Below are 901,641 nucleotides of genomic sequence, written 5' to 3' on the forward strand. Positions count from 1 at the left end.
CCAGCCGCTCTACATGCTGCTCTACGGCGCACTTATCGCATTCTTCGCCTTCTTCTATACGGCTATCGTCTTCAATCCGAAGGACACGGCCGACAATCTCAAGAAGCATGGCGGCTTCATTCCGGGCATCCGCCCGGGTGAGCGTACCGCCGAATATATCGATTACGTCCTGACCCGAATCACGGTCATCGGCGCAATCTACCTCGTGTTCGTCTGCATCCTGCCTGAGATCCTGGTGTCGCAAACCGGCATCCCATTATCCCTTGGTGGGACTTCGCTTTTGATCGTGGTTAGCGTAACTCTTGATACGGTTGCGCAGATTCAGGGCCACCTGATTGCACAGCAGTACGAAGGTCTGATCAAGAAATCGAAGTTGCGTGGAGGAAAGAGGGGGCGATGAGACTCATACTTTTGGGGCCGCCGGGCGCGGGTAAGGGGACCCAGGCCCAGCGGATCGTGGAGAAGCACGGCATTCCGCAGCTCTCCACCGGTGACATGCTCCGTGCAGCCGTTCAGGCCGGCACGGAGGTGGGCAAGCGGGCAAAGGCCGTCATGGACGCCGGCAAGCTTGTTTCTGACGAGATCGTCAATGCCATCGTCTCCGAGCGTCTCGATGCCCCGGATTGCGCCAATGGCTTCATTCTCGACGGTTTCCCGCGCACGCTCGTGCAGGCGGATGCCACCGAGGTGATGCTGAAGGGCAAGGGCATAGAGCTTTCGGCCGTCATCGAGATCGAAGTCGACGACAAGATTCTCGCTGATCGCGTCTCCGGCCGTTATACCTGCGCCAACTGCGGCGCCGGCTATCACGACACCAACGTCAAGCCGAAGGTGGAAGGGGTCTGCGATCGCTGCGGTTCGACCCACTTCAAGCGCCGCCCCGACGATAACCGCGAGACCGTGGTGACCCGTCTGGCCGCTTACTACAAGGAAACCTCGCCACTGATCGGCTATTACCATGCCAAGGGTAAGCTGAAAGTGGTCGATGGAATGGCCGACATCGATCATGTCACGGCAGAGATCGATGCTATCCTTTCGAAGCTCTGAGCCTCGAAAATAAACTTGGCGGGAACGGTTGCCTTTCAGCACTGATTCCGCTAAACACCGCGCCAACTCGCGATATTTGATGCGATCGGCGCGGACTTCCATCTGAAGTTCCGGGTTCGATCGTTTTGACTTGTTGAGAACCTGAATTTGTAATTGCGGCCTCGCTGGGCCGTGTAACGAGACACCACTTGCCGGATGGCAACTGGAACGCAAGGAGAATAGGCGTGGCACGTATCGCTGGCGTCAACATCCCGACTGCAAAGCGCGTTGTTATCGCGCTGACCTACATTCACGGGATCGGTCCGAAATTCGCACAGGAAATCATGGAGAAGGTCGGTCTTCCGGCTGACAAGCGCGTCCATCAGCTGACGGACTCCGAAGTGCTCCAGATCCGCGAAACCATCGACCGCGATTACCAGGTCGAAGGTGATCTTCGTCGCGACACCGCGATGAACATCAAGCGCCTTATGGACCTCGGCTGCTATCGCGGCCTGCGTCATCGCCGCGGCCTGCCGGTTCGCGGTCAGCGCACGCACACCAATGCCCGCACCCGCAAGGGCCCGGCAAAGGCGATCGCTGGTAAGAAGAAGTAATTTCCGGGAAACCGGGAAGGGGAGGCTGGCGGTCCGCCGGCCTCTTTTGAGTTTGGAGCATTGCCTCAATGCATTGCTCCGGTGGAGCCGCTGGTATTACGGCGGTGACGATATCCAAGAAAGGGATAAGAATGGCCAAGGAAGCCGTACGCGTTCGCCGTCGCGAACGTAAAAACATCTCGTCGGGCGTGGCGCACGTCAACTCGACCTTCAACAACACGATGATCACCATCACCGACGCACAGGGCAACGCCATTGCCTGGTCGTCCGCTGGTGCCAAGGGCTTCAAGGGTTCGCGCAAGTCGACCCCGTTCGCTGCCCAGATCGCTGCTGAAGACTGCGCCAAGAAGGCTCAGGAACATGGCATGAAGTCGCTGGAAGTCGAAGTTTGCGGCCCGGGCTCCGGCCGTGAATCCGCTCTGCGCGCGCTCCAGGCTGCTGGTTTCATGATCACGTCCATCCGCGACGTGACGCCGATCCCGCACAATGGCTGCCGCCCGCGCAAGAAGCGCCGCGTCTGATCATCGCCACTCACAACACCGGTGAGCGCCAGCGCGCTCCCGGTGTTTCTCAAGCTCGGTTACCACGATTGGATGGTGGTAACGAACGGAAGGCAAAGACATGATTCAGAAGAACTGGCAGGAACTGATCAAGCCGAACAAGGTCGAGTTCTCTTCGAGCTCGCGCACCAAGGCGACGCTCGTAGCGGAGCCGCTGGAGCGCGGTTTCGGCCTCACCCTCGGCAACGCGCTTCGCCGCGTTCTGCTGTCGTCGCTGCGCGGTGCCGCTGTTACGGCCGTGCAGATCGATGGCGTGCTGCATGAATTCTCCTCGATCCCGGGCGTCCGCGAAGACGTTACGGACATCGTGCTCAACATCAAGGAAATCGCCATCAAGATGGATGGCGACGACGCAAAGCGCATGGTCGTGCGTAAGCAGGGCCCGGGCGTTGTAACGGCTGGCGACATCCAGACGGTCGGCGATATCGAAATCCTCAACCCCGAGCATGTCATTTGCACGCTCGACGAGGGCGCCGAAATCCGTATGGAATTCACCGTCAACAACGGCAAGGGCTACGTTCCGGCCGAGCGCAATCGTGCGGAAGACGCTCCGATCGGTCTCATCCCGGTCGACAGCCTTTATTCGCCGGTCAAGAAGGTGTCCTACAAGGTAGAAAATACCCGCGAAGGACAGGTTCTCGACTACGACAAGCTGAACATGACCATCGAAACCGATGGCTCGATCTCCGGTGAAGATGCCGTCGCTTTCGCGGCTCGCATTCTCCAGGATCAGCTTGGCGTGTTCGTCAACTTCGACGAGCCGCAGAAGGAAACCGAGGAAGAAGCCGTCACCGAACTGGCCTTCAACCCGGCGCTCCTGAAGAAGGTGGACGAACTCGAACTGTCTGTTCGCTCGGCAAACTGCCTGAAGAACGACAACATCGTCTACATCGGCGACCTCATTCAGAAGACCGAAGCAGAAATGCTCCGCACCCCGAACTTTGGTCGCAAGTCGCTGAACGAAATCAAGGAAGTTCTCGCTTCCATGGGCCTGCACCTCGGCATGGAAGTGCCGGCATGGCCGCCCGAGAACATCGAAGATCTCGCCAAGCGTTACGAAGACCAGTATTAAGAACCAAAAAGGCAGGCTCTGAGGCTGCCTTTCCCAGTCAAACAGCAGGCAGATCGCCTGTATGTGCCAGGAAACGGCAGGCCCGCTAGAAGCGAAGAGCCCTGCATCAAAGGAGAATAGCAATGCGCCACGCAAAAGCCGGCCGCAAGCTGAACAGAACTGCCAGCCACCGCAAGGCAATGTTTGCCAACATGGCGGCTTCGCTCATCACCCATGAGCAGATCGTGACCACCCTGCCGAAGGCAAAGGAAATCCGTCCGATCGTTGAAAAGCTCGTAACCCTCGGCAAGCGCGGCGACCTGCACGCTCGCCGTCAGGCGATCTCGCAGATCCGCGACGCCGCTGTCGTTGCCAAGCTCTTCGACGCCATCGCTTCGCGCTACGCAACCCGCAACGGCGGCTACCTGCGTATCATGAAGGCTGGCTTCCGCCAGGGCGACAACGCTGCTCTCGCAGTCGTCGAGTTCGTCGACCGCGACGTCAACGCCAAGGGCGCAGCCGACAAGGCCCGCGTCGAAGCAGAAGCCGCTGCGGCCGAAGCTGCTTAATTCTTTCCGGTTCTCCGGAAGCAAAACAGCCGGGCTGCAAAGCCCGGCTGTTTTCGTTTGTGGTGGTGAGCACTTCTCACTCGGGCACGTGGATCCGTTCCTTGAAGTGCTTGAGATTGGCGACGATCGTGAAGGTCATTACGACGACCAGTGACCATGAACTCCAGATGCCGATATGGACGACTGACCAGCCGCCGATCTGGTTCGGATATTGCCAGAGGCCGAGGAAGCTGTGGACGTTTTCGGCAAGCCAGATGAAGAAGCCGATCAGCACGAAGGCGATGAGCAGCGGCATGCGCCTGTCGCGGTCATAGGGCCGGAAGATGACGGTCGTGCGGGCATAGAGGCCAAGGGTGCAGGCCGCGATATACCAGCGATAGTCGCCGATATAATGGTGGGTGTAGAAATTCGCATAGATCGCTGTGGCGGCCAGCGTCGCCATCCAGTAAGGCGGGTGGTGGCGCACTCGGAGGTCCAGCACGCGCCAGGCCTGGATCACGTAGCTGCCGATCGCTGCATACATGAAGCCTGAAAACAGTGGCACGCCAAAGAGCTTGGTATAGCCGAAATCGGGATAGGACCAGGACTGGATGCTGCTGGAGGTCTTGAAGACCTCGAGAGCAAAGCCGATCAGGTGAAACAGCGTGATCGCCTTCAGTTCGTCCAGCGTCTCGAGCTTGGTGAGCACCATCGCGGCCTGGATCGCCAGCGCGATCACCAAGAGCAGGTCATAGCGCGCGAGACCGAATAGACCGGCGCGGGGGACGGCAAAGACCGCGAGAAAGAACAACCCCGCAAACAGCGAAGCCCGCGCCTCCTTGATCCCGAAATAGAGGAATTCGACGGCGAAGCGTCTGATGCCTCGCAATCCCTGCGCCTCGGGTATGGCGGTCAGGTGCTCGTCGAGAGCCGGCAGGAGCATGCGGAGAGCAAGAGGCTTTGACATCGGAGGACCGGGGGAGCAGGAGTGGGCAAGCTGATCCGGACGGACTCGAACCAAACCGCCGGATCGACCTGCAGCTAGTATCGAGGAAGTGGCTAAGATTGTGACCGAGCCTGTGATGTTCAAAAATGGTCTCGGCTCGAGGGCAGGATATGCCGTCGCTACGCTCTTGGTCATCGCGGCGGGACTGTTATTGCGCCGGTTCGGCTATCCCGTCGGCTTGCCGTTTATCATCGTCAATTATGGCGCAGCGGCCCTCTGGGGCGGGATGGTGTTTCTCATCCTGAGCCTGCTGTTCGCTCCGCGCGTCCGGCCCCTGAACCTTGCAGTTCTCGCCGTCGTTCTTTCGGCCGCGGTCGAGTTCTTCCGGCTTTATCACACGCCCTGGCTCGACGCCTTCAGGCTGACGCTGACAGGAGCGCTGCTGATCGGCCGGATCTTCTCGATCTGGAACATCGTCTCCTACACGCTCGGCATAGCGGTGGCTTGCTTCATCGATGTGAAGCTGGCGAAGGCCGCCCGCTAGGAGACTGTCGCCGCAGCCCGCCCGCGCTGGCGCCCCTGTGCCGCGCGCTTGCGGCTTTTCGCGATCGGGCGCCAGGAACGGTAGAGGATCATCAGGATGATCAGGCCGACATAGATATATTGCTCAAGGTCGAGGATCTTCGTCGACAGCGCGAAATGCAGGGCACCGGCGGCGGCGATGATGTAGATCAGCTTGTGCAGCCAGATCCATTTCATGCCCATCTTGCGGATCGAGAAATTGTTCGATGTGACGGCGAGCTGGACGAGCAGGGCGAGGCCCGCCATGCCGAACATGATGAAGGGCCGCTTCAGGACGTCGTCGACGACGGCGGAAAGGTCCATCGCCTGATCGAGCACCATGTAAACGGTGAAATGCATCAGCGCGTAATAGAAGGTCAGCAGGCCGAGCGCCCGGCGATAGCGCAGGTAGTTCCAACCCAGCAGATCGCGGGCAGGGGAGACGGCAAGCGTCAGGATCAGGAAGCGGATCGTCCAGAGGCCGAGAAACAGCTCGAAGGTCTTGACCGGATCGGCGCCGAGCTGGTCGGTGGCGCCGAGATAGAAGGTCCAGACCGCCGGCAGCAGACCGACGGCGTAGAGTGCCCAGACCGAAGCCGGCTGCCAGCGCTTCGGCAGGCTGAACGAGAAACCCGCCATCAGAAATTCGCCCTGAGATCCATGCCAGAATAGAGGCTCGCCACGTCATCGGCATAGCCGTTGAAGGGAAGCGTCGGGTGACGGCTGGCGCCGAAGAAGCCGCTCTCGCCGATCCGGCGTTCGGTGGCCTGGCTCCAGCGCGGATGATCGACCGCCGGGTTCACATTGGCATAGAAGCCGTATTCCTGCGGATTGGTGACCTGCCAGGTGTTCTTCGGCTCCTTGTCGGTCAGCGAGATGCGGACGATCGACTTGATGCCCTTGAAGCCATATTTCCACGGCACGACGAGGCGGATCGGTGCGCCGTTCTGGTTCGGCAGCGTCTGGCCGTAGAGACCGACGGCAAGCAGCGTCAGCGGATGCATGGCCTCATCGAGCCGCAGACCTTCGACATAGGGCCATTCCAGCGACTGGAAGATGCCCTTCTGGCCGGGCATCTCCTCGGGACGAACGACCGTCTCGAAGGCCACGTACTTGGCGCTTCCTTGCGGCTCGACCTTGTTCAGTAGTGCGGCGAGCGGAAAGCCATCCCAAGGGATGACCATCGACCATGCCTCGACGCAACGCATCCGGTAGGTGCGGCTCTCGACCGGGAATTCCTTCATCAGCGCATCGAGATCGAAAGTGCCGGGCTTGTTGACCATGCCGTCAACCTTGATCGTCCAGGGCAGGGGCTTGAAGTCGCCCGAAAGCGCTGCTGGGTCACCCTTGTCGAGGCCGAATTCGTAGAAATTGTTGTAGGTGGTGACGTCCTTCAGCGGCGTCGTCTTTTCATCGACGGTATATTTGCTGTCGACGGCGTTGAGGGCGGCAGCGCTTGCCTTTCCGGCGCCATAGAGCGCCATGGCTCCAAGCGTTGCAGCGCCGAGAAATTCGCGGCGGCGCAGATAGACCTGATGCGGCGTGATCTCCGACGAGCGGATCTTCGGGGGGCGGTAGGTCGGCATTTCAAACCTCCTGGGCTGGGGGCGGCCCAAATATCTCTTTAAACGCATGATCGGCGTTTTCAGATTAGTGTCTAGGCCTTGAACCGGCCTGACGGAAAGCCAATTTTTTGTGTTCGGATGTGAAGAAATAGCCTGTAACAAAAGGCTCCTCCGCTCCGTATATGCCCGATGGACGCCGCGCGCGCCGTACCGGATTTGCCCTTGCCGGTAGTGACAGCCCCTGCCGATTGGATTAGGACAATTCAAAAATACGGCGATCGCCGGCCAGCAAACAGCTTCGCCGCCCTATATCGCAGATAAATCCGGCACTTTGAGGAAGACACCGATGCCAGCCTATCGTTCGAGAACCACGACCCACGGCCGCAACATGGCGGGTGCGCGCGGCCTTTGGCGCGCCACGGGCATGAAGGACAGCGATTTCGGCAAGCCGATCATTGCGGTGGTGAACTCGTTCACGCAGTTCGTGCCCGGCCACGTCCACCTGAAGGATCTCGGCCAGCTCGTCGCCCGCGAAATCGAAGCGGCCGGCGGCGTCGCCAAGGAATTCAACACGATCGCCGTCGATGACGGCATCGCCATGGGCCATGACGGCATGCTCTATTCGCTGCCCTCGCGCGAGCTGATCGCCGACAGCGTCGAATACATGGTCAACGCCCATTGCGCCGACGCCATGGTCTGCATCTCCAACTGCGACAAGATCACCCCCGGCATGCTGATGGCCTCGCTGCGCCTCAATATCCCGACGATCTTCGTCTCCGGCGGTCCGATGGAGGCCGGCAAGGTCGTGCTCAACGGCAAGACCCACGCCCTCGACCTCGTCGATGCCATGGTTGCGGCTGCCGACGACAAGGTTTCGGACGAAGACGTCAAGGTCATCGAGCGCTCGGCCTGTCCGACCTGCGGTTCATGCTCCGGCATGTTCACCGCCAACTCGATGAACTGCCTGACCGAGGCGCTCGGCCTGTCGCTGCCCGGCAACGGCTCGACGCTCGCCACGCATTCCGACCGCAAGGAACTCTTCCTCGAGGCCGGCCGCCGCGTCGTGGCACTCGCCAAGCGCTATTACGAGCAGGACGATGCAACGGCACTGCCGCGCACCATCGCCAGCAAGGGCGCCTTCGAAAACGCCATGGCGCTCGATATCGCCATGGGTGGATCGACCAACACCGTTCTTCACATTCTGGCAGCCGCCCATGAGGGCGAAATCGACTTCACCATGGAAGACATCGACCGCCTGTCGCGCCGCGTCCCGTGCCTGTCGAAGGTCGCACCGGCGAAGTCCGACGTCCACATGGAAGATGTCCACCGCGCCGGCGGCATCATGGCGATCCTCGGTGAGCTGAACCGCGCCGGACTGATCAACGCCGGCCTGCCGACCGTCCATTCGCCGACGCTTGGCGACGCACTGGCGCAGTGGGATATCTCGGTCACCGACAATCCCGTCGCCCTGAAGCTCTTCAGCGCAGCGCCCGGCGGCGTACCGACACAGGTTGCCTTCAGCCAGAGCGCCCGCTGGGACGAGCTCGATCTCGACCGCGAAAACGGCGTCATCCGCGATGCCCAGCATCCGTTCTCGAAGGATGGCGGTCTCGCTGTTCTGAAGGGCAATCTGGCGCTCGACGGCTGCATCGTGAAGACCGCAGGCGTCGATGAATCGATCCTGAAATTCTCCGGTCCGGCCAAGGTCTATGAAAGCCAGGACGCCGCCGTGAAGGCCATTCTCGGCAACGAAGTCGTCGCCGGCGATGTTGTCGTCATCCGCTACGAAGGCCCCAAGGGCGGCCCGGGCATGCAGGAAATGCTCTATCCGACCAGCTATCTGAAGTCGAAGGGCCTCGGCAAGGCCTGCGCCCTGATCACCGACGGCCGCTTCTCGGGCGGTACCTCGGGTCTGTCAATCGGCCACGCTTCGCCGGAAGCCGCAAACGGCGGCACGATCGGCCTCGTCCAGCCGGGCGACATGATCGACATCGACATCCCGAACCGCACCATTAGCCTGCGTGTCAGCGACGCCGAATTGGCGACACGCCGCGCCGAACAGGAAGCCAAGGGCTGGCGCCCGGCCGAAGTCCGCAAGCGCAACGTCACGACCGCGCTGAAGGCCTACGCGGCCTTCGCCACCAGTGCCGATCGCGGCGCAGTGCGCATCCTGCCGGAATAAGCTGGGAAAGCTTCGATATGATCAGAAGACCCGCTGTCTCCTAGGCAGCGGGTCTTTTCGTTTTCAGAGATGTCTTGTCTCGGCGCGGTTTGCTTATCCGCCGTTGTCATCGGTAAGGAATTTCCTTACATTCCATTCCGAGGTGAGACATGATCACAAGCAAGATGACCAGCAAGGCTCAGACGACGATCCCGCAGGCCGTGCGCTCCGCGTTGCATCTGAAGGAAGGGGATTCCATCGTCTATACGCTGGAGGCTGACAATCGCGTGGTGATATCGCGGGCTGCCGAACCGATGTCCGACGATCCTTTTGCGACCTTCTCGGAATGGGATAGCGAAGCCGATCGGAAAGCCTATGCCGACCTTTGAGCAGGGTGACATCATACGGGTGCCCTTTCCCTATACCGATCGCGATACGCGCCAGCGGCGTCCGGCGCTCGTTGTTTCCGCCGGTTCGCTCGGCGAGAATGATGCTCTCGTCTGGGCCGTCATGATAACCTCGGCCGAAAATCGGCCATGGCTCGGAGATGTCGAAATCCCTGACCATCAGGCGGCAGGCCTGCCGGCGCCTTCGGTCGTTCGACCGGCGAAGATCGCCACCGTCGAGACATCGCAGATCGACCGGATCGGACGGCTACCGGATGCCGCGCTTGCGGTGGTGATATCGGCAATCCGAGCTCAACTTGGCGGCTAAACGCTAAAGCGGCCGGTTGATATTCTTATACGTCTCGTCGAGCTGCTTCATCCGCTCGTCATAGGCGGCCCTGATACAGGCGGCATCTGCCTGGCAATCCTGCCGTTTCTTCAGCCAGGCTGTCTGCTCGTCCTGCAGGGTGCCGCGCGTGCCCATGGCGAGCAGGCCGGAGAGCAGGTCGAAGGTGGTGACCATCTTCACGTCGGCGTCGTTGAGTGCCCGGTTGTCGCAGATCGCCTTTTCGTCGGGCTTCAGCTCCTTGGCATCGCAGTCGAAGCTCGCGGCATGTGCGAGCGGGGCGAGCAGTGAGACGGTCGAGAAGGCGAGGGCGGCGATGGCTGCTTTCATGCGGGCTATGATCCTGTTTCCTGGCAGGCGCTTATAGGAACGCCCGGACCAGAAAGATGATGCAGCAGGCCCATACGGCAAGGATGAAAATCAATCCGGCCCGGCTGACAGGCCGCCCCGCGCGCTCTGCAGCCCGCTGGCGCAGCTCCGCCATGACTGGCTGCGGGATGAGCCTGATCGCCAGCATGATGCCGAGCGGTACGATGATCAGATCGTCGAGATAGCCGAGCACCGGGATGAAATCCGGAATGAGGTCGACGGGCGACAGCGCATAGGCGGCGACGGCCGCGGCGACCGCTTTCGCATACCATGGCACCCTGGGATCGCGGGCCGCGAGCCACAGCGCCGTGACGTCACGCTTCAGTGACTTCGCCCAGGATTTTGCCTTTCCGATCAATTCCATATGCGCATTTCCTGAATCAAGATCGCAGGTCGGCCGTCGCCTTCAGCCATGCCCCGATCGGAATATGAAGGATTCGCTAAATGCAATATATCCGATTTGTTCACCAATATATGGGATGCATCGCTATATCGGTCGGTTGAGGAGCAATGCGGCAATGGTCGTTGCACGTGCATTCGGTAAGTCTTCCGCAGACGCACGGAAGCGGGAAATGGAGCGTCTTGCGGCGCTGGAGCAGCTCGATCTTCTCGACGCGCCGAGAGACGAGGGCTTCGATCGCATCGTCCGGCTGATCAAGCAGATCTTTGCGATCGATATCGGCCTCGTCTCGCTCATCGATGCGCATCGGCAATGGTATCAGGCCTGCTCCGGCCTCACCGCCGATGAAGTGCCGCGGGAAGATACGTTCTGCCGCTATGTCGTCGATTACGAAGAGCCCGTCATCGTCCAGGATGCCACCAAGGATCCACGCTTCGCGCAGCATCCGGCAGTCACCGGCGAAAGCCATATCCGCTTCTATGCCGGCGTTCCGCTGACGACCAAGGCCGGGCATATCATCGGAACGGTCTGCGCCATCGATCGCCGGCCGCGATCCTTCGGCGCCCGCGACCTCGCCATCCTGGAAGAGCTCGCGGGTGCGGCGATGGACCGTATCGAGCTGCTGCAATCGGCGGCGACCGACAGCCTGACGGAAGCCTTGACCCGGCGCGCCTTCAAGCAGGAGGCCGACCAGCTGATCTCGCTGGCGATCCGCCATCAGCACAATCTCTCCACCATCGTGCTGGATATCGACCGCTTCAAGAGCGTCAACGATACCCACGGCCATGCCGCAGGTGATCAGGTGCTGCGCGCGGTGGCCGCGACCTGCAAGGCCAATCCCAGGGCCGGCGATCTGTTCGGTCGCCTCGGCGGCGAGGAATTCTGCATCGTGCTGCCGCATATCGACCGCGAGGGTGCCGCAGCCGTCGCCGAAAAGATGCGTGCGGCAATCTCGGCCCAGCCGATCCAGGGCGACTTTGGCGCGCTGACGGTAACCGCGAGCTTCGGCATCTCCTCCATGTCGATCGTCACCAAGGATATCGAAACGCTGCTCGCCCAGGCCGATGCCGCGATGTACCACGCCAAGAACAGCGGGCGCGATCGCTGCGTCTCGTGGAACTCCATCCAGTCCGAAGGTTCGGCTGGCGCGCGCCGCCGCGTCCTGAAGGCAGGCTCTATCCTGTTCAACGACCGCCGCTCGACCATCGACTGCACCATCAAGTCGCTCGGCGCCGATAGCGCCGGCCTCTCGGTTTCGAACTCGGCCGGGATCCCGCCGGAATTCATTCTGGCGATCAAGGGCGAGGGCTTCGAGACCACCTGCCGGGTCATCGCCCAGGACCGCCAGAACCTCGAGGTTGCCTTCTAGCATCTCTCTTCGAGACGGCTGTCACACAGCGGTGACCAGGTGAGGTCTTTTGCCTTGCCGATCAATTCCATATCCTGCTTTGCTGAATCAAACTCGCAGGCCGGAAGCATCATCAGGCGGGCGGAAGCTTCCATGCTTCCGCCCTCTTTCCTTTCTAGCGTCCGGCGCTACAACACTGATCCGGAAGCATTTCAGAAGGGATTCCAATGCAAGGCCTGTTGAAACGTTCGTTTGTCCCGCTTTTTGCGCTCGCGGTTCTCCTGCCGCTTGGCGCGCATGCCGAGGACGCGAAAACCGTACCGCAGAGCCAGATGCAAATGCAGCTGTCCTTCGCCCCGCTGGTCAAGCAGACCTCGGGCGCGGTCGTGAACGTCTATGCCGAAAAGACCGTGCAGCGGCAGTCGCCCTTTGCCGGCGACCCCTTCTTCGAGCAGTTCTTCGGCCAGCAGATGCCGAACCGGTCGGAGAAGCAGTCGTCGCTCGGCTCCGGCGTCATTGTCGAGGCGAACGGCACCGTGGTCACCAACAACCACGTCATCGAAGGCGCCGACGATATCAAGGTGGCGCTCTCCGACGGCCGCGAGTTTCCCTGCAAGGTCGTGCTGCGTGACGATCGCCTCGATCTCGCAGTGCTGAAGATCGATACCAAGGCCAATTTCCCGACGCTGCCGATCGGCAATTCAGATGCCGTCGAGGTCGGCGATCTCGTTCTCGCCATCGGCAACCCCTTCGGCGTCGGCCAGACGGTGACCTCGGGCATCGTTTCCGCGCTCGCCCGAAACCAGGTCGTCAAGAACGAGTTCGGCTTCTTCATCCAGACCGATGCCTCGATCAACCCCGGCAATTCCGGCGGCGCGCTGATGAATATGAAGGGTGAGCTGATCGGCATCAACACGGCGATCTTTTCGCGTGGCGGCGGCTCGAACGGTATCGGCTTTGCGATCCCTGCCAATCTGGTGAAGGTCTTCCTCACCTCGGCCGATGCCGGCGTGAAGTCCTTCGAGCGTCCCTATGTTGGCGCCACCTTCGATGCGGTGACCTCGGAGGTTGCCGAGGCGCTCGGCCTCGACAAGGCCCGTGGCGCGCTGATCGTCAAGGTGACCGACGGTAGCCCGGCGCAGAAGGCTGGCCTGAAGGCCGGCGAGATCGTCACCTCGGTCAACGGCATCCCGGTCGAGCATCCGGATGCGCTCCTCTATCGTCTGACGACGGCCGGCCTCGGCAATACGGTCAAGCTCGGCGTCGTCGAGAATGGCGGCGAACAGCAGGTTGCGCTGAAGCTCGATCGCGCCCCCGAAACCTCGCCGCGCGACCAGCGCACCATCGGCGGCCGCACGCCCTTCACGGGCACCGTCGTCGAAAACCTCTCGCCGCGCGTTGCCGACGAGCTGCGCATGCCGACGGAATCGACCGGCGTCGTCGTTGCCGAGGTCAAGGATGACTCTCCGGCCGCGCGCCTCGGCTTCGAACCGAAGGATATCATCGTCGCGATCAACGGAACGCCGGTGCAGACCACCGAGCAGCTGTCGCAGATCGCATCCGACGATGCAGGTCTCTGGCGCGTCGAAATCGAGCGCGACGGCCAGAGGATCAGGCAGTTCTTCCGATGAGTGATGATCTCTTCGCACCGCGCATTCCAGATGAGGTCGCCAGCCGGCGGCCTCTTGCCGATCGGTTGAGGCCGCAGACGCTGTCTGAAGTCGCCGGGCAGGGCCACCTGACCGGCGAGGATGGCGTCCTCCGGCGGATGATCGAGAGCGGATCGCTCGGTTCGATGATCTTCTGGGGACCGCCCGGAACCGGCAAGACGACGGTGGCGCGCCTGCTTTCGGGCGAGGCGGGCCTCGCCTTCGAGCAGATTTCCGCGATCTTCTCCGGTGTTGCCGATCTGAAAAAGGTGTTCGAGGCCGCCCGGCTACGCCGCATGGATGGCCGCCAGACGCTGCTCTTCGTCGACGAGATCCATCGCTTCAACCGCGCCCAGCAGGATAGCTTCCTGCCGGTGATGGAGGACGGCACCGTCATCCTCGTCGGCGCCACCACCGAGAACCCGTCCTTCGAGCTCAACGCCGCTCTCCTGTCGCGCGCCCGCGTGCTGACCTTCAAGTCGCATGACGAGGAAAGCCTCAGCGAATTGCTGAAGCGCGCCGAGGAGGTCGAGCAGAAGCCGCTGCCGCTGACGGAGGACGCCCGCGCCAGCCTGCTGCGCATGGCCGATGGCGATGGCCGCGCCGTGCTGACGCTCGCCGAAGAGGTCTGGCGCGCCGCGCGCCCCGGAGAAATTTTCGACACCGAGGGCCTGACGCGCATCGTTCAACGCCGGGCCCCTGTCTACGACAAGGCGCAGGACGGTCACTACAATCTGATTTCGGCGCTTCACAAATCGGTCCGCGGTTCGGATCCGGATGCGGCGCTCTACTATCTGGCGCGCATGTTCGATGCCGGAGAAGACCCGCTCTATCTCGGCCGCCGTCTGGTGCGGATGGCCGTCGAGGATATCGGCCTTGCCGATCCGCAGGCGCTCGTCATCTGCAACGCCGCCAAGGACGCTTACGACTATCTCGGCTCACCCGAAGGCGAGCTGGCGCTGGCGCAGGCCTGCGTCTATCTGGCGACGGCGCCGAAATCCAACGCGGTCTATACGGCCTTCAAGGCGGCGACCATGGCCGCCAAGCAGAACGGCTCGCTGCTGCCGCCCAAGCACATCCTCAATGCGCCGACCAAGCTGATGAAGGATGAAGGCTATAACGAGGGCTATCGTTACGATCACGATGAGCCCGATGCCTTTTCAGGCCAGGATTATTTCCCGGAGAAGATGGGCCGCAAGACCTTCTACGATCCGCCGGAGCGTGGTTTCGAGCGCGAAATCCGCAAGCGGCTGGAATGGTGGTCGAAGCTCAGGAAAGAGCGCAATCCGCGCTGATGTCGCCTTAGGCGATCTCAGGAAGCCTTCTTCTGGGCGCCCGGTGCCGCGATCACCTTGACGGCGGATTCCGCCAGCCCGTGATGGCCTTCCATGTCGACGATCAGGTGCCAGTGGCCGCTGTCGGGGATGACCATCTTGACCGGCGATTTCTTGGCGACGCCGCCGATATATTTGAAATCGAGAACCTCAGTGAAGCGCTGGAACTGCGGTGCCGTCATCAGGCGGACGTTGTTCACCGCATTGAGCGCCACCTCGACGATGGTGCCGGCGCGCTGCTCATGAAGGTCGTAATGCTTGAAGCGGAAATTCGGCTTGCTCATCGGTCCCGAAAACTGGCTGCTATTTGACCGGTGATCTTAAGGCTGCGCGGTTAAGGAAAAGTTTGGCAGCCTGGCGGCGAAGGCTCCCGGTTTGGCACAACGGGAGCCTGTAGCGCCTAGTGCAGCCGCATGCCGCTGCCGTCGGAGACGCCGAATTCTATCAGCATGCCGTCTGCTGCGCGGCAGATATCGGCCGGGTTGTGATTGCACTCCGCAGCGGCGAAATGCAGGGCGGCGGCCTCGTTGATGAAGAGGCCGCCGACCAGTCCGTCGCGGTCGGCAACGATCCACTGTCCGCGCCTGTTCCTGCCGATGGTGAAGCGGGCGGGCGCGTTGTTGCGTTGAAGCGGATCGGCGGACGCGCCGGAAGAAAGTCGTGACATCGATATGTCCTTTCGAAGTTTTCCCGCATCTGCCTTTGGGCGTTGCGGGCTAGCACTGGAAATCTATGGTAAGTGCGGTTGGCGTTCCATTCGCGGCCATGGCTGAAACTATAAAAATCTCATAGGGATAGCGCATGGCGCACCGGGGAGGTGCAGCTCTGCAGGGCCGCGCAGATCGCCTCCTGCACGGTTTGCTCAACAGGAACCAGCGGCAGGCGCACATCAGCGGGGATGCCGGGGAAGGCACCGAGCGCGAATTTGATATTGGCAGGCTCGCCATCGCCGATCGCTGTGGCAAGCGGCGCAAGGCGGTCGGCAAGCACGAGCGCTGCCGGAAGGTTGCCGCAGGCAGACGCATGCTGCAGCGAGGTGACGAGCTTCGGCAGCACATTGGCGGCGGGCGCGATGATGCCGTCTCCGCCGCAAGCTATGAAGGCCGGTGCCGCCACCGCGTTGCCGGTGAACAGGTGGAACCGGTCGCGGTAAGGCGCCAGTGTGCCGATGTCGCCGCCGGCATCGAGCAGGCCGAAGATCGTGCCGGTCTGTGACAGTTCATCGAGGGTCGATGGCGGCAACGGCGAGGCGGTGCGGCCGGGATCGCTTGAAATGATCAAGGGCAGGCTGCATGCCGAGGCAAGCTCGCTGAAATGCCGCAGAATGCCCTTCTGTCCCGGCTTCGAATAATAGGGAACGGTGACGAGGGCTGCGCTGGCGCCGAGCGCTTCGGCGCGTCTGGTCAGCGCGATCGTGCTCGCCGTGCCGTTCGTACCCGTCGCGGCAATGACGGGCACACGATCATCGGCAGCGCGCAGCACTGTCGAGAGAACATGGTCGCGCTCCGTATCGGAGAGAGCAGGGCCTTCACCGGTGACGGTTAAGACCGCTAGGCCGCCGATGCCGCTGGCGATCTGCCATTCGGTCAACCGCTCCAAGCTGGCGATATCGACAGTGCCGTGACGGAAAGGCGTGACGAGCGGGGTGATCGCGCCGGAAAGGCGCGGCCAAACATTGCGTCGCATCGGGGCCTCACATCCAGCCGAGGATGACGTAGAGCTCGACGCAGGCAAGGATAATGCCGAACACCGTCAGCACCTGCGCCGTGCGGCGTTCGCGCATCACGCGCGGAGTAGCGCCGCGGCGCGGGCGGTGCGGAAGGGGATTGGCAGGCATGACGTCTCGCATGGGATTACCTCTGCATTCTCGGCAAAGGCTAATTCCGCAGGCCGTAGGAAATCCATTCCGGGCCGTCACGCGCCATATATGAAAAGTATAAAGGGCGGGCGCTAGGCGCCGCGGCGGTTCTCGATGTCGAGTTGCGAGACGAGCGCCAGCACCGTCTCGGATACGGGCGTCGGCACCGAGGCAAGGCGGCCGAGCGCCACGACCATGCCGCTCAGAGGCACGATCTCCAGTGCTTTGCCGGCCAGAAGATCCTGCAGCATCGATGTTCTGACAGCGCCGATATGGCGGGATTGCTCGAGGCGCTCCTCGATGGTGATCGAAAATTTCGCGCCGAGCGCCGTGCCGACGGCGCGCACCTCGTTCATGATCTTGCCGACCATGTCGTAGAGCGCCGGGTCGGCCATGATGTCGGTCATCAGGGCTCGTGTCAGCGCGCTGAGCGGATTGAAGGCGGCGTTGCCGGTCAGCTTGTTCCAGATCTCGTCGCGGATGCGCGGCGTCGTCGAAACGTTGAGGCCGGCAGCCGTCAGCAGCGCCTTGATCCCTTCGAGATCATCGCTCATCTCGCCCGAGGGCTCGCCGAGGATATAGCGGCCGTTGTTGGAAAGTTGGATCTCGCCGGGATTGACGACTTCGGCGCCCTGCATCGCAACACAGCCGATCACGCGCTCCGGTCCGATCAGCCGCCACAGGCGTCCCGCCGGATCGAGCTCTTCGAACTGCAGTTCGGCATGCGGGCTCTGGCTGTCGCGGTGGAAATACCACCAGGGAATGCCATTCAGGATCATCATCACCCGCGTGCCTTCCTTCAGGAGCGCAGCAATGCCCTCGGCCGCATCGCCAAGCTGGTGACCCTTGAGACCGGTGATGATCAGGTCCTGTTTCGGCAGGCTGTAGGGATCGTCGGTCGCGGTGATCTCCACCTTGATCGGCTTTTCGGCGCCGGCTTCGTAAAGCTTCAGGCCGTTTTCGCGGATGCTCTTGAGATGGGCACCGCGGGCGACGGCGGAAATGGTGACGCCGTTACCGGCGGCGGCAAGCTTTGCCGCGATGGCGCCACCGAGCGCACCGGCGCCGTAAACGCAGATCGATTTGAAGGACATGGGGAGGCTCCGCGAACATGAAGTGTCGCGCTAGACTTAGGTCATTCACGCGCGATGGCGAATGACAATTTTTCGCGGGCCATCAAATTAATGCGTGGCCGGAGGGTCGACGAGTTCGTTGCGGCGCAGCTCGTCGATGGCGGCCACCGCGTCTTCGGCTGACCAGCCGGCGCGAAGGGCTGCGGCCACCATCTTGACCTCGACTTCCTGTTCGAGCGCCAGGAACAGCGGCTCGAGCGCCTCCTGGACTGTCAGAACGTGATCATGCGGCGGGGCGACGGTCTGGCGTGCGGCAATGCTAGGCATTTCAGCTTTTCTCCTCTCCGTTAGATGGTGACATGAATCCGTCACAATGCACGACAGTGGAAAAGGTTCCGTATTTTATTTCGGATGGTCTCCATCTTGTTCTTTCGCCCTGCCTCTGCCTTCTTGCAGCCATAACCTGACGCTCGATTCGCTGTTCCGCAACGAGGGCGGGGCATACACTTTGCATCAAAGGAGAATGGGATGACGGACGCCAAGAGCGGCATTTCGGGACTGCGGCCGCGTATTACGGTAATCGGCGTCGGCGGCGGCGGCGGCAATGCGATCAACAACATGATCGCAGAAAATCTTGAGGGCGTCGATTTCATCGCCGCCAATACCGATGCCCAGGTGCTCGCCACCTCCAAGGCCTCGCGCCGCATCCAGCTCGGTGCGCATGTCACCGAAGGTCTCGGCGCCGGTTCGCTCCCGGAAGTCGGTCATGCGGCCGCCGAGGAATCGATCGACGAGATCATGGATCACCTGGCCGGTTCGCACATGTGCTTCGTCACCGCCGGCATGGGCGGCGGCACCGGAACGGGTGCAGCGCCGGTCATCGCCCACGCGGCGCGCCAGGCCGGCATCCTGACCGTCGGCGTCGTCACCAAGCCCTTCACCTTCGAGGGCAACCGCCGCATGAAGATGGCCGAGATCGGCATCGAGGCCCTGCGTCAGGCCGCCGATACCGTGATCGTCATCCCGAACCAGAACCTGTTCCGCATCGCCGACGCGAAGACCACCTTCGCCGATGCCTTCATGACTGCCGACCGCGTTCTCTACGCCGGTGTCGGCTGCATCACCGATCTCATCGTCAAGGAAGGCCTGATCAACCTCGATTTCGCCGACGTCAAATCCGTCATGCGCGGCATGGGCAGGGCGATGATGGGCACGGGCGAGGCGGCCGGTGAGAGCCGTGCGATGAAGGCGGCCGAAGCGGCAATCGCTAACCCGCTGCTCGACGATATCTCGATGAAGGGCGCCAAGGGCGTGCTGATTTCGATCTCCGGCGGTTCCGATATGACGCTGTTCGAAGTCGACGAAGCCGCAAGCCGCATCCGCGACGAGGTTCAGGACGATGCCGACATCGTCGTCGGCGCGATCTTCGACCGCAACCTCGATGGCAAATTCCGCGTCTCCGTCGTGGCGACCGGCCTCGATGGCAACGGCGTTCCCGCTGCTGCTCCGGGCGTTGCCGCGCAGGCGATCCCGACCCGCACGCTGCAGTAAGTCACCGACCAGTGATCAGCCGGCCGGAGTGAGCCGGCTGATCACCACATCCATGAATGCCCGCAGCCGCGGCAGCCGCTTTAGATCGCGGTGATAGCCGAGGAACGTATCGCGCCCGGGCGGTGCTTCGGGCACTTCGACGCGCTCCAATCCTGCAAAATGATCGCCGAGCGGCCGCGGCAGAACGGCCATTCCCGCACCGCGGGCGCAAAGTGCCGCCTGCACATCGCGATTGTTGCTGCGCATGGTGATCGTCGCCTTCGGGAAGGTCCGCGTCACCCAATGCACATCGGGCATTTCGGCAAAGGCCTCGTCCATGGTGACGATGGTAAAACCGCTGCCGTCGCCTGCCGTGGGGTGATGCGTGCCTTTCGCAACGTAAAGCCCGTAGCCGATATGCATCAGCTTGCGTGAGATCACCTCCGGCTCGGTGAACGGCCGGATGCGGAACACCAGATCGGCCTCGCGCCGCGAGAGGTTGAGGAGCCGCGCATCGGTGAGCAACTCGACCGAGACCTTCGGATGAGCCTGCGAGAATTCCGCCAGAACCGGCGTCAGCATGTGAAGGCCGAACCAGTCAGAACACGAAATCCGCAGCATGCCCTCGAGCGATCGCGTGCTGCCCTGCAGTTGCCGCTCCAGCGCAACGGCCTCTTCCTCCATCCGCAATGCATGCTGCAGAACGATGCTGCCCTCGTCGGTCAGCACGAAGCCATCGGCCGTTCGCTGAAACAGCATGTGGCCGGTCGCCGCCTCCAGCGCCTTCAGCCGCCGCCCCATGGTCGGCTGCGTCTGGCCGAGCTTGCGCGCGGCAGCGCCGAGCGTGCCTTCGCGGGCAATCGCGAGAAAGATCCTGACATCGCTCCATTCCATGATCGCCTCATTCAATAATGAATGGAGATCATGCGATATCTTTGATTTTCATTCAATCGTGTTGGGGAGATCATCCGGCCATCGAAACCGGAGTGACCGACATGAGCACGATGAAAGCCCTGATCCTTGAAAACCACAATGCACCGTTCCGGCTGGCCGAGATCGCCCGCCCGAAGCCTGCTGCCGGCGAAGTTCTCGTTCGCATCAAGGCGAGCGGCGTCAACCCGCTCGACACCAAGATCCGCGCCGGTGCCGCAGAGCATGCCCGCCAGCCGCTGCCTGCCATTCTCGGCATCGACATGGCCGGTGTCGTCGAAGAGGTCGGCCAGGGTGTCTCTGGCTTCCGCCCCGGCGATGAAGTCTACGGCATGACCGGCGGCGTCGGCGGCGTGCAGGGCTCGCTGGCGGAATTCGCCGCTGTCGATGCCCGCCTGCTGGCGATCAAGCCCGCGAACCTGACGATGCGCGAGGCGGCAGCCCTGCCGCTGGTCTTCATCACCGCCTGGGAAGGCCTTGTCGATCGCGCTGTCGTGAAATCCGGTCAGACGGTTCTGGTCCTCGGCGGCGCCGGTGGCGTCGGCCATGTCGCGGTTCAGATTGCCAGGGCATTCGGCGCGGACGTCTACGCTGCCGATGGCGCCTCGAAGGCCGATTACATCCGCAGCCTCGGCGCGACACCGATCGACCATGCCGCCGAAAGCGTCGAGGACTATGTCGACCGATATACCGGCGGCAAGGGCTTCGATCTCGTCTATGACACGGTCGGCGGGGCAGGGCTCGATGCCGCCTTCAAGGCCGTCAGGCGTTTCGGCCATGTGGTGACCAGCCTTGGCTGGGGCACGCATGCGCTGGCGCCGCTCTCCTTCAAGGCTGCGAGCTATTCCGGCGTCTTCACGCTGCTGCCGCTCCTCACCGGCGAGGGCCGCGAGCACCACGGCGAAATCATGCAGGAAGCAACCAGGCTTGCGGAAGCCGGGAAGCTTGTCCCGCGCCTCGATGCCCGCCGCTTCACGCTCGAGGAAACCGCCGAGGCGCACCGCCTGATCGAGGAACGCCAGGCCAAAGGCAAGCTGGTGGTCGATATCGCCTGAGACACCGAAACGCCGCCCGCAATCCACGGGCGGCGTTTTGGCGATCAGATGTGACTCAGGCGGCGAAGTCGGTCGAGACCGCAAGCGCCCGCCAGGTCGAAAGTTCCTGCTCGACGAAGGCATTCTTCTCACCGAGTTTGGCAACCGTATCGCTGCCGAACGGCATGCGCAGCGGCGGGTTCGCGGCATTGGCCAGCGTCACGATGCCGGCCGCAAACTTTGCCGGATCGCCGGGCTGCGCATGATGGGCGCTGGCGGCAAAGTCCCGCATGTCGCCGGCCGGCGTCCCCGCATAGTCGGGGATCGAGGCGGGGCTGATCGACAGCGAGTTGTCGGCCAGGAAGTCGGTCCGGAAGAAGCCGGGCTCGACGATCGTCACCTTGATGCCGAACGGCGCGACCTCGGTCGCCAGCGATTCCGACAGACCCTCCACCGCAAACTTCGTCGAGCCATAGACGCCCCAGCCGGGATAGCCGGCATAGCCGCCGATCGAGGAGAAGTTCAGGATGTGACCCGAGCGCTGGCGGCGCATATGGGGGAGCACGGCGCGGGTGACCTTCAGCAGACCGAAGACATTGGTCGCATAGATCTTCTCGATCTCCTCGGCCGTGGCCTCCTCGACGGCGCCGAGCAGCCCGTAGCCGGCATTGTTGACCAGAATGTCGATGCGCCCGAAGCGCTGGACGGCCGCGGCCGCAGCTTCCTGCGCCTGTCGCTCATCGGTGACATCGAGTGCTGCCGCAAGCAGATTGGGATGCTCGCCGATGGCATTGATGACGGTCTTCGGATTGCGGGCGGTGGCAACGACGGCATCGCCTGCGGCCAGGGCTTCCTTGGTCATCAGCGCGCCGAAGCCGCGGGATGCACCAGTGATGAACCAGACTTTCATGACACGTTCCTTTCAGATCTCTCTTCGTTGTGTGCCGGTCTCTCTGTGCCGGTGAGGGGAATTTGACCTGAAAGCCGCTCCTGCATAAGATTCGTTATTTTCCGAATTATACTGAGTGAGATTCATCAATGCGCGCGACCGATCTCTCCGAAATGGCGGCCTTCGCCGCCGTCGCCCGGCATCTCAGTTTTCGCAAGGCAGGTGAGGAGCGGGGTGTGACGGCTTCGGCGATCAGCCATGCCGTGCTCAATCTCGAGGAACGGATCGGCATCCGACTGCTCAACCGCACCACCCGCAGCGTATCGTTGACCCAGGCGGGCGAACTCCTGAAATCCCACCTCGATCCCGCCTTCGGTGAGATCAGCTCGGCGCTCGATGCGCTCAACCAGTTCCGCGACACGCCCTTCGGCAAGGTGCGCCTCAACGTCGCCAATTCGATTGCCCCCTTCGTCATCGGCCATGTCATCGGGCCGTTGCTGTCGAAGAACCCCCATCTGCAGCTGGAAATCAGCGCCACGGACCGGCTGGTCGATATCGTCGAGGAGGGCTTCGATGCCGGGATCCGCTTCGGCGAGCGCGTCACCGAGGGGATGATTGCGCTACGCATCCGGCCGCGCCTGCGCCTCGTCGTCGTCGGCTCGCCCGCCTATTTCGAGCATCGCCCGAAGCCGCTGACGCCGCATGATCTGAAGCGCCATCTCTGTATCCAGAACATGTATCCATCGGGCGTGCGCTATCCCTGGGACTTCGAGCGCGACGGCCAGCCGGTTACCTTCCATCCGAACGGGCCGCTGTCGCTCGACGACCACGAACTGATGACCCAGGCTGCGCTGGGCGGCGTCGCGCTCGCCTATGTCTGGGAAAGCCGCGTCGCCGAGCATGTCGCCGCCGGCAGGTTGATCAAGGTGCTGGACGACTGGTGCCAGCCCGAGGAGCCGCTCTACCTTTATTATCCGAGCCGCCGCCACATGTCGGCTGGCTTCCGGGCGCTGATCGAGGCGATCCGGGCGGAGTAGGCTGGTCTGGAAATCCGGCCGTTTCGCCCTACATCAGTCTTGTTACCTTTCGCCTCCCAGAGGCACTCCCCAAAGATCAGGAAAATACCATGTCCCAAGACAACGCCCCCGTCTGGTTCATCACCGGCTGCTCGACAGGCTTCGGCCGCGAGCTTGCCAAGCTCACCATTGCCCGCGGCTGGCCGACCATCGTCACTGCCCGCGACAAGGCCCGCGTCGCCGATCTCGCCGAAGGTCATGACAATGCGCTGGCCATCGCGCTCGATGTCACCGAAAAGGGACAGATCGCCTCGGCCGTCAAGGACGCCGAGGAGCGCTTCGGCCGCATCGACGTTCTCGTCAACAATGCCGGCTACGGCTACCAGTCCTCGATCGAGGAGGGCGACGATCAGGAAATCCGCGATCAGTTCGAAGCCAATGTCTTCGGCCTCTTTGCCATGACCCGCGCCGTACTGCCCGGCATGCGTACCCGCCGCCGCGGCCATGTGATCAACATCACCTCCGTTGCCGGTTTCATTGGCTTCCCGGCATCCGGCTATTATTCGGCCAGCAAGCACGCCGTCGAAGGTTTCTCGGATTCGCTGGCAGCCGAGACGGCTGCCCTCGGCATCCAGGTCACCTGCGTCGAGCCCGGCCCATTCCGCACCGATTGGGCCGGCCGCTCGCTGCGCCAGACGGAGAGCAAGATCGCCGATTATGCCGAGACCGCTGCCGGGCGCATGAAGCAGACGTCGGGTTATAGCGGCCAGCAGCCGGGCGATCCCGTGCGTGCTGCCGAGGCGATGATCAAGATCACCGAGGTCGAGAAGGCGCCCCGCCATCTCGTGCTCGGCGCCTTCGGCTATGAGGCGGTGACCAAGAAGCTTGCCGAGCGTCTGGCGCTGGTCGAAGCCTGGAAGGACACCAGCATCGGCGCCGACTTCCCGAAAAGCTGAGGGCAATCCCGAGCAACCCTTTGACTTCTGCGGCTGTCCTGTCCGATGATCGGGCAGGGCGGCCGCGGTTTTCGGAGGGTTGGATGCGTGACCGGTTAATATCTCAGGCGAGGGCGATGAGGACGGCCGTTCTGGCGCTTGCGCTCCTGCCTGCTTTGGCCGGGCTCGCGATCGCCGCCGATGTGCCGCCGCAGAGCGCCAAGTCGAAGACCGAGGTCGAGACGCTGAGCTCCCGCTGGACCAAGCATTTCGCCGAGGCCGCGACGCCGGAAAAGCGGGCCGCCGCCTTCCGCAGCTTCATGGCCGACAACCCCGAACCGACCCGTGTGCAGATCCGCCATATGGATGCGGATGGCGTCGAGGCCGATCTCATCTGGCCGGCCCGCCTTCACCATCCGCTCGGCCGCCGCGGCATTCTCTATGTCCATGGCGGCGGTTTTCACGGTGGCTCGCCGCGCACGCACCGGCTGCTGGCCGGATCGCTCGCCAAGGCAGCCTCCTCGGATGTGCTGCTGATCGACTACCGTCTCGTACCAGAGGGGCGTTATCCGGCGCAGATCGACGACATCAGGACCGCCTATCGCTGGATGCTCGAAAACGGCTACGAGAGCGGCAATATCGTCGTCGCCGGTGATGGCACCGGCGCCAATCTGGCGCTCGAAGCGGTGTTGCGGCAGAAGGCGGCAGGACGCCAGCTACCGGCAGCCTTCGTCGCCATCAGCCCGGTTTCCGATCTGTCCGCCAGCGGCGCCTCGATGCAGGCCAATGCCGCAACCGATCCGGTGATCAGCAAGGCGGTGATCGATGCGCTCGCCAAGCCCTATCTCGGCACCACCGCGCCGCAGGATCCGGCGGTTTCGCCGCTTTTCGCCGATCTTTCCGGTCTGCCGCCGATGCTGCTGCAGGTATCCGGCAGCGAAGCGCTGCTCGACGACAGCCTGCGCCTTGCCGACAAGGCGCGCCAGGCCGGTGTCGACGTGACGCTCGAAGTCTGGCCCGGCCTGATCCACGGCTGGCAGCTCTTCCCGCATCTGCTCGAGGATGCCGACAAATCCAACCAGCGCATCGCCGAATTCGCCATGCGCCATTTCGCCGACAGCCCGCAGCAATAACGCGGGCAGGAGACCGCCAATGACCAAGGCCGCCTATGTGCTCGGAATACTCTTGATCCTCGTCGGCCTCGTCTGGATGGGGCAGGGCAGCGGCTACTTCCCCTATCCCGCCGAGAGCTTCATGATCGACCAGACGCCCTGGATCTATTGGGGCGCGCTGGCCGCCATCGTCGGCGTCGTGGTGATCGCCCTCGCCAGACGGCGGGCCTGAAACCGCCGCCTCCCTCATTCCAGTGCTCGTCACAGGAATCCATTCACCGCGCGTCGGTGCCGTAAATTACTCATGCAATTACAACAGCTTCCGCTAGAGCAGACGTCTCATACCGGATTGCAGGTCATCCCACTACGCCGCGCGTTGGCGATGCAATCGCTCTTGTTGACGTAGGATTCCGTAGATGCCGCAACGATCTTGCCGTTGGAGGCTGTTCGCCGCCAACGCCATCCGTCGCTCTGATAGATATCCCAGGTATCGCCGTTCGCTTCTTTGCAGCTTGCCATCATTTCCTCCCGTCAGCGTTGAGTGATCCGAGGAACCTAAGCGAGAAAAGCCGCATGCTCCACGAACCAGCCACAGCCGGAAGGTGGTGGACGGCGAGAGGTCGATTGCATTGTCAGACGAGCCCGTCGATCGGCCGGCCGATGGCGAGCGATTTGCGCAGATTGGGATCGAGCCGTTCGGCATAGGCATGGTCCGGTGCAGCGCCGAGACCATCGAGCATCTTCGAGAAGAAGCAGCGAACGGCGGCCGCCGCCGTGATGTCGAAAATCTCCGCATCCGAGAGCCCATGCTTCTTCAGCGCATCGACATCCTGCTGGGTGACGCTGGTGGCGTCGCGCACCACCTTGGCGGCAAACGCCATGATCGCCCGCTCGCCCGCATCGACAGGCGCCTTCTCGCCGCCATCGGCGGTTGCCGCCAGCCCATCATTGGTAAAGCCTTCGCGCAGCAGCACGGAACCGTGCGCCAGCATGCAATAGGAGGATTTCAGCTCCTTGGCGGCGGCCAGCGTCACCAGCTCGTAGCGCCTGAGCGTCATGTGGCTGCGGATGCTCGACAGCAGAGCGCCCCAGTGCTCCATCACCTCCGGCCGGTGCCCAAAGGCGCGGTACATGTTCGGCAGATAACCGTAACTCGCCTCCGCCGCGGCATACATCGATGCCGTCTTGTCATTTGCGGATGCATCGGGAGTGTGAATGAAGGCCATGGCGCGATCCTCCGTTTCTGGTCCGCTCAGGATATTCCAGAATGGCCTTTTCGCCTATGCGCTTCGCGCACCGCCGATCACGGCAAGCGCTCAATCATGCGTATTCTTGGAGATCTGCCATTCGCCGTTTTCATCGACTTCGACGCGCTTGTTGCCGCGATAGAAGATCGGCCGCTTGGTCTTCTTGTCCATCGAGAACCGGCTCGGCGTAAACTTCTGGTCCTCACGGCCCTCATTCGCCAGCGCCAGCGCTTCCTTGAACTGCCCGTTTTTGCAAAGCGCGAGGAATTGTTTTTCGTCCATGATCCTATCCAACTGAGCCGGCTATTGGGGCGCTTGCTTCACGAGGAGGGTAGCGCTGTGTGCATATCGCATGACAGTCGGTGTTTTTTCTAGGCAAAACCATACGGGTGAAGCCAATAGCATCAGTTCAAGCGTATCAAGCTTAGATTTCTGGGTAAGCTAATGGAGAAGGCTCTCGTGACTCCGTCACCGCTGTAACGATACGCCCAATAGCCAATCTGGCTTCCAACAGTTTCAAGTTCAGGCCACGGCAACGCAATCGAGCCACGGATTGGCTCAAACTCGAGGCTCTCATCGACGTGGAATTGCAACCGACAATTTTGTAACAGGTGACATTCGCCAAAATGGTATGCTGGGAGCTCCATTATTTGCGAAATCAGTTTGTCGAGTATAGTTGTGCCAACTTCCGTTGGTTTCTCTGCTATTTCAATGATTGCCGTCGCAGCCATCGCCAGCACCGATGAACTTTCGATTAGGAAATGAAAAATTGTCCAAATCAAAGTGGAAAGCGAAACCACAGGTAGGCCGTTACCATGAAATAGTGGATTTGGACGAATTGCATTCCCGTCAGAACTTTCCAAAAAGAAGCCAGGAAAAACGACTGAACGCGTTGCGAATATTAGCTCGGATTCGAATATTCGTACCCGATTGTGAGAATGTTTCATGTAATTAGCATAAGAGGCGATTGTCTTTCTGATCGGCCTCATCGCTTCTTTTAAGCGCCTGACATTAGCGTTTTTCGCACAGAGGGTATCAGTGGGAAATAGAGTTCTGCATATCGTATCGAGATCATCGCAGTGCTCCGCAGCCGAATATATTACTAGTTCGATCCTATCCACTAAGTCTTCGAGGATCTCGTCGTCAGTGGGGACTCCCTTAGGTGCGGTACGCGTTTCTAGGAATCTTTTTGTAGTCCTCGCTAAGAGAGACAGCTGACGTGCCACGCGCCCAACAGACACATTGTATATGCCCAGCGGATGACGAGACGGAATCCGCTCATGGTAGCATCTAGCGGCGGGTATCATTGCAAGAACACCGCAGGAGGCTAGCTCCTGCGGTGTTCCATTTAACAGCAAACTAACGCCTTGAGGCATCCTATCAGCTGCAGCCGCTTGTCGCGCCGCACGTGTCGCACTTCTCGCAGGTGCCGTTGCGGACCATCGTGAAGTTCTGGCACTCGGAGCACATGTTGCCCGTGTAGCCCTGCATGATGGAGCGGGCGCGGCGTTCGGCTTCGACCTTCTTGGCTTCCGTCTTGGCGGTCGCAGCATCGGCGGCGGCCTTGTCGGAGAAGAGGGCGGTGGCCTGCTGCTGGGCTTCGGAAGCCAGCTCTTCGTTCACTTCCTCGGCGATCTCTTCGGCCAGTTCCTTGGCGCGTTCCTCGTAGTCGCGCTTGAAGGCGACGATTTCGGAGGTGGCGACGGCGGTTGCCGGTTCGAGCTTGCGGGCGGCAGAGCCAGCAAAGGCGGTGACCGTGCCGGCCGAGGAGGCGCGGACAGGCGTTGCTGCCGATGCACCCTTCGGTTCGCCGACCAGGCGGTCGCCAGTGCCGGGAACGAGCGTCGGCTTGTAGCCGCGGGTCCAGCCGGTCGAGACGAGGTTGGTCTTGCCTTCCTGGATGCCCTTGCCGAGTGCCGTGTTCGAGAAGTCCGACGTATCGACATGCGCCAGGTCATGGCGGCCGAGATAGGAGACGGCGAGTTCGCGGAACACGTAGTCGAGGATCGACGTGGCATTCTTGATCGCGTCGTTGCCGATGACCATGCCGGCCGGCTCGAACTTGGTGAAGGTGAAGGCTTCGACATATTCCTCGAGCGGCACGCCGTACTGCAGGCCGAGCGAGATGGCGATCGCGAAGTTGTTCATCATCGCACGGAAAGCAGCGCCTTCCTTGTGCATGTCGATGAAGATTTCGCCGAGGCGGCCGTCACCGAATTCGCCGGTGCGCAGATAAACCTTGTGTCCGCCGACAGCTGCCTTCTGGGTGTAGCCCTGGCGGCGGTTCGGCAGCTTCTCGCGTTCGCGGGTCACGCGTTCGATAACACGCTCGATGATCTTCTCGGTGACCGTGACGGCCTGGGCCGCGACCGGCTGCTGCAGCAGCTCTTCGAGTGCATCCTCATCGGCTTCGTCTTCGATCAGCGAAGCGTTCAGCGGCTGCGACAGCTTGGAGCCGTCGCGGTAGAGGGCGTTTGCCTTCAGGCCGAGCTTCCAGGAGAGCATGTAGGCGCTCTTGCAATCCTCAACGGTGGCATCATTCGGCATGTTGATCGTCTTGGAGATCGCACCCGAGATGAACGGCTGGGCAGCCGCCATCATGCGGATGTGGCTTTCGACCGAGAGATAACGCTTGCCGATCTTGCCGCAGGGATTGGCGCAATCGAAGACCGGCAGGTGCTCGTTCTTCAGGAACGGTGCGCCTTCCAGGGTCATCGCGCCGCAGACGTGAACGTTGGCGGCCTCGATGTCCTTCTTCGAAAAGCCCATGTGGTCGAGCAGGTTGAAGCTCATGTCGGCGAGCTGCTCGTCGGAAACCTTCAGGGTGTCCTTGAGGAAGTCGGTGCCGAGCGTCCACTGGTTGAAGACGAATTTGATGTCGAAGGCGTTCTTCAGCGCGGCGTTGACGGCTTCCACCTTCTCGTCGGTGAAGCCCTTGGTCTTCAGGGTCGAGGGATTGACGCCGGGCGCCTGGTTCAGGTTGCCGTGGCCGACAGCGTAGGCCTCGATCTCGGCGATCTGCGCTTCGGAATAGCCGAGCGAACGCAGCGCATCCGGAACGGCGCGGTTGATGATCTTGAAGTAGCCGCCGCCGGCGAGCTTCTTGAACTTGACGAGCGCGAAGTCAGGCTCGATGCCCGTCGTATCGCAGTCCATGACGAGGCCGATCGTGCCGGTCGGGGCGATGACCGAGACCTGGGCGTTGCGGTAGCCATGCTTTTCGCCGAGTTCGATCGCCTTGTCCCAGGCGCTCTTGGCGTGAGCGGCGAGATCCTGATCCGGGTTCTCGGAATGGATCAGTGCGACCGGGTTGACCGACAAGGCCTCATAGCCCGAGGTCTCGCCGTAAGCGGCGCGGCGATGGTTGCGCATGACGCGCAGCATGCTCTCGCGGTTTGGCGCAAAATTCGGGAACGGGCCGAGCTCGGAGGCCATTTCAGCCGAGGTTGCGTAGCAGATGCCGGTCATGATCGCGGTCAGCGAGCCGGCAATGGCGCGGCCTTCTGCCGAGTCATAGGGGATGCCGGAAGACATCAGCAGGCCGCCGATATTGGCGTAGCCGAGGCCGAGCGTGCGGTATTCGTAGGAGAGTTCGGCGATCCGCTTCGACGGGAACTGCGCCATCATGACGGAGACTTCGAGAACGACGGTCCAGAGGCGGACGGCATGTTCGTAGTCGGCGATGTCGATGCGCTTCGTTGCCTTGTCCTTGAACTGCAAGAGGTTCAGCGAAGCAAGATTGCAGGCGGTGTCGTCGAGGAACATGTATTCCGAGCACGGGTTCGAGCCGCGGATCTGGCCGCCGGCCGGCGAGGTGTGCCAGTCGTTCATCGTCGTGTTGAAGTGCAGGCCCGGATCGGCCGATGCCCAGGCGGCGTAGGAGATCGACTCCCAGAGGTCGCGGGCCTTCAGCGTCTTCATGACCTTGCCGTCCTTGCGGGCGGTCAGGTGCCAGTCGCCATCGTTTTCGACGGCGCGCAGGAAGTCGTCCTTGATGGAGACGGAGTTGTTGGAGTTCTGGCCCGAAACGGTCAGGTAGGCTTCGCTATCCCAGTCCGTGTCGTAGGTCTTGAATTCCATGTCCGTGTAGCCCTGGCGGGCGAACTGGATGACACGGCCGATATAGTTTTCCGGAACCTGGTCCTTCTTGGCAGCGCGGATTTCGCGCTTCAGGGCCGGGTTCTTGGCCGGGTCGAAGCACTCGCCGTCATCGCCGCCGTCGCAGTTGACGCAAGCCTTCATGATCGCCTTCAGATGCTTGGCGACGACCTTCGAGCCGGTGACGAGAGCGGCAACCTTCTGCTCTTCCTTGACCTTCCAGTTGATGTATTCCTCGATATCCGGATGGTCGATGTCTACCACGACCATCTTGGCCGCACGGCGGGTCGTGCCGCCCGACTTGATGGCGCCGGCAGCGCGGTCGCCGATCTTCAGGAAGCTCATCAGGCCGGAGGAGCGGCCGCCGCCGGAAAGCCTTTCGCCTTCGCCGCGCAGCATGGAGAAGTTGGAGCCGGTGCCGGAGCCGTACTTGAAGAGGCGCGCTTCGCGCACCCAGAGGTCCATGATGCCGCCTTCGTTGACGAGGTCGTCTTCAACCGACTGGATGAAGCAGGCGTGCGGCTGCGGATGTTCGTAGGCGGACTTCGACTTCGTCAGCTTGCCGGTGAACGGATCGACGTAATAGTGGCCCTGGCCCGGGCCGTCGATGCCGTATGCCCAATGCATGCCGGTGTTGAACCACTGCGGCGAGTTCGGGGCAACGCGCTGCGTGGCGAGCATGTAGGCGAGCTCGTCCTTGAAGGCCGACGCATCTTCTTCCGAAGAGAAGTAACCACCCTTCCAGCCCCAGTAGGTCCAGGTGCCGGCCAGGCGGTCGAAAACCTGACGGGCGTCGGTCTCCGAGCCGTACTGCTGATCCTTCGGCAGATCCTTCAGCGCTGCTTCATCGGCAACCGAGCGCCACAGGAACGACGGAACGTCGTTTTCCTCGACCTTCTTCAGGCGGGCGGGAACGCCGGCCTTGCGGAAATACTTCTGCGCCAGGATGTCGGCGGCGACCTGCGAAAACTGCGCGGGAACGTCGATGTTCTCGAGGCGGAAGACGATCGAACCGTCGGGGTTCTTGATCTCGCTGGTCGCCTTGCGGAATTCGATTTCCCCATAGGCACCTTGTTCCGCTTTCGTGAAACGCCGTTCAATGCGCATGTCGCCAACCTCTAATCTGCGCGCCCGTCCCCGATGACCAAGGCGCAAGTTTCCTCATCCGGCAGCGCGCCAGGAAGGGCGCAGCCAGTTCTCGTATCCGTATTGTGACAGGGGTGTCATCCGGAGATGTCCTTCCTGTATATTGTGGTGATGATGGCTGCTAGCACTAAATATAGTATTAACAGCTATTTTTCGCCAGCCCCAATGTCACTGCCGGGCGGTCAAAAATTTGCGCAGGGAATGCCACGCAGCGGTCATCCGTCATAGATGCAACGCCCTGATTCCACGCTTGAATTTTGAAGAGAACCGGCCTCGTTAATTCCGGTCCAGTTGCCGCCGCAACATCGGATCCCATTAAGTTTGAAACACGCGATTCCGTCAAGGGGTGGTTTTTAACGAAGCGTTCACCACAACATATTGTGGATGGGGCTGTGGACACTGGGGAAAAGCCTGGAGGCCTTGTTTTTCAAGGGCTTGGCGCGGTCAAGCCGGGAAATGATACCGATGTCATCAAAAAAACACGAAATTTTAAATCTAGCGATGGTGTTTCGTCGGCAAATCGGTCTAGCGATTCGAAACGCGAAGAAGCTTCAGATTGCGTCCAGCGCGATCGTCACGGTGGCGATGCCGATGGCCTTGCCGGTCTCGTCCCGGATCGTGAAACTCGCTTGTGTTTCAAGGATTTGCGTCACGTCATCGCGCTCGGCGCGGTCGATGAAGGTCTCATCCGAATCACGCGCGAAGGTTCGGAGATATTTGTTCTCGTCGCCCTGCCAGTAATCCATCGTCGTGCGGCTCTCGCCGACATTCAATCCGTTCTTGTCGGTGACGAAGAACTCGATGATGACGCCCTGGGAATTGTCCTGCTTCGATTTCAGATAGCGGGAGACCGGGTTCATCATCAGCTTCGAGATCATCTGGAACTGGCCGGTCTCGACCTCGGAGCGGTAGGTGCCGTCCAGAACCTGGATATCGGTCTTGCTGACATCGCCGAAGCGGACGTTCTGGTCCTTGATGGCTTTCAGCACGACGGGATTGTTGACCATCGGCCGGACCACGGTATCCACATATTCGCGCACGACGGAGATATAGGCAGGTTCGGCATGGGACGGCGCGGGCAGCGCAAATGGCGAGATCGAAAGCCCTGAAGCTACGACCGCAATGACCCAACCCCCGTAGCGCATTGCCCTTCCTTGCTGCGCGCCTGACGGCACGCGGTTGCCCATATAGTCTATGCAGCGGGGGCATGTTTTCCGGCGCGCCCTGATGCCGGTAAACTGTGGATGCCCTTGCCGAGCACCCACTATACATTCGCAATATTACTAAGATAACAATCAATACCCGCAGCGGCTGCTGCTTCGGATATTATCATCTTTAGGTTTATTTCGGGCCTTTTGCAATCGGCTCCTGATAGGTGAAGCCCATATCCCACGGGAAATAGATCCACGTATCCTGGCTGACTTCCGTGACAAAGGTATCAACGGTCGGCACGCCCTGGGGCTTGGCGTAGACGCAGGCGAAATGCGCCTTCGGCAGCATGCCGCGCACCTGGGCCGCCGTCTTGCCGGTGTCGGTCAGGTCGTCGATGACGAGAATGCCTTCTCCGCCATTTTCCTGCAGCTCGGGGGCGATGCCCTTCAGGACGACCATGTCACCCTGGTTCACATAGTCGTGGTAGGAGGCGACGCAAACCGTCTCGATCAGGCGGATGTTGAGCTCGCGGCAGATGATCGCTGCGGGAACCAGACCGCCGCGGGTGATGCAGACGATGCCTGTGAATTCCTTGTTCAATCCTGCGATCCGCCAGGCGAGCGCGCGCGCATCGCGGTGAAACTGGTCCCAGGAAACGGGAAAGGCTTTATCGGGAAGGGACATGGGACTGCTCCGCGGCATGATGGAAACCGCCGGCGACCTCAGGGCGACCACAAACGCAAATCGCGCAGCCGGAGCTGCGCGAATGATTGCCGGGGCCCGTCACCGGTCGCCTGAAATAGCGGCATTTGCGGCCGGAACGCAAGTCCCGGCACGCAATCATCAACGGGATAGCAGCGTCAGCGCCGTCATCGATTGCAAGAGAGACTTGGTCGTGCCGCCAAAGATCGTCTGCCAGAGCCACGAATGCGTATAGGCGCCCATGACGAGAAGATCGATGCTGTTGTCGGAAAGCCGGTTCTCTATGACCGAAGACGCGCTCTTGCTGGCGCTCTCGGCAGTCGCAAGCGTCGCGTTGACGCCATGGCGGGCGAGGGTGGCGGCGATATCTGCGCCGGCGAGACCGGCACTCTGCGTTGCGCTATCGACAGGATCGACGGAGAAGATCTCCACCGCATCGGCGCCCTTGAGGATCGGCAGCGCGTCGAATGTGGCGCGGGCCGCTTCCTTCGAGCCGTTCCAGGCGATCAGCACCCGCTTGATCGGCTTCGGCTTGCGGATGATGTAGGGGATCATCAGCACCGGGCGGCCGCTTTCAAACAGGAAGTTGTCGACATCGACATGGCTGTCGGAGGGCCGCGCCGGATCGGCCTGCGAGGCGATCAGCAGATCGGCGCTGCGGGCGGTTTCGATCAGCGGCGCCGAGCCGTAGCCGGTCGAGGTGGCGAAGCTGCGCCACTCGAAGGAGACGCCGCTCGCCGCCGCCTTCTGTTTAAATATCCGCTCGACCTCTATGGTTTCGGAATGCGCCATGTCCTGCAGCGCCTGCACCGCGACGGGATCGGGAATCTCCATCGGCGCCACCAGCGGCACGGCCGAGATCGTCTCGGCATGCAGCCCGATCACATGCGCGCCGTGGGCAGCAGCAAGCGTCATCGCAAAATCGGCGACGGCACCGCTGTTATCGGCAGTATCGAGAATGGCGAGTATGGTTTTGTAGGACATATCAAATTCTCCTTGGGCGGCTGAAATGAACTTCCGCATGAAAAGAATGCGTTGGCCTGCGTTGCGGTTCCTTGACTGAGATCAATGGTTTGAGAGGAGAGGGGCGGAGGCTTACGCTTCCGCCGAATGGTTCTCGGCAATTTCCTTGGCCTTGCGGATATCCTCGATCATCGCCTCGACGTCCTTACCGGCGGCCTCGATGACATCCTGCGAGCGGCCGCGCACGACGATCTCGGTCGAGAATTTCTGGCCGACATAGCGCGGATAGGAGCCGATGCTGGTGTCCGGATGCGCCTTCTGGATCGCCGCGAGCGGCGTGCCGATATCGCCTTCGCCGTAAGGGCAGGCGATCGCCAGCGACAGAACCTTGGCGCCGGTCTTCAGCGTCGGCAGCACATTGCCGATCATCGCCTGGAACACCTGCGGCACGCCTGCCATCACATAGACATTGCCGATGATGAAGCCCGGTGCCGTCGAGACCGGGTTCTCGATATGGGCGGCACCGCGCGGCATGCGCGCCATGCGCTGGCGCGCCTCCGTGAATTCCAGTTCGCGGCGCTTGTACATGTCTCCGAGCAGGGACATCGCTTTCGCGTCATGCTCGCAGGGCAGGCCGAAAGCCTTTGAAACCGCGTCCGCGGTGATATCGTCATGGGTCGGGCCGATGCCGCCGGAGGTGAAGACATATTCGTAGCGGGCGCGCAGCGCATTCAGCGCCTCGACGATGGCATCCTCCTCGTCGGCAACGATGCGGACTTCCTTGAGGTCGATGCCCGACAGCGTCAGCAGATCGGCGAGGTAGCCGACATTCTTGTCCTTGGTGCGGCCCGAAAGCAGTTCGTCGCCGATGGCGAGCATGGCGGCTGTAACGATGGTCTGATTGGTCATGGAAAACGTCCGGAATGAAATGGGTCCGCTATAGGTAGCGCCGATTTCTCCGCTTGCAAATGCGGCTGAACGGTAAAGCAATATCACAAAAATAAGACAGCAAGCACTTTCGCGTCTCCGCTGAGTGAACAGTGAGTTCTTGCCGGAAGGGATGCGCCATCACCGCCGCGCTGATAGAACCATCGCCGGTTTAAATGCACATCAACCCAGACGGAGCTTGAAAATGGCAAAAGTCCTCGTTCTCTACTATTCGGCTTACGGCCACATCGAAACCATGGCCTATGCCGTTGCAGAAGGCGCGAAGTCGGCTGGTGCCGACGTAACCGTCAAGCGCGTCCCGGAACTCGTGTCGGAAGAAGTCGCCAAGGCTTCCTACTACAAGCTCGACCAGAAGGCTCCGATCGCAACGGTAGACGAACTCACAGAATATGACGCGATCATCGTCGGCGCCGGCACCCGCTTCGGCACTGTTGCCTCGCAGATGCGCAATTTCTGGGATCAGACCGGCGGTCTGTGGTTTGGCGGCAAGCTCGTCGGCAAGGTCGGCTCGATGTTCACCTCGTCCGCTACGCAGCACGGTGGCCAGGAATCGACGATCCTCGGCTTCGTGCCGACCTTCCTGCATCACGGCATGGCCTATGTCGGCCTTCCCTACGCTTTCCAGGGCCAGATGGGCACCGAAGAAGTCAAGGGTGGCTCGCCCTACGGCGCGTCGACGATCACCAACGGTGACGGCTCGCGCCAGCCTTCCGAGATCGAACTCGAAGGTGCACGCTTCCAGGGCGCCCACGTCGCCAAGATCGCTGCGAAGCTCGCCTAAGCTTCATACGGCCTGAAAAATTGAAAACGGCGCGGCCCGAGGCTGCGCCGTTTTCACGTCTTCGTGCGGGCGGCGTTTTGGCGCATTCCATGCGTATATGATAAAATCATAAGGAGACGCGTAAGGAGGCCCTGATGGACCGCTATATGATGAAACTGCTGGCTTGCGTGATCGCCGGGCTGGTGTGCCTTTCGGTGATCCTTCTCGCGCTCACCATCGATTTCGACGGTAAGGACGACGAAAGCGCCAAGCTGAAGACGGGTTCACCCGCCGAGATTGTGAAGTTGCGAAGCTAACGCGAAGAACGAAACCGCGACAACCGCCGTTGCAAACAGGCAGGCCATCGTCGTCTTATAGAATTTCAAACGCTTCGTTCTGACGCCATCCCAATCGTAAACCACCGTCTTACTCCCACAAGACTAGCTTTACCCATACGCCGCATCGTCATTCTTGCATGCTGAACCCGGCTTTCAACCGCCCGGGCCTCGTTTTCCCCGGTATACAAGCACATTCGAACAGCATGATAAAGCCTTCGGCAAATCACCCGCTTGCTCAAAAATGGGGCAATCGCCGCTGACACCCTGCACGAAGCTCCTATATGGCTGAATGAAAAGGAGATTCGCCGATGCGCGCCATTGTCTCGCTGATGCTTTTGCTGGCTCTTGCGAGCTGCAACACCACCATGCCGCCGCCCGAACCGATGCGTGGCAGCCTGACTTACGGCGGCCGGGTGGTCTATTATGGGGCGGCGCCCGGCCATGTCGTCGATCACGAATTCCCCGATAAATTCGGCTACCGCGTCTTCGAGAAATATGTCGTCCAGCCCGATGGCACGCTGCAACTGATCTCGCGCCGCACCGGTTCCGACTACTGGAAGATCCGCCACTGGTGACATCGGCGGTTTGACTTCACCGCCATCCGCGCCAGCTTTCGGGCAGATCCCGCCCACGGAGTTTCGCGCCATGGTGACAAGAATTGCCAAATGCACCTGCGGCCAGCTGCAGATCACGGTCGAGGGCGAGCCTCTCGGCGTCGGCGTCTGCCACTGCTTCGCCTGCCAGAGCCGCACCGGCAGCGTCTTCGCCGCCCTCGCAGCTTTCGGCCCTGGCTACAAGGTAACCGGCCGCGCCACCGATTATGTCCGCACCGGCGACCAGGGCGCCAAATTCCGCTTCCGCTTTTGCCCGGTTTGCGGCACCAATCTCTATCATACGGAAGAAGGCGAGGATAACCGCTCGGTCGGCGTCGCCGTCGGCGCCTTCGCCGACCCCGATTTCCCGCCGCCCCGGGATTCCGTTTACGACTGCCGCAGGCACCGCTGGGTGCAACTGCCCGAAGGCATCACCGTCTACGACAAGGATCCGGAATGAACGCTTGGTGCGGGCGGCGGGGATCGAACCCGCATAGCCTAAGGCCGAGGGATTTTAAGTCCCTTGCGTCTACCAGTTTCGCCACGCCCGCAGCGCGCGCTACTCAATCAACGACATCGGCGATTCAGTCAAGGGCGGCGCTGGAGGAGGCTGGTTCCGTGGGCGTTTTGGGCGCGGCCTTGCGGGCGCGGATTTTCAGGAGGGCGTGGGCGGCCATGGCGCCGATTGCAGCACCCATGCCCTTGATGATGCCATCATGCAGGCGGGCGTGGCGGGTCGGCGAGAAATATTGCAGCGCCTCGATGACGATCGCGCCGAAGGCGAGCAGCAGCACGATCAGCTTCCACTGCTTGGGATAGCCGAGCACGAAGATGAAGCCGGTCACGGCATAGGCGAGCGCCCGGTCGAAATCGACGGTGGTCACGGTGTGCGGGCGCAGGCCAATCGGGGAGATCGTGACGAAGATGATGCCGGCCAGCACCAGCCAGGCCAGCGGCCTCATGAATTTCGGTGTTATCATCCTGTCATATTAGCAGGGCGCGCCGCGTGGTGCACTGCAAAAAGCCGTGTCCACCGCGTGTTCGGCGGCTGAGCTTAAGAAATGCTTTCGCGAAGGGCGAACCGGCTTGCCCGGTTTGAGGCTTTCTTTCGGGCGCCGCTCTGTGCCATAGCGGGCGGGCGAAATGAGGAATGGACCGATGACCGTCAACCGTCAGGATGTTGAAAACGCCGAGGAAGCGCTGCGCAGCCTTTTCCCGGCTACGCCGCTACAGCTCAATGACCATCTTTCGGCACGCTATGGCGCCGATATCTGGCTGAAGCGCGAAGACCTTTCTCCGGTTCGTTCCTACAAGATTCGCGGCGCCTTCAATTTCTTCCGCAAGGCGATCGCCGAAGGCGGCGAGGGCCGCACCTTCGTCTGCGCCTCGGCCGGCAATCACGCCCAGGGCTTCGCCTTCGTCTGCCGCCATTTCGGCGTGCCGGGCGTCGTCTTCATGCCGGTGACCACGCCGCAGCAGAAGATCGACAAGACCCGCATGTTCGGCGCCGAATTCATCACCATCAAGCTCTACGGCGACTTCTTCGACCAGTGCTACCAGGCAGCGCGCGATCATGCGGAGCAGGCGGGTGGTGTCATGGTGCCGCCTTTTGATCATGAGGATATCATCGAGGGGCAGGCGACGGTTGCCGCCGAGATCATGCAGCAGTTGCCCGAGGGCAAGGTGCCTGACATGATCGTCATGCCTGTCGGCGGCGGCGGTCTGGCAGCCGGCATTACCGGCTATCTCGACGGCATCGTCGCAAAATCAGGCTTCGTCTTCACCGAGCCCGCGGGTGCCGCGAGCCTGAAGCGCAGCATCGAGGCCGGCGAACCGGTGACGCTCGCCAAGGTCGACAATTTCGTCGATGGCGCCGCCGTTGCCCGCATCGGCGATCTGAACTTCGCGGCGCTCAAGGATTTTCGGGCGGATCAGGTGATGCTGATGCCGGAGAACGCGATCTGCGTGACGATCTCCGAGATGCTGAATGTCGAGGGCGTCGTGCTCGAGCCGGCCGGCGCCCTGTCGCTGACGGCGCTGGCGTCGATGAACCCGGAAGACATCCGCGGCAAGACGGTCGTGGCCGTCGTCTCCGGCGGCAATTTCGACTTCGAGCGCCTGCCTGACGTCAAGGAGCGCGCCATGCGCTATGCGGGGCTGAAGAAATATTTCATCCTGCGGCTTGCCCAGCGTCCCGGCGCGCTGCGCGATTTCCTCAATCTGCTCGGCCCCGACGACGATATCGCCCGCTTCGAATATCTGAAGAAGACGGCGCGCAATTTCGGCTCGATCCTGATCGGCATCGAAACAAAGGCGCCCGAGAATTTCGCCACACTGGTCGAAAATTTCGAGAAGTCGGGCATGGGCTTCGAGGACATCACCGAAAACGAGATCCTGGCAAACCTCATCATTTGACTTTGCGGCAGCAAGTCCCGCGTGTTAAAGGCGAAACATGGCTTCGATATTCTCCAGCATTGTCTCGATATTCTCAGGTGGCGCAAAGCCCAGCGAAGGCGGCGGCGGCAGCGCCAAGTCGGCAGAGCCGCAGCTCTATGGCGACTGCGCGATCTATGCCGAACCGCAGAAGGAAGGCGGCCAGTACCGCCTGGCGGGCCGCATCGAAAAGACATCCGGCGATGAGGTGCTGGTGCGGACCTTCATCCGCGCCGACATGTTCTCCTCGCTCGACGATGCCAACGAATGCACCGTGCGCAAGGCCCAGCAAATCATCGATCAGCACGGCGCCTCGCTCTTCGGCGATGGTGTCAAGCAGCGTCAGGTCTGAATCCACAAGCGGCTGCTTTGTCACTTAATTTTAAGTGATTGCCGTCAAAGGTGCTGCGAAAGGAATCGCAGGATCATTTCGTGGTTGTTGCAGCCCGTCCCAAGACCGGAATGAAGCGCCGCTGGCAGTTCTGCCAGGGCAGGGTTTCCGGCGCATGATAGAGGCCACCAATCTCGGTCTCTTCGTTCTTGAAGCCATCGGCTACTTCGGGCTGATGGTGACACTCCTGCATTTCCGCAATCGCCTCGGCCTCGGTGTGTTCGTCACCGCGCTCGGCGTCATGCATTTCATGGAAACCTATCTGGCGGCGGTCTTCTACGTGAACCTGCCGTTCGGCGTCGCGTCGCCCGGTTCATCAGTGTTCTTCGCTGGCAAGCTGATGATGATCCTGATGCTCTATCTGCAGGAGGATGCCTCGACAGTCCGCCAGCCGATCTACGGTCTGTTCATCGGCAACCTGCTGACGGTGGCGATCGCCTGGATCCTGCAGCTGCATCACACGATCGAGATGTCGCCGGGGAACGAAGCGGATTTCGGTTTCCTCAAGGAAATGGGATGGCTGATGATCTGGGGTACCGCCATCCTCTATCTCGATTCCATCGGCATCATCCTGCTCTACGAGCGGCTTGGCCGTTACATCAAGCGCAAGGTCATCCTGCGCTTCATGGTCTGCGGCTTCGTGCTGCTGACGTTTGACCAGGTAGGCTTCTTCGGCGGCCTGCATTATTTCCTGGGCGTGCCGCTGTCGGCCTTCTGGGATGGCTGGAAGGCGAAGATGTTCGCCGTCTGCGTCTACACGGTTCTCTTCGCGCTCTACGAGATCTACGTCCGCCGCGACGGCGTGCCGGCTGCCGCCCGCTCGATCAGCGACGTCTTCGGCGACCTGACCTTCCGCGAGCGCTACAACGATCTCCTCGACCGCACCGGCCGCGATATCCTGACCGGCGTCTATGACCGCAGCCGCATGGAGTTGGAAGCGCCGGTAATGATCCGCGAGGCGCAGCGCCAGGGTCTCTACGGCACCGTGATCATCATCGATGCCGACCACTTCAAGGATGTGAACGACAATTTCGGCCACCTGCAGGGCGACGAGGTGCTCAAAGCGATCGCCGGGCGGCTCGGCACCATCCTGCGTTCAGCCGACCGCGTCTTCCGCTTCGGCGGCGAGGAATTCGTCGCCGTCTGCCCGGGAACGGATCACGAGGAAGGCCTGATCGTCGCAGAGCGGTTGCGCTGGACGATCGCGACGAGCGTCAAGACCCCGGATGGCAAGCCCGTCACCGTCAGCATCGGCGTCGCCACCGCCGACGAGGACGGCGTCAGCTTCACCACCGTTCTCGCTGCCGCCGACGACCGGCTCTACCAGGCAAAGAAAAGCGGCCGCAACTGCGTTGTCGGCCGCTCCGGTCTCGTCAAGGTCGGCTGATATCAGCCTTCACGGAACAGTTTCGCGCCTGAAGGCGCATTGGTCATGCCGCCATCGACGGTGATCTCGATCGCCGTGACATTCGCCGCATCGTCAGACGCCAGATAGAGCGCCGCCTTGGCGATCTCCTCGGCTTCGCTCATCCGGCCGAGCGCGCTGAGGCTGCCGAGCTTTTCTTCGAGAGCAGCACTCGCATCCGCCGTCGGCGCAAAGGGCGACCAGATCGGCGTCTTCGTGCCGCCGGGTGTCACCTGGTTGACGCGGATGCCGCGCGGGGCGAGCTCCGAGGCCATGGTGCGCGTCATGGCGCGGGTCGCGCCCTTTGTGGCTGCATAGGCCGTCCAGCCCGGAGCGCCGAGCACGGCGTGAACCGAGCCGTTGAGAATGATCGAAGCGCCGTCATTGAGATGCGGCAGGGCGGATTGAACCGTGAAGAACACCGAGGTCAGGTTGGTGCTGACGAAGCGCTCGAACTGTTCGAGCGACGTCTGGCCGAGCGGCGTGACGCCGCCGATGCCGGCATTGGCGAAGACGATATCGAACTTGCCGAACTTGGCGGCGGCTTCCTCGAAAGCCTTGTCGATCGCGGCAACATCGGTGAGCTCGAGCGAAATGGCGAGCACGCCATCGCCGAGCGTCTTGACGGCGGCGGCGAGCGTATCGGGGTTGCGGCCGGTGATGATCACCTTGGCGCCTTCGGCGAGAAAGACCTTGGCCGTTGCAAGGCCGATGCCGCTATTGCCGCCGGTGATCAGGGCGACCTTGTTCTTGAGACGCATGGGAGCACTCCTCTTGGAATTGGCTGCGTTCTGGATTATGATTGAAATCCACAAATAGGATTATGAGTGTAATCCAGAATTGTCAAGCAGCATTGCGGGAGCGTCGCGTGGGTCATTCGCAGGTCGAAAAACAGAAGACGCACGAGAAGATCGTCGAGATCGCTTCGCGCCGTCTTCGGGAAAAGGGCCTTGAGGGCATCGGCGTCGCCGACCTGATGAAGGAAGCGGGGCTGACGGTCGGCGGCTTCTACAAGCACTTCGAATCACGCGACCAGCTGGTTCGTGAGGCGATGCAGCTGGCCTTCGGCTCCTGGGAAGCGAAGGTTCGGGCCGAAGGCGTCGACCCGGCCGATATTCCCGTCAGCGCTTATGCGGCAACCTATCTCGGCGGGGATCATCGCGAGGGTGTTGGCGAAGGATGCCCGTTTGCGGCGCTGACGGCCGATCTCGCGCGCTCCGGCGACGAATGCCGGACGCTGGCGACCGATCAGTTGAAGACCAATGTCGGACGGATGACGGCGCGCATTTCCGGCGGTGACGAGGGGGATGCCGAGGCACGCCGCAAGGCAATCATCCTCAGCGCGCTGATGACCGGCGCGGTCGGCCTGGCGCGGGTCGCCAATGACGAGGCATTCGCCGCCGAGATCTTGAAAACCGCCGAAAGCTTCGTCAACGACTTCGCCGGGAAATGAAAAACGGCCGGTAATGAACCGGCCGTTTTCCTCGAATATGCGTTGCGCCGATTAGGCTGCGAGCGCGATCTCTTCGGCGCGGGCCTTGGCCGCACCGATTGCCTTTTCGGCAGCTTCCGGACCGAAGGCCAGGCCTTCGACATAGATGGTCTCGACATCGGCGATGCCCAGGAAGCCGAGAACCGACTTCAGGTACGGGACGGCGTGGTTCATGCCGGCGGCCGGACCCTGCGAATAGACGCCGCCCGAAGCGAGAACGACATAGACCTTCTTGCCGGTAGCGAGGCCGACCGGGCCGCTTTCCGTGTACTTGAAGGTACGGCCGGCGCGGGCGACGTTGTCGATCCAGGTCTTCAGCGACGAGTAGATATTGAAGTTGATGAGGCCGGTGCCGATGACGACGGTGTCGGCGGCGAGCAGTTCGTCAACCAGAGCGTCGGAAGTCTTGACCGCTTCGGCTTCCTGCGCGGTGCGCTGGTCTGCGGGCTTGCGGATCGCGGCGGTGAAGAGGTCGTCGATATGCGGCAGCGGGTTGGCGGCGAGGTCGCGGCGAACGACGACGCTACCTGCGTTCTGGGCGGCGATCTTGTTGGCGAGATCGGCGGCGATCGTGGTCGACAGCGATTCAGCACGCGGGCTGGAGGTCAGAAGAAGGATGGAAGACATGGCAGGCTCCTCATTTCGAATTGGGTTTGCCGTGGCTGTCAGGGAGGTTCGCCGCGGCTTCGAGGAGAGAAATAGGACTGGCCTGCTATCGAAAAAACTGGGATAATATAGATCGAAACTATCGATGGATTAGATATGCTCCCGAACCCGACGCTGGACCAGTTGCAGGTGTTTCTGACCGTTGCCGATAGCGGCAGCTTCTCCGCCGCCTCGCGCCTTCTGAACCGCGCGCAGTCAGTCATCAGCTACACGATCGCCAATCTCGAGGCGCAGCTGGAGGTCGAGCTTTTCGAGCGTTCCGGCGCCCGCCAGCCGAAGCTGACCAAGGCCGGCCATGCGATGCTGGCCGATGCCCGCCGGCTTGTCGCCGATCTCGAAGTCATGCGTGCCCGCGTGAAAAACCTGAAAGAGGGGCTGGAAGCCGAACTCTCGATCGCCATTAGCGTCATGGTGCCGTCGCAGGCCGTCGTGATGGTGCTGCGCGAGTTCCGCACCAAATTCCCGTCGGTGACTGTCAACCTGATGGTCGGCGAGCTCGGCGAAGTCATGAACATGGTGGCAACCGGGGAAGCGACCGTCGGCATCGGCGGCGCGCTGATGAAGCAGGACGATACGCTGGTTGCCGAGCGCATCGGCCATTCCTTCATGATTCCCGTCGCTGCACCCTTTCACCCGCTTGCCAAGCTCCGGAGGCCGCTGACGCTTTCGGATGTGCGCGAAGAGGTTCAGATGGTGGTGCGCGATACCTCGGGCATCACCAACGGGCGCGATTTCAACGTGCTTTCCTACCGGACCTGGCGGGTCAGCGACATCGCTATCAAGCACCAGCTGATTGCAGGCGGCCTCGGCTGGGGTGGTCTGCCGGCTTCGGTCTCACGCGACGACCTGAATTCCGGCAAACTGGTGCAGCTCGATCTTCCTGCCTACGAGCAGGGCGAATATCCGATCTACAGCCTGCACAAGATAGCCAATCCCCCGGGACCGGCGACGGCCTGGCTGATCGACCGCTTCCGCAATCTCCTGTCCATGTGCCCGAGCCACAGTGAATTCCAGGAGCAGCTTGCCGCGCTGACCTCGATGCAGGAAGCGGCGGAATAGGCCGGCGTCGCCGCCGGCCCCGTTGTCGATCAAATCTCAGAGCACCAGCCGGAACTTGGCAAAGCCTTCAGCAGCGTCGCCGGCTTCCTCGATCTTGGCGCCCTTGACGTCGGCCATGAACTGTTTGGCCTTCGGTCCGCTTTCGAAGACGGCCGTGGTGCCGGGCAGGGGCTTGAAGGTCCAGTTACCGTCGGCAGACGGGTTGATCGTGCCCTGGTCGTGGATGAAGCGGACAATGACGTCGCGGTTCGTATCCGGCGCCTGGAACACCACCTTGTCGGCAGCGATGTCAGGGAAATGACCGCCACCGCCGGCGCGATAGTTGTTGGTCACCACCACGAATTTCTGCTTCGGATCGATCGGCTTGCCCTCGAATTGCAGGTTCTGGATGCGGTTCGACGCCTCGTTCACCGCCTTGCCGTCATTGTCGTATTTGCGCGGCTGCGACAGGTCGATCTGGTAGGTGACGCCATCGATGACATCGAAATTGTAGGACGGGAATTCGTTGTTCAGCAGCGGAGCGTCCTTGGAGCCCGGCTTCACCTCGTTGAACATCCCGGCCGACATTTCGAGCCAGTTCTTCACCTGCTCGCCATTGATGACGACGGCCTGCACGGTGTTCGGATAGAGATAGAGGTCGGCGACATTCTTGATCGCCACGTCGCCCGCGGGAACGTCAGTGTAATAGTCCGCACCGCCGCGGCCGCCGGCTTTGAACGGGGCTGCCGCCGAAAGAACCGGCAGATCCTTGAACTCGGTATCGGCGAGCATCTGCTTGATGTACCAGGTCTGCGCCTGGCTAACGATCTGCACAGAGGGGTCGTCGGCGACGAGTGAGAAGTAGGAATAGAGCGGCGCCGATGTCTTGCCGACGGGCGTGCGGACATAGGCGAGCGTTGCCTCATGCTCGGCCTTGGCCGCTTCGACGACTTCCTTCTTGTCGGGAACGTCGGCGATCACCTTCTTCTTGTCGTCGCGGTGATAGATCGGCCGCGCCTCGGCGGTGAAATCGACGATCTTCCAGCTCTTGCCGTCTTTCTCCAGCAACAGGTCGATCAGGCCGAGATGCGAGCCCCAGAAGCCGGCCATCACAGTCGGCTTGCCATGCAGCGTACCCTTGACCGGATCGGCATTCGCAATCCCGTCCCAGGTCTTGGGGCCGGGGAAGACCAGATGCTGGTGGCCGGTAAAGATCGCATCGATGCCGTCGATCCCCGCGAGATAGAGCGAGGCGTTTTCCATCTTCTCTGATGGTGCCGCGCCGTCGATGCCGGAATGGGAGAGGGCGATGACGATATCCGCGCCTTCTTCCTTCATGGCGGGTACCCAGGCCTTGGCAGCCTCGACGATATCGCGCGTCTGCGCCTTGCCTTCGAGGTTCTTGATGTCCCAGAGCATGATCTGCGGCGGCACGAAGCCGATGAAGCCGATCTTGACCGGGCTCTCGTTGCCGGCGCCGTCCTTGATCTGCTTTTCGACGATCATGTAGGGCTTGAAGAACAGGTCGTCCTTCTTGGGATCGGCGGCAAGCTGCCCCTTCGTCAGGTTGGCGCAGACGAACGGGAAGTTTGCGCCGCCGAGCACCTTGAACATGAAATCGAGGCCGTAGTTGAACTCGTGATTCCCGAGCGTGCCGACCGTGTAACCGAGCGTGTTCATCGCCTTGATAACAGGGTGGACGTCGCCATCCTTCATACCGTGCTGATAGGCCATGTAGTCGCCCATCGGGTTGCCCTGCAGCACGTCGCCATTATCGATCAGCAGCGAATTGGCGGCTTCGGCGCGGATCGAATCGATGATCGTCGCGGTGCGCGAGAGGCCCATCGTGTCGTTCGGCTTGTCGGCGTAATAGTCGTAGGGAAAGACGTTGACGTGGATATCGGTCGTTTCCATCAGCCGGAGATGCGCCTGGTTGGCGGCAGCGCGGGCGGTGAAGGGATGAAGCAGGACGAGGGCCGAGGTGGCAGCGATTCCGCTCAGCAGAGACCTGCGGCTGATCGGGTGCAAATCGAGAATGGAAGACATCAAAACACTCCTTCAAAAATCACGCAACGCCCAGCCCGGGGTCGAACGTAGAATGATTTGCACGGGAGTGCATCCGTAAAATGACAGTGGGCGCGCCCGTTCTGTCGAGCGCGCCCACGGCCGTTCAACTCTCTGTGTCGTCTAGCGCGCCAGCACCGGCTTCACGTCTCTGTGGAAGAAACGGAAGTAGGAGGCGACCTGGGCGCGGGCGTTGGAATTCGGGTCGAAGTGGATGCCGAGGCGGCCGTTGTGGCTCCAGCGGATGATGCCTTCGAGCGAACCGAGATCCTCGGCTTCGATGCGCACGCGGCTGCCGGATGCGGCGGCAACCGGTGTCCTGAGATCGACGGCGATGCCTGTCGTCGACAGGTTGACGATACGGGCGTCGATCTCCTGGTTCAGGTAACGCAGCTTGCCGAAGAGTCGGCAATACTTGCGCTCCGACTTGCGGGTGATGATGTTGAGATTGCGTTGCATGCAGGGTCTCCGAAAATATACTGCAGAGACCGTAGCAACGAAAAATTGAAATCCGTTTAGACTGTTCGATAAAATTGCGCCAAATCTAATGCGCCATTGTCGCCTGCCGAGAGACGACATGCTCGCGCCAGATGGTGAAAATCCCGGCCGCCACGACGATGACGGAGCCGATCACCGTATTGAGGCTGAGGCTCTCGCCGAAGATGGTGACGCCGAGGATCGAGGCATAGACGAGCTGCAGGTAGGTGAGCGGCTGAACGGCTGCTGCATCCAGCATGTCATAGGCGCGGATCAGGCAATAATGGCTGGAGATGCTGGTCATGCAAACCAGCGCCATCCAGCCCCAGTCGCCGGGCGACATCCATGTCCAGTAGAACGGGCCGATCAGCGTCATGGTGATGCCGCCGACGACGCCGGTATAGAAGAAGCTGGTCATAGATGAATCGTCGCGGGAGACGAGGCGCGTGGCGATCACATAGAATGCGAAGATGAAGCAGGAGACGATGGCGAGCAGCAGCTTCAGATCGAAGAATTCGCCCTCCGGCTTCAGGATCAGCAGCACGCCGAAAAGCCCGGCGCCGATCGCTGTCCAGCGCCGCCATCCCACACGCTCGCCGAGGATCGGCATCGACAGCAGCGCAATGACGATCGGCGTTGCCGCAAAGATCGCCTGTGAATGCGCGAGCCCGATGACCGCGAAACAGGTGATGGCGAGCACCACCTGAACGGCGAGCAGGATGCCGCGCGTCACCTGCAGAAGCGGCCGCTTGGTTTTCGCCGTCTGCCGGATGCCGCCGCGCATCTTCGACGCGAGAAGAATGGTGAACAGAGCGAAGGCCCAGTAGCGGATCATCGTCACGAAGATCGGCGGATAGAGGCCGCCGAGATGCTTGGAGATCGCATCCTGCGTCGAGAAGATCGTCAGCGCCAGAAGGACGAAGATATAGCCTTGCGTCTTGGATTTCATGTCTTGCCGTCAGGCGGAGGGAGCATCCGCATCGTCAAAGCTTGGTCAGGATTCCCGGTCCTTTGCAAGGTCTCAGAAGCCGACATTCGGCCGATCGAAGATTTCGCGCAGCGCAAAGCTGGAATTGATCTTCACCACATGCGGCAGCGCCGAAAGCCAGTCGCGATGGATCCGCTCGTAGTCTTCGAGATCGCGCGCCGCGACCCGCAGGATATAGTCGTATTCGCCCGACATCAGGTAGCAGACCAGCACGTTCGGGCAGCGCTTCACCGCCGCCTCGAATTCCGACAGCGTCTTGGCGAATTGCCCTGAAAGCGAGATGTGGACGATGGCGATCATCTTGTATTCGAGCACTTTGTTGGAAAGGCGCGCGTGATAGCCGGCAATTGCGCCGTTCTTCTCCAGGATGTCGAGACGCCGCGAGCAGGCTGAAGCCGAGAGGCCGACCTTGTTGGCAAGCTCGGCGTTGGTGATCCGGGCGTTTGCTTGAAGTGCTCTCAGAATCGCAAGATCGATACCGTCGAGTTCAGACATTCGAAGAACCTTCGATTTGGTTTGATCAAACCGCACAATCTTCGAAAAATAGCTTTCAGGCAATGCCTCTTTGCAAGGACATTTCGTGGCGGCGGTGGTTGGATTTGTCCATTGAAAACGTCCCGCGCCAAGTGGGCATATATGAGAGGAACGCAGTATGCGTGTCGGTTGCCCGAAGGAAATCAAGAACCATGAATATCGTGTCGGTCTGACACCCGCTTCGGTTCGTGAATATGTCGCCCATGGCCACGAGGTCTGGGTCGAAACCAAGGCAGGCGCCGGCATTGGTGCCGATGACGCCGCCTATATCGCCGCTGGCGCAAAGATTGCCGCCTCCGCCAAGGATATCTTCGAGAAGTGCGATATGATCGTGAAGGTCAAGGAGCCGCAGCCCTCCGAATGGGCGCAGCTTCGCGATGGCCAGCTTCTCTACACCTATCTCCACCTCGCTCCGGATCCGGAACAGACCAAGGGCCTGCTCGCCTCCGGCGTCACCGCGATCGCCTATGAAACCGTAACCGACGAGCGCGGCGGCCTGCCGCTGTTGGCACCGATGTCGGAAGTTGCCGGCCGCCTGTCGATCCAGGCCGGTGCAACTGCGCTGCAGAAGGCCAATGGCGGCCTCGGCATCCTGCTCGGTGGCGTCCCCGGCGTTCTGCCGGCCAAGGTCGCGATCATCGGCGGTGGCGTCGTCGGTCTTCATGCCGCCAAAATGGCTGCCGGTCTCGGCGCCGATGTCAGCATCCTCGATCGCTCGCTGCCGCGTCTGCGCCAGCTCGACGATATCTTCGGCGGCCGGGTCCACACCCGCTATTCCAGCATCCAGGCGCTGGAAGAAGAAGTTTTCACTGCCGATCTCGTCATCGGCGCCGTGCTGATCCCGGGCGCTGCTGCGCCGAAGCTCGTCACCCGCGAAATGCTCTCGGGCATGAAGAAGGGCGCCGTCATCGTCGACGTCGCGATCGACCAGGGCGGCTGCTTCGAGACCTCGCATGCGACGACGCATTCCGAGCCGACCTACGAAGTCGACGGCATCGTCCACTATTGCGTCGCCAACATGCCGGGCGCCGTTCCGGTCACCTCGGCCCATGCGCTGAATAACGCCACGCTCGTCCACGGCCTGGCGCTCGCCGACCGCGGCCTGCGCGCCATTGCCGAAGACAAGCACCTGCGCAACGGCCTGAACGTCCACAAGGGCCGCGTTACCTACAAGCCGGTCGCTGAAGCGCTGGGCTATGAAGCCTACGCACCGGAAAGTGTACTTAACGTGGCGTAATTCCCATCGCGTTACGTTAGATGAAGGCGCCGGATTCCTTGTAATCCGGCGCCTTTTCTATGCGGCACTGGAAGCAGTTGTTGCGTGCCGAGCGAACATGCACATAGGCAATGTCGCCCCTTGCGAGCAGGCCACCGGCGTAAGCGGCAATCTCCGGCGTCGGCGTGACGGCGCCGGTGCCGTAGACGATGCGGTTGTTCTCGCCATAGCCGCGCACGATGTAATCGGAACTGCTCAGCGCAGGCGGCGCAATTTCTTCGGCTGCATAGCGCGCGCAGCGCTGCTTGTGCAGGAAGATCGGCCCGGTCTCGGCATAGGGCTGCATCTCCGGGAAGGGACGATAGGCAAAGACCAGCAGCTCTTCGCCCGCATCGATATTCCCAAGGCAGTGACGGCAGGGATGACCCGGCCCATCGGAAACCATCGTCTCCGGCAGGAAGCCATAGGAATCGCTGCCGCCATTCCAGAGATGGTCGGCGTCGGCAGTCGGCATTGCTGAAAAACGGATATCGGTCATGGCGGTCTCCTCTTGGGTTCCGCCATGAAATGCGCCGATCGGGCGGCCGAAACCACCCGATTCCTGCGGGCTCAGCTCTTGCGCGCGATCTCCAGCAATTCCTTGTCGCTCAGCGGCCGGACGATGCCGGCACCGGTCGAAACCGGCGAGAAGCCGAACATCTGGTAGAGCTGCAGGGCGCGCGGATGGTCGAGATTGTTGGTGGTGGTCAGCACGCGCTTCGGGTTCAGCGTCCAGATCGCGTAGAGCGCCTGCAGCAGGAACCATTTGCCGATGCCGAGGCCGAGGGCGTGCTCGATCAGGCCGAAATGCGACAGCTCGATCGTGTCCTCGTCCTGACAGAAATATTCGTAGAAGCCGGCCGGCGCGCCGTTGACATAGAGCACGCTGATATTGTTGCGCTTGTCGTGCAGCGCCGCTGTCAGTTCCTCGTCGCTCATCCGCAGGCGGTCGACCCATTGCCAGCGTGCGCCCACCTGCCGGTAGAGATGGCGGTAGAAGGGCAGCGGGATCTCGCTGGTGCGCATGATCGCCGTCTGGATGTTGACCGGCATCGGCAGGCTGCTCTTAGGCGGCGCCGTCATTTCGAGGCGGGTGATGTGGGCCGTCAGCGACGCGGGAGATTTCGCCATGCCGCTCAAACCTTGATCGGATCGGCAGGGCCGGTGACGACAGGCGTGTCGTCTCGGCTGCCCCACTCGCTCCACGAGCCGTCATAGAGCTTGTTGTCGCTGTGCCCGAGTGACTCGAGCGCCAGCGTGATGATGGCGGCGGTGATGCCGGAGCCGCAGGAGGTGACGACGGGCTTCGAAAGGTCGATGCCCGCATCCTCGATCGTCTGCTTCAGCTCAGGCAGCGATTTGAAACGGCCCTGCGTGGCGAAGGAGCCCGACGGCAGGCTGCGGGCGCCCGGCATATGGCCGGAGCGCATGCCGGCGCGGGGCTCGGGCTCGGTTGCCGCGAAACGGCCGGCACTGCGGGCATCGGCGATCTGCAGCGCGCCGCTCGAAACGATGTCGCGCATCCGCTCGAGTGTCACCACGCGGGCTTCGTCATAATTCGTCTTGAAGGTCGCGGCCGCGTAGGCGGGCGTTGCCGTTTCCAGCGCACGGCCCTCGGCCTTCCAGCCATCCAGGCCGCCGTCGAGCACGAAGACGTTCTTGGCACCCATCACCCGGAACAGCCACCAGACCCGCGGCGAGGCGAACATGCCGATGCCGTCATAGACGACGATCCGTTCGTTTTCGCTGATGCCGAGCTTGCCCACTTCGGCGGCGAATTGATCGGGCGAGGGAATAGTGTGCGGCAGGTTGGTGGAGTGGTCGGCGATCTTGTCCTGATCGAAACGGATTGCGCCCGGGATATGCCCCGCGGCATATTCGGCGTCCGCATCGCGCTTCTGCGCCGGGAGATAGAAGGAGGCGTCGAGGACGCGCAGATCCGGCTTTCCGAGTTCGCCCTGCAGCCAGTCGGCCGAAACCACGAAGCGGCTTTTCTCGTCACTCATTCCAATCTCCCTAGAATACACGGTCGCAGTCACGGGGACTGCCTTATGCCTCGTCGCCGGGAGCGCCGAAGCGAATGCGGAAGCGGCGGTTTTCCTTGCCCTTCTTCTCGATTTTGGCGATGTGAATCTCACCGACTTCCTGCGTTTCGGACACATGTGTCCCGCCGCAGGGTTGGCTGTCAATTGAAGAGTTCTCGCCGATGCAGACGAGGCTGACGCGCCCGAGGCCCATCGGCGGGCGGACGTTCTTCGACTTGACGATGCCGGGGTTGGCCGCAAGCTCTTCGTCCGTGATCCATTGCAGGTAGACGGGATGGTTCTGGCTCACCAGTTCCATCATCTTCGCCGTCACTTCGTCCTTGTCGATCGTCTCGCTCATGTCGAAATCGACCCGGCTCTCGTCCTCGCCGACGGCGGCACCGGTGATCGGGTAGGAGCAGACGACGGAGAGCAGGTGGCAGGCGGTGTGCATGCGCATCAGCTTGTAACGGCGCGGCCAGTCGACATGCAGCACCAGTTTCTCGCCGACATCGGGACGCGGCTCGCCCTCGAGCGGCACATGGATGACGATATCCTTGGTGGCGCCGTGCTTGGTCTGCCCCAGCGCTATCTTCGAGCCATCGGCGCGTTCCAGGAAGCCGGTATCGCCCGGCTGCCCGCCTGATGTTGCATAGAAGCAGGTCTGATCCAGCTCGATGCCCCCGTCTTCGTGAACGGCGGTGACGACCGCCTCGCATGTCGAAAGGTAGAAGTCGTCACGATAGAGGGCATTGACTGGCATCGGGTCTCACGCTGCAGGTTCGTAGGGTATCTTGAGGTCGCTGGACGACTTGATGAAGGAGGGGACCGGCAGGCCCTTGGACTTCAGGAAATCGGCATTGAAAAGCTTCGACTGGTAGCGGTTGCCATAGTCGCAGAGGATCGTCACCACGGTGTGACCCGGGCCGAGATCTTTCGCGAGATGCACCGCGCCGGCAATGTTGATGGCGCTGGAGCCGCCGAGGCAGAGGCCTTCGTGCTCGACCATGTCGAAGACGTAGGGCAGGGCTTCCGCATCGCTGATCTGATAGGCGAAGTCGGGCGCAAAGCCCTCGAGATTGGCGGTGATGCGGCCCTGGCCGATGCCTTCGGTGATCGAGTTGCCGGAGGATTTCAGTTCGCCGTTCTTGTAGAATTCGTAGAGGGCCGCACCTTCGGGATCGGCAAGCCCGATCTTGATGTCCTTGCTGAAGCCCTTGAGGCCGGCCGCCACACCGGCGAGCGTCCCGCCGGAGCCGACGGCGCAGATGAAGCCGTCGATCTTGCCGTCGGTATCGCGCCAGATTTCCTTGGCGGTGGTCTCGATATGCGCCTGGCGGTTGGCGACATTGTCGAACTGGTTGGCCCAGATCGCGCCGTTCGGCTCGCTCTTCGCCAGCTGTTCGGCCAGACGCCCGGAGACCTTGATGTAATTGTTCGGGTTCTTGTAGGGAACGGCAGGCACTTCGACGAGCTCGGCGCCGAGCAGCCTCAGCGCGTCCTTCTTTTCCTGGCTCTGCGTCTCAGGAATGACGATGACGGTGCGGTAGCCGAGCGCCTTGGCGACTACGGTGAGGCCGATGCCGGTATTGCCGGCGGTGCCTTCGACGATGACGCCGCCCGGTTTCAGCAGGCCCTTCTTTTCCGCATCGCGGATGATGTAGAGCGCGGCGCGATCCTTCACCGACTGGCCGGGATTGAGGAATTCCGCCTTGCCGAGAATGGTGCAGCCGGTCGCTTCGGAAGCGCCCTTGAGCTTGATGAGCGGGGTGTTGCCGATCGCCTCGATCACGGAGGGGTAGAAGGTCATGGAATCTGCCTCTTTGGAGCTCTTACTGTAAGAACGGTCTTTTCCCTTCACAAGGCAGGGTTGGCAAGAAATGCTATTCCACGCCTTTGCCCGCGCCGGTAAAATTAGTCTTCGTCTTGAGGAAGTCCCGCAGTCCGCCCAAAAGTGGCAGGTGATCCGAAGATTGACTTTCGGCGTATGCACGACGACAAAGCAAACGCGGAACGCAGGAAAAAGGCGTGGCCGAATCCGACATGGTTCACGAGCATATCGACACGGTCGATGCATTGATGGCGCATTATGTCGCCGGTTCTTTACCTGAACCGGCGCGGGTTCTCGTGCAATCTCATCTTGAAATTAAGCCGGATAACCGTGCCCTGGTCCAGGATCTGGAACTGCTGGCAGGTGAAGCGCTCGAGGATACGGCGGGCACGCCGATAACCGGCCGCGACGAACGCCTCGCCGCGATCTTCGCTTCGAGCGCGCCGGCAGGCGCGACAAAGGATAAGCAACAAGGCGTCTTTCCGCGCCCGATTCGCGATCTCGTCGGCTTCGACGCCGATACGGTGCCGTGGAAGACGAAGCTGCCGGGCTTCAAGGAATATTCGGTCGATATCGACGGCTGCGAGGTCAGCCTGATGTGGATCCGGCCGGGCCGTGCGTTGCCGGCACATACCCACAAGGGCATGGAGCTGATTCTGATCCTCGACGGCGCCTTCGTAGACGAGCGCGGCCGTTTCGGCCCGGGTGACATTTCCGTCGCCGACGAGACCCTCAACCACCGGCCGGTCGCCGAAAAGGACCGTCCCTGCATCGCTTTCTCGGTGCTTGATGCGCCGATCAAGCTCACCGGTTCCTTCCGCCAGCTGATCGGCGACCTGATCGGCTGAAAGCAGCCACATTAGCGTGATAGAGGCTTGAATCCGGGAGGCAGTGAGGAACTTCCGGACATGGTTTCGTGTTGAATCTGAAGTCCCGGAGGATTGCATCATGCGCGATTTCATTGCTCGCCCCGAACACGGCATCGTCTGGATTACCGGTGCAAGCTCGGGAATCGGGCGCGCGCTGGCGCTGAAGCTCGCAGGCGAGGGCTACAAGGTCGCCGTGACCGCGCGGGATCATGAAAAACTCGCCGACCTCCAGGCCGAGGCGAACGGTCTTTCCGGCAGCATCATCGTGCTCGACGGCGATGTGACCGACCCCGAAGACATGGAACATGCCTTTGCCTCGATCGAATACGAGCACGGCGCTCTCGCCATGGCGATTTTCAATGCCGGCGTCTACCTGCCCGTCCATGCCGAAGATCTCAATCGCGACGATTTCGAGAAGACCTTTGCCGTCAACCTGTCTGGCGTCGTCAACTGTCTGGTCCCCGCCGTCCGCCACATGAAGGCTAAGGGGCAGGGACAGATCGCCATCGTCTCCTCCGTCACCGGATATGGTGGCCTGCCGACGAGTGCAGCCTACGGTGCCAGCAAGGCGGCGCTCATCAACATGGCCGAGAGCCTGAAATTCGATCTCGACAAGATGGGCATCCGCATCCAGGTCATCTGCCCCGGCTTCGTCGATACGCCGGCGACACAGAAGAACGAATTCCCGATGCCGTCGCTGATTTCGGTCGATGAAGCCGCCAGCGAAATCGCGGCCGGACTCAAGTCGCAATCCTTTGAGATCAGCTTCCCGAAGCGCTTCACCTATCAGCTGAAGCTGCTGCGTATGCTGCCCTACAGCCTGTATTTCTGGCTGCTGAACCGCTCGACGGGATGGCGCGAACGGCCGCTCGTCAAGCATGGTCACCATCCGGCGACACCGCATCCCGCGGAGTGATCAGCGGCTCTCGATGCGCAGGCGCAGTTCCCGGTGCTTCGCCTCGTTGAGCGGGAAATTCCACATCAGGGCGACGGCCGCGAGTTTCAGCGCAATCGGTAGCCAGGCGTAGATGACCGCAAGTGCCGTCAGCGCTTCGGGCGCGTTGCCGGTGCCTTTCGCGGCATCGAAGCCGAAGGCGGCGAGAACAGGAAAGACCAGCCCGACCCCGGCCGCAAGCGACGCCTTGGTCGCCAGCCCCCAGGCCGCGAAATAGAGCCCGCTGCGCTGCTCACCAGAATTGGCGGTATCCTCATCGATGACATCGGCCTGCATTGCCGGCGGCAGCGACAGGTCGAAACCGAGCATCAATCCTGTGAGCACGCAGATAGAGGCGAAGGCATAGATCGCGCCGGGCTGCAGAAGCGGTGCAGCGGCAAAGACCGCGCAAGCCGCGATCATTGCCAGGCACCATGCGCGATGCTTGCCAAGGCGCTTTGCGGTCAGCGCCGCGAGCGGCACGCCGGCGATACCGGAGAGGAAATAAAGAAACAGCAGCGGTCCGCGAGCCTCCGGCATGCCAAGCCTGTCGGAGACGAAATAGAGAAACAGCGTTGCCGGTATGCCGTTGGCAAAACCATTCAGGAAATAGGCGGCGAGCAGGCGGACGAACGGCCGGTTCGCCGCGAGATAGCCAAGCCCTTTGCGTAGTCCGACGATCGCGGCCGTATGCTCCGCCGGTTCAGGTACCTTGGCGACCGCTAGTGCGCCCGTGAGCGGCAGGGCAATGGCAACGATGACGCCGAGCACGGCAAGGCCCGAAAGCCCGCCCGCCGGATCAAGCCCGATCGCGAAGGGCACGACGATGGCGATCAGCGTGCCCACCAGCGTCGTTCCCTCCCGAAGTGCTGCCAGCGAGGTGCGCCCGGCATAGTCGCTGACGAGCTCTGCACCCCAGGCGGAATAGGGAACGGTCGCCAGCGTGAAGCCGAGGGAGAGAACACAGCCCCAGAGCCCAAGCCAGAGCACGCCCGCGCCCGCAGGCGGCGCGTAGAGCGCCAGCGCCGATATAGCGGCCACCGGCAATGCCAGTGCAAAGAAGAAGCGTCTGCGCCCCATTTTCGGCCTGTACCGATCGGCAATCACCCCGATTGCTGGATCGCAGACGGCATCGAAAATCCTGACCAGCAGCAGCGTCAATCCGACAGCCGCCAGCGGCAGGCCGAGCGTCTCGGTGTAATAGGTGGGAACGACGGCATAGAGCGGCAGGCCGAGGGCTGCGAGCGGGGCGGCGGGAAGAGCGTAGGCGAGGCGGGTGCCTGGTGTCACATTCTCGCTCTGCCGCGGCTTTCCCATCCGCTACCGTCAGCTGCGCGAGAAGACGACCTGGCGGACGTCGATATTCTTCGCCCGGAAACCCGCCTCGCAATAGAAGAGATAGAATTCCCACAGCCGCTTGAAGCGATCGTCGAAGCCGAGCGGCCGCACGCGCTCCCAGACGTTCCAGAAGCGCTCGCGCCATTCGGCGAGTGTACGGGCATAATCGAGCCCGAAGCCGAAATCCTTGACTATCGACAGTTCGACCTTGCGCCCGAGCTCGGCGAGATGATCCGGCGTCGGCAGCATGCCGCCGGGGAAGACATATTTCTGGATGAAGTCAGGATTGCTGCGATACTGGTCGAAGGCCTCGGGCTTGATGGTGATGATCTGCAGCCCGGCCTTGCCGCCCGGCTTCAGGCATTCGCGCAGCTTGGAGAAATAGGCCGGCCAGTATTTCTCGCCGACCGCCTCGAACATCTCGATCGAGACGATCCGGTCGTACAGGCCCTTCTCGTCGCGGTAATCCTGAAAGCGCAGATCGACGCGGTCGGAAAGACCGGCCTTTCGGATGCGCTCCTGCGCGAAGGCCAGCTGCTCGCGGCTGATCGTCAGCCCGGTCACCTTGCAGCGCATTTCGCTCGCCGCAAATTCGGCGAACCCGCCCCAGCCACAGCCGATCTCCAGCACATGGTCGCCCGGCCGGATGCCGGTCGCTTCGGCGAGCGCCCGGTATTTGGCATTCTGCGCCGACTGCAGATCGTTTGCGCCGGTGGAATAGAGCGCCGACGAATAGGTCATCGTCGGGTCCAGCCACTGCTTGTAGAAATCGTTGCCGAGATCGTAGTGCGCCGAGATATTGCGCTTCGAGCCCTTGCGGGTATTGGCATTCATCCAGTGGCGGACGCGCTCGACGACGCGCATGATGCCCTGCTTGCCGTTGAAATGCCTGTCCGCCGATTCACTGTTGATCAGGAAAAGCTCGAGGAAAGCCGTGATATCGGGGCTCTGCCAGTCGCCATCCATATAGGTTTCGGCAACGCCGATCGTTCCGCTGTTCATCGCCCGGCTGGCGAGGTTCCAGTTGTTAAGCCTCACGGCCGCCTGCGGTCCCTCGACGCTGCCCTTGATCAGGGCCTTGCGTCCATCGGGAAGTTCAATCGCCAGCGCGCCATGCTGCATCTGCAGAAGACCGCGGAGCGCCAGCTTCGCCTTGAGCGGCAACCCCTTCGTGAAGCGCCCGACATTCTCGGCCGTCAGCGCCACCGCGCCGCGGGCAAAGGAATTCCAGTCTTCTGCAGTCATGATCGGCTCCTCCAGCCTCTTAGCCGGTTAAGGACAGCGATTGCATGAGCCAGCCCCCCGGCATTTGTAGAGAACGCTAATGTCATTCAGCAGCTTCTGCAATATGCCGCGGACGGCGCACACTCACCGGTGGCGGGGGAGCCGGGCGGGAGATGTATTTGGCACCCTTGATCCAGAGCTTCAGCGCCTCCCAATGGATGCCGGCGACGATCTTGAAGGTCAGGAACGGGATGCGCGCCGTCAGCCGCGCCAGCGCCCGGCTCGTGACCGGCATCTGCGCCCCCGAGAAGGTTGCGGCAAGAAGCGGCCCGTCTGCATCCGTCTCCAGAATGCGCCAGCGGATCTCGTTGCCGGGCGGCAGCATGCGGAAGTGATAATCCATGTCCATGCCGATGAAGGGCGAGACATGGAAAAGCTTGCCGCAGCTCTGGCGCAGGCCGCTGTCCGTCAGTTCGCCTGGTTCCACCGGGCAGACATAGGTGTGCCGCTCGCCGAAGGTATTGCGCACTTCGTAGATGAGAGCGATCAGATCATCGGCTCCGTCATAGGCGTAATAGACGGAGAGCGGGTTGAAGACGTGGCCGAGGATGCGCGGATAGCAGACGAGCAGGATGCGCGCCGCGCGTTTCGCAAGCCCGGCATCCACGAGAAGCCCGTCGGCGTAGGCACGCAACGCGACAGCAGCATCGCCGGTGTGATCGGCCTCCTGAAAGGAGATCAGGTTGCGGCCATTGACCGAGAACAGCGGCGAGAGACCGTCAGCCTCATCGAGACGATCGAGATCTACCATCACCGAGTAGACGCTGTAGCGGAACCGGTGGCCGAACGGCTTCATCCGCTGGTGCATGACATGGCCGCAATAGAGCACGGCAGGCGCGTCGGGTGGCGGACCGTTCCGCTCCATGCTGGCACCAGAACTCTGCGGCCGCATCGTCACGCAACGGCCTCCAGAAGAGGGGCGCGGGAGGAGGCTCCGGTAGTCCGCCAGGGAATGACCCCGCCCAGAGCCTCTGCCGCCGCCAGGCCGGATACGAGCCCATCCTCATGGAACCCGTAGCCGGTCCAGGCGCCCGCAAAATAGCAATTGTTCTTGCCCTGGATTGCCGCGATCTCCTGCTGCGCCTTCATGCCATCGGCGGAGAATTGCGGGTGCTCGTAGCTGAACTCGGCAAAGACCTTGGAAGGATCGGGCTCGCGGTCCGGGTTGAGCGTCACGAACAGCGGCAGTTTTTGGTCGATCCCTTGTAGACGGTTCATCCAGTAGCTGACGGCGACACCGGCCCGGCCATCCTCCTGGCTGGAGCGCAGGTAGTTCCAGGAGGCCCAGACCTTCTGCCGCTTCGGCATCAATGCCGTGTCGCGATGCAGCACGACACGGTTCGGCTGGTAGGGAACCGCGGCGAGCAGCCGCTTTTCCCGGTCGCTGGCATCGACGAGCATCCGCGCCGTCTGGTCGCTATGCGAGGCGAAGATCACCTTGTCGAAATGCTGCTCGTTGCCGCTCTCGTCGATGACGGTCGCGCCATTGGCATGCCGCATCACCCCGCGCACGCCGCAGGAGAGCTTCAGGCGGCTTCCGAGCGGCGCCAGCAGCTTTTCGAGATAGTTGCGGCTGCCGCCGGTCACCGTGCGCCACTGATGCTGCTTGCTGTAGATCAGGCGGTGATTGTCGAAGAAATTGACGAAATGCTCTGCCGGGAATTGCAGCATCCGCTGCGACGGCGTCGACCAGATCGCTGCCGCCATCGGCACCAGATAATTGTTGGTGAACCCCGGCGAGAAACCGCGCCAGTCGAGATAGTCGCCGATCGAGCGCGAGGCGAGGTGGCCGGCCGCCCGGTCTTCGAGGCAGGTCCGGTTGAAGCGCAGGATCTCGCGGATCATCAGCAGGAAGGAGGGACGCAGCAGGTTGCGCTTCTGGGCAAAGAGCGAGGAGAGCCCGCAGCCGCTCCATTCCAGCCGCCCCTGATCGAGCGACAGTGAGAAGCTCATGTCGCTCGCGTGGGTCGCGACATCGAGTTCGGCAAACAGCGCCGTCAGGTTCGGATAGCAATGTTCGTTGTAGACAATGAAGCCCGTGTCGACCGGGACACGCTGTCCGTCATAGTCGATATCGACCGTCGCCGTGTGCCCGCCGGGCAGGCTGCTCTTTTCGAACAGCGTGACGTCATGCACCGGGTTCAGCGCCCAGGCAGCCGATGCCCCCGATATTCCCGAGCCGATGACGGCGATCTTCAAGCGGCTTTCGGGCGGCCGGGCGAGATGAAAATGCGCGTTCATGCAGCGTCCTTTATGGCGTTGTAGGCCTTCAGCGCCCGGTCGCGGGCCTTGGCGTGATCGACGATCGGTTTCGGGTAGGTCTCGCCGAGCACGATGCCGGCCTTTTCAAGCACGGCCGCCGGCGCCTCGAAGGGGCGGTGGATATATTTGTTGTCGAGCTTTGCGAGCTCCGGGACGAACTCCCGCACATAATCTCCGTCGCAGTCGAACTTCTCGCCCTGGAGGATCGGGTTGAAGATCCGGAAGAAGGGCGAGGCATCGGCGCCCGATCCCGCCACCCATTGCCAGTTGGCGGCATTGCTTGCCGGATCGGCATCGACGAGCGTGTCGCGGAACCATTTCTCGCCGCGGCGCCAGTCGATCATCAGGTCCTTGATCAGGAACGAGCCGGTGATCATTCTGACACGATTGTGCATGATCCCGTGACGCCAGAGCTGGCGCATGCCGGCATCGACGATCGGGTAGCCGGTCAGGCCACGCGTCCAGGCTTTGAAATGTCCCTTGTCATTATGCCATTCGAAGCCGTCGAAACGGTCGTTCCAGTTGGCATAGGGAAGCTTCGGGAAATGGAAGAGCAGGTGGTAGCAGAACTCGCGCCAGGCAAGCTCCTTGCGGAAATGCACGAGATCGTCTGACGGCACCCGCTTGGAGAGACCGCGCGTCGCCTCCCATATCCGTGCCGGCGAGATTTCGCCGAGTGCCAGATGCGGCGAGAGCATCGAGGTCGCGGCAACCGACGGGAAATCGCGATCCTTCTTGTAGCCGTTCAGCCGCTCGTCCACGAAATCCTGCAGTTTCTCCAGCGCCGCATCTTCGCCCGGCGTCCAGATATCGCTGAATTCCGATGCCCAGTCGGGCTTGACCGGCAGCAGCTTCCAGGAGGCGAGGGGCTCCGAATGCGGCCAGTGGCTGGGGAAGGAGAATTTCTTCGGTGCATCGAGCGGATGCGGCGGCTCGCCCGAGCCTTCGAGTGCCCGCCAGAACGGCGTGTAGACGCGATAGGGCGTACCGCCGCCGGTCTTCAGCTTCGACGGCTCATGCAGCAACTGTCCCGCAAAGCTGCGCGCCTCGACCGCCTGCCGCTCCAGTTCGTGCTTGATCCTCATATCGACGGCAATGCCCGGCGGATCGTAGCGCCGGTTCCAGAGCACGGTCTCCGCGCCGCTGGATTTGACCAGCGCCTGGAGCACCTCCAGCGCATTTCCTGTGATCAGCACCAACTTGCCGTGGTGCTTGTGCAGCGAGGTCTCCAACGCCTCAAGCGAATGGTGCAGCCACCATGCCTGGGCCGAACCCAAAGGCCCGTTGCCCGACGTTTCAGGCTCGCGGATATAAAGGGGGATAATCGGGCGGCCGGAGGCGCAGGCTTCGTGCAGCGCGTGATTGTCGTCGAGACGCAAATCCTTGCGAAACCAGAGAATAACCGGTTTTTCCGCTGCCTTCGCCAATGCTTTCGTTCCCTGTCCCGTTCTTTTGGTCTGCTACGTATCTACGGTAGGCTTGGATCAAAAGTTTCAGTTGGGAAGACAGTTTTATTCGCCTTGCCGCGCACATGAAAAAGGCCGGTGAGAACCGGCCTTTTCGCTTGGCTGATCCGGAGATCAGTTGTCGTATTCGCGGCAGCGCTCGCTGATCGAAGCGCCGCCCTGGCCGGCGCGACTATCCACACCCTGGCCCTGACGCGGCATGTTCGGGCATTCCAGAACGCCGCGGGGCTCCGCAATGCTCTGTGTCGTTGTCGGATCGACGCGCTCGATGCGGACAGGATGGGAGCCGTTGCTGTCGTTGCTCGCGTCGGAAGAATAGAGCGGCGCATCGGGAGCCGTGGTGTCGTAAGCCGGTGCCGACTGGGCGAAGGCCGGAGCGGCAAGGCCGAGGGCGAGCAGCGAGGCTGCTGCAAATGTCTTACGCATGGAGAAACTCCTCCTTGATCTGCTTTTTCTCTAGGGGTGACAGAAACGGAACCCGCGGGCCGCGTCATTGTTCCGAACTTTCCCGCAGAGGTTTCAGGCGCCTGTAGGGCAGCGTGGTTACGCGTAAACCTTAACAGGCAAAGCCGCTGGCAGATGCGTCGGGGCGCCGCTAGGAAGCCCTCAGCCGCATAATGCGGCGCCGGGGTCTCCAATGGTCATTTCCTTTTTCGAAGCAGCGGATATGTCGTTCAAGGCAGCCCTGTCGGTCGCCGTGACGATCGGCGGCATGATGGCCGCGACCGCGATGCTGAAAACCGAGGCGACGGAAACCACCCGCCTCGACCTCTCCCGGCCGGCCCTCTGGCCGTCCGAGCCGACACGGGTGCCCGCACCGTTCCGCTTCGCCGCCAATGATCCGGCGCAGGTTGCCGCCGATGCCGGAGCCGTCTGCGTCAGTAATATCGGCCTCAGAATCGATTGCGACCTGATCGGCGCCTCGGCGCTCTGATCACAGGCTTCCACCATCCTTGTAATAGCTTGGGTATTGCACGAATTCAGGATCACGGCCATCCGTGCTCTCTTGCGTGCCGTCAGCCTCGTCTGCGGGCTTCGTATAGCCGTGGCTGATCAGCCAGTCCTTGACGATGCGGCGCATCGCCCTGTCGCGGTCGGTGATACCGAACTCCCGCATGAAGGCCTGAAGCGCCTGCTCGCAACGTTCTGAAAAATCATCTGCCATAAAGCGGTAAGGGGCGAGGCGGATGATTGTTCCGAGCTTCGATGCCGTGAAAAAGAAGAGCCGGTTCGTGGTCGAACCGGCTCATTCAATCTGTCAGCTTATCGCTGATGAAACTGGCTCCCCGGGCCGGATAATTTTTAGTATCCATATTGATCCAAGACGACAACACACCATGAAATAAGCAATTGTTTTCGTTGTGATACCTTGTCCATTCTGTCCATTGCGCTTATCTATAGCACGACACCCAATAGCGGGGAAAAAGTGGGGAAGACGCATGGGGAGCCATACTCAAAACGCTCTAACGGTGAAGGCCATCGCGGCGAGCAAATCGCCTAAGCTCAGAGACGGTGGCGGGTTGTGGCTGATCACCAAGGGCAGTGGCCGCTATTGGATATTCAGTTACACCTATGCTGGCCTTCGTCGAGAGATGGGCCTTGGTCCGCTTCATACCGTGGGGCTGGCGGACGCTAGGGAAAAAGCGGAAGAGGCTCGCAAGCTTGTGCGCCAAGGCATCGACCCGCTGGCGGCCCGCAAGGAAGAGCAAGCCGACAAGCCCAAGCTGATGACCTTTGGCGAGTATGCTGACGGCTTCATTGATTCCGCGGTAAAGGCTGGCCGTTGGCGAGGCGCCAAGACCGAGGCACGGTGGCGAAATCTTCTGGAGAACCACGCGAAGCCGATCCGCGCGAAGACTCTGGCCAGCATCAAGATTAAAGAGATCATTGCCGTCCTCAATCCGCTATGGGGCGATAAGCAAGAGACGGCCGAAAAGCTGCGCGAGGCGATCGAGCGCGTGCTCGATGCAGCCAAGGTTGAGGGCCATCGGGCAGGGGACAATCCGGCCGCCTGGCGGGGCAACCTCGAACTCGTGATGCACAAGCCCAACGAATTGACCAGCACTGATCACCATGCCGCACTGCCACATAGCGAGGCTCCGGCCTTCATGAAGGCCTTGGCGGGCGTTGCCGGCGTTTCAGCCCGTGCCCTAGAGCTGTGCATCCTGACGGCATGCCGGTCCGGTGAAGTTCGCTGGGCAGTCTGGCCGGAATTCGATCTGCAGGCGAAGGTATGGACCATACCGGCCGTCCGGATGAAGAGCGGCAAGGAGCATCGCGTGGCGCTTTCTGATAAGGCCGTCGAGATCCTGAAAGCGATGCAGGCGCAGCGCGTCAATGAACTTGTGTTTCCAGGCATCCGAGACAAGAAGCCTCTCTCTGATGCCAGCCTCTCCAAAGCAATGAAGTCGGCGGGCGGCAAGGGTATCACCGTGCACGGATTTCGCAGCACGTTCCGCGACTGGTCGACAGAAATCGCGCATGCTCCGCGCGAAATCGCGGAAGCCGCATTGGCGCATGCCGTCGGCGACAGGGTCGAGCGGTCTTACGCCCGGTCCGATGCCCTTGAGCGGCGGCGCCAGCTGATGGGCGAGTGGGCGAAATATCTTAGTTAGGCATTCCAACCATATTGCGTAATGGCAATGTTTACACCAGCGTTCCTTTCAATCGAAACCACGAAAGGACCGTTATGACCACTGCAGCAAATGATAACATTGCCATCCTAGTAAGCTTGAACGACGCTTGTCGAATGACATCGTTGAGCAGGACCATGTTGAACCGGTACCGGGCCGAAGGCCGGTTCCCTTCCGCTGTCGAGCTCGGCGATCGTCGCATCGCTTTCGTCCGCCAAGAGGTCACCGACTGGGTAGCTGCCAAGATCGCTTCGAGGGCTGCAGCGTGACACCTCACCGGATTACTATGCGCTTGCGCGACAATCTTCCCCGCATGAATACATACGACCGGCGTCTTGCCGCGATTCACGAGGCCGGTCATATCCTCGTGGCGATACAACTCGGGTACACTGCAACAGGGTGGATACATCCCAATGATGCGCACGACCCGCTGAGCGAGAAACTCTGGCTTGGACACACCTCCATCAGAAATCTGCGCGATGACGACCATAGGCGGCTTATCGCAGTGGCCGGTATGGTTGCGGAGCGCTTATGGAAGCATGGTCACGATGAAGAGCTCTCCGAGTCATACGCTTGGGAAAATGATCTTCTCGACGATAACTCGATGTCTGAAAGCGACTGGAGGATGGCCGGTTGCGAGCCCGCATATCCGGATGATGACATGTTCAGTGTTGTCCCTGAGGTCGCGCGCTTCTTTATGACCGATGCCTGGTCGAACCTGACCGGCATATCGCGAACCCTGATGAGTGCGCCGGAAGATGTGCACACTTTTAGATATGCATCCCAAGAGCACGCACTAGCGGCTTAATCACCAACCAGTGACAACCAGCCTGCCGGCAACCGTCGGCGGGCAAAACCCTCACCTACGGGAGGAACCATGAACGTGTTAGCCATCCGGCCTTCGGTCGGCGGGCGCGATGTAGCTATGTTCGATATTGAGATCGGACCGCACTTGCGCCTTTTCAATCTGATCCTGCGGGAGTCGTCCGACGGGAGGCTCCGCACCTACTCACCTAGAGCCTTCGGAAAACATGCCGCCAGCTTTCACCCGGAACTGGCACAACAGATGACCGATGCGGCGATAGCCGCCCTCAAGGAGCACGCAGCTAATGGTAACTCTTCCTGCCGCCGCGCAGCCTAAGACTTTCAGCATCTCGGAAGCCTTCGCCGCTGGCGATTTCGACGGCATCGCTTCGGTCTACTATGGCCTTTACGACCGTATCACCGATTGGGGACATGGCCTCGCGAACGTGGTTGTGGCGCCTGCAACGGAAAGTGGTTGCCCTGATTGGGAAAGGGCCGATCCAACCAACCTAGAAAAGCCGTCGAGCGACAGCGGTCCGACCGATATGGCCGAGGTGCGCCGCTGGTCCATCCTGATTGATGACATCAGCGGCTGTGACGACAAGACCTCAATGCTGCTTTGGGTGGATGAAACGACCTGCCAACCAAATATCGTCCAGATTTCCGGCCCGCAGGCCGATGCCGAAATTGCCATGCGGATCATCGGACGAGACATTGGCGCAGTTCCGCCCTTGAAAGACTACAAGCCGGGTCCACTACCGGATATTCATGCGAGCCGGGCGCGAGCTGCTGCAAACGATAACAACCCGGCTTCCGACGTCACCGAGCGACTAAAGCGGCTACAGCGCGAGCATGGCGGCAGCATCGCAGGGCAATCCTTGTTTGGCGCTACCATAGAAAAGCAGGCCGGCCGCATCACGATCGACGCTGACGGCGGTGCCATCTTCCATACGACTCGGGGCTCATTCCACATCACCGAGACGCCTAGGATAGCGGCCACTTCGTTTGTTCTCGGCGACCCTTCTGCCATCCCAGAACGTGAATGGCTCTTTGGTAGGCACTTCATCAGGAAATACGCGACGGCATCGGTCGGGCCAGGCGGTGGCGGCAAGACCGCGCATTCTATCTCGGAGACGCTGGCGATGGTCACCGGCCGCCCGCTGCTCGATCCAGATGGGCCACTCACCAAGCCGTTGCGCGTCTGGTGGATTAACGCCGAAGACCCGCAAGACGAGATCAACCGTCGTTTTCATGGTGCGGCGAAGCATTTCGGCGTCACCAATGATCAGATCGGCGGTCGTCTCTTCACCGACTCGGGCCGCGACCAGGAATTCGTGATCGCGCGACAGGAAGGCAAGGATCTGAAGATCGTTGAGCCGTTCGTTGCGGATATGATCGATGAGATCCGCCGGCGCGAGATCGACGTTGTGATCATCGATCCGTTCGTCTCGACCCACGAAGCCCAAGAAAACGATAACGGAGCCATGCAGCGCGTCACCGCGGCTTGGGTGCGTGTCGCCGACGAAGCGAATTGCGGCGTCGAGCTCGTCCATCACGTCGCAAAGAACCAGGGCGAAGTCACGGCGGACAGCGCGCGCGGGGGCGGCGCTTTCAAAGACAAGGTCCGGTCTATGCGTGTTTTCAACGTCATGACACCGGCCGAGTCCGAAAAGGCAGGCGTAGAAGACCACCGATCCTACTTCCGTGTCGACATGGGCAAGGTCAACATGGTGGCTTCAGGCCAGAGCCAGTGGCGCCGGTTTGCTTCGGTCAGCCTGATGAACGGGCGCGGCCTGATCAAGAACGGTGACGACATCGGCGTCGTCGAGGCTTGGAAGTGGCCATCACCCGACGATCTGGCCGAGCGAGCAGCTTCCGCACGCGCAGCTGTAGTTGCTGAGGTACCGGCCGAGACACTGGCCGGGATCAAAGTCAGGCTCGGCGCATCAGCCTATAAGGCGCACGAGCAGGCAACGAACTGGGCAGGCACGTTGATCGCTGAGATACTTCGCCTCGACGTCAAGGCGGATAAGCAGCGAATTAAGGACATGCTAGCAGCATGGATCGATGCCGGTGAACTCGAAATCGTCGATCTACAAGACGCTCATCGGCACATGAAACCGCACATCAAACCGGTTGCGGCACCATAGAAAAGCGGTGCCGCAAGGGGGTGCCGCAGGTGCCGCAAAACACTGCGGCGCGGCACCCCTTTCCCTTGTGGGAAGGGTGCCGCACGCATGCTGTGTAGTTAAAATCAGAGGTGCCGCAAAGCGCAGGTGCCGCACTATGAACTTAAGGAGGGTCGCATGAACATACCTACCAATCTCCGAACGCCCGCTGCGAGAAAAGAAGCCGAGAGTTGGGCCGATAAGTATATCGCGGATAACGACAACCCGAAGCCGAAGGACGGAACGCCGGTCTATCGGGGCGGGAGGCCGGCTTTCAACTGGGCCGCAAAGCAAGACAAGGTCGGCGCGGCGTGCCTCTGGATGATCGCGCGCCAACGCCTTCCCGATTCCGTCGTGGTTGCGGCCAATGATAACGAACCTCAAGAAGGCGGGCTTGAGACGCGCAAGAATGGGGTCGCCCGCGGTAAGGCGAAACCCAAATCCAGCCTGGGTGTGCACCTTGATCTGCCTGCCTGCCTACCGCGGCTCGGTGACGCCGAGCCAGAGCCATCATCGACATGCGGCTACACGCGGCAGGCCATCCTTCCGCAGAACGACGTCGACGAGCTGTCGGACGATTTCCTCTCCTATGGCGCATGTGGTGATGCAGTTGCGCCGGGCGCTTCATTCATCGGAGCGGAAAGCGGGCTCGGGACGCCGCGGCCAGGAAAGTCCAAGGGGTCGCCTCTGCGAGCTGAAGAGCCTAATTTCGACGAGCCGCCGCCGGAGATCGATTACACAATCGAGCTTCTCATGGCGCGAACGAACGTTGCCGGCATAGGTGAGGCCTTTGGCGCCACCGGGCGATATCAAGATAAGAAGGGCGCCGCCATGATCACCAAGGCGATGAATTGGGCAAGGGCACAGATCGAGGAAAGCAATTATCGTGCCAGTATTACAAATCGCGTAGCTTCATGAAGCTATATGCAACAGCATGACGATGGCGCCGAAAGGCGCCATTGCTTTGTCTGGTCGGGTGGCATCCTCAGCGCCCGGTGACAATTCGCTGCTGCCGCAGCGATAGCCGTCCACTGGTTCTCCAACGGTGAAAGCACCGCTCATCAGACGGCGGTGCCCGACGGCGCCCATACGTCGCGATACCGGATGTACGTACGCGACACCTATCCGCCCCGGAAGGTTTACTCCCTTTTCCTCTTGGGCGTTGATCGAGCGGCTCGATGCACCTTTGGTGGGTATGCATCGAGCCGCTTTCGATTTGTCATTTCTCAATTCTAACACTTGTCGGAGGCCGTCATGGCTGAATGGACTGACCGCGCCTTTACGGTTGCGGAAGCCGCCGCCATGAGCGGCTTGAACCGCGCGCATCTCGACGTGATCGTCAGCCGGGCGAGATCCTGCGATGTGCTCTTCTCTGAGCGGCGCAATGGTCGCCGGTGGTTTTCCCCGAAGGATATCACCGTTTTAAGGCTGGCGCATGAGATCGAGCGCGCCGGGCAGACATGGCTAACCGCTTTGGCGAGGGCCTTTCATCATCTGGATCAACCGCCGCCCATTGATGCCGTGCTGATGTTCTCCACGAAGTCGGTTTCGTATCGAAGCGGGCGAGTGATCAGCGGGCTGCACGGCCAGGCGCCATCTGGATCGATGGCGGTCATTCCGATCGGGCTCATGGCAGCCGAGATCCTCCATTACGTTGAACAGGAAGCCGCATGAATATCCTTAAACGCATCGGTGAAACGGTGCGCAAATCGCTGTCCGCGCCAACGCCGCTTGAAGCCAAGCTGATGGGCCTGAGGCAGGCAACCGCTGGCATTGCCGTGACGCCCGCCATCGCGATGCAATCAACCGTCGTACGCGCCTGCGTCGAGGTCATAGCCGAGACGATCGGGCAGCTGCCTGTTCTGGTCTACAAGCGCGACAAGGACGGCAAGAAAGAACGCGAGACCGATAGCCCGCTCTATGACGTGCTGCATGACCAGGCGACGGAATGGCTATCGGCCACCGAGTTCCGCGAACTGATCACGCGTGACGCCCTCATGCATGGCAACGGCTACGGCCTGATCGAGCGCGACGGTGATGACCCTTCGGCTTTGATCCGGCTAGATCCATGCAAGATGAAGATCGAGGCAGCCGAAGACGGTGAGCCGGTCTATGAGTACACCGACGGCGCCGAAAAGCGCGTCTATGCCTTCACCGAGATCCTGCATATCCGGGCGCCGTCATTCGATGGCTATTGCGGTGTGTCTCCGATCTGGCTTGCTCGCGAGGCCATCGCCCTGGCGATCGTCCTTGAAAGGCACGGCGCCACCCTTTTCAAGAACAATGCGCAGCCGGGCGGCGTCATCGAGCACCCGCAGACGCTTGGCGACGAGACCGTCAAGCGCATGGAGCAGTCCTGGAATGAGGCCCACGGCGGAGAAAACGCCGGCGGCGTGGCTATCCTCGAAGAAGGCGCGACCTACAAGGCCGTGACCATGACGAGCGAAGATGCGCAGTATCTCGAAATGCGGCGCTTCGCCGTCGAAGAGATCTGCCGTGCCTTCCGTGTACCCCCGATTTTCGTGGGCGACTACGGTAGAGCAACTTGGGGTAACTCAGACGCTCAAGGCATGCAACTTGTAACTTATTGCTTGATGCCCTGGCTGAAGCGGTGGGAAGGCGAGATCCGCCTCAAGCTCATTCCAGCCGACAAGCGGAAAGAACTGCTCGCAGAGTTCCTCGTCGACGACCTTCTGCGCGCAGACACGGCCGCGCGATACGAGGCTTATAGCAAGGCCATTGCCTCCAAGTTCATGAACCCGAATGAGGCCCGCGCCCGTGAGAACCTGCCGTCGTACACCGGTGGCGATCGGTTCGAAAACCCCAACACATCAACGCCAACTCCGGCCGCGCCGGAAAAGGTAGCAGCGTGATCGAACGCATCTTTGGCGATGGGAAATACAAGTTCCACATCGGCTATGACGAAGCCGTTGAATGGGAGCGAAAGCGCCGCAAGGGTCTATACCCGACGATGGTGGCTTTGCTCGCAGGCGACTGGCAGGTGGCCGATGTTACCGAAGTCGTTCGCGTCGCCATGATCGGTGGCGGCAGCGATCCGGTTGAGGCCTTCGAGATCTCGGACCGTTATGTCCGACAGCGACCGCTAATTGAATCGATGCAGCTCGCGATCGACGTCCTCGAACTGGCTTACTTCGGAACGAGCGAGGGCGACGCCACCTGATGACCAGGCTTGTCGTCAAAGCAAATAGCGTCAGCATCGGAAGTGCTGGCGAGGTCATCGGCATCGCATGGCCTTTTGGATCGCCGGACAGCACCGGCGATGTCATTCGCAAAGGCGCGATCTCCTTTGCTTCCAATGTCCCCATGGTCATGGACCATTACCAGGATCAGGTCGTGGGGATTTGGCAGGACTTCGAAGAGACCGATGACGGCCTGATCGTCAAAGGCCAGCTCTTTATCGAAGGTATCAGCCCGGCGCGTGATGCTCACCGCCAACTGAAATCCCGGCGCATCACCGGGCTTTCCATCTCGTGGATCGGTGGCGACTTCATCCCCCGCCCAGGCGGCGGCCGCGAGTACACCTCCATCACCATCAACGAAATCAGCCTATGCCGCGACCCGGTTCACCCCGGCGCCCGCGTCATTGAAGTGAAATCCGCCCAGGGCGGGAAAGGTACTACATTGTCCAACAAGACGAACGTTCGCCGCACCAATGTTGCAGCCGCCAAGAAGGTCAACAAGGCCGAAGTGATCGAAGGCGAGAATGACAACAACGAACAGGTCGACGGCGACGAAGCTAACATCGAGGCTGTCGACGAACGCGTCACCGCGCTAGAGGCCGAAGTAGCCGAGATCAAGCAGCTGGTCGAAGGCACTGGCGAGACGGTCGACGAGATCAGCAAGTCCGTTCGCACGCTCGTCACCAAGTCGGGCCGTCCGGCACCGGCTATTATCCGCAAGTCGGAAAGCCCGGAAGATGTCGAGCGCAAAGCGTTCAAGTCCTATCTCCGTCATGGCGCCGCGGCCCCGGAAACCAAGTCTCTCCGTTCCGACAGCGATCCGAAGGGCGGCTATCTCGCCCCGCCCGATATGGTCAAGGAGATGCTTGCCGAGCTCGTCGAGTTTAGCCCGGTCCGCTCGGTCGCCAAGGTCGGCAGCACCGGCAGCAACCAGGTCATCATCCCCGGATCCACTGGTCAGGGCAATGCAGGCTGGGTCGGCGAGCTTGAGGATAGCCCCGAGAGCGATTTCGGCTTCTCGGAAGCACAGATCGATATCTTCGAACTGGCAACCTTCATCGAAGTGCCGAACGCGACGCTCGCTGATGCCGCCTTCGATCTCGAAGGGCACATCAAGACCCGCTTCGCTGAAGACTTCGGCAAGAAGGAAAGCCTTGCCTTCGTATCCGGCAACGGCATCAAAAAGCCGGAAGGCTTCCTGACCCGCACCGACATTCCGGAAACGGTATCCGGTGGCGCAGCTGACATCACCGCGGACGCATTCATTACCCTCATGTATGCAATGCCGGCCGTCTACCGCGCGCAGGGCTCTTGGGCGTTGAATGGCACCACGCTCGGCAAGGTGCGCAAGCTGAAGGATGGTCAGGGGAATTATCTCTGGCAGCCTGCTTTCCAGGCGGGCCAGCCGGAAACCATTCTCGGCCGCCCCGTCGTCGAGATGATTGACATGCCGGATATTGCTGCTGGCGCCTACCCTGTCATCTTCGGCGATTGGTCCGGCTATCGGATCTACGATCGCGAAGAGATGTCGGTCCTGGTCGATCCTTTCTCTGCATCGAAGAAGCGCCTGACGACTTTCCACGCATCGCGCCGAACTGGCGGTTCGCTCGTCGAGCCGAAGAAGTTCCGCAAGCTGAAGGTCTCGGTCTAATCAACCCCAGGGCGCCCATCGTGGCGCCCTTTCCATTTCCAGAAAGGCACAACATGCACGATCTCGTATCGAATATCGGACCGAAGCAGGTTCTCGCACCGGCTGTACAGGCTGCATCTATTGATGGCGCCGTCATCGATCGCAAGGGCTTCGAGTCCGTAACCTACATCCTCAATTCCGGTGCCATCGTCGGTGCTGGTCTCTTCGGCGCAAAGCTACAGTCCAGCGATGACGGCACTACTTGGACCGATGTTCCGGCTGTCTATCTCATCGGCACGCTGCCCGCTGCGATCGAAGCGAACAAGGTCTACAAGGCTGGTTATATCGGCCATAAGCAGTTCACAAAGCTGGTCGTCACCAAGACGAGCGGCACGTCGGTTGCCCTCAGCGCTGAAGCCGTGCTCGGCCACGCTCATGCTCGCCCGGTAGCGTAAGGAGCGACCCATGCCTCAGAAGAAGGGTCGAACCCTACTTATCCAGATCGGCAACGGTGCGGATCCTGAAGTCTTCGCCGCACTGTGCGGCCTGACCACTCGATCGTTCAACCTGTCGACCAACAGCGTGGACACGACGATCCCGGATTGCAACAACCCGGACGCGACGCCCCAGCGCACCACCGAGCCAGGCATCAACAGCCGCACCTTCTCTGGTAGCGGTGCCTTTGTGTCGAGCGCCAACACCACGGCTTTCATGACGCATGTCATCGAGTCCACCACCTTCAATGCGAAGGTGATTGTTCCCGGCCTTGGCACCTTCACCGGCACGTTCTTCGTCACCGACTTCGAACTGTCCGGCGAGACGGAAGGCAACATGCAGTTCTCTGCCACCTTCGAGGCGGCAAGCGTGCTGGCATTCGAGGCCGAAGACTAAAGCACAGATGGGCGGGCTTCGGCTCGCCCTTCACCATTGAGGCGCACATGACCATAGCACCACCACGCGTATGCAGCTGCGGCCAAGTCGTGCCGTACGGCGAGCAATGCGAATGCGCTATCGAGCGCAAGCGGCAAGCCGACAAGGCTAGGCCAAGCCCATCAGCTCGCGGCTACGATGCGATCTGGCGAAAGGTGCGCAAGGCATTCGTGATCGCCTTCCCGAAGTGCTCGACGGAAGGATGCGGCAAGCCGACTACTGATGTCGACCACATCAAAAGCATCAGAGAAGCACCGCATTTAAGGCTGGAATGGTCGAATTTGCGGCCGTTCTGCCACGAATGTCACAGCCGACACACTGCCAGGACGCAGGGCTTTGCGCAGCGCACCCCCGCCCGGTCATGAACTTTCGAGCATGCCCTGGGTACCGTGGGGGGTCCACAATTCGTGAAAGAACCTAATTGGAGTTTTAGATGACGGTAATTTTGGCCGACGTCAAAGCAGAACTGCGCATCTTGCACGCTCATGAGGACGGGCTCATTCAGCGGAAGCTATCAGCGGCTATTGACTATGTCGAGTCCGCGATCGGCAAGAAGCTGGCCGATATCGAGGGCGGCGCACCCGCTTCACTCGATGAAGCGATCATCGCGCTGGCCTGCCACCTCTATGAGCATCGCGGCGTTGCTACCGAGAGCGCCCTTTCGGCAATTCCTTCCGGCTTTCAGGACATGATCCGGACTTCCCGCTATGGCAGGTTCGCCGATGCCGACACATAGCGCCACGCATCGTGCGCTTCGTCGACTTGAGCGGATACCGATCGAGGTTCGCAAGCAGGTCATGGCGGCTACCCTCAAGGAAGCCGAGACCCTTGCGAAGGGAATTCGCGCTCTTGCACCGCGAGACACCGGCAACCTCGCCGACAGTATTGCCGTAACGCCTGGCGGGCAATCGACGCCCTCCCATTCGCAACCCGGCGGATCGTACACCGTTCCGGAAAATCAGGTCGTGATCACGGCCGGCGATGACCAAGCGCGATATGCGCACCTCGTCGAGTGGGGCACGAGCGACACAGAGGCGCAGCCCTTCTTTTTTCCGGTTCTCCGAAGCGGCCGCAAGCGGGCCGAACAACGAATTCGTGCCGCCATGAAGCGAGCACTGAAAGGCAAGGCATGACGGCAGGACAGCGCAACAATCTCGTGTATGTCGAAAAGCAGTTACCGGGCGAGGACGACGGCTTCGGCAATGTGACGCCCGGCGGATGGGGACCGATCGAGACGACATGGGCGCGCATCCTGCCGCTGAAGGGGTCGGAGACGGTCATCGCGGCCCGCCGCACTGGTATCCAGCCAGTTATCATCACAATCCCAATCACGCCCGACAATGCCGCCATCACCCGAGAGTGGCGCGTACGGCATGCCGATACAGGCCGGCTCTATGACATCAGCAGTGTCGCTAACATGGACGAGCACGGCGCCGAATGGGAGCTGCTCGCGGAGTATCAAACGTGATCGAACCGTCTCTGGCGCTGCAAGGCGCGATCCTCACAGCAGTTAAAGGGCAGACCGACGCGGGCGATAACGTCTTCGATCGGATCGAGCCTCTTGTCTTTCCGCGCGTCCAGATCGGCGGTGGTCAGACGATCCTCAATGAGCCCGACTGTATTGAGGCCGGCGCCGAGATCTACTTCCAGATCGATGTGTTCTCGAAGGCTGCCGGATATCCAGAAGTCAAGACTATCGCGTGGCAGATCCGCTACCAGGTGCACAAGAAGGCACTCCCGCTCGACGGGTGGTCGCTGATCGATCTTCAGCTGAATGATGCCGTCTATAGCCGCGAGGCCGACGGTGAGATCAGTCGGGCGCGCATGACATTACGCGGCTATGTGGAGGCACCATGAAGGGCAGACAGGCCGGTATTCAACAGCCCGACGACGCTGTGCAGCTCGTTCCGCCGCCGCCCTCAATCCTCGACAAGGACGCTAAGCGGATCTGGAGGGAAATCCTGCCTGACTTGGTGCAGCGCCGCATCCTGGCGCCTGCCGACATGGTCGGGCTTCGAAATTTTTGCATCGCGGCCGGGAAGGTCGAAAAGCTTGAGCGGGCCATCAAGGCAATGGGCGACTCGTTCGATCCCCAGCTCTATAGAGCGCAAGACAAGGCAATGACAACGGCGCGCCAGATCGGCGATCTGTACGGCCTTTCTCCGACTTCCCGATCGCGTCCAGCCATAAGGGACGCCGACAACGATGGTGATGAGGCCCTCCTGGATTGATGACGGGTCGGAGATAGAGGACACTTTTGGCTATGCCGAGCGCGATATTGCTTGGCTTCGTCGCCTGAAGCATCCGAAGAACAAGTCAAAGGGCAACCCGTTCAATATCGATCCTTGGCAGGAGCGGGTTCTGCGGAAGATCCTCGGCCCGCGCAATCCGGACGGCAGCTTGAAGGCACAGACGGTTTTCATGCTCCTGCCGCGAGGCAACCGGAAAACTGCCCTTGCCGCTGCATTGGTGGCACTATTCCTTTTCGGTCCAGAGAAGACGGACGGCACCCTCATTCAGTCGGCCGGATCTGCCCGCAAGCAGGCCCGCGAGTGCTACGAAGAGCTTGCCTCTATCGTCACATTCGACAGCCGCCTTCGGGGCAAGGTCCGCCTACAGGATTATAAAAGCAGGATCGTCTATCCGGACCACCGAACGCGCTACGAGGCCGTCTCGGCAGATGCGGGCGTCCTCCATGGTGGCACGCCGCGGATGATCCTGGTTGATGAGTTGCACGTTTGGAAGAAACGCGACCTGTGGGATGCTCTTTCGTCATCGGACACCAAAACCGATGATGCCTTCATGGTCATTGCTACGACAGCCGGTCGCGGCCAAGAGAACCTTGCGTTCGAAAAATATGAGCATGCCTGCAAGGTCCAGCGCGGCGAGATCATCGATGATTCTTTCTTGCCGATCATCTTTGCTGCCGAGCGCACCGACGACTGGCGGGACGAGAACGTGTGGCGAGCGGTCAATCCGGGCTTATCGTGCGAACAGCCGTACCCTTCCATCAGGAAGATGAGGATCAAGGCAAAGCGCGCCGAGCACTCGCCCGGCGATCTCGACGAGCTTCTGCAACTGCACCTCAATGTCTGGCTCGACAATTCGACTAGTTCGTTCGTCGACATGCACGTGTACGACAAGGGCAAGGAGCCATTCGACATCGAGCGCTTCGCTGGCAAACCGTGCTGGATCGGGGTCGACATGTCGACAGTATCGGACCTGACGGCCGTTGTGGCATGCTTCCGAGAGGATGATGGTACAGCCTTCGTCTATCCGCACTTCTTCTGCCCGCAGGATGGCATCACCCGTAAATCGGTGGCCGACGGCGTGCCTTATCAGCATTGGGCGGACAGCGGCTTTATAACCGCGACCCCTGGCCCGGTGATCGATCAGGAAGCGGTAGAGCGATACATCCGGGAACTGGCCGAACGCTTCAAGGTTCGCGAGATCGCCTTCGACAAGGCCTACGCGCAGCTGCTCATGCAATCACTGCTCAAAAGTCACCATCCGGTGATAACGATGCAGCAAGGATGGGTGACGCAGTCGCCGGCCCTCAATCGCCTCGAAGCTGCGATCGTTTCCGGCAAGTTCCGCCACGGCGGGCACCCAGTGCTGCGCTGGAACTTCGACAATGCCGTCGTTCATACCGACAGCAACGGGAACCGGATATTGCACAAAGGCAAGAGCACCGATCGCATTGACGGTTGCTTTGCCACCTGGATGGCCTTCGACCGCATGAGCGCGAACAGCAACCAGGCTTCGATCTACACAGACACCACCGCACGCCCGAAAGGCCTGCGCATCATGGGAGGGCGGCGCTGATGGCGCGTTCCGAAGAAGAAAAGCTCGTCTTTACGCTCGAGGCGAAGGTCAACGCCTTTGAGAAGGCCCTGGCGAGGCAGAAGAAGGTCGTCAACGATACGTCGAACGTGATCGAAGGCCGGTTCAAGAAGCTATCGAACAACATCTCGACGAGCGTATCAGGTGCGGTAGAGCGGGCAAACAACGTGCTCGGCAAGCTCGGGGTCGGCGCAATCGGCATTACCAGCCTTGCCGCGGTTGCGAAGGAAGCCGTAGGCGCAGTCCTGGACATGGGCAAGGCGGCGCGTACGGCCGGCGTCGACTTCAAGACGTTTCAAGAGCTGACATTCGCGGCCAGTCAATCGCGTGTCGAAGTCGATGCGCTAACCGACGGCCTGAAGGAATTGCAGCTGCGTGGCGACGAGTTCGCCAAGACCGGTCAAGGCTCGGCAGCGGAAGCTTTCAAGCGGATCGGCATGAACGCGTCATCGGTCGCGGTTGCCTTGAAGGATCCGGCGCAAATGCTGGAAACCGTCATCGAGAAGATCAAGCAGCTAGACCGCGCGGCGCAGCTTCGCGTTCTTGACGAGATGTTTGGCGGCCAGGCTGCCGAGCAATTTGTCGGCTTCCTCGACAAAGGCGCGTCCAAGATTTCCGATCTGCGCAGCGAGGCACGTTCACTCGGTGCCGTTCTCGACGAGGAAGCGCTGAAGAAGGCCGAAGAGCTGAACCGCGAGTGGGACAAGATGGCAACCCTAGTCGGTTCGCGTGTCAAGACCGCTGCGCTCGGCGTTGCCGAAGTTGTCGCCGGCATGGTCACGAAGCTTGAGTCCTTCAGCAAGACGCTCGGCGATCTCGGCAATTCTTCCGTCTTCACGACCTTCGGCAACATGCTGGGCGTCGACATGTCGAAGAAATACAAGCTTGTGCCGGGGCAAGGCATCGTCGAAGACACCGGCGGCGGCCCGACCACTCCGAAAAGCTCGCGTAGTCCTACCGGTGGCCGCCTTCCGAGTGCCACTGACATCATGAAGGGCGCGCTGATCGATCAGCGCATCAACAATGCGTTCGACACAAGCGGCGGATCGTACTCCCCGAAGGATGCCGGCAGCACCAGCAAGCAGGCTTCGGCCTACAAGCAGCTGACCGATAACGTCAATGAGCACGTGAAGGTTCTAAAGGCGCAGTACGAAGCGCAGGCTGGCCTCAATCCTCTTGTCGACGACTTCGGCTTCGCTGCCGAGAAAGCGGCGATGAAGCAGCAGCTCCTGGCCGCTGCGCAGGAATCGGGCGTGAAGGTCACGCCGCAGCTGGAAGACGAGATCGATAAGCTCGCGACGTCCTACGCGAATGCGAGTGCTGCCGGGGAGATCCTGCAGCAGTCCCAGGATAAGATCCGGGAACGCGCTGAGGAAATGGTCGAGCTTCAGAAGGACGTGACCCGCGGCATCATTGACGGGTTCACGTCGGGAGCCAAGGCGGCCGACATATTCGCGGACGCGCTCAAGAAGGTCGGCGATCGCCTGATCAATGACGTTCTCGACTCGGTCTTCAAGGTCAACGGCGCGGCTGGCGGTGGCGGCGGGTTCCTGTCCGGCCTTCTGAGCTTCTTCGGTGGCGGGCAGATGGGTATCGCCAAATCGGGGGGTATCGGCCTCTATTCGAGCGGCGGCTATACCGGTCCGGGCGGCAAGAACCAGGCGGCGGGCGTCGTCCACAAAGGCGAGGTTGTCTTCAGCCAGGACGACGTACGCCGCGCCGGCGGCGTCGGCGCTGTGGAAGCGATGCGGCGCGGGCTGAGGGGTTACGCGAAAGGCGGGCCTGTCAGCATGCCTTCGCTGCCTAGCAGGGCGTCAGGAGCGGTCGCAGGGCCGTCGGTGACCTATGCACCGGTGATTGATGCCCGCGGCGCTGACACGGCAGCTGTGGCCCGCCTTGAGCAAGCTATGGCGAAAGACCGCGCCGAGTTCCGGGCGAAGGTTGTGGAAACTGTGAACTGGGCGAACAAGCGGAGGTTCACGCAGTGATTATCACGCACGACCTGGCCGGCGCGCCGCGCGCGTTCCGCATGACGATCGGCGCTTACTTCGAGATCGACAGGCAGGCGGAAGGAGGCGTTGCTGCCGCCTTCGCTCGTTTCGATGATCGGTCCTTTACTGTGCATGATCTGAGCGTGTCGGTCGCGGCGCTGATGGTTGGCGCGGGCATGCCTGCGGAGCAAGCGAGATCGATCCGGCTTCGTCTTTCGGAATCGGAGCTGGCCGCAGCTATATGCCTAGCGGCGATCGATGCGGCAGCGTCGCAGGAAGAGGATGACGAGCCCGCCGGCAAGGGCGAGCCGCTGACGCAGGCAGGCCTCTATGCAAACGCCTTCGCGCTAGGCATCAGGCCGGCAGATGTCGACAAGATGACCTTCGCCGAGTTCGAATGCTGCGTTAAGGGATGGGCGAGAATGAATGGCCAGGAAGACGAGATAGAAGCGCCAAGCGCTGGCGAGCTAGACGATCTGGTTGCCCGCTACGGCTGATTAATCGCGATGGAGCCGTTCCAATCGGTCGACGATGGCAGCGGTCCCGAGCGAAAGCACACCGAAGCCGAACAGCACCGCGCCGAATGTCTGATGGATCACGGTCGGCCCGAGAAGCGCGACCGCAAGGCCAGCGAGGATTTGGAGCACACCGACGATGGTGAGGAAGTGAAACATGATATCTCCCAAGTTGCGGAGAATGTTTCACTGCCGCGAGTCGGAAGTCAATCGGGATGCATCCCAATATCTGGGGATGCGCAAAGGGGTTCCCCAGTGAGGGGGATGCTTGCTTCAACGTGCAAATCGTGTGAAATTGTTCGCGTAGCCTAGAAACTACCGTGACGGGCCCTTGCCGGGGCTTGCGTCACAATCGCGATAGGAAGGTGCTGACCTTGCCGGGTTGGCGCCTTCTGAACCGAACGTGCTCGGCATAGCTGCTGAGCGCGACCGGCATATCTATGCCGGGAGTGCATGCGCGCGTCAAGGGGTGACTCTTGAACTCAATATCGAAGGCGTATGCGCTAGTTTCGCGACTAGTTTCTAGGCTCCCGGCGCCAGCCCGTCCGCTGGTGTTTTTTGGCGGAGATCCGCCCTGGACCTAGAAATCCAGTTATCGCGAGCAAAACACCCATGATCCACGTACAGGCGATTGAAATACCCGAAGTGGTCCGTCCTAATATGGATGACCTCACGCTCGATCTAACGTCGAGAACGAACATTCTGCTGATGCTCACCGATAAAATGTTCGAAAACATAAAGGCTTTGGAACAGATCCACCAAATCCAGATTTTTCGCGCTAGCGGATTTAACGAGCTTTGCTACATGGCACACGAGCTTCTCGATTCCGTCCTTGCTCTTCAAAAGAGCCATGAGGAACTAGGCTGGAAACTGGCTAAGTGATTTGCCGGTGCCGGTGCTCGCGGGTACCGGCAAACATGGGCCGCTCTAGTCCGACGGGGTTAGGGCGGCTTTGTTTTGAATGGGCTACCAAAGCGGGGAGGGAAAGTGGGAAAAGTGCCTGCTCTTGGAATTACTCAACAAAAACAGGCACTTATCACGTAATCTGGCTCCCCGGGCCGGATTCGAACCGGCGACCTGTCGATTAACAGTCGAATGCTCTACCGCTGAGCTACCAGGGATCACCGCTTGCCGCGGTGTGAGTGGGCTAATACAAATGCTTGTTCGATTTGCCAAGCGGTTTTTTCAAAAAAATGACATCTCCTTGCAATTATTGGACTTATCCCCATCTCCTGTGGATGACTGACGGGAAAAACAACACGGATAAAAAGCGCGAAAAGCGTTTCGGCATCGATCACGCGACCGGAGAACTCATTCTTGGGTCATGGCGCATACCGCTGCCGCGCTCGCGCATCGCACGCATGGCCATCGGCCTGTTGCTGATCATCTGCGGTTTGCTGGGATTTTTGCCCATCCTCGGCTTCTGGATGCTGCCGCTGGGCTTCATCGTGTTGTCGCACGACCTGCCGATCGCCCGGCGCTGGCGCCGCAGGCTGTCGGTCTGGTGGCACCGGCGGGGCAAGCCCGCCGGTAACTGAGGCCTCACATCAGGCGAAGAGGCTGGCGGCCCAATAGAACAGCGCCGAGATCAGCGCTGCCGCGGGCAGGGTGACGACCCAGGCAACCACGATATTGCCGGCAAGCCCCCAGCGGACGGCCGAGACGCGCTTGGCAGCACCGACACCGATGATCGCGCCGGTGATCGTGTGCGTCGTCGAGACCGGAATGCCGAGCCAGGTGGCGCCGAACAGCGTCAGCGCGCCGCCGGTCTCAGCGCAGAAGCCCTGCATCGGATTGAGCTTGGTGATCTTCGAACCCATCGTATGGACGATTCGCCAGCCGCCGAAGAGCGTGCCCAGCGCCATCGCCGCCTGACAGGACAGCACCACCCATAGCGGCACATGGAAGCTGCCGCCGAGATAGCCCTGCGAATAGAGCAGCACGGCGATGATGCCCATCGTCTTCTGCGCATCATTGCCGCCGTGGCCGAGCGAATAGAGCGAGGCCGAGACGAATTGCAGGATGCGGAAGGTGCTGTCGACGGCAAAGGGCGTCTGGCGCACGAAGATCCAGGACACCGCGAGCACCAGGAACAGCGCCAGCAGGAAGCCGATCATCGGCGACAGCACGATGGCGCCGGCCGTCTTCAACAGGCCGCCCCAGACGATCGAGCTGAAACCGACCTTGGCAAGCCCCGCGCCGACGAGGCCGCCGACCAGCGCATGCGAGGAGCTCGACGGTATGCCGAAGACCCAGGTGACGATATTCCAGATGATCGCGCCCATCAGTGCCGCAAAGATCACCATCGGACTGACGATCTCAGGATTGATGATGCCGGTGCCGAGGGTCTCGGCGACATGCAGGCCGAAGAACAGGAAGGCGATGAAATTGAAGAACGCCGCCCACATCACCGCATATTGCGGCCTGAGAACGCGTGTCGAGACGATCGTGGCGATCGAGTTCGCCGCGTCATGCAGTCCGTTCAGGAAGTCGAAGAATAGCGCGACGGCGATCAGCCCGGCAAGCAGCGGAAAGGCGAGGGTGGCATCCATCAGACGTTCTCGATCACGATGCCGCTGATTTCATTGGCGACGTCCTCGAAACGGTCGACGACCTTCTCGAGCTCGGCATAGATCTCGCTGCCGATGATATAGGCCATCGGGTTCGAGGCGCCGTGGCGGCGGAAGAGATCCTTGAGGCCGAGGTCGTAGAGCTCGTCAGACCGGCCTTCGACGCGCGTCACCTCTTCGGCGATCGCCGTCAGCCGCGGCGCGTTGGCGCCCATCCGGTCGAGCAGCGGTACGGCCTCGGCGATCAGATGCGCCGCCTTGACGATTTCCTTGCCCATCTCCTGCATGCCCGGATCGAAGCTCTTCTGCTCGAACAGGCGGATGGTCTTGACCGTCTTGTGCATCATGTCGATCGCATCGTCGAGCGACTGGATCAGATCCTTGATGTCGCCGCGGTCGAAGGGCGTGATGAAGCTGCGGCGGACCGCGAGCAGAACGTCGCGGGTAATATCGTCCGCCTCGTTTTCGAGCGCGACGATGCGCTCGCAATGGCGCTCTGGATCGTTCCCGGCCAGAAGTTCGTTCAGCGCTTCTGCGGCGCCGACGACGGTGCGGGAATGCTGAGCGAAGAGATCGAAGAATCGGTCTTCGCGCGGAAGAAGTTTGCGAAACCAGCTTAACATGGTGACCCCGTGGATGCTTGAGTTGTCACGCAACTGTCACAAATGGGGTCCTGTTGCAATAAAAGCTGGCCGGGAAGGGCTGCAGCCTCGGGCTTTTCCACGCGTTTGCGGCTGAGATCACACAGGCGGCCGCAGCTGTCACAGTCTCAGTGAAGATCGAGCGTCAGCTGCCTGTTCTTGATCTGTGGCAGCGGCAGGCCGATCTCGATCTTGCCGAAAACCCGCCTGCGGCGTTCCTCGTCCTTTTCCCGTTCCGCCCGGCTGGCGGCGACGGTCGCGAGGGCATTTGCGATAACCTGCTCGGCATGCGTCATAGGAACCTCCGTCGTTTGTTTCTATTTTGTTCTCATGAATGCAAATGTCAAGAGCTTCACTCACCGAAGTAGAAAACCGGATCGCGCGTCAATTCGCCATTGCCGAGATGGCCGTACAAATCCCTGCCGAGAATCCAGTAGGTGATCTTCTGCGTCGCAAGAGAAAAGACATAGTCGCCATCCACCCAATGTTCGGCCTTGCTGCCGCCGATCGGAAAGAGAAACTTGCCGGCTTGATAGAGAACGGCCTTTTCGGATCGATGATCGAAAATATATCGTGTTTTCGCCATGTGTTATCCTGCCGCTATACGCAAGATACAACGTCACATGGGATTTTAGATCTGTCTATATTATCAGAAGTTGAGGATTGGCCTATTCACAAATAAGATAAGCCTAAAACAGCATTATCCCAAAAATGGGCAATACGATCCCGCGCGATGAAATCATCGCGATTATATTCGGAATCATTCAAGCGGGGATTGTTTGAAGTTGGAGGCCTCGCCCGGAATTGAACCGGGGTACAAGGATTTGCAGTCCTCTGCGTCACCACTCCGCCACGAGGCCATCCGTGAACGACTTGTTCAGTGGTGGCGCGGATTTAGAATGATCCAAAGGAAACCGCAAGAGGTGTTTTCCGAAAAAAATCGAGCCGTCATCAGGCCGTCGCATTCAATGCGCTTGATCATTCGGCGAATCCGCTCATTATCCTTATATGAGGAATATCTCAAAACCCTTTGTCACCAGGGATGATCCGGACCGGCACATACGCTGTCAGGATGCGCTACAATATGCGTTCCGCGATCTGATCGAGGCCGCGGTTGAGGCCGGGTGGAGCGAGCAGGAAGCAGTGGATGCCGTCGGCGAACTGGTCGAGGGACATATTCAGGACCTTATGGCGCGCGCCGATTCCGCTGCCCTCAGGGCGCTTTTGAAGACGATGCGCTGATTCTGCCGACCGCCCGCCGGTCGGCGAGGGCAGGCTCTCAATTCACGCTTCTGAGCGAGGGAAGGGGCGAAATGCCGCCGGTGATGACACCGGGCGCACTCGACGCAATCAGCGGAATGCAGAGAATGATGACGATGAGCCCGCCGATGAAGCAGGCGCCGAGCATCAGGGATTTGTTCATGCGGGCTCCGTCTCTGCCTTTGTTTTTTAGCTTATGCTGTACAAAGCTGACGGATTCCTGAAGGCTGCAATCAGCGCTTCGGGCCGGATTTCAGGTAGAGATAGCTGCCGGCGGCGAAAAAGATCAGCGTAAAGCCCGGCCAGGCCACGAACACGGTCGTGTAGCCGCAAGCGCCCTCGAAGCAATCTCCGAGCGTTCCCGCCACGGATAGCCGCAAGGACAGCACGCCCGCGAGGATGACGCTCGCGGCGGCGATCAGCAGCAGAATGAAAATCGTAAAACCCGTGCTTCGCATTCAAACCTAAAGAGCGGGCCGTCTGATTCCTGCCTGCTGCGATGTGTTTATCTTCAACTCGTCCGGCTGTTGACGAGCCCGCAGCAAAGTACGCCGACGAGCGCCACAGCGATGAAAAGGTCGAAGAACGTCAAATGTACGAAAAAGGCAGACATGGCCTGCTCCTCCTCATTTCCTCCGGTTGCAATAATACCACAGGGGAAAGCTTTGTTCCACTTCGGAGTTCAGAAAGCGCTCCTGCACCGCTTAGGCGGCCGATATGCCGCAAGGATTCTTGCCGCAGGCGCGAACGGAGCCTTGAAAGCATCCGAACCCGGGATTAAGAGACGGAACACATGGCCGCGGTAGCCGGGCGAGAGGATACGATGGATTTCGAAGCAGCACGCGTAAAGATGGTCGACAACCAGATCCGTACGACGGACGTGACGTCCCATTCCGTGTTGAGCGCGTTCCTCACGGTTCCGCGCGAGGCGTTCGTTCCCGAGAAGGCCAAGGTTCTGGCCTATATCGATAACGATGTCGAAATCTGTCCCGGCCGCTTCCTGATGGAAGCTTCGCCGCTCGCCAAGCTGCTGCAGCTTGCCGCGATCACCAAGGAAGACACGGTTCTCGAAGTCGGCTGCGGCACGGGTTATACCTCGGCGCTGCTGTCGCTGACCGCAGGCTCCGTCGTCGCGCTCGAATCCGACGCGTCGCTTGCCGAGCAGGCCAAGGCCAATCTCTCCGGCTATGCGAATGTCTCGGTCGTTGCAGGCGATCTCGCCAAGGGCCACACGGCCGGCGCCCCCTATGATCTGATCTTCGTCAACGGTTCTGTCGAGGAAGTTCCGGCTTCGCTTCTCGGCCAGCTCGCCGAAGGCGGCCGTCTCGTCACCGTCGAAGGCTACGGCAATGCGGCCCGCGCCAAGGTCTTCGTTTCGGAGCGCGGTGCTGTTTCCGAAAACGTCTTCTTCAACGCTTCGGTTAAGCCGCTTCCGGGCTTTGCCAAGCTTCGCGAATTCGTATTCTGAGCCTTTCCTAAAGGGCTTTTTCGATGCGGGCGCCACGGGCGCCCGTTTCTGTTTTCAGCCCTCATTTGCTGCCCGCCAGTTCATCCAACAAAACTGTGCATGGACGCATTCATTTGATTCGCGATGATTTTTTTCGCGTCTGGGGTATTCTACTGTCTGGGTGATTCGGATGCCCACTCCATGCAATCCGATCGTTGCTTTAAGCTTAACGGGGATAGATATGGCTCAGCCAAGTGTAGCGCGTGAACCGTCCATGGAAGAGATTCTGGCGTCGATCCGCCAGATCATCGAGAGCAATGAGCCGGGCGCCGGCAAGGCCATTTCCCCGTCTCTGCCTCCGGTTTACGGTGACGATGCCGAGGATGAAGGCCACGATTCCAACATCCACCTGACGGTCGATGACACCTACGCCAATGTCGAATTCCCCGAGCCGGTGCTGACACAGGATCCGCGCTTCGTTGCCGCCAATTCGGCTGGCACCCGCGAGGCCGAGCAGCCGGCGCGCGCCATGTCGCTTGCCGATGTCGCCGCCCGCGTCCGCGCCGCTTCCGAGCGCCTGCCGGCCCAGCCGCCGCGCGAATTGCCGCCGGTTTTCCGTCAGCCGGAACCCGTCGCTGCGCCCGTTACCGCACCTGTTGCCGAGGAAATCCGCCGTCCGGTCGAGCCGGTCGCCGCTGCACCGGTTGTCGCGCCGCTGCCGGCGCCGAAGCCTGCTCCGGTTGTTGCCGAAGTTCTGCCTGTCGAGCCCGAACCTCAGCCGCTGCCGCAGGCAGTCGCACCCGAGATCGAGCCGGTTGCCGAACCGCAGGCGACGATCGCGCCTGAGGCCCCGGTTGCTCCGGTGCTCGCTGCGCCTGCACCGGCTCCGTCTTTCCTGCCGCAGGTTCTCGAAGAAGCCCAGGCGCTGATCTCGCAGGATGCCAGCCTTCAGGTTGCCCGCTCCTTCGAAGAGCTGGCGCTGGCGATCGACGGTGCCGAGCGCCGCTCGCTCGACGAAATCGCCGAGGACATGCTGCGCCCGATGCTGCGCGAGTGGCTGGACGACAATCTGCCGACGCTGGTCGAGCGGCTGGTGCGCGAGGAAATCGAGCGCGTGGCGCGCGGTCCGCGCCGCTAACCGGAAACGCTTTTTGCCGAACAAGCCGCTCCGGTCTCCGGGGCGGCTTTTTTATTGACTTGCCCGCAGCCATCCTATTTACAAACCCGCATCCTAAAACCCCGAAGTTTGGTCATAAAATGCTCGACAAGACCTATGATTCCGCCGCAGTCGAACCGAAAATCGCTGCGAAATGGGACGAAGCCGATGCCTTCCGTGCCGGTGCCAACAAGAAGCCCGGCGCCGAAACGTTCACGATCGTGATCCCGCCGCCGAACGTGACGGGCTCCCTGCACATGGGCCACGCGCTCAACAACACGCTGCAGGACGTCATGATCCGCTTCGAGCGCATGCGCGGCAAGGACGTGCTCTGGCAGCCGGGCATGGACCATGCCGGCATCGCGACGCAGATGGTCGTCGAGCGCAAGCTGATGGAACAGCAGCTTCCCGGCCGCCGCGAAATGGGCCGCGATGCCTTCATCGACAAGGTCTGGGAGTGGAAGGCTGAATCGGGCGGCCTGATCTTCAACCAGCTGAAGCGCCTTGGCGCCTCCTGCGACTGGTCGCGCGAGCGATTTACGATGGACGAGGGCCTCTCGGCAGCCGTTCTTGAAGTCTTCGTAACGCTTTACAAGGAAGGCCTGATCTACAAGGATAAGCGCCTGGTCAACTGGGATCCGAAGCTTCTGACGGCGATTTCCGACATGGAAGTCGAGCAGATCGAAGTGAAGGGCAATCTCTGGCACCTGCGCTATCCGCTGGAAGAGGGCGTCACCTACCAGCATCCGGTTGCTTTCGATGAAGAGGGCAAGCCGACCGAATTCGAAACGCGCGACTATCTCGTCGTCGCCACGACGCGCCCGGAAACCATGCTCGGCGATACCGGCGTTGCGGTGAACCCCGATGACGATCGCTACAAGTCGATCGTCGGCAAGCATGTCATCCTGCCGATCGTCGGCCGCAAGATCCGAATCGTCGCCGACAGCTACGCCGATCCGACGGCAGGGACCGGCGCCGTCAAGCTGACGCCGGCGCATGACTTCAACGACTTCGACGTTGCCAAGCGCACCGGCCTGCGCGCCATCAACGTGCTCAACATCGACGGATCGGTCACCATCAAGGAAAACGAGGACTTCCTCGAAGGTCTCGACAATCCGGCGGCACTTCATGGCGCCTGGGATCGTCTCGAGGGCCAGGACCGTTTCGCGGCACGCAAGATCATCGTTGAGATTTTCGAGGAAGCCGGCCTGCTCGACAAGATCGAGCCGCACAAGCACATGGTTCCGCACGGCGACCGCGGCGGCGTGCCGATCGAGCCGCGCCTGACGGAGCAGTGGTGGGTCGACAACAAGACGCTCGCCAAGCCGGCGATCGCCTCGGTTCGCGAGGGCCGCACCAAGTTCGTTCCGAAGAACTGGGAAAACACCTATTTCCAGTGGATGGAAAATATTCAGCCCTGGTGCATCTCGCGCCAGCTCTGGTGGGGTCACCAGATTCCGGCCTGGTACGGCCCCGATGGTCAGGTCTTCGTCGAGAAGACCGAGGAAGAGGCGCTGCAGGCGGCCATCCAGCATTACCTGTCGCATGAAGGCCCGATGAAGGCCTATGTCGAGGACCTGCTCGAAAACTTCAAGCCGGGCGAAATCCTGACGCGCGACGAAGACGTTCTCGACACCTGGTTCTCGTCGGCGCTCTGGCCTTTCTCGACGCTCGGCTGGCCGGAAAAGACGCCGGAACTGGCACGCTATTACCCGACCAACGTGCTGGTCACCGGCTTCGACATCATCCCGTTCTGGGTGGTGCGCATGATGCAGATGGGCCTGCACTTCATGAAGGACGAGGACGGCAATCCCGTCGAGCCCTTCCACACGGTCTATATTCACGCGCTGGTCCGCGACAAGAATGGCCAGAAGATGTCGAAGTCGAAGGGCAACGTCATCGATCCCCTGGAACTGATCGACGAATACGGCGCCGACGCGCTGCGCTTCACGCTCGCCATCATGGCGGCGCAGGGCCGCGACGTGAAGCTCGATCCCGCGCGTATCGCCGGCTATCGCAATTTTGGCACCAAGCTCTGGAACGCCACGCGCTTCGCCGAGATGAACGGCGCCAAGAGCGATCCGAACTTTGCGCCCGACAGCGTCAAGCTGACCATCAACCGCTGGATCCTGACAGAACTTGCCCGTGCGGAACGTGACGTTACGGAAGCCATCGAGGCCTACCGCTTCAACGATGCGGCCGGAGCGCTCTATCGCTTCGTCTGGAACCAGGTCTGCGACTGGTATCTCGAACTGCTGAAGCCGGTATTCAGCGGCGAGGACGAAGCCGCCAAGCAGGAAGCCCAGGCCTGCAGCGCCTACATCCTGGAAGAGATCTACAAGCTGCTGCATCCGTTCATGCCCTTCATGACCGAAGAGCTCTGGGCGCATACGGCGGGCGAGGGCATCGAGCGCGATACGCTGGTCTGCCATGCTGAATGGCCGTCGCCGTCCTTCTCCGACGATGCGGCTGCCGACGAAATCAACTGGCTGATCGACCTGGTATCGGGCATCCGCTCGGTACGCGCCGAAATGAACGTTCCGCCGTCGGCAACTGCGCCGCTGGTCTTCGTCAACGCCAATGCGCTGACCAGGGATCGCCTGTCGCGCCACGATGCGGCAATCAAGCGCCTGGCACGCGTTGAGGCGGTTTCGCTCGCCGACGCCGCGCCGAAGGGGGCCGCTCAGATCGTTGTCGGCGAAGCCACCGCCTGCCTGCCGCTCGGCAGCCTGATCGACCTTTCGGCGGAAAAATCCCGTCTCGAAAAGGCGATCGGCAAGACCGAAGGCGAAATGGCCCGCATCAACGGCAAGCTGTCGAACGAGAAATTCGTCGCCAATGCCAACCCCGAGGTCGTGGAAGCCGAGCGTGAGCGCCTGGCCGAACTGGAGGGGCAGATGGAGAGCCTGAAAGTTGCGCTTGCAAGGGTGATCGAAGCCTGATCCACTTTTGGTAGCAAACTATTCCAAAACGGCGTCCTGATATCTCGGGACGCCGTTTTGATTTGCAGACACCGCGAGTCGAGGCGTGGTGCGTATATGTGCTGTTGCTGATGCGAAAATGGGCATTTTTTCGAATTATTCGGTGGGTAAGGCCGAAAAAACTGACTGTTGTCAGATTGATACAGGAGTGGGATCGGTTGGAAGGATAATCCAAAAATAACCCGAAATGATTAGTTTGTTGGGATAAAATTTTACCATAGTCAAATTTTTGACGTGCCCGTCAATTTCTTACGTCAATTTAACTTCTTGCATGCATTGTGGCGGCATGAAGGCGCGCATTGTCATCCGCGCCATTCCTTTGCAAGGTGCAGCCATCTGCATTGCTTGAGTGGGGGAGACACAATGGCATCTCGTATGTTTTCCAAGGGCGTAGCATCGCTCGTTATCCTTTCGTCCTTCGCATCGCCGTCATTTGCCGGCGGCCTGGAACGCGGCGGCTACAATATCGACCAGCTCTTTGATACGGGGCCATTTTCGTTCAGCAGTGGTGTGACTTACGTCATGCCGCAGCGCAAGCTGAAGAATGTCAACGATATTGATCCTTCAGACGGCAGCCTGAACTCCCGTCCCAGGACCGCTGATGAGACGGAAAACTATGCAATACCTTACGTCGGCATGAAAGGTGGAATTGGACCGGTCGATTGCTTGATCGACTATTCCGAACCATTCGGCGCGTATAGCAATCCTGGCGCTAATTGGGCTGGTGCTAACAGCAATATCAAGACGAAGGTCACCAGCCATAACTACGGCGCGACGTGTTCCTACAAGTTTGATGCGGGTCCAGGGCAGTTTCGCTTGATTGGCGGCGCCTTCTATCAAGAGATTGAAGGCTTCAAGTCTCGCTTGGTTGCGCCGCCGAATGTCGTCGGTAGTCTTGAAATGAGCGATCAGTCGTGGGGCTGGCGCGCCGGTGTGGCGTACGAAATCCCCGAATACGCGATGAGAGCTAGCCTGGTCTATAACAGCAGGGTGGATTATGACCACCTAGATGGCACAGTGGATTTAACAGCTGCTGGTCTCGGCATCATCCCTGTGACGGGTGCGGCCCAAGCCCCAGATTCGCTTGAACTCAAGGTTCAGACCGGTATCGCACCCGACTGGCTGGCGTTCGGCAATGTAAAGTGGACGAACTGGAGTCTTCTCCAGTCCATTGAATTCTGCCCGACTTCCGGTTTGTGTCCCGCTGGAGGCCTGACGTCTCTGGACCTAGCCTACCGTGATGGCTGGACGATCGGTGGTGGTATCGGCCACAAATTCAACGATCAGTGGGCGGGCGCTGTCAGCCTGACCTGGGACCGCGGCACCAGCGACGGCTACGGTTCGCAGACCGATACCTGGATGCTCGGCCTCGGCGCTGCCTACACCCCGACCGAAAACATCGAATGGCGTTTTGCTGGTGCCATCGGCCTTATGACCAGTGGCGAATCCGGGACCTTTACCCGCGATGGCGTGACTTACGGCAACGACGTGACGTATTCGTTCGGCAACGATCTGGTCACGGCACTTTCGACCAGCATCAAGATCAAGTTCTGAAGCTGATCACTTGAATCAAAAGCCCGGCCCAGTGCCGGGCTTTTCTTTGCTTGATGCCATATTAATCATGCCTTTTGGACATCCCATTTTGTGACGAATCCGCAACAGTTTTTTACGACAGTTGGCGTAAGCTATCTCCAGGGCGAATTTGTCCATTTCCCGCCACAAACAGGGCGCAGCGGTATTTGCGGGCAAGGGAATGGCAGGCGTAGGGTGCGTTTGAAAAGTAAGATGGGTCGAGTTTTTTCAGGGACAGGCGAGAGCCGATCGGAGACCGGATTTCATTCCGCTCCATTTGCGATTCAGCTTTTCCCGCAAGGCGATTCCGCCGGAAAATTTCGCTCTCAAGTCGTGTCTTCCATCTGTCCATTCTCCGATGTTTCCGCGTCCATGACGGGCGCTGACGAGCACCGCGATCACGCCGATACCGGTTTGGTCACATTTGGTGTTTACGGATATTGGGAAGGCGGAAAGACAGACGTTTCTTCCGCGAAAATGACGCCGCAGGCATTGCAGGCGGGCCAGGCCGGAACCCGGGTGGTCTATCGCGATGCGCAGGAAATTCAGGCCCTCGAAGAAGGGCGGAAGGCTGGATGCGACGCGGGCAAAGGAGCCAGAGAGCTCGCCGCGGGATCGCTCGCCTGGAGGAGATACGCCGGGACGCGTGGCAGCGGAGTTTTTGCTGCCGGGCTGGTCTGCGATGGAAGCGAAAGAAACTGAGTGAAATGCTGACATCCGAGTTCAGACTTTTCAGATTTGCTCTCATGGGGCTGTCGATCGCGCTTTCCGCAGCGGTTGCCTCCCCAGCCGCCGCTTTTGATATCAATGCCGGCGTCACCAAGGAATCCGGTCCCTTCGATCTCTTCAAGTTCGGCTTCAAGGCTTACAAGAGCGGCCAGAAGGAAGAAGCTGTCGAAGCTTACAAATACGCCGCGGAAAAGGGCCATACCGGCTCGCGCTGGGCGCTGGCCAACATGTATGCCGACGGCGACGGCGTGACCCAGGACGATTTCGAAGCCTTCAAGATCTATAGCGAGATTGCCCAGCAGGGCGTGGAGCCGGGTTCCGAAGATACCGGCTTCTTCATCAATGCGCTGCTGTCGCTCGCGAGCTATTACAAGCACGGCATTGCCGGTAGTCCGGTGAAGGTTGATCTCAACCAGGCCCGCCAACTCTATTTCCAGGTCGCCTCGACCTTCGGCGTGCCGGAAGCGCAGTTCCAGCTGGCGCAGATGATGCTTTCGGGCGAGGGCGGCAGCCCCAATCCGCTGCAGGCGAAGAAGTGGCTGAATCAGGCCCGCAAGAGCGGCCATCCGGGCGCTATGTCCGTCTTCGGCAACATCCTCTTCCAGGAAGGCCAGTCGGCCCGTGGTCTGGCGATGATGACGGCGGCGCTCGACCGCTGCAAGCCGAAGGACTGTGGCTGGATGGAATCGCTGCAGGAGCAGGCTTTCTCGGTCGCGACCGAAGGAGACCGCCGTGCAGCGGTCTCGCTCTCCCACAATATCGCCACGAGCGGCGATTGATCGTAGCTTAAGCCGCGAAGTCGAAATAGGCGACGACGGGAACGTGGTCGGACGGTTTTTCCCAGGCGCGGACGTGCTTTTCGATCGCCGTCGAGGTCATGCGGTCTGCGGCTTCAGGCGACAGCATCAGATGGTCGATGCGAATGCCGTTGTTCTTCGGCCAGGCGCCGGCCTGATAATCCCAGAATGAATAGAGCTGAACCGCATCCGTCGTGGCGCGCACAGCATCGGTGAAGCCGAGGCTTTCGAGCCTGCGGAAGGCTTCACGGGTCTGCGTCAGGAAGAGCGCGTCATTCGCCCAGACCTTCGGGTCGAAGCAATCATGCGGCTCGGGAATGACGTTATAGTCGCCAGCCAGAATGAGCGGCTCCTCATAGCTCAGCCGCTGCGCCGCAAATTGCTGCAGGCGCTCCATCCAGGCGAGCTTGTAGCTGTATTTCTCGGTTTCGACGGGATTGCCGTTCGGCAGATAGAGGCAGCAGACGCGCAGCGCCTTGTTGCCGGGCAGCGAGAACACCGCCTCGATGAAGCGTGCCTGCTCGTCCAGCGGATCGCCGGGCAGCCCGCGGCTCACTTCGTCCGGCTTGCTCTTGGAGAGGATCGCGACGCCGTTGAAACCCTTCTGGCCATGCGTCTCGACATGATAGCCCATCGCCTCGATCTCAAGGCGCGGAAAGCCTTCGTCGACCGTCTTGATTTCCTGCAGGCAGACGATGTCGGGATTGGAATCCTTGAGCCACTGCGTCAGGTTGTCGATACGCGCCTTGACGCCGTTGATGTTCCAGGTCGCGATCTTCATCCATCACCTCTTGCTTCGTGCCGATCTTGTATCGTGATGGGTAGCAACCGGACAAGACGATAAACCGGCCGGAAGAGATTTCTTCGGCCGGTCGGGTCTGAGATCGGTGGAAAGCTTAGATCGAAAAGCTCGTTCCGCAGCCGCAGCTGGCAACCGCGTTCGGATTCTTGATCTGGAAGGACTGGCCGAGCAGGTTGTCGACGAAGTCGATCTCGGAGCCGGCCATATAGACCAGCGAGAGGCTGTCGATCAGCACCTTGGCGTCGTTCTTCTCGACGATCACGTCATCGTCCTGAACGCCGTCGGCAAGGTCGAACTTGTAGGAAAAACCCGAACAGCCGCCGCCTTCGACGGAAACGCGCAGCGCGCTCTTTCCGGCCTCGGCACCGACGATCGCGGCGATTCGCTTTGCGGCCGCATCGGAGAGGGTTACTGAAGTCTCTGTCATGCTTCCTCCTGCCGGGGTCAAGATCCGGAGAGAATTGATAAAAGCCGCAGAGCGTTCAAACGGCTGATATCAAAAGAATTTATCACGGGCGCTCACGGAGCGCATTATTGCGGAAAGCGGTTAAGAAAGCGCCGCTTTGCCTGATATACTGACTATAGGTATGAAGAGCGTGAAGCGGCGTCAATGGGGCGATCCGGCCGCGCGGTTCGAATGACGGTGAAGAATGACGATTGACAGGCGTGCATTGGGTTTCGGCAACAGCGAACGGGCAGTCTATGCGGCTGATCCCTGGACGACCCGCGGGCGGCTCTATCAGGAGAGCTCCAGCCCGACGCGATCCGACTTCCAGCGCGACCGCGACCGCATCGTCCACACCACCGCCTTCCGCCGCCTGAAGCACAAGACGCAGGTCTTTATCGCCCAGGATGGCGATCACTACCGCACGCGCCTGACCCACACGATCGAGGTGGCGCAGATCGCCCGTGCTTTGGCGCGCGCCCTGAAGCTCGACGAGGATCTTGCCGAGGGCGTGGCGCTGGTCCACGATTTCGGCCACACCCCGTTCGGGCACACCGGCGAGGATGCGCTGCATGAGGTGCTGCTGCCCTATGGCGGCTTCGATCACAATGCCCAGTCGCTGCGCATCGTCACGAAGCTGGAACGCCGCTATGCCGAATTCGACGGCATCAACCTGACCTGGGAGAGCCTCGAAGGCCTCGTCAAGCACAATGGCCCGTTGCTGACGCCGGACGGGCAGGGCACGCGCGGCCCGGTTCCCCAGCCCATCCTCGACTATTGCGAGCTCCACGACCTCCAGCTCGCGACCTATGCCAGCTTGGAGGCGCAGGTGGCGGCGATCGCCGACGATATCGCCTACAACACCCACGACATCGACGACGGCCTGCGCTCCGGCTACCTGACCTTCGACATGCTGGAGGAGATTCCCTTCCTCGCCGGGCTTATGGCGGAAGTTCGCGACCGCTATCCGAACCTCGAAGCTAGCCGCTTCACCCATGAGATCATGCGCCGGCAGATCACTCGCATGGTCGAGGATGTGATCTCGGTTGCGCAGGAGCGTCTCGCCCAGATCAATCCGAAGAGCGCCGACGATATTCGCCACGCCGATCGCGTCATCGCCACCTTCTCGCCGGCGATGGCCGAAACCGACAGGCTGATCAAGCAGATGCTCTTCAAGCGCATCTACCGCCACCCGGAGATCATGCGCATCCGCGCCGGTGCCGCACAGATCGTCACCGACCTCTTCGGCGCTTATATGGCGAACCCCAAGGAGATGCAGAGCCACTACTGGGTGGATCACATCGCGGGCCTTGCCGATGCCCCGAAGGCCCGCCATGTCGGCGACTATCTGGCCGGGATGACGGACACCTATGCCATCAGCGCTCACAGGCGATTGTTTGACCACACTCCCGATTTGCGATAGGCAGCACGCGCCCGGCGAGAGCGCCGGTCGATGCCTTGTGGCACAGCCTATGCATGGAAGAGTGCGATGAACCTTTTTACCGATTTCGAAGCCAGGATTAAAACCGCCCTTGAACAGATCGATCTGGTCAAGGAAAAGCGATCCGAGCTCGATTTCGGCCGCATCGCCGTCGAGCCGCCGCGCGATGTGACGCATGGCGACGTCGCGACCAATGCTGCGATGGTGCTCGCCAAGCCGCTCGGCACCAATCCGCGCGCCTTCGCCGAAATCATTCTCGGCAAGCTGAAGGAAGACCCTGATGTCGCCGAGGTTTCGGTGGCCGGTCCGGGCTTCATCAACATCAAGCTGTCCGTCGGGTACTGGCAGCGGCTGCTCGGCTCGATGATCGAAGCCGGTACCGACTACGGTCGCTCGACGCTCGGCGCCGGCCGTAAGGTCAATGTCGAATATGTCTCGGCAAACCCGACCGGCCCGATGCATGTCGGCCATTGCCGCGGCGCCGTTGTCGGCGACGCGCTCGCAAACCTTCTGGCCTTCGCCGGCTATGCCGTCGAGAAGGAATATTACATCAACGATGCCGGCTCGCAGATCGACGTGCTGGCACGCTCGGTCTTCCTGCGTTACCGCGAAGCCCTCGGCGAGAAGATCGGCGAGATCCCGGCCGGCCTCTATCCAGGTGATTACCTCGTTCCGGTCGGCCAGTCACTGGCCGGTGAATACGGTGTGCGGCTGCACAACATGCCGGAAGAGCAGTGGATGCCGATCGTAAAGGACAAGGCGATCACGGCAATGATGGCGATGATCCGCGAGGATCTCGCAGCGCTGAACGTCCATCACGACGTTTTCTTCTCCGAGCGCACGCTGCACGATGGTGGCGCTGCTGCCATTCGCACTGCGATCAACGACCTGACCTTCAAGGGCTTTGTCTACAAGGGCTCCCTGCCGCCGCCGAAGGGTCAGCTGCCCGAGGATTGGGAAGATCGCGAGCAGACGCTGTTCCGCTCGACCGAAGTCGGCGACGATGTCGATCGCCCGCTGATCAAGTCCGACGGGTCCTATACTTACTTCGCGGCCGACGTTGCTTACTTCAAGAACAAGTTCGATCGCGGCTTCAACGAGATGATCTACGTGCTCGGCGCCGACCATGGCGGCTACGTCAAGCGCCTGGAAGCGGTCGCCCGTGCCGTCTCAGAGGGCAACTCGAAGCTGACCGTGCTGCTCTGCCAGCTCGTAAAATTGTTCCGCAACGGCGAGCCGGTGAAGATGTCGAAGCGCTCCGGCGACTTCGTGACGCTGCGCGACGTGGTCGAGGAAGTCGGCCGCGATTCGGTGCGTTTCATGATGCTTTACCGGAAGAGTTCCGAGCCGCTCGACTTCGATTTCGCTAAAGTAACGGAACAGTCGAAAGATAATCCGGTCTTTTACGTGCAATATGCGCATGCCCGTTGCATGTCGGTTTTCCGGCAGGCGAAGGAGGCTTTTCCGGACCTCAATGTCAGCCCTGCAGACCTCGCAAAAGCGGTCTCTGGAATCTCGGATCCCGCGGAATTGCAGCTGATTGCGAAGGCTGCGGAGTTCCCGCGCGTCGTCGAATCTGCAGCCCAGGCGCAGGAGCCTCACAGGGTCGCTTTCTATCTCTACGACCTCGCCAGTTCGTTCCATGCACACTGGAACAAAGGTAAAGACCAGACTGAATTACGATTTGTTAACGATAAGAGCCGAGAATCGAGTATTGCCAGACTAGGGCTGGTGTACGCTGTCGCTTCGGTTTTGAAGTCGGGTCTTGCCATTACTGGTACCGCCGCACCGGATGAAATGCGATAAACGTCACCAAATCCCCACATTGCGCTGGCATTGACCGCGTTGGCTTTTGAGTGGGATGGGTATGGCAGACAAACAACTTGCGTATGACGCGCGACAGAAGACGGAGCTGTTCGATGAAAACGATCCGCTCGCGGAACTCGCGCGCATCGTTGGCTTCGAGCCGCGTGTAGCGGCCAATACTGTCTCAGAGCCAGTCCGGCAGGAGCCGGCCTTCGATCTCGAAGACGAATTGCTGCGGGAATTCGAGCGCTACGACGCGCCGCGCCCGCTGGGTGCGCTCGATCATCCGGCCGAGCAGCCCGTTGAGGAAGCCGCAAGCTATGAGCCCGTTGCCTACGAGCACGCTGCCGCTCCGCAGGAGCCCGTTGAGGCTCCGGTCTATGCCGAGCCGGAAGCCCACGAGGCTGAGCCGGGTGCGGCGGCCTATGAGCCCGAGGAAACGCAGGCCTGGACCGGTGGTCAGGTTGCTGCCGCCGAATGGGCGGTCCAGCCCTCCGAGCCAGTCTCCAACGGCGGCGCCCGCGATCTGATCGAAGAACTCGAAATGTCGATCGGTGCCGCATCGGTTGCCCAGCCGGTTGCTCCGGTTGCCAAGGCGCCGCAGTGGTCTGCCGCCAGCATCAAGCTGCCGCTCGCCAACTTCAATACGGCCCGCCGCGAAGAGCCGGCCCGTCCGGTTGCGGTCGAGCCCGAGCCTGTCGTTGCCGCTGCGCCTGCGCCGCAGCCGGTTGCCGAAGTGGCATCCGCAGAAACCCTGCAGGAACTTGCTGCACTTGACGTTGCCGAGGACTTCGCTCCCGTCGCTTCCGGCTTCCCGGCCGAAATCGATCGCCACGAAGAGCCCGAAGTCGTCGAGCAGGCGCCGGTCGCCGAAGCTGTCTATGCCGAGCCGGTATCGCACGAGGCCTTCGATCTCGCCGCTGCCGCCAAGGATGGCATCGTTGCTTCCGACGCAGCGCTGACCGAGGCGCTGCCCCAGGATGAAGCAACCGCCTTCGATATCGACAACCTTCTGGCTGACGTTTCCCGTTACCCGGTGCCGCAGCGCGCTCCGGAGCCGGTTCGCGAAGAACCCGTACAGTTCCATCAGCCGGAACCGGTAAAGCCGGTAGCACCCGTCGTGGCCGCCAAGCCCGCTCCGGCCGAAGAGGAAGACCCCTTCGCAGGTCATGACTTCGAACTCGATCTCGAAGGCATCGAACTGGAACTCGCCGATCTCGATTTCGCAGAGCCCGTCAAGGAAGAGCCGGTCGCAGTGGCTCCTGCTCCTGTTCGCGCTCAGCCCGCACCTGTTGCCGTCGCTCCGGCACCGGTTGTCGCTCCGCGCCCGATCGCGCCTGCGCCTGTCGTTGCAGAAGCGCCGCGTCCGGTTCAGCCGGCCTATACGCCTGCACCGGTTTCCTATTCGCAGGCAGCCGTTTTCACGCCTGCCCCGCAGCCTGCGGTTCCTGTCCGTGCAGCTGTTGTCGAACCCGTCGAAGAACTTCCCTTCGATCCGTCGATGATCACCGACGCCGACGGTCATCCGGAAGCAGTTGGCGAAATGCACGTTCCGGCGCTGCCGCCGGTCGAGCAGCACAAGCCTGCCGCTCCGGTCAACGATTTCGATTTCGACGTCGATGCCGAGATCGCCAGCCTGTTCGATCCGATCAAGTCCAAGGAAGCCGTTCCGGCTGCTGCGCCCGCCTGGGCATCGCAGGCCTCCGCTCCCGCGGCTCAGAAGTCTGCAGCACCCGCCGTTGCCGGTCTCGATGATCTCGAGCGCGCTCTGGAAGAAGATCTGCGCCGCAGCATGCGCGAACCGGTCCAGCGGACCGAGCAGCTTGCCGAGGTTCACATCCAGTCTGCCGGCGCTGCCGAAGACATGCATCGCGCCCGCTCGATGAAACGCATGCTCGCTGCCGCTGCCATGGTCGTCGTCTTCGCAGGCGGCGCTTATGGCCTCTATACCGTCGTTGCCGATACTGGCATTGCCGGTGGTTCCGGCGAGCCGCGCATCATCGCCGCTGACAAGGAGCCGGTGAAAGTCGTTCCGGATAATCCGGGTGGCAAGACCGTTCCGAACCAGGACAAGGCCGTCTATGACCGCGTTGCCGGCGCCACCGAGACGCCGAAGCAGACTGCGCTGGTGTCGTCCGACGAACAGCCCGTCGACGTCGTTCAGCGCACGCTGACGCCTGAGGTCGCACCTGAGGATAACGACGGAGACATCACCGATCAGGCCGTCAGCACGCCGGTCAGCGATACCGAGGATCCGCGCCTGCTGCCAGGCCAGGAGCAGCAGGACGCCGCTGCCAACAACGATGCAGACCGCGTTCCGGCCGTTTCGCCGCGCAAGGTCCGCACGATGATCGTCAAGCCTGATGGCACGCTGGTTGCCCGTGAAGACGAGGCACCCGTTGACGCGCCTGCCGTGAACCAGGTCAAGACCACGACCATCAAGCCGAACGGCTCTGCTGCGAACTTCCCGGCAAGCACGGAAGTGGCCTCTGCCGATATCCGCTCGACCCCGGTCGAGAATACGCCGGCTCAGCCTGCCGCTTCGGAATCGGTCCTTGCCAAGGTTGCCGCGAGCAACCCGGCCAATGTCGAGCCTCCGGTCCGTCAGGTCCAGTCGACACCGGTTCAGCCGCAGGCCGCCGCAAAGCCGGCCGACGCGGCGCCGGTCCCGGCTGCCCGCCCGGCCGCAAAGCCTGCTGCCGCAGCCGCTGCACCAGAACAGCCGAAGCCGACCGAGGTCGCCTCCGTCGCCCCGGCTGCCACCCAGCCGCAGGCCGCTGCACCGTCGGGTGCCTATGGCGTCCAGATCGCATCGCTGCCATCGGAAGCTGAAGCCAACAAGTCCTACGCAAGCCTCTCCAAGAAGTTTGCCAGCGTTCTTTCCGGCCGCAGCTACGAGATCCGTAAGGCCGACATCGCAGGCAAGGGCACCTTCTACCGCGTCCGTATCCCGGCATCCTCGAAGGATGAAGCCGCTGCGATCTGCGAGAAGTATCGCGCCGCTGGTGGTAGCTGCCTGATCTCGAAGTAATCGGCTTCACACTGCATCGAAACGGCGGGCTCAGGCCCGCCGTTTTCGTTTTTACACTGCCTTTCCTGTGAATGCCGCTTGACCGGCCTATCGCAATTCGGGCGCACACCTCTATGATTCGGGTATGACCGAATCAAAAGCGATGATCCTGGGCTGTAGCGGCCTGTCCCTGACCCCGGAAGAAAAGGCCTTCTACAAGGCGGAACGCCCCTGGGGCTTCATTCTTTTCGGACGCAACATTTCCGAGCCGCAGCAGATCGCCGATCTCGTCGCCGAAATGCGCGAGAGCGTCGGCTGGCATGCGCCGGTCCTGATCGATCAGGAAGGCGGACGCGTCCAGCGCATCCGTCCGCCGATCCTCCAGCACTATCCGTCCGGTCAGGCGCTCGGCGATATCTATCGCCAGGAACGCGAGCAGGGGCTTCGCGCCGCCTGGCTGATGTCGCGCCTGCACGCTTTCGACCTTCTGAAATTTGGCATCAATGTCGATTGCCTCCCGGTTCTCGACGTGCCGGTCGAAGGCAGCAGCAATGTCATCGGCAATCGCGCCTATGGCGGCGATCCGAAGACGGTGACCGAGATGGGCCGTGCGGCGAGTGAAGGCCTGAAGGCTGGCGGCGTTCTGCCGGTGATGAAGCACATGCCGGGCCATGGCCGCGGTTTTGCCGATTCCCACCACGAACTACCGGTCGTCACCGTTTCGCGCGCGGAGCTCGAAGCGCATGATTTCCCGCCCTTCATCGCCATGAAAGACGAACTGGCCGCCATGACCTGCCATGTCGTCTTCACGGCGATCGACGACAGCAATCCGGCGACCACGTCCCGCAAGGTGATCGACGGCGTCATCCGCCAGCATATCGGCTTCAACGGCCTGTTGCTTTCGGATGATACATCGATGAACGCGCTGGCCGGGACGATCGGCGAGCGCTCCGCGAATATCATTGCAGGCGGATGCGATATCGTGCTGCATTGCAATGGCCATATGGACGAGATGCAGCAGGTGGTCGCCAATGTGCCGGTGCTCGCGGGCGCGTCTCTCGAGCGCGCCAACGCGGTTCTGGCCGGCATGCCAAAGGCCGATCAGTCGGACGAGGCCGCGATCCGCAGCGAATTCGACGCGATGTTTGCAGCCGTCTGAGAAACGGAAGAGAGGCAGAGTTGAACATAGTCAAGACTCCGGAGCGGTCGCAGGCGGCAACGCCGATGGACAAGCTTTGGCAGGACAGCGGCACCGAGCGTGGTTCACATGAACCGGCGCTGGTCATCGATGTCGCCGGCTTCGAAGGCCCGCTTGACCTGTTGCTCTATCTCGCCCGCAATCAGAAGGTTGACCTCTCGCGCATTTCGGTCCTGGCGCTGGCCGAGCAATATCTGCAGTTCGTCGAGAGCGCCCGCCGTATCCGCATCGAGCTCGCGGCCGACTACCTCGTCATGGCGGCCTGGCTTGCCTACCTGAAATCGCGCCTGCTGATCCCGCAGCAGATCAAGGATGACGGCCCCTCCGGCGAGGAGATGGCGGCAACGCTCGCCTTCCGCCTGAAGCGCCTGGAAGCGATGCGCGAGGCCGCGAGCGGCCTCGTCAACCGCAACCGCCTCGGCCGCGATATCTTCGCGCGTGGCGCACCGGAACATATCCCCGATCGCCACCAGTCCGCCTATGAAGCCAGCCTCTACGATCTGCTGACCGCCTATGCGACGCTGCGCCAGCGCCAGGCCGTCACCCAGGTGACGATCGCCCGGCGCACCGTCTGGTCGCTCACCGAGGCGCGCGAGCTGCTGACCCGGATGATCGGCGATGTCTCCGACTGGACGGCGTTGGAGCACTATCTGCTGCGCTACATGACTTCGCCCGAAGAACGCGTCACGGCGATCGCCAGCGCCTTTGCCGCCTCGCTTGAGCTGGTGCGCGAGGGCAAGCTCGAAATCCGCCAGGACGGCGCCTTCGAGCCGCTCTACATGCGCCGCGGGCCGAAGCATGCCACGCTGCAGGTCATCGAGCAGGAGACGCCGCTATGATCGATCCTGAGGACGATATCGGCGCGGAGCAAGGCGAGGGCGCCGAAAGCCAGGACTTCCAGGCGGAGCTCGAGGCCGAACGCATCGCCGAGGCACTGGTCTTCGCCTCGGCGCAGCCGGTCTCCGAAGCCTTCATTGCCGATCGCATCGCCAAGCATTTCAATGTCCACACGATCATGCTGCGCTTGAAGGAGCAATATGCGCCGCGCGGCGTCAATCTGGTGCAGGTGGACGATGCCTGGGCCTTCCGCACGGCCGCCGATCTCTCATTTGTGATCCGCCGTGATGAGAATGAAACGAAGAAGCTTTCGCGCGCTGCTCTCGAAGTGCTGGCGATCATCGCCTATCACCAGCCGGTGACGCGCGCCGAGATCGAAGACATCAGAGGCGTGCAGACCTCGCGCGGCACACTCGACGTGCTCATGGAAGCCGGATGGGTCCGTTTCCGCGGCCGCCGCCGCACGCCCGGCCGCCCCGTAACACTCGGCACCACCCGCGATTTTCTCGACCATTTCGGCCTTGAGGAACTGCGCGATCTGCCTGGTATTGAAGAGCTCAAGGGGGCAGGGCTGCTCTCCGGCCGCATCCCTGCAAATTTCAACATCCCGTCGCCGTCGATGAATGACGAGCTGACCGAGGACGAAGATCCGATCACCCAGATGGATCTTGAGGAATTGGGGCTTCTTGCGCCGGGTGGCGCATCGGAAGATTAGCACCGGCTTGTCTTTGTTTTGCCACTGAGGGCGAAAACAATACTCATCACCACAATTCGATAGCGCAGTGGCTTGTCACAAAGGTCAAAGCCGTGACATTAAGCGTCAATATAAGGGGAATTTTGATGTTGGAAACGATGTCGGAAACTCTTACATCGAAGAGACATCGCAACAGGGAGTATGCGTAATGGGTTCTTTTAGCATGTGGCACTGGCTGATCGTCCTGGTCATCGTGCTGTTGTTGTTCGGCCGCGGAAAGATTCCGGAGCTGATGGGCGACGTTGCCAAGGGCATCAAGAGCTTCAAGAAGGGCATGAACGACGAAGATGCGCCGGAAACGGCGTCGAAGACCGTCGATCACAAGGCCGACGAAACGAAGTAATCAGTCCGGGGACGGGTGGCTTGCCCCGCTTCCCCTCCAGGAGCCTTGAATGTTCGATATTGGCTGGACCGAGCTGCTTGTCATCGCGGTCGTGTTGATTGTGGTGGTAGGTCCGAAGGATCTGCCGCCGATGTTGCGTGCGTTCGGTAAGATGACGCAGCGCGCCAAGAAGGTTGCCGGTGAATTCCGTGCGCAATTCGACGAGGCGCTGCGTGAGGCCGATCTCGACGAGGTGCGCCAGACGCTCGCCGACGCCCAGCGTCTCAACCCCGCCAATACGCTGCGCGACGCGATGAACCCGCTGCGCCAGATGGGCAACGACATCAAGGCCGACCTTCAGAACGCAACGAAGGTCGACAACAAGACCGAGGTGCCGGTCAGTGTGCCGGCTCCCTCGATGAGCCTGCCGGAGACGCCTCCGGTCGTAACACCGGCACCCGCAGCCGAACCGGTTGCTGCGCCTGTCGTTGCTGAAAAGCCGAAGGCCGTGCGCAAGCCGCGCGCTGCCGCTGAGGCAAAGGCCGAGCCTGTGGCTGCCGCTCCCGCGGCCAAGGCAAAGCGTGCGCCCGCAGCAAAGGCCGTAGCGGCTGCGCCTGCAGCCAAGGCTGCTCCGTTTAAGGCACCGGCTAAGACGGCAGCAGCCAAGACGGCTGCACCCGCAAAGAAGGTCGCAGCTGCCCCGAAGAAGGCAGCAGCAAAGAAAAAGGATGAGGCATGAGCGGTGATATTGAAGACAAGCCGCAGCCGTTGATCGAGCACCTGATGGAGCTGCGCAGGCGGCTGATGTGGTCGATCGGCGCGTTCTTCATCGCCTTCATCGTCTGCTTCTTCTTTGCCAAGCATCTCTTCAACTACCTCGTCTACCCCTACAAGCTCGCGGTCACCTGGGCGGGGATGGATGTCGACAAGGCGCAGCTGATCTACACCGCCCCGCAGGAGTTCTTCTTCACGCAGGTGAAGGTGGCGATGTTCGGCGGCGTGGTGATCGCTTTCCCGATCATCGCGGCACAGATCTACAAGTTCGTGGCTCCTGGCCTCTACAAGAACGAACGCGCGGCCTTCCTGCCGTTCCTGATCGCTTCGCCGATCCTCTTCCTGCTCGGCGCGGCTCTCGTCTATTTCTTCTTCACGCCGATGGTCATGTGGTTCTTCCTGGCCATGCAGCAGACGCCGGGTCATGGCGATGTCGCCATCTCGCTGCTGCCGAAGGTCTCGGAATATCTGAGCCTGATCATGACGCTGGTGCTGTCCTTTGGCCTGGTCTTCCAGCTTCCCGTCATCACCACGCTGCTCGCCCGTGTCGGCCTGCTGACGTCCGCATGGCTTGCCGAGAAGCGCAAGTTCGCGATCGTCATGGCCTTCATCGTCGCAGCCGTGCTGACGCCGCCTGATCCGATGTCCCAGATCGGTCTTGCACTGCCGACGATCCTTCTCTACGAGATTGCCATCCACGCGGCTCGACTCGTCGAGCGCCAGCGTGCGCGGCAGGCGGTCGAAGAGGCGGAACGATCCGCGGACGTTGCCAACACGGACAGCGTCTGAGCGGCTTCGCAATCTCTTCCCATACGCTTCCGTATCTTCCGGCCGCAGCCAGGTCAGGCTTCGGCCGGTTCCTGTTTTGCAACGACCCGGAACGACAATGCTCGATATCAAATGGATCCGTGAGAACCCCGAGGCGCTCGACGCCGCGCTCGCAAAGCGTGGTGCGGAGGCTTTGGCCCAGTCCCTCGTAGCCCTCGATGAGAAGCGCCGCTCCGCCGTGCAGAAGGCGCAGGACCTGCTGTCGCGCCGTAACGCCGCCTCCAAGGAGATCGGTGCGGCGATGGCGCAGAAGAACAGCGAGCTCGCCGAAAAGCTGAAGGCCGAAGTCGCCGACATCAAGGTGACGCTGCCCGCCGCCGAAGAGGAAGAGCGCCTGCTGAACGCGCAGCTCAACGACGCCCTGTCGCGCATCCCGAACATCCCGTTCGACGACGTTCCCGTCGGCGCCGACGAGAGCGGCAATGTCGTCACCCGCACGATCGGCGAAAAGCCGCGCTGGAACCACGCGCCGAAAGAACATTTCGAAATCGGCGAATCCCTCGGCTACATGGATTTCGACCGTGCCACCAAGCTGTCGGGTTCGCGCTTTACCGTGCTGACCGGTCCGCTCGCCCGTCTCGAACGTGCCCTTGGCCAGTTCATGATCGACCTGCACACTGGCGAGCACGGCTATACCGAAGTCTCGTCGCCGCTGATGGTGCGCGACGAGGCGATGTTCGGCACCGGCCAGCTGCCGAAATTCGCCGACGACCTCTTCAAGACGACGGATGGCCGCTGGCTGATCCCGACGGCCGAAGTGACGCTGACCAATCTGGTTTCGGCCGAAATCCTCGAGCAGGAAAAGCTGCCGCTGCGCTTCACCGCGCTGACCCCGTCCTTCCGCTCGGAAGCCGGTTCTGCCGGCCGCGATACCCGCGGCATGCTGCGCCAGCACCAGTTCTGGAAGTGCGAGCTCGTCTCGATCACCGACGCCGAAAGCGCGGTCGCCGAGCATGAGCGCATGACGGCCTGCGCCGAAGAAGTTCTGAAGCGCCTCGGCCTGCATTTCCGCACCATGACGCTCTGCACCGGCGACATGGGCTTCGGCGCCCGCAAGACCTACGACCTGGAAGTCTGGCTTCCCGGCCAGAACACGTTCCGCGAAATCTCGTCCTGCTCGGTCTGCGGCGATTTCCAGGGCCGCCGCATGGATGCACGCTACCGCGCCAAGGGCGAGAAGGGCACGAAGTTCGTTCATACGCTGAACGGCTCGGGCACCGCCGTCGGCCGCTGCCTGATCGCTGTTCTGGAGAACTACCTGAACGAAGACGGCTCGGTGACTATTCCGGACGTGCTGCTGCCCTATATGGGCGGTTTGAAGAAGATCGAACGGGCGGCTTGAAGAGATGCGCATTCTGCTCACTAATGACGATGGCATTCATGCCGAAGGCCTCGCAGCACTTGAGCGGATTGCGCGCACTCTGTCCGAAGACGTCTGGATCGTTGCACCCGAAACGGACCAGAGCGGCCTGGCGCATTCGCTGAGCCTCTCCGAGCCGCTCAGGCTGCGCAAGGTCTCCGACAAGCATTTCGCCCTGCGCGGCACCCCGACCGATTGCGTCATCATGGGCGTCAAGCAGGTCATGGACATCAAGCCGGACCTGATCCTGTCAGGCGTCAATTCCGGCTCGAATGTCGCCGACGATGTGACCTATTCGGGCACGATCGCCGGCGCCATCGAAGGCACGATGCAGGGCGTGCGCTCCTTCGCGCTGAGCCAGGCCTATGTCTATGCCGATGGCGCGCGGATCGTGCCCTGGGAAGTCTGCGAGGCGCATGCGCCGGCACTTCTCGAAAAACTGATGAAGGTCGATTTGCCCGAAGGCACGTTCCTCAACCTCAACTTCCCGAACTGCCGTCCGGATGAAGTCGATGGCGTCGAGGTCACGGCGCAGGGCAAGCTCGCCTTTAACCTGCAGGTCGATGCCCGCTCTGATGGCCGCGGCTTTCCCTATTACTGGCTGAAGTTCGGCGAGCGCGCCGGCGCCTTTGCCGCAGGCACCGATATCCACGCTTTGAAGCATAATAAGATTTCGGTAACACCTTTGAAACTGGATTTGACCGATTATTCCGTGAAGGACCGCGTGGAGCGGGCGCTTTCAGGTACGGAGTAATCAGGCATTGTCAGCACGGCTGGTCGAAAAGGAAGGTTTTGCGGCCCTCGTATTGCGGCTGCGCGCCGAAGGCATTTCCGACATCGATCTGCTGACCGCAGTCGAGCAGACGCCGCGCTCGCTCTTCGTACCGCCGCAATTTGCCGAGGATGCCTATTCGACGCGGACGATCCCGATCGAATGCGGTTCGTTCGTTGAAGGTGTCGATACAGCCGTCCGCATCCTGCATCATCTGAAGGTCAAGCCGGGCCAGCGCGTGCTCGAAGTTGGTACGGGCAGCGGCTTCATGGCCGCCGTCATGGGCCGCATGGCCGAGCGCGTTCTGACGATCGATCGCTACAAGACGCTGGTCGTCAACGCGCAGAAGCGCATGGACCAGCTCAGCCTGCGCAACATTATCGTCCGCCAAGCCGATGGCAGCAACGGCCTGCAGGGCGAGGGCACCTTCGACCGTATTCTCGTCACCGCCGCTTTCGCCTCGATGCCGCGATTCTACACCGACCAGCTGGTCTCCGGCGGCTCCATGATCGCGCCGCTGATGATCTCGGATGACGAGTGCCGGATGGTGCGTCTGACGAAGACCGGCAGCCGCTTCGAGCGCGAAGAGCTCTTCACCGTTCCCTACCTGCCGATCGTTCCGCGGCTCGCTTCGCAGCTCTGATCTCAGGCGCCACGCGCCGGTCCCTGCGGGCTGCGATTTCTCACCCGCAAAACTATGGTTATCAATTCCTCTAAAAAAACGCTCCAATTCCAGCGCTTTAACCGCGTGGTAATACTAACGCGCTTTAATACTCCCACAAATGGTTGCGTTGTGAGTGGGTCGTGTCATGAGTTTTTGTGTTTCGCCAAAGTTCGGAAAGTCGGCCTTCAATCTTCTGGCCGTCGCCTTGCTGGCGAGTGCGGCGACAGGCTGCAGTTCCGATGTGTCGCGCTTCAGCGGCGGTCTTTTTAGTTCCGGTCAGGATCAGATGACGACGGGTTCGGTCCCGCGCCGCAGCATGAGCGGCCCGCAGGGCGATCCGGTTCCGCAGGCTGACATGCAGGGTGGCGGCGCAATGCAGCCTTCCTACGGCAATAACAATCAGGCCTATAACAACCAATCCTACAATCAGCCTTACCCGGCTTCGACCGGTGCGATCCGCTCCAATGCCCGCATGGCGTCGGCTCCCGTCACCGTTCAGCGCTCCGAGCTCTCGGCTCCGACGGGCGCTGCACCGTCCGCTTCCCGCGAACGTCAGGAAGCGCTTGCTCAGCCGTTCCCGGCATCGCCCTCGGCTTCCGCTCCGCGCAAGATGCAGGCTGCACCGAAGCTCGCGGCTCCGGACAATCTGACGACCGGCTCCACGCCGAAGGCAAGCGGCTGGTCTTCCTCCAACGCTCCGTCGGTCACGGTTCGTCCGGGCGAAAGCCTCGCCGTTCTCGCCCGCCGCTACGGCGTTCCGGAGAAGGAAATCCTCCGCGTCAACAACATGAAGTCTGCCTCGGCCATCCAGCCCGGTCAGACGATCCTGATCCCGACCTTCAACGGCGGCAGCAATGCCGCGAAGTCAGCGGCGCAGACGGCAGACCTTTCCAAGCAGGGCAAGGCTCCCGAGCCCTACAAGGCGCCGGAACAGAACGTTGCCGTTCTGCCGGGCGCCAACACGGTCCGCGACAAGTCGCAGGTCACCGCCGACGGTGCTCTGGGCAAGGTCGCGGCAGCTGGTGGCAAGGCTCCGGCCGGCAGCGGCAGCTACACGGTCAAGCAGGGTGACTCGCTTGCCAAGATCGCCAAGTCGACCGGCGCCAGCGTCGACGCCATCAAGTCTGCAAACAACCTGCAGGCAAGCTCGATCCGCATCGGTCAGACGCTGACCATTCCGGGCGGCTCTGCCGGTACCGACCAGATGAAGACGGCTTCGATCCCGGCCAAGGCCGCCGAGCCGAAGGCTGCTGCTCCGGCGGCAACCGAAACCGCATCGAACCAGCCTGCCGCCTACAAGGCACCGGCTGCGACGCAGACCGTCGACGAAGTCGAGAAGAAGTCCGATGTCGCCTCCGCTGCTCCTGAAGCAACGGGTATCGGCAAGTATCGCTGGCCGGTTCGCGGTGCGGTCATCGCCGCCTACGGCGCCAACGTCAACGGCAGCCGCAACGACGGTATCGACATCTCGGTTCCGCAGGGCACGCCGATCAAGGCCGCCGAAAACGGCGTCGTCATCTATGCCGGCAACGGCCTGAAGGAACTCGGCAACACGGTTCTCGTCCGCCACGACGACGGCACCGTCACCGTCTACGGCAATGCCGATACGCTGAGCGTCACCCGCGGTCAGAAGATCCAGCGCGGCCAGACCGTCGCGGTCTCCGGCATGAGCGGCAACGTCAAGCAGCCGCAGGTCCACTTCGAAGTCCGCAAGGATGCTTCGCCGGTCAATCCGATCACGTTCCTCGAATAGTTAGCGCGTACGGGGAAATGCGAAAGCCCGGCATCGAGCCGGGCTTTTTGCGTTCTCACGATTTGTCTTGTCTCAGTCGCGGGCGAGGGCGATGCGCATGCGTCCGGCGAGGTCCTGGATATATTGCCAGGCAACGCGGCCGGAGCGGGCACCGCGGGTCGTTGCCCATTCCAGCGCCTCGGCATGCAGCTTCTCGCGCCCGAGCGGCAGCTTGAAGTGATCGGCATAGCCGTCGATCATCGTCAGGTAATCTTCCTGGCTGCACTTGTGGAAGCCGAGCCATAGGCCGAAGCGATCCGAAAGCGACACCTTCTCCTCGACCGCCTCTGACGGGTTGATCGCCGTAGACTGCTCGTTCTCCATCATGTGGCGCGGCAGCAGATGACGGCGGTTCGACGTTGCGTAGAACAGCACGTTGTCCGGGCGCCCCTCGACGCCGCCATCGAGCGCTGCCTTCAGCGACTTGTAGGCGGTGTCGTCATGATCGAAGGAGAGGTCGTCGCAGAACACGATGATCCGGTGCGGCACATCCTTCATCAGGTCGAGCAGGGCGGGCAGGCTGGCAATATCTTCGCGGTGAACCTCGACGAGCTTCAGCGACACACCGCTTTCACGGCGGACATCTTCATGGACCGCCTTGACGAGCGACGACTTGCCCATGCCCCGCGCGCCCCAGAGAAGCACGTTATTGGCGGGGAAACCGTCGGCGAAGCGCACGGTGTTCTCGTGCAGGATGTCGCGGACATGATCGACGCCACGGATCAGCTTCAGCGCCACGCGGTTCGGCCGCGCGACGGGTTGCAGATGCTGGCGGGCGGGCGACCAGACGAAACAGTCTGCCGCCGTCCAGTCATTGACCGCCGGTGGCGGACCGGCCAGCCGTTCGACCGCCGCCGTCAGCTTCTTGAGCTCCTGCAGAATGACGCTGTTGATCTCGTCAGTCATGCGATGTCCTCCTGAATTTCGTGCGGCCGGAGACCGCCTGTCGTCCTTCGTGGCGGGGTAGCATGGCCTTTCCACAGCCGAAAGGTTATCAGGCAGCGGATTCGGTACGCCTCACGGCTGTTTTTGTTGCATTCGTTCTTACCGCAACTATAGTCCGGCCACTGAAAAGAGAGGCGGAATTTCGCCGCCCGCAGCTGAGGAGTTTATCAATGTTCATCACCCCGGCATTTGCCCAGGCCGCAACGGATACTGCCGCGTCGCCATTCGGCTCCGGCTTCGAAATGATCATCCTGTTCGTGCCGCTGATGGTCGTCTGGTATTTCCTGCTGATCCGTCCGCAGCGCGCCCAGGCCAAGAAGCGCGCCGACACGCTTTCCGCAATCCGCCGCGGTGACCAGGTCGTTACCGCCGGTGGTCTCGTCGGCAAGGTCACGAAGGTCGTTGACGACAAGGAAGTTGAAGTGGAAATTGCTGAGGGCGTACGCGTTCGCGTCGTCCGCAGCGGTATCGCCGATGTTCGCGTCAAGGGCGAGCCGGTCAAGGCCGACGCTGCATAACATTGCTTTCGGCAGCCAGATCGGAAAGGCAGAATGCGTCAATTTTCCCTTTGGAAAACTCTTCTGATCTGGTTTGCCATCGTCGCGGCGGCACTGGCCGCCGCGCCAAATCTTTTCTCCCCCAATACACTTGCTTCCCTGCCGCAATGGCTGCCGCACAAGGCACTGACGCCAGGCCTCGATCTCAGGGGCGGCGCCTATCTCGTCGTCAAGATCGACCGCGCCGATATCGTCCAGAGCCGGCTTGAGAGCACCGTTGCCAGCGTCCGCATGCGCCTGCGCGATGCCAATATCCGCTATACCGGACTTGCCGGAAACGCCCAGACCGTCCAGGTCCGCATTACCGACGCCGCCCAGATCGATCGCGCGCTGTCTCTGCTCGCACCGCTCGCCGTACCGGCCGGCGGCGTTCCCGATGCCGATATCGCGATCACCAAGGCGAATGACGGCCAGATCAACCTGCAGATCAGCGACAAGGCGATCGATCGTACGCTCGCCTCGGCGCTGGAGCGCTCGGTCGCGATCGTTGCCCACCGCGCCATCGAAGCCGGCGGCATCGATCCCATCATCACGCCCGCGGGCCGCGACCGGCTGGTCGTCCAGATCCCGGGCCTCGGCGATCCGCAGCGTTTCAAGGACCTACTGAGCCAGCCGGGCAAGCTGACCTTCCGCCTCGTCGATTCGAGCGTCAGCGCACAGGATGCGATGGCCGGCACCGTGCCGCCCGGATCCGAGATCGTCTATTCGCAGGATGATCCGCCGATCGCCTATCTCGTCGAGCGCGCCGAAGTGCTGCATGCCTCCGATCTCGGCGATTTCGCCATCGAACCAGGCCCGACGCAGGATACGTCCGTCCTGACCTTCAATTTCAATCTCGACGGCTCCCGTCGCTTTACCGATCTGGTCGAGAGGAATGCCGGGCGCACGCTGGCGATCCTGCTCGACGATCAGGTGCTGACCGCACCCGAGCTCAGCAAGCTGCCGGTCGGTGACAGCAGCCGCATTCCGCTGAACTATTCGCCCGACGAAAGCGAAGACCTCGCCGCCATGCTGCGCTCCGGCCCTCTGCCTGCGGCGCTCACCATCGTCGAGGAGCGGACGATCGATCCGGGCCTCAGCGGTGATGCGATCCATGCCGGCCTGATTGCCGGCATCATCGGCGCCGTGCTGGTGGCCGGGCTGATGATCGGCCTCTACGGCATGCTCGGCGTCATCGCGAGCGTTGCCCTGCTGGTCAACCTTTTGATGGTCGTCGCCGTGCTCACCGTCTTCGGGGCGCCGCTGACGCTGCCCGGCCTTGCCGGCATGGTGCTGATGATCGGCATCGCCGTCGATGCCTGCGTGCTGATCTATGAGCGTATCCGCGAGGAGCTGAAGGCCGGCCTGCATCTGGATCAGGCCATTTCCGCCGGCTATTCGCGCGCCTTCATGACCGTGGTCGATGCCAGCATCACCATGCTGGTGGCCGCCGCCATCCTCTTCTATCTCGGCAGCGACGCGATCCGCGGCTTTGCCGTGACGCTGGCGGCCGGGATCATCACCACGGCTTTCACCGCATTCCTTTTCACCCGTCCACTGGTCGAGGCATGGGTGCGCCGCCGCCGCTTGAGGCATCTGCCGAAGAGCGTCCATACCGACGTCTTCGACGGCACCGCAGTCCGGTTCATCGGCATCCGCCGCTACACTTTCACGGCACTCGCAGCCCTCTCGCTCGTCTGCATGCTGGGTGTCGCGACCGCAGGCATGCATCTCGGCGTCGACTTCACCGGCGGCTCGCTGATCGAGGCCCGCTCGAAGGACGGTACTGCCGATGCTGACGATATCCGCTCTCGTCTCAGCGAGCTCAATCTCGGCGATGTCGAGGTCAAGCGGCTGCGCGATCCGGCCAGTGCCATGATCCGCCTGCAGTCGCAGGGCGGCGGTGACAATGCCGAACAGTCGGCGATCTCGCTGGTGCGCAGCGAATTGCAGGACGAGTATGATTTCCGCCGTTTGGAAGTGGTTGGCCCGGCCGTGTCGGGCGAGCTTGCCCGCACCGCGACGCTCGGCGTTCTCGCGTCGCTGCTGGCAATCCTGATCTATATCTGGATCCGCTTCGAGTGGCAGTTCGCAATCGGCGCGATCATTGCCACGCTGCACGACGTCATCCTGACGCTGGGCTTCTTCGTGGTGACCGGCATCGAGTTCAATCTGACCAGCATCGCGGCGCTGCTCGTCATTGTCGGCTATTCGCTGAATGATACCGTCGTCGTATACGACCGCATGCGCGAAAACCTGAAACGCTATACGCGCATGCCGTTGCCGATCCTGATCGACGCCTCGATCAACCAGACGCTGTCGCGCACCATCCTGACGGCCGCAACGACGCTGCTCGCGCTGCTGGCGCTGACGCTGTTCGGCGGCGAGGTGATCCGGCCCTTCGCGCTGGTGATGCTCTTTGGCGTTGCCGTCGGCACCTTCTCCTCCATCTATATTGCTGCGCCGGTCCTGATTCTCTTCAGGCTTCGCCCGAAATCCTACGACGACGAGGATGAGAACGAGACGGCCGGCGGCACACCTGGAAAGGCCACAGTCTAAAATCATGGCAAGAGGCATCGAAATCCGCGAGGCCCATTTCCCGGGCCGCGCGCCCATCGACACCTATGGCAATGGCGGCTTCCGCTTCGCCGACATGTCGCATCGCGGCTCCATCCTGTGCCTGCCCTCGGGCATCCACGGTTGGGATATGGATATGACCAAGCCGCTGTCGGTCGAGAATTTCACGAAGGTTCTCGATGAAGCCGGAGATATCGAGGTGTTGCTGGTCGGTACCGGCACCGAGCTACGCCGCCTGCCGCCGGAACTGAAGCAGGCACTGAAGGCGCGGGGCATCTCGTCGGATCCGATGAGCACCGGCGCTGCTGTTCGCACCTACAACATCATGCTTGCCGAATCCCGCGCGGTCGCAGCGGCATTGATCGCGGTCTGACCATGTCCGAGACGAAGCCTGGAAACCAGGAGATCTGCCTGGCGATGCTGCGCGACAATGATCGCGACCGCTATCTCGCGAGCCTGCTGTCGCCGGACGACAAGCGCGCCGCACTCGTTGCCCTCTATGCCTTCAATGCCGAACTCGCCAAGGTCCGCGATCTCGTCCATGAGCCGCTGCCGGGCGAGGTGCGCATGCAATATTGGCGCGACCTCCTGGAAGGCAGCGCCCATGGCTCGACCGAAGCCAATCCCGTTGCCGCCGAACTGCTGACCGCCATCGAGGCGCACCGACTGCCGCGCCAGACGCTGATCAACATGATCGAGGCGCGCATCTTCGATCTCTATGACGATCCGATGGAGAGCCGCAGTGCGCTGGAAGGCTATGCAGGCGAAACCGCCTCGGCGCTGATCCAGCTCGCAAGCCTCGTTCTGTCGCCCGAGGATGCCGCGAAGTCCGCCGATGCGGCGGGCCATGCAGGTGTCGCGCAGGCGATCGCCGGCATGCTGCTGTTGATGCCGCTGCACCGCCACCGCGGGCAGGTCTATATCCCGCTTGAAATCCTGAGCGCGACCGGCCTCGACCGCGACAGCTTCCTGGCGGGCGAGGACAAGGCAAGGATTTCTGCGGCCATCGAGGCCTTCGCCGGTCTTGGCCGCGATCATCTGGCTAAGGCACGGGCGGCAACGCTTCCGGCAAGCGTCTTACCGGCCTTCCTGCCGGCGACGATCGCCGAGCCGGTGCTGAAGAAGGCGCAGAAGGCAGGGGCAGGGCTCTTCGACCAGCCGCTTCAATCCGCCCAGTGGCGCCGTCAATTCGCCATGACCATGGCGATGATGCGCAAGAAAATCTGAGCCGAGTTCAAACTCGCGCAAGGCTCAGGCATTATAAGGCGGAAACCGCAAGTCCTTTTGGAGAACGGCGTTGAGCATTATCGTCTGGATCGTCATTTTCGCAGCCCTATTCCTGCTCGCCTTCGTGGCGACGCGGATGGCATCGCAAAACCGCGATGAAGAGGGTTTGCGCGACATGGGTCTGGCGATCATGGAGTTCAATCGCGCCTTCCCGCACGAGGCGATCCGCCAGCTGCAGGCAACGGCCGATGGCCAGGTGGTCTTCGTGCGTCTGCATGACAACAAGGCCGGTTTCATGCGCAGCATGCACCGCCACTTCTCCTGCCACGTGCTTCAGCCGGGCAGGGTGCGGGTCGCAAGCTCGGAAACGGGCAAGGGACTGGTGATCGACTTCCTCGACCATCCGCATCAGAACGGCACCTTCGAATTCGTCTCTGCCAAGGAGGCGTCCGAAGTCTCGCTCTGGCTACTCGGCAATTATGTCGCCGATGCCGATCTGGTGCTGCCGCCGGCCGAAAAGCCGGCAGCCAACAATCATTGATCTCTGATTAGGCGCTTTCGGCGAGCGGTACGTTCTGGCCGAGCCACGCGGCGCAATCTGCAAGCGCCCGCTTGGCGATCAGTTGACGCTTCATGATCGTCTTGTCCTTGCCGCGGAAGCGCTTGACGCCCTCCGGCTTGACGATCGAACCCGGCTGCAGCTCCGGGAACAGTCCGAAATTGATGTTCATCGGCTGGAAGGAGCGCTTGCCCGGTTCCTCGTCGGTCACCAGATGGCCACCGGTGATATGGCCGAGCAGCGAGCCGAGCGCCGTGGTGACGGGCGGCAGCGATACCGCTTCGCCCTTGCGCTCCGCAGCCGCGAAGCGTCCGGCCAGAAGACCGACGCTGGCGCTTTCGACATAGCCTTCGCAGCCGGTGATCTGACCGGCAAAACGCAGACCGGGGCGCGACTTCAGCGTCAGCGAGTGGTCGAGCAGCGTCGGCGAATTGATATAGGTGTTGCGGTGCAGGCCGCCGAGGCGGGCGAATTCCGCATTTTCGAGACCGGGGATCATCCGGAATATATCCGCCTGCGCGCCGTATTTCAGCTTCGTCTGGAAGCCGACCATGTTGTAGAGCGTGCCGAGCGCATTGTCCTGGCGCAGCTGCACGACGGCATAGGCCTTTACGGTCGGGTTATGGGCGTTGGTGAGGCCCATCGGCTTCATCGGCCCATGACGCAGCGTTTCGCGACCGCGCTCGGCCATGATCTCGATCGGCAGGCAGCCGTCGAAATAGGGCGTGCCTTCCCATTCCTTGAAGCCGACGGTGTCGCCGGCGATCAGCGCGTCGACGAAGGCATTGTACTGCTCTTCGGTCATCGGGCAGTTGATGTAGTCCTTGCCGGTGCCGCCGGGGCCGACCTTGTCGTAGCGCGACTGATACCAGCAGATATCCATGTCGATGCTCTCGCGATAGACGATCGGCGCGATGGCATCGAAGAAGGCGAGCGCATCGGCGCCGGTCTCGGCCTGGATGGCTTCGGCAAGCGACGGCGCCGTCAGCGGGCCGGTGGCGATGATCGCCTGATCCCATTCCTTCGGCGGCAGGCCGGCGACTTCTTCGCGCACGACGGTGACGAGCGGATGCTCCTCGATCGCCTTGGTCACGGCTTCCGCGAAACCGTCGCGGTCGACGGCAAGCGCGCCGCCTGCGGGAACCTGATGCTTGTCGGCGCAGGCCATGATCAGCGAACCGGCCATGCGCATTTCCGCATGGATGACGCCAACGGCATTGCTGGTCGCATCGTCGGAGCGGAAGGAGTTGGAGCAGACGAGCTCGGCAAGGCTATCCGTCTTGTGCGCATCGGTGCCGCGAACGCCGCGCATCTCGTGCAGGACAACGGGAACGCCGGCATTGGCGATCTGCCAGGCAGCTTCGGAGCCTGCGAGGCCGCCGCCGATGACATGGATGGGGGAGTGGGAAGAGGTCTTGGTCATGGGCGGCTGATTATCACGCCTCGTCAGCGCAGGAAACTCCCGCGTTCAAAAAGGCAGGGCTTCGCACCACGATCAGGAGAAGGCCGGCTCCCGCTCGAATTTCGGCCGTGACGGTAGCGGCAGCACCCGCTTTGCCTGCTTGGCTTTCTTCGCCCGTACCTTCGGCTCCGGCACCTGCTCGGTGACGATCCGGCGCAGGGCATCGCGCGCCTTCTCTGCATAGGCTTGCTGCTTCGGGTCGTCGTAGTTGAATTGCTCGATCATCGAGAAGGAGCGGGCGGCCTCGTCCTTCCGCCCGGCGCCGGCCAGCGCCACGCCCTGCTTGTAATAGGCCTGTGCATCATAGGGCGCGATCTGGATGATCTTGCCGAAGGTCTTGGCGGCCTGATCATAGGTGCCGAGCGCCAGCTGTGTCTCGCCGAGCTTCAGATAGACGGGGGCGGGGTCCTTGACGCGGCCGATCAGCCCCGCAAAGGCCGCTTCGGCCTCCGGCAGCATGCCGCGGTCGAAGGTCAGGCTCGCGAGGCCGAACTCGGCGCCGATATGGCCGGGCACTGTGGCGAGCAGCTGCTTGAAGGCGGCCTCCGCATAGGCCTTGTCGCCGCGCCGGTACATGTCGAGCGCCCGCTCATAGATGAAATCGACGCTGCGCCCGTTGATGACCTCGCCGAGATTGCGGCCGGTGCGGCTGCGGAATATGGTGCAGGAGAGCTGCCGCTCCTGTGGCCCGAACATATACTTGTAGGGCTCGGTTCCACGCAGGAAGTCGTAGGTCTTGAAACCCTCGGCGATCGCCTTGCGGATGCAGTGGGCGTGCAGGATGAGACCGGGAGAGGGCGTCTTCCACTCCTCGTCTCGGCCCGTGATATAGAATAGGACCGACTTCTTCTGCCTGTCGATCATGTTGGCCAGCACGCCGAGCGGCCGGTCGCCATGCCAGAGAACCGGGACATCGAGATTGCCGGTCGCAAAGCTGTCCATCAGCAGGGTCCGCGTCCCGGCGATCAGCCGGTCGGTCCGTTCCTCGCCCTTCTTCGCCAGCCACTTGATCCGCCAGAACCTGAAGAGAATGTCGAGATCGCGCTCGATCGTCTCCGGCGTCGCCATGGTGATCCGGTAGTTCTCGTCAGCCTCGACCTTGCGCATGAAGCGGCGCAGCTTCTGCCGCGTCTGGCTGCTCATGCTGGTGTCGAGATAGGCGTCGAAACTGTCGGGCAGATGGACGACCGGGCAGATGCAATTGTCGATATTCTCGGCATTCTTCGGCGAGCTGTCGCGAAACATCACGTCAGGCCCTTCCAGCGCCCGCAGGAAGGCGTCGCGGCGCTCCTGCGGCCCGTAGAAGAACTCGACCTTCAGATGCGTCCAGTTCTGCTGCTTGAGATATTGAGAGAAGCCTTCGATGGCGTTCTGCTCATAGGCAGGCTCAGCGAGGAAGCCGGTATAATCGGCCGAGCAGTTGCCGGCCATGATGATCTCGTCGATGAACTGGCCGGTCTTCTCGTCGTGCTGTGTGACCACCCGTAACGGGAAGAAGGCGACGTAAGGGGAGCCTTCCGGCTTTTCGCGCAGCGCCAGCACGAACCAGCGGTTTCGCCGCGCGAGATAGGGCTTCAGCCAGATCCAGGAGAGGAAGTGCTGGGCGTAGGGATCGTTTCCATAGACCCGCTCCCACTGTTCGCGGAGCCCGTCGAAACCGGCCTCCGTGTCGATCACGTCAATGCGCATCATCCCCCTCCCAACACCCCTTACACAGTTCGGGAACCTGCATTCTATGGGGAAACGGCAGGCATCAAATATGCCGTTCGGATAAAAACCGGCATCAAATCGGGCTAGCCTTGCGGGTTAGGGAATGGCTGCTCAGCTAGGCGCAATCACCTGGGTATCCGGCCAGGCAATCCGCCGGCCATCGGCGGCGCGGAGTTCCAGCCGGGCAACCGGCGCGCCGCTCTCGGTATCGACGAGAACCGAGCGGCGCTCCTCACGTTTGTAACGATGCGCCTCGCCCCATTGGCGCAGGGCGACGATGACATGGAAGAGGTCGCGCCCGGCTGCGCTCAGCACATATTCCTGATAGGCGCTGCCATCGGAGGCTGGCACAAGGTCGAGAACACCGGCTTCCACCAGGTCGCGAAGCCGGGTTGCCAGCATGCCCTTCGCAATCCCGAGATTCTGCTGGAAGGCGCTGAAGCGGGTGATGCCGTCGAAAGCGTCGCGAATGATCAGCAGCGACCACCAGTCGCCAATCGCATCGAGGCTACGTGCAACCGGGCACTCGGCCTCGCGAAAACTCTTCCGCTTCATTATCAGTCCTCCATTCTGGTTCTAAAATAGAACTGGAATGCCTGCACCTCAAGTGGTCTCATCATTGAACCAGAGTCAATTGGGATCACGCTTATGGACGTCATCAAAGACACCCGGTCGTCCTCCGGGGTAAAATCGAAACTCGGCCCGTGGACGCTGCTTCTCTTCGCGGTGACCTGCGGCGCAAGCGTCGCCAATGTCTATTCTGCCCAACCGCTGCTCGGCTCGATGGCCTCGGATTTCGGCCTCGAGACCGCCGATATCGGCATCGTCGTGACGCTGACGCAGATTGGCTATGCCGCGGGTCTGCTGCTGATCGTGCCGCTCGCCGATATCGCCAACCGACGCCGGCTGGTGATTACACAGACGATGCTGCTTTCGGCCGCCGCCGCTGCCGTTGGCCTGGCGCCATCAACATTCATGCTGTTAGTCGCGATGATTGCTCTCGGGCTGCTGTCCGTCGTCGTTCAGGTGGTGGTCGCACTGACCGCGTCGCTGACAGGACCCGAGGAGCGGGGCCGGGCCGTGGGGCTGGTGACGAGTGGTGTCGTTATCGGCATCCTCGCCGCACGCCTCTGGGCCGGGCTGCTCGCCGATCTCGGAGGATGGCGGACCGTCTATCTGGCATCGGCAATGCTGATGCTGATCATGAGCATGCTCCTGGCCAAGACCTTGCCGCGTGAAAAGCCATCCGGTTCGAAGGAAGGCTATGTCGCGATCCTCCGATCCGTCCCGCAGCTCTTCCTGCGCGATCCTCTGTTACGCGCAAGGGCAGTGCTGGCGTTCCTGATCTTCGCAAGCTTCAGCACGCTCTGGACGGCAATGGTCCTGCCGTTGAGCACTTCGCCCTTTCTCATGTCGCATACGGCTATCGGCCTGTTTGGCTTGGCGGGCGTTGCCGGTGCCCTGGCGGCAAGCGGCGCCGGTCGGCTTGCGGATCGAGGCCTAGCGCAACCCGTCACCGGCGCTTCGCTGGCACTGCTGGCAATCTCCTGGGCGGCAATCCTCTGCCTGGCAGCTTCTTTGCCGGTCTTCCTGCTTGGCGTCGTCGCGCTCGATTTCGCCGTTCAGGCCGTGCATGTCACCAACCAGACGCTGATCTTCGCCGCCCGCCCGGAAGCACGAAGCCGCCTGGTCGGCGGCTATATGGTCTTCTATTCCGCGGGCAGCGCACTGGGCGCCATCACCTCGACGATGATCTACGCACATGCCGGTTGGCCGGGCGTCTGTGGGCTCGGCTGTTCATTCAGTGCGATGGCGCTGGTTTTCTGGTGGATCACGCGGCCGGTGTCGAGGGCCTAGATATGCGCCGAGGCATGCTCGCTGGCATGGATGAACTCCCAAAGCGAATTGCTGATCGCCACGATCTCGCCGATCGAGCGCTCAAGTGCATCGAGCTCCCGCTGGTCGAGTTGCTCCACCTTGCCGTAGCGGATTTCCTTGTCGTCCTCTACGAGCCGCATCAGCTGCGTGGAGGAGATCTGTCCCTTGTCGTCGAAAGAATAGATGCAGTGATTGTATTTGTTGCGCATCTTCGATTCCTTCTTCAGCCGCATCATCATGTGAAGGATGGTCTTGCGGTCGGAAGCGGGGGTTGAGTGCAGCTTGGCAAGGCGCTCGACAAGGTCGATACGCGCCCGCGTGGTGTTCAGCGTCAGGAAAACCACGATCGCCGCATCCTTCTCCACCCTGAGAAGATGGGCGATGACATAGATCAGCAGGCTCTCGGTATTGGTCCAGACATAATTCAGCCGCCCAACCCGCAAGAGCACGTCAGACATGGCCGCCATAGAAGCCTCCACCAACCGATCCTGCGAGCGAGAATACTGCAGATCCGCGGCGGAAGCTCCTAGTCTCTTTGTATTATAAATCTCAGCGCTCCTTGAAGGCACGCGACATACTGTCGGTGATCGGCTTGGTGATATATTCGAAGAAGGTGCGCTCCGAGGTCTGGATCAAGACGTCGGCCGGCATGCCGGGGACCGGGTGGAAATTATGCACCTTGGCGATCTCCGAATCCGGGATTTCGACGCGCACGATATAGACGTCCTTGGTCTGCAGCCCGGCATTCTCTTCGATCGAGTCTGCCGACACATAGAAGACCTTGCCATTGAGTACCGGCGTCGTACGCCGGTTCAGCGCCGAAAGACGAATCGCCGCCGTCTGACCTTCATGTAGCTGGTCGATAGAGGTGCGCAGCACCTGCGCTTCGATGATCAGCGGCACATGGGCCGGCAGGATTTCCATGATCGGCTTGCCGGTGGTGATAACGCCGCCGGCGGTGTGGTAATAGGCGCGCACGACCGTGCCGTTGACCGGCGAGCGGATGACGGTTCGCTCGAGCACGCCCTGTGCCTCGCGCACCTGCTCGCGCACGCTGTCGAGATCCGATTCAGCGGTTTCCAGCGCATCGAGCGCCGCCTGCTTGTTGGAGTTGACGGCAATGATCGCTTCCTGGCGGAACTTGGCGATCTCAGCCTCGCTTTCGTTGAGCTCGCCCTGCAGGCGCGAAATATCCCCCATTGCATCCGCCATGGCGCGCTCGATCGCCAGGAGATCGGTCCTGCGCATATAGCCGACCTTGACGAGGCGGGCCTTTGAATCGCGCTCTTCGGTCAAAAGCGCCAGTTGCCGGTCGAAGGAATCCTTCTGGCCGCTATATCCCTTGTAGCGGTATTCGAGCGAAGCGATGTTCTTCTCGATCAGGTTCAGCTGCTCCTCGAGCTTCACCTGCTTGCTGTGAAAGACGATGTTCTGGCTCTGGATGATCGAGCCGATGTCGGGGTCGCTGGCTTCGGCCATGACGATGTCGGGGATCTTGAAGTCCCGGTCACCGGCGGCCTCGGCATGCAGGCGTGCGACGACGGCTTCCAGCCGCAGGCGCCGCAGTTTCAGCATGCGGTCGTTGGAGAGCGCTGCGGTCGGATCGAGCGTCAGCAGCACGTCGCCTTCCTTGACGACGTCACCTTCGCTGACGCGCATGTCCTTGATGATGCCGCCTTCGAGATGCTGGACGATCTTGTTGTTGCCGGTCGCGACGAAGCTGCCCTGGGCGATGATCGCAGAGGCAAGCGGCGCGGTGCCAGCCCAAAAGCCGAAGCTGCCGAAGGATATGATCAGCACGGCAAGCCCGATCATCGTGTGATAGCGGATCGAGCGCGGAACCTCGCTATACCATTCGACCGGATTGTTGACCGTCTGTAGACTGGTATGAGCCATTTCGATTACCCTTCGATACGCGGCTGAGGACGATTGTTGCCGTTGCCCTGCAGCGCCTGCAGAACTTCCATGCGCTCGCCGAACATGCCGACCGAGCCGTCTTTCAGAAGCAGGATCTTGTCGACGCATTGCAAAAGGGCAGGGCGCTGGGTGATGGTCACCGTGGTGATGCCCTGCTTCTTGGCATGGATCAGTGCCCGGGCGAGTGCAGCCTCGCCCTGCGTATCGAGGTTGGAATTCGGCTCGTCGAGGACGACAAATTTCGGATTGCCGAAGAAGGCGCGGGCAAGCGCGATGCGCTGCTTCTGGCCGCCGGAAAGCGGCGCGCCATCGGCCGCGACGATCGTCTCGTAGCCCTGCGGGAAGCTGGCGATCAGCTCGTGCACGTCGGCCAGAACCGCAGCCTCGTAGATCTGGTGATCGTCGATGTCGTCGCGCATGCGCGAAATATTCGCCTTGATCGTGCCGGGGAAGAGCTGCACGTCCTGCGGCAGATAGCCGATGCTTTCGCCGAACTGCCGCTGATCCCAGTTGCGCAGGTCCATCAGGTCGAGACGCACATTGCCCGATGTCGGCAGGATCGAACCGACCAGCATCTTGCCGAGCGTCGTCTTGCCGGAACCGGAATTGCCGATGACGGCAAGGGATTCGCCCTTCCTCAGCGAGAAGGAGATGCCGTTGAGGATGACCTTCTTCTGCGGCGGCGGCACGAACAGGATGCGCTCAACGTCGAGACGGCCTTCCGGATTGGGCAGGCGCAGCCGCGGGAAGTTGAGCGGCGAGTTGATCAGCAGCTGCTTGATGCGGCCATAGGCGGCGGCCGAGCGGTTGAACTGATGCCAGCCTTCAATCGCGCCCTCGATCGGCGCCAGCGCGCGTCCCGAGACGATGGAGGCGGCGATGACCATGCCGCCGGTCAATTCACCGGAAAGTGACAAATGCGCGCCCCAGCCGAGCAGCGCGACCTGCGTGATCATCCGGCAGGCCTTGGAGATGCCGGAGAAGATGATGTTGCGGTCCTGGGCGGCCACATGGCTCTTCAGCGATCCGGCCGTCTCCCTGCCCCACATCTTCACCGCTTCCGGGATCATGGCGAGCGCATTGATGATCTGCGAGTTGCGCGCCATGGAATCGAGGTGGAAGTTGGCGCGGCTGAGATAGGTGTTTGCGTCGGCGAACTGCCGCGCCGTGAACTTCTGGTTCAGATAGGCGATGAAGAACAGCACCGCGCAGCAGGCCATGATGATCAGGCCGAGATGGGGATGCACGAGATAGACCACGACGATGAACAGCGGCATCAGCGGCGCGTCGAGGAAGGCGATCAGCGTCCCTGACGTCAGGAAGCCGCGCAGCTGCTGCAGGTCCTGAAGGATCTGGTAATCCTTGCCGGTGCCATGAAGCGAGGCGCGGGCGGCGGCGCTGAGGATCGGCGCCCCCAGCTGCACTTCGAGCTCGACGGCGGTGCGCATCAGGATGAAGCGGCGGATCGAATCGAGGAAGGCTTGGATCAGCACGGCGCCGAGCACGGCGATCGTCAGCATGACCAGCGTATCGATCGAGCGGCTGGTCAGCACGCGATCGGAAATCTGGAAGAGATAGAGCGGGATCGCCAGCAGCAGAATGTTGATGGCGATGGTGAAGGCCATGACGATCACCATGTTGCGGCGGACCGCAGCAATGCCCTTGGCGAGGCTGGCCGCGAAATTCACCGGCTCGCTGCGCTTGTGGAAGTTCGCGCCGTTGCCGCCGCCACCGCCGCCGCCACCACCGGAATCCGGATCCTTGCCATTGCCGCCGCCGCCGGTCTTCAGCCGCCGGTCGTTTTCCTGCAGCGGGCCGGTATTGCCCTCGATCGTCTTGCCGAACGGGATCGTCGGGCTCTGCTTCAGCTCCGAAGGCTCCTGCGGAATGGCTTCGGGCATTTCCGGCGTCTGCGGTGTGCGGCGAGCGACTGTCTCTTCGGCTTCGGCCGCTGCCGGAGCGCTTACGGGTTCTGCCTGCACGGCCGGAGGCTCGACCACCGCTGTCGCGATTTCGATCGGTGCGGGAGGCGGTTCTACCTCTAACGCCTTGGGTCCTTCCAGAACCTCGGCATGTTGAGCGGTTGCGATTTCCGCCGTTGCTTCGATTACTGTCGGAGCCGCGACCTCCACTTCCGCCTGCGTCTCTGTTTCTTCATGCTCAACCGGTGCCGGCTCTTCGGCCTGGATTTCCGGTTCAGCCGAAGCGGCAGCTTCGGGCGCAGCGGCAATCTCGATCGCAGCAACCTCTTCCTCAGCCTCGACGGCTTCCGGCGCCTCAGCCGTCCGTGCAAGATCCTCGGCGGCAGCGGCCCGGAAGGCAGCAGCTTCGGCGGCGCGCGCTGCGGCGCGCTTCTCGGTCAGCAGGCGAAGATTGGCGACAGCGTCGTCGATCGCCGACATGCAGGCATCGGTCATATCCTCGTCGAACGCGCTGCCGCGCCGGCCGAGTCCCAAAGTGCGGCTTCCGGTGAAGGTGTTCTTTGGAATGTGATTCATGGGAGCGCTTCCCTCTACTCAAAACTATGCGGTGACGCCTTGCATCACATCCGGGTGGGTCAGGTGCCATGCGTAGTCGTGGCCGCCATTGATCGTCACGTCGTCGGAGCCGCTGGCATGCTGGTCGCTGTCGTTGCCGAGGAAGGCGATGGCTTCATTGGCAAGCGGTGCCTGCTGCGGCTGCGTCGTGTCGTGTTCGACAAGGCCACTCTGGATCAGAATCGCATCGGAATAGAGCTGGCCATTCAGGTAGGTCGTATGGCCAATCGTATCGTAATCCATGATCTGGGCGATGTTGACGACGGCATTGCTGCCAGTATCGACATGGATCGTGGCGTTCTGATTGTTCTGGGCGATCGACGAGATGACATGGGTGACGTCGTCGGAATCGCCGAGAATGCTCACCTGCTTGATGACGTTGACGTCATAGAGGTTGCCGGTGATGTAGAGGACGTTCAGCCCCGCATAGCCGGCAAAGTTGGCGTCATGGGCAAGTCCTTCCGGCATCGAGGGATCGCGTTCCTCGATCGCTTTCTGGGTGGCGGCCATGTAGTCGGGCATCGCCTGGAAGCGGTCGTTGGCGCCGACATTGTGGATTTCGGCAAGGTTCCAGATCAGGTTGTTGCCGCCCTGGATCGTGGCGCCGGGGGCACCGTCCTGGCCGCGGGCCCAATCATTGTCGTAGAGCACCGAAATCTGCGAGATGACGTTCATGTCGAGAACGTTGCCGCCGACGATCACCAGATCGTACTGCATGCCGATGCCGAACATCGACGCGAAATTGACGGCCGAGTTGCCACCCGTCAGCACGGTCGCATCCGTGCCGGTGGCGGTGATCGTCATCGTGTCGTTGTCGTTGATGAAGTGATACTGCTCGATCCAGTTGACGAAGGACACGTCGCCATTGACGACGCTGACGCGCCAGGCGGTCGGGAAGGTCGGATCGTGCCCGTCGTCGGTGGAGGCAGAATGCTGCGAGCCACCGTCATCATAGACGCTGCGCTGGAAGCTGGCGATATTGTTGGCGACGGTCGCAGCGCTTTGCGACTTGTCGAAGACACCGCCGAAATCGTCGTGGTCGCTATAGATGTAGCTCTGGGTGATCGCGTCGATCTGATGGTAGTTGCCCATCACGGCGGTCACAGAGGAGATCACCGAGGTATCGGTGATCTGCACGATATTGGCGAGCACATTGGCGCCGGCCGCGATCTCGAGCGTGTTGCTCGGGCCGCCGTGCTCTTCCTGCGGCGTATCGCTCTTGCTGTCTTCAAGGTCGGCCGGCGGCTTGGCGATGCCGCGGTCCGGCATCATGTCGTCGAGCACCGGTGCCGTCGTGGTGGCGACGCCGTTGACGATATAGGACGGACTGCTGAGATCGTCGCCGGCGCTCTTGTAGAGATAGGTCGGGCTGTCGGCATCGCCGTCGGTCACAAAGGTCGGCTGCGGCTGTCCATCCGGCGTCTCGTCGGACGCCTCCGGCATCGAGCGGATATAGTCGTGCATGCTGTCGGCGATTTTGGTCAGCGCCTCGGCATTGTCGGTCCGGTGGATCTCCTGGAACGGCGACAGCGCCTCGGCCTTCTCCTCATACTCGATCAGCTTCATCGTCACGAAACTGGTGTCGCGAGGATCGACCTGCTGATCCGACAGGTTCAGGAAGTCGTCGTCATAGAGGATGTTGATCTGCGAGACATGCGCGATCATCGAGCCCGGACCGGCATAGATCGGCAGCAGCGGATCTTCGCCCGGAACGGTGATCTGCGGGGTGAAATGCAGCCCCGTCAGGTCGCGATGCGCCAGCTCGTTCAGCTTGGCGATACTTTCCTCGAAGGCATGGCCGAGGAAGCGCGGATGCGCGAAATTGATGTCATAGGCGAGTGACCGGTAAGGCGCGCTCGGATCGTAGTCTTTCAGTTCGAGATCCGAGGCAAATTTCTGCGCGGCCGCTTCTTCGTCCTGCGGCAGCGCGCTGTCTTCGGTCGGCCGAGAACCCTCGGCATAGGCATTGCGCATTTTCGCTTCTTCGGTCGCCGTATCGAATAGGCCGATGAAGTGCGCAATGATTTCTGAAAGCTTCTCTGTATGCATGGTGGCCCCTCCCGTTTGCCACGGTGCCCGGCCTCTCAACAGCATACCCGCCCGTCACGGATACTCTCGTGTGCTGCATCAAGCCGCCAAACTGCACCGGCGGGACCGCCGGTGCAGGATGTCTTGGACAGTCCTGGAGGTTATGCGCCGTCGTGCGAGTCCTGGCCCACGGTATTGGAGTCGTGGCCGATCGCGTCGAACGTATTGCTGAGCATGTTCGCGCCTTGCACGAGTTCCATGTGGATACCCGAATTTGCAAGGATCGAGGACGCATCCGCAACGCTCGAGCCGTTGACGTCGTCACCGGCACCGCCGGTCCAGCCGCCATGGTGGCCGAGATCGATACCTTCCGCACCGGTCGCGGTGTTGCCCGCGGTGGAGACGGAGTTGCTGGCGTGGGCGGCATCCATCTTCATGCTCCAGACCGAATCCTGGTCCGCAAGATGGTTCGCCTGGATGGCATTGAAGGCATTGCCGCCACCGAGGCTGCCGTTCAGGATGTTGTCGACATCCAGGGTGAAGGAGAAGTTGTCACCGAGGTTGAAGTTCACGTCACCGCCGGCGATGCCGAGGTTGTCGAAGTCCTTGACGTCATGAACCGTCGCGAAGTCGTCATCCGACTTGTTGAAGCTGTCCGCCGTATTCGTGGTGTCGTTGTCGGTCTTGTTGAAGCTGTCAGCCGTATTGAAGCTGTCGCTCGTCGTGGTCGTCTTGACGTCGGTATCGGTGACCGTCTTGATGTCGGTGTCGGTCTTCGTGTTGATATCGTTGTCGCTGTACGACTTGCTGTCGTAGCTCCAGTCATAGTCCGACTTCACATCCGTATCGGTGATGGTGGTCGTCTTGGTGTCCGCATCATTGATATTGGTGTTGGTCGTCTTGCTGTCGTAGTCCCAATCGTAGCTGTTGTCGCGATTGTTGCCGTTCAGCAGATCGAGCGTAGCGTCGACAGTGATATCCGAACTGTTGTCGCTGTTATCGCTGTTGTTGCTATTGTCGCTGTTATCACTGTTGTCGGTATTCGTGGTGTTGTCGCGGTTGTCGCCATTGGCAAGGCCGCCGATATAGGCTGTCGAACCGTTCGAGGTGTCCGGATCATTGATTGCGGTATTGCCCAGGAAACCGTCGGCAAGCGCACCGATGTTGTTGGTTTCGGTGTCGCCACCGGGCTGATAATTAGACATTTCGCTTCCTCCAAAGGAATTCGGAGCAGTGTGCGAAATCCCTCTCATCTCAAATGGGATTTACTCGCGCTTACTCCGATACTGTTACTGGTATGCAGATGTATGCATTACCTAATCATCTGCGGTTCAATTCTCGGTTTGTTGGCCAAACCTGACGTATTGGATTGCGCGTAACTCAGTACAAGGACGCACAGATCTAGTTCCGCAATCATGTGATTGAAGACTTCATGCTTTCAGTTGTTTGAGTTGCCCCAATAGAAAAGCAGATATCGCAGTCGTGAGGGGATATTCCGCGTTTCGGGTGCCGCCAGTCAGCGACCCTAGAACTTTGGGGGAGAAATACTGAACTTCCTAGATACCAATTCGGGCTAGCGCTTCGGAGCCTTGTGCTCTTCGCCCGGACTGATCAAGCGCGCCCTCCGATCATCCCCAAGGTTGAACTGGAACGCGCCGGAGGTCGCCCCCATTTGCGGGCGATCGCGCTGCTTCGCTTTGGCTCAAGTCTACGTCAAAAGACTTGCACAAGTAACATTCCGGTTAATTGGCGCTGGCCGAAAGAGTGAAAAAGACCGCCTGTCTATTATTGATGCGAAAATACCATCGAACCCAAAAAATAATCGGCAATATACCCCATAAGTTATCTAGTAAGGGTGCAATACAACCGCTGCAATAGGAAATGTCATTGTATATTTACAAAAACTAACCCGTTTGGGCCATTTCCTTCAATGCAACTTCGTATTACCATAATTAAGAAATGGCTAACTAATGAAGACGGGAATTATCAGGGGCGCCCGTCCGGGCGGCCCGAAGTATCACTCAAAGCATTTGTAACGTGTAACGCTATGGGGAGGCGTAAATGTTCATGACTGCGTCGAAGACTGGTGATGCCGAGCAGGGCCGAAAGTTCGGTCCGGCCGGGGACACGATACTTGTAATTGCCAATGCAGACTTGTTCTCCGAATGCCTCGTCGAGGCTCTCGCGAAAAAGTTTCCTACCTGTGAGGTCATCAGCAAGGGCTACTCCAAGGCCATGCTGGAAAACGATGCGAATGATGCCACGCTCGTTCTCTTCTACCACATAACCGGAGCCGAGCTCAGCGAGGCGCTGGCGGCCGTCAGGGAAAACCATCCCGCGACGTCGATTGCGCTCGTGGTCGAAGCGATCGATATGATGGAGCCCTATGTCAACCGTCTGGTCGAGGCACGGGTGATCGACGGCGTCCTGCCGCTCAATCTGCGGCTCGACGTGTTCATGGCGGCGGTCGATCTCTTGATGAAGGGCGGCGAACACTTCCCGTCCGCATTGCTGAACCGGCTGACGAACCAGGCGGTGCAGCCTGAACGGTCGCTCTACGAGACCCGTTCGGTCGCAGCTGCCGGGGCAGGGGCGCTGCGTCTGCGCCAGGGGGACATGTCCGCCCTGACCACCCGCGAAGTCCAGATCCTTGATCTCATCTGCAAGGGCACGCAGAACAAGATCATCGCCGACGAGCTCCATCTCTCGGAGAACACGGTGAAGGTTCACGTTCGCAACATCTACAAGAAGATGAATGTCCGCAATCGCACCGAGGCGGCATCCCGCTTCTTCAGCAGCGAAGCGAACTCTTCGGGAAGATGGCGGAACTGATCGTTTCCCGACCACCTGAAACAGCAGGCCGCGCCCGGAGCGCGGCTTCTGCCTTTCTGGCGTAAAGCCAACGGCGCACGGCAAGCGCAGTCAAACGCCACATCTCTCAGGACAATCGGAACTCAGTCACGGGCATCGCCTGGCATCATGCCGTGCCGGCTATCGATGGCACGCGCCCTGGCGGCGCTGACGGATGCCCAAAAACGAAAACGGCGCCTAACGGCGCCGTTTTGGATGTATCGCATTCGCCGCTGATTAGCGGAACGAACGCGATGCAATGTTGCGGATCTCGTAACGGTTGATACCGATATCGGAGAGGGTCTGGTTGGACAGGTTGCCGAGTTCGTTGAGAGTGCGGCGGTAGCTAATCCAGCTCTTTGCAATGCGGATCGGGTTCATTTCTATCATCCTTGAAGGTGTCTCGCGGCCGGCGTCATCGCCGTCTCTGCGCTTGCACATTCATATAGTGGATCGCTGTCATATTGTGCAGTGCAAAGAAAAGGCATCTGCTATGCGTTTGTGCAATGATTTGCCCGCTAAATACGCAGGTGTGAATTTTTGAGCGGTAAAAGTGAGCTCTTTTTGCCTGCAACTCCTACGAAAGTGTAAACTCCAGGCAAAAGAAAACGCCCGTTGCGTGAGCACCGGGCGTTTTGGGGAGGAGATCAGCTTGGGAGGACGCTGATCGCCTGGATTAGCGGGCAGCTGCCTCGCGAGCGACGCGATGGATGTCCGAACGGTCGATGCCGAGGTCATGCAATTCGCGGTTGGTCATGCGGCCAAGTTCAGAAACCGTCTGACGGTACTTGCGCCAGTTGTTGAAAGAGCGGCTGAAGTTCATGTTGGTCCCCTTTCCTAGGGCTTGCGATCTGCCAGCTGCAGCCTTTCCGCGCTGGCCTCTATTTGATGAGCTGAATATATGTTGCGCCGCGAAGAACTAACAGAGACAAGAATTCAAGCCACCCATGCATGAAATGCAGATCTCGGGCGGTGAATTACAAGTTTTCGCCGCTTTGTGGTCAACGAATAGGCAGAATGATTTTCTCTTGGTCAGTTCATCCGCCAAGATGCCGCCATTTGCCGCCGGAAGATCAAAACCCAGTCGAGGGACGGCAGAGAGAGCCTTTCCAGGCGCGATTCAGGTGAAGGGTAGGCTCGTCTGCTCGCGGCGCTCGACTTGGCGCTCCGGCATGCATTCTGCATGGGCGCGGGCGCCTGCGGACGCTTTGCGGCTTTATCCGGATTTGCTGATGTTTAATCGTTTAACCTGCCGTTAAACAAAACGCCCACCGGGGGAGGATCCGGCGGGCGTCATGTAGGTGACTGACAACTGGGAGGAGGAGTGTTGTCAGTCTATCGGAGGGCGCTGGGAGGAGGAGTGCGCTGCTCCGAATTCTTTTTACGAACATCATGTTCGCAGGCGTCCGGTAAACCGGGCCGGGCTGCCATGCCCGTGCTTCTTGATCATTTAAATAGTATGACTTTTGATTATTTTGCAGTGCAATATTTTCATGGTGGCTATGCAGCTCATGCATGCCTTGCTGCAATATGCACATATTAGCAATGCCTCGTTAATTGGCGGTTAATAAGTGCCCCAACTTCGCACAGTGAGATTCCTGCATTGCAGCCCGGGATTGCCTAACGGCTTGGCCGCCTATAACGCTAGGCAATGCCATCACCGGGGCGGAGGCTGGAATGTATCGAGGCAGGCTGGAGCGCGACCTTTCTATCTGGGTCGACAAGGGGCTGATCACGGAGGTCGCTGCCGAGCAGATGCTCGGCGAATACGACGCCCGTCCCGCAAGCTTCAGCCTTGGCCGGGTGCTGATGGTACTCGCTGCCGTCCTGCTCGGCGCCGCGGTCCTGCTGCTGATCGCCTCCAACTGGGAGGCCATTCCGAGGCTCGTGCGTGTCGGCGCCATCCTGATCGTCATCTGGGCGGCCTATCTTGGTGCCGCGGCTCTGTTCGCCCGCGGGGCGCAGGCGGCCGGCAATGGGCTGCTGGTCATCGCCGTGCTCGGCTTCGGCGGCGCCATCTCGCTGATCGGCCAGATGTACCATCTTTCGGGCGACGAGCAGGTGGTGATGTATCTGTGGTTTGCGATCGCCGTCATTTCCGCCGCGCTCTTTCGTTCCGCGCCGGCCGTCGCGATTGCCGGCTTCCTCTCCTGGGCATCGTTTGCAGTCTATCTCAACAATAATGACGGCCGCTGGATCGGCATCGGCGCCTGGCTGCCGATCGTCATGAGCGCGGTGACGGTGGCTCTGGTGCGCTACACCGATGCGGGCAGGGTGCGTCATCTCGCCTATCTGCTCGCCGTCGCCTGGCTTGCCTGGATCTATACGCTGAACGAGGATCTGTGGCTCGCGATGGTCTATGTCGTCTGTGGCATGGCCGTCTTCCTTGCCGTCAGCCTGCCGCCGTTGCGCGTCACAGAGTTCATCCTGACCGCCGGCGCTGCTCCCGCCTTCTACGCCTTCCTGGTCGCCGCCGTCGGCCTGCTTCTTCTCAATATACAATTAGAGCAGGGCGGAGCGCTGGTCCTGCTCAGCCTGGCGACGCTCGGCGTCTCCGTGCTGGCGATCGCGCTGCAGGGCAGGGACAACGGCGCGGTGCGCTATCTCGCCTATCTGATGTTTGCCGGAGAGATCCTTTATCTGGCGTCCGAGACCGTCGGTTCGATCTTGGGCACTTCAGGTCTCTTCCTATTGTCGGGTCTCTTCGTCGCTGTCGTCGCCTGGCTGGTGATCCGCCTGGAGAGACGCTTCGGCGGTAAGCGCCAGGAGGTCGCCCGATGAGTGCCGTCCTCTCGAGCCCGCGTTCCGGCCGCCGCTATGTGGTTGCCGCCATCATCGCAGCCGTGCTGCAGACGGCGATCCTCGGCTATATAATAGAGAGCCGCGCTGCGATCCTGCGCAGCGGCGCCGACGTCGTCTTGAAGACCGCGCCGGTCGATCCGCGCGATTTCCTGCGCGGCGACTATGTCATCCTGAATTACGACATCTCCTCGGTGCCGGTCAGCACCGTCAAGGGCGGCCTTCCCAAGGATGCGGGCGAGCAGGTGCTGTGGGTGCGGCTCAGGCCGCAGCCGGACGGCTTCTGGGCGATCGCCGAATCGTCCTTCACGGCGCTGATGCCCGAGACCGGCAGCGTCGTCGTGAAAAGCCAGCCGTTCTATAGCTACGGCGCGTCGAGCGGTGACATGATCCGCGTCGAATATGGCATCGAGCGCTATTATGTTCCGGAAGGCGAGGGCAAGCCGCTGGAGGAGGCCCGCCAGGATGGAAACGTCTCCATTGCCGTGCGTGTTTCGGCCGATGGAACGGCACAGATCCGCAGCCTGCTGGTCGATGGAAAGCCCGCCTATGAGGAGCCGGTTTACTGAGGCGCCGATTGCCCTGTGGATTGCCACCCGCCGGGTGAAAACTCCCTGTCATCCGGTCTTCATTTTTCCTTTGCCTCTACCAAATCGGGTGATATAGAGACGCCGCGCTCCGGAAGGCCTCATGCGCAGGCATATGCATGCGGTTTTGCGAACGCGGGTATGGTGAAATTGGTAGACACGCCAGATTTAGGTTCTGGTGCCGCAAGGCGTGGGAGTTCAAGTCTCTCTACCCGCACCAAAGCTGGCTTGCAGGCGGGAGATCCCGATTACCCGGCAGGATGGCGCCGTCCCCCTTAACGGCGGGATGCATTGGAATTTGAACAACAAGCCACGCGCGGCCAAGTTTGTCCGGCGTCGTGCTCATCGAAACGAAGGCGTCTGGGCACGGCCGCCAACGAAATGAAGGTAGGAAGACATGCAGGTTATCGAAACGCTCGCTGAAGGGCTGAAGCGCGAAATCAAGGTCGTTATCCCGGCCAAGGACATGGAAAGCAAGCTGAACGAGCGTCTTGCCGACGTGAAGGACAAGGTCCGCATCAACGGCTTCCGTCCGGGCAAGGTACCGCCGGCTCATCTGAAGAAGGTCTACGGCAAGTCCATCATGGCCGACCTCGTCAACGAGATCGTTCGCGAACAGCCGACCCAGATCCTTTCCAGCCGTGGCGAAAAGTCCGCCACCCAGCCGGAAGTCGCCATGACCGAGGACAAGGACGAGGCCGAACAGATCCTTTCCGCTGAGAAGGACTTCGAATTCACGCTGTCCTACGAAGTTCTGCCGCCGATCGAACTGAAGTCCACCAAGGGCATCAAGATCACCCGCGAAGTCGTCGACATCTCCGATGACGAAGTCAACGAGCAGGTCCTCAAGGTCGCTGAAAGCGCCCGTTCCTACGAAACCAAGAAGGGCAAGGCTGCCGACGGCGACCGCGTCACGATGGATTACGTCGGTAAGGTTGACGGCGTTGCCTTCGACGGCGGCACCGATCAGGGCGCTGAACTCGTTCTCGGCTCCGGCCGTTTCATCCCGGGCTTCGAAGACCAGCTGGTCGGCGTCAAGGCTGGCGACGAAAAGACCATCACCGTGACGTTCCCGGCCGATTACCCGGCCAAGAACCTCGCTGGCGCTGAAGCCACCTTCGACGTCACCGTCAAGGACGTTGCTGCTCCGGGCGAAACCGAGATCAACGACGAACTCGCAAAGAAGCTCGGCCTGGAATCGGCTGACCGCCTGCGCGAAATCGTCCGCGGCCAGATCGAATCGCAGTACGGCTCGCTGACCCGCCAGAAGGTGAAGCGTCAGATCCTCGACCAGCTCGACGAGATGTACAAGTTCGAGACCCCGAAGTCGCTGGTTGACGCCGAGTACAACGGCATCTGGAGCCAGGTGAACAACGATCTCGCCCAGTCGGGCCGCACCTTCGAAGACGAAGGCACGACCGAAGACAAGGCACAGGAAGAGTACAAGACGCTCGCTGAACGCCGCGTCCGCCTCGGCCTCGTTCTCTCCGAAATCGGCGAAAAGGCCGGTGTCGAAGTGTCCGAAGACGAAATGCAGCGCGCTATCTATGAGCAGCTGCGCCAGTACCCGGGCCAGGAGAAGCAGATTCTCGACTTCTTCCGCAGCCAGCCGGGTGCCGCCGCTTCGATCCGTGCTCCGATCTTCGAAGAGAAGGTCATCGACCATCTGCTGACCGAGATCGACGTCACAGACAAGAAGGTCACCAAGGAAGAGCTGCTCGCCGACGAAGAAGGCGAAGGCTCGGACAAGGACGCCAAGAAGGCCCCGAAGAAGAAGGCAGCTGCCAAGGCTGAAGCTTCTGAAGGCGAAGAAGCAGCTCCGAAGAAGAAGGCTGCTCCGAAGAAGAAGGCTTCCGAAGGCGACGCCGAATAATCGGCTGATCCGATCAGGATTTCGAAAGGCCTCGCCTCGCGGCGGGGCCTTTTTCTTTGTCGGCAAGCGTACTGACTTACAGGCTGTGAAGAAGTTTCATATTTGCTAATCAGTGTCTTGCGGTGTGAGGCCTATCCTCTACACTTCAGGATTGCGTCGATATGCAGAGGGGAAAATCGTGGCCTTCCAGAACAGCGCCATCGAAGGCGAGGCCGATAGCGGCCTGGCTGCAGAATCCGGTTTCTTCACCTGGGATATAGCCTCCAACCTGCTTTATGCAGATGGCGCGGTGGCCGATCTCTTCGGGCTCGACTATCACACCGCCGAGCGTGGGCTGCCGCTCGAGAACTACATCGAGCGCATTCACCCGGAAGACCGCCCGGGCGTCGCCGCCACGATCCACCAGACGATCACCACCGGCGAGCCCGAGCAGCAGAGCTACCGGACACGCCAGGTCGATGGCACCTATTCCTATGTCATGGTGTTCGGTCGCTGCTTCCGCGACCGCAGCGGCGTTCCGCATCTCTATGCCGGGATCGTCTGTCCGGTGTCGGAAGAGCCGATGCTGACAAGGCCCTTGGTGAAATATTGCCTGACCGCCTATGATATCGCGGTGCGCGAGGGCAACAAGGCCGTCGCACAGCATCTCTTGGCGGCTCTGGGCGAGCTCGACTGGATGAAACCCGACAATATGCTGGCGAACTGAGCCGGCTCAGAGTTCCGACTTGATGTCGCCCATGCGATTCCAGGCGTCGAGGCCGGCAATCTTGTAGGCTTCGGCGAGCGTCGGATAGTTGAAGGTATTCTCGACGAAATATTCGACGGTACCCTTCAGGTTCAGTACGGCCTGGCCGATATGCACGAGCTCGGTTGCGCCTTCGCCGACGATATGGACGCCGAGCAGGCGGCGCGTCTTCAGCGAGAAGATCAGCTTCAGAAGGCCGGTATCGAGACCCATGATGTGGCCGCGCGACGTCTCGCGGAAACGGGCAATACCGCATTCATAGGGAATGCCGCGTTCCTTCATTTCCTCTTCGGTCAGGCCGCAGGTGGAAATTTCAGGCACTGCGTAGATGCCGTAGGGGAAGTATTTCGGCGGCTCCTTGGCGACGGCGCCGACGGCAACGCGCGCTGCAATGCGGCCCTGTTCCATCGAGGTGGAGGCCAGGCTCGGGAAGCCGACGACGTCACCGGCCGCATAGATGCCGGGAACGGAGGTCTCGAAGGTTTCCGGATTGACCTTCAGGCGGCCGCGATTGTCGGCCTCGAGGCCGATCGCCGGCAGGTTCAGCGTGTCGGTGGCGCCCATGCGGCCGGCAGCGAAAAGCACCATGTCGGTCGTCAGGTGGCGGCCGTTGTCGAGCGTCAGCTGCACCTTACCGTTATCGAGCTTCTCCACCTTGTCGGCCTTCTGGCCGAGCAGCAGCTTCATGTTGCGGTCGCGCAGCTGGTAGGTGAAGTCCTCGACGATCTCCTTGTCGATGAAATCGAGCATCGTGGACTTCGGATCGAGCAGGGTGACGGCGGTGTCGAGCGCGCTGAAGATCGTCGCATATTCGATGCCGATAACGCCGGCGCCGATGACGACCATCGAGCGCGGCAGTTCCTCGATGTCGAGCAGCTCGTCGCTGTCGATGATGGTCTTGCCGTCGAAGGGCATATAATCAGGGCGGAATGGCTTGGTGCCGACAGCCAGAAGAACGCTGATGGCGCCAACCTGAATGGTCTCGCCGTCGTCCTTGACTACCTGCAGCGTCGTGGCGTCGATGAAGCTCGCCTTGCCGCGCATGTGCTGCACCCGGTTACGGGCGAACTGGTGTTCGAGAACCTCGACTTCGTGGTCGAGGGTAATCAGCAGGCGGCGGCGCAGGTCTTCAGCGCTGATCTCATCCTTGACGCGGTAGGCGCGGCCGTAGAAGCCGCGTTCGCGCCAGCCGGAGAGATTGAGCGCCGTTTCGCGCAGCGTCTTCGAGGGGATGGTACCGGTGTGGACCGAGACGCCGCCGACGCGTTTGCCCTGTTCGATGACCAGAACCTTCTTGCCGAGTTTGGCAGCCTGAATGGCGCCGCGGCGGCCTGCGGGGCCGCTGCCCACAACAACGAGATCGTACTGGAACATGGCTCAGCCCCGGCTTGGAAGAGGAATCAGATATTGCGCCGCAAAATGTCGCGCATTCACCGGTATCTGGTCAATGTTACAGATGCTTTAAGGGGCAGGTATCAGGAATCACCGAAGCCAAGCAGGGGTTCCATTTTCTCGAATGTTATGTCCATCGGAAAAGCATGCGAGAAAGAGTAGGGGATGTGGCCGTAGCGCAGCGACAGCTGACCCTCGGCAACCTTCTCGCTCTTGCGGGCGATGGCGGCGAGATAGAGCGCCGAGGCAAGGCCCGTCCGGTCGGCGCCAGCCTGGCAATGGATCAGCAGCGGCTTCGGCGCATCGCGCATGATGGCGATCAGCTGCATCGCCTGATCGGGCGTCAACTCCGTCGACGAGTTCATCCGGAAATCGATATGCTTGATGCCGAGCGCGTTCGACTGGGCGACCTCGCTGTCGTACCAGCCGTGCTTTTCGTTCTCGCCGCGCAGGTTGAGGATCGTTTTGATCCCGTACTTGCCTTCGAAACGAGCGATCGCTGAGGCTGACGGCTGCGAGGAGCGGTAGACCTCACCGGCAACGACGGCATGGAAATTGTCGGTCGCCAGCAGATAGAGATAGTAGCCGCCGATCAGGACGGCGAGCAGGCCGAAGACGTTGAGGATGCGCTTGGTGATCGGAGAAACGGTCAGACGCGGAAATGCCAGTGCCATTGAAATCTCTAGCTCGAGTCGCGCTGCGGAATATGCAGCACGCACTCTCTGCGAGCCGAAACTGACACTTACCTGAAAGGGATCAGATCAGGCGCAAGCCCTTGAGGCTGGCATGCCCGTCCTTGCCGATGATGATGTGATCGTGAACGGTGATGCCGAGCGGCTTTGCCGTATCGATGATCATCTTCGTCATGTCGATATCGGCGCGCGAGGGCGTCGGATCGCCGGAGGGGTGATTGTGCACGAGGATCAGCGCAGTGGCGGAGAGCTCCAGGGCCCGCTTCACCACCTCGCGCGGATAGACCGGCGTGTGATCGACCGTGCCGCGCCCCTGCACCTCGTCGGCGATCAGCGCGTTGCGCTTGTCGAGAAAGAGAATGCGGAACTGCTCGCGCGCCTCATGCGCCATCGCCGCATGGCAATACTGGATCACCGAAGACCAGGAGCCGAGCACCTGCTTGTTGCGCAGCTCGCTCTTCAGCGTGCGCTGCGCCACGGCGGAGACGAGCTTCAGATCGAGCGCCACCGCTTCGCCGACACCCTTGACCTCCTGCAAGAGCGCGGCCGGCGCGCCAAAGACGGCGGCAAGCGTCCCGAAGCGGTCGAGAAGCGCCTTGGCGATCGGCTTGGTGTCGCGGCGCGGGATCAGCCGGAAGAGCAGCAGCTCGAGGATTTCATAGTCGGCCAGCGCGCCGTCGCCATTTTCGCGGAAGCGGTTGCGTAATCTCTCGCGATGACCGTGGTAATGCTGCTCGCCACCGATCGATGGCGGCGCGGTCTTTGCGACCGGCGCCGGCTTGGCAGGCTGTTCTGCGAAGAAGAGGCGTTCGTCGACGGGAAGATCGTCGAAAGGCAGTTCATCATCGGAATTCAGAACGGGGCCTTTCGCCATCTTTGTCTCACCCGTTGAGCGGCGCCAGGCCGGGGCGGTCGAGACCGCCGGGCGACAGCGTGAAGATCTCGCAGCCGGTGGCCGTTACGCCGACCGTATGCTCGTACTGCGCCGAGAGCGACCGGTCGCGCGTTACCGCTGTCCAGCCGTCGGCCAGCACCTTCACATGCGGCCGTCCGAGATTGATCATCGGCTCGATGGTGAAGATCATGCCTTCGCGCAGCTCAGGGCCTTCGTTGGCCCGGCCGTAATGCAGGATATTCGGCGAATCGTGGAAAAGGCGGCCGACGCCATGTCCGCAAAAGTCGCGCACGACGGAGCAGCGCTCGGCTTCCGCATAGGTCTGGATCGCCTCGCCGATCGCGCCGGTGCGCGCACCCGGGCGTACGGCAGCGATACCGCGCATCAGCGATTCATGCGTCACTTCGAGAAGGCGCTCCGCGGCGCGCTTGATCTGCCCGACCGGATACATGCGGCTTGAATCGCCGTGCCAGCCATCGACGACGAAGGTGACGTCGATATTGACGATATCGCCCTCACGCAGCGGCTTGGCATCCGGAATACCATGACAGACGACATGGTTGATCGAGGTGCAGGTCGATTTCGTATAGCCGCGATAATTCAGCGTCGCTGGATGGGCGCCGTTGTCCATGCCGTATTCGAACACGAAACGGTCGATCGCATCCGTCGGCAGGCCGGGCTTGACGATGGATGCCAGCTCGTCGAGGCAGCGTGCCGTCAGCTGACAGGCCTTGCGCATGCCTTCGAAAGCGTCGGGGCCATAGAGCCTGATTGCGCCGGTATTTTTCGGCGGCGCCGTGGCGGCTTCGATATAATTCACCATTGCAGGGCCTTAGCGGAAATTGTCCTTGTCGTACATAATGCAGCTATGCCGGGTTCGTCCATCGCGATCAATGGGCGCGTCGGCGATTTGTGTCATCTCAACGCAGAAGAGGCGGCCGGTGGCGCGGCCGCCTCTTCTGTCTTGCATCGAAATTGCGATCAGGAGCGGCGCGAGAAGAGCGACGCCAGCGTCGACTTCGGCGAACCGGCAGAGGTGCCGCTATATTTCGGAACGACGACCAGCTGCTTGATCTCACCGCGCTTGAAGGCGGCCAGGAAGCGCTTGTAATCCTTGAAGGAAACGCAACCGTTGGAATCGCCGCGCTTGCCGAGCATGTAGGTGTGGGCAAGCAGGCCGACGCGATTGTGGATGGCGCCGGCGCCGCCGACCGGATGCAGGCGGATCGCCTCGACGCCATGGAACAGCGCTTCGCGCATCTGAAGGTTATAGGTATGCGGCGGCGTCGGGCCGCGCATCTTCTGATCGACGAAGCGCGGGTTGTCGCGCATGTTGCCGAGGCCCGAATGCGCCTCCAGCCGATCGCCGTTCGGCATGTAAACGGTACCGGCCGAAATGTCGTAGACGGCAACACCAGCGCGGGCGATCGGCGTCAGCGTCGGCTTGCCGACCTTCGGCATGTCGTCTTCGATGTCTTCGTCGTCGACCTTGGCATAGGCAAGCGCCGTCTCCGGTGCATTGGCTGCCGTCTTCGGACGGTTCGGGCGGGCCATCGGCAGCGGTACTTCGCCGCCGTCGGAGAGAACGAGGCCGAAAGGTTCGTCGGAGGCGGCGACACCATCGGCGAGCGCGGTCTCGATCGGGGACGCGGCGGGCGTCGGGCGCGGCTGCGGCATTGCTTCAGCGGCAGCCATGGTCGTTGCGGGCTCAGGCGCCTTGACGGTTGCGACCTGAACCTGAACAGGAGCGGGCAGGGCGGACGGCGTCGTCACGGCCGGGATCGGCGCGGCGCTGGCGAGTGTCTCTGCCTGCTGCTTCAGTGCCGAAGCGATCTCGCTGCCATTGTTGCGCATGGCAAGCAGCGAAAGCCCGCGGCGCTGCATTAGCGCTACCATGTCCTTGGAGGATTTCGCGGGCACATCTGCCGTCATGCGGTCGGAAACGGTCGTCTGGCCGGGAAGCCGGGAAAACTTGCTGACGTGAACGAGGGCTTGCGCGACGCCGGCATTGTGATGCGCATGCGCCTTCGGAGCGATGGCGATATCGGCAAACAGGCTCTTGTCTTCGTTGGCAGGCATTGCCGACGAATGCATCGTGGCAACCGATGCCAGTGTCCAGGTCGATACAGCGGCCCCCAGGCCGATGGCAGCAATAACCGGAAGAGCCCGGAAAAGCTTGGCAGAGCCGAAAATTGCCCAGCCGAAAGGGTTAGCGCTTTCACGCGCCTCGACAGCAAACGCCATATTACTCGGTTTCCCAACGCGTCACTAATACCGGCAGCTTACGCAGGACGCTTTAGCCGGAGCCGATAATGAAGCAACAGGGCCTAAATGAGGCACAGCGCAACTAATCCGCTGTTAGTAACTATGGGCGATTATGGTTTCCAATTCCTTTATGCGGCAAAGGAAATGGACGGCGCCGTTTCAAAAAAAGCCTAGGCCCGTTCCATCACGTAGCTGCCTGGTGCTTCCTCGATGGCATTGAGCGATGCGCCGCCGGGCTTGCGGGCGGGAACACGCTTGCCGTCCTTGGCCTCGATCCAGGCATGCCAATGCGGCCACCAGGAGCCCGGTGCTTCCTCGGCCTTGGTCAGCCAGACATCGTAATCGCCCTTGGCCGGGCCGCCTGTCCAGTACTGGTATTTCTTCTTGTCGGGCGGATTGACGACGCCGGCGATATGGCCGGAGCCGGCAAGCACGAAATCGACCTTGCCCCCGAAGAACTGGCTGCCGAGGAACACCGACTTCGCCGGCGCGATATGATCCTCGCGGGTGGCGAGATTGTAGATCGGGATCTTCACGTCCTTCAGCGACAGGGTCTTGCCGTCGAGCACCATCTCGTCTGCCGTCAGCGCATTGCGGAGATAGCAGTTGCGCAGATAGAAGGCGTGATTGGCTGCGGCCATGCGGGTCGAATCGGCATTCCAGAACAACAGGTCGAAGGGCATCGGCATTTCGCCCTTCAGGTAGTTGTTGACGAAATAGGGCCAGATCAGCTCGGAGGCGCGCAGCATGTTGAAGGCAGTCGCCATCTTCGAGCCGTCGAGATAACCAACCGCCTGCATATGCGCTTCAAGCGCCTGCAACTGCTCCTCGTCGACGAAGACCTTCAGGTCTCCTGCATGGGTGAAATCCACCTGGGTCGTGAACAGCGTCGCCGAGCGGATGCGCTTGTTCTTTTCCTTGGCATGCAGGGCAAGCGTCGCCGCAAGCAGGGTGCCGCCGACACAATAGCCGATGGCGTTCACATCGGTCTCGCCGGTCGCCTTCTCGATGGTCTCCAGCGCGAAATCGACGCCTTCGCGGGCATAGGCGGTCCAGTCCTTCTGCGCATGGCGCGAATCGGGGTTGACCCAGGAGATCACGAAAACCGTATGGCCCTGGTCGACGCACCACTTGATGAAGGACTTCTGCGGGTTGAGGTCGAGGATGTAGAACTTGTTGATCCATGGCGGGCAGATCAGGAGAGGGCGCTTCAGCACCGTCTCTGTCGTCGCCTCATACTGGATGATCTGGCAGATGTCGTTCTGGGCGATTACCTTGCCCGGCGTCAGCGCCATGTCGCGGCCGACGGCGAATTTCGTCATGTCGGTATGGCGAAGCTTCAGGTCGCCATGGCCCGCCACGATATCCTCGGCCAGCATCTTCATGCCGCGCACCAGGTTCTCCCCGCTGCTGGCGATGGTCTCTCGGTAGAGCTGCGGGTTGGTGGCGACGAAATTGGTCGGCGAGAGCGCAGCGGTGATCTGCTTCACATAGAAGCCGGCCTTGTGCTTGGTGTGCTCGTCCAGCCCCTCGGTCTGCGTCACCATCTTCTCCGCCCAGTCGGCGGTGATGAAATAAACCTGCCGCAGGAAGTCGAAGAACGGGTTCTTCTCCCAGTCCTGATCCGAAAAGCGCTTGTCCTTGCGGTCGGGCTCCGGTTCGGCGGCCTCCCCCTGCATGCGCTGCATCGAGCGCATCCAGACGCCGAAATAGCTGCTCATCAGCTGCGTCTGCGCCTCGAAGGTCCGGCGCGGATCGGACATCCAGTATTCGGTGATCTTCGACAGCGTCTTGACCATGTCGGTCATCGGCTCGGCGATCTTGTCGTTGACATCGCCGCGTTCGCGCGGTGCCAGCCATGCAGAAGCGGCCTTGCCGAGATTTTCGAGCGCGCGGGCGAAGTTCACCGCCATCGCCTCGGGATCCTTCATCATATAGGGATCGAGGTTGGTCGCATCGAAGCCTTGCGGCTTGTCCGTCTCGCCTTTCTTGCTGTCGGTCACGCATGTCCTCCGGCGGCAGCAATCATCTGAAATCAATTTGTACATCGTGCCGGAACGAGAAAACAAGTTCAACACAACGCCGCTCATGCTATTGCTTTGTTGCTGCGACAAATTTAACAGTCGCAGTGGCTTCAGGATTTGGAAGATCTGGCATGACGAAGAACGGCAACTCTGGCATCGCAATCGCAACCCGCATGGCATTCATTGCCGCGGCCGCGGCGATGACGCTTGCCGGTTGCTCGTCGACGCCGGAAGAGAAGGCAGCACTCGCCGCCAAGCGAGCGGCCCCCACGGCGGTTGTGATGACCGCCACCAAGGGTGAAGCGCCGGCCGAAAGCGGACTTTCGCATTCGCCGGACGGCTATCCGTCCTTCGGCGCTCCGCTGACGGCCGCCAACGTTCAGATGAACGACGACGAAGCCAAGAGCCTGCAGGCAAAGCTGACCGCGCTCGGCGCGCAGCGCAAGGCGGGTACGATTTCCGAGGCCGAGTATCAGCGCCGCGTTGCGGAATACCGCAAGCTCGCCGCCGATCACGGCACCGACACACTCTCGGAAATCACCAAGTAGGCCTTGCCTTTCAGGCAATTTGCACGCAAAGCCTTCCGCACTGGCGGGAGACATGAATTTTCCCGATAATGCTTCGCAGCTGCGGCATCCGTCAAAGAATCGCCGCCTGCAGACAGTCTGATGAATACGGCGCATGCGATTCTGAAGTTCGTATCGCAAGCAGCCGGGAACAGGACGAACTTCGAGCGCGGCCACGGTGGCCGCATTTCCATGGGGAATGAAATGGAAGAGTTTCACAAAGTCCGGCGTTTGCCGCCTTATGTTTTCGAACAGGTCAACCGTTTGAAAGCAAGCGCGCGAGCGGGCGGCGCCGATATCATCGATCTCGGCATGGGAAACCCTGACCTGCCGACCCCGAAAGCGATCGTCGACAAGCTCTGCGAAGTGGTCCAGGACCCGCGCACGCATCGCTATTCGTCCTCCAAGGGCATTCCCGGCCTTCGCCGCGCGCAGGCCGCCTATTACGCCCGCCGCTTCGGCGTGAAGCTCAATCCGGATACGCAGGTCGTTGCGACCCTCGGCTCCAAGGAAGGCTTCGCCAACATGGCGCAGGCGATCACGGCGCCGGGCGATGTCATCCTCTGCCCGAACCCGACCTATCCGATCCATGCCTTCGGCTTCCTGATGGCAGGCGGCGTGATCCGTTCGATCCCGGTCGAGCCGGACGAGAACTTCTTCGCTCCGCTCGAGCGCGCCGTGCGCCACTCGATCCCGAAGCCGCTGGCGCTGATCCTGAACTACCCGTCGAACCCGACGGCCTTCGTCGCAACGCTTGATTTCTACAAGGACGTCATCGCCTTCGCGAAGAAGCACGACATCATCGTCCTCTCGGATCTGGCCTATTCGGAAATCTATTTCGACGGCGAGCCGCCGCCCTCGGTTCTTCAGGTTCCGGGTGCAATCGACGTCACCGTCGAGTTCACCTCGATGTCTAAGACCTTCTCGATGCCCGGCTGGCGCATGGGCTTTGCCGTCGGCAACGAGCGCCTGATCGCCGCGTTGACGCGCGTCAAGTCCTACCTCGATTACGGCGCCTTCACGCCGATCCAGGTGGCGGCGACCCACGCGCTGAACGGCGACGGATCCGACATCGCCGAGGTGCGCAACGTCTACAAGCGCCGCCGTGACGTCATGGTCGAAAGCTTCGGCAAGGCAGGCTTCGAAGTGCCGCCGCCGGCAGCGACGATGTTTGCCTGGGCGAAGATCCCGGAAAAGTTCCGCCATCTCGGCTCGCTCGAATTCTCCAAGCTGCTCGTCGAAAAGGCCGATGTGGCCGTGGCGCCGGGCATTGGCTTCGGCGAAATGGGCGATGATTACGTTCGCCTCGCACTCGTCGAGAACGAACACCGCATCCGCCAGGCTGCGCGCAGCATCAAGAAATTCCTGTCGACGGCCGACGAGACGATGCACAACGTCATCTCGCTCAACGCACACCGCTGATAGAAACCTCCCAATCGGCAGCCGCGCCCTGCGGCTGCCACTCATGAACATTCAGGATCGCTTCATGGCAGACGCCCTCAAAATCGGCATTGCGGGTCTCGGTACCGTCGGTGCCTCGCTCGTCCGTATCATCCAGCAGAAGAGCAACGAGCTTGCCGCAACGTGCGGGCGTCCGATCCACATTACGGCAGTCACGGCCCGCGACAAGAACAAGGACCGCGGCATCAATCTCGGCGGCATCGCCTGGTTCGATACGCCGGAAGAGCTGGCTTCCAAGGCCGATATCGACGTTTTCGTCGAGCTCGTCGGCGGCTCCGAAGGTGCGGCCAAGGCTTCTGTCAGGGCAGCGCTCGACCGTGGTCTCCATGTGGTGACGGCCAACAAGGCACTGCTTGCCTATTACGGCGTCGAATTCGCCAAGATCGCTGAGGAGAAGGGCTCGCTGCTCAACTTCGAAGCGGCTGTCGCAGGCGGCATCCCTGTCATTAAGGCGCTGCGTGAATCGCTGACCGGCAATTCGATCTCCCGCATCTACGGGATCATGAACGGCACCTGCAATTACATCCTCACCAAGATGGAGAAGGAAGGCCTGTCCTTCGCCGATTGCCTGGCTGAAGCCCAGCGCCTCGGCTATGCCGAAGCCGACCCGGCTTTCGACATCGAAGGCAATGACACCGCACACAAGCTGTCGATCCTGACGACGCTCGCCTTCGGCAACCAGATCGCGGCCGACGACATCTATCTCGAAGGCATCACCAATATCTCCATCGAGGATATCCGTGCGGCCTCGGATCTCGGCTACCGCATCAAGCTCCTCGGCGTCGCGCAGCGCACCGATACCGGCATCGAGCAGCGTGTTCACCCGACGATGGTTCCGGTCGATTCCGTCATTGCCCAGGTCGATGGCGTCACCAATGCCGTGGCGATCGAATCCGACATTCTCGGCGAACTGCTGATGGTTGGCCCCGGGGCCGGTGGCAACGCAACGGCGTCGTCTGTTCTCGGTGACATCGCCGATATCGCCAAGAGCCAGCCAGGCGCCCAGCGTGTGCCGGTTCTCGGCCACCCGGCCAAGTCGCTTGAGCCTTACCGCAAGGCGCAGATGCAGAGCCACGAAGGCGGCTATTTCATCCGCCTGACGGTTCTCGACCGCACCGGCGTCTTCGCCAGCGTCGCGACCCGCATGGCCGAAAACCAGATCTCGCTGGAATCGATTGTGCAGCGCTCGCAGCAGCATCTTTCGCCTTCGCATCACCAGACGATCATCCTTGTCACCCATGCGACGACCGAGGATTCTGTCCGCAAGGCCGTCGCCGCCATCAAGGGCGAGGGTTACCTCGTCGGTGAACCGCAGGTCATCCGCATCGAGCGCCCCAAGGAAGACTGAGGGTAACGGCAACCCGGGCGTTGCCAGCCGCTTCCAGCCTGCATAAATGTGCTCGTAGAATTATTGCCGCCCCGTCACGGGACGGTGACATGATGGGGCACAGGCAGAATGGTGGATATCCCCGCCGATCCGATACAGCGCGCATTCCTCGGGGTGGAGAAATCGATCCTTGACAATCGCTGGATTTCACGGCTCGATCAGGCCGGGCAGAACCGTGCGCTCGCCATGTCGCAGGTCCACGGCCTGCCGGATTTGATTGCCCGCGTGCTCGCCGGACGCGGCGTTGCCGTCGATGAAGCCGTCGAGTTCCTCGATCCGACGATCCGCAGCCTGATGCCGGATCCCTACACGCTGACCGATTGCGAGAAGGGGGCCAGGCGCCTCGCCGAAGCGATCCGCCGTGGCGAGAACGTCGCGATCTTCGGCGACTACGATGTCGATGGCGCGGCGTCCTCGGCGCTGATGTACCGCTTCCTGGCGCATTTCGGCGTCAAGGCCGAGATCTATATCCCCGACCGCATCTTCGAAGGCTACGGCCCCAACGCGGGTGCCATCAACCAGCTGATCGACAATGGTGCGCAACTGATCGTCACCGTCGACTGCGGATCGACCAGCCATGAGGCGCTGGATGCGGCCAAGGCGCGCAATATCGACGTCGTCGTCATCGATCACCATCAGGTGACACACGCGCTGCCGCACTGCCACGCCCTGGTCAATCCCAATCGCGAGGATGATCTCTCAGGGCAGGGCCATCTCTGCGCCGCCGGCGTCGTCTTCCTTGTGCTGGTCGCGACGCTAAGGCTGCTGCGCGAGGCCGGCGACAAGCGCATTCTGGCGATCGACCTCTTGCAATGGCTGGATATCGTGGCGCTCGCGACCGTCTGTGACGTCGTGCCGCTCAAGGGGCTGAACCGCGCCTATGTGGTCAAGGGTCTCGTCGCCGCGCGCCATCAGGGCAATGCGGGCCTTGCGGCGCTGTTTCGCAAGGCCGGTCTCTCCGGCCCGGTCACGCCCTATCATTTCGGCTTTCTCGTCGGCCCCCGCATCAATGCCGGCGGACGTATCGGCGATGCGGCGCTCGGCAGCCGCCTCTTGACGCTGGACGACGCCGGTGAGGCTGAAACGATCGCCCAGAAACTCGACGAGTTGAACCGTGACCGCCAGGCGATGGAAGCGGCCATGCTGCAGGAAGCGGAGGCAGAGGCTTTTGCCGAATACGGCGACGGGCAGGGAGCGTCGGTCATCGTCACGGCGCGCGACAAATGGCATCCGGGCATCGTCGGCTTGCTGGCGGCGCGGTTGAAGGAAAAGTTCAAGCGTCCGGCCTTCGCCATCGCCTTCGATCCGTCCGGACGCGGTACCGGCTCCGGCCGCTCGATCAACGGTTTCGATATGGGCCGGATGGTCCGCGCGGCTGTCGATGAGGGCCTCCTCGTCAAGGGTGGCGGACACGCGATGGCCGCCGGCCTGACTGTCGAGCGCGAGAAGCTTGGCGCGCTGCGCAGCTTCTTCACCGAACGCGCCGAGAAGACGGTCGCCAATCTGGTGGCCAACGAAACCCTGAAGATCGACGGCGCCATCGGCGCCAGCGGCGCGACGCTCGACCTGATCGACCGGCTGGAGACGGCAGGACCCTACGGCTCCGGCCATTCGCAGCCGGTCTTCGCAATCCCCGCCCATCGCCTGCGCGATGTCAGGACTGTCGGGGAAAAGCACGTGAAGGTGACGCTGGAAGCCATGGACGGCGCCCGACTGGACGGCATCGCCTTCCGGGCTGCGGACACCGCACTCGGAAATCTCCTGCTCAATTCGCGCGGCGCCAACCTGCATGTCGCGGGCTCGATCGGTGCGGACCATTATCAGGGCTCGCGCCGCATCCAGCTGCGTGTCTCCGACGCTGCCCCCGCGAAGTGATTTACCAGTCAGCCGAAAGCTTGATCAGATATTGCCCATAGGCGCTCTTGCCGAGCGCCTCGGCAAGCTTGGCGAGCTGGTCCTGATCGATATAGCCCATGCGCCATGCCACTTCCTCGGGGCAGGCAATCTTGAAGCCCTGGCGCTTTTCCAGCGTGCTGACAAAGGCCGCCGCGTCGAGCAGGCTGTCCGGCGTTCCCGTATCGAGCCACGCGTAACCGCGGCCCATCAGCTCGACATAGAGCTCGCCGCGCTCCAGATAGGTGCGGTTGACGTCGGTGATTTCCAATTCACCGCGCGGTGACGGCTTCAGGTTGGCGGCGATATCGACCACCTGCTGGTCGTAGAAATAGAGACCGGTCACCGCCCATTGCGACTTCGGCTGCTTCGGCTTTTCCTCGATCGACAGCGCATTCATCTTGCCGTCGAACTCGACGACGCCGTAACGCTCGGGATCGGTGACGTGATAGGCGAAGACCGTGGCGCCTTTGGTGCGCGCCGTCCCCGATTTCAGGATCTCGGGCAGGCCGTGGCCGAAATAGATGTTGTCGCCGAGGACCAGCGCCGAGTTCTGGCCGTTGATGAAATCGGCACCGATGATGAACGCCTGTGCCAGACCATCCGGGCTCGGCTGTACAGCATAGGTCAGCGAAATGCCCCATTGCGAGCCGTCGCCGAGCAGGCGCTTAAAGGCCTCGACGTCATGCGGCGTGGTGATGATCAGGATGTCGTTGATCCCCGCGAGCATCAGCGTCGTCAGCGGGTAATAGATCATCGGCTTGTCGTAGACGGGCATCAGCTGCTTCGACACGGCCTGCGTGATCGGATGAAGCCTGGTGCCGGTGCCGCCCGCAAGAATGATCCCCTTCATGCCAGTCTCCTCAAATCGCATTCTTCAAAATGGCTTGCATCACAACTTCGGTCGAGCGCTTCCAGTCCGGCAGGCGGATGCCATAGGTCTTCGCGAGCTTGTCACCCGACAGACGGGAATTAGCCGGGCGTCTCGCCGGCGTCGGATATTCCGCCGTGGTGATCGGCACAACATTGGCAGATTTGCCGCCGAGCGCCTTCGACCGCGCAAAAATCTCCCGCGCGAATTCCGCCCAGGTTGCTTCGCCGCTGCCGGTCAGGTGAAAGGTGCCGCGCAGGGCAGGGTCAGCATCCGCGGAGAGCCGCGTCGCGATCGCAATCACCGCCTCGGCAATATCGAGCGCCGACGTCGGGCAGCCGCGCTGGTCGGCGACCACGCGCAGTTCGTCACGGCTTTCGGCAAGCCGGAGCATCGTCTTGACGAAATTCGCGCCGAACGGCGAATAGACCCAGGCCGTGCGCAGAATGACGTGATTGGCGTTGGCCGCAGCGACGCGCAATTCGCCCTCGAGCTTGGTATTGCCGTAGACCGAGATCGGCCCAGTCGAATCCGTCTCGACATAGGGCGACGGCTTACCGCCGCTGAAGACATAGTCGGTCGAAAGATGGATCACCGGAACGCCAAGTGCCGAGGCGGCCTCGGCAACGGCGCGCGCACCAATGGCATTGACCGCATGAGCAAGCTCGGCCTCGCTCTCGGCCTTGTCCACCGCCGTGTAGGCTGCCGCCGACACGATCACGTCAGGCTGCGCTGCCGCTAGAGCCGGCAGCACGCTGGCGGGATCGGTAAGGTCGAGGTCCGGTCGACCGATGGCGATGAGCTCGACCCCGTGGGCCGGAGCCATTGCCAGAAGCGACTGGACGACTTGTCCCTGTTTGCCCGTGACTGCAATGCGCATCGTCATCGCCCCTTGAAAGTGCCAAGGCGTTCGCCGGAATAGACATTGTCGCGCAGCGGCCGCCACCACCATTCATTGTCGAGATACCAGCGGACGGTCTTTTCGATGCCGCTGTCGAAATTCTCTTCCGCCTTCCAGCCGAGCTCGGTCTCGAGCTTGGTGGCATCGATGGCATAGCGCGCGTCGTGCCCCGGCCGGTCGGTGACATTGGTGATCAGCCGCGAATGCGCCTCCTTGCCCGGAAATACGCCATCGAGAATCGCGCAGATGCGGTTGACCACCTCGATGTTGCGCCGCTCGTTGCGGCCTCCGACATTGTACTTCTCGCCGGGTCGGCCGCGTGAGGCAATGGTGAACAGCGCCCGTGCATGATCCTCGACATAGAGCCAGTCGCGGATATTTGCACCGTTGCCGTAAACCGGCAGCGGCTTGCCCTCCAGCGCATTGAGGATCATCAGCGGGATCAGCTTTTCCGGGAAGTGGAACGGGCCGTAATTGTTGGAGCAGTTCGACACCACGACCGGCAGCCCATAGGTCCGGTGCCAGGCAATCGCCAGATGGTCGCTCGCCGCCTTCGAGGCCGAGTAGGGCGAAGATGGATCGTAAGCCGTCACTTCCTCGAAGAGCCCGTCATCGCCGAGCGAACCGTAGACTTCATCGGTCGAGACATGCAGAAAGCGGAAAGCGCTTTTGGCCTCGACCTCAAGACCATCCCAGTAGCCGCGCGCCGCATCGAGCAGGCTGAAGGTGCCGACGATATTGGTCTGGATGAAATCGCCCGCACCCGAAATCGAGCGGTCGACATGGCTCTCGGCGGCGAGATGCATGACGATCTCGGGCCGGAAGGAGTCAAACGCCTCCTGCATCGCGGCGCGGTCGCAGATATCGGCGCGCAGGAACCGGTAGTTGGCGGCGTTGTCGACCGAAGACAGCGAGGCCAGATTGCCGGCATAGGTCAGCTTGTCGATATTGAGAACGTCAGCTCCCACCGTGTCCACCAGATGGCGCACCAGCGCCGAACCGATGAAACCCGCTCCCCCCGTTACCATCACCCGCATTGCCGAAACGTCCTTTTCAATCACTGCGCAGAATATTCGAAATAGGCCGGAATATCGGCAAGCTTTGGTAGCTTCCTGTCCTTGTCCGAAAGCACTGCGTCTGCCTCCGCAACTGGCCAGGCAATGCCGATATCTGGATCGCTCCACAAAATGCCGCTGTCATTCGCCGGGCTATAAGGTGCGGTCACCTTATAGCTGATGACGGTATCAGAATCCAAGGTCGCAAAGCCATGCGCAAAGCCTGCCGGGACCCATAGCTGAACGCCGTTCTCAGGCGTCAGTTCTTCGCCGAGCCATTGCCCGAACGTCGGAGATCCGGCGCGGATATCCACCGCGACGTCGAAGATCCGGCCCCGCAGGCAGCGTACGAGCTTGCCCTGTGCGAAAGGTGCTGTTTGGAAGTGCAGCCCGCGCAAAGTGCCAACCTGCGCCGAAAGCGATTCGTTATCCTGAACGAAGGACACATCGGCGACGTTCTCACGGAACCAGCCGTCCTTGAACACCTCGGAGAAATAGCCGCGGTGATCGCCATGGCGCGCCGGGATGATCTTCAGCACGCCGTCAATTTTCGTGGTCTCGATGCGCATCGTCAGTCTCTATTCCCTACCTGCATCACGCTCATCAGCATAGCCGCCTGGGAGCGTGCCCGCATGGCATTATAGCCGTTCTCGGCGATCTGTTCGCGTTCCGCATGGTCGGCGAGCAATTCCTTGCAGCGCTCGACGAGATCGTCATAGGGCTCGACGGCGAGCCCGCCGATGAAGGGATCGAGATCCGGATCCTCGATATCGCCCTCGGTCAACACGCAGACGCGGTTGGCGAGCAGATAGGAGATGCGGACGATCTCGAAAACGCCGCTGGCATAGTGATGGATATTGATGACGATCTTGGCGCGCGCGATCGCCGCATCGCGTTCGGCACCATAGACGTTGAAGAGATGCACGACCTTCAGGCCTGCCTCATGCAGCGAAATGAGAATTTCGCGGCGGCGATCGTTCATCGAGCCATAGAACAGGACGTCGATATCCTTCACCGGCGCATGCCGGATCTGCGACAGGCACTCGCTGTAGCCGATCTCCAGCACGCCGGCATGCTCGATGCCCTTGGCCGCAAGGTTGCGCCGGTTGCGCGGGCTGTAATCCAGCACCGGGAAAGCCTTGAGAACGGCGCTGTAGCGCTCGTTCATCCAGGTGCTCTCGTCCGAGACCTGTTCGAGATTGATGACGACGCTGTCTTTCGGCAGTTTCTGGATAATCTCGAGAGACAGCAGGTTGCCGCCGTAGATGATCGGCGAGCGCCCGGCGAACTCGTGCATCTCGCGAACGATCGGAGCCGAACCACCGAGCTCCTGGAAGGCGCCCTGCAGCGCGAGCGCCACCTCGTCGAATGCGTGGCTGTGATTGTAGCCTCGCGGCGTGACGATCCAGATGCAGTGCTTGTCCTTGTGGGCCTCCCAGCCGCCCTCGAAGGCCTGCAGCATCTTCGCGGCCGGTGCCGCAGCCGACAGCGGCGCAAGCGGCTGCGTCAGGGCTGCGAGTGCGGCCGGATTGACTGGCGGCAGCGACGTGTCGTTGACGCTGGAGGCGCGGGGCGCAAGTTCGCTCTTCGGGAAGGTGCCGCGCGGCACCCAGGCCGGCGGATCGTCGGCGTTCCAGATCAGATGCGGCTCCTTGGCGACAGGCATGCGGCCCTCCTGCCAGGCTTCCAGCCTGGACGGCTCACGGGTCTGCAGGAAGGCTTCCTTGCGCTCGAAGAGATCGTGAAGCAGGCGCCCGGTGCGGGCGCCGAACTTCCATTCGAAATCCGCAGCCGACGGCGAGAAAGCCGAAACCTTCATGCCGCTCGCGACCGCATGCGGAATGTAGAGGCCAAGAAGCCGCTCGATGACGAAGGGCCGCATGGCGGCGTTGCCATCGCGGCTGTAGTTCGCGGTGCCGCTATAGGCGCGTCCGGCAGCAGTGCCACGCAAGGCTTCCTGTTCGAGTGCGTTCAGCACATGTTCGCAGAAGGCGAAATAGCCGGACCAGAATTTCCGGTTACCGGCGAAATAGTTGCAGAAGAAGAAGGTCGTCTGCCCCTGCGGAAGCGCGATCGCAAAGCCGCTATCCCTCAGGAAGGTGAAGATCGGTTCCATGCCCGGATGTCCGCCCATCAGGGCATGTTCCCAGACATTGCTGTAGATCGCCGCGTGGCCGATCAAGGGATTGTAGAGATAGGCATCGGCGCCATCGGCGCACGCCTTCGTCGCTTCGGAAATGAAGGACTGCAGGCTGGAGACCGATTTCGTCTCGAACTTGCTGGACAGCAGCCCCCAGAACATGTCGTCCGGCAGGCCCGCCTGCAGATGATGCTCGTGAAGTATCCGGAACAGCTCGTATTCGCGGGTCGTCGATTGCGTATTGAAGGAAATGTCGAAGGGCAGCGCTGCCGGATCGAGCTGGGCGAGCTGCCCGGCGTGGAGGTATGGCTGGTAGACGATCACCGATCCGGATTGCGCCGCCTTGCCCCTCAGGCTTTCCAGGCTCGGCAGGCCGGCGGGCAGGGTGGTTGGAATTGGCTGGTTGATCGTCAAAGTCCGGTCCTTCGAATGCCGTCCGCCGCGGAAAGGGAAGTCCCGCAAGCCCAATCCGGCGTTATCGGCCGGACTATCGGCATCGAAGCTTGCGCCACCCTGTTGGAAGAATGGCCTGCCAAGGCCGGGATTCCCGCTGTCATCTCGCCATAGCAAACCGGTGCGAATCTCCTGTACAAGAGTCGCTGCCGCCCGCCGCCGCGGCTTCATTCAACCCTATTTGCTATCTGGGCACATATTTCAGGCCCTGGCTGTTCCGACGAAAGAGGTCCCTCATGACCGACAATAATACCGAGAACGTTTTCGCCTCGCGTGAGGACGATCTCCGCCGCTGGTTGGAAACCATGGTTTCCCGGAACCGGAAGGAGATCGAGGCCCGCGCCGTGTTGCTGCAATATGCTGTGCCTGAAAGGCTGACCTATCACCAGACGCAGCCACGCCCGGTGCCGGCCTCGTTCGAGGGCCCGGTCTGGCTATATTGGGCGCAGGGCCGCGACAATGCTCCGCCAATCGTCCAGAGCTGCCTGAGATCGGTCGAACGCCATCTTCCGGAACGTGAGATCATCATTCTCGATGACAATGCGATCGGCCGCTATATCAAGCCGCATCCCGTTGCATCCGAGCGGGTCAAGGCAAAATCGAAGACGCATTTTTCAGATATGCTGCGCGTCGAGCTGCTGCACAAATACGGCGGCACCTGGATGGATGCGACGGTGTTTCTGACCGACGCGCCGCGGCCTGATATGATGAACTCCGAATTCTTCGCTTTCACGCGCGACGCCGATCCATATCTGCTGTCCAACTGGTTCATGACCGCGCGGCCCGAACATCCGCTCGTCAGCGCCCTGAGGGAAATGCTGATCAGCTACTGGCTCGAAAACGACCAGCTGATCAACTACTTCATCTTCCATCACCTGTTCGAATGCGCGGTGACCATCAACGCGGATTTGAACGCCGAATGGCAGAAGGCGCCGCGCTATAGCTCCTACCACGCCCACGAGATGCAGCACCGGCTGATGTATCCGTTCGACGAATCGACCTTCAAGGCGATCGAGAACCTGATGCCGGTGCACAAGCTGACCTACAAGGTGAGCCCACCGGCGGCCGGCTCGTTCTTCGACATGATCGCCCGCGAAGACCCGGTGATTTTCCGATAGGGGGACGCTCCCCGCCGCAGGACATCACGTCTTGCGGCGGCACCGCATCAACTGACGCAACCAGTCCAGAACGCCGCGAGGCGAAGCGGAATTATTCAGGAATAACAATTTCTGGAAGATCCAGAAGTGGCACGCCCTAGGGGAGTCGAACCCCTCTTCCCAGAATGAAAATCTGGTGTCCTAACCGATAGACGAAGGGCGCTTCCTTCGTGGTGGCGCCCTTATAGTCAGCACCTTTCTGACCCGCAAGCGGTAAAATGCGAAATTCCGTAGATTTTTTCACGGCTTGTGGAAATGCCCCCGAGAAAGCGCTGAAGCCCCTGGAGAGCAGGGGATCGCGCCATGCGCTCTTTCCTCGATCTGCCGCGTCTACGCGTTGTCGCCCGGAAAAGTTTGAAACGAATCTGGCCGTCACCGGTTGTTCAGATGTCACCACCTCAACAATGGAGACACTTATGAGCAAGACTGACGTCAAGGAAATCCAGAAGCGCGCCGAGCGCCAGGTCGAGCACACCAGCGGTGGCGGCCATCTCGGCGGGACCTATTTCGGGCAGCAGCCCGATGGCAAGACCGCCTCGGTCACCTCCAAGGAAGGACCGAAGGCAAGAGCCAACGACGGATAGTGGAGAAGGGCCTCGCTTCGGCGGGGCCTTTTTCTGGCACGCCCTAGGGGAATCGAACCCCTCTTTGCAGAATGAGAATCTGCCGTCCTGACCGATAGACGAAGGGCGCCGGCGATGAGGAATAAATGGGGAGAGAGTGCCTGCTGTACAAGCGTCAAAACAGCGATGTTTTGAAGAGAGAAGTGGCACGCCCTAGGGGAGTCGAACCCCTCTTCCCAGAATGAAAATCTGGTGTCCTAACCGATAGACGAAGGGCGCTTCCTTCGTGGTGGCGCCCTTATAGTCAGGGTCTTGGAATCCCGCAAGCGGGAAAATCGCAATTCTATCAAAAAAATGACAAGGCTATGTTTGTGCAGGGAGATTCAAATTTACCCTGCTAAATCAATGCCCTGTGAATGGGTGTTTGATGAGGGCCGCGCGGTTGACGTTAAGGCACGGCAACCGCGCTCTTCGTTCAGATCGCGCGAGCGCTTGGCGGGCTGCCGCGCCGGGCGCCGCAGCCCCAGTTCCAGTCGCGGTTGTTGCCGGTGTCGAGATGGACGGAGTCGGTATGGCAATAGGTGCCGACGCCGCCGCGGCCCGGCAGCGAGCGGATGTAGCTCGCGATATCCCATTTCGAGACGCCGTCGATCTTGATGTCGGCGGCATCGCAGCTCTTGTGCATCGATTCCTCGGCGCCGCCGACCATGCGGTTGTGCTCGGGATCGCGGTAGCCCGAGGTGACGACGACGGGTTTGCCGAAATGCGTCTCGACGGTCTTGATGACGTTCAGCAGATTCGGTTTGAAACAGCTGACTTCGACGCTGGCATTCTGTACATGCACGCCGTTCGGCGCGACACGGGTCATGCCAGGCAGGGAGGCCTTCTGCAGGAGGCCGGAGAGGCTGCCCATCAGGTTCTGCTTCGGCGCGGCATAGAGCGCATTGCTGGAGCCTCCAGGCAGGCTGCCGGTTGCAAGCGATGCGGTCTGGTAGGACGGCGCGATCTGCGTGCTGGTATTCTGCGACGATTGTTGCGGCGGCAAGATTTCGCCCTGCGCATTCGGCTGCACCTGCTGGCCGGGCTGCGTGCCGAACACGCCGGCGCGCGAGCCCGTCAGCCCGCCCTGAACCGGCGCATAGGCATTGGCATCGGCCGGCTGGATGATCGTCGACGTCCGGTTGTTCTGCGGCATCACCGGCTGCGACGAGAAGATGCTCATCGAATTGGCGTTGATGCGGGTCGACTGCATCGCCATGCCGCCGATATTGGCGGGCTGCATCTGAGTCGAGCCCGGTGCCATGTTTGCCGTGGCATTGGGATCGGCCGCCGTTGTCTGCTGCTGGCCGACATTGCTGACCATCGGGTCGCGATAGCCAGGTGTCTTCTGGGTTTGCTGGCCGGGTGCGCCCGGCGCCATGGCGGTCTGCTGCTGCGCGGCGGCGGCCGCCGGAGCAGGCGTCGCCTCGGCAGAATCAAGCGCCTTCTGGCTGGAGACGCAGCCGGTCAGCGCCAGGGCCGAAACGGCGGTCAGAAAGAGGAACGGTCGCGTTCGAAGATGGGGCAAGCGAAAGCTCTCCGGACAAATACGGGAGCAGCCACGGATGGGCCGGGCTGCCTGATTTGGCCGGAGGGTGCATGCGGGCCGTGGCTGCGGCAAGAGCGAAGACGTGGCCGGAGCCCGAAATCGCCAAAGCCGCAAGCCTCGCTAAAGCCCCGGCTTACCAGGCGCCGGTATTGCCCATGGAAAGCCACGGTTCGGCCGCCGGCAGGCTGCCGTTTTTCTGCAGAATCTCGATCGAGATTCCATCCGGCGAGCGCACGAAGGCCATGCGCCCGTCACGCGGCGGACGGTTGATGGTGATTCCCTGGTCCATCAGCTGCTGGCAGGTCTGATAAATATCGTCGACCTCATAAGCGAGGTGGCCGAAGTTGCGTCCGCCCGTATAATCCTCGCTATCCCAATTGTAGGTGAGCTCGAGGCAGGGGGCGCCCTTCTGCTGTGCTTCGGCGATATCATCCGTGGCAGCAAGGAAAACGAGTGTGAAACGGCCTTTTTCATTCTCGGAACGGCGGATTTCCTTCAGTCCGAACAATGTGCAGTAGAAATGCAACGAGGCGTCGAGGTCCTTCACGCGAACCATGGTATGAAGATAACGCATTCTATTTCCTTTCGAATGTTGGAGCCTAGCCCGGATAGGTGACGCATGGTCAGCTTCGGGCAAGACATGCCGCTAAAATCAGCAACTGGGAATAACCAAAAACAGGACTTGCGCTTATCCGTTACCAAGATGTTAATCTTGATTTCAAGAATCAGTTAACCGTAACAGTGTGACGCGTAATGAGGGGCTGGCGACATGGCTGATAGGATTTCATCGAAGGAGTTCAGTGATCTCGACGAGCTATCGGGGGATGCCGTCGATCTCATTGAAATCACCGGTGTCGTCAAATGGTTTGATGTTGCCAAGGGTTTCGGTTTCATCGTTCCAGACAACGGCATGCAGGACGTCCTTCTTCACGTCACATGCCTGCGCCGCGATGGCTACCAGACGATCCTCGAAGGCACCCGCATCGTCGCGCTGATCCAGCGCCGCGAACGTGGCTATCAGGCCTTCAAGATCCTCTCCATGGACCAGTCCACAGCGGTTCATCCCTCGCAACTGCCGCCGGTTCGTACCCACGTCCAGGTGACCGCCACGAGCGGCCTTGAGCGTGCGCTGGTCAAGTGGTTCAACCGCACCAAGGGCTTCGGCTTCCTGACGCGCGGCGAGGGCACCGAGGATATCTTCGTTCACATGGAAACGCTGCGCCGTTTCGGCCTGACCGAGCTGCGCCCGGGTCAGGTTGTGCTGGTGCGCTTCGGGCCCGGTGACAAGGGTCTGATGGCTGCCGAGATCCACCCGGATATGCCGAGCCCGGCAAGCCGCGCCCACTGATGTTCAGGATGAGGACAATGCATAGAATCAAAGGCGCCTTCTTGGCGCTTTTTTTCATTGTGGCGACGGCAGCCCCCATGCCCGGCTTCGCGCAACAGGAACAGCAGATGGTCTTTGCCAGGGAGCCGCTGGTCGTCCAGACGGCATCCGGCAAGCTGCTGAACTTCACCGTCGAGATCGCCTCGACCAACGAGCAGCGGCAATACGGCCTGATGTACCGCAAGGAAATGGCCGAGAATGGCGGCATGCTGTTCGATTTCGGCCAGTCGCGCCGAGTGACGATGTGGATGGAAAACACCATCCTGCCGCTCGACATGCTGTTCATCGACAGCACCGGCGTCATCCGCCACATCAAGGAAAATGCCGTTCCCTATTCGGAAGACATCATCGATTCGATGGGATCGGTGAAATATGTCGTCGAGCTCAACGCCGGCATCGTCAAGAAGCTCGGCATCAAGGTCGGCGACAAGGCCGCCAGCCCGACGATCACCAAATAGAAGAGAAGAAGAAGCCTACTGCTTCTTGCGGGCAGCCTGCGCCTGGGCGACGGCTTCCTGGCGCACGCGTTCCATGAACCGCGCCATCTTCGCCTTCACCGAGCCATAGGTCCCCAGCTCGAAATTGCAGCTGTAGCAGGTGATGATGTCGTCATCGAGCGGCTGCGGACGCGGGAAGTTCATTCGTGTCTTGCCGCATTTGGGGCAGGGGATTTCGACTTGCATGATCGGCTCCTGCTCGGGCGGGTCACCGCCTGCGGAAGATAGAGATTTAAGGGAAATGGTCGGAGTGGAGAGATTCGAACTCCCGACCCTCTGGTCCCAAACCAGATGCGCTACCAGACTGCGCTACACTCCGAATGAAGGGGGCAATACACGCTTCACCGTGACCCCGCAATATCAAAAACGCGCTTGTCCCGTGCTTCGTTGCGGCTTTTGCGTTCAGGATAGTGTCAGGAAGCACCGCCATGGTCGCCCCGATTTTGAGATTGCGGTGCTGGCGCGAGTCGTAAAGTGCCGCTGCGCCGGAGCGAACCTGATAGCATGGCAACAGAACAGAAGACGGCGTCGTGGCGCCCGGCGATCGGCAGCATCACGCTCGCCGTCATCGTTTCCCTCTACATCCTCATCGTCGCCAATTACACGTTCTGGAGCCGGGCCTATGTCTATTTCGACGGCCACCGGCCGGCCTTCGTCGGCTTCGTCGCCGGAATGATCGCGCTGACGGTGGCGATCGCCGTCACGTTTTCGGTGAAATATCTGATGAAGCCGGTGCTGATCGTGCTGTTGCTCGCGGCTGTCGCTGCCGCATGGTTCACCGATCGATTCGGCACGATCATCGACCGCGAGATGATCCGTAACGCCGCGGTGACCACCTCGTCGGAAGCCGGGCACCTGATCACCGGCAAATTCATGCTCTACATGCTGCTGTTGGGCGTCGTGCCGTCGCTGCTGATTGCCGCCGTGCGCATCGTCCACCGGCCGTTCCCGAGCAAGTTCCTGCACAACATGGCGGTCATCATCCCTTGCATCGCACTGATCGCGATCGTCGGCATGGGCTTCTATCCGACCTATGCCGCCGTCGGGCGCATTCACCGCGACATGATGATGACGATCAATCCGCATTTCCCGATCGGCAGCGCGATCTATTACACGGCCACCTACGGCGATAACCTGAACCTCGTGCGCCAGCCGATCGGCACCGATGCGCATCAGCTGCCGCCTGCCGCACCCGGCAAGCCGCGCGTGCTGGTGATCGTTGCCGGCGAAACGGCGCGCGGCAAGGAATTCTCGCTGGCCGGCTACGGCCGCGACACCAATCCCGAGATGAAGGCCCGTGGCGTCACCTTCTTCCCGGACGTGACGAGCTGCGGCACGGAGACGGCCGTCTCCATCCCCTGCATGTTCTCGGTCTATCCACGCGGCGTCTATAATTACCGCAAGGGCCTGACGACCGACAATCTGACCGACGTGCTCGGCCACGCCAAGATCGATGTCGAATGGTGGGACAACGATACCGGCACCTATGGCGTCGCCGACCGCATCAAGTACAAGTATCTGCCCGACACCCGCGATCCGCGCTTCTGCAAGGATGGCGAATGCCTGGACACGATCTTGCTCGACAAGCTGGACGACTGGCTCGCCAACGTGAAGGGCGATAGCGTGCTGGTGCTGCACCAGCTCGGCAGCCACGGCCCGGCCTATTACCTGCGCTATCCCGATTCGGCCCGCCGCTTCACGCCGGATTGCCGCGCCGCCGATTTCGCCACCTGCAAGCCCGAGGAAATCACGAACGCCTATGACAACACGATCGTCATGACCGACCAGGTGATCGCTGCCGTCATCGACAAGCTGAAGGCCCATCAGGACCAGCTCGCCGGCTCCATGCTCTATCTCTCGGATCACGGCGAATCGCTCGGTGAAAACGGCATCTATCTGCATGGTGCTCCCTATTTCATCGCGCCCGCTGAGCAGACGCATGTGCCGATGGCGCTGTGGCTGTCGGATGAATTCGCCAGCGAGACGCGGCTCGACACCGCCTGCATCGCCGAGCGCGCCAAGCACCCGGCCTCGCACGACAACATGTTCCACAGCGTGCTCGGATTGATGGAAGTCGAGACCAGCGTTCGCGACGCTTCGCTCGACCTCGTTTCGCCCTGCCGCAAGCCAGCGGACAAGCTTGCCTCCAATTGAACTGCGGCAGTTGGCTTTGCCTCGGCTTTTTTCTTGAAACCCGGCGGATTCGCGGATAAGCAAAATTCATCTCTTTGCGCTATCACTGGCGCAGAGAACCGTGCCGCATCAGGCGCGGAAGGTTGAAATATCCGCGGGTGAAACCGCTTATCCGGAGGCGAATGCCGCGATGTCTGCCAAGATCTACCGTCCAGCCAAGACCGCCATGCAGTCCGGCAAGGCCAAGACGCATCTCTGGGTGCTCGAATTCGATCAGGAGCAGCCGCGCAAGATCGATCCGGTCATGGGCTACACCTCGTCCGGAGACATGCGCCAGCAGGTCAAGCTGACCTTCGAGACGCAGGAACTGGCCGAAGCCTATGCCAAGCGCAACGGCATCGAATACCGCGTACTGCAGCCGAAGGACCCGATCCGCCAGACTGTCGCCTATCCGGATAATTTCCGCTATACCCGCACGCAGCCCTGGACGCACTGATTTCAGGCATACCGCGTTAGCCGCCATTCATGGCGGCCGGCCGGCCCCTTAGCTCAACTGGATAGAGCAGCTGCCTTCTAAGCAGCAGGTCGCAGGTTCGAGTCCTGCAGGGGTCGCCATTTGATTTCAGGTGCCACTCCGGGCCCCATACAGCGCTTCAAACATATCAGTTCTTCGCAAAGTCAGTGCCTAGCCAGTCTGTAGCTGTGGGACCAGTTAAGCAGAGCTCGTGCTCGCCGGTAGTTGATAGCATCTTGCGGAAGAATGGTGCCCCTGCCGAGGAGTTGAACCTGGATCGGCTGCTGACAACGCAGCTGCTCTAGCGGTTGAGCTACAAGGGGCGTGAGGCATTCGATAGACCCGGCCGGGCGGGCGGGCAATGCGTTCTTTTCATCAGGGTTAGCGGGTAAGCTTAACGGGCTTGCGCCGCATCAAGGAAGAAGGCCCGGTGCGAACACCGGGCCTTCGATCAGATTACTGCTGCGTGGCGCCACCACCGGGTGCGGGCGGGGTTGCCGGGGCAGGGGCGGCATTGTTGTCGGCCGGGGCCATCGGCGTTGCCGGCGCGGGAACCGGAGCTGCCGGTTCGCTCTTGGTCGAAGCCGTCGTCTGCGGGTCGGTATCGGGCGTGCCGTTCCATTCCATATAGGCGAAGGCGGCAACGGCGATCACCGCGATGGCTGCGACCCAGCCCACCCAGGAGCTGGATTTACGGGCGCCGACGGGTGTGGTGCGGAAGTCCGGACCGTTCGTCGGGTTGAGCGGGCGATTCGGATCATTCAGGTTGTTCGGATCGTATGTCATTGTCTCTACTCCTCTTCTCGTGGAAAGGAGAATGGCTTTCACGCTTATTTGTTCCAGCAGGGCATCTAGGGCGCGCGGTGCGCCTGCCGGTTGACCGCCAACATGGCGTAGCCGAGCAGCAGCAGGCCGGCACCCATCGCCAGCGCGTGGAGGAGCACGCCGCCCCAGCCGATGCTGTGGATATCGAGGAAGGGGTAGGCATAGATCCCCTCGATCCGCCCGCGGATCATCGCATAGGGAAAATAGACGAGCGGCGGCAGTGTCCAGAGCAGCGGGGCGGTGGAGGGCAGGGCGTGCTTGCGCACCACAATCAGCCAATAGACGGTCATCAGCAGCGGTGTGACGCGGTGATTGAGGGCATCGGCCACGGCCGCCCCGCCGCTGAGCTCCACCATGCCGCGCAGCAGCAGCGCAAACACCACGCCGACGAGGATGATGCTCGTCGTGACGCCGCCGAGAACGAGCGGCGTGGCGATCCGTTTGAGGTCGAAGGCTGCCGCCGTCATGACAAGCGCGACGGCGAGATTGGTGAGGATCGTGAAGTAGCGCACCATTACCCATATGGCTTCAGGTGCCGAACCGGACATCGCGATACTGGCATCGAGCTGGATGGCAAGGCCAGTCCAGGCGGTCAGAGCAATGATGGCAGCCGCGAGCCTCTCCATGTGTGCGGATCAATCGTTCCAGCGGAAGATCGGCCGGTAAACGCGGTTGGCGATCATCAGGCTGCGATCCGGGCGGATGATATAGGTTTCCTCCACCTCGCGGCCGCGGGCATCCACGAATGTATGCGGGAAATAGGAGCCGATCGGCGACTTCGTCAGCTTCGTGCGCGGCTGGCCGTTATAGGTGATGCTCCCCGGGATCGGCGCCAGGCCGGGGCCGGAGATATCGCCGCCCGCGGTATTGCATCCGGAGAGCAGCGCTGCAGCGATCAGAACTGAGGCAAGGGTAAGTTTCATCGGAGTGCTCCATCAGCGGCAAGGCTGCATCTTAGAACTAGGATTTCGCAGTCTTTTTTCTATGGCCCGGAAGCGCGCCGATTCGCAAACGGCCCGCTGATGACGAGAAAGTGTCCCGTATCGGAGCGGCCGGCTTCGATCTTTTCTTCGCGCTAACCTAGAGGTTTGGTTGCGTGAAACAATTCTAATATTCTTACGTTCGCTGTCCATGGGCTTGGCTGCAATGGCCGGGTCCACTCGATCGATGGTTCGCGCGTTCCCTCGATTTTCGGCTGCCGGTCAAATCCGGCATTTGGAAAACGGAGGAGTACAATGACTTACGCTTATTCCAGGACCCGGCTTGCCGTTCTCGCAACCGCCTGCTCGATTTTTGTCATGCCGCTCGGCGCTGCTCACGCGCTTGATATCTCGATCGGCGGCAGCAATGGTGTGAATGCCAGCGTCGGCGTGTCGTCAGGCAGCTCCGGCGGCCTCGGTGCCAATGTCGGAGCATCCGTCGGCGGTTCGAAGGGCATCAACGCCAATACGAATGCCACGGTCGGCGGCTCGAAAGGCCTCGTCGATGCCGATGTCGACGCAACGGTCGGCGGCAGCGACGGCGTCAAGGCCAAGGTCGGCGCCAATGCGCTGAGCAGCAGCAAGCTCGCCGACATCAATGCAGATGTCTCTGCCGGCGGCAGCAACGGCGTCAACGCTAAGGTGGGTGCAACGGCAGGCGGCAGCCAGCTGCTCGATGCCGATGTCACTGCTTCCGTCGGTGGGCGCAGCGGCATCAACGCCAATGTCGGCGCCGACGTCGGCAACAGCGTCGGCGCCACCCTCGGTCTCGGGATCGGCGGCAGCGCGACCGGCAGCAACGGCAATGGTGCCAATATCACGCCCGGTGCCGTGGCGCGCGAGTTCAGCAGGATGGATCCGAGCGACCAGAAGAAGATGCTGGTGCGCTGCCGCGACGTGGCAGCGGGCGGTTATGACTCGGGTCTCGCCGGTCTCTGCAAGATGCTGCGCACGCTGGCATCCCGCTGACGGATATCCCGCCCAAACGAAAAAGCCGCCGGATCGCTCCGGCGGCTTTTTTGGGAACGGGTGAGCCTCAATGGAGGATCTGGCTGAGGAAGAGCTTGGTGCGCTCGTGCTGGGGATTATCGAAGAACTCGGCGGGCGAGTTCTGTTCGACGATCTGGCCCTGGTCCATGAAGATGACGCGGTTGGCGACCTGGCGGGCAAAGCCCATTTCGTGGGTGACGCAGAGCATCGTCATGCCTTCTTCGGCGAGACCGACCATGGTGTCGAGCACTTCCTTGATCATTTCAGGGTCGAGAGCCGAGGTCGGCTCATCGAACAGCATGATCTTGGGGTTCATGCACAGCGAGCGGGCAATTGCCACGCGCTGCTGCTGACCGCCGGAGAGCTGGCCCGGATACTTGTTGGCCTGTTCCGGGATCTTGACGCGCTTGAGGAAGTGCATGGCGACTTCCTCGGCCTGCTTCTTCGGCATCTTGCGCACCCAGATCGGTGCCAGCGTGCAGTTTTCCAGGATCGTCAGATGCGGGAAGAGGTTGAAGTGCTGGAACACCATGCCGACTTCGCGGCGCACTTCGTCGATCTTCTTCAGGTCGTTGGTGAGCTCGGTGCCATCGACGACGATCTGGCCCTTCTGGTGCTCTTCCAGACGGTTGATGCAGCGGATCATCGTCGACTTACCAGAGCCCGACGGGCCGGCGATGACGATGCGCTCGCCCTTCATGACCTTCAGATTGATGTCACGCAGAACGTGGAAGTCGCCGTACCACTTGTTCATATTGGTGATTTCGACGGCGACCTCGGTCGCGGAGACGGTGAGCTTTTTAGCTTCAGCCATAGTTGTTACCCTCAATTCTTATCGTTTGTGGCCGGTGTCGAGATGGCGTTCCACGAACACCGAATAGCGCGACATGCCGAAGCAGAAAATCCAGAAGACGAAGCCAGCAAAGATCAATCCTGTCAATGGTGTGACTGCAGAGGCCCAGTTGCCGTCAGAGAAGTTCAGGCGAACGATGCCGAGCAGGTCGAACATGCTGATGATCGACACCAGCGAGGTATCCTTGAACATACCAATGAACGTGTTGACGATGCCAGGGATGACGAGCTTGATCGCCTGCGGCAAAATGATCAGCCGCATCTTCTGCCAATAGCCGAGGCCGAGCGAAGCGGCGCCCTCATATTGACCCTTCGGAATGGCCTGCAGGCCGCCGCGGATGACTTCGGCCATATAAGCGGACGCGAAGATCGATACGCCGATGACGGCGCGGATCAGCTTGTCGACATTCCAGCCCTGCGGCAGGAACAGCGGTAGCATGACGCTCGCCATGAACAGGACGGTGATCAGCGGAATGCCGCGGATCACCTCGATGAAGATGACGCAGACCATCTTCACGACCGGCATCTGCGAGCGACGTCCGAGCGCCAGGATGATGCCGAAGGGCAGCGACACGGCGATACCGACGAAGGAGACCACGAGCGTCACCAAGAGGCCGCCCCAGAGCGGCGTCTCGACGATCTCGAGACCGAAGCCGCCGTAAAGCAGCCAGATCGACACGAGCGGCAAGGCAACGAACAGCAGCAGCGCGTTCAGGCCCTTGCGCGGCATCGACGGGATCAGCATCGGCGTCAGCAGCGCTGCGAACATGATGAACACCAGCGTCGGGCGCCAGCGCTCATCGAGCGTATAGCGGCCATAGACGAACTGATCGAGCTTGGCGTTGACGAAGGCCCAGCAGGCGCCGCTCCATCCATCAGGCTGCGTGCCGCCCTGGACGGTCGTGGCGCAGAAGGTGCGGTCGGTGCCGGTCCAGACGGCCTGGATGAACAGCCAGTTGATCATGTGCGGCAGCACCCAGGCGAGTGCCGCGATCGCAATCACCGTCAGCACGATGTCCTTCGGTGTTGCGAGCAGGTTGCGCCTGATCCAGGCGATTGCGCCGCGCTGGCTTGCCGGAGCCGGTTCTGGCTCCAGCATGGCATTGCGGACGAAAGAAATGTTCGAGCCGGACATCTTATCTCTCCACCAGTGCCATCTTGGCGTTGAACCAGTTCATGAACAGCGAGGTGAGCACGCTGAGCCCGAGATAGACGACGATCCAGACGACGACGACCTCGATCGACTGGCCGGTCTGGTTGAGCGTCGTACCCCCGACGGCAACGAGATCCGAGAAGCCGACGGCGATTGCCAGCGACGAATTCTTGGTCAGGTTCAGATACTGGCTGGTGAGCGGCGGAATGATGATGCGGAAGGCCTGCGGCACGACGACGAGGCGGGTAACCGAGGACGGATACAGGCCGAGTGCACCGGCCGCCTCCGACTGGCCCTTCGGCACACCGCGGATACCGGCACGCACGATCTCGGCGATGAAGGCTGCGGTGTAGAAGGACAATGCCAAAAACAGCGACATGAATTCCGGGCCGACGACGGAACCGCCGGTCAGGTTGAACTTGCCGGCCACCGGCACGTCGAAGGAGATAGGCAGGCCGGTCACCAGGAAGGCGAGGATCGGCAGGCCGGCGATCAGCGCGATCGATACCCAGATCGTGTGAAACTGCTTGCCGGTCGCGGCCTGACGCTTGTGCGCCCAGCGTGCCGTGATCACGGTCGCGATGATGCCGATGACGAGGGCGGCGAGCACCACCCACATGCCCGCCTCGAACATCGGCTTCGGGAAGGCGAGGCCGCGGTTGTTCAGGAACATGCTGAAGGGCAGGTGCAGGGATTCGCGCGGTTGCGGCAGCACGGCGAGAACGCCCGAATACCAGAAGAAGATGACGAGCAGCGGCGGGATGTTGCGGAACACCTCGACATAGACGGTGCAGAGCTTGGCGATCAGCCAGTTATGCGACAGGCGTCCGATGCCGACGATGAAGCCGATGATCGTCGCAGTGATGATGCCGGTGATGGCAACGAGAATGGTGTTCAGGATGCCGACGACGAGCGCCCGGCCGTAGGTCGAATCGCTCGAATAGGAGATCAGCGACTGGCCGATTTCGAAGCCTGCGCGCCCATTGAGAAATGCGAAGCCAGATGCCGTGTTGCTGCGTTGCAGGTTGATCGCCGTATTGTGAGCGACCCACGCTATGAAACCAACGAGCAGAACTACGGTCAGAACCTGGAAAAAGATGCCCCTTAACTTGGGGTCGTAAAGTGCCGACTGGAGCGTCCAGCGGCTCTCCGGCAAAGGTGTCGTGTGCACAGCCTCTTGCGTCATGCCGAGCCTAATCCCCTATGTGCCCGTTTTTGGGCTTTTTTCTTGGAAGATGGAAAGGCGGTTTCCCGCCTTTCCGGCATTCATGTCAAAAGCTTAGCGAACCGGCGGTGCGTACTGGATGCCGCCCTTGTTCCACAGAGCGTTGAGGCCACGCGCGATCTTCAGCGGGCTGCCCTGACCGACGTTGCGCTCGAAGACTTCGCTGTAGTTGCCGACGCCCTTGATGACGTTGTAGGCCCACTCGTTGGTCAGGCCGAGGTCGGTACCGATCTTGGTATCGGCCTCGGTGCCGAGGAAGCGCTTGATATCCGGGTTCGGCGAGTTCTTCATCTCGTCGACGTTGGCCTGGGTGATGCCGAACTCTTCAGCATTCACGAGCGCGTAAGCAGTCCAGGAAACGATGTCGAACCACTGGTCGTCACCCTGGCGAACTGCCGGGCCGAGCGGCTCCTTGGAGATGATCTCCGGAAGGATCATGTGCTCGTCGGGGTTCTTCAGCGTCAGACGCAGCGAGTAGAGGCCCGACTGGTCGGTCGTGTAGACGTCGCAACGGCCGGAGTCGTAAGCAGCGTTGACTTCTTCGAGCTTTTCGAAAACGACCGGGTTGTACTGAAGGTTGTTGGCCTTGAAGTAGTCGGCGAGGTTCAGCTCGGTGGTCGTGCCGGACTGTACGCAGACAGCAGCGCCGGAGAGTTCGAGAGCCGACTTCACGTTCAGGCTCTTGCGAACCATGAAGCCCTGACCGTCGTAGTAGGTGACCGGACGGAAGTTGAAGCCGAGAGCGGTGTCGCGGTTGATCGTCCAGGTGGTGTTACGCGAGAGAACGTCGACTTCGCCCGACTGCAGGGCCGGGAAGCGGTCCTTGGCGGAGAGGGGCGTGTACTTGACCTTGGTCGGGTCGCCGAAGACGGCGGAAGCGACGGCCTTGCAGAAATCAACGTCGAAGCCGGCCCAGTTGCCGGAAGCGTCAGGCTGCGCGAAGCCGAGCAGGCCCGAGTTGACGCCGCACTGAACGAAACCCTTTGCCTTCACGTCTTCAAGAGTGGTTGCCGAGGCCGCATGGGCGCCAAGAGCGAAAACTGCTGCGCCGACGGCGGCGGACAGGAGCTTAATCTTCATTTTTCCCAACCTTTTATCTGTTGTCTTATGTTCTTTGTGGAGGAGACGGCCGAAGAAAACCTTCCCCCCAATTCTCGACACCCTCCCGGCGCGAGTGGTTCTATCACAGTCGCAAATGCCAAGACGGTCAAGTGTCGCAGACAATAAATGCGGCAAAATTCGGCATTTTGGCAAAATGCGCCGTTCTCATAGGCAGTTGGATAGTATTTGGGCAGTGTTTTGCGGAAAAATACCGCGCAATTCACTGATATATCTGCGAAAGTAACGATGCGGGTAATTTTCGGGCAGTTCCGGCTACGGGGTTGACCCGCCTTTTCCCGAGGTCCAAAACTCGCCCATTGCATCCCTCGCCAAAGGCTATTTCAGACTATGAAAGACAAAGACGGTCTCCTGCAAAATGCAGGCATCAACACCCGCCTCTCGCATCTCGGCAACGATCCCTCGGAATATCACGGCTTCGTCAATCCGCCTGTCGTGCATGCATCGACCGTGCTGTTCCCCAATGCCAAGGCGATGGAAACGCGGGCGCAGAAATACACCTATGGAACCCGCGGCACGCCGACCACCGATGCGCTCTGCGAGGCGATCGACGAGCTCGAGGGGTCGGCCGGTACGATCCTGGTGCCGTCGGGCCTGGCGGCGGTCACGGTGCCGTTCCTTGCCTTCCTCTCGGCAGGCGATCATGCGCTGATCGTCGATTCCGTCTACACGCCGACCCGCCATTTCTGCGATACGATGCTGACGCGCCTCGGCGTCGAGGTGGAGTACTACGACCCGGCGATCGGCGCCGGCATCGAGCAGTTGTTCAAGCCGAATACCAAGCTGGTGCACACCGAGGCGCCGGGCTCGAACACGTTCGAGATGCAGGACATCCCGGCCATCGCCGCAATCGCCCACAAGCACGGCGCCGTCGTTGCCATGGACAATACCTGGGCGACCCCGGTCTATTTCCGCCCGCTCGATTTCGGCGTCGATATCTCGATCCACGCCGCGACCAAGTATCCGGCCGGCCATTCCGATATCCTGATGGGCACCGTTTCGGCCAATGCCAAGCATTGGGAGCAGCTGAAGGAAGCCAACATCACGCTCGGTATCTGCGGCGCGCCCGACGACGCTTACCAGGTATTGCGCGGGTTGCGCACCATGGGCATCCGCCTGGAGCGCCACAACGAAAGCGCGCTTGCCGTTGCAAAATGGCTTGAGGGCCGGGAGGAAGTGGCCAAGGTGCTGCATCCGGCCCTGCCGAGCTTCAAGGGGCACGACATCTGGAAGCGTGACTTCAAGGGCGCCAGCGGCATTTTCTCCTTCGTGCTCAAGGCCGATTCCGCCGAGCAGTTCAAGCCGAAGGCGCATGCCTTCCTCGATGCGCTCAGCATCTTTGGCCTCGGCTGGTCCTGGGGTGGTTTCGAGTGCCTCGCGGTTCACGTCAACCTGAACGACCGCCGTATCGCCAAGGCGCCGGAAGGCGGCCCGCTGATCCGCCTGCAGATCGGTCTCGAAGATGTTGCCGACATCAAGGCCGACATCGAGCGCGGCTTTGCCGCATCGAACGCCGTCTGATCAGGCCTGCGGCCGGTAGCCGTAGATCCAGTCGAGATCCGCCGCGAGACTTTGCGGCGGCTTCATCGACAAGACGATATCACGCCCGATCCTGATGGGACCGCGGGCGTGATAGGCAAAGCGGTTGAACGCACCGCGCTTGCGGATCCTGGCAATCCGCGCCGTTCTCAGCGCCTCGAAGCGGGGCAGGGCCTGTTCCGCTTCTTTCCTGGACAGCATCGCCCCAAGCTCGAAAGCATCTTCGATCGCCATCGCCGCGCCCTGCGCCGCAAAGGGCATCATCGCATGGGCGGCATCGCCGATCAGCACGTGGTCGCGTCCGTTCTGCCAGCGGCCCCCGGTCGCCTCGTAGAGCGGCCAGAAGGTTGGTGCGATGTCGCCAAAGAGTGACTTGATGCCCGGGTGCCAGCCCTTGAAGCGCGATCGCAATATCTCCAGCTGGTGACGTTCCGCTCCGCCGTCCCAGAGGTGCCGGTCATCCGTGCCGCCGGTGATCGCCACTAGATTGAAGCTCGCGGTCTCTTTCAGCGGATAGCAGACGAGATGTGCGGCCGGGCCGAGATAGGCCGCGACATTGTCGCGATCGAGAAAATCAGGCGCCGACGCCTGAGAAATCGTGAAGCGATAGGCGATATTGCCGGAGAACCGCGGCGAGGGCGCACCGGGAATATGCTGGCGCATCTTCGACCAGACGCCATCGGCGCCGATCACCAACCCGGCAGGCAGGCTAGCGGATTCGAACGGTGTTCCAAGATGCAGGCGGCAGAGCGGGTTGCTGCGCACGGCTTCGAGCAGAACCCGTTGCAAGGTCGCACGATGCAGCACGCCATACGGCGCGTCCCACCGGTCGCGCGCAAAACGTCCGGCCGGAACGGCGGCGAGAGGCCGCAGCGTATCGCCGGCGACGAGCCGGATCATCTCGGGCTCAAGCCAGTGCTTCTCGATCTCGGAGAGAACGCCGAGTTCACGCAGGATTCGCGATGCATTGGGGGAGAGCTGCAGTCCGGCGCCGACTTCGGCAAGCGCGCTCGCCTGCTCGAAGATGTCGGAGCCGATACCGTGCCTGGCAAGCGCCAGCGCGGCCGTCAGCCCCGCAATTCCAGCGCCCGCAATGGCGGCATGGTCGACCGGCATCTGTTATCCGATCCAGGAAGAAACGATCAGGCGGCCTTGACGTGGAAAACGCAGCCGGCCGGGTTCGTCTGGTTGGACTTCAGCGCGCCGTTGAAGCGGTAGAGCGTCGAGCAGTAGGAGCAGACCTTCTCGTTGTCGTCGCCCATGTCGATGAAGATATGCGGATGGTCGAACGGCACGGATGCGCCGGTGCACATGAATTCCTTCACGCCGACTTCGATCACGCGGTGTCCGCCGTCGTTCTGGAAGTGAGGAATGCTGTGGCCGGCCATGTCTGTCTCCGAATGCTTTGAAATTTGGCCGGACATTATCTTTCTTCGCCGCAAATGTGTAGAGCCAAAGCGCCGCAAGCGGCATGGTTTTTTGCCCACCGGGGTTCACCTCGCGGCAGCGATAAAATATGGTCCGCCGCAAACAGGAACCTGCCTTTATGAACTTGAATACGCCCGCATTCTCCAGCTTCACGCATGATGGCCTCAACCTCGCCTATTTCGATGAAGGCGATCCGAATGGCGCACCGGTTCTGCTGATCCACGGATTTGCCTCGACCGCCCATGTGAACTGGGTGCATCCGGGCTGGCTGAAGACGCTGGGCGATGCCGGTTACCGCGTCATTGCCATGGACAACCGCGGTCACGGCGCAAGCGACAAGCCGCATGATGCCGAGGCCTACCGCCCCTGGATCATGGCGGCTGACTCCATGGCGCTTCTCGACCATCTCGGCATTCCGGAAGCCAATGTCATGGGCTACTCGATGGGTGCCCGCATCTCCGTCTTCGCAGCACTTGCCAATCCCCACCGCGTCCGCTCGCTGGTGCTCGGCGGTCTCGGCATCGGCATGACCGATGGCGTCGGCGACTGGGACCCGATCGCCGATGCACTGCTGGCGCCCTCGGTCGATACCGTCACGCATGATCGCGGCCGCATGTTCCGCATGTTTGCCGAGCAGACCAGGAGCGATCGCCAGGCGCTTGCCATGTGCATCCGCGGATCGCGCGATCTCGTCGCACGGGCCGACATGGGAAAGATCGAGGCACCGACGCTGATCGGCGTCGGAACAAAGGACGACATCGCGGGTTCGCCTCAGGAGCTTGCCGCCCTGATGCCGAATGCCGAAGCGCTGGATATCCCGGGCCGCGACCACATGCTGGCGGTCGGCGACAGGGTGTTCAAGAAGGCCGTTCTGGAGTTTTACGAGAAAGTCGCCTGACGGTGACATGCCGCTTTTGAGCGGATCTTCACGGAAAAATCATCCTAAAAAGGTCTGGCGGCTGCACCCATTTATGTTACAGCCGTTTTGCTTTATACAATGACCTTCCCAAGGGAAATGAGGAGACCGGTAATGGTCGCGAAGACAGACATTCGTCCTCTTGAAGCTGCAAGCTCGCTCAAGGTGATGGATCCGATCTGGGACAGCCTGCGCGAAGAAGCGCGCGTTGCTGCCGAGAAGGATCCGGTCCTGGCGGCTTTCCTTTATTCGACGGTGATCAATCACCGCTCGCTGGAAGAATGCGTCATCCACCGTATCTGCGAACGCCTCGACCATCCCGATATGCAGGCGACGCTGCTGCGTCAGGCTTTTGACGAGATGCTGTCCGACTGGCCGGAATGGAGCGACATCCTGCGTGTCGACATCCAGGCGATCTACGACCGCGATCCCGCATGCCTGCGCTTCATGGAAGCCGTGCTCTATTTCAAGGGTTTTCACGCGCTGCAGACCCATCGTCTGGCTCATTGGCTGCTCAACCGTGGACGCCGCGATCTGGCGCTCTATCTGCAGAGCCGTTCGTCCAGCGTATTTCAGACGGATATCAATCCGGCGGCGCGGATCGGCAAGGGCATCTTCCTCGATCACGCAACCGGTCTGGTGGTCGGCGAAACGGCTGTGATCGGTGACAACGTCTCGATCCTGCACGGAGTAACGCTCGGCGGTACCGGCAAGGAAGGCGCAGACCGCCATCCGAAGATCGGTAGCGGCGTGCTGATCGGCGCGGGTGCCAAGATCCTCGGCAATATCGAGATCGGCTATTGCTCCCGTGTCGCCGCAGGCTCGGTGGTGTTGAAGGCCGTTCCCCCGAAGACGACCGTTGCCGGCGTGCCGGCGAAGGTGGTCGGAGAAGCCGGGTGTTCGGAGCCGTCGCGGATAATGGACCAGGTGATCGGCGCCGATATCTGAGCCGCTCATATCAGAAACGGCTGAAAAAGCGGGCGACAAACGCAAGGGGAAAGCCGGTGCACTTGCATGCCGGCAGCCTTTACAGCGCCGCTTTTCCTGTGCAAGAAGCGGCCAACTGAGACCGCTAGGAGATCAAGTGTGAAGCCTGAAGAACTCAAGAAGCTCGACGCCTATTTCAAGAAAACGCTCAATCCGGAAATCGTCGTGAAGGCGCGTCCGCGCAAGAACGACTCGGCTGAAGTTTACCTCGGCGAGGAGTTCCTGGGTGTCGTCTATATCGATGACGAAGACGGCGACCGCTCCTATAACTTCTCGATGGCGATCCTCGACGTCGATCTCTGATCAGCGCCGCCATTCGCTGAATATCACGGGCCGCTCTGCGGCCCGTTCGTTTTTGCCGAAACAATCCGGGCGGAATCGCTGGATGAACCCGCCCTCTGCTCCATTTTAGGGATTGCGAATGCGATGAACCAAGATGGAGGCTGAGGACATGGGTATTTTCGACAAGATCAAGCATGCGATCTTCGGTGAGGCCAAGGCGGCACCGGTAACGGCCGCTGCGCCGCCGAAGGCCGAGCCTGCTGTGGCGGCTCCCGCTTCGCCGTCAGCCGCCCCTGCGGCTGCGGCGCCCGCAGTATCTCCGGCGCCCTCTGCACCCGCGCCGAGCACCGCAGCTCCCGTCGATATCGTACCCATCCTCGATGCTGCCGTGAAGAAGAGCGGCCAGAAACTCGACTGGCGCCGCTCGATCGTCGATCTGATGAAGGCGGTCGGCATGGATGCCAGCCTTGCCGAGCGCAAGGAGCTGGCAGCCGAGCTTGGTTATTCCGGTGATACCGGCGACTCCGCCAAGATGAACATGTTCCTCCACAAGGCGCTGATGAAGCGGCTGTCGGAGAATGGCGGCAAGGTGCCGGCCGATCTGCTCGACTAGGAGGCAAACGCAAATGTGTTTCGAGGCTTCGCTGGCTAATGGCGAAGCCTCAGGTTGCGACTTGCTGATATATGTCTGCAAAATCAACGATGGATGTACGTCCCTCTTTTTTGCTTGAGAATTCGCGGTTGCGAATGCACGCATGAGTCGTTTTGCATCGCACAAAATCGCTTGACTCCTGAAGCTTTGCAGCTACCTTTTTTGCTGCAGAGCCGAAGAGGAGGATGTGCATGTTCAACTTTGACGAGACGAACCGCAAGAGCAAGGAAGCCATGGACACGGTGCTCAAGAGCTATTCGGATAGCGCCAAGGGCTTCCAGGCGATCGCCACCGAAGCTGTGGAATATTCCAAGAAATCCTTTGAAGACGCAGTCAAGCATTTCGAGGCGCTGACGGGCGTTCGCAGCATCGAAGCTGCCTTCGACCTTCAGAGCAGTTATGTGAAATCGTCCTACGAAAGCTTCGTTGCCGAAGCCACCAAGATGGGCGACATGTATTCCGACCTCGCCAAGGGCGCCTACAAGCCCTACGAGGCACAGGTTCCGGCGCCGATCGTGAAGGCCGCCAAGGCTGCAGCGCAGGCGACGCCCGCCGCGGCCTGATTTCATGCGCCTGATGGGCGCACCCCTTGAAAAACGAAGACCGGCTACGCACTTGCGGCCGGTCTTTTTTGTTTTCTGCCGCGTTCAAGAAATAGTCCGGGACTTTTTTCGCGTTTGCGTCAAGTCCTGCGGAATTGTGATTGCAGTCGGGAACAAGGGGCTTAAAATCGCAGCATTATGAACTAAGTTAGTGTTTCAGATATTCGGTGGGTAAAGCATCCTCCCATGCACCATCGGACTGATCGAGGAATGAATGAAAATGATCGCAAAGCCGATCCGGATGCAAAACGATGGCGAAAGGAACGGGGACAACGGAAATCGCGGAACCTCGGTCATTACACGTACCAAGCCGAAGACCAAGAAGCCTAATCTCTACCGCGTGCTCATCCTGAATGACGACTACACCCCCATGGAATTCGTCATCCACATCCTGGAGCGGTTTTTCCAGAAAGATCGCGAAAGTGCCACCCGCATCATGCTGCATGTCCATAACCACGGCGTCGGCGAGTGCGGGATATTTACATACGAGGTAGCGGAGACCAAGGTGAGCCAGGTGATGGACTTTGCCCGGCAGCATCAGCATCCGCTGCAATGCGTCATGGAAAAGAAGTGAGGATCACAACGTGCCAACATTTTCGCCTAGCTTAGAAAAGGCGCTCCATCAGGCACTCACCTTTGCCAACGAGCGGCATCACGAATATGCCACGCTCGAGCATCTGCTGCTCGCCCTTGTAGACGACTCCGATGCGGCCGCGGTCATGGGTGCCTGCAACGTCGATCTCGACGCGCTCCGCAAGACACTGATCGAGTACATCGACAACGAACTCTCCAACCTGGTCACCGGATATGACGAGGACTCGAAGCCGACCTCCGGCTTCCAGCGCGTCATCCAGCGTGCCGTTATCCATGTCCAGTCCTCCGGCCGCGAGGAAGTGACCGGCGCCAATGTGCTCGTCGCCATCTTCGCCGAGCGCGAAAGCCATGCCGCATACTTCCTGCAGGAACAGGAAATGACCCGCTACGACGCGGTCAACTACATCTCGCACGGGATCGGCAAGCGGCCGGGCTCGTCGGAAAGCCGCACCCCGCGCGGTGCCGAGGACGAATCCGAAAGCAAGCCGAGCGCATCGCGCGGCGGCGAGGACGATGCAGCCGGCAAGAAGCAGCAGGATGCGCTGAAGGCTTACTGCGTCAATCTCAACGAGAAGGCCAAGACCGGCAAGATCGACCCGCTGATCGGCCGCCACGCCGAAGTCAGCCGCACGATCCAGGTCCTGTGCCGCCGTTCCAAGAACAATCCGCTCTATGTCGGTGATCCCGGCGTCGGCAAGACGGCGATCGCCGAAGGCCTCGCCAAGCGCATCGTCGAAGGCAAGGTTCCGGAAGCGCTCGCTGACGCTACCATCTTTTCGCTCGACATGGGCACGCTGCTCGCCGGCACCCGCTACCGCGGTGACTTCGAAGAGCGCCTGAAGCAGGTCGTCAAGGAGCTCGAAGAGTATCCGGGCGCCGTTCTGTTCATCGACGAGATACATACGGTCATCGGCGCCGGCGCCACCTCGGGTGGCGCGATGGATGCATCGAACCTCCTGAAGCCTGCTCTGTCTTCGGGTGCGATCCGTTGCATCGGTTCGACCACCTACAAGGAATACCGCCAGTTCTTCGAAAAGGACCGGGCTCTGGTTCGCCGTTTCCAGAAGATCGACGTCAACGAGCCGTCGATCGACGATGCGATCGAAATCATGAAGGGCCTGAAGCCTTACTTCGAAGAGTATCACCACCTGCGTTACTCGAACGACGCCATCAAGTCGGCTGTCGAGCTGTCGGCCCGCTATATCTCGGACCGCAAGCTGCCGGATAAGGCGATCGATGTCATCGACGAAACCGGTGCGGCACAGATGCTGTTGCCGCCGTCGCGCCGTCGCAAGCTGATCACCGAAAAGGAGATCGAAGCGACGATCGCGACCATGGCCCGCATTCCGCCGAAGACCGTGTCGAAGGATGACGAAGCCGTTCTTGCCAATCTCGAGCAGGAATTGCGCTCGGTGGTCTACGGCCAGGATACGGCGATCGAAGCCCTGTCGACGGCGATCAAGCTGGCCCGTGCCGGTCTGCGCGAACCGAACAAGCCGATCGGCTCCTACGTCTTCTCCGGCCCGACGGGCGTCGGCAAGACGGAAGTCGCCAAGCAGCTTGCTTCCTCGCTCGGCGTCGAGATGCTGCGCTTCGACATGTCCGAGTACATGGAGCGTCACACGGTTTCCCGTCTGCTCGGCGCACCTCCCGGCTATGTCGGCTTCGACCAGGGCGGTCTCCTGACCGATGGTGTCGATCAGCATCCGCATTGCGTCGTTCTGCTCGACGAAATCGAGAAGGCGCATCCTGACATCTACAACATCCTGTTGCAGGTGATGGACCACGGCACGCTGACCGACCATAACGGCAAGAAGATCGACTTTCGCAACGTCATCCTGATCATGACGACCAATGCGGGCGCGTCCGAAATGGCCAAGGCCGCCTTCGGCTTCGGTTCGTCGAAGCGCAGCGGTGAGGATGAAGAGGCGCTGAACCGCCTGTTCACGCCAGAGTTCCGCAACCGTCTCGATGCGATCATTCCATTCGCCTCGCTGCCGACCGCCGTCATCCACAAGGTCGTCCAGAAGTTCATCATGCAGCTGGAAGCACAGCTTTCCGAACGCAACGTGACCTTCGACCTGCACGAGGATGCGATCGCCTGGCTGGCCGAAAAGGGTTACGACGAGAAGATGGGTGCCCGCCCGCTCGCTCGCGTCATCCAGGATGTCATCAAGAAGCCGCTGGCCAACGAAATCCTCTTCGGCAAGCTGAAGAAGGGTGGCGTCGTCACCGTCAGCGTCGGTCCGAAGGAAGACGGCAAACCCGGCATCGTGCTCAATTCCGTTTCGGAACTGGCGCCGATCAAGCCGAAGCCCGAAGCCGAGGCCATCCATCCGGAAGCCGATCATGACGACGATGGCGAGCTGAAGACCAAGGCCAAGAAGGTCACGGCGAAGAAGGCGAAAGCCTCGGCCGAGCCCGAAGTCAAATCCGCGCCCAAGAAGGGCAGTGCCGTACCGAAAGTGCCGCGCAAGAACTGAATGTCACCGGCAGGTGAATAACGAAAAGGCCGCAGCGATGCGGCCTTTTTGCTTTAGGTGATCGCCGGCCTCAGAGTGGCTGGTAGTCGATTTCGAGGAAATCCTCGACCTCGGGCACCCACCGGTCGCGAACGAAGGCGACATGGGCGGGATGCACATTATAGGCGTCGTAGCCGGCCTGGTTTTCGAACTCCATGGAAAAGCCGAACGCGAAGGCGTTCTTCGGGCTGGTCTGACGGAGTTGCTCGAAGTTGCGTACGCTCGGAATCTGCGCCAGATCGAGTGCGGCGCTGAGAAACGCCTTCTCTTCAGGCGAACCGGCGGAATGCTTGAGGCGGAACGCCACGGTATGACGGATCATCGATAGTTCTCCCGACGATTGCTGGCTCAGCCGAGCTCGGCCTTGATCTTCTCGGCATTGGCGGCAAGCACGGCACCGTCCTCCATCTTGCCGGAATGCGGCTTCAGCGCCACGCCCTCGTGGCGCGGGATGACGTGAAAGTGCAGGTGGAACACCGTCTGGCCGGCTGCCGGTTCGTTGAACTGGCAGACGAAGACGCCGTCGGCGTCGAAGGCATCCTGCACGGCATTGGCGATTTTCTGGACGACGGTGATCGAATGCGAAAGCACTGCCGGATCGGCATCGAGGATGTTGCGCGACGGCGCCTTGGGAACGACCAGCACATGGCCCGGCGCCTGCGGCATCACATCCATGAAGGCAACGGTCTGCTCGTCCTCGTAGACGCGATGGGAGGGGATTTCGTCGCGCAGGATCTTGGCGAAGATGTTGTTGTCGTCATAGGCGGCGCTGGTCATCGAAATCTCCTCATGTGTGCTGATCGGGTAGCGCGGCGGAGGCGAGGGCGTCAATCCTCCTGCTGCCGTTCGCCTTTGCGAAAGGGGCTGTGGTCGGTGAGGATCTCGTTCATATGCTCGACATCCTCCCGCTCGCGTTCGAGATAATCCGAAATCGCCCGGCGAAGCCCCGCGTGAGCGACGTAATGCGCCGAATGCGTCGTGACCGGCAGGTAGCCGCGGGCAAGCTTGTGCTCGCCCTGTGCGCCCGCCTCGACCCGCTTCAGGCCCTTGGCAAGCGCAAAGTCGATCGCCTGATGATAGCAGACCTCGAAATGCAGGTAGGGGTGGTCCTCGATACAGCCCCAGTGGCGGCCGTAAAGCGTATCGCCGCCGATGAAATTGATGGCGCCCGCCACATAGCGCCCGTCGCGCTTGGCCATGACCAGCAGGATATCGTCAGGCATGCGTTGGCCGATCAGCGAATAGAAGTCTCGCGTGAGATAGGGCCGGCCCCATTTGCGGCTGCCGGTATCCATGTAGAAAGAAAAGAACTGGTCCCAGATCCGCTCGGTCAGATCGGCGCCGGTCAGCCAGTCGATGCTGATGCCGTTCTCGAGCGCCGCCCGCCGCTCCTTCTTCAGCGCCTTACGCTTGCGCGATGCCAGCGTCTCCAGGAAGGCGTCGTGATCGGCATAGCCGTCATTGATGAAATGGAACTGCTGGTCGGTGCGATGCAGATAGCCGTCCGTCTCGAAGACCGAAATCTCGTCTTCAGGAACGAAGGTCACATGCGCCGAGGAAACGCCGAGGCGGCGCACGACTTCCTTGAGGCTTTCGGCAATCGCACTCTGGATCGGCCGCCGATCGAAACCTTCGGCGACGAGCAGGCGCGGCCCCGTCGCTGGCGTAAAGGGGATCGAGCACTGGAGTTTCGGATAATAGCGCCCGCCGGCGCGCTCGAAGGCGTCGGCCCAGCCGTGATCGAAGACATATTCGCCTTGGCTGTGGTTCTTGAGATAGCCGGGCAGGGCGCCGATCAGCTCTCCCTTGTCTGTCTCCAGCAGCAGGTGATGCCCGAGCCAGCCGGTATCGGCCGTCGCCGAGCCTGATTCTTCAAGAGAAGACAGGAAGGCGTGGGAGAGGAATGGATTGTAGGGAACGGTGTCCGCCGCTTTCGATGTTCCGGAGAGCCGTGACCAGCTCTCCGGGGAAATGGCGGTAAAAGACCGTTCGACGCGGATCGAGATTTCATCAGTCATGGAGCAAAAGACGAAGCCTTCGGGGGGAGGAGTGTGGCTCCCTTTCAGTCTGCGCACGATCTTGTCCAAAAAGCGAGCATCAAACCGAAACGCGCGGATCAAATCCCTCGAAGGTCATCTGATCGGCGTTTTCGAACGTATGCTTGCGGGCCTTCTCGTCGCGGACCGTCCAGGTGATCACCGGAATGCCCTTGGCGCGCTGGCCCGAGATGAACGGGTTCGGCAGGTCGGCGAAGAAATAGGAAATGAAGTCGAGGCCGAGTGCCATCGCCTTCTCATGCACCTCGAATTCCTCCGGCTTGTTGCCGCCAGCGGTCAGGCCGACCGGGTAGGGCGCGTTCAGCGCCTTCAGGTCGCGCAGCAGCCAATGGTCGAAGCTCATCAGCGCCACCTTGCCCTGGTATCCTTCGAGCACCTCGAGCACTGTTTCGGCAAAGCCTTCGTCATCGGCCTCGCGGCCCTTGAGTTCGAGCACCAGCGGCACCTTGCCCCGGACGAGATCGAGCAGCTGCTTCAGCGTCGGGATCTTGTCGGCAGTGCCACCGACCGAAAGCAGGCCGAGTTCCTGCGAGGTCCGGGCGCGGATATCGCCCGGCATGTTGCAGAGGCGCTCGAGGTTCTCGTCGTGGAAGATGATCGGCACGCCATCGGAGGCGTAGTGCAGGTCGCATTCGATCGCAAAACCGGCTTCGACAGCGCGCGAAAACGCGCTCAGTGTGTTTTCCCAGACGAGCTTGTTGGTGTCGTGGTAGCCGCGGTGGGCGACCGGGAGTTCCTTAATCCAGGCTGCGGAGGTCATGTTATGCGATTTCCATGATGGCATCGATTTCGACGGCGGCGTTGAACGGCAGGGCGGCCATGCCGACGGCGGCGCGCGCATGCTTGCCGGCTTCGCCGAGAACGTTGGCGATCAGGTTGGACGCGCCGTTGATGACGAGGTGCTGCTCGACGAATTCAGGAGCGGAGGCAACGAAGCCGTTCAGCTTGATGACGCGCCTGATGCGGCCGAGATTGCCGCCGAGCGCGGCATTGGCCTGCGCCAGGATGTTGATGGCACAGAGTTCGGCGGCGCGCTGGCCGGCAGCAACGTCGACATTCTTGCCGAGATGGCCGCTGACGGCGACCTTGCCGCCTTCGAGCGGCAGCTGGCCGGAGATGTAGAGAAGTCCGCCGCTGATCACATAGGGAACATAGTTCGCCGCAGGAGCAGCCGCTTCCGGCAGAGTTATCCCCATTTCCTTGAGTTTTGCGGCAATCTGGTCGGACATTTTCGCCTCCACTTTCATTGTCAATGCTTCAAAAATTATGCATCAAGACTAGAATATTGCGTATGACAGCTTCCAGCCTCGATTTGGCCGAAAGCGTTCTTATAACATCGCGGCCGAGTCCAACAGGAGATAATGGATGTTCCGATCGAGTCTTGCCGCTCTGCTGCTTGCAAGCGTTTCCGCAAATGCATGGGCTGCGGCGCCCGCTGCCGGAGCGGCGATCGCGTCTGGCCTTGTCGCGCATCGGGCAATTTACGATCTGGAGCTCAAGGACGCCTCGGAACGCTCGGGCATTGCCGGCATGTCGGGCCGCATGGTCTACGAATTCAACGGCAATTACTGTGAAGGCTTCACAACCAATTTCCGTTTCGTGACGCAGATCGATACCGGCGACAACACCCGCGTCAGCGACCAGCAGACCAAGACCTTCGAGAATATCAAGGACCGCAAATTCACCTTCGAGACGAAGTCCTTCACGGACGATCAACTCGACAAGGAAGTGAATGGCGAAGCGAGCGACAAGGCCGATGGCGTCACCGTCGATCTGACGAGCCCGCAGGCAAAGGAGCTGCAGCTCGCCGAGAGCCGTTTCCCGACCGAGCACATGCTCGACGTGATCGAGAACGCCAAGTCGGGCAAGCGCTTCTTCGAAGCCCGCGTCTTCGACGGTTCCGACGATGGCGACAAGGCCCTGGCGACCACGACCGTTGTCGGCAAGCTCGTCAGCCCCAAGGCCGGCGACGAGGCTGATGCCGGTAATGCCGGCGCATTCGCCAAGACCGCTTTCTGGCCGGTGACGATTTCCTACTTCAACGAGAACAGCAAGACCGACGCCTTGCCAGTCTACCGCATGTCGTTCAAGCTCTATGAGAACGGCATCACCCGTGACCTGACGATGGACTATGGCGACTTCGTTCTGACGGGAAAGCTCGCCAAGCTTGAAATGCTCGACAAGAAGCCCGAGACCTGCAAGTAACCTCTTGAAGCCGCATCGAATCGGCAGGTCTTCTTCCGGGAGGTTGGCATGGCACACATGCCGGTAAAATTGCTTGCGACATCCTTGATCGCGCTCGGCGCCGTCTGCGCCGCCGCGCTGCCCGCGCTGGCGGCCGATTGCAGTGATACGCCCTATTCCGGCGTCGACTGGAGCAATTGCAACAAGAAGAACCTGATGCTGGAGTCGAGCGACTTCGAGGGCGCCAATCTCTCGGATGCCGACCTGTCGCAGACCAGCCTGAAAGGCGCCAATCTCACTTCGGCGAATTTCGAGAAGGCGACGCTGGTGCGCGCCTGGCTCGAGGGTGCCAAGGCTGACGGCGCCAAGTTCGACAAGATCGAAGCCTACCGCTCGGTTTTCCAGAATGCCTCGGCGCAGAAGGCCTCCTTCGTTGCTGCTGAGCTGCAGCGCGCCGACTTCACCGGCGCACAGCTTTCGGGCTCAAGCTTCGAGAAGGCCGAGCTCGGCCGTACCAATTTCAGCAAGGCGACGCTCAGCGAATCCAAGTTTTCGCTCGCGAACCTGTCGCGCGCCAACATGGTCGGCGCGACTTTCGGGGGGCAGGTCAGATTCGACCGTGCCTTCATGTATCTGACGCGCATCGAAGGCGTCGATCTGTCTTCGGCGCAGGGGCTGGAGCAGACGCAGATCGAGCTTGCCTGCGGCGACGCCTCGACGAAGCTGCCGTCGGGCCTCAAGGCGCCGGCCGGTTGGCCATGCCCGGCTGAAACCGACAATTGACGCCGGCAGCGCCCGCGGATTCTTGCAATCAGGCAGTTTTTTTCCGCGCGAGCCTTGCATTTGCAGTGAATCGACTGTAAGGGCACCCGCATTCCACACGCAAGGCATGGGATGGTCCGGGAGAAATCCGGATTGTTCCGCCCGGTGGCATCCCGAAAGGATGCTGTTCGTCTTGCGGGGGTTCAACCGGAAAAGGATGACTAGGCATGGCATTGCCCGATTTTTCTATGCGCCAGCTTCTTGAAGCAGGCGTCCACTTCGGCCACCAGACGCACCGCTGGAACCCGAAGATGAAGCCGTACATTTTCGGCGATCGTAACAACATTCACATCATCGACCTCGCTCAGACGGTTCCGATGCTGTCGCGCGCCCTCCAGGTCGTTTCCGACACCGTCGCCCGTGGCGGCCGCGTTCTGTTCGTTGGCACCAAGCGTCAGGCTTCCGAGCTCATTGCTGACTCGGCTAAGCGTTCCGCTCAGTACTACGTCAACTCCCGTTGGCTCGGCGGCATGATGACCAACTGGAAGACGATCTCCAACTCGATCCAGCGCCTGCGCAAGCTCGACGAGATCCTCAGCTCGGAAGGCTCCGGCTACTCCAAGAAGGAACGCCTGAACCTCGAGCGCGAGCGCGAAAAGCTCGACAAGGCCCTCGGTGGTATCAAGGACATGGGCGGCACGCCGGACCTGATGTTCATCATCGACACCAACAAGGAAAAGATCGCGATCGACGAAGCCAAGCGCCTCGGCATTCCGGTCGTTGCCATCATCGACTCGAACTGCGATCCGGACCTGATCGACTATCCGATCCCGGGTAACGACGACGCTTCGCGCGCCATCGCTCTTTACTGCGACCTGATCGCACGCGCTGCCATCGACGGCATCGCTCGTCAGCAGGGCGCATCGGGCCGCGATCTCGGCGCAGCGATCGATGCACCGGTTGAGCCGGCGCTCGACGAAACCGGCGCCTGATAAAGAAGCAGGCGGGCAGTATCGCCCGTCATGCTTTCCAGAGATTGGGAAAGGCCGCTCGCGACTCTCAGAAGTTCGGCGGCCTTGACCATTTCAGGCGAGGGCGATCTGCCCCTTGCCGCCACAGTTTCGATATGACGCGTCATTCATCACGCTGTCATACATACAGGTACATTTCGTGCCTCAATCCGGTGCAGCACCGCGTTTCGCGGGCCACCGTTTGAACCGACAAAGAGGAAGCTTATGACCGAGATTACGGCTGCACTGGTAAAGGAACTGCGCGAGAAGTCCGGCGCAGGCATGATGGACTGCAAGAAGGCGCTGCTGGAAACCAACGGCGACATCGAAGCAGCGATCGACTGGCTCCGTGCCAAGGGCATCTCGAAGGCCGACAAGAAGGCTGGCCGCGCTGCTGCCGAAGGTCTGGTTGCCATCGCTGGCGCCGGCCATAAGGCTGTTGTCGTCGAGCTGAACTCCGAAACCGACTTCGTCGCCCGTAACGACGCCTTCCAGGACCTCGTCCGCGGCATCGCCAACGTTGCTCTCGGCACCGATGGTTCGGTTGAAGCCATCGCTGCTGCGACCTACCCGGCATCCGGCAAGCCGGTCGCCGACACCATCAAGGACGCGATCGCAACCATCGGCGAAAACATGACGCTCCGTCGCGCTGCCAAGCTCGAAGTCGAGCACGGCGTTGTTGCGACCTACATCCACAACGCTGCCGGCGACGGCATCGGCAAGCTCGGCGTTCTCGTCGCTCTGAAGTCGGAAGGCGACAAGGCTGTCCTGACCTCGATCGGCCGCCAGGTTGCCATGCACATCGCTGCGACCAACCCGCTCGCGATCCGCGCCGAAGAAGTCGACGCTGCCGTTGCCGAGCGCGAACGCAACGTCTTCATCGAGCAGGCCCGCGAATCCGGCAAGCCGGAAGCCATCATCGAAAAGATGGTCGAAGGCCGTATGCGCAAGTTCTTCGAAGAAGTCGCTCTGCTCTCGCAGGCTTTCGTCATCAACCCCGACCTGACGGTCGGCGCTGCTGTCAAGGAAGCTGAAAAGGAAGCCGGCGCGAAGATCGAAGTCGTCGGCATGGCACGCCTCCTCCTCGGCGAAGGCGTCGAGAAGGAAGAGAGCGACTTCGCTGCTGAAGTTGCTGCTGTCGCCAAGGGCTGATAGCGCCTCATACATGTGAAAACGCAAGGGCATCGCGTGACAACGCGGTGCCCTTCGTGTATCCGGCAGTCAGCGGTGAATAACGAGGAGCCAAGATGTCGCGAGAGCCTGTCTACAAACGTGTTCTACTCAAGGCTTCCGGCGAAGCCCTCATGGGCAGCCAGGGCTTCGGTATCGACGTAGCGGTAGCGGACCGCATTGCGTCCGATATCGCTGAAGCCCGCCAGATGGGCGTCGAAGTCGGCGTCGTCGTCGGCGGCGGCAACATTTTCCGCGGCGTTGCGGTCGCCTCCAAGGGCGGCGATCGGGTGACCGGCGACCACATGGGGATGCTCGCGACCGTCATCAACGCGCTGGCGCTCGCAACCTCGCTGCGCAAGCTGAATATCGATACGGTCGTCCTGTCGGCCATCGCCATGCCGGAGATCTGTGAGAGCTTCTCCCAGCGCGCGACGCTCTACCACCTGTCGCTCGGCCGCGTGGTGATCTTCGCCGGCGGTACCGGCAATCCCTTCTTCACGACCGACTCCGCTGCAGCGCTGCGCGCCGCCGAAATGGGCGCCGAAGCGATCTTCAAGGGCACGCAGGTCGACGGCATCTATTCGGCCGATCCGAAGAAGGTTCCGGACGCGACGCGCTTCGACCGGCTGACGCACAAGGAAGTGCTCGACAAGGGCCTCGCGGTCATGGACGTCGCAGCCGTTGCGCTTGCCCGCGAAAACTCCATTCCGATCATCGTCTTCTCGATCCACGAGAAGGGTGGTTTTGCTGAAATCTTGACGGGCGGTGGCCTCAAGACCATCGTATCCGACAACTGACGATAGACTGCGCCGCGTGAGACGGCGCGATTGCGACTGAGACGGGAGCATTGCTATGAGTGAAGGCATCGACATCAAGGAAATCAAGCGCCGCATGGATGGCGCGGTTTCCGCATTCAAGAGCGATATCGCATCGCTGCGCACCGGCCGTGCCTCGGCCAACATCCTGGATCCGGTGACGGTCGAAGCCTACGGTTCGCGCGTGCCGCTCAACCAGGTCGCCAACATCACCGTGCCGGAGCCTCGCATGTTGTCGGTATCGGTCTGGGACAAGTCGATGGTTTCCGCCACCGAGCGCGCCATCCGCGAATCGAGCCTCGGCCTGAACCCGATCGTCGACGGCCAGAATCTGCGCATTCCGCTGCCGGAGCTCAACGAAGAGCGCCGCAAGTCGCTGGTCAAGGTTGCCCACGATTACGCCGAAAAGAGCAAGGTGGCGATTCGCCATGTTCGCCGTGACGGCATGGACGGCCTTAAGAAAGCCGAAAAGGACGGTGTCATTGGCCAGGATGAAAGCCGCGCCCAGTCCGATCGTGTGCAGAAGATGACGGATGAGACGATTTCCGAAATCGATCGCTTGCTTGCGGATAAGGAAAAGGAAATCATGCAGGTCTAAGGCTTTCGCCTGCGCCCCCAAGAAACCGGACGGGAAATGTCGAAACCAGCATTCGCAAGCATGCCAGAACACGTTGCCATCATCATGGATGGCAACGGCCGTTGGGCCAAGCAGCGTGGCCTGCCGCGCGCCATGGGCCACCGCAAGGGTGTCGAAGCCGTACGCAAAACCGTGCGCGCTGCCGGCGACGCTGGCGTCAAGTATCTGACGCTGTTCGCATTCTCTTCGGAGAACTGGCGCCGACCCGAAGCCGAAGTGTCGGATCTGATGGGCCTGCTCAAGGCCTTCATCCGCCGCGATCTTGCCGAACTGCATTCCGAAAATGTCCGCATCCGGATCATCGGCGATCGCTACACGCTGCGCAGCGATATTCTCGATTTGCTGCTGGAAGCCGAAGAGACGACGCGCAACAACACGGCGCTGACGCTCGTCATCGCCTTCAACTATGGCTCGCGCGACGAGATCGCCCGGGCCATGGTGAGCCTGGCCGAGGACGTCGAGGCCGGCGTGCTGCGGGCGCAGGACGTGACGCCGGCGCTGATCAATGCCCGGCTGGATACGGCTGGCATTCCCGACCCCGACCTCATCATCCGCACCAGCGGCGAGGAGCGGCTGTCGAACTTCCTGCTCTGGCAGGCCGCCTATTCCGAATTCATCTTCGTGCCGGAATACTGGCCGGACTTCGGGCGCGAACTCTTCTATTCCGCCCTCGAAAAATTCGCCGCCCGCGATCGCCGTTTCGGTGGCTTGTCGTCGCAGGCCGCAGCAGTGGGTACTTGATGCAGCAGGAACTGAAGCTCCGTATCATCTCAGGAATCATTCTGGCCGCGATCGTGCTCGCGGCGACCTGGTACGGAGGTCTGGCGTTCCGCGCGCTGTCGTCGCTGATCGGGCTGCTAATCTATTATGAATGGTCGGCGATCACAGGCCTGCAGCGCGAGCAGCCGGCGGCCAATGTCGTCGGTTGGGCCGGGCAGGGCGCCATCGCCCTTGCAATCCTGCTGGAGCGTTTCGACTGGGCGCTCGGGGCTCTCCTGGCACTCTTTCTGGTCGCGATCGGTTTCGTCGTCCTGCGCGGCGTCAGCCGCTGGTTTCCGGCAGGCGTCGTCTATGCCGGGCTGACAGGGATCGCGCTCGCCGAAATCCGCGGCGCCGACCTTTCCGGCCTGCATGCCATGCTCTTCGTCTTCGCCGTCGTCTGGGCGACCGATATTCTCGCCTATTTCGTCGGCCGCGCCATCGGTGGCCCGAAGCTGGCGCCGAAGATCTCTCCCGGAAAGACACAATCGGGCGCCATGGGCGGTGCCGTCTCGGCGGTGATTGCCGGTAGCCTGATCGCCTACATCTTCGTGCCGGGCGCCGATTGGGTCGTCGCCGCGGCGGTCGCCTTCATCCTGTCGGTCTGCAGCCAGGCGGGCGATCTCTTCGAATCCTTCATCAAGCGCCGTTTCGGCGTCAAGGATTCGAGCCATCTGATTCCCGGACATGGCGGGGTCATGGACCGCGTTGACGGTCTGATTTTTGCCTGCTTTGCGGCTTTCTTGCTTGCGACAGGTTTTTCCTTGATAAAGGGCGGAGCAGCAGCGCCGCTCGGTGCGGCACTGTTCGGACTTTGAAAGCGGCGAAAGGCGGCGGAAGAAACTTATGGAAGGCTTGACCGGTATATTCGGCTTCCTGACGGGATATATTATCCCCTTTGTATTGGTGCTCTCCCTGCTCGTTTTCGTGCATGAGATGGGCCACTATCTCGTTGGCCGCTGGAGCGGCATCCGCATCCTGGCCTTTTCCGTCGGCTTCGGTCCCGAAATCATCGGCTTCAGCGACCGCCACGGCACGCGCTGGAAGATTTCCGCCATCCCGCTCGGCGGCTATGTGCGATTCTTCGGTGACGAGGATGCATCGAGCAAGCCGGATACCAGTGTTCTCGACGCAATGTCCGACGAGGACCGGGCGCGCTCGTTTGCCGGCGCCAAGCTCTGGAAGCGTGCTGCGACGGTAGCGGCCGGTCCGATTGCCAATTTCATTCTGGCGATCGCCATCTTCACGGTGCTCTTCTCGATCTACGGCCGCTCTGTCGCTGATCCTGTCGTTGCCGAGGTCAAGCCTGAGAGCGCTGCCGCAGAAGCAGGCATTCTCCCCGGAGACCTGCTGATCGCGATTGACGGCGGAAAGGTCGAGACCTTCGACGATGTCCGCCGCTATGTCAGCATTCGTCCCGAGCAGAAGATTGTCGTCAGCATCGAACGCAATGGCGAGAAGATGGATCTGCCGATGGTGCCGAAGCGCACCGACATGACCGACCAGTTCGGCAACAAGATCGAGATCGGCTTGATCGGCATCGTTACCAACCAGGAAGTCGGTCACTTCCGGATTCAGACCTACACGCCGGTCCAGGCGCTCCAGGAAGGCACGGTTCAGACCTGGCATATCGTCACTGGCACCTTCAAATATATCGGCAATCTCTTTGCCGGATACATGAAGCCCGACCAGCTCGGCGGACCGATCCGCGTTGCGCAGGCATCCGGCCAAATGGCGACGCTTGGTGTTGCCGCGGTGCTGCAACTGGCGGCGGTATTGTCGGTCTCTATTGGATTGCTTAACCTCATGCCCGTCCCGGTACTTGATGGCGGGCATCTGATGTTCTATGCGATTGAAGCCGTGAGGGGAAAACCTTTGGGGTCATCGGCTCAGGAAATTGCATTTCGCATTGGTCTGGCTATGGTGCTCTCGCTAATGGTTTTTGCTACTTGGAATGACATAAGCGCGCTCATTGGATAAGGGCGTCTGGCGAGGGAAAATTACCGTTTATTTACGATGTTTCAAAGCTGTAGTGGCGAATGGGTCACGCTTCGAAATGAAGTAAACAGAAATTAACTTGCTACCTTGCTTGTATGTCAAAAGCGGGTAAAACGACACACGTGGCCGGAATCGGGGTTATCCCGGCGACGGGGACGAGAAAAAAGGTAATGGGTGAAATGAAGGCTGGTTCAAGATTTTTGAACGCAGTATCGGCGGTTGCGCTGTCTGCAAGTGTTGTGGCTTCGGGCGCAGGTGTCATTACAATCGTCTCTGCGAGTGCGGCTGAAGCCGCAGTCATTCAGCGTATCGATGTACGCGGGGCAAGCCGCGTCGGTGCGGAGGCTGTGCGTTCCAACCTCACCATTCAGCCGGGCAAGAGCTTCTCCAACACCGATATCGATGACTCGGTGAAGCAGCTCTACGGCACCGGTTACTTCTCCGATGTGAAGATCTCCGTCTCCGGCGGTACGCTCGTCGTGCAGGTCCAGGAAGCGCAGCTGGTCAACCAGGTCGTCTTCAACGGCAACCGCAAGGTCAAGGACGACAAGCTGGCGTCCGTCGTTGGTACGCACGCCTCTGGCCCGTACAACGATGCGCAGATCCAGGCCGACATCGCCGCCATCAAGGAAGCCTACGCCGCCACCGGCCGTAGCGAAGTCAATGTCACGACGCAGGTCGTTCCGCTCGGCGAAGGCCGCGTGAACCTTGCCTTCGTGATCGACGAAGGCGATCGCACCAAGATTGCCGCCATCAATTTCGTAGGCAACAATGCCTACAGCGCCGGCCGCCTCGCTGCCGTCATTCAGACGAAGCGCTCGAACTTCCTGTCGTTCCTGACGCGCAAGGACGTTTACAACGAAGACAAGCTGCGCGCCGACGAAGAAGCGCTGCGCCAGTTCTACTTCAACCGCGGCTATGCCGACTTCAAGATCGTCTCGTCCGACGCCCAGTTCGACGAAACCACGAACAAGTACACGCTGACCTTCAATATCGAAGAAGGCCCGCGCTACAACTTCGGAGCGGTCACCGTTCAGTCGACCGTCGATGGTGTCAGCGGCGAGCAGCTGCAGGGCCTCGTCAAGACGCATGAAGGTGAAGTCTACAGCGCCAAGAGCGTTCAGCAGTCGATGGAAGCGATCTCCGATCAGGTTGCTTCGGCAGGCTATCCGTTCGCCCGTGTCACGCCGCGCGGCAACCGCGACCTCGGCAACAACACGATCGGTGTCGAATATCTCGTCGACCAGGGCGAGCGCGCTTACATCGAGCGCATCGAAATTCGTGGCAACAGCCGCACCCGCGACTACGTCATCCGCCGCGAATTCGACGTCTCCGAAGGCGACGCATTCAATCAGCAGATGATCACCAAGGCGAAGCGCCGCCTCGAAGCTCTCGGCTTCTTCTCGTCGGTCAACATCAGCACGCAGCCGGGCAGCGCTCCGGATCGCGTCGTCGTTGTCGTCGACGTCCAGGATCAGTCGACCGGTTCGTTCGGTATCGGCGCCGGCTACGCTGCTGGTGGCGACGGCCTCATCCTCGAAGCCTCGATCGAAGAAAAGAACTTCCTCGGCCGCGGCCAGTACATCAAAGTTTCGGCCGGTGGTGGTCTCGAAGGTTCGCAGAGCTACGGCCTGAGCTTTACCGAGCCCTACTTCCTCGGCTATCGCCTGGCGACCGGTTTCGACCTGAACCACAGCGAAACCTCGAGCAACGACAACTACGACTACACGGAAGACAGCCTGGTTCTGCGCGCAACGGCGCCGATCACCGAAGATCTGGCTTCGACCTTCCGTTATAACTTCAAGCGTATGGACTATGACTCCAGCGGTAGTGATCTGAGCGATCTGTCGACGCCGTATCAGGATCTCGTCAACAACGGTCCGTGGATCAAGTCGTCTGTCTCGCAGACCTTCACCTACAACACGCTCGACGACATGACGTTGCCGCGTGAAGGTATCTACGCCACCCTGACCAACGAAATCGCAGGCCTCGGCGGCGACTCGCAGTTCTACAAGGTCTTCGGTAAGGCCCGCTACTATCACCTGCTCGCTGACGACGCCGACATCATCGGCTCGCTCTCTGCCGGTGCTGGTTATGTCGTCGGCCTCGGCAAGGACCTGAACATCTTCGACCAGTTCACGCTGGGCAACAGCGATATCCGTGGCTTCGAAAACAAGGGTATCGGCCCGCGCGTCGGCAATGGTCCGGATGATCCGCTCGGTGGCACGACCTACTTCACGGTTTCGGCTGAAGCATCCTTCCCGATGCCTGGCTTCCCGCGTGACTTCGGTCTGCGTGGTGCCGTCTTCGCCGATGCAGGCACGCTGTTCGGCAACGACGTGAAGGTCACCAGCCCTGAAACGGTCAATGGTGAAGATGCTGCGCTCCGTGCGTCGGTCGGTCTTGGCTTGATCTGGCAGTCTCCGTTCGGCGCTCTCCGTGTCGACTACGCGATGCCGGTACTCAAGAAGGACTACGACAAGACGCAGTACTTCAAGTTTGGCATCAACAACCAATTCTGATATCGGCAGTCCGGAACCATACTGGAATTCCGTTCTGGAGCATTGCCGATGGAGCAAAATTCGTTCTTCAAGCCTCGGGATGGGGTGACGCTCTCTGAGCTCGCCCAATATCTCGGGGCAGAACTTCCCGATGCATCAAAGGCAGATGTGATCATTCGCTCTGTGGCTCCGGTTAACCGGGCACAGGCGGGTGACCTTTGCTATGTGATCTCGCGGAAGAGCAAAGCTGAGCTTGAGACCTGCGAGGCATCCGCCGTGCTGTGCGATCCCGCGCTGCTGTCGGCGATCCCGCCGCATATCCCGGCTCTCGTATCGAAAAACCCCCATGCGGCTTTTGCCATGGCGGGTGGCTATCTTCACCCGTCGGCCCTGCAGCCGCTTCCGGCCATGTCGGACGATGCGATGGTCGGCACCGGCGCCGTCATCGATCCGACTGCCAAGCTGGAAGCCGGCGTCGTCGTTGAGCCTCTCGCGATCATTGGTGCCAATGTCGAGATCGGCGCTGGCACGCGCATCGGCGCAGGCGCGATCATCGGGCAGGGCGTCAAGATCGGCCGGAACTGCTCGATTGCGAGCGGCGCCAGCGTTCTCTGTGCCTTCCTCGGCAATCACGTGATCATCCATAATGGTGCCCGTATCGGCCAGGATGGCTTCGGCTATGCGCCGGGACCGCGCGGCATGATCAAGATCGTTCAGATCGGCCGCGTCATCATCCAGGACAATGTCGAGATCGGCGCCAACGCGACGATCGATCGCGGCACCATGGACGATACGGTGATCGGCGAAGGCACCAAGATCGATAACCAGGTGCAGATCGGCCATAACGTCAAGATCGGCCGCCATTGCGCCATCGTCTCGCAGGTCGGCATTGCAGGCAGTACCGTGATCGGGGACGGCGTGCAGATCGGTGGTCAGGCGGGCCTCAACGGCCATATTACCATTGGCAGCGGCGTGCAGATCGCCGCCAAGAGTGGCGTCGTGCAGAGCATCCCTGCAGGCGAGCGCTATGGCGGGATCCCGGCGCGTCCGATCAAGGATTTCCTGCGCGAGTCCGCGGAAATAATGATACGCTCCGGTGCGCGGGCGAGTAAAACGGGAGACAAGGAATGACTGAAGAAGCAAAGGCTTCTCTTTCGTCGGCTGACATCATCGAGATCATGAAGCTCCTGCCGCATCGCTATCCATTCCTGATGGTCGACAAGATCATCGAGATCGACGGCGACGATTCTGCGATCGGTATCAAGAACGTCACCGCCAACGAGCCGCAGTTCACCGGCCATTTCCCGGAATCGCCGATCATGCCTGGCGTGCTCCTGATCGAGGGCATGGCGCAGACGGCTGGTGCGATCTGCGCCCGCAAGGACGGCTCGAACGGCAACCTCGTCTACTTCATGACGATCGACAATGCCCGTTTCCGCAAGCCGGTTATCCCGGGCGACCGCGTTGAATTCCACGTCAAGAAGCTGAAGCAGCGCGGCAATATCTGGAAGTTCCATTGCGACGCCAAGGTTGATGGCAACCTTGCGGCGGAAGCCGATATCGGCGCGATGATCCTGCGTAAGGACCAGGCATGAGCACGGTTGCTGCCAGCGCACGTATTCACCCGATGGCCGTCGTCGAAGACGGCGCCGTCATCGGCGAGAACGTGACGATCGGCCCCTTCGCCTATGTCGGGCCGAAGGTGACGCTTCATGATGACGTGCATCTGCATCCGCATTCGATCGTGACGGGCCGCACCGAGCTCGGCAAGGGTTCGAAGGTCTTCCCGATGGCCGTGATCGGCGGCGATCCGCAGAGCATCCATCACGCCGGCGAGGAGACGACCTTGACCATCGGCGAAAACTGCACGATGCGCGAAGGAGTGACGATCAACACCGGCACGTCGGATTTCGGCGGCAAGACGATCGTCGGCAACAACAATCTCTTCCTCGCCAATTCGCATGTGGCGCATGATTGCCGCGTCGGCAACAACGTCATCATGTCGAACAATGTCATGCTCGCCGGCCACGTCACGATCGAGGATCGCGTCATTCTCGGCGGCGGCTGTGCCGTCCATCAGTTCACCCGCGTCGGCCGACAGGCTTTCGTCGGTGGTCTCTCCGCAGTGAGCTACGATGTGATTCCCTACGGCATGCTGAACGGCAATCCGGGCCTTCTCGGCGGCCTCAACGTTGTCGGCATGACCCGTGCAGGCATCGACCGCGCCGTCATCCACATCGTTCGCCGTGCCTACAAGGCGATCTTTGAAGGCGCTAATTCGGTGCGCGACAATGCTGCTGCAATCCGCGCCGAATATGCCGATTGCCCGCAGGTGGTCGAGATCCTCGATTTCATCGCGGCTGAAAGCGACCGGGCGCTGTCTTCGCCGACGCGGGGACAGAAAGGCTGAGCGTGCCTCTGGCTGGTGACACTGCAAAGGGCCGTCTGGCGATCATCGCCGGCAACGGCCTTTTGCCGGCTTATGTCGCCGAGGCCGCCCGCGCCGCCGGCGATGAACCTTTCATCATTTCCCTAAAGGGCGAGCTCGACCGCTCCTGGCAGGACTACGACCACGCCGTCATCGGCGTCGCCGATTTCGCAGCGTTGGAGAGTATCTTCAGTAGACACGACATTCGCCGCGTCGTCATGTCCGGTGGCGTTCGCCGCCGCCCGGAATGGCGTGAGATACGACCCAGCTGGAAGACGATCGGCAAGGTACCCTCGGTCATACGGACGCTGCTCTCTGGCGGCGATGATACGGTGCTGCAAATGGTCATCAAGCTTATCGAAACTGATGGCCGCCGCGTCATCGGCGCCCAGGAGATCGCACCTGATCTGCTGGCTTCGGTGGGGCCGGTCGGTGTGGTCGCACCAGGCAAGGACGATATCGCCGATATCCTGAAGGCGGCCGAGGCAGCAAATGCATTGGGGCTACTCGATGTCGGACAGGGCGCCGTTTCCGTCGGCGGCCGCGTTGTTGCGCTGGAAGGCCCTGAGGGTACCGACGGCATGCTGGAGCGTGTTGCTTCCTTGCGCACAGCCGGGCGCATTTCAGCCCGCCGCAAGGGCGTCCTCGTCAAGCTCTGCAAGCCGCAGCAGGATCTGCGCGCCGATCTGCCCTCGATCGGGCCGTCAACTGTCGAAAATGCCAGGAAGGCCGGTTTGGCGGGGATAGCCGTCGAGGCGGGCAGGGCACTGGTGCTGGAACGCGAAGCGCTGATCGCTGCTGCCAATGCCTCCGGCCTCTTTGTCACTGGACTGGATCGCGGCCTGCCGTCCTGGGGGCTCGCATGAGCCGCCATTTGAAGATCGGCATCATCGCCGGCGAAGTATCCGGCGATCTGCTGGGCGGCGATCTGATCGCTGCCCTGAAGCGCATCCATGACGGCCCCGTCGAGCTCGTCGGCGTTGGCGGCGAGGCGCTCGAAGCGCAGGGACTCAAATCGCTGTTCGACTATTCCGAACTGTCGATCATGGGCATCAGTCAGGTGCTCGCCAAGCTTCCAACGCTCTACAGGCTGATCCGCCAGACGACGGCGGCGCTGATTGCCGCCAAGCCCGACATCGTGATCATCATAGACAGCCCCGATTTCACTCATCGCGTTGCCAAGCGCGTGCGCACGGCGCTGCCTGACCTGCCGGTCGTCAATTACGTCTGTCCGAGCGTCTGGGCCTGGAAGGAATACCGTGCTCAGCGCATGCTCGGCTACGTCGATCATGTGCTCGCCGTTCTGCCCTTCGAGCCTGAAGTCATGCAGCGCCTTGGCGGCCCGGCGACCACCTATGTCGGACACAGGCTGACTGCGGACGCAAATCTGCTGGCTGCGCGAAGCAGCCGCGCTGCCCGAGCCATCTCGCCGGAGCGAGGCAAGACGATCATGCTGCTGCCGGGCTCGCGCTCGACCGAGATATCGAAGCTGATGCCCTTTTTCGAGGACGCGGCAAATGATCTCCTGACGCGCAATGGCGACATCCGCTTCGTCATGCCCACGGTGAGCCGCCGCGAGGCGCTGGTGCGCGAGTTGGTATCGCAGTGGAAAGTGCAGCCCGAAATCCTGATCGGCAGCGATGCCAAGTGGCGGGCCTTCGGCGAGGCCGATGCGGCGCTTGCTGCCTCCGGAACGGTGATCCTCGAGCTGGCGCTCGCCGGCGTGCCGACGGTCTCGACCTACAAGACCGACTGGATCATCTCGCTGATGACCTCGCGCATCAAGACCTGGACGGCGGCGATCCCGAACCTGATTGCCGATTACGCCGTGGTGCCCGAATATTTCAACGACAGCGTCCGTGGCGGAGCGCTTGCCCGCTGGATGGAGCGGCTGTCCGGCGACACCGCGCAGCGGCGCACCATGTTGGAAGGCTACGATCTCGTCTGGCAGCGAATGCAGACGGAAAAGCCGCCCGGAGAGAAGGCGGCGGAAATCGTTCTCGACATTCTGGACAAGAAAAAACCCGGTCATCGCTGACCGGGTTTTTTGTTTTCGGATTGTCCGGGCGCTTAGCGCTTGGAAACCGGAACGTAATCGCGCTGTGCTTCACCGATATAGAGCTGGCGCGGGCGGCCGATGCGCTGCTGCGGATCCTCGATCATTTCGTTCCACTGAGCGATCCAGCCGACGGTGCGGGCGAGAGCGAAGAGAACGGTGAACATGGTCGTGGGGAAGCCGAGAGCCTTCAGCGTGATACCCGAGTAGAAGTCGATGTTCGGGTAGAGCTTCTTCTCGATGAAATACTCGTCGGTGAGCGCGATGCGCTCAAGTTCCATCGCCACTTCGAGAAGCGGATCGTCCTTGATGCCGAGTTCGCCGAGAACTTCATGCGTCGTCTTCTGCATGATCTTGGCGCGCGGATCGTAGTTCTTGTAGACGCGGTGGCCAAAGCCCATCAGGCGGAACGGATCGTTCTTGTCCTTGGCGCGTGCGACATATTCGGGGATACGATCGACGGAGCCGATCTCCGACAGCATGTTGAGCGCTGCTTCGTTGGCGCCGCCGTGAGCAGGGCCCCAGAGGCAGGCAATGCCGGCCGCGATGCAGGCGAACGGGTTTGCACCCGAAGAGCCGGCGAGACGAACGGTCGAGGTCGAAGCGTTCTGCTCGTGGTCCGCATGCAGGATGAAGATACGGTCCATGGCGCGGGAGAGAACCGGGTTGACCGTGTACTCTTCGCAGGGAACGGCAAAGCACATGCGCAGGAAGTTCGACGCGTAATCGAGGTCGTTCTTCGGGTAAACGAAGGGCTGGCCGATGTGATACTTGTAGGCCATCGCAGCGAGCGTCGGCATCTTGGCGATCATGCGCAGCGAAGCGACCATGCGCTGGTGCGGATCGGTGATGTCGGTCGAGTCGTGGTAGAAGGCCGACAGGGCGCCGACACAGCCGCACATGACGGCCATCGGATGCGCATCACGGCGGAAGCCGGTGAAGAAGCGGCTCATCTGTTCGTGCACCATCGTGTGATGCGTCACGCGGTGGTCGAAGTCCTTCTTCTGAGCTGCCGTCGGCAGTTCGCCGTAAAGCAGGAGATAGCAGACTTCCAGGAAGTCGCCGTGCTCGGCCAACTGCTCGATCGGATAGCCGCGGTGCAAGAGAACGCCCTCATCGCCATCGATGTAGGTGATCTTCGATTCACAGGATGCGGTCGAGGTGAAACCAGGATCGTACGTGAAGGAGCCGGTGTTTTTGTAGAGTGCGCCGATATCGATGACATCTGGCCCGATCGTTCCGCTCTTTACGGAAAGATTGGCGGACTTGTCGCCGATTTTGATTGTTGCGCTTTGATCCGTCATTCTGATCCTCCAAATTGGCGGCGGCGCCATAAAAGCGCCATAGGGTTAAGCGTCCGCTCAGATTGCTATATGATAGCGCGCCTAATGCCAAGTTACCGTGACGCCATTTTGTGCATCGCAGTATCAACTTTTAGGCACTCCTGCGATGCTGTAAACGCATAGCGGAAGCCGATGATTTATTTAGGCTTTTTGCACTCACGATTTTTTGCGTTTTTTCAATCGATTATTGTTGCTGAAACGCGCGCAGGGTTGCATCTTGGTTGTATTTTAATGGGTCGCAAGGCTCTTTACATGCCGGGGTTGAAAAGCAGCGAGATCAGCCTGGAACTTTCGGGGGATGCGGCCAAATTGCCGCATCTTGAGCCAGCGCGCGCCTATTCTGGCCTCTCGCCCGTGCCGATGCGGCACTCACCGGCCACGCTCAGCGCTTATCGACTCCGATCATCCATCAGGCGCGCGATAGGCGCCATCCCGAAATGCGCCGACGAAGAGCTCGCCTACGGTGCGCGCATGCTCTTCGCGCCAGTTGCGCTCGGCTTTGGTGCCGTGGCGTGGTTTGCGGCCGGCAATGGCGTTTCGCCAATTATACCGCTCTTCTTCATCGCGGTGCTGTTCACTCTCATGATCGTGACCGATCGGGCGCGGGAGGGGATGCGCGTCGTGATCGCCGCATTGACGTTGGTCGCGGCAGGCGTCGCGACTGCGCAATTCGAAACGTGGAGAGCCGAGACCATCCTCCTTGATTCCGCCGTGACGACGACGCTCACTGGGCGGGTCGAGCGCCGGGAAAGCGACGGCCGCGGCGGCTGGCGCTATCTGCTGTCATTGCGCGCAACCGAAAACCCAGTGGTGAAACGCCCGCCCGCCCGGGTGACTGTCATCGCCCGCGGCGCCAAGTCCGAGTTCGAGACGGGAACCTGGGTGAAGGGCAGGGCGCGGCTGACGCCACCCTCCGGTCCGGCACTCCCCGGTCTCAACGACTTCTCGTTCTCATCCTATTTCGATCGCGTTGGCGCCAATGGGTTTTTCTATGGGGCGCCAACGACGGTGACGCCGGGAGCCGCAGACGAGCATCCGCTGACCGACAGCGCCTTCGAGTGGCTCTACCGGCTGAGAAGCGGCATCGGTGATCGCATCAGGGGCATTTTGCCCGGCGATACCGGCGCTTTCGCCGCCGCGCTCGTCACCGACGAGCGGCGGGCGATTTCGGCAGAAACTACGGAGGCACTCCGGCAATCAGGCCTCGCGCATATCATCGCCATATCGGGCCTCAACATGGCGCTGTCTGCCGGCATCTTCTTCGTTGGGTTCCGCACGCTGCTCAGCCTGTTTCCGTCTGTCGCCCAGGCCTATCCGGTCAAGAAGATCGCGGCCGCCGGAGCGCTCGCGGCCGTCACCGCTTATTTCCTGATTTCCGGCTTCGCAGTTTCCGCCGAACGGGCCTTCATCATGATGGCGATCATGCTGACGGCGGTGTTCTTCGACCGGCCGTCGATCAGTTTGCGCAATGTGGCGCTTTCGGCACTGATCATCATCGCCATCTCGCCCTCGGAAATCATGGGGCCGAGCTTTCAGATGTCCTTTGCCGCGACGCTGGCGCTGGTCGCCGGCTATGCGCTCTGGAAGGAGCGGCCGGCGCGCGACAAGCCATTTGCGAAATTGCGGGCGGTCAGGCTCATGTCATCGGCGGCCGGCTTCTTCGGCGGCATCCTGCTCACCTCCGTCATCGGCGGTTTCTCGACGGCGCTGTTTTCGATCGAGCATTTTCACCGGCTGACGGCCTATGGCTTGCCTGCCAATCTCGCAGCCATGCCCGTCATCTCCTTCGTCATCATGCCGGCGGGGCTGCTTGCAATGCTGTTGATGCCGTTTGGGCTGGATGCCTGGGCCTGGCAGGTGGTTGGCTTCGGTCTCGATCTGGTGATCGCGATCGCCAAGACCGTCTCGTCCTGGGGAGGTGATATCGGCGTCGGCCGATTGCCTGCCTGGTATTTCCCGGCCGCGGTCGCGGGCTTCCTGCTATTGACCCTGCTGCGCACGCGGCTGAGGCATATCGGCACGGCAATCATGGCCCTGTCGACGCTCACTGTCGTCATGCTTCCCGAGAAGCCGCCGCCGAAGATCGTCATTGCTGAGGACGGCAGCATGGCGGGGATCGTCGGTTCCAACGCAATCGCTACCAATCGCGAGCGCCCGCCGGGTTTCATCTTCGATCAGTGGAAACGGGCACTGGTGCTGGACAGCCATCGTGAGCCGATCTTCATCACATCGGCATCGGTCCCGACCGCGCCGCCGGGCGAAAGATTAAGGCTGACACCAGCGCAACAGCAGGAAGCGCAGAGCGCCATTGCGGCCAATGCCAGGGAAGAGCGGTTTTCCTGCGTAAAGAAAGCCTGGTGCACGGCAAAGCTTGGAAACGGCTCGGTGCTGACGGTCATCGACAATGCCGCTTACCTCGGCCCCGCCTGCGATGCATCCGATATCGTCGTTACGCCGGTGCGCCTGAGGCTCGAAAGCTGCCGCTCTGGCACGCTGCTCTTCACCGGCGTTTCCTTAAGAAAGACAGGCTCTGTCGAACTGCGCTTCGATGGAGGTGCTGCAGCGGTCACCGCATCCTTCGAGGATCTCGACCGCCCCTGGACCCGCCACCGCGCCTATGATTGGCGCAGCGGCACTTTTGACGGTGATGAAATCACTGTTAGTGATAGCGGCGGATAAGACCGACAAGCTTGCCCTGAACCTTGACGCGGTCAGGCCCGAAGATACGGGTCTCGTAGGCCGGATTGGCAGCTTCGAGCGCGATCGATGCGCCCTTGCGGCGGAAGCGCTTCAGCGTTGCTTCTTCATCGTCGACGAGGGCGACGACGATATCACCGGCATTGGCGGTATTGGTGTTGCGGATGATGACGGTGTCGCCGTCGAAGATGCCGGCCTCGATCATCGAGTCGCCCTTGACCTCAAGCGCATAGTGCTCACCGTTTCCGAGCATATCGGCGGGAACGGTGATGTCGTGGGTGTTCTGCTGGATCGCAGAAATCGGCACACCGGCGGCGATGCGGCCCATGACCGGAACCGAGATCGAGCTGCTATTGTCTTCGTTCGCCGGCTTCGGCGGCGCGACGGGCTGCGGCTTGCCGAGGCTGCCTTCGATGACGCTTGGCGAGAAGCCGCGGCGCGGCTGGATGCTGGGGCTGTAGGCCTCGGGCAGCTTGATGACTTCCAGTGCGCGGGCGCGGTTCGGTAGGCGGCGAATGAAGCCGCGCTCTTCGAGCGCCGTGATCAGGCGGTGAATGCCCGATTTGGAGGCGAGGTCGAGCGCATCCTTCATTTCGTCGAAGGACGGCGGTACGCCGGACTCCTTCATCCGCTCGTGAATGAAGAGGAGAAGCTCCTGTTGTTTGCGCGTCAGCATCGAAGTCTTTCCCCAGATTCGTGAAACAAAGCCAGAACGGACACTATATGTTCCATATGTGTTCCGCAAGTGCCTAAATATTGGTAAAACTTCCCATCATTTTTCGTCATTTTTGAAAGTTTCTTTGCGGGATTGGTTATCCGCGCTTGCGCTTTGCCCGGCGCGGCGTGCAAATCTCTGCCGGCTTCACCGGAGGGAACCGCCATGACGCATCCGCTCGATCATCTGGTACTGCCCGTTACCCATATCGATGTCGCCCGCGAGCGACTCGGCCGTCTCGGTTTCACCGTCGCCGCCAATGGCCGTCATCCGTTCGGAACGGAGAATGCCTGCGTCTTCCTCGCCGACAAGACCTATCTGGAGCCGCTCGGCATCGCGAGCCAGGCGGAGTGCGATGCGGCCGCCGCCAAGGGCAACAGCTTTGTCGCCCGCGACCAGGCCTTCCGCTTCCGCTGCGGCGATGATGGCTTCTCGGCAGTCGTCTTCGGCACTGACGATGCCGATGCGGACAAGGCCGCCTATGATGGCGCGCAGCTGAGCGGCGGTGACATGGTGGAGTTCTCGCGCCCTATCGTCATGCCCGATGGAACGCAGGCGACCGGCGCCTTCAAGCTCGCCTTTGCCGCCGATCTGAGGGCGCCCGATGTCTTCTTCTTCGCCTGCCAGCGGATCAACGCCTTTCCGGCCGATCGCAAGGCGCTGGAGACTCATGCCAACGGCGTTCTCGGCATCGTCGAGATTGCAATGAGCGCAGACGAACCCGATGCCTTCGCGTCGCTGTTGCAGACGGCAAGCGGCGGTGTGGCGCCCAGTGAGGCCGCCTTCGGCCTTTCCTTCGCCCTCAGTAATGTCCGGATCGCCATCTATTCCGAAGAAGGGATGGAGGCCTATTTCGATGTCGAGCCGCTCGGCACCGATAACGGCCTGCGGGCGCGGGCAATCGTCTTTGCGGTCGCTGATCTGGCCGTGACAGCGGCGCATTTGGCTGCTAACGGGATCACCTACGTGAATATGAACAATCGTCTATTGGTGAAGCCGGCGCCGGGACAAGGCGCGATCTTCGCCTTCGAGGAGACCCAATGAGCAACACCAATGCAGAAGTCGCCGTCGGCGAAGGCGCTGGCCGCGTTACCTTTTCCAATGCCGGCAAGCTGTCGATCATCGCTGGCCCCTGTCAGATGGAAAGCCGCGAACATGCCTTCATGATCGCCGGTGTTCTGAGCGAACTCTGCAAGAAGCTCGGCATCGGCCTCGTCTACAAGTCTTCCTTCGACAAGGCCAACCGCACTTCGCTTTCGGCGCAGCGCGGCATCGGCCTCGACAAGTCGCTCGAAGTCTTCTCTGATCTGAAGAAGGAATTTGGCTTCCCGGTTCTGACCGATATCCATACCGAGGAGCAGTGTGCAGAGGTCGCAACCGTCGTCGACATCCTGCAGATCCCGGCTTTCCTCTCGCGCCAGACCGACCTTCTCGTTGCTGCGGCCAAGACCGGCCGCGCCGTCAACGTCAAGAAGGGCCAGTTCTTGGCTCCGTGGGATATGAAGAACGTTCTTGCCAAGCTGAATGAGACGGGCAACCCGAACATCCTGCTCTGCGAGCGCGGTGCTTCCTTTGGTTACAACACGCTGGTCTCCGACATGCGCTCGCTGCCGATCATGGCGGCCATGGGCGCGCCTGTGATCTTCGACGCCACGCATTCGGTGCAGCAGCCGGGCGGGCAGGGCGGATCGAGCGGCGGTCAGCGCGAATTCGTCGAGACGCTGGCGCGTGCGGCCGTCGCCGTCGGCGTCGCCGGCGTCTTCGTCGAGACGCATGAAGATCCTGACAATGCGCCGTCGGATGGCCCGAACATGGTCTATCTGAAGGATATGCCGCGGCTGCTCGAAAAGCTTCTGGCGTTCGATGCGATCGCAAAGTCGGCCTGACGTTCAAAAGGCTGACATGATCTTGTAATAGGCCACGCAGGTGGCCTGAAATGAAGGCATGTTAGGCGGCTCAAAAACGGCTGTGAAAACGCCATTGCAATCTGCGTGCCTTCGATTAAGACGATTTCAAACGATTTATCCACCCACCGAGCAGGAAGAAACCCATGACTGCAATTACCGATATCATCGCCCGCGAGATCCTCGATAGCCGTGGCAACCCCACCGTCGAAGTCGACGTCTATCTCGAAGATGGCAGCATGGGCCGTGCGGCTGTTCCGTCGGGCGCTTCGACCGGCGCGCATGAAGCCGTTGAAGTTCGCGATGGCGGCAAGCGCTATCTCGGCAAGGGTGTCGAAAAGGCTGTCGAAGCCGCCAACACCGAGATCTTCGATGCCATCGGCGGCATCGATGCCGAAAACCAGATCCAGATCGACAACATCATGATCGAGCTGGATGGCACGCCGAACAAGTCGCGTCTCGGCGCCAACGCCATCCTCGGCGTTTCGCTCGCTGTCGCCAAGGCTGCCGCTCAGGCTGCCGGCCTGCCGCTTTACCGCTACGTCGGTGGCGCTTCCGCTCACCTGCTGCCGGTTCCGATGATGAACATCATCAACGGTGGCGCACATGCAGACAACCCGATCGACTTCCAGGAATTCATGATCCTGCCGGTTGGCGCCGACTCGATCCGCGAAGCCGTCCGCATGGGCTCGGAAGTCTTCCACGTCCTCAAGAAGGAACTGTCGGCTCAGGGCCACAACACCAACGTCGGTGACGAAGGCGGTTTCGCACCGGGCCTGAAGAGCGCCCCTGAGGCCCTCGACTTCATCATGAAGTCGATCGAAAAGGCTGGCTACAAGCCGGGCGAAGACATCTATCTCGGCCTCGACTGCGCAGCGACCGAATTCTTCAAGGACGGCAAGTACGTTCTCGAAGGCGAGGGACGCACGCTGGAATCGGGCGCCATGGCCGAATACCTCGCACAGCTCGCCGCCCAGTACCCGATCATCTCGATCGAAGACGGCATGGCTGAAGACGATTGGGACGGCTGGAAGGCCCTGACCGATCTGGCCGGCAAGAAGGTTCAGCTGGTCGGCGACGATCTGTTCGTCACCAACTCGGCCCGCCTGCGCGACGGCATCAAGATGGGCGTTGCAAACTCGATCCTCGTCAAGGTCAACCAGATCGGCTCGCTGACCGAGACGCTCGACGCCGTCAACACCGCGCACAAGGCAGCCTATACCGCCGTCATGTCGCACCGTTCGGGCGAAACCGAAGACTCCACGATCGCCGATCTCGCAGTTGCCACCAACTGCGGTCAGATCAAGACCGGCTCGCTGTCGCGCTCGGATCGTCTGGCAAAATACAACCAGCTGATCCGCATCGAAGAGGGCCTCGGCCCGCAGGCCCGCTATGCCGGCCGTTCGATCATCCGCGGCTGATAGCCCTTAAAGCTCAATGCCTTGAAACCCGCGCTTCACCGGCGCGGGTTTTTTCTTGCCCGCAAGAATTCATAGTCAACGGACGGTTAATCTCTGAGCGCTACTGTCTTCGCATAGGTAATGCGTTTTAGAGCATGTGTGCGTATGTGGACAAAGCATCATAAGAAAAAGAAGATCGGCCGGTTCGTGGTTCCGGCCATGACGGTCGCCTTTCTCTCCTATTTCGGCTATCATTGCATCCATGGCGATTACGGCCTGCGTGCCACCGAAGTCTTCGAGCAGCGGCGCATTGCCCGCGAGAAGGAATTGGCGACGCTGAAGGCCAAGCGCGAGCATATCGAGCAGCAGGTCGCGCTGCTGAGTGATGGCTCTCTCGATAAGGATATGCTGGACGAAAAAGCCCGTTACCAGCTGAATATGTCTCGCGCCGACGAGGTCGTCATATTCAATTCATATTCCAATTAACCGAATACTGGTTAATCGATAATTCGATAGAATTATCAGTGGCTTAATCCTGAATACGTGCCATGCATTTATGGCATTGCTGTGGCCATCTTTCTTCCCTATGGTACGCGCCACTCGAAGAACGACAAACCCATAGGGAGGGTTGTATGGCGCCTCGCAAGAACGCGACCGTTTCCAGCCGCAAAACCAGCACGAAATCCGCAGCCAAGGCCTCCAATGGTGGTCCGGTTGCCGATTTTACGCGCGATGAGGAGCTTAAGGCCTATCGCGAGATGCTTCTGATCCGCCGCTTCGAAGAGAAGGCCGGTCAGCTTTACGGCATGGGCTTCATCGGTGGTTTCTGTCACCTTTATATCGGCCAGGAAGCTGTCGTTGTCGGCATGCAGATGGCGCAGAAGGAAGGCGATCAGGTCATCACGGCTTACCGTGACCACGGGCACATGCTGGCAACCGGCATGAGCGCCCGCGGCGTCATGGCTGAGCTCACCGGACGCAAGGGCGGCTATTCCCACGGGAAGGGCGGCTCCATGCACATGTTCTCCAAGGAAAAGCACTTCTACGGCGGCCACGGCATCGTCGGTGCTCAGGTGTCGCTCGGCACCGGCCTCGCTTTCGCCAACCGCTACCGCGGCAACGACTCGGTCAGCGTCGCCTATTTCGGTGACGGCGCTGCCAACCAGGGCCAGGTCTACGAAAGCTTCAACATGGCGGCGCTCTGGAAGCTGCCGATCATCTACATCGTCGAAAACAACCGCTACGCCATGGGCACCTCGACCGCCCGTGCAACGGCGCAGTCGAACTACTCGCTGCGCGGTTCGGGCTTCGGTATTCCGGGCGTCCAGGTGGACGGCATGGATGTGCGCGCCGTGAAGGCTGCCGCCGACGAAGCGCTCGAGCACTGCCGCTCCGGCAAGGGCCCGATCATCCTGGAAATGCTGACCTATCGCTATCGCGGCCACTCGATGTCCGACCCGGCGAAGTATCGCACCAAGGAAGAAGTGCAGAAGATGCGCTCCGAGCAGGATCCGATCGAGCAGGTTAAGGCTCGCCTCGTCGAAAAGGGCTGGGCTTCCGAAGACGATCTGAAGACGATCGACAAGGATGTCCGCGACATCGTCGCCGATAGCGCCGATTTCGCCCAGAACGATCCGGAGCCGGATGCATCCGAGCTCTACACCGACATTCTGCTCTAATCGGGGAGGGAACCAATGCCTATCGATATCCTCATGCCCGCCCTCTCTCCGACGATGGAAGAAGGCACGCTGTCCAAGTGGCTCAAGAATGAAGGCGACAAGGTCACCTCGGGTGACGTGATTGCCGAAATCGAAACCGACAAGGCGACGATGGAAGTCGAAGCCGTCGATGAAGGCGTGATCGGCAAGCTGCTGGTCCCGGCCGGCACCGAAAACGTTAAGGTCAACGCCAAGATCGCGATCCTGCTGCAGGACGGCGAATCGGCTGCCGATATTTCGTCGGCTGCCCCTGCTGCTGAGCCGGCTCCGGCCGCTGCTGCTCCGGCGCCTGCCGCAACCGAACAGAAGTCGGCTGCCGCTCCGGTCCCGGCCGAGCCCAAGGCATCCGTGCCGAACGATCCGGAAATCCCGGCCGGCACCGAAATGGTCTCCATGACCGTTCGCGAAGCCCTGCGTGACGCGATGGCCGAAGAAATGCGCGCTGACGACAGCGTCTTCGTCATGGGCGAAGAAGTTGCCGAATATCAGGGCGCCTACAAGGTCACCCAGGGTCTCCTGCAGGAGTTCGGCGCACGCCGCGTCATCGACACCCCGATCACCGAACACGGCTTTGCCGGCGTCGGCGTCGGCGCTGCCATGGCCGGCCTGAAGCCGATCGTCGAGTTCATGACCTTCAACTTCGCCATGCAGGCGATCGACCAGATCATTAACTCCGCTGCCAAGACGCTTTACATGTCGGGCGGCCAGATGGGCGCTCCGATCGTCTTCCGCGGCCCGAACGGCGCTGCAGCCCGCGTCGGCGCGCAGCACAGCCAAGATTATGCTTCCTGGTACAGCCAGATCCCCGGCCTCAAGGTCGTCATGCCCTACACGGCAGCTGACGCCAAGGGCCTGCTCAAGGCTGCGATCCGTGATCCGAACCCGGTCGTCTTCCTCGAAAACGAAATTCTCTACGGTCAGCACTTCGACGTGCCGAAGCTCGACAATTTCGTTCTGCCGATCGGCAAGGCGCGCATCCACCGCCAGGGCAAGGACGTCACCATCGTATCCTTCGGCATCGGCATGACCTATGCGGTCAAGGCTGTGGCCGAGCTCGAGAAGATCGGCATCGACGCCGAACTGATCGACCTGCGTACGCTGCGTCCAATGGACCTCCCGACGGTCATCGAATCCGTCAAGAAGACCGGCCGCCTCGTTACCGTCGAGGAAGGCTACCCGCAGAACTCGGTCGGCACCGAAATCGCCACCCGCGTCATGCAGCAGGCCTTCGATTATCTCGATGCACCGGTTCTGACGATCGCCGGCAAGGACGTTCCGATGCCCTACGCCGCAAACCTCGAGAAGCTGGCGCTGCCGAATGTCGACGAAGTCGTCCAGGCAGTGAAAACCGTCTGCTACAAGTAAGGGGAGGCTGTTCCGATGCCTATCAACATCACGATGCCTGCCCTGTCTCCGACCATGGAAGAGGGCAACCTGGCCAAGTGGCTCGTCAAGGAAGGCGACACGGTCAAGTCGGGTGACGTCATCGCCGAGATCGAGACCGACAAGGCGACGATGGAAGTCGAAGCCGTCGACGAAGGCACTGTTGCCAAGATCGTCGTTCCCGCCGGTACCGAAGGCGTCAAGGTCAACGCGCTGATCGCGGTGCTGGCTGCCGAAGGCGAAGACGTGAAGGCTGCCGCAAGCGGTGCAGGCTCTGCACCGAAGGCCGAAGCCGCACCGGCGCCGAAGGCGGAAGCCGCACCTGCTGCCGCTCAGCCGGCGCCGGCCGCTGCTGCTCCGGCTCCGGCCGCAGCGCCCGCTGCCGCAGCCTCGTCCGGCAACCGCACCTTCTCGTCGCCGCTCGCCCGCCGCCTTGCCAAGGAAGCCGGTATCGACCTTTCTGCCGTTTCCGGTTCCGGTCCGCATGGCCGCGTCGTCAAGAGCGACATCGAAGCTGCCGTCGCTGGCGGTGGTGCCAAGGCTCCGGCCGCTGCCGCGCCGCAGGCCGCCGCACCGGCACCTGCCGCAGCCCCGAAGGGCGCTTCCGACGAAGCCGTCCTCAAGCTGTTCGAAGCCGGTTCCTACGAACTCGTGCCGCATGACGGCATGCGCAAAGTCATTGCCAAGCGTCTGGTCGAATCCAAGCAGACCGTTCCGCACTTCTACGTCACAGTCGATTGCGAGCTCGATGCGCTTCTGGCGCTCCGTGCCCAGCTCAACGATGCCGCACCGAAGTCCAAGGACGGCGTTCCCGCCTACAAGCTGTCGGTCAACGACATGGTCATCAAGGCGATGGCGCTTGCTCTCCGCGACGTTCCGGATGCAAACGTCTCCTGGACCGAGAATGCGATGGTCAAGCACAAGAACGCCGATGTCGGCGTTGCTGTCTCCATCCCGGGCGGCCTGATCACCCCGATCGTCCGCAAGGCGGAGCTGAAGACGCTTTCGGCCATCTCCAACGAGATGAAGGACCTTGGCAAGCGCGCCAAGGACCGCAAGCTGAAACCCGAGGAATACCAGGGCGGTACCACGTCGGTGTCGAACATGGGCATGATGGGCGTCAAGCAGTTTGCCGCCGTCATCAACCCGCCGCATGCAACGATCCTCGCGGTCGGCGCAGGCGAGCAGCGCGTCATCGTCAAGAAGGGCGAAATGGCGATCGCTACCGTGATGAGCGTCACGCTCTCGACCGACCACCGTTGCGTAGACGGCGCGCTCGGAGCCGAGGTGCTGCAGGCGTTCAAGGGCTACATCGAAAACCCGATGGGCATGCTGGTCTGATCAAAGGGCGGAGGCGGAAATGACGAAGACCGTTCTTTGCTATGGCGACTCGCTGACCTGGGGCTACAGCGCCGAGACGATCGGCCGCCACGCCTATGAAGATCGCTGGCCGAGCGCCCTGCAAGCCGCTCTCGGCAGCGATGTCCGCGTCATCGCCGAAGGTCTGAACGGCCGGACCACCGCCTTCGACGACCATCTTGCCGATTGCGACCGCAACGGCGCACGCATTCTGCCGACCATTTTGCAGACGCATGCGCCGCTCGATCTCATCATCATCCTGCTCGGCACCAACGACATGAAGCCTGTCGTGGCGGGTTCGGCTTTTGCCGCCTGCCAGGGCATTGCCCGGCTGGTGCGGCTGATCCGCAATCACGCCTGGCCCTTCGAGTTCGACGGTCCGGATATCCTGATCGTGGCTCCCCCGGCGATCTGCGCGACGGGCAACGTGCCCTTCGCCGCATCGTTCCCCGGCGGTATCGAAGAGTCCGCGAAGCTCGCAACGCTCTACCGCGATCTCGCCGACGAACTCGGCTGCGGCTTCTTCGACGGCAATTCCGTCGCCAAGACGACGCCGCTCGATGGCATCCATCTCGATGCCGAAAATACCCGTGCTCTCGGGCGCGGCATGGAATCGATCGTCCGGATGATGCTGGGGCTGTGACCATGGGCGGCGCTTTCGCAGCGCTTAGAGCGGCGGAACGGAAGGATGCGGCCGAGCTCGCGATCCTTGTCGATATCGGCTCGCATGGCTTTGCCTCCTGGCTGTGGTTTTCGGAAGTTGCCAACGGCAAGACCGATACGCCCCTCGAGCAGGGCCGGCTGAAGATGAGCCGGGACGGCGAATGGGGCAGCTGGCAGAATGCGGTGGTTGCGGAAGCCTATGGCGAGATCGCCGGTGCTGCTGTCGGCTACGAGCTGGGCGAGGGGATCCACGCCCTCAAGACGGACCGTCCGGCGCTGGCGCCCGTCATCGCCATGCAGAAGACGGTCGCTGGTGGCTGGTTCATCGGCACGCTGGCAGTCTACCGCCATCTGCGCGGTATCGGCATTGGAATGAAGCTGCTCGGTGACCAGATCGACAGGGCAAACGGATTGCCGGTCAGCCTGATCACTGCAAGCGACAATGACGCAGCGCTCGCGCTGTACAAGAAGAATGGATTTTCGGAAGCGGCGCGCGCTGACGCCGTACCGCTTTTCGAAAGCAGCAAGAAACACGAGTGGGTGCTTTTGACCCGCCTCGCCGGATAAAAAGGCAGGAAACATGGCTGAGAATTACGACGTCATCATCATCGGTTCTGGACCTGGCGGCTATGTCGCGGCAGTGCGTGCCGGCCAGCTCGGCCTGAAGGTCGCGATCGTCGAGCGCGAGCACCTGGGCGGCATCTGCCTCAACTGGGGCTGCATCCCGACCAAGGCGCTGCTGCGCTCCGCCGAAATTCTCGATCATTCGAACCACCTGAAGGATTACGGCCTCGTTCTCGAGGGTTCGGTCAAGGCCGACACCAAGGCCGTCGTCGCCCGCTCGCGCGCCGTCTCCGGCCGCCTGAATGCCGGCGTCGGCTTCCTGATGAAGAAGAACAAGGTCGATGTCATCTGGGGCGAGGCGAAGATCACCAAGCCCGGCGAAATCACGGTCTCGAAGTCCTCGAAGCCCGTCGTCGAGCCGCAGCATCCGCTGCCGAAGAACATCAAGAGCGAAGCCGGCACCTATACCGCCAAGCACATCATCATCGCCACCGGCGCCCGTCCGCGCGCTCTGCCGGGCATCGAGCCGGACGGCAAGCTGATCTGGACCTATTTCGAAGCGCTGAAGCCGGATGTCCTGCCGAAGTCGCTGATCGTCATGGGCTCGGGCGCCATCGGCATCGAATTCGCGAGCTTCTACCGCTCGATGGGCGTCGACGTTACCGTCGTCGAAGTCATGCCGACGATCATGCCGGTCGAAGACGCTGAGATCACCGCGATCGCCCGCAAGCAGCTCGAAAAGCGTGGGCTGAAGATCTTCACCAGCGCCAAGATCACCAAGGTCGAAAAGGGCGCAGACAGCGTCACCGCGACCGTCGAGACTGCTGATGGCAAGTCGCAGCAGATCACCGCTGACCGGATGATCTCGGCTGTCGGCGTTCAGGGCAATATCGAAAACCTCGGCCTCGAGGCGCTCGGTGTGAAGACCGACCGCGGCTGCGTCGTCATCGACGGTTACGGCAAGACGAACGTCCCTGGCATCTACGCAATCGGCGACGTTGCCGGTCCGCCGATGCTCGCCCACAAGGCCGAGCATGAAGGCGTCGTCTGCATTGAGAAGATCGCTGGCCTGCCGAACGTCCATCCGACCGACAAGAGCAAGGTCCCGGGCTGCACCTACTGCAATCCGCAGGTCGCCTCCGTCGGCCTCACCGAAGCCAAGGCCAAGGAAGCCGGCCGCGATATCCGCGTCGGCCGCTTCTCCTTCGTCGCCAACGGCAAGGCGATCGCGCTCGGCGAAGATCAGGGCATGGTCAAGGTCATCTTCGACAAGAAGACCGGAGAACTGCTGGGCGCCCACATGGTCGGCGCCGAAGTCACCGAGCTCATCCAGGGCTTCGTCGTCGCCATGAACCTGGAAACGACCGAAGAAGAACTGATGCACACGATCTTCCCGCATCCGACCGTTTCGGAATCGATGAAGGAAGCCGTGCTCGACGCATACGGGCGCGTGCTGAACGCTTGATAATTTCCGTTTCCGCCCTCTCTATCAGGATGGTGTGAACTGTCCTGACGGGGCGGAAAAACGAAAGGAAATCATCATGTCAATGGGTACGCAGGCACTGCTCATCTTCCTGCTGATCGGGCTCGTTGCCGGCTTTCTGGCAAGCCTTGTGGTCGGCGGCGGCGGTTTGATCCGGTGCTTGCTGAGCGGCATCATCGGCGCCTTCGTCGGTGGCTTTCTGTTCAATGCGCTGGGCATCTCGCTCGGCATTGAAAATGCATTGGTGGTGCAGATCATTCACGCCACCGTCGGCGCGATCATCGTGGTGCTGATCGCCAGAGCGATAGCGTAGGGCAGACCTGGAAACGGAAGGACGGATATGGAAGGCGTAGGCTGGCTGGCGGCAATCATCATCGGCGGTTTTGCGGGCTGGCTCGCGGGCAAGCTGATGGATGCGCGATACGGCATTCTGCTGAATATCGTGCTCGGTATCGTCGGCTCGGTCGTCGCGACCGCCATCCTGGCGCAGTTCCATATCGAAGTGGCCGGCGGGCGGCTTGGCTACTTCGTCACCGGATTCTTGGGCGCTTGCCTGCTGATATTCTTCGCCCGGCTCGTCCGGCGATGATGCACATGACCGGCCGATTGTAACGGACGGCTAAAAGACTTATGTGCAGACTGATGAAGCCGCATTGGGGCGGCGGAAAGTTGACACGGTAATGGTAACCATTCTCGACACGATCAATCCCGACGTAAAGCGCGTGCGCCATCCGGAAAAGGCCCACCGGCCGGACCAGGAAGTTCTGCGCAAGCCGGAATGGATCCGTGTAAAGGCGCCGACCTCCAAGGGCTATGCCGAAACCCGCTCGATCGTGAAGGAGCACAAGCTCGTCACCGTCTGCGAGGAAGCCGGCTGCCCGAATATCGGCGAGTGCTGGGACAAGAAGCACGCCACCTTCATGATCATGGGCGAGATCTGTACCCGCGCCTGCGCTTTCTGCAACGTCTCGACCGGCAAGCCGAATGCGCTGGATATGGCGGAGCCCGAGAACGTCGCCAAGGCCGTCAAGCAGATGGGCCTCAGCCACGTCGTCATTACCTCGGTTGACCGCGACGATCTGGAAGATGGTGGCGCCGAGCATTTCGAGAAGGTCATCTGGGCGATCCGTGAAGCGTCGCCGATGACCACGATCGAAATCCTGACCCCCGACTTCCTGAAGAAGCCGGGTGCGCTGGAGCGTGTCGTCGCTGCCAAGCCCGACGTCTTCAACCACAATATGGAAACCGTCGCCGGCAATTACCTGACCGTCCGTCCGGGCGCCCGCTATTTCCACTCCATCCGCCTGCTGCAGCGCGTGAAGGAACTGGATCCGACCATGTTCACCAAGTCGGGCATCATGGTCGGCCTCGGCGAAGAGCGCAACGAAGTGCTGCAGCTGATGGACGACCTGCGCACCGCCGACGTCGACTTCCTGACGATCGGCCAGTACCTGCAGCCGACCCGCAAGCACCACAAGGTCGAAAGCTTCGTGACGCCGGAGGAATTCAAGTCCTACGAGACCGTTGCTTACACCAAGGGCTTCCTGATGGTTGCTTCGAGCCCGCTGACGCGCTCCTCGCATCACGCCGGCGACGACTTCGCCCGTTTGAAAGCGGCGCGCGAAAAGAAGCTGCTGATCGCCGCAGAATAAAATCCCTGCTTGCATTTTCGAGAAGCCGCGGCGATTTTTCGCCGCGGCTTTTTGTTTGCCGAGAATGCGGAGCGATGCAATGCCGGCCTATATCGACGACCTCGACCAAGCCGTCGGCCTGATCCGCGGCTCAGGGCGCATCATGGTCGTCGGCTGCTCCGGCGGGGGCAAGAGCACGCTGTCGCGAAAGCTCTCCGGCCTTCTCGGCCTCCGGCATGTCTCGATGGACAGGGAGTTCTTCTGGCTGCCCGGCTGGGTCAAGCGGGCGAAGGCCGAGGAGCGTGCCTTGATCAGTGAGGTGGTCAACGGCGAAGGCTGGCTGATGGACGGCACCGGCCCCTCGACCTTCGATATCCGCGTACCGCGCACGCATTTCATCATCTGGGTGCGCATGCCGCGCTGGATCTGCCTCTGGGGCATCTGCAAGCGCGCGTTCTTCCACCTCGGCAAGACACGGCCGGACATGGCGCCCGGCTGTCGGGAGCAGCTGCCGGACCGCGAATTCCTCACCTATATCTGGACTTTCGAGCAGCGGTTCGCGCCGCTCGTGATTGCTGGTATCGACCGTTACGGCCCTGATATCCCGGTTTTGCAGCTGAAAAGCCGACGAGACGTGAGCCGCCTTCTTGATCTTCTTGGCGCGCCCGCTTAACTGCGCTTCATGCCGCAATTCGAAACGCATCGTCCCGTTCCCCATACAGCCGAGCAGATGTTCGACCTCGTCGCCGACGTCGAGCGCTATCCGGAATTCCTGCCGCTCTGCGAGGCGCTGACGATCCGCAGCCGCAAGGAACGCGACGGCAAGATCCTGCTCGTCGCCGATATGACGGTTGGCTACAAGGCGATCCGCGAGACATTCACGACGCAGGTGTTGCTCAACAAGGCAGAGCGCGTCATTGACGTGAAATATATCGACGGCCCGTTCAAGTATCTCGACAATCGCTGGAGCTTCACCGAAGCCACGCCGGGCTCGATGGTCAATTTCTTCATCGATTACGAGTTCAAGAGCCGCATTCTCGGCGCGCTCATGGGCACGATGTTCGACAGGGCCTTCCGCATGTTCACGGAAGCCTTCGAAAAGCGCGCATCGGCGATCTACGGCGGCTGACGCCTACCTGTCCAGGAAGTGGTCGAAGACCTGGTTCGCCGGATAGGCGTAGTAGCCCCGATCCACGAAACTGCGTCGGTAGAGGCAGTTCCGCAGAGCCACGTTGTAGATCATGCTGTGCGTATCCGGCGAGCCGCGATGAGACATCGCTTCCGGCTGACAATAGGACAGCGCTCGATCGTAGCGGGCGAGCAGCACCGGGTCGGAATCGACACGAATGCCTGAATAGGTCTGATAGTTGGACGGTGCTTCCGCGGCAGAAATGCAGCCGAGGCTCAATGCAACGCCGATGGCAGCCAAATATCTCATGGGAACATCCTTCAAAGCCGGCGGCGGCCGGCAACGCGGCAGAAACGGTGGCAGAAGACTTTTGTTCCCGGATGCTACTTCAGCGCCAGCAGCATTTCCAGCGCCGTCTTGACGGTCGCAAGCCGCACCTTGTCGCGGCCGATATCGCCATAGAGCATCTTGTGATGAATGAGTGCGCCCTGGCGTGATTTTGCCGCGAGATGGACGAGCCCGACAGGCTTTTCCACCGAGCCGCCGCCGGGGCCGGCAATGCCGGTCACCGCCACGGCAAAAGCAGCGCGCGAGCGGAAGAGGGCGCCATGCACCATCTGCCGCGCGGTTTCCTCGGATACGGCGCCGAAGCGCGCAAGCGTCTGCTCCTGAACGCCGAGCATCTCCATCTTCGCCGTGTTCGTATAGGTGACGAAGCCGCGGTCGACGACGGCGGAGGATCCCGAGATCTCCGTCAGCGCACCAGCGATCAGTCCGCCGGTGCAGCTTTCGGCGGTCGAGACCATTAGCCCTTCAGCCGAGAAATCCCGGATGATCTTTTCAGCAAGCGCCAAGATCTCGGCCGTGAACATCATCAATCCCTCGCGCCGCGGAAGACGACGGTCGCCGTGGCGATGGCGGCAATGCCCTCGCGGCGGCCGACGAAGCCGATCGTCTCGTTGGTCGTTGCCTTTACCGAACAGCGGCCGATGGAAATGCCGAGGAACTCGGCAAGATTGGCGCGCATCTCGTCGCGATGCGGCCCGACCTTCGGTGCTTCTGCGATCAGCGAGACGTCGGCATTCATGATCGTCCCGCCGCAATCGCGCACGATCTTGGCGGCATGCTCGAGGAAGATCCGCGATGCCGCTCCCTTCCACTGCGGGTCGGACGGCGGAAAATGGTCGCCGATATCGCCGGCGCCGCAGGTGGCGAGCAGCGCATCGGTCAGCGCGTGCAGCGCCACGTCGGCATCCGAATGTCCCTTCAGCTTCTGATCGTGCGGAATGAACAGGCCGCAGAGCGTCACGCCGTCGCCGGGCTCAAGCTGGTGGACGTCATAGCCGTTGCCGGTACGCACGTCGGGCAGGGCCGATGATGACAAGCGGTTGTCGGCAAGGGCGATATCGCGCTTCACGGTCAGCTTCATGTTGTCGGCAGCTCCTTCAACGATGGTCACGGGAATGCCCGCCCATTCGGCAATCGAGGCATCGTCGGTGAAATCACTCCGGCCGGATTGATGCGCATCTTCATGCGCGGCCAGAATGGTGTCGAAAGCGAAGGATTGCGGCGTCTGCGCCGCAAAGAGATGTTCGCGCGACACGGTCTCCAGCACGGTTCCCGTCTTGTCAGCGCGTTTCAGTGTGTCGGCGACCGGCGTGGCCGGAAGGACTGCAGGCGCTCCGGCAATCAGCGCATCGGCGACACGGTCGAGCAGCACATGATCGAAGAACGGCCGCACGGCATCGTGAATGAGAACGTGGCTGATGCCCTTGTCCTTGAGATGACGCAGGCCGGCCAGCACCGATTGCTGGCGCGTCGCGCCGCCATGCACCGCCTCGATCGGCGTCGCCGAAAGGATATGGCGCAGCGCCTTGTCGAACAGCGCCTCGTCGTCGGGGTGGATGACCACGACGATATGGGCGGCGTGCTCCCATGTCATGAAGTTTTCAAGCGTATGGGCAATAACCGGCTTGCCGCCGACCATGCGATACTGCTTCGGCCCTTCGACGGAGGCACCAGCACGCTCGCCGCGCCCCGCGGCGACGACGACGATCCCGGCCGATAGTGGTTGCTTCGAATGCATTTGCGGCATAAATCCCTAAAATATGCAGAAAGCGACGTAAGTGCTCTATAGCCTTGGTCACCGGCTTTCCAGCATCTGCCCAAAAAATATCGATTCCAACCAAAGCCTCTTGGCAAGCCATTCGTCTATGGCTAAAAATAGTGCAGCAATATTGTGTGCCTGAAAGATAATCAATTGCATCCAGTGAACCTAGCAGCGCCATTGCAGATCGGAAACGTCTCCGTGCGCAACCGTGTCGCGCTCGCGCCGATGTCCGGCGTCACGGATATGCCGTTCCGGCAGCTGGCCTGGCGTTATGGCGCTGGCCTCGTCGTCACTGAAATGGTGGCGAGCCGCGAGCTGGTCAATAACACCGCCGAATCCTGGTCGCGCCTGAAGGCTGCCGGCTTCAAACCGCATATGGTGCAGCTTGCCGGGCGCGAAGCCTATTGGATGGGCGAGGCGGCCAAGGTCGCCGCCGATGCCGGAGCCGATATCATCGACATCAACATGGGCTGCCCGGCCAAGAAGGTGATCGGCGGCTATTCCGGCTCGGCGCTGATGCGCGATCCCGATCACGCCTTGACGCTGATCGAGGCCACAGTAAAGGCCGTCGATATCCCTGTCACGCTGAAGATGCGTCTCGGCTGGGATGAGAACTCGCTGACCGCCCCTGATATCGCCAAGCGTGCCGAAGATGCAGGCGTCCAGCTGATCACCATCCACGGCCGCACCCGCATGCAGTTCTACGAGGGCAAGGCGGATTGGGACGCGATCCGCGCCGTCCGCGATGTCGTCTCGGTGCCGCTGATCGCCAACGGCGATGTCAACACGCCCGAAGATGCCCAGGAGATTCTCCGCCGCTCGGGCGCCGATGCGGTGATGATCGGCCGCGGCTGCCAGGGCCGTCCGTGGCATGCCGGCGTTCTTGCCGGTGCCGCCGGTCCGGAAAGCGCGGAGATCGCCAATATTGCCGTCGAGCACTACTGGATGATGCTGGAATTCTACGGTGAGCATGTCGCCATCCGCCATTCCCGCAAGCATCTCGGCTGGTATCTCGAACGATACGCCCCCGGCCTTTCCGGGGAAGACAGGGCGGCGATCATGACTTCGAACCAGCCGCTGGAGGTGGAGCGGCGGCTTCACGATGCGCTTTCTGCTGGTGCAGAGGCAGTTCAAAGCCGGGAGGCGGCATGACGGACAAGACGCAGGCCGATCAGACGAGTGGCGTAGCGATGGCGGTGCTGAACGCCATCCAGAACCCCGTCATCATGGTGGACGAGCAGGGCCTCGTCGCCTTCGCCAATTGGGAGGCCGAGGCCTTCTTCGGAGCCAGTGCCTCGCATCTGGCGCGCTACAGGATCTCGACCTTCATTCCTTTCGGCAGCCCGCTGCTGGCGCTGATCGATCAGGTCCGGGAGCGCCGCGCTCCGGTCAACGAGTATCGCGTCGATCTGAGCTCGCCCCGCCTTGGCCAGGACAAGCTGGTCGACCTGTACGTCGCGCCCGTCATCAGCGCGCCGGGCTCCGTCGTAGTGGTCTTCCAGGAACGTTCGATGGCCGACAAGATCGACCGTCAGCTGACCCATCGCGCCGCGGCGCGCTCCGTCACCGGGCTGGCCTCGATGCTGGCGCATGAAATCAAGAACCCACTCTCCGGCATCCGTGGCGCGGCACAGCTGCTGGAACAATCGGCCGTCGATGAGGACCGGGCGCTGACCCGGCTCATCTGCGATGAGACCGACCGCATCGTCTCGCTTGTCGACCGTATGGAAGTCTTCTCCGATGAGCGCCCCGTCGATCGCGTTCCGGTCAACATCCATTCGGTCCTCGATCATGTGAAGGCCGTGGCCAAGGCAGGATTTGCCCGCCAGATCCGCATCACCGAGAATTACGACCCGTCGCTGCCGGCCGTTTATGCCAATCGCGACCAGCTGGTGCAGGTCTTCCTCAATCTGGTGAAGAATGCCGCCGAAGCCGTCGGCGAACGGCAGGACGGCGAGATCCTGCTGACGACCGCCTATCGTCCCGGCATCCGCCTCTCCGTCGCCGGCACCCGCGAAAAAATCTCGCTGCCGCTGGAATTCTGCGTGCAGGACAATGGTCCGGGCGTTCCCTCCGACCTGCTGCCGCATCTCTTCGATCCCTTCATCACCACCAAGACCAATGGCAGCGGCCTTGGTCTTGCGCTTGTCGCCAAGATCATCGGTGACCATGGCGGCATCATCGAATGCGACAGCCAGAACAACAAGACCACCTTCCGTGTCCTGATGCCGGCATCCAAGGATGCCTCTTCCGATGACGCGGCAATTGCAAACCCCACAGGAACTTCTCGATGACAGCAACGATTCTCGTCGCAGATGACGATGCGGCAATTCGTACGGTGCTCAATCAGGCGCTCAGCCGCGCAGGCTACGATGTCCGCATCACCTCGAACGCCGCCACGCTCTGGCGCTGGGTTTCGGCGGGCGAGGGCGATCTTGTGGTGACCGACGTCATCATGCCCGATGAGAACGCCTTCGATCTGCTGCCGCGCATCAAGAAGGCAAGGCCGGATCTGCCGGTGCTGGTCATGAGCGCGCAGAACACCTTCATGACGGCGATCAAGGCCTCCGAGAAGGGCGCCTACGATTACCTGCCGAAGCCCTTCGACCTGACGGAGCTGATCGGCATCATCGGCCGGGCGCTGGCCGAGCCGAAAAAGAAGCCCGCCAAGCTCGACGAGGACATGCAGGACGGCATGCCGCTGGTCGGCCGCTCCGCCGCGATGCAGGAAATCTACCGCGTCCTGGCGCGCCTGATGCAGACCGACCTGACGCTGATGATCACCGGTGAGTCCGGTACCGGCAAGGAGCTCGTCGCCCGCGCGCTGCACGACTACGGCAAGCGCCGCAACGGTCCCTTCGTCGCCATCAACATGGCCGCCATCCCGCGCGATCTGATCGAGTCCGAGCTCTTCGGCCACGAGAAGGGCGCCTTCACCGGCGCGCAGAACCGCTCGACCGGCCGTTTCGAACAGGCCGAGGGCGGCACGCTCTTCCTCGACGAAATCGGCGACATGCCGATGGATGCGCAGACGCGTCTTCTTCGCGTCCTACAGCAGGGCGAATACACCACCGTCGGCGGTCGCACGCCGATCCGCACCGACGTGCGCATCGTCGCCGCCACCAACAAGGATTTGAAGCAGGCGATCAATCAGGGTCTCTTCCGCGAAGACCTCTACTACCGCCTCAACGTCGTGCCGCTGCGCCTGCCACCGCTGCGCGACCGCGCCGAGGATATCCCCGACCTCGTCCGTCACTTCATCCAGCAGGCGGAAAAGGAAGGTCTCGGCACCAAGCGATTCGACCAGGAAGCTCTGGAGCTGATGAAGGCCTATGCCTGGCCGGGTAACGTTCGCGAGCTCGAGAACCTGATCCGCCGCCTGATGGCACTTTATCCACAGGATGTGATCACCCGCGAAATCATCGAGAGCGAGCTGCGCTCCGACGTGCCTGATAGCCCGATCGACAAGGGCCCGATCCGCTCGGGTTCGATGACCATCGCCCAGGCGGTCGAAGAGAATATGCGCACCTATTTCGCCAGCTTCGGCGAGAATCTGCCGCCGCCCGGCCTCTATGACCGTGTTCTGACGGAATTGGAGTATCCGCTGATCCTAGCAGCGCTGACAGCGACCCGCGGCAACCAGATCAAGGCGGCCGATCTCCTCGGTCTGAACCGCAATACACTGCGCAAGAAGATCCGTGAGCTCGGCGTTTCGGTCTACCGGAGCTCCCGCACAGCTTGACAATGTGGCGGGATGCGTTGCATTTTCGCCACAATGCGTTGCTTAAAGGTCACGCATGGGGTTTGGACAATCGTAACCATAACAGATGGTCTGTGCCGCTGATCTCTTCATTCAGGGATTGAGCGAACGCTTTCGATTTCCGGTCCGTTGGTTGCAGATGTGGCGTGGCGGCGATTTGCCGCCAGGAGAATGACCTGATGAAGCAGGATGCGGCATCGCCTGCGGCGGGTGAAGAGGGAGTTGCGATCGTCACCGATCGTCGCGCGCTTTTCGCATTGCCAGGCCTCATGCTGGCGGGTGGTGCGCTGCTCTGCGCCACCGCAACGCTCTTCGTGCTGCTCGGCTTCACGCCGATCGAGCCGACCTCGCGCGTCGTCATTACCTCCGTCGTCGTCAATTCCTTCTTCGTCCTTGGCCTGATGGCGCTGATCGGCCGTGAGGTTGCGCGGCTGATGAAGGCACGAACCCGCGGAAGGGCCGCAGCGCGGCTTCACATCCGCATCGTCGTGCTTTTCTCACTGGTGGCGATCACCCCGGCGATTCTTGTCGCCCTCTTTGCCAGTATCACGCTGAACGCTGGTCTCGACCGGTGGTTCTCGCTGCGCACCCAGTCGATCGTCAGCTCGTCCCGCAATGTCGGGCAAGCCTACATGATGGAGAATGCCAGCTATCTCCAGGGCCAGACGGTCTCGATGGCGAACGACCTGGAGCGCAACCGCACGCTCTACAATCTCGACCGTACCGGCTTTGCCGACCTGATGACCCGTCAGGCGCGCGGACGCGGCCTGCTCGGCGCCTTCCTGGTCGAAAGCAACGGCGCGGTGATCACGCAGGCGGATATCAAGACCGAGAAGCCGCTGCCGGCCATTCCGCAGGATGCGCTGACCAAGGCCGCCGCCGGACAGCCGACGCTGATTCCTCCGGGTGTCACCAACCTCGTCGGCGCCATCATCAAGCTCGAATCCATTCCTGACGCATTCCTCTACACGGTGCGTGCCGTCGATCCGAAGGTCATGGGCGCGATGCGCCTGATGCAGGAAAATGCCAGCGAATATCAGTCGATGGAGGCGGGGCGCGTCTCACTGCAGATCGCCTTTGCGGTTCTCTATATCGGTTTCGCGCTGATCGTTCTGCTCGCCGCCATCTGGACCGCGATTGCCGTTGCCGACCGTATCGTCCGCCCGATCCGGCTGCTGATCACGGCTGCCGATAGCGTTGCATCCGGCAATATGGATATCGTCGTCCCAGTTCACGCCGTCGATGGCGACGTCGCCAACCTGTCGCGCACCTTCAATAAGATGATCTCGGAAATCCGCACCCAGCGTGACGAAATCCTCGAGGCGAAGGACGAGGTGGACGACCGCCGCCGTTTCATCGAGGCCGTGCTGTCGGGCGTTACCGCTGCCGTCATCGGCGTCGAGAGCGACCGCCGCATCACCATCGTCAACAGCTCGGCCGAGACGCTGATGGCGCTCGAAGCGCCCGATATGCTTGGCAAGCAGCTTTCCGATATCGCCCCCGAGGTCGATCAGGTCCTCACCGAGGCCGCACAGCGCTACCGCGGCGATTTCCGCAAGCAGATCGCTCTGGTGCGCGGCGGCACGGTCCGTACGCTCAGCGTCCAGGTGACGCGTGAAGAGGTGAGGGAGAGTGGCGAATCCTACGTCATCACCCTCGACGACATCACCGATCTCGTCATTGCCCAGCGTTCGACCGCCTGGGGCGACGTTGCCCGCCGCATCGCCCACGAGATCAAGAACCCGCTGACGCCGATCCAGCTGTCGGCCGAGCGCATCCAGCGCCGCTACGGCAAGCAGATCAATCAGGACGACAAGACCGTCTTCGACCAGTGCACGGACACGATCATCCGTCAGGTCGGCGATATCGGCCGCATGGTGGACGAATTCTCGGCTTTCGCCCGCATGCCGAAGCCGACCAAGGAACCGAGCGATCTGCGCGACATCCTGCGCGACGCAATGTTCCTGCGCGAGATGGGCAACACCCATGTCAGCTTCCTGCAGGAGCTCGGCGAACGGCCGCTTGAAGGCATGTTCGACAGCCGCATGCTGGGTCAGGCCTTCGGCAACCTGATCAAGAACGCCGTCGAGGCGATCGAAGCCGTACCGAGCGAAGAACGCGACGAGCGTAAGGTGCTGGTGCGGGCAGCGATGGACGAGGGCCGTGACCGCTTCACCGTCGATGTCATCGATAACGGCCGCGGTCTGCCGGTGGAAAACCGGCACAGCATTCTAGAGCCCTACATGACGATGCGGGAGAAGGGCACAGGCCTGGGCCTCGCCATCGTCAAGAAAATCATTGAAGAGCATGGCGGGCAGCTTGAGCTGCATGATGCGCCCGCAGAATTTGACCAGGGAAGAGGAGCCATGATCCGCGTGCATCTGCCGCGTCTCGAGCCGGCATCTTCCACCCCTGCTGAAAGCGACAAGGAAAGCGTTTATGGCCTCTGATATTCTCGTCGTCGACGATGAGCATGACATTCGCGAGATCGTGTCCGGGATACTGTCCGACGAGGGCCACGAAACGCGGACCGCTCACGATAGCGACAGCGCGCTGGCAGCGATTTCCGATCGCGCCCCGCGGCTGATCTTCCTCGATATCTGGATGCAGGGCAGCAAGCTCGACGGGTTGTCCCTGCTCGACGAGATCAAGACGCGCCATCCCGATATTCCGGTCGTGATGATCTCGGGTCATGGCAATATCGAAACGGCCGTTTCCGCCATCAAGCGCGGTGCTTTCGATTTCATCGAGAAGCCCTTCAAGGCCGACCGCCTGATCCTGATTGCCGAGCGCGCGCTGGAAAACTCCAAGCTGAAGCGCGAAGTCTCCGAGCTCAAGAAGCGGGCAGGCGATGCCGTCGAGCTGATCGGCACGTCCGTCGCCGTCTCGCAGCTGCGCCAGACGATCGAGAAGGTCTCGCCCACCAACAGCCGTATCATGATCTTCGGCGCATCCGGTTCCGGCAAGGAACTTGTGGCGCGCATGATCCACAAGAAGTCGACGCGCGCCAACGGCCCGTTCGTGGCGCTCAACGCCGCCAACATCACCCCCGACCGGATGGAAATCGCGCTCTTCGGCACCGAGGGATCGCCCGGCCAGGCCCGCAAGATCGGCGCGCTGGAAGAGGCCCATCGCGGCATTCTCTATCTCGACGAAGTCGGCGAAATGCCGCGCGAGACGCAGAACAAGATCCTGCGCGTACTCGTCGACCAGCAGTTCGAGCGCGTCGGCGGCTCCAAGCGGGTGAAGGTCGATGTCCGCATCATCTCCTCGACCGCCTACAATCTCGAAAGCCGCATTGCCGAAGGCTGGTTCCGCGAAGACCTTTATCATCGTCTGGCCGTCGTGCCGGTCCGGGTTCCGGCACTGGCCGAGCGCCGCGAGGACATTCCGTTCCTCGTTGACCAGCTGATGCGCCAGATTTCCGAGCAGGCCGGCATTCGCCAGCGCCGCATCGGTGATGACGCGATGGCCGTTCTGCAGGCCCATGACTGGCCGGGCAATATCCGCCAGCTGCGCAACAATATCGAGCGGCTGATGATCCTTGCCCGTTCCGACGGCCCGGACGCGCCGATCACCGCCGACATGCTGCCGACCGATCTCGGCGACATGCTGCCGAAGGTCTCGGCCAAGAACGACTATCACATTATGACGCTGCCGCTGCGCGAGGCGCGCGAGATGTTCGAGAAGGACTATCTCATCGCCCAGATCAACCGCTTCGGCGGCAATATCTCGCGCACCGCCGAGTTCGTCGGCATGGAGCGCTCGGCGCTTCACCGCAAGCTGAAGTCGCTCGGCGTCTAAGGTTTTGCCGGCGCAGATCCTGCGCCGGTTCATGTCATTGCCCCAGCACCAGGTTCCCATGCCCAGAATTTCCTACGTCAACGGCCAGTACGTCACGCATTCTGAAGCAGCCGTTCATATCGAGGACCGTGGCTATCAGTTCGCCGATGGCGTCTATGAAGTCTGCGAAATCCGCCACAGCTACATCGTCGATATCACCCGCCACCTCGACCGCTTGCACCGCTCGCTGAGCGAGCTGCGCATCGCTGCGCCGATGAGTCGTGCCGCGATGGTGCATGTGATTCGCGAGACCGTTCGCCGCAACAAGGTGAAGAACGGCCTGTTTTACATGCAGGTCACCCGCGGCGTCGCCCGCCGTGACCACGTTTTCCCGGCCGAAGGCACCAAGCCGTCGATCGTCATCACCGCGAAAAGCACCGATGCATCGGTTATCGCCAAGAAGAATGCCAATGGCATCAAGGCCGTGACCGTGTCCGACAATCGCTGGGACCGCGTCGATATCAAGACCGTCGGTTTGCTGCCGAACGTCATGGCCCGCCAGCAGGCGAAGGAAGCCGGTGCCCAGGAAGCGATCTATGTCGATCGCGACGGCTTCGTTACCGAGGGTGCCGCAACCAACGTCTGGTTCGTCGATGCCGACGGCACGCTCGTCACCCGTCCGGCAGAGCATGGCATCCTCAAAGGGATTACGCGCACCACCTTGCTGGATGTCGGCGCCAAACTGGGCCTCAAGGTCGCGGAACGTAAGTTCACCGTTGCCGAAATGCTGGCTGCACGCGAGGTTTTCATCACGGCGGCTACAAGCATTTGTTTTCCCGTGGTTTCCATCGATGGACAGACGATCGCCAATGGCCATCCCGGAAGCGTGTCGCAGAATATTCGGGAAGCCTTTTTCGACGTTGCGGAAAAGATTGCGATTTGATACCAAGATTTGCTGGACGCAGGGGTGAGGGTTACCTGCCGACGGCCTGGAGAGGTTGATTAGTATTCTACCGGCTGAAACACGCCGGCAATAAAGAAAGAAGCGGCGCGATGGCGGAACGTTCTCAGAATCTGCAGGACTTATTTCTCAATACTGTTCGCAAGCAAAAGATTTCCCTTACAATTTTTCTGATTAACGGCGTTAAGCTCACGGGCGTTGTCACGTCTTTCGACAATTTCTGCGTTCTTCTTCGCCGTGACGGTCATTCGCAACTCGTGTATAAGCACGCGATCTCGACGATCATGCCGGGCCAGCCCATGCAGATGTTCGAGAGCGAAGAAGCCGCTTCCTGATAGGATCAGAAGTCATTTCGACACGCGATACGAAGAACGATTCCATCATCCCGGAAGCCGAAAAGCTCCGGGACGATATGCGCGCGACCGTCGTCGTGCCCGTGCTCAAGCAGGGCCGGGGACGTGGCGCCGCTTCCGATGGTGCAATCTCCACGACACGTTCGCCGGAAAGCCGGCTTGAAGAAGCAAGCGGTCTCGCCGAAGCGATCGACCTCGATGTCGTCTATGGCGCGGTCGTCCCGATCAATGATCCCAGGCCCGCAACGCTGCTCGGCACCGGCAAGATCGAAGAGATCAAGGCCAAGCTCGACGAGCATGATTCGGGTCTTGTCATCGTCGATCACCCGCTGACCCCGGTTCAGCAGCGCAATCTCGAGAAGGCATGGAACGTCAAGGTCATCGACCGCACGGGCCTTATCCTCGAAATCTTCGGCCGCCGCGCCTCCACCAAGGAAGGCACGCTGCAGGTCGATCTCGCGCACCTGAATTACCAGAAGGGCCGCCTGGTCCGCAGCTGGACCCACCTTGAGCGCCAGCGCGGCGGTGGTGGCTTCATGGGTGGTCCGGGTGAAACCCAGATCGAAGCCGACCGGCGCATGCTGCAGGATCGCATCATCAAGCTGGAGCGCGAGCTGGAGCAGGTCGTGCGGACCCGCCAGCTGCACCGCGCCAAGCGCAAGAAGGTGCCGCATCCGATCGTCGCCCTGGTCGGCTACACCAATGCCGGCAAGTCGACGCTGTTCAACCGCATCACCGGCGCCGGCGTTCTCGCCGAAGACATGCTGTTTGCGACGCTCGATCCGACGCTGCGCCGCATGAAACTGCCGCATGGCCGCACCGTCATCCTTTCCGATACCGTCGGTTTCATCTCCGACCTGCCGACCCATCTGGTGGCCGCTTTCCGCGCAACCCTGGAAGAGGTGCTCGAAGCCGATCTCATCCTGCATGTCCGCGACATGGCTGATGACGACAATCCGGCCCAGAGTGCCGACGTGCTGCGCATCCTGAACGATCTCGGCATCGATGAAGCCGAGGGCCAGAAGCGTATCATCGAGGTCTGGAACAAGATCGACCGGCTAGAGCCGGAGACCCACGACGCCATCGTCCAGAAGGCATCCGGCGCCGAGAATGTCGTCGCCGTATCGGCCGTCAGTGGCGAGGGCGTCGACCGGCTGATGGACGAAATCAGCCGCCGCCTTTCCGGCGTCATGACGGAGACCTCGATCACCGTGCCGGTTTCGAAACTGACGCTGCTGTCGTGGATCTATGAGCACGCCATCGTCGATGCCCGCGAGGACAACGAGGACGGCTCGGTGACGCTCGATGTGCGCATGGCCGAGGCTGAAGCGTCGGCACTCGAAGGCCGGCTCGGCACGCAGAAGACTGCGAAGGAAGATTGGGAGCGCTGAGCGCTCGCATTCCCGCGTTGCATCAGATCATTGGAGGGGACGGCATGGCTGGTATCAAGGCTCGGGCAGGCGGTCTTTTGCTGATCGCTATCGGATGCGCGCTTGCCTGGTTTTTCCTGCTGCAGCCGCTGAAGGAAGCGCAGGCCGGTGTTCCCGAGGTCCATTATCAGCTGAGAGCCTTCCTCGCCGTGCCCGCCTGCCTGGTCTTCGGCCTGGGCTTTCTGTTCGCCGGCGCAGGCCTGAACTATCGCAATGCCGCCGAAAAGAAGCTGACGGTCACCGGCTGGGTACTCTTCGCGATCGTCGCATTGCTGACGTTGGCGGGCTACTGGTGGTTCCAGCAGCAGTTCTCGGCACTCGGCTATACCAGCGCCGTCTGATCGCTTCCGGCCGGTTCGCTATCGGAAGCAAGCCACTCCAGACCAATCCGCCCGACAGGATCGAGCAGCTCGCCGGTCACCAGCGTCGTGATCAGGCTGCGCAGAAACGGCAGTTTCGTCGCTGGGCCGATCATCAGGTCGCGGCTCATCGGCAGGATCTTGCTATCCGACTGATAGAACGGCGTCAGCACGCGGCTCAGCAGCTGGTAGACGCGGATATGGATCTGGCGCTGGCGCAGATGCCGTGAAATGGCATTGCCGACCGTGGCTTCACGGATCATCGCCGTACAGAGCGAGGCGGCATCCAGCAATGCCATATTGGCACCCTGGCCGAGTTGCGGGCTCGTCGCATGCCAGGCGTCGCCGATCTTCACGACATTCTGCCCGGCGAGCGGGACGCGCGTATGATGCCGGTAGCGTGCATGAACGGGCTCGGCCGATGCGGCGAAATGGGCAGCCTCCGGCCAGAAGCGATGCACGGCATCGATCCACGCCTCGCGCCCGGCATCGCGCCAGGCCGCCACATCCTTGTTGCGGATGCTCCAGAAGAAGGTCGCCATCGGCGCCGCGCCATCCTTCGCCGTACCGACAGGCAGCACGCCCGCCATCTGGCTTGCCCGGTGATAGCGCTGCTCCAGTTCGTCGGAATGGAAGACGTCCGATGCATCCCAGGGAACGGTGGCCCAGAGCGCGCCGTAATCGAGCTCGGTCGAAGACTTGTAGCCGATCGGCGAGCTGGCCCCCATCGCATCGATGACGAGATCGGAAGCGGCGGACGCCTTGCCATTGCCGAGCTTCAACCGCGGCCTTGCGCCCGGTTCGAACGCCGTCACCCGCGAAGCCGTTTCGAAACTGACGCCGGCTGCGACAGCGGCATCGAGCAGCAGATCGAAAAGTGCCACCCGCTGGATGGCGATGCCCGATGCACCATTGCGGTAACCGACGTCGAGCACGGTGCGGCCCGTCGTCGAGAGTTTTCCGTGCATCCGCCGGATCCGCGCGCCGCGTTGTTCCACCTGGTCAAGCAGCCCCATCGCCGCGAGCACCGCGGATCCCGTCGGCTGCAACACGAAGCCGGATCCGACCGGCTGGGGTGCTGCCATCTGGTCGTAGATGGTGACGTTTGCGCCATGGCGCGCCAAGAGCGCGGCGAGCGACAATCCACCGATACCGGCACCTGCAATCGCGATCTCAAGGCCGGAGAGCTTCATGGCGGATCAGCCGAGTTGCCGTTCGATGGCTTTCGCCGCCTGCCAGATTTCTTCCATCCGCTCCAGGCTTGCGGCTTCCAATGTTTCGCCTTCTTTCTCAAGAACAACTTCTATATGATTGAAACGGCGTCGAAACTTCGTGTTCGTTCCGCGAAGAGATTGCTCCGGATCGGCATCGACATGGCGGCCGATATTGACGACGGCGAAGATGAGATCGCCGAGCTCGTCGCTGACCTTGGCCCGGTCGCCATGCGCCAAAGCCTCGCGCAGTTCGCCGATCTCTTCCTCGATCTTGTCGAGGATCGGCTCGGGCGCCGACCAGTCGAAGCCGACCTTCGCCGCACGCTCCTGCAGCTTCAGCGCCTCCGTCAGCGCCGGAAAGCTGCGCTGCACGGAGCCTAGAAACCCCGCCGTGGAATCCTCGGTCGCCCCGCGCCTGGCGCGCCGCTCGGCACGCTCGCGCTTCTCCGCCTGCTTGATCTCGTCCCACTGCTTCTTCACGCGATCCGGCGTATCCGCATCGGAGCGCGCAAAGACATGCGGGTGGCGGCGGATCATCTTGCGGGTGATGGCCTCGACGACATCGCCGAAGGCGAACTCACCGGCTTCCTCCGCCATCCGCGCGTGAAAGACCACCTGCAGCAGGAGATCGCCAAGCTCGTCGCAGAGATCGTCCATATCGTTGCGCTCGATCGCATCGGAAACCTCATAGGCCTCCTCGATCGTATAGGGCTTGATGGTCTCGAAGGTTTGGACGATGTCCCAGGGGCATCCCGTTTCCGGGTTGCGCAGCGCTGCCATGATCTCGATGAGGCGCGAAATGTCTTTGGAGGCTTCCATGATCGCTCAATTCAGGGGGATGTCGTTATCGCTCTTGGAGGCCTGATAGGCGCCGGAGAGAGCGTCGTAGCGGGACTTGATGCGGGCAGTCTGCGCCTTCAGCTCGCTCTTTAGCGCATCCGCCTCGGTCTCGACCAGATCAGCGATCGCAAAGCTGTTCCAGAAAGCGTTGCTGCGGCGGTAGCCGCCGGGCTCCAGGCCGAAGACCTCTTTGAGGATTTTCAGATCGTGCGGAATGGCGAAGCTGTCTCGGGAATCTTCGTGGCTGAAGAAATAATAGAAGTTATCGAAACCCGCCCAGGTGATTGCCGACATGCACATGGTGCAGGGTTCGTGAGTCGACAGGAAGATCAGGTCCTTGGTCGCCGGTTTCTCGCCGAGTTCGTAGAAGCGTTTCAGCGTGTGCACTTCGCCATGCCAGAGCGGATTTTCGAGCTCGTTATTGGTCTCTGCGACCACCAGCGAGAGATCGGACTTGCGCAGGATTGCCGCGCCGAACACCTTGTTGCCGGCAGAAACGCCGCGCTCGGTCATCGGCAGGATATCGCGCTCCATCACCTCGAGCAGGCGTGGAGCAATCGTCTTTGAAGCCATGACTTTCTCCTTGTCGCAGCAAGTCTATCCCGCCCGGGCAAGAAGAAAAATGCCGAATTGCCCGATGGACGTTTTTGATCACAGGCTTTACATTGCACTGCAGCGACAACGGCGTCGCTCGGGCGACTTTTCTCAAATCAGTGGCATGCAGGCAAAAGATTACGCGGACCGCGTAGGCTTTCGAATTTCTGTTTCTTCAACGCCTTGCCGGTTAAAGGCATATTGGCGCAACTTCGAAGTGGAATGATAATGCCTTCCAAGAGCGAACAGCTATCGGTTTTCCCCGCCTTCTTCCGTGTGGAAGGGCGGATCGCAGCCGTCTTCGGCAACGGAGACGAGGCCTATGCGAAGGTGCGCCTGCTGCTGAATACGCAAGCGCGGGTCATTGCCTATACCGATCATCCGGAAGCCAGCTACCACGCCTTCCTGATCGCCAATCGCATCGAGACCGTCCGGGCGGCATTCTCTGCCGAACAAGTCGAGGGCGCAGCCCTTGTGTTCGCAGCTACTGGAGAAGCGGCCGCCGACCGCGCCATCGTCGATGCAGCGCGCGCCGCAAAAATCCCGGCCAATGCCGTCGACCAGCCCGATTATTGCGATTTCTTCACGCCGGCGCTTGTCAATCGCGCGCCCGTCGCCGTCGCGATCGGAACGGAGGGCGCCGGTCCGGTCCTGGCCCAGATGATCCGCGCACAGATCGACCAGCTGCTTTCGCCTTCGCTTGGGCGCCTCGCGACCTTGGCGACCAGCTACCGCAAGACGGTCGAGCACCTCATTCCGCGCGGCGTTTCCCGCCGTGTCTTCTGGCGCGGCTTCTTCTCCGGTCCCGTCGCCGATGCCGTCGCCAATGGCAATCTGCCGGAAGCCGAGCGCGCCGCACATGCGCTGCTGCAGGAAACCGGCAAGGCGAAGGGTAGTATCTGGCTCGTCGGCGCCGGCCCCGGTGCCGAAGACCTGCTGACGCTGCGCGCCCAGCGTGTCATGATGGAAGCCGATGTGCTCGTCTTCGACGCACTCGTGCCGCAGGCGATCGTCGACATGGGCCGCCGCGATGCTGAACGCATTTCGGTAGGCAAGCGCAAGGGCTGCCATTCCAAGTCTCAGGAAGAGATCAACGATCTGCTCGTCCAGCTTGGCCGCGAAGGCAAGCGCGTCGTGCGCCTGAAATCCGGCGATCCGCTCGTTTATGGCCGGGCAGGGGAAGAGATGGCTGCCCTGCGCGCCGCCGGTGTCGCCTATGAAGTGGTGCCCGGCATCACCTCCGCCTTCGCCGCCGCTGCCGATTTCGAACTGCCGCTGACGCTTCGCGGCGTCGCCTCGTCGCTGGTCTTCACCACCGGTCATGATCTGACCGGCGACGTGCTGCCGGATTGGGCGAGCCTCGCCGTCTCGGGTGCCACCATCGCCGTCTATATGGGCCGCACCGTTGCCGCCTCCGTCGCCGAGCGCCTGATGGCTGCCGGCATACCCGCCGAGACGACGGTTGCCGTCATCGAGAATGCCAGCCGCGCCGAGCGCCGTCTCATGCATGGCATTCTGCGCGATCTTCCCGACCTGCAGCATCGTGACGAATTGACGGGACCTGTCATGGTCATTATCGGCGATGCAGTGGCAGGCGCCAATTTCGAACTGTCCGAGCCGCTGGTTCGCCGGGAGGCGAGCGTGCCGGAACTTGCAAGGAGCTGACTATGGTAGACAAGGTACTGACCGCCAATCGGTTGACGGACGGCATTGCCGTCTGGCTCGACGCCAATGGCGCGTGGGTCACCTCGTTGCAGGATGCGCTGGTCGCCCGCCATGCGGAAGCGGTCGCCGCGCTCGAGGACATCGGCAAGAAAGCCTATGCCGACAACAAGGTCGTTGACGTCAATGTCATCGAGGTTCAGGAAACCAACGGCGTATTGTGGCCGCTGCGCCTGCGTGAGCGCATTCGCGCGCAAGGCCCGACCATGGAATATGCTCCGGGATATGCGATTGCCGATCCCAAGTTCATTGATGTCTGAGGAAGCTGATGTACCGTTACGACGAATTTGACCACGCCTTTGTCGCCGAGCGCGTTGCGCAGTTCAGCGACCAGGTCCAGCGCCGTCTCGCCGGCGAGCTTTCCGAAGATGCCTTCAAGCCGCTGCGCCTGATGAACGGCGTTTACCTGCAGCTGCATGCCTATATGCTGCGCATTGCCATTCCCTATGGCACGCTGAGCTCAAGACAGATGCGCATGCTGGCCCACGTTGCCCGCACCTATGACCGCGGCTATGGCCACTTCACCACCCGCCAGAACCTGCAGTTCAACTGGCCGAAGCTCTCGGACATGCCGGCTGTTCTTTCCGAACTGGCAACCGTTGAGATGCACGCGCTGCAGACATCCGGTAACTGCATCCGCAACGTCACGGCCGACCATTTCGCCGGCGCCGCCGCCGATGAAGTCGCTGATCCCAGGCCCTATGCGGAAATCCTGCGCCAGTGGTCGTCGGTCCATCCGGAATTCTCCTTCCTGCCGCGCAAGTTCAAGATCGCCGTCACCGGTGCCGAGCGTGACCGCGCCGCAATCCAGGTCCATGATATCGGCCTGCATCTGAAGAAGAACGACAAGGGCGAGATCGGCTTTGCCGTTTACGTCGGCGGTGGCCAGGGCCGCACGCCGATGGTCGCCAAGCTGATCCGCGACTTCCTGCCGGAAGAGGACCTCTTGTCCTACACGACCGCCGTCATGCGCGTGTACAATCTGCACGGCCGCCGCGACAATAAGTACAAGGCCCGCATCAAGATCCTCGTTCATGAGACCGGCGCCGAAGAGCTCGCCCGTCAGGTCGAGGTCGAGTTCGCGCAGCTGAAGGACACCGAGCTGAAGCTGCCGGAACAGGACGTCGAGGCGATCACCGCCTATTTCGCGCCGCCGGCCCTGCCGCAGCGCGCCGAAGGCTGGGAAAACCTTGCCCGCTGGAAGAAGGCCGATCCGGCTTTCGCCCGCTGGGTCCAGCAGAACGTGCAGCCGCACAAGAACCCCGATTACGGCATGGTGACGATCTCCTTGAAGCCGATCGGCGGCATTCCGGGTGACGCCTCCGACAGCCAGATGGATGCGATCGCCGATATCGCCGAAGAATATGCTTTCGACGAAATCCGCGTCAGCCACGAACAGAACCTGATCCTGCCGCATGTCGCGCTGGCCGATCTCGAATCTGTCTATCGCGGCCTCGTGGCGATCGATCTCGCCGAAGCCAATGCCGGGCTGATCACCGATATCATCGCCTGTCCGGGCCTGGACTACTGTGCTCTCGCCAACGCGCGCTCGATCCCGGTGGCCCAGGAAATCTCCCGTCGCTTCGGCAATCCCGAGCGCCAGGCCGAAATCGGCGAGCTGAAGATCAAGATCTCCGGCTGCATCAATGCCTGCGGCCATCACCATGTCGGCCATATCGGTCTGCTCGGTGTCGAGAAGAAGGGTGCCGAGCTCTATCAGATCACGCTCGGTGGCTCCGGCGACGAGCACACCTCGATCGGCGAAATCATCGGCCGCGGCTTCGAGCCCGAGAAGGTGACGGACGCCATCGAGACGATCGTCGATACCTATCTGAAGATCCGCAAGGACCAGTCGGAAATCTTCCTCGAAGCCTATCGCCGTGTCGGACCGCAGCCGTTCAAGGACGCGCTCTACGGCTCTGCCGCCGAAGCTGCATAAGGAGGGGATGATGACGAAGATCTGGAGAGAGACCGGTTTTGTCGAAAACGATCCCTGGGTCATCGAGACCGAGGAAGTCAAGGCAACCGAAAATCAGAAGCCGCTGCTTGGCCTCGACGAGCTCATCGCCAAGGCGGACGAAAGCAACGATGTCGGCCTCGGTGTGCTGGTCAAGCCGGCCGACGATGTCCGCAAGCTCGAGCCCTATCTCGACCGCCTGGCGATCATTGCCGTTGCCTTCCCGGCATTCAACGATGGCCGCGCCTTCAGCCACGCCTCGCTGCTGCGCGATCGCCTCGACTACAAGAGCGAATTGCGCGCCGTCGGCGACGTGCTGATCGACCAGGTGCCGCTGATGCTGCGCGTCGGCATCGACAGCTTCGCCGTGACCAACGAGACGGCGCTCAAGCGTCTCTCGGAAAATCGTCTGCCGGGAATTCAGCATCATTATCAGCCGGCTGTGCGTGACGCGGACAGCGGCAAGGGCTATAGTTGGCGCCGTCAGGCGAAGCCGGCGGCATAAGGCCGGCTCGCCGTCATCTGATGACGGAAGCAATGCGATGAAAAATTTCGAAGTGGCGGTGATCGGTGGCGGTCTCGCCGGCATGGTTGCCGCGGTAGCGATTGCCCGCGGCGGCCGCAACGTGGCGCTGATCGCGCCGCCTGCAGCCAAGGAAGACCGCCGCACCACGGCGCTGATGGATCAGTCGATCCGCTTCCTCGATCGCCTGACCCTCTGGGACAAGCTGAAGCCGTCGACCGCGCCGCTCACCAGCATGCGCATCATCGACGGCACGAATCGCCTGCTACGGGCACCGGCAACGACCTTCCGTGCCGCCGAAGTCGGCCTCGATGCCTTCGGCTACAATTTCCCGAACAAAGCGCTGACCGATGTGCTTGAAACCGCTATCGCAGGCGAGGGCAATATCACCCGCTTCGACGCCTTCGCCGAGACGATCGAAATCGGCGCCGAGAGCGTGACGCTGACACTTGCTGGCGGCGAGCAGCTGACGGCCGATTTCGCCGTCGGCGCTGACGGGCGCAAATCGAAGCTCCGCGAAACGGCCGGCATAGACGTCCGCAACTGGTCCTACCCGCAATCGGCCATGGTGCTGAATTTCAGCCATTCGGTGCCACACCAGAACATCTCCACCGAATTCCACACTGAGCATGGCCCTTTCACCCAGGTCCCGCTGTCAGGAAGCCGCTCAAGCCTCGTTTGGGTCCAGAACCCGGCGGAAGCCGCTCAGAATGTGGAACTCTCCCTTGAGGATTTGAGCCGTCTTGTCGAAGAGCGTATGCAGTCGATGCTCGGCAAAGTCACTGTCGAGCAGGGCGTCCAGGTCTGGCCACTGTCCGGCATGATGGCGCATCGCTTCGGCAAGGGCCGGATCGCGCTTATCGGCGAGGCAGCCCACGTCTTCCCGCCGATCGGGGCTCAGGGCCTGAACCTCAGCCTGCGCGATATCATGGCGCTGACCGACATTCTCTGCACACGCGCCGAATTGCCGGTCGCGGCCGATGCAGGCGACCAGTTCGACCGCAAGCGCCGCGCCGATATCATGACGCGCACCGCAAGCGTCGACCTTCTGAATCGTTCGCTTCTGTCGGATTTCCTGCCGGTGCAGATGCTGCGCGCCGCCGGCCTGCACATCCTCTCGGCCATCCCGCCGCTGCGCAATGTCGTGATGCGCGAGGGCATCGAGCCCGGCCGCGGTCTCCGGGGCATTCCGGATGCTCTGAAGGAAAGGCTAAGCCGGAAGAAAGCCTGATTTGATCGCGATCAGGAACATCGACACGGTGACGACAGACAGCGCGGTGGTGATCAGGATGGTCGCCGACGCGCGCTCCTGCCACACGTGATAGAGCTGGCCGAGGACGAAGACATTCGTCGCGGTCGGTAGTGCCGCGAGCAGCACCGCGGCATAAACCCAGACCGGCTCGAAGCCACCGACCAGCGTCAGCGCCGCATAGACGACGAGCGGATGGACGATCAGCTTGGCCGGAACGATGTAGCTGATTTCAACAGGCACCCGCTTGAGCGGCCGCAGCGCCAGCGTCACGCCCATCGCAAACAGGGCGCAGGGCGCGGCCGCCTGGGCAAGATAGTCGATGAACTGCCTGAGCGCCGATGGCTGCTCCAACTGCAGCCCCGCGGCAAGAAAGCCGGCCGCCGTCGACAGGATGAACGGATGCAACGCGACCTTGCGGACGATATCGGCGGCAATCTGTCCCCGTGAGCGCTTGTCATCGCCGGCAGCCGCCATCATCGCCGGCGCCACGATGAAATGCAGCGCGTTCTCCAGGCAGACGATCAGCGCGACCGGAACCGCGGCCCTGTCACCGAAGGCGATCAGCGCCAGCCCGGGACCCATGTAGCCGATATTGCCATAGGCACCGGCAAAGGCCTGGATCGTCGATTCGTCCATCCGGCTCTTGCGGATGAAACGGCCGATAACGAAAATCGCGATAAAGATCGAATAGGTGGCGGCCAGATCGGTGACGATGAAATCGATCCGCGCCAGATCCTCGACCGGCGTGCGCGATACGAGCTTGAAAAACAGCGCGGGCAGGGCGGCATAGACGATGAACGTATTCAGCCAGCCGAGCGCCTCGGCCGGCTGTTTCGTCACTTTCGCGGCGATATAGCCGATCAGGATCAGGCCGAAGAAGGGCAGGAGCAGGCTGATGATGTCGGCCACTGGACCGTCCGGGGCAAGTTGCAGAGCGGGCGAATGCTTCCCGCTTAGCCGATCTGCATCAGGATTGGAAAGGTCTGCTGGAACCAGATCGCGGCTTGACTGATAAAGCCGAACATGAAGGCGAGGCCGGTCAGCACCAGAAGCCCGCCGAGAACCTTCTCGACGGTGCCGAGATGGCGACGAAAGCGCACCAGGAACCGCATGAAGGCGCCCGAGAAACCGGCTGCGATCCAGAAGGGAATGGCAAGGCCCAGCGAATAGATGGCAAGCAGCCCGGCGCCGGAACCGACCGTCTCGCGCGACGCGGCGATGCCGAGGATCGCGCCGAGCACCGGACCGATGCAGGGCGTCCAGCCGAAGGCGAAGGCAAGACCCATGACATAGGCGCCGGTCAGCGTCGCCGGCTTGCCGCCATTCTGAAAGCGGGCCTCGCGCGCCAGCAATCCGATTCGGAACACGCCGAGGAAGTTGAGGCCCATGATGATGATGATCAGGCCGCCGATCTTCGAGAGGATGTCGAGATGCTGGCGGAGAGCCATGCCGATGCTGGAGGCACCCGCACCCAGCGCCACGAATACGGTCGCGAATCCGAACGTGAAGAACAGCGCCGAAAAGAACACGCCGCGGCGCACATCGGGAGCCACGGCAACAGCCGTCCCGCCACGGAACTGATCGACGGATATCCCGGCCATATAGCAGAGATAGGGCGGAACGAGCGGCAGAACGCAGGGGGAGAGGAAGGACAGAGCACCGGCAATCAGGGCGCTCCACAGGGAAATATCGGCAATCGACACGCATCTTCTCCGGCTGCAATCAGGCCGTTCTCTAGCGCTGCGGCCACGCGATTGCCAATCACCTTTTTGCGCTCCGGCAAGAAATGTGCCGAACGCCTGTGAAAGGCATGATTTTTCGGTTGACCGCAATGGGTCGCCTGCATATGTTCCGCGCACTTCCAGCCGGGGCGGCAAATCGCTGCCCAAGGCACCGTGGGAGAGCGTAGCTCAGCCGGTAGAGCAACTGACTTTTAATCAGTAGGTCTCGGGTTCGAACCCCGACGCTCTCACCACTTTCTCCCAGTGATTTTCCGATTTGAGCAACCGGCAAAGACTGTTCGCGTTGCCTCTCTCTGCCAACCCGAATCGGCATTCTCCCGCCTTTTCCAAGGCTTAGCGCTCGCCGCATTCCGTCTTTTGCGGAACAATCACATTTCCCCCGCGTTAGCTGGCATCGACTGAATGATGTCATACCCGGATCAGTATCCGGCTCAATATGCGGAGAATATAGTGAAGAAGCTTCTTGTTGCCTGTTTCATCGGTCTCGCCTCGATCACCGCGAGTGCCACGCCCTCCATGGCCGACAGTGTCACGGTGACGATCGGGGATAGCCATCATGGGGATCGCTGGAATCGCAGTCACCATAACGACTGGCGCCGCCATCACTACCGCTCGCGCCATCACGCGCGCCGCCACTGCAGTGTGAGGACCGTGCGCTACCATCGCCATGGCCGTGTGGTCTTCGCCAAGAAGCGCGTCTGCAGCTATTCACGCTGGTAGTCGCCCGTGACTGAGGAAGAGCCCCGGTTCGCGCCGGGGCTTTGTCATGTCTGTGGGACGGCGTCGTTAATGCGGGATTAATCGCAATGATGCCATTGTTTCGATGTTTGAGTGCCACAGCGCGAAGCGCGGAAGCTCGACTGGAGAGACGATGAAGAAGATAACGAGTTCGATCTTGGCGGCGGTGATTGGTGCGAGCTGCCTGATTGCAGTGACGGACAACGCAGCCGCGGACGACTGGCGCCATCGGCGCCACTATGATCGCCACTATCACGACAATACCGGCGCAGCCATCGCCGGTGGCCTGGCTGCCGGCGTCATCGGTGGCATGATCGGCGGAGCCCTTGTCAATAACGGCCCACGTTATGTCGAGCCGCCGCCCCCGCCGCCGCGTTGCTGGTTCGAGGACCGCCAGGTGGCCAACGCCTATGATGGCGGCTGGCATATGGAAAGTGTTCGCGTCTGCCGCTAAGGCCGGACGAAAGCGGAAATGAAAAAGCGCGCCGTTGAGCGCGCTTTTTGTTTGCCGTCGATTATCGCGGTTCAGCGCCGCGGAAAGTCGTTCCAGTTGGATGCCCGTGCCTTGGCGACAACGGTCTGGGCCTCGCGGCCAAGGAACAATACGCTGAAGATTGCGACGATGGTGATGATATCCCACATGGCCTGACCCCTCGTTGGACGGGCCGTTCATCGGCTGCCGTCATGTTCCGGGTGCGACCGCCATCGCACTTGCGGATGGCCTTAATATGATCGAAGCCTAAGCTATCGCATATCGCGAGATTTGGGGATGCCCCGCCGCTAGCTTCGGCGAGGCACCGGCTCCTGGTCCGCCATCAACCCTTGAGCTTGGCATTGCAGAGGCTGTAATAGCCGCCGCCCTTCTGGATCCACTTCAGGCCGCCAAGCGAATTTTTGGCCTTGTCTTCGTTGTATGCATCGACGCAGGTATGCATGCGGGCCTTGCCGGGCTTTTCGCTGGCATATTTCGTCGAGATTGCGGTCGGGAATTTCACGCCCGAGGGAGCAGCCACTGTCGGCTTTTCGGGCTCTTCATTGGTGTTGAGAGAAACGTCGGGCTCGGCGGTTGCGTCAGCGCCGCATTGAGCCTTGCGGAAGTCGTTCCACTTCACGCCTTTTGCCGAGCCGTCCGCCTGCGCGGACTTATACTTGGCGCTGCATTCTTTCATTGTCAGCGCCGAGGCCGGTGTTGCCATAAAGGCCGTGGCGCCGAGAAAAGCAAGCGATGTAAGCAGAAGTGCACGATTGAGCATTGGTCCATCCTCCGATTGTACCGTGTGCCCGTAAACTATCGGACCGGATGAAATTCTCAGTCAACGCGGCAATTTATCTCACCAACTATAAGTATAGTTCCACGATTACTTTCAGGTTGCATTCTGTTTCACGTTTTTCCGCTGGCCTTTCCATGATCGGCCGCCGCCCTAGATTGTAAATGCAGCGCGCAGGAGGGCTCTTTCGATGACCGGACATACGACTGACAGCAAGATCTCATCCCACAAGGTGATCCGTGGACGGCCCTACAGCATCAGCGAATTCGCGCGCAAATACCGCCTCGATGATGACGAGGCGAAGCGGCTGTTCGACAAGTTCGGTCCCTCAGCTACGGAGCTCGACCTGCTGATGGCGGCAAAGCGCAGGCCGCCGCACCCGACGCCCGGCCTCGGCATGTGAGCGCGCTGCGCAGCGGCGGCTGTCTCTGCGGCGCCGTCCGCTACGAGATCCGGGGGGAGCCTTTGACATCCGGTCTTTGCCATTGTGCCGATTGCCGCAAGGAAAGCGGCTCGCTGTTCTCCGCCTATGCGATATGGCCGCGCGCCGCCCTGACTTATGCCGGTACCGTCTCCGTCTTTGCCGGGCGCAGCTTCTGTCCGCATTGCTGGTCGCTTATTTTGCCTGACGGATGAGAAAGCCGAGCTGCGTCTCGGCTCGCTCGATGGTCCTCCTGTTGGTATCGAGCCGGCACAGGAGGTCTGGATCATCAGGCGCGAGCGCTGGCTGCATCCCGTCGCCGGCGCGGCGCAGTTTCCGAGAGATCCGGTTTGAAAAGCGGAGTTTTATTACCAAGATTTAATTGCGCAATGCCCGCTTTCCGTGCCAATGCGGCGCTATCGCTAATCTCCGGTTCATCTACCCTGTGACTATCTAGGGATGAACGGAGCAGGTGCTCCCATATCTCTGTTTGAGGATTTTATGAGCGATTCCGAAACTGGAACCGGCCCGCAGACATCGCCCACCAAGCATGCCGAAAACGATCTCGCGGCCGTTCTCGCCGCATCCGGCAAGCGCCGCAAATCCGGCCGCTGGCGGGGGAGACTGCTTGCAGCCGCGGCGATCGTCATCATCGGTGGCGGTGCGGCCTATTACTATTCCGGCCGCGGCGGCAACGAATACAGCTATACGACCCAGCCGGTGAAGCGCGGCGACCTGACGGTTCTCGTCACCGCCACCGGTTCGGTGCAGCCGACGGAGCAGGTCGATATTTCGAGCGAGCTCTCCGGCACGGTGCGCGACGTCAATGTCGACTATAACAGCACCGTCAAGGCGGGCGACGTGCTTGCCGTCCTCGACACCAACAAGCTGGAAGCCGACGTCAAGAGCTCGCGCGCCAAGCTCGCTTCCGCGAAAGCCAATGTCACCAAGGCCGGTGCCGATCTCGAATCGGCGCGCACCTCGCTGGATCGCGTCAAAAACCTCGTGCAGAGCAACGTCACGACGCGCCAGAGCCTCGACGACGCGAGCTACAAGTTCGATTCCGCCGTCGCCACCAAAGAGATCAACGAAGCCGACGTGCTGTCGTCGGAAGCCGATCTACAGCTGGCGGAAGTCAACCTCGCCAAGGCGAAGATCGTCTCGCCGATCGATGGCGTCATCCTGACACGCTCGGTCGATCCGGGTGCGACAGTAGCTGCGTCGCTCTCCGCACCGGTTCTCTTCGTCATCGGCGGCGACTTGAAGAAGATGGAGCTGCAGGTCGATGTCGATGAGGCCGATGTCGGCCAGATCGCCGTCGGCCAGAAGGCGACCTTCACCGTCGACGCCTATCCGGAGCGCACGTTCCCCGCCGAGATCGAGCAGATCCGCTTTGCCTCGGAGACGACCAACAACGTCGTTACCTACAAGGCCGTCCTTTCTGTCGATAACGCCGACCTGCTGCTGCGCCCGGGCATGACGGCGACAGCCGACGTCACCGTCGAAGCCGTCAAGGACACGCTGATGGTGCCGAATGCCGCGCTGCGCTATGCGCCGCCGGAAACGGGCGCCGGCCGCAACCGCGGCATTTTCGGTCTCTTCCGTCCGCCCCGCATGGGACCGCGATCGGGCACCGGTGGCGAAGCACTGGCCGGCAACAAGCGCCGTGTCTGGGTACTGCGCGGCGAACGCCAGATTCCACTCGTCATCCAGGTGGGCTCGTCGGATGGCCAGTTCACGCAGGTGACCTCGGGTGAGATCAAGGACGGCGATGCGCTCGTGACCGACGCCACCGCCAGGACACGATAGGCGGGCGGATGATGAGCACTCCGCCGCTTCTGGAATTCCGGCAGGTGTCGAAGATCTACGGCGAGGGCGAAGCCGCGATCCGCGCCCTCGATCACGTCGATATGGCGATTGCCACGCATGAATTCGTCGCGATCATGGGTCCCTCGGGTTCCGGCAAGTCGACGGCGATGAACATTCTCGGCTGCCTCGATGTGCCGACTTCGGGCGACTATGTCTTCCAGGGCATCTCGACGACCGGGTTCGATCGCAGCCAGCTGACGCTGCTGCGCCGCCACATGCTGGGCTTCGTCTTCCAGGGCTTCAATCTTCTGTCGCGCACCTCGGCGCTCGAAAATGTCGAGCTGCCGCTGATCTATCGCGGCATGCATGCCGCGGAGCGTCACAAGCGCGCCTGCGAAGCATTGAAGCTCGTCGGCCTCTCGGGCCGCGAACATCACAAGACGCAGGAGCTCTCCGGTGGCCAGCAGCAGCGCGTCGCAATCGCCCGCGCCATCGTCACCGAACCGGCACTGTTGCTCGCTGACGAACCGACGGGCAATCTCGATACCAAGACCAGCATCGAGATCATGGATCTGATGACGCGCCTGAACCGCGAGCAGGGGATCACCATCGTCATGGTCACCCACGAGCCCGATATCGCCGCCTACGCCCAGCGCCTGCTGCGCTTCGTCGATGGCAAGCTGGAAGCCGAAGTGGCGCATCAGCAGGAGGCCAGCCATGTTTCTTGAGACGCTGAAGCTCGCGCTGCGCGCCATCACCCGCAACATGCTGCGCTCGTTCCTGACTGTGCTCGGCGTCGTCATCGGCGTTGCCGCCGTCATCGCGCTGGTGACGATCGGTAACGGCACGACGGCGCAGGTATCGGCCGAGCTCTCCCGGCTCGGCACCAACATGCTTTTTGCCCGGCCCGGCCAGTTCGGCCCCGGACGCGCCAGTACGGAGGCCCGGCGTTTCACGGTCAAGGATGTCGATGCGATCCGCGATCAGGTGAGTGGCCTGCGCGCTGTCGCGCCGCTCAACCAGACGACTGCGACGGTCATCTATGGCGGCCAGAGCCATTCGACGAGCGTCATGGGTACGACCAACGACTATTTCATCGCCCAGGACTGGGACATGGCGCTCGGCCGCACCTTCGATGCCGCCGAGGAACGGGGCAGGGCGCGTTGTATCCTCGGCGAGACCGTGCGCTCCCAGCTCTTCGGCGCAGCCGATCCCACCGGCCAGCAGATCCGCGTCGGCAAGGTTTCCTGCAGCGTCATCGGCGTTCTCGCCAAGCGCGGTCAGTCGGGCATGGGTAATGACCAGGACGACGTGGTGATCATGCCGGTGAAGGTCTACCAGCGCCGTATCGGCGGCAAGGCCAATGCGAATGTGCAGATGATCGTCATCTCGGCGCGCGATGGTGTCGAGACCTCCAAGATCCAGGACGAGACCGAAAACCTGCTGCGCGAGCGCCGCAAGATCATTCCAGGCCGCGAGGACGATTTCAACGTCAACGACATGACACAGATCGCCGAAGCGATGACCGGAACGACGACGCTGCTGACCGGCCTGCTCGGCGCCGTCGCCGCCATCAGTCTGCTGGTCGGCGGCATAGGCATCATGAACATCATGCTGGTATCGGTGACGGAGCGAACCCGCGAGATCGGCATACGTCTCGCGATCGGCGCGCTGGAGACGCAGGTCCTCATGCAGTTCCTCGTCGAGGCGGTGGCGCTGTCCTTGTTCGGCGGCATTACCGGTATCGTGCTCGGCATGGGGATCGGCTTCGTTTCGGTGACGCTGCTAAAGGTGCCATTCGTCGTCAGCCCGCTGATGATCGGCGTCGCCTTCGCCTTCTCGGCGGCGATCGGGATGATCTTCGGCTATTTTCCGGCCCGGCGCGCCGCCCAGCTGAACCCGATCGAGGCACTCCGTCACGAGTGACGTGAAGTCACCGCTCTTTGATATGTCATCCCCACACCCAACCTTGCCATTGCGCAGGATGCGTGTAAGGGATGATATATCAGTAAGTTGCGGCGGATCACCGAATGCAGAACTCGCAAAGTCACCAATCCTACCTGGCGCTTGAACATGCGATCGTGACGCTCGCTGTGAAGCCCGGTGCCATGGTGACGGAGCGCCAGCTTATCGACATGACCGGGCACGGCCGCACGCCGGTGCGCGAGGCGATCCAAAAGCTCGCGTGGCAGGGCCTGATCATCGTGCGCCCACGCGTCGGCCTGCAGATTGCCGAGATCGGCCCTGGCGACCACGCCAGCGTCATGCAGGTGCGCCGCGAGCTGGAGCCGATTGCCGCGGCCCTCGTTGCCGAGCACGCGAACGAGGATCAGCGCGAGGCGCTGGCCGGCTGCGAGAACGCCATGCGGGCCTGCGCCGACAGCGGCGATCTCGCCGCCTTCTTCGCCGCCGACAAGGCGTTCGACGAAGTGCTGGAAGAGGCTTGTCCGAACCAGTTCATCACCGCGGCGCTCGGCCCGGTGCAGACCCATTCGCGCCGCATCTGGTACTCGACCGCCAACCCGTCCCGCATGGAGCGCTCGATCGCGTTGCATGTCGCAACGATCGAGGCGATCCGCGAAGGACGCACTGACGCCGCCCGTGACACGATGACCGTACTCATCGACTATCTCAGCCAGAAATGAAAACGGCCCCGTTTCCGGAGCCGTTTGCAATCAGATTGTCTGGAGCGATCAGCCGACGAAGGCGCGTTCGATGACGAACTCGGCTGGCTTGCTGTTGGCGCCTTCTTCCAGGCCCGCCTTTTCGAGCAGTTCCTTGGTGTCCTTCAGCATGGCCGAGGAGCCGCAGATCATGCCGCGGTCGATCGCCGGATCGATCGGCGGGATTCCGAGATCGCTGAACAGCTTGCCGGACTCGATGAGGTCAGTAATGCGGCCGGTGCGCTCGAAATCCTCGCGGGTCACGGTCGCATAGTGGCGCAGCTTGTCGCCGACGATTTCGGCGAGCAGCTCGTCGTTGCGGATTTCGTCAACGAGGTCGAAGCCGTATTTCAGTTCGGCAACGTCGCGCGTCGTATGCGTGAGGATGACTTCCTCGAACTTCTCATAGGTCTCCGGATCGCGGATCAGGCTTGCGAAGGGTGCAATGCCGGTGCCGGTCGAGAACATGTAGAGGCGCTTGCCGGGGGTGAGCGCGTCGAGAACGAGCGTGCCCGTCGGCTTCTTGCGCATCAGCACCTGGTCGCCCGGCTTGATGCCCTGCAGATGTGAGGTCAGCGGGCCATCCGGAACCTTGATCGAGAAGAATTCGAGCTCTTCGGCCCAGGCCGGGCTGGCGATCGAATAGGCGCGGAATACCGGCTTGCCCTCGACCATCAGGCCGATCATCGCGAACTCGCCCGAGCGGAAACGGAAGCCCTGCGGCCGGGTCATCGTGAAGCGGAAGAGCCGGTCGGTATAATGGGTCACGCTCAGCACCGTTTCGGCATAGACGTTTGCCGGAATGGAGGAGGCGAAATCTTCGGTCTTTGCAGGGGCGTTCATTTCGGTATCGGATCCCGTATTCATCGCACGAAAGTTCTATTGCGAGGCTGATATTACAAAACCACCGCAAATTAAAGGCAATCCATTCTCTGCCGCGTGCCAGCTGCGAAATATGCATGTCATTCTCATGATTCAATGCTCTGTGGGCTCTTTTCGCTTTTGATCTGGCGGAGCGGGGCAAAGGATGCATATTAGGGCCAAAACGCGCCCGGGAGTATCAGGGGGCGGCAGGCGCTACGGGGAAACATGAAGATTTTCAATTACAAGCGCGTACCCTACGCGGAGATGCGCGCCTTTTCCGTCCATATTCTGACAGCTTCCGGCTCCTTCCTGGCCTTCCTCGGCGTTGTGGCCGCCGCCGAGCATCGTTTCATCGACATGTTCTGGTGGCTGGGCCTGGCGCTCCTCGTCGATGGCATCGACGGCCCGATCGCCCGCAAGGTGCGGGTCAAGGAAGTGCTGCCGAACTGGTCGGGCGACACGCTCGACAACATCATCGACTATGTCACCTACGTGCTGCTACCAGCCTTCGCGCTCTATCAGAGTGGCATGATCGGCGAGCCCTGGTCTTTTGCCGCCGCCGGCATGATCGTCGTCTCGAGCGCCATCTACTATGCCGATATGGGCATGAAGACCGAGGAATACTTCTTCTCGGGCTTCCCCGTCGTTTGGAACATGATCGTCTTCACGCTCTTCGTCATGGATGCGAGCGCCATGACCGCGATGATCGTCGTCACGGTCTCGGTATTCCTGACGTTCCTGCCGATCAATTTCCTGCATCCGGTCCGCGTCAAGCGCCTGCGGCCGCTCAATCTCGGCGTCTTCTTCCTCTGGTCGGCGCTCGGCATCTATTCGCTGCTGATGCATTTCGACATGCCGCATTGGGCGGTTGTCCTCTTCATCATCAGCGGTATCTACCTCTATTGCATCGGCGCCGTGCTGCAGTTCTTCCCGGCGCTTGGAAAGAGCGAATAGGACAGGCGCAATGGCAAAGACGCAGGCAGTCGCATTCACCCGCAATGGCGGCCCGGAGGTTCTTGACTATGTGGATGTCGATCTGCCGCCGCCCGGCGCCGGCGAGGTGCAGCTGAAACATGCTGCGATCGGCCTGAACTTCATCGACGTCTATTTCCGCGACGGCACCTACAAGGCGCCGCATCTGCCCTTCGTCACCGGAAAGGAAGCCTCCGGCACCATCACCGCTGTCGGCCCGGGCGTGACCGGCTTTGCCGTCGGCGACCGAATTGCCTACGCGAGCGCTGACGGTGCCTATAGCGTCGAGCGCAACATCGACACCAAACATCTGGTCAAGGTACCCGACGGCATCAGTCTCGAAACCGCGGCCGCGATGATGCTCAAGGGCATGACGGCCGAGTATCTGCTGAACCGCACCTTCAAGGTCGGGCCGGAAACGGTTCTGCTGTTCCACGCCGCTGCCGGCGGCGTCGGCCTGATTGCCGGCCAGTGGGCGAGGGCGCTCGGCGCTACCGTCATCGGTACGGCGGGATCGGACGACAAGGTCAAGCTGGCGCTCGAGCACGGTTACGATCACGTCATCAACTACAGGACCGAAAACTTCGTCGAAAGGGTGAAGGAAATCACCGGCGGCAAGGGCGTCGATGTCGTCTATGACTCCATCGGCCGCGACACCTTCCCGCACTCGCTCGACTGCCTGAAGCCGCGCGGTCTCTTCGCCTCCTTCGGTCAATCCTCTGGCGGCATTGAGAATTTCACGCTTGCCGCACTCGCCCAGCGCGGCTCGCTCTTCGCCACCCGGCCGACGCTCTTCAGCTATATTGCGACACCGCAAGAGCTTAAGGATTGTGCAAACGCGCTATTTGCTGTTGTGCTGAGCAACAAAGTGCGTATCAATATCAATCAAACATATCCGCTACGTGAGGTGGGACGGGCTCACACGGATCTGGAAGCAAGAAAAACGACTGGAACTACGCTGCTGATCCCATAGAGATTCCGTGAAAAAGGACGGATCGGCAGAGAGAAATGAGGGGAACGTGTCGTCATCCAATGCGCCGTCGTCGGGTGCGTTACTGTCGGTCCAGAAGCTGACCAAGCATTTCGGCAGCTTTGCTGCCTGCAATGAAATCGACCTCGATATAGCCCCCGGCGAAATCCACGCTCTGCTTGGAGAAAACGGTGCGGGAAAATCGACCCTGGTGAAAATGCTGTTCGGCGTGCTGGAGCCGACGGCTGGTCACATCCTCTGGGAAGGCAAGCCCGTCACCATCGGCTCCCCCGGCGAGGCCCGCAATCTCGGCGTCGGCATGGTCTTCCAGCACTTCTCGCTGTTCGAAGCGCTGACCGTCGCCGAAAATATCGCTCTCTCGCTCGCTGACACCATTCCGATCGGCAAGATCGCCGAAGAGGCACGCACGCTGTCGCGCGCCTACGGCCTGCCGCTCGATCCGCATGCGCATGTGGCTGACCTCTCGGTCGGCGAACGCCAGCGTATCGAGATCGTACGCGCGCTGCTGCAAAACCCGAAGCTGATCATCCTCGACGAGCCGACCTCGGTGCTGACGCCGCAGGAAGCCGACAAGCTGTTCGAGACACTGTTCAAGCTGAAGGCCGAGGGGCGCTCCGTTCTCTATATCAGCCACCGTCTCGAGGAAGTGCAGCGCATCTGCGATCGTGCCACCGTTCTTCGCCACGGCAAGGTGACCGGCGCCTGCGATCCGAGGCAGGAAACGCCGGCGTCGCTGGCTCGCATGATGGTCGGCAGCGATGTCGCGGCCGTCACCCATCCCGACCGCGGCAACAAGGGTGAAGTCCAGCTCGCCGTGACCGGCCTTTCGGTCTCTGCGCGTACGCCTTTCGCAATGCCGCTCAAGGATGTCTCTTTGGCTGTCCGCTCAGGCGAAATCCTGGCGATCGCCGGTGTCGCCGGCAATGGCCAGAGCGAACTCTTCGATGCGCTCTCCGGCGAATATCCCGTTGCCGAGCCGAACGCGGTGATGATCCGCGCCAAGCCGGTCGGCACGCTCGGCATCACCGCCCGCCGTCTTCTCGGCGCCGGTTTCGTTCCGGAAGAGCGCCATGGCCATGCCGCCGTCTCGGCCATGAAGCTCTCTGACAATCTCGTGCTGGCGCGCAGTCAGTCGGACCGCAAGTCCTTCCTTGGCGGCGGCTTCCTCGGTGTCATCAAGCACGGCGCGGTCAAGGCCGCCGCGCGACGCATCTCCGAAGCCATGGATGTCCGCAAGAGCGGAGACGATCCGGCGGCCGGGTCGCTGTCGGGCGGTAACCTGCAGAAATTCATCGTCGGCCGTGAGCTCGACCGCCAGCCGGCCGTCCTCGTCGTCAATCAGCCGACCTGGGGCGTTGATGCCGGTGCGGCAAGCCGCATCCGTCAGGCGCTCGTCGATCTGGCCCGCGCCGGTTCTGCCGTCGTCGTCATCAGCCAGGATCTCGACGAGATCTTCGAAGTCGCGACCGAGATCGCCGTCATCTCCGAAGGGCGTCTGTCGCCGCCATTCCCGTCGGGCGAGCTGACCCGCGAAAAGATCGGCCTGCTCATGGGCGGCCTGCATGAAAGCAAGCCCGCTGCGGAGGCCGGACATGCGCATTGAACTCGAAAAGCGTCCGCAGGTCTCGAAGCTCTATGCCTTCGTCTCGCCGTTGCTCGCGCTGGCCCTGACGCTGATTGCCGGCGCCATCATGTTCGCCATTCTCGGCAAGGACCCGATCGAGGCGCTCGACGCCTTCTTCATCGAGCCGCTGCTCGAAGTCTGGTCGCTGCATGAGCTGGCGATCAAGGCCGCACCGCTGATCCTGATCGCCGTCGGCCTGTCGGTCTGTTACCGCTCCAACAACTGGAACATCGGCGCCGAAGGCCAGTTCACGGTCGGCGCCATCACAGGCTCGATCCTGCCGATCGTCTTCACCGAATGGCATTCGCCGATGGTGCTGCCGCTGATGCTGATCATGGGCGCGATCGGCGGAGCGCTGTTTGCGGCAATCCCGGCGCTGCTCAAGGCGCATTTCAACACCAACGAGATCCTGACGTCGCTGATGCTGGTCTATATCGCCCAGCTTTTCCTCGACTGGCTGATCCGCGGCCGCTGGCGCAATCCGCAGGGCTTCAACTTCCCTGAAAGCGTCGGCTTTCCGCCTGAGGCGACGCTTCCGGCGATCTGGGAGGAGTCCGGCCGCGCGCATTGGGCCTTCATCTTCGCGATCGTTGCCGCGATCCTCGTCTGGTTCATGATGAAATACACGCTGAAGGGCTTCGAGATCGTCGTCCTCGGGCAGTCGGAGCGGGCAGGGCGTTTTGCAGGCTTTTCCTCGAAGCGGATGATCTGGTTCGGCTTCCTGTTCTCAGGCGCTCTGGCCGGTCTCGCAGGCATTTCCGAAGTCTCCGGTTCGATCGGCCACCTGCAGCCGGCAATCTCGCCGGGTTACGGCTTTACCGCGATCATCGTCGCCTTCCTCGGCCGCCTCAATCCGCTCGGCATCATTCTCTCCGGCCTGGTGCTGGCGCTGACCTATCTCGGCGGCGAGGCAGCGCAGCTGTCGATCGGCGTCTCCGACAAGGTTACGCGCGTGTTCCAGGGCTTGCTGCTGTTCTTCGTGCTCTCGTGCGACACGCTCATCTACTACAAGATCCGCATCATCTGGTCGCGGGTTCGGGGAGGCGCGGCATGAGCATCTTCGAAGCAATCCTGCTGACGGTCATCACCGCCTCCACGCCGCTGGTCATCGCCGCACTCGGCGAACTCGTGGCCGAGCGGTCTGGCGTCCTCAATCTCGGTGTCGAGGGCATGATGATCATGGGCGCTGTCGCTGCCTTCGCCGGTGCGCAGATGAGCGGCTCGCCCTACATCGGCCTGATCTGCGGCATCGCCGCCGGCGCTCTGTTTTCGCTGCTCTTCGGCTTCCTGACGCTGACGCTGGTGGCAAACCAGGTGGCGACGGGTCTGGCGCTCACCATTCTCGGCCTCGGCGTGTCAGGCATGCTCGGCGAATCCTTCGTCAGCGTTCCCGGCATCCGGCTGAGCCCGATCGTCTTCCCGTTCCTGTCGGATATTCCGGTGATCGGCTCGGTGCTGTTCCGCCAGGACCTGACCTTCTACCTGTCGATCGCGCTCCTGGTCGGCGTCAGCTGGTTCCTGTTCCGCAGCCGCGCCGGGCTCAAGCTGCGCGCCATCGGCGACAATCACGCTTCGGCCCATGCGCTCGGCATCAATGTCATCCGCACCCGCTATCTCGCCGTGATCTTCGGCGGCGCCTGCGCTGGTCTTGCCGGCGCGCAGCTGTCGCTCGTCTATACGCCGCAATGGGTGGAGAACATGTCGTCGGGCCGCGGCTGGATCACGCTCGCACTCGTCGTCTTTGCCTCCTGGCGTCCGCTGCGTGTCTTCGCCGGCGGCTATCTGTTCGGCGCCGTCACCATTCTGCAGCTGCATGCCCAGGCCTTCGGCATCGGCATTCCGGCACAGTTCCTGTCGATGCTGCCCTATGCGGCCACTATTGTGGTTCTCATCATCATTTCTCATAATCGGCGCACGACGTTGATCAACACGCCCGCGTCGCTTGGAAAAGCCTTCGTACCGGAGCGATAGAAGAAAAAATCAGACGGGTTTCCGGAAATCTCTTCAAAACCAACAGGGGTCACCATGAAGAAAATAGCACTCGCACTCGCCGCATCGGCTGCCGCGCTGATAAGCGTCGGTTCCGCTCAGGCGGCGGACAAGACCAAGATCTGCTTCGTCTATGTCGGTTCGCACACCGACGGCGGCTACTCGCAGGCACACGATCTCGGCCGCCAGCAGATCCAGAAGGAATTCGGCGACAAGATCGAAACGCCTTACCTCGAAAACGTGCCGGAAGGCCCGGACGCCGAGCGCGCCATCGAGCGTCTCGCCCGCTCCGGCTGCAAGCTGATCTTCACCACCTCCTTCGGCTTCATGGATGCGACCGTCAAGGTTGCCGCCAAGTTCCCGAACGTGAAGTTCGAGCATGGCACCGGCTACAAGACCGGCCCGAATCTCGCGACCTACAACTCGCGCTTCTATGAAGGCCGCTACATCCTCGGCCAGATCGCTGCCAAGACCTCGAAGAACCACGGCGCTGCCTACATCGCCTCCTTCCCGATTCCTGAAGTCGTGATGGGCATCAACTCCTTCGAGCAGGGCGCCAAGTCCGTCGACCCGAGCTTCAAGCTGAAGGTCATCTGGGTCAACACCTGGTTCGACCCGGGCAAGGAAGCCGATGCCGCCAAGGCGATGATCGACCAGGGCGTCGACGTCCTGACGCAGCACACCGACACGACCGCGCCGATGCAGGTTGCCGAGGAGCGCGGCATCCACGCTTTCGGTCAGGCCTCCGACATGATCGCAGCCGGCCCGAAGGCACAGCTGACGGCGATCGTCGACACCTGGGGCAACTACTACTCTAAGCGCGTTCACGCGCTGCTCGACGGCACCTGGAAGTCCGAGCAGAGCTGGGATGGCCTGAAGGACGGCATCTTGAAGATGGCCGACTACACCAACATGCCTGACGACGTGAAGAAGATGGCGCAGGATACCGAAGCCAAGATCAAGTCCGGCGAACTGCATCCCTTCACCGGCCCGATCAACAAGCAGGACGGTACGCCCTGGCTGAAGGCCGGCGAGAAGGCTGATGACGGCACGCTGCTCGGCATGAACTTCTACGTCGAAGGCGTCGACGACAAGCTGCCGCAATAATATCCGGCCGCAACTTTTGCGATTGCGAAAGGCGCTCCGAAGGGGCGCCTTTTTTTTGCTGCACTGCATGCTAGAATTACGATTTACAAAAGTAATACTATATGATTTTTTGACTCTCGTGCCGCGAGGAGGCGGCCTTTTGGGAGAGACAATCATGAAACTGAAAACTGCACTCTTGAGTGCCACGATTCTGGCTGCCTGCATGTTCGGTTCGGCCCAGGCCGCCGGTCTCGTTGTCGGCTTTTCGCAGATCGGCTCGGAATCGGGCTGGCGCGCTGCCGAAACGACCGTGACCAAGCAGCAGGCCGAGAAGCGCGGCATCGATCTCAAGTTCTCCGATGCTCAGCAGAAGCAGGAAAACCAGATCAAGGCGATCCGCTCCTTCATCGCCCAGGGCGTCAATGCCATCCTGCTCGCACCTGTTGTCGAAACCGGCTGGGATGCCGTCCTGAAGGAAGCCAAGGAAGCCGATATCCCGGTCATCCTGCTCGACCGCACGATCAAGGCGCCGGAGGATCTCTATCTCACAGCCGTGACCTCGGATCAGGTCCATGAAGGCAAGGTTGCCGGCGACTGGCTGGTCAAGACCGTGGGCGACAAGAAGTGCAACATCGTTGAGCTTCAGGGCACGACCGGTTCCTCGCCGGCGATCGCCCGCAAGAAGGGCTTCGAAGAAGCCATCAAGGGTCATGACAACCTGAAGATCGTCCGCAGCCAGACCGGCGACTTCACCCGCGCCAAGGGCAAGGAAGTCATGGAAAGCTTCCTGAAGGCGGAGAACGGCGGCAAGGATATCTGCGCCCTCTACGCCCATAACGACGACATGGCCGTCGGCGCCATCCAGGCGATCAAGGAAGCCGGCCTGAAGCCGGGCAAGGACATCCTGACGATCTCGATCGACTCCGTTCCGGATCTCTTCAAGGCGATGGCTGACGGCGAGGCGAACGCCACGGTCGAGCTGACGCCGAACATGGCGGGTCCGGCCTTCGATGCGCTCGATGCGTATCTGAAGGACAAGAAGGCACCGCCGAAGTGGATCCAGACGGAATCCAAGCTCTACACGCAGGCCGACGATCCGATGAAGGTCTACGAGGAGAAGAAGGGGCAGGGCTACTGATTTGACGCTGGAACCGCACCGGCCCATCATGGACCGGTGCGGGACTGCCTCTGCGTGCGGGACGTCATGTCCCGCATTTGCAACGGCATGACGGGGTGCATATCAGGAAACGGCCGGACCATGATTCACGATTTCGAGAACGTCCTCGTCGCATCAGGCATATCGAAATTCTTCCCCGGCGCAGTCGCGCTGGACAAGGTGGATTTCACCCTGCGCAAGGGCGAAGTGCATGCGCTGCTCGGCGAAAACGGAGCAGGCAAATCGACACTCATCAAATGCATGACGGGCGCCTATCGCCGTGACGGCGGCGGTCTGACGCTCGATGGCGGTGACATCGATCCGAACGATACGCTCGCCGCCCAGCGGCTTGGCATCGGCACCGTCTACCAGGAGGTCAACCTCCTTCCCAATCTCAGCGTTGCCGAGAACCTGTTCCTCGGCCGCCAGCCGCGGCGCTTCGGCATGGTCGACATCCGCACCATGAACCGGCAGGCACGCGAGCTGCTCGCTCAATATGGGCTGACGATAGACGTGACCGCACAGCTCGACCGCTTCTCGGTCGCCGTGCAGCAGGTCATCGCCATCGCCCGCGCCGTCGATCTCTCCGGCAAGGTCCTGATCCTCGACGAGCCCACCGCCAGCCTCGATACGCAGGAAGTGGCGATGCTCTTCGGCATCATCAGAAACTTGAAGGAGAGGGGGCTAGGTATTGTTTTCATTACGCACTTCCTTGAGCAGGTCTATGAGATCAGCGACCGCATAACGGTGCTTCGCAATGGCCGCCTTGTCGGCACGCGCGATACCGCCGAGCTGCCGCGCCAGGGCCTGATCGCCATGATGCTCGGCCGCGAACTCGCCCATGCCGAGGAAGCGGCCAAGGAACGCAGCACTGAGGCCGGCGCGGTGAAGTATCGCTTCGAAGGCTATGGCAAGCGCGGCAAGGTGAAGCCCTTCGATCTCGACGTCCGCGTCGGCGAAGTCGTCGGCGTCGCCGGCCTCCTTGGTTCCGGACGCACGGAGACGGCCGAACTGCTCTTCGGCATCGAGAATGCCGATAGCGGCAAGGCGGAGATCGATGGCAAGCCCGCTGCGCTCAACAGCCCGCGGGCGGCGATCCGGCAGGGCTTCGGCTTCTGCCCGGAGGACCGCAAGACGGATGGCATCATCGGCGATCTCTCAATCCGCGAGAATATCGCCCTGGCCCTGCAGGCCCGCCGCGGCTGGGCAAGGCCGCTCTCCCGCAGCGAACAGAACGCCCTGGCCGACCAGTACATCAAGGCGCTGGATATCCGCACCACTGACCGCGAGAAGCCGATCCGGCTCTTATCGGGCGGCAATCAGCAGAAGGCCATCCTGGCCCGCTGGCTCGCCACCAATCCAGACTTCCTGATCCTCGACGAACCGACCCGCGGCATCGATGTCGGGGCGCATGCCGAGATCATTCGGCTGATCGAGGAGCTCTGTGCCAAGGGCATGTCGCTGGTGGTGATTTCGTCGGAATTAGAAGAGCTTGTCGCCTATAGTTCACGTGTCATCGTACTTCGTGACCGCGAGCATATCGCTGAGCTTTCAGGCAATAGCATTACCGCCTCGGGCATCGTCGATGCCATCGCCGCGGCCGAGAAGAAGACGGAGGATGCATGAGTTCCTCACTTAAGGCGCTCGCCATCCGCCTGGCGCCGCAATTGATTGCGCTTGTTGTCATTCTTTCCTTGAATTTCATCATGTTCCCGCAATTCTTTAATGTCGTTGTTCAAAATGACCGGCTCTACGGCAGTCTCATCGACGTGCTGAACCGCGGCGCGCCCGTGGCGCTGCTGGCGATCGGCATGACGCTCGTCATCGCCACGAAGGGCATCGACCTCTCGGTCGGCGCCGTCATCGCTATCTGCGGCGCGGTCGCGGCCTCGTCGATCGTTTCGGGCAATTCGCTGGCCTATACGCTCGTCGTCACGCTTGCGGTCGGTTTGCTCTGTGGTGTCTGGAACGGCTTCCTCGTCGCCATCCTCAACATCCAGCCGATCATCGCCACGCTGGTGCTGATGGTCGCGGGCCGCGGCATCGCGCAGCTGATCACCGAGGGCGTGATCATGACCTTCAACGATCCAGGCCTGATCTTCTTCGGCAGCGGCTCCTTCGCCTATCTGCCGATGCCGGTCGTCATCTGGCTGCTCGTCGGCGCGATCGTCATCCTGCTGGTGCGCCGAACCGCGCTCGGCATGCTGGTCGAGGCCGTCGGCATCAACAGACGCGCCAGCACGCTCTCGGGGGTTCGTACCCCTGTTCTGTTGATGGCCGTCTATATGCTGAGCGCGCTCTGCGCCGCCATCGCCGGCATCATCGTCGCCGCCGACATCAAGGGCGCCGATGCCAACAATGCCGGTCTGTGGCTGGAACTCGACGCCATCCTGGCGGTGGTCGTCGGCGGCAATTCGCTGCTTGGCGGCCGCTTCAGCATCCTGGGGTCGTTGATCGGCGCGATGATCATTCAGGCGGTCAATACAGGCATCCTGCTCTCCGGCTTTCCGCCGGAGTTCAACCTGATCATCAAGGCGATCATCATCCTCGTCATTCTCATCATCCAGTCGCCGGCGCTGCAATCGGCAGCCGCCTTCTTCAGCCGCAAGCCGGCGGAGAGTGCGGGCGTGCGCGTGGAGCAGCCGAAATGAATTCCCGTTACCTGCCTCTGCTCGCCACGATCGTCATCTTCATCCTGTCCTATGCGGCCTGCGCGCTGCAATATCCGAACATGCTGTCGACCCGCGTCGCCGGTAATCTTCTGACAGACAACGCCTTCCTCGGCATTGCCGCCGTCGGCATGACTTTCGTCATCATCTCGGGCGGCATCGATCTGTCGATCGGGTCCGTGATCGCCTTCACCGGCGTCTTCCTCGCCGTCGTCCTGCGTGACACGACCGTTCATCCGCTCGTTGCCTTCGCCATGGTGCTCGTCATCACCACCGCCTTCGGCGGCCTGATGGGCGCGGTCATCCATTACCTGAAGATGCCGCCCTTCATCGTCACGCTCGCCGGCATGTTCCTGGCGCGCGGCATGTCCTATGTGCTGTCGATCGACAGCATCCCGATCGAGCATGATTATTACACGACATTGACCGGCATCTATTACCGCTTGCCGGGCGGCGGGCGCCTGACGCTGATCGGCGCCATCATGCTGATCGTCTTTGCGGCTGGCATCTTCCTCGCCCACCGCACCCGCTTCGGTACCAACGTCTACGCGCTCGGCGGCGGGGTTCAAACGGCAGAGTTGATGGGCGTTCCGGTGGCCAAGACCACCATCCAGATCTACGCGCTTTCGGGCTTTTTGGCGGGCCTATCCGGAATCGTTTTTTCTCTCTATACGTCGGCCGGTTATTCCCTTGCAGCGGTGGGCGTCGAGCTCGACGCCATCGCAGCGGTCGTCATCGGAGGGACGCTGCTGACTGGGGGTGCAGGATTCGTAGCGGGAACCTTTATCGGTCTCCTGATACAGGGGCTCATTCAGACATACATCACCTTCGACGGAACCCTGTCGAGCTGGTGGACGAAGATCTTGATCGGGCTTCTGCTCTTCGCATTCATCTTGATGCAGAAGGCCATTCTGTTCCTTTCCAGCCTGAACAAGAGGTATGCCTGACGGAGGACGTGTTGCTTGCGCAGCAGAATGCTTGATACCCGCAAGGCGGGACGGAAAACGCGGACGAGCCACGCGCAGGTCGTGGACGAGCTTGGCAGGGCCATGGTCGCCGGAACATATCCGGTCGGCTCCATTCTGCCCGGCGACGCGGAGCTCGCCCAGCGGTTCAAGGTATCGCGCACCGTTCTTCGCGAAACGATGAAGACGCTGGCCGCCAAGGGCATGGTCGTCGCCAAGGCCCGCGTCGGTACGCGTGTGACGGAGAAGAACCTCTGGAACATGTTCGACAGCGAGATCATCGCCTGGCATTTCGACAATGGCGTCACCGAAGAGTTCCTTCTGCAGCTCTACGATATCCGCCTGGCCTTCGAGCCCTTTGCCGCAGGCCTGGTGGCCGAGCGCGCCACCGGCGACGATATCGCCCACCTGCGTGAACTGGCGCTTGTCATGGCCGAGCCCGGACACACGACCGAAAGCCTGGCGCTCGCCGACCTTCGCTTTCACCTGGCCGTCTCCGATGCCTCGCACAATCCGTTCATGCGCACGCTCGGCAGCCTGATCGAGGCCGCACTCGTCGGCATGTTCCGCATCAGTACGCCGCCATCTCAGAACGGCTTTTCCAATATTGCCGACACCCATATGCGCATCGTCGATATGATCGCCGCCGGTGATGTCGCCGCGACCCGCAAGGCGATGGAGGACGTGATCATCGACGGGCGCGATCACGTCCATGAAGCTTTCCTGACGATCAGCCGCGTCTCGGCCTAGCGGCGTAAGCCGATTTTTCATCTTTGTCGCCGCTTCGCCTTGCTGCTATGTCACAGCAAAGCGTCGAATAATGGATTCCCGGAGCCTGCACATGGAACGCACCTGCCTTGCCGTCATTCTCGCCGCCGGCGACAGCACCCGCATGAAGTCTTCGAAGTCGAAGGTTCTGCATCCGGTCGCCAACCGGCCGATGATCGCGCATGTAGTCGATGCGGTCTCGAAGGCAGGCATTTCCTCGGTTGCGCTCGTCGTCGGCCGTGATGCCGATGAGGTTGCGAAGGCGGCCGCGATTGGTGGCGTTGCTGTCGAGACGCATCTGCAGAAGGAGCGGCTTGGCACCGGCCATGCGGTGCTCGCCGCCCGCGAGGCGATCGCCCGCGGCTATGACGACATCCTGGTTACCTATGGTGACGTACCGCTGCAGACCGACGGACCGCTGAAGGCGGCCCGCCAGGGGTTGGCCGACGGCAGCGACATCGTCGTCATCGGCTTCCATACCGAAAAGCCGACCGGCTACGGCCGTCTGCTCGTCAAGGACGGCGAGCTGATCGCCATCCGCGAGGAGAACGATGCGACGGATGCCGAGCGCGCCGTCAAATGGTGCAACAGCGGACTGATGGCGATCAACGGCCGCAAGGCGCTCGATCTGCTTGCCCGCATCGGCAACAGCAATGCCAAGGGCGAATATTATCTGACCGATCTCGTCGAGATCGCCCGCTCGCTCGGTGGGCGTGTCACGGCGGTCGATGCTCCGGAAGTCGAGATGACCGGCTGCAACAATCGCGCCGAACTCGCCAATATCGAGCGCCTCTGGCAGGAGCGCCGCCGCCACGAGCTGATGATCTCTGGCGTTTCGATGGTCGCGCCGGAAACCGTGTTCCTGTCGCATGACACCGTCATCGGCCAGGATGCGCTGATTGAGCCGAATGTCGTCTTCGGCCCCGGCGTGACGATCGACGGCGGCGCCGTCATCCATGCCTTCTCGCATATCGAGGGCGCCCATGTCAGCGCCGGCGCCACCGTCGGCCCGTTCGCCCGCCTGCGCCCCGGCGCCGATCTCGGCGAGGGATCGAAGGTCGGCAATTTCTGCGAGGTGAAGAACGGCAAGATCGCGGAGGGCGCCAAGGTCAACCATCTGACCTATATCGGCGACGCCGTGGTCGGTGCGCACACCAATATCGGGGCAGGGACGATCACCTGCAATTACGACGGGGTGAACAAGCACGAGACCAGAATCGGTGCCAACGCCTTCATTGGGTCGAACAGCTCGCTGGTCGCACCTGTCCAGATTGGGGATGGCGCATACATTGCGTCCGGCAGCGTCATCACCGATGATGTTCCCGGCGATGCCCTCGCATTCGGCCGCGCCCGTCAGGAAATAAAGCCTGAGCGCGCCAAGCTGCTGCGCGAGCGCGCCCTGGCAATCAAGGCTCAGAAGAAGGCCAAGGGCTGAGTTACGGCCCGAAATCCAAAGTGACCGCCTGACCGATTGAGAAATAAGAATAAATTGCTAGGAGTGGCGTCACTATTTCGAAGCGGTTGGGGATTATTTCATGTGTGGTATCGTTGGGATCGTCGGTAGCAAGCCGGTTGCCGGGCGTTTGGTCGATGCGCTGAAGCGCCTGGAATACCGGGGTTACGATTCCGCCGGTGTCGCGACAGTCCATGACGGCCTCATGGATCGCCGCCGCGCCGAGGGGAAGCTCTTCAATCTGGAAAAGCGCCTTGATTCGGAGCCGCTGCCGGGCACGACCGGTATCGCCCACACCCGCTGGGCAACGCATGGCGTTCCGAACGAAACCAACGCCCACCCGCATTTCGTCGAAGGCGTCGCCGTCGTCCACAACGGCATCATCGAAAACTTCTCGGAAATCCGCGATCACTTGACCGCCGAAGGCTCGGTCTTCGAGAGCCAGACCGATACCGAAGTCATCGCCCACCTGATGGCGAAGTATCTGCGCGAAGGTCTGCAGCCGCAGGCGGCGATGCTGAAGATGCTGAACCGCGTCACCGGCGCCTATGCGCTGGCGGTGATGCTGAAGGATCATCCGGGCACGATCATGGCCGCGCGCTCCGGCCCGCCTCTCGCCATCGGCTACGGCAAACACGAGATGTTCCTCGGCTCGGATGCCATTGCGCTCTCGCCCTTCACCAACGAAATCACCTATCTCGTCGATGGCGACTGCGCGATCATCACCCGCGAAGGCGCGACGATCGTCGATTTCAACGGCAATGTCGTGAAGCGCCAGAAGCAGATTTCCCAGGCGACGGCCTATGTCGTCGACAAGGGCAATCACCGCCACTTCATGGAAAAGGAAATCTACGAGCAGCCGGAGGTCATCTCCCACGCGCTCAGCCACTATGTGAACTTCGCCGAGAACACCATCGGCGCCAATGCCGCCGGGATCGATTTCAAGTCGGTCAGCAGCCTGGCGATCTCCGCCTGCGGCACGGCCTATCTTGCCGGTCTCGTCGGCAAGTACTGGTTCGAGCGTTATGCGCGCCTGCCTGTCGAGATCGACGTCGCCTCCGAGTTCCGCTACCGCGAAATGCCGCTGCAGCCAACGCAGGCCGCGCTCTTCATCTCTCAATCAGGCGAAACCGCCGACACGCTCGCCTCGCTGCGCTACTGCAAGGACAATGGCCTGAAGATCGGCGCAGTCGTCAATGTGCGCGAGTCGACCATCGCCCGCGAATCCGATGCCGTTTTCCCGATCATGGCCGGTCCCGAGATCGGCGTTGCTTCCACCAAGGCCTTCACCTGCCAGCTCGCCGTGCTCGCCTCGCTGGCGCTCGGCGCCGCCAAGGCCCGCGGCGTGCTGAGCGCCAAGGATGAGAAGGTTCTGGTCAAGCATCTCTCGGAAATGCCGCGCATCATGAGCCGCGTGCTGAACCTCATCCAGCCGCAGATGGAAAGCCTGTCGCGCGAGCTGTCCAAGTGCCGCGATGTCCTCTATCTCGGCCGCGGCACCAGTTTCCCGCTCGCCATGGAAGGCGCGCTGAAGCTCAAGGAAATCTCCTATATCCACGCCGAAGGCTATGCTGCCGGTGAGCTCAAGCACGGCCCGATCGCGCTGATCGACGAGAACATGCCGGTCATCGTCATCGCGCCCTATGACCGCTTCTTCGAAAAGACCGTCTCCAACATGCAGGAAGTCGCGGCCCGTGGCGGCCGCATCATCTTCATCACCGATGAAGCGGGTGCGGGCGCCTCCAAGCTGCCGACCATGGCGACGATCACGCTGCCGAATGTCGATGAAATCATCGCCCCGATGATCTTCTCGCTGCCGATCCAGCTGCTCGCCTATCACACGGCCGTCTTCATGGGCACGGACGTCGACCAGCCGCGCAATCTCGCCAAGTCGGTCACGGTGGAGTGAAGCCTGAAATCCCCGGACGAGGCTTGTCCGGGGAACCGAATTCTGGCAGCTTCGTTACGAAGGTACGGGGGAGCGCCTGATCACGAAAGCTGATAGACTCAAGGGAGTTCATCGCGAGCGATGACCAACAAGCTTCCCCGCCTGCCGATTGCCACGCGCATCAGAAACAACTTCCTTGCGGGCCTCATCATCTGCGCCCCGATCGCCATTACGCTCTGGCTGACATGGTCCGTCGTGCGCTGGGCCGATAGCTGGGTGAAGCCCTATATCCCTGCGCGCTACGATCCCGACAGTTACCTGAATTTCGCCGTGCCCGGCTCCGGCCTGCTGATCGCGATGATCTTCATCACCATCATTGGCTTCCTCGGCAAGAACCTTATCGGTCAGACGATAGTGCAGTTCAGCGAGTCGCTGGTGCGCAGGGTTCCGCTGGTGCGCAGCATCTACAAGAGCCTGAAGCAGATCTTCGAGACGGTGCTCAAGGAGCGCAGCGATTCCTTCAAGAAGGTCGGTCTGATCGAATATCCGAGCGCCGGCCTTTGGTCGCTGGTCTTCATCGCCACGGACGCCAAGGGCGAGATCGCCTCGAAGTTCAATGCGATGGGCAAGGACATGGTCAGCGTTTTCCTGCCGCCGACGCCGGTGCCGACGGCAGGCTTCCTGATTTTCGTGCCGCGCGAAAAGATCGTCGTGCTGGATATGACCGCAGAGGATGGCGCCAAGCTTCTGGTTTCAGGCGGTCTCGTCACTCCGGAATATCTGCCGCTCGTGCCGGGCGCCGAACCTGCGCCGCTGAAGCCGAAGGCCTCAGCCCGCATGAAGAAAGCGGATCGCCTCATCGCGCCGGAATAGGTAGAGCAGGGTGCGCACCGCTTGTCCGCGCTCGCTCGTCAGATCGGGATCGCGCTCGATCAGATAGGCGGCATCCTTGCGGGCGATCTCTAGGAGATCGGCATGATCCTCAAGGCTGGCGATCCTGAAACCTGGCGTGCCCGATTGGCGGGTGCCCAGAAGCTCGCCTTCGCCGCGCAGCTTCAGGTCCTCTTCCGCAATCCGGAAACCGTCTTCGGTCTCGCGCATGATCGATAGCCGCGCATGACCGGTTTCGCCGAGTGGTCCCTTGTAGAGCAGGATGCAGGTCGAGGCCTCGTCGCCACGGCCGACGCGGCCGCGGAGCTGATGGAGCTGCGCCAGGCCGAAACGCTCCGCATGCTCGATCACCATGATCGTCGCGTCCGGTACGTCGACACCGACTTCGACCACGGTCGTCGCGACCAGCAACCGGATCTCGCCGTTCTTGAAGGCGAGCATCACTGCGTCTTTCTCCGGTCCGCTCATGCGGCCGTGGATCAGGCCTATGCCGGGCCCGAGCGCGGAGGTCAGCGTGGCGTGGCGCTCCTCCGCCGACATCAGGTCGCTCTCTTCGGACTCTTCGACCAGCGGGCAGATCCAATAGGCCTTCTTGCCTTCGGCAAGCGCGCCCTTCAGCCGCTGGACGATCTCGCCGGTGCGCTCGTTCGGGATGGTGATCGTCTGGATCGGCTTGCGCCCTGCGGGCTTTTCGGTGAGCTTGGAGACGTCCATGTCGCCGAAAGCGGCGAGAACCAGCGTGCGCGGGATCGGTGTCGCGGTCATGACCAGCATATGCGGCGAGATGCCCTTCGCTGTCAGCCGCAGGCGCTGGTGAACGCCGAAGCGATGCTGCTCGTCGACGACCGCGATCATCAGGTTCTTGTAGCTGACGCTGTCCTGAAAGAGGGCGTGCGTGCCGATGATGATCTGTGCCTGGCCCGAGGCGATGCGTTCGAGGATATCCTCGCGCTCCCGGCCCTTGGTCCGCCCGGTCAGCACCTCGATCCCCAACCCGGCGGATGCCGCGAATTTCGAGATCGTCGCATAGTGCTGGCGCGCCAGAATTTCGGTCGGCGCCATCAGCACCGCCTGGCCGCCGCTCTCGATGACCGCAGCCATGGTCATCAGCGCCACCAGCGTCTTGCCGGAGCCGACATCGCCCTGCAGGAGCCGTAGCATCCGATCTTCGCCCGCCATGTCGGCAAGCGCCTCGCGGATCGCTTCCGTCTGGCTGTTGGTTGGCGAAAAGGGAAGGGATTGCAATATTTTGGAGCTGATTTCTCCAGTAGCATGTACGGGCTGACCAGCGACCTTGCGCAGCCTCTGACGCACAAGGCTGAGCGACAGTTGACCGGCCAGAAACTCATCATAGGCAAGGCGGCGGCGCGCCGGCGTCTGCGGATCGATATCTTCAGGGTCGCGCGGCTCGTGCAGCATCATGAAGCTGTCGCGGATCGACGGCAGGCCTTGCTTCTGGACCACCGGGAAGTCGATCCACTCAGGCAGCTCGGGCATCCGCGGCAGTGCCGCGTCGATGATCTTGCGCAGCGTCTTCGGCGAGAGGCCGGCCGTCAACGGATAGATCGGCTCCACCAGCGGCAGGTTCTCCGCCTCGCTGGCCTTCACGATGTAATCGGGATGCACCATCGTCGCACGGCCGTTGAACCAGTCGACCTTGCCACTGACGGTGACTTCCTCGTCGAGCGGCAGCTGCTTTTCCAGCCAGGCCGCCTGGCCGCGGAAGAACACGAGGCTGAGCTCGCCGGTCTCGTCATGCAGGAAGACGCGGTAGGGAATGTTGCTCTTGCCGCGGGGCGGCGCCTGATGCCGGTCGACGCGTGCGGTGATCGTCACGATCGCGCCCTGCGGCGCCCGCGCGATCCCCGGCTGGTTGCGGCGGTCCACTAACGAATGAGGCGCGTGAAAGAGGAGGTCTATGATGCGGGTGTCGTCGGGCGTCTCGCGGTCGAGCAGCTTGACGAGCAACTCCGCGATCTTCGGGCCGACGCCTGCGAGGGCCGAAACGGGGGAAAACAGCGGATCGAGAATGGTCGGGCGCATGGCCGCAAAATGCGATGAAGAATGGGGCCTTGGCAAGGCTGACAAGCCGCTTTCCAGGGTCTATAGAGGCGCATCAACAGGAAGGTATTGCCATGACAGGTGTAACGCTCTCGAGTGCCGGGCTGGACCCGCGCCGCCGCCGGATCTTGTTCCGTTGCTGGCACCGGGGCCTGCGCGAGATGGATCTGGTTTTCGGCCAGTTTGCCGAATCCGAGCTTCCGACTCTTTCAGACGCCGAACTCGACGAGCTCGAAACCATCATGAACGAAGAGGACAACGATCTTCTGCGCTGGGTGATGGGAACATGGCCGGTGCCGGAGCGTTTTCAGACGCCGATGTTCGAACGGATCGTGTCTTTCAGGCCAGACTTTCCCTATCCGGCCGATGATCTTCCCAGGAAACCGGAATGATTTCAGGATTTGATGCAAAGAAGCTCGCAGCCGCTTCCGAGCCGCTGACGATCGGCAACGTGCCCGCGGGCATGGAGCCGCTGCTGCTCGCCGAACTGGCGCGCGCTGGAAAGCCGGTCGCCTATATTCTCTCCGACGGCCAGCGCATGGCCGACCTAGAGCAGATGCTTACTTTCGTTGCACCCGAAATCCCGGTCCTGACGCTGCCCGCCTGGGACTGTCTGCCCTATGACCGCGTCTCGCCGAGCGCCGATACCTCGGCACGCCGTCTGGCGGCGCTGAGCGGCCTGATCGCCCACCATAAGAAACCGCATGCGGCGATCGTTCTCGTGACCGTCAATGCCATGCTGCAGAAAGTGGCGCCGCAGGAGGTCATCGAAAGTCTGGCCTTCTCCGCCCGCCCGGGCAATCAGGTGCGCATGGACGACATTGCCAGCCGCCTGGAGCGCAACGGCTTCGACCGCGTCGCAACGGTGCGCGAAGTCGGTGAATATGCCGTGCGCGGCGGCATTCTCGATGTTTTTGTGCCGGGCTCGGAGGAGCCGGTGCGCCTCGATTTCTTCGGCGACACGCTGGAAAGCATCCGCAGCTTCGATCCGGCCAGCCAGCGGACTACGGGGCAGGTCCGCTCGCTCGATCTGAACCCGATGAGCGAAGTGACGCTGACGCCGGATACGATCAGCCGCTTCCGCAAGAACTATCTCTCGGCCTTCGGCGCGGCGACCCGCGACGATGCGCTCTATCTCGCCGTTTCCGAGGGCCGCCGCTATGCCGGCATGGAACACTGGCTGCCACTCTTCTACGAGCGGCTGGAAACGGTCTTCGACTATCTCAAGGGCTTCCAGCTTGTCACCGATCACACGGTCCGCGAAGCCGCCGAGGAGCGCTCCAAGCTGGTCCTCGACTATTATGACGCTCGCCTGAGCTCCGGCCAGCCCACCAAGGGCCAGATGGCGCAGGGCACGCCCTACAAGCCGGTGACACCGGGCCAGCTCTATCTCGACAGCAAGACCTTCGCCAGTACGCTGGATGCCTTCAACGCCATCCGCATGACGCCGTTCAACGAGCACGAGGGCGAGGCGCGCCGCGTCGTCAATATCGATGCCCGCCAGGGCGAGCGCTGGGCGCGGTCGAATGCCGAAGGCGGCGGCAATGCCGAGCGCGTCAACGTCTTCGACGCCGTCGTCAAGTTCATCGCCGACAAGCGGGCAGGCGGCTCCAAGGTGCTGATCACCGCTTGGACCGAAGGCTCGCTCGACCGCCTGCTGCAGGTCTTGAACGAACACGGCCTCGAGCGCGTCAAGCCGATCGAGGCTCTGAAGGACGTCGTGTCGCTCGCAAAGGGCGAGGCGGCATCGGCCGTCTTCAGCCTCGAATCCGGTTTCGAAACCGGCGACCTCATCGTCATCGGCGAGCAGGATATCCTCGGCGACCGCATGGTGCGCCGCTCGAAGCGGCGCAAGCGCGCCGCCGACTTCATCTCGGAAGTGGCAGGCCTCGACGAGGGTTCGATCGTCGTTCACGCCGAACACGGTATCGGCCGCTTCATCGGTCTCAGAACGATCGAGGCGGCGGGCGCCCCGCATGCCTGTCTCGAACTGCAATATGCCGACGAGGCCAAGCTCTTCCTGCCGGTCGAAAACATCGATCTGCTCTCGCGCTATGGCGGCGAGGGCACCGAGGCCATGCTCGACAAGCTGGGCGGCGGCGCATGGCAGATGCGCAAGGCCAAGCTCAAGAAGCGTCTGCTCGACATGGCCGATGCGCTGATCCGCATCGCCGCCGAGCGCCTGACGCGTCACGCGCCAGTGCTGACGACGCCTGAAGGCCTCTACGATGAATTCGCCGCCCGCTTCCCCTATGACGAGACCGAGGATCAGGATACGGCCATCGAGGCTGTCCGCGGCGATCTGGCCGCCGGCCGTCCGATGGATCGCCTCGTTTGCGGCGACGTCGGCTTCGGCAAGACCGAGGTGGCGCTCCGCGCAGCCTTCGTTGCGGCCATGAACGGTGTCCAGGTTGCCGTCGTCGTTCCGACGACCCTCTTGTCACGCCAGCATTTCAAGACTTTTTCCGAGCGTTTCCGCGGCCTGCCGGTACGCGTCCAGCAGGCCTCGCGTCTCGTCGGCTCCAAGGATCTGGCGCTGACCAAGAAGGAAGTCGCCGACGGCAAGACCGACATCGTTGTCGGCACGCATGCGCTGCTCGGCGCTGGCATCAATTTCGCCAATCTCGGCCTGCTGATCATCGACGAAGAGCAGCATTTCGGCGTCAAGCACAAGGAACGCCTGAAGGAGCTGAAGAGCGACGTCCACGTCCTGACGCTCTCGGCAACGCCGATCCCGCGCACGCTGCAGCTGGCGATGACCGGTGTGCGCGAGCTGTCGCTGATCACCACGCCGCCCGTTGACCGCATGGCGGTGCGCACCTTCATCTCGCCCTTCGACAGCCTGGTCATCCGCGAGACGCTGATGCGCGAGCATTATCGCGGCGGCCAGAGCTTCTATGTCTGCCCGCGTCTCGCCGATCTCGAAGACGTTCACGCCTTCCTGCAGTCCGACGTGCCTGAGCTGAAGGTCGCGGTCGCCCACGGCCAGATGCCGGCGGGCGAGCTCGAAGACATCATGAACGCCTTCTATGAAGGCCGCTACGATGTGCTGCTCTCGACGACCATCGTCGAATCCGGTCTGGACGTGCCGACCGCCAACACCCTGATCGTCCACCGCGCTGATATGTTCGGTCTCGCCCAGCTCTACCAGCTGCGCGGCCGCGTCGGCCGTTCGAAGGTGCGCGCCTTCGCGCTCTTCACGCTGCCGGTCAACAAGGTACTGACGGCAACCGCCGAGCGCCGCCTGAAAGTGCTGCAGTCGCTGGATACGCTGGGCGCCGGCTTCCAGCTCGCCAGCCACGACCTCGACATCCGAGGCGCCGGCAATCTTCTCGGCGAGGAACAGTCAGGCCATATCAAGGAAGTTGGTTTCGAGCTCTATCAGCAGATGCTTGAGGAAGCCGTTGCCGAAGTGAAGGGCGTCGACGAGATCGCCGATACCGGCTGGTCGCCGCAGATTTCTGTCGGCACGCCGGTGATGATCCCCGACAATTACGTGCCGGACCTGCACCTGCGCATGGCGCTCTACCGCCGCCTCGGCGAAATCACCGAGCTGAAGGAGATCGACGGTTTCGGCGCCGAGATGATCGACCGCTTCGGCCCGATGCCGATCGAGGTTCAGCATCTGCTGAAGATCGTCTACGTGAAATCGCTCTGCCGCATCGCCAATGTCGAGAAGCTGGACGCCGGCCCGAAGGGCATCGTCGTGCAGTTCCGGAACAAGGAGTTCCCGAACCCGGCAAATCTCGTCGGCTATATCGGCAAGCAGGGCTCGATGGCGAAGATCCGCCCCGATCACAGCCTGTTCCTGACCCGCGATCTCCCCACGCCGGAAAAACGGCTGCAGGGCGCAGCCGTTATCATGACGCAATTGGCGGAACTGGCGAAGGGTTGATGTCGACCTCAGAAGCTAAGCCGATATTATTGACGCGATTAGCTTCGATCGTTGTCTCTGCCCTCTGCTATTTGACGCTATGCGACGCCACCATCGCAGCAGATGGTTTCACGATGTCTACGCGCGGCGGGCCTGTCGTTGTCGAGGGGAGGAAAGAAACGGGCACACCTAGGCCGGCTGTCGTCGTATTGAGCGGTAGCGCCGGTTTTCGGTCCCCGGCCTACGACGAGATCGCCGAAGCTCTTCAGTCGGCGGGCCTCGACGTCTATTTAGTTCATATACTTTCGCCGACCGATCTGAAGCGCATCGCCGATGCTGGCGGCGCGAAGGAGAGGCTCGCCTACTACGCGACTCGTGAGACCGATTGGATCGCGGCGGTGAAAGATGTTGTCGCCTATCTTCGCACGACGCCAGGCCCTGCCAGGAAGGTCGGAGCACTCGGCATTTCTCTAGGGGCGCAAATCGCCGCTGCAGCGACGGTCAATAACGCCAACGTGGCAGCATTGGTGCTTGTCGATGGCGGCTTGCCTAACGGCTATTCGGAGATAGTGAGGTCGCTGCCGCCACTACTTTTGATCTGGGGACGAGCAGACCAGACCTTCCCGCTATCAACCGGACGGAAGCTACAAAAATTGGCAGATGATCTCGGCGGGCCCGCAGATCTCGATATCTACGAAGGCCCGCATGACTTCTTCCTGAAGTCGAAGACGCAAGAGAGCAGAGCAGCCCACGACAGTGCGGTTAAATTCCTTCGCTCACAATTGTCGAAGTAGTTAGCCGTTTGAATCAAGCGCGAGCTGTCGCCGGGATCAGTTCATCCCGGCGCGGGCTTCGGCCTTCGCTTTGGCGATATCGCGCAGCGCGCCGGCCAGCACATCCGGCGTCTGTGCGCCGCTGACGGCATATTGCTGGTCGAAGATGAAGAACGGCACGCCGTTGACGCCCATCTTCTGCGCCGATTCGATTTCTTCGACGACGAGAACCTTGTCGGCATCCGAAGCCAGCAGCGAAGCGGTCACGGCGCGGTCGAGACCGGCCTTCTCGGCGACATCGAGCAGGACGGCGTGATCGCCGACATTGCGGCCTTCTTCGAAATTCGCCTTGAACAGGCCGTTGACGACCTTGTCGGCCTTCTCACGGTCCTCGATCATCGCCCAGTGGATCAGCCGGTGCGCATCGAGCGTGTTCGGTCCGATCTTGATCGCCTCGAAATTGAAGTTGATGCCGACTTCCTTGCCGAAATCGGTAAGCATCTTGTGGGCCTGAGCCACACGCTCGGCGCCGCCGAGCTTTTCTTCCAGGCTCTTCTTCTGATCGACGCCTTCAGGCGGATAGTCGGGGTTCAGCCGGTAGGGGCGCCAGTTGATGTCGACGCCGACCTCGTCCTGCACTTCGGCAATGGCGAGCTCCAGCCGCGCCTTGCCGAGATAGCACCACGGGCAGACGACATCCGAGACGACGTCGATGGTAATGCGTTCCATGGTGTTTTCCTTTTCTGGCTTCGGTGCTTCACGCCATCTATGCGCTCACGCCGCCGACTTCAACCAGGCAGGAAAAAGGAACCGCCTACTGGGCGCTTTGGTCCCACCAGGCCGGCAGCTGGTATCCGTAGAGCGGCACCTTGTCCGGATGACCGATGCGCTTGCTTCGGGCGATCCATTGCTGGTCGATGTGATAGAGCGGTAGCACATAATGGCCCGACAACAGCAGCCGGTCGTGAGAGCGCACGGCCGCGGTGAAATCCTCGTCGGAGCGGGCCGTTAGCAGATGCTTGATCGCCGTATCGACATCGGGATCGGCAACGCCGGCAAAATTAGAGCTGCCCTCGCGGTCGCGGCTTGCCGATGCCCAATAGGAGAGCTGCTCGTTTCCGGGTGAGAGCGACGAGACATAGGATTTGACGATGACGTCATAGTCGAAGCTGTTGGTCCGGCTCTGATACTGCGAATCGTCCACGGTGCGGATCGATGTGGTAATGCCGAGCGTCTGCAGTGAGCGCTGATAGGCGATCGCCAGTTTTTCCTGATCGGCATTCTGCGTCATGATCTCGAAGGCGAGCGCCTTGCCCTTGGCATCGGTCATCTTGCCGTTCTTGATCGAATAACCGGCTTCCTTGAGGACATCGACGGCCTGCTTCAGCACCTTGCGGTCACGGCCAGACCCGTCGGTAACCGGCAGCTTGTAGGTGCCGTCGAGGATTTCAGGATCGATCTTGTCCTTCAGCGGCCCGAGCATCGCAAGCTCGTGCGCATCGGCCGGGACGCCGAAGCTTGAGAGCTCGGAATTCTGCCAAAAGCTTTCCGTGCGCTTGTACGCACCCGAGAACAGGTTCTTGTTCGCCCATTCGAAATCGAAGACCAGCGACAGCCCCTCGCGCAGCTTGACGTTCTGGAACATCGGCCGGCGGGTATTGAAGACGAAGCCGAACATGCCGCTCGGCAGCTGCGGCTGGAACGTGTCCTTGATGACGGCGCCGGAACTGACCGCCGGGAAATTATAGGCGGTCGCCCAATGACCGGGGCTTCCATCCGGATAGACGTCGACATCGCCCTTCTTGAAGGCTTCGAACAGCGTCGTGTCCTGCAGGAAATACTGAACGGTGATCCGGTCGTAGTTGTCCATCCCGACCTTGGAGGGGATATCCTTGCCCCAGTAATTCGGGTCGCGCTCGAAGGTGATGCTCTCGCCGGGCTTCACCGTGGCGATCTTGTACGGCCCGGAACCGACCAGCGCCGTCAGCGACGTGCGGTCGAAGGTCTCAGGGTCGATGAGATGCTTCGGCAGCACCGGCATCAGCCCGAAGATCATCGGCGTCTCGCGATCGGCCTTTTCGTTGAAGGTAAAGCGGACGCTGCGCTCGCCGACTTTCTCCATCTTCGAGACCAGGTTGAGCCGTGTCGAGAAGGGCACCCGGCCCTTGTCGCGCAAGAGCTCGAAGGTGAACATCACGTCTTCGGCCGTCACCGGCTGGCCATCAGCCCATTTCGCCTTCGGATTGAGGTTGAACTGGATGAAGGTCCGGTTGTCGTCCCACTCGACGCTTTCGGCGAGCAAACCATAGAGCGTGAAGGGCTCGTCGCGCGAACGCTGCAGCAGCGATTCGTAGACGAGATTGCCGTAATCAGGGTCCCACATGCCGCGCGCCGTCGTGCGCATGCTCTTCAAGATGAACGGATTGAGATTGTCGAAGGTGCCGACCACGCCATAGGTGATATGGCCGCCTTTCTTCACATCCGGATTGACGTAAGGGAAGCTCTTGTAATCAGCAGGCAGCGCCGGCTGGCCATGCATTGCAATGCCGTGAAGCGGCTCGGCGGCAGCGGCGGTGCAGATGAGGGCGAAGACGGCGGGCAGGGCGATCCGGAGCATCTCTGAATTTCCTTTCCGGCAGGGCTCGATTCGCGCGAAGACTATCACGGAGCGCGAAAAATCGAACATTCACGCCCTCAAATCTTTACGAGCATCCAGAAATTGCCAAAGAAATACTGGATATCTGGAGCGCCTCAATGTAACAGGTGTTCCCGAAGTTCGGGGTCATGCATTTGCCTCATTGTTTTATGAGGTGGAGTGCCGAATGACCCGGTTGGAGAGGGCTGCAGGTCGCGGTCCCGAATGGGTATCAGGAGACGGAATCCGTTATGATCTTCAAGTCTGAAAAGAAAATGCGGGCAGCCCTGTCCGTTCTCGCAATTGCCTTCGGCGCCGCCTCGGCACCGGTGTCCTCCTTCGCTCAGGACGCCGCCAATGCCCCGCAGCAGGCTGCCGGCGCACCGCGGCTCGGCTGGTACAAGACCTGCAGCAAGCAGGAAGACAACGACATCTGCGTCGTTCAGAACCTGATCCTCGCCAATGGCGGCCAGCTGGTCACGGCTGTCGGCCTCATCAGCGTTTCCGGCAAGGTCAACCGCAAGATCCTCCAGGTCTCGGTCCCGACCGCCCGCCTGATCCCGCCCGGCATCATGATGCAGATCGACAACAACAAGGGCCAGAAGCTCGACTACGCAGTCTGCCTGCCCGACAAGTGCACGGCTGAACTGCCGCTGACCGACGCGATGATCGCCAGCCTCAAGAAGGGCAGCGACGTGATCTTCACCTCGATCAACTTCCGCCGCGCTCCGAACCCGATCAAGATCTCGCTCGAAGGATTCACCGGCGCTTATGATGGCGAAGCAGTTTCCGAATCGAAGCTTGCCGAAAGCCAGAAGAGCCTGCAGGACAGCATGCAGAAGAAGGCTGAAGAAGCTCGCAAGAAGCTGGAAGACGCGCAGAACGCTGCAAAGACCGCTCAGTAAGCGTCTGACCATATCGCATCGGAAAACCCGGCCATCGCGCCGGGTTTTTTTGTTGCCGCAGACAAAGAAAAAGCCCGCCAAAGAAAAACCCCGCCGGAGCGGGGTTTCCTTAGATTGGTATTTGATGCGCTTAGTTGGCCAGGCTCATCTTGGGCTTGAACTGGCCGGTCGGCGCCATGTCGAAGATCTGGTAGACCTGCTCATTGCGCAGCGGCACGCCGCTTTCGTCATTTACCAGGTTCTGCTCCGAGACGTAGGCGACGTATTCGTTCTCGTCATTTTCGGCGAGCAGATGATAGAACGGCTGGTCCTTGCTGGGGCGAACTTCGGCGGGAATGGAGTTCCACCACTCCTCCGTATTCGCGAATTCCGGATCGACGTCGAAGATCACGCCGCGAAACGGAAATACCTTGTGCCGGACCACTTCACCGATACCGAACTTTGCAACTCTTTCTTTCATGGTACGACTTCCTTTCATCACCAGATTTGGTGATTGGGCCTGCTCAAATCAAGATTTGTGCAGGATTTCGTCACATGAGTGTCATGTCGCCATCAGCCTCAGTGACATCGAGAAAAGCCCCGGCTTTCGCCAGGGCTTTCCGGTATTCGCTTATGCCGAGTAGTACATGTCGTATTCGACAGGATGCGGCGTCATTTCGAAGCGCATCACTTCGGCCATCTTCAGCTCGATGAACGAGTCGATCTGGTCGTCGTCGAAAACGCCGCCGGCGGTCAGGAACTTGCGGTCCTTGTCGAGGCTTTCGAGCGCTTCGCGCAGCGAGCCGCAGACCGTCGGGATCTTCTTCAGTTCCTTCGGCGGCAGGTCGTACAGATCCTTGTCCATGGCCTTGCCCGGATGGATCTTGTTCTTGATGCCGTCGAGGCCGGCCATCAGCATCGCTGCGAAGGCGAGGTAGGGGTTCGCCATCGGGTCCGGGAAGCGGACTTCGACGCGCTTTGCCTTCGGGTTGCTGCCGAACGGAATGCGGCAGGAGGCCGAGCGGTTGCGGGCCGAGTAGGCCAGCAGAACCGGTGCTTCATAACCCGGGACGAGACGCTTGTAGGAGTTCGTCGACGGGTTGGTGAAGGCGTTCAGCGCCTTGGCATGCTTGATGATGCCGCCGATGAAGTAGAGGCAGGATTCGGAAAGGCCTGCATATTCGTCGCCTGCGAAGCCCGGCTTGCCGCCCTTCCAGATCGACAGGTGGACGTGCATGCCCGAGCCGTTGTCGCCGAAGATCGGCTTCGGCATGAAGGTCGCCGTCTTGCCGTAGGCATTGGCGACCTGGTGCACGACGTATTTGTAGATCTGCATCTTGTCGGCGTTGCGAACCAGCGTGTCGAACTTGATGCCGAGCTCGTGCTGGGCGGCAGCCACTTCGTGGTGGTGCTTTTCGACGACGACGCCCATTTCGCTCAGAACCGTCAGCATCTCGGAACGCATGTCCTGGGCGCTGTCGATCGGCGGAACCGGGAAGTAGCCGCCCTTGACGCGCGGACGGTGGCCGAGGTTGCCGGTTTCATATTCGGTGTCGTCGTTGGACGGCAGTTCGGTCGAGTCGAGCTTGAAGCCGGTGTTGTACGGGTCGGCCTTGTACTTGACGTCGTCGAAGACGAAGAATTCGGCTTCCGGGCCGACGAATACGGTGTCGCCGATGCCGGATGCCTTCAGATAGGCTTCGGCCTTCTTGGCGGTGCCGCGCGGGTCGCGGTTATAGGCTTCGCCCGAGACCGGATCGAGAATGTCGCAGATGATGACCATCGTCGACTGCGCGAAGAACGGGTCCATGTGAACCGTGTCGGTATCCGGCATGAGAACCATGTCGGACTCGTTGATGGCCTTCCAGCCGCCGATCGAGGAACCGTCGAACATGACGCCGTCGGCAAACATGTCTTCGTCCACACAGACGACGTCCATCGTCACATGCTGCAGCTTGCCCTTGGGGTCGGTGAAGCGCAGATCCACGAACTTGACGTCGTTCTCCTTGATCTGCTTCAGAATTTCGCTTGCACTCGCCATGAAACACTCCCTTTGATTTGCTATGACGACTTGGCTTTGCCTCTTGGGGGCAAGGCCTGCTTAAATAGCGTCGATACCGGTTTCGCCAGTACGAATGCGGATGACTTCCTCGACATTCGACACGAAAATCTTGCCATCGCCGATGCGGCCGGTCTGGGCGGCCTTGCGGATCGCGTCGATGACGGCTTCGGCGTTCTCGTCGGCGAGAACCACTTCGACCTTCACCTTCGGCAGGAAATCGACAACATATTCGGCGCCACGGTAAAGCTCCGTGTGGCCCTTCTGGCGACCGAAGCCCTTTGCTTCCGTAACCGTAATGCCCTGCAGGCCGACTTCCTGAAGGGCTTCCTTCACTTCGTCGAGCTTGAAAGGCTTAATGATCGCTTCGATCTTTTTCATGAGAAAATGACTCTCCGCTTCTCCCGTTAAAGCGTGCGTATGCCGCTCGCGAAACATGATGCAGGTATCATGCCAGTTCGCAACGGGCCAGATCGAAAAAATGCGGCAAATGCACCCAAAACCGCGCCAAGGCTCCTGTTTAGCTGCGATTTTTCGTAAAAAGATGACAATTTCGATCGGAAAAAATCGAAAACACCGCGGAAATCGCAGATTTTTCTGTGGAGACGAGTTTCGGTTTACCGAGTGCGTATGGGCTAAAAATAGGCAATTGCACAAATAATGATCTCGTCTGTATCGCCCGAAACCGGTTGTTTTTTAGGCGTTTTTTGACTTCAATGGGGTCATGACCGATCGATTGAGTGAATTGCTCCTGACGCCCGCCGAAATGGCGGCTGTCGACAAGGCCGCGGCCGAAAGCGGCATCGACAGCTTTGCGCTGATGAGCAGCGCAGGCGCGGCTGTGGCTGCGGCCGCGATGCGGCTTTATCCCGGCGCACTTCGCTTCGCCGTCCTCTGCGGACCCGGCAACAATGGCGGCGACGGCTATGTGGCAGCCCGCTTCCTGGCCGAGAGCGGCGCAGCGGTCGCTCTCTTCCAGCTCGGCGATCCCGAACGGCTGAAGGGCGACGCCGGGCGGGCCCATTCCGAATGGACCGGCGATGTCGAGCCGCTTGAAGAATACCAGCCACAAGACGGCGACGTCGTCATCGATGCGCTGTTCGGCGCCGGACTGAGCCGCGATGTGTCCGGCGAGGTCGAGGACGTCATCTCGGCCGTGCGCTGGGCGGATTTGCCCGTGATCGCCGTCGATCTGCCATCGGGCATCGACGGTGCGACGGGCGAGGTGCTCGGCGCAGCCTTTTCAGCGACGCAGACGATCACTTTCATGACCCGCAAGCCGGGCCATCTCTTGATGCCGGGCAGGGAGCTTTGCGGGGCGCTCGATGTGATCGATATCGGCATTCCCGCCCGGATCGTCCGCGCACATGCTGGCTCTGATATCGCCGAAAACACCCCGGCCCAATGGGCGCATCTGACGCCGTCGGCGCGGCTGGAGACCCACAAATACAAGCGCGGCCATCTGGTTGTCTTCTCCGGTTCGGCAGGAAAGACCGGCGCGGCGCGGATGTCGGCGATATCGGGCCTGAAGGCCGGTGCAGGTCTGGTGACGATCGCAGCGCCGGCGGAAGCGCTTGCGGAAAACAGCGCGCATCTGACGGCTGTCATGCTGCGCGAGATCGGCGATACGGAACAGCTGGAAGAATGGCTGGAGGATGACCGGCTGCAGACTTTCGTGCTCGGGCCGGGCTTCGGGATCGGCGAGCAGGCGAGGGACTATGCGGCAGCGCTGAGCGATCGCCGCCTGGTGCTCGATGCCGACGGCATAACCTCGTTCCGCCAGGAGCCTAAGCGCCTGTTCGACCTGTTCGCCGGTGGCGACCCGCGTCTGGTCCTGACGCCGCATGACGGCGAGTTCGCCCGTCTCTTCCCCGATATCGCCGCCGATACCGGGCTCGGCAAGACCGCCAAGGCACAGATGGCGGCAAAGCGCGCCAATGCGGCGATCGTCTTCAAGGGTGCCGATACCGTTATTGCCGCACCCGATGGCCGCGCGCTGATCAACACCAATGCGCCGGTCTGGCTGGCGACAGCAGGGTCCGGCGACGTGCTTGCCGGCATCATCGGCGCCTATCTGGCGCAGGGCCTTCCGGCCTTCGAGGCGGCGGCGATCGGCGTCTACCTGCACAGCCTCGCCGGACAGCGCGCCGGCAAGGGGCTGACGGCGGAAGATCTCGCCGCCCACGTCCTGCCGTTCTGACCGCCGGAGATTACTTGCCGACCTCTTCCTGCAGCGCGATGGCGCCGAAGGGGGCGTTCACCTTGCCCTCATGGATCATGAAGGCGAAGACGTCGCGCGGCTCGGCCTTCACCTTGCGATCCGCGTCGATGACAGGCAGATCGTCGGGCACCTTGCCTTCGGCCCAGGTCTCCAGCCGCTTTGCCCAGGCCTTTAGGTCCTTGGGAGGGTAGCAGGTCCTGATCTCGTCCGAGCCCTTCTGCAGCCGCGCATAGACGAAATCCGCAGTGACGTCCGCTATCATCGGATAGTCGAAATGCTCGGCGACAACGGGCGCCACGCCGTACTTGGCGAGCAGCGCCACGAAATCCGGCGCCTTGAAACTGTCGTGGCGGACCTCGACGACATGGCGCAAGGGCAGGCCATCCTGCTTGTCGGGCAGCAGCTTCAAGAACGCTTCGAAATCGTCGGGCTCGAACTTCTTGGTCGGCGCGAACTGCCAGAGGATCGGCCCGAGACGGTCGCCGAGCTCCGTCAGTCCCTGTGTCAGGAACCGCTGCATGGATTCGCCGGCCTCGCCCAAAACCTTGCGGTTGGTAACGAAGCGGCTGGCCTTCAGCGAGAAGATGAAACCATCGGGCACATCCGCGCCCCATTTTGCGAAGGTCTCAGGCTTCTGCGAGCTGTAATAGGTGCCGTTGACCTCGATGACCTTCAGCTGGCGGCTGGCATAATTGAGCTCGTCCTTCTGCTTCAGGTCGGAGGGGAAGAAATGATTGCGCCAAGGCTCGAATGTCCAGCCGCCGATACCGACGCGGATAGTGCCGGATTTGCTCATTCTCTTCCTCCCTTTGCCCGTTCAGGCGATTTGCTTTGCCATGTCGACGATCACCCATCCTGGCCGGTAGGGGTTCGGCCGTCGACCCGTTTCCTGAAAGCCGAAGGCGCGGTAGATCGCGATATTCCTCTCCATCCGCGCATTGGTGTAGAGCCTGACTTCCGGCAGCTCCCATTCGCGCGTCTTGTCTTCCACCCAGCCGAGGATCGTACGGCCGATCCCGCGGCTATGATGATCAGGCGACACGGCGATACTGAACAGCATCGTGTGATCCGCGTGGCGTTCAAGAACGGCGAGCCCGCCAGGCTCGCCATCGATATCGAGCAGCCACACCTCGCCATTGGCGATCCGCGGCGCGTAATCCTCGCGCATCGGTAGCGGCTCGCCGTCGAACTCCGTGACATAGGGGCCGTAAGCCGCCATGGTCAGGCGGCGCACGGTCTCAAGATCGTCAGCGGCCGCCTGTCTCAGCATCTCACTCGGCCGCCGCGACCGTCTTCTTCACCGGGCGACGCTCCAGTAGCTCCTTCAGGAAGTGGCCGGTATAGGAGCGCTTCTCCTTGACGATCGCCTCAGGCGTGCCGGTCGCAACGATCTCGCCGCCGCCATCGCCGCCTTCGGGGCCGAAATCGAGTACCCAGTCGGCTGTCTTGATGACTTCGAGATTGTGCTCGATGACGACGACGGAGTTGCCCTGGTTGACCAGCTCGTGCAGCATTTCCAGCAGCTTGGCGACGTCGTGGAAGTGCAGGCCGGTCGTCGGCTCGTCGAGAATGTAGAGCGTGCGGCCGGTCGAGCGCTTCGACAGTTCCTTGGCGAGCTTGACGCGCTGCGCCTCGCCGCCCGACAGCGTGTTCGCCTGCTGGCCGACTTTGATATAGCCAAGGCCGACATCGAACAGCGACTGCAGCTTGTCGCGCACCGCGGGAACGGCAGCGAAGAACTCGACGCCTTCCTCGACCGTCATGTCGAGCACGTCGGAGATCGACTTGCCCTTGAAGGTGACGTCGAGCGTCTCGCGATTGTAGCGCTTGCCGTGGCAGACGTCGCAGGTGACGTAGACATCCGGCAGGAAGTGCATCTCGATCTTGATGACGCCGTCGCCCTGGCAGGCCTCGCAGCGGCCGCCTTTGACGTTGAACGAGAAGCGGCCCGGCTGATAGCCGCGCGCCTTGGCTTCCGGCAGGCCGGCGAACCAATCGCGGATCGGCGTGAAGGCGCCGGTATAGGTCGCCGGGTTCGAGCGCGGCGTGCGCCCGATCGGCGATTGGTCGATATCGATCACCTTGTCGATATGCTCGAAGCCGTCGATGCGGTCGTGATCGGCCGGGATTTCGCGCGCGCCCATGACGCGGCGCGCTGCCGACTTGTAGAGCGTCTCGATCAGGAAGGTGGACTTGCCGCCGCCGGAAACACCCGTCACCGCTGTGAAGACGCCGAGCGGGATCGAGGCGGTGACGTTCTTCAGGTTGTTGCCCCGGGCGCCGACGACCTTGATCTCCTTGCCCTTCTTCGGCTTGCGCCGCTCATCGGGCACGGGAACGCCGAGTTCGCCGGAAAGATACTTGCCGGTCAGCGACTTCGGGTTCGCCATGATGTCCTGAGGCGTGCCGTGGGCGATGACCTGACCGCCGTGAATGCCGGCGGCCGGGCCGATATCGACGACATCGTCTGCGGTCAGGATCGCGTCCTCGTCATGCTCGACGACGATGACGGTATTGCCGATATCGCGCAGGTGCTTCAGCGTATCGAGCAGGCGGGCATTGTCGCGCTGGTGCAGGCCGATCGATGGTTCGTCTAGAACGTAGAGCACGCCCGTCAGGCCCGAGCCGATCTGCGACGCCAGGCGAATACGCTGGCTTTCGCCACCCGATAGCGTGCCCGAATTGCGTGACAGGCTGAGATATTCGAGGCCGACATCGTTCAGGAAGCGCAGGCGGTCGCGGATTTCCTTGAGGATGCGCACGGCGATCTCGTTCTGCTTCGCCGTGAAATGCGACGGCAGCACTTCGAACCAGTCGCGGGCGACGCGGATCGACATCTGCGTGACCTCGCCGATATGCAGCTTGTCAATCTTGACGGCGAGCGCTTCCGGTTTCAGGCGGTAACCGGCGCAGGACGGGCAGGGGGCGGCAGACATGAAACGCTCGATCTCCTCGCGCGCCCAGGCGGAATCCGTCTCCTTCCAGCGGCGCTCGAGATTGGTGATGATGCCTTCGAAGGTCTTGTGCGTCGTGTAGGAGCGCGCGCCATCGGCATAGTGGAATTCGATCTTCTCTTCCGTGCCGTTCAGGATCACATCCTGCGCCTTGGCGGAGAGATCGCTCCAGCGGTTGCCGAGCTTAAAGCCGAAATGCTTGCCGAGCGCTTCCAGCGTCTGATTGTAATAGGGAGACGAGGACTTGGCCCAAGGTGCAATCGCGCCGTCGCGCAGCGTCCGCTCCGGTTCCGGGATGATCAGGTTGGCGTCGATCTTCTGCTGCGCGCCGAGACCGTCGCAGGTCGGGCAGGCGCCGGCGGGGTTGTTGAACGAGAAGAGACGCGGCTCGATCTCCGGAATGGTGAAGCCGGAAACCGGGCAGGCGAATTTTTCAGAAAAGAGCACGCGCTCATGCGTCTCGTTCAGCGACTTGTTGGCCGAGCCGCCGGCAGCGGTTTCCTCCGGCGGCAGAGGCTTGTCGGCGAATTCGGCGACCGCCAGGCCATCGGCGAGCTTCAGCGAGGTCTCCAGGCTGTCCGCCAGGCGCGAGGACATGTCGGCACGCACGACGATACGGTCGACGACGACGTCGATGTCATGCTTGTACTTCTTGTCGAGGGCCGGAACGTCGGCGATCTCGTAGAACTGGCCGTCCACCTTGACGCGCTGGAAGCCCTTCTTCATGAGCTCAGCGAGTTCCTTCTTGTACTCGCCCTTACGGCCACGCACGAGCGGCGCCAGAATATAGAGACGCGTGCCCTCGTCGAAGGCGAGCACGCGGTCGACCATCTGGCTGACCGTCTGGCTCTCGATCGGCAGGCCGGTGGCCGGCGAATAGGGAACGCCGACGCGCGCAAACAGCAGACGCATATAGTCGTAGATCTCGGTGACCGTGCCCACCGTCGAGCGCGGATTGCGCGACGTCGTCTTCTGCTCGATCGAGATGGCAGGTGAGAGGCCGTCGATCTGGTCGACGTCAGGCTTCTGCATCATTTCCAGGAACTGGCGCGCATAGGCCGACAGGCTTTCGACATAGCGCCGCTGCCCTTCGGCATAGATCGTGTCGAATGCCAGTGAGGATTTGCCGGACCCTGAAAGGCCCGTCATCACGATAAGCTTGTTGCGCGGCAGATCGAGGTCGATGCCCTTCAAATTATGCTCACGCGCGCCGCGGATGGAAATCGTCTTCAGTTCGCTCATCGTCTTCTGCTTTGGTCTCTTGGATGAAGCCCCTTATTTAGTGATGCTCGCGGGCGAGTCGAGGCTCAAATCCGGGGTAGGAGAAGGTTTTCGATTCTGTTGACAGGATCATAGTGAATAATTAGAACAAAGAAAGAACAAAATTCCTTGTGGATGACGGCCCGATGGACGCGCCTCGCAAGGGCTCTATAGTTTAAGGTACACCGATTGTTTCAAGCGCCGCCGGGCAGGGCGGCAGGTAAGGTGAAAAGCATGGCTGGTAGCGTAAACAAGGTAATTCTGATCGGAAACGTGGGCGCCGACCCCGAAATCCGCAGGACCCAGGACGGCCGTCCGATCGCCAACCTGCGTATCGCGACCTCAGAGCAGTGGCGCGACCGCAATTCCGGCGAACGCCGCGAAAAGACCGAATGGCACACCGTCGTCGTCTTCAACGAAGGCCTCTGCAAGGTTGTCGAGCAATACGTCAAGAAGGGCGCCAAGCTCTATATCGAAGGCGCGCTGCAGACCCGCAAGTGGCAGGACCAGCAGGGTCAGGACCGCTACTCGACGGAAGTCGTGCTGCAGGGCTTCAACTCGACGCTGACGATGCTCGATGGCCGTGGCGACGGCGGCGGCGCAAGCTCCGGCTTCGGCGGTGGCGGCGGCCGTGGCAACAACAACGATTATGGTGGCGGCGGTGGCGGCTACGGCGACGATTACGGCGCGCCCTCACAGTCCTCCGGCGGCGGCCGTGGCGGCAGCAGCAGTGGCGGCGGTGGAGGCGGCAACTTCTCGCGAGATCTCGACGACGACATCCCATTCTGAGAACCGGACGGATCAAATGAAAACGGCGCCCCTTGAGGCGCCGTTTTTGTTAGGCCGGTGTGGCGCTGATCAGATTGAGCGCCGCCTTGGCGCCATCGACCACGAACTGCACCGCCAGGGCCGCCAGGATGACGCCGAGAAGCCGCGTCAGGATCGCCCGGCCGGTGGCGCCGAGGAAACGGTCGAGCCTGTCGGCGACCAGCAGTGCGCCCAGCGTGATCAGCAGGTTGGCGGCGATGACGATGATCAACTGCGCCCGCTCGATCGACGAGGCGAAGGCACCAGAGAGCAGGATCGTCGCCGAGATCGCGCCCGGACCGGCAACCAGCGGGATCGCCAGCGGGAAGACGGCGATATTCTGGATGTGGTCCTTGGTGATCGCGACTTCGCTGGTCTTCTCCTTGCGGTCCTGGCGCTTCTCGAAGACCATCTCGAAGGCGATCCAGAAGAGCAGCAGGCCGCCCGCGAGGCGAAACGCCCCCATCGAGATGCCGAGCACGCCGAGGACGCCGGCACCAAACAGCGCGAAGACCGCGAGGATGATGAAGGCGATCATCGAGCCGCGCAGCGCCACCTGCTTACGCTGGGGCCGGCTCATGCCAGCGGTCAGCCCCAGAAAGATTGGCGCCAGCCCCGGTGGATCGATGGTCACGAGCAGGGTGGTGAAGGCATTGATCAGTTGGTCGGTGCTTGCCATTCGGTCTCCAAAACACCATATGAGGCGAGGTTTTCGCGATTGTGGAGCGACTGCCCGCGTTTGGCAAACCGCCTGTTTTCACGTAGGCCTCCTCCCGGCGCAAAAACGCCAGAATTGCCGCCTTTCCGCCGTAAAAGCCTGTTCAAAACTCCCGCTCAAATTGGCGCGGGACGGGGCTTTCCGCTATAAATCTTTCAGTGATTCTACAAAGAGATCGTGATCTGTTTTGACTGAACAAACACCCCCAGGCGGCGGGAAGCTCCCGCCAGGTATCGAGCCCATCTCCATCATGGAGGAAATGCAGCGGTCGTATCTCGATTACGCGATGAGCGTTATCGTCAGCCGCGCGCTTCCTGACGTGCGCGACGGCCTGAAGCCCGTCCACCGGCGCATCCTTTACGGCATGTCCGAGCTCGGCATCGACTGGAACAAGAAATACGTCAAATGCGCCCGCGTCACCGGTGACGTGATGGGTAAATACCATCCGCACGGCAACTCGGCGATCTACGATGCGCTCGCCCGTATGGCGCAGGACTGGTCTCTTCGCCTGCCGCTGATCGACGGCCAGGGCAATTTCGGCTCTGTCGACGGTGACCCGCCGGCGGCCGAACGCTACACCGAATGCCGCCTGGAAAAGGCCGCGCATTCGCTGCTCGACGATCTCGACAAGGAAACGGTCGATTTTCGCGACAACTACGACGGCACGCTTTCCGAGCCGTCGGTGGTTCCGGCGAAATTCCCGAACCTGCTGGTCAACGGCGCAGGCGGCATCGCCGTCGGTATGGCGACCAACATCCCGCCGCACAATCTCGTCGAAGTCATCGACGGCTGTATCGCGCTGATCGACAATCCGGCGATCGAACTGCCGGATCTGATGCAGATCATCCCGGGTCCGGACTTCCCGACCGGCGCAAAGATCCTCGGCCGTTCCGGCATCCGCTCGGCCTATGAGACGGGCCGCGGTTCCGTGGTCATGCGCGGCGTTGCCACGATCGAGCCGATGCGCGGCGATCGCGAACAGATCATCATCACCGAAATCCCCTATCAGGTGAACAAGGCGACGATGATCGAGAAGATGGCCGAGCTGGTGCGCGAAAAGCGCATCGAGGGCATCTCCGACCTGCGCGACGAATCCGACCGCCAGGGCTACCGCGTCGTCGTCGAGCTGAAGCGCGACGCCAATGCCGACGTCATCCTGAACCAGCTCTACCGCTATACGCCGCTGCAGACCTCCTTCGGCTGCAATATGGTGGCGCTGAACGGCGGCAAGCCGGAACAGCTCAACCTGCTCGACATGCTCCGCGCCTTCGTCGCCTTTCGCGAAGAAGTCGTTAGCCGGAGAACGAAATTCCTTCTCCGCAAGGCGCGTGAGCGCGCCCACGTCTTGGTCGGTCTGGCGATCTCGGTTGCCAATATCGACGAAGTCATCCGCGTCATCCGCCAGGCGCCGGATCCTGCGACCGCACGCGAACAGCTGATGACGCGCCGCTGGCCGGCAGCGGATGTCGAAAGCCTGATCCGTTTGATCGACGATCCGCGTCACCGGATCAACGAGGACATGACGTATAACCTCTCGGAAGAGCAGGCCCGCGCCATCCTCGAACTGCGTCTCGCCCGCCTGACGGCGCTTGGCCGCGATGAAATCGGCGACGAGCTCAACAAGATTGGCGAAGAAATCAAGGATTACCTCGATATTCTCTCGTCGCGCATTCGCATCATGACCATCGTCAAGGAAGAGTTGGGCGCCGTTCGCGACGAGTTCGGCACACCGCGCCGCACCGAGATCATCGATGGCGGTCTCGAAATGGACGATGAAGACCTCATCGCCCGCGAAGACATGGTCGTGACCGTCTCGCATCTCGGTTATATCAAGCGCGTGCCGCTGACCACCTACCGTGCGCAGCGCCGCGGCGGCAAGGGCCGCTCCGGCATGACCACCCGTGACGAAGATTTCGTTAGCCGGCTATTCGTGGTCAACACGCATACGCCCGTTCTGTTCTTCTCGTCGCGCGGTATCGTCTACAAGGAAAAGGTCTGGCGCCTGCCGATCGGTACGCCGACCTCGCGCGGCAAGGCGCTCATCAACATGCTGCCGCTCGCACCCGGCGAACGCATCACCACGATCCTGCCGCTGCCCGAGGATGAGGACAGCTGGGAAAGCCTCGACGTGATGTTCTCGACGACGCGCGGCACCGTTCGCCGCAACAAGTTGTCGGATTTCGTCCAGGTGAACCGCAACGGCAAGATCGCCATGAAGCTGGAAGAGGAGGGCGATGAAATCCTCTCCGTCGAGACCTGCACGGAGCACGACGACGTGCTTCTGACCACGGCGCTCGGCCAGTGCATCCGCTTCCCAGTCGATGACGTCCGTGTCTTTGCCGGCCGCAACTCGATCGGTGTTCGCGGTATCAACCTCGGCGATGGCGACAGCATCATCTCGATGACCATCGTCGGCCATGTCGATGCCGAGCCGTGGGAACGTGCTGCCTATCTGAAGCGTTCCGCTGCAGAGCGTCGCGCAACCGGCGTCGATGAGGAGGATATCGCTCTTGTCGGCGAGGAAGTCACCGAAGAGGGACAGCTTAACGACGAGCGCTATGAAGAGCTGAAGGCACGCGAGCAGTTCGTGCTGACGGTCTCCGAAAAGGGTTACGGCAAGCGTTCCTCGTCTTACGACTTCCGCATCTCCGGCCGCGGCGGCAAGGGTATCCGTGCCACCGACACGTCGAAGACGGGCGAAATCGGCGCACTCGTCGCTGCCTTCCCGGTTGATGACGGCGACCAGATCATGCTCGTCTCAGATGGTGGCCAGCTGATTCGCGTTCCGGTCGGCGGCATCCGCATCGCCAGCCGCGCGACGAAGGGCGTCACGATCTTCTCGACCGCAAAGGATGAGAAGGTGGTTTCGGTCGAGCGCATCAGCGAACCGGAAGACGATAGCGAAGACGTTGGTGAGATCACCAACGAAACGCCGATCGAAGCCGGCGCAGTGCCTCCGGCAACCGAAGGCGACGAACCTTCATCTTCCACGGAAGAATAATTTAACCGGCTTTGGCTGGAAAACCGGGCGGCCCCTGCCGCCCGGTTTTTTTATGCGCTAAAGAGATTCCTGCTAGTCTGAGTTGATTTTAGGGTGAGGGAATCATGGGGAATTGGACGCGGCGCGGCGTTCTCGTTGCGGGCTCGGCGATCGCCGGCGCCGTTGCAGGGCAGTATCTTCTGACGCCGGTGAGCGATCCTGGTCCGGCTTTCCCGCCAGAAGACGATGTTTCCTCAAGCGCCACCATTCTCAATGACGCAGGCGAGCTATCGCCGACCCCGGTCGCCCAGCATCTGACCTTTAGCGAGCCGCCGCAGGACGCGTTGATTGGCAAGCTCCGTGCCGCACTTGTCGACGCCCGCAGCAACGGTCAGTCGTTCGCCGCCAGCGCCGCGCGCCATTCTATGGGCGGCCATAGCCTGCCGCTGAACGGAACGGCACTGACCCTCGATCAGGATTGGCTGGAGGCCGACACCTCGGCCAAGACCTATCGCGTCGCAGCCGGTGCCCGCTGGTCGACGATCATCCGCAAGCTCGATGCGATCGGCTTTTCGCCCGCCGTCATGCAGTCGAACAACGATTTCGGCGTCGCCAGCACCTTTTCCGTCAATGCCCACGGCTGGCCGGTACCCTTTAGCGGCTGCGGTAGCACCGTGCGCTCGATGAAGATGATGACGGCTGATGGCAATCTGCTGACCTGCTCGCGCACTGAAAATACCGAGCTCTTCAATCACGCGATGGGCGGCTACGGCCTGTTCGGCGTCATTACGGAACTTGAGCTCGACATGGTGCCGAATACCTTGCTGGACCCGAGTTTCGAGCATCTGGCCGGCGAGGATATCGGCCGCCGCTTTGCCGAGGTCCTGGCGTCCGATCCCACAATCCAGATGGCCTATGGCCGCATGGATATCTCGCTCGACCGCTTCTTCGAGGATGCGCTGCTGATCACCTATCGCCCCTCGGCCGATCAGTCGAACATTCCGGCAGCGACCGGCTCCGGCCTGATCAGCCACGTCTCGCGCGAAATCTTCCGCCGCCAGCTCGGCTCGGACGGCGTCAAGCATATGCGCTGGTGGACGGAGGCGGTGCTGAACCCGCAGATCGCTGCCGCATCGACCCGCAACAGCCTGATGAACGAACCCGTCATCACCCTCGACGACCGCGATCCGACACGCACCGATATCCTGCACGAATATTTCGTCTCGCCATCGCGCTTTGCCGATTTTGTCACGGCCTGCCAGGAGGTTATCCCGGCCTCTTATCAGCAGTTGCTGAATATCACGCTACGTTATGTGAATACCGATAACGATAGCGTTCTGGCCTACGCGACGGAGCCGCGCATTGCCGCGGTCATGCTGTTTTCGCAGGAAAAGACCGTGCGCGGTGAAGCCGATATGGCGCGAATGACCGAGGCGCTGATCGAACGCGTCATCGCCATCGGCGGCAGCTATTATCTGCCGTATCGGCCGCATGCACGCCTCGACCAGTTGCAGCGCGCCTATGTCCGGTCGGGTGATTTCGCTGCGGTGAAACGCAAGGCCGATCCCGGCCTGCTGTTCCGCAACCGCTTCTGGGATAATTATCTGGGCAAGATCTGAGGGGGAATGATGAGCAAGCTTCGACTGATTGCCGGGCTTTATACTGTGGCGCTGCTGTTTGCCGCGGCGCTGAATTACATTCCCGGCCTGACGGACGCCGAGGGCAGGGCCTTCGGCATCTTCGCGCTCGACATCTATGATGACAGCCTGCATCTGGCTTCGGCGCTCTGGGCTGCGATCGCTGCCTATCTCTCGGTGCGAGCCTCGCGCTTCTTCCTCTTCTATTTCGGCCTGCTCTATTTCACCGATGGCCTGCTCGGCCTGATCACCGGCTCCGGCTATCTCGATCTCGGCATCGTCAATTACGGCATCCAGGATCTGCCGTTCGGCTTCAAGGTCCTCGCAAACCTGCCGCATCTCTTCCTCGGCGGCGCAGCGATCGCATCGAGCTACATCTTCCGCAGCGAGGCGCGCTGATGCGCCGGGCTTTCAAGATCCTCGCATTGTTCGTCGCCGCCGTCGTCGTGGTTGTGCTCCTCCTTCTGAGTCCTGCCGCCTATGTGGAGACCTTCTGCCATGCCGATCCGCAGGCAGATAGCTACAGCCCGCTGATCCGCGATCCGGCGATGCGCCGCGAGGAGGCCAATACCTTCCTGACCTATCCCGAATGGCATATCGTCTATGCCTATGACGGTCTCGCCGAGGTCTTGAAGACGGGCGACGAATACCGCTTCGACTATCTCGCCAGCGTCAAGGATTTCTGGAAGGCCGATTGTGCACTGACGGCGATCGCCGACCGCCACGGCGGCGCCGACACGCAGACGCGCATGATGGTCGCGACGATCGGCGTCAGTTTCACCCTCGAAATGGGCCTGAAGGCCGCCTACGAAGAAACGCTGGGACGGCTGACCGCCTATTGGCGTGGCGATCAGAAGACCCCGCAGGATAGTGTCGCCCGCGACATGGCGATCGATTACGCCGCCTTCCTGCGCCAGACGCCCTGGTACAAATATCCCTTCCAGCCACAGATCGACAAGCTCTGGGCGGCACCCGTCGATGAGCCCCTGCGCGGTTGGGAACGTCGCCTGGCGCTCGGCGGTGAATGGAAGGCGAAGATCGCCTATGCCGGAATGATCGCCGATGCGGTGGCAGCCACCGGCGAGGCCAAGCTGACGATCTTCTCCGTTGTTTCCGGTATGCCGGCCGAGGCACTGTCAACAATGCCCGATGTCCGCGTCATCTCCGAGAGTGCCAATGGCATCCTCATCGAAACACCGCGCTACGACCGTTTCACCCATATTCTCTCCGACATCGCCAAGGCGGGCGGAAATGTCCGGGAGATTGCCGGAAATGACCAGATCATGGTGTCGCTGACCGCACCGGCGAGCGATCAGGCGCCGCCGCCCGGTGAACTGATCGCCCGCTTCCCGCGTGCCGGTTTCGACAGCGACCGCCTGCTGGTTCTGGTCAGGATCACCGATCTGGCGCAGCTGCTGCGCGACCGGCCGATTGCCGATCCCGGCATCGAGCATATATTCGACTTCTGAAAGGGAGTGCGGTGATGGTATTTGCGCGGCGGATCGCAAGAACGGGCGTGACGGCTCTCATCATCCTCTGCGCCGTCTTCATGCTGTTTGCCGGCATTTTCGCCGCAACTGGGGAGGCGCCTGCCGCCATGGTCTTCCGCCCGCCCGGCAGCCCGGCGAGCCTTCCTGACGGCGTCAAGCTGCTGCGCTGGGGATCGGTCTTTGCTGTGGTGCGTGGTGAAAGCCCCGATTACGTCCGCAAGCTCTATGCATCGGGAGCAATCCTCGTACTGCCCTATCGCAAGAGCGGCTGCCTCGCCTATCGCCCGGCATAAGGACAAAGAAAAAGCCGGACGCGGGGAGGGCGTCCGGCTTTTTGAATTGCCCGAGCGCGGAGGGGAATGCGCTCAGGGCAGGGGAACTGGCTTTAGAAAGTGATGCGCTTTTCGTTGTAAGCCTTCACCTCTTCGCTTTCACGGCGAAGAGCGGAAATCGTTGACGCCACGGACACGATGAACATTACGCTGATGAGGGCGGTCAGAACGGTCAAAATCGTGAACATGGGCAATCCTTTCCGAAGTTGCGTTCACGTTCCTCAGTACTGGCTTACGATTGCCGTGCGGGCAGCGGCGTAAGGGCCATATACCTTGGACGTATCAGGCTTCTGGTCATAGAGTGCGACAGTTGCAGTAAGCATTCCCGTAATCATTGCCATCCAGAAAACGTTAATGACGGTAATCTTATCAGGCATCTTCTTTTCCTTCTTGCGCGTATCGCATCTACGCTTCGGTGTTTAAATGCATCCGCCTGGAAATGGTTCCGTGGGATGTTGACGTGTCGTTTACTAAGCTTGGTCTGAAGCGACCTTGAATGCCTCGTTCATCTGGCGTTCAGATTCGAGGCCCGTTTTCACCGCAGCCGGCCGAGCTGGCGCATCAGTGCATCGTGCTCGCTGACCTCCGGGCGCACCCAGCGTACCTCGTACTTCTCCTTGAGAAGCCCATAGGCCACTTCGCCGATAAGGGAGATGATGACGGCAAGGGCGATCAGGAGCATGAGCATCGAAGTGACTTCCGGGGAGAGCCGGATGCCGGAATGGCATCGGCTGCGTTGATGATTTTGATTATGCAGATCGCACCTGAAACGGCCTTGAACGACCCATTCATCAGCCGTTCACGCACCCGGCATCGGCATGCCAAATGACTTGCGGTAAAGGGGCATCCATGACAAAAGGCAACGAACGAAACGGCCGGGTCCCATGACGCTTGCTTTTTATCCGGGGTCCTTCGACCCGATCACCAACGGACATATGGATGTGCTTATTCAGGCGCTGAACGTCGCCGAAAAAGTCATCGTTGCGATCGGTATTCATCCGGGCAAGGCGCCGCTGTTTTCCTTCGAGGAGCGCGCCGATCTCATCCGCCAGTCGCTCGCCGAAATCCTGCCGCAGAAGGCTGCCGGCATCGAGGTCGTGTCTTTCGACAATCTCGTCGTCGATGCGGCGCGCAAGCATAAGGCCTCGCTGCTGATCCGCGGCCTGCGCGACGGCACCGATCTCGACTATGAAATGCAGATGGCCGGCATGAACCGGCAGATGGCGCCGGATATCCAGACCATCTTTCTGCCGGCCGGAACGGCCTCGCGGCCCATAACCGCCACATTGGTCCGTCAAATCGCCGCCATGGGTGGAGATGTCAGCGCCTTCGTACCGGCCGCAGTTCTTAAAGCCCTTCAATCCAAGCGCAAATCTTGAGGCGGTTTTCCGCCGCACCGGAGCTACAATGAAACTCTTTTATGTTGCCTTTGCCGCCGTGCTCTATGTCGCGTCCTTCGTTGGCGACGCCCTTGCAGCCGACACGCTGACCATCCAGCTGAAGGACGGCCCCGTCGTCATCCAGCTCGCTCCCGACGTTGCGCCGAAGCACGTTGCCCAGATCGAAGCGCTCGCCAAGAAGGGCGCCTATGACAACGTGGCCTTCCACCGCGTCATCGACGGTTTCATGGCCCAGACCGGCGACGTCCAGTACGGCAACATGTCGAAGGGCTTCGATCCGAGCCTCGCAGGCACCGGCGGTTCCGATCTTCCGAACATCCCCGCCGAGTTCTCCAAGACACCTTTCGTGCGCGGCACGGTCGGCATGGCGCGCTCGCAGGATCCGGATTCGGCCAATTCGCAGTTTTTCATCATGTTCGCTGACGGCTCCTTCCTGAATGGCCAGTATACCGTCGTCGGCAAGGTCGTTTCCGGTATGGAATTCGTCGACAAGATCAAGAAGGGCGAAGGCCAGAACGGCGAAGTCAGCAATCCTGACCGCATGGTCAAGGTCACCGTCGCCAAGTAACCAGAAGCAAGCAGTTCAAGAACAACGAGGAGAATAAGAATGGCCGAGATCAAGGATCCCGAAAACACCATCATCCTGGAAACCACCAAGGGCAAGGTTGTCATCCAGCTTCTGCCGCAGGTGGCACCTGAGCACGTCGCCCGCATCAAGGAGCTCGCCCGCGAGAATGCCTATGACGGCGTCGTCTTCCACCGCGTCATCAACGACTTCATGGCCCAGACCGGCGACGTCAAGTTCGGCAAGAAGGGCAGCGAGAGCTTCAACCCGGGCCGTGCAGGCATGGGCGGCTCCGAGAAGCCGGACCTGAAGGCAGAATTCTCCGCCACTCCGCATATTCGCGGCGTTTGCTCCATGGCCCGCTCGCAGAACCCGAACTCGGCCAACAGCCAGTTCTTCATCTGCCTTGCGGATTCTCCGTGGCTGAACAAGCAGTATTCCGTCTGGGGCCAGGTCATCGAAGGCATGGACAACGTCGACAAGATCAAGAAGGGCGAGCCGGTCGTAGACCCGGATTCGATCGTCTCGATGCGGGTTGCCGCCGACGTCTGATTGTGATTTCTGACGGAACCCGCCCTTGCGTGAGAACGTGGGGCGGGTTTCGCTTTGCCTGAAAGTACCCCGATGCGCGTAGACCTTTTCGATTTCGACCTGCCGGATGAGCGGATTGCCCTGAGGCCCGCCGAGCCGCGCGACAGCGCGCGCCTACTGGTCGTCGATGCGTCCGCCGGCGAGGTGCTGAGCGACCATATTGTTCGCGATCTCCCGAATTTCCTGAAGCCCGGCGATGCGCTGGTTTTCAACGACACCAAGGTCATTCCCGCGCAGCTCGAGGGCATTCGCCATCGCGAAGGGGCGGGCGGCCAGCAGGTTTCGGCGACGCTGCACATGCGTGTCGGCGCCAACCGCTGGAAGGCCTTCGCAAAGCCCGGCAAGCGCATCAAGGAAGGCGATCGCATCGCCTTTGGCCATAGCGGCGAGAGCTGCTCTCTCGGCCAGCTCGATTGCACCGTCGTCGAGAAGGGGGATGCCGGCGAGGTGACGCTCGCATTCGATCTCTCCGGTCCGGCGCTCGACGAAGCGATCGCGTCGGTCGGCCATATCCCGCTGCCGCCCTACATCGCTGCCAAACGCCCGGAAGATGACCGCGACCGCGCCGACTACCAGACGATCTACGCCCGCGAAGAAGGCGCTGTCGCCGCACCAACGGCCGGCCTACATTTCACGCCGGAGCTCTTTGCCGCTCTCGACAAGGCCGGCATCGAACGCCATTTCGTGACGCTGCATGTCGGCGCCGGAACCTTTCTGCCGGTGAAGGCCGATGACACCGACGATCACAAGATGCATCTCGAAAGCGGTTATGTGACCGAGGAGATTGCGGCCAAGCTCAACGCCGTCAGGGCGAGGGGCGGGCGCATCGTCTGCGTCGGCACCACATCGCTGCGGCTGATCGAGAGTGCGGCGGCCGACAGCGGCGAAATCCTGCCTTGGGCCGGTGCCACCGGCATCTTCATCACGCCGGGCTACCGCTTCAAGGCGGTCGATATGCTGATGACCAATTTCCACCTGCCGCGTTCGACGCTGTTCATGCTTGTCTCCGCCTTTGCCGGTTTCGAGACCATGCACGCTGCTTACGAACACGCCATTTCGACAGGCTACCGCTTCTATTCCTACGGCGACTCGAGCCTTCTTTTCCGGAACGACAGATGACCGAGAACTTCCAGTTCACCCTCAAGAAGACCGATGGCGGCGCCCGCCTTGGTGAAATCTCCATGCCGCGCGGCACGATCCGCACGCCGGCCTTCATGCCCGTCGGTACCGTCGGCACCGTCAAGGCGATGTATCTCGACCAGGTGCGTGACACCGGCGCCGATATCATTCTCGGCAATACCTATCATCTGATGCTGCGCCCTGGCGCCGAGCGCGTTGCCCGCCTTGGCGGTCTGCACAAGCTGATCCGCTGGGAACACCCGATCCTGACGGACTCCGGTGGTTTCCAGGTCATGTCGCTTTCCGGTCTGCGCAAGCTCGACGAACAGGGCGTGACCTTCAAGTCGCATGTCGACGGCAGCCTGCACCACATGTCGCCGGAGCGCTCGATCGAGATCCAGGGCCTGCTCGGTTCCGATATCCAGATGCAGCTCGACGAATGCGTGGCGCTTCCCGCCGAACCGCGCGAGATCGAGCGCGCCATGGAGCTCTCGCTGCGCTGGGCCGAGCGCTGCAAGGTCGCCTTCGGCAACCAGCCGGGCAAGGCGATGTTCGGCATCGTCCAGGGCGGCGACCAGCCGAACCTGCGTATCCGCTCTGCCGAAGCGCTGGCCCAGCTCGACCTCAAGGGCTATGCCGTTGGTGGCCTCGCCGTCGGCGAGCCGCAAGACGTCATGCTGCGCATGCTGGACACGACGCTTCCCGTTCTGCCGACCGAAAAGCCGCGCTATCTGATGGGTGTCGGCACGCCTGATGACATGCTGAAATCGGTCGCCCGCGGCATCGACATGTTCGACTGCGTGATGCCGACCCGCTCCGGCCGTCATGGTCTCGCCTTCACCCGCCGCGGCAAGGTCAATATCCGCAATGCCCGTCATGCCGAGGACATGCGCCCGCTCGACGACCAGTCGAACTGCCCGGCGACGCGCGATTACTCCCGCGCCTACCTGCACCACCTCGTCCGCGCCAACGAGGCGCTCGGCGGCATGCTGCTCTCCTGGCATAACCTGAACTACTATCAGGAACTGATGCAGGGCATCCGCAAGGCGATCGCCGAAGACCGCTTCGCCGATTTCATGGCCGAGACGATGGACGAATGGGCGAGGGGCGATCTCGATCCCGTTTGAGATCAGATACCCTTGCTGTCGGTGTTCGGAACGATCTGGACGCCGTTGATCTTGTATTGCCCGTCAGGCTGGCGCGCCATCTGGTAGATGGCCGTCCAGTCCTTGCCGTCGCGGCCAGAAATCAGCACTTCCTGATAGATCATCGCGCCGTCATCGACCGACTTGCTGCGGCCGAAGGCGTAATTGCCGGGATGATAGACCGGCTCATAGCTCTTCTTCACCATCGCGAAGAACACGTTCTTGTCCGGAAACAGCGCCTTGATGCCAGGCGCGGCATAGGAATAGGCCGTATCCGGATCATCCTTCAGGAAGGCACTGATCTGCCGCTCGATAACCTGCTGCGTCGTTTCCAACGGGTCTTCCGCTCGCGCCGGCAGAGAAGCGGCGATGAATGCGGCACACAGGACGAGAATTGCGGATAGAGCACGCATGCGGGAGCCTCCAGCCATATAGACAGGAGTGTAGGGCATCTGCGGGGATTTGAAAGTGGCGGGCTCAGCGCCCGCCATCGCGTTTAATGCCAGCAGCGGAAGAGGGCGCTCGCATTGACGCCGCCAAAGCCGAAGCCGTTGCTGATCGCGTATTCCATCTCGACCTTGCGCGCCGTTTTGCCGACGATATCGAGGCCTTCTGCCACCGGATCGGCTTCCTCAAGATTGCGCGTCGGCGGCACGATCTGATCGCGCAGCGCCAGGATCGTGAAGATCGCCTCCAGCCCGCCTGCCGCACCCAGCAGATGGCCGGTCGCCGATTTCGTCGAGCTGATGGCGATCTCGCGATTGCGGCCGAAAACCGTTGCGATCGCCGCCATCTCGCCGCGGTCGCCGACCGGGGTGGAGGTCGCGTGAGCGTTGAGATGCTTGATCTCGGAGGGAGCGATCTTCGCCTGACGGATGGCGGCTTCCATCGCCCGTCGCGCACCGTCGCCATCCTCTGGTCCGGCCGTCATATGATAGGCGTCGGCCGCCGTGCCATAGCCGACGAGTTCGGCGAGCGGTGTCGCACCGCGCGCCAGCGCATGTTCGAGCGTCTCGATAACCAGAATGCCCGCACCTTCGCCCATGACGAAACCGTCGCGCTGGGTATCGAACGGCCGCGAAGCAAGTTCCGGTGTATCGTTGAACCCCGTCGACAGCGCTCGCGCCGCCGCAAAGCCGCCGAGGCTGACGCGGTCGATACAGGCTTCCGCGCCGCCGCAGATTGCCACGTCGGCCTCACCGGAGCGGATCAGCCGCGCTGCGTCGCCGATTGCCTGGACGCTGGCGGCACAGGCCGTGACCGGCGCGCCGAGCGGCCCCTTGAAGCCGTATTTGATGCTGACCTGACCGGCTGCCAGATTGACCAGGAAGGAGGGGACGATGAAGGGCGACAGACGCCGCGGCCCGCGCGTCTCGACCGTCCGCACGGCATCGGTGATGGCAGGAAAGCCGCCGACGCCCGAGGCGATGATCGTTGCCGTGCGCTCCCGCGAAGCTGTGTCCTCAGGCATCCATCCAGCCTGGCGGACGGCCTCATCGGCAGCCCCCATCGCGAAATGGATGAAGCGGTCCATCTTCTTCTGGTCTTTCGGCACGATGTAGCGGTCGGGATCGAAGCCGCCTTCGGCATCCTCGGCAATGTCAGGCACGACGCCGCCGACCTTGGCCAGCAGATCGCCGACGACATCCTCGCCAAGCACGCGCAGCCCCGAGCCGCCCGCAAGCAGGCGCTTCCAGGCAGTCTCGACGCCCGTTCCAAGCGGCGAGACGAGGCCCATGCCGGTAACGACGATCCGATCCATATTCTTGTCCTTTCTAGGCATCAAAGCCGAGATACCAGGCCTTCATCCGCGCAATGCGCTCATGCGCGGCCTCATCGGCCGCAGGGCCGGGCAGCAGGCAGGTATTCCGGGGGGTGAGTTCTTCGCCGTTCCGGGCATCGACCAGCTTGGCATCAAGCGCTTCGCCGGATGCATTGCCGAGAAGATAGGCGAGATCTTCCTGCGGGGCGTGGCGTCCGCCCCATGTCGACAGCGCCATCAGCACCGGGAAGAAATCCTGCCCCTTCGCCGTCAGCACATATTCGTAGCGGGCAGGGCGCTCGCTATAGAGCCGCTTCTCGAAAATGCCCTCCTCGACCAGATGGGCGAGCCGCCGCGTCAGGATGTTCGGCGCGATCCCAAGGCTCTTCTGGAAGTCGTCGAAGCGCGTCAGCCCCTGAAAGGCGTCGCGCAGGATCATGATGCTCCAGGAATCGCCGACGCTGTTCAGCGCGCGGGCGGCAGGGCATGGAAAGATGGCAAAGCTGGTCCGTTGCATGAAGCAAGTCACTATCGCAGTCACTTGCTTTTAGCAAGTCACTCTTCAGCGCGCGTCGGAACTGAAGATCCGGGCGAGAATGACGCCCATCACCAGCATGCCCGCAGCAACGAAGATCGTGTCACCCGGCGTGCCGATATAAAGCGGCCCGATATTGGCGAAGAGCAGAAAGGCGATGAGGAAATTCAGCCAGCCCCAGATGACGTTGACCTCGGGCGAGCTCAGCTTGCTGCCGCTCATCCTCACGAAAGGCGTCCTGAAAGCGCGCCCGCTGACGCCGTTGACGAAATGCGGAATGCCGTTGGTCAGAAACGCGGCGGCGATGAAATGAACGATATAGGCAATCCAGGGCAAGGGAACCTCCAGCTGAAACAGGATCCCCTGTGAGATTGGCATCATCGGCGGGAAAGCAAGGGCAGGCGCTGCCCTCCAGCACAGTTCGGTCTCCCGAAATTTGCTCCCATTATCAGCAGATTAGCATATAATCGTTTATATCCTGGACGAAGGCCCGTACGAGGATTGACCTTCCGGCCCGATTGCAATTTCTATGCGCGCGAGGTGGAGTGACGGGTGGATAATGCGAGTTTTCTCTGACATCGGCGAACTGCGCGCAGCGCTCGAGGCCTTGCGTCGGCAATCGCGCACCATCGGCCTGGTTCCGACCATGGGCTATCTGCATGCCGGCCATATGGAGCTGGTATCGCGGGCGAGGGTGGAGAACGACATCGTCGTCGCCTCGATCTTCGTCAATCCGCTGCAGTTCGGCGCCAACGAAGACCTCAGCAAATATCCCCGCGATCTCGACCGCGACACGGTTATGCTCCGCCAGGGCGGCGTCAACATCCTGTTCGCGCCCGGTGTCGCCGACATGTATCCGAAGCCGATGATGACGGTTGTCGATGTGCCCGAGATCGGCCGCGAACTCGAAGGCGCGGTGAGGCCCGGGCATTTCGCCGGCGTCGCCACCGTCGTCTGCAAGCTCTTCAATATCGTCCAGCCGCAGCGCGCCTATTTCGGCGAGAAGGATTACCAGCAGGTCGTCGTCATCAGGCGCATGGTCGATGATCTCGCGCTGCCGGTGCGCATCGTACCCGTGCCGACAGTGCGTGATCACGACGGCCTCGCGCTGTCGTCGCGCAATGTCTATCTGAGCGCCGGCGAGCGCAAGGCAGCAGTCATCGTGCCGCAGACGCTCGCCGAGGCTGAGCGGCTGGTCGCCGCCGGCCTGACCGATCCCGCCGAGCTCGAACATCTGCTGAAAGCATTCCTTGGCCGGGAGCCGCTCGCCAATCCCGAAGTCGTCGCCGTGCGCGACGCCGAGACGCTGAAGCCGGTCGAGGTCATCAGCGATCCCGTTGTCGTCGCGCTCTTCGTCAGGATCGGCACGACGCGGCTGCTGGATAACAGGGTTATCGGCGGGCAGGGCGTGGCGAGGATAGGAGCCGTGCGATGAGTGCATCCGGAACAAGCAAGCGCCTGACCCCATCCCGCATCACCGCGATGAAGGGCGGCACGCCGATCGTCTGCCTGACAGCCTATACCACGCCGATGGCGCGTCTCCTCGATGCCCATTGCGATCTTCTCCTCGTCGGGGATTCGCTCGGCATGGTGCTCTACGGCATGGAGACCACGACGGCCGTGACGCTCGACATGATGGTCGCCCATGGCAAGGCGGTGATGCGCGGCGTCGAGAAGGCCTGCGTCGTCGTCGACATGCCGTTCGGCACCTACCAGGAATCAAAGGAAGTGGCCTTCCGCAACGCCGTCCGCATCCTGCAGGAAACCGGCTGCGACGCCGTCAAGCTCGAGGGCGGCGAGGAGATGGTGGAGACGATCGCGTTCCTGACGGCGCGCGGCATCCCGGTTCTCGGCCATATCGGCCTGATGCCGCAACTCGTCCATACCGCCGGCGGCTACCGCTCGGTCGGTCATAAAGAACACGAGACATCGAAGATCCGCCGCGACGCTCACGCGATCGGCGGCTCCGGCGCCTTTGCCGTCGTCGTCGAAGGCACCGTCGAGCCGCTGGCCCGCGAGGTCACATCGGCGATCCATATCCCGACAATCGGCATCGGCGCATCCTCGGCCTGCGACGGCCAGATCCTGGTCTCCGACGACATGCTCGGTCTCTTCAACGATTTCACGCCACGCTTCGTCAAACGCTACGACGAACTCGGCAAGCGCGCCGCGGCCGCTGCAGAGGAATATGCGAAGGACGTCCGCTCACGAGCGTTTCCGGCAGTGGAGCACACATTCAAGCGCAGGACGTGACCGCAGCCAATCAGGGAAGCGGGCGGCTTTATCAGACCCTCGGAAACGCCTATGCAATGTGGCGGGAGAGTTGGAATGTCCGGCGGTTTGCAAGGTAGAAATGTCCGCGTGGTCATCACACGGCACAACGGTCAGCCCCGATCTGAGCGGCTGATCCCGGTTGCAAGATCAGATCGGGGCGGGTGGTAAATACACCTCTTCGGCTTTAGCTTTGACACGCCTCACTCCGCAGCCTGCTGTCGCGACAGTGCTTTCTGGCGCCGTGCGATCACTGCCGGATCGTTCATGAAATCCTTCCGCCGGCCAGGTCCGCGAGCCCGTTTGACGTAGCCATTCTTGTCACTGCTGCTCTTCACCTTCGGCTTGTCCTGCTGCTCCTGGCGCTCCTTGATATAGGCCAGAACATCACCCAACCGCTTGTTCTCGGTGATCGCGGCATGCGTCACCCGCTGGTCCTTGTCGAACACCGTGTAGGGCAGGGAGTAGCCTTTCCACCGCACATCCAGACGACCGTCGGCATAGGCATAGGTCTCGACATAGCGCCCCACCAGCCCACGCGTCACATCGGTCTCCTCCAGCATGATCCGCTGGCGCTCGAACGAAAACGTCAGCTGCGATCCAACATAGCGCTGCTCGCGTTTGCACAGGATCTCCGTCAACCGATCTGGCGCCAGATTCAGCGGCCGATGCAGATCATCAGACCGGGCAGGGGTAACCGCAAAACGCGCATTGTAGTCCTCCATGAAGTCCGGCAAAAACGCGTTGCCGGCCTCCATGCTGTCGATGCCGCAAAGCCTGAGCTCCTTGACCAGGCGGTCCTGCAGCGTCCGGTTCATGCGTTCGACACGACCCTTGGCCTGGCTCGAATTTGCGCATAGAATCTCGATGTTTAACTCGCAAAGTGCACGCCCGAACTGGGTCATGCCCTGGCCACCTTTGGCATCCTTCTTCGCCACCCGGAACACCGAATGCTTGTCCGAATAAAAGGCAATCGGCGCGCCGTGACGGTGGAGATAGAGTTCCAGCGCCTCGAAGTAGGTGAAGGCACTTTCCGAGCGCACGAAACGCAGCTGCATCAGCCTGCCGGTCGCATCGTCGACAAACACCAGCAGCGAGCAAGGCGGCCCGCGATCCTCGAACCAGCGATGCTCCGATCCGTCGATCTGCACCAACTCGCCATAAGCCTCGCGTCGAAGCCGCGGCTGGTGAAACGTCCGGCGCTGCTTGCGCGACAGCCACAGTCCGGCCCCGGACATCCAACCGCGCACCGTCTCGCGTGACACCCGCAAGCCATCGCGCTCAGCCAACTTCTCCGTCGCCAACGTCGGGCCGAAATCCGCATAACGTTCGCGAATCAGCGTCACCGCATAATCGCGAACCCCGTCGCTGATCCGATTGTTCGATGGTCGGCCGATCGCCTTGTGTCGGATCGACGCCGCGCCGCCAGTTCGCATCCGCTCCAAAAGCCGACGCACCTGGCGCTCACTCACGGCAAGAACGTGTGCCGCTGACACCGTAGTCATCCGGCCAGCGGCCACCTTCGATAAAATCTCAATCCGCTGCAGATCGCGCTCGCTCATCGCTATCAATCCCATCTGCAATCTCCCACGCATCCTTCAGACCCGGGGAGTGTGACATTCCAACTTTGCAGAAACAGGACATTCTAACTTTGCGGCTACATGCAAATATCGCATAAGATAGATTATGGAACTAATTGATATGCCCAGGTTACCTGAGAACCCCGGAAAACCGGCATTCTGGCGCGCTTAGCGCTCTTCCAGCTCGCTGAGTTCGATCTCGAACTGCATCTGGTCGTAAGCCGGTTCGACGTGGTCAGGCGTCTCGCCCATCACCGTGTCGTAGTCCAGCGGCGTATGCATATGCGTCAGGATCGCGCGCTTCGGCTGCAGTCTTGCGATCCAGTCCAATGACTGTTCCAGCGACAGATGGCTCGGATGATAGCGGTACTGCAGCGCGTCGATGATCAGCACGTCCAGATTTTCAAGCCTCACTGCAGTTTCCGGCGGAAAGTCGCTGATATCGCTGCAATAAGCGACATTGCCGATGCGGAAGCCGAGCGAGATGATATCGCCGTGCTGCTGCTCGTGCGGCAGAAACGAAATGGTGCCGCCGGCGCCGGATATGCGGATTGGCGCGTCGAGCGTCTCGATCAGCCTGGGCTCGACGATCGGCGGATAATTGCTGCCTGGCGGCGTTTCGATGCAATAGCCGAAACCCTGGCGGATACGCTCCATCGTGAAAGCATTGGCGTAGATCGGCACGCGCTGTTGGGCATTGTGATAGTAGCCGCGCAGATCGTCGATGCCGTGGATGTGGTCGGCATGCGGATGCGTGTAAAGCACGGCATCGATATGACCGACCTTGGCGGCGATCATCTGCTCGCGAAAATCGGATCCGGTATCGACGACGACGGTGGTGACGCCGCCATTGCCGTCGAACTGCTGCACCATGAAGGACGCGCGCGTGCGCCGGTTCTTCGGATTGTCCGGGTTGCAGGCGCCCCAGTCACCGGTGATGCGCGGCACGCCTGGCGACGACGAACAGCCGAGAATGGTGAAACGCCGCCGGTAACCCACGCCGCTAGATCCTCGGCATCTTGGTGAACAGCCGGAAGGCGTTGTCTGTGGTGATGCGCGCCATGTCGGCGTAGCTGAGATCAAGCGTCTCGGCGAGCACCTCGGCGGTGTTCACGACGTAGGACGGCTCGTTTCGCTTGCCGCGCCAGCGCTTGGGCGCCAGATACGGCGCGTCGGTTTCGACGAGCAGCCGGTCATGCGGGATCGTCTTGGCGATCGCCCGCAGTTCTTCCGACTTGGGGAAGGTCAGGATGCCCGAGAACGAGATATAACCGCCAAGCTCGACGCCGGTCTTCGCAAGCTCGGGGCCGGCGGAGAAGCAGTGCAGGATGAAAGGGAAGGCCCCCTTCCCTGTTTCCTCGGTCAGGATCGCCGCCATGTCCTCGTCGGCGCTGCGGCTGTGAATGACCAGCGGCAGCTGCGTTTCGCGCGCGGCTGCGATGTGGCGGCGAAAGCCGGTCTGCTGGTCCTCGGGCGTCTGCGTGTCATAGAAATAGTCGAGACCGGCTTCGCCGATCGCAACGATCTTCTCATGGGCGTTCGCCAGACGGACGAGATCTTCCGTCTGGATATCGAGTTCCTCGTTGGCGCTGTTCGGATGCGTGCCGACCGAGCAGAAGACCGACGGGTAGCGCTCGGTGATCGTCAGCAGCCCGTCGAGCTTCCTGACGCGCGTCGAGATCGTCACCATCTGCTTGACGCCGGACTGGTGCGCCCGCGCGACGATCTCGTCGCGCTCGGCGTCGAAATCGGCAAAGTCCAGATGGCAATGCGTATCGATCAGCATCGGCAGTCCTTACGCCTCGGGCGCGACGTAACGCGGGAAGACCGGTGCCGGTGCCTCAAGCTGCGTGCCCGGCACCAGACGGCCGGCCCCGCCGAGCGCTGCGAAATCGCGCTTGTCCGCAGGAGCGGCAACGAGATCGAGCAGCTTTCCGGCCGATTCAGGAACGATCGGCTGCAGCAGGATGGCGATCTGGCGCACGACTTCGGCCGTAACGTAAAGCACGGTCGCCATACGATCCGGATCGGTCTTCTTCAGCGCCCACGGCGCCTGACCGGCGAAATAGCGATCGGTCTCGGAGACCACAGCGATGATCGAGGCAACGGCCTTGTGGATCATCTGCTTGCCCATGTCTTCGCGGTTGGAATCCAGCAGTGCATCGGCAGCAGCCAGCATCGCCTTGTCCTCATCCGTCAGCGGACCGGGTTCCGGGATCTTGCCGTCGCAGTTCTTGACGATCATCGACAGCGAGCGGCTGGCAAGGTTGCCGATACCGTTTGCAAGGTCAGCGTTGATGCGTTGGCCGATCGCCTCTTCGCTATAGCTGCCGTCCTGGCCGAAGGAGACTTCGCGCAGGAAGAAGTAGCGCACCTGGTCGAGACCGAAGTGATTGACGAGGTTGACGGGGTCGACGACGTTGCCGAGCGACTTCGACATCTTCTCGCCCTTGTTGAGCAGGAAGCCGTGGGCAAAGACGCGCTTCGGCAGCGGCAGGCCAGCCGACATCAGGAAGGCCGGCCAGTAGACGGCGTGGAAGCGGATGATGTCCTTGCCGATGATATGCACATCGGCCGGCCAGTATTTCGCCCGCGGGCCATTGCGGTCTTCGATATAGCCGGTCGCGGTGATGTAGTTGGTCAGCGCGTCGACCCAGACATACATGACATGCTCGGGATCGTTCGGAACCTTGATGCCCCAGTCGAAGGTCGTGCGCGAGACCGAGAGGTCCTTCAGGCCGGACTTGACGAAGGAAATGACCTCGTTTCGGCGCTCGGACGGGCCGATGAAATCCGGGTTCTCTTCGTAGTGCTTCAGGAGCTTGTCCTGGTATTCGGACAGCTTGAAGAAGTAGCTGGCTTCCTCGACCCATTCGACCGGCGTGCCCTGGGGGCCATAGCGGACGCCGTCGGCGCGCACTTCGGTCTCGTCTTCCTGGTAATAGGCTTCGTCACGAACCGAGTACCAGCCGGCATAGGAATCCTTGTAGATGTCGCCGTTGTCGGCCATCAGGTTCCAGATGTTGCGCGAAGTCTCGTGGTGGCGCTCCTGCGTCGTGCGGATGAAGTCGTCGTTCGACGCATTCAACAGCTTCGCCATCGCCTGGAATTCACCGGAATTGCGGTCGGCAAGTTCCTGGGCCGTGATGCCCTCGTTGCGCGCCGTCTGCTGCATCTTCTGGCCGTGCTCGTCGGTACCCGTCAGGAAGAACACATCACGGCCGTCGAGGCGCTGGAAGCGCGCCATGGCGTCGGTGGCGATCAGTTCGTAGGCATGGCCGATATGCGGCTTGCCGTTCGGATAGGAAATCGCGGTGGTGATGTAGAAGGGCTTCTTGTCTGTCATGGCGGCCATCTTGTCCGGCTTACTCTATAAAAATTGTCAGCCGCTCTTAGCGCATGTCATGGCGAAGAGAAACACTAAGTTTCGAAAGCGGCAGCCTTTTGGCCGTCTGCGCGGCAAGCTGAGCTTGACTCGTTTTTGCCCGCATCCTACCCCTTTGCCATCATCAGGGGCGAGGCAGAGTAGACCGTGAAAATTGAGCTGATCGCCGCACGCGCATCGGGGAATGCCGCTTGAGCCTTCCCGAAACCTTCCAGCCGCTCTATTCGCTCTCCGGCTTCTTTGTCGGCATGCTCGTCGGCATTACAGGCGTCGGCGGCGGCTCGCTGATGACGCCGCTGCTGGTGCTGCTCTTCGGCGTCCATCCGGCAACTGCCGTCGGCACCGACCTTCTCTATGCCGCGATCACCAAATCAGCGGGTACCGCGGTCCACGGCATACATGGCCGCATCAACTGGCGCATCGTCGGCTCGCTCGCCGCCGGAAGCGTCCCGGCCGCCCTGCTAATGCTCTGGCTGATGTCCGGCGTCGACCGCAAGAGCGTCGAGGTCGCCCATACGATCACCATCGCGCTTGGCTGGCTACTGGTCATGACCGCCTTCATGCTGATTTTCCGCTCCCAAGTGCTCGCCTTTGCCAAGAGCGCCATCGGCGAGCGCTCGCCGCCGAAGCCCGCGACGATCGCCATCTTCACCGTCATCCTCGGGCTGGCGCTCGGCGTTCTCGTCACGCTGACCTCGGTCGGCGCTGGTGCGCTTGGCGTCACCATTCTCCTGGTTCTGTATCCGAACCTCGATGTGCGCGAGATCGTCGGTTCCGATATCGTCCACGCAGTGCCGCTGACGCTGATCGGCGGCATGGGCTACTGGTTCATCGGCGAGATCGACTGGCTGATGCTGGTTGCCTTGCTCATCGGTTCGATCCCGGGGATCATCGCAGGTAGCCTCCTGGCGCCGAAGCTGCACGAGCGCACCATCCGCATCGTGCTGGCGCTGACGCTTGCCGTCGTCGCCTGGAAGCTGCTGACGGCTTGATTACGGCCCGGGTTGCTTGATATCGGCGAGAATGCCGAGGATCGTCTGCTTGCGGTCGAGATTATAGGCGCCCGACACCGTCAGCCGCTCGTTCACATCCGATTGCAGCCGCGCCATCCGCTCGGCACCGGCGATATCCCCTGCCCGCGCCGCCTGACGCGCCCGGTCCATCAGGTCTTCGCCGACATGGCTCACGAAGAACTCGAAGATCGTATCGCTTTCCTTGCCGGAGAGAGCATCGGCCAGCCGGTGCATCGCGCGCCGCGCCGCCGGTCCCTGTGCCGAAAGCACGTCCTGATAGGCATTGATGATCTCGCCGCCACCATAGTTCATCAGCTTCAGTGCCTCGCCGACGCTGCCCTTAGCGGCCGCAAGCAGCGACGCGTCGTCGGCCGCGGCGCCAAGATTGCCGAGCGCCGCCGCGAGGTCGCCTTCGCCAAGCGGCGAAAGCTTCAGCGGCAGGCATCGCGAGCGGATGGTCGGCAGCAGCTTTCCCGGCGCATGCGAGAGAACCAGGAACAGCGCCCGCTTCGGTGGCTCCTCGAGGATCTTCAGGATCGCATTGGCGGCATTCCGGTTCATGTCGTCGGCCGGATCGATGATGACGATGCGCCAGTTGCCGGTCCCTGATGTCTGCGAGAAGAATTTCCCGGCGCGCCGCACCTCGTCGACGGTGATCGCCGACTTGACCTTGCCGGTCTTCTCGTCGACCGGCCGCGCCAGATGCAGGAGATTGTGCGAGGCACCCGATGAGATCTGCCGGCTGACGGGAGAATTCGGATCCGGATCGGGAATGATTTCAGGCGCGGTCCCGGGATCGGGGTGCGAAAGCACGTAATTGGCAAAGCGGAAGGCCAGCGTCGCCTTGCCGATACCTTCCGGTCCCTCGATCAGGACCGCATGATGTCCCTTGCCGGAGCGATAGGACTGCGAGAGGAAAGCCTCCGCATCCTCGTGACCAAAGAGCTTGGGATTCTCCGCCGGCCAGATCGCCCCATCCAGCAGGCCGGGCCGGTCCTCACTCATGAACGGCTTCCGGCGTCTTTTCGGCCGCGTCAGTGCTCGTCAGCTGCGTGATGATCTCGAGGATTTCGGCGGCGATAGCGGCCTCGTCCTGCATGGCGTTGACGACGTGGCAGCGTTCCGGTTCGCGGGCGGCGATATCGAGATAGGCCTCGCGGCGCTTCTCGTGCGTTTCCAGCTCTTCTTTCTCGAAGCGATCGGGACCATCCGCATTGCGCTTCTGGACCCGGGCAAGACCGGCGCTTGCGGGAATATCGAGGATGACGGTGCAATCCGGCACCACGCCATTGACGGCGATGCGCTGCAGCGTCTCGATGAAATCGGGCTCCAGATTGCCGGTTACGCCCTGATAGACGCGCGAGGAATCCATGAAACGGTCGCAGAGGACGATCTTGCCCTGCAGCAGCGCCGGCCGGATGATTTCCTCGACGTGATCGTTACGCGCCGCGGCAAACAGGATCGCTTCCATCCGCGTGCCGAAAGCTTCGGCCGCGCCTGACAGCAGCACATGGCGAACGGCTTCCGCACCTGGCGAACCGCCGGGCTCGCGCGTCAGCAGCACCTGATGTCCGCGCTCGCGCAAAGCTTCGGCAAGGCGGCGGATCTGGGTCGATTTGCCAGCCCCCTCACCGCCTTCGAATGTAACGAACAATCCCGTACCGGACGACACGCGCACTTTCCCGTCTTCTCGCCATCCTGCGAAAGAATTGACGCAGGGCTCCTGACCTATCTAGCCGAAGACGCCGCCAAGTGAAACCTTGCACTGAGCCGGGCAAGCGCCCTTCCCCGCCAATTTCAAGTGCCGGCCCGGTCGTCAGGCGCCTTCGGCCTTGTCCCAAAGCCAGGAGAAGAACACGGATTCGCCGAGTTCGAGCAGCGCATCGACCGCCCGGCTGGTCAGCGAGCCCTCGGCCACGCTCTGCGCGGTAAAGAGCGGCACTTCGCGCAACACGCGCCCGCCGGAGGAAATCACCAGCGTCCCCGCCTCCGCATCCGCCGCTACCGGCGCTGTCAGCGGCCAGCGATAGATGATTCGCGCCGCCAGCCGATCGGGATTGCTGACCGGGATATAGACGCTGACCGGCGTCTTGGCGACGAGGTTGACGCTGCCCGACTGCCCGCCATAGACGCTCGCCGACCCGACAACTTCCTTCTCGGCAAAGATCTGCCGCGTTTCGAAGGAGGTCAGCCCCCATTCGAGAATGCGCTTGGCCTCGTCTGTGCGCTCCTTGTCGGAGGCGGTGCCGCCGAGTGCCAGGAACAGCCGCTTGCCGTCACGCTGCACCGAGGCAACGATCGAATAGCCCTCGCCTTCGGCAAAGCCGGTCGCAAGGCCATCGGCGCCTAGACCCAGACCGAGCAGCGGATTGCGATTGCGCTGGAAGATCTTGTTCCACTCGAAATCGGCCTGCGCGAAATAGGGATAATAGGCCGGATAGGTCTGCTGCAGATCGGCGGCCAGCGTCACCATATCCCGCGCCGTCGTCTTGCTCTTGCCGCCGTCGGGCAGGCCCGTCGAATTGCCGAAGATGCTCTTGGTCATCCCGAGCGTCTGGGCACGGCGCGTCATGGCTGCGGCGAAATTCTCCTCGGTGCCGCTCATGCCTTCGGCAAGAATGATGCAGCTGTCATTGGCGCCCTGGATAGCAACGCCCTTGACCAGATCTTCGACGCGCACCCGGCTCTTCAGCGAAGCAAACATCGTTGCCGTCCGTGACGGTGCGCCGCCGGTGCGCCAGGCGAATTCGGAGACCGGATAATCGGTATCAAGGGTGATCTCGCCGCCCTTCAGCGAGGCAAAGACGATATCCATCGTCATCAGCTTGGCGAGCGAGGCCGGCGAAAACGACTGGTCCTCGTTCTTCGCCAGAAGAACCGTGCCGGTCGAAGCCTCGATCATATAGGCCTGCGCCGCCTTGGTGACGAAACCGGCAGGTGCCGGATCAGCTGCCGCTGCCGCCGAAGCGGCAGAAAGCAGGCAAACGCAATAACCGATGAGACGCTTCAGCATCGCAAGTCCCCAAGCACGAAATTCGATTCTGGAGGTTAGTGAACCTGGTGCGCGCCTGCAATCGGCGTCTTAGCGCACCGGCTGCTTTGCCTGCTGGCGCTTGTAGGAGGCGAGGATCGATTCCTGTGTCAGGCCGTCGTTGCGGACCATGACGGCGTCGAAGGCGATCGGAACCGTGACCGTTTCGGTTTCCTGATAGCCCATGGCCAGCGAGCTGCCCCAGCCATACGGACGCTCATACGGGATCGGTCCGATCTCCGGCAGAACCACCATCTCGCCAAATCCCTGCGGCGCACCCATCGTGCCGAAAGGCTGCGCCGGTGCGGGCGTTGGGACCGGAGCGGCATTATAGCGGGCGCTCGGCGTCGAACCGCCGTAAGCCGTCGCCGACATCGGAACCGGAACCTTGGAGGTCTGCGGCACGGTCAGCGTGCCCAGGCTGCGCAGCTGGTCGCTGGTGATGCGGCGATCGTTGGAAGCGACCATCACGCCGCTTGCAATCTGCCCGCCCGGATCTACGGCCGGGATGCGGCTGCCCTTCGGCGTGTAGGAGGCCATCAGATACGGCATGTCATGCCCATCCATGCGCGCCTTGCCGACATACTGAACGCGAACGCGGCCGGTGCCGCTGTGCTTCATGTCGAGGAGATCGGCGGTCTTGTTGGACAGGTCGATGATTCGACCCTCGTGATAAGGGCCGCGATCGTTGACGCGGACGATGATCGACGAGCCGTTCTCGACATTGGTGACGCGCGCATAGCTCGGCAGCGGGAATGTCGGATGCGCCGCCGAGATCGACAGCTGGTCATAGACCTCGCCGTTCGCCGTCAGGCGGCCATGGAAGGCCGAGCCGTACCAGGAGGCGATGCCGACCTTGCTATAGGAGAAGTCTTCCTGCGGATAATACCACTTGCCCTTCACCTGGTAGGGATTGCCGACGATATAGCGGCCGCCGCCCTTCGGGATCGGTCCGCCCTCGACGACACGGGGGCTGGCTTTGACGCCATATTCTTTTTCGGAAAAGTATTCTTTGCCGTGAGCGCGCTTCTTCGGCGCCTGAGATGTTGTACCGCACGCCGTGACCGCAGCGCACATCGCCGCCAATGCCAGCCACCGCACACCCGTTGCGAAAGACGCCGCCCCGTATTCCAACTTCATTTGTCCCACGCCGCCAAAGATCGTTATGGTTAAGCAAGTGCCCTAAATCGGACCAACCCTGCCTACGCCCCTGCACCTAACGAGACTTTAATTGTGTGGCCAATGTGCCGAATTTGCGAACAATATCGCAGCGATAGCCGCAATTTTAATGGTTATGGTTTATGAATGGTTAAATTAAAGGTGTTTCACGCCGTGAAACAGGTGGCGGAAGAGGTGGGATTCGAACCCACGGTACGGTTTCCCGCACGCCGGTTTTCAAGACCGGTTCCTTAAACCACTCGGACACTCTTCCGTTCCGCGCCTTATGACGCAAAGCCGCGCGTCAATGCAAGGGCTGGACCCAAAAAACTCTGCAGCGGCGCGATCGCCCGTACCGGAAAAATGGGAACATAGGACGCGGCAGGCGGTTGGGTCTTCTTCAACGCTGATGAAGGAGGAAATCATGTTTGTGAAAATAGCTGCCGGATCCCTGCTGTCTCTCGGGCTGGCAACATCCGCCCTCGCCCAGTCGTCCAGCGGCGGTTCTTCGGGTGGTAGTGCAGCGGGAAGCGGATCGGGGACCGGGACGATGTCAGGGGCCGGCAGCATGAGCGGCAATGGAAGCGGCGGCACGAACGGGACGACCAACAGCAATCCCGGGATCGTCGATCCGAACACGACGAACAGCACGATCAATAGCGGGAATTCCGGCTCGAATGGTGATTCAAACGACTGCCGCCGTGAGCCGCAGGCAAATGCAAGCGGCAATACCGGTCCATCCGGCAATGTCGTGAGCCCGGATAATTCGGCCGCGTGCGCACAATAAGGCCGTTACGCGCGTCTGGGTGCCTGTCGCGTGACTGCAGCTAGTATCCAAGCCGCTCTCGGCTGTGGCCCGCTATGGTTGTCGTACAACGCAGGGCCGAGGCGCCGTCATAGTCCGAAACGGAGCGAAAACCGCCCTAACGATGTGCCATGGCGGCCAATTTTCCGATTGGCCGTCAGAATGTCGCGCGTTGGGGGCTAAGTGCCGTCTGAGCTTCAGGCGGCGACGGCTTCCTTGGGCTTTACGCCCTTATCCTGCTTGCGCACAGCCTCTTTCGCCATCTTGATCAGGTAGGCGACGAACAGTTCGTTGTCGGCCTCGGCGATTTTGCGGGCTGCTTCCAGGTGTTCCATAAGGTGTGAATGACGCATCTGAGTCTCCCGACGGTTGCTGTGTATCGATGATCACTAATATGCTTTAATGGCACGTTAATTTTGCAACCTGGAATAATTTACGTGGCGAAGTAAAAACTGGTTTCTTCTCAGCCGTTTCATTCAAATTTTATGCTTAACCATCCGTTAATATTTGGCTTGCCGCGCTTACCCGATGATTTATTCTCGAACGTCAAATGGGAGAGAGTAAAAATGTCCGGTAAGAGTTTGATCATGCCGCTGGGTTTTGCAGCACTTGCCCTGTCGGGCCTGCTGTTTCAGCTGGTCAGCCATGCGATGCATATGCCGGTGACATTGCTTCAGCCCTGAGAATCGGGGAACCTTTCTGCAGTTTCCGCGTTCATTTCGTTGTTTTTCTCGGAGGGAAATCACTATGGAAGATCAGGGCGTAGGCTGGATTGCGGCAATCATCATCGGCGGCTTTGCCGGCTGGCTGGCCGAAAAATTCATGAGCAGCAACATGGGCGTGTTCATGAACATCATTCTCGGCATTGTCGGCGCTATCGTCGCCAACTTCATTCTGGGGCTTCTGCATGTGCAGCCGCTGTCGGGCTGGCTCGGCTATCTCATCACCGGTTTCGTCGGCGCCTGCCTGCTGATCGCCATCGGCCGGATGGTCCGGCGCTGATCCCAAGAAAAATGCGCATGAAAAAAGCCGGGATTTCACTCCCGGCTTTTTTGTTGGATGGCGGCAATCAGCGGCGGCTCATCAGCCCGAAGACATAGGCGATGCCGGCCGTGACGGCGAGAGCGAAGATCGGCTCCTCGCGCACCTTGTCGCGCACCTTTTCCGTCATCACAGAAGCTTCGTCGGCAACGGCGGTCTTCGCACCCTGCCCCAGCGCCACGACGCTTTCGGAAAGGCGGGCCAGATCCTCGCGCAGCGCAGCGACCTGTGCGGACAGGTCATCGGCGGCGACTTCCGCCTTGACGCGCGCAGCTGTGGATTGGGCGGAGGCGGTTTTCAGTTCGGCCATTGTCTGCTCCTATTTTTCCGGATGCCGCAACAACGGATGGAGGCGGCGAAAGGTTCCCGGCAATGCGCGCTTTTGTTGCCTGGGGCGGCCTCGCGAAATCCATTCCGGACACTGTCATGTTTTCGTCCGATAACGCTTCAATTCCGCCGTGCTTTGCTCTAAGGAACGTCGAAAGCTTTGCCCGTGAATGGGCGGAATATAATGCGAGGTTTGCGTTTCGATGTTCCATATCCTGAGAAGAGCTGCCCAGACGTGGGTCGCCAAGCTCCTCATGCTTCTTCTGGTCGCCTCCTTCGGCATCTGGGGCATATCCCGCGAGCTGATCAGCGGCGGTTCCAGCACGACGGTCGTCACCGTTGGTGATCAGAAGGTGGACGTCAACGAGTTCCGCCTCGCCTACCAGCGCCAGGTGGCAAGCCTCAGCCAGCAGTTCGGCATGCGCCTGACGCCGGATCAGGCCAAGGCCTTCGGTGTCGAGCAGCAGACGATTGCCCAGCTCGTTGCCGGCGCTTCGCTCGATCAGCTCGCCGAAGACATGAATCTCGGCCTCTCCGAAGATCGCCTCGCCCAGCTGATCGGTGACGATCCGGCGTTCAAGGATGTCAGCGGCAAGTTCGACCGCACGCTCTTCACGTCGCGCCTGCGCAATGCCGGTATCCGCGAGGCCGATTATATCAATGAGCGCAGCAAGGTCGCTGTCCGCAGCCAGATCGTCGATGCCGTCTCGAATGGCTTCACCGCCCCGAAGACGCTGGTCGATGCGCTCAAGGTCTATCGCCAGGAAAGCCGCGACATCGATTACCTGCTGCTCACCAACGCCAATATCGAGCCGATCAAGGCGCCTGCCGACGACGTGCTCTCCAAGTGGTTCGATGGCGTAAAGACCCGCTACCGCGCGCCGGAATACCGCAAGGTCGCCTATCTCAAGCTCGAGTCTGCCGACATTGCCGACGTCTCGACGGTCACCGACGAGCAGATCCGCGAAGATTTCGACAAGCGCAAGGAAACCTTCCGCACGCCCGAGACCCGCACGATCGAACAGCTGACCTTCGCCAACAAGGATCTGGCCGCGGCGGCCCTCGCCGCCCTGAAGACGGGCACGACGTTCGATCAGCTGGTCACCGACCAGGGCAAGACGGCGACCGACGTACTGCTCGGCGATTTCACCAAGGACAAGGTTCCGGATCAGTCCGTCGCCGATGCAGCCTTTGCCGTTGCCAAGAGCGGCGGCACGACGCCTGTCGTCGACGGCGCCTTCGGTCCGGTCATCCTGCGCATCACCAATATCAAGCCGGAAACGACGAAGACGCTCGACGAGGTCAAGGAAGACATCCGCAAGCAGCTTGCGCTGGTCAACGCTTCGCAGGAAGTCATCAATGTCCACGATCATATCGAGGATATGCGCAGCGCCGGCCAGTCGCTCGAAGACATTGCCAAGGAGCTGAAGCTCAAGGCCGTCGTCATCGACGCGATCGACGCCACGGGCGCTGACAAGGATGGCAACGAGGTCAAGGATATCCCGGCCAAGCAGCAGCTGCTCGGCGAAGCTTTCAAGACCGAAGTCGGCACCCAGCCGGTTGCCGTTTCGCTCGGCAATGACGGCTATGTCTGGTTCGATGTTCGCGAAGTGACGCCGGAGCGCGAGCGCCCGCTCGCCGAAGTGCGCGACAAGGCCGTTGCCGACTGGACGGCAGAGCAGCAGAAGCTCGAGCTTGCCAAGAAGGCCGACGAGCTGAAGCAGGAAGCACAGAAGGGCAAGTCGCTGGCCGATATCGCTGCCCCGCTCGGCATCGCCGTCGAAAGCAAGGCCGGCGTGACCCGCAGCACCGACGATGCTGTCCTCGGCCGCGCCGTCAATGCTGCCTTCAGCGGTCCGGCTGACACCGTCGCCAGTGCCGTCGGCGCCGATCCGAGCACGCAGATCCTGCTCAAGGTCACCAATGTCAATGACGACCCGACGACCGATGCGCTGACCAACCAGGATGCGCAGATCGCCGCCGTCGCCAATGCCGCCGGTGACGATATCCTCGACCAGATGGTGACCCTGCTGCAGACGCAGTACGGTGCCTCGATCAACCAGACGCTCGCCGATCAGGCAGCCGTTCGCTAGCAGGAGCTTGAGCTGATGACCGATCTGAAGCCGCTTCTGGCCAAGGCCGCGAGCCGCGAGCCTCTGACGCGTGAGGAGGCCCAGGCGGCCTTCGACATCCTGATGTCGGGCCAGGCGACGCCTTCGCAGATCGGCGGCTTCCTGATGGCCCTCAGGGTGCGTGGCGAAACCGTCGACGAAATCGTCGGCGCCGCCACCACGATGCGCTCCAAGATGTTGCGCGTCGTCGCCCCCGATGATGCGATCGACATCGTCGGCACCGGCGGTGACGGCAGCGGCACCTACAATATCTCGACGCTGGCGGCGCTGATCGTCGCCGGTGCCGGTGTTCCGGTCGCCAAGCACGGCAACCGCGCCCTGAGCTCGAAATCCGGAGCGTCGGACAGCCTCTCGGCACTCGGCGTCAAGCTGGAGATCAGCCCCGAGGTGATCAGCCGCTGCATCGCGGAAGCCGGCGTCGGCTTCATGTTCGCGCAGCAGCATCACTCGGCGATGCGCCATGTCGGCCCATCGCGCGTCGAACTCGGTACGCGCACGATCTTCAATCTGCTGGGACCGCTGACCAACCCCGCCGGCGTCCGCCGCCAGCTGCTCGGTGTCTTCGCACCGCAATGGGTGGTGCCGCTCGCCGAAGTCATGCGCGATCTCGGCTCCGAAAGCGTCTGGGTCGTCCACGGCGATGGCCTGGACGAAATCACGACGACCGGCAAGACCAGCGTCGCAGCACTTGAGAACGGCAAGATCCGCACCTTCGAGCTGTCGCCGGCCGATTTCGGCGTGTCGCCCTGCACGCTCTCGGCCCTGAAGGGCGGAGATGGCGTCGTCAACGCGGCGGCACTGCGCGAAGTGCTAGGCGGCGCCAAGAATGCCTATCGCGACGTCGCGCTCGCCAATGCCGCAGCCGCGCTGGTCGTTGCCGGCAAGGCCGAGACTATCGCCAAGGGCATGACGCTCGCCACGGAGTCGCTGGATAGCGGCGCGACGGCGGCAGCCCTCGACAAACTCATCGCCGTTTCCAACGATATCGACTAGGATTGCCCGATGACCGATATCCTGAAGAAAATCGAAACCTACAAGCGCGAAGAGATCGCCGCCGCCAAGGCCAAGGTGTCGCTTGCCGACCTGAAAGCGATGCAGGCCGGTCAATCGGCACCGCGCGGCTTTCACCAAGCGCTCGCTGCCAAGCGGGATGCCGGTGAGTTCGGCCTGATTGCCGAAATCAAGAAGGCGAGCCCGTCCAAGGGCCTGATCCGCCCGGATTTCGATCCGCCGGCGCTTGCCAAGGCCTACGAGAACGGCAGCGCCGCCTGTCTTTCGGTTCTGACCGATACGCCGAGCTTCCAGGGCGCGCCGGAATTCCTGACCGCTGCCCGCGCCGCCTGCTCGCTGCCGGCGCTGCGCAAGGATTTCATGTTCGAGACCTACCAGGTCCACGAAGCCCGCGCATGGGGCGCAGACTGCATCCTGCTGATCATGGCATCGCTGAGCGACAGCGACGCCGAGCGCCTGCAGGATGAAGCTTTCGGGCTCGGCATGGACGTTCTGGTCGAAGTTCACGATGCCGAGGAAATGGAGCGGGCGCTGAAACTCTCCTCCCCGCTCGTCGGCATCAACAATCGCAATCTTCGCACCTTCGAAGTCAGCCTGACGGTCAGCGAACAGCTATCGGCCATGGTGCCCGACGATCGTCTGCTCGTCGGCGAAAGCGGCATCTTCACCAATGCCGATTGCAAGCGCCTGCAGGCGTTCGGCATCAATACCTTCCTCGTCGGCGAGAGCCTGATGCGCAAGGACGATGTCGCAGCCGCCACCCGCGCGCTGCTGTTCGGCGAAGCCGCAATCGCGGCTGAATGAGATGAGCGGCGACGAGCCCCGCCTGACCCATATAGGCGCCTCCGGTGAGGCGAACATGGTCGATGTCGGCGACAAGGCCGAAACGACGCGCATCGCCACGGCCGAAGGTCACGTGCGGATGGTGCCCGAAACCCTGGCGCTGATCCGTAACGGTAATGCCAAGAAGGGCGATGTCATCGGCACTGCCCGCCTGGCCGGCATCATGGCCGCAAAGCAGACCTCCAGTCTCATTCCGCTCTGCCATCCGCTGATGCTGACCAAGGTCAGCGTCGAGATCGAAGAAGACACCGCCCTGCCCGGCCTGCGGGTGACTGCGACGGCCAAACTCACCGGCAAGACCGGCGTCGAGATGGAAGCGTTGACCGCGGTCTCCGTCGCCTGCCTGACGATCTACGACATGGCGAAGGCAGCCGACAAGGCGATGGAAATCGGCGGCATCCGCCTGCTGGAGAAGTCCGGCGGCAAGTCCGACGACTTCCGTCATCCGGAGGCCGGCCGATGAGCAGCCTGTTGCCGGTCGCCGAAGCCCAGACCCGCCTGCTCGGCAGTGCATCGCCCGTTTCGGAGCATGAGACCGTGGCACTGGCTGAGGCCGATGGCCGCGTCCTGGCAGCCGATCTCGTTGCCCGGCTGACCCAGCCTCCCTTCAATGCTTCCGCCATGGATGGTTACGCGCTGCGACGTGACGATGCGCCGGAGCCCGGCGCAGAGCTTCGCGTCATCGGTACCTCTTCCGCCGGTCACGCCTTCGAGGGCACGGTCGGCAAGGGCGAAGCCGTCCGCATCTTCACCGGCGCACCGGTGCCTGAGGGTGCCGACAGCGTGCTTCTGCAGGAGGATGCCGAAAAGATCGATGGCGGCGTCCGCACCAAATTCCCGGTGCGCCAGGGCCAGCATATCCGCCCGCGCGGCCAGGATTTTCTGGAAGGCGAACCGGTGCTGCTTGCCGGCACGGTGATGGATTTCAGCAGGCTGACGGTCGCTGCCGGGATGAACCAGCCGGACATACCAGTCCTGCGCAAGCCGCGCGTCGCCATTTTGGCCACCGGAGACGAGCTGGTCACTCCCGGAAGCAAACCCGGCCCATCGCAGATCATCGCGTCGAGCACCTTTGGCGTTTCCGCTCTCGTGCGCAATGCCGGCGGTGAGGTGCTCGATCTCGGTATCGTCCCGGATGACAAGGCGGCCATCACCGCCGCGATCCGCAAGGCCGAAGGCGCAGGCGCCGATGTCATCGTCACGCTCGGCGGCGCATCCGTCGGCGACCACGATCTCGTTCAGTCGACCCTGGTTGCCGCAGGCATGACGCTCGATTTCTGGCGGATCGCCATGCGGCCCGGAAAGCCGCTGATGGTCGGCAGCCTCGGCAAGATCCACGTTCTCGGCCTGCCAGGAAACCCTGTCTCGACGCTGGTCTGCGCGCTGCTCTTCCTCGAGCCGCTGGTCCGCAAGCTCGCCTCGCTGCCGCCGGTCAAGCGCGAGATCGTTGCGGAAGCGGCCGTCGAACTGGCAGCAAACGACCAGCGTCAGGATTATGTCCGCGCCACACTCGTAAAATCGCCATCCGGCGCATGGCAGGCAAAGCCGTTCGGCAAGCAGGATTCATCGATGATGAAGATCTTCGCGGCCGCCGATTGCCTGATCGTCCGTCCGCCGCATGCGCCGGCACTTGCCGCTGGCGCGCCCTGCCCTGTCATGCTGCTGCGCCCCGGCCTGCTGCCGTAGCGTCGCTCGCCTTCACGCCGATCCAGAAGCAGCTCTGCGCCAGAATGCTGGCGCCGACGAGAACGCTGGCCGCCGCCAGGCCCGGATCGCCGCCGATGCCTGCCAGCGCCGTGCAGACGGCTCCAACAGCCATCTGCGTTGCGCCATAGAGCCCGGAAGCCGAGCCGGTGACCTTCGGATTGACACTGACGGCAAGGGTCAGTGCATTCGGCGAAGCCACGCCCGCTCCGATCGTATAGACCATGATCGCCCCCATCATCGGCAGCAGCTGGAGTTCGCCGCTCGCTGCCAGCGCCAGGAACGCGAGTGCAGCACCGATGCTGACGAGGTTGGAGATCACCATCAGCCGCTTCATCGCAAAGCGCCCGATCAGCCTTGTGGCGATCATGCTGCCGATCCAGTAGCCGAAGATCAGCAAAGCAAGGCAGATGCCCACCTCGGTTGCCGGCCGGTGCAGCTCGTTCATGACGATGAAGGGTGCAGAGGCCGTAAAGGCATACATCGACGTCGTCGCGCATCCCCCGCCGATCGCGTAGCCGACGAAAGCCGGTGAGCGCAGCAGGCCGAGATAGTCGCGGCTCAGCGACTTGACCGAGGTCTCGGCATTGCGCCGTCCGGTCTCCGGCACCAGCTTCCAGGTCATCAGCATGTTGAGAATGCCGAGCGCACAGAGCGCCACGAAGATCGAGCGCCAGCCAAGCGTTGCCGCAAGCGCCCCGCCCGCGATCGGCGCAAGACCGGGGCCGACCGTTACCATCAGGTTCATGACCGCAAGCCGCTTGGCTGTATCGTCAGCCGTCGAGGTGTCGCGGACAATGGCTCTTGCGATGACGAGGCCAGCGCAGCCGCCGAGCGCCTGAAAAAGCCGCGCGGCGATCAGCGCATGGACGCTCGGCGAAACGAGTGCCGCGAGCCCCGCAAGCGTATAGAGCACCAGCCCGCTCATCAGCACCGGACGGCGGCCGTAGCGGTCCGAGAGTGGGCCATAGACCAGCTGCCCGACGGCAAGGCCGAAAATATAGAGGCTGACCGTCATCTGCATTTCGCCGATGCTGGCCCCGAGATCGGTTGCGGCCGACGGCAGAGCCGGCACGAAGATGTGCATGGCAAGCGTGCCGCTGAAGGTCACGAGCGCCAGCAGCCAGACCGGAACGTTTTTCGGCGGTGTCAGCGGCGCGGCACCGGCCAACCGGCCAGGATGGGAATTCACGATACTTGCTCCTCGCTTGGGCGGGAAAAGGCGGCTGAGATATGTTCGAGCACGCGGAAGGCCGTCTCGACATCTTCGCGCGGCAATTCAGCGAGCGCCTCTTCGCGCACGCTCTGCGCCACACGCTCGACCTCAATGACGGTGCGACGTCCTGCCTCGGTGAGCACGATCGCCTTGGCGCGCCGGTCCTCCCCTTCCTGCCGTTCGACGAGACCCGCTGCCTCCAGATTGTCGATCAGCCGCACGACCGAGGAATTATCGAGCGACAGCGAGGCCGCCAGCGCCTTCTGGTGCATCGGTGTCGCCGACCGGGAGATGCGCAGCAAGGGCAGCCAGGTGGCTTCGGTGAGACCAAACGGCTGCAGCTTCTGATCGGCGGCGCGGCGCCAGAGGCGCCCGGCCTGACCGACAAGCGTGCCGAAGGTGGCGAGAATTCTATCGTGCTCGGGAGGCATGAGGCATATCCGTTGACATCACAATAAGTGACATATCATCTAAATTGGCGCAAGGACGCGCCGACATGAAATATTCTCGTCCTGCGATGGAGAAATGCGCCGCCGCCGGCCTGAAATGCCGCCGCCCTAAAAGGCTCCCGACGTGACATAGAAGACCGCTGCCCAGGCGAGGATCGCCAGTATTCCCAATCCGATAATCAGTAGGCGCATGAAACATTCCCGTGTTTGCGGCACGAACTACGCAGAGTGGAATGTTTCGGATCAGTCGCAGGCAAGTAAAACACGTTGATTCGCGCAAAGGTCGTGTCACGGCGACGTCACGCGACACCAACGGCGTCTTATGGTTACCTGATCGTGAGGCGTCCGACCCGCCTCCGAACCTCCAATTCAATGCCCGTTGCACTTCGGCGGGCGGCCTGATGCAAGTCGGCGGACCTGCGAGGGCAATAGGGCTCGCCTGTGTTTCGCGTGGCGAGCCCATTTTTTTTCTTTCGTCATCCGTGGTCTCAAGGGATTTCAGAGTAAAGCCATGCGTTCGATCAAAGATTCAGACCCCGATCTTGCCGTGTTCCTGAAGCTTCGCATGCAGGAGATCTTCCTGCGGCTGAAGAGCCAGGGATGGAGCGATGCCGATATCGGCGTGGCGCTCGACGAACTCATCGTCCGCTTCGAGCGGAACCGGGAGCCGGAGGATATGCGCCTTCGCCTCGCGATGTAGCCGGCCACGTTTACCGCTCTCGCCTTCCCGGCACCGGAATGATATCACGGCACCCGTTATTTGGACGCGGCGCCGGGTTCCGGCGCGCATAGGCAATGGAGGCGAGTATGGCGGTTGAAAAGGTAGCATTGGTCACGGCAGGCGGCAGCGGCATGGGTGCTGCTGCGGCGAAACGTCTGGCAGCCGACGGCTACAAGGTCGCGATCCTGTCCTCTTCGGGCAAGGGCGAAGAACTCGCCAAGGAACTCGGCGGCTTCGGCGTCACCGGCTCCAATCAGTCGAACGACGACCTGCGCAAGCTGACCGATCGTGCCCTTTCCGAATGGGGCCGCATCGACGTGCTCGTCAATAGCGCCGGTCATGGCCCGCGCGCGCCGATCCTCGAGATCACCGACGAAGACTGGCATCGCGGCATGGACGTCTACCTGATGAACGTCATCCGCCCGACCCGCCTTGTCACGCCGCAGATGCAGAAGCAGAAATCCGGCGTCATCATCAACATTTCCACCGCCTGGGCCTTCGAGCCGAGCGCCATGTTCCCGACCTCGGCGGTGTTCCGCGCCGGTCTGGCATCCTTCACCAAGGTTTTCGCCGAGACCTATGCGGGTGACAATATCCGCATGAACAACGTGCTCCCCGGCTGGATCGACAGCCTGCCAGCCACCGAGGAGCGCCGCGACAGCGTGCCGATGAAGCGCTACGGTACCAGCGAGGAAATCGCCGCCACCATCGCCTTCCTGGCGTCCGATGGCGCCGGTTACATCACTGGCCAGAACCTGCGCGTCGATGGCGGCCTGACCCGCTCCGTCTGACAAATGCTGGCGCCCGTTCGCATTGTGCGGCGGGCGTCACCTCAAGCGAGCGTATAGACGCCGCTTTCCGTTTCCCCTTCACCGAAATCTGCGACGGCGTAACTCGCCAGCAACTTCAGCTTGGCGCGCGGCAGCGGCTTGCGCCCGGGATCGCCGATGAGCACCTCGATGCCGGAATCCCGGCAGCGTCGAAGGAATGCGAGGCTGCGCTTGGCGAGCGTCCGGTTATAGAAGAGATCGCCGGCAAGAATGACATCGGCCGCAGGCGGCGGACCATCGAGCAGATCGGATTGCAGCACCGCCAGCGTCACGCCATTGGCGGCCGCGTTGAGACGCGTTGCCGCGATCGCATAGGCATTCGTGTCGATCGCCGTAACACGCGCCCCACCCATGGCCGCAGCCATTGCGACGATGCCGGAACCGCAGCCGAGATCGATGACGTCGCGGTCAAGGACGCATTCGGGATGAGAAAGTAGATGGCGCGCCAGCGCGCTGCCGCCGGCCCAGTGATAGGCCCAGTAAGGCGGCTCGCCGCCTCCACCGGGGAGACGGCCAAGCCGGCTTGCGGAATGCGCCGCATAAAGCCTGATCTCCGGCACCGATGGTGCCGGACGAAGCTCGAGATTTCTGATGATGAAGGCTTCGGCGTCTTCAGGGGTGACCGGCATCAACGCCTCACACTGGCAATGTGCCGGTTACCACTGTTGTCAGCCCTGCTTCTTCTTGGGGAACTTGCCCTTCGGCGCAAAGCCACCCTTGCCCTCGGGCTTGCCCTTGCCCTCGAATTTCGGCTTGCTTTCAAACTTCGGCTTGTCGCCGAACTTGGGCTTGTCGCCGAATTTCGCCTGGCCCTCGAACTTGCCCTTGCCGGGCTTCTTGCTCCAGGGCTTGTCGCTGCGCTCGGGCGCACCTTCGGCCTGGAAATCCTTCTTGAACTTGGCCTTCGGCCGGTCCTCGCGGAAATCGTCGTCGCGGCGTGCCTCATAGGCCTTCTTGCCCTGCGGCTTGCCGGCGGCCGGCTTGCTGAAATCGGGCGTGCCGGTCAGGCGATTGACGCGGATGCCACGTTCCATCGTCTTGTTCGGACCAAGCGCCTTCAGGAAGGCTTCGGCATTGTCGGCTGCGATCTCCACGAAAGTCTCTTCCGGCTGCATCTTGATCGCGCCGATTTCGCGCTTCGTCAGATTGCCGTTGCGGCAGATCATCGGAATCAGCCAGCGCGGCTCTGCGTTCTGCTTGCGGCCGACCGAAAGCGAGAACCAGACGCTCGGGCCGAAATCGTCGCGGGGACCCTTCTGGCTCGGTTCGCGCGGACCATCGGCATTGTCGCGGCGCTTGCGTGCACCGCCGTCGAGCGACACTTCGGTAATGTCCTCGGGTGCCGACTGGTTGGAGCGGTAGAGCCGCACGAAGGCTGCTGCGAGCTTCTCGGGGCCATAGTTGGCGATCAGCTGGTTGACGAGGATTTCGTCGTCCTGCACGTCTGCATCGCTAAGGATCGGATCGGCCAGCAGCCGCTCGTCGTCGCGGCGCATGACCTCCTCGGCAGACGGCGGGCGCGCCCAGGTCGGCGAAATGCCGGCGCCGTCGAGAATACGCTCGGCCTTGCGGCGGGCATTGAGCGGCACGATCAGCGCGCTGACGCCCTTGCGCCCTGCACGGCCGGTACGGCCACTGCGGTGAAGCAGGGTTTCCGGGTTGGTTGGCAGGTCGGCATGGATGACGAGGTCGAGGCCCGGAAGGTCGATGCCGCGGGCGGCGACGTCGGTCGCGATGCAGACCCGCGCCCGGCCGTCGCGCATCGCCTGCAGCGCATGCGTACGTTCATTCTGGGTGAGTTCGCCGGAGAGTGCGACGACGGAGAAATTGCGGTTGTTGAACCGCGCCGTCAGGTGATTGACGGCCGCGCGCGTCGAGCAGAACACAATGGCGTTCTTCGCATCGTAGTAGCGCAACACGTTGATGATGGCGTTTTCGCGGTCCGAAGGTGCCACGGCCAGCGCGCGATATTCGATATCGACATGCTGCTTTTCTTCCGACTGCGTCGAAATGCGCACCGCGTCGCGCTGGTAGCTCTTGGCGAGCTTGGCGATCGCCGCCGGTACCGTCGCCGAGAACATCAGCGTGCGGCGGTCGTCGGGAGCAGCTTCGAGAATGAATTCGAGATCTTCACGGAAGCCGAGATCAAGCATCTCGTCGGCTTCGTCGAGCACGACGGCCTTCAGCGCCGACATGTCGAGCGCCTTGCGGCGGATATGATCGCAGAGACGGCCAGGCGTGCCGACGACGATATGGGCGCCGCGCTCCAGAGCCCGGCGCTCGCTGCGGATATCCATGCCGCCGACGCAGCTGACGATCAGCGCACCGGTCATTTCATAAAGCCATTCCAGCTCGCGCTTCACCTGCAGGGCAAGTTCGCGGGTCGGCGCGATGACAAGCGCCAGCGGCTCGGCGGCCGGCTCGAAGCGGTCATTGTCTTCAAGCAGCGTCGGAGCGAGCGCCAGGCCGAAGGCAACGGTCTTGCCGGAGCCGGTCTGGGCGGAAACAAGCGCGTCGGAAGCGGCCAGCGCCGGGTCGAGCATCGCCTGCTGAACCGGGGTCAACGTCGTATAGCCGCGCTTCGACAACGCCTTGGCGATCGCCGGAACGACGCCGTTAATCTCTGTCATGTGATCTGTCTTTCGGAATTTTCAGGCGCACCTGCGCCTTGGCCGGGATCAGCCCGGCCGGACGGTTGCGCGTTCCTATCTCTTCGCGCGCAAAAAGTCAAAGTGCGAGATCATGCCGCCTGCTGGCGCCGCAACCAGACCTCGATGCCCCCGGCCCGGCCGCGGATCCGCGTCTCGAACGGTCCCTCCAGCACACCGCCCGCCGGTGGCGTTCCACCGGCAGAAGCTGCGTGAACAAGTGCCGCGCTGAAGGCGATCTCCGAGCCGCGGCTCGCAGCCACTTCCATCAGCCTGCTCGCGACGTTGACGGTATCGCCGGTCGCCGTGATCTGCTGGCGGCTGCCGGTGCCGAGACGTGAGGCAACGACCGGCCCGCAATGCACACCGATCTTGAAGCCGATCTTGCGGCCGTCAGGAATGGCGGGATTGGCCGCGAGCCAGCTGCGGGTGCGCTCGGCAAGCGCCAGCGCGCAGGCAGCCGCCCGCGTCGCGTCATCCGCCTGCGGCTCGGGCAATCCGAACAGGATCATCGCGCCATCGCCCATGAAGCTGGTGATCGCCCCGCCATGTGCACGCGCTTCCTCATCGACGAGCTCGAAGAAGCCGCTCAGGATTTCGCGCACGGCAACCGCGCCAACGGCTTCGCTCATGCCGGTAAAGCCCGAGAGGTCGATGAAGATCACGGCCGCGTTCTGCCGGACGGGTTGAGAGAGGAACGAGGGATCGCGCGCCAGCCATTCGCCAAGACCGGGCGCTTCGATCCGCTGCAACAGCTCGCTCTGCGCCGCAAAATGCCGTGCACGGCTACGATCGGCGAAAAGCTGTACCGCACCGAAGATCAGCGCCGGAGGCAGCGCCGCAGCAATCGGCAGCGCTGCGCTCAGCCAGTATCCCTGCCGGAAGGCTGCGACATTGATCATCGCCCAGGTGACAAACAAGAGCGCAATCAGCACGAAGCCGATCAGGCTGCGGCGCCAGGCCAGCAAACCGATGACCGCCAGCGGCAGCAGCACGGCGATGGTCGCATCGAGCCGCCGGATATTGTGGTCGCGGATGATGCTGTCGCCAGCCACAAGATGAGTGATCGCCGTCGACATCACCTCGACACCCGGTAGAACCGGATCGAACGGCGTCGGGAAGACATCGCCGCCGCCGGTGACCGTCGCGCCGATCACCACCACCTTGTCGGTGATCTCCTGCCCGCTGAGCTTGCCGTCCAGCGCATCGGCGATGCTGACCGTCGGGATCGTGCCTCGCGGGCCGTAGAAGGTCAGCGGCAGGCGCTGGCCTGTATCGGTCGGGATCCGGGTTTCGGTGAAGGAAATGGCGCCCGGCTGGAACGCCGGGTCGTGACCGACGGCCAGGGATGCAGTCCTGAGCGGGAAGGATGCATCGACCCGCCCCTCGCCGCGCGACAGCAGCGGAATGAAACGTGGTACGCCGGTCTGGTCGGTCGCGACGTTGACGATCCATGTCGCCGCCACATCCGCAAAGCGCTTCTGCGGCAGGAGCAGGCTTTGGGCCGCCGGGATCGCCGCCAACGGATCATTGGCCTCGCTGACGACGGTCTGGGCACTCTGCGGAAAGACCGCGGCGCCGGCAATGACCGAGGGTACCAGACGCAGCGCCGTGGTCAGCGCGCTGTCGCCTGCCTCACTGCCGGGATCGACGAACAGCAGATCGAGCGCGATGACCTTCGGCTTCAGCGCCGCGATCTCGGTCACGGCCTGCGCCAGCGTCGCCCGGTCAAGCGGATAGCCGTGCTCGGCGGCGGTCCGGTCGTCGATGGCCGCGATCGTTGCGACCGGCGGCGGCTTTCGTGCCCCGATCAGCGTGCTCTTCAGATCGGTGAGGGTCGCTTCGGGGCGATCGAGAAACGAGGCGCCGCCGGAAAGCTGCAGCGACCCGAGGAACGCTCCCCAGAGTGCCGCGGCAAGCAATGCGGCCGTGACGATAACAGACTGGCGCGGCATCGGTTGCTACTGACCGAGGCGGGCAAGGAGTGCTGCAGCGCGAGGACCCGGCCAGCGGCGCACCTCAAGCGGCGCCGAGCCGCTGCGGACATCGACGCCCTCGCCCGGCCGCAGCACCACGGGATCACCCTGCGGGCGGCGCACGCCGACAGCGCCGCGAACGACGAGCACCGAAGTCTGCCCACCGCCGACATCGACCGCCCATTGCGTGCCGCGCACGGCGGCGATCGCCTGCGGTGTCACCACCTGGAAACCACCGCTATGCCGGCTGCTGTCGACATCGACGAGAATGGCCTTGCGGCGGAGTGATGCGCTGTCAGGGCTGCCGTCGCCATTGCGGTCGTGGAGCGTGAAGCTGGCACCGGCCTCTGCCGTCACGGTAACGCCGCCCGGGCAGCGCAGGATGCGGCGGCCGCCATCACCATTCTGCAGCGCGCAGCCACTGGTCTGCGCCATCACCGCCCCGGGCAGAGCAAGCAGGATGCACGCCGCGGCGGAACCGCGAAGGATTGCTGAAACCACGCCCATGATCCGTCCCCACATCGCTGAGACCTGCCGCCGCTGCGCCATACAGAGGCGTCGTGCGGCCAGTCCGTTTCCCGGTTCGCTATCATAAAACAAAAGCTTGATCCCGTATGCAGAAAAGCGGCCGCCCTGGCAAGCGTCAGCCGATGACGGCAAGCGGCGGGCCACAATAACGCGCCCGGGGGCGGATGAGATGGCCGCCCTCGACCTGCTCCATCGCATGCGCAAGCCAGCCGCAGGTGCGCGCCAGCGCAAAGATCACCATCGGCGCATCCTGCGGCAGACCGAAGCTCGCCGCCATTGCCGTCAGCGCGAAGTCGACATTGGCCTGCTCGCCGGTCATCGCCTCACCGGCCTGGCGCAATTCCCGGAACACCGGCGGCAGTTCGAAATGCGCAAAGAGCTCGGAAGCCCTGATGTCACCGTCCGGGTACAGCGGATGCCCGAAGGCAGGAAGCGGATGCCCCTGAGACAAGGTTCGGCGCACGGCCGCCTCGGCGCCGATGGTCTCTGCCAGCGCCGCAAGCCCGGCGACACCCTGCCAGGCGCCGCCATGCAGCGGACCCGTCAGTGCCGAAAGACCTGAGAGAACAGCTGCTGACAGCGCGGCACCCGATGAGGCCGCGACACGGGCGGCAAAGGTGGAAGCGTTCAACTCGTGATCGGCAAGCAGCACCATGGCGCGCCGCAGGCAATCTGCGGCCTCCGGATTGCCCCAGGCGTCGGCAAGTTTCTCGTGGGTGAAATCGCCCCTGCCTGGCGCGAGCGCGGCGCTGATCGTTGCGAAGACCGAGATCGCCTCATTGCGCAGCACCATCCGCGACCGGCCAAGGCTCGGCAGATCGCGCGTCACCCGTGCGGCAAGCCCGCCGAATGCATCGCCGATCGAGGGCGTCCCGGCAATGGCAGCTGTCGCCGGGAGCGTCACGCCCGGCATGTCCCAAAGAAGTGCCGCGGCCGTTTCCAGTGTCGCCGACGCTGAAAGTGCCGCGGCATCGCGGCCGCGATAGTAGAGCCTGCCGTCGGCAATAGTCGAGACCGCCGAGGGCAGAACCGGGTCGCCCCACTGGATCGCCTCGGCTGCCACCGCCTCGCTCTTGCGCCGGCCGGCATGCCGCTCGGCAAGCCGGGTAACATCGGCGGTATGATAGAGGCTGCGGCGCGGATCGACGGGATCCGGCTTGGCGCGGATGCGGCCACGGCTGACATTGGCGTAAAGCGTCTGCGGCTTGGTGCCGAGACGCGCCAGCGCCTCATCGGCGGAGAGCCAGGACATGGAGGCCTCACATTGATCAATTGCGTCAAGATTGACGTCAACTAATCTAGGCTCGATCTTTACTCCGGTAAAGGAGAAACACCGATGAAGAATGGTCTTGAAGACGTCATTGCCGCCGAAACCCAGCTGTCGGATGTCGATGGCGAAGCCGGCCGGCTGATCATCCGCGGCGTATCGCTGGATGACCTCGTGGCGAACAGCACCTATGAGAGCACGGCGACGCTGCTGCTCGATGGCATGATGCCGGAGGCGCTCACCGAAGAAGAGCTGCGTCCGCGCCTTGGTCTGGCCCGCAGTGAGGTTTTCGCGCATGTCGCCACCGCTGACAGCCAGATTCTCGCCCTGCCGCCTGTTGACGCCGTGAGAGCCCTCCTCGCCCGCCTGCAGGATGGCGATGGCGTCGATACCGCCGTCCGCCTGATGGCCGCCCCCGCCGTCTTCCTGCCTGCCGTATTGCGGCTCCAGCAGGGAAATCGTCCGATCGAGCCTGACGCCACCCTGTCGCAGTCGGCAGACATCCTGAAGATGCTGACGGGACGCCAGCCGAGCCGCGAGCAGACAGCGGCTCTCGACGCCTATCTCGTGACGATTTCCGATCACGGCCTGAATGCCTCGACCTTCGCAGCCCGCGTCATCGCCTCCACCCAGGCCGGACTGACGTCATCAGTGCTGGCCGCAGTCAGCGCCCTCAAGGGCCCGCTGCATGGCGGCGCGCCCGGCCCGGTACTCGACATGCTGGATGCGATCGGTACGCCCGCCAAGGCTGAGACATGGCTTGGCGACGCGCTCGATCGCGGCGAGCGCCTGATGGGCTTCGGCCACCGCATCTACCGCGTCCGCGATCCGCGCGCCGACGCCTTGAAGGGCGCCCTGAAGCCGCTGACGGCGACCGGTCAGGTGGATGCCGACCGTGTGGCGCTTGCCGAGGCCGTCGAGGCTGCGGCGATCTCGATCCTGAAGGAGCGCAAGCCCGACCGGCCGCTCGACGTGAATGTCGAGTTCTACACGGCGCTGCTGTTGGAAACGCTGGGCTTCCCGCGCGAAGCCTTCACCGGCGTTTTCGCCATCGGCCGCACCGTCGGCTGGATCGCCCATGCCCGCGAACAGGCGCTGCGCGGCCGGCTGATCCGCCCGCGCTCGGTCTATGTCGGCCCACTGCCGAAAGCTGCCTGACGCATAAGCCCGGCGCTCCGGCGCTGGGCCTTTTCTCAATCTCCGGAATCGACCCCGAGAAAGCCGCCGGACTGGCGCGACCAGAGCCGATGATAGATGCCGCCTCGCGCCAGCAGTTCCTGGTGACGGCCCTCCTCGGCAATCCTGCCCCTATCGAGGACGACGATCCGGTCCATGCGGGCGATCGTCGATAGCCGGTGCGCGATGGCGATCACCGTCTTGCCGTCCATGAAGTCGTAGAGCGTGTCCTGGATTGCCGCCTCGACCTCGGAATCGAGCGCCGAAGTCGCTTCGTCCAGTATAAGGATCGGAGCATTCTTCAGAATGGCGCGGGCGAGCGCGATGCGCTGGCGCTGGCCGCCCGAAAGTTTCACCCCACGCTCGCCGACATGGGCATCATAGCCGCTGCGGCCCTGCTGATCGCGCAGGCCGGGAATGAAACCGTCGGCATGCGCCTTTGCTGCCGCCGCCTCGATCATTGCCTGCGGCAGGTCCTCGCGTCCGTAAGCGATGTTGTCGCGCACCGAACGGTGCAGCAGCGCCGCATTCTGCGCCACCATGCTGAAGCACCCGCGCAGGCTCTCCTGTGTCACCGAGCGGATATCCTGGCCATCGACGGTGATCAGCCCGCTCTCGGCCTCGAAGAAGCGCAGTGCCAGATTGACGAGCGTCGATTTTCCCGCACCCGAGCGGCCGACAAGCCCAACCTTCTCTCTGGCGGCGACATGCAGGCTGACGTGGTCGAGACCGCCCTGCCCCTTGCCATAGTGATGGCTGACGGTTTCGAAGCGCAGCGTCCCTCCGTCCAGCCGCAATTCCTTTGCATCAGGTGCGTCCGGAATATCGACAGGCTGGGCGATGGTGCTGAGCTGGTCGCGCGCCGCACCCATGTGGTTGAACAACGAAGCAACAGCATCCAGCAGCCATTCGGCCATGGCCGTGATACGGAAGCCGAGAGCAATGGCCGCCGCGACCATCCCGAGCGGCGCGCTTCCTGCCTGCCACAGCAGGATCGAATAGCCGATCAGGCTGACCATCAGGAGGCTGCTCAGAAACACCATGCTGCTGTTGACGGTGACCTCGAGCACCTGCGACCGGATGAAGGCACGCCGGGTCGTATCGAGATGACGCCTGCTGTCCCGATCCTCGTCCTGATCTCGCGAAAAGTGCTTGATCGTGTCGATATTAGAGAACGTGTCGACCAGCATGCCCGACAGCGCCGAATCGGCCTCCTGGAAGCGCTGCGACGCCTCCCTGACGCGTGGGATGACATAGGCCATCAGCGCGAAGTAGAGCGCGACCCAGATGAGCATCGGGATGACTAGCCTGATATCGACCGACGCCATCAGCAGTAAGGAGCCGGCGATATAGATCGCGACATAGGTGATGGTGTGAATGACGGAGTAGGCCACGCCCGTGGCGCTATTCCCTAGTTCCTGAACGCGCCAGGCGATGCGCCCGGAGAAATCGTTCTGGGACCATCCGACCGACTGGCGTTTGACATGCCGGAGCGCATGCCAGCGGATCATCGCCACCGCGTTCGGCCGGAAGACGATATCGTCGAGCCCCTCGTTGAGCACTGCCGTGCCCGGGCGGACCACGAGCAGCAGAAAGGCGGCGAACATCAGTTCGCTGCCATGGCGCTCCCAGAGTTCGTCTGGGCGGATGGCCGCTAACGTATCGACCAGACGGCCGGAATAGCCGATCAGCCAGACTTCGAGGACGGCGCCAATTGCGGTCAGCGCCAGGCTTGCGGCAACGGTGCCGCGGAGCGGCTTCAGTGTGGAAAAGATGAACGGCCAGACGCGGCGGGGCGGCGTTTCATCGGCATGCGATTGGAAAGGATCGGTCAGCTCTTCGAAGCGACGAAACATGAAGGCCCTCCATGGGGCAGGATGATGTCATTTGATGATGGACCGAACAGGCAGCCCAAACGGCAACGCTGTTCAGCGGTTGTTTCCGGTGCCGTTGGTTTTCATCAAACGATCTCCCCATGGGTCGCTTCATGCCGGGAAAGCCCGGCGGATACTCAAGTTTCTACCATCTCCGGCTGCGCCTGTGAACCCCTATACGCCCGCAGGCGGGAATCCTCCCGTCAGCCGCCGAGATAGTTGGCGAGCTGCTGCAGCGTTTCCCGGCAGCCCATCTCGTTGTCTTCGAGACGGATACCCGGTGGAATGTTCTCCGTCACCATCGTCACTTCCGTGCCATCACTGACGGCGAGTAAGTGCGTGCTGACGATCATCTCACCAGAAAAATCGGCATCGGCACTGTCGAAGGTCGTCGCCCACACGACGAGCGTATCCGGAATGAGCTTGGCGAACCGACCGGAGAAACGGTCCGTCTTCTCCGACGTCTTGCCGGTCATCTCGCTCTCATCGTCGGCATAGATCAGCGACATGCTGAACGCCCCGCCTTCCCGTCCCTCGAAGGCATGGACGACGCCACGCATGTCACCGGGAGGCAACCAGGCCGCGACGGCATCAGCGTCGAGAAACGCCGCATAGATCGCGGCCGGCGGAGCTTTGATGACGCGGGAGACGGTGGTGGTGCGGGGAGAACTCATGCCGCCCAAGATAGTGGCGGCCACCCTATTTTAAAGGCCGCCTCGAATGAACGAGGCGGCCTTTGCAAAATCAGACCAGGCGGCTCTGCTCGGTTGCCGCCTCGATGAAGCTGGCGAAGAGCGGATGCGGGTCGAGCGGGCGGGACTTCAGTTCCGGGTGGTACTGAACGCCGATGAACCAGGGATGGTCAGGATATTCGATCGTCTCGGGCAGCACGCCATCAGGCGACATGCCGGAGAAGACGAGGCCGCAGTTCTCCAGCCGGTCCTTGTAGTCGATATTGACTTCGTAGCGGTGGCGGTGGCGCTCGGAAATATCGGTCGAGCCGTAGATATCAGCGATCTTGGTGCCCTTTTTCAGGGCCGCCTTGTAGGCGCCGAGACGCATCGTGCCGCCGAGGTCGCCCGAAGCGTTGCGCTTCTGCAGCTCATTGCCCTTGACCCATTCGGTCATCAGGCCGACGACCGGTTCCTTGGCAGGGCCGAATTCGGTCGAGGACGCATCTTCGACGCCGGCAAGGCTGCGGGCCGCTTCGATGACGGCCATCTGCATGCCGAAGCAGATGCCGAAATACGGCACCTTGCGCTCGCGGGCAAAGCGCGCCGCCAGGATCTTGCCCTCGGAGCCGCGTTCGCCGAAGCCGCCGGGAACGAGAATGCCGTGGACCTTCTCGAGATACGGCGCCGGATCTTCCTTTTCGAAGACTTCGGATTCGATCCACTCGAGCTTGACCTTGACGCGGTTGGCGATGCCGCCGTGATGCAGTGCCTCGATCAGCGACTTGTAGGCGTCCTTGAGACCCGTGTACTTGCCGACGATCGCGATCGTCACCTCGCCCTCAGGCGTGCGGATACGGTTGCAGACTTCTTCCCACTGGTCGAGACGCGGCTTCGGAGCCGGTTCGATGCCGAAGGCGGCGAGCACTTCGTTGTCGAGACCTTCCTTGTGGTAGGCCATCGGCACGTCGTAGATATTGGCGACGTCGAGCGCCTGGATAACGGCCGACGGGCGGACGTTGCAGAACAGCGAGAGCTTGCGGCGTTCCGCTTCCGGGATTTCCCGGTCGGCGCGAACAAGCAGGATATCGGGGTGAATGCCGAGCGCCTGCAGTTCCTTGACGGAATGCTGCGTCGGCTTGGTCTTCAGTTCGCCCGCTGCCGGAATATACGGCATCAGCGTCAGATGCAGGTAGATCGCCGTGCCGCGCGGCAGGTCGTTGCCGAGCTGGCGGATCGCTTCCATGAACGGCATCGCCTCGATGTCGCCGACCGTGCCGCCGATTTCGCAGATGACGAAGTCGTAGTCGTTATTGCCTTCGATGACGAAATCCTTGATCTCGTTGGTGACGTGCGGAATGACCTGGACGGTGGCGCCGAGATAGTCGCCGCGGCGTTCCTTGTCGATGATGTTCTTGTAGATGCGGCCGGTGGTGATGTTGTCGGTCTTGGTCGCCGAACGCCCGGTGAAGCGCTCGTAGTGGCCGAGATCGAGATCGGTTTCCGCGCCGTCGTCAGTGACGAAGACTTCGCCGTGCTGGGTCGGGCTCATAGTGCCCGGGTCCACGTTCAGATAGGGGTCGAGCTTGCGAAGCCGCACCCGATAACCACGGGCCTGCAGCAACGCTCCGAGAGCCGCGGCCGCAATTCCTTTACCGAGAGAGGAAACCACGCCGCCAGTGATGAATACGTATCGCGCCATGGGAGTCACCGGATACCTTCTCAAAAACGATTCCACCAGCCCAAAAATTCTTTTCCAGAACTTTTGGTGCCAGCGTGAAATCTGAACAAAAGAAAACCGGCAGACCCTTGGGCCTGCCGGCGGTTTATTTCGCTGACCGGTTTATTGTCCGGTCGGTACGCCACCCGGCTGGGCCGGAGCGGCAGGAGTAGCGGGCGTTGCCGGGGCCGGCGTTGCGGCCGGAGCGTCTGCGGCCGGAGCCGATGCAGCCGGTGCCTGAGCGGCCGGTGCAGGTGCTGCAGGAGCCGGAGCAGCTGCGCCGCTGTTCGGAACGCCGTTATTGGCCGGCTGATTTGCCGGAGGCTTTGCGCCGCCGCCCAGCGAATCGAGAATGCCGTTGCCCTGACCGCTCGTTGCCGGAATACGGTTCAGAATGTCGGTCGGGTTGCCCTGGTAGCGCGTCAGAATGCCGAGGCCGAGCGACGTCAGGAAGAACAGGGTCGCCAGGATCGCCGTCGTGCGGGTCAGGGCATTGGCCGTGCCGCGCGCCGACATGAAGCCGGAACCGCCGCCGATGCCGAGGCCGCCGCCTTCCGAACGCTGGATGAGCACCACGCCGACAAGCGCCAGCACGATCATGAGGTGGATGACAATCAATACGGTCTGCATGGGTCCAGTCCTGCCCGCAAACGGCGGGCATCGAATAAAAATCTGGCGCTCTTTACATGAGGCGTTCGCCTATTCCAAGCCCTTAGCTCAGATTTAGGCAGTGAGTTCCTTGTATGCGCCGTAGATGGCGAGGAAGTCGGCCGCTTTCAAGCTCGCGCCGCCGATCAATGCGCCGTCAACATTGGCAACGCCCATCAGCTCCTTCGCGTTCGAAGGCTTGACAGAGCCGCCATAGAGAATGCGGACCTTCTTGCCTTCGGCTCCGAAGCGGGCCGTCAGCTCGGCGCGCATGAAGGCATGCGCCTTCTCGACGTCATCGGCCGTTGGCGTCAGGCCGGTGCCGATCGCCCAGACCGGCTCGTAGGCGATCACGGTGTTTTCCGCCGTCGCCCCTTCGGGAACGGAAGCCGAAAGCTGGCGCTTGATGATGTCGAGCGTCTGCCCGGCCTTGCGCTCGTCTGCCGTCTCGCCGATGCAGATGATCGCTGTCAGATCGGCCGCAAAGGCGGCTTCAGCCTTGGCGCGCACCAGATGGTCGGTCTCGGCATGGTCGGTGCGGCGCTCGGAATGGCCGACGATGACGTAGGTGCCGAAGCAATCGGCAATCATCTCGGCGGAAATATCGCCTGTATGGGCGCCCGACGGCTTCTGGTGGCAATCCTGCGCGCCGATCGCCAGCGGGCTGTCGGTGCAGAGCGCCGTCGCCACGTAGAGCAGCGTCGCCGGCGGGCAGATCAGCGCTTCGACCTTCGACGAGAGCGGGCCTTTGACACCTTCTGCGATCGCCTTGATCTGATCGAGGGAGTCGCGGGTACCGTTCATTTTCCAGTTCCCCGCCACGAGCGGACGCACGTCAGGTGTCATGCCAAGCCTTCCACATTTTTCCGGTATGCTGCGGCCTTAGCAAAAGCAGCAGCGAATGAAAAGCTTTCCGCCCCTTACGTAAGGGAAAAAGACGGTTTCGCGTGCAGAATGCTTAAAATCGGCTCGCCGATTTGCCTAAGAAGCCAGAATCCAGTTCAGCACCTTGCGCCAGTCGATCATCCGGATCGGCGTTCCGTGGTTGCCGGTATCGAACAGCGTGAAGCGCGTCGGGTACTTGGACTTGTAGAGCGCCTCGAACAGTCCCTGCTGGTCGGTCGCTGCATAGACCGGGTCGCGGCTGCCATGGGCGAAATACATCGGCAGCTTGGCTTTGTAGAACGCGCTCTTGGTGAAATCGGGATCGGTCACGCCGCTCATGATCAGCATGCCCTTCAGCCGCTTGACGCTCGCCGCATCGCGGGTGACGCCCCAGCAGATCTGGCTGCCCATCGAGGCGCAGGAGAGGATGACCGGCCGCCCGCCCGATTTCTCGCTGGCATAGCGGATCAGTTCGACGATGTTGGCAACGCCGTCGCTGTCGAAAGTCCTGACCGTCGGCGAATAGTAGGTGCCGCCATTTCCGGCGACGAGGTTCTTCACCCGGTTGAAGTTGCCGCCGAAGGTGAAGTCGTTGGCGCCGAGCCTGCGCGTGCCGTCGCGACCGTGAATGAAGATCACGGTGAAGGCTGCATTGTCAGTCGGTCCCACCCTGGTGACATCCAGCCTGTGGCCGTTGAGCGACAAGGTTTCGTCCTGCTGCAGCTTGCGGATGCCGAGCGACACATATTTCTGCTGGACCCGCTGCTCCGGGACCTGGTCGCGGCCGTTGATATCGCGCATTTCGTCGTAATTGATGGTTTCGAAGGCGCCGTTATCTGACGTCTGCATCACAGTCTGCGCCGAAAACAGCTCGTCCTTGTAGGGCGGCAGCGCGTCCGCCGAAGCACTGCTTATGGTGCCGGACAGCAAAAAGGCCGCAATTGCGGTGATAATCATGCAATGACTTGTGGACATTTTCATGCGAGCGGTTTCCTCAGAGATAAGTCCGCTTGCCATTCCGCGCCCGGCAACGCAAACCAATTCTAGAGAATTCCGCCAAATCGGGCGGCGTCGCGTAACGAGGCGCTTTCTGGCAAAATCTGCCTGATTCGCAAACGTGACATCAAATGCGGTGATTTTGGGTCACGCCCCGGCGGACGTGCCGCCCGAACAGGATTGAAGATCTGAACGACTCCATGGAAGACAGCAACGACCTCTTCTCCGGAATGCCTCTCGCGCCCAAGCAGGAAGAGGCACCCAAGCCAGCTCCCGCCCCTGCCGCGGCCCCCGCGGCAACGGCACGCCCTGCCCCGGCAACATCGAATGGCGACGATTACGGCGCCTCGTCGATCCGCGTCCTCGAGGGCCTTGAACCGGTGCGCATGCGCCCCGGCATGTATATCGGCGGCACCGACGAGAAGGCGCTGCACCACCTCTTCGCCGAAGTCATCGACAACGCGATGGATGAAGCGGTTGCTGGTCACGCCAATTTCATCGAGGTTCATCTCGATCTCCAGGGCTACCTGACCGTCACGGATAACGGCCGCGGCATCCCGGTCGAGAACCATCCGCAGGTTCCCGGCAAGTCGACGCTCGAAGTCATCATGACCAAGCTCCATGCCGGCGGTAAGTTCGACGGCAAGGCCTATGAGACGTCGGGCGGTCTGCACGGCGTCGGCGTTTCGGTCGTCAACGCGTTGTCTGATGATCTGGAAGTCGAGGTTGCCCGCAATCGCAAACTCTACCGCCAGCGCTTCTCGCGCGGCCTGCCGCAGGGCGGGCTCGAGGATCTCGGCGATGTTCACAACCGCCGCGGCACCCGCGTCCGCTTCCATCCCGATCCGCAGATCTTCGGCGATCATGCCAAGTTCGATGGCGCCCGCGTCTTTCGTATGGCGCGCTCGAAGGCCTATCTCTTCGGCGGTGTCGAAATCCGCTGGAGCTGTGACGACGGCGTTCTGCCCGAGGGTTCTGATGTTCCGAACAAGGCGGTCTTCCATTTCCCCGGTGGCCTGAAGGACTATCTCCAGGCGACGATGGGCAAGGAATTCACCGTCACCCGCGAGATCTTCGCCGGCAAGTCGGAGAAGGCAAGCGGCCATGGTTCGCTCGAATGGGCGATCACCTGGTACGGCGGCGACCCGCAGGTCCATTCCTACTGTAACACCATCCCGACGCCCGAAGGCGGCACGCATGAGGCGGGTCTTCGTATCGCGCTCACCAAGGGCCTCAAGGCCTATGCCGACCTGACACAGAACAAGCGCGCCGCGCAGATCACCACCGATGACGTGATGATCTCGGCCGTCGGCATGCTCTCGGTCTTCATCCGCGAGCCGGAATTCGTCGGCCAGACAAAGGACAAGCTGGCGACCGTCGAGGCCCAGCGCATCGTCGAAAATGCGCTTCGCGACCCCTTCGACCACTATCTCGCCGATAACCCGAACGAGGCGGCCAAGCTGCTCGACTGGGTCATCGAGCGCGCCGAAGAGCGCCTTCGCCGCCGCAAGGAAAAGGAAGTCAACCGCAAGACCGCCGTGCGCAAGCTGCGCCTGCCCGGCAAGCTTGCCGACTGCTCGCAGAACACCGCCCAGGGCGCCGAGCTCTTCATCGTCGAGGGTGACTCGGCAGGTGGCTCCGCCAAGCAGGCGCGCAACCGCGCCAATCAGGCGATCCTGCCGCTGCGCGGCAAGATCCTCAACGTCGCCAGCGCCGGCCGTGAAAAGCTCGGCGCCAACCAGCAGCTCTCGGACCTCGTCCAGGCGCTCGGCTGCGGCACCCGCTCGAAATACCGTGAGGAAGATCTCCGCTACGAGCGCGTCATCGTCATGACCGATGCCGACGTCGATGGCGCGCATATCGCTTCGCTGCTGATCACCTTCTTCTACCAGGAAATGCCGGAGCTCGTGCGCGGCGGTCACCTGTTCCTCGCCGTTCCGCCGCTCTACAAGATCAGCCAGGGCGCCAAGTCGGCCTATGCTCGCGACGACGCCCATCGCGCCGAACTGATCGCCACAGAGTTCAAGGGCAAGAAGGTCGAGATCAGCCGCTTCAAAGGTCTCGGCGAAATGCTGCCGGCACAGCTCAAGGAAACGACGATGGATCCGAGCAAGCGCACGATGCTGCGCGTGCTGATCGACGAAGTCGATTTCGAGGGTACACGCACGGCCGTCGACGATCTCATGGGTACGAAGCCGGAAGCCCGCTTCCGCTTCATCCAGGATCGCGCCGCCTTCGCCGATAATCTCGACATCTGAGACATAGCCTTCAGGGCTCTCGAAACGGCGCGACGGTTCTGTCCGTCGCGCTGTTTTCGTTTGGCGTTTCCATGCCGTTGCGATTTCTCGTTGCATGGCCTGCATGATCTTTTGTCCGGCGATCAACACTCTGGCAGGAAATTGCCGTCACACTGCCTTCAGCACGAAGCGCTATGCCAACCGCGGCATGGTCCTTGGCGCGACCGGACCAACGGGTATTTCCTGGCCGAAATGCTTGCGTCCGGTGGCACGATGGCCCATATCCGTGGTTGAGAAGAAAAGCAGGGAACGACGTGAGCCTCTCGAATAAAAACAAACTGCCAGGCGAGCCGCGGTGGCTTGGTCCGTCCGCGCCTGCCCGCACGCCTCTCATTCCCTCGATTTCGGCTGCCCGCTGGCTTCTGATTCTGATCGTCGCGGCCGGCGTCTATTTCTTCTACGGCTTCGTCGTCCCGGTTCTCGCCGCGCTGGTCATCGGCTTTGCCAGCTGGCCGCTCTATCGCAAGCTGCTGGCGCGCGTCGGCGGCAATACCACTGTTGCGGCGACGGTGGCGATCATCCTGATCGTCACGTTCCTGGTCATCCCGATCGTCTTTGCCGTCACCTATACGACCGGCGAAGTGCGCGAATGGGTCGCCTGGGCGATCCGCGCCAACCGTATGGGCGCCCCGACCCCGCAATGGATCCTCGCCCTGCCCTTCGCCGGTCCCTACATCGACGAGCTCTGGACGAAATATATCGGCAGCCCCGGCTCCATGGGTGAAGTCATCCAGGCCGTCAGCGGCGCTAATATCGGCAATATCTACCGCGCGGTCCTCGCCGCGGGCGGCGCCTCGTTCCACCTGCTGCTGACGCTGCTCTTCATGCTGATCGCGCTGTTCTTCGTATATCGCGATGGCGCGTCCTTCTCGAAACAGATCGACATGCTCGGCGAGCGCATTCTGCCGAACCGCTGGGAGCGCATTTCCCGCGTCGTGCCGGCGACGATCAGCTCGACCGTCATGGGCATGACGCTGATCGCCATCGGCGAAGGCATCGTGCTTGGCATCGCCTATTGGATCGCCGGCGTCCCCTCGCCCGTCACGCTCGGCGTTCTCACCGGCATCATGGCGCTGATCCCGGGCGGCGCGCCGCTCTCCTTCACGCTCGTTTCGATCTATCTGGTCGCCAGTGGCTCGCATGTCGCCGGCGCCGGGCTCTTTATCTGGGGCAGTGTCGAACTCTTCATCGTCGACAAGACACTCCGCCCCAAGCTTGTCGGCGGTCCGATCAAGCTGCCGTTCCTGCCAACCTTCTTCGGCCTGGTCGGTGGCGTGAAAACTATGGGCTTCCTCGGGCTCTTCATCGGCCCGGTGCTGATGGCGCTTCTGGTCGCCATCTGGCGTGAATGGATGCACGAGGTCCGCACCTCGGATCAGAGCGGCACCGGCCCCGAAATCATCATCGACGAACAGGCGCCGCCTTCGCAGCGGGCTGCCGACGGCTGATCAGCCGAGCCGCTTTTCCATGAAAAGGCTGAGCGGGTCCGGCTGGTAGGACCCGAACGGTTCGATCTCGACATAGCCATACTTGCGGTAAAGGCCGATCGCTTCGGGCTGGCGGATGCCGGTCTCGAGCCGGATTGCGCCGAGCCCGCGCCTCCTTGCCTGTGTCTCGAGTTCATCCATCAGCCGGCTCGCCACGCGCAGCCCGCGCGCTTGCGGATCGACGAACATTCGCTTGATCTCGGCGGTGCCGTCACCCGCCTCGACGAGCGCCACGCAGCCGACGACAGCGCCGTCATGGCGCGCCACGAAGAAGCTCACCGAAGGCTTCTCCAGCGTCGAGAGATCGACGAGATGGTTGCTCTCTGCCGGATAAAGCGAGGCCGCATAGGCATCCGAAAGGTCGAGCAGGCGCACGACCTCAGGCTGGCGCGGCGATTCGAGGGCGATGCTAACGGTCATGCTGCTCCTGCTTTCCCGGCTGGCTTGCATGACGAAATGGTAATGCAGCCGCCTTTATTCCGTTGGAATTGGAACGTCTAAGATCATCAGTTTCAATAGCCAGGGATCCCGGATATGCAAGCCGTCCTCATCGCCATGACCATCTTCGGGTGCAACGATTCCGTCACCCAATGCAATTACGTGGCGACGGTCGACAAGCACTGGCAGACGGTGGCGATGTGCGATGCCGAATCGGAAAAGCAGCTGAAGGGCTTCACTAACGCCAAGTATCCGACGGTTATCGCCGTCTGCGAGGAACCCAAGCCCGTAACCGCTCCCGAGACGGCGAAGCTTGAAGCGCAGGCAACGGCCGCGGCCCCAGCCGCCGAACAGCCGCAGCCAACCGGCCTTCGCGCCTACGCTATAAGGGTTGCCGAGCGCGTCCGCGCCGGCCTGCCGACAGGAGAAGGCATCAAGGCGACACTCGCCAAGCCCGTTCATTTCGTTTCGAATGGATATTCCTGGGTCGCCCAGCGGCTTACCAACTAGGCGGCGACGAGCGCTGCTTGCGAGGCATAGGCGCGCGCCGACTGACGCTGCTCGGCGATGTGCAGCTTCTCGACCATGTCGAGTAGCTCCTTGACGGCGTCATGGGCGCCGTGATGGCGGAAGCGTTCGAGCAGCCGTCCGCAGATCGTAGAAAGCATCGTGCCCGAAGCCTTGCGCGACGCCTCGCGCCAGAGCAGCGTCGCCTCGACGAAAATGGTGCTGATCTCGCGGGTTAGCCCCGCGGTCTCGTAGAGAGCCCGGACCGCATGCATACGGCCGGTCGCCAGGATCGAGCGGACCCGCTTTTCACTGCAGCCCGTCAGGTTGACGACGGCGCTTGCGAAGAAATCGACCTTCCCAGAGCATAGCGCATGCATCAGGAAGGACGGTGTCAGATGGCCGTGGACGCGCAGATGCTCCACAAGGTCGTCAATCTCACGCGGCTGGATCTCTCCGGCGATCGACACGACGGCAGACTGCGTCGCCTCGCGGCTGATACGCTGCAGGCGGTTGATGCCGATGGCGGCCTGCGCGAGCGGCAGCGCCACAAGCGCATTGCTGACATGCTGCGTCAGAAGCTGGCGGGCATCGGCCGGCAAGCTGTCGCGATCGAGCAGCAGATTGCGGATATCGCAGCAGTCGCCGAGCCGTTCGGCAATACGCTTCAGGGAAAGCGGCGCGATCGCAGCGCCCTCGTTTTCCAGAAGGCAGAGAACGTCCTCCTCCCCACCGACTTCGGCAAGGGCGGCGCAGACGGCCCGCGATACCGCGCTGCGTGCAGCGATCAGCATACGCGTCACGTCGCTGCCGCGGCCGGCCAGGTCGACCAGATCGGCATCGGTCAGGAGCGGCGAGCAGGTAACGGCATGGCAGGCAATTTCAGGCTGGTCTTCGGCAAGTGCCAGGATCAGCGACCGCGGCGCCTCGCCGGACCAGGCGATGGCTTCGGCAAGGGCAAGGCGAACTTTCGGCGAGGGATCGTCGAGCAGGAAGGTCATCGCCATCTCGGCGGCCTTACGCTCTTCAGGCTGCATCTCGGACTGGAGATAGGCCCGGCCAAGGGCGCTGGCCGCTCGTGCCCGGTCTCCGGACTTGGCGGTTTCGACCCAGCGAAGGAATGCCTCTACAATCACCATTACGCCCCAGTCTGCTGAACGTGATTCCTTCACGTCCCTCTTGTTCTGAGAACGCTACCGGCAAATGGTTTATGATTGGTTCACCATATTCATTAACCCTTGCGCGGGCCGCGTCAGGGCGTCTTGGGGCGGATAAGTTCGAAGACGTCGCTGCCTTCGGCGTAGTCCATATAGCCCATGCGCGCCACCGGCCGGGCGATCGCCATGTCGAGACGGCCCTCGCGGATGATCGTCTCATCGATGTGGATGCCGACGACTTCGCCAATCACCATGACATTCTCGGAGGGTTCGCCGGACAAGCCCCTCGGCTCGATGATCTCGGTGACCTTGCACTCCAGGACGGCAAATGCCTCGGCGACGTAGGGCGCGTCGACGATCTCCCCCTGCTTGGCCGTCAGCCCGGAGAATTCGAACTCGTTGACGCCATAAGGTACGGTCGCGGACGACAGGTTCATCTGGTCGACGAGATTGCGGCTGACGAAGCTGCAGGTGAAGACGCCGGTCTCGCGGGCATTCTGCTGGCTGTGCTTGCGCCCGCTGGATGAAAACATCACCAGCTTCGGGCGATCCGAAATCGCGTTGAAGAACGAATATGGGCCGAGGTTCAGCGAGCCATCGGTCCCTTTGGTGCCGATCCAGCCGATCGGCCGCGGGGCGACGATCGCCTTGAAGGGATCGTGCGCCAGCCCATGCTTGTTGGTATCGGTCGGGTAGAACATCACGTGTCTCCGCCGACCCAGGTGACGGTCTCGGTCAGTTCCGGACGCGGCCGCTCGACCGGCGGAAACTCGGACGAGCCCATATGAATGAAGCCGGCGACCTTCTCGCCCGGCTGGACGCCGAGCAGCGGATAGGCGCGCTCGTCGAAGGCGAACCATTCCGTCAGCCAGTTCGCCACCCAGCCATGCGCATTGGCGGCGAAGATGACGTTGAGGCAAAGCGCGCCTGCCGACATCACCTGTTCCCATTCAGGGATCTTGAAATGCGGGCCTGCCTTGCTGACGATCGCGACGACAACAGGAGCGCGCGTGAAGCGCGTCCGCTCGACCTGGATCATTTCGTCGGAGAGATCAGGCTTGGCTTCGAGCGCGAGCTTCAGAAGCTCCTCGCCGATCCGCACGCGCTCTTCGCCGCGATAGACGATGAAGCGCCAGGGGGCGAGCTTGCCGTGATCGGGAACGCGCGACGACAGGCGGAGGATTTCCTCGATCTCGGCCTTCTCCGGACCCGGCTCGCACATCTGGAACGCGGGGATGGAGCGGCGCACGTTGAGGTAATCGATCAGCTTGATATCGGATTTCATGCGGGAGAAACTTTCAATTTCGGGACAGCGAGGGGGATGGGTCTTGAATTTGCCATCGGGTTGGTCTTGAAGTGGCCCCTGTGATTTCTAAAGTCAATCTGTCCAGGAAACACATGACCGGCATTTTGCCCTTCGCGCGGCTCGCCCTTGCGCTCGCACTGGTGATCGCCTCGCCGTTTTCGGCAGGCGCGCAGGAGGCGTTCAAGGACTTCAAGCAGCTCGACACGACGTCCAAGATGCCGAAGCTCAACGCCTTCATCGCGCCGGGCACGACACCTCCGGGCGCGCTGCTGCATGAAGTGCCGATGGAGGCCAAGCTGACCGCCGACGGCCAGCCGGTCGAGGACGGTCTTTCCTGGTATGTCTTTAGCCCGATTGCCGGCGCCGATGGCAAGTTGCCGCTGATCGCCAGCGCCAAGGGCGGCTCGGCCGCCTTCCAGCTCGCGCCCGGCGACTATTTCGTCAACGTCTCCTTCGGCCGCGCCGGCGTCACCAAGAAGGTCAACGTTCCCGATAGCGGCGCAGTCGACAAGCAGGTCATGGTGCTCGATGCCGGTGGTCTGCTGCTCAACGCCGTCTCCGGTTCCGATGTTCGCATCCGCCCGGAGCAATTGAGCTTCTCGATCTATTCCTCGGAAGTACGCGACGACGGTGAGCGCGGCCTCGTCATGGCCGACGTTTCGCCGAACACCGTCGTGCGCCTCAATGCCGGCACCTATCACGTCGTCTCCGAATATGGCGACGTCAACGCCGTCATCCGCGCCGACATCCAGGTCGAAGCCGGCAAACTGACGGAAGCGACGATCCAGCACCGCGCGGCGCAGATCACCTTCAAGCTCGTCTCTGAAGCCGGTGGCGAAGCGATCGCCGATACGGCCTGGTCGATCCTGACGGCGGCCGGCGACAGCGTCGGCGAAAGCGTCAGCGCCTTCCCGACGATGGTTCTGGCCGAGGGCGAATATTCCGCCGTCGCCCGCAACAAGGACAAGATCTACCAGCGCGACTTCAAGGTCGCAGCCGGCAAGAACACCGATGTGGAAGTCCTCATGAAGGATGTTCAGCCGCAGGAGCCCGATAGCGCTGCGACCACCGTCCAGCCCGAGCCGCAGCCGGCGGCTGCGGGCGAACCGCCGCAGAATTCCGCCCAGGCACCGCTCCCGTCCTACGACCAGCTCGTTCCGAGCAGCGGATCGGACGGCGCAGACGCCGATTGACCGGCCGTTCACCTCGTCTGAACGGAGCATTCCCCTCGCCCATCCCGATGATCAGCGCATAGCCCGCGCCCCGCGTCGCCGCATCCGATTAGGCGAATAGAAGCCTGTATCCGGACATGCGATGGTTGCGCGTACGGAGGGGTTCCGTATCGAGAAGTCATGCCGAACGAAGGAGGTGTCCCATGCGGACCATCTGCGCGGCATTGACGATGTGTATCGCGCTCGCGCTCTGTGCGCCGAGTGTCAAGTACGTCAGTTTGCCCGGATATGCCTTCAAGACCGACCCGAAATGCATGCGGACGGTATCGAAGGCCAAGTTTGACCGCAAATGCGATTGGCCGAAGTTGGGGATCAAGGATTTCACGCCGCCAAGCGTCACCGTTCTCGGAATATGAAAATCAAAGGGGCGGCCCTCTCGCGAGCGCCGCCCCTTTTTCATCTGTTTGCTTCAACCGGAAGCGATCAGGCAGCCTTGGCCTTCTTCGCTTCGATCTTGCGGCGCACATCCGGCGGCGTCGCTTCCCAGGTCAGGCTCTCGATCGCCGCATCGAGCGTCATCGAGGTCTGTTCCTGGCTGCCGAGACGGCGGATGTTGACGGTGCGCTCTTCCGCTTCCTTCTTGCCGCAGACGATGATCACCGGAACCTTCGTAACGGAATGTTCGCGGACCTTGTAGTTGATCTTTTCGTTACGGAAGTCGGTCGACACGTTCAGACCGGCGTCACGCAGCGCATCGGCAACTTCCTGACCGTAGCCGTCGGCTTCCGAGGTGATCGTCGCAACGACGATCTGCTGCGGCGCGATCCAGAGCGGCATATGACCGGCGAAGTTCTCGATCAGGATGCCGAGGAAGCGCTCCATCGAGCCGCAGATGGCGCGATGGATCATGACCGGCTGGGTCTTCTCCGAATTGCTGTCGATGTAGAAGGCACCGAAGCGTTCCGGCAGGTTGAAGTCGACCTGCGTTGTGCCGCACTGCCATTCACGGCCGATGGCGTCCTTCAGGGTATATTCGAACTTCGGACCGTAGAAGGCGCCCTCGCCCGGCAGGATGCCGGTCTTGATGCGGCCCTCGGACTGCGCCTCGATCGTCTTCAGCACGTCCATCATCACGCTTTCGGCGCGATCCCAGAGGGCATCGGTGCCGACGCGCTTTTCCGGGCGGGTGGAGAGCTTGACGACAATCTCCTTGAAACCGAAGTCCTCGTAGACCGAGAGGATCAGGTCGTTGATGCGCAGGCATTCCGCCGCCATCTGCTCGTCGGTGCAGAACACATGCGCGTCGTCCTGCGTGAAGCCGCGCACGCGCATCAGGCCATGCAGAGCGCCCGAGGCCTCGTAGCGGTGCACGTTGCCGAACTCGGCAAGGCGGATCGGCAGCTCGCGGTAGGACTTCAGGCCGTGCTTGAAGATCTGCACGTGACCCGGGCAGTTCATCGGCTTCAGCGCGAAGATGCGGTTATCCGCTTCCTTGTCCTCGGGATGCGTGAAGGCATAGGCCGACTTCACCGCAAACATGTTCTCCTGGTACCAACCCCAGTGACCGGAGGTCTCCCAGAGCGAGGCGTCGAGAACCTGCGGCGCGTTGACCTCTTCATAGGTGCCGGCCAGGCGGCGGCGCATATAGGCGGTCAGCGACTGGAACATCCGCCAGCCCTTGCCATGCCAGAAAACCACGCCTGGACCCTCTTCCTGGAAATGGAACAGGTCCATTTCGCGGCCGAGCTTGCGGTGGTCGCGCTTCTCGGCTTCGGCGAGGATATGCAGGTAGTTGTCGAGTTCCGACTGCTCGGCGAAAGCCGTGCCGTAGATGCGCGACAGCATGGCGTTGTTGCTGTCACCACGCCAGTATGCACCGGCAACCTTCATCAGCTTGAAGGCCGTGCCGATCTGACCGGTCGACGCCATATGCGGGCCGCGGCAGAGGTCGAACCAGTCGCCCTGATAGTAGATCTTCAGGTCCTGTCCTTCAGGAATCGCATCGACGAGCTCGACCTTGTACTGCTCGCCCTTGGCGGCAAATACTTCCTTGGCCTTTTCACGCGACCAGACCTGCTTGGTGAAGGGCGCGTTCCGGGCGATGATCTCCTTCATCTTCTTTTCGATCTTCGGCAGATCGTCAGGCGTGAAGGGCTCGTTCTTGGCGAAGTCGTAATAGAAGCCGTTCTCGATCACCGGACCGATGGTCACCTGCGTGCCGGGCCAGAGCTCCTGCACGGCTTCGGCCATGACGTGGGCGGCATCGTGACGGATCAGCTCCAGCGCGCGCTCATCGCTGCGCGTGATGATCTCGATCTTGCCGTTGACGACGGGATCGGACAGGTCGCGCACAACGCCGTCGATCGCGATCGCGACGGACTTCTTGGCCAGCGACTTGGAAATGGATTCGGCAACGTCCTTGCCGGTCGTACCGGCCGCGAACTCGCGCACATTGCCATCAGGGAAAGTCAGGGAAACGGATTGGGACATATCGATATTCTCCTTGTCCAGTCCCGCCAACGAATGCGGGTGGTTGCAAATGAAGCGGCTGCGTCCGTACGCAAGCGCTGCCGCGTGATAGTCGGATTTGCTCTTTTAGTAAAGGATGAGCGGGCTGCTAGATGAGATCGGCAATGCCCCGAACGGTGTTCCAGTTGCGCAGCGTACCCACGCCCATCCGCCTGGTCGTCAGCGCCGACAACAGCTTCCATTCGCTCGGCTTGCCGGCAAAATCGATCCAGAGATCGCCATCGACAAGCGCCAACCGCTGGCTCGGATCGGCATAGGGCTTCAACTTCTCGAAAACAGGCCGTTCAAGTGCCCTGCGCATCACCCGGATGATCACCTGACTGCCCTCGCCATCAGGAAACGGGTTCGATCGCGCCAGCCGCTGCCAGCTTGTGCCGGTCCGCGCTATGATATCGACCGGTTTGCCGTACCTTTCGCGAAATGCGGCCTCAAGCTTGGTTTCAATTTCACCGATCGGTGACTCCGGCGTTTCGAAGATGATATTGCCGGTCGAAACCAGCGTGCGTGGATTGCGGTAGCCGAGCGAGGATGCCATGTCGCGCAAATCCGCCATCACCACCCGCTTGCCGGGCGCAATGACGATGCTGTGCAGCAGCGCGACATAAGTCGTCATGCGGCCTTCCGGCCAAACGCCAGGTAGCGCCACGGCGTCCACCAATGGAACCGCTTTTCGAGCGCCTCGGGCACCGGGTCGAGCCCGCTCGTGCCGCCCGGGCCGCAACGCCCGACGCGAAACAGCGTCATCCAGCCCCCGGCCCACAGGCCATGCCGGGCGACAGCCTCGTAGCCATATTCGGAGCAGGTTGGAATATGCCGGCAGGAATTGCCGATGAAGCCTGAAAGCGTCAGCTGGTAGAGGCGGATGAAACCCATGCCGAACAGCCGGCCGGGCGTCTTCGAAAAGCGGCCCGAATAGTTTCGCGAAAAGCGCTTGGCCTTCGGCGGGGGAGCCGCGGCACCCCCTTCATCTTCATCATCATGCTTAAGGGCGCAGAATTCGCACATCGGCTCAGGCGTCCGCCATCTCGGCGCGTTTTGCCTCGATCTGGCCGATCGCATCGACGACGGCATCGAAGGTGAGCATGGTGGAGGCGTGGCGGGCCTTGTAATCCTTGACGGGACGCAGGTAGCGCATCTCCTCGAAACGGCCCTCCGGTCCCTCGCCATCAGCCTTCAACATGGCGAGCATGTCCTCGCGCGCCTTGCGCAACTCGGCGGCCGTGGCGCCGACCACGTGGCGCGCCATCACCGATGAGGATGCCTGGCCGAGGGCGCAGGCTTTGACGTCATGGGCGAAGTCGCTGACGGTATTGCCGTCCATCTTCAGCCAGATCTTCACCTTGGAGCCGCAGAGCTTCGAATGCGCCTGAGCGCTGGCATCGGCGTCATCGAGACTGCCGATGCGCGGAATATTGCCTGCGAATTCGAGGATTTTGCTGTTGTAGATCTCGTCCATGATCAATTCCGCTCCAGAGTTCCGCGGACCGGCTCGCTTGGTGGCCATTGTATCTTAAACAAAAAACACACCGTGTCGTGTTAGGATACTTACATGAAGACGCTGTCTTCCTATATGTATGTCGTTCGAGGGCCACGAAAATGCAATGGCCCCCGGTAAGTTTGATTGGGAAACCGTGCCGGAAGGGCCATCGCCCCGAAAGCCCCGGAGCCTGCCAAAGGTGCAAAAATTCCTGAAGGGAATACCAGTGGCGAGTCCGAAGACGGGTCCGCATGACAGCGGATCAGGAGACTTGAACAGTATGGACGCCATCGTAAAGAATTTTCCGAACAACAGCCGCGATTCCAACCGCCCCACCCAAAAGGAAGCCGAAGAGGCCGTCCGCACCCTGCTCCGCTGGGCGGGCGACGATCCGGCGCGCGAAGGCCTGCTCGACACGCCGTCCCGCGTCGCCAAGGCCTATCGTGAACTCTTCGCCGGCTATGACATGGACGCCGAAGACGTTCTCGGACGCACCTTCGAAGAGGTTGCCGGCTATGACGACATGGTGCTGGTGAAGGACATTCCGTTCTTCTCGCATTGCGAACATCACATGGTGCCGATCATCGGCAAGGCGCATGTGGCCTACCTACCGGACGGCAAGGTGCTCGGTCTCTCGAAGATCGCCCGCACCGTCGAGATCTTCGGCCGCCGCCTGCAGACCCAGGAAACCATGACGGCGCAGATATCGAAAGCGATCGACGAAACGCTCCGTCCGCGCGGTGTCGCAGTCATGATCGAAGCCGAACATATGTGCATGGCGATGCGCGGTGTGCAGAAGCAGGGTTCGACCACATTGACGACAACCTTTACTGGGACCTTCAAGTCCGAGCCCGCCGAACAGGCGCGATTCATGTCCATGGTACGGGGCCGCTGATCCGGCTCCATAGAGAGAGCCGATCGATGACGCCCTTCGCCTTCAACGCGCCTTCAGACGACAAATCCGAGCTCGAGGACGCGGGGGACTTCACCCCGCGCTTCGACGATCGCGGCCTGATCACCGCCATCGTCACGGACATCAACGACGGCGAGCTGCTGATGGTGGCGCATATGAACGCCCAGGCGCTGGCGCTGACCATCCAGACCGGCAAGGCCCACTATTTCAGCCGCTCGCGCGGCAAGCTCTGGCTGAAGGGTGAAACGTCGGGCAATGTCCAGACGGTCAGGGAGATCCGTACCGATTGCGATCAGGATGCCATCTGGCTGAAAGTAGAGGTCGCCGGTCACGAAGCGACATGCCATACTGGCCGCCGTTCCTGTTTTTACCGCACCGTATCGCTGCAGGATGGAAAGCCGATGCTCGACATCGTCGATGACGAGCGCCATTTCGACCCGGCTGACGTCTACAAGAAATAGCGCAAAACTGGGGCATTTTGCCTCTTATTGGGTCAGTTTCGCCCGCTATATACGATTTGGAAAGGGAAGAGGGACACAGTTAGAAGACCACAGTGTTCTGCCGGGAGGAGGCACGCCATGCTGAACTGGAGTTTGCACCGTCAAGGCTCTGAGGCTGGCACATCCGACTCCGGTGCATCTTCCACATTGCCCGACATGACCGTTCCGCCTATCTCGCCCCTGCCCCAGAAGAAAGCCAAGATCGCTCTCGCGCTCGGCGGCGGTGCTGCGCGCGGCTGGGCCCATATCGGCGTGCTGCGCGCGCTCGATGAAGCCGGGATCGAAATCGGCATGATCGCCGGGACCTCGATCGGCGCCCTTGTCGGCGGCTGCTATCTGGCCGGCAAGCTCGACGAGCTGGAGGAATTCGCCCGCTCTCTGACCATGCGCCGCATCGCCAGTCTTCTCGACCTCACCATCGGCGGCAGCGGCCTGTTCGGCGGCATGCGGCTGACGAAGCGCATGGCCGAGCATCTGGAAGGATTGAATATCGAGGATCTCGACCGTCCCTTCGTCGCCGTCGCGGCAGAGGTCAATACCGGTCACGAGGTCTGGATTTCGAACGGCTCGCTGATCACCGCGCTGCGCGCTTCCTACGCCCTCCCCGGCATCTTTGAGCCGATCCGCAGCAACAACCGTACGCTGGTCGATGGTGCGCTCGTCAATCCTGTCCCGGTCTCCGTCTGCCGCAGCTACGAGCAGCCGCTGGTCTGCGCCGTGAACCTGAATTACGACCTCTTCGGCCGCTCGGCCGTCGTCAAGCACAATGCCGGGCTGACGGCACAGGAAGTGCAGAAGCGCGAGGAAACGCCCTATACGCGCCTCGGCATGACCGGCGTCATGGTCCAGGCTTTCAACATCATCCAGGACAGGATTTCGCGCGCCCGCCTCGCCGGCGATCCGCCGGACATTTCGCTTCATCCGCGGCTCAGCGATATCGGGCTGTCCGAGTTCCATCGCGCCGGCGAAGCAATCGAGCGCGGCTACGAGGAAGCCTCTATCAGGCTTCCTGAACTCAAGAGAATGCAGGAAGTGTTCGCCGGCCACGGCTGATGGCGGCCGGCAACCTCTTTACCCTGCAATATAGGCTTTGATTTCTTCGGCCTCGCGCTCGACTTCCGCAATGCGGGTCTTCACCACGTCACCGATCGAAATGATCCCGGCAAGCTTGCCGTTGGTTTCGACGGGAACATGGCGGAAGCGCTTGCTGGTCATCAGTTCCATCAGTTCGTTGACCGTCGATTCTTCATGGCAGCGGAAAACCTTCGATGTCATCAGCGAAGCCACCGGCTGATCGAGACAGTCCTTGCCGGACTTGGCAATCGCATTGACGACGTCACGTTCGGTGAAGATGCCGGAAATCTTTCCCTGCACCCCGACCACGACGATCGCGCCGATTTTCTTCTGGCTGAGCACCTTGGCAGCCTCCGCGACGGTCGTGTTTGGACCGGCCGTGACGACGTCGCGGCCCTTCAGATCGAGGATGGCCTTTACGGTATTGGACATTCACAACCTCCTATGTCGTAAGTGGAAACACTATACTGTTCACAGGCATCCGCGGCGGTCTCTCCTCCCAGCGCGGATCAGTTGGAATGGTGCACTTCAACGCTCAAGATTGCAATACGGCCGGTTCCTCGGGCTCCTCGTCCGAAGGCGGTAGAGCCCGGTCGAAAAGCGGAAACAGGAAGAATCCGAAGACGAAGCCGCCGATATGCGCATCCCAGGCGATCGCCTGGCTGCCGTCACCGATCAGCGGCACGCCGACGGCGATCAGCGCATTGCCGAACAGCCAGAACAGCGTGAAGACGATGACGGTACGGCTGCGGAAAGTCTCGGCGATCGACAGCCGCGGATTGAGATGCGCCGGCACGCCGGCCCGCGCCTGAGCCGGGAAGGCAAAGCGGCAGGCCGCGCCCATCAGGCCGGAAATCACCCCCGAAGCGCCGATCAGCAAGGTCGGATCGCCCCAGTTCAGCGCGGCATGAAGTGCAGCCGAGGCGATCGACGACAGAACCCAGAAAGCCAGATAGCGGGCGACACCGATTCGCCGGATCACCGGCGCACCGAAGGCCATCAGCCACAGGCCGTTGAAGAGGATATGTTCGATGCTGCCGTGGAGCAGCGAATAGGTCACCGGGCTCCAGAGCCACTCCAGCCCCTGCTCCGTAAGCGGCATGACATAGCGGGCGGGGATGAAGCCGAAGGTGACGAGCAGCCATTCGACAGCCTGATCGGAAAGAACCAGCGTCTGGACGGCATAGATGATGGCGAGCAGCGCGAGCGTCGCGACGAGAATGCCCGGCAGATTGAAGATCGGCTCTCGCTTTGGAATCCGTTCTTCCTCGTTGACCTGCCGTCCCGCCGATTGATCGTCCATCTTTGCCCTCGCCGTTGATGGCCAAAGCATTACAGGAGCGCCGGGCAAAAAAAAAGCCGTCCGGAAGAACCGGACGGCGGCCGAGCGTCCCCCGGGGATGACCCCGTGCCCGATGAGCTTGTGTGCTGAACTTCGTTGCCGAAGTGATGAGCGACAGTCCCATGAAGCCTGCGCCAGCACAACCGAAACCCTTCTTTAACCTTAACGGCTCCGAACTGGCATGAAACCCGCAGGGTAACCCTCAGATGGGCCATGAAGGCCCGTTTCTGGACTGTAATGAAACAGATTGGGTGTCCCGTGCGTCATCAGACCGTCATCGATGTTTACGACTACTGGAACCGCTTGCGCGGCGCCGGCGAAGCGCCGTTGAAGTCGCAGATCGAGCCGTCCAGTTTGGGTCACTTCCTGCCAAGCCTTTTCATCCTCGAAAAGAGCGGCGACGACATCATCACTTTCCGCCTCGCGGGAGCCAAGATCTCGGACCTGTTCGGCCGCGATCTGCGCGACGAAAGCTTCTCGGATCTCTTCGGCGATGGCTATAGCGCGACGATCGAAGCCACCATTGCCGGCGCCATGCGCCACACAATGCCTGCCCTCATCAATGCCACCGGTTATAGCACCGCCGGCCATCGCGCCGCTTTCGAGATCGCGCTCATGCCGCTGCGCTCGGAAGATGGTCACTGCGAGCGGATGCTTGGCGTCATCGCCGCGATGACTGTCGCGACCTGGCTCGAAGTCGTGCCGCTTGACTTCCTGGTTCTCGATCGTTGCCGGGCACTGCGCAGCTTCCAGGGCGCACCCGACGGTGTCTGGCCCGCCGCTCCGCGCACGCCGCGCCAGCAGGGCTTGGCGGGAATTCTCGGCCGCGTCGTCTCTTCGTTCCGTCCTGGTTCAAGCGCCCGCTGACTGTCCCGGAACGATACAACCGGAACCCATTCCGGAAGCTGTAATCAGGGGCAGTCAGACAACCTTCTGTTAATGTGTTGCGGGTAATGATCCCAGCATATCATTTTATAAAGAAGCGCTTTCATGCACTCGTTCCAGCAAGCCCAGACGCAGAGAGCGCCGCGCCCTGAACAGGGTGTTTTTCAGCGCGTGCCCATCAATATGCAGGGCCGCCTGATGCTTGCGAATTACGAAGAGTACGAATGCATGGTCATCGACATGTCGCCGGGCGATATGTACGTCACCTGCATCGGCCGCCCTCGCTCCAATGAACGCGTCGTCGCCTATATCGATCATCTCGGCCGTGTGGAAGGCCATGTGATGACGGTCGATGCCCGCGGCTTCACGATGTCCATCAATGCGACTGAGCGCAAGCGCGAAAAGCTTGCCGCGCAGCTGACCTGGCTTGCCAACAAGCACGAGCTCGGCCTTCCCGAAGATCGCCGCCACGACCGTCTGACGCCGCGCGAGACCAAGAGCGAACTGACGCTCGAAGACGGCACGCGTTATGTCTGCCGCATCATGGACCTTTCGCTGTCCGGCGCTGCCGTCGATGTTGAGGCTCGTCCGCCGCTCGGCTCTGCCGTCCGCCTCGGCAATATGCGCGGCCGCGTGGTTCGTCACTTCTCCGAAGGCGTGGCGCTGGAATTCCTGTCGCTCCAGTCCCGTGAGACGCTGCGCGAATTTCTCTAAGACGTCATCGTCCCGTCACCGTCGTCGACGAATACAGTCGCCTTGCAAAAGGCGGCTTTTTTGATGGCTGAGCTATTTCCCGACATCGAGCCCTATGGCCACGGCATGCTGGATACCGGCGACGGCAACCGGCTCTATTGGGAATGCTGCGGCAATCCGGACGGCATTCCTGCTCTGGTTCTCCACGGCGGACCCGGATCCGGGTGCTCGACGGGAGCGCGCCGCTATTTTGATCCATCGGCCTACCGCATCATTCTCTTCGATCAGCGCAACTGCGGCCGCAGCCTCCCGAATGCGGCTGATCAGGATTGCGACCTCTCCGGCAACACGACCTGGCATCTGGTCGCCGACATCGAGCGGCTGCGTGCCTATCTCGGCGTCGACCGATTCGTGCTGTTCGGAAATTCCTGGGGCACGACGCTCGCGCTTGCCTATGCGGAGTCGCATCCCGGTCATGTAGCCGCCATGGTGCTTGCCGGTATCACAACCACCCGCCGCTCCGAGATCGACTGGCTCTGCACCGGAATGGCGCGGTTCTTCCCACACGAATACGCCGATTTCACGCAGTCGATCCCGGGCGATCTCGCCCCTCTCGCCTATTACCACGGCCTGCTCAATAGCACCGATCCGGCCGAACGGCAGGCTGCCGCCGTCGCGTGGCATCGTTGGGAGGCGGCCTCGATCCTGCTTGCCGATCCGAACGGCTTGCCGCGCCGCTGGGCGGATGCCCGCTACCTGCTGACCCGTGCGCGGATCGTCACACATTATTTCCACCACGATGCATGGCTTTCCGACCGGCAGCTGCTGCAGGGTGCCGCAGCGCTTGCCGGCATACCGGGAATCCTGATCCAGGGGCGCTTCGATCTCGAGGCACCACTGGTTACGGCTTGGGAATTGCACCAATCCTGGCCAGGCAGCGAGCTTGTCATCGTCGAAAATGCCGCCCATTCGACTGACGACGCTGGCATTTCCGCCGAAATCGTCGCGGCCACCGCAAAAATTCTGCATTTTCTCAAAAAATAATTTTGGCGCCGCAACGTCTGAAATCGCTGTTTTCAGCCGTTTTCACCGCTCTACCTGAGCGATTCCGCATCTTTGGACACCTCAGCAAGCACCTCCCGAAACAACTCAATTCGTAACGAAATCGTAAATCCGGCCCGTGTCGCGTTAAGACTTTCGCCGGAATAGCGCCATTTCGGCACAGAAGACCTATCCCGGAATGGAACAATTTTACTCAAATTCGCCTCGAATTTTCTGCGTCTTTTATGCGCATTCGAGTCAAATATTCTTCAAGTTTTCCGCGCTTTTGAATCAACTAAGCATTTAATTTTACTGCGTAATTTTGCGTGAGATAAAATCGTGCGTGTCATTGTCCTCCCAACAAACGGGGAGACTACAACGACAATGTTCAACGCAATCAAGGGCGCCTTTATCGCCACTGTAATGATGATCACGATGACGGGCCCAGGACAGGCGGCGCCCGGCAGCATGACACTCGCAGGCAATGCCAGCCCGCCGATCGGCGCCTACCAGTTCTGCAAGGAAAACCCGGCAGACTGCAGCAATCCCGCCGGCGACGCCGGTCCGCTGCTTCTGACCGAAGATCGCTGGAAGCAGGTCCTCAAGATCAACTACCAGGTCAATTCCTCGATCCAGCCGATGACCGACATGGAAATCTACGGCGTCGAAGAGCGCTGGGCCTATCCGCGCACCGTCGGCGACTGTGAGGACTATGCGCTGCTGAAGCGCAAGCTGCTGATCGATGCCGGCGTATCGCCCTCCGACCTGCTGATGACCGTCGTGCTTCAGCCGAATGGCGAAGGCCACGCCGTGCTCACCGTCCGCACCGACCATGGCGACTTCATTCTCGATAACATGCGCAACAAGGTCATGCTCTGGGCCGATACCGAATACACCTACCTCAAGCGTCAGTCTTCGGATGATCCGAATCGCTGGATGAAGCTTCAGGATGGCCGTGCGGTCGCCGTCGGTAGCGTTCGCTAACACCTGAAATACCCCGCCGGCCAGTCCGGCGGCCCAAGGCTAGGCACCGGTCAGTCCCCCGCATCCCCGTCCCCGACCGGCGCCCCAGAGCCGCTCCCGCTGTCCCGGGAGCGGCTCGCCTCTTTTGTAGGGCAGAGCCGCCCTTTGGTTAATGCGATATTAACCACCCTCGCCCGATCCTACCGGTAGATTCATCACTGACACCGGCGGCTCACGTTTCTCTTGCGGCGGTCAACGACTGAAGATCCGCCATGAGCCATCCCGCTTCCAATGTTGCCGCGGAAGAGACGCCGCTTCTCTCCAATGGTTTTCTGATCAAGCTCACAGCTGTCGTCGCCGTCCTGGCGCTGCTGACGGTGGCGATCAGCTTTGGCGGACGCTGGTTCGGCCGCCACATCACGCTTGCCGGCAATAGCGACAGCACCGCAGCTGTCAGCATCACCATCGGCCGCGACACCCTGAACCTTTCCGAGAATACCCTCCGATTCCCGAGCCAGCGTCACGGCGGCGTCGCCGAGCGCGCCGACCTCTATCTCACCTGGCCGGAAATGCAGGGCTACACCAAGGAACAGCGCGCCCGCTTCGATGACGTCGCGCAATCCTCTGGCCTGATCTTCCTGCAGATCGCCCAGAGCACTATGTCGCGCGACATGTCGGGGCGCATCGAGCCGATCTATACGCATCTGATGGATGGCGCGGCCGCTCCCTATGCCGATGGCCTGACTTTGCACCGTCTGCGCGCCGATGCTGGCTATAGCGGCGAGGTGTTGCTGACGGCAGCGCGTGAGAACGCCCCCGACTACGCTGTCCGCTGCGTCCTGCCCGACTCACCCGAGGCTGCCACCAGCGGCGACTGCCAGCGCGATATCAAGGTCGGCAAGGATCTGAGCGTGCTCTACCGATTCTCCAGCCGTCATTTGAACGATTGGGACCATATTGATGCCGCTATTCGCACCTTTGTGGAGGCGCGCCTTGCGACCCGTTCTGCAACAAGCCGCTAAAATGCAGCTTGGTGGCGAAAGAAACGATTAATCATAAACGGATTGGTAACTCAGCCCCGGTAACTTCCGAAGACAACGGTCGGCGCGGAGGGGCGCGCGATCCGGTTCAAAACTGTCAGAAATGCAAGCGAAGAGTGAAATAGTGTCAAGGTCAGCCTCCTCCGTTGTTCCGTCCCGGTCCGGCCATTTTCTGGTGAAGATGATTACGGCGCTCGCAATCGCCACTGCGGCCTTCCTGGCCGAGTCGGTCACTGCCGAAGCCGAGGCTGCCAATCCGAAATATGCCGGCATCGTCGTCGACGCCAAGACCGGCAACGTCCTCTACAGCGAGAATGCCGATCGTCTTCAATATCCGGCATCGCTCACGAAGATGATGACGCTCTATATGACGTTCGAGGCGCTCGAACAGGGCCGCATCGCGCTCGATACCCGCGTCCCCTTCTCCCCGCATGCGTCGGCCCAGGCCCCGACCAAGCTCGGCGTTCGCGCCGGCGGCTCGATCACCGTCGAGCAGGGCATTCTCGGCCTCGTGACGCTCTCCGCCAACGATGCGGCAACCGCGCTCGGCGAGCTTCTCGGCGGCGGCAGTGAAGACCGCTTCGCCCAGATGATGACCGCAAAGGCTCATGCGCTCGGCATGACGCGCACTACCTATCGCAACGCCAACGGCCTGCCGAATACTGCGCAGATGACGACGGCCCGCGACCAGGCCCGCCTCGGCATCGCGCTTCGCCAGCACTTCCCGCAATATTACGGCTATTTCGCCACGCAGAGCTTCAAGTTCGGTACCCGCACCATCCGCAGCCACAACCGCCTTATCGGCTCTGTCCGCGGCGTCGATGGCATCAAGACCGGCTATACCCGCGCTGCAGGCTTCAATCTCGTCAGCTCCGTGCAGGACGAAGGCCGCTCGATCGTCGGCGTCGTCATGGGTGGTGCTTCGACCCCTGCCCGCGACAACCAGATGCGCAAGCTGATCGCTGCCTACCTGCCGAAGGCCTCGACTCGTGGCGGATCCAAGCTGATCGCCGAGCCGGCTCCGACCCGCGCTCCTGAGATCCCGGTCGCAGCAGCCTCCGAGATTGATCTGCCGCACACCGCTCCGGAACCGGCCGCCCGTTACGAAGTCGCCGCCGCGCAGACCGCCTACACCGATACACCTGCCGTAAAGTCCGAGAACCCGCTGGTCGCAGCACAGCCGGCAGAGATGCCGCAGCCGACCAAGGTCAAGACCGTCGCGATCAAGGGCAATGTCGCGGTTCCGACGCCTGCTCCCGCCTATATGCCGGAACAGCCTGAAGAGAATTCCGTTGATCAGCTGACGACCGCTTCGGTTCCCGCTGCCAAGGCCGCTGCAACGCCTGCTGCCGTCACCGAGAAGGGTCCGGCTGGCTGGGTTGTCCAGATCGGCGTTTCCTCCAGCAAGGATGCCGCGATGGACCTTCTGGAAAATGCCAAGACCAAGGGCGGCAAGGCTCTGCGTTCGGCCAAGCCCTTCGCCGTCGCCTATGCCAATGACGGCGAACAGATTTACCGCGCCCGATTCGGTGGTTTCGACGACCAGCGTGACGCGGTCAATGCCTGCAAGGCGCTGAAGCGCGCAGGCGTCAAATGCTGGGCTGCTGCCCAATGATCTCTTCGGTGCCGGCAGTTCTGTTTCTGACGGCACCGTTCACGGCAGGGCCAGTGTGTGCGGCTCCCGCCGAAATTCGTGACCTCGATTGTTAGTGCGTACGGGGAATATTATGGCGATCAATGGAAATGTACCGGGCTTTCCGCCCGAAGCACGCGCAGCAGGAAAGCCTGCCCGCACCGGCCTGCATCCGCTTCACGAGGCCGCTCTGCGCCTCGCCGAAATCGGCCTGCAGAAGCCGCGCGCCAAGTCTGCCAAGACCAAGGATCTGATCAATCTGCTGCTCTGCCATGGCGCGCGCGCCTGGCGCTATTCGCAGCCGGAAGCCCGCATCCATTTGCATGTGACATGCCCGGGCGGCAAATCGCCTGTGATGCTGCGCCTGCGCTGACCGCTTAAAGCAGTCCAAGCTCCGAAAGCTCGCGGCGCAAGTCCGCGGGCATCTCTGCGACACCGGCGCCAAGGCTCATCATGTCGCGCGGGATATCCTCTTCCGGATAGTAACGCCATCCCTGGAAGGCCCGCTTCGGCTGAACGGCGGTTTCGATCACCTCCGGGCCGAGAACGAGATGGCAGCGGCCGATCCCCTCGCCATCCGTGAATGTCTCGATCCCCAGCAGCTTCTGCCGCGCCTGAACCTGACCCTTGATCACCCAATAGAGCGAGCCGCCGTCGAGCAGTTCATCGACGCGCTTCGGGACCATGCGGGTGGTGTGGACGGAATGCGGTTCGAGGCCCGCGGCGATCGCCCGGAGCGAACGCTCGGCGACCCATTCGCGCAGATCCTCGATCGAGTCTGCGCCGACGCATAATTTGATGAGATGCAATGCCATGCTGGTGTTGAAATCCTTTTGACCGGCAGCGTCAAGCGCTACCGGCCGCAAGTCCACAAACTCAGCATTCCACGACGTTGACGGCCAAACCTCCGGTGGAGGTTTCCTTGTACTTCTCGCTCATGTCGTATCCGGTCTGGCGCATTGTCTCGATGCAGGCATCGAGCGGCACGAAATGCTGGCCGTCACCCTTGATCGCCAGCGACGCCGCCGTGACCGCCTTGACGGCGCCGAGCGCGTTGCGCTCGATGCAGGGAACCTGCACGAGACCGGCGACTGGATCGCAGGTCATGCCGAGGTGGTGTTCTAGCGCGATTTCAGCAGCATTCTCGATCTGGGCGGGCGTCGCCCCCATGACCGCGGCAAGCCCCGCAGCCGCCATCGCAGCCGCCGAACCCACCTCGCCCTGACAGCCGACTTCGGCGCCGGAGATCGAGGCATTGTGCTTGATGATGCCGCCGACGGCGGCCGCCGTCAGCAGATAGTCGCGGATGCCGTTCTGGTCCCAGTCGTCATGGAAATGCTCGTAGTAGCGGATCGTCGCCGGGATGACACCGGCTGCACCATTGGTCGGCGCGGTCACGACGCGGCCACCGGCGGCATTCTCTTCGTTGACGGCCATCGCATAGACGCTCAGCCAGTCGTTGGCGAGCAGCGGATTGATACGGTTGCTGCGCCACTCCTCCTGCAGCTTGTCATGGATCTGCCGTGCACGGCGGCGAACCTTCAGGCCGCCCGGCATGATACCGTCGACCTTCAGCCCGCGCTCGATGCAGGAGCGCATTGCTTCCCAGATCTTGTCGAGACCGGCGTCGAGCTCTTCGCGGCTGCGCTGGCTTTCCTCGTTGGCACGCTTCATCTGCGCGATGGTAAGGCCGGAGCGATCCGCCATCTCGAGCATCTGCGCTGCCGTCGCGAAGGGATAGGGAACCTTGGTGGCACCGGCGACCGCCTTCTTCTTCGCGCGCATCTGCTCGAGCTCGGTATCGGTGACGACGAAGCCGCCGCCGACCGAATAGTAGATCCGCTTCAGCAGCAGGCGCTCGTCCTTGTCGAAAGCTGAGAAGATCATGCCGTTGGCATGACCGGGCAGCGTCTGCTTCTTGTCGAAGACCAGGTCGTTCTTCGGCAGGAAGAAATAGGCGGGATGGCCGGGCGGCGTGATGCGGCCGGAGCGCTCCACCTGGTCGATGATACCATCCATCTTGTCGGGATCGACGCTATCGGGCGCCTCGCCCGTCAGGCCGAGGATAACCGCCCTGCCCGTTCCGTGGCCGATACCGGTATAGGCGAGCGAGCCGTGCAGGCTGGCCTTGATCGAAGCAACCTGCGCGCCCGACGACGGCCGCGGCCATTCGTTCGACAGGATGAGATCGAGGAAGCGGTTGGCCGCCGACATCGGCCCCATCGTGTGCGAGCTCGAAGGCCCGACGCCGATCTTGAATACATCGAATACCGAAAGGAACATGCCTGCTTCCCAATAATGAAATTCTGCCGAGACTAACCCCGGTCACGATCTGCCGCATGCGGCGGACCGACATCGCGTTTGACCGGCGCGACACCACCGATCACATGGATTTAATGCCTGCGGCCCGCTTGCGAAAGCCCGTCCATGCGGAAATCGCCGCCAAGCAACCGTTGTGGCGATTGCAGCACCCTGAAGCATCTGTAGAGTGGCGCCGCAGATCAGGGACTGAATCACCGATGCTCACCACCGCCGACTACATCTCGCTCGCCTTCTTTGCCGTCTCTTGGCTCGGCTATTCCTGGCTGCTGCGCGGCCGCACCTTCTTCGGCCGCACCAGCCTGACCCATGCGATGGGTGAGCGCCGCCGCGAGTGGATCTACAATTCGCTCCGTCGTGACCTCAAGATGATCGACACACAGATCATGGCCGGCCTGCAGAACGGCACCGCCTTCTTCGCCTCCACATCGATCTTCGCGATCGGCAGCTGCTTCGCGCTTCTCGGAGCGACGGACAAGGTCAGCGCCATCTTTGCCGATCTGCCCTATGTCTTCGGCGGCAGCCATGCGAGCTTCGAGATCAAGGTCGGTGGCCTCGCCGCGCTCTTTGCCTATTCTTTCTTCAAGTTCGGCTGGTCCTACCGGCTCTTCAATTACTGCACCATCCTGTTCGGCTCGATCCCGATGATGCGCGACACGGAGGCCGACATCTATGCCGCCGAGCGCGCCGCCGAACGCGTCATCCGCATGAACATCATCGCCGGCAGCCACTTCAACGAAGGCCTCAGGGCAATCTTCCTGTCGATCGGCTATCTCGGCTGGTTCGTGAACCCTTACGTTTTCATGGCAACGACGGCGACCGTCGTCTTCGTCCTCACCCGTCGACAGTTCTTCTCCGAGGCGCGCCTGGCGATCCTGGATGGCGGCCCGCCATCAAATCTCCACCTTTCTCCTATTCCCCGCGATCCCAAGCCTGATGGCGATGGTGATTTGTCCGGGAGACTGTGAATGACTGTTTTGGCGACTGATAGCGGCGTGGTCGCGCGTCCTCCGCGTATTGGCCTGCTGGACACGGTGCGTGGCGCCGCGCTCATTGCCATGGCCACCTACCATTTCAGCTGGGACCTGGAGTTCATGGGCTACCTGACGCCCGGGACCGCGGAGACCGGCTGGCTGAAGCTCTACGCCCGCGCCATCGCCACGACTTTCCTGTTCATCGCCGGCATCAGCATGGCGCTGTCGAGCCAGGGTGGCATTCGCTGGCGTCCGTTCTGGAAGCGCTTCGCGATGATCGCTGGTGCTGCGCTGCTGATCTCGGTCGCAACACGCATCGCCATGCCCGGCGAATGGATCTTTTTCGGCATTCTCCACTGCATGGCGGCGATGACGCTGATCGGCGTCGTCTTCGTCCGCCTGCCGCTTCCGGTGACACTCGTTGTCACGGTCGCACTGGTCGGCGCCTGGATCGCCGACACTTTCGTCGCGCCAGGCATCCTCAGGTCCGCGATCTTCAATCATCCGCTACTCTGGTGGATCGGCCTGACCGACATGCCGCCGCGCTCAAACGACTATGTGCCGCTATTCCCCTGGGCCGCCGCCTATATGTCCGGCCTGTCGCTGTCTCTGATCGCACTGCGCACCGGCCTGCCGCAGAAGCTTGCCGCGATCGGCACCGGCAGCTCACTGCTTGCTCGCGCCGGCAAGCACAGCCTTGCCTTCTATCTGATCCATCAGCCGGTGCTGATCGCCATCGCTTACGGAATGACCTTCGTCATGCCGCCGGCGAAGCCCGATCTCGCCGAAATCCACATGCGCCAGTGCAATCCCGGCTGGTGCCAGGGCATGGACCCCAAGTCATGCCAGATTTATTGCGAATGCACGCTGACCGAAATGCAGGACCAGAAGCTGCTCGAGCCCTTCCACACGGGTGTCGTCAAGGCTGATGACGACCGCGTGCAGGCGATCGCCAATCAGTGCAGCATCAAGGCGCTTCCGCCAGAGCAGCAGTGATCCCTCAGGTGCCGACGCCGATTTCGGCCAGACGGCCGAGGCAGGCTTCCTCGATATTGTCTAGTTCCGTCAGGGTGTCGTCGATATCCTTGCGCTTCTGTCGCAGGTCTTCGCGCTTCTCGTCGACACGCTTCATCAACAGCTTCAGCTGCCCGAGCTCGCCCGGCGGCTCCTTGTAGACGGTGATGATTTCGCGGATCTCGGCGATCGTGAAACCGATACGCCTGCCGCGCAGGATTTCCTGGATGAGCCTGCGGTCTGCCGGGCGGAACAGACGCGTACGGCCACGGCGTTCCGGATGGATCAAACCTTCGTCTTCGTAGAAGCGAAGCGTCCGCGTCGAAACACCAAATTCGCGCGTCAGCTCCGTTATGCTATAGTATTTGTTCACAGGCATCGGATTCCCACTCTCTCCCGGCAATAATATTGACTTTTACGTAATAGTCAATTTGAGCGGGTTGGCGTGGTTAAATACCGAACCACCAGGTGGCAATACCGAGAAACGCGAAGAACCCCGTACAGTCGGTCACCGTCGTCACGAAGACCGACGATGCGATGGCCGGATCGGCACCGACCTTGTCCAGCAACAGCGGCAGCAGGATGCCGGCAAGCGCTGCCGCGATCAGGTTGATGATCATCGCCGCGCCGATCACCATGCCGAGCTGGTAGTCGTGGAACCAGGTTCCGGCAATCGCCCCCATGATCATGGCGAAGATGACGCCGTTCATGATGCCGACGCTCGCCTCCCTGCGGATGATGCGCCCGGCATTGTAGATATCGAGATCGCGGGTCGCGAGCGCCCGCACGGTGACCGTCATCGTCTGAGTCCCGGCATTGCCGCCCATAGAGGCGACGATTGGCATCAGCACCGCAAGCGCAATCATCTTCTCGATCGATCCGTCAAACAGCCCGATGACGCTCGCCGACAGCATCGCCGTGCCGAGATTGATCAGCAGCCATAAAAAGCGCGAGCGTACCGTCGAAATAACATTGTCCGACAGTTCTTCGTCACCGACACCGCCGAGGCGCTTGATGTCCTCATCGGCTTCTTCGTGAATGACGTCGACGACGTCATCGATGGTCAGCACGCCGACCAGCCGTTCGTTCTCGTCGACGACCGCGGCCGAGAGAAGGTCGTACTGCTCGAAAAGCTGCGCCGCCTCTTCCTGGTCCATCTCCGCGGGGATCGGATGATTCATCTCCCGCATGATCTGTTCGATCTTCGTCTGCCGCTTGGTGCGCAGGATCTTGTCGAGATCGACGGCGCCCAAGAGCTTGAAGGTCGGATCGATGACGAAGATCTGCGTGAAGGAGTAAGGTAGATCCTCCTCCTCGCGCATGTAGTCGATCGTCTGCCCGACGGTCCAGAACGGCGGCACGGCGACGAACTCCGTCTGCATGCGGCGGCCTGCCGAGCTTTCGGGATAGTCGAGCGCCCGGCGCAGGCGAACCCGCTCGGTAAACGGCAGTTGCGCCAGAATCTCTTCGCGGTCTTCCTGGTCGAGGTCTTCGAGAATGTAGACGGCATCATCCGAATCGAGGTCGCCGATCGCCGCGGCAATCTGCTCGTTCGGCATCTGATCGACGATTTCGCGGCGGATCGCCTCATCGACCTCCGTCAGCGCCGTCATGTCGAAGTCGTCGCCGAGCAGGCGCACCAGCGCCAGACGCTGTTCCGGCTGGATCGCCTCCAAGAGGTCGCCGATTTCCGATTCGTGCAGGCGCGCCACGTTCTGGCGCAGGAATATCGTATCACGATCGGCAATGGCGGCGCCGACAAGCGTCAGGAAGTCGCTGCGGACGTTGCCGTCCTCGTCATAGATATCGGCGTCTTCGTCGTCTGGACGCTTGCGGATGCGTTCGTCTTCTTCGCTTGCCGTCATCTGCGCCCTCGCATCCAATTTCATAACAGTTACGGCTTTCCTGCCGCGTTCGAGAATGGCGGCGGAAAAGGTATTGTCAACAAGCGGATAAACGAATCCCGGCCGCCCGGGCAGCGGCAGGAACTCAAGCCCCTGCTAACTGAAACGCCCTCTCCCGTCTAGCGTCAAAAACCCTCTCTGGAGATGACAATGCGCGGGCCGGAGGATAGTTTCCCGGCAATTGATCAGGAGCCTAAGCCCGCATGACGATCCGCCCCATCCTCCGCTATCCGCATCCCGGCCTGAAGACAGTCTGCACTCCCGTGACCGCCTTCGACGACGATCTGAAAACGCTCGCCGGCGACCTGCTGGAGACCATGCGGGCAGCCCCCGGCGTCGGCATCACGGCCGCTCATATCGGCGTCTTCAAGCGCCTGTTCGTTCTCGAACTCAGCAAGGCTGATGGCGTCAGAAACTACGTCAACCCCGAGATCATCTCCTCGTCGCCCACCCTGGTGCGCCAGACGGAAGGAAGCGTCTCGATGCCGGGCGCGACAGAGGATGTGGAGCGGCCCGCCTCCATCAGGCTCGGCTATCAGACCTTGTCTGGCGAGATGAAGGAAGAGGATGCGGACGGTTTCCTCGCGATCTGCATCCAGCACGAGATCGACTAGCTCGATGGCATCTTCTGGCTCCAGCGCCTGTCGAAGCTGAAGCGCGACCGGCTGATCCGCAAATGGGAGAAGGCCGGCCGGTAATTTCATAATCCGGCGCCGAACCATTCCGGTCTGCAGGCGTTGTTCGAGCATGAGCCTTCAAGGAGGAAGACCATGCCGAAGACCGACGACAAGAAGACGCTGTCGCGCGAAGACGATTACCGCGACTACGAGGAACGTAACCTCGACGATGGCTGGCCCTACTCCGATGCCTCAGGGGCATCGGATGGAAAGCCCGGAAACGGCGCCTATGGAGAGACAGCAGCCAATTTCGACCGCGACCGCAACAGCGGCTTCCGCATCGACGGGACCGACGAGGACGGCAACGAGAACCGGCTCAGGGACACGCTACGGGCCGACAGCATCAATCGTGACGACAGCGACGACCTTGAGGTGCGCGTCTTCGAAAACCTGGAGAACATCGAAGGCCTCGACCCCGACAGCATCGACATCCATGTCGACGGCCACACGGTGACGCTTGAAGGCTCGGTGGAGACGATCGGCATGGCGCGCAAGGTCGAACTCGGCGCCCTCGCGGTCGATGGCGTGCGCCACATTCGCAATCGCCTGGAAACGACAGGCGTCGACTCCCATATCCCGAATGAAGATTAGGTGGCTAAAATTGTAGCGCTTATTAATAATTCCAAGGGTTGTATTTATACTGGCGCCCGGCTTTGCGAAAGGCCGGGCAAAATGCTTTTGATAGCACACTAACGTTCGTCACGGATTGGTGAGAAAAGCCCACGATTTCGTGAATTACATGGACAATTCGTAACCCAATCCGCCTGCAACCTCCCGCAATTTCGCCCCAATTGGGGAGCGAACTCGTAGTTGCCGAGGGTTATCGTTTCGTTGTTGATTGCAACAACTGATTGAGGAGATATAACCATGAGCATCAAGCTCGCCGCAACCGCCTCCCTCTTCGCCATCAGCATGGCGTCGTCCGTCTTCGCCGCTCCGATGTATGATGACAGCTATGTCAAGCCGGTCCTGATCAGCCCGCCGAAGGCAGTGCACTACACGCAGCATGCAGCGCCCGCCTATTCCAGCGACTACACCAATGACAGCGATGGCTGGTACCAGTCGAAGATGCCGGCACCGAGCAAGATCAACTACAACAAGCTCGAAGCCAAACTGCAGGCTGAGCATCTTCCGCCTTGCCAGACGCCGGATGAGCTGAAGGGTCCGCAGACGAGGGCCGGTGACGGTGGCGCAACCCACACCGACGCTTGCCGCGACATGGGCGTTCACTGACCACTTGCTGATCTGAAAATGAGCCGGGGCCGCGTTTGCGGCCCTTCTCTTGTTTAAGGCCTTACCGTCAGAAACTCGACCGGCCCACCTGGCACTTCGTCATCGAACACCGCGCAAGCAAGCCTGCCGCCGAACACACAGGCGCCGTCGACATTGGTCCGGTTGCCCCAAATACGCGGATTGGAGGCCGAGGGGGTGTGGCCGTGCACCAGATGCTTGCCCCAATATTCCCCGGAGACGCCATCCGCAAAGCGGATCCACATCAGATCATGCGGCGTCTGCTCCTCGAGATAGCACCCCTCCCTCACCCCGGCGTGAACGAAAATGCGGTGCTGATCGGTATGAATGAAGGGCAGCGATTCCATCCAGCGCAGATGTTCGGGCGGCAGAGCGCCGCCATAAGACGCCAAGGTCTCCATCCCGCCATTTTCCAGCCACCACGATTCGGCATGCCGGCCGTCATGGGCGCCGGTCAGCATGTCCTCGTGATTGCCCTTCAGCGTGATCCACTGCCAGTCCGGTGAACTCGGTCCGGCGATTAGCCTCTCGATCACGGAGCGGCTATCCGGACCGCGATCGACATAATCCCCGAGAAACACGATCTTGCCTGCCGGAGCGTAAGCTTCCACCCGCTCGATCATCCGCATCATCGGATCGATGCAGCCATGTATGTCGCCGATTGCGAAGGTCAGGCTCAATGCTGCGGCTCCTTATCTGCCTTGAAAGCTAGAGCACGAAGCGGCCGTATCGATAGCCGGCCGCCGGAACGGTCTTGAGATACGAGATAAAGAAAACAACGTAATGAACTGTAGAAAAACAAAAAACCCGGCCTAAGCCGGGTTCTTGGTGCGGTCGAGAAGACTCGAACTTCCACGGGTTGCCCCACAGCGACCTCAACGCTGCGCGTCTACCAATTCCGCCACGACCGCATCGTGGTAGGGCCGATTTGCGTCGGCGAGGCAGCATGTAGCAAAAGCATTTTGGGCGCACAAGAGCGATATGACAGTTTTTTTCAAAACAAATCACAGCATTTGAATTGGGCATCAAACGGGGCCATATAGCGCTCTGCCGCTTCCCCTGTGCGGCAAGGGAAAAGTCCATGCTGCGCACCGATTTGCAATTCTCCATGTTTCCTCGCGAAGGCAATAATCCCGTCCGCTGGCGGATCGCCGATAGCCTGGTGCCCTATGAGCAGGCTGTGGAAACAATGGAACGAGAGGTCGCGGCGATTGCCGATGGCGGCGACGAACTCGTCTGGCTCGTCGAACATCCACCGCTTTATACGGCCGGCACCAGCGCCGATGCCAAGGATCTGGTGCAGCCGGACCGATTCCCTGTCTTCGCCACCGGCCGCGGCGGCGAATATACCTATCACGGACCCGGCCAGCGCGTTGCCTATGTGATGCTCGACCTCAAGCGGCGCCGCCAGGACGTCCGCGCTTTCGTTGCCGCCCTCGAAGACGTCGTCATCCGCACGCTCGATTCGATGAATGTCCGCGGCGAACGGCGCGAGGACCGGGTTGGCGTCTGGGTGCGCCGTCCCGAAAAGCCGCTGCTGCCGGATGGTTCGGTCAGCGAAGACAAGATCGCCGCCCTCGGCATCCGCCTGCGCCGCTGGGTCACCTTCCATGGGCTCTCTCTGAACGTCGAGCCGGACCTCGATCATTTCACCGGCATCGTTCCCTGCGGCATCTCTGCCTATGGCGTCACCAGCCTCGTCGATCTCGGCCTGCCGGTGATGATGGCCGATGTCGACATGCGCCTGCGCGAATCCTTCGAAGCCGTCTTCGGAGAGACCGTCAACGAGGCTTGAGGCGCGCCTTGCCTGCGGGCCGGTCCTGTGGTTGATGGTCATGTTTCCGGAAGCCGAGCATGTCCCAGCCACAATCCCAGCAGAATCCCCTCCAGGGCATGGCCATCATGGCCGGTGCCATGATCGTCCTTCCCGCCATGGATGCGATCGCCAAATATATGGCGACCTTCGAATCGATGTCGCCGGGCCAGGTGACCTTCTACCGGTTCTTCTTCCAGCTGGTCTGCACGCTGCCGCTGCTGTTCGTGCTCTTCCGCTGGAAGGCGCTGCACGCCAAGCGCCCCTGGATGAACCTGTTGCGCGGTGTCCTCCATGGCGCGGCAAGCCTGCTGTTCTTCGTCGCCGTCAAATACATGCCGCTCGCCGATGTCTTCGCCATCTATTTCGTCGAGCCCTTCATGCTGACGGCGATGTCGGCGCTCTTCCTAGGAGACAAGGTCGGCTGGCGGCGCTGGACGGCGATCGTTGTCGGCTTCGGCGGCGCCATGATCGTCATCCAGCCGAGCTACGAAATCTTCGGTCTCAAGGCGCTGCTCCCGGTCTTCTGCGCTTTCCTCTATTCGCTCTACCTGTTCCTCAACCGCGCGATCGGCGAAGCCGATTCGCCGCTGACGATGCAGACCATGGCCGGAATCGGTGGAACGCTGTTCATGGCCGTTGCGCTCTTCGGCGGAAATGCCGTCGGTATCGCGGATTTCGAGATCTCCCTGCCCTCGTCTCTCCTCGGTCTGGTGCTGCTGCTGATTCTCGGCTCGCTCTCCGGCTATGCGCATTTGCTCGTCGTTCGGGCTTTTCGCCTGGCGCCGCTCTCGCTGCTTGCCCCATTTCAGTACTTCGAGATCATCTCGGCCACGGTTCTCGGCTACGCGCTGTTCAATGATTTCCCCACTGTTTCCAAGTGGATAGGAATCGCCGTCATCGTCGCGTCCGGGCTTTTCATCATCTGGCGCGAACGGCTGCAGTCGAAGTCCGTCAATTCGGCCTGAATGAAACGGCAATTCGTTAACTGTCGTTGTTGAGGGATCTTCAATCCGCGCGCGATAGAAGCGTCTCCGGCCTCATGATGAGGTTCTGGAGATAAAAAATGAGCGAATTCCGACTCGCTTTCCCGGCATGCGTCATCGCCGGAAAGCACCGGTTGGCCGCCGACGACATCGGCCTTCTGCGCAAGCATAGCTTCCCGGACGGCGTCCGGACCGCCGACGACGTGGTCGTCATGCTCGCACTCAACAATTCCTGCCCCGAAAAATGCCCGGAATGGAACGCTTTCTTCGTCGAAAGCCTCGCCGGTTTCATCGTCAATTACAGCTATCCGCAGGGATCGCTCGACGAGATCAACGCCGCCTGGATCATGCGCATGTTCGCGACCGATGGCGTCGTGAACTCGGCGCTCGAGCTGGAGCTGGTGCTGCACATCATGGAAATCTCGTCCTATGTGCCGGATGAGCTGCGCGCCTTCGCCCTCGACCAGCTCCGCCTTGCGATCACCGACAATGTCGGCGGCTACAAGCTGACGCGCGCCGTCGAGCGCAAGGGAATCACCCGCCAGGACGTCGATTACGTCATGCGCGTGCTGCGCAATGTCTGCGAAGGCGGCGTCATCCCCGTTTCGCCGGTTACCCACGGCGTCCTTCGCCGCATCGAGATGGAAACACTTCCCGCCGCCAACCATCCCCGATGGACCGAAATCATGCGGGCGCTCGAGCTACGCGATTATCACCAGCCGCGCACCAGCCGCTGGCTGAGGATCGTCGACGACGAGCAGGCCGTGGCCTGATCCCTGCGCCGTAAAGCTGAATAGCTGCAAGGCTTTCGTACGATTGTGCGTCCTGAAGTTTCTGCGTAGAACTTCAGGACGCATTTCTCGGGTGGAGTCTTCATGTTCAAGAAAATCCTGATCGCGAATCGCGGCGAAATCGCTTGCCGCGTGATCAAGACTGCGCGGCGCATGGGTATTTTGACCGTCGCGGTCTATTCCGACGCGGATCGGGACGCGCTGCATGTCGAAATGGCCGATGAGGCCGTTCATATCGGCGCAGCGCCTGCTGCAGACAGCTATCTCGTCGCCGAGAAAATCATTGCAGCCTGCAAGGAAACAGGCGCCGAAGCCGTCCACCCCGGCTACGGCTTCCTCTCCGAGCGCGCCTCTTTCTGCGAGGCGCTGGAGAAGGAAGGTATCGTCTTTATCGGACCGAAGCCCAAGGCGATCCTTGCAATGGGCGACAAGATCGAATCGAAGAAATTCGCCAACGCCGCCAAGGTCTCGACCGTGCCGGGCTATCTCGGTGTCATCGAGGACGTGGCGCAGGCGGAAAAGATCGCCGGCGAGATCGGCTATCCGGTCATGATCAAGGCCTCGGCCGGCGGTGGTGGCAAGGGCATGCGTATCGCCTGGAACGAGGCGGAAGTGCGCGACGGCTTCGATCGCGCCCGTTCGGAGGCGAAGAGCTCCTTCGGCGACGACCGCGTCTTCATCGAGAAATATGTCGTCGATCCCCGTCATATCGAGATTCAGGTGCTTGCTGACGGGCATGGCAATGCGGTCTATCTCGGCGAGCGCGAATGCTCGATCCAGCGCCGGAACCAGAAGGTTGCCGAAGAGGCGCCCTCGCCCTTTCTCGACGAGAAGACCCGCAAGGCGATGGGCGAGCAGTCCATCGCGCTTGCCAAGGCCGTCGACTATCAAAGCGCCGGCACAGTCGAGTTCATCGTTGATCGCGACCGCAATTTCTATTTCCTGGAAATGAACACCCGCCTGCAGGTCGAGCATCCCGTGACCGAACTCGTCACCGGCATCGATCTCGTCGAGCAGATGATCCGCGTTGCGGCCGGAGAGAAGCTGCCCTTCGCGCAGAAGGACATCAAGCTGAACGGCTGGGCGATCGAAAGCCGCCTCTACGCCGAAGACCCCTACCGCAACTTCCTGCCGTCGATCGGTCGCCTGACCCGCTACCGCCCGCCCGCTGAGGGCAGGCATGGCGATATCATCGTCCGCAACGACACCGGCGTTTATGAAGGCGCCGAAATCTCGATGTATTACGATCCGATGATCGCCAAGCTCTGCACCTGGGCGCCGGACCGGCTGACCGCAATAGATGCGATGGCCGAGGCGCTCGATGCCTTCGTGGTCGACGGGATCGAACACAATGTTCCGTTCCTCTCGGCTCTGATGAAACATCCCCGTTGGCGCGAAGGTCGGCTTTCGACGGGTTTCATCGCCGAGGAATATCCCGATGGTTTCGCACCGGTAGAACCCGATGCGTCGCAGAAGGCCGCGCTGGCGGCAATCGCCCTCTCGGCCTCGCTGATCGAGACCAACCGCCGCGAACGCCATGGCGACCGCCTCCGTGCAGCGACGGGCGATCTGCGCAGCGACTGGGTGGTGAAGGTCGGTGGCGACTACGTCGCTGCGAGCCTCCTCGAAGGCCATGTCACCATCCCCTTCGAGATGGGAATGAAGGCCGATGGCCGCGAGCTGCACGTTGTCACCAATTGGAGACCTGGCGAGCCAGTCTGGTCCGGCACCATCGATGGCGTCAAGGTCATCGCCCAGATCCGGCCTGTTCTGAACGGTCTGCGCATCGACTGGCAGGGTCTCTCCGTTCGCGCCAAGGTCTTCACGCCGCGCCATGCCGAGCTCGACCGCCTGATGCCGGTCAAGCTCCCGCCGGATACGTCGAAACTCCTGCTCTGCCCGATGCCCGGTCTCGTCGTGTCGATTGCGGTTGCCGAGGGCCAGGAGGTCAAGGCCGGTGAGACGCTTGCCGTCGTCGAGGCCATGAAGATGGAAAACGTGCTGCGCGCCGAGCGCGACCTCGTTGTCGGCAAAGTGAAGGCAAAGCCGGGCGAAAGCCTCGCCGTCGATGCCGTCATCATGGAGTTCGCCTGACCCGTTCCGGCACAGCGGCGAGATACTCACCCATCGGTGACAAGGGCATTTGTTAATGCGGCTCGCGCTATGATGAGCCGTTTTCGCCCTGTGGCTGGGGCCGGAGTCCTCTATGTCGGCGCTTCAATCGGCGGCCATCCTGCTGTTCATCAATCTCGGTCTGCTCTGGCTTCTGATGCGCATTCCGCTCGGTCTGCGCACGATCAGCGTGACCAGAGCCTTCCGCTGTCCGCCCGAAACCCTCTGGAAGGCGATCAATCCAGTAGGCGAATCTGCCGATTGGCATCATGCCGTCATCAGCAGCAGGGCCATCGCCCATCGGCCGGGTTTCGTCGAGCAGGTCTACAGCCATCTCGACCGCAATGGAGAGCCGCTGCGCCGTGTCCTGGCGCTCGATCCGCTTCCTGCCGGCGGCGCGCATGCCTTCCGGTCGCGGATCGCCGACGACAGCACGCTCGATCCGGCCTTCTGGCAGCATTACAGCGAAAGCCGCATCATCAGGTCCACGCCACAGGGCTCTGCGCTGGAGATAAGCCAGACCGACCACTATCGCGGCCTCGCCTTCCTCATCTTCCGCTATTTCGTGCTCCAGCGCGAAATCCGCTCCTTGCAGGGATGGCTGGAAACCGGCATTTCCAGGCCGCAAGGCCATTTCGAAAGGCCTCTGGTTCAAACCTTCCTGGCCGTGCTTTCCACTCTGCTGCTCTGGCCGTTCTTCGGGCTCACTGCCAGCGGCCTGATGATCTCGACCTTTCTGACCATGGTCATCGCCCTTCACGAGCTCGGCCACATGGCGGCCTACCGCGCCTTCGGGCACAGATCGGTGCGGATGATCTTCATCCCGCTGCTCGGCGGTATCGCGATTGGCGGGCGCCCCTACAAGACTCTTTTCGAGGTTGCCGCCTGCGCTCTGATGGGCGCAGGAATGTCGGCATTCGTCGTGCCGATCATCATCGCTGCCATCCAGGGCATCGGCCACGGCGTCGTGCCGGCTAGCGTCGGCCGGCCGCTGCTCGTCCTGCTGCTGATCCTCGGCGCCTTCAATCTTCTCAACCTGCTGCCGATGCACCGTTTCGACGGCGGTCAGGTGCTGCGCCAGATCTTCCGCACCCGGCACTCGCTGATCGTCGCCAGCTTCACCGTCACCGCCTGCATTGTCGGCGTCGGTTGGGCGATCGGCCTGTCGAACAATCTGCTGATCGCCGGGCTGGCCGTCTTCATCCTGATGAGCATGATCGGCTCCGGCTCGGTCAACCCGCGTCAGAAGCTTGATGAGATGAATGATGGTGAAAGGATGCTCGTTGCATTCGGCTTCTACGCGGCGATCGCCATGCACGGCTATGCCATTATTTTCGCGAGCGAAAAGCTTTTCTGACGTTGGTGGCAAACTGGCTGCCGCATCCCGGACAAAGTGTCTTTTGATCAAGCTTTTCGCTTGAGCGCCCCTCTGCCGCCGTGCGATTGTCCGCCCAGCAAATCAGATAGGGAGATCAGACGATGGACGTTCGCGCTGCAGTCGCCGTTCAGGCAGGCAAGCCTTTGGAAGTCATGACAGTTCAGCTCGACGGGCCGAGGGCCGGCGAAGTGCTGATCGAGGTGAAGGCAACAGGTATCTGCCATACCGACGACTTCACCCTCTCGGGCGCCGATCCGGAAGGCTTGTTTCCGGCCATACTCGGCCACGAAGGCGCAGGTATCGTCGTCGATGTCGGCCCGGGCGTCACCTCGGTGAAGAAGGGCGACCATGTCATTCCGCTTTACACGCCTGAATGCCGCGAGTGCTATTCCTGCCTGTCGCGCAAGACCAATCTCTGCACGGCGATCCGCTCGACGCAGGGCCAGGGCCTGATGCCCGACGGCACCTCGCGCTTCTCGATCGGCAAGGACAAGATCCATCATTACATGGGCTGCTCGACCTTCGCCAATTTCACGGTTCTGCCCGAGATTGCCGTTGCCAAGGTCAACCCGGACGCCCCCTTCGACAAGATCTGCTACATCGGCTGCGGCGTCACGACAGGCATCGGCGCCGTCATCAACACCGCCAAGGTGGAAATCGGCTCGACGGCGATCGTCTTCGGTCTCGGCGGCATCGGCCTCAACGTTCTCCAGGGCCTGCGCCTTGCCGGCGCCGACATGATCATCGGCGTCGACATCAACAACGACCGCAAGGAATGGGGCGAGAAATTCGGCATGACGCATTTCGTCAACCCGAAGGATGTTGGCGACGATATCGTGCCCTACCTCGTCAACCTGACGAAGCGCAACGGCGACCTGATCGGCGGTGCCGATTACACCTTCGACTGCACCGGCAACACCAAGGTGATGCGCCAGGCGCTCGAATCCTCGCATCGCGGCTGGGGCAAGTCCGTCATCATCGGCGTTGCCGGCGCCGGCCAGGAAATCTCCACCCGTCCGTTCCAGCTGGTCACCGGCCGCAACTGGATGGGCACGGCCTTCGGCGGCGCCCGCGGCCGCACCGACGTCCCGAAAATCGTCGACTGGTACATGCAGGGCAAAATCCAGATCGACCCGATGATCACCCACACGATGCCCCTCGAAGACATCAACAAGGGCTTCGACATGATGCACAAGGGTGAAAGCATCCGCGGCGTGGTGGTATACTAAGCAGAGCGGCCTGCATTTCCATCGATCTGGAAATGCGGGCCTCGCCTTGTTAGACTGATGGAATAGCAAACCGATGGGAGCCAGTGTGGCGCAATCGTCCTCGATATCTCTTACGTCAGAGCAGCAGGCTCTTGTCGATGAGCTGGTGCGGACGGGACGCTTCGCGGGAGCGAACGACGTGGTTGCCACTGGGCTGCGCCTGCTCGAAGATCGTGAGAACCAGGCTGCCGCGTTTGTCAGCGCTCTGGAAGATGAAGTCGAGCTCGGCCTGCGTAGCGGCGAGGCTGCGCCCATGGAGCCCGCAAGTAAGCTTCTCGCATCCTTCCGGGCGCGGACCTGACTAGGTGGCCGTTATCCTTCGCAGACCGCAATTCGTCGAGGATCTCTACGGTATCTGGCGCTTCATCGCCCGCGACAGCGAAGCCCGGGCGGATGATTTCATTCTGGAACTGGAGATGCGCTACGAGATACTGGCGAATAACCCGTTGCTTGGTGTTCAGCGGTTCCGCCGCTATCCCAGGCTTCGGATGTTCCCATACCGCAGCTACATCATCATCTACGATCCGATCCCTGACGGCAGTGGCATTGAATTGATCCGCATCCTCAACGCCGCACGTGATTACCACCGCTATTTCGACGAATAGAAACAAAAGACCATGCCGCAAATCTACGTCGACGCCGACGCCTGTCCGGTCAAGCCGGAAATCCTGAAGGTCGCCGAAAGGCTCGGGATGGAGGTGACGTTCGTCGCCAATTCCGGGCTGCGGCCGTCGCGCGATCCGATGGTGCGCAACGTCATCGTCTCGAACGCCTTCGATGCCGCCGACAACTGGATTGCCGAGCATGCGGCAATAGCCGATGTCGTCGTCACCGCAGACGTGCCACTCGCCGTGCGCTGTGTGGCTGCCGGTGCATTGGTGTGCGGCCCCACAGGCCGTGTCTTCGACGACACCAATATCGGCATGGCGAGCGCCATGCGCGATCTAGGCGCGCATCTGCGCGAGACTGGCGAGAGCAAGGGCTACAACGCCGCTTTCGGCCCGAAGGATCGCTCGCGTTTCCTCGAAACCTTCGACCGGCTCTGCCGCCGCGCCAAGAACATTTCCGAACAGACTGGAGACTGACATGAAGATCATTTCGCAGGCGACCGCATTCGGCGGCATGCAGGGCGTATTCAGCCACGAATCCGAGGCTTGCAAATGCGAGATGACCTTTGCCGTCTTCGTGCCGCCGAAAGCCATCAAGGAGCCCTGCCCGGTGCTCTGGTATCTCTCCGGCCTGACCTGCACCCATGCCAACGTCATGGAAAAGGGCGAATACCGCCGCCTCGCCGCCGAGCTCGGCATGATCATTGTCTGCCCCGACACCAGCCCGCGCGGCAACGACGTCGCCGATGAGCTGACCAACTGGCAGATGGGCAAGGGCGCAGGCTTTTATCTCGACGCGACCGAGGCGCCCTGGGCCGAACACTTCCAGATGTACACCTACATCACCGAAGAGCTCCCTGCCCTGATCGCCGAACAGTTTCGTGCCGACATGAGCCGTCAGGGCATCTTCGGCCACTCGATGGGCGGTCATGGAGCCATGACGATCGCGCTGAAGAACCCCGGCCGTTTCAAGAGCTGTTCGGCTTTCGCACCGATCGTCGAACCCTCGACCGCGGACTGGTCCGCCCCGGCGCTCGAAAAATATCTCGGCGCCGATCGCAAGGCCTGGCGGCAATATGATGCCTGTGCTCTGTTAAGCGACGGCGCACGTTTCCCGGAATTCCTGATCGACCAGGGCAAGGCCGATGGTTTCCTCGAAACCGGCCTGCGCCCCTGGCTTTTCGAGGATGCGATCAAGGGCACGGACATCCAGCTGACGCTGCGCATGCACGAGCGCTACGATCACTCCTACTACTTCATCTCCACCTTCATGGACGACCACTTGCGCTGGCACGCCGAACGCCTCGGCTGAGCACAGGAAACGGGTGGCATGGCAGCTATGCCAAATCCTAGCTTGAACTTCGCCGCCCCGCGTCGCATATGACTGACAACGCAGACGACTGCGGCGCCCGAGCCTTCGGGCGCAAAAGTCGCGGGGACGGCCTCGCTCTTAACGAGGAGAGTAAGATGGCCTGGTTCCTGCTGTTTCTCGCAGGTCTTTTCGAATGTGGTTGGGCGATCGGTCTGAAATATACCGATGGCTTCACACGCCCCATGCCGACCGTTCTGACGGTCGTCTCGATGGTGATCAGCGTGGTTCTCTTGGGGCTGGCGGTCAAGACGCTGCCGATTGGCACGGCTTACGCGATCTGGACCGGTATCGGCACAGTTGGCACCGTGCTGCTCGGCATCTGGCTGCTCGGTGACCCCGCAAACGCTGCGCGCCTCGCCTGCATCGGCCTGATCGTTGCCGGCATCGCCGGACTGAAACTCACCGCATAAAGTGGAAATGCCGCGGATCAAACCGCGGCATTTCTCATTTCAGACCGTCTTGCGGCTATCGACCGAAAGCGCGCCGGCGCCGGCAAAGACCAGGAACAGGAAGATGAAGCAGAACAGGATTGCTTCACCGCCGCCATTGACCGCCGGATAGAAGCCGCGCGGGAAATGCGCCATGAAATAGGCGATCGCCATTTCGCCGGACAGCAGGAAAGCAACCGGACGCGTCAGGAAGCCGACGAGAACAAGCAGGCCGCCGATAACTTCCAGCAATGCGGCGACGAGGAACAGCGGCGGCAGCGAGCCACCGTCACCCTGCGGGATCGGGAAGGCGAAAAGTTTCATCGTGCCGTGTTCGATGAACAGCAGAGCGGCAAAAATTCTGAGCGCAGCCAGTGCATAGGGCTGATAGGCGCTCAAACGATCAAAAGCAGACATAAAGACTCTCCTTCTAGGGGCAGGAAGAGCGTTAGCCTGTCCGCGATGCCGAGAAAAATCACGGAATCACGGATGGCGTTCACATCTTCGACAGTGCCTAAACACCGGAAAGCACAGTTTTATTCGGTCAGAGCGGAATGTTGTCATGCTTCTTCCAGGGATTGGAGAGATCCTTGTTGCGCAGCATCTTCAATCCCCGCGCCAGACGGCGGCGCGTCGAATGCGGCATGATCACCTCGTCGATATAGCCACGCTCGGCGGCGACGAAGGGTGACAGGAACCGGTCCTCGTACATTTTCGTATGCGCGGCGATCTTTTCGGGATCGGCGATATCCTTGCGGAAGATGATCTCGACGGCGCCCTTGGCGCCCATCACGGCGATCTGCGCTGTCGGCCAGGCATAGTTCAAGTCGCCGCGCAGGTGCTTCGACGCCATGACGTCATAGGCGCCGCCGAAGGCCTTGCGGGTAATGACCGTCAGCTTTGGAACCGTCGCCTCGGCATAGGCAAACAGCAGCTTGGCGCCATGCTTGATCAGACCGCCATATTCCTGCGCCGTCCCCGGCAGAAATCCCGGCACGTCGACGAAGGTGACAAGAGGAATGTTGAAGCAGTCGCAGAAGCGCACGAAGCGCGCCGCCTTGCGCGAGGCGTCACTGTCGAGCACGCCGGCAAGCACCATCGGCTGGTTGGCGACGAAACCCACCGTCGAGCCCTCGATCCGCCCGAAGCCGCAGACGATGTTCTTGGCAAAGCTCGCCTGGATCTCGAAGAAATCGCCCTCGTCGGCGACTTTCAGGATCAGTTCCTTGATGTCGTAGGGCTTGTTCGCATTGGCCGGAACCAGCGTATCCAGCGACTCGTCGGACTCTGTCACCGGCTGGTAACATTCGATTTCGGGGATCGGCGAAGTGTTGGACTGCGGCAGAAAATCGATCAGGCGGCGCACCTGCAGCAGCGTATCGACATCATTGTCATAGGCGCCGTCGGCAATCGAAGATCGCGTCGTATGGACCGAGGCGCCGCCGAGCTCTTCTGCCGTCACCGTCTCGTTGGTCACGGTCTTCACCACATCGGGGCCGGTGACGAACATATAGGACGTGTCGCGGACCATGAAGATGAAATCGGTCATGGCAGGGGAATAGACGTCACCGCCGGCGCAGGGACCCATGATGACGGAGATCTGCGGGATGACGCCCGAGGCGAGCACATTGCGCTGGAACACCTCGGCATAGCCGCCGAGTGCCGCGACACCTTCCTGGATGCGGGCGCCGCCGGCGTCATAGATGCCGATGATGGGCGCGCGGTTCTTCAGCGCCATATCCTGCACCTTCATGATCTTCTCGGCATGCGCTTCCGAAAGCGAGCCGCCGAAGACGGTAAAATCCTTGGCAAAGACGAAGACCGTACGGCCATTGACCGTTCCCCAGCCGGTGACAACGCCGTCGCCGGCGATCCGGCTCTTCTCCATGCCGAAATCGGTCGAACGATGCTCGACGAACATGTCGAATTCTTCGAAGGAATCCTCATCGAGGATGAGGTCGATGCGCTCGCGCGCCGTCAACTTGCCGCGTTTGTGCTGCGCTTCGATGCGCGCCTCGCCGCCGCCGAGACGGGCCGCATCGCGCCGGCGCTCAAGCTCTTCGAGAATTTCCTTCATGAAATCTCCTCCCGCCGCGCGAGCGGCTCGTCGTCAGCCGCGCCCGGCCGTCAGCTGGAACGCCGAGCGGATGCGCGCGGCAATATCCTCTGCAAGAATCTGGTCGGCCATAGCCGGATCGTTGGCGAAGCTCGAAACGTCGAAGGCCGAGACACCGATGACCGAGCCGTCGTCGACCGAGGCCGCGTCGGCCGTGATTTTGGCGACGTTGCGGTTCTTGTCGAACCCCTGCCCCTTGGTGACGGAAACGATGCGGATCGTCAGAACGACGCGCGGATAGACGTCGGTGCGGACCGTGGCGTTGATAGCCGCATTGACGCGGTCGCTGATCCCCGACAATACCGCCGGCGGAACGCCGACGCCACCGAGAACGACCGCGCTGCGGACGTCATAGATCGGCGCAGGCGGCTCCTTCGAGCCCATGCTGCAGGCGCTCAAGGCCACGCAAATCACCGCCAATTGGCAAAAACATAACCGCAGCAACTTCATTGCAAAACCTGCACCTATCCCCCGTCAGGAGTCGCAGATTTCGCCATTCTGGCTGTCAAAGCAATATGTTTCAGGCCCTTAGCGCCAAAAAAACATCCGCGGCGGCCTTGAAGTCTTCGAAGCGCTTGGCGCGGCGCGCCTCGGCTTCCTCGTCGCTGCCCCAATGCTCGATCGTCCAGTCTTCATCGAGATGCGCGAGCGACCAAACCTCGTCCATAGTCAGGTGCCGCTCGGCAAAAGCGAGCGCCAGGATCGCCGAACCTGTCAGCGTCGTGATCGTATGCAAGGCGGCGAGCGTCAGCGCATCGTCGTGGCGGCGCAGCGTCACACCGAAGGCGGCGATCGCGTCACGCGGCTGCTCGTGGTGAATGACACCCTCGATCAGGATGAAGCGCGCGCCAAGATCGTCGGCCGCCCAGTCGAGCACCGGATCCCAGCGATCGGCCTGCCGCTTCACCAGCATTTCCGGGCCGTCGGCGCGGTAGCAGAGAAGATCGCTGGACGAAAAGCGCAAGAGATCCTCGATGACCGCCTGCGTATCGCTGGCAACGCCATCGAGTGCCGTATTGGCCAGACGGGTCACCGGCATGGTCGACGGATCGATCATCTCGGCCTGCGCATCCCATTCGGCAGCAAGCAGATCGCCAAGCGCCTTGGCGGGAACGGCCAGAATCTGCTTGGCAGGTGTGCGAACCGCCTTGCCGTCGAGCAGGATGGCGAAGCCGCCGTCTTCCTGTTCGGCAACGGTCACATCCTTGTAGAAGCGCTTCGGCAGCGGCTTCTTCATCTGGATCTGCGCGCGGCGGATCGGATCGGGATGGCTGAGACCTTCGGAAAGGTCGTTCAACAGGTCGCGCATGGCGTCACCTCAAAAATGCTCGAGCAGGTCTTTCGGATGGCGGACGATGGCATCGGCCCCGGCGGCAACAAGGTCTTCGACACTTGCATAACCCCAGGATACGCCGATCGCCTTGGCGCCGGCCGCCTTTGCCATCTGCATATCGTAAATCGCATCGCCGATGACAATGGCGTCGGCCGGATTCATGCCGGTTTCGTCACAGCATTCGGTAACCATCGCCGGATGCGGCTTCGACGGGCAGTCGTCGGCGGTGCGCGAGACGATGAAATCCGGCGCAAAGCCGTGCGTTTCGAGAACGTTCACAAGGCCGCGCCGCGATTTGCCGGTGACGGCGCCGATCAGGATGTCGTCACGCGCGGCAAGCGCTGCAATCACCGGCTTGATGCCGTCGAACAGTGGCACGTCCATGCCCGGCTCGCTGCGCACGTCCATGTAGATCTTCTTATAATGCGCGGTCATCTCCACCGCCTCGTCATCGACATGCGGCTTGCCCTGCATCCGGGCAATGGCGATATCGAGCGTCAGGCCGATGATCGACTTGGTTGCCGAGATATCCGGCCGCGGATGGCCGAAATCCACGAAGGTGCGCGCCATGACCTCGTGGATCAGCGCAGCACTATCGACGAGCGTGCCGTCGCAATCGAAAAGCGCCAGTTTCATTCCTCGTCGTCCCTTTCGGCACCGGCGAGATCGAGGCCAAGCAGGTTCCAGGTCTGGACCATATGCGGCGGCAGCGGCGCGGTCACCTTAAGGCGGCCGCCGTCCGGATGCGGAATATCGATCTTGCGGGCATGCAGATGCAGCCGCTTTTGGATGCCGCCCGGGAATGCCCAGTTCGGATCCTCGATGAAATATTTGGGATCGCCGATGATCGGGTGTCCGATGTGGAGGGCGTGGACGCGCAGCTGGTGTGTACGTCCTGTATAAGGCTCCATCTCAAGCCAGGCGAGGTTCTGAGCGGCAGTCTCAAGGACGCGGTAGTAGGAAATGGCGTGGTCGGCGCCGTCCTCGCCATGCTTGGCGATCCGCATGCGATCGCCGTCCTCGGTCGCTTCCTTCACCAGCCAAGTCGAAATCTTGTCTTCGTGCTTGCGCGGCACGCCGCGTACCAGCGACCAGTAGGTCTTCTTCGTATCGCGCTCACGGAAGGCGGCCGTCAGCTTCTGCGCCGCGCCGCGGGTGCGGGCGATGACCAAAACCCCCGACGTGTCGCGGTCGAGGCGGTGGACGAGCCGCGGTTTCTCGCCCTTCTTGTTGGTCCAGGCTTCCAGCATCTTGTCGATGTTGCGGGTGACGCCCGATCCGCCCTGCACGGCAAGGGCGGCAGGCTTGTTGAGCACGATCACCTTGTCGTCTTCGTGCAGTACCATGCGCTGCAGGAGATCGTAATCGTCACCGTGCTTCAGGTCATGAGAGGCTATCGGCCCGGTCTTCTTGGCATCGACGTCAAGCGGCGGCACGCGGACGACCTGTCCCGGCTGGATGCGCGCATCGGTCTTCACCCGGCCGCCATCGACACGGACCTGGCCGGAGCGCAGCAGTTTCTGCAAGGGGCCGAAACCGAGCCCCGGATAATGGATCTTGAACCAGCGATCGAGGCGCATGCCCGCTTCGTCGGCTTCAACAGTGATATGTTCGATACCGGCCATTGTTCTTGTCTTTCCGGAAATGATTGCCTGCGCCTGGCGCGGCGGTTGCCGCTGGCTTTAGAGCATTTTTGCTCGCGCGGGAACCGCCTTTCAGAGCAAAGCGCGCATCAGGGCGAGACCAGCGATGACGGCGGCCATCGAGAGACCGACGCTGGCAGCAATATAGACGCCGCCCATCACCGCCTCGCCGCGCTCGAAGAGCGAGATAGCATCGAGCGAAAAGGCCGAAAACGTCGTGAAGCCTCCGAGAAAGCCGGTGATCAGCAGCAGCCGGAGATCTGCCGACGCATTGAAGCGGCGCGCGATCATCTCGGCAAACACGCCGATGATGAAGCAGCCGACGATATTGACGATCAGCGTACCCCACGGAAAGTTCGGCCCCCATAATCTGAGGGACCACTGACCGACGAAATAGCGCAGCACAGACCCGGCAGCACCGCCGCCGGCAACGAGAAGAGCTTGAAACATGGGCGTTGTGTAGCGCAGCAGCCCGCCGATTCCAACAGTTTCCGGCCCATCGCTAAAATGCGAGCGATTTCCTTAGCGGGGCAAGAACACGGACTGTCTATCCTGAAGCGGATGACACAGGTCGTAACCATATCCGCGAGCACCGCGGCCGCCGCTTTCGAGTCGCTGAGGATCGCTCAGCGCGTGCCGCCGAACATGGCCGCCAAGGAAACGCGCCGGATGGCCGAACGCCAGCTGCGCGGCGTGGCAGCCGCCGACGAGCTCGAAGATTCGCCCAACATCATCCAATCGACCGAGGTGGCCCTCGACCTGATGACCAAGGGCAACAAGCAACCGCAGGCCGGCCTGCAGCAGGCGCTCAGGTCTTACGAGGAAGTCTGATTCACCCCCAGGAAGCGAAAAGGCCCGCGGTGAAAGCCGCGGGCCTTTTGCTGTTTACTTGCCCTGGGCGGACAGGACCTTCAGCGTCACATCCACCTTGCCGGCCTTCTCGAAGGTCAGCGTTACTGGAACGCTGTCGCCCTGCTTGAACGGCGCCGTCACCTTCTGGAACATCAGATGCAGGGCGCCTGGCTCCAGCTTGACGGTCTCGCCGGCCGGAACCTTGATGCCGCCCTTGAGCTCACGCATCTTCATCACGTTGTTCTCGGTCTTCATCTCGTGCATCTGCACTTCGCCGGCCTTCGGCGAGGACACCGAAATCAGCGTATCGTCGGTCTTGCCGCCGTTCTTGATCGTCAGGAAGCCGCCACCGACCGGCTGGCCCGGCAGCATCGCCTTGGCAAAGGCGCCGGAGATTTCGAGATCGCCGAGCTTGGCTTCATCGCCAGCGGGTGCAGCCATCGCCATTCCGGCCATGCCGCTCATGTCCATGCCCGCCATGTCGTCATGACCGTGGCCGTGATCGCTGCCCGCGACAACAGTCAGCACCGGCGCCGGGCTCTTCAGCTTGTGCGGATCGCTGCCTTCGGCGGCAACCTGGTCCCAGGCCTCGACGGTATCGCCGCAGAGCTGCGTGACCGGGAAAGCCAGCGACGTCCCGGCATCGACGCCGGAGACCTTACCCTGGATGACGAAGGTGTCGTAGAAATCGTCGGAGAGATTGCCGCCCTTCCAGCGGATCTCGATCGCGCCCGACTTCACGGGCGTGCCGTGATTGTCGTAGCTCTTCTTGTAGTCGCCTTTGATGACCTCGAGCTGCCAGCCGGCCTTCGGCTGCGGCTTAGCGAAAACGAAACCTTCCGGCAGCTTCACCTGCACTTCATTGGTCGGCTTGCCATCGCAGCCATGCGGCACCTGCAGGGTCGCGAGAATCGTCGCTTCCTGCGGCGCCTCGGCGTCGAGGAAGGTCACATGGGCGCTGGCGGCCGTTGCGGCAAAGGAAAGAGCGGCGGCAAGGCCAAGGGTCTGAACGGTTTTCATCTGGTGTCTCCTCGCCGGCATCCGCATCGTCTTGGCGGGCTCCGGCATCATGTTGCATTTCGGTTCGGGCTGGAGATCAGGCCAGAACCGGCGGCCCCCGGGATTTTGGCTGCGCGACCGCGCGCACCGCTAGGGCGGCGATATCGCTGGTCAGGGTATTCTCGAAAGAAGCAAAGTCGAGCTTCAGCCATGCGGCCGCATCCGGCGCAGGCAGGATGATCAAGGCAGCGAGACGGCAGACCTCGCAATTCGGCCCCATCGGCAGGTGCTTGCCGTCATCGTCCTTGACAGTCACGCAAAGCGAGGCGAAGGAGCCGTCAGGCAGGGCATATTCGGCGCTGCTATAGAGGGGTTCGGCGGCAAGCTGCGGCGCCTGATGCGCAAGGCCGAGCACAAGCAGGCCCAGCGCGCAGATCATGCGCGTCAGCATCCCAGCTTTCCGGCCTGTGTTCGCCATCAAATCCCCTTCCGCGGCTGTCGCGATTAATCACTTTATTGGCGAAAAGCAAAAGCCGATTTGACGCAGATCACAATTTGCGCCGTGATGCCGCGACAAAAATTTGTTCGGCGGCGACATTCCCCCTTGCCAACAACCCGTTCCGCCCGATAATTGCCGCGACCTTGTTGGGAGAAGCCGGTTCGCAAGTGCCGGTGCCGAAGGAGCAACCGCCCCGGAAACTCTCAGGCAAAAGGACCACAAGGGGCAGACGGAACTCTGGAGAGAGGCGTTCTCGAAACGCTCGCCGAAGGGATAACAATCTCAGGCGCAAGGACAGAGGGGGCTCGATAACGAGGCGCAGCCGCGCCTTCATTTGAGCCCGCGCATGGAATTCCACGCGCAACGACCGGAGGCGTCATTGGACGATACTGCTGCCCTCAAGAAAACCCCGCTTCATGCGCTGCATCTGTCGCTCGGCGCCCGCATGGTTCCCTTCGCGGGATACGACATGCCGGTGCAATATCCGGCCGGCGTCATGAAGGAACACCTGCAGACCCGCCAGGCGGCCGGCGTCTTCGACGTGTCCCACATGGGCCAGGTCATCGTGAAGGCGAAGTCGGGCAAGTATGAAGATGCCGCACTTGCGCTCGAAAGCCTCGTGCCCGTCGATATTCTCGGCCTCGCCGAAGGACGCCAGCGCTACGGTTTTTTCACCGATGACAACGGTGGCATTCTCGACGACCTGATGATCACCCATCTCGACGATCATCTCTTCGTCGTCGTCAACGCCGCCTGCAAGGAAGAAGACGTCGCGCATATGCGCAAGCACATCGGCGATCGCTGCGACATCACCCTGCTCGACCGCGCGCTCATCGCGCTTCAGGGACCGCGCGCCGTCGATGTGCTCGCCGAACTCTGGGCCGACGTCGCCGCCATGAAGTTCATGGATGTGCGCCACTGCCGCCTGCATGACGTTTCCTGTCTGGTTTCCCGCTCCGGCTATTCCGGCGAAGACGGCTTCGAAATCTCCATTCCCGCCGACAAGGCCGAGGATGTCACCAAGCGGTTGCTTGAGCATCCGGATGTTGAGGCGATCGGCCTCGGTGCCCGCGATTCGCTGCGCCTCGAAGCCGGCCTCTGCCTCTATGGAAACGATATCGACACGACGACGACGCCGGTCGAAGCTGCCCTTGAATGGGGCATGCAGAAGGCCCGCAAGACGGGCGGCGTCCGCGCCGGCGGTTTCCCGGGTGCCGGCCGCATCCTCTCCGAGCTCGACAATGGCGCCACGCGCCGCCGCGTCGGCCTGAAGCCGGACGGCAAGGCGCCGGTGCGCGGCCGTGCCAAGCTCTATGCCGATGCCGAAGGCAAGACCGAGCTCGGCGAAGTCACGTCCGGCGGCTTCGGCCCGAGCGTCGAGGGTCCCGTCGCCATGGGTTACGTGCCGTTGTCGCATGCGGCTGCCGGAACGGTCATTTTCGCTGAAGTGCGCGGCAAGTACCTGCCCGTCACCGTCAGCGCCCTACCCTTTATTACGCCGACCTACAAACGCTGAAACTTTTCCCAGAGAGGACAAACAATGCTCAAGTTTACCGAAGAACATGAATGGCTGAAGATCGAAGGCGGCGTTGCAACGGTCGGAATCACCAATTACGCCGTTGATCAGCTCGGCGACCTCGTATTCGTCGAACTGCCGGAGATCGGCGCGACCTTCGCCAAGAACGACAATGCTTCCACCGTCGAATCCGTCAAGGCGGCCTCCGACGTTTATTGTCCGCTGGATGGCGAGATCACCGAAGTCAACGAAGCCATCGTTGCCGACCCGTCGCTGGTCAATTCCGATCCGCAGGGCGCCGGCTGGTTCTTCAAGCTGAAGCTTGCAAATGCGGCTGATGCCGATGGCCTGCTCGATGAAGCGGCCTACAAGGAGCTCACCGCGTAATGACGACGCCGACCGAATTCCAGTTCACCGACTACCAGCCCTACGACTTTGCCAATCGCCGCCATATCGGTCCGTCTCCGGCCGAAATGACCGATATGCTCAAGGTCATCGGCTATAACAGCCTCGACGGGCTGATCGACGCGACCGTCCCGCCCTCCATCCGCCAGAAGGCGCCGCTCCTCTGGGGCGCGCCGATGACGGAGCGCGAAGCGCTCGACAAGCTGCGCGAGACCGCCAACAAGAACAAGGTTCTGACCTCGCTGATCGGCCAGGGCTATTACGGCACGATCACGCCGCCGGTCATCCAGCGCAACATTCTCGAAAACCCCGCCTGGTACACGGCCTACACGCCCTACCAGCCGGAAATTTCGCAGGGACGCCTCGAAGCGCTCCTGAACTACCAGACGATGATCTGCGACCTCACGGGTCTCGACGTCGCCAACGCCTCGCTTCTTGACGAAGCAACGGCTGCCGCCGAAGGCATGGCGATGGCCGAGCGCGTCTCGAAGTCGAAGGCCAAGGCCTTCTTCGTCGACGCCGCCTGCCATCCGCAGACGATCGAGCTGATCAAGACCCGCGCCGAGCCGCTCGGCTGGTCGGTCATCGTGGGCAATCCCTTCACCGATCTCGATCCCGTCGATGTCTTCGGCGCGATCTTCCAGTATCCGGGCACGCATGGCCACATCCACGACTTCACCGGCCTTATCTCCCGCCTGCACCAGACGGGCGCGATCGCCATCGTCGCTGCCGACATCCTGGCTCTGACGCTGCTGAAGTCGCCGGGCGAAATGGGCGCCGATATCGCCATCGGTTCGTCGCAGCGATTTGGCGTTCCTGTCGGTTATGGCGGTCCGCATGCGGCCTACATGTCGGTCAAGGACGCGCACAAGCGCTCGATGCCGGGCCGTCTCGTCGGCGTCTCCGTCGATGCCCGCGGTAACCGCGCCTACCGCCTGTCGCTGCAGACCCGCGAACAGCATATCCGCCGCGAAAAGGCGACGTCGAACATCTGCACCGCGCAGGTCCTGCTCGCCGTCATGGCCTCCATGTACACCGTCTTCCATGGTCCGAAGGGCATCAAGGCGATCGCCCAGCAGGTCCACCAGAAGGCCGTGCTGATGGCCAAGGGCCTCGAAAAGCTTGGCTACAGGGCCGAGCCGGAAACCTTCTTCGACACGATCACCGTCGATGTCGGCCACATGCAGGGTCTGATCTTGCGCGCAGCCGTCGCCGAAGGCGTCAACCTGCGCAAGGTCGGCGGCACCAAGATCGGCATGAGCCTTGACGAGCGTACCCGCCCGGCAACGCTGGAAGCCGTCTGGCGCGCATTCGGCGGCAATTTCGCCGTCGGCGATTTCGAGCCGTCCTATCGCCTGCCGAAGGATCTGCTGCGCACCAGCGAATACCTGACGCATCCGATCTTCCACATGAACCGCGCCGAAAGCGAAATGACCCGCTACATCCGCCGGCTCTCCGACCGCGATCTGGCGCTCGACCGCTCGATGATCCCGCTCGGCTCCTGCACGATGAAGCTGAACGCCACGGCTGAAATGTTGCCGATCACCTGGCCCGAATTCTCGGATATCCATCCGTTCGTTCCGGCCGACCAGGCGCTCGGCTATCGCGAGATGATCGACGACCTGACGGAAAAGCTCTGCGCCGTCACCGGTTACGATGCCTTCTCCATGCAGCCGAACTCCGGCGCACAGGGCGAATATGCGGGCCTGCTGACGATCCGCAACTACCATATTGCCAATGGCAATGGTCACCGCGACGTCTGCCTGATCCCGACCTCCGCGCACGGCACCAACCCGGCCTCTGCCCAGATGGTCGGCATGAAGGTCGTGGTGGTAAAGGTCCGCGAAAACGGCGACATCGACCTCGACGATTTCCGCGCCAAGGCCGAGCAGTATTCGGAGAACCTCTCCTGCTGCATGATCACCTACCCCTCGACGCATGGCGTGTTCGAGGAAACGGTGAAGGAAATCTGCGAACTCGTGCACAAGCACGGCGGCCAGGTCTATCTCGACGGTGCCAACATGAACGCCATGGTCGGCCTGTCCCGCCCTGGTGACATCGGCTCCGACGTCAGCCACCTCAACCTGCACAAGACCTTCTGCATTCCGCATGGCGGCGGCGGTCCGGGCATGGGCCCGATCGGCGTCAAGTCGCATCTGGCACCGCACCTGCCCGGTCACTCGGAAACCGACGGCCGCCCCGGCGCCGTCTCGGCTGCGGCCTTCGGTTCGGCATCGATCCTGCCGATCTCCTGGAGCTACTGCCTGATGATGGGCGGCGAAGGCCTGACGCAGGCTACCAAGGTGGCGATCCTCAACGCCAACTATATCGCTGCCCGCCTCAAGGGTGCCTATGACGTGCTCTACAAGTCCGAAGCTGGCCGCGTGGCGCATGAATGCATCATCGACACCCGCCCGCTGGTCGACAGCTGCGGTGTGACGGTCGATGACGTCGCCAAGCGCCTGATCGACTGCGGCTTCCACGCACCGACCATGAGCTGGCCGGTTGCCGGCACGCTGATGATCGAGCCGACGGAATCCGAAACCAAGGCCGAACTCGACCGCTTCTGCGAAGCCATGCTGGCGATCCGGCAGGAAGCCCGCGACATCGAGGAAGGCCGGTCGGACAAGCAGAATAACCCGCTGAAGAACGCCCCGCACACGGTCGAAGACCTGGTCGGCGAGTGGGATCGCCCCTATTCGCGCGAACAGGCCTGCTTCCCGCCCGGCGCCTTCCGTGTCGACAAGTACTGGTCGCCGGTCAACCGCGTCGACAACGTCTATGGCGACCGCAACCTGATCTGCACCTGCCCGCCGCTGGAAGACTACGCCGAAGCGGCCGAGTAAGCGCTGAACAACGAAACGCCCGGCTTTGCCCGGGCGTTTTCATTTCTCGAAGATCGTGACCTGACGATGGCTGACCTGCAGGGCTTCCACTACATCGCCTTAGCAGGCGATCGCCGCTTACCGCCACTGCTGCTGATGCATGGCAGCAGCATGGACGAGACGGAACTTCTGCCGCTCGCCGCGGAGGCTGCACCGGATCACCCGGTCATATCACTGCGCGGTGGCATTGCCTGGGAAGGCGGCTATGCCTTCTTCCGGCGCAATAGCGACCGGACGCTGGATAACGCAGATCTTGCGGTTCAGACCGGACGAATCCATTTGTTCCTCGCCACAGCCATCGAAACCCAACTCATATCAGCACCACCCATCCTGCTTGGCTTCTCGAACGGCGCGATTATGGCCGCATCGCTGCTCATGCACGATCCGGCCTGCGCGCTCGGCGCAGTCCTCATCCGTCCGCTATCTCCCGCACCTGACGCAGCCCTGCCACCGATGGCGGCAAAGCCGATCCTGATCCTCGGCGGTGAATACGATGATCGCCGCCAGCCCGAAGATGCCGCGAAATCCGCGCAGCAACTCCAGGCCGCCGGCGCGAAAGTCGAATTTCAGATTTCGCCAACGGGCCATGGCCTCCACGAGAACGAACCCGGCATCATCAAGCGATGGCTGGAGACCGAGACCTTTTCCCTTGTCGCAGAAGACCTGCACCGCTAAGGACATCGGACTTTCGATAAAGGCAGGTTCCCCCATGGCAAAATCCGACAACGATCTCACTCAGGTGCCCTGGGCAAACCCCGTGCTGCTGGCGCTCGAAGAGCCCGGCCAATATGTGACGATCGGCACCACGCAGGCCGCCTCCTGGGCGATGATCGAGGACTGGCCGACCGAGGATGGCCCGGCGCTCGACAAGGCGCTGCTGATCTGCGCCGACGTCATCAAGGGCAAGGCCAGCAACGAACAAGCCCGCAACGCCTTCATCGCCGCGGCTGTCGAAGCCGGTATCGACATCAAGAAATAAGCCGCCTCAGGGCACGCGGCCCCGGCAGGCCCATGCGACATTGGCAAAGGATCGCGGACCGTCGGGCCGCCCGGCTTCGTAGGCATCGCGTACCGCAGCATCGACCTGCGCCCTCTCCGCGCCGTCGAGCTTGCCCACAAATGCGCCGAGCGGCCCTTCCCCCGCTGCAACCGGCCCCCAGTAGTCGTCGAAATTTTCGTAATTCATGCGGATCATGAGCTGCGTCTCCTCGACATCGAGGAGCCCGCCTTCGATGAAAGCCCGCTTCATCTCGCCCGGCTGCATCATCGGCTGGAAGCAATAGCGGTTGCGAAGCTGGCGTCCGGCCTCGCTGAGCGCCGCGACCGTATCGATCATCATCCGCATGCCCGCCATGCCGCCGAGATGATCCCAGACGACGGCCGCAACGGTACCGCCGGGCCGCGTGACCCGGCGCATTTCGCCGATCGCCTTCTTTGCCTCGGGAATGAAATGCAGGACGAGCAAAGCCAGCGCGCGATCGAAGCTCGCGGCCTCGAAAGGCAATGCGCAGGCATCGGCCTGCCGTATGGTGATCCGCGGATCATTGTTCCGCCGCAGCGCCTCCTCGACGAAGACGGATGAGAAATCGATCGCCTCGATCGCCTGGATACGCCGGGAATGGGCAAGCGCGAAGGTCAAACTGCCGGTGCCGCAGCCGACATCGACAATGCGATCACCATGCTCAACACCGGCAAAATCGATGAATGGCAGCGCGAGCTTCTGGCTCCAGCGTCCCATCAGCTGTTCGTATCCGGATGCCTTGTGGACATTGAAACTCGAGGACATCGGCGCCTCCGTCAACTGCCAGCATGGTAATCCCCGGCCTCGCCCTTGCCAAGCACGGACCACGCCGCCCGACTTCACGAAGCTGCACCAGTTCGAAACAGATCGTGCTTTCGAGCGCCAATGCCGTTAACGAAACCCGTTCAGCATTCGCTAAGCGCCGGCTGCTATAGCAAGTCTACGGAAGTGTGGGGAATACCGGCTGATGAACATCTCGAGCATCATGAATACCGCGTCGTCGGGCATGCGCGCGCAGACCAACCGTTTCGCCGCCACCGCCAACAATGTCGCCAATCTTAACACGCCGGGCTACAGCCGTATCGATCCCTCGACGATGACGACGGATGAAGGTCAGCCGGCCGATCTCGCCACCGAGATGACGGACATGATGCAGTCGGCACAGGGCTACAAGGCGAATGCGATCGTCTTCGAAACCGGCGCCGATCTCTGGCAACTGCTCGCCACCATCAAGCGCGACTGATTTCAGCCGAACAGATTGACCGCGGCATAGCCGAGAATGGCGCCGCCGAAGCCGATGATCAGCCATCCGGATATGCGGCGGATCAGCAGCGTCACGTCGCGCGAGATCCGGTCCCGCGCCAGATTGACGACGGCGCTGAGCAGCGTCCACCACACCATCGCACCCGCAAAGACGCCAACGACGATCGCCGCCGTTTCCATCGGCGTATTGCCGTCCACAAGCCCGAGACCGGCAAACAAACCGCCGAAAGAGAGCAGCGCGCCGGGATTTGAAATTGCCAGCAGGAAGGTCGAGGCGATCGTGCGGATCCCTGCCCCCATTTCGCGCGCAGCCGCCGGCGGCGTCACGAGGTCGCGAATGCCGAGAAAGATCAGGAGCAGCCCGCCAACCGCCGCGATCGGTAGCGAATAGGCATCGACGACATTGGACACCATCGCCAGACCCGCCGCAGCGACCAGCGCGTAGACGGAATCGCCGAGCGCCGCGCCGATGCCTATCGCCGCACCCGAGGCGAAACCGCGGTTCAGGCTGCGGTCGATGCAAAGCGTCGCAATCGGCCCCGGCGGTATCGTGATGACGAGACCGAGCAGAGCGCCTTTGGCAAACAGCAGAAGCAGCGTTTCGATGATCATGCCTGAGAGATGTTACGCCGCCGCGATCGGACAACCGCAAAAAGAAAAAGCCGCCATCGCTGGCGGCCTGTTGGTGGCCATGAGACCGCGCATCAATGCGAAGCGGTCACCACGGGATTGCCCTGCGCAGCAAGTGCCGCGAGATCGGCTGGCTTCAGTTCGACGGATTCCCCGCAGCCGCAGGCCGATGTCTGGTTCGGGTTGGTGAAGGTGAAGCCGGAGCGCAGCGTCGTCTGCTCGAAGCCGAGCTGGGTGCCGAGCAGATAGAGCACGGCCGACGGCTCGATCCAGACGCTCGCACCATCGCGCTCGATCAGGTCGTCCTTCGGGTTGGGCTCGGTCACCATGTCGATGGTATATTCCATCCCGGCGCAGCCGCCCTTCTTGATGCCGACGCGAATGCCCTTGGCATCCGGTCCTGCACCGCCGACGATCGCCTTCACGCGATCGGCCGCTTCCTGCGTCATGCTCATCACTGCAAAGCCCATCGGCTCATTCTCCTTACGCACACGGATTGAAGGTCCGGTGTTTCATGAATCAAATGTAGTGCCAGTGGCTTAACCGATCAATACCAGCCGCCAATTAGTACCAGCCGACGGCGACCTGCGCCTCTTCCGACATGCGGTCCGGCGTCCACGGCGGATCGAAGGTCATCTCGACCTCGACGCCCGACACGCCTTCGACGGCGCCGACGGCATTCTCGACCCAGCCGGGCATCTCGCCGGCCACGGGGCAACCGGGCGCGGTCAGCGTCATCATGATCTTGACCATGCGGTCGTCTTCGATGTCGATCTTGTAGATCAGACCGAGTTCGAAGATATCGGCCGGAATTTCCGGGTCGTAGACCGTCTTCAGTGCGCCGATCACGTCGTCGCTGAGACGCGCCAGCTCTTCCGCCGGAATGCTCGAATGCACGATACCCTCGCGCACGTCGGTCTTCTGTTCGCTGTCATCAAGGCTCATTACGGTATCCTCAAGCAAAGAACTTGCGCGCATATTCCAGCGCATCGGCCAAGGCATCGACCTCGGCGCGGGTATTATACATCGCGAATGACGCACGGCATGTGGAGGTCACGCCGAAGCGTTTCAAGAGCGGCATGGCGCAATGCGTGCCGGCGCGAACCGCAACACCACGCCGATCGATAACCGTCGAGACGTCATGGGCATGCAGGCCTGCAAGCTCGAAGGAGAAAATGCCGCCCTTGCCCGGCGCATTGCCGATGACCCGCAGCGAATTGACCTCGCGCAGCCGCTCGGTCGCATAGGCCGTCAGATCCGCCTCATGGCGCGCGATCGCCTCGCGGCCGATCTTGTCCATGTAATCCAGCGCATAGCCGAGACCGATCGCCTGAACGATCGGCGGCGTGCCGGCCTCGAAACGATGCGGCGGCTCGTTATAGGTGACGTTGTCTTCGGTGACCTCGAAGATCATTTCGCCGCCGCCCTGGAACGGGCGCATCTCGCGAAGGCGATCCTTCTTGCCGTAGAGCACGCCGATCCCCGACGGACCGTAGAGCTTGTGGCCAGTCATCACATACCAGTCGCAGTCGATATCCTGCACATCAACAGGCATATGGACAGCACTCTGCGAACCGTCGAGCAGCACCGGAATACCGCGCTCATGAGCGATGCGGCAGATCTCCTTGACCGGAACGACTGTGCCGAGCGCATTCGACATATGGGTGATGGCAACGAGCTTGGTGCGCTCCGTCAGGCTCTTCTCGAAAGCCTCGATATGGAAGGCGCCGTCGTCATCGACATCAACCCAGACCAGCTTGGCGCCCTGGCGCTCGCGGATGAAGTGCCAGGGAACGATGTTGGAGTGATGCTCCATGATCGACACGACGATCTCGTCGCCCTCGCCGATCTTCGGCATGCCCCAGCCGTAGGCGACCGTATTGATCGCCTCGGTGGACGACTTGGTGAAGACGATATCATCGACCGACGGCGCATTGAGGAAGCGCCGCACCTTTTCGCGCGCAGCTTCATAGGCCTCGGTTGCGGCATTCGACAGGAAATGCAGGCCGCGATGCACATTGGCATATTCGTTCGAATAGGCATGCGTCACCGCGTCGATGACGGCCTGCGGCTTCTGGGCCGACGCGCCGTTGTCGAGATAGACCAGCGGCTTGCCATACACTTCCTTCGCCAGGATCGGGAAATCCCTGCGAATGGCTTCGACGTCATACGTGGTTACGGGCGTTGTCTGGTCCATTTTCAGACCCTTTCATGTCGCTCCTTAGAGGAGCTACCGCAGAAGGTTTTGGTTTCGCAGCCGTTACCGCCTGCGCTACGTCATCCTCGGGCCTGTCCCGAGGATCTATCCACGTCTACGTTTCTGAACCGGCTTAGATCCTCGGGACAAGCCCGAGGATGACGGAGGAGAGATTGCCCCTCCGCCGTAACTCAAGCGTGCTTTTCAAGCCAGGCGGAGATGATGCCTTCCAGGGCATCCACCAGAGCCTCGTCTTCAAGCTCCTCGACGATCTCGGCGACGAAGGCGTTGACGAGCATCGCCCGCGCCTTGTTCTCCGGAATGCCGCGAGCCATCAGGTAGTAGAGGTGGTTGCTGTCGATATCGGCAACCGTCGCACCGTGGCCGCACTGCACGTCGTCGGCGAAGATCTCGAGCTCCGGCTTGACGGAGAACTCGGCATCATCGGACATCAGCAGCGTGTTGCAGGCCATCTTGGCGTCGGTCTTCTGGGCATCCGGGGCAACCCGGATCATGCCCTGGAACACGCCCTTGGCGCGATCGAAGACGACGTTGCGGATGATTTCCGTCGAACCGGTATTCGGCACGTTATGGCCGAGAACCATGGTGACGTCGGTATGGGTTTCGCCGCCGAGCAGGTTGATGCCGCGCAGGGTCAGGTCGGAACCCTCGCCCGTCGCCTTGATATGCAGCTCCTGGCGCACCAGCTTGCCGCCGGCATTGATGACGAAGAGCTTCAGCTTCGCATCGGCGCCGAGATCGATGCGGATCTGGCCGAGATGCGTGTCGTCACCACCCTGCTGCTGCAGGATGATCCAGGTGAGGTCCGAGCCGTCGCCGATCGTGATGTCACTGACATGGGACACGAGCGCCGCATCCGCGGTCACCGACAGGTGACGCTCGATGACCGTGCCCTTGACGCCGGCGCCGAAGGTGACCGGAAGACGCGTATGGATCTGGCCGCCGGCATGGACGATATCGATCTCGAGCGGCTGCTCGAGTTCGGTCTCGGCCGGAATGTCGATCACATAGCCGTCGCGCACGAAGCTGCCGTTGATCCGGCCAACCGCATCGTCGGCGCCAAGCGCACCGAGAGAGGTCGCAGCCGAACCATCGAGCAGGCCTTGGGCATAGCTCGAAATCTCGATACCGCCGACCGAAGCCTTGGCATCGACATGGCCCTGGACAATCGAAAGCACCGAAGAGCCCTCGACGAGCGGCTTCACCGTCTTCGAGGCAGCGTCACCGGCAACGGCCGGGATGGCGCGCAGCAGGTTCTTGAGGTCGGTATAGTGCCAGGCCTCGACGCGGCGCGTCGGCAGGCCGGACTTCTTGATGTCGTCGAGCAGGCGGTCGCGCGTCGCGGTGACCGCGCCGTCGCCCGGCAGCTCGCCGAACTGATTGTTGAAAGCCTCGATGAGCGCAGCTTCCGCGGCGGTCAGGCGGCTCGTGGTCTGCATGTTCATGGACACATCCTTTCCGCCCTGATCAGGCTGCCGCTCCGATGATGTCGGCATAACCGTTGGCTTCCAGCTCATGTGCCAGCGTCTTGTCGCCCGACTTGATCACCTGGCCCTTGTAGAGAACATGAACGGTGTCGGGAACGATGTAGTCGAGCAGGCGCTGATAGTGGGTGATGACGATCACGGCGCGATCGGGCGAACGCAGCGCGTTGACGCCATCGGCAACGATCTTCAGGGCGTCGATGTCGAGACCGGAGTCGGTTTCGTCGAGCACGCAGAGCTGCGGCTGCAGCAGCGCCATCTGCAGAATCTCGGCGCGCTTCTTTTCGCCGCCGGAGAAGCCGACGTTCAGCGGGCGCTTCAGCATATCGGGGTTGATCTGCAGCTTGGCGGCAGCGTCCTTGACGAGGCGCATGAAGTCAGGCGTCTTCAGCTCTTCTTCGCCGCGAGCCTTGCGCTGCTCGTTCATCGCCACCTTGAGGAACTGCATCGTGGCAACGCCCGGAATTTCGACCGGATACTGGAAGGCCAGGAAAATGCCCTTGGAAGCGCGCTCAGCCGCGTCGAGCTCGAGAATGCTCTCGCCGTTATAGAGGATATCGCCCTCGGTGACTTCGTAGTCTTCGCGGCCCGACAGGATGTAGGAGAGCGTCGACTTGCCCGAGCCGTTCGGCCCCATGATCGCGGCAATCTCGCCAGCCTTCACCGTCAGGTTCAAACCACGGATGATCTCGGTGCCGTCTTCGGCGATACGGGCGTGCAGGTTTCTGATTTCAAGCATGTTCTTGTTCCATAAAAGCGTTCGGAAACGGGCGCGCCCAACCGCGCCCTCGAATAATCAATGCAGAGACGGCGTCAGCCGACAGACCCCTCAAGCGAGATGCTGATCAGCTTTTGCGCTTCGACGGCGAATTCCATCGGCAGTTCCTGCAGGACTTCCTTGACGAAGCCGTTGACGATCAGGGCGATCGCCGCTTCGGTTGGGATGCCGCGCTGCAGGCAGTAGAAGAGCTGGTCTTCGGAGATCTTCGAGGTGGTCGCCTCGTGCTCGAACTGCGCGGTCGAGTTCTTCGCCTCGATATAAGGCACCGTATGGGCGCCGCACTTGTCGCCGATCAGGAGCGAGTCGCACTGCGTGAAGTTGCGGGCGTTCGAAGCCTTGCGGTGGGCCGAGACCTGGCCGCGATAGGTGTTCTGCGAAACGCCGGCGGCAATACCCTTCGAGACGATGCGGCTCGACGTGTTCTTGCCGAGATGGATCATCTTGGTGCCGGAATCGATCTGCTGATGACCGTTGGAAACGGCGATCGAGTAGAATTCGCCTCTAGAGTCATCGCCGCGCAGGATGCACGAAGGATACTTCCAGGTGATCGCCGAACCGGTTTCGACCTGCGTCCACGAAATCTTCGAACGGTCGCCGCGGCAATCGCCACGCTTGGTCACGAAGTTGTAGATGCCGCCCTTGCCCTGGGCGTCGCCCGGGTACCAGTTCTGAACGGTCGAATACTTGATTTCGGCATCATCGAGAGCAACGAGCTCGACGACGGCAGCATGCAGCTGGTTTTCGTCGCGCTGCGGCGCCGTGCAGCCTTCGAGGTAAGACACGTAGGCGCCTTCCTCGGCGATGATCAGCGTGCGCTCGAACTGGCCGGTATTCTTCTCGTTGATGCGGAAGTAGGTCGACAGTTCCATCGGGCAGCGAACGCCCTTCGGCACGAAGACAAACGAACCGTCGGTGAAGACGGCCGAGTTCAGCGTCGCATAGTAGTTGTCGGAGGTCGGAACGACCGAGCCCAGATATTTCTGAACCAGTTCCGGATGCTCGCGGATCGCTTCGGAGATCGACATGAAGATCACGCCGGCCTTCTTCAGCTCTTCCTTGAAGGTGGTGACGACGGAGACGCTGTCGAAGACGGCATCGACGGCGATCCGCGGCTTCTCGACACCGGCCAGGATTTCCTGTTCCTTCAGGGGAATGCCGAGCTTCTCGTAGACCTTGAGGATTTCAGGGTCGACTTCATCAAGCGACTTCGGACCCGGCGTGCTCTTCGGCGCGGCGTAATAGTGAATGTCGTTGAAATCGATCTTCGGGTAATCGACGCGCGCCCAGTTCGGCTCTTCCATCGTCAGCCAGCGCTTGTAGGCTTCCAGGCGCCATTCGAGCATCCATTCCGGCTCCTGCTTCTTGGCGGAGATGAAGCGGATGATATCTTCGGACAGGCCCTTGGGTGCCTTGTCCATTTCGATGATGGTCTCGAAACCGTATTTGTACTGATCGACGTCGATCTCGCGGACGCGATCAACCGTTTCTTGTACGGCTGGCATGTCGTTCTCCAATCTCGCCGGCTAAAGGTCCGGCAGGCTGTCGTGCGGGCAATTTTCTGATTGCCCCTTATGTAGTGGGCCAAAAGGGCCTTTTCAGCCCTGATGGCAAGCGGAAATTTCCGTTTCCGCAATTTTGTGAGACGGTCAGGCCGCCTCCCCGGCCGGCCTGCGCCGTCCGGCAATTTTTCCGAACGCGGCAAGCGCCCGGTCGATATCCTCGTCGCTGGTCGCAAAGCCGAGCGAAATGCGCAGCGCGCCGAGCTTCGGGTCATGGCCCATGGCAACGAGAACATGGCTCTCGCCGACCTTGCCGGACGAACAGGCAGAGCCCGCCGAAAGCGCCACACCTTCGAGATCGAAGGCGATCTGGCCGGTCTCGGCCTTCAGGCCCGGCAGCGTGAAGAACGTCGTGTTCGAGACACGCGCGCGATCGGCGCCGTAGATCACCACATCGGGTGCCGCTGCCCGCATGCCGCTTTCAAGCCGCGCCTGCAAGGCCGCGATCCGGTCGTTCCGTTCGCTGAAATCCGATCGCGCCTGTGCGGCAGCCGCACCGAAGCCGATGACGGCAAGCGAATTCTCTGTCCCCGACCGGTGACCCTTTTCCTGCCCGCCGCCATGGATCAGCGGCTTCGGCATCAGGATCTCGCCGCGCGACACCAGAGCGCCGGCGCCCTTGGGCCCGCCGAGCTTGTGCGACGACAGGATCAGAAAGTCGGCGCCGAGCGCATTGATATCGATCTCAATCCGTCCCGCGGCCTGCACGGCATCGACGACGAGAAGGCCGCGATGCGCCTTGACGATCTCGGCTGCCTCGCGAACCGGCTGGACGATCCCAGTCTCGTTATTGACGAGCATGATCGCCACCATCGGCAGACCGGATGAGGCATCGTGACCGGCAAGCAGGCCCTGAAGCGCCGCAAGATCGACGGTACCATCCGACGTCACCGGAATCTCGGTGGTCTTGTCCTTCGGGAAGCGCCCACCCTCGCGAACAGCGGGATGCTCGACGGCGCTGTAATAGAGATGACCGACCGCGAGCGGCGTGCGCCCCATGCGGAATTCCGGCGTCAGCACCATATTGGCGGCTTCGGTCGCACCGCTCGTCAGAATGACATGCGCGGGCTCGGCCCCGACAAGGGAGGCAACCTCGCGACGCGCGCCTTCGATTGCGGCGCGAACGGCACGTCCCTCGCCATGCACGGAATTGGGGTTGCCGAACAGATCCATGGCGCGCAAAACTGCTTCGCGCACTGCGGGATGCAGCGGCGATGTCGCGTTCCAGTCAAGATAAAGGCGGGGCGGCGCCATGATCTCAAGTCCTGCGCTTGGTTTCTGCTTCGGTGGTCCGGCTCATTTTTCTTGAAATTTCCGCCGGGCTTGCCTTATGACACTTTCACACTGCGTGGCGTGCCATGCAAAGTTTCGAATTGTTCTAAACTGCGTTTTAGAAAAGCTGACAACGTCCGTCAAGTCTGCGCAGTCCGAACGCGAAAATAAAACCCGGAGTACCGATGCCCGAAGTCATTTTCAACGGCCCTGCCGGCCGTCTTGAAGGCCGCTACCAGCCCTCCAAGGAAAAAAGCGCACCGATTGCCCTCATCCTGCACCCGCACCCGCAGTTCGGCGGCACGATGAACAACCAGATCGTCTACCAGCTCTTCTACATGTTCCAGAAGCGCGGGTTCACGACACTGCGCTTCAATTTCCGCGGAATCGGCCGCAGCCAGGGTGAATTCGACCACGGCGCCGGCGAGCTCTCGGATGCCGCCTCGGCACTCGACTGGGTGCAGAGCCTGCATCCCGATTCGAAGACCTGCTGGGTCGCCGGCTACTCCTTCGGTTCGTGGATCGGCATGCAGCTCCTGATGCGCCGCCCGGAGATCGAAGGCTTCATGTCGATCGCCCCGCAGCCGAACACCTACGACTTCTCGTTCCTGGCGCCCTGCCCGTCCTCCGGCCTGATCATCAACGGCGAGCAGGACAAGGTCGCCCCGGAAAAGGACGTCAACGGCCTCGTCGAAAAGCTGAAGACCCAGAAGGGTATTCTGATCACCCACCGCACCGTTCCGGGTGCCAACCACTTCTTCAACGGCCAGGTCGAGCCACTGATGGCCGAGTGCGAGGATTACCTCGACCGCCGCCTGAACGGCGAACTGGTGCCGGAACCGGCTGCCAAGCGCATTCGCTAAGCCTTGATCTCGCTGGCGCCGATCTCGAAGGTCGGCGCCACGAAGCCATCGATCAGCCTCGGCTCGATCTCCCGCATGCCGGCTTTGCGCAGCACGTGCTGGGAAGCAAAATTCTCCGGATGCGTGAAGGCGATCAAGCGGTCGCTGAAGCCCTTGCCGAGGAACCAGGCGATCAGTCCCCGCGCCGCCTCCGTCGCATAGCCCTTTCCCCACTCGTCCTCATGGAATGCGTAGCCGAGCTCAAACTCGCGCGCCTCCTCGTCATGCAGGGAGATCCCGGCACGGCCGACAAAGCGCCCGTCGCTCTTGGCCACGACCTTGTATTTCGTCGTGCCATCATCGTCCTGCTCGTCGATCCACTGCTCGATGCGCGACTGGCAGCGTTCCATCGTCCAAGGCAGGCCACCCGACATGAAGCGGCTCGTCGCCAGCGTCGAATGCAGGGCATGAACCAACGGTGCCTCGTCCGGCTGCCACATCACGAACTGCAGCCGCTCCGTCTCAAGAATTGTTTGCACCGATAGCCTCCGTCAGCACACCACCGCTGACCGCTTCCCGGACACCCGTCGTGCCCGGATAGGTCAACGGCAGCCCCTCGAGCGAGCGCACGGCCAGATAAGCCCAAGCCTCCGCCTCCATCGCGTCGCCGTTGAAACCGGCTTCTTCCGCCGAGATCACCGTCGCCTGATGCTCTGCAGCCAGCTGCGCAAGATCGCGCATGATCACCCTGTTCAGCCGTCCGCCACCGCAGATCACATAGAGCGCCGGCGTCACCGGCAGGTGACCGGCCGATTTGATGATCGATGCCGCCGCTACATAGGCAAGCGTGCGTGCGCCATCGGCAAGCTCCGCCTCCCGTCCCTGTGGCGGCAGGAAATCATTGCGATCGAGCGATCGCCGTTTTGCCGCGGTAAAGAACGGGCTCGCGAGATAGCGCTCGGCCAATTCGCTGACGACATGGCCCTCTGAGGCGATCATGCCGCCCTGGTCGAATGGGACCCCGGCATGGGCCTCCACCCACTGATCGATCAGCGTGTTGCCGGGGCCACTGTCATAGGCGATCACCGTACCATCGGCGCCGACATAGGTCAGGTTGGAGATACCGCCGATATTGACGAAACAGACCGGCATCTTGGCATTGCTGATATTGGCGGCCAGCGCAGCGTGATAGGCAGGCACGAGCGGCGCGCCCTGGCCGCCATGCACCATATCGTTCGCCCGCATGTCGTAAACCGTCGCAATACCGGTCTCGCGGGCGAGAAGCGCGCCGTCGCCAATCTGAACGGTCAAGGCCTCGTCCGGCCGGTGCAGGACGGTCTGGCCGTGAAAGCCGAGAACGTCGATAGCGCCGGCCTCCATTGCATTCTGTTGCAAAAACTCCCTAACGGCAGCTGCGTGACGCTGCGTAAGCTCCCGTTCGATGGCCGCGAGATCGCCCGGCCGTTCCTGCCGGTTCTTGATCGCCTTCGCCTGCTCGAGTGCCGTTTTCAGCCGTTCGCGAAAAGCCGGATCATAGGAAACGCCGAGAAACGGACCGCGCTCGACGAAGCCGTCGCCATCGGTCCGCAGCAACGCCACATCGATCCCATCCATCGACGTGCCGCTCATCAGGCCGATCGCGGTTCTCACTCCGGGCATGCTTCCTCCAAAAACTGTGCCGCCGAATAGTGCACTTTCGGCAAAACAGTGCTAAACGCGCCGCGGCGCTTCAACAAGTGCCGATCTCAATTCCCTCCGAAGCCTCAAGAGACGAAGTCATGTCCGAGTTCAAATCCGATTTCCTGCGCACCCTGAAAGAGCGCGGCTTCATTCATCAGGTCTCCGATGAATCCGGCCTCGACGATCTGCTCGCCAAGGAAACCGTGACGGCCTATATCGGCTTCGATCCGACGGCGCCGAGCCTTCATGCCGGCTCGCTGATCCAGATCATGATGCTGCACTGGTTCCAGGCAACCGGCCACCGCGCCATCTCGCTGATGGGCGGCGGTACCGGCATGGTCGGCGATCCCTCCTTCAAGGAAGAGTCGCGCCAGCTGATGACGGTCGACACGATCGAGAGCAACATCGCCTCCATCAAGCGCGTGTTCTCGAACTACCTCACCTACGGTGAAGGCGCGAAGGACGCCCTGATGATCAACAATGCCGAATGGCTGCGTTCGATCAACTACCTCGAATTCCTGCGCGATGTCGGCCGCCATTTCTCGGTCAACCGCATGCTCTCCTTCGATAGCGTCAAGACGCGCCTGGATCGCGAGCAGTCGCTCTCTTTCCTCGAATTCAACTACATGATCCTGCAGGCCTACGATTTCGTCGAGCTGGCCGAGCGTTATGATTGCCGTCTGCAGATGGGTGGTTCGGATCAGTGGGGCAACATCATCAACGGTATCGACCTCGGTCACCGCATGGGGACGCAGCAGCTTTACGCGCTGACCTCGCCGCTGCTGACGACCGCATCCGGCGCCAAGATGGGCAAGTCGGCGACCGGCGCTGTCTGGCTGAACGCCGACATGCTCTCGGCCTACGATTTCTGGCAGTATTGGCGCAACACCGAGGACGCTGACGTATCGCGCTTCCTCAAGCTCTACACGACGCTGCCGATGGACGAGATCGCCCGCCTCTCGGCGCTGGCAGGTTCGGAGATCAACGAGGTCAAGAAGATCCTCGCGACGGAAGTCACCGCCATCCTGCACGGCCGTGCCGCCGCAGAACAGGCGGCTGAAACCGCCCGCAAGACCTTCGAAGAAGGCGCTCTCTCGGACAACCTTCCGTCGGTGGAAATTCCGGCCGCCGAACTCGATGCCGGTCTCGGCCTGCTGTCGCTCATCGTCCGCGCCGGCCTCGCCGCATCGAATGGCGAAGCACGCCGCCATGTCCAGGGCGGTGCCGTGCGCATCAACGATCAGGCGATCAGCGACGAACGCACGGTGATCGGCAGTGCCGAGATCACCGCTGATGGCGTGATCAAGCTGTCGCTTGGTAAGAAGAAGCACATCCTGATCCGCCCCGCTGCCTGAGCAGTCCGGATAATCTGATTGAAAAGAAGCCGGCCACGCGCCGGCTTTTTTATTGAAACTCGAAGATGTTGCGGAAGACGCCAGGGGCGATGATCGACAGCGGGTTGATCTGCAGGTTCGGCTTGTCGAACTTGCCGGTCAGCTTGAAGGTGATGCCGATCAGGCCGCGGTCGGTACCGTTGCCGAGAATGATGCCGATGACCGGCAGTTCGGCGAATAGCCGGTTCAGACCGTAGGCCGGCATGAAGGTGCCGGTCATGTCCATGTTACCCTTGGTATCGCGGATCACGCCCTGGAAGGTCGCGCCGATCTGCTCGCCGCGCACCACGCCGTTCTCGATGGTGACGGTACCGCCCTGCGAGACGATACGGGCAAAGCCGCGCTGGAAGCGCTGCGCCGACGTATCGATCTCACGCTTCACGGCGGCATTCAGGCTTCGCTGATCCTTGCCGACGGGGGTTGCCACGATCGACCGCAGCCGGTCTTCGTTGACGATCTGGAAGCGGCGCACATCCGCCGAGCCGTCCCAGCCGCGCGGGCCGAAACGTACGGTCATGTTGAGCAGACCGCCGCGCATATGCTTGTAGAAATCGGCAAAGCGCGACACCGATCCCGCGTCACCGGTGGTGATGTTGAGCACGCGCCCGTCCTTCATCTGCGTCACGACGGCCTCGCCGCTGTCGGTGACACCGGAGAGGTTCAGCACCTGCAATTCGCCGTCGCGCATCATGTAGAGCGCATCGAGGCCGCGCACGCGTTCGTCGTTGAAGCCGACGATCTGGCCGAGCTTGGCGCGCACGGTGATATCACCGCCCTTGCTGTCGCCGCCGCCATCGTCGCCGCTGCCGTTCTGGCCGTTTTTCAGACGCGCCAGGATTGGCCGCGCATCGGCGGTATCACCGGAGACAGAAACGTCGAAAACGCCCTTGCTGCGGCGGATCGAGATGGCGAAATCGTCGAGCGACGAGAGTTTGACGCTGTCGAAATCGGCAGATGTCAGCCCGCCCTTCGCGACGTTCAGCGATCCGCTGGCACCAAAGCCGTCGCCCTTGAGCTTGAAATTCTTGACCTGCGTGTTCTCTGCAGGGCCGGAGACCTCGAACGTCGCCTCTGCTGGAATGCCGCTGCCCTTCGCCCAGCCGACCCACGGCAATTGCAGGGCGGCGCGCGACAGGTCGAGATCGACGGACTGCCGCTCTTCGTCGATCCGCGTCAGCTCGACCTTGATGCTGCCGTCGATGATATCCGACAGGCCCGGCAGCAGCTTCTCGCGCTGGTCGTTTGTCAGCGTCGCCGCGATGACGCGCTGCGGGGTGATGCCCGAATTCTTCTCGACCGGTTCCAGCAGCGAAATCTCCGCCGGCACGCCATCGATCTGCCCCTTGCCGTCGAGCGTCACCTGCTTCGGATCGCCATTCAGCGTCCCGTCCAGATTGGTGATTTTGCGCCCGGAGATCGGCTTGCCGACATCGACGCCAGAAAGCTGCATCGAAGCCTTCCAGTCCGGCGGCGGTGGATTCTGTGCGCTGACCAGGCCGAAGCGAGCCTGCACGGTGGCATTGATCTTGCCGTTCAGGTCTTGTGGCGCGAGACCGGCGCGCTGCAGCACCTGGATCGGCTTGTAGGTGAGAAGCTCACCCACGGCATCAGCTGAGCCCGATATGCCAAGCTGCATCTCCGCCATCAGCGGCTTGTCATAGGTCGACGGCAGCACGAAGCTGCCAGCACCAAGATTGACCGAACGCCCGGAGGCAAAGAAAGACGTGCCGCTCTTGATCGAGATCGTCGCCCGCGGCCCCTTCAGGTCGAAATGCGCCGAAGTATCGCGGATCGGCGGAATTTCGCCGGCGACATTCATCCGGGCATTGGCGATATCGAAAGCGATCTTGATCTGGTTCTCATCGAGCTTCAGCCCCTTGCCGACGGCCTCGTCGAGGCGCCCGAAGGGGATGAAAACGGAAATCGAGGCGTCGGAGACCGTGCCGCCGAACAGGTTCTTCAGCACCCAGTCACGGGCCTTCGGCGCCATCCAGAACGGCCAGAGCTGCTTGATCGCCGCCGTCTGCAATTGCTGCGACTGGCCGACGAAGCTGATCTCCGGCGAAACGTCACCGAATTTCGCATGCAGCGAGCCATAGAGCTGTCCGAGCGGTGTCGATACCGTGATGCCGGGGAACTGCAGCTCCTTGGTCGCGACCATGAAGCGGCCGCTCGTCTGGATATCGAACGGCACCGGCTGCTCGCCGGATCCGACAGGAGAAGCGCTGCCACCACTGACCAAGAGATCGATGCCGAAGCCCTTGCCGGCTGTCGGATCCAGCCGGTCGAGGTCGATCAGGCCGCCGTTGAAGGGAACGGTTGTCGCGCCGAATTGCCCCTGCGACCGGGCTATCTCGATCGTTTCCTTCTTGAAATCGTAGTTCAGATTGATCTGGCCGCCACTCAGCTGCTGCTGGTCGCCATCGACATAGATCAGCCCCGGCGCCAGCGTCACGCCGGTCGTCAACGACGGATCGGTGCCCTCGCCGTCCCTGACAGCCGAAATGTTGATGTCGGCGAAAGCGTTGATGCCCTGGCGGATCTCACCCAGCACGTTTCGCTTGATGGCAAACGGCGTCAGGTCGGCATGGCTGAGCTTGGCGGTGAAGCGCTGGGTCTTGTCGCCCAGCCTTTCCGCCTGAACGTCGAGCGTCGCCGGCTGGCCGTTGATGGCGATTTCGCCGGTCAGCTGCAGCGAATGATCGGTCGGCCGGGCAAAGACGAGATCGTCGATCACAAGCGACACCGGTCCGTTCGCCGTATCGGCCAGCTTGACGTTGATTCCCGATATGCGGACGCTGTCCGTGCCGCCGCGCTGGGCGAAACTGTCGAATAGGTCGAGATGCGAGAATGCCGATTCGAGCGCTTGGGGCACTTCGTCGACGCGAAGATTGTCGAGCTTGATGGGATTACCGGCAGGCAGCAGCGCCGTATCGAGCGCGATATCCTCCGCCTCGACATCGGTGATGGCGATCCGCCCGCGAAACAGCGCCAGTGGATCGAGCGCCATGCGCATCGCTTCGACGGTCGACAGATGTTCGCCGCTCTGCTGATCGATCAGGTTGACGTTGCGGGCCTCCAGCGCCAGCCGCAGGCCGGAGGTGAAGCGCACCACCGTCGAGCCCACCTCGGCCTTGTAGCGCGGCCCCATCGCGTTGTTCAGCGCCATCTGCGCCTGCTTCGACAGCGCCGTATCGATCATGCCGCTTTCGATCACGCCGACGATCGCGGCAATGATGATGAAGAGGAGAGCAAAGCAGGCACCGGTCCAGCCGGCGGTGCGCCGCAGCCGGGAGCGCGGCGGCGGGCAATGCACGATCATCGGATCCTCGGCTTGCGCCGAGGGGAGTTCATGCAAAGCGACGATGTCTTTCTTGCGAAACGTAACCTTTTCGCCGCGGATGGCCGACATACGCCTTGGGTAACTCCTTGAATTCTTATTTTCCGGTCTAGCTCGCCGGATACTCGCCCAATATATATCGGCCAGGTTCAGTGTCACTCATAAACCCGGCAAAAGAAAGGTTTCCACATGGCGGATATCGGTATCGGCGCCGAAGCCCCGGACTTCAACCTCCCGCGTGATGGCGGCGGCCGCGTATCGCTGACGGAATTCAAAGGCAAGCCTCTGGTTCTGTTCTTCTATCCCAAGGATGACACGGCAGGCTGCACGGCCGAATCGATCGGCTTCACCGAACTCGCCGCCGAGTTTGAAAAGGCAGGTGCGGCGCTCGTCGGCATGTCGCCTGATTCGGTCAAATGCCACGACCGTTTCATCAAGAAGCATAACCTTGCCGTCGCACTCGCATCGGATGAGGAAAAGACCGTGCTGCAGGCCTATGGCGTCTGGAAGCAGAAGAGCATGTACGGCCGCACCTATATGGGCGTCGAGCGCACGACCTTCCTGATCCGCGCCGACGGCACGATCGCCACCATCTGGCAGAAGGTCAAGGTTCCAGGCCACGCCGAAGCCGTTCTGAAGGCCGTGCTGGACCTCGCGGCATGACCGCTTTGCAGATGACATCGCTGAGAGGTGGCGCGATCGACGCCATCCGCTCAGCCGATCTCGATCGCAAGACGGCGCTCGCCCAGGAAGCCGCCACCCGCTGGTTCGCCCGCAAGATATCGCTGCGCTCGCCGCTCGATGCCGCACTTCCGGAGCGGCCCGGCCGCCCCGAAAAACCGGCGCTCGTGCCGCCGACTCAAGTTCAGAAGCGCTCGCTGCATACCGTCCACGGCCGCATCGCGCTGCTGCATGCAATCGCCCATATCGAGCTCAATGCCGTCGATCTCGCGCTCGACATCGTCGCCCGCTTCGCCACAGAGCCGGTACCGAACTCCTTCTTCGACGGCTGGATGCAGGTGGCTTTCGAGGAGGCCAAGCATTTCCGCATGGTGCGCGACCGCCTGCGCGATCTCGGCGCCGATTATGGCGACATGCCCGCCCATGACGGTCTCTGGCAGGCCGCCCACTCGACCCGCAACGATCTGACGGCGCGGCTCGCCGTCGTCCCGCTCATCCTCGAGGCCCGCGGACTTGACGTGACGCCATCGCTGCAGGCGAAGATGCGCGAGACCGGCGATCTCGACAGCGCTGCCGTGCTTGACGTGATCTACAATGACGAGAAAGGCCATGTGGCGATCGGCGCCAAATGGTTCCGCTTTCTCTGCGCCCGCGAGCGCCGCGATCCCGCCCAGACCTTCAGGGAACTGGTGCGCGCCAATTTTCGCGGACCGCTGAAACCGCCCTTCAATGACCTGGCGCGCGCCGAAGCCGGCCTCACGCCATCCTTCTACCGGTCATTGACATCGACAAGCAATGCGTAACCATTGCGTGCATTCACATTAACGAAAGAAGCAATTTATTAACCTTAACGGTGTGTAATCAACCCAATCGAGGCACGGGCGCATCAATTGGGAGATTCTCCGTGACGCATGCACAGCACCAGCGCGTATTCGGCAAGCGTTCACAGGAACATATCCTCATTCTCGCCAGTGGCGACAAGGTCCGTCACATGACGGTCAAGCCCTGGATGGCGGCCCTCGCCTTCTGCTTCGTCGGCGTCTTCGCCATCGGCTATCTTCTCGCCACTTCCTATCTCGTGCTCCGCGACGATCTGATCGGCGCCACCATGGCCCGTCAGGCCCGCATGCAGCATGATTATGAAGACCGCATTGCCGCGCTCCGCGCCCAGGTCGACCGCGTCACCTCCCGTCAGCTGCTCGACCAGCAGGTCGTCGAGGACAAGGTCGACAAGCTGATGGAACAGCAGATGGCGCTGACCTCGCGCCACGGCAAGCTCGGCTCGCTGCTCGACCGCGCCGAAAGCTCCGGCCTGACAGGCAAGGAAGAACCGGCGCCTGCCGCGCAATCCTTCGCTCCCGATGCCAAGGACAAGCGGGCCTCGCTCTCCGGCGGCGCGGAAGCTATCAACAAGCTGCTGACCGGCAATAGCGAACCGGCCGATGCGACGCCCGACAATACCACGCTCGCCTATGTTCCCGCGCCTGAAACCGTCGGCGATCGGGCCGACCGTCTGTTTTCCAAGGTGACGCTGTCGCTGAAAGGCGTCGAAGAAGACCAGCGTTCGCGGGTCGATCAGCTGACGGCAGATGCAGGCGACGCCGCCGATGCCATTTCCACCGTCCTGAACCGCTTCAGCATTCAGGTGCCGCAGCAGACGGCAAAGGCCGACGACGACAGCGCAGTCGGCGGTCCCTATGTCGAGCCCGAGAGCGACGACGATTTCAACAATTCGCTGGCACAGCTCGATACGGCGCTGACGCGCCTCGAGGCCGTGCGCAATACCGCCGAATCCCTGCCCTTCCGCAATCCCGGCATCGGCAAGGACATTACCAGCCCTTTCGGCAACCGCCGTGACCCGTTCCTGGGCCGGCTTGCCCTGCATTCCGGCATCGATTTCCGCTTCGCCCCCGGCGAAAAGGTTCGCCCGACCGCACCCGGCAAGGTCATCAATGCCGGCTGGACCGGCGGCTACGGCAACATGGTCGAGGTCGATCACGGCAACGGCATTTCGACCCGCTACGGTCACATGTCGCAAATTCTGGTCAAGGTTGGCGATACCGTCGATCGCGGCGATGTCATCGGTCTTGCCGGCAGCACGGGCCGCTCGACGGGCACGCATCTGCACTACGAAGTACGCCAGAACGGCCGGGCCGTTGATCCGATGTATTTCATGAATGCAGGGTTGAAACTCGCGACCTATATAAAATAACCAAACGCAGTAACCACAGCTTTACCTGTGCAAGGGCTGCAAGGCCCGTATTCCTTGACTTGCAAGCCGTTTGGGAATATGTCGCGCTGCATTGCGGCATGCAATCCCGCCGACTCAGCCAGAGTTCGGCCGAACCTGAACGGAAATAGTTTTCCCTTTGACGACATTTGCTGATCTTGGCCTGAGCCAAAAAGTGCTTTCCGCCGTTACCGACGCCGGCTACACGACCCCAACCCCTATTCAGGCGGGCGCGATCCCGTTTGCCCTGCAGCGCCGCGATATTTGCGGCATCGCGCAGACGGGTACGGGCAAGACGGCGTCCTTCGTTCTGCCAATGTTGTCGCTGCTGGAAAAAGGCCGCGCCCGCGCTCGCATGCCCCGTACGCTGATCCTGGAGCCGACGCGAGAACTCGCGGCCCAGGTTGCAGAAAACTTCGAAAAGTACGGCAAGAACCACCGCCTCAACGTGGCCCTGCTGATCGGCGGCGTGTCCTTCGAAGACCAGGACCGCAAGCTTGAGCGTGGCGCAGACGTTCTGATCTGCACGCCCGGCCGCCTGCTCGACCATTTCGAGCGTGGAAAGCTCCTGATGTCCGCAGTCGAGATCTTCGTCATCGACGAAGCCGACCGCATGCTCGACATGGGCTTCATCCCGGATATCGAGCGCATCGCCAAGCTGATCCCGTTCACGCGGCAGACGCTGTTCTTCTCGGCAACGATGCCGCCAGAAATCCAGAAGCTCGCGGACCGCTTCCTGCAGAACCCGGAACGTGTCGAAGTCGCAAAGCCGGCATCGGCTTCCAAGACCATTACCCAGCGCTTCGTTGCCACCCATGGCAAGGACTACGAAAAGCGCGCTACCCTGCGTGATCTCATCCGCGCCCAGGAAGACCTGAAAAACGCGATCATCTTCTGCAACCGCAAGAAGGATGTCGCTGATCTCTTCCGTTCGCTGGAACGCCACGGCTTTTCCGTCGGCGCCCTGCACGGCGACATGGACCAGCGTTCGCGCACGACAATGCTGCAGAATTTCCGCGACGGCCAGCTCCAGCTCCTGGTAGCCTCCGACGTGGCTGCTCGTGGCCTCGACATTCCTGATGTGAGCCACGTTTTCAACTTCGACGTACCGATCCATTCGGAAGACTATGTCCACCGCATCGGCCGTACCGGCCGTGCGGGCCGCACCGGTGCCGCGTTCACGCTGGTCACCAAGCGCGACACGAAGTTTTCCGATGCGATCGAAAAGCTGATCGGCGAGAAAGTCGAGTGGCTGAACGGCGATCTCAACGCCCTGCCTCCCGCTGAGGAAAGCAAGGAAAGCGATCGTCCTCGCCGCAACGGCCGTGATCGCGACAGGGACCGTGGCCGCGGCAAGGATCGCCGTGGTCATAAATCTGATATCGCCGCGGAAGATAATGCCGCCGAAGTCGTTGAAGCAGCAGCACCAGCAAAGGTCGAAAGCGTGAAGCAAGAGCGCAAAGCAGAAAACAAGCAGCAGAACAACACGCGCCACGCTCGCCCTTACCCGGCAAACGACGACTCCCGCGATCGCCGCCGCTATCGCGATCACGATGACGGCCCGACTCCGGTCGGTTTCGGTGACGACATCCCGGCGTTCATGCTGATTGCAGCCGGCGCCAAGGCCTGATCCCTTATGGGGAAGCCGGGCATCGACTTCCCAGGCCTCGGTGTAGGCCTGGTGATTGTGCGTGACGGAAAAATTCTGCTCTACAAGCGCGTCAAGCCGCCGGAACCGGGCCACTGGAGCATTCCGGGCGGCAAGGTCGATTTGATGGAGCGGGCGGCAGACGCCGCACGCCGTGAGGCGGAAGAAGAAACCGGCCTTGCGATCGGCAAGGTCAGGCTTCTCGGACCATCGGAAGTCCTGAGCGCCGCCGACAAGCAGCACTGGATCTCACTCCTCTATCTGGCAGAAAGCTTCGAGGGCGAACCTCAGCTGACCGAGCCGGACAAGCTCACCGATTTCGGCTGGTTTGACCTTAGCGAACTGCCGCAGCCTTTGTCGGAATTTGCCGCAGCCGCAATCGCGCTGCTTCCCGACACAGCGCTCTCCTGATCATTCCGCCCGCAGCGCTGCCTCATAGGCAAGCCTGACCCATTTCGCCATCTCATCCGGATCGTCATAGGCATTCTCGGGGATCGACCAGTAGGGCATCTTCACCGGATTGCCCTTCTTGCCCTCGTAGGACCATTGGATGGCGCCGGCATCTGCAAATTCCGGTGCGCTTTTCTCGTCGGCCTTCAGGAGCATTTCATCGCGCAGCTCGATCGCGACGATCCGGCCGAGGTGATAGATCCCCTTGCCGCCGAACATCCGCTTTATGGTGACAGGGCCGAGCCCCTGAAACATTTCCTCGATCGCCGCCGTATCCATTCTATCCCCTCAAAATGCCACCGGCCGCCAGAACGGCCTCAGGCGTATCCACGTCCAGGTGCGCAGCATCGCCGATATCGACATCGATCACCGGCAGCCCCGATGTCTCGATGATATGCCGCGCCCCGACATCGCCTTCAAGCCGCATCACGGCATCGCCGAGCGATCGCGGAAGAATGACCGGGTTGCCGCGCTTGCCGCGAGAGACGGCACGGACGATCGCACGCCCGGAAGCCGCACGGAAGGCCGCGATCAGCGCGTCGAGATCGGCGGACGTCACGCCTGGCATATCGGCGAGCATGACGAGAACGCCATCCGCATCACGCGCAGACGAGGCCGAAAATCCGGAGATCAACGAGCTTGCCATGCCAGATGCATAATCCGGGTTCTCGACGGCCGTGACATCCAATCCGGAGAGCGCAGCCTCGATCTCGCTCCGCCGGTGACCGGTCACGACGATGACCGATGCCGCGTCGGCAGAGAGCGCAGTCTCCGTAGCGCGGCGCACCAGCGGCTCGCCATCGAATTCGGCCAGCAGCTTGTGCGCGCCGCCCTCGCCCATCCGGCTGGCTTTGCCGGCAGCCAGGATGACGGCTGCAACCGTCACCGGCCGGTGATGCTCCTCGGCGCTGTCGCGTGGCCGCGGCCGTGTCTCGATTTCCATCAGAAGCCCTCCCACACCCATGCCCGTCAGATCGCGCGCATCGGGATTCTCGCCCGCCAGGATGCGATCCAGGACCCAATCGAAGCCATTCTCCTTCGGGCTCCGCGCGCAGCCCGGCGCCCCCACGACATAGGTCTCGCCGATCCGCCCGAGCACCATCAGGTTGCCGGGATCGACCGGCATGCCGACGCTGAGGATCTCGCCGCCCGCCTGCCGGATCGCCGCCGGGATCACATCGTCCTCATCGATCACCGCCGAGGCCCCAAAGACGATCACAAGCTTCGGCAAGCGATCAGTGGCGCTCATGGCCTCACTGATTGCAAGGGCAACGGCATCCCTCCGGTGCGCCACGCGCTGCTCGCGGACCAGCCGATTGCCGGATGCCGCAAGCCGATGCGCCAGAATGCGCGCCGTCTTGTCCATCACCGCAGGCTTCAGCGATGGCAGTTCGGTGGCGACAAGCGATACCGCGTAGTCGGCAAAGGGCTTGACCTCGAAGGCAACGGCCGCCCTCAAAGCCTCGCACGCTGCCTCCACCTTGCGGCCCGGCACAGCCAGCGGAATGATCTTGAACGTCGCCACCATGTCGCCCGCCCTCACGCGTGCATGGTCGGCGAGGCAGGCAAGCGTGATCGCCGGATCGATCCGGTTGACGCGATCGACGACATCGCGGTCGGCGACGAAGAGGCCGTCGGCCGCCGCATAGACATTCACCCGCCCCGTTGCAGCCTCGGAGAAGCGCAGATGATCCGGCGCAATCGCTGCGGCGAGCTGGCGAGCAGCCTCGTCTTCGCTAAGATCCCCGTCTTCGATCCGCGCTGCGGTGACGCTGGCGATACCGGCGCTGTTGAGCGCCTCGATATCCGCCGGCGACACGCGGTGCCCCTTGTGCAAGGTCCGCTCCGGCAATTTCACCGCATGTGCGAGCATCAGCCCTTCAGCACCGGCCACCGGAAATTCGCCGAACTTCATCGCATGTCACCCTTCGGCGACACGACATCGCGCGAGCGCAACGCCTCGATGATCTGCGCCAGAATTGCAACGGCGATTTCCGCGGGACTGGCGGCGCCGATATGGAGCCCGATCGGTCCGTTGATGCGTGCTAGCGCCTCATCTGGAAAGCCCTCGGCCTTCAGCCGCTCGATACGCGACGCATGGGTCTTCCGGCTACCGAGCGCCCCGACATAGAAACAGCCTCGGCGCAGCGCCTCTGCAATCGGGAAGTCGTCGATCTTCGGATCGTGCGTCACCGCGACCAGCGCCGTATAGGCGTCGAGCGGCTTGTCCTTCAAGACGTCGATGGGCCAATCGGCCGTGAGATCGATCCCGGCGAAACGCTCCGGCGTCGCGAAGGCCGTCCTGGGATCGATGATCCTGACGTCAAAGCCTGCAAGCGCCGCCATCTGCGCAAGCACCTGGCTGATATGGACCGCACCGATGATGACGATGGCGGCCGGTGGCAGATGGACATTGAGGAAGTAGCGCCCGCCATCAGCCTCGATCACACCGGAGCGCCCGGAGCGAAAGGCCGTAGCCACCGCCTCGCCAAGCGCCCCATCGATCTGATCACCTTCCGCAACGACGCTCGCCCGGCCACCACCGAGATCGGTGACCAGGACGGCCGCGATCCGCGCCTGCCGGCAGGCATTCAGCCTCTCGAGCGTCGCAAGCTCCATCAGCCGAGCCTTTCCACATAGACGCGGATACGCCCGCCGCAGGAAAGCCCGACACGCCAGGCCGTCTCGTCGGCAACGCCGAATTCCAGCATCTTCGCCTCGCCGCTGCCGATGACGTCGAGCGCTTCAGTGATGACCGCGCCTTCGACGCAGCCGCCGGAAACCGAGCCTTCGAAATTCCCGTCGGCATCGATCACCAGATGACTGCCGGCCGGGCGCGGCGCAGACCCCCATGTCTCGATGACGGTCGCGATCGCCACATCGCGGCCGCTCTTCCTCCAGGCTTCCGCCGTCACCAGCGGATCGAGGCCGATAGACGTTTCGCTCATGCCGGGCCTCTCAATCGCTCCAGATAGCGCCGCGGTTCGTAGGTACCGGCGCGTCCGAAACCGAGCGCCGCAGCAAGGTCGCTCAAGGAAGATAGATTGTGAACCGGTCGGAATTCGTCAACATGCGGCAGCATGGCGCGAACGCCGCGCGCCCGCGGCTCGAATCCGTCGAAGCGCAGCAGCGGGTTGAGCCAGATCAGCCGCCGGCAGGAGCGGTGCAATCGGTCCATTTCGGCCGAAAGTTGCTCGACGCCTTCGCGCTCCAGCCCATCGGTAATCAGCAGCACCACGGCGCCCTGACCCAGGACGCGGCGCCCCCAGAGCCGGTTGAACTCGTGCAGCGTTTCGCCGATCCGCGTTCCGCCCGACCAGTCGTTGACGGCAGCCGCGCATTCGTCCAGCGCCTGATCCGGATCCTTGTTGCGCATCTGCCGCGTCACGTTGGTGAGCCGCGTCCCGAACAGAAAGGTGCTGACGCGGCGCCGCCGCTCCGTCAGCACATGCAGGAAATGCAGGAAGATCCGCGTGTACTGGCTCATGGAGCCCGAGATATCCGCAAGCACCACCAAGGGCGGCTGTATCTCCTTGCGCTCGCGGTAGCGCGGCAGGATCAGCGACCCGCCGGTGCGAAGTGCGGCGCGCATCGTTGCACGGGGATCGACCGTCGCGTGGCGATGCGACGGCTTGAATCTCCTGGTGGTGACACGATCGAGCGGCAGCTGTAGCCGCGACAGCTCCTTCTTGGCGAGCGCCATCTCTGCCGCCGACATCTGCGCGAAATCCATGCGCCGGATGATCTCGTTGCCCGAAGTCGTGAAACGCGCGTCGATCTCGATATCGGGCTCTTCACGCGGCGGTTTATCGGGGCGGCGGTCGCCGAGCAGCGCATCGCTGGCGCGCGTCTCGCCGGGCTTCTGCTTTTCCTTCTCCCGCGTATCCGGCGCCTGCGGCGACATCATCGCGATCATCTTCTCGACGAGATTTCGGGAGCGCCAAAAGAGCCGGAATGCCTCGTCGAAGACGGCAGCATCCTCGTGCCGCTTGACGAAGACGGCCGAAAGCGCCGCATGAAACTCGTCGCGCGATCCCATGCCGATGGCTTCCACCGCCTCGATGGCGTCGGCAATCGCCGCGGGGCCAACCTTCAGTCCTGCCTTGCGCAGCGTCCGTCCGAAGAAAACGATATTATCGGCAAACCGGCCGTCACCCAGCGGAAGCGGCGGAACGACGATACCATCTTCAGCCTTTCCGCCCTGCATCGCCTATCCCGCTGCCCGCAATTCGTCCTGCACGTCTTTCAGCACCCGCGCACCCTCCCCGCCCTGGATACGGGCGATGTCGTCCTGATATTTCAGGAGCGTGCCAATCGTGTCGGAAATGGTCTCGGGATCGAGTGCCAGCCGGTCGAGCTCGGTCAGCGCCGTCGCCCAATCGATCGTCTCGGCTACACCGGGATTCTTGAAGAGATCAAGCGTCCTCAGGCGCTGCACATAAGCAACGATTTCGCGCGACAACGTTTCGTTGCAGTGAGGCACCTTGCGGCGGATGATCTCCAGCTCCTGCTGCGCCTGCGGATAATCGACCCAATGGTATAGGCACCGCCGCTTCAGCGCGTCATGCACCTCGCGCGTCCGGTTGGTGGTGATGATGACGATAGGCGGCTCGGCGGCCTTGATCGTCCCGAGCTCAGGAATAGTCACCTGAAAATCCGAGAGCACTTCAAGGAGGAACGCTTCGAAGGCCTCGTCGGTACGGTCGAGCTCATCGATCAGGAAAACCGGGGCACGGCCATTTTCGGAGAACAGTGCCTGCAGTACCGGACGCCGGATCAGATAGCGCTCGGAAAAGATATCGGATTCGATCCGTCCGCGGTCCGTCAGACCCGATGCTTCCGCCAGCCGGATTTCCAGCATCTGTGCCGGGTAGTTCCACTCGTAGACGGCGGAGGCGACATCCAGCCCCTCGTAACATTGCAGCCGGATCAGCGGGCGCCCGAGCGCCTTTGACAGAACCTTGGCGATCTCGGTCTTGCCGACGCCCGCCTCACCCTCGAGAAACAGGGGCCGCTTCATCTTCAATGCCAGGAAAAGCACGGTGCCGAGCGCCCGGCCCGCAAGATAGTCCTGCCCGCCGAGCAGCGCGATCGTCTCGTCGATCGACTGCGGCAGAATCGGCGCGGTCTGATCAGCCATGTCTCCTCCCTTTTGGGGAAGTTATAGCGTGTGATAGTCCCGGTTCATATAGAGGAGAGCCGGTTTTGTTTCGTCGAAGCGGACGCCGACGACCTCGCCGAAGATGACGTGATGGGTCGACATCTCCTTGATTTCCATGACGCGGCAATCAAAGGAGGCCAAGCTGTCGGAAAGCACCGGCGCACCGGTTACCAGCTTCTCGAACTTGCCGGTCGCGAACCGCTCTTCGTTGCTGAGCTGCGTGCGGCCGGAAAACGCATCGGCCAGCCCCTGATGATGGGCGCCCAGCGTATTCAGAGCGAAGATGCCGCTGCGGAAGAAGATCTCGTTCTTCGGGTTGGAATTATTGAGGCAGACGAGCACGCAGGCCGGACTGTCGGAGACCGAACAGGCGGCGGTGATCGTCACGCCGCGCACCTGATCGCCAAGCGCCGTCGTCACGAGCTGCACGTGGCCGCCGAAACGGCTCATGGCATCACGATAAAGCTTGGGATCGATCGGCTGTCTGCTCAACAAAAGGTGTCTCCCGCGGCCTCGCCGCTTGTTGTTCTTCCGCTAATATGGCGGTCATCGGTTACCTTTTCTACAATGAACGCGACGAAATGCTGCCTATTCCGCTGTTTTTCTTTGACGATTACCAATCGCCGGATAAAAGGGCATGAAGAAGGTCAGGAGCCGGCGACTTTTATGAATATTCTGCGTGGCATAGCTGCTGTTTCGATGCTGCTGGTGGCGGCGTCGGCGGGCCATGCAGCCGGCGTGACGATCGGCGTCGTCGCCCCACAGGGCGGCAGCCTGCAGCAGCTCGGCACCCAGGTCTTCGCCGGCGCCAATTTTCAGATCACCAGGGACGGCAATACCTTCGTCGCGATCAACGAGAGCTGCGAGGAAAACAGCGGCGGAGCGCTCGCCGACCAGCTCATCAGTGCCAAGGTCCAGATCGCCATCGGCTTCCTCTGCAGCGAGACGCTCGAAGGCGCCCTGCCGAAGCTGAAGGACGCCAATATCCCGGCAATCACCGTCTCTGTCCGCTCGCGCATCCTGATGGAGGATTCGCTGAAGAACGGATGGCCGCTCTTCCGCCTTGGCCCGCCTGATGGCGCCGAGGCCGCCAAGATCATCGAGGTCATCCTCCGCGACTGGGCAGCAGCCCCGATCGCGCTCATCGAGGACGGCACCATCCATGGCCGCGAACTGACCGAAGCCGTCCGCAACGCGCTGGAGCAGAACGGGCTAAAGCCTGCCTTCACCGACACCTACCGGCCGGGCCAGGAACAGCAGATCGCCCTTGTTCGCCGGCTGAAGCGCGCCGGCGCCACCAAGGTCTTCGTGGGCGGCGACCGCTCCGACGTCGCGATCATCGCCCGCGATGCGGCAGCAGAAAAGATCCCGCTCGATATTCTCGGCGGCGATGCGATGCGCGCCGCCAATCAGCCGCTGGCACTGGCAGATGGCGTGCGTGCCGTCGCAATCGCGGAATATGCGAACCAGCCGGAAGCCCGCGATACCGTGCAGGCAATGCGCGCTGAAGGCATCGAGCCGGAAGGCTACGTGCTTCCCGCCGCCGCAGCCGCGGCGATCGCCCAACAGGCGGTAACGGCAGCAAACGGCAAGCCGCTTGCCGATGTCCTGACCGGCACGAATTTCATGACCCCGATCGGCCCCGTCACCTTCGGCGCCAATCACGAACTGACGGACAACCCCTACCGCCTGCAGGAATGGCGCAACGGCGCCTTCCAGATCCTCGGCGCCGCCTCGGAGTGAGGCTGCGTCATCGCGCTGCGATCAGTTGCCCGTTGCGCCGCGCACTGCTAAATCCGCGGCGAGCATCTTAACGAGAGAGAGTTCCACATGACGCTGCCGATCCGCATCGCCCCCTCCGTCCTCGCCGCCGACTTCGCCAAGCTCGGCCAGGAAGTTCGAGACGTGACCGCGGCCGGTGCCGACTGGATCCATCTCGACGTCATGGACGGCCATTTCGTCCCGAACATCTCCTTCGGCCCCGATGTCATCAAGTCGGTCCGCTCCTACACGGATGCGACCTTCGACTGCCACTTGATGATCTCGCCTGTCGATGCCTATCTCGAAGCCTTCGCCAAGGCCGGCTGCGACCGCATCACCGTTCATGCGGAGTCCGGCCCGCACCTGCACCGTTCGCTGCAGACCGTCCGCAATCTCGGCAAGAAGGTCGGCGTCACCCTTAACCCGGCAACGCCGCTCTCCGTCATCGAGAACGTGCTGGATGATATCGACCTCATCCTCATCATGTCGGTCAATCCCGGTTTCGGCGGCCAGAAATTCATTCCCGCCATGGCCGGCAAGATCGCCGCCGCCAAGTCGCTGATCGGCGACAGGCCGATCGAACTGCAGGTCGATGGTGGCGTGACGCTCGAAACCGCCCCGATCGTCGGCAAAGTCGGCGCCAACGTCCTCGTCGCGGGATCGGCGATCTTCAAGGCGGGATCGCTGGAAGGCTACCGCGCCGAGATCGACGGCCTGCGCCGCGCTGCCGAAGCCGGCCGCGCATGATGCATGCCGTCCCGGGTTCGCTCTGACGATGGAACGCTTGCGCGCCGCCAAACCGCCCGCCGCCGATTTCTTCGCAGGCGCCCTCCTCTGGGCACTGATGATGACGGCGTCGGCAATGGCGGCGCTCTATGCCCGAAACCGCTTCGAAACCAGCCACCTGGCTGAACTCGCGCTGCTCTATTTCTTCGGCGGCCTGTTCGCCTGGCCCTTCATGTTGCCGCTTGCCCGCTTCTTCGCCTGGCAGCGCCCGGTCGAAACGCGCTTTGCCGCCTTCTTCGCCTGCTTGACGGCCGGTACCATCCTGATGACGGCCTTCCTGTTCTCGATGGACTACCGTATCTTCTATTCGCGCTGGCACGCGCCATTCGGCAGCGTCATCTGGATTTTCGAGTTCATCTTCACTGGCGCCAATGCCGTCTACCAGTTTGCGGTGCTCGGCGTTCGCCTGTTTCTGCCCTTCGGCCTTGCCTGCCTGCTGCTGACCAGTTTCACCCTTGCGAAACGCATGCGTTGAGATTGCCGCCCGTCTTTGCTACAGGGGCGCCAGCAAGTTTTACCTCCCAACGAAAGCAGTGAGCCATGATCCCGCGTTACTCCCGCCCAGAGATGGTCGCCATCTGGTCGCCCGAAACCAAGTTCCGCATCTGGTTCGAAATCGAAGCCTATGCCTGCGATGCGCTGGCCGAGCTCGGCGTCATCCCGAAGGAAGCTGCAAAGACCATCTGGGAAAAGGGCAGTGCCGCGAACTTCGACGTCGCCCGCATCGACGAGATCGAAGCCGTCACCAAGCATGACGTCATCGCCTTCCTGACCCACCTCGCCGAATTCGTCGGCCCCGACAGCCGCTTCGTGCACCAGGGCATGACCTCGTCAGACGTTCTCGACACGACGCTCAACGTGCAGCTGGTGCGCGCTGCCGATATCCTGCTTGCCGGCGTCGATCGCGTTCTCGCAGCGCTGAAGACCCGCGCTTTCGAGCACAAGGACACCGTCCGCATCGGCCGCAGCCACGGCATCCATGCCGAGCCGACGACGATGGGCCTGACGCTTGCCCGCTTCTATGCCGAGATGGACCGCAACCGCGCCCGCCTCGTCGCTGCCCGCGCCGAAATCGCAACGGGCGCGATCTCCGGTGCCGTCGGCACCTTCGCCAATATCGATCCGCGCGTCGAAGAACATGTCTGCGTCAAGCTCGGCCTCACCCCGGAGCCGGTCTCCACGCAGGTCATCCCGCGTGACCGCCACGCCATGTTCTTCGCCACGCTCGGCGTCATCGCCTCGTCGATCGAGAACGTCGCCATCGAATTCCGCCACATGCAGCGCACCGAAGTGCTGGAAGCCGAAGAATTCTTCTCGCCGGGCCAGAAGGGCTCGTCGGCCATGCCGCACAAGCGCAACCCGGTCCTGACCGAAAACCTGACTGGCCTGTCGCGCCTCGTGCGCATGTCGGTTGTCCCGGCCATGGAAAATGTCGCCCTCTGGCATGAGCGCGATATCAGCCATTCGAGCGTCGAGCGCGCCATCGGCCCGGATACGACGATCACCCTCGACTTCGCGCTGAACCGTCTCGCCGGCGTCATCGAGAAGCTGGTCGTCTATCCCGAGAACATGGAAAAGAACCTCAACAAGTTCCGCGGTCTCGTCCACTCCCAGCGCGTCCTCCTGGCACTGACGCAGGCCGGCGTGTCCCGCGAAGACGCTTATCGTCTCGTGCAGCGTAACGCCATGAAGGTCTGGGAACAGGGCAAGGACTTCCTCGAAGAGCTGCTGGCCGACCAGGAAGTGCGCGCCGCGCTCTCCGAAGCCGATATCCGCGAGAAGTTCGACCTTGGCTACCACACCAAGCATGTCGACACGATCTTCAAGCGCGTCTTCGGCTGATTGCCGGTCACAGGACAATGAAACGGCGCCTCAGGGCGCCGTTTTTGTTTTCTGCTTGCGCGGCTTGGGTTTCGCGGCTGTCGCCTTCTGCGGAGTGGCCTTACGCGGTGCCGCAGGCTTGTCGGCCGCCTGGCTGATCTTCAGCTCGGCGGCCGCCCGGGCGCGTTTGTTGCCCTTCTGCTTCCTCGGCTCGTCCGCCAGCGCCACGTCGCCATTGGTCTGATTTGTCCGCCCCTTCGCTGCCTTGGCAACCAGCCGGTCCAGATGCTTCAGATCGTCTTCATCTAGGTTCTCGATGCCGATGAAGCGGTTTTCGGCATGGCTGGTCAGGATGATTTCATCGAGCTTCGCCTGAATGGCGCGGGTGTCGCGGGTCTGCGCGTTCTGCAGCACGAAAACCATCAGGAATGTAACGATCGTCGTGCCGGTATTGATCACCAGCTGCCACGTCTCCGAATAATCGAAGACTGGCCCGAGTGAAGCCCATATCAGGACGGAAATGACGGCGAGAACGAAGGTGACCGGCGCACCTGCCAGCTCCGACACCTTCGTTGCGAAATGCGCGAAAAGCTTCTTCGCACCTTCCATGAGTTGCCTCCCTCAAAGACATGACAAAACAACTCTGAGAGAGGCAGCAAAGTTCCGGTACGCTTGCTGACAGGCTTATGCCGGTCCGATCAGCTTGCGATAGAGGTGCCAGGTCGCATGGCCGAGGATCGGCATCGCGAGCGCCAGACCGGCAAAGAGCGGGATGCTACCGATCACCAGCAGCGCGGCGATGATGAAGCCCCAGACCAGTACCGGAATGGGATTAGTCAGCGTAGCGCGGATCGAGGCGCTCATTGCCGCGACAAGCCCGACATCCCGGTCAAGCAGCATCGGGAACGTCACCAGCGTCGTCGCCAGCACGATCACTGCGAAAGCGAGGCCGAGCAGATTGCCCCACATCATCAGCTGCATGCCCTCAGGCGTGCCGAAGATCTGCGCGGTGAACGTATCGATCGACCGCGGGAAGACGTCGCCGAAGAGGTTGGTATAGAGCGTCTGAGCTGCCACCAGCCAGACAACGAAGAAGGCGAACAGCAGTAGGCCGCCGGCAATGATCGACGGCAGCGCCGGCGAATGGCGTACGTCGAACGCATGCCGCCAGGACGTGTCCTCGCCCATCTCGCGTCGCTTGCTGATCTCGTAGAGACCGATCGCTGCGACCGGCCCTATCAGCGCGAAGCCCGAGATCAACGGAAAGATCATAGGAAGCAGATTGGCGCTCGATGTCGCGACAGCCAGGAACACACCGGCGATCGGATACATCAGACATAGGAAGACATAGTGAGACGGCTTCTCGCGAAAATCGTCCAGGCCGCGCCGCAGCGCGTCGAACACATCGTCAATGCTGATCTTGTTGATGGCGGGATGCGCGTAGGCTTCGCCTGCTCCCGTCATGACATGAAATGCCGTCATGGCTTTCTCCTCCGTGAGCCGTTCATCCGGCGGCGGAAAAAGCATCGGCTTTGAACTGGCCGACACGAAAACCGCAACCGGCAATGGCCAAGAATAACAAATTTGACCGCCTTTGTCCTGCTTTCCCTTGACAGAACGTTCAAGCCTTCTCACATCGGCGGCATCATGAAAGCCTCAGACGCAGATATTCTTATCATCCCCGGCTACACCAATTCCGGTCCCGATCACTGGCAGACCCGCTGGGAAGCCAAGCTGAGCACGGCGCGCCGTGTCGAGCAGGCCGAATGGTCGAAGCCGGTCCGCGACGATTGGATCGCCCGCATCGCCGAGGAGGTCAACGCCTCGACGCGCCCGGTCGTGTTGGTCGCCCACTCGCTCGGCATTCCCTCGACGATCCACGCGATCCCGCATTTCAAGAACAAGGTTGCCGGCGCCTTCCTCGTGGCACCGCCCGATGTCGCAAATCCGGATATCCGCCCGAAGCATCTGATGACCTTCGGCCCTTACCCGCGCGATCCGCTGCCCTTCCCGGCGATCACCGTCGCCAGCCGCAACGATCCCTTCGGCACTTACGAACATGCCGATGACATCGCCGCAAGCTGGGGTTCGCTGCTGATCGACGCAGGCGAATCCGGCCATATCAATTCGGAGTCCGGCCACGGTCCCTGGCCCGAAGGCACGATGGTCTTTGCCCAGTTTCTCTCGAAGCTGAAGCCGTAACGCCCTGCCTCCCCTCTAAAATTTGGGGTTTAATAGTTATTTTAGCGAAGACACGGATAATGCGCGCAATCAGCAGATCGAGTGCGCGCATTGAAGCAATCCAGCAAAGACCCTAAGGCGAAGACCGCGGCACAGCAGGCCAGGCCCGACGAGAAACGACGGCTGGAAATCCACGACACGCCTGATCTTGCAGAGCGCGAGAGCCGCTGGAACTACGCGCTGATCGGCTCGGGTCTCGGCGTCTGGGATCACAATCACCGCGCCGGCACCAAATACTATTCCGAAACCTGGAAAGAAATCCGCGGCATGGGCCCGGATGAGAGCGCCGACGGCGACTACGAAGAATGGCTGGCGCTTCTCCACCCTGACGATCGCGATTTCGTCATCGAGGCGATCGACAAGCAGATCGCCGGCGACCCGGATTTTCAGGTCTTCGAATATCGCGAACGCCATAAGGACGGCCACTGGGTCTGGATCGAATGCCGCGGCGCCTGTGTCGAATGGGACGAGAACGGCAACCCCGCCCGCATCGTCGGCACTGACACCGATATCACCGCCCGAAAGCGCGCCGAGGAAATGCTGGAGCATCTCTCGCGCCGCCTCGATCTGGCGCTCGACATCACCCGCATCGGCGTCTTCGAGGCCGATCTGGAGGCCGATGCCGTCGAATGGGACGACCGTCTGCTGGCCATGTACGGGCTCGAAGGCACGTCGCGCGTCAAACCCGGCGAAGCCTGGGAAAAGATGCTGCACCCTGATGACCGCGCCCGCGCGCTCTCACGCCTCGACGAGAGCCTCGACAAGGACCAGGGTCTGCTGCACGAGTTCCGCATCATCCGGGCCGATGGCATCGAGCGCGTCATCCGCGCCCGCTCGGCCTTTTTCGTCGATGCCGAAGGCAAGCGCAAACTGATCGGTGCCAACTGGGATGTCACCGAAGAGGTCAAGCTCCGCAACGACCTGCAGAATGCCAAGAACCTCGCCGAGGCGCGCAACCAGGAACTGGAGGCCGCCAAGGAAAGCATCGAGCACCTCGCGCTTCACGACTACCTGACCGGCCTGCCGAACCGCCGCTATCTCGACCGCACCCTGGAAGAGCGCGCCGAGGAATGCCGCAACGGCAGCCTGACGCTCGCCGTCCTGCATATCGATCTCGACCGCTTCAAGCAGATCAACGACACGCTCGGCCACCGCGCCGGCGATGCGATGCTGAAACATGCCGCGAAGGTGCTGAAGGACTGCGTCCGCTCGACCGATTTCGTCGCTCGTATCGGCGGCGATGAATTCGTCGTCCTCTGTGCCATCGACAGCGGCACGAAGAAGCTGTCGAACATGGCCGCCCGCATCATCCGTGAACTCTCCAAGCCAATCCGCTACGAGGGACACGAATGCCGCTTCGGCGCCAGCATCGGCATTGCCGCCGATAGCGGCGCCGATCTCGATGCCAAGCAACTGCTGCTGAACGCCGATATCGCGCTCTACCGCGCCAAGGGTGCCGGCCGTAACCGGCATGAATTCTTCTCCAAGGATGCCCGCCGCAGCATCATTGCTGCCAAGCGCCTTGCCGACGAAATCCTGCAGGGCCTGGAACGCCACGAATTCGTCCCCGTCTACCAGCTGCAGTTCAACGCCCGCACCCTCGAAGTCGCAGGCGTCGAAACGCTTGCCCGTTGGCAGCATCCTGAACACGGCCTGATGGCGCCGGATCGCTTCCTGAAGATCGCCGAGGACCTCGACGTCGTCTCGACGATCGACGGCCTCATCCTCGAGCACGCCCTTGCCGACCGCGCCGCCTGGGCCAAGCAGGGTTTTCGGACACCGAAGATCTCCGTCAACGTTTCCTCCGGCCGCCTCAACGACCCGACGCTCGGCAAAAAGCTGAAGGCGCTGAAGGTCGAGCCTGGCACCCTCTCCTTCGAGCTCCTGGAATCGATCTCGCTCGACGACTGCGACGACGCCGTCACAGCCAATCTCCGGCAGATCCGCCGTCTTGGCATCGACATAGAGATCGATGACTTCGGCACCGGCCACGCCTCGATCGTCAGCCTGCTGAAGCTCAGCCCGCGCACCCTGAAGATCGACCGCGAGCTCATTCGCATGCTGCCGCAATCGGCAGAACAGCGAAAACTGGTGCGCTCAATCATCGATATCGGCCGCTCGCTGAGCATTCTGGTGACCGCCGAGGGCGTCGAGACCATGGATCACGTCCGCATCCTCGCCGATCTCGGCTGCGACGTCCTCCAGGGCTATGCGCTGGCACGTCCGATGCCCGCGGCGCAGATCCCGGCCTATGTCCAGGCCGCCAGCTGGCGTCATCCGGAAGGTGGAGCACGTGCGCTGCAAAGCGGTCTCAGCCGCGACATCAAGCGCAACGGGACCAAATAAGCCTGCATAACCGGCCTGCCACGCGGCTTTGATTTCCAACAGTCACCAAAACTCTGTAGGCTGATATCCGCAATATCTTCGATTCTCTCAGGCGGCATCCCTATATCTTGGGAATCCGGGGAAGGAGCTACTGGCGCATTGTGAAAGTCACTCTTTTCCTTTATGGGGACGCCACGAGATCGATCCACTGCGCTATCCCAAGAGCGCCAAGACAGAGAAAAGCTTAAAATGAACCGTCGCCGCCGTATCTACGAGGGCAAGGCCAAGATTCTATATGAGGGACCGGAACCGGGTACGTTGATCCAGTTCTTCAAGGATGATGCCACCGCCTTCAACAAGAAGAAACACGAAGTTATCGACGGCAAGGGCGTTCTGAACAACCGCATTTGCGAGTTCATCTTCAACCATCTGAACAAGATCGGCATCCCGACGCATTTCATCCGCCGCCTCAACATGCGCGAGCAGTTGATCCGCGAAGTCGAGATGATCCCGCTCGAGATCGTCGTGCGCAACGTCGCCGCCGGCTCGCTCGCCAAGCGCCTCGGCATCGAGGAAGGCGTGGTCCTGCCACGCTCGATCATCGAATTCTATTACAAGTCGGACTCGCTCGACGATCCGATGGTCTCCGAAGAACACATCACGGCATTCGGCTGGGCCAACCCTGCCGAGCTCGATGACATCATGGCGCTCGCCATCCGCGTCAACGACTTCATGACCGGCCTCTTCCTCGGCGTCGGCATCCAGCTCGTCGATTTCAAGATCGAATGCGGCCGCCTCTTCGAAGGCGACATGATGCGCATCATCCTCGCCGACGAAATCTCCCCGGACAGCTGCCGTCTGTGGGACATCGAGACCCGCGAAAAGATGGACAAGGACCGCTTCCGCCGCGATATGGGCGGATTGCTGGAAGCCTATTCCGAAGTCGCGCGGCGCCTCGGCATCATCAATGAAAACGAGCCCGTGCGCGGCACCGGGCCTGTATTGGTCAAGTAAGTCAGGGAAATCGGCAAGTGATCAAAGCTCGTGTAACCGTCACGCTCAAGAATGGCGTTCTCGACCCGCAGGGCAAGGCAATCGAAGGCGCCCTCGGCGGCCTCGGCTTTTCCGGCATCGGCCAGGTCCGCCAGGGCAAGGTCTTCGACCTGCAGCTCGAAGGCGCAGACAAGGCCAAGGCCGAATCCGACCTCAAGGCCATGTGCGAGAAACTCCTCGCCAACACGGTGATCGAGAACTATACTATTTCTCTCGACTGAAGGTTGCGGAGAATGCGCGATGGCTGATGTAACTCAGGAATTCATGTATGAGCTTCTGAAGAAGATGCATCAGCGCTTCGACAAGATTGACATTTCGCTGGCAGAAATTCGCAGCGAAATGCAAAGCATGCGCGGCACGATGATTTCGGTCCATCAGGATCTCCATAATATTTACGGTATTCTGGATCGTCACGAGCAGCGTCTTGATCGCATTGAAAACCGTCTCGAACTCCGAGAACTGGCAGAAGCACAAGCAAGGTTTGAACCGCACCCATGAAGTCCGCCGTCGTTCAGCTCCCTGGTCTCAACCGCGATCGTGACATGATCGCTGCACTCACCAAGATTTCCGGTCACGCACCGGTGACGGTGTGGCAGACAGAAACGCAGATTCCGGATGTCGACCTGATCGTCATCCCCGGCGGCTTCTCCTACGGCGACTATCTGCGCTGCGGCGCGATTGCTGCCCGCATGCCGGTCATGCAGGCGATCATCGAGAAGGCCAAGCAGGGAACCAAGGTTCTCGGCGTCTGCAACGGCTTCCAGATCCTCGTCGAGGCGGGCCTCCTCCCCGGTGCGCTGATGCGCAATTCGTCGCTGAAGTTCGTCTGCCGCGAAGTCAAGCTCGAGGTCGTTAACGCCGATACAGACTTCAGCCGCGCCTATGCCAAGGGCCAGATCATCCGTTCGCCGGTCGCCCACCACGACGGCAACTTCTTCGCCGATGCCGAGACGCTGGCAAAGATCGAAGGCAACGGCCAGGTCGTCTTCCGCTATGCCGAAGGCACCAACCCGAACGGTTCCATCAATGATATCGCCGGCGTGATGAACGAGAGCGGCAATGTTCTCGGCATGATGCCGCATCCGGAAAACCTGATCGAGGCTGCCCATGGCGGCTCCGACGGCCGCGGTCTCTTCGCTTCGGCGCTGGATGTAATCGCCGCTTAATCTTCGCCGGATATCAGGTGGATCTAAACCACCGCTGGAGACCACCGATGCGCTTTGCGACCACCCTCACGGCTGCCGCCGCTCTTGCTGTCATCGGAATGCTGGCCGCGTCCTGCCAGTCCAAGGCGCCGCCCGTCAGCGCCAACCGCGACGCGCTCTCCACCATGGAGCGCGTTGCCGTCGGCGCCAATAATTGCTGGTTCAAGTCGGGCGACGCGGCCTTCGCGACCTACCGTCTGGCGCCGGAGCTCAATTCCTTCTCCGGCCGCCCGCGCATTCTCGTCGTTCACAAGAACAGCCCTGCCGGACTGCCGCATCTCGTCGTCCAGGCGGAAGGTAATCCGGCCCGCCTGCAGGCCTTCGGCCCGCTGATGTCCCAGCCGGTCTCCGCCCGCATCGCAGCCGACGTGAACCGCTGGTCCGCGGGCAGCAAAGCCTGCAGCTGATCAATCCCAGAAGAACGATTTGCCGACTTCGCGGGCCGCATCGGACTGCGACATGCCGATATCCTTGAGCTGATCAGCCGTCAGCTCGCGCAGCGCCCGGCGTCCCTCGCGCTTGCTGTGCCATTCGATAAATCCATTCCAGAGACGCTCAAGCCATGTCCCGCCGGTCGTTGTGACGCGGGGCGCAATGGCGCGCGGATCGCTTACCGATGCAATGGGTACAATTTCACCCTTTAGCTGAGGCATTATCGACATCGCCATCCTCCTATCGTTCGGCCGGCGTAAATGTCTCATATTCTTGACAGCGCAAGGGTGACAATCTATTCATTGTAACCATGACAAATTGGCTCCCAGATCTCTCGCGCGGTTCCGGCCCGGTCTATATGCGGCTGGCCGACAGCATCGAATCCGCCATCGCCAGCGGCGCGCTGCCCGCCGGCAGCAAGCTGCCGCCGCAGCGAAATCTCGCTTATGATATCGGGGTGACAATCGGAACGATCGGCCGGGCCTATGCGCTCGTTCACGAACGGGGCCTCGTTGCCGGCGAAGTCGGCCGCGGCACCTATGTGATCGACCGCAATCAGGCCTCGCCAAGCGAACAGGTCGACCCGCTAACGATTTCGCTCGGCGGCACCCGCGCCATCGACGCACCGCCGAACAAGATCCGCTTCGACACGACCGCGGCACCCGATCTCGGCCAAGGCAGGATTGTCGGGCGCATCCTCGGCGAAATCGGCGAGCAGCACATGTCGGAGGTCTCATCCTACTCGCGAACCTTCCCGCAGAACTGGTTCACCGCCGGACGGACATGGCTGTCGCGCAATGGCTGGGCGCCGGATGCCGCCAATATCGTCCCGACCTCTGGCGTCCACGCCGCAGCAATCGCCATCATCTCCGCTGTGTCCTCCCCCGGTGACAAGATCGTTTTCGAGAACCTCACCTATACGCAGGTCAGTCGCAGCGCCCGCATCCTTGGCCGCCGCACGATCATCGTCGATTCCGACGAACACGGCGTCATCCCCGAGGATTTCGAGCGTGTCTGCCACCAGCAGCATCCGAAGCTCGCCTTCCTGATGCCGACCGCCCACAATCCGACGCTCGCGACCATGCCGCTCGACAGGCGCCAGGCAATCGCCGAGATCGCGCGGCGCCACGGCGTCTGGCTGATCGAAGACGATCTTTATGGCGGCATGACCGGTGATACGACGCCGCTGCTCGCCTCGCTCGCGCCGGAGCGAACGTTCCTGATCAATGGCCTGTCGAAATCCGTCGCCGCCGGTGTTCGCGGCGGCTGGGCCGCCTGCCCGCCGCACTTTGCTCAGCGCATCAAGGTGACGCACAAGATGATCACCGGCGGCCTGCCCTTCATTCTGGCAGAGACAGCCGCACGGCTCGTCGAGTCGGGCGAGGCCCACAGCGTCCGCGCCGCAAGCGTCAAGGAACTCGCGTGCCGCGAGGCGATCGTGCGCGAACATCTCGCCGGTTTCGATTTCGTCTCCCATCCGCACGCGCCCTTCCTGTGGTTGAAGGTTCCCGACCCCTGGCATTCCGGCACCTTCAAGAATGCTGCCTATCAGGAAGGCGTGCTGATCGACGACGAAGACGAGTTCAAGTCGGCGCGCTCTGAGCGCGTCTATCACCGCGTCCGCGTTTCATTCTCTTCGCCGGCCGATGTCACCGAGCTCTCCCGCGGACTGACGACCCTGCGGCGCCTGCTCGAAAGCGGTGTCTCCTCCTACGACAGCGAAGTCTGATCCTGTTGCATTTCAGACTCAGCACGTCGCCAAAAACTGTCATATTTTAGGGGCGGCTTTACCTTTGCCCCTCGCTGGGTACCAATCGATCAGCAGCGCATGCTGCGATTCGATCAGCGCGAGGGAAACCGATGAACGCTTGTATCCGCAAAGTGGTCCTGCGTTTCCTGTCTGCATCCACCGTCGCGGTTCTCGCCGCCGGTGCATCGAGCCTGCCCGCGCATGCGCAGGATCAGATATTCGACGAACTGCGCTTCGGCGCCTCAGCGTCCATCCAGGGCGGCAGCGAACATGAAGACGGCGTCTTTCCCGAAGTAACCCTCTTCTTCGATCCATTCGGCCATGACGAAGCCGCCGGCCTGCAGAAGCTTGCGCGGCCGCGCATCCACTTGGGCACCTCGATCGGCACCTCGGGCTCCGCCACGCAGGTCTTCACCGGCTTCTCCTGGACTGCTGACTTTTCCGAGAAGCTCTTCGCCGAGGCGGGTTTCGGCGGCGTCATTCATACCGGCGAGCTCGACCACAATGACGACGGCCCTGCGCTCGGCTGCCGCGTGCTGTTCCACGAATACATCGGTGCCGGCTATCGCTTCGACAATCACTGGAATGTCATGGCTCAGGTCGCCCATTCCTCGCACGCCAATCTCTGCGACGGCCCGAACAACGGCATGACCCGCGCTGGCCTGCAGCTCGGCTATAAATTCTAGGCATCTGCCACTTCGAAAGGCGCCTCCGAGCCTCATTGTTGACGGCGGCCATTTTCCTGTCGCGCGCGCGGCCAACTTGGGTTAAAGACACCGCAAAACGCGCAACGGCAGGGACTTTCGAGAGCTCATGACCATATCCAATACCCGCCCGATCACCCCCGAACTCATCGCCAGCCACGGCCTGAAGCCGGATGAATATCAGCGGATCCTGGATCTGATCGGCCGCGAGCCGACCTTTACCGAGCTCGGCATCTTCTCGGCCATGTGGAACGAGCACTGCTCCTACAAGTCCTCCAAGAAGTGGCTGCGCACGCTGCCGACCAAGGGACCGCGCGTCATACAGGGGCCGGGCGAAAATGCCGGTGTCGTCGATATCGATGACGGCGACTGCGTCGTCTTCAAGATGGAAAGCCATAACCACCCGTCCTACATCGAGCCCTATCAGGGCGCTGCGACCGGCGTCGGCGGCATTCTGCGCGACGTCTTCACCATGGGCGCCCGCCCGATCGCCGCGATGAACGCGCTGCGCTTCGGCGAGCCGAGCCACCCGAAGACCCGTCACCTCGTTTCCGGCGTCGTCGCCGGTGTCGGCGGCTACGGCAATTCCTTCGGCGTCCCGACCGTTGGCGGCGAAGTCGAATTCGATGCCCGCTATAACGGCAACATTCTCGTCAACGCCTTTGCCGCTGGCCTCGCCAAGTCGAACGCCATCTTCCTCTCGGAAGCCAAGGGCGTCGGCCTGCCCGTCGTCTATCTCGGCGCCAAGACCGGCCGTGACGGCGTCGGTGGTGCGACCATGGCATCGGCCGAGTTCGACGAGTCGATCGAAGAGAAGCGTCCGACCGTGCAGGTCGGTGACCCCTTCACCGAAAAGTGCCTGCTGGAAGCCTGCCTTGAGCTGATGAAGACCGGCGCCGTCATCGCCATCCAGGACATGGGTGCCGCCGGCCTCACCTGCTCGGCTGTCGAAATGGGCGCCAAGGGCGATCTCGGCATTTTGCTCGACCTCGACACGGTTCCCGTCCGCGAAGAGCAGATGACCGCCTATGAAATGATGCTGTCGGAAAGCCAGGAGCGCATGCTCATGGTTCTCGAGCCATCGAAGGAAGAGGTCGCCAAGGCGATCTTCGTCAAGTGGGGCCTCGATTTCGCGATCGTCGGCAAGACCACCGATGACCTGCGCTTCCGCTGCGTCCACCAGGGTGAGGAAGTCGCGAACCTGCCGATCAAGGATCTCGGCGACCAGGCTCCGGAATATGATCGCCCGTGGCGCGAATCCGGCAAGCGCGCGCCACTGCCGGCCGAACTCGTCGCTGCCCCCGAAGACTACAACAAGGCCTTGCTCGATCTCGTTGGCTCCGCCAACCAGTCCAGCCGCCGCTGGGTCTACGAACAGTACGACACTCTGATCCAGGGTAACTCGCTGCAGCTGCCCGGCGGCGACGCCGGTGTCGTCCGCGTCGAAGGCCACCCGACCAAGGCGCTCGCCTTCTCCTCCGACGTCACGCCGCGCTATGTCGAGGCCGACCCGTTCGAAGGTGGCAAGCAGGCCGTTGCCGAATGCTGGCGCAACATCACCGCAACCGGCGCCGAGCCGCTGGCTGCGACCGACAACCTGAACTTCGGCAACCCCGAAAAGCCCGAAATCATGGGCCAGCTGGTTGAATCCATCAAGGGCATCGGCGAAGCCTGCCACGCCCTCGATTTCCCGATCGTCTCGGGCAACGTCTCGCTCTATAACGAGACCAACGGCGTCGCCATACTGCCGACCCCGACCATCGCCGGCGTCGGGCTGCTGCCCGACTGGAAGTCGATGGCCCGTATCGGCAGCGCCGCCGAAGGCGACCAGCTGATCCTGATCGGCACCGACGGCAGCCATCTCGGCTCGTCGATCTACTTGCGCGACATCATCGGCAGCACCGATGGCCCGGCGCCGGAGGTCGATCTCTTCGCCGAACGCCGCAACGGCGACTTCGTCCGCTCCGCGATCCGCAACGGCCAGATCAGCGCCTGCCACGACATTTCGTCGGGCGGCCTGGCGTTGGCGCTGGCTGAAATGGCGATGTCCTCGGGCAAGGGTCTCGATGTTAGCCTCTCGGACAGCAAGGGCGCGCCGCATGCGCTGCTCTTCGGCGAAGACCAGGCCCGTTACGTCGTCGCCGTGAAGGCCGATGTCGCCGACTTCCTCTGCGCCAATGCAGAAGGCGCCGGCGTTCCCTTCCGCCGCCTCGGCACCGTTGCCGGTGACAAACTGGTTGTCGATGATCTGATCGCACTGCCCATTCAGCAATTGCGCAACGCCCATGAATCGTGGTTCCCTGAATTCATGGATGGCCGCGGCGCACTCGCCGCTGCGGAATGATGCGCAAGGAGTAATCGATCATGCCCATGAAACCCGGCGATATCGAAGACATGATCAAGGCCGGGATCCCCGGTGCCAAGGTGACAATCCGCGATCTGGCAGGAGACGGCGACCACTACGCCGCCGAAGTCGTCGCCGAAGCCTTCCGCGGCAAGAGCCGCGTGCAGCAGCACCAGATGGTCTACGAAGCGCTGAAAGGCAACATGGGCGGCATATTGCACGCCCTGGCGCTGCAGACATCAGCACCTGAGTGAAATGCAAAATGCCCGGCACTGCCGGGCATTTTTGTTTAGGCCGCTTCGAACTCCATCAGCTCTCCAAGCTTGCTCTCAGCGACGATTGCGCCAGCTAGCGGCCCCGCCGTCAGCAAGGTGAAATCGAACGGCGCCTGGAGGTCCGGTCCGAGCACGTACTGGCGGTGGACGCGCAGGAAGTCGAGCTTGATCTTCTTGTAATGCTCCGGCGTCAGCATCTGCTTGACGCGGATGAACAGCATCTTGGCGGGCGGCGCGTCGGGGTGGCCGGTGACGGCGGCGACCGGGACCTTGTAGAAGTGGATGGCGTCGGTCAGGCACTGGACGTCGAGCCAGAAGATCGCGGGATTTCGGGCGATGGCGCCGACGCGGGATCTCAGGACACTGGCGGGCTTCAGAAGCGCGCATTGCAGCACGGCGGAGCCGAGCGAAGCGAAGACGACGCGCTTTCCGGCAAGCAGATTTGGTTCCCGCTCCAGGAGCATGCCTAGCACATGAGCGGCAACGCTGGAGCCCATGCTGTGCGAGGAGATCACGTATTCATCTGCCTCTTCCGCAAGGGCAGCGCGTGCAGCCACGGCGCAACGTTCGAGAAACGCGCTGAATTCGGGGCGGTTCATCCGTCCGAGCGCGACTGCCATTTCCCAATCGGCGAAGAGATGCAGCGTGTGGAACCGCTCTGTGAACGGCAGGAAGACGAAGGCGAAGAATGCGGCAGCGAGCGGCAGGCTCCAGATCAGGTTCCATGCCGGCAGGTCGAAGCCGAGGGGTGCAAGGGCGATCGTTGCCGTCAGCAGCATACCCAGCGTCATCAGCAGAAACGGAAAGATGAAAAACAGGCCGAAGCGCCAGGCGTGGCGGAAATAGGCGGCCATGGCCCCGTCGCCGATAATCCTGGCGGCTGCCGTGAAGCCGTCGATCATCCGCCGGGCAAGAGGCTTGTTGCGCAGGGACTGCACGAGTTCGTCGTGGTCGAGGATATGGATGCGGTTCTGCGTCTGCCAGGCCGCACTCTTGGCGTCGACCGTGAAGGAGACGGGATAGCCGGCATTCTCGACTTCACCGATCTCAGTCTCGAAGCCCCATACCTTGCCGCTCTGCTTTGCCGAACGCTCGTAGCGCGCGCGCTGCGCGCGGCCATCCAGCGGCTCAAAGCCCGGGAAGTGCAGCACGACCCGCTTCCTGATCAATTCCATCACGGTCTTTCCGGCAAGCCCCCATGGCACCATCGGCGCCGCCTTGCACGCCAAATAAGGCGGAAAAAACACGGACGGGCGCGAACAGCGCTTGCTAACGCAAAACATCCGGAATTCAATAGCCGGAAAATCAGTTTCTATCGCAGAAGGTGAATGATGGCCGATCTCATGAAGGAAATCGTCAACGGCGTGGTCGAAAGCGTCCTCAAGGAGATCCTGAAGAAGACGAGCGGCCGCTCGACGACGAAGCGCACCAAGCGGCAGACCCGCTCGGCAACGACGGGCCGGTTCAAGAAGGCCGCCGCCCCGCGCAAGACCGCCAAGAAGCAGGTCAGCAAACGCCGCACCGCCGCCGTTCGCAGCAAGCAGCGCAGCCGCTGACACCGCAGGCGTAACGAAAGCGCAACAGCATTACCTAGCATGCTTACGATTGGTCTTTTTTTGGCATTGACTGCTGGAATTTGAACCGGCGCATGCTATCTAAAGCTAACGATTGAAACGGTGGGCCTTTAACCCGCCTGTTGAAAGGATTAGGTCCCATGAGCGGCATCAACGAATTCATCGACAACGAAATCAAGAGCAACGACGTCGTCCTTTTCATGAAGGGCACGCCGCAGTTTCCCCAGTGTGGTTTCTCCGGTCAGGTCGTGCAGATTCTCGATTACATCGGCGTCGATTATAAGGGCATCAACGTGCTCGCCGATTCGGAAATCCGCCAGGGCATCAAGGATTACTCCAACTGGCCGACGATCCCCCAGCTTTACGTGAAGGGTGAATTCATCGGCGGCTGCGACATCGTCCGGGAAATGTTCCAGGCTGGCGAGTTGCAGCAGCATCTGCAGGAAAACGGCGTCGCGGTTCGCGCCGCCTCCTGACCGGGCACCGGGCGTCCGCCCGGTTTCCAAACCTGATTTGATTTGAGTCCGAGGCGCTGTGCTGAACAGCGCCTTGGCCTGTTTATGGGAATTTCTAAAGTGACGGACACCTCTCCCACCGTTACCGCGGGTCGAACACCTATGGGCAAGCGAGAGTTCATCTTTCTGGCTGCCTTCATGATGGCGGTCAATTCTCTCGCCATCGACGTCATGCTTCCTGCCCTCCAGCAGATCGGCGCCAATCTGGGGGTCGAAAGCGAGAACCACCGCCAGTTCGTCGTCTCGGCCTATCTCTTCGGCTTCGGCCTCGCGCAGCTGTTCTTCGGCCCGATCTCGGACCGGTTCGGCCGCCGCAAGCCGCTGTTTATCGGCCTCGTCATTTATATCTGTTCCGCCTTCGGCATTGCGCTCATCCCGTCCTTCGGCGGCCTTCTCGTCCTGCGTTTCATCCAGGGCATCGGCGCTGCGGCCACCCGCGTCATCACCATATCGATCGTCCGCGACATCTATGGCGGCCGGCAGATGGCCGAAGTCATGTCACTGATCTCGATGACGTTCATGATCGTGCCGGTCATCGCGCCGGGCACCGGTCAGCTCGTCATGCTGTTTTCGACCTGGCACATGATCTTCGTCTTCATTGGGGTGATGGCGACACTGATCCTGCTCTGGGCCTATAACCGCCTGCCGGAAACGCTGGCGCCCGCCAATGTCCGTCCGTTCACGGCCAAGTCCGTCATCGGCGGCTTCAAGGTGGTTCTGACCAACCGCAGCGCGCTTTGCTACACGCTGGCAACCACCGTCGTCTTCGGCGCGCTGTTCGGCTTCATCAACTCGGCACAGCAGATCTATGTCGGCATCTACGGGCTCGGGGTCTATTTTCCCTTCGCCTTTGCAGGTGTGGCGATCTTCATGTCCTTCTCGTCGTTCCTGAATGCGCGCCTTGTCGGCCGCTTCGGCATGCGGCGCCTGTCGCATGCCTCGCTGGTCGGCTTCATCGTCGTCAACACGATCTGGCTGCTCGTCCAGCTCTATGGGCCGCAGCCGACGCCGTTCCCGGTCTTCATCTGCCTGTTCGGTCTGGCGATGTTCCAGTTCGGCTGGATCGGCTCGAACTTCAATTCGCTCGCCATGGAGCCGCTCGGTCATGTCGCCGGCACCGCTTCATCGGTGCTCGGCTTCACCAGCACGATCGGCGGCGCAGCGATTGGCGCAGCCATCGGCCAGGCATTCGACGGCACGGCGCTGCCGATGGTCATCGGTTATTTCACCGTCGCCTTTATCGGCCTTGCCTTCGTGCTCGTTGCCGAAAAGGGACGGCTGTTCCAGCCACATAATCCGGCGGTCTGATCCGCCGGACGCATTCTTTCTTGGGGGTAATTCATCATGGCGCCGGATCACACGCCGCACGTCGAAAACCAGGGCTCGCGCCGCATCGGCATGGGCTTTGCGGAATTCGTCATCACCATCGCGATCATGACAGCCAGCATCGCCATGGCGATCGACAGCATGCTGCCTGCCCTGCCCGCCATCGGGCACTCGCTCAATGTCACCAACACCAATGATGCCCAGCTCGTCATCGCCGTGTTCTTCTTCGGCTTCGGCGTCTCGCAGATCCTGTTCGGCAGCCTCTGCGATGCCTTCGGCCGCCGCAACATCCTGCTCGGCGGTCTCGCCGTCTACGTGCTCGCCATGTTCGGCGCGGCCGCCACCTCAAGCTTCGAAATGCTGCTCGTCATGCGTTTCGTCCAGGGCATCGGCGGAGCTGCCGTGCGCATCACCAGCATGGCGATCGTGCGTGACTGCTTCGGCGGCCGCGAGATGGCGCGCGTCATGTCCTTCGTCATGATCGTCTTCATGATCGTGCCGATCGTCGCGCCGTCGGTCGGCCAGCTGATTATCAGCTATGCCAACTGGCACTGGATCTTCATCCTGCTCGGTCTCGTCGGCTCGATCCTGTTCATCTGGGCCGCAAGCCGCCTGAAGGAATCCCTGCCGCGTGAGGAGCGCATCCCGCTCTCCGTCCGCGCCGTCACCGACGGTTTCAAGACCGTGCTGACCAACCGCATCACCTGCGGCTACATGATCGGCCTGACGATGTTCACCGGCGTCATCAGCGCCTATGTCATCTCCGTCCAGCAGGTCTTCGGCGAGGTCTACGGCCTCGGCGACTGGCTGCCGATCGCCTTTGCGGCGACGGCCGGCGGTATTGCCGTTGCTAATTTCGCCAACGGCTTCTTCGTGCGCACCTTCGGCATGCGCCGCATTTCGCATGCAGCGGTTATCCTCTTCACGCTGGTCTCGGCTTTCGGCTACGTGATGGCGCTCGGCGGCGCGGTCAATTTCGTGCTCGACTACGCGCTCTTCACCGTGCTGCTGATGATGTTTGCCGTCATCGCCACCAACTTCACGGCGATCAGCCTCGAGCCGATGGGCAATCTTGCGGGCACCGCCACTGCCATCACCGGCTTCGTCTCGACGACCTTCGGTGCCGTGCTCGGCGGCGCCGTCGGCCAGATGTTCAACGGCACGGTCCAGCCGCTCTTCGCCGGCTTTGCGATCTTCGGCGCCGTCAGCGTTGCCGCCACACTCTGGGCAGAGAAGGGCAAGCTCTTCACCCATCCCGGCGACAGCCCGCAGCTGGATGCGGGTGCCGCACATTTCTAAAAAACGAAGGCCCGCTCTCGAGCGGGCCTTTTGCTGTCAGTCCATATAGGGCAGATGCGCCTCGTTGACGGCGGCAATGAACTTCTTGCGCGCCTCCCTGGCGCCGACCGCGCCATTGAAGACATCGAGGCAGGTCACCTCGGCGCGATAGAGCGCCGGCCCATCGGCAACCGGCCATTCGGTGACCATCATCCGGTAGGCATCGTGCACCGAACGGACGACGCGGTTGCGGCCGCGCAGCTTCAGCCTGACGGGATCGAATTTCCGGATGTCAGTCTTTTCCATGACGCAATACCTCACGCAAAACACGCGACTCAACGAATCACCGCGCGACTCGTTCCTTCCTTTCCGGGGTTAACCGCAACCATTCATGGTGCAGGAACCACACAGCGCCTACCAAAAGGCCGCATTGCGATGACATTCCGTTCATCTGGCGTTCATATTCCTTGTTGCCATCGCTCTTTAGGGTTAGTTTTAGCAGGCAACGATGGAGCAAGACATGATCAAGACCACCATCGCGGCTTCTGTGTTTGCCGCTTATGCTTTCGCGATGTTCGCCATCGCCTCCCTCCCCCAGAGCAACCCGATTGTTCCGGTCGATCAGCTGGTGACCAGCTCGACGAACTGAGCCGTCGCGCAAACGAAAAACCCCGCTCGATGAGCGGGGCCGGTTCGTGATCAAAATGCTTGGGAGGAAATATGCGTTTCCTCCTATCTATCCGGGCTGGACCGAAGCTTGCGCCCCCACCAACTTAGACGGTGAAGACCTCTTTCCGCAGCAACTCCCACGACGCCTTGTCCGGTGCGATCAGCAGTCCGCCGTCGACATGGTGCGGCAGATAGGGCGAGCCGTCGAAACGGGCAGCATAGGCGCCGGCTTCCTGCGAGATCAATGTCCCCGCCAGGTGATCCCATGGCATCAGCTTGTTGTACGAGAGATAGTGCACATGACCTGACGCGAAGGCGCGGTATTCATGCGCCGCGCAGCGATAGTTGGCGAGGAAGCGCACCTTGGCGAGATTGGCGAGGATTTCAGCGCGCTTCTCCTTGGCGAAGAAGCCGGTCGAGGCCATGCCGACCATCTGGCCGAGCTCGACGGGCTCGGCAACCTTCAGCCGCTCCGTCTCGCCATCCGGCCGCTTCAGCCAGGCACCGCCGCCCTTCTCCGCCAGCACCCAGTCGTCGCCCATCGGATCGTAGATGATCCCGGCCACGGTCTCGCCCTTTGAGACGACGGCGGCCATGACGCCGAAGGCCGGAATGCCCGACGCGAAATTGAACGTGCCATCGACGGGATCGACGATGATCGCGAGATCGGCGCCTTCGAGGCGGTCGAGCAATGCCGGATCCGCCGCGACCGATTCCTCGCCGATGAACAGCGCGTCCGGCCAAAGCTTGGCGGCCTCGGCCTTGATCATCCGCTCGGCCTGTTCGTCAGCCTCCGTCACCAGATCGGTCGCCTCCGACTTGGCGCGGACGTCGCCGCTGCCGAGGCGGCGGAAGCGCGGCAATATCTCGGCCTTCGCCGCCCGCCGGAGGAGATCGGAGAGCGTCGTTACATCAACTTTCGAGGTCATGGCATGTTCCTGTTTCGGGCGTCTGCCCAGTTACTCGCTCTTCGATGACGGTTCGGTGACCATCAGGGACGAAAAATCGAAAAGCTTGGGATCGAGAAGATGCGACGGGTTCACGTGGGCGAGTGCCCTGAGCATCGTATCCTTACGGCCGGGCATGCGCCGCTCGATATCGGCGAGCATATCCTTCATCGCATTGCGCTGCAGGCCGTCCTGCGAACCGCAGAGATCGCAGGGAATGATCGGAAACTGCATGGCAGAAGCGAACTTCGCCATGTCGTCTTCGGCGCAATAGGCCAGCGGTCGCAGAACCATGAGGTTGCCCTCATCGTTGAGCAGCTTCGCCGGCATGGAGGCAAGGCGCCCGCCATGGAAGAAATTCATGAAGAAAGTTTCGAGGATGTCCTCTCGGTGATGGCCGAGCACCAGCGCATCGCAGCCCTCCTCCTTGGCGATCCGGTAGAGATTGCCGCGGCGGAGACGCGAACAGAGCGAGCAATAGGTCGCCCCCTCCGGCACCTTCTCCTTCACGATCGAATAGGTGTCGCGATACTCGATCCGGTGCTTCACGCCGATACCGCTCAGGTATTCCGGCAGGATATGCTTCGGGAAGTTCGGCTGGCCCTGGTCGAGATTGCAGGCGACCAGCTCCACCGGCAGCAGGCCGCGCCACTGCAGATCGAGCAAGAGAGCGAGCAGGCCATAGGAGTCCTTGCCGCCGGAAACGCCGATCAGCCAGCGCTTCTGGCCCTTCAGCATATCGAAATCGTCGAATGCCTGACGCACATTGCGAAGCAGACGCTTGCGCAGCTTGTTGAACGAGACCGAACGCGGCGCATCGGCAAACAGCGCGTGAGCGATACCACCGTCTTCGGTGGTTTCATCGAGGGCGTCGGCAATGTTGGCAGCGATATTCATCGTCTCTTCCGGATCGTCAGTTGATCTGCCTTAGCAGAAAGCAACGGCAGCACACAGCATCAATCGCCGAAAACCGACCAGCCGGTGCGCGCCGCCAGCATTTCCAGCGCCACGGCGCCGAGCTGCGAATTCCCGACCTTGTTGAGGCCTGGCGACCAGACCGCGATCGAGGCGATGCCGGGCGCCACGGCAAAGATGCCGCCGCCGACGCCGCTCTTGCCGGGCAGGCCGACATGATAGGCGAAGTCGCCCGATCCGTCGTAATGGCCGCACATCAGCATCATCGCATTGATGCGCCGCGCCCGCTTCGGCGAAACAACAGAATGACCGGTGACCGGATTGCTGCCGCGAGCCGCCAGGAACAGCCCGGCGCGGGCCAGTTGCTCGCAGGTCATCGACAGCGCGCATTGATGGAAATAGACGCCGAGCACATGCTCGACCGGATGATCGATATTCTTGTAGGCGCGCATGAAATTCGCGAGCGCGAAATTGCGGTAGCCCGTCTGTGTTTCCGAGCGCGCCACTTTCTCGTCGATGGTCACGGATTCGTCGTCTGCCAGATAGCGCACGAAACGCAGCAGCTCACCGATCGCTTCACGCGGCGCATGGCCGGCCATCACGACATCGGTGACGGCAATGGCGCCGGCATTGATGAAGGGATTGCGGGGGATGCCGCTCTCATGTTCCAGCTGGACGATGGAATTGAAGGCCGAGCCCGATGGCTCGCGGCCGACGCGCTTCCACAGACTCTCACCCACCTTGCCGAGCGCCAGCGTCAGCATGAAGACCTTGGAAATGCTCTGGATGGAGAAAGCTACGGCAGCGTCGCCGACGCTGTAGATCTTGCCGTCCGTAGTGGCGATCGTCATCCCGAACTGGTTGGGATCGATCTTGGCGAGCTCGGGAATGTAATCCGCAACCTTGCCCTCGCCGATCCGCGGCGTCAGTTCCTTGTAGATGCTGTCGAGGACTGCCTGCAAATCCACCATGACTTCTCTCCAGAGAACAAAAAAGCCGCCCTGTGAGGCGGCTTTTCCGTATGCGAAAACGCCTCGCGATTAACGCGAATAGAATTCGACCACCAGATGCGGCTCCATGACGACCGGGTACGGAACGTCGGAGAGCGAAGGAACGCGCGCGAAGGTCGCAACCATCTTGTTGTGATCAACTTCGATGTAGTCAGGAACATCACGCTCAGCGAGAGAGATGGATTCCAGAACCGTTACGAGCTGCTTCGACTTCTGGCGAACTTCGATGACGTCGCCGGCCTTGCAGCGGTAAGAACCGATGTTGACGCGGACGCCGTTCACGGTCACGTGGCCGTGGTTCACGAACTGGCGGGCTGCGAAAACGGTCGGGACGAACTTGGCGCGATAAACGATCGCGTCGAGACGGGACTCCAGAAGACCGATCAGGTTTTCGGAAGTGTCACCCTTGCGGCGGTTGGCTTCATCGAAGATCGCACGGAACTGCTTTTCGCGCAGGTCACCGTAGTAGCCCTTCAGCTTCTGCTTGGCGCGCAGCTGCACACCGAAGTCAGAGAGCTTGCCCTTGCGGCGCTGACCATGCTGGCCCGGGCCGTATTCGCGGCGGTTCACCGGGGACTTAGGACGGCCCCAGATGTTTTCGCCCATACGGCGGTCAATCTTGTACTTGGACGATTCGCGCTTGCTCATCGTATTTCCTTTCAGAGTGTTAGAACGGTCTGTTGCCAAACCGCGCGAAGGAAACACGCCCTCCTTTAGCTTTCTCTCGAAAGCCCGACAGGACCAAACCATTACGCGAACGGGATGAATCCACGGGACATGTCAAATGAAACACCGGACATTGCTGCCCGGTGCTGGCGCGGTGTTTATGGATAAGTCACGGGATTGTCAAACGGAATCTGCCGCTGATGCCTCGCCCTCGGCCGGTTCGAGCGAACCCGCAAGCTTGCGCAACAGACCGGACAACGCCCGGCGCTCCCCCTCATCGAGCGCATCGAGGAGACCGAGCTCCCGGCCCATGTCCTCGCGAAAAGCAGCCTCGGCGCGGCGGATACCCTCTGCGGTCAGGACCACGACGAAACTGCGCTTGTCCTGATCGGAGCGCTCGCGCGTGACCAGCCCAGCCTCCTCCAGCCGGTCGAGCCTGTGCGTCAACCCGCCGGAGGAAATCATCAGGTGACGGTAAAGCTCCGTCGGGATCATCCGGTAAGGCGGCCCGGACCGGCGGATCGTCGCGATCACGTCGAACTCGCCGCGATCGAGATGGAATTCCGCAAAGGTCGCCTCGATCGACGGCCGCACAAGATTGGACAGCCGGTAGATGCGGCCGAGAATGCTCATCGGCGTCGTATCGAGATCCGGCAGTTCCCGGGCCCAGAGAGCACGCAAGCGGTCGACATGGTCTTCAGTCGTCATGGTCAAATCCGATTTGTCTTGACGAGAAGATAAATCGGATTATCTTCTCGCTAAGATAAATTGATAGCGAAATCCGGTTCAGGTTCCAAGGGAGGAAATCATGTTCCACGTCATCAGCCGCGAAAATCAGCAGCAGTCCCCGAACCGAACCATTCTCTTTGAAGGCGGCGCGTTCGGCGCACCCGTCTCGATCTTCCTCATAGACAACGAGCCGGGCCAAGGCCCTGCCCTGCATGTCCATCCCTATACCGAAATGTGGATCGTCCGCTCGGGACAGGCGCGCTTCACCGTCGGCGAAGAGACCCTAGACCCCAACCCCGGCGACATCGTCGTCGTCAACGCCGAGACACCCCACTGCTTCAAGAATGTCGGCACGACACGGCTGGAACTGACCTGCATCCACGCCAGCCCGGAAATTATCCAGAGTTGGGTTTGAGCTACATCCGTTGAGAAATATGGCGTTCACCGCTATATTTCATTCTGGGCAATTGGAGATTTCGGATGAAGGCCGTTCTGGCAATCGATGACGACGTCCTGGAAGCTGCGAAGGCCATGGCCGAAGAGCAGCATAAGACGGTCGACGAAATCATTTCCGAACTCGCGCGTCGCTCCATCGAGGAGAACCGTCCGCGGGAGACGCGCAACAATATCCCCCTGCTGCCGCAGCACGCGCAGGGAAAGCCCGTCACCATGAAGATCGTCAACTCTCTCCGAGATGAGAATTCGTGAGCTATCTGCTCGACGTCAATGTGCTGATCGCGCTCGTCGACAGCAATCACGAACATCACGATCCCGCCCATCGATGGTTCGAGAAAAACCGGGATGGATGGGCGACATGCGCGATCACCGAGAACGGCCTGATCAGAATTGTCTCCAACCCGCGCTATCCGAACAGTACGAACTCGCCTGTCGTCGTCGCCGAAATGCTCGCCGCGCTCAAAGCGCTTCCCGGCTATGAATTCTGGCCGGAAGCAATAAGCATTCTGGAAGGCAGTGTCTTCAGGCCGAACCAGCTGCGCTCATACCAGCAGATTACCGACACCTATCTGCTCGGTTTGGCGGTGCGAAATCGCGGCCATCTCGCCACCTTTGACCGGCACATCAGCACCAATGCCGTCATCGGTGGCAGCAGCGCGCTCTATCAGATCGAAATCTAGTTCGCAGCCTTACTCGGCAGCGCTCTTCAGCGCGTCGTCGTCAGGCGCATCTGCTGAACCCGGCGCTGTCTCGGCCTGCAGATCGGGGAACGCGACGATGCGCTTGCCGGTGAAATCCGTGTGGACGACGATCAGGCCCTGTTCTTCGAAATAGCCGAGCAGACGGCGGGCGCGGCGGGCCGAATGGGTGCCGTAGGCGCGGGCGATGCGGGCGTCAGACGGGCATGGTTCGCCGCCGAGCGCTGCCTTCGCCATCATCAGGAACACGCCCTGCAGATCGTCGGTCACGCCATTCGACAGCGAGAGCGCCGTGGCCCAGCCTTCGCTGGCGGCCATTTCGGGATCGACGCCCGAGCGCGATACGGCCACGCGGCGGCGGAAGTCCTGCAGCGACAGCGGCGGACCGGGAACGCGGCGCATGCGCAGACGCACCAGGAATTCCTGATAGAGTACCGAATCCGTGCGGAAGCCCGATGAGGGATCGTCGAGGATTTCGGAGAGAACGCCGGACAGACGTTCCTCGCGCTCTTCGGCGGACAGTTCCGGCTGGCTGGAGCGCGGCTCGGAAGGCGCCGGGACTGCGGCGGGCGCCGAGCGCGATAGCTCGGCAAGGATATCAGTCGTCGGGCGTGGCGCCGGCGCCGCGCGGCGCACGATCGGCCTCTGAAACTCTTCCGGATCCGGAGTGAAGATCAGGTCCTCGACATCCTGCGGCGCATCTGGCAGTGGCATCAGCTTCGGGCTCGACGAACGCGCCGAGGTCTCGACATTGCCGATCTGGATCGGCAGCGGACGGCGAGACAGCGCCGGACCGAGAGCAACGAAATTGCCACGCTTGAGGTCGCGGAACATTTCCGCCTGGCGCCGGTCCATGCCGAGCAGGTCGGCAGCGCGCGCCATGTCGATATCGAGGAAGGTGCGGCCCATCAGGAAGTTCGAGGCTTCGGCCGCGACGTTCTTCGCAAGCTTCGCCAGACGCTGCGTCGCGATGACGCCCGCCAGACCGCGCTTACGGCCGCGGCACATCAGGTTGGTCATCGCGCCGAGCGACATCTTGCGCGCGTCTTCCGAGACATCGCCGCCAACGGAGGGCGCAAACATCTGCGCTTCGTCGACGACGACGAGAACCGGATACCAATATTCGCGGTCGGCATCGAACATGCCGTTGAGAAAGGCGGCCGCAGCACGCATCTGCTGCTCGATATCAAGGCCTTCAAGCGTCAGCACGCAGGAAACGCGGTGCTGGCGGATGCGGTTGGCGATACCGGCAAGCTCTGCCTCGGTGCGCTCGCCATCGACGACGATATGGCCGAATCGGTCGCTCAGCGTCACGAAGTCGCCTTCGGGATCGATGATCACCTGCTGAACCCATTGGGCGGATTGCTCAAGCAGGCGTCGCAGAAGATGCGATTTGCCGGAGCCGGAATTGCCCTGGACGAGCAGGCGCGTTGCCAGCAGCTCCTCGATATCGAGTGTCGCCGGGCTGCTGCCGGACGCCGTTCCCATATCGATGCCAACCTGCAAGTCTGATTCCCCTTAAGATTTCACCGGCGTGTCTAGCATATTCGCCGCCGCGATTGTTACCCGTTTGGCGCAAAAACCCACAGAAAGACGCGAGCGTTCAGACGGCCTCGCGCTCGACCAGCCGGCCGCTATTCTCGGTAGCGCGCGGCGTCAGCATATGCGTGAAGATCAGGCTGACGAACAGCGGCACCATCAGCACCGCAAGCCCGATCCGCAAGCCCCAATATTCACCGATGAAACCGATGATCGGCGGCCCGACGAGAAAGCCGAGCAGCGCCACGAAGGACAGGATCGCCAGGCTCGCAGCCGCCGGGCGGTCGGTCAGCGCCGCCGACGCCGTCACAGCGAGCGGAAAACCAACGGAGACGCCGACGCCGATCGCCGCAAAGCCGAGGAGCGCAAAAGCCGGCGCAGGCGCCACCAGGATGATCAGCATCCCGGCAAGCGAGGCAATCCCGCATCCGCGCGCAATCGCCACAGGCCCGAACCGGCCCTTCATGTAATCGCCGCTGAAACGGCCCGCCGCCACCATGAAGGCGAAGACGGAATAGCCCAGCCCCATCTGCGCACCCTCGGAACCGAAGACATCACGGAGATAAACCGCCGACCAGTCTGCAATCGCGCCCTCGGTCATCGTCACGCCAAAGACGAAGGCGCAGATGCCGATAAGCGCCAGACCGGGCAGCTTGAAGCGGTAAGTCGCGGCGGTCTCCGCATGGTGACTTTCCGGCAGTTTCGGCAGCCGGGTGCTGACGAAGAGCGCAATCGGCAGCACGACGACAGCAATGGCGAGGATCGACCAATGCGGCGGCGCGCCGATGACAATCGCACCGGCGCCGAGCAGGCTGCCGAACATGATGCCGAGGCTCCAGAAGCCGTGCGAGCGGCTCATGATGATCAGCCCGGTCACCTTCTCGGTCAGGTCAGCCTCGACATTCATGCCGAGTTCGACGGTCGAGAGTGCCACACCGAGGATCATCAGCGAGAAGAACAGAAGCGTCACAGTCGGCGCGAAGGCCGGAAGCGAAACGACGGCAAGAAAGAAGACGAAGCCATAGATGATCGCCGCCCGTCCGCCGATGCGCGAGACGACGCGGCCGGCGAAAGACAGGGTCAGCAGCGTACCGATCGGCAGGCCGAGAAGCGCGATCGCGAGATCCGCGGTGCCGAGGTTCAGCTTCGCCTGCACGTCCGGGATACGCGGCAGCCATGCCCCGAAAGCAATCGGCTGCAGGAAGAAAATCAGCATGACAAGTCTTTGAAGCGGCACGGCGCGCATCCCTTCATTCTCAGAGGCGGAAGGCGCCGCTTCTGATTCCCCATCGACAAATCTGCGTCATTGCCGCGCCTAAGGAAAGCGCGGATCACCTATCGCGTGCTGAGGCCGAAACCCTGCATCAGCCGCGCCGTCGCGAAATCGGGATTGCCCGACGTGAAGACGGCGAAGTCGAAATTGTCAGGGTGAACGGCGCCGGCCACCTGCGGGACGAGGCTGCGGGCGCGGCGCGCAATCGCCTCGGCCGGATCGAGCCAGTCGACGGGCCAGGGCGCCAGCCTGCGGAAAAGATTGGCCATGAACGGATAATGCGTGCAGGCGAGCACGACGATATCGGTCTTGTGCCCATCCTTCTCGACGAAGCACTGCTCGATCTCCGCCGTCACGGCCTCATCCGAAACCGTCTCGCCGCGAATATAGGCCTCCGCCATCCGCGCAAGGTTCTCCGAACCGACGAGACGAACGTGGCATTGCTGCGCGAAGGACTGGATCAGATCGCGCGTATAGGCGCGCTTGACAGTGCCGGGCGTCGCCAGCACGGAGACCAGACCGGACCGCGTGCGCTCCGCCGCGGGCTTGATCGCCGGCACGGTGCCGACAAAGGTCATCTGCGGAAAGGCCGCCCTGAGATCGGCGCCGACGAGCGTGAAGGCCGTGTTGCAGGCGATGATGCACACTTCAGGGTCATAGTCGTTCAGCAGTCTGCCGAAGAGCGCGATGACGCGCTCTTTCAAGGCCTGCTCTTCCCAGCCGCCATAGGGAAACCCAGCATCGTCGGCGACATAGATGAAGCCGCGTTCCGGCATCAGCACGCGCGCCTCGCGCAGCACGGTCAGGCCCCCGATACCGGAATCGAAGACCAGGACCGGTTTCAGCTCATTCGCCGCTGACGTCATCTTTCGGCTGTTCCTTGGCAACTGCGGGAGACCGGCTTCCGCGCGGATATTGCCGCGAGAAACGGTCGAGGGAGGAGATTACGCCGCGCAGCACGCTGATTTCCTGTTCAGTGAAAGCGCGGCGGGAAAGGACTGCCCGGAGGTTGTCCACCATTTTGGGCTTTTTCGCGGGCGGATGGAAATAATTACGCGCTTCCAGCGCCTCCTCGAGCTGGTCGAAGAAACCGAAGAGCTGCTCCTTGGTCGACTGTGTCTGCTCCATAGCCTGGAACGGCACGTCGGAGAGGTCCTCCATGCCCGACTTCATCCACTCATAAGACATCAGCAGCACCGCCTGGGCGATGTTCAGCGAGGCAAAGGCGGGATTGACCGGGAAGGTGACGATCTCGTCGGCCAGCGCCACTTCCTCATTGGTGAGGCCCCAGCGCTCGCGGCCGAAGAGGATACCTGTGCCCTCGCCTGCCCGAAATTTCGTCCGCAACGTCTCCGCCGCAACGACCGGAGAGCGTACCGGCTTGAAACCGTCGCGTTCGCGCGCCGTCGTCGCATAGACGAAATTGAGGTCGACAATAGCCTCTTCCAGCGTGTCGTAAACCTTGGTCGCCTCGATGACGTGATCGGCCTTGGACGCCGTCGCCTGCGCCCGCTCGTTCGGCCAGCCGTCGCGCGGATTGACGAGCCGGAGCTCCGAAAGGCCGAAATTCGCCATGGCGCGCGCCACCATGCCGATATTCTCGCCCATCTGCGGTTCGACCAGAATGATCGCCGGTCCCTCGGTCAGAAGTTGCCGCTCGCTGTTTGTGCCTGCCATATGCGCCGTCCTTCCTTTCGAGCCGGAATAGCCCCGCTGGCGGCAAACGGCAAGGCTTATGCCGCCGGATAGAGCCGATCGAGCACGCCGCCGATCATCTCGACGCCCAGCCGCGAACCCTGAGCCGAGATCGGCAGATTGCGTGCCGCGGATGACGGCGACTGCCGCTCGATGAAGAAGCACTCGGACGCACGCGGCGCGATCTCGGCGATCCGCGCTCGCGCCTGTCTCAGCGCAACAACGATCTGCTCGTGGTCGTCGGCACCCGTGTTGCCGCCGTACGAACTCGCGACGATCCGCGCCCAATAGGTCCCCGACAGGAAGATCGCCAGCGTCTGGCGAATAGGTCCCGGCCGCGTCACGACAGACCACGTGGAGCCGAGTGGCCGCGCCGCAACCGTCACATCCCGATAGGCCGCATCGAGAGTCTGCGACAGACCGATCAGCTCATAGCGCGGCTTCCCGTCTATGGTAGCGGCAAGCAGCGCGTCGAGTGCATCGAACCATTTCCGGAGGGCCGCATCGAGCGCGCCGCGGGTGCGCGCCGGGAAGACGAGAAAGGCAACCGCCGTCCCGGCAATCGCGCCGATCAGCGTCTCCTCGAAGCGCAGCGCCAGCAGATCGACGGTCAGCGCCCCGGTCATCCCGTAGACAAGGCAGAGCACGATCGAGATGAAGAAGGTCATCGTCGCATAGGAAATCTGCAGGAAGTAGAAAGCGAGGAAGATACAGACGATGGCGACCGGGATACCGACTGCATCCTCGCTGCCGATCAGCGTCGCCAGACCAAGACCGATCGCAATGCCGAACAGCGTACCGAGCGACCGCTGCAACGCCTTCATCGCGGTGTCGCCGCGCGAATTGGTATTGGTGAACACCAGGAACGAGGCCAGCACGGCCCAGAACCACCGCTCGCGCGACAGGAGCAGACCGAAGCTCATCGCCAGCGCCGCCGCGAGCGTGATCTGCAGCGTCGACCTGATCTGCGGGCTTTTAAGCGAGAAGTCGATCCCGGTGGCGGTAGCCTGGTCCTCCACGGGCAGTATCCCGGCAAAGTTGGTCAGCCGCGCCTCGGCTATTGTCTCCCCTAGGTGACATTTGGTTTCACCGAGCCAGAAAAGCGCCCGTCGCGTCTCCGCTGCAGCATCGGGCGATGCGTCCCTGTCCTCATCGAGCCCCCTGTGCCGGCCCTCGATAATGGCGTGAACGAGGGTGAAATCCGGAACGCTCTGCAGGCTGAGAACGATGGCGCTCTCGGCGGCAAGGTGCAGATCAAAGAGCCGGATCGCCAGTTCCGCTGCCGGGTCGCCGCCCTTGTCGAACACGCCGCCGGCCGGGCGCGGAATGAAGCTTTCGGCCATCAGCACGACTTCCTTCAGCCGCTCCTCCAGCACCCGCAGTTCGCGGCGATCATGCTCGCCGACTTTCCCTTCGGATGCGAGGGCCGCGAGCTTGAACAGGATCTGGTTCACCCTGCCCTGCACGCTTTCCAGCGATCGCAGAAGGTCGCGGCGCCAATCCTCGGGCATGACCATGACGCGCATGACATGCCCCGTCAGCGCCGCAACGACGGGACCGACCGCCACCAGCGGCAGTTCCGCAATGTCGGGCTGGAAATAGGCGCCCATGAAATAGGAGGTGAAGGCGAACATGCCGATCGCAAAGCCGCGCGCCCCAAAGACGCGGGCGGACGCCGCCAGGAAGATCACCACGAGAAAGGCAAGGTCCGAGAGAACCCGGTGGCCCTCCAGCGCCGCCGCGACCCCGACCACCACCAGACTGGCGACACAGCCAAGCAGCCGGGTGACCAGCTGCTGCGCATTGCCCTTGTCGCGCACGGCAACCCCACCCTCGATCGAGAGCAGGATACCGAGACCGTAGGACGCCGTCGGCAGCGGCACGGCGAAGAGGTGGATGGCAAACAGGATGGCGAAGGAGATGACGATTGTCAGCGTCACGCGCGATGCGATCCGCAAGCGCGACAGCGCCGGATCGTTGGCAAGCAACCAGTCGCGAAGATCGAAACCCGAAAACAACAGATAAGCCCTCACGCACCGGAATCTCGAAAGATGCGCTACCCGGACATACCGCCGCAAAGGCCAAAATCAAACGGCTGACGGCGCCTACTGTTTGGCGATCTCGTCCATCGTCGATTTCAGTGAGCTCGTCTCCTTAGTCTCGTCATCCTGCAGCATGATGTCGTCGACGACAGGCTTGCCGTCCTCGGTCACCATCTCGAAACGCACGGTCGAGACCGCCTTCGCCTCGTCGCCATCGGCGCAGCCCATCTTGCGGAAGGAGACGACGACCTCGTCCTCTCCCTCGGCCGTCTTCTGCGGCGTCAGCTTCAGATCCTCGAGCGGGCAAGCGTCCTGACCGTTGATGATCACATCGTAATCGAAGGGCGAAATGCCGTCGTCGACGGCTGGATGTTTGGCCGCTTCACGATACTTGGCGGCGAAATCCTTGCTGTAGAGCTTGTCGAGTTTTGCCGCATCGAAAATGTCGACCCATTCGATGTCGTCGCCCGACCAGTTGTTGACCGTCGCGTCCATGATTTCCTGAACCGGCGCCGGAATATCGGCGGCAGTTGCGAGCGTCGGCAGGCCGGCCAAACCGGCGATCAGCAAGGCAATCGTCTTCATGATGAAATGTCCGTTAACGAAGCAATTGCCGCGGACACTAGCCGAATTCGCGCGCTTGGCAATGGGGCCCAAAATCCGCTTTCGGGGGCGCTTGCGGCTTTGCGTTCCGGGCACACAATGCTATAGCCCTCGGGATTTTAGAAATCACCCGCCACGGGACCCAGTCCCCATCAAGCTTACGAGGCAGATACATGAAAAAGATCAAGGTCGCTAACCCCGTCGCCGATCTCGACGGCGATGAAATGACGCGCATCATCTGGCAGCTTATCAAGGACAAGCTGATCCATCCGTATCTCGACCTCGAAATCGACTATTTCGACCTCTCGGTCGAAAACCGCGACGCCACCAACGACCAGGTCACCGTTGAGGCCGCCAACGCCATCAAGAAGCACGGCGTCGGCATCAAGTGCGCTACGATCACGCCGGACGAAGACCGCGTCAAGGAATTCAACCTCAAGCAGATGTGGAAGAGCCCGAACGGCACGATCCGCAACATCCTCGGCGGCGTCATCTTCCGCGAGCCGATCATCTGCCAGAACGTTCCGCGCCTCGTTCCGGGCTGGACCAAGCCGATCGTCGTCGGCCGTCACGCTTTCGGCGACCAGTACCGCGCCACCGACTTCAAATTCCCGGGCAAGGGCAAGCTGACCATCAAGTTCGTCGGCGAAGACGGCACTGTCATCGAGAAGGACGTCTTCGACGCCCCCGGTTCCGGCGTTGCCATGGCGATGTACAACCTCGACGAGTCGATCCGCGAATTCGCCCGCGCCTCGATGATGTACGGCCTTATGCGCAAGTGGCCGGTCTACCTGTCGACCAAGAACACCATCCTGAAGGCCTATGACGGCCGCTTCAAGGACATCTTCCAGGAAGTCTACGAAGCTGAATTCCAGGATCAGTTCAAGGAACTCGGCATCACCTACGAACACCGCCTGATCGACGACATGGTCGCTTCGGCTCTGAAGTGGTCCGGCGGCTACGTCTGGGCGTGCAAGAACTACGACGGCGACGTCCAGTCCGACACGGTTGCGCAGGGCTTCGGTTCGCTCGGCCTGATGACCTCGGTTCTGCTCACGCCGGATGGCAAGACGGTCGAAGCCGAAGCCGCTCACGGCACGGTTACCCGCCACTACCGCCAGCACCAGAAGGGTCAGGAAACCTCGACGAACTCGATCGCCTCGATCTTCGCCTGGACCCGCGGCCTCGCACACCGCGCCAAGCTCGACGACAATGCCGAACTCGCAAAGTTCGCAGCGACCCTCGAAAAGGTCTGCGTCGACACCGTCGAAGCCGGCTTCATGACCAAGGACCTGGCGCTGCTCATCGGCCCGGACCAGCCCTGGCTCTCCACCACCGCCTTCCTCGACAAGATCGACGAGAACCTGCAGAAGGCCATGGGCGCCTGAGGCGGCCAGCAATAGCAAACAGCAGAACGGCGGGTCTTCCCGCCGTTTTTTGTTTCATCAACAAGGGAACAGAACATGACGACGATCCGCCTGCTCACGCCTTCCGACCGCGCTGCATGGGAGCCGCTGTGGAAGGGCTATCAGAGTTTCTACGAAGTCGTCATTCCGCCTGAGACCACCGATCTCACCTGGGCGCGCTTCCACGCCGCAAACGAGCCGATGCATGCCTTCGGCGCCTTTGACGATGACGGCACGCTGAAGGGTATCGTCCACGCGATCTTCCATCGCTCGACATGGCTGCCGAAATGGACCTGCTATCTGCAGGATCTCTATGTCGAGGCAGACCAGCGCGGGCTTGGCACCGGCGCCGCACTGATCGAGCGTGTCGCCGATCTGGCGCGCGAGAATGGCGCCGGCCGGCTCTACTGGATGACGCACGAGAGCAACGAGCGGGCACGCCGCCTCTACGACCAGATCGCCGAGCGCTCCGGCTTCATCCAATACCGCAAGCAGCTCTGACTGCTGACAGAATCTGGCAGCAGCCTCCTCTAGACATTGCCGCATCGCTGGCCTGCGCCAGATATCGACAATGGAGAAGGAGAGGTCATGACAGAAGAGCTGGTATTCTACACGAACCCGATGTCGCGCGGGCGCATTGCCCGCTGGATGCTGGAGGAAACCGGTGTTCCCTACCGCACGGAAATCCTGACCTTCGGCGGCACAATGAAGGGCGAGGACTATCTCTCGGTCAACCCCATGGGCAAGGTGCCGGCGATCCGCCATAACGGCACTGTCGTCACCGAATGCGCCGCGATCTGCGCTTACCTCGCCGATACCTTCCCTGAGAATGAACTGGCGCCGCGCCCGCAAGAGCGCGGCTCCTATTATCGCTGGATGTTCTTTGCCGCCGGCCCGCTGGAATCGGTCGTCACCATCCGCATGCTCGGCGTCGTCACCCCCGCCGACAAGGCCCGCAGCGTCGGATATGGCAGCTTCGGCGATGTCATGGACACGCTCGAAAAAGCAGTGACCGGGACGCCCTATATCGCCGGCGACCGCTTCACCGCCGCCGATGTCTATGTCGGCTCGCATGTCAGTTGGGGTTTGAATTTCGGCTCCATCGAAAAGCGGCCGGCCTTTGCCGATTATCTCGGCCGCGTCACGAGCCGAGAGGCTTACAAACGCGCCGCCGCAATCGACGACGAGGCGTTGAAGGGCATGCCGCAGGCCGCCTCATACTAGCGGCATATAGATATCCGTCAGCAATCCGGTCGGCGCTGTATCGCGCGGATTGTTGAGATAGTCCTCGAACATCAAGGCATCGCGCAGCTGCCGGCCGGAAACCGGCAGCCACTCGCCATAGAGCCACTGATAAGCCTTGTGCATATCGGCATAGGGTCCCTTGTGGCGCAGAACCGCATATTCGCCGCCATCGATCCGCCGGCGCTCGAACGGCGGATCGGCTGCGATATCCGCGCCGCCGGTAACGCAGGCGATCGAACGCAGCTCCTCGGCCGGAACGATATCGGGATCGTCGAAATAGACGCCGATCATCCGCATGTCGGGTTTCGCCAGCCCCCGGGCATGCAGCGTTCCTAACAGCGTCTCGAACGCCTTGCCGATCTGCATGTAATGTCCGCGATGCGGCACGCCGATCAGATCGATCGGCTCGATGGTCTTCAAGGTCACGTCAAACATGGCTGTTGCCTTTCCTGGCAGCGGAGGTTGGAAGACTGTGTGGCTTCCCTCTTTCCGGTAGCGCGCCGGCGGCATGCCATAGACGGATTTGAAGATCCGGTTGAAAGACTGGAGATTGGGATAGCCGGATCGTTTCGCAATCTCGCTGATATCAAGATCGGTGCGGACGATATCGCCCGCCGCGCGATGCAGCCGCAGCCGCTTGACGGTGGCCGCCAGCGTCTCGCCATGAACCGCGCGATAGATCCTGTGCCAGTGATAGCTCGACATGCAGGCAATCTCGGCCAGCCGCGCCATATCCAGCTCCTCGTCGAGGTGGTCGTAGATATAGGCCGAAACCCGCTGGAGGCGGTTTTCATAGAGAGACCAAGCCGTTTGCCCGTTCATGTCAAACCTCATGCAAATCGATCGGCTGCAGGAAAGCACAGCCCGATTTGACAAATCCTGCGGACTTGCGCGGCCCGCGAATCTTGATAGACCGGAATTCCGGCTCGAACCCAAGAGGATTTCACAATGCCGGATTTTTCAACACTCATGCTCTTTGCCGCTGCAGCCCTGGTGCTGACCGCGACGCCCGGACCCGACATGCTGCTGATCGCCTCGCGCAGCATCAGCCAGGGCCGCGCCGCAGGCTTTCTCACCTACGCCGGAATTGCCGCCGGCACCTATTGCCACGCGCTCGCCGCCGCCTTCGGCCTGTCGCAGCTCTTCGTCACCGTCCCCGCCGCCTATGAGGCCGTCCGCTGGGCCGGCTGCGCCTACCTGCTCTACCTCGCCTACAAGACGATCCGCTCGCAGACGACCGCCTTCGAGCCCACGTCAACGGCGCAGAGGATATCCAGCATCCGCATCTTCACGACGGGCCTGGCGACGAACCTGCTCAATCCGAAGATGGCGCTCTTCGTGCTCGCCCTCTTTCCGCAGTTCATCCAGCCGAATGCCGGTTCGATGGCAAGCCAGATGCTCGTACTGGCAAGCATCCTCAACATCATTGGTTTCGCGGTGAATGGTGCGGTGATCCTGCTCGGAAGCCAGATACGCAATCGCCTCAGGGCGATGCGCCGGTTTCCACGGATGCCGCAATATGCGCTGGCGGCGGTCTTCACCGGGCTCGCCTGCCGGCTTGCTCTGCAGTCGAGGAACTGAGCCGATTGCGGCGCGCTCAGCTCTGGCGCGCCGCCTCCGCCCGCTGCTGGATCAGCGAAAAGATCTCCTCGACGGAACGGTCAAGGCCGCTTGTCGAGAGCGTCAAATAGTCGTTGGATTTTCCAAGCGCGCGATTGTTCAGCCGCACCATGCGCGAAAGCGTCAAAGCGGCGGACGCCTGCGGCGTAACCTGAAGTTCGATGAAACGCTGCTTGTGAAGCTGGAAGACCCGCACCGCCAGTAGATCGCGCCAGGCAATGCGTTCCGGTGCAACTTCCGTTGCCAGCAGGCCCTCGTCGGAAAAATCCAGAACGGGCCGCCGGTCGAAGGCCTTCCATGCGATGGCGATGAAGGCGAGCAGGAAGAAAAGCCCGCCGATAATACCGATGAAAACCGGAAAACCGCCCGCGCCTTCCTTCTGATAGCCGGTGAACCCGACAAAAAGCGCAAGCGCTGTCATGAGCAGCGAAAGAAAGGCGAGACCGATCATCTTGGCCGGAGAGCGGTGGACCTTCATCGAGAACCTCCTGCCCTCCGGGCCTTTATCGATCAGCCGGCGAGCGCAGCCGCAACAGCCTCGATCGCCTCGTCGGCCTTCGATCCATCCGGACCGCCGGCCTGCGCCATGTCAGGGCGACCGCCGCCGCCCTTGCCGCCGAGCGCGGCAGAGGCGATGCGCACGAGATCGACGGCGCTGAAGCGGCCGACCAGATCTTCGGTAACGGCGACGACGGCGCTCGCCTTGCCGTCTTCGGAGACGCCGATCAGCGTCACGACGCCGGAGCCGAGGCTAGCCTTGCCGTCGTCGGCCAGACCCTTGAGGTCCTTCGGATCGATACCCGAAATTGCCTTGCCGAGGAACTTGACGCCGGCCACGTCGCGAACGGCGTCTTCCGAGCCGCCCTGCCCGCCGCCCATGGCAAGTTTGCGCTTGGCATCGGCCAGTTCTTTCTCCAGCTTGCGGCGCTCATCCATCAGCGCTTCGACACGCGACAGCACCTCGCCCGGCTGCACCTTGAGCGCACCGGCCAGAGCCTTGACCCGGTCGTCCTGCTCGGCGAGATAGGCGCGAGCCGCTTCACCGGTAACCGCCTCGAGACGGCGCACGCCCGAGCTGACGGCACTGTCGCCGAGAATGCGCACCAGCCCGATATCACCGGTCGCAGACACATGCGTGCCGCCGCAGAGCTCGATTGAATAAGGCTTGCCGGTCTTGGCGCCATGCAGGCCTTGGCCCATGGCCACGACACGCACTTCCTCGCCGTACTTCTCGCCGAACAGCGCCATAGCGCCCTCGGCACGGGCATCGTCGACGCTCATCAGACGCGTCGTGACCGGTGAATTCTGCAGAATGATCTCGTTGGCCATATCCTCGACCACCTTGAGCTCGTCCGCTGACATCGGCTTCGGATGCGACACGTCGAAGCGCAGGCGGTCGGGCGTGACCAGCGAACCCTTCTGGGCTACGTGGGTACCCAACACCTCGCGCAGCGCCTCATGCAACAGATGCGTTGCCGAATGGTTGGCGCGGATCTGCGAGCGACGGGCATGATCGACCGTCAAGGCCACGGCATCGCCGGCCTTGATCGTGCCTTCGACGACCGTGCCGATATGCACGAACAGACCCTCGCCGCGCTTCTGCGTATCGGTGATCTCGATCTTGGCATGATCGGACGAAATGATGCCGGCATCGCCGACCTGGCCGCCGGACTCGCCGTAGAACGGCGTCTGGTTGACGACGATCTGAACCTTGTCGCCGCTGGCAGCCTGAGCAACGGCAGCACCGTCCTTGACGATCGCCTGGACGACGCCTTCGGCGCTCTCCGTGGCATAGCCGAGAAACTCGCTTGCGCCATGCTTTTCGCGCAGCTCGAACCAGATGGTCTCGGTCGCCTTATCGCCTGAGCCGGCCCAATGCGAACGCGCTTCGGCCTTCTGGCGCTCCATGGCATCGGTGAATCCGCTGAGATCGACGCTGATTTCGCGGGCGCGCAACGCGTCCTGCGTCAGGTCGAGCGGGTTGCAGCCTGCAGGCCAGCGGCTGTTCGCCGTCGAGCGGCGCCTGGCCTCGGCGAGCGCTGCCGAGCCGATCTGCGCGCGAGCAGGCCGGTGCTCAGGGCAGCAACCTGTTCTCCTGCAGCCCAGGTCCTCCAGGACATGCCTGCGCCGCCTGGCCTGGAGGAGGCCCGGCTCGACTACGACCAGGCGCCGCAGCAGTTTCCTGCTGTTCGCCGGCCTGGTGGCCGAGATGGCCTGAAGGACATGGCGCGGCAGGCGATGCAGCAGAGCGATAGCCGCACCTTCCTCGGCGACGGCAGATGCCCGCGATCGCGGCGGCAGAGGAGCGCAGATGGATTTATGACATCCAAGGGCTGTTTGTCGTTTTGCGCCTTGAGCTGTCGTGTTCTCTGGAGGCCTTGACTGTTTCCTTGAACAGCAGCCTGATTGCACAGCCAAGAAATGGCAGTGCCGTGGCTGAGCTGTTGGCTCAGTGCCGGCTGATCGATAAGTGTGCTCTCCATGTCTTCCTGCCACCCTGCCTGTCAGGTACAGCATGAGGTTCAGATCCTGACAGTCCGTCGCTGCTCCTCCCAAGGGTCCAGAGGCTGCCCAGAGCACACTCTGCTGCAGCCAGAAACCTGCTGACTACAGTGTGGGCTCAGACTGCCCATGGCTCCAACACAGTGACAATGTGATGATCCAGCCTGCTGCATGCACTGGCTGATCCCTTCCCATGCAGCTATGCCTGCTGCTGGTGTGAGATGGCCACAGCAGTGCTGGGTATCGATGTCATTCCTGTGATCTGAATCCAGTGCCTGATCTGCTGCCCTTAGGCCAACGTTGAAGGACAGGCTGCTTGAGGACCTGGAGTGTCACAGGAGTGGCGGTGTTTATTAATGTCTGAGGCCTGCTGGCTGCCATGCATGGCCCTCTGTCGCCTGGCTGCTCGCCAAGAAATGCATCCAGAAGATGCTCTTGAACTGCACCATGCTGGCATTGGGCAACACTGCTGCCTGCTGCCAGCAGCAGCATGAGGCTGCTGGCCTGCACATCTGCACGCAATCTGAACAGTCGAAGAGGCACACTGGAGGCCTCACCCACGCCCATGGTTCTTCAGCCATGCTCCTGGCGGTGCCTGTGCCCAACGAGGAGCACGTCTGTGGCTGGCCCATTGCCCAAAGGAAGGCACAAGCTGATAGCCTAGGGCGGCCAGGCATCCAGAAGATGTCCTACCAGAGCCTGGTCTGAATGTGCTCAAGGCCTGTTCCAGCCCTGTCAGAGCGTTTGTTCAGGGTCTGCTGTCACTGTCGCTGCTGCCAAGGCTGTTCCTGTCTGCAGAACAGGCCATGATCAGGCTGGCCCCAGGCACGTCTGATCTTGCAGAAGATCTGATTGCCTGCAGCAGTGACTTTGGTGTTCCATGGTTCCTTGCCAGAGCGTTGGCCAGCAGAGAGAACGAAGTCTGACTTGACGATGCTGGCCTGAGCTGAGATCGATGAGCCTGCTGGACCTCTGGGTGTTCGCCGCTGCGTTGGCGGACAGCTGCTGGAATTCACCCGGGCTGCAGGCGAGCATCTTGTCGGATGACCTGACGTGGTCTGTTGCTTGATCACCCCTTCGCGCTCGATCTGTTGAGGCTGGCGGGATGCCGAGGGCATCCGAGGTGCAGGGACGGGCACACGTCGGTGCCGTCGTCTCAGGCGAACCGAACATGACGCCGATCTTCATGCGGATCTGGTTGATGAAGATCACCATGCAGTTCGACTTCGAGATCGAGGCCGTCAGCTTGCGCAGCGCCTGGCTCATCAGGCGGGCCTGGAGACCCGGTAGGCTGTCGCCCATTTCGCCTTCGATTTCGGCACGCGGCGTCAGCGCTGCGACCGAGTCGACGACGAGAACGTCGACGGCGCCGGAGCGAACCAGCGTGTCGGTGATTTCGAGAGCCTGCTCACCGGTATCGGGCTGCGAGATCAAGAGGTTCTGCAGATCGACGCCGAGCTTGCGGGCATAGACCGGGTCCAGCGCGTGTTCGGCGTCGACGAAGGCGCAGATGCCGCCCTTCTTCTGTGCTTCCGCGATTGTCTGCAGCGCCAGCGTCGTCTTACCGGAGCTTTCCGGTCCGTAAATTTCGATGATACGACCCTTCGGGAGACCGCCGATGCCGAGCGCGATATCGAGGCTGAGAGAACCCGTCGATACGGTTTCGACCTCGATGACGCTGTCCTTCGCGCCGAGTTTCATGATCGAGCCCTTGCCGAACGACCGCTCGATCTGAGAGAGTGCCGCTTCAAGTGCCTTGCTTTTGTCCACCGATTTGTCCTCTACAAGCCGCAATGTATTCTGTGACATTCGATCCACCTTTAGGTTATTGAAGCCGCTCTAGCAATGTCGCCGCCGATGTCGATTTTGTACGTGATTTGTTCTCATTTCGCAAGAGGCGCTCAAGCGGTTGAAAGAAAAAGGTAAATAAGTACGTGTTCTACTTTTGTTTTATCGATGTGAAGCAAGGGCTTAGAGCGCCCGGGCGTCGGCAGCCGGAGAATTTCCCGCAGGCACGATTCGCTAAAACAAGAGCGGCTGGAGCATGACGGTGAAGCGCAAGATTCTCGTTCTCGGCGGCGCTCATGTCGATCGCCGCGGCCGCATTTCCGGCGAGACCGCGCCGGGCTCCAGCAATCCCGGCAGCTGGTTCGAGGAAGCCGGCGGCGGCGGCTTCAATGCCGCTCGCAACCTCGCCCGCCTCGGCTTCGACGTCACGATGATCTCGCCGCGCGGCGGCGACCCGACCGGCGAAATGGTCACCGAGGCGGCCTATGCCGCCGGGATCAACGACCGCCCCTTCGTGTTCCTCGACCGCAAGACGCCGAGCTATACCGCGATCCTCGAGCGCGACGGCAATCTCGTCATTGCACTCGCCGACATGGATCTCTACCGCCTCTTCGTTCCCCGCCGCCTGGCGATCCGCTGGCTGCGCGATGCCTTTGCGGCGACGGATCTGATCCTCTTCGACGCCAACCTGCCTGAGGACACGATCACCGCGATCGTCGCCCGCGCCAACAGCCTCGGCAAGCCAGTTGCCGCGATCGCCATCTCGCCGGCCAAGGTCGTCAAGCTGAAGCCATCGGCTGGCGGCATCGATTATCTGTTCCTCAACGAGGCGGAAGCTGCCGCCCTTGCCGGACAGCGGCCCGAGAATGCCGCCGAATGGGCGTCTCTGCTCGGTGACATCGGGCTGAAGGGCGGCATCGTCACCCGCGGTCAGCGCGAGCTGATCGCCTTTACAGGCGGCGGCGCGATTGCCCTGCAGCCGCCGTCGATAGAGACGGTGGCCGATGTCACGGGCGCGGGAGATTCCCTTGCAGCCGGCGTGCTTTCCGCCATCATGCAGGGATTGCCGCTGGAAGAGGCCGTGCGCCATGGTGCCGCCGCCGCCGCTGTCACCGTGCAGTCACCGCTTGCTGTCAGTGAAAATCTGACGCCGGAACTGCTCCGCGACACGCTGGCACTTGTTCCAGCCGCCAGAATTCTGCATTGAAGCGCGCTTATCGATGAACTGGAAAAGACAATGACGAAACCGATCTCCCCTCAGCTGCCGATTGCCTATTCGAAGGAAGTCGCCGCCGCCAGGCAGCGCGGCGCCCCGCTGGTAGCGCTGGAATCGACCATCATCACCCATGGCATGCCCTACCCCGGCAATATCGAGATGGCCCGCAGCGTCGAGGCGATCATCCGCGAACAGGGCGCTATCCCTGCCACGATCGCGGTCATGCACGGTGTGCTGCATATCGGCCTGGAGCCGGAGGAGCTTGAAAGGCTCGCCAAGGAAAAGGACGTGATGAAGGTGTCGCGCGCCGACCTCGCCTTCTCGATCGCCGAGCGCCGCACCGGTGCGACGACGGTTGCCGCAACGATGATTGCCGCGGCGCGTGCCGGCATCAAGGTCTTTGCGACAGGCGGCATCGGCGGCGTTCACCGCGGCGCTGAGGAAAGCTTCGATATTTCGGCCGACCTGCAGGAACTCGCCCGCACCGGCGTCATTGTCGTCTGCGCCGGCGCCAAGGCGATCCTTGATATTCCGAAGACGTTGGAAGTGCTGGAAACCTCGGGCGTCCCGGTGGTCACCTACGAGAGCGAAGAATTCCCGGCTTTCTGGTCGCGTGCATCGGGCCTGAAGAGCCCGCTGACGCTGAACAGCCCGGCCGCGATCGCCAATTTCCAGGCGACCCGCGAACAGCTCGGCATCGACGGCGGCATGCTGATCGCCAATCCGGTTCCGGAAGCCGACGAAATCCCGCGCGAGGAGATGGAAATCTATATCGAGCGCGCCCTCGACAGCGCCGAGCGTGACGAAATCAGCGGCAAGGCCGTCACGCCCTACCTGCTCAGCACGATCTTCGACCTGACCGATGGCCAGAGCCTGAAGACCAATATCGCGCTGGTCGAAAACAACGCGCGGCTCGCGGCAGAGATCGCCGTGGCGCTGGAAGCCTGATTAGAAAAAAATCTTGCGGGAGGCGGCAACGCCTCCCCGTTCAGTTCTGGTCGAGCGTTTCCTTGACGACGACGGCCAGCTGCTTCAGCGAGAACGGCTTCGGCAGGAAGCCGAACTTCGAGCCCTCCGGCAAGTTGCGGGCGAAGGCATCCTCGGCATAGCCGGACACGAAGATGAACTTCATATCCGGATATTTCTTGCGCAGCTCACGCAGCAGGCTCGGTCCATCCATTTCCGGCATGACGACGTCGGAGACGACGATATCGACCTTGCCTTCCAGCTCGTCCAGAATATCGAGCGCTTCGATGCCAGATCCGGCCTCGTGCACGGTATAGCCGCGCGTCTCCAGCATTCGCTTGCCGCCGCGCCGCACCGCTTCTTCGTCCTCGACGAGCAGGATCACGGCACTGCCGGTCAGATCCTCCGGCTGCTCCGGCTGGGCGGCAACCGGCATCGGCACGACATTGCTGGTTTCGCCCGCCTCGACAGCCTCGGCTTCCGCTGCAATCGCCGGCTCGACGATATGGCGCGGCAGGAATACCCGGAACGTCGTTCCCTTGCCGACTTCGGATTCCGGCTGGATATAGCCGCCCGACTGCTTGACGATGCCATAGACCATGGCAAGGCCAAGACCGGTGCCCTTGCCGACTTCCTTGGTGGTGAAGAACGGCTCGAAGATCTTGTCCATGATCTCGGGCGCGATGCCGGTGCCGGTATCGGCCACCTCGACCAGCACCATATCCTCGGCCGGCATATAGGAATAATTGAAGGCCGCGACTTCCTGGGCCGTCACATTGCGCGTACGCACCGTCAGCTTGCCACCCTCGGGCATGGCATCGCGGGCATTGACGCAGAGATTGATCAGCACCTGTTCGAATTGTGACAGGTCGGTTTTCACCGGCCAGAGATCGCGGCCATATTCGACGTCAAGCTTCACATGCGTACCAGACAGCAGCCGGTCGACGAGCATGCGCAGGTCGCCGACGACATCGGTCAGGTTGAGCACACTCGGGCGCATCGTCTGCTTGCGCGAGAAGGCCAGCAACTGGCGCACCAGCACGGCTGCGCGGTTGGCGTTGCGCTTGATTTCCATCAGATCCGCAAAGCTCGCATCCGAAGAGCGCGCCTGCAGCAACAGATGGTCGGACGAGAGCAGGATCGCCGTCAGCACGTTGTTGAAGTCGTGGGCGATACCGCCGGCCAGCGTGCCGACAGCATTCATCTTCTGCGTCTGCGCCATCTGCGCCTCGAGCGCCTTCTGCTCGGTCACCTCGACGGCATAGACGATCGCAGCCTCCTCCGGCGCCTCGTCGCTCTGGTCGATGACGGCGTTGACGTAGAAGCGGAAGTGCCGCGCCTCGTCGTTGGGTGTGCGGGAATCGATCGGCGGGATATCGCCCTGCCGGTCCTTCGCCGCAGCAAGCGCGGATTGCAGGCGCTCGCGGTCGCTTTCCTGGACGATGGTTTCGAGCAGCGCGCCGTTATCGACGTCGTCGCGCGAGACGATGCCGGAGAACAGCTTCAGGAACGGCGCGTTTGTCCGCAGGATGCGGCCGGTGCCATCGACCGAGGCGATCGCCATCGGCGTATTGTTGAAGAAGCGGGTAAAGCGCATCGCTGCGGCCGAGGCCGACTGCTCGCTCTCCGTTCCGGCCTGGCGGCGTAGCACGATCGTCCGGCTCTCGCCCGGCGCACCGTCACGCATCGAGGTGACGCTGTGAACGATCTGCACCGGCAGGCTCTGACCGTTGGATTTCTTCAGGTCGAGATCGAGCGTATCGGTCTTCTTCAGGCCCGGCTCGGCCTGCACCGACTGGATCAGCGCCAGCCCCTCGCCCGCCACCAGATCGCCGATCGCCATCGAGCCCGGAATGAACTTGGTGAGATCGAGCCCCAGCCACTCGGCAAGCGTCGCATTGAGATAGAAGATCTCGCCCTTGCGGCCCGCCGAGAAGAAGCCGGCAGGCGCATGATCGAGATAGTCAATGGCGTTCTGCAATTCCTTGAAGAAGCGCTCCTGGTCGTCGCGCTCCGAGGTAATGTCGCTGATCTGCCAGATATGCAGCGGCTTGCTGCCGCTTTCCTCGGTCTTCAGCGTGCGCGCCTTCAGCCGGTACCAATGCGCACCGGAGCCATTCGGCGACGGTCCGAGTGCGCGCAGCAGGCGGAACTCTTCCTGGCCCTCGCGTCCCTCGCGCAACCCGTTGGAAAGGCGGTAGAGCGCCTCGTTGGATTCGCGATGGCGCGAGAGAAGCGCTTCCAGCGTCTGCACCTCGGTCGCCTTGCGGGCGCCCGTCAGCTTTCCGTAGGCGCCGTTGGCATAGATGATCCGGCCCTTGTCGTCGGTGATCAGCGAACCGTCAGGGTGGCTGTTGAGGAACGAGCGGGCGAGACTGTCCGACTGACGCTGCGGCATGACTTCGATGAAGCCGATGACCGAGGAGACCAGGAAGAAGATGCCCACCATGGCGAGAACGCCGAGAACACCGAGCACCATCTCGTTATCGAGCGAATTCTTGAACACCACAAAGGCGGCCGCGGCGGCGATCAGCACCAGCGCCAGCAGGATGATGCGAATGGCCGTACCTGAACGTCCTCCGCGATCCACGATCGGGGCATTGTAGTCGTCGGCCTCACGCGGTGTCGTCATCTAGTCCTCGCATGCGCCGATCCGGCATTTCGCTTTGTATCCGGAAGACAAAGCAGGAATCAGGCGTTCGTTCCTTCTTAGCAATTTGCAGGCCTTGCAAAAACAGTGCCGCGCCGCAAGAGCGCTTGAATTCACAAGGAACAGCGCCAGTTTCGCATGCCATCGGGCCTTTGTTGCAATCTTCTCGCAGGGGCGTGACTGGACAAGCACGCGCCCTATTGCCTAAGGAGCTGAAAAGCCTTCATGATGCGGCCTGCGTAAAGAGGAGTAAGAGATCATGTTAGACAGCGTAATGACCGACTATGGCAGCCGTTTCCTCTATGCTGCCGGCGGCGTTGGCCTTGCTCTCCTCGTGCTGGTCGGCGTCCTCTGGCTGATGCGCACCCGCGCACCGTCGCCTTTCGTGCGTGGCGGCAAGAACCGCCAGCCGCGCCTGCAGGTGCTGGACGCCGCCGCCGTCGATGCCCGCCGCCGCCTGGTGCTGGTGCGCCGCGACAATGTCGAGCACCTGATCATGATCGGCGGCCCGAGCGACGTCGTCATCGAAAGCCGGATCCTGCCGGAAAGCGCCGAAGAGCCGAAGCCTGTTGCCGCTCAGCGTCCTGCTGCCCCGGTAGCACCGGCCGCTCCCGTTGCCGAGTTCCGGCCGCAGCCGGTTGCCGAGCGCCCGCAGCTGCGCGCCGTTCCCGACCCCAGGCCTGAGCCGCGTCCGGAACCGAAAATTGAGCCGAAAGCGGAACAGAAGCCCGAGCCGGTCGCAATCTTCGAAGAGGAAGAGGCTGAACCCGAGCCTTACGTTCCGGCACCCGCACCGGTGATCGAGCCGCGCCGCCCGCAGCCGATAGCACCCGTTGCCGTCGCGCCGGCAGCAACGCCTGCTCCCGCAGCCGAGCCCGCCCCGGCCCCGGCAATCATCGTCCCGCCGGTCATTCCGGCCCCTGAAACCCGCGTCCAGCCGCCGATTTCGATCCGCCCGGCTGAACGCGCCGAGATGACGCCCGCCCCGGAAACCGCGAGCAATGCCGCCGATATTCTCGACGCCGCCCGCGCCCGTGTGCTGCCGCAGCAGGTCCGCATCGAGCCGCAGGTTTCGACACCGGCCGCCCAGAGCCTGCCGACCGTTTCCGAGGGGACGCCCGTCGTGACCGCCGATGCCGGCGCGCCGCCGCAGCAGCCGAAGGGTGATTTCCAGCGGATTCTCGAAGAGGAAATGAACACCAATTTCACCGCCGAACGCGTCGTTCAGCCGGTGCCGACGATCCTGCCGGCGCAGAGCATGCCGGTCCGTCCCGTTATCCCGCCGCAGCCGGCCAATCTGCCGCGCCGCGATCCGGAGATGGCGCCGGTGACGGGCGCCGATGCCGAACTGCAGAAGGAAGTGGCCCGTATCTTCGGCGAAATGAGCGTCAATCGCGACAAATAGCTCTGAAACACAGGCCCCAAACGAAAAAGGCACCGCCGTAAAGCGGTGCCTTTATTTTTTGCTCTGCCGTGAGGCGCTTATTCGTCGCGGTAGACTTTTTCGCGGCGCTCGTGGCGTTCCTGTGCCTCGATCGACAGCGTGGCGATCGGGCGGGCGTCGAGACGCTTGAGGCCGATCGGCTCGCCGGTTTCTTCGCAGTAACCGTAGGTGCCGTCATCGATACGCTGCAGCGCGGCGTCGATCTTGGAGATCAGTTTTCTCTGACGGTCGCGGGCGCGAAGTTCGATGGCCCGGTCTGTTTCGGAAGATGCCCGGTCCGCGAGGTCGGGATGGTTGGCGCTTTCTTCAGCGAGATGATCTAGGGTCTCGCGCGCTTCTCTAAGGATGTCGTTTTTCCATGCGACCAGCTTTGCCCGGAAATATGCTCGCTGGTTTACGTTCATGAACTCCTCGTCTTCCGAGGGAACGTAATTGCTAAGATCGATCTTCTCACTCAACGCGATTCTCCTGAAGAACATCTCATGTGGCGGGGTGTATATCCCATGCGCTAATATCGATTCAAGCCAAATACGACATGTAAACAGATTTTTAAATCTGTCACATTTTTGAGCTAACAGTCTATTTTCTCATCATTATTCCGATTCCGCCTTTTCACCCCGCCTTCAACAAGCCGTGTTGGTGGAGCGCTTTTGCACCGCTCCGGCACGTCACCGGTTGACGCCGGCAATACCCGGCAGCTACTGAAAAGGCTCCTTCGCACGTGGATTTTTCTATGGCCGCAACCTTGCCTTCGCCTTCACGAATCTACCTGCTTCGGCACGCTGAAGCCGTCTGGCCGCAGCCCGGTCAGGGCGATTTCGACCGCGACCTGAGCGAGAAGGGATATGGCGATGCCGAGATCGTCGCCGACCACGCCGCCGACAAGGGTTACCGGCCCGACATCATCCTGAGTTCGACCGCGCGGCGCTGCCGCGAGACGGCCGATGCCGTCCATCGCGCCATGGGCCTCTCGGTCGACCTGCGCTATGTCGACGAGCTCTACAACACGACGCCTGACGTCTATCTCGAAATCCTGCGCACGCAGACGGCAACCGCCGTCATGCTGGTCGGCCATAATCCGACGATCGAGCAGACGCTCGAAACGCTGATCGGCCACGATGCCCTGCTACGTACGCTGCCGAACGGCTTTCCCGCCGGCGGTCTTGCCGTCCTCGATTTCGATGCCGCCGCGGCGGCCTGGAAACTGCGCGAGTTTCTCGTCGCCTAACGCCAATCCTTTTTCCGGCGGCCAAGCGATCCTATATGGGTGAGCAATGACACCAGGGAACCCGCCTTGCCGCCAAGCCTGACCTCCTTCGCCGACGATGCCCGCATCGCCTTCGACAATCTGACCGACCGCGCCAGCGGTCTGGTTCACCCGACGATCCGTCTCGGCGTGACAGGCCTTTCCCGTTCCGGCAAGACCGTCTTCATTTCCTCGCTGGTCCACAATCTGCTGCATGGCGGCCGCCTGCCGCTGTTCGAGCCGGTGCAATCCGGCCGCGTCTCGGCGGTGCGTCTCGAGGAACAGCCCGATGACGGCGTGCCGCGTTTTCAATACGAGGATCACATCCGGGCGCTGGTGAAGGACCGCGTCTGGCCGGATTCGACCCGCGCCATCTCCGAATTGCGCGTCACCATCGACTATCAGAGCGCCAGCGGCTGGAGCCGGATGTTCTCGCCCGGCCGCCTCTCGATCGATATCGTCGACTACCCCGGCGAATGGCTGCTCGACCTGCCGCTGCTCGCCAAGGACTTTCGTACCTTCAGCGAGGATACGCTGGCATTGGCCCGCACCGGCATCCGCGCCGAACTCTCCCGCACCTGGCTGGAACTCACCGACCAGACCGATATCCACGCCGCAACCGACGAGATGACGGCGCGCGATCTCGCCTCCTCCTTCGCCGCCTACCTGAAGGCCTGCAAGGCCGACGAGCGGTCGCTCTCGACCCTGCCACCCGGCCGTTTCCTGCTGCCCGGCGATCTCGACGGTTCACCCGCCCTCACCTTCGCACCACTGCACCTGCCCGCCGATGGCAAGCCGGGAAAAGGTTCGCTCTGGGCAATGATGGAGCGCCGCTACGAGGCCTATAAGTCCGTTGTCGTCAAACCCTTCTTCCGCGAGCATTTCGCCCGCCTCGACCGCCAGATCGTCCTCGTCGACGCGCTGCAGGCGATCAATCGCGGCCCGGAAGCCGTCCAGGATCTGGAACGGGCGCTGAGCGACGTTCTCGCCTGCTTCCGTCCCGGCACCAATTCGCTGCTCTCCTCGCTGCTCGGCCGCCGCATCGACCGCGTGCTCGTCGCCGCCACCAAGGCCGATCACCTGCATCATGAAAGCCACGACCGGCTGGATGCCCTGACGCGCCGCCTCGTCGAGCGCGCCATCCACCGCATCGGCATGGCCGGCGCCGGGATCGACGTGATGGCGCTCGCCTCGGTGCGCGCCACCCGCGAAGCGACGGTCAAGCGCGACGGCCACGATCTGCCCGTCATCGTCGGCACGCCGATCGAGGGTGAAACCATCGGCGGCGAGCGTTTCGACGGGTTGCGCAAGACGGCGATCTTCCCGGGCGATCTCCCCACCGATCCCGAAAGCCTGTTTGCTGGCATTGAATCGGGAGACCGCGATATCCAATTGCCTGACGTGAACGTCGTGCGCTTCCGCCCGCCGCAGCTCGAGGAGACCGGTGGAGGCATCAAGCTCTCGGTGCCGCATATCCGGCTCGACCGCGCCATGCAGTTCCTGTTTGGAGACCGTCTCGCATGAGCAAGTCCGCTCCAGAAGATCCCGGCCGCAAGACCCGCGCCCCCGCCGCCTTCGTCTATGAGGACGATCCGCGTCCGGTCGAGACATCGCTGCCGCCTGAGCGCCGCAAACCCTCGGCCTTCGAAGCTGATGTCATCCTGACGCCGGATGAAGACGATCCCTTCCTCAATCCGGAAAAGGACAGCGCCCCGCTTCCGGTCGCCCTGCCGCGCAAGCGCCGCCTCTCCTTCGCCAAGATCGCCGGCGGCGGCTTCGGCATCCTGCTGTCGCTCGCATTCGGTCTCTGGACCGATAGCCTGATCCGCGACTTGTTCTCCCGCGCCGATTGGCTCGGCTACGCCGGCCTCACAGCGCTTGCCGTCGGCATCTTCGCCGTCATCGGCATCGTCATCCGCGAGACTGCCGGAATGATGCGGCTGACGGCAGTGCAGACGATCAAGGCTGAGGCCGAAGCCGCAATCCTCGAAACCAGGCCCGCCAAGGCGCGCACGCTGGTCAACCGGCTCGCCTCCATGCTCTCGGCCAAGCCCGAGACCGCCAAGGGCCGCGCCACGCTGAAAGCCTCCGAAAACGACATCATCGACGCGCCGCATCTCGTCGCCCTTGCAGAACGCGAATTGCTCGGCCCGCTCGACCGCCAGGCCCGGGCGCTGATCGTCAATTCGTCGAAGCGCGTCTCGATCGTCACGGCCGTCAGCCCCCGTGCCATCGTCGATCTTCTCTACGTCCTCTACGAGGCCTCTCGGCTGATCCGCGCCATGGCCGAGCTCTATGGCGGCCGTCCCGGCACGCTCGGCATGATCCGGCTGATGCGCGATGTGCTTGCTCACCTCGCGGTGACAGGCTCGATCGCCGTCGGCGACAGTCTCGTCCAGCAGGTGCTCGGCCACGGCCTTGCCTCGAAGCTCTCTGCCCGGCTCGGCGAAGGCGTTATCAACGGCCTGATGACGGCGCGCATCGGAATCGCGGCGATGGATCTCTGCCGTCCGCTTGCCTTCCGCGCACTCAAACGCCCGGGAATCGGCGACTTCATCGGCGATCTCACACCGTCCATGACCGGCCGCGACCAGCCGAAGTGACAGCAAAGCGCTTTTTCTCAGCTTGTGAGCCTGACGTAACGGAAGCGGCCTGGAAACGCATAGTTTTCATGCCTGTAGCGGCATGAAATCAACATGCGAGCAGCGACGGAAATCCCGATTTTCCAGTGCATTTCGGCAGGCCGGAAACCAACCATTAACCATTATTCGGCAAAACTCCGAGGCAGTAACGGGTAGGTGTGCCAAGGAAATTCCATGTATTCGCGCAAGCTTCTTATCGTCTGCGGCCTCGCCGCCGTGGCCCTGTCGCCGATCGCCGAAATCACGCCGGCAGCAACCGCCGCAACACGCGACAAAGCCTTCTTCGAGTCGGTCGCCGGCTCCTGGAGAGGCCCGGGTGAAATCGTCGCCGGCAAATACAAGGGCACGAAGTTCACCTGCAATCTCGTCGGCTCTTCGGTCACCGACGGTACGGGCATCAAGCTCGACGGCTCCTGCCGCGTCGGCGTCTTCAAGCAGCCGATGACCGCGACGATTACGCAATCGGGCAACAGCTACAAGGGCCAGTTCCTGGATGGCGCAGCCGGCAAGGGCCTTGACGTCATTTCGGGCACGGTGACGCCCGATACCGTCGTCGTTGGCCTCAACCGCTCCAAGCTCAACGGCGCCATGATCGCCCGCATCCGTGACGACAAGACGATGAACGTCACGGTTTCGGTCAAGGTGGAAGACCGGATGATCCCGGTCATCGGCCTGACGCTGACCCGCCAGCTCGACGAAATGACGGTCGGCTCGGTTCAGTAGGCTTTAGCCGATCACGCAGACACACCAGGCGGCGGATTTTCCGCCGCTTTGCGTTTCAGGACTTTGTCCACCAGTCGCGGGAAGCGTCGGCAATCTCGATGCCCTGCACATCGGCATCCTTCAGCCATTCCCCTACGCTGCGGCCTTTAACAACGAGATCGGCGGCAAAATCCGCGAGCGGCATCAGCACGAAACCGCGCTCCGTCATCCGCGGATGCGGCAGCTCCAGCCGCGGCGCCGCCTGCTCGACATTGTCGAAAGTCAGCACGTCGATATCGAGCGTGCGCGGTCCCCAGCGCTCAATCCGCTCGCGCTTCATCTCCCGCTCGATATCGAGGCAGACATCGAGAAGCGCCTCTGGCGTCAGCTGCGTCTCGACAGCGGCGCAGGCGTTGAAGAAGAAGGACTGATCCGTCTTGCCCCATGGCGGCGTGCGGTAGAGCCGCGACACCGCGGTCACGCGCGTATCGGCGCGCGCATCGAGCGCCTGCAAGGCGGCCGCCATCGAGGCGACGGGCTCGCCGACATTGCCGCCGAGCCCGAGCGTCGCCGGTCTGAAATGATCACTGGACAAAATGTTCGACGCTCACCTGAACGAAATCCAGCACGCCCGGAACCGGCGCACTCGGCTTGCGCACCGTGATCTTGGCGCGGGTGATCTGATGGAAGCGCTCGCAGAGCCCCTTGGCGATATCGAGTGCCAGCGCCTCGATGAGATAGCGCCGCTTGCCGACGACGATCTCCTCGATGACAGTGAAGGCAATACCGTAATTGACGGTGTCCTCGATCGAGTCGCTTTCCAGCGCCTTGCCGGCGATCACATCGAGCTCCGCGTCGACGAAGAAGCGCTGGCCGAGGAACTCCTCCTCATCATGGACGCCATGACGGGCGAAGAACGCACAGTTCTGCATCAGGATGGTATATTTCGTGCTCATTGGCCCCGGCGTCCTTCGTAATTACGGCGTGCCGCCAGCATAGCATCGGCAACGCACAGCGCATCCCTGTTGATTGCGACATTGTGGACGCGGAAAACCGCAGCGCCCGCCAATCTCAGCAGCGCGCTGCTCGCCGCCGTCGCGACGTCACGGTCAGCCGCATCGCGACCGGTGACCGCGCCGATAAACCGCTTGCGCGAGGTTCCGGCCAGCAGCGGCAGCCCGAAACGCTCAAGCTCGGCAAACCGCGCCATCAGCTCGAAATTCTCTTCCGCCGTCTCCTTGGCAAAACCGAAGCCCGGATCGAGCACGATCCGCTCGCTGTCGATCCCCGCCTGCCGCGCAAGCTCGAGCGACTGATCGAGGAACAGCGCCTGATCCGCAATCATATCGGCAAGCTTCTCGCGCTCCCGCCCCGTATGCATGATGCAGACGCCGGCCTTTGCGCTCGCTATCACGCCGGCGATCTCCGGCTCCTTCTGCAGCCCGAAGACGTCGTTGACGATATGAGCGCCCACTTCGAGCGCCAGCCGCGCCGTCTCGGCCCGGTAGGTATCGATGGAAATCAGTGCGTCTGACCTGTCGCGAAGCGCCTCGATGACAGGCAGCACCCGCTGCTGCTCTTCCGCCGCATCGACCTTCGCAGCACCCGGCCGCGTAGACTCGCCGCCAATGTCGATAATCTCGGCGCCATGGGCGATCGCCGCCAACGCATGTTCGACCGCCGCTTCCGTGCTGTCATAGCGTCCGCCGTCGGAAAAGGAATCCGGCGTCACGTTGATGATCGCCATGATGACGCTCTTGCCGCCGAGCTCCAATTCGCGGCCATGCGCGAGGCGCCAGCGACTGCTCCGAAGCTCGTCCATGAGCGTTTATCCCATTGAAAACAAAAATTCCGGCGCGCTCTATTGCGCTCGCGGTGGCTATGCCCCAAGCTCCGCCAACTTTCAACACGGGTTATCGTCTAGAATGCCTTCCGCATCGCGTAATATGCGTCTCTTCCTTGCTTTTTCCATGACGATTGCCCTTTGCACTTCCGCCCAGGCGGCCGTGGTCGCGACGAAAAGCTATTCCTATTTCGATATCCGCGGCAAAACCGCAGACGAGCTCGATCAGCAGCTCAGCACCCGCGGTCCCACTGCCAACGGCTCATCCGCCCGCCATCCCGGCGCCACCAAGATCCGCTTCGGCGGCGAAGCGACCTATGTCCAGCATGACGGCCGCTGCCGCGTCGGCAGCGCCAAGGTGACCGTGCATACGCAGATCATCCTGCCGCGCTGGCGCAGCCGCAAGGGCGCATCGAAGGAGCTGTCGATGATCTGGGATGCACTCTCGAGCGACATCAAGCGCCACGAGGAGCGCCACGCCGAAATCGCCCGCAATCAGGCCCGCGTCATGGAGCGCCAGATCCTGGCCCTGCCCGCCCAGCGCAGCTGCGAGACCATGCAGGAGTTGGTATCGGATGTATCAGCTCGCGGTATAGATGAGCACGACCGGCTTCAGGCGCGTTTCGACAAGGTCGAGGCGGTCAACTTTCAAAACCGGATGCTACGTTTGTTGAACAACCGAATCGGTGCATCGGGCGGCAAAAACTAGCGCATTTCCAGGCGAAAGACGATGTTTGATCGTTAGCTGCACAACGAAACCTGTGCGAAACTTGCGCCCTCCCCAGCCTCTCAATGGTAAAAATTTGCGATAGGCGACTCAACTGAGGCGCGCTAATATGAACACATTCGAAAGTTCAGGTGTGAACGACCTGATCTTTTGTCTCTGGGTTCTCCTGGCGCGTTCCAAGCCGCGGACGGTCCTCCCTCGTCCGATGGTTATGCGCCCGCCTCGCCTCGCTCGTCATCCGGCGCGCGAGGCTTTTTTTGGAGCGCACTTCCTCTCTCAGAAAGCTTTCGGAAGACCGGCCTGTTTCAAGGTCTCGTTTGCCGTATGTCGGGACTTGGTTCCGTGATCGACGGTGAAATGCCGCTTGGAAACCGGACTATACCAGATTTCGTGATCGCCCTTGCCCGGCCGCACATAGTCGCAGCCAGCCTTGCGCAATAGCTCCTTCAGTTCCCGAAGGTAGCCAACCATCGTCAGAAATTCGGATTGGGAACGCGAGCGAGTTGCTCAGCCATGATGTGGACCGGGATTTCGGCGAGATCAGACGAGATGCCGTTAAGTTCCAGGAGATCGGAGATCGCCGCGAGAACCCTCGGGCTCAGCGCCTCAAGCGTCTCGGCCTCGACTGCAAGGCCGTCGATATCGTTGCTGGTCGCAACCCATACGCCGGCCTCGTCATCCCAATCGGCGCGCACGAAAATGGATACATGCTTCATGCCGTCACTTCTCCCGCCCGGCAAACGCCCGGGCTGATCCTGCCTATGCTACGTTCCCGCAGCCTGCAGACGCCGTGCCCGGCACGGCGCCTATTGTGCACATATATAGCCGAATGGAAGTGAATTTTCAGTAGTGGCGTCGATTACGCCTGGCGTTCCGGAACGTGCACCGTCAGGCCGTCGAGTACAGCCTTCATGCGGATCTGACAGGAAAGGCGCGAATTCGGGCGGACGTCGAAGGCGAAGTCGAGCATGTCTTCTTCCATCGCTTCCGGCGGGCCGACGCGCTCTACCCACTCTTCGTCGACATAGACATGACAGGTCGCGCAGGCGCAGGCGCCGCCGCATTCGGCTTCGATGCCCGGGACGGAATTGCGCACGGCATTTTCCATGACGGTGGAACCCTGATCGACGTCGAGGTCAAAGCGCGTGCCGTCAAAGGCGACAATGGTCAGTTTGGGCATTTTGATTTCCGGTAACTTAATGAGGGAGGATCAGAATTTTTCTTCCAACAAATCTGCGAGCCAGTCAACATCGGCCGTCTCGCGCTCTTCATCCCATACTTAAAAGCGACAGGCTTTCTTGATTGCGTCATGCCGCTGGTCACAAAAAGACCCGCTGTGCCCTAAAACAGACTTGCTGTTCACGCGAACAGACTTGCTGTTTCGGAATGGCGCAGCGGGTCCAGCTTTGTAGACCGATGCTCTGCTCTTAGCGGCTGAGCTTCAGGATGAAATTTTCCGCCTCGACGACGGCGGCGCCGACGGCGGCCATCGATGCCGCATCGCCGGCATTCTCTTCGAGCATTTCAGCCGTCTCGGAGACCCGGAACGCGCCGACGGCGCTTGCCGCGCCCTTCAGCCGGTGGGCGGCTGCGACGATCTTCTTCGCCTCGCCGGAGGCGATTTCTCCGAGACACGCGCGCGCCTGGCGCGCAAACATCTGAAGCACTTCGATTTCGAGGGCCTTGTCGCCCATCGTCTGCTTCGCAAGATGCACCAAGTCGATCGGACGGACCTTGGAGGGGCACGGCCCCTTCGAATTATCCGGCGCTTCGAACGCGATACTGACTGCTGCCATGTGCCAAACTCCCGTCTTTATCCCCGCGGTTGAACTCAATAGTGCGGTTGGAGCGTGGCGATCGCGTTAAATTCCGGCACACTGAGGGCGGGATTCTCCCGCTATGGTTAATATCCGTTAAACATCGCTAAATTATTGGTTTTTCAACAGGCTCTGCCGTTAAATCATGTTAACAACCCTTTAACGGCGGGTGATTAGCAAGCCTTCGTTAATTGTCTCCGAAGCCCGGATGTGTCACTACGATACTGGTACAGTGGGTTTGTGCTACGCGCCTTTGCGGGCCAAGTGGATAATGGTAATGTTTTGATACCGTCCGTCTGAAAAAGCGGCTATCCACTCTGAAATGACATGCTTATCCGTCCGTCGTCTCGGATGGTAAGGTCAGAGCAAAAGGTTGACGTCCGGGCGCGGCGATGCCCGGATCAGCGGCTGAACCGGCTGAGATGTAACGAGGCGTAACGGAATGGCGAACAACAAGTACAACGAGTCGATCGAGGACAAGGCGTTCAAGGCATTGGACGAGGCGCTCCAGATCGACTTCAGCCAGCAGAAAGCGCCGTCTCGCAGCGGCAAAACGCCCGACGCCCCGGAGGCCAATGTGTCTGAGAACCCATCTGCGCGTAATCAGCAGGAACAGGACGACAGCCAGCGCCGCCGCGGCCGCGCAAAGGCTGCAGAACAGCCCGCCCCCCGCGCCCCGGCCTTCGCGCCGGCCAACGACGCCAATCGCAATACTCCCGCAACGCTTCTGAAGTCGCTCGATGGTGGCTCGACGCGCACGGCCATTCGCAACGCCACGCTCTTCTCGCTCCTGTGGATCGTCGGCGGCATCGGCCTGATGTCCCTGCTCTATTCGCCGCAGATCTGGCAGATCCGCTCGATCGCCGATCTGGTGGCGCTTCCCGGCGTGATCGCCGGCATCATCGGCATCATCGTGCCGGTCCTGCTCTTCTACGCTTTCGCAATCATGATTTCCCGTGCGCAGGACATGCGCAACGCTGCCCGCTCGATGGCCGAAGTCGCACTGCGCCTTGCCGAGCCGGAAACCATTGCCTCCGAACGCATCATGACGGTCGGCCAAGCCGTGCGCCGTGAAGTCTCAGCAATGAATGAAGGCATCGAGCGCACCATCGCGCGCGCCTCCGAGCTGGAAACGCTGGTTCATTCCGAAGTCAATGCGCTCGAGCGCAGCTATGCCGATAACGAACTGCGCGTGCGCGGCCTCGTGCACGAGCTCGGCTCCGAACGCGAAGCGATCGTCAATCACGCCGAGCGTATCCGCAGCTCGATCGTCGGCGTTCACGACCAGCTGAAGGAAGACCTGTCGCTGGCGACCGAAGAAATCGCCGTCCGCCTCTCGACCTCTGGCGAAGCCTTCGCCTCGATGATCGACACGCGCGCTGCGACGCTGACGGAAAAGTCGGAAGCCGCCATCCAGTCGCTTGGCACGTTGCTCGCTGCCAAGACGGATTCGCTGCTGCAGACGCTGACCTCCTCCGGTTTTGCGCTGGCGCATGAATTCGACACCCGCCTGGATACGCTGACTTCCAGCCTCAGCGAACGCGGCGAGCACCTGCTCAGCCAGTTCGAGACGCGCGCCTCCACCATGGACAGCAGCGCCGAAAAGCTGAACGCTGCCCTTAACGACCGCGCCCGCCAGCTGAACGAAATCCTGATCGCCCGTACCCGCGAGATCAACGAGACGCTGACCGGCAGCGAACGCGAGATCACCGGCTCGCTCGATGGCGTTCTCGCCAAGCTCAACAGCGCGCTCGACGAGCGTGGCGCGAGCTTCCGCCAGAGCCTGCAGTCCAGCGCCGACGACGCGATCATGGATCTCGACCTGCGCTCCGGCTTCTTCGAAGAGCGCCTGCAGAGCACTGTCGCGCAGATGTCGACGGCCTTCGACGAGCGCGTCGCCGAATTCGCGACCGCCTTCGACAAGCGCGCTGGCTCGCTCGATACCAAGCTCATGGAAAGCCTCGCCCGCATCAACGAAACGCTGGCAGGCGGTTCGGAATCGATCGACGGCATCCTGAACTCCAGCATCGAGCGGCTGGGCGCCTCGATGACCGACCAGTCCTTCGCGCTGGCAACCGCACTTGGCACCGGCCAGGAAGTGCTGGAAAGCTCGCTCGGCAGCAAGGTCGAGGAAATTTCCGAGGCCCTCGCCGCCCGCACCAAGGAAATCAACCAGACCCTCAAGTCCGCTTCCAGCGACGTCAACGACGCCCTGGCCGCCGGCATGGCCGATTTCCACGGCAACCTCACGGGGCGCACCAGCGAATTCACCACCACGCTGCAGAACGCCACGGGCGAGATCTCGCAGGCGCTGGCAGCCGGCACATCCGGTCTCCAGGCCGGTCTTGCCGAGCACACCGCAAACCTCTCCTCGGCCCTGCACAGCGCCACCGGCGAAATCTCGCTGGCGCTCGCTGCCGGCACGTCCGAGCTGCATAACAATCTCTCGGCTCGCTCGACCGAATTCCGCGACACGCTGCTGACGACGACCTCGGAACTGACGGCTGCCGTTTCCGCCGGTGCCGACCAGATCAGCTCCGCCTTCGGCCGCGCCGACGATCTCAACACCGTCATTTCCGAGCGCGCCGCCGCGATCACCACGGCACTCGACTCCGCGCATGAGCGCATCGACAGCGCCATGTCCGAGCGCAGCAATGCTCTCGCAAGCACGCTATCGAGCCACCACGACCGCGTTGCCGACGCGCTCGACGAACGCACCATGGCGCTCGCCATCTCGCTCGACGCCGCCCAGGAACGCCTCGAAGGCACCATGTCCGACCGCGCCAATGCGCTTAACGATGCGCTTTCGGCAAACCACGCCCGCCTGTCCGATACGCTCTCCGCCAATCACGATCGTCTTTCCGACGCTCTCGACGAGAAGACCATGGCGCTCGCCATTTCGCTCGACGACAGCCAGAGCCGCTTCGACAGCGCACTGGAAGCCCGCGCCAATGCGATGCTCGACACCGTTGCCGGTGCCGAGGCCCGCGTTGCTGGCGCCTTCGCCGACAAGTCGGAAGCGATCCGCAGCGCCTATATCGACAGCCAGGATCGCCTGGAGCGCTCGCTGAACGAACATGCAGCCGCTCTGCACTCCTCGCTCTCGAGCAACAGCGACCGCATCGAAGCCGTGACCGGCGACGCAGCGGCACGCTTCCAGTCGCTGACCGGTGAAGCTGCAGACCGTATCGAGGCAGTAACCGGCGATGCCGCAAGCCGCCTGCAGACGCTGACCGGTGCCGCAGCCGATCGCATCGAAGCCGTCACCGGTGGTGCAGCGACCCGCATGCAGTCGCTCGCAGGCGAAGCCGCCGACCGCATCGAAGCGGCAACCGGCGACGCAGCAGCACGCTTCCAGACCCTGACGGGCGACGCTGCGGAACGCATCGAAGGCGGCCTCGCCTCGGCGCATGACCGCATCCGCTCGACACTGGAAGACCGTACCAACGCCATCAGCCTGGCCCTCGGTGAAGCCCATGCGCAGATCAGCGACACGCTCTCCGAACAGGCAACGACGATCAGCGCTTCGGTCGCCGCCAGCACTAGCATGCTCGAAATGTCGCTCGAAGATCACGAGGCATCGCTGCGCCAGACGATCGATAACAGCTCCCGTGCCCTCGACGAGCGCCTCCGCGAAGGTGCCGGCCAGATCGCCGAACGCTTCCAGGGTGCTGCAGCCGAAATCTCCCGCACGGCCGAGACCTTCTCGACCCATCTCGACCATTCCGTCAGCGGCATGACCGAGCGCTTCGCCGAAACCGGCTCGCGCGTCGAGGCCGGCCTGACGACGCTTGAAAACCGCATCCGCGATGGTGTCGGTGGCGTTGCCGAGCAGGTCGATGCAGCCGGCGCGCGTCTTTCCGAAACGCTCTCCGACAGCATCAACCAGCTGCGCGAGCTCGGCGATGATGCCGCCTTCCGCGTCACCACCGTTCTCGAAAGCACCAGCGACACGCTGACCGGCGCAATCGACGATCGCACAGCAAGCCTGGCTTCGACGCTCGAAGAACGCGCCCGCAGCCTGTCGTCCTCGATCGATGCACAGGCCTCCAGCCTCGCAGCCAGCCTCGACGTCCGCGCTTCGCAGATGAACGCCTCGCTCGAAGCGAGCTCGGCAAACCTGACCACTGCACTGGATGAGCGCACCACGCATCTCTCCTCCGCGCTCGATGACCGCACCGCCCGTCTCTCCTCGTCGCTCGACGACCGCACGGCGCGCCTGACGTCTTCGCTCGATGAGCGTACCGCTACGCTCTCGTCGTCGATCGACGAGCGCACCTCCAATCTCGGCGACACCATGGATCGCGGCGGCGAGCGTCTCGGCGAGCGCCTCTCCACCATGGACCGCGCGCTCACCATGGGCCTGGAAGCCGTCAACCAGACGATCGAAGGCAAGGCCGCCGGTCTCGCCTCGACGCTGCGCAATGCCGTTGCCGACGCGGCCCAGCGCATGGACGCCGAAGCACAGCGCACCGCCGACCTGATGGGCCGCACCGGCCAGCAGTTCACCGAAACGCTGGATGCCAAGAGCGGCGAATTCGCCCGTTCGATGGACGAGCGCTCCGAACAGATTGTCGGCCGCGTCTCCGAGGCACAGAACCGCCTCGCCGGCCAGGCTGCCGCCGTCGCCCAGACCTTCTCGGAAGCCGGCAATGCCATCGTCAACAAGGTCGCCGAAGCCGAAACGCTGGTCAGCGGCCAGGTCAGCGCCATCTCGCAGGCTCTGTCCGACGCCCAGTCGTCGCTGGAGACCCGTGGTGACGCGATCCGCACGACGATCGCCACCGCCAGCGAGACAATCGCCAGCACCATGTCCGATGTCGATCGCACGCTCGAAGCACGCGGCACCGCAATCCGCACCGGCCTCGAAGACCGTGCCCGCGAACTGGACGCCTCGCTCACCGATGTCGACAAGGCTCTCGAAGCTCGCGGCAGCTCGATCCGCGCAACGCTGGACGAACGCACCCGCGAGCTCAACTCGATGCTGGCCGGCCGCTCTTCGGAACTGTCGCGCCTGATCGACGAGACCGCCCGCCCGATGATCGAGCGCTACGCCGAAACAGGCCAGGAAGCTGCGGCCCGCATCGCGGCCGCCGCCGAGCAGAGCGCCGACCGCCTGCGTGCCGAAAACGCTGCGCTTGCCAACGCAATCGCTGCCCGCACGGAAAGCGCCTCGACGGCCGTTAACGCCATCGAGACCAGCCTGCTTGCCAACGTCAACTCGCTGATCGAGCGCCTCTCCGACAACAGCGCCTCGATGGCGCTGATGATGAACCGCGCCGCTCAGGACCTGACCGATGTCGACGGCCGCCTCGGCGACACGACCTCGCGCTTCACGGACTCTGCCGCCAAGGCCGCCGAAATGGTCTCCGCCTCGACCCGCCTGCTCGAAGGCAAGGTCGATCGTCTCTCGGATATCTCCGGCCAGACGCTCGCCCAGGTCGGCTCGATCATCGGCCGCTTCGACGAACATTCGAAGGTGCTGACGCAGGCCTCTGGTCTGCTCGCCGCCGCCCAGTCGAACCTGGTATCGACGCTGGAAGAACGCGAAGGCGCGCTGCAGAACCTGTCGCTCGGCCTCGTGCAGCGCTCGGAAGAAATCGAAAAGACGATGCGCTCGCTCGGCAGCATGGTCGAAGGCGCCTTCGAGCGTGCCGAACAGCGGTCCAACCAGGTCAGCGGCAATCTGCGCCAGAGCGTGCAGACGTCGTTTGCCGATATCGGCCGCGTTCTCTCGGATACCGAGAAGCGCGCCGAGGAAGCTGCCGAAGCAATGCGCAGCTCGATCGTCAAGGCCGGCGAAGAAGCCAATGCCACGATCGACGGCACCTTCGGCAATGCCGAGCGCCGCTCGAGCGAGCTTGCCAACCGCCTGCGCGGTGGCCTGACGGCGTCGCTGTCAGATGTCGAGCGCATGCTCGGCGAAGCCGGCCGCGCCTCCGACGGCGCTGCCCAGCAGCTGCGTGAATCGCTCCGCGAAGCAGTCGAGGAAGCGGTCGCCCGCTTCTCGGGTGCGACGGAAGAGATCCGCCGCTCCGCTGGCGATATCCGCAAGGAACTCGACATGACCCGCAGCGAGCTGAAGCGCGGTGCCTTCGACCTTCCCGAGGAAGCCAAGGAAAGCGCTGCCGCCATGCGCCGCGCCGTTGCCGAACAGATCAAGGCGCTGCAGGATATCTCGCATATCGTCGGCCGCTCGGTTCAGCAGTTCGAAGTGTCCGAACCGGCTCCGCGCGCAGCACAGCCTGCCCCGGCTCCTGCGCCCCGCCAGGCTCCGCCGGCACCGGCTCCGGTCGCAGCGCCTGTTGTGGCCGCCCAGCCGGCCCCGCAGCCCGCTCCGGCCCCGGCACCCCGCCCGCAGATCGAGGATGGCTTCGCGCTTCGCGGCACCATCGCTCCGCCTCAGGCTGCAGCGCCGCAACGCGCCGCTCCGGTCGCCCCGGCTCCTGCAGCCGCAACACCGGCCCGCCAGGAATCCGGCGGCTGGATCAGCGATCTGCTGCGCGGCGCCTCGCGTGACGAAGATGCCGAAGAGGCTCCTGCCCGTCCGGCAGCACCACGCGCCGAAGCAGCCGCACCGGCACAGCAGCGCGCCGCCGACAGCCGCAATCCGCGCCATGTGGTGGAATCGCTGAACTCGCTTTCCGTCGATATCGCCCGCGCCATCGATCACGATGCCTCGGTCGATCTGTGGCGCCGTTACCAGCGCGGCGAGCGCGACGTCTTCACGCGCCGCCTCTACACGCTGAAGGGCCAGCAGACCTTCGACGAGATCAAGCGCAAGTATGACCGCGAGCCGGAATTCCGCACCGCTGTCGACCGCTACATCGCCGACTTCGAAAAGCTGCTCGCCGACGTTGCCCGCAGCGACCGCGACCGGACGATCACCCAGTCCTACCTGACGTCGGATACTGGCAAGGTCTACACCATGCTGGCCCACGCCGCGGGCCGCCTGACGTAACGGAAGCGAAATCGCAGTTAAGTACAAGAAAAGGGCCGCTTCATCCGCGGCCCTTTTCCGTTTCAGCAGTGCGGTACCGAAAGCGCCTCACGGCAAAGTGAGACAAACGGCCGCCGTAAATCCGGGCTTATCAGCAAGACACGCTTGTCATAATGCCGTAGATTTGCTCAACCCGGCGGGCCAGACAACGTCACTCCGTCACGACCCTATGCAGGTTGCCAGCGTGCTGCCGCCGTTTTGAAGAGATCACATTCGATGCCAAAGACCATGCCGCTGCTTCTCTCCGCAGCGTTCTCCGCTTCCCTGTTCCTCGGGCTGGCCTCCACATCCTCGGCCGGACAGGCAAGCTTCCTGATGGACGCGCAGACGGGCCAGGTCCTGGCGAGCGCCAATCAGGACGATCTCAACTACCCGGCATCGCTGACCAAGATGATGACGCTCTACCTGGCATTCGAGGCCATGCATGCCGGCCGTCTCAGCTGGGATCAGAAGCTCACCATGTCCGAGAATGCCGAGAGCAAGGAGCCCTTCAAGCTCGCCGTCGGCGCCGGCCGCAAGGTCACCGTGCGCGAAGCGGTCGAAGGCATCATCGTTCTCTCGGCCAATGACGCCGCTGTGGCGATCGCCGAACAGCTCGGCGGCTCCGAAGATGCCTTCGGCAAGCTGATGACGGCAAAAGCCCATCAGCTTGGCATGACCAACACCGTCTTCAAGAACCCGTCGGGTCTTCCCGACCCCGAGCAGGTGACGACGGCGCGCGACATGGCGACCCTTGGGGCATCGCTGATCCGCGACTATCCTGAGGAGTTCAAGATGTTCTCCATGCGCGGCTTCCAGTTCCGCGGCATGAAACTGCGCGGCCACAACAATGTCATGTACCGCTATCAGGGCGCCGATGGCATCAAGACCGGCTACACGGATGCATCCGGCTATAACGTCGTAACCTCGGTCAACAAGGACGGCCGCCATGTCGTCGGCGTCGTCATGGGCGAGAAGACCGCGGCGATCCGCGACGACAAGATGGCCGCCATGCTGGACGCCGCACTGACCGGTGCTCCGGCCGCCGCAACGGCTGCCGCCGACCCGTCGGCCGCCACCGCCGCCGTTCCCGCAAACTGATCGCTACGCCGGCTGCTTCACATCGGCGGCCGCGAAATGTGCCAGCTGGTCCGCATGGGCCTTCGCGAAAGCCGGCCGTGCCGTCGCCCGCTTCACATAGGCGCGGCAGGCCGGAAAGGCGGCCAATCCATCGAAGCGGTCGACCAGGCGCAGCACGTCCGCCATCAGGATATCGGCGACGGAGAACCGTCCGGCCAGCCACTCGCGCGCTGCAAGCACCGGCTCCATATGCTTCAGCCTCGCCTTCAGGAAGGAATCCAGGCTCTTCCAGGCCGGTGTATCGCCATCCTGCCCGGAAAAGATCATGATCGTCCACGGCAGGCTTGCCGCCTCGACCGAATTCCGCGATGCAAACAGCCATTCCAGCGCCTCGCTGCGGCCCTTGTCGTCGCCCGGCATCAGCGCCTCGCTCTTGTTGCCGAGATGGAGCAGGATCGCGCCGCTTTCGAAGATCGAGAGTTCGCCGTCCGTCAGCCACGGCACCTGGCCGAACGGCTGGTGCGCGAAATGCTGCGCGTCACGCTTGGCAAAGGGTATGCCCGCGACACGGTAGGGCAATCCTGCCTCCTCCAGCGCCCAGCGCACGCGGATGTCGCGAACATAGCCGCGCGGCAGATCGGGAACCCAGTCGAAGGTGGTGAGGACGAGCTTGTTCATACTGCATCTCCTTGCTCTAGCTAAGCAAAGGACGCGCGAACACGTCGTGTTCCGACATCGGCAGCCAATTTTTCTCGTTCGCCGCCGATATCCCGTATCAGATGGACTGCAGCGTCCAGTCGACGATCTGCGTCGTGACCGCCGAGAACGACCGGTCGAGCGCCTTGACCATGCCATCGGCCGCTCCGCCGCCAGCCGGCACCGCGGCGCGGAATACCTTCTGCGCACGCACCGTGCCGTTGCGGTCGTTGATGATCTTCGCAGAGATCTCGACGACGGCCTGGCTACCCTTGCTGCTGTCGATCTCGAAGGCGCGGATATCGGTCACGACCTGATAGTCGATCGCCAGCCCCTGCCCGGGCTTGCCGACGCCGCCGAGCTTGCCGGAATTCTCATAGGCTTCGACCAGCTTCGACTGCACCATGCGGGGCAGCTTGTCGCTCCACTGCGAGCGGGCCAGATACTGGATTTCGGACGGAGAAACGCGCACCACGATCTGTTCGCTGTTCAGCGCCTGCAGCGCCGTCGGCTCCGGCACCAGGATCTGGCTGCGCTTGGCGGCCGGGCCGGCTCCATCGGCCATCGCAGCCGAGAGATCGTAGGTGTCGTTCTTGGCGCCCGTGCCGCAGCCGGCAAGGGTCAGCGCCACCAGCGGCAGCGTGAACGCTGCTCTCGCCAGCAATGAACGGCGCGCCAACAGATGCGATACGGCCATATTACGCTTCCCCTGCTTTCCCCAGATCAACGGCGTGTCCGGCCGTCATATTGCTTCACCGTATCGCCACCGAAGATCAGGCGCTGCGGGTTCTTGTCGAAATTGCTGATCGCGTCGTTGAGGTTCTGCACCGTGCTGCGCGTATCGTTGACCAGCGACTGCACATCGCGCAGGCCGCCGCTCGAGAACTTCTGCAGATTGTCAGCGATCGGCCCAATGCGGGCATTCAGGTTGTCGGCGACCTTTTTGAAGGATTCCAGCGTGTCGCGCGCCTCGGCAAACAGCGACTGCGAATTGTCGGTGCCGAGCAGCGCATCGAGCTTGATCAGGATGCCGTCGACACGCGTCGAAGCCGAGTTCAGCTTGTTCGCCATCTGCGAGACGTCCTGGATCGTCTGGTTGATGTCCTTCTGATGCGACGAAACCGTATTGGCAACGTCGCGGATCGATGCGACGGCAACGCGCGCATCCTTGGTCGCCTGCGAGATGTCGTCGACCGTGCCCTTCAGCTTCTGCGGATCGATCTGCGCAATCAGCGTATCGACGCGATCGAGCGCCGTCTGCGCCTTCTTGCCGACATCGTTGAAGGTCGTCGCCGTTTGGTCGAACTTGTCGATCGCGCCCTTCAGGCCGCCGGATGCATCGGCAACGTCCTTGCTGACCTTCTCCGCGTTGGCGAGGATCGTATCGATCTTCTTGGCATCGACGGCCTTCACCAGCGCCTCGACGGCGGCAAGCGTCGAATCCACCTTGCCGGAGACGTTGCGGACGGTCTCGGAAAGCTGGCCGACACTCTGCAGGAAGCTGTCGATATTACCGGAATTCTTGGCGAGCGCATCCGAGAAGGTCTCCGCATTCTGCAGCGTCTTGGTCAGCGGTCCGCGCGCATCCTGCACGAAGCCCTGCACCTGCCCGACCGCATCGTTGGCGCGATCGAGGATCTTGTCGGCGGTCGCCAGAAGGTTCGTCACGCTCGACTGGTCGGCGACGATGACGGCGCGCTTGCCGCTATCGATCGACTTCTGCAGGATGTTCTCCTCGCCGACCTTGCCGCCCGACATTTCGATATAGGCAGCACCCGTCAGGCCCTGGATTTCAAGGATCGCCTTGGTCGAGGGATAGATCGGCGCATCGACGCGCACTTCGGTGAAGGCCAGCGAATATTGCGGATCGTCCGCATCGATCGACAGCGACTTGACGGAGCCGACCTGGATGCCGTTGAAGCGGACCGGCGAACCGACGCTGAGGCCGTTTGCCGATCCCGGAATGCGCACGACGAGCTCGGCCATCGGGCCGCTTCGGCCGTATTCCGCCATCCAGTAGACGAAGCCGAACGCCGCTGCGATCACCAGAACGGTGAAAATGCCGACAATCGTGTAGTTCGCTTTGGTTTCCATCGTCTCCGGTCACTTCCCGCGGCTGTCGTGACTGCCCGCGCGCCCGGCGCCGGCAGTCTCTTCCTGCGGCACGATCGAGCGTGCGCGCTTGCCCTTGAAATAGGACTGAACCCACGGATCGTCGTAGGCCAGCATGTCGTCGATCGTCCCTTCCACCATTACCCGCTTCTTTCCGAGCACGGCAATACGGTCACAGACGGAAAACAGGCTGTCGAGATCGTGGGTCACCATGTAGACGGTGAGGCCCAGCGTATCGCGCAGCCTGGCAATGAGGTCGTCGAATTCGGCCGCACCGATCGGGTCGAGGCCCGATGTCGGCTCGTCCAGGAAGACGAGATCGGGATCGAGCGCCAGGGCGCGGGCAAGTGCAGCGCGCTTGATCATGCCGCCCGAAAGCTCCGAGGGATATTTGTCGGCCGCATCGGCCGCGAGGCCGACGAGCTTGATCTTCAGATGTGCGAGCTCGTCCATCAGCGATTTCGGCAGATCCAGATATTCGCGCATCGGCACCTGGATGTTTTCCTTCACCGTCAGCGAGGAAAACAGTGCGCCCTGCTGGAACAGAACGCCGAGGCGCATGTCGAGCGAGTTGCGCTCGCTCTCGTTCAGTTCGTCGAAATTCTGGCCGAGGATTTCGATGGTGCCCGACTGGCGCGGCAACAGGCGCAGGATCGTGCGCATCAGCACCGACTTGCCCGTACCGGAGGCACCTACGAAACCGAGGATCTCGCCGCGGTAGATATCGAGATTGAGATTGTCGAGCACGATCTTCGAGCCGAAGCCGACGGTGACGTCGCGCGCCGAAAGCACGATGTCCCGCTCCTTCTCACTGCCCGTTTCGTTTTCCTGACCGTTCACGCTCAAACCCTAGAAATTGATGGCCGCATAGAAGATGGCAAACATGCCGTCCATGAGGATGACAACGAAGATCGCCTTCACGACTGCGGCCGTCACGTGCTGGCCGAGCGATTCGGCACTACCGCCGACCTTAAGCCCTTCCACGGCGGCGACAATCCCGATGACGAGAGCCATGAACGGCGCCTTGATCATGCCGGCAAGCACGGTAGACAGCGTCACCGCCTCATGCAGGCGCGACAGGAAGGTCGCGAAGGTGATCCCGGAATAGGCCCAGGCAACGGTTGCGGCGCCCAGCAGCGAAGCGAAATTGGCAAGTACAGTCAGAAGCGGCAGCGCCACAGTCAGCGCCACCAGCCGCGGAAAGATCAGCACGCCGACCGGGTTCAGCCCCATGACCTTCAGCGCGTCCACTTCCTCGCGCATCTTCATCGAGCCGATTTCGGCGGTAATGGCGCTGCCCGAACGGCCGGCGATCATGATCGCGGTCAGCAGCACGCCGATTTCACGAAGCTGCAGAATGCCGACGAGGTCGACGACGAAGACTTCCGCGCCGAAATAGCGAAGCTGGAACGCGCCCTGCTGCGCGATGATCGCGCCAATCAGGAAGGACATCAGCAGGATGATCGGCGTCGCGCGGACGCCCATGTGATCGATCTGGTTGACGATAGACGCCGGCGACACACCGGAACCGCGGCCAAACTTCATCTGCGCACCGCGCACGGCAGAGCCCAGGATGTACATGGCAGCGGAAAAATTATCCCAGAGATCGAAGGTCATCTTGCCGACGGGCGCAAAGACGCGCTCCAGCAACGGCTTCTGCTTCGGCGTCTCGGTCTCCTGCTTGTCCGGCTTGCGGGAGAATTCTTCGATCATCTCGTCGATATGCTGATTGGTGCACTCGAAATGCACCTGCCGCCCGGCCGCTTCCTCTTGCATCTTCAGGCGCACCAGCAGCCAGACACCCGCCGTATCGATATCGGTGACATCGGAAAGGTCGAGCGTCAGGTCGCCGTCATTCTGCGGCAGCTTGTCGAAATCCTTGATGACGGTATGAATATTGGCGCTGCGCCAATTGCCTTCCAGACGGACCATCCGCCCGTTGCCATTGGCTTGGTCGTCCACGTGGAGTGAGGCGGCTTTGCTGGGCTCGGGCTTCAAAATGCTTGTGTCTTTCAGGGCTTGCGGCGACATTGCCGACTCGCGAAGCATCGCTCACGCCCGGCGGGTTAATATACCCAAGACCCACAGAATTTCCATGCTTGCAGGATTGCAAATATGCCACGGTCCCTCGAAATCCAAATGAATTCATTCCCGATCGCGGGCACCTTCACCATCTCGCGCGGTGCAAAAACCTCCGCCGAGGTGATCTCGGTGACATTGCGCGAAAATGGCGGGCAAGGATGGGGTGAATGCGTGCCCTACCGCCGCTACGGCGAGACGATGGAAAGTGTCCAGGCACAGATCGAAGCCGCCCGGCCGCTGATCGAATCAGGAATTTCTCGCGAAGACCTGCTCTCGGCGATGGCCCCAGGTGCCGCCCGCAACGCCGTGGATTGCGCGCTCTGGGATCTCGAATCGAAACTCTCGGGCACCAGCGTCGCAAGCCGCATCGGCCTGACGGCGCCGAAACCCCTCACCACTGCCTATACGATCTCGCTCGGCGAGCCCGACGTGATGGCAGCGCAGGCCGGCGAACATGCCGGACGCGCACTGCTGAAGGTCAAGGTCGGCACCGGCGACGATGAAAGCCGCATCCGCGCCGTGCGTGCAGCAGCCCCGAATGCGGCGATCATCCTCGACGCCAACGAAGGCTGGCCGGAAGCGGCACTCGAGCATCACCTGAAAATCTCAGCCGAAATGAACATCGCCCTCGTCGAGCAGCCGCTGCCGGCAGGCAAGGACGAGATGCTGGCCGTGATCAATCGCCCGGTCATCGTCTGCGCCGACGAAAGCGTCCACCACACCGGCGATCTCGCCAGCCTGCGCGACCGCTACGACGCGATCAACATCAAGCTCGACAAGACCGGTGGCCTGACGGAGGCGCTGGCGATGAAGCGCGAGGCGCAACGGCTGGGCTTCCAGATCATGCTCGGCTGCATGGTCGGCACCTCCCTGGCGATGGCACCCGCCGTGCTGCTGGCGCAGGATGTCGAATTCGTCGATCTCGACGGCCCGCTCCTGCTCGCCAGAGACCGGGAACCCGGCCTGCGTTACGAAGCTTCCCTTGTCTTCCCGCCGGAAAGAGAACTCTGGGGCTGAAGGTAATAGGCAACGAAGACCAGCGTCATGCCAATAGCGGCGACCAGCGCCATGACGTAGTAGCTGGCAAGACCGAGCCAGGCATAGAGATAGCCTGATGCCAGCGTCATCAGGCCCATGAACATGCCGTTATAGAAGAAATAGGCGCCCTGCGCCGAGGATTCCTGCGTTGCTTGCACCGAGGCAACGATCCGCCGCTGCACGCCGGTATGGACGAAGGCATAGGTGCAGGAATGGAAGCACTGCAGGAAGAAGAAGCCTGCGAAACTCCAATGCATCGGAAACAGCACCCAGCGGCAGATGCACATGGCGCAGCCGATGCGGATCAGCGTCCACGCATTGAAGCGGCGGTTCAGGTGCTTTGAGATGAAGAACACCATCACCTCGGAGGCAACGCCGGCACTCCAGAGAATGCCGACCTGCGTCCCCGAAAAGCCGAGCTGGTGCCAGTATATCGAGGCGAAGGCATAAAGCAGCGCGTGGCTGGACTGCTGGATCGCCACGCCCCAGAGCAGCACGAGAAGATGCGGCTGGCGGAGCGAACTCCCCGTCGCCTGCTGCAGATCGACGGGCACGTTGCGCCGCCGCGTCGGGCCGATGCGAGGACAATAGATCGCCATCGCCATTGTCGTCGCAAAGCCGAAGATCATCACGGGCAGCACCATGTTGCCGCCCCAGACACCGATCATCTCGCCGCCGATCATCGTCGAGACGATGAAGGCGATCGAGCCCCAGACGCGCATCGAGCCGTAATCCAGGCCCCAGCGGCGCACGCCGGAAATAACGATCGATTCGACGATCGGCACATAGGGCGCGAAGGTGGCGCCCTGGATGCTGTAGACGATCAGGACCGGCCAGAAGGTCGTCGTCCAGTAGAGCGCAATCGCGGTAAGCAGCGACAGCCCGCCCGACCACAGGAGAACGTCGGCGCGCTCCTCCATCCGGTCGGCGTACATGGCAACGATGGGCGCCACGAGCACGCGCACCACCATCGGCACGGCAAGGATGACGCCGATCTCGTGATCGGTGAATTTGTGAACCGCAAGCCAGACGGGGAAGAACGGAAGAGCCACACCGTTGACGATCAGCGGGGCGCAGTAAGACAGGGCGCTGAGCAGCCGGAAACGCGGCGGAGCCCCCTCATCGGCAGAGGCATTATGGGCGGGAATCATGGTGGACCTGCAGGAAACTGTGCGTTGCCTAACACATCAACCTAGGGGCGACTATGGCGAGAAATAGCCCATTTGAAACGTTTTAAAAAATAAATAGGGCCGTTGCCCGGAGGCAACGGCTAAAGGTCTTGCAATATGGCGGGTTGAAAATCAGGCAGCCTGCGGAGCGCGCTCGGGCTGGTGCGTCAGCTTCAGCGTGACGGGCTCGGTGCTGGCAATGGCATTCCAGGTGATCAGCTCGAAAGTACCGTCTTCATGCTCGGCAATCGCCGTGCAGCTCTCGACCCAGTCGCCGGTATTGATGTAGCGCACGCCGTCCATCTCTTCGATGACGGCATGGTGGATATGGCCGCAGATGACGCCATCGGCGCCGCACTTGCGGGCCTCGTCGGCGACGACACGCTGGAACTCGCCGATGAAATTGACGGCGTGCTTGACCTGCAGCTTGGCCCAGGCCGAGAACGACCAGTAGGGCATGCCCATGCGGCGGCGAATGGCGGCGAGCACGATGTTGATGCGGATCGCCATGTCGTAGGCCCAGTCGCCGAGATAGGCGAGCAGACGGGCGTTACGCACGACGACGTCGAATTCGTCGCCGTGCAGCACCAGATATTTCTTGCCGTCCGCGCCTTCATGCATGATCCGCTCGGCGACTTCGATGCCGCCGAAATGCATGCCGGGGAAGTCGCGCAAGAACTCGTCGTGATTGCCGGGGATGTAGACGACGCGGGTACCCTTGCGCGCCTGGCGCAGCAGCTTCTGGACCACATCATTGCAGACCTGCGGCCAGTACCAGCTGCGCTTCAGCCGCCAGCCATCAACGATATCGCCGACGAGCACGATCGTATCGGCCTCGTGGTAACGCAGAAAATCGATCAGAAAATCGGCCTTGGCAGCCTTCGAACCAAGATGCACATCGGAAATGAAGAGCGTACGGAAGTGGCGCGTATCCATAATATCCTTCACAGGCTTCCTGCCCATGCCCCATCGTTCATCTGGCCTTCCAAAACCAGACTCGTGTTTCAGGAAGATGACAGCGCGGTTGTTTGACGCATGGCGCGGGCATAAGAGTTTTCCGCTTTTGAGCTCAAATTCTCACTGTCCAGCCACGCCGATTGTTGTATGGAGAAGTCTTCAAACGACATGACTGCGGCATTGGAGAAGGCAATGGATAATCAGGACAAATCCAAGACGGAGAAGAACCTGACAGGCGGAACTCTCGACGAACAGGCGCTGTTCTTCCACCGCTATCCCCGCCCCGGCAAGCTCGAAATCCAGGCAACCAAGCCGCTCGGCAACCAGCGCGACCTGGCGCTCGCCTATTCGCCGGGCGTCGCCGCCCCCTGCCTGGCAATCCGCGACGATCCGGAAACCGCTGCCGACTATACGTCGCGCGCCAATCTGGTCGCCGTCATCTCCAACGGCACCGCCGTCCTTGGCCTCGGCAATATCGGCCCGCTCGCGTCCAAGCCGGTCATGGAAGGCAAGGCCGTTCTCTTTAAGAAGTTCGCCAATATCGACGTCTTCGATATCGAGGTCGATGCCTCGACCGTCGAGCAGATGGTCTCGACCGTCGCCTCACTGGAGCCGACCTTCGGCGGCATCAACCTCGAAGACATCAAGGCGCCCGAATGTTTCGAGATCGAGCAGCAGCTGCGCGCGAAGATGCGCATCCCTGTCTTTCATGACGACCAGCACGGCACCGCGATCATCGTCGCCGCTGCAATCCTGAACGGCCTGGAACTGGCCGGCAAATCGATCAGCAACGTCAAGATCGTCACGTCAGGCGCCGGTGCTGCCGCCCTCGCCTGTCTCAATCTCCTGGTCGAACTCGGCGCCAAGCGCGAAAACATCTGGGTCCACGACATCGAAGGCCTCGTCTACGAGGACCGCAACGTCTTGATGGACCAGTGGAAGGCCGTCTATGCGCAGAAGAGCGACACCCGCACGCTCGCCGAAAACATCGGCGGCGCCGATGTCTTCCTGGGCCTCTCCGCCGCCGGCGTCCTGAAGCCGGAACTGCTGGAGCAGATGGCAGAAAAGCCGCTGATCATGGCGCTCGCCAACCCGACGCCGGAGATCATGCCGGAACTCGCCCGCGCCGCCCGCCCGGATGCGATGATCTGCACCGGACGTTCGGACTTCCCGAACCAGGTCAACAACGTTCTCTGCTTCCCCTTCATCTTCCGCGGCGCGCTGGATTGCGGCGCCGAGGAGATCAACGAAGCCATGAAGATGGCAGCCGTCCGCGCCATCGCCGGTCTCGCCCGCGAAGAGCCTTCGGATGTCGCCGCCCGCGCCTATTCCGGCGAAACGCCGGTCTTCGGGCCGAACTACCTGATCCCGTCGCCCTTCGACCCGCGCCTCATCCTGCGCATCGCGCCGGCCGTCGCCAAGGCTGCGGCCGAAAGTGGCGTCGCGCGCCGTCCGATCACCGATTTCGACGCCTATCTCGACCAGCTGAACCGCTTCGTCTTCCGGTCCGGCTTCGTCATGAAGCCGATTTTCACCGCCGCCAAGGCTGCCGAGAAAAAGCGGGTCATCTTCTCTGAAGGTGAAGACGAGCGCGTGCTGCGCGCCGCCCAGGTGCTGATCGAAGAAGGCATTGCCGAGCCGATCCTGATCGGCCGTCCGCAGGTCATCGAGACCCGCCTGCAGCGCTACGGCCTGCGTATCCGTCCGCTCGCCGATTTCGCCGTCATCAATCCCGAGGACGATCCGCGCTTCCGCGAATATGTCGATCTCTATCTGTCGCTGGTCGGCCGCCGCGGCGTCATCCCGGAAGCGGCGCGCACCATCGTGCGTACCAACACCACGGTCATCGGTGCGCTGGCGCTTCGCCGCGGCGAAGCCGACGCGCTGATTTGCGGCCTTGAGGGACGTTACGAGAAGCATCTGCGCGACGTTCGCCAGATCATCGGCAAGCGCAAGGATGTCCGTGATTTCTCGGCGCTCAGCCTGCTGATCTCGCAGCGCGGCGCGACCTTCTTCACCGACACCTACGTCACCTTCAATCCGAGCGCCGAAGAAGTGGCGGAATCGGCGGTTCTTGCCGCCGAGGAAATCAAGCGCTTCGGCATCACGCCGCGCGCCGCCCTCGTCTCGCATTCCAACTTCGGCTCGCGCGAAAGCGAGAGCGCCACGAAGATGCGCGGCGCCCTGCAGCTGATCCGCGATGCAGCGCCTGATCTCGAAGTCGATGGCGAAATGCATGGCGAAAGCGCGATTGCCGATGAGATCCGCAAGCGCGTCATGCCATCCACGACATTGCACGGCGAAGCCAATCTTCTGGTCTTCCCGAACCTCGATGCGGCCAACATCACACTCGGCGTCGTCAAGTCGATGACCGACGGCCTACATGTCGGCCCGATCCTGCTCGGCACGGCGCTCCCGGCTCATATCCTGGCGCCTTCGGTCACCTCGCGCGGCGTCGTCAACATGGCGGCTCTGGCCGTCGTCGAGGCACAGCAGCCGGCGTGAATTTGCGGTCGATCGGAAAAATGCGTTAGAATTCCTTCGTTAGCTTGTTAACGGAAGGCAGCTAGACAGGATGGATGCGGCAAATGCCCTGCCGCTTCCGGTTTGACTATGCTGCGGGATGATACCGTGAAACGCCGAAGCCTGACCCTTGCCCTTTTCCTTGCGGCTGCCGCGCCCGCGGCGGCCCAAACGAGTGCGATCTGCGAGGATCTGCGCGGCCGTCTTGCCGACCTGCCGCAGGTGATCGGCAACGGCCCGGAAATCCGCCAATATGCAAGCGCCATAGCCGAGCAGAACCTTGAGCTTCGCAAGCTGCGCAACGACCTGCGCAGCAACGGCTGCACCGTCGACAGCATGGTCGTCATCGGCGGCGAGAATGCCGGCTACTGCAGCGACCTGCAGGAATCCGAAGCACGGATGATCGACAACATCCACTACCTCCAGGACCGCCGCAACCAGCTGCGCGAATCCGGCGGCAGCGATATCAACGAACGCCGCCAGCTGATGGCCGCCCTTGACGACAACGGCTGCAACGACGATCCGGGCTATCAACCGGACGAGCGCGCCTATCAACCAGCGCCAAGCACTGAAGAACAGGCGATGCGCGGCGATACGTTCATCCCGCTCGGCAATGGCGAGGAAGGCAACACGCAATATGGCGTGCCGCGCGGCGAGATGATGTCGCATGTCAGCACCATGTGCGTGCGCACCTGCGACGGCGGCTTCTTCCCGATCAGCACCAACGCCACCTCGATCGATTTCAGCCGCGATGCCTCGACCTGTTCGAAAATGTGCCCCGGCATCGAGACCGAGCTCTTCTATCAGGACGTTTCGAACACCGACGCCGCCAACATGGTCTCGGCCGCAACGGGCGCCCGTTACAGCGCGATGCCGAACGCCTTCGCCTACAAGAACCGCGCTCCCGGCGAAAAGTCGTCCTGCACCTGCAATCTGACCGCCTATTACGAGCAGATGCGAAAGAACCAGACCGCCAGCGCGCCGCCGCCGAAGGGCTCGATCACGACGATCACCACCAAGCCGCCGGCAACGGCGGCTCCGGCGCCCGCAGCACCACAGGTGCAGGTCCCAGACAGGCCCTACGATCCGCAGAACAGCAAGGTCCGCCAGATCGGCCCGCAATTTCTCGCTGGCGACCAGGGCAGCATCGATCTGAAGAACCCGGCAACCTCAGGCCCGCAGCCGCAGCAGCAACAGCAGAACTAAGACCAGCCGGCATACACTGAACGTCTGCCGTTCCTAGCGGCGGCCCCAGCCATCGCGGAAGACCAGCTCCTCGAGCGGCAGCCGTTGCCGCCAGCCTTTGACGGCGAGTTCCGGCTCCCGGTAGAGCTCGTCGACATAGCCGACGCAAAGCCAGGCCACGATCTCGATATGCGTGGGCACGCCGAGGATCTCCTTGAGCTCGTTCTCACGGAAGATGCTGACCCAGCCGACACCAACGCCTTCGGCCCGCGCTGCGAGCCACAGGTTCTGCACGGCACAAACGGTCGAATAGCTGTCCATCCGCGGATTGTGCGAACGCCCCAGGACCACCTCGCCGCTACGCGAGGGATCGCAGGTGATGCAGACGCCGAGCGGTGCCTTGAGGATGCCTTCGAGCTTCAGCGACCGGTAGGTCGCCTGCCGCTCGCCATCGAACATCCCGGCCGCCTCATGGTTGGCGCGATCAAACGCCTCCCATACCCGCCGGCGCACGGCCGCATCATCGACGACGATAAAATTCCACGGCTGCATGAAGCCGACCGACGGCGCATGATGGGCGGCCGCAAGCAGCCGCATCAGCACATCCTCGGGTACCGGATCCGGCAAAAACTGGTCGCGCACGTCGCGCCTGGTCATGATCGCCCGGTAGACGGCATCGCGCTCGTCACCGGAAAAAGCGGATGCGCGCTGCAGCGCATCCCCGCTCAAGGGTCGCATCGTCAAATCCCCAACAACGCAACCGACCCGCCGTCCGCGCGGGATCAGTCTATGATGCCAGGCCGGTCTTCTGACTTGGCGTCATCCGCCCGCCGCAGCCTTCCCGGTGTCAACCAGTGGCACGATGCGGCAGGCGTCAGCCTTACAGCGTTGGGCACGTTCCGGTCTTCCACCGGATTCCCGATTCTCCCGCCGTGGCGGGCACCTGACGAGAACCTCTTGCCCGTTTTACCGGCGCGCTTCAAGTGGCCGGGAATTAGCGCACATAGGCAAACTCATCACCATCCGGTGACCAGCAGGGAACATTGATCGTGCCCTGCCCGCCGAAAAGCTCGAAAAGCGTCGTCAGATTGCCGCCGTCCATGTTCATCAGCCGCAGCCTGACATGCAGGTCGCGCGGGTGGTCGAAAACATCAGGATCGTAGGAGAGGATCAGCACCCGGTCGTTGGTTGGCGACGGATGGGCAAACCAGTTGCCGTAATTGTCATGCGTGACCTGCTCCAGCCCGGTTCCATCGGGGTGAACGCGCCAGATCTGCATCAGCCCGGTCCGGCTGGAATTGAAATAGATCCACTGCCCGTCGAAGGAATAATCCGGCCCGTCATTGCGCCCCTCGCCATGCGTCAGCCGCCGCTCGGCGCCGCCATCGACCGCTATCGTGTAGATGTCGAAGACGTCGTCGCGGATACCGCAATAGGCCAATTCCTTGCCGTCGGGCGACCAGCCGTGCCAGTAGGACGGCAAGTTCGTGGTCACCTGCTTCGGCGCCCCACCTTCCGCCGAAAGCGTGTAGATGCAGGATTTGCCATATTCCGTCTTGTCGGAAATCACATACCGCTTTCCATCGGGCGAAATGCCGTGATCGTTGTTGCAGGCGGCGGCAAAGCCGGTATCGACCTGCTTCAGCCCGCCCTCACCATCCGGTGACAAGCGGAAGAGCAGCCCGTCGCCGTTCAGCAGCAGATAGCGCCCGTCGGGCGAAAAGTTCGGTGCCTCGATCAGCTGCTCCGTCTGGAAAACCACCCGGCTCTGGCCGGTGCGGATATTGTAGATCTCGACCGAACTGCGCATGCATGCCTCCCGCATTGTGCGGCGGTCCGGCTATTTGCCGTTCCGCTTCATTCTGATTTGCATGCGGTTTGTGCCATGCATCTGTGTCTCGATAAAGTCGCATCGCTTCAAAAGCGAACTGAGGTTCGGAGCGCCGAAATGCTGCGCCTTGAAGTCGGGATAGACCTGCCGCAGCAGGGTGCCGAGCTCGGCGATATCGAGCCAGCCTTCCTCCCTCAGCTTCGCCGTCTGCAGCGCCTGCGCGATATAGGGCCGGATGCTGGGTGATGGCTGCAGCGCAACGACCTTGGCCAGAGCCGGAAGGATCGTCGGCGCCTCTAGCAGACGCAGCTCGAAGAAATCGTCAAACGACTCGCGCAGCAGCCTCGAAGCATTCGGCGCACCAAGGCCGATCGCCTGCTTGCCGCGCATCCGGATACGCGCCGCCAGATGGCCGAGGTCACGATCACTGCTGGCAATGCAGAAGAGATCGATCGTCGAGGCTCCGAGATATTCCATCGCATCGACGGCAAGCAGGATATCCGCACCATTCTTGCCGGATTGCGAACTGACCGCCGTCTGCAGGCTGAGCGCATGCTTTCCGGCAGCCGCGACCCACGGCTGGGCAGCCTCCCGTGTAAAGTCGCCATAGGCGCGCCGCTCGACAAGGCGTCCGTAACCCGAGGCGATGTCGATGATCTCGGCCGCCGAGCGCGCCGGCAGGTTTTCGGTATCGATGAAGACGGCGACTTTCGTATCACGCACGATCAGGACCTCCCGCATTTCTGACGATAGAAACGCGGGAAGATGCGGAAGTCAGCAGCTTTCGGTTGATCGGGTTAACGATCGCTAACTGCGATCTCTAAACCGGTTGGTAATCGGATAGCGGCGATCACGCCCGAAATTCTTCTTGGTGATCTTCACGCCCGGCGCCGACTGGCGGCGCTTGTATTCGGCGAGATAGAGCAGATGCTCGACGCGGTGGACGGTCGCGACGTCATGTCCGCGCGCCACAATCTCGTCGACGCCCATCTCCTTCTCGACCAGGCACTCGAGAATGTCGTCGAGAACAGGATAAGGCGGCAGCGAATCCTGGTCCTTCTGGTCCGGGCGAAGCTCGGCGGACGGTGCCTTGTCGATGATATTCTGCGGGATGACGACGCCCGACGGACCAAGCGCATCCGGCGGCACATGTTCGTTGCGCCAGCGCGAGATCGCATAGACCTGCATCTTGTAGAGGTCCTTGATCGGATTGAAGCCGCCGTTCATGTCGCCGTAGAGCGTCGCATAGCCGACCGACATTTCCGACTTGTTGCCCGTCGTGACGACCATCGAGCCGAACTTGTTGGAAATCGCCATCAGGATCACGCCGCGGGCGCGGCTCTGCAGGTTCTCCTCGGTGATGCCGCTGTCGGTGCCCTCGAAGAGATCCGAAAGCGCCGAGGTGAAGCCCTTCACCGGCTCCTCGATCGGGACGATATCGTAGCGGCAGCCGAGTGCCCTGGCGCAATCGGCGGCATCCTTCAGCGAATCCTCCGACGTGTAGCGATAGGGCAGCATGACGGTGCGCACCCGCTCCTCGCCCAACGCATCGACGGCGATCGCCGCGCAGATCGCCGAGTCGATGCCGCCCGAAAGGCCGAGCACGACATTCTTGAAGCCGTTCTTGTTGACGTAGTCGCGGAAGCCGAGGAGGCAAGCGCGGTAATCGGCCTCCTCCTTCTCCGGAACATGCGACATCGGCCCTTCGCTGCAGCGCCAGCCATTCTCGCCACGCTTCCAGGTCGTGACCGCAAGCGCCGGCTCGAACTGGCTCATCTGGAAGGCCAGCGACTTGTCGCCGTTGAAGGCGAAGCTCGCGCCATCGAAGACCAGTTCGTCCTGGCCGCCGAGCTGGTTTGCGAAGATCAGCGGTAGGCCGGTCTCGATGACCTGGCGCAGCGCCACCTGATGGCGCACGTCCACCTTGCCGCGATAATAGGGAGAGCCGTTCGGCACCAGCAGGATTTCGGCGCCGCTCTCGGCCAGCGTCTCGCAGACGCCGAGATCGTTCCAGATTTCCTCGCAGATCGGCACGCCGATCCTGACGCCGCGAAAATTCACCGGCCCCGGCATCGAGCCTTCGTCGAAAACGCGCTTCTCGTCAAACTCGCCGTAATTCGGCAGGTCGATCTTGTCGCGCAGCACCAGGATCTTGCCGCCGTCGATGACCGCAACCGAATTGTGCCGCCCGGTTTCGCCCTGGCGGGGGAAGCCGACGATGACGCCCGGGCCGCCATCGGCCGTATCGGCAGCGAGATCGTCGACCGCCTTCTGGCAGGCTTTCAGGAAGGCCGGTTTCAGCACCAGGTCTTCTGGCGGATAGCCCGAAATGAAGAGCTCCGTCAAAAGCAGAAGGTCCGCGCCCTGGCGTGCCGCATCGGCGCGTGCCTCGCGGGCTTTCGCAAGATTTCCTGCAACATCGCCCACTGTGGGGTTCAGCTGCGCGACGGCGATACGGAGCGTGTTCAAGGGAGCGTTTTCCTGTGTCATGTCATTTATTTAGCGCGCGCGTCCTCGCCCCGCAACGTGCTCCGCCATGAAAAGCGGCGGTGTCTGATACGCGGAAAATTCAAATCCCAGGGAAAAGCAAGGAAACATTAATGGTTCATCTAGCGTTCATGGCGGGCATGTGACAGTTCGATGAAGTTTTTATGACGCCGCGAAATCGGCGGGAATGACATTGGAGTCCGCCCTTGATCGCATCGGTCATGAAGTCCGCGCAGGCCAGAAGAATGGCGTTGCTTTCCACTGGTCTCGGCTCCAATGTCCGCTCTCCGGCTGCCCGCAGTGTCCTCAGCGTCGCGCTGACCTTGTCGATCGCGCTGCTCAGCGTCATCGCCGTCGAATGGATCGCCCGCAGCACGCTTGCCGATGTCGGCGATTTCCTGACCTCGACGGCCCGCCCCGGCATGACCACGGTGGCGATGCTGACCATCCTGATGCTGACGTTGGACGCCGCATTCGGCCGCCGCCACCAGTCCGCGCTGATCGTCGTGCCACTGGTGCTGATCCCGGCTTTCGTCTCGAACCAGAAGCAGCACTATCTCTCCGACCCGTTCTATCCGTCGGATATCCTGTTTGCCCGCCAGATCATGGAGCTTCTGCCGGTGATGGTCCGCGACCGGCCCTTCACCGCGGTCGCCCTGGTCATCGGTATCGCGCTTCTCGCCGCCGGCATCGTCTTCGGCTGGCGCTATGCCTGGCGCACCTTCCCGAAGCTCTCGGGCCAGGCGCGTCTGCGCCGCCTCTGCCTCGGCCTGCCCGTTATCGCCGCCTTCGGCTCGCTGATGGATTATTCGCAATATTCCTATATCCGCGACCGCCTGCAGGTCGTGCCGATGATGTGGGATCAGAAGGAAAACTACCGCAGCAACGGTTTCATCCTGGCCTTCATCTTCAACGTGCCGATGGCCGACGTCGCGGCTCCGGCCGGGCTGAATACCGAAGCGCTGGATGCGATCCCCGCCCGCAATTACGGCTATCTCGCAGGCCCGCGCGAAAAGCCTGACGTGATCATGCTGATGAGCGAATCCTTCTGGGATCCGACGCGGCTGAAGAACCTCAATTTCAGCGCCGACCCGATGCCGACGATCCGCGCTTCGCAATCCGGCTACGTCTTCTCGCCGGAATTCGGCGGCATGACCGCGAATGTCGAGTTCGAGGCGCTGACTGGCTTCTCGAATGCCTTCCTGCCCTATGGCAGCATTCCCTATCAGCAGTATATACGCCGCGATATTCCCTCGCTCGCCACCTTTTTCCGCGGCGAAGGCTATGCGGCGCGCGCGCTGCATCCGTTCAGCGGCTGGTTCTGGAACCGCAACGAGGTCTACAAGGATTTCGGCTTCGAGGAATTCCGCACCGAGGAAACCCTTCCGCCGATGGAAAAGCGCGGCATCTTCGCCTCCGATGACTCGCTGATGAAGGAGATCATGCGCGAGGGCGACGGCCTCGACAAACCCTTCTTCTTCTTCGCTGTCACCCTGCAGGGACATGGCCCCTACGAGGCCAATCGCTACGCGCATAACTCGATCGACATCCAGGGCAATATCCCGGAAGCCGACCGCGCCACGCTCGCCACCTATACGCAGGGAGTCAAGGAAGCCGACGACAGCCTGAAGATGCTGATGGACTGGGCTTCGCACCGCGATCGCGAAACGATCATCGTGCTCTGGGGCGACCACCTGCCGCCGCTCGGCAATGTCTACATGAGTGCCGGCTACATGCCGGACCAGGTGGCCACCCGCAAGGCGCCGCTCGACGTCATGAAGCAGCAGCACGAGACGCCGCTGGTCATCTGGTCGAGCAAGAAGGGCGTGAAGCAGGATGTCGGCACCATCAGCCCGTCGCTGATCTCCTATAACCTGCTGAAATTCGCCGGCTTCGAGCATCCCTATTACACGGGCTTCCTCGGCCGCGTTCAGAAGAAATACGACATCATCGACCGCTACCAGCTGGCGACGCGCAAGAACGAAGTCACGCCGGATTGGGTTCTCGACCCGAAGAAGCTCGACCCGCTGGTGCGCGATTACCGTTATCTCCAGCATGACGTGATGTTCGGCAAGGCGCAGACGCTCGACCGCTTCTTCCCGCAGCACGTGATGGTCAACGAAGCCAGCTACTGAGCCTAAGACTTTAATTTGCATTGCATTCCGCCGGTCGGCGGGAATACTGGCTCCGACGCGATAACGCTTCGGAGCCAGGCATGTATAATCTTCCCAATTTCATCCACACGCATTTCGGCAAGAGCGCCGACGAACTCGGCGATATCGAGAAGCGCGTCCTCGCGAAGGCTCACGAGCGCAGAATCATCTCGACCGACGTCAACGCTGCACTCTCGGCGGAATCCTCCTTCGGCCAGCGGGTTGCCGACGGCATTGCACGCGTCGGCGGCTCCTGGTCCTTCATCATCGCTTTCCTCGCCTTCCTGGCCATCTGGACCGTGGTCAATACCATCATCCTCGCCACCGGTGCCTTCGACCCCTACCCCTTTGTCTTCCTCAACCTGATCCTGTCGATGCTGGCCGCCATCCAGGCGCCGATCATCATGATGTCGCAGAACCGCCAGGCCGAACGCGACCGCTTCGAGGCAGCCAAGGACTATGAGGTCAATCTGAAGTCGGAGCTTGAGGTCCTGTCGCTGCACCAGAAGATCGATATGCGGGTGCTGACCGAACTGACCGCGCTTCGCGAGGATGTCGCCCGCCTCAGCGCCGCCCTGGAAGCCAAGAAGATCTAGCCAGCGCCCGGATATTGCGGCAGTCCGTCGTTGATCTCGTAGAAATCACCCTTGTCGGCGCAATAGATGTGATAGCCGATGGCAAGATCGCTCGGCTTGTCGAAGGCACCGGCGAGGATCGACACCGCATCCGAGCCGATCCGCTGCCAGAACAGCGCGGAGCCGCAGTTGCGGCAGAAGCCGCGCTCGGCCGCCTCGCTCGACTGGTACCAGTGCAGGGTTTCGCGGCCGTCGATCACCAGCCCGTCGAGCGGTACATCGGCTGAGGTGAAATAGAGGCCGGTCTGGCGCCGGCACTGCGAGCAATGGCAGGCAACCACCGGCCCGGGCTTATTCCTGCTCCGAAACCGGACGGCACCGCAGGCGCAGCCTCCCGTATATTCCCTGTCCATCGTCCGATCCTCCGCCGTCATCTGCAGGGGAAATTGGCTGCAGCCGCGCGCCCGGTCAAATCCAATCTCTTGATGGAAAAGGTCAGCATTATTGATGACTTGCGCCCGCCCCACGCCGGGACAGGGTCGCGCACAAACCAGCAAAAGTTGCAGGCGAATACTGACCGCCGGTCGCGAGTTTCCCGAAATGGGGCAGGCTCGAAAAGCTGAGACACACGCATCACGTTCATTAGCTAATCTAAAATTAAGAGATGCGGCCTTATATAAGACGAAGCTCAACCGAGCTGACATGAGGTCCAACATGATCGTATTCAACCGTTTCCGGTCGAATGAAAGAGGCGCCGCCGCCATCGAATTTGCGATTGTCGCGCCCATCTTCCTCCTCGTCATCCTGACGCTCATCGCCTACGCCATTTATTTGACCGCCGCCCATTCCGTTCAGCAGATCACCGCAGACGCGGCCCGCACCGCTGTCGCCGGCCTATCGGCGAAGGAGCGCGAAACGCTGGTCGATAATTTCATCACCTCGTCGACGCTCAATCATCCCCTGCTCCAGAAAGACAAGATCCACATCACCGTCACCACCGATCCCAGCAACGTCAACCAGTTCACGGTGACGACGGAGTATGACGCCAACAATCTACCGATCTGGAATCTCTACACTTTTCCTCTCCCCGAACACATGATCCGGCGCTTCGCGACCATCCGGATGGGAGGCATCTGAATGCCGTTCAATGCCCTGCGCTTTTGCCGTGATACCCGCGGCAACATCGCCATCAGCGCTGCCATCTGCGCGCCCCTGATCGTCTACTCCCTCGGCATGGGTATCGACTACGGCATGCTGACGCTGCAGCAGCGCCGCCTGCAGCAGTTGAGCGATATCGGCGCCATTGCCGCGGCCTCCGACATCAACCATGCGCCGGAACAGCTGCTCGCCAATTTCAAGCACAACGGCATCGACGCCGCCGTCACGATCGAGAACGGCTACCTGACCGGTAAAGGAACGCTCCCGAAGGGCGCCGACCTGTCACAATTCCAGGCTGTGGTCAGCTATGCGCCCGGCGCTTACCTCGCCGATCTCGCCATTGCGCCCGATCAGCGCTTCGTCGCCGGCAGGCAGCCATACGATGCCGTAAAAGTTGCAGTGTCGCAGAAGGGCGAGCTCGCCTTCGCCAATATCTTCGCCAGCGCCCCGACCCTCAGCGCCGCCGGCACCGCATCGGCGGCCAAGGTCGCCGCCTTCTCCGTCGGCTCGCGCCTTGCCAGCATCAACGACGGCGTTCTCAATGCGCTGCTCGGCGCCCTGCTTGGCACGAGCATCAGCCTGAAGGCCGTCGACTACGAAAGCCTCGCATCGACAGATATCAACCTGCTCTCCTTCCTCGATCTGCTGGCGACCAACATCAATGCCAGCGCCGCCACCTATGACGAGCTCCTGGCCACCGACATTTCCTATCCGCGCCTGCTGAACACGCTCGGCAAGACGCCGGGCCTGCCCGCTACTGTCGACAAGACGCTGAGCTCGCTGGAAAAGACACTCGGAACGTCGCAGATCAAGGTGAAGCTCGAGGATATCCTCAATCTCGGCAGTACCGGCGAGCGGGCAATCGGCAGCGGATCGAACCTGCAGGTCGATGCAACAGTCATGGAGCTCCTCTCCGCAACGGCGCTCGCGGCCAATCAGAAGAAGCAGGTCGCCGCCAACGTCAACAGCGCCATTCCCGGCCTGCTGAATGTCAAGCTTACACTTGCGGTCGGCGAGAAGCCCGTCGGCTATGCCGCAAATGCGGTCGGCACATCGGGATCGGCGGTGCGCACCCCGCAGATCCGCCTGGCGATCGAAACCAGCGTCCCCGGTATCGGCATCATCGGCGGCATGAAACTGCGCGTCCCGCTCTATGTCGAGGTCGCCTATGCGGAAGCCAGGCTCTCCAGCATCTCGTGTCTCGGCGGCGGAGCGAAGAACGTCAATGTCGGCGTCGAGGCCGTTCCCGGCGTTGCCGAGATCGCGCTCGGCGATGTCGATACCAGCGCCTTCGCCAATTTCGGCAGCAAGCCGCGCGTCAACAAGGCAACGCTTCTCGATATCCTCGGCCTCCTGAAGGCAAGCGCCATCGCCGACGTCAACGTCAGCAATCTCGACAAGAGCAAACTGACCTTCCAGCCCTCCGATATCGCCGCCAAGGCGATCAAGAACATCTCGACCAAGGACACGCTGACCTCGACGGTCCAGAGCCTGCTCGGCAATACCGAAGTCGACGTCCAGCTGCTGACCCTGACGCTCGGCACGCCGAAGGCGGTGACCGCAGCGGTATCGCAGACGCTGACCGGGCTGACCAAGCCCTTAGATGAGCTGCTCTACAACACGCTGTCGATGCTCGGCATCAAGATCGGCGAAGCCGATATCCGCGTCACCGACGCCCGCTGCCAGCAATCGGTGCTGGTGCAATAAAAAAGCCCGGCGCGAAGCCGGGCTTTTCATCATTCACGATATCGCCGGATCAGGCGCTGGCGGCCATGCGCTTCTCGTCGCGGCCACCCTTCATGCGCTCGGCCAGCAGGAATGCCAGTTCGAGAGCCTGGTCGGCATTGAGACGCGGGTCGCAATGCGTGTGGTAGCGGTCGGACAGCGAATCTGCCGTCACGGCGCGGGCGCCGCCGGTGCATTCGGTGACGTCCTTACCGGTCATCTCGATATGGATGCCGCCCGGATGCGTGCCTTCGGCGCGGTGGATCTGGAAGAAGCTTTCGACTTCCGACAGGATCCGCTCGAACGGACGCGTCTTGTAGTGGTTGAGCGTGATCGTGTTGCCATGCATCGGGTCGCAGGACCAGACAACCTTACGGCCTTCCTTCTCGACGGCGCGGATCAGCTTCGGCAGGTTGTCGGCAACCTTGTCGTGGCCAAAACGGCAGATCAGCGTCAGACGGCCGGCTTCGTTGGCCGGGTTCAGCGCATCGATCAGCTCGATCAGGTTGTCAGGCGTCAGCGACGGACCGCACTTCAGGCCGATCGGGTTCTTGATGCCGCGGAAATACTCGACATGCGCATGGTCAAGCTGACGCGTGCGGTCGCCGATCCAGATCATGTGGCCGGAGGTCGCGTACCAGTCGCCCGAGGTGGAATCGACGCGGGTCAGCGCTTCTTCATAGCCAAGCAGCAGCGCTTCGTGGCTGGTGAAGAAATCCGTTTCGCGCAGGCTCGGCTGGTTTTCCGCGGTGATACCGATGGCCTTCATGAAGTCCATGGTTTCGGAAATGCGGTCAGCGAGCTTGCGGTAGCGGTCTGCCTGCGGGCTGTCCTTGATGAAGCCGAGCATCCACTGGTGAACGTTTTCGAGATTGGCGTAGCCGCCCATCGCGAAGGCGCGCAGCAGGTTCAGCGTCGCCGCCGACTGGCGGTAGGCGTCGAGCTGGCGTTCCGGGTTCGGAATGCGGGCTTCCTCGGTGAATTCGATGCCGTTGATGACGTCGCCGCGGTAGCTCGGCAGCGACACGCCGTTCATCGTTTCGATGTTCGACGAACGCGGCTTGGCGAACTGACCGGCGATACGGCCGACCTTGACGACAGGCAGCTGCGCGCCATAGGTCAGCACGACGGCCATCTGCAGGAAGGCGCGGAAGAAGTCGCGGATGTTGTCGGCGCCGTGTTCGGCGAAGCTCTCGGCGCAATCGCCGCCCTGCAGCAGGAACGCATCACCATTGGCAACGCTTGCGAGCTGCTTCTTGAGGCGGCGGGCCTCACCGGCAAAAACCAGCGGCGGATAGGTGGCAAGCTGGGCTTCCGTTGCCGCCAACGCGGCTGCGTCCGGATATTCCGGAACCTGCTGGATCGGTTTTTGCCGCCAACTGCTCGGGGTCCAAGTCTGTGCCATCTTACTCACCTTTATTGCGCCGGACACCATCCGGCGTCTTTGTCCCTAGAGAATAACGGCGGCTTATAAACCTTTAGGTCCGACTTGCCTAGCGGCGTTTCAGACAGTTTCAGGCGCAAAGAACGACGTTTTGCAGCATATAAAGGAATGCCGCAGCCACTCTTCAATCCCGGCCGTTAAGACAAACTATACCACATCATTTTGCGAGCAATTTAGCTTTCCCTGTTACAACGCCCCTCAATATCCAGGGACCGGCGCGGTGCCGGCCCTCAACGCGCCTATAGAGGGATGCTGCGCCCCATGTTTACCCGCCGTTTGCTCGCTGATCGCTCTGGCAATTTCGGGATGTTGACGGCGCTGCTCATGGTGCCGCTGATCGGCTCGGCCGGCATGGCGATCGACTACGGCCACGCGATGAGCCTGCGCACGCAGCTCTACGCCGCTGCAGACGCCGCCGCCGTCGGCGCTATCTCACAGAAATCCAATGCCGTGACCCAGGCGATGACCATGAGCGGCGACGGCGCGCTCACGGTCGGCCAGACCGACGCCCGCAGCATCTTCATGTCGCAGATGCAGGGCGAACTGACGGCCAGCAATGTCAATGTCGACATCCAGGTCAACAAGGTCTCCAACCAGCTGAACTCGCAGGTGACCTTCAGCGCCTCGGTCCCGACGACCTTCATGCAGATCTTCGGCCGCAACACCATCGACATCAGCGGCACGGCGAATGCGGTCTTCCAGACCGCCGCCTTCATGAATTTCTACATCCTGCTCGACAACACCCCCTCGATGGGCGTCGGCGCCACGCCGACCGATGTCGCGACGATGGAAAAGAAGACGCCCGATACCTGCGCCTTCGCCTGCCATGTCGTCTCCGATGCCGGCGTCGAGGACCCCAACAGCTATTACAATCTCGCCAAGAAGAACAATGTGACGCTGCGCATCGACGTCGTGCGCCAGGCAACGCAGCAGCTGACCCAGACCGCCAAGACCCAGCGCGTCAGCGACAATCAGTTTTCCATGGGTGTCTATACGTTCGGCCAGCGCGCCCAGGACGCCAACCTGACGACGATCTCCAGCCCGATCACCGATCTCGACAAGGTGGCGAACTACACCAATGCGGTCGACCTGATGTCGATCCCCTACCAGGGCTACAACAACGACCAGCAGACCAGCTTCGACAACGCGCTGACGCAGATGAAGACGATCATCGGCGATCAGGGCGATGGTAACACGCAGACCCAGCCGCAGAAGATCCTGTTTTTCGTCTCCGATGGCGTCGGCGACAGCTACAAGCCAAGCACCTGCACAAAGGCGACGACGGGCGGCCGCTGCCAGGAGCCGATCGACACTTCCTTCTGCAAGCCGCTGAAGGACAAGGGCATCAAGATCGCCGTGCTCTACACCACCTACCTGCCCCTGCCGAACAACAGCTGGTACAACAGCTGGATCAAGCCCTTCCAGAGCCAGATCCCGACCAAGATGGCAGAGTGCGCCTCGCCCGGCCTCTATTTCGAGGTGACCCCAACCGATGGTATCGCCCAGGCGATGAACGCGCTTTTCCTGAAGGTGATCCGCATGCCGCGGATCACCAGCTGACCGTCAGACCTTCTGGCCGTCGACGATGCGGTAGCTCGGCGCATACATGGTGACGAGCTCTTCCGCCGCAGTCGGATGAACCGCCATGGTGCGGTCGAAATCGTCCTTGGTGCATCCAGCCTTCAGCGTGATACCGAGGATCTGCGCCATTTCGCCAGCGTCGTGACCGAGGATATGCGCACCGATCACCTTGCGGCTCGCCGCATCGACGATCAGCTTCATCAGCATCTTCTCGCCGCGGCCTGACAGCGTCGCCTTCAGCGGCCGGAACTGCGCGCGGTAGACCTCGATTTCCTTGTAGGCCTTGGCCGCCGCCTCTTCCGTCAGGCCGACGGTGCCGATTTCGGGCTGCGAGAAGACGGCGGTCGCGATCGTCTCGTGATCCGGCTTGGTCGGGTTGTTCTTGTATTCGGTCTCGATGAAGCACATCGCCTCGTGGATCGCCACCGGCGTCAGCTGTACCCGGTCGGTGACATCGCCGAGCGCGTAGATGTTATCGACGCTGGTGCGCGAATATTCGTCGACGACAACAGCGCCCCGCGCATCGGTCTTCACGCCGGCCGCCTCGAGGCCGAGGCCTTCGGTATTCGGATCGCGGCCGAGCGCCAGCATCACCACGCCGGCATTCAGCGTACCGTTATTCTTCGTCTCGACGACAAGGCCATCGGCGCCCTTCGAGACCTTCTCGATCACGTCATGGCAGAGAATGCGGATCCCCTTGGCGACCATCGCCTCATGCAGGCCGCGGCGCAGGTCATGGTCGAAGCGCGACAGGATTTCAGCACCACGATAGATCAGCGTCGTCTCGACGCCGAGGCCATGGAAGACATTGGCGAATTCGACGGCGATATAGCCGCCGCCGGCAATGACGATCGACTTCGGCAGCTCGTCGAGATGGAAGGCCTCGTTGGAGGAGATGCAAAGTTCGTAGCCGGGAAGCGCCCTGTGCTCATTCGGGCGACCACCGGTCGCAATCACGATCGTCTTCGCCGTCACCGTCTGCCCGGTCTTGACCAGGCGCACCGTATGGCGATCGATCAGTTCGGCGCGCGTTTCGAGGATTTCTGCGTTCGCATTGGAGAGCCCCTTCTTGTAGAGACCTTCAAGCCGGGCGATCTCGACGTCCTTGGCGGCGCTCAGCTTCTTCCAGTCGAAGCTGCTCTCGCCGACGGTCCAGCCAAAACCGGCCGCGTCCTCGAAATGCTCATGATACTGCGAGGCATAGACGAACAGCTTCTTCGGCACGCAGCCGCGGATGACGCAGGTGCCGCCGTAGCGATATTCCTCGGCGATCGCCACCTTCTTGCCGAGCGAGGCGGCGACGCGCGCGCCTCTTACGCCTCCCGAACCGCCACCAATGACGAAGAGGTCGTAATCATATGAGGACATGGGGGAATGCTCCGTTTGGGAATCGGGAGGGACAATGACCCTGCATATAGTATCGGTCGCCGCCAAAACAAAAGCCCGGCGAGAGCCGGGCTTTTGTCATGCGGATTGTGAAGATGCTTATTGCGGGGTCTGCAGGTTCAGGGCCGGTGCCGGAGCCTTTGCAGGAGCCTTGGCCGGAGCCTTTGCAGGCGCCTGGGCGGCCGGGGCATCGGCCGGTGCTGCAGCCGGCGTATCGAGCTGTACCGGCTCGACCTTGATGACCTTGCTCAGCTCGTCGCTGGCGTTCTTCTGCAGGTCGCGGGCAATGCCCTGTGCCCAGATGTCGGCAGCGCGGTTGGTTTCGCGCGAAGCGATCGGGCCGTCCTTGAGCAGCTTCTTGCCGACGTCGGAGCTGTAGAAATCGGCAATCGCCTTCAGCTCTTCGACCGTGAAGGCCTTGGCGTAGTTGGTTGCGGCTTCCTTCTCGAGATCGGCGCGGCGCGGCGCCAGAGCAAGCGCCGTCGCATCGACCGTCTGCGAGATCTGGTCTTCGTAGTTCGGCGAATCCTGGATCAGGCCGGCCTTCAGGCGTTCGGCGAGGCCCGGCAGGATGTTGTCGAACTGAGCGGTGGCGCCGATCGCAGCGATTGCCGCGCGCGCTGCCTTCAGCTGCTCGTCCGTAACTTCCTGAGCCTTGACGGCGGTACCGAAAGCGAAGCTGGAGAGAATAACGGTCGCAGCGGCGATACGGCCAAGACCTGCAAATTTCTTCATGAGTTTCAGTGCTCCTGTTATCTGTTCGCCTGCAGCGTGCGTGCACCGGAAGGACCAGCAATGATCGCAAGTGCCGCCATATTGAGAAAAAGCCCGTGCTCAACGACACCGGGTATCGAGTTCAGCTCGCTCGAGAGCGCCTCTGCATCAGGAATACGGCCAAATGATGCATCGATGATGTGATGGCCGCCATCCGTCATGAAATCGCCGTCGCCGGAACGGCGCAGCGAAAGTCCGCCCGTCAGCCCGAGCTTGCTTGCCACTTTTTCGATCGCCATGCGCGTCGAAACGAGGCCGAAAGGATTGACTTCGATCGGCAGCGGGAAGCGGCCGAGCGTCTCGACCAGCTTGCTCTCGTCGGCAATGACGACCATACGCCCGGACGCGGCAGCGACGATCTTTTCGCGCAGCAGCGCACCGCCGCCGCCCTTGATCAGCCGCAAGGCACCATCGACCTCGTCGGCGCCATCGATCGTCAGATCGAGCTCCGGCAGTTCGTCGAGCGATTTCAGGGGAACGCCGAGTTCGACGCAGAGCCGCGCCGTGCGTTCGGATGTCGGAACGCCTTCGACCTTGAAGCCCCCGGCGACCTTTTCCGCCAGCAGCCGGACGAATTCCTCCGCAGTGCTCCCCGTACCGATTCCGAGGCGCATGCCGCTTTCCACATGGGTCAGCGCCACCTCGGCGGCCTTGATCTTCATTTCGCGGGCATCCATGCGCCGCTTACTCCGATTGTTTCGTTGGATGTGCTGTTTACACGGCTCGTTTGCCAAACGAAAGCCAAAATAACCGTAGCAAACTGAAAAGCGGAAGCATCCGCGCCCACCCGCCAAAAGCTAGTCTTGGCGTTGCTTTTCCGGCCTCCTTACCCTACTCCGGACCATCAGCATTTCATGAAGAGGCAATAGACTTTGACCCCTGCCCTTGTCGTATTCGATCTCGACGGCACGCTGCTCGACACGCATGCCGATCTCATTGACAGCCTGAACCACACGATTGCCTCGATCGGCCTTGCGCCGGTCAGCTATGACGACCTCACCCATCTCGTCGGCCACGGCGCCAAGGTGATGATCGAGCGCGCCTGCAAGCTGCACGGCCATCCGCTGACCGAAGACGAGTCCGGGCCGCTGCTGCAGCGCTTCATCGCGCATTACAGCTCGACCATGCCCGGCCACACCAAGCCCTATCCGGGCCTGATCGCCGCGATGGACAATCTTAAGGCAAACGGCTTCACGCTCGCCGTCTGCACCAACAAGCTGGAATCACTGGCGCGCACGCTGATCGACGCGCTCGGCCTCACGCATTATTTCGCAGCGATCACCGGCGGCGATACCTTCCCGGTCCGCAAGCCCGACGCCCGCCACCTGCTCGGGACGATCGAAAAGGCCGGCGGCACGCCCGAGCGCAGCATCATGGTCGGTGACAGCTTCAACGACATCGCCGTTGCCAAGAACGCCGCCGTCGCCTCGATCGGCGTCCCCTTCGGTTATTCGGATGTGCCGATCGAAAGCCTGGAGCCCACCCGGATCATCCAGCACTTCGATGACCTGACGCCCGACTTCGCCAACGCGTTGATCCGCGATTACGCGGCAAGCAACAAGACCGCGCAGGCCGTCTAAGCCGGCGATCAGAGCAAACAAAAAAGGCGGCCACCGGCCGCCTTTTTCATGAATACCTGACGGCTCAGATCTGAGCGCCACGCGCCTTGCTGGTGATGTCGAAGGCCTTCATCGTGTAGGTATCGCGATCATAGACGTCGTTGAAATATTCAACATTGCCGTCCTTGTTCGGCCAGGCTGTGAAGTAGGCGATGTAGATCGGGATCCGCTGCGGCACGGACACGGCTTTGTTCTGGCCGCCGGCGATCTGCTTGGCGACATCGTCGACCGTCGTGTTCAGCACGGCGGCCGCCATCGCACGCGGATCGGCAAGACGAACGCAGCCGTGGCTGAGCGCGCGCATGTCACGCTTGAAGAAGCTGCGCTGCGGCGTGTCATGCATGTAGATCGCATGGACGTTCGGGAACAGGATCTTCAGTTCGCCGAGAGCATTGTCACCGCTCGGTGGCTGGCGCACCGAAACATTGGACGTCGAGCCGTACCAGTCGACGCTGGACGACGGAACGGCGCGGCCGTTGACGGCGACTTCATAGCCCATGCGGTCGAGATAGTTCGGGTCGGCGCGCAGCTTCGGCAGCATCTCGTTGATGATGATCGACTGCGGAACGCCCCAGAACGGGTTGAACTCGACCGTCTGGATCTGGTCTTCGAAGAAGAACGTCTGGTGCGACGGCTGGCCGACCACCACCCGCATCGACAGCTGTTCCTTGTTGTCGTTGTGGTAATAGACCATGAAGGCCGGCTGATTGATCATCACGTAGCGGGGACCGAGATCTTCCGGCAGCCAGCGGGCCTGTTCCATGGCCACGACGAGCTTGTTGATCTTTGCCGTATTGCTGTCGCCGCCGGTCATGACGCGGACGGTCGCCTGGCCGATGACGCCGTCAGGCTTCAGGCCATGCTCCTTCTGGAAGTCTTCGACCAGCGACACAACGTCGGGCGAATATTCGGGAGCGCCGGTGTAAGCGGCAAGCATCGCCGCATGCTGGGTCTTCAGCGCTTCCGAACCATGCTTGCCGACGGCCTTGACGATGTTGGCAACTTCAGGCGAGCTGTCGCCCGGGCGCAGCAGACCGCTGAGCGAGATGGTGATCTGCTCCTGGTCGCCGCCTTCAGCCTTCAGCTTGGCAAGTTCCTTCTTCAGGATGTCGAACTCGCGTCCATCCGGGCTGCGGCTGGCGAGATAGGCGCCGACATCCGGGCTCATGCGGGCAAGCTTCAGTACCGGATCGAGATTGACGACCTTGCGCTTGAAATCGTGATAGCCGGACAGCTTGTTGGGATCGATGCGGCCGCGCACCGTGTCCTGGACATAGGCCAGAACCTTCGACGAGAGCTCGAGCTCGAACTGCGTCAGCGCGTGATCGCGAACCGTCGGGTCCGGATTGGCCGGATCGGCAGCCGGAAGGTTGACGGCATAATCGGCGGGGTCGAGGCCGACGGTGCCGGCGTTTGCCAGGAAGCCCATCGCCGCCTTGGCGCGATCGTTGACTTCGGTGCCGGTCACCCAGACAAGCGGGTTCTTGGTATCGCCGTAATAAGTTTCCAGCGACTTCGCGACATTGGCGTCAGCGCGAACCTTGGCATCGGCGAGATAGCGTCGCTGAACGCCCAACTGGTCGCCCGACGTTGCGGACGCATCGACGACGGCACCGGTTACAACCGGATCCGCAAACTTCGCGGTGTTCACCAGACGCATCGGGTCCGGCTTATAGGTATAATAGGTCGGTGCGGTCACCTTCGGCAGCGGCGCGTTGACCGGCGGCTGCATCGTCGGCATCTGCGCCGGATTGGAAGGATCGATGATCGTGCTCTGGGTGCGCTGCCGGTCGCCACGGATCATGTCCATCAGCGTATAGGCATGCGCGGGTGCAGCGAGAGCCGCAAAGCCGCAGGAAAGTGCCAGTGCGGAGACCGCACCCTTGAAAAACGATGTCATGCTTTTTCCAGTCCCAGTGTCATGCTGTCTTGGCGGGGCAAAGCCCATTCAAATTCGTACCGCCTGGCTATCTGCTCATTGGCAGAATCCGGCCTGCGCCGCCAGCGCCGGACGACTCAACTTTGCGTGACGTAACCCGAAGCAGCGACGCCAGGCAGTTCACACAAAATTATGAAATTATTAGTTAATTTTTTACTCAATTTCGCACCGGCGCCAAAGTCCGTTTTTCCCGCCGTTTGGTATAAAATTCCGGCCGTGTCCCAAATGCCACGTCACAAAGGCGCCAAAACATGAAAAACACCTTCATGTTTTAGGGCCGCAACCGGTTTTCTTGCGCCGTTGGCAGGCATATAAGACGCGTATCCTTAAGTCAGCGAGAGGAAGGCGACAGCCATGAGCGCGACCCGTACCGAAACAGACACCTTTGGCCCGATCGAAGTGGCGAGCGACCGTTACTGGGGCGCGCAGGCGCAGCGCTCGCTCGGAAACTTCAAGATCGGCTGGGAAAAGCAGCCGCTGTCGATCGTCCGGGCGCTCGGCATCGTCAAGCAGGCGGCCGCCCGCGTCAATGTCGAGCTCGGCCAGCTAGACCCCGCGATCGGCAAGGCGATCACCGATGCGGCGCACGAAGTTATCGACGGCAAGCTCAACGACCACTTCCCGCTCGTCGTCTGGCAGACCGGTTCGGGCACGCAATCCAATATGAATGCCAATGAAGTGATCTCCAACCGGGCAATCGAAATGCTCGGCGGCGAGATGGGCTCGAAGAAGCCCGTCCATCCGAACGATCACGTCAATATGAGTCAGTCGTCGAACGACACCTATCCAACGGCAATGCACATCGCATGCGCCGAGCAGATCGCCCACCATCTGCTGCCCTCGCTGAAGCACCTTCATGCGGCGCTCGACATGAAGGTCGTCGAGTTCAATCATATCATCAAGATTGGCCGTACCCATACACAGGACGCGACCCCGCTGACGCTCGGCCAGGAATTTTCGGGTTACGCGGCGCAGGTAGGATCGGCGATCAAGCGTATCGAGATGACCCTTCCCGGCCTCTGCGAACTCGCCCAGGGCGGCACCGCCGTCGGCACCGGCCTTAACGCGCCGGTTGGCTTCGCCGAAAAGGTGGCCGAGGAAATTGCAGGAATCACCCACCTGCCCTTCGTGACCGCCCCGAACAAGTTCGAAGCGCTGGCCTCGCATGACAGCATGGTCTTCAGCCATGGCGCCATCAACGCCGCTGCCGCCGCACTCTTCAAGATCGCCAACGACATCCGCCTGCTCGGTTCCGGCCCGCGCGCCGGTCTCGGCGAACTGGCGCTGCCGGAAAACGAACCGGGTTCGTCGATCATGCCGGGCAAGGTCAACCCTACCCAGTGCGAAGCGCTGACCCAGGTCTGCATCCACGTCTTCGGCAATCACGCGGCACTGACCTTCGCCGACAGCCAGGGCCATTTCGAGCTCAACGTCTACAATCCGATGATGGCCTATAATTTCCTGCAGTCGGTTCAGCTGCTCGGTGACGCCGCGGTCTCCTTCACCGACAATTGCGTCGTCGGCATCGAGGCGCGCGAAGACAATATCAAGGCCGGACTGGAACGCTCGCTGATGCTGGTGACCGCACTCGCCCCGACCATCGGCTACGACAACGCCGCCAAGATCGCCAAGACCGCCCACAAGAACGGCACGACGCTAAAGGAAGAGGCTCTCGCCAGCGGCCTGGTCACCGCCGAGCAATACGATGCCGTCGTCCGCCCCGAACAGATGATCGGCCCGAAATAAGCGCAGGCGCGATTCGCTGACGCAGCAACACGGCCGAACGCCCAGACAAGAAAGGCTCGCGGAGGTCACTTCGCGAGCCTTTCGCCGTTTTTCCCGGCATAAACGGGCCTTGGGTTTGCCCGGCAGCGTGTCTAACGCGACACCATGACGTATGTATAAAACCGCGCGGACTTTAAAAAATAAGATTAAGATTCGCATACTCGCGCAGTATAGCAATATATAACGAAATACAAACTCAACATAAGGATTCATTATAAACTTATAATATATCACCTATAGTTAAGTATATTACTGTACGTTGACGTTTATATATATAAACGCGTGATAAATACGCAACATCGATACTTTACAACGCCTTGTGACAAACTTGTAATTTTGACGTTTGGTTTGCCCTGTACCCACCGCCTCGAAGTCGGGGGCATGCCACCTTCTTCTCAAAAACAAGGTCCGGGAGAGGGAATGCCGTTGGCAAAAAATCCCGGTCCAATCGAAACTTTGAATTGGAGGTTATCCATGAACATCAAGAGCCTTCTCCTTGGCTCCGCTGCGGCTCTCGCAGCAGTTTCCGGCGCTCACGCCGCAGACGCCATCGTCGCCGCTGAACCGGAAGCCGTCGAATACGTTCGCGTCTGCGACGCTTACGGCACCGGCTACTTCTACATCCCGGGCACCGAAACCTGCCTGAAAATCAACGGCTACATCCGTTTCGACGTCAACTACGGCTTCGGCGAAGGCTTCGAAAACGGCGGCCTCGAAGACTGGAACGTCCGCACCCGCGCACAGGTTCAGTTCACCTCCAAGAGTGACACTGAATACGGCCCGCTTACCGGCGTCATCGTCTATCAGTACAACTTCCGCCCGAACGCGATGAAGGGTATCGATACCGCCAGCCTCGGTGGTGCGTCGAATGAGATGTCGCTCGATCAGGCCTACATCGACATCGCAGGTCTGCGCGTCGGTAAGATGCTCAACTGGTGGGATAACGACTTCTCGGGCGAGTTCGACGTGACCAACTCCGGCACGACGAGCTTCAACACCATCCGTTACCAGTATGAAGCAGGCAGCTTCTACGCCGGTATTGCGGTTGAAGAAGTTGGCGGCGTAAGCGACTTTGCTGCCTGGCAGCATGGTGGCAACGACATCGGTATCGACGCTGCCGTTGGCGGCAAGGTCGGCGACTTCACCTACGAGTTGCTCGGCGGTTATGACGTTGACGCAGAAGACGGCGCAGTCCGCGCTAAGCTCGGCGTTGCCGTCGGCCCGGGCACGCTTGGCCTCGCTGCAATCTGGTCCAGCGGCCCGAGTGCTTACTTCACCAAGGGTGAATGGTCCGTGGCTGCTCAGTACGCTGTCAAGGCAACTGACAAGTTCACGATCACGCCTGGCGTCCAGTACACGGACAACATCGATCAAGTCGATGGCGAATATGACTCGGGCAACGAACTGCGTGTTGGCGTTACGCTCGACTACCAGATCGTCGACAACCTCTCGTCCAAGTTCACCGCAACCTACGTCAAGCGTGACCACGATGCAGCTGAAGACACGGACTTCGTCCAGGGCTTCTTCCGCCTGCAGCGTGCATTCTAATCTGATCTGACTCCTTCGGATCGAGGCCCGTCCGGCTCTGCCGGGCGGGCTTTTTGCCGCGGCCGAACGTCTGCGCGTCCGCATTGCATTGCATTTCCCCGCGCCCGGATTTAGATCGCTTCCAAACTAGCCCATTTGAAAGGTCTCCGATGGCTAACGATCTCTTTCCGCTCGGCAAAGACACCACGCAATACCGCAAGATCAGCAGCGACCATGTCTCTGTCGACAGCTTCAAGGGTCAGGACATCCTGACGGTCGAGCCGGAGGGCATCCGGCTGCTGGCAGAGACCGCCTTTGCCGATATCAACCATTTGCTGCGCCCGGGCCACCTGAAGCAGCTGGCTTCCATCCTCGATGACCCTGAGGCGACCGACAACGACCGCTTCGTCGCCTATGACCTCCTGAAGAACGCCAATATCGCTGCGGGCGGCGTCCTGCCGATGTGCCAGGATACCGGCACCGCGATCATCATGGGCAAGAAGGGCCGCCGCGTCTGGACGGAAGGCGGTGACACCGCAGCACTCTCAAGGGGTGTTCTCGACGCCTATGAGAAGAAGAACCTGCGCTATTCGCAGCTGGCGCCGATCAAGATGTTCGAGGAAAAGAACACCAAGAACAATCTCCCGGCCCAGATCGACATCTACGAGGAAGGCACAGATAGCTACGACTTCCTGTTCGTCGCCAAGGGCGGCGGCTCGGCCAACAAGACCTTCCTTTACCAGGGCACGCCGTCGCTCCTGACGCATGATCGGATGATCGACTTCCTTAAGGAGAAGATCCTCACGCTCGGTACGGCAGCCTGTCCCCCCTATCATCTTGCGATCGTCATCGGCGGCACTTCCGCCGAGATGAATCTCAAGACGGTGAAGCTCGCTTCCACCCGCTATCTCGACGACCTGCCGACCGAAGGCTCCGAAAGCGGCCATGCCTTCCGCGACATCGAGATGGAAAAGGAAATCCACAAGCTGACGCAGCAGATGGGCGTCGGCGCCCAGTTCGGCGGCAAGTATTTCTGCCACGACGTCCGCGTCATCCGCCTGCCCCGCCACGGCGCCTCGCTGCCGATCGGCCTCGGCGTCTCCTGTTCCGCCGACCGCCAGGCGAAGGGCAAGATCACCCGCGACGGCATCTTCGTCGAGCAGCTCGAAACCGATCCGTCGAAATACATGCCTGAGATCGACGAATCCAAGCTGTCGGAATCGATGGTCCGCATCGACCTGAACCAGCCGATGGCCGATATTCTCGCCGAGCTTTCCAAGCACCCGGTCAAGACCCGGCTGTCGCTGACCGGCACGATCATCGTCGCCCGCGACCTCGCGCATTCGAAGATCCGTGAGCGTCTGGAAAATGGCGAAGGCATGCCGGACTACATGAAGAACCACCCGGTCTATTACGCCGGCCCGGCAAAGACCCCGGCAGGCTATGCCTCCGGCTCCTTCGGCCCGACCACCGCCGGCCGCATGGACTCCTACGTCGATCAGTTCCAGTCCTTCGGCGGCTCGATGGTGATGCTCGCCAAGGGCAACCGCTCGCGCGCCGTCCGCGAAGCCTGCAAGAAGCACAACGGCTTCTATCTCGGCTCGATCGGCGGCCCGGCCGCCCGTCTGGCGCAGGATTGCATCAAGAAGGTCGAAGTGCTCGAATATCCGGAGCTCGGCATGGAAGCCGTCTGGAAGATCGAGGTCGAAGACTTCCCCGCCTTCATCGTCATCGACGACAAGGGCAACGACTTCTTCCAGGAACTCAATCTGGGTTAAGACAATGCCAATGATCGGCTCCCGAAGCGCCTTCGGAAGCCGATGGCTGCTGATCGCTGAAGCTTTAGGCATAAACGTGTTCACAGAAGCGCGGCCATTTCGATGGCCGCCGTCAATGAAATAAGAACACGGTTATGCAAATTTTTTCAGAGATTTTCCGGGAAAATTTCAACCGCCGCCACGCGAAAGACACCCATGGGTGTGAATATTCCTCAGATTTTCTAGCATTTTCAATGCCATAGTATTTCCGGAATATACAACCAGAATAATCACATGTAATCGTTGGTATATATCGTCTTAATTGTTTCCCAACGAATTTAAGCTAGCCAATAGAAGATTGCTTTTCTAATTCCTTGAGGAGTATGCCGGATGAATACGGCTGCAGCGCAGAAAGCGCAGATCCCGGATGTCGCAGGCCAGATCACTTTTGCCATGCGTTCGATGGGCGTCGCGCCAATCCCGCGCAATTACGAACTCTTCTACGAAGCCTATATCGGCTCCAATCCCGCCCTCACCCGCGACCTCGCAGCACTCGGCAATCAGGCGACGCAGGAAGAACTGGATGAGCTCGGCGCACAATATTTCTGCCACTCCCCGGCGCGCGTCTTCGATGATGTCCACACCCGCATCGCCGCCGAACTCGAGGGCCTGCTGAGGGTTCTCCGCCAGGAGCAGACCTCTCTCGAAAGCTACAACAAGCTGCTCGGCGAAACCTACCGCCGCATCAACACCAAGAACACGACCAGCGTCGACCTCCTCGAAAACGCCATCAACCTCTTGACCCAAGCAACCGGCGACACGATGGCCCACGGCGAACGCACCGTCGAAAATGTCGCCCAGCGCTCGCAGGAAATGGATCAGGTCCGCAAGGAGCTCGACGAGTACAAGCGCATCGCCAACACCGACTCGCTGACCCGCCTTTCCAACCGCCGCGCCTTCGACGACCGGCTCGCCGCCGTTTTCGACAATGCAGCGCTGAAGCCGGTGACTGCCCTGGTGCTTGCCGACATCGATAATTTCAAGAAGATCAACGACACCTACGGCCATCCGGTCGGCGATAAGATCCTGGCGACCGTTGCATCGGTCATCCGCGCCAATGTCCGCCGCGATGTCTTCGTCGCGCGCACCGGCGGCGAGGAATTCGCGCTGATCATCGACGGAAATACCCAGGAAGAGGTCGTCGCCATGTCCGAGCGCATCCGCCGGACGCTGGAAGCAACCCCCTTCAAGAACTCCCGCACGCGGGTCAATTATGGCCCGGTCACGGTGTCGATGGGCGTCTGCATGGCGTCTCACGCCGAGGATGCCGGCGAGCTCTATTATAAGACCGACATCGCCCTCTACGGCGCCAAGCATGCCGGCCGCAACTGCAGCGTCGTCTACGAGGATGGCATGCAGAAGGACTTCACCAAGAGCTGGCTGATCTACAAGGCCTGACGCGTCACCATCTGGTGACGCTCATCACCACATCGTCTTCGCCGCACGTCCCGCCCATTCGCGGTCGTATGTCTCGTGGTCGAAATCTTCCGTCGCCACCTTCAGCATCATGCCGGGTGTCGGCAGGCTGGCCGGATCGATGAAATTCTCCGGGTTCCACAGCTGCGAGCGCATCAGCGCCCGCGCACACTGGAAATAGACCTCATCGATGGTGATGACGACGACGGTGCGCGGATGCTTGCCGTCCATCTCGAAGCTCGAAAGCAGGCTCTCGTCGTTGGACACCACGCCATGCCCGTTGATCCGCATCGTCGTATTCGATCCCGGCACCAGGAACATCAGCGCCAGCCGCGGATCGCGCACGATATTCAAGAGGGAATCGACGCGGTTGTTGCCGCGCCAGTCGGGCAGATGGATCGTCTTGTCGTCAATGATCCGGACAACGCCGCCGATGTCACCGCGCGGAGAGCAATCGAGCCCTTCGGGGCCGACGGTGGCGAGCGCCATGAACGGCGAGGCCTCGATCATCTGGCGATAAAGCGGCGTCAGCGCCTTGGTCACCTTCGCGACGGAAGCCTGCGACAGGCCACCGGCGTAGATTTCGCTGAGCTCTTCCGCCGTGCTGATGATTTTCATGATCGTCCCGCCATCTCTACCGGACGGCAATTAGCCACCTAAGATGACGCTACAATGACGCGCGCCGGACAGGAAGCTCGACAAAGGAAACAATCTCGGCGCCCTCGCCCTGTCGATCGCCGAGGAAAGCCTCGATCTCGTCAAGCACCGGCTTGGCGCCGATGATGCGCCGGTGGCCGAAACCGTTGGCCCAGAAGACCCGGACCGCGTCCCCGGCCGCCTGATAGCGCCGTGCATGATGCGCTCCAACTTCCTTGTCATCTTCCGCATGGATCGTCAGCACCTGCGCTCTCAACCGTCCCGCCGGTTTCGCGACATCGAAATCCGCAAGCTGCCGCCCGGTGATCCTGCCGACCTTGCCTTCCAGTGCCGCCTGAGCCGCCTTGCCGAGCCCGATCATCCTGCCGAAATCGGTGAAGAGCCACGCCATTTCGCTCGGCGAACCGATCGTGACGATCTTCTCCACCTCGATCGGCCGCATATGCGGCAGGATGCCGGTCGCCGAGACCATCAGTGCCGCGCCGCCGAAGGAATGGCCGACCGCCGCGTCGAAAGCGCCAAAGCGCTCCTGCGCAGCCGCGATCGCCTCGACGGCGAGCCCCATATGCAGGAATCGTCCGCCGGAGAGACCGTGTCCCGGGAAGTCGAGGCCGATGACCTCGGCCCCATCCTTCGCGAGATGCGCAATCAGATCGGTCATGTAGGCCATGCCGGATCCCCAGCCATGGGTCACGAGGTAACGCTTGCGCTTGCCGAGAGCGCCGCCATTGATCCGGAAGGCCGCCGCACGCCTGCCGCTCGCAAGCGGCAGTTCGATCCGTTCGGCATTCTTCAGCCAGTCCATACCCGCCGCATGCGCCGCCTTCGCCTTGGCACCCTGCGGGCGCTGAGGCGGCGTCCTGCAGAAAAGGCGGAATGCCACCTCGCCTGCAAGACGGGGTGAAATTGCCTGCAGCGCGGTAAATCCGAGGCGGGTGACGCCAAGCGCAAACTTTGCCATAGTGGGAATCCGATAATGTTCAACACTGAACAATAAAGTACAACGATGAACAAAAATCAATCCCTACCCTGGGATCATCCGCGTTTTCGCAGCTGGATCGCCGTTGCCCGCGCCTGTCAGCTGATGCAGCAATCGCTCGGCCGCTCGCTTGCGGAGCTCGACATCAAGACGCCGCATCTCGATATCCTGATCAATCTCTACCGCTTCGAAGGCCTGACGCAGCAGGATCTGGCCCGCAAGCTGCTGGTCGGCCGCTCCAACATGAGCATGCTGCTGCCGCAGATGGAAAAGCGCGGGCTGATCGAACGCCGCGGCGACGAGCGCGACAAGCGCGTGCTGCGGCTCTATCTGACCGCCGAGGGCCGCGTGCTGACCGAAAAGGCCATGGTGATCCAGACCGGCCTCATCGACCGCATGCTGACGGACGAGCCGCTGGAGCAATGCATGGCGATGGCCGATTCGATGGAGCGCATCATCGCGCTCCTGCAGAATGACCTGAAGGACGAGGACTGACCGGCGCTAATGCAGCGTCGGTGCCGGTGCCGCCGAACCGAGCGACCGGTATTCCCAGGCCGCGACGATGACGAGAACCAGCGCCGCCAGGATACCCAAGACATAGATCTCCACAGCCGGCACCAGGAAGGTCAGCAGGATCAGAAGCACGATGCCTGCGAGATGCGAGAGCGGTGCCTTGCCGCTCGTGGCGCCCTTGAACCAGAGATTGCCCGCCAGGAACAGGCCGGATCCGCCGAGGATGACAGCGGCAATGCCGAGATCGCCGACCTCATGCGGATGCGAGAAGATGAACTCGACGGCAACGGCATCGACGATGATACCGGCCAGGATCGGGATATGCGCGTAAGTGAAGGCCTGCCGCGCCATACTGCCCGGCTTCGCCTCGTGCTCGATGCGGTGAGCGGCGCGCTCATGGCCGAAGCGGAAATAGAGCCACCACATCGCCACCGTCGACGCGAAGCTGGTGACGAGCACCAGCCCGGTCATCGGCGAGAACGGCATTTCCGAGAAGGTCCGGCCGGACACCAGCACCGCCTCCCCGAGGCAGATGATGATGAACAGCGCACAACGCTCGGCCATATGGGCGCCCGAGACGTCCCAGTCGGCGGTCGACGACTTACCGAGCCCCGGCACGAAGAAGCCCGAGGCCGGACCGGCATATTCGATCGCCAGCGCAATCACCCAGGCAATCAGCCGCGCCTCATGCTCCAGCAGACCACCGGCGATCCACAACACACCGGCTACGGCGAGCCATATGCTGATGCGGGTGAAGTTGAGATAGTTCGAATGGCTCGAATGGCGGACGGCATAGGCGGTGAAGACCGACCGGCCTACCTGCATCAGAACGTAAGCGCCGGCAAACAGCAGCCCCTTGTCGCCGAAGGCTTCGGGGATCGAGGACGACAGGACCAGGCCGAGCAGCATCAGCACGATCAGCATGGCGCGAACCGGCATCTTTTCAGGATCGAGCCAGTTGGTCACCCAGGCGGTAAATATCCACACCCACCAGACGGCAAAGGTCATCAGCGCCGCTTCCGCCGCGCCGAGCAGCGAATAGTGAGCGGCGAGCGCATGGGAAAGCTGCGAGATCGAGAAGACGAAGACAAGGTCGAAGAACAGCTCGAGGAAGGTCACCTTGCTGCTGCCCGGGCTGCCTTTTGCCCGCAGCCAGTTTCTCACCGTCGTCCCTGCCATCAATGCCCCCTATGGCTGTTGTTCAATCAGCGCGGCTGCGCCGAGACGTCCCTGCTCATGCCCTTCTCGGCCAGTTCCTTTTCGTAATCGGCAAACAGCTCGCCCCCCCGCTCGCCGAGTTCCCGCAGATAGGTCCAGGTGAAGATGCCGGTATCATGCATATCGTCGAAACCGATGCGCACGGCATAGTTTCCGGTCGGCGTCATCGAGATGATCGCGACGTTGCGCTTGCCTGGCACGGTAACCTTCTGCCCCGGCCCATGCCCCTGCACTTCTGCTGAAGGCGAGAGCACGCGCAGCATTTCTGCAGATAGATCGAAGCTCTGACCGTCGTTAAAAGTCACGGCAAGCCGCTGCCGGTCTTTGGAAACCCTGAGTTCGGTGGGCCAGATGTCGCTCATTGATGCTCTCCGTTCGCCTTTGTTGAGTAGGCAAAGCCGCATTTTCTGGCAAGCTCAATTTGCCGTGCATCTGTGCCGTTTACCTTGACGGCACAGTCACATATGACCACATTAGCATGACTGCGGAGGTATTCGTGAACAGCAATGTCGGTACGATAGGAAGCGCTGCACCGCTCGTGGCGGATGCAAGCCCGATGATCGACCCGTTCGGACGGGCCGTCTCCTATCTGCGCGTCTCCGTGACCGATCGCTGCGATTTCCGCTGCACTTATTGCATGGCCGAAAACATGACCTTTCTGCCGAAGAAGGACCTGTTGACGCTGGAAGAGCTGAACCGGCTCTGTTCCGCCTTCATTGCCAAGGGCGTGCGCAAGATCCGCCTGACCGGTGGCGAGCCGCTGGTGCGCAAGAACATCATGTTCCTGATCCGCGAGCTTGGTCGCCAGGTTGGCACCGGTCTTGAGGAGCTGACGCTGACCACCAACGGCTCGCAGCTCGCCCGCCATGCCGAAGAACTCTATGACTGCGGCGTACGCCGCATCAACGTCTCGCTCGATACGCTCGACCCCGACAAGTTCCGCAAGGTGACGCGCTGGGGTGAGCTTTCAAAGGTCATGGAAGGCATCGATGCCGCGCAGAAGGCGGGGCTGAAGATCAAGCTGAATGCGGTGGCACTGAAAGGCTTCAACGAGGACGAGATTCCCGGCATGCTGCGCTTCGCCCACGGCCGCGGCATGGACCTGACCGTCATCGAGACGATGCCGATGGGCGAGATCGATGAAGACCGCACCGATCAGTATCTGCCCCTTTCGGAGCTTCGCGCCTCGCTCGAAAAGCAGTTCACGCTTGAGGATATCGGCTACAAGACCGGCGGCCCGGCGCGCTATGTCGAAGTCGCCGAGACCGGCGGCCGCCTCGGCTTCATCAGCCCGATGACGCATAATTTCTGCGAGAGCTGCAACCGCGTCCGCCTCACCTGCACCGGCACGCTCTACATGTGCCTCGGCCAGAATGACGCCGCAGACCTCCGCTCGGCCTTGCGTGCCACCGAAGACGACGGCCTCCTCTATGCGGCAATCGACGAAGCCATCACCCGCAAGCCCAAGGGCCACGACTTCATCATCGACCGCACGCACAAGAAACCCGCCGTGGCTCGGCATATGAGCGTCACCGGCGGGTGACTTTCGTTTCCGATTAGATCAACTTTCGTTTCCGATTAGATCAACTGTCAGGCCGCACCGGCCGGATCGCCGATCGGCAATAGCGCCGGATCGGGCGGTGTCGGGTCGTTGGGGTTCTTGTTGTCTGCAGGGTCCTGAGCCGGCGTCAGCGGCGGCTTTTCCTGCACGCGATCGGGAACACCAGGTGCCGGTGTCGGGCCGCGGGGCGTTTCGGCGGGATTGGGAATTTCTGTCGGCATAGGGATTTCCCTTCGGGTTCACCAGCCGCGCACGGCGCAGCTTCCTTACTGTGGTGAACGCCACGCGATCGCGTTTGTTCAAAAGATCCGTCCGGCAACGCCCATCTGTTCGTTCTCGAACAGTTTGAAATGGCTGCCGCTAATTTGTGCGCTGCGCAATCGATTTATGCAGACTGTGGCTTGCAATCGATTTCATTCCCGCCGGTTCCCTTCTACAAGGGCCTCAGAACTATCGGGAATCTCTTCGCATGCCGCGGTCTCGCAATACCCAGGGCGCAATCTACATGAGCATGGCCATGGCCGGTTTTTCGGCCAGCGACGCGCTCTCGAAATCCGTCATCGGCGATATGAACGCTGGCGAGATCATGTTCATCCGCGGCCTGTTCACCAGCATCCTGATCTACCTGATTGCCCGCAAGATGGGCGCGCTCCGCTCCTGGACGATCATCTTGAAGCCGATCATCATCCTGCGCGTCCTCTGCGAGATGCTCGCTGCCGTCACCTACATCACCGCGCTCGGCATGATGCCGATCGCCAATGCCTCGGCGATCCTGCAGTCGCTGCCGCTGGTGGTCACCTTCGGTGCGGCCCTGTTCTTCCGTGAGCCGGTCGGCTGGCGCCGCTGGTCCGCGATCCTCGTCGGCCTGATCGGCGTGATGATCATCATCCGCCCCGGTCCGGAAGGCTTCACCCCGGCCGCCCTCCTCTGCGTCGCCAGCGTGTTGACGACAGCCGGCCGTGACCTCGCCACCCGCTCGATCGATCCGGAAATCCCCTCGCTGATGGTGACTGTCGTCACCGCCATCACCGTCGCCTTCTTCGGCGCCCTGCTGATGCCGGCGCTCGGTGGATGGCATACGCCGTCGCTGACGGCGCTGTCGCACCTGCTGATGGCATCGGTCCTCGTGCTGATCGGCTACCAGTCCGTCATCACCGCCATGCGCACCGGCGAAGTCTCCTTCGTCGCGCCCTTCCGCTATACGAGCCTGATCTTCTCGGGCCTGCTCGGCTTCATCTTCTTCGCCGAGGTCCCCGACGCCTGGACGCTGGCGGGTGCGGGGATCGTCATAGCTTCCGGCCTCTATACCTTCTATCGTGAGGCCAAGCGCCGCGTCGCCCCCTTGGCCCAGGAATCCGAGCCGAGAAGCCCCGTCTGAGATAAGCAATGGCAGATTTTTCACTCGCAAATACCGCAATCCCGGGCGTCATCCTGGCCGGTGGCCGCTCCTCGCGCATGGGGACGGACAAGGCTGCGGCAATGCTCGGCGGCCGCCCGCTTCTCGACCACGCGATCGCAAGGCTTTCCCCGCAGGTCTCCACCGTCGCCGTCAATGCCGGCAGCGAGCCGCAATGCGGCCTCGCCTTCATCCCGGATATCATTCCCGGCAAGGCCGGGCCGATGGCGGGCATCCATGCCGCGATGGCCTATGCAGCCAGGCTCGATGGTGTCAGCCATGTCGTGACGGTCTCGATCGACAGTCCCTTCTTCCCGGCGGAGCTGGTATCCGACTTCATCGCCGCCGCCGACCATCCGGAAAAGATCGCGATCGCCGCGTCCGAGGGCCGCAGCCACCCGGTCTTCGGCCTCTGGCCCGTGGCGCTCGCTGCAGACCTCGAAGCCTGGATTGCCACTGACGAAAAGCGCCGCGTCCGCGACTTCCTGTTACGGCATGACGTCGCGGAAGTTCAGTTTCCGCTGCATCCGACACGGGCCGCCCTTCTCGACCCGTTCTTCAACATCAACACGCCCGACGACCTGATCGAGGCCGAACGCTGGCTGCGGGCGCTTTCGCCATGAGCACGCCACGCGTCTTCGGCATTGCCGGCTGGAAGAATTCGGGCAAGACAGGCCTTGCCGTGCGCCTCGTCGAGGAATTCACCCGCCGCGGCTACCGCATCTCGACGATCAAGCACGCGCACCACGATTTCGACATCGACAAGGTCGGCGCCGACAGCTACCGCCACCGGCAGGCCGGCGCCCATGAGGTGACGATCGTCTCCGGCACCCGCTTTGCCATCATGCACGAACTGCGCGGCGAACCCGAACCTGCCTTCGAGGACATCCTCTCCCGCCTCGCTCCCTGCGATCTCGTCCTGATCGAGGGTTACAAGCGCGAGCCTATCCCGAAGATCGAGGCCCGCCGCCTGGAGGCCGCCAAGCGCGAACCGCTGGCGCCGACCGACCCGCATATCTGCGCCATCGCCGCCGACCATCCGGTGACAGAGAATAACCTGCCGGTCTTCGATCTCGACGACACGATGGCGATCGCCGATTTCATCGCGGCGAAGCTCGGTCTTCCCGCCATCACGGCATAGAAAAAGCCGCCGGTCGCCCGGCGGCTTTCTTGTTCTCAGATTTACCTGCCTCAGTTGTTGGAGGCGACCGGACGCACGAGCGGCGTCACACGGCGGATGGTAACGCGGCGGTTCTCCTGGTTCGGACCAGCCGTGTTGACCTTCAGGTAGCGCTCGCCATAGCCCTGCGTCGCCATGTTTTCCGGCGGGATGCCGTAGACATCGGAGAGCACGTTGGCGACCGATTCCGCGCGCTGGTCCGAGAGAACCAGATTGCTCTGGTCGGAGCCGACAGCATCCGTATGGCCCTCGATCAGGAAGGTCTCGCTCGGATCCTTCTGCAGCACCTCGTTCAAGGCATCCGCGACCTTGCGCAGGCTGCGCGCCTGGCTCATCGGGATTTCGGCACTGCCGGTGGCGAAGGTGATCGTATCGAGGTCGATACGGCGCACCTTGTCGCGGATACGGGCCGAATACTTGACTTCGTTCAGCGAGTAGACGCGCTCGACAGGCTCGACCGGCGGCTCGCGCAGGAAGTCGTAATAGTCACGATCCGGATCGCTGCTGGTGTCGATGATGTAGTCGCGAACCGGGATCTGCAGACGCATCGGCGGCAGATCGGCACCCGGATCCTCGAAGTAATCCTGGTCCGGATTATCGTAGAGCTCCGGCGAGTAGTAGAGCACATACTCGCGGCCGCGGCTGTCGACGCGCGAACGCTGGATGATGTCACCATAGCGGTTGCGGATCGTCACGATGCGGTAGCCATCCGGGCGGTCGATCGTTTCGCGGTAACGGTCGCGCGGCAGCTGCTCGTAGATCGGCCGTTCGCCATCGCGGATGAAGCGGCGGTCGTCGTCGCTGCGCACCACGATATTGTTGTTGATCTGCAGCAGAACGCGGTTGTCATCGCCAACACGTCCTTCGACCTGCGCACCGTCAGGACGCTGGAACTGCGGACGGCGGTCGAGCCGGCGGCCTTCCTCGGCCGTGACGGCTTCGATCTTGACCGGCGGACGTGCTTCGCCACCGGCTGCGCGCTGCGCATCGGCATCCGATTTCGGCACGAAGATCTCCTGCTGCGTCTCGGCCGCACGCTGGCGGTCGCGCTGGCGCCGGCCATCGCGGCCACCGGAGCGGTCGGCATCCTTGTCGCTGTCGAGCACGGCCGCGCCGTTTTCGACCGGCAGGACGACGGTTTCCGTGCTCTTGCTCGGATCGGCGGCGATCTGCTTGCGGCGCTCCAGCTCCTGCGGCGTTACCTTCTCAGGTGCCGGGATCGCCTGCTCGACGACAGGCTGCTGACCGTTGGCTGCAGGCTGCTCGGCAGTGTTGGCGCCAGGCTGCAGGCCGGGCTTGAGCTGTTGCTCGCCCTGCTGCTGCTGGCCATCAGGTGCAGGCTTCTGTGCCTGATCGGGTTCTGCCGGAACCGGCGGCTTTGCGGGTGCCGGAGATTCGGCCGGGACAGGCGCCTGATCGGGAGCCGGCGATTCCGACGGAACCGGCGTCTTGCCTTCGGCGGGCTGCTCACCCTGCTGCTGGGCATTCTTCCGGCCGGGCTTGGCGGCAGGTTCCTGCTGCTGTTCGCCTTCGGTTGCCTGCTGCTGCTTTTTGTCGCCCTTGCGCGGACGCTGCTGCTCGGGCTGTGCCTCTTCGGTCTGGGGCTTGGCCTGCTCCACCTGAGGAGCGGCCTGCTCACCCTGCGGCTGGGCCTCGTTCTGCGCCGGCGCAGCCTCCTGCTGGGTAGGCTGCTGGTCGCGCTTGCGGCGAGGCTTTTCGGCCGGCTGCTCGGCAGGTTCGGCCTGCGGGGCTGCCTGCTGCTGCTCCTGCTGTTGCGGCTCAGGGGCGGCTTCGCGCTTCTTGCGGCGCGGCTGTTCCTGGTTTTCGGCCGGCTGTGCCTGCTCCACCTGCGGAGCGGCCTGCTCCGGCTCGGGGGCTGCCTCACGCTTCTTGCGGCGCGGCTGCTGTTCTTCGGAAGGCTGAGCCTGCTCGGCCTGCGGAGCAGGCTCTTCTGCCTGCGGCTGCGCCTCGCGCTGCTTGCGGCGCGGCTGTTCCTGCTGCTGCTCCGCCTGCGGCTGCGCTTCCTGCTGCTGTTGCTCTTCGGCCTGCGGCTGCTTGTGGCGCTTCTTCAGGATCTCTTCATCCGACGGTGCATCCTGCGCGACCTCATACGAACCGCTGACCACCTGGGGCGACGATGCCGCGCTCGTTCCTCCGAGTGCCGACGCATGCACCGGCGTAACGGCCAGTGTCAGCGACAGCAGCGGAAAAGCAGCGCTGGCAAACAATCTCGATTTCATGCCCATTGGGTTTCCTCGTTCCTATTGGCTATTGGGGGTGTTCAGTTTTGACACCCCGCATGTTGGGTCGGGACCGAAATTTCCGAGGCCCGGATTTGTTCCATGCATTTTTTAGAAACGCCTGGATTAACCCGCTATGAACGTCCCGGTCCGCCTTCGTTCATCTTGGTCATAGTTTGCGACGCAACAATGGCGCGCGATTCCAGTTGCAATTTGCAAAAAAAAGGTTTGATTATCGCGCCAAGGCGGTGCTGATGCCCGCCGCATTATGGCCGCTGCCGAATAAGAAAAAGACGCAGCGGTCACCAACAGAGAGGATCCTCATGCGTATCTCCAACCTCCTCGCCGCAGCTTCGCTTGCAGCGCTGTCCCTCTTCGCCGGTTCGGCAATGGCCGATGGCGAAAAGTATGTGATCGGCACCGACTCGACCTACCCGCCCTTCGAATTCGTCGATGCCAGCGGCGAAATCAAGGGCTTCGACATCGACATCGCCAAGGCACTCTGCGCCGAGATGAAGGCTGAATGCTCCTTCGTCAGCAACGACTGGGATGGCATCATTCCGGCTCTCCAGGCCAAGAAGTTCGACATGATCGTTTCGTCCATGTCGATCACGCCGGAGCGCTCGAAGCTCGTCGACTTCACCAACAAGTACTACAACACCCCGCCGGCAATCGCCGTGCCGAAGGACTCGACGATCACCGACGTCGCCGGCCTGAAGGGCAAGACGATCGGCGCCCAGACGTCGACCACCCACGCCAACTATGCTGAAAAGCACCTTGCCGACACCGAGCTGAAGCTCTACCCGACTGCCGACGAGTACAAGCTCGACGTTTCGAACGGCCGTATCGACGCCGTTATCGATGACGTCGTCGTTCTCTCACAGTGGGTCAAGTCGGACGCCGGCGCTTGCTGCAAGATCCTCACGACCCTGCCGGTCGACAAGGAAATCAACGGCGTTGGCGCCGGTATCGCCGTCCGCCAGGGCGACCCGCTGAAGGACAAGCTGAACACCGCGATCGCTGCGATCCGCGCCAACGGCAAGTACAAGGAAATTCAGGACAAGTACTTCGATTTCAACGTTTACGGCGATTGAGAAAAACTGTAACTGACCTGTAAAGATGATGGCGGAAGGCTTGCTCTTCCGCCATTTTTGTCTGACAACATGCTAAAGATCAAAACGGCATAAGCCGTGAGGGGAAAGTTGGATGGGCGGATTATTTTCCGCGCTGGGCTCGCTCTGGGCCTGGATAGGGTATGTTTTCGATCCGCTATGCGGACCTGCCGGTCTTTTCACCTGGTTCGGCCAGTCGACTATCCTCGCCTGCGGCGATACCGGCTGGGGCGATGAAATCGCCGTCGGCCTGAAAACCACCGTCGCCGTCGCGCTGCTGACCTTGCCGGTCGGCCTGATCATCGGCTTCCTCGTGGCGCTCGGCCAGCAATCCGAAGAAAAGTCGGTGCGGCTCGCCGCCGGCATCTACACCACGATCTTCCGCGGCCTGCCCGAGCTTCTGACGCTGTTCATCATCTATTACGGCATGCAGATCCTCATCCAGTCGGCGCTCGCCTCCTTCGGCTATGACGAGCGGATCGAGATCAACGCCTTCGTGGCCGGCATGATCGCCCTTGCCGTCGTCTTCTCCGCCTATTGTTCGGAAGTGCTGCTCTCGGCATTTCGCGCCATTCCGAAGGGCCAGTACGAGGCCGGAGACGCGCTCGGCTTTCACCGCGGCCGCACGCTCCGCCTCATCATCCTGCCGCAGCTGGTGCGCATCGCCCTGCCCGGCCTCACCAATCTCTGGATGATCCTCCTGAAGGATACGTCCTACGTCTCGATCATCGGCCTCGCCGACATCCTGCGCCAGACCGCCGTCGCCGTACGCGTCACCAAGCAGGCCTTCTTCTTCTATCTACTCGCCTGCATCATCTATCTGGTGCTCGCAGTCATCTCTTCCTACGGCCTCAGCTATATCGAACGCTGGGCCAAGCGCTCGGAGGTCCGCCGGTGAGCGTTGCAGAAACCCTTATCCCGCCGCAGCCGGCGCCGAAGCATATCGCCAAGCCCCTCTCGGTGGCGCGCGTCACCGGCTCGATCCTCGTCCTGATCTGGCTCGCTCTTGCCGCAACGCTGATCTACATGGTCGTCGCCGGCTGGGATCCCGAAAAGTTCACCCGTTACGGACCGCGCTATCTGCACGGCCTGATGACGACGATCATACTGGTGACGATTTCGGTCATCTGCGGCGCCGTCCTGTCCCTGCCGCTGGCATTCGCCAGAATGTCGACGAACAGGTTCCTCAGCGGCTTTGCCTATTGCTACGTCTACGTCTTCCGCGGCACGCCGCTTCTGGCGCAGCTCTTCCTCGTCTATTACGGCCTCGGCGGCTTCCGCCCGCAGCTGGAATCCGTCGGCCTCTGGTGGTTCTTCCGCGACGCCTGGTATTGCGGCCTGTTCTCGATGACCATCAACACCGCCGCCTACCAGGCCGAAATCCTGCGCGGCGCCATCGAGAGTGTGCCGAAGGGCCAGCATGAGGCCGCGGACTCGCTCGGCGTTTCCAAGACCGTCGCCTTCCGCAAGATCATCCTGCCGCAGGCGCTGATCGTGGCGCTGCGTCCCTACGGCAACGAGATCATCCTGCTGATCAAGGGCTCGGCCGTCGTCGCCATCATCACCGTCTTCGACCTGATGGGCGAAACCCGATACGCCTTCTCGCGCACTTTCGATTACCAGACCTATCTCTGGGCTGCGATCTTCTACCTGACGATGGTTGAAGCGCTCCGCCATTTCTGGAACTGGATCGAGCGCCGTCTGACGCGCCACCTGCAGCGCTGACCGGTTTGGCAGCACTCCCTGTGGGATGCTGCCAAACTATTGAAATCAAACAAAAATGAATGGTTCTTTTGCCCGCTGCATGTCAAGCTTCGGTTAACCGCGCCGTGTTTCCATTTTATCTGCCGCTAATAAGCGGCAGTGGGAACGAAAGCGAGATGCACATGAACAAGGACCTGGAAAAGCAGCTGCAGGGCTATGGACTGACGACGGCGCAGATCCTCTATCGCATGCCGGATCATCCCGCGATCCTGCAGACCTACATCTGGCAGGAATACGACCTCGCTCCCGATTTCCCCGAAATGCGCGGCTTCCTGAAATTCTGGCAGGAAAAGCTCGACGGCCCGCTGCACTCCGTCCGCTACATCCACCGCAAGCTGATCTCGGCAACGGAATGGCGCGCGCTGCGCGGCGAATTCGTCATTCACTGAAAGGCCGGCCGGCAACGCCCGCCATTGCCAAAGCGGCCTCACCGCCTTAGAGGCTTGCGTGACAACGAAAAAGGTGGACGGGCATGGCAAAGAAGATCGACGAAGAGGCATTGGCCGAGGCCTATAACCGCGCGCTTGCGCTGGAAAAGTCTGGCGACGTCGACGCGGCCGTGAAGGCCTATGAGGAAGTGCTGGCGATCGACCCCGAGGATCACGGCGGCGCCGCCGTCCGCATCGCCTCGATGGGCCGCGGCGAGACGCCAGTGCGCGCCCCCGACGCCTATGTCGAAACCCTCTTCGATCAGCATGCAGAGGTCTTCGAGGACGTGCTCGTCGAGCAGCTCGGCTACCACGTACCGATGATGGTGCGCCAGCGCCTGCAGGAGCTGAAGCTCGGCCCGTTCAAGCGCATGCTCGACCTCGGCTGCGGCACCGGCCTCACCGGCGGCACGCTGCGCGATCTCTGCGAAGACATGACCGGCATCGACATCTCCGAGAACATGGTCGAGATCGCCCATGAGAAGGACGTTTACGAGACGCTGTTCGTCGCCGAAGTCGAGGACTTTCTCGATGACAACGACGAGGATGCCTTCGACCTGATCACCGCCACCGACGTCCTGCCCTATCTCGGCGCCCTCGAGCCGCTGTTCTTCGGCGCCGCCGAAAACCTGGCGCCCGGCGGCCTGTTCATCTTCTCCTCCGAAACCCTGCCGCAAGCCGACACCCGCCCCTACGCCGTCGGCCCCCACCAGCGTTTCCTCCACGCAGAAAGCTACATCCGCGAACGCCTGACCGCGACCGGCTTCGAGCTCGTGGAAATGACCGGCATCAACGTGCGCATGCAGGAAGGCGAACCGAGCCCCGGGCATCTGGTGATTGCGAAGCTGGCGGGGTAGTCGTCAAAGCCAATAACAACTTATGCGTTTATGTCGTTGGTGGACGTCGCGCATGAAAGGGTGAAAGCTTCCTCGCAAGGGGGAGCGCCCATGTTTGCCGAATTATATGCAGTCTGGGAGAAGGCCGGCATTCTCGGCCTTTTTGATGCGATAGGCACCTTGATCGCGCCGATGAGCTGGGCAGCGCTCCTTCAGGCGCTGTTCGTTCCGGTCCTGCTGATCTATTGCCGGAATGAGATAAGAGTCCGCAGGCTGCGTCTCATAGCCGACTTCGTTCTTTCCTATCCGACCACGCGAGACAAACGTTCGTCCACATCCGCGCCAGGGCTCGAACCCGCAAGCAATCCATCACTTGAACTGGTCACCGCCAAATACCTCGCCGACCTTGGCGAACCCGACTACAAACTCTCTCGTTCGAACTCGGTCGAGCTTGTCGAGGAGATAGAGCGCCGCATCCGCTCCTCACGAGTTTTCGGGAATCTCGGCGACTACAGGCTCCTCGCCGCCTCTGCCGGTTTTGCCGCGCTATGCTATTTTGGCTTCCTTAATCTCTTCCGTGTCATCGCAAACGGCTTCGAGATACTGGCGGCGTCGGGCGCGCGGGTCTGCGCCATAGCCGGCGCTGCCGCGGCCTGTTGTCCAGAAGGCAGCGTCAACGGCCAATTGCAGATTGTAGGATCACTCGCATTTGCCGGCGCCTTCATTGCGGCATCGCGCCAATTCGTTCGAAGTCTCGCAGTCTTCGATCTTTCCGCCTACACCTTCCTCTGGCAGACGGTCGAAATCTTTGCTTCCGTCATCATCGTGATCTTCCTCTACGAGGCATTCGAAGACCCATCGAAGGCTTTGGAGGCTCTGATCGCTGGCGGTGATTCTACCGTGCGTCAGTGTGGCGATGTGCCGTGGATCTGGATGGCTCTCGCGCCGCTTCTCGGGCTTTTGCCGCAGAGCGCAACCAAGTTTCTGGCGCTGAAGATGCAGTCGCTCATAGCCTGGATCAAGATGGACGACGACCGCTTCAATGCGGTTACGCGCCTGACGCCGCTGGATATCATCGATGGCATCGACTATTCGACGCGCTTTCGCCTCGAAGAATGCGGCATCTACGATGTCCAGAATTTGGCGACCTACAATCCCATCATGCTGCACGTCGAATCACCCTATGGAATCTATCAGACCATCGATTGGGTTGGGCAGGCTCAGCTTTGCAACATCCTAGGTGTCGACAAGTTTCTGCTGCTGAAGCAGATGAACATTAGAACCGTTTTCGATCTGGAAAGATCGTTGGATTTCCGGAGCTTCGACGAGCGCAAATGGCGAGTAAGCGAGGGACCGGACGAGTTCGACAAGATCTATGCCGGTGTGCTCTTTGCTGCCACAAACACCATGCGGAAGATTGGCGAAATCAGCGGTATCCAGCCGCTGGTCAATAAGCAGACACAAGCAGACGCCGCTCCCCAGATTGAAGCCGTTGGCGTCGACGCCTATTGCGTCTGGGCCTGCGCCACAATCACCGCCGATCCTCCAACAACCAAGCGCTGTATGGAACATCTGATGGGCTGGATCGCAGATGACCTCCATGTGAGACGCCTTCGCCGGATCTGGCAGGAAATGTCCGATGACCTCGGAGACCGCTCGAAGCGCATGGACACCTCGTTCATCCTTCGACCTCCGGCACCGGAACAAGAAACAGAGCCAGCCCAATAGTTACCCATTCAGCAAACTATCCCTTGCCACAACTGCCACACCCTGATACTTAGCCTTTCAGCAAAGTTTCCAACAGCTGAAAGGCCATGCCCCATGCCGCTCGTGCTTTACGGACATCCGCTCGCCTCCTTCTGCCACAAGGTTCTGATCGCGCTTTATGAGAACGGCACGCCGTTCGAGGACCGGCTGGTCGATCTCTCGGATGAGAGTTCGCGGGCCGAGCTGTTCCGCTACTGGCCGGTCGGCAAGATGCCTATCCTGCGGGATGAGGCGCGTGACAGCACCATTCCGGAAACCAGCATCATCATCGAATATCTGGACCGGCATTATCCGGGCGAAGCGCATCTGCTGCCACTCGATGCGGACCGTGCCCTTCAGGTGCGCCTCTGGGACCGCTTCTTCGATCTCTATATCCAGACGCCGATGCAGAAGATCGTTGCCGACAAGATGCACGCAGCCGACGCCAAGGATCCGCAGGGCGAGAGCGAAGCACGCGCCACGCTCGCCATGGCCTACGACATGATCGAGCGGCAGCTGGCAAACGCCCTCTGGATCACCGGCGACAGTTTTACCATGGCCGATTGCGCCGCAGCCCCCGCCTTGTTCTACAGCGAAACGCTCGTTCCCTTCGGCGCGGAGCGGCCGAAGCTGTCGGCCTATTACGAGCGGCTCGTGCACCGCCCCTCCTTTGCCCGCGTGCTGAAGGAAGCACTGCCCTATTTCAAGTTCTATCCCTACAAGCACCAGCTGCCTGAGGCGATCCGCAAGGCGATGCCTGCCGAATGACGATCGATGCCATCTCTCTCGACCGGATGTTCCACGCGCTGTCGGATAGCAGCCGCCGCGGCATGATCGACCGTCTCGGCCTCGGTCCCGCCTCGGTGATGGAGCTTGCCGCCCCGTTCCCGATGGCGCTGCCGACGGTGATGAAACATCTGAACGTGCTTGAGACGAGCGGCCTTGTGCAATCCGCCAAGGCCGGCCGTGTGCGCACCTATCAGCTGCGCCAGGAGCGGCTCGCCGAGCTCGAGCGATGGATCGGTGAGCGCAAGGCCGGCTGGAACTCCGCCTTCGACCGTCTCGACCTGCTTCTTGCCGAAGAGGAACCCAAGCCTTGACCGTGACACCAGCAAGCCCCGGCTCCGCCGTCCACACGACCTTCACCATCGAGCGGCAGCTTAAGGCCGACCCGAAGCGCGCCTTCCGCGCCTGGGCCGATCCGGCCTCGAAGCAAAAATGGTTTGCCTGCCACGGCGACTGGACGACGCTGGAATACCGCCTGGACTTCCGCGCCGGCGGCAGCGAGCGCAATTACACGGCCGATGGCGACGGCCTGCTGCATGCCTATGACGCCCACTATCTCGATGTCGTCGAGGACATCAGGATCGTCTACGCCTACGAGATGCGGCTCGGCGAAACCAGGATTTCCGTGTCGCTGGCCACCGTCACCTTCGAGCCGTCAGCGGCAGGCACCCGCATGCTCTTCACCGAGCAGGTCGTCTTCCTCGATGGCTACCCCGATGACGGAATGCGCCGCCAAGGCACCGAGCTTGGCCTCGACAGTTTCGAGGCATTCCTTGAGCGCGAGGCCGGCGGCGTCCACTGAGACGCTCAGCGTCCGGCGCCGAGAATGGCACCGAGCAGCCGGCCCTCGAGCTCGGCAAGTTCCGGATTGCCATGCCGGCGCGGATGCGGCTGGGGAATGTCGAGATCAAGCGCGATCCGCCCTTCTTCCAGCACGATCACCCGGTCCGCCAGATGCACCGCTTCGCTGACGTCGTGGGTGACGAGAACCGTCGTGAAACCGAGCTCGCGCCAGACGCGGTTGATCAGTTCCTGCATGCTGATCCGCGTCAGCGCATCGAGCGCGCCGAGCGGCTCGTCAAGCGCGAGAACGCCGGGCTTGCTGACCAGCGCGCGGGCCAGCGCCACACGCTGCCGCTGCCCGCCTGAAAGCCGCGACGGCCACTCCTTCGCCTTCTCCACCAGCTGCACTTCGGAAAGCACGGCTGCTGCCTCTGCAAGCGCCAGACGCTTGTCGATCCCGTCGCCGAGACCGACCGCGACATTCTCCGCCACGCTGAGCCAGGGCAAAAGCCGCGGCTCCTGAAAGACGATGCGCGCATTCGGCCGCTCGCCGCCGCTATCCCCGGTCTCGAAGCGGATGCTGCCCGCGCTCGGCTGATCGAGGCCCATCAGTACCCGCAGCAGCGTGCTCTTGCCGCAGCCGCTCTTGCCGATGACGGCGACGAACTGACCGGCCGGAATATGCAGATTGATGCCGCGCAGCACCCGGTTGCCGCCAAAGCTCTTCTCCAGTCCGGTCAGGGTGATGGATGCCGCCCCGGCTGGCGGTGTCGCAGGCTTTTCGCCGTGCGCCACATAATCCGGCTCGATGGAGCCGTGGAAACGTTCATGGGTGATCACGCTCATCGCCAGCTCCTACTTCTGATAGATCGGGTTCCAGGTGAGCGCCCGCCGCTCCAGCGCCCGGGCAACGACATCGGCGAGCTTGCCGAGCACCGCATAGATCACCAGCGCGAGCACCACGACATCGGTCATCATGAATTCACGCGCATTGTTGGCCATGTGGCCGATGCCGGAGGAGGCGGCAATCGACTCGGAGACGATCAGCGTCAGCCACATGATCCCCAGCGCATAGCGCAGCCCGACGAAGATCGACGGCAGCGCGCCTGGAAAGATCACCTTCCGGAACAACGTCCAGCTGCCCATGCCATAGACGCGGCCCATCTCGATAAGGTCGCGATCGACATTGCGCACGCCGTGATAGGTGTTGAGATAGACGGGGAAGAGCACGCCGAGCGAGGTCAGAAACAGTTTCGATTCCTCGCCGATCCCGAACCACAGGATGACCAGCGGGATCATCGCCAGATGCGGAATGGTGCGCAGCATCTGCAGCGTCGTATCCGTCAGCTGCTCCGAGACCTTCGAAACGCCGTTGGCGATGCCGAGCAGGAAGCCGATTGCGCCGCCGACCAGCAGGCCCGCAAAGGCGCGCCCGGCACTGACCAAGACGTCATGCGGCAGCTGGCCGGAAATCGTCGTCGACCAGAAGGCGACGGCGACATCGGCTGGAGACGGCATGATGCGCGAGGAGATGAACCCGGCCGACGAGGCGATCTGCCAGCAGATGACGATCGTCACCGGCAGGAGATAGGGCAGCAGCGCCGCACCACTGGGGAAGGCGGGCAGCGCCCGGCCCTTCCGGCGCCCCGCCCCTGCCGCAACCCGCGAAAACGGCGTTTCGAATACCGACATGCTCTTCTCCTCGCTTGGTTTGGTCAGGAGCCCGACACGACCTTCAGGTTACCGCCATGGCTGCCGCCGGCGAATACCTGCTTCGAACCGAAATCGTTGCGCAGACCATGGCGCTGCTCCGGCTGGCCGAGCCCGAGCTCGGGGAACAGCAGTTCGGCAACGCGATAGGCCTCTTCCAGATGCGGGTAGCCGGAGCCGATCACCGTCTCGATGCCGAGCTCCTGATATTCGCGCAGCCGCGCCGCGACCGTCTTGGGTGAACCCACGAGAGCCGTGCCGGCGCCGGCGCGCACCAGGCCGACACCGGCCCAGAGGTTCGGAGAAACCTCGAGCTTGTCGCGGCGGCCGCCATGAAGCGCGGCCATGCGCGCCTGACCGACGGAGTCGGATTCCTTGGCAAAGCGAAGCTGCGCTTCCTCGATCGTCGCATCGTCGAGCTTCGAGATCAGCCGGTCGGCGGCCGCCCATGCCTCTTCGTCCGTCTCGCGGACGATGAAATGCAGGCGGATGCCGAAGCTGACTTCGCGGCCCTTCTTGGCGGCCGCGGCGCGTACGCGCTCGATCTTTTCGCCGACCTGCGCCGGAGGCTCGCCCCAGGTCAAATACTTGTCGACGCGGCCGACGGCGAAGTCGATGCCGGCATCGGAGGAGCCGCCGAAATAGAGCGGCGGGCGCGGGTTCTGGTAGGACGGGAAGCCGAGGCGTGCATTGGTCGCCTTGACATGCTTGCCGTCGATGCTGGCGACGCCCTTTTCCAGCAGCTCTTCCCAGACATCGAAGAACTCGTTGGCATGGTCGTAGCGCTCGTCATGCGGCAGGAAGATGCCGTCGCCGGCAAGTTCGGCCGGGCTGCCGCCAACGACGATATTCAGGAGAACGCGGCCGTTCGAGACCCGGTCGAGGGTCGTCGCCAGACGCGCGTAATAGGCGGGAGACGCCGTGCCGGGACGGATCGCCACCAGGAACTTGAGCTTCTCCGTATGTTGCGAAAGTGCGGCCGCCGTGACGAAGGATTCCTCGCAGGCAACACCCGTCGGCAACAGCACGCCGGAAAAGCCGAGGCGATCGGCTGCCTGGGCGATCTGCGTCATGTAGCCGATCTCAGGAGCGCGCGTCTGGTCGGACGAACCGAGATAGGCGCCGTCGCCGGAGGTCGGGATGAACCAGAGAAAATCGATTGGTTTGGAACTCATCAAATTGTCCTTTCGTGAAATACGGCTCAGCTGGCCTTCGGGCGCCAGACGATATCGCCGGTCGTCAATTTCTTCGGCACGATACCAAGCGCGTAGAACTCGTCGGCCAAGGCCTGCTGGTAGGCGGCTGCGTCATCGGTGATCGTCGTCACCGCACCGAGATCGGCGCCCGGGCGGCTGAGGGTGATGCGCGTCACATCGGCGGGAACACCGGTGATCTCGGAAAGCTCCTTGACCGTCTCGTCGAGCTTCCCCTGCGCCGACTTGCCCACTTTGGCGAGCTCGTCGATCACATCGACGATCACTTGGCCGTTGTTGTCGGTGAAGTCCTGATTGGCGAGGAAGAAGCTGTAGGAATCGACGAGCCCTTCGGCGGTCGTCAGCACCCGGGTATCTGGATCGGCTTGGGCGATGGCGAGGTAGGGATCCCAGATCGACCAGGCATCGATGCTGCCGGTCTTGAAGGCGGCAGCGGCATCCGGCGGCGCCAGATCGAGCGCCTGCACATCGTCGATAGTCAACCCACCCTTGCGCAGCGCCTTGACGGCGACGTTATGGGCACTGGAGCCGCGCTTGAAGGCTAGCTTGGCGCCCTTCAGATCCTCAAGCTTCTGGATCGGCGAATCCTTGTGCACCAGGATCGCCGACGCCGCCGGGCTGCCGCGGTATGTCCCGACATAATAGAGGTGGCCGCCTGCAGCCTGCGCGAAGAGTGGCGGCACGTCGCCTGTCGCGCCGAAATCGAGCGCGCCGGCGCCGAGCGCTTCGAGCAGCGGCGGCCCGGAGGTGAATTCCGACCAGCTGACGGAAATGCCCTTGTCGGCAAGCCGCGCTTCAAGAGCGCCGCGCCGCTTGGCAAGCGCCAGCACGCCGTTCTTCTGCCAGCCGATGCGGAACTCGGTGGCCGAAGCCGCCCGCGCCGGCTTGATGGACGGCAGGACGGCGGCAGCTGCTGCGGCCCCGAAGAGACCAAGGGTCTGACGGCGTGAGATCATGGCTTTCCCCTTTATCGGCGATACGAAGCGCATCACCGCTGCGTTGCGATGACCTGATAATGAGAAACTCTATAAATTAGATCGACAATTATATCTGTGAGTTTTGGCGCGGCGGAAATTTTCCTGACCGGATTGCCGGGCTCCCGCAGAATTTTATTCTCCGGCTCCCGCATTGGCGTACCGCCGCCAGCCGGCGGTGCCTTTCCAGCCTTGGCACTTTCCGCTAATCATGCCGCAGCATCAGGAGAAGGATCTGGCATATGGCAAAAGTCGCTTTTATCGGTCTCGGCGTCATGGGTTTCCCGATGGCGGGTCACTTGAAGACGAAGGGCGGCCATGACGTCACGGTCTATAACCGCACCACCGCCAAGGCCGCCGACTGGGCGGCAAAGTTCGGCGGCAAATCCGCCCCGACCCCGGCAGAAGCTGCCGCAGACGCCGATTTCGTCTTCACCTGCGTCGGCAATGACGACGATCTCCGCTCGGTGACAACGGGCAAAGGCGGCGTTTTCGAAGGCATGAAGAAGGGTGCCGTCCTGATCGACAACACCACGGCCAGCGCCGAAGTCGCCCGCGAGCTCTATGAAGCCGCCAAGGCCAAGGGCTGCGACTTCATCGACGCGCCGGTGTCCGGCGGCCAGGCGGGCGCCGAGAACGGCGTACTGACCGTCATGTGCGGCGGCGATGAAGCCGTGTTCGAAAAGGCAAAGCCCGTGATCGACGCCTATGCACGCATGGTCGGCCTGATGGGAGCGGCCGGTGCCGGCCAGCTCACCAAGATGATCAACCAGATCTGCATCGCCGGTCTTGTCCAGGGCCTCGCCGAAGGCATCCATTTCGGCAAGCGCGCCGGTCTGGATATAGAGAAGGTCGTCGACGTCATATCCAAGGGCGCCGCGGGCTCCTGGCAGATGGAAAACCGCCACAAGACGATGAACCAGGGCAAGTACGATTTCGGCTTCGCCATCGACTGGATGCGCAAGGACCTCGACATCGTCCTGACCGAAGCCCGCCGCAACGGCGCCAAGCTCCCCGTCACCGCCCTCGTTGACCAGTTCTATGGCGACGTCCAGGCCATGGGCGGCAATCGCTGGGATACGTCCTCGCTCCTCGCCCGCCTGGAAAAATGATCGGCCCGTCCTCGAGCGCAGCAGACCTGATCGCGCATCTGCAGACGCTGCGCTCCGAAGACGGCATTGCCGGCATGGCCCGCTTCGGGATCGTCACCGGCAGCGCGCTTGGCATTTCCAACCCGCAACTGCGGAGCGTCGCCCGGCTCGCCAGGAAGGATCATCCGCGCGCCCTGGCGCTCTGGCAAAGCGGCATCAGGGAAGCACGACTGCTCGCCCTTATGACCGCAGAACCGAAGCGGCTGACTGCGGATGAAGCCAAGGCCTTCGCTGAAGACTTCAATTCCTGGGAAATCGTCGATACCGCCGCCGACCTCTTCGTCGAGGCACGGCTGGACGCTCTCATTGAAGACTTTGCTGCCGATGAGCGGGAATTCGTGCGGCGCACGGCCTTCGCAATGATCGCCGCTATGGCTGTGCATCGCAAGAAGGATCCCGACGAGACAATTCTCGTTTGGCTGCCGCTGATCGAAGCCTATTCAGAGGATGAACGAAACTTCGTCCGCAAGGCCGTCAACTGGGCGCTGCACAATATCGGCAAGCACAACAAGGCGTGCCATGCGCCTGCCCTGAAACTCGCTCGCCGCCTTGCGGAGAGTTCCGGCAAGACGGCAAGATGGATCGGCAAGGATGCGGTGCGCGAGCTGACCGGCGATGCCATCATCGCCCGGCTGAAATAGCTCAGTCCTCGTTGGACTTCGCGCTATCGAGCAGCATGTAGTCGAGCGGCAACTGCGTCGAATACTTGATCTGCTCCATAGCGAAGGCCGAGGAGACGTCGCGGATTTCGATCTTCGCGATCATCCGCTTGTAGAAGGCGTCATAGGCCGCGATATCGGGCACGACGACGCGAAGCAAGTAATCGACATCGCCACTCATGCGGTAGAACTCGACCACTTCGGGGAATTCGACGACCACTTCCGAGAAGCGCTTCAGCCACTCGATCGAATGTGTCGCCGTGCGGATCGAGACGAAAACCGTGACCTTGGTATTGACCTTCTCGGGGTCAAGGATGGCAACGCGGCGCTTGATGACACCGTCTTCTTCCATCTTCTGGATACGGCGCCAGCAAGGAGTTGTCGAAAGGCCGACCTTCTTGGCGAGATCGGCGACCGCAAGGGTCGAATCTTCTTGAAGCAGGCGCAGTATCTTACGGTCGAGACGGTCCATATGCGAAAGCCCTTTCGAATTATATTCTCTGTATACCGCGATTCCGGCGCGCGAAAAGAATTTTGTTTCAGTTTATAAGCAGTTTTATTCTGCTTCTAAGCACCGGCAGCAGCTCTTCCTCGAACCATGGATTGCGTTTCAGCCAGCCGCTGTTGCGCCAGCTCGGATGCGGCAGTGGCAGGACGGCGGGCGAGCGGTTTGCAAACAGCGTCTCGCGCCATGCCTTGACCGTGTCGGTCATATTGCCCTTCGCCGCCGCCCCCATATGCCAGCTCTGCGCATATTGGCCGACGGTCAGGATCAGTTCGATCTGCGGCATCACCGCCACGGCCCTCTCCCGCCAGATCGGCGCGCATTCCCGGCGCGGCGGCAGATCGCTGCCCTTCTCGTCATATCCCGGAAAACAGAAGCCCATCGGCACGATCGCCAGACGGCTTGCATCGTAGAAGGTCTCGCGATCGACCTGCAGCCAGTCGCGCAGTCGGTCTCCCGAAGCGTCGTTGAACGGAATGCCGCTCTCATGCACCCTCAGCCCCGGCGCCTGCCCGGCAATCAGCACCCGCGCCGTGCGCGACAGGACAACCACCGGACGCGGCTCGTGTGGCAAAGGCTTTGCCGGATCAAGCGGCGCATCCCGGCAGATGCGGCAGGCGGCAATCTCTTCCTGCAAGGTTTCGAGCGTCAGTTCCATCCGACCGCCTGCCCGATCAGCCGCATCACGCCACCGGAATGCAGCCGCTCGTCATCGCGAAAATCCCGCGGCCGCTCGAACGTTCCAGCCCACAGACCCGAGCGCGCACCTCTCGCCTCGTCCTCCTCGCTGCGGTAGTTGCCATAAGACAGGGCATAACCCGTTCTCACCATCTCGCCATTAATATCGAGCGTGCCACTGCGGCAGGTCACCAGCAGCCGCTGATATTGATCGCGCTCCGTACCGCTGCATTGAGTTCCAGCATTTGAGACCAGCCGCTGCAGCGCATCCCGCGCCTCTCGCCCACAGGCCCATGGCTTGCCGCCTCGCTGACAGCTCTGCACCAGCTCCGGCGCGTCGATGCCCTTCAGCCGCATCCGCTCGCCGCCGATCGCCAGGCTGTCGCCGTCAGCAGCATGGAAGGCGCCGCTATGCACGGTCTCCGCATCGCTGTTGAGCTTTACCGCGATCAGCCAGATCAGCGCCAGCATCGCAAAGGCGGTCACGCCGTCGCGAATCGTCCTGAAACCGCGCGTCACGCTTCCGCCTCCTTCAAAAACAAACCGTTGAGAGAAATGGCAAACACCTTCTTAAGATTTGCCGGTTAGGGTGAAACCATCCGCGGATCAAGTATCAAGTGCAGATGAGTAACGGCGTAAGCACATCGACAGATAAGATTATCGTCGACAAGTCCCGCAGTCACCGCAACAAGCCTGTCTCCAAGGCTGTTCGGCAGACACGCGAGCGCTTGCAGTCGGGCCATTCCTCGACGGCCGCTTTCGATCGCGACGTCCTTCGCATGTATATGACGGCATTCACGCAGGGCGCAGCCCTGATGCCGCTTTTCGTCATCATCATTTCCGCCCTCGGCATCTATTTCACCGGCGACACCGAGATTTTCTTCTGGGCGGTCGCGACGCTGGTTGCCTATGCCGCCAACGTCTATCTTGTCCGCCGCGCCCGCAAGCAAGAAATGACGGCGGAATCCGCCCGCAAGTGGCGCCGCGCCCTGTTGATCGGCCAACTGCTGATCGGCCTCAGCTGGGCCTTCTTCGCGCTTCAGGGCTGCGCCACCTGCGAGCCCTCCCGCTTCATCCTCTATAAGGGTGCGACGCTGCTCATTGCCCTGTCGGTCACGGCAATGTCGAATTTCATGCTGACGCCGTCGGTGCTCATCACCTTCAGCCCCGCCGTGCTGGCGCTGGCCGTCAAGGCCGGCATTTCCCGCGACGTGCTCGAAGTCAGCCTCACGGCGCTCTTCACCACGACCGTCATCTTCTTCGGCTATATCAGCGACCGCCTGTTCCGCCAGAACCTGCGCATCCTGTCCTTCCAGTCGGAAAAGGACGACCTGATCGCCGAGCTCGAAGTCGCAAAATCTATGTCCGACGAGGCGCGGCGCCGCGCCGAGGAGGCAAACCTTGCCAAGTCGCGTTTCCTCGCCTCCATGTCGCATGAGTTGCGCACGCCGCTGAATGCCATCCTCGGCTTCTCCGAAGTGATGTCGGCCGAGGTCATGGGGCCGCTGAACAACCCGACCTACAAGGAATATACCGGCGATATCCATCGCTCCGGCCAGCACCTCCTCAACCTAATCAACGAGATCCTCGACCTCTCCCGCATCGAGGCCGGCAAGTATGAGCTCGCTGAAGAGGCGATTTCGCTGCTCGATATTTCCGAGGATTGCATCGGCATGGTGCAGCTGCGCGCCAGCGGCAAGAACATCACCATCAGCCAGCAGTTCGAGCCTGAGCTTCCCTCGGTCTGGGCAGACGAGAAGTCGATGCGCCAGGTCGTCCTGAACCTGCTCTCCAACGCCGTTAAATTCACGCCCCAGGGCGGCGAAATCCACGTCAAGGTCGGCTGGACGGCGGGCGGCGGCCAATACATCTCGATCAAGGACAACGGCCCCGGCATTCCCGAAGAGGAAATCCCGATCGTGCTCTCGGCCTTCGGCCAGGGCTCCATCGCCATCAAGAGCGCCGAACAGGGTACCGGCCTCGGCCTGCCGATCGTCCAGGCGATCCTTGCCAAGCATGACGGCCAGTTCGTACTGAAATCCAAGCTGCGCGAAGGCACCGAAGTCATCGCCATCCTGCCGGGCAAGCGCGTGCTCCAAAGCCTCCCCGCAGTCGAGGAAGCGCATGCAGTCTCACGCAAGCGGAAGAGCTTCGCCTAAGGTCAGGCGGATACAATCGCGATCAGATGCTTGCCGATCGTGAACAGCAGGAAAAGCCCGCAGGCGCCGAGCATGCAGAGCACTGCAAAGGAGCCGAGATCCTTGGCGTGCTTGCCGACCATCGAGATCTCCGGTGAGATGCGGTCGATGACTTCCTCGATCGCCGTGTTCAGTGCCTCGACGGCAAACAGCGCCAGGAACAGGATGACGGCGATCACCAATTCGGCAAGCGTCGCGCCGACCGCGATCAGCAGGATCAGCGACACGGCGGCAAACAGCAACTCCTGCCGGAAGGCGGATTCCTTGATCAGGCGCTGGAATCCCGCCCAGGAATAGCTCGCAGCGGCGAAGAAATGGCTGACGCCTGTCAGCTTACGAACGGCAGGTTTCTCCAAGGCGTCCTCGTCTTGCGGTCGCGGACGGCGTCTTGCCGCCGTCCATCAGTGAAAATGCGAATACCGTTTCCCGGTCCGCGCCGCAAGCGTCTGTCATCAACCTGTCACAAAGCTGAACGCGACGCGTGCGCTCAATGCTTGTTGGTGACGCCGGCCTGCGCGAAGGTCGCCATGCCCGAATGGCAGGCGGCCGCGGCCTTGACGATACCGGCGGCGAGTGCGGCACCCGTACCCTCGCCGAGACGCATGCCAAGCGCCAGAAGCGGCGTCTTGCCGAGCATCTCGATGGCGCGCAGATGGCCGGGCTCGCCGGAGACGTGACCGATCAGGCAGTGATCGAGCGCCGACGGATTGGCAGCCTGCAGGATAGCACCCGCGGCGGTCGCCACATAGCCATCGATCAGAACGGGAATCTTCTCGACGCGGGCTGCAAGGATCGCTCCCGCCATCGCCGCAATCTCACGTCCGCCAAGACGGCGCATGATTTCCAGCGGATCGTTGAGGTGATCGCGATGCAGCTCGACGGCGCGCTCGACGGCGGCCACCTTGCGCTCCAGCATCTCGCCTTCCGAGCCCGTGCCGGGGCCGACCCAGTCGCGTGCCGAACCGCCGTAAAGCGCGTAGTTGATCGCCGCCGCAATCGTCGTGTTGCCGATGCCCATCTCGCCGATGCAGAGCAGGTCCGTACCACCGGCAATCGCTTCCATGCCGAAGGCCATGGTGGCGGCGCAGTCACGCTCGGAAAGCGCCGCTTCCTGGGTGATGTCACCGGTCGGGTAATCGAGCGCCAGATCGAAGACCTTGAGGCCGAGATCGTAGGCGACGCAGATCTGGTTGATCGCCGCACCACCGGCCGCGAAATTCTCGACCATCTGCTGCGTCACGGACGGCGGGAAGGGCGTGATGCCCTGGCGCGCAACGCCGTGATTACCGGCAAAGATCGCCACCAGCGGCCGGTTGACGGCGGGCGCCCTCCCCGTCCATGCCGCCAGCCAGAAGGCGATTTCCTCGAGGCGGCCAAGCGCGCCCGGCGGCTTGGTCAGCTGCGCGTCGCGCTCGCGCGCCGCAACCAGCGCCCGGGCATCCGGACCCGGCAGCTCGCGCAGCAGCGCGCGGAAATCGTCGAACGGCAGACCTGAAACGCTCATGAAGGGACTTCCTTGTATTCTGTTTTCTCCCGGCTTGCCGGGGCCAACTTGTCTTTTCGCAGCAAATCGGCTTCTTTCGTCGCGACTCTCTTAAAGCCAGCGGCAGAGGCGAACAACTCCAAAAGCGCCGCAGCTTCCATGCATGAAGTGGGGGACATGATCATCAAGGCCTATGCGCTCGACACCGCCCGCGCCGTCGCGTTCCTGAGCCGCATCCCCATGCCCTCTTTCGTCTTCGCAGGCGATGACGGCAAGCTCAGCCGTACGGCGCGCGCCTTCCCGCTGGCCGGCCTGCTGATCGGCATCGTCCCCGCCGCAATCTTTCTGCTGCTGCTCGGCCTGCGCGCCGACCGCCTGATGGCAGCGCTCGTGGCAATCGCCGTGCTCGCTATCATCAGCGGCGCGCTCCACGAGGATGGACTGGCGGACACCGCCGATGGTGTTGGTGGCGGGCGCGACCGGGATCATGCCCTTCTGATCATGAAGGACAGCCGGATCGGCAGCTACGGTGCCCTCGCCCTGATCCTCTCCGTAGCAATCCGCGCCGCCGCACTTGCCGCCATCGCCCGCGAAGTCCCGTCTATGGAAGCCGCACTCGCGATCCCGGTCGCCGCCTGCCTTGGGCGATCCGCCCTCGTCTGGCATTGGCACCGCCTGCCCCCGGCGAAGGCGGACGGGCTCGCCGCATCTTCAGGCAAACCCGGCGAAAGCGCCATGCATATCGCCGTCGTCTCCGGCTGCCTGTTCGCAGCGCTGATCGTCTGGCCGGTCATGGGCCTGCTGCCGCTCGTCTGCAGCCTGCTGGCGGCCGGCATTTCGGTTCTCGTCTTCACCCTCTACATCCGCCGCAAACTGAACGGCCACACCGGCGATACGCTCGGCGCCGCCGAACAGATTTCCGAGATCGCCGCCTTCTGCGCCCTTGCCATGGCCTTGTGAAACAACGATATATCGCTCATGCAAACACCCTGCATCAACGTATGCTCGATGGACCCCGCAACCGGCTTTTGCATGGGCTGCGGCCGCACGATTCAGGAAATCGGCGGTTGGATGAGCTATTCCGATGCGGAGCGCGCGCGGCTCATGGCAATCCTCCCCGCTCGCCTCTTCGAGGGCGTTGCGCAGAATGATAGCCGGCAAAATACCAGCACGAGGCACTCTGCATGACCCGGCTGACGGTCTTCCTGCTGATCATCGGCATCGGTCTTGCAATCCTTCTCTTCAACAACGGCAATGACCGGATCATGGGCATGGAAGCCGATGATTTCGGCCGCATGATCTATCTGCTGCCGATCGCGCTCATGCTCTCCGCCGGCGTCTGGGCAAGCCGGCGCAATATCGGCGAAACGATGCGCAACCTGATGATCTGGCTGGTCATCATCCTGGCGCTCGCCACCGTCTATCTCTACCGGCAGGATCTGCAGGGCGTCGGCAACCGGTTGCTCGCCGGCCTCGTGCCCGGCCGCGCCGTCGTCGTCACCACCAGCGAGGGCGGCAGCGAGGTCATCCTCCACAAGCTGCTGAACGGCCATTTCGAAGCCGACGTCGCCGTCAACGGCCAGACGATCCAGATGCTGGTCGATACCGGCGCCAGCATGGTGGCGCTCTCACATGCCGACGCCGAACGCATCGGCATCATCCCCGAGAATCTCGAATACTCGATGACCGTTATGACCGCCAACGGCCGCACCCGCGCCGCCCCCGTCACCCTAGACCGCGTCTCCATCGGCCCGATCACCCGCACCGGCGTCGCCGCCAGCGTCGCCGAAGACGGCAAGCTCGACCAGAGCCTCCTCGGCATGAGCTTCCTGGAGACGCTGGGCTCGATGCAGATGCAGACCGACGAACTGCGCCTGCGGGATTGAGCCCCGCCTTTATCGGCATATCCATGGAACTTGCACGCTCCAACAGGGTTCAAACCTTGAAAGGAGGCCGTCATGGACAACCAGACCAAGGACATTGCCGACGAATATATGCGTCTCGGTGGGCATCGCCGGGCGGTGGTGGACGATAACATCGTGTCCACCCGCAGCTGGGAAGCCGACACCCCCGAGGCGGCTGCTTTCTGGAAGGCGCGCGTCGAAACGCTCGACACGGATAGCCGCAGGCAGGTCGAACTCTTTCTGCCGACCATCAACGCCAAGTGAGCGGCTGCCAGCGCGAAGAATAGGAGATCACCATGTCGAATACCGTCAGAACCGGCGGCAAGGATGCCTTCAATGGCGTCAGCCGCACCCATTTCGGACAATCCGTCGAAAGCCAGGCGCAGATGGAAGATGCCGCCCGAGAGCACGGGCATGCAACAGGCGACGAGGAGCTGAACGTCTATCGGCTGGTGCCGATCGCAGCCGCCACCGACACCAACTGGCAGAACGCGCCGTCACAAGGCGAAGTGATCGTCGCGGCCCGCACGGCAGGCGATGCGCGGATCGTGGCGGCAAGCCGGGAGCTCGATTTCATGGAGATCGATTCCGCGCCCGCCGAGGATGTCACGACGATCAATGCCAGCGCCTTCCGCAACGACAAGCTCTACAGCGTCATCGAGATCGAGCATGGCCGCAGCGATCTGCAGCGTGGCGTGCTCGAAGGCGAAATCGGCGTCGGCAATATCCGCCCGACGCAGAACTGAGTTTTGTTGGCTATATCAGGCAGCCGGTGAGGACAGCGACATGCGGGGATACGGCAGTTTCATCATCGGCTGCGCTGCGGGTCTTGCGGCGGCTTTCCTGCTGAACTGGCTTGTCGTATCGAAGGCACACTGCAGCTTCTGATCTTCGGATTGCTGCCGGCCTTCGGTGGCGCGATCCTTGAGAGATATGCACGTTAAAAGGCGGCAGGCATCAGCTTGAGGCCGAGAGCCAGAGGAAGCCGGTGCTTCCCGTGTGGCTGTCGCTCACCTTCGAATGGTTGTAGCTGACAGCAAAGGCCAGCGAGCACATCGCGACCATGAACGCGACAGCGAACAAAATTTGCAGTCTGATCATTCTCGGCGTCCGTATTCTAGTGGCGGTAGAATCTTCACCGCCGTCCGAAGACAGAAGTGAAGGAGACGCTAGCGATCCCCTCGCTTCGCAAAGCTAATTAAGCACACTAACGATAAGGTTGTCGCGTGACGGAAGCGTGACAAGGCAAGATTTCCACACGTAAACGCGAAATCACGCCACCATAGGTAAAATCTTCCTTGAGATTTCAGCTATTGCACAGCCATGCATTGCACATTTGCATCACGGCGATACGTGTCGATGTACGAATTCAACACCTGCGTGCAATTGCACCTCAGTTGCGAAGCCGATAACCGGTCTTGAACATCCACCCAAGCGTGCCCAAGCAGATCGCCAGGAACAGCGTGATCATCGACAGGCTGATCAGCGGATTGACGTCGGCGATCCCGTAGAAACTCCAGCGAAAGCCGCTGACGAGATAGAGCACCGGATTGAAATGGCTGACCGCCTGCCAGAAGGGCGGCAGCATGTTGATCGAGTAGAAGCTGCCGCCGAGGAAGGTCAGCGGCGGCACGACCAGCATCGGGATCAGGTTCAGCTGTTCGAAATTACCGGCCCAGATGCCGATCATGAAGCCGAACAGGCTGAAGGTGATGGCGGTGAGCAGGAAGAACAGGATCATCATGAAGGGATGCTCGATGCGCACCTCCACGAAGGCATTAGCCGTCAGCAGAATGATCAGCCCGATCAGCAATCCCTTGGTCGCAGCAGCCCCTACATAGCCGAGCAGGATCTCGGTCATCGCCACGGGCGCCGACAGCACTTCGTAGATCGTCCCGGTGAATTTCGGAAAGTAGATGCCGAAGGAGCCGTTGCTGATGCACTGGCCGAGCAGCGTCAGCATGATCAGGCCGGGCGTGATGAAAGCGCCGTAGGAGACGCCCTCCACCGTCTGGATCCGCGAGCCGACGGCTGCGCCGAAGACGATGAAATAGAGCGAAGTGGAGATGACGGGCGAGACGACGCTCTGCAGCAGCGTGCGGCGCGTACGGGCCATCTCGAAGAAATAGATGGACTTGATGGCTTCGATGTTCACTTGGCGCCTCCCACGAGTGCCACGAAGATATCCTCGAGCGAGCTCTGCCGCGTCGAGAGATCCTTGAAATGGATGTTGTCGGCCGAAAGCCGGGTCAGGAGTGCCGCGATGCTTTCCTGTTCGTTATGCGCGTCGAAGTTATAGACCAGCCGCGCACCGCCCTGCTCCAGCGACAGGCCGTTTCCGGCAAAATGCTCCGGCAGTTTGTCGAGCGGCTCGGCGAGTTCGAGGATCAGCTGCTTGCGGCCGAGCTTGGCCATCAGCGCCGCCTTCTCTTCGACGAGCAGCAGCTTGCCGCCATTGATGACGCCGACGCGATCGGCGATCTCCTCGGCCTCTTCGATGTAATGCGTCGTCAGGATGATCGTCACGCCGGATTCGCGCAGCTGCTCGACGACGCGCCACATATCCTTGCGCAACGTCACGTCGACACCGGCGGTCGGCTCGTCGAGGAACAGGATTTCCGGCTCGTGGCTCAGCGCCTTGGCGATCAGCACGCGCCGCTTCATGCCGCCCGAAAGCTGGCGCAGCGTATTATCCTTCTTGTCCCAGAGGGAGAGCTCGCGCAGCACTTTCTCGATATGCGCCGGGTTCGGCTTCTTGCCGTGCAGCCCGCGCGAGAAGCTGACGGTGTTCCAGACCGTCTCGAACTGGTCCGTCGTCAGCTCCTGCGGCACAAGGCCGATCATCGTGCGGGTCGCACGGAAATCCTTCACGACGTCATGACCGCCGACGAGCACTTCGCCGCCGCTCGGATTGACGATGCCACAGACGATCGAGATCATCGTCGTCTTGCCGGCGCCGTTCGGGCCGAGCAGTGCCAGGATCTCGCCCTTCTCCACATCGAGATCGATGCCCTTCAGGGCCTCGAAGCCGTTGGCGTAGTGCTTGGTGAGATTGCGGATAGAAATGATGGGAGCCATGCGATTTTTTGGACGTTTCCTCTTATTGTGCCGCTATATAGTCCCTTTATGACACTTTGACATCCCGCAGCCCGTGAACACACTATTCAGAGGGCTGCCCATAGTGGCGCCAAGCAAAGCGGCTCATCGAAAATCGTCTTTCCACCGCCTTTGTCATCAACCGGTGATCTTTGCGGGGGATAACCGCCACAGAGGCAAGCAACGGTTCCCGCGCCGCCGCCCATCCCTTTGCGGAACCGTCATCGGGCGCTCGTTACGCCCCTTATTTCCGCTGTCTCTATTTGTATCGAAATGCCGCTGTAAGCACGAACACTTTGAATATCCGGTCGATCTCCCCTGAAGGCCGGTCAGTCTGAGCCGGCGTTTCGCCGGCTTTCTTTTTGTCCGCTCACCACTGTCCGTTCACGCCGCAGCCGAAGGGCGGCAGCGTCTTGCCCTCGAAACGGCTCTTCAGCATGCCGCAGCCGATGTCGCGGATCGGCGCCGGCATCATCGTGTTGAGGCTGATGCCGACCTCATCGAACGGGTCGCTCGCATAGGCGACATAGGCATACCAACGCCCGCCGAACACGGCGGCGGCAGCAATGACAACGACAAGAATGAGAATGATGAAATTCGGGCGCTTGCGTTCGGCCATCCGGGCTCTCCTCTCAGGAAGAGCCCGTCAGATCAGATTCCCCTGTCGAGGCCAAGCCATCAGCCTAGCTGCAATAGACCCGACCGCTCTTGCGCTCTCTGAGATCGAAATGGAAATGATTCCAGTGCTCCGGATTGCTGCCCGGGCCAAGCACGGTATTGAAATAGCGGCAGCTATCGCTGCGCACCGCCTTCAGCAGGCGCCCCTCCCGGAAGGAGAAAAGACCCTTCTTGCGGATATCGATCTCGTGGCCGTTCTTCAGCACGAACTTGCCGACATCGATCGCGTTGCCATGTGCATGCTCGGACATCGGATTGTATTTCTGGCGGCTGTTGTTCATGCGCCGGCAGGAATAGCCACCGAGTGGCTCGATGGTCTGAATGCCCGACCAGTAGCGGAAGCGCGCCGAGGGCGCGAGCTCGTTCTTCACCCACTTGGCAAAGGCAAGCGTCACCTGGCAGTTCAGCGTCACCGCCGGCTTCACGCCGATATTGCCGGAAAGGCCCTGCAGCGAGATCGGATACGGCACCTGGCAGGCCGGACCGTTGGAGATCGCCGGCTTGTCGGAATAGATCACGCCGAGACGCTTCAGCTCCTGGCGGCAGGCGCGCTCGGAGGCTGGCATCATGCCGGGATCGGCGGGCATTGCCGGTGTGCTCATCATCGGGTTCGAGGGCCGCAGCATCGCCACTTCCTGGCTCTCGTCCTCTTCGGGAACGCGCTGCGGCGCGACAACGGCGCTGCCATCGTTCCAGACGCGGGCCTGGCTCATCTGCGCCTGTGCGGCGGGTCGCGGTATGGCGTTGCGTTGCGTCGGCGCATCGGTGCCGATGCCATCGACGACGGGCTCGGCGGTCTCGCCCTCGGCGATCTGCTGTTGCTGCTCCTGCGCCAGCCCGACCACCGGTTCGGCGCCGAGCTCGGAATCCATGTTGACGCCGCCGTCGGGCACCGAAAGCTGCTGTGTTCCGCCCCAGTTGCCGGCTGCGTTCTGTGAGCGCGGCACCTGCTGCTGGGCGAGCGCCTCGTCACTATCGATCATCGGCAGCCTGCGGCCGGACGCCGGAGCGGCATCGCCTGCAGCATGGCCCTCGCCTGCAAGGTTCGGCGTATCGAGATAATCGACCGACCCGCCGGCGCGAGAGACGGGCGCGGATGCAGGATAGGACTGCGCCGTTTCCATCGGCGCCATGCGCATGGCCGACTGTCTTGGCGGAGAAATGGAGCTGACTTTCGTGCCGGTATCGACACTTGCAGGCGGCACGAGGCCGTCACTGACGGAACAGGTCGTGAGCGCCGTGGAAACCAGCGTGGTCAGCACGATACGCCGCAAAAGAGAGACAGACACAATACCCTCCATCGCCCCGCAGCCCTGCTTGCAACCTGAAGAATTCCACTCAAATTTAAATAAAACTGGTGAAGGAAAGCTTACCCGTGACGGAGAAGGCGGTTTCCCGCCCTCTCCTGATATTCTCAAGCCGCCCGGTTATAGGAGCGCTGAGCCGTCGCCTGGGCCTGGCCCTGGCCGAGGCGGAAGTTGGAAAGCAGCGTGCGCAGTTGGTTGCTCTCGGTGGCGAGCGTCTGGCTGGCGGCCGTCGTCTCTTCCACCATCGCCGCGTTCTGCTGCGTCATCTGGTCCATGTGATTGACCGAGGTATTGATCTCCTGCAGTCCGGTCGCCTGTTCGCGGGCAGCCGTCGCGATGGAATTCACGTGGTCGTTGACCTTGTTGACCAGAGCCTCGATCTCGACCAGCGCATCGCCGGTCGAGCGAACCAGCGACACGCCGGTTTCGACTTCGGCCGCCGAATTGCTGATCAGCGTCTTGATTTCCTTCGCGGCATTCGCCGAACGCTGCGCCAGCTCGCGCACCTCCTGCGCAACGACGGCGAAACCACGTCCCGCCTCACCCGCACGCGCCGCTTCGACACCGGCGTTCAGCGCCAGAAGATTGGTCTGGAAGGCGATTTCGTCGATGACGCCGATGATCTGACCGATCCGGCTCGAGGAATCCTCGATCCGGCTCATTGCCGCCACAGCGTTGCGGACGATTTCGCCGGACTTGCCGGCACTGGTTTTCGTCTCTGACACCATCTCACGCGCTTCCGTTGCCCGCTCGGAGGCGGTGCGAACGGTTGCGGTGATCTCATCGAGAGCCGCCGCCGTCTCTTCCAGAGCCGCAGCCTGCTGCTCCGTCCGCTTCGACAGGTTGCTGGTCGCTTCGCTGATATCGGAGGCGCTGTCATTGACGACATGGCTCGATTCCGAGATCGCCTGGATAACGCTGGCAAGCGCACCTGCAGCAGCGTTGAAGTCGGAGCGCAGCTTGGAATATTCCTCGCCGAGATCGCCGACCGTGACGGTGAGATCACCGGCGGCAAGCCGTTCCAGCCCCTGGCCGAGCGTCATCATCGCGTGGTTCTGGCGTTCGGCAGAGCTGCGCATCCGCTGCTCGCTGCTGCGGCGCTCGCCATCCAGCTCGCGCTGGCGGGAATCTTCGCGCGAACGCATCTCGCTGCGTTCGACCATCGAGTCACGCAGGACAAGCAGAGCCTTCGCCATGTGACCGATTTCGTCGCGGCGCTCGCTGTCGACCACGGCGGCAGCGGAGTCGTCGGTGGCAATCGCATGCATGGCAGCACCGATCCGCGCCACCGGACCGGTGACGCTGCGGACGATCGCATAGGCGATGAGCAGGGTGATGATCGCGCCCAGGCCGCAGAGCAGCGCCGCCCACAGCGCGTTCTGCCGGTAAAGTGCGGCAAGGTCGTCACCATAGACGCCGGTACCGACAACCCAGCCCCAGGGCTCGAAGCCGGCAACATGCGAGTATTTCAGAACCGGCTGCTCGGCACCCGGCTTCGGCCAGTAGTAATCGACGAAGCCCTGGCCATGCGCCTTGACGGTATTGACGAACTCGACGAACAGGAACTTGCCGTTCGGATCCTTGTTCTGTGTGAGGTCGGTACCGTTGAGCTCCGGCTTGATCGGGTGCATCACCATGTTGGGATGCATGTCGTTGATCCAGAAATAGCCGCTGTCGCCGTAGCGCATGGAGGCGATGACGTCCTTGACCGCCGTCTGCGCCTGTTCGCGCGTCAGCGTGCCGTCCTGCTCCATCTTGTAGTATTTCTTCATGATGTTGATGGCCGTCGCATCCATCTGCGCCAGCCCGGCTTTCCGCTCCGCCTCAAGCTCCGAGTAGGAATAGTTCAGGAAGAAAGCCATCACGCCGACGAAAATCGCCAGCGTCAGCCCGACAAGCCCGTAGAGACGGGTCGAAATCTTTGTATTGCGCACGAAGTCCCCTCGCATTCACGCAGTCATGATCGGCGCAAATTCTGCAGCGCATGTCTTACTGGCCGGTGAAGCATTATTAGTTCGGCATCACATAACGTAACGAAAGGAACCTCTTGCAACGGCATCCCATTGGCCAAGCATATGAATTCTATTATATTTAAGCTCAGCGATTTTTTTGCGGTCTGGTAAGCATAATAATCTGTGACCGGGCACGAGAGGCACGTCGAGCCCTGCTCCAGCATCCCTATCCCAAGATCTTATGATACCGCGCCTCCCCCATTTTGAGTATTTCGCTCGCCATCCTAACGCGTCTTGGCGGACACGAAAGGATTGGGGCTCGCGTCTGGGGTCGCGAGCCCCCTTTTTAACCCACGAGGAGAAGCTCCATGACGGAACGCGCGATCGGTTTTCTGGTGGCAGCCGAGTTGTCGGCTCTCTTCTGGGCAGCTCTGTTCTTCACGCTCGGCCGTCTCTGAGAGATCGCCGACGGCCATCCCTGCATAACCGGGTCATTGCCCTTGCCATCCAGCCGTCAAGCCTGCCATCTTCACGCTTCGTGAAATGACAAGGACTTGACGATGAACGACAGCCCGAAGCCGAAAGGTGAACTGACCCTCCGCACGCTCGCCATGCCCGGCGACGCCAATCCGGCGGGGGATATTTTCGGCGGCTGGGTCATGGCGCAGATGGACTTGGCAAGCGGCATCCGCGCCGCCGAACGCGCCCGCGGCCGCGTCGTCACCGCCGCCGTCAAGGAAATGGCCTTCGAACTGCCGGTCAAGATCGGCGACACGCTCTCGGTTTATACCGATATCGACCGCGTCGGCCGCACCTCGATCACCCTGATCGTCGAGGCCTGGGCCCACCGCTCCCGCTACAACAAGATGGAAAAAGTCACCGCCGGCACCTTCATCATGGTGGCGCTCGACGAGGACGGCGCGCCGAAGCCTGTCCCCGCAGAGTGACATCCGGGATCGAAGTCAAGCGCGCAAGAATTGCGATGACTTGTCGAAGCTCAGCCCCGGGAAAATCTTCGCGGTCAGGTCGTCAGGGCTGACGTCGAATTGCCGGTAAAGCATCGCAGCGGCGATCTCGCGGACATCGGCTGTCGGCATCAGGTCGCGGTCCTCCAGCAGCTGGGCATCGCCGATGCCTGGCCATTTGCCGAGGATGCGCCCGCCATTGATCGCCCCGCCTGCAAGCAGCGCGCAGCCACCCGTGCCGTGATCCGTTCCCCCGGAGCCATTCTGGCGGACGGTGCGGCCGAACTCAGTCATGGCGAGCACGACCGTCTTCGACCAGATATCCGGGCCAAGCGCCGTCTTCAGCGTCGTGATCGCCTGTGCCAGGTCCTGAACCGGCCGCTTGAACTGGGCGGCCTGCCCGACATGCGTATCCCAGCCGGTGATCGAGAAGCTGGCGATGCGATAATCACCCTTCAGCATATTGCCGGCGAGCGCCGCGACATCGGCGATCTTCTCGCCCCGCTTGCCATCGGGTTCGGCAATCATCGCCGCGCCATTGGCCCGCGTCGCCTCCTCCATGGCCTTGGCGAAAGCCGGATCGCCGGCATAGAGCCGCATCAGGAACTGCATCTCGTCCTTCGCCGTGCCGAGATTGGAATCGGATGCCCAGACATCGACATTGTTCGGGCCGGAGAGGATGAGCTCCGTGGACGTATTGACGTCGATCGCCTTGCGCGCATCCGAGCGCGGGATGACGGCGAGCGCCCGGTTGAGCCAGCCGGTCTTTTCTTCGGCCACATGCTCGCCGCCGGATTCCAGCATGTCCTGCCCATCGAAATGGCTACGCTGATCGCGGTAGGGCGTCGACACCGCATGAACGAAGGCCAGCTCCTTCGACTTCCACAGCGGCAGCAGATCGGCGCCGGCCGGATTGAGGCCGAAATGACCGTCGAGATCGATAAGCCCCTTATCGGGCGTCAGCGCCAGTGTCGGCCGCAAACCCGCGAAACCCGCGTCACCATAGGGCTGCACCAGATCGAGCCCGTCCATGGCGCCGCGCAGCACGATGGTGACGAACCTGTTATCCCCCGGCATGGCCGCAAAGGTCACCGGCGTGAAAACAGGTGCTGCGGCAAGGCAGCAGGCGGAAGCAAGAAAACCGCGGCGCGAAAGCACAATCTCTGTCATCGCGAGGCTCCTTATCGGCGGTTGAATTCGGGGGATGCGAGCACCAGCGTCAGGCCGCTGATCTTGTTCGGCGCCTGCGACACGACACGGATCGTCTCGTCGCGGGCAGCATCCGCCAGCGTGGCCTTCAGAAACTCGCGCGGATCCTGATCCTTGCCGAACTGCGCCGAGGCACGGCGCGCCCAGGCAAGCCGCTCGGCGAGCTGGCTGGCGGTGATCCAGGCGTCGAATGTCTCCTCGAAACCGGCCGGGCTCGGCGGCAGCCAGATTGGCTGGCCCATGCGCCGCAAGGCGCCCTGCCCGAGCGCCCGCGCCGTCTGAAACGCCTTGCGCCGCTTGAACTTGTCCTCATCGGCAGAGCCGGGCGGCGCCATGGCATTCATGCCGTTGCCGCTGTCCGCATCTTTGGCGGGTGCCGCCATCATCGCATCGGCATCATCGTCGTTGTCCTGATTGGCCTCCATGAAGCTTCCGGCATTCAGCGCCCTCAGCCCCGCCACCACGAAATCGAAGGGCTGCCGCGCCTTGGCACCCTCGTCGCGCCAGGCGGCGGGATGATCGAGCATGGCGCCATAGACGGCAGTCAGATCCCCATCCGTCCGTTTCCAGACATCGGTCATCGCGGAGATCATCTCGGGCGCCGGCTGGTCGGCGATGAAATGAATACAGAGCTTGCGGCAGATATGCTCGGCCGTCTTCGGATGCGCGGCGAGATCGTCGAGCATCGCGAGATAGTCCTTGCGCGTGCGCCGGTCGCCGCCATAGCTGACACCGAGGACGGTATGCTGGCCGGGCTCGGAAATTCGCGGACGGAACGCCACATCCATATCGTCGCGATCGATCGTCAGCCCGGTGAGAACCATGGCCGCCGAGCGGACATCGGCCTGCGTATAACCGCTGCCGGCGCCGAGGGTGTGCAGCTCCAGCAGCTCGCGGCCCAGATTCTCGTTCAGCCCCTTCTTCTGGCGCATGCCGCCCGGCGAATCCGGCCCTTGCGACTGCGCCTGGTCGAGATAGATCAGCATTGCCGGATGCTCGGTCGCCGCCCGAAGCAGATCGCGGAACGGGCCGCCGATATTCGGGCGGATCGCCTCTGCCTCATAGAGCGGCACGATCAGCCGCATCGGCAGGCTCTTGTTGGCGCTGGTCGAGAAATGGTTGGTCCAGAAGGTCGCGAGGCGCTCGTAAAAGCCGTTGGGCGACAGCACTGCCTGCATCAGCCGCTGATTGGCATCGCGCTGAAATCCACGCTGAACCTGCCGCTGTAGCTGACGGCGCCGGTTGCGCCGCTGCTCATCGTCATCCCCGGCCTCCTGGCGGATTTCCTTCAGCTGATCCTGCAGGTCGCCAATATGCTTGCGGCAGGCCTCGGCGCCACCATCGGGAAAGGCAGGCGTAGCCTCCACCCCCAATTTGAGTTGAGCCAACAGGGCCTGCTTGTCCTCGGGCTGCGCCTCGCCCGGCCTGAAGCCATAGCCGAAACGGATTGCCGCCATTGTCTGGAAGGAGACGCTCATGACCGATCACCTCGTCATCACCGGATAGTGACAGGGTCTCAGCCAAATGCGACCGCAATCGGGCGGCGGACGGACATGGACTATTTGTAATTATTGGGATTTTCGCTCCGTCGCGGTCACCACCGGATGCCGTTCCAGCTCCTCGAGCGGGATATAGACATCGGTCTCGCCCGGCTTGTGATCCGGATGCGAAACCTTGGCTTCGATCTCATCGGGCAGCGCCAGCGCCTGTTCGGTATTCATGATCCCGAGCGGCACCTTGCCTTTGCTGGTGGATACGACGACTTCGACGAGCGGCTTGTTCTTCTGCATCTGTGATCTCCAGTTCATGGAAATCCAACGCGCGCCGTCCTCACCCGTTCCCCATTCGCCGGTCACTCCATGTTACCGAGCGTTAAGAGCAATGCTATCAGCCGTTGAAAAACTGGGGCCGTTTTGATGTCGCGGGCGGCAGAGCCGCGATATGGGCTGGCATGTGAAACCACGTGCCCAAAAGCCTGCCATGCCTGATCCTGATCCGCTCCGCGAATATATGCGCATCGTGCGCACCCTCAATCTCTACAAGCTCCAGCTGCTCGCCATCGAATCCAAGCTCCGCAAGGGCGGCACCGCCGCGCGCAAGCAGCTCTTGGAGCAGCGCCATGAAGATATTGCTGCGGAGATGGAGGCGCTCAAGGCCGAAGGCGACGGATGGCTCTGCAAGCTGCGCCGCGCCAGTATGGCGCTCTGATCACTCGCCGGTGAGCCGGAGCCGCAACGTGGCGAGCGCCCGTTCAGTTGCGTCGATCTCCCGGTGCACCAGCGCTTCGCGCCGGTGGTCGATCCCGCCACCGGCAAGCACCGCATCGACGACCTCCAATATGCCCGTCGCGTTGACCACCACACGCGTCGCGCTGCGCTGCAGGTCGACAGGCGCGCCGTCTATATCAGCCGTCTCAGGCGACGGCCGGTCGGCGGCAATAAAACTTGTCTCCCTCAGTAGGTAGTTGACCAGCCGCACATCCGGCACCGCCCGCACCAGGGCGTTGATCTCGTCGGCGGAAAAGCAGGTGCGGTTTATCAGCCGCGAGTGCAGCACCGCATAGGTCATGCCGAGGGTAGCCGCCACGGTCTCGACCCCGGGCTTCTTTTCGACGACGAGGACAGTATAGGCGATATCTGCAAACTCGCGGCCGCGCTCTGCCATGGTCCACTCCCCCTATCCGTGCAGTTTCCATGCAGGCAGGGAGAATGGCAAGTGGCAACGCACCGTTGAAAAGACGGCGCCGATTTGATGGAGCGCCGCCAGTCGATCCGCTACGGACCCGCCTGCCCTGGGATCAGCCACCCCTATCGCAGGGCCGGCCGCCTGTCGCTTTTGCCCTAAGGCAGGCGGCCACTCCTCAGCCGCGGAAGATGAAAGATGCGCCGATCGCGATCAGCGCAAAGCCGATGGCGTGGTTCCAGGTGAGGTTTTCGCCGAGCCAGAAGATCGAAAATCCGGCGAAGACGATCAGCGTGATCACTTCCTGCATCGTCTTCAGCTGCGCCGTTGTATAGACCGCCGAGCCGATACGGTTGGCCGGAACCGCCAGGCAATATTCGAAGAAGGCGATGCCCCAGCTGGCGATGATCGCCAAGAAGATGGCGCTGCTCTTGTGCTTCAGATGCCCGTACCAGGCGAAGGTCATGAAGATATTCGAGGCAAAAAGCATGATGACCGGCCAGACGGCGGCGGGGCTCAGCGAAAACGGCATGGGAGAATCCTTGAGGCGTGACTGCTGGCGCCACCATGTATCCCGAAATCCACGCTCTTCAAGGCCTCTCTGGCGGCGCAACGGATTTTCACAGCAATAGCCGCTCACGCCGCAAAACCGGGGAACTTTCGATCGGGTCCACCGTTCATGGCGAGCGCCGGAAGCGGCCCGCACAAAAGCGGATCCACCTTCAGGACAAAGCATAGTCCCGAAGGAAGCCCCGTGACCGCCTCGCACCCATCCCGCCTCTCCGGCCGCTCGCTCGCCGCCCTCGCAACCCTGAATTTCTTCCTCGCGGATGCCCGCGACGGATTAGGCCCGTTTCTCGACGGCTTCCTCGCGACGCATGGATGGACGCCGATGACGCTCGGCGTGGTCGCCACCCTCGGCGGCATTCTCGGGCTGATCGCCACGCCGCTCTTCGGCGCTCTCGTCGATACCTCACCTCACAAGCGGCTGCTGATTATCGTGCCGGTGGTCCTGGTGACAGCAGCCGCACTCTGGACGCTCGCCAGCCCCGACAACGCCTCGGTCTTCGGCGGTCAATCGATGACGGCGATCGTCGGCGCCGTGATCGGCCCCGCGCTGATGGGCCTGACACTCGGCCTCGTCGGCGAAGCGGCCTTTCCGGATCAGGTGGCGCGCAACGAATTCTGGAACCATGCCGGCAATGTCGTCTCGCTGGCAGGCGTCTATCTCGCCACCTCGCTGTTCGGCCTCAACGGCGTCATCGGCCTGATGATCCTCACCGCCCTCGCCACCATCGCCGCGACGCTGGCGATCGATCCCCGCCACATCGACAACAAGGTCGCCCGTGGCCTTGCCCATGACGACGGCAGCCCGGGACCGTCAGGCTATTCCGTCATCGCGGGTTCGCGCGGCCTCATCCTGCTTGCCGTGACGCTGCTGATCTTCCATTTCGGCAATGCGCCGATGAGCCGGCTGATCGCCCAGGATTTCTCGATCCAGCTCGGCACGCCCTTCCGCACGACGGCGATCGTCACCGGCGTCTCGCAGCTGTCGATGATTGGCATGGCCCTCGCCGCTCCCTACCTGATCCACCGCTTCGGCCTCGCCTCGATCTTCATCATCGCCCTCTGCGCCCTGCCACTGCGCGGCGCCATCGCCGGCAGCTTCGAAAGCTTCGCGGCGATCTATCCGGTCCAGTTCCTCGATGGCGCCGGTGCCGGCCTTATCGGCATCGCAACACCGCTCGCTGCCGAACGCATCCTCTCCGGCACCGGCCGCTTCAACGCCGGCCTCGCCGCCGTCATGACCGTCCAGGGCATCGGCGCTTCGCTAAGCAATATCGTCGCGGGATGGCTGACCAAGGAAGGCGGATACGGGCTTGCCTACTGGGTGCATGGCCTCGCCGCGCTTGCGGCAATTGCGGTGTTTGTCTACGGGCGGCGGGAAATTGTGCCGGAGCGGCGGGCTACTACCGCAACCGAATAGACAACCACCCCTGATTGCAGGCAATTCGTTTCAAATCATCCCGTGATGTGACTTGATACAGCGCGATCTCGCCATCGGCCATGACCGGCCGAGGCGCTCAGACCGGTATCTCAACACATTTCGAACGGCACGCGCCCGAAGGGCCGTACGGCGCAAGCGCATGTCCGCTTCGCAACGGGAGGAATGCCATGACAGCCATTACTCTTTCACCAGGCCTGACCCAGGAATACGACCTGATCTTCGCTTCGGCGAAAATTCGCAGCGAATATCTGTCCGCGGTGCGAGCCGTTGCCGAGCGGATCATCTCGCCCGCCAACTGGGCTCGCTATCAGGATGTCGGCGGCAAGACCGGCATTCCACCTTATGTAATCGGCATCATTCACAGCCTCGAAGCCAACGGCCGGTTCGACCGCCATCTCCACAATGGCGACCCGCTCACCGCACGCACGGTTCAGGTGCCCGCGGGCCGACCGAAAAGCGGCAAGCCGCCATTCACCTGGGAGGAAAGCGCAGTCGATGCGCTGGCCGACGTCAAATCCAAGGGCTGGTCTGTCGCCGAGATCGCCTTTGTGTTCGAAGAGTATAATGGCTGGGGCTACCGCCGCTTCCACCCGCAGGTCAAAAGCCCTTATCTCTGGAGCTTCACGACGGCCTACACGAGCGGCAAATATGTTGCGGATGGCAAATGGTCCGATAGCGCCGTCAGCCGGCAATGCGGCGCCATGGCGATCCTGCGCTATCTGGTCGAACATAGCCTCATATCGCTAACCGCTCCCGCTGCACCAGCTGCGGACGAGCCACCGGTGCAGCCCTTCGCGAACATCACCGTCGTCAAGGCGCCGGCCTATCCCGGCCAGATGCTCCGCCGTGGTGGCAGCGGCGGCGAAGTCCGCCGGATACAGGAAAAGCTCATCCTTCTCGGTATCGGCGAAGCAGGCGGTGTCGACGGTGATTTCGGTGAGAAGACCGAATGGGCGGTAAAGCTGTTTCAGGCCCGGCATGAAGATGGCGGCGGCGAACCGCTCGATATCGATGGGGTCGTCGGCCCGAAGACCTGGGGTTCGCTGTTCGACGAAGATCAGACAACCTCCACCACTCCTGCCGCCTCCAAAGCACCAAGCGGCTTGCTGGACGCCGTCCTCGATGTCGCGCGCTCACAGCTCGACGTCCGTGAAATTCCCCGCGGCAGCAACCGTGGTCCGGAGGTGGATGCCTATCTCAGCAGCGTCTCGGCATCGCTTCTCGGGCAACCCTGGTGCATGGCCTTTGTCTACTGGTGCTTCGCCAAGGCATCCGCCAATATCGGCGTCTCCAACCCGGCGCCCAAGACGGCTAGCGTTTGGCGCTCCTGGGAAATGGTACATGAAGCACGCACGGCAAACATTGTCAGCGCAGCCGAGGCCCGCGCCGATCCCGACAGGCTTATTCCCGGCATGGTCTTCTATATCGATACCGGCGGCCGAAGCGGGCACACGGGGTTCGTGACCGGTCTCGCCGACGGCAAGCTCGTGACGCTCGAAGGCAACACCAACAATGATGGCAGCCGCGAGGGATATGGTGTCTTCACGCGCAACAGGCGCCGTGTAGAATCAATCAATCTGGGATTTGTGGATTTCAGCTAGCACCACGCCAGCCAGATCAAGCTGCAGTGGAACGCAATACCTGACCACCGCAAAACAAACATTAGAAGACGCTGGTTAAGAAATAGCTACAGCCGGAAACGGGCGAAGGGCGGGTGGAGTGACCCGCCCCTCGCGCTCAGGCGCGATACGCGCCGCTTGGCGCCTCGGCCTCCTCCGTGCCGAAGCGCACATTCTTCTTCTCGTAGCCGAAGCCGGCCAACAGGGCGACGACCGCCGCGACCACGGCGGCGACGACGAGCAGCGCCGTCGCATAGTCGCCGTTCCAGTGGGCGGCGAGACCGGCCTGCATCGTCGCATTGCCCGAGGCCAGCAGATTGCCGAGCTGATAGGCAAAGCCCGGGAATGTGCCGCGAACCTCGTCCGGCGACAGCTCGTTGAGGTGCACCGGCACGATGCCCCAGGCACCCTGGACGAAGAACTGCATCAGGAAGGCGCCGATGGCGAGCAGAACCGGACCGGGCGCGTACACCCAGAGCGGCGCGACCGGGATCGCAAGCAGCGAGGCAATGACGATCGCCTTCTTGCGGCCGATGCGCTGCGACAGCGCCCCGAAGAACAGGCCGCCGCACATTGCGCCGATATTATAGACGATGGCGATCGCGCCGGTCGTGTAGCTGTCGTAGCCGCGCTGGGTTTCCATGAAGGTCGGATAGATATCCTGCGTGCCGTGACTGAGGAAATTGAAAGCCGTCATCAAGAGCACCGACCAGATGAACAACGGGATGTTTTCGCGCAGGATCGTCAGGAACGGCCTGCGCCCCTTCCGCTGCCTCTCGATGAACGCCGGGCTCTCCTCCACATTGCGGCGGATATAGAGCACCAGTAGCGCCGGCAGCGCGCCGACGAAGAACATGCCGCGCCAGCCGATGACCGGGAACAGCAGGAAGAAGACGATCGAGGCCAGCAGATAGCCGGAGGGATAACCCGCCTGCAGGATGCCTGAAACGATGCCGCGGGATTCCTCCGGCACGGTCTCCATGACAAGCGAGGCACCGACGCCCCACTCGCCACCCATGGCAATCCCATAGAGCGCGCGGAGGATCAGGAACATCGTCAGCCCGGTCGAGAATCCGGTCAGGAACTCAAAGATCGAATAGAGCAGCACGTCGGCCATCAGCGTCACGCGCCGCCCGAAGCGGTCGGCGGCAAGGCCGAAGATCAGCGCGCCGACGGCACGCATCGCAAGCGTCAGGAAGATCGCTGCCGAGACGGCCGGAACATCCGTGTGAAATTCTTCGGCGATATGTTTGAGAACGAAGACGAGAATGAAGAAATCGAAGGCATCAAGGGTCCAGCCGAGATAGCTGGCAACAAGGGTATTACGCTGCTGCGGGGAGAGCGCACGCAGGCTTGCCAATGCGGACATGTCTGTTCCTCCGTCCGAAAGCGGCGGCGAGGCGGGGCAATTCCGGATGCCGTCGGAGAGAGCGCCCAGAAACGGGCGGAAGTGCCACCGGGAGGTGACACTTCAGAACGTCAGCGATCCTGACATTGTTCCACCGCCAGACTGCGGCATTTTGGCAGGCGGCGTCAGCGGCCTGCCGGACGCGAGGCGACAAGCGTCGGCCGCGGCGGCTTCGAGGGCGTAGAGTCGATTGCCTGAACCGGCGCCGGCCGGCCGAGATGGTAGCCCTGGGCATAGTCGATACGCAGTTGCCGAAGCAGGGTGAGCTGCTCGGCGGTCTCGACACCCTCGACCAGGATCTTCGGCCCTCGATTTCGGATCAGCCCGACGATATCCTCGAGCATCGCCTTGCCGCGCGGCGTGGCGCTGCCATGCAGGAAGGAGCGGTCGATCTTGACCGTATCGAAGTCGATCAGGCGCAGCCAGGACAGGCCCGCAAAGCCGGTGCCGAAATCGTCGAGCCAGATGCGGATGCCAAGCGTCTTCAGGTCGCTGATGCACTTCAGCACGTCGGCATGCATCTCCATCTCCTGCCCTTCGGTGATCTCGAAGGCCAGGCGATTGCCGGAGACGCCAGTCTCGTAAAGGATCGCAGCGACGCTGGCGGCGAAGCCGGGCATGCGCAGCTGGATCGGCGAAACGTTGACGCTGGCGATCTGCGCCAGGTTCGGCAGCAGCACGTCGCGGCAAGCGGTCTGAATGACCCAGCGGCCGAGTTCCAGGATCATCCCGGTGCGCTCGGCGATCGGAATGAACAGGCTCGGCGGGATCGAGCTGCCGTCCAGCGTCTTCAGGCGCATCAGCGCCTCGACAGCATCGCGGCCGCCGGTGCGGATATCCTCGATCGGCTGATAGACCAGCGACAACAGATCCTGCGCCACGGCGATGCGCAGCAGTGCGGCGATATTCTCGCTCTCGTCGCTGCTGAACGGATCGTTCGGATCGAACAGGCGCGCGCAGTTGCGACCGCTTGCCTTGGCACTGTAGAGCGCCCGGTCGGCCTCGTGGATGATCTTTTCAAGCTTGCCGCTCTGGTCGCGCGTATAGGCCGCGCCGATGCTGACCGTGACGATCGAGGTGCCGTCGCGGCGCTCCTCGTGGATCAGGCCCATCTGCTCGACGGTCGCGCGGATGCATTCGGCGAGCTCGGCAACACGCTCGCGCTCGGCAAATTGCGCCAGCACGATGAACTCTTCGCCGCCGTAACGGCCGATCGATGCGCCGTAGACTTCGATCGCGTCCTTGATGGTGCGCGCCACATGGATGAGGCAGCGGTCACCTTCCTGGTGGCCATAGCCGTCATTATATTTTTTGAAGAAGTCGACATCGACGAGGATGGCGGTGAAGCCGACGCCCTTGCGCTGCCATTCCTTCCAGTGATCACGCAGACGCTGGTCGACGGCGCGGCGATTTTCGAGGCCGGTCAGGTAATCGGTATTAGACATGCGCAGCAGCGCTTCGCCGCGCTCCGTCGCTTCCTTCTGCTGCATCCGGGCTTCCAGCGCGTTGAGAAACACATGGTAGCGCTCGTGATTGAGCTTCCAGTTCACATAGGAGGTAAAGACGAAGCACGACACGTAGAACATGCCGAAGGCCATCGCGTAGATGCTGGTCGGCCAGAAGAAGAACAGCGAGCCCAGGAAGGTCGTCAGCACGGCGCTGGAGGCCAGTACCGACAGGCCGAAGCGGAAATTGAAGAACTGGTTGGCGCCCATCATGAAGATGGCGCCGAAGATCATGTAATAGGACAGGCTGTCGGCATGCACGGTGCGCACCGCCGGAAAGCACCAGACGGCAAAGCCGAGCACCAGCGCCGTGGCACTGGTCCGGTCGAGCCACTGGATGCTCTTGCCGAAATAGACCTCGGCCTCCAGCATCAGCAGCGCCAGCGTGCCGACGGTGACGCGGGCCAGGATCGTATAGGTGGCGACGTCGGGGATCAGCAGCAGGTCGGTAGCGGAAAATAGGATATAGACGATAACCGCGATCCACAGCCCCTGCCGTGTCGCCGTCTTTCGCTCAGTCTCCCCTTCCATGCGATAGAGATCCCGCAGTTCGCCCGGCGTTGGCCGCAGCAACTTGGGTTCAAGATCAATCTCTGCCGCATAAGCAATCGCGTGCTTCATGCACTCTTCCACCGCTCCGTACTATCTCCGCCGGAGTTTTCCGCTGTTGATCCAGACGGAATTGACCGACGCATTCGTGCGGTTCGCTTAGCCCCTTCAGGTGATGAGACACGGCAATACCGGCAATCCGACCCCACCAAAATAGAGGGGCTGCATTAAAGCTTGCTAAATTCCAGCGAAACCGGCGCCGTTAATCATGTTTATGGATTTCAATGGTTAATGAAGAGTTTCTCGCTAATATACAATTCAAGGTATCGCCGAAAACGGTACAGGTGTGCCCCGGTAATTTAACCCCAATTGATTAGAGGACGTATCGCGTGACCCAGCCTAAGATGGATTTCGACGGCCATAGCCTTATTACGCCCAAAGCCATAGCCAACGAGCTCGAAGCGCCCAAAAGCGACCGATTCGAAGAGCATCTGGCCATCAGCAAAGGTGAAGTCGCCCTCATGCTGGAGCTTGCGCGCCAGCAGTTCGTGAAATCCGAAGACCCGACGAAGATCATCGACAATGTCACCGTGCAGCTGCATGAAATGCGCGCCCGCATTCACCCGCGCGTCTGGCAGGAACTGGTTCCGCTGATCCAGAACCACGCCGTCACCAGCTATTTCCTTGAGGATCCTTTGACCAAGTGGTCGTGGGACAAGCCGCGCGGCTATTCCGGCGATGCCACCCTGCTGGACTTCATCTACCGCCATGAAAGCGTGATGGATAAGGTCAACGCCGCCTCCGATCTCGGCAAGGCGCTGTTCGAATATACCAGCACCGCCCCCTCCTCGCAGGCCAACTGGGACCGCCGCGACATCCTCGCCCGCCAGGTCGACGAAGTTGCCGCCGAACGCGGCCCGGGCACGGAAGTCCTCAGCGTCGCCGCCGGCCATCTGCGCGAAGCCGCCTATTCCGAAGCGATGAAGCAGAAGGCGCTGAAGCGCTGGGTCGCCCTCGATCAGGACCCGATGAGCATCGGCACCATCGCCCGCGATTTCCAGGGCACGGCGGTCGAGGCGATCGACGGCTCGGTGCGCGAACTGCTGATGCGCCGCTCCAACCCGGGCACCTTCGACCTCGTCTATGCCTCCGGCCTCTACGACTACCTGGTCGATCGCGTCGCCGTCAAGCTGACGCAGCGTTGCCTGGAAATGGTCAAGCCCGGCGGTACCTTCCTGTTCGCCAACTATTCCTACCCGATCCTCGTCGACGGCTACATCGAGACCTTCATGAACTGGGCGCTGCTGCTCCGTTCGGAAGCCGACATGTGGAAGATCATCCACGAGGCGACAGCCGGCCAGGACTACGAATCCAAGGTCTTCTTCGGCAAGAACCGCAACATCGTCTACGGCGTCATCAAGAAGAACGGCTGAGACCTACTCAGCGCCTGATGAACCGGCCGGGGCAACCCGGCCGGTTTTCTGTTTCGGCCCGACTATTGGCGAAATCCGAACGATTCATTCGTTTCCCTTTTGTACTCTTTGCCTCTTCCATTTCGCGCTGACTCTCTCCATATTCCGGCCATGGCCAAAACTCCGAAGAAATCTCCCGCCCCGAATGGCTTCGAGGAAGCTCCCCAGTCGTCTTTCGAAGGCGCCCCGCTCGAAGGGTCCGTCGCCGACTGGGTGAAGCAGCTGGAGCGCGATGCCGAGGCCGCGGGCGTCGAAAGCCAGCGCGAGATCGCCTCCAAGGCGGGCAAGCACCGCAAGAAGGTCGAGAACGAGGCGCGCAAGCACAGCGAAGCCGTCAGCGTCAACAAGAAGGCGACGGTCTCCAAGACGGCGCGTGGCGTCTCGATCGGCGGCTCGACCGATCCGAAGACCCGTGCCGCCGCCGGCCTCAATCCGGTCTCCGGCCTCGATGTCGGCCTCGAAGAAGCGTCGTCGCTCTCGGCTGGCACCGCGGTCACCGCCACGGTCGATGCGCTTGCCAAGCTGATCGAGAGCGGCAACCCGCTGCACAAGAACGGCAAGATCTGGACGCCGCACCGCCCGGCCCGCCCCGACAAGTCCGAAGGCGGCATCACCATCCGCATGGACAGCGAATACAAGCCCGCCGGCGACCAGCCGACGGCGATCCGCGATCTCGTCGAGGGCCTGGAGAATGGCGACCGCAGCCAGGTGCTGCTCGGCGTCACCGGCTCGGGCAAGACATTCACCATGGCCAAGGTGATCGAGGAAACCCAGCGCCCGGCGCTGATCCTGGCGCCGAACAAGACGCTGGCCGCCCAGCTCTATTCCGAATTCAAGAACTTCTTCCCCGACAACGCCGTCGAGTATTTCGTTTCCTATTACGACTATTACCAGCCGGAAGCCTACGTTCCGCGCTCCGACACCTATATCGAGAAGGAAAGCTCGATCAACGAGCAGATCGACCGCATGCGCCACTCGGCGACGCGCTCGCTGCTGGAGCGCGACGACTGCATCATCGTCGCCTCGGTCTCCTGCATCTACGGTATCGGCTCGGTCGAGACCTATACGGCGATGACCTTCCAGATGAATGTCGGCGATCGCCTCGACCAGCGCCAGCTCTTGGCCGACCTCGTGGCCCAGCAATACAAGCGCCGCGACATGGATTTTACCCGCGGTTCCTTCCGCGTCCGTGGCGACACGATCGAAATCTTCCCGGCCCACCTGGAAGACGCGGCCTGGCGCATCTCGATGTTCGGCGACGAGATCGACGCTATCACCGAATTCGACCCGCTGACGGGCGCCAAGACCGGCGACCTGAAATCGGTGAAGATCTACGCCAACTCGCACTATGTGACGCCGCGCCCGACGCTGAACGGCGCCATCAAGTCGATCAAGGAAGAGCTGAAGCTCCGCCTCGTCGAGCTCGAAAAGGCCGGCCGCCTGCTGGAGGCCCAGCGCCTGGAGCAGCGCACCCGCTACGATGTCGAGATGCTGGAAGCCACCGGCTCCTGCCAGGGCATCGAGAACTATTCGCGCTACCTGACCGGCCGCGACCCCGGCGATCCGCCGCCGACGCTATTCGAATATGTCCCTGACAACGCCATCGTCTTCATCGACGAAAGCCATGTCACCGTGCCGCAGATCGGCGGCATGTACCGGGGCGACTTCAGGCGCAAGGCGACGCTCGCCGAATACGGCTTCCGCCTGCCCTCCTGCATGGACAACCGCCCGCTCCGCTTCGAGGAATGGGATGCGATGCGCCCGGATACGATCGCGGTATCGGCGACCCCCGGCGGCTGGGAAATGGAACAATCAGGCGGCGTCTTCGCCGAACAGGTCATCCGCCCGACCGGCCTCATCGATCCGCCGGTCGAAGTCCGCTCCGCCCGCAGCCAGGTGGACGACGTGCTCGGCGAAATCCGCGAGACGGCCGCCAGGGGCTACCGCACCCTCTGCACCGTGCTGACCAAGCGCATGGCCGAGGACCTGACCGAATACCTGCATGAACAGGGCGTGCGCGTCCGCTACATGCACTCGGATATCGACACGCTCGAGCGCATCGAGATCATCCGCGACCTGCGTCTAGGCGCCTTCGACGTCCTCGTCGGCATCAACCTGCTGCGCGAAGGCCTCGACATTCCCGAATGCGGCTTCGTCGCCATTCTCGATGCCGACAAGGAAGGTTTCCTGCGCTCCGAGACATCGCTGGTGCAGACGATCGGCCGCGCCGCGCGTAACGTCGACGGCAAGGTCATCCTCTATGCCGACAACATCACCGGCTCGATGCAGCGCGCCATGGACGAGACCGCGCGGCGCCGCGAAAAGCAGATGGCCTACAATAGCGAACACGGCATCACGCCCGAAAGCGTCAAGGCCCGCATCTCCGACATCCTCGACTCGGTCTACGAGCGCGACCACGTCCGCGCCGACATCTCGGGCGTCAACGGCAAGGGCTTTGCAGACGGCGGCAACCTCGTCGGCAATAACCTGCAGACCCATCTCAACGCGCTGGAGAAGAGCATGCGCGACGCCGCCGCCGACCTCGACTTCGAAAAGGCCGCCCGCCTGCGCGACGAAATCAAACGCCTCAAGGCCGCCGAACTCGCCGTCATGGACGACCCGATGGCGCGCGAGGAAGCCAAATCGATGGAAGCCGGCAAGCGGGATGCTTCGAGGCTGCGGTCTACGGCGTCAACGCCTCAGTCTGAGGGCGGCAAGAAGGATGCGAGGCTCCGGGCTTCGCCCTCCGCACCTCAGCATGAGGGTGAGGCAGGCAGCACACGCGATGGCAACGGCAGAGCCACAGGCGCAGACGGTAGCCCTCATGGTGAGGAGGCCCAAAGGGCCGTCTCGAACCACGAGGGCGGAAGTGCGACTTCCTACTTCTCCCGCCCCAATCTCGACGAGATGGGCCGCGACATCCAGCAACCGGCAGGCAAATCCCTCTTCCGCCGCAACGACCTCGACGAAATGACCGTCGGCCGCACCGAAAAACCGGTCAGCGGCAAGCTGCCCGAAAAGCCGCAGGCATCAATGAGCACCAAGCGCTTCTCGCCCCTGCTCGAGGGCCAGCCGGAGCGTGATGACCCGCGCCCGCTGGTGCGCGGGAAGACGGGTGTCGGGAGTTATGAGGATCCGGGCGAGCAGAAGCGCAAGAGCCGGACGAAGGGGAAGACTGGGCGGCCGGGGCGGTGAACCGTGGCTCAAAACGCAAAGCTTGATGGGCAATTCAGAATCGGAAATACTATTTGAACGCGCATTAGACGGTCATAGATATGTTATTCCCGATTGAGCAGATAGAAAAAACACTCCCCGAAGAGCTGAGAATCAAGTTTCGATCCGATAACGTTATGGCGGCAAAAGCCATAGTAGCGATAAACAGATTTAGCGAATGGTTTCAGCATAGCAATGCACCATTCTTTCGGAATTATACCAACCACTCTGAAAAACATAGTTTAGATGTATTTTCGTCATCGATCGAGTTCATGCATGAAGATGCGTTTGATATAATTTCAGCATATGATTTGTCAGTACTTATTTGCGCATGTTTTTGTCATGACGCAGGAATGCATCTCACAGAAACGCAGTTTATCCAGCTAATTTCAGAGGAAAACACGGTTCTATTCACGAATCTAGATTCCAAGTCCTGGAGTGAAGAATGGTCCGATTTCATTCACGAAGCCCGGCGGTTCAACGAAGATACTCTAGTCGCAATATTCGGAGACAATAAACCGGTACCAGAAATACCGGATTGTGAGTTCGATTTTACAGATCGACATAGGCTCTTGATCGGCGAATTCATACGGAGGAAGCACCCTCGCCTGGCCCATGATATTGCTAATGGCTTAGACACCAAGCTGGGCCTCCCGTCGCTACTTGAAGGTTTCGACGAGAGAATGCGCGACATCATCGGCTTAATTGCGCGAAGCCACGGCGAAGATCTTAGGTATAGATTCTCTTACCTAGAGAACGAATACAACCTAAGAGATTACAACGGAATTCATGTGGTCTATCTTATGGGGCTAATCCGCTTGGCTGATTATGCCCAGATACAGGCGTCAAGGGCTCCTATATTGAAAGCTGCCATTCATCGGATCAGAAGCCCCGTGTCGCAGCGTGAGTGGCGTGTGCACCAAAGCATCATCAACATTACACGCACTCACGATGACCCGGAAGCCATATTCGTTGACAGCCGACCAACCTGCGTCAGCGATTTTCTACGTGTCAAAAGCTGGCTAGTTGATCTCCAATTAGAGCTCGATAAAACCTGGGCAACATTGGGCGAGCTTTACGGCCGACAATCACTGACCGGACTTGACCGGCTACAACTGTCTATTCGCCGTATTCGCAGCAAAATAATTGAGGGCTTTGCAACCGAACAGTTCGTGCCCGAGAGCATTGCATTCCGAGTTGCAGAAACAGAGATGCTTTCTCTCCTACTTGCACCTCTCTATGGTGACCATCCTGGATACGGCGTGCGAGAGCTGCTGCAGAATGCGCGTGACGCTGTCCTTGAGGCGCAGGCTGCTGACGCGCCGCACCTGGTCGCCGAGCAAGCGCACGTTTCTGTTGTTCTAGAAAAACAAGAAGGTGGGGCAAAGGTAAGCGTCATAGACAACGGCGCGGGTATGACTGTCGATATCCTCAAGAATTACTTCCTCAATGCTGGGGTATCATATCGGTCTTCGAAGGTCTGGCAATCTGACAATCTAGACAATCATGGAAAGTCGCGGGTCGCGAGGTCAGGACGCTTTGGTGTCGGTGCTTTAGCGGCTTTTCTCATAGGACGTGTTATCAAGTTAACTACTCGTCACTGGAAATCGAACCGCGGAATTACCTTTGAAGCTGCGTTACACGATAAAGAAATAAATGTTTCCTATGTCGACTGCGCAGTTGGCACCCTGATAGAAATAGATTGCGATAAGAAAACAGAGGAATCTCTAAAGAGTTACTTCCGGGACGCCAATAATTATTATGAGTTCGACGAAAGCGTCAAAGTCACATTTCAAATAAAGGGTTACGGAACCGCAGACAAAATGGTTTCTGCCAATAGATCTGAAGCTGCCAAAGCAATTGACACGTTCTCAACAGAGCAATATCCGGCGGTAACATGGGGAATGAGCGAAAATATTACAAAGAATTATGTAAATGGCATCGCCATTGCCGCAATTGAACGATCTGAGAAGCCGCGTACTCGCAATCCTATATATCAGAAAAGATCTCTATTTGAGATGCCGGCTTTTGCCAAACGTTACCATAATTCGAATGATTTTTTCGCTCGCAAACGAGATGTATGGGTAGATATCAGAGATGGAAACGCCCTAGCACCAATTAATCTCGCTAGAGATAAGTTTTTAGCGTTTGACAGCGACATATCTGACGCGATCGACACGACAATTTTTAGATCCGCGGTTCGCTTTATTGACAGCAAAGCTGATGAAGTGTCAAAGCTAAGATACTTTAGCTCGAACTCAGATAAAGATTGCCTATTGTCGTTTGACAGATCGAGCTTTCTGTTTCGAGGAAAAATTGCATTCCCTAACGACGTGGATCTTTATAAACATTATGGCGTAAATTCGGTTTTTTGCGTGCCAGTTCCTCATGACAACGCAGAACTTCTGAACGATAAATTTCCAGATTCGCATTTCATGCCCATCAACCATCGCGGGTATACAGCAAGCGATCTAGTTTATCTTCTACGTAAGCCCACGGTGAAGGCCGTCTTGCGATGACGGCCTGCTGACTGCCAGTCCTAGTGGTAACACTAGGAGTAGTCATATGACGAAGCATCCAATTGAGGTGATCACGTCTGTGGAGCGCCGTCGGCGTTGGTCACGCGAAGATAAAGAGCGGCTCGTCGCTGCGTGCTTTGAGCCAGACGCGGTCATCTCCGAGATTGCCCGCGCGGCCGGCATCCATGTCAGCCAGTTGTTCCGTTGGCGCAAAGAGCTTTGTCGGATCGAGGAGCCAAGATCTGACACTGCGGCTTTGGTGCCGGTGATCGTGTCCGAGGCCGCTTCGACAGTCTCCCCCGCTCAGCCGGAACCACCCACCAAATTCCATCCTCGTCGGAAGCGCAGTGATGTAACAATCGAACTTGGTCGGGGCCGACGCGTCCGCGTGGATAGCGACATCGACACGGAAGCGCTTGGCCGGATACTCGATTGCGTGCTGGGGCTGCGATGATCCCGGTTCCGAGTGGAGTGAAGGTCTGGTTGGCGACGGGCCACACCGATATGCGCAAAGGCTTCCCCGGTCTGTCGTTGATGGTGCAGGAGGCGCTAAAGCGCGACCCGATGTGCGGTCACCTGTTCGTATTCCGCGGCCGAGGCGGTGGCTTGATCAAGGTGATCTGGCATGACGGCCAGGGAGCTTGCCTGTTCACGAAGAAGCTCGAGCGAGGACGCTTCATCTGGCCTTCAGCGGCCGATGGCACGGTAGTGATCACGCCTGCGCAGCTCGGTTATCTGCTGGAGGGCATCGACTGGCGGATGCCGCAAAAGACCTGGCGGCCAACGTCGGCCGGATAAGCAAAAACACTGGAATGATGGGGTCGAATATGATTCCATCCTGTCATGAGCAATGCGACCGAAGAGCTTCCGGACGACCTTGCCAGTGCCCTCGCACTGCTGGCCCAGGAACGTGCGCGCCGTGTCGCAGCCGAAGCAGAAGCGGCGGCCGCCAAGGCAGAAGCCGCCAGCGCCAAGGCACTCGTATCGCATTCCGAGGCGCTGATCGCACGGCTGAAGCTGGAGATCGACAAGGTTCGACGTGAACTCTACGGCAGCCGATCCGAGCGTAAGGCGCGGCTCCTTGAGCAGATGGAACTGCAGCTCGAGGAGCTCGAAGCGGATGCCGGTGAAGATGAATTGGTCGCGGAAATCGCCGCCAAAGCTTCAACCGTCAAAGCCTTCGAGCGCAGGCGTCCGTCACGTAAGTCATTCCCCGAACACCTGCCACGCGAACGCGTCGTTATCGCCGCTCCCGCCAATTGCGCCTGCTGCGGATCGGCTAAGTTGTCGAAGCTTGGCGAGGACATCACCGAGACCCTGGAGGTCGTACCGCGTCAGTGGAAGGTCATCCAGACGGTGCGGGAGAAGTTTACCTGCCGCGAGTGTGAGAAGATCACGCAGCCGCCGGCACCATTCCACGTAACGCCCCGCGGTTTTGCAGGGCCGAACCTGCTGGCGATGATCCTGTTCGAGAAGTTCGCCCAGCACCAGCCACTCAATCGCCAGAGCGAACGCTATGCCCGCGAGGGCGTCGACCTCAGCTTGTCGACGCTGGCCGATCAGGTTGGAGCATGTGCAGCGGCGCTGAAGCCCATCCACTCCCTGATCGAGACGCATGTCCTTGCCGCCGAGCGACTGCATGGCGACGACACGACCGTCCCGATCCTCGCAAAGGGAAAGACCGATACGGGCCGCATCTGGACTTATGTCCGGGATGATCGGCCGTTCGGAGGCCTCTCACCGCCGGCAGCCCTTTACTATGCCTCGCGCGATCGGCGGCAGGAACATCCGGAGCGCCACCTGAAGACCTTCACCGGTATTCTGCAGGCGGACGCCTATGGTGGCTACAATCCGCTGTTCAAGGATGATCGCGATCCAAATCCGCTAAGTCAGGCGTTTTGCTGGGCGCACTCGCGGCGCAAGTTCTTCGTGCTCGCCGACATTGCCGCAAACGCCAAGCGTGGAAAGAACGCCACGCCAATCTCGCCTATGGCGCTTGAGGCCGTCAAACGGATCGACAGCCTGTTCGATATCGAGCGCGAGATCAACGGGCTCACCGCCGATCAACGCCTGGAGAGTCGCCACAAGGAAAGCCTGCCGCTCGTCAATGATCTGCAGGCTTGGCTTCAAACCGAGCGGTTAAAGCTGTCACGCAGTTCTCCGGTCGCGGAGGCCATTGATTATATGCTCAAGCGATGGGACGGCTTCACGTCATTCCTGGAGGATGGCCGGATTTGCCTCACGAACAACGCCGCGGAGCGAGCCCTGCGAGGCTTCGCACTCGGTAGGAAGTCCTGGCTCTTCGCCGGATCAGACCGCGGCGCGGATCGTGCAGCCTTCATGGCAACGTTGATCATGACGGCAAAGCTCAACGACATCGATCCGCAGGCGTGGCTGGCCGACGTTCTTGCCCGCATAGCTGACACGCCGATTATCAGGCTGGAGCAGTTGCTTCCGTGGAATTGGACGCCGCCGACCGTCAACGCTCAAGCTGCCTGACCTGTGGCCTTCACCGGAGGCTTACTCTTCTACGCGGGAGAAATAATCTGATATCTAGCAACGCTATAAGCTATATCGCATTTCCAATGAAGCAAGAGGCGGTGAACAGCGTTCTATCTCTTGCGAACGTTAGCAACTGGATTCACGCTCTATTTCAACGCGCCGAGAAGATCGGAGAAAATGGAATTCTCATCGAGATGGGCCGGAGAAATTCACAAGCATACTCTACGTTAAAATCACTATTCTCCATCTGCGATAAAAGATACTCGATGTGCTTATATCATAGCGAAACGGGTGAATTCCAAACTAAGTCCTTCCAACCATCCATCCCAAGCGTTCTTGTCTCGCACTGGCTTTCTATGGTCAAGAGCACGTGAGTATTTACTCCGCAGCCTCCCCCCGCCTCACCTCAACCTCACTCTCCCGCTCCGCGACCATCACCAGCGCCTCCAGCTCATAGCTATACCCCTCGAGCATCTGATACGCATGCTCGATCGCCTCGATCTGCCCCTGCGCCTTCTGGATCGCGTCGGTGATCGACTGGCTCCGCGCCCGCAGCATGGAGCCGAGGACGTCGGTTTCGGGGCGGCGGCCCAGGCGGTCGATATGCTGGCGGACGCGGTTGCGGTGGCGCTCCAGTTCGAGGATGTGGAAGCGGTTCTTGACGATGTCGTCGGAGAGCTTGCGGCGGATGGCGGCAACGGGGTCGAAGCTGCCGGGCTCGCGCTCGTCGAGGATGATGTCGTTGACGAGCTTTTCCAGCATCAGCACGCCCTCGATATCCTTGGGGTCGGCGAGCTGCGGATCGTAGCCGGTATCGTCATAGACGCGGCGGCGCACCGGGTCCTTCAGGAGATCATAGGCGGCCTGCAGCTTGCCGAAATGCTCGGCATCGCCACCGGCATCGGGATGCGAGGTCTTGGCGGCCTTGCGCCAGGCGCTGCGGATCGCCTGCTCCCCGGCATCGCGGTCAATTCCGAGCATCACATAGGGATCGATCAAACCGCCCACCTCTTCCGCATTTCGCATTCCCGCAGCGCGCCCATTCCCGGCCATGTCTCCGGCCGGTGACGCCCTGCAGCATCCTTGCTTCAAGACCTACGCGCTTGCCCCGGATGCATCAAGCCCCGGCCGCGCCGGCCCACATTATTCCGCCGGTCGGGACGAAATTGTGAACTCGCCGCCATTTTCATGGGGAAAGCGCGGCGGCCGGCCGCTGTCGCGCCCGGATTTTGCCGCTCGCTTTCGTGCGGTTTGTTCTGTATAGCACCCTCGTTCCCGGCGGTTGCGCTTCGCGCCCCGCCTTCCCATCTCTGATGGGCCAGATTGTGGCGGGACGGCAGCGAAACAGGATCGAGACGGCATGGCGGCGCAAGGCGGCGGGATATCTTTGGCTGAGGGCAAGGCGCATTATTCCAATGGGCCGGTCTTTGCCGTGGCCCCGATGATCGACTGGACCGACCGTCATTGCCGCTATTTCCACCGCCAGATCAGCCACAACGCCCTGCTCTATACCGAGATGGTCGTGGCTGACGCGATCATTCACGGGCCGCGCGAGCGGCTGCTCTCCTTCGATGCTGCCGAACATCCGATCGCGCTGCAGCTTGGCGGCTCCGATCCGGCAAAGCTCGCCGAAGCCGTCAGGATCGCTGCGCCCTATGGCTATGACGAAATCAATCTCAATGTCGGCTGTCCCTCCGACCGCGTGCAATCCGGCACGTTCGGCGCCTGCCTGATGCTGACGCCGGAGGTGGTGGCGGACTGCGTGCGCGCCATGAAGGCGGTGTCTTCGGTGCCGGTCACCGTCAAGTGCCGCATCGGCGTCGACGAGCAGGATCCGGAGGCCGCCCTGCCCGATCTCGTCACACGCGTGCTCGATGCCGGCGCCGACGCCATCTGGATCCATGCCCGCAAGGCCTGGCTGAAGGGCCTGAGCCCGAAGGAAAACCGCGAGATCCCGCCGCTCGACTATTCGATGGTCTATCGCATGAAGGAACGCTGGCCGAATGTCTTCATCGGCATCAATGGCGGCATCCATACGCTGGATGAGGCAGAAAGCCATCTGCAGCATGTCGATGGCGTCATGCTCGGCCGCGCCGCCTATCAGAATGCCGCAATCCTCGCCGAAGTCGATGAGCGCTTCTACGGAGCGCCTGCGCGCGAGATGGATTGGGACGCATTGCGCGACCGGATGATGGCCTATGCCGCCGCCCATATCGACAATGGCGGCCGCCTGCAGCATATCGCCCGCCACATGGTCGGCCTGTTCACCGGCCTGCCGGGTGCGCGCCGCTACCGCCAGATCCTCTCGACCGATGCGACGAAGCCCGGCGCCGGCCCCGATGTCATCGCCGCCGCCTTCGCCGCGGTCGATGTTTCGCCGTCGCCGGCGGAAGCCCTCAGCGCCTGATTTTGGCCACGGCCCAAACGAAAAACGGCGCCCCTGAGGGCGCCGTTCTCATTCCTGCCGGAAGGCAGAAATCGAATTAGTTAGCCGAGATGTTGACGGCCTTCGGGCCCTTGCCCATGCGATCCGGCTCGGTGTCGAACGTGACCTGCTGGCCTTCGCGCAGCGACTGGATGCCGGAAGCCTGGAGAGCGGAGATGTGGACGAATACGTCCTTAGCGCCGCCTTCCGGAGTGATGAAACCAAAACCCTTGTCCTGGTTGAAGAATTTTACGGTGCCCTTGGTGGCCATGTGGGATAGTCCTTTTCCCTTAGTCTTGTCTTAGTATCCGCCCCCTCGAGAGGAAGCGGACGGCTTTAGCTTTCGTCCCGAAACCGGGCGCGAAGGGTCAGTCGGAGAAGTCACGTACGGGGAAAGAACGTCTACGAAGCGGTTTCTAGCCGCTCTGCCACCCTTGCGGGAGGGCTACCACATCTGTCCAGTCACCGGCATGCTAATGCCCGAGTACTGCATGACGTGACAGCATTCGGGAAAAAAAGCAAGCGGCAATATTGTGACATGCTCATGAGCAAGGCCGGAAATGCCAAAGATTCAGATACTTGACCAATGGTAACGCTCCACAGCCACTGCTGTTTCAAAACGGGATTCCGTGCCGGAAAAGGACCGGTCGTTACCCGGCGACCAGAAGCAGCACATAAGCGATGACGGTTACCATCAATCCGCGAAACGCGAGTGTGACGCAACGGTACTTGCCGCGCGCGATGGTGGAGAGAATATCGGCATTGTCGAGATATTCGGCGAAGAGATAGCGCTCGTCGCGCCGCGCCGCCGCGTCCCAGAAGAGCTGCCGGTGCTCGCCCCAGGTGCCCCAGAATAGCGAGGTGGACTTGGTGAGATGGCGCGGCAGCACCACCAGGATCGCCGACAGGATCGAGAAGACGGACGCCGCTGCAAGCAGACCGGAGAACAGAATGTGCTGCAGGTTTCCGTCGGCATAGCGCGTCCATGTAAAGACCGCGCGTACCTCGCTTGAGCTGACGAGAAAGGCAAGCATGAAGGTGAAGATGTAAGCCGCCTTCTGATCGGATATCTTGATCTGATCGTAGAAGATATCGTTTATCTTCTTGATATGGTCGAAATATTCCGATCCGATATCCTCTGTCGAAGGATCGCTCATCATCAGTTCAGTCGCACTTTCGAAATCCGCCACGCACTTACCTCCGCCGCAAAGTGTTTCCCTGATATTACACTTCACAACCAAAGCAAGAGCATAAGTAGAACTCTGCTTGACTTTTGGCGACGCCAAAGACAAACGCTTTTCTATGAGGGGTAGATTTACGAATTCCATGTCCGCCGTGATGGCGTTGACTGTGGCGGCGTCTTTTGTTGCGCGGCCGGCAGCGGCCGACCCTGTTTTGCGCGCTGAACCGGCAGCCGGTTCCGTCATCGACCGCAAGATGGGCGAGGAAGTGCGCTTCGTCGATCTGTCGAACTGGCAGAATGTCGACCTGCACCAGGATCTGCTCGGCGGCGACGTGCTGCGCACCAATGCATCCGGCCAGCTCGCCATCCTCTTTGCCGACCGCACCCAGGTTCGCCTCGGCCGCAATTCGGCGCTGCAGGTCAAGAAGATGGCGCGCGACGGCGACACGATCCTCAACCTGCAATCCGGCACCATGTGGGCCCGCGCCCAGCGCGGCGGCACGGGGCTGACGGTCGAGACCCCGGCAGCGGCCGCCGCCATCCGCGGCACGGACTGGACGCTGACCGTCAAGGGCGACCAGACCTCGCTGATCGTGCTTGAGGGACAGGTCGAGCTGAAGAACGAGTATGGCAGCGTCCAGGTGGCGGAGGGCGAAGGCGCCGTCGCCACCATCGGCCAGGCGCCGCGCAAGCTCGTCATCGTCACGCCGGATGATCGCGAGCAGATGCTCTTCTATCTGACGCTGCGCAGCGGCTTCACCTTCATGCCCGCCTCGCCGCTTCCGGTGCAGAAGATGCGCAGCGAGCGCAGCCGCATCGAAGCCAAGGCGCCCGGCGCCCGCAGCGCCGAGGATTGGCTGACGCTTGCCGAAGTGCAGCTCTCGCTCGATGGCCGCAGGAAAGCGCTGGAATCCCTGGCGCAGGCCCGCGCCTCTCGCCTCTCCGCCTCCCAGCGCGCCCGCGCCGATCTCATCGAGGCGCTGATCGCCGGCGCCGAGAAGCGCTATGACGATGCGGCCAAACTCTTTGCCAGCGCCGAACGCTCCCTCGATCCGCTGCGCCGCGGCATCGCCGCCTACGGCGGCTATTACGCCCGGTCGCTGCGCGATCCCTCCCGCAACGAGAAGCCGCCGGCGAGCGTCACCGGCCCCTACGCCGCGGTGATGAAGGCCTATACGGCAGGCTTCCTCGAAGACATCCCGGCAGCGATCGCCACGATGAAGCAAGCCGAGGCGCACTACCCCGAGGACTCGACGCTTCCGGCGCTGCGCGCCCAGCTCGCGCTGCTGATCAACGACCGCGTCCAGATGCAGGATGCAATCGCCCGCTCGCTGGCGATCGACCCGCAGGACCCGAACGCCCTGCAGGCCCGCGCCCGCATGCGCGCAGATTATCAGGGCGATCTCGAAGGCGCCCTCGCCGACTTGAACGCAGCGATCGAAGTGGCGCCCGGCTCATCCATGGCCTGGAACGACCTCGGTCTGCTGCAGGATGCCCGCGGCGCCTCGCGCGAAGCCGAAGCCGCCCTCAAGAAGGCGATCGAGCTCGATCCCGACGATCCGATCGGCCACGCCAATCTGGCAATTCTCTATCTCGATCAGTCACGGATGAAGGAAGCCAAGCGCGAAATCGACCTCGCGCTCGCCGCCGACCCGGCCTTCGACATCGCGCTGCTCGCCCGGGGCCGCTACTATCTGCAGATGGGCGAGATGGACAAGGCGATCGACGATCTCCTGGCATCCTCGACCGCCAATCCGGCGCATTCGCAGGCGCAGCTGATGCTCGCCGCCGGCCACTACGAAAAGGGCGACCGCGTCCTCTCGGAACAGGCGCTGGATAATGCCGACCGGCTGGACAAGAATGATCCGGTGATCTCGTCATTCCGCACCGCCGTCGCGATCGATGATTACGATCCGGATGGCGCGCTTGAGAATGCCCAGGAATTCCTGCGCCGCTCCAAGGCCCGCGGCGGCCACTACGGCTCGCTCGGCGCCAATCAGGATGCCGGCTCGACGCTGAACAATGCCTTCCGCCTGCGCGGCCTCAACGCCTGGGGCCGCTATTACGGCGATGCGGTCTTCGACCCCTTCGCCGGCAGCGGCTATGTCGACCAGTCGATCCGCGGCAACATCCGCCCCTTCGCCAATACCGAAATCTTCGACGACGAGATCGATCTCTACAAGCTGAACTCGAACAGCTTCTCAGCGCTCTTGCAGGGTCTGCTGCTCGATCCGCACATGCTGTCCGGCCGCTCACGCTCCGCCAACCTCCTGCGCCGCCCGTTTCTGGAGGGGTCGCTTGGCGCGGGCTTTATCAATTCGGCTGGCGAGACGAAACCGACGGGTGAAGCGGAGCTCCAGGGTTTTGCCAATGCCCCGTTCCCGGTGAGCGGGTATCTGAATTTGACGTGGGTGCAGACGCCGTATGGCGGCGATTATGGTCAATCTCTAGTCGGTTTGCTCGGGCCTGGAACCAACAATGGCGATATCAAAAACTGGTCCGGTAATGCGTATTTGACCGCAACGCCAAATCCCGACGATCGCTTCGTCCTCTACGCCAATCATAGCGATAGCCGGATCGATCAAACGATCGATTTCCCCTTCGCACCGGGCGGTGTGCCGTACAACGAAAGCGACAGGGTCAACTCAAGGGAGACTGCGGCCGGGATTGGTTGGAGCCATACCTTCGGGTATCGCAACGTTGTAAATTCAGCTTTCTTCTATACCGATAGTGAACAGCGCATTACCCAAGGTTTTGGCATACCACCAGTTACAGGGCGCTTTGCTACAAGTTCTCAACAGAACTATATAGTTGCGATCAACCACCTCTACGGAAGTGATGATTTGACTTGGCGGTACGGCCTGGAAGGCGGTGTCATCCATGCAGAGGCGTCGGATTCATTTCCTTTCGCGGCCGGAACTGATGAAGCAATCGGTCTTGGCCGTGCCTATATCGACCTGCTTCATGAAATCACTCCCACGCTGAAAGCCGAGTATGCAATCTTCGGAACGTTAGTGGATGGCGAGACAACAGACACGGCTAGGATTGAGCCTCGCCTTGGTGTCGCTTGGACACCTTCCGACGGCCAGTGGTTACGTGTTGCCTACATGCGCCAGAGCTTCGACCTTGGCAGCCCGACGCTGTCGCCGATTGGCGTTCTGGGCCTGCAATCAAACCAGCTATACTCAGGCAACGACGGATACACCGACACCATTGCGGTACAATGGGACGCGCAGTGGACCGATAGCTTCTTCACGAGTGTCGAATACCAGCATCAGCAGATCAAGGATCTGAACCTGGGTTACCCGATCACCAGCCCCTTTGTTCCCTATCTTCCAGGGGGCATCAGCATCAGTGATGGTAGACTTGATCGGCTAAGTGCCACAGCCAACGTTGCTCTCTCCTACGGCTTTGGTATCTCTGCAACGGTTGCCTATGCGCACTCCAAAAACGAGGATGCGAGCAACATTGGCTTCGGTGAGGCTTTGCCTTATGTGCCGGAACGCAGTGCCCAGCTTGCTGTCACTTGGGTCAACGAAGCCAATGTCAAAGCAACACTCGCGGCCAACTACATAGGCACACGCGAGGGGCAACTCGGTCCCTTCACGACCGTTAAACTTGACGACTACTGGACCCTCGACGCCAACATGATCTGGGAGCCGCTCGACAAGCGGTTCGCCCTCGAAGCCTCTGCCTTTAACCTTCTCGACGAGGATTTCGAGGTTGCGCCCGGCGTGCCGGGCTGGGGGCGTGCGGTCAAGGGCAGCCTGAAGATCCGCTTCTGATGCGCTCCAATCCCCGCCAGTCCACCCGCGCTCCCGGCTGGCCGTTCAGCAGCCGGCCGGTCAGGCTTGCCGTGCTGGTGCTGGCGACGCTGGTGGCAATTTCGTTTCTGTCGCGGCTGCCCGCCTGGTCGCTGCTCGAGCTCCGGAGCTTCGACTATCTCTCGACGGTCGATGATCCCCTTCCGCCCGAGGATGCGCCCGTCATCGTCGCGATCGACGAACCGGCGCTGGCGCAGATCAACGCCCAATGGCCCTGGCCGCGCCGCCTGCACGCCGACCTGATCAAGGCGCTGCGGGCCGCCGGCGCCAAGGCGATCGGTCTCGACATCATCATGGCCGAGCCGTCGTCTCCCGAGAATGACGCGGCAATCACCGCAGCCTCCGCACCCGATCTGGTGCTCGCCGGTGATGAAACGCTGATCCAGGCGCCGCAGGCCGATCAGCTGATCCGCACCACGCCGATGCCGCAGTTCACGGCCGCCGGTGCCAGAACCGGCATCGCCTCAATCGAGCTTGGCGGCGACGGCACCTTCCGCACCATTCCCGCCTATCGCGACGGCTTTGCCGTGATGCTGGCGGCCGCCGCGGGAAAGGCGGCCGCGATGCCGCCCGCGGGCGCGATGATCCAGTCCTTCGGCCCGGCCCGCAGCTATCCGACGGTCTCCTATTATCAGGCGCTCGATCCGCCGACTTTCCTGCCCCCTGATTTCTTCAGGAACCGCGTTGTGCTCGTCGGCCTCAGCCTGCAGAACGCACCCGAGATCGACAAGGGCGGCGCCGATACCTTTGCGACGCCCTATACCGTCCACACCGGCAAGCTGGTGGCTGGCGTCGAGATCCAGGCAACGATCTACGACAATATCGTCCACCGCTTCTATATCGCCAGGGGCGCGCTGCCGCTGGTGGCGCTGGCGATCCTCGTCGCGGCGATCCTCGCGGCGGCAACGGTCTGGCGCTCCACCAGCTGGCTGACACTCGCAGCCGCGATTGCCGCGATCGGCGTCTTCGCTGCCGCAAGCTTTGCCGGCATCCGCTTCGGCCATGTCTTCGTCTCGCCGCTCGGCCCGTCGATCGCCTATATCGCCGTCGCCTTCGGCCAGGCTGCCTTCGACTTCGCCGAGGAGCGTCGCAACAAGCAGCAGATCACCCGCGCCTTCTCGCAATATATCTCGCCGGAACTCGTCAAGCGGCTGACGGAAGACCCCTCGCAGCTGAAGCTCGGTGGCGAGCGGCGCACGCTCTCGGTGCTGTTTTCGGATGTGCGCGGCTTCACGACCATCGCCGAGACGATGAAGGACGATCCGGAGCAGCTGACGACGCTGATCAACCGGCTGCTGACGCCGCTGTCCGAAGTGGTGATGAACCATGGCGGCACGATCGACAAATATATGGGCGATTGCATCATGGCCTTCTGGAACGCCCCACTCGACGATCCCGATCATGCCATGCATGCCGTCACCGCGTCGCTGGCGATGCAGGAGGAGATCACCAAGCTCAATCACGAGCTGGAAGCCGAAGCCAGGGCCTTTGGTACGCCGCTGCATGTGCTGAAGATGGGCGTCGGCATCAATACCGGCGAATGCGTCGTCGGCAATATGGGCTCCACCCGCCGCTTCGACTACTCTTGCCTCGGCGACAGCGTCAACCTCGCCTCACGGCTGGAGGGCGCCTCGAAGAATTATGGCGTCGCGCTTCTGCTCGGCGAGACCACGGCATTCCTGGTCAGCGGCAAATATACAATCGCCGAGCTCGACCGCGTCATCGTCAAGGGCAAGACCGTCCCTGCCCCTGTCTTCACTATTCTGCACCGGGCCAATGACGATGCGCTCGCCGCCCACGCGCTGTTCCTGCAGGCGAAATATGCCGGCGAACTGGTCGAGGACGATCCCCGCTTCGACGTGATGGCGGCGATGATCCCGGAACTTTCGGGCTATTACGCAGTCATGCGCCACGACGCGGCACAGGACCGATAATCGCGCCAGCGTCCTTTCCCTGCGTCACCTTTTACGTCTAAGATCGCCGCACCGATAACAGCAAGAGCATGCCATGTCCGCCGATCTCAAGACCGTCATCCCCGTTCCGCAGCCCGTTTTGCTTCCCATCGAAGGCAGCGCCGATTTCTTCCCCGTGCGCCGCGTCTATTGCGTTGGCCGCAACTATGCCGACCATGCGATCGAGATGGGCCATGACCCGAGCCGCGAGCTGCCTTTCTTCTTCCAGAAGAACCCGGACAATCTGCTGCCCGCCGGAAAACCCTTCCCCTATCCGCCGCTCTCCGAAGATGTGCATTACGAAGCCGAATGCGTGATCTTCCTGAAGGAAGGCGGCGAGAACATTCCGGTCGAGACGGCGCTTGAATGCATCTATGGTTACGCGATCGGCATCGATTTCACCCGCCGCGACCTGCAGGCCGTCGCCAAGAAGATGGGCCGCCCTTGGGAGGTCGCGAAAGCCTTCGAATTCTCCGCCCCGGTCTCGCCAATCGTCCCCGCGGATGAGCTCGGCCACCCCGCAAGCGGCCGCATCTGGCTCGATCACAATGGCAAGCGCGTCCAGGAAGGCGATCTCAACCAGATGATCTGGAAGGTGCCGGAGATCATCGCCGAACTTTCGAAGCTGTTCATCCTGGCGCCTGGCGACGTGATCATGACCGGCACGCCCGCGGGCGTCGGCGCCGTCATCAAGGGCGATATCGTCGAATGCGGTATCGATGGCATTGCCACCCTCACCGTCACCGTCAGCTGAGGAATTGCCATGCCGGTGTATGCGCTCGGAGGACTGACGCCACGCCTTCCCGCAAGCGGTCTTTACTGGATCGCTCCGGATGCGCATGTGATCGGCGACGTCGAGCTCGGTGAAGGCGCCGGCATCTGGTTCGGCGCGGTGCTGCGTGGCGACAACGAGCCGATCTTCGTCGGCCGCAACACCAACATCCAAGAAGGCGCGATGCTGCATACCGATCCAGGCGCGCCCGTGACGATCGGCGAAGGCTGCACCATCGGCCACCACGCCATCGTCCACGGCTGCACCATCGGCGACAACGCGCTGATCGGCATGGGCGCGACGGTGCTCAACGGCGCCAGGATCGGCAACAATTGCCTGGTCGGCGCCAACGCGCTGGTCACCGAGGGCAAGGAATTCCCCGACGGCTCGCTGATCGTCGGCTCCCCCGCCCGCGCCATCCGCACACTGGATGATAAGGCGATAGAAGGGCTGAAGCGCTCGGCGGAGAAATACGTGTCGAACTGGCAAAGGTTCGCGCGCGATCTCAGGCGACTAGACTAAGGGATTACGGCCAGAAATCCCCTCCAGGTTGAAAGGCACCCCGTCGATATCTACAATAGGATTGTCTGGGGGTAGGATCGGATGGCCATTTACATCATTTCATTCGCTTTGAGTTTTGCCGTCATCATAGGCCTGAACTTCGCCTTCTCCGCTGAGGGCAACTGGAGCATTTGGCTCTACATGTTCGCCATCGTCGTAGGCTTCCAGCTGATCATGCGCTTCGTTGCGCCGAAGATCATCCGCAAGTACGGCAAGAAGAGAGAGCAATAGCCTCCGCGGCCTGAATCGCGCGAAAGCCTAAGCCGCGCAGCTCTCGCAAACGCCGCGGATCTCGATCGTCGTCTTCTCGGCCTTGAACTTCTTAGCGCGCATCCGGTCCATCAGCCTGTGATCCACCTCGTGGTCGTGAAATTCGATGACCTGGCCGCAGCTTTCGCAGATGGCGAAGGCGACGGTGCCGTGGTTGTGGCAGTTCTCGTCCGGATGGGCGCAGACGACGAAAGAGTTGATGCTTTCGAGCCGGTGGACGACGCCATATTCGAGCAGCTTGTCGAGCGCCCGGTAGACCTGCAGCGGCGCGCGAAAACCGTGATCCCTGAGCTTGTCGAGGATCGTGTAAGCGCTGAGCGGCCCTTCGGATTTTTCCAGGACGTCATAGACCAGAGCCTGGTTCTTGGTCAGTTGCGGCGTGTTCATGTGCCTTGTCCTTGCGCTTGTCTGCGTCCCAGCCGCGGCAGCAGGCTGAGGATGAAGAGGATGAGTGCAGCCACCACGATCGACGGGCCGGATGGCGTATCATAGGTCAGCGAGCCGAACAGCCCGCCGACCACGGCGACGGCGCCGATCAGCGATGCGAGCACCGCCATGATCTCAGGCGTCGGCGAAAAGCGGCGGGCGGCCGCAGCCGGAATGATCAGCAGCGAGGTGATCAGCATGATCCCGACGATCTTCATGGCGATGGCGATGACGACGGCCATCAGGAGCATGAAAAACAGCCGCGCCCTCTCGGGCTGCATGCCCTCGGCTTCGGCCAGCTCCGGATTGACGGTTGAGGCCAGCAACGGCCGCCACAGCCAGATGATCGCAGCAACGACGAAGAGACCGCCGATCCAGATGACCGCGATATCGCTCTTGGAGACGGCCAGGATATCGCCGAACAGGAAGGCGATGAGATCGATGCGCACCCAGCTCATGAACGCGACCATGACGAGACCGATCGCCAGCGTTGCATGCGAGAGAATGCCGAGCAGCGCATCAGCCGACAGTGCCTGACGCTTCTGCAGGAGAAGCAGCAGGATCGACACCGTCGCGGCGACGCCGAAGACGGCGAGCGTCAGGTTGAACTGGAAGAGCAGCGACAACGCCACGCCGAGCAGCGCCGAATGGGCGATCGTGTCGCCGAAATAGGCCATCCGCCGCCAGATGATGAAGCAGCCGAGCGGCCCGGTGGTCAGCGCCAGACCGACACCGGCGAGGATCGCGCGGACGAAGAAATCGTCAAGCATGGCGCTCTCCCGCATGGTGATGATGGTGATCGTGCCCGTCGTGGTCATGGTCATGACCATGCGCGTGATCATGATCGTGGTGATGACCATCCTCCGGATGGCAGTGATCGGTCACCGTTCCATCGGCATGCTGGACGCGGCCGTCGGGCAAATGCGTGTGGTCGTGATGGTGGCTGTAGACGGCAAGCGTCTGCGCCGCGCGGCTGCCGAACAGGCGCACATATTCCGGGCTCTGGCTGACCGTCTGCGGCGTGCCGCGGCAGCAGACATGGCCGTTGAGGCAGATGACGGTATCCGTCTCGGCCATGACGACATGGAGGTCGTGCGAGATCAGCAGGATGCCGCAGCCGGTATTGTTTCGGATCTGCTTGATCAGGTCGTAGAGGGCGATCTCGCCGGAGAAATCTACGCCCTGCACCGGTTCGTCGAGCACAAGCAGATCGGGCTTGCGGGCAATGGCGCGGGCCATCAGGGCGCGCTGGAATTCGCCGCCGGAGAGGTGTTGAACCTCGGCATCGAGCATATGCGCCATGCCGGCCGCCTCAAGCGCCGCCATCATTTCCTTGTCGGCGAGCGGCCCCGTAAGCGTCATCAGCCGGCGCACGGTGAGCGGCAGCGTCCAGTCGACCGCAAACTTCTGCGGCACATAGCCGACCTTCAGGCCGGACAGGCGCTCGACCGTGCCCTCATCCGGCTTCAAAACACCGATGACCGCCTTGGCGCTCGTCGATTTGCCGGAGCCGTTCGGGCCGATCAGCGTCACGATCTCGCCCGGCGAAACCGAGAAATCGACGCCGCGGACCAGCCAGCGCCCGTTGCGCCTGATGCCGACATTGTTGAGGGAAACCAGCGGCTTCGCCCCTGTATTGGCGGGAGATAACATAATTTTCCTGATGTGCTGTTGCGTCATGCTATCGCACACGTTATAGCATTACGCAATTGATGTAATAACATAACAAACGCTATTCAAGCGGAGCGCGCACATGAAACTGGCCGCCGGCCTCTCCCTCGCCCTTCCGGCCCTGCTTCTGGCGGGCGCAACCCAGGCCGCCGATGCGCCTGTCGTCGTCACCTCGATCAAGCCTGTCCATTCGCTGGTCGCCTCAATCATGCAGGGCGTCGGCACGCCGGAGCTGATCGTCGATGGCGCCGCCTCCCCGCATACCTACAGCATGAAGCCCTCGAATGCGCGCACGCTGCAGGACGCCAAGGTGGTCTTCTGGGTCGGCCCCGGCCTCGAGGCCTTTCTGCAAAAGCCGCTGGAATCGCTCGGCTCCGATGCCAGCATTGCCGAGCTCGACGATGCGCCCGGCCTCACCAAGCTGAAGTTCCGTGAAGGCGGCGCCTTCGAGCCGCATGACGATGGCGACGAGGCCGAAGCGCACGACCACGACCATGCGGAAGCCGCCGGTCACGATGACCACGGGCATGATCATGACCACGATCACGGCGAATTCGATACCCATCTCTGGCTCGATCCCGCCAATGCCAAGGCGATGGCCGCCGAAATCACCACGACGCTGGTTGCCGCCGATCCGGCCAACGCGCTGACCTATCAGGCCAATGCAAAGACGCTCGATGACAAGCTGGATGCCCTCGACAAGGAGCTGGCGGCCACCGTCGCGCCCGTCAAGGACAAGCCCTTCATCGTCTTCCACGATGCCTACCAGTATTTCGAGCACCGCTACGGCATCAAGGTCGCTGGCTCGATCACCGTCAGCCCGGAAACCATCCCCGGCGCCGAGCGCGTTTCCGAGATTCACAAGAAGGTCGCCGAACTTGGCGCCACCTGCGTCTTCGCCGAGCCGCAATTCGAACCCCGCCTCGTCGACGTCGTCATCGAAGGCACCAAGGCGAAGTCGGGCGTCCTCGATCCGGAAGCCGCCACGCTTGAAGCCGGTCCCGATCTCTACTTCACCCTGATGCGCGGCATTGCAGCCAGCATGAAGGATTGCCTCAGCCGCGAGAGCTGAGCTTTCGAATACCGATGAGAGAGGCGAGCCCTTCCGCTTGCCTTTTTCAGATCAGAATATGTAATGATATAACATTAACACGGAGACATCCATGGATAACAGGCTCCCGGTCACCGTCCTGTCCGGCTTCCTCGGCGCAGGCAAGACGACGCTGCTCAATCACGTCCTTTCCAATCGACAGGGCATGCGCGTCGCCGTCATCGTCAACGACATGAGCGAGGTGAATATCGATGCTGCGCTGGTGAGGGATGGCGGCGCCAACCTGTCGCGCACCGAGGAACAGCTGGTCGAGATGACCAACGGCTGCATCTGCTGCACGCTTCGCGACGACCTGCTGACCGAGGTCCGCCAGCTCGCCGAACAGGGCCGGTTCGATTACCTGCTGATCGAATCGACAGGTATTGCCGAGCCCCTGCCCGTCGCCACCACATTCGAGTTCCGCGATGAGGCCGGCGAAAGCCTCTCCGATCTCGCCCGGCTCGACACCATGGTCACCGTCGTCGATGCCGCCAATCTGCTGGCGGACTACGCCTCTACCGATTTCCTCGCCGATCGCGGCGAGACTGCAGGCGATGGCGACAACAGGACGATCGTCGATCTCCTGGTCGAGCAGATCGAATTCGCCGATGTCGTCATCCTCAACAAGGCCGGCACGGCGACGCCGGAGCAGCGCGACGCCGCCCGCATCATCATCACCGGGCTGAACCCGGATGCGAAGCTGATCGAGACGGATTTCGGCCGCGTCGAACTCGCAGACGTCCTGGGCACCGGCCGCTTCGATATCGACAAGGCCGAGACCCACCCGCTCTGGTACAAGGAGCTGCACGGCTTCCGGGATCATGTGCCGGAGACCGAGGAATATGGCATCCGCTCCTTTGTCTATCGCGAGAAGCGGCCCTTCCACCCCGGAAAGCTGCAGGCCTTCCTCGATCGCCCCTGGCCGGGCGTCGTCCGTTCGAAAGGCTTCTTCTGGCTGGCAACCCGCCCACATTATGTCGGCGAGATCAGCCAGGCCGGCGCCATCGTCCGCACCGGCAAGATGGGTCTGTGGTGGACGGCGGTGCCGAAGGAGCAGTGGCCGCGCGACCCTGGCTTCGAAAACAACATTGCGCCCTATCTCGACCCTGTCTGGGGCGATCGCCGCCAAGAGATCGTCTTCATCGGCGCCGAGCCGATGGACGAGGCCGAGATTCGCGCCGGGTTGGATGCATGTCTCGTCGATGCCGCGGATTTCACGCCCGAGAAATGGCGCGATCTTCCAGATCCCTTCGCCAGCTGGGCATTGCGCGCCGCATGAGCGAAAGAGCAAAGGCTTTCCGCTGCGTCTGCGAGGAATGCGAACCGCTGCCGCCGATCCCCGGCCTCAGCATTCCCGAGCCGCAGCCGACCAAAGCCAGGGCGCTGGCAGCAGCATTGCTCAAGGCAGCCATCGGACACAAACCGGCTGCCGGTCAGGACGAATGAAAAAGGGCGGCATCGCTGCCGCCCTTTCTGTTTCATTCCCGCAACCGCTTAGCGGCCGGCAATGATGCTGGTGATGATGCCGGTGGCGACGCCGACCAGCAGGAAGTCGTTGTCGACCTTTACCCAGTGATAGCCGCGCGGCGGAGCCGACAGGCGGTAGCGGCGGTAATCGCGAACGTCAGCCATGCGGCGACGCTCGGCGGCGGTGACGCGATGACCCTTGGTCCAGCGGTACTTCTTGACGATGACCTGCTTGTGAACGTTCTTCTCGACGACCACAGGGCGGCGGTAATCGTTGGCGCTGGCTTCCGAAGCAACGATCGGCGACAGCAGGAAGGAGGCGGAGAGAAGAGCGGCGAAGAACTTTTTCATTGGGGTTTCCTCGTGTTGAACACGCCCCGAAATTACGTCCATAAAGATGAACCGAATCTGAAATTTTAATTAAACTTCTGTAATCCAGACAAAGGCTTATGCCGGATATCTAATGTAGCGTTCGCAGCGTCAGCGGCGCACGATTGCCATTGAGATGACGTCGAGATAACGCCCGTCGATGCAGACGAAGTCCTTGCCGATCCCCTCCCGAACGAAGCCGACGCGCTCGTAAAGCCGGATGGCGCGGGCGTTATCGGCATGGACGTTGAGCTCGATGCGCACCAGCCCCTTCGACTGGGCATCCTCAATCGTTTTCCTGATCAGCCGCTCGCCAAGTCCCTTGCTGCGAAACGCCGACAGGATGCCCATGCCGAGCGCCCCGCCATGGGCATGGATCGGTTGCGCGTGGCGGCGGATATCGCACCAGCCGGCCACCGCGCCGTCGGCGATCGCCACGAATTGCGAATGGCCGTTGGCAATCATATCCCGTACGAAGGCCCGCGTGCTCTCGAGCGGCGGCGCCTCCAGGAAGGTCAAGTAGCGCCGCTCGCGGGCGACGGTATCGAGCGCTTGATGAAAGCCGTCGATATGCTGCTCTGCGATCGGGACGATGTCTATATCGCTCATTGTTCCCTTACAGCTCCTCGTAATTGAACCAGTCGAAATCGGCCGTCTTCGCCCTGCCCGACGTATCGAAGGCAAAGACGCCGGCAAAGGCGCCGGTAAACGAGCCATGCTCGCCGCGCCCGCCCTCGTCGGAAACGACGCCGGCATCGAGCTCGGGGCCTACAGGTTGCCAGGCGCCCATGCCCTCGGTCTGCCAGAAGAACTGCAGCCCGTTCTCGCGGATTTCCATCGACAACTGGACGCGGCCCTCGGCCGGCACGCCGGCACCACTGCCTGCCGGGAAGCTCAGCCGCCCATTCGGATAATCGCCATCGCAGGAGAGCACCGTCACACAGCGCCCGAGCTTCTCATGCAGCGTCACTGCGACGGCATGGAACTTGTGGCGGTTATAGTAATGCGTCAGGCCCGCCACCTGCTGGTAGGTATCCGGCTGGAACTCGACGACCGTCTCGGCGCGGAAGCTGTGATGCTCCTGGCGGCGCGCCACCAGCGACTGCTCGAACCAGGAACCGATGCTTTCGCGGGCGATCAGGCGCAGATGACCGGGCCGTTCCGTCAGGTTGAAGATGCGCTGCGGCTCCGGCGTACGCAGCCACTGGAAATCGGCTGGCAGCTTGCCGCCGTCGAAACTGTACTCGGTGCGAACCGGCTTTTCGGCAAGCGTCGCGCCATTCAGGCCGGGCACCTCGACATCGGGCACGGCGGTGCCGTTTTCGAGATAGAGCCAGCCATCCTCCTTCCAGACGCATTTCTGCAGCGCCGTCTCGCGCCCCAGCGTGCAGCGCCGCTTCGGCGGCATCGGCCGCCCGCAGAGATGGGTGTGATAGACCTGCCCATCCGGCGTCTCGACATATTGCCCATGCCCTGCCCGCTGCAGCACGGCGCCCGGCTGGTCCTTGGAGGTGATCAGATGCATGTTCGGATGCATCTCATAGGGACCATCGATGCTGCGCGAGCGCGCCATCGTCACCGCATGGTCGTATCCGGTGCCGCCTTCGGCTGTCGTCAGATAATAGTAGCCGTTCTTCCTGAAGATATGCGGCCCCTCGACGAGCCCCAGGGGGCTGCCGGCAAAGATGTTCTTGATCGGCCCGACGAGCGAACGCGTCTCGGCATCCCATTCCTGCAGCAGGATGCCGTCGAAAGCCGGTGACTTCGGCGCGCCGCCGTAGCTCTCGGTGCGGTGGTTCCACTGCATGTTGACGAACCACTTGCGGCCGTCCTCATCATGAAACAGCGACGGGTCGAAGCCGGAAGAATTCACGTAGATCGGCTCCGACCACTCGCCGTCGATCGACGGCGATGTGACGATGTAATTATGCGCATCCTTGAAATTGCCATCGAAGCGCTTGACGTCGGTGTAGACGAGCCAGAACAAACCATCTGCATAGGAAAGACAGGGCGCCCAGACGCCGCAGCTGTCAGGATTGCCGCGCATGTCGAGCTGCGACTTGCGCTCCAGCGGACGCTTCACCAGCGTCCAGTTCACCAGATCGCGCGAATGATGGATTTGCACACCCGGATACCACTCGAAGGTCGACGTCGCGATATAGTAATCCTCGCCGACACGGCAGATCGACGGGTCCGGATTGAAACCGGGCAGAATGGGATTGCGGATCATGGCGGCTCCTCCAGAATTTGCGGTACGTACATCAGAACGACAGAGACTCCGGTATCAGCCCCGCGCGCTCCCTCATCTCTGTGCTCGTCACAGAGATCTAGCCAGCCCAAGTCCTTGGGCTGGAAAGCCTCTCTTCGCCGCGCAGACGCGCGGCGGCTGGATTCCTGTGACGAGCACAGGAATGAGGGAGTGTGAAGACACGTCGCCCGTCACCCCCCTCAGCACCCAGCTTGCCGGATGATTAGTCCAGCTCAGCCGACTTAGCCCACAGATTGATATCCGCTTCCTTGGCATAGACATCGATCTGCTTCAGCTCGTCCGCGGTGAACTCGAGATTGTCGAGTGCCTTGACGCAATCGACGATCTGCGAGGAGCGGCTGGCGCCGATCAGTGCCGAGGTCACGCGGTCCCCGCGCAGCACCCAGGCGATTGCCATCTGCGCCAGCGTCTGGCCGCGCTTCTCGGCGATCTCGTTGAGCTTCTTGATGTTGTCGATGATCGAAGGACGGATGAAGTCCTTCTTCAGGAAGTGGTTCTGCGCCGCGCGGCTGTCCTGCGGGATACCGCCGAGATACTTGGTGGTCAGCATGCCCTGCGCCAGCGGCGAGAAGACGATCGAGCCCATGCCCGTTTCATCGAGTGTGTCGAGCAGCTTGTCGTCCTCGACCCAGCGATTGAGCATCGAATAGCTCGGCTGATGGATCAGGCATGGCGTACCGAGTTCCCTAAGGATCGCGGCCGCTTCGCGGGTGCGCTGCGAATTGTAGGACGAGATGCCGACATAGAGCGCGCGGCCGGAGCGGACGATATGATCAAGCGCGCCGCAGGTCTCTTCCAGCGGGGTCTCCGGGTCGAAGCGGTGCGAATAGAAGATATCGACATAGTCGAGGCCCATGCGCTTCAGGCTCTGGTCGCAGGACGCGATCAGATACTTGCGGCTGCCCCACTCGCCGTAAGGACCCGGCCACATGTCGTAACCGGCCTTGGACGAAATGATCAGCTCATCGCGCAGGCCTGCGAAATCGGTACGCAGGATCTCGCCGAACGCGGTCTCGGCGCTGCCGGGAGGCGGGCCGTAATTGTTGGCGAGGTCGAAATGGGTGATACCGAGATCGAAGGCCGTGCGGCACATGTCGACCTTGCGGTCATGTGGCGTGTCGCCGCCGAAATTGTGCCAGAGGCCGAGAGAGACGGCAGGCAGCTTCAGGCCCGAACGGCCCGTGCGGTTGTATTTCATCTTCGAATAACGGTCGGAAGCCGGTTGCCAGCTCATAAAATTCTCCTTGATAAAATATCGGGTCTCGATGACCCGCTAGTGCCGCACTTATACGCCTTAGGCAACCTCAGCGCAGACCTAAATTTCGTCATCCTCGGGCTTGTCCCGAGGATCTGCCGCGCCATCACTAGATCCTCGGGACAAGCCCGAGGATGACGGCTGCGGGAAGGCTCGCGCATGGCGAACCTTCCCGTCCCTTGTTCAGCGAAGCAGCGCCTGCGCCTCTTCGATGCCGAGGGCAGCCGGCTGCGTGCAGGTCGTCGTCAGTTCGATGAAGCGGCCTTCTTCGCCAGACTTCAGGATCGACGTCATGACGTCGACGCCGTGCAGCGTGCGGTCGAGCGAGCAGCGCGCATCACGCCCCTCGATGATCGCCATCGCCATGTCGGCGAGACCGGCCGTGCGGTAGTTGGCGCGCGGTCCCTGCGGGCTCTCCTGGTTGAAGATGCCGAAGGGATGATCCCAGCCCTCGACCGGCTTAATGTCCTTGTCCTTGCCGCTCGCCTCGACGACGCCGCCGAAGAAGTTCGGATCCGGCACATAGAGCGAGCCTTCGGTGCCGTAGAGCTCCATATTGGCATGGCGGTGAGACCACACGTCCCAGCTTGCCGTCAACGTCACCGTTGCGCCGCTGACGAATTCGAGGATCGCCTGGATCGTCGTCGGCGTCTTCACCGGGATCACTTCGCCGTTGCGCGGCGCGCTGGTGATCGTGCGGGTTTCCGATGCCATCGAGGTCATGGCGCCCACGCGCTTCACCGGACCGATCAGGTTGATCAGATTGGCGATGTAGTAAGGACCGAGATCGAGGATCGGGCCGCCGCCCGGCAGGAAGAAGAAGTCCGGGTTCGGATGCCACATTTCCATGCCCGGGCTCATGACGTAGCAGGCGCCCGAGGTGATCCGGCCGACGCCGCCTTCATCGATGAATTTGCGGGCGAGCTGATGCGCGCCCCCGAGGAAGGTGTCGGGCGCGCAGCCGACGGAGAGGTTCTTTTCCTTGGCGATGCGGCGAAGTTCCTCGCCCTGCTCCAGCGTCAGAACCAGCGGCTTTTCCGAATAGACGTGCTTGCCCGCCTCGAGGATCGACTTCGAGACCGGGAAATGCGCGTCCGGGATCGTCAGGTTGACGACGACGTCGATCTCATCGTTCTTGAGGAGCTCCTCGATCGTCTGCGCCTTGACGCCGTATTCGGCGGCACGCGCTTCGGCCGCCTGCATGTTGATGTCAGCGCAGGCCAGGACCTTCAGGCCCTTGAACAGCGGCGACAGGGAGAAATAGGTGGTGGAGATGTTGCCGCATCCGATGATGCCGACGCCAAGTTCCTTGGTCATGATATGCCTCAATAGGTCTTGAAGGATGCGATCGAGCGGGTGATCAGGCGATCGACATCGGCCGGATTGTCATGCTCGACGACGAAATGCTTGGCCTTGGTGCCCTTCAGCGCGGCGATCAGCTTTGCCCAGGGCAGCGTGCCATGGCCGACATCGGCCCAGCCGTCCTCGTTCTTGTTCTCGCCGGCGGACGCAATGTCCTTGACGTGGACCGACGTGATGCGCGAACCGAGCTTCTCGATCCAGGCGAAGGGATCGGCGCCGCCACGGACGACCCAGGCGATATCGGCTTCCCAGGAAATATCCGGCGCGCCTTCGAAGATGCGCTCGATCGGCAGAGAACCGTCGGCGAGCTTCACGAATTCGAAGTCGTGATTGTGCCAGCCGAACTCGTAGCCGGCATCCTTGAAGGGCTTTGCCATCTCATGCAGGCGCTTGCCGAATGCCAGCCAGCCGGCGCCGTCGGTCGGGCGCTGATCGGCGGCCAGATGCGGCGCATAGATCGAATCCATGCCGAGAAGCTTGGCGATGTTGAGCGACTTCTTGACTTCGCCATCCAGGAAATCCGGGCTGAAATGGCCGCTCGCCATCGTCAGGCCGTTCTTGTCCAGTTCGCCGCGCAGGCTGTTCAATCCGGCATCGTCGAGATCGGCATAGATACCGCCGAAGCCTTCGACTTCGCCGTAACCGGCCTTGCCGAGCTTTTCGAAGATCGCCGAATAGGGCTGGAAGTTGCGCGCGCTATAGAGCTGAAAGCTGAGTTTCGTCATCATTTCCTCCTCGGGCCTCGTGCCCATCTTTCAAATTCATTCTGCCGACTGGCAGGAATGCAGGTCGTAGAAACGGAAGTCCGGCAGCTTGCCCTTTTTGAGCGCCTTGGCCGGGGTGAAGGTGATGCGGCGGGTTTCACCGGCCGCGAGATCGAAGGCGTTGTCGGAATATTTCCCGTCCTCGTCCGTCTCGATCATCACGAAGAGCGCCAGTCCCCTGGCGGTGACATTGAGGCAGACCGAGCCGTCCTCCTCGACATATTCATGCGTCACCTGCAGATCAGCGGGTTCGAGCTCCAGCGCCTTGTAGGTGCCGTGGACATGATGCCCCTCGCCCCCCATGCCGTTCGAGGCCGTGAAGCGCCAGGCAAGCAGCGTTCCCTCGGGGATATCCGAGATATCGATCGAGGCAGCCGTCACCGCCGCGTCCGGCGAGCAGACCGCCTGAACATCCCGCAGGTGCTTGCGCTCACCCTTCATCGTCAGGATCGAGATCGAGAGATCGACGCTGACTTCATCCAGCGTATCGTTGACCAGCGAGAAGCGGATCGACTTGCCGTCATCGGCCGGAATGGCGGCGACGGCTACTGGCTGGAAGAAGCGCTTGACCAGATAGTGCATCGCCTTCCAGCGGCCGCCGTAATCGAGGCTCGACCACGAGGCGACCGGCCAGGTGTCGTTGAGCTGCCAGTAGATCGTTCCCATGCAATGCGGCTTCAGCGACCGCCAGTATTCCACCGCCGTCTTGATCGCCAGGCCCTGCTGGATCTGGCTGAGATAGACGAAATTAGGGAAATCCTTGGGGAAACGGAAATAGCGGAACATCGTGCCGGCGATACGCTCGTTGCCGCCGGCATTCTTCTGGTGCAGCTCCATGACCGGCGACGCGACGTTCATGTCCTTGGCGTCCGCATAGGTCTTGATGACAGGCAGCGACGTATAGGACTGGAAGCCGAATTCGGAGCAGAAACGCGGCCGCACCGTGCGGTAATTGTCGAACGACTTGTTCTCGTGCCAGACCGACCAGTAATGCATGTCGCCGGAACCATCGGCATGCCAGGCATCGCCGAAATCGAGATAGCCGGAAGCCGGGCTCGACGGCCACCAGATGGCGCCCGGCGCCGCCTTCTTCATCGCCAGCTCGATCACCCGGTTCAGGCGGTCGTAGGAAACGAGATAGCGATCGCGATCCTTGCGCGACTCCTCGAACCAGGTGAGCGCCCCGACCAGCTCGTTGTCGCCGCACCAGATGGCGATCGACGGATGCGAGGAGAGCCGCTTGACCTGATAGTCCACCTCGAGCGCAACGCTATCGAGGAAGTCATCGGTCGAGGGATAGAGGTTGCAGGCGAACATAAAGTCCTGCCAGACCATCAGGCCCAGCCGGTCGCAGAGATCGTAGAAATAATCCTGCTCGTAGAACCCGCCGCCCCAGACGCGGATCATGTTCATGTTGGCGGCCTTCGCCGACTGCAGCAGGTCCTCGGTCTTCTCCGGCGACGACAGCGAATAGAGCGCGTCGGCCGGGATCCAGTTGGCGCCGCGGCAGAAGATTTCGCGGCCATTGACCTTGAAGGCGAAACGGCTGCCGGCGGCATCGGGCGTGGTGATCAGCTCAACGGTCCTCAGACCGATCTGCTTGGTGACGCTATCGGCGGGAAGCTCGACCTTCAACGTGTAGAGCGCCTGCTCGCCGCTGCCCGACGGCCACCAGAGCTTCGGCTTGTCGATCTGGAAGAACTGATTGATGACGGTCTCGCCGCCATTGACGCCGACATCAAGGCGCACCCGCTCGCCGTCGAGCTCGAAATGCACAGGCACGATGCCCGGGTTCTTCGAATAGAGCGTCGCGGTCACCTGCAATTCGACGCTGCCGTCGAGATTATGCGTCTGGCGCGTCGTCACATGCTCGATGCGGGCGGTTTCCAGTTTCTTCAGCGCGACCGTTCCGTAGAGACCGAGCGGCGCGAGAGCGATATTCCAGTCCCAGCCAAAATGGCACTGCGGCTTGCGCAGCATGTTGCCGTTCGGGATCGGCGAATTGCCGGTCGAATAGGGAATGTAGAAAGGCTGCTTACCCTGCCGGTCGGCGCCTTCCGCGATGCTCGACTTGAAGACGATACGCACCGTGTTATCGCCGGCCTTCAGCATCGACGTCACGTCAGGACGGTAACGGCGGAAGGCGTTATCGGCCGAAAGCGCCAGGAAGCCGTTCACATAGACCGAGGCGACCGTATCGAGGTAGTCGATATCGAGATACCAGTCGCCCTCGGTTTCCTTAAGCTTGAAGCTGCGCTCGATCGTCCATTCCTGATGCGCGACCCACTGGATCTTCTCTTCGTTCCGGCCGAAATAAGGATCGGGAATGAGATTGGCGGCATGCAGCGCGGTGTGCACATCGCCCGGAATATTGATCGTGGTTTTGACCTCGCCATCGGCGGAGGCAAGGTGCCAGCTGCCCGAGAGGTCGATGGGGGAACCGTTCTTCGGCAAGGACGTCATGGTATGTTTCCGATCAGGCCGCCTTGGGAAGACCGATACCGGTCCGCGGCCAAACTTGGACGGCCTTTCGGCCGCTATTGAGGATAAGGCGGAGCTTACGCCCCGCCCCTATTGCGTTTGTCAGATCCGGTCCTCGGTCTCGGCATCGAAAACCGACGCGAGCGAGGTGTCGAAGCCGAGCTTGACCGGCGTGCCGGGGCTGAAGCGGCGCGCGCCGTTGATGCGTACCGACATCGTATGTCCGGCATGTTTCAGCCAGAGCAGATTGTCGGCGCCCATCGGCTCCTCGACGTCGACCGTCGCTTCATGAACTTCGGCACCGAGCTCTTCGTTGACCTTGATATGCTCGGGACGGACGCCGAGCACCACCTTTCGGCCGGGCTGCAGCGGCTCGGAAGCCTGGTATCCCTCCAGCGAGAAGGTCACGCCGTTTGCCACAAAGGCAGGCTTGCCGTTCGCAGTTGCCAGTTCGCCGCGCAGGAAGTTCATCGACGGCGAGCCGATGAAACCGGCGACGAAGAGATTGCGCGGCTTGTTGTAGATCGTCGTCGGATCGGCGAGCTGCTGGATGATGCCGCTCTTCATGATGGCGATACGATCGGCCAGCGTCAGTGCCTCGATCTGGTCGTGCGTGACATAGATCATCGTGTTCTTCAGCGACTGGTGCAGACGCTTGATCTCGACGCGCAGCTCCGAGCGCAGCTTGGCGTCGAGGTTCGACAGCGGCTCGTCGAAGAGGAACACGTCGACATCGCGCACCAGGGCGCGGCCGATGGCGACACGCTGGCGCTGGCCGCCCGAAAGCTCGGCCGGCTTGCGCTTCAGGAGCGGCTGGATTTGCAGGATCTCGGCAGCCCGGGCGACGCGCTTGTCGATCTCCGCCTGAGGAACCTTGGCGACCTGCAGGCCGAAGGACAGGTTCTTCTCGACCGTCATCTGCGGATAGAGCGCGTAGGACTGGAACACCATGCCGATGCCGCGGTCCTTGGGCTCTTCCCAGGTGACGTTCTTGCCCTTGATGTAGATCTGCCCTTCCGACGCATCGAGGAGGCCGGCAATACAGTTTAAGAGCGTGGACTTGCCGCAGCCGGACGAGCCGAGCAGAACCAGGAATTCGCCGTCGTTGATATCGAGGTTCAGGTCCTTGAGAACGCTGACAGCGCCGAAATTCAACGACAGATCTTTGATGGAAACGCTTGTGTTCATGATCAACCTTTCACTGCGCCGGCGGCGATACCGCGGACGAAGAGACGTCCGGACACGAAGTAGACGATAAGCGGCACCAGACCCGTGAGGATCGTTGCGGCCATGTTGACGTTGTATTCCTTCACACCCTGGACGGAATTGACGATGTTGTTGAGCTGAACCGTCATCGGATAGGTATCCGGGCGGGTGAAGACGACGCCGAATAGGAAGTCGTTCCAGATGCCGGTGACCTGCAGGATCATCGCAACGACGAAGATCGGCAGCGACATCGGCACCATGATGCGCAGGAAGATCTGCCAGAATCCCGCGCCATCGACACGCGCCGCCTTGAAGAGCTCCTGCGGCAGCGACACGAAGTAGTTGCGGAACAGAAGCGTCAGGATCGGCATGCCGAAGATCGAGTGGACGATGACGAGGCCGGTCAGGCTGCCATAGAGGCCGATCTCGCGCAGCACGATGACGATCGGATAGATCATCACCTGGTAGGGAATGAAGGCGCCGATGATCAGGATCGAGAAGAACAGTTCCGATCCCTTGAAGCGCCAGTTGGCGAGCGCGTAACCGTTGACCGATGCAATGGCGATCGAGATCACCACCGACGGAACGGTGATCCGCACCGAGTTCCAGAAGCCGCGGGAAAGACCGTCACAGTTGAGACCGGTGCAGGCCTCGGCCCAGGCCTTCACCCAGGGCTCGAAGGTGATTTCCATCGGCGGCGAGAAGATGTTGCCCATGCGGATTTCGGGCATGCCCTTCAGCGACGTGACGACCATCACGTAGAGCGGCAGCAGGTAATAGAGGGCTGCGACGAACAGCGTGCCATAGAGCATGATGTTGCGGGCCGACAGCGCCGGCTTCGGCCGCGGGCCGCTTGGCCCGGCACCGATCTTCGTCGAGACGGCGTCGAAGCCGGCGGCCGTGGTGTTGAGGGTTCCGATATTAGCCACGCTTGCGCCCTCCTCCGAATTCCAGATAAGCCCAGGGCACGATGATGATCGCAACCGTGATCAGCATCATCGTCGATGCGGCAAAGCCCTGACCGAGGTTCTGCGCCTGGAACATGTAGTCGTAGACATACTTCGCCGGTACTTCCGATGAGATGCCCGGACCGCCCGAGGTCTGCGCCACGACGAGGTCGTAGACCTTGACGATGCCGGAGGCGATGATGACCAGCGTGGTGATGAAGACCGGGCGCATCATCGGGATGACGATGAACAGATAGGTCTTCCACATCGGGATACCGTCGACGCGCGCGGCCTTCCAGATGTCCTCGTCGATGCCGCGCAGGCCGGCGAGCATCAGGCACATCACGAGCCCGGTCCCCTGCCACAGCGCAGCGATCAGGATGCCGTAGATGACGATCTCGGGCGTATAGAGCGGATTGAAGGTGAAGCTCGTCCATCCCATCGAGCGCACGACGGACTGCAGGCCGAAATCGGGGTTCAGGACCCACTGCCAGACCAGGCCCGTGACGATGAACGACAGCGCGAAAGGATAGAGAAAAATGGTGCGGAAGGTGTTTTCGAAGCGGATCTTCTGATCCATCAGCGCCGCCAGCACGAAGCCGATGACAAGGGAAAAGATCAGCGAGAGAATGCCGTAGACGGCAAGGTTCTCGATCGCCGTCACCCAGCGCGGCGCGGCCCACAGCCGCTCATACTGATCGAAGCCGACGAAGCTCATCCGCGGCAGAAGCTTCGAATTGGTGAAGGAATAAAATACCGTCCAGACCGTGCCGCCGAGGAAGATAACCACCGCCGTCAGGATCATGGGAATGGATGCAATCTTCGCATTGAGATTGCGCAGTAATTGATTTGGCCGGCCTGCTCTCGCTTGACCCGTCATTGTGACCTCCTGAATCGCAATCGCGTTTCGTGATCCGGAATGGAAGCCCGCCTTGCGGCAGGTCTCCCAATCGCTCCCATCTCAGCACGGCGGTTCAAGCCCACCTGAGAATGACTGCCGCCTGCCGGGTCTAAACGAAGTCCGGGCAGCCGGCCCTGGAGAACCAGGGCCGGACCGTAGCAGCAGGTGAACGGGATCAGTCGGCAGAGCCGATGATGTCGGCGAAGCGCTTCTGGGCGTCAGCCACGCTCATCGAGGTCGAGAAGAACTCGGAGAACAGGTCTTCCTTCTGCTTCTGGCTGTCGGCCGAAAGCAGCTGGTCGGTCCACTCGACGACATTGCCCTTGGCAAGGATGTCGAGACCCTTCTTCATGCAGTCGTTGGCAGCGCCGAGGTCGACGTCACCACGAACCGGCAGCGAGCCCTTCTTCAGGTTGAAGGCAACCTGGGTCTTGGGGTCGAGCAGTGTCTTGGCGAGAACGGCCTGCGCCTTGGACTTCTCTTCATCCTTCAGCAGCGGGAAGTAGAAGGCGTCGCCACCTGTTGCGATTATGTCGGTCACGCCAAGGCCCGGAAGGCAGGTGTAGTCCACACCGGCCTTCTGGCCGGCGAGCTGGAACTCGCCCTGCGCCCAGTCACCCATGATCTGGCCGCCAGCCTTGCCGGTGATGACCATGTTGGTTGCCTGGTTCCAATCCTGCACGTTGGTGCCCTTGGACATCTTGCGGGCGTCGTCGGCAGCCTTGAAGACCTTGGCGATCTCGGGGCCGGCAGCGGTTTCCGCGTCCTTGTCCTTGTAGACCTTGTAGAAGGTGTCCTTGCCGGCAAGCGCCAGCAGCAGAACGTCGAAGGCGCCTGCGGACTGCCATGCCTGACCACCGACGGCGAGCGGCACGATGCCGGCCTTTTCGAGAGCCGGAGCAGCGGCGACGAATTCATCCCAGTTCTTCGGCACTTCGACGCCGGCCTTCTTGAAGGCAGCGTTCGAGAGCCACAGCCACTGCCAGGAATGGATGTTCACGGGAGCGCAATAGATCTTGCCGTCGATCGTGCAGGAATCGAGCAGGTTCGACGGGCGGACAATGTCCTTCCAGTGTTCTGCGGTCGCGACATCGGTCAGGTCACGCATCAGGCCGGCCTGGACGAGTTCTTCAGCCTGGCGGCCGTGGTTGAACTGCGTGGCGCCCATCGGGTCGCCGCCGGTGATGCGGCTGATCATGATCGGACGCGCGGTACCGCCGGAACCGGCGATGGCGCCGTCGACCCACTTGTTGCCGGTGGCGTCGAATGCTTTGGCGAGTTCTGCGACAGCCGCAGCTTCACCGCCCGAGGTCCACCAATGGGTGACTTCGAGATCGGTTGCCTGGGCTGCGCCAAGCGGAATGATGACGGAAGCGGCGAGCATTGCCGCGAACGAACGGATATTCATGAGTTCTCCTCCCTCACTGAAACGTTGCCGGAAAAACTTAGTGCAATCGATTTTTTGGCGCAACAGCCTGCTCGTAAAATTTTCTTTCAGTCACCCCTTTGCTACCAATGCCTGTCCATAATTCACAAATCGGACAGGGATGGCGCAATTCTGTGCGGCCAATGCCGCAATGCACTTCTGAGACTAAAACTCTGTTTTAACATCGTAATTCTCAAGACATGTCGAAAATTCCAACGAAACACGCTTCGCAGGCGCAAAAAAACTGTGCGATTTTAGACGATTCAACCTATGCGTCTATTGCTGCGGCGCAAACATCAAAAAGTGCTCGACTTTTCTACTGTATCGTTACAGATTTTATTTCTCAGGGAGGAGACGCTTTTGGATGCTGCGGCGCTTACGGCGTTTCGAAAAAGCATCTATAAGCAGACGCAATTCGCGTGAGGGTACCTTAGGCCTATGGAAAGCAAGGGAAATTTCGGGGGAACGGCGGCGGCCGTCCAACGTGAGCGTCCGACGCTCAAGACGATCGCTTTCATGACCGGTCTCGGCATTACCACCGTTTCACGCGCCTTGAAGGACGCGCCGGATATCGGCGCCGAAACCAAGGAGCGGGTGCGCATGGTGGCGCGCCAGCTGGGCTACCAGCCGAACCGTGCCGGCGTGCGCCTGCGCACCGGCAAGACCAATGTCATCGCCCTCGTCCTGTCGATCGACGAAGAGATCATGGGCTTTTCGAGCCAGATGGTGTTCGGCATATCTGAAGTGCTGACGGGTACGCCCTACCATATCGTCGTCACCCCGCATTCGCACAGCAAGGACCCGATGATGCCGGTCCGCTATATCCTCGACACGGGATCGGCCGACGGCGTCATCATCTCGCGCATCGAGCCTGACGATCCGCGCGTGCGGCTGCTTGCCGAGCAGAACATCCCCTTCGCCACCCACGGCCGCACCGATGCCGGGCTGGTGCATCCCTATCACGACTTCGACAACGAGGCGTTCGCCCACCAGGCGGTGCAGCGTCTCGTCGATCGCGGACGCCGGCATATCGCCCTGCTCCAGCCGCCGAGCAAGCTCACCTACTACGCCCATACCCGCATCGGCTTCCAGACCGGCCTGCATGACTACGGCGCCGAGGAAGTGCCGCTGCGCGTCAACATCGATGCGCCGCTCGACGAGATCAGGAATACCATTGAGGCGATGATGCGCTCGCCGAATGCTCCCGATGGCATCGTCTGTTCCGCCGGCAGCGCCGCCATTGCCGTCAACGCCGGGATCGAGGCTGCCGGCAAGCACCTCGGCAAGGACGTCGACATGGTCTCGAAGGAATCCGCCCCGATCCTCAACTGGATCCGCCCGGAAATCATCACCGCCTACGAAGACGTCCGCCACGCCGGCCGCGAAATGGCCAAAGCCGTCATCGCCCGCATCGACGGCATCGAACCGGAGCTGCTGCAGAGCGTCAGCAAGCCGGTCTGGGCGGATGGGCGGGGCTGAGAGCGCTTCAGGGCGGCGCGCAGCATGCCTCCCTCCCTCATTCCTGTGCTTGTCACAGGAATCCAGCGACCGCGCGTCTGCGCGGTCAATGACTCATTTCTAAGAAAGAATTCTCCCGCGCCCCAAGACTGGGGCGCACTGGATTCCTGTGACAAGCACAGGAATGAGGGAGTAGAGGTAGCGACTGGAACAAAAAAGCCCGGTCGAAACCGGGCTTTTCTTATTCCTGGAAGCAACCTCAGAAGGTCGCCGCACCGCTGCCCCAGGGGCCGTGGTGGAAGTCCTTGCCGTCGAGGCGGTCGAAGCCGTGGGCGCCGAAGAAGTCGCGCTGCGCCTGGATCAGGTTGGCAGTGCCACGGCCCTGGCGATAGGCGTCGAAATAGGTCAGCGCCGAAGTCAGCGCCGGAACCGGCAGGCCGGCCTGCAGGGCGGCAGTGACGACGCGGCGCAGCGCCGGGATCGATTCCTTGACCATCTCCGAGAAGGCAGGCGTGACGATCAGGTTCGCTGCGTCTGGCGCCTTGGTGAAGGCCGAGGTGATCTCGTCGAGGAACTGCGAGCGGATGATGCAGCCGTCGCGCCAGATCTTGGCAATCGTCGGCATCGGCAGCGACCAGTTGAACTCGCGGGATGCTTCGGCCATGACGGCGAAGCCCTGCGCATAGGCGCCGATCTTGGCGGCGAACAGCGCCAGTTCCAGATCCTTGTCGAGCTCGGGACCGTAAGCGATCGGGAACTTGTAATCCGGCTTGCCGAAGATCTTTTCGGCAGCTTCGCGCTGATCCTTCATCGAGGAGATCGAGCGGGCAGCAACGGCGGCTTCGATGGCGGTCGCCGGGATCCCCATGTTCTGCGCTTCGATCGCCGACCACTTGCCGGTGCCCTTCTGGCCAGCCTTGTCGAGGATCATGTCGACCATCGAGCCCTTGGAGATCGGGTCGGTGGCGGCCAGCACCTTCTCGGAGATCTCGATCAGGTAGGAGTTCAGGCGACCCTTGTTCCACTGGCCGAAGATCTTGCTGATCTCCTGCGAGTTCTTGCCGAGACCATCGCGGAAGATGCCGTAGATTTCTGCGATCATCTGCATGTCGGCATATTCGATGCCGTTATGGATCGTCTTGACGAAGTGACCGGCGCCGTCATTGCCGAGCCATGCGACGCAGGGATCGCCCTTGTACTTGGCGGCGATCGAGGTCAGCACCTTCTCGACGCGCTTCCAGCTGTCTTCCGTGCCGCCGACCATGATCGACGGGCCGTGACGCGCACCTTCTTCGCCGCCGGAAACGCCCATGCCGATGAAGGTCAGGTCGGTATTCTTCAGGCGGTCGAAACGGGCGATCGTATCGCGGAAATTGGCATTGCCTGCGTCGATCATGATGTCGCCCTTGGAGAGGTACGGACGCAGCAGTTCCATCTGCTGGTCGACAGCCTCACCTGCCTTGATCATGATGATGATCGGGCGCGGCGGGCGGATCGCCTCGACGAATTCCTCGATCGTCTTGCACGGAATGATCTGCTTCTTCAGATCGCCGGCGCTTTCGTAGAATTCATCCGTTTTCTCAGGCGTACGGTTGAAAACCGCAATCTTGTTGCCCTTTTCGGCAATGTTCAGCGCCAGGTTGGAACCCATGACGGCAAGGCCGATCAGTCCGATTTCTGCCTTTTCCACGACAATCCTCCGATGAGTCAAATTCGACCGGTGTTTTGGCACTCCCAGCCCGAAACGGCAAGACGGGAAGCGGCCTAAATGGTTCTCCGGAATCGACGTCAGAGCACTGGCGCGATATTGATCGATGGCGCGACGGCCCCATCTGAGGAGATGCGGGGCCGCACTTTGCGCCCATGGGAGGCCATGATGACGACGATGACCGCGAAGATCGTGCATTGTTCGATCGACCGCGACTGGCAGGATATCTACCACTTCGCCGGAAAGCCCGAGAACATGCCGCTTTGGGCATCTGGCCTGGCAACCGGCCTCGACCGGGATGGCGACGATTGGGTCGCTCGCGGCGTCCTCGGCACTGTCAGGGTCAGTTTCGTGCCGGAAAATCCCTTCGGCATCATCGATCATACCGTGACCATCGAGAGCGGCCTTCGCGTCTACAATGCGCTGCGCATCGTGCCGAACGGCGATGGCTGCGAGGTCATGTTCACGCTATTGAAGCAGCCCGGCATGACCGACGCGCAATTTGCCGCCGACGCTGCCCATGTCGAGAAAGACCTGCACGCGCTCAAGGCATTGATGGAGAAATAGATGGCTGGAAATCCGACGACCCTGCGTATCGACTATATCGAGTTCAAGGTTGCCGATATCGCCGCCTCCAAGGCATTCTACGGCGCCGCTTTCGGCTGGAGCTTCACCGACTACGGGACGGAATATTGCGAATTCGGCGACGGCCGCCTGACCGGCGGCTTCACGACGATGGGCAAGCCGCAGCCGGGTGGCCCGTTGGTCATTCTCTACGCGGACGATCTCGAAGCCTCGTTCACAGCTGTCGAGCGCGCCGGCGGCAAGATCGTCAAGCCGATCACCGCCTTCCCCGGCGGCCGCCGCTTTCATTTCGGCGACCCCGACGGCTACGAGCTTGCGGTCTGGAGCAAGGATTGAGCATGCCTCAAACAGTGACGAACCCCAAGGTAGACGCCTATTTCAGCCGCCGAGACAGCTGGCAGGAGGAATTCACGCGCCTGCGCAGCATCCTCCTCGATACCGGGCTGAGCGAAGACCTGAAATGGGGCGAGCCCTGCTATACGCTCAATGGCGCCAATATCGTACTGATCCACGGCTTCAAGGACTATTGCGCCCCGCTGTTCTTCAAGGGCGCACTTATGACCGATACGGCCGGCGTACTGATCCAGCAGACCAAGAACGTCCAGGCCGCCCGGCAGATCCGCTTCACCAATGCCGCCGAGATTTCAGGCATGGAGAATGTGCTGAAAGCCTATGTCGCCGAGGCCGCAGAGATCGAACGCTCCGGCGCCAAGGTGGATTTCAAGGGCACGGATGAATTTGCCGTGCCCGAGGAATTCCAGGCAAAGATCGACAGCACGCCTTCGCTGAAGACGGCATTCGAAGCGCTAACACCCGGCCGGCAGCGCGCCTATCTCCTGCACTTCGCCCAGCCGAAACAGGCCAAGACGCGGGAATCCAGGATCGAGAAGGCGACGCCGCAGATCCTCGCCGGCAAGGGCCTCAACGATTGACGCGAGGCTTCAGGCCTTCACCGCCTCAGGCGCGCTGACATTCTCCATCATCACCAGCGCGCCGATCACCCGCCCGCCACTGTCGCGCAGCGGCGACATCCGGCAGCGGATCAGCTTCATGCCTTCGGCCGAAGCACGCTGGTAGTTATACTCGCGCCGCTCGCCGGCAAAGCAGGCGTCGAAATTCGCCTTGGTCTCGGCAAAGCGCTCCGGCCCGATGAACTCGGCGACGTGGCGGCCGATCATGTCGATCGGCTTGCGGCCGAGATAGGTACAGTTCGCCGGGTTCGAATAGAGATAGCGGTAATCGCGCGTCAGCACCGCGACACGATCCGGCAGTGTCTCGAGGATCGCCGAATTCAGGAAATTGCCGTTGTCCATATTGGGCAGGTAGCCCTCCGGCTCTGGCATGCGTTCGGCCGCCTGCGGCAGGCGGCGTTTCACCGGATTGCCGAAATAGCGGTCGAGAAGATGCGACAGCGTCGCCGCGTGATTGGTCACCGTTGCGCAGTCGTCGGCATTCTGCTCCAGCAGATAGACCACGAACTGAAGTTGCATGTAGATCTCGAGTACATTCGTAGCTTGATACTTAACTATTGCGTCGATGAGATCATCGACGCTGCTATCAAGGGTTGAGACTCGATGATCGTCGCCAGCGCGGATCGCGGCATCGATCTGCGCACAACGGGATGAGAATGCCTGCAGCAGTTCCAGCAATATGCCCCCCAATCCCCTGATACATAGGGGAAACCAGCATATGTCAGTTTTCACCGCCAGCCCGTCGATTCTCGATCTGTGCCAACCGGCTACTCGCCTTGGTAGCGAGCATTAACATGAACACCGTTCACATTCAACGAAAACGGCGGTCATATTCTTACATATGAATTTTGGGGGTGAAGAGCGCTAGTTGAGCACTTTTTGTTTGATTTTCCACCTGTCGTGGTACCAGAGCCACTGCTCCGGATACTGCCGGACCCAGGATTCGACCTTGTCGTTCAGCATCTGGGCCATGGCTGTCAGGTCGAGATTGCCCTTTGAGTCGCGCGGGATTTCGAACTTCGGCTCGATCTCCAGACGGTAGCGATTACCTGGCAAGCGGATGCAGCGGGCCGGATAGACCTCGCAATCGAACTGGCGCACGAGCTTCGGCACCAGCGGATTGGTGGTGACGTCGATTCCGAAGAACTTGGTCTTCAGCCCTTTCCGGAACTTCTGGTCGACGAGGACGCCAACGCCCTGCCCTGCCTCGAGCTGACGCGCCAGCGTGAAGGAGGAGCCGGCATGCGACGGCACCAGCTTGCCCATGCGCGCGCTGCGGAAATCGAAGACCTTCTGCGCCACGTAGGGGTTGTTCGGCGGACGGAACAGCACGGTCACGTGCAGACCGAAGGCCGCGCCTGCGACCGGAAGCAGCTCGAAATTGCCCGTATGACCGGTAAAGACGATGAACGGGCGCGGATTGTCGCGTAGATCGAGGAATAGCGGGATCCCCGACACCTCGACGCGGCCCGGCTCGCTGCGCTCCGGATCGAAGTCGAACAGCCGGTCGAGGAAGACGTACTCGGCCGCCAGCCGGCCCATATTGCCCCAACTGCCGAGCGCAATCTCTTCGATCTCGGCATCGCTCTTTTCCGGAAAGGCGTTGCGCAGATTGACGAGCATCAGCTTGTGTCGCGGCATGCGCGGGCCGATCTTGCGCACCAGCCAGTCTGCAAAGCGGATCGCGCCGTCAGCCGGAAAGATCTTCAGGAAGTTCAGAAACCCGAACATCAGCTGGGCGATTAGCCACTGGCGGAAATGCTCGAGCTTCAGAACGATCCGGGTGATGAAAAGCTTCACAAGATCAGTCCATCTTCAGGATGATCTTGCCGAAGATCTGGCGCGATTCCATGCGCTCCAGCGCCCGGTCGATATCGTCGAAGCCGACTTCGGTATCGATGACCGGATGCACAAGACCGCGGCCCATCTTTTGCATGGCGTCGGCCATGTTTTCCATGCGGCAACCGAACGAGCCGAGCAGCTTCAGCTGCTGCTGGAACAGCATCATCAGGTTCATGTCAGTGGAGACGCCGGAGGTCGAGCCGCAGGTGACGAGACGGCCGCCGCGCTTCATGCAGAGCATCGAGCCAGCCCAGGTATCCTTGCCCACATGTTCGAAGACGACGTCGACGCCCTTCTTCTTGGTGAGCTTGCGCACGACGCCCTCGAAGCGGTCGGTGCGGTAGTTGATGACGTGATCGGCACCGAGGGCCTTCGCCTTCTCGATCTTGTCGTCAGAGCCGACCGTCGTAATGACAGTGCAGCCGATCTTCTTGGCAAGCTGGATTGCCGCCGTGCCGATGCCGGAACCGCCGGCATGGACGAGGATCGTCTCGCCCGGTTCAAGCTTGGCATTGTCGAACAGCATATGCTCGACAGTACCGAACGTCACAGGAGCAAGAGCTGCGCCGACAGCATCGACACCGGGAGGTGCCGGAACCAGCAGACGGGCCGGAAGGTTGACCTTCTCCTGAGCGAAGCCATCGAGATGGAAGCCATGAACGCCGGAGACATGTTCGCAGAGATTGTCACGGCCTTCGCGGCACGGGCGGCAGAGGCCGCAGGTGCGCGCGCCATAGATCGATACCAGCTGACCCGGCAGCACATTGGCAACACCTGGGCCGATCGTTTCGACCACACCAGACGCTTCCGCACCGATGACCAGCGGCATCTTGCGCTTGGCGAAGGCCATGCCGCGCCAGCCCCAGACGTCGATATGGTTGAGAGCCACGGCTTTCACGCGCAGCGTTACCTCACCGGCACCGGGAGCCTCCGGTTCCGGAAGGTCCACGGTTTCCAGTTTGCGGTCGTCGATCAATTGCAATGCGCGCATGGCAAAACCTCTCGCCTTTCAGGCGTTCTTATCTCTGAATTTTGTCGGAACCGATTAAGCCGGTTCGAGCGCCATGACAAGGCTGGCGTTCTGTCCGCCGAAACCGAAGGAGTTCGACAGCACGGCCGAAACCTGCTGATCGCGCTTCTTGTTCGGCACGACATCGAGAACGATGGCCGGATCCGGGTTGTTGTAGTTGATGGTCGGCGGCAGCGTGCCCGTCAGCATCGTCTGGAACGAGAAGACGGCCTCGACTGCACCGGCAGCCGTCAGCGTATGGCCGATCATCGACTTGTTGGACGACAGCGGAATCGAGGCCATGCGTTCGCCGAAGACTGCAAGCATCGAGCCATATTCCATCTTGTCGTTCTCGGGCGTCGACGTGCCATGGGCATTGATGTAGCCGATGGCGCTTTCGTCGAGACCGGCATCGGCGAGAGCCGCGCGGATCGTTGCGATCGCCGGGCCGCCGTCAGGCGACGAACGGGTGCGGTGGAAGCTGTCGGCCTTCTCGCCGGCACCCTTCATGATGCCGAGGATCTTGGCGCCGCGGGCGATCGCCGATTCCAGCGATTCCAGCACGAGCGTCGCAGCCCCTTCGGCGATGACGAAGCCGTCGCGGTCCTTGCTGAACGGCTTGGAAGCCTTGGTCGGCGGATCGTTCTGGGTCGAGAGAGCCGAAAGCAGCGAGAAACGGATCAGCGCTTCGGCGCTGAGCGAGCCGTCGGTCGCAACGGCAAGCGCACGGTCGGTGCGACCCTGACGGATCGCTTCGATGCCGAGCTGGATGGCGGTCGCGCCAGAGGCACAGGCCGTCGACAGCGTCACCGGCAGGCCGCGCGTGCCGAAACGGTCGGCAAGGCGCTCGGAGATCGCGCCGAAAAGGGCCGCCTCATGGAAGGAAGCATCGGTCCGCTGGCGCATTGCCGCCAGAAAGCGCTCATAGGCATCGCCCGGATGATCGGATGGCGGGGCACGGTCGGCAAGCTCGAAGCGGGCGCTCCATTCCGGCTCGATCGGCGGCGCGGCGAGGAACAGCGGACCGTTGAAATCGCCGGAAATAGCGGCGTCGGCGAGAGCCTCGATCGTCGTTTCGCGCGCGAAGGCAAAAGAGCGCTCGACGGCGTTCGGCACCGGGATATCGATGAAATCGACGGTTCCGGCGATCCGGGTCGAAAGCCCCTCGGTCGGGAAACGGGTGATGTTGTGGATACCAGACGTGCCTGAAGTCAGCGCCGACCAGTTATCCTTCAGGCCCTGCCCCAGCGAGGTGATGATGCCCATGCCGGTGACCGCAACGATCGGGCGGCCGAGGTGATCCTTGTAAGCAGCTTCTGTCATGTGAAAACTCCTCACGCTTCCGCGGAAAGAACGGCGACGCCCTCGCCGCGCTGATGACCGACCGTGGTGACGACGGCAGCCTTGGCGGCCGCATTCATCGGCTTTTCATGCGCCGCATCGAATGCCGGCACCTTGGCCTTGGCGCCGATGGCCAGAGCTGCGAAAGCCAGGCCGAGACCGAATTGGGCTTCGAGCGTGACGCCGGAAACACCGGAATAGCCGCGAATGGCAGCACTGGGCAGCTTGTTCTCAAGAACGGCCTTTTCGCGGGCCGTGATCTCATGCATGCCGGTCGCGCCGGAGAACACCACGGTGCCCTCGGCAGGAAGCTTCGAGGCCGGCTCCAGCAGACGCTCGAGACGCTTCTCGAAATTGCCGGCAGCGCGATTGCCGCGGTCGCCTTCGATGGAATCGATGGTCGCATAGATATGCGCGCCGCGCGCTTCCGCATGCTTGCGGGATTCGAGCACCAGGAAAGCGCCGCCCGATCCAAAGATCAGACCGCCGCCAGCGCCGTCTTCACGCGACCAGAGGGGCGCCCATTCGCCCTGCGCATTGGCGCCGATCGCTTCGGTCAGAAGCAGCATGTCCTCGCGCTCGGCAGCAAAGCCGCCGCCGACGAGCGCATGCGTGGATTCGCCGGACTTGATGCGCCAGAAGGCGGTCTCCACGGCGGAGATGCCCGAGGCCTCTTCGCCCATGAAGGTCCGCGACGAACCGGTGACCTTGTGGACGATCGAGATATTGCCTGCCATTAGGTTCGACAGCTGCGCCAGGAACAGCGTCGGGCGCAGTTCCGTCGTCAGCTTCTCGTTCAACAGCAGCTCGCGGTCGTTGCGCTTCATGCCCTCGTCGACGATCAGCGTATCGACATTGATGTCGCGCTCGCCGCCGCCGGCCGCGACGATCATGTCCATCGTGCCGCAGGCTTCCGCATCATCCTTGAAACCGGCATCGTCGAGCGCCAGGCCCGCGGTGAAAACGCCGATGCGCTGCCAGTTTTCCATCTGGCGCTGGTCGCCACGCTTGGCGATCTGTTGCGACCAGTCGATCTCCGGCAGCGGATGCACCGGATAGGGCTTGAACTTTTCCGTCTCGACGATGACGGGCGGCGCGCCATTGCCGGTCAGCAACGCGACATGCGCGTCCTTGCCGACGCCCTGACAGGTCAGGATACCGACGCCGGTGATGACGACATCATTCTGAGCCTTGCTCATTCCTTCACTCCCTGCGCTGCGATCGCGTCCATCAGGCCGACTTCGCCAGCACGTTTCTTCACGATATCGCCGAGCGGAACTTCGCTGAAAGGCATGGTGCGCAACTTCAATTGCGCATCGCAGACCTTCTTGCCGCCGCTGGTAATCTTTGCCTTGGTGACAGCAAATCCGGACCCGTCATGTTCCAGGAACGCCTCGATGTCGAGCACCGCTTCCGGCTCGACAAAGGTGCGCATCTTGGCGCCGTCGACGGACATCAGGAACGGCATGGCGGCGAAATCGGTCGCGGCCAGCACCAGCATGCCCGAGGCCTGCGCCATGGTTTCGATGAGAAGCACGCCCGGAACGAGCGGCATACCCGGGAAATGACCTTCGAAGACGGGGCTCTTTGCAGGCACCACGGAACGCGCCTTGAGCACGCCCTTCTGAAGGTCGACCGCTTCGATGCGGTCAATCATCTGGAAATATTCCAGCAGCATCGGATCCTCCGGCCCGTCGCGAAAAGCCGCGCCGGTTACGCCTAGTTAGGAACAAAACCGCCCGGCCGCTACGGTTTGCAGTGGCAGGGCGGATAAAAAAGACGGCGGTGTTGCTTCAAGCCTTGGCGGCGCGCAGCTCGTCGATCTTTGCACAGAGGTTCTTCAGCACGAAGTATTCTTCGGTGGAAACCTTGCCTTCGTTCACTTCCTGGGTCCACTTTTCGAGCGGAATCTTGATGCCGAATTCCTTGTCGATCGCGAAGACGATGTCGAGGAAATCGAGGCTGTCGATACCGAGGTCGTCGATCGTATGGCTCTCCGGCGTAATCGTCTCGCGGTCGATCTCGCTGGTTTCTGCAATGATGTCGGCAACTTTATCGAATGTAGCGGTCACGCGCTTACCTCTTTGAACAACGAATTTATCCCCCTCATAGGCAAATCCATTTCAAAAGCCAATGCTTTCGCTCAAGCACGTTTCAAATTTGCATGGCAACTGTTGCCGAAACAGCAATGCGCGCAAGGCCCGGAAACACCTTCCCGGACCTCGATAGCAGATGATCGCTGCAACAGCTATTGCGTGATGACGACGCGGGTATTGGAAAGCCCCGCCTGCTTTGCCATGGAGAAGAACTGCGCCGCATTGTCGGGATGCAACCGCACGCAGCCATGCGAGGCCGGGCGGCCCAGCCGCTTGAGGTCAAATGTCGCATGAACGGCATAGCCGCCGTTGAAGAACACGGCATAGGGCATCGGCGCATTGTCGTATTTGCGCGAGCGGTGATTGAGCGACAGCCACTTGGCGGACCACGACCCCGTCGGGGTCACATAGCCGCGCCGCGCGGTCGATACTTTCCAGCGGTATTTGACGAAACCGTTCTGCGTCACCGTCATCGTCTGCGATCCCAGGCTGACCTTGGCAACGAGATTGGCGGCACTCGCGGTTGCAGGAGTAAACTGCAGTAAAAGGCACGCGGCAGCAGCCGCCATAAACGTCTTCATGACTTCCCCTCTTCGGCAGGACACTGGCGATCCGGACCGGTGAGAAGAAGCTTATAAAGATACTGATTATTTTGACTTAAGGCGCTTGGTAATCGGAAAGATAACGCAGCATTGCAAGAAACTGTACTTTGAGACGACAGGTAACGCCGTCAGAGGAAGAACAGGAAGGCCAAGAAGACAGTGATCGCCAGGATCATGCAGCTGCCGTTGAACACCAGAACGCCATCCTCGACGTCGCGGATCGTCGCCGTGTCGCGTCCGGCGCCGTTGATCATCGGCTCGCTGACGACGATGCCGGAATAGACGCGCGGGCCGGCGAGCTGCACATCGAGCGCGCCTGCCATCGCCGCCTCCGGCCGCCCGGAATTCGGCGAACGGTGCAGCCCGCCATCGCGGATCGCCACTTGGACGGCTTCCTTGCAGGCATGGGCGCCGCGGCGCAGCCAGGCACCGGCAGCGATCAGCAAGATCGAAAGCCGCGCGGCGGGCCAGTTGGCGATATCGTCGAGCCGCGCCGAAGCCCAGCCGAAGTCGATATAGCGGTCGGATTTGTGACCGATCATCGAGTCCGCCGTATTCAGCATCTTATAGATGAAGAGGCCCGGCAGGCCGAGCACCGCATACCAGAGCGCCGGCGCAACGACGCCGTCGGAGAAGTTTTCGGCGAGACTCTCGATCGCCGCGCGACAAACACCCGGCTCGTCCAGCGTCTCCGGGTCGCGGCCAACGATGCGCGACACGGCGCGGCGCCCACCGGCAATCCCTTCCGAGCGAAGCGCGTCCGCAACATCGGAGACGTGATCGGCAAGGCTCTTCTGCGCCAGGAAGACCGCGACGCAGATCACTTCCAGAACGATGCCGATGACGCCGAAGAGATTGAAGAACCAGTGCAGCACCAATCCGGCGATCGCGCTGCCGAACAGCAGGCCGGCAATCGACGCCGTTCCGTTCAGCCGCCGCTCGGGCCGCGTCAGCGTCTCGCCATTATAGGTGCGGTCGAAATAGGAAATCGCCTTGCCGAACAACACGACCGGATGCGGCACCCGCGACCAGAGCCACTCGGGATCGCCGGCGATCCGGTCAAGAAGCAGGGCCAGAAGAAGTACGAGCAGATGTTCGTCGATCGTCATGCGTCAAAGCTTTCCAGTGCGGCCGCCAGCCTGCGGTCCGCAGATCGGTCTGGCCCGAGGCCGAAGCGCAGCCAATGAGGCGCGTAGTCGAACCTGCGAACCAGAATGTGATGCCGGCAGAGATGCCTATAGAGATCGCCGGCGCGTTTGTCTTCGACAAGCGTGAACAAGGCTGCGTTACCGGTGACCGCCAGGCCTGCAGCCTCGAGCACCGCGACAAGCCCCGCATTCCGCTCGGCAATCCCGGCAACGATCGGCGCGGGGTCGCTCAGCAGCAATGCAGTAGCGATCGACAGAGCCGGGCCGGAGACAGCCCAGGGACCAAGCCAATCCTCGAACTTCGCCCGCAGGCTGTCTTGAGCGATGACGAAGCCGAGGCGCAGACCCGCAAGGCCGAAGAACTTCCCGAAAGACCGGAAGATGATCAGGTTGGAGAGCTCGGCCGCCGATGGCACAAGACTTTCCCCGCGCGCGATGTCGCCGAAGGCCTCATCGACAATGAGATAACCGCCCCTCGCCTTCAGCGTATCATGCAGATGGATCAGGCTGTCGCGATCATGCAGCCTGGCGGTCGGATTGTTCGGATTGACCGCGACCGCCAGCATCGTGCCGTCACCAATCTCATCAAGGCTGGAAACGGTATCCACCTCGCATCCGGCGCTGCGAAAGGCCTTCTCGTATTCACCGTAGGTGGGCGATACCACCGCCACGCGGCTTCCCGGCACAACGAGGCGCGGCAGCAGTTGGATGACCGACTGCGTGCCGGGCACCGGCAACGGCGAGAGCGGCCCGCTACGATAATAGTCGCGCGCCGCTTCGACGGCGGAATTCAGCAAATGCCGGTCGGGCAGCCGGTGCCATGCGGATTGCGGTATTTCGGGCAACTTCACCGGACAGGGATTGATACCCGTAGACAAGTCGAGCCAGTCCTCCGGCCTGCCACCGAATTCGGCGGCGGCAGCGGTGATCCCGCCGCCATGCACGATCGGACCGCTCATGCCGTTTCCCCGGAGAGATCGATCATATGCATATAGGACCCGGCCACCTGCCCGCGCCGCAACCCGGCCTGACCGAGATCGGTGCCGAGCGCATCGGTCACCGAAAACAGCCGGTCGGCATCGCCTTCCGAGACGACGGTCGAATAGTGAAACTCATGCCCGGTCATCGGCGCTTCAAAGAAGCCGCTATCGACGGGCCGGACACGACGATAGCCGAGATGGCGGCTGCGCTTTTCATAGCTCGTCACCAGCGGCAGCAGGCCGAGCATTTCGTGCCTGACACCTTCAGCATCGACAAGCCCCTCGCCCAGCGTCATGTATCCACCGCACTCGCCGTAAATCCGTGTCCCGCTCTTCGCGGCATCCAGCATCCCGCGCCGGAAATTCGCGGCAGACGCGATCTCTCCGGCATGCAGTTCGGGATAACCGCCCGGCAGATAGATCGCATCGGCATCGGCCGCTGGCGCCTCGTCGGCGAGCGGCGAGAAGAAGGAGATCTCCGCCCCGCGGCGGCGCCAGCCGAGCAGCATATGCTCGTAGCAGAAGGCAAAGGCGATATCGCGCGCAACGGCAATCTTCTTGCCTAGGGGCGGCAGACGCCTGATGTTAGCGGTCGAGGCGATGTTCAGCCCCTGCCGGGCGATCCGCAGCAGGAATTCGAAATTGCACTCGTCCGAGACTGCCTCGGCAGCATGATCGATGAAGGCTTCGAGGCCGGCATGCTCCCCGGCCTGAACGAGGCCGAGATGCCGCTCCGGCAGCGCCAGCGTCTTGTCGCTGCGGATGACGGCGACGACAGGCATGCGGATCGCGTCGAGCGCGGTGCGCAGCATCATCTCGTGACGCTCGCTGCCCACCTTGTTGAGGATCACGCCGGCAATCCGCACATCGGCGCGGAAGCTCGCGAAGCCGCTGACCAGCGGCGCGACCGACTGCGACATTCGCGAGGCATCGACGACGAGTACGACGGAGAGCCCGAGCATCGCCGCAAGATCGGCCGCGGTGCCCTTGCCGTCGGCGGCGCCATCGAAGAGACCCATCATCGCCTCGATGACGAGAATGCGGTCGCCCTGGCGATGGATCGCCGCATTGGCCGAAATCAGCTCGCGGCGCATCGCCCAGGGGTCGAAGTTGAGGCAGGGCGCCCCGCTCGCAGCCGCATGAAAGGCCGGATCGATATAATCGGGCCCCGCCTTGCCGGGCGCCACCGCCACGCCGCGATTGCGCAGCGCGCGCAGAAGCCCGAGCGTGATCGTCGTCTTGCCCGAGCCGGAGGACGGTGCCGCGATCAGGAGGCCGCTCATGCCGTCTCCTTTCCGCTCTGCCGGAAGGGATCGGGCTGAAGGCGGCGTCCGCCGAGGGCGCCGAGCCAGTCGAGCGACGAACGCAGCCGCACCACCTCGCCGACGACGACGATCGCCGGCGGCTCCAGTCCGGAGGCTTCGACCGCAGCAGCGGCTTCGCCAAGCGTGGTTTCCAGCACCTGCTGCCCGCTGGTGGCCGCATTGCAGACGAAGGCGACGGGTTCGTCAGCCTTGCGCCCGGCAGCCATCAGCGACGAACTGATCTGCGCGATATGCTTCATCGCCATATACATGACGATAACGGGCGAGCCCCGCCCGATGGCATCCCAGTTGATCGCATCGGGAACGATCCCCGAAGAATCATGCCCGGTGAGGAACGTCACGGCATGATTGATATCCCGGTGCGTCACCGGAATGCCGGCATAGGCGAGCCCGCCGATCCCCGCGGTAATGCCGGGCACGATGCGGAACGGAACATTGTGCTCGACGAGCGTCAGCGCCTCCTCACCGCCTCGGCCGAAGACGAAGGGATCGCCGCCCTTCAGCCGCAACACGCGCTTGCCGGAGCGCGCCAATTCCACCAGCCGCAGCGAGATGTCGCGCTGCTTGGCCGACGGCTTGCCGCCGCGCTTTCCGGCATATTCGAGGATGGCATCCGGCCTTGCCAGTTTCAGGCATTCCTCGTTGACCAGCGCATCGTGAACGACGACATCGGCCTCCGAAAGCCCCTTGGCAGCCAGCAGCGTCAACAGCCCGGGATCGCCCGGCCCTGCACCGACGAGCCAGACGGTTCCCGGCTCCAGTGCCGGCAGATGGGCGAACGCATTCTCGATCATAGAGGTGGTCTATGCCCGCCATTCCGCGAGGTCAACGGCAACGGCGTCATGGCAATCGCCAATTGCCGTCTGACAGCCGACTCAATTTACGAAGAAGCCGACTCAAAATCTGAGCAGACGGCCGGATGAATTTGATTGGACTCGACAAAACGGGGCCGGACGCAAAACGCCCGACCCTCTTGGGGCGTCAGGCCCGGAGAAGCGTATCGCGGATGAGATCGATGACCTCTTCCGACTTGATGCCGGTGCAGACGGTCTGGCTCGGCAGGTTGTCCCAATCGCCCGGCGGGAAACGGCGCCCGTCCGGCTTGACGATCGTCTGGCCATCAGCAATGCCGCCGCAGACGACGCGCACGGCGCCCGTAACAGTGGTGAACAGCTCCGGCGCCACGACGTAGACGCAGGCGCAGCTGTCATGCACCATCATGCCGTCTTCGACGGCGTGCTTGTAGAAGTCGATATAGAACTGCGAAAGGTCGTTCAGCAGCTTCACCGCCGCATCGCCCTTGTCGGCCGCCGCCTTCAGGTAGCTGCGGCTCATCGTCGTGATCGCGGTGACATCGAGACCGATGATCGCCACCTTCCACGGCGCCGTCATCACGGCATCGGCGGCTTCCGGATCACCATGAATATTGGCTTCGGCGACCGGCGAGACATTGCCCGGCACATAGAAATTGCCGCCCATGATGACGACCTGCTTCACCAGCTTGGCGATCTCAGGATCTTCCTTCAGCGCCAGCGCCAGATTGGTCATGCGGCCGACGGCAACCAGCGTCACCTCGCCCGGATTGGCGCGAACGGTTTCGATGATGAAGCGGTGCGCCGGGCGCGGATCGGTGGGAAGGTCGATGGTCGCGGGGACACCGATATTGCCGAGACCGTCATCGCCATGCACGAAGGTCGGCCAGCCGATCTCCTTGCGCGACGGATCGAAGGTGACGTTGGCGCCCTTGGCAACCGGGGCGGCAATGTTCCATTCGCGCTTAAGGAACAGCGCATTGCGCGTCGTCGTTTCGATCGAGGCATTACCGAAGATCGTGGTGATGCCGATCAGATCGATTTCCGGATGACGGTGCAGGAAGAGGAGCGCCATGGCGTCATCGACGCCCGGGTCCGTGTCATAAATGACCTTATGCATGAAATATTCCTTCTCATTCTCGTCGCAGATGCCCTGGGGCGCTCCGCGAGCTGGCAGCCACCATAACGCCCGCTATTCTTTCTGCAACAGCATGCGCGCGACAGCCGCCGTCGCATGCGCCGATTTGATCTTGGGTACCACGAGCTCCGCGTCTGCCCCCGCCGCAGCAAGTGCAGCCGATTCCGCCACGCCATGGCAGCCGACACGGGCAAAGACGATGGCTGAGGGATTCCTGATCCGCGGCGTCTCTTCTTCCAGCCGCGCAGCGGTGAAGAAGGAGACGGCAACGCCGAGCTCATCGGCCACAGCGAGGATCGCCAGCTCCTCCCTGCGGCTGTCGATCGAAGCGATGGCTGCGACATCATCCGCACCGATCGCCGCAGCCTCCAGCGCCTGCCGCGCCAGCGCCGCAACCTCGGCAGCATCCGCTCCCCGGTCGCAGCCGAGGCCGAGAACGTAGAGCCTTGCCCTGTCTGTGCTGGAGCCGGTCATCTGCGGAATCCGAAAGGAGAAAACTGTGTCCCCGCAGCCATTGCAGCCCGGGGCCGGAAATGCAACATGGCGCCGATTTCCATCACGCCTGCATTCAGAGTCCTTCCTTGTCCGATATTGCCCCCCATCTTCTCGCCCTTCTCTGCCTCGCTGCCTTCTGTGCCGGTTTCGTCGATTCCATCGCCGGCGGTGGCGGCCTGATCACCGTTCCCGCCATGCTGATCGCCGGCATTCCGCCGCTGCAGACGCTCGGGACCAACAAGGTGCAGTCGATGTTCGGCGCCGCGTCCGCGACACTCGCCTATTCGCGCAAGGGCCATGTGAACCTGCGCGAGCAGCTGCCGATGGCAATGATGGCGCTGATGGGCGGCGCACTCGGCGCCGCGCTGGCAACGATCGTCCCAGGCGACGTCCTACGCGCCATCATGCCGGTGCTGCTGGTGGCCATCGCCCTCTACTTCGCCTTCAAGCCGAACCTGAACGACCTCGACACCCATCGCCGCATTACGCCCTATCTCTTCGGCATGACCTTCGTGCCGCTGATCGGCTTCTATGACGGCGTCTTCGGACCCGGCACCGGCTCCTTCCTGATGCTCTCCTTCGTCACGCTTGCCGGTTTCGGCATGCTGAAGGCGACGGCCCATACCAAGCTTCTGAACCTCGGCTCGAATGTCGGCGCGCTGATCGTCTTCGCTTCCTTCGGCGCGACTCTCTGGACCGTCGGTCTGATGATGGGCGTCTGCCAGTTCATCGGCGCGCAGGTCGGCTCGCGGCTTGCGATGCGCACCGGCGCCAGGCTGATCAAGCCGCTGCTCGTCGTCGTCTGCATCGCCTTCGCGATCAAGCTGATCGCCGATCCGGCCAATCCGCTGCGCGTCTGGCTCGGCGTCTAGGGTTTTTTCCTAGCCCGCCTTGCCGAACTTGATCGCATCGATCTTCGTCAGCTTGGTCTTGGCGGAAACGCCGGGCGCATTGGCGAAATGCCAGGTGACATACTGCTCGGCATAGGGATCGGTGGACGACATGCCATCGACGGGCAGCACCACATCCATGCCCTTCAGCGCCGCATAGGCGGCCGTGTTCAGCACCGCACCTTCGGACGCCGTGCCGGTGACGATCACCGTCTTGATATGCCGGTCGGCGAGGATCTTTTCCAAGTCGGTATTGATGAACTTGTTGGCGCCCGACTTCACGATCGGATCGCCACCCTTCGGCGCCAGCACCGTCGCGATATCTTCCGGCGCCGCGTTGGAGGTGATGCTGTAGACCACGGGCGTCCCGCTATCGCGCGCCTCCTTCATCAGCTTCGCCACATGCGGCAGCTCGGCGATGCAGCGCGGCTTGACCTTGGTGTTGCACGGCCCCTTCTCCGGGTTCTGCGCCCCGTTGAAATCGAGAAGCAGCAGCGCCGTCGTCGAGGGATCGACCGTCACCTCGCCGAGCTTGGGTGCCGCCGGCGCCTTGATCTTCTTCCACTCGTCGACAATGGTCGCCGCATGCGCCGCCGATATACCCGCGACGGAAACGATGATCGCGATACCCGCGCTACGCATCACTGATGGAAAACCCATGACATCCTCCTTCTCGAAATCCTGACGGAAATCTTCTGACCGCGACACGCACTGTCAAATCACCAAGCCGCGAGCATGATTACCTCTCGCGTAATTGATGAGCGGCCACCCTTTGCCGATGATCGCCCTGCCTGGACGAACCGGGCGATCACAAGGAGACAGAGAATGACCGACGCGACCAACAAGGCCGAACGCTACATCGCCATCTGGAACGAGGAAGATGCCGGCCGCCGCAAGGCGCTGATCGCCGAAGGCTGGACCGAGAACGCCGTCTATATCGACCCGCTGATGCGCGGCGAAGGCCATGAGCAGATCAACGCCCTCGTCGAAGCCGTTCAGACCCGCTTTCCCGGCTTCCGCTTCAATCTGATCGGTGCAGTCGACGGCCACGGCGACAACCTGCGCTTTTCCTGGGGTCTCGGGCCCGATGGCGGCGAGGCTGTCATCAAGGGAACCGACTTCGCCCTGCTCGAAGACGGCCGCCTGAAAGCCGTACACGGGTTCCTCGATCTCGTTCCGGAAGCCGCATAATGATCCCGTCAGCCCGCTCTCTTGGTGACCACCTCCGCGAATGGCGCAAGCTTCGCCGCATGAGCCAGCTCGATCTGGCGCTCGAAGCCGAGATTTCGCAGAGACACCTGAGTTTCATCGAGAGCGGGCGCTCGACGCCCAGCCGCGACATGCTGCTGCATCTGGCAGAACGGCTCGGCGTGCCGCTTCGCGACCGCAACCCGATGCTGCTCTCTGCCGGCTATGCCCCGCTCTTTGCTGAACGCTCCCTCGACGATCCGGCGCTGAAGCCAGCCCGCCAGGCGATCGACATGGTGCTGAAAGCGCATGAGCCATTCCCGGCGCTCGCCATCGATCGTCACTGGACGCTGATATCAGCCAATGCAGCGATCGCGCCGCTCCTGCGCAATGTCAGGGACGCAAGCCTGCTCGAAGGCCCGGTCAACGTGCTCCGCCTCAGCCTGCATCCCGAGGGACTGGCGCCCGATATCGTCAATCTCGCGGAATGGCGCGCCCACCTGCTGGAACGGCTTCGCCAGCAGATCGACATGACTGCCGACCCGATCCTCGGCGGCTTGCTCAAGGAACTGCAACAGCTCTCGCCCGGCGGTGAACCCGCCGATGAGGCCAGACACGACTATGCGGGAATTGCCGTTCCTCTGAAACTGCGCACGACCGGGGGAACGCTATCGCTGATCTCGACGACGACGGTGTTCGGCACGCCCGTCGATGTCACGCTCTCGGAACTGGCAATCGAATCCTTCTTCCCCGCCGACGAGGAAACGGCTGCGCTTCTCAGGGGAATGATAGACTAGAACAGCGCCAGCAGCAGCGCGCCGCCAGCAATCATCGCCACTCCGAGCCAGTTCACCAGCCCGAGCTTCTCGCCGAGAAAGACGACGCCGAACACGGCGACGAGAACGATGGAGAGCTTGTCGATCGGCGCGACGCGGGCCGCATCGCCAAGCTTCAGCGCCCGGAAATAGGCGAGCCACGACGCGCCCGTCGCCGCGCCCGAAAGCGCCAGGAACAGCCACGTCTTGCCTGATATGCTGGAGATCGGCTGCCACTGGCCGGTCGCAGCGACGATCGCCGTGATGATCAGGATGATGACGACGGTGCGGATCAGCGTCGCCAGATCCGAATTGACGCCGGCCACCCCGATCTTGGCGAAAATTGCCGTCAGCGCCGCAAAGGCCGCCGAAAGCACCGCCCAGAATAGCCAGCTTTGCGTCATCAGAACTCCACGCCGGGCTGCCCCTTGATGCCGGAACGGAACGGATGCTTGATCAACTCCATCTCGGTCACGAGATCGGCAAGCTCGATCAGCTCGTCCTTGGCATTGCGGCCGGTCAGCACGACATGAGTCATATAGGGCTTTTCATCCCGCAGGAATGCGACCACTTCGTTCACGTCGAGGTAGTCGTAGCGCAGCGCGATATTGATCTCGTCGAGCAGCACCATCGAATTGCGCTCGTCGCGGATCAGCTCCTTCGCCTTCTCCCAGGCGGCGGCGGCGGCGGCCACGTCACGGGCGCGGTCCTGCGTCTCCCAGGTAAAGCCCTCGCCCATCGTGTGGAACTGGCAGATATCGGAGAAATGCTTCTCGATCAGATCGCGCTCGCCGGTCCACATCGCCCCCTTGATGAACTGCACCACGGCCGACGGCTTTCCATGGGCGATATGGCGGAAGATCATCCCGAAGGCCGAGGACGACTTGCCCTTGCCCTTGCCGGTGTGGACGATGATCAGGCCCTTCTCATCGATCTTGGTGGCCATGATCTTGTCACGGGCAGCCTTCTTCTTCGCCATCTTTTCGTTATGGCGGGCATCGTCTTTCTCGCCGGTTCCTACAGTCTCTTCGCTCATCGTCATGTCCAGTCTTATGCTGTTTCAGTATGGATATGGGGCGCTAAGTCGAAGCGCGCCGAATTGCTGCGCGGCGTCCAGAGGCGCCTGTCGATCGCCTCCATCAGCCGCTCCTTCATCTCTTCAAGTGCGGCCGGGTTCTTCTCGGCCATGAAATCGCGCACCTTGGGATCGGCGACGAAGGCCTGATAGACCGCCTCGAAATGATGATTTCCGACGGCACCCGTCGTTGCCGCGAAGGCGAAGAGATAATCGACGGTTGCCGCGATCTCGAAGGCGCCCTTGTAGCCGTGGCGCATGACGCCATCGATCCATTTCGGATTGACGACGCGCCCGCGCACGACTCGGCCGATCTCCTCCTCGAGCGAGCGGATCACCGGCTTTTCCGGCCGCGAATGGTCGTTGTGATAGATCGATGGTCTGACGCCGCCGACATGCTCGGCCGCCGCCGCCATCCCGCCTTCGAACTGGTAGTAATCGTCGCTGTCGAGCAGGTCGTGCTCGCGGTTGTCCTGGTTCTGCACCACCGCCTGGATCGACCGCAACCGCTCCTCGAAAATGCCACGCTCGGCCCGGCCTTCCTCGGCCGCACCATAGGCGTAGCTGCCCCAGACCAGATAAGCCTCGGCCAGATCGGCGCGCCGCTCCCAGCCCTTCTCGTCGATCAGCGCCTGCAGCCCGGCTCCGTAAGCGCCGGGTTTCGAACCGAAGACGCGATAACCGGCCCGCTTCATCGCGGAAGCTTCGTCCAGACCAGACGCCGCAAGCCGCATGGCTTCGCCGCGCATGCGCGCCGCAATCGGATTGTCGTCAGCATCCTCATCGAGAGCGCCGACCGCCCTGACAGCCTTGTCGAACAGCGCGATCTGTTCCGGAAAGGCGTCGCGGAAGAAGCCGGAAATGCGCAGCGTCACATCCACCCGCGGACGGCGCAGCATCGCAGGTGGAATGATTTCATAGCCGGTGACGCGGCGCGAGGTCATGTCCCAGACCGGCTTGACGCCGATCAGCGCCAACGCCTGGGCGATATCGTCCCCGCCCGTGCGCATGTTCGACGTACCCCAGGCCGTCAGCCCGAAGGACACCGGCCACTCGCCATGATCCTGTACATAGCGGCGCACCAGAAGCTCGGCGGATTTTTTGCCGAGCTCATAGGCGGCCGGCGTCGGGACGGCGCGGCTATCCACCGAATAGAAATTCCGCCCCGTCGGGAGAACGTCGGGACGCCCGCGTGTCGGGGCGCCGGAGGGGCCGGGAGGCACGAAACGGCCGTCGAGACCGGTGAGGAGCGCCGAGATTTCGGCGTGGCCGCAGGCGAGAATCGAAGGTTTCAGGTGGGATTCGATGGTGGTGAGCACCTGCCGGGTTTGCGGCCAGGTGGAAGGGCACTGTGTTTCGCCGGAGACCAACTTGGCGGCGAGCAGCTCGATGCGCTCGACGGTGTCGCCATGGGTGCGCCAGGGGCTGTCGAGGATGTCGGCGAGGATCGCCGGTCTGGGGCCAGTCCAAGGGGCGGCCATGTTGCAGTCGAGGGGATCGAAAGGCGTATGAGGAGGGGCACCCCCCTCTGCCTTGCCAGGCATCTCCCCCACAAGGGGGGAGATTGGCTGGGCGGACCCGTTCGCCTCAACCTTCATTGTTTGGGGAGAAGCGTCCCGCGAGTCGATCTCCCCCCTTGTGGGGGAGATGTCCGGCAGGACAGAGGGGGGTAGAGCCGCACCCGCAACACCCAATCCCAAATCCAAAGCAATCGCCCGCTGCAAACTCTGATCGCCACCCTCGGCGAGCCCACGCGGCACCCGCGCCAGCGCCACGGTCAGGTCGGTCAGCAACCGCCCCTTGGGCGACACGCCGAACACATGCAACCCATCACGGATCTGCATTTCCTTGAGATCGCAGAGATAGGCGTCGAGCTTCTTCAGCGCCTCGTCCTCAGCCTCACCCTTGGCAATCCCGGCATCGCTGTCGAGACCGATATCGGCGACAAGATCGAGGATCTGTTTCGACAGCAGCCGGATGCGACGCGGATCGCCGCCGGAGGCCTCGTAATATTCGTCGACCAGCGCCTCCAGATCCTTCAGCGGTCCGTAGCTTTCAGCCCGCGTCAGCGGCGGCGTCAGGTGGTCGATGATCACGGCGGCGGTGCGGCGCTTGGCCTGCGTGCCCTCGCCGGGATCGTTGACGATAAAGGGATAGAGATGCGGCAGCGGCCCGAGGATCACTTCGGGATAGCATTCCTCCGACAGCGCCAGCGCCTTGCCCGGCAGCCATTCGAGATTGCCGTGCTTGCCCATATGGATGACGGCATCGGCGCCGAATTCCTGGCGCAGGAAAGCGTAGAAAGCGAGATAGCCATGTGGCGGCACCAGATCCGGCGAATGGTAGCTTTCCTTCGGATCGATATTGTAGCCCCGCGCCGGCTGGATGCCGATCAGCACGTTGCCAAGCCGCGAAAACGGCAGGGCAAAGCCGCCATCGACGAAATAGGGATCCGCCTCCGGACTGCCCCACCGCGCCGTCACCTCGTCTTGAATCTTTTTCGGAAGACTTTTGAAGAAAGTCTTGTACCGACTCGAGGAAAGCCGCTCACGGATCACGCGCCCATCGCGCCCGGAATTGGTCGGCCCGTCCATCAGATGCCGCATCAGCGCATCGCCGTCAGCCGGGTACGCATCGACGCCGTAACCCGCCTCGCGCAACGCCTTCAGCACCTCGACAGTCCCGGCGGGCGTATCGAGCCCGACCCCGTTGCCGAGCCGTCCGTCGCGGTTCGGATAGTTGGCCATCACCAGCGCCACCCGGCGCTCCGCTACTGTCTTGCGCCGCAGCCTCGCCCAATGGGCGGCAAGTTTGGCCGTGTAGCGCATCCGCCCGGCATCCGGCTCGCTGCCGACGATATTGGCCTCGACATTGGCATCGTAGCGCGCCGCCGCCTTGAACGACACGGCGCGCGACAGCACCCGGCCATCGACTTCGGGAAGCGCGACATTCATGCCGAGATCGCGGGCTGACAGGCCCTGTGAGGACCCGCTCCATGCCTCCTTCGAGGAGGCTGAAAAGATCGCCTGCAGCACGACGGCGCCGGTGGCTTCGAGGACAGTCGGCTGCCGGTCGGCGCCGGGGGCGGAGATGGCAAATCCTGTTGTGTTCACGACGACATCGGGTGCGGCCTCGGCGAAGACGCTCTGGATGATGCCCGTGGAGATGGGATCCTTGAGGCTGTAGGCAAAGACCGGCAGCGGCCGCAGGCCTTCCGCTGCCAGTGCCTCGATCATCGCTTCGATCGGCTTGGTTTCGCCGCTCTGGACGAGGGCTCGGTAGAAGCTGATGGCTGCGATGGGGGCTTCGGTGGAGGATAGGTCGCCCCCCTCTGTCCTGCCGGACATCTCCCCCACAAGGGGGGAGATCGACTCGTGGGACGCTTCTCCCCAAACAATCGAGGTCGAAACGAGCGGGTCCGCCCAGCCAATCTCCCCCCTTGTGGGGGAGATGCCCGGCAAGGCAGAGGGGGGTACCGCAACCCGCAGCATCTCCGCCGAAAGCGTCCGCCACTCCTCGACCCCGACAACACCCCGCCCCGGCCACCAGATCCCCGCCTTCATCAGCGGCGCAGCCGCACCCGGCTTCTCTCCACCGGCAATCATCGCCGCCGCATAATCCAGAAACCGGCGCGAATTCTCGTCGCCGCCCTCGATCAGGTAGGACCAGAGCGCATTGAGATCATCGAGATCGACATTGGAAAACGGCGTCAGCCCCGCATCCGGCTTGGAATCGCCAGGCAGCACCGCAATCCGAGCGCCACTGCGGGCCGCGCAGGCATGCAGCGCCTCCAGAGCATAGTGAAAATAGCTGGCACCACCGAGCGCCCGGACGACGATCAGCTTCGCGTGCCGCGCCGTCCGCTCGACATAGGCATCGACGGACATCGGGTGTTTCAGGCTCATCAGGCTGGCGACGCGCAGCGTCAGCGGTGAACCGCCGCCCTGACTGTAGGCGGCGGCGATCGCCGAAAGCTCCGTATCCGCCGCAGAAAGGAACAGGATATCGCCGGGTGACTGGCCGAGATCGATCGCCTCGTCACCATCGCTGATCGTTCCTTTCTGGGCGAGGAGCAGATGCATGGATCAGACCAGCGCCTCGATCGCCTTGCGCACGGCGGCTTCGCCCATGTCGTGCAGGCCGATGACGACGAGGCGCGTGCCACGCGTTTCACCCGGCGCCCAGGCCCGGTCGAAATACTGGTCGATACGGCTGCCAACAGCCTGGATCTGCAGGCGCATCGGCTTGCCGGAGACGTCGGCAAAGCCCTTCAGGCGCAGCACATCATGCTCTGAAATTACGCCCTTCAGCTTCTCGATGAAACCGGCAGGGTCGGCAAGCGTGCCGAGCTCGACGACGAAGCTGTCGAACTCGTCGTGGTCGTGCGGCGTGCCATCCTCATGCTCCAGTTCGTGATGGGACTTGCGGTTGGCGATATCCTCTTCCGTGCCGATGCCGAGGCCGAGCAGAACGCTGGCCGGGACATCGCCGTTCTTCGCTTCGATCAGCGCGGGCTTGCGGGCGATGCGCGACGCAACCTCATCCCGGACGCGGATGATGCCGGCCGCATCGAGCAGATCGGTCTTATTGAGGACGATGAGATCGGCGCAGGTCAGCTGATCCTCGAACAGCTCCTCGATCGGGCTTTCGTGATCGAGGGATTCGTCCTCGACACGGCGCGCCTCGACGGCGTCGTGGTCATCGGCAAAGCGCCCGGCAGCGACTGCGGCGCTATCGACCACGGTGATGACGCCATCGACGGTGACTTCGCTGCGGATATCCGGCCAGTTGAAGGCAGCGACCAGTGGCTGCGGCAAAGCCAGACCCGAGGTCTCGATGACGATATGGTCGGGGCGCTGGTCGCGCTCCAGAAGCTTGGTCATCGTCGGAATGAAATCGTCGGCGACGGTGCAGCAGATGCAGCCATTGGTGAGCTCGATGATGTCGTCCTCGGTGCAATTTTCAGCACCGCAGCCCTTCAGCACATCGCCATCGACGCCGAGATCGCCGAATTCGTTGATGATCAGCGCGATCTTCTTGCCACCGGTGTTGGAAAGCAGGTTGCGGATCATCGTCGTCTTGCCGGCCCCAAGGAAGCCGGTGATCACGGTTGCGGGGATTTTCTGCTGGTTCATTCGTTCAACCCTTCATCTTCAGCGGCAGGCCTGCCGCGATAAAATACACGTCCGCGGCGCAGCCCGCGATCATCTGGTGGAGCCGCCCCGCATGGTCGCGAAAATCCCGCGCCATCCGGTTTTCGGGAACGATCCCGAGGCCGACTTCATTGGAAACAAGAACAAGCCGCGCCTTCGCCTTCGGCAGCCAGGCCGCGAGCGCGGCACTTTCCGCCGCCACATCGCGCTCGTCCGTCATCAGATTGGTGACCCACAGCGTCAGGCAATCAACCAGGATCGCCCGCCCCTCGCCGTCGATCGCCGCCAGCCGTTCGGCAAGCTGCAGCGGCTCCTCATGCGTCTGCCACGACGGCCCGCGATCGGCCCGATGCTGATCGATCCGCGCCCGCATCTCCTCATCCCATGCCCGTCCCGTCGCCACATAGTGACGTTCGAGACCGGTATCGGTGATGAGATTTTCAGCGAAGCGGGATTTGCCGGACCGGGCGCCGCCGAGGATGAAAGTCGCACTGCTCATGCGAAGGCCGCCGTCTCTGCGCGGCTATCCCATACGCCTCCCTCATTCCTGTGCTTGGCACAGGAATCCAGCGTGCCCAAGTCCTTGGGCACAGAAGACTCTTTTCCGTGGTTCGATTCATTCACGGCGCGGACGCGCCGCTGCTGGATTCCTGTGACATCCAGTGGGCGCAGTCCTAAGACCACAGGAGTGAGGGAAACCCTCTGAGGCGCCGCACATAGCGGCATGAAAATTCTCGTTTCAGCCATGACAACCTCCGTGCTGGCAGCGGGCGGGAATGCCCAAGGGGCTCTTCGCCCGGCACAGATGGCAGGTCTCCTGGCTCGCGGTTGTCGGCCCCGACAGGGACGGCCGAAAGGCCATCCCTGATCGTGCCAGCGGATCTTCCTCGCCTTCCCGGCTGCATTTTCGTGAAAAGGCGGACGATTCGTAGAATAAGAGGCGTCCTGCCCCGGCTGATCACGATGCATTTCCAGTGGCTTTTCCGGTGTCCATCAGTCATTGCCCTGCTGCGGAATGCAGCGATGAGGCAGTGGTGCCGGTGCACCGGATGGAAGACCCTGACCGCTCTACAGTCGCGGGGTCGGCTGTGATGAAGGCGCCCGGTTTGGGTCCGCCCCGTCACATTCCCTTTTCATCCCGGGCAGCAACCGCTGCCCCGGAACCATCCGTAATTGAACGCATCGTTAGGCGTGCGGCCACGCGAAGTCAATCGATGCCAGGACGATCCAAACAGCCCGCTCTTAACCCGACTGAGTCTACCAAACAGATAGTCTATTAAATTCATTGACTTAAGTCGAAATTTCACTTGCGGCCGCCTCTCTTTTGCTGCAATTGCTCGCGAAATCATGCGGCGCAAAAAGCGCGCTTCCTTGATCCTGCATTCCATCGCCTAGTTCTCTCACCATGCTCACGAAAACCGACATCGGCCGCCTGGCGCGGCGCCATCTCAAATTCGATATGGCGCGGCTGCGCGCGCTGGCGCGCCAGAATGAAATGGGCATGGTTTTCGCGGGCGGCGCTGTCGGCATCATCGCCGGTTGCGCGGTGACCGGCATGAGTCTGATCTCGCGCGAAATGCACAGCCTGATCTTCGGCATCAGCGATGTAGATCGTCTCAGCTCGTCGGAGATCGACAACAAGCTGCTCCTGCTCTTGGCGCCGATCTGCGGCGGTCTGCTTCTCGGTCTGCTGCTGTTCATCCTCAGCAGAACGCGCAAGAAGCCGATGGTCGACCCGATCGAGGCGAACGCGCTGCATGGCGGCCGGCTGTCGCTGACCGATAGCGTGATCGTCGCCATCCAGAACCTGATTTCAAACGGCTTCGGCGCCTCCGTCGGCCTCGAGGCCGGCTATACGCAGCTTGCGGCCGGTCTTGCCTCCAAGCTCGGCCTGAAGCTGCAGTTGCGCCGCGCCGATCTGCGCGTCCTCGTCGGCTGCGGCGCGGCCGGTGCCATCGCCGCCGCCTTCAACGCGCCACTGACGGGCGCCTTCTACGCTTTCGAGCTGATCATCGGCACCTACACGATCGTCTCGCTGACCCCCGTGGTCGTCTCCGCACTGCTCTCGACGCTGATCGCCCGCCTGCTGGCCGGCAGCGACTTTACCATCGATGTCGGCCAATTCGGCAGCGTCGTTCCGGCCGACTACGTTCCGGCGATCCTGCTCGGCGGTTGCTGCGCCGGTGCCGGCATCCTGATCATGCAGGGCGTCTCCTTCATCGAGGAACTGGCGCGAAAGAGCTCGGTGCCGACCTATGCCCGCCCAGCGCTCGGCGGCATCGTCGTCGGCCTGCTGGCGATGATTTCGCCGCAAGTGCTCTCGGCAGGCCATGGCGCCCTGCATCTCAACCTGTCGCACCAGGTGGCGATCCCGGCGCTGATCGGCATTCTGCTGTTGAAATCCTTCGCCTCCGCCGTATCGATCGGCTCCGGCTTCAGAGGCGGCCTGTTTTTCGCCTCGCTGTTCATGGGCGCCCTGCTCGGCAAGCTCTTCGCCTATTCGGCGCCGTTCTTCGCGCATGCGTCACTGACACCGGAGGTCTATGCCGTCGTCGGCATGAGTTCGCTCGCCGTCGCCATCATCGGCGGACCGTTGACGATGACCTTCCTGGCGCTCGAGATCACCGGCGACTTCCCGATCACCGCCCTGGTGCTCGCCGCTGTCATCACATCCTCGCTCGTCGTGCGCACCACCTTCGGCTACTCCTTCGCCACATGGCGCTTCCATCTGCGTGGCGAAAGCATTCGCAGCGCCCATGATGTCGGCTGGATCCGCAACCTGACGGTCGGCAAGCTGATGCGCGCCGACGTGAAGACCGCCAATGTCGCGACCTCCGTCGAGGAATTCAAAAAGACCTTCCCGGCCGGTTCGACGCAGCGCGTCATCCTCGTCGATGACACCGGCAAATATGCCGGCCTCGTGCTCGTTCCCGAAATCCATTCCAATCCGATCGATACGGATGACGAGGGCAAGGGCCTGGAGAGCTTCATCCGCTACAAGAACGACTTCCTGCAGCCGCAGATGAACGCCAAGCAGGCCGCCGCGATCTTCGACAAGACCGAGAGCGAAGCGCTGGCCGTGCTCAACAATCTGATCGAGCGAAAGGTCGTCGGCCAGCTCAGCGAAAGCCATACGCTGCGCCGTTATACGGAAGAACTGGACCGCCGCCGCCGCGAGGTTTCTGGCGAAATCTAGCCCAGCAGCCGCTGCAGCCAGTCGCGGTCGAGATGGCGCTCCAGCTCGGCCGCCACGTCATCCAGCGCCCTGTCGACGCTTTCGGCATAGCTCTTCCGTTCGCCTGCGAGACCAAAACTTTCGAGCAGTCGCGCGCGGTAGGAGTCGCTCGAAAACAGCCCGTGCAGATAGGTGCCCATCACCCGGCCATCGGTGGAGATCGCACCGTCAGGCAAGCCGTCGATTTGGGCCGACGGGCGGTCGCAATCCGCGCCTTCCGTCACGCCCAGATGGATCTGATAGCCGGAAAGCGGCGTGCCATATTCGGCGGAGACCGCGCGGCTGTTGCGCACGACCTTTTCCGGCGCCATTACCGTCTCGACGTCGAGAAGGCTAAGCCCGTCCGTCTCAGCCGCACTGCCCTCGATGCCGAGTGGATCGTGAACCTTGCGCCCAAGCATCTGGTAGCCGCCGCAAATGCCGATCACCCGCCCGCCACGCCGCATATGGGCCGCGAGATCGCGGTCCCAGCCGGCTGCGCGGAAATCCGCGAGATCGCTGATCGTCGACTTCGAGCCCGGCAGAACGACGAGAGCGGCATCATCAGGAAGACTGTCGCCGGCCTTTACGAAGACAAGCTCGACATCCTCTTCCGCGCGGAGCGGATCGAGATCATCGAAATTGGCAATCCGCGGCAGCACGGGTACGGCGACCTTCAGCGCCGCCGGTCTTCCGCGCGCCAGCTTTTCGAGAACGACGGAATCTTCGGCCGGAAGACCGCCGGCAGCCTTCAGCCACGGCACCACGCCGAAACACGGCCAGCCCGTATAGCGCCCGATCGCGGAGATCCCGTCATCGAAGAGCGAAACGTCGCCGCGGAACTTGTTGATGATATAGCCGGAGATCATGCCGCGATCCCGCTCATCGAGGATCGCATGCGTTCCGACCAGCGAGGCGATGACGCCGCCGCGGTCGATATCGCCGACCAGCACGACCGGCACGCCCGCCCGCGTGGCAAAGCCCATATTGGCGATATCGCCCGGCCGCAGATTGATCTCCGCCGGAGATCCCGCGCCCTCGACGATGACGAGATCGGCGCCTTCAGAAACCGTCGCGAAACTGGAGAGAACATACTCGAGCAGCTGCGGTTTCAGGCGCTGATAGTCGCGCCCTTTCGCCTGCCCCCAGACCTTGCCCTGAACCACGATCTGGCTGCCATTCTCCGATTGCGGCTTCAGCAGGATCGGGTTCATGTGAACGGAGGACGGCGTGCGCGCGGCAAGCGACTGCAGCCACTGCGCCCGGCCGATCTCGCCGCCGTCATCGGCGACGGCAGCATTGTTCGACATGTTCTGCGGCTTGAAGGGACGAACGGTCAGCCCGCGATTGGCCGCCAGCCGGCAGAGCCCGGCGACGAGCACCGTCTTGCCGACATCCGATCCTGTTCCCTGAAGCATGATGGCTCTGGTCATGGATGACGCCTACAACGCGTTGCCGCGCGCGGTCAACGGCAGGTCCCAAAACGCGAAAACCGCGCCAGCCGGGAGCCGCGCGGTTTGCCGTAAAACTCTGGCGTATCGCCCATACACGGCGAAACTCGTGCTCTCCGGGACGCAGAACCTGATCCGGAGAACCGGCGGTTTGTCCCCCGCCGTGGTTACACTGATAGCGCGACATTCTTACCGGAGAGTTATTGAGCTCTTAAGCAAAGATGAATTTCGACCTTTTTTGAACTTTTATTGACCGCGACGCGAAACCGACTCCTGCACTCACCTAACGGAAAGTTGCGCGAACCCGTAATATTAGCCGATACAAATCAAAGATTTAGCCCAGAAAAATTCAACCTGAGAAAGTTGATCTCAACCTTTTCGGCATTACCATCGGCAAAATAAAAAATCACAAGTGGAACAAAGGAAGCGCAGATGAAGGCCGCATTGAGAATGCTGTTCCTGTCAGCCATGGCCTGGGCCTGCGCTTCAGCTGCCGTAGCGGCAGGTTGCGGCGCGGTGACGATCGCCGAGATGAAGTGGGGGTCGGCTGCGATCGCTGCCAATTTCGACAAGATCATCCTGGAGGCCGGCTACGGCTGCAGCGTCGAGATCGTCCCCGGCGATACCATGCCGACTTTCGCATCCATGGATGGCAAGGGCACGCCCGATATCGCGCCCGAGCTTTGGGTCAAGGGCGTCGAGATCGAGCTCTCCAAGGCGATTGCCGCCGGGCGGCTGGTCGAGGGCGCCGAGATCCTCGCCGACGGCGCGGTCGAGGGCTGGTGGATCCCGAAATTCGTTGCCGATGCCAATCCGTCGATCAAGACGATCGAGGATGCGCTCGCAAGGCCCGATCTGTTCCCCGATGAGAACGACCCCGCAAAAGGCGCGGTCTTCAACTGCCCGACGGGTTGGAGCTGCAAGATCACCACGCAGAACCTGTTCAAGGCCTACTATGCCGAAGCCAAGGGCTTCAACCTGATCAGCGCCGATACGCCGAAAGACCTGGACGCCTCGATCGCCGATGCCTTCGAGCGCAAGCGCGGCTGGCTCGGCTACTACTGGGCGCCGACCGCCCTCATCGGAAAATACGACATGATCCGCCTCGGCATGGGCGTTCCCTATAGCGAGATGGAGTGGAACACCTGCACGGCGGTCTCCGGCTGCGCCCGCCCGCGGCGCAATGCATACCCGACCTCGCAGGGCGTCACCGTCACCACGAAGGCCTTTGCCGATCGCGCCGGCCCGGCAATGGACTACCTGCGCAAGCGCAGCTGGGATAACGGCACGATCAATGAGGTATTGGCCTGGCAGGACGAGAACAGCGAAAGCAGCCGGAACGCCGCCGTCTATTTCCTGGAGAACTATCCGCAGCTTTGGACCACCTGGGTTCCCGAAGAGATCGCCGCACGGGTCAAGCGCGCGCTCTAAAGCGCTGCAAGCTTCGCGAAGGCCAGAGCGGGCAAAAGGAAGAACCGATAACGACCGCGCCTCTGTTGCGCGCCAAAACGATTTTCTTGAGGTACCCGATGACCCCAGCCGCTTCCTTCCCCGATCGCGAAACCGTTGCCCAGAAGTTTGCCGGCGCCAGTGACGCCGACAAGTCCTATATCGAATTGCTGATGGAAAACGTCGCGCAGGACGACAATCTGGTCGATGGCCTGCACCGCTATCTCGATCTCTCCGCGGAGAGCCGCTTCCTGAATTCGCTGAAGCTTGAGACGACGGGGACATGGATCGGCACGGCTGCACCTGCCCGTCTTCAGATCCGGTTGATGGAGGCCGCCAAGTCGAGCCAGCATCCGGCCTATCAGGCCTTCCGCAATGGTCTCTCCCGCTCCGGCGGCCTCGAAAAGGCTTATCCGGCAGCCAAGATCTGATCGTTAATGGCGCGCCGCGCGGTCAACCGAGCGGCCGGCATCCTGCGTGGCGTTGACGGCGTTGGCCGTATCGCGGCCCATGCCGCGGATCGTGTTGCCGCAGGAAGACAGGGCGAGCAGAAGCAGGAAGGCAGCACCGATTTTGGCTGTCGTCGTCATTTTGGAAATCCTTTGCAAATATGACCTCTCCAAAGCGGCGGGCGCCGCTCCGGGCGATTAACGCGCCAAAGCCAAAAAGGTTCACGCCAATAATGGCTTAGGCGGCGACGGCCTTGGCTTTTTCGGCAAAGGCATGGCGAATGCTGTCGGCCACCGCCTGCATCGGCCCGGAAAGCTGCGATGCCGTCAGCAGCCGGATTTCGAAGGAGCCGAGTTCCGGCAAACCTTCCTGAGCGCCGAGGATCACCATGTCTTCGCTGACATAGGAGCGCGGCAGCGGCGCGATCGCCAGATCGGACACCACGGCAGCGCGCTGCGCCATCGTGTGACCGCTGAGATAGGCGACGCGATAAGGCCGCTTGTTGCGCTCGAGCTGCGCCAACGCTTCCTGGCGCCAGATGCAGCCCTCTTCCCATATCGAGATCGGCAGCGGCTCCTTGCGATGCGCCGTGCCGCACTTGGCACCGGCCCAGACGAGCTTCTCGCGATAGACGATCTCGCCGCCGGTCGGGAAAGGCCTGGTCGCGAAATTGACGAGCGCCAGATCGAGGCGCTGCTCTTCCATCCGCTTCTTCAGGCCGATGCTCATGTCGATCGTCACATCGACCATGATGCCGGGATAGCTCTCGGCAAAACTCTTCAGAATGCTCGGCAGCAGCCGCTCGCCGATATCTTCAGGTGCGCCGAGACGGACGACGCCGCTAAGTTCGGGCATGATGAAGCGCGACACGGCCTCGTTGGAGAGCGCCAGGATGTTGCGCGCATAGGTCAAGAGCAGCTCGCCATGCTGCGTCAGCGTCACCGAGCGCGCGTCGCGCATGAACAGCGTCGCGCCGAGCTGTTCCTCGAGCTTCTTGATCTGCATGGAGACGGCCGACGGCGTCCTGAACACCGCTTCGGCCGCAGTCGAAAAATTGCCGGTTTCCGCGATTGCCACGAAGGTGCGCAGAACGTCGTTATCGAGAAGCGGGATAGGCCTGCGAAAGGGCATCGTCATCGGCGCATCTTTCAATTTTTCTGAATTTAAACACCATATCATTTCGTTTGTTTGAAAGTCAATCGAACCTTATATTTTACTCATGGCTGAAACACGAACACAGGAGGCCATGATGACTGACACTGTACAGACCGCAATTGACGCCTTCTTCGCGCTCCGCTCGCGGCAGATCCAGCGCACCGCCTGGAACAACACGATGCGCCAGATGACGGCCCTGCCCCATCACCTGATCGCCGATGTCGATCCTTACGCAGCCGCCGCAGCCGAGCGTGAGCTGATGACGAAGAGCTTCAACAAAACTGATGGTATCCATAAAATCAATTCGTTTGATTGATGGATAGCAAGATCTAATATGTGGAACAGGCGCAACACGCCTGACGAACAAAGGACGAGGACAATGACCACCATCACCTATCGCGAGAGCAAGAGCTCATCCGGCCTGCATTTCGACGTAGGCAGCCTTCTTCAGAAGGTTTCGCACTCCTGGCAGCAGTGGCAGGCAGCGCGTGAAATCGAATCCATGCCGTTCGACATCCGCAAGGACGTTGGCTACCCGTCGGCAGAAGCCGCGGACGAACGCAAGGTTATGTAATGAATGCGACATACCTCCCAGCGTGAGGGCGGCGTCCTGCCACTGGCAGCGCCGCCCTCATCGTTTCCGGGCGGCAAAATTTAATCTTGAATTTCAGAAGCATATATTTGAAAGCAGTTTCACCGCGCGACTTTTGACCCTCGCTTTGGGCAATTGACGGAAGCCCTTTCCGACAATGTCGCAAAATTGCTCTTACTAGCCGCATATTTCCATGCGAATGTCGCTTTTGGAACATCTAGGCGACGCATTTCAGGCAACCAATATGCATCGCCCTCCAGCATGGATTTTGCTCAATGAACAAGATGCTGACCAAGAAGCGCTCTCTCGTCTTCTTCATGGTTCCCCAGTTCACCATGCTGCCGTTCTCGGCGGCGATCGACACACTGCGCATCGCCAACCGTATGCTCGGCTATCAGGCCTATACCTGGCGCCTCACCTCGGTTGACGGCAACAAGGTCTATTCTTCCTGCGGCATCGGCGTTGAAGCGAACTCCTCGCTCGCCGAAGAGCGCCGTCATCTCGGCGGCGAGAACCGCCCGAGCATGGTGCTCGTCTGTTCCGGCATCGATGTCGAGGACTTCAACAACAAGTCCGTCAACGCCTGGCTGCGCGAAAGCTATAACCGCGGCGTCGCCGTCGGCAGTCTCTGTACGGGCGCGCATCTGCTTGCTCAGGCAGGGCTCCTGAATGGCAAGCGTTGCGCGATCCACTGGGAAAACCTGCCGGGCTTCTCCGAAGCCTTCCCGCAGGCCGAGGTCTATGCCGATCTCTATGAAGTGGACAGCAATCTCTATACCTGCGCCGGCGGCACCGCCTCGCTCGACATGATGCTGAACCTCGTCGGCCAGGATTTCGGCGAAAGCCTCGTCAACCGCATCTGCGAGCAGCACCTGACGGACCGCGTCCGCAGCCCGCATGACCGCCAGCGCCTGCCATTGCGCGCCCGCCTCGGCGTCCAGAACGCCAAGGTTCTCTCCATCATCGAGCTAATGGAAGGCAATCTCGCCGAGCCGCTGTCGCTGCTGGAGATCGCCGATGGCGCCGGCCTGTCGCGCCGCCAGATCGAGCGCCTGTTCCGCCAGGAAATGGGCCGTTCGCCTGCTCGCTACTATCTGGAAATCCGCCTCGACCGCGCCCGCCATCTCCTGGTGCAGTCGTCGATGCCTGTGGTCGAAGTGGCCGTCGCCTGTGGCTTCGTCTCCGCCTCGCACTTCTCCAAGTGTTATCGCGAACTCTACAACCGCTCGCCCCAGCAGGAGCGTGCCGAACGCAAGATGACCATGGCAACGGCGCGCCAGGCGCTGGCAGCCTGAAAATAGCGGGATTGGACATTCGGAGCGGCGCCTATTGCGCCGCTTCTTCCGTCATGCGGGCATCCGAATAGACCATGTTCCGGCCCTTGTGCTTGGCCATGTAGAGGAACTGGTCCGCAGCGTTCAGATAGTTTTCGAAGGTCTCGTAGCCGGCAATTTCGGCAACGCCGATGGAGACCGTCACCGACAGCTCCTCGTCGTCGGCCGAAACCTTGAGCCGCGACAGATCCGAGCGCACCTCGTCGCAAAGCTTCGTCGCCGCCTGCGAATCCATCATCGGGAAGAGAATGGCGAATTCCTCGCCGCCGAGGCGCGATAGAAGATTGTCGCTGCCCTCGAAGATCGTCGCCAGCCGCGCGGCCACCGCGATCAGCACCTTATCGCCGATCTCGTGACCATAGGTATCGTTCAGCCGCTTGAAATGGTCGATGTCTAGAATGGCGACCGAGCTCGCCGACTTCTGCCGCAGACATTCGTTCACGACCTTCGGGCCGTAATCATAGAAATAGCGCCGGTTATAGAGACCCGTCAGATAATCGCAGGCGGCGGCAGCGCGCAGCTGCTTCATCTGCGTCAGCGTCTCGACATTGTTGGCGATACGGCACTGCAGCTCCTCGGCAACGAAGGGCCGGTAGACGAAATCGCTCGCCCCGGCCTTCAGGAAACTCGCCGAAAGCATCCTGTCGTTCGACGAGGACACACCGATCACCCGGATCTTGTCGGAGCCGAAGCGATGGCGGATGCGCCGCGTCAGCTCGTAGCCGCTCATGTCAGGCATGTGATGATCGGTGACCACCAGCTCGATGTCGCTATAGGCCTCCAGCGCCGCCAGCGCCTCCAGCCCAGAATTGGCTTCAACCACCATATATTGCTGCGCCGTCAGGAGATCGACCAGCACTTGACGCGCCGATGCGACGTCATCGACGACAAGCACCCGCGTCTTGCGATTGGTGATCGCCCTGCGGACGGTCGAGACCAGATTGTCGAGCGCGAATTCATTGTCCTTGAGCACATAGTCGATGACATTGCGCTCCATGATCCTGTTGCGCGTCTCGAGGTCGAATGTCGCGGTAAAAACGATCGCCGGGATCTTGTGCTCGATCGCGCAGTCCAGCGCCTCGCCATAGGGCGCATCCGGCAGATTGAGATCGACAACGGCCATTGTGTAGCCGTGAGAATCCTGGGCCAGCGCCTCCTGCAGCGCCTTGAGCGAAGGACAGGCTTTGACGTTCAGGCCGAGCTCCGTCTGGAAGCGATGGCACAAAACCGCGGAAAACATGCGGGAATCTTCAACCAGCAGTATCTTATGGCCGCCGAAACGCGGCGCGGAACTGTCCCGATTGAAATCCGCCTGGAAAGCCATTCAGTCCCCTACTCCCCGTGCTGCAAGAGAGAGTCGAATCGACTCTTTCCACAACGGCTCGGACGATAGCGGACACACCCAATTGGGTGAAGAGCCAAGCGGGCTCTAAAATAACCTGAAATTGCAAAAATTCGACTTCTCTTAACAACGGAAGCAGGGCCCTCGTTCATCCGGGGGCCCTCCACAATCCGTCATGGAAGATTGTCGAACTATGCAACCGCTCGCTCTCGCTTCATCGTCTTGATCTGCAGCAAAGTGTCGAGGTTCTGATTGACGCGGCAATAGAACTCCTCGTCGATGAACGGGCGCAGCATGAAATCGTTCCCGCCGGCCTTCAGGAAGCGGGCCGAAAGCAGCCGGTTCGAAGACGAGGAAACGCCGATGATGCGCAGTTCATGCGAGCCGATATTGGCGCGGATTCGGCGTGTCAGCTCGAAGCCGTCGATATCGGGCATGTTGTAATCGGTGACCATCAGACCGATGTCGCGATTGGCCTTGAGGATTTCGAGCGCCTTGGCGCCGCTTTCGGCCACGCTGACGCGGAAATTATAGCGCTTCAGACGGCTGGAGAGCAGAGCGCGGGCCGTCGCGCTGTCGTCGACGATCAGCACGTGATGGCGCTTGTTGGTGAGGAAGCGGCAGATCGATTCCGACAGGAGATCGACGGCGAAGACATTGTCCTTGAGGATATAGTCGACGATGTCCTTGGCCATCAGCTCGTCACGCAGGGTCTCGTTGAACGTGCCGGTGAAGACGATGGTCGGAATGCTGAGATCGACCAGATATTCCAGTGCCTCGCCCTTTTCGGCGCCCGGCAGGTTGATATTGGAGATCGCCAGCGTGATCGGATCGGACGACTTGTCGTAGGCGAGCTGCAGCTCCTCGAAGTCACGGCATACTTCGACCGTGATGTCGAACAGCTCCTTCAGCCGCTTGCTGACCATCGACGTGAAGACGTTGGAATCCTCGGCAAGAATAATACGCGCACCCGCAAACATTTCGCCGGAATATTGCATTCCCGAAATACCTAAAAACGACATAGCAAACCTTTGAATGAAAATGTGCCCCTCGATGGGACAGATATATCAATTCATTTGAACAATTATTAATCGAACGCCCCGGAAAACCGCCCGGAAGTTCTTGCAGCGCCGGCCCGATACCTTCTTTTGCTTATGCTTAAAAGATTATGCTCAAGCGCCCGCAAGGGCTGCGCAGGCCGCAAGCCGCCACAACCCCGTTCCGGGCGCAAGCGCTTTACTTGATGACCGCCGAACCCTTGACGATCTCGATCGTCTCGCCGCCATCGAGGCCGATGCGATCGCCGTCGGGCGTCGTCATGAAACAGCCGGATGCGCAGAGGTTTTCGGAAGCGCCGCTATCGACGACGATCTCCACCTTGTTGCCGCCCTCGGTGATGACGAGAACGACCGCGGCTGGGTCTGTATTGGTGATGGTCGCCGCTGATGCGCCCCAGGCGGCGAAGAGGGAAAGAAGCAATCCGGCGGCAAGTCTTGCCATTCGTAACGGCGCGTTGACGCGCCCTCAGGAGCATATCGGCGCTGCTGCCCCCAGCAGCGAAAACCCGATTACCCGAACCTTATAGCCGGCCGCCCGTGAACGGCCGCTGAATAAGGCCCCTAGCCCTTGAGCTTGCCATCGGCCGTCTTGCCGCGCAACTGGCGTACCTGGCCGCCCTCTTCCTTTGTCTCGTTATCCTTAGGATTTTCTTCCGGCTCGTCCTTCGCCTGGATGAGCGGCGGCGTCGCATTGTCGCGATGATAGGTGATGTCGCTCTGCGGCAGCGGGATCTCGATCCCCTCCTCGCGGAAGCGCCGCAGGATGGCGATACGCAGCCCGTTGCGCACCTTCAGGCCGTCGCCCATATCGGCCAGCATGAAGCGCAGTTCGAAATCCAGCGAATAGGTGCCGAAGCGCAGGAACTCGACATGCGGCTCGGGATTGCGCAGCACCTGCGGTACGGCGTTGACGAGCTCAAGCAGGATATCCATCACCTTCTGCGGATCGGCATCGTAGCTGACGGAAACCGGAATTTCCGAACGGCCGACCTTGTTGCGATGCGTCCAGTTGCCGACCGCCGCGTTGATCAGCTCCGAGTTCGGCACGATGATCGACTGCTTGCGGAAGGTCTCGATCTCGGTCGCGCGCACCGAGATGCGGGTGACGATACCTTCGGCCGTTCCCGATACAACGTGGTCGCCGACCTTGAAGGGACGCTCGACCAGCAGGATCAGACCGGAGACGAAATTCGAAACGATATTCTGCAGGCCAAAACCGATACCGACCGACAGGGCCGAGGCGACGAGCGCGAAGCTCGACAGGTCGATACCGGCAGCGGAAACACCGATGATGGCGGCAACGCCGACGCCGAGATAGCCGATGCCCGTCTTGACCGAATTGCGCACGCCGAGATCAACGTGGCTGCGCGCCATGACATTGCCGTCGAGCCAGCGCTGGATCCAGCGCGTGACGAGATAGCCGCCGGCAAAGAGCAGGATGCCTGTGAAGATGCCGACCAGCGAGATGCTGATGCCGCCGAGACGAACCTCAGTGAACAGCCGGTAGGCGATCTGCTGCAGATCCTGGATGTGGAAGCCCCAGAGCAGCAGCACCAGCGGAATGCCGGTCATCAGCGCGACAGCGTAGATCGCCAGACCAACGGCAAGCCCCGCCTGGTCGACAGCAACGGGACCAAGCTTGAAACGCTGCATCAGGAAGCGGCCGATGAAGGTCTCGCCAAAGGTCTCGGTCTTCGAGATCGCCTTGCCCGACAGGAGGCCGATATAGGTGGTGACGACGATGGCGCCGGTGATGATCAGCTGTGTGGCGACGAAACGCGCCAGACCGACATAGCCCGTCAGCGCCGTGATGATCAGGCCGGCACCGAGCACCCGAAGGATGATCGCCATGCCGCGCGGCCAATGACGGCCGGGCGCATCCGGATCGCCGCTGCGGGCCAGCATCGGGCGGCCGAAGGAGGCGGCAATCAGGATCAGGCCGATGATCATCGACGCGATCAGGCTGCGAACCACCGTCAGCACCAGCGGTGATCCCATCGCCTCGCCGATGCTGCCGAAGAAATAGTCGAGCGCGTTGACGATCGCCATTGCCAGCAGGCAGGCGCCGATCGACTGCGCCCCGCGATTGGAGAGGCGCACCAGGCGCCAGTGCGGCTCACCCGGCGCAAAGACGGCATTGGTGAAGCGCCGCACGAAATAGATAAGCCCGATCGCCGCAAACAGCGCCGCGACGACAGGCGCGATGTCGGGCCGCAGCACATTGAAACTGTCGAGGAAGAAATAGGAGGTGACGAGCAGCACGACGAGCGACGAGGTGCGGATGACGGTGGCCCAGAAGGCGATCGACAAGCGGCTGATATAGCTCGGCTGCTCGATGCTGTCGTCGCGCCTCAGATACCGGCCGAAAATCCGGTAGCCGCCGGAAAGCAGGATGAGCGCGGTCGCCAGCGACAGGAACAGCGCCGTAAACATCGGCAGGCTCTTGAACTTCCAGACGAAGACCAGCCAGCTCGTCAGCGCGTCATTGAACTTCCCGACTTCGACCAGGAACGAGCTCCCGGCATCGTCGAGCACCGACATCGAAACGTCGGTCCGGCGCAATAGAGTCGCGGCAAACAGCCGGCGGCGGGTCTCGGCGACCTGATTGGTCAGCTTGTTGATCGCCATCGAGAGGTTCTCGGCATCGCCGGTCACCGCGTTGATCTGTGACCGCTCGGCCGTCAGCGCATTGCGCTCGTTGGTGACGATCTCGGCTTCCGGCGGCTGCCCGTCCTTCGGCGGCTCGCCGATCTCGGCCAGGCGGTTCTTGATCTGGTCGAAACGCGGGCGAAGACCGACGGATGTAGCGATCACACCGCGGCCGAGTTCGTCCACCTGACCGGCAAGCGTCACCAGCGCGTCGTCATCACCGGCATTGGTCTTGGCGCTTTCCTGATAGGCGGTAAGCTTCTTCTTGGCGCCCTCGATATCCTTCAGAGCCTGTTCAAGCCCGCTGTTGGCAAGCGGAGCATCAGCCTGCGGCGCAGCGGTTGCGGGAGCCGCGGCGGCTGGCGCAGGAGCGGCTGCAGGCGGGGCTGCCGGTGCTGGCGCCGGTTGCGCGGCGGGTGCCGGTGCGGCCGGCTGGGCGACCTGCGCCATCGGCACACCGGTGGATTGTGCCAGCGTCGCAATCGTCAGCATCACCAGAACGAGGCTTCGGAGCAGGAAATGAATGGGCCGCAAAATATCCCCGCAGGATTCTATCAATCAATGAGGCCGCTTCTTATCGCAAAGAAAGGCGACAGAAAGGCGGATGTGAAAATGCCCGGTCAGAAGCCGGAGCCGGGCTGCGCGAGATAGGCGAGCTCCGCCTCGCTCGAACTGCGCCCGACGATCGCATTGCGATGTGGAAAGCGCCCGTATTTGACGATCACCTCGCGGTGACGCCGCGCATAATCGGCATATTCGGCATCACCCAGCTCTTCGAACAGCGCCACCGAGCGATCCTGCTCGGTGAGCACTTCTGAATGCTCGAATGGCATGTAGAAAAAGCAGCGATGCGCCGCCGCAATCGCCTTGTCCGCCCCCGCCTCGATCGCGAGCTTCGCCTCCCGCAGTGCCAGCGGATCGGTCGCGAAGGCAAGCGGCGTGGCGCGGTAGATATTGCGGGGAAACTGGTCGAGGACGATGATCGCGGCCAGACGCTGCTCGGGCGTCGCCCGCCACGTCTCGACGCCGCCGCCGGCAAGCGTCAGATGCGTGTCGCGAAACCGCGCCATGATCTGCTCGTCCAGCGCCAGCGACGACCGGAACCACATGTCGCGGCCGCATTCTTCCAGCCAGAAGCGCAGCACCTCGTCAGGCGTACAGATTTTAGCCAAGCGTCCCTCCCCGGCGCTTCGTCAGCCGCTCAGCCGATCGAGAAGACAAGCGTTGCCCGCGTGCCGCGATGTTCCCTGTCGTAGCCGAGCTCGGATTTCAGGCTTGCGGCCATCGCCGTCAGGATCTTCGTGCCGAGACCCGTGCCCTTTGCCGGACCCGCATGATCGAAACCGGCACCATCGTCCTCGACAATGACGCGCAGGAGATCGTCAGTCTGGTCGATGATGACGCGAACCTCGCCCTCGATGCCGTCGCCATAGGCGTATTTGAAGGCATTGGTGACGAGCTCGCTGACGATAAGGCCGAGCGTGATGACCTTGTCGGTCGCCAGGTTGACCGGCTTTGCCGCCAGCACCACCCGGTGCGGCCGCTTGTCGTCGCGCATCGACGCCTCGAGCTCGGTCAGCAGGCTGCCGAGATATTCGTCGATCTGCACGGTGCCGACCTGGCGGTTTGTATAGAGGCGACGGTGGACGCTGGCGATCGCATTGATACGCATCTGCGTTTCCTGCAGCGCGTCGATCGCCACCTGGTCCGTCGTCATCGACGACTGCATGCGGATCAGCGCGCCGACGAGGCCGAGGCTATTGGCGATGCGGTGATTGACTTCAGCGAGCAGCATTTCGGCATGGTCACGCTGCTGGCGGATCACTTCCTGCGCCTGCGCCGTCTCGCGGCGGAAGCGTGCCCGCTCCAGCCCCTGTTCGAGGGCGGCGGCCAGAAGATCGAAGTAGTCGTGCGAGATGCCCTTCAAAACGTAATCGTCAGCCCCCGCCTTCAGGGCGGCGACGGCAACGCTCGTATCACCGGACGCGGTGGCGTAGATGACGGGCGGATGATCCGGCAGCTCCATCAGCTTCGGCAGGATGTCGAGCCCGGTTTCGGCCTTGAGGAAGTGATCGAGGATGACCGCATCGATGCCGCCTTCGGCAACACGCTTCAGCCCCGTCGCGCCGTCTTCCGCCCATTCGACGGTAAAACCCCGCCGGGACAGATTGCGGCGCATCAGCATTGCGAGCGCATCGTCGTCATCGATGTAGAGGATGCGGATCGTCTTGCCCGCATCGACCGTGTCGTCACCCATTCCGCCTCCGGACTCTGCCTCGCAGCAACGTGGCTGCCTGGCGGCCGAATCGTCTGCTCTGGATTGTCGTATTGTATCGGTCATCGTGCGTAAACAGCAGCAAATCCGCCCCGTCCCCGGAAATATATCGACCGTCGAATTTCAAACGACACCATCTGCAATGTACCTTCACCTTGCGGTAGTATCCGCCAAGGCGCGATTAAGAATGAAAAGACACAAGAGGACGCACTAACCCGCGCGATAAACGCCGGTAAGTCCAAATGGTTCCATCGCAATCAGACTTTTTTTGAGTATCGCCGGTGCTTCGAAACCTCGGCACCCGCCTCCGGCGGAAGCTTGGCAAACCGCAGGCAGGACACGATGCCGATCAGCCCGACGGTCAGAAACGCCCAGCGAAAATCCGAAAGCTCCGGCTGGGGCGCTGCACGGAAGGCCGCCGAAATGTTGAGTGCTGCCGCTGCAACAGCAACACCGAGCAGCAGCGATACCTGCTGCAGCATGCTCGACAGTGTCGAGGCGGAGCTGCGCTGCGCCGAATTGATATCGGCAAAGGCCAGCGTATTGAGCGCCGTGAATTCCATCGAGCGCGACAGACCGGCGATGAACAGCATGGCATAGATCAGCACCTGCGGCGTGCTCTCGGTGAAGAAGCCGCAGACGATGATCGAGCCCGCGGCGATCAGGCCATTGAACACCAGCACGTTGCGGAAACCGAAGATCGCCAGCAGCGGCGTCGTCACCGTCTTCATCCCGAGATTGCCGAGGAAATAGACGAGCAGGCAGGTGCCCGCCGCAATCGAGCTCATCCCGAACCCGAGCTGGAAGAGCAGCGGCAGCAGAAACGGCGTCGCATTGATCGCCACGCGGCAGGCCGTTCCGGCATAGAGCGTCGAGAGCGCGAAGGTCTGCACCTTGAAGGCCGAGAGATCGAGCAGCGGGTTTTGCGCAACGAGGAAGTGGCGCGTCGCGAGGTAGGAAAACAGCACGCCGCCGGCGAACATCGCGGCGACGGGCAGCATCCCGCCATGCCATTTGACCGAAATCTCCAGCGCCGTCAGCAGCAGCGTCAAGCCCAGAGCGCTGAGGAGGAAGCCAAGGATATCGAGCCTGCCTGCTTCCTCTTCCTTCTGCTCCGGCACGAAGCGCATCACCAGGAACAGACCAATCAGGCCGATCGGAATGTTGATCAGGAAGTTCCAGTGCCAGCTGGCATAGGTGGTGATGAACCCGCCGAGCACAGGGCCGACGACCGGCGCCGTCAGCGCCGGCCAGGTGATCAGCGCGATCGCCTGCACAAGTTCCGACTTACGGGCATTCTTCAGCACGATGATCCGCCCGACCGGCGTCATCAGCGCGCTGCCTGCGCCCTGGATGGCGCGGGCGATGATGAACTGCGTCAGGCTGCCGGAAAGGCCGCAAAGCAGCGAGGCGCCGGTAAAGACGGCGATCGAAATCAGGAAGATACGCCGGGCGCCAAAGCGGTCGCCGAGCCATCCAGACAGCGGAATGAAGGCGGAGCCGGTCAGCATGTAGACGGTGATGCCGATGCTCATCGACACCGGCTGCACCCCGAAGCTTGCCGCCATCTGCGGCAGCGAGGTGGCGACGATCGTGCCGTCGAGGATCTGCATGAAGAAGGAAACGGCAACCACCAGCGCGACGATCTTCGCCTGGCGGGCGCTTGCCGCGTCGTCGATCTTGTCTGTCATGTCAGCCGGGGTCATCGAGAAGCCAATGCGATTGCGATTCCGTGGCGCCGGCGGCGGATGGCCCGGGCGGACCGGCCGGCAAAAAGGGGATGACCGTGCATACGCCCCTTATCCGGCTTCGGAAAGGTCAAATCTTGCGTGATCGGTTCACTCTCTTTGGCACAAAATGCCCCGCCGGGCGTTTCATCGATCGTAAGGGCAAATCGCCCCCTTTTCGATTGAGGACATTTTCATGACGCCGGAAGACCGACGCGCCGTTTTCAGCCATCGCAAGATTGCAGCCACCGTCGAAGGAATGACCAAGGAAGATGGCAGCGACCTGCCGATCACGGGCAAATCGCTCGGCGACGCCATTCTCTTCGTCGTCGAGCAAGCCGCAACCGACGCCTCGAGCGTCCATATCGTCTATGGCGACAATGGCACGCTGAGCTACACCGACTGCCTGAGCATCTACCGCGAATATGGCGCCCAGCTGCGCAGCGAGGCCCGCTGAGCGCAGACAGCACCGCCGAAACGGCATGGCAGCTATTCGCCGCCGCCCCTGCCTGGGGCGGCATTTCCCGCGTATGGAAGGCTGCGATCCCTCTCACGCGATTCTATGTCATGCCCTCCTCTGCCTCGCCGCTTCGCGGCGTCCTCGTCGCGTTCGCGGCCTACGCCGTCTTTGCCTTCAGCGACGCGTCGATCAAGATCCTCCACGGTGCGATCCCCGCCTATCAGATTGCCTTTCTCGGCTGCGCTTTCGGCATCGTCGTCCTCCCCTTCATCAAGGGCAGGGATGACAGCTGGACGGATCTGGTGAAGACCTCGAACCGCACGCTCTGGATGCTGCGCTTTGCCTGCGGCGCGATCGGCGCCATCGCCTCGATCATCACCTTCACCAAGCTGCCGATGGCGGAAGCCTTCTGCCTGCTGTTCCTGCTCCCCTCCTTCGTCACCATCCTCTCGGTGATCTTCCTGAAAGAAGATGTCCGCTGGCAGCGCTGGACGGCAGTCATCGTCGGCTTCATCGGCGTGCTGATCGTGCTGCGCCCGGGCTTTCGCGAACTCTCCGTCGGCCACCTGGCAGCCGCGATCGGCGGCATCAGCGCCGCGATCTCGATCGTCATCCTGCGCGCCATGGGTCCGGCGGAAAAGCGCCTGTCGCTCTATGGCGCCGGCCTCCTGGGCACGCTGATCGTCAGCGGCCTGCTGATGGTCTCCAACATCGCCATCCCAACGGCACGCGAATGGTTCTTCATTGCGAGCTACGGCATTCTCGGCGCGATCGGCAACGTGCTGCTGATGACCGCCGCCCGCCTCGCTCCGGCCAATCTCGTGGCCCCGCCGCAATATAGCCAGATGATCTGGGCGATCGCCTTCGGCTACCTGATCTTCGACGACACGATCGACCTGCCGATGGCAGGCGGCATCGCGCTGATCATCTGCTCCGGCCTGCTGACTCTGGTGCGCGAGCGCAAGCGCGGGACGCCGCTGCCGACGGCCGTCGTCTCCTCCGACAACCAGGCGCCTGCGGTCACGACGGTCGCCACCGACTGAGCCGGTTTTGAAGCTCCGTGGCGGGAACAATCCGGGCATCGGCCTGTTCCCCCTAAAAGCACGGAGTTTTCATGGCTGACAAAAACAGGACCGAGGGCCGGCAACCCTATATTTCTCCCGCCGAGGAGGAACAGCGTATCTACGAGCAGGAGCGCCGCAGCTGGCTGATCTGGACCTTCGGGATCGCCGGCGCCATTGTCGCGGTCATCATTGCAGGCACAGTCGCCATATCGCCCGGGCCCGATCCGGCAACAACGGGATCGACGCCGAAACCACAGCATATCGAGACGCCAGCACCCTGAGCGGCTTTCCTGAAAAGCCGTTCGCCTGTATGACCGGGTGAATCTGGAAGGAAATGAAATGGCCGCACGCGACCGCTTTTCGAAGAAGCTAACCTGCCCGCAATGCGGCAATACCGGTATCGCAGAGGTCTCAGAGGACGACCACCCGACGCGTAAGCATCCGGCATTTCTGATCGACGAGATGCCGCGCGGCTTCTTCGAGGAAAAGGCCTCCAATTTTCAGGAGACCTATATCATCAGATGTGAGTGCAACCGGAAATTCGCCTTCCGGGCACTGACGGAAAAGACCGCCTGACGATCAGGCGAGACCGAGCGGAACCTCGGCAATCTTGCGTCCCGGACCATAGTCACGCTCATGCGAGGAACGGTAACGGCCATCACGCCGGCTGCTGACATCGATGCGCTGGGTTTCGAAATGCCCATCCGCAAAGGTGCCGGTGTCGGCGGTTTCGACTTCGGGTTTGGCAGCAAAGATTTTGAAGATCATCGTTTCCTCCAGTTCGCTGCCACAACGGCAAGCAGCTCGCTTCCGTTCCACCCTACTGCCGATATAGTTAAAAAATTAACCATAACCGGACACGGAATTTCTGCTCATGAGGGGTAGCCGGCAAAGCGTGCCGCCCTAATTCATATCGTGCGATGGAGATCGCTTTACTCTCACTTCCCCAGCTGCCCCGCCCCCGGCGGGGTTTCTTTTTATCGAAAGAAACGTCAGCAGCTCCTCATAGAAAAGCATGCATTTTCCCGGATCGCAACAAGTGCTAGTCTTGATTGCAGACGAACGGAGGGGAAATATCATGCCACGTCTAGCTGAACTTTACTTCAAAACCGCGGTCATCTTCTTCATCATCGGTATCGGCATCGGGCTGAAGATGGCGATATCGGAAGATCATACGGTGATCGGTGCACATGCGCACTGTAATCTCTTGGGATGGGTCAGCATGGCGCTGTTCGGCGTCTATTACGCGCTGAACCCGGCCAAGGCCGAGCGCCGTATAGCGATGATCCAGTATTACATTTATACGGCCGGCGTCGTGATCATGGTGCCGTCGCTCTACATGATGCTCGAAGGCAATATGGCGATGGAACCGCTCGTCGCCGTCTCCTCGCTGATCGTCTTTGTGGGCGTGCTGCTGTTTGCCTTCGTGCTGTTCTCGTCGAAGAGCACGATCAGCGCGCCGACGCCGCAGCCGATGCGCTAGGCGCCGCCTGCAGGCCGGGCGGCGCTACTTCTTGGCACCGGCCGAGAGAACGCGATGCGTGGCATTGTCCATGGCATGGCTCGCATCCTGGCCGTCCTTCTTCAGGCCCCAGGCGGTATTCCCGCAGGAAGACAAAAGAAGAGCGGAAAGGCAGACAAAAGCGAGGGCGGACTTCGGCATTGATATCCCCTGTGTCGAAACTGGCAATGGGATGAAGATGTTACCAACTGTGCCGAAATCAATAGCGGCCGCAGCTTCGCTACGATTTATTCAACGTAACCGCGCAAATGCCAATGTCACGCCCGTGTCACGCTGGATTTTCCGACGTCGATGCTACAACCATGACGAGGCGTCAGTTTTGCGTATGTCCTCCTGTTCAAAGGCCCGCCTCACCCCTAACGCGGCGGGCCTCACCACCCTCGGGGTTCGCCATGTTGAAGCGATTGACCAGGTTTTTGAATCCACCACCGCCGAACAGCTATATCTGGCACCAATGTGCCGCGCCCTTCCCGCCCCGCAAGTCGATCGACGGCAGCTATACGAGCGATGGACGGCCCACCTGGCGCCGCATCACTGCTAATGGCTGGGAATATCGCCAGGAAGACGCCGCCCGCGCCGATCCGCGGATCTTCGCCTGACACCCCATGATTTTCACGGCTTGCGCCGATCGCAGACTCACGGCTGACTAGGGCTCTCAAGGCGTTTCAGCGAGCTCCCCCGATATGCTGGTCCACGAAGGCGATAGCCGCACATCCAAGATCGATCTTCTTCTCGCGGCCGTGCTCGCCTTTGTGGCGGGCGGCGTCAACAGCGCGGGCTTCCTCGCCTTCGGCTATTTCTCCGCCAACATGACCGGCAATGTCTCGATGATCTCCGATCACATGTCGGTCCGCGAGTTCAGCGCTGCTCTCGCCTTCCTGATGATTGTCGTGATGTTCGTTCTCGGTGCCTTCAGCGCCTCGCTCTTCATCGAGATCGGCAAGCAGCGGCGGCTTGCCAATATCTATGCCCTGACGCTGCTCTCCGAAGCAGCGCTATTGCTCGCCGTGGGGCTCTATGCCGGCAGCGCCGGACCGGCCGCGAACGGCATCACCATCGCCGGGCTCCTCAGCTTCACCATGGGCATCCAGAACGCTGCATCGACACGTATCTCCGGCAGCCGCGTGCGCACCACCCATGTTTCCGGCATCGCCACAGATATCGGCGTCGGTCTCGCGCTGCTGATCGGCGGCAAGGCCGCACCCGAGCGCCCGCAGATCGTCCGCCGCCTGACGTTGCATGCTGCGACAGTGCTGTTTTTCCTGCTTGGCGGCGTCGCTGGCGTGCTCGGATACAAGGCGGCGGGCGGAAGCGTATTCTGCGCCTTCAGCGTCATCCTGCTGGCTCTCTGCGCCCGCTACATCAGACGCACCGCGATCGCGCGCTGACGGGCTTGTCTGGCCGGAAAACGCAACCATCTGATGATGGAGGCCAGAGACAATTCCTGCCGCCGCGCATGAGAGGGAATCCGCATATGAAGATCGTTATCGCCGCACTCGCCGCCGCGGTGCTTTTGCCGTCGGCCGCCTTCGCCCTGGATGCCATCGAGGTCAAGGCCCGCGACCACACCTGCAACGAACTCGCGAAAATCATCCGCCAGAATCCGGCCGTCTTCGTTCGGATCGGCATCGGCGGCCGCAGTTTCCGCCACCCGCCATCGCAGTGCCGGCTGGGCGACAAATGGGCGACCACGAGCCTCAGGGACGCCACCGGAAAGCAATGCGTTCTCGACTACGCCTGCGTCTACGATCCGGAATCTTTCTACAACAAATTCCCGCGTTAGCGGCCTTCCAAAACGCAAAAGCGCAGCGCCCCTGGTGGGGCGCTGCGGCGCTTTATCTTCAATCTTTTCAAGGAGAAGATGGTGGGTGATGTAGGGCTCGAACCTACGACCCGCTGATTAAGAGTCAGCTGCTCTACCAACTGAGCTAATCACCCATTCCCTTGCGTTTCCGCTCGGTGTCCCGTGCCTCTCGGCGCGGTGTGAGGGGGCGTATAAACAGGATATTCGACCTTGTCTAGCGCCCCTCGAAAAATTCTTCGATTTTTTTCTGCATGGCTGAAATGCAATGAAATCAAAGGTCGAGCGAACCCGTGGCCAAACGCACTGCCTGGCCGCCAATCCGGGCGTTTGAGATCGCTCCAGCCTCGACATCCATGTGAAGGTGGATAATCGAGGGACGGCCCATTTCCACACCCTGTTCGATGGTGATCGGATGATGACCATCGGGCAGACGGTCGAAATGGTGAATCGCTCCGGAGAGTGCAGCCGCCGCAGAACCGGTCGCCGGGTCCTCGACGATCCCCATTCCGCTCGCAAACATCCGCGCATGAAACTTCGCCGAATGGTTCACCCCGCCGCGGCAGTAGATATAGGCCGAAGCCAGCGCGCCATCGACGAAGGGCACCGTCTTTTCCCAAAGCTGCGGATCGAACTCCATGCGCTGGGCCGCACCGACGTCATGGATCGGCACCAGCAGGAACGGCACGCCGGCGCTCCAGATCGACGGAACGTGATTCTCGAATCCCACCTCCGTCACCTTCAGCGACAGCGCGTTGGAGATACCGAGCTTCTCGAGCGGCATGGCGATCTGCTGCGATTTGCGCGGCAGATCGAATTCGGCAAAACTCGCGACGCCCTCGCGCAGCCGCACCGCACAGCGCACCGGCCCGACATTTTCTTCCAGCACGCAGACGAGATCGAGCGTCGCATCGCTGCCATGCGTGCGCTCGGCGAGCGCGATCGCGGTACCCACGGTCGGATGACCGGCAAACGGCAGTTCACGGCCCGGCGTGAAGATGCGGATCCTGGCGCTATAGGCGGGATTGGCCGACTTCTGGACGAAGACGGTCTCGGACAGATTGGTTTCGCGGGCGATCGATTGCATCGCCTCGTCGCTCAGGTCCTCGCCGTCGAAGATGACGGCCAGCGGATTGCCGGCGAGCTTGCGGTCGGTGAACACATCGTAGACGCTGTAGCTGCGCGCCACATCGGCCTCCTTGAATCGGTCATCGAACCGCCAACCTGCCCGACCGGCGAAACGAGTGCAAGGTTTTAGGTTTTGTCTGGATTACCAAAATACCAATCGATAACCGGCAGCATGGCGACGTTATACGGATAGGCCGAGTGATCGGCCGAGCGGATCGCCACCGCACCGGCGATTTCCTTGTCTTCGGCCACCAGCATATGCGCCGCAATTCGCTCGACGATCTCGTCCGCAGTCAGATCGAAACGATACAGCCGCATGACGGTGACGGTGCGGCGGAAGCGGCTGGCATAGTAGCTGTCGCCCGGCGTCGAGTGGGAGAGATCGAGGCCGGTCTCTTCCAGCACCTCGCGGCGCATGTTGAATTCAAGGTCGCAGACGCCGGATGCGATATCCTCGGGCTCCAGCGAACCGGCGGCGAAATAGACCTGGCCGGGATTGGCGGTATGCGCGCCCATGCGGATCGCCACCAGCGCGTTGTCGGAGGCTTCGATGACAGGATAGGAAAAGAGGTGCATGCCGCCCGTCCGGTCCTGTTGCCGTCGCCAGTACATGAAAGTCGAGAACGGGATGACATATCCCTGCCCCCTGATCCCATCCTCGCCAAGTGCCAACCGGTGCTGAAACACCATGCGCCCATCGAACAGGGCCGGATTGGCCTTCACCTCGGCCTCCCAGTTGGCGGCGATCTCGTCGCGCCTGGATATCCGGTAGGGATGCTCGCCGTCGAGAACACGAAGGTCGATCTTGGCAACGGGAAATACGGTCTGCTCCGGCGGCCAACCGGCAAATTCCTCTGAAAATATCGAGTTCATTTCAAATCCAATGTCATGACTACAGGGCAATGGTCAGACGCCTTCGGCCGGTCCCAGCCGGTGCGCGGATAGCGCTCGACTTCCTGGCCCGGCGGAAAGACGGTGCGGAAAGGCTGGCCATGGCGGATGATCTCGGGTTTTCGCTCGGTATTCGCCGCAGCAAGGGCCGGAGACAGCCAGATATAATCGAGCTGGCAGAGCCACTGCTCCTGCGGGCCGCGGGCGTGGTAGAGCGTCCAGCGATCCATTTCGTCGCGACGGCGCATGACGTTCTCGGCGAAGCCGTCATGGCTGAAAACGTCGAGCGCGCTCTCGGCCTCGTTCTTGTGCTCGAATCGATAGCCGGTGCGCCGCGTGCCGATGACATCGATGCGTTCCTGATAGTCGTTCATGTCGCCGCAGATGGCGAAATTCTTCGTGGCCGTCTGCCCGGCACCGAAGCGGTTCTCGATGATCCGGCGCACGGCGCGCGCCTCGGCACGGCGCACCGGCATCGTCGCCTGGCGACCGTCCAGCCCGTCACGCGGACTGCCCATCGATTTGAAATGCACGACATAGAGCGTGAAAGGCACGCCGCCGATCAGGAGATCGAGCTCCAGGCAGTCGCGCTTGAAGATCTTGTCGTCGAGATGGGCATTCTGCCCCAGCGCCTCGTCGAACAAGTCGAGATCGCGATAGGTCAGCATCGCATGGCTCTTGATGTCGCGAAGCTCGATCTTGCGTCCGTCGCGCGTCTCCTCGCGCATCAGCACGGCAACGTCGATACCGCGGCTGTCATTGCCCTCGACCAGATATTTCTGCCGGTAGCCATTGCCGACCATGCGGAACAGATAGCCGTATTCGAAGGCCTGCAGCGCCGCCATGTTGTCGATTTCCTGCAGGCAGAGGATATCCGCATCGGCATCGGCGATCGCTAAGGCCGTCATCTGGCGGGTATCGTCGGTCGCCGCGATCACGCGCGCCTGCTCCAGCTGCTGGTAGACGCCCTCGCTGCGCACCTCGAAGAGCTGGATGACCCGGTCCTGGCGCAGCTGGTTGCGAAAGCCGGTAAAGTCGAAACGCGTCATCAGATTTTCGACATTGAAGGTAGCGAGGCGAAGCGACATCAGGCATTCCCGTTTGCATGCTGCTTCGCCATTGGTACAGGCGAAAATTGCGTTCGTGAAGGCCGAAGCCCGATCAGAGCCGCCAGGCCGAGCGCACCGCCACCATCACGTTATCGCCCCCCGAAACCCGTTCGCGGCTGAAGGCGCGGAGAACTTGGCCATCGCCAAGCAACAGCTTCACCGCATAGCGCTCGCCCTCATAGAGCACGCTGTCGACGAGAGCGGGAACGCCCTCGCTGCCGATCGCCACATCCTCGGGCCGCACGAGAATATCCGCCGTGCCCCCCTCCGCACCGATGGTCCCCAACGCCCCACGCATCGCTTCCCAATCAAGCTGACGTTTGTCACCGATCGGTGATGCAAGACGCAAGATGGCACCACGGCCGATCAACCCGCCAACCATCCGCCCCTCCGGCCGCGCATAGATCTCGGCAGGCGCCGCCACCTGCAGCAGCCGCCCTTCCGACATAACGGCAACGTCGGTCGCGAGCGCCATCGCCTCGCTCTGGTCGTGCGTCACATAGATCATCGTCGCGCCGGAGCGCTGGTGGAACTCGCGGAACGTCTCCTCCATCTCCTGCTTCAGGTGCCGGTCAAGATTGGCGAGCGGCTCGTCGAGCAGCACGACATCGGGCGATGTCACCAGGCAGCGGGCAAGCGCCACGCGCTGCCTCTGGCCGCCGGAGAGATCGGCGGGGCGCCGATCCGCATAGTCGCTGAGCCGCACCGTCGCCAGCGCCTCGCGCACCTTGCTGCGATAGGCCTCGCCCTTCACGCCGCGCACCTTCAGCGGATATCCGGCATTGTCGGCAACGCTCATATGCGGCCAGAGCGCATAGGACTGGAAGACCATCGCCATGTTGCGCCGCTCCGGCGGCAGCGATTGTGCGGCATCGGCAAGCATCCGCTCGCCGAGATGGATCGAACCATCCGTCGGCGTCTCGAACCCGGCGATCATCCTCAGAACCGTCGTCTTGCCGCAGCCCGAAGGACCGAGCAGCGCCAGAAAGCCGCCGTCCCGCACATCGAGCGAAAGACCGCTGACGGCCGCACGCCCGGTGCCGAAATCCTTGCTGACCTGATTGAGCGTCAGTTTCGCCACGGCACCACTCCCTTGGGCAGCCGCTTTGCCATCAGTTCCAGAAGCAGCATTATGAAAACGACCATCAGCACGACCAGCACCGAGAGCGCCGAAGCAAGATCCGAACTGCCGCTGTCGTCGAGGTTATAGATCGCGACACCCAGCGTCTGCGTCCCCGCCGACCAGAGCAGCGCCGAGATCGTCAGCTCGTTGCAGGCAATCAGGAAAACGAGGATGACGGAGGCACCGGCAGCAGGCGCGATCAGCGGCACGATGATATCGGCAAGCCGCCGGAAGAAGCCGGCGCCGGCAAGACGCGCGGCCTCCTCCAGCGCCGGATCGAGCTGATGAAAGGCGCTGACGACAGGCTTCAGGCTGACCGCGAAGAAGCTCGAGAGATAGGCAACGAGAATGATCCAGACCGTACCGTAAAGCGTGACGTTGAGGACTGGCAGCGGTGCTGCGAACACCAGAATGAAGGACACGGCAATGACGATGCCGGGCAGCGAATAGGGTATCTCGATCGCGCTCGAAACCAGCCGGGCCAAGAGATCCCGCCGCCGGCTGAGCGCATAGGCGGCAAGCACCGTCACCAGCAGGAGACACAGGGCGGCACCGGCCGCCAGCGACAGCGAATTGACGAAGGCCGTGCGGGTGATCGCCTGGCGGAAGAGGATTTCCGAGAAAGCGTGGAAAGACATGGTCTTGAAGGTCAGCGGCACGCCATAAGCCGGAACCAGCGCGCCCGCGACCAGCGCGAAGAACGGCGCCGCGAGCATGAAGAACAGCACGATCCAGAGCAGCGGCGTGAAGACGTGGCGCCAGCCGCCGAGCTCGAAGGCGGCGGTCGCCCCGGAGAGGCCGAGCACCCGGTAATCGCGCCCGCGAAGCGCCCGCTCCTGAATGGCGAGACCCGCGACTGAAATCAGCGCGATGATCGCCGAGAGCAGCGCCACGTCGCCGAAGGTGCGGCTGGTGAAGGCCGAGAATTTCGAGAAGATCAGCGTCGGCAGCGTATAGATCGAGGCGGGAATGCCGAGGATCGCCGGAATGCCGAAATTGCCGGTGCAGGAGACGAAGGAGATCGCCGCACCTGCGATGACACCGGGCAGTGACAGCGGCAGGATGATATCGCGAAACACCCGCAGGCTGGAGGCGCCGGAAAGCCGGGCCGCCTCGACGCCGTCGCGCGGCAGGCTCATCAACCCGGCCCGCAGCGCGAGATAGACGAGCGGCGCATGCTGGACGCCGTAGAGCAGCGCGATGCCGCCGACCGAATAGAGCGGCTGCGGCGTCCCCAGTGGCGGGGCAATATGCAGCGCCTTCAGAAGCGGGCTCGATGGCCCGGACATCTGCACCCAGGCAAGCGCCGTCACCTGCGGCGGGATCATCATCGGCAGCACGAAGAGGAAGCTGATCAGCCCCTTGCCGCGGATATCTGTCAGCGTCAGCAGAAAGGCGAAAGCGCAGCCGATGACGAGCGAGATGATGGCCCCGAACACTGCCGTCACCAGCGTATAATAGGTTGCCGACCAGAGCGCCGGATCGCCGAGCACCGCCCCTGCCCCGCCATTCGACAGCGCAGCGATGCCCGCCACCGCCAGCCGCGCCAGCGGCAGGACGCTCAGAACAAGCACCACCAGAATGATAAAGGGAAACAGCCAGGCTGGCTGGCTGTTTCCCGGACGAACGTAACCCTGCATCGACTATCCGGTTTCGATCAATTCGACCCGTAGATACCCGAGAAGGTCTTCAGATCCTGATCCGTATTCTTCAGCGCCTCGGCGGCATTGATCGGCAGCACCTTGATGCTGTCGCGCGCCGGAAAGCCTTCCGGCAGCTTCATGCCGTTGCGGGCCGGAATATAGCCGAGTTTCAGGAAGCCTTCCTGGCCTTTTTCGGAGAGAACGTAGTCGACGAACTTCTTCGCTGCATCGGCATTCTTGGCGCTGGAGAGGATGCCGACCGGCTCGGTCACGGCCGAAACGCCTTCTTCCGGGAAGACGAACTCGACCGGCGCGCCCTTGGCTTTTTCGCGGATCGGCATGTAGTCGACGACCATGCCGTAAGCCTTTTCGCCCGAGGCGACGGCCTTCAGAATGGCGCCGTTGCCGCCGGCAGCCGTCGCGCCGTTATCGGCGAGCGCCTTGTAGTAATCCCAGCCGAGACCGGAAACGCCGGCCAGCGTCTGTGCATGGATCAGCGCCGCACCAGAGGTCAGCGGGCTCGGCATGGTGACGAGGCCCTTGGCTTCCGGCTTGGTCAGATCCTTCCAGCTCGTCGGCTTCATCGAGGCCGAAGTGTTGTACATGATGCCGGTGGTGATCAGCTTGGTCGAATAATAGTAGCCGTCGGCGTCATAGAGCGCAGCATCGTAATTGGCGGCTTCCGGCGACTTGTAAGCCATCAGCTTGCCGGCTTCCTTGAGACGCTCGAGCGTCACGGTGTCGGCGATCAGCAGGACGTCGGCAACCGGATTGCCGGCCTCGATCTCGGCCTGCAGCTTGGCCATGATCTTCGGCGTGCCGTCGCGCACCCAGTCGACCGTGATGTCGGGATTTGCGGCCATGAAGCCATCGACGGTCGCCTGGGCGTCTTCGTTCGGCTGGCTCGTATAGAGCACCAGATTGCCGGCATGGGCGGAAACGGAGACGAGACCGGCCGCGATCAGCGCAGCGAGAGCGGAGAGCTTCTTCTTCATGGTGATATCCCTGAGCGTGAAAGTTAGCCGTTCCATAGACAGGCCGAATAACATGATTGTGACAGTCGGCTAAAGATGCCGCGTCGAAGATGGCCATCTGCGCTTGACCATGACGCCGAGCCGCTATTTGTTTGCGGCAGATTGCGCGTTTCCGTTCAAATTTGGGAGAGAGGATAATGGAATATCGTCTGCTTGGCCGTTCCGGCCTGAAGATTTCAACCGTGACCATGGGCACCATGACCTTCGGCGGCGTCGGCTGGGCGAAGGCGACCGGCAGCCAGGATGTGGCCGAAGCCAGCCGCCTCGTCGATCTCTGCCTCGATGCCGGCGTCAACCTGATCGATACCGCCGACGTCTATTCGGCCGGCGCCTCCGAGGAGATCATCGGCGAAGTGCTTGGCGGCAAGCGCAAGAACGGTGTCATGCTGGCCACCAAGGCACGCTTCCGCATGGGTGACGGCCCGAACGATGTCGGCTCCTCGCGCCAGCACCTGATCGAGGCCTGCGAAGCCAGCCTTCGCCGCATGAAGACCGATGTCATCGACCTCTACCAGCTGCATGAATGGGACGGCCAGACGCCGGTCGAGGAAACCATGGAAGCGCTCGATACGCTCGTGCGCCAGGGCAAGGTCCGCTATATCGGCTGCTCGAATTTCTCCGGCTGGCACATCATGAAGGCGCTCGGCGTCTCCAGAGAGCATAACTACCAGCGTTTTGTCAGCCAGCAGATCCACTACACGCTGGAAGCCCGCGATGCCGAATACGAGCTGCTGCCGGTGTCGATCGACCAGGGCCTCGGCGTCCTCGTCTGGAGCCCGCTGGCCGCCGGCCTGCTCTCCGGCAAGCACCGCCGCAACCAGGCGACGCCTGAGGGCACCCGCCAGTTCGCCGGCTGGCCCGAGCCGCCGATCCGCGATGAGAACCGTCTCTGGAATATCGTCGATACGCTGGTCTCGATCGCCGAAAGCCGCGGCGTCTCGGCAGCCCAGGTCGCTCTCGCCTGGCTGATCGGCCGCAGGACGGTGACCTCGGTCATCATCGGCGGCCGCACGGAAGCGCAGTTCAAGGACAATCTCGCCGCAGCCGACCTGAAACTGACCGCCGAAGAGCGCAAGCGCCTCGACGACGTCAGCGTCCCGCCGCTCCTCTACCCCTACTGGCACCAGCGCAACACGGCGAGCGACCGGCTGAGCGAGGCCGATCTCGAACTGATCGCCCCGCACCTGAACCAGTAAAAGTCAGAGATTGATCGGCGCCCTCCAGGCGCCGATTTGGCATCGGAGAACCGCTATCCGCCGAGTCCTTCAAGCACCTTCGTAAATCTCAAACCGGTATGTTCATACCCGCAACGCTTGTAGAGGCGGTGCGCGTCTTCGCGGCGGGAGTTGGGCTTCACCGTCGCGAGGCGGGCGCCGCGGTCATAGAGCCAGCGCTCGCCATGAGCGACCAACAATCCGGCAATGCCTTTTCCCCTGAAGTTCGAGGAAACGGCCAGCGCGACGATGGCACCATCAAGATCGTCCCGGTAGAGCGTTGGGGAGACGGACAAGCCAATCATTCCGGCAACTGTATCGTCTTCATCGGCGACAAATATAGCGTGGTCCTCACGGCCGCTCAGCCGCTCAAGTCGGGCAGTCATTCTGTCGGAGGTTGTCGGATAACCCAGTTCGGCCATCAGCCTCGCCAGCTCCTCGGCATCAGACAGAGTTGCCATCCTGACCTTGATCCCGCTCATCGTCGTTCCTCAACCTTCCGAAGCGGCGGGAAGATGCAACGCGAGGCGAGTCGATGCAACCAGGCATCCGACGAAAGGTCGCGTCGCACCAATCACGCAGACTATTCGCCCTAAAGCGCGCCGATCTCACCGGCGACCAGCTTGCCGAGACGGCCAATTCCCTCCTCGATCATCTGATCGTTGGCGCAGGAGAAGCTGAGGCGGATGGCGTTGGCGCCAGAGCCGTCGGCGAAGAAGGCCTTGCCGGGAACGAAGGCGACCCGCGTGGTCTCGATCGACTTGGCAAGCAGCGCTGCCCCATCCATACCCTCCGGCAGCGTGATCCAGATGAACATGCCGCCTTCCGGTTTCGTCCAGCTGACACCATCAGGCATGTGCCTGGCGAGTGCTGCCAGCATCGCATCGCGGCGATGGCCGTAGGCGGCCTTGATCTTGGCGACCTGCGCATCGAAACCGCGCTCGGCGACTTCGGCGATGGCGATCTGGTTGATCGTCGAGGAATGCAGGTCGGCCGCCTGTTTCATCAGCACCAGCTTGCGGATAACGGGGGCATTGGCGACGATGAAGCCGACGCGAAGGCCCGGCGCCAGCGTCTTCGAGAAGCTGCCGCAATAGATCGTGCGGGTATCGTTGATATGGCCCTTCTGGGCGATCTCAAGCGACAGGATCGGCGGGATCGCCTCGCCGTCGTAACGCAGGTTCTGATAGGCCGCGTCCTCGATGACGGCGATATCGAGATCTTCGGCCAGCGCCAGAACCTTCTCGCGGCCGTCGCGGTCGACAGTCTCGCCGGTCGGGTTGGAGAAGTCGGCGGAGAGATAGGCGAACTTCACCTTGCCGCCGTTCTGCGTGGCCGCCGCCTTGTAGCTCTCCGGCGTGCGGTTGCCGTTTGGCGTCAGCTGGTCGTAGGACGGCTCATAGGCGTTGAAGGCCTGAAGCGCGCCGAGATAGCTCGGCCACGTCACCAGCGCCGTATCCTTGGGCGACAGGAAGAGCTTGCCGAGATAATCGAGACCCTGCTGCGAACCGGAGACGATGAAGACGTTTTCGGCTTCGCAGGGGATGCCGAGACCGGCCATCTGCTTCACCAGCCATTCGCGCAGCGGCTTGTAGCCTTCGCTGACCGAATATTGCAGCGCCGCGTTGACCGCGCCGCTATCGAAAATCCCGGCATAGGCCGCCTTGAACTCCTTGTCCGGAAACAGCGCCGGATCCGGAATGCCGCCGGCAAAGGAGATGATATCAGGCTGATCGAGCAGTTTCAGCAGTTCACGGATTTCGGAAGCGCGCATGCGTGACGAGCGCGTCGCAAACATTTCATCCCAGTTCAGCATCGGGGTTTCCTCAGTCTCTTTTTATGATGCCGGCAGATCATCACGGCACAGAAATTATGTCAACAATGCTGACCTATTTTCTTGTCGCGGTGACAAGTTTGGGCGAATTGGCCCTCGAAAGGAGCACGGATGAGGAAACCGGGCCGAATTGTCCTGAACATTCGCCGCACCCAGTCATCATTCGCTGACGAAATGCCGAAACTCGCTGAAACAGACCTTTCCAAAACAGGTGCGGCAGCAGTAGTGTGCCGCGCATTATTCAATGGACTACCAAGGTGCCAGCAATGACCGCGACGTCGCCCTCTCCTGAAATCACAATCGAATTCCACAAATCTCCGGTCTCCGATGCCGACCGCATCAAGGCGATCGAAACACCCGGATTCGGCAAGGTCTTCACCGATCACATGGTCCTGGCAAAGTGGACAGCCGACAAGGGCTGGCACGACGCGAAGGTCACGGCTCGTCGCCCGCTGGAACTCGACCCCGCCAGCGCCGTGCTGCACTACGCCCAGGAAATCTTTGAGGGCATGAAGGCCTACAAGGCTGATGACGGCCGCGTCCTTCTCTTCCGTCCGGAAGAAAACGCCCGCCGCTTTGCCCAGTCGGCAGCCCGCATGGCAATGCCCGCCGTACCGGAAGATCTTTTCCTGAAGGCCGTCGAAGAGCTCGTCCGCGTCGACAAGAACTGGATCCCCTCGGGCGATGCCAGCCTCTACCTCCGCCCCTTCATGTTCGCCAACGAAGCCTTCCTCGGCGTTCGGCCGGCGCAGGAATATATCTTCTGCATCATCGCCTCGCCTGTTGGCGCTTATTTCAAGGGCGGCGCCAAGGCTGTGTCGCTCTGGGTCGAGACGGAATATACCCGCGCGGCCGCCGGCGGAACCGGTGCAGCGAAGTGCGGCGGCAACTATGCGGCCAGCCTCGTGGCCCAGGCCGAAGCCGCCAAGAAGGAATGCGACCAGGTCGTTTTCCTTGATGCAGCCGAACACCGCTGGGTCGAAGAACTCGGCGGCATGAACGTCTTCTTCGTGATGAACGACGGTACGGTCGTCACCCCGCCGCTCGGTGGCACGATCCTGCCGGGCATCACCCGCGCTTCGGTCATCGTGCTTGCCGAGGAAAAGGGCCTGCGCGTCGAACAGCGTCCCTATTCCTTCGACGAATGGCAGGCTGACGCCAAGAGCGGCAAGCTCGTCGAAGCCTTCGCCTGCGGCACGGCCGCCGTCCTCGCCGGTATCGGCCTCGTGCGCCATGCCGGCGGCGAGTTCCTGGTCGGCGACGGCCAGACCGGCAAGCTGACCACCGAACTGCGCCAGCAGCTCGTCGGCCTGCAGAAGGGCACCACCAATGACGAGCGCGGCTGGACCCGCCTCATTCCGGCTTGACCTTGCGTTAGCCGCAACGGACGAAACCACCTTCGAAACCGGGCTCCTCGCCCGGTTTCTTGCTATTGGAGAGGTCCCCAGCATGTCCAACGACGAAACCTCAGCCTTCTACGACGGCAATGCCGAAACCTACGCCTCCCGCGAGCGCCGTCTGCCAACAAAGCGCCTCGACGCCTTCCTCGCCGCACTCCCGGCAGGCGCAAAAATCCTCGAACTCGGCTGCGGCGGCGGGCAGGACAGCGCCTATATGCTGGGCAATGGTTTCGACGTGACGCCGACGGATGGATCGGCAGAGCTCGCCAGGCAGGCGGAAAAACTGATCGGCCGGCCGGTGACGGTCATGCGCTTTCAGGATCTGCAGGCCACCGGCGAATTCGACGGCGTCTGGGCGGAAGCCAGCCTGCTGCACGTTCCCCGCGACGAGCTGCCCGACGTCTTCTCCCGCATCCACAACGCGCTGAAACCGGGCGCTCCCCTGCATGCCAGCTTCAAGGCCGGAGAAGCCGAGGGACATGACGGCTTCGGCCGCTATTACAACTACCCCTCGCCCGATTGGCTCTCGCAGTGCCTGACCGCAGGCGGCTGGCGCGACATCGCGCTATCGGAAGCGGATGGCGGCGGCTACGACGGCAAGCCGACCCGCTGGCTCTTCCTCACCGCCCGGAAATGAAAAAGGCCGGAGCTTTCGCCCCGGCCTCTCGCAATATCAATCGCAGCAGCGATTAGTTGACCGACTTGTCGACCAGCTTGTTCTTGCCGATCCACGGCATCATGCCGCGGAGCTTGGCGCCAACTTCTTCGATCTGGTGGCTGTCGTTCATGCGGCGGATGCCCTTGAAGCGCGAGCCGCCAGCACGGTATTCCTGCATCCAGTCGGACGTGAACTTGCCGGTCTGGATGTCGTGCAGGACGCGCTTCATTTCAGCCTTGGTTTCAGCCGTGATGATGCGCGGGCCGGTGACGTATTCGCCCCATTCTGCCGTGTTCGAGATCGAGTAGTTCATGTTGGCGATACCGCCTTCATAGATCAGATCGACGATCAGCTTCACTTCGTGCAGGCACTCGAAATAGGCCATCTCCGGAGCGTAGCCGGCTTCGGTCAGGGTTTCGAAACCAGCGCGGATGAGCTCGACGAGACCGCCGCAGAGAACGACCTGTTCGCCGAAGAGATCGGTTTCGCACTCTTCGCGGAAGTTGGTTTCGATGATGCCCGAACGGCCGCCGCCGACGCCGCAGGCGTAGGAGAGAGCGAGTTCAAGAGCGTTGCCCGAAGCGTTCTGGTGAACGGCAACGAGGCAGGGAACGCCGCCGCCCTTCTGGTATTCGCCGCGAACCGTGTGGCCCGGGCCCTTCGGCGCGATCATGACGATGTCGACCGAGGCCTTCGGCTCGATGAGGCCGAAATGGATGTTGAGGCCGTGTGCGAAAGCGATCGCGGCGCCATCACGGATGTTGGCGGCGATGTCGGCCTTGTAGATGTCGGCCTGCAGTTCGTCCGGAGTGGCCATCATCATCAGGTCGGCCCAGCCGGCAGCTTCGGCAACGGTCATGACCTTGAAGCCATCGGCTTCGGCCTTCTTGATCGTCGGCGAACCGGCCTTGAGGCCGATGACGACGTTCTGTGCACCGCTGTCCTTCAGGTTCAGCGCGTGGGCGCGGCCCTGCGAACCGTAGCCGATGATGGCGACCTTCTTGGACTTGATCAGGTTGAGATCGGCATCACGATCGTAATAGACGCGCATTGTAGAGTTCCTTCCCTTTTGCTTGTCGCATCGTTTGATAGACGCGGAGATCAGGCGAGTGCCGGCATCTCCGCAAGAACCTTCTCCGTGCCGTAAAGGCGCAGGAAAGCGGTGACCGCCTTCTCCGCCTGACGGCCCGTATCCTTGAGGCCCGGTTCGCCGAGCAGCATGCGCACATGCAGGTCGGAGACAACAAGGCCATAAAGCGTGTGATATGCCTCGTCGGCATCATGAAAGCGTAATAGCCCTGCCCGCTTGCCGGCATCGATCAGCGCCATGGCGCGGCGGTCGATCTGGCGGCGGCCGCGTTCGAGCAGCAGCTTGCCGAGCTTGGAGCCATCGCGATGGGACTGGCCGATCGCCAGGCGGTTCAGCGCCAGCGACACGTCGCCGGCCAGAACTTCCAGGAGATCGCGGGCAAAGATGACGACGTGGTCGTGCAGGCTGGCCGACGTCAGGCGCTCGCCGTTGCGCTCGAAGGTGCGCACCTTGCTGGCCTGATAGGCGATCATCGCCGACAACAGGCCGTCTCGATCGCCAAACCACTTGTAAAGGCTTTCCTTCGAGCAGTTGGCGGCACGCGCCACACCCGAGGTGGTAAGCGCTTTTTCACCGCCATCGACGAGAAGCTGCAACGCCTGCTCCAGAACGGCGTTCTGACGCGGCGAAAATTCGCTGGGCTCCAAGGTTTCGGCAGACACGATAAGCACTCCCCAATACGTACCGTACGGTACGGTTCGCGGCGTGTTATGAACGAGGTGCTTTTCGCCGTCAAGCGAAATTCGTTGCTGCGACGCATCAAAAGAAAAGCGTTACTCGGCGGCCATCTGCCCGCGCATCGCCTCGATGTCCTTCAGCGGCGGCAGACCGTAGAGACGGCTATATTCGCGGCTGAATTGCGACGGGCTCTGATAGCCGACGCGATATCCCGCCGTCGCGACATCGACATGCTCAGTCAGCAGCAGCCGGCGCGCCTCATGCAGACGCAACTGCTTCTGATATTGCATCGGCGTCATCGCCGTGACCGCCTTGAAGTGGTGATGCAGCGACGACGCGCTCATGCTGACGTGGTCGGCCAGGTCCTCGATGCGCAGCGGCTGGACGAAATTGGTGCGCAGCCAGGCGACGGCCCGGGCAACCTTGTGGCTCTGGCTTTCGGCAAGCGTCATGTCGAGCAGCCGCGGACCATCGGGGCCGCTCAGCAGGCGATAGGAGATCTCCTGCTCGATCAGCGGCGCCATCGCCGGAATGTCCTGCGGATTATCGAGCAAGCGCAGCAGCCGGGCCGAGGCATCGAGCAGCTCCGGCGGCGCCGTCTTGACCACCAGACCGCGGGCATCGTCAGGCGATGGCGGCACGCGCTGGATCCTGGTCTTTGACAGGAGATCGCTGAGCTTTTCGCTGTCGATGAACAGCGTGAAGCAGAGATAGGGAATATCGGCCGTCGCCTGCGTCACATGCGAGGCAACGGGCAGGTCGAGCGAGGTCAGCACATATTGCCCGGCGCCATAGACATGCACGTCGGAGCCGACCATCAGCCGCTTGCTTCCCTGCAGGACCAGCGAGAATCCGGGCTTATAGGCCATGTGCTGCAGCCGCGTCGGACAGCTGCCCTTGAAGACGTGCAGATTCTCGATCGCCGTCTCGGAATCCCCGTCTTTCCTGGCGTAACGGGCAATGATCGATGTCATTTCATCGAAGGGGCCAACATGTAACGTCATAACATTACCATTTGTTTTCTTGATGTTACGCCACAGGCGCTTGGCCAGATCATGGAGCGGATGGCGTTTCGGCGCAAGGAGATTTGCAGGATCGTACAAGAAGCTTGCAGGATCGCTATACCGCTTGCCGCAAGACCGGGGCATAGTCCGCCATCCCTTCCACCCTCCTGAAAAGAAGGAACTACCCCATGCCAATCGCAAGAGGCTATGCCGCTACCGACGCATCCAAGCCGTTGACGCCGTTCACCTTCGAACGCCGTGAACCGAATGCCGACGACGTCGTCATCGACATCAAATATGCCGGCATCTGCCATTCGGACATCCATACCGTCCGCAACGAGTGGAAGAACGCCGTCTATCCGATCGTGCCGGGCCATGAGATCGCCGGTATCGTCACCGCCGTCGGCGCCAACGTCACCAAGTACAAGGTCGGCGACCACGTCGGCGTCGGCTGCTTCGTCGACAGCTGCGTCGGCTGCGCCAGCCGCGATGTCGACAACGAGCAGTATATGCCCGGCCTCGTCGGCACCTACAACAGCGTCGAAGCCGATGGCAAGACGGCGACCCAGGGCGGCTATTCCGACTCGATCGTCGTCAAGGAAGGCTATGTCCTGTCGATCCCGGAAAACCTGCCGCTCGACGCCTCCGCGCCGCTGCTCTGCGCCGGCATCACCCTCTACTCGCCGCTCAAGCACTGGAATGCCGGCCCCGGCAAGAAGGTCGCGATCGTCGGCATGGGTGGCCTCGGCCATATGGGCGTGAAGATCGGCGCCGCCATGGGCGCTGACATCACCGTCCTCTCGCAGTCGCTGTCGAAGAAGGAAGACGGCCTGAAGCTCGGCGCCAAGGAATATTACGCGACGAACGATGCCGAGACCTTCACCAAGCTCGCCGGCACCTTCGACCTGATCATCTGCACGGTCAGCGCCGAAATCGACTGGAACGCCTATCTCGGCCTGCTCAAGGTCAACGGCTCGATGGTCGTCGTCGGCGCTCCGGAGAACCCGATCCCGGTCCACGCCTTCTCGCTGATCCCCGGCCGCAAGAGCATCTCCGGCTCGATGATCGGCTCGATCAAGGAAACCCAGGAAATGCTGGATTTCTGCGGCGAGCACAACATCGTCTCCGAAATCGAGAAGATCAACATCCAGCAGGTCAACGAAGCCTACGAGCGCGTTCTCAAGAGCGACGTCCGCTACCGCTTTGTCATCGACATCGCCTCGCTGGCGGCCTGATGCTTTTAGGGGTGGCGGCAGCTATCGCCGCCCCACCAAGTCCGTGCGCCACCAACCCGTCGCGCCCGGAGCCCCCTCACCCTACCCTCTCCCCGCCGGGGAGAGGGGAAGTCGGCGCGGAGGCAATCTCGGCATTTCCCTTCTCCCCAACGGGGAGAAGGTGGCCCGAAGGGTCGGATGAGGGGGCCAAGGGCACAACCTCGCCTTCAAGAAGCAAAAAACCCGCTTCCCCTAACTCTCCTCCCGCATCGTCTCCTTCTGCGTGATCAGCCGCGCGCTGTGCTGGCCGCTCAGATAGATCCACAGCCAGCTCCAGGCGACGGCGAAGCGTGAGCGGGTGCCGATCAGGAAATAGATGTGGGCGATGCCCCAGACCCACCAAGCGAGCCAGCCCTTCAGCTTGATCCTGCCGAAGTCCATGATCGCAGCACTCTGGCCGATCGTGGCAAGGCTGCCCTGATGCTGGTAGCGGAAGGCTGCGGGCGCCTGCCTCCCGGCGATCCTGGCGCGAATGACCTTCGCCACATAGGAACCCTGCTGCTTGGCCGCCGGCGCGATGCCGGGAACCGGTTTGCCATCCGCCTGGATCACCTGCGCGGTATCGCCGATGACGAAGACGTCAGGCAGCCCCGGCGCCGTCAAATCCTTCTCGACCACCGCCCGCCCTGCCCGGTCGGCGGCAACGCCCAGCCACTTCGCGGCCGCAGAGGCTTCGACACCGGCAGCCCAGACGATCGTCCGGCTGGCGATGAACTTCTCGCCGATCGACACGCCGTCGGCGCTGCAATTGGTCACCGGTTCGCGCAGATGCACCTCGACGCCGAGCTTCTCGAGCTCGCGCTGCGCATAGGCCGAGAGCTCCTCGGCAAAGGCGGGCAAGACGCGCGGCCCGGCCTCGATGAGCACGACGCGGGTCTTGCGTGTATCGATATTGCGGAATTCGCCCGGCAGCGTCTTGTGCGCCAGCTCGGCGATGATGCCGGCAAGCTCGACGCCGGTCGGTCCGGCACCGACGATCGCAAAGGTCAGCAGCGCCTCGCGGATGGCGGGATCGGCCTCGGTCTCGGCACGTTCGAAGGCCAGCAGCAGGCGCCGGCGGATCGTCGTCGCATCCTCGAGCGTCTTCAGGCCCGGCGCCACCGGCTCCCATTCGTCACGGCCGAAATAGGCATGGGTCGCCCCGGTCGCCAGCACCAGCGTATCGTAGGGCAAGGTCATTCCGTTGCGTAAGCTGACGGTCTTGGCCGCGCTGTCGACACCGGTGACTTCGCCGAGCAGCGTCGTCACGTCGGGACGATTGCCGTAGAGATGACGGATCGGCCAGGCGATCTCGGAGGTCGACAGGATGGTCGTGGCGACCTGATAGAGCAAAGGCTGGAAAAGATGATGGTTGCGCCGGTCGACGAGCGTGATTGCCGCGCCGGCACCCTTGAGATCATTGACGAGCTGCAGCCCGCCGAAACCGCCGCCGACAACGACGACGCGATGTTCGCTCATGACAACCCCCTTAAGCGTCATTCAGCCGACGCTAATGTCGTCACTTCCAGGGCAGTTTCAATGAACGTTTGCGAATAGCTCCCCTGCAGCTATCCGGCGTATCCGACAGGGATCGCCGTGCCACTCTTCAGGATCTCCATCGAGATCGAGGCCGAGACATCGAAGAGCTCGATCTTGCGGACGATCTGCTTGTAGATGACATCGTAATGCTCGACCCGCGGCAGGACGATCTTCAGGATATAATCGTGATTGCCCGTCAGCCGGTGCGCCTCGACGATCTCCGGCACGCTGCTGATCGCCTTGCGAAAGCTCTCGATCCATTCATCGGAATGATGCGCGGTCTTGATCAGCGCGAAGACGGTGGTCGGAACGCCCATCTTCTCCCGGTCGAGAACGACGATCCGGCGCGCAATATAGCCGCTCTCCTCCAGCCGCTGGATGCGGCGCGAACAGGCGGAGACCGAGAGCGACACCCGCTCGGCAAGCTCGCTGACGGATATCCCGGCATCCGCCTGCAGCAGGTCGAGAATCCTGCGGTCGCGATCATCAAGCATTGCCTCACCTCCATCATGCGCTCAATTTTTGCACGATCCGTCATTTCTCCACAAAATGGAAGCGCCGTGTCGCATTGCCGCTAAAACAATGCAAACATTCGGCGCGCGGTGTGCGGCATGATTTGCACATCGAATACATGACATGGGAGAACGGAAATGCGCACAATCGGCCTGATCGGCGGCATGAGCTTCGAGAGCTCTGCAGTCTATTACCGGATGATCAACGAGATGGTGCGCGAGCGCTGCGGCGGCCTGTCCTCGGCCGAACTGCTAATGCATTCCGTCAACTTCGAAGACATCGTCGCCATGCAGAAGGCCGGCGACTGGGATGGCGCCGCCCGCCGCCTGGGCGACGTGGCCCTGAAACTGCAGATCGCCGGCGCCGAGAGCATCCTCATCTGCACCAACACCATGCATCTGATTGCCGACAGGGTCGCAGCCCGCATCTCCGTGCCGCTGATCCACATCATCGACGAAACGGCAGCCTCGCTGAAGGCGGCCGGCCGCAAGCGCCCGCTGCTGCTCGCCACGCGCTACACGATGGAGCATGGCTTCTATGCCGATCGCATGAAGAACCTCGGCGTCGAGATCGTCGTTCCCGAAGCCGAAGACCGGACCGTCGTTCACGACATCATCTTCAACGAGCTCTGCGCCGGCAAGGTGCTGGACAGCTCGCGCCAGAAGCTGATGCAGATCATCGAGCGCGAGAAGGCCAAAGGCGCCGACAGCATCATTCTCGGCTGCACCGAGATCTGCCTGATCCTCGACCCCGACAACCTGCCCCTGCCCGGCTTCGATACCACGGCGATCCACGCCCAGGCCGCCGTTGGCTTTTCCATCGGCGACGAGCGCAAGCAGAAAGCCGCTTGAGCATTTGGTTGACTCAGTCAAATAAATAATGGACAAAATCTTCGACAGGAGATTTTGTCCATGACCGATTCCGCGCTCATCAAAGCCGCCCGCGACTTCAACCGCTTCTACACCAACTTCCTCGGCGTCCTGAACAAGGCCTATCTCGATACGCCCTTCACGCTGACCGATGCGCGGGTACTGTTCGAGATCGGCTCGCACAAGGGCATCAGCGCCACCACGCTTGCCTCTGATCTGCAGCTCGACCCCGCCTATCTTAGCCGAATCCTCAAGCGCTTCCGCGCCGAAGACCTGATCGAGACCAAAGTCGACGAGAGCGACAGGCGCAGCCAGATCATCCACGTCACCGAGAAGGGACAGCAGCAGTTCGAAGAGTTCGGCCGCCGCTCCAACGCCCAGCTTGCGGAGCGTTTCGTGACACTGGCAGATGGCGAGCCGCAGAGCGTCGTTAGCGCCATGCAGACAATCCGCTCGCTGCTCGACCCCAAAGCCAAGTCTCCGGCCCCGATCATCCGCGCCCACCGCCCCGGCGATATCGGCTGGATCGTCCAGAGCCAGGCCAAGGCCTATACCGAGGAATATGGCTGGGACATGCGCTTCGAAGGCCTCGTCGCCGAGGTCGCCGGCAAGTTCCTGGCGCATTTCGATCCGGCCATGGAATATTGCTGGATCGCCGAGCGCAACGGCATCAACATCGGCTCGATCCTGATCACCAATGGCGGCGATGGCATCGCCAAGCTGCGGCTGCTCTATGTCGACAAGGCCGCCCGCGGCCTCGGACTTGGAAAGACGCTGGTCAACGAATGCATCCGCTTCGCAAAAGCAAAGGGTTACCGGCAGATTTCGCTCTGGACCAACGACGTCCTCCACCCGGCTCGCGCCATCTATGTGAAGGCCGGATTCAGGCTTGTCTCCGAAGAGAGACACCGCATGTTCGGCCCGGAGGAGAACGGCCAGACCTGGGTCCTCGAGCTCTAGGGTCAATCGATTGGTGCTCTGACGCTTGTGCATCGTAAAAATTTCACTTGATTTGGAAACGATCATTTCCTAATTGAGTGAACCATGACGACGCTCGCCCCCGAAGACGTAAGCCGCAGCCGCGGCCGCCCGCGCGAATTCGATATGGATGCCGCCCTCGACAAGGCGCTTCTGGTGTTTTCCGAACGCGGCTACCACGCCACCTCGATCAGCGAACTGACCGAGGCCATGGGGCTCACCTCCGGCAGCGTCTACAAGGCCTTCAAGGACAAGCGCGGCGTCTTTCTCGCCGCCTTCGACCGCTACCGCGCCATCCGCCGCGGCAAGATCAGCGAAAGCATGATCGGCGCCGAAACCGGCCGCGACAAGCTCAGGGCCCTGCTCGGCCTCTACGCCGTCTCCTCGCATGGCGAATCCGGCCGCCGCGGCTGTCTCGTCGTCGGCAGCGCCAATGAAATCTCGACCTTCGACGCCGAGGCCGCCAAGCGCATCGAGGATGCCTATACGTCGAACGAGGAGTTCATCCTCGATCTCATCATTATCGGTCAGGCCGACGGCTCCATCTCGCCGTCCGTCGATCCGGCCGCAGCGGCGATCAGCCTCCTCTGCGTGATGAACGGCATGCGCATCGTCGGCAAGACCGGCAGCACGGCGGCCGAAATGAATGCCGTGGCCGAAACCGCGATGAAATTACTGACCTGATTCCACCCGCCCGAAACGGGTGGCCTGAACCGACTTTTTATACCGATCCTCCCCCAGATCCGCATATTGGAGTTCTTATGAGCATTTCCTCGGCAACGGACGAGACGGCCGCCTCCCCGGCAATCTCGTCGCTGATGACATTTCTGTTCGCAGCCACTTGCGGCCTCGTCGCCGCCAACCTCTATTACGGCCAGCCGCTGGCCGGCCCGATCAGCGCCGATCTCGGCTTCACCCCGGCCGCCACGGGCCTGATCGTCACGCTCACCCAGATCGGCTACGGCCTCGGCCTGCTGCTGCTCGTTCCGCTTGGCGACCTCCTGGAAAACCGCCGCCTCGTGCTTGTGCTGATCGCCGCCTCCGCCGTCGCCCTCGTCGGCGCCTCGTTCGCCTCCACGCCCTCGCTCTTCCTGCTCGCCTCTCTCTGTATCGGCCTTTCCTCGGTCGCCGTTCAGGTCGTCGTGCCCTTCGCCGCCCATATGGCGCCGGATGAAAGCCGCGGCCGCGTCGTCGGCAATGTCATGAGCGGCCTGCTCTGCGGCATCATGTTGGCGCGGCCCTTCGCCAGCTTTGTCGCCGAGGCCTCGTCCTGGCACATGGTCTATTACGTCACCGCCGTCATCATGGTGCTGCTCGTCCTGCTGCTGCGCGCCACACTGCCGGTTCGCAAGCCGCATACGAAGCTCAGCTACGGCGCACTGCTCGCCTCGATGGGCCACCTGGCGCTGACCTCGCGGGTCCTGCAACGCCGCGCACTCTACCAGGCCGGCATGTTCGGCGCCTTCAGCCTGTTCTGGACGACGACACCGCTGCTGCTCGCTAGCCCCGCCTTCGGCTTTACGCAGAACGGCATTGCCGTCTTCGCGCTTGCCGGTGCCGCCGGTGCGATCGCCTCGCCGATTGCCGGCCGCCTCGCTGACCGCGGCATGACCAAGGCCGCCTCGACGCTCGCCATGCTGCTCGGCATGGGCTCGTTCCTGGTCAGCCATTTCGCAACGGATGGTTCGACGCTGGCGATCGGCCTGCTGACGGCTTCCGCAATCCTGCTTGATTTCGGTGTCACCACCAATCTCGTCTGCAGCCAGCGTGCGATCTATGCGATCAGCGCCGAGCACCGCAGCCGCCTCAACGGCCTGTTCATGGCAACCTTCTTTGCAGGGGGTGCCATCGGCTCGGCCCTCGGCGGCTGGGCCTATGCAACGGGCGGCTGGACGATGACGGCCTGGATCGGCTTCTGCTTCCCGGCTTTCGCCTTCCTGCTCTTCCTCACCGAGGGACGCGGCAAGTAAGCCGCGTCTCAGCCTTCCGCGGCATCGAAGCGGAGACGGGCGGCACGAACCGCATCATGGTTCGCTTCCGCCCAGTTCAACAGCGGCGCCATCGTCGCATAGAGCGAACGCCCGAGATCGGTGATGCGATATTCGACGCTCGGCGGCTTGGTCGGAAAAACCTCGCGCTCGATATAGCCGTCCCGCTGCAGGTCGCGCAGCGTCTGCGTCAGCATGCGCTGCGAGATATCCGGGATCTTCCGCCGCAGCTCGCCGAAGCGATAGGGCCGCGCCGACAAGGCCTCGATCATCAGCGTCGACCACTTCCCGCCGATCTGCTGCATCATGTCCCGGACCGGACAGTTATCGAAATTCAGCTCGCCGAAATCGATCTCGCGGCGAATGCCGGATGCCGCTTTGCTTTTCAGGTTGACGACCGCGCCGCTCATGGGGTGGTTCCCTTTTGGTAACGTATGGCGCCAAAACTGCCTTCTTTACAGAACGCGGTCAATTCCTATTTTAGAGCTACTCTCTTTTTGAGACCACCAAGAGGAAGACCATGAGCGATACCATTCTCGTCACCGGCGCAGCCGGCCAGCTCGGCCAGCGCGTTGTCCACCACCTGCTCGAAACCTACAAGGTTCCGGCCAGCAAGATCATCGCCGCAACCCGCGATCCGTCGAAGCTCGCTGATCTCGCCACCAAGGGCGTCGCCACCCGCAAGGCCGATTTCGATGATGCCGCCGGTCTCGTCTCCGCCTTCGAGGGCGCCGGTACCGTTCTCATCATCAGCACCGATGCGCTCGCCGTTCCCGGCCAGCGCCTGAAGCAGCACACCGCTGCCGTCAACGCCGCTGCAAAGGCCGGCGTCAAGCATGTCGCCTATACGTCGATGCCCTCGCCCGACAAATCGCTGGTCACCTTCGCGCCCGACCATCTCGGCACCGAGAATGCCATCAAGGCAAGCGGCGTGCCCTACACGATCCTGCGTGACGCCTGGTACTTCGACAATTTCATGATGTCGCTGCCGCATAATCTCGAAGGCGGCAAGTGGTACACGGCGACCAAGGGCGGCAAGGTGCCCTACATCACCCGCGAAGACTGCGCCCTCGCGATCGCCGCCGCCCTCGTCGGCAAGCCCGAGAACAAGACCTACACGCTGACGGGATCGACCTCTTACTCGATCGCCGATGTCGCCTCCGCCGTCACCGCCATCACCGGCCGCCCGCTCGAAGTGATCGATGTCACCGACGAGCAGCTTTCCGCCGGCCTGACCGGCGCCGGTCTGCCGTCCTTCGTCGTCGACATGCTGGTATCGGCCGACGCCAATATCCGCGCCGGCAATTTCGATAGCCTCAGCGGCGACTTCACGACGCTGACCGGCAAGGAGCCTCAGACGCTCCGCAAGTTCATCGAAGACCGCAAGGCAGCGCTCACCGCCTGATTGCAGGCGAAAAGAGTGCTGAAGGAGAGCCCGCTGCGCACCACCGCGGCGGGCTTTTCGCATCAGACCTTCTGGCCGCAGGCGCGGCAGAAGCGGCGGACGGTTTCCGCCATGCCATATTCCAGCGCATCCGCCGTCAGCCCATGGCCGATCGAAACTTCGGCGAGCTTCGGAATGCGCTTCACCAGCGGCGGCAGATTGGCGACCGTCAGGTCGTGGCCGGCATTGACGCCGAGACCGATCGCCAGCGCCGCATCCGCCGTCTTTCCAAGCCCTTCGAGGATCGGTCCGATCCGCTCCGGCGCATCGTAGCAGCCGCCGTATGGGCCGGTGTAAAGCTCGATGCGATCGGCGCCGACCGCCTTGGCGATCTTCACCGCCTCGACATCGCCGTCGCCATCGGCAAACAGCGAAACGCGCGTGCCCATTTTCTTCAGCTTGGCAATGACGTCCGTGAGCAGGGCTTCGTCCTTGCGGAAATTCCAGCCGTGGTCGGATGTCGCCTGGCTGGGATCATCGGGAACCAGCGTCACCTGCTCCGGCGCCGCGCTGCGGCAGAGCTCCAGGAAATCTTCGGTCGGATAGCCCTCGATATTGAACTCGGCTTCCGGAAACTCGTCGTCGATCAGGTTGCGGATCGCCGGCAGGTCGGAAAAGCGGATATGGCGCTGGTCCGGCCGCGGATGTACCGTCAGCCCGCTAGCTCCCGCCTTCAGCGCGATCCGCCCCAGCGCTTCGACGCTCGGCCACGGCAGATCGCGGCGATTGCGCAGCATGGCGATGGCGTTGAGGTTCACGGAAAGCGTTGTCGGCATGGCGATGATCCATTCGGTGTCGGGGCGTGCTCCGCTTTTATGCCAACGGCGCCCTCAAGGCCAACGAGATTCGCAGATGACCGCATGCAAATCTGTGATGCTTCACGCTGCGTGATGTCTTCAGTACCGCTTTGAGTATTTCCCGTTCAGCTGGAAGAAATCTTTTCGCTCCCGCAAACGGCATCCGGCTATCTTTTCTCGGCATTCCGGGCATTCCGGCACTCATTGCTATCCTATTTAAAAACGATTATTTTTAGCACTTACAAAAAAGACCGTTCACGCATAACGTGAAGAATATGGTTCGAGTTTAGTACGCCGCGTACTGCTTCCTTACCCAACGACAAGAACGCCTCGAGGAAAACCCCACTCCACAGCGCCGTCGAAGCAACTGGCAACCGCATGAGGTGCAACAGTATGCCCTAGGAGGGTTCATGCCAGACGGTTCCAAACGCATGTTTGCTGCCGCCGGCAACGCTTCGGAGGCCCGGTCCAAATACCGGTTCCTGCCTTCTGCCGCGCTGCCGCCGGATCTCCCTGATGGACCGGTGCCCATCGCCGACATGGCGAATGCATTCGGTGTCACCCACAGGACCTTACATTTCTACGAGGAAAAGGGCCTGCTCTCGGCCAACCGCATAGGCCTGATGCGTGTCTACGGCCAGGACGACGTGATGCGCATGGCCGTCATCAACGTCTGCCGCGAAACCGGCATGCCGATCGCCGTCATCCAGGATCTGATGGACGAGCTGCGCCGCGCCCGCTCGCAGGACGAGGCCGAGGCGATGTTCCGCGAAGCGCTCGGCGTCCGTAAGCGAGAGCTGACGGCCGAAATGTCCACCCTGCACCGCCAGCTCCAGCAGGTTGGGGACCTGCTCGATCTCGACGCCCAGGGCGACATGCCGCCGCTGAACGACAACGATGATCCGGCCGGTCTCTCGGACAAGGAACGCCGTTGCCTGTCGCTGATGGCCGAGGGCTATTCGACGCAACGCATCGCCAGGGCATTGGATCTCACCCATGACGAGGCAAAGGCGCTCGAATCCGCGATCATCCTGAAGTTCAGGGCAAACAACCGCTTCCAGGCGATCGCCAAGGCCGTCCTGCTCGGTATCGTTCAGGTCTGACGGAAACATAACAACAGGAACGGCGCCGCCACGCCTGTCCAACTACCGCACGATCGTCAGCGTCTCCGCCGCGCGGGTAATCGCCGTGTAGAGCCAGCGCTCGCGCGTATCGCGGAAAGCCCAGCTTTCATCGAACAGCACGACATTGTTCCACTGCGAACCCTGCGCCTTGTGGACGGTCAGCGCATAGCCGTAGTCGAACTCGTCATAGCGCTTGCGGGTATTCCAGGGGATCTCGCCCTCGACATCCTCGAAGGCCTGCTTCAATAGCTTGATCTTCGCCGCACCCCGATCCATGTCGTCGTCTTCAGGGCGGATCAACAGGTTGATACCCGGCTTCGTCGTCTCCTTCGACGACGTCATCACCTGCCAGAGCGAGCCGTTGAGCAGCCCCTTGGCCGGGTCGTTGCGCAGGCAGACGAGCTTGTCGCCGGTCTGCGGATAATCGGCCGAAAAGCCCTTCAGCTCGCGCAGCCGCTGGTTATAGCGCCGCCGCGTCCGGTTGGTGCCGACAAGCACCTGGTCGGCATCCATGACCAGCGCCTGATTGACCTCGTTCTTCGAGATCACCTGCGCAGCGCCGTAGTCGCCAAACATGATCTCGTTGCCCTCGCGCACCTGCATGGCGAGCTTGATGATCGGGTTGTCGCGCGCCTGGCGGTGGATATCCGTCAGCAGGTAATCGGGATCCTGATTGGTGAAATAGCCGCCACCCGACACCGGCGGCAACTGGCCGGGATCGCCGAGCACGAGGATCGGCGTGCCGAAGCTCATCAGGTCCCTGCCGAGCGCTTCATCGACCATCGAGCATTCGTCGACGATGATCAGCGCCGCCTTGGCGACCGGGCTCTGCCGGTTGATGGTGAACATCGGCGCGATCGAGGTCTTGCCGGTTTCCTCGTCCTCGACGGCTTCCTCGCCGCGCGGCCGGTAGATCAGTGAATGGATGGTCTTCGCATTCGAAGCACCGCGCGAGCGCAAAACCTGCGCCGCCTTGCCGGTGAAAGCCGCAAACAGCACGTCGCCATCGACATTCTCGGCAAAATGGCGCGCAAGCGTCGTCTTGCCCGTTCCGGCATAGCCGAAAAGACGGAAGAGCGGTGACCTGCCCTCCTTCAGCCATTTCGAAACGGCCTTCAGGGCTTCATCCTGTTGCGGAGCAAATTGCATGATGAGCGACTTGGCAGGATTCGCGAGCCGGACGCAAGGCGAAAACGCCCCTCAGTTGCGCAAGGCCGAGATTGAAAGGTGCCGCCCTCGCCCTTAGTCTCGCAGAGCTCGCATCGAAGGGGAATCGCGTGAAGAATATTGCAGGCCTTGCTCTGATCACGGCATCGCTCGTGATGCCCGCCGCCGCTCATGCGGACTGGCAGCCCGTCGAGCAGATCAAGACCTATGCGATATCGGGCCGGACAGGTGCCGAGCTCTACCAGTCGATCGGCGAGCGCGGCCCCGCTGCCGGCAATGGCCGGGTCATCGCCCACACGACCTTCAAGCTGACCTGGACCCGCAAATACGAGGTGCAGCCGGACAATGCCTGCAAGATCACGGTGGCGCGCCCCAAGCTGATCATCATCTACACGCTGCCGAAGCCATCGGTCGACCTGCCGCCTGCCGTCAAAGCCAGCTGGCAGAGCTTCCTTGCGGGCGTCGAGACGCACGAGCACTGGCATGGCGAGACGATCAAGGAGATGGTCAGAGAGATCGAAGCCTTCAGCTTCGGCCTGACGGCAGCCGACGATCCGCAATGCAAGAAGATCCGCGTCACCCTGCAGCAGCGGCTTGGCGAGCTTTCCGGCCACCAGCGCCAGCAGGGCCGGGATTTCGACAAGGTGGAGATGGGCGACGGCGGCAATGTCCAGACATTGATCCTGAAGCTGGTCAACGGCCCCTGATATCAGAAGGAAGGGATGTGACGGAGGTAGAGCGTCAGAATTCCGGCATCTATTCGGACCGCGCCTGCGCGCCGGAGGAAACGCTCGCCCGCATCGCCCCACTGCTCAGCCGCTACGGCATCACCCGCCTCGCCCGCGTCACCGGCCTCGATTGCATCGGCATCCCCGTCTGGAACGCCATCGTTCCCAACGCCCGCTCGATCGTCATCAACCAGGGCAAGGGTCTCACCGATACGGACGCAAAAGTGTCCGCCGCCATGGAAGCGCTGGAGCGCGCGATCGCAGGCGAGCCGCATCTGGCAGGCCGGTTTTCAACAGGCACCGAACTCTCCGCATCGGGCGCCCGCTGGCATCCGCTGAACGAATTGATAGCAGCCGGCCACAATGACATCGAAGCCGATGGGCTGCTGGAATGGGTCGCCGGCACGAGCCTGGAGGACGGTTCCACCATCTACGTCCCCAGGGACGCGATCCCGCTCGACCGCACGGTGTCCGACTGCCGCTTCTGGCAATCCTCCGACGGCCTCGCATCCGGCAACACCGTCGAGGAAGCGAGGCTCCATGCGCTTCTCGAACGGATCGAACGCGACGCCTACGCCCTGTGGCAGATGACACCGCCGGGCCAGATCGAAGCACTGTCACCTGAAACATTCGCCGATCCGGCGATCGACAGCCTTTGCGCGCGCATCGCCGCTGCCGGTCTTTCGCTCCGCCTCTTCGACGTCACCAGCGATATCGGCATCCCCTGCATCGCGGCCCTGCTCGGCCCCGGCAATGTCACCGAGGCAAGACATGTCCGCTTCGTCGACGTCACTCACGGATGCGGCTGCCACCCCAATCCCGTCCGCGCCGTCATCCGGGCCATCACCGAAGCCGCCCAGTCGCGCCTGACCTTCATCAGCGGCGCCCGGGACGATATCCTGCCCGAGGTCTTTGCGCGGCCGCTGCCGGAAGCGATACGAGCCCTGTTCGCCGCGCACGTCCGGGAAGTGGGGATCGCAAACAGCGACCTCCCGTTCGGCACCTCCGCGCTCCTCGCCCTGACCCTCGAAAAGCTCAGCGCCGCGGGCCTCGGTCCCGCCATCGCTGTCGAGCTCCAGGAGCCCGGCCTGCCGATTGCCGTCTCGAAAATCTTCATCCCCGCTCTCGAGAATCCCGAGGGCAATCGCAAGCACCGCTTTGGCCCGCGCGCCATCTCGCGATCGATGGAGTTCCTATGAAGACCGTCTTCGTCGGCCCGACGTTCCCGGATGCCAGCAAGCTTGCAGGCGGCGAGATCGATATCCGCCCTCCTGCATCGCAGGGCGACGTCTTCCGCGCGGTGAAAGACGGCGCGACCGTCATCGGCATCGTCGACGGCTATTTCGAATATGCCGCCCCCATCTGGCACAAGGAAATCCTTTTCGCCCTGTCGCAGGGCATCCGCGTCTTCGGCGCCGCCAGCATGGGCGCGCTCCGCGCCGCCGAATGCGCCGCCTATGGCATGACCGGCATCGGCCGGATCTATGAGATGTATGCGAGCGGCCAACTCGAAGACGACAGCGCCGTCGCCCAGCTGCATGCGCCGGGCGAACTCGGCTACCGCTCGCTCAGCGAACCGCTCGTCAATGTCGTGTCCACGCTTGGTGACATGCTAGCCCGCGGGTTGATCGGCCATGAGGAACAGCGGATCCTCGATGAAAGCGCTCGGGAAATATTCTTCAAACAGCGGACCTGGAAATCCATTCTGGCCGCAGCGCAAATCGAGGCTACGCGCGCTGAAGAGCTGACGCGATTGATCGCCGCCAATGCCATCGACCAGAAGCGCCGCGATGCCGAGGAACTGCTCGCGGCAGTGATTGCCGCTCCCGATACATATACGGCCCCGCCAGAGAACTGGCGCTTCAACAGGACCACGCTCTGGGACGCCCTCGAAAGAAATGCGTGACAGCGCGGAATAAAATCACCGCCCCGCGTGTCTCATGTCCGGCAAAGCAAGAAAGCCTGCCGAACGTGAGGAGAGACCCACATGAAGATCGTAACCTTCGCAACCGCATTTGCCGTTGCCGCAGCCGCTGCCACCGCCGCCTTTGCAGCCGCCCCCGTCCAGACCGTCGAATCCGCCAAGGGCAAGGTGCTCGCCGGCGAAAACGGCATGACGCTCTACACCTTCAAGAAGGACGCCAAGGACACGTCCAACTGCAATGGCGATTGCGCCAAGAACTGGCCGCCGCTCGCTGCCGCTGGCGATGCCAAGGCGGATGGGGCATATTCGGTCATCGATCGCAAGGACGGGACGAAACAGTGGGCCAAGGACGGCATGCCGCTCTACTTCTGGGTCAAGGACAAGAAGAAGGGCGATATCACCGGCGATGGCGTCGGCGGCAACTGGGACCTTGCCAAGCCCTGAGTATCGGCGCGTGAAAACACCCGCACCCGAGACATTCGAGGGCCAGATCCTGGCCCTCCTCCCCTCGCTCCGGCGCTATTCTCGAAGCCTGACCCGGTCGGATGCCGAAGGCGAGGATCTGCTGCAGGACTGCGTCGAAAAGGTGCTGGCCCGCCGCTCGCAATGGCGCGGCCTGAACCTGCGCGGCTGGGCGCTGACGATCATGACCAATCTCTACCGCAATGCCCGCCGCCCCGGCCCGCGCAGCATGACCGTCGATCTCGATACGGCAGAGAATATCGCCTCACCCGAGACGCCGTCCGATCCGCTGGAGCGCGCCCGCCTGGAAGATGCGCTGAACAGCCTATCGGAGGAAAACCGCGCCGTGCTGATGCTGGTCGTCATCGAGGGCTACACCTATAGCGAGGTTGCCGCCGCCCTCGACATCCCCATCGGCACGGTGATGTCGCGCCTGTCGCGCGCCCGCCAGCGCGTTGCCGAAAGAATGAAGGCCGATAATGTGATTACGCTTCGGAGACCGAAATGAGCGAGACCAACCCGACCGTGACCGAAGCGGACCTGCATGCCTTTGCCGACGGCCAGTTGGTGGAAGCCGACCGCGCCCGCATCGAGGCATGGCTGAAGGACAATCCCGATGAGGCCGCCGCCGTTGCCGAATGGCAATCGCAGAGCGCCGCAATCCAGAAGATGTTCGGCACCTATGCCGCAGCCCGCCCCGACGACGCGCTGCTCGTTACGCCTCGTGGCGCCCGGCCGTCATGGCCCCGCCGCGCCGCAATCGCCGCCTTCATCGCCGCGATCTTCGCCGCCGGTGCGCTGAGCGGCCATTACGGCCCTGCCCTGTTCGAAAAGCCGGAGCTGCAGCTGACGGCGTCCGAAACCCTGCCGCAGCAGGCCCAGAACGCTTTCCTGGTCTATGCCAGCGAAGTCCGCCACCCCGTCGAAGTCTTTGCCAACGAGGAAGCCCACCTCGCCACCTGGCTCGGCAAGCGGCTGGCGATCCAGAACCTGAAGGTGCCCGATCTGCAGGCACTCGGCTTCCACCTCGTCGGCGGCCGCCTGCTGCCGGTCGATGGCAAGCCGGGGGCGATGTTCATGTATGAGGATCAGGGCGGCGAGCGCCTGACGGTGCTGGTCGGCCGCAATGCCGGCAATCGCACCACAAGCTTCCGCTTCGCCTCCGCCGACAATCTGGAGACCTTCTACTGGATCGACGGCGAACTCGGCTATGCCGTCACCGGCGAAATCTCCCGCGACCTGCTGCGCCAGATCGCCGAAGAGTGTTACCGGCAATTCCCGTCCTAGGACCTTCCCTAGCGCTGGGGATCGTTGGCGAGTTCGATCGGTGAGCCGTGCGGCGTCGCCTCGGCGGCACGCTGCCAGCTTTCCTGCAGCGACAGGATCGTCGCGGCATCGGTTACGCCCTTGCTGGCGACGATCTGCGACAGCGCAGCGACCCAGCAGTCGAAATAGTCGGCACCATCGGCGGCACGGCCGGGCTTGTGCAGCTCGGCAGACAACGTCTCCGCCCACTCGCTCCACGCGAACAATCCGCGCTCATGCAGATGCACGGTGATCGCGAAGGCCTCCGCCGCCCAGGGCTCCGGAAACACCGGATCGCCCTCGGCCGATTTCGGCAGCTGCGGCGAGTCCCGCAGCGGTGACACCTGATCACACTGGCTCAAGATAGCTCTCCCAGGCATCGATCGACACCGTCAGCGACGGATCGGCGCCCTCGCCCCATATCTCGCCACCATCGAAGACGACCGTATAGACCCATTCCGGGTTCTCGCCCTTTCCATGGGCGTGATCGTCGGGAAACACGAAGGAGCCCTGGACGGCTTCGACGACGCCGGTCTTGGCGCGCGCATAGCGCGGCAGGCGCGTATGGGTTTCCGGATTGAAATTCCGCGTCCGCACCGTCTGCCCGACGGCAAAGCGTGCAGCCGTCTGAACCGGCCGATCACACGGAGCGCCCTTGGCCAGCACGCCGGCCACCATATCGGCCTTCAGCACCCGCTTCGGCGCGGCACCGTCATCGCGCTTGTGGCCATCGGCGATCTCTGCCTGCGTCGCAAAGCCGTGGCGCTCCAGAAGCACCTCGAGCGCCCGCGTCCAGATCTCGTAGTAGCTTGCCGAGAGATATTGCGCCGGCGGAATGCTCTCGCGGGCGTGGCGGCTTTCATCGATCGTCCAGGCGCCGAAGGCACCGCAGGACAGCACGACGCCAAGCGCCCGCTTTTCCCATTCGGCATGAAAGTATGGCTCGTTCGGCTCGGGCGCCACCGGCCCGAAACCCATCTGCCCGCCGAGATCGTGCGGGCCGTTCATGCGCCCGCTCCCGGTGCTGCGGCAATGCCGGTGCCGATCATCGCATCGCGGCTGACGAGATCGGCAAGCGCCTCTTCATCGAGGCCATCGGTCCCTTGAGGACGCTCAGGGATGACGAGATAGCGAAGCTCTGCCGTCGAATCCCACACGCGGATCTTCTTCTCTTCCGGCAGCGTCACGCCGAATTCGGCAAGCACGCCGCGCGGATCGATGACTGCGCGCGAGCGATAGGCCGGCGCCTTGTACCAGACCGGCGGCAGACCGAGCACCGACCACGGATAGCAGGAGCAGAGCGTGCAGACGACGAGATTGTGGGTATCTGGCGTGTTGAAGACGGCGCGCATATGCTCACCCTGGCGGCCGGTATAGCCGAGGCTGGCGATCGCCGCCGTCGCATCCTGCTTCAGCCATTCGGCAAAGGCAGGATCGCTCCAGGCTTTGGCGACGACCCGCGCCCCGTTGCGCGGCCCGATCTTCGTCTCGTAGGTCTCGACGATGGCATCGATCGCGGCGGGATCGATCAGCCCCTTCTGCGTCAGTACCGTCTCCAGCGCCCTGACACGCGCCTGCATGTCGGTATAGCGGTTGTCGTGGTCATGATCATGCCCGTGGTCATGATCGTGGTGGTGACCATGATGATGGTGATCGTCGTCGTGATCGTGCATGACTGTCCCCTCCGCGCTTTGCAATCCTGTTTAGGCGCTTGCCGCTTCCGCGCCAAGCCACGAAAATCACTTCAGCATCGGCCACAGGCTGAGCACGAGCAGCAGCGCCATGGTGATATTGAACCATTTGAGCCTGACCGGATCGGAAAGCCAGTCCCGCAGCGCCGAGCCGAACCCTGCCCAGGTCGAAACGCTCGGCACATTGACCAGCGCAAAGGCAAAGCCGACGATCAGAACGCTGATGAAATAGACGTCCGGATTGGTATAGGTCGCCATGGCGGTCACCGCCATCACCCAGGCCTTCGGATTGATCCACTGGAAGGCCGCCGCCGACAGGAAAGACATCGGCGCCGCACTCGTCTTGCCCTCGCTCAGCGACCGCGACGAACCGATCTTCCAGGCGATCCACAGCAGATAGGCGCCGCCGGCGAATTTCAGCACGGTATAGAGCAGCGGCACTGTATGCAGCAGCGCGCCGAGCCCGAGGCCGACGCCGAGCAGCAGCGACAGGAAGCCCGCGCCGATTCCCAGCATATGCGGGATCGTCCGGCGGAAGCCGAAATTCACGCCCGAGGTGAACAGCATCATGTTGTTCGGCCCCGGCGTGATCGACGTCGTGAAGGCAAACAGCACCAGGGCTGCGAAAGTGTCCAAAGGCATCGTCTTCTCCCAGAGCGACCGCTTGTTGCCGCGATCCGCTTATTAGGTCAGCCTAACTGTCCTATTTTTCCTTCGCCAGCAGATGATTGTCACCGTGACACAATTGCTTGAAAGATGGAGTATCTGCGCAATCTCCGTCATCATAACCCGGAAAGGCAAAGCCATGCAGGAAGACCCGATCCCGACCATCACTTTCCCCAACGGCATCGAAGTGCCCGCGCTCGGTCAGGGCACCTGGAACATGGGCGAACGGGGCACCGAATCCGAACGCGAGATATCGAGCCTGAAGGCCGGCATCGATCTCGGCATGACGTTGATCGACACCGCCGAAATGTACGGCGAAGGCGGCGCCGAGCGCATCGTCGGCCGCGCCATCAAGGCCCAGCGCGACAAGGTGTTCATCACCAGCAAGGTCTATCCCCACAATGCCAGCCGCACCGGCACGATCGAGGCCTGCAACCGCAGCCTATCGCGCCTCGGCATCGATCGCATCGACCTCTATCTCCTCCACTGGCGCGGCGAGCACCCGCTCGAAGAGACGGTCGAGGCCTTCGAAGACCTGGAGGACGCCGGCAAGATCGGCGCCTGGGGCGTTTCGAATTTCGACACCGCCGACATGGAAGAGCTCTTTTCCGTCCCCGGCGGGCGCAAATGCGCCGCCAATCAGGTGCTCTACAATCTCGCCCGCCGCGGCATCGAATACGATCTGCTGCCCTGGTGCCAGAAATACGGCGTGCCGGTCATGGCCTATTCGCCGATCGAACAGGGCCGTATCCTGCACAAGCCCGAACTGATCCGCATCGCCAAGGCCAATCAGGCGACCCCGGCGCAGGTGGCGCTCGCCTTCCTGCTCGAACGCGACGGCGTCATCCCGATACCGAAGACCTCGTCCGCAGCGCGCACGAGCGAAAACCGCGAAAGCGTCTCCCTCGATCTCAGCGACGAGGATTGGTCCGCCCTCGACGCCGCCTTCCCGCCACCGGCGCGGAAATCCTCGCTGGAGATGTTGTGACACAAAATAAAAACGCCCGGGCATCAAACCCGGGCGCTCTCTGAATTCCGTAATCAGCCTTGGACTTACATGCCCTGCGCGCCACGGTTCATCGCTGCGATGCCGGTGCGGCAGACTTCGATGAGGCCGAGCGGCTTCATGACCGAGACGAACTGGTCGATCTTCGAGGACTTGCCGGTAATTTCCAGGATGAAGTGATCGACGGTGGCGTCGACGACCTTGGCGTGGAAGGCATCGGCAAGGCGCAGCGTCTCGGCGCGGGCATCGCCCTCGCCGACTACCTTGATCAGCGCGACTTCACGCTCGATCGGCCGGTCCTGGCCGAGCTCGCGGGCACGCACCGTCAGGTCGACGACGCGGTGAACCGGAACGATGCGCTCCAGCTGCGCCTTGATCTGCTCGAGAACCTGCGGCGTGCCGCGGGTGACGACGGTGATGCGCGACAGATGCGCCTGATGCTCGGTTTCGGAAACGGTCAGGCTTTCGATGTTGTAGCCGCGGCCGGAGAACAGGCCGATGACGCGGGCGAGAACGCCCGGTTCGTTATCGACCAGCACCGAGAGCGTATGGCTCTCGGCGGCAGCCGTTTCGGGGGAGATGAAGTAGGCGGAACCGGTGGGTTGAAGGTGTGCGTTCATGGTCTTGTTCTTCCTCTACTTCGATCAGACGAGCTGACGGCCCTTGGCGTCGATGGCGTTGGCGACGGCTTCGTCAGTCGCTTCATCAGGCAGCAGCATCTCGTTATGTGCCTTGCCCGACGGGATCATCGGGAAGCAGTTGGCGAGATTGGCAACGCGGCAGTCGAAGATGACCGGCTTCTTGACGTCGATCATCTCCTGGATGGTCGCATCGAGATCCTCGGGCTTTTCACAACGCAGGCCAACGGCGCCATAGGCCTCGGCGAGCTTGACGAAATCAGGCATCGCTTCGGTATAGGAGTTCGACAGGCGGTTGCCGTGCAAGAGCTGCTGCCACTGGCGCACCATGCCCATGTACTGGTTGTTCATGATGAAGATCTTGATCGGCGCGTCATACTGGATCGCCGCCGACATTTCCTGAATGCACATCTGGATCGAGGCATCGCCGGCAATGTCGATGACCAGGCTTTCCGGGTGGGCGATCTGGACGCCAAGCGCTGCCGGCAGGCCGTAGCCCATGGTGCCCAAGCCACCCGAGGTCATCCAGCGGTTCGGCTTCTCGAAGCCGTAGAACTGCGCCGCCCACATCTGGTGCTGACCGACTTCGGTCGTGATGTAGGTGTCGCGATCCTTGGTCAGTTCATAGAGACGCTCAAGCGCATATTGCGGCATGATGACGTCGTTGTTCTTCGTGTAGGCGAAGGAGTTGCGGGCGCGCCAGCGGGCGATATCGGCCCACCATTCCGCCGTCTGGGTCTTCGCCGGCTTGTTCGGCAGAGCCCGCCACAGGCGAACCATATCCTCGAGGATATTGCCGACGTCGCCGCGGATCGGAATGTCGGCGCGGACGTTCTTGTTGATCGACGACGGATCGATGTCGATATGGATCTTCTTCGAGTTCGGCGAGAAGGCGTTGATGCGGCCGGTGATACGGTCATCGAAACGAGCGCCGATGCAGACCATGACGTCGCAATCATGCATCGCCATGTTGGCTTCGTAGGAGCCGTGCATGCCGAGCATCTTCAGCCAGTTCTTGCCGGATGCCGGATAGGCGCCGAGACCCATCAGCGTCGAGGTGATCGGGAAATCGGTGAGCTCGACCAGCTCGCGCAGCAGCTTGGAGGCTTCCGGGCCGGAATTGATGACGCCGCCGCCGCTGTAGATGATCGGACGGCGCGCCGTCGCCATCAGCTCGATCGCTGCCTGGATCTGGCTCAGATCGCCCTGGACCTTCGGCTGGTAGCTCTTCTGGATGACATGGGCGGACGGCGGCGTGTAGGTGCCGGTCGCAAACTGGATGTCCTTCGGAATATCGACCAGAACCGGACCCGGACGGCCGGACTGGGCGATGCGGAAGGCTTCATGGATGATCGCCGCCAGCTGGTTGACGTCCTTGACCAGCCAGTTGTGCTTGGTGCAAGGGCGGGTGATGCCGACGGTATCGGCTTCCTGGAAGGCGTCGGAACCGATCAGCGAGGTCGGAACCTGACCGCTGAGGCAGACGAGCGGGACGGAATCCATCAGCGCGTCCTGCAGCGGCGTGACGGCATTGGTCGCGCCCGGACCGGAGGTGACCAGCATGACGCCGACCTTGCCGGTGGAGCGGGCATAGCCTTCGGCCGCGTGGCCGGCGCCTTGCTCATGGCGAACGAGGATGTGCTTGATCTCGTCCTGCTGGAAGATCTCGTCATAGATCGGAAGCACGGCACCACCCGGATATCCGAAGATATGCTCGACGCCGTTGTCCTTCAGCGCCCGGAGTACGATCTCCGCTCCCGTCATCCGATTGCTATCTGCCGTCTGATTGTCCGTGCCCGTCATTTCTCTGTTCCGTTCTGACTGCTGGGATTTAAGTTTTGTGGTCGGCAAGCCTGAATTTCAGGCATAAAAAAAGGCCCCTGAGGGAGCCTGTCATCTAGCGCATGGGTGGCTATCGCCGGATGGTTACACCATCCTGCCCATGCGCTTTCCCACCACAATAAGAGCTGCTGCGATTTTCATGGGCGCAAGTGATAGACAGAAAATTTCGCAGCGTCAACGCTTGCCGAAATAAAAAAACGACGCGTCCGGCAGCGCCATCTACAGGTTCTTACCCTCCAGAATTAAGGGCCGGAACCATTTATTAAAAGATAAGTCATATCTTGGATCGCTAACGCAGGGAGTAGGCCGTTGCTCAACAACGACTTGCAGACGTCAGGGAAAGCCGGCGAGCATGACCGCCGCGATAGCCAGGCGCGGGGTAACCGCTTTCTGGGCCGTGTCGTCGCATGCAGCGGTTCCCGCACGACGATCGCCGCAATCGCCGAAGGCGGCGGCACCGATCTCACCGAACTCTGGTCCGTCGGACGGCTGATTTCGATCAGCGTCGGGCGCAACCGCGTCGTCGCCCTCGTCTATCAGATGAACACCGGCTCCCACATGTGGGGCGAAGGTGAGGACAACGGCTTCAGCATCGAGGCCGAGCTCCTCGGCGAAGTCCGCGTCGATGAAGACGGCCGCGAGGAATTCTCGACCGGCATCTCGCGCTATCCCTATCTCGGCGCCATCGCCCACCGGATCCGCTCTGCCGACCTGATGCGCATCTATGATGCCGGTGCTGGCGCGACCGCCGTGATCGGCAACCTCACCCAGGACGAAAGCATCGACGCGGCGATTCACGTGCCCTCGATGCTGTCGAAGCATTTCGCCATCGTCGGCTCGACCGGCGTCGGCAAGTCGACGGCGGTGTCGCTGCTGCTGCACAAGGCGATCGAGGCCGATCCGAAGCTGCGCGTGCTGATCCTCGATCCGCATAACGAATTTGCCGCGGCCTTCCCCAAGCATTCGGTCGTCATCGACACCGACACGCTTGACCTGCCCTTCTGGCTGATGCGGCTTGAGGAATTCGCCGAAGTGGTCTTCCGCGGTCGCCCGCCGGTGCCGGAAGAGCTCGACATGCTGCGCGACATCATGCCGGAGGCCAAGCGCGCCTTCCGCGGCAGCGACAGCTCGCTGGTGCGCCGCACGACGGAGAAAAGCTCGATCACCGCCGATACGCCAGTGCCCTATCGCATGGCCGATCTCCTGGCACTGATCGACGAGCGCATCGGCCGCCTCGAAGGCCGCGCCGAAAAGCCGTTCCTGCGATCGCTGAAGATGCGCATCATCGCCGCCATCAACGACCCGCGCTACCACTTCATGTTCTCCAACAACACGATCTCCGACACGATTGTGGAGACCGTGGCGCAGATCTTCCGCATCCCGGGCGAAGGCCGCCCGATCTGCACCTTCCAGCTCTCCGGCATCCCGTCGGAAGTCGTCAATTCGGTCGCGTCCGTGCTCTGCCGCATGGCCTTCGAAATCGGCCTCTGGAGCGAAGGCGCGATCCATATGCTGGTCGTCTGCGAAGAAGCACACCGCTACATTCCGGCCGACCCGACGCTCGGATTCGTACCGACCCGCCAGGCGATCGCCCGCATCGCCAAGGAAGGCCGCAAATACGGCGTCTCGCTCGGCATCATCACCCAGCGTCCTGGCGAACTCGACCAGACGATCCTGTCGCAGTGCTCTACGCTGTTTGCGATGCGCCTGTCCAACGACCGCGACCAGGAAATCATCCGATCGGCGATCCCGAATTCGTCGATCTCGACGACCAGCTTCATCTCCTCGATCGGCAACGGCGAAGCGATCGCCTTCGGCGAGGCGATCAGCGTTCCCATGCGCATGCGCTTCTCGCGCGTTGCGCAGAACTTGCTGCCGAAAGCCCATGGCGCAACGGCAAAGCAGTCCGAGGAAGATCCCGATACCGTCGATCTGCGCAAGATCGTCACCCGCATGCGCGCCGTCAGCGGCGCCGCCGGCCCGGATATCTCAAATTTCCAGAACAGCTACAACGCCTCAGTCCAGAGCGACATGCTGTTCGACGACGAGGAGCCGCCGGAGGGCCAGGCCTATCCGCTGCCGGCCGCCGCCACGCCGTCGATGTCGCTGAACGAGCCCTACCGCCCGGATATGCTGCCGCGCAGCTACGCGCCGCAGGATCCGCAGCCGGCAGCCGCCGGATCGATCGACAGCCGCCTCGAGGCGCTGCGCCGTGAAATGCGCCGTGAGGAAGCCGGCCAGCCCCGCTCCTTCGGCAATCAGGAACCGGCGCCGACAGTCCAGCGCCGCGAACCCGGCACCTCGTCATTGCGCGAAAGCATCCTCAGGAAGCCGCTGAGCAGCCTTTACAACAAGGATTGAGGCTTAGACGCTCTTCGATTTCGCCGCCGCAGCGATCACGCTGAGATGGCGCTCGATCAGGGTGAGAAAGGCGATCGTGCCGCAGATCAGCGACGCCAGCACGATACCGCCGATGGCACCGAACAGCGCGCCAACCAGGAACATTCCCGATCCACCCTGAGCAGACGCGGCCGCTCCGGCTGAAAATGTCGAGAATGCCAGGATGATGACGGCGATGATTGCATTGATGGAAGCAAGCGTCTTGGCCAGAAAGTTGTTCATGGAGTTTCTCCAGATTGTCCCTGGAGAACCTCTACAACTGCATCCCCGCGCCAAGCTTGCCGCGGAGTGTATGCGTCAGGGCGCCATACGCTCCCAACTGTCGTCCATCTGATTGCGAAACCACGTCATCTGTCGCTTGGCGTACTGGCGTGTCGCCGCCGAACCCCTGTCGATCACCTCGTCCCTCGTCAGCTCGCCGCGAAACATCGCTGCAATCTGCGAAACGCCGATCGCCTTCATGGCGGGCATCTCGGCTGGTAGATTAAGGGCAAGCAGCGCCCGAACCTCATCCTCCGCGCCCTGCTCCAGCATCGCCTCGAAACGGCCGTTGATCCGCTGGTGCAGCACCGCGCGATCAGGCAGCACGACGATCTTCCGGGCGCTATCGGGATCGACGATCACCGGTCCGGTCTGCTGTTGAAAGGCGGCGATCGAACGGCCCGTCGCTTCCAGGACTTCCAGCGCGCGGACGATGCGCTGCCCATCTTCAGGGTTCAGGCTTTCCGCAACCGCCGGATCCCGCTCCTGCAGCGCCGCATAGAGCTGCGACGGCCCCTCGTCGATCAGCCGCTGGCGCAATCCTGCGCGGATTTCATCGGGTATCACCGGCATGTCGGAAAGCCCGCCTGTCAGCGCCTTGAAATAGAGCCCGGTGCCACCGACGAAAACAGGCAGTCGCCCCTTGTTCCGCAAACGCGGCAGGAGCTCGACGACATCCCGAATCCAGGCACCGGTCGAATAGGCGGTACCGGCAGGCACGTGCCCATAAAGATGATGCGGCACGCCTTCCATGTCGGCGTCATCGGGTCGCGCCGTCAGCACCCGCAGCGTGTCGTAAACCTGCATGCTATCGGCATTGATGACGGCGCCGCCATTCTGCTTCGCCAGTTTCACGGCCAGCGCGGACTTGCCGCTTGCGGTCGGCCCGGTTATCAGGATCGCACCTGTTGTGCTCAGAAGGTTTTCCATATGGCTCTCGTTGCCACGCTTGTTGCCAATCCGTCAAACCCCGTTCTGTCTCCGGCGCTTGCCGAGAAGGCGCATGACAGCGTCAAAGCCTCCGGTCTCTACTGGCTGGCGGATGGCATCGCCTGCGATATCGCCCTTCGCGACGGCACGGATGCCACAGAAGCCGAAGCTGCAATTCTTTCGGTCCTCGCCGGCCAGCCGGTCGATGTCGTGGTTCAGGACGCCGAGACGCGCCGCAAGAAGCTGCTGATCGCCGACATGGATTCGACGATGATCGGCCAGGAATGCATCGACGAGCTCGCCGCCGAAGTCGGTCTCAAGGACAAGGTGGCAACGATCACCGCCCGCGCCATGAACGGCGAGATCGCCTTCGAACCGGCGCTGCGCGAACGCGTCGCGCTGCTGAAGGGCCTGCCCATTTCCGTCGTCGACGAGGTCATCGCCAAGCGCATCACGCTGACGCCTGGCGGCCCAGAACTGATCGCCACGATGAAGGCGAAGGGCTATTACACCGCCCTTGTCTCCGGCGGCTTCACCGTGTTTACAAGCCGCATCGGCGCCACGCTCGGCTTCGACGAGAACCGCGCCAATCTGCTGCTCGACGAGAACGGCACCCTGTCCGGCTTCGTCGCCGAGCCGATCCTCGGCAAGCAGGCAAAGGTCGACGCGCTGATCGATATCTCGGAGAAGCTCGGCATCACCCCTGAGGACGCCATCGCCGTCGGCGACGGCGCCAACGACCTCGGCATGCTGCATCTCGCGGGATCCGGCGTTGCCCTGCACGCCAAGCCGGCCGTCGCCGCCGAAGCGAAGATGCGCATCAACCACGGCGACCTGACCGCGCTTCTCTACATCCAGGGTTACCGCAAAACGGATTTCGTCACGCCATGACCGAGACGATCCTCACGACCAGCAGGCTCATCATCCGCAACTGGCGCGAGGAGGACCGCGATCTCTTCCACGAGATCAATTCCGACCCCGATGTCATGGAATTCTTCCCGCGGCGGCGCAACCGCGCAGAATCGGACGAGCTCTTCGATTACCTCCGCAAGCTGATCTCCGACACCGGCCTCGGCTTCTACGCATTGGAACGGACGGAAACCGCCGACACGCTCGGCTTCTGCGGCATCATGCGAACCTCGCACGAACCGGCAATCCCCGACGGCACCGTCGAAATCGGCTGGCGGCTCGCCAAGCGCCACTGGGGTGCGGGCTATATCAGCGAAGCCGCAACCGCGCTGCTGCAGCACGGTTTCGACAACCACGGCCTCAAGGAAATCGTCGCCTTCACTGTCCCCCAGAACCGCCGCTCACGCGCCGTCATGCAACGCATCGGCATGACGCATCATGAAGATCGCGACTTCGACCACCCGAAGGTCCCGGCCACCACCCCGGACTTCATCCGCCACGTGCTCTATGCGATCAGCGCGCCCGAGCGCCGCTGACCCTATTCCATCGGCACTGCGATGAAGCGCAGGTCGCCATTGGCGGCGGCGATCATCATCTGGGCGTTGCGGCGGCCTTCCTGCTTCAGCGACTGAACCTTGGCAGCAACCGCATCCGGCGACTTCATGAATTCCTGCGCCACCTCGACGATCACGTCGCCGGGCTTCAGGCCCTTTTCGGCCGCAGCCGAGCCGGGCGTCACTTCCGTCACGACGACGCCGTCGACGCTTTCGGCGATGTTGAAGGTCTTGCGGATATCCGGGTTGAGCAACGACAACGACAGACCGAGGACGTTCTTCGGCGTTGCCGAGTCAGGCGCGACCTGACCCTGCTGGTCGGTCTGGCCCTGGCCCTTGTTCTCGGGACCCTTGTTCTCGGGCGTCTTGTTTTCCGTGCCCTTGTTGTCGGGTGACGGCTGAGCCTGATCGCTATCGGGCTCGTCCATGTCGTCGTTCTCGCCGGGATCCGGATTGATGACGCCGCCATTCTGCGAACCGTCATCGCTGTTTGCCGCAGCCTGGTCGCTGTCTTCGAGACGGCCGAGCGTCACCTTGACGGTCTGCTCCTTGCCGTCGCGCAGCACCACGACATCGACTTCCTTGCCGACAGGGCTTTCGGCGACGACGCGCGGCAGATCGCGCATCTCGTTGACGGCCTTGCCGTCGAATCTCAGGATGACATCGCCGGCCTTGATCGAGCCGTTGTCGACAGGTCCGCCCTTGATGACGCCGGCGACCAGCGCGCCCTTGGCGGCATCGAGGCCGAGGCTGTCGGCGACGTCGTCGGTCACCGGCTGTATGCGCACGCCGAGCCAACCGCGGCGGGTCTCGCCATATTCACGCAGCTGCGCCACGACACCCGAAGCGAGTTCCGACGGCACCGAGAAGCCGATGCCGATCGAGCCACCGCTCGGCGAAATGATCGCCGTGTTGATGCCGATGACCTCGCCCTTCATGTTGAAGAGCGGACCACCGGAATTGCCCTTGTTGATTGCCGCATCGGTCTGGATGAAGTTGTCGTAGGGGCCGGCATTGATGTTACGGCCGCGGCCGGAAATGATGCCGACGGTCACCGAGCCGCCGAAGCCGAACGGATTGCCGATAGCCATCACCCAGTCGCCGATGCGCATGCCGCTGGAATCGCCGAACTTCACCGCCTTCAGCGGCGTCTTAGGTTCGACCTTGAGAACCGACAGGTCGGTCTTGGTATCGGTGCCGATCAGCTTGGCCTTCAGCTTCGAGCCATTGGCGAAATTGACCTCGATATCGTCGGCGCCTTCGATGACGTGGTTGTTGGTAACGATGTAGCCCGCGGGGTCGATAACGAAGCCGGAACCGAGCGAGCTGACATTGTGGTTGCCGCCGCCCTTGCCGCCCTGCTGCTTGTTGAAGAAGTCGTTGAAGAATTCCTGGAAGGGCGATCCGTCGGGCGCGCGCGGCGCCGGACCGGCGCCCTCGTCGTCCTTGACGTTCTGCGATGTCGAGATGTTCACGACTGCATCGAGAAGACCTTCAGCGAGATCGGCGACGGAAGCCGGACCGTTTGTCGGCGGCACTCCCTGGGCGGCTGCGGTGCCGGCAAGACCGATATTGGCAAGAAGGGCTGCGCCGGCCAGGAGAGCGAGCGATCGTCTGAAGGTCGGGCGTGTCGTGGGGGCCATCAAGCTTCCTCATGTCAGGTCAAAGCGGCAGTCTGACCACCAACATAGGGCGGAATGATGGAGCGTGAAATCACCTTTTCGCGAAATCCCGTGCAATCTCAACTTAGCCTCTCAGAAGCCAGACGAAGGCCACGCCGAGGGCGATCGCGGCCAGTCCGAAGCCGCGAATCTGGCGCTCCGGAACCGATGGCAGAAGCTTGACCATCTCCACAAGAAAACGAGGGGCCGGTGCATAGACCAGCCCCTCGATCACGAGAAAGAATGCAGGCACCCTCAGGAAATCCTGCAGTCCTCTATTGTCAGTTTGCCGGTGCGGCGGGTGCCGCCGGCGCCGGAGCGGCCGGCGGTGCCGCAGGCGTGCCGGTCGCGCTGTCGAAGTAGCGGAAGAACTCCGAGTTCGGCGACAGCACCAGTGTCGTATCCTGCGACGAGAGCGACGAGGAATAGGCCGACATCGAGCGATAGAACTCGAAGAACGACGGGTCCTTGCCGAAGGATTCGGCGAAGATCCGGTTCCGGTCGGCATCGCCCTGACCGCGCAGGATTTCGGAATCACGCTGCGCTTCCGCGGTGATCTCGACGACCTGGCGGTCGGCGACGGCGCGGCGGCGCTGGCCTTCTTCGTTACCCGAAGCACGGATCCGTTCGGCTTCCGCCAGACGCTCCGAACGCATCGCGTTATAGGTGTTCGGCGCGACTTCGGGCGAGAGGTCGGTGCGGCGGATACGGACGTCGTCGATGTTGAGGCCGAGGTTCTCGGCATCGATCCTGAGGTCGTCGCGGATTTCGAGCATCATCGCAACGCGCTCTTCGGAAAGAGCGGCATTGTAGTCACGCAGACCGTAGACGCGGCGCAGCGACGAATCGAGCTGTGCGCGAAGACGAGCCTCGGCAGCCTCGCGGTCACCCGACACCGTTTCACGGAAGCGGCGGACATCGGCGATGTTGTAGATCACGAAGGCATCGACATCGAAGGTCTGGCCGTCCTGAACCTGTACGCGGATATTATCGAGATCGAGGCGAAGCGCCTGCTTCTCGACATACTGCACGCGATCCGCATCCATGAAGGCGAACGGCAGCTTGAAATACAGGCCCGGCTCGGTCTTGACCGACTGGATCTGACCGAAGCGGACGACGATCGCCTGTTCGCGGGCATTGACCACGAAGACCGACGAATAGACGACGAAGAGGACGACCGCGAGTGCGATCAGCACGGCGGGAAGCTTATTGGATGTCATGGCTCAACCTCCCTGCTGTGCCGGTTTGCCGATCTCGTTGAGCGGCAGATAGGGTACGACCCCCTGCTTCTCGTCGATGATGACCTTTTTCGAATTCTTCAGCACCTGTTCCATCGTTTCCAGGAACAGCCGCTTGCGCGTCACGTCAGGAGCCTTTGCATATTCGTCGTTGATCGATGCGAAGCGCTGTGCCTCACCTTCCGCTTCCTTGACGACACGGTCCTTGTAGGCGGCGGCGTCTTCGCGGATCTGAGCCGCCTCGCCTCGCGCCTGGCCGAGCCGCTGGTTGGTATAGCGATTTGCCTCTTCGATCGTGCTGTCGCGGTCGCGGCCTGCACGCTGCACTTCTTCGAAGGCATCGGAGACTTCGCGCGGCGGAGCGACGTTCTGGATCGTCACGCCGGTAACGGTGATACCCGCCTTGTAGCGGTCCATCGTCCCCTGAACGATATTGAGAACGTCCGTCTCGATCGGCTGACGATTGCTGCGGAACGCGTCCTGTGCCGGACGGCGGCCGACGATCTCGCGCATCGCGCTGTCGGAAACCTGCTGCAGCGTTTCCGCCGGGTTCTCGACGTTGAAGAGATAGGCCTTCGGATCGCTGACGGTGAAGAACACCGCAAACTGAACGTTGATGACGCTGCGGTCGCCCGAGAGCATCAGGCCGCTCGAAGACGACGACGACGTCGCGCCGATATTCTGCTGCTGCACCGTGACCTTGACCGTTTCGACCGTCTCAAGCGGCCAGAAATGGAAGTGCAGGCCCGGCATCGAGACTTCCTGCTTCGGTTGGCCGAAGCGCAGTTCCACACCACGCTCGTCCGGCTGGACGATGTAGATGCACTGGAAGAGCCAGAAGGCCGCGAGGATTGCGACGATGATCAGCGCCACGCCGCCATTGAAACCGCCAGGCACCATGCGGCCCAGCTGGTCCTGACCACGGCGAATGATGTCTTCGAGATCGGGCGGACCGCCCTTGCCCCCGCCGCCGCCTTTCGGACGGTTCGGGCCCTGCCCCCATGGTCCCTGATTGTTATTGTTACCGCCGCCGCCGCCCCATGGGCCGCCGCCGCCATTCTGATTGCTCCAGGGCATCAAAACCTCTTTGTTCGTTGAACTCCCGATCGCATATGCCCGCGGGGGCGGCAGACGGTAAGCGATTGTGACCGTTATAGGTATCGCCGACCCTGCTTTCAACGCGACATGAAGGACTTGGTGTTCTTTCTTGGAAAATAATTCGTTATCGTCAGCTGCGGCGCTCGTAGACGACGTAGCGTGTCGGATAATTGTCCTTCTCGCCGGCGGGCACGTCGAGCGTCTCGACCGGCTTCCAGCGCGCGGCGTCGATCGCCGGAAAAGCAGTATCGCCCTCCACATGCGTCTCGACATGGGTAACGCACATGCGGTCGGCAAGATCGATCGCCTGCGCATAGATCTGACCGCCACCGGCGATGATGATCTCGCCGAGCCCCTGCTCAGCCGCAATCGCCTCGGCCTTGCCGATCGCCTCGGCCAGCGAATGCGCCATCGTCACATCGGGATGATCGATCGCGGCGTGGCGCGAGATCACCACATGCGGGCGCCCCGGCAACGGCTTGCCACCGATCGATTCGTAGGTCTTGCGGCCCATCACCAACGGCTTGCCCGCGGTTATTGCCTTGAAGCGCTTGAGATCGGTCGAGAGGCGCCAGGGCATATCGCCGTCCCGGCCGATGATGCCGTTCTCAGATACAGCCACAACGATCGTCTTGATGATACCGGACATGAGACCCCGCCTCCGCATTCGATGCCAGTGCGGACACCTACCCGCTAATGAGGGGGAAAGCTAGCCGACGGCGCGCCCGGCAGACGTCTGCTGCGCATCCGGATTGCCGAGCCAGATGACGGCAACGCGCTCGCCGGTCTGCTTGGCGAGATACATGTAATTGTCGGCGCGCTTGACGAAGGACGCCGCCGTATCCGCCGGCTCGAGCAGCGCCACGCCGACAGCAGCACCCACTTCCGTGATTGCCCCATCGATGGCGATCGGCTTGAAGATGCGCTCCGCAGCGTCGGTCACCGTATTCCTGACATCGTGGATCAGCACCGGATCCACTTCGATCAGCACCACGAATTCATCGCCGCCGATCCGGGCGATGAAATCATTGGCGCGAAAACTCTCGCGAAAACGGCTGGCAAGCGTGCGGATCACCTCGTCACCGGCACCATGCCCCAGCCGGTCGTTGACCGCCTTGAAGCCGTTGAGATCGATGAATGCCAGCGCCATCGATTTTTCCGCCGCCCGCGCCGTCTCGATCTGCTCTGCCAGGGTCTCGTCGAAACAGGCCCGGTTCGGCAGGCCGGAGAGCGCATCCGTGCGTGCCGAAGCGCGAAGCGCCAGCTCGATCTCACGCTGATGGCGCACGCGCGCCGAAACATCCATGATCACTTCGACGTCGAAGGAAACACCGCCGACGATTGTACGCTGCGCCGAAATCAGCGTCGGAATGATCGTCCCGTCGGCATGGCGGATATCGACCTCCTCGAGCACATAGGCACCGTCCTCAGCCAGCATCCTGTGCCGGCGATCGCGCGCCGGATTGTCGATCGCCGCACCCTCGGAGGTCAGTTTCTTGCCGCTGATATCTTCCCATTTCAGACCCGTCAGCTTCAGATAGGCGTCATTGACCTTCGCATAGCTCGACGTCTTCGTGTCGCTGGTGGTGATCGCCATGGCGATCGGCGCAAACTCGAACATGCGCATCAGCATCGACGACAGTACATCTGGGGGAAGAAGGTCAGTATCGTCCATTGCGGTCCCGGGAGCATTACCTGCGCGGGAGAAAATAACCGAGGGCTATTAATATCTTACTGATGAAACTTGGTACATTTTCAGACATTGCCGGACAAAGACGTTTTCAATCGTCTCGCGGTCCAGCGCTTTGCTGAAATTGCGAAGAGGTCAAACCGCGATCGGCGCCTTGATGCTGGCATAGGCCTCGTAGCCGGCGAGCTCGAAATCCTCGAATTTGAAATCGAAGATATCCTTGACGTCGCGCTTGATCAGCATGCGTGGCAGCGGCTTCGGATCGCGCGTCAGCTGCAGCTTCGCCTGCTCGAAGTGATTGTGGTAGAGATGCGCATCGCCGAGCGTGTGGACGAAATCGCCGTATTTCAGGCCGGTCACCTGCGCCACCATCATCGTCAGCAGCGCATAGGAAGCGATGTTGAAGGGCACGCCGAGGAAGATGTCGGCGGAGCGCTGGTAGAGCTGGCAGGAGAGCTTGCCGTCGGCGACATAGAACTGGAAGAGGCAATGACAGGGCGGCAGCGCCATGTTGTCGACTTCGGCCGGGTTCCAGGCCGAGACGATGTGGCGGCGCGAATTCGGGTTCTTGATGATGCCGTTCACCAGGTTGGCGATCTGGTCGATGTGCCCGCCATCAGGCGCCGGCCAGGAGCGCCACTGCGCGCCATAGACCGGGCCGAGATCGCCGTTCTCATCGGCCCATTCGTCCCAGATCGAGACGCCGTTGTCCTTGAGATAGCGGATATTGGTCTCGCCCTTCAGGAACCAGAGCAACTCGTGGATGATCGAGCGCAGATGCAGCTTCTTGGTCGTCAGAACCGGGAAACCGTCGTTCAGGTCGAAGCGCATCTGATGGCCGAAGACCGAGCGCGTTCCGGTTCCCGTCCGGTCGCCACGGTCGGTGCCCTTGTCCATCACATGGGTCAGAAGATCGAGATATTGCTTCATGGCCGCCGCCGACTCCGTTTTCGTCTTATATTTAAGCCGTCCCCGCCCCGAAACCAACCACGCGGCATCGCTTTTCCAAGCAAAATCCGCCGATATCAACGACGCTTTTGTGACGAGCCTCTTCCCATGCCGTCAGGAAAACACTATATCAGCCTTGCCGGTCTTCGGGCCGGCTATGGCGATAAATGGGCGGTGTAATAAGCCTATTGGACCCGGGGGCGGTACCCGGCGCCTCCACCAAGAACAGCCGGATGTACGGCTGCTGTTGATGGGGGCGAAATAGGATCGACAAGGGTGTAAAGATCGACTTTTCGCTCGGCATGATACCGCCGTTATCGGGTCACAAGTGTAGTTGCAAACGACAACAACGCTAAGGAATACGCTCTCGCTGCCTAATGGCGGTGCGGGAATTCCGCTCCAAGTCCTCTAGGTTAGCCCCTTGAGGCGGGGTCCGAAGGCACCTGGCAACAGAAGCCTTCACCTTCTCCCTGCCATTGAAATCATGTATGCTTCCGTCAAGCATGACTCGGGGCAAGGCTTCCGCAGCGCGGCCGGACATGGCATATAAGCGAGCGAAAAGACTTCCGAACCAACGAAAGACAGGAAAAGCATGGGGCAGGACCACATCCGCTACGACATTCTGGCACAGGACGCGCTGCGTGGCGTCATCCGCAAGGTCTTGTCCGAAGTCGGAGCGACGGGCCGCCTTCCCGGCGACCACCACTTTTTCATCACCTTTCTGACCGGCGCTCCCGGCGTGCGCATTTCGCAGCACCTGAAGAGCAAATATCCCGAGCAGATGACCATCGTCATCCAGCACCAGTTCTGGGATCTGAAGATCACCGAATCGCTGTTCGAGATCGGCCTTTCCTTCTCCGACGTTCCCGAAAAGCTCGTCATCCCCTTCAATGCCATCCGCGGCTTCTATGATCCCTCGGTGAATTTCGAGCTGGAATTCGACGTGCCGCTCGCCGATGGCGAGGAGCTGACCGAAGCCGAAATCACCGCCTATCCAGTCGCTCCCGAAAAGAGCGAGGAAACGCCGGCGGCCAAGCCTGCCGAGGGCGGCGAGGAAAAGAAGCCCGGATCGGTCGTCTCGCTCGACGCCTTCCGCAAGAAGCAGTAACCGGAAGGGAAGCCAAGGCTTCCCTTTTTCATTCCAGCCAAAATGCATTTTGGCCGGCCGAATTCATTTCAGATCGGGGCATGCCATGAGCGCCGAAATCGTCAATCTCCGCCAGTTCAGGAAGAAGCAGGCCCGTTCGGAAAAGGACAAAGAGGCCGAGCAGAACCGCATCAGCTTCGGCCGCACCAAAGCCGAGAAGCAGTTGACCAAGGCGCTGAACGACAAGGCGGAGAAGAGCCATAGCCAGGGCCGGATCGAGAAGGACAAGGACGAATAGGCCCGTTGCCGATCGCACTGCTTCGTCCGTTTAATCAAGCCAATAAGTCTCGCCGATGATCCGCAAGCATTCCGCAACGCTTCACGGCCACCGCACCAGTTTCACTCTCGAAGACGAATTCTGGGCCGAACTGAAGACGATCGCCACCGCCCGCGCAATCCCGCTCGCCGCACTGATTTCAGAGATCGACGATAGCCGCGCCGCCGACAGCAACCTCTCCTCGGCGCTGCGCCTGCATGTGCTCGCCTGGCTCAAGAACAGCGGATGATGGTAACTTTGGCGAGGTCATTGCCGCGCCCGTGAGCGCCCGGCAATGACCCCTTGATGGCTAGGTTCGGGTAACCACCCGATTTCAGCTTATGCGTTTCTGAAAACCGCGATACGCCGTCTTTCGATCAGAAGCTGCGGCATTCGCGCTAGATGAAGGCGCTCGCCGCATCCCGGACTTGTCCGAAGGACGTAAATCGCTGGTCGATTGTGGAAAGACGGACATCCGGCTTATTGCGGAATGCCGGCGCCGGGCATGGTGTTGAAATTCAGGCCGTTGCCGCCTGCCGGTGTCTGGCCCTGGCCGCTGTTCTGCTGAGCCGCACGCCGTTGTGCTTCGGCCTCCGCCGCGGCCTTGGCGTCGGCAGCAGCCTTCGCATCCGCCTCGGCCTTGTGCTTGGCTTCCGCTTCCGCCTTCTGTTTCGCAGCCGCTTCGGCGAGCGCTCGCAGGCGTTCTTCTTCGGCCTTGCGCTCGACCTCTATCGCAGCCGCCTTAGCGCGTTCGGCGTCATTGAACTTGTAGAGAGCCACTTCGCGGCGCAGGCGCTGTTTTTCGAGCACGTTGGCCTGCAGGCGCTCGACGCGGCGGCGTTCGCGTTCGAAGGCGCGCAGCGACAGGTAGCCGGTGATATCGGTCACATCCATGGTGCGGCCAGGCGATGCCAGCAGACCGGAAAAATCGAGCCTCAACGCCGGATCGGCGCCGGAAAGCGCGTCGTTGCCGGGGTTGAAGCCGATATTCAGCGAGGCGTTGATGCGCTCCTGTGGCAGGTCGATCTGCGCGTTGCCGGTCACCTTGGCGAGGTCGTTGGATACGGTGACGTTCTGAACCCGGAGCATTCCGTCGGTGATATTGAACGGGATGCCGAGCGGCGGCAGCTTTGCCTCGCCGTTATTCAGCAGCGTCTCGACGATCGGATGCACCTTGCCGGCATTCAGCTGGTCCTGCATCGGATCGGTGGCCGAGAGCAGCGGCGCCAGGATCGCCAGATTGAGGCCACGCACGCTGGTCTCGCCAAGCCGCATCTCGCCGGAGCCGGTCATCGAGCTCGCCAGCTCCGTCATCGACTTGCCGGATGCCTCGGAGCTCAGCGACAGACCGAACTTGCCGTTAGCGATCGGCGCCCCGTCGCGCGACCAAACGACACCGCCGAGATCGGCATCGGCAAGCGCCAGCTTCGTCTGGAAGAAGCCGGTGCCGTCAGCATTGGTGAAGAGCAGGTTGCCGGAAAGCTTGCCGCCATCCCAGGTGCCCTGCATGTCGTTCAGCTGCAGCTCATCGCCCTTATAGGCGATGTTGCTGGCGAAATCGCTGACGGCGCCAGACCAGCCGGGCCAGAACTGCTGGGCCGAGAGCTTCAGGTTGACGTCCATATCCTTGAAGACCGGCTGTCCGAGACCCTGGGTCGTCAGGTTGCCGGTTGCAGGATCGGTCATCGGCCCATAGACGGCCTCGCCGAGCCAGATCGCATCGGCGCGGTCGAGCGCCAGCTCCCCGCTCGCCGTGGTCTTGTTCGCTGCCCTGTCGACCGCCAGCGAGCCGGCGAACTTGTTGTCGGCAGCATGGCCCTTCAGGTCCGCGAATGTGATCTTGCCGCTATCGATCGTCGCCGTCGTCTGGAGGCCGAACGGCAGTCCGGTTCCGAGCTGCGGCAGCGCGATGCCGTTCATGATCAGGTAGGGATCGAGATCGGCGCTCTCCAGGGACACGCCGACCTGGCCGTTCATGAAGGTATCGGGGCGCACATCGACCTTGCCATTGGCGGTAAACGACGTGCGGTCGGTCGCAAAGGCCAGCGAGGCATCGGCGGGATCGGTGCCGTTGACCTGCACCTTCAGCGACAGCCTGCCATTGGCATCGGCTTCCACCGGCAGCGGATCGAGACCGGCCTGGCCGAACAGCACAGAGGTCGTCGCATTCTCGAGCGTCGCCTCGAGGCTGGTCGTCCCCTTGCCGGTCAGCGCCAGAAGATCGGACATGCGGTAATCGAGATTGACGCGGCTGCCGTTGGAAACACCGGCGAGCGTCAGCGTCAGCCCGTCACTCTGGTCGCCGCCGAGCGTGAGAGCGCCGCGCAGCGCCGTATTGGTGTACCAGGCCGAATTGCGCACCAGCCGGTCCATGACGGGATGCTGTGGCAGATGCTCCTTCAGCATGGTGAAGAACGGGCCGGGATCGGCCGACTTGAAGGTGATCTCGCCGGAACCCTTGTAGTCGAGCAGCGAGCCCTCGGCGCGGCCGGTCGCGGTCAGCTCGGCGCCCGCAAAATTCTTCACCGCCAGCTTTTCGACAGCAAGCGCGCCGTCGGCGATGGTGAAGCTCGTCTCGACATTCGACGCCTCGACGCCGAAGGCCGTGAACTTGTCGGCCTTCAGCTGCGCGGTGATCTTGTGATCGAGCACATTGTCGCCGGCATCCTGGCCGGTGAAGAGGCCGGTCAGCGCCCTCAGGGCATCGAGATCCAGCGCGTCGCCGTTCAAAGCGACATTCAGCGATGGCGTCTGGTCCTTGGGCGCCAGCCGCTCCACCCTGCCCTTCAGCGTCGCAGGGCCGACGGCGATCTCCAGATTGTCGAAACTCTGCTTCTGATGCGTCAGGCTGACATCGGCGGAAAAACCTGCCTGCCGCAGCTGGCGGATCGCCGGATCGACGGAACCGGCAAGCCAGGAGGCAAGCCCGCTCGGCTGATTGGAGGCGACGGTCACCTGGCCGTTGAACGACGGCTGGCCGCGCAGCGCAAGCCGCCCCTTGCCTTCCACCTGCGTGCGCCCCGGCAGCGTGCCGACGGCATCGTCGATCGTCCAGCCGTCACCGGCCGGCTGCAGATCGAGCTGCACGTCGCGGATGGTCGTATCGCCGGCGACGATGGCCGGCAGGCGCACGCTCGCCTTACCCGGCACCTGCGGGATCGGCACCTGCGCCACGATATTGATCAGCGAGTTGAGGCGCTGGCGGGCCGAAAGGCCGGGATCGCGCGCCGTCTTGCCGCCCGCGCCCTGATTGCCGATGCGGTTGACGTCGATCTGCTGGCCATTGGCGGTCAGCAGGAATTCCGGCGCGCTGCCGGTATCGAGCGTCGCCTCCCCGGTGATCACATAAGGGTCATCGGCCGAGCCGACTTCCAGCCGGTATTCGGGAACGCGGATGCGCTCGTTGGTCAGCTCGAAACGGCCCTTGACGCGAGGCGGCGGCAGCGTCTTGTCATTCTTGCTCTGCCCGCGGTTCTCGATCGCTGCCGACATCGTGCCCTGATAGTTCGGCTTGCGGTCGACGAGCTTCAGCTCGCCATCCAGATCGACGCTGACAGGATGCTGGTCGGGAACGAGACGGGTGCGGACTTTCAACACGCCGTTTTCGTCCGGCTGGCCGCTGGCGATCGAGAAGCTGCCATGCTCGCCGTCGAGAGTCGCGTCACCATCGATGCGCCAGGGACCCGCGAGCGACTTTGCCGACATCTCGGCATTCAGGCCGCTGATGTTGCGCGAACGGCCGGACTGGTCGTCGATGAACTGCACATCGCCACCACTGACGTGGACATTTTCGAGCACCACTGTCTTGGCCGGAATTTCCGCCTGGCTGCCGCGCATCCAGTCGAGCGTGCCATCCTTGAGGAGCCGCAGCCGCACCTTCGGATTGACGACCCGCATGTCGAAAATCAGCGCCTCGCCGGAGAGAAACGGCGCAAGCTCGGCGTCCATGGAGAACTGCTCGACCTGAACGATCGGCTGGCCATCCGGCTCCTGGCCGACGCGCACGTCATGCATGGTCACCGACGGAAACGGCAGCAGCCGTGCATCGACGGTGCCGTGCACGGTGACCTTCTTGCCGATGATCTGGCTTGCCTGATCCTCGAAATTCTTGCGGAAGTCCGTCCAGTCGATGAATAGCGGTGCGAGTAGCGCCACAAAGAGCACTACCACGATCACTCCCCCTAGAAAGACGAGGAACCGGCCTACCAAATCAAGGATTCTCCATTCGGGATTCTGTTGCCGACACTACTGTTATTCATGCCGGTAGCAAGGCCGAAGATCATGAGATTATTCCGTTTTCAGCCGAGGTGAAAAATCTTGCCCGGGTTGAAGATGTTGTCCGGATCGAGCGAGCGCTTGACCTGGCGCATCAGATCGACGGTGCCGCCGAGCTCCTCTTGAAGAAACGACATCTTGCCTTGTCCGATCCCGTGTTCCCCGGTGCATGTTCCATCCATTGCCAGCGCACGTGCATTGAGCCGCGAGACGAAATTCTCGACGCCGGCAACACCTTCCGCGGTCTTGTCGTCGAACAACACCAGGACATGGAAGTTCCCGTCGCCCGCATGCCCGACGATCATCGCCAGCAAGCCGTGCGCCTCGATATCCGCCTGCGTCTCCGTGATGCAATCCGCCAGCCGGGAGATAGGAACACAAACATCCGTCGAAAGTGCGGCAAGCTCGGGCGCCAGCGCCCGCGAGGCCCAATAGGCGTTGTGGCGGGCCTTCCAGAGCTTGGCGCGCTCCTCGGCATTGACGGTCCAGACAAACTCCCCGCCTCCGCATTCTGCGGCGATTTCGGCAAACTGTTGCGATTGCAGCGCGACCGTCTCGTCCGTGCCGTGGAATTCGAGGAAGAGCGTCGGCGTCTCCTGGTAGCTGAGGTTCGAATAGGCGTTGCAGCACTTGATCTGTAGCGCGTCGAGAAGCTCGATGCGGGCGACCGGGATGCCCATCTGGATGGTCATGATGACGGCATCGCAGGCCGCCTTGATGGTCGGGAACGGGCACACACCGCCGCCGATCTTCTGCGGGATCCCCTGCAACCTCAGCGTCACCGACGTGAGGATGCCGAGCGTGCCCTCCGAGCCGACGAAGAGCCGCGTCATGTCGTATCCGGCCGAGGATTTGCGAGCGCGCCGCGCGGTGCGGATCTCCTCGCCATTGGCGGTCACCGCGGTAACGGACAACACGTTGTCCTTCATCGTGCCGTAGCGCACCGCATTGGTGCCCGAAGCGCGCGTCGAGGCCATGCCGCCGATCGAGGCGTTGGCGCCGGGATCGATCGGGAAGAACAGGCCGGTATCGCGGAGGTAAACGTTGAGCTCCTCGCGGGTGATGCCAGGCTCGACAGTGCAGTCGAGATCCTCGGCATTGACTTCGAGAACGCGGTTCATCCGGCTGAAATCGATGGAAATGCCGCCGGAGGGCGCATTGACCTGGCCTTCGAGCGACGAGCCCGTGCCGAAGCCGATGACGGGAACCTTGTGCTCGGCGCAAACCCTGACCGCGGCTTTGACGTCATCCGCCGTCTCGGCAAACAGCACGCCGTCGGGCAGCTGCGCCGGAATATAGGTGGTCGTATGGGCGTGCTGCGCGCGGAAGGATTCGCCGGTCTGGAACCGCTCGCCGAAACTCTGCTTCAGGATGCCCAGAACGGCAGAAATCCCTGCCTCATTGCGCAATCCAGCCTTCGCATCCTTGAGAGCCATCCCGTTGATCTCCAATACGTTCTACCATCGACAGGCAGGCTGGTATGGGACAAGTGGAATGACATGTCCAGTCAAGATTGCGCGCAATCGGGGTGAGCTGCGGGCAGCCTTTCGGATAAGGCCGCCCGCCGCGCGATCGTCAGACCAGAGGCGGGTTCAGCCGGGCAAAACCCTCCTGGCGGCGATAGGGGAAATAGGGATAGGGCGCGGTCACGGCGCTCACCGCATCCAGCCGCTTGATCTGCTCCGTCGTCAGCGACCAGCCCACCGCGCCGAGGTTCTGGCGCAGCTGTTCTTCGTTGCGGGCGCCAATGATGACGCTCGAGACTGTGGGGCGGCTGGTGAGCCAGTTGATGGCGATCTGCGGCACTGTCCTACCGGTCTCTTCGGCGATTTCCATCAGCACATCGACGATCGCATAGAGCTTCTCGTCGTCGACAGGCGGCCCGAACTCCGCCGTCTGGTGCAGGCGGCTACCCTCGGGCAGCGGCTGGCCGCGGCGGATCTTGCCGGTCAGTCTGCCCCAGGCAAGCGGGCTCCAGACCAGAGCACCGACACCCTGATCGGCGCCGAGCGGCATCAGCTCCCACTCGTAGTCGCGGCCGGCGAGTGAATAGTAGACCTGATGGGCGACATAGCGCGGATGTCCGTTCGCATCGGCCGCGGCAAGCGACTTCATCAGCTCCCACCCGGCGAAGTTCGAGACACCGGTATAGCGCAGCTTGCCCGCTGCAATCAGTCCGTCAAGCGTCGACAGAACCTCCTCGACCGGCGTCGAGGCATCGAAGGCGTGCAGCTGCAGGAGATCGATGTAATCCGTGCCGAGACGGCGCAGCGCCGCGTCGACCGAACGGATCAGCCGCGAGCGCGAGGCGCCCCAATCGGCCGGACCGTCGCCGACGGGAAGAGCCGTCTTGGTCGAGATCAGCACCTGATCGCGCTTGCCGCGGATCGCCTGACCCAGCACCTCCTCGGAGGCACCCGCCGAATAGACGTCCGCCGTGTCGAACAGATTGACGCCGGCCTCCAGGCAGATGTCGACGAGACGGCGGGCTTCCGCGGCATCCGTATTGCCCCAGGCGCCGAACAGCGGGCCGGAGCCGCCGAAGGTGCCGGCGCCGAAGCTCAGAACGGGCACACGCAGGCCTGACCGGCCGAGATTTCGATAGTCCATAGTCTTTCTCCTGTTGTCTCCAGAAGATAGACACTCAAATTACGCTGATATAGATTGCCTCGAAGAAACTCATTTGTGATTTGAATTCATCATGAGCAGGCAGGACATCAATCGCTCCGGCGAAATGGAAGTCTTCGTCCGCGCCGTCGAGCTCGGCGGCTTTTCGGCGGCCGCGACGGCCTGCAAGATGACGCCTTCGGCGGTGAGCAAGCTGATTACCCGCCTTGAGGCAAGGCTCGGCACCCGCCTCGTCAACCGCTCCACCCGCAAGCTGCAGCTGACACCGGAAGGGTCGGCTTTCTACCAGCGCAGCGTCTCGATCCTCGCCGATATTTCAGAGGCCGAGCGCTATGCATCGTCAGGCGAACAGGCGACCGGGCCGATCCGTATCAATACCAGCGGCTCCTTCGGCAATCACATCCTGGCGCCGCTCGTGCCGCAGTTCCTGGCCGAACATCCCGGCATCACCCTCGACATTACCCTGACCGACAAGATCGTCGATCTCATGGAAGAGCGGGCCGATGTGGCGATCCGCGCCGGTCCGCTGAAGAGCTCCAGCCTGATCGCCCGCAAGCTCGGCGGCGCCCGCAAGCTCATCGTCGGCGCTCCCAGCTATCTCGCGACGCATGGCGTGCCGAAATCCATCGCCGATCTCGAAAACCACTGCCGCATCGGCTTTTCCTATTCCCGCGCCATCCAGGGCTGGCCGCTTCAGGATGGCGCCGAAGCGGTCAACGTGCCGGTCACACCGGGGGTGCAGGTCAGCGACGGTGAGGCCATGCGCCATCTGGCGGTTGCCGGCGCTGGGCTGGCCCGGCTCGCCGACTTCACCTTACGGGAAGATATTACGGCTGGGAGACTTGCCGTCGTCATGGAAGACTTCAATCCCGGCGATATCGAGGACTTTTACGCCGTCTATCTCGGCCAGGGCGGCCCGCTTCCGGCCCGCGTGCGCGCCCTCCTCGATTTCCTGGCTACTCACGCCAAGCTATGAGAACTGCCGGTTAGCTCGAAAAGGCGAATTGGCAGAGGCCGCAAAGCCATGTTGTCTTCCTCCCCGGCAACGGAGGGACATAGAGATGCAGGCCAAGACCTATCCGAAATTGAAGGGCATGACCGTCCTGTCATCGACAGGCGCGGTTCTCGCGATGCTGACATCGCCGGCAAGCGCCGAGATCAAGACGGTGACGACCAAGCCCACGGCAGCCACGATGACGCCGGGTGAGCCGGTCCTTTACGACGACAAGACCTGCCCTGCCGGGATGATCGCGAAGTTCACCAAGGCGAAACGAAACAACAATATCAGCAAAAAATGCGTTCATAAGTGACCGGATCGGATCCAGCGCCGCAAGACCCTGGCGGCGCGCAGTGCCACATTTCGCAGTTGACCCTGCGGCAGGCTGACAAATATATCCGCACTGCGCCTCCGGCATCCCCGCCGGTCCAGAAGTCACGCCGATAATCATCCTTCGACCGCTCTGGCGGTGCCTGCCGATCGGCAAAGAAGATATCGTTGATGCCGTTCAAAGCCCTTGCCAGCTTCCTACCTTCGAAGGCGAGTATGCCCCGATGGGCAATCCTGCTTGCTCTCTCCGTCATCCTGGTTCTCGGCCTGGAAATGCTCGGCCTGCCGGCATCGCTGCTGATCGGGCCGATGGTCGCGGCGATCGTCGTGGCGCTGACGGCATCGAAGACGCAGCTGCGCGTGCCCCGCTGGCCGCTGCTCTTCGGGCAGGCGCTGGTCGGCTTCCTGATGGCACGCGCCATCACCGTCGACATCGTCAAGACCATGGCCGATGATGCCCTACTCTTCCTGTCGCTGATCTTCGCGATCATCGCGGCTGCCGGCCTGCTTGGTTACGTGCTGACCAAACTGCAGGTGCTGCCGGGCACCACTGCCGTCTGGGGTTCCTCCCCCGGCGCCGCCGCGGCGATGACCATCATGTCCGAGAGCTACGGCGCCGATGCCCGCCTCGTCGCCTTCATGCAATACCTGCGCGTCGTCTTCGTCGCCGTCGCCGCCTCTGTCGTCTCAACCCTCTGGACCAGCGCCGAGGGCGCAGAACCGCCGCCGCTGATCTTCTTTCCGCCGGTCGACTGGCCGGCCTTTACCGCAACGATCGCGCTGACCGGCCTCTGCGCCTATGGCGCCGCGCGCTTGCGCATCCAGGGCGGCACGATCATCCTGCCGCTGATCATCGGCTCGACGCTGCAGGGACTGGGTCTTTTGACGATCGAGCTGCCGCTCTGGCTGCTTGCCATCAGTTATGCCCTGATCGGCTGGAGCATCGGCCTGCGCTTCACGCCGGGTATAATGGCGCACGCCGCCCGCGCCCTGCCCCGCGTCGCGGCCTCGATCCTGACGCTAATGTCGATCTGCGGCCTGATGGCCTTTGCGCTCCACAAGCTTGCCGGCGTCGATCCGCTGACGGCCTATCTGGCAACCAGCCCCGGCGGCGCCGATTCGGTCGCTATCATCGCCGCATCGAGCGATGTCGACATGCCCTTCGTCATGGCGATGCAGGTCGGGCGCTTCCTGGTCATCCTGCTGACCGGCCCGATGCTCGCCCGTTTCATCGCCAGGAAGAGCGGCCTGGCGATGAGCCGCGTCTGAGCGCCGCCCACTGCCCGGGCGTCATGCCGTAGGCTTTCTTGAAATGCCGGTTGAAATGGCTCTGGTCGGCAAAGCCGGTCGCAAAGGCGATCTCGGGCAGCTTCTCGCCTTCGATGATCAGCGCCCTTGCCTGCTGCAGCCGCCGCATCAGCAGATAGCGGTGCGGACTGGTGGCAAAGGCCGCGCGGAAATGCCGTGACAGCGTGAAACGGTCGAGACCGGTCACAACTTCCAGCTCTTCCGAATGAACGGCGCGCGTCGCATGCGCCTCGAGATAGTCACGCGCCTTGCGCGCCTGCCGCCAGGCAAGCTTGCCGATCGGTTTCACCGGTGCACTCGCCCGCCTTGCCAGACCGCCCGCCACCTCCGTGAGGAAATCGTCGACGAACAGACCGTCGAGCTCGCCATCGAGATCGCTGAGCGCCCCAAGCAGCACATTGGCAAGCGCCGCATCGCCGAACACGGGCTCGCCGACGAAGGGCAACCCCATCTTCTCCGCATCCAGACATTCGGCGACCAGCGCCGGCTCGATATAGAGCATCCGGTATTGCAGCCCGTCCTCGGTGCCCGCCCCGCCGTCATGCTCCTCGTCGGGATGCAGCACGATCACCTGGCCGGGCATGCTGAAACGCTTCTCACCGCGATAGCTGAAAGTCTGTACGCCCTTTAGCGTCACGCCGATTGCATAGGTGTCGTGGCGGTGCGGCTCGAAGGCATTGCCGGAGAATTGCGCCTCGATGCGCTCGATGCCCGGAAAGGCAGGCGCAGTCAGGATGCCGTCCGCGCCCGATGGCGCGCACAAACGTTCAAGACCCTGGAAGAGGGTTGAATTTACATCCTGGCTCAATGCCACCTCGCACTCACGAAGAGACCTGGAATGTTTGATACCAAAATTGCGATCGTCCTGCGAAACAATCTTGCCTCCTGGCAGACGCTGAATGTCACAGCCTTCCTGATGAGCGGCATCGCCGGGCAGAATCCCGATATCATCGGCGAGGCCTACAAGGACAAGGCGGGCAATCTCTACAACGCCCTCTCGATCCAGCCGATCATCGTCCTTTCGGCCGACGACGCGACCATCGCCGCCGTTCACCGCCGCTCGCTGGAGCGCGGCATCGCTACGTCGATTTTCATCGAGGAAATGTTTGCGACCGGCCACGATGCCGCCAACCGCGAGGTCTTCGCGCAATTTGCCCCAGACGATGCCAAGGTCGTCGGCATCGCCATGCGCGCCGACAAGAAGATCGTCGACAAGATCACCAAGGGCGCCAGGATGCATGCCTGAACGAAAACGGCCGGGCATTGGCCCGGCCGCTTCTTATGCAAATGGAAGATGGATCAGCCCTGGGTAACCGGAGCGATCTGAATTTCGACGCGGCGGTTCTGCGAGCGCCCTGCTTCCGTTGCGTTGGAGGCAATCGGCTGCGACGGGCCGAAGCCGACGGCCGAGACGCGGCGCTGGTCGATACCCTGGCCGCCGAGATAATCGGCAACCGACAGGGCGCGGCGCTGCGAGAGATCCTGGTTATGCTGCAGGCTGCCTGTCGAGTCCGTATGGCCGTTGACGTCGATGAGCGTGCGGTTGAACTTGCGCAGCACGATCGCGACGGAATTCAGCGTCTGATAGAAGCCCGGCTTCACCGCATCCTGGTCGACGTCGAAGGTAATGTTCGACGGCATGTTGAGGATGATGTTGTCGCCGTTGCGGGTAACGGAAATGCCGGTGCCTTCGAGCTGCTGGCGAAGCTCGGCTTCCTGCTGGTCCATGTAGTTGCCGATCGCGCCGCCGGCGAGCGCGCCGATACCGGCGCCGATCAGGGCAGCGTTGCGCGCACCATGGCCGCGTCCGCCGAGAGCAGCACCCGCCAGAGCGCCGCCAACGGCGCCAAGCATCGCACCGCCTGCCGTGTTCGACATCTTCTGCTCGCCTGTATAGGGATCGGTCGTCGTGCAGGCGCTCAGATAGGTGGCGGCAAGCGCCAGGACTATGAATTTCTTGATCATTGGCAGAAGGCTCTCCGTTCGAAGCTGACCCGAGCAAATATTAAGGAATGCGGCAACAAGATGAAACGTGCACATCCGATACCGTAAAATCCGGCAAATGCACACGGCGTGCGGCAGACTGTGCCCGGATATCACCAGCTTTGCGGCGATCCGCAAACGCGAAAACGCCCGGGAGAGCCCGGGCGATTCGTTTTGGAGAACAGCGATCAGATATTCTGGAAGAGCTGCGTGATGGTGTTGTAGCTCGCATTGGCGATCTGCAGTGACTGGATGCCGAGCTGCCGCTGCGTCTGCAGCGCCGCCAGCCGGCCGCTCTCCTCCTCCATGTCGGCATCGACCAGGCGGCCGATACCGGATGTATAGGAATCCGTCAGCGATTTGGCGAAGTCGTTCTGCAGGTCGATGCGCTTTTCCAGTGCACCGAAGGACGAACCGACGGTGGTCATCTGCTTCAGGGCCGCATCGGTGACGCTGATCATGTCCTTGAGATCGTCGGCTGACGTATTGGCATCGAGACCGATCTCGACCTGGCCGGTCGTATCGCCTTCCTTGCTGAAGATCATCACATAGTTCTGCGCAGCGCCGAGTTCGGTCGCGTAGTGATCAGTCGTCAACGCACCATATTCGCCGGTGCCGCCGGCGCGGTCATCGACCATGTAGCGCGCGTCGGCAGAGGTCGTGACACCGGTCGAGGGAACGTCGATATGATAGGTGAGTGTCGAGACCTTGACCGAACCGTCGTCGCCGCGAATGAAGGCCGCCGGGATCTCCTTCGGCTTCGTCGGATCGTCCTCGTCGGTCAGCTGCACCCAGTTGTCGCCGTTGAAGCTCGCGGCTTCGGACACCGAACGCAGCTGCGACTTGAGCTGGGTAATCTCGTCATTGATCTTGGTCTTGTCGACGCCCTCTTCGGTTGCCGCCACCAGCTTGGATTTGATGGTGGAGACGATCTCGATGGCGCTGGAAACGGCCGTATAGGCAACGCCCATCGTCGCCGCCGCGATGCCGAGTGCATCCTGGATCGCGCCGTTCGCCTTGTTATCGGTGCGAACGGTGGTGGCGATCGCCCAATAGGCACCGTTATCCTGCGCCTTGGCGACACGAAGACCGGTGGAGACATGATTTTGCGTTGTGGTCAAACTACGGTTGGTGTCGCGCAAAATATGCAGCGCCGCATCAACCGATGTGCGTTGAAAGATACTCACAGAACTCGAACTCCGAACACAACTATACGCAACTAACTAACATGACCGGGTCCGCGAAACGTCATGTTCGGGCGCTGGGATCAGCGGAAGAAAAGCACCTCCAAAAACGCTGGAGGCATTGATCGGTCACGGCGCGATCATTGCCGTTTATACTTAAAAAACGGCTAACTTTCAGAAGTGATTCACGCTGTTTTACAATTCTTCGTTGACCATAAAAAACGCCGCCGGAAATCCGGCGGCGTCTCGTGAAAATATAGCGAAAACGCTTATTCGGCAGCCTGCAGCTGCTCCGCATCCGGCACCGCTTTTGGCCGCGTCGCATGCGACATTTCCTCGTGCAGCCGGGCCTCTTCATGGGCATGCGGCTTGGCGAAGCGGGCAATCAGCAGGTAGGCGACGGGCGTGATGAACAGCGTCACCAACGTCGCAAACCCGAGACCGCCGACAATCACCCAACCGAGCGCCACGCGGGCTTCGGCGCCGGCGCCATGGGCAAAGACCAGCGGAACGCCCCCAAGAATGGTCGCGATCATCGTCATCATCACCGGGCGCAGGCGAAGCTCGCAGGCCCGCTCGATGGCTTCGCGCACCTCGACGCCGTGGTCACGCAGCTGGTTTGCGAACTCGACGATCAGAATGCCGTTCTTCGCCATGACGCCGACAAGCAGCACGAGACCGATCTGGCTGTAGATGTTGAGGCTCGACCCGGTGATGATCAGCGCAAACACCGCGCAGGCAAGGCCGAGCGGCACCGTCGACATGATGATCAGCGACGACAGCACGCTTTCGAACTGTGCCGCCAGCACCAGGAAGATGATGACGATGGCGAAGCCGAAGGTCAGCGCCATGCCGCTGGAATTCTCTTCCAGCGTCGCAGCTTCGGCGAGCGGCAGCAGCCGGGCGCCTGAGGGCAGCAGCGGCTCTGCAAGCTGTGTCACCTGATGCACCGCATCGCCGAGCGACATGCCGTCCTTGAGACCGGCGGTGATTGCCACTGAGGCCAGCTGTGATTCACGGTTCAGCTGCGGCGCAACCGATCCTTCCTTCAGCGAAGCGATGACCGACATCGGCACGATCTTGCCGTCCCCCGTTTTCAGGAAGACGTTTTCGAGATCGGTCGGATCGTCGATCGGCCGGGTCGTCGAGGTCAGCAGCACGGGATAGGATTCACCGTCGACGAAGACATCGACCACCGAGCGCCCTTCCAGCAGCGACTGAATCGCCGTCGAAAGACCGGTGATATCGATGCCGAGATCGGAAGCCCGTTCGCGGTCGATCGACACCGAAACCTGCGCCTGCGTCGGCTCATTGGTCAGACGCGGCGTGTCGAACTGGCCGGTGGCGTCAAGCGCCTGGACCAGCTTCAGCGCCGCGGCCGTCAGATCTTCGTAATTGTTGCCGATCAGCGCCATCTGCAGGCCGTTGCCGGCCCCGCGGATGCGCAGGCTGTTCGAGGAGATCGCGTTGCCGCGCAGCGCCGGAACACGCGAGGCCGCCCGGTTGATATCCTGGACGATCTCCGCCTGGGTCCGCTCACGCTCGCCCCACGGCGCCAGCGTCAGCACCATGAAGCCGCTATTTGCCTGGCCACCCTGTCCCGAGATCGAGAAGACGTTCTGGATGTCGCCGCTATTGACCAGCGGCTGCAGATACTCTTCGACGAGCTGCATCTTGTCGCGCGTATATTCAAGGCTGGAGCCCTGCGGCGAGGTCAGGCGCATCATCACCATGGCGCGGTCTTCGTTCGGCGTCAGTTCGCTCTTGACCGTCGAGAAGGCGAGCAGTGCAGCGCCCCCGAACAGCAGCGAAACGATGATGACGACGAGCGGTGCATTGAGGCAGCGCTGCAGCCCCCACTTATAGGCGGTGGCAAACAGGTTGCCGAAGCGACCGAGCGCCCCGTGATCCTCACGCATCGGCTTTGTCAGCATGCGCGATGCGAGCATCGGACAAAGCGTCAAAGCCACGAGCGAGGATAGCCCCACCGAGAAGGCCAGCACGAAGCCGAATTCACGGAACAGACCGCCGACCTGACCGGGCAGGAAAGAGAGCGGGATGAACACGGCAGCGAGCGTCGCCGTCGTTGCGATGACGGCGAAGAACACTTCGCGGGTGCCGAGCACCGCGGCCGCACGCGGCCCCATGCCCTCGGCCCTTCGCCGCACGATGTTTTCGAGCACGACGATCGCGTCGTCGACGACAAGGCCGGTCGCCAGCACGATGGCGAGCAGCGTCAGGATATTGATCGAGAAGCCGACCATGTAGATCGCCGCCAGCGTGCCGATCAGCGCCACCGGCATGCTAACCGCCGGGATCAGCGTCGCCCGCCAGTCCCGCAGGAAGAGATAGATGACGGCGGTGACGATCACGGCGGCGAGGATAAGTGCCAGCTCGACCTCATGGATCGCACCTTGGATGAACACCGCATCGTCGCTGGTGATCGCGATTTTGGTGCCCTCGGGCAGCGTCTTCGACAGCTGCTCGACGGCGGCATGGACGCCCGCCGAGATATTCAGCGTGTTCGACTGCGCCTGGCGGATGATGCCGAGACCGATGCCAGGATTGCCATTGGAGCGCAGCGCCGTTTCTCCATCCCGCGGGCCGAGCGTCACGGTCGCGACGTCACCGAGGCGAACACGGTCCTGCAGGATGACATTCTGGAAATCCTCGGGCTTCTGCAGGTTGGCGGTGGCGCGCACCACGATATCCTGCGTCGTGCTCTTCAGTGATCCCGCGGGCACATCGAGCGCCGCATTGCTGAGCGCCTGCGTCAGGTCGCCGATCGTCAGCCCGCGGCTTGCCAGCGCGCTCTGATCGACATCGACGCGGAAGACCTTTTCCTGATCGCCATATTCCTCGACATCGGCAACGCCATCGACGGATGCCAGGCGGTCGACGATCTCGTTTTCGACGAGCAGCGTCAGGTCGTCCATATTGAGATTGCTGGAGGTGACAGCCAGACGCATGATCGCCTGCGAATCCGAGTCCGCCTTGACGATCTGTGGTGCGTCGGCGTCGTCAGGCAGGTTCTGCGTGATCCGGCCGATCGCATCGCGCACGTCGTTTGCGGCAACAGCAAGATCGACGGAATCGGAGAATTCCAGCGTCACGCGGCTCTGGCCGAACTGCGATTGCGAGGAGATGGACTTCAGGCCGCTGACGCGGGCAACCGCGCCTTCGATCACCTTTGTCAGCTCCTGGTCGATCGTCTGCGGCGACGCACCGTCGAAGGTGGTGCGCACGGTGACGACAGGGCGATCAACGTCAGGCAGTTCGCGCACCTCGATGCCGACATAGGCGGCAAGGCCGGCAACCACCATCAATGTGTTGAAGACCAGCGCCAGAATGGGCCGACGCACGAAGAGAGCGGTGAAACTCTGCTTGCCGGAGGCGCGGTCGTGGATCTCGGTCACGCTCATTGGGTCGCCACTCCGTTATTGGAAGCAACCTCATTGGCCGTCCGCACTGCCCCGCCTTCGCGGATACGCTGCAGGCCCTGGGTGATGATCGCGTCGCCATCCTTGATATCGGCCTTGACGAGAACGTAATCCGGATTGCGCTGCACGATGCTGACGCGCACCTTGTGCGACTTGTTGTCGAGCGCCTGCCAGACGAACGAACCCTGCGAATCCCACTGCACCGCCAACGGATTGACCGCCGGATATTTGTCACCCGGGAATTTCATGCCGACATTGAAGGACATGCCGGCGCGCAGCTCGTCCGACGCGTTATCGATACGGGCGCGGATGCGCAGCGTACGGCTGGCGGAATCGATGCGGTTGTCGACCGCTTCCACCTCACCCGAAAACACCTGGCCAGGGCGCGCAACTGACGTCGCCTCGACCGGCTGGCCGACGGAAACCGTATTGGCAAATCGCTCCGGCACCCAGAAATCGACGAGGATCTCGCTGCGGTCGTCGAGCGTGACGATCGGCGTCGTGGTCGTGACATTGTCGCCAATATTGACCGGAACGATGCCGACGATACCGTCGATCGGTGCGGTGATATCGCGGCGCGTCAGATTGAGATCGGCGGCCTGCAGCTGCAGGCGTGCGCCCTGCTCCGCGATCTCGGCATCGAACACATCCATGCGCGACACGCTGGATTTGATGTTGTGATAGAGGTTGGACTTCTCGAGTGCCGCCTTCAGCGCCACCTCGGCCTGCCCCTTGGCAATCACCTGCTCTTCGCTGTCGAGCTTGGCGATCACCTGACCGGCCGTCACCTTGTCGCCCGACTTGATGAGGATCTCGCGGATCGTTCCGGTCGCCTGCGGCGTGACCGCAACCGAGCGGATGGCATCACCGGTGCCGATGGCGCTCAGCCGGTCGTTGACGACACCCTGGACGACATCCTGCGTGACGACGAGAACCGCGCCATTGCCGCCGCGTCCGCCGCCATTGCGGCGATTGCCGCCCTCTGCAGCAGGAGCCGTCGCATCAGCCGTCTTCGCAGACGGCGCAATCCTGGAAACGAGGCTCTCGGGAACCCCGGCATTTTTCAAACTATCCGCCGCACCGGGCGCAAAAAATATCCATCCGGCGAAACCGGCAACAATAACAACTATAGAAAGAACAAACTGCTTCCAAAAAGCCATTCACGTCTCCAGAGGGACTCGAGGTTGGACCAGGGTCGGTCGAAAGAGGCGTACTGGGGCAAAGATTCCCGCCTGACTGCGGCAATATCACCCCTTTACAAACCGGCTTCAAGCGTATCCATCCGTCATTACAGAATTGTAATCTGGACGAGGTCGGGAAAGTGGCGATGCAAGTCACTTTTGCTTGAGAAGCGCAGCTTTTTGAAGAATTTTACGGCCCGCTTCTTTAGCGATGCCAGAAAAGCGCAGTAGAAGACGCAGATTTCTCTCAATCCCCCGTATCCGGAGGACCGATGCGCCCCGCCCTTCCCTTCCTCCTGAGCTTCACCGGCGGCTATGTCGATACCGCCGGTTTCCTGGGGCTCGGCGGCCTCTTCACCGCCCATGTCACCGGCAATTTCGTGACGCTCGGCGCGGCCCTCGCGTCGGGCACCTCGGGCATCATCGCCAAGCTTCTGGCACTGCCTGTCTTCTGCCTCACCATTTTCCTGCTGCGTTACGTCATGCGCCGCAGCGTGAGCAACAGTGACCATAGCCTGCGCATCATGCTGATCCTCAAGCTGCTGTTCCTGACGGCAGGTGCGGTACTGGCGATCCGCCTCCGCCCCTTCACCAATCCCGACGGCCTGCCGCTAGTCGCGACGGGCATGCTCCTGGTCACCGCCATGGCGATCCAGAACGCCGTCCACCGCATCCACCTCTCATCCGCTCCGCCGACCACACTAATGACCGGTACGACGACGCAGATCATGATCGACCTTGCCGATGTCGCCCAGGGCGCGACGGGCGATCCCGAAAAGCCGGTGAAAACCCGTCTCTCGAAGATGGCGCTCGCCGTTGCCGCCTTCGCACTCGGCTGCGGGCTGGCCGCACTCTCTTATATCGTCGCAGGCGTCTGGTGTTTCGCGCTTCCGCCGCTGCTGGCGCTGGCCTCGGTGGCGCTCGCCTTCCGCCCGGCGAAAACCCCATAAAAGCCCGGGGTACGGAACCAGAACATCTTTTCTGGTCTTTCGGTACCGAATCACTACATTACGCGGCATGAGCAATAGTTTCGACGACATCCCCTTCTTCGACGAAGAGCCGCAGGCGCCGCGCAAACCAGCTGCTGGCGCCCCGGCAGCGGGCGGCCTGGCGGCCCGTGCCATGGCAGCGCGCGATGGCGGAAGACGCCCGGATTATCTCTCCGGCCTCAATCCGGAACAGACCGATGCCGTCGAAACGCTGGAAGGCCCCGTCCTCGTTCTCGCAGGCGCCGGCACCGGCAAGACCCGCGTGCTGACGACGCGCATCGCCCATATCCTGAATACCAACCGCGCTTTCCCCTCGCAGATCCTTGCCGTCACCTTCACCAACAAGGCGGCCCGCGAGATGAAGGAACGTATCGCCGTTCTCGTCGGCGGCGCGGTCGAAGGCATGCCCTGGCTCGGCACCTTCCACTCGATCGGCGTCAAGCTGCTGCGCCGCCATGCCGAGCTCGTCGGCCTGCGCTCGGATTTCACCATTCTCGATACCGACGACGTCGTGCGTCTCATCAAGCAGCTGATCCAGGCCGAAGGGCTCGACGACAAGCGCTGGCCGGCCAAGCAGTTCGCCGGGATGATCGACACCTGGAAGAACAAGGGCCTCGGCCCCGCCGACATCCCGGAAGGCGATGCCCGCGCATTCGCCAATGGCCGGGGCCGCGAACTCTATTTCGCCTATCAGAACCGGCTGTCGACGCTGAACGCCTGCGATTTCGGCGACCTGCTGATGCATCCGATCGCGATCTTCCGCAAGAACCCGGATCTGCTGAAGGAATATCACGGCCGCTTCCGCTATATCCTCGTCGACGAGTATCAGGACACCAACACCGCCCAATATATGTGGCTGAGGCTTCTCGCCCAGCGGCCCAAGGGCGAGCCGCAGAATGTCTGCTGCGTCGGCGACGACGACCAGTCGATTTATGGCTGGCGCGGCGCCGAAGTCGACAACATCCTTCGCTTCGAAAAGGACTTTCCGGGCGCAAAGGTCATCAAGCTGGAGCGCAACTACCGCTCGACCGCTCATATTCTCGGCGCCGCAGCCCACCTGATTACCCATAACGAAGGCCGCCTCGGCAAGACGCTGTTCACCGACCGCTCCGATCCTGACGACGTCAAGGTGCAGGTGCATGCCTCCTGGGATTCCGAAGAGGAAGCCCGCGCCATCGGCGAAGAGATCGAGCAGCTCCAGCGCGACAAGCATAAGCTGAACGACATGGCGATCCTGGTGCGCGCCTCGTTCCAGATGCGCGAGTTCGAAGACCGCTTCGTGACACTCGGCCTCAACTACCGCGTCATCGGCGGTCCGCGCTTTTACGAGCGCCTCGAAATCCGCGATGCCATGGCCTATTTCCGCCTCGTCGCCCAACCCGCCGACGACCTCGCCTTCGAGCGCATCATCAACACCCCGAAGCGTGGCCTCGGCGACACCACTGTGCGCGCGCTCCACGACTATGCCCGCGCCCGCGACATCCCGATGCTGGCGGCCGCCGCCGACATAATCGAAACGGACGAATTGAAACCGAAGGCGCGCAAAGCGCTCTTCGACGTCATCCAGTCCTTCCGCCGCTGGCAGGGACTGCTGGAGAATACCCCGCATACAGAACTTGCCGAGACCATCCTCGAAGAGTCGGGCTACACCGACATGTGGAAGAACGACAAGACGGCTGAAGCGCCCGGCCGCCTCGACAACCTCAAGGAACTCATCCGCTCGATGGACAGCTTCGAGTCGCTACGCGGCTTCCTGGAGCACGTCTCGCTGGTCATGGATGCCGAACAGAACGAAGACCTGGATGCAGTCTCGATCATGACGCTGCATTCGGCCAAGGGTCTCGAATTCGACACCGTCTTCCTGCCCGGCTGGGAGGAAGGCCTCTTCCCGCATCAGCGCTCGCTCGATGAAAGCGGCCGCGCCGGCCTCGAGGAAGAACGCCGCCTCGCCTATGTCGGCATCACCCGCGCCAAGCGCCGCTGCCACATCTGGTTCGTCTCCAACCGCCGCATCCACGGCCTCTGGCAATCGACCATCCCGTCGCGCTTCCTCGACGAACTGCCGGAAACGCATGTTGAAGTCGCCGAGACCGAGCAGAGCTACGGCGGCTACGGACGCGGTGGCTACGGCCAGTCCCGCTTCGACAAGGCCGATCCCTTCCAGAATTCCTATTCGACGCCCGGCTGGAAGCGCGCCCAGCAGAACAAGACCGACGCCACCCGCGACAACTGGGGCACACGCTCCGGTCACGCTGTCGAACGCATCGGCTATGGCGAAAGCGGCCCGCGCGGCCGCACCATCGAAGGCGAGCTCGTCGCCAAGTCCACCTCCGCCGAACCCTCGAAATTCAAGACCGGAGACCGCGTCTTCCACATGAAGTTCGGCAACGGCAACATCGTCGGCATCGAAGGCAACAAGCTGACGATCGATTTCGACCGGGCCGGGCAGAAGCGGGTGCTGGACGGGTTTGTGGAGCGGGTGTAAACCGGTTTGGTTTCCTATCTCATGCGCCAAGAATAAAATTAATGAACGATCCGCGGGCAGTGGCAAACTATATAGTTGAGCTTGCGCATGAAGATGCGCGGCCTGTTACCAATATCGTTCTGCAGAAGCTTGTATATTTCTCGCACGCCTTCTTTTTGCTGGAGAACGGAAGGCCTCTTGTGACCGGCTATTTCGAGGCTTGGACTTATGGGCCGGTCCATCCCGCCGTCTACAAAGCCTTCCGAGAATTTGGCGCAAAGCCAATAACATCGGCGGCAGTCAAGCATGACCTGATTACAGGTGTAACGACACCCATACCGACCATAGACAACAACGAAGCCCGACGGTCTATTAGATCGGTGATGGCGAACTACGCGAGGCTGTCCGCGGGTCAACTTGTGGAACTATCTCACGCCATAAACGGCCCATGGCACTTTACTGTGGAAAACGCGAAAAATAACGCGAATATCGGATTGCGAATCACCGACGATGTTACAAGAGAGAGATTCAAGTTTTTGAAATTGGCCATTGGAAAACGCTCCGAAAAGGGAGAGCCCGATGAAGATACGCCGTTTAGCTGAAACTGATCTAGCTCGTATTGCCGTTTTATCTGAAGACGAAAAATGGGAGGTTTTGCGCAAGCATAGATTTGCTCGCCCACCTCACACATACAATCCTGTTCGTTCAGCTCAACCGGATATCCTCAATAGACAGTCGCCGCTATTTCCAAGTCAAGTTCGGACGCCTTGGGACGCAATCGTCGAAACTCTGCGGAAATCTGCGAAACACGATGATGAGTTTCGACATAATCTTAGTGTTGCTAAGGCACTATACGAATTCGCGGAGAGCGAAGAGCTGTTTTCCCGACAGCGTTCGATGTCGAATTGGGCTATCGGCTTTGGTCAATCGATCCGCTTTTGGCCTGATTACATATCAGTCGTCGGCGGCAAGCCAGAAATATGTTTTCATGATTATCGCCTGACAAAGAGACTGAACAACGACGGGCTTCGGTTTGCATTCTCTGTTATGCACGAGCGAACACGTGCCTTAGATCCCGATTTGGCCGAGGTATCGTTAGCCATTTATCAGTTCAAGAAGCTCAATGATGGAAGCCGAATTGTCCAACGGCGAACCGACGAAAATGTCGAACTATTCACCTTTGACGAACTCAACGAGATGATTACTGCGACCTATAGAGTATGGGAGGCAGTACTGCTTGAAAGAGCGGAAGAAAACCGTCGATCGGCTAGCGGTGGCACAAATCCAATGGGTTTTTAGTTGTGGCACCATAGCCAGAACACGGCCAATCTTCGTTTCAAAGCTACGAAACCGGCAGCCTAGAGTAGGAGCGCGCAAGTTCATCTGCGCCGCGCTCACCCCAGCATCTGCATCGACCCCAGCCCCAGAATATCGTTGAGCAGCGCAATCCCCATCCCCAGCGCCACGATCACCAGCCCGATCAGAAACAGCCGCCGCGAGCGGTCGTAGTTGGCGGCGATCAGCGAGTCGCGGGCCAAGAGATCGGCAAAGACCTTGACCTGGATGGCGATGCCGACGGTGAGGAAGGCCATGGGGAGGATGTCGATGCGGCTCCAGTCGTTGGGGTTGGAGACCCAGCGGCTGATGAAATTCAGGGAAAAGCCGAGGATGATCCCGGCCGCCGTCAGCGAGCCGTTCCGGAATGTCGAGTCGATCTTCTCTTCTGGACCGGGCTCTGCCACCGCTTTCCCTCCCGATGACGGTCACCCCAAGAAAGGCAGAAATGGCGCGCTTCTGCAAGGGCTTACGCAGGGCATAGGGCAAGGCTTCATGGCGCGATGGACCTTATGTGAGCCGATGTCACCCATTCGTGACTTCGTCTGCCGCCCCTCCTCCCGCATACTGCCCGCGGGCTGGATAAGGAGGAAGCAGATGAAACGCTACTCGCTGTCGATGATCGGCCTTTCGCTCCTGGTTGCCATCATCGGCAATCCGGGCATCGCCATGGCCTGCAACAAGATCATCGGATCTTGAGCCCTCGACGCAAGGGAACAGAAGGCGCGGGCCGGGGTTCGCGCCTTTTTGCTGCGTGCCGATCAGACTCATATCCAGCCACTGATTCCCTCGCCGGACGACCGCGCCGCAACTGCCCGACAATATGCCGCAGCAGCACAAATCGACAAAGCAGCACCTTTGCATCCGCTGGATGCCGGAAGCCCTGCCAGCGCACAACCGCCGGGCGCCGCAAGCGCGCCGATTCCGCTCGCAAGCCGCAAAATTCATTAGTGATTTCAAGGAAATAAATAAGGTAAACGAAAGGTTAAACTGCGTCGCAGCCATCCGTCAATCGCAGTTCTCCCCTGTCAAAACCTCGCTTTGACCGCGTTTGCAAATCGGCTTAGCCCGGCTCCTGTCCGGCCATGAAGACCGGGCTTCACGAAGAACTCGCACAGGAGCTTCAAGTGACCAGTGTTTCCTCCTTGGGCAGCGCCCTCACCCAGTATCAGTCCCCCATTTCCAGCCTCGACAAAAACGGCGACGGCATCATTTCCGCCGACGAGCTTGCAGCGGCAAACATTTCCACCGGCGCCACGACGCCCGCCACCAGTACTGCGAAGGCGTCCTCCACCAGCACCGACGACGACAGCGGTTCCACCACCGACGTCGTGCAGCGCATCACCGCCGATATCCTCAACATGATGCTGCAGATGCAGCAGCAATCCGATAGCGGCACCAGCAGCGATGACAGCAGTGACGGCACCGACGCCGCAAGCGGCCCGCAGGGCGTTCTTGCTTCGCTCGATGCCAATGGCGACGGTCAGCTGACGACCAGCGAAATCCTCTCCGGCGATACGCAGGCCCTCGCAGGCAATGCGTCGGGCGATGACGACGATCAGTTCCTGACCAATATCCTCAGCGATATCCAGAAGTCGCAGCAGGCCTACCAGAATACCTACGGTTCCTCCCCTGCTGCCGATACGGCAGACACGCAGGGCGAGATCCAGGCCATCTGACCCGAGCCGGGCTCCGCCGGGGGAGCCTTGCCGGGGAAGATGGACGTTGATTGATGAGTGGCAGCCGCGTCACCGGACTGCCGCAGTCTAAAGACGCAGAGAACGGCAAAATGCACACGCCACGCGCGTGATGTCAGGCAGATGAGGCGAACGTGCTTAAAGTACCGCACCGCCAATCGAAATACCCGAAAAATAGGGCTTGCATGCAAAGCCTGAGACCCCCACTAATCGCTTGAGATGATCGCGATCCCGATTGCGCAAGACACGCTTCGAGGGAGTCCTTTTTGATGAGAGCGCTTCTGCTCGTCGATATCCAGAACGGCTTTTGTCCCGGTGGCAATCTTCCCGTTCCCGATGGCGACAAGGTCGTCCCGGTGGCGAATCGTCTGATCGACAGTGGAAAATATCAGCTGATCGTCGCCTCGCAGGATTGGCATCCGCCCGGCCATGGCAGCTTCGCCTCCTCGCATTCTGGAAAACAACCCTTCGAAATGGGTGAGCTCTCCGGCAAGCCGCAAATGCTGTGGCCGGATCATTGCGTCCAGCACACAGTCGATTCCGAGCTGCATCCGGAGCTGAAGGCCGACGAGATCGACCTTATCCAGCAGAAGGGTGAAAACCCGCATGTCGACAGCTACTCGGCGTTCCGCGACAACGACCGCGATGCCTCGACGGGCCTGTCGGATTTCCTGGAGGATCAGGGCGTCACCGAACTCGACGTCTGCGGCCTCGCTACCGATTATTGCGTGAAGTTCTCGGCGATCGACGCGCTCGACATGATCCCGGGCGTCAAGGTCCGCTTCATCGAGGATGCCAGCCGCGGCATTACGGCCGAGGGTGTGGACGCCGCAATCGAGGAAATGCGCGCCCGCGGCATCGAGATCATCGGCAGCGAGCAGGTGCTCGAGGCCTGAGCCTCAGTCCGTCGCCGCCCGCTCCAATCCGTAGATATCGTCGGCCAGATCCTCCGCGCGCTTAGCAAACGCCGCATGCGCATCCTGCAGCCCCTTCTTGTAATAGGCGGCGCCGATCTCCTTGGCGAAGAACTCCATGACCAGCTCCGCCTTGATGATGCCGATGGACTGATCGAGCTCGCTGTCGAAGAAATGCTGGATGCGCGCGCTCAGCTGCGCCTTCTCATCCTTCGAGAATTCCACCGCTTTCATCGCTCTTCCTTTCCTCGTGAACGCCACCACCGTTCAGCGAAATCGATCGGTCAATCAAGGAAATTCGATTGCGGCGGAAGCCTTTGCGCCATAGAGGAGGCCCATTCGAGAAAAGGAAGATACCGATGAGTCGGTCGGATTTCGTTGACGGCTTGCGGGGCGGCTTTGCCGTGGCCCTCGCCTCCGCCCCCTTCGGCGCGCTGTTCGGAGCGCTCGCCGCCGATCACGGCATGTCGCTTGCCGAGCTCACCTTCATGAGCGCCACTGTTTATGCCGGGGCCAGCCAGATGGTCGGCATCGAGCTCTTCGGCGGCAATGTGCCTGCCTGGGTGATCGTCGCCTCGATCCTCGCCGTCAACTTCCGCCACGTGCTCTATTCGGCAGCGATCGCCAAGCACATCCGCCATTTCACGGCGCTGCAGAAGTTCTTCACCTTCTTCCTGCTGGTCGATCCGCAATTTGCCGAAACCGTCAAGCGCGGCGAAGCCGGCAAGCCGGTCACCTTCATCTGGTACCTTGGCTTCGGCATCATCATCTACATTCCCTGGGTGCTGATCAGCCTGCTCGGCGGCGTTCTCGGCAGCTTCATCGGCGATCCCAAGACGCTCGGTCTCGATATCTTGCTGCCCGCCTATTTCCTTGGCATCGTGCTCGGCTTCCGCAGCCGCGACAACTTCCTGCCGGTGGCGCTCGTCAGCGCCGTCGCCTCAGTGATCGCCTATCACCTCGTCGGCTCGCCCTGGCATGTCAGCCTCGGCGCCGCTGCCGGCATCATCCTGGCGGCCCTTCTGCCGCTACCAGCCGTCCACGCGCCGGAACCGGCCAACGAGCCGCACGAGGTCTGATCATGCAATTCGATCTCCACATGGTCCTCGTCATCATCGCCGCCGCCGTCGCCACCTATGCGACGCGCATCGGCGGCTACGTGCTGATCACCACGATGAAGCGCATTCCGCCGCGCATGGAAGCGGCGCTCAATGCCGTTCCCGCCGCCGTCCTGACTACGCTGGTCGCCCCTGCCTTCTTCGATGGCGGTTGGGATTCCAAGCTGGCGCTCGCCGCCGCCCTCGTCATCGGCCTGCGCTACTCGCATATGTGGATGCTCGCCGTCTCCTGGGTCATCGTCATGGCCTGGCGCCACACGATCGGCATGTAACGGAAAAGGGCGGCTTAAGGCCGCCCTTTGTTTTTGTCGGCATATCGCGCCTCAATATTCCAGCGGCAGCGTCGCGTTCTCCAGCCACGCCTGGACATCCTTGTCATGGATCAGCGGCATCAGCGCCTCGCGGGTGCGGGCGTGATAGTCGTTGAACCAGTGCAGTTCGTCATGCGTCAGGAGTTCCGGAATGACGATCGAGCGGTCGATCGGGCAGAAGGTCAGCGTCTCGAAGCTGCGCATCGGCGTATCGCCGCCCGCGACCTCTTCGGCCTCGCGCACATAAATCAGATTCTCGATGCGGATTCCGAAGCTCCCCGGCCGATAATAGCCCGGCTCGTTGGAAAGGATCATGCCGGGCAGCAGCTCCTGCGTCGAAAGCTTGGAGATGCGCTGCGGCCCCTCATGCACAGAGAGATAGGAGCCGACGCCATGGCCGGTGCCATGGCCGAAATCGGCCCCTGCCCGCCACAGCGCGATACGCGCCAGCGGATCGAGATCGCAGCCGCGCGTGCCCTTGGGGAAGCGCGCCGTGCTGATCTGGATCATGCCCTTCAGCACCAGCGTGAAGAAGCGCTTGTGCTCCTCGGTGACCGCACCGATGCCGACAGTGCGGGTAATATCCGTCGTGCCGTTGATATATTGTGCGCCTGAATCGATCAGGAACAGCTCGCCCGCTTGTATCGGCCGGTCGGTATCGACAGTGACGCGGTAATGCATGATCGCCGCGTGTTCGCCGGCACCCGAGATCGTATCGAAGGACACATCCTTCAGCGGGTTCTGCATGCTCTGGCCGACGCTGGCGCGCACCGCTTCAAGCCTCTCTGCGGCCTGGATCTCGGTGACACCGCCGGGCTTCTGCGTCGAGAGCCAGTAGAGGAACTCGACCATCGCCGCACCGTCCTGCAGATGCGCTGCGGCCGAACCGTTGATCTCGACATCGTTCTTGATGGCGCGCGGCAGCTTCGCCGGATCGGCGCCCTCGACCACTTCGCCGCCCGCCTTGCGGATGATCTCGGCGAGCGCATAGGAGGCGATCTCGGGATCGATCATCACCCGGCCGCCATCCTTCGAAACCGCAGCCAGCCGCTCGTCGAGCGACGACGGCGGCAGCTGCGTCGAGATCTGCGCAAGATAGGCCTCCTGCTCGATGCCGGTCTTACGCTTGTCGAGGAAGAGCTCGGCCTTGCCGTCGGCATGAATGATGGCGCGCGCCAGCGGATGCGGCGTATGCGGCACGTCGGCACCGCGGATATTGAAGATCCATGCGATCGAAGACGGATCGGCGATCAGCACCGCCGCCACCTTCTTCCTGGAAAGGTCGGCGGCAACCGTCGCGATCTTGTCCTTCGCCAGCACGCCCGCCTGGGCGATATTCTGGATCGCCACGGCGCCCAGCGGCTCGGCCGGACGATCGCTCCACAGTCTGTCGAGCGGATTATGCGGCAGGAACACCAGGCTGCCGCCGATCTCGGAGAGCGCCTGCTGCAGCTTGCGGACTTCCGATCCCGAATGCAGCCAAGGATCGATGCCGAGACGCATGCCTTCCTTGCCGTTCTTGGGGATCCACAGATGCGGCGGCTCGTTGACGAGATCGCCGCCGGTAAAGACGGAACCGTCCACCTGCTCGGCAAGCTGCGTCACGTAACGGCCGTCGACGAAGACGATCGCCTGCGTGCGCGCAATCAGCGCAATGCCGGCCGATCCGGTGAAACCGGAAATCCAGGCCAGCCGCTCCGCGCATTTCGGCACATATTCGCCGTTGAACTCGTCGGCGCGCGGCACCAGAAAGGCGTCGATCCCGAGCGCATCGAAACTTTCACGCAAACCCGAGACCCGATCGCGGCCGAATTGCGGCGTGGACGTCACTTCAAAAGACTGAAACATGCTGAAAACCCAATGCTGAAGGCCGAATCCGCCTGAGAGCGGTTGGCGCTATGTTACCGGAATTTCTAGGGAAGTGGAGAAAAACGCCACCACCTCTCCTTAAGGCAGGCCGCCCATTATTTTGGCAGAAATGTGACAGCAAATGTGAAACTGGCACGCTTTATGCATTCCACGCATGGCTCCCATGACGCAAACCCTCTGCCTGAGTTTTTTCGGATGATTATATAGAGCGCATCAAACGGGTTCGAGATGAACCTCAAACGAAAAAGGAATTTTGAAATGACTGCCTCTCTGTCGCGCTTCGCTTACAGCAGCCCGGTGCAGGCTGGCGAGCGCCAGACTGTCCGTCATGTCATCGGCTCGCGCCGCCCGCTCAATGAGGATAGCCTCAAGATGCTCGGCACCAGCCACAAGGCTACGCGCCACAAGGGCGCACCCAGCTACGCGTTCTGAGCTATTTGCCGCTTCGTCTCTCCTCCTCCCTCGACGGACCGGCAATCAGAACTGTAGAGCCCACTTGAGCGCTCCTCCTCCTTTAGCTCGTGGGCACGACCGTTAGACGGTCAAAAGGCGGTGCCACTGGCACCGCCTTTTCTTTTTCCCGGAATTGCTTTCTCTGGCCCTTACGGACGATCGAGATGGATCGTCACCCAGCCGTTGCGCCAGATGGTGCGCACATGGCGAAGCTTCTGGCCGTTATAGGCAGACAACACCTTCCAGCGCTGCGATGCCAGAATGCCCGACAGGATGACCGTGCCGCCAGCCGCCAGATTGTCGGTCAGCTTAGGCGCCATGCGGATCAGCGGCCGTGCCAGAATGTTGGCGATGATCAGGTCGAAAGGCCCGTATTCGGAAAAGGCGGTGGAATGAAAGCCCGGCGCCGTCTTGGTGACGATCCCTGACGATATGCCGTTGGTGCGTACGTTCTCGGCGGCAACGCGCGTGGCGATCGGGTCGATGTCGGTTGCCAGAACCGGGATGTTCTTCAGCTTGCGCACGGCAATCGCCAGAACGCCGCTGCCGGTGCCGAGATCGAGCGCATTCCTGACGGTGCGCGAGCGCATCACCCGGTCGATCACCTCGAGGCAGCCGGCTGTCGTTCCGTGATGGCCGGTGCCGAAGGCCTGGCCGGCGTCGATCTCGATGCCGATATCGCCGGAGCGCACCTTGTCGCGGTCATGCGAGCCATGCACCAGGAAGCGCCCTGCCCGCACCGGCTTCAGCCCTTCGAGCGACTTCGCCACCCAGTCGACATCGGGAATGACCTCGCGCTCGACCGAGAGCTCGGGATAATTAGCCGTCAGCGCCTCGTCGACGCGCCGGCGCACCTCGTCCTCGTCTTCCCGCATCATGTAGACGGAGGCTTCCCAGATATCCTTCTTCTCGTCGATCTCGGTCGTGGCAATGGCGAAGTCCTCTTCGCCGAAAACCTCGGTCAGCAGATCGAGCACCTGCTCGGCCTTCTTCTCGGTGGTCGAGACATACAGGCGGATTTCACTCACGAATTCGTCTTTCTTTACTGGGCGCCATCGATCCAGGGCGGAGGCGGCGTATCATAACCGGCAACACCGCGCAGCAGGCGGTTTGCAACAAAGGGAATGCGAACGGCGAGCGGAGCAAGCATGTTGCGCAATTTCGTCGCTACCGGATTACGCATCGTCACCATCGACGTCAAACCATAGGTTTGCTTCAGCACGGTTTTGACGGCCGGAATACGCCGCGCCGAATATTCCTGCTCGCGCCCCTCCGATATCAGATAGGCGAGCCAGCAGGCATCCTCGATGCCGAGATTCATGCCGCGCGCACCGGCCGGCGAGTGAATATGCGCCGCATCTCCGGCCAGAAAAACATTGCCGACGGACATCTTCTCGACATGGCGGAAATGGATGCGGAAATTCGAGACCCAGACTGCCTGGCCGCCCGGCATCGGATGGCGGATGCGCTTTTCGAAATCCGGCAGCGTCGAGAGATAGCGCACTGTATCCGAGGACACCGGCAGGCGGCCGATCATGCCGGGATCGACGAGCTCGATCTCGACATAATGCGGATCGACCGGCTGCGGATACTGATAGTCGGCGAGATAGAAACTGGCCTCCAGCGCCTGGCCGGGAAAGCCGAGCCCGGCTGCCTTCCTCACTGCGGAATGGGCACCATCGGCGCCGATCAGGATATCGGGAGCCACCTCTTCGGCCGTGCCATCCGGACGGCGTAGCACGACGATGGGCTTCTCCATGCTGCCCTCGACGCGCTCCAGCACGGTCTGCCATTCCGGCTCGACCTCATAGTCGGAAAGCTTGCTGATCAAAAGCCGCTCGGTATGCCCCTGCGCCAGGATCTGCATCGCATGGAACTTGCCGGTAACGCGGCCCGGATCGATCTCGAACAGGATGCGCTCGCCCGAACGCGCCCGCAGACGATCGACGCGGAACGCCACCTGCTGGATGACGTCGCTGACCCGCGAGGGGGAAAGAAGCGTCATCGTCCGGGCATTGATGCCGAGCGCCCGGCTTTCCACCAGCGGCACCGGGCCGGCATCGCTGTCGATGATCCTTGGGCGGTGGCCGCGCCGAACGAGTTCGAGCGCTGCAGTCAGGCCGGTCGCCCCGGCCCCGACGATCAGGATATCACGATGTCCGCCCGGCATGTGTCACCCCTTGGTGATCAGGTTCTCGAGCTTCTTTACAGCCGTATCGGGATTTTCGCCATAGGCGATGGTGCCGGCGAAACGGCCTTGCCCATCGAGCAGGAAAACCGATGCCGTATGGTCCATCGTGTAGTCACCGTTCGGATTGTTCTCGTCGACCGGCACCTTCTTGGCATAGACGCGGAAGCCCTTGACGACATCGGCGATCTTGTCCGGCGAGCCAGAGATACCGGTGATGCGCTTCGAGACGTTCGAGACATACTGGTTCATGATCTCCGGCGTATCGCGCTCGGGATCGACGGTGACGAAATAGGCGTTCAGCTTGTCACCGGCGGGATCCACCTTCTCCATCCAGCCATTGAGCTCGAACAGCGTCGTCGGGCAGACTTCGGGGCAATGGGTAAAGCCGAAGAACAGCGCGCTCGGCTTGCCGCGCAGCGCCTGCTCGGTGATCGGCTTGCCATCCTGCGCCACCAGCGTGAACGGCACGCCATACGGCCCTTCGGCCGCCAGCGGCAGGTCCTTGGTCTTGGTGACATTGAGCGTCAGCCAGCCGAGTACGCCTGCTACGAGCAGAACGGCGATCCAGACGGCGATACGGAAATTCTTCATCAATCTAACCCCTAGCGGCGCAAAGCGCCCATCGCTAGCGGAATATAACCTCCGGCAACGCCGCGCAATTCAACAACCCGTTTTCTCACCCGTGATTAATTGCCTCACCCGGTAACCTCCGGTCATCCCGCCGCGCCTATGACGAAAGAAACAATTCTCTTATCCTGCAACTATTTAACACCGTTACATCCAAAGATCAGAAGAAATACATCGTTAGCGAAGACTTAATCGGTCACCTTTATATTTCGCACTGCGGCCGGCGCCATTGGCGCTACGTTTGACATGATGTCAGCGCTATCAAGACAGATTTGGCGAACGCGACGATACACGGCATTTCATCCGCTTTATTTCAGCCGGGGGCTTTCATTTCATGACCAGCAATTCGATACGCAAGACATTATCCGTCAGCCAGCGGCTTTGGACACTCGGCGGAGCGGCCTTGATCGGCTTCGGCTCGATGGTCGGTGTCGGCTGGTATGAGAACGCGCGCGTCGACCGCGCGCTCCAGCGCGCCAATGACATCCAGGACAGCGTCGATCGCGTCAGCGACATGCGCATCTCCAACCTGACGCTCATTCTCGCGGCGATGGACACGATCGTCGATCGCGGTGACAAGGTGATCGCTCCCGAGCGTCTGGCACTGATGACCAAGACGATCGAGACGCTCAAGAGCGGCTCGAAGGACATGGAGATCGTCGCAGGCGAGCTGAATGCCGGCGCCCTGTTGAGCAGCTACGACGCCGATGTCGCCGCCTTGCAAAAGGCGATCACCGTCGATCTCAAGGCTGCCGTCGAAGCCGGCGCCCCGGACGAGGCTTTCGACAAGCTCGACGACGCCATCGACGGCGGCGGCGACAAGCTGTCGGCAACGCTCGACAAGCTGGCGAAGGACGGCGGCGATGTCGCAGAGCTTCGCGTCAACCAGGCCAACGAGATTTCCGCCAACGCCCTCTGGATCCAGATCGGCCTCGGCTTCTTCGCCATCGTCAGCATGGCTCTTCTCCAGTACATCCACGGCGGCTCGATCCGCAACGGTATCGAAGCCGTGCGTTCCAGCATGGTGCGGATCATGCAGGGCGACCTGCACAGCAAGGTCCCGGCGACCGAGCGCGGCGACGAGATCGGCGAGATGGCCCGTGCCGCGGAAAGCTTCCGCCAGGCCGCCATCGACAAGCAGAAGCTTGAGAGCCAGACCGAAAGCGAACGCCGCCAGAGCGAGACCGAGCGCCGCGAGCGCGAAGCCCTCAAGCTTGCCGATGCCGAAGCGCTGAACGCTGCCGTCGAAGATCTCGGCCAGGGCCTCAACCGCCTCGCCCGCGGCGATGTCACCGTCACGCTCGACCGCCCGTTCAAGGCCGAGCTCGAACGCCTGCGCAACGACTTCAACCAGACCACCGAGCATCTGCGCAAGGCGATGCGCGACATCACGGCAAACAGCACCTCGATCCAGGCCAACAGCCGCCAGATGAGCTCCGCCGCCGACGATCTCGCCAAGCGCACCGAGCAGCAGGCCGCCTCCCTCGAGCAGACGTCCGCCTCGCTCGACGAGATCACCGCGACCGTACGCAGCGCTACGAGCCGCGCCGAGGAAGTCGGCCACATGGTCGCCCATACCCGCCAGAACACCGAGAAGTCGGATCTGGTCGTCACCCAGGCAATGGCGGCGATGGAGCGAATCGAAGGCGCTTCTCAGGAAATCGGCACGATCATCAACGTCATCGACGAGATCGCCTTCCAGACGAACCTCCTGGCACTCAACGCCGGCGTCGAGGCTGCACGTGCCGGTGAAGCCGGCAAGGGCTTTGCAGTCGTCGCTCAGGAAGTTCGCGAACTTGCAGGCCGCGCCGCCGGCGCTGCCAAGGATATCAAGGCGTTGATCACCAAATCAGGCGCCGAAGTGAAGACCGGCGGCGAGCTGGTCACGGCTGCCGGCGAAGCGCTTCGCCAGATCGGCGAAGATGTTTTGCGCATCGACGAACATGTTAAATCAATCGTAACCTCTGCGCGCGAACAATCCACCGGACTGCACGAGATCAATACGGCCATCAGCCAGATGGACCAGGTGACGCAAAAGAACGCCGCCATGGTCGAGGAGACGAACGCAGCAAGCCATACGCTTGCGACGGACGCCGACAATCTGATCAGGCTGGTCGGTCAGTTCCAGATCGGCGAGGGCATGAATGCCCGTTCAACGCCGCGAGAAGCTTCCGCCGCCTCGCATCCTAAACCCTCACCCGCACGGAGCTTGATCGGCAAGGTCGCGGGCGCATTCAGTGGCGGCGCCGCCGCCAGAGCCATGGCCGCTCCGGCCGGAGACAATTGGGAAGAATTTTGATGACTAACGCCATTATCACACAGGCCGGATCGCATCTCGAAATCGTATCGTTCCATCTCGGCGAGCAGGAATTCTGCATCGACATCATGGCCATCCGCGAAATCCGCGGCTGGGCACCGGTAACCCCGATGCCGCATACGCCGCCCTACGTGCTCGGTCTGATCAACCTGCGCGGCGCCGTTATCCCGGTTATCGACATGGCCTGCCGCCTCGGCATGAAGATGACCGAGCCCTCCGAGCGCTCCGCCATCATCGTCACCGACATCGCCGGCAAGCTGGTTGGCCTGCTGGTCGAGCAGGTTTCCGACATGATGACCATCAAGAGCGAAGACCTGCAGCCGGCGCCGGAAATCATCCCGGAACAGCAGCGCGCCTTCTGCCGTGGCATCGTCGCCCTGGAAAAGACCATGGTCTGCTTCCTCAACCTCGACACCGTCATCGCCGACGAGCTGGCGCGCGAAGCAGCCTGATCGGCAGCGCATCGCAGATATGGAAAGGCCCGGTCGCAAGCCGGGCCTTTTTCGTTGAACGCGAGTAGCCCAGTTACTGAGGCTTCCCGTTCTTCCAGACCGGGTTCTGCCCATAGAGCGGGATCGTCGAGATCGACATCTTCGCCGAGCCATCCGTCAGCTCGCGCGAGTGGGCGAGATAGATCAGCGTGTCGTTGGTCTTGTCGTAGATGCGGGTGACCACCAGCTTCTTCCAGATCAGCGACATGCCCGCCTTGAACACCTCGTCGCCATCCTTCGACAGGTTGATGTCGCCGATCTCGATCGGCCCGGTCTGGCGGCAGGCGATGGAGTTGTTGGAAGGATCCTCGAACCAGTTGCCGTTCTTCACCCTGTCGATCAGGCTGCGGTCGAAATAGGTGACGTGGCAGGTCACGCCCTTCACCGCCGGATCAGGGATGGCATCGACGATGATGTCATTGCCGATCCAGTCGACCCCGACCTTGCCGACGACCTCGGCGGAGGCGCCGCCGGCAGAGAGCGCAGCAACGGACGCAGCGGCAAGAACGATCTTACGAAACATGGATGGAAGCTCCTGATTGAACCGCTTTCTAGATAGGCAGCATCAGGCGCAATACAAGAAAAGCCTAACGATCAGGCGCGCTTGCAGGTGCAAGGCTCGTAGCCGGCGGCAAGCAGCCGCCCCGGCTTCATACCGATCATGGCCGGGATCGCATGCACCGCCGCAGCCTTGACTGCCTTCGCCATCTCGATCGCCGCCTGGGCGCAGACGACCGCATCCTCGGCGGCATTGTGATGGACAAAGCGCAGGCCGAGATGCTCGGCGATGATGTTCAGCTTGTGCGACAGGAACTGCGGCCAGATGCGCTGCGCCATCTTCAGGCTGCAGAGATAGGTGAGCTCCGGATAGGACTGCCGGTAGAGATCGAGCGAGGCGCGCCAGACGCTGAAGTCAAAGGCGGCATTATGGGCGATCATCGTCGAGCCCCTGAAGTCGTCATGAAACTCGTCCATGACCTCGGGGAACTCAGGCGCATCCTCGACATGTTCAGGGCGAATGCCGTGGATGGCGATGTTCATGCCCGAAAAGCGCATGTCCCTGGGGCGGATCAATCGCTCCTCGACGCGCGTCACCCTGCCGTCCTCGATCCAGGCAAGCCCGACCGAGCAGGCGCTGCCGCGCTGTTCGTTGGCCGTTTCGAAGTCGATGGCAATGGTCTTCAAGGAGAGGTCCGTGATTCGCGTTTCCTTACTCAGGCTTAATCACGGCAACCAAATCAGGCAAATGCGAAGGTTGCCATTGCCATCGGCATGAACCGCTTTTCCGCGATGATCGTCCCGTTTACGCGACTTCGAGCTTGTACGGCCTCACCAGGCATTCTGCCGGTACGCCCCAGGCATCAGTCAGCTTGAAGATCATGTCCACCGTGAGCGCCCGCTTGCGGTGGAGAATTTCCGAGGCGCGTGAGCGGGACGACAGGAGATCGCCAAGATCGGCCTGCGTCCTGCCGCTCATTTCCATGAATGCCTGCAAAAACGCGACCGGGTCGAGATCGGCAACTGGAAAATTCCGACTCTCATAGGCTTCGATCAGATCGGAAAGCACATCGAAACGATCCGCCGCCGCGGTCCCCTTCTCCGGCGGCGCCTCGAAATAAGGCGTCACCTCGCCGATCGCCCAGGCGAGGTCGCTGTCATTCCTGATCGGCTTGATATCCATCACACAGTCTCCGGGTCGATCCTGTCGTAGTCCGAATGGGTTCCGACGAACTTGATCAGCACGCGCCGGTAAGCATAGGCGACGTGCACGATAAGGCGGTATTTGTTGCCGCCGATATCGAAGATGACACGATTGTCGCCGACGAAATCGACATTCGCGCCGAATATCCGCTTGATGTCAGCAGGTGCGGTCCACTCGGCCTTACTGACCGTTGAATACCAGACGCCGAGCGGCACCCTCGCTTGCGGGTGCAACTCCCAAAACGCGCGCAATGTCGACTTGGCAATCACCTGCATCGTCAGATAATATTCCCAATACGGGAACATTTCAAGTTGGATGCACTAGCCACCGATCAGCGCCAGCCACTCGTCCTCGTCCATCGTCTGAACGCCGAGCTCCTTAGCCTTGTCGAGCTTGGAGCCTGCACCCGGGCCGGCGACCAGGATGTCGGTCTTCTTCGAGACTGAACCGGCGACCTTTGCACCCAGGCTTTCGGCGCGCGCCTTCGCCTCGTCGCGGGTGAATTTCTCCAGCGAGCCCGTGAAAACCACCGTCTTTCCGGCGACGGGGCTGCCCGAGGTTACCGGCTGCTCGGCCTCCTGCGGCGTCACCTCGGCGATCAGCGCGTTGATGACCTCGACATTGCGCGGCTCCTTGTAGAACTCGACGATGGCGCGGGCGACGATCTCGCCGATGCCCTCGATGGCATTCAGCTCGTTCCAGGCCTCGCCGGAAAGCGGTGCCGCCTCCTGCATGGCGGCTGCGAAGGCCTCGTAGCTGCCGTAGGAGCGCGCCAAGAGCTTTGCCGTGGTTTCGCCGACATGGCGGATGCCGAGCGCATAGATGAAGCGGTGCAGCGCGATGGAACGGCGCTCGTTGATCGCCGCATAGAGCTTGCCGACGCTGACCTTGCCGAAGCCGTCGATATTCTCGAGCTTCGTCAGCGTCGATGCCTGCTGACGCTTCTCCAGCGTGAAGATATCGGGCGCCGTGCGAATCTGCAGCGACGCATCCTCGCTCTCGAAGAAGAAATCCACCTGCTTCGTTCCGAAGCCTTCGATGTCGAAGGCATTGCGCGAGACGAAATGCTTCAGATGCTCGGTCGCCTGTGCCCGGCAGATGAAGCCGCCGGTGCAGCGGGTGACCGCGTCGACCTTGCCGGTCTTCTCGTTGACTTCGCGCACTGCATGCGAACCACAGACCGGGCAGGTCTTCGGGAACTTGTAGGCGGCGGCATCCGCCGGCCGCTTCTCCATGACGACATCGAGCACCTGCGGGATCACATCCCCCGCCCGCTGCACGATGACGGTGTCGCCGATGCGGATATCGTGTTCCTCCTCGCGGATGCGCTCGCCGGAATTGCCGATGCCCTTGATGTAATCCTCGTTATGCAGCGTCGCATTGGTGACGACGACGCCGCCGACGGTAACGGGCGTCAGGCGCGCCACCGGCGTCAGCGCGCCTGTGCGGCCGACCTGGATGTCGATATTCTCGACGACGGTGAACGCCTGCTCGGCCGGGAATTTGTGCGCGGTCGCCCAGCGCGGGCTGCGCGAGCGGAAGCCGAGGCGCTGCTGCAGTTCCAGGCTGTCGACCTTGTAGACGACGCCATCGATATCGTAGTCGAGATCGGAGCGTTTCAGGCCGATGTCGTCGTAATGGGCAAGAATATCGGCCACCGAGTTCAGCCGCTTCATCAGCGGATTGACCGGGAAACCCCATTCCTTGAATGTCTGCACCATGTCGAACTGCGTCTTCGGCAGATCGTTCGGCTCCGAGATTTCGCCCCAGGCATAGGCGAAGAATTTCAGCTTGCGGCTCGCCGTCACCTTGGCGTCGAGCTGGCGCAGCGACCCGGCCGCCGTATTGCGCGGATTGACGTAAGTCTGTTTGCCCTCCGCCTCCATCTGCTTGTTCAGCGCCAAGAAGTCGCTCTTGGCCATATAGACCTCGCCACGCACCTCGACGACCTCAGGCACGCCCTTCGGCAGCACCTGCGGGATTTCCTTGATGGTGCGGATATTGGCGGTGACATTCTCGCCCGTGGTGCCGTCGCCGCGCGTCGCGGCGCTGACGAGCTTGCCATTCTCATAGCGGATCGACATCGAGAGACCATCGATCTTAGGCTCGGCGGTGAAGGCGATCGACTGGTCGGGCAATCGGCCGAGGAAGCGGTAGACGCTGGCGACGAAATCCTCGACGTCTTCTTGCGAGAAGGTGTTGTCGAGCGACAGCATCGGGCGGGCATGCGTGACGGCGGAGAACGTTGCGGATGGCGCAGCGCCCACCCGCCGCGTCGGGCTGTCTTCGCGGATCAGCTCCGGAAACCGCGCCTCGATCGCATCATTGCGCCGCTTCAGCGCGTCATAATCGGCATCCGAAATCTCCGGCTGGTCCTTGCCGTGATAGAGCGCATCGTGATGGGCAATTTCCTTCGCCAGGCGCTCAAGCTCGGCTGCGGCCTCTTCGATCGTCAGGCTATCGGCTTCGATGGACATGCGTGCTCACTCCGGAGAATCTGGAGTTGTTTTTTAGCGCAAATTGGCTGGATGGGAAGGTGTGGTCGCTAGCATCCGTGGAGCGGTGGCCACCCCTCGCCCTTCGAGGCTCCCTGCGGTCGCACCTCAGGATGAGGGGCGGAGCGACGCTGGTGCGAGTGCTGAAGGCAACGCGCACCATGGAGGTTGCTATGAAGCCTTGGGCTCAGCGAAGCGAAGCACCCACGGGAGCCCTCATCCTGAGGTGCGAAGCCCGCAGGGCGTAGCCTCGAAGGACGAGGGCGGCCGGGCGCAACGCCCGCCCTACCCGTTCCCCGACAACAGCTTGGCAGCCGCAGCCCGCGCCTCGTCGGTGACCGAAGCCCCGGCCAGCATACGGGCGATCTCCTCGGTGCGGTCCCGCGGCGCCATCGTCGCCACCCGCGTCGCGATCTTCTCGGAGCCCTCTACCGGACCCTTGGAGATCAACAGATGCGTCGCCGCCCGCGCGGCAACCTGCGGCGCATGGGTGACGGAGAGAACCTGGACCTTGTCGGAAAGCCGCTTCAGTCTCTGGCCGATCGCATCGGCAACGGCGCCGCCGACACCGGTGTCGATTTCGTCGAAGACGAGCGTCGGCGCCGAGCCGCGGTCGGCAAGCGCCACTTTCAGCGCCAGCAGGAAGCGCGAGAGTTCGCCGCCCGAGGCGACCTTCATGATCGAGCCCGGGCGCGTGCCCGGATTGGTCTGCACATGGAATTCGACGATATCGATGCCTTCGGCAGCCGCTTCCGCGGCATCCGTGGTGATCTCCACCATGAAACGGGCGCGTTCGAGCTTGAGAGCCGGAAGCTCGGCCATGACGGCCTCCGACAACGCCGTACCGGCATGATGACGTTTCTCGGAGAGCGAGCGCGCCGCCGCGTCATAGGCAGCCTTCGCGACGCCCACTTCGGCATCGAGCTTGACGAGCTTCTCCTCGCCGGCATCGAGATCGGCGAGATCGGCGATCATCCTCACGGCAAGCGCCGGCAGCTCGGTGACCGGCACGGAATATTTGCGCGACGCTGCGCGCAGCGCAAACAGCCGTTCCTCGACCCGCTCCAGTTCCTTCGGATCGTACTCAGTCTTCCGGAGCGCAGCCTCGACTTCCATCTGCGCGTTGGAAAGCTGATCCAGCGCCGCGTCGAGCAGCGCCACGGTGTCTTCGAGCAATCCGGGCGCCTCATGGCTCTTGCGCTCCAGGCGGCGCACCAGCGAGGCGATATGCGGCACCGGAGAGGCATTGCCGTTCAGGAATTCGGAAGCCTCGGCGATGTCGCCGGCGATCCGTTCGGCCTTCATCATCTTCTGGCGGCGGTCGGCCAGCTCGTCCTCTTCGCCGTCACGCGGCGAAAGCTTCTCGAGCTCCTCGACCGACGAGCGCAGATAGTCGGCCTCGCGGGCGGCATTCTCCACTTTCTCGCGGTGCTTCTTCAGCGTCCGCTCGGCGTCGCGCCAGGTTCTGTAGAGATCGGCAACGTGAGCGACATCCTCGGTGATGCCGGCAAAGGCATCGAGCAGGATGCGGTGGGCATTGGTATCGACAAGCGCGCGGTCGTCGTGCTGGCCGTGGATTTCGACCAGCATCTGCCCCGCCTGGCGCATCAGCTGCACGCTGACCGGCTGGTCGTTGACATAGGCCTTGGTGCGGCCGTCGGCGGATTGCTGGCGGCGGAAGATCAGGTCGCCGTCGTCGTCGATGCCGTTTTCGCGCAGGAGCTTGCGGGCGCCGTGGTTCATCGGCACGTCGAAGGCGGCAGTCACCTGCCCCTTGTCTTCGCCATGGCGCACGAGGCCGCCGTCACCGCGCCCGCCAAGGGCGAGCGACAGACTGTCGAGAAGGATGGATTTGCCGGCACCCGTCTCCCCCGTCAGAACGGAGAGACCGGATTCGAATGAGAGATCCAGCCGCTCGATCAGAACGATATCGCGGATCGAAAGCTGGATCAGCATTGCGTTACAGGCCTCACGAGCCGAGCAGCAGCTTCCGGCCGGCTTCGGAAATCCAGGAGCTTTTGTTCTCCCGCGGCTCCGCGCCGCCATTCTTCAGCAGCTTGAAGGAATCGGCGTACCACTGGCTATCCGGATAGTTGTGGCCGAGAACGGCTGCCGCAGTCTGAGCTTCTTCCACGATACCCATCGCGTAATAGGCTTCGACCAGACGGGCGAGCGCTTCCTCGACCTGATTCGTATTCGGGTACTTTTCAACCACGATACGGAAACGGGAGATAGCGGCAAGATACTCCTTGCGCTCAAGATAGTAGCGGCCGATCTGCATTTCCTTGCCGGCGAGCTGGTCGCGGGCAAAGCGGATCTTGGCCTGAGCGTCGTCGACATATTCGGAGTCCGGATACTTGTCGATGACGGCCTGCATCGCGTCGATCGTCTTGGACGAGGCACGCTGGTCCTGGGTGACGTCGGAAATCTGCTTCGAATAGGACAGTCCGATCAGGTACTGCACGTAGGCGGCGTCCTTGGAGGCCGGATACTGCGCCATGTAGCGGTTGCCGGAAGCCAGAGCGTCGTCGATCTTGCCTTGGCGGTATTTGACGAAGGTGCTCATCACGAGGGCCTTGCGGGCCCATTCGGAGAACGGGTTTTCACGGTCGATGGCGTCGAACTTGCGCGCCGCTTCGGCCATGTTGCCTGCCTTCATGTTGGCAAGCGCCTGATTGTAGAGAACATCCGGCGGGTCGTTGTCGAGGCCGAGCTTGGTGATGTCGATATCTGGATCCGACTGGCAACCGGAAATCAAGGCGCCTGCGCTCAGCACCACGAGCGATGCGAGCAAAGCGCGCGCTGTCTTCATCATACCTTCAGACCTTGCATAACTCATAGATAAATCCCGACTCCCGCTACCCACTCTTAGCGGCAGCCACACCTCGCTGGCGTTTCTAGCCATAAATGTGCGGCGAGAGCAACGCAATGATGACGCATTAACGCATTTTTGTGGCATCGGCCCAGAGAATATCCGGCTTTTTATCTTTGATTCCCTCTGTTGCAGCTAAGCATCTGCCGCAAAAACACTATCCGGTGGAAACCCGGCATAAAAAAACCGCCTCCCGAGGGAGGCGGTCCTGGTCTAGGAATTCGTTCTGGAGGTCACGCCGACCAGGGGGCGAAGCCGGGAGCATTCACTGCAATGAAGTCACGAGCGGCAACGCGCGGGCGGGCAGCCGAGGTCTCGACGACTTCGTAAGCGCTGGGATCGCTGAGCAGCGCCTTGAGCGCATTGGCGTTCATCTTGTGACCGCCGCGGTAGGAGCGGTAGCAGCCGATGAAGGGAGCGCCGGCAAGCGCCAGATCGCCGACGGCGTCGAGCGTCTTGTGACGTACGAACTCGTCCTTGGCGTAACGCAGGCCTTCGACATTGATGACCGTGTTGTCGTCGGAGATGACGACGGAATTCTCAAGCGAGGAACCGAGAGCGTGGCCCGAAGCCCACAGACGCTCGACGTCGCGCATGAAGCCGAAGGTGCGGGCCCGCGACAGTTCGGTCTTGAACGTCTGCGCGGTCAGGTCCCCTTCCCACTTCTGGCGGCCGATCAGCGGGCATTCGAAATCGATCTCGACTTCGAAACGCGTGCCGTCATAGGGGCGGAACTCGCTCCACGAGCCGCCATGCTCGATGCGAACCGGCTTGGTGATACGGATGTAGCGGCGCTTGACGCCGAGAGAGACGAGGCCGACCTGCTCGATCGCTTCGATGAAGGGAGCGGAGCTGCCGTCCATGATCGGCATTTCGGCGCCGTGAACTTCGATCATCACGTTGTCGAGGCCAAGCGCATAGACGGCGGCCATGACATGTTCGATCGTCGCGACCGAATGCGCCGGAGAGAAACCGAGAACCGTGCAGAGGTCCGTATTGCCGACCTGCGAGGAAACCGCGCGCAGTTCAGTCACCGAGCCGTTTTCGTGCATGCGCTGAAAAACAACGCCCGTATCAACTTCAGCCGGATTGAAGGTGATGGAGACTTCCGCGCCGGAATGAACGCCGGTGCCCGAAAGCGTCACCGGGCGAGAAACCGTCGTCTGGAAGCCAAGCATGCCAATAACCATAAAATTCTGCCTTCATTACCCTTGATGGTTCCTAGCGCTCAAAGCACCGAAAACAAACCGCCAAGTTTCTTTGTCCACACCGCCGGATTGTCGCCATATGGCGTCAAGGCGCGGTCCCCTGACCTCATACATACGTGCGCCCGGGCTCCATTCCAAATCACTGTTCGTTTCGGATTGTTACGAAACCATGCACTTGAAATGATTTGTTAATTTCACCCTCGCGCGAGGGCTTGAAACAGAAGCGCCCGGGACTGTGATCCCGGGCGCTCGGCGTGGCGATTCTGTGTCTGCTTAGTTCGACTGACGGCGCAGGAAGGCAGGAATTTCGAGCTGGTCGTCTTCCTGCATCATGCGGGCCTGCGGAACGGCGCGGCCCTGGTCGTCGAGGTTGCCGCGACGCGGAGCGTAGAGGCTGGCTTCCGGCGAAAGCGGACGGCGCTGCTGGGAAGCGGCTGCCGGAGCAGACGTCATCTCAGGAGCAACTTCCTCTTCGCGGCGGTTCAGCGAGTTGGTGATCCGCTTGAGCAGGCCCATCGGGCCGCGCTCTTCGTGAGCCTGTGCGGCGACGGGCTGCGAGCGGTGATCGATCTCGGCCTGGACGACCGGCGGGAAGTCCTCGACCTTCGGCATGCGCGTCGGCTGCTGCATGGCAGGCTCCTGGCGGACCGGCTGTGGCGCAACCGGTGCAGGCTGCTGCATCATGACAGGCTGGGGAGCCGGCTGGCTCATGACCGGAGCCGGAGCAGGCTGCATCTGCATCGGTGCAGGACGGGCGACCGGAGCTTCCGGTGCTGCTGCGAAGATGCGGCTCTGCGGACGGAAGGTTTCCTGGGCGACCGGCTGCTGGACGGGAGCCGGGGCCGGAGCGCGCGGAGCGACGATGTCGAGTTCGCGTTCCATCTGGGCTTCCGCCATGCGGATCGTCTGCGCAACGGTATCAACCGGCTTCGGTGCCTGCATGACCGGAGCAGGCTGTACTGCGGCCGGAGCCGGAGCAACGGCCGCCGAAGGACGGATGATCGGCTTTGCGGCCGGCTGGAAGGTCTTGGTGGACGCTTCGGCGGCAGCGCGATCGATACCGGTCGCAACGACCGATACGCGGATGATGCCTTCGAGCGATTCGTCGAACGTCGCGCCGAGGATGATGTTGGCGTCCGGATCGACTTCTTCGCGGATGCGGGTTGCGGCTTCGTCGACTTCGAAGAGCGTCAGGTCGCGGCCACCGGTGATCGAGATCAGCAGGCCCTGTGCGCCGCGCATCGAGGTTTCGTCGAGCAGCGGGTTGGCGATAGCGGCTTCAGCAGCCTGCATCGCGCGGCCCTGGCCGGATGCTTCGCCGGTGCCCATCATCGCACGGCCCATTTCGCGCATGACCGAGCGGACGTCGGCGAAGTCGAGGTTGATGAGACCTTCCTTCACCATCAGGTCGGTGATGCAGGCAACGCCCGAGTAGAGGACCTGGTCGGCCATCGCGAAGGCGTCGGCAAAGGTCGTCTTGTCGTTGGCGATACGGAAGAGGTTCTGGTTCGGAATGACGATCAGCGTGTCGACCGACTTCTGCAGCTCTTCGATACCGGCTTCGGCCAGACGCATGCGGCGGCCGCCTTCGAACTGGAACGGCTTGGTGACGACGCCGACGGTCAGGATGCCCTTGTTGCGGGCGGCCTGTGCGACGACAGGAGCAGCGCCGGTGCCGGTACCGCCGCCCATGCCGGCGGTGACGAAGCACATATGCGTGCCGTTCAGGTGGTCGATGATCTCATCGATGCACTCTTCGGCGGCTGCACGGCCGACTTCCGGCTGCGAACCTGCACCGAGGCCTTCGGTGACGTTGGCGCCGAGCTGGATGATCCGCTCCGCCTTCGTCATCGTCAGAGCCTGCGCATCCGTGTTGGCAACGACGAAGTCGACGCCCTGGAGGCCGGCGGAGATCATGTTGTTGACAGCATTGCCGCCGCCGCCGCCAACACCGAACACGGTGATACGCGGCTTCAGCTCTGTGATGTCAGGCTTTTGCAGCTTGATAGTCATGGTACCCGTTCCTTCTCTTTATGGCCGCATCGCCACGCCGGCCAATTCACTCGATGTTCAGAAGCTTTCCTTCAGCCACTGGCCCATCCGGGCTATGCGGCTGTTATTTCCCCCAAGCGACAAGAGCAGGCCGCTCTGTGACGCATGTGTTTCCATGTCCGCGACCTGCGGATAGATCATCAGGCCGACCGCCGTCGAAAAGGCTGGTCCCTTGGCTGCCGTCGGCAGGCCGGAGACGCCCATCGGGCGGCCGATACGAACGTTGCGGGCCAGAATCTTGCGGGCCACGTCTGCAAGGCCGGTGAGCTGGCTTGCGCCGCCCGTCAGCACGACGCGCTTGCCGACGATCGGGCTGAAGCCCGAACGCTGGATCCGGTCGCGGATCAATTCCATCGTCTCTTCGATGCGCGCGCCGACGATGCGCGAGACGAGTGCGCGCGGAACCTGCGTCGGCAGATCGCGCTCGTCTTCGCCGATCGGCGGGATCGAGATCAGTTCACGCTCGTCCGAAGAATTCGACATCGCCGAAGCGTGAACGACCTTCAGGCGCTCGGCATCTTCGATACGGGTCGACAGACCGCGTGCGAGGTCGGTGGTGACGTGATGGCCGCCAAGGCCGACAGCGTCGGTATGAACCAGCTTGCCTTCGGCAAAGACCGAGATCGTCGTCGTGCCGCCGCCCATGTCGATAGCCGCGCAGCCGAGCTCGACTTCGTCGTCGACGAGTGCCGCAAGACCCGAAGCGTAAGGCGTCGCAACGATGCCTTCAACGGAGAGATGCGCGCGGTTGACGCTGAGCTCGAGGTTCTTGAGGGCGGCGCGCTCCGCGGTGACGACATGCATGTCGACACCGAGCATGTCACCGTACATGGACAAGGGGTCGCGAATGCCGCGCTCGCCGTCCAGCGAGAAGCCGGTTGCGAGCGAGTGCAGCACGGCGCGGTCCTGGCGCAGCGACTGCTGGCAGGCTGCAGCCAGAACCTTCTTGAGGTCGTTGAGTTCGACTTCCTGGCCGCCGAGATCGATCGTCGCCGTATAGACGTCGCTGCCGAGACGGCCGGCCGTCAGGTTGACGATCAGGCTTTCGACCGTGAGGCCGGCCATGCGCTCGGCCGCATCGACGGCGAGACGGATGACGCTCTCGAGCGCGTCGAGATCGGCGATGACGCCGGTCTTGATGCCGCGGGAGCGCTGGTGACCGATACCGATGATCTCGATGTCGTGCGTGCGGCCCGGGAGGATTTCGCTCTCCTCGCGCGGCGTCAGCCGGCCGATCATGCAGACGACTTTCGTCGATCCGATGTCGAGCACCGAAACGATGTGCGACCGCTTAGACGAAAGCGGCTTCAGGCGCGGCAATCCAAAGTGGGATGAACCGAACAAGCTCATATATTCTGCCCCGCCTTCTTCAAATCCTTGGTCCGCTGATCGAGCACCACCTGACGCCGGGCCATCGCCTCGGGGGTGAGCTGGATTGCGGTCCGGTCTGCCAATCGGAGATCGACGGCTGCGATGTCGCGCGCCAGAAGATCCTGTTCCTTGTCGAGCTTCGAAAGTGTCGCCAGAGCCTGGTCGACATCGTCGGCCGGCAGCTTCACGACAACACCATTGTCGAGATGCAGATCCCAGCGGCGGCTGGAGACCCAGACGTAAGCCTTCACGCGGGCCTTGATATCCGGCCAGTTGGCGAATTCGCCCTCGAGCGCGGCTGCGGCCGTCTCGGCATCGCGGCCAACGACAAGCGGAAGGTTGGAAAACTTGTTGTCGCGCAGCGGCGCGATGACCGAACCGTTGCGCTCGATCAGCGAAAGCTCCTGGCCGTGCTGCCAGATTGCATAGGCCTGGCGCTCCTTGAGCTTCACTTCGATCGTCTTCGGATAGACCTTGCGAACCTCGGCGCTTTCGACCCAGGGAAGCTTGGCGATCTTCTGGCGGGCTGCATCGACGTCGAGAGCGACGAGCGACGTCGTACCGTCGAGGCCGAGAAGCTCGAGGATTTCGATTTCGGAAGTCGCCGTGTTGCCGGAGACCTTCACGTCTTCGATGGCAAAGCCAGCAGCCGTCGTCGTCGCCTGCGCGACCGCTTCCGTGTGACCACCGAGCGACATGCCGTAGAGGCCGGTCGCGGCAAGAAAGGCCAGAGCCGAAACGGTACCGGCATGCGCAGGGATATAGATGCGCCCGGTTCCGAGACTGACAAGGAAGCGCACGACGCGGCGCAGCGGACGCGGCAGCACCATGCGGCTATCACCTTCCGGGAAGGCGACGTCGTCCTGGCGGCTCGGGCGCCCTATCCTTTTAACTGTCACCGAGAACAAGAAGCGTCCTCCACCATCCAGCGCAGAAACTCACCAAAGGAATAACCGGCATGACCGGCCATTTCGGGCACCAGAGAGGTTGGAGTCATTCCCGGCTGAGTATTGACCTCGAGCCAGATGATTTCGCCATCTTCGGAGAAGCGATCGTCGTAGCGAAAGTCGGATCTGCTAACGCCACGGCAACCAATTGCTTGATGCGCCCTTAGTGCCAATGATTGTATTTTTTGGTAAATTTTCGGTGAAATTTTTGCTGGAATGACATGTTTCGAACCGCCCGCGGCGTACTTCGCATCATAGTCATAAAAGTTGTGGCCAAGCGGCACCACCTCGGTAACACCAAGTGCCGCATCACCCATCACGCCACACGTCAGCTCGCGGCCGTGAACGTAGCGCTCGACCAGAACCTCTTCGCCATAGCGCCACTCGGGAGAGCTGATGACCTGCGGCGGATGCGACTGATCTTCCTGAACGATCAGCACACCGAAGCTCGAACCTTCACGAACCGGCTTCACGACATAGGGCGGCTTCATCGGGTGCTCGGCCGGAAAGGCGAAGCGATTGATGACTTCGGACTGAGCGACCGGAATACCGGCCGCCGCTGCAACACCCTTGGCCTTGCCCTTGTCCATGGCGAGCGCCGAGGCGAGCACGCCGGAATGCGTGTAGGGAATCTCGAGATATTCAAGAATGCCCTGGATCGTCCCATCTTCGCCGAACGGCCCATGCAGGGCATTGAAGGCAACATCGGGACGGAGAGCAGAAAGCTTGGCGGAAACGTCGCGGTCGACATCGATGGTCGTGACCTGGAAGCCCTCAGCTTCGAGAGCCTCAGCGCATGCCTTCCCCGAAGACAGGCTCACAGGCCTCTCCGAAGAAAATCCGCCCATCAGGACAGCGACATGCTTGCGACTCATACTTACCCCCAAAATAACTTCCGGCATGAATTTCGACGCTTGCGCGAGGCTTTCGCAGTCGAATCTCAGCCCTTCAGACTTGAAGGCAATCAAACACTAATATGGTTAATGAACCGTTTACTTTTGTTAACGGACGTCATTTATGAAACATTCTTGAATCCGATCATGAAGCTGAAACAGCCGAAATAGCTTCGCTTTATCATAGACTTATGATTCAGCCTTGAATCAACTCCACAGCCCCTAGCGCCTTCCGCCGCCGCTGTCACAATCGCCGGACCGAAGGCGCGCGGCGACGGAATCGAGGAGAATCGGAAAGCCAAAGAAAAGCCCCGCGATTTTGTGGCTTTCTTGCGTCTTTGGCGTTTGCGCCGACTTAAAATTGCGTTAAGACCCGCTTGCCTCCCAAGGCAAACAGCAATCCTGATTGGAATGACAATGTCTGACGCGATATCACCCGTATCGCCGACTCCCTCCTCTTCGAACAGTGCGCAAGTCAATTCGCCGGCGCGTGTTCTGATCGCGAGCCTCGTCGGCACCACCATCGAATTCTTTGACTTCTACGTCTATGCGACGGCCGCCGTGCTGGTCTTCCCGCATCTCTTCTTCCCGACGAGTGATCCGGCCTCTGCACAGCTTCAGTCCTTCGCCACCTTCTCGATCGCCTTCTTCGCACGCCCGCTTGGCGGCATCCTTTTCGGCCATTTCGGCGACCGTATCGGCCGCAAGGCGACGCTCGTTGCCGCGCTGATGACCATGGGCCTGTCGACCGTGGCGATCGGCATGCTGCCGGGCTACGACTCGATCGGCATCGTGGCGCCCCTGCTCCTGGCACTGTGCCGCTTCGGCCAGGGTCTCGGCCTCGGCGGTGAATGGGGCGGCGCCGTGCTGCTCGCCACTGAAAACGCCCCTCCCGGCAAGCGCAGCTGGTACGCCATGTTCCCGCAGCTCGGCGCGCCGATCGGCTTCATCCTCTCCTCCGGCTTCTTCCTGATCCTGACGGAAACGATGACCAACGAGGACTTCCTGGCCTTCGGCTGGCGCATTCCCTTCGTCGCCAGCCTCGCGCTCGTCGCCGTCGGTCTCTATGTCCGCCTGAAGATCGCCGAAACGCCGGAGTTCCAGAAGGCCGTCGAGAAGCACGAGCGCGTTGCCGTTCCGGTCGCCGTCGTCTTCACCAAGCACTTCCGCAGCCTGGTTCTCGGCACCTTCATCGCCGTCGCCACCTTCGTTCTGTTCTACCTGATGACGGTCTTCACACTGTCCTGGGGCACGTCGAAGCTCGGCTACTCGCGTGAGCAGTTCCTGGTCATCCAGCTCGTCGGCGTCGTGTTCTTCGGCCTGACGATCCCGCTCTCCGGCCTGCTTTCCGACCGCTACTCGCGCCGCCTGATCCTGATCCTGGTAACGATCGGCATCGCGATCTTCGGCTTCTTCTACGCCTCGCTGCTGACCGCAGGCCTGACGGGCGCCTTCCTGTGCTCGATCATCGGCCTCGCGCTGATGGGCTTCACCTACGGTCCGATCGGCGCTGCACTTGCGGCCCCCTTCCCGACCTCGGTGCGCTATACCGGCGCCTCGATGACCTTCAACCTCGGCGGCATCTTTGGCGCCTCGCTGGCACCCAACATCGCCAGCTGGCTGGCGACGCATTACGATCTCTCCTATGTCGGCTACTATCTTTCCGGCGCAGCAGTGATCTCGCTGGTCTGCATCCTGCTGTCCGGCCGCGAAGAAGTCTAAGCGCTTCAAAAGCCCAATCGATGAGAGGCCGCGGTGATAACACCGCGGCCTTTTCGATTCTTGTCTGTTAACATCTGCCCCCTACTCTCTCCTCAAAAGCAGGAGAGAGGACGATCATGCTGACGAGACGGTCACTGCTGACACAGGGTATGGGCGCAGGTTTTGCGCTGTCGATGCCGCGCCTGTCGCGCGCCGCCGTCCCCGATGTCAACGTCACCTTCCTCGTCATCAACGACGTCCATGCCTGCCGTATCGGCGATGGCCTCAGCCCCAATTGCCAGCAGGAAGGCAAGACCGACGCCAACCTGCTGCGCCACATCCTGGCGCTCAACAACATCCACCATCAGACATGGCCCGAAGAGATCGCCGGCAAGCCGAGCGGCCTCAGCGTCGCCGGCAAGGAGATCGCCCGCCCGCAGGGGATCATCGTCTGCGGCGATGTCACCGACGATGGCGGCGGCCAGACGGCGGAATTCGCCGAGGGTTCGCAACTCCTGCAGTTCTCGCATCGCTACCAGCAAGGCCGCGGCTCCGACCACGTCCATTTCCCCGTCTATGTCGGGCTCGGCAATCACGACCTCGATCAGGATGGCCGCCCGCCGCAGGTCGACTGGTATCGCGACGAGCTGCGCGACTACGTGCAGATGAACCACAAACCGAGCGTCTTCTTCAAACCGGCCGTTCCCGTCGACAATTACGACGAGGCTTCCGACAATTACTCCTGGAACTGGGGCGGCCTGCATCTGATCCAGGCGCAGCGCTATGGCGGCGATAACAGCAAGGGCACGGCAAGCAGCCTCGACTGGATGAAGCAGGATCTGAAGACCTACGCATCCGACGGCAGGCCCGTCGTCATCTTCCAGCACTACGGCTGGGATCATTTCTCCACCGAGCGCTGGGACCCGGCCAAGAGCACCTTCGACGACAACGGCACCGGAACGCCGCATTGGTGGGATGAATCAGAACGTCAGGATCTGCTAGCAAGCCTCAGCGGCTACAACGTAATCGGCATTTTCCACGGCCACGAACACGACACGCCGATGGCCTACAAGGTCAACGGCATCGACATCTTCAAGGCCAAGGCCGCCTTCATGGGCGGCTTCACGCTGGTGCGTGTCAGCAACGACCGGATGGACGTGGCGATCGGCGAAGCCGCAGACGACAAAGGCGGCGTCCGTTTCGACACCGCCTTCAGCAAAGCCCTCAGATTGTAAAAGCCAGCCTTATTCGCTGGTCACGCCCTGGAACGGACGCACTTCGCGGCCCGGCATGAACACGCCGAAACGCTTGATTTCCCATTCGAGCTTGATGCCGGAATTCTCGAAGACTTCGCGGCGAACCTGTTCGCCGAGATATTCGAGATCGTAACCGGTCGCTTGCCCCATGTTGATCATGAAGTTGCAGTGAAGCGACGACATCTGCGCGCCGCCGATGACGAGACCGCGGCAACCCGCTTCGTCGATCAGCTTCCAGGCCGAATGACCCTCGGGGTTCTTGAAGGTCGAGCCACCGGTCTTCTCGCGGATCGGCTGAACGGTCTCGCGATGGTTGCGCACGGCATCCATGTCGGCACGGATCTTGGCACGGTCCTCGGCATAGCCTTCGAACAGCACCGAGGTGAAGATCAGGTCCTTGGCAGCCGACGAATGGCGATAGGAATAGCCCATATCCGCATTCGAGAGCACATGCTTGTTGCCCTTGCGGTCGATCGCCGTCAGCTCGACCAGACGCTCGCGCGTCTCGCCGCCATTGGCGCCGGCATTCATGCGCGCCGCGCCGCCGATGCTGCCCGGGATGCCGTAGTAGAAATGGAAACCGCCGATGCCGTTATCCATCGCCATCGCCGCGACATGCTTGTCGGGGCAGATCGCGCCGGCGCGGATGCGGTTCTCACCGGCAAGCTCCAGACCGCCAAAACCCTTGGCGGATAGGCGCAGAACGACGCCCGGAATGCCGCCGTCGCGCACCAGAAGGTTCGAGCCGACGCCGACCACGGTCAGCGGCACCTCTTCCGGCAGCAGCTTCATGAAGGCGACCAGGTCGTCCTCGTCATGCGGCTGGAACATCAGCTCGGCGAGACCGCCGGCACGGAACCAGGTGACGCGATCCATGGGGGCATCCGGCGTGATACGACCGCGGATATCCTTGACGCCTTCTCCCAGAGACTCGAGAAGCTTTTCCCCATTGACCTGTTTCATGCAGACTTTCCCGAAAGGCCTTCCAATTGCTTTGGCAGTGCAGCTGCCCAATAAGTGATACTCCCAGCCCCCAAGAGAACCACGAAATCACCCGGCTTTGCAATCTCTGCAACCAGCTCAGGTAGTACGTCTTGTGACGGAAGGAACCGCGCGTCGCGATGGCCGCCCGCCTTGATGCGCGAAACGAGCGCCTCGGAATCGACGCCCTCGATCGGCTCTTCACCCGCGGCATAGACCGGAGCAAGGAAGATGCTGTCGGCATCGTTGAAGCAGTTCGAGAATTCTTCGAACAGGCTCGACAGGCGCGTATAGCGATGCGGCTGGTGAACGGCGATGACCCGGCCCTTGCAGGCTTCGCGCGCGGCGCGCAGCACAGCCTTGATCTCGACCGGATGGTGACCGTAGTCGTCGAACACCTGCACGCCGTTCCATTCGCCGGTCAGCGTGAAGCGCCGCTTGACGCCACCGAAGGACGCGAGGCCCTTGGCGATGTCCTCGTTGGAAATGCCAAGGCGATTGGCGACGGCGATCGCCGCCGTGGCGTTGGCGATATTGTGACGGCCGGGCATCGGCATCACCAGATTGTCGAGCTTGAACACCTTGCCGGTACGGCGACGGCGGATCTCGACGTCGAAGATCGAGCGCGCGCCGTCGATGCGGACATTCATGAAACGCACGTCGGCCTGCGGGTTTTCGCCGTAAGTGACGACCTTGCGGTCCTCGATACGGCTGACCAGCGCCTGCACTTCCGGATGATCGAGGCACATGACGCCGAAGCCGTAGAACGGCACGTTCTCGACGAACTGGCGGAAGGCCGCGCGCACGGCATCGAAATTGCCGTAATGGTCGAGATGTTCGGGGTCGATATTGGTAACGACGGCAACGTCGGCCGGCAGCTTCAGGAAGGTGCCGTCGGATTCGTCGGCTTCGACCACCATCCACTCGCCCTCGCCCATTCGGGCGTTGGTGCCATAGGCGTTGATGATGCCGCCGTTGATGACCGTCGGATCGAGACCACCGGCTTCGAGCAGCGTCGCCACCAGCGAGGTGGTCGTCGTCTTGCCATGCGTACCGCCGATGGCGATCGCATTGCGGAAGCGCATCAGCTCGGCCAGCATTTCCGCACGGCGAACGACCGGCAGCAGCTTTTCGCGCGCCGCGATCAGTTCGGGATTGGTCTTCTTGATCGCCGTCGAAACGACCACGACTTCGGCATCGCCGAGGTTCTCAGCCTTGTGGCCGACGAAGACTTCGATGCCCTTTTCGCGCAGGCGCTGAACGTTCGCACTGTCGGACTGATCGGATCCCTGAACCTTGTGGCCGAGATTATGCAGCACTTCGGCAATGCCGCTCATGCCGATGCCGCCGATGCCGATGAAATGGACGAGGCCTATGGCCTTCGGCAGTTTCATGACTGTGCCCCCTTGAACTCTGCAATTGTACGTCCGGCGGCAATAGCCTCTACCATGCCGGCAAGCAAGTTCGCAGCGTCCGGTTTCCCGGTCTGCTTTGCCGCCGCCGCCATCCGCGCCAGCTTTTCCGGGTCGTTCATCGCATGCGTCAGGATCGAGGCGATCTTCTCGGATGACAGTTCGGCCTGGACGATGACCTTGGCGCCGCCGGTCGCCGCAAGCGCTGCGGCATTCGCCGCCTGGTCATGATCCAGAGCATGCGGATAAGGCACGAGTACGGCCGGGCGGCCGATGACGGAGATTTCCGACACGGTCGATGCGCCCGAACGGCAGATCACAAGATGCGCTTTCGCGAGGCGTTCGGCCATGTCGGTGAAGAACGGCGCGATATCGGCGCCCATCTTCAGCTGCGCGACGCAGCCGCCGACCATTTCCATATCCTCTGGCCGCACCTGCTGGGTAATCCGCAGCCGCGCACGCAGGTTGTCGTCGAGCAGGCTGATCGCCGTCGGCATCGCCTTGGAGAAATATTGCGCGCCCTGGCTGCCGCCGAAGACGACCAGATTGAAGGGCTCGCCCGGATGCGATGGCGCGTAGGGAACCTTTGCCGCCTCGATGATCGCCGGGCGAACCGGGTTGCCCGTCGTCACCGTCTTCTCGGGATAGGCGCCACCATTTTCAGGGAGGAAGCCGCCGGCGATCGCCTGGACGCGGGCCGCCAGCGCCTTGTTGGCGCGGCCCATCACGGCGTTCTGCTCGTGGATCATTGCGGGCACGCCGAGGCGCGTCGCGGCCAGCAGCGGCGGCACGGTCGGATAGCCGCCGAAACCGACGACGACGGCGGGCTTCAGCTTCTGGATCAGCTTCTTGGCCGCGCGCATGCCGCTCCACAGCGTCCAGAGCGAGCGCGCCACCGCGATCGGGTTTTTCGAGCCGATCGTCGCCGAGGGCACGACATGGATCTGTTCGGCCGGGAATTTGCCGGCATAGCGCTCGGCGCGGCTGTCGGTAACTAGATGAACGGAATAACCGCGGGCCTTCAGCTCGTAAGCGAGGGCTTCAGCGGGAAAGACGTGGCCGCCGGTTCCCCCGGCGGCAAGAAGGACGATGCCTTTACTCATATTCTTACTCCGCCGGCATTCCGTGCGGCACGCGGAAGAGGCTCCGGTCCTGCGCACGTTTTTCCGGGCGATGGCGCGTCAGCGCGAGAATGAAACCGGCGGTCACGCAGATCGCCACCATGGACGAGCCGCCGTAGGAAATCAGCGGCAGCGTCATGCCCTTTGCCGGAAGCAGTTCGAGATTGACGCCGATATTGATGATCGACTGGATGCCCATCTGCAGCACGAGGCCGGCGACGGCAAACCGGTTGAAGTCGTTCTTCTCCTTATATGCGTGCGACAGCCCCCTCAAGACAAGGACCGTGAACAGCGCAACGAGCGCGATGCAGAAGATGATGCCGAATTCCTCGGCGGCGACCGAGAAGATGAAGTCGGTATGCGCGTCCGGGATGATGCGCTTGACGATCCCTTCGCCCGGACCCTGGCCGAACCAGTCGCCGCGGATGATCGCTTCGCGGGCGGTATCGATCTGGAACGTGTCGCCCTCGCCGGTCATGAACTTGTCTATTCGTCCGGCAACGTGCGGGAAGACGTAATAGGCCGAGACGAGACCGCCGGCGCCGCCGACGCCGAGCACGATGATCCAGAGCCAGGGCATCCCGGCCATGAAGAACATGCCCCCCCAGACCGCTGTCGTCAGGATCGTCTGGCCAAGGTCAGGCTGGGCGACGAGAAGTGCCGCGACCATGCCGAACAGGATGATGGCGAAGAGGTTGCCCGGAATTTCCGGCTGGCGCGCATGCTCGGCGAACAGCCAGGCACAGACGACGACGAAAGCCGGCTTCATGAATTCCGACGGCTGGATGGAGATGCCGGCGAGCGTTACCCAGCGCCTGGAGCCCTTGACTTCGACGCCGAAGAACAGCGCCAGCAGCATCATCGCCAGCGCGACGATCAACAGCAGGATGGCGGTGCGGCGCACCTGACGCGGCGTCAGGAACGACAGCCCGATCATCACCATCAGCGACGGGATCATGAAGGCCGCATGGCGCTTGACGAAGTGAAAGGGCTCGAGCCCGATGCGCTCGGCAACCGCGGGCGACGCGGCGAAGGACAACATGAAGCCGATGCCCATCAGGAAGACGAACATCGCCAGGAAAAAGCGGTCGATGGTCCAAAACCAATCGGCCAGAGGCCCACGTTCCGCGCGGCTTACCATGTCATTTATCTCCTGTTGCCGAACCGATCAGCATGGTGATTCCGTCGAGCGCTGCCACATGGCTGACAAATGCATCGCCCCTGACTTCGAAGTTCTTATATTGGTCGAAGCTTGCGCAAGCCGGGGATAGCATCACCGCGACAGGGCCAGTTTCATCTTTTTCCGCATCGGCAGCCGCATGCGCGACGGCGCGCTCCAGCGTGCCGGAGATCTCGTAGGGCACCGCCTCGCCGAGCGTCGCGGCAAATTCGGCCGCCGCCTCGCCGATCAGGTAGGCCTTGGCGATGCGTGGGAAGAACGGCGCAAGCGTCGTGATCCCGCCGGATTTCGGCAGGCCACCGGCGATCCAGTAGATACGGTCGTAGCTCGACAGCGCTGGTGCAGCCGCATCGGCGTTGGTCGCCTTCGAATCGTTGACGAAGACGGCGTGGCCGCGCCTGCCGACCGGCTGCATGCGATGCTTCAGGCCCGGGAAGGACGCGAGCCCTGCCCTGATCTCATCGGCGCTGACGCCGACGGCAAGGCAGGCAGCAACGGCCGCAGCCGCATTCTGCGCGTTGTGGCTGCCGCGCAGCGTCTGGATGCCATCGAGATCGGCAAGCGGCAGTGCCGCGCCACCGGAGGCTTGAATGAGGCGCGTGCCTTCAGCGTAGATACCGTCGGCCAGCGGCTGTCGGCGCGAGATGCGGACAACCTTGGTCCCGGCACGCTCGACGCGGTCGGCGATCATTTCGCAATAGCTGTCATCGACACCGACGATCGCCGTATCGCTTCCGGCGACTAGGCGTTCCTTGACGTCGGCATAATGCTGCATTGTGCCGTGACGATCGAGATGATCGGGCGTCAGGTTGAGAAGGATGCCAGCCGACGGATTGAGCGTCGGCGCCAGATCGATCTGGTAGGACGAGCACTCGACCACATAGAAGCGCTGCGCCTTCGGCGGATCAAGCGTCAGAACGGCGGTGCCGATATTGCCGCCGAGCTGCGTATCCCTGCCTGACGATTTCAGGATATGGGCGATCAGCGCCGTCGTGGTCGACTTGCCGTTGGTGCCGGTTATGGCGATGAACGGGCTGTCAGGCGCATGGGCGCGACGCTCGCGAACGAAGAGTTCGACATCGCCGACGATATCGACACCGGCGGCACGCGCCAGATCGACGGTCCAATGCGGCTTCGGATGGGTCAGCGGTACTCCCGGAGACAGCACAAAGAGTGACTGCGCCGCCCAATCGATACCGTGAAGATCGGCCGTCGCGATGCCTTCGGCACCTGCCTTGGCGACACTATCAGGATTGTCGTCCCATGCCGTGACTTCTGCGCCTCCGGCAACCAGCGCCCGGGCCGTGGCAAGGCCGGAACCGCCGAGCCCGAAAAGCGCGACCTTCTTACCAGCGAGTGTCGTGACCGGAATCATTGCCCGCTCACCGCAGCTTCAGGGTGGAAAGGCCGAGCATCGCCAGGCCGACGGCAACGATCCAGAAGCGGATGACCACCTGGCTTTCCGTCCAGCCCTTCTTTTCGAAATGGTGGTGGATCGGCGCCATCAGGAAGACGCGGCGGCCGGTCATCTTGAAGAAACCGACCTGAATGATGACCGAGAGCGTCTCCATCACGAACAGGCCGCCGATGATCGCCATGACGATCTCGTGCTTGGTGGCGACGGCAACGGTGCCGATCGTGCCGCCGAGCGCCAGCGAACCGGTATCGCCCATGAAGATTGCAGCGGGTGGCGCATTGAACCACAGGAAGCCGAGACCGGCGCCGATGACGGCGCCGAGAACGACAGCAAGCTCGCCGGTGCCGGGCACGAAATTGATCTGCAGATAGCCCGCGAACACCGCGTTACCGGCGAGGTAAGAGATGATGCCGAAGGAGGCCGCGGCGATCATCACCGGAACGATCGCCAGACCGTCGAGACCATCGGTCAGGTTCACGGCATTGCCGGCCGCGACGATGACGAAGCCGCCGAAGACAACGAACATAATGCCGAGATTGATCAGGAAGTCCTTGAAGAAGGGGAAGGCAACCGACGAGCCGAAGGTCGAGCCCGCAGGACCCGAGGCCAGCGACGTGCGCATCATGAAATAGACGGCGATGCCGGCAATGATGAACTCGATGCCGAGGCGGGCCTTGCCGGAAAAGCCCTTGTCGCTCTGCTTCGTCACCTTGAGATAGTCGTCATAGAAGCCGATCGCGCCGAAACCGAGCGTCACCAGCAGGGTCGCCACGACATAGACATTCGAGAGGTCAGCCCAGAGCAGCGACGAACCGACGATACCGGCCAGGATCATCAGGCCGCCCATGGTCGGCGTACCGGCCTTCTTGAAATGCGTCTGCGGACCATCGGCGCGGATCGGCTGACCCTTGCCTTGGCGGATGCGCAGCGACCGGATGATCATCGGCCCGAACAGGAAGACGATCAGTGCGGACGTAAAAAGAGAGGCGCCTGTGCGGAAGGTAATGTATCTGAACAGGTTCAGAAATTTAAAATGTTCCGACAGTTCGACTAGCCAAATCAGCATTCAGGGCCCCTTGTTTACCCGGTCAAATCTCGCGCTGCGTGTCCGCAAATGGCGCAAACTTGTCAAGGAGCGCGGCAACGATCTTGCCGAAACCAATCCCCAATGACGATTTGACCATCAAGACATCGCCCGGCTCGACCGAGTTCAGTACAAAATCTTTGAGTTCTTCCGTCGTCTCGCGGTACTCGACGGCAACGCTGTCGGGGAGCGAGTCCCTCAGCGCCTGCATGTCCTTGCCTGCGAGCCAGACATGTTCGATACCGGCCGCAAGCAGCGGACCGGCGAGATCGGAATGTACGCGCTCGGCAAATTCGCCCATCTCCAGCATGTCGCCGAGCACGGCGACGCGGCGGCCGTAGCCCTGCGGGACGGCGGCAGCGAGCAGCGCGATCGCCGCGCGCATAGAGGCCGGGTTGGCGTTGTAGCTCTCGTCGATGACGGTCAAGGTGCCTGCGCCGAGCCTCAGTTTGTGGCGCTTGCCCCTGCCCTTTTCGGGCTGCAGCGTCGCCAGCGCATCGATCGCCTTGTCGAGATCGGCACCGACGAGGGTCACGACGCCGAGTGCAGCAAGCGCGTTCTCGGCGATATGGCGGCCGGGCGCGCCGATCGCCACTTCGAGCGTATCGCCATCGATCGTCAGCCACAGCGCCGAACTCTCGTCGGAACCGTTGAATTCGGCAAGACGGAATTCCGCCTTGGCATGCTGGCCGAAGGAATGGATGTTGGTGATACCGAGCGCCTGGGCGGTGCGGTCGAGGAAATTATACTGGTCGTTGTCGCGGTTCAGCACGACATGACCGCCGGGCGTCAAGCCTTCGAAGATCTCGGCCTTGGCGGCAGCGATTTCCTTGATGCTCTTGAAGTTGCCGAGATGGGCCGGCGCGATCGTGGTGATGACGGCGACATGCGGGCGGATCATCTGCACCAGTGGACGGATCTCGCCCGGGTGGTTCATGCCGACCTCGAAAACGCCGAAATGCGTATCGAGCGGCATGCGCGCCAGGGTCAGCGGCACGCCCCAGTGGTTGTTGAAGGAGGCGACCGAGGCATGCACCTTGCCGGATGGCGAGAGCACGTGGCGCAGCATCTCCTTGGTGGTCGTCTTGCCGACCGAACCGGTCACCGCGATGATCTGCGCCCGCGAGCGCTGGCGCGAGGCGATCGCCAGGCGTCCAAGCGCATCCAGCACATCGTCGACGACGATCATCGGCACGGTCAGCCGGCCGAGACCCGCAAGCCGCGCTTCACTGACGACGAGCAGCGACGCACCGTTGGCCATCGCCATCGAGGCATAGTCGTGACCGTCGACGCGGTCGCCCTTGATGGCGAAGAAGGCTTCGCCCGGCCCGATCGAGCGGCTGTCGATGGAAATGCCGGTGATCCCCTGCGGCAGCGTGCCAAAGGGGCGTCCCGCCATCGCGGTGATCATGTCTTCCGTGGTCCAAAGCCAGTTCAAGGTTTCAGCTCCTCCAAGGCCTCACGCACTTCGGCGTGATCCGAGAAAGGCAGCGTCACACTCCCGATGGTCTGCCCTTCCTCATGTCCCTTGCCGGCGACAATCAGCGTGTCGCCCGACTTCAGCATTGCGACGGCCTTGCTGATCGCCAGCGACCGGTCGGCGATTTCGGTGGCGCAGGTCGCAGCCGCCATGATCTCGGCGCGGATCGTCGCCGGATCTTCCGAGCGCGGATTGTCGTCGGTGACGATCACCACGTCGGCCAGACGGCAGGCGATCTCGCCCATGATCGGGCGCTTGCCCTTGTCGCGGTCGCCGCCGCAGCCGAAAACCACGACGACACGGCCGGTGGTGAACGGACGGACGGAATTCAGGACGTTCTCAAGCGCATCCGGCTTGTGGGCGTAATCGACGTAAGCGAGCGCGCCATCCTGGGTGTGGCCGACCAGCTCGAGGCGGCCGGAAGCACCCTGCAGCTTTTCGAGCGCAGCCATTGCGACCTTGGCCGGAACGCCTGTCGACATCGCAAGCCCTGCGGCAACCAGCGCATTGGCGATCTGGAAATCGCCGGCCAGCGGAATATCGACCTCGAAGATCTCGTCGCCGACATGCACTTCGGCCACCTGTTTGTGGCGGAAATGCTCGACGCGCTTCAATGTCAGGTAATCGCCCTTGCGGCCGACTGTGCGGACATCGTGACCGGCCTTGGTGGCCGCTTCGATGGCCTGCGGCGACCATGGGTCGTCGGCAAAGATGATCGCTGGCGAGCCCTTCGGCAGCAGCGTATCGAAGAGCCGCATCTTGGCGGCCATGTAGTCCTCGACCGTCGGATGATAATCCATGTGATCGCGGCCGAGATTGGTGAAGGCGGCGGCGGCCAACTTGACACCATCGAGGCGGCTCTGGTCGAGACCGTGGCTTGAGGCTTCCATCGCGGCATGCGTCACGCCCTCATCGGCGAGTTCGGCAAGCAGCTTGTGCAGCGAAACCGGGTCGGGCGTGGTCAGCGAGCCGTAATCGTTGCGGGTCGGCGAAACGACGCCGGTCGTACCGATCATCGCGGCCGGATGCCCGGCATGAGCATAAATCTGGCGGGTGAAGGAGGCGACCGAGGTCTTGCCTGCCGTGCCCGTTACGGCAACCATCGTGCCCGGCTGCTTGCCGTAGAAGTTGGCGGCCGCAAGCGACAGGAAGCGGCGCGGATCCTTGACGACGAGAACGGGGATGGAAGCTTCGACCGGCTGCGAGGTGATCGCGACTGCGGCACCGTTCCTGGCGGCGTCGGCGATGAAGCCCGCGCCATCGGCCTTGGTCCCGGCAACGGCGACGAAAGCCATGCCGCGTTCGACCTTGCGGCTGTCGGCTGTCAGGCCTGAAATTTCCAGCCCGCCTGCCGGTCCGTCGAGTTGATCCTTGATTTCCGGAAATGCGCTTCCGGCAATGTCCCGCAGTTTCATCAATGTCTTTTCTCTCTGGCGCCGCTCACCCCACGCGAATCGGCGCCGTATTCATTCAGACTCAATAAGACACCAACAAGGCCGATCCGTCTTCGCCGAATTGCGGTTCGACGCCAAGAATGGGGGCTGCGCGGCGGATAATGTTCTTCACCATCGGCGCAGCCGTGTAAGCGGCAATGTTCTGGCCCTTCTCGCCGTTATGCGGCTCGTCGCAGAAAGTCAGCACCACATAGCGCGGATTGTCGATCGGGAAGGCTGCCAGGAAGGCGTTGAAGTTGAGGTTGTGGGCGTAGCGGCCGTTGACGACCTTGTCGGCCGTACCCGTCTTGCCGCCGACATTGAAGCCCGGCACGTCGGCATTGCGGCCCGACCCCTTCAGACCGTTCAACTTGAAGAGATAGCGAATGCTGTCGCTGGTGCTCTTCTTGACGACGACTTCCGCCGTCTCGTCCGCCTGTTCGCGGGTGCGCGGCAGGAAGGTCGGCTCGATCAGCTTGCCGCCATTGACGAGAGCAGCACCGGCAACCGCCGTCTGCATCGGCGTTGTCGAAACACCGTGGCCGAAGGAGATCGTGATCGAGTTGATCTTCTTCCAGACCCTCGGCTGGCTCGGCATCTTCACTTCAGGAAGCTCGGTCTTCATCTTCGTCAGCAGGCCGAAGCGCGTCAGGTAATCCTTCTGCATCTCCATACCGACGATATCGATCATCTTCGCGGTACCGATGTTCGACGAATATTCGAAGATTTCAGGAACCGTCAGCCAGCGGCGCTGGCCGTGGAAGTCGTTGATGGTGAAGCCGCCGATGCGGATCGGGCGGCTGGCATCGAAGCTGTCGTTGATGCTGACCTTGCCGCTGTCAAGCGCCATGGCGGTCGAGAAGGTCTTGAAGGTCGAGCCCATTTCGAACGTGCCGTTCGACATGCGGTTCAGCCAGCCTTCCTTGGCGCCCTCTTCCGGATTGTTCGGATCGAAGTCAGGCGCCGAAGCCATGCCGAGCACTTCGCCGGTATGGATGTCGAGCACGACGGCACCGGCGCCCTTGGCTTCGTAATTGGTCACGGCGCTGGTGACGACGTCGCGGACGATGTTCTGAACGCGGATATCGATCGACAGCTTCACCGGCTCGAGCGGCTGACCGCTGGTCATGCCGACGGAAGCGAGATCGGCAAGCCCCTGATCGTCGATATATTTCTCCATGCCGGAGACGCCGCGGTTGTCGATATTGACGTAACCGAGAATGTGCGAGGCCGTCGGACCACCCGGATAGAAGCGGCGCTTTTCCGGACGAAAGCCGACACCGGGAATGCCGAGTGCCAGGATCTGGCTCTGCTGCTTCGGCGTCAGCTGGCGGCGCAGCCAGGCGAAATGCGAGCTCTTCACCGAAAGCTTGCGATAGGTGCCCTTGACGTCGAGATCCGGCAATACGGTCGCCAGCTTCTCGATCGCCTCGTCGGCATCGACGATCTTGTTGGGCTCGGCAAACAGCGACACCGTGCGGATGTCGGTCGCCAGCACTTCGCCGTTACGGTCGAGAATATCAGGGCGCGAGGCCATCAGCCGGTCGGGCGGCAGGATCGAGGAAACGACCTCAGGATCCTTCATTGCATATTCGACGAGACGGCCGCCGATGACGCCGTAAAGCGCCGTGAAGCCGATGATCAGCAGGCCGACGCGGCTTTTCGCCTGGCCGGACTTCTTCTTGCGCGAACCTTCCAGCGGAAGGCTGCCGGTCGGGCCGCCGAAGCGGTTATAGACGCCGGAGGAGAAATGAGCCTGGCTCTTCAGAACCATGATGCGAGAGAGAAACGACATGCTTACTCCACCGATCCGGTTGCCATTTCGTCCTGGTCTTCGACCTCGGGCACAGCTGCCCGCGGCACAGGCTTCGGCGCCGCCTTGGCGGCAATAGCCGTTCCAGCCGCCGGCTTCTTCGCAGCCACGGCAGGAACGCCCGGCTTCTGGTCGGCCTTGGCTTCGGTGACATCGGGAACCGGAACCTGCGACTTCAGCATCGGCAGTTCGCGTGCATGGATGAGCGAGGTCGAATCCGTCGGCTGCAGCTTCAGCTCGTCATTATAAGTATTGACGAGGCGCTCCAGCCGGTTCGGCTGAGACTGCAGGGCCCAATCGGCCTTCAGTAGCTCGATCGTGTCCTTCTCGAGCTTGATCTCGGCCTCGAGGCGATGAACCTCCTCGAGCTTCAGCTCGGCGCGATGCTTGATCGTATAGGTCACGGCGGCCGCGGCCGTCATGACACCGATCAAAACGAAGTCGAACGTTCTCAGCACATCAACCCCCAAGTTTTCCGAGACTAGCCAGGCTAGGCAGGCCGAAGATGGACATGTCCGCTGCTTCGGCCGGAGCCGATGTGCGCTCCCCAGCGCGCAGCTTGGCGGAACGTGCCCGTGGATTTGCTTCGGCTTCCGCCTTGCTGGCAGCAACCATAGACTTCCCGACCGCATTGAACGTGGCGGCGCGCTCGTGCGCCACCGGAAGGTGACGCGAGCCCGAGGCCTTGCCGGCGCGATCGGAGAAGAATTTCTTGACGATCCGGTCTTCCAGTGAGTGGAAGGTGACGACGACGAGACGGCCGCCCGGCTTCAGCGCACGCTCGGCGGCAAACAGCGCCTGAGCCAGCTCACCGAGCTCGTCATTGACGAAGATGCGCAGCGCCTGAAACACCTGGGTCGCAGGATGAATCTTGTCCTTCATCTTGCGCGGCGTCACCAGCTCGATTAGCCCGGCGAGATCGCGGGTGGTTTCGAACAGCTTTTCGGCGCGGCGCTTCTCGATCGCATGCGCGATGCGCGGCGCCTGATCCTCTTCACCGAGGAAATGAAAAATGCGGATCAGCTCGGCGACCTTGGCGCGGTTGACCACATCGGCAGCAGAGACACCGGCAGCCGACATGCGCATATCAAGCGGACCGTTCTTCGAGAACGAGAAGCCGCGATCCGCCTCGTCGATCTGCATCGAGGACACGCCGATATCGAGTACGACGCCATCGAGCCCGCCGGCAGGCGCATGATCTGCAAGATTGGAAAACTGCGAGTGAATGAGCTGGAGATGACCGGAATGCTCAGCCACCAGCACCTGACCGGCAGCGATGGCCGTCGGATCGCGGTCGAGCGCGACGACATCAGCACCAGCGGCGAGAATCGCCGACGTATAGCCGCCTGCACCAAATGTGCCGTCGAGAACGACCTTGCCGGAAGACGGCTGCAGCGCGTCGAGCACCTCGTTGAGAAGAACCGGAATGTGACGAACCGGTCCGCCACCAGCTTCGGATGAACCTCCGCCAGGATTCGTCACCATTCCGCGCCCTCGCTTGTTCAGGAGCGCTTGCCCGCCAGCGCGCGCCCCTCTCGTGCCTGCATCTGGGCCGCCTGAAATGCCTGCGGCTGCCACAGCTGAAAATGATCTGCCCGCCCGACGAAAGTCACCTCGTCCGAGATCCTCGTGAAATCCCGAATGAAATCCGTGACCATCAAACGCCCCTCGGCGTCGAGCTTCATGAAGACCCCGCCCCCATGAATGAGAAGCGACATCTCGTTCGCGACCGGCGAAAACGGATCCTCCGCAGCGATCTGCCGCTCGAATCTTTCGAGAAGATCCGGGCCGCCGACGCTGATCGCCGGAAACACAAAATCCTGGAAGCAATAGAGCTCCTGGATATTGCGCTGCGCCAGCACGGAACGAAAGGCCGCAGGCACGGAAACCCTGCCCTTGGAATCGATCCTGTTGGTCGCACTTGAAAGGAAGCGGCTCATGACACGAAACATCCGTTTCCGAAAGAGCCCGAAGCGAAGAACCGCCACCGGAACCCTTAACACAGAGCACAGCTTCGCAAGCCGAACGGACCGAGACCCGCCCGGCGCTTCCGGAACGGAAGGCGCCTTGGCTTTGCGATTGACGGGCAGATGATTGCCCTTGTGCAGTGCTCTTATGGGATACCATGGGACCATATGGGCGTCAATGGGAAACGCCCCTCTCGCGATGAGCGCAGTACCGAAAATTTATAAGCTGTTAAGTTTAACAAAGGGTTAGGATCGGCATTTTCCGGCACCCGAGAAAACGTCCGTAAGAAACCGCAAATATAGGCTGAGCGCCTGATTTCTCAGCATAAACCGGCCGCGACGGCGGCGGCTGCCGCCACCGCGCCGAAGGCATGATGATAGAAGAAAGTTAAATCGCCAGTTGGCCTGTAAGCCGGGTTCTGTATGGCTCCGGTTTGACCCGGAACGTGGCAGCCATTCCTCTGGGACAGCGTTTGCACGCTGCCTCTCGCAACCCACCCGGATGACTGGCCTGGAAACCAGCCGGAAGGCTTGCGCCAACCGCGTCATCCCTATTCGGTCTTGCTCCCGGTGGGGTTTACCGTGCCGTTTGCGTTGCCGCAAACGCGGTGGGCTCTTACCCCACCCTTTCACCCTTACCTGCGCGGACGCAGGCGGTTTGCTTTCTGTGGCACTTTCCCTGAGGTCGCCCTCGCCGGACGTTATCCGGCACCGTGTTTCCGTGGAGCCCGGACTTTCCTCACCCTACCACCTTTCGGCATTGTAAAGCGCGGCTGCCCGGCCAACTGGCAGCGCTCCCTTAGCGGAGCCCGCCGGCAATTGCCACAGCAAATATCAGCGCGGGTTACCGGAAAGCCGGTTTGAAATCCGTCGCATAGCCCTGCGGCGCAATCTCGCCGGTCATCAGCAGCTCGGCGCCCAGCCGCCCGATCTCGTCCGAACTCTTCGCCGACGTCCCGGCGCAACCGGTCAGCACGGCGATGCCGGGCGACGAGGTGAAGCCGATCATCGGATGCCTGCTGGCCGTTTTCGACACCACGCAGGATGCCGTCGAGACCGAGAGCGGCTTCAAATCCGGAACCAGACGCCGGGTGATCAGCATCAGGTGATCGCGTGCCCGCGGCCGGCCATCGGTGCGGAACCAGGCCCGGAGCTCGGCATCAGTCTTCAGCTGGTAGTCATCAGGGTCGCCACCGATCTTCAGATAGAGTTTTCCGTCAGGGTAACGGATCGGCGGCAGCAGGTAGATGTCGATATCGCGGGTTTCGAGAATGAGCGACGGCATGCCGGCAAAGGCCGCACCCTGCTCCTCGCTGACCTCGAACATCACCACCGTCCGCCCATAAACCGACATATCAACGGATTCGGCCAAGAGATTCTCGCTGATGGAGAAACCGCCCGCCGCGAGCAGCACCTTTTCCGCCGTGACGGTCCTGCCGCCCGATGTCTCCACCGCAACGATCCCGCCCTCGTCGCGGATCGCCGTCACATAGTCGCGGATGACAGTGGCACCGCGCTTTTCGGCAATCGTGGACTGCGCTCTCACCAGCCGCCGCGGGCTGATATAGCCGGCATCCTCCCGCTGGAAGACGCCCTCGCAACCCTGCGGTAGGGCGAAATAGGGGAAGGCCTGCTTCAACGCAGCGCCATCAAGCATCCGCGTCTCGACATCGAGCGAATCCGCCGCATTCTTGGTATCGCGGGTGTAGTCGGAACCGGTGGGAGCAACGACGACGCAGCCCGCTTCGGTATAGAAATCGATGCCGCTTTCCGCCGCGATCTCCGCGTAGCGCGCGATGGAGCGATTGGCGAGAAGCGCCCAGTCCCGGTCGGGATCGACCGTGCGAGTGATGCGGCCTTCGTCATAGTGGCTGGCGAAGACGCCCTGATGCGCCCTGCGATTCTCCGGCTCGTCCGGACCGATGACGGCAACGCCATCCGCCTGCATGGCGAGATATTTTGCGGCAGCCGCGCCCATCATGCCGCGGCCGACGACGATATATTTGAAATCCGCTGCCATGCCTGCCTTCCCTGTCTGCCGGAATAGGATTCCGGAAATCCGGGGACAGGGATAGCCGCCTGCGGGATGGGCGGCAAGGCGGCGAGCCGTCATGGCCGCCGGCATCTGCCCGTCTTCAACCCGGCCATGTCTCACCTCGCTTCTGCGACGTCAGACATTGCGGCCGGAAAGTTGAATCATTTTCTGAAGTGCTAGCGGAAAAGGATTCCGCATCAGCCGGTTAGCGGCGCTCTCAGAGAAGCGCCAGAACCTTGCCGCAATAGGCCTTGGAGACCGGGTTCATGCGCTTGGCGGCATGGCCGGCATTGTACTTGAGGATCGTGCCGCAGGTTTCGCCGCCGCCGAGCTCATGGGCCATGGAGAGATATTTCATGCCGTACTTGATGTTGGTTTCCGGATCGAAGAGGCCCTTCTTGGTACCGGCATAGCCCATCATCCGTGCTGTTGCCGGCTTGATCTGCATCAGGCCGATTTCGCCGGCGCTGCCGCGTGCATTCGGATTGAAGTTGCTTTCGACGCTCACGACGGCCGAGGCGAGTGCCACCGGTACGTCATACTGCTTTGCGTATTTTGCGATGAGAACCGAATACTTGTTGGTCGCAAAGTCAGGCATTGCATAGCCGCTGTCGCGATCGACGGTCTTGAATTGAACCGTCTCAGTCTTATCAGTTTTATTATCTGCTTCGCCCGCGAAGGCACAGTTATACCCTGCCAGCAGCACGCCAACGCATGCCGCAGCACCAATAATCGCATTTCTCATGTAGTCTTGACACTCCGACCCAAAGAATTGCCGGACTGCGCGCCTCGCCGTCTCACGGTAACACGCAGCCAAGGAATGACTGCATGCCGCAGCAATTCTTATCGTTTCAGTTGACGTCTGGCCGCTACACTTCACAAAGGCCGCAGACGCCGTTCAGCGGCAGGGGTTAGACCATCGCAATGAGGAGATAATAGGGAAATGATGTGGCACTGCACAATTCAAGTGTGAATCTGCAAATTCGCCGGTGAAAGCACCACAGCCGCGCTTACGAATAGCGCGGCAGCGCGCCAAGCAGCCGGTGCAGCGTATCGATCGTCGAGAAGTCGGCGATTCCATCCACCCGCTCCGGGCGGAAATGGCGCTGGAAAGCCTCCAGCTCACCGGCCATCTTGTCGGAGAATTCACCCGTGATTTCCGTGCCGTAACCATAGAGCGACAGCATAGACTGCAGGGCCTCGATCGGCTGCCCGCGGTCGCCCCGCTGGAAGAACCGTCCACCGGTGATCGGCGCCGGTTCGACCCAGTGCCCGACCCCCGCTCTATGCAGTTCTCCCCAAGGGAATCTCTCGCCCGGATCGACCTTGCGAACCGGCGCCACATCGGAATGTCCGAGCACTCTTTCGGGCAGGATCGACCAACGTTCGCCACAATCCCGACACAGTTCGATCACTGCCGCAATCTGCTCTTTCGGGAATTCGGGCAACCCGCCCGGATGGCCGGCATTGGCGATTTCGATGCCGATCGACGCGGAATTGACGTCGTCCTGGCCGTGCCAGCTGCTCTTGCCCGCATGCCACGCACGGCGCGTCTCCGGCACCATCTGCACGACGTCGCCGTTTTCATGGACGAAATAGTGCGACGAGACCTGGCTTTCCTCGCGACAGAGCCAGTCGAGTGCCGATTCCGGCGTCGACATCCCGGTATAATGGAGAAGAATGATATCCGGCTTCCGCCCCCCTGCCCGCTCGCCATGGTTCGGCGACGGCTTCACGGAGGCCTTGCGGTAGTCAGCCTCGAAGGCGGTCATGCTGCGCGGCGTTCCTTCTCGATCGCCGCATAGGCGTCGTTGAGGGCAGCCATACGCTCGTTGGCGATCGCATGAAACTCTTCCGGCACGCCGCGCGATACCAGCCGGTCCGGATGGTTTTCGCTGACCAGCGCCAGATAGCGGCGGCGGATCGTCGGGAAATCGTCTGCGGAGGAGACGCCGAGAACCTTGTAGGGATCGCGGCCGATCGAGACGTGGCGGGCGGCGATCTGCTCGAAGCGCTGCTCGCTCATCTTGAAGATTTCGGCGATATGACGAAGGAAGTTCATTTCCTTCTCATGGATCAGCCCATCCGCCTTGGCGATATGGAACAGACCGTCGAGAACGTCTTCCAGTACCGGGCAGTTTGCAGCGCAGGTGACGCAGAGCGACGACAGCTTCTCGGCATAGGCCTCGTAACCGGCAACGTCCTGGCGCGCAAGATTATAGAGACGGGCGACATTCTTCGCCTGATCCTGCGGAAATTCGAAAATGTCGCGGAAGGCCTGAACCTCCTTCTCGCTGACGATACCGTCTGCCTTCGCCATCTTGGCTGAAAGCGCGATGACGGCGACGGAGAAAGCAACCTTGCGGCGGGTCTCGGGATCGCCTTCGAAAACCGTGCGCACGGCCTCGACTACCGCGGAGAGCACATTGCCCGCAGTATTGCCAATGGCGTTGAGCAGTTTTTCCCAGAAGGACATCGAAGTTTCCCGCATCGCAATATCTGATAACACCATGACCAAATAATCGTTGCCAATGCAAGGCAGCGATTAGTCGTAAGGTTGAAAACACTTTTCACAATTCGGTAATTGTTTGCCGATGGTACGCCGCATTTTCCGTCTGCGGTGAGACAGTTTCCACAGATCTTGGCGGCATCCGATCGCCGTCTGAACCGATTATATCGGCGCTTCCGGCCGGGCTTCGCCAGCGGTGCCGATTTTTCGTCAATTCTTTACTTTACAGGCCTCTTTCCCTGCCCCATGCATGCATTAGCTAAGCCGTGCGCAATCGCGCATCTCAGGTCGACATGGAGGGAACATGGCCAAACAGAAAGTCGCAATGCTGACCGCCGGAGGCCTCGCTCCCTGTCTGTCTTCCGCTGTCGGCGGCCTCATCGAGCGCTATAGCGACATAGCTCCCGACATCGAACTGATCGCCTACAAGTCCGGCTACCAGGGCGTCCTGCTCGGCGACAGCATAAAAATCACCAAGGACATGCGCGAGAAGGCTCCGCTGCTGCACCGCTACGGCGGCTCGCCGATCGGCAACAGCCGCGTCAAGCTGACGAACGCTGCCGACTGCGTGAAGCGCGGCCTCGTCAGGGAAGGCGAAAACCCGCTGCGCGTCGCAGCCGAGCGCCTTGCCGCTGACGGCGTCACCATCCTGCACACGATCGGTGGCGACGACACCAATACGACGGCGGCCGATCTCGCCGCCTATCTCGCCGCCAACAACTATAACCTGACCGTGGTCGGCCTGCCGAAGACCGTCGACAACGACGTCGTGCCGATCCGCCAGTCGCTCGGCGCCTGGACGGCAGCCGAAGTCGGCGCGCATTTCTTCGACAATGTCAGCAACGAACAGAGCGCCGCCCCGCGCACCCTCGTCATCCACGAAGTCATGGGCCGCCACTGCGGCTGGCTGACGGCAGCGACCGCGCAGGCCTACCTGAAGCGCACGCGCCACAATGAATATGTCGACGGCATGCTGATGAACGCAGGCATGAAGAGCATCGATGCCGTCTACCTGCCGGAGACCGCCTTCGACCTGCAGGCCGAAGCGGCCCGTCTCAAGGAGATCATGGACCGCACCGGCCACGCCACCGTCTTCGTCTCCGAAGGCGCCTGCCTCGATGCCATCGTCGCCGAGCGCGAAGCTGCCGGCGAAACAATCAAGCGCGACGCTTTCGGCCATGTGAAGATCGACACGATCAACGTCGGCGGCTGGTTCCAGAAGCAGTTTGCAAGCCTCCTGAATGCCGAACGTTCGCTCGTCCAGAAGTCCGGCTATTTCGCCCGTTCGGCTCCCGCCAACGCCGAAGACCTGCGCCTGATCCAGAGCATGACCGACCTCGCTGTCGAAAGCGCTCTCAACAAGGTCTCCGGCGTCACCGGTCATGACGAGGATCAGAACGGCAAGCTGCGCACCATCGAATTCCCGCGCATCAAGGGCGGCAAGGCCTTCGATACATCGGCCAAGTGGTTCGCCGAATTGATGGATCAGATTGGCCAAAAATACCGCGCCGCATGATTGACGCAGGGTTGATATGGTGTCTTTGCTTGTTTCTTAGGGAATAGGAGGAGATTCCATGTCGCTCGAAGCCTGGCTCGCTTTTGCTGCTGCTTCCGCCATCATGCTGGCCATTCCGGGACCGACGATCCTGCTCGTCGTCTCCTATGCGCTCGGCCATGGCCGCAAGACGGCGCTGGCGACCGTATCGGGCGTAGCGCTTGGCGATTTCACCGCCATGACCGCGTCGCTCTTCGGCCTCGGCGCCCTGCTCGCGGCTTCCGCGACATTGTTCACAGTTTTGAAGTGGGTCGGCGGCGCCTACCTGATCTGGCTCGGAATCAAGCTCTGGCGGGCGCCGATCATCCCCGGCCCCGTTGCCGATAACGACAATCTGCCGGAAGAAAAGTCACTCAAGATCTTTCTTCACGCCTATGTCGTCACCGCGCTGAACCCGAAGAGCATCGTCTTCTTCGTCGCCTTCGTGCCGCAGTTCCTGAACCCGGCAGCCCCCTTCTTCGAACAGATGCTAATCATGGAGCTCACCTTCCTGGTGCTCGCCACGATCAATGCCTCGAGCTATGCCCTGCTCGCCCACGCCGCCCGCGGCCTCATCCGCAAAGCAAGCGTCCAGCGCGCCGTCAACCGCACGGGCGGCACGCTGCTGATCGCAGCAGGCGCCGTCACCGCCGGCTACCGCCGCATTGCGGCCTGAGCGCAATCGCAATTTTCAGCGGGTTGCGACGCCCATACGAATAGGTTAATGGGAAAAATCAGTGCTTAGCTTCTCAGTAACTTTTTAAACGCTGCCAGGGCGGCGCGATTCACGAAAGTGACAGAATGGTAGCGAACGGATTTTCCGGCCTGAAACGCAGTCTGGTCGTTTCGACGATGCTCTGCGGAATCATGACCGGATGCTCGACCGTCGAGTACACCTCCCAGGCTGAATTGAGCGCGGTGCAGACCGTCGTTCCGACGCCGAAGCCGGGTGAAGATGCGATGATGATGGCGGCCGTTCCGGCTGCCGACGGCTCCGCTCCGCAGACCCCGATGGCATTTGCTGCCGCCAATCCGCAGACGACGCCGGCTCTTTCGGCAGAGACAGCCGTGCTGCCGACCGCCGTTTCACCGGCCGATGCCGCCTTCCAGCAAACCGCTTCGGCCGCCATGCCGACCGAGATTCCGCTGACTCCGGAGATGACGGCGATCCAGTCCGTCGTCCCGACCCCGCGTCCCGGCACGCCGGCATCGCCCGCCACCCAGCTCGCCTTTGCAGCGACCACGCCTCAGAACGGCGCGCTCGCAGCACTTGCGGTCCAGACCAGCGCGCCGCGCTCGATGTCCGATTTCACCTTCGACGAATCCGGTCCGATGGATCCGCCGACGGCACCGCCGATGTTCAGCGACAACGATACCGACGATGCGCCGACTGCAGAGAAGGGCTTCGTCAACAAGCTGATCGAGAAATACGCCAAGCTCTATGAAATGCCGGCGTCCCTGCTTCACCGCGTCGTCCATCGCGAAAGCCGCTATAATCCGCGCGCCTATAACAAGCGCGGCTATTTCGGCCTGATGCAGATCAAGTACAACACCGCGAAATCGATGGGTTACGACGGCGAGCCGTCCGGCCTGCTCGATGCCGAGACCAATATCAAATACGCCGCGAAATATCTGCGCGGCGCCTGGCTCGTCTCCGACAGCAAGGAAGATGATGCGGTCCGCCTCTATGCGCGCGGCTATTATTACGATGCCAAGCGCAAGGGCATGGACGACGTTGCCCAGGGCAACTACTGATCCCTACCCTTTGAACCCGATGGTCAGGGCGACGACAGCGCCCCGACGATCTGCTTGACGAGCGCCTGCGGTTGGTAGCCGAGGCGGCTTGGCGTCAGCCCCATGCGCACGACGACGAGACCGGCGGACGGCACGATCGCCACGCTCTGCCCATCATGCCCTTCCAGCCAGAACGTATCGGACGGCAGCCCCGCAGCAGCGCTCAGATCGCCGCCGGGTGCTGCAAGCCACGCCTGCCCCTGCGTATATTTTCCGCCTGACGACTGCGTCGGCGTGCGCATCGTCGCAACGAACCCCTCCGGCAGCATGCGCTGACCGTTCCACACGCCATCCTGTATCAGGAACTGCCCGAAGCGCGCCCAGTCATGCGCGGTAGCATAAAGATAGGAGCTTCCGGCGAACGTACCACGAGCGTCGACCTCCAGCACCGCGCTCTGCATGCCGAGCGGCCCGAACAGCGCCTCGCGCGGATAATCGAAGGCCCGCTGCGGATCGCCGAGCCGGTCCATCCAGATGCGCGAGAGAAGGACGGCGGTACCGCTCGAATAGCGGAAGGTCTGGCCGGGCTTGTCCACCAGCGGCGCATTGACCGGCAGCGTCACCATGTCAGGATCGAGATAGAGCATGCGCGTCACATCGGCGACGGCGCCGTAATCCTCGTTGAAGGCAAGGCCGCTCTCCATGCCCAAGAGATCGGCAAGCGTGATCGCCGAGCGGCCATCGCCGCGCCAGGCATCAAAGAGATGCGCATCGTCGAAATTCAGCTTGCCTGCCAGCATCACCCGGCCGACCAGCGCGGCGTTGACGGTCTTGGTCATCGACCATCCGAGCAGCGGCGTGCGCGCATCGAAACCGTCGCCATAGCGCTCGGCGACGATCTTGCCGTTATGCACCACGACGATCGCCCGCATCGCCGGTCCGGCAAGTGCGGCGTCGGCGAGCAGCGGGGCGAGCTTGGGATTGTTGGACGCGGCGACACGATCGCCCTCCGGCCACAGTTCCTCGCTCGGCGGCGGCACGGCAAGATCCTCCTCCAGCGCGGCATTGGCGGCCGCCTGATAGTCGCCATCGGGCACGCTTGTGCAGCCGAAAGCGCCGCGATAAAGCGCATGGCCGGGCGCAAACAGACCGAGGATGCGCGCCGAGACCTTGCCTTCCTCCCGGTTGACCGAGACGCGCACGAGCCTCAGCAGCGGATTGCCCGGTGCCTGCACGTCCTCATAGAGCACCGCATCGGGATCGCGCCCCGCCATGAAGACGTTCGAGCAGACGATCTTTGCCGCATAGCCATCACCGACCCGCAGGAGCTCCGGCGGCCGGACATAGAGCCAGATGGCACCGCCGATCACCACGATGACGACGAGCGCCAGCAGCGCCTTCAGGATACGCAACACAACACGCATGTTTCTTCCTCCACCGGTGGAGAGAAGCAGGAAACGCAATCACAAAAAAGAGCCGAAACGCAGAAGCGTCATTTCATCCCACGCTATCGGCGCAGAAAACGATGCCCACAGCCCGCGTCATCAAACTGTAGCAGCGCCGCGTTAAACGCCCTGAACGCTAAAAACGGTGATGGAATCAGATGACCGAATTTGCACCGGATGCCGGCTTCCGCAAGAACCGGAAACTCAAGGACGCGCTTCTCCGCCACAAGGCATTCTCCAAGGAGGGCCTTTCCGAGCGCCTTTTTGGCTTGCTCTTCTCCGGCCTCGTCTATCCGCAGATCTGGGAAGACCCCGATCTCGACATGCAGGCCATGGAGCTGCAGCCCCATCATCGCATCGTCACGATCGGCTCCGGCGGCTGCAATATGCTGGCCTACCTCTCCAAGGCACCGGCCTCGATCGACGTCGTCGATCTGAACCCGCATCACATCGCGCTGAACCGCCTGAAGCTCGCCGCCTTCAAGAACCTGCCGGGTCACGCCGATCTCGTCCGCTTCCTGGCGATGCCGAACGAAGCGTCGAACAGCCGCGCTTTCGACCAGCATCTGTCGCCGGTTCTCGACGAGGCGACGCGCAGCTACTGGAACGGCCGTAAGTTCGGCCGCCGCCGCGTCACGGTCTTCGACCGCAATATCTATGAAACCGGCCTGCTCGGTCGCTTCATCGGCGCCGCCCACCTGCTCGCCCGCCTGCATGGTGTGGACCTGAAGCAGATGACCAAGACCCAGTCGATCCGCGAACAGCGCCAGTTCTTCGACGACAAGGTCGCCCCGCTGTTCGAAAAGCCGGTCGTGCGCTGGATCACCGGCCGCAAGAGCTCGCTCTTCGGCCTCGGCATCCCGCCGCAGCAATATGACGAGCTGGCCAGCCTCGCCGCCGACAATTCGATCGCGCCGGTGCTGAAGCACCGCCTCGAAAAGCTCGCCTGCCACTTCCCGATGCGCGATAACTACTTCGCCTGGCAGGCCTTCGGCCGACGCTACGCCGCAGGCGACGAAGGCCCGCTGCCGACCTACCTGAAGCCAGAGCATTACGAGGTGATCCGCGCCAATGTCGATCGCGTCACCGTGCACCACGCGAACTTCACCGAGCTGCTCGCCAAGGAACCGGCCGCCTCGCGCGACCGCTACATCCTGCTCGACGCGCAGGACTGGATGACCGACGAGCAGCTGAACAGCCTCTGGGCCGAGATCAGCCGTACCGCCCGCCCCGGCGCCCGCGTCATCTTCCGCACCGCGGCCGAAAAGAGCATCATCGAAGGCCGCCTCTCGCCCGCCATCCGCGAGCAGTGGGATTACTTCGAAGAGAAGTCGCGCGACATGACGGCTCTCGACCGCTCGGCGATCTATGGCGGCTTCCACATCTACGGGAAGAAGGCGTGACCGAAATCCGCACCCTCCCGGATGATCGATCCGAAGCGCATGCCGGCCTGATGGACGGCATGTACCGCTACCAGCGTCACATCTACGATCTGACGCGCAAATATTACCTGCTCGGCCGCGACAAGGCGATCCGCAGCCTCGATGTGCCCAAGGCCGGCACGCTGCTCGAAGTCGGCTGCGGCACGGGCCGCAATCTGGCGCTCGCCCACAAGCGCTTCCCCGACGCCCGCCTCTACGGCCTCGACATCTCCCAGGAGATGCTGATTTCGGCCCGCAAGACCTTCGCCACCAAGGCTGCGGTTCCGGATTTCCGCGTCGCCGACGCCACCGCCTTCACGCCGCGTGAATTCGGCGCCACCGGTTTCGACCGCATCCTGATCTCCTACGCGCTGTCGATGATCCCCGATTGGGAGCGCGCCACCGACGCAGCCATCGCCGCCCTCAACCCCGGTGGCCAGCTGCATATCGTCGATTTCGGCCAGCAGGAGCGTCTTCCCGGCTGGTTCCGCGCCCTGCTCAAGGGCTGGCTGACGAAATTCCACGTCACGCCCCGCGCCAACCTGCGTGAGGTTCTTGAGGCCCAAGCCCATGAAAATGGCGCGGAATTGGCTTTCGAGACGCTCTATGGCGGCTATGCCTGGCGCGCGGTCATTACCGCCAGGCGCGCATAATTCGCTTGAAACTAACCGATTTTTTACGTTGATATGGTGAAAAGAGGATTATTCCTCGGCTGCATTCGTCTTCGAAGGTCATGCTGTGGGGCAAGTAGATCATTCGTTACATGACGGGATATTCATGCGCGGACTTTTGTTTTGCGTTTTGCCGCTGGCTTTGATGCTCGCCGGTTGCAGCTCCACGGGCTACGACTATCTCGAAACAGCCTCGATCAAGAAGCCCCGCTTCCAGGATACCGATCCGCAGGATTTCGGCCCGAAGACCCCGCATCAGAACGATATTCACGGTATCGACATCTCCAAATGGCAGGGCGATATCGACTGGCAGACGGTGAAATCCTCCGGCGTCGCCTTCGCCTTCATCAAGGCGACCGAAGGCAAGGACCGGGTCGACCCGAAGTTCAATGAATACTGGCAGCGCGCCCGTGCCGTCGGAATTCCGCACGCGCCCTACCACTTCTACTATTTCTGCTCGTCAGCCGACGAGCAGGCCGACTGGTTCATCCAGAATGTGCCGAAGGAATCGATGCGCCTGCCGCCCGTCATCGACGTGGAGTGGAACGCGGAATCGAAGACCTGCAAGCTCCGTCCTGATCCGGCCACCGTGCGTGCCGAAATGCAGCGTTTCATGGACCGGCTGGAAGCCTATTACGGCAAGCGCCCGATCATCTACACCTCGGTCGATTTCCACCGCGACAATCTGCAGGGCTATTTCCAGGATTACCATTTCTGGGTGCGCTCGACGGCAAAACACCCCGAAGTAACCTATGGCGACCGCCGCTGGGCCTTCTGGCAATACACCTCGACGGGCGTCATTCCAGGCATTCAGGGACCGACGGATATCAATGTCTTCGCCGGCAACCAGAAGAACTGGAACAATTGGGTCGCTGCGGTTTCCAAGGATAGAAATTCTTAGTAACGTCCACCGAACTTTCTTGCTTCCGTCACATTCATCTGTGAAAGCGGCGGACATATTTCGGATATAAGGACGAACCCATGCACCGCTCGCTCGCAAGCCGCTCTGCACTTGCTCTTCTGTTTGCCGTCACGTCTGCCACCACCGTTTTCGCCCAGCAGGCTGCCCCTGCCCCGGCTGCACCCGCCGCCCCGCAGACCCCGGCTGTCGCCTGCGACGGTGACCTCTCGCAGTTCCTGGCAGGTGTGAAGGCCGATGCGATTGCCGCCGGTGCCACCGCCGAAGCCGCGGACCAGGCACTCGCCGGCGCCGAGATCGATCCCAAGGTTCTGAGCCGCGACCGCGCCCAGGGCGTTTTCAAGCAGACCTTCCTCGAATTCTCGCAGCGCACCGTCAGCCAGGCCCGCCTCGATATTGGCCGCCAGAAGATGAAGCAGTATGCGGATGTCTTCGCCAAGGCCGAACAGGATTACGGCGTGCCGGCCGGCGTCATCACCGCCTTCTGGGCGATGGAAACCGACTTCGGCGCCGTTCAGGGCGATTTCAACACCCGCAACGCCCTCGTGACGCTCTCGCATGATTGCCGCCGCCCCGAGCTCTTCCGTCCACAGCTGATCGCTCTCATCGAGATGGTCCAGCACGGCGACCTCGACCCGGCAACCAACACCGGCGCATGGGCCGGCGAAATCGGCCAGGTGCAGATGCTGCCGCGCGACATCATCGCCTACGGCATGGACGGCGATGGCGACGGCCATGTGCGCCTGAAGCAGAGCGGCCCGGACGCCATCCTGACGGCCGCCAAGTTCATCCAGCATCTCGGCTTCGAGCGCGGCCAGCCCTGGCTGCAGGAAGTCACCGTGCCCGACAACCTTCCCTGGGAAAAGTCCGGCCTCGGCGGCACGATGAAGGCTGGCGACTGGTTTGCGCTCGGCGTCAAGCCGCGTGACGGCAACACCAATTTCGGCGAACTCGAAGGCGACCTCGTTCTGCCGCAGGGCCGCCTCGGACCGGCCTTCATCGCCTATCCGAACTTCAAGATCTATCTCGAGTGGAACAAGTCGTTCATCTACACGACCTCGGCCGCCTATTTCGCGACCCGCCTCTCCGGCGCCCAGCCCTACCAGAAGGGCACCCCGGAACAGGGCCTTGCCAACGACCAGATGAAGCAGCTGCAGACCAAGCTGCAGTCGCTCGGCCATGACGTCGGCGAGATCGACGGCATCCTCGGTTCCGGCACCCGCGTCGCCATCCAGAAGGAACAGCAGCGTCTCGGCATGCCGGCCGACGGCTGGGCGACGCCGGGCCTCCTCGGCGCCCTCTGAGTCGCCGAAACAAATCGTTACGCAGCAATGCCATCGCGTCCGCCCGTCAGACCGGGCGCGATTTTCTTTTATGCCGCGATTTCAGGAGCTTCGGCAAAAGCCTTCATCCGGACGCAAGCCTTAACGCCGGGATCGCCGACTTTAACGCGCCGTTAAAATGTGTGAAGAAATTTTCGTCTGAATTTTTCGAACGATTTCAATGCCGTGATTGATACACACAGCACTTATCCACTGGCTGTTGCTGCGGCGCAACATGGAATTCGCTTTTCAGCCGACACATTTCGGACATAGTATGCCCTCGTTAACGCAAAGGAGGCAGACATGGGTATCACACGATCCTTGAATGTCCTGTTGGTCAGTGCAGCGTTCGCGTTCGTCTTGTCTATGCTCTTCATCTGAGCGGCAAACCGGACCCTATGACTGGAATACCGGACTCCTGAGTGAACAGTTCAGCAAACTAAAAAAGCGCATGTCCCGCCTGACATGCGCTTTTTTGTTGCCGTCAAATCTGCTGCCGTGATCAGGCAGCTGCGCCCTCGGCCTTGGTCTCGCCCCGGCGGAAGCCGAGATTCGTGAGAACCGCCGAAACCAGCGGTGAGCGGTTCATCGTGTAGAGATGGAATTCGTGCAGCCCGCGGCGCACCAGATCCTCGATCTGCTCGGCAGCCACATCCGCCGCCACCTTGGCGCGCTCTTCCGGCTTGTCGTCGAGACCGGCGAAACGCTCATCTAGGAAAGCCGGGATGACGGTGCCACAGGCGCCGGCAAAGCGCTTCAGCTGCGTCAGGTTGAGGATCGGCATGATGCCCGGCACGATCGGCATCTTCACGCCCGCAGCGCGCACCTTCTCAAGGTAGCGCTCGAAATTGTCGTTGTCGAAGAAGAACTGCGTCAGCGCCCGGTTGGCGCCGTTATCGGCCTTGCGCTTCAGCATGTCGATATCGGCAGGGACATCCTTGCTCTCGGGATGCTTCTCCGGATAGGCCGAAACCGAGATCTCGAAATCGCCGATCTCGCGAAGACCCGCGACAAGCTCGGAGGCATTGGCATAGCCGCCCGGATGCGGCTGATAGGGCGCGCCGGCGCCGCCGGGCGCATCGCCGCGCAGCGCCACGAAGTGCTTGACGCCCGCCTTGCGGAAATTGTCGATGACCTGATGCGTCTCTTCCTTGGTCGCGCCGACGCAGGTGAGATGCGAGGCCGTGGCAAGCGGGGTCTCGTTGAGGAAGCGCGTGACCGCGGTCAGCGTCGGCGCCTTGGTGGTGCCGCCTGCGCCATAGGTCACCGAGACGAAATCCGGGTTCCAGTCCTGCAGCTCGCTGACGGCCTTCCAGAGCTGTCCTTCCATCTCTTCCGACTTCGGCGGGAAGAACTCGAAGGAAATGCCGATATCGCGGCGGCTACCAGTGTTCAAAGTCATAAATCAAACCTCCCCGGCCAATACTGTACCGGCGCTTTCGGATGCCATAAGGCGCCGCGGATCGCGCGCGAGCCAGATCGTGACCGTGAGGCCCTTCTCGCCCGGCTGACCCGGATGAAGATCGACGGCCTGCTCGACATCGAGCCCCGCCTTGCGCAGCCAGTCGGACATCGACTGATGCGAGAAACCGAGACGGACATGGGCATGCTCGTCGCGAAGATATTCGAGCCCGTGCGGGGCCAGATCGATGACCATCAGCCGCCCGCCGGGCGCCAGCATGCGCGCCGCCTCGTTGATGGCGATTTCGGGCTGATCGAAGAAATGCAGGACCTGGTGGATGGTCACCAGATCGAAATCCTGGCCCTCGAAGGGCAGGTTCAGGATATCCGCATGGCGCACCGACGCCTTGGTGATCCCCGACTTGTCGAGATTGGCGCGGGCGACGCTCAGCATGTCGCGGCTGGCATCGACGCCGATCGCCCGCCGGTAAAGCCCCGAGAGCAGCTGCAGGATGCGGCCGGTGCCGGTGCCGAGATCGAGCAGCGAATGGATCGGCTGATTGCCGATCAGCTTGATGACGGCGGCATCGACCTCTTCGTCGGCGGCATGCAGGCGGCGCAGCTCGTCCCATTCGGCGGCATTGCGGCTGAAATAGGCCTGCGCCCGCTCGGCGCGCTGGCGCTTGACCGAAGACAGCCGCTCGCCATCGCGCTGGATCACCGGATCGTTCTCGGAGGAATGCTGCAGCAACACGCGCACAAGCGATGCCGCCTTGCCCTCCTGCTTCAGCCGGAAATAGGCCCAGGCCCCTTCCTGATAACGATCGATCAGCTCGGCCTCGCCAAGCAGCTTCAGGTGCCGGGAAATGCGGGGCTGCGACTGGCCGAGAATTTCGGTAAGATCGGTCACCGTCAGGTCACCGGCGGCCAGCAGCGCCAGAAGACGCAGACGCGTCGGCTCGCCTGCCGCCTTCAAGACGTCAACGAGCGCATCCAATCCAAGCCTGACAGGTTCAGCCATATTCGACCCAATCAACATATAAAGATATCTTTATGTGATTTGAGAAACCGTGGCAAGCGCCAATCGCAGCTATTCACGAAATTTGCTGGCCGGATAGCGACTTGGGTGGGGGTGCGAACCGATGGTGGTGCGTCAGTCATTGCGCGGCGGCATGGCGATGACGGACCTAATGCGCGTCATCATATCGCCCCCTATTCAGGCTTGTCACCCGGAGCCCCTCATCCTGCCCTCTCGCCGAAGGGAGAGAGGAAGTCGGCGCCAGCCGCGATCTCCTTTTCCCTTCTCCCCCACGAGGAAGAAGGTGGCCCAAAAGTTTCAGGTGCAACTCGTTACACCGGGGATGAGGGGGCCGCAGCCACAGTGCCCGCCGCACACCCCGCCGGCTTGCGCCAACAGGCGCCTTCCCTGCGGAGCAGCGCCACCGCCCAACCCTATCCCCAAAAGCAAAAGCCCCGGCACAAGGCCGGGGCTCCTGTCAGTCGAACCTGCAAACCTCAGCGCGTCAGGCGCTTGTAGGCCTGGCTGCCCGGGTTCAGCGCATCGGGGCCGAGGCGGCGGACCTTGTCTTCTTCGTAGTCCTCGAAGTTGCCTTCGAACCACTCGACATGACCGTCACCTTCGAAGGCGAGGATATGCGTCGCCAGGCGGTCGAGGAACATGCGATCGTGGCTGATGATGATGGCGCAGCCGGCGAAGTTTTCGAGCGCGCTTTCCAGCGCACCGAGCGTTTCCGTGTCGAGGTCGTTGGTCGGTTCGTCGAGGAGAAGAACGTTGCCGCCGGCCTTCAGCATCTTGGCGAGATGCACGCGGTTACGCTGACCGCCCGAAAGGTTGCCGACCTTCTGCTGCTGGTCGCCGCCCTTGAAGTTGAAGGCACCGCAATAGGCGCGCGAGTTCATGTCGAACTTGCCGAGCTTGATGACTTCGGCGCCGCCCGAGATTTCTTCCCAGACGGTCTTGTCGGCGTTCAGCGCATCGCGGCTCTGGTCGACATAACCGAGATGCACGGTTTCACCGATGCGGATAGAACCCTCGTCCGGGGTTTCCTGGCCGGTGATCATCTTGAACAGCGTCGACTTGCCGGCGCCGTTCGGGCCGATGATGCCGACGATGCCGCCCGGCGGCAGCTTGATCGACAGGTCGTTGATCAGCGTGCGGCCGTCAAAGCCCTTCTTGATGCCTTCGAGTTCGATGACCACCTGGCCGAGACGCTCGGAGACCGGGATGATGATCTGCGCATCGCCGGGACGGATGTTCTCGGCGGCATCGACCAGCTGTTCGTAGGCCTTGATACGGGCCTTGGACTTGGCCTGGCGAGCCTTCGGGCTGGAGGCGATCCATTCCTGTTCGCGCGACAGCGCCTTCTGGCGGCCGGCTTCTTCGCGGGCTTCCTGCTGCATGCGCTTGGCCTTGGCCGTCAGGTAGGCAGAGTAGTTGCCTTCGTACGGAATGCCGCGGCCACGGTCGAGCTCCAGGATCCAGCCGGTGACGTTGTCGAGGAAGTAGCGGTCGTGGGTGATCATCATCACGGCGCCCGGATAATCGCGCAGGTGCTTTTCCAGCCAGGCGATGGTCTCGGCGTCGAGATGGTTGGTCGGTTCGTCGAGCAGCAGCAGGTCCGGCTGCGACAGAAGCAGGCGGCAGAGCGCGATACGGCGGCGTTCACCACCCGAGAGGTTGGTGACCTCGGCATCCTTCGGCGGGCAGCGCAGCGCTTCCATCGCCATCTCGACCTGCTGTTCGAGATCCCAGAGGTTCTGGCTGTCGATGATGTCCTGGAGCTTGGCGCCCTCTTCCGCCGTCTCGTCGGAATAGTTCATCATCAGCTCGTTGTAGCGGTCGAGCACGGCCTGCTTGTCGGCAACGCCTTCCATGACGTTTTCGAACGCAGTCTTGCTTGGATCGAGCTTCGGCTCCTGTTCGAGGTAGCCGACGGTCGCACCTTCGGCGAGCCAGGCTTCGCCGGTATATTCCTTATCCTGACCGGCGATGATGCGCAGCACGGTCGACTTACCGGCGCCGTTCGGGCCGAGAATACCGATCTTGGCGTCCGGGTAGAACGACAGGTTGACGTTTTCGAGGATCTTCTTGGCGCCGTAAGACTTGTTAAGTCCCGACATATGATAAATGAACTGACGTGCCATGTGTGAACTGCTCCAGGCGCAAACTTTAAAACCGTGCCGCTATGTAGGCGAAACGGGCGCGCCGGGCAACGCCGAAACCGGTATTGCTACCGGATTTCGGGCCTCACGATTGCGTCCCTGCCAGATTTAGCGGCGCCTAGAAGCCTGCCGCATCGACGATCCCCTCGTTGCAGCCGAACGACGTCCGCCCTGCACCCTGGATCAGCTTGCCGAGACCGGCGTTCATATCCGTCGTCGCATCCTGTGAGAGGCCGATCGTCAGCTCGCTGATGACGCGCACCCCGCCTGCCCTGCGGCAGCTCATCTTGACGCGGTCGCTGGCGCCGGCGCCGAAACTCTTGTCGAACGCCGCCTTGATCTGCTCGGCGGTCACCACCTTGCCGGTATTGGCGGCGAAAAGATCGCGCACCGCCGAGCCGTTGAGATCGCCCATCAGCCGCACCGCGGTCGCGAAATAGGCGTCGGCCGAAAGCTTGGTGCAGGTGCCGTGCTTGGTCCATTCATGGCGTTCGAGCGCCGATTGCGTTCCCGGCATCGCCTTGGCGAGTGCCGCCGCATTCTCGGGCGTCAGCTTGACCTCGGGAAGCGAGCGCCAGTCGCCATCCTTGTCGGCCGCCTGCTGATCTCCGGGAACTCCGCAGTAATTCTGCCGCATCGGCCAGAGGCCGTGCAGCGAAAAGTTCGTCGCATCGTAGCGCTCGGCCGTCTGGCTGGCGCATTCGGCTTTCTTCTGGTTCGTCTGGCAGAAGGCCGGCTGCCAGCTGGCGGCGAGAATGAAGCGGGTGCGCCCCTCCTGCGCCATCGCCGAGCCGGCGGAGAAACCCGACAACGCAAGCATCACGGCAACAACAAGGAACCTGCTCATCTCTACCCTCTGAAAATAGAACAATACACGAACAAATAAGCATGAAGCTCGCCTCCCCGCAACCCTGAATCGCATGAATTTCCCCTGCATATCGTCGCAGCGCCGCTTGCATTTGCCGCCCGATCTGCTCTGGTACCGGCCGGGAGGATCGAATGTTTTCGCAAACACAATGGCTTAGGAGACCGGAGGCGACGCTTGCCTTTCACCATGAGGCGGCAGAGGGCGCGGCGCGCGCCATCCTGATCATCTGCCACGGCCTTGCCGAACATTCGAAACGCTACGCGCGCTTCGCCGCGGCGATGGCCGCCCGCGGCTATCACGTCTTCGCCCACGACCACCGCGGCCACGGCGAAACGACGGCGGCCGATGCGCCGATCGGCCAGTTCGCGAGGCGCAATGGCGTGGCCCGTGTGCAGGAGGATGTCGCCGCCATGCGCGACTACGCCGCCGGCCTCTATCCCGGCCTGCCCGTCATCCTCTTCGGTCATTCGATGGGCGGACTGATCGCGCTCAACACGGCGGTCTCCTACCCCGAAAAATTCAATGCCGTCGCCGTCTGGAATTCGAACTTCGCCGTCGGCGCGGCGGGTCGCGCCGCCCAGGCAATCCTGCTTGCCGAAAAAGCCCTGAAGGGCTCGGATGTGCCGAGCGGCCTCTTGCCGAAGCTGACCTTTGCCGCCTGGGGCAAGGCCATCCCCGCCCACCGCACCGCCTTCGACTGGCTGTCGCACGATCCCAGTGAAGTCGACACATATATCGCCGATCCGCTCTGCGGCTTCGATGCCTCGGTATCGCTGTGGCTCGACATCTTCGAGCTGACCTTCCGGGCGCCGAAGACCGAGCATCTGAACCGGCTGCCGAAATCCCTACCGATCCATCTCGTCGGCGGCGGACAGGATCCGGCAACCGAGCACGGGAAAGCCATAGGATGGCTGTCAAACCATTTGAAACGGCATGGCTTCTCCCGTATCACCACTGAAATATATCAGGACGCCCGGCACGAAACCCTGAACGACACCGGCGCCGCGGCGGCCATCTCGGCCTTCGCCGATTGGTGCGATGGCGTGACAGCACGCTCCTGAGAGCCCCGCAGACAAGAATGGTACGGCAATGAAGACGACAGCATCCTCCGAAGTCACCATGGGCCTGATGCTCATGCTTCTCTCGGTGCTGTTCTCGCCGCTGATCGATATCTTCGCCAAGCTGGCCATCGCCACCGTGCCCTCGGCCGAGATCACCGCGGCGCGCTTCGCCGTCCAGGCGATCTGCATGCTGCCCGTCGTCATCTGGCGCAAGAACCTCGCCGATCTCTCGTGGAGGCAGACCTTCTATCACGCGATCCGCGGGATCATCATGACCATCTCGATGATCTCCTTCGTCGCCACGCTGAAATACATGTCGGTCGCCGATGCCATCGCCATCTTCTTCGTCGAGCCGATCATCCTGACGATCCTCAGCAGCATATTCCTCGGCGAAGCCATCGGCTGGCGGCGCTACACGGCCTGCGGCGTCGGCTTCTTCGGGGCGATCCTGATCATCCAGCCGAGCTTCCAGGAAGTCGGCTTCGTGGCCCTGCTCCCCGTCGTCAGCGCCGTCTGCATCGCCATTTCGGCGATGATGAACCGGGCGCTGGCGCAGCGCGAGGACCCCTGGGTCATGCAGTTCCAGATGGGCCTCTGGGGCCTCTTCTTCTGCTGCATCATTCTCTATATCGGCGAAAGCAGCGGCTCGGATGTGTTCGATCCGGTCATGCCCTCGGCGCTCGCCTTCTTCTATCTCGCCGGCGTCGGCGTCATGGCGGCGATCGCCGGCATTCTCGGCGTCTATGCCTATCGCGCCGCCCCCGCCTCGACGCTGGCGCCGCTGCAATATTTCGAGATCGTCTCGGCAACGATCTTTGCCTGGCTGGTCTTCGGCGATTTCCCGGATGCGCTGAAATGGCTCGGCATCCTGATCATCATCGCTTCCGGCCTCTACATCATCTGGCGCGAGCGGCGCTTTGCATCCAAGCCCGTATCCGATACATCTGAGGCAACACGGGCGCCGTAAAACCGCCCGCGGGAGGAACATGACGGCCACCAGCAAAAAGCCGCCGCTTGATGGCATCAGGGTGATCGAGCTCGCCCGCGTGCTCGCCGGTCCCTGGGCCGGGCAGATGCTGGCCGATCTCGGCGCCGATGTCATCAAGGTCGAAAATCCCGAAGGCGGTGACGATACCCGCCACTGGGGGCCGCCCTTCGTCGAGGGCGCCGACGGCGAAAACCTCTCGGCCGCCTATTACCACTCGACAAACCGCAACAAGCGCTCGATCACCGCCGACCTGAAGACCGAAGAGGGACAGGCGCTGGTGTGCCGTCTTGCGGCAACGGCCGACGTGCTGATCGAGAATTTCAAGCTCGGCGGCCTCGTCAAATACGGGCTGGATTACGAGAGCCTGCGCAAGGTCAATCCGAAGCTGGTCTATTGCTCGATCACCGGCTTCGGTCAGACCGGCCCCTATGCCAATCTCGCCGGCTACGATTACATCGTCCAGGGCATGTCCGGCTTCATGTCGATCACCGGCGAACCCGAGGGCCAGCCGATGAAGGCGGGCGTGGCGATCGCCGATATCTTCACCGGCATCTATGCCGTCTCGGCGATCGAGGCAGCGCTGATCCACGCGCTGAAGACAGGCGAAGGCCAGCTCGTCGATATGGCGCTGCTCGATGTCCAGTCCGCCGTGCTCGCCAACCAAAACATGAACTATCTCGTCGGCGGCCAGGCGCCGGTGCGGCTCGGCAATGCCCATCCGAACATCTCGCCCTATGAGGTGATCCCGGCTGCCGATGGCTATCTCATTCTCGCCGTCGGCAATGACGGCCAGTTCCGCCGTCTCTGCGCCATCCTCGGCCTCGAGGGGATCGGCGAGGACGAGCGATTCGCCACCAACAAGGCCCGCGTCGCCAATCGCGACGAAGTCCGCCGCCTCGTCTCCGGCAAGACGCTGAACTGGCCGAAGGCCGATCTTCTGCGAGCCTGCGAAGAAAACGCAGTGCCAGCCGGCGCCATCAATACGATCGAGGAAATGTTTGCCGATCCGCAGGTGATCGCCCGCGGGCTGCGCATCGATCTTGCCGACGCTGCCGGGACGATGATCCCCGGTGTCAGAACCCCTGTGGTTCTGTCGGAAACACCGCTACGTTACGAAAAACCGAGCCCGCGCCTCGGCGAGCACCAGGAGGAGGTGCTGGCCGAACTCGAAGCGCTGGAGCGGTCAATAAAAGGGAGGACAACGGCATCATGAAAAAATCGGGTGGAGAACTGATCGTCGAAGCGTTGAAGGCCAATGGGGTGACCCGCCTCTCCTGCGTTCCCGGCGAGAGCTTCCTCGCCGTTCTCGATGCCCTTCACGACAGCGATATCGAGGTCGTCGTCTGCCGCCAGGAAGGTGGCGCGGCGATGATGGCCGATTGCTGGGGGCGGCTGACCGGCGAGCCCGGCATCTGCATGGTCACCCGCGGCCCCGGCGCCACCAATGCCTCGGCGGGCCTGCACATCGCCCGCCAGGATTCGATCCCGATGATCCTGTTCATCGGCCAGGTGCAGCGCGATGCCCGCGAGCGCGAAGCCTTCCAGGAGGTCGAATTCCGCCGGGCGCTCACCGAATATGCCAAATGGGTCGGCGAGATCGACGATGCCGCCCGCATCCCGGAATTCGTCACCCGCGCCTTTGCGATCGCCACCTCCGGCCGCCCCGGCCCCGTCGTCCTGTCACTGCCCGAGGACATGCTGCGCGATGAGGTGGAGGCGCCCCGTGCGCGGGCCTATTCGCGCGTCGCCGCCTATCCCGGCCGCCGCCAGATCGACGATTTCTACATGCGGCTCCTGAAGGCCGAGCGTCCCTTGGTGATCCTCGGCGGTACCCGCTGGGATGCCGATGCCGTCGCCGATTTCCGCGCCTTCGCCGAGCGTTTCAAGCTGCCGGTCGGCTGCTCCTTCCGCCGCCAGATGCTGTTCGACCACCTCCATCCTTCCTATGCTGGCGATGTCGGCATCGGCATCAACCCTGCGCTCGCCAAGGAAATCAGGGAAAGCGATCTGCTGATCCTGCTCGGCAGCCGCATGTCGGAAATGCCGTCATCGGGCTATACGCTGATCGACATCCCCTACCCGGCGCAGCAGCTCGTCCACATCTATCCCGATCCCTCCGAGCTCGGCCGCATCTACCGGCCGGATCTGGCAATCGCCGCCTCGCCGCAGGATTTCGTCGATGCGCTTGCCGATCTTGAAGCCCCCGCCGAACCGCGCTGGGCTGAACGCACCGAGCGCATGCACCAGAGCTATCTCGCATGGTCGAAGCCGCCGCAGACTGGCCCCGGCAATGTCCATATGGGCCCGATCATGGACTGGATCGAAGGCAATACCCGCGCCGATACGATCTTCACCAACGGCGCCGGAAACTACGCCACCTGGCTGCATCGCTTCCACCGCTTCCGCCAGTTCAATACGCAGGCTGCCCCGACATCCGGCTCGATGGGCTACGGCCTGCCGGCCGCCGTTGCCGCCAAGACGCTGTTTCCCGAGCGCGAGGTCATCTGCTTTGCTGGTGATGGCTGCTTCATGATGCACGGCCAGGAGTTCGCCACCGCCGTCCGTTACAATCTGCCGATCATCGTGCTGGTCATCAACAACGGCATCTACGGCACGATCCGCATGCATCAGGAGCGCGAATATCCCGGCCGCGTCAGCGGCACCGATCTCACCAACCCCGATTTCGCAGCCCTTGCCCGCGCCTATGGCGGCCATGGCGAGACGGTGGAGACCACAGCCGATTTCGTCCCCGCCTTTGAACGGGCCCGTGCCAGCGGCAAGCCGGCGATTATCGAGATCAAGCTCGATCCGGAAGCCATCACACCGGCGCGGACGCTGACGCAGATCCGGACGAAGAGCTGAGAACCCGCCAAACAAAAAAGCCGGTGGGCGAACCCACCGGCTTCGGATTTCGGAAACAACCGAAATATCAGTCGATCGCCGCGGTGACGATGAACTCGACCTTGTACTTCGGAGCGGCCAGCTTGGCTTCGCTGGTGGCGCGCGCCGGAGTGTTGGCCGGGTCGACCCAGGCTTCCCAGGCAGCGTTCATTTCGGCGAAATCGGCAATGTCGGAGAGGTAGATCAGCGTCTGCAGGATCTTCGACTTGTTCGAGCCGGAAGCTGCCAGCAGGCGGTCGACTTCGGCAAGAGCAGCCTTGCACTGATCGGTGACGGTCTCACCTTCGGCAACCTGGCCGGCGAGATAGACGGTGTTGCCGTGGACGACGGCGCCGCTCATGCGGGGACCGGGGCCGATGCGCTTGATGCTCATGGTTTTCTCCTGAGTTTCTTATGGAATGAAAGGCGCGGAAGCTGGCCGCGCCGGGATATCAGCCGCGAAGGTGATGGCTCTTCTGATAGGTCGCCGTCGAGCGAGCGCCGGAACGGCAATAGCCGAGCATCGGACGCGGGAATTCGTCGAGCGCATCGACCATGCCGGCAACCGCTTCCTCGGTCACGCCCATCGGGCCGACAGGAACGTGAGCGATGTCGAGGCCAAGCTCCTTGGCGCGCGCTTCGATCACCGAGAACGGCGTCTGGTCCGGGCTTTCGCCATCGGGACGGTGGCAGACGATCGACTTGAAGCCGAGCGCCTTGATCTGATCGAGATCCTCGACCGAGATCTGGCCGGAAACCGAATATTCGTCGTCGATCGGGCGGATGTCCATCGCGAATGCCTCCTGAAAATGAACGGCAGAAGCTCTACGATGCGCAACCGCGAGCGTCAACAACTCGCTCATAGAAAGGCGAAGGTCAGCCCATAGCTGCGGCTCTCGCCCGGCTTCAGCATGTTGAACTCGCCTGCCGCTTCCAGCTCGCCGCGCGAGACCCAGCGATGCGTGACCGGCTCGATACCGAGAATATGGGCAGGCTCCTTCTGGTTCCGCCAGACCTGCAGGTAAGGCAGCGTATCGGCGCGCATGCGAACCCTGAGCGTGCGGCCATGGACCGCCTTCATCGGCCCGAGCCGCACCTCGGCATAGCCGCTGTCCGTCGCCGGCGCCTCGACGCAGAAGATGCCGCCGAGTTCCTCGCCGAAGGTCCAGGGAAAACCGCCGCCCTCAAGCATCTTGCCCTCAAGCCGCGTCCCCTCGTCGAACCATTTGCCGCCGACATTCATATGATACATCAGGAAGGTCGGCACCGTCTGGTCACTGGTATTGACGACCTTGTCCTCCAGCGAAACCTCGCCGGTCGCGCCATCGATCTTCCAGAGCCGCTCGATGCGCTGAGGAAGTCCCTCGACGGTGACAAGATCGATATCGGCGCGGCACTCGGCATTGCCGTTCTCGAACTTGGTCCACAACACCGTCGCCTTGTGGCCGGAAACCGAGCCGTGCAGCGGATAGATCGCTCCATCGGTTCGACCGGGGATTGGCTCGCGGTGGCGGATGTGATCAGGGCCGCAGGTAAACAGGAAGCCTTCGAGCGAATGATCGATGCGCGGATCGCCATCATCGGGGATCGCCCGCTTCGGCGAAATATCGACGCCATCGACGACGCAGGCGCCGATATCCATGACCGACGTTTCATCCAGCATCAGGCGCGGCCCTTTGGCGGCAGCAAATTCGATCATGGCAATCCTCCCCTGTATCAAAACAGCCGTAGGGTTAGGGGTGGCGCAAGCTTTCGTCAATCACGCTGCGCGCAATTGCCCACAACCGGCAATCAACTCGGAACCGTCGAGGCAAACCAAACGTTTAGCCTCACGCAAGTGATCACGGATATTTTCATAATTTGTTCAGTACGAATTCATAAATTCCACACTAGCGTCAAAATTCGCGGGTGTGTGTCGGCCCAGTCACTGGTTGAGGTGTGAGACGTGAATCGCATTTTGAAATATGGCCTGTCGCTCGCCGCCGTCGTTCTGGCCGTCACTGCTGTGATGCCGGAAGCGCAAGCGCAGCAATGGGGTGGCCGCGGCCAGCGCGACGTCGTCATGGTCACGCCGGACGGCCAGATCGTCGATTACATCCCGCCGGGCGCCGACGTCTATTATTCCCGTGACCGCAGCGGCAACCGCGTTCTTGTCGACAGCTACGGCCGGATCGTCGCCACCGAAATGCGCTCGCGCGGCTATTACCCGGCAGCGCCCTCGCGCGATCCCTATAACAACGACCCCTATAATGCCGAGAACGGCGAGCACAGCCGTTACGGCAGCACCCGCTACATCGAGCGCGGCGCCGTGACCGGCTCGATCCCGCGCGACGCGAGCATCGACCGCCAGCCGCTCGACCAGCCCTATCCCGATCAGCAGAGCGGCGACTACGCTTCGATCGATCCCGATCAGCAGGCGCCGCAGGTTGAGCAGCCGCGCACTCCCGAAGAGCCTACGATTACCCTGAAGGGCAAGTCGAAGCCGGAGATCGTCGCGCTGCAGGTCTTCCTCGACCGCGCCGGCATATCTCCTGGCGTCATCGACGGCCACATGGGCTCGAACGTCACCAAGGCGATCTACGCCTATAACCAGATGACCGGCGAAAATCTCGATCCGAACAATACGGACGCGATCCTCGAGCAGCTGCGCCTTTCCGGCGGCCTTCCCGTCGTCAGCTACACGATCACCCCCTCGGATGCCGCCGGCCCCTACGTCGCGGAAATTCCCGAGGACTACGCCCACAAGGCGCTGCTTCCGTCCCTCGCCTACACCTCCACCACCGAGGCGCTGGCCGAACGCTTCCACATGGACGAAGGCTTCCTGAAGGAAATGAACCCCGGCGTGGATTTCACCGTTCCCGGCACGATCATCAAGGTCGTCAATCCCGGCGACCCGAAGACCGGCACGGTGGCCAAGATCCTCGCCGACAAGGCCAAGAAGCAGGTCTTCGCCTATGACGATGCCGGCAATCTCATCGCCGCCTACCCGGCCTCGATCGGCTCCGCCGACACACCCTCGCCCTCGGGCACGGTGACGGTCGATCGCGTCGCCTTGAACCCCGGCTATACCTACAATCCGAAGATCAACTTCCAGCAGGGCGCCAACGACAAGGTGCTCAACATCCCGCCAGGCCCGAACGGCCCGGTCGGCACGGTCTGGATCGCGCTCTCCAAGCCGACCTACGGCATTCACGGCACGCCGGAACCCTCGAAGATCGGCCGTACCCAGAGCCACGGCTGTATTCGCCTAACCAACTGGGATGCCACCGAGCTCGCCAAGATGGTCAAGCCCGGCGTCACCGTCGAATTCGTCGACTGATCATTTTTCGATTGCACAAATAAAAAGCCGCCGGTCTCCCGGCGGCTTTTTGTTTTGACGTTTTGCCGATCAGGCAGCGTCGCGCATCAGCAGGCCAGAGAGGCGAGCCGCGATCGGCAGCTTCACCGGCAGCTTGCGCATCATTTCCTCGGCGAAACAGAGAGCGTTCTCGCGCGCCTTGTCGAGATTGGAAACGCGGGTCGGGTCCATAGTCGCGAGCGTGCCGCCGACATCGAAGATATCGCGGAAGGCCGAACGTTCGATGATCGCCGTATCGAGAACCGGGACATGGCGCTCGTTGAGCAGCGCCTTGACGAGCTGCAGCGCGCGGGTGGTGACCATCGAGTTGACGCGGGTGAGAACGACCGAATGGCCGATCTTGATGCCTGCCTTCTCATCCAGATACTGCAGCAGTTCCAGAACCTGCGCGCCGCCGCGGGCATCCATGGCACAGCCCTGGATCGGGATCAGCACGTGATCGGAAAGGCCGACAGCGGTGGCCAGCAGCGGATTGCGCGCGCCCGGCAGGTCGATGATGAAGTAATCGGTATTCGCCTTGTTCTCGCTGATATGCTGCGGCAGCGATGCGGAGGTGACGAAATCGATGACGGAAACGTTGTAGACGTTGCCGGAAATCTCATGCCAGCGCGAAATCCAGTGCTGCGGATCGGCGTCGAGAATGGTGACGCGATATCCCTTGCGCGCAAGCTCGGTTGCCAGCAGCAGCACGGCCGTGGTCTTGCCGGCGCCGCCCTTGGTATTTGCAAAAGTAATGACTGGCATATCAGGTCCTCGAATGGAAAAGCCGCGAGCCGGTATCGCTCTCTTACGCACTTTTCGATTCATCGTGCGGTTAATGCATCCTTTCCAATCGTGGTTAACAAAACCTAAACAGACAGCCCGAAATTGCAGCCTGCATTTCTCACATCCCCAGAATTCAGGATGTCTGCGGACAAAAAAAGCCCGGAAAGCCTGAGCTTTCCGGGCCAGCTGGTTGGTCCGCCTTATAAGCCTTCCGTTCAGATCCTGCCGCACGCTCCGACATCGGCAGGCCGCACGCGGCCCGCCTTCAGGTCGGCAAGCTGAGGAATCGACGGGTCGTGCCCGCCGATCGTCGCTTCATAGACCGCGCGGTTCATCTTGATCATCCGCCCGCTCGTGGTGAAGCTCACCATGCCGTTGCCGCCGGAATAGGCGGAGCTCGCCCTCAGGCGGCAGAAGAACTTGCTGCCACCCTTGGAAACGACCCAGCCGAGAGCGCCGGATTTCCCCTGCCCCATCGGGCCGACGGCATAACCCTGCTTGCCCAGTGCGGAGAAAGATTCGGCATGAGCGGCCGGCGCCCCGAGGACCGCCAGCACAACGCCCAGAACTGCATATCGAAACGAACGGCTCATCTGATCCCCTTAGAAGCAATCCCTGAACAGCGCCTTGGTGTTTTCGAGCGTCATCGCAACCGGGTTGCCACCGGCACTCGGGTCTTCGATCGCCATGGCCGAGAGTTCGTCGATCCGGTCGGGCGCGATTCCCATCGCCGAGAGGCTTTCCGGCACGCCGAGCTCGGAGCGCAGCTTCAGGACATAATCGTAGAAGCCATCGAAGCCGCCGGAAATGCCGAGGTAGGCCGCCGCACGGGCGATCTTCTCCTCGATCGCAGCGCGGTTGAAGCGCAGCACGGCCGGCATGACGACGGCATTGGTCATGCCGTGATGGGTGTTGTAGACGGCACCGATCGGGTGCGACAGCGCGTGAATGGCGCCGAGACCCTTCTGGAACGCGACAGCGCCCATGGCAGCTGCCGACATCATGTTGGCGCGGGCTTCCAGATCCGTGCCTTCCTTATAGGCGCGCGGCAGGAATTCCTTGACGAGGCGCATGCCTTCAAGCGCGATGCCCGCAGACATCGGATGATAGAAGGGCGAGGAATAGGCTTCCAGGCAATGTGCGAAGGCATCCATGCCGGTACCGGCGGTGATGATCTTCGGCATGCCGACCGTCAGTTCCGGATCGGAAATGACGACGCCGGGCAGGAACTTCGGATGGAAGATGATCTTCTTCACATGCGTCGCCGAATTGGTGATGACGCTGGCGCGGCCGACTTCCGAGCCGGTGCCCGCCGTCGTCGGCACGGCAACGATCGGCGCAATGCCTTCGATGCTCGCGCGCGTCCACCAGTCGCCGATATCCTCGAAATCCCAGACCGGGCGCGTCTGGCCGGCCATGAAGGCGACGCACTTGCCGAGGTCGAGGCCCGAACCGCCGCCGAAGGCGACGACGCCGTCATGACCGCCGTCCTTGAAGGCCTTGACGCCAGCTTCAAGGTTCTTCTCGTTCGGGTTCGGATCGACATCGGCGAAAATCGCCCGGCCGAGACCGGCATCTTCGAGAATGTCGAGCGCGTTCTTGGTGATCGCCATCGAGGCGAGGCCCCGATCGGTGACCAGCAGCGGCTTCTTCATGCCGAGGCTCTTGCAGGCGTCGGCGAGCTCCTTGATGCGGCCGCGGCCGAGCTTGACCGCTGTCGGGTAGCTCCAGTTGGCTGTGATGTTGCTGCTCATGCTGTGACTTTCTTCAGGTGATAGGATTTCGGACGCGTCAGGTTCTGGAAGCCGATGATCGACAGCGAGCCGCCGCGGCCGGTTTCCTTGACGCCGGTCCAGCAAAGCGCCGGATCCAGATAGTCGGCGCGGTTCATGAACACCGTTCCGGTTTCGATTTCGCGGCCGAGGCGCCCTGCCCGTTCGGCATCCCTGGTCCAGAGCGAGGCGGTCAGGCCGTACTGGCTGTCATTCATCAGCGCCAGCGCTTCCTCATCGGACTTGACCTTCATGATGCCGACGGCCGGACCGAAGGTTTCTTCGCGCATGAACTCCATCGAATGATCGACGTTGACGAGGATCTGCGGAGCGAGATAGGCGCCGCCATCGTCCTGCGGAAAGAGCTTCGGATCGACCAGCGCCTTGGCGCCCTTGGAAACAGCATCGGCGATCTGCTCGCGCACCACCTTGGCGAAGCGCTTGTTCGCCATCGGGCCGAGAGAGGTCTCGGGATCGAGCGGATTGCCGAGCTTGTAGTTCGACACCCAGGCGACCGACTTCTCGACGAAGGAGTCATAGAGCGATTCATGCACATAGATGCGCTCGATACCGCAGCAGCACTGACCGGAATTATAGGTCGCGCCATCCATCAGCGTATCGACGGCAGCGTCGAGATCGGCATCTTCCATGACATAGCCCGGATCCTTGCCGCCCAGCTCGAGGCCGAGACCGGTGAAGGTGCCGGCTGCCGCCCGCTCCATCGAGCGGCCGCCTTCGACCGAACCGGTGAAGTTGACGAAGTTGAAGCTGCCGGCCGCGATCAGCGCCGAAGTCGTCTGGTGATCGAGGAAAACGTTCTGGAAGACATCTTCGGGAACGCCGGCCTCGACGAAGGCCTGCACCAGCCGCTCACCTACCAGCAGCGTCTGCGACGCATGCTTCAGCACCACGGTATTGCCGGCCATCAGCGCCGGAGCGATCGTGTTGATCGCCGTCATGTACGGGTAGTTCCACGGCGCGACGACGAAGACGACGCCATGCGCTTCACGCTCGATACGGCGCTCGAACTTGTCGCTCTCCTCGACGACGAGCGGCGCCAGCGCTTCCGCCGCGATCGACGCGACATAGTTGGAGCGCTCGTTGAAGCCCTTGTACTCGCCGCCATAACGGATCGGACGGCCCATCTGCCAGGCGATCTCGGGAACGACGACATCGGACATCTCGTTGAGACGCGCGACACCCTTCAGCACCAGCTGAACGCGATCTTCGAGCGGACGCTTGGCCCAGGTCTTCTGCGCCTTGCGGGCACGAGCAACGGCTTCCTTCGCCGCCTCCAGTGAGAGCGCCGGGCGCTCCGCGTAAACCGATCCGTCGACCGGCGATATGCATTGGATTACAGTCATCAGTTATACTCCAGACTTAACAGGCCAGCGTGCGGACATGCCCCGCAGCGCCGTAGGAAAGAATTGCGCGGTCGCGCGTGATGATCGTCAGGTCGTTCTCCCGCGCGGTCGCAATCAGGATGCGATCTGCGGGATCGTTGTGAACGGGCCGCGGCAAAAAGGACGACACGACAAGCGCCTGCAGGGAAACATCGGCAGTCTGCGCACCAATCATATCGACAGCATCTTGAAACCAGGACATAGCATCTTTCGTTGTTGGCAGACGGCCTTTGCTGATCAATATACCGATCTCCCACGCCGACATTGATGAAACGAACAGGCTACGCTTTTCACATCCACGACTAAGTGCAACGTTCGCATCTCTGCTTAGTGGCGTTCCCTCGACAAGCCAAAGAACTGCACAAGTATCGAGCAGAAAGCGGTCAGTCATCGTCGTAGACTTTACCCCAATCAGGATCGGCAGGCGCGGTCAGATCAACCCCCGGCATGATGGTCAGCGTCCCCTTCATGCATCCCCACGCGGGGTGCACTTCCAGCAGCGTCCCATCGTCCAGTTCCATCCAGCGCTTGCCATCCTTGTAGATGACATCGTCCTCCGTAAACATCTTCACCGGCGGCTCATCCAGCTCCGCCGGATTGGCGCCGCCGCTTTCATAGCCCGCCTGCTTCTTCTCGGCGAACCCGGCGAGGTCACCTCGCCGATGCGCCGCAACTTCACCCAAGGGAACGCCGATATAATCGGCGATCTGATCCTGCTCCTCCGCGCTCATCTTTCGCTCGCCGCTCAGCATGCGCGACACCGCACTCGGATCAAGCCCCATGAAACGGGCCATATCGCGAAGCGAGGAGCCTCGCTCCGAGAGCTTCTCATAGAACCATGCGCTGTCGATCACACCCATGTCTATCTCCTCTGGAAACGCTGGATCACATTAGCACAATGCGACCAACGCAACAATCAGAGCGAGTGTTGCGATTATCTCAAGCTCTCTCGAACCCTCGCGCCACCTCCCAGTCCGTGATGCGGCGGTCGTATTCCTCCTGCTCCCATTCGGCAGCACGGGTGTAGTGGTCGATGACGTCGTCGCCGAAGGCGTTGCGCAGCATCTTCGACTTGGTCATCGCCGTGGTTGCCGAGCGCAGCGTCCGCGGGATCTCGCGCACCTTGCGTGCGCCATAGGCATCTCCCACGAAGGGCGCTTCGAGTTCAAGCTTGTTCTCGATGCCGTCGATGCCTGCGGCAATCAGCGCCGCGAAGGCGAGATAGGGATTGAGATCGGAGCCGCCGACGCGGCATTCGATGCGGATCGCCTTGGTGCCGTCGCCGCAGAGGCGGTAGCCGGCGGTGCGATTGTCCTTGCTCCAGATCGCCTTGGTCGGCGCGAACGTGCCGGCCATGAAGCGCTTGTAGGAGTTGATGTAAGGCGCGAGGAAATAGGTGATCTCGCTCGCGTGGGCGAGCAGGCCGGCGACATACTGCTCCATCAGCTTCGACATGCCGTACTTGCCCTTCTCGTCGAAGAACAGCGGCTTGCCGTCGAGGCTCCAGAGCGACTGGTGAATATGCGACGAGCTGCCGGCAGCGTTGTAATGCCATTTGGCGAGGAAGGTGATGGCCTTGCCCTTCGACCAGGCGATTTCCTTGCAGCCGTTCTTGATGATCGTATGGCGGTCGGCCATCGTCAGGGCCTCGGCATAGCGGACGTTGATCTCTTCCTGACCGGCAGAAGCCTCGCCCTTCGAGTTTTCGACCGGGATTTCGGCGCCCTGCAGACCGGTGCGGATCGCCCGCATCACTTCCTCTTCCTTGGTCGTCTGGAAGATGTGGTAGTCCTCGTTATAGGCGCTGGCGAGCTTCAGGTTGCGATAGCCGGAGGCATGAGCGGATTCATAGGTCTGGTCGAACAGGAAGAATTCGAGCTCCGAAGCCATGAACGGCTTCATGCCCATCGCCTCCAGGCGCTTGACCTGCTTCTTCAGGATGGCGCGCGGCGAATGCGGCACTTCCTCATGCGTATGGTGATCGAGCAGATCGCAGAGAACGAGCGCCGTGCCCTCGAGCCAGGGAATGCGGCGCAGCGTCGAAAGGTCCGGCTTCATCGTATAGTCGCCGTAGCCCTTTTCCCAGCTCGTCGCCTTGTAGCCAGAGACCGTCTCCATCTCCATGTCGGTCGCCACGAGATAGTTGCAGCTATGCGTTTCCTTCCAGGCGCTGTCGAGGAAATATTCGGCCTGGAAGCGCTTGCCCATCAGGCGGCCCTGCATGTCGATCTGGCACGCCAGAACCGTATCGATGCGGCCCTCGGCCACGTCCTTCTTGAGATCGTCGAGAGTATAGCTGGTCGTCATCTTTTACCCGCCTGCTTCTTTTGAAATTGAGAATTCGGAACAACGAAAGGGCATGCAGCGGCAGGCGATGCCTGCCCGATGCTTTTTCGTTGAACCGGGGATGGGGCCGCGTGCGCCGCGGCCCCGCCATTCCAGAGGGAAGCCTCTGGCCTTAGTGCTGGCCGACAGCCTTTTCGGCAGCGGCGATCTCCGCCTGACGGCGTGCCACTTCGTCGCCGATCGGCGGGCCCTTGAAGCGGCGCTTCTCGAAGCCGAACCAGACGATGCCGGTCAGAACGAGGAAGCCGACCGTCACGTAGAGAGCCGGACCATTCGGCGGCTGAACGCCGAGGATGAAGATCAGGATCATGGCGAGAACGGTGAGAACCGCAAAGAGCTTGAAGACGCCTTCGCCGAGGTTCCACGGACCCATCTTGTCCCACTTCGACGTACCCCAAGCGAAGAGACCGAGCGTGATCGGGATCGCGAAGGAGAAGAACAGGAAGATGACCGTGCAAGAGACGACGATGGTGTAGACAGGCGTGTCGCCGATCGAAACCAGCGACGAGCCCCAGACGAACAGCACCGAGAGGATCGAACCCGTCCAGATCGCGGCAACCGGCGTGCGGTATTTCGGACTGACCTTGGCAAGCGCCTTGGAAGCCGGAAGGCCGCCGTCACGCGAGAAGGCGAAGATCATGCGCGAAACGGACGTCACCGTCGCAAGGCCGCACAGCCACTGGCTGACGAGGATTGCGAAATAGAGGATGTCCTTGACGACAGGATTGACCTGCGCGTCCATCGCCCAGAAGAACACGTTCCAGCCCTGCTTTGCAGCATCGTCCATGTTCGGCAGCATGAGGACGAAGGAGCACAGCATGATGTAGCCGAACAGCGCCGACCACAGGACCGACGAAACCATGCCGCGCGGAACCGAGTGAGCCGCCTTGACGGTTTCTTCCGACGTATGGGCCGAAGCGTCATAGCCGGTGATCGTGTAGATCGGCAGCAGCAGACCAAGCAGGAACACCCAGGCGCCCGATGTCGCCGGCCAGACGTTGCCGCCCGCTTCGCCGGAATAGTTGGCGAAGGTGAAGAGGCGGCCGATCTCGTAGGACGGCGCGGCAAACAGGCAAACGGCCGAAAGCACGATGGCCGTTGCGAAGATCAGGTAGCCCGAGAAGTCCGTGAGCTTGGCGGTGAGGCCGATGCCCATGTGGTTCACGAGCGCCTGTGCGCCGGTGATGACGATGAGGAAGACGATGCGAACCGCAGTCGTATCCGTCAGGCCGAAATAGCTCGTGCCGAAGGAACCCATGAAGAAGTAATAGGTGCCGACGTTGATGGCGCCGAGAACGGTGACCAGACCGAGCAGGTTGAACCATGCGGTCAGCCAGCCGGTGAAGCGGTTGCCGAGGATCGAACCCCAGTGATAGAGGCCGCCGGCCGTCGGATAGGCAGAGCTGATCTGCGCCATCGCCACGGCGAAGACGAGCGATACGAAGCAGCCGATCGGCCAGCCGATGCCGATTGCCGCGCCGCCAGCACCTGCCGTGGCCTGTGCCAGCGAGTTGATGCCGCCGGAGAGAATGCAAATAATCGAGAATGACACTGCGAAGTTCGAGAACGAGCTCATCCGCCGTTCAAGTTCCTGGGCATAGCCCATGGAATGCAGGACGCTCATATCCTGCTTTTTATCCAGATCGGTATAGTCAGACATGACTTCCCCCTGTTAGCGATCGGCCGCGGGATTGCGGTCGATCCTGTGCCAAATTGTCCGTGGCATTTGCCATCGGACGTCCGCAGCTAAGCTGCTCCCTGGGGCCGTTTTCTTTTTATAGTCAGCCTTCCAGACACTGCTGGAGAAGCCCTGTGAGATAGTCGGCCATGACCCCTTGACCGGCATCGTCATTGATAAGGTCGTTGCGGACCTCGATCATTACATTACGGAACCCGTTGGAAACCCCGTGCAGGATGAGCGTATGCGTCACGCCGTCTGCAGGGCCGTAGGGTTCATTGCGTTCTGTCTTGTAGAGCGGCGCATCGGCCGCAGCCGTCAGCATCTTGTCCGCGAGGCGGCTGTCGGCATCGTGCAGGATACCGAGCTCGACTGCACGCGGCTTGCCGTTGAAGACAGGCGTAAAGCTGTGGATTGTGACAATCACGCTCTCCTGCCCCCTCGCCTTGCGTTCCGCAATCAGCTCGCGCACGGCATTGTGAAAGGGAATGTACAGCGCTTCGGTGCGCGCCTGCCGCTGTTCGGAAGTGAGTCCCTGGTTGCCGGGAATGGCGTAGATTTCGCTCTTCTCCGGCATTGCGCCCGGCGCTTCCGGCGGCCGGTTGCAGTCGTAGATCAGACGGGAAAAACGCTGGTAGACGAGCGTCGCATCCAGCGCCGCGGAAATCCCGCGCGCCACCGCCAGAGCGCCCGGATCCCAGGCGATGTGGCTTTCCAGTGCGCCCTTTGAAAGGCCGAGATCGCCGAAGGCTTCCGGCAGGGTCCGCGACGCGTGTTCGCAGATGACGAGCACCGGGCTCTTGCCGCCGCGCCGCTCGATGCCGGCGCAACTTCCTTCTGCTTCGCTTAGGACCTTGAACTCGTTGAGCACGTGGGCTGCGCCTCGCCAGATGGCTTTATAAAAAATTAATAAGAAAAGAATTCTTCAGCTTTTCCACACTGTCAAGCGCGCTCTGAAAATTTCTTTTCATGACAATGGTTGACATGGATTGTGACAGCGTTGTTAACTTTGAGTGGGAAAGTGGCACCTGACGCAAAGGGAAAGCGTCGGGATCAAAACAAGCCATTCCCGGGGAGCAAGATCGAGTGAACGCCGCGTCGAAGACGGTCTCGGACGTAATCCATTCGCATTTCGACGTGCTGACGCGCGCCGAGAAGCAATTGGCCGAAAGTCTGCTGGACAACTACCCGGTCTCAGGACTGGGCAGTATCACGACCATTGCCGAAAATGCCGGCGTTTCCACGCCCACGGTCGTGCGCATGGTCCAGAAGCTCGGCTTCAAGGGATACCCGGATTTCCAGGCGCATCTGCATCAGGAAGTCGAGGCGACGATCTCCAATCCGATCGCCAAGCACGACCGCTGGGCCTCGAATGCGCCGGGCACCCACATTCTCAATCGCTTCGCCGATGCCATCATCGGCAATCTGCGCCAGACGCTCGGCGATCTCGACACCGCGACCTTCGATAGCGTCGCCTCGCTGCTGTCGGACCGCAAGCGCGGCCTCTATTTCGTCGGCGGCCGCATCACCGGCGCACTCGCCGAGTATTTCTTTACTCATATGCAGGTCATCCGGCCGAACACCGCCCTGCTCTCCTCCAATTCATCGAGCTGGCCGCAATACGTTCTCAATATGAACGCCGGCGACCTGCTGATCATCTTCGACATCCGCCGCTACGAGCAGGAGATGGTGAGCCTGGCACAGGCAGCGCGCAAGCGCGGCGCCGAGATCATCGTCTTCACCGACCAGTGGGGATCGCCCGCCGCCAAGCTCGCCAGGCACGCCTTCCGCGTCCAGATCGAGGCGCCGTCGGCCTGGGATTCATCCGTCGTCACTCTCTTCATTGTCGAGGCGCTGATCGAAGCGGTCCAGAGCTCGACATGGGACGAAACGAAGGAGCGCATGAAAACGCTGGAGGGCCTGTTCGAACAGACCAGGCTCTTCCGCAAACTTGGGTAAGAGGGAAAGGGGCAAGATTAAATAAAATCAATGAAGGCGCAGACAAAATAGAGCGGCGTGTCGCAAACGGAACAGCACCGGCAACCGCCTGCAATCAAAAGAAAAATTAACGTCACGCGACTGTCATACAAGCTTCATGCAAGGTCAGTAACAGCTTCGCCAGACCACTGAAAACCGAAGGAGAACAACAGTGATCTCTAACATTTCTCGACTGCTTTCGCTTTCTACTGCGATCGTCGTTGCTTCGACTGCAATTGCTGCAGCTGAGCCGAGCGCCGACCTGATCGCTGCCGCCAAGAAGGAAGGCACGCTGACGACCATCGCTCTGCCGCACAACTGGTGCGGTTACGGCGACGTCATCGCAGGCTTCAAGGCCAAGTACGGCATCGAAGTCAACGAACTGAACCCGGATGCAGGTTCGGGCGACGAAATCGAAGCAATCAAGGCCAACAAGGGCAACACCGGCCCGCAGGCTCCTGACGTCATCGACGTCGGTCTCTCCTTCGGCCCGTCGGCCAAGGCTGAAGGCCTGATCCAGCCGTACAAGGTCTCGACCTGGGATTCCATTCCGGACTCCGCAAAGGACGCTGACGGCTACTGGTACGGCGATTACTACGGCGTTCTCTCGTTCGTCGTAAACACCGACATCGTCAAGAACGTCCCGAAGGATTGGGCCGACCTGAAGAAGCCGGAATACGCCAACTCGATCTCGCTCGCTGGTGACCCGCGCGCTTCGAACCAGGCTGTCCAGGCCGTCTACGCTGCTGGCCTCGCTGCCGGCGAAAAGGACGCAACGAAGGCTGGTGAAGCAGGTCTTTCCTACTTCGCAGAGCTCAACAAGGCCGGCAACCTCGTTCCGGTTATCGGCAAGTCCGCTTCGCTCGCTCAGGGCTCCACCCCGATCGTCGTCGCCTGGGACTACAACGGTCTCTCCTGGCGCGACAGCCTGAACGGCAACCCGCCGGTTGAAGTCGTCGTTCCGACCTCGGGCGTTGTTGCTGGCGTTTACGTCCAGGCGATCTCCGCTTTCGCTCCGCACCCGAACGCTGCGAAGCTCTGGATGGAATACCTCTATTCGGACGAAGGTCAGCTCGGCTGGCTGAAGGGCTATTGCCACCCGATCCGCTTCAACGACCTCGCCCAGAAGGGCAAGGTTCCGAAGGAACTGCTCGACAAGCTGCCGCCGGCTGAAGGCTATGCAAAGGCCGTCTTCCCGACGCTCGACGAGCAGGACAAGGGCAAGGCTGCTATCACCGGCAAGTGGGATAGCGTCGTCGGCGCCAACGTTCAGTAATATCTGCTGCCATGCCTCCCCGCCCACGGCGGGGAGGTTCTTTTTCCCCTCGACGTCCCCGGATGAGCATCCATGAGCACCGTGACTGCGCCTGCGGCAAGCAGTGCCCCATTCATCAACCGCGATCGCGTGGTGGATTGGCTCGGCATCGCCCCATTCATCATCTTCGCCCTGCTGTTTCTGATCATCCCGACGCTCTATCTGGTCATCGGCGCGTTCTTCACGCCGGACGGTCAATTCACGCTGAAGAACATCGCCGATCTCTTCACGCCATCCATCCTGAGCGCATACTGGATCAGTATCCGCGTCTCGGTTGCCTCGGCTCTCGGCGGTGCGCTCATCGGCTTCTTCCTCGCCTGGGCCGTGGTGCTCGGCGGCCTGCCCGCGTCGGTGCGCGGCACGCTGCTGACCTTCTCGGGCGTCGCCTCCAATTTCGCCGGTATCCCGCTCGCCTTCTCGTTCCTGGCGACGCTCGGCCGCACCGGCCTCGTCACCATTTTCCTGCGTGACTGGTTCGGCTTCAATCTCTACGGCACCGGCTTCAACCTGCTGTCCTTCTTCGGCCTCACCATCACCTACATGTATTTCCAGATCCCGCTGATGGTGCTGATTCTGACGCCTGCCCTCGACGGCATGAAGAAGGAATGGCGCGAGGCTGCCGAAATCCTCGGCGCCAGCAACCGCCAGTACTGGACGATGGTCGCACTGCCGATCCTCTGGCCGAGCCTGCTCGGCACGACGCTGCTGCTCTTCGCGAACGCCTTCGGCGCCATCGCGACGGCTTACGCGCTGACCGGCTCGTCGCTGAACATCGTGCCGATCCTGCTCTATGCTCAGATCCGCGGCGACGTTCTGCACAATGCCAACCTCGGCTACGCGATCGCGCTCGGCATGATCGTCATCACCGGCGTATCGAACGTCCTTTACCTCATGCTGCGCATGCGCGCTGAACGGTGGCAGAAATGAAGGGACAACGTATCGGCGCCTGGATCGCGATCATCATCGGCGCGACCTATTTCATCGTCCCGCTTCTCGGCACGCTCGAATTCTCGCTGCGCATGCGCCGCGACGGCTACAGCTTCGATGCCTACAAGTCGGTCTTCTCCGACGCGCAGTTCCAGCAGACCTTCGGCTATTCGATGCTGATGGCTCTGATGACCATCATCTTCGGCATGCTGCTCGTCGTGCCGACCGCCTATTGGGTGCGCCTGCGCCTGCCGCAGATGCGTCAGGTCGTCGAGTTCATCACGCTGCTGCCGCTGGTCATTCCGGCGATCGTCATCGTCTTCGGCTATCTGCGCATGTATAACTCGTCGTCGATCCTGCCGATGACGGGCTCGACCATGGGCACTAACGTGCTCTTGGTCTTCTCCTACATCACCCTGTCGCTGCCCTACATGTATCGCTCGGTCGATACCGCGATGCGCGCCATCGACGTGCGGACCCTGACGGAAGCCGCCGAAAGCCTCGGCGCCAAGTGGCCGACGATCATGTTCAAGTGCATCTTCCCGAACGTCATGAGCGGCGTCCTCTCCGGCGCCTTCATCACGCTCGCGATCGTCATGGGCGAGTTCACCTTCGCAGCCCTGCTCAACCGGCCGGCCTTCGGCCCGTATCTGCAGCTCGTCGGTGCCAACAAGGCCTATGAACCCTCGGCACTCGCCGTGATCGCCTTCTCCATCACCTGGCTCAGCATGGGCTTGCTCAATCTCGTCTCCCGCTTTGGCAAGGCCCGTCCGGCCAAGGCTTAAGGTATCCGTCTCATGTCATTTCTCACGCTGACCAACATTCAGAAGTCCTTCGGCCAGGTCCAGGTCGTCAAGAACTTCAACATGAATATCGAGAAGGGAGAATTCGTCTCCTTCCTCGGTCCATCCGGCTGTGGCAAGACCACGATCCTGCGCATGATCGCCGGCTTCGAAACGCCGACCGGCGGCGCGCTGACGATCAATGGCAAGGACCAGACCTCGCTGAAGCCGAACCAGCGCAATATCGGCATGGTCTTCCAGGCCTACGCGCTGTTCCCGAACATGACGGTGCACGACAACGTCGCCTTCGGCATGAAGGTCGCCGGCAAGCCGAAGGCCGAGATCGACGCCCGCGTGAAGGAAATGCTGGCGCTGATCCATCTCGGCCACCTCGCTGACCGCTTCCCCTACCAGATGTCCGGCGGCCAGCAGCAGCGCGTGGCGCTCGCCCGCGCGCTTGCCGTCAAGCCGCAGGTCCTGCTGCTCGACGAGCCGCTCTCTGCTCTCGACGCCAAGATCCGCGTATCGCTGCGCGAGGAAATCCGGGCGATCCAGCGCCAGCTCGGCATCACCACGATCTTCGTCACCCATGACCAGGAAGAAGCGCTGTCGATCTCCGATCGCATCGTCGTCATGAACTCGGGCAAGGCCGACCAGATCGGCACGCCCTTCGAAATCTACAACACGCCGGCCACCCGCTTCGTCGCCTCCTTCGTCGGCACGCTGAACCTGATCGAAGCCAAGGTCGTCGACCCCGCCGCCAACCGCATCCAGATCGGCGATCAGGGCGTCACGCTGAAGCAGTCGGTCCAGACCTACAAGGCCGGCGACACCGTGCAGCTGGCGCTGCGCCCGGAAGCCGGTTCGCTGGCCGAAGGCGTCAAGAGCGATACGGCGCTGACCGGCCAGGTCGTCTCTGCCCACTTCCTGGGCTCGGTCATCCGCACCCGCATGAATGTCGGCGGCAACGTCATTTCCTTCGACATGTTCAACAACCCGGGCGTCGCCCCGCCACAGGCTGGCGAAACGGTAACGCTGCGCTTCATGGCGGCGGATCTGCTGGTGATCCGGGATTGAGAACAGACTTGGGGAACGGACCAAGGCAGAAGCTGCGGCCGGGAGCCCCCTCACCCTAACCCTCTCCCCGCTGGGGAGAGGGGAAATCGACGCTGCGGCACGCTTCCCTTCTCCCCCGGGGAGAAGGTGCCCGAAGGTTTCAGGTGCAACTCGTTGCACCGGAGATGAGGGGCCACGCGCCGCAGCAGTCGCGACCAAGGCCGATAAACACCCCCACTGCCCTTGAAATACCCGCCCCGATGGCGCAAGGACCGACATATTACCGGTCCATAAAGAAGCGCAGCATCATGTCCCCCACCACGGCATCGCCGGCAACTCCGCGCCGCCTCACCTCCCAGGATTTCCGCACTCTCGGCCTCTCGGCCCTCGGCGGCGCGCTGGAATTCTACGATTTCATCATCTTCGTCTTCTTCGCGACCGTCATCGGCGGCCTGTTCTTTCCGCCCGACATGCCCGACTGGCTGAAGCTGATCCAGACCTTCGGCATCTTCGCCGCCGGCTATCTGGTGCGCCCGATCGGTGGCATCGTGCTGGCCCATTTCGGCGACAAGTTCGGCCGCAAGCGGGTCTTCGCCTTCTCGATCCTGCTGATGGCGCTTTCGACGCTCGGCATGGCCGCGATGCCGACCTATGCCTCGATCGGCATTGCCGCGCCGGTTCTGCTGATCCTGATGCGCATCCTGCAGGGTGCGGCGATCGGCGGCGAGGTGCCGGGCGCCTGGACATTCGTTGCCGAACACGTCCCCTTCCGCCGCGTCGGCTTCGCCTGCGGCTTCCTCTGCTCCGGCCTGACGCTCGGCATCCTGCTCGGCTCGTTCATCGCGACGATCATCAATTCGGTCTTCACGCCTGAGGATGTCGCCGCCTATGCCTGGCGCATCCCCTTCTTCCTCGGCGGCATCTTCGGCCTCGTCGCCGTCTATCTGCGCCGCTGGCTGCAGGAAACGCCGATCTTCGCCGAGATGAAGGAAAGCCGGTCGCTGACCCACGAGCTGCCGCTGAAGGCGGTGCTGCGCGATTATCCGCGCGGCGTCATCATCTCGATGCTGCTCACCTGGATCCTGTCGGCCGGCATCGTCGTCACCACGCTGATGACTGCGACCTTCCTGCAGAAGCTCTACGGCTACACCGCCCAGCAGTCGCTCGCCGCCACCAGCTTCGGCACGCTGTTCCTGATCTTCGGCACGGCGGCGGCAGGCGCCATCATCGACCGCACCGGCTCGGGCAAATTCTTCGTCTTCTCCAGCATCTTCTTCGCCGCCGCGACCTTCGCCTTCTACACCTATTCGGCCGTCTCGCTGACGGTGCTCTTCGTGCTCTACGCGATCATGGGCCTTGCGGTCGGCATGGTCGGCGGCGTGCCCTATGTGATGGTCCGCGCCTTCCCGGCCCGCGTCCGCTTCACGGGCCTCTCCTTCTCCTACAACGTCTCCTACGCCATCTTCGGCGGCCTCACCCCGCTCGCCGTCGCCTCGCTTCTGCCGGTCAACCCGATGGCGCATGCCTACTATCTGCTGTTCATAGCAGCGCTGGCCTTCGTGCTCGGTCTCTACCTGATGGCGAAGGGCGACAGCGTCGAGGCGGAAGTCGGGATCGAGGAACTGACGGACCGGCTGGCGCAGAAGGCTTGATACGAGAAAGGGCGGCGTTGCCTTGGCAACGCCGCCCTTTATTTGTGAGTGCTGCGGGGCCGCTGGCTCCTGCCCCCAATCCCTACCTGATCGCCTGATCATTCCCGTCGAACCGGTGCATATGCGCCTTGTCAGGCGTCGCGAACACCACCTCATCAGGCTCATACTGATGTTCACCGAAGAGGCGCGCCGTCAGCAGGCCGCACTGGTCGGATTCCAGATAGACGATGGTGTCGGCGCCGAGATGCTCGACATGGACGATCTTCGCCTTCCAGGTGCCGCCGTCGCGCGACAGGGTCAGGTGTTCCGGGCGGATACCAACGGTCTTCGCCTGCCCGTCGCCGAGCTTGTCGGCGGCGATGAAGTTCATCATCGGCGAGCCGATGAAGCCGGCGACGAAGGTATTGGCCGGGCGGTTATAGAGCTCCATCGGCGAACCGACCTGCTCGATCGCCCCGGCATTGAGCACGACGATCTTGTCGGCGAGCGTCATCGCCTCGACCTGGTCGTGGGTGACGTAGATCATCGTTGCCTTCAGCTGGCGGTGCAGCTTGGCGATCTCCAGGCGGGTCTGGACGCGCAAGGCAGCATCGAGGTTCGACAGCGGCTCGTCGAACAGGAAGAGTTCCGGCTCGCGAACGATGGCGCGGCCGATCGCGACGCGCTGGCGCTGGCCGCCCGAAAGCTCGGCCGGACGGCGGGCGAGATAGGGCGCGAGCGACAGCATGTTCGAAGCGCCGGTGACGCGCTTCTCGATCTCGTCCTTCGGCGTACCGGCCTGCTTCAGGCCGAGGCCCATATTGTCCTTGACCGTCAGGTGCGGATAGAGCGCGTAGGACTGGAAGACCATGGCGATGCCGCGTTTGGCAGGCGGCGTCAGCGTTTCGTCGCGGCCGTTGATCATCACAGTGCCCGAGGTCACATCCTCGAGACCTGCGATGCTGCGCAGCAGGGTGGACTTGCCGCAGCCGGACGGGCCGACGAAGATGACGAATTCGCCGTCATTGACCTCGAGGTCGATGCCCTTCAGCACCTCATGAGTGCCGTAGGTCTTGCGGATGGATTTGAGTTGAAGCGATCCCAAAGTCGAATTCCTTACAGCTTGACGGGCTTGCCGGTGCGCGCACTCTCGTCGGCGGCCAGGCAGATGCGCAGCGACGCCACGGCGTCGCCCATGTGGCGGGTGAGGTCCATATCCTCGCGGATAGCCTTCAGCATGAAGGCCTGCTCGCGGTCGCAGAGCTCCTGATGGCCGGGCTCGCCCGCCATCGTCATATCCTGATCCGGCTTGATGAACTTGCCATCGGGACCGGTCTCGGCGCTATGCAGGCGGATGACCGAGGTCTTGGTATGCGTGTCGATATCGTCGGACTTGGCGTTCGGATCCATGACGATCGACACCGCCCCGTTCGGTGACATTACATCCTTCACGAAAAAGGCGGTCTCCGAGATCATCGGTCCCCAGCCGGCCTCGTACCAGCCGCAGGAACCGTCTTCGAAGATCACCTGCAGATGGCCGTAATTATACATGTCGGGCGCGATCTCGTTGGAGAGACGCAGGCCCATGCCGCGCACTTCCACCGGCTTCGCATCGGTGATCTGGCACATGACGTCGACATAGTGAACGCCGCAATCGACGATCGGCGGCGTCGTCTGCATCAGCGATTTATGCGTTTCCCAGGTCGGGCCGCTGGACTGCTGATTGAGGTTCATGCGGAACACATAGGGGCCGCCGAGCTTGCGCGCTTCCTCGATCAGCTTGATCCACGACGGGTGGTGGCGAAGGATATAGCCGATGACGAGCTTGCGCCCGGCCTTCTTCGCAGCCGCAACGACACGCTCGGCATCGGCAACGGTCGTTGCCAGCGGCTTCTCGACGAAGACGTCGCAGCCTGCCTCGAAGGCGGCAACGGCGTAGTCGGCGTGGCTGTCGGAATAGGTGCAGACGGCGCAGAGGTCCGGCTTCAGCTCGGCAAGAGCCGCATAGAAATCCGGATGGATCTTGTAGCCTGCGAGCGCCGGATCGAGCTTCGGCGCCGAGCGGTTGACGAGACCGACAATCTCGTAGCCCGGATTGTTGTGATAGGCGAGCGCGTGGCTGCGGCCCATATTGCCGAGACCGGCGACGAGGACGCGGACGGGCTTCTGAGAACTGCTCATTTTACTGCTCCAGAGGTGATGCCGCGGATCAGCTGCCGCGAGAAGATGACGTAGAGAACGAGGATCGGCAGGATCGCCAGCGACAGTGCCGCCAGAACCGCGTTCCAGTTGGTCACGAACTGACCGATGAAGATCTGGCTGCCGAGCGTAACGGTCTTCGTCGCTTCGGCCGGCGCCAGGATCAGCGGGAACCAGAGATCGTTCCAGATCGGGATCATCGTGAAGACGGCAACCGTCGCCATGGCAGGCCGCACCAGCGGCAGCACCAGGCGGAAGAAGATCGCATATTCGGAGAGGCCATCGATGCGCCCGGCATTCTTCAGGTCATCGGAGACCGTGCGCATGAATTCCGAGAGAATGAAGATCGCCAGCGGTATCCCCTGCGCCGTGTAGACGAGGATCAGCGCCGTCAGCGTATTGACGAGACCGGCAGCCACCATGCCCTGCAGGATCGCCACCGTGCCGAGGCGGATCGGGATCATGATGCCGATCGCCATGTAGAGGCCGACGAGCGTATTGCCCTTGAAGCGGTATTCAGAGAGCGCAAAGGCGGCCATGGCGCCGAACAGCAGCACCAGGAAAATCGACACGATGGTGACGACGAAGCTGTTCTGGAAATAGAGCGCGAAGTCCCCCTGCCCCAGAACCGTCTGATAGCCGACAAGGCTGAAGGTCGACGGCGTCGGCACCTGCAGTGGCGAGCGGAAGATCGCGTTGCGATCCTTGAACGAGTTGATGATCGTCAGGAACACCGGGAAGATCGCGATCAGCGTGTAGCCGATGAGCGCCAGATGCACGAGGCCGGTGCGGATGGGAGAAGTGCGGGCTTTGTTGGACATGTCGCGCTCCTCAGAACTGGTACCGGCGCATGCGGCGCTGGATGGCGAAGAGATAGAAGGAAACGCCGGCAAGGATGATGACGAACATGACGGTGGCAATCGTCGCGCCCACCGACCGGTCGCCGAGCTGCAGCTGGAAGCCGAAGAAGGTGCGGTAGAGCAGCGTGCCCAGGATGTCGGTCGACATATCAGGGCCGGCAAGCGCGCCCTGCACGGTGTAAACGAGGTCGAAGGCGTTGAAATTGCCGACGAAGGTGAGGATCGAGATGATGCCGATCGCCGGCAGGATCAGCGGCAGCTTGATCTTCCAGAACTGCGCCCAGCCGGTAATGCCGTCGCATTCGGCAGCCTCGATCACCTCTTCCGGGATCGAAAGCAGCGCCGCATAGATCAGCATCATCGGGATGCCGATATACTGCCAGTTGGAAATCAGCGAGACGGCGATCAGCGCCGGACCGGACTGGCCGAGCCAGGGCGCAAACAGCCCCTTCATGCCGACAAGGCCCATCAGCCAGGGCGCAACACCCCAGATCGGCGACAGGATCAGCTTCCAGATGAAGCCGACGATGACGAAGGAGAGCAGCGTCGGCAGGAACATGGCGGTGCGGTAGAAGGCAACGAAACGCAGCCGCGGCGTCGACAGGAGTGCTGCCAGCGCAATGCCGATCGGGTTCTGCACGCACATGTGAATGACGAAGAAAATCAGGTTGTTGACCAGCGCGTTCCAGAAGTCGTGCGCCCAGCGCGCGTCTCCGAACAGCACCTTGTAGTTGGCGAGCCCGACAAAGGTCGATTGGCCATCGACCAGATTGTAGAACGAAAGCCTGAGCGTTTCGATCAGCGGCAGGATCATGATCGCCGAATAGACGACGAATGCCGGAAAGAGAAAGACGCCGATATGCCAGCGAACGGGGCGCTTGATCGGAGTGATGTCAGGGTTTGCGGCTTCGCTCATTGGCCCTCGCCTTATTGCTATTGGCTGACGTCGAAGCGCAGCGCAGATGAATCTCGGGGACGGTCAGGTGCCCTCTATAACGTCATGCCGTGGGCATGACGAAAGACCCCTTCTGGCCTGCCGGCCATCTTCCCCACAAGGGGGAAGACAACTCGCGGCATGCTTCCCTCCCTGCCGTTTGCCGCAGGCACGCTGCGGCAAAAGCCCCTCCCCCTTGTGGGGAGGGGTTGGGGAGGGGTTTTCGGTTACTTGCCCGGCTTGTACCAGCTGTCGAGGCCCTTCTGGAGCTTCTCGCCGGCAACGGCCGGGGTGTCGGTGCCGTTGATGACGTTGGCCGATTCAACCCAGGTCTCGTTTTCGAGGTTCGGGGTGCCGCGCGACAGGATCTGGTAGGTCGAGCGGACGGTCGACTTGTACGGGCCGCGCCAGGAAACGAATTCCTGAGCAAGCGGATCGCTCATCTTGACCGGGTTGGAGTTCAGGCTGAAGAAGCCCGGCAGCGAGTTCGCGTAGATGTCGGCGAATTCGCTGGAAGCGACCCACGACAGGAACTTCTTGGCTTCTTCGGCATGCGCGCTCTTGGCGTTCAGGGCAACGCCGATATCCGGATGGTCGGAGATGTAGCCCTGGTCGCCAGCCTTCGGAACCGGCGGCGGGAATGCGCCCATCTTGAACTGAGCCTGGCTGTTGAACAGCGCGATTTCCCACGAACCGGCCGGGTAGATCGCTGCGCGGCCGAGCGTGAAGAGGTTCTGGCTGTCCGAGTAGGTCTGGGCTTCGAAACCGTCGCCGAGGTAGGGCTTCCACTTGGCAAGCTCTTCGTAAGGCTTGACCCAGTCGGCATCCGTCAGCTTCTGCTTGCCGGAGATCAGAGCGGCGCGGCCGTCTTCACCCTTCCAATAGTTCGGACCGATGTTCTGGTAGCCCATGGTTGCGGCTTCCCAGAGGTCCTTCGTGCCCATGGCGAGCGGGATGAACGTGCCGTCAGCCTTGATCTTGTCGAGAGCGGCGAAAAACTCGTCTTCCGTCTTCGGAACAGCGATGCCGAGCTTGTCGAAGGCATCCTTGTTGTAGATGAAGCCGTGGATGACCGAGGCCATCGGCACGCAGAAAGTGGACTTGCCGTCGTCGGTCGACCAGGCAGCCTTGGCAACCGGCGTGAAGTTTTCCATGCCCGGGAGGCTCGTCAGGTCGGCCAGCTGCTTCTTGTTGAAGAGCTCGAGCGAAGCGTCGAATGGACGGCAGGTGATGATGTCGCCTGCAGAACCGGCATCGAGCTTGGCGTTCAGCGAAGCATTGTACTCGGTCGGAGCGGTCGGAGCGAAGACGATCTTGATGCCCGGGTTCTTGGCTTCGAAAGCCGGGATGATCTTTTCCTGCCAGATCTGCAGGTCGTCGTTACGCCAGCTTTCGACCGTCAGCGTCACATCGGCGCCATAGGCAAAACCGGCAGACGTCAGCAGGCTCGAAGCCAGCAGCAGGCTTTTCAGAGCAGTGTTTTTCATTTCCCTCTCCTGTTTTAAGCGCCATCCGGCGCTTCTTTGGTTCTGAAACAAGCAATCGGCGTGTCTGAGGAAACACCCAACGCCCCCTTTCGAGGATCGCCAAGGCTGGCGGTCCCTTAAGCTCGAACCGGCGAAAAAGGCGCAAGGCCTCCGGCCGGACTGCACCCTCCCAATACGCAAAGCGGGGCGCGGTATTCTCATGGGGAAGAGCTGATGACTGCGGGGCGGCGGATTGCCCGATAGGCGATCCCAAGCCTGATACAATCGTCTTCAGGAGCGTCCCGGCCGCTGATTTTCGTGCCGGTGTAAATTTGCCCCTGTTTGCTGTTCCCTTTTTCAGAATTAAGTCCAAAAAAATACCAATTGTCCAGCCGAATTTAACTTTTGGCGGTCCGAATTTTCATAAAAAATTTTTATTATTTAAAATCAACATGATAGAAATATGAAATTTTCGAGCCAATTTTGCTTGGTAAATGGTATTTTTTTGGTATGGTAATAAAAAACGACGGGAACAGCGTTATCCGGGGGTCCGATGACGGAACTGGCAATCGGCATTGATGGTGGCGGATCGAGCTGCCGCGCCGCGGTCGCAGACCGGACCGGCAATATTCTGGGCCGCGGCACCGCCGGCCCCGCCAATATCCTGTCCAATCTCGAAGGATCGCTCGAGAACATCATTCTCTCCGCGAAAGAGGCGCTGCGCGACGCCGCACTGGCACCTGAAACCGTTTCCAGCGTCTCCGCCGTCGTCGGCGTCGCAGGCGCCAATGTCGGCGACTACGGCAGCCGCATCGAGAAGGCCCTTCCCTTCGCCGACGGCAAGGTCGTCACCGACGCGCTGATCGCGCTGCAGGGCGCGCTCGGCGATTCCGATGGCGCGATCGGCGCCTTTGGAACCGGCTCCGTCTATAATGCGCGCCGCAACGGCAAGGTCAGCGGCATCGGCGGCTTCATCGTCGGCGACCAGGCAAGCGGCGCGCGCCTCGGCCGCGACCTGCTGGAACGCTCGCTGCTGGCTTATGACAAGGTGCGCGCCGGCTCCGCGCTCACGGCCAAGGTTATGGCCGAGTTCGCAAACGATCCCGAAAAGCTCGTCGAATTCGCCCATGTCGCGAAACCCAAGGATTTTGCGCGCTATGCGCCCGCCGTCTTCGAACATGCCGGTAGTGGCGACGACGTGGCTGCCGGCATCGTCCGTGATGCGGCGGCTGCGATCGGCGAAAATCTCGACGCACTGATCTGGCCCGGATGCCCGGCGATCTGCCTGCTCGGCGGCCTCGCCGTTGCCTACCGCCCCTGGCTTGCCGAGCGCCATCTGGCATTGCTAGCCGAACCGAAGGGCGACGTGCTGCAGGGCGCCGTCGAGCTGGCCGTCAAGCGCCTGAACGTCGAGACGCGGGGTGCGGCATGACCGAAGATCTCTCCACCATCCTCTCGCCCGAACGCGTCCAGGCCGGCGGCACCGGCCCGCTCTACGTCAAGCTCCGCCGCACGCTGGAAGAAGCCGTGCGCAAGGGCACACTCGGCCACGGCGACGCCCTGCCCCCGGAGCGCGATATCGCCGAATTCGCGGCCGTCAGCCGCGTCACCGTCCGCAAGGCGATCGACGATCTCGTCGCCGACGGCCTGCTTGTGCGCCGTCACGGCTCCGGCACCTTCGTCGCCAAACCGGTCTCCAAGGTCGAGCAGCGCCTGTCGCAGCTGACATCCTTCACCGAAGACATGGCCCGGCGCGGCATGACCTCGCGCTCCGAATGGCTGCACAAGGGCATTCACACACCCTCGCCCGACGAAATGATGATCCTCGGCCTCGGCACCGACATCAAGGTCTCGCGCCTCTCGCGCCTGCGCATCGCCGACGACCAGCCGCTCGCCATCGAAAACGCCAGCGTCTCCGGCGAATTCCTGCCCGACCCGTCCGTCGTCACCACCTCGCTCTATGCCGAGCTCGAACGCCGCCAGGTTCGCCCGACCCGCGCTGTCCAGCGCATCTCCGCCACCAACATGAAGGAAGCCGACGCCCACCTCCTCGGCGTCCCCGTCGGCGCCGCCGGCCTGTCGATCGAGCGTATCTCCTACCTCGCCTCCGGCCGCGCCGTCGAATTCACCCGCTCCCTCTACCGCGGCGACGCCTATGATTTCGTCGCCGAACTGACGATCGGCGCGAGCTAGACTGTTATTCAATGTTATCTATTGCTATCATCCATCGCCGACCAAGCGATGGAGAGAGCAATGGCAAGCATCGCGCTGAGCGAACACTACGAGCGCCTTATCAAGAAGCAGCTTGAATCCGGCCGCTACAACAACGCCAGCGAGGTCGTTCGCGCCGGCCTGCGCCTGCTGGAAGACTATGAAGATGGTCGGGAGCAGTGGCTTCGTGACGAAGTCGCGGCCCGCTTCGACGAGATCAAAGGCGACATCGAGACCGGCGTATCGCTCGACACTGCCTTCAGCAACATCGAGCAGAGACACAAGGCCAGATTGGCGAAAGAGAAGTAGGTGGCCGAATATAAGGTCGTCTTTCACCGGGAAGCCGAGCGCGAACTCGCCGAACTCTACGACTATGTCGCCGATTAGGCGGGCGCTGCCATCGCCTGGAATTTCATCTCCGGCATCCGTGATTTCTGCATCGAGCTAGCGACATTTCCGGAACGCGGCAGCCGGCAAGACCATATCCGCAAGGGTCTTCGCGTGGTCGGCTACAAGCGCCGCGTCAGCATCGCATTTACAGTCGCCGAGGGAACAGTCGTAATCCTTGGCATTTTCTATGGCGGCAGGCAGATAGGATCACGCAGTCTCAAATCCCGCAAATAGCGCCGATCGCATTGAAGAGCCGCTCGCCTGAGGCTATTCCTTGAGGTCATGACGACAGCACCCAGAATTTCCGTCCTCGACGCCGTTTCCGATCCGGGCAATCCGGCAAAGGCAAATGAAGACCGTCTCGGCCACAACGAGGCCTGCGCCTTCGTCATCGACGGCGCAACCGGTCTCGGGGATCGGCAATATGTCGATCCTGACGGTAGCGATGCCGCCTGGATTGCCGCGCGTTGCGCGGACGCTTTTCAGCGCGGCATTACCCGCGATACCACAATCCCGGATATCGCCCGCGTGGCATCGGAAGACGCCCTCAAGAGCTTCACCGGCAGCCATCCCGACGTCCCCCGCTACGCCTGGCCGCTCTCGGCCTTTGCGATGGTGCACGCGACGCACGACGCCTTCACCTTCTATGGCCTTGGCGACTCCTGCGTCTTCCTGCTTCAGGAAGACGGTTCGGCAAGCCTCCACACGGCGATACCCGGCGCCTATGCAAGGGAGCAGGAGCACGCGCGCAGCCACATCGCCCGCACCGGTGGCATTAACAATGGCGGCGGCGCCCTCGCCGACCCCGAGACGCTCGCCGCACTTCGCCGCCACCGCGAGAGCCAGAACACGCCCGGCGGCATCTGGACGCTCGGCCTCGTTCCCGAGGCAGCCGACCACCTCGTCCATGAGCCGCTACCGGTCAAAGCCCGGGCGCACGCCATCATCTGCAGCGACGGCCTGGCCGATCTCGTCGTGCTCTATACGCTTTACGATGCGGCAAGCCTGGTCCGAACGGCGCTCGACAGAGGACTGCGCCCGATAATCGAAGAACTCCGCCGCCTGGAACGCGAAGTCGATCCCGACGGCCTGCGCTATCCCCGCTTCAAGCAGAGCGACGACACGACGGCGATCTTGGTGGAGCTCACGACGTAGAGAGAAATTACCATAATTTCAAAAAGATAAGGGCGGAAAGTGAATCACTTTCCGCCCTTCTTGATTCAATCTCTGAAGACCGCAGCCCGAAATCAGGCCGCGTCCTCGATCTCGTCGCTGGCCTTGGTAGGCACATAGTTGAGCACCGGTCCGAGCCAGCGCTCGACCTCGGTGACCTCCATGCCCTTGCGCGCGGCATAGTCTTCGACCTGGTCGCGCTCCACCTTGGCGACGCCGAAATAGTAGGAGTCGGGGTGGCCGATATAGAGGCCGGAGACGGAGGAGCCGGGCCACATGGCGTAGCTCTCGGTGAGCTTCACGCCCGCGGTGTTCTCAGCGTCGAGAAGCTCGAACAGCGTCTTCTTCTCGGTATGGTCGGGCTGTGCCGGATAGCCGGGCGCCGGGCGGATACCGGCATATTGCTCGGTGATCAGCTCGTCGTTCGAGAGCGTCTCGTCCTTGGCATAGCCCCAATATTCGCGGCGCACCTGCTCGTGCATGCGCTCGGCAAAGGCTTCGGCGAAGCGGTCGGCCAGCGCCTTGACGAGGATCGACGAGTAGTCGTCGTTCGCCCGTTCGAAGCGCTCGGCGATCGCCACTTCCTCGATACCGGCGGTGACGACGAAGCCGCCGACATAGTCCTCAAGACCGGTCGCTTCGGGCGCGACGAAATCAGAGAGAGCCACATTCGGGCGTCCGTCGCGCTTCGACAGCTGCTGGCGCAGCGTGAAGAAGGTCGCGAGTTCTTCCTTGCGGGCATTATCCTTGAACAGGCGGATATCGTCGCCAACGGCGTTCGCCGGCCAGAAGCCGATCACGCCGCGCGGGCGGAACCACTTCTCGTCGATGATCTTCTTCAGCATCGCCTGCGCATCGTTCCAGAGCGCGCGCGCCGCCTCGCCCTGCTTCTCGTCTTCGAGAATGGCCGGATAGCGGCCGCGCAGTTCCCAGGTCTGGAAGAACGGCGTCCAGTCGATATAGCGGGCGATATCGGCGAGATCGTAGTCCTCGAAAACCTTGGTTCCCAGGAAGCTCGGCCTGGTCGGCTTGTAGGCAGACCAATCGACCTGATGGGCATTCTCGCGGGCACGCGATAGCGGCAGGCGCACCTTCTCGGCTTCACTGCGCGCATGCGCGGCAGCGACCTTGGCATATTCGGTGCGGATATCGGCGACGTACCCATCCTTGTTCTCGGGCGACAGCAGCGAGGAGACCACACCCACGGCGCGGCTGGCATCGGTCACGTAGATCGCCTGGCCCTTGCTGTAGCCCGGATGGATCTTCACCGCCGTATGCACGCGGCTAGTCGTCGCGCCACCGATCAGCAGCGGAATATCGAAGCCCTGGCGCTCCATCTCGGCCGCCACATGCACCATCTCGTCGAGCGACGGCGTGATCAGGCCGGAAAGACCGATGACATCGACCTTCTCGGCAACAGCCGTCTCGAGGATCTTGGTGGCGGGTACCATGACGCCGAGATCGATGATCTCGTAATTGTTGCAGGCGAGAACGACGCCGACGATATTCTTGCCGATATCGTGCACGTCGCCCTTGACGGTCGCCATCAGGATCTTGCCGGCAGATTTCTGCTCGCTGCCGCCGTTCAGCCGCTTCTCTTCTTCCATATAGGGAAGCAGAACGGCAACGGCCTGCTTCATGACGCGGGCGGACTTCACCACCTGCGGCAGGAACATCTTGCCCGAGCCGAAGAGATCGCCGACGACATTCATCCCGGCCATCAGCGGACCCTCGATGACATGCAGCGGACGCGCAGCCTTCTGGCGTGCTTCCTCGGTATCGGCTTCGATATATTCGGTATTGCCGTTGACCAGCGCATGCTCGAGACGCTTCTCGACCGGCCATTCGCGCCAGGAGAGATCCTGAACCTTGGCTTCCTTGCCACCGGCGCCGCGGAACCGTTCCGCGACCTCCAGCAGCCGCTCGGTACTGTCGGCGCGGCGGTTCAGCACGACGTCTTCACAGGCTTCGCGCAGCTCCGCATCGATCTGGTCGTAGACCGCCAGCTGACCAGCATTGACGATGCCCATGTCCATCCCCGCCTGGATGGCGTGGTAGAGGAACACGGCATGCATCGCCTCGCGCACCGGCTCATTGCCGCGGAACGAGAAGGACAGGTTCGAGACGCCGCCCGAGATATGGACGAGTGGCATTTCCTTGCGGATCGTCCGCGTCGCCTCGATGAAATCGACGCCGTAATTGTTGTGCTCTTCGATACCTGTCGCGACCGCGAAGATGTTCGGATCGAAGATGATGTCCTCAGGCGAAAGGCCGGCTTCTTCCGTCAGCAGCTTGTAGGCACGGCGGCAGATTTCCACCTTGCGGTCGTAGCTGTCGGCCTGACCGGTTTCGTCGAACGCCATGACGACGACGGCCGCACCATAGCGATGCAAGAGCTTCGCCTGCGCCAGGAAATTCTCCTCGCCTTCCTTCAGCGAGATGGAATTGACGATCGGCTTGCCCTGAACGCATTTCAGGCCCGACTCGATGATCTGGAATTTCGAGCTATCGATCATGACGGGCACGCGGGCGATATCCGGCTCCGCTGCGATCAGGTTGAGGAACTCGACCATCGCCTTTTCGGAATCGATCAGGCCCTCGTCCATGTTGATGTCGATGACCTGCGCGCCGTTCTCGACCTGGTCGCGCGCCACATCCAGCGCCGTCGTGTAATCGGCATTGGTGATCAGCTTGCGGAACTTGGCCGAACCGGTGACGTTGGTGCGCTCGCCGACATTGACGAACGGAATATCCTTGGTCAGCTCGAAGGGCTCGAGGCCCGAGAGCGACATGAACGGACGGTGTTCCGGGATCGGGCGCGGCTTGTACTTGGCAACCGTCTCGGCGATGACGCGGATATGCTCCGGCGTCGAGCCGCAGCAGCCGCCGACGATGTTGACGAGACCTTCGCGGGCGAAGCCCTCGATCTGCGCCGCCATCAGTTCAGGCGTTTCGTCATACTGGCCGAACTCGTTCGGCAGGCCGGCATTCGGATAGGCACAGATGAAGGTATCGGCAACGCCCGACAGTTCCTGCAGATGCGGGCGCATGGCGTTGGCGCCGAGCGCGCAGTTGAGGCCGATGGTGAACGGGTTTGCGTGGCGCACCGAGTTCCAGAAAGCCGACGGCGTCTGGCCGGACAGCGTACGGCCGGAAAGGTCGGTAATCGTGCCGGAGATCATCACCGGCAGGCGAATGCCCTTGGCCTCGAAGCGCTCCTCGCAGGCAAAGATCGCAGCCTTGGCGTTCAGCGTATCGAAAATCGTCTCGATCAGGATGATATCGGCGCCGCCATCGATCAGTCCGTCGATCTGCTCGCCATAGGCGATGCGCAGGTCGTCGAAGGAAACGGCGCGGTAGCCGGGATTGTTGACGTCGGGCGAGATCGAAGCCGTACGGTTGGTCGGGCCGATGGCGCCGGCAACGAAGCGGCGGCGGCCATCCTCGCGCTCGGCGCGCAGTGCCGCGCGGCGGACGATCTCGGCGCCTTCCTTGTTCAGCGCGTAAACCTCGCCTTCCATCTCGTAATCGGCCTGCGCGATGCGGGTCGAGGAGAAGGTGTTGGTTTCGAGAATATCGGCGCCGGCCTTGGCATATTTATAATGAATCTCTTCCAGCGCGGCGGGCTGGCTGAGGATCAGCAGGTCGTTATTGCCCTTCTGATGGCAGGCGCAGCCGATGAACCTGTCGCCACGGAACTGGTCCTCGTCATAGCCGAGACCCTGGATCTGCGTGCCCATGGCGCCGTCGAGAACGAGGATGCGCTCGCTAGCGGCTTTCTTAAGCGCCGCGAACACTTCACTGCCGTCGCGTTTTGCCCCATCAGGACCGAAAAGATTGTCGAACACGGGCGGACTCCTTGCGTCGTTCAAGACCAGGGTGATGAAATCACATAAAGATATCTTTATGTCAATATATGCCTGCCACAAGAATGGATTACAAGGCGGGGCGGCGTGACAGACTCGGCGGACCTCTATATAGGCGTTCCGCAAGGCTTTGTGCATGAAATCGGAGGAGCGACATGGCATCGGCAAACGGCAGCAGCGGTCTCGGAAACTGGACGACCCGCGCCTATCACCGCAACTGGCTCTTGGCCCAGGCAAACGGCCTTTTCGATTTCTTTCAGCACCAGTCGATCAACCCGAAGGGCGGATTCTACGATCTCGATGATCAGGGCAAGCCGCTCGACGCCGAGGGTCAGGTGCGCAGCATCCATATCGCCGCCCGCGCCGTCCACTGCTTTGCCGCAGGCACCCTGCTCGGCCGCCCCGGCGCATCTGATGTCGTCGACCACGGCATGGACTATCTCTGGAACCATCACCGCGACCGCAAGAACGGCGGATATTTCTGGTCCCTCGACAATAACGGCCGCGTCGATTCCAACAAGCAGGGCTATGGCCACGCCTTCGTGCTGCTCGCCGCATCCTCGGCCAAGACCATCGGCCATCCGCTGGCCGACGGCATGCTTGCCGATATCACCGAAGTCCTGAATACCCGCTTCTGGGAAGCCAGGCACGGCGCCATCGCCGAGGAATTCACCGCCGACTGGCAGCCGCTCGATGGCGGCAATTACCGCGGCCAGAACTCCAACATGCACCTGACGGAAGCGCTGATGGCCGCCTTCGAGGCGACCGGCGACCGCGAATATCTGACCAAGGCCGAAAGCATCGCCGATCTCGTTATCCGCCGCGCCGCCGGTTCGGTCGGCTGGCGCGTCGCCGAGCATTTCGGCGCCGACTGGAGCCTCGACAAGAACTACTACCACCCGAACGAAATGTTCCGCCCGGCCGGCACCACGCCCGGCCACTCGCTGGAATGGGCCCGCCTCATCCTGCAGCTCTGGGTTCTCGGCGGCAAGAAGCTGGACTGGCTGCCGGACGCCGCCAAGGGCCTGTTCTCGCAGTCGATGGCGCTCGGCTGGGACAATGACAAGGGCGGCTTCTTCTATACGCTCGATTGGGACGACAAGCCCGCCAAGCGCAACAAGCTCTGGTGGCCGGCCTGCGAAGCGGCAGCCGCGGCCCACTTCCTCAACGAGCACCTGCCGAGCGATTTCCACGAGGAAAGCTACCGCAAGGTCTGGAACGTCATCGAACGCTGCTTCATCGACCACGAGAACGGCGGCTGGCACGAAGAGCTGACGGAAGACCTCGTGCCCTCGCACAGCCTGTTCCCCGGCAAGGGCGACATCTACCACGCCCTGCAGGCCTGCCTGATCCCGCTCTTCCCGGCGACCGGCAGCATCACAAAGGGCATCATCGAAGCCGGCGGCAAGCTCTAAGCACTAGAGCCATTCCCGTTCCGGCGGGAATGGCCGCATGCCCTATCCGAGCCGCAGCGAATCCAGATCCTTCGCCAGCATCAGCGCCAGCGCCTCGACCGCGAGATTATGGTCGTCGCGCTGCGGCAGGCCTGAAACCGTGACCGCGCCGATGCAGCCGGTGCCCTTCACATTGATCGGGAAGCTGCCGCCATGGGCGGCGTAATCGGCGCTCGAAAGCCCGTTATCCTCGATCGTCTTGCCATCCGATTTCAGCTTCAACCCGCAGGCATAGCTGCTCTTCAGATAGCGGAACACCATGTTGCGCTTGCGCCGGACCCACTGCACATTGTCGGGCGTCGCGCCCGGCAGCGCTACGTAGAAGACCTGCATCGAATGCAGCGACACATCGATCGCCACCTTCAGCCCCCGGTCGGTCGAAAGCTCCTGCAGGAGCTTGCCGAGCTGCCAGGCGCTCGTCAGGTCGAAGCTGTCGAAGGCGAGCACCTTTTCCTGTTCGGCGATGCGAACCAGATCATCCTCGATGGTCATCACAGGCACTCCTCTCCTCATACGACTAGGAGAGAACATCCGCAGGGCGCAGAAAAAAGTAAAGCGAAATCGTAGTGATAGCTCTGCCCGGACGAGAGCGCCTAGTGCGGCATGGTGGCCAGCGCCCCGATGATCTCCTCGGGCCGCATCGGCTCGCTGGCGCGCAGCTTCACCCGGCCGTCGCGATCGAGCAGGATCAGCCCGAATTCGCCCGGTTGCGGACCATCGAGCGTGTCGCGCAGCTCGTCGGCATCGAGATCATGCGGATCGTCGAACAGCGGAAACACGCCGCCGCCGGCAATGTTGAAGACCTCGATATCTTCCTCGATGAACCGCAGATGCGCCTTGCGCAAGAGATCGTCCTGGCGCGATGCGCGGTCGTCCTCGGCATCGGCAAACACCAGCAGCACGCGCTTCTTGCCGCCGAACGGCCTGAGGCAGCGCGGCGTCGAGACCGTGTGCGGCTCGGTTCCGAGAATTTCCCGTACGAATGATTTCAGCATGATGCCCATCCTTCCTATCGTCATCAACGGCTGGAGGCCTGAGCGGTTCCCGCAGGAAGCGGGGCAGGATCGCCAGCTGACGGCGATCCTGCGATTTGGGTGCTACTCGCGCGATTCGCGCGGTGCAGCGCGGCCGGTAACGGCCACGACATCGGTCCCGCCATTGGCGAGAAGCCGTTTGCGAACCAGAACGCGCATGACGCGCGCCGCTGTCGAGAAGGTCATCTGGTCGAGAGGACCCTCGCCTTCCCAGGGCTTGGTCAGCCGCTCGGTGACGGCACCGACGATATTCATCGGCACGATGTCGTCGCATTCGCGCATGGCTTCGAACACCATGCTGATCGGCAGGACCTTCCCTTCGAAGGTCACGATCGGTTCTGTGAGTTCCGTATCCCATTCTTCGAAGGCATAGAGAGCCTCACGGAAGAGTTCCTGAAGGGTGAACGGGGCGTGTCCGTTGTGAAGCGGCGGCAAGGCATTCGTCATGTCTGTCTCCTCTTGGCAGGGATGAAGCCATTTCCTCCTCATCGGCCGGGAAATTAATGCGGAAAACAGAACTCGGGTTCCCTCGCGCGGCCGAATAACACGATCGATTTTATAGTGTAACACTCGCGTGATAAAGCGATTTATGCCCACGCCCTGGGAAAAGTCGCCACCAAAAGCAGTTAAGCCGTTGATATCGCTTAACGATACCAACGGCTATTTTTGCCACCGGAAGCCGATGTCAGCGCTTACTGCTCGAGCGCGAAGGTGACGTTGACCGTAACATTATAGGTGTTCTCGCCGCCCTGAACCGGCACCGAGGCATCGGCGGCCTCCTTCATCATCGCAGCGCGATAGACCGGCTGCGGCATCGGGCGGGCGCTGTTTTCGCTGATCTCGAGGATTCGTCCGAGCTTGACGCCCGCCGCTTCCGTCAGCGTCTTCGCCTTCTTCAGCGCCGAGGCGACCGCATCCTTGCGCGCCTCGTCGATGACGCCTTCCGGCTTGTCATTGGTGAAGCTGATGTCGCCGCCCTGGTTGATGCCCAATGTCACCGACTGGTCGATGATGCCGCCGAGCTTGGAAAGGTCGCGCACGCGCACGGTGATTCCATTCGACACCTGGTAGCCGATCAGCTCCGGCTGCTTCGGCTGGCCGTCGGTGCTCTGCGGATAGTTATATTGCGGCTGCACCGAGAAACCTGCGGTCTGCAGGTCTTTCTCGGCAATCCCGCCCTTCTTCAGCGCCGCCAGCACCTCGGTCATCGCCTTGTTGTTCTCGTCGAGTGCCTCGCGCGCCGTCTTCGCCTGCTTGACGACGGAGAGATTGACGATCGCCATGTCGGGCGCCACCGAAGACTGCCCATCCCCCGAAACCATGATCACGGCTTCGCGCGGCTTTGAATCATCGGCAATCGCCGCCGCCGTCACCGGCAGCACGGCCGCAGCCGTCATCAAAAGGCCGAGCGCAAGTTTCCTGGTATTCTGCAGCGCCATGTTTCACTCCTTGGTTGTCGCTACCCCGTTTCTCTTCTTTGGCCATTGATTGTGAAGCTATTGCGGCAACGTCTTGTCGCTGCATCCGAATTACGCTAGAGCGAAACCGCTGCGGGGAACCATTGCCCCGAAGCAAGCGCAGGCGCCTGCGCCAGGGCCTGTAGCTCAATGGTTAGAGCCGGCGGCTCATAACCGCTTGGTTGGGGGTTCGAGTCCCTCCGGGCCCACCATCGATTTCCGTAAGCTCTTGTTTTTCCATAATTTCTTTGGCCTCCATGTCCCACTTTTCAAATTTGGCCTCCCAAGGTGGGACTTCTTTGTTCTCGTTACGGTCCGGCAAAAGCAGCTTCGCGCCGTCGCCGGCAAGTTTTTTTCTTCGCGCAGCACGGGTGTACAAATCGGCCTGCTGACTCGTCGTCCAGCCGAAAATCGCCTTCAGCTGATCGCTTGTCGCGCCGTTCTCTGCGGCGATCGATGCGCCTGCCTTGCGCAGCCCGTGGGCCGAGCAATGAAAAAGTCCTGATTCGTCGCACCATTGGCGCATCTTGTTTCCAAGCCCTTTATCCGAGAACGGCTTGCCGTATTCGGTGACCAGGAATGTAAGCTGGCCCGCTGGCACCTGTGCAAGCTCGACTTCGAGATCAGGCAGGATCGGCACATTCACTTCGACGCCGCTCGACTTTCGGGTCTTTCCGGGGCGAATTCGGATCCACCCGTTTTCAAGATGTTGGCGCCCGAGGATAGCTGCGTCCGACAAGCGAAGGCCAGTGAACATGAAGATTGCCAGTGCGCGGCGAGCTGTGGAACCGGGCGGGTGCTTGGCTTCGAATTGCTCGATTTCGTCCAGCGTCCAGGTATGCCACCCCTCGCCTGACTTGAGCCGCTTGATGCCGTTGCACGGATTGACCTTCGCCTCGCCTACCTCGATGGCCCACGCATAGAGAGCGCTGATAGCCTTGACGATATTATTGGCCGCGCCGGGGCTGTCGATCCGTGTGTCGCGGATAGCAGTCACATGCTTGCGCTCGAGGAGCTCGAAAGGCTTGTCACCGTGCTTGACGCAGATATCATCCAAGAGGCGGCGCCGGCGGCTCATCGTGTCAACAGTGACCGAATTGGCCGCTCGACGGAAATACTGCTGGCATAGCCACCGGAACGATCGAGCGACAACTGGCTTCGCCGAGTCCGCGACAACCGGCGCCTCGCCGTAGGGGATGCCCTTCTCGGCGCATTCATACTCGCGCAGAAACGCAGCGGTGCCCGGCTTCTCGCGAAGCCGGACCTTCTTCTTGCCTTGCACACGGAAATATATGCGCACATTGCCGTGACGGTCGGTGTCTTCGATGATGCCGCGCAGATTGAGCTTCATGCTACTCCGATGTCATCCCAAGGGTTGTCGGGGGTCGACGGCAGCGACAGGCGCGCCTCATCGCGAGGCAGAGCGTCAAACGCCTCATCAAGTTCGAAACGGTCCCAGAGCACCCTGCCCCGAGCCTTCCTCGGCGATGGCATTTCGCCGGTCGCGACCATCGTATCGAAGGTGGTTGCGCCAATGCCCACGTATGCCGCCGCAGCGACGCGTGCGAGCCCGCGGGGCGTCATTCCTGGCGGCAATCGGTTATCGTTGGCAGCAGCGGGCATCGGTCCTCCTTGTTCGGTCAGGGTGACGCTGGTGTAAACATTCGGCGATGGCAATGGGGGTGGCCGCGCGCGGCGAGTGCCGGTGGTGGGTCGCGCGGCCTATAGGATAGGTCGCAGCCTGCCGCGCGATGCGGCAACACGGCAGGCTGCGGTCGGCCCAGGGCAAGGGACCGAATTCCATTGACCGACCACGGTGTAACTACGCACCGCAGTCGGCCGTGCGACCTAGTTGCCGCACTCCCGCGGACGAACCGCGGTTGGGGAACCCTGAATTTCGAAGTCTTTCAGCCAGAGAGGCGCGCATGTGTCGCCTACAACCTGGACAAGGAAGCTATCCAGCTGCCCTAATATCTGCGAGCGGCCGACAACGACGGCCATCTCTTTCGTCGCGAAGATCTCGACGCGATCGCCGATCTCGAAGGCCCAAACGTACTCCGGAAAAGGACGTCTGCCGATAAGCGCGCGCGGAAGCGCAGTTCTGTCGGCGGGTTTCACCTTCGTGTGGATCGTCATGGGAGGCTCCTCGTTGCTACCTACGTGTTCATGTGATACTTTTAGATCACCGCGAAACGCATGTCAACACCTATGGATAATTTTGATACTTATGGATCAATCGAAGGTCACTGGAAGGCAGATTTCTGCCGCTCGAAGCTTAGTTGGGTTAAGCCAAGCTGAGGTTGCGAAAGCAGCCAATGTGTCGGTTCCCACCCTCAAGCGGATGGAAGGGGCGACGGGAGCTGTGCCCGGAATGACCAACAACGTCGCCGCTGTAGTCCGCGCCCTCCAGGCGGCCGGCGTCACCTTCATTGACGGTACTTACAGCGGAAGCGGCGGGCCTGGCGTCCGTCTTTTCGCGCCGACCGGTGCCTCTATCGACACCAACGAAGACGAGACCATCCAATACAAGGACATGTTTGAGAACGACGCGCCTCCCGGTGCCGGTGGTTGATCCCGATGAAGATAATAGAACACAAAGCGGGCGGCGCGATCGTCGGCCTCAGCTCTGACGAGATCTATGTTCTCAGCAATGCCTTGAATGAGGTGTGCAACGGCATCGACCTGCCCGAATTCGAAACGCGCCTCGGAGCAAGCAAGGGAGCAGTTCGCGAACTATTAGAAGATTTGCTGCGGAGTATCGAAGACCTATGACAAGCAGGCCCTAAGACCCTTTTTAAAATCCCGTCGAGCTCACCACTCGGCGGGCCTTTCTGCGTCTTGATTCCATTTCGCGTTGTGGCATTGTGCCCGCAACCTGGGGGATCAAATGCGCCTTTTCCTAACCGCCGCCGTTGCTTGCCTTGCCACCCTGCCCGCGAAAGCTGATCAGACGCAAAGCGACTACGTCTGTGAGCAGATCGGGCAACTAGCGCAATCAACCATGCGGGCACGGCAGGACGGGTTCAGAATGTCGGACCAGATGAAGGTCGCGGAATCGCTCAATCATCTGCGTGAGATAGCCCGCGACCAGATCATCAAAGCATACGCCGAGCCTCAGTACACAACCGAGAAAGCCAAGCTCGACGCTATTCGGCGCTTCGTCAACTCGCAGGAGCAATGGTGCTTTTCCATCGCTCCTGCCGCCAAGTGACGCGCGCTTAGTCCAACAGCCGCCGTCGATTTCCCCGATTCACCGTCTTAAGTACGTTGGCCGAGAACTCCGCCTGCTGCTTAGCAACCACCCGCTCAAGGCGCGCCACCGCGGCAACATCAGCTCCTCGAGCGTCAATCACCGGTGCGAAGGTGAAAGATTGCGAAGATCCAGCCGCGCCGCCGTTCAATGCTTTCATGCTCGGCAGCGTCGGCATGACCTGCGAGCCCTTCGGCAGATTGACAAGCTCGGGCCCTCGCTCGCCGACAAGCGCTAGACCGCCAGGAGCGGACCGCGTGCCGGTTGCAAAACCTGGAATGCTGGCGCCGTTGCTAAACAGGCTGGGAAACCAATTGTTGCTTCCGGATGTGCCAAAGAGCCCGTCAATCGCAAGGTCGAGCAGCTTGTTGCCAAGCTTTTGCAGGGCGCCTGCGAGAGCGTCCGCAGCTGACTTGCCTTCTACCAGATCCTGGATGAATCCCTTGGTCGCGTCCTTCGAGACGTCGCGCCAATCCTCCATGTTCTGGCGGAGCTTGTCCTGGGCGTCGGCCAGGCGCTCCTGATTGGCAACGGCCTCGCCTGCACCACTGGCCAGTGCAAGCATTGCCACGGCCTGCTCCTTGGCTTTCGGCGACAGATCGTCGAACTTGCCGCTGAGAAGCTGCTGGACGTCCTTCAGCTCCTTGCCTGCCGCCGTGCCGGCGTTCTGTGCGGCGGTGAGCAGGTCTTGCGCGGTCGACGCCTTCTCCACGTTGTACCCAAAGTCATTTACGTACGGATTGAGCTCGGCCTGGGCGGCAGTCTGCGCATTGAGTGCAGCGGTGCGCTCGGTGATCTGCTTTACCTCGCGCGCGTACTCGTCGAGACGCTTGCGGCCGGATCCAGATGAACCGCCAATTGGCTTATATTTCTCGTCCTCAATGTTCACCTTGGGAGCAACGAAGGCTGGTTTGTTCGGTCCCTGGACCGGCCTCTTGGGCGTCGGACTGATCGGGCGCTGCGGTTGCTCGAAGCGCGTGCCTGCAGTCAGCGCCGCCATCCTGGCTTGCTCCATGGCAATCTCGCGCTTCACCAGCGGAGAGTCTTTCAACGGGCTGGTCTGGTACTCGTTGATCTTCTTCTCAATCTCAAGTCGCTGCTCAGCATTCTCCTTGAGCATGTCTGCCGCGCGCGACGTGCCATAGAGCGCGCGGTACCAGTAGTCGCCGCTCGACTCGCCGGCCTTCGGCACAATGGAGTTGGCAATCTTGCTGACATCGATGCCCGCTGCCTCGCTGGCCTTCGCCAGGAAGCCCGTGACTGCGCCCGTTGCCGTGTTGAGGATCTCGACAATGTGCGCGACTTCCTGCGCCAGATGGTCGAAATTGACGTTGTCGAGATACCTGACAATCTGGTCGACCACGTTGCCGAAGGCTGCCGAAGCATTGGCAGCCGTGCCGAACCTGCCCACGCTGTTCGTGAGCGCATTGTTGATCTTGTTGAGCGACTGGCTGGACGTTTCCGCCGAGCCGGCGAGCTTCTGATCAATGACACTCGCGCCAGCGGCGATACCGTCAAACAGCGCCTTGTTGCTGAGCTTCCCGCTCTTCACCAGCTGCGTCAGCTTCGAGACCGAGCCGCCCGCCTGTTCAATGCCGGCCGCAGCCGCTTGCAGAAGGACAGGCATGCCGTCAAGAAGGCTGCCCCACTCTTCGGACTGCACCTTGCTGGAGCCCAGCGCCTGGCTGAGCTGCAGGAGCGCGCCAGAGGCTTCCTCAGCGGTTGAGCCTTGAGCCTTCAGCGCCTTCGCGACGGTGTCAGCCAGGCCGGAAACCTGCTCAGAGGAAACTCCGAGCTCTTTCTGGTTGATGGCGACGCGGCCGTAAAGCGTGGCAAGCGCTTCCAGCGGAGCGGCGTTCTTCTGCGCCGAGGCATATAGCTGGTTGTAGACGGTATCGAGCTCTTTGCCCGAAAGGCCGGCCACCTTGAGAGAATTTTGGATTTTGGTGAAGCTGTCCAGGAAGTCGGTGACACCCTTCACGGTGAAAGCCCCTGCCAAGGCCGTACCAAAGCCCGTGAGCGAGCTTGACAGATTCTTGTTCATTGCCACCGCTCGGCGCTCGATCGCCTTCATGCGCGTGTTTGCGGTGCCTGACGCGCGCGCCATGGCGCGGTCAAACTTGGTGATGTCAGCGGACAGCTGGACGACGAGGCGTTCAAGGTCTTGCGCTGCCATTTATGCGGCATCCCGGATGGCAACCCACGCAATGAGCATGCGCGCCGCATCATCGGTCCGGCCGGTGTCAGCCGCCCAGGCTGCGAGGCCCTGCGAAATGAACGCGTCGGCGATTATGGCAGGTGGCACGGTGCCAATGAGGTCCAGTGCGGAGCTGCGGGCCGAAATTCTGGCCACGTCGAAGAGATCGGGCTGATTGCCCGTTGCTGTATCTTCCATGTCTGTTTCCTTGATTTTTGGGCGTGGCCAAAGAAAAAGCGGCGCCTACCGGCTACCGGAAGACGTCACATTCTTGGCGGGTGGTGGGGGCGTGATGGGAGCAGCGCTAGACTTTTCTGAGACGGGCTCTATTTTCTGATTATCGTCGATAACTCGGCGGCTGGGAGATAATTGAGCTCTCGCGAAGGCGCGGAGCGGCTCATGCCCAGCACCATCCCTTACGAGCCAGACATGATTGTTTTTTACGACAGCTCGACGCGGAGCGTGGTCGTAGCCTTTCGCGGCAAGCTCACCTTCCTTGGGCCTTTCTTTGATAAACCTAGTGCGTACGAGGCGGCTGAGGATTTTTGTCGGAGCCGTGGCTGGAAGGGGTGAAACGGCGGAACCTTAGGAGCGGTGTGTTACGCAAATAGCTGTCACCCCTTCCGGCACGGCGTCGCCAGTTAGACGATGCCGCGGGAGCGAAAAGAATCACTCTCGGTGAATTCATTTGCTATCCTCCAACATTAAGCGCAGGTTGAACGTCTCGGCAGCCATGGAACGGGCGCTGCTGATTGAAGCTGTTAGCTTCGCCCTGACCGAAAGGAGGACGTCATGTCTTCCACGATCGACACAACCAGTCTCGCAACCAAAGACCTGAAGATGCTGAACGGTGTACTCGCCAGCAGCGGCTACAGCGGCGACATATCGAGGAGCCTGACGGGTGAACTGAATGTTGCGTCCAAACTGATAATCAGGCTTTTCTACCAAGGCATTCGTGAGCCGGCGCATCTGGTTGGTGCCCTGGAGCGGAACTTCGGTAAGCCCCTGAGGGCGCCGAACTCGATTCACGTCACGGGCCTGCATCGATATGCGACCCAAGGTATAACGCCGCTCAGGGGACGCCGCGTTCACGGAACCCTTCCCTCTGCCGACGACACGTCCAGCATTGAGGATCGTTAACTTTGTGCCTTATTGCCGCTCAAGTCGAAGATCGAAGCCTCAAACCTCGCTGCAAACTCACCCCAGCCGGTGATGCTTACCAGCGGGAACATGACCGCCATCGGTTTCAAAGCGCGAGCTGATCATCCCGACTGGGCGCTGGGCATCAATGGACAGTGGATGCATCCGGTGGACGACCAATCTCAAATTCGGCCAGAAGTTCGATAGCCTCTTGGACCGCCGCAGACGATGCATCACAAGTGCCACTAGCGATCTCGATTCCATCTCGACGCAGCCTCTCACTGAGCGCGTGCAAGGTCCGCCAGATGGGCTTACCCTCGTGGTTTGCAATGGACGCGGACCAGTTAAGTCGCTTTGATAGAGCGCTGAGTAGTGCTTCTCGTTGTTCGACACTCATGTCCGCAACAGCTTTTTCATTTGGCATTTTACGCTCCCTATAGCGGACGGACGCCCTAGCTGGCGTACATGAACGAAATCATCATGCCGACAACAACGAGCAGTCCCGCAGTAACGATGCTCGTCTCAATCATGAAAACGACGACCTGCCTTGTCGAGAACCCAGGGAAAAGAGATTTCATTCGCATAGCTCCAACCCGAAAATGATTTTAATTGTGCACCTTACCCCAGATTATGTTGGAATATTTTTTTAATTTGAAATCTGACATCAATTAAATTCACTCGCCAGTGCTGTCTATGTGTGAGCAAACTGCTTCGGCCAGAAGTAGTTTGGTTCCTGGGGACCGTTCCCGACTGCATCTGAGCTTGCTGAAGCCCGCAGAGCATTGCGCTTTAGCGGGCTTCAACGGCGTCGGAGAACAAAGTGAACAGAATAGAAGGCCTGCTGAGGGATCAGATCACCGCAGATTTGAGATCTGGGAACACACCGCGCCAATCGCTCTACCGGATAAGGCTTTTGTTAAACTGGCTGGCTGCCGGGCCATTGACCCGTGAAGAGGAAATGCAAATCAACGACCTCCTTGCGACACGCGGGCGGCGATGACTGGGCGGTGGGGACCGGTCGGGAACTGTTGTCGAGCACCTTATAGCTTAGACGCGAGTTTCCACCAAGATCAACATTACACGACATGAGACGGCTGATAGATGCTCACCTCGTTCGCTTCCTAGAAGGCTTGGACACCGCCCATTATCTGCCGGCCTCTCCAGCCGCATGGCAAGAGGCAATAACACTCGCCAGGATCCAGGGGCTAATCGAGGCAGAAAAAGAACCTTCACCTCGGCGTTACAAGTTGACCGCTGCCGGCAAGCTGTTCCTGAGCCAACGGCGATCTGGCGTTACTGAACGATAATCCAAATTCGTAGTTGGCCACCCATGAAACGGCTCTCCATTCGCCTGATGAACCTTCTGAACCATCTTAGCGATGGGTCCTTGAAGGCTGCCCCTACCAATGTCGGCCTCAAGACAATATTCCTCGCCGAGGAAAGCGGTCTGATCGAGACCGACAGGGCCGACCGGCGCCGACCTCTTTGTAGGCTCACTTCCGCCGGCAGGGCTTGCCTTCGCGGCCAAAGCAGATAACGGGCGCCGGGGTTGCCATTGATTGGCCTTTCTTGGGAAACGCGTCGACGGCAACCGCAAATGCGGAGGGTCAACTTTTGAATTGGAAAAATGCGTGCAAATCCCCGTCACCGTTCCCACGAGGAACGCGACGGCAAGGATCTGATGTGCCCCTCCGGGGCGGTCCGTAGCGCATTGCGGCAATCCCAGCACAGCGACTGGAGCTGGCCTTCGTCGAAGAACACGGCCTCGATCCCGTCATGGCGCTGCCGGTGATGCACGACAGAGGCCGGCTCGACTGTTTCGCTCTCCAGGCACACTTCGCAAAGCGGGTGAAGCTGCAGATGGCGTCGACGCATGCGCCGCCACCTTGGATCCTGATAAAGCCGGACCGCATGCTGGTATTGGGGCGAGCGGTAGTCTGTCACCCGGCCTTGCCGCCGTCGCTCACCACCCGATCACCCGCTTGATGCCGAATTCCGGCGTCCACACATGGCTGCCGTCATCGTCGACGATTTTGTATGTGCGGTAGTGGTCCTCACGTCCGTCACGGCTCTCACAAGCCGAGACCAGGACGATCTTGCCGATCTCACCGCGGCGCGTCTCGACGACGTCGCCGAGCTGGAATTTGTAGGTGATCTGCATGCTGTATTCCTACTTGGTTGAAATGCCGCGCCGACGCATTGCGGCCTCAGCCTTGCTGGCGGCTGTGGATCGGCCTACCAGCTCCGCGCTCGTCGAACTGCCGTAGGCGCCCCACAGCACGATGCTGATTTCGCCAAGAAACGCTTTGGTAATGGTGCGCTTTGGAATGCGGCCGCTATCGTTCCACTCCTCCTCGATCGAGGAGAAGCCGACTGACACCTCGTTGACCAGGCCGGAGCCGACGCTTGCCAGCGCTTCTTGCCCGAGAGGCGATTTGTCATCGGGCTTGAACGAGTACCAGAGGCCGATGCTGTCGGACCTGACGGTCAGGCTCTTGTTCGAGACGCGAGCCAGCGGGCGGCTCGGGTCGTGCGCCCAGAGGACCACGACGTCCGGATGATCAAGCAGGCTTTGGTTGAACGCGCCGCGGGCGAAGCTCTCCTCGAACAGGCCGGCAATGACTGCCGGCTGTCCCCATTGAATGGCATAGCCGCTGATCTCAGCCACCCGTGCGCTCCTTCAGATCGCGCTCGCGCTTCGAGATCGCCAGCCGCCGCGCAATGGCTTCGGCAGGTTCGGCGCGCTCGACGTGACGCTGTTCGCCTGGCAGCTTGATGGATCGAACGCCCTTGCGTCCCGTGCCCGCCGGACGGGCCTCATATTCGCGCCGGTTAGACATTCGAATTCCCCCACGCCTCAGAAACGAACCGCGTCACACCGTTCTCGGCGCCTGCGAAGAAGGACGACCGCGCCGGCGGCATATAGCCGATCTGGGCGCCTTCGCGTTCCAAGGCGTCGAGCACTTCCTCGGCTGCGTCGTAAGCCGCCTTGGCAACCTGTAGTGCGTCGACGAACTTGCCGATGCGGCGAGCGTACTCGGCCTTCGTGGCCTTGCACGCCGCAAGGCTGGCAGCACTGAGGCGATCGTCACGACGGCGGCGAATGATCTCTGCGGCTTGCTCAAGATCACCGGCGCGCTGACGAAGCTCCCGCAGGCGCCGTGGGCGTTCCAGCAGCGTAAGATCGACGGCCTCGCCGATCAGCTCCGCAACACCTGGGCGAATGGATGGAGCTCGACGAGCGCGCATGTCCGCTTCTAGCTCTTCGGCCTCGCGGGAAATCCCCGCAAGCTCGTTGGTCAGTGCGGTGTAACGCTCGGACAGCATGCCGTACTCGGCATCGGCTTCGCTGAGCGTCGGAACGATGAATGGCTTAGCCATGGGCGGTGGCCTCCTTGATGAAACTGGCGAAGTCGTCGCCGGCGATCCGCGCTGCTACGCGGCTCTTGCTGCTGGGTTGGCTATTGGCTACCGATCCGGCCGCCTGGAAGCGCTGGACCTTGCCGTCGGCCCAGATCAGCGCGACTTCCGGCCAGCCGTGCACCACTTCGATCGTCAGGCCTTCGAGGCTGTCACCGGCAAGAGACATGCTAGCGAGGACGGCCAGCTGGATCTCCGCATTCCTGGGAATGCAGAGCGGCGCAGAGCGGACGTCGGCGCCGCCTGGCGTGGTGGCAAGTACCGCGCGGGTGGTTTCGGCCACGCTCTCAATCTTGGCGCCGGTGGCGACGCCGACCAGAATAGCGACGACGTCATCGCGACTGAATTCGGGTGCTCGGCCTGGACCGCCACTGGCGATCAGGCCACCTTCGCTGAGAGCGCGGGCAACCTGGAGAACTCGGCTGCGCTTGAAGCCAACGTGCGTTTCGAGCAGCTGTGCGATCGTTTCCACTGGGCTCATGCTGCCACCCATTGAACTTTCTCGCCCCCGCCCGCGAAGACGTCGTAATCGGTGTTTGCAGGGACCAAGATACGGGGCTCTGCATTCGCATTCGGCGCGGTGCCGATAGAGACGTATGCGTCGACCGAAGACCGGAGGCGGAAGAACGGCTGCCCGTAGGCGTCGGAGTCTGCCGGTGCGCCGTTGGTGGTGGCCACGCCAGTCGCCGGGGTCTCCGCCCAGATGATTTTGCCAAGGATCGCCTGCGACTTGTCACGACGGTATGAGCCCGCGTAGCCGCAGACCACTCGAAAACCAGAAAATGCCATTTGGGAAACTCCTTAGGCTGCTGCGACGGACAGCTTGTCACCCGGCTGGGCGTAGTAGCTGCGTTCGGTGTTGGCAGGGAGGAAGAAGAGCGGCTCAGTGGCAGCGTTCGGCGCCTTGCCGATCGCAATGAGCACGTCGACCGGCGAGAAGACCGTGAAGGCCGGATCGCCGCTGTCGCCAATCGGCTCAGGTGCGGTTTTGGTTGTTGTGTAAGGTAGCGCGCCGCGTTCGCTCCAAAGCTGCTTGCCTGGCAGCGCTAGCGAGGCCCAGCGGCTTGTAAACGAGCCAACGAAGCCAGCGGTAATCAGTGGCGTGGTGAGTGCCATGGTAATCCTTTCGGGAATTTCGCGAATTGATAGGCCAAAAAAAGAGCGCTCATCGGGCGCGTGAATTGGGCAGGCGAGCGGCGCCCGGAGGCGCGCTCATAGCCCGATCGCCGCCGGAGACTACTACGGCTCGGCAGCAATTACTGAGCTGCCGGTACATCCGCGGTCAGCCCTGATTTCGAAGGCAGGAAAAGAAAAGGCGCCTCTCATTCGAGGCGCCCGAGTATCCACTGCTACCATTCATCTATTAGCTAAATGACGTAGCAGGATTTGTAACATAGGATCGAAAATGGCTGCGCGCGGAGATCTGCGCCTTGGCCCAGTCCATGGCCTTCGTCAGCAGCGCAGCGCCTTTTCGATCCTGGTAACGGCCGGTGGCGCCGAAGGCTTCGCCGATGCCAGAAACGTTCGCACGCGCCATAAGCAGCTCGATCACGTAATCGATGTCCGGCGGCGGCTCTTCGAAGGCCAGTTCTTCGGCTTTCAGAGGCGAGCCCTTAGACTTGCCAGGCCTGGCCGTCCCCAAGCCACTTTCCGCGCCGATGAACGAGGCCCCGGGCGCGACTGCGTCACCACATGCGCCAAATGAGAGGAAATCATCAGAGAGCTCGTCGATGACGTTTTGCGGAAGAATATCAAGCCTGGTGTAGCCGCAGGGCTCCACAGAAATGGGTTCTGCGTCACCAAGGCGCCGGACTGCAGCCGGGAGATCGAGGTGCGCGCCCAGACTGGACTTCGGTTTTGTCTTGCCTCGTGCGGTGCCATTTCTGCGGGTTTCAAGCCCGCCCTGCGTCGGCTCGTTATCGTTAGCGGCAACCATCGAACCGGGGAGCCTCTGACGCGCGATCATCCAGAGACAGGCGGCGCCTATGCGATCTTGCTTTGCCGCCCAATTGAAGGCTGGCCTTCCGCCACGATGCACCGGCGCGCGACCCTTAGGCGGCGTATTGTCGTTGTCGGCAATGTACTTGTCGGCCCAACGCTCGGCATCAGCCCGCGCCGACGATGTTCTCAGATTGGTAGGTAGGGACAAAAACGGCTCCAAGTCTGGAGTCTTGTTCTGGCCGGTTCCCGGCTCGTATTTGCTATGCGCCGGATCGGCGTCGGACTCGTTGGTCCATCTCCTACTTGTAATGCATCATAACGAATTTGTCAATATGCTAGTTGACAAAGTGAGAAAAGTGTGATCCGAAGCGCGTGTGAGGTCAAAAAGCTCAATGATTTCTCGTGCGCGTGCGCAATGCGCGCTTGCGCACGCGGGAGAGCCCGCAAGCGCGACCCTCAACATTTGAATTGGAAAAATGCGCGAAAATGGCCATCGCCGTTTCCCGATTTCGGAGCAATCCAGAGATATCGATGCCCCCGGTCGGGAGGCAATTTCCTGTATTAGCACTAACGCTATGGGACCGCGCCGGTCCTCAGGGTGGTGGCCCTAGAGAGTCGACCGCCCCTCCGGTGGGGCTCAGCCGGGTTGTGGACAGTGGCGACGCCACTTCAAGCGCAAGTCGCACTCTGTCATCATTGATCCACTCGAATCATGGATATACCGATGTCGCTACTCAAAGCTTACTGTCCGCGCTGTGCGACAGACCACGTTACTTTCGATATCACTGCTCAAAAATCTTTGGGACTTCATGAAGCAGGCTGGGTCGAGCATTTCGAAGCATTTGCAGTTTGTCGCCATTGCCATCGCTCCACAGTGTTCGTGCTGGAAAACCGAGCATTCGACGTTCGCGATAACTTTAGAGATCACAACCAAGGCGTTGTGAAATACGGAGGTTATCTGAACGATCATATGAAGGTCCGAGATTACGTAAGCCTCAAAGACCGCGATCGCGAAGCTCCTCCCGAGCATATTCCTGACGATCTTGAGAAGATATATGATGAGGGTTCAACCTGCGTCTCCGTCCGCTGCTGGAACGCAGCTGGGGCGATGTTCAGGCTTGTTGTAGATAAGACCACCAAGTCCATGCTTCCTCCCGATGGGGAAGAGCCGAACGCTAAGATAAGGCGTTCGCTCGGGCTGCGCTTAGATTGGATGTTCAAGAACAGACTGCTGCCCTCAGACCTCGAAGAACTTGCCGACTCCATTAAGGAAGACGGCAACGACGGTGCGCACGATGGAACGCTCACAGAAAACGAGGCCCTCGATCTGCGAGACTTCACGTTCAACCTACTGGAACGGCTTTACACCGCACCAAAGAAGCTGGAGATCGCCGCAGCTCGACGACGCGAAAGGCGGGGTGAGTAGGAGATGACCGACCAAGGCCCGACAAAGCAGTTCATGAAATCCCGCCCGGAAGTCGCCGAAGTAGTCTATAAAGACTACAAGGAGATGCAGCGCGCCACGTTCGACGTTGCAGCACAATGGGGGCGATGGCTCTTGGCCAGTCTCTTGCTTGTCCATGGCGGCGCTTTATTCGGCCTTTTCACGTTTCTGAGCGATTTGGCCGGAAAGCCTGATGCTCTCGCCCAGTATCAGTGGACCGTTTGGTGGTTCGTCGCCGGCATCATCTTGACCCTAGCCTCAGGCATGGCGGCATGGCTCAATTGGAGCATGCACAGCGAGAACTATGACAGCTGGGCTAATAAAGCGATGCTCTGGGATCCGGAGCAATGGGTTGGTGAAAGTCGCTACATACGAGCATTAGACGTCACGAACTGGGCCGCAATTATTCTGGGGGTGTTGTCCGCCCTGTGCATCGTTGGCGGCGCTTATTCGACCCTAAATGGAAAGTGGATCCCTTCGGTCGTTATGAGCGCCATCGCATGAAAGGCCTTGACGAAATTGCTCAGCTGGGCGCCGAACTAAAAACTCAGGTTAAATTCGGTGAGCCCCTACAAGTGAACATGACGGCGGCCGGTTGGAAAGCGCGCGTTCAGCAATGGATCGTTGACCAATTTCCGGAGAGCGGATACGCGGCTGAATGGGCCGCTCTCCCTTTGATTGATATCGGATCGATCATTGATATGCCGTCCGAGTTCACGCGTGGGCTTGCTGAGATCAAGATTGACCAACATCTCAACTGGTTATCCAGGCTGCCTAGCCGCGTTGCAATCACGAAACTGACCGTACCTCAGCAAGTCAACGCGCTAGGTGCCGAGGCAGGGCGCCGCGAGGTAAAGTTGTCGCTCACGTCGCGCGCTGTGGTCGACCCAGCCAGGATCGAGGCCCTCCGCGGCATCCAGTCCGACAAATTCGATCTAAGCAAGCTAATTAGGCTATGCGAGGAGCTCAATCTGGCGTTTGCGACAGAGAGTTATCTTGCGATGGCAATGCTGACCAGAGCTATCGTTGACCACGTACCACCCATTTTCGGTTTCCAAAAATTCGCGGAAGTGGCCAGCAACTATGGCGGCCAGACGCTTAAGCGGGAACTCACGAACCTTAACACTACCTCCAGGAATATTGCGGATCTGCACCTGCATTCGCAGATCCGTCGTAAAGAGGTGCTGCCCACCATCGCCCAAGTTGACGCCTCAAACTCGCTCGACCTTTTGCTGGCCGAGATCATCGCGATCGTGTGATGGCTCGTTATCATTCGCCGCCAGCTTGGCGAAGTCCGGCTTCGGCCGCCCTGTCAGTACCGTGAACTCGCGCCAAGATAGACGCCGGCCTCGCAGCGGGCGATCGGGATTAATGTTGGTATTGGTCAAACGGCACTCCTGTTCGGTCGATTATCATTGGCCGCCCGCAGCCGGCCTGGCAACGTCGACGAGCTGGCCAACCGCCGCAGCTGGTCGACGAGCTCGGACTTCTCTTCAAAGTACCGGTGAGGATCTCGATGGCTGGGCTCCAACCGGGCGATCCGGTCGGCGATGGCGTGGAGTTCGGTGGCGAGGCTGGTCATAGCGGATTGCCGCGCTCGTTGCGCCTGACCTCGTCCACGGTCGTCAGGCTGGACGTGCCGCTGCGGTAGATCTCGATCAGGTAATTCGGCGCTTCGTCGACCATAGTCACGCCAAGCACCTTACAGGAGCGCCATTCGCGTTTGCTCTTGCCGTCGCCCTGCTTCACGAAGACGGAATATTCGGCGATATAGGGGGTGAGTGGAAACATACGTTCATTCGCTTTCTTCTCCTCGATTGCGGGTTGATGGGCTTAAGGGGTCGGAACACCGGAAGGGCTTCCACCCTTCCAGGGGTGTTCCACCCCGACGGGGGTATAAGGGGGTGGAAGGAACAGGGGGTGGAACAGGGGTGGTAGGGGGGGTGGAAGGAAGGGTGGAAGCCCTAATCACGAGGGTCCGAAATCCTCTGACGCAAGCACGAGTTTTTGCCGTCTTTTCGACGGCGGACCTTCGGTAACGATCCTAATATCGCCTGCCACGAAAAGACGCTGCATAGCCCCCTCAAGCAAGGAAACGGACATACCCTCCGCGTCCGGTCGTTCTGCCATGATCTTCGGCGCGTAGTTAGTGCCTTTGGTCTTCGCCACTCGCTCGCCGCCTCGATTGATTGCGGAGAGCAGATCTTGGAAGACTCGCTCCGCTTTCGCGTTGAGCATTTGTGCGCCCATGTTCGGGCGGCCGTCATCGAGGACGAATACCCCTTCGTGCCATTTCATCTTCAGCTCATTGCCGACCTTTCCGTAATTGATCTTCATGGTTTTCAGAATGCGCAAATCGGGGTCGGCTTCCTTGCCCTCTGGCCGTGTCAGATACAGCCGCGAGCGGGCGCTGTTGCTCCACCCAGTCGAACCAGATGAGCCAGTGCCGGTGCGCATGCCGTCGACGGAAGGATGAGCCAGCAGGATCACGGCGCAGTTGACCTCAATCGCCAGGCCCTTGAGCATACCAATAAACTGCCTTGCTTGGCCGCGCTTGATCTCATCGCCGCCGAAAAGGTCTGCCACCGTGTCCAGCACAACGAGGTTCGGCTTGAAGTCCCGCACATAGTCGGCTGTTGCGGTCCAGAGCGGCGTAGGATGCATATTACCCGTTCGATCAGGAATGGACAGGAGGGCATCCATGCCGGCGAGCGGCGCAAGGCGAAAATCTGAAAGGTCTTTGAGGTGCTTGCCGTGAGCGTGCGTGATATCAATAAGGCGGCGGTGAAATTCGTCTGCCTCATCTTCGGCGCCCAGGTAGAACGTTCGTCCCGCCTCGGGCGTAAGACCGAGCGTTTGAACACCCATGGCTCCTGCAGCGCCCACCTGGAGCGCCCATAGCGATTTGCCCGTGCCGCCGTCACCGTACACGATTGTGACTTGCCGCATCGGTATCAAGTCGTCGACATACCATTCCCGTTCCGGAACCGGCAGGCCGTGCCATTCCGAGGGAGTGATGACTTCTATAGTGCGGGAGGGCATCGCCTGTGGTGCTGGCGCAGGGGAAGCTTGGCGCGACGGTGGCGATGCCTGTGGTTCCGTTGGCTCGTTGTCATTCGCAGGGGGATGCGGCAGCGGCCACGGCTTCTTGAGATATTGAACACCAACCGACCGGATCTCGCCGTCATTGAATTTGACCATTGCACGGCCATCACTGAGGGCGATGATCGCACCTCCACCCCACATGCCGTGGCGCACTCGGTCGCCGCGCGTCCATTCGGTGTCAGGCTGCGTGCTTGCGGTCATTGGCGGTGATCTCTCCCAGGACGGCACTGATCAGTGCCGATGCAGTTTCGGGGGTGAAGGTGACGACGGCGATACCAAAGGCTGACGGTGCGAAGACGCGATAGCCTGCCTGGCCGCGCTTCAAGGCAATGTTGTAGAGCCGCATGCCGTCGAGCTGCACGTCGAAGCGGGCAACAGTGTTTCCCGGCCCTCTTTCCGGGCGGATCGCGAGGATCTGCATAAGTCTCCTTTCCATGGTTGGACGGCCCGCCGACGAACGCCAGCAGGCTGGTTGGATTTGGCAATCACGGGATTTCAGTGTAAACAAACTGGGGTTGCAAGATCGCTTGCCGCCCCCTGCCCTAGCCCGCTCAATGGCGGTGGGACTTTCACGGCGAAAATGCGTGGAAAGCACCGGTATAAAATCCGGTCCCACTTTTCGCCAAGTCATTGATCTTCGGTACTAGTGGTCCGCCCTCCGGGCCCACCATGTTTTCCAATATCTTTCTCGCGACATTCTTCGATGGGATGCCGATCGGCATTCGGCTGTTTCTCCCCTGCGACACAAGCGAAGCCACATTTAATACGCGAATATTCAATCAATATTCATCTAATTTACGAATCCTAGGTTGTACTGGAACATTGTGCACACCAGCATCAAGCATCACGGTTGGCTTAAGAGCATGGATGAGATTTCCCGATCGCGCATCACGCTACTCATTCTCATAGGCTTATCCTACGCTATCGTCCTGCCGCTCGTTTCCTTTTCGGGGATGAGGTCAGATCATGCCGTTCAGTTGCCTCTGACAGCGGTCATAGCCATCACAGCAGCGACTGCTGCTTATACATGCACGAGGAAAGGACTCGATCTTCTTCGATCAGGCCTGGAAATCTATGTGTGCGGATTTCTTTTTATCCTGCCAGAAGGATTGGCCGTCTACTGCGCCGTATACCCGAAAATGCCATGGGCAGATGCTCAACTCAGCGCCATGGACGCCGCGCTAGGATGGAATTGGTACACCCTGATTTCAATCGTCGACAGCCAGCCTGTTCTGGCGCGCCTGCTCGCAGTAGCCTATGCGAGCTTCGCGTTGCAGCTGTCGATCTTGCCCCTGTTGCTTGTCCTGGCTGGACGTACCGCCAGAGCTTATCAGATGGTGACCTGCAGTGCGGTGATGATCTTTATTGGGGCAGCGATTTCGATATGGTATCCGGCAGTAGGCACCCATACTCACTATGGCTACGATCTAGGCAATCTCAAGAATCTGGATCCCAAGGCAGCGATCCAGTTCATGGGTGAGCTTACCGCCGTTCATGACAACCCGAATTTTGTCTTCAGCCTAGCCCGCGCGACGGGCATACAGACATTCCCCTCGATGCACGCGGCTATCGCAGTGCTCTGCGGATGGGCGGCATGGGATGTCAAAGCCATACGATACCCGTTTTTCGTACTCAATATCTTCATGGGCTTCTCGGCGATGGTCGTCTCGAATCACTATCTGGTCGATGTCATCGCCGGCGTGGGTGTCGCAGGTCTGAGCATTTCAGTTATTCTGATGCTCGTCCGACGACCATATGATCACAGGCATCAGCGATTGCGCGCTCCTGCTCTTTGATGCGCAGCTGGCCGCAAGCAACGGTCCGTGAGCCTCGGCTCGGCAATTGATCGGCGGCAATCTAAAACTCGCTATTGTTTTCGCCCGATTATGTCATATGTGCAGTTCACTGCGGGCACGTGGCCTTTGAAGACGCGGTCCAATTCACAAGGCTTGCCATCAAGTCGGCCAGCACCGATTCCATCGAACAGCCCACGGCTAAGACATGACCAAACCACCCAAATCCCCCAAGCTCGAACATTCCGAACTCTCCGGCGAATTCACCGAGGAAGATATCACCGTGCTCGTCGATATCTTCCGCAAGGCCGGCAGCCAGGAAGACTGGACGATGGAGGTCGTCACGCAGAATGAGGATCTCATTCGCTGGGACGAGCCGTTTGCGACCGACAGGGAAGCCTTCGACGAGTTTCTGGCGACGATTGCCCGCGATGGCATCGCCTCCTTCGTCGAGGACGACGACGTGTCAGTCCATTGAGGACGCAGCCTCGTTCTTGAGCCCCAATCGCTCTCCCGCCTTGCATCCAGGCCGGGATGATATAAAGGCACGGACAGAACGCGACTGCCATTAACTTAAGAATGGGGTCGGGCGGCCGATTGACGTCACGCTGCTTCCACGAGATCACGTGGCCGTTCCAAAATCTCTCAATAGCCCGCCAGCAGGTTCTGCCCGAAATCCGGTTCGACGCCGAGCAGCGGCGCGGTCCGCGCGATGATGTCGTGCACCATCGGGGCGGCGGTTTCTGCGGCCAGGTTCAGGTTGTGCACGCCGGTCAGCGGCTGGTCGATGAAGGACAGCACGACATATTTCGGGTTGGTCATCGGGAAGGCGGCGAGGAACGAGTTGAAGCTCAGCTTGTGCGAATAGACGCCATTGATGACCTTGTTGGCCGTCCCCGTCTTGCCGCCCACATGGAAGCCCGGAACATCGGCGGCGCGGCCGGTGCCCTGCTCGCCGTTCAGGCGGAACAGATAGCGGATCGTGTCGCTGGTGCTTTTCTTGACCACCTGGGATTCGGTCTTTTCCGCCTCTTCCTGCGTGCGCGGAAAGAAGGTCGGCTCGATCAGCTTGCCGTCGTCGATCAGCGCCGCACCCGCGACCGCCGTCTGCATCGGCGTCGTCGCCACGCCATGGCCGAAAGCGATGGTGATCGAGTTGATCTTCTTCCACACCTTCGGCTGGCTCGGCGCCTTCACCTCGGGCAGTTCTGTCTGCATGCGTGACAGCAGGCCGAAGCGGGTCAGATAGTCCTTCTGGATATCCATGCCGACCTTGTCCATCATCCGGGCGGTGCCGATATTCGACGAGTAGCGGAAGATTTCCGGGATCGACAGAACACGCCGCGGTACGTCGCGGTCGTCGTGAATGGTGAAGCCGCCATAATGCAGCGGCGCGCTGGCATCGAAACTGTCGCTGAGCTTCACCGTCCCGGTGTCGATCGCCATGGCGATCGAGAAGGTCTTGAACACCGAGCCCATCTCGTCGGTGCCGTTGCTCATGCGGTTCAGCCAACCCTCCCCGCCCGTCGCCTTCGGGTCGTTCGGATCGAAATCCGGCGCCGAGGCCATGGCGATCACCTCGCCCGTATGGATATCGAGGATGACGGCCCCCGCCGCCTTGCTCTGATAGGTGGTCAGCGCGTCCGTCACGACATCATGGACGATGTTCTGGGCGCGGATATCGATCGAGAGCTTCACCGGCTCCAGGCTGTTGTCGCTGGCAAGCCCGGTCGAGGCGAGGTCGGATAGCCCCTGGCTATCGAGATATTTCTCCATGCCGGCCACACCGTGATTGTCGATATCGACATAGCCGAGAATATGCGCGGCCGTGCGGCCTGCCGGATAGAAGCGCTTGACCTCCGGCCGGAAGCCGATTGCCGGCAGGCCGAGCGCCAGAACCTCGCTCTGCTGCTTCGGCGTCAGCTGGCGGCGCAGCCAGGTGAAGTGCGACTTGCGGTCGGAAAGCTTCTGGTAGAGCGACTTGCGATCGAGATCGGGAAACAGCTGCGTCAGCTTCTCCACCGCCTCGTCGGCATCGACGACGCGGATCGGCTCGGCAAACATCGAGACGGTGCGGACGTCGGTGGCGAGCACCTGCCCGTTGCGATCGACGATATCCGGCCGCGACGCGACAATAGCGTTCGGCGGGATGCTCGACGTCTCATCGTCTGTCAGCATCGCATAATAGACGAGCTTTCCGGTCATCGTAGAAAAGACCATGAGAAGAGCGCCCGCGAGCGTAAAGATACGCGATCGCGTCTGCTTGTCTCGGCGGCCACTGGATCGCAAACGCTTCTCGCGCGATCCGGAACCGAAGGTCAGTCTGACAACCCGGCCACTCCGGGAGGTTACGGCATGAATAATCGACATGGGGCAATGCAGGGATCACGGAGGAAAAGCCGGCGCGCTATTTCCGCGATTGATTCCTAGCTAGCGCCGTTAAGCCTAACAGACCCTTAACCGGGAATGCGGGTTGTTATATTGGGCGGCGATGGACTGTCGTGGGTGCTCACGATCACGGGAATGTGAACACGCCTCAGCAGCTCAATCCACGCGCCGCCCGCGCCAGCCGAACCGTACGATCACGGTTGAGGACCGCGCTGCAAAGCCGCGCATCGGACATCATTTCGTAATCGGCAACGGATGGGCGGCGCACCGCATGCGATGCGTTGCAGGACACAGCAAGCAGAGTCAGAAAGAACATTGCCATAGTGCGTACCATCGCATGCTCCGTGTTGATGCCGCGCCGGGCAGCGGTCTTTCAACCGCTGTTTCCTCTGAGAGGCCAGCCGACCGCCATGAGAAAAACTAGGCAGAGAATAGCAGCTGGCCAGAAATCTGTGGCCTGGTCCCAGCTCCATTCCCATAAGAAGTAACCGCGAAGCTGCGGCGGCGGCATATGCTGGCTGATCTCGAAATCGCGCTTCTCCCGCCCATGAAAATGCCCGGCGGCAAAGGCGAGTCCCAGCATCAGCGCCATACGCCACTGAAAGACGAGCCGCATGATCAGCGCGAAGACGGCGGCGACGCCGATGGCTTCCACCATATGCCCCGCCCAATCCCCGTTGGCCTGGATATAGCTCCAATCGAGCTGCATGAAACTCCGCCCGCTGCGCTGATGACGACGGATCATGGATGGCCCATCGCTTCCAAAGCTTGCACCGGCTGGCAATTCAGGTCAACTTAAGCGCGCTCTGAAATAGCGCGGGAGGGGGATGATGCCGGGACCGAAGTGGACGCCACTCAAGATTCTGATGCTCCCTGTCTATGCGCTGCAGATCGTCACCGGCGAGAAGCGCTTCATCGAAAACCCTATCCTCGGCAGCGTCCGGCTGAATAGGAAAGGCCTGCATGTCTGGAGGGTAAAGACGGCGGCGAAGATTGCTGCTGCCCGGCGCAAGCGTCTCTCAGATCTCATCCCGAAGGCCGAACAGGTCTTCTTCGCCGAGAATGGCTATATCGAGAGACGCAATTTCCTGCCGCCGGAAATGTTTGCCAGACTTCGTGCCGAGGTAGAGGCGCTGCGCGCGCCGGCCCGGGAGATGACACAGGGCAAGGCAGTGACGCGCCGCCTCTCGCTGACGCCGGAGGTCTTGCGGGACTATCCGGCCATTCGAGCGCTGGTCGACAGCAACGCCTGGAGCAATCCGCTTCGCTACATCGGCGGCTTCAAGGCCGAGCCGGTCATCAGCATCCAGACGATATTCGGCTCCGAAACGGACGAAGGAAAGGGCAAGGATCCGCAGACCGACCTGCACATGGATACCTTTCACTCCACGGTGAAGGCCTGGTTCTTCCTCTATGACGTACCTGAGGACGAAGGCCCCTTCACCTATGTCGCAGGGTCGCACAAGCTGACGAAAAGGCGGCTCGCCTGGCATAAGCGCAGAAGCATTCTTGCCTCCAAGCGTGGCGACAACGGCTCCTTCCGTATCCCGGCCGAAGACCTTCATCTCCTGCGCCTGCCCCAACCCACCAAGTTTGCCGTGCCCGCTAACACGCTGGTCGTCGGCGATACCTTCGGTTTTCACGCACGCGGTAAGTCGGTCCGCCCCTCCGTGCGCGTAGAGATCTATGCGTCGCAGCGGCCGAACCCCTTTCTCCCGGTCGTCAGCCTCGACACGTCCATCCTGCCTTTCGTGCGTGGCCGCAAGGAAGTCATCGGCTGGTTTGTCGAGGACTGCATGGTCAAGCTCGGGATGCGGCGGCAGATCTGGAAGGATGTCGGCACCGCAAGCCCGCTGGACCCTCGCTGAATGCAACGCTGCGGTTGCAGCCGGCAGCGCGACAGGCTAGGTCAGAATCCGCCTCCAGACGGCATTCTTCCGCAGGTAGACGTAAAACCATGAACTATCTCACCGACCGCGTGTCGGAATTCGTCCAGGACCTGATCGAAGGCAAGAAGCATCTCGGCGCGGTCGGCGCGCTGCTGGCGTTCCTCGCCTGCCTCACACGCATCCTGCCGATGCGGGCGCAGCGTCAGCGGATTTGCGATGGCAGGCTCTATGTCGCCTGCCTGCAGAGGGATTACCGCAAAGCGGCGATGATCCTCACGGCGTTTGCGAAGCACGACCGGCCGGGCGCCGATGCGATGCGGCTTTTCTTCCAGGAAATCCTCGTTCATATCGATGCGAAGTATGCCCGCGCGCTTCAGGCTGCGCGTCACTTCGATCCTGATCTCGCTCCGGTTCTCGGCGCGGCACTTCTCTGGGCCGATGGCAAATCGGCTGAGGCCCTCGATAAGCTGGACATCATCCCGAAGAGCTTTCCGGCACGCGTGCAGGCCGCCGAACTGAAGCGGGCATTTCTGCTGGAGGGGCGCCATCACGAGCAGTTTGCCGAGGATGGCATCCGGCGGCTTGCCGACGATGCCGGTCGCCCGATGTTCCAATACGCCTCTTCCGTCGCCGCCGCGGCCGATAGCGCCGGGCGAACGGACCTTCTGCGCACCGCGATCGAGAGGATCGCGCGGGATCGCGCGGCGATCCAGAAGAGTGATCGGGCGCTCTCGCGCTACGCCCAGCATGCTGTCGATGCCTCAATGTGGCTCCTCGATCTCGAAGGCGCCAAGCAGGTCATCGCAGCGCTCCGCCGCCGGGGAATGGATACGGCGGCCAGCCGCCTGGAGCGTCGCATCCGGCTCGGTGAGATCGAGGCGATGTCGCCCCTGATCGGCAAGGCACACCAGGATATCCTGGCGCGCGCCGGTATGCTCGCGGCTTCACCTGATGATGCCGATGCCGTGCTGGTCATCCCCTCGGCAGCGCTGCGCGCCAACAAGATCGATTATCCGGGCTTCCGTGCCGATATCCGCTTCGTGCTGCAGACCATCGCCGCACATCTTGATGCGCTCGGCATGTCCTATCAGGTCCGCGGCCAGGTAAAGCTGCATGGACCGGAACACATGTCCCTGCCCTTCTTCGCCTATCACACGGTGTCGGCCGGCAAGAACGGCCTGCATTTCAAGGAGACCGATCGCCCCTCGCGCTTCAGCTTCGATACCGGCGGCTATTCCGGCTGGTCGGATTTCTCCAAGCAGCAGGCTGCGGACCTGCCGCTCGCAGACGTGAATGCATCCGCCGCAGAAGCCTACTTCCGCAAGGATCAGCAGCGCATCATCGCCAACAACATTTCGAAATACCGCCAGGACCCGCTCGATACGCAAACGCCCCTGCCCGAGCGGTTCGTCTTCGTCGCTCTGCAGATGGTCGGCGACTCCGTTCAGGAATTGGCGCATTTCACGCCGATGGAGATGCTCGATGAGGTCATCGCCGCCTGCGCCAGGCGCGGCTACACCGTCGTCGTCAAGCGCCACCCGCTCTGCGGATCGGCAGCCGTCGGTCGCTATCTCGCAGAAGCGCAGATCTCGGGGCGCATCACCCTCGCATCAGGCAGCATCCACGCGATCATCGCCCGCGCGGCCGCGGTCTGCGTCGTCAATTCCGGTGTCGGTGCCGAGGCGCTTCTGCACGAGAAGCCCGTCTATGTTTTCGGCCGTGCCGACTATATGGGCGCCTGCTTTGTCTGCGCCGTGGCAGGCGACTTCGACCGGCAATTCCAGCCGGGCCGCAGCGCCCTATCCCGTGAGGAGCTTCACCGCTTCTGGTACCTGCTGCGGGAGAGCTACGCCGTCGATCTCGGCAACAGGGACGAAGCCAGGAAAGAGATCACCAGAAGGGTCGACGATCACCTTCGCAGGGTCGCAGCGCAGGGTGCCATCGAAAAGGCGTCCTGAGCGTTAGAACAGCTTGCCCCGCGGGCTCGCGTGGTGCTCTGCGACGATCGCGTCGTCGCCGTCGATTTCCTGCAGCAGCACATCGTAGCCCCAGAGGTCGGCGAGGTGCTGGAGAACCAGTTTGGTATCGTTTTCCTGCAGCATCCAGTCGTTGGTGACGCGGTGCTGGACGAGCAGGCGGCGGTCGCCGGCGAGATCGACGTCGACGATCTCGATGCCGGGGTCGGTCCAGCCGATATCATATTCGCGGGCGAGCTGGCGGCGGATGCGGCGGTAGCCGCGTTCGTCGTGGATCGCCGAGACGAGAATGCCCTCTTCCTGCTCCGGATCGTCGTAGAGATGGAAGAGCCGCAGCTGGCGGATCAGGTGCGGGCTCAGGAACTGCGCCACGAAGCTTTCGTCGCGGTAATCGGCCCAGATGCCGCGCAGGACGCCCATCACGTCGCCGCGCCCAGCAATGTCGGGGAACCAGGAATGGTCCTCCTCGGTCGGCTGCGTCACGATGCGCTCGATGTCCTGCATCATCGCGAAGCCGAGCGCATAGGGATTGAAGCCGGAGAAGCGGCGGTCGTCGTAGGTCGGCTGGAAGACGACATTGGCGTGCGACTTCAGGAATTCGAGATAGTTGCCGTCGCTCAGCTGCCCCTTGTCATGCAGCCGGTTCATGATCCGGTAGTGCACATAGGTGGCGGTCCCCTCGTTCATCACCTTGGTCTGGCGCTGCGGGTGGAAATATTGCGCCACATGGCGAACGATGCGCAGGATCTCGCGCTGCCAGGGCTGCAGTCGCGGCGCCGATTTTTCGAGGAAATAGAGAAGATTGTCCTGCGGCAGACCAAGCGCGGCGCGCCGCCGCTCGAGGTCGATATCGGCGGCACTCGCGGCCTTGCCGGCCGGTACGGTGCGCCAGAGATCGTTGAACATCTGCTCTTCGTGGCGCCGGCGCTCCTCTTCGCGCTTCTGCTCCTCTCGCAGATTGAGCTTCACCTTGCCGGCATGGCGGTGTACGCCGTGCGACATCAGCGCATGCGCGGCATCCAGCGTCCGCTCGACGGCGATCTCGCCGTAGCGCTCTTCGCAGCGGGCGATATAGCCCTTGGCGAAATCCAGATAATCGAGAATGCCCTCGGCATCCGTCCAGAGCTTGAAGAGATAGTTGTTCTTGAAGAAGTGGTTATGGCCGAAGGCGGCATGGGCGATGACCAGCGTCTGCATCGTCGCCGTGTTTTCCTCCATCAGGTAGGAAATGCAGGGCGAGGAATTGATGACGATCTCATAGGCGAGATCGCGCATGCCGCGCCGGTAGAAGGCTTCGTGATGGGCAAAATGCTTGCCGAAGGACCAGTGGCGGTAGAAGAGCGGCATGCCGGTCGAGGAATAGGCATCCAGCATCTGCTCCGAGGTGATCACCTCGATCTGGTTCGGATAGACGTCGAGGCCGAGTTCTTTGAGGGCGATTTCCTCGCAGGCATCGTGGATGCGCTGCAGTGTCGAGAAGTCCCAGTCGGCGCCCTCGAAGAGCAGTCTTTCCTTCACCGCCGCAGCCGTCATGGCGCCACCTTTTCTCCGTCGCGTTTCTGGAACAGATCGTGGAACACAGGGAAGATCTCGTTCTTCCGGCAAACCTTGCGCATCGATAGCGGCAGGGCCGCGGCCCGGATGCTGTCGTAGAGCGCCCAGAGCGGGGAGCGCGAGACGGAGGAGTCGCCGCTTTCCTCGTCGACCTCGATATAGGCGAAGTACTGGCAGAGCGGCAGGATCTCGTGCTGCAGCAGCTGGCCGGTGGTCGACCCGTCCGAATAGGAATTGTCGCCATCGGAGGCCTGGGCCGCGTAGATGTTCCACTCGGCCGGATCGAAGCGCGCCGCGATGATCTGGCGCATGCAGGCAAGCGCACTGGAGACCAGCGTGCCCCCGGTCGCGGGACCGTAGAAGAAGGTCTCCTCGTCGACCTCTTCGGCGCGGTCGGTATGGCGGATGAAGACGATCTCCACCTTCTTGTAGCGCTGCGACAGGAACAGGTAGAGCAGCAGATAGAAGCGCTTGGCGAGATCCTTCATATGCTCGGACATCGAGCCCGAGACGTCCATCAGGCAGAACATCACCGCCTTGGCGACCGGCTTCGGCTCATCCTCGAAGCGGCGGTAGCGCACGTCGAGCGGATCGATATAGGGGATGCGCTTGCTCTTCTCGTTGAGAGACTTGAGCTCGGCCTCCAGGGCCGCCTTTCTCTCCTCGTCGTCGGCCTCCTCGATCTCACGCTTCAGCGCCTCGATTTCCTCGGTGCGTGGGCGCTTCAGCGCGATGCGGCGCATCATGGCAAGCCGCGAGGTGCGGGCGACGGCGATGTTGGAGGGTGAGCCGGAGACCGAGAAGCCTGCCCGTGCCGGGCTGAATTCCTCGGTTTCGCTCAGCCGCCGCTTGGCGAGATCGGGAAGCTCCAGATCGTCGAGGAAGACGTCGAGAAATTCTTCGCGGGTCAGAACGAAGCGGAAGCTGTCTTCGCCATCCCCCTCGCCTGCTTCCTTCGGCTTGCCGCCGCCGCGGCCGGGTGGCCGCGGAATGATGTCGCCCTCGACGAAGGCTCTGTTGCCGGGCAGCACCTGATCGCTGATGCCCCCCTCACCGCGCCGGAAACTCGGCTCGGTCATTCCGTCGATCGGCAGGCTGATCTCGCCGCCATCGAGCACATCACGGATGTTCCGGTTCTGCAGGGAGCGTTTCACCGCTTGCTGCACGGCGCTCTTGGCACGCCGCAAGAACCGTTGACGATTTTCCAGACTTTTACCGCGCGGATTCAGCCGGCGGTCGACGATGTGCATGTTGGCTCCAGTTTTACATTAACCCGCCTGTTTGACGCGCATGTACCACTCCACCAGGCGGCGCACTTGCCGCTCGGTATATCCGCGCTCCGTCATCCGGGACACGAACTCGCTATGTTTCTTCTCGGTGTCGCCATCCTTCTTCGAGCCGAAGGAGATGACCGGCAGGAGATCCTCGACCTGCGAGAACATCCGCTTTTCGATCACTTCCCTGATCTTCTCGTAGCTCGTCCAGGACGGGTTCTTGCCGCCGTTGTTGGCCCGCGATCTCAGGCAGAACTTGACGATCTCGTTGCGGAAATCCTTGGGATTGGCGATCCCCGCGGGCTTTTCGATTTTCGTCAGTTCCTGGTTCAGAAGCTCGCGGTCGAGCAGCTGGCCGGTATCGGGATCCTTGAAGTCGACGTCCTCGATCCAGGCGTCGGCATAGTCGACGTAACGGTCGAAGAGGTTCTGGCCGTAATCCGAGTAGGATTCGAGATAGGCCTTCTGGATTTCGTTGCCGATGAACTCCGCATAGCGCGGCGCCAGATCGGCCTTGATGAATTCCATGTAGCGTTTCTCGGTCTCGTCGGGGAATTGCTCCCTGCGGATCGCCTGCTCCAGCACATACATCAGATGCACCGGATCGGCGCCGACTTCGCTCGTATGGTGATTGAAGGTCGATGCCAGGATCTTGAAGGCGAAGCGGGTCGAAACCCCGTCCATCCCCTCGTCGACGCCGGCCGCATCCTTGTATTCCTGGACGCTTCTGGCCCGCGGGTCGGTTTCCTTCAGGCTCTCGCCGTCATAGGCCCGCATCTTCGAGAAGTAGGTCGAGTTTTCGTGCTTGCGCAGCCGCGACAGCACCGAGAAGCGGGCAAGCATTTCGAGCGTGCCGGGTGCGCAGGGCGCATCGGCCAGTTCTGATCCCTCGATGAGCTTGTCGTAGATCTTCTCTTCTTCGGTCACCCGCAAACAATAGGGAACCTTGATGACGCAAATGCGGTCGATGAAGGCTTCATTGTTCTTGTTGGCCTTGAAAGTCTGCCATTCGGCTTCGTTCGAGTGGGCAAGAATGATGCCGGAGAAAGGCACGGCGCCGATATTCTCGGTACCGATATAGTTCCCCTCCTGCGTCGCCGTCAGCAGCGGATGCAGCATCTTGATCGGCGCCTTGAACATTTCGACGAATTCGAGAATGCCCTGGTTGGCGCGGTTCAGGCCGCCGGAATAGCTGTAGGCATCCGGATCGTTCTGCGAGTAGTGCTCCAGCTTGCGGATATCGACCTTGCCGACCAGCGAGGAGATGTCCTGGTTGTTCTCGTCGCCGGGCTCGGTCTTGGCGATCGCGATCTGGCGCAGTCTCGAGGGCTGCATCCTGACGACGCGGAATTTTGAGATGTCGCCGCCGAATTCGTCGAGGCGCTTCAGGCACCAGGGGCTCATCAGCCCCGTCAGCCGCCGTGTCGGGATCTTGTACTGCTCCAGCAGCATTTCGCCCATGGTGGCGGGATCGAAGAGATTGAGCGGGCTTTCGAAGACCGGGCTTATTTCGTCGCCGGCCTTCAGCACATAAATGGGGTGGGCCTCCATCAGCTGCTTCAGCCGCTCGGCAAGGGAGGATTTGCCGCCGCCGACAGGGCCGAGCAGATAGAGGATCTGCTTGCGCTCTTCGAGCCCCTGGGCCGCGTGCCGGAAGAAGGATACGATCCGCTCGATCGTCTCTTCCATGCCGTGGAAACCGTTGAAAGCCGGATAGCTGCGGATTGTCCGGTTCATGAAGATGCGTCCGAGACGCGCATCCTTTGCCGTATCGACCATTTCAGGGTCGCCGATCGCTGCAAGCAGCCGCTCGGTGGCGTTGGCATAAGCCATCGGATCTTTCTTGCAGAGGGTCAGATAGTCGGCGATCGACATATCCGTTTCGCGTCGCGCTTCGTAACTCCTCGCAAACGCATCGAACAACGATTCATTCAGCATGGGGCCTCCATTGCGGGTTGTGCCACAGCCTCCAGGGTGCCCGATCACGCATGCCGCGATCTTGCATCCCGTTGGGAAATCATATGTTTCGTGAATTGATAGGACACCTGACGGTCAACCATTTCAATGCACGTTTACATGCATTCACCGTAGTCGAGGCTCGTACCAAACTATCTGCTATATTAGCGAATTGCGCCGACAAGCGGTATCGGAAAATTTGGGGACATGACATATCCGTCAAAAAGGTGTGTTATTTCGCCACTGATTCTTTTGGCGTAATGCCGACTCTCCCGCGCAGCTTTTTCGCGATGCACCCACTAAATTTTGCGGTGCAGCATCACCATAAGTCTTAGGCCGCAAGCTTTATGTGGATATGTGCCTCATTTGCCGCATCGATGAAGGCGCGGCGTGCGGTTGCCGGCTGCTTCTTTCCTCGAATCGACAGCAGGCACATGCGCAGCGCCCGGTCATAGGCCTCGCCGTGATCGACCGGCCATTCCTCCATCAGATAGGCGGCTGCGTCATACGTGTTCTCGACGGTGCGGATGCCGAGCTCGGGGAGCTTCAGGGCAACGGGATCGGGCCAATAATTCTTGTCCATGGCGAAAACCTCCTGGGGGTAAACGGCCCAGTTGCAGTTTGGTTTTCGTAGCTTGTCGCTGGTGGTTTACGCTTCCTTTGCCGATCATCTTTATGATGTTCCATCATGACACGGCGGAAAAATGCGCTATGCTCCCGGCCAGCGGGAACTTTGGGCCGCCGCATGTGTTCTAGCTTAATTCGGGGAACAGTCAGATGCTGCTCAAGTCGCCGGTCTTCGTGGTTTCAGTTCTGGCCGTCATCATGGCGGGCCTCGTCATGCTGAACCCGTTTGGCCGCAATCTGACCGAACCGATGACGACGGGAAGCATCAGCGTCTCGTCGCCCGTTCACTGAACGCTCTGCCTGCTAGGGCATTCTCACAAGATTGCAGACATGTGTACCGACGATCGAGCGGGCGATCTCGCCTGCCTGTTCGATGACGGAAGCGCTCGGCGCCGTGCCTTCGAGGAAGATCGTTCCGGCTTCCTCGACGACCTCGATATGGGCATCTTCCATGCCGGCACCGTAGGCGATCGCCGAGGACACGCTTTCGGCCGCTCCAACCAATGTGGCGCCGACAAGCTTGCTGGATTGAATGAATGAGCTGAACATCGTCGTGTTCCTCCTGATGGTGAAACGCGCAATGGCGCATTCCGTTCATCTAGCATTCATCTTTGTGGAGAAGATGGCAGAGGGAACAATGCCCGATCATCCCCGTTAGACCCGGCAGGTAAGCCGGGAGCCCGCATCGGGCGCGGCTCCGGCAAAACCGGAGGAGAACGGCAATGGCAAATCTCTACAGCGACAATCTGACGACCGGGCAAAGGGGCTCGGCCTATAATACGCTGACCGCATTCTTCGACAGCCGGGCCGATGCAGAACAGGCCGTCAGCCGTCTGCAGGATGCCGGCATTGCAAGCAACAACATCCGCTTCATGCCGGGCTACGAAGCCGACAATGCGGCGGTAGCCGGCGTCAGCGAACGCTCCGGCTTCTGGGCCGCCCTCGAAGACTGGTTCTTCCCGGACGATGACCGCACCGTGTATGCCGAGGGCCTGCACCGCGGCGGCTTCCTCGTTTCCGTCAGCGTCGATGACGCCCAGCACGATATGGCCCACGACATCCTCGATGACGAAGGCAGCATCGACATGGACGAACGCGCCGACATGTGGCGCAGCGAAGGTTGGGAAGCCAGCAACAGCTCGTTTGCCGGCATGGCGAACAAGGGCAATGCCGCCGACGATCTCGCCGTCGCCGACGAAGCCTTCCCTGAGGAAAATCCGGCGATCGGCGCCCGCGACGACAGCCACGGCTCGTCACGCGTCCGTGCCTATCACTTCGACCAGATGGCGCCGGGCTACCGCCGCGACCACTGACTACGCGTCAAGACGGGGCCGGCACATCACCGGCCTCGCTGCTTGGCGACGGCCTGATACGCCCTATCTGCTGAGGATAGCAAAAGGGATCGAGCCATGACCGACAAGAAAAAGCCAGCCAAGGAACAGAAGACCGTCAAGGAGCAGGATGACTATCTCGAGGAAGCGCTCGAAGAGACCTTCCCGGCGAGCGATCCGATTTCTCCAGGCCGCGTCGACAAGAAGCCAACCGACAAGAAATGATGATTGCCGGGCGGGAGCCCGCTAGCGCAGTGCTGCGCGTCCGTCTTCTTCGGAAGCGGCGTGCGGTGCCTCGGCGGGCTCGGGCGCGACCTCGTCGGCGATCGCCGACAGATCGATATTGCCCCAGATCGACTTTTCCTTGCTGCGATCGACGCGACGGGACGATTTGACTTCTACGATGAACGGCTTCGATTGAGCGCGCATAGGGGTCCTGTTGAAATCTATTGAAGCGAATCCTTCAACGCACTCAGCCTACGAAGCGTTCCACGTCGCCGCAAGACGCCCTTCCTGACTTATCCAGCCCCACGCATGCCTCGCGCCCGGAACAAGGCTGGCCGATAAGCGTTGATCCCTGCGCATGGCAGCTGCCCCGAAAAAATCACCATTAAACGCTTGAAGGAAAATCCGATGTCGATTACGTACCACGTCGGCGAACACGACGAGGCCTGGGCTTACGGCTTGGGTGATGTCTGGTCTGAAGCCTTTCCAACTCACGAACTCGCATTGGCCGCGGCAAAGCAAGCCGCAGAGCGGCAGCAGCTTGGCGGTCAGGATGCGGAGATTACCTTTCAGCGTGCGGACGGCACGTGGACGACAGAACTTGCGAACGGTGGTGACCGCCCGCAAGCCGATGTCGTTGACGATGCGCCGGACAAATAGACACATGACATAATAAGGCTTCGGCCGAAAAAGACGACGGAATGACCCTGAAAGAACGTTTTTTGAAATCGCAGCATGCGTGGATGATCGGCGCCTGCTATTCCCCGAGACACCCGGATTTCTCGCGTTATGGCGGCCTCGACGTGGCTGTCGCGCCCCGCTGGCGGGAATCCCCGGACGCCTTCATCAACGATATGATGGACAGCCTGCCCCGCCGCCTCGCCGAGCGCCAGCTGGCGTTGCGCAATCCGCGCCGGCCGTTCGAGCCCGGCAATGTCGAATGGGTGTTCACAAGCAAGCACCGCGGCCTGCGCGCGCCGGATGGCGCACGCCTTGCCAACGGTTCATCCCTCAGCCGCCAGCGGCGGATGTAACAATCAGAAGCTCGCGGCGATGAAGATTGCCGCGAGCTTTTCGATGCCGGCCTGATCCTCGGCATTGAAACGCGACGGCACCGGGCTGTCGAGATCGATGACGCCAATGACACGTCCCTCATGGATCAAAGGCACGACAAGCTCCGAACGCGACGCGGCATCGCAGGCGATATGGCCTGGGAAGGCATGCACGTCCTCGACCAATACAGAGCTCTTGCGCTCCACCGCCGTGCCGCAAACGCCCTTGCCCACCGGAATACGCACGCAGGCAGGCTTGCCCTGGAACGGCCCGAGCACCAGCTCGCCCTCGCTCTTCAGAAGATAAAACCCCGCCCAGTTCAGCTCCGGCATCATCTGGAACATCAGCGCCGAAGTATTGGCCGCATTCGCGATCATGTCGCTCTCGCCCGTCAGCAGCGCTTCCAGCTGCTGCGCCAGCTCGCGGTAGAATTCCGCCTTGTTCGTGTGATCGATCGTTGCCGTCTGAAACATCTGATGCCTGCCTTCCTGTTGCGCCAGATATAGGCGCCTGCCCGGGCTCGCTTCAAGGCCGATCGGCGCCTCTCCACGGCAACGGGAGATATTCCAACAGATATAGCGCTATGCCATAGTGCGGTTCCGATCCAAGCGAGCCGCCAACCGCCATGAAGTTCTTCGCTGCCCTCCTCCTCGCCGCTCTCAGCCTGACCGCTGCCGAAACCCAGGCCCGGACCATCACCGACGCCGCCGGCCGCAAGGTCGAGATCCCCGATACGGTCACACGCGTCTTGGCCGCCGGTCCCCCAGCTTCGGTCCTCGTCTATGTGCTGGCGCCGGACAAGCTCACCGGCTGGGTGCGCCAGCCCGGCGATGCCGAAAAGCAGTTCCTGATGCCGTCTGTCCGCGATCTGCCGACCTTCGGCCAGCTGACCGGCAAGAGCGGCACCGCCAACATGGAAGCGGTCCTCGCCGCAAAGCCCGACATCATCATCGATGTCGGCACGGTCAACCCGACCTACGCCTCGCTTGCCGACAAGGTGCAGGCGCAGACCGGCATTCCCTATGTGCTGATCGACGGCAGCTTCGCCCGCAGCGCCGAGACGCTGCGCGAAGCCGGAGACATCCTCGGCGCCGGCGACCGCGCCGAAAAGCTCGCGACCTATGCTGCGGCGAAGATATCCGACCTCAACGCCAAGCTCGCCTCAATCCCGGAAAGCGATCGTCCCCGCGTCTATTACGGCCGCGGACCGGAAGGCCTGGAGACCGGCCTTTCCGGCTCGATCAACCTCGAAATCCTCGGTGCCGCCGGTGCCACCAATGTCGCCGCGGCAGCAGGCAAAGGCGGCCTGACGCAGGTCTCGCTCGAGCAGATCCTCTCCTGGAAGCCCGACACCATCCTCGCCGCCTCGGGAAAATTCGCGGCCAGCGTCAAGTCCGACCCGCTCTGGAAGGACCTCGATGCGGTCAAGAACAACCGCGTCTTCGTCACCCCGAGCCTCCCCTTCGGCTGGTTCGACTCCCCACCCGGCATCAACCGGCTGATCGGAATCAGCTGGCTCGAGCATCTCTTCTATCCCAAGCAGTTCACCGGCGACCTCAAGGCTGACGTGCGCGAGTTCTTCACGCTCTTCTATCAGGTGGACCTGACGGACGATCAGCTGGCTATGCTGCTGAAGGGCTCCGGCGCGCAATCGAAATGACCACGGCGGAAGAAACAGCAGAAGTGACGGAGGCACCAAGCCATCGCTGGCTCTGGCTCTGCCTCGCCGGTCTCCTGCTGCTGGCGCTGCTGTCGATGATGACCGGAAAATATGGCGGCGGACCCGAGCCGCTGATCGAAGCGCTAAAGCCGCTCTTCGGCGGCAAGACCGACGACCCGGTGCTGGCAACCGTGCTCTGGAATGTCCGCCTGCCGCGCGTTGCCGCCGCTGTCGTCGTCGGCGCGGCCCTCGCCGCTGCGGGCGCCACCTATCAGGGGATCTTCCGCAATCCGCTGGTCTCGCCCGATATTCTGGGCGTCTCGGTCGGCGCCAGTCTCGGTGCGGTTCTCGGCATCTTCCTCTCGCTGCCTGTGCTTGCCATCCAGGCGCTGGCCTTTGCCGGTGGCCTGCTCTCGGTCGCCGCCGTCTATGCGATCGGTGCGGCCGTCCGCCACCGCGATCCGGCCCTGACGCTGGTTCTCGCCGGCATCGCCATCCAGGCGCTTGTTGGAGCCGGGATTTCGCTGATCAAGATCCTCGCCGATCCCTATGACCAGCTTCCGGCGATCACCTATTGGCTGCTCGGCAGCATGACCGCCATCACCCGCTTCGACGTGCTCTCGATCCTCCCGGCCGTCCTGCTCGGCCTGCTGCCGCTGGTGCTGCTGCGCTGGCGGATGAACGTCATGACGCTCGGCGACGAGGAAGCGCAGACGCTCGGCGTCGATACCAGACGCACCCGCCTCGCCCTCGTCTGCGGCGCCACGCTGATCACCGCCGCCACCGTCTCGATCACCGGCATCGTCGGCTGGATCGGCCTGATCATCCCGCATATCGCCCGCATGCTGGTCGGTCCCGATTTCCGCCGCCTGCTGCCCGCCTCGATGATCGCAGGCGCTGCCTATCTGCTTGCCGTCGACATGCTCGCCCGCAGCATCGCCACGATCGAAGTCCCGCTCGGCATCCTGACCGCCGTCGTCGGCGCGCCCTTCTTCCTATGGCTGCTGACTTCAGGAAAGCGAGGCTGGCAATGAGCCTCGATCTCCGGTCCCTCGCCTTCGGCTATGGCAGCAGGATCGTCGGCAGCGATCTGACGCTGTCGCTGAATACAGGCGAAGTGCTGGCCCTGCTCGGCCCGAACGGCGCCGGCAAGACGACGCTGTTCAAGACCATGCTCGGCCTCCTGCCCGTCAAGGCTGGCGAGATCCTGCTCGACGGAAAGCCGCTAGCCGCGTGGCCGCGCCGGGAGCGCGCCGCGCGCATCGCCTATGTACCGCAGGCCCATGCCGTTCTCTTCCCCTTCTCCGTTCTCGATGTCGTACTGATGGGCCGCGCCGCCCGCATCGCCCCATTCGCCATGCCCTCGCGCCACGACCGGCAGGTGGCGGTAAGTGCGCTCGAAAGCCTCGGCATGTCGGGCCTCGCCGCCAAGCCCTATACCGAGATCAGCGGCGGCGAACGGCAACTGGCGCTGATCGCCCGCGCCCTGGCGCAGGAACCCGAAATCCTCGTGATGGACGAGCCCTCGGCAAGCCTCGACTATGGCAACCAGATGCGGGTGCTTGCCCATATCCGCGCCCTTGCCCGGCAGGGCCTGTCGATCGTGCTCTCGACCCACAATCCCGACCACGCCTTCCTGGCTGCCGACCGCGTGGCGCTTCTCAACGGCGGCAAGCTCGCGGCACTCGGCCCGCCCGCCGAGGTGCTGACGCCGAAGGCACTCAAGGAACTCTACGATATCGACGTCGTGATCGGCGAACTCGAGGGCAGCGCCCGCATCTGCGCCCCACGCCTCGACCGCTTCTTGCCATAGAAAGGAAAGACCATGGTCCGCGAAAACGAACTCCGGGAAAACGAAGTGGCGATCGATCCGCCGGAGGCGCGCGATGCCGGCCTTGTCTTCATCGGCAGCATCCGCACACCTTGGATCTCGCGCATGGAAACGCCGCGGCAGGGCCGCCATGACGGGCCCGTTTGCCGCATCGAGATCTTCGAGCCGTGGATCCCGGCGCTGAAGGGCGTCGAGGCATTCGAGCGGCTGGAAGTGCTCTACTGGCTCGATCGCTCCCGCCGCGATCTGGTGCTGCAGAGCCCGGCCAGCAACGGCAAGGTGCACGGCACATTCTCGCTGCGCTCACCGGTGCGGCCAAACCCGATCGGCACCTCGATCGTCAAGCTGGAGAGCATTGAGGACGGCGCATTGCTGGTACGCGGCCTCGATTGCCTCGACGGCACGCCGCTCCTCGACCTCAAGCCGGATCGCACGCTGTTCAAGCCGATCGCGCCGCCGCAGAAAGGCGACTTCGAGACCGGCGACGACGGCACCGCACATTATTGCCAGAAGGCGTGACGCCGATCAGTCGACGGCGACCATGACGTCGGATGCCTTGACGACGGCATAGGCCTCGCCGCCGGCCTTCAGGCCGAGCTCGTCGACGGCTTCGTTGGTGATCGAGGCGGTGACAATGGCGCCATTGCCGATATCGATCCGCACATGCGCCGTCGTCGCACCCTTGGTGACTTCGACGACCTTGCCCTTGAGACGGTTGCGCGCGCTGATTTTCATGGGTTTTCCTCCGTGATTTGCAGCGACCTTAGCCGCCGCAGGCAGCGCTTGTCAAAACGACTGATATCATTGCGTCAGCCGCCGCGAGTGGTTATCCCGGAGAGGACGAGACGATAGAACCGGGAGACAGCAAGCGATGAAACTCATCAAGATCGCCGCCGCCTTGATCGCGCGCCGCAATGGCGACGTGCTCCTGGTGCGCAAGAACGGCACCGAAATCTTCATGCAGCCCGGCGGCAAGATCGAGCCCGGCGAGACGCCGGAGGCGGCCCTGATCAGGGAATTGCACGAGGAGATCGGCCTGGTCGTCGAGCAGGATGCCTTGCAGCCGATCGGCGAGTTCGAGGCGATCGCCGCAAACGAACCGCATCACCGCGTCCATGCCGATCTCTTCCTGATCACCATAGACGATCCGCAGATGTCTGCTGGCGGCGAGATCGACGAAATCGCCTGGGTGTCACCGGCCGCACCGGGCGACCTGCCGATGGCGCCGCTGACGGCGGATCATATCCTGCCCTTCTGGCGGAAATGGCGAACCACCGCCTGAGCGCGGAGAAAGAAAAGCCCGGCGTTGAGACCGGGCTTTTCATTGTCAGTAAGGCGTTGCCTTGCGTGGTTATTGCGGCGTTGCCGGTGCGGGGGCTGCCGGAGCAGGCGCTGCGGGCGCCGGTGCGGCGGCCGGCGGCGTTGCCGGGGCTGCAGGCTCTGCCGCAGGCGGCGTTGCCGGTGCGGTCGAGGTCGCCGGCGGGGTCGCCGGTGCAGCAGGAGTCGTCGTTGTCGACGTCTCCCCGGCAGGCGCTGTCGCCGGTGCCGGACCAGACCGCGGCCAGTAGGTCGCAGCCAGTGCAATGATCACAATCGCCGCGGCAATGCCGATCCACATCGTCATCGACGAACGGCGTTCGCCCGGAGGCGAAGTCGGGTTTGGTCTGTTGAAGTCGTTTGTCATGGGTGTCCTCCTGTCGAGGAGTAACGCGAACTGCGTCAAAAGGTTCCACTTTACCGATAAGTGGCACCCGCCGCCGCACGCGATGCGCAAAGAGTGCCGGCTTTTTCCGCATCACCGGCATCGATCGCCTCGACGATCGCCCGGATTCCGGCCGTCCGCTGCCTCCGGTCCGCACCGTCCCGTTCCGTAACACCGCGCAGCATCACCACGCGGCCGCTGAGCTGCCGGAAGAACCCGGCAGCCACCTTGTTGCCGCAGCCATCGGCCAGCCTGGCGAAAAACTCGGTTTCCTTGATCAGCGCCTCACGCTCGTCATCCGCCGCTTCCATGGCGGAAAGCAGCACGCGCAACTCGGCGATCTCCGCCTTCCCGGCATTGCGGGTAAAGCTCTCGGCAATCAGCCGCTCCAGCGCCTGGCGCGTGTCGTCGATCTCGCGCGCCTCCTGCATACCGATGGCAACGACCGAGCGGCCCCGCCGCCCGTTGATCAGCAGCCCTTCGGCATCGAGATGCTGCAACGCCTCGCGCAGAACGGTGCGGCTGATGCCCATCTCCTCGCAGATCTGCCGCTCGATCAGCTTCTGGCCGGGCTTCAGCGTGCCAAACAGGATGGAGTGACGCAGCGTATCCGTCACCTGCTCCCGAAGCGAAATGCTTCGCGGCAGGCTCAGTCCGAGATTGCTCATGCCGATGCGCTCCGGCGCGGCACGTCGGCATCGTCGCGCTCGGCGAGCAGATCCGATATGTCTCCGAGCGCCGCGATGAAGCTCGCAAGGCTGGCCGAGCGCAACGGCAGGAACGGTTTGCCCGCATCCCGGCAATGACGCTTGACGATGCCCGCTGCCGAATGGCTGACGCAATCGACGGGAAACACAGTCACCGCGCTTTGGGCAACGAGCCCGGGCAACAGCGACGTCGCCTCCTCCATGCCGCCATCATGAAACAGCAGGTCCACCCCTGCCCGCGCCGCAAAGCTCCGCAGCCGGTCGAACAGGCTTTTGCGCCCGCCGACATAAAGAACGACCGTCCCAGCCAGCGATATGGACTGCGTGGCGCCGTGTTCTGTAACGCCGGAGAAAGCCTGCTCCAGCCCATGGTTTTCGTGCAGCAGCGCGGCATTATCCTCGGCAGCGACAGCCTCGCGCTTTGCCGCCGCGCGCAGTTGCGCCTCGGCCTCCGCCAGACGCCGCTCCAGTGCCTCGGTCCGCTCGCGCGCAGCCTCCAGCTTTTCCAGTACCGCGGCCTCGACGGCACCAGCCGCCTCCGGAGCCTGGCTCGCCTTCACCGCATTGGCTCTGACGACGATATCCTCGAGCGCGTCGATCCTGCGCTGAAGCATGCTCCGCTCCTCGGCGGAAGACCGAAGCCGCTCTTCCTGCCGGGCGATCTTCTCGTCCTTGACCGCCACTTCATTCTGCAGCGCGCGCAGCCGCGCCAAATCAAGACGGCTCGAACTGCCGACCAGATGCGAGAGCATGTGCACCTCGCCGAACACGTCCTGCAGCAGCGCATGGTCGGTGGCGGGATGGCTGATAACGGCCCAGTAGGCGCCGGAGATCTCGCCCTCGTCGAGGCAGGCATCCCACATCGCCCGGAGCTCCGCCGCCGTCGTCAGCCGGGCGAAGCGCTTGAGCACCGTCTCATGGCGCCGGTCCAGCGCCTTGTTCAACAGCTTGCCGGCAATATCGCGCTGACCGGCGGCACGCACGCCGCGGCCATGCAGGGCGTGATCGCTGGCCGTCTTCGCGTCGGCATCGCCGAGCTTGACGATCAGCTGGCGCAATTCGGCTGCCGTCAGGCAGGTGCCGATGATCGAGCAATGGAAGGTCGGCGAGATCTCCCAGGTCTTGCGCCGCTGCGCCTTGACGGCATTTGGCGCCTGCGGCCCGCCCCCGGCAAGCAGCGACAGCTCGCTGGACGAGATTGTCTTTGGTCGGCTGTAATCGGCCAGAGGCGGCATATCGAACCCGAAGCGTTATATCCCAAGAAATATTACGCTATCACCAACGCACCGCCGCGGACAAGCGTTTCGCGCCGTCTTTCGCCTGCAGCGATCAATCCGGGTTCCCTCCTGCAGCCCTAAATTTCCGTAACAGCCTGTTCCCGAAGGTTATCCGCCGCCCGGAACCGACAGGAGAACCCGTCGTTCCCTCTTCATCGCTAAAACGGAGGTATTCGATAATGCGAAAGATGATTTGTGCTACGATGGCTGCGGTGGCAGCATTCACCTTCAGCGTTCCGGCCATGGCCGATACGGTCACGGTCAAGAAGCGCGTTTATACGGAAGACCGCGGCGAAGTCCGCCCGAGCATCAGGATCAGCGACCGCGGCGTCGCCATCGGCGCCTACCGCGAACGCGATCGTTGCGTGACCAAGAGCGTGACGCATGACAATGGCGAGCGCACCGTCACCAAGACGGTCAAGCGCTGCCGCTAACGGCATGACGGAGGCCCGGCAGAAGCGGAGCCCGGGTCTCCCGACAAACAGAACATCTCCGCATCGCCCCACGGGAGGGAACCATGTCTGACCAGCTGCCGATGTTCATCCTGCAATCGATCGCAGTTTTCGGGCTCGTCGGAGCCCTGTTCATTCGAGCGTAAAGCCCGGCTTCCGGGAGCTATCAGCATTCTTGATACCAGCATCAGAATGAATGAAGCAAAAGCGTACCGGAATAGACAAAAGTGTCCTTTGCAACCGTACCGCGGGGTACTAGATAACTCCCCGTCGCCTCTTCTTTTCCCCGAGGCGGCCTAGAACTCAGCCTCGCCCGTGCGAGGCTTTTTTCGTTTCAGGGCATAAAAAAACCGCCCTTGCCGCAATCCGGGGAGACCTTGGCAAAGGGCGGTTCTGTGCCGCCGCATCCGGGGAGACCGGCGGCTGCTACTGTTAGCGGCGGATCAGCGGGCAACCGCGAACGTTCGCAAAGGTCATTCTGTCCCAGCCGCGGCGGTCACGGCCAGATACCACGACGCGGCGAGGCGTCACGGCGGTCACGCGAACATCGCGCAGACCGGTCCAACGTGCCTTGCGCACGGCTTCCATCGGCGAGCAACCGCGCATCGGCGGGCGATACTGGACATCGACGATAGCGCCGCGGTCAGGGCTTGCTGCCGACGCAGCAGTCGTGCCGAACGGAATGGAGGCGATGGCAAGCAATGCCGCGAAGGAAGCCTTGGCAATAAAGTTGGTCATGTGGGGTTTTCCTCGTTTCAATGTGCAGTCGAACTCCCTTGCGGGGATGATTCGACAATAGAGAGCTAATTCTGAATGGTGTTCGAATTGCGCATTCAGATTCAGTTCAGCCACTGAAATGAAACACGATTTCGCGATGATGGGGCCGGTCGCGATGCTCGAAAAGATAGATCCCCTGCCATGTCCCGAGCGCCAACCTGCCGTTGAGAACGGGGATCCCGATCGACACCTGCGTCAGCGCTGACTTGATATGAGCGGGCATATCGTCAGGCCCTTCCATCGTGTGAACGATCCAGCGCATCGACGGATCGGACGATGGCGGTACGAGGCGGGCGAAGAACGCTTTGAGGTCGGTGCGCACATCCGGATCGGCATTTTCCTGGATCAGCAGCGAACAGGATGTGTGCCGCACGAAGACCGTCAGCAGCCCCTCCTCCGCATCCTGCGCCCGCACGAAGGCGGCCGCCTCATCGGTGAATTCGTAGAGGCCCTGGCCGCGGGTCGCGACCGTGATCGAGGTGACTGGCATGCGGCAGGCTCCGGTTATCAGCTCCGGCTCACCTGTCGCGCCGCATGCCCGATGTCAATGGCGTCTAGAGACGCAGCAGCTCCTTGAAGCCGCCATAGATCATCCGCTTGCCGTCGAATGGCATCTGCCACTTGTCGCCTTCGAGCCGCGGATCGGCCATCACCTTCTTGTTGATCTCGTCGCGCACCTCGCGAGACGGGTAGAGGATCCAAGAAAACACGGCGATCTCGTCTTCCTTGAGATGCACCGCCCGCGGAAAGGACGTCACCTCGCCATAGGGCACATCGTCGCCGACGCATTCGACATATTCGAGGGCGCCGAATTCCTTCCAGATCGCTCCGGCATAGGCGGAGAATTCCTTGTAGGCCTCAAGCTTGTCCTTCGGCACGGGCACGATGAAACCATCCACATAAGCCATGTCTCTTCCTCCTTTTCGTCTGTCGATGGACATAGGACGAATGACGCCCCGTCAAACCGACAGACCGGAAAAAGAAAAACGCGGAACGGTTATCCCTGCAGCGTCTTGACCTTGGCGAGATCGGGGAACAGACGCGTCCACAACAGCACAACGGCAATCGTGCCGACGCCGCCGATGATCCCGGCCGCGACTGGTCCCATGAAGCCCGCCAGCATACCGGATTCGAATTCGCCGAGCTGGTTGGACGTGCCGATGAACAGCGAGTTCACCGCATTGACGCGCCCGCGCATCTCGTCCGGCGTCAAGAGCTGAACGAGCGAGCTGCGCACCACGACGCTGACCGTATCGGAGGCGCCGACGACGAGCAGTGCGGCGACCGAGAGCGCGATATTGGTGGAGACGGCAAAGACGATGGTCGCGAGACCGAAGACCGCAACGGCGCCAAACATCTTCTTGCCGACATTGCTGGTCAGCGGCCGCCGCGCCAGCACGATCGACATGGCAAGCGCCCCGATCGCCGGTGCGGCGCGCAGCAGGCCGAGGCCCCAGGGGCCGGCATGCAGGATATCGCGGGCAAACATCGGCAGCAGCGCGGTGGCGCCGCCGAGCAGCACGGCGAAGAGATCGAGCGAGATCGTGCCGAGCATCACCGGACGGCTCTTGATGAAGGAGACACCGGCAAAGACCGAACTCAGCGTCACCGGCTCGCGCTTCGACGGCGTCCAAGTCATGCGGATTGAGATGACGTTGATGCTGGCGGCGGTGAACATCACCGCAGCGACGGCAAAGGGCGCAACCGGATGGGCGCCGTAGAGCAGACCGCCGAGCGACGGGCCGATGATCAGCGCCGTCTGCATCATCGAGGTCGAGGTTGCCACAGCCCGCTGCAGCATCGAGGACGGCACGATATTAGGCAGGAGTGCCGCCATCGTCGGCCGCTCGAAGGCGACGGTGGCGCCCATGATCGTCACCGCAACGAGGATACCGGCGGGTGTCAGCCAGTCCTGCCAGACGGCGACCGCAAGCACCGCGGCCGTCGCAGCCTCGATCAGCTGGCAGATCAGGCCGATGCGCCGGCGGTCGAAACGGTCGGCGACATGGCCGACCACGAAGGTCAGGATGACCATCGGCAGGAACTGGCAGAAGCCGACGAGGGCCAGCGCAAAGGCGCTATGCGTCTTGTCGTAGATCATCCAGCCCATGGCGACCGCGGCACACTGGAACGAAAGCGACGAGAAGACCCGGGAGGCGGCGAAATTGAGATAGCCGGGATGCTTGAGAACGCTATCCCGAGGAGCGTGAACTGTGTCCATTGGATACTTCCGGCCGGCGGAACCCACGGGCCATTGATAGGAATTTTATAAGCCCCTGTTCTGCCTCTATGAACCGGATGTCAACTGCGGCGAAAGTGCACCACCGTTTCGGGGCATACGGGACGATTGTTCCGATCGCGACAAGGCATTTAAGCAATCGTTGAAAGAATGCGTCAATGCGCCATATTCTGACGCAATCGGAATGGCGCTTGGACGCCCTATGCAGGCTCAATAGACCTGCTGGCGGACGCGGTGCTGCCAGCGCCCGGGTTCACGTCACACCGCGACCAGAGGGAACAAAAAAATGAAAGCACTTTTGGCTTCAACCGTCCTCGCTGCCGGCCTCATGGCTATGGGCGGCGCGGCTTCCGCTGCTGAATGCGGCAACGTCACCATTGCAAGCATGAACTGGCAGTCTGCCGAAGTTGCTGCAAATCTCGACAAGGTCATTCTCGAATCCGGTTACGGCTGCACCGCCGAAATCGTCACCGGCGACACCGTCCCGACCCTGACCTCCATGGCTGAAAAGGGCGAGCCGGACATCGCGCCGGAAGCCTGGGTCAGCCTGCAGCCCGAGCTCGTCAAGCGCGGCCTCGAAGGCGGCAAGGTCGTCGCCGCTGCCAAGATCCTCTCCGATGGCGCCATCCAGGGCTGGTGGATTCCCAATTACATCGCCGACGCCCATCCTGATATCAAGACCATCCCTGACCTCTTCAAGCATCCCGAACTCTTCCCGGCTCCTGAGGACAAGACCAAGGGCGCCGTCTTCAACGGCCCGCAGGGCTGGGGCGGCACCGTTGTCACCACGCAGCTCTTCAAGGCGAACGGCGGCGACAAGGCCAACTTCACGCTGGTCGACACCGGCTCCGCCGCAGGTCTCGATGGCTCGATCGCCAAGGCCTATGAAGGCAAGCAGCCGTGGGTCGGCTACTACTGGGCTCCGACCTCGCTTCTCGGCAAGTACGAGATGGTGAAGCTCGGCTTCGGCGTCGATTATGACGCCGCCGAATGGAAACGCTGCACCTCGGTTGCCGACTGCGCCGATCCGAAGCCGAACGCCTGGCCGGCCGACGACGTCCAGACCCTCGTCAGCAAGACCTTTGCCGATCGCGCCGGTCCCGCCATGGACTACCTCAACAAGCGCGCCTGGACCAACGACACGGTCAACAAGCTGATCGCCTGGATGAGCGACAACCAGGCAACCGGTGAAGACGGTGCGAAGCACTTCCTGAAGGAGAACGAAGATCTCTGGACGAAGTGGGTCTCCCCTGACGTAGCCGAAAAGATCAAGGCTTCTCTCTGATCCCTCAAATCTCGCAAGCGGGCGGCGTCTTGACAGCAAGGCGCCGCCCGCCCGATGTTTTCAAGCGACGGCCATAACAAGAATGGGCCGCCGCTGCTTTTGCCATGGGGACCGACATGGATTGGCTTTGGAAATTTCCGACGATGAACGACGACATGCTGCGCGACCTGAAAAGGGCCGTGGATGAAGGCTTTCGCGGCTTCACCCGCGCCTATGGCGACAGCATCGAAACCCTCTTCAGCCCGCTGCAGAGCTTCCTGATCTGGGCCGAACGGCTGCTGACCGGCGCGCCGTGGCCGGTGGTCATACTGGCCGTTGCCGGCATCGCCTGGCTCGCCAGCCGCAGCTGGAAGATCGTCATCGGCTGCGTCGTCACCCTGCTCCTGATCGGCTGGTTCGACATGTGGCAGGATACGATGAAGACAGTGTCGATGATCTTCGTCTGTACGGTGCTCTCGATCGTCATCGGCATTCCGATCGGCATCGGCATGTCGCGCTCGAACCGCATGCAGGGTATCGTCAATCCGGTGCTCGACGTCATGCAGACCATGCCGAGCTTCGTCTACCTGATCCCCGTCGTCATGCTGCTCGGCATCGGCCGCGTGCCCGGCGTCATCGCGGTCGTCATCTACGCTCTTCCCCCGATGATCCGCCTTACCAATCTCGGCATCCGCATGGTCGACAAGGACGTGCTGGAAGCTGCCGACGCCTTCGGCTCCTCCAGCTGGCAGAAGCTGCGCAATGTCCAGCTCCCCCTGGCGCTGCCGACCATCATGGCCGGCATCAACCAGACGATCATGATGGCGCTCGCCATGGTCGTCATCGCCTCGATGATCGGCGTCCAGGGCTTGGGACAGCCGGTGCTGAAGGCGATCGCCAACCAGTATTTCACCCTCGGCGTCTTCAACGGTCTCGCCATCGTCGGCATCGCCATCATCTTCGACCGCATCAGCCAGGCTTACGGTCTGCGCCTGCAGAAGCACCGGGAAATCGTGCATGGCTAGTCAATCGATCGAAATCCGCAGCCTCTACAAGATCTTCGGCCCCCGCGGCCGCGACTTCGTGGAAGCCGTCACCAAGGGCATGTCGAAGACCGAGCTCAACAAGGAGCACGGCCACGTTCTCGGCCTGAAGGACATCAACATCAGCATCCCCGGCGGTAGCATCACCGTCATCATGGGACTCTCCGGCTCCGGCAAGTCGACGCTGATCCGCCATATCAACCGGCTGATCGACCCGACATCGGGCGAAGTGCTTTATGGCGGCACCGACGTCTGCAAGATGAATGAGGAAGAGCTGCGCGAATTCCGCCGCCACAAGACGGCGATGGTCTTCCAGAAGTTCGGCCTGCTGCCGCATCGCACCGTGCTGCAGAACACCGTCTACGGCCTGGAAATCCAGGGCGTGCCGAAATCCGAGCGCGAGGCGCGCGCCGATATCTGGATCAAGCGGGTCGGTTTGGAGGGCTTCTCCAACCATTACCCGAACCAGCTTTCCGGCGGCATGCAGCAGCGCGTCGGCCTCGCCCGCGCGCTGACCAACGATGCGGATATCCTCCTCATGGACGAAGCCTATTCGGCGCTCGATCCGCTGATCCGCGTCGACATGCAGACCGTGCTTCTAGACCTGCAGAAGGAACTGAAGAAGACCGTCGTCTTCATCACCCATGACCTCGACGAGGCGCTGCGCCTCGGCGACAAGATCGCCATCCTGCGCGACGGCGAAGTGATCCAGCAGGGCACGGCGGCCGATATCGTCCTCAATCCGGCGAACGATTACATCGAGGCCTTCGTCAAGGAAGTGAACCGCGGCCGCGTCATCCGCATCGATGCGCTGATGGAGCCGCTGAGCAATCCCGCAGGCGAGTCCTCGGTCCGCATTCCCGGCAGCCACAATGTCGAGGAAGGCATGCGTGTGATGACGGAAAACAACGTGACGCAGGCGACCGTCACCGGCGAAAACGGCATGCCTGCCGGTCGCGTCTCGCTCGAGGGCCTGGTGCGCTGTCTGGTCCGCACCAACGACTAGATCAGGCGCGCGGTCCTCGCGGGCCGCGCGTTCTTCCTGTCAGAACTGACCTGCTTCAGGCGCCTGCAATTCCTCGATGGAATCGACGCGGTCGGGATAGAAGGCCATGTGGTCCTTGATCCCGGAAACCGCCGGATTGGGCGTCTCATAGGTCCAGATCGCGTTCTTCGACCGCTCTCCACCCGGCACAATGCTGTAATAGGATGCATCTCCCTTGTATGGGCAATGGGTGGAATGATCGGTGCGCGACAGCAGTGACATGTCGACATCCTTGCGCGGAATATACTGCACCGGCGGATAGGACGCCTCCCGCAGCGTCAGCGCATCATGCGTATCTGCAATCACCTTGCCGCCAAGCTTGACGACAACACGCGCCGGATTGCGCTCGACGCTGATCGGATGATCGGGTCCGGGAATCTTGATGGGCTTGCCTGACATCGGGGATCTCCAATGAGTGTGATTGGAGAGATAGGGAGGATGTGTCGGATGCCCAAGGGGCGGATGCAGGATTAAACCGCCTTCGCTCTTTTCCCTCATCGATCGCCGCAAACTGCCAATTGATACACCGCGCCCGGAGCCCCCTCACCCTACCCTCTCCCCGCTGGGGAGAGCGACTGTCTTCTGCGTCAAGCGTCTTGCCATGGTTTGTTGTCCCTGATGATGGCATTGAGGATGGTGAGGAGCTTTCGCATAGTTGCGACGATAGCGACGATCTTCGGCTTGCCTTGTGCGACGAGGCGATCGCGGAAGGTTCTGAGGGCGGGATTGTAGCGGCTGGCGACCAGAGCCGCCATGAACAGCACCGCGCGCACCTTGCCCCTGCCGCCGCCGATGAAGCTCTTGCCCTTCCACTTGCCCGATTGCCGCGTCCAGGGCGCAAGGCCTGCCAGCGACGCGATCTGGCGACGGTCGAGACTGCCGAGCTCTGGCATCTCGGCCAGCAACGTGCGCGCAGTCGCCGGCCCGACGCCCGGCACCGATGTCAGCAGCGCTTCGCGCACCCGCCAGACAGGCGACTTGCGGATATGGCCGTCCATATCGGCATCGATGCTGGCAAGCTCGCGCCTGAGTGCGGCGAGCAGGCGCTGGATACTCTTCTGCGCCTGCCTGTCGCGCACCATGCGCGCCCGGTTCTCTTCCGCCACGATCATCTGCACGATCTGCTGCCTGCGGCTGACGAGAGCCGACAGAGCTTGCGTCTCAGCATCGCGTAGCGGCGGGATAGCAGGCTTGGTCGCGGCAACGAAGGCGGCAATCACGGCCGCATCGATCGGATCGGTCTTGGCCCGGCGGCCGATCGCCTGCGCGTAGGCGCGCACTTGAGCAGGGTTGACGACCAGCACCGTCAATCCCGCCGCAGACAAGCCTGCTGTTGCCAGGGTCTCGAAACCGCCAGTCGCTTCGAGCGCGATTGCATCGGCGCCGATCGCCTTCAGGCGGCTGGTCAGTTCGCGGATGCCATCGTCGTCGTTGCCGACAGTAAAAGCCTCACCCTGCGGCCAGACGGCAACGTCGAGCCGCTCCTTCGAAACGTCGATACCGATGATCCTATCCATCTGATCCCATCCTTGCCTAATCGGGCTTTGCTTTCGCAAGCGGCCCTGGCGACTGTTCGGGTTCAATGGAACGGCGGGCGAGGACCCATGCTCTCCCGCGGGCTTGGTGTCCCAGAGGGGCCTCGGTCTCTCGCTCGCCACCGCTGAAGCCATCAAAGCCTCAAAGCCGGCGTTTGGGAAGTTACAAGGGGAAGTGAACGTTGCGGCTCCGGCGTCCCTTCTCCTCAGCGGGGAGAAGGTGGCCCAACGGGCCGGATGAGGGGGCCACAGGCACGGCATCTCCGTCCCCCCCTCTGCCATCAAAGAAGTACGGGGCGCCCGAAAGGGCGCCCCCTGCAAAATCAAACTGTGGCACTCCCGCGCCATCAACCCCAGCGATCCAACCCCAGCAGCTTGCGGCCCAGCGGCGTCAGTTCCGCCGTCGTCGCATTGTGCTTTTCCCATTCGCGCGGGTCACCCGGGAAGGCGTCGCGCTTCGGGCTGTCGAGTTCACGCCAGAGGCGGATGCGCTCTTCGCGTTCCTCGGCATTGTCGAATTCCGCCGGATGCATGGAGATATACTGCGCCATGCGGACGCGGTTTTCGGAGTGGTTGGGGCGAACGCCGTGGGCGAGCAGCGAGTTGAAGATCATCAGGTCGCCCGGCTCCATGCTGATATTCTCGGTCGAAAGGCCGGTCATATCAGGGTGCATCGGATCGCGATCTTCAGGCTGCGTCTTCACCCACTCGTCGTAATGCTCGAAGAGATAGGGAACGCACTGGAAGCCGCCGACATCGCCGTCCTGCTTCTTGAGGCTCAGCACCGCCTGCACGCCGATCGGCAGCGGGTCGATCGAGGTATCGACGTCCCAGTGGATGAAGCCGTTCGGATTGCCCTTGACCTTCTTCGGCGGGTTCAGGTTGGCGCGGTCGATCGTCACCCACAGGTCTTCGCGGTCCCAGATGTCGACGAACACGTCATAGACGCGCTTTTCCATCCGGTTGTCCCACAGAGCCTGGTGATTGTAGATCTCCAGCATGCCGGTGTTGTTGAGTTCCTTCATCTTGTGTTCGCGGCGCTGCGGCGCGTACCAGGTCGAAGGATCGTTCGGGTCCTTTTCGTCAAAACGCCAGAGCACCTCCACAAGCCGCTCGACATTCTCCGCAGGCACCGCCTGACGGACAATGACGTAGCCCTTCTTGGTCCAGTGCTGCCAGTCCTCCTCCGAGAGGACGCGAAGCGGAAGCTTCTTCTTGATATCCTTGAGCTGCGTGGTGCTCGACGAAGTGGTCGGATGCGCGTCGCGCTTGATGGCTGCTGCCTGCTGCATGTGTCTCTCCCATTGCCGTCATCCCTGTACTGTCAGGCGATGAGAGGAGTGTAGCCGCAAGCGCGCGGCGATGTTGCCCGCGTTTGGCGCCTTGTGATACTATTCTGGCGTCTTACATCAATCAGGCGCCCGATGAGAGCATTTCTCGAAGTCCTGCCCCGGCAATCCGATACCAGTTGGCCGATGCTCAACCGGCGGCTCGACGATGCCATTCCCTTCGAATGGCATCACCATCCGGAATTCGAGCTGACGCTGACGCTGAACTCCGCCGGTCAGCGCTTCATCGGCGATCACACCGGCGAATACGAGGATGGCGACCTCGTGCTGGTCGGCCCCAACCTGCCCCACACCTGGGCCTCGCGCGAGAAGCTCGACCCCGGCAAGCCGCATCGCGCCTTGGTTCTGTGGTTTCACCCCGAATGGATGCGGCAGATGACGGCGGGCGCCGTGGAGCTCAGGCCGATCGAGCAGCTGATGGCCCGCGGCCAGAACGGATTGCAGTTCTCCCGCCAGACCGGAGAGGCCGTCCGCGCCGAATTCGAGACGATCTTCGACCGTGAACCGGCCGAGCGCCTGCTGTCGCTACTCGCCATCCTCGGCCAGGTCGCAGCCGACAGCCAGGCCGTGCCGCTCGCCAGCGCGCCCGGCCATCAGCCGGCGCTGCAGGAAAGCCGCGAGCGCATCGACCGGGTGCTCACCCACCTGCATGTCAATTATGCCGGGCCGGTGACGCTGGAAGAGCTCGCCGATATCGCGGCGCTCAGCGTCTCCGGCCTGCACCGCATGTTCCGCCGCCACACCGGTACGACGGTTAGCGACTACCTGATCCGCATGCGCATCGGCGATGCCTGCGCCCGCCTCTCCTCGACGAACCAGCCGGTCGCCCATATCGCCGATGCCGTCGGATATGCGTCACTCGCCAATTTCAATCGCCAGTTCCGCGCCGAAAAGGGCATGACACCGCGCGATTACCGCGCCCATTTCCGCAAGGGCTAGGCCGGGCGCCTGCGCCTGCCGTTCAGCGCAAGCCCCAATACCGCGGCCAGCACGCAACCAATGCCCGCGATCTGATGCAGCCCGACCGGCTCGCCGAGCAGCAGGAAGGCGAAGATCACCGCCGAGACCGGCGCGATCGCCGTAAACAGCGAGGCCTCCGCCCCGCTCACCCTCTCCGCCCCCGCATACCAGAGCATGAACCCGGCGACCGTCGGCACCAGCGCGTAATAGACGACGGAGAGCAATGCCGCCGAGGACGCGGCCGGGAACGCATGGCTTTCGAAGACCGCCGGAATGGCCGCCGCGCAGAAGCCGATCGCCGTCATCAGCGTCGATTGCACCAGCGGCGCGATCTCCGTTCTCAGCCGCTTGTTGATCAGGATGAACAGCCCCTCGCAGAGCACCGCGCCGAAGATCAGAATGTCACCGCGCAGAGACCCACCGCCTGCCCCCGGCGCCAGCACGATCGAGAAGACGCCCGCCGCCGCAAGCCCGATCGCCAGGAGCAGGAAACGGTCCGGCCGCTCACGCAGCAGCAGGATCGAGATCCCGGCTGAAACCACCGGCAGCGTGCCGATGATCACCCCTGCATTGGCGGCCGACGTCATCGACAGGCCCGAGATCAGCAGCGTCGTATAACCAACGCTTCCGGCGGCCGCCTGAATGACCAGAATGATCCAGTCATGCCGCGAAAGCCTCGGCAGCCGGGCGCCGGTCAGCCGCATCAACAGCATGAAGCACGGAAGGGCCACGGCAAACCTCAGCGCCGTTGCCGTGAATGGCGGCAGTCCCGCCGAGATCAGCTTGCTGGCGATGACAGTGCTGCCGACCGTCGTCATTGCCAGCGTCAGATAGATGTAGCCCTGTTGTTTCGGTGTCATGAGAACTCCCCTGTATCGGGAGCGAGATGACGCCAAAGGTTCGCTGCGGTCTTGAAGGAAATTGCAGGCTCAGGAGCGGCCGCGGGCATAGACGCCGGGCGCCAGGCCATAACGCGCCGTGAATGCTCGGGTCATGTGGCTCTGGTCGGCAAAGCCGCTGGCGGCAGCAACCTCGGCAAGCGGCATTCTGCCGATCAGCCGCCGCGCCAGATGCACCCGCGCCTGCACCAGATAGGCATGCGGCGTCAGCCCCGTCGCCCGGCTGAAGGCGCGAACGAGCTGGAAGCGGCTGAGGCCGCTTTCGCGTGCCATCCGGGCAAGCGAGATATCCCCGCAGGGATCGTCATCGATGAGATCTCGGGCACGGGCAACCGAGGACGGAAGTGACTGATCGGCCTCCACCTCGCCGCCCTCGCGCAAGATATCCGCCGTCAGGCCGAGGAGCAGCTCCTCTGAGCGCATCGCATCCGCTTCGCCGGTGACGGCCGCAAACAGCACCTGAAAGCGCCGGGCGATCGCGCCGTCGCGCATGACGGGCTGCGGGATCTCGAAACGCATCGAAGAGCCCTCGGCCGCCTCCGCAGCCAGGCTCAGAAACATGTCGGGATCGAAATAGAGGATGCGCCAGGCGCGCGCATCGCCGACGGGCATGCCGTCATGCACCTCGTTCGGATTGACGGTGATGACATCACCCGCTTCGGCCTCGACCATGCCGCGGCCACTGAGCGATTTCTGCGCGCCGCGATGGATCAGCCCGATGCCGAACTGCTCGTGCGTATGGCGGGAGAAGCTCCGGCCCGTCGCAGCCTCGACGGCCTCAACACCGGATACCGCCGAGCGGTGCATCCTGAAACCGCCATCCATACCACACTCCTCTTCGAACGGAAGAGTGCCAGCCCGCGGGCTGCGGCGCAAGATTGGCGATCAGTGGACCGTCTGCGGTCCGAATTCTTCGGAGAGGATCAGCAGCGCGTCTTCAAGGGCTGCGACCAGGATATCGGTCAGTTCGTCCGACTTGTTTTCGAGGAAACGGAGGGCGACGGCCTCATCCTGGGTTTCGAGGTAATGCTCGATATCGTTCGACATATCATCGTCCTTTCATTCACCGCAACATCGGCGATGGAGGAAGAATAGGAGGGCTGTCTTGCGCAGGGCTGACCCTATTCCGGGAAGCGCCTGCTGCGCCACTGGCTGCGCGGCACCGCACTGCCGACATCGAGCGCGAAGGAAACGATTGCCGTCGCATCCTCGTTGACCTCGCAGCGGAACTGCACGTCGTACCAGGTCTCGGCGGTGCGGAAGGCGCCGCGCTTGACGTCGAGCACCGTACCCTTGGCGAGCCCATACATCGGCACGATCACCGGCCGGTAGGCGGGCGATCCATGCACCAGCTGCTCACGAAGCTCGGTGCTGCAGAGCTGCGCCGCACGCCGCCCGCGGGGAATGCCGAGCATCGCCGTCCGCGCCACGGGGTCATCGCTCTCGTCAGGCGAAAACAGCGTCTTCGCCTCGGCAAGCTCATCCTTCTTCGGCGCATCCGGCTTGTCCGGCTCGGTCGGTTTCTGCTCGACCGGCTTTGCCTGCTCGATGCTGGTCACGGCCTCGCCGGCAGCATCGACGGCAGGCGCATTATTCTGCGAATGCGCGTCGGCGATATCCACCTGCGGCAGATCGATATCGTCAGGCACGGGCTTGGCCGGCGGCTCCTTCGGCGCATCCGGCTTGTCGCCGGCATCGGCCGCGGGCTTCGGCTCGCCGGTCTCGTCCTTGTGGTCGGGCGCGCTGGTCGCCGGCTTCACTTCGCCTGTGGACGAATTGCCAGCGTCGGATTTTTTCGGACCACTATCCTTGTCGCCGAACTGGAACACGGGTTTCAGAACCGGCATCGGCGCACCCTGCCCCTGCTTGCCATCGGCCTGCTTGTTCTCTGCTTGCTGCTCGGCCTTCGGCGGTTCGGCTTTCGGCTGCTCGGCTTTCTTCTCTTCCGGCGGAGGCGGAGGCGGTGGTGGCGGCGGAGGTGGTGGCTCCTGCTTTGCCTGTTCCTCCGGCTTCTTTTCCTCGGGTTTCGGCTCTTCCGCCTTCTTCTCTTCAGCCTTCTTTTCTTCAGGGGGCGGCGGAGGCGGCTCTTCCTTTGCCTTCTCCTCGGGCTTTTTCTCCTCCGGCGGCGGCGGTGGAGGCGGCTCCTCCTTCTTCGCCTGCTCTTCCGGCTTCTTCTCTTCCGGCTTCGGCTCTTCCTTCTTTTCCTCCGGCGGCGGCACGAGATCGACCTGTACGGCCTCCTCCTTCTCCGGCTCCGTCTGCGGCAGCGGCATCTTGAACAACAGGACGGCCGCGACCAGGGCATGCAGCGCGATCGACGCCGCCACACCTGAACTGATCCCTGCCAAACGCTTGTTCGTTAGCTTCTGCATGCCACCATTAAACCACGTGATGCCGATGTGGCGTCAAAAGCAGGCAGCATCAAGCCGCAAAAGGAAAAGGGGCACGATTTCCCGGCAATTTGCCGTGAAGAGCTCAGTCCGCCGCCCCGTCATCGGCAACCAGATTGTGCTCCCGCCACAAATCCTTCGGAATGGCGTCGCCGATCGCAAAGGCAAAGGAGCGCACCGCCCCCGAGCCCTCGTCCACCTCGCAGCTGAAGCGGATCGCGTACCAGAGGCGCTTGCTGCGGAATGCGCCGCCTTTCACTTCGATGCTCCCGCCCCTGATCCGCTCCGGCGCCATCGCATAGGGCGCGATCGCGTCCGGATTGCTGCCGGGACGCGTTCTGCGAACCTGCTCCATGGCCTCGAGACCGCAAAGCTGCAGATTGCGCTCGTCACCGGAGAGCTGCCGCAATGCCGCCCGCGCCTTCTTGCTGCGGGGATCGCTGAGCACGCCACCAGAGAAAAGCTGCCGGGCCGGAACCAGTGCATCCGGGGCCGGAGCCGGCTTGATCACCGGCGGCACCAGCACCCTGCCCGGCGCTTCGGCCGCCGGGGGCGCAAGTGGCGCGGCGGGCGCTTGCTGCGGCTGTGGCCTGATGTCTGCAGGCGGTGCTGCGGGCTCGGATCGAGTGGCGGCAGGCACGATTTCCACGCTGACGCTATCGTCAGGCGGCGTGCGAAAAATCCGCGGCTTCGGCAGATAGATCAGAAGCAGGGCGAGACAAGCGGCATGCAGCGCAAGCGACGCCGGCCCACCCCAGCCGACCCTCTCCTCGAACGAGCGCGCCGCGACAGCCATCAGACTGGGCGATAGTGGAAGCAGGAGGCATTCATCATGCTGCGGCCCGTTGCTCGTGAAACTGCGCCCATCCTCAATTCGATTATGGCGGGACGGAGGCAGCGAGCGTGCCGGTTGTATCCCGCCAAAAGAAAAGCCCGGCACTGAGGCCGGGCTTTCGATGTCGTCGTGTCGTTCGCTTAGCTGTCGAGGAACGAGCGCAGCTTGCGCGAGCGGCTCGGGTGCTTGAGCTTGCGCAACGCCTTCGCTTCGATCTGGCGGATACGTTCGCGGGTAACCGAGAACTGCTGACCGACCTCTTCGAGCGTGTGGTCGGTGTTCATGCCGATCCCGAAGCGCATGCGAAGAACACGTTCTTCGCGCGGCGTCAGCGAGGCCAGAACCCGGGTCGTCGTCTCGCGCAGGTTCGCCTGGATGGCGGCGTCGATCGGCAGCAGCGCGTTCTTGTCCTCGATGAAATCGCCGAGGTGTGAATCTTCTTCGTCACCAACCGGTGTTTCGAGCGAGATCGGTTCCTTGGCGATCTTCAGGACCTTGCGGACCTTTTCGAGCGGCATGGCGAGCTTTTCGGCCAGTTCTTCCGGCGTCGGCTCGCGGCCGATTTCGTGCAGCATCTGGCGCGAGGTACGAACGATCTTGTTGATCGTTTCGATCATGTGCACCGGAATACGGATCGTGCGGGCCTGGTCGGCGATCGAGCGGGTGATCGCCTGACGGATCCACCACGTCGCATAGGTCGAGAACTTGTAACCGCGGCGGTATTCGAACTTGTCGACCGCCTTCATCAGGCCGATATTGCCTTCCTGAATGAGGTCGAGGAACTGCAGACCGCGGTTCGTGTACTTCTTGGCGATGGAGATGACGAGGCGAAGGTTCGCTTCGACCATTTCCTTCTTGGCGATACGCGCTTCGCGCTCGCCCTTCTGCACCATGTGCACGATGCGGCGGAATTCCGAGATCGAAATGCCGGTTTCCGTTGCGAGATTCTGGATCTCCTGGCGGATGTCGCGGATCGTGGTGTTTTCGCCCTTGGCGAATTCCTTCCAGCCGCGGGCGGCCAGATTGGCAATCGACTTCATCCAGTTCGGGTCGAGCTCGGCGCCCTGGTACTGTTCCAGGAAGCTGTCGCGCTTGACGCCGTAGGATTCGGCTAGACGCAGCAGGCGGCCTTCGTTCTGCACGAGGCGCTTGTTGATGTCGTAAAGCTGCTCGACCAGAGCCTCGATGCGGTTCTGGTTCAGCGAGAGCGACTTGACGGCCTTGATCAGCTCGTCCTTGAGCTCCTTGTAGCGGCGCTCCTGGGCTGAAGACAGCGTGCCGGTCGCGGCAAGGCGCTGCTCGACCTGCTGGTCCTGCAGCTTGCGCAGCTTCTTGTAGGTCTCGGCGATCAGGTCGAGAGTTTCCATGACCTGCGGGCGAAGCTCTGCTTCCATCGCGGCGAGCGAGAGGTTGGACTCGTCTTCGTCCTCTTCCTCTTCCTCGATCGGCATGCCTTCGCCGCCGACATCGGTGATGTCGTCGTCACCCGAACGGGCGCGGCGGGTCTTTTCCTTCTCTTCAGCCGCCTTGCGGTCGGCTTCGATCTTCTCGGGGCTCTGGAACTGCGGAGCAGCCTTGGCTTCCGGACCGGAATAGGTGGTTTCGAGATCGATGATCTCGCGCAGCAGCGTCGTGCCTTCGTTCAGTTCGTCGCGCCAGATGATGATGGCCTGGAAGGTCAGCGGGCTCTCGCAGAGACCGGCGATCATCGTTTCGCGGCCAGCCTCGATGCGCTTGGCGATGGCGATTTCGCCTTCGCGCGACAGAAGCTCGACGGAACCCATTTCGCGCAGATACATGCGCACCGGATCGTCGGTACGATCGGTCGGTTCCTTCTTCTTCGTGGTCGCAAGCGCAGTGCCGCTCGAAGGCGCGAGTTCGCCGCCTTCGTTGTCGTCATCGCTGCCGCTGTCGTCGTCGTCGCTGCCGGCGCCGCCCTGGGCTTCCTCAGCTTCTTCGTCCTCGATCACGTTGATGCCCATGTCGGACAGCATCGCCATCGTGTCTTCGATCTGTTCGGACGTCACTTCTTCGGACGGAAGAACGGCGTTCAGCTCGTCCATCGTCACATAGCCGCGCTTCTTCGCGGCCTTGATCATCTTCTTGACCGCGTCATCGGAAAGATCGAGAAGAGGGCCGTCGGTTGCGCCGTCGCGTTCGACTTCCGCTTCTTCGTTCTCTTTGACCTTCGTTGCCATTTATGTCGTCGCCTTCCTGACGCTATCCAAACTCGCTGGTGCGAAGCCGCTTCGAAACGCGCGCATCAACGCTCGCTTCGAATCAATTTCACCCACCTAACGGGATGACCTTTAAAGCCTGATTAACCACGATTGCCGGCGCCGGATGACAGAGCTTCAATGCTTCGAAAATTCCGGCCATGGTTTGTGCGATCCGCCTTGACCCAAGTTCACCGCTTCAAGTCGAACGGTGATTCCCACAATTTTTGATCTCGTCAAGCTTTTCCACAAAAAAAGCCGCCGAAAACACGGAAAATGCCTTATCCACAGGCAGAGGAACCGCTCAAGCGATTGCCAGCCTTAGATAGGATGTCACCGGTGAAAGACAAGAGCGCAAAGCTCATGCGCCCTCATATCCGAGTCAACTGCGGTTTTATAGTGGCCTGAAGAGCATCTCGTCCAGGCTGCCGCAGTATAGATCATTACCGCGGCAGGCCATCATAGGGGTTGATCTTCAACGACCCGAGATCGATCGCCGGAACGCAGCGCAGCTTGATCGCGCCATCGCCGTTCCGTCAGGCGCGGTCGCCTCGCTGTTTACATCCAATCCATCACCACCTTGCCGGAATTGCCCGAGCGCATCGCCTCGAAGCCATCGCGGAATTCGTCGATCTTGATGCGGTGCGTGATGACCGGCGACAGGTCGAGCCCGCCCTGCACGAAGGCGATCATCTTGTACCAGGTCTCGAACATCTCGCGGCCATAGATGCCCTTGAGGTTCAGCATCTTGAAGATCACCTTGTTCCAGTCGATCTCGAAACCGGCCGGTGCAATGCCGAGGATGGCGATCTTGCCGCCATTGTTCATCTTGTCGATCATGTCGCGGAAAGCAGGTGCCGCACCCGACATTTCGAGACCGACGTCGAAGCCCTCTGTCATGCCGATCGACTTCATGACGTCGGCCAGGTTTTCCTTCGAGGCGTCGACGACATAATCGATGCCGAGCTTGCGGGCGAGATCGAGGCGGTTCGGGTTGATGTCAGTGATGACGACTTTTCGGGCGCCCGAACGCTTGGCGACCAGCGCGCCCATGATGCCGATCGGACCGGCGCCGGTGACCAGCACGTCTTCGCCGACGAGGTCGAAGGAGAGCGCCGTGTGAACGGCATTGCCGAACGGATCGAAGATCGCGGCGATCTCATCCGGAATATCATCCGGGATCGGCACGACATTGGCTTCCGGAATGCAGACGAACTCGCCGAACGAGCCCGGCCGGTTGACGCCGACGCCGAGCGTGTTGCGGCAGAGATGGCCCCTGCCCGCCCGGCAGTTGCGGCACTTGCCGCAGACGATATGTCCCTCACCGGAGACACGCTCGCCGACATGGTATTTGGTGACCGCGGAGCCGACCTCGGCGATCTCGCCGCAGAATTCGTGGCCGACGACCATAGGCACAGGAATGGTCTTCTGCGCCCACTGGTCCCAGTTCCAGATATGCACGTCGGTACCGCAGATCGCCGACTTCTTCACGCGGATCAGCACGTCGTTCGGGCCGACCTCGGGAACCGGCACGGTCTCCATCCAGAGCCCGACCTCCGCCTTCGACTTCACCAGCGCCTTCATCATGTTCGACATCAGATTATTTCCTCTTGGCTTCCGCTGGCTCCACCTTCCCTTCTCCCCTCGGGGAGAAGGTGCCCGCAAGGGCGGATGAGGGGGCTGCGCGGCACGGCATCAATTAATTTGCAATATAGCTAGAGGCCCCCTCATCCCCGGTGCAACGAGTTGCACCTGAAACCTTCGGGCCACCTTCTCCCCCAGGGGAGAAGGGAAGAGGCCGCAAGCCTTCAGATAACCCCAAGCTCCCTGCCCGCTTCCGCAAACACCGCAATCGCCCGCTCGACATCAACAGTCGAATGCGCCGCCGACATCTGGGTGCGAATACGCGCCTGGCCCTTCGGCACCACCGGGAAGGAGAAGCCGACGACGTAGACGCCCTTCTTCAGCATCAGCGCCGCCATATCCTGCGCCAGCTTCGCATCGCCGAGCATCACCGGAATGATGGCATGCCCTTCGCCGGCCAGCGTGAAGCCGAGCTTGGTCATTTCGGAGCGGAACAGCGTGGCATTGGCCGTCAGCTTCTCGCGCAGCGCATCGCCGTTCTCGATCAGGTCGAAGACCTTCAGCGAAGCAGCCGCAATGACCGGCGCCAGCGTGTTCGAGAACAGGTAGGGCCGCGAACGCTGCCGTAGCCAGTCGATCACTTCGGCCTTGCCGGACGTATAGCCGCCTGAAGCACCGCCAAGTGCCTTGCCGAGCGTGCCGGTGATGATATCCACCCGTCCCTCGACGCCGCAATATTCGGCCGAGCCGCGACCGTTCTTGCCGACGAAGCCGACGGCATGGCTGTCATCGACCATGACCATCGCGCCATATTTGTCGGCGAGATCGCAGACACCCTGCAGATTGGCGATGATGCCGTCCATCGAGAACACGCCATCGGTGGCGATCATCTTGAAGCGGCTGCCTTCGGCCTTCTTCAGCTCTTCTTCGAGTGCCGCCATATCGTTGTTGGCATAGCGGAAGCGCTTGGCCTTGGAGAGACGCACGCCGTCGATGATCGACGCATGGTTCAGCGCATCGGAAATGATCGCATCCTCTTCGCCGAGCAGCGTCTCGAAGAGACCGCCATTGGCGTCGAAGCAGGAGGAATAAAGGATGGTATCTTCCATGCCGAGGAACGAGGAGATGCGCGCCTCGAGCTGCTTGTGCTCCTCCTGCGTACCGCAGATGAAGCGCACTGACGCCATGCCGTAGCCATACCGGTCGAGCGCCGCCTTGCCGGCCTCGGCGAGCTCCTCGTTGTCGGCGAGACCGAGATAATTGTTGGCACAGAAATTCAGAACCCGCTCGCCCGAAGCGACGGCAATTTCACCGGCCTGCTTCGAGGTGATGACCCGCTCGGACTTGTAAAGCCCGGCTTCCTTCAGAGAGGCGAGCTCGGTCGTGAGATGTGAGAGAAATGCTTTTGTCATTGTAAACGCCAATACCCCTAAAATTTCCTCCGACGGGCGCTGCAATTAGCACAAAGCAAGTGCAGATGTCCCCGATCCGGTACGAAATATTTTCGGTTTGGCTATTTCAACAGCGCGACGCTATCGCGCGCTCTCACTCATCATGACTGAGGATCACGTCCAGAAACGCCTCGCCATAGCGCTCGAGCTTCGACTGGCCGACGCCGGAGATATCCAGCATCTCCTTGCGGCTGCGGGGCCGCTCGGTGGCGAAGGCGATCAGCGTCGTGTCGGGGAAGACGACATAGGGCGGCACGCCGAGCGATTTGGCGATCGACGTGCGTTCGGCCCTCAGCGCCTCGAAGAGCAGACCGTCGGCGCCCGACAGACCGGCATGCCGGTTGGTGCGCTCGGCCTTGCGGCTACTGCGCCCGGCGACCGCCCGGTCCTTGCGGAACAACACCTGCCGCTCGTGCTTGAAGACGGCGCGCGCCTCCGCCTCCAGCTTCATCGCGCCATAGGCGTCGTGATCGATACGGACCAGTCCCATCGCCAGCAGCTGCCGGAAGATCGATTGCCAGGTTTTCGCGGCGATATCCTTGCCGGCACCGAAGACCGGCATGTCGACATGGCCGAAACGCTCGGTCTTCTCGTTGACGTTGCCAAGCAGCACATCGATGACGTGGCCGGTGCCGAAGCGCTCGCCGGTGCGGTAGACGGCGGCGAGCGCCTTGATCGCCGCTTCCGTGCCGTCCCAGGTCTCGACGGGCTTGGTGCAGGTGTCACAGCTGCCGCAACCGCCTGCATGCGCCTCGCCGAAATGCGCCAGGATCGCCTGGCGGCGGCAGGAGGCGGTCTCGCAGATGGCGAGCAGCGCGTTCAGCTTGCCGCGCTCAATGCGCTTGATCTCGTCGGCCGCATTGCCTTCATCGATCATCCGCCGCCGCTGGATGACATCGGCCATGCCATAGGCCATCCAGACTTCCGACGGCAGGCCATCGCGTCCGGCACGGCCGGTCTCCTGATAATAGGCCTCGACAGAACCCGGCAGATCGAGATGGGCGACATAGCGCACATTCGGCTTGTCGATGCCCATGCCGAAGGCGACGGTGGCAACGAGGCAGAGCTCGTCTTCCTTCAGGAACGCATCCTGATTGGCGTCGCGCATCGCCCGGTCCATGCCGGCGTGATAGGCGAGCGCCCGGATGCCCTGCGTGTTCAGCCACTCGGCCGTATCCTCGACCTTGGCGCGTGACAGGCAATAGACGATGCCGCTATTGCCCTTGTGCCCGGACAAAAACCGCAGCAGCTGCTGACGCGGCTGGTCGCGCTCGACGATTTCGTAGGCGATGTTCGGCCGGTCGAAGCTCGTGGTGAAGACCTCGGCATTGCCGAGCCTCAGCCGCTCGATGATGTCTTCGCGCGTATGCGGATCGGCCGTCGCCGTCAGCGCGATGCGCGGCACGCCCGGATAGTGCTCCGAAAGCCTGCCGAGCTCGCGATATTCCGGCCGGAAGTCATGTCCCCACTGGGAGACACAGTGCGCTTCGTCGATCGCAAACAGCGCGATCCGGGCCTCGCCGATGATCTCGCGGAAGCCCTCCATCAGGATGCGCTCGGGCGTCACGTAGAGGAGATCGAGATTGCCGGACGAGATCGCCCGGCGGATATCGACATATTCCTCGCGGGTGATCGTCGAGTTCAGTGCCGCGGCGCGGATGCCGAGCTGCTTCATCGCCTCCACCTGATCGCGCATCAGCGCAATCAGCGGCGAAACGACGATGCCGAGACCCTCGCGGCAGAGCGCCGGGATCTGGAAGCAGAGCGATTTGCCCGCCCCCGTCGGAAACAGCACGACGGCATCGCCGCCCGAGGTCACGTGCTCGACGACCTGCTGCTGCTTGCCGCGGAAGGCCGGATAGCCATAGACCCGCTTGAGGATATCGAGCGGCGCTTTGCCGCTGCCGAACAGCGCGCTGCCCGCCGAAAATGAAGGCTCGCTACTATCCATCAATGGCTCGCCGCACCCTTGACCCGGCCGGAGAGCACGCCGAAGCCGTCGATGATCGCCTCCTGGTTCTCAAGCCGCAATCCTTCGAAATGCACTTCCTGCAGCGCGCGCATCAGCTGGTCGATGATCTCGGCATTGCCCTCTTCGGTCGCCTCGGCGATCTCGCGCTCGAGCTCGATCTTCTGCCAGCGCAGCGCCTTGGCGCGTTTGTGGAAGGCCAGCGCCTGGCGGTAGCCCTCGCGTGCGTCCTCCATCGCCGCCTGCTCGGTCGCGGTCCACAGGCGCGCATTGCGCACCTGCTGATCAAGCCCCTTCAAGAGACCGGTGAAGTCCTGGCGCTCGAGCTCCTCGAAAAGATACTCGCGCGTCAGATGTGGGCTGGCGACCATCGCTGCCGCACCCAGCATCGCCGACCACAGCCGCTGCAGATCGCGATTGTCGTATTCGATGGCGGCGATCTCGTCATACTCGTCCTGCATCAGCGCCGGATGGTTGATGACGGTCAGTGCCAGCACGCTTTCGCGCAACGCCGGAATTTCCTGATGGCCACGCACAAGTCCGGAGCGGGCGAGCCGCTCGGAAACCAGGTTGACCGTGCGCGCACCGCCCGGCGAAGGCCGCCCCTGCCCGTCCTTGCCGCGGAAATTGCCACCGCCGCCGCCCCGTTCGAAGCTGCGCCGGTCGTTGCCGCGGTTCTGAAACTGCGGCTGGAAGAACTTGTTGAGACGGTCGCGGATATCCTGCTGGTAATGGCGGCGGACGTTCTCGTCGCCGATCACCGACACCATCTGCTTCAGCCGCGCCTCGAGCTCGGCGCGCGCTTCCGGCGTATCGAAACCGCCGCCGCCGGCCTCGCGGCCCCAGAGCATTTCGGCCAGTGGCTTCGCCTGGCTCATCACCTTGTCGAACGGCGCCCGGCCCTCGTTGCGCACGAGATCGTCAGGGTCCTTGCCGTCAGGCAGCAGCGCAAAGCGCACGGTGCGCCCCGGCTTCAGATGCGGCAGCGCCAGATCAGCAGCGCGGTTGGCGGCGCGGATACCGGCGCCATCGCCATCGAAGCAGAGCACCGGCTGCGACGTCATCTTCCAGAGAAGATCGAGCTGATTCTCGGTCAGAGCCGTTCCGAGCGGCGCCACGGCATTCTCGACACCCGCCTGATGCAGGGCGATGACATCCATATAGCCTTCGACGGCAATCACCGTCGGCTCTCCGTCCGCCCCCTGCAGCGAGCGGCGCGCGCGGGCGAAATTGTAGAGCACCTGTCCCTTGTGGAAGAGCTCGGTCTCGTTCGAGTTCAGATATTTCGCCGGCGCGTCCGGCGACATGGCGCGGCCACCGAAGGCGATCACCTTTTCCCGCGATGACAGGATCGGAAACATGATTCGATCGCGGAACCGGTCGTAGCTGACCGGAATGTCGGACCCGTGCACGACGAGACCGCAGGCCTCGATCTGCTCCTTGCCGACACCCTTGCCCGACAGAAACTCTTTCAGCGCATTGCGGCTGTCGGGCGCAAAGCCGAGTCGAAAGGTCTCGATCGTCCGTCCGGTCAGGCCGCGGTCGCGCAGATAGGCCCGCGCGCGTGCGCCATTCGCCGTCTGCAGCTGGTCCTGGAAGAACTGTGTGGCGAGTTCCATGACATCGAGAAGCGAGGTCCGCTCCTTCTCGCGCTTCTCCATCGCCGGATCGGCGACCGGCATCGGCACGCCCGCCATATCGGCGATCTGCTGCACGGCCTCGGGGAAGCTCAAGCCTTCGAGCTCGGTCAGGAACCGGAAATGATCGCCGGTGACCCCACAGCCGAAGCAATGGTAGCGGCCCTTGCGATCCTCGCAATGGAAGCTCGGCGACTTCTCGCCATGGAACGGGCAGCAGGCCCAATAGTCGCCGCGCGGCACATTGGTCTTGCGCTTGTCCCAACTGACACGCCGGCCGATCACATCCGAAATCTGGACGCGGTCGCGTATGTCATCGAGAAAGGAATTGGAAAAGCGCATCAGAACCTCGTGGTGAGCCATCATATAAGCAGGTTTGCCGCAGGTCGCCACGCACTTTGCCGGAAACCCCAGCTATTCACAGGGTTGATGCCCCTACCTCCGTATATACAATTGCATCTACGATGATCCAGGAGCCTCGGCACGCGACAATGAGCAAAGAGCGTATCGTCAGATATTCGGCTGAAGACATCGAGAAGATGATCACCAACGGCGAGGATCGAAGCGATCACGCCCGCGTCGACAGCAAAATCAGTGCCGAAATCGAGCAAGCCATGTTCGATGACCCCGATTGGGCGGGCTCTATCGATATCGACTGGTCCAGCGCAACAATCGTCCAGCCTCCTGCCAAGAAGCCCCTGTCGATAAGACTCGACCAGGATGTCGTCGATTTCTTTCAAGCAACCGGCAAAGGCTACCAGACTCGGATCAACGCCGTGCTGCGCCATTACGTCGATCAGCAAAAAATACTGAAAGAAAAGCGCCAGAAATGAACATCAACAAAGCGTGACGCCTGCCTGCGACAGGGTGCGACAATTGTGCACTTCGGGCGCGTGTCACGCCTGTTTTCAAGTTCGCCAAAATGCATATGAAAAAGATTATATTTATACGATTTCAAATAGTTGAAATGCACAACCGGCAGAAAAGCGGCTGATAGAAAGCGTGCTAATGAAAAGCCTGAGCGGGCATTGCCGGGGGTCACAACCCAATTATTATATTTTTGTAATTTGAATACTCCGCTGCATCGCAATACCGTCTTCTCATCAAAGCGATCCCCGAGCGAGGCACCATCCCTACCCCCGGCGCCGCCTCGCAAGGGTGCCTTTGCAAATAAACCGCCAGTGTGGGCTTAGGCCCAGCGTCACTGGCGGCCGCAAAGAGCAAGAAGGCAGGAGCGCCCCCAGCTCCTGCCTTCTTTAATTTCCGGCATAGCTGTTCCAGATTTTTGCAATTTAACCTTGCTGGTTAACTGCCCCAACCATTTTTGGGACATTTGTACGAAAATGGACATTGACTCGGCGAACCCTGAGCGCAAATGGAATATCCATTGCCCGCTAGAGTTCACTGATGTCCGTCTCCGCCGAAACACTTGCAAATGATGACCGCTTCTTTGGTGCAGTACTGATCTGCGCCAATGAGATGCTGGCAATCTATAAAGAAAGCCCGAGAATCGCCTCGATCTTTGCTGCACAGCAGCGATGGCTGATGGCGCATGCAGGCTTTGCTTTGCACTACGGTCTGCCCGGCGAAGACAAAAAAGGCCTATATTCCGGGCGCTTCGTCGATTTTATCGTCAGCAACAAGATCGCCAGCCGCAATACGGCGGCAGCCTTCCTGCAGGAAATGCTCGTCTACCGCTTCCTGCGCCCCTCGACCGGCCAGGCGGACCGCCGCACGCGCCTTGTCGAGCCGACCGAAACGGCAGAACAGCACTTCCTGAAATGGCTGGTGACCCACCTTTTCATCCTCGACAACCTGGACGGCGGCAAGCGCGCCGAAAAGGTAACTGCCGAGCCCAACCTGATCGCAAAAATTCAACCATTGATTGCTTTGGCGATCCTTGAGACCAATCCGGTGCGCGATCCCGGCGCCACTTACAATCTCTTCAACTGGGCGAACTCCGGCGGTCTGGTGATGGACTACCTGATGTCGCGCCTGCCGCCTTTCGATCCGGCGCAGGAGCGCGTCTCGATCGGACCAGTCTCGCTCGGCGAGCTCCGCACCAAGTTCATGATCTCGAATACGCATCTGAAGCGGCTGCTGACGCAGGCCGGCGAGATGGGCAGCGTCGGCTGGGACGAGCCGCCGCGCAAGGGCGATCTGTGGCTCTCGCGCGGCTTTATCCTCGAATACCGCAATTACCAGGCGGCAAAATTTGCGGTCGTCGATGCGGCGGCCGAGGCTGTGCTCGGCCCCGCGGTCTGATTACTTCAAGAGTTCCTTGACGGCGCCCGAAGCCTTGGAGAAATCCATCTGGCCGGCATAGCGCTCCTTCAGAGCGGCCATTACCTTGCCCATGTCCTTCGGACCTTCGGCGCCGGTTTCGGCGATGATCGCCGAGATATTGGCGCGCACTTCCGCGTCCGACAGCTGCTTCGGCATGAAGTCCTGGATCACGGCGATTTCGGCGCGTTCCTTGGTGGCGAGTTCGGGGCGCGCGTTCTCGTCGTAGATCTTGGCCGATTCGTCGCGCTGCTTCACCATCTTGGCGAGGATCTGCAGAATCTCGTCGTCGCTGGCCTCTTCCTTGCCGGCACCGCGATTGGCGATATCGCGATCCTTGATCCCCGCCTGAATCAGGCGAACGGTCGAAAGACGCTCGGCATTCTTGGATTTCATCGCGTCCTTGAGCGCGGTGGCGAGTTGATCGCGCAGCATTTTTTCACTCCTGTTGAATGGCGCTACATAAACCACGCCGATGGCCGGGATCAAATAAATTGCGATATTGCGGCCAGAAAGCGCAGGAAAAGCGTGCTGCAATGCGTTAGAAAAGATTGACGGCAGGCAGGAGCATGGCTATCTACCGCCACCTGCACCAAAATTCGTGATCAGGCCTGAGACGCGCGGCGACGAGCCGTGCCCATACGCTTGCGAACACAAATGGCCGCCCGGCGAAACCGCCGCGAGCCGCCGGAAAACGGGATGAAGATGACCGCGACAGCCCCCTGGACCACCGAAAAGCCGACCGCCCTGCTCGTTCTCGCAGATGGCACAGTGATCGAAGGCAAGGGGATCGGCGCGACCGGCAAGGTTCAGGCCGAAGTGGTCTTCAACACGGCACTGACCGGATACGAGGAAATCCTCACCGACCCCTCCTATCTCGGCCAGATCGTCACCTTCACCTTCCCGCATATCGGCAATATCGGCACCAATGACGAAGACATCGAAGACCTGACGCCGGCAGCACGCCACGGCGCGGTCGGCGTCATCTTCAAGGCTGACATCACCGAACCCTCCAACTACCGCGCCGCCAAGCATCTCGACGCCTGGCTGAAGGCTCGCGGCATCATCGGCCTCTGCGGCGTCGATACCCGCGCGCTGACCGCCTGGATCCGCGAGAACGGCTCGCCGAATGCCGTCATCGCCCATGACCCGAACGGCGTCTTCGACATCGACACGCTGAAGGCTGAAGCCAAGGCCTGGAGCGGCCTGGAAGGTCTCGACCTCGCCAAGATCGCCTCCTCCGGCCAGTCCTCGCAGTGGACGCAGACGCCCTGGATCTGGAACGAAGGCTACGGCGAACTCGCCACCGGCGATGCCAAGTATCACGTCGTCTGCCTCGACTACGGCGTCAAGCGCAACATCCTGCGCCTCTTCGCCGGTCTCGACTGCAAGGTCACCGTCATGCCGGCAACGGCGAGCGCTGAAGACGTGCTCGCCATGCAGCCGGACGGCATTTTCCTGTCGAACGGCCCGGGCGACCCGGCCGCCACCGGCGCATACGCCGTTCCGGTCATCCAGAAGCTGATTGCCACCGACATCCCGGTCTTCGGCATCTGCCTCGGCCACCAGATGCTGGGTCTGGCGCTCGGCGCCAAGACCGAGAAGATGCACCAGGGCCACCACGGCGCCAACCATCCGGTCAAGGACCACACAACGGGCAAGGTCGAGATCGTCTCGATGAACCATGGCTTCGCGGTTGACACTAAGTCGCTGCCCGAAGGCGTTGAGGAGACTCACGTTTCGCTGTTCGACGGTACTAATTGCGGCCTGCGCGTTGCGGGCAAGCAGATCTTCTCGGTCCAGCACCACCCGGAAGCCTCTCCCGGCCCGCAGGACAGCCATTACCTCTTCCGCCGCTTCATCAACATGGTGCGCGCCAAGAAGGGCGAAGCGGCTCTCGCCGAACGCTAAGACCTGAATTCTAGGAAAGAGCCACCAGACGCCGGGAAACCGGCGTCTGCTTGAACAGCCGGGATAGGCCGAGGCTGACTGCAGCGACGATAGCTGCGATTGAAAGCGCCCAGAGCGGCCCAATGACCGGCAGATGCGCTGCCACCGTTTTCAAGATGAAAAGATGGATGAGATAGGCGCCGAGCACATCCCGGCCCCATCCGTAATCGCGTGCCTGCGACAGCCGGGTGGCGAGGCCTGTGATGCCGATCGCCGCGGCGATGGTGCCGAACGAATAGTCGTGACCAAGGCTTGATGTGCTGACGGCAAAGCCTTCTGCCAGATGAAGCGCAAGTCCCGCCAGACCGAGCAGCGCAAACTGCGCCGTCGTGAAGCGCGGTAGATAGCGGCGCAGCATGAAGCCGGACAACAGGAAGAGCGGCGCCTCAAGTATCCCGTTGCGATAGGCAACGAGCGGAAGATGGATACCGATCAGGTCGCCATAAGTGCCGAAGATCACGCCCGCCAGATAGAGCAGAACGCAGGCCGCCGCCGTCAGCGCTACCCCGACATAGCGAAGCGACAGCCAGCACAGCGACACACCGATGAAAAGCGCCGGCAGGAACCAGAGATGGAAGCCCGGCCCTCCCGAAAACGGCACCAGCGCGACGATGAAATCGCGGCCGTAGAGCCGGGGATAGAAGAGCTCTGAGAACTCGGCTGCGAAATAGAAAAGAAGCCAGAATGCATAGAGCGGCAGAAGCTTGGCGGCCAACGCGCAGATCGCCCGCCAAGGCCGCTCGATCGCCTCTGTCTTCCAGAAGAAACCCGAAACGACAAAGAAGCAGGGGACGGCGAAGCGGCAAAGCTCATCCAGCACGAAGCCCGTCGTCTTCCATTCGCCGAACAGCCCCACCGCGTTGGCATGGATGATGACCACGGCAAAGATGCCGATCACTCTCAGAAGCTCGATACCCGGAAAAGCCATGGCGCACGTTGAACCCGCTACCTCGATGCCCGCCAGCCTAGTGTCCATTCCTTTATCAAAGGTATGAGCCACCGGCATTCATCGGGTGGCCGAGCTCTTGACCTCAACTTAACTTGAGGAATTACAGAGGTAGCCGTGACATCGAAATCAAGGAGATGATGGATGAACGGCGGCTTTTACCGAGTCGACAAGTTCGTGGTGCCGGAGGCGGCGCGCGAGGAATTTCTGCTGAATGTGCTGATGGTTCATGAGGTGCTGCAGGTGCAGCCGGGCTTCATGGGTCACTCGGTTCTCGAACAGGTCTCCGGCCCCGGCGAGTTCAATTTCGTGACCATCGCCCAGTGGGAAAGCGCCGAAGTCGCCGAGCGCGTCAAAATAGCCGTACAGGCGGCGCAAAAGGCCTGCAGGCTCGATCCGCAGGCGCTGTTCCAGCGGCTCGGCATTCGCGCCGATATCGCCAGCTACCGGCCGGTTGCGGCCTGAGTGGCGATGGCCGCCGTTAGGCGGCGGCCATCCCGCCTTCCCGGCGCACCAGAATATAGAAGCGCGCGCAGAGCATCGTCGCAGCGGCCGCCAGGCCCACCAGGAAGCCGAACCAGATGCCGACGCCGCCGAAGCCGAGCGGGAAGGCAAGCAGCCACGCCAGGAAGAAACCGATCGGCCAGTAGGCGATCAGCGCCAGGATCATCGGCACGCGCGCATCCTTCAGGCCGCGCAGCAGGCCGCTGGCGATCGCTTGGATCCCATCGACCAGCTGGAACAGGCCGGCGACGACGATTAGCGGCCCGGCATAGGCGAGCACCTCAGGCGCTTCCGGACGGCTGACATCGAGGAACCAGCGGGCGAAGAATTCCGGCATGATCGCAAACAGCACGCCACCGATTGCCGCAAGCGATGCGGCAATCGCCATGACCGCGACCGAAGCCCGGACAACGGCCTGATGATCCCCCTGACCGTGCGCGATCCCGATGCGAACAGTTGCCGCCTGGCTGAGGCCGAGCGGGATCATGAAGGCGATCGAGGCCCATTGCAGCGCGATACCATGCGCCGCAAGCTCGATCGTGCCGATATGGCCCATCAGCAGCGACGCCGCGGTAAACAGGCTTACTTCGGCAAGGATCGTCACGCTGATCGGCAGGCCGAGGCGCACCACGTCCCAGAGCGCATGCCAGTCCGGCCGCCAGAAGCGCACGAGGATCTCGTAGCGCCGCGTCTCCTCCTTCATCTGCACATAGGCGAGGATGAACAGGAAGCCCGCCGTCTGCACGGCAACGGAGACGATGGCCGCACCTTCGAGACCCATGGCCGGAAAGCCGAAATGGCCAAGCACGAGGACGTAGGCAAAGATCGCGTTCAGCACCAGCATGGCGATCGTGACGTTCAAAACCACGGCAGCCTTGCCGATGGCGCTGACCAGCGCCCGCATGACGTTATAGAGCAGGCCGGGCAGCACGGCGAAATGGCCGATGAGGATATAGCCATGCGCGAGCTTCGCGACTTCGGGCTTCTGCCCGGCGGCCAGCAGGATCTCCTCGGCATAGAAGAACGCCGGCTGCATGATCAGCCAATAGGCAGTGACCACCCACAGGCCCATGCGCATTGACCGCCGCACGGTGACGATATCACCGCGGCCATAGGCCTGCGCCACCATCGGAATGACGGCGATCGAAAAGCCGGAACCGAAGATCAGGATGGTGAACAGGAACTGCGCCGACAGCACCATGGCCGCCAGATTCTCGGCGCCGAGCTGGCCGACGATCATCACGTCGGTCGTGTTGATCCCGAGCTGGGCCAGCTGCGCGCCGATGAACGGAATGCCGAGCGCCAGCGTCGCACGGAAATGCGATCCCCAGTGGTTGTCGGTTTGCGGCGCAAGCTTGTGCACGTCGAGAGGCGCGTCCATAGCAAAAGTCCAATTGTTTTGAATCGTTTTCGGCCGCACACGGGCGGCAAGACTATTACCGGGCCTTAGATCAAAGCCCGGCCAAGAGCTACCCTAAAATAGGCAAATGCTGAATTATTCATCACAGCATCACCAAATCTGATGGCCGAGACAAATCGACATTCAGGTATCGATTGGTCTATCCGGCAGAGGCTTCCGCCGTTTCGTTTTGCTTCGCCGGCCGCACTTTCGCAAACAGGACCAGTGCCGCGACGAGGATGAAGAAGGCGGCCATCAGGTACGGCGCGCCCGCAAAGGTCACCGGCGCATCCGGCTTGGTGAAATAGCCGAACAGCTGCGTGAAGATCACCGGGCCGATGATCGTCGTGAGGCTGCTGAGGCTGGTCAGCGCGCCCTGCAGTTCGCCCTGAGCAGAAGGCGGCACCTTGCCGGCGGCGATGCTGCGCAGCGGCGGATCGGCGATGTTTTCCATCACTGTCAGCACGATGACGACATAGACGACCCAGCCCTCCCAGGCGAAGGCATAGCCGGTCAGGCCGACCACAGAGAAGCACAAGCCGACGACCGCGGTCTTCCATTCGCCGAGCACCGGCACGATCTTCGGCAGAATGAGGCCCATGACGATCGCCGCACCGATGCCGTAGATGCCGAGCGACAGACCGATCTGCCCCTCGCTCCAGCCATAGCGGTAGGTACCGACGAAGGACCAGACCGCCGGATAGACCGCATGCGCCAGCCAGAACAGGAACATCACGGCGGCGATCCAGCCGATGCCCGGATAGTTGCGCATCTGCTTCAAGGCGCCGAGCGGATTGGCGCGCTTCAGTTCGAAGGGACGGCGATGCTTGGCATCCAGCGTCTCCGGCAGCAGGAAATAGGCGGCCACGAAATTCAGGAAAGACAGCAGCGCGGCACCCAGGAACGGCACGCGCGGCCCGAACTCGCCGAGGAAGCCGCCGATGACGGGGCCTATGGTGAAGCCGACACCGAAGGCGATGCCGATCAGGCCGAAATTCTTCGCCCGGTTCTCGTCATTGCTGATATCGGCGATATAGGCGGAACAAGTCGCGAAGCTCCCCCCGCTGAAACCCGCCAGCGCCCGGCCGACGAACAGCATCCAGAAGCTGGTGGCGATTGCGCAGATGAAATTGTCGATCGCAAAGGTCAACACCGACAGCAGCAGGACCGGCCGGCGGCCGAAACGGTCGCTGAGATTGCCGAGCAGCGGCGCAAACAGAAACTGCATCACGGCATAGACGACGAGCAGCCAGCCGCCATCGAGCGCGGCATCGCTGACATTGCCGCCGGTCAGCTCCTCCAGATACGCGGGCAGCACGGGCATGATGATGGCGATCCCGATGACGTCGAGAAACAGGATCATGAAGACGAGGAAAAGTCCGCGGCGAACGAATTTGGGATCAAGCATAGGTCATCTCTCGACAGGCGTTGTTTTCTGGAAAGACGATCTGATCGCCGGGGATGTTACATAGCCGAAGCAGAAAAATGAAACAATACGTGAACATTTCAAAGTTTTTGTTGACGAAAACAATGAAATTGATCGTCGAAGCGAACAAAACGGGGACTAAGCCCCTCGCCGCGCCTCAGCCTTGACGAAATCGACAAAGGCGCGAAGGGCCGGCGGCATATGCTTACGGCTGGCGTAATAGAGAAACGGCCCCGAGAATTCCGTCACCCAATCCTCCAGGATCGGCACGAGCTCGCCGCG

Annotated in this window: 906 protein-coding genes, 15 tRNA genes, 2 other RNA genes, 7 pseudogenes and 3 riboswitches (2 of these 933 cut by a window edge); of the genes and pseudogenes, 457 read left to right on the forward strand and 473 right to left on the reverse strand. The window is 61.8% G+C overall.

All coding sequences use genetic code 11. The features are described from left to right. The 6 genes from secY to rplQ form a co-directional block, all read left to right on the forward strand. On the forward strand, positions 1-400 hold the 3' end of the coding sequence (gene secY, locus ACEN84_RS17025) for a preprotein translocase subunit SecY (RefSeq protein WP_112711482.1). 941 nt of this gene lie to the left of the window's left edge; only the last 400 of its 1,341 coding nucleotides appear in the window; its start codon lies off the left edge, out of view; the stop codon is at positions 398-400. Beyond that, positions 397-1,047 (forward strand): adenylate kinase, encoded by a 651-nt coding sequence (locus ACEN84_RS17030; RefSeq protein WP_112387891.1) that lies wholly within the window; start codon positions 397-399, stop codon positions 1,045-1,047. The genes secY and ACEN84_RS17030 overlap by 4 nt, the downstream gene beginning before the upstream one ends. 224 nt (positions 1,048-1,271) lie before the next feature. After that, the gene (gene rpsM / locus ACEN84_RS17035) at positions 1,272-1,640 is read left to right on the forward strand and encodes a 30S ribosomal protein S13 (protein ID WP_112711484.1); all 369 of its coding nucleotides are present in this window, start codon (positions 1,272-1,274) and stop codon (positions 1,638-1,640) included. A gap of 131 nt (positions 1,641-1,771) precedes the next feature. Next, positions 1,772-2,161, forward strand: a complete 390-nt coding sequence (gene rpsK, locus ACEN84_RS17040) for a 30S ribosomal protein S11 (protein WP_003547577.1) — start codon at positions 1,772-1,774, stop codon at positions 2,159-2,161. Positions 2,162-2,261: 100 nt separating this feature from the next. Continuing rightward, positions 2,262-3,272: a DNA-directed RNA polymerase subunit alpha gene (locus tag ACEN84_RS17045; protein ID WP_112387893.1), complete on the forward strand. Its 1,011-nt coding sequence runs from the start codon at positions 2,262-2,264 to the stop codon at positions 3,270-3,272. 122 nt (positions 3,273-3,394) lie between these two features. Further along, complete coding sequence (gene rplQ, locus ACEN84_RS17050) at positions 3,395-3,820, forward strand: 50S ribosomal protein L17 (protein WP_112711485.1); 426 nt, start codon at positions 3,395-3,397, stop codon at positions 3,818-3,820. Between the two features lie 76 nt (positions 3,821-3,896). Here rplQ and ACEN84_RS17055 read toward each other — a convergent pair whose 3' ends face one another. Next, entirely contained in the window at positions 3,897-4,742 is an 846-nt protein-coding gene (locus tag ACEN84_RS17055; RefSeq protein ID WP_413711319.1) for a DUF817 domain-containing protein, read from the reverse strand. A 139-nt stretch (positions 4,743-4,881) separates the two neighbouring features. Between ACEN84_RS17055 and ACEN84_RS17060 the strand changes: the two genes are divergently transcribed. Continuing rightward, a complete protein-coding gene (locus tag ACEN84_RS17060) occupies positions 4,882-5,289 on the forward strand; it encodes a DUF2809 domain-containing protein (protein ID WP_413709327.1) in 408 nt (135 codons plus the stop codon). Here ACEN84_RS17060 and msrQ read toward each other — a convergent pair. Together msrQ and msrP are read right to left on the reverse strand one after the other, a co-directional pair. Then, a complete protein-coding gene (gene msrQ / locus ACEN84_RS17065) occupies positions 5,286-5,945 on the reverse strand; it encodes a protein-methionine-sulfoxide reductase heme-binding subunit MsrQ (protein WP_413709328.1) in 660 nt (219 codons plus the stop codon). The genes ACEN84_RS17060 and msrQ overlap by 4 nt on opposite strands. Then, positions 5,945-6,892: a protein-methionine-sulfoxide reductase catalytic subunit MsrP gene (gene msrP / locus ACEN84_RS17070; protein WP_130282480.1), complete on the reverse strand. Its 948-nt coding sequence runs from the start codon at positions 6,890-6,892 to the stop codon at positions 5,945-5,947. Before msrP ends, msrQ begins: the two co-directional genes overlap by 1 nt. Before the next feature lie 325 nt (positions 6,893-7,217). On the opposite strand from msrP, the gene ilvD reads away from it, so the two are divergent. From ilvD to ACEN84_RS17085, 3 genes are all read left to right on the forward strand, one after another. Then, positions 7,218-9,053, forward strand: a complete 1,836-nt coding sequence (gene ilvD, locus ACEN84_RS17075) for a dihydroxy-acid dehydratase (RefSeq protein ID WP_199629445.1) — start codon at positions 7,218-7,220, stop codon at positions 9,051-9,053. A gap of 149 nt (positions 9,054-9,202) precedes the next feature. Continuing rightward, the gene (locus ACEN84_RS17080; RefSeq protein WP_112711913.1) at positions 9,203-9,421 is read left to right on the forward strand and encodes a type II toxin-antitoxin system PrlF family antitoxin; all 219 of its coding nucleotides are present in this window, start codon (positions 9,203-9,205) and stop codon (positions 9,419-9,421) included. Further along, positions 9,408-9,746, forward strand: coding sequence for a type II toxin-antitoxin system PemK/MazF family toxin (locus tag ACEN84_RS17085; protein ID WP_413709329.1), 339 nt, complete (start codon positions 9,408-9,410; stop codon positions 9,744-9,746). The genes ACEN84_RS17080 and ACEN84_RS17085 overlap by 14 nt, the downstream gene beginning before the upstream one ends. A 3-nt stretch (positions 9,747-9,749) precedes the next feature. On the opposite strand, the gene ACEN84_RS17090 is transcribed toward ACEN84_RS17085, so the two are convergent. Continuing rightward, positions 9,750-10,094, reverse strand: a complete 345-nt coding sequence (locus tag ACEN84_RS17090; RefSeq protein ID WP_413709330.1) for a lysozyme inhibitor LprI family protein — start codon at positions 10,092-10,094, stop codon at positions 9,750-9,752. 31 nt (positions 10,095-10,125) lie between these two features. Further along, positions 10,126-10,497 carry a YkvA family protein gene (locus ACEN84_RS17095; RefSeq protein WP_413709331.1) on the reverse strand — a complete coding sequence of 124 codons (372 nt, stop codon included), beginning with the start codon at positions 10,495-10,497 and terminating at the stop codon, positions 10,126-10,128. 154 nt (positions 10,498-10,651) lie between these two features. Between ACEN84_RS17095 and ACEN84_RS17100 the strand changes: the two genes are divergently transcribed. Then, complete coding sequence (locus ACEN84_RS17100; protein WP_413709332.1) at positions 10,652-11,902, forward strand: diguanylate cyclase; 1,251 nt, start codon at positions 10,652-10,654, stop codon at positions 11,900-11,902. Here ACEN84_RS17100 and ACEN84_RS17105 read toward each other — a convergent pair. After that, entirely contained in the window at positions 11,899-12,036 is a 138-nt protein-coding gene (locus ACEN84_RS17105) for a hypothetical protein (protein ID WP_413709333.1), read from the reverse strand. The two genes, ACEN84_RS17100 and ACEN84_RS17105, sit on opposite strands and share 4 nt — an antisense overlap. Positions 12,037-12,108: 72 nt before the next feature. Between ACEN84_RS17105 and ACEN84_RS17110 the strand changes: the two genes are divergently transcribed. Both ACEN84_RS17110 and ACEN84_RS17115 read left to right on the forward strand, forming a co-directional pair. Further along, positions 12,109-13,512, forward strand: coding sequence for a DegQ family serine endoprotease (locus ACEN84_RS17110; protein ID WP_112711495.1), 1,404 nt, complete (start codon positions 12,109-12,111; stop codon positions 13,510-13,512). Next, positions 13,509-14,825, forward strand: a complete 1,317-nt coding sequence (locus ACEN84_RS17115; RefSeq protein ID WP_199629440.1) for a replication-associated recombination protein A — start codon at positions 13,509-13,511, stop codon at positions 14,823-14,825. The genes ACEN84_RS17110 and ACEN84_RS17115 overlap by 4 nt, the downstream gene beginning before the upstream one ends. A gap of 17 nt (positions 14,826-14,842) precedes the next feature. On the opposite strand, the gene ACEN84_RS17120 is transcribed toward ACEN84_RS17115, so the two are convergent. The 6 genes from ACEN84_RS17120 to ACEN84_RS17145 form a co-directional block, all read right to left on the reverse strand. Next, positions 14,843-15,148 carry a DUF1883 domain-containing protein gene (locus ACEN84_RS17120; RefSeq protein WP_112711497.1) on the reverse strand — a complete coding sequence of 102 codons (306 nt, stop codon included), beginning with the start codon at positions 15,146-15,148 and terminating at the stop codon, positions 14,843-14,845. Between the two features lie 116 nt (positions 15,149-15,264). Next, positions 15,265-15,531, reverse strand: coding sequence for a hypothetical protein (locus tag ACEN84_RS17125; protein ID WP_413709334.1), 267 nt, complete (start codon positions 15,529-15,531; stop codon positions 15,265-15,267). Between the two features lie 119 nt (positions 15,532-15,650). Continuing rightward, a complete protein-coding gene (locus ACEN84_RS17130) occupies positions 15,651-16,550 on the reverse strand; it encodes a dihydrodipicolinate synthase family protein (protein WP_413709335.1) in 900 nt (299 codons plus the stop codon). A 7-nt stretch (positions 16,551-16,557) separates the two neighbouring features. After that, the gene (locus ACEN84_RS17135) at positions 16,558-16,701 is read right to left on the reverse strand and encodes a hypothetical protein (RefSeq protein WP_413709336.1); all 144 of its coding nucleotides are present in this window, start codon (positions 16,699-16,701) and stop codon (positions 16,558-16,560) included. A 113-nt stretch (positions 16,702-16,814) separates the two neighbouring features. Next, entirely contained in the window at positions 16,815-17,816 is a 1,002-nt protein-coding gene (locus ACEN84_RS17140) for a ketopantoate reductase family protein (protein WP_413709337.1), read from the reverse strand. Between the two features lie 87 nt (positions 17,817-17,903). Next, entirely contained in the window at positions 17,904-18,122 is a 219-nt protein-coding gene (locus tag ACEN84_RS17145) for a hypothetical protein (RefSeq protein WP_130282461.1), read from the reverse strand. Between the two features lie 201 nt (positions 18,123-18,323). Between ACEN84_RS17145 and ftsZ (ACEN84_RS17150) the strand changes: the two genes are divergently transcribed. Next, positions 18,324-19,346, forward strand: coding sequence for a cell division protein FtsZ (ftsZ, locus tag ACEN84_RS17150; protein ID WP_112711502.1), 1,023 nt, complete (start codon positions 18,324-18,326; stop codon positions 19,344-19,346). A 15-nt stretch (positions 19,347-19,361) separates the two neighbouring features. On the opposite strand, the gene ACEN84_RS17155 is transcribed toward ftsZ (ACEN84_RS17150), so the two are convergent. Next, on the reverse strand, positions 19,362-20,219 hold the full coding sequence (locus ACEN84_RS17155; RefSeq protein WP_413709338.1) for a LysR family transcriptional regulator: 858 nt from the start codon (positions 20,217-20,219) through the stop codon (positions 19,362-19,364). Between the two features lie 101 nt (positions 20,220-20,320). On the opposite strand from ACEN84_RS17155, the gene ACEN84_RS17160 reads away from it, so the two are divergent. Further along, entirely contained in the window at positions 20,321-21,310 is a 990-nt protein-coding gene (locus ACEN84_RS17160; protein WP_413709339.1) for a zinc-dependent alcohol dehydrogenase family protein, read from the forward strand. Positions 21,311-21,365: 55 nt separating this feature from the next. Here ACEN84_RS17160 and ACEN84_RS17165 read toward each other — a convergent pair whose 3' ends face one another. Continuing rightward, entirely contained in the window at positions 21,366-22,199 is an 834-nt protein-coding gene (locus ACEN84_RS17165) for an oxidoreductase (RefSeq protein WP_413709340.1), read from the reverse strand. 128 nt (positions 22,200-22,327) lie between these two features. Between ACEN84_RS17165 and ACEN84_RS17170 the strand changes: the two genes are divergently transcribed. From ACEN84_RS17170 to ACEN84_RS17185, 4 genes are all read left to right on the forward strand, one after another. Then, positions 22,328-23,215: a LysR family transcriptional regulator gene (locus tag ACEN84_RS17170; RefSeq protein ID WP_413709341.1), complete on the forward strand. Its 888-nt coding sequence runs from the start codon at positions 22,328-22,330 to the stop codon at positions 23,213-23,215. Positions 23,216-23,304: 89 nt separating this feature from the next. Further along, positions 23,305-24,150, forward strand: coding sequence for an oxidoreductase (locus tag ACEN84_RS17175; RefSeq protein WP_413709342.1), 846 nt, complete (start codon positions 23,305-23,307; stop codon positions 24,148-24,150). A gap of 116 nt (positions 24,151-24,266) precedes the next feature. Then, on the forward strand, positions 24,267-25,262 hold the full coding sequence (locus tag ACEN84_RS17180; protein WP_413709343.1) for an alpha/beta hydrolase: 996 nt from the start codon (positions 24,267-24,269) through the stop codon (positions 25,260-25,262). Positions 25,263-25,281: 19 nt separating this feature from the next. After that, positions 25,282-25,473 carry a hypothetical protein gene (locus ACEN84_RS17185; RefSeq protein WP_203429011.1) on the forward strand — a complete coding sequence of 64 codons (192 nt, stop codon included), beginning with the start codon at positions 25,282-25,284 and terminating at the stop codon, positions 25,471-25,473. Between the two features lie 107 nt (positions 25,474-25,580). Here ACEN84_RS17185 and ACEN84_RS17190 read toward each other — a convergent pair whose 3' ends face one another. From ACEN84_RS17190 to ACEN84_RS17230, 9 genes are all read right to left on the reverse strand, one after another. Beyond that, positions 25,581-25,760 carry a DUF1508 domain-containing protein gene (locus ACEN84_RS17190; protein ID WP_130282445.1) on the reverse strand — a complete coding sequence of 60 codons (180 nt, stop codon included), beginning with the start codon at positions 25,758-25,760 and terminating at the stop codon, positions 25,581-25,583. A 113-nt stretch (positions 25,761-25,873) separates the two neighbouring features. Next, the gene (locus ACEN84_RS17195; protein ID WP_413709344.1) at positions 25,874-26,467 is read right to left on the reverse strand and encodes a carboxymuconolactone decarboxylase family protein; all 594 of its coding nucleotides are present in this window, start codon (positions 26,465-26,467) and stop codon (positions 25,874-25,876) included. A gap of 90 nt (positions 26,468-26,557) precedes the next feature. Then, positions 26,558-26,770 carry a hypothetical protein gene (locus ACEN84_RS17200; RefSeq protein ID WP_130282441.1) on the reverse strand — a complete coding sequence of 71 codons (213 nt, stop codon included), beginning with the start codon at positions 26,768-26,770 and terminating at the stop codon, positions 26,558-26,560. Positions 26,771-26,892: 122 nt separating this feature from the next. Further along, complete coding sequence (locus tag ACEN84_RS17205) at positions 26,893-27,609, reverse strand: hypothetical protein (RefSeq protein WP_413709345.1); 717 nt, start codon at positions 27,607-27,609, stop codon at positions 26,893-26,895. A 259-nt stretch (positions 27,610-27,868) separates the two neighbouring features. Then, positions 27,869-31,693, reverse strand: a complete 3,825-nt coding sequence (locus ACEN84_RS17210) for a vitamin B12-dependent ribonucleotide reductase (RefSeq protein WP_413709346.1) — start codon at positions 31,691-31,693, stop codon at positions 27,869-27,871. Positions 31,694-32,283: 590 nt separating this feature from the next. Continuing rightward, the gene (locus ACEN84_RS17215; RefSeq protein WP_413709347.1) at positions 32,284-32,877 is read right to left on the reverse strand and encodes a hypothetical protein; all 594 of its coding nucleotides are present in this window, start codon (positions 32,875-32,877) and stop codon (positions 32,284-32,286) included. 196 nt (positions 32,878-33,073) lie between these two features. Further along, positions 33,074-33,568, reverse strand: a complete 495-nt coding sequence (gene gpt, locus ACEN84_RS17220; RefSeq protein WP_112711515.1) for a xanthine phosphoribosyltransferase — start codon at positions 33,566-33,568, stop codon at positions 33,074-33,076. A gap of 159 nt (positions 33,569-33,727) precedes the next feature. Further along, the gene (locus ACEN84_RS17225) at positions 33,728-34,570 is read right to left on the reverse strand and encodes a universal stress protein (protein ID WP_413709348.1); all 843 of its coding nucleotides are present in this window, start codon (positions 34,568-34,570) and stop codon (positions 33,728-33,730) included. Positions 34,571-34,681: 111 nt separating this feature from the next. Beyond that, entirely contained in the window at positions 34,682-35,458 is a 777-nt protein-coding gene (locus ACEN84_RS17230) for a competence/damage-inducible protein A (protein ID WP_413709349.1), read from the reverse strand. A gap of 223 nt (positions 35,459-35,681) precedes the next feature. Here ACEN84_RS17230 and wrbA point away from each other — a divergent pair, with 223 nt between their 5' ends. From wrbA to ACEN84_RS17250, 4 genes are all read left to right on the forward strand, one after another. After that, positions 35,682-36,278, forward strand: coding sequence for an NAD(P)H:quinone oxidoreductase type IV (gene wrbA / locus ACEN84_RS17235; RefSeq protein ID WP_112711518.1), 597 nt, complete (start codon positions 35,682-35,684; stop codon positions 36,276-36,278). Between the two features lie 134 nt (positions 36,279-36,412). Next, positions 36,413-36,574 (forward strand): hypothetical protein, encoded by a 162-nt coding sequence (locus ACEN84_RS17240; protein WP_162708602.1) that lies wholly within the window; start codon positions 36,413-36,415, stop codon positions 36,572-36,574. Positions 36,575-36,903: 329 nt separating this feature from the next. Next, the gene (locus ACEN84_RS17245; RefSeq protein ID WP_413709350.1) at positions 36,904-37,170 is read left to right on the forward strand and encodes a hypothetical protein; all 267 of its coding nucleotides are present in this window, start codon (positions 36,904-36,906) and stop codon (positions 37,168-37,170) included. Positions 37,171-37,240: 70 nt separating this feature from the next. Next, on the forward strand, positions 37,241-37,648 hold the full coding sequence (locus ACEN84_RS17250; RefSeq protein WP_413709351.1) for a GFA family protein: 408 nt from the start codon (positions 37,241-37,243) through the stop codon (positions 37,646-37,648). 5 nt (positions 37,649-37,653) lie between these two features. On the opposite strand, the gene ACEN84_RS17255 is transcribed toward ACEN84_RS17250, so the two are convergent. Beyond that, positions 37,654-37,739 (reverse strand) — tRNA-Leu (locus ACEN84_RS17255). A gap of 33 nt (positions 37,740-37,772) precedes the next feature. Next, positions 37,773-38,150: a VanZ family protein gene (locus tag ACEN84_RS17260; protein ID WP_413709352.1), complete on the reverse strand. Its 378-nt coding sequence runs from the start codon at positions 38,148-38,150 to the stop codon at positions 37,773-37,775. Between the two features lie 196 nt (positions 38,151-38,346). Between ACEN84_RS17260 and ilvA the strand changes: the two genes are divergently transcribed. From ilvA to ACEN84_RS17275, 3 genes are all read left to right on the forward strand, one after another. Next, positions 38,347-39,603 (forward strand): threonine ammonia-lyase, encoded by a 1,257-nt coding sequence (gene ilvA, locus ACEN84_RS17265; RefSeq protein WP_413709353.1) that lies wholly within the window; start codon positions 38,347-38,349, stop codon positions 39,601-39,603. A gap of 37 nt (positions 39,604-39,640) precedes the next feature. Then, positions 39,641-39,973 (forward strand): HlyU family transcriptional regulator, encoded by a 333-nt coding sequence (locus ACEN84_RS17270; RefSeq protein ID WP_413709354.1) that lies wholly within the window; start codon positions 39,641-39,643, stop codon positions 39,971-39,973. 157 nt (positions 39,974-40,130) lie between these two features. Then, positions 40,131-41,399, forward strand: a complete 1,269-nt coding sequence (locus tag ACEN84_RS17275) for a diguanylate cyclase (protein ID WP_413711320.1) — start codon at positions 40,131-40,133, stop codon at positions 41,397-41,399. Between the two features lie 2 nt (positions 41,400-41,401). Here the strand turns inward: ACEN84_RS17275 and ACEN84_RS17280 are convergent, their stop codons facing one another. Further along, positions 41,402-42,178, reverse strand: a complete 777-nt coding sequence (locus tag ACEN84_RS17280) for an SDR family NAD(P)-dependent oxidoreductase (protein WP_413709355.1) — start codon at positions 42,176-42,178, stop codon at positions 41,402-41,404. A 107-nt stretch (positions 42,179-42,285) separates the two neighbouring features. Here ACEN84_RS17280 and ACEN84_RS17285 point away from each other — a divergent pair, with 107 nt between their 5' ends. Further along, on the forward strand, positions 42,286-42,870 hold the full coding sequence (locus ACEN84_RS17285; RefSeq protein WP_203429002.1) for a TetR/AcrR family transcriptional regulator: 585 nt from the start codon (positions 42,286-42,288) through the stop codon (positions 42,868-42,870). Positions 42,871-42,921: 51 nt separating this feature from the next. On the opposite strand, the gene ACEN84_RS17290 is transcribed toward ACEN84_RS17285, so the two are convergent. Beyond that, complete coding sequence (locus ACEN84_RS17290) at positions 42,922-43,536, reverse strand: FMN-dependent NADH-azoreductase (RefSeq protein ID WP_112711538.1); 615 nt, start codon at positions 43,534-43,536, stop codon at positions 42,922-42,924. Between the two features lie 135 nt (positions 43,537-43,671). On the opposite strand from ACEN84_RS17290, the gene ACEN84_RS17295 reads away from it, so the two are divergent. After that, entirely contained in the window at positions 43,672-44,634 is a 963-nt protein-coding gene (locus ACEN84_RS17295; RefSeq protein WP_112711539.1) for a LysR family transcriptional regulator, read from the forward strand. A 36-nt stretch (positions 44,635-44,670) separates the two neighbouring features. On the opposite strand, the gene ACEN84_RS17300 is transcribed toward ACEN84_RS17295, so the two are convergent. The 4 genes from ACEN84_RS17300 to ACEN84_RS17315 form a co-directional block, all read right to left on the reverse strand. Continuing rightward, positions 44,671-46,659: a bifunctional 2',3'-cyclic-nucleotide 2'-phosphodiesterase/3'-nucleotidase gene (locus tag ACEN84_RS17300; RefSeq protein WP_413709356.1), complete on the reverse strand. Its 1,989-nt coding sequence runs from the start codon at positions 46,657-46,659 to the stop codon at positions 44,671-44,673. 141 nt (positions 46,660-46,800) lie between these two features. After that, positions 46,801-47,136 (reverse strand): PilZ domain-containing protein, encoded by a 336-nt coding sequence (locus ACEN84_RS17305; RefSeq protein ID WP_112711541.1) that lies wholly within the window; start codon positions 47,134-47,136, stop codon positions 46,801-46,803. 85 nt (positions 47,137-47,221) lie between these two features. Then, on the reverse strand, positions 47,222-48,103 hold the full coding sequence (locus ACEN84_RS17310; RefSeq protein ID WP_413709357.1) for a DMT family transporter: 882 nt from the start codon (positions 48,101-48,103) through the stop codon (positions 47,222-47,224). Positions 48,104-48,175: 72 nt separating this feature from the next. Continuing rightward, positions 48,176-48,637 (reverse strand): Lrp/AsnC family transcriptional regulator, encoded by a 462-nt coding sequence (locus ACEN84_RS17315; RefSeq protein ID WP_413709358.1) that lies wholly within the window; start codon positions 48,635-48,637, stop codon positions 48,176-48,178. Positions 48,638-48,794: 157 nt separating this feature from the next. Between ACEN84_RS17315 and ald the strand changes: the two genes are divergently transcribed. Then, positions 48,795-49,913, forward strand: coding sequence for an alanine dehydrogenase (gene ald / locus ACEN84_RS17320; protein WP_112711543.1), 1,119 nt, complete (start codon positions 48,795-48,797; stop codon positions 49,911-49,913). 16 nt (positions 49,914-49,929) lie between these two features. Here the strand turns inward: ald and ACEN84_RS17325 are convergent, their stop codons facing one another. The 5 genes from ACEN84_RS17325 to ACEN84_RS17345 form a co-directional block, all read right to left on the reverse strand. Beyond that, the gene (locus ACEN84_RS17325) at positions 49,930-50,430 is read right to left on the reverse strand and encodes a DUF1203 domain-containing protein (RefSeq protein ID WP_413709359.1); all 501 of its coding nucleotides are present in this window, start codon (positions 50,428-50,430) and stop codon (positions 49,930-49,932) included. A gap of 71 nt (positions 50,431-50,501) precedes the next feature. Beyond that, positions 50,502-51,062 (reverse strand): GNAT family N-acetyltransferase, encoded by a 561-nt coding sequence (locus ACEN84_RS17330; protein ID WP_413709360.1) that lies wholly within the window; start codon positions 51,060-51,062, stop codon positions 50,502-50,504. A 5-nt stretch (positions 51,063-51,067) separates the two neighbouring features. After that, complete coding sequence (gene sseA / locus ACEN84_RS17335) at positions 51,068-51,937, reverse strand: 3-mercaptopyruvate sulfurtransferase (RefSeq protein WP_413709361.1); 870 nt, start codon at positions 51,935-51,937, stop codon at positions 51,068-51,070. Between the two features lie 43 nt (positions 51,938-51,980). Beyond that, on the reverse strand, positions 51,981-52,718 hold the full coding sequence (locus ACEN84_RS17340; RefSeq protein ID WP_130278465.1) for an alanyl-tRNA editing protein: 738 nt from the start codon (positions 52,716-52,718) through the stop codon (positions 51,981-51,983). Between the two features lie 6 nt (positions 52,719-52,724). Then, on the reverse strand, positions 52,725-53,765 hold the full coding sequence (locus ACEN84_RS17345) for a cysteine synthase A (RefSeq protein WP_413709362.1): 1,041 nt from the start codon (positions 53,763-53,765) through the stop codon (positions 52,725-52,727). Positions 53,766-53,983: 218 nt separating this feature from the next. Between ACEN84_RS17345 and ACEN84_RS17350 the strand changes: the two genes are divergently transcribed. Then, on the forward strand, positions 53,984-54,634 hold the full coding sequence (locus ACEN84_RS17350) for a ChrR family anti-sigma-E factor (RefSeq protein ID WP_413709363.1): 651 nt from the start codon (positions 53,984-53,986) through the stop codon (positions 54,632-54,634). 100 nt (positions 54,635-54,734) lie between these two features. Next, positions 54,735-55,571, forward strand: coding sequence for an SDR family NAD(P)-dependent oxidoreductase (locus ACEN84_RS17355; RefSeq protein WP_130278464.1), 837 nt, complete (start codon positions 54,735-54,737; stop codon positions 55,569-55,571). Here the strand turns inward: ACEN84_RS17355 and ACEN84_RS17360 are convergent, their stop codons facing one another. From ACEN84_RS17360 to ACEN84_RS17385, 6 genes are all read right to left on the reverse strand, one after another. Continuing rightward, a complete protein-coding gene (locus ACEN84_RS17360) occupies positions 55,572-56,879 on the reverse strand; it encodes an MFS transporter (protein ID WP_413709364.1) in 1,308 nt (435 codons plus the stop codon). A 36-nt stretch (positions 56,880-56,915) separates the two neighbouring features. Then, complete coding sequence (locus ACEN84_RS17365; protein WP_112711550.1) at positions 56,916-58,175, reverse strand: SAM-dependent methyltransferase; 1,260 nt, start codon at positions 58,173-58,175, stop codon at positions 56,916-56,918. A gap of 79 nt (positions 58,176-58,254) precedes the next feature. Then, a complete protein-coding gene (locus ACEN84_RS17370; protein ID WP_413711321.1) occupies positions 58,255-59,103 on the reverse strand; it encodes a DUF1365 domain-containing protein in 849 nt (282 codons plus the stop codon). 2 nt (positions 59,104-59,105) lie between these two features. After that, positions 59,106-60,452 carry an NAD(P)/FAD-dependent oxidoreductase gene (locus tag ACEN84_RS17375; protein WP_203428993.1) on the reverse strand — a complete coding sequence of 449 codons (1,347 nt, stop codon included), beginning with the start codon at positions 60,450-60,452 and terminating at the stop codon, positions 59,106-59,108. Continuing rightward, complete coding sequence (locus ACEN84_RS17380) at positions 60,449-61,900, reverse strand: cryptochrome/photolyase family protein (protein ID WP_413709365.1); 1,452 nt, start codon at positions 61,898-61,900, stop codon at positions 60,449-60,451. Before ACEN84_RS17380 ends, ACEN84_RS17375 begins: the two co-directional genes overlap by 4 nt. 153 nt (positions 61,901-62,053) lie before the next feature. Beyond that, positions 62,054-62,365, reverse strand: coding sequence for a hypothetical protein (locus tag ACEN84_RS17385; RefSeq protein ID WP_199629399.1), 312 nt, complete (start codon positions 62,363-62,365; stop codon positions 62,054-62,056). Between the two features lie 211 nt (positions 62,366-62,576). Between ACEN84_RS17385 and ACEN84_RS17390 the strand changes: the two genes are divergently transcribed. Next, on the forward strand, positions 62,577-62,873 hold the full coding sequence (locus ACEN84_RS17390) for a hypothetical protein (RefSeq protein WP_413709366.1): 297 nt from the start codon (positions 62,577-62,579) through the stop codon (positions 62,871-62,873). Here the strand turns inward: ACEN84_RS17390 and ACEN84_RS17395 are convergent, their stop codons facing one another. After that, positions 62,874-63,056 carry a hypothetical protein gene (locus ACEN84_RS17395; RefSeq protein WP_413709367.1) on the reverse strand — a complete coding sequence of 61 codons (183 nt, stop codon included), beginning with the start codon at positions 63,054-63,056 and terminating at the stop codon, positions 62,874-62,876. A 322-nt stretch (positions 63,057-63,378) separates the two neighbouring features. On the opposite strand from ACEN84_RS17395, the gene ACEN84_RS17400 reads away from it, so the two are divergent. From ACEN84_RS17400 to ACEN84_RS17500, 21 genes are all read left to right on the forward strand, one after another. Then, positions 63,379-64,554, forward strand: a complete 1,176-nt coding sequence (locus ACEN84_RS17400; RefSeq protein ID WP_413709368.1) for a tyrosine-type recombinase/integrase — start codon at positions 63,379-63,381, stop codon at positions 64,552-64,554. Between the two features lie 74 nt (positions 64,555-64,628). After that, a complete protein-coding gene (locus tag ACEN84_RS17405; protein ID WP_413709369.1) occupies positions 64,629-64,841 on the forward strand; it encodes a helix-turn-helix transcriptional regulator in 213 nt (70 codons plus the stop codon). Between the two features lie 23 nt (positions 64,842-64,864). Continuing rightward, on the forward strand, positions 64,865-65,380 hold the full coding sequence (locus tag ACEN84_RS17410; protein WP_413709370.1) for a hypothetical protein: 516 nt from the start codon (positions 64,865-64,867) through the stop codon (positions 65,378-65,380). Positions 65,381-65,449: 69 nt separating this feature from the next. Continuing rightward, a complete protein-coding gene (locus tag ACEN84_RS17415; protein WP_413709371.1) occupies positions 65,450-65,713 on the forward strand; it encodes a hypothetical protein in 264 nt (87 codons plus the stop codon). Continuing rightward, positions 65,682-67,526 (forward strand): AAA family ATPase, encoded by a 1,845-nt coding sequence (locus ACEN84_RS17420; protein ID WP_413709372.1) that lies wholly within the window; start codon positions 65,682-65,684, stop codon positions 67,524-67,526. The genes ACEN84_RS17415 and ACEN84_RS17420 overlap by 32 nt, the downstream gene beginning before the upstream one ends. A gap of 156 nt (positions 67,527-67,682) precedes the next feature. After that, the gene (locus ACEN84_RS17425; RefSeq protein ID WP_413709373.1) at positions 67,683-68,462 is read left to right on the forward strand and encodes a hypothetical protein; all 780 of its coding nucleotides are present in this window, start codon (positions 67,683-67,685) and stop codon (positions 68,460-68,462) included. A 336-nt stretch (positions 68,463-68,798) separates the two neighbouring features. Further along, positions 68,799-69,218 carry a hypothetical protein gene (locus ACEN84_RS17430; protein ID WP_413709374.1) on the forward strand — a complete coding sequence of 140 codons (420 nt, stop codon included), beginning with the start codon at positions 68,799-68,801 and terminating at the stop codon, positions 69,216-69,218. Next, positions 69,215-70,417: a phage portal protein gene (locus tag ACEN84_RS17435; RefSeq protein ID WP_413709375.1), complete on the forward strand. Its 1,203-nt coding sequence runs from the start codon at positions 69,215-69,217 to the stop codon at positions 70,415-70,417. Before ACEN84_RS17430 ends, ACEN84_RS17435 begins: the two co-directional genes overlap by 4 nt. Then, the gene (locus ACEN84_RS17440) at positions 70,414-70,725 is read left to right on the forward strand and encodes a gene transfer agent family protein (RefSeq protein WP_413709376.1); all 312 of its coding nucleotides are present in this window, start codon (positions 70,414-70,416) and stop codon (positions 70,723-70,725) included. The genes ACEN84_RS17435 and ACEN84_RS17440 overlap by 4 nt, the downstream gene beginning before the upstream one ends. Continuing rightward, the gene (locus tag ACEN84_RS17445) at positions 70,725-72,395 is read left to right on the forward strand and encodes a phage major capsid protein (RefSeq protein WP_413709377.1); all 1,671 of its coding nucleotides are present in this window, start codon (positions 70,725-70,727) and stop codon (positions 72,393-72,395) included. The genes ACEN84_RS17440 and ACEN84_RS17445 overlap by 1 nt, the downstream gene beginning before the upstream one ends. Before the next feature lie 53 nt (positions 72,396-72,448). Further along, on the forward strand, positions 72,449-72,829 hold the full coding sequence (locus tag ACEN84_RS17450; RefSeq protein WP_413709378.1) for a hypothetical protein: 381 nt from the start codon (positions 72,449-72,451) through the stop codon (positions 72,827-72,829). 10 nt (positions 72,830-72,839) lie between these two features. Beyond that, positions 72,840-73,265, forward strand: a complete 426-nt coding sequence (locus ACEN84_RS17455; RefSeq protein WP_413709379.1) for a phage major tail protein, TP901-1 family — start codon at positions 72,840-72,842, stop codon at positions 73,263-73,265. 47 nt (positions 73,266-73,312) lie between these two features. Then, complete coding sequence (locus ACEN84_RS17460; RefSeq protein ID WP_413709380.1) at positions 73,313-73,669, forward strand: HNH endonuclease; 357 nt, start codon at positions 73,313-73,315, stop codon at positions 73,667-73,669. Positions 73,670-73,749: 80 nt separating this feature from the next. Next, positions 73,750-74,040 (forward strand): head-tail connector protein, encoded by a 291-nt coding sequence (locus ACEN84_RS17465; RefSeq protein WP_413709381.1) that lies wholly within the window; start codon positions 73,750-73,752, stop codon positions 74,038-74,040. Next, positions 74,027-74,437: an HK97-gp10 family putative phage morphogenesis protein gene (locus ACEN84_RS17470; RefSeq protein WP_413711322.1), complete on the forward strand. Its 411-nt coding sequence runs from the start codon at positions 74,027-74,029 to the stop codon at positions 74,435-74,437. Before ACEN84_RS17465 ends, ACEN84_RS17470 begins: the two co-directional genes overlap by 14 nt. Then, positions 74,434-74,772 carry a head-tail adaptor protein gene (locus ACEN84_RS17475; protein ID WP_413709382.1) on the forward strand — a complete coding sequence of 113 codons (339 nt, stop codon included), beginning with the start codon at positions 74,434-74,436 and terminating at the stop codon, positions 74,770-74,772. Before ACEN84_RS17470 ends, ACEN84_RS17475 begins: the two co-directional genes overlap by 4 nt. Continuing rightward, positions 74,769-75,161: a DUF3168 domain-containing protein gene (locus ACEN84_RS17480; protein WP_413709383.1), complete on the forward strand. Its 393-nt coding sequence runs from the start codon at positions 74,769-74,771 to the stop codon at positions 75,159-75,161. The genes ACEN84_RS17475 and ACEN84_RS17480 overlap by 4 nt, the downstream gene beginning before the upstream one ends. Then, positions 75,158-75,535 carry a P27 family phage terminase small subunit gene (locus tag ACEN84_RS17485; RefSeq protein WP_413709384.1) on the forward strand — a complete coding sequence of 126 codons (378 nt, stop codon included), beginning with the start codon at positions 75,158-75,160 and terminating at the stop codon, positions 75,533-75,535. The genes ACEN84_RS17480 and ACEN84_RS17485 overlap by 4 nt, the downstream gene beginning before the upstream one ends. Then, positions 75,510-77,129, forward strand: a complete 1,620-nt coding sequence (locus tag ACEN84_RS17490) for a terminase large subunit (RefSeq protein WP_413709385.1) — start codon at positions 75,510-75,512, stop codon at positions 77,127-77,129. Before ACEN84_RS17485 ends, ACEN84_RS17490 begins: the two co-directional genes overlap by 26 nt. Continuing rightward, positions 77,129-79,135: a hypothetical protein gene (locus tag ACEN84_RS17495; protein ID WP_413709386.1), complete on the forward strand. Its 2,007-nt coding sequence runs from the start codon at positions 77,129-77,131 to the stop codon at positions 79,133-79,135. Before ACEN84_RS17490 ends, ACEN84_RS17495 begins: the two co-directional genes overlap by 1 nt. Beyond that, the gene (locus tag ACEN84_RS17500) at positions 79,132-79,635 is read left to right on the forward strand and encodes a GTA-gp10 family protein (RefSeq protein ID WP_413709387.1); all 504 of its coding nucleotides are present in this window, start codon (positions 79,132-79,134) and stop codon (positions 79,633-79,635) included. The genes ACEN84_RS17495 and ACEN84_RS17500 overlap by 4 nt, the downstream gene beginning before the upstream one ends. Here ACEN84_RS17500 and ACEN84_RS17505 read toward each other — a convergent pair whose 3' ends face one another. After that, positions 79,636-79,812: a hypothetical protein gene (locus ACEN84_RS17505; RefSeq protein WP_413709388.1), complete on the reverse strand. Its 177-nt coding sequence runs from the start codon at positions 79,810-79,812 to the stop codon at positions 79,636-79,638. Between the two features lie 453 nt (positions 79,813-80,265). On the opposite strand from ACEN84_RS17505, the gene ACEN84_RS17510 reads away from it, so the two are divergent. Beyond that, the gene (locus ACEN84_RS17510) at positions 80,266-80,535 is read left to right on the forward strand and encodes a hypothetical protein (RefSeq protein WP_413709389.1); all 270 of its coding nucleotides are present in this window, start codon (positions 80,266-80,268) and stop codon (positions 80,533-80,535) included. Positions 80,536-80,699: 164 nt separating this feature from the next. On the opposite strand, the gene ACEN84_RS17515 is transcribed toward ACEN84_RS17510, so the two are convergent. Then, positions 80,700-80,774 (reverse strand) — tRNA-Asn (locus ACEN84_RS17515). Between the two features lie 117 nt (positions 80,775-80,891). Here ACEN84_RS17515 and ACEN84_RS17520 point away from each other — a divergent pair. Further along, the gene (locus ACEN84_RS17520; RefSeq protein WP_199629455.1) at positions 80,892-81,191 is read left to right on the forward strand and encodes a hypothetical protein; all 300 of its coding nucleotides are present in this window, start codon (positions 80,892-80,894) and stop codon (positions 81,189-81,191) included. A 9-nt stretch (positions 81,192-81,200) separates the two neighbouring features. Here ACEN84_RS17520 and ACEN84_RS17525 read toward each other — a convergent pair whose 3' ends face one another. The 7 genes from ACEN84_RS17525 to ACEN84_RS17555 all read right to left on the reverse strand — a co-directional run bounded on the left by ACEN84_RS17525 (position 81,201) and on the right by ACEN84_RS17555 (position 84,582). Then, positions 81,201-82,205: an inorganic phosphate transporter gene (locus ACEN84_RS17525; RefSeq protein WP_112711558.1), complete on the reverse strand. Its 1,005-nt coding sequence runs from the start codon at positions 82,203-82,205 to the stop codon at positions 81,201-81,203. Next, positions 82,205-82,846, reverse strand: a complete 642-nt coding sequence (locus ACEN84_RS17530; protein ID WP_112711559.1) for a DUF47 domain-containing protein — start codon at positions 82,844-82,846, stop codon at positions 82,205-82,207. Before ACEN84_RS17530 ends, ACEN84_RS17525 begins: the two co-directional genes overlap by 1 nt. A gap of 146 nt (positions 82,847-82,992) precedes the next feature. Beyond that, positions 82,993-83,160, reverse strand: coding sequence for a hypothetical protein (locus ACEN84_RS17535; RefSeq protein WP_199629396.1), 168 nt, complete (start codon positions 83,158-83,160; stop codon positions 82,993-82,995). A 56-nt stretch (positions 83,161-83,216) separates the two neighbouring features. Next, entirely contained in the window at positions 83,217-83,450 is a 234-nt protein-coding gene (locus tag ACEN84_RS17540; protein WP_112711560.1) for a hypothetical protein, read from the reverse strand. Between the two features lie 200 nt (positions 83,451-83,650). After that, positions 83,651-83,724 (reverse strand) — tRNA-Cys (locus ACEN84_RS17545). A 419-nt stretch (positions 83,725-84,143) separates the two neighbouring features. Beyond that, positions 84,144-84,287, reverse strand: coding sequence for a hypothetical protein (locus ACEN84_RS17550; RefSeq protein ID WP_413709390.1), 144 nt, complete (start codon positions 84,285-84,287; stop codon positions 84,144-84,146). A gap of 70 nt (positions 84,288-84,357) precedes the next feature. Beyond that, entirely contained in the window at positions 84,358-84,582 is a 225-nt protein-coding gene (locus ACEN84_RS17555; RefSeq protein WP_203428987.1) for a hypothetical protein, read from the reverse strand. A gap of 365 nt (positions 84,583-84,947) precedes the next feature. On the opposite strand from ACEN84_RS17555, the gene ACEN84_RS17560 reads away from it, so the two are divergent. From ACEN84_RS17560 to exoR, 6 genes are all read left to right on the forward strand, one after another. Beyond that, a complete protein-coding gene (locus ACEN84_RS17560; protein ID WP_112711563.1) occupies positions 84,948-85,592 on the forward strand; it encodes a protein-L-isoaspartate O-methyltransferase family protein in 645 nt (214 codons plus the stop codon). A 220-nt stretch (positions 85,593-85,812) separates the two neighbouring features. Then, positions 85,813-86,709, forward strand: coding sequence for a DUF2497 domain-containing protein (locus ACEN84_RS17565; RefSeq protein ID WP_413709391.1), 897 nt, complete (start codon positions 85,813-85,815; stop codon positions 86,707-86,709). Between the two features lie 119 nt (positions 86,710-86,828). Then, on the forward strand, positions 86,829-89,669 hold the full coding sequence (locus ACEN84_RS17570) for a valine--tRNA ligase (RefSeq protein ID WP_413709392.1): 2,841 nt from the start codon (positions 86,829-86,831) through the stop codon (positions 89,667-89,669). A gap of 402 nt (positions 89,670-90,071) precedes the next feature. Further along, positions 90,072-91,262, forward strand: coding sequence for an OmpP1/FadL family transporter (locus ACEN84_RS17575; RefSeq protein ID WP_413709393.1), 1,191 nt, complete (start codon positions 90,072-90,074; stop codon positions 91,260-91,262). 231 nt (positions 91,263-91,493) lie between these two features. After that, on the forward strand, positions 91,494-91,982 hold the full coding sequence (locus ACEN84_RS17580) for a hypothetical protein (protein ID WP_413709394.1): 489 nt from the start codon (positions 91,494-91,496) through the stop codon (positions 91,980-91,982). Positions 91,983-91,987: 5 nt separating this feature from the next. Then, complete coding sequence (exoR, locus tag ACEN84_RS17585) at positions 91,988-92,788, forward strand: exopolysaccharide production regulator ExoR (protein WP_413709395.1); 801 nt, start codon at positions 91,988-91,990, stop codon at positions 92,786-92,788. A gap of 7 nt (positions 92,789-92,795) precedes the next feature. Here exoR and xth read toward each other — a convergent pair whose 3' ends face one another. Next, the gene (gene xth / locus ACEN84_RS17590; protein WP_413709396.1) at positions 92,796-93,587 is read right to left on the reverse strand and encodes an exodeoxyribonuclease III; all 792 of its coding nucleotides are present in this window, start codon (positions 93,585-93,587) and stop codon (positions 92,796-92,798) included. Between the two features lie 115 nt (positions 93,588-93,702). Continuing rightward, positions 93,703-94,035, reverse strand: coding sequence for an iron-sulfur cluster insertion protein ErpA (gene erpA, locus ACEN84_RS17595; protein WP_203428982.1), 333 nt, complete (start codon positions 94,033-94,035; stop codon positions 93,703-93,705). A 223-nt stretch (positions 94,036-94,258) separates the two neighbouring features. On the opposite strand from erpA, the gene ACEN84_RS17600 reads away from it, so the two are divergent. The 13 genes from ACEN84_RS17600 (at position 94,259) to ACEN84_RS17660 (ending at position 109,572) form a co-directional block, all read left to right on the forward strand. Continuing rightward, positions 94,259-95,476 (forward strand): deoxyguanosinetriphosphate triphosphohydrolase, encoded by a 1,218-nt coding sequence (locus ACEN84_RS17600; RefSeq protein ID WP_203428981.1) that lies wholly within the window; start codon positions 94,259-94,261, stop codon positions 95,474-95,476. A gap of 66 nt (positions 95,477-95,542) precedes the next feature. Then, positions 95,543-97,300, forward strand: coding sequence for an arginine--tRNA ligase (gene argS / locus ACEN84_RS17605; protein ID WP_413709397.1), 1,758 nt, complete (start codon positions 95,543-95,545; stop codon positions 97,298-97,300). A 61-nt stretch (positions 97,301-97,361) separates the two neighbouring features. Further along, a complete protein-coding gene (locus ACEN84_RS17610; protein WP_413709398.1) occupies positions 97,362-100,331 on the forward strand; it encodes an SPOR domain-containing protein in 2,970 nt (989 codons plus the stop codon). Positions 100,332-100,455: 124 nt separating this feature from the next. Then, positions 100,456-101,469, forward strand: a complete 1,014-nt coding sequence (nagZ, locus tag ACEN84_RS17615; RefSeq protein ID WP_413709399.1) for a beta-N-acetylhexosaminidase — start codon at positions 100,456-100,458, stop codon at positions 101,467-101,469. Positions 101,470-101,534: 65 nt separating this feature from the next. Continuing rightward, positions 101,535-102,347 carry a segregation and condensation protein A gene (locus tag ACEN84_RS17620; protein WP_112711574.1) on the forward strand — a complete coding sequence of 271 codons (813 nt, stop codon included), beginning with the start codon at positions 101,535-101,537 and terminating at the stop codon, positions 102,345-102,347. Further along, complete coding sequence (gene scpB, locus ACEN84_RS17625; protein WP_413709400.1) at positions 102,344-103,060, forward strand: SMC-Scp complex subunit ScpB; 717 nt, start codon at positions 102,344-102,346, stop codon at positions 103,058-103,060. The genes ACEN84_RS17620 and scpB overlap by 4 nt, the downstream gene beginning before the upstream one ends. A gap of 187 nt (positions 103,061-103,247) precedes the next feature. Next, positions 103,248-103,442 carry a twin-arginine translocase TatA/TatE family subunit gene (locus tag ACEN84_RS17630; RefSeq protein WP_112711576.1) on the forward strand — a complete coding sequence of 65 codons (195 nt, stop codon included), beginning with the start codon at positions 103,248-103,250 and terminating at the stop codon, positions 103,440-103,442. 49 nt (positions 103,443-103,491) lie between these two features. Further along, positions 103,492-104,160, forward strand: a complete 669-nt coding sequence (gene tatB / locus ACEN84_RS17635; protein WP_413709401.1) for a Sec-independent protein translocase protein TatB — start codon at positions 103,492-103,494, stop codon at positions 104,158-104,160. Beyond that, positions 104,157-104,984 (forward strand): twin-arginine translocase subunit TatC, encoded by an 828-nt coding sequence (gene tatC / locus ACEN84_RS17640; RefSeq protein ID WP_112711578.1) that lies wholly within the window; start codon positions 104,157-104,159, stop codon positions 104,982-104,984. Before tatB ends, tatC begins: the two co-directional genes overlap by 4 nt. A gap of 97 nt (positions 104,985-105,081) precedes the next feature. Beyond that, positions 105,082-106,365: a serine--tRNA ligase gene (gene serS / locus ACEN84_RS17645; RefSeq protein ID WP_413709402.1), complete on the forward strand. Its 1,284-nt coding sequence runs from the start codon at positions 105,082-105,084 to the stop codon at positions 106,363-106,365. Between the two features lie 4 nt (positions 106,366-106,369). Then, positions 106,370-107,137, forward strand: coding sequence for a 5'/3'-nucleotidase SurE (surE, locus tag ACEN84_RS17650; RefSeq protein WP_413709403.1), 768 nt, complete (start codon positions 106,370-106,372; stop codon positions 107,135-107,137). Positions 107,138-107,144: 7 nt separating this feature from the next. Further along, positions 107,145-107,798, forward strand: a complete 654-nt coding sequence (locus ACEN84_RS17655; RefSeq protein ID WP_112711581.1) for a protein-L-isoaspartate(D-aspartate) O-methyltransferase — start codon at positions 107,145-107,147, stop codon at positions 107,796-107,798. Positions 107,799-107,964: 166 nt separating this feature from the next. Continuing rightward, the gene (locus ACEN84_RS17660) at positions 107,965-109,572 is read left to right on the forward strand and encodes a LysM peptidoglycan-binding domain-containing protein (RefSeq protein WP_413709404.1); all 1,608 of its coding nucleotides are present in this window, start codon (positions 107,965-107,967) and stop codon (positions 109,570-109,572) included. Between the two features lie 72 nt (positions 109,573-109,644). On the opposite strand, the gene ACEN84_RS17665 is transcribed toward ACEN84_RS17660, so the two are convergent. Further along, positions 109,645-110,517, reverse strand: coding sequence for an ATP-binding protein (locus ACEN84_RS17665; protein ID WP_413709405.1), 873 nt, complete (start codon positions 110,515-110,517; stop codon positions 109,645-109,647). A gap of 209 nt (positions 110,518-110,726) precedes the next feature. Here ACEN84_RS17665 and yajC point away from each other — a divergent pair, with 209 nt between their 5' ends. From yajC to ACEN84_RS17690, 5 genes are all read left to right on the forward strand, one after another. After that, a complete protein-coding gene (gene yajC, locus ACEN84_RS17670) occupies positions 110,727-111,074 on the forward strand; it encodes a preprotein translocase subunit YajC (protein ID WP_130278439.1) in 348 nt (115 codons plus the stop codon). A 33-nt stretch (positions 111,075-111,107) separates the two neighbouring features. Continuing rightward, entirely contained in the window at positions 111,108-113,651 is a 2,544-nt protein-coding gene (secD, locus tag ACEN84_RS17675) for a protein translocase subunit SecD (protein WP_413709406.1), read from the forward strand. 4 nt (positions 113,652-113,655) lie between these two features. Beyond that, the gene (locus tag ACEN84_RS17680) at positions 113,656-114,042 is read left to right on the forward strand and encodes an Mth938-like domain-containing protein (RefSeq protein ID WP_413709407.1); all 387 of its coding nucleotides are present in this window, start codon (positions 113,656-113,658) and stop codon (positions 114,040-114,042) included. A 2-nt stretch (positions 114,043-114,044) separates the two neighbouring features. After that, positions 114,045-114,896: a phytoene/squalene synthase family protein gene (locus ACEN84_RS17685; RefSeq protein WP_413709408.1), complete on the forward strand. Its 852-nt coding sequence runs from the start codon at positions 114,045-114,047 to the stop codon at positions 114,894-114,896. A gap of 70 nt (positions 114,897-114,966) precedes the next feature. Continuing rightward, positions 114,967-115,437 (forward strand): hypothetical protein, encoded by a 471-nt coding sequence (locus ACEN84_RS17690; RefSeq protein WP_130278436.1) that lies wholly within the window; start codon positions 114,967-114,969, stop codon positions 115,435-115,437. Positions 115,438-115,444: 7 nt separating this feature from the next. Here the strand turns inward: ACEN84_RS17690 and trmFO are convergent, their stop codons facing one another. The 3 genes from trmFO to ACEN84_RS17705 all read right to left on the reverse strand — a co-directional run bounded on the left by trmFO (position 115,445) and on the right by ACEN84_RS17705 (position 119,182). Further along, the gene (gene trmFO, locus ACEN84_RS17695; protein ID WP_413709409.1) at positions 115,445-116,878 is read right to left on the reverse strand and encodes a methylenetetrahydrofolate--tRNA-(uracil(54)-C(5))-methyltransferase (FADH(2)-oxidizing) TrmFO; all 1,434 of its coding nucleotides are present in this window, start codon (positions 116,876-116,878) and stop codon (positions 115,445-115,447) included. Positions 116,879-116,950: 72 nt separating this feature from the next. Then, positions 116,951-118,606: a GNAT family N-acetyltransferase gene (locus tag ACEN84_RS17700; RefSeq protein WP_413709410.1), complete on the reverse strand. Its 1,656-nt coding sequence runs from the start codon at positions 118,604-118,606 to the stop codon at positions 116,951-116,953. Positions 118,607-118,738: 132 nt separating this feature from the next. Beyond that, positions 118,739-119,182, reverse strand: a complete 444-nt coding sequence (locus ACEN84_RS17705) for a winged helix-turn-helix transcriptional regulator (RefSeq protein WP_413709411.1) — start codon at positions 119,180-119,182, stop codon at positions 118,739-118,741. 93 nt (positions 119,183-119,275) lie between these two features. Here ACEN84_RS17705 and ACEN84_RS17710 point away from each other — a divergent pair, with 93 nt between their 5' ends. Further along, positions 119,276-120,484 carry an MFS transporter gene (locus ACEN84_RS17710; RefSeq protein ID WP_413709412.1) on the forward strand — a complete coding sequence of 403 codons (1,209 nt, stop codon included), beginning with the start codon at positions 119,276-119,278 and terminating at the stop codon, positions 120,482-120,484. Here ACEN84_RS17710 and ACEN84_RS17715 read toward each other — a convergent pair. The 5 genes from ACEN84_RS17715 to ACEN84_RS17735 all read right to left on the reverse strand — a co-directional run bounded on the left by ACEN84_RS17715 (position 120,481) and on the right by ACEN84_RS17735 (position 128,192). After that, positions 120,481-120,972: a hypothetical protein gene (locus ACEN84_RS17715; protein WP_112711593.1), complete on the reverse strand. Its 492-nt coding sequence runs from the start codon at positions 120,970-120,972 to the stop codon at positions 120,481-120,483. The two genes, ACEN84_RS17710 and ACEN84_RS17715, sit on opposite strands and share 4 nt — an antisense overlap. An 82-nt stretch (positions 120,973-121,054) precedes the next feature. Beyond that, a complete protein-coding gene (locus tag ACEN84_RS17720) occupies positions 121,055-122,401 on the reverse strand; it encodes an HlyD family type I secretion periplasmic adaptor subunit (RefSeq protein ID WP_112711594.1) in 1,347 nt (448 codons plus the stop codon). 5 nt (positions 122,402-122,406) lie between these two features. Then, positions 122,407-124,920, reverse strand: coding sequence for a type I secretion system permease/ATPase (locus ACEN84_RS17725; protein WP_413709413.1), 2,514 nt, complete (start codon positions 124,918-124,920; stop codon positions 122,407-122,409). A 24-nt stretch (positions 124,921-124,944) separates the two neighbouring features. Next, positions 124,945-127,008, reverse strand: coding sequence for a hypothetical protein (locus ACEN84_RS17730; protein ID WP_413709414.1), 2,064 nt, complete (start codon positions 127,006-127,008; stop codon positions 124,945-124,947). Positions 127,009-127,148: 140 nt separating this feature from the next. Continuing rightward, the gene (locus ACEN84_RS17735; RefSeq protein WP_199629370.1) at positions 127,149-128,192 is read right to left on the reverse strand and encodes a fibrinogen-binding protein; all 1,044 of its coding nucleotides are present in this window, start codon (positions 128,190-128,192) and stop codon (positions 127,149-127,151) included. Between the two features lie 856 nt (positions 128,193-129,048). Between ACEN84_RS17735 and ACEN84_RS17740 the strand changes: the two genes are divergently transcribed. Next, on the forward strand, positions 129,049-129,819 hold the full coding sequence (locus ACEN84_RS17740) for a response regulator transcription factor (protein ID WP_199629369.1): 771 nt from the start codon (positions 129,049-129,051) through the stop codon (positions 129,817-129,819). Positions 129,820-130,074: 255 nt separating this feature from the next. On the opposite strand, the gene ACEN84_RS17745 is transcribed toward ACEN84_RS17740, so the two are convergent. Both ACEN84_RS17745 and ACEN84_RS17750 read right to left on the reverse strand, forming a co-directional pair. After that, on the reverse strand, positions 130,075-130,218 hold the full coding sequence (locus ACEN84_RS17745; protein ID WP_112711598.1) for a DUF1127 domain-containing protein: 144 nt from the start codon (positions 130,216-130,218) through the stop codon (positions 130,075-130,077). A 295-nt stretch (positions 130,219-130,513) separates the two neighbouring features. After that, a complete protein-coding gene (locus tag ACEN84_RS17750; RefSeq protein ID WP_112711599.1) occupies positions 130,514-130,660 on the reverse strand; it encodes a DUF1127 domain-containing protein in 147 nt (48 codons plus the stop codon). Between the two features lie 854 nt (positions 130,661-131,514). On the opposite strand from ACEN84_RS17750, the gene ACEN84_RS17755 reads away from it, so the two are divergent. The 5 genes from ACEN84_RS17755 to ACEN84_RS17775 all read left to right on the forward strand — a co-directional run bounded on the left by ACEN84_RS17755 (position 131,515) and on the right by ACEN84_RS17775 (position 135,802). Then, complete coding sequence (locus ACEN84_RS17755) at positions 131,515-132,618, forward strand: DUF2157 domain-containing protein (RefSeq protein ID WP_413709415.1); 1,104 nt, start codon at positions 131,515-131,517, stop codon at positions 132,616-132,618. After that, positions 132,615-133,205, forward strand: a complete 591-nt coding sequence (locus ACEN84_RS17760; protein WP_413709416.1) for a GDYXXLXY domain-containing protein — start codon at positions 132,615-132,617, stop codon at positions 133,203-133,205. The genes ACEN84_RS17755 and ACEN84_RS17760 overlap by 4 nt, the downstream gene beginning before the upstream one ends. 153 nt (positions 133,206-133,358) lie before the next feature. After that, positions 133,359-133,443: transfer RNA gene (locus tag ACEN84_RS17765), tRNA-Leu, on the forward strand. A 177-nt stretch (positions 133,444-133,620) separates the two neighbouring features. Next, positions 133,621-135,096, forward strand: a complete 1,476-nt coding sequence (tig, locus tag ACEN84_RS17770) for a trigger factor (RefSeq protein ID WP_112711602.1) — start codon at positions 133,621-133,623, stop codon at positions 135,094-135,096. Positions 135,097-135,274: 178 nt separating this feature from the next. Next, positions 135,275-135,802, forward strand: coding sequence for a PAS domain-containing protein (locus ACEN84_RS17775; protein ID WP_354540988.1), 528 nt, complete (start codon positions 135,275-135,277; stop codon positions 135,800-135,802). Between the two features lie 6 nt (positions 135,803-135,808). Here the strand turns inward: ACEN84_RS17775 and sthA are convergent, their stop codons facing one another. From sthA to phaC, 6 genes are all read right to left on the reverse strand, one after another. Beyond that, positions 135,809-137,215: a Si-specific NAD(P)(+) transhydrogenase gene (gene sthA, locus ACEN84_RS17780; protein WP_413709417.1), complete on the reverse strand. Its 1,407-nt coding sequence runs from the start codon at positions 137,213-137,215 to the stop codon at positions 135,809-135,811. Positions 137,216-137,316: 101 nt separating this feature from the next. Beyond that, positions 137,317-137,907, reverse strand: coding sequence for a dual specificity protein phosphatase family protein (locus ACEN84_RS17785; RefSeq protein WP_112711604.1), 591 nt, complete (start codon positions 137,905-137,907; stop codon positions 137,317-137,319). An 82-nt stretch (positions 137,908-137,989) separates the two neighbouring features. After that, on the reverse strand, positions 137,990-138,799 hold the full coding sequence (radC, locus tag ACEN84_RS17790) for a RadC family protein (protein WP_112711605.1): 810 nt from the start codon (positions 138,797-138,799) through the stop codon (positions 137,990-137,992). Between the two features lie 7 nt (positions 138,800-138,806). After that, positions 138,807-139,643, reverse strand: coding sequence for a type I methionyl aminopeptidase (gene map / locus ACEN84_RS17795; RefSeq protein WP_112711607.1), 837 nt, complete (start codon positions 139,641-139,643; stop codon positions 138,807-138,809). Positions 139,644-139,801: 158 nt separating this feature from the next. Further along, complete coding sequence (locus tag ACEN84_RS17800) at positions 139,802-141,064, reverse strand: tlde1 domain-containing protein (protein WP_413709418.1); 1,263 nt, start codon at positions 141,062-141,064, stop codon at positions 139,802-139,804. Positions 141,065-141,255: 191 nt separating this feature from the next. Next, positions 141,256-143,088 carry a class I poly(R)-hydroxyalkanoic acid synthase gene (phaC, locus tag ACEN84_RS17805; RefSeq protein WP_130278421.1) on the reverse strand — a complete coding sequence of 611 codons (1,833 nt, stop codon included), beginning with the start codon at positions 143,086-143,088 and terminating at the stop codon, positions 141,256-141,258. A gap of 152 nt (positions 143,089-143,240) precedes the next feature. Here phaC and ACEN84_RS17810 point away from each other — a divergent pair, with 152 nt between their 5' ends. The 4 genes from ACEN84_RS17810 to recJ all read left to right on the forward strand — a co-directional run bounded on the left by ACEN84_RS17810 (position 143,241) and on the right by recJ (position 148,398). After that, positions 143,241-143,657: a hypothetical protein gene (locus ACEN84_RS17810; RefSeq protein ID WP_413709419.1), complete on the forward strand. Its 417-nt coding sequence runs from the start codon at positions 143,241-143,243 to the stop codon at positions 143,655-143,657. 222 nt (positions 143,658-143,879) lie between these two features. After that, positions 143,880-145,097 carry an LL-diaminopimelate aminotransferase gene (locus ACEN84_RS17815; RefSeq protein ID WP_112388164.1) on the forward strand — a complete coding sequence of 406 codons (1,218 nt, stop codon included), beginning with the start codon at positions 143,880-143,882 and terminating at the stop codon, positions 145,095-145,097. 64 nt (positions 145,098-145,161) lie between these two features. Next, positions 145,162-146,484, forward strand: a complete 1,323-nt coding sequence (locus ACEN84_RS17820; RefSeq protein ID WP_413709420.1) for a homoserine dehydrogenase — start codon at positions 145,162-145,164, stop codon at positions 146,482-146,484. A 108-nt stretch (positions 146,485-146,592) separates the two neighbouring features. After that, a complete protein-coding gene (gene recJ, locus ACEN84_RS17825; RefSeq protein WP_413709421.1) occupies positions 146,593-148,398 on the forward strand; it encodes a single-stranded-DNA-specific exonuclease RecJ in 1,806 nt (601 codons plus the stop codon). Between the two features lies 1 nt (position 148,399). On the opposite strand, the gene rfbA is transcribed toward recJ, so the two are convergent. The 5 genes from rfbA to ACEN84_RS17850 are packed head-to-tail and all read right to left on the reverse strand — an operon-like array spanning position 148,400 to position 153,797. Next, entirely contained in the window at positions 148,400-149,269 is an 870-nt protein-coding gene (rfbA, locus tag ACEN84_RS17830) for a glucose-1-phosphate thymidylyltransferase RfbA (RefSeq protein ID WP_413709422.1), read from the reverse strand. Positions 149,270-149,279: 10 nt separating this feature from the next. Then, entirely contained in the window at positions 149,280-150,167 is an 888-nt protein-coding gene (gene rfbD / locus ACEN84_RS17835) for a dTDP-4-dehydrorhamnose reductase (protein ID WP_413709423.1), read from the reverse strand. 2 nt (positions 150,168-150,169) lie between these two features. Then, positions 150,170-151,225 carry a dTDP-glucose 4,6-dehydratase gene (rfbB, locus tag ACEN84_RS17840; protein WP_413709424.1) on the reverse strand — a complete coding sequence of 352 codons (1,056 nt, stop codon included), beginning with the start codon at positions 151,223-151,225 and terminating at the stop codon, positions 150,170-150,172. A gap of 20 nt (positions 151,226-151,245) precedes the next feature. Further along, on the reverse strand, positions 151,246-151,812 hold the full coding sequence (gene rfbC / locus ACEN84_RS17845; protein WP_413709425.1) for a dTDP-4-dehydrorhamnose 3,5-epimerase: 567 nt from the start codon (positions 151,810-151,812) through the stop codon (positions 151,246-151,248). Positions 151,813-151,814: 2 nt separating this feature from the next. Further along, entirely contained in the window at positions 151,815-153,797 is a 1,983-nt protein-coding gene (locus tag ACEN84_RS17850; protein ID WP_413709426.1) for a glycosyltransferase family 1 protein, read from the reverse strand. A gap of 275 nt (positions 153,798-154,072) precedes the next feature. Between ACEN84_RS17850 and ACEN84_RS17855 the strand changes: the two genes are divergently transcribed. Beyond that, positions 154,073-154,954, forward strand: a complete 882-nt coding sequence (locus ACEN84_RS17855) for a capsular polysaccharide synthesis protein (RefSeq protein ID WP_162708611.1) — start codon at positions 154,073-154,075, stop codon at positions 154,952-154,954. 127 nt (positions 154,955-155,081) lie between these two features. Here ACEN84_RS17855 and ACEN84_RS17860 read toward each other — a convergent pair. Then, positions 155,082-155,156 (reverse strand) — tRNA-Glu (locus ACEN84_RS17860). Between the two features lie 253 nt (positions 155,157-155,409). On the opposite strand from ACEN84_RS17860, the gene ACEN84_RS17865 reads away from it, so the two are divergent. Beyond that, a complete protein-coding gene (locus ACEN84_RS17865) occupies positions 155,410-155,577 on the forward strand; it encodes a hypothetical protein (protein WP_165402600.1) in 168 nt (55 codons plus the stop codon). Between the two features lie 34 nt (positions 155,578-155,611). Here the strand turns inward: ACEN84_RS17865 and ACEN84_RS17870 are convergent. From ACEN84_RS17870 to gloA, 4 genes are all read right to left on the reverse strand, one after another. Continuing rightward, positions 155,612-155,686: transfer RNA gene (locus ACEN84_RS17870), tRNA-Glu, on the reverse strand. A 74-nt stretch (positions 155,687-155,760) separates the two neighbouring features. After that, positions 155,761-155,835: transfer RNA gene (locus tag ACEN84_RS17875), tRNA-Glu, on the reverse strand. A 196-nt stretch (positions 155,836-156,031) separates the two neighbouring features. Then, complete coding sequence (locus ACEN84_RS17880) at positions 156,032-157,123, reverse strand: D-Ala-D-Ala carboxypeptidase family metallohydrolase (RefSeq protein WP_413709427.1); 1,092 nt, start codon at positions 157,121-157,123, stop codon at positions 156,032-156,034. A gap of 154 nt (positions 157,124-157,277) precedes the next feature. Beyond that, complete coding sequence (gene gloA / locus ACEN84_RS17885) at positions 157,278-157,718, reverse strand: lactoylglutathione lyase (protein ID WP_130278410.1); 441 nt, start codon at positions 157,716-157,718, stop codon at positions 157,278-157,280. A gap of 195 nt (positions 157,719-157,913) precedes the next feature. On the opposite strand from gloA, the gene ACEN84_RS17890 reads away from it, so the two are divergent. Continuing rightward, positions 157,914-158,492, forward strand: coding sequence for a cold-shock protein (locus ACEN84_RS17890; protein WP_112711631.1), 579 nt, complete (start codon positions 157,914-157,916; stop codon positions 158,490-158,492). Continuing rightward, positions 158,492-158,989: a DUF192 domain-containing protein gene (locus tag ACEN84_RS17895; RefSeq protein WP_413709428.1), complete on the forward strand. Its 498-nt coding sequence runs from the start codon at positions 158,492-158,494 to the stop codon at positions 158,987-158,989. Before ACEN84_RS17890 ends, ACEN84_RS17895 begins: the two co-directional genes overlap by 1 nt. A 15-nt stretch (positions 158,990-159,004) precedes the next feature. Here the strand turns inward: ACEN84_RS17895 and ACEN84_RS17900 are convergent, their stop codons facing one another. Together ACEN84_RS17900 and ACEN84_RS17905 are read right to left on the reverse strand one after the other, a co-directional pair. Beyond that, positions 159,005-159,214, reverse strand: coding sequence for a hypothetical protein (locus ACEN84_RS17900; RefSeq protein WP_130278408.1), 210 nt, complete (start codon positions 159,212-159,214; stop codon positions 159,005-159,007). Between the two features lie 56 nt (positions 159,215-159,270). Further along, positions 159,271-159,347, reverse strand: a tRNA-Pro gene (locus tag ACEN84_RS17905). 185 nt (positions 159,348-159,532) lie between these two features. Between ACEN84_RS17905 and ACEN84_RS17910 the strand changes: the two genes are divergently transcribed. The 3 genes from ACEN84_RS17910 to ACEN84_RS17920 all read left to right on the forward strand — a co-directional run bounded on the left by ACEN84_RS17910 (position 159,533) and on the right by ACEN84_RS17920 (position 161,776). Further along, positions 159,533-161,182 (forward strand): phosphoethanolamine transferase, encoded by a 1,650-nt coding sequence (locus ACEN84_RS17910; RefSeq protein ID WP_413709429.1) that lies wholly within the window; start codon positions 159,533-159,535, stop codon positions 161,180-161,182. A 169-nt stretch (positions 161,183-161,351) separates the two neighbouring features. Next, the gene (locus tag ACEN84_RS17915) at positions 161,352-161,657 is read left to right on the forward strand and encodes an ETC complex I subunit (RefSeq protein WP_112711677.1); all 306 of its coding nucleotides are present in this window, start codon (positions 161,352-161,354) and stop codon (positions 161,655-161,657) included. 42 nt (positions 161,658-161,699) lie between these two features. Continuing rightward, a tRNA-Arg gene (locus tag ACEN84_RS17920) sits at positions 161,700-161,776 on the forward strand. Between the two features lie 146 nt (positions 161,777-161,922). On the opposite strand, the gene ACEN84_RS17925 is transcribed toward ACEN84_RS17920, so the two are convergent. The 4 genes from ACEN84_RS17925 to ACEN84_RS17940 all read right to left on the reverse strand — a co-directional run bounded on the left by ACEN84_RS17925 (position 161,923) and on the right by ACEN84_RS17940 (position 163,423). Then, positions 161,923-161,999 (reverse strand) — tRNA-Thr (locus tag ACEN84_RS17925). Positions 162,000-162,131: 132 nt separating this feature from the next. Beyond that, positions 162,132-162,461: a hypothetical protein gene (locus tag ACEN84_RS17930; RefSeq protein ID WP_413709430.1), complete on the reverse strand. Its 330-nt coding sequence runs from the start codon at positions 162,459-162,461 to the stop codon at positions 162,132-162,134. Positions 162,462-162,526: 65 nt separating this feature from the next. Next, on the reverse strand, positions 162,527-163,126 hold the full coding sequence (locus ACEN84_RS17935; RefSeq protein ID WP_413709431.1) for a Pr6Pr family membrane protein: 600 nt from the start codon (positions 163,124-163,126) through the stop codon (positions 162,527-162,529). 9 nt (positions 163,127-163,135) lie between these two features. Beyond that, positions 163,136-163,423 carry a hypothetical protein gene (locus ACEN84_RS17940; RefSeq protein ID WP_130278404.1) on the reverse strand — a complete coding sequence of 96 codons (288 nt, stop codon included), beginning with the start codon at positions 163,421-163,423 and terminating at the stop codon, positions 163,136-163,138. Between the two features lie 312 nt (positions 163,424-163,735). Here ACEN84_RS17940 and ACEN84_RS17945 point away from each other — a divergent pair, with 312 nt between their 5' ends. Beyond that, entirely contained in the window at positions 163,736-164,449 is a 714-nt protein-coding gene (locus ACEN84_RS17945) for a hypothetical protein (protein ID WP_112711685.1), read from the forward strand. Positions 164,450-164,516: 67 nt separating this feature from the next. Here ACEN84_RS17945 and ACEN84_RS17950 read toward each other — a convergent pair whose 3' ends face one another. The 4 genes from ACEN84_RS17950 to ACEN84_RS17965 form a co-directional block, all read right to left on the reverse strand. Then, positions 164,517-165,284 (reverse strand): amino acid ABC transporter ATP-binding protein, encoded by a 768-nt coding sequence (locus tag ACEN84_RS17950; RefSeq protein WP_112711687.1) that lies wholly within the window; start codon positions 165,282-165,284, stop codon positions 164,517-164,519. Positions 165,285-165,302: 18 nt separating this feature from the next. Beyond that, a complete protein-coding gene (locus ACEN84_RS17955) occupies positions 165,303-166,457 on the reverse strand; it encodes an amino acid ABC transporter permease (protein ID WP_413709432.1) in 1,155 nt (384 codons plus the stop codon). Position 166,458: 1 nt separating this feature from the next. Continuing rightward, positions 166,459-167,661, reverse strand: a complete 1,203-nt coding sequence (locus ACEN84_RS17960) for an amino acid ABC transporter permease (RefSeq protein ID WP_413709433.1) — start codon at positions 167,659-167,661, stop codon at positions 166,459-166,461. A 93-nt stretch (positions 167,662-167,754) separates the two neighbouring features. After that, positions 167,755-168,780 carry an amino acid ABC transporter substrate-binding protein gene (locus ACEN84_RS17965; protein WP_112711693.1) on the reverse strand — a complete coding sequence of 342 codons (1,026 nt, stop codon included), beginning with the start codon at positions 168,778-168,780 and terminating at the stop codon, positions 167,755-167,757. Between the two features lie 369 nt (positions 168,781-169,149). On the opposite strand from ACEN84_RS17965, the gene ACEN84_RS17970 reads away from it, so the two are divergent. After that, positions 169,150-170,340 carry a cystathionine beta-lyase gene (locus ACEN84_RS17970; protein WP_413709434.1) on the forward strand — a complete coding sequence of 397 codons (1,191 nt, stop codon included), beginning with the start codon at positions 169,150-169,152 and terminating at the stop codon, positions 170,338-170,340. Here ACEN84_RS17970 and ACEN84_RS17975 read toward each other — a convergent pair whose 3' ends face one another. Further along, positions 170,341-171,474 (reverse strand): FAD-dependent monooxygenase, encoded by a 1,134-nt coding sequence (locus tag ACEN84_RS17975; protein WP_413709435.1) that lies wholly within the window; start codon positions 171,472-171,474, stop codon positions 170,341-170,343. A gap of 26 nt (positions 171,475-171,500) precedes the next feature. Then, a complete protein-coding gene (locus ACEN84_RS17980; RefSeq protein WP_112711699.1) occupies positions 171,501-171,746 on the reverse strand; it encodes a zinc-finger domain-containing protein in 246 nt (81 codons plus the stop codon). A gap of 158 nt (positions 171,747-171,904) precedes the next feature. Here ACEN84_RS17980 and ACEN84_RS17985 point away from each other — a divergent pair, with 158 nt between their 5' ends. The 7 genes from ACEN84_RS17985 to clpA all read left to right on the forward strand — a co-directional run bounded on the left by ACEN84_RS17985 (position 171,905) and on the right by clpA (position 178,302). Continuing rightward, the gene (locus tag ACEN84_RS17985; protein ID WP_413709436.1) at positions 171,905-172,684 is read left to right on the forward strand and encodes an alpha/beta fold hydrolase; all 780 of its coding nucleotides are present in this window, start codon (positions 171,905-171,907) and stop codon (positions 172,682-172,684) included. A 132-nt stretch (positions 172,685-172,816) separates the two neighbouring features. Then, entirely contained in the window at positions 172,817-173,650 is an 834-nt protein-coding gene (gene cysE / locus ACEN84_RS17990; RefSeq protein WP_112711703.1) for a serine O-acetyltransferase, read from the forward strand. A 138-nt stretch (positions 173,651-173,788) separates the two neighbouring features. Beyond that, positions 173,789-173,992 (forward strand): DUF3126 family protein, encoded by a 204-nt coding sequence (locus ACEN84_RS17995; protein WP_112388095.1) that lies wholly within the window; start codon positions 173,789-173,791, stop codon positions 173,990-173,992. A 148-nt stretch (positions 173,993-174,140) separates the two neighbouring features. Then, positions 174,141-174,584 (forward strand): DUF3597 domain-containing protein, encoded by a 444-nt coding sequence (locus ACEN84_RS18000; protein WP_413709437.1) that lies wholly within the window; start codon positions 174,141-174,143, stop codon positions 174,582-174,584. Positions 174,585-174,814: 230 nt separating this feature from the next. Then, on the forward strand, positions 174,815-175,186 hold the full coding sequence (locus tag ACEN84_RS18005) for a phasin family protein (protein WP_413709438.1): 372 nt from the start codon (positions 174,815-174,817) through the stop codon (positions 175,184-175,186). 259 nt (positions 175,187-175,445) lie between these two features. After that, positions 175,446-175,799: an ATP-dependent Clp protease adapter ClpS gene (gene clpS / locus ACEN84_RS18010; protein WP_112388172.1), complete on the forward strand. Its 354-nt coding sequence runs from the start codon at positions 175,446-175,448 to the stop codon at positions 175,797-175,799. A 10-nt stretch (positions 175,800-175,809) separates the two neighbouring features. Then, complete coding sequence (gene clpA / locus ACEN84_RS18015; RefSeq protein ID WP_112711709.1) at positions 175,810-178,302, forward strand: ATP-dependent Clp protease ATP-binding subunit ClpA; 2,493 nt, start codon at positions 175,810-175,812, stop codon at positions 178,300-178,302. A gap of 70 nt (positions 178,303-178,372) precedes the next feature. Here the strand turns inward: clpA and ACEN84_RS18020 are convergent, their stop codons facing one another. The 5 genes from ACEN84_RS18020 to ACEN84_RS18040 form a co-directional block, all read right to left on the reverse strand. Further along, positions 178,373-178,663: a Dabb family protein gene (locus ACEN84_RS18020; protein WP_130278399.1), complete on the reverse strand. Its 291-nt coding sequence runs from the start codon at positions 178,661-178,663 to the stop codon at positions 178,373-178,375. A 26-nt stretch (positions 178,664-178,689) separates the two neighbouring features. After that, a complete protein-coding gene (locus ACEN84_RS18025; RefSeq protein ID WP_413709439.1) occupies positions 178,690-179,118 on the reverse strand; it encodes an HIT family protein in 429 nt (142 codons plus the stop codon). 50 nt (positions 179,119-179,168) lie between these two features. After that, entirely contained in the window at positions 179,169-180,359 is a 1,191-nt protein-coding gene (locus ACEN84_RS18030; RefSeq protein ID WP_413709440.1) for a GNAT family N-acetyltransferase, read from the reverse strand. Positions 180,360-180,438: 79 nt separating this feature from the next. Continuing rightward, the gene (locus ACEN84_RS18035; protein ID WP_413709441.1) at positions 180,439-181,158 is read right to left on the reverse strand and encodes a glycerophosphodiester phosphodiesterase; all 720 of its coding nucleotides are present in this window, start codon (positions 181,156-181,158) and stop codon (positions 180,439-180,441) included. A 1-nt stretch (position 181,159) separates the two neighbouring features. Then, a complete protein-coding gene (locus ACEN84_RS18040) occupies positions 181,160-181,627 on the reverse strand; it encodes a RidA family protein (RefSeq protein WP_413709442.1) in 468 nt (155 codons plus the stop codon). 136 nt (positions 181,628-181,763) lie between these two features. On the opposite strand from ACEN84_RS18040, the gene ACEN84_RS18045 reads away from it, so the two are divergent. From ACEN84_RS18045 to lpxB, 15 genes are all read left to right on the forward strand, one after another. Continuing rightward, positions 181,764-182,603, forward strand: coding sequence for a cell envelope integrity EipB family protein (locus ACEN84_RS18045; RefSeq protein ID WP_130278396.1), 840 nt, complete (start codon positions 181,764-181,766; stop codon positions 182,601-182,603). A 57-nt stretch (positions 182,604-182,660) separates the two neighbouring features. Continuing rightward, positions 182,661-183,365 carry a pentapeptide repeat-containing protein gene (locus ACEN84_RS18050; RefSeq protein ID WP_413711323.1) on the forward strand — a complete coding sequence of 235 codons (705 nt, stop codon included), beginning with the start codon at positions 182,661-182,663 and terminating at the stop codon, positions 183,363-183,365. Positions 183,366-183,571: 206 nt separating this feature from the next. After that, the gene (gene rpsB, locus ACEN84_RS18055) at positions 183,572-184,336 is read left to right on the forward strand and encodes a 30S ribosomal protein S2 (RefSeq protein ID WP_112711723.1); all 765 of its coding nucleotides are present in this window, start codon (positions 183,572-183,574) and stop codon (positions 184,334-184,336) included. Positions 184,337-184,579: 243 nt separating this feature from the next. Further along, on the forward strand, positions 184,580-185,506 hold the full coding sequence (gene tsf, locus ACEN84_RS18060; protein ID WP_112711725.1) for a translation elongation factor Ts: 927 nt from the start codon (positions 184,580-184,582) through the stop codon (positions 185,504-185,506). A gap of 95 nt (positions 185,507-185,601) precedes the next feature. Further along, positions 185,602-186,324, forward strand: coding sequence for a UMP kinase (gene pyrH, locus ACEN84_RS18065; protein ID WP_112711727.1), 723 nt, complete (start codon positions 185,602-185,604; stop codon positions 186,322-186,324). A 55-nt stretch (positions 186,325-186,379) separates the two neighbouring features. Beyond that, positions 186,380-186,940: a ribosome recycling factor gene (gene frr / locus ACEN84_RS18070; protein ID WP_112711729.1), complete on the forward strand. Its 561-nt coding sequence runs from the start codon at positions 186,380-186,382 to the stop codon at positions 186,938-186,940. Between the two features lie 36 nt (positions 186,941-186,976). Continuing rightward, positions 186,977-187,720: an isoprenyl transferase gene (locus ACEN84_RS18075; RefSeq protein ID WP_413709443.1), complete on the forward strand. Its 744-nt coding sequence runs from the start codon at positions 186,977-186,979 to the stop codon at positions 187,718-187,720. Continuing rightward, positions 187,720-188,556, forward strand: a complete 837-nt coding sequence (locus ACEN84_RS18080) for a phosphatidate cytidylyltransferase (RefSeq protein ID WP_112711733.1) — start codon at positions 187,720-187,722, stop codon at positions 188,554-188,556. The genes ACEN84_RS18075 and ACEN84_RS18080 overlap by 1 nt, the downstream gene beginning before the upstream one ends. A 28-nt stretch (positions 188,557-188,584) precedes the next feature. After that, positions 188,585-189,718, forward strand: a complete 1,134-nt coding sequence (gene rseP / locus ACEN84_RS18085; protein WP_112711735.1) for an RIP metalloprotease RseP — start codon at positions 188,585-188,587, stop codon at positions 189,716-189,718. A gap of 197 nt (positions 189,719-189,915) precedes the next feature. Beyond that, the gene (bamA, locus tag ACEN84_RS18090; protein ID WP_413711324.1) at positions 189,916-192,258 is read left to right on the forward strand and encodes an outer membrane protein assembly factor BamA; all 2,343 of its coding nucleotides are present in this window, start codon (positions 189,916-189,918) and stop codon (positions 192,256-192,258) included. 48 nt (positions 192,259-192,306) lie between these two features. Further along, positions 192,307-193,368 (forward strand): UDP-3-O-(3-hydroxymyristoyl)glucosamine N-acyltransferase, encoded by a 1,062-nt coding sequence (gene lpxD / locus ACEN84_RS18095; protein WP_413709444.1) that lies wholly within the window; start codon positions 192,307-192,309, stop codon positions 193,366-193,368. Then, on the forward strand, positions 193,365-193,832 hold the full coding sequence (gene fabZ, locus ACEN84_RS18100) for a 3-hydroxyacyl-ACP dehydratase FabZ (RefSeq protein WP_112711739.1): 468 nt from the start codon (positions 193,365-193,367) through the stop codon (positions 193,830-193,832). Before lpxD ends, fabZ begins: the two co-directional genes overlap by 4 nt. Then, positions 193,829-194,647 (forward strand): acyl-ACP--UDP-N-acetylglucosamine O-acyltransferase, encoded by an 819-nt coding sequence (gene lpxA / locus ACEN84_RS18105; protein WP_413709445.1) that lies wholly within the window; start codon positions 193,829-193,831, stop codon positions 194,645-194,647. Before fabZ ends, lpxA begins: the two co-directional genes overlap by 4 nt. A gap of 2 nt (positions 194,648-194,649) precedes the next feature. Beyond that, positions 194,650-195,531 carry an LpxI family protein gene (locus tag ACEN84_RS18110; protein ID WP_413709446.1) on the forward strand — a complete coding sequence of 294 codons (882 nt, stop codon included), beginning with the start codon at positions 194,650-194,652 and terminating at the stop codon, positions 195,529-195,531. Continuing rightward, on the forward strand, positions 195,528-196,703 hold the full coding sequence (lpxB, locus tag ACEN84_RS18115) for a lipid-A-disaccharide synthase (protein ID WP_413709447.1): 1,176 nt from the start codon (positions 195,528-195,530) through the stop codon (positions 196,701-196,703). The genes ACEN84_RS18110 and lpxB overlap by 4 nt, the downstream gene beginning before the upstream one ends. Positions 196,704-196,735: 32 nt before the next feature. Here lpxB and gltA read toward each other — a convergent pair whose 3' ends face one another. Then, positions 196,736-198,025 (reverse strand): citrate synthase, encoded by a 1,290-nt coding sequence (gltA, locus tag ACEN84_RS18120; RefSeq protein ID WP_112711747.1) that lies wholly within the window; start codon positions 198,023-198,025, stop codon positions 196,736-196,738. Between the two features lie 399 nt (positions 198,026-198,424). Between gltA and ACEN84_RS18125 the strand changes: the two genes are divergently transcribed. Continuing rightward, positions 198,425-200,743 carry a ComEC/Rec2 family competence protein gene (locus ACEN84_RS18125; RefSeq protein ID WP_413711325.1) on the forward strand — a complete coding sequence of 773 codons (2,319 nt, stop codon included), beginning with the start codon at positions 198,425-198,427 and terminating at the stop codon, positions 200,741-200,743. On the opposite strand, the gene lexA is transcribed toward ACEN84_RS18125, so the two are convergent. Beyond that, a complete protein-coding gene (gene lexA / locus ACEN84_RS18130; RefSeq protein ID WP_112711751.1) occupies positions 200,724-201,437 on the reverse strand; it encodes a transcriptional repressor LexA in 714 nt (237 codons plus the stop codon). The genes ACEN84_RS18125 and lexA overlap by 20 nt on opposite strands. Positions 201,438-201,641: 204 nt before the next feature. On the opposite strand from lexA, the gene ACEN84_RS18135 reads away from it, so the two are divergent. From ACEN84_RS18135 to ACEN84_RS18205, 15 genes are all read left to right on the forward strand, one after another. Next, positions 201,642-202,520: a VOC family protein gene (locus ACEN84_RS18135; RefSeq protein ID WP_413709448.1), complete on the forward strand. Its 879-nt coding sequence runs from the start codon at positions 201,642-201,644 to the stop codon at positions 202,518-202,520. Further along, positions 202,517-203,362, forward strand: a complete 846-nt coding sequence (kdsA, locus tag ACEN84_RS18140; protein ID WP_112711755.1) for a 3-deoxy-8-phosphooctulonate synthase — start codon at positions 202,517-202,519, stop codon at positions 203,360-203,362. The genes ACEN84_RS18135 and kdsA overlap by 4 nt, the downstream gene beginning before the upstream one ends. Before the next feature lie 164 nt (positions 203,363-203,526). Beyond that, a complete protein-coding gene (eno, locus tag ACEN84_RS18145) occupies positions 203,527-204,801 on the forward strand; it encodes a phosphopyruvate hydratase (protein WP_112711757.1) in 1,275 nt (424 codons plus the stop codon). A gap of 144 nt (positions 204,802-204,945) precedes the next feature. Further along, positions 204,946-205,266 (forward strand): FtsB family cell division protein, encoded by a 321-nt coding sequence (locus tag ACEN84_RS18150; protein WP_112518610.1) that lies wholly within the window; start codon positions 204,946-204,948, stop codon positions 205,264-205,266. 146 nt (positions 205,267-205,412) lie between these two features. Then, positions 205,413-206,459, forward strand: a complete 1,047-nt coding sequence (gene pdhA / locus ACEN84_RS18155; protein WP_112711759.1) for a pyruvate dehydrogenase (acetyl-transferring) E1 component subunit alpha — start codon at positions 205,413-205,415, stop codon at positions 206,457-206,459. A gap of 15 nt (positions 206,460-206,474) precedes the next feature. Then, complete coding sequence (locus ACEN84_RS18160; protein WP_199629327.1) at positions 206,475-207,863, forward strand: pyruvate dehydrogenase complex E1 component subunit beta; 1,389 nt, start codon at positions 206,475-206,477, stop codon at positions 207,861-207,863. 15 nt (positions 207,864-207,878) lie between these two features. After that, on the forward strand, positions 207,879-209,222 hold the full coding sequence (locus ACEN84_RS18165; protein WP_130278382.1) for a pyruvate dehydrogenase complex dihydrolipoamide acetyltransferase: 1,344 nt from the start codon (positions 207,879-207,881) through the stop codon (positions 209,220-209,222). Positions 209,223-209,241: 19 nt separating this feature from the next. Then, positions 209,242-209,883 (forward strand): SGNH/GDSL hydrolase family protein, encoded by a 642-nt coding sequence (locus ACEN84_RS18170; RefSeq protein ID WP_112711765.1) that lies wholly within the window; start codon positions 209,242-209,244, stop codon positions 209,881-209,883. 2 nt (positions 209,884-209,885) lie between these two features. Next, positions 209,886-210,470 carry a GNAT family N-acetyltransferase gene (locus ACEN84_RS18175; RefSeq protein ID WP_413709449.1) on the forward strand — a complete coding sequence of 195 codons (585 nt, stop codon included), beginning with the start codon at positions 209,886-209,888 and terminating at the stop codon, positions 210,468-210,470. A 13-nt stretch (positions 210,471-210,483) separates the two neighbouring features. After that, complete coding sequence (gene lpdA, locus ACEN84_RS18180; protein WP_413709450.1) at positions 210,484-211,932, forward strand: dihydrolipoyl dehydrogenase; 1,449 nt, start codon at positions 210,484-210,486, stop codon at positions 211,930-211,932. Between the two features lie 76 nt (positions 211,933-212,008). Continuing rightward, the gene (locus ACEN84_RS18185; RefSeq protein ID WP_112711771.1) at positions 212,009-212,263 is read left to right on the forward strand and encodes a GlsB/YeaQ/YmgE family stress response membrane protein; all 255 of its coding nucleotides are present in this window, start codon (positions 212,009-212,011) and stop codon (positions 212,261-212,263) included. Positions 212,264-212,290: 27 nt separating this feature from the next. Then, on the forward strand, positions 212,291-212,539 hold the full coding sequence (locus ACEN84_RS18190) for a GlsB/YeaQ/YmgE family stress response membrane protein (RefSeq protein ID WP_112711773.1): 249 nt from the start codon (positions 212,291-212,293) through the stop codon (positions 212,537-212,539). A gap of 91 nt (positions 212,540-212,630) precedes the next feature. Then, positions 212,631-213,602: a lipoyl synthase gene (lipA, locus tag ACEN84_RS18195; RefSeq protein ID WP_130278378.1), complete on the forward strand. Its 972-nt coding sequence runs from the start codon at positions 212,631-212,633 to the stop codon at positions 213,600-213,602. A 79-nt stretch (positions 213,603-213,681) separates the two neighbouring features. After that, entirely contained in the window at positions 213,682-214,254 is a 573-nt protein-coding gene (locus ACEN84_RS18200) for an AAA family ATPase (RefSeq protein ID WP_413709451.1), read from the forward strand. Between the two features lie 9 nt (positions 214,255-214,263). Then, positions 214,264-214,710: a type II toxin-antitoxin system RatA family toxin gene (locus ACEN84_RS18205; protein ID WP_112711777.1), complete on the forward strand. Its 447-nt coding sequence runs from the start codon at positions 214,264-214,266 to the stop codon at positions 214,708-214,710. Between the two features lie 3 nt (positions 214,711-214,713). Here ACEN84_RS18205 and ACEN84_RS18210 read toward each other — a convergent pair whose 3' ends face one another. The 3 genes from ACEN84_RS18210 to ACEN84_RS18220 form a co-directional block, all read right to left on the reverse strand. After that, on the reverse strand, positions 214,714-215,019 hold the full coding sequence (locus ACEN84_RS18210; RefSeq protein ID WP_112711779.1) for a hypothetical protein: 306 nt from the start codon (positions 215,017-215,019) through the stop codon (positions 214,714-214,716). Between the two features lie 74 nt (positions 215,020-215,093). Further along, on the reverse strand, positions 215,094-215,585 hold the full coding sequence (locus ACEN84_RS18215; protein WP_413709452.1) for a CinA family protein: 492 nt from the start codon (positions 215,583-215,585) through the stop codon (positions 215,094-215,096). Further along, positions 215,585-216,805 (reverse strand): bifunctional 2-C-methyl-D-erythritol 4-phosphate cytidylyltransferase/2-C-methyl-D-erythritol 2,4-cyclodiphosphate synthase, encoded by a 1,221-nt coding sequence (locus ACEN84_RS18220; RefSeq protein WP_112711783.1) that lies wholly within the window; start codon positions 216,803-216,805, stop codon positions 215,585-215,587. The genes ACEN84_RS18215 and ACEN84_RS18220 overlap by 1 nt, the downstream gene beginning before the upstream one ends. Before the next feature lie 144 nt (positions 216,806-216,949). Here ACEN84_RS18220 and dusB point away from each other — a divergent pair, with 144 nt between their 5' ends. The 9 genes from dusB to ACEN84_RS18265 all read left to right on the forward strand — a co-directional run bounded on the left by dusB (position 216,950) and on the right by ACEN84_RS18265 (position 227,448). Further along, entirely contained in the window at positions 216,950-217,972 is a 1,023-nt protein-coding gene (gene dusB / locus ACEN84_RS18225) for a tRNA dihydrouridine synthase DusB (RefSeq protein WP_413709453.1), read from the forward strand. Next, the gene (locus ACEN84_RS18230) at positions 217,969-219,114 is read left to right on the forward strand and encodes a two-component system sensor histidine kinase NtrB (protein WP_112711787.1); all 1,146 of its coding nucleotides are present in this window, start codon (positions 217,969-217,971) and stop codon (positions 219,112-219,114) included. The genes dusB and ACEN84_RS18230 overlap by 4 nt, the downstream gene beginning before the upstream one ends. Next, positions 219,111-220,562, forward strand: a complete 1,452-nt coding sequence (ntrC, locus tag ACEN84_RS18235; protein ID WP_112711789.1) for a nitrogen regulation protein NR(I) — start codon at positions 219,111-219,113, stop codon at positions 220,560-220,562. Before ACEN84_RS18230 ends, ntrC begins: the two co-directional genes overlap by 4 nt. Before the next feature lie 197 nt (positions 220,563-220,759). Beyond that, positions 220,760-223,030 (forward strand): ATP-binding protein, encoded by a 2,271-nt coding sequence (locus ACEN84_RS18240; RefSeq protein ID WP_413709454.1) that lies wholly within the window; start codon positions 220,760-220,762, stop codon positions 223,028-223,030. Then, the gene (locus ACEN84_RS18245) at positions 223,020-224,384 is read left to right on the forward strand and encodes a sigma-54-dependent transcriptional regulator (RefSeq protein ID WP_112711793.1); all 1,365 of its coding nucleotides are present in this window, start codon (positions 223,020-223,022) and stop codon (positions 224,382-224,384) included. The genes ACEN84_RS18240 and ACEN84_RS18245 overlap by 11 nt, the downstream gene beginning before the upstream one ends. A gap of 58 nt (positions 224,385-224,442) precedes the next feature. Further along, positions 224,443-225,306: a D-amino-acid transaminase gene (locus ACEN84_RS18250; protein ID WP_413709455.1), complete on the forward strand. Its 864-nt coding sequence runs from the start codon at positions 224,443-224,445 to the stop codon at positions 225,304-225,306. A 110-nt stretch (positions 225,307-225,416) separates the two neighbouring features. Next, positions 225,417-225,659, forward strand: a complete 243-nt coding sequence (gene hfq / locus ACEN84_RS18255; protein ID WP_003539403.1) for an RNA chaperone Hfq — start codon at positions 225,417-225,419, stop codon at positions 225,657-225,659. A gap of 77 nt (positions 225,660-225,736) precedes the next feature. Then, positions 225,737-227,068: a GTPase HflX gene (gene hflX, locus ACEN84_RS18260; RefSeq protein ID WP_413709456.1), complete on the forward strand. Its 1,332-nt coding sequence runs from the start codon at positions 225,737-225,739 to the stop codon at positions 227,066-227,068. A 44-nt stretch (positions 227,069-227,112) separates the two neighbouring features. After that, a complete protein-coding gene (locus tag ACEN84_RS18265) occupies positions 227,113-227,448 on the forward strand; it encodes a hypothetical protein (protein ID WP_130278369.1) in 336 nt (111 codons plus the stop codon). Here ACEN84_RS18265 and ACEN84_RS18270 read toward each other — a convergent pair. From ACEN84_RS18270 to ACEN84_RS18280, 3 genes are read right to left on the reverse strand one after another with little or no spacing between them, the layout of a single operon-like run. Then, entirely contained in the window at positions 227,430-228,659 is a 1,230-nt protein-coding gene (locus tag ACEN84_RS18270; protein ID WP_413709457.1) for an FAD-dependent oxidoreductase, read from the reverse strand. The genes ACEN84_RS18265 and ACEN84_RS18270 overlap by 19 nt on opposite strands. A gap of 6 nt (positions 228,660-228,665) precedes the next feature. Continuing rightward, positions 228,666-229,499: a nucleoside triphosphate pyrophosphohydrolase gene (mazG, locus tag ACEN84_RS18275; RefSeq protein WP_413709458.1), complete on the reverse strand. Its 834-nt coding sequence runs from the start codon at positions 229,497-229,499 to the stop codon at positions 228,666-228,668. 6 nt (positions 229,500-229,505) lie between these two features. Beyond that, positions 229,506-230,093 carry a nucleoside deaminase gene (locus tag ACEN84_RS18280; protein WP_112711805.1) on the reverse strand — a complete coding sequence of 196 codons (588 nt, stop codon included), beginning with the start codon at positions 230,091-230,093 and terminating at the stop codon, positions 229,506-229,508. A 249-nt stretch (positions 230,094-230,342) separates the two neighbouring features. On the opposite strand from ACEN84_RS18280, the gene cysG reads away from it, so the two are divergent. The 5 genes from cysG to ACEN84_RS18305 are packed head-to-tail and all read left to right on the forward strand — an operon-like array spanning position 230,343 to position 235,547. Beyond that, a complete protein-coding gene (gene cysG / locus ACEN84_RS18285; protein ID WP_413709459.1) occupies positions 230,343-231,779 on the forward strand; it encodes a siroheme synthase CysG in 1,437 nt (478 codons plus the stop codon). A 2-nt stretch (positions 231,780-231,781) separates the two neighbouring features. Then, positions 231,782-232,096 carry a DUF2849 domain-containing protein gene (locus ACEN84_RS18290; RefSeq protein ID WP_130278364.1) on the forward strand — a complete coding sequence of 105 codons (315 nt, stop codon included), beginning with the start codon at positions 231,782-231,784 and terminating at the stop codon, positions 232,094-232,096. Positions 232,097-232,104: 8 nt separating this feature from the next. Beyond that, the gene (locus ACEN84_RS18295) at positions 232,105-233,775 is read left to right on the forward strand and encodes a nitrite/sulfite reductase (RefSeq protein WP_413709460.1); all 1,671 of its coding nucleotides are present in this window, start codon (positions 232,105-232,107) and stop codon (positions 233,773-233,775) included. A 10-nt stretch (positions 233,776-233,785) separates the two neighbouring features. After that, positions 233,786-234,298 (forward strand): DUF934 domain-containing protein, encoded by a 513-nt coding sequence (locus tag ACEN84_RS18300; RefSeq protein WP_203429985.1) that lies wholly within the window; start codon positions 233,786-233,788, stop codon positions 234,296-234,298. Positions 234,299-234,335: 37 nt separating this feature from the next. After that, positions 234,336-235,547, forward strand: a complete 1,212-nt coding sequence (locus ACEN84_RS18305) for a UbiH/UbiF family hydroxylase (RefSeq protein ID WP_413709461.1) — start codon at positions 234,336-234,338, stop codon at positions 235,545-235,547. Here the strand turns inward: ACEN84_RS18305 and ACEN84_RS18310 are convergent. Together ACEN84_RS18310 and ACEN84_RS18315 are read right to left on the reverse strand one after the other, a co-directional pair. Beyond that, the gene (locus ACEN84_RS18310; RefSeq protein WP_413709462.1) at positions 235,527-236,477 is read right to left on the reverse strand and encodes an AEC family transporter; all 951 of its coding nucleotides are present in this window, start codon (positions 236,475-236,477) and stop codon (positions 235,527-235,529) included. The genes ACEN84_RS18305 and ACEN84_RS18310 overlap by 21 nt on opposite strands. A gap of 44 nt (positions 236,478-236,521) precedes the next feature. Beyond that, positions 236,522-237,271: a cytochrome c biogenesis CcdA family protein gene (locus ACEN84_RS18315; RefSeq protein ID WP_413709463.1), complete on the reverse strand. Its 750-nt coding sequence runs from the start codon at positions 237,269-237,271 to the stop codon at positions 236,522-236,524. Between the two features lie 196 nt (positions 237,272-237,467). Here ACEN84_RS18315 and ACEN84_RS18320 point away from each other — a divergent pair. The 3 genes from ACEN84_RS18320 (at position 237,468) to ACEN84_RS18330 (ending at position 238,502) form a co-directional block, all read left to right on the forward strand. Beyond that, positions 237,468-237,543, forward strand: a tRNA-Lys gene (locus ACEN84_RS18320). Between the two features lie 217 nt (positions 237,544-237,760). Further along, positions 237,761-238,030 (forward strand): hypothetical protein, encoded by a 270-nt coding sequence (locus ACEN84_RS18325; RefSeq protein ID WP_112711819.1) that lies wholly within the window; start codon positions 237,761-237,763, stop codon positions 238,028-238,030. Positions 238,031-238,181: 151 nt separating this feature from the next. Further along, the gene (locus tag ACEN84_RS18330) at positions 238,182-238,502 is read left to right on the forward strand and encodes a hypothetical protein (protein ID WP_413709464.1); all 321 of its coding nucleotides are present in this window, start codon (positions 238,182-238,184) and stop codon (positions 238,500-238,502) included. Positions 238,503-238,863: 361 nt separating this feature from the next. Here the strand turns inward: ACEN84_RS18330 and ACEN84_RS18335 are convergent, their stop codons facing one another. Beyond that, positions 238,864-239,301, reverse strand: a complete 438-nt coding sequence (locus ACEN84_RS18335; RefSeq protein WP_413709465.1) for a hypothetical protein — start codon at positions 239,299-239,301, stop codon at positions 238,864-238,866. Between the two features lie 205 nt (positions 239,302-239,506). On the opposite strand from ACEN84_RS18335, the gene ACEN84_RS18340 reads away from it, so the two are divergent. The 6 genes and pseudogenes from ACEN84_RS18340 (at position 239,507) to ACEN84_RS18365 (ending at position 244,191) form a co-directional block, all read left to right on the forward strand. Next, positions 239,507-239,719 carry a hypothetical protein gene (locus tag ACEN84_RS18340; RefSeq protein ID WP_413709466.1) on the forward strand — a complete coding sequence of 71 codons (213 nt, stop codon included), beginning with the start codon at positions 239,507-239,509 and terminating at the stop codon, positions 239,717-239,719. A 5-nt stretch (positions 239,720-239,724) separates the two neighbouring features. After that, positions 239,725-240,091, forward strand: a pseudogene (locus ACEN84_RS18345) (GFA family protein). Positions 240,092-240,238: 147 nt separating this feature from the next. Next, a complete protein-coding gene (locus ACEN84_RS18350) occupies positions 240,239-241,546 on the forward strand; it encodes an efflux RND transporter periplasmic adaptor subunit (protein ID WP_413709467.1) in 1,308 nt (435 codons plus the stop codon). 11 nt (positions 241,547-241,557) lie between these two features. After that, the gene (locus ACEN84_RS18355; RefSeq protein ID WP_413711326.1) at positions 241,558-242,274 is read left to right on the forward strand and encodes an ABC transporter ATP-binding protein; all 717 of its coding nucleotides are present in this window, start codon (positions 241,558-241,560) and stop codon (positions 242,272-242,274) included. Continuing rightward, complete coding sequence (locus ACEN84_RS18360; protein ID WP_199629305.1) at positions 242,264-243,472, forward strand: ABC transporter permease; 1,209 nt, start codon at positions 242,264-242,266, stop codon at positions 243,470-243,472. Before ACEN84_RS18355 ends, ACEN84_RS18360 begins: the two co-directional genes overlap by 11 nt. A gap of 104 nt (positions 243,473-243,576) precedes the next feature. Then, positions 243,577-244,191, forward strand: a complete 615-nt coding sequence (locus ACEN84_RS18365; RefSeq protein ID WP_413709468.1) for a GntR family transcriptional regulator — start codon at positions 243,577-243,579, stop codon at positions 244,189-244,191. A 48-nt stretch (positions 244,192-244,239) separates the two neighbouring features. Here the strand turns inward: ACEN84_RS18365 and ACEN84_RS18370 are convergent, their stop codons facing one another. After that, complete coding sequence (locus tag ACEN84_RS18370) at positions 244,240-245,052, reverse strand: ferredoxin--NADP reductase (protein ID WP_413709469.1); 813 nt, start codon at positions 245,050-245,052, stop codon at positions 244,240-244,242. A gap of 246 nt (positions 245,053-245,298) precedes the next feature. Here ACEN84_RS18370 and pcsA point away from each other — a divergent pair, with 246 nt between their 5' ends. The 14 genes from pcsA (at position 245,299) to ACEN84_RS18440 (ending at position 261,507) form a co-directional block, all read left to right on the forward strand. Then, positions 245,299-246,027, forward strand: a complete 729-nt coding sequence (pcsA, locus tag ACEN84_RS18375) for a phosphatidylcholine synthase (RefSeq protein WP_112711833.1) — start codon at positions 245,299-245,301, stop codon at positions 246,025-246,027. A gap of 10 nt (positions 246,028-246,037) precedes the next feature. Beyond that, positions 246,038-247,018, forward strand: coding sequence for a quinone oxidoreductase family protein (locus ACEN84_RS18380; protein WP_413709470.1), 981 nt, complete (start codon positions 246,038-246,040; stop codon positions 247,016-247,018). A 46-nt stretch (positions 247,019-247,064) separates the two neighbouring features. Next, complete coding sequence (locus ACEN84_RS18385; RefSeq protein WP_413709471.1) at positions 247,065-248,639, forward strand: ABC transporter ATP-binding protein; 1,575 nt, start codon at positions 247,065-247,067, stop codon at positions 248,637-248,639. Further along, on the forward strand, positions 248,629-249,714 hold the full coding sequence (locus ACEN84_RS18390) for an ABC transporter permease (protein ID WP_203428908.1): 1,086 nt from the start codon (positions 248,629-248,631) through the stop codon (positions 249,712-249,714). Before ACEN84_RS18385 ends, ACEN84_RS18390 begins: the two co-directional genes overlap by 11 nt. After that, complete coding sequence (locus ACEN84_RS18395; RefSeq protein WP_112711841.1) at positions 249,711-250,631, forward strand: ABC transporter permease; 921 nt, start codon at positions 249,711-249,713, stop codon at positions 250,629-250,631. Before ACEN84_RS18390 ends, ACEN84_RS18395 begins: the two co-directional genes overlap by 4 nt. A 54-nt stretch (positions 250,632-250,685) precedes the next feature. Then, positions 250,686-251,756, forward strand: a complete 1,071-nt coding sequence (locus tag ACEN84_RS18400) for a BMP family ABC transporter substrate-binding protein (protein WP_112711843.1) — start codon at positions 250,686-250,688, stop codon at positions 251,754-251,756. A 154-nt stretch (positions 251,757-251,910) separates the two neighbouring features. Further along, on the forward strand, positions 251,911-252,873 hold the full coding sequence (gene ytfQ, locus ACEN84_RS18405; protein ID WP_112711845.1) for a galactofuranose ABC transporter, galactofuranose-binding protein YtfQ: 963 nt from the start codon (positions 251,911-251,913) through the stop codon (positions 252,871-252,873). 120 nt (positions 252,874-252,993) lie between these two features. Beyond that, positions 252,994-254,517: a galactofuranose ABC transporter, ATP-binding protein YtfR gene (gene ytfR, locus ACEN84_RS18410; RefSeq protein WP_413709472.1), complete on the forward strand. Its 1,524-nt coding sequence runs from the start codon at positions 252,994-252,996 to the stop codon at positions 254,515-254,517. Beyond that, positions 254,514-255,542: an ABC transporter permease gene (locus ACEN84_RS18415; protein WP_112711849.1), complete on the forward strand. Its 1,029-nt coding sequence runs from the start codon at positions 254,514-254,516 to the stop codon at positions 255,540-255,542. The genes ytfR and ACEN84_RS18415 overlap by 4 nt, the downstream gene beginning before the upstream one ends. Further along, complete coding sequence (gene yjfF, locus ACEN84_RS18420) at positions 255,539-256,507, forward strand: galactofuranose ABC transporter, permease protein YjfF (protein WP_130278347.1); 969 nt, start codon at positions 255,539-255,541, stop codon at positions 256,505-256,507. The genes ACEN84_RS18415 and yjfF overlap by 4 nt, the downstream gene beginning before the upstream one ends. Before the next feature lie 27 nt (positions 256,508-256,534). Beyond that, positions 256,535-257,275, forward strand: coding sequence for a FadR/GntR family transcriptional regulator (locus ACEN84_RS18425; RefSeq protein WP_413711327.1), 741 nt, complete (start codon positions 256,535-256,537; stop codon positions 257,273-257,275). Positions 257,276-257,366: 91 nt separating this feature from the next. Next, positions 257,367-258,728, forward strand: coding sequence for a bifunctional UDP-N-acetylglucosamine diphosphorylase/glucosamine-1-phosphate N-acetyltransferase GlmU (glmU, locus tag ACEN84_RS18430; protein ID WP_413709473.1), 1,362 nt, complete (start codon positions 257,367-257,369; stop codon positions 258,726-258,728). Between the two features lie 100 nt (positions 258,729-258,828). Next, a complete protein-coding gene (gene glmS, locus ACEN84_RS18435; RefSeq protein ID WP_413709474.1) occupies positions 258,829-260,655 on the forward strand; it encodes a glutamine--fructose-6-phosphate transaminase (isomerizing) in 1,827 nt (608 codons plus the stop codon). 120 nt (positions 260,656-260,775) lie between these two features. After that, on the forward strand, positions 260,776-261,507 hold the full coding sequence (locus ACEN84_RS18440; RefSeq protein WP_413709475.1) for a DUF502 domain-containing protein: 732 nt from the start codon (positions 260,776-260,778) through the stop codon (positions 261,505-261,507). Here the strand turns inward: ACEN84_RS18440 and recG are convergent. Then, the gene (gene recG, locus ACEN84_RS18445; RefSeq protein WP_413709476.1) at positions 261,463-263,568 is read right to left on the reverse strand and encodes an ATP-dependent DNA helicase RecG; all 2,106 of its coding nucleotides are present in this window, start codon (positions 263,566-263,568) and stop codon (positions 261,463-261,465) included. The genes ACEN84_RS18440 and recG overlap by 45 nt on opposite strands. 92 nt (positions 263,569-263,660) lie before the next feature. Here recG and ACEN84_RS18450 point away from each other — a divergent pair, with 92 nt between their 5' ends. Genes ACEN84_RS18450 through ACEN84_RS18460 form a run of 3 tightly spaced genes read left to right on the forward strand, consistent with a single transcriptional unit; the run spans position 263,661 to position 268,254 of the window. Continuing rightward, a complete protein-coding gene (locus ACEN84_RS18450) occupies positions 263,661-263,978 on the forward strand; it encodes a succinate dehydrogenase assembly factor 2 (protein ID WP_112711863.1) in 318 nt (105 codons plus the stop codon). Continuing rightward, entirely contained in the window at positions 263,975-267,481 is a 3,507-nt protein-coding gene (gene mfd, locus ACEN84_RS18455) for a transcription-repair coupling factor (protein WP_413709477.1), read from the forward strand. The genes ACEN84_RS18450 and mfd overlap by 4 nt, the downstream gene beginning before the upstream one ends. Next, the gene (locus tag ACEN84_RS18460) at positions 267,481-268,254 is read left to right on the forward strand and encodes a dienelactone hydrolase family protein (protein WP_413709478.1); all 774 of its coding nucleotides are present in this window, start codon (positions 267,481-267,483) and stop codon (positions 268,252-268,254) included. The genes mfd and ACEN84_RS18460 overlap by 1 nt, the downstream gene beginning before the upstream one ends. A 36-nt stretch (positions 268,255-268,290) precedes the next feature. Here ACEN84_RS18460 and ACEN84_RS18465 read toward each other — a convergent pair whose 3' ends face one another. Further along, on the reverse strand, positions 268,291-268,962 hold the full coding sequence (locus tag ACEN84_RS18465) for a DsbA family oxidoreductase (RefSeq protein WP_413709479.1): 672 nt from the start codon (positions 268,960-268,962) through the stop codon (positions 268,291-268,293). An 85-nt stretch (positions 268,963-269,047) separates the two neighbouring features. Further along, the gene (locus ACEN84_RS18470) at positions 269,048-270,850 is read right to left on the reverse strand and encodes an extracellular solute-binding protein (RefSeq protein ID WP_413709480.1); all 1,803 of its coding nucleotides are present in this window, start codon (positions 270,848-270,850) and stop codon (positions 269,048-269,050) included. A gap of 269 nt (positions 270,851-271,119) precedes the next feature. Here ACEN84_RS18470 and ACEN84_RS18475 point away from each other — a divergent pair, with 269 nt between their 5' ends. After that, positions 271,120-271,773 (forward strand): invasion associated locus B family protein, encoded by a 654-nt coding sequence (locus ACEN84_RS18475; RefSeq protein ID WP_413709481.1) that lies wholly within the window; start codon positions 271,120-271,122, stop codon positions 271,771-271,773. 130 nt (positions 271,774-271,903) lie between these two features. Here the strand turns inward: ACEN84_RS18475 and hspQ are convergent, their stop codons facing one another. The 3 genes from hspQ to ACEN84_RS18490 form a co-directional block, all read right to left on the reverse strand. After that, positions 271,904-272,233, reverse strand: a complete 330-nt coding sequence (hspQ, locus tag ACEN84_RS18480; RefSeq protein WP_130278340.1) for a heat shock protein HspQ — start codon at positions 272,231-272,233, stop codon at positions 271,904-271,906. Between the two features lie 150 nt (positions 272,234-272,383). Next, on the reverse strand, positions 272,384-273,793 hold the full coding sequence (gene glnA / locus ACEN84_RS18485; RefSeq protein WP_203428899.1) for a type I glutamate--ammonia ligase: 1,410 nt from the start codon (positions 273,791-273,793) through the stop codon (positions 272,384-272,386). A 60-nt stretch (positions 273,794-273,853) separates the two neighbouring features. Continuing rightward, complete coding sequence (locus ACEN84_RS18490) at positions 273,854-274,192, reverse strand: P-II family nitrogen regulator (protein WP_003539626.1); 339 nt, start codon at positions 274,190-274,192, stop codon at positions 273,854-273,856. 343 nt (positions 274,193-274,535) lie between these two features. Here ACEN84_RS18490 and ACEN84_RS18495 point away from each other — a divergent pair, with 343 nt between their 5' ends. Next, positions 274,536-276,011: an NAD(P)H-hydrate dehydratase gene (locus ACEN84_RS18495; RefSeq protein ID WP_413709482.1), complete on the forward strand. Its 1,476-nt coding sequence runs from the start codon at positions 274,536-274,538 to the stop codon at positions 276,009-276,011. Positions 276,012-276,021: 10 nt separating this feature from the next. Here the strand turns inward: ACEN84_RS18495 and ACEN84_RS18500 are convergent, their stop codons facing one another. The 3 genes from ACEN84_RS18500 to uvrA are packed head-to-tail and all read right to left on the reverse strand — an operon-like array spanning position 276,022 to position 280,228. Next, positions 276,022-276,828 carry a DUF72 domain-containing protein gene (locus tag ACEN84_RS18500; RefSeq protein WP_413709483.1) on the reverse strand — a complete coding sequence of 269 codons (807 nt, stop codon included), beginning with the start codon at positions 276,826-276,828 and terminating at the stop codon, positions 276,022-276,024. Between the two features lie 21 nt (positions 276,829-276,849). Then, complete coding sequence (locus ACEN84_RS18505; RefSeq protein WP_413709484.1) at positions 276,850-277,302, reverse strand: N-acetyltransferase family protein; 453 nt, start codon at positions 277,300-277,302, stop codon at positions 276,850-276,852. 1 nt (position 277,303) lies between these two features. After that, positions 277,304-280,228 (reverse strand): excinuclease ABC subunit UvrA, encoded by a 2,925-nt coding sequence (uvrA, locus tag ACEN84_RS18510; protein WP_413709485.1) that lies wholly within the window; start codon positions 280,226-280,228, stop codon positions 277,304-277,306. 252 nt (positions 280,229-280,480) lie between these two features. On the opposite strand from uvrA, the gene ACEN84_RS18515 reads away from it, so the two are divergent. Then, positions 280,481-281,035: a single-stranded DNA-binding protein gene (locus ACEN84_RS18515; protein WP_413709486.1), complete on the forward strand. Its 555-nt coding sequence runs from the start codon at positions 280,481-280,483 to the stop codon at positions 281,033-281,035. 49 nt (positions 281,036-281,084) lie between these two features. Here ACEN84_RS18515 and ACEN84_RS18520 read toward each other — a convergent pair whose 3' ends face one another. Next, on the reverse strand, positions 281,085-281,732 hold the full coding sequence (locus tag ACEN84_RS18520) for a MarC family protein (protein WP_112711885.1): 648 nt from the start codon (positions 281,730-281,732) through the stop codon (positions 281,085-281,087). Between the two features lie 226 nt (positions 281,733-281,958). Here ACEN84_RS18520 and gyrA point away from each other — a divergent pair, with 226 nt between their 5' ends. The 5 genes from gyrA to ACEN84_RS18545 all read left to right on the forward strand — a co-directional run bounded on the left by gyrA (position 281,959) and on the right by ACEN84_RS18545 (position 288,171). After that, positions 281,959-284,772, forward strand: coding sequence for a DNA gyrase subunit A (gene gyrA, locus ACEN84_RS18525; protein WP_130278335.1), 2,814 nt, complete (start codon positions 281,959-281,961; stop codon positions 284,770-284,772). 104 nt (positions 284,773-284,876) lie between these two features. Then, positions 284,877-286,370, forward strand: a complete 1,494-nt coding sequence (locus ACEN84_RS18530; protein ID WP_413709487.1) for an FAD-binding protein — start codon at positions 284,877-284,879, stop codon at positions 286,368-286,370. Positions 286,371-286,379: 9 nt separating this feature from the next. Next, positions 286,380-286,787 carry a hypothetical protein gene (locus ACEN84_RS18535; protein ID WP_130278333.1) on the forward strand — a complete coding sequence of 136 codons (408 nt, stop codon included), beginning with the start codon at positions 286,380-286,382 and terminating at the stop codon, positions 286,785-286,787. Beyond that, positions 286,787-287,857: a hypothetical protein gene (locus ACEN84_RS18540; RefSeq protein ID WP_413709488.1), complete on the forward strand. Its 1,071-nt coding sequence runs from the start codon at positions 286,787-286,789 to the stop codon at positions 287,855-287,857. The genes ACEN84_RS18535 and ACEN84_RS18540 overlap by 1 nt, the downstream gene beginning before the upstream one ends. A gap of 14 nt (positions 287,858-287,871) precedes the next feature. After that, positions 287,872-288,171, forward strand: a complete 300-nt coding sequence (locus tag ACEN84_RS18545) for a hypothetical protein (protein WP_413709489.1) — start codon at positions 287,872-287,874, stop codon at positions 288,169-288,171. A gap of 92 nt (positions 288,172-288,263) precedes the next feature. On the opposite strand, the gene ACEN84_RS18550 is transcribed toward ACEN84_RS18545, so the two are convergent. The 3 genes and pseudogenes from ACEN84_RS18550 to ACEN84_RS18560 all read right to left on the reverse strand — a co-directional run bounded on the left by ACEN84_RS18550 (position 288,264) and on the right by ACEN84_RS18560 (position 288,969). Next, positions 288,264-288,398: a hypothetical protein gene (locus ACEN84_RS18550; RefSeq protein ID WP_281438207.1), complete on the reverse strand. Its 135-nt coding sequence runs from the start codon at positions 288,396-288,398 to the stop codon at positions 288,264-288,266. Between the two features lie 33 nt (positions 288,399-288,431). Next, on the reverse strand, positions 288,432-288,587 hold the full coding sequence (locus ACEN84_RS18555; protein WP_165402599.1) for a hypothetical protein: 156 nt from the start codon (positions 288,585-288,587) through the stop codon (positions 288,432-288,434). A gap of 158 nt (positions 288,588-288,745) precedes the next feature. Continuing rightward, positions 288,746-288,969 (reverse strand): annotated as a pseudogene (locus ACEN84_RS18560) (hypothetical protein). Positions 288,970-289,094: 125 nt separating this feature from the next. Here ACEN84_RS18560 and coaD point away from each other — a divergent pair. From coaD to tgt, 5 genes are all read left to right on the forward strand, one after another. After that, a complete protein-coding gene (coaD, locus tag ACEN84_RS18565) occupies positions 289,095-289,589 on the forward strand; it encodes a pantetheine-phosphate adenylyltransferase (protein ID WP_413709490.1) in 495 nt (164 codons plus the stop codon). A gap of 28 nt (positions 289,590-289,617) precedes the next feature. After that, on the forward strand, positions 289,618-290,178 hold the full coding sequence (locus tag ACEN84_RS18570) for a peptidylprolyl isomerase (RefSeq protein ID WP_112711895.1): 561 nt from the start codon (positions 289,618-289,620) through the stop codon (positions 290,176-290,178). A 39-nt stretch (positions 290,179-290,217) separates the two neighbouring features. After that, on the forward strand, positions 290,218-290,727 hold the full coding sequence (locus ACEN84_RS18575; protein WP_112711897.1) for a peptidylprolyl isomerase: 510 nt from the start codon (positions 290,218-290,220) through the stop codon (positions 290,725-290,727). 72 nt (positions 290,728-290,799) lie between these two features. Continuing rightward, positions 290,800-291,885, forward strand: coding sequence for a tRNA preQ1(34) S-adenosylmethionine ribosyltransferase-isomerase QueA (gene queA / locus ACEN84_RS18580; RefSeq protein WP_199629283.1), 1,086 nt, complete (start codon positions 290,800-290,802; stop codon positions 291,883-291,885). After that, positions 291,882-293,012, forward strand: a complete 1,131-nt coding sequence (tgt, locus tag ACEN84_RS18585; protein WP_203428890.1) for a tRNA guanosine(34) transglycosylase Tgt — start codon at positions 291,882-291,884, stop codon at positions 293,010-293,012. The genes queA and tgt overlap by 4 nt, the downstream gene beginning before the upstream one ends. Positions 293,013-293,014: 2 nt before the next feature. Here the strand turns inward: tgt and ACEN84_RS18590 are convergent, their stop codons facing one another. The 4 genes from ACEN84_RS18590 to ACEN84_RS18605 form a co-directional block, all read right to left on the reverse strand. Beyond that, on the reverse strand, positions 293,015-293,443 hold the full coding sequence (locus tag ACEN84_RS18590; protein WP_130278329.1) for a DUF4864 domain-containing protein: 429 nt from the start codon (positions 293,441-293,443) through the stop codon (positions 293,015-293,017). Positions 293,444-293,526: 83 nt separating this feature from the next. Next, positions 293,527-294,792, reverse strand: a complete 1,266-nt coding sequence (gene fabF / locus ACEN84_RS18595; RefSeq protein ID WP_413709491.1) for a beta-ketoacyl-ACP synthase II — start codon at positions 294,790-294,792, stop codon at positions 293,527-293,529. A gap of 13 nt (positions 294,793-294,805) precedes the next feature. Then, positions 294,806-295,309 carry a winged helix-turn-helix transcriptional regulator gene (locus ACEN84_RS18600; protein WP_413709492.1) on the reverse strand — a complete coding sequence of 168 codons (504 nt, stop codon included), beginning with the start codon at positions 295,307-295,309 and terminating at the stop codon, positions 294,806-294,808. Positions 295,310-295,354: 45 nt separating this feature from the next. Continuing rightward, on the reverse strand, positions 295,355-295,663 hold the full coding sequence (locus ACEN84_RS18605) for a hypothetical protein (protein ID WP_112711957.1): 309 nt from the start codon (positions 295,661-295,663) through the stop codon (positions 295,355-295,357). A 223-nt stretch (positions 295,664-295,886) separates the two neighbouring features. Here ACEN84_RS18605 and panC point away from each other — a divergent pair, with 223 nt between their 5' ends. Both panC and panB read left to right on the forward strand, forming a co-directional pair. Then, positions 295,887-296,762 carry a pantoate--beta-alanine ligase gene (panC, locus tag ACEN84_RS18610; RefSeq protein ID WP_413709493.1) on the forward strand — a complete coding sequence of 292 codons (876 nt, stop codon included), beginning with the start codon at positions 295,887-295,889 and terminating at the stop codon, positions 296,760-296,762. Further along, positions 296,759-297,580 carry a 3-methyl-2-oxobutanoate hydroxymethyltransferase gene (panB, locus tag ACEN84_RS18615; RefSeq protein ID WP_413709494.1) on the forward strand — a complete coding sequence of 274 codons (822 nt, stop codon included), beginning with the start codon at positions 296,759-296,761 and terminating at the stop codon, positions 297,578-297,580. The genes panC and panB overlap by 4 nt, the downstream gene beginning before the upstream one ends. A 221-nt stretch (positions 297,581-297,801) precedes the next feature. Here the strand turns inward: panB and ACEN84_RS18620 are convergent, their stop codons facing one another. From ACEN84_RS18620 to metG, 4 genes are all read right to left on the reverse strand, one after another. Then, positions 297,802-299,175, reverse strand: coding sequence for an ISNCY family transposase (locus tag ACEN84_RS18620; protein ID WP_413709495.1), 1,374 nt, complete (start codon positions 299,173-299,175; stop codon positions 297,802-297,804). Positions 299,176-299,346: 171 nt separating this feature from the next. Next, complete coding sequence (locus tag ACEN84_RS18625; protein ID WP_413709496.1) at positions 299,347-300,177, reverse strand: MBL fold metallo-hydrolase; 831 nt, start codon at positions 300,175-300,177, stop codon at positions 299,347-299,349. A gap of 4 nt (positions 300,178-300,181) precedes the next feature. Further along, the gene (locus ACEN84_RS18630; protein ID WP_413709497.1) at positions 300,182-300,964 is read right to left on the reverse strand and encodes a TatD family hydrolase; all 783 of its coding nucleotides are present in this window, start codon (positions 300,962-300,964) and stop codon (positions 300,182-300,184) included. A gap of 9 nt (positions 300,965-300,973) precedes the next feature. Continuing rightward, a complete protein-coding gene (gene metG / locus ACEN84_RS18635; protein WP_413709498.1) occupies positions 300,974-302,524 on the reverse strand; it encodes a methionine--tRNA ligase in 1,551 nt (516 codons plus the stop codon). Between the two features lie 230 nt (positions 302,525-302,754). On the opposite strand from metG, the gene ACEN84_RS18640 reads away from it, so the two are divergent. Beyond that, a complete protein-coding gene (locus ACEN84_RS18640) occupies positions 302,755-303,555 on the forward strand; it encodes a sulfite exporter TauE/SafE family protein (RefSeq protein WP_199629646.1) in 801 nt (266 codons plus the stop codon). Here the strand turns inward: ACEN84_RS18640 and ACEN84_RS18645 are convergent, their stop codons facing one another. From ACEN84_RS18645 to ACEN84_RS18665, 5 genes are all read right to left on the reverse strand, one after another. Then, complete coding sequence (locus ACEN84_RS18645) at positions 303,556-304,581, reverse strand: DNA polymerase III subunit delta' (protein WP_413709499.1); 1,026 nt, start codon at positions 304,579-304,581, stop codon at positions 303,556-303,558. Continuing rightward, a complete protein-coding gene (tmk, locus tag ACEN84_RS18650; RefSeq protein ID WP_199629644.1) occupies positions 304,574-305,248 on the reverse strand; it encodes a dTMP kinase in 675 nt (224 codons plus the stop codon). The genes ACEN84_RS18645 and tmk overlap by 8 nt, the downstream gene beginning before the upstream one ends. A gap of 144 nt (positions 305,249-305,392) precedes the next feature. Next, positions 305,393-306,589 (reverse strand): D-alanyl-D-alanine carboxypeptidase family protein, encoded by a 1,197-nt coding sequence (locus ACEN84_RS18655; RefSeq protein ID WP_413709500.1) that lies wholly within the window; start codon positions 306,587-306,589, stop codon positions 305,393-305,395. A 69-nt stretch (positions 306,590-306,658) separates the two neighbouring features. Further along, positions 306,659-307,747: a septal ring lytic transglycosylase RlpA family protein gene (locus ACEN84_RS18660; protein WP_112716199.1), complete on the reverse strand. Its 1,089-nt coding sequence runs from the start codon at positions 307,745-307,747 to the stop codon at positions 306,659-306,661. A 202-nt stretch (positions 307,748-307,949) separates the two neighbouring features. After that, positions 307,950-308,039 (reverse strand) — tRNA-Ser (locus ACEN84_RS18665). A 150-nt stretch (positions 308,040-308,189) separates the two neighbouring features. On the opposite strand from ACEN84_RS18665, the gene ACEN84_RS18670 reads away from it, so the two are divergent. Then, a complete protein-coding gene (locus ACEN84_RS18670; RefSeq protein WP_413709501.1) occupies positions 308,190-308,552 on the forward strand; it encodes an oxidoreductase in 363 nt (120 codons plus the stop codon). A gap of 215 nt (positions 308,553-308,767) precedes the next feature. On the opposite strand, the gene ACEN84_RS18675 is transcribed toward ACEN84_RS18670, so the two are convergent. Further along, positions 308,768-308,923 carry a hypothetical protein gene (locus ACEN84_RS18675; RefSeq protein WP_162708678.1) on the reverse strand — a complete coding sequence of 52 codons (156 nt, stop codon included), beginning with the start codon at positions 308,921-308,923 and terminating at the stop codon, positions 308,768-308,770. 394 nt (positions 308,924-309,317) lie between these two features. On the opposite strand from ACEN84_RS18675, the gene ACEN84_RS18680 reads away from it, so the two are divergent. Continuing rightward, a complete protein-coding gene (locus ACEN84_RS18680; protein ID WP_112716229.1) occupies positions 309,318-309,572 on the forward strand; it encodes a GlsB/YeaQ/YmgE family stress response membrane protein in 255 nt (84 codons plus the stop codon). Between the two features lie 67 nt (positions 309,573-309,639). Here ACEN84_RS18680 and ACEN84_RS18685 read toward each other — a convergent pair whose 3' ends face one another. After that, positions 309,640-309,921, reverse strand: coding sequence for a hypothetical protein (locus tag ACEN84_RS18685; RefSeq protein ID WP_112716231.1), 282 nt, complete (start codon positions 309,919-309,921; stop codon positions 309,640-309,642). A gap of 220 nt (positions 309,922-310,141) precedes the next feature. Between ACEN84_RS18685 and ACEN84_RS18690 the strand changes: the two genes are divergently transcribed. The 5 genes from ACEN84_RS18690 to glp are packed head-to-tail and all read left to right on the forward strand — an operon-like array spanning position 310,142 to position 315,610. Continuing rightward, a complete protein-coding gene (locus tag ACEN84_RS18690) occupies positions 310,142-312,031 on the forward strand; it encodes a SurA N-terminal domain-containing protein (protein WP_413709502.1) in 1,890 nt (629 codons plus the stop codon). A gap of 15 nt (positions 312,032-312,046) precedes the next feature. Beyond that, a complete protein-coding gene (trpD, locus tag ACEN84_RS18695) occupies positions 312,047-313,063 on the forward strand; it encodes an anthranilate phosphoribosyltransferase (RefSeq protein WP_413709503.1) in 1,017 nt (338 codons plus the stop codon). Positions 313,064-313,072: 9 nt separating this feature from the next. Further along, the gene (gene trpC, locus ACEN84_RS18700) at positions 313,073-313,885 is read left to right on the forward strand and encodes an indole-3-glycerol phosphate synthase TrpC (RefSeq protein WP_413709504.1); all 813 of its coding nucleotides are present in this window, start codon (positions 313,073-313,075) and stop codon (positions 313,883-313,885) included. A 1-nt stretch (position 313,886) separates the two neighbouring features. Further along, entirely contained in the window at positions 313,887-314,387 is a 501-nt protein-coding gene (gene moaC, locus ACEN84_RS18705) for a cyclic pyranopterin monophosphate synthase MoaC (protein ID WP_413709505.1), read from the forward strand. Then, positions 314,384-315,610, forward strand: coding sequence for a gephyrin-like molybdotransferase Glp (glp, locus tag ACEN84_RS18710; protein ID WP_413709506.1), 1,227 nt, complete (start codon positions 314,384-314,386; stop codon positions 315,608-315,610). The genes moaC and glp overlap by 4 nt, the downstream gene beginning before the upstream one ends. Here glp and ACEN84_RS18715 read toward each other — a convergent pair. Both ACEN84_RS18715 and ACEN84_RS18720 read right to left on the reverse strand, forming a co-directional pair. Further along, positions 315,579-316,820, reverse strand: coding sequence for a multidrug effflux MFS transporter (locus ACEN84_RS18715; protein WP_413709507.1), 1,242 nt, complete (start codon positions 316,818-316,820; stop codon positions 315,579-315,581). The genes glp and ACEN84_RS18715 overlap by 32 nt on opposite strands. Continuing rightward, the gene (locus ACEN84_RS18720) at positions 316,817-317,275 is read right to left on the reverse strand and encodes a MarR family winged helix-turn-helix transcriptional regulator (RefSeq protein ID WP_413709508.1); all 459 of its coding nucleotides are present in this window, start codon (positions 317,273-317,275) and stop codon (positions 316,817-316,819) included. Before ACEN84_RS18720 ends, ACEN84_RS18715 begins: the two co-directional genes overlap by 4 nt. Before the next feature lie 529 nt (positions 317,276-317,804). On the opposite strand from ACEN84_RS18720, the gene ACEN84_RS18725 reads away from it, so the two are divergent. After that, a complete protein-coding gene (locus ACEN84_RS18725) occupies positions 317,805-317,993 on the forward strand; it encodes a hypothetical protein (RefSeq protein ID WP_112716245.1) in 189 nt (62 codons plus the stop codon). A 107-nt stretch (positions 317,994-318,100) separates the two neighbouring features. Further along, positions 318,101-318,805: an SDR family oxidoreductase gene (locus ACEN84_RS18730; protein ID WP_130278308.1), complete on the forward strand. Its 705-nt coding sequence runs from the start codon at positions 318,101-318,103 to the stop codon at positions 318,803-318,805. Positions 318,806-318,846: 41 nt separating this feature from the next. On the opposite strand, the gene ACEN84_RS18735 is transcribed toward ACEN84_RS18730, so the two are convergent. The 5 genes from ACEN84_RS18735 to ACEN84_RS18755 all read right to left on the reverse strand — a co-directional run bounded on the left by ACEN84_RS18735 (position 318,847) and on the right by ACEN84_RS18755 (position 325,248). Continuing rightward, complete coding sequence (locus ACEN84_RS18735; RefSeq protein ID WP_413709509.1) at positions 318,847-319,473, reverse strand: class I SAM-dependent methyltransferase; 627 nt, start codon at positions 319,471-319,473, stop codon at positions 318,847-318,849. 39 nt (positions 319,474-319,512) lie between these two features. Beyond that, positions 319,513-321,474 (reverse strand): DEAD/DEAH box helicase, encoded by a 1,962-nt coding sequence (locus ACEN84_RS18740; RefSeq protein WP_413709510.1) that lies wholly within the window; start codon positions 321,472-321,474, stop codon positions 319,513-319,515. A 110-nt stretch (positions 321,475-321,584) separates the two neighbouring features. Beyond that, entirely contained in the window at positions 321,585-323,447 is a 1,863-nt protein-coding gene (locus ACEN84_RS18745; protein WP_413709511.1) for a CHASE2 domain-containing protein, read from the reverse strand. Between the two features lie 6 nt (positions 323,448-323,453). Beyond that, complete coding sequence (locus tag ACEN84_RS18750) at positions 323,454-323,975, reverse strand: FecR domain-containing protein (RefSeq protein WP_413709512.1); 522 nt, start codon at positions 323,973-323,975, stop codon at positions 323,454-323,456. Positions 323,976-324,111: 136 nt separating this feature from the next. Beyond that, positions 324,112-325,248: a citrate/2-methylcitrate synthase gene (locus ACEN84_RS18755; RefSeq protein ID WP_413709513.1), complete on the reverse strand. Its 1,137-nt coding sequence runs from the start codon at positions 325,246-325,248 to the stop codon at positions 324,112-324,114. Positions 325,249-325,332: 84 nt separating this feature from the next. Between ACEN84_RS18755 and ACEN84_RS18760 the strand changes: the two genes are divergently transcribed. Continuing rightward, positions 325,333-326,421, forward strand: coding sequence for a citrate synthase/methylcitrate synthase (locus ACEN84_RS18760; protein WP_413709514.1), 1,089 nt, complete (start codon positions 325,333-325,335; stop codon positions 326,419-326,421). Positions 326,422-326,456: 35 nt separating this feature from the next. Here the strand turns inward: ACEN84_RS18760 and ACEN84_RS18765 are convergent, their stop codons facing one another. The 6 genes from ACEN84_RS18765 to ACEN84_RS18790 form a co-directional block, all read right to left on the reverse strand. Beyond that, positions 326,457-328,295: an ABC transporter ATP-binding protein gene (locus ACEN84_RS18765; protein WP_413709515.1), complete on the reverse strand. Its 1,839-nt coding sequence runs from the start codon at positions 328,293-328,295 to the stop codon at positions 326,457-326,459. 221 nt (positions 328,296-328,516) lie between these two features. Further along, positions 328,517-328,987 carry an SRPBCC family protein gene (locus tag ACEN84_RS18770; protein WP_413709516.1) on the reverse strand — a complete coding sequence of 157 codons (471 nt, stop codon included), beginning with the start codon at positions 328,985-328,987 and terminating at the stop codon, positions 328,517-328,519. Positions 328,988-329,057: 70 nt separating this feature from the next. Further along, positions 329,058-330,686 carry a CTP synthase gene (locus tag ACEN84_RS18775; protein WP_413709517.1) on the reverse strand — a complete coding sequence of 543 codons (1,629 nt, stop codon included), beginning with the start codon at positions 330,684-330,686 and terminating at the stop codon, positions 329,058-329,060. Positions 330,687-330,827: 141 nt separating this feature from the next. Next, positions 330,828-331,334, reverse strand: a complete 507-nt coding sequence (gene secG, locus ACEN84_RS18780; protein WP_413709518.1) for a preprotein translocase subunit SecG — start codon at positions 331,332-331,334, stop codon at positions 330,828-330,830. 93 nt (positions 331,335-331,427) lie between these two features. Beyond that, entirely contained in the window at positions 331,428-332,198 is a 771-nt protein-coding gene (tpiA, locus tag ACEN84_RS18785; protein ID WP_413709519.1) for a triose-phosphate isomerase, read from the reverse strand. A gap of 135 nt (positions 332,199-332,333) precedes the next feature. Further along, positions 332,334-333,218, reverse strand: coding sequence for an alpha/beta hydrolase (locus tag ACEN84_RS18790; protein ID WP_413709520.1), 885 nt, complete (start codon positions 333,216-333,218; stop codon positions 332,334-332,336). Between the two features lie 215 nt (positions 333,219-333,433). Here ACEN84_RS18790 and parE point away from each other — a divergent pair, with 215 nt between their 5' ends. Together parE and ACEN84_RS18800 are read left to right on the forward strand one after the other, a co-directional pair. Then, positions 333,434-335,491: a DNA topoisomerase IV subunit B gene (gene parE / locus ACEN84_RS18795; protein WP_130278295.1), complete on the forward strand. Its 2,058-nt coding sequence runs from the start codon at positions 333,434-333,436 to the stop codon at positions 335,489-335,491. 293 nt (positions 335,492-335,784) lie between these two features. Next, the gene (locus tag ACEN84_RS18800; protein ID WP_413709521.1) at positions 335,785-336,978 is read left to right on the forward strand and encodes an AI-2E family transporter; all 1,194 of its coding nucleotides are present in this window, start codon (positions 335,785-335,787) and stop codon (positions 336,976-336,978) included. On the opposite strand, the gene ACEN84_RS18805 is transcribed toward ACEN84_RS18800, so the two are convergent. Beyond that, a complete protein-coding gene (locus ACEN84_RS18805) occupies positions 336,979-337,437 on the reverse strand; it encodes a GNAT family N-acetyltransferase (RefSeq protein WP_199629620.1) in 459 nt (152 codons plus the stop codon). 114 nt (positions 337,438-337,551) lie between these two features. Between ACEN84_RS18805 and ACEN84_RS18810 the strand changes: the two genes are divergently transcribed. Then, entirely contained in the window at positions 337,552-337,965 is a 414-nt protein-coding gene (locus ACEN84_RS18810) for a hypothetical protein (RefSeq protein ID WP_413709522.1), read from the forward strand. Here ACEN84_RS18810 and ACEN84_RS18815 read toward each other — a convergent pair. The 3 genes from ACEN84_RS18815 to ACEN84_RS18825 all read right to left on the reverse strand — a co-directional run bounded on the left by ACEN84_RS18815 (position 337,962) and on the right by ACEN84_RS18825 (position 340,404). Beyond that, positions 337,962-339,101, reverse strand: coding sequence for a DUF2336 domain-containing protein (locus tag ACEN84_RS18815; protein ID WP_413709523.1), 1,140 nt, complete (start codon positions 339,099-339,101; stop codon positions 337,962-337,964). The two genes, ACEN84_RS18810 and ACEN84_RS18815, sit on opposite strands and share 4 nt — an antisense overlap. 113 nt (positions 339,102-339,214) lie before the next feature. Next, positions 339,215-339,820 carry a flavin reductase family protein gene (locus ACEN84_RS18820; protein ID WP_203428857.1) on the reverse strand — a complete coding sequence of 202 codons (606 nt, stop codon included), beginning with the start codon at positions 339,818-339,820 and terminating at the stop codon, positions 339,215-339,217. Then, positions 339,820-340,404: a nitroreductase gene (locus tag ACEN84_RS18825; protein ID WP_413709524.1), complete on the reverse strand. Its 585-nt coding sequence runs from the start codon at positions 340,402-340,404 to the stop codon at positions 339,820-339,822. Before ACEN84_RS18825 ends, ACEN84_RS18820 begins: the two co-directional genes overlap by 1 nt. A gap of 113 nt (positions 340,405-340,517) precedes the next feature. On the opposite strand from ACEN84_RS18825, the gene ACEN84_RS18830 reads away from it, so the two are divergent. Continuing rightward, the gene (locus ACEN84_RS18830) at positions 340,518-341,618 is read left to right on the forward strand and encodes a hypothetical protein (RefSeq protein WP_112716289.1); all 1,101 of its coding nucleotides are present in this window, start codon (positions 340,518-340,520) and stop codon (positions 341,616-341,618) included. Positions 341,619-341,800: 182 nt separating this feature from the next. After that, positions 341,801-342,013 (forward strand): hypothetical protein, encoded by a 213-nt coding sequence (locus ACEN84_RS18835; RefSeq protein ID WP_130278289.1) that lies wholly within the window; start codon positions 341,801-341,803, stop codon positions 342,011-342,013. A 67-nt stretch (positions 342,014-342,080) separates the two neighbouring features. Here the strand turns inward: ACEN84_RS18835 and thrS are convergent, their stop codons facing one another. From thrS to ACEN84_RS18855, 4 genes are all read right to left on the reverse strand, one after another. Next, the gene (gene thrS, locus ACEN84_RS18840; RefSeq protein ID WP_413709525.1) at positions 342,081-344,087 is read right to left on the reverse strand and encodes a threonine--tRNA ligase; all 2,007 of its coding nucleotides are present in this window, start codon (positions 344,085-344,087) and stop codon (positions 342,081-342,083) included. Positions 344,088-344,214: 127 nt separating this feature from the next. Next, complete coding sequence (locus ACEN84_RS18845; RefSeq protein ID WP_413709526.1) at positions 344,215-344,739, reverse strand: DUF1697 domain-containing protein; 525 nt, start codon at positions 344,737-344,739, stop codon at positions 344,215-344,217. Continuing rightward, positions 344,736-345,131: a membrane protein insertion efficiency factor YidD gene (yidD, locus tag ACEN84_RS18850; RefSeq protein ID WP_413709527.1), complete on the reverse strand. Its 396-nt coding sequence runs from the start codon at positions 345,129-345,131 to the stop codon at positions 344,736-344,738. The genes ACEN84_RS18845 and yidD overlap by 4 nt, the downstream gene beginning before the upstream one ends. A gap of 4 nt (positions 345,132-345,135) precedes the next feature. Further along, on the reverse strand, positions 345,136-345,582 hold the full coding sequence (locus ACEN84_RS18855) for an iron-sulfur cluster assembly scaffold protein (protein ID WP_413709528.1): 447 nt from the start codon (positions 345,580-345,582) through the stop codon (positions 345,136-345,138). Between the two features lie 301 nt (positions 345,583-345,883). Here ACEN84_RS18855 and folE point away from each other — a divergent pair, with 301 nt between their 5' ends. The 3 genes from folE (at position 345,884) to ACEN84_RS18870 (ending at position 348,069) form a co-directional block, all read left to right on the forward strand. Next, positions 345,884-346,498 carry a GTP cyclohydrolase I FolE gene (gene folE, locus ACEN84_RS18860; protein ID WP_112716301.1) on the forward strand — a complete coding sequence of 205 codons (615 nt, stop codon included), beginning with the start codon at positions 345,884-345,886 and terminating at the stop codon, positions 346,496-346,498. A 26-nt stretch (positions 346,499-346,524) separates the two neighbouring features. Continuing rightward, positions 346,525-346,977: a phosphoribosyl-AMP cyclohydrolase gene (gene hisI / locus ACEN84_RS18865; protein WP_413709529.1), complete on the forward strand. Its 453-nt coding sequence runs from the start codon at positions 346,525-346,527 to the stop codon at positions 346,975-346,977. Between the two features lie 117 nt (positions 346,978-347,094). Beyond that, positions 347,095-348,069 (forward strand): patatin-like phospholipase family protein, encoded by a 975-nt coding sequence (locus ACEN84_RS18870; RefSeq protein WP_112716305.1) that lies wholly within the window; start codon positions 347,095-347,097, stop codon positions 348,067-348,069. An 18-nt stretch (positions 348,070-348,087) separates the two neighbouring features. Here ACEN84_RS18870 and ACEN84_RS18875 read toward each other — a convergent pair whose 3' ends face one another. Both ACEN84_RS18875 and ACEN84_RS18880 read right to left on the reverse strand, forming a co-directional pair. Beyond that, entirely contained in the window at positions 348,088-348,522 is a 435-nt protein-coding gene (locus ACEN84_RS18875) for a CBS domain-containing protein (protein WP_112716307.1), read from the reverse strand. 103 nt (positions 348,523-348,625) lie between these two features. Beyond that, a complete protein-coding gene (locus ACEN84_RS18880) occupies positions 348,626-349,393 on the reverse strand; it encodes a rhomboid family intramembrane serine protease (RefSeq protein WP_203428851.1) in 768 nt (255 codons plus the stop codon). A 297-nt stretch (positions 349,394-349,690) separates the two neighbouring features. Here ACEN84_RS18880 and ACEN84_RS18885 point away from each other — a divergent pair, with 297 nt between their 5' ends. The 7 genes and pseudogenes from ACEN84_RS18885 (at position 349,691) to ACEN84_RS18915 (ending at position 356,060) form a co-directional block, all read left to right on the forward strand. Continuing rightward, the gene (locus ACEN84_RS18885) at positions 349,691-350,299 is read left to right on the forward strand and encodes a PAS domain-containing protein (RefSeq protein ID WP_413709530.1); all 609 of its coding nucleotides are present in this window, start codon (positions 349,691-349,693) and stop codon (positions 350,297-350,299) included. A 123-nt stretch (positions 350,300-350,422) separates the two neighbouring features. Then, the gene (locus tag ACEN84_RS18890) at positions 350,423-351,031 is read left to right on the forward strand and encodes a PilZ domain-containing protein (protein ID WP_199629610.1); all 609 of its coding nucleotides are present in this window, start codon (positions 350,423-350,425) and stop codon (positions 351,029-351,031) included. A gap of 63 nt (positions 351,032-351,094) precedes the next feature. Then, the gene (pip, locus tag ACEN84_RS18895) at positions 351,095-352,054 is read left to right on the forward strand and encodes a prolyl aminopeptidase (RefSeq protein ID WP_413709531.1); all 960 of its coding nucleotides are present in this window, start codon (positions 351,095-351,097) and stop codon (positions 352,052-352,054) included. A gap of 381 nt (positions 352,055-352,435) precedes the next feature. Further along, on the forward strand, positions 352,436-353,035 hold the full coding sequence (locus ACEN84_RS18900; RefSeq protein WP_112716317.1) for a transglutaminase-like cysteine peptidase: 600 nt from the start codon (positions 352,436-352,438) through the stop codon (positions 353,033-353,035). A gap of 222 nt (positions 353,036-353,257) precedes the next feature. Then, positions 353,258-354,036, forward strand: a pseudogene (locus ACEN84_RS18905) (hypothetical protein). A gap of 121 nt (positions 354,037-354,157) precedes the next feature. Continuing rightward, positions 354,158-355,669: a serine hydrolase gene (locus ACEN84_RS18910; protein WP_413709532.1), complete on the forward strand. Its 1,512-nt coding sequence runs from the start codon at positions 354,158-354,160 to the stop codon at positions 355,667-355,669. Between the two features lie 112 nt (positions 355,670-355,781). Beyond that, complete coding sequence (locus tag ACEN84_RS18915; RefSeq protein WP_413709533.1) at positions 355,782-356,060, forward strand: hypothetical protein; 279 nt, start codon at positions 355,782-355,784, stop codon at positions 356,058-356,060. 4 nt (positions 356,061-356,064) lie between these two features. Here ACEN84_RS18915 and ACEN84_RS18920 read toward each other — a convergent pair whose 3' ends face one another. Together ACEN84_RS18920 and ACEN84_RS18925 are read right to left on the reverse strand one after the other, a co-directional pair. After that, positions 356,065-356,502: a DUF1489 family protein gene (locus ACEN84_RS18920; RefSeq protein WP_112716862.1), complete on the reverse strand. Its 438-nt coding sequence runs from the start codon at positions 356,500-356,502 to the stop codon at positions 356,065-356,067. 61 nt (positions 356,503-356,563) lie between these two features. Further along, positions 356,564-357,970: an L-serine ammonia-lyase gene (locus ACEN84_RS18925; protein WP_413709534.1), complete on the reverse strand. Its 1,407-nt coding sequence runs from the start codon at positions 357,968-357,970 to the stop codon at positions 356,564-356,566. Positions 357,971-358,206: 236 nt separating this feature from the next. Here ACEN84_RS18925 and ACEN84_RS18930 point away from each other — a divergent pair, with 236 nt between their 5' ends. Then, the gene (locus ACEN84_RS18930; protein ID WP_413709535.1) at positions 358,207-358,974 is read left to right on the forward strand and encodes a DUF599 domain-containing protein; all 768 of its coding nucleotides are present in this window, start codon (positions 358,207-358,209) and stop codon (positions 358,972-358,974) included. Continuing rightward, complete coding sequence (locus ACEN84_RS18935; protein WP_413709536.1) at positions 358,975-359,976, forward strand: heparan-alpha-glucosaminide N-acetyltransferase; 1,002 nt, start codon at positions 358,975-358,977, stop codon at positions 359,974-359,976. A gap of 4 nt (positions 359,977-359,980) precedes the next feature. Here the strand turns inward: ACEN84_RS18935 and ACEN84_RS18940 are convergent, their stop codons facing one another. Beyond that, complete coding sequence (locus tag ACEN84_RS18940; protein ID WP_162708679.1) at positions 359,981-360,373, reverse strand: MerR family transcriptional regulator; 393 nt, start codon at positions 360,371-360,373, stop codon at positions 359,981-359,983. A gap of 70 nt (positions 360,374-360,443) precedes the next feature. Continuing rightward, positions 360,444-361,859: a magnesium transporter gene (gene mgtE, locus ACEN84_RS18945; RefSeq protein ID WP_199629604.1), complete on the reverse strand. Its 1,416-nt coding sequence runs from the start codon at positions 361,857-361,859 to the stop codon at positions 360,444-360,446. A 242-nt stretch (positions 361,860-362,101) separates the two neighbouring features. On the opposite strand from mgtE, the pseudogene ACEN84_RS18950 reads away from it, so the two are divergent. From ACEN84_RS18950 to ACEN84_RS18960, 3 genes and pseudogenes are all read left to right on the forward strand, one after another. Further along, positions 362,102-362,596 (forward strand): annotated as a pseudogene (locus tag ACEN84_RS18950) (peptide deformylase). 72 nt (positions 362,597-362,668) lie between these two features. After that, a complete protein-coding gene (locus ACEN84_RS18955; RefSeq protein WP_413709537.1) occupies positions 362,669-363,166 on the forward strand; it encodes a BON domain-containing protein in 498 nt (165 codons plus the stop codon). A gap of 276 nt (positions 363,167-363,442) precedes the next feature. Beyond that, entirely contained in the window at positions 363,443-363,808 is a 366-nt protein-coding gene (locus ACEN84_RS18960; RefSeq protein ID WP_413709538.1) for a hypothetical protein, read from the forward strand. 53 nt (positions 363,809-363,861) lie between these two features. Here the strand turns inward: ACEN84_RS18960 and ACEN84_RS18965 are convergent, their stop codons facing one another. Both ACEN84_RS18965 and ACEN84_RS18970 read right to left on the reverse strand, forming a co-directional pair. Further along, a complete protein-coding gene (locus ACEN84_RS18965; protein WP_413709539.1) occupies positions 363,862-364,506 on the reverse strand; it encodes a metallophosphoesterase family protein in 645 nt (214 codons plus the stop codon). Positions 364,507-364,652: 146 nt separating this feature from the next. Further along, positions 364,653-364,737 (reverse strand) — tRNA-Leu (locus ACEN84_RS18970). Between the two features lie 170 nt (positions 364,738-364,907). Between ACEN84_RS18970 and lipB the strand changes: the two genes are divergently transcribed. The 11 genes from lipB to sugE all read left to right on the forward strand — a co-directional run bounded on the left by lipB (position 364,908) and on the right by sugE (position 374,564). After that, entirely contained in the window at positions 364,908-365,621 is a 714-nt protein-coding gene (lipB, locus tag ACEN84_RS18975; protein ID WP_413709540.1) for a lipoyl(octanoyl) transferase LipB, read from the forward strand. Positions 365,622-365,680: 59 nt separating this feature from the next. Continuing rightward, positions 365,681-366,607 carry a DMT family transporter gene (locus tag ACEN84_RS18980; protein ID WP_130278270.1) on the forward strand — a complete coding sequence of 309 codons (927 nt, stop codon included), beginning with the start codon at positions 365,681-365,683 and terminating at the stop codon, positions 366,605-366,607. Positions 366,608-366,705: 98 nt separating this feature from the next. After that, positions 366,706-367,398, forward strand: coding sequence for a hypothetical protein (locus ACEN84_RS18985; protein WP_413709541.1), 693 nt, complete (start codon positions 366,706-366,708; stop codon positions 367,396-367,398). Positions 367,399-367,500: 102 nt separating this feature from the next. Then, on the forward strand, positions 367,501-369,510 hold the full coding sequence (locus tag ACEN84_RS18990) for an acetyl-CoA carboxylase biotin carboxylase subunit (RefSeq protein WP_413709542.1): 2,010 nt from the start codon (positions 367,501-367,503) through the stop codon (positions 369,508-369,510). Between the two features lie 112 nt (positions 369,511-369,622). Further along, entirely contained in the window at positions 369,623-370,885 is a 1,263-nt protein-coding gene (locus ACEN84_RS18995; RefSeq protein WP_413709543.1) for a hypothetical protein, read from the forward strand. 122 nt (positions 370,886-371,007) lie between these two features. Continuing rightward, complete coding sequence (locus tag ACEN84_RS19000) at positions 371,008-372,135, forward strand: S-(hydroxymethyl)glutathione dehydrogenase/class III alcohol dehydrogenase (protein ID WP_413709544.1); 1,128 nt, start codon at positions 371,008-371,010, stop codon at positions 372,133-372,135. A gap of 73 nt (positions 372,136-372,208) precedes the next feature. Beyond that, positions 372,209-372,475 carry a type II toxin-antitoxin system ParD family antitoxin gene (locus tag ACEN84_RS19005; RefSeq protein ID WP_413709545.1) on the forward strand — a complete coding sequence of 89 codons (267 nt, stop codon included), beginning with the start codon at positions 372,209-372,211 and terminating at the stop codon, positions 372,473-372,475. 4 nt (positions 372,476-372,479) lie between these two features. After that, a complete protein-coding gene (locus tag ACEN84_RS19010) occupies positions 372,480-372,779 on the forward strand; it encodes a type II toxin-antitoxin system RelE/ParE family toxin (RefSeq protein ID WP_413709546.1) in 300 nt (99 codons plus the stop codon). A gap of 12 nt (positions 372,780-372,791) precedes the next feature. Continuing rightward, positions 372,792-373,259, forward strand: a complete 468-nt coding sequence (locus ACEN84_RS19015) for a YaiI/YqxD family protein (RefSeq protein ID WP_112716351.1) — start codon at positions 372,792-372,794, stop codon at positions 373,257-373,259. Position 373,260: 1 nt separating this feature from the next. Further along, entirely contained in the window at positions 373,261-374,094 is an 834-nt protein-coding gene (fghA, locus tag ACEN84_RS19020; RefSeq protein ID WP_413709547.1) for an S-formylglutathione hydrolase, read from the forward strand. Positions 374,095-374,249: 155 nt separating this feature from the next. After that, positions 374,250-374,564, forward strand: a complete 315-nt coding sequence (gene sugE, locus ACEN84_RS19025; protein WP_112716355.1) for a quaternary ammonium compound efflux SMR transporter SugE — start codon at positions 374,250-374,252, stop codon at positions 374,562-374,564. A gap of 39 nt (positions 374,565-374,603) precedes the next feature. On the opposite strand, the gene ACEN84_RS19030 is transcribed toward sugE, so the two are convergent. The 7 genes from ACEN84_RS19030 to crcB form a co-directional block, all read right to left on the reverse strand. Then, a complete protein-coding gene (locus ACEN84_RS19030; RefSeq protein WP_112716357.1) occupies positions 374,604-374,999 on the reverse strand; it encodes a DoxX family protein in 396 nt (131 codons plus the stop codon). Positions 375,000-375,126: 127 nt separating this feature from the next. Continuing rightward, positions 375,127-376,659: an acyl-CoA carboxylase subunit beta gene (locus ACEN84_RS19035; RefSeq protein WP_130278263.1), complete on the reverse strand. Its 1,533-nt coding sequence runs from the start codon at positions 376,657-376,659 to the stop codon at positions 375,127-375,129. Between the two features lie 33 nt (positions 376,660-376,692). After that, positions 376,693-377,148 carry a hypothetical protein gene (locus ACEN84_RS19040; RefSeq protein WP_413709548.1) on the reverse strand — a complete coding sequence of 152 codons (456 nt, stop codon included), beginning with the start codon at positions 377,146-377,148 and terminating at the stop codon, positions 376,693-376,695. 70 nt (positions 377,149-377,218) lie between these two features. After that, the gene (locus ACEN84_RS19045) at positions 377,219-378,007 is read right to left on the reverse strand and encodes an ATP12 family chaperone protein (protein ID WP_413709549.1); all 789 of its coding nucleotides are present in this window, start codon (positions 378,005-378,007) and stop codon (positions 377,219-377,221) included. 9 nt (positions 378,008-378,016) lie between these two features. Then, positions 378,017-378,667, reverse strand: a complete 651-nt coding sequence (locus ACEN84_RS19050; RefSeq protein ID WP_413709550.1) for an HAD-IA family hydrolase — start codon at positions 378,665-378,667, stop codon at positions 378,017-378,019. Continuing rightward, a complete protein-coding gene (locus ACEN84_RS19055; protein WP_413709551.1) occupies positions 378,664-379,656 on the reverse strand; it encodes an RluA family pseudouridine synthase in 993 nt (330 codons plus the stop codon). The genes ACEN84_RS19050 and ACEN84_RS19055 overlap by 4 nt, the downstream gene beginning before the upstream one ends. Positions 379,657-379,746: 90 nt before the next feature. Continuing rightward, positions 379,747-380,124 (reverse strand): fluoride efflux transporter CrcB, encoded by a 378-nt coding sequence (gene crcB / locus ACEN84_RS19060; protein ID WP_413709552.1) that lies wholly within the window; start codon positions 380,122-380,124, stop codon positions 379,747-379,749. A 111-nt stretch (positions 380,125-380,235) separates the two neighbouring features. Between crcB and ACEN84_RS19065 the strand changes: the two genes are divergently transcribed. Next, entirely contained in the window at positions 380,236-380,505 is a 270-nt protein-coding gene (locus ACEN84_RS19065; protein ID WP_112716371.1) for a hypothetical protein, read from the forward strand. A gap of 54 nt (positions 380,506-380,559) precedes the next feature. Here the strand turns inward: ACEN84_RS19065 and ACEN84_RS19070 are convergent, their stop codons facing one another. Continuing rightward, a complete protein-coding gene (locus ACEN84_RS19070; protein WP_413709553.1) occupies positions 380,560-381,546 on the reverse strand; it encodes a copper chaperone PCu(A)C in 987 nt (328 codons plus the stop codon). A 76-nt stretch (positions 381,547-381,622) separates the two neighbouring features. Then, positions 381,623-382,003, reverse strand: coding sequence for a hypothetical protein (locus tag ACEN84_RS19075; protein ID WP_413709554.1), 381 nt, complete (start codon positions 382,001-382,003; stop codon positions 381,623-381,625). A gap of 157 nt (positions 382,004-382,160) precedes the next feature. After that, a riboswitch (glycine riboswitch) is annotated at positions 382,161-382,253 on the forward strand. A gap of 150 nt (positions 382,254-382,403) precedes the next feature. Here ACEN84_RS19075 and gcvT point away from each other — a divergent pair. The 5 genes from gcvT to ACEN84_RS19100 all read left to right on the forward strand — a co-directional run bounded on the left by gcvT (position 382,404) and on the right by ACEN84_RS19100 (position 387,809). Continuing rightward, on the forward strand, positions 382,404-383,540 hold the full coding sequence (gene gcvT, locus ACEN84_RS19080) for a glycine cleavage system aminomethyltransferase GcvT (RefSeq protein WP_413709555.1): 1,137 nt from the start codon (positions 382,404-382,406) through the stop codon (positions 383,538-383,540). Positions 383,541-383,564: 24 nt separating this feature from the next. After that, a complete protein-coding gene (gene gcvH / locus ACEN84_RS19085; RefSeq protein WP_112716379.1) occupies positions 383,565-383,927 on the forward strand; it encodes a glycine cleavage system protein GcvH in 363 nt (120 codons plus the stop codon). Then, positions 383,927-386,791, forward strand: coding sequence for an aminomethyl-transferring glycine dehydrogenase (gene gcvP / locus ACEN84_RS19090; RefSeq protein WP_413709556.1), 2,865 nt, complete (start codon positions 383,927-383,929; stop codon positions 386,789-386,791). Before gcvH ends, gcvP begins: the two co-directional genes overlap by 1 nt. A gap of 66 nt (positions 386,792-386,857) precedes the next feature. After that, positions 386,858-387,505 carry an alpha/beta hydrolase gene (locus ACEN84_RS19095; protein WP_413709557.1) on the forward strand — a complete coding sequence of 216 codons (648 nt, stop codon included), beginning with the start codon at positions 386,858-386,860 and terminating at the stop codon, positions 387,503-387,505. Positions 387,506-387,539: 34 nt separating this feature from the next. After that, the gene (locus tag ACEN84_RS19100; protein ID WP_112716383.1) at positions 387,540-387,809 is read left to right on the forward strand and encodes a DUF982 domain-containing protein; all 270 of its coding nucleotides are present in this window, start codon (positions 387,540-387,542) and stop codon (positions 387,807-387,809) included. Between the two features lie 6 nt (positions 387,810-387,815). Here the strand turns inward: ACEN84_RS19100 and ACEN84_RS19105 are convergent, their stop codons facing one another. Then, positions 387,816-388,616, reverse strand: a complete 801-nt coding sequence (locus ACEN84_RS19105; protein ID WP_413709558.1) for a class I SAM-dependent methyltransferase — start codon at positions 388,614-388,616, stop codon at positions 387,816-387,818. 202 nt (positions 388,617-388,818) lie between these two features. Here ACEN84_RS19105 and ACEN84_RS19110 point away from each other — a divergent pair, with 202 nt between their 5' ends. Continuing rightward, entirely contained in the window at positions 388,819-389,094 is a 276-nt protein-coding gene (locus ACEN84_RS19110; protein ID WP_199629585.1) for a flagellar basal body protein, read from the forward strand. 2 nt (positions 389,095-389,096) lie between these two features. Here the strand turns inward: ACEN84_RS19110 and ACEN84_RS19115 are convergent, their stop codons facing one another. From ACEN84_RS19115 to ACEN84_RS19150, 8 genes are all read right to left on the reverse strand, one after another. Further along, on the reverse strand, positions 389,097-389,726 hold the full coding sequence (locus ACEN84_RS19115) for a LysE family translocator (RefSeq protein ID WP_413709559.1): 630 nt from the start codon (positions 389,724-389,726) through the stop codon (positions 389,097-389,099). Between the two features lie 92 nt (positions 389,727-389,818). Further along, positions 389,819-390,214, reverse strand: coding sequence for a Fe-S cluster assembly scaffold SufA (gene sufA, locus ACEN84_RS19120; RefSeq protein WP_112716389.1), 396 nt, complete (start codon positions 390,212-390,214; stop codon positions 389,819-389,821). A 94-nt stretch (positions 390,215-390,308) separates the two neighbouring features. Further along, complete coding sequence (locus ACEN84_RS19125) at positions 390,309-390,689, reverse strand: SUF system Fe-S cluster assembly protein (RefSeq protein WP_112716391.1); 381 nt, start codon at positions 390,687-390,689, stop codon at positions 390,309-390,311. A 10-nt stretch (positions 390,690-390,699) separates the two neighbouring features. Beyond that, the gene (locus tag ACEN84_RS19130; RefSeq protein WP_413709560.1) at positions 390,700-391,941 is read right to left on the reverse strand and encodes a cysteine desulfurase; all 1,242 of its coding nucleotides are present in this window, start codon (positions 391,939-391,941) and stop codon (positions 390,700-390,702) included. A gap of 191 nt (positions 391,942-392,132) precedes the next feature. Beyond that, a complete protein-coding gene (sufD, locus tag ACEN84_RS19135; protein ID WP_413709561.1) occupies positions 392,133-393,407 on the reverse strand; it encodes a Fe-S cluster assembly protein SufD in 1,275 nt (424 codons plus the stop codon). A 22-nt stretch (positions 393,408-393,429) separates the two neighbouring features. Continuing rightward, positions 393,430-394,185, reverse strand: a complete 756-nt coding sequence (sufC, locus tag ACEN84_RS19140; RefSeq protein WP_112716397.1) for a Fe-S cluster assembly ATPase SufC — start codon at positions 394,183-394,185, stop codon at positions 393,430-393,432. Between the two features lie 74 nt (positions 394,186-394,259). Continuing rightward, a complete protein-coding gene (sufB, locus tag ACEN84_RS19145; protein WP_130278250.1) occupies positions 394,260-395,729 on the reverse strand; it encodes a Fe-S cluster assembly protein SufB in 1,470 nt (489 codons plus the stop codon). 144 nt (positions 395,730-395,873) lie between these two features. Then, a complete protein-coding gene (locus tag ACEN84_RS19150; protein WP_413709562.1) occupies positions 395,874-397,040 on the reverse strand; it encodes a cysteine desulfurase family protein in 1,167 nt (388 codons plus the stop codon). A gap of 203 nt (positions 397,041-397,243) precedes the next feature. Here ACEN84_RS19150 and ACEN84_RS19155 point away from each other — a divergent pair, with 203 nt between their 5' ends. Then, complete coding sequence (locus ACEN84_RS19155; RefSeq protein WP_112716403.1) at positions 397,244-397,921, forward strand: alpha/beta hydrolase; 678 nt, start codon at positions 397,244-397,246, stop codon at positions 397,919-397,921. On the opposite strand, the gene ACEN84_RS19160 is transcribed toward ACEN84_RS19155, so the two are convergent. Further along, entirely contained in the window at positions 397,918-398,439 is a 522-nt protein-coding gene (locus ACEN84_RS19160; protein WP_413709563.1) for a GNAT family N-acetyltransferase, read from the reverse strand. The genes ACEN84_RS19155 and ACEN84_RS19160 overlap by 4 nt on opposite strands. Then, on the reverse strand, positions 398,423-399,559 hold the full coding sequence (locus ACEN84_RS19165) for an anhydro-N-acetylmuramic acid kinase (protein ID WP_413709564.1): 1,137 nt from the start codon (positions 399,557-399,559) through the stop codon (positions 398,423-398,425). Before ACEN84_RS19165 ends, ACEN84_RS19160 begins: the two co-directional genes overlap by 17 nt. A 119-nt stretch (positions 399,560-399,678) precedes the next feature. Here ACEN84_RS19165 and tyrS point away from each other — a divergent pair, with 119 nt between their 5' ends. Continuing rightward, positions 399,679-400,935, forward strand: coding sequence for a tyrosine--tRNA ligase (tyrS, locus tag ACEN84_RS19170; RefSeq protein ID WP_413709565.1), 1,257 nt, complete (start codon positions 399,679-399,681; stop codon positions 400,933-400,935). Between the two features lie 49 nt (positions 400,936-400,984). Here the strand turns inward: tyrS and ACEN84_RS19175 are convergent, their stop codons facing one another. Then, positions 400,985-404,386, reverse strand: coding sequence for a DUF3971 domain-containing protein (locus tag ACEN84_RS19175; RefSeq protein ID WP_413709566.1), 3,402 nt, complete (start codon positions 404,384-404,386; stop codon positions 400,985-400,987). Between the two features lie 117 nt (positions 404,387-404,503). Here ACEN84_RS19175 and ACEN84_RS19180 point away from each other — a divergent pair, with 117 nt between their 5' ends. From ACEN84_RS19180 to ACEN84_RS19200, 5 genes are all read left to right on the forward strand, one after another. After that, a complete protein-coding gene (locus tag ACEN84_RS19180; protein WP_199629576.1) occupies positions 404,504-404,977 on the forward strand; it encodes a peroxiredoxin in 474 nt (157 codons plus the stop codon). Next, a complete protein-coding gene (locus tag ACEN84_RS19185) occupies positions 404,974-405,798 on the forward strand; it encodes a ferritin-like domain-containing protein (protein ID WP_112716415.1) in 825 nt (274 codons plus the stop codon). Before ACEN84_RS19180 ends, ACEN84_RS19185 begins: the two co-directional genes overlap by 4 nt. A gap of 101 nt (positions 405,799-405,899) precedes the next feature. Beyond that, a complete protein-coding gene (locus ACEN84_RS19190; RefSeq protein WP_203428817.1) occupies positions 405,900-407,207 on the forward strand; it encodes a M23 family metallopeptidase in 1,308 nt (435 codons plus the stop codon). A 157-nt stretch (positions 407,208-407,364) separates the two neighbouring features. Beyond that, complete coding sequence (locus tag ACEN84_RS19195; RefSeq protein ID WP_413709567.1) at positions 407,365-408,855, forward strand: DEAD/DEAH box helicase; 1,491 nt, start codon at positions 407,365-407,367, stop codon at positions 408,853-408,855. Between the two features lie 6 nt (positions 408,856-408,861). Continuing rightward, a complete protein-coding gene (locus tag ACEN84_RS19200; RefSeq protein WP_413709568.1) occupies positions 408,862-409,284 on the forward strand; it encodes an NUDIX domain-containing protein in 423 nt (140 codons plus the stop codon). Here ACEN84_RS19200 and ACEN84_RS19205 read toward each other — a convergent pair whose 3' ends face one another. Genes ACEN84_RS19205 through ACEN84_RS19235 form a run of 7 tightly spaced genes read right to left on the reverse strand, consistent with a single transcriptional unit; the run spans position 409,285 to position 414,979 of the window. Next, positions 409,285-409,602: a TfoX/Sxy family protein gene (locus ACEN84_RS19205; protein ID WP_112716423.1), complete on the reverse strand. Its 318-nt coding sequence runs from the start codon at positions 409,600-409,602 to the stop codon at positions 409,285-409,287. It abuts the gene before it with no gap. Between the two features lies 1 nt (position 409,603). Then, complete coding sequence (locus ACEN84_RS19210) at positions 409,604-411,238, reverse strand: NTP transferase domain-containing protein (protein WP_413709569.1); 1,635 nt, start codon at positions 411,236-411,238, stop codon at positions 409,604-409,606. Further along, positions 411,235-411,942 (reverse strand): XdhC family protein, encoded by a 708-nt coding sequence (locus ACEN84_RS19215; protein ID WP_413709570.1) that lies wholly within the window; start codon positions 411,940-411,942, stop codon positions 411,235-411,237. Before ACEN84_RS19215 ends, ACEN84_RS19210 begins: the two co-directional genes overlap by 4 nt. Continuing rightward, a complete protein-coding gene (locus ACEN84_RS19220) occupies positions 411,942-412,271 on the reverse strand; it encodes an XdhC family protein (RefSeq protein ID WP_203428813.1) in 330 nt (109 codons plus the stop codon). The genes ACEN84_RS19215 and ACEN84_RS19220 overlap by 1 nt, the downstream gene beginning before the upstream one ends. Continuing rightward, entirely contained in the window at positions 412,268-413,530 is a 1,263-nt protein-coding gene (locus ACEN84_RS19225; protein ID WP_413709571.1) for a vWA domain-containing protein, read from the reverse strand. Before ACEN84_RS19225 ends, ACEN84_RS19220 begins: the two co-directional genes overlap by 4 nt. A gap of 3 nt (positions 413,531-413,533) precedes the next feature. Beyond that, the gene (locus ACEN84_RS19230; RefSeq protein ID WP_413709572.1) at positions 413,534-414,463 is read right to left on the reverse strand and encodes an AAA family ATPase; all 930 of its coding nucleotides are present in this window, start codon (positions 414,461-414,463) and stop codon (positions 413,534-413,536) included. A 21-nt stretch (positions 414,464-414,484) separates the two neighbouring features. After that, the gene (locus ACEN84_RS19235) at positions 414,485-414,979 is read right to left on the reverse strand and encodes a flavin reductase (protein ID WP_112716435.1); all 495 of its coding nucleotides are present in this window, start codon (positions 414,977-414,979) and stop codon (positions 414,485-414,487) included. Positions 414,980-415,150: 171 nt separating this feature from the next. Between ACEN84_RS19235 and ACEN84_RS19240 the strand changes: the two genes are divergently transcribed. The 4 genes from ACEN84_RS19240 (at position 415,151) to purB (ending at position 418,873) form a co-directional block, all read left to right on the forward strand. Continuing rightward, positions 415,151-416,227, forward strand: a complete 1,077-nt coding sequence (locus tag ACEN84_RS19240; protein ID WP_199629567.1) for a branched-chain amino acid ABC transporter substrate-binding protein — start codon at positions 415,151-415,153, stop codon at positions 416,225-416,227. A gap of 87 nt (positions 416,228-416,314) precedes the next feature. Further along, positions 416,315-416,992, forward strand: coding sequence for a ribulose-phosphate 3-epimerase (gene rpe / locus ACEN84_RS19245; protein ID WP_413709573.1), 678 nt, complete (start codon positions 416,315-416,317; stop codon positions 416,990-416,992). 28 nt (positions 416,993-417,020) lie between these two features. Beyond that, complete coding sequence (locus ACEN84_RS19250; RefSeq protein ID WP_413709574.1) at positions 417,021-417,506, forward strand: hypothetical protein; 486 nt, start codon at positions 417,021-417,023, stop codon at positions 417,504-417,506. A 65-nt stretch (positions 417,507-417,571) separates the two neighbouring features. Next, the gene (gene purB / locus ACEN84_RS19255) at positions 417,572-418,873 is read left to right on the forward strand and encodes an adenylosuccinate lyase (RefSeq protein ID WP_413709575.1); all 1,302 of its coding nucleotides are present in this window, start codon (positions 417,572-417,574) and stop codon (positions 418,871-418,873) included. Between the two features lie 30 nt (positions 418,874-418,903). Here purB and ACEN84_RS19260 read toward each other — a convergent pair whose 3' ends face one another. Then, positions 418,904-419,461 (reverse strand): low affinity iron permease family protein, encoded by a 558-nt coding sequence (locus tag ACEN84_RS19260; RefSeq protein ID WP_413709576.1) that lies wholly within the window; start codon positions 419,459-419,461, stop codon positions 418,904-418,906. A gap of 75 nt (positions 419,462-419,536) precedes the next feature. After that, positions 419,537-420,334, reverse strand: coding sequence for a DUF2189 domain-containing protein (locus ACEN84_RS19265; RefSeq protein WP_413709577.1), 798 nt, complete (start codon positions 420,332-420,334; stop codon positions 419,537-419,539). Positions 420,335-420,499: 165 nt separating this feature from the next. On the opposite strand from ACEN84_RS19265, the gene ACEN84_RS19270 reads away from it, so the two are divergent. The 7 genes from ACEN84_RS19270 to ACEN84_RS19300 all read left to right on the forward strand — a co-directional run bounded on the left by ACEN84_RS19270 (position 420,500) and on the right by ACEN84_RS19300 (position 426,083). Next, positions 420,500-421,054, forward strand: a complete 555-nt coding sequence (locus ACEN84_RS19270; protein ID WP_112716872.1) for an RBBP9/YdeN family alpha/beta hydrolase — start codon at positions 420,500-420,502, stop codon at positions 421,052-421,054. Positions 421,055-421,216: 162 nt separating this feature from the next. Next, complete coding sequence (locus ACEN84_RS19275; protein ID WP_413711328.1) at positions 421,217-423,439, forward strand: EAL domain-containing protein; 2,223 nt, start codon at positions 421,217-421,219, stop codon at positions 423,437-423,439. Positions 423,440-423,667: 228 nt separating this feature from the next. After that, a complete protein-coding gene (gene purC / locus ACEN84_RS19280) occupies positions 423,668-424,432 on the forward strand; it encodes a phosphoribosylaminoimidazolesuccinocarboxamide synthase (RefSeq protein WP_112716451.1) in 765 nt (254 codons plus the stop codon). A 17-nt stretch (positions 424,433-424,449) separates the two neighbouring features. Next, positions 424,450-424,692 (forward strand): phosphoribosylformylglycinamidine synthase subunit PurS, encoded by a 243-nt coding sequence (gene purS / locus ACEN84_RS19285; protein ID WP_112716453.1) that lies wholly within the window; start codon positions 424,450-424,452, stop codon positions 424,690-424,692. A gap of 19 nt (positions 424,693-424,711) precedes the next feature. Next, positions 424,712-424,969, forward strand: coding sequence for a hypothetical protein (locus ACEN84_RS19290; protein WP_112716455.1), 258 nt, complete (start codon positions 424,712-424,714; stop codon positions 424,967-424,969). Then, the gene (purQ, locus tag ACEN84_RS19295; protein ID WP_112716457.1) at positions 424,966-425,637 is read left to right on the forward strand and encodes a phosphoribosylformylglycinamidine synthase subunit PurQ; all 672 of its coding nucleotides are present in this window, start codon (positions 424,966-424,968) and stop codon (positions 425,635-425,637) included. Before ACEN84_RS19290 ends, purQ begins: the two co-directional genes overlap by 4 nt. Positions 425,638-425,684: 47 nt before the next feature. Next, positions 425,685-426,083 (forward strand): hypothetical protein, encoded by a 399-nt coding sequence (locus ACEN84_RS19300; protein ID WP_413709578.1) that lies wholly within the window; start codon positions 425,685-425,687, stop codon positions 426,081-426,083. On the opposite strand, the gene ACEN84_RS19305 is transcribed toward ACEN84_RS19300, so the two are convergent. Then, positions 426,084-426,338 carry a DUF1127 domain-containing protein gene (locus ACEN84_RS19305; protein WP_199629559.1) on the reverse strand — a complete coding sequence of 85 codons (255 nt, stop codon included), beginning with the start codon at positions 426,336-426,338 and terminating at the stop codon, positions 426,084-426,086. Between the two features lie 80 nt (positions 426,339-426,418). Between ACEN84_RS19305 and ACEN84_RS19310 the strand changes: the two genes are divergently transcribed. The 4 genes from ACEN84_RS19310 to ACEN84_RS19325 all read left to right on the forward strand — a co-directional run bounded on the left by ACEN84_RS19310 (position 426,419) and on the right by ACEN84_RS19325 (position 431,160). Next, positions 426,419-427,837, forward strand: coding sequence for a PLP-dependent aminotransferase family protein (locus ACEN84_RS19310; RefSeq protein WP_413709579.1), 1,419 nt, complete (start codon positions 426,419-426,421; stop codon positions 427,835-427,837). Between the two features lie 131 nt (positions 427,838-427,968). Continuing rightward, complete coding sequence (locus tag ACEN84_RS19315; protein WP_413709580.1) at positions 427,969-428,544, forward strand: acyloxyacyl hydrolase; 576 nt, start codon at positions 427,969-427,971, stop codon at positions 428,542-428,544. A 127-nt stretch (positions 428,545-428,671) separates the two neighbouring features. Next, complete coding sequence (gene purL / locus ACEN84_RS19320) at positions 428,672-430,906, forward strand: phosphoribosylformylglycinamidine synthase subunit PurL (RefSeq protein WP_413709581.1); 2,235 nt, start codon at positions 428,672-428,674, stop codon at positions 430,904-430,906. Between the two features lie 20 nt (positions 430,907-430,926). Continuing rightward, a complete protein-coding gene (locus ACEN84_RS19325; protein ID WP_037061327.1) occupies positions 430,927-431,160 on the forward strand; it encodes a BolA/IbaG family iron-sulfur metabolism protein in 234 nt (77 codons plus the stop codon). 35 nt (positions 431,161-431,195) lie between these two features. On the opposite strand, the gene ACEN84_RS19330 is transcribed toward ACEN84_RS19325, so the two are convergent. Beyond that, positions 431,196-432,356: a hypothetical protein gene (locus ACEN84_RS19330; protein ID WP_413709582.1), complete on the reverse strand. Its 1,161-nt coding sequence runs from the start codon at positions 432,354-432,356 to the stop codon at positions 431,196-431,198. 156 nt (positions 432,357-432,512) lie between these two features. Between ACEN84_RS19330 and ACEN84_RS19335 the strand changes: the two genes are divergently transcribed. The 4 genes from ACEN84_RS19335 to ACEN84_RS19350 all read left to right on the forward strand — a co-directional run bounded on the left by ACEN84_RS19335 (position 432,513) and on the right by ACEN84_RS19350 (position 435,895). Beyond that, positions 432,513-432,737 carry a hypothetical protein gene (locus tag ACEN84_RS19335; protein WP_413711329.1) on the forward strand — a complete coding sequence of 75 codons (225 nt, stop codon included), beginning with the start codon at positions 432,513-432,515 and terminating at the stop codon, positions 432,735-432,737. 158 nt (positions 432,738-432,895) lie between these two features. Then, the gene (gene grxD / locus ACEN84_RS19340) at positions 432,896-433,231 is read left to right on the forward strand and encodes a Grx4 family monothiol glutaredoxin (protein ID WP_199629554.1); all 336 of its coding nucleotides are present in this window, start codon (positions 432,896-432,898) and stop codon (positions 433,229-433,231) included. Between the two features lie 141 nt (positions 433,232-433,372). Beyond that, positions 433,373-434,578, forward strand: coding sequence for a multidrug effflux MFS transporter (locus ACEN84_RS19345; protein WP_112716473.1), 1,206 nt, complete (start codon positions 433,373-433,375; stop codon positions 434,576-434,578). 36 nt (positions 434,579-434,614) lie between these two features. After that, positions 434,615-435,895 (forward strand): multidrug effflux MFS transporter, encoded by a 1,281-nt coding sequence (locus ACEN84_RS19350; RefSeq protein WP_413709583.1) that lies wholly within the window; start codon positions 434,615-434,617, stop codon positions 435,893-435,895. Between the two features lie 36 nt (positions 435,896-435,931). On the opposite strand, the gene ACEN84_RS19355 is transcribed toward ACEN84_RS19350, so the two are convergent. Then, positions 435,932-436,180: a DUF982 domain-containing protein gene (locus ACEN84_RS19355; protein ID WP_162708680.1), complete on the reverse strand. Its 249-nt coding sequence runs from the start codon at positions 436,178-436,180 to the stop codon at positions 435,932-435,934. 214 nt (positions 436,181-436,394) lie between these two features. On the opposite strand from ACEN84_RS19355, the gene ACEN84_RS19360 reads away from it, so the two are divergent. Further along, a complete protein-coding gene (locus tag ACEN84_RS19360) occupies positions 436,395-436,523 on the forward strand; it encodes a hypothetical protein (protein ID WP_281438206.1) in 129 nt (42 codons plus the stop codon). Positions 436,524-436,647: 124 nt separating this feature from the next. On the opposite strand, the gene ACEN84_RS19365 is transcribed toward ACEN84_RS19360, so the two are convergent. The 5 genes from ACEN84_RS19365 to ACEN84_RS19385 all read right to left on the reverse strand — a co-directional run bounded on the left by ACEN84_RS19365 (position 436,648) and on the right by ACEN84_RS19385 (position 440,789). Beyond that, positions 436,648-437,472, reverse strand: a complete 825-nt coding sequence (locus ACEN84_RS19365) for an inositol monophosphatase family protein (RefSeq protein ID WP_413709584.1) — start codon at positions 437,470-437,472, stop codon at positions 436,648-436,650. A 30-nt stretch (positions 437,473-437,502) separates the two neighbouring features. Next, positions 437,503-438,387, reverse strand: coding sequence for a tRNA 2-thiocytidine(32) synthetase TtcA (gene ttcA, locus ACEN84_RS19370; protein ID WP_130278224.1), 885 nt, complete (start codon positions 438,385-438,387; stop codon positions 437,503-437,505). A 59-nt stretch (positions 438,388-438,446) separates the two neighbouring features. After that, entirely contained in the window at positions 438,447-439,376 is a 930-nt protein-coding gene (locus tag ACEN84_RS19375; protein WP_203428775.1) for a glutaminase, read from the reverse strand. Positions 439,377-439,445: 69 nt separating this feature from the next. Then, positions 439,446-440,063 carry a 30S ribosomal protein S4 gene (gene rpsD, locus ACEN84_RS19380; RefSeq protein WP_112716485.1) on the reverse strand — a complete coding sequence of 206 codons (618 nt, stop codon included), beginning with the start codon at positions 440,061-440,063 and terminating at the stop codon, positions 439,446-439,448. 198 nt (positions 440,064-440,261) lie between these two features. Then, the gene (locus ACEN84_RS19385) at positions 440,262-440,789 is read right to left on the reverse strand and encodes a MarR family winged helix-turn-helix transcriptional regulator (protein WP_413709585.1); all 528 of its coding nucleotides are present in this window, start codon (positions 440,787-440,789) and stop codon (positions 440,262-440,264) included. 100 nt (positions 440,790-440,889) lie between these two features. Here ACEN84_RS19385 and ACEN84_RS19390 point away from each other — a divergent pair, with 100 nt between their 5' ends. From ACEN84_RS19390 to ACEN84_RS19400, 3 genes are all read left to right on the forward strand, one after another. Next, on the forward strand, positions 440,890-441,225 hold the full coding sequence (locus ACEN84_RS19390; protein WP_413709586.1) for a cupin domain-containing protein: 336 nt from the start codon (positions 440,890-440,892) through the stop codon (positions 441,223-441,225). Between the two features lie 65 nt (positions 441,226-441,290). Beyond that, positions 441,291-441,518 carry a CopG family transcriptional regulator gene (locus ACEN84_RS19395; protein WP_413709587.1) on the forward strand — a complete coding sequence of 76 codons (228 nt, stop codon included), beginning with the start codon at positions 441,291-441,293 and terminating at the stop codon, positions 441,516-441,518. Then, a complete protein-coding gene (locus ACEN84_RS19400) occupies positions 441,515-441,946 on the forward strand; it encodes a TA system VapC family ribonuclease toxin (protein ID WP_413709588.1) in 432 nt (143 codons plus the stop codon). The genes ACEN84_RS19395 and ACEN84_RS19400 overlap by 4 nt, the downstream gene beginning before the upstream one ends. 9 nt (positions 441,947-441,955) lie before the next feature. Here ACEN84_RS19400 and ACEN84_RS19405 read toward each other — a convergent pair whose 3' ends face one another. The 6 genes from ACEN84_RS19405 to ACEN84_RS19430 all read right to left on the reverse strand — a co-directional run bounded on the left by ACEN84_RS19405 (position 441,956) and on the right by ACEN84_RS19430 (position 449,098). Further along, positions 441,956-443,470, reverse strand: coding sequence for a helicase HerA domain-containing protein (locus tag ACEN84_RS19405; protein ID WP_413709589.1), 1,515 nt, complete (start codon positions 443,468-443,470; stop codon positions 441,956-441,958). Positions 443,471-443,567: 97 nt separating this feature from the next. Further along, positions 443,568-444,740 carry an MFS transporter gene (locus tag ACEN84_RS19410; RefSeq protein WP_413709590.1) on the reverse strand — a complete coding sequence of 391 codons (1,173 nt, stop codon included), beginning with the start codon at positions 444,738-444,740 and terminating at the stop codon, positions 443,568-443,570. Positions 444,741-444,838: 98 nt separating this feature from the next. After that, a complete protein-coding gene (gene murI / locus ACEN84_RS19415; protein WP_413709591.1) occupies positions 444,839-445,642 on the reverse strand; it encodes a glutamate racemase in 804 nt (267 codons plus the stop codon). Then, positions 445,623-446,453 (reverse strand): RNA methyltransferase, encoded by an 831-nt coding sequence (locus ACEN84_RS19420; protein ID WP_413709592.1) that lies wholly within the window; start codon positions 446,451-446,453, stop codon positions 445,623-445,625. The genes murI and ACEN84_RS19420 overlap by 20 nt, the downstream gene beginning before the upstream one ends. Positions 446,454-446,509: 56 nt before the next feature. After that, positions 446,510-448,489, reverse strand: a complete 1,980-nt coding sequence (locus tag ACEN84_RS19425; protein WP_413709593.1) for an FUSC family protein — start codon at positions 448,487-448,489, stop codon at positions 446,510-446,512. 87 nt (positions 448,490-448,576) lie between these two features. Beyond that, positions 448,577-449,098 carry a hypothetical protein gene (locus ACEN84_RS19430; RefSeq protein WP_112716503.1) on the reverse strand — a complete coding sequence of 174 codons (522 nt, stop codon included), beginning with the start codon at positions 449,096-449,098 and terminating at the stop codon, positions 448,577-448,579. A gap of 191 nt (positions 449,099-449,289) precedes the next feature. On the opposite strand from ACEN84_RS19430, the gene ACEN84_RS19435 reads away from it, so the two are divergent. The 3 genes from ACEN84_RS19435 to ACEN84_RS19445 all read left to right on the forward strand — a co-directional run bounded on the left by ACEN84_RS19435 (position 449,290) and on the right by ACEN84_RS19445 (position 451,746). After that, the gene (locus ACEN84_RS19435) at positions 449,290-450,504 is read left to right on the forward strand and encodes an NADP-dependent isocitrate dehydrogenase (protein ID WP_413709594.1); all 1,215 of its coding nucleotides are present in this window, start codon (positions 449,290-449,292) and stop codon (positions 450,502-450,504) included. A gap of 75 nt (positions 450,505-450,579) precedes the next feature. After that, positions 450,580-451,023: an N-acetyltransferase family protein gene (locus tag ACEN84_RS19440; RefSeq protein ID WP_413709595.1), complete on the forward strand. Its 444-nt coding sequence runs from the start codon at positions 450,580-450,582 to the stop codon at positions 451,021-451,023. Positions 451,024-451,110: 87 nt separating this feature from the next. Beyond that, complete coding sequence (locus ACEN84_RS19445) at positions 451,111-451,746, forward strand: glutathione S-transferase family protein (protein ID WP_413709596.1); 636 nt, start codon at positions 451,111-451,113, stop codon at positions 451,744-451,746. Here ACEN84_RS19445 and ACEN84_RS19450 read toward each other — a convergent pair. After that, positions 451,738-452,589 (reverse strand): AraC family transcriptional regulator, encoded by an 852-nt coding sequence (locus tag ACEN84_RS19450; protein ID WP_413709597.1) that lies wholly within the window; start codon positions 452,587-452,589, stop codon positions 451,738-451,740. The genes ACEN84_RS19445 and ACEN84_RS19450 overlap by 9 nt on opposite strands. A 126-nt stretch (positions 452,590-452,715) precedes the next feature. Between ACEN84_RS19450 and ACEN84_RS19455 the strand changes: the two genes are divergently transcribed. Continuing rightward, complete coding sequence (locus tag ACEN84_RS19455) at positions 452,716-453,348, forward strand: LysE family translocator (protein WP_413709598.1); 633 nt, start codon at positions 452,716-452,718, stop codon at positions 453,346-453,348. A gap of 16 nt (positions 453,349-453,364) precedes the next feature. Here ACEN84_RS19455 and ACEN84_RS19460 read toward each other — a convergent pair whose 3' ends face one another. Continuing rightward, positions 453,365-453,865 carry an STM3941 family protein gene (locus ACEN84_RS19460; protein ID WP_203428765.1) on the reverse strand — a complete coding sequence of 167 codons (501 nt, stop codon included), beginning with the start codon at positions 453,863-453,865 and terminating at the stop codon, positions 453,365-453,367. A 32-nt stretch (positions 453,866-453,897) separates the two neighbouring features. Then, a pseudogene (locus tag ACEN84_RS19465) lies at positions 453,898-455,367 on the reverse strand (alanine--tRNA ligase-related protein); the annotation flags it as partial. A 299-nt stretch (positions 455,368-455,666) separates the two neighbouring features. On the opposite strand from ACEN84_RS19465, the gene ACEN84_RS19470 reads away from it, so the two are divergent. Further along, positions 455,667-455,906 carry a hypothetical protein gene (locus ACEN84_RS19470; RefSeq protein WP_413711353.1) on the forward strand — a complete coding sequence of 80 codons (240 nt, stop codon included), beginning with the start codon at positions 455,667-455,669 and terminating at the stop codon, positions 455,904-455,906. A 1,132-nt stretch (positions 455,907-457,038) separates the two neighbouring features. On the opposite strand, the pseudogene recA reads toward ACEN84_RS19470, so the two are convergent. Beyond that, a pseudogene (recA, locus tag ACEN84_RS19475) lies at positions 457,039-457,698 on the reverse strand (recombinase RecA); the annotation flags it as partial. A gap of 241 nt (positions 457,699-457,939) precedes the next feature. On the opposite strand from recA, the gene ACEN84_RS19480 reads away from it, so the two are divergent. Then, on the forward strand, positions 457,940-458,884 hold the full coding sequence (locus tag ACEN84_RS19480) for a carbohydrate kinase family protein (protein WP_413709599.1): 945 nt from the start codon (positions 457,940-457,942) through the stop codon (positions 458,882-458,884). A gap of 30 nt (positions 458,885-458,914) precedes the next feature. Next, positions 458,915-459,841 (forward strand): pseudouridine-5'-phosphate glycosidase, encoded by a 927-nt coding sequence (locus tag ACEN84_RS19485; RefSeq protein WP_413709600.1) that lies wholly within the window; start codon positions 458,915-458,917, stop codon positions 459,839-459,841. A gap of 40 nt (positions 459,842-459,881) precedes the next feature. Here the strand turns inward: ACEN84_RS19485 and cckA are convergent, their stop codons facing one another. Next, a complete protein-coding gene (gene cckA / locus ACEN84_RS19490; RefSeq protein ID WP_413709601.1) occupies positions 459,882-462,491 on the reverse strand; it encodes a cell cycle histidine kinase CckA in 2,610 nt (869 codons plus the stop codon). Between the two features lie 277 nt (positions 462,492-462,768). Between cckA and ACEN84_RS19495 the strand changes: the two genes are divergently transcribed. Next, positions 462,769-463,914, forward strand: a complete 1,146-nt coding sequence (locus tag ACEN84_RS19495) for a flagellar biosynthetic protein FliO (protein ID WP_413709602.1) — start codon at positions 462,769-462,771, stop codon at positions 463,912-463,914. 77 nt (positions 463,915-463,991) lie between these two features. Here the strand turns inward: ACEN84_RS19495 and dksA are convergent, their stop codons facing one another. Further along, a complete protein-coding gene (gene dksA / locus ACEN84_RS19500; protein ID WP_112716531.1) occupies positions 463,992-464,411 on the reverse strand; it encodes an RNA polymerase-binding protein DksA in 420 nt (139 codons plus the stop codon). A gap of 275 nt (positions 464,412-464,686) precedes the next feature. Between dksA and ACEN84_RS19505 the strand changes: the two genes are divergently transcribed. The 4 genes from ACEN84_RS19505 to ACEN84_RS19520 all read left to right on the forward strand — a co-directional run bounded on the left by ACEN84_RS19505 (position 464,687) and on the right by ACEN84_RS19520 (position 468,564). After that, positions 464,687-465,181: a SixA phosphatase family protein gene (locus ACEN84_RS19505; RefSeq protein WP_130278206.1), complete on the forward strand. Its 495-nt coding sequence runs from the start codon at positions 464,687-464,689 to the stop codon at positions 465,179-465,181. A gap of 66 nt (positions 465,182-465,247) precedes the next feature. Then, complete coding sequence (locus ACEN84_RS19510) at positions 465,248-466,723, forward strand: YcjX family protein (RefSeq protein WP_413709603.1); 1,476 nt, start codon at positions 465,248-465,250, stop codon at positions 466,721-466,723. Beyond that, the gene (locus ACEN84_RS19515; protein WP_413709604.1) at positions 466,720-467,802 is read left to right on the forward strand and encodes a YcjF family protein; all 1,083 of its coding nucleotides are present in this window, start codon (positions 466,720-466,722) and stop codon (positions 467,800-467,802) included. Before ACEN84_RS19510 ends, ACEN84_RS19515 begins: the two co-directional genes overlap by 4 nt. Positions 467,803-468,015: 213 nt before the next feature. Further along, entirely contained in the window at positions 468,016-468,564 is a 549-nt protein-coding gene (locus ACEN84_RS19520) for a hypothetical protein (protein ID WP_413709605.1), read from the forward strand. A 55-nt stretch (positions 468,565-468,619) separates the two neighbouring features. On the opposite strand, the gene folK is transcribed toward ACEN84_RS19520, so the two are convergent. From folK to folP, 3 genes are read right to left on the reverse strand one after another with little or no spacing between them, the layout of a single operon-like run. Next, a complete protein-coding gene (gene folK, locus ACEN84_RS19525; protein WP_413709606.1) occupies positions 468,620-469,138 on the reverse strand; it encodes a 2-amino-4-hydroxy-6-hydroxymethyldihydropteridine diphosphokinase in 519 nt (172 codons plus the stop codon). After that, positions 469,128-469,499, reverse strand: coding sequence for a dihydroneopterin aldolase (gene folB / locus ACEN84_RS19530; RefSeq protein ID WP_413709607.1), 372 nt, complete (start codon positions 469,497-469,499; stop codon positions 469,128-469,130). The genes folK and folB overlap by 11 nt, the downstream gene beginning before the upstream one ends. Continuing rightward, complete coding sequence (folP, locus tag ACEN84_RS19535; RefSeq protein ID WP_413709608.1) at positions 469,496-470,365, reverse strand: dihydropteroate synthase; 870 nt, start codon at positions 470,363-470,365, stop codon at positions 469,496-469,498. Before folP ends, folB begins: the two co-directional genes overlap by 4 nt. A gap of 103 nt (positions 470,366-470,468) precedes the next feature. Here folP and ACEN84_RS19540 point away from each other — a divergent pair, with 103 nt between their 5' ends. Next, on the forward strand, positions 470,469-471,095 hold the full coding sequence (locus ACEN84_RS19540; RefSeq protein ID WP_112716547.1) for a DUF922 domain-containing protein: 627 nt from the start codon (positions 470,469-470,471) through the stop codon (positions 471,093-471,095). Positions 471,096-471,389: 294 nt separating this feature from the next. On the opposite strand, the gene ACEN84_RS19545 is transcribed toward ACEN84_RS19540, so the two are convergent. From ACEN84_RS19545 to ACEN84_RS19560, 4 genes are all read right to left on the reverse strand, one after another. After that, positions 471,390-471,584 carry a type II toxin-antitoxin system HicA family toxin gene (locus ACEN84_RS19545; RefSeq protein WP_413709609.1) on the reverse strand — a complete coding sequence of 65 codons (195 nt, stop codon included), beginning with the start codon at positions 471,582-471,584 and terminating at the stop codon, positions 471,390-471,392. A 2-nt stretch (positions 471,585-471,586) separates the two neighbouring features. Continuing rightward, the gene (locus tag ACEN84_RS19550) at positions 471,587-471,829 is read right to left on the reverse strand and encodes a DUF1902 domain-containing protein (protein WP_112716551.1); all 243 of its coding nucleotides are present in this window, start codon (positions 471,827-471,829) and stop codon (positions 471,587-471,589) included. Between the two features lie 143 nt (positions 471,830-471,972). Beyond that, the gene (locus tag ACEN84_RS19555; protein ID WP_112716553.1) at positions 471,973-472,293 is read right to left on the reverse strand and encodes a 2Fe-2S iron-sulfur cluster-binding protein; all 321 of its coding nucleotides are present in this window, start codon (positions 472,291-472,293) and stop codon (positions 471,973-471,975) included. Positions 472,294-472,540: 247 nt separating this feature from the next. Then, positions 472,541-472,909, reverse strand: coding sequence for an Hpt domain-containing protein (locus ACEN84_RS19560; protein WP_130278198.1), 369 nt, complete (start codon positions 472,907-472,909; stop codon positions 472,541-472,543). Positions 472,910-473,372: 463 nt separating this feature from the next. Between ACEN84_RS19560 and ACEN84_RS19565 the strand changes: the two genes are divergently transcribed. Further along, entirely contained in the window at positions 473,373-479,891 is a 6,519-nt protein-coding gene (locus ACEN84_RS19565) for a hypothetical protein (RefSeq protein ID WP_413709610.1), read from the forward strand. Positions 479,892-480,146: 255 nt separating this feature from the next. Continuing rightward, positions 480,147-481,010 carry a D-alanyl-D-alanine carboxypeptidase family protein gene (locus tag ACEN84_RS19570; protein ID WP_413709611.1) on the forward strand — a complete coding sequence of 288 codons (864 nt, stop codon included), beginning with the start codon at positions 480,147-480,149 and terminating at the stop codon, positions 481,008-481,010. Positions 481,011-481,013: 3 nt separating this feature from the next. Here the strand turns inward: ACEN84_RS19570 and ACEN84_RS19575 are convergent, their stop codons facing one another. The 5 genes from ACEN84_RS19575 to ACEN84_RS19595 all read right to left on the reverse strand — a co-directional run bounded on the left by ACEN84_RS19575 (position 481,014) and on the right by ACEN84_RS19595 (position 485,828). Next, positions 481,014-481,667 carry a glutathione S-transferase family protein gene (locus ACEN84_RS19575; RefSeq protein ID WP_413709612.1) on the reverse strand — a complete coding sequence of 218 codons (654 nt, stop codon included), beginning with the start codon at positions 481,665-481,667 and terminating at the stop codon, positions 481,014-481,016. A gap of 97 nt (positions 481,668-481,764) precedes the next feature. Then, the gene (locus ACEN84_RS19580) at positions 481,765-482,382 is read right to left on the reverse strand and encodes an ABC-type transport auxiliary lipoprotein family protein (RefSeq protein WP_413709613.1); all 618 of its coding nucleotides are present in this window, start codon (positions 482,380-482,382) and stop codon (positions 481,765-481,767) included. A 26-nt stretch (positions 482,383-482,408) separates the two neighbouring features. Further along, positions 482,409-483,779 (reverse strand): MlaD family protein, encoded by a 1,371-nt coding sequence (locus tag ACEN84_RS19585; RefSeq protein ID WP_413709614.1) that lies wholly within the window; start codon positions 483,777-483,779, stop codon positions 482,409-482,411. Between the two features lie 9 nt (positions 483,780-483,788). Then, on the reverse strand, positions 483,789-484,637 hold the full coding sequence (locus tag ACEN84_RS19590; protein ID WP_413709615.1) for an ABC transporter ATP-binding protein: 849 nt from the start codon (positions 484,635-484,637) through the stop codon (positions 483,789-483,791). A gap of 9 nt (positions 484,638-484,646) precedes the next feature. Continuing rightward, positions 484,647-485,828, reverse strand: coding sequence for an ABC transporter permease (locus ACEN84_RS19595; protein WP_413709616.1), 1,182 nt, complete (start codon positions 485,826-485,828; stop codon positions 484,647-484,649). A gap of 84 nt (positions 485,829-485,912) precedes the next feature. Between ACEN84_RS19595 and dgcA the strand changes: the two genes are divergently transcribed. Next, on the forward strand, positions 485,913-486,896 hold the full coding sequence (gene dgcA / locus ACEN84_RS19600) for an N-acetyl-D-Glu racemase DgcA (protein WP_413709617.1): 984 nt from the start codon (positions 485,913-485,915) through the stop codon (positions 486,894-486,896). On the opposite strand, the gene ACEN84_RS19605 is transcribed toward dgcA, so the two are convergent. After that, entirely contained in the window at positions 486,848-488,068 is a 1,221-nt protein-coding gene (locus ACEN84_RS19605) for an MFS transporter (protein ID WP_413709618.1), read from the reverse strand. The genes dgcA and ACEN84_RS19605 overlap by 49 nt on opposite strands. A gap of 150 nt (positions 488,069-488,218) precedes the next feature. Then, positions 488,219-489,022 carry a UDP-2,3-diacylglucosamine diphosphatase gene (locus ACEN84_RS19610; RefSeq protein ID WP_112716573.1) on the reverse strand — a complete coding sequence of 268 codons (804 nt, stop codon included), beginning with the start codon at positions 489,020-489,022 and terminating at the stop codon, positions 488,219-488,221. A 213-nt stretch (positions 489,023-489,235) separates the two neighbouring features. Between ACEN84_RS19610 and ACEN84_RS19615 the strand changes: the two genes are divergently transcribed. Both ACEN84_RS19615 and ACEN84_RS19620 read left to right on the forward strand, forming a co-directional pair. Next, the gene (locus ACEN84_RS19615; RefSeq protein ID WP_130278189.1) at positions 489,236-491,548 is read left to right on the forward strand and encodes an NADP-dependent malic enzyme; all 2,313 of its coding nucleotides are present in this window, start codon (positions 489,236-489,238) and stop codon (positions 491,546-491,548) included. Positions 491,549-491,674: 126 nt separating this feature from the next. After that, complete coding sequence (locus tag ACEN84_RS19620) at positions 491,675-492,772, forward strand: DUF2865 domain-containing protein (RefSeq protein ID WP_413709619.1); 1,098 nt, start codon at positions 491,675-491,677, stop codon at positions 492,770-492,772. A 33-nt stretch (positions 492,773-492,805) separates the two neighbouring features. Here the strand turns inward: ACEN84_RS19620 and bluB are convergent, their stop codons facing one another. The 4 genes from bluB to ACEN84_RS19640 form a co-directional block, all read right to left on the reverse strand. After that, on the reverse strand, positions 492,806-493,489 hold the full coding sequence (bluB, locus tag ACEN84_RS19625; RefSeq protein WP_413709620.1) for a 5,6-dimethylbenzimidazole synthase: 684 nt from the start codon (positions 493,487-493,489) through the stop codon (positions 492,806-492,808). Between the two features lie 42 nt (positions 493,490-493,531). Next, a riboswitch (cobalamin riboswitch) is annotated at positions 493,532-493,713 on the reverse strand. Positions 493,714-493,745: 32 nt separating this feature from the next. Then, positions 493,746-494,561 carry a TolB family protein gene (locus ACEN84_RS19630; protein WP_413709621.1) on the reverse strand — a complete coding sequence of 272 codons (816 nt, stop codon included), beginning with the start codon at positions 494,559-494,561 and terminating at the stop codon, positions 493,746-493,748. 30 nt (positions 494,562-494,591) lie between these two features. Then, positions 494,592-495,305, reverse strand: coding sequence for an NYN domain-containing protein (locus ACEN84_RS19635; RefSeq protein ID WP_413709622.1), 714 nt, complete (start codon positions 495,303-495,305; stop codon positions 494,592-494,594). Between the two features lie 84 nt (positions 495,306-495,389). Continuing rightward, on the reverse strand, positions 495,390-497,072 hold the full coding sequence (locus tag ACEN84_RS19640) for an NAD+ synthase (RefSeq protein WP_413709623.1): 1,683 nt from the start codon (positions 497,070-497,072) through the stop codon (positions 495,390-495,392). A 242-nt stretch (positions 497,073-497,314) separates the two neighbouring features. Here ACEN84_RS19640 and ACEN84_RS19645 point away from each other — a divergent pair, with 242 nt between their 5' ends. Further along, positions 497,315-499,204: an LTA synthase family protein gene (locus tag ACEN84_RS19645; protein WP_413709624.1), complete on the forward strand. Its 1,890-nt coding sequence runs from the start codon at positions 497,315-497,317 to the stop codon at positions 499,202-499,204. Between the two features lie 80 nt (positions 499,205-499,284). After that, a complete protein-coding gene (locus ACEN84_RS19650) occupies positions 499,285-499,818 on the forward strand; it encodes a DUF1003 domain-containing protein (protein WP_130278182.1) in 534 nt (177 codons plus the stop codon). Here the strand turns inward: ACEN84_RS19650 and ACEN84_RS19655 are convergent. Further along, entirely contained in the window at positions 499,815-500,210 is a 396-nt protein-coding gene (locus ACEN84_RS19655; RefSeq protein WP_112716591.1) for a GFA family protein, read from the reverse strand. The two genes, ACEN84_RS19650 and ACEN84_RS19655, sit on opposite strands and share 4 nt — an antisense overlap. 301 nt (positions 500,211-500,511) lie before the next feature. Here ACEN84_RS19655 and ACEN84_RS19660 point away from each other — a divergent pair, with 301 nt between their 5' ends. Both ACEN84_RS19660 and ACEN84_RS19665 read left to right on the forward strand, forming a co-directional pair. Next, positions 500,512-500,934 carry a TadE/TadG family type IV pilus assembly protein gene (locus ACEN84_RS19660; protein WP_112716595.1) on the forward strand — a complete coding sequence of 141 codons (423 nt, stop codon included), beginning with the start codon at positions 500,512-500,514 and terminating at the stop codon, positions 500,932-500,934. Beyond that, positions 500,935-502,662 (forward strand): pilus assembly protein TadG-related protein, encoded by a 1,728-nt coding sequence (locus tag ACEN84_RS19665; RefSeq protein WP_413709625.1) that lies wholly within the window; start codon positions 500,935-500,937, stop codon positions 502,660-502,662. It abuts the gene before it with no gap. Between the two features lie 49 nt (positions 502,663-502,711). Here the strand turns inward: ACEN84_RS19665 and ACEN84_RS19670 are convergent, their stop codons facing one another. Continuing rightward, positions 502,712-504,085 (reverse strand): class II 3-deoxy-7-phosphoheptulonate synthase, encoded by a 1,374-nt coding sequence (locus ACEN84_RS19670; protein ID WP_112716599.1) that lies wholly within the window; start codon positions 504,083-504,085, stop codon positions 502,712-502,714. Positions 504,086-504,385: 300 nt separating this feature from the next. Between ACEN84_RS19670 and ACEN84_RS19675 the strand changes: the two genes are divergently transcribed. Further along, positions 504,386-505,684 carry a pilus assembly protein TadG-related protein gene (locus ACEN84_RS19675; protein WP_413709626.1) on the forward strand — a complete coding sequence of 433 codons (1,299 nt, stop codon included), beginning with the start codon at positions 504,386-504,388 and terminating at the stop codon, positions 505,682-505,684. A 3-nt stretch (positions 505,685-505,687) separates the two neighbouring features. On the opposite strand, the gene gor is transcribed toward ACEN84_RS19675, so the two are convergent. The 3 genes from gor to rpiA all read right to left on the reverse strand — a co-directional run bounded on the left by gor (position 505,688) and on the right by rpiA (position 508,542). Continuing rightward, entirely contained in the window at positions 505,688-507,073 is a 1,386-nt protein-coding gene (gor, locus tag ACEN84_RS19680) for a glutathione-disulfide reductase (RefSeq protein WP_413709627.1), read from the reverse strand. 117 nt (positions 507,074-507,190) lie between these two features. Continuing rightward, the gene (locus tag ACEN84_RS19685; RefSeq protein ID WP_112716605.1) at positions 507,191-507,826 is read right to left on the reverse strand and encodes a DUF2059 domain-containing protein; all 636 of its coding nucleotides are present in this window, start codon (positions 507,824-507,826) and stop codon (positions 507,191-507,193) included. A gap of 17 nt (positions 507,827-507,843) precedes the next feature. Continuing rightward, the gene (rpiA, locus tag ACEN84_RS19690; protein WP_112716607.1) at positions 507,844-508,542 is read right to left on the reverse strand and encodes a ribose-5-phosphate isomerase RpiA; all 699 of its coding nucleotides are present in this window, start codon (positions 508,540-508,542) and stop codon (positions 507,844-507,846) included. A 195-nt stretch (positions 508,543-508,737) separates the two neighbouring features. Between rpiA and ACEN84_RS19695 the strand changes: the two genes are divergently transcribed. Then, positions 508,738-509,445 (forward strand): HAD family hydrolase, encoded by a 708-nt coding sequence (locus tag ACEN84_RS19695; RefSeq protein ID WP_413709628.1) that lies wholly within the window; start codon positions 508,738-508,740, stop codon positions 509,443-509,445. A gap of 64 nt (positions 509,446-509,509) precedes the next feature. Here the strand turns inward: ACEN84_RS19695 and ACEN84_RS19700 are convergent, their stop codons facing one another. After that, positions 509,510-511,384, reverse strand: coding sequence for a L,D-transpeptidase family protein (locus ACEN84_RS19700; protein ID WP_413709629.1), 1,875 nt, complete (start codon positions 511,382-511,384; stop codon positions 509,510-509,512). A 393-nt stretch (positions 511,385-511,777) separates the two neighbouring features. Here ACEN84_RS19700 and fumC point away from each other — a divergent pair, with 393 nt between their 5' ends. From fumC to ACEN84_RS19720, 4 genes are all read left to right on the forward strand, one after another. Further along, complete coding sequence (fumC, locus tag ACEN84_RS19705) at positions 511,778-513,169, forward strand: class II fumarate hydratase (protein ID WP_413709630.1); 1,392 nt, start codon at positions 511,778-511,780, stop codon at positions 513,167-513,169. Between the two features lie 513 nt (positions 513,170-513,682). Then, complete coding sequence (locus ACEN84_RS19710) at positions 513,683-514,756, forward strand: porin (protein WP_413709631.1); 1,074 nt, start codon at positions 513,683-513,685, stop codon at positions 514,754-514,756. A 149-nt stretch (positions 514,757-514,905) separates the two neighbouring features. After that, complete coding sequence (locus ACEN84_RS19715; RefSeq protein WP_413709632.1) at positions 514,906-516,513, forward strand: fumarate hydratase; 1,608 nt, start codon at positions 514,906-514,908, stop codon at positions 516,511-516,513. 369 nt (positions 516,514-516,882) lie between these two features. Beyond that, positions 516,883-517,950: a GGDEF domain-containing protein gene (locus ACEN84_RS19720; protein WP_130278173.1), complete on the forward strand. Its 1,068-nt coding sequence runs from the start codon at positions 516,883-516,885 to the stop codon at positions 517,948-517,950. Positions 517,951-517,974: 24 nt separating this feature from the next. Here ACEN84_RS19720 and ACEN84_RS19725 read toward each other — a convergent pair whose 3' ends face one another. Further along, on the reverse strand, positions 517,975-518,586 hold the full coding sequence (locus ACEN84_RS19725) for a pyridoxamine 5'-phosphate oxidase family protein (RefSeq protein ID WP_413709633.1): 612 nt from the start codon (positions 518,584-518,586) through the stop codon (positions 517,975-517,977). A gap of 49 nt (positions 518,587-518,635) precedes the next feature. Further along, on the reverse strand, positions 518,636-519,586 hold the full coding sequence (locus ACEN84_RS19730; protein ID WP_413709634.1) for an alpha/beta hydrolase: 951 nt from the start codon (positions 519,584-519,586) through the stop codon (positions 518,636-518,638). Between the two features lie 45 nt (positions 519,587-519,631). On the opposite strand from ACEN84_RS19730, the gene ACEN84_RS19735 reads away from it, so the two are divergent. Further along, positions 519,632-520,099: a MarR family transcriptional regulator gene (locus tag ACEN84_RS19735; RefSeq protein WP_130278170.1), complete on the forward strand. Its 468-nt coding sequence runs from the start codon at positions 519,632-519,634 to the stop codon at positions 520,097-520,099. A 6-nt stretch (positions 520,100-520,105) separates the two neighbouring features. Here the strand turns inward: ACEN84_RS19735 and ACEN84_RS19740 are convergent, their stop codons facing one another. Together ACEN84_RS19740 and ACEN84_RS19745 are read right to left on the reverse strand one after the other, a co-directional pair. Then, entirely contained in the window at positions 520,106-521,296 is a 1,191-nt protein-coding gene (locus ACEN84_RS19740) for a low temperature requirement protein A (protein ID WP_413709635.1), read from the reverse strand. A 26-nt stretch (positions 521,297-521,322) separates the two neighbouring features. Next, the gene (locus ACEN84_RS19745) at positions 521,323-521,697 is read right to left on the reverse strand and encodes a gamma-butyrobetaine hydroxylase-like domain-containing protein (RefSeq protein WP_413709636.1); all 375 of its coding nucleotides are present in this window, start codon (positions 521,695-521,697) and stop codon (positions 521,323-521,325) included. Between the two features lie 134 nt (positions 521,698-521,831). Between ACEN84_RS19745 and moaA the strand changes: the two genes are divergently transcribed. Next, positions 521,832-522,878 (forward strand): GTP 3',8-cyclase MoaA, encoded by a 1,047-nt coding sequence (moaA, locus tag ACEN84_RS19750; protein ID WP_413709637.1) that lies wholly within the window; start codon positions 521,832-521,834, stop codon positions 522,876-522,878. 47 nt (positions 522,879-522,925) lie between these two features. Here moaA and ACEN84_RS19755 read toward each other — a convergent pair whose 3' ends face one another. Continuing rightward, the gene (locus ACEN84_RS19755; protein WP_130278166.1) at positions 522,926-523,117 is read right to left on the reverse strand and encodes a hypothetical protein; all 192 of its coding nucleotides are present in this window, start codon (positions 523,115-523,117) and stop codon (positions 522,926-522,928) included. Between the two features lie 248 nt (positions 523,118-523,365). Here ACEN84_RS19755 and ACEN84_RS19760 point away from each other — a divergent pair, with 248 nt between their 5' ends. Genes ACEN84_RS19760 through mobB form a run of 3 tightly spaced genes read left to right on the forward strand, consistent with a single transcriptional unit; the run spans position 523,366 to position 525,433 of the window. Then, positions 523,366-524,274: a DMT family transporter gene (locus tag ACEN84_RS19760; RefSeq protein WP_199629501.1), complete on the forward strand. Its 909-nt coding sequence runs from the start codon at positions 523,366-523,368 to the stop codon at positions 524,272-524,274. 8 nt (positions 524,275-524,282) lie between these two features. Next, positions 524,283-524,915, forward strand: a complete 633-nt coding sequence (mobA, locus tag ACEN84_RS19765) for a molybdenum cofactor guanylyltransferase MobA (RefSeq protein WP_413709638.1) — start codon at positions 524,283-524,285, stop codon at positions 524,913-524,915. Then, positions 524,912-525,433 (forward strand): molybdopterin-guanine dinucleotide biosynthesis protein B, encoded by a 522-nt coding sequence (gene mobB / locus ACEN84_RS19770; RefSeq protein ID WP_413709639.1) that lies wholly within the window; start codon positions 524,912-524,914, stop codon positions 525,431-525,433. The genes mobA and mobB overlap by 4 nt, the downstream gene beginning before the upstream one ends. A 50-nt stretch (positions 525,434-525,483) precedes the next feature. On the opposite strand, the gene ACEN84_RS19775 is transcribed toward mobB, so the two are convergent. Next, complete coding sequence (locus ACEN84_RS19775; RefSeq protein ID WP_413709640.1) at positions 525,484-527,718, reverse strand: OmpA family protein; 2,235 nt, start codon at positions 527,716-527,718, stop codon at positions 525,484-525,486. A gap of 317 nt (positions 527,719-528,035) precedes the next feature. On the opposite strand from ACEN84_RS19775, the gene ACEN84_RS19780 reads away from it, so the two are divergent. The 9 genes from ACEN84_RS19780 (at position 528,036) to ACEN84_RS19820 (ending at position 535,186) form a co-directional block, all read left to right on the forward strand. Continuing rightward, a complete protein-coding gene (locus ACEN84_RS19780) occupies positions 528,036-528,806 on the forward strand; it encodes an ABC transporter substrate-binding protein (protein ID WP_130278161.1) in 771 nt (256 codons plus the stop codon). A 112-nt stretch (positions 528,807-528,918) separates the two neighbouring features. After that, on the forward strand, positions 528,919-529,722 hold the full coding sequence (locus ACEN84_RS19785) for an ABC transporter permease (RefSeq protein ID WP_112716645.1): 804 nt from the start codon (positions 528,919-528,921) through the stop codon (positions 529,720-529,722). Beyond that, complete coding sequence (locus ACEN84_RS19790) at positions 529,719-530,549, forward strand: ABC transporter permease (RefSeq protein WP_413709641.1); 831 nt, start codon at positions 529,719-529,721, stop codon at positions 530,547-530,549. Before ACEN84_RS19785 ends, ACEN84_RS19790 begins: the two co-directional genes overlap by 4 nt. A 161-nt stretch (positions 530,550-530,710) precedes the next feature. Next, positions 530,711-530,977, forward strand: coding sequence for an usg protein (locus tag ACEN84_RS19795; protein WP_413709642.1), 267 nt, complete (start codon positions 530,711-530,713; stop codon positions 530,975-530,977). An 83-nt stretch (positions 530,978-531,060) separates the two neighbouring features. Further along, positions 531,061-531,873 (forward strand): methyltransferase domain-containing protein, encoded by an 813-nt coding sequence (locus ACEN84_RS19800; RefSeq protein ID WP_413709643.1) that lies wholly within the window; start codon positions 531,061-531,063, stop codon positions 531,871-531,873. Positions 531,874-531,963: 90 nt separating this feature from the next. Continuing rightward, a complete protein-coding gene (locus ACEN84_RS19805; RefSeq protein ID WP_413709644.1) occupies positions 531,964-533,580 on the forward strand; it encodes a hypothetical protein in 1,617 nt (538 codons plus the stop codon). Positions 533,581-533,673: 93 nt separating this feature from the next. After that, a complete protein-coding gene (locus ACEN84_RS19810; RefSeq protein ID WP_413709645.1) occupies positions 533,674-534,366 on the forward strand; it encodes a glutathione S-transferase family protein in 693 nt (230 codons plus the stop codon). Then, positions 534,363-534,698 carry an ArsR/SmtB family transcription factor gene (locus ACEN84_RS19815; protein ID WP_130278156.1) on the forward strand — a complete coding sequence of 112 codons (336 nt, stop codon included), beginning with the start codon at positions 534,363-534,365 and terminating at the stop codon, positions 534,696-534,698. The genes ACEN84_RS19810 and ACEN84_RS19815 overlap by 4 nt, the downstream gene beginning before the upstream one ends. Beyond that, entirely contained in the window at positions 534,695-535,186 is a 492-nt protein-coding gene (locus ACEN84_RS19820; protein ID WP_246777478.1) for an SRPBCC family protein, read from the forward strand. The genes ACEN84_RS19815 and ACEN84_RS19820 overlap by 4 nt, the downstream gene beginning before the upstream one ends. 5 nt (positions 535,187-535,191) lie before the next feature. On the opposite strand, the gene ACEN84_RS19825 is transcribed toward ACEN84_RS19820, so the two are convergent. Genes ACEN84_RS19825 through ACEN84_RS19840 form a run of 4 tightly spaced genes read right to left on the reverse strand, consistent with a single transcriptional unit; the run spans position 535,192 to position 539,047 of the window. After that, complete coding sequence (locus ACEN84_RS19825) at positions 535,192-536,013, reverse strand: ATP-binding cassette domain-containing protein (RefSeq protein WP_203428717.1); 822 nt, start codon at positions 536,011-536,013, stop codon at positions 535,192-535,194. Between the two features lie 9 nt (positions 536,014-536,022). Then, a complete protein-coding gene (locus tag ACEN84_RS19830) occupies positions 536,023-536,859 on the reverse strand; it encodes an ABC transporter permease subunit (protein ID WP_413709646.1) in 837 nt (278 codons plus the stop codon). Positions 536,860-536,882: 23 nt separating this feature from the next. Continuing rightward, entirely contained in the window at positions 536,883-538,052 is a 1,170-nt protein-coding gene (gene ssuD, locus ACEN84_RS19835; RefSeq protein ID WP_413709647.1) for an FMNH2-dependent alkanesulfonate monooxygenase, read from the reverse strand. A 26-nt stretch (positions 538,053-538,078) separates the two neighbouring features. Next, positions 538,079-539,047 (reverse strand): aliphatic sulfonate ABC transporter substrate-binding protein, encoded by a 969-nt coding sequence (locus ACEN84_RS19840; RefSeq protein WP_413709648.1) that lies wholly within the window; start codon positions 539,045-539,047, stop codon positions 538,079-538,081. Between the two features lie 260 nt (positions 539,048-539,307). Here ACEN84_RS19840 and ACEN84_RS19845 point away from each other — a divergent pair, with 260 nt between their 5' ends. Together ACEN84_RS19845 and ACEN84_RS19850 are read left to right on the forward strand one after the other, a co-directional pair. Continuing rightward, positions 539,308-540,177: an NAD(P)-dependent oxidoreductase gene (locus ACEN84_RS19845; protein WP_413709649.1), complete on the forward strand. Its 870-nt coding sequence runs from the start codon at positions 539,308-539,310 to the stop codon at positions 540,175-540,177. Then, positions 540,174-540,857: a DNA alkylation repair protein gene (locus ACEN84_RS19850; protein ID WP_413709650.1), complete on the forward strand. Its 684-nt coding sequence runs from the start codon at positions 540,174-540,176 to the stop codon at positions 540,855-540,857. The genes ACEN84_RS19845 and ACEN84_RS19850 overlap by 4 nt, the downstream gene beginning before the upstream one ends. A gap of 1 nt (position 540,858) precedes the next feature. Here the strand turns inward: ACEN84_RS19850 and ACEN84_RS19855 are convergent, their stop codons facing one another. The 3 genes from ACEN84_RS19855 to ACEN84_RS19865 all read right to left on the reverse strand — a co-directional run bounded on the left by ACEN84_RS19855 (position 540,859) and on the right by ACEN84_RS19865 (position 542,577). Then, a complete protein-coding gene (locus ACEN84_RS19855) occupies positions 540,859-541,347 on the reverse strand; it encodes an Lrp/AsnC family transcriptional regulator (protein WP_112387170.1) in 489 nt (162 codons plus the stop codon). 67 nt (positions 541,348-541,414) lie between these two features. After that, positions 541,415-542,038 carry a uracil-DNA glycosylase family protein gene (locus ACEN84_RS19860; protein WP_413709651.1) on the reverse strand — a complete coding sequence of 208 codons (624 nt, stop codon included), beginning with the start codon at positions 542,036-542,038 and terminating at the stop codon, positions 541,415-541,417. Then, the gene (locus ACEN84_RS19865; protein ID WP_413709652.1) at positions 542,029-542,577 is read right to left on the reverse strand and encodes a thermonuclease family protein; all 549 of its coding nucleotides are present in this window, start codon (positions 542,575-542,577) and stop codon (positions 542,029-542,031) included. Before ACEN84_RS19865 ends, ACEN84_RS19860 begins: the two co-directional genes overlap by 10 nt. Before the next feature lie 104 nt (positions 542,578-542,681). Between ACEN84_RS19865 and ACEN84_RS19870 the strand changes: the two genes are divergently transcribed. Beyond that, on the forward strand, positions 542,682-544,217 hold the full coding sequence (locus ACEN84_RS19870) for a sensor histidine kinase (RefSeq protein ID WP_112716675.1): 1,536 nt from the start codon (positions 542,682-542,684) through the stop codon (positions 544,215-544,217). A gap of 2 nt (positions 544,218-544,219) precedes the next feature. Here ACEN84_RS19870 and ACEN84_RS19875 read toward each other — a convergent pair whose 3' ends face one another. Further along, positions 544,220-544,612 carry a diacylglycerol kinase gene (locus ACEN84_RS19875; RefSeq protein ID WP_413709653.1) on the reverse strand — a complete coding sequence of 131 codons (393 nt, stop codon included), beginning with the start codon at positions 544,610-544,612 and terminating at the stop codon, positions 544,220-544,222. Positions 544,613-544,743: 131 nt separating this feature from the next. Next, complete coding sequence (cobT, locus tag ACEN84_RS19880) at positions 544,744-545,760, reverse strand: nicotinate-nucleotide--dimethylbenzimidazole phosphoribosyltransferase (RefSeq protein ID WP_199629484.1); 1,017 nt, start codon at positions 545,758-545,760, stop codon at positions 544,744-544,746. Between the two features lie 156 nt (positions 545,761-545,916). Here cobT and ACEN84_RS19885 point away from each other — a divergent pair, with 156 nt between their 5' ends. From ACEN84_RS19885 to ACEN84_RS19905, 5 genes are all read left to right on the forward strand, one after another. Next, a complete protein-coding gene (locus ACEN84_RS19885; RefSeq protein ID WP_413711330.1) occupies positions 545,917-546,699 on the forward strand; it encodes an adenosylcobinamide-GDP ribazoletransferase in 783 nt (260 codons plus the stop codon). 18 nt (positions 546,700-546,717) lie between these two features. After that, the gene (locus ACEN84_RS19890) at positions 546,718-546,927 is read left to right on the forward strand and encodes a DUF1289 domain-containing protein (RefSeq protein WP_413709654.1); all 210 of its coding nucleotides are present in this window, start codon (positions 546,718-546,720) and stop codon (positions 546,925-546,927) included. Next, on the forward strand, positions 546,924-547,625 hold the full coding sequence (locus tag ACEN84_RS19895) for a TIGR02281 family clan AA aspartic protease (protein WP_112716685.1): 702 nt from the start codon (positions 546,924-546,926) through the stop codon (positions 547,623-547,625). Before ACEN84_RS19890 ends, ACEN84_RS19895 begins: the two co-directional genes overlap by 4 nt. Positions 547,626-547,697: 72 nt before the next feature. Beyond that, positions 547,698-547,907: a hypothetical protein gene (locus ACEN84_RS19900; RefSeq protein ID WP_413709655.1), complete on the forward strand. Its 210-nt coding sequence runs from the start codon at positions 547,698-547,700 to the stop codon at positions 547,905-547,907. A gap of 32 nt (positions 547,908-547,939) precedes the next feature. Further along, positions 547,940-548,389, forward strand: a complete 450-nt coding sequence (locus ACEN84_RS19905; protein ID WP_199629481.1) for a hypothetical protein — start codon at positions 547,940-547,942, stop codon at positions 548,387-548,389. Positions 548,390-548,600: 211 nt separating this feature from the next. Here ACEN84_RS19905 and ACEN84_RS19910 read toward each other — a convergent pair whose 3' ends face one another. The 6 genes from ACEN84_RS19910 to ACEN84_RS19935 form a co-directional block, all read right to left on the reverse strand. Next, positions 548,601-548,744: a hypothetical protein gene (locus ACEN84_RS19910; RefSeq protein ID WP_162708682.1), complete on the reverse strand. Its 144-nt coding sequence runs from the start codon at positions 548,742-548,744 to the stop codon at positions 548,601-548,603. Positions 548,745-549,036: 292 nt separating this feature from the next. Beyond that, positions 549,037-549,798, reverse strand: a complete 762-nt coding sequence (locus ACEN84_RS19915) for an ABC transporter permease (protein WP_112716691.1) — start codon at positions 549,796-549,798, stop codon at positions 549,037-549,039. After that, positions 549,795-550,721, reverse strand: coding sequence for an ABC transporter ATP-binding protein (locus ACEN84_RS19920; RefSeq protein ID WP_413709656.1), 927 nt, complete (start codon positions 550,719-550,721; stop codon positions 549,795-549,797). Before ACEN84_RS19920 ends, ACEN84_RS19915 begins: the two co-directional genes overlap by 4 nt. 388 nt (positions 550,722-551,109) lie before the next feature. Further along, positions 551,110-551,358, reverse strand: a complete 249-nt coding sequence (locus ACEN84_RS19925; RefSeq protein ID WP_413709657.1) for a hypothetical protein — start codon at positions 551,356-551,358, stop codon at positions 551,110-551,112. 64 nt (positions 551,359-551,422) lie between these two features. Further along, positions 551,423-552,706, reverse strand: a complete 1,284-nt coding sequence (locus tag ACEN84_RS19930) for an extensin family protein (RefSeq protein ID WP_413709658.1) — start codon at positions 552,704-552,706, stop codon at positions 551,423-551,425. A gap of 125 nt (positions 552,707-552,831) precedes the next feature. Next, positions 552,832-554,658, reverse strand: coding sequence for a methyl-accepting chemotaxis protein (locus tag ACEN84_RS19935; protein WP_413709659.1), 1,827 nt, complete (start codon positions 554,656-554,658; stop codon positions 552,832-552,834). A 578-nt stretch (positions 554,659-555,236) separates the two neighbouring features. Between ACEN84_RS19935 and ACEN84_RS19940 the strand changes: the two genes are divergently transcribed. Then, positions 555,237-555,623 carry an acyl-CoA thioesterase gene (locus ACEN84_RS19940; protein ID WP_413709660.1) on the forward strand — a complete coding sequence of 129 codons (387 nt, stop codon included), beginning with the start codon at positions 555,237-555,239 and terminating at the stop codon, positions 555,621-555,623. 15 nt (positions 555,624-555,638) lie between these two features. Here ACEN84_RS19940 and ACEN84_RS19945 read toward each other — a convergent pair whose 3' ends face one another. The 3 genes from ACEN84_RS19945 to ACEN84_RS19955 all read right to left on the reverse strand — a co-directional run bounded on the left by ACEN84_RS19945 (position 555,639) and on the right by ACEN84_RS19955 (position 558,640). Beyond that, complete coding sequence (locus tag ACEN84_RS19945) at positions 555,639-556,811, reverse strand: DUF1501 domain-containing protein (RefSeq protein WP_199629478.1); 1,173 nt, start codon at positions 556,809-556,811, stop codon at positions 555,639-555,641. An 11-nt stretch (positions 556,812-556,822) separates the two neighbouring features. After that, complete coding sequence (locus tag ACEN84_RS19950; RefSeq protein WP_413709661.1) at positions 556,823-558,328, reverse strand: DUF1800 domain-containing protein; 1,506 nt, start codon at positions 558,326-558,328, stop codon at positions 556,823-556,825. A 90-nt stretch (positions 558,329-558,418) separates the two neighbouring features. Continuing rightward, positions 558,419-558,640, reverse strand: a complete 222-nt coding sequence (locus tag ACEN84_RS19955) for a hypothetical protein (RefSeq protein ID WP_203428701.1) — start codon at positions 558,638-558,640, stop codon at positions 558,419-558,421. Between the two features lie 190 nt (positions 558,641-558,830). On the opposite strand from ACEN84_RS19955, the gene ACEN84_RS19960 reads away from it, so the two are divergent. Further along, complete coding sequence (locus tag ACEN84_RS19960) at positions 558,831-559,058, forward strand: hypothetical protein (protein ID WP_413709662.1); 228 nt, start codon at positions 558,831-558,833, stop codon at positions 559,056-559,058. Here ACEN84_RS19960 and ACEN84_RS19965 read toward each other — a convergent pair whose 3' ends face one another. Both ACEN84_RS19965 and ACEN84_RS19970 read right to left on the reverse strand, forming a co-directional pair. Next, on the reverse strand, positions 559,059-559,514 hold the full coding sequence (locus tag ACEN84_RS19965) for a phage regulatory CII family protein (RefSeq protein WP_130278136.1): 456 nt from the start codon (positions 559,512-559,514) through the stop codon (positions 559,059-559,061). A 196-nt stretch (positions 559,515-559,710) separates the two neighbouring features. Further along, positions 559,711-560,064, reverse strand: a complete 354-nt coding sequence (locus ACEN84_RS19970) for a DMT family protein (protein WP_112716806.1) — start codon at positions 560,062-560,064, stop codon at positions 559,711-559,713. A 222-nt stretch (positions 560,065-560,286) separates the two neighbouring features. Here ACEN84_RS19970 and ACEN84_RS19975 point away from each other — a divergent pair, with 222 nt between their 5' ends. Further along, complete coding sequence (locus ACEN84_RS19975) at positions 560,287-561,519, forward strand: MFS transporter (protein ID WP_413709663.1); 1,233 nt, start codon at positions 560,287-560,289, stop codon at positions 561,517-561,519. 188 nt (positions 561,520-561,707) lie between these two features. Continuing rightward, positions 561,708-563,141, forward strand: coding sequence for a peptidoglycan-binding protein (locus ACEN84_RS19980; RefSeq protein WP_413709664.1), 1,434 nt, complete (start codon positions 561,708-561,710; stop codon positions 563,139-563,141). Positions 563,142-563,277: 136 nt separating this feature from the next. Here ACEN84_RS19980 and ACEN84_RS19985 read toward each other — a convergent pair whose 3' ends face one another. Continuing rightward, positions 563,278-564,528, reverse strand: a complete 1,251-nt coding sequence (locus ACEN84_RS19985; RefSeq protein ID WP_130278132.1) for an MFS transporter — start codon at positions 564,526-564,528, stop codon at positions 563,278-563,280. A gap of 164 nt (positions 564,529-564,692) precedes the next feature. Next, complete coding sequence (locus ACEN84_RS19990; RefSeq protein WP_112716819.1) at positions 564,693-566,693, reverse strand: putative bifunctional diguanylate cyclase/phosphodiesterase; 2,001 nt, start codon at positions 566,691-566,693, stop codon at positions 564,693-564,695. Between the two features lie 317 nt (positions 566,694-567,010). Between ACEN84_RS19990 and ACEN84_RS19995 the strand changes: the two genes are divergently transcribed. The 6 genes from ACEN84_RS19995 (at position 567,011) to tnpC (ending at position 576,324) form a co-directional block, all read left to right on the forward strand. Next, on the forward strand, positions 567,011-568,054 hold the full coding sequence (locus ACEN84_RS19995) for a class I SAM-dependent methyltransferase (protein ID WP_413709665.1): 1,044 nt from the start codon (positions 567,011-567,013) through the stop codon (positions 568,052-568,054). A 150-nt stretch (positions 568,055-568,204) separates the two neighbouring features. Next, positions 568,205-571,288 (forward strand): excinuclease ABC subunit UvrB, encoded by a 3,084-nt coding sequence (gene uvrB, locus ACEN84_RS20000; protein ID WP_413709666.1) that lies wholly within the window; start codon positions 568,205-568,207, stop codon positions 571,286-571,288. Between the two features lie 80 nt (positions 571,289-571,368). Continuing rightward, positions 571,369-573,825: an ATP-binding protein gene (locus ACEN84_RS20005; RefSeq protein ID WP_413709667.1), complete on the forward strand. Its 2,457-nt coding sequence runs from the start codon at positions 571,369-571,371 to the stop codon at positions 573,823-573,825. Between the two features lie 46 nt (positions 573,826-573,871). After that, positions 573,872-574,279, forward strand: coding sequence for an IS66-like element accessory protein TnpA (gene tnpA, locus ACEN84_RS20010; protein ID WP_413390885.1), 408 nt, complete (start codon positions 573,872-573,874; stop codon positions 574,277-574,279). Beyond that, positions 574,276-574,623: an IS66 family insertion sequence element accessory protein TnpB gene (gene tnpB / locus ACEN84_RS20015; protein ID WP_008536653.1), complete on the forward strand. Its 348-nt coding sequence runs from the start codon at positions 574,276-574,278 to the stop codon at positions 574,621-574,623. Before tnpA ends, tnpB begins: the two co-directional genes overlap by 4 nt. 45 nt (positions 574,624-574,668) lie before the next feature. Continuing rightward, on the forward strand, positions 574,669-576,324 hold the full coding sequence (tnpC, locus tag ACEN84_RS20020; RefSeq protein WP_413390881.1) for an IS66 family transposase: 1,656 nt from the start codon (positions 574,669-574,671) through the stop codon (positions 576,322-576,324). Positions 576,325-576,705: 381 nt separating this feature from the next. On the opposite strand, the gene ACEN84_RS20025 is transcribed toward tnpC, so the two are convergent. After that, positions 576,706-577,353 carry a J domain-containing protein gene (locus ACEN84_RS20025; protein ID WP_413709668.1) on the reverse strand — a complete coding sequence of 216 codons (648 nt, stop codon included), beginning with the start codon at positions 577,351-577,353 and terminating at the stop codon, positions 576,706-576,708. A gap of 334 nt (positions 577,354-577,687) precedes the next feature. Between ACEN84_RS20025 and dusA the strand changes: the two genes are divergently transcribed. Then, a complete protein-coding gene (gene dusA, locus ACEN84_RS20030) occupies positions 577,688-578,734 on the forward strand; it encodes a tRNA dihydrouridine(20/20a) synthase DusA (RefSeq protein WP_413709669.1) in 1,047 nt (348 codons plus the stop codon). A gap of 76 nt (positions 578,735-578,810) precedes the next feature. On the opposite strand, the gene ACEN84_RS20035 is transcribed toward dusA, so the two are convergent. Together ACEN84_RS20035 and ACEN84_RS20040 are read right to left on the reverse strand one after the other, a co-directional pair. Beyond that, on the reverse strand, positions 578,811-579,023 hold the full coding sequence (locus ACEN84_RS20035; protein ID WP_007533154.1) for a cold-shock protein: 213 nt from the start codon (positions 579,021-579,023) through the stop codon (positions 578,811-578,813). 379 nt (positions 579,024-579,402) lie between these two features. Then, positions 579,403-579,942: a Pycsar system effector family protein gene (locus ACEN84_RS20040; protein WP_413709670.1), complete on the reverse strand. Its 540-nt coding sequence runs from the start codon at positions 579,940-579,942 to the stop codon at positions 579,403-579,405. Positions 579,943-580,054: 112 nt separating this feature from the next. Here ACEN84_RS20040 and ACEN84_RS20045 point away from each other — a divergent pair, with 112 nt between their 5' ends. From ACEN84_RS20045 to ACEN84_RS20065, 5 genes are all read left to right on the forward strand, one after another. Then, positions 580,055-583,720, forward strand: a complete 3,666-nt coding sequence (locus tag ACEN84_RS20045; RefSeq protein WP_413708522.1) for a FecR domain-containing protein — start codon at positions 580,055-580,057, stop codon at positions 583,718-583,720. Then, complete coding sequence (locus tag ACEN84_RS20050) at positions 583,720-585,693, forward strand: CHASE2 domain-containing protein (protein WP_413709671.1); 1,974 nt, start codon at positions 583,720-583,722, stop codon at positions 585,691-585,693. The genes ACEN84_RS20045 and ACEN84_RS20050 overlap by 1 nt, the downstream gene beginning before the upstream one ends. A gap of 73 nt (positions 585,694-585,766) precedes the next feature. Further along, positions 585,767-586,465, forward strand: coding sequence for a fumarylacetoacetate hydrolase family protein (locus ACEN84_RS20055; RefSeq protein WP_413709672.1), 699 nt, complete (start codon positions 585,767-585,769; stop codon positions 586,463-586,465). A 9-nt stretch (positions 586,466-586,474) separates the two neighbouring features. Beyond that, the gene (locus ACEN84_RS20060) at positions 586,475-587,005 is read left to right on the forward strand and encodes a gamma carbonic anhydrase family protein (protein WP_413709673.1); all 531 of its coding nucleotides are present in this window, start codon (positions 586,475-586,477) and stop codon (positions 587,003-587,005) included. 81 nt (positions 587,006-587,086) lie between these two features. Beyond that, the gene (locus ACEN84_RS20065; RefSeq protein WP_413709674.1) at positions 587,087-587,275 is read left to right on the forward strand and encodes a hypothetical protein; all 189 of its coding nucleotides are present in this window, start codon (positions 587,087-587,089) and stop codon (positions 587,273-587,275) included. A 27-nt stretch (positions 587,276-587,302) separates the two neighbouring features. On the opposite strand, the gene ACEN84_RS20070 is transcribed toward ACEN84_RS20065, so the two are convergent. From ACEN84_RS20070 to ACEN84_RS20080, 3 genes are read right to left on the reverse strand one after another with little or no spacing between them, the layout of a single operon-like run. Further along, positions 587,303-587,701: a Fur family transcriptional regulator gene (locus ACEN84_RS20070; RefSeq protein ID WP_112715151.1), complete on the reverse strand. Its 399-nt coding sequence runs from the start codon at positions 587,699-587,701 to the stop codon at positions 587,303-587,305. Beyond that, positions 587,698-588,510 carry a zinc ABC transporter permease subunit ZnuB gene (gene znuB, locus ACEN84_RS20075; protein ID WP_130278564.1) on the reverse strand — a complete coding sequence of 271 codons (813 nt, stop codon included), beginning with the start codon at positions 588,508-588,510 and terminating at the stop codon, positions 587,698-587,700. Before znuB ends, ACEN84_RS20070 begins: the two co-directional genes overlap by 4 nt. Next, positions 588,503-589,393 carry an ATP-binding cassette domain-containing protein gene (locus ACEN84_RS20080; RefSeq protein ID WP_413709675.1) on the reverse strand — a complete coding sequence of 297 codons (891 nt, stop codon included), beginning with the start codon at positions 589,391-589,393 and terminating at the stop codon, positions 588,503-588,505. Before ACEN84_RS20080 ends, znuB begins: the two co-directional genes overlap by 8 nt. A 100-nt stretch (positions 589,394-589,493) precedes the next feature. Here ACEN84_RS20080 and znuA point away from each other — a divergent pair, with 100 nt between their 5' ends. The 3 genes from znuA to ACEN84_RS20095 all read left to right on the forward strand — a co-directional run bounded on the left by znuA (position 589,494) and on the right by ACEN84_RS20095 (position 591,947). Next, positions 589,494-590,483: a zinc ABC transporter substrate-binding protein ZnuA gene (gene znuA, locus ACEN84_RS20085; RefSeq protein ID WP_413709676.1), complete on the forward strand. Its 990-nt coding sequence runs from the start codon at positions 589,494-589,496 to the stop codon at positions 590,481-590,483. A 91-nt stretch (positions 590,484-590,574) separates the two neighbouring features. Further along, a complete protein-coding gene (gene zigA / locus ACEN84_RS20090; protein ID WP_413709677.1) occupies positions 590,575-591,780 on the forward strand; it encodes a zinc metallochaperone GTPase ZigA in 1,206 nt (401 codons plus the stop codon). Next, positions 591,777-591,947 (forward strand): hypothetical protein, encoded by a 171-nt coding sequence (locus ACEN84_RS20095; protein ID WP_413709678.1) that lies wholly within the window; start codon positions 591,777-591,779, stop codon positions 591,945-591,947. Before zigA ends, ACEN84_RS20095 begins: the two co-directional genes overlap by 4 nt. A gap of 48 nt (positions 591,948-591,995) precedes the next feature. Here the strand turns inward: ACEN84_RS20095 and ACEN84_RS20100 are convergent, their stop codons facing one another. From ACEN84_RS20100 to ACEN84_RS20150, 11 genes are all read right to left on the reverse strand, one after another. Next, positions 591,996-592,319 carry an RcnB family protein gene (locus tag ACEN84_RS20100; RefSeq protein WP_112715159.1) on the reverse strand — a complete coding sequence of 108 codons (324 nt, stop codon included), beginning with the start codon at positions 592,317-592,319 and terminating at the stop codon, positions 591,996-591,998. Between the two features lie 129 nt (positions 592,320-592,448). Beyond that, on the reverse strand, positions 592,449-592,946 hold the full coding sequence (locus tag ACEN84_RS20105) for a GNAT family N-acetyltransferase (protein ID WP_413709679.1): 498 nt from the start codon (positions 592,944-592,946) through the stop codon (positions 592,449-592,451). Positions 592,947-592,953: 7 nt separating this feature from the next. After that, positions 592,954-594,567 (reverse strand): glycoside hydrolase family 43 protein, encoded by a 1,614-nt coding sequence (locus tag ACEN84_RS20110; protein WP_413709680.1) that lies wholly within the window; start codon positions 594,565-594,567, stop codon positions 592,954-592,956. A 241-nt stretch (positions 594,568-594,808) separates the two neighbouring features. After that, a complete protein-coding gene (gene mgrA / locus ACEN84_RS20115; RefSeq protein ID WP_413709681.1) occupies positions 594,809-595,840 on the reverse strand; it encodes an L-glyceraldehyde 3-phosphate reductase in 1,032 nt (343 codons plus the stop codon). A 204-nt stretch (positions 595,841-596,044) separates the two neighbouring features. Next, positions 596,045-597,178, reverse strand: coding sequence for a Gfo/Idh/MocA family protein (locus tag ACEN84_RS20120; RefSeq protein WP_413709682.1), 1,134 nt, complete (start codon positions 597,176-597,178; stop codon positions 596,045-596,047). 8 nt (positions 597,179-597,186) lie between these two features. Next, entirely contained in the window at positions 597,187-597,948 is a 762-nt protein-coding gene (locus ACEN84_RS20125; RefSeq protein WP_413709683.1) for a sugar phosphate isomerase/epimerase family protein, read from the reverse strand. A 36-nt stretch (positions 597,949-597,984) separates the two neighbouring features. Further along, complete coding sequence (locus ACEN84_RS20130; RefSeq protein WP_413709684.1) at positions 597,985-600,450, reverse strand: beta-mannosidase; 2,466 nt, start codon at positions 600,448-600,450, stop codon at positions 597,985-597,987. A gap of 120 nt (positions 600,451-600,570) precedes the next feature. Continuing rightward, on the reverse strand, positions 600,571-601,656 hold the full coding sequence (locus tag ACEN84_RS20135) for an ABC transporter ATP-binding protein (protein WP_413709685.1): 1,086 nt from the start codon (positions 601,654-601,656) through the stop codon (positions 600,571-600,573). Positions 601,657-601,658: 2 nt separating this feature from the next. After that, complete coding sequence (locus ACEN84_RS20140) at positions 601,659-602,603, reverse strand: carbohydrate ABC transporter permease (protein WP_413709686.1); 945 nt, start codon at positions 602,601-602,603, stop codon at positions 601,659-601,661. After that, the gene (locus ACEN84_RS20145) at positions 602,596-603,501 is read right to left on the reverse strand and encodes a carbohydrate ABC transporter permease (RefSeq protein ID WP_112715177.1); all 906 of its coding nucleotides are present in this window, start codon (positions 603,499-603,501) and stop codon (positions 602,596-602,598) included. The genes ACEN84_RS20140 and ACEN84_RS20145 overlap by 8 nt, the downstream gene beginning before the upstream one ends. 196 nt (positions 603,502-603,697) lie before the next feature. Then, positions 603,698-604,930 carry an ABC transporter substrate-binding protein gene (locus ACEN84_RS20150; protein ID WP_413709687.1) on the reverse strand — a complete coding sequence of 411 codons (1,233 nt, stop codon included), beginning with the start codon at positions 604,928-604,930 and terminating at the stop codon, positions 603,698-603,700. A gap of 456 nt (positions 604,931-605,386) precedes the next feature. On the opposite strand from ACEN84_RS20150, the gene ACEN84_RS20155 reads away from it, so the two are divergent. Further along, positions 605,387-606,427, forward strand: a complete 1,041-nt coding sequence (locus tag ACEN84_RS20155; protein ID WP_130278107.1) for a substrate-binding domain-containing protein — start codon at positions 605,387-605,389, stop codon at positions 606,425-606,427. 238 nt (positions 606,428-606,665) lie between these two features. Here ACEN84_RS20155 and gndA read toward each other — a convergent pair whose 3' ends face one another. After that, positions 606,666-608,096, reverse strand: coding sequence for an NADP-dependent phosphogluconate dehydrogenase (gndA, locus tag ACEN84_RS20160; protein WP_130278106.1), 1,431 nt, complete (start codon positions 608,094-608,096; stop codon positions 606,666-606,668). 186 nt (positions 608,097-608,282) lie between these two features. Here gndA and ACEN84_RS20165 point away from each other — a divergent pair, with 186 nt between their 5' ends. The 3 genes from ACEN84_RS20165 to ACEN84_RS20175 are packed head-to-tail and all read left to right on the forward strand — an operon-like array spanning position 608,283 to position 609,631. Then, the gene (locus ACEN84_RS20165) at positions 608,283-608,681 is read left to right on the forward strand and encodes an SRPBCC family protein (protein WP_413709688.1); all 399 of its coding nucleotides are present in this window, start codon (positions 608,283-608,285) and stop codon (positions 608,679-608,681) included. Further along, a complete protein-coding gene (locus tag ACEN84_RS20170) occupies positions 608,682-609,035 on the forward strand; it encodes a VOC family protein (RefSeq protein ID WP_413709689.1) in 354 nt (117 codons plus the stop codon). A gap of 2 nt (positions 609,036-609,037) precedes the next feature. Then, positions 609,038-609,631: a YdeI/OmpD-associated family protein gene (locus ACEN84_RS20175; protein WP_413709690.1), complete on the forward strand. Its 594-nt coding sequence runs from the start codon at positions 609,038-609,040 to the stop codon at positions 609,629-609,631. Positions 609,632-609,640: 9 nt separating this feature from the next. Here ACEN84_RS20175 and ACEN84_RS20180 read toward each other — a convergent pair whose 3' ends face one another. The 14 genes from ACEN84_RS20180 to ACEN84_RS20245 form a co-directional block, all read right to left on the reverse strand. Beyond that, a complete protein-coding gene (locus tag ACEN84_RS20180) occupies positions 609,641-610,348 on the reverse strand; it encodes a PAS domain-containing protein (protein ID WP_413709691.1) in 708 nt (235 codons plus the stop codon). 186 nt (positions 610,349-610,534) lie between these two features. Then, positions 610,535-611,470 carry a lipid A biosynthesis lauroyl acyltransferase gene (locus tag ACEN84_RS20185; RefSeq protein ID WP_413709692.1) on the reverse strand — a complete coding sequence of 312 codons (936 nt, stop codon included), beginning with the start codon at positions 611,468-611,470 and terminating at the stop codon, positions 610,535-610,537. Positions 611,471-611,474: 4 nt separating this feature from the next. Beyond that, a complete protein-coding gene (locus tag ACEN84_RS20190; protein ID WP_112715193.1) occupies positions 611,475-612,503 on the reverse strand; it encodes a zinc-binding dehydrogenase in 1,029 nt (342 codons plus the stop codon). Positions 612,504-612,557: 54 nt separating this feature from the next. Then, the gene (locus ACEN84_RS20195; RefSeq protein WP_413709693.1) at positions 612,558-613,844 is read right to left on the reverse strand and encodes a beta-ketoacyl-ACP synthase; all 1,287 of its coding nucleotides are present in this window, start codon (positions 613,842-613,844) and stop codon (positions 612,558-612,560) included. Between the two features lie 11 nt (positions 613,845-613,855). Continuing rightward, on the reverse strand, positions 613,856-615,061 hold the full coding sequence (locus tag ACEN84_RS20200) for a beta-ketoacyl-ACP synthase (protein WP_413709694.1): 1,206 nt from the start codon (positions 615,059-615,061) through the stop codon (positions 613,856-613,858). After that, entirely contained in the window at positions 615,058-615,540 is a 483-nt protein-coding gene (locus tag ACEN84_RS20205; protein ID WP_112715199.1) for a 3-hydroxyacyl-ACP dehydratase FabZ family protein, read from the reverse strand. The genes ACEN84_RS20200 and ACEN84_RS20205 overlap by 4 nt, the downstream gene beginning before the upstream one ends. Positions 615,541-615,655: 115 nt before the next feature. After that, the gene (locus ACEN84_RS20210) at positions 615,656-615,934 is read right to left on the reverse strand and encodes an acyl carrier protein (protein ID WP_027513277.1); all 279 of its coding nucleotides are present in this window, start codon (positions 615,932-615,934) and stop codon (positions 615,656-615,658) included. Between the two features lie 176 nt (positions 615,935-616,110). After that, on the reverse strand, positions 616,111-616,539 hold the full coding sequence (locus tag ACEN84_RS20215; protein WP_112715201.1) for a L,D-transpeptidase: 429 nt from the start codon (positions 616,537-616,539) through the stop codon (positions 616,111-616,113). Between the two features lie 149 nt (positions 616,540-616,688). Beyond that, on the reverse strand, positions 616,689-617,669 hold the full coding sequence (gene cbiB / locus ACEN84_RS20220) for an adenosylcobinamide-phosphate synthase CbiB (protein ID WP_112715203.1): 981 nt from the start codon (positions 617,667-617,669) through the stop codon (positions 616,689-616,691). Then, the gene (gene cobD / locus ACEN84_RS20225) at positions 617,666-618,667 is read right to left on the reverse strand and encodes a threonine-phosphate decarboxylase CobD (RefSeq protein WP_413709695.1); all 1,002 of its coding nucleotides are present in this window, start codon (positions 618,665-618,667) and stop codon (positions 617,666-617,668) included. The genes cbiB and cobD overlap by 4 nt, the downstream gene beginning before the upstream one ends. Next, a complete protein-coding gene (locus ACEN84_RS20230; RefSeq protein ID WP_413709696.1) occupies positions 618,664-619,971 on the reverse strand; it encodes a cobyrinate a,c-diamide synthase in 1,308 nt (435 codons plus the stop codon). The genes cobD and ACEN84_RS20230 overlap by 4 nt, the downstream gene beginning before the upstream one ends. Beyond that, complete coding sequence (gene cobA, locus ACEN84_RS20235; RefSeq protein WP_413709697.1) at positions 619,968-620,807, reverse strand: uroporphyrinogen-III C-methyltransferase; 840 nt, start codon at positions 620,805-620,807, stop codon at positions 619,968-619,970. The genes ACEN84_RS20230 and cobA overlap by 4 nt, the downstream gene beginning before the upstream one ends. Before the next feature lie 187 nt (positions 620,808-620,994). After that, complete coding sequence (locus tag ACEN84_RS20240; RefSeq protein ID WP_413709698.1) at positions 620,995-621,945, reverse strand: nucleoside hydrolase; 951 nt, start codon at positions 621,943-621,945, stop codon at positions 620,995-620,997. 72 nt (positions 621,946-622,017) lie between these two features. After that, positions 622,018-622,437 carry a cobalamin biosynthesis protein gene (locus tag ACEN84_RS20245; RefSeq protein ID WP_413709699.1) on the reverse strand — a complete coding sequence of 140 codons (420 nt, stop codon included), beginning with the start codon at positions 622,435-622,437 and terminating at the stop codon, positions 622,018-622,020. A 107-nt stretch (positions 622,438-622,544) separates the two neighbouring features. Here ACEN84_RS20245 and ACEN84_RS20250 point away from each other — a divergent pair, with 107 nt between their 5' ends. Further along, a complete protein-coding gene (locus tag ACEN84_RS20250) occupies positions 622,545-623,330 on the forward strand; it encodes a TSUP family transporter (RefSeq protein WP_130278095.1) in 786 nt (261 codons plus the stop codon). 9 nt (positions 623,331-623,339) lie between these two features. Here the strand turns inward: ACEN84_RS20250 and ACEN84_RS20255 are convergent, their stop codons facing one another. After that, positions 623,340-624,008 (reverse strand): cysteine hydrolase family protein, encoded by a 669-nt coding sequence (locus tag ACEN84_RS20255; protein WP_413709700.1) that lies wholly within the window; start codon positions 624,006-624,008, stop codon positions 623,340-623,342. Between the two features lie 165 nt (positions 624,009-624,173). Here ACEN84_RS20255 and ACEN84_RS20260 point away from each other — a divergent pair, with 165 nt between their 5' ends. Then, complete coding sequence (locus ACEN84_RS20260; protein WP_413709701.1) at positions 624,174-624,539, forward strand: nuclear transport factor 2 family protein; 366 nt, start codon at positions 624,174-624,176, stop codon at positions 624,537-624,539. Further along, entirely contained in the window at positions 624,539-625,333 is a 795-nt protein-coding gene (locus ACEN84_RS20265; RefSeq protein WP_413709702.1) for a helix-turn-helix domain-containing protein, read from the forward strand. The genes ACEN84_RS20260 and ACEN84_RS20265 overlap by 1 nt, the downstream gene beginning before the upstream one ends. Here ACEN84_RS20265 and ACEN84_RS20270 read toward each other — a convergent pair. From ACEN84_RS20270 to cobU, 5 genes are read right to left on the reverse strand one after another with little or no spacing between them, the layout of a single operon-like run. Then, positions 625,330-625,755 carry an EamA family transporter gene (locus ACEN84_RS20270; RefSeq protein WP_130278092.1) on the reverse strand — a complete coding sequence of 142 codons (426 nt, stop codon included), beginning with the start codon at positions 625,753-625,755 and terminating at the stop codon, positions 625,330-625,332. The genes ACEN84_RS20265 and ACEN84_RS20270 overlap by 4 nt on opposite strands. Then, positions 625,755-626,387, reverse strand: a complete 633-nt coding sequence (cobO, locus tag ACEN84_RS20275; protein ID WP_413709703.1) for a cob(I)yrinic acid a,c-diamide adenosyltransferase — start codon at positions 626,385-626,387, stop codon at positions 625,755-625,757. Before cobO ends, ACEN84_RS20270 begins: the two co-directional genes overlap by 1 nt. Before the next feature lie 14 nt (positions 626,388-626,401). Then, on the reverse strand, positions 626,402-630,508 hold the full coding sequence (gene cobN / locus ACEN84_RS20280; protein WP_413709704.1) for a cobaltochelatase subunit CobN: 4,107 nt from the start codon (positions 630,506-630,508) through the stop codon (positions 626,402-626,404). Positions 630,509-630,511: 3 nt separating this feature from the next. Continuing rightward, entirely contained in the window at positions 630,512-631,561 is a 1,050-nt protein-coding gene (gene cobW, locus ACEN84_RS20285) for a cobalamin biosynthesis protein CobW (protein WP_413709705.1), read from the reverse strand. A 4-nt stretch (positions 631,562-631,565) separates the two neighbouring features. Further along, on the reverse strand, positions 631,566-632,078 hold the full coding sequence (cobU, locus tag ACEN84_RS20290; protein ID WP_413709706.1) for a bifunctional adenosylcobinamide kinase/adenosylcobinamide-phosphate guanylyltransferase: 513 nt from the start codon (positions 632,076-632,078) through the stop codon (positions 631,566-631,568). Between the two features lie 290 nt (positions 632,079-632,368). Continuing rightward, positions 632,369-632,762: riboswitch (cobalamin riboswitch) on the reverse strand. 222 nt (positions 632,763-632,984) lie between these two features. Between cobU and ACEN84_RS20295 the strand changes: the two genes are divergently transcribed. Then, positions 632,985-634,775, forward strand: coding sequence for a chloride channel protein (locus ACEN84_RS20295; RefSeq protein WP_199629103.1), 1,791 nt, complete (start codon positions 632,985-632,987; stop codon positions 634,773-634,775). Here the strand turns inward: ACEN84_RS20295 and ACEN84_RS20300 are convergent. After that, positions 634,772-636,226 (reverse strand): cobyric acid synthase, encoded by a 1,455-nt coding sequence (locus ACEN84_RS20300; RefSeq protein WP_413709707.1) that lies wholly within the window; start codon positions 636,224-636,226, stop codon positions 634,772-634,774. The two genes, ACEN84_RS20295 and ACEN84_RS20300, sit on opposite strands and share 4 nt — an antisense overlap. Before the next feature lie 450 nt (positions 636,227-636,676). On the opposite strand from ACEN84_RS20300, the gene ACEN84_RS20305 reads away from it, so the two are divergent. Together ACEN84_RS20305 and ACEN84_RS20310 are read left to right on the forward strand one after the other, a co-directional pair. Beyond that, complete coding sequence (locus tag ACEN84_RS20305; RefSeq protein ID WP_413709708.1) at positions 636,677-637,675, forward strand: glycine betaine ABC transporter substrate-binding protein; 999 nt, start codon at positions 636,677-636,679, stop codon at positions 637,673-637,675. Between the two features lie 98 nt (positions 637,676-637,773). Then, complete coding sequence (locus ACEN84_RS20310) at positions 637,774-638,124, forward strand: hypothetical protein (RefSeq protein ID WP_112715237.1); 351 nt, start codon at positions 637,774-637,776, stop codon at positions 638,122-638,124. Between the two features lie 3 nt (positions 638,125-638,127). Here the strand turns inward: ACEN84_RS20310 and ACEN84_RS20315 are convergent, their stop codons facing one another. After that, positions 638,128-638,283, reverse strand: coding sequence for an entericidin A/B family lipoprotein (locus ACEN84_RS20315; protein ID WP_112715239.1), 156 nt, complete (start codon positions 638,281-638,283; stop codon positions 638,128-638,130). Between the two features lie 97 nt (positions 638,284-638,380). Next, positions 638,381-639,322: a LysR family transcriptional regulator gene (locus tag ACEN84_RS20320; RefSeq protein WP_413709709.1), complete on the reverse strand. Its 942-nt coding sequence runs from the start codon at positions 639,320-639,322 to the stop codon at positions 638,381-638,383. 70 nt (positions 639,323-639,392) lie between these two features. Here ACEN84_RS20320 and ACEN84_RS20325 point away from each other — a divergent pair, with 70 nt between their 5' ends. The 3 genes from ACEN84_RS20325 to ACEN84_RS20335 all read left to right on the forward strand — a co-directional run bounded on the left by ACEN84_RS20325 (position 639,393) and on the right by ACEN84_RS20335 (position 641,185). After that, on the forward strand, positions 639,393-639,614 hold the full coding sequence (locus ACEN84_RS20325) for a hypothetical protein (RefSeq protein WP_148194699.1): 222 nt from the start codon (positions 639,393-639,395) through the stop codon (positions 639,612-639,614). Between the two features lie 63 nt (positions 639,615-639,677). After that, positions 639,678-639,872, forward strand: coding sequence for a hypothetical protein (locus ACEN84_RS20330; protein ID WP_112715245.1), 195 nt, complete (start codon positions 639,678-639,680; stop codon positions 639,870-639,872). A gap of 293 nt (positions 639,873-640,165) precedes the next feature. Then, positions 640,166-641,185: a GlxA family transcriptional regulator gene (locus ACEN84_RS20335; RefSeq protein WP_112715247.1), complete on the forward strand. Its 1,020-nt coding sequence runs from the start codon at positions 640,166-640,168 to the stop codon at positions 641,183-641,185. A 31-nt stretch (positions 641,186-641,216) separates the two neighbouring features. Here ACEN84_RS20335 and ACEN84_RS20340 read toward each other — a convergent pair whose 3' ends face one another. The 7 genes from ACEN84_RS20340 to ACEN84_RS20370 all read right to left on the reverse strand — a co-directional run bounded on the left by ACEN84_RS20340 (position 641,217) and on the right by ACEN84_RS20370 (position 650,254). Next, positions 641,217-642,548: a diguanylate cyclase gene (locus ACEN84_RS20340; protein WP_413709710.1), complete on the reverse strand. Its 1,332-nt coding sequence runs from the start codon at positions 642,546-642,548 to the stop codon at positions 641,217-641,219. Positions 642,549-642,757: 209 nt separating this feature from the next. Then, positions 642,758-643,588 (reverse strand): response regulator, encoded by an 831-nt coding sequence (locus ACEN84_RS20345; RefSeq protein WP_112715251.1) that lies wholly within the window; start codon positions 643,586-643,588, stop codon positions 642,758-642,760. A 214-nt stretch (positions 643,589-643,802) separates the two neighbouring features. Next, positions 643,803-644,066 (reverse strand): hypothetical protein, encoded by a 264-nt coding sequence (locus ACEN84_RS20350; protein WP_112715253.1) that lies wholly within the window; start codon positions 644,064-644,066, stop codon positions 643,803-643,805. A gap of 119 nt (positions 644,067-644,185) precedes the next feature. After that, on the reverse strand, positions 644,186-646,765 hold the full coding sequence (locus ACEN84_RS20355; protein ID WP_413711331.1) for a mechanosensitive ion channel family protein: 2,580 nt from the start codon (positions 646,763-646,765) through the stop codon (positions 644,186-644,188). 128 nt (positions 646,766-646,893) lie between these two features. Next, a complete protein-coding gene (locus tag ACEN84_RS20360; RefSeq protein ID WP_413709711.1) occupies positions 646,894-647,445 on the reverse strand; it encodes a DUF924 family protein in 552 nt (183 codons plus the stop codon). 29 nt (positions 647,446-647,474) lie between these two features. Next, positions 647,475-648,530 (reverse strand): sensor histidine kinase, encoded by a 1,056-nt coding sequence (locus ACEN84_RS20365; protein WP_112715257.1) that lies wholly within the window; start codon positions 648,528-648,530, stop codon positions 647,475-647,477. A 275-nt stretch (positions 648,531-648,805) separates the two neighbouring features. After that, entirely contained in the window at positions 648,806-650,254 is a 1,449-nt protein-coding gene (locus ACEN84_RS20370; protein ID WP_413709712.1) for a DHA2 family efflux MFS transporter permease subunit, read from the reverse strand. A 217-nt stretch (positions 650,255-650,471) separates the two neighbouring features. On the opposite strand from ACEN84_RS20370, the gene ACEN84_RS20375 reads away from it, so the two are divergent. The 4 genes from ACEN84_RS20375 to ACEN84_RS20390 all read left to right on the forward strand — a co-directional run bounded on the left by ACEN84_RS20375 (position 650,472) and on the right by ACEN84_RS20390 (position 652,375). Next, positions 650,472-650,732, forward strand: a complete 261-nt coding sequence (locus tag ACEN84_RS20375; RefSeq protein ID WP_112715261.1) for a hypothetical protein — start codon at positions 650,472-650,474, stop codon at positions 650,730-650,732. Positions 650,733-650,842: 110 nt separating this feature from the next. After that, on the forward strand, positions 650,843-651,778 hold the full coding sequence (locus ACEN84_RS20380; RefSeq protein WP_112715263.1) for a DMT family transporter: 936 nt from the start codon (positions 650,843-650,845) through the stop codon (positions 651,776-651,778). Between the two features lie 71 nt (positions 651,779-651,849). Then, positions 651,850-652,080, forward strand: coding sequence for a hypothetical protein (locus ACEN84_RS20385; RefSeq protein WP_112715265.1), 231 nt, complete (start codon positions 651,850-651,852; stop codon positions 652,078-652,080). 58 nt (positions 652,081-652,138) lie between these two features. Further along, the gene (locus tag ACEN84_RS20390) at positions 652,139-652,375 is read left to right on the forward strand and encodes a hypothetical protein (RefSeq protein WP_112715267.1); all 237 of its coding nucleotides are present in this window, start codon (positions 652,139-652,141) and stop codon (positions 652,373-652,375) included. A 3-nt stretch (positions 652,376-652,378) separates the two neighbouring features. Here the strand turns inward: ACEN84_RS20390 and ACEN84_RS20395 are convergent, their stop codons facing one another. Beyond that, positions 652,379-652,567 carry a hypothetical protein gene (locus ACEN84_RS20395; RefSeq protein ID WP_112715269.1) on the reverse strand — a complete coding sequence of 63 codons (189 nt, stop codon included), beginning with the start codon at positions 652,565-652,567 and terminating at the stop codon, positions 652,379-652,381. Between the two features lie 310 nt (positions 652,568-652,877). Between ACEN84_RS20395 and ACEN84_RS20400 the strand changes: the two genes are divergently transcribed. Beyond that, positions 652,878-653,282 (forward strand): hypothetical protein, encoded by a 405-nt coding sequence (locus ACEN84_RS20400; RefSeq protein ID WP_112715271.1) that lies wholly within the window; start codon positions 652,878-652,880, stop codon positions 653,280-653,282. A 24-nt stretch (positions 653,283-653,306) separates the two neighbouring features. On the opposite strand, the gene ACEN84_RS20405 is transcribed toward ACEN84_RS20400, so the two are convergent. After that, on the reverse strand, positions 653,307-653,462 hold the full coding sequence (locus tag ACEN84_RS20405) for an entericidin (RefSeq protein WP_112715273.1): 156 nt from the start codon (positions 653,460-653,462) through the stop codon (positions 653,307-653,309). 251 nt (positions 653,463-653,713) lie between these two features. On the opposite strand from ACEN84_RS20405, the gene ACEN84_RS20410 reads away from it, so the two are divergent. The 3 genes from ACEN84_RS20410 to ACEN84_RS20420 all read left to right on the forward strand — a co-directional run bounded on the left by ACEN84_RS20410 (position 653,714) and on the right by ACEN84_RS20420 (position 655,104). Continuing rightward, positions 653,714-653,920, forward strand: a complete 207-nt coding sequence (locus ACEN84_RS20410) for a hypothetical protein (RefSeq protein ID WP_413709713.1) — start codon at positions 653,714-653,716, stop codon at positions 653,918-653,920. 84 nt (positions 653,921-654,004) lie between these two features. Then, a complete protein-coding gene (locus ACEN84_RS20415; protein WP_413709714.1) occupies positions 654,005-654,709 on the forward strand; it encodes a YoaK family protein in 705 nt (234 codons plus the stop codon). An 86-nt stretch (positions 654,710-654,795) separates the two neighbouring features. Further along, on the forward strand, positions 654,796-655,104 hold the full coding sequence (locus ACEN84_RS20420; RefSeq protein ID WP_413709715.1) for a hypothetical protein: 309 nt from the start codon (positions 654,796-654,798) through the stop codon (positions 655,102-655,104). Between the two features lie 79 nt (positions 655,105-655,183). Here the strand turns inward: ACEN84_RS20420 and ACEN84_RS20425 are convergent. The 7 genes from ACEN84_RS20425 to ACEN84_RS20455 form a co-directional block, all read right to left on the reverse strand. Further along, positions 655,184-655,259: transfer RNA gene (locus ACEN84_RS20425), tRNA-Lys, on the reverse strand. Positions 655,260-655,396: 137 nt separating this feature from the next. Then, positions 655,397-656,311, reverse strand: a complete 915-nt coding sequence (locus tag ACEN84_RS20430; protein WP_413709716.1) for a PhzF family phenazine biosynthesis protein — start codon at positions 656,309-656,311, stop codon at positions 655,397-655,399. A gap of 65 nt (positions 656,312-656,376) precedes the next feature. Further along, entirely contained in the window at positions 656,377-657,123 is a 747-nt protein-coding gene (locus ACEN84_RS20435) for an NUDIX hydrolase (RefSeq protein WP_413709717.1), read from the reverse strand. Beyond that, entirely contained in the window at positions 657,120-658,229 is a 1,110-nt protein-coding gene (locus ACEN84_RS20440; protein WP_413709718.1) for an endonuclease/exonuclease/phosphatase family protein, read from the reverse strand. The genes ACEN84_RS20435 and ACEN84_RS20440 overlap by 4 nt, the downstream gene beginning before the upstream one ends. Positions 658,230-658,302: 73 nt before the next feature. Beyond that, positions 658,303-659,331: an ABC transporter ATP-binding protein gene (locus ACEN84_RS20445; RefSeq protein WP_413709719.1), complete on the reverse strand. Its 1,029-nt coding sequence runs from the start codon at positions 659,329-659,331 to the stop codon at positions 658,303-658,305. Then, positions 659,319-661,013: an ABC transporter permease gene (locus ACEN84_RS20450; RefSeq protein ID WP_413709720.1), complete on the reverse strand. Its 1,695-nt coding sequence runs from the start codon at positions 661,011-661,013 to the stop codon at positions 659,319-659,321. The genes ACEN84_RS20445 and ACEN84_RS20450 overlap by 13 nt, the downstream gene beginning before the upstream one ends. Before the next feature lie 17 nt (positions 661,014-661,030). After that, positions 661,031-662,011 (reverse strand): ABC transporter substrate-binding protein, encoded by a 981-nt coding sequence (locus tag ACEN84_RS20455; protein ID WP_413709721.1) that lies wholly within the window; start codon positions 662,009-662,011, stop codon positions 661,031-661,033. 176 nt (positions 662,012-662,187) lie between these two features. On the opposite strand from ACEN84_RS20455, the gene ACEN84_RS20460 reads away from it, so the two are divergent. Further along, entirely contained in the window at positions 662,188-663,246 is a 1,059-nt protein-coding gene (locus ACEN84_RS20460) for an aldo/keto reductase (RefSeq protein ID WP_413709722.1), read from the forward strand. 53 nt (positions 663,247-663,299) lie between these two features. Here the strand turns inward: ACEN84_RS20460 and ACEN84_RS20465 are convergent, their stop codons facing one another. Together ACEN84_RS20465 and ACEN84_RS20470 are read right to left on the reverse strand one after the other, a co-directional pair. After that, entirely contained in the window at positions 663,300-663,746 is a 447-nt protein-coding gene (locus tag ACEN84_RS20465; RefSeq protein WP_413709723.1) for a GNAT family N-acetyltransferase, read from the reverse strand. A 110-nt stretch (positions 663,747-663,856) separates the two neighbouring features. Further along, a complete protein-coding gene (locus tag ACEN84_RS20470) occupies positions 663,857-665,080 on the reverse strand; it encodes a PLP-dependent aminotransferase family protein (RefSeq protein ID WP_413709724.1) in 1,224 nt (407 codons plus the stop codon). Between the two features lie 284 nt (positions 665,081-665,364). Here ACEN84_RS20470 and ACEN84_RS20475 point away from each other — a divergent pair, with 284 nt between their 5' ends. Continuing rightward, a complete protein-coding gene (locus tag ACEN84_RS20475; protein WP_413709725.1) occupies positions 665,365-666,465 on the forward strand; it encodes a branched-chain amino acid aminotransferase in 1,101 nt (366 codons plus the stop codon). Positions 666,466-666,547: 82 nt separating this feature from the next. Beyond that, complete coding sequence (locus tag ACEN84_RS20480; protein WP_413709726.1) at positions 666,548-667,135, forward strand: class I SAM-dependent methyltransferase; 588 nt, start codon at positions 666,548-666,550, stop codon at positions 667,133-667,135. Between the two features lie 52 nt (positions 667,136-667,187). On the opposite strand, the gene ilvC is transcribed toward ACEN84_RS20480, so the two are convergent. The 3 genes from ilvC to ACEN84_RS20495 all read right to left on the reverse strand — a co-directional run bounded on the left by ilvC (position 667,188) and on the right by ACEN84_RS20495 (position 669,928). Further along, a complete protein-coding gene (gene ilvC / locus ACEN84_RS20485; RefSeq protein ID WP_112387060.1) occupies positions 667,188-668,207 on the reverse strand; it encodes a ketol-acid reductoisomerase in 1,020 nt (339 codons plus the stop codon). Between the two features lie 50 nt (positions 668,208-668,257). Then, positions 668,258-668,908 (reverse strand): TetR/AcrR family transcriptional regulator, encoded by a 651-nt coding sequence (locus ACEN84_RS20490; RefSeq protein ID WP_112715303.1) that lies wholly within the window; start codon positions 668,906-668,908, stop codon positions 668,258-668,260. A 111-nt stretch (positions 668,909-669,019) separates the two neighbouring features. Then, complete coding sequence (locus tag ACEN84_RS20495; RefSeq protein ID WP_130278063.1) at positions 669,020-669,928, reverse strand: AraC family transcriptional regulator; 909 nt, start codon at positions 669,926-669,928, stop codon at positions 669,020-669,022. Between the two features lie 188 nt (positions 669,929-670,116). Here ACEN84_RS20495 and ACEN84_RS20500 point away from each other — a divergent pair, with 188 nt between their 5' ends. After that, the gene (locus tag ACEN84_RS20500) at positions 670,117-671,163 is read left to right on the forward strand and encodes an NAD(P)-dependent alcohol dehydrogenase (RefSeq protein WP_413709727.1); all 1,047 of its coding nucleotides are present in this window, start codon (positions 670,117-670,119) and stop codon (positions 671,161-671,163) included. A 231-nt stretch (positions 671,164-671,394) separates the two neighbouring features. Here ACEN84_RS20500 and ACEN84_RS20505 read toward each other — a convergent pair whose 3' ends face one another. Beyond that, the gene (locus ACEN84_RS20505) at positions 671,395-672,660 is read right to left on the reverse strand and encodes an NAD(P)/FAD-dependent oxidoreductase (RefSeq protein WP_413709728.1); all 1,266 of its coding nucleotides are present in this window, start codon (positions 672,658-672,660) and stop codon (positions 671,395-671,397) included. Between the two features lie 89 nt (positions 672,661-672,749). Then, positions 672,750-673,214 carry an Lrp/AsnC family transcriptional regulator gene (locus ACEN84_RS20510; protein WP_112715307.1) on the reverse strand — a complete coding sequence of 155 codons (465 nt, stop codon included), beginning with the start codon at positions 673,212-673,214 and terminating at the stop codon, positions 672,750-672,752. 156 nt (positions 673,215-673,370) lie between these two features. Here ACEN84_RS20510 and ACEN84_RS20515 point away from each other — a divergent pair, with 156 nt between their 5' ends. The 4 genes from ACEN84_RS20515 to ACEN84_RS20530 all read left to right on the forward strand — a co-directional run bounded on the left by ACEN84_RS20515 (position 673,371) and on the right by ACEN84_RS20530 (position 677,050). Then, positions 673,371-674,084: an aspartate/glutamate racemase family protein gene (locus ACEN84_RS20515; protein ID WP_413709729.1), complete on the forward strand. Its 714-nt coding sequence runs from the start codon at positions 673,371-673,373 to the stop codon at positions 674,082-674,084. 60 nt (positions 674,085-674,144) lie between these two features. Beyond that, entirely contained in the window at positions 674,145-675,062 is a 918-nt protein-coding gene (locus tag ACEN84_RS20520) for a GNAT family N-acetyltransferase (protein ID WP_413709730.1), read from the forward strand. Positions 675,063-675,146: 84 nt separating this feature from the next. Beyond that, positions 675,147-675,764: a TetR/AcrR family transcriptional regulator gene (locus tag ACEN84_RS20525; RefSeq protein WP_199629129.1), complete on the forward strand. Its 618-nt coding sequence runs from the start codon at positions 675,147-675,149 to the stop codon at positions 675,762-675,764. A gap of 77 nt (positions 675,765-675,841) precedes the next feature. Continuing rightward, positions 675,842-677,050, forward strand: a complete 1,209-nt coding sequence (locus ACEN84_RS20530) for an MFS transporter (RefSeq protein ID WP_413709731.1) — start codon at positions 675,842-675,844, stop codon at positions 677,048-677,050. 8 nt (positions 677,051-677,058) lie between these two features. Here the strand turns inward: ACEN84_RS20530 and ACEN84_RS20535 are convergent, their stop codons facing one another. Beyond that, positions 677,059-677,478, reverse strand: a complete 420-nt coding sequence (locus ACEN84_RS20535; protein ID WP_112715317.1) for a winged helix-turn-helix transcriptional regulator — start codon at positions 677,476-677,478, stop codon at positions 677,059-677,061. Between the two features lie 110 nt (positions 677,479-677,588). Here ACEN84_RS20535 and ACEN84_RS20540 point away from each other — a divergent pair, with 110 nt between their 5' ends. Continuing rightward, positions 677,589-678,473, forward strand: a complete 885-nt coding sequence (locus tag ACEN84_RS20540; protein ID WP_413709732.1) for an SDR family oxidoreductase — start codon at positions 677,589-677,591, stop codon at positions 678,471-678,473. Positions 678,474-678,535: 62 nt separating this feature from the next. Here ACEN84_RS20540 and ACEN84_RS20545 read toward each other — a convergent pair whose 3' ends face one another. Further along, positions 678,536-679,288 carry a pyridoxine 5'-phosphate synthase gene (locus tag ACEN84_RS20545; RefSeq protein WP_413709733.1) on the reverse strand — a complete coding sequence of 251 codons (753 nt, stop codon included), beginning with the start codon at positions 679,286-679,288 and terminating at the stop codon, positions 678,536-678,538. Positions 679,289-679,719: 431 nt separating this feature from the next. Here ACEN84_RS20545 and ACEN84_RS20550 point away from each other — a divergent pair, with 431 nt between their 5' ends. Continuing rightward, positions 679,720-680,412 carry a MerR family transcriptional regulator gene (locus tag ACEN84_RS20550; RefSeq protein ID WP_112715323.1) on the forward strand — a complete coding sequence of 231 codons (693 nt, stop codon included), beginning with the start codon at positions 679,720-679,722 and terminating at the stop codon, positions 680,410-680,412. A 42-nt stretch (positions 680,413-680,454) separates the two neighbouring features. On the opposite strand, the gene ACEN84_RS20555 is transcribed toward ACEN84_RS20550, so the two are convergent. Then, positions 680,455-681,582: an ATP-dependent DNA helicase gene (locus ACEN84_RS20555; protein ID WP_413709734.1), complete on the reverse strand. Its 1,128-nt coding sequence runs from the start codon at positions 681,580-681,582 to the stop codon at positions 680,455-680,457. A gap of 173 nt (positions 681,583-681,755) precedes the next feature. Here ACEN84_RS20555 and ACEN84_RS20560 point away from each other — a divergent pair, with 173 nt between their 5' ends. The 6 genes from ACEN84_RS20560 to ACEN84_RS20585 all read left to right on the forward strand — a co-directional run bounded on the left by ACEN84_RS20560 (position 681,756) and on the right by ACEN84_RS20585 (position 686,001). Then, positions 681,756-682,307, forward strand: a complete 552-nt coding sequence (locus ACEN84_RS20560) for a DUF922 domain-containing Zn-dependent protease (protein WP_413711332.1) — start codon at positions 681,756-681,758, stop codon at positions 682,305-682,307. A gap of 17 nt (positions 682,308-682,324) precedes the next feature. Continuing rightward, complete coding sequence (locus ACEN84_RS20565) at positions 682,325-683,527, forward strand: YcaO-like family protein (RefSeq protein ID WP_413709735.1); 1,203 nt, start codon at positions 682,325-682,327, stop codon at positions 683,525-683,527. Further along, positions 683,524-684,234 (forward strand): TfuA-like protein, encoded by a 711-nt coding sequence (locus ACEN84_RS20570; protein ID WP_413709736.1) that lies wholly within the window; start codon positions 683,524-683,526, stop codon positions 684,232-684,234. Before ACEN84_RS20565 ends, ACEN84_RS20570 begins: the two co-directional genes overlap by 4 nt. 81 nt (positions 684,235-684,315) lie before the next feature. Next, a complete protein-coding gene (locus ACEN84_RS20575; RefSeq protein WP_112715329.1) occupies positions 684,316-684,696 on the forward strand; it encodes a hypothetical protein in 381 nt (126 codons plus the stop codon). A 10-nt stretch (positions 684,697-684,706) separates the two neighbouring features. After that, positions 684,707-685,222: an RNA polymerase sigma factor gene (locus ACEN84_RS20580; RefSeq protein ID WP_413709737.1), complete on the forward strand. Its 516-nt coding sequence runs from the start codon at positions 684,707-684,709 to the stop codon at positions 685,220-685,222. Then, entirely contained in the window at positions 685,219-686,001 is a 783-nt protein-coding gene (locus ACEN84_RS20585) for an anti-sigma factor family protein (RefSeq protein WP_413709738.1), read from the forward strand. Before ACEN84_RS20580 ends, ACEN84_RS20585 begins: the two co-directional genes overlap by 4 nt. Positions 686,002-686,009: 8 nt before the next feature. On the opposite strand, the gene ACEN84_RS20590 is transcribed toward ACEN84_RS20585, so the two are convergent. The 4 genes from ACEN84_RS20590 to ACEN84_RS20605 form a co-directional block, all read right to left on the reverse strand. Continuing rightward, positions 686,010-686,381, reverse strand: a complete 372-nt coding sequence (locus ACEN84_RS20590) for a nitrile hydratase accessory protein (protein ID WP_413709739.1) — start codon at positions 686,379-686,381, stop codon at positions 686,010-686,012. After that, positions 686,368-687,027 (reverse strand): nitrile hydratase subunit beta, encoded by a 660-nt coding sequence (gene nthB, locus ACEN84_RS20595; protein ID WP_413709740.1) that lies wholly within the window; start codon positions 687,025-687,027, stop codon positions 686,368-686,370. Before nthB ends, ACEN84_RS20590 begins: the two co-directional genes overlap by 14 nt. Next, positions 687,024-687,692 carry a nitrile hydratase subunit alpha gene (gene nthA, locus ACEN84_RS20600; protein ID WP_130278046.1) on the reverse strand — a complete coding sequence of 223 codons (669 nt, stop codon included), beginning with the start codon at positions 687,690-687,692 and terminating at the stop codon, positions 687,024-687,026. Before nthA ends, nthB begins: the two co-directional genes overlap by 4 nt. Before the next feature lie 66 nt (positions 687,693-687,758). Then, positions 687,759-688,352, reverse strand: coding sequence for a LysE family translocator (locus ACEN84_RS20605; RefSeq protein ID WP_413709741.1), 594 nt, complete (start codon positions 688,350-688,352; stop codon positions 687,759-687,761). Between the two features lie 163 nt (positions 688,353-688,515). Between ACEN84_RS20605 and ACEN84_RS20610 the strand changes: the two genes are divergently transcribed. Continuing rightward, positions 688,516-689,364 carry an aldo/keto reductase gene (locus tag ACEN84_RS20610; RefSeq protein ID WP_413709742.1) on the forward strand — a complete coding sequence of 283 codons (849 nt, stop codon included), beginning with the start codon at positions 688,516-688,518 and terminating at the stop codon, positions 689,362-689,364. Between the two features lie 65 nt (positions 689,365-689,429). Here the strand turns inward: ACEN84_RS20610 and ilvN are convergent, their stop codons facing one another. Together ilvN and ACEN84_RS20620 are read right to left on the reverse strand one after the other, a co-directional pair. Further along, on the reverse strand, positions 689,430-690,002 hold the full coding sequence (gene ilvN, locus ACEN84_RS20615) for an acetolactate synthase small subunit (protein ID WP_112715345.1): 573 nt from the start codon (positions 690,000-690,002) through the stop codon (positions 689,430-689,432). A 24-nt stretch (positions 690,003-690,026) separates the two neighbouring features. Then, positions 690,027-691,823, reverse strand: coding sequence for an acetolactate synthase 3 large subunit (locus tag ACEN84_RS20620; protein ID WP_413709743.1), 1,797 nt, complete (start codon positions 691,821-691,823; stop codon positions 690,027-690,029). A 348-nt stretch (positions 691,824-692,171) separates the two neighbouring features. Here ACEN84_RS20620 and ACEN84_RS20625 point away from each other — a divergent pair, with 348 nt between their 5' ends. Next, on the forward strand, positions 692,172-694,223 hold the full coding sequence (locus ACEN84_RS20625; protein ID WP_199629141.1) for an ATP-binding protein: 2,052 nt from the start codon (positions 692,172-692,174) through the stop codon (positions 694,221-694,223). Positions 694,224-694,226: 3 nt separating this feature from the next. On the opposite strand, the gene ACEN84_RS20630 is transcribed toward ACEN84_RS20625, so the two are convergent. Then, positions 694,227-694,484: a hypothetical protein gene (locus tag ACEN84_RS20630; protein WP_112715351.1), complete on the reverse strand. Its 258-nt coding sequence runs from the start codon at positions 694,482-694,484 to the stop codon at positions 694,227-694,229. 75 nt (positions 694,485-694,559) lie between these two features. Next, complete coding sequence (miaA, locus tag ACEN84_RS20635) at positions 694,560-695,453, reverse strand: tRNA (adenosine(37)-N6)-dimethylallyltransferase MiaA (protein WP_413709744.1); 894 nt, start codon at positions 695,451-695,453, stop codon at positions 694,560-694,562. Between miaA and serB the strand changes: the two genes are divergently transcribed. Both serB and ACEN84_RS20645 read left to right on the forward strand, forming a co-directional pair. Then, positions 695,454-696,344: a phosphoserine phosphatase SerB gene (gene serB, locus ACEN84_RS20640; protein WP_413709745.1), complete on the forward strand. Its 891-nt coding sequence runs from the start codon at positions 695,454-695,456 to the stop codon at positions 696,342-696,344. After that, positions 696,341-696,898, forward strand: coding sequence for a GNAT family N-acetyltransferase (locus tag ACEN84_RS20645; RefSeq protein WP_413709746.1), 558 nt, complete (start codon positions 696,341-696,343; stop codon positions 696,896-696,898). The genes serB and ACEN84_RS20645 overlap by 4 nt, the downstream gene beginning before the upstream one ends. A 2-nt stretch (positions 696,899-696,900) precedes the next feature. Here the strand turns inward: ACEN84_RS20645 and ACEN84_RS20650 are convergent, their stop codons facing one another. The 7 genes from ACEN84_RS20650 to ACEN84_RS20680 form a co-directional block, all read right to left on the reverse strand. Continuing rightward, positions 696,901-698,559: a DegQ family serine endoprotease gene (locus tag ACEN84_RS20650; protein ID WP_413709747.1), complete on the reverse strand. Its 1,659-nt coding sequence runs from the start codon at positions 698,557-698,559 to the stop codon at positions 696,901-696,903. Between the two features lie 103 nt (positions 698,560-698,662). Then, positions 698,663-698,848 (reverse strand): DUF2065 domain-containing protein, encoded by a 186-nt coding sequence (locus ACEN84_RS20655; RefSeq protein WP_413711333.1) that lies wholly within the window; start codon positions 698,846-698,848, stop codon positions 698,663-698,665. A gap of 10 nt (positions 698,849-698,858) precedes the next feature. Beyond that, a complete protein-coding gene (gene hflC / locus ACEN84_RS20660) occupies positions 698,859-699,797 on the reverse strand; it encodes a protease modulator HflC (RefSeq protein ID WP_413709748.1) in 939 nt (312 codons plus the stop codon). A gap of 3 nt (positions 699,798-699,800) precedes the next feature. Further along, positions 699,801-700,892, reverse strand: coding sequence for an FtsH protease activity modulator HflK (hflK, locus tag ACEN84_RS20665; protein WP_112715363.1), 1,092 nt, complete (start codon positions 700,890-700,892; stop codon positions 699,801-699,803). Between the two features lie 151 nt (positions 700,893-701,043). After that, positions 701,044-701,562, reverse strand: a complete 519-nt coding sequence (locus ACEN84_RS20670; protein ID WP_413709749.1) for a dihydrofolate reductase — start codon at positions 701,560-701,562, stop codon at positions 701,044-701,046. 60 nt (positions 701,563-701,622) lie between these two features. Further along, positions 701,623-702,588: a GGDEF domain-containing protein gene (locus ACEN84_RS20675; RefSeq protein ID WP_413709750.1), complete on the reverse strand. Its 966-nt coding sequence runs from the start codon at positions 702,586-702,588 to the stop codon at positions 701,623-701,625. Positions 702,589-702,738: 150 nt separating this feature from the next. Further along, on the reverse strand, positions 702,739-703,533 hold the full coding sequence (locus ACEN84_RS20680; protein ID WP_413709751.1) for a thymidylate synthase: 795 nt from the start codon (positions 703,531-703,533) through the stop codon (positions 702,739-702,741). Between the two features lie 117 nt (positions 703,534-703,650). On the opposite strand from ACEN84_RS20680, the gene ssrA reads away from it, so the two are divergent. The 4 genes from ssrA (at position 703,651) to ACEN84_RS20700 (ending at position 705,204) form a co-directional block, all read left to right on the forward strand. Continuing rightward, positions 703,651-704,015: a transfer-messenger RNA gene (gene ssrA, locus ACEN84_RS20685) on the forward strand. Positions 704,016-704,143: 128 nt separating this feature from the next. After that, entirely contained in the window at positions 704,144-704,659 is a 516-nt protein-coding gene (locus ACEN84_RS20690) for an SspB family protein (protein ID WP_112715387.1), read from the forward strand. A gap of 85 nt (positions 704,660-704,744) precedes the next feature. Further along, complete coding sequence (locus ACEN84_RS20695; protein WP_130278025.1) at positions 704,745-704,936, forward strand: DUF4169 family protein; 192 nt, start codon at positions 704,745-704,747, stop codon at positions 704,934-704,936. 55 nt (positions 704,937-704,991) lie between these two features. Next, positions 704,992-705,204, forward strand: a complete 213-nt coding sequence (locus ACEN84_RS20700; RefSeq protein WP_413709752.1) for a ribbon-helix-helix domain-containing protein — start codon at positions 704,992-704,994, stop codon at positions 705,202-705,204. A gap of 230 nt (positions 705,205-705,434) precedes the next feature. Here ACEN84_RS20700 and ACEN84_RS20705 read toward each other — a convergent pair whose 3' ends face one another. The 3 genes from ACEN84_RS20705 to ACEN84_RS20715 form a co-directional block, all read right to left on the reverse strand. Next, the gene (locus ACEN84_RS20705; protein WP_413709753.1) at positions 705,435-709,163 is read right to left on the reverse strand and encodes an AsmA-like C-terminal region-containing protein; all 3,729 of its coding nucleotides are present in this window, start codon (positions 709,161-709,163) and stop codon (positions 705,435-705,437) included. Positions 709,164-709,252: 89 nt separating this feature from the next. Further along, positions 709,253-710,665, reverse strand: a complete 1,413-nt coding sequence (locus tag ACEN84_RS20710; RefSeq protein ID WP_413709754.1) for an FAD-binding oxidoreductase — start codon at positions 710,663-710,665, stop codon at positions 709,253-709,255. A gap of 139 nt (positions 710,666-710,804) precedes the next feature. Continuing rightward, positions 710,805-711,839 (reverse strand): aldo/keto reductase, encoded by a 1,035-nt coding sequence (locus ACEN84_RS20715; RefSeq protein ID WP_413709755.1) that lies wholly within the window; start codon positions 711,837-711,839, stop codon positions 710,805-710,807. 91 nt (positions 711,840-711,930) lie between these two features. Here ACEN84_RS20715 and ACEN84_RS20720 point away from each other — a divergent pair, with 91 nt between their 5' ends. The 3 genes from ACEN84_RS20720 (at position 711,931) to ACEN84_RS20730 (ending at position 714,453) form a co-directional block, all read left to right on the forward strand. Beyond that, positions 711,931-712,833 (forward strand): LysR family transcriptional regulator, encoded by a 903-nt coding sequence (locus tag ACEN84_RS20720; RefSeq protein WP_413709756.1) that lies wholly within the window; start codon positions 711,931-711,933, stop codon positions 712,831-712,833. An 85-nt stretch (positions 712,834-712,918) separates the two neighbouring features. Beyond that, entirely contained in the window at positions 712,919-713,167 is a 249-nt protein-coding gene (locus ACEN84_RS20725; RefSeq protein WP_413709757.1) for a DUF6719 family protein, read from the forward strand. Positions 713,168-713,355: 188 nt separating this feature from the next. Beyond that, positions 713,356-714,453 carry an AbrB family transcriptional regulator gene (locus tag ACEN84_RS20730; protein WP_413709758.1) on the forward strand — a complete coding sequence of 366 codons (1,098 nt, stop codon included), beginning with the start codon at positions 713,356-713,358 and terminating at the stop codon, positions 714,451-714,453. On the opposite strand, the gene ACEN84_RS20735 is transcribed toward ACEN84_RS20730, so the two are convergent. Next, positions 714,413-715,300, reverse strand: a complete 888-nt coding sequence (locus tag ACEN84_RS20735; protein ID WP_413709759.1) for an AraC family transcriptional regulator — start codon at positions 715,298-715,300, stop codon at positions 714,413-714,415. The genes ACEN84_RS20730 and ACEN84_RS20735 overlap by 41 nt on opposite strands. Positions 715,301-715,330: 30 nt before the next feature. On the opposite strand from ACEN84_RS20735, the gene ACEN84_RS20740 reads away from it, so the two are divergent. Then, positions 715,331-715,738, forward strand: coding sequence for a DUF2000 family protein (locus tag ACEN84_RS20740; protein WP_413709760.1), 408 nt, complete (start codon positions 715,331-715,333; stop codon positions 715,736-715,738). Between the two features lie 53 nt (positions 715,739-715,791). On the opposite strand, the gene ACEN84_RS20745 is transcribed toward ACEN84_RS20740, so the two are convergent. From ACEN84_RS20745 to ACEN84_RS20760, 4 genes are all read right to left on the reverse strand, one after another. Beyond that, positions 715,792-716,457: an OmpA family protein gene (locus ACEN84_RS20745; protein ID WP_112715407.1), complete on the reverse strand. Its 666-nt coding sequence runs from the start codon at positions 716,455-716,457 to the stop codon at positions 715,792-715,794. A 206-nt stretch (positions 716,458-716,663) separates the two neighbouring features. Beyond that, complete coding sequence (locus ACEN84_RS20750; RefSeq protein ID WP_130278017.1) at positions 716,664-717,662, reverse strand: flagellin; 999 nt, start codon at positions 717,660-717,662, stop codon at positions 716,664-716,666. Positions 717,663-717,928: 266 nt separating this feature from the next. Further along, positions 717,929-721,081, reverse strand: a complete 3,153-nt coding sequence (locus tag ACEN84_RS20755; protein ID WP_413709761.1) for an efflux RND transporter permease subunit — start codon at positions 721,079-721,081, stop codon at positions 717,929-717,931. Next, on the reverse strand, positions 721,078-722,259 hold the full coding sequence (locus ACEN84_RS20760) for an efflux RND transporter periplasmic adaptor subunit (RefSeq protein ID WP_413709762.1): 1,182 nt from the start codon (positions 722,257-722,259) through the stop codon (positions 721,078-721,080). The genes ACEN84_RS20755 and ACEN84_RS20760 overlap by 4 nt, the downstream gene beginning before the upstream one ends. A gap of 293 nt (positions 722,260-722,552) precedes the next feature. On the opposite strand from ACEN84_RS20760, the gene ACEN84_RS20765 reads away from it, so the two are divergent. From ACEN84_RS20765 to socB, 4 genes are all read left to right on the forward strand, one after another. Further along, positions 722,553-723,230 (forward strand): YoaK family protein, encoded by a 678-nt coding sequence (locus ACEN84_RS20765; RefSeq protein WP_413709763.1) that lies wholly within the window; start codon positions 722,553-722,555, stop codon positions 723,228-723,230. Between the two features lie 67 nt (positions 723,231-723,297). After that, a complete protein-coding gene (locus tag ACEN84_RS20770) occupies positions 723,298-725,754 on the forward strand; it encodes an ATP-dependent helicase (RefSeq protein ID WP_413709764.1) in 2,457 nt (818 codons plus the stop codon). A 41-nt stretch (positions 725,755-725,795) separates the two neighbouring features. Next, entirely contained in the window at positions 725,796-726,335 is a 540-nt protein-coding gene (gene socA / locus ACEN84_RS20775) for a type VI toxin-antitoxin system SocA family antitoxin (RefSeq protein WP_413709765.1), read from the forward strand. Then, positions 726,313-727,032 (forward strand): type VI toxin-antitoxin system SocB family DNA replication inhibitor toxin, encoded by a 720-nt coding sequence (gene socB, locus ACEN84_RS20780; RefSeq protein WP_413709766.1) that lies wholly within the window; start codon positions 726,313-726,315, stop codon positions 727,030-727,032. Before socA ends, socB begins: the two co-directional genes overlap by 23 nt. Positions 727,033-727,127: 95 nt before the next feature. Here the strand turns inward: socB and ACEN84_RS20785 are convergent, their stop codons facing one another. Beyond that, entirely contained in the window at positions 727,128-727,475 is a 348-nt protein-coding gene (locus ACEN84_RS20785; RefSeq protein WP_130278011.1) for a hypothetical protein, read from the reverse strand. A gap of 720 nt (positions 727,476-728,195) precedes the next feature. Between ACEN84_RS20785 and ACEN84_RS20790 the strand changes: the two genes are divergently transcribed. Together ACEN84_RS20790 and pncA are read left to right on the forward strand one after the other, a co-directional pair. Beyond that, positions 728,196-728,747 (forward strand): hypothetical protein, encoded by a 552-nt coding sequence (locus tag ACEN84_RS20790; RefSeq protein ID WP_413709767.1) that lies wholly within the window; start codon positions 728,196-728,198, stop codon positions 728,745-728,747. Between the two features lie 287 nt (positions 728,748-729,034). Next, positions 729,035-729,661: a bifunctional nicotinamidase/pyrazinamidase gene (gene pncA / locus ACEN84_RS20795; RefSeq protein WP_112715426.1), complete on the forward strand. Its 627-nt coding sequence runs from the start codon at positions 729,035-729,037 to the stop codon at positions 729,659-729,661. Between the two features lie 3 nt (positions 729,662-729,664). Here pncA and ACEN84_RS20800 read toward each other — a convergent pair whose 3' ends face one another. Then, positions 729,665-729,913: a DUF2164 domain-containing protein gene (locus tag ACEN84_RS20800; protein ID WP_130278008.1), complete on the reverse strand. Its 249-nt coding sequence runs from the start codon at positions 729,911-729,913 to the stop codon at positions 729,665-729,667. Between the two features lie 125 nt (positions 729,914-730,038). On the opposite strand from ACEN84_RS20800, the gene ACEN84_RS20805 reads away from it, so the two are divergent. Together ACEN84_RS20805 and ACEN84_RS20810 are read left to right on the forward strand one after the other, a co-directional pair. Beyond that, positions 730,039-730,758 (forward strand): AzlC family ABC transporter permease, encoded by a 720-nt coding sequence (locus tag ACEN84_RS20805; protein ID WP_112715430.1) that lies wholly within the window; start codon positions 730,039-730,041, stop codon positions 730,756-730,758. A 2-nt stretch (positions 730,759-730,760) separates the two neighbouring features. Next, a complete protein-coding gene (locus ACEN84_RS20810) occupies positions 730,761-731,069 on the forward strand; it encodes an AzlD family protein (protein ID WP_130278007.1) in 309 nt (102 codons plus the stop codon). A 51-nt stretch (positions 731,070-731,120) separates the two neighbouring features. Here the strand turns inward: ACEN84_RS20810 and ACEN84_RS20815 are convergent, their stop codons facing one another. Continuing rightward, complete coding sequence (locus tag ACEN84_RS20815; RefSeq protein WP_413709768.1) at positions 731,121-732,956, reverse strand: aminopeptidase P family protein; 1,836 nt, start codon at positions 732,954-732,956, stop codon at positions 731,121-731,123. A 279-nt stretch (positions 732,957-733,235) separates the two neighbouring features. On the opposite strand from ACEN84_RS20815, the gene ACEN84_RS20820 reads away from it, so the two are divergent. Continuing rightward, positions 733,236-733,409: a hypothetical protein gene (locus tag ACEN84_RS20820; protein ID WP_165402589.1), complete on the forward strand. Its 174-nt coding sequence runs from the start codon at positions 733,236-733,238 to the stop codon at positions 733,407-733,409. Between the two features lie 170 nt (positions 733,410-733,579). On the opposite strand, the gene ACEN84_RS20825 is transcribed toward ACEN84_RS20820, so the two are convergent. Genes ACEN84_RS20825 through ACEN84_RS20835 form a run of 3 tightly spaced genes read right to left on the reverse strand, consistent with a single transcriptional unit; the run spans position 733,580 to position 736,212 of the window. Continuing rightward, entirely contained in the window at positions 733,580-734,458 is an 879-nt protein-coding gene (locus tag ACEN84_RS20825) for a 50S ribosomal protein L11 methyltransferase (protein ID WP_112715438.1), read from the reverse strand. Between the two features lie 14 nt (positions 734,459-734,472). Beyond that, positions 734,473-735,600: an FAD-dependent oxidoreductase gene (locus ACEN84_RS20830; RefSeq protein ID WP_413709769.1), complete on the reverse strand. Its 1,128-nt coding sequence runs from the start codon at positions 735,598-735,600 to the stop codon at positions 734,473-734,475. A 3-nt stretch (positions 735,601-735,603) separates the two neighbouring features. Continuing rightward, positions 735,604-736,212 (reverse strand): SCO family protein, encoded by a 609-nt coding sequence (locus tag ACEN84_RS20835; protein WP_112715442.1) that lies wholly within the window; start codon positions 736,210-736,212, stop codon positions 735,604-735,606. A 370-nt stretch (positions 736,213-736,582) separates the two neighbouring features. On the opposite strand from ACEN84_RS20835, the gene ACEN84_RS20840 reads away from it, so the two are divergent. Together ACEN84_RS20840 and ACEN84_RS20845 are read left to right on the forward strand one after the other, a co-directional pair. Then, positions 736,583-738,547 (forward strand): methyl-accepting chemotaxis protein, encoded by a 1,965-nt coding sequence (locus ACEN84_RS20840; protein WP_413709770.1) that lies wholly within the window; start codon positions 736,583-736,585, stop codon positions 738,545-738,547. Beyond that, a complete protein-coding gene (locus tag ACEN84_RS20845; protein WP_112387003.1) occupies positions 738,547-739,017 on the forward strand; it encodes a chemotaxis protein CheW in 471 nt (156 codons plus the stop codon). The genes ACEN84_RS20840 and ACEN84_RS20845 overlap by 1 nt, the downstream gene beginning before the upstream one ends. Positions 739,018-739,090: 73 nt before the next feature. On the opposite strand, the gene ACEN84_RS20850 is transcribed toward ACEN84_RS20845, so the two are convergent. The 12 genes from ACEN84_RS20850 to ACEN84_RS20905 all read right to left on the reverse strand — a co-directional run bounded on the left by ACEN84_RS20850 (position 739,091) and on the right by ACEN84_RS20905 (position 752,578). After that, positions 739,091-739,579: a CreA family protein gene (locus ACEN84_RS20850; protein ID WP_130278001.1), complete on the reverse strand. Its 489-nt coding sequence runs from the start codon at positions 739,577-739,579 to the stop codon at positions 739,091-739,093. Between the two features lie 71 nt (positions 739,580-739,650). Continuing rightward, a complete protein-coding gene (locus ACEN84_RS20855; protein WP_413709771.1) occupies positions 739,651-740,241 on the reverse strand; it encodes a 3'-5' exonuclease in 591 nt (196 codons plus the stop codon). 118 nt (positions 740,242-740,359) lie between these two features. Beyond that, positions 740,360-740,737 carry a helix-turn-helix domain-containing protein gene (locus ACEN84_RS20860; RefSeq protein ID WP_413709772.1) on the reverse strand — a complete coding sequence of 126 codons (378 nt, stop codon included), beginning with the start codon at positions 740,735-740,737 and terminating at the stop codon, positions 740,360-740,362. Further along, a complete protein-coding gene (locus ACEN84_RS20865) occupies positions 740,737-741,033 on the reverse strand; it encodes a type II toxin-antitoxin system HigB family toxin (protein ID WP_130277999.1) in 297 nt (98 codons plus the stop codon). The genes ACEN84_RS20860 and ACEN84_RS20865 overlap by 1 nt, the downstream gene beginning before the upstream one ends. 45 nt (positions 741,034-741,078) lie before the next feature. Then, positions 741,079-743,235, reverse strand: coding sequence for an NAD-dependent DNA ligase LigA (gene ligA / locus ACEN84_RS20870; RefSeq protein ID WP_413709773.1), 2,157 nt, complete (start codon positions 743,233-743,235; stop codon positions 741,079-741,081). A 303-nt stretch (positions 743,236-743,538) separates the two neighbouring features. Further along, on the reverse strand, positions 743,539-745,209 hold the full coding sequence (gene recN, locus ACEN84_RS20875; RefSeq protein WP_413709774.1) for a DNA repair protein RecN: 1,671 nt from the start codon (positions 745,207-745,209) through the stop codon (positions 743,539-743,541). 13 nt (positions 745,210-745,222) lie between these two features. Further along, positions 745,223-746,092, reverse strand: coding sequence for an outer membrane protein assembly factor BamD (locus ACEN84_RS20880; protein WP_199629177.1), 870 nt, complete (start codon positions 746,090-746,092; stop codon positions 745,223-745,225). Positions 746,093-746,358: 266 nt separating this feature from the next. Beyond that, positions 746,359-747,315, reverse strand: coding sequence for a UDP-3-O-acyl-N-acetylglucosamine deacetylase (lpxC, locus tag ACEN84_RS20885; RefSeq protein ID WP_112715460.1), 957 nt, complete (start codon positions 747,313-747,315; stop codon positions 746,359-746,361). 291 nt (positions 747,316-747,606) lie between these two features. Continuing rightward, entirely contained in the window at positions 747,607-749,346 is a 1,740-nt protein-coding gene (gene ftsZ / locus ACEN84_RS20890) for a cell division protein FtsZ (RefSeq protein ID WP_112715462.1), read from the reverse strand. A gap of 57 nt (positions 749,347-749,403) precedes the next feature. Further along, positions 749,404-750,735 carry a cell division protein FtsA gene (gene ftsA / locus ACEN84_RS20895; protein WP_112715464.1) on the reverse strand — a complete coding sequence of 444 codons (1,332 nt, stop codon included), beginning with the start codon at positions 750,733-750,735 and terminating at the stop codon, positions 749,404-749,406. Beyond that, positions 750,732-751,664 carry a cell division protein FtsQ/DivIB gene (locus tag ACEN84_RS20900; RefSeq protein WP_413709775.1) on the reverse strand — a complete coding sequence of 311 codons (933 nt, stop codon included), beginning with the start codon at positions 751,662-751,664 and terminating at the stop codon, positions 750,732-750,734. The genes ftsA and ACEN84_RS20900 overlap by 4 nt, the downstream gene beginning before the upstream one ends. Beyond that, a complete protein-coding gene (locus ACEN84_RS20905) occupies positions 751,652-752,578 on the reverse strand; it encodes a D-alanine--D-alanine ligase (RefSeq protein WP_413709776.1) in 927 nt (308 codons plus the stop codon). The genes ACEN84_RS20900 and ACEN84_RS20905 overlap by 13 nt, the downstream gene beginning before the upstream one ends. 429 nt (positions 752,579-753,007) lie before the next feature. Here ACEN84_RS20905 and ACEN84_RS20910 point away from each other — a divergent pair, with 429 nt between their 5' ends. Together ACEN84_RS20910 and ACEN84_RS20915 are read left to right on the forward strand one after the other, a co-directional pair. Further along, positions 753,008-754,318, forward strand: a complete 1,311-nt coding sequence (locus tag ACEN84_RS20910) for an MFS transporter (RefSeq protein WP_413709777.1) — start codon at positions 753,008-753,010, stop codon at positions 754,316-754,318. A 116-nt stretch (positions 754,319-754,434) separates the two neighbouring features. Beyond that, positions 754,435-755,532: a metallophosphoesterase gene (locus ACEN84_RS20915; RefSeq protein ID WP_413709778.1), complete on the forward strand. Its 1,098-nt coding sequence runs from the start codon at positions 754,435-754,437 to the stop codon at positions 755,530-755,532. A gap of 9 nt (positions 755,533-755,541) precedes the next feature. On the opposite strand, the gene murB is transcribed toward ACEN84_RS20915, so the two are convergent. The 17 genes from murB to ACEN84_RS21000 all read right to left on the reverse strand — a co-directional run bounded on the left by murB (position 755,542) and on the right by ACEN84_RS21000 (position 773,952). After that, the gene (gene murB / locus ACEN84_RS20920) at positions 755,542-756,516 is read right to left on the reverse strand and encodes a UDP-N-acetylmuramate dehydrogenase (RefSeq protein ID WP_130277993.1); all 975 of its coding nucleotides are present in this window, start codon (positions 756,514-756,516) and stop codon (positions 755,542-755,544) included. After that, positions 756,513-757,928: a UDP-N-acetylmuramate--L-alanine ligase gene (gene murC, locus ACEN84_RS20925; protein WP_112715476.1), complete on the reverse strand. Its 1,416-nt coding sequence runs from the start codon at positions 757,926-757,928 to the stop codon at positions 756,513-756,515. Before murC ends, murB begins: the two co-directional genes overlap by 4 nt. Continuing rightward, complete coding sequence (murG, locus tag ACEN84_RS20930; protein WP_413709779.1) at positions 757,925-759,049, reverse strand: undecaprenyldiphospho-muramoylpentapeptide beta-N-acetylglucosaminyltransferase; 1,125 nt, start codon at positions 759,047-759,049, stop codon at positions 757,925-757,927. The genes murC and murG overlap by 4 nt, the downstream gene beginning before the upstream one ends. Before the next feature lie 4 nt (positions 759,050-759,053). Then, positions 759,054-760,208 carry a putative lipid II flippase FtsW gene (ftsW, locus tag ACEN84_RS20935; RefSeq protein ID WP_112715480.1) on the reverse strand — a complete coding sequence of 385 codons (1,155 nt, stop codon included), beginning with the start codon at positions 760,206-760,208 and terminating at the stop codon, positions 759,054-759,056. A gap of 1 nt (position 760,209) precedes the next feature. Beyond that, a complete protein-coding gene (gene murD / locus ACEN84_RS20940; RefSeq protein WP_413709780.1) occupies positions 760,210-761,622 on the reverse strand; it encodes a UDP-N-acetylmuramoyl-L-alanine--D-glutamate ligase in 1,413 nt (470 codons plus the stop codon). A gap of 7 nt (positions 761,623-761,629) precedes the next feature. After that, positions 761,630-762,730 carry a phospho-N-acetylmuramoyl-pentapeptide-transferase gene (gene mraY / locus ACEN84_RS20945; protein WP_112715484.1) on the reverse strand — a complete coding sequence of 367 codons (1,101 nt, stop codon included), beginning with the start codon at positions 762,728-762,730 and terminating at the stop codon, positions 761,630-761,632. Between the two features lie 22 nt (positions 762,731-762,752). Then, positions 762,753-764,186: a UDP-N-acetylmuramoylalanyl-D-glutamyl-2,6-diaminopimelate--D-alanyl-D-alanine ligase gene (locus ACEN84_RS20950; RefSeq protein WP_413709781.1), complete on the reverse strand. Its 1,434-nt coding sequence runs from the start codon at positions 764,184-764,186 to the stop codon at positions 762,753-762,755. Continuing rightward, the gene (locus ACEN84_RS20955) at positions 764,183-765,643 is read right to left on the reverse strand and encodes a UDP-N-acetylmuramoyl-L-alanyl-D-glutamate--2,6-diaminopimelate ligase (protein WP_413709782.1); all 1,461 of its coding nucleotides are present in this window, start codon (positions 765,641-765,643) and stop codon (positions 764,183-764,185) included. Before ACEN84_RS20955 ends, ACEN84_RS20950 begins: the two co-directional genes overlap by 4 nt. Positions 765,644-765,704: 61 nt before the next feature. After that, positions 765,705-767,456 (reverse strand): peptidoglycan D,D-transpeptidase FtsI family protein, encoded by a 1,752-nt coding sequence (locus ACEN84_RS20960; RefSeq protein WP_112715490.1) that lies wholly within the window; start codon positions 767,454-767,456, stop codon positions 765,705-765,707. Positions 767,457-767,458: 2 nt separating this feature from the next. Then, positions 767,459-767,932: a hypothetical protein gene (locus tag ACEN84_RS20965; RefSeq protein ID WP_413709783.1), complete on the reverse strand. Its 474-nt coding sequence runs from the start codon at positions 767,930-767,932 to the stop codon at positions 767,459-767,461. A 1-nt stretch (position 767,933) separates the two neighbouring features. Continuing rightward, the gene (rsmH, locus tag ACEN84_RS20970) at positions 767,934-768,959 is read right to left on the reverse strand and encodes a 16S rRNA (cytosine(1402)-N(4))-methyltransferase RsmH (protein WP_413709784.1); all 1,026 of its coding nucleotides are present in this window, start codon (positions 768,957-768,959) and stop codon (positions 767,934-767,936) included. A gap of 17 nt (positions 768,960-768,976) precedes the next feature. Continuing rightward, complete coding sequence (gene mraZ / locus ACEN84_RS20975) at positions 768,977-769,414, reverse strand: division/cell wall cluster transcriptional repressor MraZ (RefSeq protein ID WP_413709785.1); 438 nt, start codon at positions 769,412-769,414, stop codon at positions 768,977-768,979. 419 nt (positions 769,415-769,833) lie between these two features. Next, positions 769,834-770,230: RNase P RNA component class A (rnpB, locus tag ACEN84_RS20980), an RNA gene on the reverse strand. A gap of 55 nt (positions 770,231-770,285) precedes the next feature. After that, a complete protein-coding gene (locus ACEN84_RS20985) occupies positions 770,286-771,461 on the reverse strand; it encodes an NAD(P)/FAD-dependent oxidoreductase (protein ID WP_413709786.1) in 1,176 nt (391 codons plus the stop codon). A gap of 232 nt (positions 771,462-771,693) precedes the next feature. After that, positions 771,694-772,221 (reverse strand): lytic transglycosylase domain-containing protein, encoded by a 528-nt coding sequence (locus ACEN84_RS20990; RefSeq protein ID WP_413709787.1) that lies wholly within the window; start codon positions 772,219-772,221, stop codon positions 771,694-771,696. 265 nt (positions 772,222-772,486) lie between these two features. Next, complete coding sequence (locus ACEN84_RS20995; protein ID WP_413709788.1) at positions 772,487-773,248, reverse strand: N-acetylmuramoyl-L-alanine amidase; 762 nt, start codon at positions 773,246-773,248, stop codon at positions 772,487-772,489. Beyond that, a complete protein-coding gene (locus ACEN84_RS21000; RefSeq protein ID WP_112715502.1) occupies positions 773,245-773,952 on the reverse strand; it encodes a J domain-containing protein in 708 nt (235 codons plus the stop codon). The genes ACEN84_RS20995 and ACEN84_RS21000 overlap by 4 nt, the downstream gene beginning before the upstream one ends. Positions 773,953-774,289: 337 nt before the next feature. Between ACEN84_RS21000 and ACEN84_RS21005 the strand changes: the two genes are divergently transcribed. From ACEN84_RS21005 to ACEN84_RS21015, 3 genes are all read left to right on the forward strand, one after another. Next, a complete protein-coding gene (locus ACEN84_RS21005; protein ID WP_413709789.1) occupies positions 774,290-775,501 on the forward strand; it encodes a pyrophosphate--fructose-6-phosphate 1-phosphotransferase in 1,212 nt (403 codons plus the stop codon). 58 nt (positions 775,502-775,559) lie between these two features. Further along, positions 775,560-776,195 (forward strand): LysE family translocator, encoded by a 636-nt coding sequence (locus ACEN84_RS21010; RefSeq protein WP_112386971.1) that lies wholly within the window; start codon positions 775,560-775,562, stop codon positions 776,193-776,195. Positions 776,196-776,320: 125 nt separating this feature from the next. Continuing rightward, positions 776,321-777,274: a lytic transglycosylase domain-containing protein gene (locus tag ACEN84_RS21015; protein ID WP_112715506.1), complete on the forward strand. Its 954-nt coding sequence runs from the start codon at positions 776,321-776,323 to the stop codon at positions 777,272-777,274. Positions 777,275-777,297: 23 nt separating this feature from the next. On the opposite strand, the gene ACEN84_RS21020 is transcribed toward ACEN84_RS21015, so the two are convergent. Beyond that, positions 777,298-778,677 (reverse strand): serine hydrolase domain-containing protein, encoded by a 1,380-nt coding sequence (locus ACEN84_RS21020; RefSeq protein ID WP_413709790.1) that lies wholly within the window; start codon positions 778,675-778,677, stop codon positions 777,298-777,300. Positions 778,678-778,856: 179 nt separating this feature from the next. Here ACEN84_RS21020 and ACEN84_RS21025 point away from each other — a divergent pair, with 179 nt between their 5' ends. The 4 genes from ACEN84_RS21025 to ACEN84_RS21040 all read left to right on the forward strand — a co-directional run bounded on the left by ACEN84_RS21025 (position 778,857) and on the right by ACEN84_RS21040 (position 783,013). Further along, positions 778,857-780,101, forward strand: a complete 1,245-nt coding sequence (locus ACEN84_RS21025) for a DUF3419 family protein (RefSeq protein WP_413709791.1) — start codon at positions 778,857-778,859, stop codon at positions 780,099-780,101. Positions 780,102-780,151: 50 nt separating this feature from the next. Then, positions 780,152-780,772: a class I SAM-dependent methyltransferase gene (locus ACEN84_RS21030; RefSeq protein WP_413711334.1), complete on the forward strand. Its 621-nt coding sequence runs from the start codon at positions 780,152-780,154 to the stop codon at positions 780,770-780,772. Between the two features lie 124 nt (positions 780,773-780,896). Further along, the gene (locus ACEN84_RS21035; RefSeq protein ID WP_413709792.1) at positions 780,897-781,691 is read left to right on the forward strand and encodes a GH25 family lysozyme; all 795 of its coding nucleotides are present in this window, start codon (positions 780,897-780,899) and stop codon (positions 781,689-781,691) included. An 80-nt stretch (positions 781,692-781,771) separates the two neighbouring features. Continuing rightward, positions 781,772-783,013: a lytic murein transglycosylase gene (locus tag ACEN84_RS21040; protein ID WP_413709793.1), complete on the forward strand. Its 1,242-nt coding sequence runs from the start codon at positions 781,772-781,774 to the stop codon at positions 783,011-783,013. 520 nt (positions 783,014-783,533) lie between these two features. On the opposite strand, the gene metF is transcribed toward ACEN84_RS21040, so the two are convergent. The 4 genes from metF to ACEN84_RS21060 form a co-directional block, all read right to left on the reverse strand. Beyond that, positions 783,534-784,433 (reverse strand): methylenetetrahydrofolate reductase [NAD(P)H], encoded by a 900-nt coding sequence (gene metF, locus ACEN84_RS21045; RefSeq protein ID WP_413709794.1) that lies wholly within the window; start codon positions 784,431-784,433, stop codon positions 783,534-783,536. Between the two features lie 3 nt (positions 784,434-784,436). Then, positions 784,437-785,453 carry an ArsR/SmtB family transcription factor gene (locus ACEN84_RS21050; RefSeq protein WP_413709795.1) on the reverse strand — a complete coding sequence of 339 codons (1,017 nt, stop codon included), beginning with the start codon at positions 785,451-785,453 and terminating at the stop codon, positions 784,437-784,439. A 494-nt stretch (positions 785,454-785,947) separates the two neighbouring features. Beyond that, a complete protein-coding gene (gene ettA / locus ACEN84_RS21055) occupies positions 785,948-787,597 on the reverse strand; it encodes an energy-dependent translational throttle protein EttA (protein ID WP_112715518.1) in 1,650 nt (549 codons plus the stop codon). 136 nt (positions 787,598-787,733) lie between these two features. After that, positions 787,734-788,462: a ribonuclease T2 family protein gene (locus ACEN84_RS21060; protein ID WP_413709796.1), complete on the reverse strand. Its 729-nt coding sequence runs from the start codon at positions 788,460-788,462 to the stop codon at positions 787,734-787,736. A 152-nt stretch (positions 788,463-788,614) separates the two neighbouring features. On the opposite strand from ACEN84_RS21060, the gene ACEN84_RS21065 reads away from it, so the two are divergent. Genes ACEN84_RS21065 through ACEN84_RS21080 form a run of 4 tightly spaced genes read left to right on the forward strand, consistent with a single transcriptional unit; the run spans position 788,615 to position 793,394 of the window. Continuing rightward, positions 788,615-789,544, forward strand: a complete 930-nt coding sequence (locus ACEN84_RS21065) for an alpha/beta fold hydrolase (RefSeq protein WP_413709797.1) — start codon at positions 788,615-788,617, stop codon at positions 789,542-789,544. A gap of 28 nt (positions 789,545-789,572) precedes the next feature. Beyond that, positions 789,573-790,511: a DMT family transporter gene (locus ACEN84_RS21070; RefSeq protein ID WP_112715522.1), complete on the forward strand. Its 939-nt coding sequence runs from the start codon at positions 789,573-789,575 to the stop codon at positions 790,509-790,511. A 19-nt stretch (positions 790,512-790,530) separates the two neighbouring features. After that, positions 790,531-791,745, forward strand: coding sequence for a CaiB/BaiF CoA transferase family protein (locus tag ACEN84_RS21075; protein ID WP_413709798.1), 1,215 nt, complete (start codon positions 790,531-790,533; stop codon positions 791,743-791,745). Then, positions 791,742-793,394 (forward strand): thiamine pyrophosphate-binding protein, encoded by a 1,653-nt coding sequence (locus ACEN84_RS21080; protein WP_413709799.1) that lies wholly within the window; start codon positions 791,742-791,744, stop codon positions 793,392-793,394. Before ACEN84_RS21075 ends, ACEN84_RS21080 begins: the two co-directional genes overlap by 4 nt. A gap of 67 nt (positions 793,395-793,461) precedes the next feature. On the opposite strand, the gene ACEN84_RS21085 is transcribed toward ACEN84_RS21080, so the two are convergent. From ACEN84_RS21085 to ACEN84_RS21095, 3 genes are all read right to left on the reverse strand, one after another. Continuing rightward, a complete protein-coding gene (locus ACEN84_RS21085; RefSeq protein ID WP_203428528.1) occupies positions 793,462-793,806 on the reverse strand; it encodes a RidA family protein in 345 nt (114 codons plus the stop codon). A gap of 58 nt (positions 793,807-793,864) precedes the next feature. Then, complete coding sequence (locus ACEN84_RS21090; protein ID WP_112715530.1) at positions 793,865-794,203, reverse strand: TIGR01244 family sulfur transferase; 339 nt, start codon at positions 794,201-794,203, stop codon at positions 793,865-793,867. A gap of 68 nt (positions 794,204-794,271) precedes the next feature. Continuing rightward, complete coding sequence (locus ACEN84_RS21095) at positions 794,272-795,111, reverse strand: aldose 1-epimerase family protein (RefSeq protein ID WP_413709800.1); 840 nt, start codon at positions 795,109-795,111, stop codon at positions 794,272-794,274. A gap of 246 nt (positions 795,112-795,357) precedes the next feature. Here ACEN84_RS21095 and ACEN84_RS21100 point away from each other — a divergent pair, with 246 nt between their 5' ends. After that, positions 795,358-796,731, forward strand: a complete 1,374-nt coding sequence (locus ACEN84_RS21100) for a L,D-transpeptidase (RefSeq protein ID WP_413709801.1) — start codon at positions 795,358-795,360, stop codon at positions 796,729-796,731. A gap of 69 nt (positions 796,732-796,800) precedes the next feature. Here ACEN84_RS21100 and ACEN84_RS21105 read toward each other — a convergent pair whose 3' ends face one another. The 9 genes from ACEN84_RS21105 to ACEN84_RS21145 all read right to left on the reverse strand — a co-directional run bounded on the left by ACEN84_RS21105 (position 796,801) and on the right by ACEN84_RS21145 (position 805,605). Continuing rightward, the gene (locus tag ACEN84_RS21105; RefSeq protein ID WP_112715536.1) at positions 796,801-797,514 is read right to left on the reverse strand and encodes an AAA family ATPase; all 714 of its coding nucleotides are present in this window, start codon (positions 797,512-797,514) and stop codon (positions 796,801-796,803) included. A 236-nt stretch (positions 797,515-797,750) separates the two neighbouring features. Continuing rightward, a complete protein-coding gene (locus ACEN84_RS21110) occupies positions 797,751-798,128 on the reverse strand; it encodes a hypothetical protein (protein ID WP_413709802.1) in 378 nt (125 codons plus the stop codon). Positions 798,129-798,137: 9 nt separating this feature from the next. Beyond that, a complete protein-coding gene (locus ACEN84_RS21115; protein WP_413709803.1) occupies positions 798,138-799,289 on the reverse strand; it encodes an iron-containing alcohol dehydrogenase in 1,152 nt (383 codons plus the stop codon). Then, the gene (locus ACEN84_RS21120; RefSeq protein WP_413709804.1) at positions 799,286-800,671 is read right to left on the reverse strand and encodes an aldehyde dehydrogenase family protein; all 1,386 of its coding nucleotides are present in this window, start codon (positions 800,669-800,671) and stop codon (positions 799,286-799,288) included. Before ACEN84_RS21120 ends, ACEN84_RS21115 begins: the two co-directional genes overlap by 4 nt. A gap of 16 nt (positions 800,672-800,687) precedes the next feature. Beyond that, positions 800,688-801,101 carry a type II toxin-antitoxin system VapC family toxin gene (locus ACEN84_RS21125; RefSeq protein WP_413709805.1) on the reverse strand — a complete coding sequence of 138 codons (414 nt, stop codon included), beginning with the start codon at positions 801,099-801,101 and terminating at the stop codon, positions 800,688-800,690. Next, on the reverse strand, positions 801,094-801,570 hold the full coding sequence (locus tag ACEN84_RS21130) for a helix-turn-helix domain-containing protein (protein WP_413709806.1): 477 nt from the start codon (positions 801,568-801,570) through the stop codon (positions 801,094-801,096). Before ACEN84_RS21130 ends, ACEN84_RS21125 begins: the two co-directional genes overlap by 8 nt. Before the next feature lie 79 nt (positions 801,571-801,649). Further along, entirely contained in the window at positions 801,650-803,017 is a 1,368-nt protein-coding gene (locus ACEN84_RS21135) for a glutamine synthetase family protein (RefSeq protein WP_413709807.1), read from the reverse strand. Between the two features lie 151 nt (positions 803,018-803,168). Then, positions 803,169-804,716, reverse strand: a complete 1,548-nt coding sequence (locus ACEN84_RS21140; protein WP_112715550.1) for an amino acid permease — start codon at positions 804,714-804,716, stop codon at positions 803,169-803,171. Positions 804,717-804,837: 121 nt separating this feature from the next. Beyond that, on the reverse strand, positions 804,838-805,605 hold the full coding sequence (locus ACEN84_RS21145; protein ID WP_413709808.1) for an N-formylglutamate amidohydrolase: 768 nt from the start codon (positions 805,603-805,605) through the stop codon (positions 804,838-804,840). Positions 805,606-805,820: 215 nt separating this feature from the next. On the opposite strand from ACEN84_RS21145, the gene ACEN84_RS21150 reads away from it, so the two are divergent. From ACEN84_RS21150 to ACEN84_RS21175, 6 genes are all read left to right on the forward strand, one after another. Then, positions 805,821-806,693 (forward strand): MurR/RpiR family transcriptional regulator, encoded by an 873-nt coding sequence (locus ACEN84_RS21150; RefSeq protein ID WP_025555491.1) that lies wholly within the window; start codon positions 805,821-805,823, stop codon positions 806,691-806,693. 190 nt (positions 806,694-806,883) lie between these two features. Continuing rightward, a complete protein-coding gene (locus ACEN84_RS21155) occupies positions 806,884-807,987 on the forward strand; it encodes an ABC transporter substrate-binding protein (RefSeq protein WP_025555490.1) in 1,104 nt (367 codons plus the stop codon). Positions 807,988-808,059: 72 nt separating this feature from the next. Then, positions 808,060-808,953: an ABC transporter permease gene (locus ACEN84_RS21160; RefSeq protein ID WP_112715554.1), complete on the forward strand. Its 894-nt coding sequence runs from the start codon at positions 808,060-808,062 to the stop codon at positions 808,951-808,953. Continuing rightward, entirely contained in the window at positions 808,950-809,738 is a 789-nt protein-coding gene (locus ACEN84_RS21165) for an ABC transporter permease (protein ID WP_112715556.1), read from the forward strand. The genes ACEN84_RS21160 and ACEN84_RS21165 overlap by 4 nt, the downstream gene beginning before the upstream one ends. A 12-nt stretch (positions 809,739-809,750) precedes the next feature. Continuing rightward, positions 809,751-810,812 (forward strand): ABC transporter ATP-binding protein, encoded by a 1,062-nt coding sequence (locus ACEN84_RS21170; RefSeq protein WP_413709809.1) that lies wholly within the window; start codon positions 809,751-809,753, stop codon positions 810,810-810,812. A gap of 287 nt (positions 810,813-811,099) precedes the next feature. Beyond that, complete coding sequence (locus ACEN84_RS21175; protein ID WP_413709810.1) at positions 811,100-812,443, forward strand: MFS transporter; 1,344 nt, start codon at positions 811,100-811,102, stop codon at positions 812,441-812,443. Between the two features lie 82 nt (positions 812,444-812,525). Here the strand turns inward: ACEN84_RS21175 and ACEN84_RS21180 are convergent, their stop codons facing one another. From ACEN84_RS21180 to ACEN84_RS21200, 5 genes are all read right to left on the reverse strand, one after another. Further along, positions 812,526-813,527, reverse strand: a complete 1,002-nt coding sequence (locus ACEN84_RS21180; RefSeq protein WP_413709811.1) for an ABC transporter ATP-binding protein — start codon at positions 813,525-813,527, stop codon at positions 812,526-812,528. A gap of 11 nt (positions 813,528-813,538) precedes the next feature. Further along, on the reverse strand, positions 813,539-814,603 hold the full coding sequence (locus ACEN84_RS21185) for a Gfo/Idh/MocA family protein (protein WP_112715562.1): 1,065 nt from the start codon (positions 814,601-814,603) through the stop codon (positions 813,539-813,541). Next, positions 814,600-815,442, reverse strand: coding sequence for a carbohydrate ABC transporter permease (locus tag ACEN84_RS21190; RefSeq protein ID WP_130277960.1), 843 nt, complete (start codon positions 815,440-815,442; stop codon positions 814,600-814,602). The genes ACEN84_RS21185 and ACEN84_RS21190 overlap by 4 nt, the downstream gene beginning before the upstream one ends. A 10-nt stretch (positions 815,443-815,452) precedes the next feature. Further along, entirely contained in the window at positions 815,453-816,397 is a 945-nt protein-coding gene (locus tag ACEN84_RS21195) for a carbohydrate ABC transporter permease (RefSeq protein ID WP_413709812.1), read from the reverse strand. 245 nt (positions 816,398-816,642) lie between these two features. Further along, positions 816,643-817,902 carry an ABC transporter substrate-binding protein gene (locus ACEN84_RS21200; protein ID WP_413709813.1) on the reverse strand — a complete coding sequence of 420 codons (1,260 nt, stop codon included), beginning with the start codon at positions 817,900-817,902 and terminating at the stop codon, positions 816,643-816,645. A 532-nt stretch (positions 817,903-818,434) separates the two neighbouring features. Between ACEN84_RS21200 and ACEN84_RS21205 the strand changes: the two genes are divergently transcribed. The 4 genes from ACEN84_RS21205 to ACEN84_RS21220 all read left to right on the forward strand — a co-directional run bounded on the left by ACEN84_RS21205 (position 818,435) and on the right by ACEN84_RS21220 (position 821,637). Beyond that, on the forward strand, positions 818,435-819,313 hold the full coding sequence (locus ACEN84_RS21205) for a BadF/BadG/BcrA/BcrD ATPase family protein (protein ID WP_413709814.1): 879 nt from the start codon (positions 818,435-818,437) through the stop codon (positions 819,311-819,313). Further along, positions 819,310-820,074 carry a GntR family transcriptional regulator gene (locus ACEN84_RS21210; RefSeq protein WP_199629211.1) on the forward strand — a complete coding sequence of 255 codons (765 nt, stop codon included), beginning with the start codon at positions 819,310-819,312 and terminating at the stop codon, positions 820,072-820,074. The genes ACEN84_RS21205 and ACEN84_RS21210 overlap by 4 nt, the downstream gene beginning before the upstream one ends. 60 nt (positions 820,075-820,134) lie before the next feature. Continuing rightward, positions 820,135-820,401, forward strand: a complete 267-nt coding sequence (locus ACEN84_RS21215) for a type II toxin-antitoxin system ParD family antitoxin (protein ID WP_413709815.1) — start codon at positions 820,135-820,137, stop codon at positions 820,399-820,401. 363 nt (positions 820,402-820,764) lie between these two features. After that, entirely contained in the window at positions 820,765-821,637 is an 873-nt protein-coding gene (locus tag ACEN84_RS21220; protein WP_413709816.1) for a hypothetical protein, read from the forward strand. Between the two features lie 92 nt (positions 821,638-821,729). Here ACEN84_RS21220 and metH read toward each other — a convergent pair whose 3' ends face one another. Beyond that, entirely contained in the window at positions 821,730-825,503 is a 3,774-nt protein-coding gene (metH, locus tag ACEN84_RS21225; protein ID WP_413709817.1) for a methionine synthase, read from the reverse strand. Positions 825,504-825,676: 173 nt separating this feature from the next. Between metH and ACEN84_RS21230 the strand changes: the two genes are divergently transcribed. After that, positions 825,677-826,936: an AGE family epimerase/isomerase gene (locus ACEN84_RS21230; protein ID WP_413709818.1), complete on the forward strand. Its 1,260-nt coding sequence runs from the start codon at positions 825,677-825,679 to the stop codon at positions 826,934-826,936. Positions 826,937-826,978: 42 nt separating this feature from the next. Here the strand turns inward: ACEN84_RS21230 and ACEN84_RS21235 are convergent, their stop codons facing one another. The 4 genes from ACEN84_RS21235 to ACEN84_RS21250 form a co-directional block, all read right to left on the reverse strand. Next, entirely contained in the window at positions 826,979-827,467 is a 489-nt protein-coding gene (locus ACEN84_RS21235) for a heme-degrading domain-containing protein (RefSeq protein ID WP_199629217.1), read from the reverse strand. Positions 827,468-827,568: 101 nt separating this feature from the next. Continuing rightward, positions 827,569-827,970, reverse strand: a complete 402-nt coding sequence (locus ACEN84_RS21240; RefSeq protein WP_112715757.1) for a DUF4174 domain-containing protein — start codon at positions 827,968-827,970, stop codon at positions 827,569-827,571. A gap of 102 nt (positions 827,971-828,072) precedes the next feature. After that, positions 828,073-828,456, reverse strand: a complete 384-nt coding sequence (locus ACEN84_RS21245; RefSeq protein ID WP_199629219.1) for a hypothetical protein — start codon at positions 828,454-828,456, stop codon at positions 828,073-828,075. A 245-nt stretch (positions 828,457-828,701) separates the two neighbouring features. Then, the gene (locus ACEN84_RS21250; RefSeq protein ID WP_413709819.1) at positions 828,702-829,448 is read right to left on the reverse strand and encodes an SIMPL domain-containing protein; all 747 of its coding nucleotides are present in this window, start codon (positions 829,446-829,448) and stop codon (positions 828,702-828,704) included. A 154-nt stretch (positions 829,449-829,602) separates the two neighbouring features. Here ACEN84_RS21250 and ACEN84_RS21255 point away from each other — a divergent pair. Then, a tRNA-Ile gene (locus ACEN84_RS21255) sits at positions 829,603-829,678 on the forward strand. Between the two features lie 161 nt (positions 829,679-829,839). On the opposite strand, the pseudogene ACEN84_RS21260 reads toward ACEN84_RS21255, so the two are convergent. The 3 genes and pseudogenes from ACEN84_RS21260 to ACEN84_RS21270 form a co-directional block, all read right to left on the reverse strand. Continuing rightward, positions 829,840-830,817: pseudogene (locus ACEN84_RS21260) on the reverse strand (tyrosine-type recombinase/integrase); the annotation flags it as partial. Further along, entirely contained in the window at positions 830,814-831,089 is a 276-nt protein-coding gene (locus tag ACEN84_RS21265; RefSeq protein ID WP_413709820.1) for a hypothetical protein, read from the reverse strand. The pseudogene ACEN84_RS21260 and the gene ACEN84_RS21265, both read right to left, overlap by 4 nt. A 225-nt stretch (positions 831,090-831,314) precedes the next feature. Beyond that, a complete protein-coding gene (locus ACEN84_RS21270) occupies positions 831,315-831,602 on the reverse strand; it encodes a hypothetical protein (protein ID WP_413709821.1) in 288 nt (95 codons plus the stop codon). A 235-nt stretch (positions 831,603-831,837) separates the two neighbouring features. Between ACEN84_RS21270 and ACEN84_RS21275 the strand changes: the two genes are divergently transcribed. From ACEN84_RS21275 to ACEN84_RS21285, 3 genes are all read left to right on the forward strand, one after another. After that, complete coding sequence (locus tag ACEN84_RS21275; RefSeq protein ID WP_413709822.1) at positions 831,838-832,038, forward strand: hypothetical protein; 201 nt, start codon at positions 831,838-831,840, stop codon at positions 832,036-832,038. A gap of 5 nt (positions 832,039-832,043) precedes the next feature. Beyond that, entirely contained in the window at positions 832,044-832,238 is a 195-nt protein-coding gene (locus tag ACEN84_RS21280) for a hypothetical protein (RefSeq protein ID WP_413709823.1), read from the forward strand. Between the two features lie 115 nt (positions 832,239-832,353). Further along, positions 832,354-832,677, forward strand: coding sequence for a hypothetical protein (locus tag ACEN84_RS21285; RefSeq protein ID WP_413709824.1), 324 nt, complete (start codon positions 832,354-832,356; stop codon positions 832,675-832,677). 7 nt (positions 832,678-832,684) lie between these two features. On the opposite strand, the gene ACEN84_RS21290 is transcribed toward ACEN84_RS21285, so the two are convergent. Then, a complete protein-coding gene (locus ACEN84_RS21290) occupies positions 832,685-834,892 on the reverse strand; it encodes a tape measure protein (protein WP_413709825.1) in 2,208 nt (735 codons plus the stop codon). Beyond that, positions 834,893-835,111, reverse strand: a complete 219-nt coding sequence (locus tag ACEN84_RS21295) for a hypothetical protein (protein ID WP_413709826.1) — start codon at positions 835,109-835,111, stop codon at positions 834,893-834,895. Positions 835,112-835,312: 201 nt separating this feature from the next. Here ACEN84_RS21295 and ACEN84_RS21300 point away from each other — a divergent pair, with 201 nt between their 5' ends. Together ACEN84_RS21300 and ACEN84_RS21305 are read left to right on the forward strand one after the other, a co-directional pair. After that, positions 835,313-835,486, forward strand: a complete 174-nt coding sequence (locus ACEN84_RS21300; RefSeq protein ID WP_165402647.1) for a hypothetical protein — start codon at positions 835,313-835,315, stop codon at positions 835,484-835,486. A 219-nt stretch (positions 835,487-835,705) separates the two neighbouring features. Then, complete coding sequence (locus ACEN84_RS21305) at positions 835,706-836,053, forward strand: hypothetical protein (RefSeq protein WP_413709827.1); 348 nt, start codon at positions 835,706-835,708, stop codon at positions 836,051-836,053. Between the two features lie 1,963 nt (positions 836,054-838,016). Here ACEN84_RS21305 and ACEN84_RS21310 read toward each other — a convergent pair. The 8 genes from ACEN84_RS21310 to ACEN84_RS21345 form a co-directional block, all read right to left on the reverse strand. Continuing rightward, the gene (locus ACEN84_RS21310) at positions 838,017-838,214 is read right to left on the reverse strand and encodes a hypothetical protein (protein WP_413709828.1); all 198 of its coding nucleotides are present in this window, start codon (positions 838,212-838,214) and stop codon (positions 838,017-838,019) included. A gap of 9 nt (positions 838,215-838,223) precedes the next feature. Beyond that, on the reverse strand, positions 838,224-838,721 hold the full coding sequence (locus ACEN84_RS21315) for an HK97 family phage prohead protease (RefSeq protein WP_413709829.1): 498 nt from the start codon (positions 838,719-838,721) through the stop codon (positions 838,224-838,226). Then, the gene (locus ACEN84_RS21320; RefSeq protein ID WP_413709830.1) at positions 838,714-838,893 is read right to left on the reverse strand and encodes a hypothetical protein; all 180 of its coding nucleotides are present in this window, start codon (positions 838,891-838,893) and stop codon (positions 838,714-838,716) included. The genes ACEN84_RS21315 and ACEN84_RS21320 overlap by 8 nt, the downstream gene beginning before the upstream one ends. Continuing rightward, entirely contained in the window at positions 838,886-839,434 is a 549-nt protein-coding gene (locus tag ACEN84_RS21325; RefSeq protein ID WP_413709831.1) for a hypothetical protein, read from the reverse strand. The genes ACEN84_RS21320 and ACEN84_RS21325 overlap by 8 nt, the downstream gene beginning before the upstream one ends. Then, positions 839,427-839,954, reverse strand: a complete 528-nt coding sequence (locus tag ACEN84_RS21330; RefSeq protein WP_413709832.1) for a hypothetical protein — start codon at positions 839,952-839,954, stop codon at positions 839,427-839,429. The genes ACEN84_RS21325 and ACEN84_RS21330 overlap by 8 nt, the downstream gene beginning before the upstream one ends. Continuing rightward, on the reverse strand, positions 839,951-840,262 hold the full coding sequence (locus tag ACEN84_RS21335; protein ID WP_413709833.1) for a hypothetical protein: 312 nt from the start codon (positions 840,260-840,262) through the stop codon (positions 839,951-839,953). The genes ACEN84_RS21330 and ACEN84_RS21335 overlap by 4 nt, the downstream gene beginning before the upstream one ends. Before the next feature lie 12 nt (positions 840,263-840,274). Beyond that, entirely contained in the window at positions 840,275-840,589 is a 315-nt protein-coding gene (locus ACEN84_RS21340; RefSeq protein ID WP_413709834.1) for a hypothetical protein, read from the reverse strand. A gap of 247 nt (positions 840,590-840,836) precedes the next feature. Further along, on the reverse strand, positions 840,837-841,622 hold the full coding sequence (locus ACEN84_RS21345) for a hypothetical protein (RefSeq protein WP_413709835.1): 786 nt from the start codon (positions 841,620-841,622) through the stop codon (positions 840,837-840,839). Positions 841,623-842,138: 516 nt separating this feature from the next. Here ACEN84_RS21345 and ACEN84_RS21350 point away from each other — a divergent pair. From ACEN84_RS21350 to ACEN84_RS21360, 3 genes are read left to right on the forward strand one after another with little or no spacing between them, the layout of a single operon-like run. Then, entirely contained in the window at positions 842,139-842,840 is a 702-nt protein-coding gene (locus ACEN84_RS21350; protein ID WP_413709836.1) for a DUF4145 domain-containing protein, read from the forward strand. Positions 842,841-842,843: 3 nt separating this feature from the next. Further along, complete coding sequence (locus tag ACEN84_RS21355; protein ID WP_413709837.1) at positions 842,844-843,362, forward strand: hypothetical protein; 519 nt, start codon at positions 842,844-842,846, stop codon at positions 843,360-843,362. Beyond that, positions 843,359-844,117, forward strand: a complete 759-nt coding sequence (locus tag ACEN84_RS21360) for a hypothetical protein (protein ID WP_413709838.1) — start codon at positions 843,359-843,361, stop codon at positions 844,115-844,117. The genes ACEN84_RS21355 and ACEN84_RS21360 overlap by 4 nt, the downstream gene beginning before the upstream one ends. Positions 844,118-844,242: 125 nt before the next feature. Here the strand turns inward: ACEN84_RS21360 and ACEN84_RS21365 are convergent, their stop codons facing one another. The 4 genes from ACEN84_RS21365 to ACEN84_RS21380 all read right to left on the reverse strand — a co-directional run bounded on the left by ACEN84_RS21365 (position 844,243) and on the right by ACEN84_RS21380 (position 846,384). Further along, complete coding sequence (locus ACEN84_RS21365; protein WP_413709839.1) at positions 844,243-844,440, reverse strand: hypothetical protein; 198 nt, start codon at positions 844,438-844,440, stop codon at positions 844,243-844,245. Next, the gene (locus ACEN84_RS21370; protein ID WP_413709840.1) at positions 844,437-844,649 is read right to left on the reverse strand and encodes a hypothetical protein; all 213 of its coding nucleotides are present in this window, start codon (positions 844,647-844,649) and stop codon (positions 844,437-844,439) included. Before ACEN84_RS21370 ends, ACEN84_RS21365 begins: the two co-directional genes overlap by 4 nt. Before the next feature lie 177 nt (positions 844,650-844,826). Beyond that, the gene (locus tag ACEN84_RS21375) at positions 844,827-846,164 is read right to left on the reverse strand and encodes an AAA family ATPase (protein WP_413709841.1); all 1,338 of its coding nucleotides are present in this window, start codon (positions 846,162-846,164) and stop codon (positions 844,827-844,829) included. Beyond that, on the reverse strand, positions 846,142-846,384 hold the full coding sequence (locus ACEN84_RS21380; protein WP_413709842.1) for a hypothetical protein: 243 nt from the start codon (positions 846,382-846,384) through the stop codon (positions 846,142-846,144). The genes ACEN84_RS21375 and ACEN84_RS21380 overlap by 23 nt, the downstream gene beginning before the upstream one ends. A 442-nt stretch (positions 846,385-846,826) precedes the next feature. Here ACEN84_RS21380 and ACEN84_RS21385 point away from each other — a divergent pair, with 442 nt between their 5' ends. Together ACEN84_RS21385 and ACEN84_RS21390 are read left to right on the forward strand one after the other, a co-directional pair. Continuing rightward, the gene (locus ACEN84_RS21385) at positions 846,827-847,759 is read left to right on the forward strand and encodes a phosphatase PAP2 family protein (RefSeq protein WP_413709843.1); all 933 of its coding nucleotides are present in this window, start codon (positions 846,827-846,829) and stop codon (positions 847,757-847,759) included. A gap of 205 nt (positions 847,760-847,964) precedes the next feature. Beyond that, entirely contained in the window at positions 847,965-848,234 is a 270-nt protein-coding gene (locus ACEN84_RS21390; RefSeq protein WP_413709844.1) for a hypothetical protein, read from the forward strand. A 167-nt stretch (positions 848,235-848,401) separates the two neighbouring features. Here the strand turns inward: ACEN84_RS21390 and ACEN84_RS21395 are convergent, their stop codons facing one another. Further along, entirely contained in the window at positions 848,402-850,126 is a 1,725-nt protein-coding gene (locus tag ACEN84_RS21395; RefSeq protein WP_413709845.1) for a peptidoglycan D,D-transpeptidase FtsI family protein, read from the reverse strand. Between the two features lie 391 nt (positions 850,127-850,517). Next, positions 850,518-850,853 carry a hypothetical protein gene (locus ACEN84_RS21400; RefSeq protein ID WP_413709846.1) on the reverse strand — a complete coding sequence of 112 codons (336 nt, stop codon included), beginning with the start codon at positions 850,851-850,853 and terminating at the stop codon, positions 850,518-850,520. Positions 850,854-850,974: 121 nt separating this feature from the next. Here ACEN84_RS21400 and ACEN84_RS21405 point away from each other — a divergent pair, with 121 nt between their 5' ends. Next, positions 850,975-852,012: a phytanoyl-CoA dioxygenase family protein gene (locus ACEN84_RS21405; protein ID WP_413709847.1), complete on the forward strand. Its 1,038-nt coding sequence runs from the start codon at positions 850,975-850,977 to the stop codon at positions 852,010-852,012. A gap of 89 nt (positions 852,013-852,101) precedes the next feature. Next, the gene (locus ACEN84_RS21410) at positions 852,102-853,991 is read left to right on the forward strand and encodes a hypothetical protein (protein WP_413709848.1); all 1,890 of its coding nucleotides are present in this window, start codon (positions 852,102-852,104) and stop codon (positions 853,989-853,991) included. 3 nt (positions 853,992-853,994) lie between these two features. Here ACEN84_RS21410 and ACEN84_RS21415 read toward each other — a convergent pair whose 3' ends face one another. From ACEN84_RS21415 to ACEN84_RS21430, 4 genes are all read right to left on the reverse strand, one after another. After that, positions 853,995-855,542, reverse strand: a complete 1,548-nt coding sequence (locus tag ACEN84_RS21415) for a SpoVR family protein (RefSeq protein WP_413709849.1) — start codon at positions 855,540-855,542, stop codon at positions 853,995-853,997. Continuing rightward, positions 855,539-856,813 carry a YeaH/YhbH family protein gene (locus ACEN84_RS21420; protein ID WP_413709850.1) on the reverse strand — a complete coding sequence of 425 codons (1,275 nt, stop codon included), beginning with the start codon at positions 856,811-856,813 and terminating at the stop codon, positions 855,539-855,541. Before ACEN84_RS21420 ends, ACEN84_RS21415 begins: the two co-directional genes overlap by 4 nt. An 18-nt stretch (positions 856,814-856,831) precedes the next feature. Beyond that, entirely contained in the window at positions 856,832-858,775 is a 1,944-nt protein-coding gene (locus ACEN84_RS21425; RefSeq protein WP_112715598.1) for a PrkA family serine protein kinase, read from the reverse strand. A 349-nt stretch (positions 858,776-859,124) separates the two neighbouring features. Next, a complete protein-coding gene (locus ACEN84_RS21430) occupies positions 859,125-859,376 on the reverse strand; it encodes a DUF982 domain-containing protein (protein ID WP_130277906.1) in 252 nt (83 codons plus the stop codon). A gap of 194 nt (positions 859,377-859,570) precedes the next feature. Between ACEN84_RS21430 and ACEN84_RS21435 the strand changes: the two genes are divergently transcribed. After that, positions 859,571-859,711 carry a hypothetical protein gene (locus ACEN84_RS21435; RefSeq protein ID WP_162708660.1) on the forward strand — a complete coding sequence of 47 codons (141 nt, stop codon included), beginning with the start codon at positions 859,571-859,573 and terminating at the stop codon, positions 859,709-859,711. A 12-nt stretch (positions 859,712-859,723) separates the two neighbouring features. Here ACEN84_RS21435 and ACEN84_RS21440 read toward each other — a convergent pair whose 3' ends face one another. Next, positions 859,724-859,969 (reverse strand): BON domain-containing protein, encoded by a 246-nt coding sequence (locus ACEN84_RS21440; protein ID WP_112715602.1) that lies wholly within the window; start codon positions 859,967-859,969, stop codon positions 859,724-859,726. A gap of 173 nt (positions 859,970-860,142) precedes the next feature. On the opposite strand from ACEN84_RS21440, the gene ACEN84_RS21445 reads away from it, so the two are divergent. Beyond that, complete coding sequence (locus ACEN84_RS21445) at positions 860,143-860,733, forward strand: hypothetical protein (RefSeq protein WP_130277905.1); 591 nt, start codon at positions 860,143-860,145, stop codon at positions 860,731-860,733. A 96-nt stretch (positions 860,734-860,829) separates the two neighbouring features. Next, positions 860,830-860,976: a hypothetical protein gene (locus tag ACEN84_RS21450; protein ID WP_165402584.1), complete on the forward strand. Its 147-nt coding sequence runs from the start codon at positions 860,830-860,832 to the stop codon at positions 860,974-860,976. 21 nt (positions 860,977-860,997) lie between these two features. Here ACEN84_RS21450 and ACEN84_RS21455 read toward each other — a convergent pair whose 3' ends face one another. After that, positions 860,998-861,180, reverse strand: coding sequence for a hypothetical protein (locus ACEN84_RS21455; protein WP_112715606.1), 183 nt, complete (start codon positions 861,178-861,180; stop codon positions 860,998-861,000). A gap of 204 nt (positions 861,181-861,384) precedes the next feature. On the opposite strand from ACEN84_RS21455, the gene ACEN84_RS21460 reads away from it, so the two are divergent. Then, complete coding sequence (locus tag ACEN84_RS21460; RefSeq protein ID WP_413709851.1) at positions 861,385-861,636, forward strand: hypothetical protein; 252 nt, start codon at positions 861,385-861,387, stop codon at positions 861,634-861,636. Between the two features lie 41 nt (positions 861,637-861,677). Beyond that, positions 861,678-862,010 (forward strand): hypothetical protein, encoded by a 333-nt coding sequence (locus ACEN84_RS21465; protein WP_112715610.1) that lies wholly within the window; start codon positions 861,678-861,680, stop codon positions 862,008-862,010. A gap of 3 nt (positions 862,011-862,013) precedes the next feature. Here ACEN84_RS21465 and ACEN84_RS21470 read toward each other — a convergent pair whose 3' ends face one another. Continuing rightward, positions 862,014-862,502 (reverse strand): GAF domain-containing protein, encoded by a 489-nt coding sequence (locus ACEN84_RS21470; protein WP_413709852.1) that lies wholly within the window; start codon positions 862,500-862,502, stop codon positions 862,014-862,016. A gap of 152 nt (positions 862,503-862,654) precedes the next feature. On the opposite strand from ACEN84_RS21470, the gene ACEN84_RS21475 reads away from it, so the two are divergent. The 4 genes from ACEN84_RS21475 to tsaA are packed head-to-tail and all read left to right on the forward strand — an operon-like array spanning position 862,655 to position 866,039. Further along, positions 862,655-863,689: an iron ABC transporter substrate-binding protein gene (locus tag ACEN84_RS21475; RefSeq protein ID WP_413709853.1), complete on the forward strand. Its 1,035-nt coding sequence runs from the start codon at positions 862,655-862,657 to the stop codon at positions 863,687-863,689. Continuing rightward, positions 863,686-864,723, forward strand: a complete 1,038-nt coding sequence (locus ACEN84_RS21480) for a FecCD family ABC transporter permease (RefSeq protein WP_413709854.1) — start codon at positions 863,686-863,688, stop codon at positions 864,721-864,723. The genes ACEN84_RS21475 and ACEN84_RS21480 overlap by 4 nt, the downstream gene beginning before the upstream one ends. After that, a complete protein-coding gene (locus ACEN84_RS21485) occupies positions 864,720-865,502 on the forward strand; it encodes an ABC transporter ATP-binding protein (protein WP_413709855.1) in 783 nt (260 codons plus the stop codon). Before ACEN84_RS21480 ends, ACEN84_RS21485 begins: the two co-directional genes overlap by 4 nt. A gap of 12 nt (positions 865,503-865,514) precedes the next feature. Beyond that, complete coding sequence (tsaA, locus tag ACEN84_RS21490) at positions 865,515-866,039, forward strand: tRNA (N6-threonylcarbamoyladenosine(37)-N6)-methyltransferase TrmO (RefSeq protein WP_413709856.1); 525 nt, start codon at positions 865,515-865,517, stop codon at positions 866,037-866,039. A gap of 6 nt (positions 866,040-866,045) precedes the next feature. On the opposite strand, the gene ACEN84_RS21495 is transcribed toward tsaA, so the two are convergent. After that, positions 866,046-866,255 carry a TOBE domain-containing protein gene (locus ACEN84_RS21495; protein WP_112715622.1) on the reverse strand — a complete coding sequence of 70 codons (210 nt, stop codon included), beginning with the start codon at positions 866,253-866,255 and terminating at the stop codon, positions 866,046-866,048. Between the two features lie 136 nt (positions 866,256-866,391). Here ACEN84_RS21495 and ACEN84_RS21500 point away from each other — a divergent pair, with 136 nt between their 5' ends. Beyond that, positions 866,392-866,802 carry an NUDIX hydrolase gene (locus ACEN84_RS21500; RefSeq protein WP_413709857.1) on the forward strand — a complete coding sequence of 137 codons (411 nt, stop codon included), beginning with the start codon at positions 866,392-866,394 and terminating at the stop codon, positions 866,800-866,802. Between the two features lie 69 nt (positions 866,803-866,871). Here ACEN84_RS21500 and ACEN84_RS21505 read toward each other — a convergent pair whose 3' ends face one another. Genes ACEN84_RS21505 through ACEN84_RS21515 form a run of 3 tightly spaced genes read right to left on the reverse strand, consistent with a single transcriptional unit; the run spans position 866,872 to position 869,164 of the window. Further along, positions 866,872-867,204 carry a hypothetical protein gene (locus ACEN84_RS21505; RefSeq protein ID WP_162708661.1) on the reverse strand — a complete coding sequence of 111 codons (333 nt, stop codon included), beginning with the start codon at positions 867,202-867,204 and terminating at the stop codon, positions 866,872-866,874. 50 nt (positions 867,205-867,254) lie between these two features. Further along, a complete protein-coding gene (locus tag ACEN84_RS21510; protein WP_413709858.1) occupies positions 867,255-867,890 on the reverse strand; it encodes a GntR family transcriptional regulator in 636 nt (211 codons plus the stop codon). Next, a complete protein-coding gene (locus ACEN84_RS21515) occupies positions 867,887-869,164 on the reverse strand; it encodes a DUF2325 domain-containing protein (RefSeq protein ID WP_413709859.1) in 1,278 nt (425 codons plus the stop codon). Before ACEN84_RS21515 ends, ACEN84_RS21510 begins: the two co-directional genes overlap by 4 nt. Before the next feature lie 221 nt (positions 869,165-869,385). On the opposite strand from ACEN84_RS21515, the gene ACEN84_RS21520 reads away from it, so the two are divergent. Continuing rightward, positions 869,386-869,640: a hypothetical protein gene (locus ACEN84_RS21520; RefSeq protein WP_130277896.1), complete on the forward strand. Its 255-nt coding sequence runs from the start codon at positions 869,386-869,388 to the stop codon at positions 869,638-869,640. Between the two features lie 450 nt (positions 869,641-870,090). Here ACEN84_RS21520 and ACEN84_RS21525 read toward each other — a convergent pair whose 3' ends face one another. The 4 genes from ACEN84_RS21525 to ACEN84_RS21540 form a co-directional block, all read right to left on the reverse strand. Further along, positions 870,091-870,396 (reverse strand): hypothetical protein, encoded by a 306-nt coding sequence (locus ACEN84_RS21525; protein WP_112715633.1) that lies wholly within the window; start codon positions 870,394-870,396, stop codon positions 870,091-870,093. A 106-nt stretch (positions 870,397-870,502) separates the two neighbouring features. After that, the gene (locus ACEN84_RS21530) at positions 870,503-870,925 is read right to left on the reverse strand and encodes a secondary thiamine-phosphate synthase enzyme YjbQ (RefSeq protein ID WP_413709860.1); all 423 of its coding nucleotides are present in this window, start codon (positions 870,923-870,925) and stop codon (positions 870,503-870,505) included. Between the two features lie 64 nt (positions 870,926-870,989). After that, entirely contained in the window at positions 870,990-871,343 is a 354-nt protein-coding gene (locus ACEN84_RS21535; RefSeq protein WP_112386905.1) for a DUF1428 domain-containing protein, read from the reverse strand. Positions 871,344-871,432: 89 nt separating this feature from the next. Then, positions 871,433-872,656 carry an MFS transporter gene (locus ACEN84_RS21540; RefSeq protein ID WP_199626922.1) on the reverse strand — a complete coding sequence of 408 codons (1,224 nt, stop codon included), beginning with the start codon at positions 872,654-872,656 and terminating at the stop codon, positions 871,433-871,435. A 304-nt stretch (positions 872,657-872,960) separates the two neighbouring features. On the opposite strand from ACEN84_RS21540, the gene ACEN84_RS21545 reads away from it, so the two are divergent. The 3 genes from ACEN84_RS21545 (at position 872,961) to ACEN84_RS21555 (ending at position 875,987) form a co-directional block, all read left to right on the forward strand. Then, positions 872,961-873,959: an ABC transporter substrate-binding protein gene (locus ACEN84_RS21545; RefSeq protein WP_413709861.1), complete on the forward strand. Its 999-nt coding sequence runs from the start codon at positions 872,961-872,963 to the stop codon at positions 873,957-873,959. Positions 873,960-874,075: 116 nt separating this feature from the next. Next, positions 874,076-874,963 (forward strand): ABC transporter permease, encoded by an 888-nt coding sequence (locus tag ACEN84_RS21550; protein ID WP_112715641.1) that lies wholly within the window; start codon positions 874,076-874,078, stop codon positions 874,961-874,963. Continuing rightward, a complete protein-coding gene (locus ACEN84_RS21555; RefSeq protein ID WP_413709862.1) occupies positions 874,956-875,987 on the forward strand; it encodes a quaternary amine ABC transporter ATP-binding protein in 1,032 nt (343 codons plus the stop codon). Before ACEN84_RS21550 ends, ACEN84_RS21555 begins: the two co-directional genes overlap by 8 nt. A gap of 39 nt (positions 875,988-876,026) precedes the next feature. Here the strand turns inward: ACEN84_RS21555 and ACEN84_RS21560 are convergent, their stop codons facing one another. The 3 genes from ACEN84_RS21560 to ACEN84_RS21570 all read right to left on the reverse strand — a co-directional run bounded on the left by ACEN84_RS21560 (position 876,027) and on the right by ACEN84_RS21570 (position 878,853). Further along, complete coding sequence (locus ACEN84_RS21560; protein ID WP_413709863.1) at positions 876,027-876,425, reverse strand: DUF427 domain-containing protein; 399 nt, start codon at positions 876,423-876,425, stop codon at positions 876,027-876,029. Between the two features lie 188 nt (positions 876,426-876,613). Then, positions 876,614-877,543 (reverse strand): IS110 family transposase, encoded by a 930-nt coding sequence (locus ACEN84_RS21565; RefSeq protein WP_413709864.1) that lies wholly within the window; start codon positions 877,541-877,543, stop codon positions 876,614-876,616. A gap of 365 nt (positions 877,544-877,908) precedes the next feature. After that, positions 877,909-878,853 carry a phytanoyl-CoA dioxygenase family protein gene (locus ACEN84_RS21570; RefSeq protein ID WP_413709865.1) on the reverse strand — a complete coding sequence of 315 codons (945 nt, stop codon included), beginning with the start codon at positions 878,851-878,853 and terminating at the stop codon, positions 877,909-877,911. 132 nt (positions 878,854-878,985) lie between these two features. Here ACEN84_RS21570 and ACEN84_RS21575 point away from each other — a divergent pair, with 132 nt between their 5' ends. Continuing rightward, positions 878,986-879,849: a helix-turn-helix domain-containing protein gene (locus ACEN84_RS21575; protein ID WP_413709866.1), complete on the forward strand. Its 864-nt coding sequence runs from the start codon at positions 878,986-878,988 to the stop codon at positions 879,847-879,849. Here the strand turns inward: ACEN84_RS21575 and ACEN84_RS21580 are convergent. From ACEN84_RS21580 to dnaG, 10 genes are all read right to left on the reverse strand, one after another. Continuing rightward, a complete protein-coding gene (locus tag ACEN84_RS21580; protein ID WP_413709867.1) occupies positions 879,846-880,730 on the reverse strand; it encodes a DMT family transporter in 885 nt (294 codons plus the stop codon). The genes ACEN84_RS21575 and ACEN84_RS21580 overlap by 4 nt on opposite strands. 69 nt (positions 880,731-880,799) lie before the next feature. After that, positions 880,800-881,594 (reverse strand): AraC family ligand binding domain-containing protein, encoded by a 795-nt coding sequence (locus tag ACEN84_RS21585; protein ID WP_413709868.1) that lies wholly within the window; start codon positions 881,592-881,594, stop codon positions 880,800-880,802. A gap of 60 nt (positions 881,595-881,654) precedes the next feature. Then, the gene (locus tag ACEN84_RS21590; RefSeq protein ID WP_199626942.1) at positions 881,655-881,816 is read right to left on the reverse strand and encodes a hypothetical protein; all 162 of its coding nucleotides are present in this window, start codon (positions 881,814-881,816) and stop codon (positions 881,655-881,657) included. A gap of 74 nt (positions 881,817-881,890) precedes the next feature. After that, the gene (locus ACEN84_RS21595) at positions 881,891-883,141 is read right to left on the reverse strand and encodes a DUF930 domain-containing protein (RefSeq protein WP_413709869.1); all 1,251 of its coding nucleotides are present in this window, start codon (positions 883,139-883,141) and stop codon (positions 881,891-881,893) included. 103 nt (positions 883,142-883,244) lie between these two features. Then, complete coding sequence (locus ACEN84_RS21600; protein WP_413709870.1) at positions 883,245-883,955, reverse strand: DUF930 domain-containing protein; 711 nt, start codon at positions 883,953-883,955, stop codon at positions 883,245-883,247. 179 nt (positions 883,956-884,134) lie between these two features. Next, positions 884,135-886,192: an RNA polymerase sigma factor RpoD gene (rpoD, locus tag ACEN84_RS21605; RefSeq protein ID WP_112715661.1), complete on the reverse strand. Its 2,058-nt coding sequence runs from the start codon at positions 886,190-886,192 to the stop codon at positions 884,135-884,137. Positions 886,193-886,768: 576 nt separating this feature from the next. Beyond that, complete coding sequence (gene tdh, locus ACEN84_RS21610; RefSeq protein ID WP_112715663.1) at positions 886,769-887,806, reverse strand: L-threonine 3-dehydrogenase; 1,038 nt, start codon at positions 887,804-887,806, stop codon at positions 886,769-886,771. 212 nt (positions 887,807-888,018) lie between these two features. After that, positions 888,019-889,206, reverse strand: coding sequence for a glycine C-acetyltransferase (locus ACEN84_RS21615; protein WP_413709871.1), 1,188 nt, complete (start codon positions 889,204-889,206; stop codon positions 888,019-888,021). Between the two features lie 133 nt (positions 889,207-889,339). After that, the gene (gene recQ, locus ACEN84_RS21620; protein WP_413709872.1) at positions 889,340-891,196 is read right to left on the reverse strand and encodes a DNA helicase RecQ; all 1,857 of its coding nucleotides are present in this window, start codon (positions 891,194-891,196) and stop codon (positions 889,340-889,342) included. Further along, positions 891,196-893,193, reverse strand: a complete 1,998-nt coding sequence (gene dnaG, locus ACEN84_RS21625) for a DNA primase (RefSeq protein ID WP_413709873.1) — start codon at positions 893,191-893,193, stop codon at positions 891,196-891,198. Before dnaG ends, recQ begins: the two co-directional genes overlap by 1 nt. A 149-nt stretch (positions 893,194-893,342) precedes the next feature. On the opposite strand from dnaG, the gene ACEN84_RS21630 reads away from it, so the two are divergent. Together ACEN84_RS21630 and ACEN84_RS21635 are read left to right on the forward strand one after the other, a co-directional pair. Then, positions 893,343-893,684, forward strand: a complete 342-nt coding sequence (locus ACEN84_RS21630) for a BrnA antitoxin family protein (RefSeq protein WP_413709874.1) — start codon at positions 893,343-893,345, stop codon at positions 893,682-893,684. A 574-nt stretch (positions 893,685-894,258) separates the two neighbouring features. Then, positions 894,259-895,116 carry a hypothetical protein gene (locus ACEN84_RS21635; RefSeq protein WP_112715669.1) on the forward strand — a complete coding sequence of 286 codons (858 nt, stop codon included), beginning with the start codon at positions 894,259-894,261 and terminating at the stop codon, positions 895,114-895,116. Here the strand turns inward: ACEN84_RS21635 and ACEN84_RS21640 are convergent, their stop codons facing one another. Next, positions 895,117-895,569 (reverse strand): GatB/YqeY domain-containing protein, encoded by a 453-nt coding sequence (locus ACEN84_RS21640; protein WP_112715671.1) that lies wholly within the window; start codon positions 895,567-895,569, stop codon positions 895,117-895,119. Between the two features lie 270 nt (positions 895,570-895,839). On the opposite strand from ACEN84_RS21640, the gene carA reads away from it, so the two are divergent. Further along, positions 895,840-897,045 (forward strand): glutamine-hydrolyzing carbamoyl-phosphate synthase small subunit, encoded by a 1,206-nt coding sequence (carA, locus tag ACEN84_RS21645; RefSeq protein ID WP_413711335.1) that lies wholly within the window; start codon positions 895,840-895,842, stop codon positions 897,043-897,045. Between the two features lie 10 nt (positions 897,046-897,055). On the opposite strand, the gene ACEN84_RS21650 is transcribed toward carA, so the two are convergent. After that, positions 897,056-898,060: an acyltransferase gene (locus ACEN84_RS21650; protein ID WP_413709875.1), complete on the reverse strand. Its 1,005-nt coding sequence runs from the start codon at positions 898,058-898,060 to the stop codon at positions 897,056-897,058. A 114-nt stretch (positions 898,061-898,174) separates the two neighbouring features. On the opposite strand from ACEN84_RS21650, the gene ACEN84_RS21655 reads away from it, so the two are divergent. Beyond that, positions 898,175-898,495 carry an antibiotic biosynthesis monooxygenase gene (locus ACEN84_RS21655; RefSeq protein WP_130277878.1) on the forward strand — a complete coding sequence of 107 codons (321 nt, stop codon included), beginning with the start codon at positions 898,175-898,177 and terminating at the stop codon, positions 898,493-898,495. Between the two features lie 16 nt (positions 898,496-898,511). Here the strand turns inward: ACEN84_RS21655 and ACEN84_RS21660 are convergent, their stop codons facing one another. The 3 genes from ACEN84_RS21660 to ACEN84_RS21670 form a co-directional block, all read right to left on the reverse strand. Continuing rightward, positions 898,512-899,915 (reverse strand): MATE family efflux transporter, encoded by a 1,404-nt coding sequence (locus ACEN84_RS21660; RefSeq protein ID WP_413709876.1) that lies wholly within the window; start codon positions 899,913-899,915, stop codon positions 898,512-898,514. 178 nt (positions 899,916-900,093) lie between these two features. Next, entirely contained in the window at positions 900,094-901,341 is a 1,248-nt protein-coding gene (locus ACEN84_RS21665; RefSeq protein ID WP_199626977.1) for a TCR/Tet family MFS transporter, read from the reverse strand. 156 nt (positions 901,342-901,497) lie between these two features. Further along, positions 901,498-901,641 carry the 3' end of a LysR family transcriptional regulator gene (locus tag ACEN84_RS21670; RefSeq protein ID WP_413709877.1) on the reverse strand. It continues 762 nt past the right edge of the window, so 144 of the gene's 906 nt are visible here — the last part of the coding sequence; its start codon lies off the right edge, out of view; its stop codon occupies positions 901,498-901,500.

This window comes from Rhizobium sp. Rhizsp82, assembly GCF_047325115.1.
GTDB lineage: Bacteria > Pseudomonadota > Alphaproteobacteria > Rhizobiales > Rhizobiaceae > Rhizobium.

Coding starts and splice junctions, on each gene's coding strand:
- ACEN84_RS17030 (WP_112387891.1), top strand. CDS start 397: ATGAGACTCATACTTTTGGGGCCGCCGGGCGCGGGTAAGGGGACCCAG.
- ACEN84_RS17495 (WP_413709386.1), top strand. CDS start 77,129: ATGGCGCGTTCCGAAGAAGAAAAGCTCGTCTTTACGCTCGAGGCGAAG.
- ACEN84_RS20320 (WP_413709709.1), bottom strand. CDS start 639,322: ATGATATGGTGTTTAAATTCAGAAAAATTGAAAGATGCGCCGATGACG.
- ACEN84_RS20175 (WP_413709690.1), top strand. CDS start 609,038: ATGCCTCAAACAGTGACGAACCCCAAGGTAGACGCCTATTTCAGCCGC.
- ACEN84_RS20560 (WP_413711332.1), top strand. CDS start 681,756: ATGCCCGCCGCCGCTCATGCGGACTGGCAGCCCGTCGAGCAGATCAAG.
- ACEN84_RS18505 (WP_413709484.1), bottom strand. CDS start 277,302: ATGCTGAGACAGGCGGCCGCTGACGATCTTGAGACCGTGCGCCGCCTG.
- ACEN84_RS18425 (WP_413711327.1), top strand. CDS start 256,535: ATGCTTGATACCCGCAAGGCGGGACGGAAAACGCGGACGAGCCACGCG.
- ACEN84_RS17165 (WP_413709340.1), bottom strand. CDS start 22,199: ATGAAAGTCTGGTTCATCACTGGTGCATCCCGCGGCTTCGGCGCGCTG.
- ACEN84_RS21205 (WP_413709814.1), top strand. CDS start 818,435: ATGACGGAACTGGCAATCGGCATTGATGGTGGCGGATCGAGCTGCCGC.
- ACEN84_RS20345 (WP_112715251.1), bottom strand. CDS start 643,588: ATGTCGTTTTTAGGTATTTCGGGAATGCAATATTCCGGCGAAATGTTT.
- ACEN84_RS18995 (WP_413709543.1), top strand. CDS start 369,623: ATGTCGGCGCTTCAATCGGCGGCCATCCTGCTGTTCATCAATCTCGGT.
- ACEN84_RS19985 (WP_130278132.1), bottom strand. CDS start 564,528: ATGTCCGCATTGGCAAGCCTGCGTGCGCTCTCCCCGCAGCAGCGTAAT.
- ACEN84_RS18135 (WP_413709448.1), top strand. CDS start 201,642: ATGACGCATCCGCTCGATCATCTGGTACTGCCCGTTACCCATATCGAT.
- ACEN84_RS18845 (WP_413709526.1), bottom strand. CDS start 344,739: ATGACGACTTATGTCGCGCTGCTGCACAGCATCGTCATTGCGCCCGGC.
- rpiA (WP_112716607.1), bottom strand. CDS start 508,542: ATGGATGCCCGCGAAATGAAGATCAAGGCCGCCGAGGTGGCGCTGACC.
- ACEN84_RS20315 (WP_112715239.1), bottom strand. CDS start 638,283: ATGACGACGACAGCCAAAATCGGTGCTGCCTTCCTGCTTCTGCTCGCC.
- ACEN84_RS19395 (WP_413709587.1), top strand. CDS start 441,291: ATGAAGGCCGTTCTGGCAATCGATGACGACGTCCTGGAAGCTGCGAAG.
- ACEN84_RS18645 (WP_413709499.1), bottom strand. CDS start 304,581: ATGAGTGAGGACCGGCCCGGCCTGCTGGATGGGGCGATCTGGCCGGCG.
- ACEN84_RS21375 (WP_413709841.1), bottom strand. CDS start 846,164: ATGACCGCAAGCACGCAGCCTGACACCGAATGGACGCGCGGCGACCGA.
- xth (WP_413709396.1), bottom strand. CDS start 93,587: ATGAAGATCGCGACCTGGAACATCAACGGCGTCAAGGCGCGTATCGAC.
- ACEN84_RS20255 (WP_413709700.1), bottom strand. CDS start 624,008: ATGGGTTTTCCATCAGTGATGCGTAGCGCGGGTATCGCGATCATCGTT.
- kdsA (WP_112711755.1), top strand. CDS start 202,517: ATGAGCAACACCAATGCAGAAGTCGCCGTCGGCGAAGGCGCTGGCCGC.
- ACEN84_RS17190 (WP_130282445.1), bottom strand. CDS start 25,760: ATGGCAAGCTGCAAAGAAGCGAACGGCGATACCTGGGATATCTATCAG.
- ACEN84_RS19940 (WP_413709660.1), top strand. CDS start 555,237: ATGAACGACAGCCCGAAGCCGAAAGGTGAACTGACCCTCCGCACGCTC.
- ACEN84_RS20695 (WP_130278025.1), top strand. CDS start 704,745: ATGAGCGCCGAAATCGTCAATCTCCGCCAGTTCAGGAAGAAGCAGGCC.
- ACEN84_RS18900 (WP_112716317.1), top strand. CDS start 352,436: ATGTTCAACGCAATCAAGGGCGCCTTTATCGCCACTGTAATGATGATC.
- ACEN84_RS19175 (WP_413709566.1), bottom strand. CDS start 404,386: ATGTCGGCCATCCGCGGCGAAAAGGTTACGTTTCGCAAGAAAGACATC.
- ACEN84_RS17155 (WP_413709338.1), bottom strand. CDS start 20,219: ATGGAATGGAGCGATGTCAGGATCTTTCTCGCGATTGCCCGCGAAGGC.
- ACEN84_RS18775 (WP_413709517.1), bottom strand. CDS start 330,686: ATGGCGCGATACGTATTCATCACTGGCGGCGTGGTTTCCTCTCTCGGT.
- ACEN84_RS18000 (WP_413709437.1), top strand. CDS start 174,141: ATGGGTATTTTCGACAAGATCAAGCATGCGATCTTCGGTGAGGCCAAG.
- ACEN84_RS18035 (WP_413709441.1), bottom strand. CDS start 181,158: ATGACCTCCGCAGCCTGGATTAAGGAACTCCCGGTCGCCCACCGCGGC.
- ACEN84_RS17425 (WP_413709373.1), top strand. CDS start 67,683: ATGAACATACCTACCAATCTCCGAACGCCCGCTGCGAGAAAAGAAGCC.
- frr (WP_112711729.1), top strand. CDS start 186,380: ATGAGTGAAGGCATCGACATCAAGGAAATCAAGCGCCGCATGGATGGC.
- ACEN84_RS17785 (WP_112711604.1), bottom strand. CDS start 137,907: ATGGCACTGGCATTTCCGCGTCTGACCGTTTCTCCGATCACCAAGCGC.
- gltA (WP_112711747.1), bottom strand. CDS start 198,025: ATGACGGATCAAAGCGCAACAATCAAAATCGGCGACAAGTCCGCCAAT.
- ACEN84_RS19855 (WP_112387170.1), bottom strand. CDS start 541,347: ATGGACCGTCTCGACCGTAAGATACTGCGCCTGCTTCAAGAAGATTCG.
- ilvD (WP_199629445.1), top strand. CDS start 7,218: ATGCCAGCCTATCGTTCGAGAACCACGACCCACGGCCGCAACATGGCG.
- ACEN84_RS21080 (WP_413709799.1), top strand. CDS start 791,742: ATGAAAAAATCGGGTGGAGAACTGATCGTCGAAGCGTTGAAGGCCAAT.
- lpxA (WP_413709445.1), top strand. CDS start 193,829: ATGAGCACGGTTGCTGCCAGCGCACGTATTCACCCGATGGCCGTCGTC.
- map (WP_112711607.1), bottom strand. CDS start 139,643: ATGGTGAATTATATCGAAGCCGCCACGGCGCCGCCGAAAAATACCGGC.
- pip (WP_413709531.1), top strand. CDS start 351,095: ATGGCTGAGCTATTTCCCGACATCGAGCCCTATGGCCACGGCATGCTG.
- ACEN84_RS17130 (WP_413709335.1), bottom strand. CDS start 16,550: ATGCGACGCAATGTTTGGCCGCGCCTTTCCGGCGCGATCACCCCGCTC.
- ACEN84_RS21565 (WP_413709864.1), bottom strand. CDS start 877,543: ATGGATAGGATCATCGGTATCGACGTTTCGAAGGAGCGGCTCGACGTT.
- bluB (WP_413709620.1), bottom strand. CDS start 493,489: ATGCGACCCTTGAGCGGGGATGCGCTGCAGCGCGCATCCGCTTTTTCC.
- murC (WP_112715476.1), bottom strand. CDS start 757,928: ATGAAACTGCCGAAGGCCATAGGCCTCGTCCATTTCATCGGCATCGGC.
- ACEN84_RS17815 (WP_112388164.1), top strand. CDS start 143,880: ATGGAAGAGTTTCACAAAGTCCGGCGTTTGCCGCCTTATGTTTTCGAA.
- ACEN84_RS18960 (WP_413709538.1), top strand. CDS start 363,443: ATGAGCATCAAGCTCGCCGCAACCGCCTCCCTCTTCGCCATCAGCATG.
- ACEN84_RS17455 (WP_413709379.1), top strand. CDS start 72,840: ATGCCTCAGAAGAAGGGTCGAACCCTACTTATCCAGATCGGCAACGGT.
- ACEN84_RS20100 (WP_112715159.1), bottom strand. CDS start 592,319: ATGAAAAAGTTCTTCGCCGCTCTTCTCTCCGCCTCCTTCCTGCTGTCG.
- zigA (WP_413709677.1), top strand. CDS start 590,575: ATGGATAACAGGCTCCCGGTCACCGTCCTGTCCGGCTTCCTCGGCGCA.
- ACEN84_RS18925 (WP_413709534.1), bottom strand. CDS start 357,970: ATGTTCCTTTCGGTATTCGATGTATTCAAGATCGGCGTCGGGCCTTCG.
- lipA (WP_130278378.1), top strand. CDS start 212,631: ATGGTAACCATTCTCGACACGATCAATCCCGACGTAAAGCGCGTGCGC.
- ACEN84_RS19670 (WP_112716599.1), bottom strand. CDS start 504,085: ATGGCACAGACTTGGACCCCGAGCAGTTGGCGGCAAAAACCGATCCAG.
- ACEN84_RS17210 (WP_413709346.1), bottom strand. CDS start 31,693: ATGCGCATTGAACGGCGTTTCACGAAAGCGGAACAAGGTGCCTATGGG.
- ACEN84_RS17135 (WP_413709336.1), bottom strand. CDS start 16,701: ATGCCTGCCAATCCCCTTCCGCACCGCCCGCGCCGCGGCGCTACTCCG.
- ACEN84_RS18335 (WP_413709465.1), bottom strand. CDS start 239,301: ATGCTCAATCGTGCACTTCTGCTTACATCGCTTGCTTTTCTCGGCGCC.
- purL (WP_413709581.1), top strand. CDS start 428,672: ATGACCATATCCAATACCCGCCCGATCACCCCCGAACTCATCGCCAGC.
- ACEN84_RS20570 (WP_413709736.1), top strand. CDS start 683,524: ATGAAGACCGTCTTCGTCGGCCCGACGTTCCCGGATGCCAGCAAGCTT.
- radC (WP_112711605.1), bottom strand. CDS start 138,799: ATGGCGAAAGGCCCCGTTCTGAATTCCGATGATGAACTGCCTTTCGAC.
- ACEN84_RS17810 (WP_413709419.1), top strand. CDS start 143,241: ATGACGAAGAACGGCAACTCTGGCATCGCAATCGCAACCCGCATGGCA.
- ACEN84_RS17620 (WP_112711574.1), top strand. CDS start 101,535: ATGGACAAGCTTTGGCAGGACAGCGGCACCGAGCGTGGTTCACATGAA.
- ACEN84_RS18305 (WP_413709461.1), top strand. CDS start 234,336: ATGAAAAATTTCGAAGTGGCGGTGATCGGTGGCGGTCTCGCCGGCATG.
- cysG (WP_413709459.1), top strand. CDS start 230,343: ATGCCTTCCAAGAGCGAACAGCTATCGGTTTTCCCCGCCTTCTTCCGT.
- ACEN84_RS20700 (WP_413709752.1), top strand. CDS start 704,992: ATGATCCGCAAGCATTCCGCAACGCTTCACGGCCACCGCACCAGTTTC.
- ACEN84_RS21085 (WP_203428528.1), bottom strand. CDS start 793,806: ATGAGCATCAAGCGCATCGGCCCCGGTCCCCGCATGAGCGGCGCCGTC.
- yidD (WP_413709527.1), bottom strand. CDS start 345,131: ATGTGCGAATTCTGCGCCCTTAAGCATGATGATGAAGATGAAGGGGGT.
- ACEN84_RS17370 (WP_413711321.1), bottom strand. CDS start 59,103: ATGCGGCCGCAGAGTTCTGGTGCCAGCATGGAGCGGAACGGTCCGCCA.
- ACEN84_RS20230 (WP_413709696.1), bottom strand. CDS start 619,971: ATGAGCGGCCTCCTGATCGCGGCACCGTCCTCCGGCTCGGGCAAGACG.
- hfq (WP_003539403.1), top strand. CDS start 225,417: ATGGCGGAACGTTCTCAGAATCTGCAGGACTTATTTCTCAATACTGTT.
- rpsD (WP_112716485.1), bottom strand. CDS start 440,063: ATGAGCAAGCGCGAATCGTCCAAGTACAAGATTGACCGCCGTATGGGC.
- ACEN84_RS19870 (WP_112716675.1), top strand. CDS start 542,682: ATGAGTAACGGCGTAAGCACATCGACAGATAAGATTATCGTCGACAAG.
- ACEN84_RS19565 (WP_413709610.1), top strand. CDS start 473,373: ATGGCGAACAACAAGTACAACGAGTCGATCGAGGACAAGGCGTTCAAG.
- ACEN84_RS18415 (WP_112711849.1), top strand. CDS start 254,514: ATGAGTTCCTCACTTAAGGCGCTCGCCATCCGCCTGGCGCCGCAATTG.
- ACEN84_RS17300 (WP_413709356.1), bottom strand. CDS start 46,659: ATGTCTTCCATTCTCGATTTGCACCCGATCAGCCGCAGGTCTCTGCTG.
- ACEN84_RS19015 (WP_112716351.1), top strand. CDS start 372,792: ATGCCGCAAATCTACGTCGACGCCGACGCCTGTCCGGTCAAGCCGGAA.
- ACEN84_RS19310 (WP_413709579.1), top strand. CDS start 426,419: ATGACAAATTGGCTCCCAGATCTCTCGCGCGGTTCCGGCCCGGTCTAT.
- ACEN84_RS20845 (WP_112387003.1), top strand. CDS start 738,547: ATGACTAACGCCATTATCACACAGGCCGGATCGCATCTCGAAATCGTA.
- ACEN84_RS21070 (WP_112715522.1), top strand. CDS start 789,573: ATGAAGACGACAGCATCCTCCGAAGTCACCATGGGCCTGATGCTCATG.
- ACEN84_RS18765 (WP_413709515.1), bottom strand. CDS start 328,295: ATGTTTCGTCGCTTCGAAGAGCTGACCGATCCTTTCCAATCGCATGCC.
- ACEN84_RS20815 (WP_413709768.1), bottom strand. CDS start 732,956: ATGTTTCAGTCTTTTGAAGTGACGTCCACGCCGCAATTCGGCCGCGAT.
- ACEN84_RS21475 (WP_413709853.1), top strand. CDS start 862,655: ATGAAGTTCTTCGCTGCCCTCCTCCTCGCCGCTCTCAGCCTGACCGCT.
- ACEN84_RS20495 (WP_130278063.1), bottom strand. CDS start 669,928: ATGACGTTACATGTTGGCCCCTTCGATGAAATGACATCGATCATTGCC.
- ACEN84_RS18240 (WP_413709454.1), top strand. CDS start 220,760: ATGAAGCAGGATGCGGCATCGCCTGCGGCGGGTGAAGAGGGAGTTGCG.
- ACEN84_RS20810 (WP_130278007.1), top strand. CDS start 730,761: ATGCAATTCGATCTCCACATGGTCCTCGTCATCATCGCCGCCGCCGTC.
- ACEN84_RS20440 (WP_413709718.1), bottom strand. CDS start 658,229: ATGTCGCTTCGCCTCGCTACCTTCAATGTCGAAAATCTGATGACGCGT.
- ACEN84_RS19225 (WP_413709571.1), bottom strand. CDS start 413,530: ATGCAGGGCGGAAAGGCTGAAGATGGTATCGTCGTTCCGCCGCTTCCG.
- ACEN84_RS17900 (WP_130278408.1), bottom strand. CDS start 159,214: ATGCAAGTCGAAATCCCCTGCCCCAAATGCGGCAAGACACGAATGAAC.
- ald (WP_112711543.1), top strand. CDS start 48,795: ATGCGTGTCGGTTGCCCGAAGGAAATCAAGAACCATGAATATCGTGTC.
- lpxD (WP_413709444.1), top strand. CDS start 192,307: ATGGAGCAAAATTCGTTCTTCAAGCCTCGGGATGGGGTGACGCTCTCT.
- ACEN84_RS17700 (WP_413709410.1), bottom strand. CDS start 118,606: ATGCGCATTGACGTGATCGACACGGAGGCCGGTTTCGACGGGCTCCGC.
- ACEN84_RS19200 (WP_413709568.1), top strand. CDS start 408,862: ATGGGGAAGCCGGGCATCGACTTCCCAGGCCTCGGTGTAGGCCTGGTG.
- ACEN84_RS19110 (WP_199629585.1), top strand. CDS start 388,819: ATGAACATCTCGAGCATCATGAATACCGCGTCGTCGGGCATGCGCGCG.
- dnaG (WP_413709873.1), bottom strand. CDS start 893,193: ATGCGCTTTTCCAATTCCTTTCTCGATGACATACGCGACCGCGTCCAG.
- ACEN84_RS20710 (WP_413709754.1), bottom strand. CDS start 710,665: ATGGCTCTCAAGGATGCGAAGGCTGGATTGCGCAATGAGGCAGGGATT.
- eno (WP_112711757.1), top strand. CDS start 203,527: ATGACTGCAATTACCGATATCATCGCCCGCGAGATCCTCGATAGCCGT.
- ACEN84_RS17225 (WP_413709348.1), bottom strand. CDS start 34,570: ATGTCCTACAAAACCATACTCGCCATTCTCGATACTGCCGATAACAGC.
- ACEN84_RS18360 (WP_199629305.1), top strand. CDS start 242,264: ATGTTTCTTGAGACGCTGAAGCTCGCGCTGCGCGCCATCACCCGCAAC.
- clpS (WP_112388172.1), top strand. CDS start 175,446: ATGATCGCAAAGCCGATCCGGATGCAAAACGATGGCGAAAGGAACGGG.
- ACEN84_RS20215 (WP_112715201.1), bottom strand. CDS start 616,539: ATGAAGACGTTTATGGCGGCTGCTGCCGCGTGCCTTTTACTGCAGTTT.
- ACEN84_RS18620 (WP_413709495.1), bottom strand. CDS start 299,175: ATGGGATTGATAGCGATGAGCGAGCGCGATCTGCAGCGGATTGAGATT.
- ACEN84_RS20310 (WP_112715237.1), top strand. CDS start 637,774: ATGACCCCAGCCGCTTCCTTCCCCGATCGCGAAACCGTTGCCCAGAAG.
- msrQ (WP_413709328.1), bottom strand. CDS start 5,945: ATGGCGGGTTTCTCGTTCAGCCTGCCGAAGCGCTGGCAGCCGGCTTCG.
- ACEN84_RS21590 (WP_199626942.1), bottom strand. CDS start 881,816: ATGTCGAACGATATCGAGCATTACCTCGAAACCCAGGATGAGGCCGTC.
- ACEN84_RS21240 (WP_112715757.1), bottom strand. CDS start 827,970: ATGCTGAAATCATTCGTACGGGAAATTCTCGGAACCGAGCCGCACACG.
- ACEN84_RS17915 (WP_112711677.1), top strand. CDS start 161,352: ATGTCTGCCAAGATCTACCGTCCAGCCAAGACCGCCATGCAGTCCGGC.
- ACEN84_RS17140 (WP_413709337.1), bottom strand. CDS start 17,816: ATGTCCTTCAAATCGATCTGCGTTTACGGCGCCGGTGCGCTCGGTGGC.
- ACEN84_RS18230 (WP_112711787.1), top strand. CDS start 217,969: ATGACGGACAAGACGCAGGCCGATCAGACGAGTGGCGTAGCGATGGCG.
- ACEN84_RS20475 (WP_413709725.1), top strand. CDS start 665,365: ATGACCGCGACGTCGCCCTCTCCTGAAATCACAATCGAATTCCACAAA.
- trpC (WP_413709504.1), top strand. CDS start 313,073: ATGACCGATATCCTGAAGAAAATCGAAACCTACAAGCGCGAAGAGATC.
- ACEN84_RS17760 (WP_413709416.1), top strand. CDS start 132,615: ATGAGTGCCGTCCTCTCGAGCCCGCGTTCCGGCCGCCGCTATGTGGTT.
- ACEN84_RS18165 (WP_130278382.1), top strand. CDS start 207,879: ATGCCTATCAACATCACGATGCCTGCCCTGTCTCCGACCATGGAAGAG.
- ACEN84_RS19325 (WP_037061327.1), top strand. CDS start 430,927: ATGCCCATGAAACCCGGCGATATCGAAGACATGATCAAGGCCGGGATC.
- ACEN84_RS21385 (WP_413709843.1), top strand. CDS start 846,827: ATGGATGAGATTTCCCGATCGCGCATCACGCTACTCATTCTCATAGGC.
- ACEN84_RS18750 (WP_413709512.1), bottom strand. CDS start 323,975: ATGGGCGTGGTTTCAGCAATCCTTCGCGGTTCCGCCGCGGCGTGCATC.
- rfbA (WP_413709422.1), bottom strand. CDS start 149,269: ATGAAGGGGATCATTCTTGCGGGCGGCACCGGCACCAGGCTTCATCCG.
- erpA (WP_203428982.1), bottom strand. CDS start 94,035: ATGACAGAGACTTCAGTAACCCTCTCCGATGCGGCCGCAAAGCGAATC.
- hflK (WP_112715363.1), bottom strand. CDS start 700,892: ATGCCCTGGAGCAATCAGAATGGCGGCGGCGGCCCATGGGGCGGCGGC.
- ACEN84_RS17450 (WP_413709378.1), top strand. CDS start 72,449: ATGCACGATCTCGTATCGAATATCGGACCGAAGCAGGTTCTCGCACCG.
- hflC (WP_413709748.1), bottom strand. CDS start 699,797: ATGACATCCAATAAGCTTCCCGCCGTGCTGATCGCACTCGCGGTCGTC.
- ACEN84_RS20905 (WP_413709776.1), bottom strand. CDS start 752,578: ATGAGTCGCAAGCATGTCGCTGTCCTGATGGGCGGATTTTCTTCGGAG.
- ACEN84_RS18745 (WP_413709511.1), bottom strand. CDS start 323,447: ATGCCGCGCCAGTCTGTTATCGTCACGGCCGCATTGCTTGCCGCGGCA.
- lpxB (WP_413709447.1), top strand. CDS start 195,528: ATGAGCCGCCATTTGAAGATCGGCATCATCGCCGGCGAAGTATCCGGC.
- ACEN84_RS17115 (WP_199629440.1), top strand. CDS start 13,509: ATGAGTGATGATCTCTTCGCACCGCGCATTCCAGATGAGGTCGCCAGC.
- ACEN84_RS19030 (WP_112716357.1), bottom strand. CDS start 374,999: ATGTCTGCTTTTGATCGTTTGAGCGCCTATCAGCCCTATGCACTGGCT.
- ACEN84_RS21460 (WP_413709851.1), top strand. CDS start 861,385: ATGTCGATTACGTACCACGTCGGCGAACACGACGAGGCCTGGGCTTAC.
- ACEN84_RS19350 (WP_413709583.1), top strand. CDS start 434,615: ATGGCGCCGGATCACACGCCGCACGTCGAAAACCAGGGCTCGCGCCGC.
- ACEN84_RS18380 (WP_413709470.1), top strand. CDS start 246,038: ATGGCAAAGACGCAGGCAGTCGCATTCACCCGCAATGGCGGCCCGGAG.
- ACEN84_RS19220 (WP_203428813.1), bottom strand. CDS start 412,271: ATGAGCGAAACGTCTATCGGCCTCGATCCGCTGGTGACGGCGGAAGCC.
- tnpA (WP_413390885.1), top strand. CDS start 573,872: ATGACGAAGCATCCAATTGAGGTGATCACGTCTGTGGAGCGCCGTCGG.
- ACEN84_RS19185 (WP_112716415.1), top strand. CDS start 404,974: ATGACCGCTTTGCAGATGACATCGCTGAGAGGTGGCGCGATCGACGCC.
- ACEN84_RS21165 (WP_112715556.1), top strand. CDS start 808,950: ATGAAGGGACAACGTATCGGCGCCTGGATCGCGATCATCATCGGCGCG.
- cobU (WP_413709706.1), bottom strand. CDS start 632,078: ATGAGCAGTGCGACTTTCATCCTCGGCGGCGCCCGGTCCGGCAAATCC.
- gcvP (WP_413709556.1), top strand. CDS start 383,927: ATGACGACGCCGACCGAATTCCAGTTCACCGACTACCAGCCCTACGAC.
- ACEN84_RS20725 (WP_413709757.1), top strand. CDS start 712,919: ATGCAGGCCAAGACCTATCCGAAATTGAAGGGCATGACCGTCCTGTCA.
- ACEN84_RS19905 (WP_199629481.1), top strand. CDS start 547,940: ATGTCGAATACCGTCAGAACCGGCGGCAAGGATGCCTTCAATGGCGTC.
- ACEN84_RS21600 (WP_413709870.1), bottom strand. CDS start 883,955: ATGGCTGTCGCGGCGCGCTCGTTCGAGGAGAGGGTCGGCTGGGGTGGG.
- glp (WP_413709506.1), top strand. CDS start 314,384: ATGAGCAGCCTGTTGCCGGTCGCCGAAGCCCAGACCCGCCTGCTCGGC.
- ACEN84_RS19205 (WP_112716423.1), bottom strand. CDS start 409,602: ATGGATACGGCGGCGATCGAGGAAATGTTTCAGGGGCTCGGCCCTGTC.
- ACEN84_RS21065 (WP_413709797.1), top strand. CDS start 788,615: ATGTTTTCGCAAACACAATGGCTTAGGAGACCGGAGGCGACGCTTGCC.
- ACEN84_RS20355 (WP_413711331.1), bottom strand. CDS start 646,765: ATGCTGACGATTGCGACGCTGGCACAATCCACCGGTGTGCCGATGGCG.
- ACEN84_RS17720 (WP_112711594.1), bottom strand. CDS start 122,401: ATGGCTCATACCAGTCTACAGACGGTCAACAATCCGGTCGAATGGTAT.
- ACEN84_RS17565 (WP_413709391.1), top strand. CDS start 85,813: ATGGCTCAGCCAAGTGTAGCGCGTGAACCGTCCATGGAAGAGATTCTG.
- ACEN84_RS18030 (WP_413709440.1), bottom strand. CDS start 180,359: ATGACTGATGAAATCTCGATCCGCGTCGAACGGTCTTTTACCGCCATT.
- ACEN84_RS21095 (WP_413709800.1), bottom strand. CDS start 795,111: ATGATCGAATTTGCTGCCGCCAAAGGGCCGCGCCTGATGCTGGATGAA.
- ACEN84_RS21010 (WP_112386971.1), top strand. CDS start 775,560: ATGTCGCTCGAAGCCTGGCTCGCTTTTGCTGCTGCTTCCGCCATCATG.
- ACEN84_RS21640 (WP_112715671.1), bottom strand. CDS start 895,569: ATGCTGCGCGATCAACTCGCCACCGCGCTCAAGGACGCGATGAAATCC.
- ACEN84_RS17240 (WP_162708602.1), top strand. CDS start 36,413: ATGGACCGCTATATGATGAAACTGCTGGCTTGCGTGATCGCCGGGCTG.
- ACEN84_RS17085 (WP_413709329.1), top strand. CDS start 9,408: ATGCCGACCTTTGAGCAGGGTGACATCATACGGGTGCCCTTTCCCTAT.
- ACEN84_RS19515 (WP_413709604.1), top strand. CDS start 466,720: ATGAGCAAGTCCGCTCCAGAAGATCCCGGCCGCAAGACCCGCGCCCCC.
- ACEN84_RS19735 (WP_130278170.1), top strand. CDS start 519,632: ATGAACAAAAATCAATCCCTACCCTGGGATCATCCGCGTTTTCGCAGC.
- ACEN84_RS17890 (WP_112711631.1), top strand. CDS start 157,914: ATGGCTGATAGGATTTCATCGAAGGAGTTCAGTGATCTCGACGAGCTA.
- ACEN84_RS17470 (WP_413711322.1), top strand. CDS start 74,027: ATGCCGACACATAGCGCCACGCATCGTGCGCTTCGTCGACTTGAGCGG.
- ACEN84_RS21190 (WP_130277960.1), bottom strand. CDS start 815,442: ATGTCCAACAAAGCCCGCACTTCTCCCATCCGCACCGGCCTCGTGCAT.
- ACEN84_RS20605 (WP_413709741.1), bottom strand. CDS start 688,352: ATGCCTTTGGACACTTTCGCAGCCCTGGTGCTGTTTGCCTTCACGACG.
- ACEN84_RS19345 (WP_112716473.1), top strand. CDS start 433,373: ATGGGCAAGCGAGAGTTCATCTTTCTGGCTGCCTTCATGATGGCGGTC.
- ACEN84_RS21175 (WP_413709810.1), top strand. CDS start 811,100: ATGTCCCCCACCACGGCATCGCCGGCAACTCCGCGCCGCCTCACCTCC.
- ACEN84_RS19945 (WP_199629478.1), bottom strand. CDS start 556,811: ATGACAGAGATTGTGCTTTCGCGCCGCGGTTTTCTTGCTTCCGCCTGC.
- ACEN84_RS20165 (WP_413709688.1), top strand. CDS start 608,283: ATGACGACGATGACCGCGAAGATCGTGCATTGTTCGATCGACCGCGAC.
- ACEN84_RS19605 (WP_413709618.1), bottom strand. CDS start 488,068: ATGATTCCCGCCCATAATGCCTCTGCCGATGAGGGGGCTCCGCCGCGT.
- ACEN84_RS20460 (WP_413709722.1), top strand. CDS start 662,188: ATGGAATATCGTCTGCTTGGCCGTTCCGGCCTGAAGATTTCAACCGTG.
- ACEN84_RS19005 (WP_413709545.1), top strand. CDS start 372,209: ATGGGAGCCAGTGTGGCGCAATCGTCCTCGATATCTCTTACGTCAGAG.
- ACEN84_RS20420 (WP_413709715.1), top strand. CDS start 654,796: ATGAAGATCGTTATCGCCGCACTCGCCGCCGCGGTGCTTTTGCCGTCG.
- ACEN84_RS17460 (WP_413709380.1), top strand. CDS start 73,313: ATGACCATAGCACCACCACGCGTATGCAGCTGCGGCCAAGTCGTGCCG.
- trpD (WP_413709503.1), top strand. CDS start 312,047: ATGACCGATCTGAAGCCGCTTCTGGCCAAGGCCGCGAGCCGCGAGCCT.
- ACEN84_RS20195 (WP_413709693.1), bottom strand. CDS start 613,844: ATGACAGAAGCTGCTTACAAGGATCACCTCGGCCGCCCGATCGTTGCG.
- ACEN84_RS21635 (WP_112715669.1), top strand. CDS start 894,259: ATGTCCGTCTCCGCCGAAACACTTGCAAATGATGACCGCTTCTTTGGT.
- ACEN84_RS18520 (WP_112711885.1), bottom strand. CDS start 281,732: ATGGCAAGCACCGACCAACTGATCAATGCCTTCACCACCCTGCTCGTG.
- ACEN84_RS20370 (WP_413709712.1), bottom strand. CDS start 650,254: ATGACCCCGGCTGACATGACAGACAAGATCGACGACGCGGCAAGCGCC.
- ACEN84_RS21470 (WP_413709852.1), bottom strand. CDS start 862,502: ATGTTTCAGACGGCAACGATCGATCACACGAACAAGGCGGAATTCTAC.
- ACEN84_RS18810 (WP_413709522.1), top strand. CDS start 337,552: ATGCAAGCCGTCCTCATCGCCATGACCATCTTCGGGTGCAACGATTCC.
- ACEN84_RS17505 (WP_413709388.1), bottom strand. CDS start 79,812: ATGTTTCACTTCCTCACCATCGTCGGTGTGCTCCAAATCCTCGCTGGC.
- ACEN84_RS21370 (WP_413709840.1), bottom strand. CDS start 844,649: ATGTTTCCACTCACCCCCTATATCGCCGAATATTCCGTCTTCGTGAAG.
- ACEN84_RS18210 (WP_112711779.1), bottom strand. CDS start 215,019: ATGAGATATTTGGCTGCCATCGGCGTTGCATTGAGCCTCGGCTGCATT.
- ACEN84_RS18805 (WP_199629620.1), bottom strand. CDS start 337,437: ATGACCGTTAGCATCGCCCTCGAATCGCCGCGCCAGCCTGAGGTCGTG.
- ACEN84_RS19955 (WP_203428701.1), bottom strand. CDS start 558,640: ATGCAGAAGAACAAGCCGCTCGTCGAAGTCGTCGTATCCACCAGCAAA.
- ACEN84_RS21570 (WP_413709865.1), bottom strand. CDS start 878,853: ATGCAGCAGGCAGCAGCCATCAAGCGCGACGCGCATCCGACCACTTCG.
- ACEN84_RS19440 (WP_413709595.1), top strand. CDS start 450,580: ATGACGACGATCCGCCTGCTCACGCCTTCCGACCGCGCTGCATGGGAG.
- yjfF (WP_130278347.1), top strand. CDS start 255,539: ATGAATTCCCGTTACCTGCCTCTGCTCGCCACGATCGTCATCTTCATC.
- ACEN84_RS21275 (WP_413709822.1), top strand. CDS start 831,838: ATGACCAACAACGTCGCCGCTGTAGTCCGCGCCCTCCAGGCGGCCGGC.
- ACEN84_RS17200 (WP_130282441.1), bottom strand. CDS start 26,770: ATGGACGAAAAACAATTCCTCGCGCTTTGCAAAAACGGGCAGTTCAAG.
- ACEN84_RS20850 (WP_130278001.1), bottom strand. CDS start 739,579: ATGTTTCGTAAGATCGTTCTTGCCGCTGCGTCCGTTGCTGCGCTCTCT.
- ACEN84_RS21555 (WP_413709862.1), top strand. CDS start 874,956: ATGGCTAGTCAATCGATCGAAATCCGCAGCCTCTACAAGATCTTCGGC.
- hisI (WP_413709529.1), top strand. CDS start 346,525: ATGACGCCCTTCGCCTTCAACGCGCCTTCAGACGACAAATCCGAGCTC.
- ACEN84_RS18250 (WP_413709455.1), top strand. CDS start 224,443: ATGCCCAGAATTTCCTACGTCAACGGCCAGTACGTCACGCATTCTGAA.
- ACEN84_RS19860 (WP_413709651.1), bottom strand. CDS start 542,038: ATGGAACTGACGCTCGAAACCTTGCAGGAAGAGATTGCCGCCTGCCGC.
- ACEN84_RS19575 (WP_413709612.1), bottom strand. CDS start 481,667: ATGAACAAGCTCGTCCTCACCACCTTCGACTGGGTTCCCGATCTGCCG.
- ACEN84_RS20835 (WP_112715442.1), bottom strand. CDS start 736,212: ATGAAGAATTTCCGTATCGCCGTCTGGATCGCCGTTCTGCTCGTAGCA.
- ACEN84_RS21430 (WP_130277906.1), bottom strand. CDS start 859,376: ATGGACAAGAATTATTGGCCCGATCCCGTTGCCCTGAAGCTCCCCGAG.
- ACEN84_RS18575 (WP_112711897.1), top strand. CDS start 290,218: ATGGCCGAGATCAAGGATCCCGAAAACACCATCATCCTGGAAACCACC.
- ACEN84_RS19810 (WP_413709645.1), top strand. CDS start 533,674: ATGCCGCTCGTGCTTTACGGACATCCGCTCGCCTCCTTCTGCCACAAG.
- ACEN84_RS19585 (WP_413709614.1), bottom strand. CDS start 483,779: ATGGAAACCAAAGCGAACTACACGATTGTCGGCATTTTCACCGTTCTG.
- ACEN84_RS19040 (WP_413709548.1), bottom strand. CDS start 377,148: ATGAAGTTGCTGCGGTTATGTTTTTGCCAATTGGCGGTGATTTGCGTG.
- argS (WP_413709397.1), top strand. CDS start 95,543: ATGAACCTTTTTACCGATTTCGAAGCCAGGATTAAAACCGCCCTTGAA.
- ACEN84_RS19740 (WP_413709635.1), bottom strand. CDS start 521,296: ATGGCAGGGACGACGGTGAGAAACTGGCTGCGGGCAAAAGGCAGCCCG.
- ACEN84_RS20035 (WP_007533154.1), bottom strand. CDS start 579,023: ATGGCCACCAAGGGCACCGTAAAATTCTTCAACCAGGACAAGGGTTTT.
- ACEN84_RS17630 (WP_112711576.1), top strand. CDS start 103,248: ATGGGTTCTTTTAGCATGTGGCACTGGCTGATCGTCCTGGTCATCGTG.
- serB (WP_413709745.1), top strand. CDS start 695,454: ATGGCTCTCGTTGCCACGCTTGTTGCCAATCCGTCAAACCCCGTTCTG.
- ACEN84_RS19375 (WP_203428775.1), bottom strand. CDS start 439,376: ATGGTGGATTTGCAGGCAGTCCTCGACAGCATCTACAAGGAACTGACG.
- ACEN84_RS20025 (WP_413709668.1), bottom strand. CDS start 577,353: ATGCGAAATGCGGAAGAGGTGGGCGGTTTGATCGATCCCTATGTGATG.
- ACEN84_RS19650 (WP_130278182.1), top strand. CDS start 499,285: ATGTATAATCTTCCCAATTTCATCCACACGCATTTCGGCAAGAGCGCC.
- rpsB (WP_112711723.1), top strand. CDS start 183,572: ATGGCATTGCCCGATTTTTCTATGCGCCAGCTTCTTGAAGCAGGCGTC.
- ACEN84_RS19640 (WP_413709623.1), bottom strand. CDS start 497,072: ATGACACAGGAAAACGCTCCCTTGAACACGCTCCGTATCGCCGTCGCG.
- ACEN84_RS19655 (WP_112716591.1), bottom strand. CDS start 500,210: ATGGACAGGGAATATACGGGAGGCTGCGCCTGCGGTGCCGTCCGGTTT.
- ACEN84_RS20380 (WP_112715263.1), top strand. CDS start 650,843: ATGCCCTCCTCTGCCTCGCCGCTTCGCGGCGTCCTCGTCGCGTTCGCG.
- ACEN84_RS17525 (WP_112711558.1), bottom strand. CDS start 82,205: ATGGATGCCACCCTCGCCTTTCCGCTGCTTGCCGGGCTGATCGCCGTC.
- ACEN84_RS18515 (WP_413709486.1), top strand. CDS start 280,481: ATGGCTGGTAGCGTAAACAAGGTAATTCTGATCGGAAACGTGGGCGCC.
- ACEN84_RS21355 (WP_413709837.1), top strand. CDS start 842,844: ATGACCGACCAAGGCCCGACAAAGCAGTTCATGAAATCCCGCCCGGAA.
- ACEN84_RS18295 (WP_413709460.1), top strand. CDS start 232,105: ATGTACCGTTACGACGAATTTGACCACGCCTTTGTCGCCGAGCGCGTT.
- ACEN84_RS21455 (WP_112715606.1), bottom strand. CDS start 861,180: ATGCGCGCTCAATCGAAGCCGTTCATCGTAGAAGTCAAATCGTCCCGT.
- ACEN84_RS20505 (WP_413709728.1), bottom strand. CDS start 672,660: ATGAGCGAACATCGCGTCGTCGTTGTCGGCGGCGGTTTCGGCGGGCTG.
- ACEN84_RS19210 (WP_413709569.1), bottom strand. CDS start 411,238: ATGAAGTTCGGCGAATTTCCGGTGGCCGGTGCTGAAGGGCTGATGCTC.
- parE (WP_130278295.1), top strand. CDS start 333,434: ATGGAAGACAGCAACGACCTCTTCTCCGGAATGCCTCTCGCGCCCAAG.
- ACEN84_RS19045 (WP_413709549.1), bottom strand. CDS start 378,007: ATGCGCGACCTGTTGAACGACCTTTCCGAAGGTCTCAGCCATCCCGAT.
- ACEN84_RS20525 (WP_199629129.1), top strand. CDS start 675,147: ATGACGACGCTCGCCCCCGAAGACGTAAGCCGCAGCCGCGGCCGCCCG.
- recG (WP_413709476.1), bottom strand. CDS start 263,568: ATGCGCCCGACCATTCTCGATCCGCTGTTTTCCCCCGTTTCGGCCCTC.
- ACEN84_RS17280 (WP_413709355.1), bottom strand. CDS start 42,178: ATGCGTCTCAAGAACAAGGTCGCCCTGATCACCGGCGGCAATAGCGGC.
- ACEN84_RS21660 (WP_413709876.1), bottom strand. CDS start 899,915: ATGGACGCGCCTCTCGACGTGCACAAGCTTGCGCCGCAAACCGACAAC.
- exoR (WP_413709395.1), top strand. CDS start 91,988: ATGCTGACATCCGAGTTCAGACTTTTCAGATTTGCTCTCATGGGGCTG.
- ACEN84_RS20330 (WP_112715245.1), top strand. CDS start 639,678: ATGACCACCATCACCTATCGCGAGAGCAAGAGCTCATCCGGCCTGCAT.
- ACEN84_RS18730 (WP_130278308.1), top strand. CDS start 318,101: ATGGCGGTTGAAAAGGTAGCATTGGTCACGGCAGGCGGCAGCGGCATG.
- ACEN84_RS20955 (WP_413709782.1), bottom strand. CDS start 765,643: ATGAAACTGCGGGACATTGCCGGAAGCGCATTTCCGGAAATCAAGGAT.
- ACEN84_RS18770 (WP_413709516.1), bottom strand. CDS start 328,987: ATGAGTTCTCCCCGCACCACCACCGTCTCCCGCGTCATCAAAGCTCCG.
- ACEN84_RS21320 (WP_413709830.1), bottom strand. CDS start 838,893: ATGTCTAACCGGCGCGAATATGAGGCCCGTCCGGCGGGCACGGGACGC.
- ACEN84_RS17755 (WP_413709415.1), top strand. CDS start 131,515: ATGTATCGAGGCAGGCTGGAGCGCGACCTTTCTATCTGGGTCGACAAG.
- ACEN84_RS20170 (WP_413709689.1), top strand. CDS start 608,682: ATGGCTGGAAATCCGACGACCCTGCGTATCGACTATATCGAGTTCAAG.
- ACEN84_RS18855 (WP_413709528.1), bottom strand. CDS start 345,582: ATGGACGAGATCTACAACAGCAAAATCCTCGAATTCGCAGGCAATATT.
- ACEN84_RS20410 (WP_413709713.1), top strand. CDS start 653,714: ATGTTGAAGCGATTGACCAGGTTTTTGAATCCACCACCGCCGAACAGC.
- cobD (WP_413709695.1), bottom strand. CDS start 618,667: ATGAGCGGTCCGATCGTGCATGGCGGCGGGATCACCGCTGCCGCCGCC.
- ACEN84_RS20245 (WP_413709699.1), bottom strand. CDS start 622,437: ATGACCGGCTCCAGCACAGACAGGGCAAGGCTCTACGTTCTCGGCCTC.
- ACEN84_RS21210 (WP_199629211.1), top strand. CDS start 819,310: ATGACCGAAGATCTCTCCACCATCCTCTCGCCCGAACGCGTCCAGGCC.
- ACEN84_RS20755 (WP_413709761.1), bottom strand. CDS start 721,081: ATGAGCGTGACCGAGATCCACGACCGCGCCTCCGGCAAGCAGAGTTTC.
- lpdA (WP_413709450.1), top strand. CDS start 210,484: ATGGCTGAGAATTACGACGTCATCATCATCGGTTCTGGACCTGGCGGC.
- ACEN84_RS17340 (WP_130278465.1), bottom strand. CDS start 52,718: ATGCCAGTCAATGCCCTCTATCGTGACGACTTCTACCTTTCGACATGC.
- folE (WP_112716301.1), top strand. CDS start 345,884: ATGGACGCCATCGTAAAGAATTTTCCGAACAACAGCCGCGATTCCAAC.
- ACEN84_RS20540 (WP_413709732.1), top strand. CDS start 677,589: ATGAGCGATACCATTCTCGTCACCGGCGCAGCCGGCCAGCTCGGCCAG.
- ACEN84_RS19920 (WP_413709656.1), bottom strand. CDS start 550,721: ATGGCTCCCATCATTTCTATCCGCAATCTCACCAAGCACTACGCCAAC.
- ACEN84_RS18670 (WP_413709501.1), top strand. CDS start 308,190: ATGTTTGTGAAAATAGCTGCCGGATCCCTGCTGTCTCTCGGGCTGGCA.
- sufC (WP_112716397.1), bottom strand. CDS start 394,185: ATGCTTGAAATCAGAAACCTGCACGCCCGTATCGCCGAAGACGGCACC.
- ACEN84_RS19760 (WP_199629501.1), top strand. CDS start 523,366: ATGCCGCGGTCTCGCAATACCCAGGGCGCAATCTACATGAGCATGGCC.
- cckA (WP_413709601.1), bottom strand. CDS start 462,491: ATGACGACACCGCGTGAGGCCGACGACTACAATGCCCCGATCGTGGAT.
- ACEN84_RS17710 (WP_413709412.1), top strand. CDS start 119,276: ATGGACGTCATCAAAGACACCCGGTCGTCCTCCGGGGTAAAATCGAAA.
- ACEN84_RS17125 (WP_413709334.1), bottom strand. CDS start 15,531: ATGTCACGACTTTCTTCCGGCGCGTCCGCCGATCCGCTTCAACGCAAC.
- ACEN84_RS17415 (WP_413709371.1), top strand. CDS start 65,450: ATGAACGTGTTAGCCATCCGGCCTTCGGTCGGCGGGCGCGATGTAGCT.
- ACEN84_RS21445 (WP_130277905.1), top strand. CDS start 860,143: ATGGCAAATCTCTACAGCGACAATCTGACGACCGGGCAAAGGGGCTCG.
- ACEN84_RS21215 (WP_413709815.1), top strand. CDS start 820,135: ATGGCAAGCATCGCGCTGAGCGAACACTACGAGCGCCTTATCAAGAAG.
- mgrA (WP_413709681.1), bottom strand. CDS start 595,840: ATGAGCTGGCAACCGGCTTCCGACCGTTATTCGAAGATGAAATACAAC.
- mobA (WP_413709638.1), top strand. CDS start 524,283: ATGGCAGATTTTTCACTCGCAAATACCGCAATCCCGGGCGTCATCCTG.
- recN (WP_413709774.1), bottom strand. CDS start 745,209: ATGCTGATCCAGCTTTCGATCCGCGATATCGTTCTGATCGAGCGGCTG.
- ACEN84_RS20390 (WP_112715267.1), top strand. CDS start 652,139: ATGGCCGCACGCGACCGCTTTTCGAAGAAGCTAACCTGCCCGCAATGC.
- ACEN84_RS20455 (WP_413709721.1), bottom strand. CDS start 662,011: ATGAAGAAGAAGCTCTCCGCTCTCGCTGCGCTGATCGCGGCCGGTCTC.
- ACEN84_RS19290 (WP_112716455.1), top strand. CDS start 424,712: ATGGCTGATGTAACTCAGGAATTCATGTATGAGCTTCTGAAGAAGATG.
- ACEN84_RS19730 (WP_413709634.1), bottom strand. CDS start 519,586: ATGGCAAAGTTTGCGCTTGGCGTCACCCGCCTCGGATTTACCGCGCTG.
- ACEN84_RS20575 (WP_112715329.1), top strand. CDS start 684,316: ATGAAGATCGTAACCTTCGCAACCGCATTTGCCGTTGCCGCAGCCGCT.
- ACEN84_RS21615 (WP_413709871.1), bottom strand. CDS start 889,206: ATGACAAAAGCATTTCTCTCACATCTCACGACCGAGCTCGCCTCTCTG.
- ACEN84_RS19000 (WP_413709544.1), top strand. CDS start 371,008: ATGGACGTTCGCGCTGCAGTCGCCGTTCAGGCAGGCAAGCCTTTGGAA.
- ACEN84_RS19105 (WP_413709558.1), bottom strand. CDS start 388,616: ATGTCCTCGAGTTTCAATGTCCACAAGGCATCCGGATACGAACAGCTG.
- ACEN84_RS17170 (WP_413709341.1), top strand. CDS start 22,328: ATGCGCGCGACCGATCTCTCCGAAATGGCGGCCTTCGCCGCCGTCGCC.
- ACEN84_RS19495 (WP_413709602.1), top strand. CDS start 462,769: ATGTTAGACAGCGTAATGACCGACTATGGCAGCCGTTTCCTCTATGCT.
- ACEN84_RS19150 (WP_413709562.1), bottom strand. CDS start 397,040: ATGGCGCCGCCCCGCCTTTATCTTGACTGGAACGCGACATCGCCGCTG.
- ACEN84_RS19215 (WP_413709570.1), bottom strand. CDS start 411,942: ATGGAGCTTGCGACGCTCGAGAGGCTGAATGCCTGCCGGCAGGCGCGG.
- ACEN84_RS17175 (WP_413709342.1), top strand. CDS start 23,305: ATGTCCCAAGACAACGCCCCCGTCTGGTTCATCACCGGCTGCTCGACA.
- ACEN84_RS18440 (WP_413709475.1), top strand. CDS start 260,776: ATGACCAACAAGCTTCCCCGCCTGCCGATTGCCACGCGCATCAGAAAC.
- ACEN84_RS18075 (WP_413709443.1), top strand. CDS start 186,977: ATGTCGAAACCAGCATTCGCAAGCATGCCAGAACACGTTGCCATCATC.
- ACEN84_RS20545 (WP_413709733.1), bottom strand. CDS start 679,288: ATGCCGACAACGCTTTCCGTGAACCTCAACGCCATCGCCATGCTGCGC.
- scpB (WP_413709400.1), top strand. CDS start 102,344: ATGATCGATCCTGAGGACGATATCGGCGCGGAGCAAGGCGAGGGCGCC.
- ACEN84_RS17430 (WP_413709374.1), top strand. CDS start 68,799: ATGGCTGAATGGACTGACCGCGCCTTTACGGTTGCGGAAGCCGCCGCC.
- hspQ (WP_130278340.1), bottom strand. CDS start 272,233: ATGAAAGAAAGAGTTGCAAAGTTCGGTATCGGTGAAGTGGTCCGGCAC.
- ACEN84_RS21500 (WP_413709857.1), top strand. CDS start 866,392: ATGAAACTCATCAAGATCGCCGCCGCCTTGATCGCGCGCCGCAATGGC.
- ACEN84_RS18910 (WP_413709532.1), top strand. CDS start 354,158: ATGCAAGCGAAGAGTGAAATAGTGTCAAGGTCAGCCTCCTCCGTTGTT.
- ACEN84_RS21530 (WP_413709860.1), bottom strand. CDS start 870,925: ATGCCAGTCACCTCGATCACGGTCGCGACCCGCGGCCAGGGCCTCTAC.
- ACEN84_RS20670 (WP_413709749.1), bottom strand. CDS start 701,562: ATGTCCGGTATCATCAAGACGATCGTTGTGGCTGTATCTGAGAACGGC.
- miaA (WP_413709744.1), bottom strand. CDS start 695,453: ATGGAAAACCTTCTGAGCACAACAGGTGCGATCCTGATAACCGGGCCG.
- ACEN84_RS18040 (WP_413709442.1), bottom strand. CDS start 181,627: ATGTCCGACCAGATTGCCGCAAAACTCAAGGAAATGGGGATAACTCTG.
- ACEN84_RS18835 (WP_130278289.1), top strand. CDS start 341,801: ATGCGGACCATCTGCGCGGCATTGACGATGTGTATCGCGCTCGCGCTC.
- ACEN84_RS21405 (WP_413709847.1), top strand. CDS start 850,975: ATGCCGGGACCGAAGTGGACGCCACTCAAGATTCTGATGCTCCCTGTC.
- ACEN84_RS17475 (WP_413709382.1), top strand. CDS start 74,434: ATGACGGCAGGACAGCGCAACAATCTCGTGTATGTCGAAAAGCAGTTA.
- uvrA (WP_413709485.1), bottom strand. CDS start 280,228: ATGAGCGAACTGAAGACGATTTCCATCCGCGGCGCGCGTGAGCATAAT.
- ACEN84_RS18330 (WP_413709464.1), top strand. CDS start 238,182: ATGAAGAAGATAACGAGTTCGATCTTGGCGGCGGTGATTGGTGCGAGC.
- ACEN84_RS20120 (WP_413709682.1), bottom strand. CDS start 597,178: ATGACCAAGGAACTTGGCGTCGGCATCATCGGATGCGGCAACATCTCC.
- ACEN84_RS20690 (WP_112715387.1), top strand. CDS start 704,144: ATGGGGCAGGACCACATCCGCTACGACATTCTGGCACAGGACGCGCTG.
- cobO (WP_413709703.1), bottom strand. CDS start 626,387: ATGAGCGAAGAGACTGTAGGAACCGGCGAGAAAGACGATGCCCGCCAT.
- ACEN84_RS18355 (WP_413711326.1), top strand. CDS start 241,558: ATGAGCACTCCGCCGCTTCTGGAATTCCGGCAGGTGTCGAAGATCTAC.
- ACEN84_RS21450 (WP_165402584.1), top strand. CDS start 860,830: ATGACCGACAAGAAAAAGCCAGCCAAGGAACAGAAGACCGTCAAGGAG.
- ACEN84_RS19460 (WP_203428765.1), bottom strand. CDS start 453,865: ATGAAGGTCCACCGCTCTCCGGCCAAGATGATCGGTCTCGCCTTTCTT.
- ACEN84_RS17105 (WP_413709333.1), bottom strand. CDS start 12,036: ATGGAAGCTTCCGCCCGCCTGATGATGCTTCCGGCCTGCGAGTTTGAT.
- ACEN84_RS18815 (WP_413709523.1), bottom strand. CDS start 339,101: ATGGTGATTGTAGAGGCATTCCTTCGCTGGGTCGAAACCGCCAAGTCC.
- ACEN84_RS18350 (WP_413709467.1), top strand. CDS start 240,239: ATGAGCGATTCCGAAACTGGAACCGGCCCGCAGACATCGCCCACCAAG.
- ilvN (WP_112715345.1), bottom strand. CDS start 690,002: ATGAACGCACACCTTCAACCCACCGGTTCCGCCTACTTCATCTCCCCC.
- secD (WP_413709406.1), top strand. CDS start 111,108: ATGCGTCAATTTTCCCTTTGGAAAACTCTTCTGATCTGGTTTGCCATC.
- ACEN84_RS21330 (WP_413709832.1), bottom strand. CDS start 839,954: ATGAGCCCAGTGGAAACGATCGCACAGCTGCTCGAAACGCACGTTGGC.
- ACEN84_RS18655 (WP_413709500.1), bottom strand. CDS start 306,589: ATGCTGAAGCGTCTCATCGGTTATTGCGTTTGCCTGCTTTCTGCCGCT.
- cobT (WP_199629484.1), bottom strand. CDS start 545,760: ATGAGCGTTTCAGGTCTGCCGTTCGACGATTTCCGCGCGCTGCTGCGC.
- ACEN84_RS19505 (WP_130278206.1), top strand. CDS start 464,687: ATGGCCGCAACCTTGCCTTCGCCTTCACGAATCTACCTGCTTCGGCAC.
- ACEN84_RS18830 (WP_112716289.1), top strand. CDS start 340,518: ATGACCGGCATTTTGCCCTTCGCGCGGCTCGCCCTTGCGCTCGCACTG.
- ACEN84_RS19560 (WP_130278198.1), bottom strand. CDS start 472,909: ATGGCAGCAGTCAGTATCGCGTTCGAAGCGCCGGATAATTCGAAGGGG.
- ACEN84_RS18280 (WP_112711805.1), bottom strand. CDS start 230,093: ATGGCTTCAAAGACGATTGCTCCACGCCTGCTCGAGGTGATGGAGCGC.
- ACEN84_RS18005 (WP_413709438.1), top strand. CDS start 174,815: ATGTTCAACTTTGACGAGACGAACCGCAAGAGCAAGGAAGCCATGGAC.
- ACEN84_RS17955 (WP_413709432.1), bottom strand. CDS start 166,457: ATGTCCGGCTCGAACATTTCTTTCGTCCGCAATGCCATGCTGGAGCCA.
- ytfR (WP_413709472.1), top strand. CDS start 252,994: ATGATTCACGATTTCGAGAACGTCCTCGTCGCATCAGGCATATCGAAA.
- tnpC (WP_413390881.1), top strand. CDS start 574,669: ATGAGCAATGCGACCGAAGAGCTTCCGGACGACCTTGCCAGTGCCCTC.
- ACEN84_RS20550 (WP_112715323.1), top strand. CDS start 679,720: ATGCCAGACGGTTCCAAACGCATGTTTGCTGCCGCCGGCAACGCTTCG.
- ACEN84_RS17145 (WP_130282461.1), bottom strand. CDS start 18,122: ATGCCTAGCATTGCCGCACGCCAGACCGTCGCCCCGCCGCATGATCAC.
- ACEN84_RS19645 (WP_413709624.1), top strand. CDS start 497,315: ATGGCGTTGCTTTCCACTGGTCTCGGCTCCAATGTCCGCTCTCCGGCT.
- ACEN84_RS19165 (WP_413709564.1), bottom strand. CDS start 399,559: ATGCCCGGAGTGAGAACCGCGATCGGCCTGATGAGCGGCACGTCGATG.
- crcB (WP_413709552.1), bottom strand. CDS start 380,124: ATGTTTCAAGCTCTTCTCGTTGCCGGCGGCGGTGCTGCCGGGTCTGTG.
- ACEN84_RS17750 (WP_112711599.1), bottom strand. CDS start 130,660: ATGAACTTCAGCCGCTCTTTCAACAACTGGCGCAAGTACCGTCAGACG.
- ACEN84_RS19795 (WP_413709642.1), top strand. CDS start 530,711: ATGAACAAGGACCTGGAAAAGCAGCTGCAGGGCTATGGACTGACGACG.
- ACEN84_RS21265 (WP_413709820.1), bottom strand. CDS start 831,089: ATGCCCGCTGCTGCCAACGATAACCGATTGCCGCCAGGAATGACGCCC.
- ACEN84_RS20715 (WP_413709755.1), bottom strand. CDS start 711,839: ATGGACTATCGAAATCTCGGCCGGTCAGGCCTGCGTGTGCCCGTTCTG.
- ACEN84_RS17095 (WP_413709331.1), bottom strand. CDS start 10,497: ATGGAATTGATCGGAAAGGCAAAATCCTGGGCGAAGTCACTGAAGCGT.
- ACEN84_RS17230 (WP_413709349.1), bottom strand. CDS start 35,458: ATGACCAATCAGACCATCGTTACAGCCGCCATGCTCGCCATCGGCGAC.
- thrS (WP_413709525.1), bottom strand. CDS start 344,087: ATGTCCCAATCCGTTTCCCTGACTTTCCCTGATGGCAATGTGCGCGAG.
- ACEN84_RS18395 (WP_112711841.1), top strand. CDS start 249,711: ATGAGCATCTTCGAAGCAATCCTGCTGACGGTCATCACCGCCTCCACG.
- ACEN84_RS19710 (WP_413709631.1), top strand. CDS start 513,683: ATGAACATCAAGAGCCTTCTCCTTGGCTCCGCTGCGGCTCTCGCAGCA.
- ytfQ (WP_112711845.1), top strand. CDS start 251,911: ATGAAACTGAAAACTGCACTCTTGAGTGCCACGATTCTGGCTGCCTGC.
- sufB (WP_130278250.1), bottom strand. CDS start 395,729: ATGCCAGCCGTACAAGAAACGGTTGATCGCGTCCGCGAGATCGACGTC.
- ACEN84_RS19420 (WP_413709592.1), bottom strand. CDS start 446,453: ATGGCAGGCACAAACAGCGAGCGGCAACTTCTGACCGAGGGACCGGCG.
- ACEN84_RS17665 (WP_413709405.1), bottom strand. CDS start 110,517: ATGACTGACGAGATCAACAGCGTCATTCTGCAGGAGCTCAAGAAGCTG.
- ACEN84_RS17080 (WP_112711913.1), top strand. CDS start 9,203: ATGATCACAAGCAAGATGACCAGCAAGGCTCAGACGACGATCCCGCAG.
- dgcA (WP_413709617.1), top strand. CDS start 485,913: ATGCCACGGTCCCTCGAAATCCAAATGAATTCATTCCCGATCGCGGGC.
- ACEN84_RS20740 (WP_413709760.1), top strand. CDS start 715,331: ATGTTTGATACCAAAATTGCGATCGTCCTGCGAAACAATCTTGCCTCC.
- ACEN84_RS21305 (WP_413709827.1), top strand. CDS start 835,706: ATGTCTTCCACGATCGACACAACCAGTCTCGCAACCAAAGACCTGAAG.
- ACEN84_RS21575 (WP_413709866.1), top strand. CDS start 878,986: ATGAGAGCATTTCTCGAAGTCCTGCCCCGGCAATCCGATACCAGTTGG.
- ACEN84_RS19050 (WP_413709550.1), bottom strand. CDS start 378,667: ATGAAACTGGCGCTTTTCGATTGCGACGGCACGCTCGTCGATAGTGCT.
- purC (WP_112716451.1), top strand. CDS start 423,668: ATGAACCGTCGCCGCCGTATCTACGAGGGCAAGGCCAAGATTCTATAT.
- ACEN84_RS19355 (WP_162708680.1), bottom strand. CDS start 436,180: ATGGAAAAGACTGACATCCGGAAATTCGATCCCGTCAGGCTGAAGCTG.
- sseA (WP_413709361.1), bottom strand. CDS start 51,937: ATGAGTGACGAGAAAAGCCGCTTCGTGGTTTCGGCCGACTGGCTGCAG.
- ACEN84_RS19845 (WP_413709649.1), top strand. CDS start 539,308: ATGGCAAAAGTCGCTTTTATCGGTCTCGGCGTCATGGGTTTCCCGATG.
- ACEN84_RS21510 (WP_413709858.1), bottom strand. CDS start 867,890: ATGAGCAATCTCGGACTGAGCCTGCCGCGAAGCATTTCGCTTCGGGAG.
- ACEN84_RS20400 (WP_112715271.1), top strand. CDS start 652,878: ATGCCACGTCTAGCTGAACTTTACTTCAAAACCGCGGTCATCTTCTTC.
- ACEN84_RS17310 (WP_413709357.1), bottom strand. CDS start 48,103: ATGAAATCCAAGACGCAAGGCTATATCTTCGTCCTTCTGGCGCTGACG.
- rseP (WP_112711735.1), top strand. CDS start 188,585: ATGGAAGGCTTGACCGGTATATTCGGCTTCCTGACGGGATATATTATC.
- ACEN84_RS19630 (WP_413709621.1), bottom strand. CDS start 494,561: ATGCGCAGTTCGGTCGAGATCTACAATATCCGCACCGGCCAGAGCCGG.
- ftsW (WP_112715480.1), bottom strand. CDS start 760,208: ATGGTAAGCCGCGCGGAACGTGGGCCTCTGGCCGATTGGTTTTGGACC.
- ACEN84_RS18460 (WP_413709478.1), top strand. CDS start 267,481: ATGTCGACCTCAGAAGCTAAGCCGATATTATTGACGCGATTAGCTTCG.
- ACEN84_RS19980 (WP_413709664.1), top strand. CDS start 561,708: ATGACAGCCATTACTCTTTCACCAGGCCTGACCCAGGAATACGACCTG.
- ACEN84_RS21560 (WP_413709863.1), bottom strand. CDS start 876,425: ATGTCAGGCAAGCCCATCAAGATTCCCGGACCCGATCATCCGATCAGC.
- ACEN84_RS19755 (WP_130278166.1), bottom strand. CDS start 523,117: ATGCCGACAGAAATTCCCAATCCCGCCGAAACGCCCCGCGGCCCGACA.
- coaD (WP_413709490.1), top strand. CDS start 289,095: ATGACGCTTGCTTTTTATCCGGGGTCCTTCGACCCGATCACCAACGGA.
- ACEN84_RS17305 (WP_112711541.1), bottom strand. CDS start 47,136: ATGCAACGCAATCTCAACATCATCACCCGCAAGTCGGAGCGCAAGTAT.
- ACEN84_RS17400 (WP_413709368.1), top strand. CDS start 63,379: ATGGGGAGCCATACTCAAAACGCTCTAACGGTGAAGGCCATCGCGGCG.
- ACEN84_RS19450 (WP_413709597.1), bottom strand. CDS start 452,589: ATGAACGGGCAAACGGCTTGGTCTCTCTATGAAAACCGCCTCCAGCGG.
- tdh (WP_112715663.1), bottom strand. CDS start 887,806: ATGTCGAACATGATGAAGGCGCTGGTGAAGTCGAAGGCGGAGGTCGGG.
- ACEN84_RS18755 (WP_413709513.1), bottom strand. CDS start 325,248: ATGTCCTGGCTCTCCGCCGATGAGGCGCTGGCGCGTCTCGGCACCAAG.
- znuB (WP_130278564.1), bottom strand. CDS start 588,510: ATGCTTGACGATTTCTTCGTCCGCGCGATCCTCGCCGGTGTCGGTCTG.
- tpiA (WP_413709519.1), bottom strand. CDS start 332,198: ATGACACCTGACGTGCGTCCGCTCGTGGCGGGGAACTGGAAAATGAAC.
- ACEN84_RS20350 (WP_112715253.1), bottom strand. CDS start 644,066: ATGGCAAGACTTGCCGCCGGATTGCTTCTTTCCCTCTTCGCCGCCTGG.
- ACEN84_RS20470 (WP_413709724.1), bottom strand. CDS start 665,080: ATGCTGAACTGGGATGAAATGTTTGCGACGCGCTCGTCACGCATGCGC.
- ACEN84_RS21285 (WP_413709824.1), top strand. CDS start 832,354: ATGCGCCTTTTCCTAACCGCCGCCGTTGCTTGCCTTGCCACCCTGCCC.
- ACEN84_RS19070 (WP_413709553.1), bottom strand. CDS start 381,546: ATGAAAACCGTTCAGACCCTTGGCCTTGCCGCCGCTCTTTCCTTTGCC.
- moaC (WP_413709505.1), top strand. CDS start 313,887: ATGAGCGGCGACGAGCCCCGCCTGACCCATATAGGCGCCTCCGGTGAG.
- ACEN84_RS21580 (WP_413709867.1), bottom strand. CDS start 880,730: ATGACACCGAAACAACAGGGCTACATCTATCTGACGCTGGCAATGACG.
- ACEN84_RS19545 (WP_413709609.1), bottom strand. CDS start 471,584: ATGGTTGGCTACCTTCGGGAACTGAAGGAGCTATTGCGCAAGGCTGGC.
- ACEN84_RS19970 (WP_112716806.1), bottom strand. CDS start 560,064: ATGCCGTTTTCGCTGAGCCCCGCCGCCGTCTGGCCGGTCATCATGCTT.
- ACEN84_RS19455 (WP_413709598.1), top strand. CDS start 452,716: ATGCCGGATTTTTCAACACTCATGCTCTTTGCCGCTGCAGCCCTGGTG.
- ACEN84_RS17420 (WP_413709372.1), top strand. CDS start 65,682: ATGGTAACTCTTCCTGCCGCCGCGCAGCCTAAGACTTTCAGCATCTCG.
- ACEN84_RS20435 (WP_413709717.1), bottom strand. CDS start 657,123: ATGAACTCGATATTTTCAGAGGAATTTGCCGGTTGGCCGCCGGAGCAG.
- ftsZ (WP_112715462.1), bottom strand. CDS start 749,346: ATGACTATCAAGCTGCAAAAGCCTGACATCACAGAGCTGAAGCCGCGT.
- tsaA (WP_413709856.1), top strand. CDS start 865,515: ATGGTCCGCGAAAACGAACTCCGGGAAAACGAAGTGGCGATCGATCCG.
- ACEN84_RS17685 (WP_413709408.1), top strand. CDS start 114,045: ATGTCCGAGACGAAGCCTGGAAACCAGGAGATCTGCCTGGCGATGCTG.
- ACEN84_RS20375 (WP_112715261.1), top strand. CDS start 650,472: ATGACGCCGGAAGACCGACGCGCCGTTTTCAGCCATCGCAAGATTGCA.
- ACEN84_RS20365 (WP_112715257.1), bottom strand. CDS start 648,530: ATGGGTGACGACACGGTCGATGCGGGCAAGACGATCCGCATCCTCTAC.
- ACEN84_RS18080 (WP_112711733.1), top strand. CDS start 187,720: ATGCAGCAGGAACTGAAGCTCCGTATCATCTCAGGAATCATTCTGGCC.
- ACEN84_RS21040 (WP_413709793.1), top strand. CDS start 781,772: ATGCACCGCTCGCTCGCAAGCCGCTCTGCACTTGCTCTTCTGTTTGCC.
- ACEN84_RS21545 (WP_413709861.1), top strand. CDS start 872,961: ATGAAAGCACTTTTGGCTTCAACCGTCCTCGCTGCCGGCCTCATGGCT.
- ACEN84_RS20190 (WP_112715193.1), bottom strand. CDS start 612,503: ATGCGCGCATTGCAATTGATCGACGACCGCAAACTGGAAACCGTGGAC.
- ACEN84_RS21000 (WP_112715502.1), bottom strand. CDS start 773,952: ATGTCCTTCTGGGAAAAACTGCTCAACGCCATTGGCAATACTGCGGGC.
- ACEN84_RS21335 (WP_413709833.1), bottom strand. CDS start 840,262: ATGGCATTTTCTGGTTTTCGAGTGGTCTGCGGCTACGCGGGCTCATAC.
- ACEN84_RS19125 (WP_112716391.1), bottom strand. CDS start 390,689: ATGAGCCTTGATGACAGCGAACAGAAGACCGACGTGCGCGAGGGTATC.
- ACEN84_RS21585 (WP_413709868.1), bottom strand. CDS start 881,594: ATGGATGGCGGTTTCAGGATGCACCGCTCGGCGGTATCCGGTGTTGAG.
- ACEN84_RS18245 (WP_112711793.1), top strand. CDS start 223,020: ATGGCCTCTGATATTCTCGTCGTCGACGATGAGCATGACATTCGCGAG.
- znuA (WP_413709676.1), top strand. CDS start 589,494: ATGAAACTGGCCGCCGGCCTCTCCCTCGCCCTTCCGGCCCTGCTTCTG.
- ACEN84_RS17250 (WP_413709351.1), top strand. CDS start 37,241: ATGGTGACAAGAATTGCCAAATGCACCTGCGGCCAGCTGCAGATCACG.
- ACEN84_RS17550 (WP_413709390.1), bottom strand. CDS start 84,287: ATGAACAAATCCCTGATGCTCGGCGCCTGCTTCATCGGCGGGCTCATC.
- ACEN84_RS19300 (WP_413709578.1), top strand. CDS start 425,685: ATGCGCTTTGCGACCACCCTCACGGCTGCCGCCGCTCTTGCTGTCATC.
- ACEN84_RS18490 (WP_003539626.1), bottom strand. CDS start 274,192: ATGAAAAAGATCGAAGCGATCATTAAGCCTTTCAAGCTCGACGAAGTG.
- ACEN84_RS21400 (WP_413709846.1), bottom strand. CDS start 850,853: ATGCAGCTCGATTGGAGCTATATCCAGGCCAACGGGGATTGGGCGGGG.
- ACEN84_RS19470 (WP_413711353.1), top strand. CDS start 455,667: ATGCCCGCGATCGCGGCGGCAGAGGAGCGCAGATGGATTTATGACATC.
- rfbB (WP_413709424.1), bottom strand. CDS start 151,225: ATGCGGGTGATGGTAACGGGGGGAGCGGGTTTCATCGGTTCGGCGCTG.
- tsf (WP_112711725.1), top strand. CDS start 184,580: ATGACCGAGATTACGGCTGCACTGGTAAAGGAACTGCGCGAGAAGTCC.
- ACEN84_RS17530 (WP_112711559.1), bottom strand. CDS start 82,846: ATGTTAAGCTGGTTTCGCAAACTTCTTCCGCGCGAAGACCGATTCTTC.
- ACEN84_RS20830 (WP_413709769.1), bottom strand. CDS start 735,600: ATGCCGGGCGGACATCGTGATATCCTGATCGTCGGGGCCGGGGCGACC.
- ACEN84_RS20805 (WP_112715430.1), top strand. CDS start 730,039: ATGAGTCGGTCGGATTTCGTTGACGGCTTGCGGGGCGGCTTTGCCGTG.
- ACEN84_RS19270 (WP_112716872.1), top strand. CDS start 420,500: ATGAAAGCCTCAGACGCAGATATTCTTATCATCCCCGGCTACACCAAT.
- tig (WP_112711602.1), top strand. CDS start 133,621: ATGCAGGTTATCGAAACGCTCGCTGAAGGGCTGAAGCGCGAAATCAAG.
- ACEN84_RS19580 (WP_413709613.1), bottom strand. CDS start 482,382: ATGGCCGTATCGCATCTGTTGGCGCGCCGTTCATTGCTGGCGAGAGCA.
- ACEN84_RS20680 (WP_413709751.1), bottom strand. CDS start 703,533: ATGAAGCAATATCTCGATCTTCTGACCCATGTGATGGACAAGGGCACC.
- rpoD (WP_112715661.1), bottom strand. CDS start 886,192: ATGGCAACGAAGGTCAAAGAGAACGAAGAAGCGGAAGTCGAACGCGAC.
- ACEN84_RS17405 (WP_413709369.1), top strand. CDS start 64,629: ATGACCACTGCAGCAAATGATAACATTGCCATCCTAGTAAGCTTGAAC.
- rpsK (WP_003547577.1), top strand. CDS start 1,772: ATGGCCAAGGAAGCCGTACGCGTTCGCCGTCGCGAACGTAAAAACATC.
- ACEN84_RS19430 (WP_112716503.1), bottom strand. CDS start 449,098: ATGAAGACGATTGCCTTGCTGATCGCCGGTTTGGCCGGCCTGCCGACG.
- ACEN84_RS17375 (WP_203428993.1), bottom strand. CDS start 60,452: ATGAACGCGCATTTTCATCTCGCCCGGCCGCCCGAAAGCCGCTTGAAG.
- ACEN84_RS17555 (WP_203428987.1), bottom strand. CDS start 84,582: ATGCGAAGCACGGGTTTTACGATTTTCATTCTGCTGCTGATCGCCGCC.
- ACEN84_RS20450 (WP_413709720.1), bottom strand. CDS start 661,013: ATGCAGGGTTACGTTCGTCCGGGAAACAGCCAGCCAGCCTGGCTGTTT.
- ACEN84_RS17385 (WP_199629399.1), bottom strand. CDS start 62,365: ATGCGTAAGACATTTGCAGCAGCCTCGCTGCTCGCCCTCGGCCTTGCC.
- rsmH (WP_413709784.1), bottom strand. CDS start 768,959: ATGGTGACGAATCCTGGCGGAGGTTCATCCGAAGCTGGTGGCGGACCG.
- msrP (WP_130282480.1), bottom strand. CDS start 6,892: ATGCCGACCTACCGCCCCCCGAAGATCCGCTCGTCGGAGATCACGCCG.
- ACEN84_RS17215 (WP_413709347.1), bottom strand. CDS start 32,877: ATGCGCTACGGGGGTTGGGTCATTGCGGTCGTAGCTTCAGGGCTTTCG.
- ACEN84_RS20800 (WP_130278008.1), bottom strand. CDS start 729,913: ATGAAAGCGGTGGAATTCTCGAAGGATGAGAAGGCGCAGCTGAGCGCG.
- ACEN84_RS19240 (WP_199629567.1), top strand. CDS start 415,151: ATGAATATTCTGCGTGGCATAGCTGCTGTTTCGATGCTGCTGGTGGCG.
- ACEN84_RS18300 (WP_203429985.1), top strand. CDS start 233,786: ATGACGAAGATCTGGAGAGAGACCGGTTTTGTCGAAAACGATCCCTGG.
- ACEN84_RS17485 (WP_413709384.1), top strand. CDS start 75,158: ATGAAGGGCAGACAGGCCGGTATTCAACAGCCCGACGACGCTGTGCAG.
- murI (WP_413709591.1), bottom strand. CDS start 445,642: ATGACGTCAGCGGCGAATGAGCTGAAACCGGTCCTGGTCTTCGATTCC.
- ACEN84_RS21140 (WP_112715550.1), bottom strand. CDS start 804,716: ATGTCTGACTATACCGATCTGGATAAAAAGCAGGATATGAGCGTCCTG.
- ACEN84_RS18270 (WP_413709457.1), bottom strand. CDS start 228,659: ATGAAGCTCTCCGGCCTTGAGATCGCGATTGCAGGTGCCGGTATCGGT.
- ACEN84_RS20130 (WP_413709684.1), bottom strand. CDS start 600,450: ATGACGTCCTTGCCGAAGAACGGTTCCCCCATCGACCTCTCGGGCAGC.
- ettA (WP_112715518.1), bottom strand. CDS start 787,597: ATGGCACGTCAGTTCATTTATCATATGTCGGGACTTAACAAGTCTTAC.
- mraZ (WP_413709785.1), bottom strand. CDS start 769,414: ATGAGCCGCTTCCTTTCAAGTGCGACCAACAGGATCGATTCCAAGGGC.
- ACEN84_RS20915 (WP_413709778.1), top strand. CDS start 754,435: ATGCTGACGAGACGGTCACTGCTGACACAGGGTATGGGCGCAGGTTTT.
- ACEN84_RS20860 (WP_413709772.1), bottom strand. CDS start 740,737: ATGGATATCAAGCCGATCAGGAATGACAGCGACCTCGCCTGGGCGATC.
- cobA (WP_413709697.1), bottom strand. CDS start 620,807: ATGATCGAGAATGCGTTCGCCCATCTGCCGGCACTGGAGCCGGGAACC.
- tatC (WP_112711578.1), top strand. CDS start 104,157: ATGAGCGGTGATATTGAAGACAAGCCGCAGCCGTTGATCGAGCACCTG.
- ACEN84_RS20305 (WP_413709708.1), top strand. CDS start 636,677: ATGAAGGCCGCATTGAGAATGCTGTTCCTGTCAGCCATGGCCTGGGCC.
- ACEN84_RS19330 (WP_413709582.1), bottom strand. CDS start 432,356: ATGGAATTGATCAGGAAGCGGGTCGTGCTGCACTTCCCGGGCTTTGAG.
- dusA (WP_413709669.1), top strand. CDS start 577,688: ATGGCGGCGCAAGGCGGCGGGATATCTTTGGCTGAGGGCAAGGCGCAT.
- fumC (WP_413709630.1), top strand. CDS start 511,778: ATGAGCGCGACCCGTACCGAAACAGACACCTTTGGCCCGATCGAAGTG.
- ACEN84_RS17740 (WP_199629369.1), top strand. CDS start 129,049: ATGTTCATGACTGCGTCGAAGACTGGTGATGCCGAGCAGGGCCGAAAG.
- ACEN84_RS18790 (WP_413709520.1), bottom strand. CDS start 333,218: ATGAAAATGTCCACAAGTCATTGCATGATTATCACCGCAATTGCGGCC.
- ACEN84_RS17975 (WP_413709435.1), bottom strand. CDS start 171,474: ATGCCGGTCGACCATGCCGCCATTGCGGGCGCTGGAATTGCGGGGCTG.
- ACEN84_RS19260 (WP_413709576.1), bottom strand. CDS start 419,461: ATGGAAGGTGCGAAGAAGCTTTTCGCGCATTTCGCAACGAAGGTGTCG.
- ACEN84_RS21325 (WP_413709831.1), bottom strand. CDS start 839,434: ATGGCTAAGCCATTCATCGTTCCGACGCTCAGCGAAGCCGATGCCGAG.
- ACEN84_RS21350 (WP_413709836.1), top strand. CDS start 842,139: ATGTCGCTACTCAAAGCTTACTGTCCGCGCTGTGCGACAGACCACGTT.
- ACEN84_RS21170 (WP_413709809.1), top strand. CDS start 809,751: ATGTCATTTCTCACGCTGACCAACATTCAGAAGTCCTTCGGCCAGGTC.
- ACEN84_RS18685 (WP_112716231.1), bottom strand. CDS start 309,921: ATGGCCGAACTGAAAACCGCCTCCGCCCAATCCACAGCTGCGCGCGTC.
- ACEN84_RS20720 (WP_413709756.1), top strand. CDS start 711,931: ATGAGCAGGCAGGACATCAATCGCTCCGGCGAAATGGAAGTCTTCGTC.
- nthB (WP_413709740.1), bottom strand. CDS start 687,027: ATGAACGGCCCGCACGATCTCGGCGGGCAGATGGGTTTCGGGCCGGTG.
- ACEN84_RS19990 (WP_112716819.1), bottom strand. CDS start 566,693: ATGAAGCACGCGATTGCTTATGCGGCAGAGATTGATCTTGAACCCAAG.
- ACEN84_RS20650 (WP_413709747.1), bottom strand. CDS start 698,559: ATGGCCCCCACGACACGCCCGACCTTCAGACGATCGCTCGCTCTCCTG.
- panC (WP_413709493.1), top strand. CDS start 295,887: ATGCGAGTTTTCTCTGACATCGGCGAACTGCGCGCAGCGCTCGAGGCC.
- purQ (WP_112716457.1), top strand. CDS start 424,966: ATGAAGTCCGCCGTCGTTCAGCTCCCTGGTCTCAACCGCGATCGTGAC.
- ACEN84_RS20985 (WP_413709786.1), bottom strand. CDS start 771,461: ATGGCAGCGGATTTCAAATATATCGTCGTCGGCCGCGGCATGATGGGC.
- ACEN84_RS18735 (WP_413709509.1), bottom strand. CDS start 319,473: ATGCCGGTCACCCCTGAAGACGCCGAAGCCTTCATCATCAGAAATCTC.
- ACEN84_RS19305 (WP_199629559.1), bottom strand. CDS start 426,338: ATGTCGATAATGCCTCAGCTAAAGGGTGAAATTGTACCCATTGCATCG.
- ACEN84_RS17295 (WP_112711539.1), top strand. CDS start 43,672: ATGCTCCCGAACCCGACGCTGGACCAGTTGCAGGTGTTTCTGACCGTT.
- ACEN84_RS19100 (WP_112716383.1), top strand. CDS start 387,540: ATGGCAAAATCCGACAACGATCTCACTCAGGTGCCCTGGGCAAACCCC.
- murG (WP_413709779.1), bottom strand. CDS start 759,049: ATGAGTAAAGGCATCGTCCTTCTTGCCGCCGGGGGAACCGGCGGCCAC.
- ACEN84_RS17910 (WP_413709429.1), top strand. CDS start 159,533: ATGGCAACAGAACAGAAGACGGCGTCGTGGCGCCCGGCGATCGGCAGC.
- ACEN84_RS19780 (WP_130278161.1), top strand. CDS start 528,036: ATGCGTATCTCCAACCTCCTCGCCGCAGCTTCGCTTGCAGCGCTGTCC.
- ACEN84_RS20530 (WP_413709731.1), top strand. CDS start 675,842: ATGAGCATTTCCTCGGCAACGGACGAGACGGCCGCCTCCCCGGCAATC.
- ACEN84_RS20335 (WP_112715247.1), top strand. CDS start 640,166: ATGAACAAGATGCTGACCAAGAAGCGCTCTCTCGTCTTCTTCATGGTT.
- ACEN84_RS21110 (WP_413709802.1), bottom strand. CDS start 798,128: ATGAGCCGTTCGTTTCGATATGCAGTTCTGGGCGTTGTGCTGGCGGTC.
- ACEN84_RS19065 (WP_112716371.1), top strand. CDS start 380,236: ATGACACAGGTCGTAACCATATCCGCGAGCACCGCGGCCGCCGCTTTC.
- ACEN84_RS20990 (WP_413709787.1), bottom strand. CDS start 772,221: ATGAGAAATGCGATTATTGGTGCTGCGGCATGCGTTGGCGTGCTGCTG.
- ACEN84_RS21270 (WP_413709821.1), bottom strand. CDS start 831,602: ATGACGATCCACACGAAGGTGAAACCCGCCGACAGAACTGCGCTTCCG.
- ntrC (WP_112711789.1), top strand. CDS start 219,111: ATGACAGCAACGATTCTCGTCGCAGATGACGATGCGGCAATTCGTACG.
- ACEN84_RS17325 (WP_413709359.1), bottom strand. CDS start 50,430: ATGACCGATATCCGTTTTTCAGCAATGCCGACTGCCGACGCCGACCAT.
- ACEN84_RS20500 (WP_413709727.1), top strand. CDS start 670,117: ATGCCAATCGCAAGAGGCTATGCCGCTACCGACGCATCCAAGCCGTTG.
- ACEN84_RS21480 (WP_413709854.1), top strand. CDS start 863,686: ATGACCACGGCGGAAGAAACAGCAGAAGTGACGGAGGCACCAAGCCAT.
- ACEN84_RS18370 (WP_413709469.1), bottom strand. CDS start 245,052: ATGAACGCCCCTGCAAAGACCGAAGATTTCGCCTCCTCCATTCCGGCA.
- ACEN84_RS18880 (WP_203428851.1), bottom strand. CDS start 349,393: ATGGACGATCAATCGGCGGGACGGCAGGTCAACGAGGAAGAACGGATT.
- ACEN84_RS18570 (WP_112711895.1), top strand. CDS start 289,618: ATGAAACTCTTTTATGTTGCCTTTGCCGCCGTGCTCTATGTCGCGTCC.
- metG (WP_413709498.1), bottom strand. CDS start 302,524: ATGACAGACAAGAAGCCCTTCTACATCACCACCGCGATTTCCTATCCG.
- tatB (WP_413709401.1), top strand. CDS start 103,492: ATGTTCGATATTGGCTGGACCGAGCTGCTTGTCATCGCGGTCGTGTTG.
- ACEN84_RS20125 (WP_413709683.1), bottom strand. CDS start 597,948: ATGACGAAACTCAGCTTTCAGCTCTATAGCGCGCGCAACTTCCAGCCC.
- ACEN84_RS20055 (WP_413709672.1), top strand. CDS start 585,767: ATGTCCGCCGATCTCAAGACCGTCATCCCCGTTCCGCAGCCCGTTTTG.
- ACEN84_RS21220 (WP_413709816.1), top strand. CDS start 820,765: ATGACGACAGCACCCAGAATTTCCGTCCTCGACGCCGTTTCCGATCCG.
- ACEN84_RS17060 (WP_413709327.1), top strand. CDS start 4,882: ATGTTCAAAAATGGTCTCGGCTCGAGGGCAGGATATGCCGTCGCTACG.
- ACEN84_RS21125 (WP_413709805.1), bottom strand. CDS start 801,101: ATGACTGACCGCTTTCTGCTCGATACTTGTGCAGTTCTTTGGCTTGTC.
- ilvA (WP_413709353.1), top strand. CDS start 38,347: ATGACCGTCAACCGTCAGGATGTTGAAAACGCCGAGGAAGCGCTGCGC.
- ACEN84_RS18500 (WP_413709483.1), bottom strand. CDS start 276,828: ATGAGCAAATCCGGCACTATCCGCGTCGGTATCGGCGGCTGGACATTC.
- recJ (WP_413709421.1), top strand. CDS start 146,593: ATGGTGGATATCCCCGCCGATCCGATACAGCGCGCATTCCTCGGGGTG.
- ACEN84_RS19385 (WP_413709585.1), bottom strand. CDS start 440,789: ATGACGACTGAAGACCATGTCGACCGCTTGCGTGCTCTCTGGGCCCGG.
- ACEN84_RS18630 (WP_413709497.1), bottom strand. CDS start 300,964: ATGCTGATCGATACGCATTGCCATCTGGACTTTGCCGATTTCGACGCC.
- ACEN84_RS20770 (WP_413709764.1), top strand. CDS start 723,298: ATGAGCAATAGTTTCGACGACATCCCCTTCTTCGACGAAGAGCCGCAG.
- ftsZ (WP_112711502.1), top strand. CDS start 18,324: ATGACGGACGCCAAGAGCGGCATTTCGGGACTGCGGCCGCGTATTACG.
- lipB (WP_413709540.1), top strand. CDS start 364,908: ATGCTGCGCACCGATTTGCAATTCTCCATGTTTCCTCGCGAAGGCAAT.
- ACEN84_RS21310 (WP_413709828.1), bottom strand. CDS start 838,214: ATGCAGATCACCTACAAATTCCAGCTCGGCGACGTCGTCGAGACGCGC.
- pdhA (WP_112711759.1), top strand. CDS start 205,413: ATGGCGCCTCGCAAGAACGCGACCGTTTCCAGCCGCAAAACCAGCACG.
- ACEN84_RS19775 (WP_413709640.1), bottom strand. CDS start 527,718: ATGGGCATGAAATCGAGATTGTTTGCCAGCGCTGCTTTTCCGCTGCTG.
- gloA (WP_130278410.1), bottom strand. CDS start 157,718: ATGCGTTATCTTCATACCATGGTTCGCGTGAAGGACCTCGACGCCTCG.
- ACEN84_RS17160 (WP_413709339.1), top strand. CDS start 20,321: ATGAGCACGATGAAAGCCCTGATCCTTGAAAACCACAATGCACCGTTC.
- ACEN84_RS18535 (WP_130278333.1), top strand. CDS start 286,380: ATGAGCAAGCTTCGACTGATTGCCGGGCTTTATACTGTGGCGCTGCTG.
- murB (WP_130277993.1), bottom strand. CDS start 756,516: ATGAAACAGGTCAATGGGGAAAAGCTTCTCGAGTCTCTGGGAGAAGGC.
- ACEN84_RS17510 (WP_413709389.1), top strand. CDS start 80,266: ATGATCCACGTACAGGCGATTGAAATACCCGAAGTGGTCCGTCCTAAT.
- ACEN84_RS21415 (WP_413709849.1), bottom strand. CDS start 855,542: ATGACGGCTGCGGCGGTGAAGGAAAGACTGCTCTTCGAGGGCGCCGAC.
- ACEN84_RS19665 (WP_413709625.1), top strand. CDS start 500,935: ATGCCGTTCAATGCCCTGCGCTTTTGCCGTGATACCCGCGGCAACATC.
- ACEN84_RS19965 (WP_130278136.1), bottom strand. CDS start 559,514: ATGGCAGAGCGCGGCCGCGAGTTTGCAGATATCGCCTATACTGTCCTC.
- ACEN84_RS21540 (WP_199626922.1), bottom strand. CDS start 872,656: ATGGACACAGTTCACGCTCCTCGGGATAGCGTTCTCAAGCATCCCGGC.
- ACEN84_RS19890 (WP_413709654.1), top strand. CDS start 546,718: ATGCAAACACCCTGCATCAACGTATGCTCGATGGACCCCGCAACCGGC.
- ACEN84_RS17935 (WP_413709431.1), bottom strand. CDS start 163,126: ATGGAGAGGCTCGCGGCTGCCATCATTGCTCTGACCGCCTGGACTGGC.
- ACEN84_RS17055 (WP_413711319.1), bottom strand. CDS start 4,742: ATGCTCCTGCCGGCTCTCGACGAGCACCTGACCGCCATACCCGAGGCG.
- ACEN84_RS20110 (WP_413709680.1), bottom strand. CDS start 594,567: ATGATCCGCAATCCCATTCTGCCCGGTTTCAATCCGGACCCGTCGATC.
- ACEN84_RS17745 (WP_112711598.1), bottom strand. CDS start 130,218: ATGAACCCGATCCGCATTGCAAAGAGCTGGATTAGCTACCGCCGCACT.
- ACEN84_RS18740 (WP_413709510.1), bottom strand. CDS start 321,474: ATGACAGAGATTAACGGCGTCGTTCCGGCGATCGCCAAGGCGTTGTCG.
- panB (WP_413709494.1), top strand. CDS start 296,759: ATGAGTGCATCCGGAACAAGCAAGCGCCTGACCCCATCCCGCATCACC.
- ACEN84_RS20395 (WP_112715269.1), bottom strand. CDS start 652,567: ATGATCTTCAAAATCTTTGCTGCCAAACCCGAAGTCGAAACCGCCGAC.
- tyrS (WP_413709565.1), top strand. CDS start 399,679: ATGTCCGAGTTCAAATCCGATTTCCTGCGCACCCTGAAAGAGCGCGGC.
- ACEN84_RS21515 (WP_413709859.1), bottom strand. CDS start 869,164: ATGCCGCCTCTGGCCGATTACAGCCGACCAAAGACAATCTCGTCCAGC.
- ACEN84_RS20745 (WP_112715407.1), bottom strand. CDS start 716,457: ATGATCAAGAAATTCATAGTCCTGGCGCTTGCCGCCACCTATCTGAGC.
- ACEN84_RS21410 (WP_413709848.1), top strand. CDS start 852,102: ATGAACTATCTCACCGACCGCGTGTCGGAATTCGTCCAGGACCTGATC.
- ACEN84_RS17395 (WP_413709367.1), bottom strand. CDS start 63,056: ATGCGGGAGTTCGGTATCACCGACCGCGACAGGGCGATGCGCCGCATC.
- ACEN84_RS18290 (WP_130278364.1), top strand. CDS start 231,782: ATGGTAGACAAGGTACTGACCGCCAATCGGTTGACGGACGGCATTGCC.
- ACEN84_RS21465 (WP_112715610.1), top strand. CDS start 861,678: ATGACCCTGAAAGAACGTTTTTTGAAATCGCAGCATGCGTGGATGATC.
- ACEN84_RS20145 (WP_112715177.1), bottom strand. CDS start 603,501: ATGACGGGTCAAGCGAGAGCAGGCCGGCCAAATCAATTACTGCGCAAT.
- ACEN84_RS21005 (WP_413709789.1), top strand. CDS start 774,290: ATGGCCAAACAGAAAGTCGCAATGCTGACCGCCGGAGGCCTCGCTCCC.
- ACEN84_RS20995 (WP_413709788.1), bottom strand. CDS start 773,248: ATGACCGCCTTCGAGGCTGACTACCGCAAGGCCTCCGTGAAGCCGTCG.
- ACEN84_RS18930 (WP_413709535.1), top strand. CDS start 358,207: ATGCTCACCACCGCCGACTACATCTCGCTCGCCTTCTTTGCCGTCTCT.
- ACEN84_RS18550 (WP_281438207.1), bottom strand. CDS start 288,398: ATGTTCACGATTTTGACCGTTCTGACCGCCCTCATCAGCGTAATGTTC.
- ACEN84_RS19720 (WP_130278173.1), top strand. CDS start 516,883: ATGAATACGGCTGCAGCGCAGAAAGCGCAGATCCCGGATGTCGCAGGC.
- ACEN84_RS18555 (WP_165402599.1), bottom strand. CDS start 288,587: ATGCCTGATAAGATTACCGTCATTAACGTTTTCTGGATGGCAATGATT.
- recQ (WP_413709872.1), bottom strand. CDS start 891,196: ATGGATAGTAGCGAGCCTTCATTTTCGGCGGGCAGCGCGCTGTTCGGC.
- ACEN84_RS18935 (WP_413709536.1), top strand. CDS start 358,975: ATGACTGTTTTGGCGACTGATAGCGGCGTGGTCGCGCGTCCTCCGCGT.
- bamA (WP_413711324.1), top strand. CDS start 189,916: ATGAAGGCTGGTTCAAGATTTTTGAACGCAGTATCGGCGGTTGCGCTG.
- ACEN84_RS19130 (WP_413709560.1), bottom strand. CDS start 391,941: ATGGACCAGACAACGCCCGTAACCACGTATGACGTCGAAGCCATTCGC.
- ACEN84_RS19700 (WP_413709629.1), bottom strand. CDS start 511,384: ATGACATCGTTTTTCAAGGGTGCGGTCTCCGCACTGGCACTTTCCTGC.
- ACEN84_RS21250 (WP_413709819.1), bottom strand. CDS start 829,448: ATGGCGCTGCAGAATACCAGGAAACTTGCGCTCGGCCTTTTGATGACG.
- ACEN84_RS18955 (WP_413709537.1), top strand. CDS start 362,669: ATGCCGAAGACCGACGACAAGAAGACGCTGTCGCGCGAAGACGATTAC.
- ACEN84_RS21200 (WP_413709813.1), bottom strand. CDS start 817,902: ATGAAAAACACTGCTCTGAAAAGCCTGCTGCTGGCTTCGAGCCTGCTG.
- ACEN84_RS21650 (WP_413709875.1), bottom strand. CDS start 898,060: ATGGACACTAGGCTGGCGGGCATCGAGGTAGCGGGTTCAACGTGCGCC.
- ACEN84_RS21015 (WP_112715506.1), top strand. CDS start 776,321: ATGGTAGCGAACGGATTTTCCGGCCTGAAACGCAGTCTGGTCGTTTCG.
- ACEN84_RS19885 (WP_413711330.1), top strand. CDS start 545,917: ATGATCATCAAGGCCTATGCGCTCGACACCGCCCGCGCCGTCGCGTTC.
- ACEN84_RS21550 (WP_112715641.1), top strand. CDS start 874,076: ATGGATTGGCTTTGGAAATTTCCGACGATGAACGACGACATGCTGCGC.
- ACEN84_RS18150 (WP_112518610.1), top strand. CDS start 204,946: ATGTGGACAAAGCATCATAAGAAAAAGAAGATCGGCCGGTTCGTGGTT.
- ACEN84_RS21135 (WP_413709807.1), bottom strand. CDS start 803,017: ATGACGACCAGCTATACTCTCGACGATCTCAAGAAGGACGTGGCCGAG.
- rplQ (WP_112711485.1), top strand. CDS start 3,395: ATGCGCCACGCAAAAGCCGGCCGCAAGCTGAACAGAACTGCCAGCCAC.
- ACEN84_RS19365 (WP_413709584.1), bottom strand. CDS start 437,472: ATGACCTCGAAAGTTGATGTAACGACGCTCTCCGATCTCCTCCGGCGG.
- ACEN84_RS17260 (WP_413709352.1), bottom strand. CDS start 38,150: ATGAGGCCGCTGGCCTGGCTGGTGCTGGCCGGCATCATCTTCGTCACG.
- surE (WP_413709403.1), top strand. CDS start 106,370: ATGCGCATTCTGCTCACTAATGACGATGGCATTCATGCCGAAGGCCTC.
- ACEN84_RS20535 (WP_112715317.1), bottom strand. CDS start 677,478: ATGAGCGGCGCGGTCGTCAACCTGAAAAGCAAAGCGGCATCCGGCATT.
- ACEN84_RS17950 (WP_112711687.1), bottom strand. CDS start 165,284: ATGGCTGAAGCTAAAAAGCTCACCGTCTCCGCGACCGAGGTCGCCGTC.
- ACEN84_RS20065 (WP_413709674.1), top strand. CDS start 587,087: ATGGCCATTTACATCATTTCATTCGCTTTGAGTTTTGCCGTCATCATA.
- ACEN84_RS19520 (WP_413709605.1), top strand. CDS start 468,016: ATGTATTCGCGCAAGCTTCTTATCGTCTGCGGCCTCGCCGCCGTGGCC.
- ACEN84_RS21655 (WP_130277878.1), top strand. CDS start 898,175: ATGAACGGCGGCTTTTACCGAGTCGACAAGTTCGTGGTGCCGGAGGCG.
- glmS (WP_413709474.1), top strand. CDS start 258,829: ATGTGTGGTATCGTTGGGATCGTCGGTAGCAAGCCGGTTGCCGGGCGT.
- ligA (WP_413709773.1), bottom strand. CDS start 743,235: ATGTCCATCGAAGCCGATAGCCTGACGATCGAAGAGGCCGCAGCCGAG.
- lpxC (WP_112715460.1), bottom strand. CDS start 747,315: ATGGTTATTGGCATGCTTGGCTTCCAGACGACGGTTTCTCGCCCGGTG.
- ACEN84_RS18365 (WP_413709468.1), top strand. CDS start 243,577: ATGCAGAACTCGCAAAGTCACCAATCCTACCTGGCGCTTGAACATGCG.
- nagZ (WP_413709399.1), top strand. CDS start 100,456: ATGACCGAATCAAAAGCGATGATCCTGGGCTGTAGCGGCCTGTCCCTG.
- ACEN84_RS17970 (WP_413709434.1), top strand. CDS start 169,150: ATGAAAGACAAAGACGGTCTCCTGCAAAATGCAGGCATCAACACCCGC.
- ACEN84_RS17110 (WP_112711495.1), top strand. CDS start 12,109: ATGCAAGGCCTGTTGAAACGTTCGTTTGTCCCGCTTTTTGCGCTCGCG.
- lexA (WP_112711751.1), bottom strand. CDS start 201,437: ATGCTGACGCGCAAACAACAGGAGCTTCTCCTCTTCATTCACGAGCGG.
- ACEN84_RS21280 (WP_413709823.1), top strand. CDS start 832,044: ATGAAGATAATAGAACACAAAGCGGGCGGCGCGATCGTCGGCCTCAGC.
- ACEN84_RS20610 (WP_413709742.1), top strand. CDS start 688,516: ATGCAGGAAGACCCGATCCCGACCATCACTTTCCCCAACGGCATCGAA.
- ACEN84_RS18220 (WP_112711783.1), bottom strand. CDS start 216,805: ATGCCGCAAATGCATTCGAAGCAACCACTATCGGCCGGGATCGTCGTC.
- ACEN84_RS20510 (WP_112715307.1), bottom strand. CDS start 673,214: ATGCTTGATGATCGCGACCGCAGGATTCTCGACCTGCTGCAGGCGGAT.
- ACEN84_RS17940 (WP_130278404.1), bottom strand. CDS start 163,423: ATGAAACTTACCCTTGCCTCAGTTCTGATCGCTGCAGCGCTGCTCTCC.
- ACEN84_RS19550 (WP_112716551.1), bottom strand. CDS start 471,829: ATGAAGCATGTATCCATTTTCGTGCGCGCCGATTGGGATGACGAGGCC.
- ACEN84_RS20630 (WP_112715351.1), bottom strand. CDS start 694,484: ATGAACAACTTTCTGGCCAAGACGCTTGCTTCCATCAATGCAATCATC.
- ACEN84_RS20070 (WP_112715151.1), bottom strand. CDS start 587,701: ATGAACACGCCGCAACTGACCAAGAACCAGGCTCTGGTCTATGACGTC.
- ACEN84_RS17730 (WP_413709414.1), bottom strand. CDS start 127,008: ATGCATACAGAGAAGCTTTCAGAAATCATTGCGCACTTCATCGGCCTA.
- ACEN84_RS20645 (WP_413709746.1), top strand. CDS start 696,341: ATGACCGAGACGATCCTCACGACCAGCAGGCTCATCATCCGCAACTGG.
- ACEN84_RS18530 (WP_413709487.1), top strand. CDS start 284,877: ATGGGGAATTGGACGCGGCGCGGCGTTCTCGTTGCGGGCTCGGCGATC.
- ACEN84_RS18720 (WP_413709508.1), bottom strand. CDS start 317,275: ATGCCTCCCGAGCACGATAGAATTCTCGCCACCTTCGGCACGCTTGTC.
- tnpB (WP_008536653.1), top strand. CDS start 574,276: ATGATCCCGGTTCCGAGTGGAGTGAAGGTCTGGTTGGCGACGGGCCAC.
- ACEN84_RS21380 (WP_413709842.1), bottom strand. CDS start 846,384: ATGCAGATCCTCGCGATCCGCCCGGAAAGAGGGCCGGGAAACACTGTT.
- ACEN84_RS17985 (WP_413709436.1), top strand. CDS start 171,905: ATGAACTTGAATACGCCCGCATTCTCCAGCTTCACGCATGATGGCCTC.
- ACEN84_RS19925 (WP_413709657.1), bottom strand. CDS start 551,358: ATGGCCGAACGCAAGCGCCCGAATTTCATCATTCTCATTCTTGTCGTT.
- ACEN84_RS17855 (WP_162708611.1), top strand. CDS start 154,073: ATGACCGACAATAATACCGAGAACGTTTTCGCCTCGCGTGAGGACGAT.
- ACEN84_RS21060 (WP_413709796.1), bottom strand. CDS start 788,462: ATGAGCAGGTTCCTTGTTGTTGCCGTGATGCTTGCGTTGTCGGGTTTC.
- ACEN84_RS18170 (WP_112711765.1), top strand. CDS start 209,242: ATGACGAAGACCGTTCTTTGCTATGGCGACTCGCTGACCTGGGGCTAC.
- ACEN84_RS18470 (WP_413709480.1), bottom strand. CDS start 270,850: ATGCTCCGGATCGCCCTGCCCGCCGTCTTCGCCCTCATCTGCACCGCC.
- ACEN84_RS20555 (WP_413709734.1), bottom strand. CDS start 681,582: ATGCAATTTGCTCCGCAACAGGATGAAGCCCTGAAGGCCGTTTCGAAA.
- gor (WP_413709627.1), bottom strand. CDS start 507,073: ATGTCCTCATATGATTACGACCTCTTCGTCATTGGTGGCGGTTCGGGA.
- ACEN84_RS17945 (WP_112711685.1), top strand. CDS start 163,736: ATGACTTACGCTTATTCCAGGACCCGGCTTGCCGTTCTCGCAACCGCC.
- ACEN84_RS17560 (WP_112711563.1), top strand. CDS start 84,948: ATGGATTTCGAAGCAGCACGCGTAAAGATGGTCGACAACCAGATCCGT.
- ACEN84_RS18400 (WP_112711843.1), top strand. CDS start 250,686: ATGAAGAAAATAGCACTCGCACTCGCCGCATCGGCTGCCGCGCTGATA.
- ACEN84_RS17960 (WP_413709433.1), bottom strand. CDS start 167,661: ATGACGCAAGAGGCTGTGCACACGACACCTTTGCCGGAGAGCCGCTGG.
- ACEN84_RS20200 (WP_413709694.1), bottom strand. CDS start 615,061: ATGAGCAAGGCTCAGAATGATGTCGTCATCACCGGCGTCGGTATCCTG.
- ACEN84_RS19825 (WP_203428717.1), bottom strand. CDS start 536,013: ATGAGCGTGATCACCCATGAACGTTTCCACGGCTCCATCGAGCCGGAT.
- ACEN84_RS20325 (WP_148194699.1), top strand. CDS start 639,393: ATGACTGACACTGTACAGACCGCAATTGACGCCTTCTTCGCGCTCCGC.
- ACEN84_RS20340 (WP_413709710.1), bottom strand. CDS start 642,548: ATGGCTTTCCAGGCGGATTTCAATCGGGACAGTTCCGCGCCGCGTTTC.
- glnA (WP_203428899.1), bottom strand. CDS start 273,793: ATGGCGAGTGCAAGCGAAATTCTGAAGCAGATCAAGGAGAACGACGTC.
- ACEN84_RS20865 (WP_130277999.1), bottom strand. CDS start 741,033: ATGCAGGTGATTGCCAAGTCGACATTGCGCGCGTTTTGGGAGTTGCAC.
- ACEN84_RS17090 (WP_413709330.1), bottom strand. CDS start 10,094: ATGAAAGCAGCCATCGCCGCCCTCGCCTTCTCGACCGTCTCACTGCTC.
- ACEN84_RS21290 (WP_413709825.1), bottom strand. CDS start 834,892: ATGGCAGCGCAAGACCTTGAACGCCTCGTCGTCCAGCTGTCCGCTGAC.
- grxD (WP_199629554.1), top strand. CDS start 432,896: ATGAGCGGCATCAACGAATTCATCGACAACGAAATCAAGAGCAACGAC.
- ACEN84_RS20105 (WP_413709679.1), bottom strand. CDS start 592,946: ATGAGCGATATAGACATCGTCCCGATCGCAGAGCAGCATATCGACGGC.
- ACEN84_RS18915 (WP_413709533.1), top strand. CDS start 355,782: ATGGCGATCAATGGAAATGTACCGGGCTTTCCGCCCGAAGCACGCGCA.
- ACEN84_RS20050 (WP_413709671.1), top strand. CDS start 583,720: ATGCGCTCCAATCCCCGCCAGTCCACCCGCGCTCCCGGCTGGCCGTTC.
- ACEN84_RS18450 (WP_112711863.1), top strand. CDS start 263,661: ATGACAGGTGTAACGCTCTCGAGTGCCGGGCTGGACCCGCGCCGCCGC.
- ACEN84_RS21495 (WP_112715622.1), bottom strand. CDS start 866,255: ATGAAAATCAGCGCGCGCAACCGTCTCAAGGGCAAGGTCGTCGAAGTC.
- ACEN84_RS17390 (WP_413709366.1), top strand. CDS start 62,577: ATGGTCATTTCCTTTTTCGAAGCAGCGGATATGTCGTTCAAGGCAGCC.
- ACEN84_RS20295 (WP_199629103.1), top strand. CDS start 632,985: ATGCTCACGAAAACCGACATCGGCCGCCTGGCGCGGCGCCATCTCAAA.
- ACEN84_RS19335 (WP_413711329.1), top strand. CDS start 432,513: ATGGCCGATCTCATGAAGGAAATCGTCAACGGCGTGGTCGAAAGCGTC.
- ACEN84_RS21090 (WP_112715530.1), bottom strand. CDS start 794,203: ATGGACATCCGCCCGATCGACGACGAATATTCGGTTTCCGGCCAGATC.
- rfbC (WP_413709425.1), bottom strand. CDS start 151,812: ATGCGCATCGAGACCACGAAAATTGACGGCGTGCTGAAGATCATCCCG.
- ACEN84_RS18050 (WP_413711323.1), top strand. CDS start 182,661: ATGCCGGTAAAATTGCTTGCGACATCCTTGATCGCGCTCGGCGCCGTC.
- ACEN84_RS17930 (WP_413709430.1), bottom strand. CDS start 162,461: ATGACATACGATCCGAACAACCTGAATGATCCGAATCGCCCGCTCAAC.
- ACEN84_RS17290 (WP_112711538.1), bottom strand. CDS start 43,536: ATGTCTTCCATCCTTCTTCTGACCTCCAGCCCGCGTGCTGAATCGCTG.
- ACEN84_RS17575 (WP_413709393.1), top strand. CDS start 90,072: ATGGCATCTCGTATGTTTTCCAAGGGCGTAGCATCGCTCGTTATCCTT.
- ACEN84_RS21115 (WP_413709803.1), bottom strand. CDS start 799,289: ATGAGCAGCAACATCACAGCCAACTGGAGCTACCCGACAGCGGTCAAG.
- cobW (WP_413709705.1), bottom strand. CDS start 631,561: ATGAACCAGCAGAAAATCCCCGCAACCGTGATCACCGGCTTCCTTGGG.
- ACEN84_RS21235 (WP_199629217.1), bottom strand. CDS start 827,467: ATGACCATCGAGGATGATCTGGTTCGCATCGCCGAACAGGAAAAGGTG.
- ACEN84_RS20585 (WP_413709738.1), top strand. CDS start 685,219: ATGAGCGAGACCAACCCGACCGTGACCGAAGCGGACCTGCATGCCTTT.
- ACEN84_RS18190 (WP_112711773.1), top strand. CDS start 212,291: ATGGAAGGCGTAGGCTGGCTGGCGGCAATCATCATCGGCGGTTTTGCG.
- pcsA (WP_112711833.1), top strand. CDS start 245,299: ATGAAGATTTTCAATTACAAGCGCGTACCCTACGCGGAGATGCGCGCC.
- ACEN84_RS19715 (WP_413709632.1), top strand. CDS start 514,906: ATGGCTAACGATCTCTTTCCGCTCGGCAAAGACACCACGCAATACCGC.
- ACEN84_RS17705 (WP_413709411.1), bottom strand. CDS start 119,182: ATGAAGCGGAAGAGTTTTCGCGAGGCCGAGTGCCCGGTTGCACGTAGC.
- ACEN84_RS19180 (WP_199629576.1), top strand. CDS start 404,504: ATGGCGGATATCGGTATCGGCGCCGAAGCCCCGGACTTCAACCTCCCG.
- ACEN84_RS19485 (WP_413709600.1), top strand. CDS start 458,915: ATGACGAAACCGATCTCCCCTCAGCTGCCGATTGCCTATTCGAAGGAA.
- ACEN84_RS19540 (WP_112716547.1), top strand. CDS start 470,469: ATGCCTTCCGCATCGCGTAATATGCGTCTCTTCCTTGCTTTTTCCATG.
- ACEN84_RS17520 (WP_199629455.1), top strand. CDS start 80,892: ATGACTGACGGGAAAAACAACACGGATAAAAAGCGCGAAAAGCGTTTC.
- gpt (WP_112711515.1), bottom strand. CDS start 33,568: ATGTCCCTTCCCGATAAAGCCTTTCCCGTTTCCTGGGACCAGTTTCAC.
- ACEN84_RS18820 (WP_203428857.1), bottom strand. CDS start 339,820: ATGTTCTACCCGACCGATACCAACAAGCATGGGCTGGCGCACGATCCC.
- ACEN84_RS19895 (WP_112716685.1), top strand. CDS start 546,924: ATGACCCGGCTGACGGTCTTCCTGCTGATCATCGGCATCGGTCTTGCA.
- ACEN84_RS20060 (WP_413709673.1), top strand. CDS start 586,475: ATGCCGGTGTATGCGCTCGGAGGACTGACGCCACGCCTTCCCGCAAGC.
- ACEN84_RS20135 (WP_413709685.1), bottom strand. CDS start 601,656: ATGAACACAAGCGTTTCCATCAAAGATCTGTCGTTGAATTTCGGCGCT.
- ACEN84_RS21295 (WP_413709826.1), bottom strand. CDS start 835,111: ATGGAAGATACAGCAACGGGCAATCAGCCCGATCTCTTCGACGTGGCC.
- ACEN84_RS21520 (WP_130277896.1), top strand. CDS start 869,386: ATGCGAAAGATGATTTGTGCTACGATGGCTGCGGTGGCAGCATTCACC.
- ACEN84_RS21035 (WP_413709792.1), top strand. CDS start 780,897: ATGCGCGGACTTTTGTTTTGCGTTTTGCCGCTGGCTTTGATGCTCGCC.
- pncA (WP_112715426.1), top strand. CDS start 729,035: ATGAGAGCGCTTCTGCTCGTCGATATCCAGAACGGCTTTTGTCCCGGT.
- mazG (WP_413709458.1), bottom strand. CDS start 229,499: ATGGAAGCCTCCAAAGACATTTCGCGCCTCATCGAGATCATGGCAGCG.
- ACEN84_RS19745 (WP_413709636.1), bottom strand. CDS start 521,697: ATGAGCGACATCTGGCCCACCGAACTCAGGGTTTCCAAAGACCGGCAG.
- ACEN84_RS17800 (WP_413709418.1), bottom strand. CDS start 141,064: ATGGCGTTTGCTGTCGAGGCGCGTGAAAGCGCTAACCCTTTCGGCTGG.
- ACEN84_RS20515 (WP_413709729.1), top strand. CDS start 673,371: ATGCGCACAATCGGCCTGATCGGCGGCATGAGCTTCGAGAGCTCTGCA.
- ACEN84_RS20465 (WP_413709723.1), bottom strand. CDS start 663,746: ATGAGCGGGATCAAGGTCAGGATGGCAACTCTGTCTGATGCCGAGGAG.
- ACEN84_RS18185 (WP_112711771.1), top strand. CDS start 212,009: ATGTCAATGGGTACGCAGGCACTGCTCATCTTCCTGCTGATCGGGCTC.
- mobB (WP_413709639.1), top strand. CDS start 524,912: ATGAGCACGCCACGCGTCTTCGGCATTGCCGGCTGGAAGAATTCGGGC.
- ACEN84_RS19850 (WP_413709650.1), top strand. CDS start 540,174: ATGATCGGCCCGTCCTCGAGCGCAGCAGACCTGATCGCGCATCTGCAG.
- ACEN84_RS20080 (WP_413709675.1), bottom strand. CDS start 589,393: ATGTTATCTCCCGCCAATACAGGGGCGAAGCCGCTGGTTTCCCTCAAC.
- ACEN84_RS18940 (WP_162708679.1), bottom strand. CDS start 360,373: ATGCCTGTGAACAAATACTATAGCATAACGGAGCTGACGCGCGAATTT.
- ACEN84_RS18725 (WP_112716245.1), top strand. CDS start 317,805: ATGCGTTCGATCAAAGATTCAGACCCCGATCTTGCCGTGTTCCTGAAG.
- ACEN84_RS18600 (WP_413709492.1), bottom strand. CDS start 295,309: ATGCAACGGACCAGCTTTGCCATCTTTCCATGCCCTGCCGCCCGCGCG.
- glmU (WP_413709473.1), top strand. CDS start 257,367: ATGGAACGCACCTGCCTTGCCGTCATTCTCGCCGCCGGCGACAGCACC.
- queA (WP_199629283.1), top strand. CDS start 290,800: ATGCGCGTAGACCTTTTCGATTTCGACCTGCCGGATGAGCGGATTGCC.
- ACEN84_RS21130 (WP_413709806.1), bottom strand. CDS start 801,570: ATGGGTGTGATCGACAGCGCATGGTTCTATGAGAAGCTCTCGGAGCGA.
- ACEN84_RS20265 (WP_413709702.1), top strand. CDS start 624,539: ATGATCCCGTCAGCCCGCTCTCTTGGTGACCACCTCCGCGAATGGCGC.
- ACEN84_RS17610 (WP_413709398.1), top strand. CDS start 97,362: ATGGCAGACAAACAACTTGCGTATGACGCGCGACAGAAGACGGAGCTG.
- ACEN84_RS19075 (WP_413709554.1), bottom strand. CDS start 382,003: ATGGCGAACACAGGCCGGAAAGCTGGGATGCTGACGCGCATGATCTGC.
- cysE (WP_112711703.1), top strand. CDS start 172,817: ATGGTCGCGAAGACAGACATTCGTCCTCTTGAAGCTGCAAGCTCGCTC.
- ACEN84_RS18205 (WP_112711777.1), top strand. CDS start 214,264: ATGCCGCAATTCGAAACGCATCGTCCCGTTCCCCATACAGCCGAGCAG.
- ACEN84_RS17715 (WP_112711593.1), bottom strand. CDS start 120,972: ATGGCGGCCATGTCTGACGTGCTCTTGCGGGTTGGGCGGCTGAATTAT.
- ACEN84_RS20385 (WP_112715265.1), top strand. CDS start 651,850: ATGGCTGACAAAAACAGGACCGAGGGCCGGCAACCCTATATTTCTCCC.
- ACEN84_RS19675 (WP_413709626.1), top strand. CDS start 504,386: ATGTTTACCCGCCGTTTGCTCGCTGATCGCTCTGGCAATTTCGGGATG.
- secG (WP_413709518.1), bottom strand. CDS start 331,334: ATGCAGACCGTATTGATTGTCATCCACCTCATGATCGTGCTGGCGCTT.
- trmFO (WP_413709409.1), bottom strand. CDS start 116,878: ATGACCAAGACCTCTTCCCACTCCCCCATCCATGTCATCGGCGGCGGC.
- ilvC (WP_112387060.1), bottom strand. CDS start 668,207: ATGCGCGTCTATTACGATCGTGATGCCGATCTCAACCTGATCAAGTCC.
- ACEN84_RS21120 (WP_413709804.1), bottom strand. CDS start 800,671: ATGACTGTAATCCAATGCATATCGCCGGTCGACGGATCGGTTTACGCG.
- ACEN84_RS17270 (WP_413709354.1), top strand. CDS start 39,641: ATGGCTTCGATATTCTCCAGCATTGTCTCGATATTCTCAGGTGGCGCA.
- ACEN84_RS18125 (WP_413711325.1), top strand. CDS start 198,425: ATGCGGCACTCACCGGCCACGCTCAGCGCTTATCGACTCCGATCATCC.
- mraY (WP_112715484.1), bottom strand. CDS start 762,730: ATGCTGATTTGGCTAGTCGAACTGTCGGAACATTTTAAATTTCTGAAC.
- sthA (WP_413709417.1), bottom strand. CDS start 137,215: ATGTTCCAGTACGATCTCGTTGTTGTGGGCAGCGGCCCCGCAGGCCGC.
- ACEN84_RS19950 (WP_413709661.1), bottom strand. CDS start 558,328: ATGAGCGTCTCCTTCCAGACAATGGCGGCAATCCGTTTCGGCTATGGC.
- ACEN84_RS19315 (WP_413709580.1), top strand. CDS start 427,969: ATGAACGCTTGTATCCGCAAAGTGGTCCTGCGTTTCCTGTCTGCATCC.
- rpe (WP_413709573.1), top strand. CDS start 416,315: ATGACGCTGCCGATCCGCATCGCCCCCTCCGTCCTCGCCGCCGACTTC.
- ACEN84_RS17120 (WP_112711497.1), bottom strand. CDS start 15,148: ATGAGCAAGCCGAATTTCCGCTTCAAGCATTACGACCTTCATGAGCAG.
- ACEN84_RS21435 (WP_162708660.1), top strand. CDS start 859,571: ATGCTGCTCAAGTCGCCGGTCTTCGTGGTTTCAGTTCTGGCCGTCATC.
- folP (WP_413709608.1), bottom strand. CDS start 470,365: ATGGACGAGCTTCGGAGCAGTCGCTGGCGCCTCGCGCATGGCCGCGAA.
- ACEN84_RS18990 (WP_413709542.1), top strand. CDS start 367,501: ATGTTCAAGAAAATCCTGATCGCGAATCGCGGCGAAATCGCTTGCCGC.
- ACEN84_RS19095 (WP_413709557.1), top strand. CDS start 386,858: ATGGCTGACCTGCAGGGCTTCCACTACATCGCCTTAGCAGGCGATCGC.
- ACEN84_RS18680 (WP_112716229.1), top strand. CDS start 309,318: ATGGAAGATCAGGGCGTAGGCTGGATTGCGGCAATCATCATCGGCGGC.
- ACEN84_RS21505 (WP_162708661.1), bottom strand. CDS start 867,204: ATGACAAACGACTTCAACAGACCAAACCCGACTTCGCCTCCGGGCGAA.
- ACEN84_RS19155 (WP_112716403.1), top strand. CDS start 397,244: ATGCCCGAAGTCATTTTCAACGGCCCTGCCGGCCGTCTTGAAGGCCGC.
- yajC (WP_130278439.1), top strand. CDS start 110,727: ATGTTCATCACCCCGGCATTTGCCCAGGCCGCAACGGATACTGCCGCG.
- ACEN84_RS19830 (WP_413709646.1), bottom strand. CDS start 536,859: ATGTCGGTATTCGAAACGCCGTTTTCGCGGGTTGCGGCAGGGGCGGGG.
- wrbA (WP_112711518.1), top strand. CDS start 35,682: ATGGCAAAAGTCCTCGTTCTCTACTATTCGGCTTACGGCCACATCGAA.
- ACEN84_RS20405 (WP_112715273.1), bottom strand. CDS start 653,462: ATGCCGAAGTCCGCCCTCGCTTTTGTCTGCCTTTCCGCTCTTCTTTTG.
- ACEN84_RS18825 (WP_413709524.1), bottom strand. CDS start 340,404: ATGAAATCCGATATCAAGCTGATCGATTACCTCAACGTGCGCCGCTCC.
- ACEN84_RS20240 (WP_413709698.1), bottom strand. CDS start 621,945: ATGCATAAGGTCATTTATGACACGGACCCGGGCGTCGATGACGCCATG.
- folB (WP_413709607.1), bottom strand. CDS start 469,499: ATGAGCACGAAATATACCATCCTGATGCAGAACTGTGCGTTCTTCGCC.
- ACEN84_RS20765 (WP_413709763.1), top strand. CDS start 722,553: ATGCGCCCCGCCCTTCCCTTCCTCCTGAGCTTCACCGGCGGCTATGTC.
- ACEN84_RS18870 (WP_112716305.1), top strand. CDS start 347,095: ATGCTGAACTGGAGTTTGCACCGTCAAGGCTCTGAGGCTGGCACATCC.
- ACEN84_RS21230 (WP_413709818.1), top strand. CDS start 825,677: ATGGCATCGGCAAACGGCAGCAGCGGTCTCGGAAACTGGACGACCCGC.
- ACEN84_RS19055 (WP_413709551.1), bottom strand. CDS start 379,656: ATGGCCGGTATCGAACATATCACTGTTGAAGCCGACGAAGCGGGCATG.
- ACEN84_RS18875 (WP_112716307.1), bottom strand. CDS start 348,522: ATGTCCAATACCGTAAAGGCCATCCTCGATCTGAAGGGCCGCGACGTC.
- rfbD (WP_413709423.1), bottom strand. CDS start 150,167: ATGCGCATTGCAGTCACGGGCAAACAGGGACAAGTCGTCCAGTCGCTT.
- ACEN84_RS19840 (WP_413709648.1), bottom strand. CDS start 539,047: ATGATCTCACGCCGTCAGACCCTTGGTCTCTTCGGGGCCGCAGCAGCT.
- ACEN84_RS17570 (WP_413709392.1), top strand. CDS start 86,829: ATGCTCGACAAGACCTATGATTCCGCCGCAGTCGAACCGAAAATCGCT.
- ACEN84_RS20260 (WP_413709701.1), top strand. CDS start 624,174: ATGACCGACGCGACCAACAAGGCCGAACGCTACATCGCCATCTGGAAC.
- ACEN84_RS18215 (WP_413709452.1), bottom strand. CDS start 215,585: ATGATGTTCACGGCCGAGATCTTGGCGCTTGCTGAAAAGATCATCCGG.
- ACEN84_RS19960 (WP_413709662.1), top strand. CDS start 558,831: ATGCCTGATCCTGATCCGCTCCGCGAATATATGCGCATCGTGCGCACC.
- ACEN84_RS18980 (WP_130278270.1), top strand. CDS start 365,681: ATGTCCCAGCCACAATCCCAGCAGAATCCCCTCCAGGGCATGGCCATC.
- ttcA (WP_130278224.1), bottom strand. CDS start 438,387: ATGAATATCGCTGCCAACATTGCCGACGCCCTCGATGAAACCACCGAA.
- ACEN84_RS21185 (WP_112715562.1), bottom strand. CDS start 814,603: ATGAGCAGTTCTCAGAAGCCCGTCCGCGTCCTCGTCGCCGGTCTCGGC.
- fabZ (WP_112711739.1), top strand. CDS start 193,365: ATGACTGAAGAAGCAAAGGCTTCTCTTTCGTCGGCTGACATCATCGAG.
- ACEN84_RS17180 (WP_413709343.1), top strand. CDS start 24,267: ATGAGGACGGCCGTTCTGGCGCTTGCGCTCCTGCCTGCTTTGGCCGGG.
- ACEN84_RS17865 (WP_165402600.1), top strand. CDS start 155,410: ATGAGCAAGACTGACGTCAAGGAAATCCAGAAGCGCGCCGAGCGCCAG.
- ACEN84_RS17980 (WP_112711699.1), bottom strand. CDS start 171,746: ATGGCCGGCCACAGCATTCCTCACTTCCAGAACGACGGCGGACACCGC.
- ACEN84_RS21485 (WP_413709855.1), top strand. CDS start 864,720: ATGAGCCTCGATCTCCGGTCCCTCGCCTTCGGCTATGGCAGCAGGATC.
- ACEN84_RS21075 (WP_413709798.1), top strand. CDS start 790,531: ATGACGGCCACCAGCAAAAAGCCGCCGCTTGATGGCATCAGGGTGATC.
- ACEN84_RS18675 (WP_162708678.1), bottom strand. CDS start 308,923: ATGCGTCATTCACACCTTATGGAACACCTGGAAGCAGCCCGCAAAATC.
- ACEN84_RS21595 (WP_413709869.1), bottom strand. CDS start 883,141: ATGCAGAAGCTAACGAACAAGCGTTTGGCAGGGATCAGTTCAGGTGTG.
- hflX (WP_413709456.1), top strand. CDS start 225,737: ATGCGCGCGACCGTCGTCGTGCCCGTGCTCAAGCAGGGCCGGGGACGT.
- ACEN84_RS21160 (WP_112715554.1), top strand. CDS start 808,060: ATGAGCACCGTGACTGCGCCTGCGGCAAGCAGTGCCCCATTCATCAAC.
- ACEN84_RS18475 (WP_413709481.1), top strand. CDS start 271,120: ATGATCTTCAAGTCTGAAAAGAAAATGCGGGCAGCCCTGTCCGTTCTC.
- ACEN84_RS20045 (WP_413708522.1), top strand. CDS start 580,055: ATGAGGGGTAGATTTACGAATTCCATGTCCGCCGTGATGGCGTTGACT.
- ACEN84_RS17245 (WP_413709350.1), top strand. CDS start 36,904: ATGCGCGCCATTGTCTCGCTGATGCTTTTGCTGGCTCTTGCGAGCTGC.
- ACEN84_RS18465 (WP_413709479.1), bottom strand. CDS start 268,962: ATGGAACGCATTACCATCGACGTCGTCTCGGATGTCGTCTGCCCGTGG.
- ACEN84_RS18020 (WP_130278399.1), bottom strand. CDS start 178,663: ATGATCCGTCATACCGTGGCGTTCCGCCTCAAGCATTCCGCCGGTTCG.
- socB (WP_413709766.1), top strand. CDS start 726,313: ATGAAGATACGCCGTTTAGCTGAAACTGATCTAGCTCGTATTGCCGTT.
- cbiB (WP_112715203.1), bottom strand. CDS start 617,669: ATGACGATCGACGAACATCTGCTCGTACTTCTTCTGGCCCTGCTTCTT.
- uvrB (WP_413709666.1), top strand. CDS start 568,205: ATGGCCAAAACTCCGAAGAAATCTCCCGCCCCGAATGGCTTCGAGGAA.
- ACEN84_RS17735 (WP_199629370.1), bottom strand. CDS start 128,192: ATGTCTAATTATCAGCCCGGTGGCGACACCGAAACCAACAACATCGGT.
- ACEN84_RS17895 (WP_413709428.1), top strand. CDS start 158,492: ATGTTCAGGATGAGGACAATGCATAGAATCAAAGGCGCCTTCTTGGCG.
- fghA (WP_413709547.1), top strand. CDS start 373,261: ATGAAGATCATTTCGCAGGCGACCGCATTCGGCGGCATGCAGGGCGTA.
- ACEN84_RS17355 (WP_130278464.1), top strand. CDS start 54,735: ATGCGCGATTTCATTGCTCGCCCCGAACACGGCATCGTCTGGATTACC.
- ACEN84_RS21525 (WP_112715633.1), bottom strand. CDS start 870,396: ATGACCAACTTTATTGCCAAGGCTTCCTTCGCGGCATTGCTTGCCATC.
- fabF (WP_413709491.1), bottom strand. CDS start 294,792: ATGGATCGGATCGTCGTTACCGGCATGGGCCTCGTCTCGCCGCTTGGA.
- ACEN84_RS17580 (WP_413709394.1), top strand. CDS start 91,494: ATGGGTCGAGTTTTTTCAGGGACAGGCGAGAGCCGATCGGAGACCGGA.
- ssuD (WP_413709647.1), bottom strand. CDS start 538,052: ATGAGTTCCAAACCAATCGATTTTCTCTGGTTCATCCCGACCTCCGGC.
- ACEN84_RS18390 (WP_203428908.1), top strand. CDS start 248,629: ATGCGCATTGAACTCGAAAAGCGTCCGCAGGTCTCGAAGCTCTATGCC.
- ACEN84_RS18590 (WP_130278329.1), bottom strand. CDS start 293,443: ATGCGTGCTCTATCCGCAATTCTCGTCCTGTGTGCCGCATTCATCGCC.
- serS (WP_413709402.1), top strand. CDS start 105,082: ATGCTCGATATCAAATGGATCCGTGAGAACCCCGAGGCGCTCGACGCC.
- ACEN84_RS20205 (WP_112715199.1), bottom strand. CDS start 615,540: ATGCTGCTGGAATATTTCCAGATGATTGACCGCATCGAAGCGGTCGAC.
- ACEN84_RS21420 (WP_413709850.1), bottom strand. CDS start 856,813: ATGCACATCGTCGACCGCCGGCTGAATCCGCGCGGTAAAAGTCTGGAA.
- ACEN84_RS21105 (WP_112715536.1), bottom strand. CDS start 797,514: ATGCCAGTCATTACTTTTGCAAATACCAAGGGCGGCGCCGGCAAGACC.
- ACEN84_RS21395 (WP_413709845.1), bottom strand. CDS start 850,126: ATGTCGATTATTCATGCCGTAACCTCCCGGAGTGGCCGGGTTGTCAGA.
- ACEN84_RS19570 (WP_413709611.1), top strand. CDS start 480,147: ATGCCAAAGACCATGCCGCTGCTTCTCTCCGCAGCGTTCTCCGCTTCC.
- sugE (WP_112716355.1), top strand. CDS start 374,250: ATGGCCTGGTTCCTGCTGTTTCTCGCAGGTCTTTTCGAATGTGGTTGG.
- ACEN84_RS20005 (WP_413709667.1), top strand. CDS start 571,369: ATGTTATTCCCGATTGAGCAGATAGAAAAAACACTCCCCGAAGAGCTG.
- ACEN84_RS21365 (WP_413709839.1), bottom strand. CDS start 844,440: ATGACCAGCCTCGCCACCGAACTCCACGCCATCGCCGACCGGATCGCC.
- ACEN84_RS19910 (WP_162708682.1), bottom strand. CDS start 548,744: ATGATCAGACTGCAAATTTTGTTCGCTGTCGCGTTCATGGTCGCGATG.
- ACEN84_RS17535 (WP_199629396.1), bottom strand. CDS start 83,160: ATGACGCATGCCGAGCAGGTTATCGCAAATGCCCTCGCGACCGTCGCC.
- ACEN84_RS18690 (WP_413709502.1), top strand. CDS start 310,142: ATGTTCCATATCCTGAGAAGAGCTGCCCAGACGTGGGTCGCCAAGCTC.
- gcvH (WP_112716379.1), top strand. CDS start 383,565: ATGCTCAAGTTTACCGAAGAACATGAATGGCTGAAGATCGAAGGCGGC.
- ACEN84_RS18175 (WP_413709449.1), top strand. CDS start 209,886: ATGGGCGGCGCTTTCGCAGCGCTTAGAGCGGCGGAACGGAAGGATGCG.
- ACEN84_RS19445 (WP_413709596.1), top strand. CDS start 451,111: ATGACAGAAGAGCTGGTATTCTACACGAACCCGATGTCGCGCGGGCGC.
- ACEN84_RS17540 (WP_112711560.1), bottom strand. CDS start 83,450: ATGGCGAAAACACGATATATTTTCGATCATCGATCCGAAAAGGCCGTT.
- ACEN84_RS19230 (WP_413709572.1), bottom strand. CDS start 414,463: ATGGCTGATCAGACCGCGCCGATTCTGCCGCAGTCGATCGACGAGACG.
- sufD (WP_413709561.1), bottom strand. CDS start 393,407: ATGAACATGCAGACCACGAGCCGCCTGACCGCCGCGGAAGCTGCGCTC.
- ACEN84_RS21425 (WP_112715598.1), bottom strand. CDS start 858,775: ATGCTGAATGAATCGTTGTTCGATGCGTTTGCGAGGAGTTACGAAGCG.
- ACEN84_RS17820 (WP_413709420.1), top strand. CDS start 145,162: ATGGCAGACGCCCTCAAAATCGGCATTGCGGGTCTCGGTACCGTCGGT.
- ACEN84_RS17330 (WP_413709360.1), bottom strand. CDS start 51,062: ATGGCGAAATCTCCCGCGTCGCTGACGGCCCACATCACCCGCCTCGAA.
- ACEN84_RS19800 (WP_413709643.1), top strand. CDS start 531,061: ATGGCAAAGAAGATCGACGAAGAGGCATTGGCCGAGGCCTATAACCGC.
- ACEN84_RS19610 (WP_112716573.1), bottom strand. CDS start 489,022: ATGGATACGCGCCACTTCCGTACGCTCTTCATTTCCGATGTGCATCTT.
- ACEN84_RS18025 (WP_413709439.1), bottom strand. CDS start 179,118: ATGACCAGCGCCGCCTATGACGACAACAACATCTTCGCCAAGATCCTG.
- ACEN84_RS20820 (WP_165402589.1), top strand. CDS start 733,236: ATGACTGCCTCTCTGTCGCGCTTCGCTTACAGCAGCCCGGTGCAGGCT.
- ACEN84_RS17965 (WP_112711693.1), bottom strand. CDS start 168,780: ATGAAGATTAAGCTCCTGTCCGCCGCCGTCGGCGCAGCAGTTTTCGCT.
- ACEN84_RS19555 (WP_112716553.1), bottom strand. CDS start 472,293: ATGCCCAAACTGACCATTGTCGCCTTTGACGGCACGCGCTTTGACCTC.
- ACEN84_RS17045 (WP_112387893.1), top strand. CDS start 2,262: ATGATTCAGAAGAACTGGCAGGAACTGATCAAGCCGAACAAGGTCGAG.
- purB (WP_413709575.1), top strand. CDS start 417,572: ATGATCCCGCGTTACTCCCGCCCAGAGATGGTCGCCATCTGGTCGCCC.
- ACEN84_RS17445 (WP_413709377.1), top strand. CDS start 70,725: ATGACCAGGCTTGTCGTCAAAGCAAATAGCGTCAGCATCGGAAGTGCT.
- ACEN84_RS21195 (WP_413709812.1), bottom strand. CDS start 816,397: ATGAGCGAAGCCGCAAACCCTGACATCACTCCGATCAAGCGCCCCGTT.
- cobN (WP_413709704.1), bottom strand. CDS start 630,508: ATGCATCTGCTCCTCGCCCAGAAAGGAACGATCAGCGATGGTGACGAG.
- ACEN84_RS20730 (WP_413709758.1), top strand. CDS start 713,356: ATGCCGTTCAAAGCCCTTGCCAGCTTCCTACCTTCGAAGGCGAGTATG.
- ACEN84_RS17680 (WP_413709407.1), top strand. CDS start 113,656: ATGGCAAGAGGCATCGAAATCCGCGAGGCCCATTTCCCGGGCCGCGCG.
- ACEN84_RS18920 (WP_112716862.1), bottom strand. CDS start 356,502: ATGGCATTGCATCTCATCAAATTATGCGTCGGCGCAGACTCGATCGAG.
- ACEN84_RS17435 (WP_413709375.1), top strand. CDS start 69,215: ATGAATATCCTTAAACGCATCGGTGAAACGGTGCGCAAATCGCTGTCC.
- ACEN84_RS21050 (WP_413709795.1), bottom strand. CDS start 785,453: ATGGCTGAACCTGTCAGGCTTGGATTGGATGCGCTCGTTGACGTCTTG.
- ACEN84_RS20150 (WP_413709687.1), bottom strand. CDS start 604,930: ATGAATATCCGTTCGTTCGCGGCAATGCTCGCCGCTTCCGTCATCATT.
- ACEN84_RS18540 (WP_413709488.1), top strand. CDS start 286,787: ATGCGCCGGGCTTTCAAGATCCTCGCATTGTTCGTCGCCGCCGTCGTC.
- ACEN84_RS19265 (WP_413709577.1), bottom strand. CDS start 420,334: ATGACGGCATTTCATGTCATGACGGGAGCAGGCGAAGCCTACGCGCAT.
- ACEN84_RS20675 (WP_413709750.1), bottom strand. CDS start 702,588: ATGGACGATACTGACCTTCTTCCCCCAGATGTACTGTCGTCGATGCTG.
- ACEN84_RS19685 (WP_112716605.1), bottom strand. CDS start 507,826: ATGAAGAAATTTGCAGGTCTTGGCCGTATCGCCGCTGCGACCGTTATT.
- ACEN84_RS17345 (WP_413709362.1), bottom strand. CDS start 53,765: ATGACCTTCTACCCCTCCGTGATCGAGGCGATCGGCAACACCCCGCTC.
- ACEN84_RS19785 (WP_112716645.1), top strand. CDS start 528,919: ATGGGCGGATTATTTTCCGCGCTGGGCTCGCTCTGGGCCTGGATAGGG.
- ACEN84_RS20155 (WP_130278107.1), top strand. CDS start 605,387: ATGGAAAGCAAGGGAAATTTCGGGGGAACGGCGGCGGCCGTCCAACGT.
- sufA (WP_112716389.1), bottom strand. CDS start 390,214: ATGGGCTTTGCAGTGATGAGCATGACGCAGGAAGCGGCCGATCGCGTG.
- ACEN84_RS18340 (WP_413709466.1), top strand. CDS start 239,507: ATGACCGGACATACGACTGACAGCAAGATCTCATCCCACAAGGTGATC.
- ACEN84_RS18045 (WP_130278396.1), top strand. CDS start 181,764: ATGTTCCGATCGAGTCTTGCCGCTCTGCTGCTTGCAAGCGTTTCCGCA.
- ACEN84_RS21360 (WP_413709838.1), top strand. CDS start 843,359: ATGAAAGGCCTTGACGAAATTGCTCAGCTGGGCGCCGAACTAAAAACT.
- ACEN84_RS19115 (WP_413709559.1), bottom strand. CDS start 389,726: ATGATCATCGAAACGCTGCTTCTGCTGTTTGCCAAAGGCGCTCTGCTC.
- ACEN84_RS20840 (WP_413709770.1), top strand. CDS start 736,583: ATGACCAGCAATTCGATACGCAAGACATTATCCGTCAGCCAGCGGCTT.
- ACEN84_RS19615 (WP_130278189.1), top strand. CDS start 489,236: ATGGATAATCAGGACAAATCCAAGACGGAGAAGAACCTGACAGGCGGA.
- ACEN84_RS18985 (WP_413709541.1), top strand. CDS start 366,706: ATGAGCGAATTCCGACTCGCTTTCCCGGCATGCGTCATCGCCGGAAAG.
- ACEN84_RS21030 (WP_413711334.1), top strand. CDS start 780,152: ATGGACGGCATGTACCGCTACCAGCGTCACATCTACGATCTGACGCGC.
- carA (WP_413711335.1), top strand. CDS start 895,840: ATGACCGCGACAGCCCCCTGGACCACCGAAAAGCCGACCGCCCTGCTC.
- ACEN84_RS17100 (WP_413709332.1), top strand. CDS start 10,652: ATGGTCGTTGCACGTGCATTCGGTAAGTCTTCCGCAGACGCACGGAAG.
- ACEN84_RS19805 (WP_413709644.1), top strand. CDS start 531,964: ATGTTTGCCGAATTATATGCAGTCTGGGAGAAGGCCGGCATTCTCGGC.
- ACEN84_RS19390 (WP_413709586.1), top strand. CDS start 440,890: ATGTTCCACGTCATCAGCCGCGAAAATCAGCAGCAGTCCCCGAACCGA.
- ACEN84_RS21390 (WP_413709844.1), top strand. CDS start 847,965: ATGACCAAACCACCCAAATCCCCCAAGCTCGAACATTCCGAACTCTCC.
- ACEN84_RS17185 (WP_203429011.1), top strand. CDS start 25,282: ATGACCAAGGCCGCCTATGTGCTCGGAATACTCTTGATCCTCGTCGGC.
- ACEN84_RS21630 (WP_413709874.1), top strand. CDS start 893,343: ATGAGCAAAGAGCGTATCGTCAGATATTCGGCTGAAGACATCGAGAAG.
- ACEN84_RS19725 (WP_413709633.1), bottom strand. CDS start 518,586: ATGAAAATCATCAGCACGGCGGAAGAGCTCAGCGAAATCTACGCCGGT.
- ACEN84_RS20910 (WP_413709777.1), top strand. CDS start 753,008: ATGACAATGTCTGACGCGATATCACCCGTATCGCCGACTCCCTCCTCT.
- ACEN84_RS19595 (WP_413709616.1), bottom strand. CDS start 485,828: ATGTCGCCGCAAGCCCTGAAAGACACAAGCATTTTGAAGCCCGAGCCC.
- ACEN84_RS20095 (WP_413709678.1), top strand. CDS start 591,777: ATGAGCGAAAGAGCAAAGGCTTTCCGCTGCGTCTGCGAGGAATGCGAA.
- ACEN84_RS19660 (WP_112716595.1), top strand. CDS start 500,512: ATGATCGTATTCAACCGTTTCCGGTCGAATGAAAGAGGCGCCGCCGCC.
- ACEN84_RS19035 (WP_130278263.1), bottom strand. CDS start 376,659: ATGAAGGAAATTCTCGAAGAGCTTGAGCGCCGGCGCGATGCGGCCCGT.
- ACEN84_RS17490 (WP_413709385.1), top strand. CDS start 75,510: ATGGTGATGAGGCCCTCCTGGATTGATGACGGGTCGGAGATAGAGGAC.
- ACEN84_RS18890 (WP_199629610.1), top strand. CDS start 350,423: ATGCACTCGTTCCAGCAAGCCCAGACGCAGAGAGCGCCGCGCCCTGAA.
- ACEN84_RS20520 (WP_413709730.1), top strand. CDS start 674,145: ATGACCGATTCCGCGCTCATCAAAGCCGCCCGCGACTTCAACCGCTTC.
- ACEN84_RS18495 (WP_413709482.1), top strand. CDS start 274,536: ATGACCGATCGATTGAGTGAATTGCTCCTGACGCCCGCCGAAATGGCG.
- mgtE (WP_199629604.1), bottom strand. CDS start 361,859: ATGACGGCAAGCGAAGAAGACGAACGCATCCGCAAGCGTCCAGACGAC.
- ftsA (WP_112715464.1), bottom strand. CDS start 750,735: ATGAGCTTGTTCGGTTCATCCCACTTTGGATTGCCGCGCCTGAAGCCG.
- ACEN84_RS21440 (WP_112715602.1), bottom strand. CDS start 859,969: ATGTTCAGCTCATTCATTCAATCCAGCAAGCTTGTCGGCGCCACATTG.
- nthA (WP_130278046.1), bottom strand. CDS start 687,692: ATGCACGATCACGACGACGATCACCATCATCATGGTCACCACCACGAT.
- ACEN84_RS20960 (WP_112715490.1), bottom strand. CDS start 767,456: ATGTCGTTTCTCTCTCGCATCATGGTTCTGAAGAGCCAGGCTCATTTC.
- ACEN84_RS21020 (WP_413709790.1), bottom strand. CDS start 778,677: ATGCGTGTTGTGTTGCGTATCCTGAAGGCGCTGCTGGCGCTCGTCGTC.
- ACEN84_RS18265 (WP_130278369.1), top strand. CDS start 227,113: ATGGCTGGTATCAAGGCTCGGGCAGGCGGTCTTTTGCTGATCGCTATC.
- ACEN84_RS21025 (WP_413709791.1), top strand. CDS start 778,857: ATGACCGAATTTGCACCGGATGCCGGCTTCCGCAAGAACCGGAAACTC.
- ACEN84_RS19435 (WP_413709594.1), top strand. CDS start 449,290: ATGAAAAAGATCAAGGTCGCTAACCCCGTCGCCGATCTCGACGGCGAT.
- ACEN84_RS21245 (WP_199629219.1), bottom strand. CDS start 828,456: ATGACGAATGCCTTGCCGCCGCTTCACAACGGACACGCCCCGTTCACC.
- ACEN84_RS17660 (WP_413709404.1), top strand. CDS start 107,965: ATGAGTTTTTGTGTTTCGCCAAAGTTCGGAAAGTCGGCCTTCAATCTT.
- murD (WP_413709780.1), bottom strand. CDS start 761,622: ATGATTCCGGTCACGACACTCGCTGGTAAGAAGGTCGCGCTTTTCGGG.
- ACEN84_RS21340 (WP_413709834.1), bottom strand. CDS start 840,589: ATGGCACTCACCACGCCACTGATTACCGCTGGCTTCGTTGGCTCGTTT.
- ACEN84_RS17725 (WP_413709413.1), bottom strand. CDS start 124,920: ATGAATCACATTCCAAAGAACACCTTCACCGGAAGCCGCACTTTGGGA.
- ACEN84_RS20415 (WP_413709714.1), top strand. CDS start 654,005: ATGCTGGTCCACGAAGGCGATAGCCGCACATCCAAGATCGATCTTCTT.
- ACEN84_RS17600 (WP_203428981.1), top strand. CDS start 94,259: ATGACGATTGACAGGCGTGCATTGGGTTTCGGCAACAGCGAACGGGCA.
- ACEN84_RS20270 (WP_130278092.1), bottom strand. CDS start 625,755: ATGACGCAAAGCTGGCTATTCTGGGCGGTGCTTTCGGCGGCCTTTGCG.
- ACEN84_RS19360 (WP_281438206.1), top strand. CDS start 436,395: ATGATCAAGACCACCATCGCGGCTTCTGTGTTTGCCGCTTATGCTTTC.
- ACEN84_RS19815 (WP_130278156.1), top strand. CDS start 534,363: ATGACGATCGATGCCATCTCTCTCGACCGGATGTTCCACGCGCTGTCG.
- mfd (WP_413709477.1), top strand. CDS start 263,975: ATGATTTCAGGATTTGATGCAAAGAAGCTCGCAGCCGCTTCCGAGCCG.
- ACEN84_RS21300 (WP_165402647.1), top strand. CDS start 835,313: ATGCCCAGCACCATCCCTTACGAGCCAGACATGATTGTTTTTTACGAC.
- ACEN84_RS19900 (WP_413709655.1), top strand. CDS start 547,698: ATGGACAACCAGACCAAGGACATTGCCGACGAATATATGCGTCTCGGT.
- metF (WP_413709794.1), bottom strand. CDS start 784,433: ATGACTTTGAACACTGGTAGCCGCCGCGATATCGGCATTTCCTTCGAG.
- ACEN84_RS20620 (WP_413709743.1), bottom strand. CDS start 691,823: ATGACGGGCACGGACAATCAGACGGCAGATAGCAATCGGATGACGGGA.
- ACEN84_RS20880 (WP_199629177.1), bottom strand. CDS start 746,092: ATGAGTTATGCAAGGTCTGAAGGTATGATGAAGACAGCGCGCGCTTTG.
- ACEN84_RS20300 (WP_413709707.1), bottom strand. CDS start 636,226: ATGACCAGAGCCATCATGCTTCAGGGAACAGGATCGGATGTCGGCAAG.
- ACEN84_RS20760 (WP_413709762.1), bottom strand. CDS start 722,259: ATGGCTTTTTGGAAGCAGTTTGTTCTTTCTATAGTTGTTATTGTTGCC.
- ACEN84_RS17195 (WP_413709344.1), bottom strand. CDS start 26,467: ATGGCCTTCATTCACACTCCCGATGCATCCGCAAATGACAAGACGGCA.
- ACEN84_RS19250 (WP_413709574.1), top strand. CDS start 417,021: ATGGAACGCTTGCGCGCCGCCAAACCGCCCGCCGCCGATTTCTTCGCA.
- ACEN84_RS18160 (WP_199629327.1), top strand. CDS start 206,475: ATGCCTATCGATATCCTCATGCCCGCCCTCTCTCCGACGATGGAAGAA.
- ACEN84_RS20480 (WP_413709726.1), top strand. CDS start 666,548: ATGTCCAACGACGAAACCTCAGCCTTCTACGACGGCAATGCCGAAACC.
- ACEN84_RS18545 (WP_413709489.1), top strand. CDS start 287,872: ATGGTATTTGCGCGGCGGATCGCAAGAACGGGCGTGACGGCTCTCATC.
- ACEN84_RS18200 (WP_413709451.1), top strand. CDS start 213,682: ATGCCGGCCTATATCGACGACCTCGACCAAGCCGTCGGCCTGATCCGC.
- socA (WP_413709765.1), top strand. CDS start 725,796: ATGAACGATCCGCGGGCAGTGGCAAACTATATAGTTGAGCTTGCGCAT.
- tgt (WP_203428890.1), top strand. CDS start 291,882: ATGACCGAGAACTTCCAGTTCACCCTCAAGAAGACCGATGGCGGCGCC.
- pyrH (WP_112711727.1), top strand. CDS start 185,602: ATGTCGCGAGAGCCTGTCTACAAACGTGTTCTACTCAAGGCTTCCGGC.
- ACEN84_RS21665 (WP_199626977.1), bottom strand. CDS start 901,341: ATGCTTGATCCCAAATTCGTTCGCCGCGGACTTTTCCTCGTCTTCATG.
- ACEN84_RS17315 (WP_413709358.1), bottom strand. CDS start 48,637: ATGTCTGAACTCGACGGTATCGATCTTGCGATTCTGAGAGCACTTCAA.
- ACEN84_RS18760 (WP_413709514.1), top strand. CDS start 325,333: ATGAAGAATGGTCTTGAAGACGTCATTGCCGCCGAAACCCAGCTGTCG.
- ACEN84_RS18660 (WP_112716199.1), bottom strand. CDS start 307,747: ATGAAGTTGGAATACGGGGCGGCGTCTTTCGCAACGGGTGTGCGGTGG.
- ACEN84_RS21535 (WP_112386905.1), bottom strand. CDS start 871,343: ATGGCTTATGTGGATGGTTTCATCGTGCCCGTGCCGAAGGACAAGCTT.